The following is a 669,497-nucleotide window of genomic DNA, read 5'->3' on the forward strand; positions in this document are numbered from 1 at the left end:
CCGATGTTTCCCGCTGGCAGCCGATGGGCTGGCAACCGATGGGCTGGCAACCGATGGGGATTCCAGCATGGACGGAGTGACGGTCACCGATCCCCGCACCGACGCGGAAGAGGCCGCGGCCTGCGCCGGGCTGAGCTATGTCTGCGACGACGAGCCGGGCATCCGGCGACGCCGCGCCGGCAAGGGCTTCTCCTACCGCTGGCCCGACGGCACGCGCGTGACCGAGGAGGACACGCTGGAGCGCATCCGCAAGCTGGCGATCCCCCCGGCCTACCGCGGCGTCTGGATCTGCCCGGACCCGGACGGCCACCTCCAGGCCACGGGCCGCGACACGCGCGGGCGCAAGCAATACCGCTACCACCCGCGCTGGACCGAGATGCGCGAGGGCACCAAATTCGGGCGCATGCTCGACTTCTGCCGCGCCCTGCCCGCCATCCGCCGTCAGGTGGACGGCGACCTCGCCCGCCGCGGCCTGCCGCGGGAAAAGGTGCTGGCCGCTGTGGTGCGGCTGCTGGAGACCACGCTGATCCGCGTCGGCAACGAAAGCTACGCGCGCGAGAACAGCAGCTACGGACTGACCACCCTGCGCGACGACCACGCCGACATCGAGGGATCGGAAATCCGCTTCACCTTCAAGGGCAAGTCCGGGAAGGAATGGAACGTCGCGCTGAAGGACCGCCGCCTCGCCCGCGTCGTCAGTGCCTGCCGCGATGTGCCGGGGGACGAGCTGTTCCAGTATGTCGACCGCGACGGGCAGCGCCACGCGGTGAGTTCCGGCGACGTGAACGAGTATCTGCGCGCCGTCACGGGCCAGGACTTCACCGCCAAGGACTTCCGCACCTGGGCCGGCACCGTCCTGGCCGCCATGGCGCTGCGCGAGTTCGAGACATTCGACAGCGCGGCCAAGGCCAAGCGCAACGTCACCCACGCCATCGAGCAGGTGGCCGCCCGCCTCGGCAACACCGCCAGCGTCTGCCGCAAGAGCTACGTCCATCCCGAGATTCTGGACGCTTATCTGGAGGGCAACCTGCTGGACTCCCTGACCCGCGAGGTCGAGACCGAGCTGCGTGAGGAGCTTCCCGAGTTGGAGGCCGAGGAGGCCGCCGTGCTGGCCTTCCTGCGCGGCCGGCTGGAGCGTGAACGCCGATCCCGCGCCAGCGAGAGCCGGCGGCGGCGCGCCGCGTAGGGCCTAGACCTCCGACGGGTCCGGGGTGGACAGGCCGTCGCCCCAGTCCAGCCGGCGCGCGGCCTTAAAGGCGCCGCCGTCGCGCTTGCCGAGAATCCGTTCGGTCCGGGTGCCGTCCCGGCCGCAGAGCTTGAAACCGATGCGTCCGTTTCCGGCGTTCCAGGGCGGCGCGATGATACGGGCCTCGGGGCGGGTACCGGGCTGGCGGGAGGCGGCGATGTAGACGAACTTCTCGTCCTCCCACGGCACCTCCGCCCCCTTGGCCATGCGGTGCAGGCGGGACCGGGCGACCCGGCGGGAGAAATGGCACCAGTCCGGTGCGGCCAGCGGGCAGGCCGCGCTGTGCACGCAGGGCGCCACCAGATGGGCGCCGGCGGCGATCAGCCGCTCCCGCGCCCGGACGATCCGCGCCCATCCGGCGGGCGTGCCGGGCTCCACGATCAGCAGCGTCCCGGCGGTGAGCGACCACAGCCGATCGACCAGCCGGTCGCGCACCGGCTCCGCCAATTCGTCCAGCACATAGGCCAGGGTCACCAGATCGCGCGGCTCCAGACCGGGCAGGTCACCCGTGGCGTCGCCGGCCCGCCATGCGATCCGCGCGGGCGCCGCCGCTTGCGACAGCGTCTCGCCGACCGCGCGGATGGCCGGGCTGCCCTCGATCAGCAGCGCGTCGTCCAGGCTGGCCCAGCAGTCGGACGCCGCCCACAGCGCGGTTCCCGGCCCGGCCCCCACGTCCAGGGCGGTGACCGGCGCGAAGTCGGGAAGCGCCTCGGCCACCGCTTCCATGCTGGAGCGGACGGCGGCGAAGGTGGCCGGCAGGCGGGTGGCGAGATAGGCCCGCGCCGCCAGATCGTCCGACAGGTGGAAACGCCCGTCCCGCACCTCCGCCCGGTAGCGTTGGGAGAGGCGGTCCGCCGCGCGCTTCAGGTCGGACAGGGCGATGCCGTCGAGCGCGCGGTCCACCGCGTGGCGGAGCGAGGGGGGAAGTTCCATGGGTCCGGAGGGGCAGGCGTGGTCTCGTTCCGCCTGTTAGCACGCCGCCCGCCCCGCGCACACGGACAAAACAGGGCCCGGACAAAACAGGGAACAGGCGGTTACGCCCGCACCTGCCGCAGGAAATCGTCCACCGCGCCGTTCAGCGTGCCGGCCAGCTCCGACAGGCGGTCGGCCGCCCCCATCATGGCGTCGGCGGAGCGTCCGGTGTCCACCGCCACGCGGCTGACGTCGCCAATGTTGGAAGACACGTCGGTGTTCATGCACTCCACGATGCGCACGTTGTGGGTGATTTCCGAGGTGGCCTGGCGCTGCTGCTCGACCGCCGCGGCGATGCCGGACACGCTCTCGCCGATCACGCCAATGGTGGAGCCGATGCGGGCGATGGCGTCCACCACCCCCATGGTCGATTGCTGAATGCCGTGGACCAGCGTGGCGATCTCCTCCGTCGAGGAGGCGGTCTGAGAGGCGAGCGCCTTCACCTCGGTGGCGACGACGGCGAAGCCCTTGCCGGCGTCGCCGGCCCGCGCCGCCTCGATGCTGGCGTTGAGCGCCAGCAGGTTGGTCTGCTGGGCGATGGCGGTGATGATGGCGACCACCTCGCCGATCTTCTGGGCGGAATCCGACAGGCCCTTGGTCAGGCCGTCGGCACGCTGGGATTCGGCGACGGCGTCCTCCGCCACGCTGCGTGACTGGGCGATCTGCCGCCCGATCCCGTCGATGGAAGCGGAGAGCTGCTCGCTGGCCGAGGCCACGGCGCCGACGTTGCTGGTCGCCGTGCCGGCGGCATCCGCGGCGGCGCGGGTGCGCTGCGCGGTGTCCGACGCCATGCCGGCCACGGCGCGGGCGGAGCCGGTGACCTCCGACGCCGCCACGGACAGCGAGCCGGCCACCGCCTGCACGGTGCGCTCCAGCCCGTCCGCCAGTTCCGTCATCAGGGCGCGGCGCTCCTCCTCGGCGCGCCGTTCCTGGTTACGCCGGATCTCCTCCGCCCGCTGCCGGGCGTCCAGGGCCTCGCGGAAGGCCTCGACCGCGCCATGGATGTCGGCGATCTCGCGCAGGGGCGAGGGGCGCAGGGGCACCGCACCCTCCCCGCGGGTCAGCGCCTGGAGCGCCTGGCTGGCGTCGCGCACCGGCTGCATGATGAAACGGTAGCCCAGCAGCATGTTCAGGCCGCCGATCAGCCCGATCAGCACGAAGGCCCCCAGCGCGATCAGCGTCAGCCGGTCGAGCACCGCGGTCAGCGCCGCCGCTCCCTCCTGGCTGCGCGCGGTCACCGCGTCGGAGGCGGCGTTCATCCCCTGCACCAGCCCATCGACCAGCGTCCGGACCTCCTGGTTGTGGGCGTGGGCGTCGGTGGTCAGGCGCAGCGTTTCGGTGCGCTGCGCGAAGGCCTCGTCGAGTGCGGCGAAGGACGCGATGTCGTCGGCGACGCTCTCGAACTCGTCGGCGGACGGCAGATGCCGGCGCAGTTCCATGGCCTTCGCCATGTGCTCGCGGAACTGGCGCAGGTCGTTGCCGACGGCCGGCGGGTAGAGCTGCGACGGCAGGCGGGTCAGCAGGAACTTGGCGTCGCGGATCGTCGAGAAGAGCGTGGCGAGCGCCTGCTCATCCGCCGGTTGCGTCGTCGCGCGCATCGCTGCCGACAGGCCGCGGGCGATGTCGCCCGACAGGCTTTCCGCGCGGCTGATGTTGAAACCGAACTTCTTGTCCAGCGCCTCGACCTTGGCGCCGATGGCCGCCGCCTCCCGGCTCGCCGCGACCGCCTTGGCAACCGTCTGCGCGATCTCCGGCGCGGCGTTGGCCGACATCCGCGCGGCGTGGGCGTCCAGGCTGGTCAGCGCGTCGCCGCGCGTCGCCTCGTCGCCGCTGACGATCACCGCCTCGCCCAGCTTGGCGAGCCGTTCGGCCTCCAGCGCGATCCTCTGGTTTTCGGCCACCCGCTGCGCCAGCTCGGCGTTGCCGTCGGCGATGCGCGTCGCTTCCATGGCGGTCATGCCGCCGAACACCGCCAGGGCGGCCACCACGACGCCCGCAATCAGGCAATCCACCACAACGACTTGAAAGGTCGAGCGTTTTGCCCGTTCACCTGCACCGGATACCATCTCCACACCTCATCCGCAGCGTTCCCCCGAACTCTTCGTTCTTCCGGATGGACTGCGCAGGGCGGCTCCTCCGGGGCTTTATCGTTTGAGTACCTATATGCTCGGGGATGTGGGTGTGAGGCTATTGTGGAAAACCGAAGACGGCGCCCGTCCGTCCGGTGGGCGCCGCCTCTGGTTGTTGCCGATGCCTGTGAAACGGGAGCGGGCGAGGCCGTTACAGGCCGGCGCCCTCCCCTCCGGCCAGGGCGACGCAGACGCGGTCCCGGCCCTCCAGACTGCCGCAGCCGCCGCTGCGCTGGGACACGAAGCGGATGACCACCCGTTCCCCCTTGCCGACCGCGTGGGGCGGCAGCATCGCCTCGGCGACCAGGGTTTCCACCGTCCGCGACGGCGTCCGTCCGGAACGGCCGGCGGCCGGCGCGTCCCGGTCGGTGGCGGCGACGAATTCCGCGGGCGGGCGGGCCTCGCCGCGACCCATGGGCTCCACCACGAGCGGAGCCGGGCGGGGCTCCAGAGCGGCCACGGCGACCGGTGCCGGGGCGGCCGGGGTCTGCGGCACAGGCGCCACCGGTTCCGGGACCACCGCAGCAACGGCGACCGGTTCCGGAGCCGCCGGCTTGACGGCGGGCTTGGCGGCCACCGCCACGGGCTGAGACGTCGGGGCGCTCGCCGGAACGATGGCGACCTCGATTGCGCTGGCGCCCGCCGCCTGCGACGGTTCGCGGGGCGCCACGCCGCGGAGATTCGGCGTCAAGGCCGCTATGTACATCCGGGTTTCGCGCGGCAACCGCTGCTTGCCCGCCAAATGCGAGGCGTAGCAGGCCGGGCCGCAATTGTAGGCGGCGAGGAAGCCCGGCGCGCCGAACAGGTCGTACATCTCCCGCAGATAGGCGGTGCCGGCCAGGATGTTGTCGCGGGGATCGGACGGATCAGACCCCAGCCCGTATTGCGTGCGCATCATGTCGTAGGTGCCGGGCATCACCTGCATCAGCCCGATGGCGCCGGCATGGCTGGTGATGGTGCGGCCGTTCACGACGGAGCGCCCGCCGCTCTCGCGCATCATCACGGCCCTGATCCACTTCTCCGGCACGTCGAACCGTTCCGACGCCTCGCGGATGTGGGGAACCCAGCGGCCAAGCGGGTCCTTCGGATCAATCGGGACTTCGGCCACCTCCGGGGCCTTGACGACAAGCTCCGCCGTTTCCGGAGCGTTCGAGGCGCAACCCGCCAAGCCGAGGGCGAGAATCAGGGCGGCACCGGCGGCGCGGGCCGCGGTGAAGTCGCGATAAGCCACGAGGAGGGGTCCGTGCTGGTTGCACAAAGATCGAAAGCGTTACCCTCTCTTTGCGATGTAATGGTGCCGGCTGTCAAGCAACAAGGCGGGTGTAATGTCCTGATTTTACGGCCTTTCCCTTTTTCATAGCCCATTGGAATGGTTTTCAGGCAAATGCTGTTCATCCGTATTGGCCGTTTTTCTGCCCCATTTGGCACTGTTGGCGTCTTTGCGAATGCAGGCGAGAGACCCATTCCTGTCACGCCCAAAACTTGCGGACCGATCCCTGCAGCCCTCTCAACCGCTTGACTTTTCAGCGGCCATTCCATATTGAATGAACGTTCATTTATAGCTTCGAACCGATGCCCGACAGCTCTCCCCTTCCCCCGTCCCGCCGGTCCCGCCGCAAGGAGGCCCGCCCCGCCGAGGTGATCGAGGCGGCGCGCGACCTGTTCATCTCGCGCGGTTTTGCCGCAACCAAGCTGGAGCATGTCGCCCGCCGGGCCGGCGTCAGCGTCGGGCTGCCCTACCTCTATTTCGAGAACAAGGAAGGGCTGTTCAAAGCGGTCGTCCGGCAGTCCATCCTGCCGCAGTTCCAGATGGGCGAGGACCTGCTGGACAGCTTCACCGGCAGCAGCGAGGAGTTCCTGCGCGGCCTCGCCCGTGGCTTCTGGGAGATGGAGCAGAGCCCCAACGCCGGGCTGTCGAAGCTGGTCATCGCCGAGGCGCAGAACTTCCCCGACCTCGCCCGCTTCTACATGGAGGAGGTTGTCCTGCGCGGGCGGCGCTTCCTTGCGCGCATCCTGCGGCGCGGCATCGAGCGCGGGGAGTTCCGGCCCGTCGACGTCGAGCAGATGGCCCGCGTCATCGCCGCCCCGCTCAGCATGCTCTCGCTGTGGAACCACTCGCTGCGCCCCTTCGAGCCGGACCCCGCCGTGGCCTCCGCCGAATCCTACCTCGACGCCTATCTCGACCTCGTCCTCAACGGGCTGAGGGCCGAACCCAAGGACCGCACCCCATGATCGACGCCGCCCGTTCCGATGGTTCCGCCGCCAAGCCACGGCGCCGCCTGCTGCTGCCCCTGCTGATCGTCGGGGCTGTGGCCGCGGGCGGCGTTGCCTGGAAGGCCACCAGCAGCCACGACGCGGTCTCCCCGGCGGCGGCCGGCCTGCCCCCGGCGGAGCGGGCGGTGGAGTTGTCGCCCGTCGAGCTGACCCGCATGGCCCCGCGCCTCCTGACCGAACTGGTGCGGCTCAGCGGCTCCGTGAAGCCGATGGAGCAGTCCATGGTGAAGTCGGAGGTCGCCGCGCGGCTGGTCGAGGTGCCGGTGCGCGAGGGGCAGGCCGTCCGGAAGGGCGAGGTGCTGGCCCGCTTCGACACGGTGGAGCTTCAGGCCAAGCTGGACGAGAAGCTGAGCAATCTGGAGGGTGCCAAGGCGCAGCTCGTCCTGGCGGACAAGACCCGCGCCAAGAATCTGGCTCTGCGCCAGAAGGACATCGTCTCGGAAACCAACATGGATCAGGCGCAGAGCACCTTCCGCTTCCAGCAGGCCACCGTCGCGGCGCTGGAGGCCCAGGTGGACCTCGCCCGCAAGGCGCTGCGCGACGCGGTGGTGGCGAGCCCGATCGACGGAACGGTGGCCGAGCGGGCGGTCAACCCCGGCGAGACGCTGGCGGTCAACGCCAAGATGTTCTCCGTCGTCGATCTCAGCCGCGTCGAGGTCGAGGCGGCGGTGCCCGCCGACGACGTGGCCCGGCTGAAGCCCGGCCAGACCGTGCGGCTGCGCGTGGAGGGCTTCGGCGAACGGGACTTCATCGGCCAGATCGCCCGCATCAACCCGATGGCCCGCGCCGGCACCCGCGCCATCCCGGTCTACATCGTCCTCGACAACGCTGACGGGGCCCTGCGCGGCGGCATGTTCGCCGCGGGCGACGCGGTGGTCGACGAGGTGGAGGGCGCCTTCGCCCTTCCCCCGGCCGCCGTCCGCCACGACCAGGACGGTACCTTCGTGTTGGTCGTCTCCGGCGGACGGGTGGAACGCCGCAAGGTCGAGGTGTTGGGCGCCTGGGCGCGTGGCGATCTCGTTGAGGTGCGTGGGCTTGCCGACGGCGAGCTGGCGGTGACCGCCCCCCTGCCCGGCCTGACCGCCGGGCGGGCCGTCAAGGTCATGGGTTCGTAAGGGAACGCGCCGCGCCATGCCGATTACCCGCATCAGCGTCGACAACCCCGTCTTCGCCACCATGATGATGGTGGCGCTGATGGTGCTGGGCCTGTTCTCCTACAACCGGCTGGGCGTCGACCAGTTTCCCGACGTGGATTTCCCGCTGGTCGTCATCTCCACCGAGTACCCCGGCGCCAGCCCGGAATCGGTCGAGACCGACGTCACCCGTCCCGTCGAGGACGCGGTCAACACCATCGCCGGCATCAAGACGCTGACCTCCCGCTCCTACGAGAGCCAGTCGGTGGTGATCGCCGAATTCGACCTGAAGACCGCCTCGACCCAGGCGTTGCAGGACGTGCGCGAGAAGGTGTCGGCCCTGCGCCCCAAGTTCCGGGACGAGGTGAAGGACCCGCAGATCACCCGCTTCAACCCGGACGACCAGCCCATCCTGTCCCTCGCGGTCAAGTCGGACATCCGGTCCCTGCGCGACCTGACCACCATGACCGACCAGATCGTCCTGAAGCGCCTGCAGAACGTGCGCGGCGTCGGGCGGGCGACGATCGCGGGCGGGGTCAAGCGGCAGGTCCAGGTGCGGCTGCGCCCCGAACGGCTGGAGGCGCTGGGCGTCGGCGTCGATCAGGTCCTCAAGGCGATCCGCGACGAGAACCAGGACATCCCCGCCGGCACCGTCTCCGGCAACGGGGCGGAGCGCGTCGTCCAGGTCGATGGCCGCGTCATCAACCCGCGGGAGCTTCTCGACATCATCGTCGCGCGCCGCGGCGGCGAGCCGGTGCGGCTGCGCCAGGTCGCCGAGGTGCTGGACGGCCAGGAGGAGCAGGACTCCGTCGCCCTGTTCAACGGGCAGCCGGCGCTGGCCGTCGATGTGGTGAAGATCCAGGGTTCCAACACGGTGGAGGTGGCGCGCGGCCTCTACAAGGCGCTGGACGGGCTGCGCCGCGACGGCTCCCTGCCCTCCGACGTCGCCCTGGAGGTGGTGCGCGACACCTCGCGCGGGATCACCAACTCGCTGAGCAACGTCCAGCGCACGCTGGTCGAAGGCGGCGTGCTGACCATCGCCATTGTGATGGTCTTCCTGGGGTCCTGGCGCAGCACGGTGATCACCGCGCTGACCCTGCCGGTGGCGGTGATGGGCACCTTCGGCGTGCTGGCGGCCTTCGGTTTCACCCTGAACACGATGACGCTGATGGCGCTGTCGCTGGCCATCGGCATCCTGATCGACGACGCTATCGTGGTGCGTGAGAACATCATGCGCCACCTCGGCAAGGGCCAGGGGCACCGGCAGGCGGCGCTGGACGGCACCAAGGAGATCGGTCTGGCGGTCCTGGCGACCACGCTGACCATCGTGGCGGTGTTCCTGCCCGTGGCCTTCATGGGCGGCATCATCGGGCGCTTCTTCCTGCAGTTCGGCATCACCGTGTCGGCGGCGGTGCTGATCTCCCTGTTCGTGTCCTTCACGCTGGACCCCATGCTGTCCAGCCTGTGGTACGACCCGGCGGCCCACGGGCGGCACGGGCGCGGCGTCTTCGGGCGCTTCGCGGCGGGCTTCCAGGCCGCCTTCGACGCGCTGGCACGGGTCTACGGCCGGACGCTCCGCTGGGCGCTGCGCTGGCGCTGGCTGGTCCTGCTGATGGCCTTGGGGATTTTCATCGGCAGCTTCTTCCTGGTGCCGCGCATCGGCGTGGAGTTCGTGCCCGCCGCCGACCTCGGGGAGTCCATCGTCGATGTGGAGACGCCGGCCGGCTCGTCGCTCGACTACACGGCGGCCAAGCTGCGGCAGGTCGAGGCGGCGATCCGCGAGTTTCCGGAGGTCTCCTACACCTACTCCACGGTCAACACGGGCGCGTCGGTCGGCAAGAACCGGGGCAGCGTCTATGTCCGGCTGAAGCCGATCGACCAGCGCACGCGGACGCCCAACACCCTGGCCCCGCCGCTGCGCGAACGGCTGTCGGCGATCCCCGGCGTCCAGATCGGGATCGGCATTCCCGGCGTCGGCGGCGTGCAGAAGCAGATCCAGGTGTCCGTCCAGGGCCGCGACATCGCGGAGTTGGACCGCATCGGCAAGCAGGTGACCGCCGCCATGGCCGGCATCCGCGGCTTCGTGGACGTGGACGTCAGCCTGAAGGCCGCCAAGCCGACCCTGTCGGTGCGGCTGGAGCGCGATCTGGCGAGCGACCTCGGCGTCGGTACGGCGCAGGTGGCGAACACGCTGCGTCCCCTCTTCGCCGGCGACAAGGTGTCCACCTGGAAGGCGCCGGACGGCGAGACCTACGACGTGCTGGTCCGCCTGCCGGAAAGCGACCGTGTGGGCCGCGCCGACCTCGACCGCATCTACCTGACCGGCTCCAACGACGCCGAGGGGGCGCCGCGCATGGTGCCGCTGTCGCAGGTCAGCCGGGTCGAGACGACGCTCGGCGCCTCGCAGATCAACCGCCGCGACCTGTCGCGCGAGGTGAACGTCCAGGCCAACGTCCAGGGCCGCCCGGCCGGCGACGCCGGCAAGGAGCTTCAGGCGGCCATCGCGGAGATCAAGCTGCCGCCCGGCTACCGCATCGTCTTCGGCGGCTCGACCAAGGACATCGCCGAGACGTCGGCCTACGCCACCCAGGCGCTGCTGCTGGCTGTGATCCTGATCTACCTGATCCTGGCTTCGCAGTTCGGCAGCTTCCTCCAGCCCATCGCCATCATGATGTCGCTGCCGCTGTCGCTGGTCGGGGTGTTCCTGGGGCTTCTGGTCGCCGGCTCCACGCTGAACATCTTCAGCGCCATCGGCTTCATCATGCTGATGGGTCTGGTGACCAAGAACGCGATCCTGCTGGTCGATTTCGCCAACCAAGCCCGCGCCCGCGGGGTGGAGCTGCGCGACGCGGTGGTGGAGGCCGGCATCATCCGGCTGCGCCCCATCGTCATGACCACCATGGCGATGATCTTCGGCATGATCCCGCTGGCGCTCGGCATCGGCGAGGGCGCGCAGCAGCGCGCACCCATGGCCCACGCGGTGATCGGTGGCCTGATCAGCTCCACCCTGCTCACCCTTCTGGTGGTTCCGGTGATCCTCACCTACCTCGACGCGCTGTCCCGGCGCTTCAAGCGCTGGTTCGCCCACAAGGACCCGGACGCGGTGGCGCACGGCGCCGCTGCACAGGGCACGGCGGCGGAGTAGGTCACCCCAGGTGCTCCAGCATCAGGAACAGCCCGAGCGCCAGCAAGCCGAGGAAGAAGCAGCGCCGGAACACCTCCGCCCGCACCCGCTGGCGGAGGCTCTGGCCGAGCGCCATCCCGGCCAGGGCCGGCAGCAGCGAGGCCAGTGAGCCCCAGGCCAGCGTGCCGTCGAACAGCCCATGCTGCGCCAGCCCGGCGGCCAAAGCCAGGGTCGACACCGTGAAGGACAGGCCGAGCGCCTGGATCAGCCGGTCGCGCTCCAGCTCCAGCGCCTGGAGGTAGGGCACGGCGGGGATGACGAAAACCCCGGTGGCCGCCGTCACCACGCCGGTCGCCACGCCGACCAGCGGCGACAGCCAGGATTCCGCCGGCGGCGGCACCCGCAGCGGCAGCTTCACCAGCCCGGCCACCGCGTAGAGCGCCAACGCCCCGCCCAGAGCCGCCGCGGCCTGCCCCGACGAGGCGCCGGCAAGCAGCCCCGCCCCGGCCCAGGTGCCCAGCGTGATCCCCAGCATCATCGGCCAGAATCGCTCGATGGTGGCGCCGAGGCCGGGGCCGAAGGCCAGCTGCCAGAGATTCGTCACCAGCGAAGGCACGATGAGGATCACCGCCGCTTCGGCGGGCGGCATGACGAGGCCGAGCAGACCCATGGCGACGGTCGGCAGGCCCAGGCCGATCATGCCCTTGACGAACCCGGCCAGCAGGAAGGTCAAGGCCATGGCGGCGACGATGAGGAGAGGCAGGTCGATCATCACGGCACCCTCATGTCAGGTCCCCTCTCCCGCCCCGGGAGAGGGTTTGATGCCACTTGAGGCAAGGCCGTGGCTTCCGGCAATGTGGATGTCACGCAGCCAGCCTTCGGTTCAGACGAAGGCTGCCGCCCCGCTGGAGACCCGCCCATGCGCTTCGACCTTACCGACCTGCGGCTGTTCCTGAACGTGGCGGAAGCGGAGAGCATCACCCACGGCGCGGAGCGCACGCACCTCGCCCTCGCCTCGGCAAGCGCGCGAATCCGCGGGATGGAGGAGACGCTCGGCGTGCCGCTGCTGGAGCGCGGGCGGCGCGGCGTCCGCCCGACCCCGGCGGGCGAGGCGCTGGTTCATCACGCCCGCCTCCTCCTCCAGCAGGTGGAGCGGATGCGCGGCGAGCTGGGCGATTACGCCAAGGGGCTGAAGGGCCATGTGCGGCTGCTGTCCAACACCGCCGCCCTGGCGGAATTCCTGCCCGAGGCCCTGGCGCCTTTCCTCGCCGCCCACCCCAACATAGACATCGACCTGGAGGAAAGGCCCAGCCACGAGATCGTGCGGGCGGTGGCGGAGGGGCTGGCCGACGCCGGGGTGGTGTCCGATCACGCCGACCTGTCGGGGCTGGAGGTCTTTCCCTTCCGCACCGACCGCATGGTGCTGGTCACGCCGCACGGGCACCCGCTGGCCAACCGCCGCAGCGTCGCCTTGCGCGAGGTTCTGGAGGAGGATTTCGTCGGGCTAGCGACGCGCAACGCTCTTCAGCAGCACATCAACGAACACGCCATCCGCGCCGGCCGCCCGCTGAAGCTGCGCGTGCGGGTGCGCGGCTTCGACGGGATCTGCCGGATGGTCGAGCAGGGGGTGGGGCTCGGCATCGTCCCGGAAGCCTCGGCGAAGCGCTGCCGCCGCTTCACGAAAATCCGCGCGGTGCGCCTGACCGATCCCTGGGCGGTCCGGTCGCTGGTCGTCTGCGTCCGCCGCCTGGACGCGCTGCCCAGCCACAGCCGCGAGCTGGTGACGCGGCTGGCCGGCGCTGTTTAACCCTCTCCCCTCTGGGGAGAGGGTGGCCCAAAGGGCCGGTGAGGGGGTTGCGCTTTTGCCGAACGCATCGCCACGCGCAGCCCCCTCACCCTAACCCTCTCCCCGGAGGGGAGAGGGAAAACAACCATGTGAAGCTCTTACTCCGCGCCCGGCACCGGGTGCGGCGCCTCCGGGGCGGCGCCGTGACGGCGCTTCCACAGGCGGGAGACGGCGTTGCCGGCGTCCTCCATGTAGAGAAACAGTACCGGCGTGATGTAGAGCGTCAGAATCTGCGACACGCACAGGCCGCCGACCACCGCGAGGCCGAGCGGCTGGCGCAGTTCCGCGGCGGCGCCATGGGCGACGGCGATGGGCAAGGTTCCCATGATCGCCGCCATTGTCGTCATCATGATCGGGCGGAAGCGCAGCAGGCAGGCCTGCTCGATCGCCTCGCGCGCGGTCATGCCCTGGTTGCGCTGCGCGTCGATGGCGAAGTCGATCATCATGATCGCGTTCTTCTTCACGATGCCGATCAGCATCAGGATGCCGATGATCGCGATGACGCTCAGCTCCTGCCCGAACACCATCAGCGTCGCCAGCGCCCCGATGGCCGCGGACGGCAGGCCGGACAGGATGGTCAGCGGGTGGATGAAGCTCTCGTACAGGACGCCGAGCACGATGTAGATCACCAGAACCGCGGCGAGCAGCAGCAGCCCCTGGCTCTTCTGCGCATCCTCGAACACCTGGGCGGTGCCGGCGAAGCCGGTGGTGATGCCCGGCGGCAGGGCCATCTCCATCTCCGCCTGCCGGACGGCGTTCACCGCCTCGCCCAGCGAATGGCCGGGCGCCACGTTGAAGGACAGGGTGACGGCGGGAAGCTGGCCCTGATGGTTGACCGTCAGCGGCCCGGCGGTGCGCTGCACGCTGGCGAAGGCGTCCAGAGGAACCAGCTTGCCGGAGCCCGACCGCACATAGATTCGCGACAGCGCGTTGTCGTCCTGCTGGTACTTCGGCGCCAGCTCGATCAGCACCTGATAGTCGTTGGTCGGCGTGTAGATCGTCGAGACCTGTCGCTGGCCGAAGGCGCTGTAGAGAGTGGAGCGCACCTGATCGACCCCGATCCCCAGCGTCGCCGCCTTCTCCCGATCCACATGCACATAGGCCTGCGGGCTGTTGAGCTGGAGGTCGCTGGTCACGTCCTGCAGGATCGGAATGTCGTGCATCGCCCGCTCCAGCCTTGCGGACCAGGCGTACAGCTCCTCCGTGTTCAGGCCCTGGATCGTGTACTGGAACTCGTTCTTGGACGAACGGCCGCCGATGCGCAGATTCTGCACCGGCTGCATGTAGACCGCCATGCCGGGAATGCCGGCGAGCTGGCGGCGGAGCTGCTGGATCACCTCGCCCGCCGGAGGCCGCTCGGCGCGCGGCTTCAGCACGACGAACATGCGGCCTGTGTTGACCGAATTGCCGCCGATGGCGACCGACGAGGTCATGTCAGCCACCGCCGGATGGGCCTTGATGATCCGCGCCACCTCCTGCTGCCGCTCCGCCATGGCCGGGAAGGAGATGTCGGGGGCGGCCTCCGTCGAGACGGTGATCTGGCCGATGTCCTCGGTCGGGAAGAAGCCCTTGGGGATCGCCTGGAATAGCAGGGCGGAGCCGACCACCGTCGCGATCATGACCAGCCCCATCACCGGGCGGTGCCTCAGCGCCAGCCGCAGGGTCACGGCGTAGCCGCGGTGCAGCGCGCTGAACCCGCCCTCCAGGACGCGGCCGAACCAGCCCTCCTTGGCGCCATGCGGTTCGTGGGTCAGCATGCGGGCGCACATCATCGGCGTCAGCGTCAGCGCCACGAAGGCCGAGGCGCTGATCGCCATGGTCACCACCAGCGCGAACTCGTGGAAGACGCGCCCGACCACCCCGCCCATCAGCAGGATCGGGATGAAGACGGCCACCAGCGACACGGTGATGGAGATGATGGTGAAGCCGATCTCCCGCGAGCCCTTGAGCGCCGCCTCGAAGGGCTGCATCCCCTCTTCGACGTAGCGGACGATGTTCTCCATCATCACGATGGCGTCGTCAACGACGAGGCCGACCGCCAGCGTCAGCGCCATCAGCGAAATGTTGTCGATGGAGAAGCCCATCAGATGCATCCCGCCCGCCGTCGCGATCAGCGAGATCGGAACGGTCAGCGCCGGGATCATCGTCGCCGTCAGACGGCGCAGAAACAGGAAGATGACCAGCACGACCAGCGCGATGGTCAGGCCCAGCGTGAACTGCACGTCCTCCACCGCTTCGCGGATCGAGGTGGAGCGGTCGTTCACCACCTCGACCTTGGCGCTGGGCGGAAGCTGCGCGCGGAAGCTGGGCAGCAGGTTGCGCACCCGGTCCACCACGTCCACCGTGTTGGCGTCGGGCTGGCGCTGCACGGCCATGACGATGGCGCGGGTGCCGTTGTGCCAGCTCGCCGTGCGGGCGTTCTCGACGCTGTCCAGCACGTTCGCCACGTCGCCCAGCCGGACCGGGGCGCCATTGCGGTAGGCGACGATCAGGCCGCGGAAGGCCTCGGCGTCAGGAAGCTGCGGGTTGGCGGCGAGGACGAGCTGCTGCTTGGCGCCGGACAGCGTGCCGACCGGCGTGTTGGCGTTGGCGGCGGCCAGCGACCGCTGAAGCTCGTCGATGCCGATGCCGCGCACGGCCAGCGCGTTGGGGTCGACCTGAACGCGCACGGCGTATTTCTGCGCGCCGTAGATCTGCACCTGGGCAACGCCCGGCAGGGTGGCGACCTTGGGCTGGACCGCGGTCTCCGCGAAATCGTTCAGCGCCGACAGCGTCAGCGTCGGCGACGAGAGCGCCAGCATCAGCACCGGCTGGTCGGCCGGGTTCACCTTGCGGTAGCTGGGCGCGGTGGTCATCTCCGCCGGCAGGCGGCGCTGGGTGCGGGCGATGGCCGCCTGCACGTCCTGCGCGGCGGCGTCGATGTCGCGCTCCAGGACGAACTGGATGGTGATCGAGGTGTTGCCGAGGCTCGACGTCGAGGTGATCGTGTCGATGCCGGCGATGGTCGAGAATTCGCGCTCCAGCGGGCTGGCAACCGAGGCCGCCATGGTTTCCGGGCTGGCGCCGGGCAGCGTGGCGGAAACGTTGATGACCGGGAAATCCACCCGCGGCAGCGCCGCGACGGGCAGTTGCCGGTAGGCCGCGAGCCCCCCCAGAACCAGCGCCGCCGTCAGCAGGATGGTCATCACCGGACGGCGGATGCACAGCTCCGAGAGGGTCATGACGCGCCTCCGGTGAGCGGAGCCTTGCCGTTGGCGCCCTCCTTGCCGCCGTTCTTGGCGGCGGCGACCTTGGCGCCGGGATACAGGCGGGACTGACCGTCGACCACCACGCGCTCACCGGCCTGCACCCCGTCGGCGATGACGGCGATGCCCTCCTGGCTGCGCGCCACGGTGACGTTGCGGATCTCGACCGTGTCGTCGGGCTTGACCACATAGACGAAGCGGCCCTGCTGGCCGGTCTGCACCGCCTCCTCCGGCAGCGTCAGGGCCTGTGGCTCGACCCGCAGGGTCAGAACGACATCGACGAACTGGCCGGGCCACAGCCGCGTGTCGGCGTTTTCGAACTGGCCCTTGACCAGGATCGTGCCGGTCTGCTGGTCGACTTGGCTGTCCACGAAATTCAGCACGCCCTCGGCGGGCGGCACGGCAGCGCCGGGAATGCCGGCGGTGACCGCCAGCTTGCTCGTCTCCATCGCCGCGCGGATGGTCGGGAGATGGCGTTCCGGCACGTTGAAGGCGACGGTGATCGGGCGGAGCTGGGTCAGCGTGACCAGCGGCGTGGCGTCCGCCGCGCGGACCATGGTGCCGGGCTTGGCGTTCACCGCACCGGTGCGCCCGTCCATGGGGGCGGTGATGCGGGTGAAGCTGAGCGAGACCTTGGCCGCCTCGATGGCCGCCTGCCCGGCCTTCACCGTGGCCTCCAGCGCGTCGGCGGCGGCCACCGCCGCGTCGTACTGCTGACGGGCCACGGTGTTGGAGCGGACGAGCTGCTCGTACCGCTTCACGTCGCCGCGCGCCTTGTCGAGGTTGGCGCGGTCGCGCTCCAGATTGGCCTGGGCCTGACGGAGCTGCGCCTCCAGCGCGCGGGAGTCGAGGGTGAACAGCAGGTCGCCGGCCTTCACCTCCTGTCCCTCGGTGAAATGGACCGTCTCGACGACCGAATCGACGCGCGCCTTGATGGCGATGGCGGCCACCGGCTGGACCGAGCCGATGGTGCCCAGCCGCTCCGGCACCGGGCGCTGCTCGACCGTGCGGATGACCACCGGGAGGGCGCGTGGTCCGGCCGGGGCGGCGGCCTTCGCCGTCTGCGCGTCGGCCCCGCCCGCCCGGTGCGTGTACCAGTAACCGCCGCCCATCAGCGCGGCCAGCAGGAGCGCAAACAGCGCTATGCGTTTCGTCACATCGAACTCCCGGTAGGGCTGCCCGGTCCGGCCGGAGCGCACCATCCCGCCATAAGGCAATGCGGCCCATTATCGCAGGAGAGGCTTTGCAGGTTAATGTCCATCCTACAGCCATTTGGTAACAGACTGTAACAGCGGGTATGGGCTGCGGAGCGATTTGGCGATGCTGGACCTAAAGAACTTGGAAGCCTTCGTGTGGATCGCCCGTTTGGGCGGTTTCCGCGCCGCGGCGGGGCGGCTGAACACCACCCAGCCGGCCATCTCCGCCCGCATCGCCCAGCTGGAAAAGGAGTTGGGCGTTCAGCTGTTCAACCGCGGCACGCGGCGGGTGACCCTGACGCTGAAGGGCATGGAACTGCTGGACCACGCCGAGCGGATGCTGACGCTGCAGGCCGAGCTGGTCCACGCGGTCGCCGAATCCACGACCCTGCGCGGGCTGATCCGGCTGGGGGTCGCGGAAACCATCGTCCACACCTGGCTGAGCCGCCTGATCGAACGGCTGCACAACCGCTTCCCGCTGGTCAGCCTGGAGATCGAGGTCGACACCTCCATCCACCTGCGCAACGGGCTGCTGGCGCACGACCTGGACATCGCCTTCATGCTGGGGCCGGTGGCGGAGCCGGACATGCGCAACGAGGCGCTGAGCAGCTACCCCATGGCCTGGGTGGCCAGCCCGTCGCTCGACCTGCCCGCCGGACGGCTCGGGCTGGCCGATCTGGCGCGCTACCCGGTCATCACCTTTTCCCGGCAGACCAAGCCGTCGGTGGCCATCCAGCAGATGTTCAAGCGGCCCGGCCTGCCGCCGCTGCGCTTCTACGGCAACAGCTCGCTCGCCAGCATCGTGCGGATGACCCTGGACGGCATCGGCATCAGCGCCATCCCGCCCGCCGTGATCGAGCGTGAACTGGCGGAAGGGTTGCTGCGGCTGATTCCGGCGGAAGACCCGCTGCCCGACCTCGACTTCACCATCTGCCACCCGGTGGACAGCGACAACCCGCTGGTGCCCATCGTCGCGGACATGGCCTTGGAAATTGTGCGGGGGCAGCGGCATGGGGCGCCAACCGATAAACGCCGTTTATCGCAAACGATCCAAAATGAAAATTTGACGGATCGGACGGATGCGTGAACCCTTAGGGCACAACAGTTCGGTCACCGAGGTTTTGCCCGCCATGCAGTCCGTGACCCCAAGCACCCCGTTTCCGCCCGATGCCGCGTCCGCCGCCCTGCTGGCCCGACTGGCAATCCGCCGGGGGGAGCATCGCGGACCGACCGCCGGACTGGCGCCGGGCCATGTGCAGGCGAACCTCGCCATCGTTCCCGCCGATGTGGCTCCCGCCTTCGAGCGGTTCTGCCGCGCCAACCCCGTTCCCTGCCCGCTGCTCGCCGTGTCGCAGCCCGGCGATCACCGCTTCGCGGAGCTGGGCGCGGACCTCGACCTGCGCACCGACTTCCCGCGCTACCGAGTCTACCGCGACGGCCGGCTGGCGGAGGAGCCTGAGGACCTGCTGTCCGTCTGGCGCGACGATCTGGTCGCCTTCGCCATCGGCTGCTCCTTCTCCTTCGAGGAGGCGCTGCTCGCCGCCGGCCTGCCGGTCCGCCACATCGAGCGCGGCTGCAACGTGCCGATGTACGTGACCGACCGGGACTGCGTGGCCGTCCCGCCCTTCGCCGGCCACATGGTGGTGTCGATGCGCCCGATGACGCCCGCGCAGGCCGAACGCGCCGCCGCGGTGACCGGGCGCTACGCCGCCGTCCATGGCGCGCCGGTGCACATCGGCGACCCGGCCGCACTCGGCATCCGCGACCTGTCGCAGCCGGAGTTCGGCGACGCCGTTCCGCTCGCCCCCGGCGAGGTTCCCGTCTTCTGGGCCTGCGGGGTCACCCCCCAGGTGGCGCTCGCCGCCGCCCGCCTGCCCTTCGCCATCGCCCACAGCCCCGGCCACATGCTGGTCACCGACCGGCTGAACGCCGAGCTGGAGGGCGTGTCCCCTTCGGTCGCGCAACTCTTCAGATAAGAACAGGGAGCTTCATCACATGACCGCGATCACCCTGCGGACCCGCCTCGCCGCCGCCGCCTTCGGCATCGGCCTTTGCGCCACACCGGTCGCGGCCTTCGCCGAGACCTGGGACATGCCGACCCCCTATCCCGACACGAACCTGCACACCATCACGGTGCGCCAGTTCGCCGAGGATGTGAAGGCGGCGACCAACGGCAAGATCCAGATCACCGTCCATTCCAACGGCTCGCTGGTCAAGCATCCGGAGATCAAGCGCGCCGTCCAGTCCGGCCAAGCGCAGATCGGCGAGGTCCTCATCAGCTCCTGGGCGAACGAGGATCCGCTCTACGGCCTCGATTCCGTGCCCTTCCTGGCGACCGACTTCGCCGCCTCGAAGAAGCTTTACGAGGCGTCGAAGCCCTATCTGGAGAAGAAGCTGGAGCGTCAGCGCCTGAAGCTTCTCTACTCGATCCCGTGGCCGCCGCAGGGCCTCTACGTGAAGCAGGAAATCAGCTCCGTCGCCGACCTGAAGGGGCAGAAGTTCCGCGCCTACAACCCGGCCACCACCCGCATCGCCGAACTGGCCGGCGCCGTGCCGACCAAGATCGAGGCCGCCGAGGTGTCGCAGGCCTTCGGCACCGGCATCGTCACCGCGATGATGACCTCCGCCGCCACCGGCGTGGACACCAAGGCGTGGGACTTCGTGAACGTCTATTACGACGTGCAGGCTTGGCTGCCGCGCAACATGGTGTTCGTCAGCACCGAGGTCTGGAAGGGCCTGGACGACGCCACGAAGAAGGCCGTCGAGCAGGCCGCCGCCAAGGCCGAGGCCACCGGCTGGACCGAGTGGGAGAAGAAGACGGCGGAGCTGAACCAGACGCTGTCCGGCAACGGAATGAAGGTGCTGACCCCGTCCCCGGCGATCAAGGACGGCTTCGCCGCCATCGGCAAGACGATGACCGACGAGTGGACCAAGGCCGCCGGCGCCGATGGCGAGGCGATCATTTCGGCGTTCCGGAAGTAAGCGGCGTCTGCCCCCTCCCCGGCTCTCCCCCGCTTCGCGGGAGAGGGAGATTGATCCCCTCCCCTGCGAAGCGGGGGAGGGTTAGGGAGGGGGCCATACACTCTCCCAAGAAAACAACTCCCCGCCCGCCCTACCCGGAGGTGGTCGCGCCATGCGCACCGCATTGACCTTCCTTTACCGCGCCGCTGAGATCCTGGGCGCGGTGTTCCTGGTGCTGATCGCCGTGCTGATCGTGTCCCAGGTCTTCGCCCGGCTGGCCAACCGCATGGTGCCGGGAGCCGACGAACTGGCCGGCTACTGCATGGCCGCCTCCTTCTTCCTCATGCTGGGTCCGGCGCTGCGCCGCGGCGCGCACATCCGCGTCGGCGTCTTGGTCGACCGGCTGCGCGGCGGCCCCCGTCGTGCCGTGGAGCTGCTCTGCCTCGGCTTCGGCACGGCGCTGAGCGGCTACTTCGCGTGGTACTGGCTGCGCATGACCTACGATTCCTATGATTTCGGCGATCTGGGACAGGGCGTGCTGCCCATCCCGCTGTGGATTCCGCAGGCCGCCATGGGCGTCGGGCTGGTGATTCTCGTGATCGCCTTCCTCGACGACCTGCTGGCGGTGATCCAGGGGCGCGAGGCGTCCTACCAAAGCGCCGGCATGCAGAGCGAGGGCTGACCGATGGACCAGACGACCGCTTCCATCGTCGTCGTGGTGACGATGCTCCTGATGCTGGGGACCGGCATCTGGGTGGCGCTGGCGCTCGCCGGCGTCGGCTTCGTCGCCATGGCGCTGTTCACCACACGTCCCGTCGGCATGGTCATGGCGACCAACATCTGGGGCGCCAGCACGAGCTGGACCCTGACCGCCCTGCCCCTGTTCATCTGGATGGGCGAGATCCTGTTCCGAACGCGAATCTCGTCGGACATGTTCAAAGGACTGGCGCCCTGGACGGGCTGGCTGCCTGGGCGGCTGATGCACGTCAACATCGTCGGCTGCACGATCTTCGCCGCCGTCTCCGGTTCCTCCGCCGCGACCGCCGCGACCATCGGGCGGATGACCATTCCGGAACTGACCCGTCGCGGCTACGACCCGATGATGATCGTCGGCTCGCTGGCCGGCGCCGGCACGCTGGGCCTGCTGATTCCGCCCTCGATCATCATGATCGTTTACGGCGTGGCGGCGGACGTGTCGATCGCCCGGCTGTTCATCGCCGGCGTCATCCCCGGGATCGTGCTGACCGGCTTGTTCATGCTCTATGTGGGTGGCTGGTCCCTGCTCAATCCCGACCGCGTGCCGCCGCGGGAGGCGCGCCAAAGCCTCATGGAGAAGATCCGCGACACCGGGTCGCTGATCCCCGTCATGCTGCTGATCGCCGGCGTGCTCGGCTCCATCTACGCGGGCATCGCCACGCCGACCGAGGCCGCGGGCATCGGCGTCCTGGGATCGCTGCTGCTGGCGCTGGTCACCGGCACGATGAGCTGGGCGACCTTCCGCGACAGCGTGATGGGCGCGGCCCACACCTCCTGCATGATCGGCTTCATCCTGGCTGGGGCGGCCTTCCTGACGGTGGCCATGGGCTACACCGGCATTCCGCGCCTGCTGGCGGAATGGATCACCTCCATGCAGCTCACCACCGCGTCGCTGCTGGTGGTGCTGACGCTGTTCTTCATCGTGATGGGCTGCTTCCTCGACGGCATCTCGATGGTCGTGCTGACCACCTCGGTCATCCTGCCGATGGTGCAGAACGCCGGGATCGACCTGCTGTGGTTCGGCATCTACATCATCATCGTGGTGGAGATGGCCCAGATCACCCCGCCGGTGGGCTTCAACCTGTTCGTCCTGCAATCGATGACGGGCAAGAACATCTTCACCATCGCCAAGGCCAGCCTGCCCTTCTTCCTGATGATGATCGTCATGGTGGCCCTGCTCTGGATCTTCCCGGGCATGGTGTCGTGGCTGCCCTCGCTGATGATCGGGTGAGGAGCGGCATCATGGACGTCCGTTTCACCACAGCGGGCGACACGGCCTTCAACGTGGAGTTCGGCGACGGCATCGACCGCCCGACCAACGCCCGCGTCATGGCCCTGCACGCCCGGCTGAAGACCGCCGCGCCGCCGGGTCTGGTGGAGACGGTGCCGACCTTCCGCTCGCTCCAGGTCGTCTATGACCCGGCGGTGACCAGCCGCCGGGAGGTCCAGGCTGCGGTCGAGGCGGAACTGGCCCACGCCGGGGACGCGCCGGCCGAAGGCAGCCTGTGGCGCCTGCCTGTCTGCTACGACGCGGAGTTGGGACCGGACCTCGCAGAGCTGTCCGCCTCGCTCGGCCTGTCGGCGGAGCGGCTGATCGACCTCCACGGATCGACCGAGTACTTCGTCTACATGCTGGGCTTCATGCCGGGCTTCGCCTATATGGGCGATCTGCCGGCGGAGCTGGAGAGGCCGCGCCGAAGCGAGCCGCGGGTCCGCGTGCCGGCGGGCTCCGTCGCCACCGCCGGGCGGCTGACCACGGTCTATCCGTGGGAGAGTCCCGGCGGCTGGCACCTGATCGGGCGCTGCCCGGTGCCGCTCTACGACGGCGCCCGCCCCTCGCCGGTCTTGCTGGCGGCGGGCGACCGGGTGCGGTTCGAGGCGGTGGACCGCGCCCGCTTCGACGCCCTGTCGGCCGAGACCGCCGCCGGCCGCTTCGATCCCGACACGCTGAGGGCCGCGCCATGAGCACGCCCTGCCTCACCGTCGTCCGGACGGGGCTGTTCGCCACCATCCAGGACCTTGGCCGCTTCGGCCATCAGGAACTCGGCATGCCGGTGGCCGGCGCGCTCGACCCCATCGCCCTGCGCCTCGCCAACGCGCTGGTCGGCAACCCGCCGGGCACGGCGGGGGTGGAGATCGCCCTGCTCGGCCCTGCCCTGAAGGTGGAGGCCGACGGAGTCCGGGTTGCCGTCGTCGGCCCTATGGCGCTGAGCCTGGAGCGCGAGGGGCAATCGCCCCAACCGCTGGAATCCCACCGCAGCCACACGCTGGCGCGCGGCGACGTGCTGAAGCTGGGCGCCGTCAGCGGGGCGGCGGTCGCCTATCTGGCGGTGGCCGGCGGATTCGCGCTGGAGCCCTTCCTGGGCAGTCTGTCCACCTACGTGCGCGCCGGCATCGGGCCGCTCGGCGGCAAGCCGCTGGGTGACGGGACGCGCCTGCCGCTCAACCGCAACGACGCCCCGCCGGGCGCCGACGTGGAGTTGCCGGAGCCGCCGGACTACGGCGGCGGGCCGGTGCGGGTGGTCCTCGGCCCGCAGGAGGACCGTTTCACGGCAGCGGCGGTGGAGACCTTCCTGTCAGCGACCTACCGCGTCGGCAAGGACGCCGACCGCATGGGCCTGCGGCTCGACGGGCCGACGCTCGCCCACGTCGGCTCCGCGGACATCCCGTCGGACGGGCTGGTCACAGGCTCGATCCAGGTGCCGGGCAACGGCCAGCCGATCCTTCTGCTGAACGACCACCAGACGGCGGGCGGCTACGCCAAGATCGCCACGGTGATCTCAGCCGACCTGCCCCGCGTCAGCCGGCTGAGCCCCGGCGGAGCCCTGAGCTTCCGCGCCGTCACGGTGGAGGAGGCGGAGGCCATCCGGCGGCGCCAGGAACAGACCATCGCCGCCTGGGTCCGTGCCATCCGCCCCGTGCGCCCGGCGGGCGGCGTCGATCTGGTGGCGCTCTACGCGGAAAACCTCGTGTCCGGGGTCGTCGACATCGTCAACGGCAACGGCGACATCCTGAACCGAGAAGAGATGTGCGGGAGGGCACCATGACCATCACCGTGAACCTGAACGCCGACCTGGGCGAAGGCTTCGGCGCGTACGACATCGGCGACGACGACTCCATGCTCGGCATCGTCGCGTCCGCCAACATCGCCTGCGGCTTCCATGCGGGCGACCCGCTGGTGATGACGCGGACCGTTCGGAACGCGGTGGCGAAGGGCGTCAGCCTGGGCGCCCACCCTTCCTACCCCGACCTTCAGGGGTTCGGGCGCCGCCCCCTGCGGATGTCGGCGGCGGAGGTCGAGGCGATGGTCGCCTATCAGATCGGCGCGCTGATGGGCATCGCCGCCACCGCCGGCGGTTCGGTCACCCATGTGAAGGCGCATGGTGCGCTGAACAACATGGCGGCGGTGGACGAGGGGCTGGCTCTGGCGATCGGTCGCGCGATCAAGGGCGTCGATCCCAACCTGATCTATCTCGCCACCGCCGGGTCGGAAATGGCGCGGGCCGGGCGGACGCTGGGCCTGCCCACGGCGGAGGAGGTCTTCGCGGACCGCGCCTACGACGACAACGGCAACCTCGTGCCGCGCGGCCAGCCGGGTGCGATGGTCCATGACCCGGACGTGGCGGCCGCCAACGTCCTGCGCATGCTGGAGGAGGGCGTGATCCTGTCGGTCACCGGCACGCGCATCCCCTGCACTGTCCATTCCGTCTGCGTCCACGGCGACGAGCCGAGCGCCGTCGCCATGGCCGGCAACCTGCGCCGCACCCTGGAGGCCAAAGGGGTCCGCATCGTTCCCCTGCCGGACCTGCGGGACCGGTTTTAAGAACGGGCGATCACGCGGGCCGCAGCTTTGCCGCCTGGGCGAGGCTGGCGAGCGTGTCCAGGATGACCTGCGGGCTGACCGGCTTGCGCAGCACCACCAGCGGCTGCCAGCGGTCGGACGTCAGGTCGTCCTCTCCCGCCTCCATCGACAGGAACCCGGTCATCACCAGGATCGGCAGCCCGGCCGCCTGGGTCCGAAGCTCGCGGATCAGGGCGCGGCCATCCATCCGCGGCATGCGCAGATCGGTGATGACGAGGTCGGCGGGGTCGGCGCTGTAGCGCTCCAGCCCCTCCTGCCCGTCCTGGGCCAGGGTCACCCGGTATCCCTTGCGGGAGAGGAAATCCTCCAGCGCCATGGCGGCCAGGGCTTCATCCTCGGCGACCAGGACATGCAACGGAGCGGTGACGGGGTCAGGCATGAGCGCGCTCCACGTCCTGAACGGAGGGATGGGACACCGGCACGGTGATGGTGAAGCGGACGCCGCGGCTTCCGTTCTCGTGGGCCACGTTCGCCGCGTCGATCCGCCCGCCCATGGAATCGATGATGCCATAGCCGATGGACAGGCCGAGGCCAGACCCCTTTCCAACCTCCTTGGTCGTGAAGAAGGGATCGAAGATGCGCGGCAGGATGTCCGGATCGATGCCTCCGCCGTCGTCGGTGATGGTGATGACGGCCCGCCCGGCGGTCATGTCGCAACGCATGTTCACCGCGATCCGCCCGGCGGCGGGTGACCCGTCGGGGTCGGCGCGCCATTCCAGGATGGCGTCGCGCGCGTTGGACAGCAGATTGACCAGCACCTGCTCCAGTTGCAGAGGACGGCCGCGCGTGACGCAGTCGACGGCCGGGACGTCGCTCTCCACGTCGATGTTTTCCAGGGCGAACTGGTTGGACACCAGCTCGACTGCGGAGCGGACGCAAGCCGCGGGTTCAAAGCGCTGGGTCGCGCCGTCGCGGCGGCTGAAGGTTCGCATATGGTCGATGATGCGGCCCATGCGCTCCGCCTGCTCGGACATGATGGTCAACACCTTGTCCAGGCGCGTGGTGTCGGTGTCGCCGTCGCGCAGGCGGGACAGGGCATTCTCTGCCCAGATCCGGATGATGTTCAGGGGCTGGCTCATCTCATGGGCCATGCCGGCGGCGAGCGTGCCCAGGGTCGCCAGCTTGGAGGTCTGGACCAGCTCCTCCTGAAGCCTCCTGCGGTCGGTGATGTCGCGGGAGCTGCCCAGGATCTGGACCACCCGCCCATCCTCGCCGCGCACCGGCACCAGGACGGTGTGCCACGTGCGCCGCCCGACCGGAAGGTCCAGCGTCTCCTCGTAATCGATCAGGCCGCCCGCGGCGACGCAGGCGCTGTAGCGTTCGATCACCGCCTCGGCGGTTTCCTGCGGAACGGCCTCACGGACCAGCCGCCCGCGGATGGTCTCCGGGTCGATCCCCGTCGCCCGCGCGTGGGCGGGGTTCAGCGTGTCGAAGGCGAAATCACCATCCGGCGTGACCGTGACGACGAACAGCCCCTCGGCCAGATTGTTGAAGAAGCTGGCGTAGCGCAGTTCGGCCTGACGCCGGATCTCGATCTCGCGCTGAAGGGCTCCGTTGGCCTCGGCAAGCTGCGTGGCGCTGGGCAGGGCGAGGGCCTTGGGCATCTGCACCCACAAGGCGACGGCGGTCAGCACCGACACCATTGCGGTCAACGCCTTGACGATGCCTTCCACAGCATAGTCTGGATACCACAAGGTCCACAAACTGAAGAAATGCGTCGTGCCGCAGGCCAGGATGAAAGCGGCGAACAGCCAGACGACCCAGGTGAAGGCCACGTCGCGGCGCTTCACGACGAAGTAAAGCAGCGCCACCGGGATCGAATAATAGGACAAGCCAGTCAGCACATCGGACACGATGTGCAGGGTCAGGATTTCCGGACGCCAGAACAGGCACACGCCGTGAGGCAAGTACGCGCTGGTGTCGAAGAAGGCTTCCACGCCACCGAACATGCCGCCCCTCTTTTTTCCGGTCACCGTCCACGGCCCAGCCGGGTCCAGAAACGCCGCCGTTTCTCTGATCTCGCCCCGAAACCTTGAAGCACAACGCCTTGCGGCACCATGCCGCGGAGGCTGTATCCGCAAACGCTACTCGAATCAGGGTGGCGGAGCAACACGCGGAACGCGATGCCAGCCAATGGTCAGCGCGTTCCGCATGGTTCTGGATGCACGTTACGCCGCGGTGTGCACCTTGCGGTTTTGCTCGCGGGTCTTCAGGAAGCGCAGGGCCGGAAAATCCTCCTGCGTGCGGTTCAGGTGCCAAGCGTTGCGGGCCAGGAACACCAGCGCTCCGTCATGGTCCTCCGCCGCCGCCGAACGGTTGAGGTCAAGGAACTTCTTGAGCTGGTCCTCGTCGTCCGTCTCGATCCAGCGGGCGGCGTCCACCCCCGCCCCTTCGAAGCGGGCGGCGAGACCGTATTCCGCCTCGATGCGGGCGGCCAGCACCTCGAACTGCAGCTGGCCGACCACGCCGACCACCCAATCCGCCCCGGTCAGCGGCTTGAACACCTGGGAGGCCCCCTCCTCCGCGAAATGCTCCAGCGCCTTGCGCAGGTGCTTCACGCGCATCGGGTCTTCCAGCCGGACGCGCTGCAGCAGTTCCGGCGCGAAGCTCGGGACACCGGTGAAGCGCAGGTCCTCGCCCTCCGTCAGCGTGTCGCCGATGCGCAAGCTGCCGTGGTTGGGAATGCCCATGATGTCGCCGGGCCACGCCTCTTCCGCCAGCTCGCGGTCGCGGGCCAGGAACAGCACGGCGTTGTTGACCGCCATCAGCTTGCCCGAACGGACATGCTTCAGCTTGGCGCCGCGCTTGAACTTGCCCGAGCAGATGCGCACGAAGGCAATGCGGTCGCGGTGGTTCGGGTCCATGTTGGCCTGGACCTTGAACACGAAGCCGCTGAACTTGCCCTCATCCGGCTGCACCGAGCGCTGCTCCGCCGGCTGCGGGCGCGGCGGCGGGGCGTTCTCGGCCAGCCCTTGGAGGAGTTCGCGCACGCCGAAGTTGTTGATCGCCGAGCCGAAATAAATCGGCGTCAGATGGCCGGCGCGATAGGCCTCCAGGTCGAAGGGCGGCATCAGCCCGCGGGCCATCTCCACCTCCTCGCGCAGCTTCGCCACGGCGTGGTCCGGCAGCAACTCGTCGAGGCGCGGGTCGTCGAGGCCATTGCACTCGATGCCATCGTCGATCTCGTCGCCCTTGGTGCGATCCATCAGGATCAGGCGATCGCGGATCAGGTCGTAGCAGCCCAGGAAGTCGCGGCCCATGCCAATGGGCCAGCTCGCCGGGGTGACCTCCAGCGCCAGCGAGCTTTCGATCTCGGAGATGAGGTCGAAGGGGTCGCGGGCCTCGCGGTCCATCTTGTTGCAGAAGGTGATGATCGGCACGTCGCGCAGGCGGCAGACCTCGAACAGCTTCAGGGTCTGGCTTTCGATGCCCTTCGCACCGTCGATCACCATGACGGCGCTGTCGACCGCGGTCAGCGTCCGGTAGGTGTCCTCCGAGAAGTCCTCGTGGCCCGGCGTGTCCAGCAGGTTGAAGGTGCGCCCTTCGTAATCGAAGGTCATGACGGAGGCGGTCACGGAGATGCCGCGCTCGCGCTCCACCTTCATCCAGTCCGACTTGGCGCGGCGCTGCTCGCCGCGGGCCTTCACGGCGCCGGCCATCTGGATGGCGCCGCCGAACAGCAGCAGCTTTTCGGTGAGGGTGGTCTTGCCGGCGTCGGGGTGCGCGATGATCGCGAAGGTTCGACGCCGGGAAACAGCGTCCAGAAGCTCGGACATGCGCGAATCCCGTAACCAGCGTAGCGACAAAGAGAAGGAGAGCCGGAAGCGTCGCTGCCCCTCGGCCCTCATCGTTCGGGGCTATATTTAGCAGCGGGATGTCAAAGGTGCCAGTGTCGCCGTGTGAGCAGGGCCATATGCCGCCGCCGCCGCCGCCGCCGCATGGCTTGACCAGCGCCGTTTCCAACCCGTAGCCTTCCACCGGCACAACGCCCGCGGGAGGAAGAACTCGGATGGCGACGCTTCAGGAAGCGCTGATCATGGCCGTCGACAGTCTGCAAGCGGGGCAACCGGCGCAGGCCAAGCATATTTGCCGGCAAATCCTGGCGGTCGATCCGGAAAATGGCAACGCGCTGTATCTTCAGGGAGTCGCCCAGGCGCAGATGGGCCGACTGGACGAGGCGCGGGACAGCCTCGCCACGGCGGCCGCACGCGCCCCCGGAAACGCGGACATCCACCTGAATCTCGGCCGCGTCCACCTGCTGGCCGGCCGATTTCAGGAGGCGGAGCACAGCCTGCGCTCCTGCCTCGCTCTGGCGCCCGGCCATGGTGGGGCGCTGATCGAACTGGCGAAGACGCTCTCGTCGCTCGGCCGGTTCGATGAGGCCGCCGAAGTGGCGCTGGAAGCGTTGCAGTCCGAGCCGGGACGTTCCGACGCCCGGGCCGTCCTGTCTGATGCGCGCCGGGAGGCCAACGACCCGATCGGCGCGGAGGAGCATGCCCGCGCTGGCCTGCGAACCGCGCCGGGCCATCCGCAACTGTTGTGCACGCTGGGTTTGGCGCTGTTCCAGCAGTCCCGTATCGGGGAAGCGGTTGACGCCTTGACCGGCGCCGTGACCGGCGACCCCCGGAATTGGCGGGCGCATTTCAATATGTGCCGAATCCACCTTGGCCTTGGCCGTCTTGCGGCGGCATGGCATCACCTCGATCAGGGCTACGCCGCCTATCCCGATGGCCCTTTCGCCGGACGGGCGCGCCAGTTTCCGGAACCGCGCTGGGCGGGAGAACCCCTTGCCGGAGAACAGCTCCGGGTCTGGCAGCCTTACGCCATCGGGGAGGAAATCCTCTATGCCGGCCTCTATGGCGAGATCGCCGAGCGCGCGGAGCGAGTCGTCATCGATACCACCCCGAAACTGTTGCCGCTGTTCCGGCGCAGCTTCCCCGGCATCGATTTCATACCACGCGCCGATCCGCCGGTCACGAAGGTGGCCGGGATCACCCGGCAGTGCAGCGCCTTCGACCTGATGCGGTGGCTGCGCCCCACGGAGGCGACCATCCCGGCCCGACGCCGCTATCTGGCCGCCGATCCATCCGCCGTCGCCGACAGCCGGCGCCACTTTGACGCATTGGGAGCGGGACCGAAGGTTGGCATCTCCTGGACCAGTTCCAGCACCGCCGACACCGGAAAATCACTCACCCTGGAAGCGCTGCGCCCGCTGCTCGGCCTGCCGGGTGTCGTCTTCGTCACGCTCCAGTACGGCGATCATGAAAAGGAAATCCGCGCCTTGCGCGACCGCCACGGCCTGGTTCTGCACCCGCCCGGCGACTTCGATCCCTTCACTGACATCGACGGGCTCGCCGGAGCGATCGCCGCGCTGGACGCGGTGGTGTCGATTCCCAACGTCACCGCCCACTTGGCCGATGCGCTGGGCGTTCCGACGGTCCTGCTGACGCGCCCCTTCGTTCAGAACTTCAGCCTGCGCGAAGGGCGCTCGCTGTGGTGCCCCAACATCCGACCGGTGTTTCGGGAAACTGACGATGCGGCGGCGATCGGGCGTCTTGTCGATGCCGCATGCGCGCGTTTGCGCGATGTCCTCAACGACGGGGCGGCCTGACCGCCCCTCCCCGCTCGATGCGGGAGAGGGGGAGCGGACCGTGGATCAGAGGCTCAACTCGGCGATCTGCACCGCGTTGAGCGCGGCGCCCTTCAGGAGCTGGTCGCCGCAGACGAACAGGTCGAGGCCGTGGTCGCCGAAGATCAGGCTGGTGCGGATGCGGCCCACCTCGACGTCGAACTGGCCGGTCGCGTTGATCGGCATCGGGTAGACGCCGTCGGCCGGCACGTCCTTCACCACCACGCCCGGCGCGTCGGCCAGCACGGCGCGGGCGGCGTCCGGGGTGACCGGGGACAGCGTCTCGACCGTGATCGCCTCGGAATGGGCACGGTAGGTCGGGATGCGAACCGCCGTGCAGCTCACCGGCAGGTCCGGAATCTCCAGGATCTTCCGGGTCTCCCAGGTCACCTTCATCTCCTCCTTCGTGTAGCCGTTCTCCTGGAAGGCGTCGATCTGGGGGATCAGGTTGAAGGGGATCGGATGACGGAACACGCTGTTGACGACCGGCTTGCCGTCAAGCTGGTTGCGGGTCTGCTCCTCAAGCTCGGCCATGCCCTCGGCACCGGCGCCGCTGGTCGCCTGATAGGTGGAGACGATGACGCGCTTCAAGCCGAAGGCCTTGTGCAGCGGGCCGAGCGCCACGACGGCGATGGCGGTCGTGCAGTTCGGGTTGGCGATCAGCTTCCCCTTGCCCTGTTCGATGGCGCCCATGGCGTGGGCGTTGATCTCCGGCACGATCAGCGGGACGTTATCGTCGTAGCGGAAGGCCGAGGAGTTGTCGATCACCAGCGCACCGCCCGCGGCGATGGCCGGCGCGTGCTCCTTGGCGAAATCACCGGACACGGCGAGCAGGACAATGTCGTAACCCTTCACCTTCTCGACATCGAACGCCACGAGGGTCTTCTCGCCGAACGGGGTCTCGACCGTGCGGCCGGCGCTGCGCTCCGACGCGAACAGGCCGAGTTCCGCGACCGGGAACGAACGGCGGTGAAGAACATCGACCATTTCGCGGCCGACGGCGCCCGTGGCACCAACGATGGCAACGCGGCGGGGAGAAGGAGAAGAGGCGCTCATGGGTGTGGTCCGTCCTTTGGTCTTGCCCGGATCGAGCGTGGACGGCGGCCCCAGATGCACCAAGGCCCCGTCCGTGTCCGGCGGGGCCTTCGTGGTGGGTGAAGCGTCTTACTCGATCAACGCACGCCACCGTCCGACGGCCCGCCGGAGCGGGTCGTTTTGGTAGTGGTGGTGGTGATGGCGAGCGAGCGATTCATAACTCGCTAGATAAACGAAAGGCGCGGGGCTTGTAAAGCGCCCGCGCCTTCGCGGCACAATTTTTGTTCGGCGCCGAACCAGGCTTTTGTCCGGTGCCGGACAGGGCCGCGTCAGGTCTCGGTTTCGGCGGGATGCTCCGGCTTCACGGGATGCACGTCCCAGATCTCCGTCGCGTATTCCATGATGGTGCGGTCGGAGGAGAACCAGCCCATGTTGGCCGTGTTCAGGATGGCCTTGCGCGTCCATTCCTCCTGATCGCGGTAGAGGTCCATCGCCGCCTGCTGCGCCTGGCAGTAGTCGGAGAAGTCCGCCGTCACCAGGAAATGGTCGCCGCCGTCGGTCAGCGCCTGGAGGATCGGGTGGTAGCGGTGGGGATCGTCCGGCGAGAAGACGCCGGTGGAGATCATGTCCAGCGCCCGCTTCAGGCTGGGGTTCGACGCGATGACGTCGCGCGGGTTGAATCCGCCGCTGGCCCGCAGGTCGTTCACCTCCTCCGCGGTCAGGCCGAAGATGAAGATGTTGTCGTCGCCCACATGCTCGCGGATTTCGACGTTGGCTCCATCCAGCGTGCCGATGGTCAGCGCGCCGTTGAGCGCCAGCTTCATGTTGCCGGTGCCCGACGCTTCCATGCCCGCGGTGGAGATCTGCTCCGACAGGTCGGCCGCCGGCATGATGATCTCCGCCGCCGTCACGTTGTAGTTCGGCAGCAGCACGATCTTCAGGTTGTCGTGCACCGACGGGTCATGGTTCACCACCTTCGCCACATCGTTGATGAGCTTGATGATGAGCTTGGCCATGTGATAGCTCGGCGCCGCCTTGCCGGCGAAGATCTTGGTCACCGGCACCCAGGACACGGTCGGGTTGTCGCGCATCTCGTTGTAGAGCGCGATCGCCTGGAGGATGTTCAGGAGCTGGCGCTTGTACTCGTGCATGCGCTTGACCTGCACGTCGAACAGGCTGTCGACCTGCACGTCCACCCCGGTCTGGCGCGCGATGTAGGCGGCCAGCCGCTTCTTGTTCTTGCGCTTGGCGCGGCGGAACTCCTCGCGGAAGACCAGATCGTCGGCCTTCTCGGCCAGCGCGCTGATCTGGCTGAGGTCCTTGATCCAACCGTTGCCGATGCGGCTGGTGATCAGCGCGGCCAGCGGCTGGTTCGCCTGATGCAGCCAGCGGCGCGGGGTGATGCCGTTGGTCTTGTTGTTGATGCGCTCCGGGAACTCCGCGTGGAAGTCGGCGAAGACGGTCTGCTTCATCAGCTCGGTGTGCAGCGCCGACACGCCGTTGACCTTGTGCGAGCCGAGGAAGGCCAGATTGCCCATGCGCACCCGGCGGTCGCCGCGCTCGTCGATCAGCGACAGGCGGGAGAGCCGCCCGTTGTCGCCCGCCGCCCGCGCCTTGGAGCGGTTGAGGAACTTGGCGTTGATCTCGTAGATGATCTGCATGTGGCGCGGCAGCACGCGCTCCATCATGCGCACCGGCCACGCCTCCAGCGCCTCCGGCAGCAGCGTGTGGTTGGTGTAGGAGAAGGTCGCGCGGGTGATGTCCCACGCCTTGTCCCAGGTCACGCCGTGCTGGTCCACCAGCAACCGCATCAGCTCGGCGATGCCGATGGCCGGGTGCGTGTCGTTGAGCTGGATCGCCGCCTTGTCCGGCAGGCTGTCGAAATTGGAATGGTGCTGCAGATAACGGCGCAGGATGTCCTGCAGCGAGGCGGAGGTGAAGAAATACTCCTGCTTCAGCCGCAGCTCCTTGCCGCCCTCCGTCGCGTCGTTCGGGTAGAGGACGCGGCTGAGGTTTTCGGTCAGCACCTTCTGCTCGACCGCCTTCATGTAGGCGCCGTCGTTGAAGTGGCCGAAGTTGAAGTCGCGCGTGGCGCGGGCCGACCACAGGCGCAGCGTGTTGATCGTATCGCCGCCATAGCCGACCACCGGCGTGTCGTAGGCCATGGCCAGCACGCGCTCGGCGTCGACCCAGCGGTAGGCGCGCTCGCCCACCGAATCCCGGAACTCCTCGACGCGGCCGTAGAACTGGACGGGGTACAGCACCTCCGGGCGCGGGAATTCCCACGGGTTGCCGAATTGCAGCCACTGCTCCGGGTACTCGACCTGCCAGCCGTGCTCGAAGCGCTGCTCGAACAGGCCGAACTCGTAGCGGATGCCGTAACCGTAGCCGGGCAGCGCTTCCGTCGCCATGCTGTCGAGGAAGCAGGCGGCCAGACGGCCGAGGCCGCCGTTGCCGAGCGCTGCGTCCGGCTCAGCCTCCACCACGTCGTCGAGGTTGAGGCCGATGCGGTCGAGCGCCTGACGGCACTGGTCCGTGATGCCGAGGTTGGCGAGGCTGTTGGTCAGCAGGCGGCCGATCAGGAATTCCAGCGATAGATAGTAAACGCGCTTGGCGTCCTGCTGGTAATAGGTCCGCGTTGTGTCCATCCAGCGGTCCACGAGGCGGTCGCGCACGGCGAGCGCCACGGTGTGGAACCAGTCGCGCCGGGTCGCCGCCCGCGCGTCCTTGCCGACGGAATAGACCAGCCACTCCAGAAACGAGCGCTTCAGCCCGTCGACATCCAGACTGCGGCGTTCGATCTCGCGGGACTTATACCGAGCGTCCATGTCTTGACTTTCTTCTTTCCAGGGCCAACTGGAGCGGCGGTTATTCAGCCGGTCTTCCATCGGCGGCAGTTTCCGGGGTCCATGGTTAAGCAACGTTTAAGTCGCTGCGCCAACCAGTCGAATGGGCCTGTCGAATTGGCTAGGCTGTTCGTCCAGAGCAACAGCCAAGACTTGCCCTTGTGCCACACGCGCTGTGCCAAAATGGGAACCACCCCCGCGGCGCACCGAAGCTCGGTAATCGCTGCGAAGCCCCGCTGGAGGGAGTAAGATGGCGTCCGTGTCAGCCTCTTTGAACCTCCCGATGCTCGACAATACCGTATCTGCGGACTCCCGTCAGGACCTGCCCGGCGACGCCACCATCCTGCTCCGTCAGGCCCAGCCGGCGGACATCGCCGCGCTGCTGGCTATCGAGGAGCGGTGTTTCGCCACCGACCGCCTGACCCGACGTAGTTTTCAATATTTGCTCACGAAAGCCAAGGCCACTGGACTTGTGGAAGTCCACAGCGGCGCGGTCGTCGGCTACGCGCTGGTTTCCTTCCATTCCGGCACGTCGCTCGCCCGGCTCTACTCCTTCGCCGTCGATCCCGACCACCGCGGCCAGGGCGTCGCCAAGCGGCTGCTCGCCGCGGCGGAGCAGGCGGCCCGCTCGCGGGACTGCATCTACCTGCGGCTGGAGGTGCGGCGCGACAACACCGCGGCCATCGATCTCTACAAGAAGGCCGGCTACCGCGAGTTCGGCGTCTACACCGACTATTACGAAGACCATATGGAGGCGCTGCGGCTGGAGAAGCGCCTCGGCCACAGCGGCCCCAGCGCCCCGCTGGGCGGACCCCTGGTCCCTTACTACCAGCAGACCCTGGACTTCACCTGCGGTCCGTCGGCCCTGATGATGGCGATGAAGGCGCTGAAGCCCACGGAGATCGAGCTGGGGCGGAAACTGGAGATCCGGCTGTGGCGGGAATCCACGACGGTCTTCATGACCTCCGGCCATGGCGGCTGCGGCCCCTTCGGGCTGGCGCTGGCGGCGGCGCGGCGCGGCTTCGCCGTGGACATCCACATCAAGGACAACGCCACACCCTTCCTGGACAGCGTGCGCAGCGACGAGAAGAAGGAGGTCATGCGCATCGTGCACGAGGACTTCCTCGACGAGTTGGAAGGCAGCGGCGCCACCGTCCGCCACAACACCCTGACCGCCCAGGACATGGCCGACGCGGTGGCGGGCGGGGCCATCCCCATCGTGCTCATCAGCTCCTACCGGATCTATCACGAAAAATTTCCGCATTGGGTCGTCGTGACCGGTGCCGACGACCGCTTTCTCTATGTTCATGATCCGCTTGTGTACGACCGTCACCACGCTCACATCGACCGGATGAACATGCCGATCCCGAAAGCCGACTTCGAGCGCATGGCCCGCTACGGAAAGGCCCAGTTGAAGGCCGCCCTTCTCCTCCGCCCCCAGCTCTCTGATGGGTCCGCCGACTGATGCCCGCGCATCTCCTGGTCGTCGACCGCCGGGCGGACGTGAAATGGGCGAAGGACGGGCTGCCGGTGATCAGCGCCCGCGACTACATCGCCCACCCGGAGCAGGCGCCGCGCGGCGCGCGGGTGCTGAACCTGTCGCGCAGCTACCGCTATTTGGGCACCGGCTACTACGTCTCGTTGCTGGCGGAGGCGCGCGGCGAGCGGGTGATCCCCTCCGTCCGGACCATCCTAGACCTGTCGCAAAAGACCTTCTACCGCGCCCAGCTGGCCGAGGTGGAGGAGGCGCTGCGCAAGGCGATCAAGCGGATGGACCACCCGCCGGAAGCGTCCTTCAATCTCACCCTCTTCTTCGGCCACGCCGACGACGCCCGGTTCCAGGACATCGCCCGGACGATCTTCGACCTGTTCCGCTGTCCGCTGCTGAAGGTTCAGGTGCGGCTGAAGGACGGCTGGACCGTCCATGCCCTGGAACCGCTGTCGCTGGCCGACCTTCGGCCCGACCAGAAACCGCTGTTCCAGGCGGCGCTCGACGCCTACACCCGGACCTCCTGGCGGGAGCCGACGGCGAAGGCGCCGCCGCGCTACACGCTGGCCATCCTGCACAACGCGAAGGAGGAGCTTCCGCCCTCGAGCCCGCGCGCGCTCCAGAAGTTCGTCAAAGCCGGGGAAAGCCTGGGCATCGCAGTCGAGCTGATCGAGAAGAAGGACTACGCCCGCCTCGCCGAGTTCGACGCGCTGTTCATCCGCGAAACGACGAATCTTGACCACCACACCTACCGCTTCGCCAAGAAGGCGGCGGCGGAGGGCATGCCGGTGATCGACGATCCGAACTCGATCCTGAAATGCACCAACAAGGTCTATCTGGCCGAGTTGCTGCGCGCCAATCGTATCCCGGCGCCGAAGACGGTGATCTTCGACAAGCGCGGGCTGGCGACGCTGGACCAGGAGATCCCCTACCCCATCGTCCTCAAGATTCCGGACGGCTCCTTCTCCCGCGGCGTCTTCAAGGTGCAGACCCGCAGCGAATTGGACGCGACGGCGCAAAGCCTGTTCGAGCAGTCCGACGTGATCCTGGCCCAGGAGTTCATGTACACGGAGTTCGACTGGCGCGTCGGCGTGCTGAACCGGCAGCCGATCTATGTCTGCCAGTATCTGATGGCGAAGAAGCACTGGCAGATCGTCAAGCATGGCGGCAACGGCCGCGCCGAGCAAGGCTCCTCCCGCACGCTGGCCGTCGAGGAGGCGCCGCGCGAGGTCATCGAGACCGCCGTGAAGGCGGCGGGACTGATCGGCGACGGGCTCTACGGCGTGGACGTGAAGCAGAACGAGCGCGGCGTCTTCGTCATCGAAATCAACGACAACCCCAGCATCGACCTCGGCGTCGAAGACGCCAAGCTGAAAGATGGCCTGTACCGCCTCATCATGGGCGAATTCCTGCGCCGCCTGGAAACGCGGCCGCGCAAGCCCGGCTCTGGCGCCTGAAATCCCCCTTCGGGCAGTTCCGCCATCCGTTTGGATGACCCCCACATTCCAATCACTTCTCCTCCTAAGATGTTTTCGGCTGTGGCCGCCGGGGAACAAGCCTCTTCCCACCGCGTTATGAAATCAACGTCACCACGAACGGGAGCAACACCGAAGCGCATCAACGCTTTGGAGTTGCCCAGGCTGGAGAGCGGGAGACCGTTGATGACGACGAACTGCTCATTGTGCTGCGCCGGACCGACACCCGGACACTGCTAGGCAGCACCACCGCATTCTAAACCACCGACACGAATCGCAAAAACCGGCGCGGCCACAGGACCGGCGCCGGAAGGGACCACGCGTCGAAAATTGGGCGCGTCGAAAGAGGGATCGTCTCCCACCGAAGCCTCGGGAGTCGGAATCCCGCGAACTGAACTCTCGGGACGGGGGCGCCGTCACTACGGACCGGCAGCCCCGCCGAATGAAGAGAAGCTGGAGGAAGAGCAACAATGGCGTATTGTTTCGAAGCCGAACTGATCCGTTGCATGCCGAACCTGCAGCGCTATGCCTGCAAGTTGACGCGCGACGTCAGCGCCGCCGAGGATCTCACCCAGGACTGTCTTGCCCGCGCTCTGTCCCGCCAGCATCGTTTCGAGCCCGGCACCAACATGCAGGCTTGGCTGACCACGATGCTGAAGAATCTGCATTTCAACAACCTCCAGCGTGAAAAGCACGTCACCAAGGTCGAACTGTGGGACGGCGCCATGTCGGTCGAGGCCTCGCAGATCGCCCGGCTGGTCTTCCGCGACGTGGACCGCGCCTTCGGTGCCCTCACCCCCAGCCAGCGCAAGGTCGTGAAGCTGGTCGCCATCGAAGGCCGCCCCTATCAGGAGGCCGCGGAGAAGCTGAACGTCTCCATCGGCACCATCCGGTCCCGCCTGTGCCGGGCCCGCGAACGGCTGAACAACCTGATGGCCGCCTAGGGCGCGGCAGGGAATGCGCCGCGGGGTATGGCAACCGTACAACAGGTTGATTCTTCCATCGCATCTGACAATCCGGCGCCGGAACAACCGATGGGAGCGGCTGTTACATTCCGCGTGTGAAACGAGTATGGCTGCTGCGGAGTGGCCGAACATCCACGGGGAACGATCGGATACGCTTCGCCATCCATTTGGCGGTATCGCATCATCCCCATAAGAAGAGGTAAGTCACCACTCCCGACGCCGTGCCCGCCGCACTATATTGAACTCTGCGTCGCGGATCGTTTCCGTCTCAGGGGGATGGCCTCCGGAGACGTTCCGGGATCAAAAGATATGAAGCGTGTGACGATGAACCATATCAACGCATATCTTGACGGTGCCTTGGACGATAAGGAGCGTCAGGAGTTCGAGCAGTCCGTAGAGGACGATGCCGACGCAAAGGCCGTGGTGACCTTCCACAGAAGCCATGTGGATGAGCTTCACCGCCTTTACGATCCCGTGCTGGAAGAGCCGGTACCGGCGCGCATGCTCGAACTGCTGAGGCAGCGCCGCAAGGACTAGCCACCCGATTCCCGCGTTCCATCGTCACATGAGGGGCGACCGGACGACCCGGCCGCCCGCTTTTTTTGCCCGCACCCTGGCGTTCCCACCGGCGTTGCGGGTCCTCCCGCATTTCCACGCGGCTTCCCCCTTCGGATCAACGCTTGCCCCTTTTACAGACCGGCGGCTTTTCCCATAAACAGGAGCCGCGGAAACGGAAGCTGGGCCATGGGTGCCCGGACCGGCGGGAACGAAGAGGATAAACAGCGTCCATGGCGCGCGGCAGGCCGGCACCGAACATCATTCTGGGTCCCGTCCTTTATTTCCGGGGAGAGCAAGGCGACCGCTGGTGGCTGTCCGCGCTCTTCGTGCTGGACGGCGACGCCGAACCCTACGATCTGCGGGTGGACGGCGTGACCCTGCCCGTTCCGCCCCGCCACCTCGCCCAACGGGGCAATCGGCATGTCTGGCGGTTCGATTTCGCCATTCCGCGCGGCGCCCGCGATGTCGAGGCCGCCTATGGCTTCACCGACGGGGCCTCGCCGGGGGACACCTGGGCGGTGACCGTTCCGGGACGTGCCTCGCCGCCGCGGATCGCCTACGTCTCCTGCAACGGGGCGGAGGACGAGGAGAAGATCGCCGGGCTGGACGCGCCGCGCAACGCCCTGTGGGGTGACCTGCGCCGCCGCCATGAGGGCGAACGCTTCCACCTGCTGCTGCAAGGCGGCGACCAGCTCTACGCCGACGCGGTGTGGCGCAAGCCGCCGCTGCTCAGCGCCTGGAAGAAGCGGACCGACGCCGCCCGCCTGGACGAGCCCTTCACTCCCGCCATGGCGCAAGAGGCGGAAGACTTCTACTTCGACCTCTATCTGAGGGTCTGGGGCCAGCCGGAAACCGCGGCGGTCACGGCGCGCATTCCCTCGGTGATGATGTGGGACGACCACGACATCTTCGATGGCTGGGGCTCCCACCCGGACGAGGAGATGATGTCCCCGGCCTGGCGCGGCGTGTACGCGACCGCCCGCCGCCATTTCTCGCTGTTCCAACTGGCCGCCATGGAGGGCGCCCAGCCGGAATGCGTGTGGGGGGCGCCCATGGACTCCTTCAGCCAGGGGTTCAGGCTCGGCGACGTCGGCGTCCTGGCGCTGGACATGCGCAGCGACCGCACGCCCCGCCGCGTTCTGTCGGACCGGGTATGGGAGGCCCTGCCGGAGTGGCTGGAACGCTTCAAGGGTTGCCGCCACCTGATCCTGATGTCCAGCGTGCCGCTGCTCTACCTCGACACCGGCGTGATGGAGCGGGCGGTCGGCCTGTCGCCCGTCCGCGTCGGGATCGAGGACGATCTGCGCGACCAGTGGCGCAGCCCGGCCCACGCCGAGGAGTGGCTGCGCCTGATCGGCCTGCTGGCGGAATTCTCACGGCGCACCGGGTGCCGGGTAACGTCCGTATCGGGCGAAATCCACGCGGGCGCTCGGGCCGTGCTGCGCGGCGGCGGCGTGGAGATCTGGCAGCTCATCGCCTCGGGGGTCGTCCATCCGCCGCCCGCCAAGGCCACCGCCTTCGCGTTGGAATGGCTGGCCGGCCGCAAGGAAACCCTGCCCAACGGCTATGTCTTCGAAATGCCGGCTTTTCCTGAGTCGGGCAAGCGCATCATCCGGCAGCGCAACTGGCTGTCGCTGATCTTCGACGGCAAGGGGCAAATCCATGCCCGCTGGTCCGCCGAGGGCCAGCCGAACCGCTACACCCAGGTGATCTGACCGGAGTTGAGCCGGCTCACTCCGACTGCGGCGACCGGCGGCGGTTGCGCAGATTGAGCGCGTTGAGGAAGCTGGTGGCCTGCGCCGGCGTGGCCGGGCCGCCGGCCCCCGGCGCCTTGGCCGAGGTTGCCAGGAAGCCACCGACGCGGGCGCGCAGCTCGACCGAATCGTGGGCCGCCTGATCGGCGGTCTCCGCCACCTGACGGCGCACGTCGGCATCGAGCGTGTTGAAGGCGCGGGTGGCGAACTCGAAGGCCGGCTGGGACTTGGTGGCGATCACCTGCCGCAGCGCCTTGGAAACCAGAACCGTGTCCAGCCCGCCGGGGCCGTCCACCCCGTCCAGGACATCGGCCAGGATGCCGATGGCCTGAAGGGTCTGGTTGTCATCGAGCGAGATGGGCTCCAGGCCGTCCATGACACTCACTTCCGATGTGGTTTGCCGAAGCGTGGTTGAACCAGCGGACGCCGCCGGAACTTTTGCCGGTGCGGGAAAGCATAGTCGGAGCGCCCCGCCGAGGCAATGCGCACGGCGTCAGACCGCACGCTTGGCACTGCGATTGACCAGGGCGACCCCGGCGACCGCCAGCGCCATGCCGGACAGGGCCAGCAGTCCCAGCCGCTCCCCGAACATCGCCCAGGCGATCACCGCCGTCACCGGCGGGACCAGATAGAACAGGCTCGCCACGCGCGCCGCCGCACCGCGCCGGATCAACAGGAACAGCAGGAAGATCGCTCCCACCGACAGCACGAAGCTGAGCCACAGCAGGGCGAAGACGAATTCGCCGGTCCAATCGATGCGCATCGTCTCGAACAGCGGGGCCAGCACGGCCAGCACCGCCGCGGTCGCGGCGTACTGGATCGCGGCACCGCTGCGCAGGTCCATTGCCGTGCCGTGGCGCTTCTGGTAGAGCGTGCCGAAGGTGATGCCCATCAGGGCGGCCAGCGCCAGCCCGATGCCCAGCGCGTCAGTGGAGTCGAAGTGGAGCTTCTCGCCCACCACCAGCCCGACTCCGGCCAGCCCCATCAGGAAGCCCACCCATTGCCGTCCGCTCACCCGCTCGCCCAGCAGCGGGCCCGAGAGGGCGGCGGTCAGCAGCGGCTGGATGCCGACGATCAGAGCGGTCACACCCGCCGGCATGCCCTTGGCGATGGCGCAGAACACGCCGGTCAGATAGACGCCGTGCACCAGGAGCCCGGCCAGCGCGATCCGCCCGGCTTCGGCCCAGCTCTTCGGCCAGGGCGCGCCGGTGACCAGGGCGACAATGCCGAGGATCACCGCGACCAGCCCCAGCCGGACCAGCAGGAAGGTCAGCGGCTCCGCGTAGGGAAGGCCGTATTTGGCGCCGATGAACCCGGTGCTCCACAGCAGGACGAAGACGCCCGGCATCAGGCGCACCCAATCGGGCCGCCCGCCCGCGGCGGCGGTGGTCGCTTGCACGGTCATCGTCTCTCGTCGTCTCCTATCCCCGTGCCTGCACGCTTTCGGCGGCGGGGGCCTCGACCATGGCAGGCGGGTCCGCCAGCGGGGTCGCAACCTCCTGAACAGCCTCGGCCGGCTTCGGCGGCGGGTTGCGCCGCGCCTCGGCCACCGACTGGAGATGGGCGCGCAGGCTTGCATCCTTCTTCACCAGCCGATGGAAGTCTCTCACATCCAGGACCAGCAGTTGGCAATAGCCCATCGCACGCACATCGGCGTTGCGCCGCTGGCGGGTCAGCAACGCCATCTCGCCGAACACCTCCCCGGTGCCGAGCTGGACCGGCTCGTCCAGACCCGGAACCAGCACCTCGACGGCGCCGGACGCGATGAAGAACATGGCGTCGCCGCGCTCGCCGCGCCGGACGATGGTCTCCCCGGGCAGGACCAGCCGCGGCTTCAACAGGGTGGCGATGCCGCGCAGTCGGTTGCCCTCCAGCCCCTCGAACAGCGGCACCCGCCCGACGAGGTCCATCAGATCCAGCCGCAGATCGAGCTTCGGCAGTGCGTCGAGCGCGCGGCGGCGGTCGTCCAGATCGCGCTGCAGGTCGCTCAGGATTTCCTGGCTGATGATCGATTCGGAGAAGAGCGCCCGGTAATCCGCCTCCTCCAGCCGCAGGGCGGCGCGGCTGACGTAGCGGCTCTGCAGGATCAGCGCGTAGTCGGGGTATTGCAGCTTCAGCGCCGCCAGGGCCTGCTCGACCATGGCGAGGCGCACCGTCAGGATGCCTTCCAGTTCGCAGGCGACGTCAGTGCCCAGCACTTGGCCGACCTTGTCGTTGATGAACTCCAGAAGCTCGCGCTGCACGGTGCGCACGCCCAGAAGAATCTCGAACCGGAAGGCGAGCCGGCGGGCCAGCGGCGCGTGGATGCCCAGCCGGCGGTGCAGCAGGCTGGCGACCCGCATCCAGGGCGTGAAGGAGATGAAGGGCTCCTCGAAGGCGCGGTAACCGGCGCGCCCCTGGGTCTTCACCGCGTCGAGCAGACGCCCGGTCCGACGGTTCAGCAGTTCCGCCACCCCGCGCGACAGGATGCCCTCGCGGAAGTGCTCGTAATACAGCTCCTCCTCGCGGTTCACCAGGATGACGAGGCCGATGGTCACGCGGTCCTCGTTGTTCAGCGGCGCCTCGGTCGACCGCTCCCGGACGATGGCGTCGAGCCGGTCGCTGTATTGCGACACGATGGACCCGACGGCCTGCTCATCGACCTCGTAGCGATGGGCAAGCCCCTCCACCCGCTCGCGCACGCCGGTCAGCGACAAGGCGAGCGCGCGGTTGCGCATGGCGTGTTCGACCGGCGAAAGCTTGTTCAGGCCCAGCAGGTTGATGACGGCGCGCAGCGTCGTGCCGTTGATGAACAGCGTGTAGAAGACAAAGCCGGTGACCAGCACGGCAACGAAGCCCTGCACCCGGTCGGGCACGCGCCCGTTCTCCGTGACGGCCAGGGCCAGAGTCAGCGACACCGCACCGCGCAGGCCGCCCCACAGCATCACCGTCTTGTAGGCGTGGCTGACCCGCTGGGCCAGACCGGCGCCAGACAGCAGCGGCAGCAGGCCGAACAGCACCAGAGCGCGCGCCACCGTCGCCGCCCCGACCACGACCAGCACCAGCCCGACGTCGCTCCAGCCGATGCCGCCCAGCAGGCGCGGCACCAGAAGCGCCGTCATCAGGAAGATCAGCGAGTTCGCCCAGAAGCCGAGCTGTTTCCAGACATGCTCCAGCGCCCCCCAGGTCGCCGGGGAGATGCGCGTACGCCCTACCGAGCCGACCACCAGCGCCGCCGTGACCACCGCCACGACCCCCGACGCGCCGACGTAATGCTCCGCCAGCACATAGCTGAGATAGGCGAGCGCCACGGTCAGCGTGATCTCGGCCATCGGCTGGTCGCGCACCGGTTCGACGATCATGCAGACCACGCGCCCACAGACATAACCGGTCGCCACGCCGCCGGCGAAGTCGCGCAGGAACTCCATCGCCGCCTCGGTCGCCCCGCCATGGGCGTTGCGGGTCAGCATGCCGAGCAGCAACGTGAACAGGGCGATGGCCGCGGCGTCGTTCAGCAAGCTCTCGCCCTCGACCAGCATGGTCAGGCGGCGCGGCGCGCCCAGGTCGCGGAAGATGCTGACGACCGCCGCCGGATCGGTGGTGGCGACGATCGCCCCCAGCAGCAGGCAGGCGATCAGCCCCATCGAGGTGAAGAGATTGAGCGCATAGCCGACGGCGAAGGTGCAGACGAACACCGCCACCACGGCCATGAGCAGGATCGGCCACACGTCGTCGAACAGCCGCCGCACGTCCACCGCCAGCGCCGTTTCGAACAGCAGCACCGGCAGGAAGACGTAGATCAGCACCTCGGACGAGATGTCCATCTCGGCCAGGGAATTCAGGAAATCATGGAAGGGGCCGGTGCCGCCCTGGCCGGCGAAGGTCTGGATCGCCAGTCCCAGCGCCACGCCCACGGCGGCCAGAAGCACCGTGTAGGGCACCCGCAGCCGCGCCGCCAGTGGCGGAAGCAGGCTGACCAGCGCCAGAAGGCCGGATACCGCGAGGACATAGATGACGATGACGTGCATGGGGCTGCCTTGCCCTTTGGGGGGTCGCGGCGCACGGTATCGCCCGATTGGGGCGGGAGCAAGGTCAGGATAAGGGACAAAGCTGTTCCGTACGTGTGACCGGACGTACAGTCCGGCCACACCTGTACGGAAGGAAACGTACAGGGCTTGCGCCCCGTCAGGCCACTGCCAGGGTCACCGTCATGCGGAAGCCGCCGGTCGAGCGGTTCTCGGCGCGGACCTTGCCACCGAACGCCTCGATGTTCCGCCGCACGATCCACAGGCCGATGCCGAAATGGGTCGCCTCGGCCTGGTTCTGGGCCGCCGCGTCCTCCGGCATGCCCCGTCCCGGCTCGCGCTGGGAGAAATAGCGCTCGAAGATGCGCGGGAGGTTCGCCGGATCGACGCCCGGACCCTCGTCTTCGACCACCAGCTCCGCCCAGGCGCCGTTGCGCGACAGGCGCACGCTGACGGTGCCGTCCGGCGGGGAGAAGCTGACGGCGTTTTCCACCAGATTCTCGATGACGGTTTCCAGGATGTCGTCGCTGGCCCGCACCACCACCCCGGATTCGATGCGCGAGCGCATGTGGAGTTGCCGTTCGGCAAGCAGGCTGGTGTAGCCGCCGGCCATGCGCTCAACCAGATCGGACAGGTCCACCCGGCGGCGCGGCGGAACCAGCAGATCGGCGGCGGCCTCGTCCATGCGCCGCCCGAAGGAGACCAGACCGTCGAGCTTGTCGACCGACTTCTCGATCATGGTCAGGGCGCGCTGGCTGCGGTTGTCCTCGGTGGACAGCGAGCGGCGCAGCGGCTCCACCGACTGGCGGATGACCGCGATGGGCGTCTTGTAGGCGTGGGCGTTGTCCTCCGCCGCGCGGCGCAGCGACCGTGCGCTTTCGCGCAGGGTATCGACCAGCCGGTCGAAGTCCTCGGCCACCCCGGACAGCTCCGGCACGGTGTTGCGGTTTGTGAAGGACCCCTGCCCGCTCTCGCCGATGCCGCCCGACACGATGTCGCGGGCCAGATCGCCAAACCGGTGCAGGTTGCGCCAGACCCCCAGCAGGACAGCCATCACCAGCGCCGCCATGACGATGTAGATCATCGCCGCGGCCTGGACGACCGGCGTGCTCCAGTAGGGACGTCCCAGGGAGGATTCCAGATAGCCGCCGGCGGTGTGGCTGGTCACCAATGCCCAGCAGCCGAAGGCCGTATTGATTGGCGTGACCGAGGTCAGGATCTCATAACCGCCGGAGGAGCGCGGCAGGCGCAAGGCCAGCGGCTCGTTCCCGGCGCAGGAGGCGCCCAGCCGGTCCAGCACCCCCTGTTCGAGGAGCTGGTGCCGCTCGGCGTCCAGATCGTCGGTGGGCACCGACGGGGCGGCGGCGACGTAATAGAAGCCGTCGCTGCCCATCAGGTTGTTGCCGGCCAGGGCGCGCGGCCGGACCAGCAGCTTCAGCCGCGTGTTCCCATCCGCGAAGCGGCGCAGGATGGGACCGAGCTGCGGCAGGGCCGCGCGGTTGGCGCGGGACAGGTCCGGCTCCAACGCGCGGGCGATCAGCTCGCCCTGCCGCTGCGCGCTTTGCAGCAGCAGAGTCTGCGTCGTGGTGTCGGCGCGCTGGAACTGATCGTAGATCAGCACCGGGACCGCCAGGAAGACGATGGTCAGCAGCGCCAGCCGGCTGGCCAGCGAGTGCCACAGCCACCGCAACCGGCCGCCGGGGAAACCCGCCATGGAGAAGCCTCCCTTGGTGAGTTCCGCCCCGTCCCGCACCTCGTCAGGCCCGCGGGCCTCAATCGGCAGCAGCGCCATCGGCCATCACATCCGCGTCGTCGTCGCGCGTGCGGCCCGTGCCACCGGTGCCGTTGCCCCAGCGGTAGCCGAAGCCCGGATAGTTCTCGATGCAATCGAACTCGGCGTCCACCACGCGGAACTTCTGGCGGATGCGCTTGATGAAGGCGCGGACGTTGGCGCGGTAGCCCGACGGGCCGTAACCGGCCAGGAAGCCCTTGCCATGAACGAGGTCGTAGATCTCGCGGTAGGACACGTCCTCTTCCGGACGGGTCGCCATCAGCTTGACGATGTTGAACTCGGTCAGCGTCAAATCGATGCGCTTGCCGTTCCACAGGGCGCGGCTGTTGTCCAGGCGCAGGTCGAGATTGCCCAGCGCGTAGACGGACTCCTTCGGCCCCTCGGCCTCCTCGGGCGTGCCCTTGGAGCCGTCCACGATGAGGCGCATGCGCTTCAGCAGGATGGACAGGCTGCGCGACTTCTCCACGAAGTCGAGCGCGCCGCCGGCCAGGGCGGCCTCTTCGTAAATCTGGTCCGACAGCACGGTGAGGAAGATCACCGGCAGGTCGATGCCGCGGGAGCGCATCTGGCGGAGGACGTCGATGCCGTCCATCTTCGGCATGCGCCAGTCCAGCAGGACGATGTCCACCGAACCGCCCTCGGCGAAAAAGTCGAGCGCGGGTTCGCCACGGTCGAAGGTGATGACCTCATACCCCTCGTCGGCGAGGTTGAGGCTGAGGGATTCGCGGAACAGGTCGTCGTCGTCGACCAGCGCCACGCGGGCGACGGCGGCCTCAGTCATTGCGGACATCCCAGCCTTGGGCAAGGAGTTGAGCGAAGCATCGTTTATCGACATCTGGGACATTTTCGCTGCTCTTCATATCGTAGGAAAGGGCACGGAAGTCCTGGGAGGACGTCATGTCCATGAAGAAGAAGACTTTGAGCGAACAGTCGCCCTTAGCGTAATGCCACACCTTTGCAGGTGGCGCCTCTTCCGTTGCGGCAGGGGTGCCCAGGAGACGCCGGGTCTGGACTTGGTCCAGGCCGACGAGCGTTTCGGGGGACAGGGTGGCGGGCGGGCTGGCGCCGCCGAACGGTACGGGGGGCAGCCCCGCCACCTCTGTCCCAGCCATGGCGATGACCTCGGCGGCGGGGCCGGTCCCCGGACCGTTCACCGCCGGCGTGGCCGCCTGATCCTTCCCCGCGGTCTTGACGCGCGGAGGAGCAGGTTTCGTCTTCGGCACCGGAACGGCCATGGCGGTCGGTCCGGCGGTCTGCGTTTCAGGAGGAACCGTGGTGCCGGGGCACCCGGCCAGCAGAAGAACCGCCAGCACAAGGCCCGCCTTCCGCCGCCGGCACCCCACTCCGACATTGGTTCCAGCCACTTCGCATATGGTACCCGTCATCGTCATCGTCGGGCCTTTCAAGCATCGTGGTTGAATTCGCGGGCGGTGTTGCTGGCCCCATGCCTGCACTTGCCGCCTCCGTGAGATCAAGGTCAGTCCAGTCTGGTTAATGTGGCGTTAAACCCCTGTTTGATACCCCCTTTTTGCGCACATTTGCGGCCAATTTTTGTTCCTACTCCTATCGATAGGTCGGATTTCGAACTAAATTCCCTATTTGGAGGTTAGATAGGAGGGCGCCAATCGCTTCAAATACCCTTACTTCCCTTTGGCTTATCCTATGACGGGAAAAGCATAGGGAGTCCGTGCGCGCGGCGCGTGGCACCGCGAGCCCCTGGGCGCAGAAACCGGCGAATGGGAAGGGAAAAGGAAAGGGCCAAAAAGAGCCCAAAAACAATCGGCGGCGGAGCCACCCGGGTATGGCTCCACCGCCGGTCAGCCGGACGGGCAACAGTATCAGTAAGATGAGAGCGCCGCGATGGCGCCTCACAGGATGTTGCCGCTTGAACTCCAGCCTTCTATCCAGCCGGCATTACAGCCGGTCGGCACTGTGCGTACAATGCTTTTCGAGCATCAACCTTCACGCCGACCATCCTGCGCCCGCCGGAAACCGTCGTCAAGACCGCTTGGACTGCGAAATGGGCTGGGTTACCCAGATGGCGATACTGCCGAAGGGGATCACCCAACGCGTACGAAGGGGGTGCCCTGAGCGTCCGCGCCCCGACGCTCTTACGCGAGCAGATTGACCGAACCGGACAGGGCGGGCATCCCCAGATCCGTCCCGCCGAGAGCCGCCAGACTCTCCGCCGTGGGCATGATTGCCACCTCCCCGGCGGTACCGTCCGGCTCGCTGGAACCGCCGTCCGCATCGTCCGGAGTGGTCATGGCCTCCACGAAATCCTTCAGGGTCGTGCCGGACCCGAAGGCCGCCTGACGCAGTTCGTTGACGTTGTCCTGCGCCTCTTCGACGATTTTGTCGTAATCCTTGAAGGACTCCCGCCGCGCCTTGCGCCGCTCTTCGGCCTGATCCAGCTCGTTGGCGGCCTTTGCTTCGGCGATGATCGACTTCGCCTCGGCGAGGACGGCCTCCACCCGGCGCCCGAACTCGTCGGCCTCGCGGTAGCGCGACATCTTCAGCTCGTTGTCCGCCATCATCCGCTGGATGTAGTTGCGGATCCGGTCGCCCTGCGGAGCGTTGGGCGTGGCGTTCAGGCTGGGCGCCACGTCTTTCATCAGCTGCTCGAGGTCGGTCCCCTGCCCATCCTTGGCCTCCTCGTCGGTTTTCCCTTCGGCCCTGTCCTTTTCCTTTTCTTCTTCCGTCTTTTCGGCTGCCGTCTTCTCGACCGCAGCCTTTTCAGTGGCGGACTTGCCATCCGAAGGGGTTTTGCCGTCCGGAGCAACGCCTTGGGCCGTGGCCTGCCCGGCCAGACCGGCGGCCTCCGCCGCAACGGCCTCGGCGGCGCGGGCCTCTCCGTCTTCCGCCGCCTCTTCGCCGGCGGCCATATCCTCAGCCGTGCTCGTGCCCTCTGCGGCCGCAGCGCCCGTCGGCAGCGGCGGGGCCGGCGGAGCCGGCGGCATCTCCGATGGTGCCCCTTCGGTCGAGGCGCCCTCAGCCGTCGCGCCGTCGCCACGGATGGTCATTGTCACATCGACGGCGATTTCCGTCTGAACGATGGTGACGGAGGTGCGGGTAATCGTCCGCTCGATGGTGATGCCGCCGATGGACGGCGCCCCCGCCCCGCCGGGAAGCCCCATCTCCGCCGCGGCGGCCACGCCGGCGCCGTACTCCTTCGCCGCCCGTCCGGCCTGCTTGGCGAGGATCGCGGCTTCCCGCGCCAGCTGCACCAGCTTTTCCCGGTCGCCCTGGTTGTGGCGCATCATCATCTTCAGTTCGGCGATCTTGCGCTCGACCTCCTCCAGCCTTTGCGCGGCGACAGCCTTCGGCCCCCCGACGCGCTTGGCCTCCTCCAGCGCGTTGACCACGGCGGTGAAATTCTTCTGCTGCTCGGGAGTCATGGTGAACGGCATTTTCGCTTGGTCGGCCTTGTCCACAAGGCGCTGGGTGGCATCCTTGTAATCCATGGCGTCCATCGCCCGCTCCCAGTCCTTCTTGGCCTTCTGGAGCTGGAAGAGGCTGTTCTGGCCGTTGCTCAGAGCGGAAAAAATGCCGTTCACGGCCGCCTCCTCCGGTTCATTGGAACCTTCGCGAATTCGCGGAGAAGTTTAGCACAGTTTCGCCATCCGTCCAATTCCGACAGCGCTCCCGGAATCGGCTCCGGCAACCCCGCGTTGCTTCGCAGGAACGCAGTACACACCCTGGAACTCCGATGCCCATGAGGGTGTTTGATTCCCGACATCGGACGCCGCCAAGTGCGGCGAATTGCCGCAGGCTGCGGACCGGCACAGACCCGCAGCCGACCCCCGAGGAGGAAAACAGATGGCAGACCGCGATACGTTGGGCACCGGCGAACCGAACCGCAAGACGCCGGACCCGATGGCAAGCAGTGGAGCGAACACGGGAATGGGGAACGACCGTTCGCAAAACCGGGGTTCCTCCGACGACATCAACCGCATGGCCGGCGAGGCCGCCGATGCCGGCCGCGACACCCTTGGCGCCGCGCAGGGCCGCATCCGCTCGCTTCTGGAGACGCAGACGGACCGCGCCGCCGACCAGTTGGGCAGCGTCGCCAACGCGCTGCACAAGGCCGCGGAGCAGCTGAACGACGAGAACAACGGCACCGCCGCCCATTACGCCGGGCAGGCCGCCGACCGCGTCGAGCGGGTGGCCGACATGCTGCGCAACTCCACCGTGGACGACATGGTCGGTCAGGTGGAGCGCTTCGCGCGGCGTCAGCCGGAGGTCTTCGTCGGCGCGGCCTTCGCCGTGGGCTTCCTGTTCGCCCGCTTCGTCAAAAGCTCCGGAGAACGGCGATTTCGTGGCGCGTCGTCGTCGCATCTGACCGGCGGCTATGCCCGGCACGACCGCAGCCGTGGCGGTCATGACCAGGACCATCACGACTACCGTGACTTCGGCCTGCGTGGCGCCGACCGCGCCGGACAGGAGGCCCTGCGCACCGACCATGATCTCGCCGGCCATCGCCGGACAGGAACCGGCGGCATCGGCGGCGCGACCTCCTCGGAAAGCACCGGCGCGGTGCGCCCGAGGGCTGGCTTGTCGTCCGGCATCGCCTCCTCCGGCATGACGTCGGCGACGGCGATAACGTCGGCCGGCGGCGGGATCGGCCGCAACCAGGAGAGCCCGCGTCCGCTGAACACCGCCACCGCGGCGACCACCGCCGCCCGCACCCGTGACGCCGCCGAAATGGTCGCCGGCACCACGCCCAGCGCCACGCCCGGTTCCACACCCGGTTCCACACAGGGCAGCACCACCGAGTCCAAGCCGGTGTCCAGCAACAACCCGATCCAGGGGATCAAACCATGAGCGCTGCGGAGGACCGTTCCTACGATCCGCGGCAAGACCGTCCCATCGCCGGCCTGTTCGCCGATCTGGCGCGGGAGACCACCAACCTCGCCCGCACCGAGATCGAGCTGGCCAAGGCCGAGTTGACCGAGAAGGCCGGACAGGCGGCGGGCGGCGCGGCTTATGTCGTCGCCGGCGGACTGATCGCCTTCGCGGGCGTTCTGGTCCTGCTGGCCGCGGCGGTGCTGGCCCTGTCGAAGGTGATCGAGCCCTGGCTGGCCGCCGTCATCGTCGGGGCCGTCGTGCTGATCATCGGCGGCGTGCTGGCGATGATCGGCAAGAAGCGGCTCAGTCCGGAGAATCTCCAGCCGCAGCGCACCATCGAGACGCTGCGTGACGACAAGCGCTGGGCCCGCTCCCAGCTTGCCCGATGAGCGGCCCAATGAGCGAGGGGTCAAGGAACGGCGGTGAAAAGGGGCGCGAAACGCCCCGCGACTACGACGCGATGCAACGGGAGATCCGCGAACGCCAGGCCCGGATCGGCGACACGATCCAGGTCCTGAAGCGAAAGACCGCGCGGCTCGCTCCCCGTCACCTGATGGAGCAGACCATGAACCGGATGCACACCACCACCGGCGGCTACGGCGAACGCGCCCAGGACCGCTACTACGAGCCGATCCGCAACCAGTCCCACCAGCGGTCCCACTCGGTCGGCGAGACCATGCGCAGCAACCCGATTCCGCTCGCCATGATCGGCATCGGTCTGGGCTGGCTGGCCCTCACCGCCTCGGGCTACGACCGGCGCATCGCGCGCAGCGGCGCGATGCACAACGTCCGCGACCGCGCCGGCAGCGCCGCGCAGTACGCCCGCGACACCTTCTACAGCGCCGGCGGCACCGTGCGCGAGGCGGCCAGCCACGCCTACGAGCGCGCCAGCGATGCGGCGAGCCACGTCTACGAGCGGGCGAGCGACGCCGTGGACGAGGCCGGCGACCGCGTGCGCGGGCTGACCGATCAAGCCCGTGACCGGGCGCACGACATGCGCCGGGACATGAGCAGCCGCGTGGACAGCCACATCGGCAACCATGGCGGCAACCATGGTGGCGCCAGCCATTTCCGGGCATCGGACCGGCTGCACAGCGCGACCGGACGTTTCTGGGAGATGGTGGACGACCACCCGATGGTCGCCGGCATCATGGGCGTCGCGCTCGGCGCCGCGCTCGGCGCCAGCATCCCGTCATCGCGCTATGAGGACCGCTGGGTCGGCGACTACGCCGACGAGGCGACGAGCCGCGCCAAGGAGATGGCCCTCGACGCCATGGACCGCGGCACCCGCGCCGCCCGCGCGGCGGTCGAGGCCGCGAAGGAAGAGGTCGGCGACGCGGTGAGCGCGGCCAGCGACGCGGCCCGGGAAGAGGCGCGCAAGCCGGGCTGATCCGGCTTCTCCCGTCGGCTCCCTTCGGGTTCCACGCTGACTGCACCGGCCCCGCGGCCTCAACCGCGGGGCCGGTTTTTCGTTGTCCGACCACCCCGCATAGTTTCCCGTGGGTGGAGTCCACCCGCGACAGTTCGCCGCAGCGTGCGCCGGGCGCAGGCCTGCCATCCTTATACCCGAGTGTTTTTCCCGGTTATCCCGCTCCGGTTCCGCTTGACAAAGGTCCTATGATGGCCACTTAATCAGGACCAATTTAGTCCTGTATCGGGGTGGTCATGATCCGGCTGAGCAAGCTGACCGACTACGCCATCGTCGTGATGAGCGAAATGGCGCGCCATGTGGGCACGGTTCACACCGTCTCCCATCTGGCGGAGCGCACGGGCGTGCCCTCCCCCACGGTCGCCAAGCTCATGAAGACGCTGACCCCGGCGGGCCTCACGACCTCGCACCGCGGCGCCGCCGGTGGTTATGCGCTCAGCCGCGCCGCCGATGCAATCTCTATCGCCGAGATCATCACGGCGCTCGACGGCCCGATCGCGCTGACCGCCTGTGTCGAGGGCGGCGACAGCCAGTGCGGCGTGCAGCGCCTGTGCCCGATGCGCGGCGGCTGGGAGAAGGTCAACAGCGCCATCCGCGGCGCGCTCGAACAGGTGACGCTGGCCGACATGATGGGACCGCCCGCCTGGGCGGAGAGCCCACCCGGTCCGCTCGACAGCATTGGAGCCGGCCCCAGCCCGGCACGGCGCGCCGCCGTCTGACGTTTCGGCGCCTTCATCGGACAACGCTTTCAGGGAACGAGAGACAAGCATGGCCGCCACGACCGAAACCGTCGAACAGGTCCGCGCCGTCACGGAGCAGAAGTACAAATACGGCTTCACGACGGACATCGAATCAGATGTCGCGCCCAAGGGCCTGAACGAGGACACCGTCCGCTTCATCTCCGCCAAGAAGGAGGAGCCGGAATGGCTTCTCGAATGGCGCCTGAAGGCGTTCCGCGTCTGGCAGGAGATGGAGGAGCCGCGCCACTGGGCGAAGCTGTCCTACCCGCCGATCGATTATCAGGACGCGCACTATTACGCCGCGCCCAAGATGAAGGACCGCCCAAAGTCTCTGGACGAGGTCGATCCCGAACTGCTGAAGACCTACGAGAAGCTGGGCATCCCGCTGCGCGAGCAGGAGATCCTGGCCGGCGTCGAAGGGGCCGAGGGCAAGAGCCCGGCCATCGCCGTCGACGCCGTGTTCGACAGCGTCTCGGTCGCGACCACCTTCAAGGCCAAGCTGGAGGAGATGGGCATCATCTTCTGCTCGATCTCCGAGGCCGTGCACAAGTGTCCGGAGCTGGTTCAGAAGTATCTCGGCTCGGTCGTGCCCTACACCGACAACTTCTACGCGACGCTGAACTGCGCGGTCTTCACCGACGGCAGCTTCGTCTACATCCCGAAGGGCGTCCGCTGCCCGATGGAGCTGTCCACCTACTTCCGCATCAACCAGGCCAACACCGGCCAGTTCGAGCGGACGCTGATCATCGCCGACGAGGGCAGCTACGTCAGCTATCTGGAAGGCTGCACGGCGCCGCAGCGCGACGAGAACCAGCTGCACGCCGCGGTGGTCGAGCTGGTGGCGCTGGACGACGCGCAGATCAAATACTCGACGGTCCAGAACTGGTATCCCGGCAACGCGGAGGGCGTCGGCGGCATCTACAACTTCGTGACGAAGCGCGGCGCCTGCCGCGGCCGCAACTCCAAGATCTCCTGGACCCAGGTGGAGACCGGTTCCGCCATCACCTGGAAGTACCCGAGCTGCATCCTGCAGGGCGACAATTCGGTGGGCGAGTTCTATTCGGTCGCCATCACCAACAACTTCCAGCAGGCCGACACCGGCACCAAGATGATCCACATCGGCAAGAACACCCGCTCGACCATCGTGTCGAAGGGCATCTCCGCCGGGCGTGCGCAGCAGACCTACCGCGGGCTGGTGAAAATCCTGCCGAAGGCGGAGGGTGCCCGCAACCACACCCAGTGCGACAGCCTGCTGATCGGCGACCAGTGCGGCGCCCACACGGTGCCCTACATCGAGAACCGCAACCGCACCGCCCGCGTCGAGCACGAGGCGACGACCGCCAAGATCAGCGAGGACCAGCTCTTCTACTGCCGCCAGCGCGGCCTGTCGGAAGAGGACGCCGTGTCGCTGATCGTCAACGGCTTCTGCAAGGAAGTGCTGAAGGAGCTGCCCATGGAGTTCGCCGTGGAAGCCCAGAAGCTCGTCGGCATCAGCCTCGAAGGCAGCGTCGGCTGACCGCCCACCGTATCGCGAAGGAAGAAGAAACGATGATCGAGATCAAGAACCTGCACGCCACGGTGGACGGCAAGGAAATCCTCAAGGGCATCGACCTGACGATCAACCCGGGTGAGGTGCACGCCATCATGGGGCCGAACGGCTCGGGCAAGAGCACGCTCAGCTACGTGCTGGCCGGCCGCGACGGCTATGAGATCACCGAGGGCTCGGTGAGCTTCTTCGGCAAGGACCTGCTGGAGATGGAGCCGGAGGAGCGCGCCGCCGCCGGCCTGTTCCTGGCCTTCCAGTACCCGGTCGAGATCCCCGGCGTCGCCAACACCACCTTCCTGAAGTCCGCCCTGAACGCCATCCGCAAGCAGCGCGGCGAGCCGGAGCTGGACGCCATGCAGTTCCTGAAGCTGGTGCGCGAGAAGACCAAGGCGCTGAACATGACCGACGAGATGCTGAAGCGCGCGGTCAACGTCGGCTTCTCAGGCGGCGAGAAGAAGCGCAACGAGACGCTCCAGATGGCCGTCCTCCAGCCGAAGTTCGCCATCCTCGACGAGACCGACAGCGGCCTGGACATCGACGCGCTGAAGATCGTGGCCGAGGGCGTGAACGCGCTCCGCTCGCCGGAGCGGTCGATGCTGGTCATCACCCACTACCAGCGCCTGCTCGACTACATCGTGCCGGACCATGTCCATGTGCTGGCCTTCGGCAAGATCCAGCGCTCCGGCGGCAAGGAGCTGGCGCTGGAGCTGGAGAAGAACGGCTACGCCGAGTTCGGCGTGAACGAGGCGGCCTGACCATGGCGACGACAACCCTCACCAAGGCACCGCGGGGCTACGACCCGGCGGCGGCCAAGCCCTTCCTGGAGCAGTTCGACCGGGTCAAGGACGGCCTGCCCGGCACCGGCCTGTCCTGGCTGACCGACCTGCGCAGCCAGGGCCATGACCGCTTCGCCGCGCTCGGCCTGCCGACCGTCAAGAACGAGTCCTGGCGCTACACCAATCTGCGCGCGCTCGACAAGCTGGCCTTCCAGCCGGCGGCCGTGACCGGCGAGGCCGTCCGCTTCGACGTGCTGCCGACCGTGCGCACGGAGGGCACGACCGGACCGCGGCTGGTCTTCGTCGATGGGCGCTTCCGGGCGGAGCTGTCCTCCACCATCGGCCTGCCGGCCGGGGTCGAGCTTCTGAACCTCGCCGACGCCCTGACGCGCAAGCCCGATCTGGTGGCCGAGCATCTGGGCCGCATCGCCGCCCCGGACGATCAGCCGCTGGTCGCGCTGAACACCGCCTTCCTGGCGGATGGCCCGGTCCTGCATGTGCCGCGCGGCGTCACGGTGGACGAGACCATCGAGCTGGTCTTCGTCTCCGTCGGCTCCGAGGCGCAGCCGACCGCCTTTCACCCGCGCGGCCTGATCGTCGCGGAGGCGGAGTCCCGCGCCGTGATCGTCGAGCATCACGTCGGCCTGGGCTCCTGCACCACCCTGTCGAACGGCGTGACCGAGGTCTTCGTCGGCGAGGGCGCGTCGGTCCACCACTACAAGGTCCAACGCGAGCACGCGGAGTCCTTCCACCTGTCGCACACCGCGGCGAAGGTGGCCGGCAAGGGCGTCTACGACAACTTCATCCTGACCATCGGCGCCAAGCTGTCGCGCAACGAAGTGAACAGCGTCCTGGACGGCGAGGAAGGCGACACGCATGTCAGCGGCGCCTACATGGTGCGCGGCGGCCAGCATGTCGACACCACGACCTTCATCGATCACGCCAAGCCCTGCTGCACCAGCCGCGAGGTCTACAAGGGCGTGATCGACGATCAGGCCCGCGCCGTCTTCCAGGGCAAGATCATCGTGCGCCCCAACGCGCAGAAGACCGATGGCTACCAGCAGAACCGCGCGCTCCTGCTCTCCGACACCGCGGAAATCGACGCCAAGCCGGAGCTGGAGATCTACGCCGACGACGTGAAGTGCAGCCACGGCGCCACGGTGGGCGAACTGGACGACGACCAGCTCTTCTACCTGCGCGCCCGCGGCATCGACAAGGCGGCCGCCCGCGGCCTGCTGATCGGCGCCTTCCTGTCCGAAGCGCTGGAGGAGATTGCCGAGGAGAGCGTCCGCGACGCCTTCCAGAGCTACGTCGCCGACTGGCAGAACGCGCGCTGAGGAGGGACCCGGATATGGACACCCAGATCACCCTCCCCACCTTCGATGTGGAGCGCGTCCGCGCCGACTTCCCCATCCTGTCGCGCACCGTGCACGAGCGGAAGGGCAAGCCCGGCAAGCCGCTCGTCTATCTGGACAGCGCCGCCTCCGCGCAGAAGCCGCGGCAGGTCATCGACGCCATGACCCGCTTCCTGGAGGAGGATTATTCCAACATCCACCGGGGCGTCCATTTCCTGTCGCAGACCGCGACCGACCAGTTCGAGGAGGCCCGCCGCAAGGTCGCCCGCTTCCTGAACGCCCCGTCGGAGCGCAACATCGTCTTCACCCGCAGCGCGACCGAGGCCGTCAACCTCGTCGCCCACAGCTATGGCCGGACCTTCCTTTCGGAAGGCGACGAGATCATCGTCTCGGTCATGGAGCACCACGCCAACATTGTGCCGTGGCAGCTCCTCCAGATGGACAGGGGCATCCGCATCCGCGTCGTCCCGGTGGACGAGCATGGCGTGCTGGACCTGAACGCCTTCGAGGACCTGCTGTCCGATCGCACGAAGCTGGTGGCGATGACCCACTGCTCCAACGTGCTGGGCACGGTGACTCCGGCCAAGATCATTGCCCGCATGGCGCACGAGCGCGGCGTGCCGGTGCTGTTCGACGGCAGCCAGGCCGCGGTGCACGGCGTGGTGGACGTACAGGACATCGACGCCGACTTCTACATCATGACCGGCCACAAGCTGTACGGCCCGACCGGGACCGGCGTGTTGTACGGAAAGTACGATCTGCTGAAGAAGATGCCCCCCTACCAGGGCGGCGGCGACATGATCGAGAGCGTCAGCTTCGAAGGCACCACCTTCAAGGCCCCGCCGGCCCGCTTCGAGGCCGGCACCCCGGCGATCACCGAGGTGATCGGTCTGGGCGTGGCGCTGGACTACATGGAGACGCTGGGCCGCGAGGCCATCGCGGCGCACGAGCATGACCTGCTCCAGTACGCCACGCAGCAGCTCTCCCAGATCGACGGCCTGCGCGTCTACGGCACCGCGCCGGGCAAGGGTCCGATCATCTCCTTTACGCTGGAGGGCGTGCACCCGCATGACCTCGGCACCATCGTGGACCAGTACGGCGTCGCCGTGCGCGTCGGCCGCCACTGCGCGGAGCCGCTGATGGACCGTTTCGGTGTCGGCGCCACTGCGCGGGCCAGCTTCGCCCTTTACAACACGCGGGCGGAAGCCGACGCTCTGGTCGAATCGGTGATCGCGGTGAAGGAGTTCTTCGGAGCATGATGGACGAACTGCGCGAGCTGTACCAGGAAGTGATCCTGGACCACGGCAAGAACCCCCGGAACTTCCGGCATCCCGACGATGCCAACCGGGAGGCCAAGGGGGAGAACCCCATGTGCGGCGACCGCTTCATGGTCTACTTGAAGCTGAAGGACGGGGTGGTCGAGGATGTGGCCTTTCAGGGCCGCGGCTGCGCCATCTCCACCGCCAGCGCGTCCATGATGACCGAGGTGGTCAAGGGCAAGACCGAGGCGGAGGCCAAGGCCCTGTTCGAGACCTTCCACGACCTCTGCACCAAGGACGACCACGACCACGGCGACCACGGCCCGGTGGACGAGGACGCCATGGAACGACTGATGGTGCTGTCCGGCGTCCGTCAGTTCCCGGTGCGCGTGAAATGCGCCACCCTCGCCTGGCACGCGATGAACGCGGCCATCGAAGGCGAGGACAAGGCGAGCAGCGAGTAAGTTGCAGGAAACGGTGAAACGCGATGCCCGATGACGCGATCTCCAAGGAAGCCGACGCCGCGGAGGCCAAGCCGATGAACCAGACCGAAGCGGACATGGCCGCGGCCAAGGCCGCCTACGACCCGCGCGCCGCGCTGAGCGAGGCGGTGATCTCGGCGCTGAAAAGCTGCTACGACCCGGAAATCCCCGTGGATATCTGGGAACTCGGGCTGATCTACCGCGTCGACATCGGCCCGAACAACGAGGTCGAGATCGACATGACCCTGACCAGCCCGATGTGCCCGGTGGCCGGCGAACTGCCGATGCAGGTTCAGCAGGCGGTTGAGTCCGTCGAGGACGTCACCACATGCAAGGTGGAACTGGTTTGGGAACCGCCCTGGCGCCAGGACATGATGTCCGAGGTCGCGCGGGTCCAACTGGACATGTTTTAAGGAGGCGAAGATCCCCCATGGCTACGGCTTCTACGGCTTCTCTCCCCAAGGCCCTTTCCATCACCGACGCCGCCGCGGAGCGCGTGCGGATGCTGATGGCCAAGGCGACCGACGACTACATCGGCCTGCGCATCGGCGTGAAGGCGAAGGGCTGCTCCGGCCTCAGCTACGACGTGCAGTACGCCAAGGAAAAGATGAAGTTCGACGAGGTGGTGGAGGATAAGGGCGTCACCGTCCTGATTGACCCCGCCGCCGTGATGTTCCTGATCGGCAGCGAGATGGACTACGTCGACGACAAGTTCCAGACCGGCTTCGTCTTCAAGAACCCGAACGAGAAGGGCCGCTGCGGCTGCGGCGAGAGCTTCCACGTCTGAGGTTGCGGATCGCCGTTGAAAAAGCCCCTGTACTGTTTGGACAGGGGCTTTTTTTTATTCGTCAGGCCAACGCATGGCGCCGTGAATGATGCGGAGAATGGCAACGGCATCGTCCGTTCCGTCTCCATCGATCAGATAGACGATGATGTAAGGCAGGCCAGGAACCACCAGTTCCCGCGTTCCTGGGACACGTCCGGTCCGCCCGATCCTGGGCGTGCCGCCGATGCGCTCAACAGCGTCCAGTACTTTGCGGCCAACAATCCCCGCTGCGCCAGGATTCCGCTGCTCGATCCACTCACAAATGCCAAGAAAGTCGTTCCGCGCCGGTTGTGTCCAGCGAGGTTGCTTCATCGAGCTTGGCCATAGCGGCGTTCGAAATCCGCGATGACATCGCTATGCTCGACCGTCTCGCCGGCCCGCCAAGCGGTGATGCCGTCCTGAACCGCCGCTGCAAACTGTTCTTCGGTGCGGACAAAGGCCTGCAACGCCTGTTCGATCAAAACATCCTTGGACCAGCCATGCTCGTCCGCAAGCCGTTGCAGGCTGGCGTTGAGGTCCTCGCTGATTTCGGCATTCACACGAACGGTTTTGCCCATCGTCCACCTCCACGCTCCATGATAGTCACGCTCCACATCGCCGACAAGCGCGGCACCGTTGTTTCCCGTTGGGGAACACCCCCTGTCCAACGGCACTCCGCGTCCCCACTCTCCATGCTAGAGTCCGTCTCCGCGACGCCGACACGGCCAAAACAAGGTTAGAGAAAAGCCCCATGGACAAAGGCACGCCCAAGGCCATCCGCCTGCAGGACTATCGCCCGCCCGCGCATCTGATCGACACGGTCGATCTGTTCTTCGACCTCGGCGAGGAGGTGACCACGGTCCGCGCGCAGCTCGGGCTGCGGCGCAACCCGGCGTGCGACGGCGCGGCGGCGCTGCCACTGACGCTGGACGGGCAACGGCTGGAACTGATGTCCGTGGCGCTGAACGGGCAGCCGCTGGGCGATGCCGATTACACCGTCACGCCGGACCATCTGACCGTCCACAGCGTGCCGGAGACCTTCACGCTGGAAACCGTCGTCCGCATCAAGCCGCAGGAGAACACCGCGCTGGAAGGGCTCTACAAGTCCTCCGGCAACTTCTGCACCCAGTGCGAGGCGGAGGGCTTCCGCAAGATCACCTATTTCGCCGACCGGCCCGACGTGATGGCCCGCTACACCACCACGATCACCGCGGACAAGGCACGCTATCCGGTGCTGCTGTCCAACGGCAACCTCATGGAATCCGGCGACCTGCCCGACGGGCGCCACCGCGCGGTGTGGGAGGATCCCTTCCCCAAGCCCTGCTACCTGTTCGCCCTGGTCGCCGGCACCCTGGTGCACCAGGAGGACCGTTTCCGCACCGCGTCCGGCCGCGACGTCACCCTGCGCATCTATGTCGAACCGGGGAACGAGGACAAGGTCGACCACGCCATGCGCTCGCTCATCAAGTCGATGCGCTGGGACGAGGAGGTGTTCGGGCTGGAATACGACCTCGACATCTTCAACATCGTCGCGGTCGGCGACTTCAACATGGGGGCGATGGAGAACAAGTCCCTCAACGTCTTCAACACCAAATACATTCTGGCGAAGCCGGAGACCGCCACCGACCAGGACTTCCTGGGCATCGAGGCGGTGGTGGCGCACGAGTATTTCCACAACTGGACCGGCAACCGCGTCACCTGCCGCGACTGGTTCCAGCTGTCGCTGAAGGAAGGTCTGACCGTCTTCCGCGACCAGGAATTCTCCAGCGACATGAATTCGCGGGCTGTCAAGCGCATCGCCGACGTGCAGCGCCTGCGCACCGTGCAATTCCCCGAGGATTCCGGCGCCATGGCGCATCCGGTGCGCCCGGACAGCTATGTGGAGATCAACAACTTCTACACCCCCACGGTCTACGACAAGGGGTCGGAAGTCATCCGCATGTACCACACGCTGCTGGGGCCGCAGGGCTTCCGCAAGGGCATGGACCTGTATTTCCAGCGTCACGACGGGCAGGCGGTCACCTGCGACGACTTCGCGGCGGCGATGTCCGACGCCACCGGCGTGGACCTGACCCAGTTCAAGCGCTGGTACCGGCAGGCCGGCACGCCGGAACTGGACGTCACCGGCGCCTATGACGAGGCGGCCAAGACCTACCGGCTGACCGTCAAACAGACCGTGCCGCCCACCCCCGGGCAGCCGGTGAAGGAGCCGATGCACATCCCGCTGGTCATGGGGCTGCTCGGTCCGGACGGGGCGGACCTGCCGCTGCGATTGACGGGCGAGGCGGAACCCGCCGGCACCAGCCGCACCCTGCACATCACCGAGGCCGAGCAGACCTTCACGTTCGTCGACGTGCCGGCTCGCCCGGTTCCGTCGCTGCTGCGCGGCTTCTCCGCCCCGGTGAAGCTGCGGGCCGACCTGACGGACGGCGACCTGACCTTCCTGATGGCCAACGACAGCGACGCCTTCAACCGCTGGGAGGCCGGGCAGACGCTGGCGACCCGGCTGCTGCTCTCCCTCGTCGCCGACCGGCAGGCCGGGCGGGAGCTGGCGCTGCCCCAGAGCTTCATCGACGCGGTGGGCGCCGTCCTCAAGGACGCCGACCAGGACCCGGCCTTCGCCGCGCAGGCCCTGGTGCTGCCGACCGAGAGCTACCTCGGCACGCAGATGGAGGTGATCGACCCCGACGCCATCCACGCCGTGCGCGAGTTCGCCCGCCGCCGGCTGGCCGAAGCGCTGCGGCCGGGCTGGCTCGACACGCACCGCCGCAACGCGGGCAATGAGCCGTTCTCGGTGGACGCCGCCGCCATCGGGCGGCGCGCGCTGAAGAATCTGTGCCTCGCCTACCTGATGGCGCTGGAAGACGAAGAGGCGCTTGGCCTCTGCCTCGGCCAGTATCGTGGCGCCCAGGCGATGACCGACGTGATGGCGGCGCTCCAGTTCCTCAGCAATTCCAACGCGCCGGAGCGGGACGAGGCCATCGCCAGCTTCTACGAGCGCTGGAAGGGCGAGGCACTGGTTGTCGATAAGTGGTTCGGCGTGCAGGCGACCTCGCACCGGCCCGACGCCCTGGAGCGGGTGACGGCGCTCCTCGCCCATCCCGCCTTCGAGATCCGCAATCCGAACAAGGTCTACGCCCTGATCGGCGGCTTCGCGGGCGGCAACCCGGTGCGCTTCCACGACACCAGCGGGGCGGGCTATCGCTTCCTCGCCGATCAGGTTCTTCGGCTCGACCCGATGAATCCGCAGGTGGCAGCGCGCATGGTCGGTCCTTTCTCGCGCCTGCGCCGCTACGACGCGACGCGACGCGCCCTGATGAAGGCCGAACTGGAGCGCATCGTCGCCACGCCGGGCCTGTCGCCGGACGTCTTCGAGGTGGCGAGCAAGAGCCTGGAGGCGGCCGGCTGACCGGACGAGGCTGACGCAAAAGGAAAGGGCCGGAGGGTTTCCCCTCCGGCCCCTCTCCCACCCCCGCGCCGAAACGCGGGCGTCTTTACTTCTGCTCGCCCAGGAATGCGATCAGATCGTCCACCTTGCCGGCGTCCTTGATGCCCGCGAAAGCCATCGTGCCGCCCGGAACGACTTCCTTCGGGGCGGTGATGTAGGCCTTCAGGTTGTCCGGGGTCCAGACCAGACCACCGGCGGCCTTCTCCTGCATCGGCTTGGAGTACTTGAAGCCGTCGATCGAAGCGGCCGGGCGACCGACGACGCCGAACAGCGACGGACCGACCTTGTTCTTGCCCTGCTCGGCGGTGTGGCAGGCCATGCACTGCTTGAAGACGTCCTTACCGGCGGCGGCATCAGCGGCCTGCGCGGCGCCCGCGCCCATGGCAATGCCGGCGATCAGAGCGGCGCCCAGGATATGCTTGTTCATTGGTCAGATTCCCCCTTCCGGATGAAGCCGGCGTTCGGATGCCGGCAGGTTCGGGCGCAGCATACACATTCTGTGGTTAAGGCCAACCCCCCAACGTGTCGCGCCCACAGCACAAACACCAAATACGGGTTATTTCATCCAGGCGAGAAGAAGGACAAGAACGGCCACCACGACCAGCGCCGCCCAGGGCACATAGAAGCCGCCGCGCCCTCGGGCCGCGGGAAGCGGAATGGGGATTTCCGGCGCGGGCGCCGCGACGGCGGGCGTCACCGGTTGTGGAGCGGCGCCGCTCCTGGCAGCACTCTGGGCAGTGGGCCTCGCAACGGCTTCGGGAGCCGATACGGCGACCATCTCGGGGGCTGGTCCGGCAACCGGTTCGGAAACCGCTTCCGGCTGCGGTCCGCCGACCACCGCCGTGAAGCGGTTGAAGAAATCGTCGGCCATCTTGCGCGCCGTGGCGTCCACCAGGCGTGAACCGATCTGCGCCAGCTTGCCGCCGACCGTGGCGTGGGCGGTGTAGGACAGCACCGTCGCCGCCTCGCCGTCCGGTTCCAGCGAGACCTTGGCGCCGCCCTTGCCGAAGCCGGCGGCCCCGCCGGAGCCTTCGCCGGTGATGGTGTAGCCGTTGGGCGGGTCGAGGTCCGACAGCGTCACCTTGCCGGAAAACTTGGCGCTGACCGGTCCCACCTTGGCGACCACTTTCGCGGTGAATTCCGTGTCGGAGGTCTTCTGCACCTCCTCGCAGCCGGGAATGCACTGGCGAAGGATGTCCGGGTCGTTCAGCGCCGCCCACACCTTGTCCCGCGGGGCCGTGATGCGCTGGCTGCCGCTCATGTCCATGACGTGGTCCTCCCCTGCTTTTTTTCACAGCCAAGCCATAGCCGGACGATACGGCAAGGCCGCAACCGGCGACAGTCCCCCTTTCAGCCAGGACGGGACGGTTCACCGCGGGGCGGGCGGCACACAGTTCTGGACGATCGGCGTGCAGGCGGACAGCGAGGCGTTGCCCGGGTAGGACACCTGCTCCACCACCCCGCCCGGCCCCAGGACGAAGGTGGCCTCGCACATGCCGGGAGACGAAGAACCGAGAGGGAGCCCGAATCCCAACCCGACACCGACGCCGCTGGAACCGCCGCCTCCGAAACCGCCGACGCCGATGCTGCTGCCGCCGAGCGGACTGATCGCCACGCCGGGGTCGGAGACGTAGGTGTAGTATTCCCGTCCGCCGGCCTGGGCCTGCCGCGCCGGAACCCCGGCACAGGCGAGCAGCCTTTCCTTCGGCATGCCCACCAGTTCGGTCTGGGCGCGCCGGGCGATCTGCGGGTCCGGCCCGGTGGCGCAGGACGCCAGAAGCGCCCCGGCCATGCCCAGAAGCGCCACCGTCCCACCATGCCGAAGCGTCATGACCCTACCCTCCCCTGCAGCATCGCACGACTGGCACAACCCCGCCCACCGCTTGCGGTTCCCGGAGAAAGCCGGCTACCTAAACCGGAGCGTGCTTACTGCCGGTCCGGCCATCACCCGGCGCCGATCCCCGGGGCCGAATGGCTGGTTTCGGATGTGAGGACGCTTTGACGGTTGATGGAACGGAGGATCGTGGTATGACTGACAATGGTATGGTTTCGACTAGCGACGGTTCTGCGATGACCACGGTCTACCTTGCGCTCGGCAGCAATCTCGGCGACCGCGCCGCCAATCTGGCGGCCGCGCAGCAACGGCTCGCCCCGCAGGTCCGCATCACGCTGACGTCGCCCGTCTACGAAACCGCACCGATGTACGTGACCGACCAGCCAGCCTTCCTGAACATGGTGCTGCGCGCTCAGACGGCGCTCGGCCCGTGGGAGCTTCTCCGCCACCTCAAGGCTGTCGAGGCGGAGATGGGCCGTGATCTGGACGGCGGCCTTCGCTTCGGGCCGCGCCCCATCGACATCGACATCCTGTTCTACGGCGAGTTGGTGATGTATGCGCCGGAGCTGGAGATCCCCCATCCCCGCATCGCGGAGCGCGCCTTCGTCCTGGCCCCGCTGGCCGACATCGCCGGCGGCCTCCAGCACCCGGCCATCGCGCGCAGCGTCGACGATCTTCTGGCCACCGTGCCGGGCCGCGACACGGTGGTCCGCACCGGCACGGAGCTTCCGGTAACGGTCTGACCTTGCCGAAAGGACGGGCGCCTGCGCTATAGTGGGCGCGGCGCAGCGACGAGGCGGCCGCCACCCGCCAGGAGATGTCTTTTTTGCCCAACGATCCCGTTTCCCGACCCCTCGGCGCCGATGTTTGCGGCGCGGCGGCGACCTACACCATCCTGCTGCGCGACTTCACCGCCTCCGTGTCGATCGCCGGACGGCCCGGGCGGCCCACCGTCCATATCAGCCTGGAGTTGAAGGTCAGCCACCCCGGCCTGAGCTTCCCCGACGACATCACCGCCGTCATGTCCTACGAGGACATCGTGGAGGATCTGCGCCGCCTGTGCGCGCAGGAAGCCGTGCCCGGCCCCGACTATCTGGCCGATCAGGCCGCCGCCCTGTGCCTGGCCCACCCGAAGGTGCGCCAGGTGCGCGTCGACGTGGAACTGCCGTCCCTGCTTCCCGACACCGCCGGGGCCGGAGTGACGATCACGCGGAACCGCGACGCGGACAACTGACCCCGACAGCACTCTCCCTTCGCGGTACCTCCCATGCCGGTATAGGCATCCTTGCGATGTTCAGGCATGAACACTCAGCGCTTTCTTACCCTTGCATAGACCGAGACAGTTTATTTCGCGATGCAGCATCATTGCGAAATACCGTATCTTCCGTAAAATAGAATCGACGCCGCCTCAAGGCCGGCCGGAATGCACAGGGAGGGTAACATGGACCATTTGACGGCTCCGACCCTGTCGGAAATCCTGGACGAGCCCATCATCGTCGCCCTAATGAAACGGGATGGGATGACCGCCGAGACGCTCCGGCAACTTCTCGATCAGGTCGGGCGGAACTTGCGCGACCGCGAGGAGCAGCTGGCCGCCTGAACGGCGAAATCCGGCACGGCGAAACCCGGCAGCCCGAGCGAATCCAGCCCATGCATCTGCCGGACCGGCGGCGCGTCCGACCGAGGCGGACCGGCTCGGATGCCGGGGTGCACCCGGTGAAGGGCGCTCAGCGGACGGAGACGATGCGGAAGGGACGCTGCACACCGTCATGCTCGGTGATGGAGATGTATTCACCCTCCACCAGCGTGTGACGGTCGAAGCGGAAAATCGGTTCGTCGTCGTCGCTGTCGTCGGCGTCGTAATCGAACAGCCAGCCCTTGCCCCGATGGACCAGATGGCCGGTCTGCTCGTCCTCCCCGCGCCAGAAACGGCGGACCGTGCACACAGCCTTCCGATCGCACCATTCCTCAAGGTCAAGATGACCGTCCGACGTCAGCGGGGCGGTGAATTCATAGCCGTGCTCCGCGCTGCCTTCCGGATGGTCGGTGGTGCGGGCCAGTTCGAGGCGGATTGTCTTCAAGGGCACGGGCGTCGTCCTTTGTGCTGGCAGCGGAACGAGACTGCGCGTCGCAGGCGGACGACGGTTGGGGGAGCGCGATCGACGCGCTCCCCACCGCCCCCCCGACGCGAACTCGCCGATGCCAACCGAAAAGGGGGGCGGTTGTTCCGCACCTCCCCACACCCGGCCCTGCACCCGGCTCGCCGTCATGGCGCAGGCGGGGTGCAGGCGGGGCGTTTCCTTCCTGTCACCGGCTCGTGCCGCCCGGCTAAAGGGCCGGGTGCTGCTGCACGAAGCTGTCCAGGACCACCGTCAACTGACGGGCATGGACGGTCTGCCCATGGCTGCGGGCCCGGTCGATGTCCTCGCGGATGATGCGGGCGATCCGGCGGATGCCCTCGGCGTCGTGGGCAAGGCAGCAACCCAGCTCCACCGCCAGGATTTCCGGCAGATGCTCATGTTCCGCGATGGCGTCGATTTCCGCTTCGGTCAGATCGCTGAGCGCGATGCAATCGTCGATCGTCAACATGGCGCGTTCCCTTCCCGATTGCCGGGCCTTGCCCGGACCGGAGTCCGGGTGGCCCTTGTGGTTGAAAACCATCGGCGTGGAGGGCGCCCACCATTGCGGCGCCGCGCGTCGGATCGGAAAAGCCCGGCCTTTTAAAAGAGAGGCCCTTGGATCAGTGGGCCATCAGCACGGGCAGGCCGGCGTGATTCAGCACATAGCGGGTCACGCCACCCAGGATCATTTCCCGCATCCGGCTGTGTCCGTAGCCCCCCATCACGAGGAGGTCGGACCCAAGTTCCGTGGCCTTGTTGATGATGGCTTGGCCGACGGGTTCCGATCCCGGCTTCAATATGGTTACCTGAACGTTAACGCCGTGCCAAGCGAGATAGTGGGCGATGCGACGACCTGCCGCAGCCTGGGTGTGCGAGGTCTCGGCGGTCAGGACGTGGACGGTGTCCGCGCCGGTCAGGAAGGGCATCGCCCCGGCCAGGGCGCGCACCGATTCGGGGCTGCCGTTCCAGGCGAGCGCCACCGTGCGCCCGATCTCGTCCGGCAGGGTGGCGGGCGCCAGCAGCAGCGGACGGGCCGCCCCCAGCAGGGCGCTTTCCACCGTGGCGTAGGCCTGGGTGTTGCTGTCGAGCGTGGTGTGGGCGAAGACCAGCAGATCGGCCAGCCGCCCCTCGCGCGGCACCACCTCCTCGACGCGTCCGGTTTCCTCGCGCCACTGGGCGGTCGGCGCCTCGACGCCGGTGGGGATGTCGCGCAGTTCGATGTCCGCAGCGCGAATCACATCGTCGAAGGTCCGGCGGGCGGTGTGGAGGTGGGTCTTCGACTCCCCTTCGGCGGCGCGCATGATCTCTTCGACCATCGCGCCGGACATGCCCTCGCCCAGCATGGGCACGGCGTCGCGCGGGTCCAGCGACACGAACAGGGCGTCGACATGGGCGTCGAATTCGCGCGCGATCTTCAGCGCGGCGTTCAGCGCCACCGTGTCGCCGTCGAGTCCGGCCAGCGGCACAAGGATCGTCTTGAGTGACATGATCTCCCCCCGGGCCGTTTCCGCCGGCCCATCTTCTGGACGGTGCCTGTCGGAACGGCGGCTGGATGCACCGTTTCCAGCGCCGCGCCGCCCGTAGTCTAGACCATGGGGAACCGGCGGCGCCCGTTCCACCTGGAATTACACCAGTCGCTCCAGCACGGCCGCAAGCGTTTCCCCCGCATCCCTGCCAGCATTCGTGCGCAGCCATTCAAGCGGGCCCAGATCATAGACAGTCTGCCGCTCGGCCACCTCCGCCGTGGCGTCGGAGGCGTCGCCGCGGCGGCCGGCGATGCGGGCGATCCGCGTGTCCAAGGGGGCGTCCAGCCAGATCCCGTCGAATCGCACGCCGGCCTCCGCCGCGAGAGCGGCCGCGGCGGCCCGCTCCTCCGGACGGGCATGGACGGCGTCCAGCACCACGGCGTGTCCAGCCGCCAGCGCCGTCCGCGCCCGCTCCAGAAGCCCGGCATAGACCCGCTCGGTCACCGCCGGCGTGTAGGCCTCGGCGGGGAGCCGCTCCGTCTCCCCGATCCCGAACAGCCGCTTGCGCAGCGCGTCGGAGCGCAGGACCACGGCCCCCGGCGAGGCGCCCAGCGACGGCGCCAGAGCACGGGCCAGCCGCGTCTTGCCGCTGCCGGACAGGCCGCCGATGGCGACCAGCCGCGGCGGCGGCGGTTCCAGCGCCGCCACGGCGTGTTCCAGATAGGCTGCCGCCTCCCGTTCCAACCGCCGCGCCGCGTCCTCGTCGGGGCGGAGCGCCGCCGTGCTGGCGGCGACCTTGGCACGGATGGCCGCCCGCGCCGACAGGAACAGGGGCAGCAGCGCCAGGGCGCCGTAATCCTCAGCCGCGTCCAAGCTGCGGTTGAGGAAGGCGTTGCCAAGCGGACGAAGGCCCCGCCGCTCCAGATCCATCAGCAGAAAAGCGAGGTCGTAGGCGACGTCGATGACCGCCAGCCGCTCGTCGAATTCGATGCCATCGAACAGCACCGGCTTTCCATCCAGCAGCACGATGTTCCGCAGATGCAGATCGCCGTGGCAATGCCGGACGAAGCCGCCGCGCCGCCGCTCCTCCAGCAGCGGGGCCAGACGGTCCAGCGCCTCCGCCGACAGCTCGCCCAGCCGCTCCACACGCGCCGGCGGAAACAGGGACGATCCGGCGCGCAGTTCAGCGATACTGCCCTCCACCACCTCCCGCATCGCCACCGCCCCGCCACTGTCCGGGCGCGGCTCGGCGGCGGCGTGGAAGGCGGTCACGGCGTCGGCGAGGTCGCGAATCAGCGCGTCGTCGAGACCCCCACGCTCCGCCATGCGGTCCAGCAGGGCGTCCTGCGGAAAGCGGCGCATCACGACCAGCCAATCCAGCGCCGTTCCACCCTTCGCTTCCTCGCCACCGAAAGCGAGACTTCCGTCCGACCGTCGCACCACCGAGTCCAGTCCGAGATAGAGCGACGGCGCGGTGCGCCGGTTCAGGCGCAACTCCTCCACACACGCCATGCGCCGCCGCTCGACCGTCGAATAATCGAGATAGGGATAGCGGACCGCGCGCTTCAGCTTGTAGGCGCGGTCTCCGGCCAGGAAGACGATGGCGGCGTGGGTTTCGACACGCTGCACCGCCGCCCCGCCATGGCTCGCCGGATCGGCGAGAAAGGCGGCCGCCATCGGAATCGAACCCGGCGTCGGGCCCGGCGCCGGGTCCTGCTTCGGATCGGAAGCGGCGTGCTGCATGGCGAAAGTCTAGCACGCTCCGGGCGTCCCCGATGAGCCCCGCAAACCGCCTAGGCCTCCGCAAACAGGGCAGCCCTTCCACCATTGACGCGGAGGGCAGCGCGCACGACATCTGGGAGTAGCCCCGTTACGCGCTTGCGCGGAGGTGCGGCGCGACGCGTAATGCCACAACCGCGCCGTGATCGGGCGCGGTAGACTGGAGCAGCCGGAGTAGGACCGTCAACGATCGATCGGGAGCAGGCCGCCGTGCGTCATGGGACCTCGTGCCTCTGTCTGGTGGTTGCCGCGGCGGGCCTCATGCTCTCCGAATCCGCGGGCGCGCAGACCCTGTCGATGCCCGAAGACCGCATCGGCAACTGGAAGATCGGCGGACTCGCCTACAGCGTCGGGGAAGCACCGGACACCAAGTTGTCCGACCTGCACAACAAGATCCGCATCGGCTCCTCCCTCCTGCCCAAGCTCGACGGATACGCGGAGGTGCGCCCCTGGGTGTCGCTCGGCCCCAGCGCGCCGGACGGCAGCCTGTACGGCATGGGCGGCATCCTGATCGACGTTCCGCTGGGAGGGTCCTCCTTCGTCTTCACGCCCAGCGTCGGAGCCGGAACCCTGCCGGTCACCCCACGCGACTCCGCGGCGACGGGCAGCGTGGTCGAATTCCGCTCCCAGCTCGAACTCGGCTACCAGTTCGAGAACAAGGCCCGCTTCAGCCTGGGCTACAGCCGCATCGACACCAGTGGACCAAACGCGGACGCCGCGGCGCCGGCCAACAACGTCTTCGGACTCTACTACCGCATGCCGTTCGGGGCGTTCACCGGACGCTGACAGCCCGCCGCTTGTTTTGCAGCGCAACATGACCATCCGCGAATCACTTGACGTTTGTTTTGACGCGGAGGCTGCGCAAAGGGGTTGGCAATACTCGCCTTAACCACTTGTTAATGACGGCTGGTTCTATTGACCTCGGGGACCAACGCCGGGGATTCGATCATGGCCAAGCGCAAGACCGCCACCGCAAAGACCGTCGAAGCCGCTCCGTCGCTTGAAGCGGCCGAGGCGCTCGCCACCGACACCGGGGCGGAAATCGTCCTGAACACCAATTTCGCGGCCATCGAGCAGGACGCGGTCGCGCTGCTGCACGCCGCCAGCCTGCTGGTCGAAGCCGACACGCCGGAAAAGGCGAGCCAGGCGCTGGACCACAATCTGCGCCTCTGGGTCGCCATCAAGACGGTGCTCCAGAACGAAGAGAACACCCTGGAGTCCGAGGTCAAGGCGAACCTGCGCAACCTCGCGCAGTACGTCACCGTCACCACCATGGAAGCGACCCGGGGCTCGATCGAGGCGAGCAAGATGGTCTCGCTGTCGCGCATCAACATGCACATCGCGGAAGGCCTGCTGCACGGCCAGAAGAACCGCATGGTGCAGGAGCGCGCCTATGAGATCTGGGAGCGCGAAGGCCGTCCGAACGGGCGCGAGATGGACCATTGGCTGCTAGCCGAAGCCGAAATCGCCGACCTGCTGAACAACCGCTGACAACACGCCGCGGCCGGAACGGCATGACGCCGCAATCCGGCCATTCCGTCAGGACATGACCACCCGCGTCGCGGCAACGTGACGCGGGTGGTTGCGCTTGATAGCATCCGGGGGTGACCGCGCCTCCCCTCTCCCCCGCCCCCGCCCGTCCCGCGACGCCCCGCCACATCCGCGTGGAGAACATACCGCTCGGCATCGTCATGATGCTGGCGTCGGTGCTGCTGTTCTCCGTGATGAACGTGCTGGTGAAGCTGCTCTCGGAGACGTACCCCGTCATCGAGGTGACCTTCTTCCGCAACGCCATGGCGTTGATCCCGGTGGCGGTGGTCATCTCGCTGCAGGGCGGGTGGATCAGCAACCTGCGCACCGAGCGGCCGATGGGTCATGTCTGGCGCTCGGTCGTCGGGCTGACCGCCATGTCGCTGACCTTCTGGTCGTTCAATCTGTTGCCGCTGGGAGACGCGGTGGCGCTGAACTTCTCGGCCCCGCTCTTCCTCACCGCCCTGTCGGTGCCGCTGCTCGGCGAAAAGGTCGGCATTTACCGGTGGAGCGCGGTGCTGGTCGGCTTCGTCGGTGTCCTCATCATGGTCCAGCCGTCCGGCGAGATGCTGACCCATCTGGGGGCGCTGGTCGCGCTCGGCGCCGCCTTCTTCCAATCCTTCGCGATGGTGGCGATCCGCCAGCTCAGCAAGTCCGAGCGCGCCAACACCATCGTCTTCTACTTCACGGCGATCACCACCCTGATCCTGGCGCTGGTCATGCCCTTCGTGTGGGTCACCCCGCGCAGCCTGACCGATTTCGCCCTGCTGTCGGCCACCGGCGTCCTGGGCGGCGGCGCCCAGCTTTTCCTGACGCGGGCCTATTCGCTGGCCCCGGCGGCCGTGGTGGCGCCCTTCAACTACGCCGCGCTGTTGTGGGCCGTCCTGTTCGGCTGGCTGCTGTGGAACGAGATGCCGACCCTGCACATGGTGTCGGGGGCCGCCGTGGTGGCGGTGAGCGGCCTCTACATCCTGCACCGTGAGACGCGACGCCGCCTTCCCCCCAGCCCGCCCGCGATGGGTGGCGGCGGCGACTGATCGCCGAAGCCCGTTCGCCTCGTTCGGCCAACCCCATTCCGCCGGCCTTATTCCGCCGGCCTTATTCCGCCGGTTGCAGGGAGCGTTCCATGGCTCCGGCGAGCTGGCGCGGGGTCACCGGCTTGTGCATCAGGCCGAAGCCGTGACGCACGGCGTCGCGCTGGCATTCCGGACCGGTTTCCCCGGTCACGATGATCGCCGGGATCTCGGCGTCGAACAGGTTGCGGATGCCGAGGATGGCATCGGTGCCGACCTTGCCTTCGCGCAGGCGGTAATCGGCGATGATGATGTCGGGCTTGCGACTGACCGAGCGCAGCTTGTCCACCGCCTGTTCCCCCGATCCGGCGATCAGGACCTCGTACCCCCATTCGCGCAGGATGGCCTGAAGGCCAAGCAGCACGATGGCGTCGTCGTCGATGACCATCGCCAACCGCTCCTCCCCGCCGCCCGGCGCCATGGGGGCATGCCCCGCCGACGCGAGGTCCACGGGCTTTGGAGTCTCGCCCAACGGCACCTCGATGGCGAAGACCGACCCCACGCCGGGCGTGGAGCGGACGGTCACCGGATGGTCCAGAAGCTGCCCGATGCGCTGCACGATGGCGAGGCCCAGCCCAAGCCCCTGGCTGCGGTCGCGTTCCGGGTTGCCGACCTGATGGAACTCCTCGAAGATGCGGGGCAGTTGTTCGCCTGAGATGCCGATGCCGGTGTCGGCGACGGTGATCCGCATGCGCCCGTCCACGACCGTGCAGGTGATGGCGATGCTGCCCTGCTCCGTGTAGCGGATGGCGTTCTCCACGAGATTGCGGATCATCCGGCCCAGCAGCACCCGGTCGGAGCGGATGTTCAGCGGACACCCCTCCATCGTCCAGTCGAGCCCCTTGCCACGGGCCACCGGGGCATAGCCCGCCGCGATGTGGTCGAGCAGCAGCGCCACCGGAAAATCCTCCAATGTCGGCTTGACCACCCCGGCGTCCAGGCGCGACACGTCGAGCAGGCTGTCCAGCAATCCCTTCAGCGCGTCCAGACCGCTCTCCAGCAGGCGCAGCGCCTTCATCCCCTTCTCCCCCTGGACGTGGCCATGCAGCGCCCCGGAGAACAGGAACAACGACTGCATCGGCTGGCGCAGGTCGTGGCTGGCCGAAGCGAGGAACTTGGACTTGGACAGGGCTGCCCGTTCCGCCTCCTCCTTGGCGCGGCGCAGGGCGTCCTCGGCCTCCAGCCGGTCGGTCACGTCGGTGTTCGTGCCGAACCACAGAACGACGGCACCGTCGGAATCGTGGACGGGCAGCGCCCGCGACAGGAACCAGCGGAAGGCACCGTCCCGCCCGGCCATGGGGAAGGTGTCCTCCCACGGTTTCCCCGTCCGAAGGGACCGCTGAAGACTGGCGGTGACGCGCTCGGCGTGGTCGGCGGGAAGGATTCCGTCCCACAGAGGACCGGAAGCGGCGTCCGCGCCCTCGACGACGCCCGTATAGTCATACCATCTTTGATTGTACCAAAAGATCCGCCCATCCGGACGGGCCATCCAGGCGAGCTGCGGGATGGAGTCCGCCAGCGTGCGGAAGCGCAGCCCGACCTCCTCCGCCTCCTCCTTCGCCGCCTGCATGGCATCGCGCGCCTCGAAGATGTCGGTGATGTCGGTGGAGGTGCCGAACCAGCGCTCTTCCCCGGTTTCCGGGTCGGTGATCGGCAGGGCACGCTGCTTGAACCAGTGGTAGCTGCCGGCGGCGCTGCGGATACGCGCCTCGGTGTCGAAGATCGTCCGCGCTTCGACCGCCTGTATCCAGATCGTGAGAAGGCGCTGTCGATCGTCGGGATGAACAGATTCGGACCAGCCGAAATCCCGTGCCTCCTCCGCCCGCTGGCCGGTGTAGGACAGCCATTGCTGGCTGAGGAAATCGCAACTGCCGTCCGCCCGGCAGGTCCAGACCATCTGCGGCAGCGCTTCCAGAAGCGTGCGGTAGCGGTGTTCGCTGGCGCGCAGGGCGGCCTCCGCCGCGCGGTGGGCGGACACATCGCGGAAGTAGATGGACAGGCCGCCGCCCGCCTGCGGATAGACGTTGAACATCGTCCAGCGCTGGAAGATGCCGGACAACGCCTCGAACTCCCGCGGCTGCTGGTCGGCCATGGCGGCCTCGAAGGTGCGGATGACGGTGTTGCCGGCCACTTCGGGAAACAGATCCAGCAGGCAGCTGCCGACGAGATCCGCGCGCGGGCGCTCGAACATCTCCTGGGCGCGCTTGTTCACATAGGTGATCCGCCAATCGCGGTCGATGGCGTAGAAAGCGTCGCCGATGCTCTCCAGGATCTGGTTCGCCTGTTCCACCGCGCGTTCCAGCGCCCGCTCGGCGAGAAGGCGCTTGCTGATGTCCTGGAAATAGATGGCCAACCCGGCGGACGACGGGAAAACCCGCAGGAAGAGCCAGACGCCGAGCGGGGCGAAGTAAGCCTCGAACTCGTCGGGATGGCGGTCCCTCATGGCGATGTGCAGGCGGTCCCACAGCACCGTCCCCATGGCGTCGGGAAAGGCCTCCCACAGCCGCTGTCCGGTCAGGTCGCTGCTGCCGGCCATCAGGCCGCGCGCACGTCCGTTCATGTAGACGATGCGCCAGGACCGGTCGACCTCGTAGACGCCGTCCGTCGTGCTTTCCAGAATGGCGTGGGATCGCCGGTCGGCCTCCGCCGCGGCTTCGGCCACCCGCGCGCGCCGCTCGGCCGCGGCGCGCCGGTCGTGGGAACGCACAAGCGCCCAGGCGACCAGCGCCGCCACCGCCAGCGCGCCCAGACCGCCGCCAGCGATCGTGTAGACCGTGCGCCGCGCCGCCGCCTGGATCGGCTCGGCCGGCGTGCCGAGGGCCAGGAGCCAGCCCGGCGCCGCCACGGAACCGGCCTTCGCCGACAGCACCTCCTGCCCTTGCTGGGTGCGGGACAGAAAGAACTCGTCGCCGGTCTTCAGCGCATGGGCGAGGGATTCGTGCGCCTGCCTCCCGACCACCGGGTCGAAGGCCGTTTCGGACCTCGACCGGGCGACGAACCGCCCGTCACGGTCGAGGAGCGCGACGATCCAGTTCGGCGTCGCCACCTGATCGATCAGGACCTGACGGAGGGACCAGGCCCGCACGTAGGCGGTCAGGACCAACCGCACCTCGCCCACGCCCCAAACCGGCACGCTGACGGCGAAGACCGGCTCCACCTTGCCGGTCGGGTCGGTTATGACGCCGCTGATCCAGACCTCCCCCGACCGGAACACACGGTCCGTCTGGACGGATCGGGCCGCAGGATCGATGGCGGCGGCTTCCGGCTCCTGCGGCCGGTGGAGCAGGTTGACGTCACCGTGGCGGTCGCGAACCTCCAGGGCGATCCAATCCGGACGCTGGCGCAGCGCACGTTCCGCCCGCTCCATCCAAACCGCGCGGTCGCCGATGTCGAGCGAACGGGCCGAGGACATGATTTCGAGCGCGCTGCGCGTCATAAGGACGCGCCCATCCACGGTCCGCACCGCCGCGTCGGTGGCATGGCGGATCAGTTCCTCGACCGACCGCTCCTGTTGACGGTCGACCAGCATGATCGCTGCCACCGCGAAGGCGACGAGTGGAAGAAGCGCCAGCAGGGCCACAAAGGGGAGACGAAGGCGCATACCCGATTTTCACAGACCGTTGACGCCGCCCACTATAGACAGACACTCAAGCGACTCCCACAAAATCCGCCCATCTATCACTATTTTCAGCAGGGACCGCGTGAAGTTCTTGGTGTTCTCAAATGAAAGTTGGGTGCGCCACAGAAAGTGGTAGTGTGCAGCGCACAGGGCCGCAAGGTGACACAGCCCTGAAGTGTCGATGTCCAAATATCGATGGCGGGCCTGCGGGAATTCGATTTGCCGCGGAGACAGACGGGCGGCACATTGGTCGAATGCCTGAATCCATGCCCCATTCCGCTTCCGCCGGTCGGAGCGGCGACATCCGCTTCGGCGAGTTCGTCGCGCTCATGGCCCTCTTGATGGCGCTGACGGCGCTGTCCATCGACATCATGCTCGTTGCCTTGCCGGACATCGCCGGTTCCTTCGGGGTGGTGCGGGAGAACGACCGGCAGCTCGTCATCACCGCCTATATGCTGGGTTTCGCGATCGGGCAGCCTTTCCACGGGCCGCTGTCCGACCGGTTCGGGCGCAAGCCGGTGCTGGCCGCCGGTCTGGTGATCTTCGCCATCGGGTCGCTGGGCGCGGTCTTCGCCCCCAGCTTCACCGCGCTGCTGGCCGCCCGCGCACTTCAGGGCTTTGGCGCCGCTGCCCCGCGCGTCGTCGCCATCGCCATCGTGCGCGACCGCTTCGTCGGGCGCGACATGGCGCGGGTGATGTCCTTCGTGATGATGATCTTCATCATCGTGCCGATCATCGCCCCGGCCCTGGGCGAGGGAATCCTGCATCTCGGCGCATGGCCTTGGGTGTTCGGCGCGCTCTTCCTGGCGGGCGTCGCCGCTTTCGCCTGGTCGATGCTGCGGTTGGCGGAAACCCGTGCGGCGGAGGATCGGATGCCGCTGTCTCCGGCGGCGCTCGGCCATGCCTTCCACAAGGTGATGACGACGCGCGCGACGGTCGGCTACACCGCGGCGATGGGCCTGCTGTTCGGCGGGCTGCTCAGCTACGTCGGCAGCGCCCAGCAGATTTTCGTGGACGTCTACGGGCTGGGGACGATGTTCCCGGTGGCCTTCGGCGCCATCGCCGGCGTGATGGCCCTGGCCTCGCTGGTCAACGCGCGGCTGGTCGGGCGGGTCGGCATGCACCGGGTGTCGCACGTCGCCCTGATCGGCTACACGCTGACCGGCGTCGCCATGGCGCTGCTTGGCTTTCCCGAGCATCCGCCGCTGCTCGGCCTCGGCCTGTTCATGGCGGCGATCTTCTTCTGCTTCGGGCTGATCGCGCCGAACTTCAACGCCATGGCGATGGAGCCGCTGGGTCATGTGGCGGGCATGGGGTCGTCCTTCGTCGGCTTCTTCAGCACCGGCATGGCGGCGGTGGTCGGCTGGATCGTCGGCCAGTCCTTCGACGGCACCGTGCGTCCGCTGACCATCGGCTTCACCGTGCTGGGCGTGCTGGCGCTGCTGACCGTCCTCCTGACCGAGCGCGGGACGCTGATGCGTTCCACCCACGCCGCCGCCGCGCCGCAGCCGGGGGACTGAAGGCGCACGGCGGTCATCGGGGGCGAAACGTCTCTATCCTTGCCGCCGTCCTTGCGGCCGGTGTGTCCGATTCGGCATAACGTGCGCGGCGCCCATGTGGGGCGCCGAGCGGGCACCGGCCCATCACGTGCGGGAGGGGACAGTGTTCCGCAAATTCGTCTATCTGCTGGCCCTGGCGCGCGAGCAGCATTTCGGCCGGGCGGCGGAGGCCTGCCACGTTTCCCAGCCGACGCTGTCCAACGCCATCCGCCAGCTCGAGGACGAGCTGCGCGTGCCCATCGTCGAGCGCGGGCAGAAATTCTCCGGCTTCACGCCGGAGGGGCTGAAGGTGCTCGAATACGCCCGCCGCATCGTCGCGGAGCGGGACGGGCTCTATCAGGAGCTGACGGCGCTGGGCCAGGGCCTGTCCGGCCATCTGCGGATCGGCGCCATCCCGACCGCCCTGCCCGCCGTCCCCCATGTGCTGGCCCGCTTCGCCGAGCGCTACCCGCAGATCCGCTCCAGCGTGCGCTCGCTCAGCTCGCGCGACATCCAGCGCGACCTCGACGGGTTCGAACTGGACGCCGCCGTCACCTATCTCGACAACGAGCCGTTGAGCAACGTGCGCACCGTCCCGCTGTTCTCGGAGCGCTACTTTCTGCTGGCCCAGCGCCGCCAAGTCAGCGAAGGCACCACCAGCATCCGCTGGGCGGACGCGGCGAAGCTGCCGCTGTGCCTGCTCACCCCGGACATGCAGAACCGGCGCATCGCCGACACCGCCTTCCGCATGGCCGACCGGACGGTGGTTCCGCTGATGGAGACGAACTCCATCGTCACCATCTACACCATCGTGCGCAGCGGTCTGGCAGCCAGCGTGGTGCCCAGCCAGCTCCTCACCCTGGTCGCGCTCCACCCCGATCTGGTGGCCCTGCCGCTGACCGAACCGGACCTCACTTACGCCGTCGGACTCGTCTATGCCGACCGCGAACCGCCGGCACCACTCGCCAAGGCGCTGGCCGCCGTGGCGGCGGAACCGGGCCTCGCCGAGCGCGTGCGCGCCTTGACCGACGAGGCGCTGGCCCCCTGGGGCTTGTCAAAAGGGCTATGATCTCAATGGCATAACCGTGCCGCTCGTGTGGTGATAGCGAAACCCTATCACCGCATCAGAAAATCAAATTTGCGCGCCTCCCCCAATGTCCGTAACGCTGACGGACGAGACACCAACGAAGCGCCGCCGATCCAGGTGGGCGCGGGGGAGGAGACCATGAACGCCCGATCTCCATGGAGCGAGGAACGCGCCACGGCGGTGATCGCCGCCAACCGTCACCTGCGCGGGGCCCTGCTGCCGATGCTGCACGCTCTTCAGGAAGAGTTCGGCTGCATCGACGAGGAGGCCATCCCGCTGCTGGCGCGTGAGCTGAACCTGTCGCGTGCCGACGTGCACGGGGTGGTGTCCTTCTACCACGAATTCCGCCGCAGCCGTCCAGGCCGCCACACGATCAAGGTCTGCCGGGCCGAGGCTTGCCAGTCGATGAACGCCGACGGGCTGATCGACCACATCCGCCGCCGTCTGAAGGTGGACTTCCACGAGACCACCGCCGACGACGCCTTCTCGCTGGAGCCGGTCTTCTGCCTGGGTAACTGCGCCCTGGCCCCCGCCGTGATGGTGGACGAGACGCTGCACGGCCGGGTCAGCCCGGCCCGCTTCGACGCCATCACCGCCTCCACCCTAGCCACGGAGGCCGCGCGATGAGCGAACCCCTGCACACCATCTACGTGCCGCGCGACGCCGCCGCCCTGTCGGTGGGCGCCGACGAGACCGCCGCCGCCATCCGCGCCGAGGCCACAAAGCGGGGCATCCCTCTGCGCATCGTCCGCAACGGCTCCCGTGGCATGCTGTGGCTGGAGACTCTGGTCGAGGTGGAGACTCCCGAGGGCCGCGTCGCCTACGGCCCGGTAATGGCCGAGGACGTGGCCGGGCTGTTCGACGCCGGCTTCCTCGAAGGCGCCGACCACGCCCTGGCCCACGGCCTGACCGAGAAGATCCCCTACTTCGCCAAGCAGGAGCGGCTGACCTTCGCCCGCTGCGGCATCATCGACCCGCTGTCGGTCGAGGACTACCGGCTGCACGGCGGCTTCCGCGGGCTGGAGCGGGCGCTCGCCATGACCCCGGCGGAGATCGTCACCGAAGTCACCGAATCCGGCCTGCGCGGCCGCGGCGGCGCCGGTTTCCCGACCGGCATCAAGTGGAACACGGTGCTGAACGCCCAGGCGGACCAGAAGTACATCTGCTGCAACGCCGACGAGGGCGACAGCGGCACCTTCGCCGACCGCATGATCATGGAGGGCGACCCCTTCTGCCTGATCGAGGGCATGACCATCGCCGCCATCGCGGTGGGCGCCACCGAGGGTTACATCTACATCCGCTCCGAATACCCGCACGCCGTCGCGACGATGCGCGAGGCGATCCGGCTGGCCTATGACGAGAAGTGGCTGGGCGACGAGATCCACGGCACCGGCCACCGCTTCCATCTCGACGTCCGCGTCGGCGCCGGCGCCTACATCTGCGGCGAGGAAACCTCCATGCTGGAAAGCCTGGAGGGCAAGCGCGGCACCGTCCGGGCCAAGCCGCCGCTGCCGGCGCTGGAGGGCCTGTTCGGCAAGCCGACCATCGTCAACAACGTGCTGTCGTTGACCTCGGTCCCGATCATCCTGGACAAGGGCGCCAACCACTACCGCGACTTCGGCGTCGGCCGGTCGCGCGGCACGCTGGCCTTCCAGCTCGCCGGCAACATCAAGCACGGCGGCATCGTCGAGAAGGCCTTCGGCGTCACCCTGCACGAACTGCTCTACGAGTTCGGCGGCGGCACCATCACCGGGCGGCCGATCCGGGCGGTGCAGGCCGGCGGCCCGCTCGGCGCCTACCTGCCGCCCTCGCTGTTCGAGCTGCCGAAGGATTACGAGGCTTTCGCAGCGGTCGAGGCCATGGTCGGCCACGGTGGCATCGTCGTCTTCGACGACAGCGTCGACATGGCCAAACAGGCCCGTTTCGCCATGGAGTTCTGCGCCGCCGAATCCTGCGGCAAGTGTACCCCCTGCCGCATCGGCGCGGTGCGCGGCGTCGAGGTGATGGACCACATCATCGCCGGCGAGAAGGTGGCGGCGAACATCACGCTGCTCAACGACCTGTGCGAGGTCATGACCGACGGCTCGCTCTGCGCCATGGGCGGCATGACGCCGATCCCGGTGCGCAGCGCCCTGAAGCACTTCCCCGAGGATTTCACCCGCAGCCCCGCGGCTGTCGCGGCCGAGTGAGCGGAAAGGACCAGACCCCATGTCCATCCAAGACATCGATTACGGCACCCCGGCCCGCGAGTCCGCCACCATGGTGACGCTGGACATCGACGGCCGCACGGTGACCGTGCCGGAAGGCACCTCGGTGATGCGCGCGGCGATGGAAGCCGGCATCACCGTCCCGAAGCTGTGCGCCACCGACATGCTGGACGCCTATGGCTCCTGCCGCCTGTGCATGGTGGAGATCGAGGGGCGGCGCGGCACGCCGGCCTCCTGCACCACGCCGGTCGCCCCGGGCATGAAGGTGCACACCCAAAATGAGCGTCTGGGCCGGCTGCGCCGCGGCGTGATGGAGCTGTACATCTCCGACCACCCGCTGGACTGCCTGACCTGCCCGACCAACGGCAATTGCGAGCTTCAGGACATGGCCGGCGCGGTCGGCCTGCGCAACGTCCGCTACGGTTACGAGGGTGAGAACCACCGCGCCGCCGTGAAGGACGAGAGCAACCCCTACTTCACCTTCGACCCGTCGAAATGCATCGTCTGCTCGCGCTGCGTGCGGGCCTGCGGCGAGGTCCAGGGCACCTTCGCCCTGACCATCGACGGGCGCGGCTTCGACAGCAAGGTGTCGCCGGGCGCGCTCGAACAGTTCATGGACAGCGAGTGCGTGTCCTGCGGCGCCTGCGTCCAGGCCTGCCCGACCGCCACCCTGACCGAGAAGTCGCTGATCGAGCTGGGCCAGCCGGAGCACAGCGTCATCACCACCTGCGCCTATTGCGGCGTCGGCTGCTCCTTCAAGGCGGAGATGAAGGGCACAACCGTGGTCCGCATGGTCCCCCACAAGGATGGTGGCGCCAACGAGGGCCATTCCTGCGTCAAGGGCCGCTTCGCCTGGGGCTACGCCACCCACGCCGACCGCCAGACGCAGCCGATGATCCGCGAGTCCATCGACGACCCGTGGCGCGTGGTGTCCTGGGAGGAGGCCATCGCCTACGCCGCCACCCGCCTGCGCGCGGTCCAGCAGAAATACGGCCGCGGCTCCATCGGCGGCATCACCTCGTCCCGTTGCACGAACGAGGAGGTGTATGTCGTCCAGAAGATGATCCGCGCCGCCTTCGGCAACAACAACGTCGACACCTGCGCCCGCGTCTGCCATTCCCCGACCGGCTACGGCCTGAAGCAGACCTTCGGCACCTCTGCCGGCACGCAGGACTTCAAGAGCGTCGACAAGTCCGACGTGATCCTGGTCATCGGCGCCAACCCGACGGACGGCCACCCGGTCTTCGGCTCCCGCATGAAGAAGCGGCTGCGCCAGGGCGCCAAGCTGATCGTCATCGACCCGCGCCGCATCGACCTCGTGCGCAGCCCGCACGTCTCGGCCACGCACCACCTCCAGCTCCGTCCCGGCACCAACGTCGCCGCGATGAACGCGCTGGCCCACGTGATCGTGACCGAGGAACTGGTCGACCGCAATTTCGTGGCCGACCGGTGCGACCCGATGGAGTTCGCTCGTTGGGAGGCCTTCGTCCGCGACCCGCGCCACTCCCCGGAAAACACCGAGCAGTACACCGGCATCCCGGCAGCGGAGATGCGCGCGGCGGCACGGCTCTACGCCACGGGCGGCAACGCGGCCATCTATTACGGCCTGGGCGTCACCGAACACAGCCAGGGCTCCACGGCGGTGATGGGCATGGCGAACCTCGCCATGGCGACCGGCAACATCGGGCGTGACGGCGTCGGCGTGAACCCGCTGCGCGGCCAGAACAACGTCCAGGGCTCCTGCGACATGGGGTCCTTCCCGCACGAGCTGACCGGCTACCGCCACGTCTCCGACGACGTGGTCCGCCAGCAGTTCGAGGAGGTGTGGAACGCCGCGCTCGACCCCGAGCCGGGCCTACGCATCCCCAACATGTTCGACTCCGCGGTGGACGGCACCTTCATGGGCCTGTTCGTCCAGGGCGAGGACATCGCCCAGTCCGACCCGAACACCCAGCATGTGTTCGCCGCCCTGCGGGCCATGGAGATCGTCGTGGTGCAGGACCTGTTCCTGAACGAGACCGCGGCCTTCGCCCACGTCTTCCTGCCCGGCACCTCCTTCCTGGAGAAGGACGGCACCTTCACCAACGCCGAGCGCCGCATCAACCGCGTCCGCCCGGTGATGCCGTCCAAGACCGGCAAGCAGGAATGGGAAGTCGTCTGCGATCTGGCCACCGCCATGGGCTATCCCATGTTCTACCGCAGCGGCGCGCAGATCATGGACGAGATCGCCCGCCTGACCCCGACCTTCTCCGGCGTCAGCTTCGAGAAGCTGGACCGGGTGGGCAGCGTGCAATGGCCCTGCACCGACGAGGACTCGGTCGGCACGCCGATCATGCACGCCGACGGCTTCGTGCGCGGCCAGGGCCGCTTCATGATCACCGAGTATGTGCCGACGGAGGAGCGCGCCTCGCGCTTCTACCCGCTGATCCTGACGACGGGCCGCATCCTCAGCCACTACAACGTCGGCGCCCAGACCCGCCGCACCGCCAACGTGGCGTGGCACCCGGAGGACATCCTGGAGGTCCACGCCCACGACGCCGAGGAGCGGGGCATCCGCGACGGCGATCTGGTGTCCATCGCCAGCCGCATCGGCGCCACCACGCTGCGGGCGCGCATCTCCGACCGGATGCCGCAGGGCGTGGTCTACACCACCTTCCACCACCCGGTGACGGGCGCCAACGTGGTCACCACCGAGAATTCGGATTGGGCCACCAACTGCCCCGAATACAAGGTGACCGCAGTGCAGGTGACGCTGAGCAACCACCCGTCCGATTGGCAAATCCGCCGCGGCGATCTGGTGGAAGTGGCGGCGGAGTAAAGCGGCAACGCGCAGCGGAGGACCAGCCATGTTCACCCACGCCCATTCCCTGCCGGCCAGCGGCACCGGCTTTCCGGAAGCGGCCAATCAGGCTGACGTGACGTGGCTGGTCGCCGAGGAGACTCCGGTGGCGTTCGAATACAACGGACGCTCCCACGCCGTGATGATGGCGACGCCCGCCGACCTGGAGGACTTCGCGCTGGGCTTCAGCCTGTGCGAGGAAATCGTCGGCAGCGCCGCCGACATCGACCGCGTCGACGTCCGCCCGGTGGAGGACGGCATCGTCCTGTCCATCGAGGCCGACCCGTTGCGCCTTCTGCGCGGCTCGCTCCGCCGCCGCTCGATGGAAGGGCGGAGCGGCTGCGGCCTGTGCGGGGTGGACAGCCTCGCCAACGCGGTGCGCGAGCCGCCGAAGGTGACGACGGGTTTCACGCCGTCGGTGGAGGCGGTGGCTGCCGCTTTTGCCGCCCTGCCCGACCACCAGCCGATGAACCGCGCCAACAAGTCCCTGCACGCCGCGGCCTGGGCCGGGCCGGACGGGCGCATCGTGATGGCGCGGGAGGACGTCGGGCGGCACAACGCGCTCGACAAGCTGGCCGGCGCGCTCGCCCGTGCGGGGGTCGACCCGTCCAGCGGCTTCGCGGTGATGAGCAGCCGGTGCAGCTTCGAGCTGGTCCAGAAGGCCGCGACCATCGGCATCCCCATGCTCGCCACCATTTCCGCCCCGACGGCGCTGGCGCTGAAGCTCGCCCGCGCCGCCGGCATGACTCTGGCCGCCCGCGCCCGCGGCAACGGCGTCATGCTGTTCCGTTAACGAAGAAAACCGACTTTTCCGGGAGCCGACCCATGGACACCACACGCGAACTCGTCCGCATGGCGAATCAGATCGCCAGCTATTTCCAGTCCTACCCGAAGGACGAGGCGGTGATCGAGACCGCCGGACACATCCGCGCCTTCTGGGAACCGCGCATGCGCCAGCGCCTGCTGGAGCACAGCAGCGCGGGCGGTGAAGGTCTGCACGAGATCGTCACCCAGGCAGTCGAGCGGCTGAAGGGGCCGACCGTGGGGAGCGCGTAAAAGATCATTTCCCCCACCCCGACCCTCCCCCGCTTTCGCAGGGGAGGGAGAAATTGTCCCCTCCCCTGCGAAGCGGGGGAGGGTTAGGGAGGGGGCAACAGCACCTCTCTCCTGTTCAGGCCCGCTGGCTCAGCAACCCCTTCAGCACGCGCGTCAGCAGATCCGCCAGTTGGAACTGCTCCGGCCCCGGCAGGGCCGCGATGACCGCGGCGAAGTCCTTCAACGGATCGTATTCGAGAAGGGCCAGCGCCTTATCCGTCGGGTGTAGCTGCACGACGCGGCGGTCCTCCGGCACCGGGACGCGCGTCAGCAACTCCTTCGTCACCAGAACCTCGACCATCTGGGACGCCGCGCCGCGGGTCGTCGCGTGGAAGTCGGCGAAGGCGGACACCGTCCGCTGGCTGTCGTTGGCGCGCGCGAAATAGCGCAGCGCCGTCCACTGCGACGGTTTCAAACCCTGCGTGTAGCCCATGCTGTCGGCGATGTGACCGATGTGCATCATGACCTCGGCGATCGCCTGCGCCGATGCCAGGGACTGGGGGCTTTTCGACATGGCAGCGGGGTCTCGACAGTTGTCAAAATTTGACCCGGAGCGCAGCGAGACGCCGTCCGCGAGTCTGTACGATGCAGAGACTATATGGTTGCAAAACTAACATACCACAGTAGGCAAGTCCACGACTCCCCCACCCCCGACGACGGGGCGCACACTACGGCATCGGCACAGTAAACGAAACATTGACCTTAAAGCTCATCCAGCACAAGGTGTCGCACCCCCCTGTGGCGCCATCCGGGGATTTCCGGAGCGGTGCGGAGACAACGCAGGGCACCTACCACCTCGTGTCGGGGCTGCGCCGCGCGTTTTGTCTGGCGTTGCGCCGCGACTCGCCTATATATGCGCGCCATGACCAGCACGCCCCCGTCCATTCCCGGTTTCAAGACCAACCCGGCGTCCTCCCCCAAGGTGGGGATCGTCAGCCTGGGCTGCCCCAAAGCGCTCGTCGACTCCGAGCGCATCCTCACGCGCCTGCGCGCCGAAGGCTACGACATCTCGCCGTCCTACGACGGTGCGGACGTCGTGCTGGTCAACACCTGCGGCTTCCTCGATTCCGCCAAGAAGGAATCGCTGGAAGCCATCGGTGAGGCGATCAAGGAAAACGGCCGGGTCATCGTGACCGGCTGCATGGGCGTGGAATCGGACATGATCCGGCAGGTCCATCCGGACGTGCTGGCCGTCACCGGTCCCCACCAGTACGAGCAGGTGGTCAACGCCGTGCACGACGCCGTGCCGCCGGTGCATGATCCCTTCACCGATCTGGTGCCGCCGGAAGGGCTGCGGCTGACCCCGCGCCACTACGCCTACCTGAAGATTTCCGAGGGCTGCAACAACCGCTGCAGCTTCTGCATCATCCCGTCCCTGCGCGGCGATCTGGTCAGCCGTCCGGTCGTCTCGGTCCTGCGCGAGGCGGAGAAGCTGGCGACCGCCGGCGTCAAGGAGCTGCTGGTCATCTCCCAGGACACCAGCGCCTACGGCGTCGACCGCAAGTATGCGGAAGAGGACTGGTACGGGCGCAAGGTGAAGGCCCGCTTCATCGACCTCTGTCGCGAGCTGGCGAACTTCGACGTCTGGGTGCGCCTGCACTACGTCTACCCCTACCCGCATGTGGACGAGGTGATCCCGCTGATGGCGGAGGGCCGCATCCTCCCCTATCTGGACATCCCGTTCCAGCACGCCTCGCCTACCGTCCTGAAGGCCATGCGCCGCCCGGCGGCCCAGGAGAAGCAGCTCGACCGCATCCGGAAGTGGCGGCAGGAATGCCCGCATCTGGTTCTGCGCTCCACCTTCATCACCGGCTTCCCCGGCGAGACGGAGGAGGACTTCCAGTTCATGCTGGACTGGCTGAAGGAAGCGCAGCTCGACCGCGTCGGCTGCTTCAAGTACGAGCCGGTCGAGGGCGCCACCGCCAACGACCTGCCCGGCGCCGTTCCGGAAGAGGTCAAGCAGGAGCGCTGGGAGCGCTTCATGGAGACCCAGAAGGCGATCAGCGCCGAGCGGCTCCAGCAGAAGGTCGGCTTCACGCTGGGCGTCCTCATCGACGAGGTCGACGAGGAGGGCGCCATCGGCCGCTCCTACGCCGACGCGCCGGAGATCGACGGCAACGTCTTCCTGAACGGTGAGACGAATGTCAAGCCGGGCGACATCGTGGACGTGACCATCGAGCACGCCGACGAATACGACCTCTGGGGCTCCATCGAGCGCGCCGAGTAAGGCGCTTCGCCCAAAACAAAAGGGCCGGGACGGCGCTGCCTCCCGGCCCTTTTGCTGTCCGCAGACTCAGCAGCAGACTCAGTATAGGCGCCCGCCGTTCGGCACGCCCTGCCCCGGCCCGACCAGCACGACCTCGCCCTCCGCATCGGGCAGGCCCAGGCACAGGACCTCGCTGGTGAAGGGGCCGATGCGCTTGGGCGGGAAGTTCACCACCCCCAGCACCTGCCGGCCCACCAGTTCGTCGAGCGTGTAGTGGCGTGTGATCTGGGCGGAGCTGCGCCGGGTGCCGATCTCCGGCCCGAAATCGATGGTCAGCTTGTAGGCCGGCTTGCGCGCCTCCGGAAAGGGCTCCGCCGCGGTGATGGTGCCGACGCGGATGTCCACCTTCAGGAAATCGTCATAACTGATGGTCACGGGTCTCGTCCCTGCCCTGTTGCGGTTGTCATGGTTTCAATCGTCACGGGCAAGGCTAGCACCGGCGGTGCCGAAGCTGAAACGCGAAAGGGCCGCCCCGGTGGGCGGCCCTTTGCGGCACTCTCCGGCGGGAGAGATGCTTACTTCTTGGCGATGGCGGCCTTGACCTCGTCCAGGCTCTCCGACACGCGCTTGGACAGCACGTCGGCGGCCTCGGTGTTGGACTTGGCGACCAGCTCGGCCAGTTCCTTGATGTTCGACAGGGCCTTCTCGAAGGCGACCTTGACCAGTTCGGCCTGCTTGGCGGCCTTCTCTTCCGGCGTGCCGGCGGCGGCGACCTGGTTCACGTAGCTGCCGGCCTCCTCGACGGAGGAACGGACGATCTCGGCCTGGCGGCGGAGCACGGCCTGCAGACCCTCGATCGCGAGCTGGTTGGCGGCGGTCACCGCCTCGATGTTCTTGCGCTGGCTCGCCAGGATCAACTCGACGTCGAGGCCGGGCACCTTGTAATCGCCCAGCACCTTGGACAGATCGAATTCGAGGAACGGGTTACCGGACGACTGCTTGGCCATGGTTCTCACCCCCGACGAAAGGATTTGCGGGCATGCTGCGACGCAGCAAACCTGTGGCGCGACTATGCAGATTGCCAAAAAGATAGTCAACGCCCTTGTGCGTCGCACCAGGGGCTACACCGCGGCTCATGGAACCTCAACCAGCGGACGCGCTTCCTGGTTCCCCGGCCGCTTCCCCGGCGCCCTGCGGCGGCGGCGGTGATTCGGTCGGAGAAGCGCGTCCGGATCTGCGGCGTAATGCCCCAGCCCAGCGCTCCGCCCGCCGCAGCTCGGAATCGAGCGCCGCCATGGTCCGCGACAGGTCGGCGCTGTCGTCCTCCAGAAAGACGCGCATGACCCGCGCCTGCACCGCGCCCAGCCCGGCCACGAACAGGGCGCCGCCGGTGCGGTCGGCCTCCACCCCCGCGGCGCGCAGCATCCAGGCCATCGACCGTCCGAAATGGCGGGAGAAGGCCAGCGCGGTCAGCGGCTCCCGCCGCAGATCGCGGACGACCGAGCGCAGGCCGCCCCGGTAAGGAAGCAGCGCGTCGTAACGGCGCATCATCACATCGAAAAGCCGGTCGCGGGCGCTCTCGTCCGGACCGACCGGGGCATCGTCGGCAAGGACCGCGGTGTCGGCGACCCGCGACACGGCCGCCAGCACGTCGGAGCGGGAAGGAAAACGGCGGTAGAAGGCGCCGGGTGGCACCCCCGCCGCCCGCGCGATCGCCAGCAGGCCGGTGTTGTGCCACCCCTGCCCGGCGGCGAGCCGCATCGCCGCGGCCGCCACCCGCCGGTCCAGCTCATCGGCGCCTCCCCCTTCCGCGGCGTGCTCCGCGGCGTCGGGGGCTTCGGGATCGGTCTTCCAGCGGGTGTCGGCGGTGTCGTCCATGGGGTCGAGCCTCTTGGTCAGCCTGTCCCCATGATGTGGGACGCCCACGCCGCACCTCAACCGGGGCGGCAGAAGGGGAAGGGCTCGACGTGCTTCATATAGGTGGGAATCCAGCCGCACTGGCCGGCGGGGTTGGGCAGGCGGATGGCCTCGATGGCCGGCCAGACCTGGGCGACGACGACGATCAACGCCACCGTGCCGACGATCCAGCGCCGCGTCCGGGCGCGCTCCAGCAGGCCGGGCAGGCGCAGCAGGACCCAGGCCGCGGCGAGCCCCATCAGCGGGTCGGTGTAGGCGGCGTAGGCCCGCTGGAAGCCGCGCAGGGAGAACAGCGTCTCCAGCCCCCAGGCGACCAGCAGCAGAAGCGCCGCCTGCGCCGCGGCCACCCGCTCCCCCCGGCGCCACAGGACGATGCAGCCCCCGATGATGAACCACTCCACCACCACGGTCTGTGGGATGTTGTCGGGGTGGAAAACGATGGTGCGGATCGCCAGCGTGCGCCACAGCCCCTTCGCCAGCAGCGTCACCAGCCCGTCCGAAAGCACCTGCTCCTGCCCCTGGAGCGCCGCCTGATGCTTCCAGGTGGTGAAGACGAACATGTGTTCGATCAGGTTGGCGACGGCGATGACGTTCTGCTCGTGCGGGCGGATTGTCAGGGCGAGCACGCCGAGCGCCAGCCCGAGCACGACCGCCGCCATGGCCGCCACCGCGTAGGACAGGCGCACCCGCCACACCGCCGCGTAGACGGCCATGCCGAGGACGACCCAGCCGACGATGATCCCCTGATAGACTCCCGACAGCCCGCCGCCGACCGGGCGGTAGGGATAGAGCGACTGGCCGGCGCTGGCGATGCCATGCTGGATCAGGGCCACCGCGGGCAGCGCCGCGGCGGCAGCCGCCAGCCCCAGAATGCCGGCGGCGATCCAATGCTGTCCGCCCTCCCCGGGGAAGCGGCGCCCGAAGGCCAGAGCGATCACCGGGATGCCCAGCGCCAGGAAGATCGCCTGGATCTTCGTCACCATCGCCAGTCCGGCCAGCAGCCCGGCGAGCCCGAGAAGCAACAGGGGCCGCCAGCCCGGCGCGGTGCGGATGGCGACCAGAACCAGGAGAAGCGCTGTAACCACGAAGGAGGCCGACAGCAGATCGGTGCGCATCTGCCGCGCCTGGGTGGACAGCCCGATGCCGAAGGCCATCACCACGGCGGCCAGGAAGGCCACCCGGCGGTCGCCAACCAGCGCGCGGACGAGGTTGGCGTAGACCAGCGCGAAGGCCGTGGTGATGAGGATGGACAGCGCCCGCCCGGCCTCCACCAGATTTTGCCAGGCGGCGTTGTAGGCGGCGGTGTCGGCAGCCGGCGGCAGGCCCGACAGGGTGACGACCGGCATCAGACCCAGCCCGTGCAGCAGCCGGTACCAGACTTCGATCACCAGGAAATAAGTGTAGCCGGGATGGTCGAAATACTCCTGGGGCAGCCCCTCGTTGAACAGCAGCCCGTGATAGGCCAGCACCAGATCCTGGTCGGCGTGCGACCAGTAGGGTGTGCGGAAACCGATCGCCACCGCCGACGCCACCATCACCGCCGCCAGCCCCGCGCACAGCCCCCACCAGGGCCAGCGGTCCAGCATGCCGGCGCCGGGCACCCCGACGAAGCCTTTGGCCATGGCCGTCTGGGGAGCCGTCTGTCGGGAGGTGGCGCCGCGGTCCAAGGATGACATGATCGGAGTATGTCCAGAGGTTACACGCCAGCGGTTTGTGCACGATTCCGGACGGTTTTGGAACCGCGGCAGCAGCGGGCTGTTTTTTGCGGACCTGCAACTCCTGATCGCCCAACCCCTTTGCCTGAAGGAACGGTGCCAGCCCGATGCCAGATTCCGACGACCGCCCGTCACCCCGTTCCACCGCCTCCGTTTCCCGCAGCGCCCAGGTCCACGAACCTGACGGCGCGGCACCGCCCTCCGCGGGCCGCGCCCTGGTCATCCTGCCCGTTCTGCCAACGCACCCCGACCAAGGGCACGGCGCGGCGCGCCAGCCCGACGCGCGCCTCGCCGAAGCGATCGCGCTTGCCCAGGCCATCCGCCTTGAGGTGCCGCACGCCGAGGTGATCCACGTTGCCCGTCCCGATCCCGCCACCCTGTTCGGGCGTGGCACCGCCGAGCGGATCGGCGGCATGGTCGAAGCCTTCCACGCCGATCTGGTGGTGATCGACCATCCGCTGAGCCCGGTGCAGCAGCGCAACCTCGAACGCCGCTGCATGGCCAAGGTGATCGACCGCACCGGCCTGATCCTGGAGATCTTCGGGGACCGGGCTCACACGCGCGAGGGCCAGTTGCAGGTCGAACTGGCGGCCTTGACCTACCAGCGCTCGCGGCTGGTGCGGTCCTGGACCCACCTGGAGCGCCAACGTGGCGGCTTCGGTTTCCTGGGCGGCCCCGGCGAAAGCCAGCTCGAACTCGACCGCCGCCTGATCGCCGAGCGCATCACCCGCCTGAAATCGGATCTTGAGGAAGTCCGTCGGACGCGCAAACTGCACCGCTCCGCCCGGCAGCGGGGTGGCACGCCGCTGGTGGCGCTGGTCGGCTACACAAACGCCGGCAAATCCACCCTGTTCAACCGGCTGTCCGGCGCCAGCGTCACCGCCGAGGACATGCTGTTCGCGACGCTCGACCCCACGGTGCGCCGGCTCGTTCTGTCCTCCGGCAAGACCATGGCTCTGTCCGACACGGTGGGCTTCGTGTCGGAGCTGCCGACCCAACTCGTCGCCGCCTTCCGCGCGACGCTGGAGGAGGTGCAGGCCGCTGACCTGATTTTGCATGTCCGCGACGTCTCGCACCCCGACGCCGCGGCACAGAAGGCGGACGTGGATTCGGTGCTGGCCGACCTCGGGATCGACGCCGCCAACGACCCGCGGGTGGTGGAGGTTCTGAACAAGACCGACCAGATGCCCGCGACCGCCCGCGGCGCGCTCCACATGCGCCTCGCCAACCAACGGATGATGGAGGGGGAGGAGCGCGCCGTCGCGGTGTCCGCCCTGACCGGGGAGGGTCTGGACGATCTGCTGGATCTGCTGGACCGGCGCATATCGGCTGGTCGGCAGGTGTTGGAACTGAGCGTGAACCTTGCGGACGGGCGCGCCCTGGCGTGGCTGTACGAGCATGGGCAGGTGCTGGACCGCCGCGACGAGGATGGACAGGCCCATGTGCATGTCGCCCTGGCCCCCGCCGACGCCGCCCGCTTCGAAAGCCGGTTCGTCGGACAGGAAAACCGCTGACGATACGTCTTCCGTTTTTGGTTCCGTCTTTTGGCCCGCGCTTCCGGATGTCCGGAAACCACTGCCGCTCTCCTGCGTTGTGACGGACAGGCCGGTCCGTGACCCCGACCCGCCATGACCAGGAGGAGGCAGCCCCATGACCGAAAAGCCGGGACAGGATCGGGCCGAGCGTGTTCGCCGCCGCGCCCACGACATTTGGGAACGGGATGGCCGCCCCGACGGCCGGCATGACGAGCATTGGGCCCAGGCCGAAGCCGAGGTCGACGACGAGATTCGCGCCGAGCGGCAAAGCGAGGAGACGGAAAGCAGCGCGTCGGATGCCTCACCGAAACGGCGTTCGAAGCCGACCGCAGCGAAGCCGGTCCCCGCAAAACCCAAAGCCACGCCCAAAGCCACTCGCGCCAGCGGCACGCGGGCGGCGGCGGAGAATCTGTCGGCGGTGGCCGCCGGACGGACGGAGCAGACCGGCACGACCAAGACCGGTGGTCAGATCTCCCGCGGCGGGGCGGCCAGCGGAAAGCCGGGCAAGGCGTCGCGCCGGGACGCTTCGCGCGGCTGAGGGGGCGGGGCGCTCCCCCATCCCCGTTCTCCGCAAAGCTCCTATGCCCCGCCTGCCGGAAAATGGGACGGAAAAGGGAACGAGAGGTCTGGTTTCTGCCCTTCGGGATTGCTAGTGTTGCTGCCCCTGCGCATCCGCACGCAATGTTCGATCCCTGAGGTAGAGACATGCCGCATTATCGCTCCCGCACTTCCACGCACGGCCGCAACATGGCGGGCGCCCGCGGCCTGTGGCGCGCGACGGGCATGAAGGACGGCGATTTCGGCAAACCGATCATCGCGATCGCCAACTCCTTCACCCAGTTCGTGCCGGGGCACGTCCACCTGAAGGATCTGGGCCAGCTCGTCGCCCGCGAGATCGAGAAGGCCGGCGGTGTCGCCAAGGAGTTCAACACCATCGCCGTGGACGACGGCATCGCCATGGGCCACGACGGCATGCTCTACAGCCTGCCCTCGCGCGAGCTGATCGCCGACGCCGTCGAGTATATGGTGAACGCCCACTGCGCCGACGCGCTGGTCTGCATCTCCAACTGTGACAAGATCACCCCCGGCATGCTGATGGCCGCCATGCGGCTGAACATCCCGGCGGTCTTCGTGTCGGGCGGCCCGATGGAGGCCGGCAAGGTCAACTGGCGCGGCAAGACCAAGGCCGTGGACCTGATCGACGCCATGGTGGCCGCCGCCGACCCGACGGTGACCGACGAGGAGGCCGCGGTGATGGAGCGCGGCTCCTGCCCGACCTGCGGTTCCTGCTCCGGCATGTTCACCGCCAACTCGATGAACTGCCTGACGGAGGCGCTGGGCCTCTCCCTGCCCGGCAACGGCACGATCCTGGCGACCCACGCCGACCGCAAGGAGCTGTTCCTGGCCGCCGGCCGCATGGCGGTAGAGCTGTGCCGCCGCTGGTACCAGGAGGAGGACGCCACCGCCCTGCCCCGCGGCATCGCCACCTTCGAGGCGTTCGAGAACGCCATGACGCTCGACATCGCCATGGGCGGCTCGACCAACACGGTGCTGCACCTTCTGGCCGCCGCGCAGGAGGGTCAGGTGCCCTTCACCATGGCCGACATCGACCGGCTGTCGCGCCGCGTGCCCAACGTCTGCAAGGTCGCCCCGGCGGTGTCCGACGTCCACATCGAAGACGTTCACAAGGCCGGCGGCATCTTCGGCATCCTGGGCGAGCTCGACCGCGGCGGGCTGCTCAACCGCGACGTTGCGACCGTTCACGCCAAGACGCTGGGCGACGCGCTGGACCGCTGGGACGTCAAGCGCACCCAGGACGAGGGCGTCCACACCATGTTCAAGGCCGCCCCCGGCGGCATCCCGACGACCATCGCCTTCAGCCAGGAGAAGCGCTGGCCGGATCTGGATCTCGACCGCGACAAGGGCGTCATCCGCTCCGTCGACAGCGCCTTCAGCAAGGACGGCGGCCTCGCCGTGCTGTTCGGCAACATCGCCGAGAAGGGCTGCATCGTGAAGACGGCGGGCGTGGACGCCTCCAACCTCGTCTTTGCCGGCCCGGCCCGCGTCTTCGAAAGCCAGGACGCGGCGGTCGAGGCCATCCTGGGCGACACGGTCAAGGCGGGCGACGTGGTGGTCATCCGCTACGAAGGCCCGCGCGGCGGCCCCGGCATGCAGGAGATGCTCTACCCGACGAGCTACCTGAAGTCGAAAGGGCTGGGCAAGGCTTGCGCCCTGGTCACCGACGGCCGCTTCTCCGGCGGCACCTCGGGCCTGTCGATCGGCCACGCCTCGCCGGAAGCGGCGCAGGGCGGCGCCATCGGCCTCGTCCAGGACGGCGACCGGATCGAAATCGACATCCCCAACCGCAAGATCAACCTCGCCCTGTCCGACGAGGAGTTGCAGCGCCGCCGCGACGCCGAGAACGCAAAGGGCGCCGACGCCTGGAAGCCGGCCAACCGCAACCGCGTCGTCTCGCCGGCGCTGCGCGCCTACGCCGCCCTGACCACCAGCGCCGACCGCGGCGCGGTCCGTGACGTGTCGCAAGTGGAAGGCATCGCCGTGAAGCGCTGACGCGTCGCCGAAAGCTCAACCGAAGGGACCAGAACCTTCCGGTTAAGACTTTTGGCAGGGTTGTGAACGCGACATGAAAGAGAAACGGCGCCGTGGCATTCCGCGGTGCCGTTTCTCTTTCCAGGAGCAATGATCCGCAGCAGGGCATGCGGCAGTATGTCTCCAATCCTCCGCTTCCATCACCAAAAGAAGCACAGGCCAACCACCGCGAAATCTGCCATTGTCTTTCCACACCCTCCGGAATGCCGTCGCGGGATGTGCGTTCCGTAAGATCAACATCACGGGGAGACCGATGGCGCAACCGCGGTCCGTCGCTCGGGATCATGCCGGGGCGCCACCTGACGGTGCCGCGCTCCGGCGCGCGCTGGCGGACATCGCGCATGCCCTGCACCGGGCCGAGGAAGGCATCGGTTCCGTCCTGTCCCTGACCGCTGCGGAGGGGACCGCTGACGGTCTGCTTGCCGCGCTCGTCGGCAGCCCCGTCGCCGCCAGTTTCAGCGTCCTGCGCTGGCCGCAGTCCCTGCTGCCGCCGCTGGGAGGACCCGACGATCTCGACGCGGTCGCCATCAGCCTTCTGCCCTTGGCCGATGCTCCTCCGGATGAAGCCCGTCGGGATATCGCCCTGGCCGCCGAACGCGGCGGCGGTGATCTGGCCGGAGAAGCGGTGCGCGGCCTGTTGGGTCTTCCCTCGCTCCACCCGCTCTGGCTGGGGCTGGACGGCACGCAACGGGCCGCGTTCCAAGTGGAAGGGCTGACCGCCGCCCTTCTGGACCTGTGCTTCGAGCGCCCCATCCTGAGCGTGGTGGAAAACGCCCAGTGGACGCGCGGGCTGACGGTGCCCCTGCTGGACGCGCTGAGCAACGCCGTCGACGATGCACGCCTGTGCCTGCTCGCCATCCGCTCCCCCGTGCCGCGCGGTCGGCCCGACGGTTGGGAGCCCCCCGGCACGGCACGGCGCATCACTCTGCCGGTGCCCACTGGGAGACCACCCGACGTCGCCGGCCCCAACGAGAACGAGGACGAGGATGATCCGAGGCCGCACGCCGCGCTGCTTGGGGATCTGCGCCACGACCGGCGGCCGGGACGGATCGAGTGGATGACCCATCACGCTCCGTTGGCGGGCGATTGGGCGCTGGCCTGCGCCAGCGCACGGCACGCCGGACGACGGGCGGAGACCGACTGCCGCCTGGCCGACGCCGCCCGTCATTACATGGATGCCCTGGCCGCGCTGGACCGGCTGCCCGAAACCCGGCGGCACGCGCAACGCCGGATCGATGTGTGGGCCGCCCTGGCCCGCACCCGACCATCACCGGACGGCGGCGCCATAACGGCTGCGGAGAAGGCCCTGGCGCTTGCCGAAGACCTTGGGGACCGGCCGCGCATCGCACGCGCCTTGTCGCTTCTGGCCACTCTGCGCTGGGCCGGCGGCGACCTGACGGCAGCCCGGCGGACGGGCCTGCGGGCGTTGAGGCTCTGGCGGGAAAGCCAAAGCCCCGGTCAACAGGTGCAGATGCTCATCAAACTGGGCCGAGGCTTGACCGAAGAAGGCCGTTTCCGCCACGCCGACAGCGTTCTGCGCGCCGCCGCCGCGTTGGCAACGCGCGGGGAAACGTGCCGTCTCCACGGCCCGACCGCGTTGGCGCCGGTCTGCATCGCCGCGCACCGGGCGCGTTGCCGGGCGGAGTTGGGCGATCCGGAGGAGGCGCTGCGGCTGGCCCGCGCGGCGCTCGCCCGGGCGGAGGATGACGGCCACGCCGCATCCCGCGCTCTGGCCTGTCTGCATCTCGGCTGGGCCGCGCTGACCGCGCAGCGCTACGCCATGGCGGTGGAGCCGTTGAAGCAGGCCGTCGCCATCACCGAGACAATCCGCCTGCACGCCTGTCAACCTCTCGTCCTCGGCGCGCTGGGTTATGCACTGGTCCGCACCGGAGCGCTCAATGACGGAGCGTCCTTGCTGCTGGGCAGCCGGGAGCATGCACGGATGCTCGGCATCCGGCGCCACGAGCCGCAAATTTTGATCTGGATCGCCGAAGCTGCCTTGGTGTCCGGTCAGACGGAGGACGCCGTCCGCAACGCCCGCGACGCCGCCGAAAAGGCGGTGGCCGCCGGACAGTTGGGCGACGAAGCCTGGGCGCGAACTCGCGCTGGCCCGCGGGTTGGCCGACCAGAGGAACATCACCGCGGCCCGGCAGTCCCTGGACACCGCCACCCGCATCGCCGCACACCGCTCGATGGCGCCGTTGCTTGGTCTATGCACTGATTTCCGCAGATCCGTGACCTCCGCCTGAAGACCCGCGGCCAAGCGCCGGACAAACCGCACGAAGATCGAACTTAATTTGCCAAGCACCCGTATAAAAGGCGGTGCGTTCGCATACGAATCTCCATATCGTAGTCGCTTCCCTCCGCGGACGGCTTCGTCCGTTCCCCGCTTTCGAAACGGACGACCGCCGCATATGACTCTTGCCCAGTTCACCCGATTGCGCGGGCACAAGGGTTTGGGGTTCATGTTCGCTCTGGCGACCTTCGCCGTCGCCCTGGTGGCGCGCCTCGCCCTGGACGACCGGCTGCCGGCGGGGTTCCCCTTCCTGACCTTCTTCCCGGCGGTCATCGTCACCACCTTCCTCGCCGGGCTGTGGCCGGGCATCCTGACGGCGCTGCTGAGCGGGCTGGCCTCCTGGTATTTCTTCCTCGGCCCCAACCAATCGCTTGATCTGAACCCAGGCAGCGCCTTGGCGCTGGGTTTCTTCGGGTTGGTCGTGGCGGTCGACATCGCCGTGATCCACATCCTGAACGTGGCGTTGGAACGGCTGGCGGAGGAACGTAACCGCAGCGCCCGCCTGACGCAGCAGACCCAGGTGATGTTCAGCGAGCTTCAGCACCGCGTCTCCAACAACCTTCAGCTCGCCTCCTCGCTGATCGCGATCCAGAAGTCCAAGGTCAGGGATCCCGAAGCCCGCCGCGCGCTGGAGGAGGCCGCCGGACGGCTGTCCACGCTGGGCCGCCTGCACCGCCGGCTTCACGCCCCCCATGACGGGCCGATGGACATGGAGCCGTTCCTGCGCGAACTGTGCCAGGACATCCTCAAAACGTCCGGGGCGGAGCGGGTCGACTGCACGGTCAGCGCCGCCGAATCCGATCTGCCGCCGGACACCCTGATCCCGCTGGCCCTGATCCTCGCCGAGCTGGTCAGCAACGCGCTGGAGCACGGCTTCCCCAACGGCGAGGCCGGGCGGATCGGCGTCGACTTGCGGGCCGACGATGGGGCACTGGTCCTGACGGTGCATGACGACGGTGCGGGCCTTCCCGATGGCTTCACCCTGACGCGCCCCTCCAGCCTCGGCCTGAAGATCGTCAGCTCGCTGGCCGCCCAGATCGGCGGAACCTTCAGCATGACCGGATCGCGCGGACAGGGCACCACGGCCCGGCTGGTCCTGACCCAGACCATGGCTTCCTGAGAGCCCGTCCGAGAAGAAGTTGAATCGGATGAATCGGTTGTGATTCATGTGTGGACGACCGCCTCTGTGCAAGAAGAAAAGTGAAGTAATTAGCGAAGTGGTCGGATGCGGTCATGCGTCCGGCCTCTAGAGGTGCGGCGCTATTGACCGCGGGCCATGATGAGATTCGCGGATCAGGTCCCAATCAAAGTTGCGCGTTTGGAACGCATTGAATCACCCGGGCTTTTCTGATCCTCGGCTCGAACCGTATCGCCATCAATTCACTGTTCACCCTCACACATACTTGTTCGCGAATTTGTTAGACGAGATCACCTGACTCAGCGATCGAGAAGATAAGCGGTGGATAAGTCGCCCGCCGAAGCGCTCTCCAGCGCCAGCATAGGCGGGCGACTTATCCACGGCGCCCGTTCCAGTATCAAGATCTCACGCTACCGCAGTAGCGGTGCGGGAGCTTCGGTAATCCTCGCCGCTGGTCAGCACCGCCCACGCGATGCGAGCCATCTTGTTAGCAAGCGCTACCGTGACGAGCCGGACAGGCTTGCGGTCGAGCATCCGCTTCAGCCATTCAGCGTCTCCTGGTGCTTTGGTCCGAGCGAAACGAATCACGCTGGTGGCGCCGATGACCAGGAGCCGACGGATCGAGCGGTCGCCGGTCTTGGTGATCCGGCCTAGCCTGTCCTTGCCCCCGCTGGAGTTCTGCCCTGGCACCAAGCCCAGCCAAGCCGCTAAGTGGCGTCCTGTTTTGAAGGCCGTCGGGTCGGTGATGGTTGCGGCCAGAACCGATGCTGTGATCGGGCCAATGCCAGGAATGGTGGCAAGCTTCCGGCTCCTCACGTTGGTCTTGTGCCAGGAAACGATCTGCTTCTCCAAACTCTCGATGCGGCTGTCGCAATTCTCGATTTGCCCAACAAGTTCTCGCAACGCGGTACGGGCCAGCTCGGGGAGAGCTTGTTCGTCCAGCCCCGCCATCAATGCGCTGGCGTTCTTTCGTCCCTGGGCCACGACGATGCCAAATTCCGCCAAGTGGGCGCGAAAGCCGTTGATCAGCATGGTTCGTTGGCGGACCAGGAGGTCGCGGGTACGGTGCAGCATCAGGACGGCCTGCTGATCTTCACTCTTTACCGGAACAAAGGCCATCTGCGGACGCGTCACCGCCTCGGCAATGGCCGCCGCATCGGTGGCATCGTTCTTCCGCCCACGCTGCACGTAAGCTTTGACGCGCGGCGGCGGGATCAGCCGGACCCGATGACCGAAGGCCAGTATCCGCCGGGCCCAATGATGAGCCGTGGCACAGGCCTCCATTCCCACCAGGCAAGGTGGCAACTCCCGAAAAAACCCCTCCACAGCATCCCGTCGCAGTTGGCGGCGGATCACCACCCGACCAGCCTCATCGACCCCATGAACCTGGAAGACCTGCTTGGCAAGATCGAGACCGACGGTGACAATGCTCATGTGGACGGCCCTCCCGTATGTGGCGACACGACACCGACCACCTTATGGCACTCAGATGCCGAGGGGCAGCGGTCGTCCACACCATCAAAGTCACCTCCAAGAAGGAGGTGAGGATGTGGACGCCGGAGAACCGAGAGCGCCATGATCGCAGCGGGCTGCGCTACCCGAGCGACCTGAGCGATGAGGAATGGCGGCTCGTCGAGCCGCTCATCCCGCCGGCGCGGCGTGGTGGGCGGCACCGCAGCGTCGATCTTCGGGCGGTGCTGAACGGCGTGCTGTACGTGCTGGAGACGGGTTGCCAGTGGCGCCACCTGCCAGGACTTGCCGCCGCGCAGCACGGTGCACGGTTATCTGCACCTGTGGGCCTGGGAGGGGACGTTGGAGCGCATCCACCATGACCTCTACCAGCGGGTCCGCGAGCAGGAAGGCCGCGAGGCCAGCCCGACCGTCGCTGTGCTGGACAGCCAGAGCGTCCGCGCGGCGGAAAAGGGGGGTGTGCGGCGGACCCGGTCGGCTACGACGCGGGCAAGACGATCAAGGGCGTCAAGTACCACATCCTCGTCGATACGCTAGGCCTGCTCCTGAACGTCGCGGTTCATCGTGCCGACATCCAGGATCGCGACGGCACCGCCCTGGTCCTGGACAAGGCCACCCGCGCACTGTTCCCCTTCATCCGAGTGATCTTCGCCGACGGCGGCTACCAAGGGGACGTCGCGGCCGCCAAGGTGAGCGACGCCGGCGACTGGCGGCTGGAGATCGTCAAGCGCTCCGATCAGGCCAAGGGCTTTGTCGTGCTCCCGAAGCGGGGGCTGGTCGAACGAACGCTGTCATGGCTCACGCGGTGCCGCCGCCTCGTACGCCATTACGAGCAGTACCTCCGCACCTCCGTCGCCTTCATCCGCATCGCCATGATCCGTCTCATGCTCCGCCGCCTCGCTCGGAAATAATCTTTCAGGACAGACTCTGACAGGCCTTTTCCCGATAGGCCTTTCCTGGCGGGCATCGGTGGACAGCGGCGCGCCGTTCCGGCAAAAGTCGCACTATGCCTATCCTCCCCACCTCATCCGCATCGGCGCCCTCGGCGACCAAGACGGCACGGCGCGTCGGCGTCATCGACACGGCGCGTGGCGTAGCACTGCTCGCCATGGCCCTCTATCACGGCTCCTGGGACCTGACCTATCTCGGCTTGGCCGATTTCGACCTGTTCGGCGATCCGCTCTGGCTGGCCGCGCGCACCGGCATCCTCGGCAGCTTCCTGATCCTGTCGGGTCTCAGCCTCGTCCTGGCGGCGGAAGGCGGCATCGACCGGCGCCGCTTCCTGCGGCGCTTCGCCCTGCTCGTTCTGGCGGCGGCCGGCGTGTCGGCGGTGTCGGTGGTCATGTTTCCGGACAGCCCGATCGTCTTCGGCGTGCTGCACCACATGGCGGTGGCGAGTCTTCTCGGCCTCGCGCTGCTGCGCCTCCCCTGGCCGGGGCTTCTGCTGCTCGGCGTGGCGGTGATCGCGCTGGGCGAGACCATCACCCTTCCGCTGTTCGATGAGCCCTGGCTGCGCTGGATCGGGCTGATGACCTTCGAGCCGGAATCGAACGACTACGTGCCGCTCTTTCCGTGGTTCGGCGGCTTCCTGTTCGGGATGGCGCTGGGTCGCCTGTGGCGTCCCGGCCCGGAGAAGACTCCGGGCGGAGCGGTCGGGCGCGGGTTCGCCTGGGCCGGCCGGCACAGTCTGGCGGTCTATCTGCTTCACCAGCCCGTTCTGTTCGGTACGCTGTCCTTGCTGGCGATGGGGATTGGCGCCGACCCGGCGGACGTCCGCAGTTTCCAGACCTCCTGCGTGGCGACCTGCACCAGCAGTGGCGGCGAGATGGCGCATTGCACCGCCACCTGCCGCTGCGTGGCCGACGATCTGAACCGGGCCGGCCTGTGGTCCGACTTCGTCCACGACCGGCTGAGCGCGGACGCTGCCCGCAAGGTCGACGGCGTCATTCAGAGTTGCGGCAGCCGCTGACCCGACAGCATCCGGCAGGGGAAAGCGCTACGCACGGCGCTTTCCCACCGTGTCGGCGACATAGGCGTCCCGATGGCCCATCGGCTTCGGGCCGCGCCCATCCTCTTCCGTGGTGTCGCGGGCGGTCTGGTGCTCGATCTCCGCGTTCAGCTCCGCCCCCATCAGGATCACGTAGGAGGTCAGGTTGAACCACAGCAGCAGCACCACGCCCGCCCCGACCGACCCGTAGGTCTGGTTGTAGCTGCCGAAGTTCGAGACGTAGACCGAGAAGCCCACCGAGGCGATGATCCACAGCGCCGTGGCGATGGCCGATCCCCAGGTAACCCAGCGCCATTTCGGCTGCCGCCGATCCGGGCCGTAGCGGTAGAGCACGGCGAGCGCCAGCACGATCGCCACCGCCAGGATCGGCCAACGCGCGAGGCTGGCGGCCCAGCCGATCGGGGTGTCCCGCAGGCCGAGGAAATTGATGGCCGCCGGCACCGCCACGATCAGCGCCAGCGTCACGATCACGAAGATCAAACCGGCCAGCGTCAACACCAGCGACAGCCCGGCAAGCCGGATGAAGCTGCGCCGTTCCTCTTCGCCATACGCGATGTTCAGCGCGGTGATCAACGAGTTGGTGCCGCGCGACGCGCTCCACAGCGTCAGGACAAGGCCGAACAGAACGCCGAAGCCCAGCCCCTCCTGCGGCGCCGACGCCACGTTGCGCGCCTGATCGCGCAGCACGTTCAACGCCTCCGGCGGCAGCAGACCGGCCAGTTGATTGACCTGCTGCTCCACCCCCGCCGGGTCGAAGACGAGGCCGTAAAGCGACACCAGCGCGGCGATGGCCGGGAAGATGGCGAACAGGGCGTAGTAGGCCACCCCCGCCGCCACGATGGAGATGTTGTCCTTTCCCTGCTCCTCCCAGGTGCGCCAGAGGATGTCCTTCCAGCCCGCCTTGGGAATGTCGGAAGGCCGGGCCGCCGACCGTCCACGTCCCCCTCCCATCTCGACGCGCGGATACTGGTTGCGGTGGTGACGGCTCAACCCCAGCATGCCCCCTCCCTCACGCGACCGCTTCGCGCAGAGCGCCGACACGGTGACGCACCGTCTCGATCTCATGGAAATGGGCGCCGACGATCACCGTCAGCTCTTCGGGCAGGTCATCGTGAAGGCTGTTGCGGAACAGCCCCAGCGTTCCCTCCACACCGCTTTCCAGCCCGCGGAGCAGCCCGCCGCGCGTCCGCGGACCGCCCAATTCCATGTCCAGGTCGCGCCAGACCGCGTGGACCGGCGCCTGGAGATCGCGGCCGCCGCCGCGGCGCACCAGTTCCGCCTCCAAGGCGGCGGCGCTACGGTCGAACTGGGTGGCAACCTGGGCCAGCCGCCCCTTCAGGTCCGGATCGTCCAGAACCATGTCGGCTTGACGGAATCCGGTGGCCCCCTGACGGCAAGCGGCGACCAGAACGCTCAGCACATCCTGGATCGTCCCGTCGACGACCCGTCCCGCCGGCGCTCCGGAGGAGACGGGTTCGACCTCCGGCGTGCGCGACACAGTCCAGGCGAACCACAGGGCGCCCGCCGCCATCACGGCCAGCGGCCAGGGATTGGAGCGGATGGCGCGCGCCATGCGCGACGGGTTGCCCTCCACCACGTCCCGCACCACCTCGATGACACCGCCTGACATCTGGCCGGGCGACAGGCGGAATTCGATTTCGTCGAGAACCGCGTCCATGCGGCCACGGATGGCGTGGATGTCCTGCTCGATCTCGTCCGTCCCACGCCGGCCTTGCGGCGCTGCCGGGGCATCGGATGTGGGTGTTGTGTTTGCTGTGTTGCCCGCCGCGACGCCGCCCATGGTGTCGGCATACGGATCGGTGGCTCGGTTCATGCCGGCGACTCCCCCTCTTGACGCTGCCGCCAAGCAACACCGGAAATTGGCCGAAGGTTCCGGCTTTCTGCCGGGGTGACACGAGGGATCGGCTATTTGAACAGGCCGCGACCGGGAGCAGTACCCCGTCCTTTGCAAAGCGCCACGGGCCGGTTTACCGAGGGAGTTCGAACGGATGCCCTGTTAAACCGTTAAGTTATTGAGGGGAATGGTGATCCGGGTGGGATTCGAACCCACGGCCACATGATTAAAAGTCACGTGCTCTACCGACTGAGCTACCGGATCACAAAAAGCATGCGGCCTGTTGCCGATGCGGGGCGCAACATAGGGGGCGGTGACGCCCCGGTCAACAGCGGGGTTGGACGGAGCGCACAAAAATTTCGCTCTCCGCCGCAGCCCCGGCGCCGTCACTGTTTGCCCGTCACTGTTTGAGGGTCTGGATCTGCTTGCTGGCGTCGCCGTTGCCGGCTTCCAGGGCGAAACGTTCGGCCAGATGGTCGGCCACACGGCCGCTGACGAAGCCGCGGATGTCACCGCCCAGACGCCCGATCTCCTTGACGAAGCGGGAGGAAATGAATTGGCTCTTCTCCGAGGCCATCAGGAACATGGTCTCGATCTTCGGGTTCAGGCGGGCGTTCATGCCCGCCATCTGGAACTCGTATTCGAAGTCCGAAACCGCCCGCAGGCCGCGGATGATCACGGTGGCGTTCACCTCCACCGCGAAATGCATCAGCAGCGTGTCGAAGGCCCGCACCTCGATGCTGGCCCCGGCGTTGTTCAGGGCGGTCACGTCCTCCCGGACCATCGCCACCCGCTCGTCCGTCGAGAAAAGCGGGCCTTTGCCGGCGTTGCGGGCCACGCCGACGATCAGATGATCGACGAGACGCGAGGCCCGCTGGATGATGTCCATGTGCCCGTTGGTGATCGGGTCGAAGGTGCCGGGATAGACACCGATGCGGCGCTTGGCCATGGGAGTACCTTCCGCCTCTTTTTATTCGATCGTGTCACCGGGCGTATCGCCAGGACCGGCATCATTCGCAGTCGTATCGTCCACGGGTGTGTCATCCACGGAGGCCGTCCCGCCGCCGTTCGGATCGCCACCGTTTCCGTTGGTCCCGTTCCCGTTGGTGTCCTCGTCCTCCGCGATGGAGGCGACGGACACCACACGCTCGTCCGCACCGACGCGGAACAGCGTGACGCCCAGCGTCTTGCGGCCCGCGATTCGCACGTCGTGGATCGGCATGCGGATGACCTGACCGCCGTTGGTGACCATCATCACCTGATGCGAGTCCTCCACCGGGAAGGCAGCGACGATGGAGCCGTTGCGGTCGCCCATCTCCATGTTCCAGATGCCCTGGCCGCCGCGGCCGGTCACCCGGTATTCGTAGGAGGAGGTCCGCTTGCCGTAGCCGCGCTCGGTCACGGTCAGCACATACTGCTCCAGGCCCTTCAGCTCCTCGTAACGCTCCGTGCTGAGCGTCACGGACTCGGTCGACACCTCGTCCGCCTCCGGCGCCGCCTCACCCTCCATGTCGACGCCTTCCTCGCGCTTACGCTTCAGGAAGGCGGCGCGCTCCTCGGGCGAGGAACTCGACGTGGTGGAGCGTGGTCATTGAGATGACCTCGTCGCCATCGGCCAGACGGATGCCGCGCACGCCGGTCGAGGTGCGGCCGGCGAAGACGCGCACGTCGGCGACCTCGAAGCGGATGCACTTGCCGCCGCCGGTGGCCAGGAGCACGTCGTCGGCCTCGGAGCAGGTGCGGACGGCGATCAGACGTTCGCCCTCCTCCTCCAGCTTCATGGCAATCAGGCCGTTGGAGCGGATGTTGGCGAAATCCGACAGGCGGTTGCGCCGCACGTTGCCCTTCGACGTGGCGAAGACGACGTGCAGGTCCGCCCACACGGCCTCGTCCTCGGGCAGCGGCAGGACGGTGGTGATGGTCTCGCCGTCGATCAGCGGCAGCAGGTTCACAAAGGCCTTGCCGCGCGCCTGGGGGTTGCCCAGCGGCAGGCGGTAGACCTTCAGCTTGTAGACCATGCCGCGCGACGAGAAGAGCAGGAGCGGCGTGTGGGTGTTGGCGACGAACAGGTCGCTGACCGCGTCCTCCGCCTTCATCGACATGCCCGACCGCCCCTTGCCGCCGCGCTTCTGCGCGCGATAGGTGGACAGCGGAACGCGCTTCACGTAGCCGGACTGGCTGACCGTGACGACCATGTCCTCACGCTGGATCAGGTCCTCGATGTCGGCCTCGAACTCCAGCTCCTGGATCTCGGTGCGGCGCGGGGTGCCGAACCGCTCCTTCATCTCCACCAGCTCGTCGCGGAGGATGCCCAGCAGCTTCGCGCGGTTGGCCAGGGTCTCCAGGTAATCGGCGATCTGGTCGGTGACGTCCTTCAGCTCAGCGCCGATCCGGTCGCGCTCCAGCCCGGTCAGGCGGTGCAGACGCAGATCCAGGATGGCGCGGGCCTGCTCCTCCGACAGGCGGTAGGTGCCGTTCTCGGATACGCCACGGCCCGGCTCGTCAATCAGCGCGATCAGCGGGGCGACGTCCATGGCCGGCCACTCGCGCTCCATCATCTGCTCGCGCGCCCAAACGGGGTCCGGGGCGCTGCGGATCAGCGCGATCATGGCGTCCAGATTGGCGACGGCGACGGCCAGACCGACCAAGGTGTGGGCGCGCTCGCGCGCCTTGCCCAGCAGGAACTCGGTGCGCCGGGTGATGACCTGCTCGCGGAACCGGACGAAAGCGGCGATGATCTGCCGCAAGTTCATCAGTTCCGGCCGGCCGCCGTTCAGCGCCAGCATGTTGACGCCGAAGGAGGTCTGGAGCTGGGTGTGGCGGAACAGCTGGGCCAGCACCACGTCGGGCACGGCATCGCGCTTCAGCTCGATCACCACGCGGACACCGTCGCGGTCCGACTCGTCGCGCAGGTCGGCGATGCCCTCGATCGTCTTGTCGTTGACGACCTCGCCGATGCGCTCCATCAGCTTGGACTTGTTGACCTGGTACGGGATCTCCGTCGCCACGATGGCGAAGCGGTCCTTGCGGATCTCTTCGATCTCGGTCTTGGCGCGGATGATGACGGAGCCGCGCCCGGTCATCAGAGCCGAGCGGACGCCCGACCGGCCGAGGATCATGCCGCCCGTCGGGAAGTCCGGGCCCGGCACGAACTCCATCAACTCTTCGTCGGTGACATTGTTGTTGTCGATGTAGGCGCAGCAGGCGTCCACCACCTCACTCAGATTGTGGGTGGGGATGTTGGTCGCCATGCCGACGGCGATGCCGCCCGCACCGTTGACCAGCAGGTTCGGGAAGCGCGCCGGGACGACCGTGGGCTCCTTGCCCGAATCGTCGTAGTTGGCCTGGAAATCGACGGTGTCCTTGTCGATGTCGTCGAGCAGCGCCTCCGCCGCCTTGGCCAGCCGCGCCTCGGTGTAGCGCATGGCCGCCGCCGGGTCGCCGTCCATCGAGCCGAAGTTGCCCTGCCCGTCGATCAGCGGCAGGCGCATGGAGAAGTCCTGCGCCATGCGGACCATGGCGTCGTAGATCGCGCTGTCGCCGTGCGGGTGGTATTTACCCATCACGTCGCCGACGATGCGCGCCGACTTCTTGTAGGGCTTGGTCGAATCGTACCCGCCCTCCTTCATCGCGTAGAGGATGCGGCGGTGCACCGGCTTCAGCCCGTCGCGGACGTCGGGCAGAGCGCGGCTCACGATCACGCTCATCGCGTAATCGAGATAGGACCGGCGCATCTCGTCTTCGATGGTGACCGGCGCGATGTCGGAGGCGGGAGGAAGGGGCGTCGTGCTCAAGGAGACAAACTCATTCTACGGGCTGCGGCGATGCTCGGTGTTCAACGCTTGCTGTTCAACGCTCAAGGTCAACACTTAAGGTTCAACGGGGCATGTCCGCACGGCCCTTCGGGCCGCTGCATGTAATATAAGAATTCCTATCAGCTTTCGCATGTGCACACAACGCTCCGACAGTCCCACGATTTCTGGCCTTTGCAGGTCAATGGCCTCCGGCCTTTGCGGGACGAGGGCGGCTCAACAGCGCGAAGCGCAGCGAAAGGATGGTCACGGATACCACACTGGCGATCAAAATTCCCTCAAAAAGACCACGCGCGCCGCGGTCCAACCCGAAGGCGAGCAAGGCCGACACCGGAATCATCACCACCGCGTAGGAGATGAAGTGCAGCGCGGTGGGGACCCAGGCGTCGCCGCGCCCGCGCAGAGCGTTCGCCATGACCACCTGCCCGCCGTCCGCCACCAGGACCCAAGCGGTGAAGGCGATCAGCGGCGCCACCGCGGCGATCAGCTGGGGGTCGGCGCTGTAGATCGCCGCCAGCGGCTCCGGCATCCAGCGGTAGAGCACCCCGACTCCGGCCAGGATCAGGCTGGTCACGGCCAGCCCCGTCCAGCCGGCCAGCGCCATGTCCAGCGGGTCGCGCCGGCCATAGGCCACCCCCACCCGCACCGCGGTGGCCGAGGCCAGCCCGACCGCCGCCATGAAGGGCAGCGCCGTCAGGTTCAGCCCGACCGTGTAGGCGCCCAGCGCCAGCGGCGAGATCATCCCGGCGAACAGGCCCAGCGTGGCGAAGGCACCGCTTTCCACGCCCAGGCTGACCCCGGCGGCGTAGCCGAGATGGCGCTGCTTGCGGCTGCCGCTCCACCAGTCGCGGACCGGGTCGCGCACCGCCCAGCGGGCGTGGTCGCTCATGTGCCAGGCGTAGAAGACGAGGCCGAGCCCCATCCCCCAGCGCACCGCCGTGGTTGCCCAGGCCGAGCCGACCGCCCCCAGAGCCGGAAAGCCGCCATGCCCCCAAACCAGCATCCAGGCGAGCAGCGCGTTCAGGAGATTGCCGAGGATCATCGCCACCATGCCCGGAATGGGCCTCTTCAGCCCCTCCAGGAAGAAGCCGGTGGCGACGTACAGCATCATGCCCGGCATGCCGTAGCCGAGCACCGCCATCACCTGCCCGCCGCCCGCCGCCAGATCCGCGGACTGGCCGGTCAGACGGAAGAAGGACTCGCCGGCCAGCGAGGCCAGGGCGAAGAGGATGCCGAGCAGCAGCGCGTAGGGAATCGCCCGGCGCCAGACGCGCCCGCACTCGGCGTCCTGGCCGGCGCCGAGGGCATGAGCGGTCACCGCCACCACGCCCATCATCAGCCCCACGCCGGTGGTGACCAGCAGATTGGCCGGCAGGTGGGCCAGCCCGTAATAGGCCAGTTCCTGCGCGCTGTAGCGGCCGACGATGGCCGTGTCGACCGCCATCATGACGACCAGACCGGCGCGCGAGACGATGACCGGGGCGGCCAGCCGCAGCAATTCGCCGGCATGGGAGCGCAGACGGTCGGCCAGGAGAGGGGCGGGAATCGCGTGGTCGGGCATGATCAAGGCTGTCGGTCGCTTGTGTACGGTTGTCACCGCCGGTGGCGGAACCGGCCATCTTGACCGTGCGGCGTACCACGTCAAGTGGCAGCTTATTGTCCTTCCGCCCTGTTGCAAATCCGCCGAATGGGCCGGAACCAACGCCCGCGGCGGCGCGTTGACGAAGCAACAGCATCCACTGAGGAGTTCGGGATCATGAGCCGCTCCATGCCGTTCCCCGTCCGCCAGATTGCCCTCGCCAGCTTCGTCCTGACCTTCGCCGCGCTGCTCGTCGGCTGCAACACGATCGAAGGGGCCGGGCAGGACGTCCAGGCCGGCGGCCGGGCTGTCGAACGCGCCGCCGAGTGACGCGTCCCACCACGCTTTTCAACCACAAGAGAGACGCCCGTATGAGCGATCCCATGACGCCGGAGCGCCCCACCCCAGGACGCCCTACCGAGGTGCCGCCGCCAAGCAACCCGAACACCCCGCAGCCGGACCGTCCGACCACGCCGGACCCCTACCCGGTGCCTGAGAATCCCGACACCCCTCCGGAGATGCCGCCACCGGCGGATCAGCCGGTTCCCGGCATGCCGACGCCGACCCAGGCGTAAGGCGCCGGGCGCGGCGCAATCCGCGCGAACGTCGTTTCAAGAAAGGCCGATGCTGTGAAGCGTCGGCCTTTTTCCTTGTCCGGACTCCAGCCGCCGAAAGTCGAAGATTCGAATCTGGAAACAACACCGAAACACATGGGCAACAAGACCAAAGGGACCGTGGCAAAAGTTGGCACCGGGGCGTTAAGTGTTTTTTTACCTTTCTCTCCCCTCAACTTGATGTTAACGATTTGTTAATCATTAAGGAGAGGCAACCATGGCCAGGTTTTCGGGAACCAACGCCGCCGAACGCTATCTCGGCACCGACTCCGCCGACACGGTCTATGGCAATGGAGGGAATGACTCGCTCTCAGGGGGGCTCGGCAACGATTTTCTGGATGGTGGGCTTGGGAACGACTGGCTGGGCGATCCCTACGCCGGCGATCCGGGCAACGACCGCATGTACGGGCGCCAGGGCGACGACCAGCTGTTCGGCGGGGCCGGCAATGACTGGCTGGACGGCGGTTCGGGCAACGACACGGTGAAGGGCGGGCGCGGCGACGACACTTTGGTCGGCGGAACCGGCGACGATTGGCTGATCGACACGCTGCGCGACGACGGGTCCGACATCTTCCTGCCCGGTGCCGGCAACGACCATATGGTCAGCTACCGCGACGGCGCGACGGACATCTTCCGCTTCGACGTGGCGCCGGGCGGCTTCGGCACCGACGACATCAGCTATTTCGAAGCGGGAATCGACCGCATCGAGTTCCGCGGCTTCTCCGCCGCCGACCTGACCGTCTCCACCACCGCCACCAGCACGGCCTTCGGGTTCCGGGACGGTTCGTCGCTGACCGTGGATACCGTCGGGCTGCTGTCCGGTCGCGACTATGTCTTCACCTGACCGGTAAACTCACCTGAAGGAAGTACCGCGGGCATGGGGGCCCGATGGCGCAAGGGGCGTGGCCGCGGCTGGCCGCGCCCTTTTCCGCTCCGGTCCGCTGCCCCTCCGCTCCGCTGCCGCGTTATAGCCTTGCCCACGCGACGGAGGAGCCACGCATGAACCATCGACGCCTCACCCCCCGCCCCGCCACCCGGCTGCTCGCCGTCTGCGCCCTGGCGGCGCTCGGCGCCTGTGCGGAGACCGGCGCTGCGCAACGGCCCATGGCGCAGATGTCGCCCCTGGAACTGGTCGGGCTGACGGTGCAGTCCATTCCCGAGAACCGCATCCTGGGTTCGGTCGAGGACGTCGTCCTAACTCCGGCCCGCGAACCGGTCCAACTCGTGGTGGCGAGCGGCGCGCCGGTCCATCCGGTGAAACGCCACGTGACGCTGGATTCCGGGCAGCTGCGCTATTCGGAAGAGCGGCAGGCGCTCGTCCTCACCGGCATGAGCGCGGACCAGTTCGACGCCTTGTTCGCCACGCCCGCTGCGATGGCTCCGGCCCTCGCTCCCCTGCCCGGCGATCCGGCGGATGCCACCAACTGGAACCGCGCCACGGCCCCGCGCTGATCCCTCCTTCGGCCAGACCATGCGAAGCACCCCATGACGGGGCCGCAAGGTCTGGCCGACGGGCATGCTTTGATCTTTTAAATGTTATGATATAACGTTACATACACCCGGAGCTGTTTGGCGACATGCGGCAACGGGGGAATGATGATCGAGGATGTGGATGCGCCGGGCGTTCCGGCAGGCTTCGAAGCGGCGCTGGACTTGGTGCGTTCGCTGTGGGCCGAAGGACGGCGCGAGGGCGTGCCGGACCGGTTGGTCGCCTGGGCAATGATGGTCGAATCGGTGGACCGGCTCGCCGCCCTGCATGGCCCAAGCGCGACGGCGGCTCTGCTCGACCGCTTGGGCCGGGCCGTTCTGGACACCCCTACGGGCGCCAGTCCGGGATCGCTTCAATGAGCGGGGTGACCAACAACCGCTTCTACGGGGCGCGCTCCTGGCGGGAGGCGAAGCCGGTGGTCCTGCATCCACGCTTCTTCGACGGGTTCCGGGACGTCCTCGACGGGCGCCCGTTCGATTACCGCGGGTTGGACGGCTGGCCACTGCTCGACCAGCACCGCTACGAGAATGGCCGGGAGTTGGCGGCGGAATGCCGCGCCGCCGGGATCGCCGTGCGTTGGGGCGACCGCACGCGCATCCCGCACGGGCTGAAGGATCTGGTTGCTGGTCGCGCCCGGCGTCGTGAAGAGCCCCGAAGGCCCCTCAGAAGCGCAGGCCGGCCGCGGGATTGTCGATCTGGTTGAGCGGGCAACGGCAGGTCGGGCAGGACATCTGGGAAAGCAGCGTGTTGCGCTGCTCCTCCGTCAGCGAGACGCCGGCCGCCTGAACCGCCTCGTCGATCATCCGGCGATGGTAGGCAGTAGCGCCGCAGCCCTCGTTCAACACGCCCTTCAGATCGTCGTTCGGAATCACGCGGAACGCCGCGGCAGGACCCGACAGGGTCGCGGCGCCACCACCGACCGCGACGGCGGCAAGGGCACGCAGGATGTGACGGCGCTGGGGGGCCATGGCTGCTCCTGGATCACGACGGACGCTCGCCGTGGAATCTCGGTTGGCGGGCATCCCCCGTCAAGCCCGGCCTGCGCAGGTTACGCGACGACAAGCCTGCGGCCGATGGCGGACGGGAGGGGGAAAGCCCCCTCCCTCACGATCATCCGGGTGGTCAGAACGGGATTTCGTCGTCCAGATCGTCGTGCTTGGGCGGAGCACCACCGCCGCTGCGGCCGCCACCGCCACCACCGTAGCCGCCACCGCCGCTGCTGCCGCCGCCGTAGCCACCGCCACCACCGCCGCCACGCGACTCGTAGCCGCCACCACCACCACCGCCGTAACCGCCACCACCGCCGCCTTCGCCTTCACGGCCGCCGGTGAAGTCGATCTCGGCGACACGCACGGACAGGCCGGCGCCGCGGGTGCCGTCGCGCTTCTCGAACTCGCGAAGCGTCACCTCGCCGGAGATGACCACGGCCTTGCCCTTGGTCAGGTGCTGCGCCAGAGCCTCCGCACGGCGGCCCCAGATGGAGCAATCCACCCACTGGGTGGTCTTGCGGTCGCCGAAGCCGACGTCGTTGGCGACGCGGAAGCCCAGAACCTTTTCGCCGCTCTGCGTGGAGCGAAGCTCGCCATCCGCGCCGAGGCGCCCCGTAAACGTCCATACATTCATCGCACGTGTCTCCTAGCGCGGGTTCCCGGTATCCCATCCGACCCGTTCGGGCGCCCGGCGGAAGGGCGTCCGGATACCGGGGGTGTCTGTTCGCAGGGCCGGTTTGATCCGTGGTCCGGTCCATGCCCGCCCCGCCTTGCGCTTCACAAAGCACGGGGAACAGGCACGGGTCAACCGCCGCCGCCGGAGCGCCTTGCCCCTTCCATCCGGATCAACCCGCCCAGCCCGCACGGAAGAGAACACTCCATGAACAAACATAGCAGAGAGAGTCCGTGCCGCCAACATATTCCTTGGTGGTTCCCCATCGTCGGCTCCCTGGCATTCCCGCACCGCGACCCTGGGTCCCGCAAGGCCGGAAAGGGACGCGCACCGGTGGCAAGTCGCCTGCGCGTGGCACATATCTGTCCGGGCTTTTGAACCGTCTCAGGCGTCTTCCCTTCCCCACCGGTTTCGGCTAAGAACACTCCATGAACAAGCACATCAGTGTCCGCGGCGCGCGGGAGCACAACCTCAAGAACGTCGATGTCGATCTGCCTCGGGACGAGCTGATCGTCATCACCGGCTTGTCGGGATCGGGCAAGTCATCGCTGGCGTTCGACACGATCTACGCGGAGGGCCAGCGGCGCTACGTCGAGAGCCTGTCGGCCTACGCGCGCCAGTTCCTGGAACTGATGCAGAAGCCGGACGTCGACTCGATCGAGGGGCTGTCGCCGGCCATCTCCATCGAGCAGAAGACGACGTCGAAGAACCCGCGCTCCACCGTCGGCACGGTGACGGAGATCTACGACTACATGCGCCTGTTGTGGGCGCGGGTCGGCATCCCCTACTCCCCGGCCACCGGCCTGCCCATCGAGAGCCAGACGGTCAGCCAGATGGTCGACCGCATCCTGGCGATGCCGGAGGGCACGCGCCTGCTGCTGCTGGCGCCGCTCATCCGCGGCCGCAAGGGCGAGTACAAGAAGGAAATCCAGGACCTCCGCAAGCGCGGCTTCCAGCGCGTGCGCGTCGACGGCACGATGCATGAGATCGACGAGGTCCCGGCGCTCAACAAGAAGCTGAAGCACGACATCGACGTGGTGGTGGACCGCATCGTCGTCCGCGAAGGGCTGGGCAACCGGCTCGCCGATTCGCTGGAAACGGCGCTCGGCCTTGCCGACGGGATCATCTTCGTCGAGAACGCCGAGTCGCACGAGCAGACCGTCTTCTCGCAGAAATTCGCCTGCCCGGTGTCCGGATTCACCATCCCGGAGATCGAGCCGCGGCTGTTCTCCTTCAACAACCCGTTCGGCGCCTGCCCGGCCTGCGACGGGCTGGGCAGCAAGATCTACTTCGACCCCATGCTGGTCGTTCCGGACGAGCGGCTGTCGCTGAAGAAGGGCGCCATCGCCCCCTGGGCCGGCTCCTCCTCCCAATATTACGTGCAGACGCTGGAGAGCATCGCCCAGCATTTTGGCGTCGCCATGGACACGCCGTGGGAAAAGCTGCCGGAGAAGGTCCGCCAGACCATCCTCTACGGCTCCGACGGCGCGCCGATCACGATGACCTACGACGACGGGCTGCGCAGCTACCAGACGAACAAGGCCTTCGAGGGCATCGTCAACAACCTGGAGCGCCGCTACCGCGAGACGGAAAGCGCCTACATGCGGGAGGAGCTGTCCAAGTACCAGTCCTCCCAGCCTTGCGAGACCTGCAAGGGCGCCCGCCTGAAGCCGGAGGCGCTGGCGGTCAAGGTGCACGGCCAGCACATCTCCCAGGCCGCGGAAATGTCCATCGCCGACGCGGCGACGTGGTTCAGCACGCTGAACGACCATCTGCGCCCGAAGGACAAGGAGATCGCCTACCGAATCCTCAAGGAGATCAACGAGCGGCTGGGCTTCCTCAATGCCGTGGGATTGGAATACCTGACGCTCAGCCGCGGCTCCGGGTCGCTGTCCGGCGGCGAGAGCCAGCGCATCCGCCTCGCCTCGCAGATCGGGTCCGGCCTGACCGGCGTGCTCTACGTGCTGGACGAGCCGTCGATCGGCCTGCACCAGCGCGACAACGACCGGCTGCTGGCGACGCTGAAGCGGCTGCGCGACCTCGGCAACACCGTGATCGTGGTCGAGCATGACGAGGACGCCATCCGCACCGCCGACTATCTGGTGGATATGGGCCCCGGCGCCGGCCAGCACGGCGGCACCGTGATCGCCCAGGGCACCCCGGCGGAGGTTCAGGCCAACCCCGACAGTGTCACCGCCCAATTCCTCAACGGCACCCGCTTCGTGCCGGTGCCGGACCAGCGGCGCCCCGGCCACAAGGGCCAGTTCCTGGAGGTGAAGGGGGCGCGCGCCAACAACCTTCAGAACGTTTCGGCGCGCATCCCGATGGGCACCTTCACCTGCGTGACCGGCGTGTCGGGCGGCGGCAAGTCCACCCTGATCATCGAGACGCTCTACAAGGCGGTGGCGCGCAAGCTGATGGGCGCGCGCGAGCATCCGGCGGAGCATGACGAACTGCTGGGGCTGGAGAATCTCGACAAGGTCATCGACATCGACCAGTCTCCGATCGGCCGCACCCCGCGCTCCAACCCGGCCACCTACACCGGCGCCTTCACCCCGATCCGCGACTGGTTCGCCGGCCTGCCGGAGGCCAAGGCCCGCGGCTACGGCCCCGGCCGCTTCTCCTTCAACGTGAAGGGCGGGCGCTGCGAGGCGTGCCAGGGCGACGGCGTCATCAAGATCGAGATGCACTTCCTGCCCGACGTCTACGTCACCTGCGACGTCTGCCACGGCAAGCGCTACAACCGCGAGACGCTGGAAGTCACCTACCGCGACAAGACCATCGCCGACGTGCTCGACATGACGGTCGAGGAGGGCAAGGAGTTCTTCAAGGCCGTGCCGGGCATCCGCGACAAGATGGAGACGTTGGAGCGGGTGGGTCTCGGCTACATCCACATCGGCCAGCCCGCCACGACTCTGTCCGGCGGCGAGGCGCAGCGGGTGAAGCTGTCCAAGGAGCTGAGCCGCCGCGCCACCGGCCGCACCCTCTACATCCTCGACGAGCCGACCACCGGCCTGCATTTCGCCGACGTCGAGAAGCTGATGGAGGTGCTCCACGCGCTGGTCGACCAGGGCAACACGGTGCTGGTGATCGAGCACAATCTGGAGGTCATCAAGACCGCCGACTGGATCATCGACCTCGGCCCCGAAGGCGGCACCGGCGGCGGCGAGATCGTCGCGGAGGGCACCCCGGAAGACGTGGTGAAGGTCAAACGGAGTTACACCGGCCAGTATCTGGCCCCCTACCTGAAGGCGAAGCCGAAAAGCCGGAAGAGGGCATGAAGATGGGCGGGGGTTACCCCCGGCCTTTTTCTTATGGCCGATTTTTGCCCTGGAAACAAAGCGGCAGCGGGGGTGTTTCCTCTTCATCGTTCGCCAAACAGGATGGAGACGGAGCATGTCCAGGACCATGATGTCCGGTGTGGCGCTGGCCTTCGGCGCGGCCCTGCTGGTCAGCGCCTGCGGGACCGACGAGTCCACCAGCACCACGACCACCACCACGACCACCTCGCCCAACTACGGCAACTCCAGCCTGACCACCCCGCCGACCGGCGGCTCGACCACCACCGAGCGCACGACGACGACCAAGAGCGAATAAGGGCTTTTCGTTTCGCTCCCAAATGAAACGGCCGGCTCCGCACAGGCGGGACCGGCCGTTGTCTTGCCGGTCCCTCCACTGTTCGTCCTACCAACGTACAAGTTTCAATCCCTCCCCGCTCGGCTAGGATTTCGAGGCGCGCCCAATGAAGCGCGCCGGAACAGCCGAACAACGGAGGGAACCCCATGCGTACCCTGTTCGCGATCACGGCCGCCATGATCGCGCTGGCAAGCCCGGCCCTGGCCGTCGAGGTCACGGAATCGACCACCTTGCCCTACCCGGTCGAAAAGGTCTGGCAGCAGATCGGCCCCTTCTGCAACCTCGGCACTTGGCACCCGGCGGTGGAAAGCTGCACCCTGCGCCGGAAGGACGGCGCGCAGGAGCGCGTGCTGGCCCTCAAGGGCGGCGGCGCGATCGAGGAGCGGCTGCTCTCCTCCTCCGCCAGCAGCCACCGCATCCGCTATTCGATCCTGACCAGCCCGCTGCCGGTCAAGGACTACGCGGCCTCCCTGTCGGCCGAACCGGCGGGCAAGGGCACGCGCGTCGTGTGGAAGGCGCGCTACACCTCCAACGGCGCCAGCGACGAGGAATCGCGCAAGGTGATCTCCGGCATCTTCACCTCCGGCTTCGACGGGCTGAAGCAGAAGCTCGCCGCCCAGTAAGTCACCGCTGGTCGCGATTCCGCGCCGTGGTTTGGGTTGGCCTTGCCGTAGCGACAATGACGGTCTACTTGTTCGGCAACTTTGTGAAAGTTGCTGATATGGTCGACACGTCCCTTTCCCCCGTTCACGTCATTGGCGGCGGTCTCGCCGGCTCCGAAGCCGCTTGGCAGCTCGCACAACGCGGCGTTCCCGTCGTGCTACACGAGATGCGGCCCGTCCGCCCGACCGAGGCGCACAGCACCGACCAGCTCGCCGAACTGGTCTGCTCCAACTCCTTCCGGTCGGACGACGCGGAGTACAACGCCGTCGGGCTGCTGCACGAGGAGATGCGGCGCTGCGGTTCGCTGATCCTGCGCTGCGCCGATGCGCACAAGGTGCCGGCGGGCGGCGCCCTGGCCATGGACCGCGACGGCTTCGCGGGCGCCGTGACCGAGGCGATCACCGGACACCCGCTCATCACCGTGGAACGCGGCGAGGTCGCCGGCCTGCCACCGGAGGCGTGGGACAGCGTCGTCATCGCCACCGGCCCCCTCACCTCCCCGCCGCTGGCCGAGGCGATCCGCAGCTTTACCGGCGAGGAATCGCTGGCCTTCTTCGATGCCATCGCTCCCATCGTCTATCTGGAGAGCGTGGACCTGTCCAAGGCCTGGTTCCAGTCGCGCTACGACAAGCCCGGCCCCGGCGGCACCGGCAAGGACTATATCAACTGCGCCTTTGAGAAGGACGAGTACCGCGCCTTCATCGACGCGCTGCTGACTGCCGATAAGGTGGACTTCAAGGAGTGGGAGAAAAGCACGCCTTACTTCGAAGGCTGTCTGCCCATCGAGGTGATGGCGGAGCGCGGCGTCGACACGCTGCGCTACGGCCCGATGAAGCCGGTCGGCCTGACCAACCCGCACAAGCCGGAACGCCGCCCCTACGCGGTTGTCCAGCTTCGTCAGGACAACGCGCTCGGCACGCTCTACAACCTCGTCGGCTTCCAGACCAAGCTGCGCCACGCCGAGCAGGCGCGCATCTTCCGCATGATCCCCGGCCTGGAAAAGGCGGAGTTCGCGCGGCTGGGCGGCCTGCACCGCAACACCTTCCTGAACAGCCCGCGCCTGCTCGACGGCGCGCTGCGGCTGAAGGCGCAGCCGCGCATCCGCTTCGCCGGGCAGGTCACCGGCTGCGAGGGCTATGTGGAAAGCGCCGCCGTCGGCCTGCTGGCCGGGCGCTTCGCCGCCGCCGAGCGGCTGGGCGGCGAGCCGTCCGCCCCGCCGGTCACCACCGCGCTGGGGGCGATCCTCGGCCACATCACCGGCGGCGCCAACGCCGACACCTACCAGCCGATGAACGTCAATTTCGGCCTGTTCCCGCCGGTGGACGAGCGCATCCGCGGGCGCGACCGCAAGCTGGCCTACACCCGCCGCGCCCTGGAGGATCTGGGCGGCTGGCTGGCCACCGCGCCCGGCGTCACAGCCTGAAGGGCGGTGTTTCCAGTGAAAATGTTACGGAACCATAATAAAGATCATAAGTGAGGCTTAACCATCTCCGTGGAACACTTTCTTTCGAAAGAGCGGGAAAGTCTTCCAACGGGATGGTTATGATTAAAACAAAATCATTGGTTGCCAAACAGGTGATCGTCATCGTGATGGTGACGATCGTTTCCCTGGCGGTGGGAATTGCGGCCCTGACCACCAAGAGCGGGTCCGATATCGAAACCCTGGCGTTCCAGAGCGGTGAGCAGCTTGGCCACCGCTACGGCGAGATGGTGCACGCCCGGCTGGGCACCGCGATGGAGGCCGGCCGCTTCATCGCGACCTCCCTGGTCGGTCTGAAGGCCACGGGCCGCGCCGACCGGGAGCAGCTCTCCACTTGGCTCAAGAGCATCGCCGAGGCCAACCCGGATTTCCTCGGCGTGTGGGTGGGGATGGAGCCGAACGCCCTGGACGGCCGCGACGGGGAGTTCGCCAACAAGCCGGGCTCCGACGCGTCCGGCCGGTTCCTTCCCTATTGGAACCGCGGGTCGGGGACGGTCGCGCTGGAGTCCCTCGTCGGCTATGACGATCCGGGTTCCGACGGCGCCTATTATCAGATCCCGAAACGCACCGGGCACGCCATGGTGGTGGAGCCCTACAGCTACACGGTCGCCGGCCGGAAGGTGCTGATGGTGTCCATGTCCGTCCCGATCGTCGAAAACGGCCGGGTCATCGGGGTGGCCGGCATCGATTTGTCCACCGAGGGCATCTGGTCCATGCTGAAGACGGTGAAGCCCTTCGACAGCGGGTCCATCCACCTGATTTCCAACGACGGCGTCTGGGCCGGCCATCCCGACAGCGAGCGGATGGGGCAACCGATCGGCGCATCGGACCCGGCGCTCGACGCCGCCAAGCCGGCCATCCGCGCGGGCCGGAGTTTCGAGCAGACGGCGGTCGCCGATGGGCAGCCCGTGAAGCAGCTGTTCCTGCCGGTGACGGTCGCGGGAACGGAAACGCCCTGGTCCCTTCTGGTCAACCTGCCGCTCGACAAGATCAACGCCCCGGTCCGGGAACTGCGCAACGCCACCATCATCGGCGGGCTGGTCCTGCTGGCCGCCCTGGTGTCAGCACTTCTGTTCGCCAGCCGCAGCATCGTCGGCCTGCCGCTGCGTCGCACCATCGCGACGCTGGATGCCGTGGTCGCCGGGGAGCGTGGGGTGGTCATCACCGACACCGGCCGCACCGACGAAATCGGCGCCATCAACAAGGCCCTGAAGCTCTTCCAGGACAACACCGCCCGCATGGCGGAATTGGAGGAGGAACGCCACCGCGAGGAGCAGCGCGCCGCCGAACGCCGCAAGCGCGACCTCGCCGACGTCGCCAGCCGGTTCGAGGCGTCGGTGGGTGGGGTCGTGCGCAACGTGTCGGAACAGGCGGGCGAGATGCGCAGCACCGCACAGAGCCTGTCGGCCATCGCCGCCCAGACTGACCGTCAGGCCGCCGCCGTGTCCACCGCCGCCGAGGAGGCCAGCCAGAACGTCCAGACGGTGGCTGCCGCCACGGAGGAGCTGAGCTGCTCCATCCGCGAGATCAACGAGCGGATCGGCCGCTCCTCCCAGATGGCCACGGAGGCGGTCGCCGAGGTGGAGCGCACCAACAGCACGCTGGAAGGGCTGGCCACAGCCGCGCAGAAGATCGGCGACGTGGTGAATCTGATCCAGGGCATCGCCGGGCAGACCAACCTTCTGGCGCTCAACGCCACCATCGAGGCCGCCCGCGCCGGCGAGGCCGGCAAGGGCTTCGCCGTCGTCGCCAGCGAGGTGAAGAATCTCGCCAACCAGACCGCCAAGGCGACGGAGGATATTTCCCGGCAGATCGCCGACATGCAGACCGTCAGCGGCACGGTGGTCGGCGTGATCCAGGCGGTTGGGCGGAGCATCATCGCCATCAACGAGACGATCACCGCCATCGCCGCCGCCGCGGAGCAGCAGGGCGCCGCCACCCAGGAGATCAGCCGCAACGTCCAGCAGGCGTCGATGGGAACCGCCGCCGTGTCGGTGAACATCGGCGGCGTGACCCAGGCGGCGGGCTCCACCGGCTCGATGGCCGATCAAGCGCTCAACGCGGCCGGCGACCTGTCGCGTGAGTCCGACCAGCTCCGCCAGGAGGTGGAGCGGTTCGTGGCGATGATCCGCGCCGCCTGACCGACAGGGGTCAGAATCGCCCGCGCAGCGCCGCCCAGGCCAGCTTGGCGTGGCGCAGCGGGTGGGGCATCAGCACGCGCGCGGCGAAGGGGTCGTTGCCCTCCCGCGCCAGCGCGTCCAGATGCAGCCCGGCCAGCACCGCCGGCAGCAGGGCCGACAGAGCGGCGCGCGGCACGGAGCGGCGCAGCGCGCGGGCCTTCGCCAGATGGTCGCGGGCGGCCTCCGCCACCTCGCGCGCCACCGGGCGCAGCTCGGGGGTGGAGCGCAGCTCGAACAAGTCGCCCGGCTTGGCGCCGTGCGCCGCCATGCGGTCGGCGGGGAGAAGCTGGCGGTGCTGGCGGGCGTGGAAGGGCACCGCCCGGACGATGCCGGCCAGCGCGTAGCCGATCCCGGCCTGACGCCCGGCCTCCATCGCCTCGGGCCCCTTCGCGCCGAGGATCTCCAGCGCGAGCTGGACGAGCGGTGCGCCGGTGACCTCCGCGTAGTTGACGAGGCAGGACAGGTTGGCCGGCGGGGTGTCGTCCAGGTCGGCCTCCCGCGCGTCGATCAGCCGGTCGAACAGGGCGCGGCTCAACCCGCCCTCCCGCACGGCAGCGGCCAGCGGTTCCATCACCGCGTGCTTGGGCACGGCGGCGCCCTCGTAGATCTTGTCCAGCCCGTCGCGCCAGAATTGCAGCCGCATCTGGCCCAGCACCGGCTCGGTCACCACCTCGCGGGTCTTGGCGATCTCCAGGTTGAAGGCGTAGAGGGCGAACAGCGATTCGCGGCGCTCCGCCGGGGCGAAAAGGCACGTCAGGAAACGATCGTTGTCATATTTCCTCACCTCCCGTCCGCAATAGGACAGGTCGGGGGTCGCCTTCGCCATGTGATGCCTGTTCTGGAAAAATGGGGGTGGCACAGTTTGGAAGCGGGGCAAAGCCCGCTTGCGCCTTATATTAGGCACACAGGCTTTCCACACCAGCCCCGACGCGCAGCAGGCGGAACAATGGCCGATTTCAACGTCGCCCCCACCAAGCCCCGCAAACCCAGCCCGGTCGCCCGCAAGGACGCGGACTCGGAGAATTTTCCGGTCGCCTCGCGCCTGTTGCCGAAGCATCTCAGGCCACATGTCATGGCCTTCTACCGGTTCGTCCGGCTGGGCGACGACATCGCCGACGATCCCGATCTCGAACCGGAGACCAAGCTCGCCTATCTGGAGGCGCTGGAACGCTCGCTGACCACCGGGCAGGCCAAGCACGCCTATCTGAAGCCGGCGCTGGACCTGCGCGCCAGCCTGCAGGCGACCGGCGTCAGCGACCGCCACCCCCGGCAGGTGCTGCGCGCCTTCCGGCGCGACGCGGTGGGCGCGCGCTGCCACAGCTGGAGTGACCTGCTGCTCTACTGCCGCTTCTCCGCCAACCCGGTCGGGCGCTACCTGCTGGACCTGCATGGCGAGGGCGTGGCCGCCGGGCCGGCGTCGGACGCGCTGTGCACCGCCCTGCAGGTGCTGAACCACCTTCAGGACTGCCGGGAGGACTGGAGCCAGCTCGGGCGCTGCTACATCCCGCTGGTCTGGTTCGACGATTCGGCGATCAGCGTCGAGCGGCTGGTCGAGACGGAGAGCGACGCCAAGCTGCGCGCCATCTTCGACCGCACGCTGGAGCACACCGACCGGCTGCTGGAGCGCGCCGCCCCCCTGCCCGGCCTGATCCAGCACCGCGGGTTGCGGATGGAAGCCTCGGTGATCCTCAGCCTCGCCGAATCGCTGGCGCAGCGGCTGCGCAGCCGCGACCCGCTGAAGAAGCGGGTGGTGCTCGGCACGCATCATAAACTGTTCGCCACCGCACGCGGGCTGGCGCGCGCCATCGGGAGCAAATAGACTCCAGCCTCTTCGACCGACACCACGCAGGACCGACGTATGCCGCAGCCATCGCTGGATTCGACGCAGAGCGACACCGCCGGCAGCCCGGCTGCCGCGGCGGCGGCGGTGACCGGACGGTCGGGCAGCACCTTCTACTGGCCGATGCTGCTTCTCCCCCGCTCAAAGCGGGCGGCGATGTTCGCCATCTACGCCTTCTGCCGGCGAATCGACGACATCGCGGACGAGCCCGGCGAACCCGCGGAGAAGCGCGCGGCGCTCGACGCCTGGAGGACCGAGATCCGCGGCCTCTATGCCGGCGGCGCACCGTCCAGCTCGCTGGGAGCGGCGTTGAAGGGCGCCATCGAACGCTACGGCCTGCCGCGTGGCGAGCTGGAAGCGCTGATCGACGGCATGGCGATGGACATCCCGGCGGACGACGGCAAAGGGGCCGGCAACAGCGGGGGCATGACCGGCCCGGCGCTGCCGACCCTGCGGCTCTATTGCCGCCGCGTCGCCGGCGCGGTGGGCATGCTGGCGATCCGCGTGTTCGACCGGGCGGACGCCTCCACCGAGGCCTTCGCTCTGGCGTTGGGCGAGGCGTTGCAGCTGACCAACATCCTGCGCGACCTGACGGAGGACGCGGAGATCGGGCGGCTCTATCTGCCGCGCGAGTTGCTCGACGAGGCTGGCATCGGCAGCTCCGACCCCGCCACGGTGCTCGCCCACCCCAACCTGCCCCAGACCTGCGAGGCGCTGGCGGTTTTGGCCGAGGAGCGCTTCGCCGAAGCGCGGCGGGCGCTTGCCGAGGGGCAGTCCGCCGGACGGCGCGGCTCGCTGTGGGCGGCGGTCGCCATGATGGTGCTGTACCACCGGCTGCTGGTGCGGCTGCGCGCCCGGGGCTGGCGCGACCTCGACCAGCGGGTGCGGGTCGGCAAGCGCGAATGCGCCCTGGTGGCCGTGCGCTGCGCGCTCGGCTATCCGCCCGCCGCCTGACGGGCCGGCTTGGGCACCGTCCACATCGTTGGCGCCGGCCTTGCCGGCCTGTCCGCCGCCGTCCGCCTGACCGAGGCCGGGCGGCGGGTCATCCTGCACGAGAGCGCGCCGCAGGCCGGGGGGCGCTGCCGCTCCTTTTACGACGCCACGCTGGACCGCGTGGTGGACAACGGCAGCCATCTGGCGCTCAGCGGCAACCGCTCCCTGCTCGGCTATCTGGAGCGGGTCGGCGCCGGCGGCGCCCTGACCGAGCTGCGCCCCGCCGCCTTTCCCTTCCTCGACCTGACCACCGGGGAGCGCTGGTGCCTGCGGCCCGGCGGGCTGTGGCTGTTCGACAAAGCGCGTCGTGTGCCGGGAAGCCACCCCGCCGATTACCTCGCCGCCCTACGGACCCTGACCGCCCGCCCCGAGGCGGCGGTGGCCGACGCGCTGCCCCCCGGCGGGCCGCTCTATGACCGGCTGTGGCGCCCGCTGGCCGTGTCGGTGATGAACGGGGCACCGGAGCGGGTGTCCGCCCGCCTGTTCGGGGCCGTGCTGCGGGAAACGCTGCTGCGCGGCGAGGCCGCCTGCCGCCCGCTGTTCGCGGAGAAGGGTCTGTCCGCCGCCCTGGTTGATCCGGCGGTGGCGTGGCTGGAACGGCACGGCGCCGAGCTGCGCACCGGAGTGCGTGTGGACGGGCTGGAACGCGCCGGTGATCGTGTGGCCGCCCTGTCGGTGGATGGGGAGCGCATCGCGCTTGGCAACGACGACACGGTGGTCCTGGCGGTGCCCGCCTGGATCGCCGCGCGCCTGCTTCCCGAGGCGCTGCCCGTTTCCCCCCGGCCGCCGGGCGGGCCATCGTCAACGCCCACTTCCGGCTGCCCGCCCCGATCAACCTGCCGGGCGGCCTGCCCTTCCTGGGACTGGTGGGCGGCACGGCGGACTGGCTGTTCCGGCGCAGCGACGTGCTGTCGGTGACGGTCAGCGACGCCGACGCGCTCGCCGGTCAGCCCGCCGAAGCGGTCGCCGCCACCCTGTGGCGCGACGTGGCGAAGGCGCTCGGCGCGCCCGGCATGGCTCTGCCACCCCACCGAATCATCAAGGAGCGCCGGGCGACTCCGGACCAGTCCCCTGTCCATGCGGCGAATCGCCCCGATGCCCGAACCGCTTTGAAAAACCTCGTTCTGGCCGGCGATTGGACGAAGATGGGGCTTCCAGCAACACTCGAAGGTGCGGTGCGCTCCGGCGAGTTCGCCGCACGCGCGGTCCTGAACGCAAGGATTACCACCTTTTCGCGCCTCGGCCTTTTTCCAGCCTTCACTTTGCCGCGCCGCGGGCCTATTTGAGCGGACGGAGGTGCCGTGCCGCAAGGCGCGGGCCGAGATGGGACAATCCAAGAAGAGAGGGTAACTCAATGGCGTTCGAACTGCCGCCGCTCCCGTATGGCTATGATGCTCTGCAGCCGTTCATGTCGTCGGAGACGCTGCACCTGCACCACGACAAGCACCACCAGACCTACGTCACCAACCTGAACAACCTGACGAAGGACAGCCCGCTGGCCGACGCCAGCCTGGAAGACGTCATCAAGCAGAGCTACGGCGACGCCTCCAAGCAGGGCCTGTTCAACAACGCCGGTCAGGTGTGGAACCACACCTTCTACTGGCAGAGCATGAAGAAGAACGGTGGCGGCGCCATCCCGGGCGAGCTTGAGAAGCGCCTGATCGCCGACTTCGGCAGCGTCGACAAGTTCAAGGAAGAATTCTCGAACGCCGCCATCACCCAGTTCGGCTCGGGCTGGGCGTGGCTGTACATCGACGGCGGCAAGCTGAAGGTCACCAAGACCTCCAACGCCGACACCCCGCTGGCCCAGGGCCACTTCCCGCTGCTGACCGCCGACGTGTGGGAGCACGCCTACTACGTCGACTACCAGAACCGCCGCGCGGACTTCGTGAAGGCGTTCCTGGAGAGCCTGGTGAACTGGGAATTCGTGGCCGAGCGCCTGTCGAAGGCCCCGGCCTGATCCTCTACCGGATCGCCAGAACGGAAAAGGCCCCCAATCGGGGGCCTTTTTTGTTGGTCTCTTCCGGTCGGGCTTCCGACCCGGATCACACCGGCAACAGTGCCGCCCCCACCCGCCGGCCTTCGGCCAGCAGGACGTTGTAGGTGCGGCAGGCGGCCCCGGTGTCCATCACCTCAACCACCAGCCCGGCGTCGCGCAGGCTCTGGCGCAGCGCCTTGGGCAAAAGCTGCATCCGGGCGCCTGAGCCCAGCAAAAGGAACTCCACTCGCGGCTCCGCCGCGATGATCTGGGCGAAGTCATCCGCCGTCAGTGCGGCGAAGTCCTGGGGGCGCCAGGGCTCCGTGCGGTCGGGAAGGACCACAACCGCGCCGGTGCGCCATTGCCCGGACACGCAGAACTGCCCGTCTCCGTAGCCGTCGATGACCTGACGGTCCGACGGGATGATCGGCGTGATGTCCGCCATCTCTGATCCGTTCCTGTTCTCGCCGGTCCTTGCTTGGCCGATCAGGGCGTCGGGTTGGCGGCCGGGGCCGCGTTCTCCGCCGGCGCGTTGCGGCGCAGCCGGTTCTCGCCCAGGAACAGCAAGATGGGGGCGGCGATGAAGATGGACGAGGAGGTCGCCAGGAAAATGCCGAAGATCAGCACGATGCCGAAGTCCTGCAACGCCTCGCCGCCGAAGAAGGCCAGCGGCAGGATCGACAGCAGCGTCGACATGGAGGTGCCCAGCGTGCGGTTCAGGGTCTCGTTGATCGAACGGTCGATCAGCTCGCGCAGCGGCATCTTCTTGTAGATGCGCAGATTCTCGCGCATGCGGTCATAGACCACGACCTTGTCGTTGGTCGAGTAGCCCATGATCGTCAGGATCGCCGCGATGGCCGTCAGGTTGAACTGCATCCCGGTGATCGCGTAGAAGCCGACCACCTTCGTCACGTCCAGCAGCAGCGTCACGATGGCGCCCAACCCGAACTGCCATTCGAAGCGGAACCAGATGTAGACGAGCATCGCCAGCAGCGCGAGACCGAGCGCCAGCATGCCGTTGAAGAACAGCTCGCCGCTGACCGACGCGCCGACCGCCTCGACGCGGCGCACCGTGGTGCCGGGAATCTCCTGGGCGAGCGTGGCCCTCACCTTGTCGGCGGCCACCTGCTGGGCCGCGTCGTCGCCCGGCTGGCGCTCCAGCCGGATCAGCACGTCCTGGGGCGAGCCGAACTCCTGCAACTGCACCTGCCCCATGTTGAGCTGGTTCAGCGTGTGGCGCAGCGAGGCGAAGTCGGCGGCCTGCGGCGTGCGCGCCTCGATGACGATGCCGCCGCGGAAGTCGATGCCGTAGTTCAGGCCGGGATAGAAGAACAGCACCACCGACGCGATCGACAGGAACGCCGACACGATCAGGCCGGCGTGTCGCCCGCGCATGAACTGGATGTTGGTGTTGTCAGGGACCAGACGAAGCCGGAACATGGGAATGACCTCTTACACCGGCAGGGCGGCCGGCCGCGTCTTGCGCAGCCAACTGACCATCATGAGACGCACGAGCACGGTAGCCGTGAACAGCGAAATCAGGATGCCGAAGGTGATGGTGACGGCGAAGCCCTTGATCGCGCCGGTGCCCAGCACGAACAGGATGGCCATCTTGATGGCGGTGGTCAGGTTGGCGTCCACGATGGTGGAGTAGGCGCGGCTGAAGCCGGCCTCGACCGAGCCGAAGACGCCGCGGCCCTTCTTGGTCTCCTCGCGGACACGCTCGTTGATCAGGATGTTGGCGTCGACCGCCAGACCGAGCGACAGCAGGATGCCGGCGATGCCCGGCAGCGTCAGCGTCGCCTGGAGCAGCGACAGCGCGGCCAGCGTCAGGACGGTGTTGACCAGCAGGGCGAAGCAGGCGAAGGCCCCGAACAGGCCGTAAGCGGCGATCATGTAGGTGCAGACCAGCACGAAGCCGATGCCCACCGCCATCAGGCCGGCGCGGATCGAATCGGCGCCGAGGTCGGGGCCGACCGTGCGCTCCTCGATCACCTTCAGCGGAGCCGGCAGCGCGCCGGCGCGCAGCAGCACGGCGAGGTCGTTGGCGTCGGCAGCGGTGAAGCTGCCGCTAATCTGGCCGCGTCCGCCGGTGATCGGCTCGCGGATCACCGGAGCGCTGATGACCTTGTTGTCGAGCACGATGGCGAAGGGCCGGCCGACGTTGGCGCGGGTCACGTCGGCGAAGCGGCGGGCGCCGATGCTGTCGAATTCGAAATTGACCACCCACTCGCCGGTCTGCGGGTTGCTGCCCGCGGTGGCGTTGGTCAGGTTGGCGCCGTCCACCTCGACCTTCTTGCGGATGACGTAGGCGCTCTGCGCCCGCCCGCCTTCCGCCGAGGGCAGGATGTCGGTGCCCGGAGGGGCGCGGCCGGCGCTCGGGTCGGCGTTCATGTCGACCAGACGGAAGGTCATCTTCGCGGTGGTGCCGAGCAGCCGCTTCACGCGGTCCGGGTCCTCGACGCCGGGAAGCTGGACCAGGATGCGGTCGGCGCCCTGGCGGGCGATGGTCGGCTCGTTGACGCCGGTCTCGTCGATGCGGCGCCGCACGATCTCGATGGACTGCTCGATGGCCTGGGTGGCGCGCTCGCGCAGGGCGATCTCGCTGAGCCGGGCGGTGACGCTGCCGCCGCTGGCGGTGACCTCCAGGTCCGGCTGGCCGCCGCCGAGGGGTCCACCACCGATGGTGTTGGCGAGCTGGCGCAGCGACCGCACCGCCGTGTCGGCCTGCGCCGGGTCGCGGAGCTGCACGGTGATGCCGCGGTCGCCCGGGTTGATCGCCGTGTAGCCGACATTGTCGTTGCGCAGCTGGGTGCGCGCCGAATCGACCAAGCCTTCGACGCGGTCACGGATGACCGCGCCCATGTCCACCTCAAGCAGCAGGTGCGATCCGCCGCGCAGATCGAGGCCGAGGTTGACCCGGTTGTGCGCGTACCAGTTCGGCAGGGCCGACAACGTCTCACGGCTGAGAAAGTTCGGCAGCGTGAGGATGGTCCCGAGCACGCAGATCGCGACGATCAGAAAAATCTTCCAGCGCGGAAAATACAGCATTCGTAAACCAGTCCCGTTCGCTACCGGAGAACCGCGTTACTTGCGGTCCACGACCTTCTCTTCAGCCTTCTCGTCGGCGCTCTTGGCCGGCTCGGACTTCGACAGCACGAGGTTCACGGTGGAGCGCATGACGCGGACGCGGACGTTCTCGGCGATCTCGACCTGAAGCTCGTCGTCCGGGCCGACCTTCGTGATCGTGCCGATGATGCCGCCGCCGGTCACCACGCGGTCACCGCGGCGGATGGACTCCAGCATGCCCTTGTGTTCCTTCATCTTCTTCTGCTGCGGACGGATCAGCAGGAAATAGAAGACGACGAAAATCAGAATCAGCGGCAGGAACTGCACGATCATGTCGGCCCCACCGGCGGCGGGCGCGGCGGTCTGTGCATAGGCCGTCGAAACGAACATCTGGAGGCTCCCTGTGGTTTGGTTCCGAAGGCGCAGCGGGCGCTCGCGGACGCGGCGACTATAACGGTCCGGGCCGTCGATGCAATGGAATAGGGGTACGTCCGCCGGGCTTCAAGGGCCGCGGCTGTCCATCACGGCAAAGAGAAGCAGGAAGCGGCGCGTGCAGGGCGCCTCCACCGGCTCCACCCCGTGGAAGGACCGGTCGGACGGTGCATAGGCCAGCAGATGGTTCGGCAGGAAGGGCGCTGTGCCAGCCAGCTCGAAATCCTCGCGCGGGAACCGTTCGGTCGAGCGCCCGGCGTTGGCGGTGAAGGACGGGTCGCGGGGTCGGTACAGCGCCGTGCCGAGATTGGGACGGCTGTCGTCCGCCGGCATGTAGAGCAGCATGGACAGGAAGGTGCCGAACACGTCGGTGTGGGGCAGCATGGCGTGGCCCGCATGGTCCTCGACCAGACGCGCGTAGACCATGGCCGGCCGGGCGGCGACGGGCGTTTCCAGCTTGGCGGCGAGCAAGGGGAAGCGCGGCGCCAGCCGCTTCAAGGTCTCCGGCCCGAACAGGCAATCGCGGACCTCCCGCCAAACCGCTTCGGCCTCCGGCTCCATCTCCCTCAGATTGCGGTCGGTCAGGACCATCTGATAGCGCTGGGGCAGCGTGTCCATCTGCAGGAGGGCCAGCGCCTCGAACCTCGGCCAGTGGGCGATGGCGCGGGCGTAGAGGTCCGCCGGCAGGACGTCCGGCACCACCAGATGCGGAAAGGGGTCCTCGCGAAGGGGTGTCTCCTCCAGCCGCCGCAGGACATGCGCGGCGCTCCCCGCCGGGTTGGGGAAATCGGCGGAACGTTCTGCGTGCATGGCCGTCCCTCGGTTCGCGTTCCCGGCACCATAGCGGCGCGCACGCCTCCCCCGCAAGCGCAGCGCCTTGTCCGGCGGCGCGCCGGCGGGTTAGGGTCGGCGCAACGAAACCGGAAGAAACGCCTGCGAAGGAACACGATGTCGGACGCCCAATTGCTGCCCCTCCTCACCCGCATCGCCGAGGCCCTGGAACGGCTCGCCCCGCCGCCGCCGGGCCGGCTCGACCTCGGCGCCGCCGACGCCTTCGTCTGGCACGCCGATCCCGACCGGCTGGAGCCGGTGCCCACCGTCAACCGGGTGGAGATCGACCTGCTGCGCGGCGTCGAGCGGCAACGCGACATCCTGCTGGACAACACCACCCGCTTCGCCACCGGCCTGCCCGCCAACAACGCCCTGCTCTGGGGGTCGCGCGGCATGGGCAAAAGCTCGCTGGTCAAGTCGGTGCACGCCGCGGTGGCGCAGGACCATCCCGGCACGCTGGCGCTGGTGGAGATCCATCGCGAGGACATCCCCACCCTGCCCCGCCTGCTCGCCCGGCTGAAGGACGAGCCGCGCCGCTTCATCCTGTTCTGCGATGACCTGTCCTTCGACCATGACGACGCCCACTACAAGTCGCTGAAGGCCGTTCTGGAGGGCGGGATCGAGGGGCGTCCGGAGAATGTGGTGTTCTACGCCACCTCCAACCGCCGCCACCTGATGCCGCGCGACATGATCGAGAACGAACGCTCCACCGCCATCAACCCGGCGGAGGCGGTCGAGGAGAAGGTGTCGCTGTCCGACCGCTTCGGCCTGTGGCTGGGCTTCCACAACTGCGACCAGCCGACCTACTTCGCGATGATCGAGGGTTACGCCGCCCGCTTCGGGCTGGACATCCCGGCGGAGCAGCTGCGGGCCGAGGCCGTGGAATGGTCGGTGACCCGCGGCAGCCGCTCCGGCCGGGTGGCCTGGCAATTCATCCAGGACCTGGCTGGCCGTCTGGAGAAGCCCCTTCGCTGACCCGCGGCTCCATGCGGTCGCGCGGATCGACCGCCTGGCTGCCCTTGCGCAGTTCGAAGTGAAGCTGCGGGCTCGTCACCGATCCGGTCTGGCCGACCGTGCCGATGGCCTGCCCGCGCTTCACCGCCACGCCCCGCTCGACGTCGATGCGGTCGAGATGGGCGTAGGCGGTGATGAAGCCGTCCGAATGCTTCACCAGCAGCAGATTGCCGAAGCCGCGCAGCTCGTTGCCGGCGTAGGCGACGACGCCGTTGTCGGCGGCGACCACCGTCGTTCCCTTGCTGGCGGCGATGTTCAGGCCGTCGTTGTGCAGACCGTCCGGCTTCGGCCCGAAGGTCGAGATCACCTTCCCCTTCACCGGCCAGAGCAGGCGCCCGGTGGCGCGCTGCGCCGTCGCCGGCTCTGCGGCCTTTGGCGGCGGGGGCGGAGCGGCGGCGACCTCCTGGGCCGGTGCCGGCGGCGGAGGTGGGACCGGTGCGGCCTCGACGACGCGCGGCGCGGGCGCGGGCTCCGGAACGGCGGGCTTCTGGCCGGGCGGGCGCAGCGAGGTCGGGGCCTGCCCCGGCTGATAGACGGGCGCTCCGGTCGCCGCCTCCGGCGCGGCGGCCGGCTTGGCGCCGGGCACCGGGGCGAGGACGGTCGCGGTCTGCGAGGGGCTCTCCACCGGGGCTCTCTCGACCGGGGCCGAGGCGCCCGGAGGCGGCAGCTCCGCCGCCTGGATGGACCCGCGCGACACCTGCTTGACCGGGGCCGAGGCCACCACGCCGCCGACGGCGGCCCCCGCGTTGGAGGACGGCGCCTGGGCCACCGCGGTGCCGCCCGGGGCGTCGCCACCCGGCAGGCGCAGCGGTTGCCCGGCCTGCACCGCGTAGGGCGCGGTCAGGCCGTTGAGCCGGGTCAGCTCGCTCATGTCCGCGCTGAACATGCGGGAGATGCCATAGAGCGTGTCGCCGCGCTGGACGATGTACTGGCGCGACACCGGCAGGACGAGACGCTGGCCGACCTGCAACTGGTAGGGCGGCGACAGGTGGTTGACCTCCAGCAGGTCACGCAGCGGCACGTTGTAGCGCCGCGACAGCGAATAGGCGGAGTCCCCGCGCTGCACGATCACCGCGCCCCCGATGGAATCCGGGGAATTGGACACCGAGGTGACCGGCGCCAGATCGCCGGTGCGCTGCTGGCAGGCGGCGAGCAGCGGAATCAACGCCAGCGCCGCGAGGAGGGCGCGCCCAGACACGCTGGATGTGACGCCAAGTGACACGCCGAACGGGCCGGCTACTCCGTTCCTGGCGGAGACGGAGGGTCGGACAGCAACGGTACGAAGCGGACGGGCCACAAGTCCTCCCGTGTAAGACCGGTTTCGGTCCGCCGGATGCGGACGACCCGCTGGCCGCGGTAGTCGTCCCCCAGCGGGATGACCATGACACCACCAACGGCGAGCTGATCCGTCAAGTCCTTTGGCGCATCGGGGCCTCCGGCGGCCGTGACCAGTATGCGCTCGAACGGCGCCTGTTCGGGCCAGCCCTTCGTCCCGTCGCCGTGGCGGGTCGTGATGTTGTTCAGGCGCAGCGCCTGGAATCGCGCCTCCGCCTCGGTCAGCAGCGGGCGCAGCCGCTCGACGGTGTAGACCCGCCGGCACAGCCGCGACAAAACAGCCGCCTGATAGCCGGAGCCGGTGCCGATCTCCAGCACCGTCTGCCGCTCCCCCAGCTCCAGCGCCTGGGTCATCAGCGCCACGATCAGCGGCTGGCTGATGGTCTGGCCGAGGTCGATGGGAAGCGCCGTGTCCTCCCACGCCTGATCCTGGAAGGGGTCTGGGACGAAGCGCTCGCGCGGGATTCGCTCGATCGCGGCCAAAACCCGGGTGTCGGTCACGCCGTTGCGGCGCAACGCCATCAGAAGCCGGATCTTGCGTGCCTCGACCGTCACACCCTACCCATTCACCTCGGAAACCGGATTACTCGAACGCGTGCCGCAAGGTCTGGAGCGTCGGCGTGTGCGTCAGATCCAGATAGACCGGCGTCACCGAAATGCCCCCGTGGAAGACCACATGGATGTCGGTGTCGGGCGCCACGTCGGCCTCGCCGCGCAGGGTCCCGATCCAGATATAGGGCTTGCCGCGCGGATCGACACGTTCCACCAGCTCGTCGCCGATCTTGCGCTTGCCGTGGCGGACGACCTGGATACCGGTAACCCGGTCCGCTGGGCAGGCCGGGAAGTTCACGTTGAGCAGGACGTATTTCGGCCAGGGCGTGGAGACGGCCTTGCGAATGACCTCCGCCCCCCAGCGCTCCGCCGCCGACCAGTCGATCTGGGCGCGGTTCTCGTAGTGCTGGCTGAGCGCGATGGCCGGGACGCCCAGCAGGGTCGCCTCCATGGCCGCCGCGATGGTGCCCGAATAGGTCACGTCCTCGCCGATGTTGGAGCCCTGGTTGACGCCGGACAGGACCAGCGTCGGACGGGCGTCCTTCATGATGTGGTTGACGGCCAGCAGGACGCAGTCGGTCGGCGTGCCGTCCACCGTGTAGCGCCGCTCGTCCAGCTGGCGCAGGCGCAGCGGCCGGTTGATGGTCAGCGAGTGGCTGGCCGCCGACTGCTCCATCTCCGGCGCCACCACCCACACGTCGTCGGAGATGGAGCGGGCGATGGCCTCCAGAACCTTCAGGCCCGGCGCGTGGATGCCGTCGTCGTTGGTGACGAGGATGCGCGCGTTCGACAGGTCGAGCGGGAGATCGAACATCAGGTGGTGATCCTTTCCAGCCCGCGCATGTAGGGCCGGAGCGCTTCGGGAACCAGGATGGAGCCGTCGGGCTGCTGGTAGTTCTCCAGCACCGCGATCAGGCAACGCCCGACCGCCACGCCCGAGCCGTTCAGCGTGTGGACGAACTGCGTCTGCTTCTCGCCCTTCGGACGGCAGCGCGCCTTCATGCGGCGGGCCTGGAAGTCGCCGCAGTTCGAGCAGCTCGAAATCTCGCGGTACATGTTCTGGCCGGGCAGCCAGACCTCGATGTCGTAGGTCTTGCGCGCCGAGAAGCCCATGTCGCCGGTGCACAGAGTCACCACGCGGTAGGGCAGCCCCAGCCGCTGCAGGATGGTCTCGGCGCACTGGGTCATGCGCAGATGCTCCGCCTCCGACTGGTCCGGGGCGGTGACGCTGACCATCTCGACCTTCCAGAACTGGTGCTGGCGGATCATGCCGCGCGTGTCGCGGCCGGCCGACCCGGCCTCGGCGCGGAAACAGGGGGTCAGCGCGGTGTAGCGGTGGGGCAGTTCCTCCGTCGCCACGATCTGGTCGTTGACGAGGTTGGTCAGCGGCACTTCCGAGGTCGGGATCAGGTAGTGATCGCCCGTGCGGAACAGGTCCTCCTCGAACTTCGGAAGCTGGCCGGTGCCGAACAGGGCGTTGTCGCGGACCATCAGCGGCGGCGCGATCTCGGTGTAGCCGTGCTCGCCGGTGTGAATGTCCAGCATGAAGTCGGCGAGCGCGCGCTCCAGCCGGGCCAGCCCGCCTTTCAGAACAGTGAAGCGGGCGCCCGACATGCGCGACGCCGCCTCGAAATCCATCAGGCCCAGCGCTTCGCCCAGTTCGAAATGCTGCTTGGCGTCCGCGATGGCCTTCGGCTCGCCCCAGCGGCGGATTTCGACGTTGGCGCTCTCGTCCGGGCCTTCCGGCACGTCGTCGGCGGGCAGGTTCGGGATGGAGGCGAGCAGGCCGTCCAGCTCGGCCCCCAGCGCCTTCTCCTCCTCCTCGACCTGGGGCAGCCGCTCCTTGAGCTGCGCCATCTCGTCCATCAGCGGTTGGGCGTCGCGGCCCTCCCGCTTGGCGAGGCCGATCTCCTTCGCCGCCTCGTTGCGGCGCGCCTGCATCTCCTGAAGCTGGGTCTGCGCGGCGCGGCGGCGCGAATCGAGGTCCAGCACCGTCGGCGACATCGGCTCAAGGCCCCGGCGGGCGAGACCGCGGTCGAAGGATTCGGGGTTCTCACGGATGGCGCGAAGGTCGTGCATGGCTCACGGCGATACGGAATGGGTGGGAGGCTGGTTATAGTCCGCCGCCGGGTGAAGGTCCAGAGGCGGAGCCCCGCCGATGGGAAAGACCCTGAAATGATTGGTGTCCTATACTTATCGGTGGCGCCGGGAACGCGAATGCGTGCAGAACCCCGGAATCGACTGCTGCCCTCCCCACTCCGGACATGATCCTCGACACCCGCACCCTCGTCATCGTCCTGGTGGGCATCGGCGTTCTGCTGTCCATCGCCGCCTTCCTGACCTGGAGGGCGCACCGCCACATCACCGCGCTGGCCTATTGGGCCGGGGGAGCGCTGCTCGGCACCGTCGGGATGGCCATGGTCACCGCTTACGGGGTCTGGCCACCCGCCGCCGTCGTACCGCTGAGCAACGCCCTGGTCGCCGCCACCTACATCCTGAACTGGTTCGGCGTGCGCAGCTTCGCCGGACGGTCCATTCCCTGGCGCTTCGGGATGGCGCTGCTCGCCGTCTTGACCGCGGGCATCGCGTGGTTCGTGGTGGCAACCAACGACGTAACGGCGCGCGTCCTGATCATGTCCGCCGGAATCACCGGCCTGTCGCTGCTGGCGGCCCTGGAGCTGTGGTGGATGGGGCCGGCGGACCGGCCGAGGCGGGCGCAACGGGTCACCGCTCTGGTTTTCCTGGCCCACGCCCTGTTCGTGGCCGGGCGCGCCGTGCTGACCGCCTGGGGTGGGCCGTTGGACAGCATCCTGACACCCAACCTGGTGCAGAGCGCCGGATTCCTGGAGGCCATCCTTGCCGTCACGGGCTGGGGGTTCGGCTTCCTCGCCATGACCAGCGAGAAGCTTCAGGCCGATCTGGACCGCATCGGCACCATCGACCCGTTGACCGGCGCCTACAACCGCCGGGCCTTCCTGAAGCACGCCGAGCGGGAGTTGCTGCGGGCGCAACGCAACGGGGCGCCGCTGACCCTCCTGCTTCTCGATCTCGACCGCTTCAAGCGGGTCAACGACACCTTCGGCCATCTGGCCGGCGACGCGCTTCTCCGGCTTTTCTCCGAGACCGTCACGGCGCGACTGCGCCGCACCGACCTGTTCGGGCGCTATGGCGGGGAGAAGTTCTGCCTGCTGCTTCCCGACACCGACCGCACCGGGGCGGCGACGCTGGCGGAAGCGCTGCGGCGCGACGTGGCGGCGCGGCCGCTGCCCTTCCAGGGCCACGAGATCGCCGCCAGCGTCAGCATCGGCATCGCCGCCTGCCGCAGCGGCGAGGATCTCGACGCGGCGCTGGCCGCCGCCGACCTGGCCCTCTACCGGGCCAAGCGGAACGGCCGCAATCAGGTCATGGTCGACGAAGCGACGGCGTAAGGCGCGACGGGCCCTACGCCTGTTCCGCTTCCGTCTCGTCCCTGTCGCCGCGCGTCTTCTCGATGCGGCGGCCGATCAGGATCGACACCTCGTAAAGCGCCAGCAGCGGGATGGCGAGGCCGACCTGGCTGATGACGTCCGGCGGGGTCAGGACCGCCGCGACGATGAACACGAACACGATGGCGTAGCGCCGCTTGGCCGTCAGCGTCTCCGTCGTCAGCAGCCCGGCGCGGATCAGCAGGGTCAGCAGGACCGGAAGCTGGAAGGCCAGACCGAAGGCGAAGATGAGGTGCATCACGAGGCCGAGATACTCGCTGACGCGGGCCTCGAACTCGATTGGCAGGGCGCCGGCGTCCATGCCTGGGTGGAACTCGAACCCCAGGAAGAAGCGCCAGGCCAGCGGGAAGATGAAGTAGTAGACCATCGCCCCGCCCAGGAAGAACAGGATCGGGGTGGCCACCAGGAAGGGCAGGAAGGCCTTGCGCTCGTGCTTGTAGAGGCCGGGCGCGACGAACATCCAGATCTGGCTGGCGACGATGGGGAAGGACAGGAAGCAGCCGGCCCAGAAGGCCACCTTCACATAGGTGAAGAAGGCTTCGGTCAGGCCGGTGTAGATCATCCGCCGCCCCTGCCCGGCCAGGATGTCGGCCAGGGGCTGGACCAGGAAGTTGTAGATGCGGTCCGAGAAAGCGTAGCACACGAAGAAGGCGATGATGATCGCCAGCGTCGCGTACATCAGACGGTTGCGCAGCTCGACCAGATGGTCGATCAGCGGCATCTTGCTTTCTTCGAGCTCGTCGTCGGTTTCGCCGGTCATGCGCGTTTCGCCGGACACTGGGTCACGCCTGCTTGTTCGTGGTTGCCGCCGCAGCGGAGTCGGCGGAGGCCGGAACCGGCGGCTGGGCCGGGGCCGGGACGAACTCCGCGGGCGGAGCCGGAGGAAGCGGGGCCGTGACCGGCGGTTCGGTCGCCGGCTGCGGCTGGGCCGCCGTCACCTGCGGCGATCCGACGGGAGGCACGGGAGCGGGACCATCCTCCGGCGGGCTGCCGTGATAGCCGTCAGCCCCGAGGTTGGCCCCCACGTCGAAGGCGCCCTTCAGTTCCCCCTTCGGATCGATCGTGTTCTCGACCATCTTCTGGAGGTTCGTGTCGCGGACCTTCAGGGCCTCCTTGCGAAGCTCGTCAAGCTCCGCCTCGCGCATCATGTCGTCGATGTGGCCCTGAAAATCGCGCGCGACGACGCGCGCCTTCTTCACCCATTTTCCCAGGGTGTAGATGGCCTTGGGCAGGTCCTTCGGGCCGATCACCACGAGGGCGATGACCGCGATGACCATCAGTTCCGACCATGCGATGTCGAACATGGCTCCTCAGCCTTTCGAAGCGGCGCGGGGATGAAGGGCGCCGGACGGTCAGGTGCGGGCCGTCTCGTCCTTCTTCACGCCGGGGTCGGCAGCGGGCGAAACCGGGGCGGGCGAAACCGGGGCCGGCGGAACCGGATGGACCGAGGACACCGGCTGGGCCGGCGGGACCGGCTGGTTCAGGACCTTGGAGTCGGCACCGGTGGCGGTACCCTCTTCCTCGTCCTTCAGGCCGGCCTTGAAGTTCTTGATGCCCTTGGCGAGGTCGCCCATGACCTTCGGCAGCTTGCCGGCGCCGAACAGGAGCAGGACGATCAGAAGGACGATGACCCAATGCCAGACGCTGGAGAATCCCATGACACACGTTTCCTGAACAGGCAGCCCAATGGCGGGGCGGCACTATGGCAGAAAGGTTCCCCTCCCGCAACGATCGGTCGGGCGAAACCGCTCAAACGACTAAGTGGGTGCACCGGCTGGAAAAACGAAGGCCTGACACAGGTCCATGCACACCGAAACGTGACTTTGTTCGGCGGGCAGGAACTGGCCCGGCATGCGGGAGTGCAGATGCACAGAGCCGCCCTTCCCGTCCGGCACGTCGAGATGGACCAGGCTAGTCCGGCCCAGCAGGCGCGCCGCCATCACGCGCGCCAGGACCGGCAAGTCCCCGGCGGGAACCGTGGCGGCGGGCTGGGCGGATAGCTTCAGCGCTTCCGGGCGGATCAGCACGTCCACGGCGGTGCCGTCGGCGATCTCCGTGGGAATCGGGCCGACCGGAGTGTCCACCGCCCCGCCCTGCACGACGCCCGCCAGCCGGTTGACCTCGCCGAAGAACTCGGCGGCGAAGGCGTTGACCGGGCGGGTGTAGAGGTCCACCGGGTTGCCGACCTGAACGACTTTGCCGGCGCGCATCAGCGCGATGCGGTCGGCCAGGAACATGGCCTCTTCCGGGTCGTGGGTGACCAGCATGGTCGCCGCACCGTTCTGCTTCAGCACGTGCAGCGTCTCGTCGCGCACCTGCTCGCGCAGCCGGGCGTCCAGGCCCGAGAAGGGCTCGTCGAGCAGCAGAACCGCCGGATTTGGGGCGAGCGCGCGGGCCAGCGCCACGCGCTGCTGCTGACCGCCGGAGAGATGGTGCGGGAAGGAGTCGGCGTAGCCGGCCATGCCGACCTGCCCGAGCGTCTCCAGCGCGCGCTTGCGCTGCGCCTCGCCGGACAGGGCGGTCAGGCCGAAGCGCACGTTGTCGAGCACCGACAGGTGCGGAAACAGCGCGTAATCCTGGAAGACGAGGCCGACGCCGCGGCGTTCCGGCGGCACCGCGCCGCGCTCGTCCGCAACCACCGTGCCGCCGATCCGGACGGAGCCGGTCTGCACCGCCTCCAGCCCTGCCGCGATGCGCAGCAGCGAGGACTTGCCGCAGCCCGACGGCCCGCACAGGCAGACGATCTCCCCCGCCCCGATGGTCACGCTGACGTCGTCGACGGCGACGACGCGCCCGTAGCGGTGGGTGACTCCATTCAGCGCCAGGGCCTCCATTGCGATGGCGGCAGCGCCGCCCTGCGGGCCGGAGGCGTCGAGATGCCGCCCGTTGGCTGGCAGCGTGACCGGCGCGGCCTCGCAGGGCGCGCCCTGCCGCGGATCGGTCCCGCGGCTGAACAGGGCCGACGCCTTGTCGCGCAGGGCGGTGCGCAGGCCGGCAGGCCGAGGTTCGGAAACGGCGTCTCCGGTCGCGGAGAAAGAGCGGGCGTCGGTGACGGACGGACGATCCATGGCAGTCCCAGTCTATGGCGGTCCCAGTCTGAAGCGGCCCGGGGGTCGTTTGATGGCGGTCGATTGACCTTAGTACCGGTGCGCCGACCCCGATGCAAATGGTTCTTATTTTCGAGCGTTTCGCTCAGGTATCGGAATCGTCAGCGTTTTCCGATGGTTCCGCGTCCTCCAGACCGGCGCCGCCGATGCCCAGAAGCACGGGCCGGGAATCAAGCAGGCCGGCGGCGCGCAGGTCCTCCACCCCCGGCAGGTCGCGCAGCGTCTCCAGGCCGAAATGGTCGAGGAAATGGTCGGTGGTGATCCAGGTCAGCGGGCGTCCCGGCGTCTCGCGGCGGCGCCCCGGCCGGATCCAGCCATTCTCCATCAGGATGTCCAGCGTGCCCTTGCTGGTCGCCACGCCGCGGATCGCCTCGATCTCGGCCCGCGTCACCGGCTGGTGGTAGGCGATGATCGCCAGCGTCTCGATGGCGGCGCGGGACAGCTTCTTGGAGACCTCCTCCTCCTGCCGCAGCAGCGGCGCGAGGTCCACCGCCGTGCGGAAGGACCAACCGGCGCCGGTGCGGATCAGGTTCACCCCGCGCGCCGCGTAATGGACGCGCAGCTCCTCCAGCAGCGCCCGCACGTCGGCGTCGCGGGTCAGCCGCCTGCCCAGCGTCTCCTCGTCCAGCGGATCGGCGGAGGCGAACAGCAACGCCTCCAGCAGGCGCAGATCCCGCAGCCGCTGCTCGACCTCCTCCGGATTCTCGATCTCCTGGATCATGCCGTCGGGTCCGCTCATTCCTCGTCGCCTTGCTCATGCTGGTGCTCATGCCGGCGCGATGCCCGGCGGACATAGATGGGGGAAAAGGCGCCGTCCTGGCGAAGCTCCACACGGCCAGCCTTGGCCAGTTCCAGCGTCGCCGCGAAATGGGCGGCCAGCGCCGAGCGGGTCAGCAGCCCGCCGCGCACGCCGTCGGGCAGGAAACTCGACAGGGTGGCCCAGTCCGGCATGCGGCCCAGCAGCTCGGACAGGCGACGCACCGCGTCCTCCAACGAATAGAGGCGCACCGGCTCGATGTGCAGAACGCCGCCCTCCTGTCGCTTCTTGTGCTCGCCATAGGCCTTCAGGAGGTCGTAGAGCGTGACCTGGAAGACCGACTTGCGCAGGATGTCGAGGTCCTCCGGGGCGCCGCGGGCGAAGCGGTCCACCCCAAGCTGCGGGCGGGCGAACAGCTTGGCCGCCGCCCCCTTCATCGCCTCCAGCCGCTGGAGTTGGAAGGCCAGCGCCGCCGCCATGTCCTCGCCCGAGGGCTCCTCGTCCTCGACCTCCGGGATCAGCAGGCGGGACTTGAGATAAGCCAACCACGCCGCCATGACGAGATAGTCCGCCGCCAGCTCCAGACGCACCTTCCGCGCCTCGGCGATGAAGGCGAGATACTGATCGGCGAGCTGGAGGATGGAAATCTTCGTCAGGTCCACCTTCTGCTCGCGCCCCAGCGCCAGCAGCATGTCGAGCGGCCCCTCGAACCCGTCCAGGACGAGGACGAGCTGGTCCGCCGGGTTGGCCGCCTCGGCGCCCTCGTCCTCACGATCCGGGGGTTTCCTGCCGACCATGCCGTCAGTTGCCGCTGAGGATGCGGATCAGCTCGATCATGTAATCCACCGGCGGGCCGAGCACCCAGGAGAAGACGCTGAGGTCCATGCCAAGCTCCCGCCCAATGAAGGGCAGCAGGAAGAAGGCGCCGATCAGGATCAGCATGCCGTATTTCTCCAGCCGGGCCAGCGGGAAGGCCAGCGCGTCGGGCAGGATGCCGACCGCCACGCGCCCGCCGTCGAGCGGCGGCAGCGGGATCATGTTGAAGACCATCAGCACGACGTTGACCAGGACCGACACCTCCAGCGCGGCGCGGAACCACATCTCGGTCGCCCCGCCCTGCGGGCTGGTGAAGCCCCAGATGATCGCGGAGACCAGCGCCAGCACGAAATTCACCCCCGGCCCGGCCAGCGCCACCCACACCATGTCGCGGCGCGGGTGGTGCAGACGCCCGAAATTCACCGGCACCGGCTTGGCCCAGCCAAAGACGAAGCCGGTGGTGAAATACATCACCGCCGGCAGCACCACCGTGCCCAGGGGGTCGATGTGGCGGAGCGGGTTCAGCGTCACCCGGCCCAGCCGCCACGCCGTGTCGTCGCCGCGCCACATCGCCACGAATCCGTGCGCCGCCTCGTGCATCGTGATGGCGAGGATCGCGGGGATGGCGACCGCGAAGATCATCGGTATGCGGTCGATCAGACCTTCCAGCACGCGCATCTCTCCCGTTGCGCCCCCCGGATTCGCCGGGGAAGCCTGAGCATGGCTCTAAACCTGGGGAGTTCCCAGCAATTCCGCCAGACGCGCCCGCAAGTCGTCGGCGTTCGCCGGCTGCGCCACGCCGCGCATCGCCTCGGCCCGCTCCCAACGGCGGACGGCCGCGCCGCACATCGCCGGAACGCCCTCGGCCACCGCCACCATCTCCTCCATCACACCGTTGCAATGGAGCACGACGTCCAGTCCAGCGGCGAGAACCGCCTCCGCCCGGCCGCGCATGCCGCCGGCCAGCGCGCCCATCGACAGGTCGTCGCTGAACAGCAGCCCGTCGAAGCCGATGGGGGCGCCGCGCACCACCTCGCGCACCACGATCGCCGAGGTGCTGGCGGGCTGGTCCGGGTCGATGGCCTTCATCACGACATGAGCGACCATGCCGAGCGGCATGTCGGCCAGGGCGCGGAAGGGCGCAAAGTCGGTGGCCTCCAGCGCCGCGCGCGGGGCGTCCACCACCGGCAACTCGGCGTGGCTGTCGGTGAAGGCCCGGCCATGGCCGGGCAGATGCTTGACGACCGGCAGCACGCCGCCGGCGATCAGTCCTTCGCAGGTCGCCCGCGCCAGATCGGCCACGCGGGCCGGATCGCCGGAGAAGGCGCGGTCGCCGATGATGTCATGGGCGCCTTCCACCGGAACGTCGCAGACCGGGGCGCAATCCACCGTCACGCCGCAATCCGCCAGCATCAGCGCCAGCAGCCGGGCGTTGATCCGGGCGGCCTCCCGCCCGGCGGCGGCGTCACGGGCCGCGAGGTCGCCGAACGCCCGCATCGGCGGAAAGGCTGGCCAGTGCGGCGGGCGCATGCGGGCCACCCGACCGCCTTCCTGGTCGATCAGCACCGGCGCGTCGGCGCGGCCCACCGCCGCGCGCATCTCCGCCACCAGCGCACGCACCTGCTCCGGCGTGTCGCAGTTGCGCCGGAACAGGATGAAGCCCAGCGGATCGGCGTCACGGAAAAAGGCGCGCTCGTCCGCGGTCAGGGCGGTGCCGGCGGCGCCGAACACCACTGCACGATGGGGTCCGGACGCGTTTCGGGCGTTCGGCAAAGCCGGATCAGGGACGGACAACCACACACCCCACATTCTGGGACTTGAGCTGGGCGCAGACCGACTTGGCGCGCTCCTCGTCAAGGCCGACGCCCTGGATGCGGTAGAAGATGCCCTTCTCGCCCAGATCGGCCTTGGCGACCTGCATGGACAGACCGCCGAGCGCCGCGCCGTGGCGGCTGGTCAGGCGCTTCCATTCCGTCGAGGCCTCGGCCTCGCTGCGCACCGCGGCGAGCTGGACACGCCAGTTTCCCCCACCCGACGCCTTCGCCGGAGCGGGTGCCGGCTGCGGAGCCGGGGCGGCCGCCACCGGCGGCGCGGGCTGCGGCTTGGGCGCCGCGGCGGGCGGCGTCTGTGAAGGCGTCTGGGCCTGCGGCGGAGCCGGAGCCGGCTTGGCAGCCGGCGGCGGAGCGGCCTTGGGCGCCGGAGCCGCCGGTGCCGGAAGGGCGGCCACCGCGGGCGGCGGGGCCGGAGCGGCGGCGGGCGGCGGCGCCCCCTCCCCGTCCTGGCGCGGCACCGTGGTGGTGGAGCCCGGCGGGGGCGGCGGCAGTTGGGCCACCGCGGGCGCCTCCGGCAGGGTCGGCGACGGCGGCACCTGGGGGGCCACGACCGGCCGCGGCAGCGGCTCCTCCGGCGGCGGCAGCAGGCGTTCGATCTGCGACTTCGACCCGCGGTCGTTCAGCCGCTCGTAGACCAGCTTGTCCTGGTGCGGCACTTCCATGCCGCCGGGCTGCTCCGGGCGGGCCTTGGTCGGCGCGCTGTCTGCCATCAGCAGCGGCGGGCCGCCATCCGGCGTGCTCTGCCCCTTGCCGCCATAGACCACGACGATCGCGCCGGCGAAGGCCACGATGCCGACTACCGCCAGACCGAGGCCGAGCAGACCGCGCCGACCTCCCCGCTGCGGCGGCGTGCCGTAGGGATCGCTGGCGTAGTTGGCATCGCCCTCATACCTCATGACCGCATTTCCTCCACCGGCTCCACACCCATTACCGCAAGGCCGGAGGCGATCACCGTGGCGACCGCGCTGACCAGCGCCAGACGGGCCACCGTCACCTCCTCGTCGCCGTCGATCAGGAAGCGCAGGCTGGTGTCGTCGCGGCCTTTGTTCCACAGCGCGTGGAAGTCGCTGGCGAGGTCGTAGAGGTAGAAGGCCACGCGGTGCGGCTCGTGCGCCTCGGCGGCGGATTCGACCAGACGCGGCCAGGTCGCCATGCGCTTGGCCAGCGCCATCTCCTCCTCGCTGTCGAGGCGGGCGAGGTTGGCCCTGGCGGCCAGCGCCGCCAGCGACAGGTCGGCCCCCGGCAGCGCCGTCGCGGCGTGGCGCAGGACCGAGCGGCAACGGGCGTGGGCGTACTGCACGTAGAAGACCGGGTTGTCCTTCGACTGCTCGACGACCTTGGCGAAGTCGAAGTCCAGCGTCTGGTCGTTGCGGCGGGTCAGCATGATGAAGCGGACGACGTCGCGGCCGACCTCCTCGATCACGTCGCGCAGCGTCACGAAGGTGCCGGCGCGCTTGGACATCTTCACCGGCTCGCCGTTCTTCATCAGATGGACGAGCTGGCACAGCTTCACGTCCAGCGACGCCTTGCCCTCGGTGATCGCCGTGGTCGCCGCCTGCATGCGCTTGACGTAGCCGCCATGGTCGGCGCCCCACACGTCGATCTGCAGATCGAAGCCGCGACGGTGCTTGTCGTAGTGATAGGCGATGTCGTTGGAGAAGTAGGTGAAGGACCCATCCGACTTCTTCAGCGGGCGGTCGACGTCGTCGCCGAAGTCGGTGGACTTGAACAGCGTCTGCGGGCGCGGCTCCCAATCATCGGGCTTCTTGCCCTTCGGCGGCTCCAGCACGCCGACGTAGATCAGGCCGCGGTCCTCCAGCGCCTTCAGCGCCGTGTCCACCGCCCCGGCCTTCACCAGCGCGCGTTCGGAGCTGTAGACGTCCATGCGGACGCCGAGGACGCCGAGGTCCTCCTTGATCCATTCCATGATCGTGGCGATGGCGAAGTCCCGGCACGCCGGCAGCCAGTCGGCCTCGTCCGCGCCGACCCACTTGCTGCCGTCGCGCTCGGCCAGGGCCTGCCCGACCTCCTTCAGATACTCGCCAGGATAGAGGCCCGCCGGAATCTCGCCGATGTCCTCGCCCAGCGCCTCGCGGTAGCGCAGGAAGGTGGAGCGGCCCAGCACGTCGACCTGGGCGCCGGCGTCGTTGATGTAATATTCACGGGCGACGGCGTAGCCGGCCTTCTCCAGCAGGGCGGCCAGCGCGTCGCCGAACACGGCGCCGCGGCCGTGGGCTGCATGCAGCGGGCCGGTGGGGTTGGCCGACACGTATTCGACGTTCACCGGACGCTTGCCGCCCAGCGTGCTCTCGCCATAGGCGGTGCCGGCGGTCAGCACGTCGCGGATGCGGTCGCGCCAGACGTCGGTCGTCAGGCGCAGGTTCACGAAGCCCGGACCGGCGATCTCGGCGCTCGCCACGTCGGGGCGGGTCTTCAGCTTCGCCACCAGCAGCTCGGCCAGCGCGCGGGGCGGCTTGCCCGCCGGCTTGGCCAGGATCATCGCCGCGTTGGTCGACAGGTCGCCGTGCGCCGCCTCGCGCGGCGGCTCCACCGTCAGGCGCGCGGTGTCGAGCCCCGCCGGGATCTGGCCCTCGGCGGCCAGCTCGTCCAGCAGCTTGCGGATGTCGTTCTCGAAGACCTTGAAGATGTTCATCGGTTCAATTCTTGCTTTAGGTCTGGGCCGGTTAGGTCTTAGCCGTTTCGGTCTTAGCCGTTCAGGTCTTGGCGTCCATGTCGAACAGGCGGGCGTATTCGGCGAGCGCGTAGCGGTCGGTCATCCCGGCGATGTAGTCGGCGACCAGCCGCGCCAGCACCGTCCGGTCCCCCTGCCCTCCCTGCTTTGCGACATCCTCCTGCCATTGCGTCGGCAGGGTGTTCGGCTCGGCCATGAACAGGTCGAACAGGGCGGTGACCACCCGCTTGCACTTGCTCATTTCCCGGTTCACCCGGTAATGGCGGTACATGCGCTGTTTCAGGAAGGCGCGCAAGGGCCGCTGCGCCTCGAACATCGCGGGGGAGAAGCTGACGACCGCCTCCGGCAGGGCGCGCAGCTCGGCAGCGCTGCCCGGGCGGTGGCGGTCCAGCCGCTCGCGCGTCTCGGCCAGCAGGTCGACGATCATGTTGTTGATCATCCGCCGGATCGTCTCGTGGATCAGGCGGGAGCGCTCCAGCCCCGGATAACGGTCGCAGACCTGCCGCACCACCGGGCCGACCAGCGGCAGCTCCGCCACCTCGTCCACGGTGAACAGGCCGGCGCGCAGACCATCGTCGATGTCGTGGTTGTTGTAGGCGATGTCGTCGGCCAGGGCCGCCACCTGCGCCTCGGCGCCCGGGTTGGTGTGAAGCTCCAGGTCCCAGCGCTCCTGGAAGGCGGCCAGCGTCGTCGGCAGCTTTTCACCGCCACCATCGTTGCCGCCGCCGGGCGGCAGCAGCGGGCCGTTGTGCTTGACCACGCCCTCCAGCGTTTCCCAGGTCAGGTTCAGCCCGTCGAAATCGGCGTAGCGCCGCTCCAGCATCGTCAGGATGCGCAGAGTTCTGGTCGTTGTGGGCGAAGCCGCCGTAGGGCGCCATGCAGGCGTCGAGCGCGTCCTCCCCGGCATGGCCGAAGGGGGTGTGGCCGAGATCGTGGGCGAGCGCCACCGCCTCCGCCAGATCCTCGTTCAGCCCCAGCGCGCGGCTGATCGAGCGGGCGATCTGCGCCACCTCCAGGCTGTGGGTCAGGCGCGTGCGGAAATAGTCGCCCTCGTGATAGACGAAGACCTGCGTCTTGTATTTCAGCTTGCGGAAGGCACCGGAATGCACAATGCGGTCGCGGTCGCGCTGGTAGCACGAGCGCGTCGGGCTTTCCGGCTCCTGGAACAGCCGGCCGCGCGTCTGTGCGGGGTCGCAGCCATAGGGCGCCGGGCGATCCTGGAAGAAGTCCGCCGTCATGGCGCGGACACTACCGACGCAAACCGCGCTGCGCAACGGCGAAGGCGGAGACCCGCCGAGACATCCGGCAGCCGCACGCAGGCAAACCGCAGGTCAGGCATGAGAGGACCGGACATGCCTTTGACGAAAGGCGGACGCACCCTTACATTCGTCATCGTGTCGTCTGTTCCGCGAAACCCTGAGGTCCGTCCCATGCCCGACACCGCCCTTCCCGCCACCGCGCAAGAGGGTGCGCGCGTTCTGACCGTGTCCGACAGCGCCGCCAAGCGCGTCGCCTTCCTGATCGAGCATGAGGGCGACCCGGCCCTGATGCTGCGCCTGACCGTGTCGGGCGGCGGCTGCTCCGGCTTCCAGTACGGCTTCGCCTTCGACGCCACGGCGAACGAGGACGACCATGTGTTCGAGAAGAACGGCGTGAAGGTCGTCACCGACGACGTCTCGCTGGACCTGCTCGCCGGCTCCACCCTCGACTATGTCGAGGACCTGATGGGGGCCGCCTTCCAGATCAAGAACCCGAACGCCACGGCCTCCTGCGGCTGCGGCAACTCCTTCGCCGCCTGACGGTTCCTTTCTCCCCTGGCCTTTGCCGAACAAGAAGAACACGACGTGAAGATCGCCACCTGGAACGTCAATTCGGCGAAGGCCCGCCTTCCGCTGATCACCGACTGGCTGCGCGCGGAGTCCCCGGACGTCGCGCTTCTGCAGGAGATCAAGTGCGAGACCGCGGCCTTCCCCCGCGCCGCCTTCGAAGACCTCGGCTACCACGTCACGCCGGTGGGGCAGAAGTCCTACAACGGCGTGGCGTTCCTCTCCAAGGCGCCGCACGAGGACGTGCTGACCCGTCTGCCCGGCGAACCGGAGGACGAGCAGGCCCGCTATGTCGAGGCCACGGTGGCCGGCGTGCGCATCGCCTCGCTCTATCTGCCCAACGGCAATCCGCTCGGGACGGAGAAGTTCGCCTACAAGCTCCGCTGGATGGACCGGCTGCACGCCCATGCCCGCGGCCTGCTGGCCCAGGAAATCCCCTTCGTTCTGGGCGGCGACTACAACATCATTCCGGAACCGCGCGACGTCTTCGACCCGGTGGCCTTCGCCGGTGACGCCCTGTTCCAGCCCGAATCGCGGGCGAAGTTCCGCGCCCTGCTGAATCTGGGTCTGACCGAAGCCTACCGCGCGCTGCACGACGACGACCACGCCTACACCTTCTGGGACTATCAGGCGGGCTGCTGGCCGCGGGACCTGGGATTGCGCATCGATCATTTCCTGCTGTCTCCGCAGGCCGCCGACCGTCTGGAGGGCTGCCGCATCGACCGCCGCCCACGCGGTGCGGAAAAGGCGTCCGACCATACGCCCGTCCTGCTCGACCTGCGCGACGGGTCAGACATTTCTTAAATTTTTTCGCGCATCCTCAAGGCCGACTCGGAAACCGAGCGAGCGTCCATCCGCGGGGAGAGGCGGCAAGACGATGGTCTGGGGACAGGACAGCGGGCGTAGAGCGATCGAAGAACTGCTGACGGCCATCGAGCAGCAGGCCGGCGAGGCGATCGCTCTGGGCGCGCGTGCGCAGCGCGACATTCAAGAGGATCGCTTCTCCTCCTTCCTCGGCTTCCGCCGGAAGGTGGAAGAGGTGCGCGCCCTCGTCGCGCTGACGGAAGAGCGCCTGACGACCGTCAACACGGCTAAGCTGGCCGACCTGCGCACGGAGTTCGAACGGATCGACTTGTTGCTGACCGGCCTGCTGGCCCGCGCCACGCGGAACTATTTCGAACGGATGCGGGACGATCAGGCGCTTCCCATCGGCGCCCGCGAACTGTTCGAGCCGGAATTGAAGATCATCGAGGAGATGCGCACCAAGTTGGACCGCCCACATTACGCGGGCCGCGTCTCGGCCACGGTGATCGAGGATCTGGAAGCGACCGGCGTCATGATCCGCAAGGTCATCAGCCGCGCCCCCAGCCTGCCCGATTTCTCCGACTCCCCCACGCCCCCGAAGCCGACGAAGCGACTGTCGAACCTGGGCCGCCCGATCCGGATGTGACGCCCTCACGTTCAACGTCGGTGTTCGCTGCACAACGGGGCTCAAAAGCGAGTTGACCCCGGACCAGGGACACGGCATGTTCCCCCCGCTTCCGATCCCCGGCAAGCGGAGAGCCGAAATCAGGCTCCGTCTTTGGGGATCAAAGCGGGGATCAGCAGGCGATGGTCCCCCGACGCGCAAGGCTAAGCCCTTGAAGGCGTTGATTGGATGGGTGGCCGAGCGGTTTAAGGCTCCAGTCTTGAAAACTGGCGTGGGGGCAACTCCACCGTGGGTTCGAATCCCACCCCATCCGCCACCGATTTTCTGTTTCAAATGCGAAACACCGCCCCTCGTTTAGGATCTTCCAATTTTCAGCGCATTCCGTTTGGATTCGTGCGTTTTTCAGCCGAATTGGCGCTTGCATTCCCTTGATGCGGGCTCATTCGAAAATCCATACGGTTGTAATGTTTCCTTCAGGGCTTTGTGCTTCTCTGAAGCAATGGTCGTGGAGGCCGCATGCGGATTTTGGTGGTGGACGATTCGCGCATGGCGCGCACTGTGCTGTGCCAGCAGCTTGAGGGCTTCGGCCATCAGGCGACTTTTGCCGAAAGCGGCCAGATGGCCTTGGCCCGCTGCCGCGACGAGCCCATCGACATCGCGCTCGTCGATTTCCGCGTCGGCGAGATGGAGGGCGTGGAGGTCTGCTGGCATTTGCGCGCGGCGCAGCGGGAACGGCACCTTTATCTCATGCTGATGATCCCCGGCAGCATCACCAACCAGTTCTTCGAGGTCGTGGAGAACGGCGCCGACGAGTTCCTCCGCAAGCCGCTGGACCTGACATGGCTGCGCGCCCGCCTGCTCGCCGCCTCCCGCGTGGTCGACATGCAGCGCCAGTTGGAGCGGCTTGCCACCACCGATTCGCTGACCGGGGCGCTGAACCGCGGGCGATTCATGGCGCGGGCCGCCGACGAGGTGGCGCGGGCCCAACGCAACGGTCAGCCGCTGTCGGCGATCATGCTGGACATCGACCACTTCAAGAAGGTCAACGACACCTACGGTCACGCCACCGGGGACGAGGCCATACGTACGGTGGTCCGGGTCTGCCGGTCCATGGTGCGCGGCGCGGACGTCCTGGGCCGGCTGGGCGGCGAGGAGTTCGCCATCCTGCTGCCGGAGACACCGCCGCAGGGGGCGGCGCTGCTGGCGGAGCGGCTGCGCCGGGCACTGGCCGGAACCGACGTGCGCATCGCCAACGGCGCCGGGTCCGTCCTCACCTTCACCGTCAGCATCGGAGTCAGCGCGCTGCGGCCGGGCGAGAGCAGCGTCGCCGCGGTGCTGGCTCGGGCGGACGAGGCGCTGTACCGCGCAAAGAACGGCGGCCGCAACCGGGTGGTGTGCGACGCGGCACCGTAATCCGCCATCAAGCCGTCAAGTTCCTGGCACCAGCCAGGGCCGGGCCTCGGCGTCGGCGCGGTCGAAGGCGTCAATGGCGTCCTGGTGACGCAGCGTCAGGGCCACATCGTCGAGGCCCTCGATCAGACATTCCTTCTTGAACGGGTCGATGGCGAAGGGCAGCGGCCGGCCGTCCGGTCCGGTCAGGGTCTGGGCCGGCAGGTCCACGGTGACGGCGGCGCCTGGCCTCTCCTGCAACTGGCGGCGCAGTTCCGCCACCGTCTCCTCCGGCAGGGTGATGGTCAGCAGGCCGTTCTTGGCGGCGTTGGCGGCGAAGATGTCGCCGAAGCTGGGGGCGACGACGCAGCGGAATCCGCCGTCCACCAGCGCGTAGACCGCCCCCTCCCGCGACGACCCGCAGCCGAAATTGCGGTCGGTCACCAGCACGCGGGCGCCCGCATAGGCCGGGTCGTCCAGCGGAAAGCCCGGCTTGCGTTCGTCATGGAGCAGGAAGTTGCCGTAACCGGCGCTGCGCGGCTTCCTCAGGAAGCGCGCCGGGAGCAGTTGGTCGGTGTCGATGTTGGCGATGTCGAGCGGCACCGCCGGTGCGGTCAGCGTGACGAAGGGGTCCATCCTTATGAAGCTCCCTGCTTGCGGACATCGAGCGTCCGTACATCGGTGAGTTTGCCGGTCACGGCGGCGGCGGCAGCCATCGCCGGGCTCATCAGATGCGTGCGCGCGTTCGGCCCCTGGCGGCCGGGGAAGTTGCGGTTGGTGGTCGAGGCGCAGCGTTCGCCGGCCGGGACGAGGTCGCCGTTAATGCCGACGCACATCGAACAGCCGGGCTCGCCCCATTCCAGGCCGGCGTCGGTGAAGACGCGGTCCAGCCCCTCCGCCTCCGCCTGACGGCGCACCGGAACCGATCCCGGAACCACCAGCCCCGGCACCGCGGCGCGGCGGCCCCGCAGAACAGCGGCGGCGGCGCGCAGATCCTCCAACCGGGCGTTGGTGCAGGAGCCGATGAAGACGCGGTCGATGCCGACCTCCTCCAGCCGCGTGCCGGGGGTCAGCCCCATGTAATCGAGCATCTTGCGCATCTGGCCGGCGCGCACCGGGTCGCTCTCGGCGCCGGGATCGGGAACCGTACCGGTGACCGGCACCGCGGTCTCGGGGCTAGTGCCCCAGGTGACCGACGGGGCGATGGCCGCGGCGTCGAGCGACACCTCGCGGTCAAAGGCGGCCTCCGGGTCGCTGGGCAGGGTCCGCCAATGCGCGACGGCGCGGTCGAACAGGTCACCCTTCGGAGCGTAATTCCGCCCCTCGATCCAGGAGAAGGTGGTGTCGTCGGGGGCGATCATGCCGGCCCGCGCCCCCGCCTCGATCGACATGTTGCAGACGGTCAGCCGGCCTTCCATCGACAGGGCGCGGATGGCGCTTCCTGCGTATTCGATGACGTGGCCGGCTGCCCCGTCGGCACCGATAAAGCCGATCACCGCCAGGATCAGGTCCTTTGCCGTCACATGCGCGCCCAGCTCGCCGTCGACGGTGACGCGCATGGTCTTGGGTCGGCGCTGCCACAGCGTCTGGGTCGCCAGCACATGCGATACCTCGGTGGCGCCGATGCCGAAGGCGAGCGCGCCGAAGGCGCCGTGGGTGGAGGTGTGGCTGTCGCCGCAGACGATGGTCAGGCCCGGCAGGGTCAGCCCCTGCTCCGGCGCCAGCACATGGACGATGCCCTGCGCCGGGTCGTGCAGGCCGAAATGGCGCAGGCCGTGGCGCCCGGCGTTCGCCTCCAGCATCGTCACCATGTTGGCGATTTCCGGATCGGCGATCGGCTTGGCGCGACTGTGCGAGGGCACGTAATGGTCGGCGACGGCGAAGGTCAGCTCCGGCCGGCGCACCGGGCGCTTGGCGTGGTCGATCATGCCGAAGGCGTGGAACGAGCCCTCGTGCAGGAAATGGCGGTCGATGGCGAGCAGCGCCTGCCCGTCCGGCCGGGTTGCCACCAGATGGGCGTCCCAAACCTTGTCGAACAGGCTGCGGGGGGACTGCGTCATTGGTTGCTTTCCTCCTTAACGGCGTCCGCGGCCACGGCGTCTGCTGCCGCCGCCCCGGCGATGCGCCCAAGCGCCACCGCGGTCAGCAGCCCGTTGCCGGACAGGTAGCCGGACGCCTTCGATCCCGACACACCGCAGGCGGCCCCGCCGGCGGCGTAGAGGTTGGGCAGCGGAGCGCCCTCCCCGCTCAGGACGCGGGCGCCGTCATCGACCACCAGCCCACCCTGGGTGTGGAACAGGGCGCCGGTGACGCGGACGGCGCGATAAGGTGCCACCAGCGGCGCCGAGCCGGCGAAGCTCCGGCCGAAGCCGTCGCTTCCCCCCGCTGCCTTCAACCGGCCGACCTCGGCCAAGGTGGCAGCCAGGGCGTCCGCGTCGACCTTCATCAGACGGGCGAGGTCCGCCGGGCTGTCAGCGCTGAGCACCGCACCCATCGCCTCGGCCTGCCGGAAATCCTCGAACTGGCGGGCGACGGCGGCGATGCGCTCGTCGAAGACGGTCCAGGCGATGCCGTCGGGCTGGCGCAGCACGACGGCGGCCTGTTCCGAATAGCCCTGCGCCTCGTTGGAGAAGCGCTTGCCCTCGGTGTTCACCTGCACACCGCCTTCGGTGACCGTCGCCCAGGTGACCAGGATGCCGGCGGGATGAGCGACCGAACCGTGGCCCTGGTGCCCCGACAGGTGCCGCGTCGCCGCCCCCAGCGCCTCGCCCCAGAGCAGAGCGTCGCCCTGGTTGCCGGGATGGCCGAAATAGAGCGCGTCGGCCAGTTCCGGGACATGGCGCTCCACCAGCGCCCGGTTGCCGCCATAGCCGTTGCAGGCGAGGATCAGCGCCGCGCAGCCGACCCGCTCGACGCTGCCGTCGGGCCGGGTGACCTCGACGCCGCGCACGCGCGGGCCCTCGGCGTAGAGCGCGGTCACCTGCGCCTCGCACAGCACGTCGATGCCGGCGGCTTCTACGGCGCCACGCAGCCGGTCGATCAGCTCCGCCCCCGACCGGCTGGGCAGCCCGTGCATGCGCCGGGCGCTGTGGCCGGGATAGGTGAAGTTGTCGACCACCGAGAACGGCAGGCCGTAGCGGTCGGCCAGCCATTCCAGCGCCGGGCCGACGGCGCGGGCGACGCGGGACACGTCTGCCGGGTCGGGCTCCCCCTTCGCCTTGGCGATGATGTCGGCAGCGAAGCGCTCCGGGCTGTCCTCGATCCCGGCGGCGCGCTGCCAGCGCGTGCCCGGCGCCGGGATCAGGCCGGCCGACAGGGCGGTGGAGCCCTGGGGCAGCGCGTCGCGCTCCAGCACCAGCACCTCCGCCCCGCGTTCATGGGCGGCGAGCGCGGCGATCATCCCAGCCGCTCCGCCGCCGATCACGACGACGGGCACCGTGAATTCGAACGTCACGCCCTCGGCGGACAGAATGCGGCTCATGGCGCGGACAGCTCCTCCAGCATCGCCGCGACCGTCGCCACGCGGCAGACCGGGCGCAGTGCAGCGACCGAGACGTCGTGGACCTGGGGCGTGAAGGCGGCGCAGCCGTCCTCCAGCAAGATGGTGTCGAAATCGCGGACATGGGCGTCGCGCACGGTCGAAGCGACGCCGCCGTTGGTGACGATGCCGCACACCAGCAGCCGCTCCACCCCGCATTTGCGCAGCACCCACTCCAGCCGCGACATGTAGAAGGCGGAATAGGCGATCTTCTCGACCTCGACATCGACGGGCTGGAGCGTGTCCACCGTGCGGTGCCCCCAGCCGCCCGGTTGGAAGTCGCCCTTCGCCAGGAAGGGGCGCAACGCCTTCAGATGGGGGGAGATCATCGGCTCGCCACCGCGGCCCGGCACCAGGGTGAAGTTGGTCGAGATCACCCAGCCGCCGCGCGACCGCAGCAGGTCGGCCAACGGCTTCACCCGCTCCGGCAGGGCCAGGATTTCCGGCGCCGTCTGGCCGGCGCGGCCATAGGCCCCCTCCGGGTGGAGGAAATCGTTCTGCAGGTCGCAGACCAGCAGCGCGGTGCGCCCAATGAGATTTGGGGCCGGAATGGCGGTGGCGCTCATCGGGCGCTCCTTTCCACGATGACGTTGCCGTAGCCATCGACGCGGGCGCTCAGGTCGGGGTCGATGACGGTGGTGGCGTCGGGCTGCTCCAGGATGGCCGGCCCCTGGATGTGGGCGCCGACCGGCAGGTCCAAGCGGTTGTAGACCGCCGTCTCGTGCCACGCCCCGTCGAACCAGACGGGCCGCGAACCGGCGTAGGCGCTCTCCACCGTCGTTCCGGCGGCCGGGGCCAGGGCGGCGAGGTCGAAATGCGGACGGCGGCCGATGGCGGCGGTGCGCAGGTTGACGATCTTGGCGCCCACCCCCGGCAGAAGCCGGCTGAAGGACGCCTGATAGGCGCGCTCGAAGGCGGCGCGGATGGTCGCCTCGTCGACACCCGTGGTCCCGTTCGCCACCGACACCGGCAGCGGCACGGCGACCGTGTGGGTCTGGCCGATGTAGTGCATGTCGAGTTCGAAGACGAGGTCGATGCGCTCGACGCTGAGACCGGCGGACTCCACCACAGCGCGGGCGGCGGTCGCCTCCTCGACCATGCGGCGGTCGAGCGACGCGGCGTCGATGCCGGCCAGCGGCAGGTTCACCGTCTGCACCTGATCGTGGCGGATGTCGGCGATGACGCAGCCGAGCGCTGAGGTCACGCCGGGGAAGCGCGGCACCAGCGCCGCCTTCAGCCCGACCTCCTTGATCAGCGCGCCGACATGCAGCGCGCCGCCGCCGCCGAAGGGCACCGCGGCGAACTTGGCCGGGTCGTGCCCGCGCTCGATGGAGACGAGGCGGATGGCGCCGGCCATCTTGCTGTTGGCGATGCGCACCACCGCCTCCGCCGCCGCCATGACGTCGAGCCCCAGCGGTTCGGCGACGTGGGTGGCGATGGCGGTGCGGGCGGCGTCCACGTCCAGCCGGGCGAGCTTGCCGCCGATCGGCCGCTCCGCGTTGATGCGGCCGAGCAGCACGTTGGCGTCGGTCAACGTCGGGCGGGTGTTGCCCTGGCCGTAGCAGACCGGTCCCGGCCGCGAACCGGCGCTCTCCGGCCCGACCTGGAGCATGCCGCCGGGATCGACCCCGGCGATGGAGCCGCCGCCGGCACCGATGGTGGTGATCTCGATCATCGGCGTGCGAACGACCAGACCGAAGTCGATGGTGGTCTGGGCGGCCAGCATGGTCTGCCCCTCCACCACCAGCGACACGTCGAAGCTGGTGCCGCCGAGGTCGCCGGTGATGACGTTGGGGAAGCCCGCCGCCTTGGAAATCGCCGCGGCGGCGATGACGCCGGCCGCCGGGCCGGACAGGGCGGTGCGCACCGGCAGGCGCCGCGCCGTGTCGGTGGACATGACGCCGCCGTTCGACTGAACGATGTGGAAGCGGCCGCCGAACCCCTCCCCCGCCAGCGCGTTGTCGAGCTTGGCGAGATAGCTGCCGACCACCGGCTGGAGATAGGCATTCAGCGCGGTGGTCGAGGTGCGCTCGAACTCGCGGATCTCCGGCAGGATGCGCGACGAGCATTCGAGGTTGGCGTTGGGCCAGACCTCGCGCGCCGCCTCCAGCGCCGCCAGCTCGTTGGCCGGGTTGGCGTAGGCGTTGATGAAGACGATGGCCAGCGCCTCCGCCCCCATTTCGGCCAGCCGGCGGGCACAAGCACGCACCTCCTCCGGATCGACGGCGGCGCGGACGGTGCCGTCGGCTAGCGTGCGCTCCGCCACCTCCAGCCGCAGGTCGCGGTCGACCACGGGGACGAAGTCGCCCCACAGGCCCCAGGTCTGGCGGCGGTCGCGGCGGCGCATCTCCAGCACGTCGCGGAAGCCGGCGGTGGTGATCAGCCCGACCTTGGCGCCCTTGCGCTCCAGGAGCGCGTTGGTGCCGACCGTGGTGCCGTGGACGATGGAGCCCAGCTCGGCGACCGGGCCGAAGCTCCGCAGGCCGGCGAGGAAGCCGACCGCCTCGTCGCCGCGGTTGGACGGGACCTTGGCGGTGCGGAAGCTGCCGCGCGCCTCGTCGTAATGGAACAGATCGGTGAAGGTGCCGCCGACGTCGACGCCGACGATTGCACCCGTGGAGATGCCGTTGCTCATGGTCTTGCTTCCGGATTCGTCAGGCGGCGGGGGTTTCGCGGAGCGCCGCGGTGGCGGCGACGTCGAGCGCGCCGTCGTCGGTCAGCGCCACGCCGTAGGCGCTGCGAGCGGCCTCGGCGCCGAGGTAGCCGAGCCGCACGTCGCGGGCCACGGCCTCGGCGTCGCGGCGTCGCGGGTCGCCCCAGCCACCACCACCGGGAGTCTCCAGCCGCACGCGCTGGCCGTCGCGGATCTTCACGTCGGTGACCTTGGAGGCGAGCGGCGGCGACTTCTCGCCCTCGTCGCTCTGCCAGACGAAGCGGTTCAGCGCCGCGGGCGTGCCGCCGGCCACCCCGAAGGGCGCGAAGACGCCGCGCTCGCCGAGCAGGAAGACGTCGGCGGCGGTCAGCGCCTCGATCTCGTAGACGGCGCCCAGCCCGCCGCGGTGCAGGCCGGCCCCTGCGGAATCCGGGCGCAGCGCCCATTGGGTGAACATCACCGGATAAGCGGCTTCGAGGATTTCCACCGGTGGGATGGTGGCGGTGGAGATCGGGTTGTTGGCGTGGTTCAGCCCGTCGCTCTCCGGGTTGCCTCCCAAGCCGCCGCCGAAGAAGGAGAACATCACCCAGCGCGAACCGTCCGGACGGTGGCCGGCCAGCGACAGCGCGTTGATGGTGCCGAAGGGGGCGGCGGTGGCGCGGGCCGGGTCGGCCAGGGCCAGCGCCCCGAAGACCACGCCGATGACGCGCAGGATGGTCTCGGTGTAGCCGCCGACCGGCTTGGGCGGCTTCACCGCCAGCAACGTCGTCTCGGGGATGACGAAGGTGATCGGGTTGAGGCAGCCGGCGTTGGCCGGCACGTCGGTGAAGACGTGCTTCAGCGCGACGTAGCAGCAGGCGACCGCCGTGGAATAGGCGATGTTGAGCGGCCCGGCGCAGGGGGCCGAGGAGCGGGAGAAATCCAGCACCATGCGGTCGCCCGCGATGGTCAGGTCGAGCGCGATGCGCAGCCGGTCGGCGGTGATGCCGTCGTTGTCGAGATAATCCTCGAAGCTGTAGGTGCCGTCGGGCAGCTTGAACAGGGCGCTGCGCATCAGCGCCTCGGCCCGCGCGGTGAAGGCGTCGAAGGCGGCGGCGACGGTGTCCTCGCCATGCTCGTCCAGCAGTTCGGTCAGGCGGCGCACGCCAAGGTCGAGCGCGTTGAGCTGCCCGTTCAGGTCGCCGTAGTTGGACACCGGCACGCGGGAGTTGGCGGCGAGGATCGCCAGCAGGTCATGGTTCATCGCCCCGGCCTTGACCAGCTTCACCGGCGGGATGCGCACGCCCTCCTGGAAGCTGTCGGTGGCCCGCGCGTTGAAGTTGCCCGGCACGTTGCCGCCAATGTCGAGCCAATGGCCGACCGACGCCATCCAACAGAACAGCCGGCCCTGGCGGAAGATCGGCCGCACCAGCCGGAAGTCGTTCAGATGGGTGCCGCCGTCATAGGGGTCGTTGAACAGGAAGATGTCGTCGGGGTGCAGGTCGCCCTCCCGCGCCACCTTGTCGATCACCGCCTTGACCGCGAAGGCCATGGCGCCGACGAAGATCGGCAGGCCGTTGGTGCCCTGCACCAGCGTGGCGCCGGTCTCGGCGTGGTAGAGGCCGTGGCAGGCGTCGCGCGCCTCCGCGATGATCGGGTTGAAGGCCGAGCGGTAGAGCGTCGCGTCCATCTCGTCGGCGATCTGCTCCAGCCGGCCCTTCAGGACGGCCAGCGTGACGGGGTCGATTGTGGTTTTCTGGGTGGTCATGCTGCGTCCTCCCGCTTGGCGGCACCGGGATTTTTTGGAGGGAAGTCCTTGTAGGTTTCGCCGAGCGCCAGCATCTCCGGCGTGCCGATGAGATCGTTCAGCGCGTTGAAGTCGAACATGCGGTCGCGGAAGGGCTGGGTGGTGCCGTGCTGGGCCAGCGACCCGTAATAGTCCTGCGCCTGCCGGGCCAGCGCCCGCACGATGCCGCCGGGGAAAATCACCAGCCGATAGCCGAGATCGCCGAGATCGGAGGCGGAGCTGATCGGCGTCTGACCGCCCTCCACCATGTTCGCCAGCAGCGGGCGGATGCCGCCGAGGTCGGTGGCGATGGCGGAGAGCTGCTCGCGGCTCTTCGGCGCCTCGACGAACAGCACGTCGGCGCCGGCCTCGACGTAGAGCCGGGCGCGGTCGAGCGCCGCCGGGACGCCCTCCACCGCCACCGCGTCGGTGCGGGCGATGATCAGCGTGCCCTCGCTGGTCCGGGCATCGACCGCCGCCTTGATCTTGCCGGCCATCTCGCCGGCCGGGATCACCGCCTTGTCGGTCAGGTGGCCGCAGCGCTTGGGAAAGCTCTGGTCCTCAAGCTGCAGGGCGCTGGCGCCGGCCCGCTCGAACATGCGCACGGTGCGCTGCACGTTGAGGGCATTGCCGTAGCCGGTGTCGGCGTCCACCACCAGCGGCGTCGGCACGCGGTCGCGCACCAGCGCGATGGTGTCCGCCACCTCGCTGACCGAGACCAGCCCGATGTCGGGCCGGCCAAGCCGGGTGTAGGCGATGGCCGCGCCCGACAGGTACAGCGCCTCGAACCCCGCTGCCGCCGCCAGCGAGGCGGTGAAGGCGTCGTAGACGCCGGGGGCCAGGACGACGCGGTCCTCGGAAAGCCGCTGTTTGAAGGTGAGATCGGGTCGGGTCATCTCAGACGCTCCCCCCGGCGGCGGCGGGCGCCGACAGAAGCCGGGTCAGGGTTGAAAGGTCGGCCGCGCGGTCGATCGACGCGACGCAGTCGGCAATGGCGGCGGCGTGGGCAGCACCCCAGACCGGACCGGCCAGGTCGGCGAACTTCCCGCGCACCTCGTCCGGGCTGTAGGGGTCCTCGGTGTCGCCCCTGTTGGTCAGCACCTCCGCCTCGAAGCGGCGGCCGTCGGCCAGCGTCAGACGGACACGGGCCGGGCGCAGGCCGGGAAGGCGGGCGGTCAGGCCGCGGTCCTCGCGCACGGTCACCCGGCGGGCAAGCTCGCGGGTCGTCACGTCCCGGCGGGCGCCATCGCGGAAGGCGTCGGGGGTGGCGGCGCCGTTGGCGAGGAAGGTCGCCAGGGCGAAGGGCAGCGAGAACTTCGCGGCGAGCATGTTCTTCGGTTCCGCCCCGTCGAGCTGGGCGGCCCAGACGTAGGTGTCGACCTCGATGGCCGCGACCTCCGCCGGGGCGATCCGCCCGCCGGCCCGCGCCACGATGTCGCCCAGCGCGTCGAGCGCGCCATGGGTGTAGCGGCAGGCGGCGTGGCGCTTGAAGTAGTTGCGGGCGATCTCCCAGCGCTCGCCCAGCTCCTCGACCATCAGCTCCGGCCGGAAGTCGCTGGCGATGACGCCGCCGAACACGCTGCCGATGCCATCGGTCTCGCCGATGATGCCGCTCGCCGCCAGATCCCAGGCGGTCAGGCCGAGCTGGTTCGACACCCCGGCGTAGGCGTTGCGCACCGTGCCGCCCTCCAGCATCGTCCGCCGGCTGGTGGCGAGGCCGAGGGTCGAGGCGATGTTGAGCGTCTCGATCATCATCGCCGCGTCGGCCCGGTTCAGGTGGGCGACGGCCAGCGCCGCCCCCGCTGTGCCCCAGGTGCCGTGCGGATGGGTGGTGACCAGCAGCTTGGCGGCGATGCCGATGCGCGATCCGATCTCGTAGCCGAGCGCCAGCGCGGTCACCAGGTCGGCGCCGGAGGATTTCAGGCGCGGCCCGGCGGCGAGGAGGGCCGGCACGACGTGGATCGCCGGATGGCCGCGGGCGTACTGGTTGCCCTCGTCCAGCTCCAGCATGGTTCCGGCCAGCCCGTTGAGCAAGGCGGCGGACCCGGCGGCGAAGCCCCGGCCGCTGCCGATGGCCGCGCAGTCGCCGGAACCGCCGGTCTCAGCCATGCGGCCCGCCAGCGCTTGGCATTCCGGCTCCTGCATGCCGGCGGCGATCACGCCGACGCAGTCCAGCAGCACCAGCTTCGCCCGCTCCACCACCGGGGCCGGCAGGTCGGCAAAGGTCAGGCCGGCGGCGAAGGTGCCCCAACGGTCGAGCCAGGACGGGCGGGCGGCGGCGAGCAGCACGCTCGCCGGCTTCACGTCAAAGGACAGGCTTGTCATGTCACCGCTCCCGAGCGGACGGCCCCTAGAGGCCGAGATAGGTGCGTTTCAATTCGGGGTCGCGCGCGATCTCGTCGGACGGTCCCGACAGCGCGAAGACGCCGTTTTCGAGGATGTAGGCCCGGCGGGCGACCTCCAGCGACTGCACGACGTTCTGCTCGACCAGCAGGATCGCCAGCCCGCCCGCGTTCAGTTGGCGGATCAGCCCGAACATCTCCTCGACCACCAGCGGCGATAGGCCGAGCGACGGTTCGTCGAGGATCAGCAGCAGCGGTTCGGCCATCATGCCGCGCCCGATGGCGAGCATCTGCTGCTCGCCGCCCGACAGCGTGCCGGCCAGCTGGCCCTCGCGCTCCTTCAGGCGGGGGAAGGTGGTGAAGATGCGCTCCAGGTTCCGCGCCCGGTTCGGCTTGCCGCGCCGGTAGCTGCCCAGCTCCAGATTCTCGCGGATCGACAGGTTGGGGAAGATCTTGCGGCCTTCCGGCACCTGGATCAGCCCCTCCTCCACGATGCGCGCGGCGGAGCGGCCGTCGATGCGGTTGCCGGCGAAGCGGATCTCGCCGGCCCAGGGCGGCAGCACGCCCGACAGCACCTTGTTCAGCGTCGTCTTGCCGACGCCGTTGGAGCCGAGGACCGTGACGATCTCGCGATCCAGCACGGCCATGTCGATGCCGCGCAGCACCTCGGTGGCGCCGTAGCCGGTCTTCAGCCCCTGGATGCTCAGAAGTGCGTCAGCCATGGGCCGCCCCCTCCGCCGCCAGACGGGCGGCGGCGCCGTGGCCGAGATAGGCCTCGATCACGCGGGGATCGGCGCAGACGACGGCGGGCTTGCCCTCGGCGATCATGCGGCCCTGCGCCAGCACATAGACGCGCTCGCACAGGTTCATCACCGCCTGCATGACGTGTTCGATCATCAGGATCGTCACCCCTTCGTCGCGGATGCCCCGGATCACCGGGATGATGTCGCGAATCTCCGACGGGTTCAGGCCGGCCAGCACCTCGTCCAGCAGCAGCAGCTTCGGCTCGGTGGCGAGCGCACGGGCCAGCTCCAGCCGCTTGCGCCCGGCCACCGTCAGGCCGCCGGCCGGCCGGTCCAGCTCGGCCGCCAGCCCGACGCGGCGGGCCACCTCGCGCGCCTTGCCGATGGCGTCGGCGCGCTTGGCGTGGCGCAGATAGGAGCCGACCGCGATGTTCTCGCACACCGTCAGCCCGGCGAAGGGCTGGACGATCTGGAAGGTGCGGCCGATGCCGCGCTCGGCGCGGCGGTGCGGCTCCTCGCCGGTGATGTCGGCGCCCTCGAACAGGATCCGCCCGTCGCTGGGTGCAACGAAGCCGGAGATCATCGAGAACAGCGTCGTCTTGCCGGCGCCGTTCGGCCCGATCAAGCCGATGATGCCGCCGGGCTCCAGCGCAATCGATGCGTTGTCCACCGCCATCAGGCCGCCGAAGCGCTTGGAGACGGACTCAACGGCCAGCATGGGACACCTCCTTGGCGCCGCGCGTCACCAACCCGCGGCCGCGGTCGCGCAGACGCTCCAGCAGGCCCAGGATGCCGCCGCGGGCGAAGGCGACGGCCAGCACCAGAACGCTGCCGAAGACGATCAGATCGATGCCGGGGATGCGGCCGGCGAATTGCTTGGCGAGTTCGCCCAGCCCATGCAGGGTCAGCGCCCCCACCACCGGCCCGAAGACCGTGCCGACGCCGCCGATGATCGGGGCGAGCAGAAGCTCCACCGAGATCCAGCTGCCGTAGGCGATGTGGGCGTCGATGTAGAGGAAATACTGGGCGTAGAGGCAGCCGGACAGCGCCGTCACCGCGCCCGACAGGGCCATGGCGCGCAGCTTCACCTTCAGGGAGTCGACGCCCAGCGCCTTGGCGGCGTCCTCGTTCTCGCGCACCGCGACGAGCTGCGCCCCGAAGCGCGAGCGCTGGATCCAGCGCGTCAGCAGCAGCACCCCGGTGACGAAGGCGAGGACCAGCCAATAGAAGACGGCGCGGTCGGCGAACTGCAGGTTGGCGGGGTGGACGTCCAGCTTGATCAGCAGGCCGGCGGCGCCGCCGGTGAAGGAGGCCGCGTTGGCGAGGATGCGGAACACCTCGGCGAAGGCCAGCGTCACCAACGCGAAGTAGGAGCCGCGCAGGCCGGAGCGGAAGCTGAGGAAGCCGATCACCCAGGCGACCGCCGCCCCCGCCGCCATCGCCAGCAGCAGCCCGGCCCAGGCGTTGACGCCGTAGTGCAGTTGCAGGATCGCCGTCACATAGGCGCCGGTGCCGAAGAAGGCGGCGTGGCCGAAGCTGAACTGGCCGCCGAAGCCGCCCAGGATGTTCCAGCCCTGCGCCCCCAGCGCCACGATCAGCGTGAAGACGAGGAAGTTCATCACCGGGCTGGACGTCACCACCAGCGGCAGCAGCGCGGCGAGAACGGCCAGGACGGCGATCGGGATCAGGTCGCGCGCGGTCATGCCTTGGCTCCGAACAGGCCGGTCGGCCGCACCAGCAGCACGGCGATGAAGATCAGGAAGATGCCGATCTGCCCCAGGCTGTCGCCCAGGAAGAGGCCGCACAGGCTCTCCACCACACCGATGAACAGGCCGCCGAGCAGCGCGCCGGGAAGCGAGCCCATGCCACCCAGCACCACCACCGTGAAGGCGACCAGCACGAAGGCGCTGCCGATGCGCGGGTTGACGTAGAAGGTCGGCATCAGCAGGCCGGCCGCCACGGCGAGGCAGGCGCAGCCCAGCCCGAAGGTGATGGCGTAGACATGCGGCACGTCGATGCCGACCAGATTGGCGCCCAGCTTCTCCTTGGCAACGGCGCGGATCGCCTTGCCGGTGTCGGTGCGGTTCAGCACGAGCCAGAGCAGCCCGGTCACCACCACCGCGACCCCCAGCCCGATCACCCGCGGGTAGGAGAGCAGCAGCGGCCCCAGCGCGACCACCTGGAAGGAATAATCGGTGTCGAGCGTGCGGGTATCCGACTGGAAGACGGCCAGCAGCACATTCTCCAGCACGATCGACAGGCCGAGCGTGACCAGCAGGATATTGCCGTCGTCGCCGTGGCTGGCCGGCCCGATGACGAAGCGCTGCAGCCCGTAGCCCAGCACGAACATCAACGGCACCAGCGGCACAATCACCAGATAGGGGTCGAGGCCGAGCCAGGCCCAGGCGACCCAGACCGCAAACATGGCGCAGGTCAGCAGCGCGCCATGGGCGAAGTTGATGATGTGGAGCACGCCGTAGATCAGCGTCAGGCCGAGGGCGATCAGCGCGTAGACCGCGCCGGTCATCAGCCCGTTCAGCGCCGCTTCCAGGATGATCTGAGGTGAATACATGGCAGCCCGCGCATGAGGGAAATGATCCCCCCACCCGTCCGGGCGGCCGTTGCGCGGCGCCACGGGACGGATGGGGAAATGCGGGAGGTGCGAAGGCGACGGGACGGATTACGCCGCCGGGTAGTTGGCCTTCGATTCCGCGAAGGTTTCGGGGAAGATCACCTTGATGTCCTCGCCCTGGATCTGCGTGTTGATCGGGGTGGCGCCCTCGTTCTGGCCGTTCACGAACTTCGTCGCGCCGTAGGGCATGATGTGGCCGGCGAATGTCGAGCTGTTCAGCGCCTCGATGATCGTCTTGCGGTCGGCGGAGCCGGCGCGCTCGATGGCGTCGGCCAACAGCAGAACGTTCGAATAGTTCAGCGGGACGTTGTAGGCGAAGGACTTGCCCTGCGCCTCCACCGCCTTGCGCAGCGCCAGGGCCTGCGGATTCTTCGGATCATGCCAGTGATTGCAGTCGATGACGTTCTGGGCGGCCTGCGGGAATTCCTTGACGAAGCGCCCATTCGACGCCGCCCCGCCGAGAACCGCATAGACACCCTTCGGCTTGATGCGCTGCTGCTGCATGGTGCGGGCGAGCAGGACGAACTCTCCGTAATAGTTGGACGGGATGACGAGGTCCGGGTTCAGCGAGCGGATGCGCAGCGCCACGTTGGACATGTCTCGCGCCGGGGTCGGGTGGGCGATGGTCTCCAGGATTTCGAAACCGCGCTTGGGCAACTCGGCCTGCAGCAGCTTGGCGAGACCGGAGCCGAACAGGCCGTCCTCATGCACCAGCACGACGGTCTTCGCCGGCTTGCCGGCCAACTCGTTGATCTTGGTCAGGTTGTCGAGCGCGACCTGCGTGACCTTGCCGAAACCGGGGCTGAAGCGGAAGGTGTTGGTCAGGCCGCGCGCCATGATCTGGTCCGACACGCCGACATCGACGAGATAGGGCAGATCGTAGCGCGCCGCCGCCTGCGAGGCGGCGAGGCAGATCGGGCTGGCGAAGCCGCCGACGATGGCACACACGCCCTCGGCCTGCATGCGTTCGACCTCCTGGGTGCCGGCCTCCGGCGTGGAGCGGGCGTCGCCGAAGACCATCTCGATCTTGGCCCCGCCCAACGCTTTGATGCCGCCCGCCGCGTTGATCTCGTTGATCGCCATCTCGGCGCCGAGCCGGCCGAGGTCGCCGTCATGGGCGAGCGCGCCGGTCACCGGCTGGAGGATGCCGATCTTCACGGCCGGGGTCTGCGCCCGCAGAATCGACGGGGCGCCCACCGTCGCGAAGGCGGCCGCCGCGGCGCCCGCCTTGAGCACCGTGCGGCGGGAAATGCCGGAGAGTGCGGAGTCCTGAACCGAACGTCCCATAACGCTCAACTCCTCTGCTTGATGGCCCGCGAGCCGCGGGTGGGCTTTTCGCCCGCTTTGTTCTTGTCGGTCTTGGCCGTGTCGGATCCGCGCGGCCGGCCCAGGGCCGGGCTCCAACGCCGCTCCCCGTCGTCGCCGATGCGCACCAGATCCATGTGGAAGCTGTAGCGGTCGGGCCGGTACAGCGCGTGCAGATGCTCCACCCCGCGGCCGGACGGGTCGTGCACGATGCGGGTCAGCGTCAGCAGCGGCGAGCCGATCTCCAGATCGAGCGCCGCCGCCGGCTCCGGCCCGGCGAGCGTGGCGTTGATCGCCTGGGTCGCCCGCTCGGTCTTCACGCCCGACCGCTCGATCAGCTCCAGCAGCGGACGCGCCGCCAGCTCCGCCTCCGAATAGGTCAGGCCGAGCCATTCCGGCACATGGGTGGTCAGGTAGGAGAAGGGCTCTCCGTCGATCAGGCGCACGCGCACCGACCGCTGGACCCGCTCGCCCGGCTTCAGGCCCAGGCTTTCGGCGATGGCCTCCGGCGGCGCGACGTAACCGAAGGAGAGCAGCTTCACGTCGGTGCTGCGCCCCATGTCGATCAGATGCGACAGCACGTTGGACAGGTCGGCGACGATGGGGCGGACCGCGCGGCTGTCATGGACGAAGGTTCCGGAGCCGGGCTTGCGCTGCACCAGCCCTTCCTTCTCCAGCAGGTCGAGCGCCCGGCGCACGGTCACCCGCGACACCGCGTGCTCGGCGGCCAACGCCGGTTCGCCCGGCAGGCGCCCGCCCGGCGGCAGGTCGCCGGCGACGATGCGGTCGCGCAGCAGCAGATAGATCCTGCGCGCCTTCAGCGGTTCGACCGACGACTTCACTGTGCCCCGCCTCCCTCTCACTGGAAACCGGCGTCTGTCTCTCCATAAGACAGGAACCTGTATGATTGATAATACAGCTTAGGTCAACAGCGATGTTGGGGAAGCGGACGATCGGCGCCGGGACCCTTGTCGGATTTCGCAGGGACGAAAAGCAAACGGCCCGCCTCGGGGGGAGGCGGGCCGTTCGGTGTCGATCGTTTTCAACGCGTCAGTGACTGATCATCCACGGTCTTGCCGTCGGGAAGCCCTTCGCCCCGTCGGGGGTGCGGAGCACTGAGCGTCCCTTCTTGCCGCCGCCACCGCCGCAACCGCAGCCCGGCCCGTGCTTGTGCGTCGGCCCGACCTCCGACAGCAGCTTGGGCCGGTCGGCGCTGCGCTCGTTGGTGGCGTGCGCCGTCCGGACGGTGGCCGACAGCCCGGAGAAGGCCGGCGCCATGCGGATCACCCGTTGCGACGGTGTTCCGCAATCGGGACAGGGCTGCGGCAGGCCGCTTTCCGCCATCGGCCGCATTCCCGTGAAATCACCGCAGCTCGGGCACTCGTAATCGTACATCGGCATGGCGCGGCCTCCCCTCTCCCGTTACACGCGGTCTTGAGCGATCGGCATGTCGACGTCGCCCTTGATGAACTTCGTCGGCCCGTCGGCGTTCGGGGTGATGTCGAAGTCGAAGATCTGCGTCGGCAGGAACAGGGTGGCGCAGGCGTTCGGCACGTCGACCACGCCGCTGATGTGGCCCTGCACCGGTGCGGTGCCGAGGATCGAGTAGGCCTGGGCGCCGGAGTAGCCGAACTTCTTCAGATACTCGATGGCGTTGAGGCACGCCTGCCGGTAGGCGACATGGACGTCCAGGTAGTGCTGCTCGCCCGCCTCGTCGACCGAGATGCCCTCGAAGATCAGGTAGTCGTTGTAGGTCGGGACGATCGGGCTCGGCTTGAAGATCGGGTTCTTGATCCCGTACTTCGCCATGCCGTCCTTGATCAGGTTGACCTTGAGATGCGCCCAGCCGGCCATCTCGATGGCGCCGCAGAAGGTGATCTCGCCGTCGCCCTGGCTGAAATGCAGGTCGCCCATCGACAGGCCGGCGCCCTTCACATAGACCGGGAAGTAGATGCGCGAGCCGCGCGACAGGTCCTTGATGTCGCAGTTCCCGCCATGCTCGCGCGGCGGCACGGTGCGGGCGCCCTCCGCCGCCGCCTTGTCGCGGGCCTCGCCCTTCAGCCGGCCCATGTGCGCGGTCGGCGCGTGGGGCGGGTTGGCGAGGCCGGGGACGCGGGTCGGGTTGGTGTCGATCAGCGCCTGCTCGCGCTTGTTCCACTTGGCCAGCAGGTCGTGCGACGGCAGGCAGCCGATCAGGCCGGGATGGATCAGCCCGGCGAAGCGCACGCCGGGGATGTGGCGCGACTTGGTGAACATGCCCTCGAAGTCCCAGATCGACTTCTGGGCCAGCGGGAAATGCTCGGTCAGGAAGCCGCCGCCGTTCTGCTTGGAGAAGAAGCCGTTGAAGCCCCACTGCTGCTGCGGGAAGGCTCCGATGTCCAGCAGGTCGACGACCAGCAGGTCGCCCGGCTCCGCCCCCTCGACCCCGACCGGACCGGACAGGAAATGCACCTGGCTGAGGTCGACGTCGCGCACGTCGGCGGCATCGTCGTCGTTTTTGATCTGGCCGCCGGTCCAGTCGTAGCATTCCAGGATGAAGTCGTCGCCCGGCTTCACCGTCACCGCCATCGGGATGTCCGGATGCCAGCGGTTGTGGATCATATCGTTCTCGTAGGGAGACTGCGACAGGTCGGCCTTGATCAGGGTGTCAGCCATGGTTTGCTCTTCCTTATTGGTGGACTGATGGGTGGCGAAGGAGTGGTGGGGGCCTCAGGCCGCCAATTCCCGGAAGCCGTCCGGGAAGGGGTTGGGCTCGATCAGGTCCCGGGTCTCGAAGACCACGTCGAACTGGCCGTCGCGCCGGGCGCGGCCGATGCGGGTCCGGGTCCACAGGTGATGGTTCTCGTGGATGCGCAAGGCGCCGGCCGGCGCCGCGGCGAACTCGATGCCGGGCGAGGCGGCGACGACCCGCGCCACGTCGAAGCTGCCGGCCTTCTCGACCGCCAGCTTCCACAGCCAGGGGCCGAGATAGGCGTTGTGGGTGACGTCGCCGATGACGCTGTCCGCCCCCCACATCGCCTTGAAGGCGGCGACGAAGGCACGGTTGGCCGGCAGTTCCAGGCTCTGGAAGTATTTGGCGCAGGTGAAGGCGCCGGCGATGTAGTCGCCGCCGATGCCCATCATCTCGTCCTCGGTGACGCTGTTGGTCATCAGGATCTGGCGGTCCAGCTCGATCCCGGCGGCCTTGAGCTGCTTGTAGAAGGCGACGTTCGAGCCGCCGACGACGATGGCGTAGACGACGTCGGGCTTGGCCGCCCTGATCCGCGCGACGATGCTCTCGAAACGGGTGTCGCCGAGTTCGGCGTAGTCCTCGCCGACGACGCGGCAGCCCTTGGCCTCGATGTGGCGCCGCGCGATGGCGTTCGACGCGCGCGGCCAGATGTAGTCCGACCCGACAAGGAAGAAGCTCTTCGCCCCCTTCTCGCGCATCACCCAGTCCAGCCCGGCGAGGATCTGCTGGGTCGCCTCCTGCCCGGTGTAGATGACGTGGCGGGACTGCTCCAGCCCCTCGTAGAAGGTCGGGTAGTAGAGCAGGCCGTCGCGCTTCTCCAGGACCGGCAGCACCTCCTTGCGCGAGGCCGAGGTCCAGCAGCCGAAGATCGCCGCCACCTTGTCCTGCCCCAGCAGCTTGTCGGCGCGGTTGGCGAAGGTCGGCCAGTCGCTGGAGCCGTCCTCCTGCACGATCTCGATGCGGCGGCCCAGCACGCCGCCGGCCTCGTTGATCTGCTGGATCGCCAGCATCTCCGCCTGGATCGACCCGCCCTCGCTCAGCGCCATGGTGCCGGTGGCAGAATGGAGGATGCCGACCTTCACCGCCTCGTCGGTGACGGCGATGCCGCTCTTGTTCACCGCCGCGGTCGCCGGGGCGCCCGGCGCCAAGCCCTGGACGCGCCGCACCGTGCCCGCCGCCATCATGCGCCCAGCGACCGAGGCGCGGCGGCGCAGCGCCGATTGCAGGCTGACCTCCGCCAGGAAGTTGTTGACCTCGCGGCTCAGCTCGTCGGCGTGGCCGGCGACCTGCGAGGCGGCGCCGAGCACCTGCCCGGCCGCCATGCCGGTGTCGGACGCGGCGTCCGAGACGCCGACGATGTTGGAGGCCACGCTCTCGGTGCCGCGCGCCGCCGCCTGCACGTTGCGGGCGATCTCGCGGGTGGCGGCCCCCTGCTGCTCGACGGCGGCGGCGATGGCCGAGGCGATCTCGTTGATCTCGGCGATGGTGCCGGCAATGGCGCGGATGGCCTCCACCGCCTCCGCCGTCGCCGACTGGATGGCGCCGACCTGGGTGGCGATGTCCTCGGTCGCCTTGGCGGTCTGGTTGGCCAGCGTCTTGACCTCGCTGGCGACGACGGCAAAGCCTTTGCCGGCCTCCCCCGCCCGCGCCGCCTCGATGGTCGCGTTCAGCGCCAGCAGGTTGGTCTGCCCGGCGATGCCCTGGATCAGCCCGATCACCTGCCCGATGCGCGCGGCGCTGTCGGCGAGGCTCTGCACCACGGCGTCGGTGCGGCGGGTGTCGGCCACCGCCTTGCCGGCGATGGCCGCCGACGAGGCGACCTGCCGGCCGATCTCCTGGATCGAGGCCGACAGCTCCTCGGTCGCCGTCGCCACGGTCTGCACGTTCATCGACGCCTGGGCCGAGGACTCCGACATCGCCGCGGACAGCCGGTTGCTGCGCTCGGCGGTGCCGCTCATCGCGGTGGCGGTGTCGGTCATCTCGCCGGCCGCCGAGGAGACGGTTTGCACCAGCCGGCCGACCTTGCCTTCGAAGTCGCGGGTCAGCGCCTCCAGCCGGGCCGCGCGCTCCTCCGTCGCCTTGCGCTCGGCGTCGCGCTGCGCCTCGTGGGCGGCGCGGGCCTCGGCGGCGGCGGCGATGCGGTCGAGGGCGGCGGCGAGGTCGCGTTGCGGATCGTTGCCGCCGCCCGCCGCATCGCCGGCCAGCGCGGCGGCCCGCTCGCCGAGCCGCCGCAGTCCGGCGCCCTGGCGGTGGGCCAGCGCCGCGGCTGCGGCGGCCAGCGCGGCCGAGAGGACGAGGCCGGCGGTCGGCACAATGGGCGACCCGGCCAGCGGCGTCGCCACGGCGGTCAGCAGGGCGACCACGGCGCAGGCGGTGGACGCGGACTTGGCGGATGTCATGGCGCATCCTTCTGTGGTGGGAGGTGGGGTGCGGGCAGTGGGTGCCCCCACCCCGACCCTCCCCCGCTCACGCAGGGGAGGGAGAACCAAGTCCCCTCCCCTGCGAAGCGGGGGAGGGTTAGGGAGGGGGCAATCCCCGCTTAGGGAGGGGGCAATCCCCGGCCGCGCCCTAAACCGACAGCAGCCGCGCGACCTTCGCCTCGTCGACCTGATCGCGACTGTCCTCATGGACGATCTCGCCGTTCTCGATCACCAGCACGCGGTCGGCGATGTCGAGCGCGAAGCTCAGCACCTGCTCCGACACGATGATGCTGAGGCCCTTCTCGTCGCGGATGCGGCGCAGGGTGCGGGCCATCTCGCGGATGATCGACGGCTGGATGCCCTCCGTCGGCTCGTCCAGCAGCAGCACCTTCGGCTTGGTGGCGAGCGCGCGGGCGATGGCCAACTGCTGCTGCTGCCCGCCCGACAGGTTGCCGCCGCGCCGGCCCTTCATCTCCAGCAGCACCGGGAACAGCTCGTAGAGGTCGCCCGGCACGCTGCGCCCGCCATGGACGCTGAGCCCCGTCTCGATGTTCTCCTGCACCGTCATGGTCGGGAAGATCATGCGGCCCTGCGGGACATAGGCGACGCCCTTCGCCACCCGCTCGTAGCTCTTCAGGCCGGTGATCTCGTCGCCGCCGATGCGGATGGCCCCGGAGCGCGTCGGGACGATCCCCATCAGCGACTTCATCAGCGTCGTCTTGCCCATGCCGTTGCGGCCCATGATGGCGACGATCTCGTTGGGCGCCACGGTGAAGTCCAGCCCATGCAGGACCTCGCTCTCGCCGTAGGACACGCGGAGTTGATTGACGGACAGCATCTCTTGATCCCCCGCTGAATGGCCTGGATAAACTCAATGGCCCAGATAGACTTCGACGACCTTGGGATCGTTCTTCACCCGCTCCATGCTGCCTTCCGACAAGATCTTTCCCTGGTGCAGCACCGTGACGCGGTGTGCGATGTCCTCGACGAACTTCATGTCGTGCTCGATCACCAGCACCGAGCGGTTCTGGATGATGCGGTTCAGCAGCTCGGCGGTCTTCTTGCGCTCGTTCACGCTCATGCCGGCGACCGGCTCGTCGAGCATCAGCAGCTCGGGGTCCTGGATCAGCAGCATGCCGATCTCCAGCCATTGCTTCTGCCCATGGCTGAGATACTCGGCGCGCTGGTCGAGATGGTCGGAGAGGAAGATCATCTCGGCGATCTCGGCCACCCGCTCGCGCACCGCGGCGTCCCGTTTGAAGGCGAGCGCGCCGAACACGCTGCGGCCGCGGGGGTAGGAGATTTCCAGATTCTCGAACACCGTCAGGTCGTCGTAGATCGACGGGTTCTGGAACTTGCGCCCGACGCCGGCCGTGACGATCTGGTGCTCCTTCATCGCGGTCAATTCCTTGTTGCGGAACTTGATGGAGCCGCCGGACGCCTTGGTCCGCCCGCAGATGAGGTCGAGCACCGTGGTCTTGCCGGCGCCGTTGGGGCCGATGATGACGTGGATCTCGTTGCTGTCGACGTAGAAGGACAGGTCGTTGACCGCCTTGAACCCGTCGAACGACACGGTCAGCCCTTCGACCGCCAGCAGATAATCGGTGTTGTTGGCCATGCTCCGTCCCTCCTCAGTCGGCGGCGGTGTGGGGCGGGATGATCGGCGCCGCGGCAGCGGGGATCGTCGTCCGTCCGACGGTGGGGCGGCGCAGCCGCGGAGCGATGTACTGCTGGTAGAGCCCGGCCAGCCCGTTGGGGAACACCATCACCACGCCGATGAACAGGGCGCCCATGGCGAACAGCCACAGCTCCGGGAAGCTCTCCGACAGCATCGTCTTGGCCCAGTTGACCAGCAGCGTGCCGTAGACCGCGCCCAGCAGCGACAGCCGGCCGCCGACCGCGCAGTAGATGACCATCTCGATCGACGGCACGATGCCGACGAAGGACGGCGACATGAAGCCGACCTGCAGCGTGAACATCGCGCCGCCCACCGCCGACAGCGCCGCGGCGAAGCAGAAGACGAAGATCTTGAAGTTGGCGACGTCGTAGCCGGAGAAGCGGACCCGGTCCTCCTTGTCGCGCAGCGCCACCAGGATGCGCCCGAGCTTGGAGCGGCGGACGGTGAGGCAGAGCAGGATGCAGCCGATCAGCAGCGCCGCGTTGACGAAGTAGAGCACCAGCTTCGCCTCGTCGGTGCGGATGTCCCAGCCCTTCAGCGTGCGCAGGTCGGTGATGCCGTTGATGCCGCCGGTGTAGCCCTGCTGGCCGACGATCAGGATGGTCAGGATGGCGGCGAAGGCCTGGGTGATGATGGCGAAATAGACGCCGCCAACCCGCCGCTTGAACATCGCCAGCCCGACGATGAAGGCGAGCAGTGCCGGAACCGCCACCACCGCGACGATGGAGAAGGTCAGGCTGTGGAACGGCTCCCAGAACCAGGGCAGCGCCGTCAGCTGGTTCCAGTCCATGAAATCGGGGATGCCGGGAGTGGACTGGATCTTGGTCGCCTCGGGGCTGGAGGCCTCCAGCTTCAGGAACATCGCCATGCAGTAGCCGCCGATGCCGAAGAAGATGCCCTGCCCCAGCGACAGGATGCCGGCGCTGCCCCAGCACAGCACGAGGCCAAGCGCCACAAAGGCGTAGGTCAGGTACTTGCCGACCATGTTCAGCCGGAAGATGTCGAGCCCCAGCGGCAGGACGATCACCAGCAGGGCGGCCAGCAGCAGGATGCCGGCGACGTCGCCGTCGATGCGCCCGAGAAGGCCGTTTTGAGGGTTGCGCGTCATGGTGAAGGACTCCTCAGCGGCGGACTTTGAGGACGAACAGGCCCTGCGGGCGCAGCATCAGGATCACGACGACGGTCAGCAGCGTCAGCACCTTGGCGGTCGAGCCGCTGAGGAAGAACTCCATCGTCGACTGAGCCTGGCTGATGGTGAAGGCCGACGCGATGGTGCCGATCAGGCTCTGGGCGCCGCCGAACACCACCACCAGGAAGGTGTCGACGATGTAGAGCTGGCCCGAGGTCGGGCCGGTCGAGCCGACCATGGTGAAGGCGCTGCCCGCCACCCCGGCGATGCCGCAGCCGAGCCCGAAGGTGTAGCGGTCGACCTTCTCGGTGTTGATGCCGACGGCGCCGGCCATAGTGCGGTTCTGCATCACCGCCCGCACGCCCTGGCCCCAGCGCGAGCGGAACATCACGGCGTAGATGACGACGGTGATGGCCATGGTCAGGGCCATGACGAACAGGCCGTTGATCGGAACCTCGATGGTGTCGGTGACGGCGACCGAGCCCATCAGCCAGTCCGGCAGGACCACGCCGACCTCGCGCGCGCCGAAGACCGAGCGGAAGACCTGCTGAAGGATCAGGCTCAGCCCCCAGGTCGCCAGCAGCGTGTCGAGCGGTCGGCGGTAGAGGAAGCGGATCATCCCCCACTCCACCAGCATCCCCAGCGCCCCGCTGGCGAAGAAGGCCAGGATCATGGCGATGAAGAAATAGGCCGGGAACAGCGCCGGCACGGTGCTGGAGATGAAGTTGGAGCAGAGATAGGTCACGTAGGCGCCGAGGATCATGAACTCCCCGTGCGCCATGTTGATGACGCCCATCTGCCCGAAGATGATGGCGAGGCCCAGCGCCATCAGCACGAAAACGGAAAAGAGAATGAGCCCCGCGAATCCCTGCATGGCAAAGATCGACCCGAGCTCGGCCAGGCTGTAGCCCTCGAACATGATGGGAACTCCCGTGCGGTGATGCGGCGGAGTGCGGAGGCGGTTGCCCCCTCCCCGACCCTCCCCCTCTTCGAGGGAGAGGGGGCCAACTGCGAAGTGGCGGCCGTCCCCTCTCCCGCGGCAGCGGGGGAAGGTTAGGGAGGGGGCAACCGAAGCCGACGCCCCGCCCCTTACTGGTAGCCCTTCGGGAACGGGTTCGGCTCGATGAGGTCCGCCGTCTCGTAGACGACGTCGAACTGGCCGTCCGGACGGGCGCGGCCGACGCGGGTCTTGCTCCACAGGTGATGGTTCCCGTGGACGCGGACATAGCCTTCCGGCGCGCCGCTGAACTCGATGCCCTCCGACGCGACGGCGATCTTGTCGATGTCGAAGCTCTGCGCCTTCTCCACCGTCAGCTTCCACAGCCAGGGGCCGAGGTAGCCGGCCTGGGTCACGTCGCCGATGACGCTGTTGGCGCCCCACATCTTCTTGAAGGCGGCGACGAACTTCTCGTTGTTTGGATTTTGCAGCGACTGGAAGTACTTCATGCAGGCGTAGGCGCCGGCGATGTTCTCGCCGCCGATGCCGAGCATCTCGTCCTCGGTCACAGAGATGGTCATCAGCACCTGCTTGTTCAGGTCGATGCCCGCCGCCTTCATCTGCTTGTAGAAGGCGACGTTCGAGCCGCCGACCACCGAGGCGTAGATGACGTCCGGCTTGGTCAGCTTGATCTTGTTGATGACCGAGTTGAACTGGGTGTGGCCGAGCGGGAAATACTCCTCGCCCACCACCTTCTGGCCCTTCATCTCGATGTGCTTGCGGGCGATCTTGTTGGAGGTGCGCGGCCAGATGTAGTCGGAGCCGATCAGGAAGAAGCTCTTGGCGCCCTTCTCCTTGGTCACCCAGTCCAGCCCGGCGAGGATCTGCTGCGTCGCCTCCTGCCCGGTGTAGATGACGTTCTTCGACTGCTCCAGCCCTTCGTAGAAGGTCGGGTAGTAGAGCATGCCGTTGTACTGCTCGAACACCGGCAGCACCGCCTTGCGCGAGGCCGAGGTCCAGCAGCCGAACACCGCCGCCACCTTGTCCTCGACCAGCAGCTTGCGCGCCTTCTCGGCGAAGGTCGGCCAGTCGCTGGCGCCGTCCTCCTGGATCACCTCGATCTTGCGGCCGAGCACGCCGCCCATCTCGTTGATCTGGGCGATGGCCAGTTTTTCGGCCTGCACCGAACCGGTCTCCGAGATCGCCATGGTGCCGGTGGTGGAATGCAGGATGCCGACCTTCACCGTGCTGTCGGTGACCGCCAGCTTCGTCGTGTTGACGGCGTCGGTCGGCAGCGCCTGGGCCAGCGCGCCGCGCGGCAGCAGCCCGACGGCCGGCAGCGCCGCCATGCCGAGGAGGAGCTTGCGGCGGAGCGGCGACGGCAGCCCGCCAACGGGCTTGCCCGCATCGATCTTATCCGAGGACATGAAACCTCCTGATGTTCGCCGTTGTCGCCTTGCAACGACGGCGCGCAACCGGGTGCGGCCGTCGAACAGGCGGAGTTTTTTTGGGGGGTGGGCGGAACGTTCCGCGTTAGGACAGCCCGATGGTTGGCCGAACAGTGCATCGCAGCAATACGTGGATTTGCGTATAGGGGCGTCGGTCGGCAAATCGTTATAAAATCGCGGGAGACTGAAAGCGCCCGAGCACCCGCAACCACCCGAAAGCGAGTGGAACAGTTGCCTCTACTCGCAAGAAACGACGTGATTCAACTCTGTTGTCTGGCCGATCTGTTCCTGACAGACTGACGGAGACGCAGGCTTTATTGTCGAAAATGCCCGGAAACAGAACCGGTAAATAATCAGTAATACGAACATATCCTCAGGAGGGTGAATGGGGCCGATGGCGGGGCGCCAGAGGGTGGTCGCGATCCGGCGGACCTACAACCGGTGGGTCGCCAACCAGACGCTGGAGGATTACGCGCTGCGCTTCACCGCGCGGAAGGCGCGGCGGTGGTCGCCGTTGCGGGTCGCCAACACGGCCCTCGGCTCGATCTCCTTCCTGGCTCTGGAGGCCATCGGCGGAGCGATCACGCTGAGCTACGGCTTCACCAACGCGGCCCTCGCCATCCTGGCCGCCGCCGTCCTGATCTTCGCCAGCGCCCTGCCGATCAGCTACTACGCCAGCCGCTACGGTGTGGACATGGACCTGCTGACGCGCGGCGCCGGCTTCGGCTACATCGGCTCGACCATCACGTCGCTGATCTACGCCTCCTTCACCTTCATCTTCTTCGCCATCGAGGCGGCAATCATGGCGACGGCGCTGGAGATGGTCTTCGGCCTGCCGCTGGCCGCTGGCTACGTCGTCAGCTCGCTTCTGGTCATCCCGCTGGTCGCCTATGGCTTCACCGTCATCAGCCGCCTCCAGCTGTGGACCCAGCCGCTGTGGCTGGCGCTGCACGCCCTGCCCTTCCTGTTCATCGCCGTCCAGGACCGCGAAGCCTTCAGCGCCTGGACCAGCTTCACCGGCCAGGCGGCCGACGCCGGCGGCGCCTTCGACCTGATGCTGTTTGGTGCTGCGGCGTCGGTGGTGTTCTCGTTGCTGGCGCAGATCGGCGAGCAGGTCGATTTCATCCGCTTCCTGCCCTACGACCCCGCCGCCACCGGCGCCAAGCGGCTGCGCTGGTGGGCGGCGCTGGTCGCCGCCGGGCCGGGCTGGATCGTCATCGGCACGATCAAGCTGCTGCTCGGCTCCTTCCTGGTGGTGCTGGCGCTGCAGAACGCCGTGCCGTTGGAGATGGCGGCGGAGCCGACGCAGATGTACCTCGTCGCCTTCCAGTATGTGACGCCGTCGCCGCAGTTGGCCCTCGGCCTGACCGGCCTGTTCGTCGTGCTGTCGCAACTCAAGATCAACGTCACCAACACCTACGCCGGCTCCATCGCCTGGTCGAACTTCTTCTCGCGCCTGACCCACAGCCATCCCGGCCGGGTGGTGTGGGTGGTGTTCAACGTCGTCATCGGCCTGATGCTGATGGAGCTGGGCATCTACAAGACGCTGGAGCCGGTGCTGGGCCTCTATTCCAGCGTCGCCGCCTCCTGGATCGGCGCGCTGGTCGCCGATCTGGTGGTCAACAAGCCGCTGGGCCTCAGCCCGCGCCACGTCGAGTTCAAGCGCGCCCACCTCTACGACATCAACCCGGTGGGCGTCGGCGCGATGCTGCTGGCGACGGTGCTGTCGATGCTGGCCTTCCTCGACGCGCTGGGGCCGACGCTGAAGGTCTGCGCGCCCTTCCTCGCCTTCGGCACCGCCTTCGTCGCCGCTCCCGCCATCGCCTGGGCGACGCGCGGCGGCACCTACATCGCGCGCCGCCCCTTCGACGACTGGAACGGCGCGGAGGCGGTCCGCTGCTGCATCTGCCAGCACGCCTTCGAGACGGAGGACATGGCTCACTGCCCGGTCTATGCCGGGGCGATCTGCTCGCTCTGCTGCTCGCTGGACGCCCGCTGCGGCGACGGCTGCAAGACCGACGCCCGGCTGGGCGTGCAGCTGCGCCGCGCGCTGGACGCCGTATTGCCGCCGCGGGCGGCGACGGCGCTGAAGGCCCGGCTCGGCCATTATCTGGGCGTCCTGCTGATGCTGGCGTTGGCGGTCGGCGCCGTGCTGTCGCTGGTCTACGTCGAGGTCGCCTCGGTCAACGCCGAGGCGCAGGCGCTGATCGGCAGCACGCTGTGGAAGGTCTACTTCATCCTGATGATCGTCGCCGGCGTCGCCACCTGGCTGTTCGTGCTGGCGCGCGAGAGCCGCAAGGTGGCGCAGGAGGAGACGCAGAAGCAGACCGCCCTACTGATCCAGGAGATCGAGGCCCACGAGCGCACCGACGCCCAACTCCAGAAAGCCAAGGAGGCGGCGGAGGCGGCGAACCTCGCCAAGAGCCGCTATCTGGTCGGGATCGGCCACGAGTTCCGCACGCCGCTCAGCGCCATCTTCGGCTATGCGCAGATCCTGGAGCGCGATGCGGCCATGCCGCCGCATCGGGTCGACGCCGTCCGCGTCATCCGGCGCAGCGCCGAGCATCTGGCCGGCCTGCTCGACGGGCTGCTCGACGTGTCGAAGATCGAAAGCGGCCGGCTGCAGCTGAACCGGGGTGAGGTGCGCTTCGGCGACCTGCTCGACCAGCTCGTCGGCATGTTCCACCTGCAGGCGGAAGCCAAGGGCATCGCCTTCCGCTTCGACGCCCCGGAGGACCTGCCGCCGGTCGTCTTCACCGACGAGGGGCGCATCCGCCAGATCCTCATCAACCTGCTGTCCAACGCCATCAAGTTCACCGATTCCGGTTCCGTCTGCCTGCGCGTGCGCCACCGCAGCCAGATCGCCGAGTTCGAGGTGGAGGACACCGGCCCCGGCATCGCCGAGGCCGACCGCGAACGCATCTTCGAACCGTTCGAGCGCGGGTCGGCCGCCAACCCGATGGTGCCCGGCATGGGGCTCGGCCTGACCATCACGAAACTGCTGACCGAGGTGATGGGTGGCGAGATCACCGTGACCAGCACGCCCGGCACGGGCAGCCTGTTCCGGGTGCGGCTGATGATGTTGGCGGCGATGCTGTCCAACGCCGCCAGCCAGCCCGACCATCCGATCCGCGGCTATCGCGGCCCGCGCCTGACCGTGCTGGTCACCGACGACGACCTCGCCCACCGCAGCCTGCTGTCCGACCTGCTGGCGGAGTTGGGCTTCACCGTGTTCAAGGCGACCGACGGGCCGACCTGCCTCGCCATGGCGGAACTGCACCGGCCGGACATCCTGCTGCTCGACATCTCCATGCCCGGCATGAACGGGCTGGAGGTGGCGCGGCGCCTGCGCGGCGCCGGCCACAGCGACACCACCATCATTCTGGTGTCCGCCGACACGCGGGAGGACCGCTCCGGCTCCGGTGCTGACGGCGACCAGCCCCACGACGGCTTCGCCGCCAAGCCGGTGTCCATCCCAAAGCTGCTGGCCTGCATCGGCCGGCTGCGCGGAATCGAATGGGAGTACGAGACGCCGGCCGACACCGACGCCGGGCCGCCGGTCTTCGCCACGTCGGAGCTGCCGCCGCAGCACCACATCGCCGAGCTGATCCATCTCGGCCGCATCGGCTACGTGCGCGGCATGCAGGCCAAGCTCGCCGAGATCGCCGCCTCCCATCCGGAGTTGGAGCGCTTCGTCGGCCGCATGCGCACGCTCGTCAGCAATTACGACCTCAACCAGTATATGGCCGCGCTGGAGGCGGTGTACCGCGATGACAGCCATGACAAGCCCTGCCCCGGTAAGCCACGCCATGACAAAACCCGCCATGACGAGTCCAGCCATGACGATGAAGCCCGTAACCAGACCGCGTGACGTCGTCCTCGTCGTCGACGATTCACCCGAAGCCCTCAGCTTCCTGACCGACGCGCTGGAGGAGGCCGGGGTGACCGTGCTGGTGGCGCTGGACGGCCGCAAGGCGCTGGCCCTGCTGGAGCAGGTGACGCCCGACGTGATCCTGATGGACGCCATCATGCCGGGGCTGGACGGTTTCGAGACCTGCCGGCAGTTGAAGCGCAGCAGTCAGGTCGCCCATGTCCCGGTGATCTTCATGACCGGGCTGACCGAGACGGAGCACATCCTGAAGGGCTTCGCAGCCGGCGGGGTCGATTACGTCACCAAGCCCATCGTCGCCGAAACCCTGATCGCCCGCATGTACGCCCACCTCGCCAACGCCCGCGTCGCCCAGAGCACGCGGGCGGCGCTGGACGTCACCGGCCGCACCCTGCTGGCCGCCAACCACCGCGGCGAGGTGCTGTGGTGCACGCCGCAGACCACCCGCATGCTGGAGGCGGCCTTCGGAACCGCCGGAGGGGACGGCGTCTCCTTGCCGGAGGAGGCGCGGCGCTGGCTGGCCGACCGTCAGGCCGGCGGCCCTGGGCGCAAGCCCGACAGCGTGGTGATCGCCACCGGCGCGGACGGCCGCCGCCTGCGCCTGAGCCCGGTCGGCCAGACCGGTCCCGACGAAATCCTCCTTCAACTGGCCGAGGAGTCGGGCGCCGGCGAGGACACGCAGTTAAAGGATAAGCTGTCGCTGACCCCGCGGGAGGCGGAGGTGCTGATGTGGGTCGCCAACGGCAAGCCAAACCGCGACATCGCCGAAATCCTCGGCCTCAGCCCGCGCACGGTCGACAAGCATCTGGAGCAGATCTACGCGAAGCTCGGCGTCGAGAACCGCGCCGCCGCCGCCGCGATGGCGGTGCGGGCGCTGAACGGCCGGTAGGGGGCCTCAGCCGGTCAGCCGGACATAGACGGCCGGGAGGATTTCGGGCAATTGCTCCACCCGATCGACCGGCAGCACGTTGCGCCGGCCGAAGATGCGGTGATGCGTTTGCGGATCCCGGCCTCGTGCGCGACGATCTCGGCCTCGACGGCGGCCGCCGGATAGCCGAACTCCAGCGCGGCGAAGCGCTGCTTGGTGGATTCCTTTAAATCCTTCGCCACGCTCTGGTAGCCGGGGTTGTAGGCGACGACGAGCTGGAAGTCGGGGTGGGCGGTCAGCAACTCGTTGCGCTTGTCGAGTGGCAGCGCCCGCCGGTCGTCGGTCAGGGGATGGATGACGACCGTGGTGTCGGCGCGCGCCTCCACGACCTCGTCGAGGTAGCAGATGGCGCCGTGGCGCACCGCCAGGGTCAGCGGTCCGTCCTGCCACACCGTCCCCTCCGCCTCCAGCAGGTAGCGGCCGAGGAGGTCGGAGGCGGTCAGGTCCTCGTTGCAGGCCACGGTGACGAGCGGCCGGCCGAGCCGCCACGCCATGTGTTCGACGAAGCGGGTCTTGCCGCAGCCGGTCGGCCCCTTCAGCATCACCGGCAGGCGGTCGGCGTGCGCCGCCTCGAACAGGGCGATCTCGTCACCGGCCGGGCAATAATAGGGTTCCCGCGCGATCCGGTAGCTGTGGAGCGCCATGCCGACCGCCTTTCGCGATGCGCTTGCCGAGGATCAGCGGTGCGCCGGCTCATCCGCCGGGATGCCGTCGATCGGGCATTCGGGCGTGCCGACCGTCGGGCGGGTGAAGGACTCCACCATGGCCCGCGTGCCCTCGGGATCGCTCACCCATTGCCGGTAGAAGTCGTAAGGGCAGGCCGCCTCCCCCTTCACCCCGTCGTGGCTGTTGATCATGCCGGTGTAGCCGCGGTGGACCAGCTTGAAGAGGTGGTTCTCCGACTGCCCGTGCTTGCGGAAGTCGCGGATCAGCGACTTGGAGAGCTGGGCGTACTGGATGCCGTACTCCTCCTCGCCGCATTCGCCGAGCGTGCGGCCGTCGAAGCCGACGATGGCGGAATGGCCGAAGTAGGAATAGACGCCGTCGAAGCCGGCGGCGTTGGCCACCGCGACGTAGGTGTTGTTGGCCCAGGCCATCGCCTTGGCCATCAGCACCTGCTGGTCCTTGGCCGGGTACATGTAGCCCTGGCAGCGGACGATCAGCTCCGCCCCCTTCATGGCGCAGTCGCGCCAGATTTCGGGATAATTGCCGTCGTCGCAGATGATCAGGCTGATCTTCAGCCCCTTCGGCCCCTCAGACACGTAGGTGCAGGTGCCGGGGTACCAGCCCTCGATCGGCACCCAGGGCATGATCTTGCGGTATTTCTGCACGATCTCGCCCTGATCGTTCATCAGGATGAGCGTGTTGTAAGGCGCCTTGTGGGGGTGCTCCTCGTGCCGCTCCCCGGTCAGGGAGAAGACGCCCCACACCTTCGCCTTGCGGCAGGCGGCGGCGAAGATCGCCGTCTCGTCGCCGGGGATGGTCGCGGCGGTCTCGTACATCTCCTTGGAATCATACATGATTCCGTGGGTGGAATATTCGGGGAAGATCACGAGGTCGAGGCCGGGCAGGCCCGTCTTCATGCCGATCAGCATGTCGGCGATCTTCTGCGCGTTCTCCAGCACCTCCGCCTTGGTGTGAAGGCGCGGCATCTTGTAATTGACGACGGCGACGCCGACGGTGTCGTTGCTGCTGGTGATATCGCCGTGGATCATCTCGATCTCCCTTGCGTGACGGGGGCACGGGGCGGCGCGCGCGGGAAGCGGGTTCGACATCCGGTTTCCGCATTGTTTTCGCACGCTTCTTCGTCCCGACCGATCATCGGGGAGTGGCTGGTGGACGGGAATACGCGATTCCCCGTATGGCCGGTCAGCCCGCGGGTCAACCCGACGACGGCGTCCCACCCTCCGCGAAATGGCAGGCGACGAGGTGGCCCGGCGACAGCGCCCGCGTGACCGGCGCCTCGCGCCGGCACCGATCGGCGGCGATCGGGCAACGGGTGTGGAAGCGGCAGCCCGACGGCAGATCGTAGGGGCTGGGTGTGTCGCCGGTCAGTCCCGGTCCGGCGGGAGCGGAGGGACCGTCAATCCGTGGCGCCGCGTCGAGCAGGGCGCGGGTGTAGGGGTGGGCCGGCCGGCGCCACAGGCTGTCGCGGCCACCCAGCTCGACGATCCGGCCGAGATACATCACCGCCACCCGGTCGGAGATGTGCTCCACCACCGACAGGTCATGGCCGATGAACAGGAAGCTGACGCCCAGCGTGCGCTGGAGATCGCTCAGCAAATTGAGAATTTGCGCCTGGACCGAAACGTCGAGCGCCGAGACGGGCTCATCCAGGACCACGATCTTCGGCTCCAGTGCCAGCGCGCGGGCGATGCCGATGCGCTGGCGTTGGCCGCCGGAAAATTCATGCGGCCGCCGCTGCGCCGCTTCGGGCGGCAGCCCCACCTTGCGCAGCAGGTCGGCGACGCGCGCGCGCCGCTCGGCCCGGCTGCCGATGCCGTGGATGTCCAGCGGCTCGGCCAGCAGATCGCCGACCGTCCAGCGCGGGTCGAGCGAGGCCGCCGGGTCCTGCAACACCATCTGGAGGTCGCGCCGCGCCGCGCGCATCCGCCGCCGCGAGGCGTGCGTGATGTCCGTGTCCCCGAGACGGATGGTCCCGGCGCTGGGGTCGAGCAGCCGGACCACCGCCCGCGCCAGCGTCGATTTCCCGCAGCCGGATTCGCCGACGATGCCCAGCGTCTCGCCGGGCGCGAGATCGAAGGACACATCATCCAGCGCGTGGACCACGCCGCGCGCCGTCCGGTACTCGACGGACAGCCCACTCACCCGCAGCACCGGGGCGACGGTGGACGCTTCGGTGGCGGCAACCGCGGGCATGGCGAGGGCGGCGTCAGACGGCATGGGTCTCTCCCGCATGATGGCAGGCGACAAGGCCGCTGCCGGCCCGGCGCGGCGGCGGAACGGCCTGGACGCAACGCGCGTCGGCCAGCGGACAGCGCGGAGCGAAGGCGCAACCCTGGGGCATCGCCGCCAGCGCCGGCACGGTGCCGGGAATTTCGGCCAGACGCTCCCGCACCGCGCCGGCCGCGCCGCTCCCCGCGCGCGGCTGCGCGGCGATCAGGCCGCGGGTGTAGGGATGGAGAGGGTCGGAGAAGAGGTCGCGGGTGTCTCGCTCCTCCACCTTGCGGCCGGCGTACATCACCAGCACGCGGTCGACGTAGCGCGACACCACGCCGAGGTCGTGGGTGATGAAGACCACCGCGGTCCCCTGCTCGCGCCGCAGCTCGTCGATCAGGCCGAGGATCTGCGCCTGGATGGTGACGTCGAGCGCGGTGGTCGGCTCGTCGGCGACCAGCACGGCCGGGGTGCCGGCCAGCGCCATGGCGATCATCACCCGCTGGCGCATCCCGCCCGACAGGCGGTGCGGATACTCGGCGAAGCGGCGCTCCGGATCGGGGATGCGCACCCGCTCCAGCAGCGCCAGAGTCCGCTCGCGCGCCGCCTTGCGGCTGACCGGCTCATGTTCGAGGATCGCCTCCATGATCTGCTCGCCCACGGTCAGCACCGGGTTGAGCGCGGTCATCGGCTCCTGAAAGATCATCGAGATGCGCGCGCCACGCACGCGCCGCAGCGCCGCCTCGTCGAGCGCCAGCAGGTCGCGGCCCTCCAGCCGCACCGTGCCGTCGGTCACCCGGCCGGGCGGTGGCACGAGGCCGAGCAGCGCCAGCGCGGTCAGCGACTTGCCGCAGCCGCTCTCGCCGACAATGGCGAGCATCTCGCCGCTCCGGACCGAGAAGGACAGCTCGCGCACCGCCGGCAGCAGGCCGCGGCGGGTCTGGAAGCCGATCGACAGGCCGTCGACGGCCAGGACCGGCTCGCTCGACACAGGACCGCTCATCGCCGCTCGCCCTTTGTGTTCAGCACGTCGTTCAGGCCATCGCCCAGCAGGTTCAGCGCCAGAACGGCGATGACGATGGCGACGCCAGGGATGGCGGCGACGTGCGGATCGGTACGGATCGTCTCGCGCCCCGCCCCGACCATGCCACCCCAGCTGACGACGTTGGGATCGCCGAGCCCGAGGAAGGACAGCGAGGATTCGGTGAGGATGGCGGTCGCCACCAGGATCGAGGCCGAGACGATCACCGGCGCCAGCGCGTTCGGCAGGATGTGCCGGAAGATGATCCGCGCGTCGGACGCGCCGAGGATGATCGAGGCCTGGGCCAGCTCACTGTTGCGCAGGCGCAGCACCTCCGCCCGCACCAGCCGCGCCAGCCCCGACCAGGAGGTGATGCCGATGGCGGCGGTGATGGTGGCGATGGACGGCTGCAGGATGGCGACCAGCGCCAGCGTGAACAGGAAGGGCGGGATGGTCTGGAACAGCTCGGTCACCCGCATCAGCGCCCGGTCGATCCGCCCGCCGTAATAGCCGGACAGCGCGCCGATGCCGATGCCGATCACCAGCGACACCAGCGCCGCCACTCCGCCGATCAGCAGCGAGACGCGGGCGCCGTGGAAGATGCCCGACGCCAGATCGCGGCCCATCATGTCGGTGCCGAGCGGGAACGCGGCGTCCTCGCCCGGACGCAGCAGCGGCATCCCCGCCATGTCAAGCGGGTCGCCGGTAAAGGCGATGTCGGCGAAGGCCGCCATGGCCAGGATGCCGGCCAGCAGGATCAGCCCCAGCAGCGCCGACGGGCGGCGCAGCAGCCGTCCGACGGTGGTGTCGCGGAAATCCGTCCGCGCCGGCGGGAGGGAAACAGTCTCGGGAAGCGCCATCGGTCAGTTGAGTTCAATGCGCGGGTCGAGCAGCGTGTAGACGAGATCGACCGCGATGTTGACGAGGACCACGACCACCGACGAGCAGAAGAGGATGCCGAGCAGCAGGTTGAGGTCGCGCTGGAAGAGCGCCGCGAAGGCCAGCCGGCCCAGCCCCGGCCAGGAGAACACCGTCTCGACCAGAACCGCCCCGCCGAGGATGGAGCCGAGCTGCACGCCGAGCGTGGTGACGATCGGCAGCAGGGCGTTGCGCAGCACATGGCGCCAAGCGATGCGGCGGGGCCGCACCCCCTTGGCCCGCGCGGTGCGGACGAAGTCCTGGCCGTAGACCTCCAGCATCGCCGCCCGCATCAGCCGGGCGTAGATGGCGAGGTAGAACAGCCCCAGCGTCACCGCCGGCAGCACCAGATGCAGCGCCACGTCGCCGACCAGGGCGAGGCCGCTCAGGTTGGCCTCGACGCTGGTCATGCCGCCGACCGGCAGCCAATCCAACATGACGGAGAAGACGACGATCAGCATGATGCCAACCCAGAAGACCGGGGTGGCGTAGAACAGCAGCGCCACGATGGAAATCACCGTGTCGGTCAGCTTCCCCGCCCGCCGGGCGGCGAGGAAGCCCAGCGAACAGCCGGCGACCAGCGCGAAGCCGATGGCGGTTCCCATCAGCAGCAGCGTCGCCGGCAGGCGTTGCAGGATCAGCTCCGACACCGGCAGCGACTGGCGGAAGGAATAGCCGAGGTCGAAGGTCACCAGATTGCCGAGATAGCGGAGGAACTGGACGTAGAGCGGCTGGTCCAGCCCGAACTGCCGCCGCAGCGCCTCCATATATTCCGGCGTCGCCGCCCCGGACTCCCCCGCCAGCACCTGGGCCGCGTCACCGGGCGCCAGATGCAGCAGGAAGAAGTTGATCAGCGCGATGCCCAGGAGGACGAAGACCACCTGGGCGGCGCTGCGCCTGAGATAGGTCAGCACGGCGCGTCAGTTCCCCTTCGGGGCGTTCACGAAGCGGGCGTTCTTCAGCGAGGAATAGACCTGATCGCCCTGCTCGACGATGCCCTCAAGATCGGCCGAATAGACCGAGAAGAAGTTCAGTTCCAGCAGCGGCAATGAGGGCACATCGCTCAGGACGATGTCCTGGAACTCGTTGAACTGGGCGACGCGCTTGGCCGGATCGCCCTCGACACCGGCTTCCTGGATCAGCGCGTCGGCCTTGGCGTTGCGGTAGCCCGAACCGTTGGTCCAGGGCGTGCCGGTGCCGAGCCAGCCCGACCAGAAGGCGCGCACCACGCCGATCTGCGGATCGGGGAAGGCGTTGTTGTAGGAGATGGCGAAGTCGAAATCGCGGTCGACATAGACCCGCTTGATGAAGGCGGCGCTGTCCTGCGAGCGGATGGTCACCTCGATGCCGACGCGCTTCAGCGCCTGCTTGAGGAACTCGCCGGTGCGGCGGTAATCGTCGCCGTAGGGCAGGAAGTCATGGGTCAGCGTGAAGCGCACGCCGTTGGCGTCGCGCTTGAGGCCGGCCTCGTCCAGCAGCGCCTCGGCCTTCTTCACGTCGAAGGGGTACTGCGGCAGCTTGGCGTTGTGGAAGGTGACGAGCGACGACGGCACCGGGCTGATCGCCGGCTTGGCGTAGCCGAACCACACGATCTTCGCCAGGGCGGCGCGGTCGATGGCGTGGGCGATGGCCCGGCGCACGCGCACGTCCTTCAGATACTGGTTCTCGACGTTGAAATCGAGATAGAGCAGCGGCGACAGCCATTCATAACCGCGGGTGTCCACCTTCAGGCGCGGCAGCTTGGCCAGCCGCTCGGCGTCGCGGAAGGGCACCGGGTTGTAGGGGGCGTACTGGATCTCCCCCTTCTCGATGGCGGCGGCGCGGGCGGCGGCGTCGGGGATCATGCGGAACAGCAGCCGGTCGAGGTGCGGCTTGCCGGCCTCCCAATAATCGGGGTTGCGGGTCAGTTCGACAAACTCGCCGCGCTTCCATTCCTTGAAGACGAAGGGGCCGGTGCCGACCGGCTTGTTGTTGTACGGGTTGTTGAGAACGTCGGTGCCCTCGTAGAGGTGCTTGGGCAGGATCGGGGCGCCGACGCCGTTCAGCACCGACAGGATCGGCAGCGACGGCTTGGACAGGCGCAGGATGACGGTGGCGTCGTCCGGAGTATCGACCTGGGTGACGTTCTCGAACAGCGACTTGTTGCGCGGGTGGATGGTCTTCCAGACATTCTCCAGCGACCATTTCACATCGGCGGCGGAGAAGGGCTTGCCGTCATGCCATTTCACACCGCTGCGCAGGTGGAACGTGATGGTCAGGCCGTCGGGCGCCACCTCCCAGCGTTCGGCCAGCGCGGGCTTCGGCTTCAATTCGAAGTCGTAGGTGACGAGACCGTCGAAGATGTTGCCGGCGACCACCTGGGTCGGCTGCGCCATGTTGGTCGAGGGCGTGAGCGTCACGGGTTCCGGCTGCAGGATGATGCTGAGGGTGCCGCCCTGGCGCGCTTCCTGCGCCGCGGCGCCTCCCATCGAGCCGGGGAGCACGCCGACCACCACCGCGGCCGTCATCATCGCCGCCACGGCCACCACCAACCTCCGGCGGATGCCACCTGCGACCCGCGAATCCCGTCCCATCATGCTGCTCTCCGGCGCGAACTGTGTAAGGCGGCCGATTAAGCCCAGCGACCGCCGGGAGGTCAATATGATTTCACACAAAAGCATCTCCGGTATGCCACAAAAAACAACTGTTATATTAGTAAATACTAACGCCTAAAACATGGACTTGCCTGGGCATTGATGACGGGTTCGTCCAACCACGCCACCAGAGCGTTGGTCACGGCCGTGTATGGGAGGTGAATTTCCGATGCACCTGCCATCCACCAACGGCCATAGCGCAACAGCTGTCCACCCACAGCAAGGTCACCGGGACACGCTGAGCGAAGTGACCCGCGCCGACGCGATAAAAAAACAGGAAAACGTTCGATGGGGCCTGATGCAGGCCTCCCACACACCAAGTCCGGCTCGGGCGCCGCTGGTCTGAAATGCCAAAAGCCCGTCTCTTGCGAGACGGGCTTTCAACGCTTTTTGGTTGCGGGGGCACGCAACCGCCTTTGTTTGCTCCTCTCGGCGGAGCGCCTTCCCTTGGGCCGGTAAGCTCAAATCAGGGGCAGGGTTTGGCCTTTATCGAACATATGTTCTACAGTGAAGGATCGGGTGATTGACTTCCCAAACACTCAATCTTTCAAAGGCGCGATGAGTGCATGAGAGTGTTGATCGGAGAATCGATCCAACGACTTTTCATGGCAAGGCCGGCCACGCCCGTCTTTGACCGTTTACCAGTTCCGCCAGTCGCACCGGTTCGAGAACCTCAACCTTGTCGCCCCAGATGCAGAGATGCCAAGCCATCTCCAGATCGCCGCCGGCACGGAACCGCACAATCAGGGAGCCATCCACCTGCCGCTCAAGCGTCTGGGTCGGATGGAATACAAAGTCGGCGGCGACATCGGCGGCATCGGGAGCGAACCGCCACACGACATCGAATGGCTCCTCTTGAAACAGCCCGAAGGAGCGGGCGGCGAAACCCTGCAGATTGAAGGCGGAATCCCGAACGAAGCTGTCCACCAGCAAATCCACAGTTTCGATGCCGGGCAAGCTGAACAGGACGAACTTTTCTGCCTTCGGATGCTCATGCCAAGCAACTAGATAATGCCTGTGGCCATACAGGAAGCCATAGGGGTGAACGATCCGTTCGTTCGTCTGACGGGTCTTCCGGTTGCGGTAGCCGATACGGACCTTGCGGCAGGATTTGATCGCCTCGCGCAGGACAGGATGGTGACGACGCCCATCGATATGCGTGGCCGCGGACCGGGACGCATCGCCAGCCCTTCGGATTCGAGCAGCGCATCAAGATCGGGCGCAACCCGGCGAACGGCGTCCGGACGCATCATGGCCTTCAGTTTCGCCATCAATCCGGTCAATTCGGCAGCCTCGACAGCGCGGTTCTGTTGCTGCATCAGACGGACGCCCGACTCCAGCGCCGCAAGTTCCTCGACGCTGACGTCGATCAGGCCGTTCACCGTGCTTTTGAGAATCCGCCACCGCTTGGCACGGTCGTCACCCGCAATCTCCTCGACCTGTGGAAAGACGCTGGCGACGGCATCCCTCATCCGCATCGCGGTGCGGCGGCCGACACCGAAACGCTCCTCGATGTCGGCCAGCGACACACCCTGCCGGCTGACTTGCATCTCGAGCGCAAGCTGAAACAGATTCTGTGCTTTTTCGTGTCTCATTCTCTTAGAGTCTGTCCTGAAAGATTATTTCCGAGCGAGGCGGCGGAGCATGAGACGGATCATGGCGATGCGGATGAAGGCGACGGAGGTGCGGAGGTACTGCTCGTAATGGCGTACGAGGCAGCGGCACTCCGGCCCGTTCCAGCGCGGCGCGGAAGCCGGCGAAGCGCTCGCGCCGTTCTTCGGCGAGGGCGTCCTTGTCGCCCTGCGCCAAGGCCCAGCCGTCCAGCGCGGTGAAAAGCTCGTGCGGCGTGGCAGTCCAGAACTCGGCGGGCCGCCAGCCGATGGCGCAGGCGTGTTTCATCAGGCGGCGGAAAGGGATTCCCCGGTCCCCGCCGCCCCGGCTTCCCCCGGCTCTGGGTCCTTGCCACCGGTCAGCGCGTGCTTCAGCAGGCGGGCGACCACGGGAATCACCTCGACCTGGCCATCGGCGACGATCAGCCGGCCGGCGTCCGCGTCGGTCAGCGTGGCGCCGCCGGCGCGGGCCGCCGCGCCGACGATGCGCGTTCCGGATATCTCCGCGGTGCCCAGGCCTAGCGTAAAGGTGCGGGGCACTTCCTGAAGGTGCGGGATCTCCAGCGGGACCACCGGACCGAGGTCGCGGATACGCTCGCGCGCTTCCGCCGTGTCGCGGCTCCGGGTGGTCTGGCTGAGGAGGAGGCGCGTCGGCCGGCGCCGCGACCGGATGTAGGGCATCATGCCCTCCGTGCTGACCCGGTCCTCCGGGCCGGGCCGCACCGGCACCAGGACCAGATCCGCGCAGTCGAACAGGATCGCTGTCGCCTCGAGGAAGAATTCCACCGCCGTCGGCGTGTCGATGATCAGCAGGTCAATGCCGGCGATCGGCACGGGAGCGCCGGTGATCCTCGGCAGGGGCATCTGATCGGCCTCAATCGGCGTCGCCTCCTGCGGTCGCCGGCTGTGCCAGTAGGTCAGGGACCCCTGCGGGTCCGTGTCCAGCGTGGCGACCCGCTGACCGGCCACCGCGGCGGCGACGGCCAAGTTGCGCGCAGTGGCGGTCTTCGGGCCGCCGCCCTTGCCTTGGGTGACCAGGACCTTTCTCACCGCCCTGCCCTCCCGCTCAAACCGTTCACCGGTGAACGGTTTGCCGAATGCACGACGATGTGCTGGATGACCTGCCGTTCGACCACGCATGTGCACCGGCCAACCGGCAACCTACTAAGAGCCCGTCCGAGAAGAAGTTGAATCGGATAAATCGGTTGTGATTCATGTGTGGACGACCGCCTCTGTGCAAGAAGAAAAGTGAAGTAATTAGCGAAGTGGTCGGATGCGGTCATGCGTCCGGCCTCTAGAGGTGCGGCGCTATTGACCGCGAGCCATGATGAGATTCGCGGATCAGGTCCCAATCAAAGTTGCGCGTTTGGAACGCATTGAATCACCCGGGCTTTTCTGATCCTCGGCTCGAACCGTATCGCCATCAATTCACTGTTCACCCTCACACATACTTGTTCGCGAATTTGTTAGACGAGATCACCTGACTCAGCGATCGAGAAGATAAGCGGTGGATAAGTCGCCCGCCGAAGCGCTCTCCAGCGCCAGCATAGGCGGGCGACTTATCCACGGCGCCCGTTCCAGTATCAAGATCTCACGCTACCGCAGTAGCGGTGCGGGAGCTTCGGTAATCCTCGCCGCTGGTCAGCACCGCCCACGCGATGCGAGCCATCTTGTTAGCAAGCGCTACCGTGACGAGCCGGACAGGCTTGCGGTCGAGCATCCGCTTCAGCCATTCAGCGTCTCCTGGTGCTTTGGTCCGAGCGAAACGAATCACGCTGGTGGCGCCGATGACCAGGAGCCGACGGATCGAGCGGTCGCCGGTCTTGGTGATCCGGCCTAGCCTGTCCTTGCCCCCGCTGGAGTTCTGCCCTGGCACCAAGCCCAGCCAAGCCGCTAAGTGGCGTCCTGTTTTGAAGGCCGTCGGGTCGGTGATGGTTGCGGCCAGAACCGATGCTGTGATCGGGCCAATGCCAGGAATGGTGGCAAGCTTCCGGCTCCTCACGTTGGTCTTGTGCCAGGAAACGATCTGCTTCTCCAAACTCTCGATGCGGCTGTCGCAATTCTCGATTTGCCCAACAAGTTCTCGCAACGCGGTACGGGCCAGCTCGGGGAGAGCTTGTTCGTCCAGCCCCGCCATCAATGCGCTGGCGTTCTTTCGTCCCTGGGCCACGACGATGCCAAATTCCGCCAAGTGGGCGCGAAAGCCGTTGATCAGCATGGTTCGTTGGCGGACCAGGAGGTCGCGGGTACGGTGCAGCATCAGGACGGCCTGCTGATCTTCACTCTTTACCGGAACAAAGGCCATCTGCGGACGCGTCACCGCCTCGGCAATGGCCGCCGCATCGGTGGCATCGTTCTTCCGCCCACGCTGCACGTAAGCTTTGACGCGCGGCGGCGGGATCAGCCGGACCCGATGACCGAAGGCCAGTATCCGCCGGGCCCAATGATGAGCCGTGGCACAGGCCTCCATTCCCACCAGGCAAGGTGGCAACTCCCGAAAAAACCCCTCCACAGCATCCCGTCGCAGTTGGCGGCGGATCACCACCCGACCAGCCTCATCGACCCCATGAACCTGGAAGACCTGCTTGGCAAGATCGAGACCGACGGTGACAATGCTCATGTGGACGGCCCTCCCGTATGTGGCGACACGACACCGACCACCTTATGGCACTCAGATGCCGAGGGGCAGCGGTCGTCCACACCATCAAAGTCACCTCCAAGAAGGAGGTGAGGATGTGGACGCCGGAGAACCGAGAGCGCCATGATCGCAGCGGGCTGCGCTACCCGAGCGACCTGAGCGATGAGGAATGGCGGCTCGTCGAGCCGCTCATCCCGCCGGCGCGGCGTGGTGGGCGGCACCGCAGCGTCGATCTTCGGGCGGTGCTGAACGGCGTGCTGTACGTGCTGGAGACGGGTTGCCAGTGGCGCCACCTGCCAGGACTTGCCGCCGCGCAGCACGGTGCACGGTTATCTGCACCTGTGGGCCTGGGAGGGGACGTTGGAGCGCATCCACCATGACCTCTACCAGCGGGTCCGCGAGCAGGAAGGCCGCGAGGCCAGCCCGACCGTCGCTGTGCTGGACAGCCAGAGCGTCCGCGCGGCGGAAAAGGGGGGTGTGCGGCGGACCCGGTCGGCTACGACGCGGGCAAGACGATCAAGGGCGTCAAGTACCACATCCTCGTCGATACGCTAGGCCTGCTCCTGAACGTCGCGGTTCATCGTGCCGACATCCAGGATCGCGACGGCACCGCCCTGGTCCTGGACAAGGCCACCCGCGCACTGTTCCCCTTCATCCGAGTGATCTTCGCCGACGGCGGCTACCAAGGGGACGTCGCGGCCGCCAAGGTGAGCGACGCCGGCGACTGGCGGCTGGAGATCGTCAAGCGCTCCGATCAGGCCAAGGGCTTTGTCGTGCTCCCGAAGCGGGGGCTGGTCGAACGAACGCTGTCATGGCTCACGCGGTGCCGCCGCCTCGTACGCCATTACGAGCAGTACCTCCGCACCTCCGTCGCCTTCATCCGCATCGCCATGATCCGTCTCATGCTCCGCCGCCTCGCTCGGAAATAATCTTTCAGGACAGACTCTGACAGGCCTTTTCCCGATAGGCCTTTCCTGGCGGGCATCGGTGGACAGCGGCGCGCCGTTCCGGCAAAAGTCGCACTATGCCTATCCTCCCCACCTCATCCGCATCGGCGCCCTCGGCGACCAAGACGGCACGGCGCGTCGGCGTCATCGACACGGCGCGTGGCGTAGCACTGCTCGCCATGGCCCTCTATCACGGCTCCTGGGACCTGACCTATCTCGGCTTGGCCGATTTCGACCTGTTCGGCGATCCGCTCTGGCTGGCCGCGCGCACCGGCATCCTCGGCAGCTTCCTGATCCTGTCGGGTCTCAGCCTCGTCCTGGCGGCGGAAGGCGGCATCGACCGGCGCCGCTTCCTGCGGCGCTTCGCCCTGCTCGTTCTGGCGGCGAGGCTGGTGCCCGCTTGGCGGCATGCCTGGCCATGCCGGTCAGCGGCGACACGCTGTTACGCCTGATCCGGGCGGCTCGCCGTCCCCGACGACCCCACCGCTCCCGGCACCAGCGGCCGAATTGCCAACGGCGGATCGCCACGGCGTTCGGCAGGCCCGGTTTGACGAGGTGATGGCGTTGCACGGCCGAGGCTGGCCGATGAAGCGGATCGCCCGCACGCTCGGCATCAATCGCAAGACCGTCCGCGCGTGGGTGCGAGCCGGCGAACTTCCGGTTTGGTCGCAACGGGATCGCGGCAGCGCGGTCGATCTCCACGCCGTGTACCTCCGGCAACGCTGGTGCGAGGGAAGCCACAACGCCGCCCGGCTGTGGCGGGAGATCCGGGAGCGTGGATTTCGCGGGCAACTCCGCACCGTGCAGCGCTGGGTGCGCCGCCTTCGGGATGCAAATCCGTCCTCAGCCGGCGCGGTCGGCACGATTGGGACGTGGAAGATGCCCTCGAAGCGCCGGGCGGCGTGGCTGGTGGTGGCCGACCCGGAAACGATAGACGCCGCCGAGCAACGGTTCGTCGATGCCCTGCTCGTCCGTTGCGAGGGACTCACCACGGTCATCGAGTTGGCGCGCGCGTTCAGCGCCATGGTGCGTCGTCAGCAGGCGGGGCGGTTGGATGGATGGTTGGCCGCGGCGAAGGAAACCGCCCTGGCCGGGTTCGCCGATGGGATTGCGCGTGATCTCGCGGCGATCCGCTCGGCGCTGTCGCTGCCGTGGAGCACCGGGCCGGTGGAGGGGCAAATCAGCCGCTTGAAGACCATCAAGCGAACCATGTGCGGCCGTGCCAAGTTCGACCTGCTGCGTCATCGCGCCCTGGAGGCCGCATGAACGGCAGCGCTCCAGCCATACCGTTGCACCGAAAACGCGGAAGGACCAGTTCCTGAAGTCGTTTGACACAAGCACCTCAAAGTAGGGATCCAGCGACGCGCCGTGCAGCACGTACTCCCGAATGAGGTCCTTGCGAAGCGACTTGCACACCAGCCGAACCTCGTCAGCGTGGTCGGACGTGAAGCAGCCCTGTATCTGCTTATACAATGCGTTAGATACTGCGACGCGAGTGTAAGTGGAACCGTGCTCAAGCCCCACATAATCATAGAGCCGTTGGAGATCATTTTCGCAGGCAGCGATCCCGAGTGCCGCGCTGTCGACGATTTTGCGAAAGGTTTGGAGGTCCATGGCTGCGCCTCAAAAACGACCAAAAGCGGTCGCACGAATGCCGTCTCAGAGCATACCACTTTTCTATCGAGCAGCGGCATGGGCCGACCTCGGAGCTGTCACGAAAGGGCGACGTTGAGCCCTTGTCGCCGTACGGGGATTCCGTATCTTTCCCCTTGCCTATAGTACGGAAATCCCGTACTGTAAGGACATCAACAGGGGGCCAGGATGTTCTGCTGGGACGACGCCAAGAACGAGACCAACATCGAGAAGCACGGGATCGGCTTCGCCGCCGCCGCGCTGCTGTTCGAGGGCCTGACCGTCGAAGTCCCCGACACCCGCCAGGCCTACGGCGAGACGCGCATCAACGCCTTCGGCTACATCAACGGTCGTCTGTTCGTCGCCTGCTACACCCAGCGCTGCTGGCTGGCGGCACCTGATTTCGATGCGCAAGGCCAACTCACGCGAGGTGAAACGCTATGGCTGACCACAAGCTGACCGACGCGCAGCGCGCCGCCCTGGCGGCGGTGGACTGGGCGCGCATCGACGCGATGACCGACGCCGACATCGCCCGCCAGATCGCTGCCGACCCCGACGCGCCGGCGGACATGTCCGACGCGCCGGCGGAGGCTCTGCGCGTGATCCACCCGCCCGGCGGCGTCTCGGTGCGCGGTATCCGCGCCAAGCTCAACCTATCGCAGCGGGCCTTCGCCGACCGCTTCGGCTTTCCGCTGGGCACGCTGCGCGACTGGGAGCAAGGCCGCTCCCAACCCGATGCCGCCACGCGGACCCTGCTGTTCGTGATCGAGTCCGACCCCGAGCTGGTGGCCGCGGTGGTGGCGCGTCACGCCGCGTGACGCGAAACGTGGTCGTGTTCAGCGGCTGGAGCGCATGTTGGGACTGCTGTCGCGAAAGGGCGCGCTCTCGGCCAGCTTCACGAGGCGCATCATAGCAATGCGCCATCAGCTGCTACTCAACGTCGATCGCCGCTCGTCGACGCAGTGGCTGGCAACTGGGCCGACTGCCTTCAAGCTCGGCCGAGCGCCAGGAGCGGACAAGGTGCGTTCTGAATGACCTCGAGGTTTGTCCGAAAACCTGTCCGACAAACAGCGTGTCCGGAAACCCGTCGCCGAAGTGGGTTGGCGGACGGCCTGTAGTGCGGCCGGGAAACGGCCGGAAAGCGGACAGCATGTATTCCTACCAGCCGCGTTATGCCTCATATCAGTTCCCTTCAAAATGGAAGTCCTGTGACAACAGTCACACGTATGAACACCTATGCGCGATAATGTCGCCCGACTTGAGAGCGGGTGTGTCGGGCAATCCACATCGCGGGGGAACAGGGAAATATGGGCATCGTTGCTGGAACCGAAGGAAACGACACGCTTCTGGGAAGCTGCGACGCGGACACCCTCGACGGGATGGATGGCGACGATCGTCTCGACGGCTCCTTCGGAGCGGACAGTCTGCTGGGCGGGACCGGAAACGACACGCTGATCGGCAGCGAGACTGGTGCCCTGATGGGCGACACGCTGCTGGGCGGCCACAGTGATGACCTGTACGTGATCGGCAACGCTTTCGACCTCATCGTCGAAGACCCCGGGGAGGGCTTCGACGAGGTCCGCACCGACCTTGCCGCCTACACGCTGGCCGCCAACGTCGAGGCACTGACCTACACCGGCACCGCCGCCTTCTCCGGCACCGGCAATGCTCTCGACAACCTGATCACCGGCGGGGGCGGGGCGGACAGCCTCGACGGCGGGGCGGGCAACGACACGCTGGTGGGTGGCCTCGGCGACGACACCTATCTTGTGGACAGCGCCGGCGATGTCGTTGTGGAGCAGCCCGGCGACGGCACCGACGAGGTGCGCACCGGCCTTGCCGCCTATGTACTCGGCGACAACCTGGAGACCCTGACCTACACCGGCAGCGGCACCTTCGCCGGGACCGGCAACGCCCTGGACAACCTGATCCGCGGCGGCAGCAGCAACGACACGCTGGCTGGCGGCTTCGGCCTCGACACGTTGGTCGGCGGGGCCGGCAACGACCTGTATCTGATCGACGACGCGGACGATGTTGTGATCGAGACCGCCGGCGAGGGCACCGACGAGGTGCGGACCAGCCTCGCCGCCTTCACGCTGGCCGCCAACGTCGAGGTACTGACCTACACCGGTGCGGGGGACTTCGCCGGCACCGGCAGTACCGGCAACGACACCCTGCGCGGCGGCAGTGGTAACGATACGTTGGTGGGTGAGGATGGCACCGTCGCGCAGATAGATGCCGAAACGCGGATCGTCGTCATGGAACAGGCTGACATAGTTGCGGATCTTGCGCTTCAGGCAAACGTCGGTGACGAGCCCGTGACTGGTGTCGGGATCAAGCCGCGGCTGGTTGCCGGCGTCCGGATCGCCGTTGGGGTTGCCGTTCTTACAATCGAACAGCAGGACGAATTCGTGGCGGTTGGTGATGACGGACATCGGCTCACTCCTCGGGTTGTGGGACCGGATCGGCGGATTCCGGAGCGGGTTTGCGGGCGTGGCGCTGCTGGTAGTAGCCGATAGCGAAACGCCCCTGCCCGGCCGGCGGCAACTGGCGCGGCAGGCTCATGTCGAGGTCGCGCATGATCTCGTCGATCTCGCGCTCGAACCAGACGGCGAGGCGGCGGGTCCGGCGGTCCCGGTGCAGCACCGCCAGATGATGGGTGGTGGTGCGCAGCAGGCCAGGAACAACGCTGGCCGGTGTCGCCGAAGCCGCCCCGTAGTAGCGGTCGCGGACGCTGGCGTTGAGCCGTCCCAGGGCGGCGCGCTGGGTGTTCTCCAGAACGGCGAACAATCATCCCAGCCGGTAGGCCTGATCGGATTCCGTACGGTCGAGGCTCACGGGCACCCCCTTGTTTGGACCGGTGGACGGATCGGTGGTTCTGCGCCGGTACAGGCGGGCATCGCGCTGAAGGATGGCTTTGCACAGGGCGACGCGTGGACCGTCGATCGGGTCGCCGGCCCGCAGGCGTTGGAGCACCGCTGTCAGCACGCTGCGTGGGTAGCGGTGACCGGTGAGGATGGCTCGCATCAACTCGCCGGCGAGTTGGGGCGGGATGGTCTCGGGCCGCCCCTGCCGCGCCAGGGCGTAGAGCAGCGCCGCCGGAGACGGCGGCGTCTTCCAGGCCGGCGGCTCGAGCCGCAAATCGTCCCAATGCGCTCTCAGCCGGATGAGCAGTTCTCCCGCCGTCAATTCCTGCCAGAAGCGCACCGACAAACGCGGACCGTTCGGTGCGAGGCCAAGGATGTGGACGCCGATATCGGGGTCGATCCCGAGCCCGACTGCCTGGGCGGCAGATGGAACGCTCAGCCAATCCCACTTCCGGCTGGTTTGCCGCCGGTCGTTCCCGTCGCGTACGGGATCAGGCGGTCCGGTGGGACGCAGCGCGGCGGTCACCAACGCCTCGACCCGGCGGGCCGCTGCCTCGCCGTGAACGGCGGCGTCGGCCCAGAACACCGTGGTGGTGTCGCCGATGCGCAGCGTGGCGCCGCTGCCCGGTGCCAGCAGGGCATTGAGCGCGGCGCCGTACCGAAAGGCGGCGGCCTCCGACACCGGGGCGTTGTCCCCCTGGCGCTTGCCGTGGGAGGTGAAGGTGGCCTGATGGAAGGAGACCAGCGAGGCGCCGGTCTTGCGGGCTCCCCACACGCCTTTGATGACGGGATGAAGGCGGGCGGTCGTGCAGGAAACGGGACCGGCCGTCGGCATCGGTGTCGCCGACGAGGCGGAAGACAATGGTGCGGTCGAGCAACGCCGGTGAAAACGGTGCCTGGCCGAAGCGCTCCGGGGTCCACGAGCGCAGGAAGCGCCGGACGGCCAACAGACCGGGATCGTCCGTGCCGTCGAACAGCAACTCGTGCCAGTCGCGGAAGGCGGCGGCGCGGTCGGCGTAGGCCCGTGGTTCGCTCCCTTCTGCCGGACGGCCAAGCCCGAGGACATAGCGGCTGTTGTCCCACAGGAAGAACGGAGGAGGCTTGATCCCCGACCGCTTGAACGAGCGTGGCACCGTCATCGGCCGCCCGTGGCTCTGGCCCTTCGCCCCGAGCCGCAGATCGTCGCAGGCGACGGCTTCACCATCGGTGGACAGCACGAGGCCGAAGGTGATGCGTTCGCGGGTGAAGCCGAAGGGGACGACGTCATGGCAGCGTTCCAGCCGGTCGTAATGGGCGGCAAGAGCGGCAAGGACGCTCATGGCCGCACCGCCGCCGCAACGAAAGGCGGAACGTCGATGACGCCGTCGCGCAGGACGGCATGAAAGAAGCGGGAGGCATGATTGTTGGCGTAATCGATGTCCAGCAGCATGAGACCGAGGTCGCGGTCGCGCTGGTCGCCGGGGAGCTGGTGCATCGGCGGGGATCCCTCCCACAGCATGACGTCGGCCGGAAACTCGCGGGTGCCGAGGCAGGGGGAGCGGAAGCATTGGCCGCGCCGGGCGCGGCGGGTGAAGATGCCAAGGGGAATGTCCAGCCGGTCCCCAACCGGGGCGTCATCAGTCAGGGTGAGGCCGGCGGTGATGAGATAATCGACCTCGACCAGGATGGTGGCGGCGCGTCGTTGCCGGTTGTCGGCGGCGATTCGCGGCAGGGTCTGAAAGGCACCGTTCCGCATGGCATGGCGCACCGAGGCAACCGGGATACGGTCACCGATCTCGTTGCGGCTCAGCGACTGGAAGCGGATTGGCTTGAGGACATGGATGCGGTCGATGATCCAGCGCAGCCCGGGGCGCCAATACACGCTGTCGAAGATACCGCGAGCGGCGGACGGAGTAATGACATCGTAGGAGACGCGTTCGGTTTTGAACTCCGCGCGAGAAAAGCAAGCTCGAGCCCCCGAGACGCGCAATGTGACGCTGTGCGGCATGGAGAACCTCCTGCGATGAGCGTTCCCCAGCAGGATAACCGAATTTCATCCCCCTGAAATCGGGCATTCGTGAGTGAAATACAGAAAAGTTCACTGGTATATAGAATTTCATCCTATTCAATACTGATTATTTTGGCTCTCTATTAGGTTCATCAGAAGATATTGGTCGAATTTATATTCGTTAGATGCCTCTTTTTATTTATAGATGGGAGGAAGAAATATTATTTTTCATCCGTCGCGAAACCTACCCTTCCTGACCATGGAAGCCATCCAAAAGCGAGCCTTGGCCAAGCGGCCACAACACGCAGAAAGCGCATCATATTTCACAAGGAAAATTGTTCATTGGATGCTGTTTTACGGCTGCTCAGCATCCTGGTCGGTGATCTTGGCGCGCGGTTGTGGCGGACCATTTTATGGTTCCGCGGAGTGCGGTTTATGGGTGCTCTCGTAACAGTTTATGGTTCCATCCAGACGTCCTTCACCGCCCCGATCAGAAATTCCTTGTTTCCTTCGGGGCCGGTGATCGGGCTTTCGGTGACGTCGAGCACGCGCCAACCCGGCAGGGCGTCGAGCCACCCGCGGATGCGGTCGCAGACCTCCTGGTGCAGTTCGGGTTCACGGACCACCCCACCCTTGCCGACGCGGCCCTTGCCGACCTCGAATTGCGGCTTGATGAGCGCGATCAGCCGGCCGCCTGGAACCACCAGGGAAAGGGCGGCGGGAAGCACCACCTCCAACCCGATGAAGCTGGCATCGCACACCACCATATCCACGGGATCGGGAATCTCGGCGCTCGTCAGGTGACGGGCGTTCGTCTTTTCCAGAACCACCACGCGCGGGTCGTTGCGCAGCTTCCAGGCCAGTTGCCCGTGCCCGACATCCACCGCGTAGACCTTGGCAGCGCCGCGGGTCAGCAGCACGTCGGTGAAACCGCCGGTCGAGGCCCCCAAGTCGATCGCGGTCAGGCCGGTGGGATCGATGCCGAAGACGTCCAGCCCCTTGACCAGCTTCAGCCCGCCGCGCGACACCCAGGGATGGTCCTGCCCCTTCACCGACAAGGGAGCGTCCTCGGCGATCGCGTCGCCGGCCTTGTCGATGCGCTTGGTGTCGGAATAGACCAGCCCCGCCAGGATCAGCGCCTGCGCCTTGGCGCGGCTTTCTGCCAGCCCGCGCTCCACCAGCGCCACATCCGCACGCACCCGCGCCATCTCAGAACTCCCCCATCGACGAGGCTGGATGCATGGCGCAGGACGCGGCGTTCGGCAAGAGGCGATGAGCCGTCACAGGCGGCGGAGGATCAGAAAGGCAGATCTAGGACGAAGCGCGCGCCGGGAGCGTTCGGCTCCGCGCGCAGCTTTCCCTTCAACTGGCCCGCGAAGGCCCGCGCCACCTTCATGCCCAGCGAGTCGGCGCGCGCGACCTCGAAGCCCGGCGGCAGGCCCCGCCCATGGTCGGCGACGGTCAGGCGGCGCCCCCCCTCGTCCCGCGGCACGAGGCTGACCTCGATGTTCCCTGGGCTGCCCGCCGCATAAGCGTACTTGGAGGCGTTGCCGACCAGTTCGTTGAGGATGAGGGCGAGCGGGATCACCGAATCCACCGGCACCATCGCCTGCTCGACCGTCACGGCGATGCGGCGTTCCGGACCACCGACCGCGAAGTGGCTTTCCATCTCCCGGCAGGCGTCGCTCAAATAGGCCCCGAAATCGACGAGGCTGCCGCGGGCGGCAGCGTGGACGCGCTGGTGCGCCTGGGTCACCGTGCCGATGCGGCTGCACGCCTCCTGAAAGGCGCGGCGCATGTCCGGGTCCTTGGCCGACAGGGTCTGGAGCGTCAGCAGGCTGGACACCAGTTGAAGCGTGTTCTTGACCCGGTGGCTGACCTCCCGCGCGTGGTGATGGGCGGTCTCGGTCGATTCGGACTCAGCGGGACGCAGGGTGACCAGCAGCGACGGGCCGCCGTCCAGGGCGGCCACATTCAGGTCCCAGGACACCTCCTCCGGCCCGGTGATCCGCAAGCGGGTGCCCTCGCCATTGCTCAGCGTCTCGGCCATGCGCACGGCGGAGGCTTCCGGAAAACGGTCCGCCAACGGATGCCCCGGCTGCAAGCCCAGGGCCCGCATGGTGGCGTTGGCGTAAAGACAACGGAAGGACGTCCCGTCGATCACGGCAGTGGGCGTCGGAGACGACTCAACGATGGACCGGAACATCCCCGGACCATCCTGAGCCGATGCGCCGTTCTCGTCGGATGCGCGCCCAGCACCCGCTGCAAACACCTGAGGCATGTTCGACAACACCCAGTCCCGCCGGATACGTTAATTATCTATTGTTTTCGAATTGTAAGACAGCGGTCCCAGCCGCACCAGAGAAAGCGCCCCGCCCGACCTTAGGCTAATGGCAGTAGCCCCTTCGTTCAGGGTCGACATTTGCTGCCGAGCGGCGGCGCTTTCCCTTCGGAGTCAGGCCCGCACCGCCGTCGCCTCGATCCCCAGCGCCTGAAGCGCCGTGGCGACGATGTGACGGGCGGCGAGACCGGCCTCCTCATACTGCTTGGCCGGATTGTCATGATCGAGGAAGCGGTCGGGCAGGACCATCGGGCGGATCTTCAGCCCGCCGTCCAGCAGCCCGGCCATCGCCAGATGCTGCAGCACAAAGCTGCCGAAGCCGCCGACCGAGCCCTCCTCGATGGTGATCAGCACCTCGTGCTCCAGCGCCAAACGGCGCACCAGCTCCTCGTCCAGCGGCTTGGCGAAGCGCGCGTCGGCCACCGTCGTCGAGAGGCCGCGCGCGCCCAGCTCCGCCGCCGCCTTGCGCGCTTCGGCCAGACGTGTGCCGTAGCTGAGGATCGCGACCTTGGTGCCTTCCTGGAGGATGCGCCCCTTGCCGATGGGCAGAACCTCACCACGCTCCGGCAGCTCCAGCCCCACCCCCTCGCCGCGCGGGTAGCGCAGCGCCGAGGCGCGGTCGTCGATGGCGGCGCTGGTCGCCACCATGTGCATCAGCTCCAGCTCGTCCGCCGCCGCCATCAGCACGATGTCGGGCAGGCAGCCGAGATAGGCCACGTCGAAGGCCCCGGCGTGGGTCGCCCCGTCCGCCCCGACCAAGCCGGCGCGGTCGAGCGCGAAGCGCACCGGCAGGCGCTGCAGCACCACGTCGTGCACCACCTGGTCGTAGGCGCGCTGCAGGAAGGTCGAGTAGATCGCGCAGAAAGGCTTGAAGCCCTCGGTCGCCAGACCGGCGGCGAAGGTCACCGCGTGCTGCTCGGCGATGCCGACGTCGAAGCAGCGGTCGGGAAAGCGCTGACCGAACAGGTCCAGCCCGGTGCCCGACGGCATGGCCGCGGTGATGCCGAGGACACTGGGGTCGCGCTCGGCTTCGGCGATCAAGGCGTTGGCGAAGACGCGGGTGTAGGTCGGGGCGTTGGACTTCGGCTTTGACTGGGCGCCGGTGACGACATCGAACTTGGCCACCGCGTGCAGCTTGTCGGCCGAGGCCTCGGCGGGGCCGTAGCCCTTCCCCTTCTTGGTGACGACGTGGATCAGGACCGGCTTGTCGTCGTCGGCGTCGCGCACGTTCTGCAGGACCGGCAGCAGATGATCCAGATTGTGGCCGTCGATCGGTCCGATGTAGTAGAAGCCCATCTCCTCGAACAGCGTGCCGCCGGTGACCATGCCGCGGGCGTACTCCTCCGCCCGGCGCGCCGCCGTGCGCAGCGGGCGGGGCAACTGTTCCGCGATGTCCTTGGCCAGATGGCGCAGGCTGAGATAGGGCTTCGACGAGATCAGCCGCGACAGATACGCGCTCATCGCGCCGACCGGCGGGGCGATGGACATGTCGTTGTCGTTCAGGATGACGATCAGCTTGCTGTTCGCCGACCCGGCGTTGTTCATCGCCTCGTAGGCCATGCCGGCGCTCATCGCGCCGTCGCCGATCACGGCGACCACATGGTTGTCGCGGCCCAGCTGGTCGCGCGCCACCGCCATGCCCAACCCCGCCGAGATGGAAGTGGAGCTGTGGCCGGCGCCGAACGGGTCGTATTCGCTCTCCGACCGGTTGGTGAAACCCGACAGCCCGCCGCCCATGCGCAGGGTGCGGATGCGGTCACGGCGCCCGGTCAGGATCTTGTGCGGGTAGCACTGGTGACCGACGTCCCAGATCAGCCGGTCGGCCGGGGTCTGGAACACGTAATGCAGGGCGACGGTCAGTTCGACCACCCCCAGCCCGGCGCCCAGATGGCCGCCGGTCACCGACACCGCGCTGATGGTCTCGGTCCGCAGCTCGTCGGCCACCTGCCGGAGCTGTTCGGGCTTGAGCGCGCGCAGGTCGGCGGGGGTGCGGACGAGGTCGAGAAGCGGCGTCTTGTCGTTGGGGGTCACGTTGGAAACGTCCTCCGTTCAGGTCCGCCGCGCGACGACGAAGTCGGCGACCGCTTTGAGGATATCGGCGCGCCCGTCGAAGATCTCCAGGTGCGCCTTGGCCTGGACGGCCAGCATGGCGGCCTGCGATCGGGCACGGTCCTGCCCGAGGATGGACACGAAGGTCGCCTTTCCGGCCTGCGCGTCGCGCCCGACCGACTTGCCGGTCTCCGCCTCCGTCCCCTCGATGTCCAGCAGGTCGTCGACGATCTGGAAGGCCAGCCCGAGATCGTGGGCGTAGGCGCGCAGAGCGAGCCGCTGCGGCGGCGGGGCCTTGCCCAGGATGCCGCCGGCCTCGCAGGAGAAGGCGATCATGTCGCCGGTCTTCATCCGCTGGAGCCGCGTCGTCGTGCCGAGGTCGAAGGTCTCATGCTCGGCGATCAGGTCGAGCATCTGGCCGCCGACCATGCCGTGCGGCCCTGCCGCCTTGGCGAGCGCCGCCACGAGCTGGCAGCGCACGTTCGGGTCCTCGTGGGTCGCCGGGTCGGCCAGCACCTCGAAGGCGTAGGTCAGCAGCCCGTCGCCGGCCAGGATGGCGGTCGCCTCGTCGAACTTGCGGTGAACGGTCGGCTGGCCGCGACGCAGGTCGCCGTCGTCCATCGCCGGCAGGTCGTCGTGGACCAGCGAGTAGCTGTGGACGAACTCCACGGCCACGGCGACGCGCAGCGCGCAGTCCGGGTTGACGCCGAACAGCGCCGCGGATTGGCAGACCAGGAAGGGACGCAGCCGCTTGCCGCCGTTCAGGCAGCCGTAGCGCATCGCTTCCAGCACGCGCGATTCGGGAAGGTCGGTCGTCGGCAGGAGGTGCAGGATCGCACGCTCCACATCGGCGGCCATGTCGGCCATGGCTGTCTTGAGGTCGGTCTGCACGTCAGTCGATCCGGGCGGGTTCGGTGCCGAGGGTGCCGTCGGCGGCAACGGTGATGCGGTCGATCTTGGCCTGGGCCTCGCGCAGCTTCGCCTCGCAATGCCGCTTCAGCGCGGTGCCGCGCTCGTAGGACGAGATCGCGTCGTCGAGCTTGCCGCGCCCGTCTTCGAGCTGGCGCACGATGCGCTCAAGCTCGGCCAGCGCGTCCTCGAAGCTGAGGGCGGCGATGTCGGGGGGAATGTGTGCAGCGTCAGCCATGATCCATCCGGCCAATGATCCATACGATGGGGTGCCCGCGATGGGACCGAAAACCGAAATTATGGCTCAGTCCCCAAATGCGCAAGGCCCGCGGCGGGCGTATCACGCTCCCACCACGGGCCTAGCCGGAAGAATTGGCCGGAAGAATCGGAAAGCTCAGCAATACATCAATTCGCGCACATGCGCCGCGGTGGCCGTGGCCAGGGCGCGCAGGTTGTAGCCGCCTTCCAGCACGGACACGATGCGGGCACCGCAATGGGTGCGGGCGAGATCGCCCAGCTTGCGGGTGGCCCAGGCAAAATCGTCGTCGGTCAGGTGCAGACCGGCCAGCGGGTCGCGCGAATGGGCGTCGAATCCAGCGGAGATGATCAGCAGGTCCGGTTTGAAATGGTCGATGGCCGGCAGGATGATGTGGGTCATCGCGTGCCGGAATTCCGGCGAGCCGGACATGGCGGCGAGCGGCGCGTTGACGCAGTTGCCGTACTCGCCCTTTTCCCCCGCGTCGCCCGTGCCGGGATACAGCGGCGACTGGTGGGTGGAGCAGTAGAGCAGGTCCGGGTCGCGCTGGAAGATGTCCTGCGTGCCATTGCCGTGGTGGACGTCGAAATCCATCACCGCCACCCGCTGCAGCCCGTGCGCCGCCCGCGCGTGGTAGGCGCCGACCGCGGCGTTGTTGAACAGGCAGAAGCCCATGGCCTTGTCATGCTCGGCATGGTGCCCCGGTGGGCGCACGGCGCAGAAGGCGTTGCGCGAATGGCCCGACGCCACCGCGTCCACAGCCGCGACCACCGCCCCGGCGGCGCGCAGCGCAGCCTCGCCGGAGCCGGGGGACATCACCGTGTCGGCGTCGATGCCGGCGTGTTCCTGCTCCGGCACCAGCGCCAGGATGCGCTCGACATGCTCCCGCGGGTGCGCCCGGGACAGCTGCTCAAGGGTGGCGAGCGGCGCCTCCTGCCGTTCGAGCATGTAGAATTCTTCGGTCTCAAGCGCGGCCAGCACTGCACGAAGCCGGTCGGCGCATTCCGGATGGCCCAGCCCTGTGTCGTGGTCCAGGCAGGCGGCGTGGGTGAACAGGGTGGTGAACATGCTTTATCTGTCTTTTTCGTTCGTGTTCGAGGCATTTCCCTGCACCCATTCTTCCCGGATCGCTAATGAAAGTACAGGATGATTGCGGGGCTTATCGTCACATCCCCCAACCGCCACCCCCACCCCCTTTGCGCGGTGAACGTGCAAGCCATCCTGTTTTCAGTGCCGTCAGGCGCAGCGTTCGATCACGAAGCGGTAAATGCCCCCCTCCTCCACGCTGGAGGCCAGCCGGTTGCCGGTGGCTTCGCAGAAGGCGGCGAAATCCTTGGGCGCGCTGGGGTCGGTCGCCTCGACGGTCAGCGTCGATCCGGGCGGCACCGTCTTCAGCGCCTTGCGCGCGCGCAGCACCGGCAACGGGCATTGCAGCCCCTTGGCGTCCAGCGTCTGGTCGGCCATCGTTCCTTGCACTCCTTTGGGCGCCTTTGGGCACCGCCGCAACGATTCGAGGCGGCGAGTTCTAGAACGGCGGCGCGCGCGGCTTCAACCCGTTGAACGGTGCATTCGCGGAACGGGGAACATTCTTTCGACTACGGGACATCCACGGGTAGACAGCGCGGTACACTCTTCCATATGATTGAACACGAACGATAAACGGCGGTGCTGCGGCGCAAGGGTTGGGCGCAACGGTTCGCTGTTGCTTGGCGTCGACAGAAACGGTCGTTTCATGAACATTGCCGATCTGCAGAGCAACGCACGGCGGGCCAGCACGCTGCTCAAGGCCATGAGCAACGAGCGCCGCCTGCTCATCCTGTGCTACCTGACCGAGGGCGAGAAGTCGGTCGGCGAGCTGGAGGAGCTGGTCGACCTCAGCCAGTCGGCCCTGTCCCAGCATCTGGCCCGCCTGCGCCGCGACAAGCTGGTGCGGACGCGCCGCGCCGCCCAGAACATCTATTACTCGCTGAACGGTCACGAGGCGCAGACCATCATGGCGACTCTCCATGAGCTGTTCTGCGTGCCCGTCACCCGCAAGAAGGACGAGGGGTCGCCAACCTCCGCCGAGGAAACGAGCAGCGCCCCAGCCTGAGCGCCGCCCTTCCCGTTTCAGGCCCGCCCAAGGAAGCGCCGCCCGAACAGCAGAACCGCCAGGGCCAACACCAGCCACCCCAGGATGAAGGCGCTGCCGCCGGTCGGGGCGGTCATGGCGAAGGGCAGCGGGCCGCTGGTGGCGGTCGCGTAGAGCGTCCCACTGAAGAGCAGGATCCCCGCCACGAACAGCCAACCCGACAGGCGCAGCGCCAGGCGCGCCGGGCCGTCGGCGGTGCGCAGCAATGCAACCAGGGCGACCAGGGCCAGCGCGTGCCACATCTGGTATTGCCCGGCCAGCCGGAACAGCTCCTGCCCGCGCGGGTTGCCGGCCAGCCCGTGGCTGGCATAGGCCCCCGCCCCCACCGCGACGGCGCCGTTGAGGGCCGCGAAGGCCACCCAGAGCCGATCAACCAATCCCATATGTCCTCTCCACGCTGGCGTTCCCGCATTCCGTCCATTGCGGGCGGCGGGAAAAGTTCAATCTCGTAACCAACTGGCCCACCCTTTGCTTAGCACGGATCGGCCAGCCATCTCATCCCCTCGGGAAACCGGGAGTCCGCGGCGGTTCGGCGCAAATTGATTTGCAAAATGCCAAAGGCTCGTGGTGAACCACATCATTCTGCACCGACAGCCGCAAGACACCCCCCACACCGAGCCGGCGCCACACAGCTCGCCGGTTTCCCTGGGCACGCTGCCACCGTCCGGGGAGGAGCGCCTGATCGCCTGGGCCGTGGCCCGCGGTGGGCGCCTGCTGGTGGTTGACGACAGCCCGACCAACCGGCTGCTGACCGCGGCGCTGATGCGCAAGGTCGGCTTCACCGTGGACACCGTGGACGGCGGGGCGGAGGCCATCGCCTCCGTCGCCGCGGCGGAGGTCCCCTACGACGCCGTGCTGATGGACGTCGCCATGCCGGAGGTGGACGGCATCGCCGCGACCCTGGCGATCCGGGCGATGGCCGGCCCCCGCGCCATGGTGCCGATCATCGCCGTCACCGCCCACGGCTTCGCCGAGGACCGCGACCGCTGCGTGGTCGCCGGCATGAACGATTACGTGCCCAAGCCGGTCCGCCGCCCTGAACTGCTGGCCGCCCTGAAGCGTTGGCTGGAGCCCCGGATGCCGGAGGGCGAGACCGTCAGAAGGACGACCCCGGCTCCTTGAGGAACTCTGCCTCCTCCGGCGTCGTCTCGCGGCCGAGAACCGCGTTGCGGTGGGGAAACCGCCCGAAGCGCGCGATGACGTTGCGGTGGCGTTCGGCGTAATCCACGACCTCCGGATCGCTGACCCGCTCCCGGAACAGGGTGCAGGACAACTCCTGACAGTCCATGTCCTCCTGATGCTCGAACGGCAGATAGAGGAAGATCCGCTCGTCCTCGGTGCATTCCAGGTCGTATCCCTGCTCCACCACATGGCGGGCCACCGCCAGCGCCTTGCCATCGGTCGCGAAGGCCCGCGGCGAACCGCGGAAGACGTTGCGCGGCACTTGGTCCAGCAGGACGCAGAGCGCCAGGCAGCCGTCCACATCCTCCAACCAATGATCGTACCGCCCCTCCGCCGCCGCCTCGTGATGGGGAAGCAGCGTGTCGCGCACCGTCCGGTCGAAACTGTCGGACTGGCGGAACCAGTAGGGCTTCATCGCTTCGTCGAACCAGAAATCCACGATCTCGTCGATCAGCCTGTCGGTCATCTGCACCACCTTCGCCTGGGAATGGGGTCGCCGGTCAAGAACCTCGCCCACAAAAGAACAGGGCGCCCGAAGGCGCCCTGTCCAGTCTCGATCATCCACACCGGGCCGGGACGCGGCTCAGTGCAGGGTGCTCCACAGCTTGCGCTTGGTGGCGTACATCAGGCCGGCCAGCACGATCAGGAACAGGATCACCTTCACGCCCATCTGCTTGCGCGCATCCATGTGCGGCTCGGCGATGAAGGTCAGGAAGGTGCTGATGTCGTGGGCCTGCTGCTGCACCGTCGCCGGGGTGCCGTCGGCGTAGGTCACGCCGTCCGGCATCAGGATGTTGGGCATGCCCACCTGATGACCCGGGAAGTACTTGTTGTAGTTCATGCCCGGCATCAGGGTCACGCCTTCCGGCGGGTTCTCCTCGAAGCCGGTCAGGAAGGCGTAGAGGTAGTCCTCGCCGCCGACGCGGGCCTTCGCCATCAGCGACAGGTCCGGCGGCAGGGCGCCGTTGTTGGCGGCGCGGGCGGCGTTGTCGTTGGGGAACGGCGACGGGAAGCGGTCGGCCGGGATGCCCGGACGCATGAACATCTCGCCCGCGTCGTTCGGACCGGCCTGGACCTCATAGCCGGCGGCGATCGCCTTCAGCTCGTCCTCGTTGAAGCCGATGCCGGCGAGCGTGCGGATCGGGACCAGCTTGGCCGAGTGGCAGGTCGAGCAGACTTCCTTGTAGATCTGGAAGCCGCGCTGCGCCGAGGCCTTGTCGATGGTGCCGAAGACGCCGCTGTGCGACCACTCCTGCTTGGGAATGTGCACCGCTTCCGACGCCTGCGCGGCGCCGGCCAGACCCAGGGCGACGGCCGCGGAGAGGATGGCAGACTTCAGAGAGCGCATTATGCCTTCTCCATGGGCTTGGCGTGGGCGCCGGCGGCAACGCGGCCACCGCCCTTCAGAACCGGTTCGCAGATGCTGGCGGGGAGCGGCAGCGGACGCTCCAGCTTGCCCAGCAGCGGCAGCAGGATCAGGAAGTGGAAGAAGTAGTAGGCCGTGCCGATGCGGGCGACCAGCAGCCACACGCCTTCCGCGGGCATCGCGCCGGCGTAGCCGAGGACCAGGGCGTCGATGGCGAGGATCCAGAAGAACTGGCGGTAGATCGGACGGAACTTGCAGCTGCGCACCTTGGAGGTGTCGAGCCACGGCAGGGCCGCCAGCACCGCGATGGCGCCGAACATGGCGAGCACGCCGCCCAGCTTGTCCGGGATCGCGCGCAGGATCGCGTAGAACGGCAGGAAGTACCATTCCGGAACGATGTGCGCCGGGGTGACCAGCGGGTTGGCCGGGATGTAGTTGTCCGGGTGGCCGAGGTAGTTCGGGGCGAAGAAGACGAAGGCCGCGTAGAAGATCAGGAACACGACGACCGCGAAGCCGTCCTTGATCGTGACGTACGGGTTGAACGGAACGGTGTCCTGCGGGCCCTTGGCGTCGATGCCCAGCGGGTTGTTGGAGCCGGAGACGTGCAGGGCGGCGGTGTGGAGGACGACCAGGCCCAGCAGCACGAACGGCAGCAGGAAGTGCAGCGCGAAGAAGCGGTTCAGCGTCGGGTTGTCGACCGAGAAGCCGCCCCACAGCCAGGTCACGATCGGGTCGCCGACCAGCGGGAAGGCCGAGAACAGGTTCGTGATGACGGTGGCGCCCCAGAAGCTCATCTGGCCCCACGGCAGCACGTAGCCCATGAAGGCGGTCGCCATCATGGCCAGCAGGATCAGCACGCCGAGGATCCACAGGATCTCGCGCGGCGCCTTGTAGGAGCCGTAGTAGAGACCGCGGAACATGTGGATGTAGACGGCGATGAAGAACATCGACGCGCCGTTGGCGTGGACGTAGCGCAGCAGCCAGCCGTAGTTGACGTCGCGCATGATGCGCTCGACCGAGTCGAAGGCGATGGTCGTGTGCGCGGCATACTGCATCGCCAGCACGAGGCCGGTGGCGATCATGATGACCAGCATGATGCCGGCGATGGCACCGAACGCCCACAGATAGTTGACGTTCCGGGGCATCGGATACTGGTTGTACTCATGGTCCAGCATCGTGAAGATCGGCAGGCGGCTGTCGATCCACTTCACGACGGGATTCTTGAACTGGGGGGCGTGAGCCTGAGCCATCTTGGGGTCTCCAGAACCTTAAGGGCCGCTTAGCCGAGCCGGACCGCGGTGTCGCTCGTGAAAGCGTACTGCGGAACGACGAGGTTGGCCGGGGCGGGACCCTTGCGGATGCGCCCTGCGGTGTCGTAGTGCGAGCCGTGGCAGGGGCAGAACCAGCCGTCGTAGTCGCCGCGCGGATCGGTCGGCTTCTGGCCCAGCGGCACGCAGCCCAAGTGCGTACAGATGCCGACGACGATCAGCCATTCCGGCTTCTTGACGCGGGCGTCGTCGGCGGCCGGGTCGCGCAGTTCGCCGAGGTTGACGGTGCGCGCCTCCTCGATCTCCTTCGCCGTGCGGTGGCGGACGAAGACCGGCTTGCCGCGCCAGGTGACCGTGATCGCCTGGCCTTCCTGGACCGGGGCCAGATCCACGTCGATCGAAGCCAGCGCGAGGGTGTCGGCGGCCGGGTTCATGCTGTCGATGAACGGCCAGACGGCCGACGCGACACCAATGGCACCCACGGCCCCGGTGGCGAGGTAGAGAAAATCACGGCGGGAAGCCCCCTCGCCGCCGGGGGCCGCGTGGCCACCCGTCCCGGGCGGATGCGTGGTCTGAGCCATAAGCGTTAATCTCCTCAAGGCATACGCGGCGCGCCGAAGCGCCCTATGACACGTGGACCAGTGTTTATCACGACTTGACGGGCATGTCCGCTCACTGGGTGGGTGGGTGCGCGCCGCGTCGACCGGGGTTGTATGTCCCGGGTATCCGGGGTGCGGTATACAGTCGCGGCAACGCCTTGAAAAGGTTTTGTCATCGGGACAACTTGTCGCGCTTTGCGGTGCACCATTAGACGTCGCTGAACCAAAAGGGAATTTCATGCGCCTCGTTCTCTTCGAACCGGACATTCCCCAGAACGCCGGGACTCTGATGCGTCTGGCGGCGGGACTCGGGGTGCCGCTGGACCTGATCGAGCCCTGCGGCTTCGTTCTGGACGACCGCAAGCTGCGCCGGGCCGGGATGGACTACATCGACCAGCTGGCTCTGGTCCGGCACAGCTCCTGGGCGGCCTACCGGGCGCTGCCGCAGGCCGGGCGGCTGGTGCTGCTGACCACCCGCGGCGCCGTTCCCTACACCGAGTTCGCCTTCGCCCCGGACGACCGGATCATGGTCGGGCGCGAAAGCGCCGGGGTGCCCGACGACGTGCACGCGGCGGCCGACGCCCGGCTGGTCATCCCCCTGATGCCGCCCGCCCGGTCGCTGAATGTTGCGCTGAGTGCCGCGATGGTGTTGGGTGAGGCCCTGCGGCAGACGGCCGCATTGCCGAGACCCTCGCCCCTTCCTTCGCCCTGACCGACGCCGGACGCCCGCCCATGACCACCTCCCCCACCGACGCCATGGACATCAGAACCGCCCGTCAGGCTCAGGCCAGCGCCTGGTTCGCCGAACTGCGCGACCGCATCTGCGCCGAGTTCGAGCGGATCGAGGACGAGCTGACCGGCACCCATGCCGACCTGCCGCCGGGCCGCTTCGAGCGCAAGCCCTGGCAGCGCCCCGACCATGGCGGCGGCGAGGGCGGCGGCGGCGTGATGTCGGTGATGCGTGGCCGCGTGTTCGAGAAGGTGGGGGTCAACGTCTCCACGGTGCACGGCACCTTCAGCCCGGAGTTCCGCGCCAACATTCCTGGCGCCGCGGAAGACGGGCGGTTCTGGGCGTCGGGGATCAGCCTCGTCGCGCACATGCGCTCGCCGCTGGTGCCGGCCACCCACATGAACACGCGCCACATCGTGACCAGCCTCGGCTGGTTCGGCGGCGGCGCCGACCTGACCCCCATGGTGCCCGACGAGCAGGACACCGCCGATTTCCACGCCGCCTTCCGCAACGCCTGCGACCGCCACGACCCGACCTGCTACGCACGTTACAAGGAATGGTGCGACCGCTACTTCTTCCTGCCGCACCGGGGCGAGGCGCGCGGCGTCGGCGGCATCTTCTACGACAACCTGGATTCCGGGAATTGGGAGGCCGACTTCGCCTTCACCCGCGACGTGGGCTTGGCTTTCCTGGAGGTCTTCCCCGCCCTGGTTCGCCGCCACATGAACCGGCCCTGGACCCCGGAGCAGCGCGAGCACCAGCTGATCCGCCGCGGCCGCTACGTCGAGTTCAACCTGCTCTATGACCGCGGGACGACCTTCGGCCTGAAGACCGGCGGCAACACCGAGGCCATCCTGATGAGCATGCCGCCCGAGGTGAAGTGGCCGTAACGACGGCGCTTCACCCCAGACGCCGCCTCGCCTCCGTCAGGCACTCGTCCCGTCCCGGTCGGAAGTCCTCGGCGATCCACCATGCCTCGACCTGCTTCAGCAGCGCGCCCACCGCCGGGCCCCGCGGCATCCCCATGGCCAGCAGGTCGCGCCCGGCGATGGGAAGGACCAGGGACGGCAAATCCTCGGCGGTCGCCAGCGCCGCCCTGACCGCGTCGAGCGCCACCGGTCCGGGCGCGTCCACCGCCGCCAGCAGCACGAGATCGCGGTACAGTCCGGCGTCGCCCAGCCGATAGAGCGCCTGCCGCCGCTTCACCGGCCCATCCGACGGCGACACGGCCATCGGCGGCTCGGTCAGGGCGGCGAGGCGGTCGCGGTCGGCGTTGGACAGGCGCAGGGTCTGCGCCACGGCCAGCGCCCCCGCCCGGTCGGTGTCCAGCACGGCGGCGAAGCGGCGCACCGCCTCGGGCGGTTCGTCCAGATCGTGTTCCAACCGGACCAGACCGTCCAGCCGAGCGGTGCGCACCGCGTCCGGCAGCAGATGGACCATCACGCCGAGCCGGATCATCAGCGCCCAGGCCGACGCCGGGTCGGGCGCCGCCAGCAGGCGGGACAGCTCGCCCCGCACCCGTTCCCCGGACAGGGTGGGCAGGCGGGGGGCCATCTCCGCGCAGGCGGCCAGCGCCGCCTCGTCCGGCGCGCCGCGCCCGTAATGGGCGTGGAAGCGGAAGAAGCGCAGCAGGCGCAACACATCCTCCTCGATGCGCTGGCGCGGGTCGCCGACGAAGCGCACCCGCCCGGCGGCCATGTCCGCCAATCCCCCGAAGGGGTCGTAGACGCAGCCGTCCAGCGTGCAGCTCAGGGCGTTCATGGTCAGGTCGCGCCGGGCGGCGTCCTCCCGCCAGTCGTCGGTGAATTCGACGCGGGCGTGACGCCCGAAGGTCTCGACGTCTCGACGCAGCGTGGTGATCTCGTAATGGGCCTTCCCCACCACGGCGGTGATGGTGCCGTGCTCGATCCCGGTGGGAATGGCGCCGATGCCTGCGGCCTTCAGCAGCGCCATCACCCGTTCCGGCGGGGCGTGGGTGGCGATGTCGATGTCCTTGACCTTGCGGCCCAGCCACGCGTCGCGCACGCAACCGCCGACGAAGCGGGCGTCCGCCCCTCCGGCGGCCAGGGCGTCGAACACGGCGCGCGTCTCGGGGGCGGTCATCCAGGGCTGGGGAGCGATGCGGGCGTTGACGGTCATGGCGGCAGGCTAGCCCGCAAGGCATTCAATTGCCAGAGACGCTCAATTGCCAGACGCCCCGCCGCCAACCACCCTCCCGTCTTCGACATGGGCCGGGGTGTAGGGCGTGTGCGGCGGCACCCCGCTGGTCATGGCGACCGAGCCCAGGGTCACCGCCATCGCCGCCACCCCGGCGAAGACCAGCCAGGGCCAGGGCGCCGTCGCCCACCACGGCGCCGGGCTGTGCGCCTCCTCCGCCTCGCGGCGGCGGCGCTCGACCACCAGCACATACAGGGCGTAACCGACCGTGGGCAGGACCAGGGGCAGGATGACCGTCAGGAAAATCCGCAGCACCGCGCCGCCCGCCCTACGATGATCCGCCGGCGGGCACGTCGCCCAGGCGATCGCTTCCCAGGCCGTCGCACCCCAGCCCCTCGCCCAGCCCCTCGGCACGCAGGACATCGCAGAGATTCACCAGCATCCCCGCCGTCGCCCCCCAAATGAAGCGCTGTTGGTAGGGGAAGGCGTAGAAATAGCGTTGCGCACCCTGGAATTCGCGGCTGTGGCGCTGCGGGTTGGTCGGGTCGAGGATGGCGGCCAGCGGCACCTCGAACACCTCCGCCACCTCGGTCGGGTCGGGAGTCACCTGGAAAGGCGGGCGCACCAGCCCGACCACCGGTGTCACCCGGAAGCCGGTGCGCGTCACGTAGGTGTCGAGCCGACCCAGCACCTCGATGTGGTCGCGCCCCAGCCCGATCTCCTCCTCGGTCTCGCGCAGGGCGGTGTCCTCCGGGTCGCGGTCGTCGCTCTCCATCCGCCCGCCGGGGAAGCTGATCTGCCCGGCATGGGCCGTCAGGTTGGCGGTGCGCTGGGTGAAGATGACCGTCAGCTCCTCCGGACGGTCAACCAGCGGCACCAAAACGGCGGCCTCCCGCAGCTTGCCCTGGGAAGGCTCAAAACCGGGATTCAGATCGTGGTCGCCGCGCACCTTGACCGGGCGCAGGTCGGCGGCGGCGCTTCCCGGAAAGCGCTTGCGGACCTCGTCGAGACTCACCCGCCAGGCAGCCTGCCCAGCGCGAAGAAGACCTTCTTGCTCCATACCCCCACCTCAGCCTCACCATCATGGCCGCGCGTATCGGCCCGGTCTACCATTTCGTAGTAGACCGGCCGGAGAATTCGCGCTTCGAGCCCGTTTCTTATGAGGATATAGGGCGTCGGTTCGCCATTTTCAGGATTGTGGACCACCCGAATTGGATGATCGGGCCCGCAATCGACCCATTCGTCTAAATTTGTACGGAAAGACAGGACCTGTTCGTCTCCATTTCCGCTTGTGGCCATTTCCACGGCGACGAACGGCGTGTCCTCGACCACGATCCGCCCGCGCTCGACCGGGGTGACCAGCCAGAAATCGCCCGCCTCATCCCGCCGCAGGACGGTGGCGAACAGCTTGACCAGTTCGATCCGCCGGATCGGGTCGCCCTCGTGGAACCATGTGCCGTCGCGGGCGATGCGGATGTCGAACCGCTGCTCCCTTGCGGTCAGAGGCAGAGCGGGGGGCGGGCTTTCGACGTTTTCCCCACCGGTCACCTCACCGGGGCGCGTTTCATTTGGGCGCTTGTCATTCGCCCCGTCATTGCCGACCTTCATCGCTAGCCTTCTCGTCTTTTTCGGGCCTGAGGGGCACAGAGGGAACTGGCCGCGCAACGTAATTTCGCCATACTCGTCACATAGGTCCGGACTGGCGGATTTGCCACGATGGCTGTTTCGACCCAAGTGGTCATGGTTGGGCGGTCATGATTGCCCACCGAGTGCATGGTCTTAACGGGAGCAGAGACGTGAGCGCAACCGACGCCGCTAATCCGGGGGCCAATCTGGGCCAGAGCTTTCCCGCCGGCGAGAACCCGCACCAGCTCATGGCGGAGATCGAGGCCCTGGGCGGCCGGCTGACCCATGTCCGCGACCGCATCGGCCGGATCATCTTCGGCCAGCAGGAGGTCATCGACCTCACGCTGATCACGCTCCTGGCCGGCGGCCACGTGCTGCTGATCGGCGTGCCGGGCCTCGCCAAGACGCGGCTGGTCGAGACGCTGGGCACCGTGCTGGGCCTCGCCGAGAAGCGCATCCAGTGCACGCCCGACCTGATGCCCGCCGACATCCTGGGGTCGGAGGTGCTGGAGGAGAACGAGCAGGGCCGCCGCTCCTTCCGCTTCATTCCGGGGCCGGTGTTCAGCCAGCTGCTGATGGCCGACGAGATCAACCGCGCCAGCCCACGCACCCAGTCCGCCCTGCTCCAGGCGATGCAGGAGCGGCGCGTGTCGGTCGCCGGCCACTACCACGCCCTGCCCCAGCCCTTCCACGTCCTGGCCACCCAGAACCCGCTGGAGCAGGAAGGCACCTACCCGCTGCCGGAAGCCCAGCTCGACCGCTTCCTGATGCAGATCGACGTCGATTACCCCGACCGCGACGCCGAGCGGCGGATGATGATCGCCACCACCGGTTCACTGGACGAGCAGGCGGTGACGGTGCTCTCCCCCGCCGACCTCCAGGTCGCGCAACGGCTGGTCCGCCGCGTGCCGGTCAGTGAGGGCGTCGTTGACGGCATCCTCGACCTCGTGCGGCGGGGCCGTCCGGAGGCGACCGACCTGCCGGAGGTGCAGCGCCACGTCGCCTGGGGTCCCGGCCCGCGCGCCAGCCAAGCGCTGATGCTCGCCGCCCGCGCCCGCGCAGTGCTGGACGGGCGGCTGGCGCCGTCGCTGGACGACGTGGTGGCCCTGGCGAAGCCCGTGCTGCGCCACCGCATGGCGCTGAACTTCGCGGCGCGGGCGGACGGGATTACGCTGGACGATATCATCAACCGCCTCTGCGCCCCGTTGTCGTAAGGACCCGCCGATGGCCAGTCCCACCCTTGGCGCCACCACCCTGCGGGCGCAGCAGCGCGCGGAGGGGCTGGCCGCCACCCTGCCGCCGCTGCTGGTCGCGGCGGAGCGCGTCGCCTCCACGGTGGCGCAGGGCGTTCACGGACGGCGCCGCGTCGGGCTGGGCGAGACCTTCTGGCAGTTCCGCCGCTACCAGCCCGGCGACTCGCCGCAGATGATCGACTGGCGGCAGTCCGGCAAGACCCAGCCCGTCTATGTGCGCGAGAACGAGTGGGAGGCCGCCCAGACCGTCTGGCTGTGGCGCGACCGCTCGCCTTCCATGGACTACCGCTCGGTCAACGGCCTGCCGACGAAGCGGGAGCGCGCCGACCTGCTGACCCTCGCCGCCGCGGTGCTGCTGGTGCGCGGCGGCGAGCGGGTGGGCCTGCTGAACTCCGGCCAGCGCCCGGACCATGGCAAGTTCGCCCTGAACCGCATGGCCGGTCAGATGACCGACCCGCGCAACGCCCATTCTCCCGACGCGCTGCCGCAGCCCGAGCCACTGCCCCGCCACGCCCAGGTGGTTCTGGTCGGCGACCTGCTGTCGCCGCTGCCGGAGATCCACGCCACCGTGTCGGCGCTCACCGGACGCGGTGTGCGCGGCCATCTGCTGCAAATCCTCGACCCGGCGGAGGAGACCCTGCCCTACGAGGGCCGCGTCGAGTTCGAAGGCTTCGAAGGCGAGGAGGAATTGCTGGTGCCGCGGGTCGAGGCGGTGCGCGAGACCTACCTGGAGCGGCTGCGCGCCCACCAGGACGGCCTGGACGCGCTCGCCCGCACCGCCGGCTGGACCTACGCCGTCCACCGCACCGACCGGCCGCCCCAGACCGCCCTGCTCGGCCTGTGGGGCGCCCTGGCGCGCGAGGCGGTTTAGGTGGCGCGGCGCGGCGCCCCCACCCTCCCGCTTCGCGGGCCCCTCCCCTCCCCCGCTCACGCAGGGGAGGGCTATATCTCCCTCCCCTGCGAAGCGGGGGAGGGCCGGGGTGGGGGCAATTGCTTCGCACCCGATTCCTCATCCTCCAACAGCGTAGACGCCGATGCTGGGTTTCGGACCGATCGCCTTTGCCGTTCCGTGGGTGCTGGCCGCCCTGGCCGTCCTGCCGGTGCTGTGGTGGCTGCTGCGCGTCACGCCGCCGGCCCCGCGGGTGGTGCGCTTCCCCGCCATCCGCCTGCTGCGCGACCTGACGGCGCGGGAGGAGACTCCCGCCCGCACCCCGCTGTGGCTGCTGATCCTCCGCCTGATCGTCGCCGCCCTGCTGATTCTGGCGCTGGCCGGGCCGCTGCTGAACCCGCGCGCCGCCCTGCCGGGCAGCGGGCCGCTTCTGTTGCTGGTCGACAACGGCTGGGCGTCGGGCCGCGACTGGACGGGCCGCCGCGCCGCCATGGAGGAGCTGGTGTCGCAGGCGGAGCGGCAGAACCGCCCGGTCGTCCTGCTGCCGACCGCCCGGCCCGCCGGGGGCGAGGCGGTAAAGGCCAGCCCGCCCCTGCCCGCCTCGGAGGCCCGCCGTCTGATCCAGGCGTTGGAGCCGCACCCCTGGTCGACCGACCGCGCCGGCGCGTTGGAGGCGGTGCGCGGTCTCGCCGCGCGCGGCTCCGCCCACACCGTCTGGCTGTCGGACGGCATCGGCGACCGCACCGCCCGCGGCCTCGCCGAGACGCTGCAGCGCATGGGCTCCCTGGAGATCCTCGACGATTCCGCGGAGAAACCACCTCACCTGCTGCTTCCCCCGTCGTCGGAGGGCGCCGGTCTGACGGCCCGCGTGGTGCGCGCCGACGCCTCGCGTCCGGAAAGCGTCACCGTGCGCCTGTCCGGCGCCGACGGCCGCCTGTTGACCCGCCAACCTGTCGCTTTCGACACCGGGCAGCTCACCCGCGAGGTGCGCTTCGAGGTGCCGGCGGAGCTGCGCAACGACGCCGCCAGCCTGCGCGTGGAGAACGACACCACCGCCGGGGCCACCGTCCTGCTCGACGAACGCTGGCGCCGCCGCCCGGTCGGGCTGGCCTCGGGCCGCGCCAACGGCGAGAACCAGCCGCTGCTCTCCGACCTGCATTATCTGGAACGGGCGCTGGCCCCCTACAACGAGGTGCGGCGCGGCGAGCCGGACGAGCTTCTCAAGCGCGACCTCGCCGTGCTGGTCCTGTCGGACATCGGCGCCCTGACCGGGCAGGAAGCCCAGACCATCGAGGACTGGGTGCGCAAAGGCGGTGTGCTGCTGCGCTTCGCCGGGCCGCGGCTGGCCCAGAATCCCGACCGTCTGGTCCCGGTGCGCCTGCGGCTGGGCGACCGCGCGTTGGGCGGCGCCCTGTCCTGGTCGGAGCCGGCGAAGCTCCAGCCCTTCGACGGACGCAGCCCGTTCGCCGGCCTGCACATCCCCGACGACGTCGCCGTGTCGCGGCAGGTGCTGGCCGAACCGGCGCTCGACCTCGCCGACCGCACCTGGGCGCGGCTCCAGGACGGCACGCCCCTGGTCACCTCGGAAAAGCGCGGAGACGGCTACATCGTGCTCGTCCACACCACCGCCAGCCCGGAATGGTCCAACCTGCCGATGTCCGGCCTGTTCGTCGACATGCTGCGCCGTCTGGTGACGCTGAGCGGCGGCGTCGCCGGGGGCGCCCATGGCGGCACGCTGGAGCCGCTGGAGGTTCTGGACGGTTTCGGCCGGCTGGTGCCGCCGCCGGCCGCCGCCTTCCCCATCGCCGGGGACGCCGGGGCCGACGTGCTCGGCCCGCGCCACCCGCCGGGCTTCTACGGCACCGAGGAGGCCCGCCGCGCCCTCAACCTGACCGCCACGCTGACGCGGATCGAGCCGCTGGGCGCCATGCCCGGCGGGGTCGCCCGCGGCCCCTACGGCACGCGGGGCGAGGTGGCGCTGAAGCCGGCGCTGCTCGGCATCGCGCTGTCGCTCGCCATGATCGACCTGCTGATCGCCCTGATGCTGCGCGGCCTGCTCGGCGGCTTGCGGTTCGACGGCAAGGGGTTCGGCGGCAAGAGGCGCCGCGCCGGGGCCGCCGCCGCGATCCTGCTGACGCTGGGCGCGGCGCTCCCCATGGCCGCAGCGCCCTGGCAGTCCGCCCGCGCCGACGACGCGCAATCGACCAAGGTGACGGCGGAGACCTACCTGGCCTATGTGCGCACCGGGAACGGCGCGGTGGACGACACCTCGCGCGCCGGTCTGGAAAGCCTCGTGGACGTGCTGACCCGCCGCACCGCGGTGGAGGCCGCCGGGGCGGTCGGCGTCGATCCGGAAAGCGACGAGCTGGCCTTCTACCCCCTGCTCTACTGGCCGGTGTCCGGCGGACAGCGCGCGCTGAGCGACCACGCCCGCGCCCGGCTGAACGAGTACATGCGCAACGGCGGCACCATCCTGTTCGACACGCGCGACCAGTCGGCGGGTGCCGTCGGCGGCAATCAGGCGCTCCAGGGCATGGTGCAGGGGCTGGACATCCCGCCGCTGGCCCTGGTGCCGCCCGACCACGTGCTGACCAAGTCCTTCTACCTGCTGAACGATTTCCCCGGCCGCTACAACGGCGGCAATCTGTGGATCGAGGCGCGTGAGGGCCGCGCCAACGACGGCGTGTCCCCGGTGCTGATCGGCGGCAACGACTGGGCCGCCGCCTGGGCGGCGAACCGCAACGGCCAGCCTCTGTACGCCGTCGTCCCCGGCGGGGAGCGGCAGCGCGAGATGGCCTACCGCTTCGGCGTCAACCTCGTCATGTACGCGCTGACCGGCAACTACAAGGCCGATCAGGTCCATGTGCCCGCGATCCTTGAGAGGCTCGGCCAGTGACCCTGCTTGACGGAACCTCCATCGCTCTGGCGCCGCTGCTGCCCTGGGTCTTTCTGGTGCCGCTGTTCGTGGTGGCGCTGGCGATCCTGGCGCTGGCCGTCTTCCGCCGGGCGCGCGGCGTCTGGCTGCGCACTCTGGCGGTGGCGGTGCTGGCGCTCGCCCTGATCAACCCGTCGCTGGTGCAGGAGAAGCGGGAGCCGATCAAGGACGTGGCCGTCGTCGTGCTCGACGCCTCGCCCAGCCAGAACATCGGCGACCGCCGCGGCCGCGCCGAGGCCGAGCTGGAGCGCCTGACCGAGCGGCTGAAGGCTTTCGACGATCTGGAGCTGCGGGTGGTCCGCGCCGGGGACGCGGAATCCGGCGCCTCCGCCATCAACGAGACGCACCTGTTCGACGCGCTGAACCGCGCCATGGCCGACGTGCCGCGCCGCCGCATGGCCGGGGCTGTGCTGATCACCGACGGGCAGGTCCACGACGTCCCGGAGAACCTCGCCCGGCTGGCCGAGATCGGCCCGGTGCACACGCTGCTGACCGGTAACCGCGACGAAGGCGACCGCCGTCTGGCCATTGTTCAGGCGCCGGCCTACGGCCTCGTCGGCAAGCCGGTGGAGCTGACCATCCGGGTGGATGACATGCCGCGCCGCCAGTCGGCCGACGCGGCGGTGACGCTGCGCCAGGACGGCGGGCCACCGCGCACCATCCGCGTGCCGGTGGGCCAGGACTTCCACATGGAGCTACCGGTCAACCACGGCGGCCAGAACGTGCTGGAGATGGAGGTCGAGGCGGCACGGCAGGAGCTGACGCTCGCCAACAACCGCACCGCCGTGGTGGTGAACGGGGTGCGCGACCGCCTGCGCGTCCTGCTCGTCTCCGGCGAGCCGCACGCCGGCGAGCGGACGTGGCGCAACCTGCTGAAAGCCGACCCGTCGGTCGATCTCGTCCACTTCACCATCCTGCGCCCGCCGGAGAAGCAGGACGGCACGCCGATCCGCGAGCTGTCGCTGATCGCCTTCCCGATCCGCGAGCTGTTCGAGATCAAGCTGGATGAATTCGACCTGATCATCTTCGACCGCTACCGCCGGCGCGGCGTGCTGCCGCAGATGTATCTGGAGAACATCGCCGAGTACGTGCAGAAGGGCGGCGCCCTGCTGGAGGCGTCCGGCCAGGGCTACGCCACGCCGCTGTCGCTGTTCCGCACGCCGCTGGGCCAGGTGATGCCGGCGGAGCCGACCGGTCAGGCCATCGACCGCCCCTTCAAGCCGACCGTGACGGAGGTCGGCCGCCGCCACCCGGTGACCGCCGGCCTGCCCGGCGACCGCCCGGACGGCGAGCCGAGTTGGGGCCGCTGGTTCCATCAGGTGGAGGTCGTGCCGGGCAACGGCGCGGTGGTGATGAACGGCGCCGACGACCGCCCGTTGCTGATCCTCGACCGCGTCGGCAAGGGCCGGGTGGCGCAGCTGGCCTCGGACCAGATGTGGCTGTGGAGCCGCGGCTTCGAGGGCGGCGGCCCCCAGGCCGAGCTTCTGCGCCGCCTCGCCCACTGGCTGATGAAGGAACCGGAGTTGGAGGAGAACGACCTGCGCGCCCATGTGGACGGCAACCGCATCACGGTGGAGCGTCGCTCCCTGGAGCCCGACCCGCGCAGCATCACCCTCACCACCCCCTCCGACGAGACCCGGACTCTGGAAATGACCGAGGATCGCACCGGCCGCGCCAGCGCCACCGTGGTCGCCGGCGAGCCGGGCATCTACCGCATCACCGACGGCGAGCGCACGGCCCTGGCCGTGGTCGGCGCCGTCAACCCGCCGGAACTGGCCGATGTGCGCTCCACCGGCGACCGCCTGTCGGGCGTCGCCGAGGAGACCGGCGGCGGTGTGCATTGGATTTCCGACACGGAAGGCGGCGTGCGCCCCGGCATCGACGTGCGCCGCACCCTCCCCGACCGGACGCGGACCGGCAACGATTGGATCGGCCTGCGTGCCAACGGCGATTTTACGGTGACGGGGGTGTCCGAGGTGCCCTTGCTGCCGGTGGGCGCTGTGCTGGCGCTGGCGCTGGGCGCGCTGTTGATGGCTTGGCGTCGTGAGGGGCGGTAAGGGTCAACGAAGCTGTTGCAATCGGGTTGGGTTTCCGCTTATGGTCCCGACCCTTCCGGCGCTGATCGCGCCGTTCGGTTGGGGCGTCGCCAAGCGGTAAGGCAGCGGTTTTTGGTACCGCCATTCCCAGGTTCGAATCCTGGCGCCCCAGCCAACCTAACCCACTGTTTTTGTTCTCGTTTTTGGGTTGGTTGGGGTTCCTTTTCGTGTGCACCAGACTGTGCACACATGGTAATCGAACCCGTTGAAAATCCTCGCTTTCCAATTTTGTACGAAAGTTTCCGGTGCACACCATGTGCACACGGTGGAGCCCGATTTGGACTTGTCTGGTCCTGAGGGGCGACGTTGTGCGAATCGGGCGTTCAGCTGCACCGCGGGCGAATCAACATCCCCTCGTCAGCCGCCAGACCGGCCTCGCCGTGCACCAGCCGGCGACGGTCTTCGATGGCCGACACGACGAGTTGACGATTCTCGACCAGCGTGCTCGTGGTATGGATGTTTGGGGCTCCGAACTCGACCGTAAGCCAATGGACGCTTCAGGTTGCGCGACCGTTTTGCGCCCCATTTTCCGGCACCGGGTTGGGGGCGACCGAGAGGCCCAGGCACCAGCCAAGGTAAAAGCGAAGATCCTCGTAGAAGGCCTCCGGCGTGTAAAGCTGCAGGCCTGGGCTGTCGATCAATTCGGAACCCGCCTGAACTCCCCAAGCCAGTAGCATCCAACTCCCTGCTACCCACGCCGTGAGCTGCGCTAACACCGGAATGGTGCTCGCATCCCAACGGCGAAGAACGACTCTGCTGCCAATCAGTGCGATCAAAAAGCCGGGCACTGCGCTCGTCACCACGATCGGCCAACCCCATCCATAAGAGTGGCCGATGAAGACAATCCATACGCACGCTAAGCCCGTCGCCGGAAGAGCCAGCCGGCGAGAAGTGCCCGAGACGAACCAAGCAGCCGTGACCGCTGCCGGAATCGAAGCCCACTCGCAAGCGCTGTCGATCGCTCGTGCCAAACTGGCTTTCTTAGCTTCGTCACCGGCGTGTTCAGCGCCTATATACGCAATCATCGCTTCGTGGATGCACACGACGACAATCCCAAAAGCCAGCGACACCAGAACGCCAAGCAGCATTCCACCGGATGGTGCGTGCGCCAAATGCCATCGCCCAGCCTTGAGCCGTTCCACCAGCGGTTCGACGAAGAAGGCGAAGAGCGTGCCAATGAACAGTGCGGAAAACAGCTCTGCGGCCCCGAAATGGCCACGCATCAGCACAAACCCTTGCCAGAGCAGTTCCGGGGCGAAAGCGCAAACCGAAACCCACAGCGTGTAGACTGTATAGGCCAAAGCACGAGCGAATGGCACGGATTGCCTCCATCAAACGGCCGCGCCGACGTGACGCTGGTTCCCGTCCAGTTTCGCCCGCCAAGGCCTCCCCTATACGGGCTGCGCCAAACTCACCAATGGAGCCGTGCGACGACAGAAGTCGACTAGGTTGGGCTGTGCCGTAACAAAAGCGCGCAACGGCGTATCGATTTCGTACCAGTAAATGTTGGGCAGAAAGCCCATCAGCGCCGTGTCGACGCTGTGTGGAGTATCGCCGAACAGGAAGGGCCGGTCCGCCAAGGTACCAGCGATGGCGTTCAGATCAGCGACACCGCGGCTGTATACTTGGTCAGGATCATAACGGCCGATGCCTTGGAAGTAGTAGCGCTTTAAGTTGTATTCCCGTGCTGCCTCTAGAAGAGCATCAGTGAGGTCTGGATGCGTGTTGAGCAGTTGGCTCCGAAACAAAGGCCAAAAACGATCATCGGACCACCGCGAGTAGGACATTACCCAATACAGATTATCGAGCGTGCGCCGGATCATATGGTCGATGCGTCGTTCATCTTCACTAAGGTCATCATCGACCGGCAAGTAGTGCTGTCGGATCAAGTGCGTGATGATGAAATCACTGTCTCCGATCACAGCGCCCTCATCCTGGATATACGGCAGCTGCCCGCGAGGGGCATCATGGGCGTCGATGATATGCTTCTGCTGATAGGGCAACCCACACAGGCGCAAAAACGCCACAACCTTGAGGCCGTAGGGATTGTTGTCCGCCAAGCCATAAAGGTGGGGGTAGGTGTACAGCGTGATCATAGCCGGCTCCGTCCACTTGCAGCCCGGCTGGGGCCACGATCCGGTACCAAAGGGGATCGGCGACGGCCACATCCCCTTTGGCCCGCTATTCAGCTTGGCATGGAGTAGCAACCATTGAATATACTATCATTAGGACAGGGGCCATATTGAGCGGAGCGAGATGAGAAGCAACCAGCCGAGAGGTCGAGGCGACATCCAGCGCCAGAGGGGCGGACACCGCCCCTCCCGCCCGGCTGGCGAGCTGCGTCACCATCATCACCATGCAGGTGAGCAGTTCCAGGCGGGCGGGTGAGTGCCCCGATGGGATCGGGGTTGTCAGGGGGCTGCCCTTCCCTGCCCTTCGGAATGGTCGGCGGTTGGGCGGTGACCCTGGATGGGCATCGGCCCCAAGACAAGCCGATGCCTCATAAGGGATAATCTATAACAATACCACTGAATCATACCATTAATGCTGCCCAGAACATTGGATAGCTGAGACCACATCTTGAACCGATTGGACGGATCGGGAGTTTAGTTCGCATTTTGTTACGATCTTTTGGCAGTCTACGAGTCCTTTTCCTGACGTTACCAGAACCGAACCGGCATAGTGCGCGGCAGATACGGCCTCAAAATGCCCCGTGGAAGGAATCGACCCAAAAATACTTGTCCCATAGCACTCCATTAATGATTCAACCATAACAGAAGCCTCCAAAGGTATCGTCATATACTTTTTTGGACTTATAGACTTAAAATCTTCATAAAGCTGTGGATACAATGCCTTCATCTCATCGCTGACCGACCGTATAATATGCATATCGCCCCTCTCAATTGCCCCAATAATTGCTGACTTAATACTGTTTCTTTTTGTTTTCAGCACTTCTCGCATCCCATGTAAGTCAATAATCCACAAGGGATTTCCTTTGTTTTTTGCAGATGCCGCCACCATTAGACGGCCTCGAATAACTGGTTTTGATATTTCGGCTTGAGACCGCAAAGCCTATATATGTCAATCTCATCAAGTTCTCCACGCCGTCGCGCGCCGCCGAGCAACCGCAACAGAAGCGATCCATACATGGTTCGCTTAGTTTGCAATGGGTCAGACTGCACGCCACCTCCGCTATCGAGGTCACCTGGAGGTGTTGGCCCTTTGAATGTCGCTCTCCACTTATCGCATTCGCGCTGGGTCAGATACCCAGTCTCCACAAGACGCCATACAAGAGCCTCCTGACTAATGCCTAACTTAGAAGCAAAAAGCCTTATAAAATTCTGGTCACAAGACGGCTTGTATCGAAAGCGCTCAAGTCCAATACGAATAATCTTATCCGGAGCAAGGAGGTAGGCCGCAAATTTATTGCAGAACTTTTCTACCTTATTAGCAGATATAGACGGATTAGAGGTTCCTTCCTTTCTTAAGAGAATATGACAAAACTCATGAGCAAGCGTAAAAAGCTTGCGCGCCTTACTACACATCTTTGTGTTAATAACTATGACATGGTGATTGTCATTTGCCTTCACATAAAACCCTGAAAAAGAAGCGTCATCAAAGCTTTTGTGGAAAACCATCACGCCAAGATCTTCAATAAAGCTTCTTAAGCTCATATATAACTTATTTGCATCTCGCAGCTCTAACTGTTCCTCAAGGCTAACCCCCCACTTTTTTCGCCACTTTCCAGCAAGATCTATGGCCTCTTGGACGGTAAAATTTGTAGATACTGGCGATAAACTTTTATCGATACTTAGATTTATATCTAGCTCCATAAAGGTGCTGGAGATTTTCTCGACGAACGAAACCGCCTGAAGCGCACCTCTATTTAATTTTGCTGTGTGTGGATTCGCAGACCGGAAGTCTACGAGAGAAACAAGAGGGAGTTCCTTGCTTGTGAACAGCGCCGGAATCGGCACAGCAAGCTCCTTGGCAATTTTCACGATGTCCGCATCGGACAAGGTGTCGCAGCCCTCCAAAGCTTCATCTAGAACCGTACTCGGCACGCCCGATCTGCGTGCCAGGGTTGCTAAAGTCATGCCCCTTGCTTTAAGGATGCTAGAAAGAGCTTTAGTGGAGACTTTCACGTGCTTTCGAGCCTTCTTAACTCTCTCGCCAGCGGCATGTGCAGCCTTACGTTCGGCAAACTGGCGAATGTCCAAACGGTTGGTATCGGACTTTACCTTGCATTAGCCGTTATTCAAGCGGTATCTGCAGGCGGCGTTACAGGGCTGCGACGGCGCACCACAGCTCTTCAGAGCGCGGCTGAGGCGTCTGAAATATCAGCGGAATATGAAGCTATAAGATCAATACAAGTCGATGTTAGCAGGCTTGAAATTAGTTTTCAGGCAATTAACAAGTCGGTGTTATGGCTATCAGTCACACTGTTTGTTATAGCGATCGCATACTTTGCTTATTGTACTATTTTGCAAGACTCCAATGCTACAACCCCGGAAATAGCTTTCATATTTATTTATTATCTCATTCTTCCGACTATTATTTTTGCTGGGATTGCTCTTCATATAAAAGGACGGTGCAGGGACACAGGGAGGCAAATCAAGGATGCTGAACGAAGAGTAAGAAATGCTACGTTTGGGCTTTGATAACGTAGCCTAACCCTTCAGCAGATTCGGTATGGGGCGGAACCACAGTCCCGCCCCTATCCGCTGCCGATCCCCTACGCAGCCGCCGCGGTGCTGGCGCCGTTGCTGGCGGCCTCCACAGCCCCACCCAAGGGCGGCCAGGACGCGCGGGGCCAGTTCCTCCCAAACCTCCCCCCTACCCCTTCACCCTCTCCGCCAGGAGCCGGGACTCGTTCGCCTTCCGCCAGCTCTCCACCGCCTCGACGTCGAGCAGCCCATCGTCCCGCACCGGCATACCCCGCTTCACCCAGCGCGTGAGCGTCGGGTTGGACACGCCGATGTGCGCGGCGTACTGGAGACGGATCATGACGCCTTCCAGGCCAGCGGCGGCGATCAGCCGTTGCTGTTGGCTGGCCACCTTGGCTTGCCGGCCGGCCTTGCCCCGGAGGTCGGCGACATGCGCCTCCAGCACCTCCACTCGGCGCAGGACATCGGCTATGGCGCCGGCCGCGGGATCGGGCTGGCCTTCGGGCGCACCTGGGAAGCTGGAGGTATCATGGCCACCATGACCCTATCCCGCCCGGGCCAAGGATCTGTTGATTAATTATCTGGTTTGCTCAAAGACATTCTAGAAGCAACATCCTCAACCTGTTGGCCAAACGCAATCATATCAACATTGCTTATACTTTTCAGACACTCGCCCGATAACTCAAGCGGATCATAAATAATTCCATAACGAGCACGCCCAATGTGAACTCCAACAACAGGGGCTCCCCGCATGTTTGGCCCATAGATGCTGAAACCAAATTCAGTCATACCACATTTGTACATCTCTTCCCTCAAGACTTTCTCCACCGGATCTTCAACTGGCTCGTCTTGAGAAGGAATTTTCACGGTGTCCCAGCGGAAGCAGGCCGCTAGGGTCTGATAAGTGTGCCCCACTGGCGATGCTAGCGCTTGTACTGGCATGCCTCCCACTGAGGGCGTGCTCTCCCATTGGGTAACATGAGTAATTGCCCTAGAAATTGCGTGTTGGACGTAATCCAATTCATCAGGATTAGGGGCGCCAAAAGCGGTGTGAATAGGCTGGTTACGAAATTGGTCGTAGAGTTCGGAAACTCGGTTTGCAATTTCCTCGTCCCCAATCCAGCACCCTCGCGGCTCCGGAATTGCAAATCCACCTGAAATTCTCCTAAGAACTGGCCGAGGCTCATGCGAACACATAATAAAGTCCACATCATCTTCAGAAGAAGCTTTTCTTAATATATCCACGACATCTTGAAAACTACCATCTCCTTCAAGAGTTTTTCGGGCGTTCTTAGCAGCAACAACACCTGCTCCAGCGTTTCCCGCATAAGATATCGTTACCTTGGCGCTTACAATGATAGTCTTCAAAGCACCAGGAATATGGTTGCGGATCTTGTTAGAAGCTGCGTCAGATATTGCGGTATCAGACACAGTGACGATCCAATCGTCTACAAGCTTCGCAAAAACTATAGTCACTTAATTCTCCTTATTTTTTCTCAGCTTCCGGACAATATCTGCCAGGAGTTATTAGTCTGCCCACGCGTACTGCCGGCAAAACCCGCGCTCACGGTCATGAATATGCTTACTTGTGGCATTCTTTGTCCGCGGCAATCCAGCCTTTACCACAAGGCTTCCCTTTATGCTCCACCGGCTTGTCGACGCGGCATTCCTTGTCCTGAGAGATGTAGGAGTTGCCGCAGAGTTTCCCCCGCCTCTCCTCGGCTACAGGACCAGAACCCGAGTAGACCGCTGAAGAGAGGGAACTGCTGGAAGTGCCTCCGCTACTGGTCGACGTTGTGGAAGCGGGAACAAACATCAGCAGAGCAACGAACCCAGTAAGGATCACACCCTGTGCAATGAGAAAGCGAATTAGATAGGGTCCGCTTCTCTGCCAACTTTTATCCAGAAGCTGCCGCACTAGACGCATCATCCAGCGTTTGACCATTTCACCCGCCCTTTGAAAGCCAGAAGAGCGTATGCGCGCGTGGGACGAGTTGGCAACCTCCAATGCGCTAAATGGAATTACCGATTTCTCCCCTCACACCATCAGCATCCCATCCGGCCGGGCGTCGGTTTCGTAGACGCTCGGGCCGGTGTACGAGCAATGGAAAGGGGGCGGAACCGCGGTCCCGCCCCTACCCATCGGCCCAGCTCCTGCCCGCCCAGGTCAGGCCGCCGCGGTGCTCACGCCGTCCAGCCGCACCGTGACGGTGCTGGCGCCGTTGCCGGCGGCCTCCACAGCCACGCCCACTGGATTCAACCCGGCGCCGGGCGCGTCGCTCTGGTGCGCGGTGTCGTCCCAGCTCACCCGGCCGCCCGCGGCGATCACGACGGCCGGCTTCTTCGGCAGGATGAACACGCCCTCGGTCACGCCCACCAGGGCGGCGCCGCTCGCCGCGTTGGCCATCCCGCCCCATTACACGGTGCGATCCAGTCCGCTTCGTCGCGGAGCCTCAACGCGTCTGCCGGTACCGGCTGACCATGCTGTCGGTAACGTCCTTCGGAAAGCAAAGCGGTGACCGCCCGCCCGGCCGGCTGTAGGCGCTGTTCCCACCGCACCGCCGCCCGTTCCGCATCGTGTTGTATGGGCACGGGCAGTTACCTGGGTAGGACGCGATCGACTCCTGAATGATTCGCTCCCTCACCTCGTCATCGGTGAGCGCTGGGCCGCGGGCTGTTGCTGGCGAAGCGGATATTGCGATGATGAGCCCAATCAAGGGCAGAAGGAGCGAGCGACGCATCGGTCTCACCAACTGGAAGGCGAATCACACTATATCCTGATGAGAGATCCTTAAGGCTTCATTGCAACTACCTCAAACCGGGCGGCATACTCCGGCCCCGCCGCCATGCAAGAGGAGCCGCCCTATGTTCGGACGCCACATTGCCGCCGTTCTTGCCTTCGGCGCCCTCACGCTTGTTGGGCCCCTCCAGAACGCCGCAGCAGCGCCGACCGATTGCCCGCAGCACTTCCTCGATGGACAGGCTCCGGACTTGGTCCGCCAAGCTCTCTCGGCAAAGACCCGGCCTATCTGCTACAGCGCGTACGCCCTGCTCCACTCCGGGGTGAGCCGCACTTCCCTCTGGTCAGCCGAACACCTGACGGCCGACCGGTTAGCCGCCGCACGGGAGATGAAGCGGAAGAACACGTTCCATCCTGATCCCAACCTGCCGCCGGACGAACGTGCGGAACTGGACGACTACAAGGGGTCTGGCTTCGACCGCGGCCACATGAGCCCCAGCGGAGACATGCCGAACGCCCAGGCTCAGCATGAGAGCTTCAGCCTCGCCAATATGATCCCTCAGAACCGCAGGATGAACCAGATCATCTGGGAGCAGATCGAGTCGGCGACACGCGATTACGCTGTGCGGAGCGGTGAGCTATACGTCGTGACCGGGCCGATCTACCAGCGCGGCGCGACCTTCGAGCGGATCAACGGGCGCGTCATCGTGCCGACGCATGCGTTCAAGGCGATTTACGACCCGGCCAAGCGCGCCGCCGGCGCCTACGTGGTCGAGAATATCGACACCAGAGCCTTCAAGGTCATGTCCATTGCCGAACTGGAGCAGCTCACCGGCATCTCCGTTTTTCCAGCACTTCCAACCGAAGCGAAGGCGACCGCAATGGCGTTGCCCACGCCGAAGCCGCGCAGGTGACGATGGCGGCCAGCCGTGACCGCCTTACATTCACACTAATGCCGTTCCTGCCCCTCGAGAGGTGACCATGCCGTCGCAGATCAAGCCCTTCGCAAGCGAAGCCGAATCGCTTCAAGTCGACGAACTCACCGTCGAGAACCAGACCGACCGGGTGTCGATCTATGGCAGCCTGATCGTCACCAAGGACAAGAAGGGGCTCCAGCATGCTCGCGAGTTGAAGGCTATCCTGGATGACGTCGTCGCCGCGCTGGAGAAGGAGCAGGCACTGCCGGACCAGGTAGCGAACAAGCCGACTGATAAGGTGGAAGATCCTTGGGGTTAAGGGGAAAATACGCAACAGATGCGTTGAACTCACCTCGATCGCAGGCGGGGCCTGTTAGGCAATCAGGCCCCTCTCCTCGCTGACCTGCTGCCCAGAGTGTTCCGGCAGTTTCACATCTTTCATCTTCGGAGCCGCATCCAGCGCCATCGCCTCCACAGGATCTCCACACCCATGCCCGGCCAAACGGTGCCCTTCTTCAGTGGCTGCGGCCCGGTAATAGTCGGCGACGAAGGTCCGGACCGACGACGTGAGATTCAAGCAGCCCCCTGTCAACGCAATAACCTTCCGCTCCACCAAGCTCACTACTTGGCTCACCCTCATGCCTTCCCGCCGGCCGATATCGTTCAGCGATTCCCACATCGAGGGCTCCAGTCGCATCGACGTGCGACGCCCGTTCACGAAAACATTCTTCACAACGAGCATGACCACCCTCCAGCGCGCGCACGCCAAGGTATGATTTACAACTTATAAAATCAATAACTCTAACTATACGTACAACGTGGCGTAAAACCCAAGAAACCCATGCCACAACACGGTGGCCGCTGGGCAGCCTTCCAAAATGCAAGGTTCAGAGGCGGTCGACCGTGAGTGCGTCGGTCGAGAACTGTGCGAAACCACTGCCAGCCATTGATGTTGGTGAAGCAGGAGCCGATCCAGGCCCTTCATCGGTCCATCCGATCGACGGAGCACCTGAATGGCTTCCAACCGTCAACAACTCACCTGACAGAGGCTGGAACGTCATGGTCGATCAGAGGACGCCCCCAACTCGGACCGCCACGCAGGCCCGCCAAGGCAGTATTAAACACGTCGGTCGGTATGTTCTCGGGATAAGTCTGCCGCTCGCAATCGTCGCCATGATCGCTGTTTACATGTTCGTCTTCTAACCCGAGCGGATACTCACTTCCATATCCTTGCTTTGTCGGAGAGAGACTGTGAGCATTCAGTGCCGTTGCCTCCTCATCCGTGAAGGAGAGGCGCCTATCTGGAGCGAGAAGGCGTTCCGCTTGCCGCCGAGCCGGGGCGACGGCGTGCAGTTCGAGGAGAATGGAACGCCATTCACGTTCCAAGTCACCGAGATCCTGCACACATTATCTCTGGATGGCGTGGATTTCGCGCTGATCCTCACCGAGGTGCCCGGATCACGGGGCAAGCCGTTCAGGGTGTTGTTCGAAGATCAAGCCCGCACCACCGGCACGTCGTCCAACTCCGTCGTGTAGCTGGGCGACCGGCTGTCCTGGCGCATCCGCCACGCCCGGCCCATGGTGGCCGCCGGCACCAGCGTGTCCCGGCCCATCCGGCTGTTGATCGCGTCCATCGCCGCCATGAGCCGGGCGCCGCGCGCCCGATCGGCGGCGGCCAGCAGGTCCGGCTGCACCTTGGTCACCGGAACCAGGCCGGTCAGGATTACTCCAGCCTTGGACATGGCGAACCCGTCGCGCCAGATCCTGCGGGCGCCGGCCGTCGCCGCGGCGATCAGCGCGAAGGTGTCGTCGGTCGCCGGCCGCAGCTCGACGGTCGCGGCATTGCTGTAGGCCGGGCCGGGCCGGAAGGGCGACGTGTGCATGAAGACTTGGAGGGCTTCGGCGGCCAGCCCTTCGGCGCGCAGCTTCTCCCCGGCTCGAGTTCGCGTAGGCTGCGACCGCCTCCCGCATTGGCTCCCATTCCGTGACCGGCGTCCCGAAGCTGCGGGTGACCGCCGTCGTCTTCCGAGGCGCCGGCGCCTGATCGAGCGGCAGGCAGGACAGGCCGCGCAGCTCGTAGACGATCCGCTCGCCAACCACGGTCAGCACCTGCCGGGCGCGCCGGGGCTCCATGTCGCGCAGATCCGCCGCGGTCTTCACCCCCAGCATGCCCAGCTTCTCGGCGCTGCGCCGGCCGATGCCCCAGACGTCCTCGACCGGCACGACGCGCAGCACGTGCTCACGCTCCGATTCGCGACCGAGGTCGCAGACGCCGCTGTCGTCCAGCAGCGTCTTCTTGGCCGCGTGGTTCGCCAGCTTGGCCAGCGTCTTCGTCACGGCGATCCCCACGCAGGTCGGTATGCCGGTCCACCGCCGGACCGTCGCCCGGATCTCTGCGGCGTAGGCCTGCAGGTCCCGGCCCTCGAAGCCGCTCAAGTCGAGAAACGACTCGTCGATGCTGTAGACCTCCAGGCGCGGGGTGAAGCCGCGCAGGCAGTCGGTCACCCGGGCCGACAGGTCGCCGTACAGCGAGTAGTTGGAGGACAACACCCGCACCCGATGCTGGCGGACCAGATCACGTACCTCGAACAGCGGCTGGCCCATCTTGACGCCCAACGCCTTCAACTCGGCGCTCCTCGCGACGAAGCAGCCGTCGTTGTTCGAAAGCACGCCGACGGGCACGCCCTCCAGCCGGGGGTCAAACACCCGTTCGCACGAGACGTAGAAATTGTTGCAGTCCACCAGCCCGTAGACCCGCGGCGGCGCCATGGCCGTTACCGCCGATGCAGGCGCACGGTGCTGGTGACCACGCCCCACACCTCGAAGCCGGGCCGGTCGGTGACCTCGGTGGGGCGGTAGCTCGGATCGTCGGTCTCCGGCATCAGGTACATCCGTCGGCCCCGGATCAGCAGCCGCTTGCAGACCAGCTCGCCGTCCAGAACCGCGACCACCACGTCGTCATGCCGGGCGGTCAGGCTGCGATCCACGATGGCCAGATCGCCGTCATGGATGCCCGCCCGCGTCATGCTGTGACCGGCAACGCGCAGGGTGAAGGTGGCGCTGGGGTGTGGGACCAGCACCTCGGCGAGATCGATTCGGCCCTCGACATAGTCCGCCGCCGGGCTGGGAAAGCCCGCCGACACCACCGCCTCGACCGCCACCACCGGACACGACGTCATCAACACCGGAACCGGCGTCTGCATGCCCACCTCCCCCATTTGGACCCTCAGGCGAGGATGGCGCGGAATGAGAACTTTTCAAGAACTAAAAGAGGTTGACGTCGACGCTGGAGAGCGCGGAGTAGCGGTCAAAATGGGAATATCGTCCCGGTTTATCACCCGCAGGATGGTGGCGGTTTCACCCTGCCCGTCCTACACCTCCCCGCCCCGGGCCGGCTCTCGGCGGGAGGCAACACCAGAGGCATCGCATGAACTATCAGGATCTGCTCAAGGCCATCAATATCGGCCCGCGTGATCCAGGCGGTTGCACCCCGCCTGTGGTCGAGGCGGCGCGCGCCGGTGGAGAAGACGCCCACCTACTGGTGAACGCCATCCATGGGTGGGAGATCCGGAACAAGCGCAAAGCCGGCCCAGGCGATGAGGCCGAGATTCTGGCTGTGCGCGATCAGCTCGTTGCGAACATGGGGGCGACGCGGAGCAAGGCCGCAGATTGACCTTGATCGGTTCACCGTCGCTGAACGTTTCCTCCACCTTGCCATCTCGTCGGTGATCGGCAATAGCGGATCGAGTCAAACCGATCATAAACCTGAACGAACTTGATCGAACCATTCATATCGAGCGGACAGCGTGCAAACAATAGAACGATGCCATATTCATTCACTGAAGTCTCATAACATATATCAACAACATTGTAGGGATTATCATTGGTTACTGATTTAGCATGAATAATGAGCGTGTCATTAGGTGATTTTTCCATACGATCCAGCACCGCTGCATCACACATTTCGAACGCGGATTGAGGGGACAGTTCACCAGCTTTAGCGTCGTTAGCGAAAGCTCCCAAGACAAACAGCGCGCCAATGAGTAGAGCGAAAAACTTTACAGAATACACATCCACCATCATTCACCCGCCTCCATTATTTGAAGGCTGAACTCGCTCTTTGCCAACCATGTGGCGTTAGCGAGCCCGTCGCGCAGAATTTTCACTAACTCAGTCTGAGCGATAGATTTCTCTTCTTGCGACACAACGCGCGAATTGTCCCACTCACAAATCAATACCTTAAGAATGCGATCTTTAATCGAAATGATGCGAATTGACCATTTGGTTTCCGGACCCCATGGGAATGGGTGATAGAATATATCCCCTGCCTCGAAAGAGTAATTGGGCGGTATTCCTTGCGTCCAAACCTTAGAGCGCGTCGAAGCTTCCATATTGCATAGAATATCGAGTGCGCTTCGAAATGCTTTATGGACACCAAACACCCAGCCAATGGCAAACCCATCATTTCCAAAATTAATATCAATGGATGTCGTGCGGATTGGATCTGTCTCCGGCCTCGGCCAATAGCGCGGCTGCACACCGCCGGCCTCCAACAACAATCCACTCAAGTATTTTGGAATGTCAGATACAATTTCGCCAGTATCTTTGTCGGCGATCTCAAGGATGCGATTCGACAGAAAATCCTTGAGGCGCCGCTCGCCTTCTTCGCGACACCGCAGTGACACCCGATAAGTTCCATCATCAGTGTCATACTCATCCACTTGCACAAGGGTTACGACCCTTCTCGACCTAACTCGGTCTGACCCAACATAATCTAGTTCGAGCGCCTTCCCAAGGCCGCCTGAAAGCTGCCGTTTGTTCTTCATTGCGGACCCCACGCCTCGGAAAAAACAACCCCACGCGCCTAGAATGCGCGTAAAATCCACCGAAGCGAGTATCGCCGTGGAGGCTATCACGAGTCTAGACCAAGCTTGGCGGAATTGATCCTGTGGAGCTTCATCTGCTAGCCCTTCCACACCTCGAACGGTGGAAGCCTCCCGACATGCCCCGCCCCTCGATCACCGGCGCTCTGTGGATCATCGCGTCGGCGCTCGCATTCATGGCCGCTAACATCGCGATCCGGCACCTGGGCGCCAAGCTGCCGCCGCTGGAGATGGCCATGTTCCGGTCGGCCGGCGGCCTGATCATGGTGCTGGTTGCGTGGCGTGCCTTCCTCAACCTCCGCCATCTCCGTGACCCGCACATCCATCTCGTGCGGGCGGTTGTAGGCGCGGTATCGCTGATGGCGCTGGTCCACTCCTACGCCACCCTGCCCGTAGCCCTGGTCACCGCCTTCATGTACGTCCGGGCCGTGCTTGTGGTGTTCATGGCTCGCCTGTTCCTCGGCGAGCGGGTTGGCCCCGACGTCTGGGCCGCCGTTTGCCTCGGCATTGCTGGGGGCGTCGTCGCGCTCTGGCCTCGCCTCACGGCCATTGGGACGCCGGCGGCTGTGTGGGACGGTTGGGAAGCGCTGATCCTGCCACTCGCCGCCCTTGCCGGAGCCGGGAGCCACATCTGCATGCGCAGGCTGGCCCTGACCAACCCGCCGAGCGTCGTCGTGGCCGTCTCCGCGATCCTGGTGACTGCCGTTGTGGCGGTGCCCGCGTCCAGCGTGGCGATCGAGCCGCCAGCCGCCGATATCCCGCTGCTCGTCGGTATGGCCCTGCTAAGCGGGCTGGCTCAGTGGTTCACGGTCCGTGGCTACCGCTACGCCTCCCCTGCCCGGCTGGCACCGTTGTCGCTGATCGACGTGCCGATTGCCCTGGTGGCCGGTTACGCGCTGTTCGGCGAGGTGCCGGGAGGCATGCAGGCGGTCGGGTCGATGATGATCATCGGGGCGGCGCTATACGTGTTTCGGGCGGAGCGGTCCGATTCGCGCTGAGATTCGTCCGAGTCGCGTCCCGATTCTCCCGGCATAGTCTTCGATTGTTATCGAAGAGGGCAACACAACCAGCCTATTGCACATACGTGTATGCACCTTGCAAAACGCAACTAAATAATTTTCATAAGCGAGAATCACCAACTGCCACGGTTCGATTCGGTTGCGTGCCTTGAATCCAGGGGATTTACGGCGCGTCAGGCCTTCGCATGTTCACACCAATGAGGGGAGATATACGGAGCCGTTACCCACGCGGGTTATGTTCGTCAGTGCCGCCACTTTGTTACCGTCCAAGGCATTGGAAGCAACACTCGCAACAAAGTTTCAAAAATGAGCGCAACAGAACTCCCATGGGATATCCCTGCGCCGTTCGCCAAGATGGCAGTAACCGCCAGGAAACTGCAGGGCACACTGGCGATCTATGACTCGGCTGATCGCCTGATCTTTGCCAACGCTGGCGTGCGGCGGCTTTACCCATGGTTCGATCTGAGCGTTCCCCAAACCTTTAAATCCATGCTCCGTCGATCTTGGGAGCATGGAGAGATGGTTGGGATACCAGCCCCACGCGATCCCGAAGCTCAGCTCGCATACGCCAACATGCGGCGCCAGGGCGAGCGGCTGGAGTTCATTCGACGCTACCCAACAAACTTGATTTGTACCCACCTCCGGCTTTCGTCCGGCATGAACGCCCAGCTTCGGCTGGAGCCGAAGAAGGCCGGGCTGCTGCATTTCTTCAGCGAAGACGAGCCAACGCTGGGGGTAATGGAAGCTATCCACCAGCGTGACGAGGCTGCCCATCGCGCCGCAGCTCTAGACTGCCTTGCGTTCGGCATCGCCACTCTCGGTCCAGACCGAAAAGTCATTCAGCGCAACGCTGCTATGGCGGAGATAATCGCCAACGCTGACGGGGTATTCTTGGATGCGGCCGATCGGCTGACGCCCGTTCATGCTGAAGAATGTGCCGAATTCAATCGGCTGGTCACACTTGCCTGCATGAACAAGTTGGAGGCGCCGACCGTGGCCATGCATCTTCGGTCGCCGGACTCTCCACATCCCCACACATTCTCGATCTCCCATGGTGCGAGGGGATCAAAAACAGCCGTCATCATCGTGGCGCCCGCCCGCCTCGATGTTGGGTCCGTCTCCAGTGTGCTCCGCCGCGACTTCGGGCTTACGCCAGCGGAGTCCACCCTCGCAGCACAGATCGGCAACGGTCTAACGAACGACGACATAGCCAGGGAATCGGGGAAGGCCCCGAACACTGGCCGAATGCAGGTCAAGTCCATCTTGCGAAAGCTCGATGACGGACAGCTCGCCCATCGCAGTCAGACGGGTCTTGCCCGCTGGGTAGCGGTGCTGGCGGCAATCACCGGAGCCGCCCGGACGCGCGGCAAATCATGAAAATGGTGAAAGTGATGGATACCTTGAGCAAGGTCCAGGCAATCAACGCCATGAACCTGGACATCCTGGTCGATGACCTCGTGCGCGGCGGTTTGCCGAAGAGCGATGCTGCGGCAGCGGTCGAGCGCTACCGCTCCTTCCTCATTGCGGTCGCCGCCTACCCGACGGAGACCATCGTCCCATCGAAGCTGGTGGACAAGGTGTGGCACGCCCACATGCTGCGCCCGCGGGTGTACTTCGAAGACTGCATGGTCGCGCTGGGTCAGATCGTAGACCACACGCCGGGCGTCTATGGCACGCCGGATTATGAGGCGGCCTATGCGATGACGCGCAAGCTGGTCAGCTATGGGCACGAGATGCCGGTCGATCCCTATGCGGATCATCCAATGGCTGGTGCCGATTGCTGGCGCCGCGAGCCAGGCGAAGATCCCGAATGGCCGCTGGTTCGGCGGGCTGCCCGCGTCTGAAGCATCGCCCCGGCTGCGCGAGTGGCCGGGGCTCCCGACTGATCAGGATTGGGGCAAGTTTGGCCGGAGGCGGGCGCCAGGAGATCCGTGGTTCAGCAGTTCAACGCCATGCGCATCAAGGGTACGAACAACCGCATCAACCGCGGCAGACTGGGCATTGATCACGCCATTGATCCCTTCCCAGCGTCCGATCGTTTCCGCGGACACCGGATAAATTTTGCTTGCCTCTCCAGCGAGCTTAGCCTGCCCCCAGCGCAAAAGCGCTCGTCCGGCGCGTAGTTGCTCCCCCAATAGCACGCTCGCCTCTGATCTTGCCGATTTCGGTTATAGCCTACCGAAATCGGATTGACGGTCAAGCGCGTTCGTATTACCAATTTCGGTAACGAACGAACCATATCGTCTTTTGGTCTCAAATATCGGCATCCCAGTGTTTCCTGACGCTGGGGGGCCTTCGACACAAAACGAAAAGGCGCCCGGTGGTTCCTGCCACCGAGCGCCTCATCAGCCGGACGGCAGCAACCGCCCGAACATCAACCCCCATAGGATTCCGCAATCCATGAAGATCACCCCCGTTAATACCATGATACTCAGCGAGGCGCGCGGTGAAAGTGCGCGGCATCTGCGCCATCCGGCGGAGAACATCATCAACTTCCTCGCCCGGTGCGGCCTCGTCTTCATCAAAGGCGAGCCGCCGGCCGACGAGGACAATGCGATTCTCCTCTGGACGGGCGGGTGCAATGCCATCGCCGCGTTCCGGAAGGATGGCGAGTGGTTGCAGTTCCCGAGCTTGCAGCCGCTGGATGAGGGCGAAAGGATTCACTGTTGGATGCGGATGCCGCATCCGTCCATCTGGCCGGAGGTGAGGTTGCCGGCCAACATGTTCTCGGAACATGACCTGTACCGGATGGCAGACAGCGCAATCGCCCTTGCCGCTGCGCAGGCAGCATGGACGATCCAGGCCGGCCAACACGCGGCCAATGCGGCGACGGACATCTCAGTCCTCCTGGACAAGATGCAGAGCATCGTAGACGAGACGCCGGCCTTCTCCAGCGTGGGGCCGATGGCGAAACAGAATCTCGCCGAGCTGGGCGACTTGATCGAGATGGCGCGGAAGCGGCTGGTCGACATCCAGCCGCGGGAGGATCGCTGATGCGCACTAAGAACGGCGACCACACCGTGACGTCCGGCGGCACCAACGTCGTCTCGTCCGGCACCCGCTGGCCCTGCCCTGGCCCCTCCACCATTGTCCCCTCTCTGGGCGTCCCGTTCCGCGATGCCGCCACGCGGCTCGCTGCGCTGGTGAAGGAGCAGGACGAGCTTCCCGATACGCCCGAGGCTGACGCCCGCTCGGACGAGATCACCGAACAGTGGGAAGTGCTGGGCCGGGCGATCCTGGGTTCCACCCCCTGCACGCCCGCGGACAGTGTGGCGGTGATCGATACCGCACTCTTCCCGGCCATCGGCCCGAACATGGACCGCGCCACAAAGGAGTTGTTCCAGCGGATACGCGGTGTACTGGTGCAGGCGGCGCTGGATGCGGCACAGCGAGACGACGCGGCCGACCGCGGCCCGTTCCTCGCCGACGTCCGCCGTTGGCTTGAGCTGGAGGCGACCATCGGCGCCGAAGGCCAGGACGACGCCGACCTGATCGAACTCGAGCAACGAGTCCTTCCGGCTGGCCCGCCAGATCGCGGCCTACGACGGGAACCCGACGCTGGCCATGGCCGCCAAGGCGGTCCTGCTGTGGGCCACCCACCCCGTCGCCTGCCACCCAGACAGTAAGCCCGGCGCCCTTCCCTTCCCGCCGCCGGTGTCGGCCGCCAGGAAGGAAGAGGACGCGCTGGTCTTCGGACTGGTCGCCGACGCGCTGCGGGCGGTGCCCGAGTTGAAGGCGCTGCTGACCGGCGAGGCATCCGTCGCGAACGAAACGGACGACTTCGGCACGGCCATCGCCAGTCTCGCTGACCGCGCCATCCCCCGCACTGCGCCCGCCGTCCCAACCGTCATCACCGACGCCATGGTGGAGGCGGGAGCGAACGCCGCCGGCTGCTCCCCCGACGCCTTCCGGGCCGGGTTCGCGGCGGCGCTCAAGATGATGGAGGCTGCGTGATGTCCATCCTGCAGTTCCACACGGATCGGGGCGCACCGCGCCCCGTCCACACCGAGATCCACGTCGAGCGCTTAACCCTGCGCGCCGCCGCGGATTGGCAACAGGACATCGCCGCGGAGTGCCGGCGTCGCCGGACCCTTAGCGCCGACCTGTTCGACTGGCTGGAACGGCGGGGCGTGTTCGACCGCTGCACGGTGCTGGCCGCCATGGAGGCGGAGACGCCGCTGCTGTTCCGCCGGATCGGCGTGCCGACGGTGAAGGTTCTCGGCATGGGCTGGAGCCGGTCCATGATCGGCCAGCCCGAGGCCGCCGACCCGCACGCCGACTATGCCCACCGGATCGGGCTAGAATACGCCGAGGCCATCGGCGCGGGCGAGGCCCTGTTCAACCGGATCGCCGTCTCGGGCCTGGGGCGGCCCTTCGTCTACACCCAGGCGCTGTTCGGATGGGAGGACCGTGGGCGGCGGGCTGTCCTATCGGCTATCGACGTGCATGTGTTGCACTGAGCCACTCGCACAAACCCCAAAGTAGGAGTTCAATTTCCGACGATTGCATGCGATGCAAAACCGTATGATCATGCCGTCCGGGTTGTGCCATGCTATCATGATCACAACCCTATCCAACCGGTTCCGCTGGATCGAAAATGAGCCTCCTTCGACGCAATCTATATAGAACGAAGCTAACCTCCATTCTGGAGAAGGCGAACGATGAAGCGTTCTTTGTGATGGCATGGGCAACTGTCGCACTACAATCAGGCAGGCCACAGAGTGCACAGCGGTTTCTGACGTTTCCTCAAGAAGTGGCTACGACCGATATCACCTCAATTTACGCAATACATCCTTGGAAAATAGAGACGCTACTCAACGAACTATTAACCACACAAAAAACAAAATCCCGACCGAATTGACGTAATAGGTACCTTAACTGTAGGAATTTCAGCACGATTGCCACCGCAATTAACGTTTTGACGGAACTTGAGAATGCTGACGATGGAATAACCCTTAAGCGCTCTCCGGTTATTCATGAGATACACAGAATTAGCCAAAGACAGTTTGAGTGGCAGAAAGGTTTTCTCTCTCATGCTTAATTCTATCGCTCAGCATTCATATTCGGTGGTGACCTAACTAGGGCGTATTTCAAAAACAAAACCGGCATCAGTATTGATAAATTTTTTCTCGCTTGCCTTGGTTTGCGAGCGACTTTTGCTACGATACCAATAATTAAGCGTGATTTTTGTATGGATTTGGTTGGCCTATCAAAAGAAAAGTCCAAAGCCGCCATCGATTTGATTACCATTGATCATAAAAAAGCCAGAGATCACACCACATCCAGCCGAAAAGGGACATCTCACACAGCTTACAAGCGCAGCCTGTTCCGTGAATACCCCTGCATAGCTTTCGGAGAAAACGGCGATCGGATATGCGCACCTCTGCCGGATCTGATAATCCTGAGAAGCACTTCAGGTTTATTCTATGATGCTATACAAGGTGGTGGCAGCATCAGAAATGAAGTATCAAATCGGTTCGAAAATTATTGCTCAGACCTCCTAAGTTCTATGCTAGAAAGTCATGAAGTTCTGCGCAGCTATAAGTACAAGATCAGAAAGAATATAATTGATTCCCCGGACATAATCATACGAGACGGCGGAGAGTTAACTTTTATCATTGAATGCAAAGCAACCCGCATGAGTTACGATGCACGCTTTGCTGAAAAACCTCTAGCCGTAGCACACAGGGGCTACGAAGAAATTGCAAAGGGTGTGTTTCAGATTTGGAAATTTGCATCTCATATTCGTCGCGGCCTCATCCCTACAGAGAGAATGAGGCCTGACGCCAAAGGCATTGTTCTGACACTCGATACATGGCTCTCAATGGCGAGGAACTTAAAAGAAAATGTTATCAACATTGCAAGCGAGATGGCGAGAGTTCGAGACCCGGAGATATCATCTGCAGATCAGATACCGGTTGTTTTTTGCCCCATCGAAGACCTTGAGCAAACACTCCGAATTAGCAATGAAACCTCGTTCGCGAAAGCCATCCACGCAGCAGCCTCCAGCGAGTTTAAAGATTGGCAACTATGGAGTGTTCATCAAAGCCGCTTTCCGGAGGTACAGCAAAGCAACGACTATCCCTTCTACAATCGATTGTGCGAATTGATGCCGTGGTTCAGCAAATACCTTGACGATTAACAACGGCATCATAGAGGTGAAGGGCCGAAAAAGATCCAAGTTCCGACAGCACCGCGTGGCGGCTCCATCGCATGAAGTGCAGCGGGAGCCGCCCTACGCCGCTCTGGTGATAGAGGATGCCGGGGCGCTCCTCCAGCCGGCGCCGGCCACCGCCCCGCCCGCTCCACACCGGCACCGTTTCTGGATCGACCAGCCCCACCACCCACTTCGGGTTCCAGCGGGCCAGGGCGACCAGCCGCACCAGCTCGCCCAGCCGGTGGAACAGCCCGGCGCCACGCCAGTCCGGCCGGGTCCAGCCCGCCACGATCCAGGCCACCAACCCGCGGGTGTCGTGGGCGGCCTCGCTGGCGACGAAGGCCCATTCATCCGCCGGCGCCGAGCCGGGATCATGCAGCGCCGACAGGTCCGCCAGCCGGGCGCCGAAGCTGGATGCCGTGCAGTCGACCAGCACCACGGCGTGGGTGGCGACCACCTCCCCTTCCCCGTCGACCAACCCGAGCCAGAAGGCTGGAGCGCTGGCCGGCTTGGGCAACATCGGGAACCAGCTATCGCGGTGCCGGGCGTTCAGCGCCTGCAGGTCCAGCCAGGACTCGCACAGGATCGGCGTCACGCCGCGGGCGACCAGCTCGGCACACAGGCGGTCTCGTGCAGCGTCCAGCGCCGGGGTCAGCGGGCCGGCGCCCAGGTTCAGGGTTTCGACGAGGCGGAAGTCAGGCACGGCGGTGCGTGCCGGGAACATGGCGTTCACGGTTGGTATCCTTTAATTGAAGATGGGGGTGGGGTAGTTGGACCGCCGATCTGCAGACATCAGTTCGCAGGACCGATGCGGTTGCGCACCTCGCCAGAACAGATACAGGCGCGAGGGCAGCGCCTACATAGAGGTATTTCCGATAGCCTCTTGGAATGGGAGAGATAAACGCCTCAACGTCCGCTTGTCGTCTCTTCCATGGAGGACGAAATGGACGTCGCTAATTTGATACGATTTGTCCTGACACACATTCCTTTGATCACCTTTCTACTGGCGATCATCATTCCAACTCTCAGCCGGCCTGACCGAACCCCGAAAGGCTACCTGTCCTGGCTGCTGCTGCTCGCCGTTGGCGTTGATGCCCTCTGGGCGGGGCTGTTCCATGTGTTCGCTCCGGAGCGCGCCGCAGCTTTCATCGGATGGACGACAAGCCCGTTTCAGTTCGAGATCGGCGTCGCCGACATAGCGCTGGGTGTGATGGGAGTGCTCGCCTTCCGGAGATCGCTCGACTTCAAGGCTGCGGTCGTGACCTACGCATCACTGTTCTACATCGGCGTGGCGTACGGCCACTTTCATCAGATTTGGGTGGCCGGGAACTATGCGCCTGGGAACGCCGGCATTCTCCTCGTTCTTACCTGCGTCCGGCCGTTCCTCCTGTTCCTGCTCCTCATCGCGGCTCAACGGAAGGCAGCCCCGGCATTGGCGCTTGGGAGGTAGGAAGTGGCTGGCGGAGCGCTGCTCTGTCACGCTTCCGAGGTACGCAATCGCGCAGCGCGCCGTAGACCAGCCCGGCCATGCACAGCAGGTCGGCGGCCAACCCGAAGGTCGAGCCGGTCTGCAGGTCGTGCGCGACCCAGCAGGCGCCGGCGGCCAGGAACAGGGTGCGCAGCACCAGCGCCGACCGGGACCAGCGCGCCGCGGTGGCGAGGATCATCCCAGCCGCCGCACAGGCCGATGGCCAGCCCGCCCAGGTCGAGGCGGCCAGCACCGCGAGCATCGGCACCGTGACGGCGTAGAGCGCCCGGCACCAGGGGGGCCGTTCGTCCGGCCAGGCGGTGGCAACCTGCAAGACGGACAGCCCGGACATGGCGGCGCCGGTGCTGGCCCCGATCAGCATGTAGTGCAGCGCGAAGGCGGCAGTGGAGGCGCCCTGCCCGGCCAGCAGAGCGCGCCGGCCGGACAGCCAGGGCCAGAGGGCGACCAGGATGAACCCGGCGGCCCCGGCGAGGTCGGAAAGGTGAGGAATGGTCACGGCGAGTTCCTCACTTCCGGAGCAGCTTGTCCTTCGCCGCGCTGCCGGCGCTGGAGCCCAGCCAATAGTTCGTGACCTGCCCGAATCCCAGCACCAGGGCGCCGAACAGCATGTTCAGCAGGTTGAAGGTGCGCTCGGCCATGTCCTCCTTCGGGATGACGAACAGCAGCGCCATGACCGAGAAGAAGCCCACCAGCACGATCACCGACACGACGGGCGCGCCCCAGGAGATGCGGCTGCCGGCCTGGGCAAGTTGGATGGTTTGAGCGCGAGCGTCGGCCCGATCCTCGTTGTCCAGCCGCAGCAGCGCCACGATCTGATCGCCCTGCTGGCGGTACAGCTCGGCCAGCTTCGCCGGATCGGTCTGCACCGCGGCGACGGCGCGCTCGGCATCGGCCGGAGTCTTGATCGGAACCCCGGTCACGGCGGAGACGACGGACACTGCGGCCTCGCCGACCTTTTGGGCGGTCTCTCCAGTGCCGAGGGCGGCCTTGGCGACCTCCGGCAGCAGGACCGGGGCCAGGGCGGAAATGATGGGGATGAGCAGTGGCAGCATGGGGATGCCCCTCCTTCGGGCATGAAAAAAGCCGCCTCGGCAAGGGCCGGGCGGCGGGGTGATTCGGGTTGTTGGTGGCTGGAACGGCGGCGCGCCGACCGGGTTAATCCGCTATGGACGCATGCGCATCCGCTGCCCGGTTCCAGCACCTCCTCCGACTTCGGGAGGACGCATTCAAGCGGGCGCGGTCGTTACAGGAGCAGAGCCGGGAGCTGGTCGCGCGATCGGTGCAGGCCCGACTCGAAGCGGAGGACATGCGTGCCAGAGCTGCGGACCGGCGGCAGAGGTGAATGATTGTCAGGATGGGACGTCAGGCGCATCCTACGAGGGTGCACAGGTCGATGGAGCCCGGCATGCCCAAGCCCCAGTACAGCAGCAGGCTCATGGTCCAGGGCTACCTGACACAGGATCAGATCCGATACGTGTAGCGTCCTGGCGGGAGACGGGGCGGCCCTAGGCAGAGGCCCACTGTATATCAGTAGCCGTAGCCCACTTATCGTTCTCAACCTTAGAAAGACATTGCGTAACAATTATTATCTTGTGAAGCTGTAAAACTAAAAGAAACGTCGCCTTTATCGTTGCTGAGAAATTCCACTAGTCTCGTTAAGGTGGCGTCGCCGCTTCATGAAACACCACTTTGCTGAAAGGGAAGCATCAATGAGCTTCAGAGCAAATTTTGCGTCAGGAGTGATCGCCGCAATTAGTATGACTGCCTGCGCTCCACTGCCAAGCGGCCAATCATCGGACAGTACGATAGTGAGCACTCCCTCAACGGCTGCAAATCCGAGCATGACACCGCCAGCGCCGTCGAGTACAACTACTGAGACCATCAAAACAGATAAAAAGCCGAAGCCAAGAATAGTTACCGAGACAATTAGAACACCTATTATAACTGCGGATATGAACGAGAGATATGCAAATAATAGGGCCGAACAGGGACGAACAATAGCATTGAGTTCTAGCCAATGTTTCGTTGCTCGTGAATTATCTCCAGTCAAAAAGCATGCCGAAAAATGGAAATTCACAAACAAGCCACCGGAATTCGTCATGACCCAGCACACATGCAGCGGAGGATATGGCAACATTGGACCTGCTTCCGCTGGGTTTAATGAAAAAGGTGAAGTTTGTATAAGTGTTACAGCTCGCCCTAATCAACAGAACGTGGCTCACTGCGTGACTGGTGGCTACGCTCTTGTTGAGATGAGGGGCCCGAAGCCATAGCACTGACGGATCAGAACTGGGTAACGCAGCCAGAGCGGTCCGAGCCAACCTGGCTGCGCCTTAATCTAGGGAGCCAGATTCTGGGAAGCGCAGTGACTAGATGTTTTTTGGCTCGACAAGGATGTGGGCACCGAAGTTGAGTGTGGTATTAATCACTATCCGGGCTTCCTATTGATCGGGCAGATTGCCCCTTTCTCTCCGGAATTCCACCAGCCCCGGCCGCTCCTTCTTGACGCCGTAGAATGTGGCGTAAACCTAGTGACAGAATTGGCTTGTAGCGGCTTCGGGCTATGGATCTCGGTCATGGAGGCTCTGAAAAAGGAGAAGCCGCCGGGCGGGATGCCGGGCGGCAAATCAGGCAACGTAACTTCAAGTGCGATGCGGAGCCAGCCAACTTTATACAGAGTGCTAACGGGCGCCCTTCCGAGAATCTTCTTTTGCTCTTTCCTTTACAATCAACGCACCCGCCGGAAACTTCCCGGCATCAGTTTTTACAGTGACGTTAACTGCGCCATATTCGATAATCCGCAACGGACTTATAGTGATATTTACAGAAAATCTAAACGGCAAAAAGCTTGATTTCTTTTTGATTGTGTCCGCCATATCTATCATAGCGGCCTTTGCCCTCTCAATGGTTGCTGGATCTATGGGCACAACCTCTTCTGTTCCTTTGGTAGATATAATAATTTCCATACCATCAAATATATCTGGCTCATCTGAGGCCAGAGACACGAGAACACCGAATGTAGGTATCACCACAGGGAGCTTGTCCAGCACAAGCTCCTCTGCATAAACTCCCATAACTGAAATTTTATTACCGACTTCCGATCTGAAGTCATCACAGAACATGACGTCGGTATACAGTTTCTTAGAACGCGTCATTGATCGTATTCATATCAACGTTGAGGACATTTGCTAGCCGCCTAAGCGTCGTTAGGCTCGGCTCTTCTTTTCCAGCTTCCAATCGAGCAATGCGTGGCTGGCTGGTTCCAATAGCTTCAGCAAGTTGAGCTTGCGAAAAGCCGGCACTTAAACGCAGATCTCGAAGATTTTTTTTCCTTTCCACATCCTGGATGCTTTCGGCAAGACGCCGACGTGCTGCAGCTAGCGCTTCTGCTCGGCCGGACGCCTCGACTTTCTTGACGTAGTCAGCAACAGAACGCGATAACGGGGCAGTTACCGCTGCCGCTCGCCAATCCTCAAGACTTAGGCGAATAACCGCGCAGTGAGAGGAGCCATCAGAACTATCTATCGGCTCCCACTTTCCAATACTAACCAAAACACCGCGAGCCGAAGCCCGAACATCAGTCGTCTTCGAGACCAAGCCGTCTGTAGATGCTCCGGAGATGCTCGATAAGAGCTTTGTCTTTCTCATATTCCCTACTCCGATGCATAAAACTTAGGACGTGATAAGTGCTATCACGGTGGTCGAGAGCGTACATAATCCGGTACTTGAATGGGGCAGACCCACGATCAAGGGAAAATATTTTGAGCCGCCACACATCCGTTTTCTCGCCATAGAGATGGAGAAACCTTGATACATGATATCGCTTTTCCACCCTCTGATGGATGCGCATGGCTGACAAAATTTCCTGATCGTCCCTGACCTCCTCCAAAAACACGGTCAAATCGGCAGCCGCGTCCGGATCTGTATCCCACAACGCCTCCAGCTCAGCCTCAGCCTCTTCCGTCAGTGCCAGTTCAAACATATATACCGGTTCCGGTATAATTTCTAGAGGGTAGTTCGTGCCGATCGTCGCAATCTAGCGGTAGCGTGCTTCTGTATGTAGCAACCCGCCAGAGAGTTTTATCCGGTTTCGCGCTACTGATATCAGGACGCGAGGAGCGCGAAAAGTAGGAAATTTGAAGCAACACGACGGCCGACGAAGTGGCGATAGCCCATTCAAATCTAATACAAGAGGTTCGTATACAAATCCTTGATCGCGACACTAATCGCACGCACCATGGCTTGAGGGCAAAACTTCAACCAAGCTTCATCTCACACCAACCCCAGCGCGATAGCTGTCAGCGTGTCCACCCGCCCGGTGACCGGCAGCCGGTGGAGCGAATGGAGTAGCAGCGGATCAGAAAGCCCGATCTGACCGGAGCGATGGAGCATAAAATCCTAGCATGATAGTTCCCGTACATGGGGCATTTCGTGCCCCATGTACGTGCCACCATCCAGCAGGGCTTCGATGTCAGTAGAGATCGTAAGACATGTTGACTCCACTGGACTGTGCCGAAGATGTATAGATCCACAATCCATAACCAGGCGGCAACTCAACCTCGTATGGCATCGTTCTGCTATTCAACATTGAAGGATTTCCATCAACACGGAATACAATTTTGCTGTTGGCGTCTTGCTGAACCGGAGTGGTTGGGCCAGTATGCAGCCACACAGCACCATTTCCGTTTATGCTCAAAGTGAGCGTTCTAATTACGGCTCCAGCTTCGTTTACGCTTGGATCAAACACTTTGGTCATGGTGTTGGTGGTTCCACTTACATTTGACACATAACGGCCATATTTTACAATGGTCATGACCCCATCCTTTTTCCAATGGTTGCCAAATGGCGATGCCATACTTCGCGGACAACGCAGGGTCACATTATAGGATTATCAGCCCAATTGAAAGGATTTTTTGCATGACCTGGAAAGTGTGAGTGATGGTCAGGCGGTCTCGAACAACGCCTTCTCAGCCGCTCGCCGCTTCACCAGCCCCGGAAGCTGCACCTTCTCGCCGTTGACCGTGGCGAACACCCACCGCCCGAACTGGCCGGCGGCCCCGGCATAGTCGCGCTGGTTCAGCAGGCGCAGCAGGGTCGAGGATTGCAGGGCACCGGCCCCCAAGTTGAACACGAACGACGCCAGGGCGCCGCGCTGCCGATCGGTGAGTGGGACCGTGACCAGCTTGTCGACCGCCGCAGCCGCATCGGCCATGTCGGCGCGAAGGAAGACCTCGGCCTGGAGGGAGGTGATGCTCTGGCCCATCCGGACCCCGGCGGTGTGGCCGTAGCCAATGGTGGGCACGCCCGCAGGGCACAGGTAGGCCTTCAGGTACAGACCCTCGAAGTGACGGACGAGAGCCAAGGCATCATCGTGGATGTCGCGCGGGATCGCCGCGCCGGCGGGCACGTTGGTCATTGGGTTACTTCCTCATTGGAATTGTTTTAAAGAGCAGCCGCGTTTACGGTCGCGCGATCTGCTTTCCACGGCAGAGTTAGCTGAACCTTGGCGGCTCTATGGGCCGCCATTCTTTTTGCCGATGGATCAAGCCCCGGCAGAGGAGCGATTCAGCGGGTCGCGGCGTTCGCACCCAGCCGCAGGTGGCCTGTGCTCATCCCTTGGCGGGCGACCGTAAGCTGGTGCGCCAACAAGAGGCGCGCGGCGGCCTCGTCCCCGCCGCAGTCGGCCAGTGCCTTGTCTGCGACCTGCTGTGCATCGTGCTGGCCCGGCTCGTTCAGCTTTTCCATGGCCGCTCTCCCGGCACCTGCCGCGAACCGGGCTTCGTGCCTGTCGGTGTCCCGCGAGCTTCGGCCTCAGCGACAGCGGCCTCCTCGACCAGCCGCTGGTTCGTCGCCATCAGATTTTCCACATCGTGCTGGACCCTCACCAACGCGGTCCGCGCTTCATCCCGTTCCGACCGGGCTGATGCCAGATGCTCGTTGGACAGCCGCAGTTCGGTTTCGAGCTGCAGCTTCACCATCACCGCTTGGTTCCGCTCGTGGGCCATCGAGGCGATGTCGGTCATCGCCTTGTCCAACCGTAGACGGAGATCGTCGCGCAGCTCCGCCTCCATCTTGGCGGCGCGATCATGGCGGCCGAAGTAGACCAGCGCTCGCCAGAGCACGGCGGCCCCAAGGGCGCCAGTGCCGAGATAGCTGAGGGCGTTGTTCAGTAGACCGCCGTCGGCGGCGGACGATGGATCGGGCATGGGACCTCCTGCGGCCCGGCGCCGTGGCGCGGGCATGAAAATGGCGCCTCGCAGGCGCCGGGATCGTGGACGGGGTGGGAGTCTTGTCGCGGGCGGTCAGGCCCGGAGGTGGGTACAGGCTTGGTAGACCTGGACGGCGGTCTCGGCGGCTTCGACGGCCACCAGCGCGCCGCGACGGCGTCCTTCCAGGTCGGCGTTCGTTGCCGTCCAGGCTGCGGCTGTGGCTCGGACCAGCGCGGCCACTTCGTCCAGGGTGGAGCCGGTGGTGGCGGCCTCCGCCGAGAGGTATGGGAACGGGCCGCTGTCGCCGGCCGCGTGCCGCTCCGCTTCCTCCTGCTTTTCCAGATAGGTCGCGGACTGCCCGACCGTCACGGTGATGTGCAGGCCGCGCAGGTCGCCGACGCGGGCGTTGATGAGGTCCACCGCGGCGGCCTTCAGTTCGGACAGCGGCACCACCGGGGCGGCGGGCGGCTCCGGGATCACCTCGCGCTCCCCGACCAAGTTTCCCTCGCGGTCATAGTCCTGGATCATCAAGGGGGCAGCCGACGGCAGCGCAGCAGCGACAAGCACTCGGACCGCCGCGTTGCCGGCCAGCACCGTGGCGATCTCCTCCGGCGTGGCGGCGAAGACATCGAGCGGCGCGTCCGGGCAGCGCGGGCCGAAGACAGCGGGCTCCAGCTCGTCGCCGGTCTCCGGGTCCAGAACCGCCGGCTGGATCTGCACCCAACGCCACTGGTACAGCAGGCGCCCACCCCGGTAGCTGTCGGGCATCTGGTCAGGCTGCATAGCTCGTCTCCTCCGACAGGCGGGTGATGGTGAAGGTGGCGTCCCACCTGATGCGCTTGCTCGCCACACCGGTCACGCGGGCGCTCACGGTCTGGCTGGCGGTGTCGATGGCCAGCGTCGCGTCCGCGGTGCTGGTCACCTCCGTATCCGTGCCGATGGTCTGCACAGAGCCCTGCAGCGCGACGTTGCCGCTGGCGTCCCGGTAACAAGTCGCCTTGCGGACGTAGCTCAGCCGCTCCGTGTCCGCGCCGCCGTAGACGCGCCCGATGATCCGCGCCTCCACCAGCACGGTTTCGCGCTCACCCACCAGAACCCGCGGCGCCAGATCGAGCGGGGTCGCATCGGTGGTTACGCCGCGGGCGACGAAGCCGCCGCCGATCGGGCGCGTGCCACCGGACAAAATCGCCTCCTTGCCGGGCAACGCGTCAATCAGCGCCGCCGCCTGTGCCGCCGTCCCGATCAGCAGTACCCCGCCGCGCAGGCTGCCGCCCTTATGGCTGTTGGAGGTGGTGGACGTGATGGTGCTGGTCGAGTGATAAGCGGCTCGATTGAGGTCTCGGAAGATGTTCGAGCCCGCACCTGTGCAGACCAGCAGCCGCTCGGTGAGTGGGTCGCGATCCAGCGCGGTTACGGTGTTGCTGCCAGCCAACAGGCACTTGGCGTCCTGCCGCATAAGCCTCACCTCGTCCCGATAAACCCGGCGGATTTGAGCGGGCGACAGCGTGCCAGCACCCCACCGCACCATGGTGATGCCGCCGGATGCGGGGGATGTTCCACCGATGGCGCAGCCGATCCGCGTGACGGCGCCGGCCAGATTGGTGTTGATGGCCGGTCCCGTGGCACTGCCAACCCGCGTGTCGTTGACCCACAGTTCCAGCACACCGCCGACCCGCTGCGCGACAAGGAGAGTCGGGGTAGCCGATGTCACCCCGCCGGATGCGGTCGCGGAATCAACGATGGTGAACTGATAGCTTCCGCCGGACGCGGCCAGCCGGACAAGGCCGGTTGGCAGGCCGCTGGTCCCGCGCTCGATCAGAGAACCGGTGGTGGCCGTCGTCCAGAGAGCGACCCAGAAGTCACCCGTGCCCACGTCCAGGTCGCTGGTGTAGGGCTGTTCCAGGTAAGCGTCCGACGCCCAGCCGGACCACAGCACCACCTCGGCCCCAGTTGCCACCGGGTTGCGCTGGGGTGTGCCGTAAATCGCCGTCCCCTTGCCCTTGTAGCTGCGGTCGGCGACCGCCACCCGACAGGACACCTCGTCCACCGTACCTGCTGGCGTTGTGGACCCTTTATAAAACTTCAGATAGGTCGTGGTACGAGTGGCCGTAAACTGTATGGCTTGCGCCCCAACCGGTAGATTGGTCGCAGGATAGACGTCCGTCGCCCCGGCCACCGTGCCCACCGATACGGTCACCGGCCCGCCGCCAACCGTCACGGGCACGAGGTAAGTCTGACCGACAACGGTGGTGAGCGCCTGTTCGATGCCGCCATACGCCGCACCGCCGAACTGCGCCACCCCGCCTACCCACGCTGCGTTGCCACTCACGACCCATCCGGACAGGTCGGCGTCGAAGCGGCCGTTGACGATCAGGTCACCCGACCCGGTGATGCTGCCTGTCGTGGCGTCGCAGAGCACAGCCAGCCGGATGTCTCCCGGCAACCACCCCGTGGCGAAGGAAGTTGCGACGTGGGCGATCAGCCCGTTTGCCGGGTTGGCTTCGTCCTCGACCAGCAGGGAAACGCCCGTGCTGGTGCCCAGAGCGCCGGGTGCGACCGCTGTCGCCGTGCCACCAATGTGCGCCAGCAGCTTCGTGCCCGCGCCGTTGTTGTAGTAGCCCTGCCGCCACACCGCGCGGTCCATAGTGGAGTACGGCAGGGGGCCGACTTCGAACCTCTGGTCCGAGCCCGCGAGAAACGCGCAGAGGCGGCCCGCGCCAAAGAACGCGACGCCCGTGTACGCCCCACCAGTGATATTCGCGACCGCCCCGGACGGGTGGATCACGCTGAAGCCGCCGTCCGTCGCCGCCGCGATGGTCGGGATCGGCAGGCCCGCCTGATCCAGCGGAGCGCCGGGCTGAACGCGGGGGCGCACGAAATTGACGGGAATGCCCGCGATGGCCGCGCCAGCCATTGGAGAAGAGACGCCCAGCCCGGCGGCACGTTGCGCGATGGTGCCGGGAATCCACCCACTGAAGACATCCGAACCGGTCCGGAAAAGCGCCCGATCCGTCGCGAAGTTGACCTCGCACAGCCAGTCCGTCCCGCCAACATACAGCCGCCCATTCAGCGCGGCGGCGGTGGTGAAGACGCGCGACCCCGTGTTGGAAATGCCCAGAATATTGCGGGAGGACGAGGTCGGCGCAGGGAACGTCATCCACATGCGGGGACCACCCGTGGGATCGAGATCCAGCGCGTCGTAGATGACCAGCGACGTGGCGCGCAGCACGAGCAGCGCCACGAGCGGAAAGTCCCGCTTAATGCCTCGCGTGCTGGTGCCCAGCGTCTCGGCATGCCAGGACAGGTGCGCACAGCGCCCCGGTTCGTTCCAGCGCCCACCGTCCGGCAGCCGGTCGTCAAGGCGGGTGTCGTAAACGATCGTTGCCACGATGTCCGTTGCCGACAGCAGCAGCTTGTCAACCGCCGGGAAGGCGAGCGCGCTGGTGGAGCCTGTGGTGATCTGCGCCACCAGCGCCTGACAAAGCTGGTAGACCGTGGCAATGCTCGCCTGCGCCGCGACGAAGTTGGCCTGCGACAGGTAGACAGCCATGTCGTCCAGGCCCTGGGCGATCAGCCCCAGCGCCCGAGGGAAGTTGGCCTCCATGCCGCCAGGGCCGTCCAGGCCTCCGGCATTGGTACCGGGATTGTAAACGTCGCCGTTGATGGCGCGCAGTTCGCTCTGCGTCGTCATGTGGTGATCTCCTCAAGCGAGGTGCTGCTGCTGGTGTAGGAGGAGGCGAACCAGCGGTTGGCGTGGTCGCCGCGCCGCTGGAAGAGGCCGCCGTAGCGGAAGCAGGCCGCCGGATCGTCGATGTTGGGGAGCCAGACCACCGGCTTCGAATAGTCCACACGCCGGGCCAGGTCGAACAGGCTGTCGCGCATCTGCCGGCCGTTGACCTGCCGAGGTACCGTCACCGTGCGGTACCCGGTCCCAGGCTCTACCGACACCCCGCCACCGGGGAAGCGCGTCACCTCGTCGGTCGACACGTAGCCGTCCTCGGCGTCGAGCGAGCGCCAGAACTGGAGGCTGTCGGAGATCCAGCCATAGCCCAGGCTGTAGGAGGCCGCGTCGGTTCCGTCCGGCGCCGCAGCGCCTCCATAGAAGGTCCACCGGCAGGACCTAACCCGGCAGTAGGGCACCATCACATGGATGTTGGTCGGGTAGAGGGCGAAATCCTCGGTCGGCAAGTCGCCGCGGAACAGGTTGCTGTCGCCCCACCGAAGCTGCCGCCAGTCCAGCAGAGACGGCACCACCGCCCGATCCCGGCCCGTCGTGGGATTCCTCGTGTCGTACAGCGGCCCCGTGAACGTGGCCGAGGCGAACAGCTCCAGCCGGTACCGGGCAGCCTGCCGGAAGTTGGTGCGGAAAAATCCTGCATAGGTGCAGGCGTAGCGCTCCGTGAACGCCGCCTGGATCACCACGGGGTTCAGGCCGCAGACGAACTTGCTCCCGTCATGCTCCATAGCCGGGCATGGCCCGCGATCGGGCGAGGCGCCGATCATCATGACAGCGACGGCGCACGGCTCCGCAGCACAGCACAGACCGCAGCCGTTGCAGGCTGTCCCTTGGGCCGGCTTGACCGGTGCGGGGGTTATGTGGATCAGGGTCCGAAGGTCGGTCATGGCGTGGCGCCCTCCAGCAGGGGGTGGACAAGGCCAGCGGCGAACCCTTGCCATGGCTGGGGCTTCGCGCCCTCGGGCACCCGCCATTTCCCGCGGGCCAGGGGATGCCGAGGTGAGCCCTCGTCGTTGGTGGCGAGGCAGTGGAGCCGTTCGTCGGCGTCGACGTCGCTGGGCTGGCCGAACGCCTCCAGCACCGTATCGAGCATCACCGGCTGGCGTCGGACGATCTCGGCTCCGAAGGCGACGACGCGAAGCGCCGCGCCTCGAGCTGCCTTTTCCACCGTTCCGAGGTTCGCCTGCCAAGCGTCGCGGGCGCGCCAGTCCGGCCCGTCGTTCTGCCAATTCAGCCACGGCCACAGCTCCGCCGGCTTGCTGGAGCGAAACGGCGCGAAGTTGACGACGATCGCGCCGGGGTAACCCCAGGCGTGGGTGAACTCGATCACGCGCCAGGACGTGGGATCGTCGCGCAGGTCGTCGGCAGTGCTGGGGTTGCACATCAGCCACGCGACCAGGGGGCCGGGCCCCCAGCGGCGGACCAACGTGCTCCGGAACCGAAGGTCTCCCACCGATTCTCTGGTGATGCCGGACGGGCGCTTGCTGGGCTTGGCGATGGTCTCGCCGGTGAAGAATGATGCTTGTGCATGGGTGGTCATGACTCACCTCACCAGCAGCGGCTGAATTAGGCCGTCGCGGTAGACTTGGTCGAGCGGCACATCACCAACGGGCTCGTCGCCGTCCCAGCCCTGCGGCCACGTTTCGGCGGCGATCAGTTCGCGGATGCGGGCCTCTTCCTCTGGATTGATGAAGTCGATCCGTGGACGGCCAAGTCGGTCAGCGGCCTCGTTGCACCGGCGCTGAATGTCCAGCACCCGCTCCAGACCCATCCGCCGGGCCTCGAGTGTCAGGGGACCGAGACGTTGCTTGTTCTTCCCGCCAGTCGCGTTGCCTTCGCTGTCGATGCCGGGCTTGCGCAGGCGGTGCTTCGCCTTCTTCAGCTCGCGGTACAGGGGCTTCAGCTCGCGCAGCGGCGCGAGGTAGGCCCACTTCGGAGACTTAAGAACCGTCTCCAGCGCAAGGTCACGGCTGGCGAGAGCACAACCAGTGCAGCCGGTCCGGGCGTTGATCTCCTCCGCCTCGTCACCGCCATAGGCGTCCGCGACATCCGCGGTCGCCCAGCCCAGCGCCGGGGCCTCGAACATGAGCCAGTCCCAGACTTGGCAGACGCGCCAGTGCAGGATGGGCGCGAGGGTGGCGATGCGGCCGCGCATGCCTGGGGCTTCAGGCAGCACCTCTTGATACCACCCCTGCCCGCACTCGGCGCCATCCTTGCCGCAGCTCATCTTGATCCGGGCGTCGCGAACCGCGCTTTCACCTTCACGAACGCCAGTGATCATCAGGACGGTGCCGGGCACCTCGGCCAGCAGGTCCTCCAACACCGCCTGCATCGGCTCCACCTTGATCTGGCGGGTGCACCAGCGGAACGAGTTCGACGGCGGCGGCACGCCGCGCCCGAGCATGTAGACCATCATGCGCAGGTCCATAGGCGCCAGGGCCGTTCGGACGGTCACGCCGCGTGCCTCGAGCTGTCGGGTGATCTGCTGGCCCGCGATGGCCAGCGGCGGCAACTCCATCCTCGTGTCTGCACCGAGAACCGTCAGGGACTTCGGCGCCGGGACGCGACCGGTGGCGATCAGGTGGTCGACAACCGTCAGCGTTGTCGTGCTGTCCTTCCCCCATGACCAGCCGATGGCCCAGTGATCATGCTGTGGACCGTAGGCGCACAGGCTCTGGGCCGTCAGTTCAATGGCCTCAGGAAGCGTCGTGCGCATGTCGTCCCAGAGGGTTGCTTGGGCGCGGGTCACAGCCCACCTCCCGCCAGCCGGCGCCGGGCCGAGGTGGTGAGGTCCACCGCAAGCGCCAGGGCGTCGAGCGGCTTCAGGTCGATCGCCTGCAGCTGGCCATCCTCACCGACCAGAGCAAGCACCAGCGGCATGTCGGGAACGTCGTAGATGACCGGGCGCGCCGCCGTCAGGCCGGGCGGCGGGTTAGCCACAGCCTCCGCCGCCAGCAGTGCGATATGCACGTTGGCGACCGCCTCATGGGTCGCGCCGCCGCGCGCTGCAAGATGAACGAGATGATGACGGCCCTGCCGCAGATCGGCGATTAGGGCGGGGATGTCGCGGGGCATTATGCTCGCCTCCCGAGATAGCGCGCAGCGAGGCGCTGGAGTTTCGATGTGTCGGCGTCGGGGGCGATGGGGTCGCTGTGCGGGTCGTTGATGCCGTGGGCTTCAGCGGCCTTCAGGCCCAGCACTTCCATGATGACCGGATCGCTGCCCTCGTCCGCAACGAGGTAGAGCGCGGTCACCGGCTGGGTCTGACCATCGCGGTCCAGTCGCCAAATGAGCTGTTGGTGCATGCCGGGCGACCAATCGAGTTCGCCCTTGACGATGGTGGAGAAGCGGCTTTGCAGCCCGTCCAGGCCGGCGCCGGAGCGCAGCGACATGATGAACAGGTTCGTCTCGCCGCTGATGGCGGCCTTCACCGCCCGGTTCTTCTGGGCCGCCGATTCCGTGCCGGTGTAGAGGACCGGGTTGAAGTCCTTCAGTTCCTCCAGCCAGATGTCGTAGACGTCACGGTGCCAGCCGACCAGCACCACCGGATCCTCCGCCTCCAGCAGCATCCGGACGTACTGCGCCACGCCGCGCGCCTTGGCGACCCCGGTCGCGTGCCGGACGCGGGCGTCCAGTTCGCGGACGGCCCGGCCCCGCTCCTCGAAGGAGCCGGAGACGGAGGTCAGGGCGAGCTGACGGGCGATGTCCTCGACCGCGTTCAGGGCCTTCTGGTCCCAATCGACGCGCTGCACGATCCGGCTGACCGGCGGAAGCTGCTGGCCGATATCGGCCTTCGTGCGCCGAAGGTAGAAGTGGTTTTCCCGCAGGTAGGTGCCGAGCGCCTTAGCGTCCTTCAGGCGGCCCTCAGAGGTCCATTCCCGGAAGAAATCCTCCGCCGAACCCAGCACCTCCGGATCGAGGAATCGGGCAACAGCATAGATTTCCCGGCCCCAATTGTAGATGGGTGTGCCGGTCAGACCGATGCGCCACTGGACATGTTCGGACAGCACCAGTGCCGCGCAGCCTTTGGCACTCTCCACACCGGTCCGCAGCTCCTGGATTTCGTCATAGACGACGGTCCGGAAAATCCCTTGCGCAAAGATGTCCGCCCAGCCGGATAGCTGGCTGTAGCGGAACACATAGACGTCCGACGGCGGGAGGTTGTAGGGCTTGGTGCCGCGGATCGCGTGGCACCGCATCAACATCGCCGCCGGCAACGCCTCGCACGCCAAGAAGCAGCTCGACGCCGCCAACCAGACCGCGGCAGATGCCCAGCGTGCGCATCAGGCCGCCCACAGCGCTTCCCAGCGGCTGACCGCACTGAAGGCCAAGGGCGGCACCGGCAGCGCCGCCGATGTCCAGGCCACGCGCGACCGGCTGGCTCTGGCTCAACGCCGGCACGCCGCGCTGAAGGCGAGTCTGGAAGCCCATGAGCTGTCCAAGCAGCTGGCCGTGAACGCGCTGGTGCAGACCCTGCTTTCGCCGGAGGGCCTGCGCAAGTCGAAGCTGCTGAAGGTGCTGGACACCTTCAACGGCGGCCCGCTGGCCGAGCTGTGTTCCGCCGCCGGCTGGCAGCCGGTCCGGATCGAGCCGGATCTGTCCGTCACCTATGGCGGGCGCGCCTACCCGCTGCTGTCCGGTCTCGGCCCCCAGCTCTCCAGCGACCAGTTCCGCGTGCGCGCCGTCCTGCAGGTCGCCCTGGCCAAGGTGGAAGGGCACGGCCTGGTCATCATCGACGCCGCCGATGTGCTGGATCATCTGGGGCGCGGCGGCCTGATCCAGATGCTGCGCGCCGCCGATGTGTCCGCCGTGGTGTGCATGACCTTCGGCAAGCCCGACCTCGTGCCGGACCTGCAGGCCGCGGGCATGGGCATGTCCTACTGGATCGATGGCGGCATCGCGCGTCCGCTGGCCGAGGTGAAGGCCGTCAAGCAGGAGGCTGCATGATGGACGAACTTACCCGCCTCACCGGCATCACCCCGACCGGCCGGCACCTCAGCAGCCCCTTCGAGCCGACACAGGAGGTCCGCCACACCAACCGCCACATCCGCGCCTGCGCCACTATGGCCCCGCCACCCGGCGAGGTCACGGTGCCGGAGCAGGAGCACCCCAATGGCCGCGTCGCCTTCCCCACCGTCGTGCAGTACCAGCTGAAGCGTTGGGACCCCGCGGCGCAGGCCTACATGCCGGCGGAGCTGGTCGACCTGCCGCCGACCTTCGAGACGCACCCCGACGAGCATGCCCACGATCTCGCCCGGAAGGCTGGCCAGCAGCCGCGCCCGGCCACCCTGCCCTATGTGGCCGTGGTGCACGACCTGGACGCCTACGACCGGCTGAAGGCCACGGGTGTCCTGCATGCCGCGCACATGACGGCGCCGATGGACGAGCGCACGGCGGTGGACAACCGCGCTGCGCCGGGGGCGTGACGAGCTATGCCCAATCGTCCTCTTTCGCCCGACGCCAAGCCCCTGAACTCGGAAGCCATCGGCCACCGCGTTTGGACCGATGCCGAGTACCGCATCATCACCACGAAGGGATGGTCGACCGTCAGCGGCAAGGCCCAAGGCTTCTTCGGCGTCCACCCTGACCAGTGCACTGGCCTGCACATGCTGACCCACCTGCCGACCGGCGTGTCGCTGGGCGGCGCCACGTTGCCGGAAGCCCCCCGGCGTGCCGCGACCGCGGTCAAGAACATGTGGGACTGGAGCTTCACCGACTACAGCGGGCAGCCGACGCTGGAATCCATCATGGCGATCCGGATCGCCCTGAAGAGCCATGGCCTGACCCATCCCGACAACGCGCCGCGATGGACCGGCCCGAAGGTGATCGAGCAGCTGGCGGCGGCTGGACCTGCCGGCCGGCCGCCCGTCCCCTCCGCTTCCGCCACCAGGGAGGCGCTGTGATGAACAGCAGCCTAGGCCATAACACGCTTTCGCGTTGTTCGATTAGGAGGCTCGACCGAGGCCACGGCATACTCGAACTGCAGGATTGCCTCACCCAGTGCCTCGTTGATGTCCTTGCCATCCGCGCCATGATGGATGCGTCGGTGGCAGGTTGGGCATACCCCTGCGACGTAGCGAGGATCGTCTGGACCACCATCGCTCACGCGTCGGATGTGATGTGGCTCCAGGTATGGTTCACCATTGGCTCGCATGAATGGAGCAGGCGACTTGCAGCACTCGCAGATGCCGGCGGCACGCGCAAGCACATATCGGCGCACCACCTCGCTGCGCTGGTAAACACGCCGGCGAGCACCTTCGGCTGGCTCGTCTTCACCAGTGGATGCAGCTCCCATTGCGGCGCTCCGAAGAGCCGCCAGATCGACCCCATAGGCACTGTGGTCTACCTCAGCCTCCGCAGCGTCAGCATCATGGAGCGCCTCTACCGGCACCAGGTTGAAGACGATCCCACTCCTCATGTTCCCACGGCGATCTGGTGTCGGTTCTCTGGTTGTACTTACACAGACAAATTGGCCGAGGAACCTCAGCATGCCGGACCGATCCTGCTTCCGGAAGAGGAGCAAATCCTCTCCCTCGGCGACATGATCGCGGATGGCTTTGTTTCCGGAGGTGAAGGTCATATCGCCTTCTTGGCCTTCGCCGAAGTAACGGAAAACCTGGCCATCGCTAGTCCAGCCATCGAGATATCCGTGCTGGACCCCGCTTTCCCCGGTGATTGCAAATATGACTGGGTACTTCGACGGTGTGATGATGCCACCCTGGCGCTGACCGCCGTAGGGCTCGTGGAGATCGCGCCGGCGATTGTAACGATGATCTCGAACGAAGTTTCCAAAGGTCATGTACGAAGCCTAAAACTTGGATTGTGTGGACACGCCTACTCCACCATCCCGTGTTGCGCTGAGGCCCGCAAGCGGGAATGTACTAGACCCCTCATCGTGCAACTCGATCACTGGGCCATCGCCTGGAACCTAGTCGCACCCCATAGGGCACAGGCGCAAATCAACCACGGCCAGACCCTGAAACTGCTTGCCGAACGCGGCGGCCTCGCGCCCTGCGAGTTGCTGGCCGTGCTGGAGGATCGCCCCCACCGCCGCTTGCACCTGGAAGAGGCCATCCGGCAGGTCCGGGCGCTGATCGAGGCGTTCGAGCTGGGTGCGGCGAGCGTTCGGGGCGGCGCCGGGCGAATGGAGGCTGCCGATGCGTGACCCCCTCACCCTGCCCACGAAGGCCCTCTCTATCCGCGCGCCCTGGTGGTGGGCGATCCTGCACGCGGGCAAGGACATCGAGAACCGCGGCTGGCCGACCGGCTACCGCGGCTCGGTCCTGGTCCACGCCTCGTCCTGGTGGCGCCAGGAGGAGGCGATGGAGGACGCCGAGGAGGCGGCCAGCATTATGCGCTCGACCGGCTTCCGCCCGCTCGACAGCGTGTTCCCTAAGGACGACGACGGCCAGCCGGACCGTCGCCTTACCCCCTCCATGCTGAAGGCGGCCGGCGGCTGCATCGTCGGCGTGGTCGAGATCGTGGATTGCGTGAGCCGGTCGGACAGCCCCTGGTTCTTCGGGCGGTTCGGCTTCTTGCTGCGCAACCCGGTGGCCTTCGCCCAGCCGGTCCCGTGCAAGGGGGCGCTGAGCTTCTTCAGCCCGGCGCCGGAGGTGATGGACGCGGTGCGCCAGCAGGTGGAGGCGCCCCATGCCCCGTGAACTGCCCATCAACCTCGGGGACCAAGATATCCGCGCGTTGCTGGATGGTCGGAAGAAGCAGCACCGAATCGCGCTGAAGCAGCAACCGCCGGCCGAGTGCGGGATCAACTACATGCTCGGCGAGGAGTCGTGGCTGCCGATCGAGAAGCGGACCCCGGTGCGCCGAGCCTTCGAGGCATGGACCGGCCCGCTCTTCCAGAACCGACCGGCTGGGCACCTGTGCGGCAGTTTCGACATCACGCCGCGTTTCCAGCCCAGGGATCGGCTGTGGGTGCGGGAGAACTTCGCCACATCCGACGCCTACGCCGGTCCCGGCATTCTCGGTGTGGAGTATGCGGCTGACGGCGCCACGCTGGCCTACGCCAACGGCGAGTTGCACCACAAGGAGCACGGCTGCGCCCAGTACACCGGGCCATGGAAGCCCTCCATCCACATGCCCCGCTGGGCCAGCCGGCTCACGCTGGTGGTGGAGCAGGTGCGGGTCGAGCGGCTCCAGGACATCACCCGCGAGGACGTCTATGCCGAGGGCGCCATCACGGACGAATGGCTCCAATGGCGGGAGGATGCCGGGAACATCGGTATGCCGGAGGGATCGAGCATCGAGGATGAGCGCGATGTGTTCGCCCGGCTCTGGACCAGCCTCCACGGCGCCGACGCCTGGGACGCCAACCCGTGGGTGGTCGCCCTGACCTTCGCCGTCCACCGCACGAACATCGACAAGCTGGAGGCTCGGGAGTGACGACGATGCATAAGCCGACCCCCGCGACGGAACTGTGCCTCGACGTCGCCCGCGCCACCATGCGGGTGAAGCCTGCAACTGGCGGACTCCCACTCGCCAGCACAGTCGGTTCCGACCTCGCCGACATTCTAGCGCTGGAACTGGCCAGCCGTCTCGCCGCGGTCATGCCCTCGGCCCTGGTCCGCACCATCGGTGAAGACCTTCTCGAAGGGGCCGACGCCATTGCCGAGTTCGTCTATGGCGACGCGGCGGACAAGCGCAAGGTCTATCACCTCGTTCAAAACGGGCGTTTCCCTGCCTTTCGCCTGGGCGACAAGGTGTGTGCGCGGAAGTCCACCGTTCTGGAATGGATCAAGCAGCAGGAGGAAAGCGGCACCTCCTCTGAGCGGTGACGCGCCACGTTGCCATTTCGAAAAAGCGTGGCACTCTGAACCTTCCGCAACCATCACACGGAGTGATCTATGGCATCCGTGACGAAGCGGACTTTGCCCAGCGGGGAAACTCGCTGGCAGGTCCGCTATCGGGATCAGGGCGGACAGCAACGATCCCGACAGTTCCGAACGAAGAAAGAGGCGGAAGCATTCGAGACCCGCACCCGCGGCGAAATGGTGACCGGCACCCACACACCCGACGCCACGTCCATCACCGTGGCGGAAGCTGCCGATCTCTGGCTCCAGACCTGCGAAGGAGAATCGCTCCAGGCATCGACATTGAAGGGCTATAGAGAGTTCGTCAAAAACCACATCAAACCGTCTCTCGGCTCGGTGAAGCTCTCCCGACTGAGCCGCCCCCAGGTCGTCGCCTTCAAAACAACAATGGTCGAAAAGCGCTCCCGCGTCACCGCTCGAAAGGTCGTCTCCGCCCTCGGGGCGATCTTGAAGGACGCGATGATGCGGGAACTCCTTGCTCAGAACGTCGCTGCTGGCGTCCGGGTCGAGAGCCGACGCGCCGAGGACTACGATGGGGAGAACGAAACCGATTCCATCGACCGCATCCCGTCTCCGGATGAGATCGGCGACATGCTGCGCGCGGCAGAGCGGATGTGGCCGCTGGTTATGGAAGTGGAGGGCGACGACGGAGAAATGGTGCGCCGGCCTACGCCCTGGTACCCCCTGCTGACCGTGGCGGCGTTCACCGGCTTGCGCATATCGGAGGTTCTTGGGCTGGCCTGGGCCAACATCGACTTTCGGGCTGGCCTAGTGAAAGTCCGGCGTCGGGTCAACTTCAAGCGGGACCTCGGGCCGGTGAAGTCCAAGACGGGCCGCCGAGAGGTGCCGATCCCGCCCATGGCCGTCCGGGTCCTGAAAGAGTGGAAGATGGCATGCCCGCCCACCGAGCTGGATCTGGTGTTCCCGTTCTGGGACAAGAAGCCGATGCACTACAATGTGGCTCGGAAGCAGTGCATGGTGCCGGTTCAAGTCGCCTGCGGCTGGTCAAAGACGCGACCGGCGATCGAGGCGAAGGATGGGAAGAAGCGTCGCATCCCGCTCCCGGAGGTCCGTTACGGGTTTCATGATCTGCGCCATTTCGCGGCCAGCATGTTCATCGACCTGGGCTGGAACGCCAAGCGGGTGCAGGCGGTCATGGGCCATAGCACGATCACCATGACGTTCGACCTCTACGGGCACCTGTTCGACCGGAAGCACGACAACGCCGACGCCATGGCAGCCTTCGAAAGCAGCGTGTTCGGACGGCGATAAGCCATGCGCACATGGTGTGCACACAAAGGCAAATTTGTTAATTGAATCAATAGGGTTTGGCAGATTTTGGTACCGCCATTCCCAGGTTCGAATCCTGGCGCCCCAGCCACCTTAAGCCCTTGATCTTAAAATGAAATTTGTCAGTTCCTCCTATAGATGCGAGTTAACAGCTATAGGTGAGAAGTTGGCAGCTTTGGGTGCGAGCTGCGCTCGCTCGGTAAAGCAAAAGACAAAACGACGACAATAGCTTAGCGCCTTGCGGTCGAGCATCGTCCCAAGTGTCCCTTCGCTGGCCACTTCGGAGACGCGTGCTGGATACTCGCATCTATTGATGTTACCGCGCGCACTCTGCGCCGACCCGACCGGGGCTCGTTCCATCGCGCATTCCGGCTGACCTCCCGCTCCGTGGCAAAAGCCCGCGCCGTCGCATACCGATGAAGGCATCGACGGACGACGGAGACGCCCGGACATGGTGTGGACGACGAACGGTTTGTGGCCTTGGCGCCCGGCGCTGTTGCCGGACGAGACTTTCTCCTCCTGATTTGCCCGGCTCGCCGCCGGCAACGGCTTGTACCCGGACGAGCTTTACCGGCTGGTCAAGCCGGGCGCCCATCCACGGCCCCGCGATCTCGACCGCTACGTGGAGCCGGACCTCCAGACCACCTTGGCCGAGCGTACTGGAGTTGATTCCGAAGCGTTGCGGCAAGCTGCCTTCACCCGCTGGGCTGGCCTCGTCTTCGAGGAGGATGACAATTTCGCGCGAGCACCCCAGGATGCTTTGCCCGATACGTCGGCCCCGGAGCGCCATCAGCAACTTCTCAACATCACTGCGGCCGGCTGGACGAGCCTTGGCGCATACGGACCGGTCTACTCGTTCGTCTACTTTCGAGTGCTGATGCTGGTGTTTCGGCTGCTCGCTACCGGCCGCCACGCCGATCTGCTCCGGTCGGCGTTCACGACGTTGAGCGAGCAGCAGCTAGGCCTGCCATGCCTCTGGCATCTGGTCGCAACGGGCAGGATCACCGCGGACCTCGATTGTCCGCTCACCATGAACACCGTGCTGCAGACGGCGTAAGGGGGGTGCGCATGGCCGCCAAGCTCAGTTACCGCCCGAAGTCGAAGGTGCTCCACCGCGACCGCGTCTGGACCATTGTGCGGGCCGTCACGCCGACCTCGGTGCTGATCGAGGACACCACCACCGGCGAGACCGATGTCGTCAATGTGACCGACCTCCAATCGCCGGAACCGAAGGAGGTCGAGGCAGCACGGCGGTCTTCACCAAGGCCCAAGGATGAGCAAAGCCTTGCCGAAGCCAAAAGACGGATGGAGATTATCAAACCCCTGCTCGACGTGCCCGAAGGCCGTACGGAGGCCGTTGAGGCCGCGGCAAAGTCCGCCGGTATCAGCACGGCCACCCTCTTCCGTTGGATCAAGCTCTACCGTGACGGCGGTCAGCTCTCCTACCTCGCGCCGCTGCGTCGTGGCCGGGCAATGCCGTCCCGACTCGACGCGAAGGTGGAGACGGTCAGCGGTCGATCTCAGGCGAGTTTGCTCTCGGCCGAGCGATGACGGTGAATGTAAGGATAGGCGTTGTAGAGACTGAAGTCGTTCGTGCAGTCGGGAAACACACGGCTCAACCGCTCCACACAGGCGGCAACGTACTGGTTGGCGATGACAACGACACCGGCGGCGATGTCCGATGCCGGCAGGTCTTCCGGCAGGTACACCGGCAACCCCCACGCCTCGCCGCGGCGATGACTGTCGAGGAAGCAGATAACCGAAAGATGCTCCCATTTGGCCAGCTCGAGCTGCAGCAGTCGGCCGCCACGCGAGGCGCCGTAGATGTAGACGTTGCGGTCACGCGGCAGGCTGGCGAAATCGCGGGGTTCCAAGAGCCTGGCCAGGGGTTCGGCCGCCTGCGGATTGAGGTCGGATTGCCCCGTCCAGGGCATGGATGATGGCTGGATCGAACCGGTGCTTGGTGCAGCCGGCTGCGGTTGCAGAAGATCGAAGTGCTCCAGTCTTTTCAACTCTTCGGGGGGGAGTTCAATTCGGCTGCGCGCACGGATGGTCACCTTTCGGCTGGCGATGATGCGGCCCCCGGCTGCCAGCCGTTGCGCCAGCAGCCAAGCCATGCCCGCCCCCAAACCTGGGTCCGCGCGCAACAACGGGTCCAACCGCTCACGCGTCACCAGGATTCCGGCTGGATGCGGGTGCCGATTTTCCTCGGTCAGGCGCCAGGGCCTCTCCGGCTGGGTGAAAGGAGCGTCCCCATGGCTGGAATCGCGAAACAGCGGGTCGGGCTCAAGGACATCGGCGTGAACGGCGCACACATCCGGCCATAGGGCGGCAGCATCATACAGGGCTGCCAGATGCTCGGGAAAAGGGCGCGCTCCATCCGGCAGCCAAGTCACCCACCTTTGGCTGGAAGCGAGCGCTCCGGCCCACAGCGCGCTTCCCTCCAGATGCCCGGCCGGCAGCTCTACGACGCAGAGAACGTTTGCCAAAGCACCGAGCACTGTTCTGGTAAGGGCCGCCGCGCCGTGGCCGGCAACGACGATCTCGGCGGGCAGTGCCGTCTGTGCGGCAAGCGTGTCAAGGCGCTCCCGCGCCTCTGCGACGCCACCCTCGCCGATTGGAAGCACCACAGAAATCGGCAGCCCCCGCCTTGCCGTGTGATAGCCCGCCTCGCTTCGTATCCCGCTCAGGAGATCGGGCAAGGGTGCGAACAGCCGTTCCAGACTGAAGCGTTCCAGGAAGATCGCTTGTGCGGAGCGCGCCATGTCGCGAGCAACGGCGGAATGGGAGCGCGCCCAATCGCCGTGAGCAAGGATCTGCTCGGCCGTGGCCTCCTCGCCCAGCGTCGTATCGACGTAGAGGATCGTATCGCCGAAATGCTCAAGGATAAAGGGGTGCCGGTCGGCGACGGTCAGCGCACCGGCTGCGCACAGTTCGAAGATGCGCATATTCGGGATTCCGGTCTCGAAATGAGCCGGCAGGTGCAGGCATAGCCCCATGCCACAGGCGTGAGCACGTTCGATCACGGAACGACCGTCGAACGGCAAAGAGCCCATGAACGCATGCGCCAAGTGCTTCCAACGTTCCTCTTGGCCGTGCAAGGCCAGCATCCCACGACGCGCCAGGATTTCCAGCAAGGCAGGGAAGCGGTTCCCATCCCAATTGGAGCCGACGTAGAAGAAGCGGCTGCCCGCATCGAGAGTGGGAGTCAGCGCCCAGCCTTGCGAACTGGGATACATGGGTGTCGTGACGATCGGTCGGCCGGTGCCCCAGAGAATGTCGCGCAGCCGGCGTTCGACAGCCGGGCCTGCGGTCAGGAATGCGTCGTGCGACACCTCATTCGGCACTGCGTCGGGGGCGTTTCGAAAGATCGATGGAGGGTTCCAGTGGCAGGCAAGGCTGGGCACAGCCGTCATTTTCGGCACCGCCTGCGGATGCAGGCACACGGCGGCATCCGGTGCGAATGCCTCCAGCTCCTCGACCGTGTTGACGGTTCGGCACTCCCACCCCATTCCATCCAGCGCGATCGCCATGCGCAAGGCCAGATCGCGTTCGGCCCAAGGCGCTGCCGGCTGGAAGGGGTTATGCAAGGCAAGGCGCATGGTTCTCCCCGCGACCGTTCATGAACGGTCGCTTCATCAATAGGAGTTGATCGCGAATTCCGGACGATCGGTCCTCACGAAGAACAGATCGAACTGCCATAGCGCCTTGTCCCGGGGCCGCCACAGGGGTTCCGACAAGTCGATGGAGCGAAAGCCCCGCTCAGCCATCCAGGCACAGATTTCGTGGAACAGCAATGCCTGCGGATGGACATGAAAGACGTAGACTTCGATCACCACAAGACTGGCCTGCGGCAGAAGCGCCTCTGCGCCTTCCAGAATCGGCACCTCGAAACCGTGGGTATCGAGTTTGATGAGAAAGGGCGGCTTCAGCCCAAGTCGCTCGGCTTCCGCTGCCAATGTGACTTGCGGAACCTTCCAGCCCTTGTCGGGTTGGCCATGGAATGCCGCGCCGCCATAGGGCGCGTCAGGGTCATTGTGAAACCAGATCTCGCCCTCGCGGTCTCCAGCTGCGGCAATCGCATGGCTGAAGCCGGGTTGGGCGGCGCAGACCCGTTCCAGGGCGCTGCGCCAATGATCGAACGCCTCGATCAGGTGATAGCGCGCATCGGGCCAGATTGCCTGAGCCGCCAAGGACCACTGCCCGTCCGAAGCGCCGACGTCCAGGACGGAGGCCACCGGCACCCCGCGCTGGGCCAGACGGGACAAGGCACTGGGCGTCCGCAGTTGCCCTTCGTCCAAGAGCCACCGCAAACGGTTGAGTGCGGCATGGGCGTCGGGGTCGATGGCAACGGCGCGGCACATCGCTTGAATAGCGTCGCGCTTGCGACCAAGCCGGTTCAGAACGCGGGCGCGATCAACGTGGGCTGGAGACAGTTCGGGATTGCAATCGAGGGCGCGGTCGAGGAAGCCCAACGCCTCGGCCGGCCGCTCCAGAGCGAGGGCAAGCCGGCCCAGGTCGTAAAGCGCGTCGGCATGTGCTGGAAGCGGCGCGGCGCACCCACTCTCGTACAGCATCAATGCCGCGCCGGGATCACCCGCAGCTGCCTGCGCCACAGCCTCTTCGATCAGCCGAGCGTCGCTCATAGCTTCCCTTTTCTCTTTGGCAAGATGGTCCTAGCCGGGGTTATGCACGAGGATTGGCGGGTGTAGCGTCTTCCGTTGATCGGCCGTAGAATTTGGATGCTGAAGCCAATTCCTGCCGTTTTCGGAGCGCCGATCCACCATGGTTGATCTTACGCTGCCACTTCCTGGTCTGTCACCCCTTGCCGGGAAACCGGTGATCGGGCGCCCGAACGACAGTTCCTTTCTCCGGCATGGTCCTCGATCTTCCACGTCGACCGCCTCATCGCCAAGCGAATACGGTGACAAGGCCAAAGCTGGTGTGCAGTTGGCGGAAGGGAGGACGAGCGGGGCACGGAAGCCAAACGGGCTGATGGAGGTCCGATAGCGCATAGCGGAAGCCGCTTCGCTCGATGACGGTGAGCAGGTTGGCCAAGCTGGCATCCCGCTGACCGAACAGGTGAACTTCGGCGATCAAAGCACGAACGTTTCCGAGAGCACCCTCACAGTCGGCGAGCACGGCAAACTCGCTGCCTTCAATGTCGAGCTTTAGAAGATCGACCTCCTGTCCCTCGATGAAATCGCGCAACCGCATCGTCGAAACAAGCGTTCCCGTGTCACCATCGGGCAGGAGACAGCCTGAGTCATCGCCGGTTGCGGAAAACCGGACCGTCCCTTCGTTCACCCACACGGCTTGGCGATGCACAGTGACCCTGGAGAGGCCGAAGGAGCCGACATTGAAGGCGAGCGCGTCGGCAATGATTGGGTCTGCTTCGAAGGCGTGGACCTGCGCCGTGGGAAAGCAATTCGCGAAGAACAGCGTGGCGAGGCCGATATGGGCTCCGCAGTCGAGAATCACAGGGGAGCGGGACGGGATGTCCAGGTCGTAAAGGCGGTCGATGAAAATCTGGCGACTCTGCCAATAGACGCTGTGCAGATCGATATAGCGCAGCTCTCGCCCGCCGACGTCGAGGCTGCCGCCGGTGCGGCGGGGATGGCCTGCGATGTCGGGAGCCAACCGATCAACAATCGTCTGGAATGAGCGACGCAGCGGTTCCAGGTCGGAGGAGGAGGACGGTTGGAACGGCACACGATTCTCCTGAAACTGCAGCGGCGTTCCCCTTGCGGCAACCGCTAGCACCTGATTATCACGCTGTCTCAACACGAGGCAATCGCTCGCCCGCTTTTTGCGTCATTTCTGGAAGATGTCGATGACCCGGAAGAGATTTCGCCGAGTTGCCGTGACCATTGAGGCACGCATGGCATCAGAGCGTCTGCCAGGCAAGCTTCCATACCGCCATCCACGCTGCCCTGAGACAGGCGTACCGAACAGGCGACTTTTTTTGGGGCCTGACGGAATGCTACAACCAAGCCACGCCTGAACCCAGCCTGGGGCAACCGCCAGGGGCCGCGGCGCCAACCAACGTGAAACGTCATGCGTCTGGCCATTCATCTTCCAAACGTGGACTTCCAACCCGAAGACGGCCGTGCAGCGGCGCAACGCTTGGAAAGCGCCGCGCAGGCATTGGGGTGGCCGGTGCGCCTGTGCCAGTTGTCTTGCGAAATTGAAGATTTTGCCCCGGATCTTGTGCTGGCGCTTGATCCGTTCTCTTCCAAGCTCACCGCACATCCGTGGGTCGGCTGGCTGGACCTTCCGCCTCAACATTTCCGATGGGATTGGCCACGGTTGTCGCGGCTGCTGTCCTTCGATGGTTGGATCACCACCTCTGCGGAATGTGCAGAGTTCCTCGACGATATCCTTGCGCCAACCGCCAAGCGTGCTCCAGTAGCGTGTCTCCCGTCCCAGTGCGGCGCTGTTAACGTAATCGCCCTTCTCCCCGATCTGCTCACCCGAGCGCGGGAGGCCGGCGGGTTCATCCGACCAGCGGAGGGGAACGCACCACTGGTTGGGGTCGACTATGTCGTTCGCGTCGGCGGTCGCGATTCCCGGTTTGTCAGACGCTGCTTCTCCTCATTGGCGGCCCAGACCACCGGTGGAATTGGGCTCGTCGTCGTCCGGTACGGAGCGGTTGATGGCTTGGACGAAGCGCTTTCCGACACTGCCGACCATCTGCGGCGTGTGGCGCTGGTGAATGTGCTGGCAGGCGAACCTCGGAGCACCGCCCTGTGGGCAGGGATCGACGCGGTGGAAGCGCCTTTCTTCGGCATGCTCGACGATGACGACGCGCTGCATCCCAACCACGTCGCGACCCTTCTGCCGATCCTCCGCGACCGCGGCGCCTCGCTCGCCTATTCGGGCGCGATCCGTGTGCTCGAGTCACCGGAATCCCTTGGCCGCAGCAAAACCTCCGATGTCGAGAACCGAACCCTGTTCGGTCTGGAGCCGCCACGCCTTGATCGGCTGGCCACGTGGCGGTTGCAGATTCATTCCAGTGCCTTCATCGCACGCACGGAACTGCGCCCGGCGATCGGTCCCGATCCCCGCCTGCACTTTGCTGAAGACACGTTCCTGATCCGCCGACTGGCGCGAACGGGTGCTATCGTGCCCTCTTGGCGGCTGACGACGGACTTCTTCTGGCGTGAGACCCGTGACGACAATACGGCCTTCGATCCATCCCACCGCGAGAGAGCCCTGCTCCGCATAGCCGATCGCGAGCGTCTCGACCCAGTCATGGCCCGAATGCGTGGCTCCAGCGATCCAGCATCGACAGACGACCACCAGGAGCCCGTGACCTTTTGGGGTGATCTGTCAAACGGCGGCGCTTCTCGCTGGCCAGTCATCTTAACCCCTGCCGACATCCAGGCACTGCCAGGTGGAGTGCCGCTCTTCGTTTGCGGAACGGGAACAGGCGCTCGGATTGTTCGCGGCGAGATCGAAAAATTCGATCACTTATCCATCACTGCATTTCTTGACTCATTCCGGACCGGAAACTTCGGCAGCTACCCAGTCATAGCACCGGCGGACGTCCCGCAGGCCGACCGATCCCGCGCGGTTCTGGTGATCGCCAGCCAACATGTCCATGAGATCGCGGCACGGCTCGTTCCTTTGGGCTTCTGCGACATCCGCAATGCCAGCCCTTACATCCGCGGCTACATGGACCTCTGTCGTCAACCGGAGCCGTAGAGACGATCAGCCGTTGATTGGGAGTATCTTATTTACTCCCGCCGATCTGAGCGAAAACATATAGGCCGGTACTAATTAGGAGAATGCCGGCCAATCTGATGGGATCCGGTGTGCCCTGGCAGGCCTCCTCCGGGGCCCTGTCGCCGAGCGCGGAGTGCGGACGGTCCATGTCGTAGTAATCGATCCAGCGGCCGATCCCGGCCCTCGCCTCGCTGCCGGTTTCGAAGGTGTGGAGGTAGACGCACTCGTGCTTCATCGATCGCCACAGCCGTTCGATAAAGACGTTGTCCATCCGCCGGCCGCGCCCATCCATCGACACCTGGATGCCGGTTGCGGTCAAGAGGCTGGTGAACTGGCTACCCTGATCGGTGTGGAAGAGTCCGGTCGTCCGTGCCGCCCCATCGCCTTCTCGACGGCCTCGATGCAGAACTCGACGTCCATAATGTTCGACACCGTCGCCGTGATGCGGCGTCTGGGCGAGCAAAAGGGCTTCCACGTGCTGCCGCGCCGCCGGGTGGTGGAAAGGACTTTCGGCTGGCTGATGCGTTGGCGCCGGCTCGTCCGTGACTGTGAGGCCCGGATCGACGTCTCCGAAGGCATGATCTGCGTCGCCATGAGCTCCAACATGCTCCGCCGCCTCACAACTTGACCGCGTCAGAACCCTTTCTCAAACAGGCTCTCAGTGGCGCGAAGTTCCACACGCCACTTGTGCTCCAACTCCTCGGCCTTGCGCTTGGAAGTGGTCTCGCTGGAGCGCCGATAGCGCTCCCCCTTGTGCTGAAACTCAATTGTGCTGAAACTCAATCCACCAGAACTCGGTCCCATCCCGCTTATAGACGGTCATGCAGGCTTCTCCGCTGTGAGCGAGTCCTCACAGAACTCCCCACAGCGGGTTTGCCCTAGCCTTACCTAAGCAGCAACAGCACCGAGTTACCGCAGACCTAAGCCCTTGACATCACTCCCACTCGATGGTGCCAGGCGGCTTCGAGGTGATGTCGTAGACCACGCGGTTGACGCCGCGGACCTCGTTCACGATGCGGTTCGACACGCGAAACGCGAGGATTTCTGCAGGATTTCCGCACAGTCATATGGCACATTCCCCGCCGTTTTTCCACCCGAGTCCCCACAAAATCCCCCACAGTCCGCGCGCGTGTTCTGCGTATCTGGAAAGCTTCTATGTCGACCAGAAGAGCTTGATTTTTATGGAGTTTAAGCCGTCGCAAGCCGCTCGCCTTTCATGAGTGCGTCCGCCTGCTAGAGCCTGAAATTATTGCCATGCCCTGGCTCGTGCACTACAAGGGGTTGAAATCAATTATACACAAGCAAGCCGTGCGGCGAGGGGGTTTGAATGGCTCTGGGAGAAGCTGACACCTGCCGGAAGTTCATCGTCCCGCTCTTGCAGAGGGCTGGATGGGATGACGAACCGCACGCCATCAACGAACAGCGAACTTTCACCGATGGACGGGTGATCGTCACCAGCGGGAGGGTCAAGCGCGGCAAACAGAAGCGCGCCGACTACTTGCTGCGGTATCGCCCCGACTTCCCCATCGCCGTCGTCGAGGCCAAGGCCCGTTACCGCTCCGCCGCTGACGGAGTGCAGCAGGCCAAGGACTACGCCGAAATCCTGGGCCTGAAATTCGCCTACGCCTCCAACGGCGCTGAGATCATTGAGATCGACTACACCACGGGAAGCGAGAAGGTTGTTTCTGCGTTCCCGACACCCGACCAACTATGGACACGGCTGCGGGCCGCTGAGGGGCTGAACGACGATAAGGTAGCCGAGCGACTGCTGACCAGTTGCTTCTCCGACCATAAGAGGCCGCTGCGCTACTATCAGGAGGTCGCGGTCAATCGAGCCGTTCAGGCCATCGTTCAGGGGCGGCGGCGCAGCCTCCTGACCTTATGCACCGGTTCGGGCAAGACAGCCGTCGCGTTCCAGATTTGCTGGAAGCTGTGGTCGAGTCGCTGGAACAAGACCGGTGAGCATCGGACCCCGAAAATCCTGTTCCTCGCGGATCGCAACGTGCTGGTGGATGATCCCCACGCAAAGGACTTCGCGCCCTTCGGCGATGCGCGTTACAAGATCGGCGGAGCGCCCCCCAGTCTGGGTCGCGACATGTACTTCGCCATCTATCAGGCGATCGCCGAGGATGAACGTCGCGAAGGGTTGTTTCGGGCGTTCCCCAGGGACTTCTTCGACCTGATCGTCGTGGACGAGTGCCACCGAGGCAGTGCCAGCGATACCAGCACTTGGCGAGACATCCTGGAGTATTTTGAACCTGCCTATCAGCTTGGCATGACGGCGACGCCGCGTCGTGAGGAAAACGTAGATACCTACGCGTATTTCGGCGACCCGCTGTACGTCTACAGCCTCGCCCAGGGCATCGCTGACGGTTTCCTCGCCCCCTACCGCGTCCACCGCGTGATCACCGATGCGGACGCTGCGGGTTGGCGCCCAACCAAGGGGGAACTGGACCGCTATGGACGGGAGATTCCTGACGACGAGTACGAGACCAAGGACTTCGAGCGCATCGTCGCCCTGCGCGCCCGCACTGAGGCCATTGCCCGCCATCTCACCACATTCCTGAAGGCGACCGACCGTTTTGCCAAGACCATCGTCTTTTGCGTGGATCAGGAACACGCCAGCGAGATGCGCCGCTCTCTGATCGCGGAGAACGCCGACCTCGTGAAGGATCATCCCGATTATGTCTGCCGGGTGACCGCCGACGAGGGGGAGGTCGGGAAGGGGCATCTATCGCGCTTCCAAGACGTTGAGGCGACCTCGCCGGTCATCCTCACCACCTCCCAGCTTCTGACCACTGGGGTTGATGCGCCTACGTGCAAAAACGTGGTGCTGGCCCGAGTCGTCGGCGCGATGAGCGAATTCAAGCAGATCATCGGGCGCGGCACCCGGCTGCGCCCTGACTACGGTAAGCTGTATTTCAACATTCTCGACTACACCGGCACCGCCACCGAGAAGTTCGCCGATTCCAACTTTGATGGCGATCCCGCCACCACCGGCGAGACCACCATCGACGAAACCGGCGAGATCGTCCACGAGGTGCCCGAGGAGGAGGCGCCGGTTCCTCCTGAAGACGCCGACGAGATCATCGACGGCGGCGACCCTCTGCCTCCCGATGATGACGACGGCATACCCCGCAAATTTTTTGTGGATGGCGGCACCGTCGCGGTGATCCACCACTTGGTTTACGACCTCAACTCGGACGGCAAGAAGCTGACCTGCCGCCAGTTGACCGACTACACCGGCGAGAAGGTCCGCACCCTGTATCCTAATGCAACCGACTTCCGGCACGATTGGCTGGACGCGGACAAGCGCCCGCTGATCGTGGAGGAACTGCTGGAGCGCGGCATCGATGTGGAAAGCCTCGCCGAGACGCTGAACAAGCCCGACGCCGACCCCTTCGACTTGCTCTGCCACCTTGCCTACAGCGCACCTCTCCGGTCGCGCAGGGAGCGTGCGGACCGCGTCCGCCACGACGAAGCCGCGTTCTTCTCTCAGTACGCTCCCGAGGCACGCGCCGTTCTCGATGCCCTCTTGGAAAAGTACGCTGAGCATGGCGAGGCGCAGTTTAAGCTACCCGACGCCCTGGAAGTGACCCCGCTCGACAGCTTCGGCAATGTCATCGAGATCGCGGGGCGCTTCGGCGGAGCGGCCAAGTTGAAGGATGCTGTTGCGGAATTGACCCAGCTTCTGTACGCCGCTTGAACCGAACCGTCACTGAGAGAACCGGACACCAATGGCCCGCCAGCCCGGCACGAAGAAGCAGGTCCAAACCACCGCTCAGCGCCTCGACAGCATCATCAAGTCGGCGCGGAAGCACATGCGGAAGGACCGGGGTCTCAACACCGACCTGGAGCGCCTTCCGACGCTGGTCTGGATCATGTTCCTGAAGTTCCTCGACGATAAGGAGCGGATCGAGAAGGAGAAGGCCGACCTGTCCGGCAAGACCTTCAAGCCTGCGATTGCTCAACCGTATCGCTGGCGTGATTGGGCAGCAAAGGCTGAGGGCATCACTGGCCCCGACCTGATCAGCTTCGTCAACGACGAGAAAGCGGTGCTGCCGGGCAGCGAGGAGGAAGGCCCTGGCCTGTTCGCCTATTTGCGCTCGCTCAGGAATGGCGGTTCCGGCAAAGACCGCCGTGACGTCATCGCCAACGCCTTCCGTACCATCACAAACCGGGCGGAGAGCGGCTATGTGCTGCGCGACGTCATCAACCTGATCAACGGCATCCACTTCACCAGTTCCGAGGAAATGCAGGTTCTCGGACGATTGTACGAGACCCTTCTCCGGGAAATCCGTGACGCAGCGGGACAGTCGGGAGAGTTCTACACTCCACGTCCCGTGGTCCGCTTCATGGTCCAGGTGACCAACCCCCGTCTCGGGGAAACCGTGCTGGACCCGGCCTGTGGCACCGGCGGCTTTCTGACCGAGGCGTTCGAGCACCTGTCCGCCCAGTGCCGCACGGTCGCACATCGCCAGACGCTCCAAACCGCCAGCATTTTCGGCTGCGAAGTGAAGTCGCTCCCCTACATGTTGGCGGAGATGAACCTACTCCTGCACGGGCTGGAGGCCCCGCAGATTGACCCCGAAAACGCCCTTCGCCATCGCCTGTCCAATATTGGAGAGGCCGACCGGGTGAACGTCATTCTCACCAACCCGCCGTTTGGTGGAGAGGAGGAGAAGGGCATCCTCAACAACTTCCCGGAGGACAAACGCGCGCAGGAAACGACCCTGTTGTTCCTGCAAATGATTATGCGTCGGCTGAAGAAGGGTGGAAAGGGACGTGCCGCTGTGGTGGTGCCCAATGGCACCCTGTTCGGCGATGGCGTAGCCGCCCGCGTCAAGGCTGACCTGATTGAGAACTATAACCTGCACACCATAGTCCGGCTGCCCGAAGGTGTGTTCGCTCCCTACACCGACATTCCCGCCAACCTGATCTTCTTCGATACCAGCGGACCGACCACGGATGTCTGGTACTACGAGCATCCGTTGCCCCAGGACCGGCGGAAATACACCAAGACCAACGCGTTGGTCTTCGAGGAGTTCGAGCCGTGCCTGTCCTGGTGGCAGAATCGCGAGGAGAATGAACGGGCCTGGAAGGTGTATGGCCCTGGCCTAATCCAGCGCGATACCGATGGGAAGGTGATCGCCTGCAACCTTGATTTCAAGAACCCCAATGCCACCGAGGCCCTGGATCATCGCCCGCCCGCCGAACTGGTTGACAGTCTGATCGCCCACGAACGCCGCATCCTCAACATTCTGGCTGATATCAAGGCCACTCTGGCGGAGCCGGTGTGATGGCGAAGCGATGGCCCATGGCCGCCCTCGGGGAAGTAGCTCCTATCCAACGTCGTCCTGTTGAAATCTCCCCTGATGGAAGCTACCCCCAATTGGCAGTCCGTTCATTCGGACGTGGCACATTTCGAAAGCCACCACTCGACGGTGAAGCGATCACATGGCAGAACCTGTTCCAGGTTCGTGCTGGAGACCTGCTCTTCAGCAACATCAAGGCTTGGGAGGGAGCAGTAGCCGTCGTTGCCAACGACGATGATCGGCTTTTTTGCTCCCACCGCTACATCACGTGCGTCGCCAATCCAAACCAAGTCCTTCCGTCGTTCCTCGGGTACTATTTCCGCACACCACAAGCGGTGCGGAAGCTAAGCGCAGCCTCGCCGGGAAGTGCTGACAGAAACCGCACGTTGAGCTTGGCTGCGTTGAAGAGGATGGCAGTTCCTGTCCCCGATTTGTCGGAACAGCGCCGTATCGTCGCACGGCTGGATCAGGTCGAGCGGCTGGCAAAGGAACGTCAGGCCTCTATTGAGGCAATGGATGCCGAAGCTGAGGCCATGTTGCGTTCCGCCTTCGACCGCATCGTCAACGGCGCTCCTATGCGGCCCATGGCAGAGGTTGCACCGCTTGTCCGTCGCCCAGTCGAGATCGACCCCGACAGCCTTTACACGGAAATTGGTGTGAAGAGCTTCTATAAGGGCATCTTCCATCGGCGCAGCGTCTGCGGAGCGCAGTTTTCGTGGCAGAAGCTTTTTTGGATCGAAAAGGGAGACATTGTCTTCAGCAATCTAATGGCATGGGAGCAGGCCATAGCCGAGGCGTTTGACTGCGATCACGGCTGCGTTGGCAATCACCGTATGTTGACCTGCTCGCCTGTCGCCGGTGTCATCGCATCCGGATTCTTAAGCTTCTTCTTCCGTACTCAGACCGGGTTCGCTGAGATTGTGAAGGCATCACCGGGGACAGCGGCACGCAACAAGAACTCTTGCGCCCACCCTCTTGGCAACCATCCCAGTGCCGACGCCGCCGCTCGAACAGCAGCTATGGTTCGACCGGTTGCAGAGCAAGGTGCGAGACATGCGGGTTGTCCGTGAGCAAGCCGCTCGCGACGCCGCTGCCCTGCTTCCAGCCATGCTGCACGAAATTTTCGGCAATGCGGAGGGAGCATGAACGCCAAGAGCGAGCATCAGCCGGACTTGTTCTCCGACATCTCGGGTCTCGATCTTGTTCGGTAGTTGCTCGCCGATCTGTATAATGATCTGCCCGGTAAGTTGAGCCGCTTCCGCCAACTCACCTTCCTCGGGCATGAGCTTGAGCGGAACGGCACGATGGTGTTTGGCGGCCACTCAGCTTTTATGGCTGGACGGAAGCACGCCTGGCGTTCGTCCATGATAACTTCGTCGCGACCGTCCTCCTGTGTCAGAGCTTGGTTGAACATCTATAGTGGGCCGCGCCGGACGGACAGTTTTGTTCTACAACGGATCACCTCCCTGACTGACCGATCCCCAAGGCTAAAATGGAACAGCAACGCTGCGCCCGCGCACTGGCGGCTCCTTCGGGGCTAGGTGGGTTCGTTCAATTTCGTGTCCCTTCTTTAGTAGAAACTTCGATAGTGGTAAAATGCACCACGTTCTTTAACCAGAACGTCAATCCACACCTTATGCGATGTAATTCATGGAAAACCAGAACGACACTAATGCCCTTCACGATGCTGTGCCAGTTTCGGTGAAGGTCTGGATGATAGTACTTGGTTTATTAGCTCTGGGGACTCTCGCCGTAGCTCATGCGTTTTATTGGCTTTGGCGAAATGATATCGGACTCTGCTCCGACAGAAACCCCTTCGGCGAAGAAAAATGGGGGCAGTACGGAGATTTCATTGGTGGGGTTACCAACCCAATCATTAGCCTCCTGACCTTCGGAGGCTTGTTGTACACGATCTTGGTCCAGCGGCGGGAATTAAGTCTTCAACGACGGGAACTCTCGAACTCTACCCAAGCGTTGAAGGCCACTGAAGAGGAGTTAAGGCAGACAAAAGAGATAGCGGCGACTCAGGCCAAATTTTACAAAAATGAGAGTGCGAAGTCTGATATTGAGAAAGCTATGGAGCAAGTCAAGAAGGAGATCGATAGCGCACTGGCATGGAAGCAAGATGAGAATCGGTACACCGTAAAGGAGGTGCTACGGGATAATGTTTCTCGATATGCCAAGGCTTATGTTGAAGACGAACCGCCAAGCGGGGATTACGATGTAATGATATATGGGATCATTACCGACCTCATGAACCTAAGCTACTTTGTGGGATTGTACACCGATTTAGAAAGGCGCTCTGCACTCGCTACTTTTTATAGAATTAAGTACACTCAAATTGTGGCCGACCTCACCAACACCGGTTACATTGATCCTCAAAAGTTTGTCGGATTAATTTCTGCTAATCCACCATTTTCTAGGCGTTGAGCCGGTCCACAACCTTCGTCGATCTATAAGATTATAGCATGCCAAACAGAGGTAAATCACCTTGATTCTATATTAACATGCGTACGGCTTCTTGGTCCGGCAACTTCACTACAATCTAAAAAGTAACAATGCCACTTGGCAACAGCCACGTGGCAACATAATCGCATAGATTATTATTGGGTACTAAGCTGCAGTTGCTTTAACTCGTGATATTTGTACAATTATAGCGCGCTGTTTTATCGCATATTGGGATGGTTATTACACGCCTTCACATCAAGATGAGTAAAGATCATCGCGATATACTATCGTATGCAAACGTGCCGCGCCAACCTTTGGCTTGAATCAAAGCCCTCATTCGGTGTATATGAGCGCGCCCATTCAACGTCCTAGCGGCCCAACGAGCTTCTCGACGTACTCACGTGCAAGGTTCCTAATGCGACAACACCACGCCACTTTCGCTAACTTCATCTGCCGTTTTGGCGTTGAGAAGGTTTTGCTCGACTATGCTGAAGAGATTGTGCTTCCGGCATTGTCGGACGAGACGTTGGTGCGTCGATATGGTGAGCATACCAGCTACTTCATCAAAGATTACAAACTTTTGGAGCTTGGCGAGGCTGACGCCCCTGTGTTAGTCGCCTCTGGACGCTTCATAAAGAACACGGTGCTTAAGAGGGATCAGATATATGATCAGGAGCTAGGCCTCGTGAAGGACAAACAGACACTTGCGTCTGCTCCATCGGCATTCTTTGTCCTCATATTAAACAACCATCGCCTTGTTTACTTCCCAGAAACACCTTTCGCACCGGACATCGGAACATTCGAAGCTACGATGAAGAATTTCATCGGCAAGAAATATCGCGATCACTTTGAGAGCGTTTATGCGACCAGGAAAGAGGGCGACCCAAAACTAACCAAGGTATCACTCCGTAAAGAGATCGCACCTCCTACGATCAATGTCATCCCGCTTACCAACGAGGCGAGCGTTGAAGATTTCCTTCGACGATTCTCAAAGCTCAAGAAAATTGAATTTCAGCTTGTTACGCCTAACAAGGAAATCGATGGTCACGCCATTTGGGGGCAGTTGAGGGAATACAACGGAGAGCTTGAACCCGATCGAACCACCGTTCGAACAGAACGCGACGAAGGCTTCGATCTTGACAAGGCGAGGGCTCATATTAGCGATGCGGCTGCGTCAGGTAACCAGCGGGTACGTCTCGCGGGCCTTGATCAAAACAACAACAGGCTCAATGGAGATAACGAGAGCTTTCGAATTTCCACCCACATCATAGATGTGCCCGTTACACATGTAGGGCTTGCAAAAAGACTCTATGATGCATTTGTTAATCTCCTTGCGGCTGGTACAGTCGTTGTCGATCAACCCGCTGAAGACGTGACGCCGAAACTAGAACGAATCAGGACACAACTTTGAGTAATAACCAACCCGATTGGCGTGATGACCTATTCTCTGAGAGAAGCTACGGCGCACTCATTGTGAGGGCCTGGAGAGCCACCAGCAACCGGCGCGAGAATGCGCTAGTTTTGCTGGTACTCGTCTTGGTATCGATTGGCGGATTTCTATTCGACTCTCTTTTTCTTGGAAGACGAGGTATGGGAGATGCGACCGTAACTCTGGTACGGTCTCTATCATCGCTTGGCCTATCATTTGCGTCTGCAATGCTTGCCTTTCTCATCGCAGGTTTCACAATCTTTGCCACAGTGACGAAAGCGTCGCTATTTAAAAGGCTTGCGTCAATTAACCATCCAGATCACGGAATAAACCATCTTAAACACATATTCTATACATTCATGATGACTTTTTGGAATTTCATTGCATTTGTTGGACTATGCTATCTATTCTCATTTGTTTTTGCGCAGAATGCTCCGGCTACATATGTGGTAGGCTACCTTCTTTCTGACATTCCATTGTTGCGCGGCTTTTTGATCTATGTGGCCCTCGGGGCCGTAAGTGCTTACATGCTAATCTTGGTGTTTGAGACTAAGGCGTTTGTATGGAACATTTACCAAGCTATTCTTCTATCTATCGCGCATGAAACGGCAGAAGAGGAGCGTCGAGAAAAGATTTTAAATGATCGCCTCAAAAACCGTGATCCGACAGACTAACAACATTGCGTTCAACGCTCCATGGCCTTCTGAGATCAGGTGGACCATTCTCAATATAATCCCGAAAACATTGTGAGCCGAGGATTTCCAACGCCTCGGCTCGCTTCGCCTTGTTGCCAAGTCGAAAACTCACACTACTTATCCGCCCCAGGCTCAACTTTGCTTTGAGGCAACATGGCTGGTAAGCAGGCAAAGGTGCTCACCCAGGTCCAGACCCGGACCGTCCTCACCCACCTCGCCGCCAGCCGGAATCCCCAGCGCGACATCGCCATGTTCCTGCTCTCGACCAAGGCCGGGCTGCGCGCCAAGGAGGTGGCGTCCGTCACCTGGGCGATGGTGATGGACTCGGAGGGGCGAGTCGGCGACGCGATCCACCTGGAGGATCGCGCCGCCAAGATGAAGTCGGGCCGCTTCATCCCGATGAACCGCGACCTGCGCGACGCCCTGGTCGATCTCCACCAGAACCGGCAGCCCCGCCCAGAGGACTCGATCATCTACTCCGAGCGCGGGCGCGCCCTCACCCCGGCGTCAGTGGTGCGCTTCTTCTTCGACCTCTACCGCAAGCTCGGCTTCACCGGCTGCTCCTCCCACTCCGGGCGGCGCACCTTCATCACCCACGCCGCGCGCAAGGCGTCGATGGTCGGCGGCTCGCTGCGCGACGTCATGGAGCTTGCCGGGCACCGCTCCCTCCAGACCACCAGCCGCTACATCGAGTCCGATACCGAGGCCAAGCGCAAGCTCGTCCAGATGGTCTGAGCGCCGTTAGCCCCTCGACATCCAGCCATGGTCGCGCCTGGCAGCGCCTGTCATCCTCGATCACGTGAGGTGGTGGGCGTCGGCGGCATGGGGTGTGGACAGGGAGGGGAAGGACCCCCATGATTCCAACATACTTCTCTATATTATTAGGAATGCGGACAAACCGGGGGTGCCTATCCAGCCTCCCAATTCGACGGCACTGGGGCGCTCCGATTTCTCCCCCTCGCCGCATCCCGCCGGGACTCCGCCGCCATCCCGCTGAAACTGATGCCGAGACCGCGAGGAGCGGGAGGAGACGCCAAACACCGGGCAACTCCTCCGCTCATCCCGCCGCGTCACAGCTTGACCGCCGCGCGCTGCCACAACTCGTACCGTCCGCCCTCCCACAGCTTCGTCCCGCCAAGATCAGTGAACAGACGGGGGTGCATCACCACCCAGTGACCCGAGGTCGTCAGGTTGGAACGCCTGAATCCCATGTTCCGGCCTATGTCTTGGAACAGCACGTCCCGGTAATACGTCCTAACAATGTCGGACAGCGAGAACTCTTTGGAGAGAAGACAAAGCTCGGCGTACTGCGCGCCCCCTATGTACGTCAGGATGCTCACGATCATCCGTTCTGCAAGATCATTACGCCCACGCGCGGTCCTGTGCGGGCAGATGTTCGCGCTGTTCCCAAGGTTATCCGATATGATGAACACGTCGCTGCGCATCTCACGAAGCTGCACGACGAGGCTGCTGAGCTTCGGTTTTCCCTCCTGGTCCTTCGCCGCGCGCCGATCAAGCACAAGCGGCACGTACTCGCGAAGGAAAGCCCCAGTCTGGTCGAACGAGTACGCCTTGAACCGTTGCCGTGGTGGCACCCGTAGCTCACCACCTGATTGCATAGCCTTCGCGCACTCCTCCACGTGCTGCGTCACTCGGTGCTGGTGATCCCTGTTGCCGATGCTGGTGAAGAGGTCCGTGGGAAGTTGCTCTGTTGTCAAGAACACCACCCGCGCACCGAGGCTGTCCCACCACCGCTGGGGCCGGATGTAATAGGCGCGACCATGCTGCCCTGTGTAGAGGCCCTGATCGGTGTTGTCGCGCCCGAAGGGTGCGATGGCTGTGTCCACCTCGCGGCGGTCACCTTTCCTGTATTTCGTCCTAATGACGTCCTGCACCTCCCTGAACGAGGGCGGGTTTTCGAACGATGCTGCGGCGCGAGCATACGCAGCGTAGCGTTGCGGGAGCTTGGCAGTGTCCCAATCCGGTACGCTTTTCTTGATCGAGTTCGCACCATCTGACGATCCACTCCTCGTGGATCAGCACAAGGTCGCGGACTGTCACCTCGTCGTAGACGACGTCGGAGATCATCATCTCGTTCTTGATCTGGGCGCGCTTGCTCTCGTCGTCGCGGAGGCATTCGTAGTGGGGGTGCCACCATACCCGCGTAGGCGCTTCCCCTCCCCAGGTTCGGATCACGTCGTGAACAACGAACAGAGCGGTGCGTAGCGGGTCGAAGTCGCGCGGTTCACCATCGGCGCCGGTTCCCCAGAAAGCGTGCTTATGTTCGCACATGCGTGCGTATACGTGAGGCTGTAGGTGCTCGAACTCCTTCCAAGAATGATGACCAACCGGCCTCAGCGATATCCTCATATTTAAGAGGCTTCTCGCCAAACTCCTCGCACACATCGTCATACAGCTTCTTGGTGGATCGCAGCACTTTCCCCCTGAACAACGCCCGATCAGAAGGCGGCGTCCTGTCCGGAACTCTGAATTGCCTGCGAAATCTGGGCGCCAGTCTGGATGGGCGCCGGTACATACTCTGGACAAACGCTTTCTCGGCTCCGTCGGCGGTGAGCGCCACCTGACGCGGCTGGGCATCGGCCACAGGGCATGACCCGACGGTCAACTGGGCGCTTGCGAGACGGCCTCTCCACCGGTCAAGCGTTACGTTTATCCGCCTTCGTTGGCTATGAAGCCTGTTGAACTCGCGACACTTCGCTCGGGCCTGCTCGTAAGAACCGAATGAGAACGCCACAAACCCGCCCAAGCGTGCAGGAAGCGGATAGGTTTCTAGCCCCCTCTCATCCCTCCAGTCGTTGGCAGCCGTGTGATCGAACCATCCATTGAGGCGACGCATTGGGAGTTCCGCCATCAACGCGGAGGTCTTCCCGATGCCCTCGACCGATTTGATGAGCGTGAGCGGCTGGCGGCGAGCGGCGAGTAGAAACGCCTGACCGAGAGCCTTCCGGGCACCATCCGCATCCGTGGCGGCGCAGGCGAACTTGCGCTCCACCCAATGCGCCCCGTCGGACAACTGCACCGCCGGAAGGAAGCTTTCATTCGATGGTGGCACATCTCCGTTAAGGATGCGGAGCGTGTCCGCCAGCCCCTGTGGTAACAGGAATGCCTGATGGAAATTGTTCCTCCCTTGGATCAGAAGTCTCTTATAGTCCCCCCTCACCACGGTCGAGGGGTGGACGTCAGTGGAACTGTTCCTGAAGTAGACGGCGGGTTCGCCGTTGATGCTGGTGATCGACACCGGTTCGGGATATTGACCCCACATGGCGCAGCAGTATCCTCGTAGGTCGTTCAGCACAGCGTTCGTGTCGATAGTGGCTCCCGTCTCCTCCGACATGAGGCGTGTGTGCGACCGAGCGGGAGGCGGCGGTGGCTCGATAGATGCGCACTGATCAGGGTGGATGAACCATTCCGTTGCGCCGTTAGGAGCGCGAGTAATCAGCATCTCGAAGAGCACCAGTTGGGGGACGGGCCATCCGGGCGGCACGCCAAGCAGGTGGCTTTCACTCGCAATGCGCACTCCCCAGGGGGTTCGCTTGAACTGCTCGTAAAGCCTAAGCTGCGGATCGAATGGCTCCGAACATGGAATCACCTGTTTGAACTCGCCGACCAACCTGAGCCACGCGGTCTCGTGCAGAAACCGCAGCGACGCATCAGGCACATCGCCTTGCCACCGCTCCAGGAGTTGGCGATTGCCGTCGCACAACGCTCTCGACAGGTGCCGGGTGTCGAAGATGAAGTGGAAGTGCAGGCTCTTGTTGCCGCCATACACGACGGTGACACCACGGAAATCCATGAAACGGCTTAGGAGCTTAATCAGTCTCCCAAGCGGGGAGTTTATCGGCTTGCCGTCAGGTGAGCGGAGCCAGGATAGCTGCAATTCAAAAAATGCCCGGTCAGCCTTATCGACCTCCAAAGTTATTACCGAGATGCCGACATTTGCAGTGCGACATCTAGGCGGCGGCCCCCAATTGGGCTCGCCTCTCTCATCAATGCCGAATAGCCCCGCGTTCTGCTCCGGGATGCAAAGGCCATTTGTGAACAACGGCGATCTCTCCTGAATCTCGTAATCTGGTAGGCCACTTACAAGGAGATTACGGACGTGGATGTGGCGGCGCGCTCTGTAGTCGGCTCGATTTGCAAGGCAGATGTGCCAGCCTGCCGCTTCATTAAGCAAACGCTCGCGTAGAAATTTGTTGAATAAGTCGTTGCGTTTCTGAGTTAATCTCGGCGCAGCAGACCACGCACCCCTTAACTGACGGTCTCCGTCTCTAGAAAGAGCAGAGCGCATCAACTTAACTGATTCCTCCATATGATCGCTTACCGCCGTACAGAGTTTCATCGTATCAACTTCGCCATCCTAAACAACTAAGAGGGAGGCGCCATGCTTTAAAGCAGGCGCCCCAAAACACACTAGGTAACAACGCCTGGTGACCCCACCAGAAGTTCCTCTTTCACTTCTTCTATGTAGTCGGCCAATGTACCCGTGACGAACGTTGCCAATGCGTACGCGCTCGGCATCACGCCTTCAGACATGGCTCCGACAAATGCCATTTGCTCCATAATGCTCTGTTCATCCACGCATTTCATTTCCTCGTTCATGAAACCATTCACATATTCTTCCGCATACTGCCGGGCTGCCATCACTGCGGCCTCGGGAAACTGACGGAATAGGTCAGAGCCGAGATCATTGATTGCTGATTGCAGCACGGCTTGCACCACCGCAATAAGCTCCCTTCGAAGCGCCCTGCTCAGAGAGAAACCAACCCCGACATGATAGGAGTTCCGATCAATAACTCTCAAGACATCCCTGACACAAGGCGGCTCTTTGTCGAATTCAACAACCCCCTCAAAGCGTCCGATATGGATATGATTGCTATTACCGTCTTTCAGATCAGGCGTGAAGTCGCTGTTCTTACTCACTTACATCTCCGCTTATTACTGTGGTTGCGCCATGGCCACGAGATCAGAACTTCCGTCTCGTTAGGCAAAAAGCGTATACCGGCAAAAAGGCGGCTTTTCGAGTGCGAAAAAGTGGTATTCGGTAATATTTTTCCGGAATCACATAATGTAATGCCAGCTTATAAGCGACGGTTTTCTTGGTGAAGAAGAGAAATACTCGATATGCCAAGCGGATGAACACCAAGACTACATCATACTCTGAGCAAATTACATCAATTCAACTTACCATACATCTAAGCGCGAAAGTAAATTAGACGTTCTTTGGCGCGACTGTCGCTTTAATCCAATGGTTTGCCGCACCTTCATTATCAGTCGAGTGGCGGCCCACCGTCATGGATCGACGAAGCGATGTTGAACGCGTGTTTATCTATGACGCGACCAGTTTGGTCCGTTAACATCGACAAAGCTTGTACTGATTGAATCGAGGTCTTATTCGTCAAGCGAACCTGTCCAGCCCCACTCCACCGGTACGGCATCGATGATGCCATGGTGACGCACCCAAACATGCTCTGGATCGACCCAGACGACCATCATCCCAAGTCGGCTTTCGATGGCGTCGAGTTCAATTCGCTCCGCTCGTGAAAAGTCTTCATATCCCTCGATGTAACTGTCGATGGCACACCCGATCTCCAGAAGCTCAGTCAGGGTCACACTACTGCACATCCGCTTGACTACATCCAGAGCCGCGCGCTCGAGGGCGACTTCATCAGCTTTAGAATGCATGTAGTCGCTACAGTACACCTTGTCCAAATCACACATTTCTACTTTTCTAGACACAGTATGCTTTCCTCATGGAATCACTTGGGCATCGCATGAACACGCCCTGTGCACGGCTGCAGAAGCACTTCCGCAATGAATACTAGAGGCAACCTCCTCAAGAACGCTCATAGCGCGTTCGCCCATGCGGACCGTCGCGTAGGCTTTGACTGCCTCGGCAATGACTTGGCCGTGGGTAGAGCCGCTGAGAGCCGCTAACACGGCGGTAAGCTCCTTGACCATAACCAGGTCGGCACGGGACCGGAGTCGCACCTGCCAGCGCAGATTGGCATCATCGTCCATGGCGACGCTCTCCCTGCTTCCGTTCGAGCGCCTTCGCGATGCGCTCCAAGACGGCGGTTTGCCGCTCATGATTCTGCACGAATCGGACGATGTACCGTTTCAGCAGTTCTACGTCGCTCTTTGTGAAGTTTTCGTTCAATGCCTGAGCAGGTACCGCAATCCTTCGAGGAATACCACATCGGCGAAGTAGATCATCGGTCTCGTTATCGAATGTAGTCATGAAGCGCAGGCCCCAGTGCCATTCGAAAATGAGAATAAATTGTACATTTGATTACCCCCCGTCTGACAGGCAGTGCCTGTACTACTATTTACCGGAGGGATGCGATTTGCGTGTCAATCAGGGAACACTGCTGCGCTTTAGCCCCCACCGGTGGGAAGTATGGCGGGGTCATGCGCGGAGAACGCATTGGTTACGGCCTCGAGGGTTCAGCCGTGCGTCACTTCGGTGCTTGATCGTACCCACGTTCCGACCGGTGGTGTCGCGGATAACCTGCTCGCCGCCAGAATCGGGGGTGATCGTAGTTGTCCGCCGACCTTGCCGATCCTTCATAACCGTGCTGCCTTTTGATCCTGCCTCGACCGTTCCGACGTGACATCCCTGGCTGTCCCGGAGCAACTGCTTATCACCAGGGCCACTATCAACGGCGCCGATCCAGCGACCAGCCGCATCCCGCTCGATAAGCTGCCCGGCGCGTTCCGGCTCCGTGGTTCCGATCCCGCAACCAGCGGCATCGCGGCGGCTCATCAGTTGCCGGTGCCGGGTTGAATGGTCTCTACCCGGCGACCGGCGCCGTCACGGAGGATGAACCCGTCGTCGGCATGAGCGTGGGTGACGGCGGTCACCCACGCCACCGGCAGGACCGCGCTGGTTTCGGCGCTCCCACCCGTGTTATGATACTCCTTCACGCGAAACCGTCCCGTCGCTTGCGCACGGCCAAAGCCCACCTATTCGGCCCGCTTGGCTTCGAGTAGCAGGCACTGTCCACGCAGCGTCACCGGGTAGTTGCCCAGGTAACGGCGACCGCATCCGTGCCATGCCCAACGCACGAACACTCTTGGCTTCGGCCTAGACACCCAAACCAGCCTGCGTCGATGTGGGCACAGCACGTAGTGGCGCATCCGAGAAAAGGGCTGGGCGTTCACCTCCTCACGGTCGATCACGGCGGCACGCAAGATTCCAGCGAGTGATCTTGCGATAGACGCGCCTGGATACGCTCGAGCGCCCTCTGGTCGGAACCGTTGATGCGGATTAGGCGGTCCGCGACACTTTGGTCCGAAAGAACGGCGACGTCCGCCGCGCCGGGGGCATCGTCGATCCAGAACCACCCAGCAGGAGATGTCAGGTCAATTCCCTCGATCTTTGATCCAGACCACGTTGCTGCAGGGACAACTCGGAGCACACGTGCCCACTCATCGGGAAGGCGCGTCACACCCAAGGCATGGCGAAAGGCCCGAATAGCCCCTTGGGCATCGCCAGTGCGACACCGGGTGGACAGCCACCGGCATTCGAAGTGTTCAACCGCCCAGGCGAGAAAACCGAGCGCATCGGGCGCGATCTCGTAGGCGTTGTGCAAACCGCTGATGTCGGCCCGGCGGCGGAGAAAGGTGCCGTCGATGTCCAGATAGAGCAGCGGGCGCATCGAAGGCGGCGAGGCACGGTCCTCAACGCTCATTGGTCCTCCCCGTCCTCAGCGTCGCCATATCTGATCACATCGCTTCCCCAGCCCGGATGAATGCGCCCCGTCTGGATTCGGAGGAGTCTGTCGAGCACCTTGTTGATGTGAGCGCCAATCATGATGCGCCAGATGGTATTGCGGTTGGGGGTATAGCCCGGATGCTGCCGCCGTCGCCGGGCGATCCACTTCTCCTCCAGGCGCGGTCGTAAGTGGTCCAGCGCCTTGCGCGCGGCGAAAAACTCGTTCACCGCCCGATGAAGAAGGGCGCGGTCCAGTTCCTCGCCGATGTTGATGAGCGGCAGCTTTGCCGCGCGCCGAAGGGCATTGCGTTGCCAGAGGTCTCTGAGAATGGACTCGCGTGCAGTCGTATCGTCCATGGCACCCTCCACCGTTCTCGAACTCCGATCCGTTTTGTTGTGCGCTCCTCGCGCAATTCGATAACGCTCGGTCCGGACAAAGCGGCCAGCCACGTCACGGATACCTCCGCCCCCTCAACTCCTACGACGAGGGGCGTGTTCCCCAGTCAGGCAGCGGACGCTGCCGGACGCCGCGCGTCGAGTGCTACGATGGCCGCGTCAAGGGCGTCGGGCGCCAGGTGAGCGTACCGCAACGTCATCTGCATCGTGGCGTGACCGAGCAGCTTGGACACGGTCAGCAGCGGCACGCCGCGCATGACCAGCCGCGAGGCGAACGTATGGCGCAAATCATGCAGTTTCACGTCATCCAACCCCGCCGCCCGCGTCGCCGTGGACCATGCGCCGTGCGGGTTGCGAAACGGCACACAGATGGTTCCCGGCATCCGCACGCACCCCATCTGCCCCTGCGGGCGATACAGGAAGACCCGTGTTTCACCGGCAGGGCACGCTTCGGCAAGCCGACGCAACAGCGCCGCCGCCCGTCCGGAGAGCGGAACCGAACGCGGCTTGCCGGACTTGGTGGTCATGAAGCGGACCGCTGGGCGTGGCAGCCGTTCCAGGTCCACATCGCCCCAGGTGAGCGTCACCGCCTCGCTCAGGCGGGCGCCGGTCTCGATCAGGAAAACACAGAGGTCGCGCAGATGCGGCGGGCTGTGGTCCAGCAGGCGCGCCTCTTCCGCCTCGGTCAGCCAGCGATGCCGCGCGTTGTTGAGTGGCAACAGGCGGATCGTTGGCACCGCCGCCAGGGCGCCCCACTCGCTGTGCGCCTTGCGCAGCACCGCCTTGACCGTCGCCAGATAGCGGTTAACCGTCGCGGGCGCTTTGCCACGCCGAAGCTCGGCATCGCGAAACGCCGCGATCACCGGCGCCGTGAGCGCGGCGAGCGCCGTCTTCGCGCCGAGCGCGGCGCGGAGATGACCGTAGACGTAGCGGTCCCGTTTGGCCGCCGTCGCGTTACCCCGTGGCGCGACGACGCTCGCGTCGTAGCGCGCCAGGGCCTCGCCCCACGACAGGTCGGCCACCACGCCCATGACCTCACGGTCGTGGAGGTTTTGCCGCCAGCGGCGCTCCAGCGCCTCCGCTTTGCGCCGGGACGTGGTGCCGCTCGACTTGCGGAACCGCTTCCCGTGGAACTCGAATTCAATCTGCCACAGGTCGGACCCTGGACGGCGAACGACGGTCATGCGACGGCTCTCGGTGGTGGTCCCCACGGAATCCCCCACAGTCAGCCATCGCTGTTTCCGTCATCCGCCGCGACCCGAGGCAGCCCGTCGGCTAAGTGGTTGTTTTCACTCCCACTCGATCGTGCCGGGCGGCTTCGACGTGATGTCGTAGACGACGCGGTTGACGCCGCGCACCTCATTGACGATGCGGTTCGACACGCGGGCCAGGAAATCGTGCGGGAACGGGTACCAGTCGGCGGTCATGCCGTCGGTCGAGGTCACCGCGCGCAGGGCCAGCACATGGTCGTAGGTCCGCCCGTCGCCCATCACGCCCACGGTGCGCACCGGCAGCAGCACCGCGAAGGCCTGCCAGATCGCGTCGTAGAGGCCGGCGTTGCGGATCTCCTCCAGATAGACCGTGTCGGCCTTGCGCAGGATGTCCAGCTTCTCCGGGGTGATCTCGCCGGGAACGCGGATGGCGAGGCCCGGACCGGGGAACGGGTGGCGGCCGATGAAGGCAGCCGGCAGGCCGAGTTCGCGGCCCAGCGCGCGGACTTCGTCCTTGAACAGCTCGCGCAGCGGCTCCACCAGCTTCAGCTTCATGCGCTCCGGCAGGCCGCCGACGTTGTGGTGCGACTTGATGGTGACCGACGGGCCGCCGGTGAAGGACACGCTCTCGATCACATCGGGGTACAGCGTGCCTTGGGCCAGGAACTGCGCGCCGCCGACCCTGGCGCTCTCCTCGTCGAACACCTCGATGAACAGACCGCCGATGATCTTGCGCTTCTGCTCCGGGTCGGTGACGCCGGCCAGCTTGCCCAGGAACAGCTCCGACGCGTTCCGGTGAACCAGCGGGATGTTGTAGTGGTCGCGGAACAGCGTCACCACCTCCTCCGCCTCGCCGGCGCGCATCAGGCCGGTGTCGACGAAGATGCAGGTGAGCTGGTCGCCGATGGCCTCGTGGATCAGCACGGCGGCCACCGAGGAATCGACGCCGCCCGACAAGCCGCAGATCACCTTGCCGGTGCCGACCTGGGCGCGGACCTTCTCGATGGCCTGCTGCTTGAAGGCGGCCATGGTCCAGTCGCCCTTCAGGCCCGCGACGCGGTGCACGAAGTTCGACAGGAGCTGCGCGCCATGCGGGGTGTGCACGACCTCCGGGTGGAACTGCACGCCGTAGAACTGGCGGGCGTCGTCGGCGATGGCGGCGAAGGGCGCACCATCGCTGACCGCCACGGCCTGGAAACCGTCCGGCAGGGCGGTGACGCGATCGCCGTGGCTCATCCACACCTGCTCGCGCGAGCCGACCGCCCACAGGCCGTCAAACAGCGCGCAGGTCTGCTTCACCTCGATGAAGGCGCGCCCGAACTCGCGGTGGTCGGAGCCCGACACGGTGCCGCCGAGCTGGTGGCACATCGTCTGCTGGCCGTAGCAGATGCCCAGGACCGGAACGCCCAGCGTGAAGACCACCTCCGGCGCGCGCGGGCCGTTCTCTTCGGTGACGGAGGCCGGGCTGCCCGACAGGATGATCGCCTTCGGCGCGTAGTCGCGAATCCGCTCCTCGCTCATGCTGAACGGATGGATTTCGCAATAGACGCCGGCTTCACGGACGCGGCGGGCGATGAGCTGGGTCACCTGCGACCCGAAATCGAGGATGAGAACGCGCTCGGCGGACATGGACGACAACCTGATGCGGGGGGACAAGCCCCTGACTACCGCATTTCAGGCCCCGCGGACAAGCGTGCAAGCGGGGCGAGGTCGCGCCAGCCATAGGCGATCTCCACCAACTCCGCTCCGGCGAAGCGGATGGGCCGCTCCGCCACGCGGACACCGCCCAACCGCTCGTAGAACCAGCGCGCCGGGTTGTCGCGCAGGCACCACACCACGGCGGTGCGCTTGCCGCCCTCCTGGAGCCGTTCGGCCATGGTCGCCATCAGGCGGCGGCCCAGCCCCTGCCCCTGCGCCTCGTCCAGCAGATAGAGGGCGTAGAATTCCCCCTCGTACCCCTCGACGGGAATGCGGCGCCCGCCGTAGGTGGCGAATCCCACCACCGAGTCCATGCCGTCCACCACGACCAGGGCGCCCTGCCCCGGCCCGTGCGCCTGGACGGCGTTGTGCCAGCGCATCGCCGCGGCGGCTTCCGACAGGTTGACGAGATAGGTGTCGGGGACGAGGCCTGGATAGGTGGATTGCCACGTGGCGACATGGACCTTGGCGATGCCCACCGCGTCCGACGGGCGCGCGTCGCGAATCACCAGCGCTTCATCCATGGGACATCTCCGGACCCGTTTCCCACCCCAATGGAAACTGGGAGCCGGGCCGGAGCATGTCCAGTCAGCCAAAAGAGCCGGGACGACGGCGGAAGGTCCGCAGCAGACGCGACCTTCGGGTTACGGGGCCGGGAGCGCCGGAACGCCCGCCTGCCACTGGTCCCAGTGGGAAACGATGTGGTCGGTCATGCGCGCGCCGACCAACGCCACATTCTCCACCGTCTCGGCGAAGCCGCCGGCGGTCTCGCCCGGCTTCGGGTCGAGATGCTCCAGCGTGGTTTCCTTGGGGTTGCCCTGGTCGAAGTTCACGGCGCCACGCAGGCTCATCACCCGGTCGGAGCCCAGCGTGCGCTTGATGACCAGCGTGATCGCCGCGGCCTCCATCTCGGTGATGACGTAATCGTCGGCGCCGTAGAGCTTGGCGATGTACTGCGCCTGCTCGGACATGCCGGGGCCGTGGAAGAAGGTGTCGCCGGTCATGTGCGTGCCGGTGCCGACGAAGGGCGCGCGCCGGGCGGCGTCCTGCGGGTAGCGCTGGCGGTAGGCGCGGGCGCTGTCGGAGTCCTTCAGCGGCGTGTCGCCGGTCAGCTTCATGGCCCAGGAGACCAGGGCCGGGTTCAGCTGGAACAGGCGAACGGACTCGTAACCCTTGCGCGGCATGAAGGTCGGTTCGCCCGGCTTGCCCTCCTCCGGCGCCCAGCGGTGGCCCAGGTCGTAATCCACAAGCCAGGTCGCCCAGTTGACTTCGGCGATGGTGCCGCGCGATGGCGGCGTGCCGGCCACGCCGGAGATGATGAAGTAGGCCTGCGACAGGTCGAGCTGCGGGTTCAGCAGGATCGCCTGCATGGACGCGGAGGAACTGACCTTCCCCATGCCCAGAACCGCGCCGCAGACGCCGTCGGCGTTGCAGTAGACCGGGTTCAGCGCACCCTTGACGGCGATCGGCTCGGCGGACTGCCAGTAGCGCTCGTACCAGTTCTGGAACTCGCCGGCGCGGTCGCCGGTGTTCTTGCCGATCTCGAACATGGCGCCGACGAACACCTTGACCTTGACCGGCTCAGCCGCTTCGGCGGAGGTGCCCAGCCCCAGCAGGAAAAGGGCGGACAGGGCGGCGCTCCGCCAGCGGGACGTGTTCCACATCATTGCGCTCCAACATGCGGGGAAAGGTCGCACCCTAACCGCAAACCTTGCGCTCTGACCCACACGAAATCAGCAGAGCCCCACGCGCGTCGCCGCATGAGAACGGCCCCCACTCCACGTCTGTCCGGGCCGCAGCCCGCCCCCTTGCTGATCCCCTCACTTCCGCTTCCCAACAAACGATCTCCATCCGTTCATTCTCACACAACACCACCGTCGGCCTGCAGATAAAACTCCATCAATTTGATAACACTCTCATTGTCATATCACTTCAACTCCGTTCAATAAGAGACCATTCAACTGTAAATCCGTGCGCACCACATACTCTGTTATACTTAGATATCTAACTATATTTAATGGAGCATTAATCGATATCGGTGACCATAGAGGGCGCAAAAAGTACTGTGGGCGAAGATCGAGAGGCGGACCAATGGCCAGCGGCGCGATCAACACTTCCCTTCCCTTGTCCGCTACGGGATATTGGAAACCCATACAGTCCGGCACCGGCTCTCCCGAACATCCGGTTTCAAACGCGGGAAGCAGCAAGAGCGCGGATGCCGTGTCCGTGAGCAAGCTCGGGCAGGCGTTGAGCGGAGTTGCCGCCGATGTGTTCAAGCAACTCGACTCCAAGGCCCGTGGGATGCTGGAAGGGCTCGTCAACGCGGGCAAGATCAGCGCCGACGACGCGGTGACCGGACTGAAATCGCTGGCGACCAAGGCGACCTTCAACCGCTACGTCTCCGAACGCCCCCGCGACGAGGAGGACAAGCAACGGCTCGCCGACTCGGAAGCCGCCTGGCAGAAACTGCAGGCTTATGGCAGCCGGATGTCCGGTGCGCTGTCCGAGGTCGGGCGCAAGACTCAGGAGATTCAGGAGGCCCACCAGCGCGGCGAAATCTCGATGGACGAAATGAACGAACGCCTGAAACCGGTCCAGGACGCGTTCAAGAGCGACATCGCGGCGACCCGTGGCGCCTATGGAAGGCCGACCGATCAGACGGCCATTCTCAGCGACGCCAGCGGATTCACGAAAAACATGCAGGGCTTCAAATCCGCGCTGGCATCCATGGGCGCGGACACTGGCTTCGCGGATCTGTACGCGCCGGATGGCGAGGCCGCCGAGCAGAAGCTTCAGGAACTCGGCTTCGACCGGACCATTTTCGGCAACGCGTTCCAGAAATTCGCGGAAACCGTCGACATTCCCGGCATTGAGCCCAAATCCGCTGCCCCCTCGCCGCCGCCCGTCCCGGAAAATCAGGCCGTCACGGACAAGCCCTCGGACTCCGGCCTCACGCACAAACTGGCCGATGCCCTGAAAGGCAACGCCCTCACCATGTTCAACGAAGCGCTGGGCGACGAGGACCGCCGGAAACTGGACGACGCCGTGCGCGCCGGCACCCTGACCGGTGAAGACGTGGCGAAGGGCTTGACGACGCGCCTGAAACGCATCGGCTTCGCACAGTCCGGCGTCGATGTCGCCACCGTCGATCTCGATTCGGAGGCCGCCAATCGCGCGCTCAGCGGAGCGCTGCTCCTTCAACGCGGCCAGCGCCAGGCCGACACGCCGGCGCAGCCGGACAATTCCCCGATCCGCGTCGATAAGCCGTCGGCATCACCATCCCCGGCAACCGGAAGGGATGCTCAGGCCAGCGCCTATTTCCTCACCATCGAGGATGGTGGCGATGATGCGGCGAAGAAGATCGCCGATCTCGGCATCAGCCTGAATCCGTTCGCCGCCTTCGGCGACACCGTCCGCCGCCTGATCGGCAGGGGGATCTTCGATTACCGGTAGTCCCACGTGCGCCACGCCGCGTCATGGCTGGCGCCTTGTGGTGTCTTGTCACTCGGGCTGTTCCCCGTCTGCCGCTTCCACCGGCTCCTCTTCCGCCTTGCGCACCATCACGGCGGCGAAGAAGCCGTCGGTGTCGTGGCGGGCCGGGGTCAGGCGCAGATACGGCCCCTCAGCGGGCGGGGTGCCCGCGCCCTCCTCCGCCCAGACCTCGGCGACCGGCAACACGGTGAAGTCGGGGTGGGTCTCCAGGAAGGCGGCCACCTGCTTCTCGTTCTCCTCCGGCAGCAGGGAGCAGGTGGCGTAGACCAGCCGCCCGCCGGGCTTCACCAGCCGGGCCGCGCTGTCCAGGATGTTCGCCTGGAGCGGAACCAGTTCCGCCAGGCCAGGGCCGAGCTGGCGCCAGCGGCTGTCGGGATTGCGCCGCCAGGTGCCGGTGCCGCTGCACGGCGCGTCCACCAGCACGCGGTCGAACTTGCGCTTGTGCCGCTTCACCCAGGGGTCGCGCTCGCTGGACAGCGGGTGCGCCTCGATGTTGTGCAGGCCGGCGCGGCGGAACCGCTCGGCGGCGCGCTTCAGGCGCCCGGCCAGCACGTCGCAGGCGACGACGCGGCCCTTGTTCTTCATCAGCGCGGCGATGGCCAGCGTCTTGCCGCCGGCCCCGGCGCAGAAGTCCACCACCTGCTGCCCCGGCTTCGGCGCGACCGCGATCGCCACGAGCTGCGAGCCCTCGTCCTGGATCTCGACCAGACCGTCCTTGAAGGCGTCCACGGCGCCCAGCGGCGGGCGGCCCTGGACGCGCAGGCCCAGCGGCGACCACTGCGTCGGCGTCGCCGTGATCTGGGCGCGGGCCAGCGCCTTGATCGCGCTCTCGCGGTTGGCCTTCACCGGGTTGATGCGCAGGTCGAGCGGCGCGGAGTCCAGCAGCGTCCGCATCTCCACCGCGAAACGGTCGCCCATGGCGGCGCGCATCGGCTCCTCGGCCCAGGGCGGGCATTCCACCGCCACGCTTTCCGGCATCTGCGGATGGTCCAGCGTGTGGGTGTCCAGCTCGTTGGCGAGCTTCGCCTCCTCCGGCGTCAGCGGGTCCGGGGCGAACTTGGAGGAGCCGAACAGCGCCTTCACCGTCGCCGCGGCCTTGCCCTCGGCCAGGATTTCGTTGGCGAGCGCGCGGGCGCGCGGGGTCGGCGGATGGCCCTGACGCTCCAGCCACCAGCACAGCCGGGCGTGCCGCCGCAGGATCGCGTAGGCCGTCTGCGCCACCGCGGTGCGGTCTTTCGACCCGATGTAGCGGCGGGCGCGGAAATAGGCGCTCATCACCGCGTCGGCGGGGCGCGGGGTTTCGTCGATCTCGGTCAGCAGGTCGATGACCGCCTGAAGGCGGGCGGCGGGGGTCATGGGATGGTCCTCGGATAGATTCCCTGCTCGATAACCCGAGCGGGGGGCGCTTGTCATCCTCCGCGCACGCGCGGCAGCCTTTCGAGTTCGCCGCCCCAGGCGCGCGCCCTGTGACAAGACGGCCCGATCGAAACCATCCGCGCGAAGAGCGGTTGACCGCAATCCCATGAATGAGGCAAAAAAGGGGTAGTTGTTCTTGCCCCGGCTCTCTTGCGGGCGGCAAGTCCAGCGCTCCCTCTTCTTCGACGTCTTCTTGAAATCTGGTGCGGGGTCCGCGATGACGGCTGCGGTCGGCAGTGTCATGGCGCGTGCGTTGGCGCGCGTCTCCACCCTTCTTGCGTTCGGCCTGCTGGCGGGCTGTGTGGGCGACGCGGCGACCGGATCGGGACCGGGCGGCGGCGTCACCGCGGCGTCCTGGCGGCCGGGCATGGAGAAGGTCTCCGCGGATTTCCGCGGACTGCCGGGCTGGATCGACGACGACCACGCGCAGGCCCTGCCCGCCCTTCAGCGCACCTGCCGCTGGGTGGCGTCGCAGCCCGCCGGCAAGCCGCTCGGCCCCAACCCCGCCGCCGGCACCACGTCGGACTGGCGTCCGATCTGCGAGGCGTTGCGCGGCCTGCCCGACGCCCAGCCGGAAACCGCCCGCCGCTTCTTCGAGGATCACTTTACCCCCGTCGCCCTGTCCGAGGGGCAGGAGGGGCTGTTCACCGGCTATTACGAGGTCGAGTTGCGCGGAAGCTGGACCCGGACCGAGCGCTACAACGTCCCCCTCTACAAAGCGCCGAAGCGGACCAAGCGCGGCCTGCCCAGCCGCGCCCGCATCACCGACGGCGCGCTGAAGGGCAAGGGGCTGGAAATCCTGTGGGTGGATGATCCCATCGACGCCTTCTTCCTGGAAATCCAGGGGTCCGGCCGGGTGCGGATGACCGACGGGTCGGTGGTGGCTCTGGGCTATGGCGGGCAGAACGGCCACCGCTATGTCCCCATCGGGCGGCACCTGATCGACATCGGCTACGCCACGCCGGAGCAGGTGACCATGCCGCTGATCCGCCGCTGGCTGACCGAGCATCCCGGAGAGGCCAAGCGGGTGATGAACCTGAACCCGTCCTACGTCTTCTTCCAGCTCCGCCCCGACGTCGGCGCGCGCGGCGCGCGCAACATGGAATTGACGGCGGGCCGCAGCCTCGCCGTGGACCCCGGCTACGTCCCGCTCGGCGTGCCGCTGTGGCTGGACGTCCGCGAAGCGCCGGTGCCGCAGGGCGAGATCAAGCGCCTCGTCGTCGCCCAGGACACCGGCGGCGCCATCAAGGGTGCGGTGCGCGGCGACCTGTTCTGGGGCCATGGGGCGGAGGCCGCGGAGGGCGCCGGGGTGATGAAGGCCAAGGGCCGCTACACGATGCTGGCGCCGCGCACCACCTCCTTCACGCTGGCGCAACGCCGCTGAGGTCTGGTCGCCGATGCTGGTACGATTGCCGGAGTTGCCCAACCGCGCGGCCGCCCTCACCGCGCTGGAGGACATCTTCTTCCTGTCCACGCTGCGCAAGGACTTCGCCTCGGCGGAGGAGCGTGCGGCCTTCTTCCGCACCTGGACGGGCTGGTATGTGGAGCGGGCGCCGGACGACCTGTGGTTCGCCTTGGCCGAGGACGGCACCGTCATCGGCTATCTGACCGGCTGCAAGGACAGTGCCGGGGCGCTAGACCTCGCCCGCATCATCCCGAAATACGAGGTCTTCGCCGACCGCTTCGCCGCCTTTCCCGCCCATCTCCACATCAACGTCCGGCCCGGCTTCCGCGATCATGGGATCGGGCGGGCGCTGGTGGACCGCTTCGCGGAGGACTGCCGCGCCGATGGCCTGCCCGGCCTGCATCTGGTGACCGGGGTCTTCGCGCGGAACGTCGCCTTCTACCAGCGCGCCGGCTTCACCGCGGCGACCCAGCGGGGGGCGCTTCTGTTCCTCGGCCGGCGCTTGGATTGATGGCCGCTCAGAACGCCGGTGGACAGCCGCCGGCCTTGAGCACCCGCTGCGTAGACGCTGGGTTGTTGGCCAGCTTCGCCGCTGGACGGACGGGCCGCCGCACCAGTTCGCCGCCGCAGTTCGGACAATGTCCCTTCAGCACCCCATCCCGGCAGTCACCACAGAAGGTGCATTCGAAGGAACAAATGTAGGCATCGCGGGAGTCCGGGGGCAAATCCCGGTCGCAGCATTCGCAGTTGGGCCGCAGCGCAAGCATGATGGGGATCGCCTTTCCGTGGTTCAGCGATGATAGCAACGGCGTAGCAGCGGGAGAACAGGCGGTGGCGCAATGCAAATGCGCTTGGAATCCCTCTCCCGCCCCGGGAGAGGGTGGCGCCGCAGGCGCCGGGTGAGGGTTGCGCGAGAATCACGATGCTTTTCCTTGCCGGTACCCTCACCCTTCCCACGCTTCGCGCGGGCCCCTTCCCTCTCCCGGGGCGGGAGAGGGAGTGTTTCAGAATCCGAACGGCCTTCCCAACGCGGCGCCCCGCGCCTTAAGGTCCGCAGCAGCATCGACGACCGCCCGCCCTGGAAAGCCTGTCCCGCATGATCCGCCCGCCGCGCCTGATCGAAAGCCCGCAGAATCAGCAGTTCAAGTTGTGGGAGTCACTGCTGGAGAGCCGTGGCCTGAAGAAACAGGGCAAGTTCCTGCTCGCGGGGCTGAAGACAGTGCCGGAGGCGCTGGCCCGCTGGCCGGAGCGCTTCTCCACACTGCTCGTCACCGATCCGGCGCAGACCGAGGGCTGGCGCCTGCCCGCGGGGCTGGAGATCGTCCAGCTCGCCCCCACCCTGTTCCGCACCCTGGACGCCTCAGGCACCGGTTTTCCCCTGCTCGTCGGCACGGTGCCGGACACGCCGTTGATCGACCTGTCGCAACCGCCGCAAGGACTGGAGCTGATCTGCGCGCTCGGCGATCCCAACAACCTCGGCGCCCTGCTGCGCAGCGCCGCCGCCTTCGGCGCCCGGCGAGTGATCCTGCTCGATGGCGCGGCGCACCCCTATCACCCCAAGTGCCTGCGCGCCGCGTCGAACGCCCAGTTCGAGTTGACCCTGCTGCGCGGCGGCCGATGGGAGGATGTGAACCGGGCCGCCGGGCCGTTGGTCGCCCTGGACGCCGGTGGCGCCGACATGGCGGCCTACCGCTGGCCGCGCGACGTCCGTCTGGTCCTTGGCGAGGAAGGCCAGGGCATTCCCGCCGCCCTGCCCGTCCAGCGCCTGTCCATCCCGACCACGGGGGCCGTGGAATCCCTCAACGCCACCGTCGCGGCCAGCGTGGCGCTGTTCAGCCACTTCGCCGCCAACCGCTGACCGTGAAACGCTGAAACGCGGACACGAAAAAGGCGAGGGGAACGCCCCCTCGCCTTCTCGAACCTCACTCCAAGGAGCGTCCGATCAGCCCTGGCGGTAGTTCGGCAACTCGTTGGTGATGGTGATGTCGTGGACGTCGACTCTCGCGCAGGCCGGCGTTGGTGATGCGGACGAATTCGCACTTCGTCTGCATCTCGGCGATGGACTGGCTGCCGGTGTAGCCCATGGCCGCGCGCAGACCGCCGACGAGCTGGTGGATGACCGCCGACACCGGGCCCTTGTAGGGCACGCGGCCTTCGACGCCTTCCGGCACCAGCTTCATGGTCGAGACTTCCTGCTGGAAGTAGCGGTCCGCCGAGCCGCGGGCCATGGCGCCCACCGAGCCCATGCCGCGGTAGCTCTTGTAGGAGCGGCCCTGGTACAGGATGACCTCGCCGGGGCTCTCGTCGGTGCCGGCGAACAGGCTGCCCAGCATCGCCACGCTGGCGCCCGCCGCGATGGCCTTGGCGAGATCGCCCGAGAACTTGATGCCGCCGTCGGCGATCACCGGGATGCCCATCTTCTCGCAGGCCTCGACCACGTCCATGATGGCGGTGAGCTGCGGAACGCCGACGCCCGCGACGATGCGGGTGGTGCAGATGGAGCCGGGGCCGATGCCGACCTTCACGGCGTCCGCCCCGGCATCGACCAGCGCCTTCGCCGCCTCGGCGGTCGCCACGTTGCCGGCGATCACCTGGGTGTAGTTGGACATGTTGCGCGCGGCGCGCACCTGATCCAGCACCTTCAGCGAATGGCCGTGGGCGGTGTCGACCACCAGAACGTCGACGCCGGCGTCGAACAGCGCCTCGGCACGGCGCAGACCGTCCGAGCCGGTGCCGGTGGCGGCGGCGACGCGCAGGCGGCCCTGGGCGTCCTTGCAGGCGTTGGGATAGGCCTGGGCCTTCTCCATGTCCTTGACCGTGACGAGGCCGATGCAGCGATGGGCCTCGTCCACCACCAGCAACTTCTCGATGCGGTGCTGGTGCAGCAGGCGCTTGGCCTCGTCCTGGCTGACGCCCTCGCGCACCGACACCACGTCCTTGGTCATCAATTCGCTGACCGGCTGGTTCGGGTTGGTGGCGAAGCGGACGTCGCGGTTGGTCAGGATGCCGACCAGCTTGCCGCTGCCGCGGAAGTCGTGGCTTTCCACCACCGGGATGCCGGAGATGCGGTAGTCGGCCATGAGCTGGAGCGCGTCGGCCAGCGTCTGGCCCGGCGTGATGGTGATCGGGTTGACCACCATGCCGGACTCGTACCGCTTGACCTTGCGGACCTCCTCGGCCTGCTGCTCGATGGTCAGGTTGCGGTGGACCACGCCGATGCCGCCGGCCTGGGCCATGGCGATGGCGAGGCTGCTTTCGGTCACTGTGTCCATCGCCGAGGACATCAGGGGGATGCCCAGTTCGATGGTCTTGGTCAGGCGCGTCCGGGTGTCCACCTCGTTCGGCAGGACCGAACTTTCGGCCGGAACCAAGAGGACGTCGTCGAAGGTCAGAGCTTCGCGGATCGTGGACGAGCGGGCCATCGGCGGTCTCCCGGGAGATAAAAAGGGGCCGGAAAAAAATTTGGCGCACTATACACAAGACCGTGGGCTTGTGAAGGCGCCTGAACCACAAACTGTCGTGTGCCGGGCCTCATCCGCGCAAGCCAGCCATGACCTGCGCGAACGGACCGCAGCCGAAGGTGGACCTAGTCGTTCATGTTGGCCCCACGGAAACCGGTGGCGACCACATAGGTTTCGGAGGATTCCGCGCGGCTGGCCGGCGGCTTGGCGTGGCGCACCGTGGCGAAATCGCGCTTCAGCCGCTCCAGCAGGGACTTCTCCGCCCCGCCCTGGAACAGCTTGGCGACGAACGCCCCGCCGGGGGCCAGCACCTCCTCCGCGAAGTCGTAGGCGGCCTCGGCCAGCGCCATGATGCGCAGATGGTCGGTGGACTGGTGCCCGATGGTCGGGGCGGCCATGTCGCTCAGCACCACGTCGGCGGGGCCGCCGAGCGCTTCCTTCAGCCGCTCGGCGGCACCCTCCTCCAGGAAGTCGGCCTGCATGGTGGTGGCGCCGGGCACAGGGTCCATGGGCAGGATGTCCAGCCCGACGACCTTCCAGCCCTCGCGCCCGGTCTGCACCTTGTCCACCGCCACCTGCGTCCAGCCGCCGGGGGCGGCGCCGAGGTCGACCACGCGCTTGCCCGGCCCCAGCAGATGGAACTTCTCGTCGAGCTGAAGCAGCTTGAAGGCGGCGCGGGAGCGGAAGCCGCGCTTCGTCGCCTCGTGCACGTAGGGGTCGTTCAGATGCCGCTCCAGCCAGCGGGCCGAGGAGGTGGTGCGCTTGGCCGCGGACTTCACGCGGACGGTGGCGCGGCGCCCACCCGGCGTCGAGGAGGACGGAGGCTTTCCAACCATGGTCTCACATTTCCTTAATAGATTTGCCGCGCCGACCCGATCAGCTCCACGAGGATGCCCTCGCGCAAGCCGCGGTCGGCGATGCGCAGGCGCTCCACCGGCCAACAGTCGCACAGCGCGTCCAGCACCGCGCATCCGGCGATCACCAGATCCGCGCGGTCCTGTCCGATGCAGGGATGCCGCGCCCGCCCGTCGAAGTCCAGCGCGACGAGACGTTCGATGACCACGCGGGCGTGGTCGATGCGCAGAAAGCTCCCATCCACCGCCCGCCGGTCGTAGCGGCAGAGGCCGAGATGCACCCCGGCCAGCGTCGTCACCGTGCCGGAGGTGCCGAGCATCTGCACCTGCCCGGCGAGCACCCGTTCCCGGATGCCATTGCGCGCCTCGAAGGAGGCGATGGCCGACGCCACCTCCTCCACCATGCGCCGGTACATGCCGCGATCGGCGTTCGCGCCGCCGAACTGCTCGGTCAGGCCGATGACGCCGCATTGGATGGAGGTCTGGTCGAGGATGCGCGGGGGCCGTCCCCGCTCGACCGCCAGCCACATCAGCTCGGTCGAGCCGCCGCCGATGTCGAACACCACGGCGTAGGGCACGCTGGGATCAAGCAGCGAAGCGCAGCCGGCGAGCGCGAGGCGCCCTTCCTCCTGGCTGGAGATGATCTCGATGGCGATGCCGGTCTCCCGCTCCACCGCGTCGATGAATTCGCTGCAGTTCCGGGCACGGCGACAGGCTTCGGTCGCCACGGCGCGCGCCGCGGTGACGCCGCGCCGCTCGATCTTGGACCCGCAGATCTTCAAGGCGGCAAGGGTGCGTTCCATCGCCGAATCGGACAACTGGTCGTTCCGCGTCAGCCCTTCGCCCAGCCGGACGATCCGCGAAAAAGCGTCGATGACACGGAAGCCCCCGGGAATCGGTCGGGCGATGAGGAGGCGGCAATTGTTGGTGCCAAGGTCGAGGGCCGCGAAGACCGGGCGCGCAGGGGCCGACGAACGCAACCGTCCGGTGTCGTTCTGCCGTTCACTGTGCACCTGAAGGTCCACGTCTCCTCCCCGCCATGCTTAAGGGAGTCATCTTAACCCGGTTTCACGTCCCAGCGAAAGCCCACGATTGGCATTGAATTGTGTCCGCACGCCCACACCGGTGGCTTGGACTCGAAAAAAGAGCTATACAAGCATCATCCGCTTTGCTAAAAGGGCGTCCCACGACGGGACGCGGCACAGCGCCGCCTCGGCGACGGTCTTGGGGGATCGTCTAGCGGTAGGACAGCGGACTCTGACTCCGCCAGCCTAGGTTCGAATCCTAGTCCCCCAACCAATTTCTCCAAACGGTCATTCGTTCGTTGCCGTACCAGCAGGTCGCGGGTCTTGTGCAGAATCAGGACCGCCTGCTGATCCACCTTTTTGAGGGCGAAGAAGCGCATGGTCGGCCGGGAGACCGCTTCGCAGATCGCATCGGCGGTCTCGCCCCCGCCCCGCTTCACGCAGGGCTTAACCTAGGCGGGTAGCATCAGCCTCACCGTATGCTCCAGAGGCCGCGGCTTCCTGCGCCCAGTGAGGCGCCGTACCACAAGGCTTCCATCCTGACCAAGCATGGCGGCGCGCCTTGGAAGAACTTCAGAACCTCGCCTCGGCGCAGTTGCCGACGGACCAGGACCTTTCCATCCGCAGCAGCCCCATGGACTTGGAAAACGTTCTTCGCCATGCCTGATCGATCGTTACCATCTTTCCCATGGACGCCCCCTCTGAGCTGGTTTCTTCGACGACCTCAGCTTGCCACCGATTCAAGAGGGCGGAAGGGCCGTCCACCACATCAGTTCACCCTGGAGGTGAGGCAGCCCGCTGCCTCCGCAGACGCTCTCCCAGAATCCGCTCAAGTAGGGAGCAGAACCGTGCCTTTGACTTTTCCAACCAGCTGTTTTACATCAGGCACCTCATTTGATACGGACAGAAGGGATCTCTAGTAACTGGCGACACACCTCCACCAAGGGAATCAAAAAATAATAAATCACAACCTAGAAACGATCAAAATCGACGGCAAAATTCCTTAGAGGAGCTACAGAACATCTATGGCATTTAGCTCTCTTGACTTTCTATACCTCTATATTCCTGCGGTCATGGCGGTATATTCTTTTACACCATCAGCGGCGCGCAACGCGTTCATTCTTATAGCAAGTTTGTCGTTTTACGCATTTTCTGAATGGCAATATACCTTTGTTTTATTAATCTATATAGCTGGAAATTGGACCTTTGGGGTAGCCATTCAGCGCACCCCGAAGCAATCGGCCATGCGGCGGCAGATTACAACATTTGCTGTATTGTCTAATCTAGCCGGCCTCATATTCTTCAAGTACACGGGATTTATTATCCATAATATTAATGACCTGCTTTTTTGGACTGATTGGGGGACGCTTGCCGACCCCCGAGTCCACCTTCCGATTGGCATTTCTTTCTTTGCTTTCCAGGGGATATCCTACGTCGTTGATGTCAGCCGATCTCAAGTTACTGCGGCAAAAAGCCTTGTGACGTTTGGAGCCTATAAAGCCTTTTTCCCGCAACTTATTGCTGGACCGATTGTACGGTACAAGGACGTCGCCGCTGACTTCAGTGCCTCCCGGATGCCACCCCAGGAGGAGATTGCGGCAGGAATCAGGCGCTTCGCTGTTGGGCTAGCGAAAAAGGTACTAATTGCAAACACTCTGGCGGTCCCAGCAGACGCCGTATTTTCTGCGCCGGTTGGATCGCTCTCTTTAGAAATGGTTTGGTACGGATCACTATGCTACGCACTCCAAATATACTTCGACTTCAGCGGCTACTCCGATATGGCCATTGGACTTGCTCAGATTTTTGGCATTCGTATCCCAGAGAATTTCCGCCACCCATACACGGCGGCAACAGTTAGAGAATTTTGGCAACGCTGGCATATCTCGTTGTCCACCTGGTTCCGTGACTACCTTTACATTCCACTAGGCGGATCGCGCCATGGACGGATCCGGACAACGCTTAATCTTTGGTGTGTTTTTCTCCTGTGTGGTTTTTGGCATGGGGCTGAGTGGACATTTATTGCATGGGGTGCTTGGCATGGGGCGTTTCTGGCTATTGAACACCTCTTTAGTGTGCGCGTCATGGCAAATGCTTGGCCGTTACAAATTGGAGGGAGGATATACACAATTCTTGTTGTTCTATTTGGTTGGGTGTTGTTCCGATCAACCGATCTCGGACAAGCTGGAGAACTGATTTCGGTTATGACCGGCTTCAGCATTCATGCTCGTGACGTGAATACTCCGTTGTGGTTGGATCTTGCTAATTGGCAGGTACTCACAGCGCTTACCGTGGGAGTGATCGCCTGTACCGATCTAGGGCATCGGGCAACTCATTATGTGAGCATCGGTGCACGCAATATCGCTGCAACAGTGGCGTTCGCGATGGCGACCATTGTTCTAGCAAGTTCCGCATTCAATCCCTTCATTTATTTCCGTTTCTGAGGCGCAAGAATGCTTAGCAACAGTGGTCTCATAAAATTTACTTGCGCCATGATGACGACCGGCCTGATTGGCACATTCGCCGTCATAGGAGGCTTTTTGCCAGAGCCAAGAATGATGCCAGCCGATAAGAATGCGTCGCGCTTCGCAAACAGCTTTTTTGCAAAAGATCAGCTTCTTACCACATATAGGTGGGTGAGATCTTATTTTTTCCACGTCTTTGCACCAACAACCATATTAGGAGAGGATGGGTGGATTTATTATCGAAGCGACGCAATCGGTGATGGAAGTACTATTTCTGATTTTATGGGATTCAACACTCCTTCTCAAGATTCATTGAATAAAATGAAACAACACCTTATAGACCGCCGCCAGCATTTAAGTGAGCAATCTATACGCTATTTGCCATTTGTGCCGCCGAACACAGTCACGATTTATCCCGAATACCTGCCAAAGGAAATACGAGAAGCATATGGCCGCACGCGTCTTGATGCTGTGATGGATGCGATGCAGGAAGAAATCCTAGATCTGCGGCCCGCACTCCTTCAGCGGAAAACCGTTGAGCGGGTATATGACAACAGCGATACCCATTGGAGCGATCTCGGCGCGTTTACTGCCTATGAGGTGGTGACCCAACGTCTAATAGATTGGTTTCCATCTATCCGACCCATTAAGAGGTCCGACCTTGTTGAACGACATGCACTGCGAAACAGGGAATTGCAATTTATGTTTGGCGCCCCGCAGCCAACCACATTTCTTGAAGCTCCAAAGCCATTCCCGTCGCGTTGCGCCGACACTGGCGAGCCAGTCTTGGCTCCCGGGTCAATTCGCGAGATAAAAGATGTCAACCCTCACCCTCGCAACTGGGTTTGGCTCGATAGCGAATGCCCATCCCGCCGCTTCATACAAGACAATCAAGCACTGCCTAAAGCAATTGTGTTCCATGACAGCTTCTTTATCATGCTTAACCCATATTTTTCCCAAAATTTCAGAGACGTTCTGTATGTTCTTGGTCCATTTGATCAAAGCTTGGTCCTTAAAGAGCGTCCTGATGTTGTTATTGATGAAGCGACCGAACGCTATCTTCATAGGCTTTTTAATTAAATAGCCACTCTACCCGGCGAGTGCTGGGCAGGGCGAGAGCCTGTTTGACAACCGAACACTTCGATAAACCGCCTCTGAGAGCGGGTTCATGCCGATGAGGGCCGCGCGGGTGTAAAAGCAGCATTCTTTGGGGGCTGAACTGTCGATTTCGGCTGAAAGGCGGAGGTATGCGGCGATTTTGACGCTATACAGGCGCAGTTCACCCCTCAAGCCCACTCAGGCGTCGGAATTTGTAGGCGAGGTTGGTGAGGCCGATCTTCACCGTCGCACGAACTAGGCCGATGGTGCGGATGAACAGCCCCATGCGCGCCGTCTGGTCGGCAAAGACATGCTCGACGGCCGAGCGCACCGCCGAGCGGGTATGGTTGGGGTGCTGGTGAGGCTCCGGCATCGGCCGATCATACCAATCGCAACTTATCCGGGAAGAATAACGGTGGCCGCCCGCCAAATCGGCCAGGGCGAAGAAGGTTGGCGGCAGCTCCGCTGTGACTTTGTGACCCTGGGGCCTGACACCCTGCATTTCATGTGAAGTTCATCACATGTTTTTCGGCTCGAATTCCGCGACGCTTCACACATAAGAGTGCAACGTGTCGCGCGGCGGGCAGCCATGTCATCGAAGAAGCTCAGGAACGTCTATGTCGCCGGAAAGCGCACCAGCCTGCGGCTGGAGGCCGCTTTCTGGGAAGGGCTGGAAGAGATCGCCCAGAGGGAAAGCGTCACATTGGGTGAGCTGTGCAACCGCCTCGCCGAGCGGGTGGAGGCCGTCGACGCCAGCAACCTGTCCAGCGCCGTACGGATCTACGTGCTGGAATACTTCATGGCGGCCACGCCAAAGCAGGAAGAGGCTCGCTACGGGCTGGCCATAGCGGCCGAGTGACGGAGCCGGCGGCGCAGGCGGGCAGGTCGTATCCTCCCCTGGGTGGGGTGGATCCTGGCCGCGGCCTCGCGGTTGCCGAAGGCTTCCGCCGCATGGACGGCCCCATGCCCTACTTGGGGTCCTCAACCGTGATGCGTCCGTCGATGACCGGATTGCCCGTTCCGTTGGCGCGGAGGAGCACCGCCTCGCCGGACGCCGGAAAGACGCCGGTCAAAGCGGTCACGACCACTTGGTGGGTGACCAGGACGACCGGCGCGCCATCGGCCGGCAACCCGGCCAGAAACCGGCGCAGCGACGCGATCTGAGTCTCCTGCTCCTCCCGCCGGTCGAAGAAGGAATTGAGCACCGGAAGCTCCTGCACCGGCCCGATCTCCAAAAGCCGGGCGGTCTCCAGGCAGCGGCACCACTGGCTCGAATAGACGGCGGCCGGCGGACTGTTCATTGTCCGCAACAGATCACCTGCCCGCTGCGCCTGTTCCCGACCGTTTGCGTCCAGATTGCGCTGAGTCGCGCAATCGCGGAGCCGGAAGTTTGGCGGGTCGCCGACTCCGGGCGCTTCGGCGTGCCTCATGAGGACGATCAATCCTTTCGGATCAACCGCAACCGAGGGCGCCGCCCGACTTGCCGAGACGGAGAAAACGATCAGGATGGCAGCGATTGCGACAGCCAGAGACCTGCGGCGGACAAGCTTCGGCATCGGACCACGGCGGTTGGTGACGGGACGACACCGATATTGATCACGCCGGTGGAAGTCCAAGCCCACCTTGGGGCGCGGGCCTCAGCACCCGACCAATTGCCCCACCCCATCCCCATCCACCCCCACCGTGACGGTCCGGTCGTGATGCGCCGACAAGCTCGCGCGGTGCCCGATGCTGACCACCGTCGTGCCGGGCAGACGTTCGGCCAGCAAGCCATACAGCCGCGCCTCCGTCGCCGAATCGCAGGCGGACGTCGCCTCGTCCAGGAACAGCCAGCCGGGCCGGTGCAGCAGAGCGCGGGCAAAGGCGACGCGCTGCTGCTCGCCGCCGGACAGGCGCTGCGCCCAGTGGTCCTCCTCGTCCAGACGCTCGGCGAAGGCGCTCATCCCCACGGCGTCCAGGGCGGCGCGCACCGCTTCGCCCTCGAACGCCTCCGGCGCCGCGGGATAGGTGACGGCGGCGCGCAGGCTGCCGATGGGCATATAGGGCTTCTGCGGCAGATGCATGGCGTCCGCCCCGACAGGCAAGCCGATGCGCCCGCGCCCGAACGGCCAGATGCCGGCCAGCGCGCGGAACAGCGTGCTCTTGCCTGAGCCGGACGGGCCGGTGACCAACACGCGCTCCCCCGGCTGAACCCTCAGGTCGACACGCAGAAGCGGCGCTCCGCCCTTCGGCAGGGCCAGTTCCACGCCCTCCACCCGCAAGGCGCCGTCCGGCCCGGCAGCGCGGCCGATCTGTGGGGAGGTCCGCGCCGCCTGCCGGACCTCCCCCACCACCTGCAGGAAACCGACGAGGCGGCTGGTCGTCCCACCAATTGTCCACCACGCGGGCGAAGCCGCTGGTGAAGCCGCGCCGCTCCTGCGCCTCGCCGCCCTGCAGGGCGACGCTCTCCGCGTTCTCGCGCAGGCGGACGAGCGCGAAGCGGAAGTCGGCCTCGTACTTCTGCTGGTCGAAGCTCAGCCGGGCGAGCGGGCGCCCGATCCGGTGGGTCAGCCACGTCCCCACCACCGCATAGGCCAGCGCCACCCACACCATGTAGCCGGGGATCGCCAGCTCCACGCCGAACAGGGCGACGCTCAACGTCCCGGACAGGCTCCACAGCATCGCCAGGAAGGACACCAGCGTGACGAGGTTCGTCAGGAGGCCCAGCGACAGGCTCAGCGTCAGCTGGACGAAGCCACGCAGATCCTCGGAGATGCGCTGGTCCGGGTTGTCGGCCGGGGTGCCGGCGAGCTGGAGCCGGTAATAGGTCTGCCCCTCCATCCAGTCGCCCAAGCAGCGGTCGGTCAGCCAGCGCCGCCAGCGGATCTGCAGCATCTGGTTCAGGTAAAGCCGGTACACGGCGAGCGCGATGTAGACCAGCGCCAACCCGCCGAACAGGAGGAGCTGATCGACGAAGGCGCCCTGATCCTTTTCCTGAAGCGCGTTGAAGATGGCGCCGTTGACCTCGGTCAGCTCGACCGTGATGAAGACCACGCCCAGATTCAGCGCGACGATGGCGGCCAGCAGCCCCCGCGCCACCCAGCGTTCCTCCGACGACCAATAGGGACGGGTCAGGGTCCAGACGTCCCGCAGGAAACGGGACAGCGCGGCGGCGCGTTTCGGCATGGCCTCGGCGGCATGGCGGGCTGGTCCGGCAAGGAGTGGAACCGTCCCTGCCGAATAGCACCGCGCCGCATGAAAAGCCTATGAATTCGCTGTCACCGTCCGGCCGGGGACACCCTACCGGTCGCCGCGCAGAACGTCGCGGCTGGCCAGCACGGCGCCGCCCATGATCAGCGCGCAGGCCGCCCAGACGGTCCAGCCCCCCGCCGCCTGCCCGAACAGGATCAGCAGCAGCGTGGAGGTCAGCGGGGTGGCGTAGGACAGCACGCCCAGCGCCCGGATGTCGCCGCGCTTCACCCCGTGGTCCCACACGAAGAAGGCCGCGCCGACCGGCCCGATCCCCATGGCGAGCACCGCCAGCCACTCGCCGCCGGACGGCGCCACGGTGGTTTCGAACAGCAGGTGCGACAGCCCGGCCAGCACCGCCGTGGCGAGGCAGAAGCCGCCGACCGCCTCGGTCGGGACGTCGCCGAAGCGGCGCGACAGCACCGAATAGGACGCCCAGAGCACCGCCGCCGCCATCGCCGACAGATAGCCCGGCGTGTCCCCGGCGTCGAGCGACAGGCCGCGCGCGCCGCCGGTCACGATCAGCACCGTCCCGGCCAGCCCGCACAGCGCGCCCAGCACATGGCCGCGCTTCAGCCGCTCCCCCGGCAGCAGGGCGGAGAACAGGACGATCAGCAGCGGCCAGAGATAGTTCAGCAGATTGACCTCGACCGCCGCACCGGGAGCGAGGCGGAAGGCCAGGAAATAGAAGAAATGGTAGCCGAACAGCCCGGCGACGCCGAGCAACCAGACCCGCCAGGGCTGGCGCAGCACGCCGATCACGTCCTTGCCCCGCGCGGCCCCCGCCACCGTCCCGACGATGAAGGCGACGCCGAAGGACATCGCCACGAGCTGGAACGGCGGAATGGTCCCCGACAGCGCCGTCAGCAGCGCCAGCGTGGACCACATCAGGATGGCCAGACCGCCGATGGCGGTGGCGCGGCGGACCGCGGCCGGGTCGGACGCCGCGGCGGACGGATGGTTCCGGGGCAGAAGGTTTTCGGTCGGGAGGCTATCGGTCGACATGGCGAACGCTTAGCGCAAAGAAGGACGGCAGGCAATTGGACTGTCCGACACCGAACCTGTGCGTGTATCCTGCCGTCCGGCGGGCCGCAGGCCGCCCCTCTGCCCGCATCGTCTCCTCTCCCTATTACGGCCCCCCTCTTGCCCACCGAAGCCCTTCTCGCCGTCCTGGCCGGCGCCCTCCTCCATGCCGGCTGGAACACCGCGCTGAAGGCCGGCGGCGGCAGCGCGTCCGACGCGGTCCTGGTGGTCGCCGGGTCCGCCTTCATCGCCCTGCTGATGCTTCCCGTCGTTCCGGCGCCGTCGCTCGCCAGCGCGCCCTACCTCGGCGTGACGGCGGTGCTGCACGTCGCCTATTTCCAGCTGCTCGCCGCCGCCTATCGCGAGGGGGCGATGAGCCACGCCTATCCCTTGATGCGCGGCACGCCGCCGCTGCTCGTGGCGCTGTGCAGCGGCGTGCTGCTGGGCGAGGGCCTGTCCGCCGGCGCCTGGGCGGGGACGGTGCTGGTTTGCGGCGGCATCCTCGGGTTGACCCTGCTGGGGCGGCGCTCGGGTCCGTCGGGATCGTGGCGGGGCACCGCCTGCGCGCTCGCCAACGCCCTGGTGATCGCCGCCTACACGCTGGTGGACGGCATCGGCGTGCGGCTGTCCGGTTCGGCGGCCGGCTACACGCTGTGGGGATTCCTGCTGTTGAGCGTGCCCATGGTGGGCGGGGCTCTGCTGCGCGACGCCCGGGGCTTCCTGAGCCACGCCCGCCGGCGCTGGATGGTCGCGCTGGCTGGCGGGGCGGCCAGCATCGCCTCCTACGGGCTCGCGCTCTGGGCGATGACCCTGGCGCCGATCGCCGTGGTGGCGGCGCTGCGCGAAACCTCGATCCTGTTCGCGATGGCGCTGGCCGCCCTGGTCCTTAGGGAGCGGATTGGCCCGGTGCGGCTGGCCTCCGGAGTGGTCATCGTGCTCGGCGCCGCGTCGCTGCGCCTTGCCTGACGGCCCTGCGCCCTACTGACGGATGGCGAGGAAGTTCTGGTACGCGAAGATTTCGTCGAACTCCGAATAGCCGGACAGCCGGTACAGCCCATCCTTGACGATCTTGCAAACGGCGAAGCCGTCCAGCCGACTCCAGAAATCGCGCAGGAAGGTCCGGGAATCGAGGTTGCAACCGCCGAACTCGAACTGGATGAAGTCGATGGCGCGCCGGCCCAACAGGCCGCGCGCCCCGTCCAGAACAGCGATCTCGTGGCCCTCCACGTCGATCTTGAGGAAATGGACGCGGTCGATGCCGGTCTCCGCGCAGAACCCGTCCAGAGTCGCCAGACGAACGGTCTCGCCGCTTCCGCCCTCCTGAAATTCCCGGATCGCGCGGTCGTGGAGGGACGCCAGGGTCGAACCGGGCCGGTCGCCGTGCAGGGTGGCCGAGCCCGTCCGGTCGGACAGGCCGAGGTTGACGGGGCGGCAACGGCCGGGGTAGCGCGCGGCCGTCTCCTGCAGCGCGCGGAACGCCGTCGGCGACGGCTCGAAGGACCAGACGGTTGCGGCGGGAAAGCGGTCGAGCGCCGCCGCCGTGTAGACACCGACGTTGGCGCCGACGTCGAAGATCACGGCTTCGGCATCGACGACGCCGCGCCGGTTCAGTTCGCCCTGGATGTAGCGGAGGACTCCGGCCTCGCCCGAGGTCTGGATGTCGGCGTCGTTGAGCAGACCCATCCCTTTCAAGGCCTGCCGGTGGATCGCGCGGAAGAAATCCTGCTGGCCGGCCTTTCCCTGATGCTCCGCGACGTAGTCGGCGAGGGCGCGGAACAGCTCTTCAGGGGTCATGGCGGCGTGGTCTCCGGCAGCGGCGGACCGGCAGTGTAGCCGCCGCCGCTCCGCCGCGCCTCAGAAAAGCCCGTTCAGCAGGGACCCGCGCCCGCTGTAGCCGCTGCTTCCCCCGGTGAGGATGCCCAGCGCCCCGGAACTGGTCGTCGTGCCACCGGTCAGCAGGGAGGTCAGACGCTGAAGCTGCGGCGTCTGCTGGAGCGGGTTGTCGCCCTTGGCCGGCTGCTTGGCGATGGTGTCGTAGTCCTTGCTGTAGTCGCCCATGCGGAGCTGGAGGCCGTAGTTCTTTTCCTCCTTGGCCGCCACGCCCTTGTCGCGGGAGACGCGCAGCGTGTAGTCGCCACGGTCGAGCGACAGGGTGCCCGCCTCGAACTTCTTGTAGGCGTCGTAGGTGGAGCCGGCCTCGCTGTTGCTGTCGGCAACGATCTTGCCCTGCTTGTCCATCAGCTGGACGCGCACGCCGGTGTCGCCGACGCGGCCGAGGGCGACCTCGCCGGGCGTCGCCAGATTGAATTTGTAGAAGTCTGCCGGATCGTTGGCGGCCAGCGTGCTCAGCACGTTGAGGCGGCTGGTGTCCTTGATCAGCGTGCCGACGTTGGTGGCGAAGGGCGCGGCGTTCAGGGCCGACTTGCGGACGGTCTGTTCGTACTCCTGGACGTTGCCGCTGGGCTTGGCGTCGGTCGCCTGCTTGGCCTGCTCCTGGACGCGCTTCATCGCCGCGTCGATGGACGTCTGGATGCTCTGCGCCAAGCCGCTGATGTCGCTCATTCCAACCATGGCACGCCCCTCCGACCGGCATTCTTCGCGTTTGTCGGGCAGCCCCTTGCAGGCGGCGGGCCAAAAGGCTTTCCATGATTTTCAAAGGGTTGAGCCGGGGCTCCCGCCGAAGGGGCCGGCAAGATCCGCACCCCGTCCGGCAGGAATTGCCGGGGTCACGCTTCCACCAGCGCGAATTTGTCGACGTCCACCAGCCCGCGGTCGGTGATCTTCAGATGGGGGATCACCGGCAGCGGCAGGAAGGCCAGTTGCAGGAAGGGCTCGGCCAGTGGGCACCCCATCTCCTTCACCGAGGCGCGCAGGCTGCGCAGATGGCGCTCCACCGTCTCGAAGGGCTCCAGGCTCATCAGCCCGGCCAGCGGCAGGGCCAGTTCGCCGACCACCTGACCGTTGCGCACGGCGACGAAGCCGCCCTGAAGCTCGATCAGGCGGTTGACGGCGATGGCCATATCGTCGTCCGACGCGCCGACCACGCAGATGTTGTGGCTGTCGTGCCCGACCGAAGAGGCCAGCGCGCCCTCGCGGAGGTGGAAGCCGCTGGCGAAGCCGCGCCCGACATTCTGGTTGGTGCCGTGGCGGGCGAAGACGCAGATCTTCAAAATGTCGCGGTCGGGATCGGCTACCAGCTTTCCATCCTTGGCCGGCACCTCCAGCCGCAGATGGGCGGTGATGATCTTGCCGGGCAGAACGCCGATCACCGACTGGACCGAGCCGCGGGCCGGCACCGCGAAATCCTCCGCCGTCACCGGATGGAGCTTGACCGAGCGCAGGCCCACCGGGCTGACCGCCGGGCGCCCGGCGAAGGTCTGCGGGGTCACCACCCGCCCGTTGCGGATCACCCGGTTGACCACGCAGTCCTCCAGATCGTCCAGCAGGACGAGGTCGGCGCGCTGCCCCGGCGCGATCAGGCCGCGGTCGAACAGGCCGAAGCCGCGCGCCGCCGACCATGTGGCGGCACGGTAGACATGGGCCAGCGGGGCGCCGAGCCGGATCGCGCTGCGGATCAGGTGATCCATATGCCCCTCCTCGGCGATGTCGAGGGGGTTGCGGTCGTCGGTGCAGAAGCCCAGGAAGGGCGAGGTTTCCGGCTGGATCACCGGGGCCAGCGCGTGCACGTCCTTCGACACCGACCCATCGCGGATCAGCACCTGCATGCCCTTGCGCAGCTTCTCCATCGCCTCGGGCGCGCTGGTCGTCTCATGGCAGTTGCGGATGCCGCAGGAGAGATAGGCGTTCAGCTCCCGCCCGCTGAGCAGCGGGGCGTGGCCGTCGATGTGGCGCCCGTCGAAGGCGGCCAGTTTGTCGAGAACCCCGTCCACCTTGTGGAAGACGCCGGGGAAGTTCATGAACTCGGCCAGCCCCAGCACCTTCGGGTGGTCTTTGTGGCGCAGCAGGTCCGCCGCCTCCAGCCGCGCGCCGGAGGTCTCCAACTCTGTCGCCGGCACGCAGGAGGAGAGCTGCACCCGCAGATCCATCGCCGTTCCCTCGGCGCAGTCCAGGAAGTAGCGCAGCCCCTTCTCCCCCAGCACGTTGCAGATCTCGTGCGGGTCGCAGATGGCCGTGGTGGTGCCGCGCGGCAGGACGCAGCGGTCGAACTCCATCGGCGTAACGCAGGTGGATTCGCAATGGACGTGGGTGTCGATGAAGCCCGGCACGACGGTCAAACCGGACCCGTCGATCTCCTCCACCCCGTCGTAGGACTCGTAGGTGCCGACGATCCGGTCGCCGCACAGGGCGATGTCGCCCGCGGCGGTCTCGCCGGTGACGACGTTGAGGAAACGGGTGTTCTTGATGACCAGATCGGCCTTCGTCTCGCCCAGGGCCTGGCCGATGCGCGTCTTCAGTTCGTCCCGGGTGACCGCCATCGCTCCGCCTCGTCCTGCCCGTTCCAAGTCTTCTTTAGGTAAATGGCCGGACGGCGCCCTTCAATCGGATATTCCATAACGTCGACTGCGCGGTCAGTCGCCCGGACGACCCGCCAGTTCGATCACCGGTGCGGTGCCACGGTAGTCCGGGTAGTTCCAGTAGGTGCGCGGCTCCAGCCGGTAAGCCGGCAGGCCGCCGCCCAACGTGTAGACCGGCCCGCTTCCGCCATAGCCGACGTCGTAGTTGCCCGCCTCGGGCGAACCATTGTCTCCGCAAGCCGTCAGCGCCAGAAGAAGAACGGCAATGAACGATTGCGTGAGCGTTCCGATGATGGCTGCGATGGGTTTCATGATCCACCCGCCCGCTCCGACGCGTTGCACCCTCATGAAAACAAACACGCCGTGACTTTGTCTATTCCTGAAAAAATTGGTTCGCCCCAAAAACAATATGCGTTTCGCCCAGTTCTGGCCAAAAGGCGGCGCGGCAACGTGTCATGGAACGATTTAACACTTCGGAAACCAATGGGTGCCTCATTATCGTCAGACGCAGAGGCGGCCCAAGACCGCCGCAATGGGGACGTCCAGCATGTTGAAAGCGCTTAAGAATCTAAAGATCGGACCGAAGGTCTATCTTCTCGTGGGGCTGCAGGCGGCGGTGGCCGCGGTGACCGGCCTGATGGGGCTGGCCGCCATGCAGGATCTGGCCGGCAAGTCCACGGCCATCGAACGGGCGTCGGACCGCCAAGTGCTGGGTGAGCAGCTCAACGGCCTCGTCCTGGCCGTCGTCATGGACTCGCGCGGCGTCTACATGGCCCGCGACCGGGCCGAGGTGGACAAGTTCGGCAAGCCCCTGCTGGACAGCCTGAACACCCTCGGCGAGCGGCTCGGCACCCTGAAGCGCCTCACCCCGGCGGAGGGGCAGGCCACGCTGGCCCCGGTGGCGACGAAGGCGGAGGAGTTCATCCGCTTCCGCACGGAGCTGGTGCGCATCGCCCGCGAGAAGGGGACGGCGGAAGCCCGCACCTACGGCGACAACGACGCCAACCGCGGCAACCGCCAAGCCCTCAACGCCGCGATCCAGACGCTCAGCGCCGACCAGGACGGCATGATCGACCGCCTGCATGACGAGTTGGAGTCGGCACGCCGGCATTGGACGACCCTGATGCTCGCCATCGGCGTCGGCGGCGTGCTGTTCGGCATCCTGCTGGCCGTGCTGGTCGCCCGCGACATGATCGCGCGCCCCATCGCCCGCATGACCGCCGCGATGAAGACCATCGCCGCCGGCAACACCGGGGCCGAGGTGCCCGGCACCGGCCAGGGCGACGAGGTCGGCGACATGGCGGAGGCCGTGCTGGTCTTCCGCGACGGGCTGCGCCGCGCCAACGATCTGGCCGAGCAGGAACGCCGAGAGATCGACATGCGCCGCCAGCGCCAGGAACGGCTGGAGGCCCTGACCCACGGCTTCACCCAGAAGATCGAGGGGCTGTGCCGCACCCTGAACGGGGAGGCCGACAGCATCCGCAGCAGCGCCGAATCGCTGACCCATTCCGCCGCCGACGCCTCGCGCCGCAGCTCGACCGTCGCCGCGGCGGCGGAGCAGGCCACCGGCAACGTCCAGACCGTGGCGGCGGCGACCGAGGAGCTGTCCACCTCCATCGGCTCGATCAGCCAGCGCCTCGGCGAGGCCGCCCGCATCGCCAGCGAGGCGGAGCGGGAGGCCCAGCGCACCAACAGCACCATCCAGGGCCTCGCCCAGGCGGCGGAGAAGATCGGCGCGGTGGTCAACCTCATCACCGAGATCGCCAGCCAAACCAACCTGCTGGCGCTCAACGCCACCATCGAGGCCGCCCGCGCCGGCGAGGCGGGCAAGGGCTTCGCCGTGGTGGCCCAGGAGGTGAAGAGCCTCGCCAACCAAACCGCCCGCGCCACCGAGGAGATCTCGGCCCAGATCGTCGCCATCCAGAACGAGACCCAGCAGGCGGTCGGCGCGATCAGCGGCATCGTCGGCACCATCGAGCGGATCAGCGACATCAGCACCAACGTTGCCGCCGCGGTGGAACAGCAGGGCTCCGCCACCCAGGAAATCGCCCGCAACGTGCAGGAGGCCGCGATCGGCACGCAGGAGGTCTCCTCGACCATCTCCGGCGTGTCGCAGTCGGCCGACCATACCGGCGAGGCCGCCGGAGGCCTGCTGAGCGCTGCCAAGGGCCTGTCGGTCCACGCGCGCACTCTGCAGAGCGACGTGGACGACTTCACCCGCCAGATGAAGGCGGTCTGATCCTCCCCCTCCTCCCCGGACTTTATGCCGGGGAGGAGGCTTTTCCCGACGCATCCTTTCCACTGATGCGCCCCGTACGTTCGAAGCTTACCCGCCAGATACCCCATTTGATGTAGATCAATGCCGCGCCCGCATCGAAACTGGTGCAATGCCGGCGAGCGTTTCGCGCCCAAATACCCCTACAATCGATAGGGATTACGCCGCGCCGTGGGTTTCCCGCCTCGGGTTCCCCAGGACGCGCCGTGGCGTGCTGCGCATCCGGCGTCCGGCAACCGGGCGGCCAGCGGATCAATGCGAAAGGGTCTTTGGGGGAAATCATGCCCGACGGACATGTGGATCTCGACGCCGAGCACATCGGCGATCTCGACGAGTATGAGGGTGCGCTGGCCGGCCTGTCCCGCCGGGAATTCCTGACCTACTGCACGGGCGTGGCCGCCACGCTGGGCCTGTCCCCCGCCTTCGGCGTGAAGATCGCCAACGCCGCCGTGGCCGCGCCGCGCCCGACGGTGATCTGGCTGTCGGGACAGGCCTGCACCGGCTGCACCGAATCGCTGCTGCGCACCCACCACCCGTCGCTCGAGACGCTGATCCTCGACACCATCTCGCTCGATTACAACGAGACGCTGATGACCGGCTCCGGCCACCAGGCCGAGAACTGGAAGCAGCAGGCGATGAAGGACAATTGGGGCAAGTACCTGATGGTCACCGACGGCTCCATCCCGACGAAGGACGGGGGCGTCTACTGCAAGGTCGCCGGCAAGACCTACAAGGACGCCGTGCTGGAATGCGCCAAGGGTGCGGCCGCGGTCATCTCCATGGGCTCCTGCTCCTCCTGGGGCGGCTGGCCGTCGACCGGCGTCAACCCGACGGGCGCCGTCGGCCTGAACGAGATCATCAAGGACAAGCCGGTCGTCTCCGTCCCCGGCTGCCCGCCGAACCCGTACAATTTCCTGTCGCTGGTCCTGCATTTCGTCGCCTTCGGCAAGCTGCCGGAGCTGGACGACAAGATGCGCCCGAAGTTCGCCTACGGCCGCCTGATCCATGAGAACTGCGAGCGCCGCCCGCATTTCGACGCCGGGCGCTTCGCGATGGAGTTCGGCGACTACGGTCACCGCCAGGGCTACTGTCTCTACAAGCTGGGCTGCAAGGGGCCGGAGACCTACGCGAACTGTCCGTCCGTCGGCTTCAACGACGTCGGCCAGGGCACATGGCCGGTGGGCACCGGCCATCCCTGCTTCGGCTGCACCGAGAAGGGCGTCGGCTTCACCAAGAGCATCCATGAGCTGGCCTCGCTGAAGTCGGTGGCGCCGCCCAACAGCTACCCGGCGGTCGCCGTGGACAAGGGCGAGGGCATGTCGGCCGGGGCCGCGGCGGTGGTCGCCGGCATCGCCGGCGCGGCGGTCGGCGCCGGCGCCGTCATCACCAGCCGGCTCGGCAAGCAGGACGCGAAGACCGAATCCTCCTCCACCGCCGCCGAGTGAGGTGACGCCATGTCGAAAAGCATGATGTCGAAAAACATGATGTTGAAAAGCAAGACATCGGTCTCACGGCGCGGCTTCCTGCGGAACGCGGTCAAGGGCAGCGCGGCCGCCGCCGCCGCGGCCTGCACCACCGTGGTCGCCGCCCCGCCGGAGGCCAACGCGCTGGTCCGCCCGCCCAAGCCGCTGCCTCCCGACGCGGTCGGCCTGCTCTACGACAGCACGCTGTGCATCGGCTGCAAGGCCTGCGTGACCGCCTGCAAGGAGGTCAACCACATGCCGCCCGACGTCGGCCCGGCCCAGCAGGGCTGGAACGCGGGGGGCGGCGACAAGCCGATCTACGACAGCCCGGTGGAGCTGTCGGCCAGGACGCTGAACGTCATCAAGGCCTACAGCCACGGCACCGGCGCCACCAAGGACGCGGCGGAGAACGGCTTCGCCTTCATCAAGCGGCAGTGCCTGCACTGCGCCGATCCGTCCTGCGTGTCGGTCTGCCCGGTGTCGGCGATGACCAAGGACGCCAAGACCGGCATCGTCAACCACGACCCGAGCGCCTGCATCGGCTGCCGCTACTGCGTGCTGTCCTGCCCGTTCGGCGTGCCGAAGTACGACTACAACGACGCCTTCGGCGAGATCAAAAAGTGCCAGCTCTGCAAGCAGCAGCTCGCCAAGAACGAGCTTCCGGGCTGCGCCGACGTCTGCCCCACCGGGGCGACCCTGTTCGGCCGCACGGAGGACCTCAAGGCGGAGGCCAAGCGCCGCACCGCGCTGAAGGTGGGCGAATACGCGCACTTCCCGCGCGGCGACATCGCCGGCAAGGTCGGCGGCCCGCGCGACGGCCATGAGAAGCTCGTCGAGGCGGCCTACCAGACGCACATCTACGGCGAGAAGGAGCTGGGCGGCACCCAGTGCCTCGCGGTGTCCGCCGTGCCGTTCGACAAGCTGAACCTGCCCACCAACGTGCCGGAGAACGGCTATCCGACCCTGTCGGAAGGCATCCAGCACACGCTCTACGCGGGCATGATCGCCCCCGCCACGGTGTTCGCCGGTCTCGCCTATCTGGCGCACCGCAACACCAAGAACCACACCGACGAGTGAGGGGGCCACGCCATGTCTTCGCACGCTCATGAACATCAGCCACTCGGCGGCCGGGTCCTCACCCTTCCCTTCCTGATCTGCGCCGCGCTGGTCGCCGTCGCCGGCGTCATCCTGTTCCAGCGCTACACGCAGGGGCTGGCCGCCGCGTCCAACCTGAACGACGGCTATCCCTGGGGCATCTGGGTGGCCATCGACGTGGTGATCGGCTCGGCCTTCGGCTGCGCCGGCTATGTCATCGCGCTGCTCTGCTACATCCTGAACCGCGGCGAGTATCACCCGCTGGTCCGTCCGGCGGTGCTGGCCAGCCTGTTCGGCTACGGCCTCGCCGGTCTGGCGGTGCTGGTCGACCTCGGCCGCTACTGGAACTTCTACCACATGATGCTGCCGTGGTACGCGCAGCCCAACTCCGTGATGCTGGAGGTCGGCCTGTGCGTGGCGACCTACACGCTGGTGCTGGTGGTGGAGTTCGCCCCGGCCTTTCTGGAGCGCTTCGGCATCGAGGGGCTGCGCGCCAAGCTGAACCGGGTGCTGTGGGTTTTCATCGCGCTGGGCGTGCTGCTGCCGACGATGCACCAGTCGTCGCTCGGCACCATGATGGTCATCGTCGGGCACAAGCTGTCGCCGCTGTGGCAGTCGCAGATGCTGCCGGTCTTCTTCCTGCTGACCGCCATCCTGATGGGCTTCGCCATCGTGGTCTGGGAATCGGTCATGGCCTCGCTGAACTTCCGCCGTCCGATGGAAACGCCGGTGCTGTCGAAGCTGGCGGGTCTGATGCTGGTCGTCGCCTCGCTGTTCGTCGTGCTGCGCTTCGTCGACCTGATCGTGCGTGGTCAGATCGGCCAGATCTTCGGCGGACCGCAGTCCGGCTGGTTCGTGGTGGAAATGGTCCTGATGATCTCCGGCCTCGCGCTGCTGATCCCCAAGGCCAACCGCAACCGGTCGCGGGCACTGTTCCTGTCGGCCTCGCTCCTGCTGGCGGCGGGCATCCTCTATCGCCTGAACGTCTATCTCATCGGCTTCACGCCGGCGGTCGGTCCTTGGCACTACTTCCCCTCGGTCAAGGAAATCATGGTCACCGTCGGCGTCTTCGCGCTGGAGATCGCGCTGTATCTCCTCTTCGTGAAGAAGCTGCCCGTCATGCACGCCGTCCATCCCGAGCACGGCTGAGTTTAGGAGAGTTTCATTATGGCTCAGCGAGTTGTTGTAGATCCGGTCACCCGCATCGAGGGTCACCTGCGGGTCGATTGTGAAGTGGACGGCGGCAAGGTCACCAACGCCTGGGCGTCGGGCCAGATGTGGCGCGGCATCGAGCTGATCCTCCAGGGCAAGGACCCGCGCGACGCCTGGGTCTTCGCCCAGCGCATCTGCGGCGTCTGCACCACGGTGCACGCCATCACCTCCGTCCGCGCGGTGGAGAACGCGCTGAAGCTGGAGGTGCCGCTCAACGCCCAGTACATCCGCAACATGATCCAGGGCGCCCACAACGTCCACGATCACATCGTCCATTTCTATCACCTGTCCGCGCTCGACTTCGTGGACATCGTCTCGGCGCTGAAGGCCGACCCGGCGGCGACCGCCAAGCTCGCCCAGTCGATCTCCGGCTGGTCGAAGAACAGCACGCAGGAATTCGCCACCGCGCAGAAGAAGCTGCAGGCCTTCATCAATTCCGGCCAGCTCGGCATCTTCGGCTCGGGCTACTGGGGCCATCCGGCGATGAAGCTGACGCCGGAAGCCAACCTGATGGCGGCGTCCCACTACCTCCAGGCGCTCGACTACCAGCGGCGCATGAACAAGGTGGTGGCGATCCTCGGCTCCAAGACCCCGCACATCCAGAACATGGCGGTCGGCGGCGTCACCAACCCGATCAACATGGACAGCCAGTCCACCCTGACCCTCGAAAAGCTGATGTACATCAAGCAGCTGATCGACGAGGTTGGCGACTTCATCACCCAGGTCTACATCCCCGACGTGGCGGCCATCGGGGCCTTCTACGCCGACTGGACGCAGTATGGCCGCGGCGTGGTGAACTACCTGTCCATCCCGGACATGCCGCTGGACACCAAGGGCACCACCTTCGCCCTGCCCGCCGGCTACATCGATGGCGGCGACCTCACCAAGTTCACCCCGATCAAGGACTTCCACGACCCCTACTTCGAGAAGGGCGTGAAGGAGAGCGTAAAGCATTCCTGGTACCAGGGCGGCAAGGGTCCCCTGCACCCCTATGACGGCGAGACGATCCCGAACTTCACCGACTGGCAGGACGACGGCAAGTACAGCTGGATCAAGTCGCCGACCTTCTACGACAAGCGCGCCCAGGTCGGCCCGCTGGCCAACGTGCTGGGCATGTACGCCTCGGGCCACCAGCGCACGCAGTTCTGGGTCAACGCGGTGCTCGACGCGGTGTCAGGCCATCTCGGCAGCAAGGTGGGCGTCGACGCGCTGCACTCCACCATCGGCCGCCACGCCGCCCGCGCGGTGCGCTGCGTGGTCCTGCACGAGGAGTTGCAGAATCAGTGGACGCTGCTGATGGAGAACATCGCGAAGGGCGACACCAAGACCTTCAACAAGCCGGTGTTCCCGAAGGGCGAGATCCGCGGATTCGGCTTCCACGAGGCGCCGCGCGGCATGCTCTCGCACTGGGTCGTGATCGAAAACGGCAAGATCAAGAACTACCAGGCGGTCGTGCCGACCACCTGGAACGCCGGCCCGCGCGACGAGGACGGGAACATCTCGGCCTACGAGGCGGCCCTGATCGACAACCCGGTAGCGGTCGCCGACCAGCCGCTGGAGATCATCCGCACCCTGCACAGCTTCGACCCGTGCCTGGCCTGCGCCGTGCACCTGACCGACACGGAAACGAAGTCGCACTATCAGGTGAAGGTCGTCTGACCCAAGCCTTCTGACCGGCCGAAAGCCCCTCTTCCCCACGGAGGAGGGGCTTTTCGCGTCCCCCACGCCGGTCGATTGATCCAGTTCACGGCGCCCGGCGCCGGACCCGTTTCATCCTGCTGTTTCAAAATCCCTTCTGTTTCAAAATCGTCGAACGGAGCGCGTGTCCATGTCCATCCTCGTCCTCGGCCTCGGCAACATCCTCCTGATGGACGAAGGGGTGGGCGTGCGCGCCATGGAGGCGTTCGACGCCGCCTGGAGCGTGCCCGATCACGTCAGCGTGGTGGACGGCGGCACCTGCGGCATGGACATGCTGGACCTGATCGCCAGTCACAAGCACCTGATCGCCGTGGACGCGGTGAAGACGGGCGCGCCGCCGGCCAGCCTGACCGTGCTGCGCGGCGACGAGGTTCCGGCCTATTTCAAGGGCAAGCTGTCGCCTCACCAGCTCGGCCTCAGCGACCTGCTGGCCTCGCTGCGCCTTCAGGACGAGGCGCCGGAGAGCGTGACGGTGGTTGGCTGCGTGCCTATGGCGCTGGGCACCGGCCTGATGATGTCGCCGGAGATCGAGGCGGTGATCCCGCGCATGGTGACGATGATCGTGGAAGAACTGGCCCGCCTCGGCGTGACCGCCACACCCCGAAACTGAGCGTGGCGGTCACGATCCACCCTCAACGGTCGGCGCGGATCGGCCCGAACTCCACCGGGACCCAGGCGTAGCCCTTGCCTTCGGTGCGGACATGGCCGATGCCAGGGAAGGGCAGATGGGCGCCGGCCACCCACAGCTTCTGCGCCGCGGCGTCGGCGAAGAGCTTCTTGCGGGACGCGACGGCCTGCTCCTTGTCGGTGTCGAACTCGATGACGACCTCCGGGCGGGCGAACTGCACGGAGTGGCTGTGCACGACGTCGCCCCACATCAGGATGCTGCGCTCCCCCGACGTGAACAGGTAACCGCTGTGCCCCGGCGTGTGGCCATAGGCCGCCACCGACTCAACGCCCGGCACGAGGCTGTCGCCGGGCTGGTAGGGCTTCAGCTTGCCGGCCGCCGCGTAGGGCGCCACCGCCGCGCGGGCCATGGAGAAGAAAGGCTGGCTGTCCGCCGGGGCCTTGGCCGCCACCTCCTCGCTCAGCCAGAAATCGGCGTCGGCCTTGGCGACATGGACCGTGGCGTTGGGAAACAGCATGGCGCCGTCCGGACGCAGCAGGCCATTGGCGTGGTCCGGGTGCAGGTGGGTCAGCAGCACCGTGTCGACCTGTTCCGGGTTGTAGCCGGCGGCGCGGATGTTGTCGGCGATGAAGCCCAGCGCCGGACCGAAGGCCTTGGCCGTCCCGGTGTCCACCAGGACGAGGTTCGTGCCGGTGTGCACCAGATAGGCGTTCACCGCCGTCTGGACACTCGGCGTGTCGGCCAGGAACATGCGGGCGAGCAGGCCCTGGATGTCGTCGGCGCTGGCGCCGCTGAGGATCTTGCGGTCGAGGTCGATAAAGCCGTCATAGAGCGCGGTGACCTCGAAGTCTCCGATGGCCATGCGGTAGAAGCCCGGCGCCTGGGTCCGCTGCTGTCCCGGAACCTCCGCCAACGCCGGCGCCGCGGGGGCCAGGACGGCACCGGCAGGAAAAGCGATGGCCAAGGCGAGCAGGGCGTTGCGCAGGGAGGCGAAAGTCGGCGGTGTCATCGGCGTGGTTCCCCTTCAGGACGGTCGGCACCCAGCATGGCCGTCCTGAACGCGCCGGGGAAGCGTCCCGGGAGGAACGCGCCAATCGATTGGAATAATTCTGAAATTTCGCGATTGGCACACACGCGCAAGCGGCTCGGCGGGGTGTCCCGCCGAGCCATGGCGCCGAATCGGGCCGCTCAGCGGTCGCTGCGGATCGGGCCGAACTCCACGGGAACCCAGGCATAGCCGTCCCCTTCGGTGCGGACATGGCCGATGCCAGGGAAGGGCAGATGGGCGCCACCCACCCACAGCTTCTGCGCCGCCGCCTCGGCCAGCAATCGTCGGCGCGAGGCGATGGTCTCGTCCTTGTCGACGTCGAACTCGATGACGACCTCCGGACGGGCGAACTGAAGGGCGTGGCTGTGCACGGTGTCGCCCCACAGCAGGATGCTCTGCTCCTTCGAGCGGAACAGGTAGCCGCTGTGTCCCGGCGTGTGGCCATAGGCCGCCACCGACTCCACGCCGGGCAGGAGGCTGTCGCCGGGCTGGTAGGGCTTCAGCTTGCCCGCCGCCGCGTAGGGCGCCACCGCGGCGCGGGCCATGGCGAAGAAGGGCTTGAGCGGCGCCGGGGCCTTGGCCACCGCCTCCCCGCCCAGCCAGAAATCGAACTCGGCCTTGGCGACCCGGACCTCGGCGTTGGGGAACAGGATGGAGCCGTCCGGGCGCAGCAGGCCGTTGGCGTGGTCCGGATGCAGATGAGTCATCAGGACGGTATCGATCTGCTCCGGGCTGTAGCCGGCGGCGCGGATGTTGTCGGCGATGAAGCCGAGAAGTCGGCCCCAGCGACTTGGCCGCCCCAGCGTCCACCAGGACCAGATTCGTGCCGGTGTGCACCAGATAGGCGTTCACCGCCGTCTGGATTTCGGGCCGCTCCGCCAGGAACATGCGGTCGAGCAGGCCGATGATGTCCTCGGATTTGGCGCCGACGAAATACTTGCGGTCGCGGTCGATGAAGCCGTCGAACAGCGCGGTGATCTCGAAATCGCCGATGGCCATGCGGTAGAAGCCCGGCGCCTGGGTCCGCTGCTGGCCCGGCACCTCCGCCAGCGCCGGCGCCGCGGGGGCCAGGACGGCGGGAGCGGCAGCGGCCAGGGCAAGCAAGGCTTTGCGCAGGCTGGTGAAGGTCGGCGGCATCATCGGCAACACACAACTCCTGATTGGGCGATGGCTGGTAATGGCAACCAAATATACGGGCCGCAGCCTGGGGAGGACATCAGAAAAACAAACGCATTTTTGTAAAGTTTTCGTGAAAACCCACAAAAAAGCCCGGCGAACCGTTTCGCCGGGCCTTCCCTTGGATCGGGCGTCTTGCCGCCCGCCCCTATCGTCCGCCAGGCGATCAGCCCAGCGCGAGCAGCGCCACGCCGGCCAGACCGACCACGGCACCCGTGCCGCGCAGCGCCAGGGCCCCCTTGCGACCCTCGACCAGACGGCGCAGCGACAAGGCGGCGCCGATCCCCGCACTGTGCAGCAGCGCGGTGGACAGGGCGAAGCCCAGGCCGTAGAGCAGCGGCTGCGCCGCCTCCGGCATCTCGGCGCCGTGGGCGTGGCCGTGGAACACGGCGAACAGGGCGACCACGCCGGCGGAGGCCAGCAGCGGCAGGCGGGATTGCAGGGCGATCAGGGCGCCCAGGGCGACCACGGACAGGACAATGCCAAGCTCGACCTGCGGCAGGCCGATGCCGGCCAGACCCAGCAGGCCGCCGCCGATCATCGCGCCGACGAAGGCTGCCGGCAGCGCCCACAGCGCCTTGCCGCCGCGCTGCGCGGCCCACAGGCCGACGGCGACCATCGCCAGCAGGTGATCCCAGCCGCCGACCGGATGCAGGAAACCATGGACGAGCCCGGCGTCGTGGGCGCCGAAGGTGTGGGCGAGCGCCGCGTTGGGCAGAGCGGCCAGAAGTGCCGCCGCGGTGGCCGACGCGAGAGCGAAACGTTTCATCCGTGAAAACCCCTGCTGTATCGTTGAGCGGCGCACGACCGACCCCTACCCCATCGCGCGCGAAGCGGTCGCCACTGTAGCAGAACCGTTCCGATTGGAAATGGCGGAGCGCTATGAAACTACGCCGGACCGCATGTTTGACGCATATCAATGTGCGGTTTCACCCCCCGGTCAAGATGACGCAGTTGTACTGATCGTTTCACGCTGGCTGCAAGTCACGCCGACCGTGTCACGACGACCGGCTTCCCCGCGTGAGGGCGCACGCATGTGTCTCGGCATTCCGATGCAGGTCCTGGAGACCGACGGCTTCACCGCGCGCTGCACCGGCCGGGGCGAGGAACGGCGCGTCAACGTCATGCTGATCGAGGACGTGCCGGAAGGCGGCTGGGTCCTGGTCCATCTCGACCGCGCCGTCCGCCCGCTGGAGGCTGAGGAGGTGGAGCCGCTGAACCGCGCGCTCGACGCCATCCTGCTGGCGGCGAAGGGGGAGAACGTGGACCACCTGTTCGCCGACCTGATCGAAAAGGCCACCGCATGACCTCCGTCGGTCCCGAGGCGGGCTTCGCCGCCGACGCGCGTCCCGCCTGCGGGTCCTGCGGCACGGTCTACGCCCCCGCGGCGGGCGATCCGGGACGGGACGTGCCGCCGGGAACGCCCTTCGGCGGCCTGCCGGACTATTGGCGCTGCCCAGGTTGCGGCGGCCCGCAGCATGGCTTCACCGTCGCGGCCCCGCCGGGCGCCGATCCCATGGATTTGCGGGTCGCCGCCCTGACCGCCAGCTACCGCCTGATCGCGGAGCGCGACATGGCCGGCGTTCCCATCTGCAACGCCGCGCTGTCGGTGGAGGCGCTGGGCTTCCGCCCCCATGGGCCGGGCTGGATCGGCTGCGTCATCGCCCCCTGGTTCCTCAACGCCGTGCTGATCCCGCGCGATCCCGCCCTGTGGGAGGACCGGCGCGACGGCGACAAGCTGGAGGTTGGCCTGCCCTCCGGCGCCTACCGCTTCACCGCGGCACGGGTGGGCGTTCTGGGGACGCTGGCGGTGATCCCGCTCGCCTCGGCCATGAACGTGTTCGCCGACCAGCAGGACGCTCGCGGCGGCGCCGTTCTGGCGCTCGATCATCTGATGCGGAACCCGCAGCCGGCGCCACGGCCCGAGCCGCCGCCGGCAAGCGACGCGGACGCCACGAAGCCCGCCCTGTCCCGCCGCTCCCTGTTCGGAGGTGGGCGGCGATGAGCGGGACGGGCGCCGGGCTGGAAGGCAGCGTGTCGGTGCGGCTGGAAACGGCCGCCGGACGGGTGCGCGCCGTGTCGGTGCAGGTCCGCCGCCCCGCCGCCGCCCGCGCCCTGTGCGGACGCACGCCCGACGAGGCGATGCGCCTCGTGCCGCTGCTGTTCAGCCTGTGCGGCACCGCCCAGTCGCTGGCCGCGCTTGAGGCTTTGGAGGATGCGCTCGGTCTCGACGCCCGCACGCACGCCACCGCCCGCGTCCTGCTGGCCGAGGCGGAAACCGCGACGAACCACGCGTGGCAGGTTCTGATGGACTGGCCGACCCGGCTGGGCGAGGCGCCACAACCCAGGGAACTGGCGGGCCTGCGTGCCGCGGCGGCGGCGATCCATCCCGCGCTCTACCCGGCCCGCGACGGGGTGCGTCCCGGCGGCGGTCTCCTGCGGCCCGACCGCGCCGCCCTGACCGCCGCCGTTGCCGCCCTGCGCGAGGGTGTGGAGCGCGCTGTCTTCGCCGCCCCGGTTCCTACCGACGCGGCGGACCTGGAGCGCTGGGCCGAGGCAGGCGAAACCGGCGCGGCGCGGCTGATGCAGCGCGTCCTGGCGCCGGGCATGGCCGGTTTCGGAGCCTGCGGCGTGCCGGCGCTGGAGCCACATCCGGCCCGCTGGTTCGGCGAACGGCTGTCCGCCGACGCGGCGTTTTCCGAGCGTCCCCGGCAGGACGGCGCCCCGGCCCACACCGGACCGCTGGCCCGCCAGAGCACGCACCCGCTGGTCGCCGCGCTGCTGTCGCGGCACGGCTCCGGTCTCGCCGCCCATGCCGCCGCGCGGCTTGTGGAGCTGGCGGGGTTGGCGGAGCGTCTGACGCGCTGGGCCGATCGCCTGGAGGACGCCGACCCGGCTCCGGACACCGGCAACGCGCGCTGCGGCGCGGGAAGCGGCGCCGTCGAGACCGCCCGCGGGCGCCTCGCCCACTGGCTGCGGCTTCAGGATGGCCGCATCGCCGATTGCCGCATCGTCGCGCCGACCGAATGGAACTTCGCCGCGGACGGGCCGCTGGCCCGGGGCTTGACCGGTGCCGTGGCCGACGGCGCGCTGGCCGGACGCGCGGCCTTGCTGGTGGGGGCGCTCGACCCCTGCGTGGCCCCGGCGATCACGATTCAGGACGAGGACTGACCCATGCACGAACTGGCGCTCAGCCAGGGCATCATCGATGTGATCCGCGATCAGGCGGCGGCCCAGGGATTCGCAAAGGTGAAAATGGTGCGTCTGGTCATCGGCACCCTGTCCCACGTCGAACCGCAGGCCATCGCCTTCGGCTTCGACGCGGTCAGCCGCGGCACCATCGCGGAGGGCGCCGTGCTGGACATCGAACGCCCGCCCGGTCAGGCCTTCTGCCTGTCCTGCGAGAAGCCGGTCCCGCTGCCCGAGCGGTCGGCCTCCTGCCCCGAATGCGACGGACACCAGCTCATGGTGACCGGCGGCGAGGAAATGCGCGTCAAGGAACTGGAGGTGGAGTGATGTGCACGGTCTGCGGCTGCGCCGAAGGCGAAACGAAAATCGAGGCCGGCCACGCGCACGGCCATCATCATCACCACCATGGCCATGACCATCCTCACGATCACGACCATGACCACCACCATCATCACGACCACAGCCACGAGCATGTCGGCCCGGACGGCAAGGTCTACCGGCACACCCACGGCGACGACCATGGGCATGGGCATGGGCATGGGCACGGGCATGACCACGGGACCATCGACCTCGGCCGCGGTCCGGCGGGGACGGAGGTGCCGGGCATGTCGCAGACCCGTCTGATCGCCATCGAACAGGACATCCTCGCCAAGAACGACAGCTTCGCCGCGGTGAACCGCCAGCTGTTCGCGGCGAAGGGCGTGTTCGTGCTGAACCTGATGTCCAGCCCCGGTTCGGGCAAGACGACCCTGTTGACCTGCACGTTGACCGACCTGAAGGGCCGGTTCCCGATGGCGGTGATCGAGGGCGACCAGCAGACCTCCTTCGATGCCGACCGCATCCGCGCCACCGGCACGCCGGCCATCCAGGTCAACACCGGCAGGGGCTGCCATCTCGACGCCCAGATGGTCACCCAGGCGGTGGGGCGCCTGCCGGTGGAGACGGGCAGCGTCCTGTTCATCGAGAATGTCGGCAACCTCGTCTGCCCGGCCGGCTTCGACCTCGGCGAGGCGCACAAGGTCGTCGTGCTCTCGGTGACGGAGGGGGAGGACAAGCCCCTGAAGTACCCGGCGATGTTCGCCGGCGCCGACCTGCTGCTGGTCAACAAGATCGATCTGCTGCCGCACCTGACCTTCGACGTGGCGCGCATGATCGCCTACGCCCGGCAACTCAAGCCCGACCTGCGCGTGATCGAGGTATCCGCGACCACCGGTCAGGGGCTTGAGGACTGGTACGGCTGGATCGCGGAGGGGCTTGCCAAGGCGGTCGCCGCGCGGTGAAACGGCTTCGCCTCCGGGTTCGCGGGCAGGTGCAGGGGGTCGGCTTCCGGCCCTTCCTGCATGGGCTGGCGCACCGCCTCGCCCTGACCGGCTGGGTGCTGAACGACGGGGCCGGGGTGCTGGCGGAGGTGCAGGGCGATGCTCTGGAGCGCTTTTTGGCGGCGCTCGCGGAGGACGCCCCGCCGCTGGCGCGGATCGACGCGATCGAAACGGACGCGATTCCCGCTCAACCCGATGAGACGGGCTTCGCCATCCTGGCCTCGCAGCGCGGAGCGGTGACCACCGGGATCGCCCCTGACGCCGCCGTCTGCCCGGCCTGTCTGGCCGAACTGTTCGACCCGGCGGACCGGCGCTACCGCTATCCTTTCCTCAACTGCACCCATTGCGGGCCGCGCTTCACCATCACGCGCGCCCTGCCCTACGACCGGCCGCAGACCGCCATGGCGGGCTTTCCCCTCTGCCCGGACTGCGCCGCCGAATACGCCGACCCCGCCGACCGCCGCTTCCACGCCCAGCCGACCGCCTGCCCATCCTGCGGCCCCCGCCTGTCCCACTCCATCGCGGAGGTGCTGGCCGCGCTGCGTGGCGGCCGGATCGTCGCCATCAAGGGGCTGGGCGGCTTCCACCTCGCCTGCGACGCGTTCGACGCGGCGGCGGTGGAGCGGCTGCGCGCCCGCAAGCAGCGCAACGGCAAGCCCTTCGCCTTGATGGTCGCCAACGTTGCGTCCGCGGAGCGGTTCGTGGAGATGGAAGCGGCGGAGCGGGCGTTGCTGGAGGGGGTGGCGCGGCCGGTGGTGCTGTTGCGGCGGCGTGAAGCCCCCACCCTTCCCGCTTCGCGGGCCCCTTCCCTCCCCCGCTCTCGGCGGACCGGAGGTCCGCCTGCCGCGTCAGCGCAAACCTTTGGTTTGCGCGAGAGCTTCGCAGGAGAGGGAGCTTTATCCCCTCCCCTGCGAAGCGGGGGAGGGTTAGGGAGGGGGCAAGCGTCATCCTCTTCGACACTTCCCGACGCCATCGCCCCCGGCCTCGCCTGGCTGGGGATCATGCTGCCCTACACGCCGATCCATCATCTGCTGTTCCACGAGGCCGCCGGGCGCCCGGACGGCACGGCGTGGCTGGAGCGGCCGCAGGACCTCACCCTGGTCATGACCTCCGCCAACCCCGGCGGCGAACCGCTCGCCATCGGCAACGACGAGGCGCGGCAACGGCTGGCGGGCATCGCCGACCTGATCGTCGACCATGACCGCGACATCCTGATCCGCGCCGACGACAGCGTGATGCGGGTGGTGGCGGGCGCGCCGGCTTTCCTGCGGCGGGGGCGCGGCCATGTGCCGGCCCCCATCCGTCTGCCGCGCTCCGGACCGCCGGTGCTGGCGGTCGGCGGGCACCAGAAGGCCACCGTCTGCCTGACCCGCGGCGACGAAGCCTTCCTCAGCCAGCACATCGGCGACCTCGACAACGCCGCGACCCTGGAGTTCCTGGAGGAGAGCGTCGCCCATCTGCGCCGCATCCTGGCGGTGGAGCCGGTGGCCATCGCCCACGACCTCCACCCCGATTTCCAGAGCACCCGCTTCGCCGAATCGCTCGGCCTGCCCACGCTGCCGGTGCAGCACCACCACGCCCACATCGCCGCGGTGCTGGCCGAACAGGGCGGGAAGGGCCCGGCGCTCGGACTGGCGCTGGACGGGTTCGGGCTGGGGGCGGACGGTGGGTCCTGGGGCGGAGAGATGCTGCTGGTGGACGGCGCCGGCTTCACGCGCCTCGGCCATCTGGCGCCGCTGGCCCAGCCGGGCGGCGACGTGGCGGCGCGTCAGCCCTGGCGCATGGCGGCGGCGGCGCTGGCCCGCATGGGGCGCGGCGCGGAGATCGCCGGGCGCTTCGCCGCCTGTGGCCCGGCCGAAGGCGTGCGGCGGATGATCGAGGCCGGCGTCAACGCCCCGCCGACCAGTTCCTGCGGGCGCTGGTTCGACGCCGCCTGCGGGCTGCTGGGAGTCCGTGCCTTCAACCCCGGGGGCGCCGGCTTTGAAGGCGAGGCTCCGATGGCCCTGGAATCGCTGGTGCGCCGCCCCACGGTGCTGGAGGGGGGCTGGCGGATCGACGGCGGCGTGCTGGACCTCACGCCCCTTCTCGAAAGTTTGTTGCAGATCAATGCGCAGGAAGGGGCGGAGCGGTTCCATGGAACCCTGGCGGCGGCGCTGGTCGCGTGGGCCATGCCTGAACTGGCGGCGCGCGGTCTCGACCGCGTCGTCCTGTCCGGCGGCTGCCTGATGAACGCCGTCCTGGCGGAGGGGCTGAGCGCCGGCTTCGCGGCGCGCGGCGTCACCGCGCTGCTGCCGCGCCGGGCGCCGGTCAACGACGGCGGGCTGAGCCTGGGACAGGCCTGGATCGCCGTGCAGAGTTTGCTTGAGGAAGGACCGCTCCCATGTGCCTCGCCGTTCCCGCCCGCGTGATCGAGCTTCTGGAGGACGACCGCGCCACCGTCAGCCTCGGCGGGGTGAAGGTCGCCTGCTCCCTGGCGCTGGTCGAAGGGGTGGCGGTGGGCGACTACGTGATCGTCCATGTCGGCTACGCCCTGTCCAAGCTCGACCCGGAGGAGGCGGAGCGCACGCTTGCCCTGCTCGCCGAAACCGGCACTGGCATCGGCGCCTTGCCGCCCGCTTCCGACGCCGCCTGACTTTGTGGACCCCGCCATGACCGACCGCCGCCTCTTCACCCGCAAGCTCGATCTCGCCCGCGGCGCCGTGGACATGAGCCACGGATCGGGCGGCAAGGCCATGGCCCAGCTGGTGCGGGAACTGTTCGCCGCCGCCTTCGCCAATCCCCTGCTCGACCAGGGCAACGATCAGGCGGCCTTCGACCCGCCCGCCGGGCGCATGGTGGTGACGACCGACGGCTTCGTCGTCTCGCCCCTGTTCTTTCCTGGCGGCGACATCGGGTCGCTGGCCGTGCACGGCACGGTGAACGACGTTGCCATGGCCGGGGCGGTGCCGCTCTATCTGACCGCCGGCTTCATCCTGGAGGAAGGATTTCCGCTGGCCGACCTGAAGCGGCTGGTGGAGAGCATGGCCCACGCCGCGCGCGAGGCCGGCGTGTCCATCGTGACCGGCGACACCAAGGTGGTGGAGCGGGGCAAGGGCGACGGCGTCTTCATCACCACCACCGGCATCGGCGTGGTGCCCCCCGGCGTCGCCCCGTCCGGCGAGCGGGCGCGGCCCGGCGACGCGATCCTGGTCAGCGGCACCATGGGTGACCACGGCGTCGCCATCATGTCCACCCGCGAGAATCTGAGCTTCGAGACGGACATCCGGTCGGACAGCGCAGCGCTGCACGGGCTGGTCGCCGACATGGTCGCGGCGGTGCCGGACGTCCATGTGCTGCGGGACCCGACCCGCGGCGGTCTGGCGACGACGCTGAACGAGATCGCCCACCAGTCGGGAGTCGGCATGCTGCTGCGCGAGGCTGACATCCCGCTGAAGGCGGAGGTCGCGGCGGCCTGCGAACTGCTCGGGCTCGATCCGCTGTACGTCGCCAACGAGGGCAAGCTGATCGCCATCTGCGCGGCAGAGGACGCGGACCGCCTGTTGGCAGCCATGCGCGCCCATCCGCTGGGCGCCGAGGCCGCCATCATCGGGACCGTGATCGAGGACTCGCACCGTTTCGTGCAGATGGAGACGCGCTTCGGCGGCAAGCGCATCGTCGATTGGCTGTCCGGCGAGCAGCTTCCCCGCATCTGCTGAGCCTTCGCTTCCACCGAAAGAGGCACCCCGCCAGCCCCGGCCCCGCCACCCGGCGTACCGCAATGGAACTGCGGCGGATCGGCCCAGCCGGGGGACCCCGGACGCGCCTCACGCGTTGCCTCCCCCGGAAGGCGGTCGTGTTTCCGCCAGCCGAATTGTGAGTACGGGGGATCGATGGGTATTCCGCAGTCCATCCAGTTGGGTGCTGCACCGCTGGAGCCGGCGACGCTCGCCGGCACGGCGTCCGCCGCGGAGCTGGTCGCGCGCTTGCCGGCCACGGCACCGCTGCATCGCAACCGGGTGAAACGGGCCTTCGACCTCGTGGGGTCGGTCGGGCTGATTCTGTTCTTCGGACCGCTGATGCTGATCGTCGGGCTTCTGATCACGCTGGACGGCGGCCCTGCGGTGTTCGGCCACCGGCGCATCGGGACGGAGGGCCGCGACTTCACCTGCTTGAAATTCCGCTCCATGGTGGTCAACGCGCCGGAGGTCTTCGAGAAGCTGATCGAATCCGACCCGGAGGCCCGCGCCGAGTGGGAGGCCACGCGCAAGCTGCGCAATGATCCCCGCATCACCTGGATCGGCCGTTTCCTGCGCCGCACCAGCCTGGACGAGCTGCCGCAGCTCTTCAACGTCCTGACCGGCGACATGAGCCTGGTCGGCCCGCGCCCCATCGTGCAGGAGGAGGTGGCGCGCTACCACGTCTGCTTCCCCTTCTACACGCGCTGCCGCCCCGGCCTGACCGGGCTGTGGCAGGTCAGCGGCCGCAACGACGTGGACTATGGCCGGCGGGTCCAGCTCGACACCGCCTATCTGCTGGGCTGGAGCCTGTGGGGCGACATCCGCATCCTGCTGCGCACGGTCGGCGTGATGCTCAGCGGAAAAGGTGCCTATTAAGGCGTAGAATCCCCGCGCCGGCGCTCTCCCCCGCCCGGAGAGTGGCGGCGCGACGGGTGGAGACATACATCCTATCCAGCGCGAGGCGACGGGTCCCGCGGCACCAGGGGGCAGGATTTGAGATTGCCCGGTCAACGTGCTAGGTTGCGAATGGACGACCGGCGGGACCGGCCGGAAGGCCATGTTCCGCTGTACAAACGCACATATGCACCGGCCTTGGGCGTCCGGCAGGCAAAACCCCTGGTACAATAAGGCTTGCAGTCGCGTTGATGGCTTTGATTCCGCCGGCCGGGCCGGTCAGTCAAGAGGGGCGCAGGATGGCGAAACTGCTGGCGGCGCTGTTGCTGCTGATGGTGGCGATGGGACCCGCCTGCGCGGTTGTGCCCGCCTCCCGCGCGGACACCAGCATCGCGCTGGACCATTACCGGCAGGAATTCGCGAAGGCCAAGGGCACCTCCAGCCTCCCCTCCCCGGCGGACCGCAACTATCTCCTCTTCTCCGACGTCCTGCGCCGCGTGCTGGCCGAACATGTGAAGCCGGGCACGCCGCAGGTTCTGGTCGAAAAGGCCGTCGCCGGCCTCCAGAAGAAGAAGAAGGAGGAGCCGGGGGCGACCGACCGGGCGCTGACCGAGGCGGCTCTGGACGCGATGCTGACCTCCCTCGACCCTTACTCGGCCTTTCTCGACTCGGAGCATTTCCGCTACATGCGGGAGCAGACCCAGGGCGAGTTCGGCGGGCTGGGCATCGAGGTGACGATGGACGAGGACAGCGGCCTGATCCGCGTCGTGTCCCCCATCGACGGCTCCCCCGCCGCCCGCGCCGGACTGCGCACCGGCGACCTGATCGCCCGCATCGACGAGGCGCAGGTCAAGGGCATGAACCTGCGCGACGCGGTGGCACGCATGCGCGGCCCGGTCGGCACCTCGGTCGCCCTGACCATGCGCCGCAACGGCAGCGGCAGCGGCAGCGGCAGCGGGAACAGCGGCAACAGCGGTCCCGACGCGCCGTTTCGCGTGTCGCTGACCCGCGCCATCGTGAAGATCCAGCCCGTGCGCTACCGGCTGGAGGGCGACGTCGCCTACATCCGCATCGCCGCCTTCAACCAGCAGACCTCCCACGCCCTGGACGATGCGGTGGAGGAGATGCGCCGGCAGGCCCATGGCCGGCTGGCCGGAGCGGTGCTGGATCTGCGCAACAACCCCGGCGGCCTGCTCGATCAGGCGGTGAACGTCGCCGACCGCTTCCTGGAAGCGGTGGACATCGTGTCGGTGCGCGGCCGTGACCCGGACGAGAACCGCCGCTACACCGGCACGCCGGGCGACCTGCTGGCCGGGCTGCCCATCGTCCTGCTGATCAACAGCGGATCAGCCTCGGCGTCGGAGATCGTCGCGGGCGCCCTTCAGGACCACAGCCGGGCGCTGCTGTTCGGCACGCGCAGCTACGGCAAGGGCTCGGTGCAGACCATCTCGTCGCTGTCCGGCGACATCGGCATCCGCCTGACCACGGCCCGCTACTTCCGCCCATCGGGCGGGCTGGTCGACTGCTTCGGCGTGTCGCCGAACCTGGAGATCAAGCCGGCCAACGACAACAGCGAGGAAACGCATCCCGACCCGGCGACCTGCGACCCGCACGCCACTCCGCCGCCACCGCCGCGCGCTTGGCAGATTGAGGATCTGTGCCCGGACGTGGCCGCCGCCCCGTCGAAGCCCGACGCCGACCGCCCACTGGACTGCGCCGTCGCCGCCATCCGCACCCGCCTGATGGGCACATTGATCGGGCGGCCGTAAGCCCCGCCCCTTTCAACCCCGCCCCATTCAACGATGCCCAACAAAAAAACCCGCCGCTCCAATGGAACGGCGGGCTTTTTCTTTGTGCCCCACGCACCGTTTCAGACCCTATGGGCGGATCGTGACGGTGATGGGAATGGTGCTGCTTCCGCGACCGGACGTGTGGGGATGGGTCCGCCCCGCCCCCTCACACCCGGCTGTTCGACGTCAGACCACTTCGACGCGCTGCGCTTCCGGACCCTTGACGCCCTGGCGGACGGTGACCCGCACCTGCTCGCCGTCGGCGAGCACGTCCAGGCCCGAACGCTCCAGAGCGCGGATGTGGACGAAGATGTCCTTGCCGCCGGTGGACGGGGCGATGAAGCCGAAGCCCTTCGACACGTTGAACCACTTCACGGTGCCGTCGACCGTCTCCTCGGCGCCGCCGGCGCCACCGCCGTAGCTGCCGCCACCGCCGTAGCCGCCGCCGTAGCTGTCGCTGCGCGGAGCGCGCGCCGCCGGGCGCGGGGACTCGCTGGCGGTCGAGGTGTCGACGTCGTGGATGGTGGCGACCTGCGGGCCCTTCGGGCCGCGGGACAGGTCACAGGTGATGGTGGCACCCTCGGGCAGGCTGTCGTGTCCGCAGAACTGCAGAACCGTGGAATGCAGGAAGGCATCCGGCGAGCCGTCTTCGGGCGTGACGAAGCCGAAGCCCTTGGTCGCGTTGAACCACTTGACGGTGGCGCGGATGTTGCGCTGGGTGATCTCGGGAGCGCGGAAGCTGTTGCGCTGCGGACGGTCGAACATACGTGGTCTCATCTGTCGTGATAGGCCATGCCCCAACCGGCGGAACATGGCCCCCCGAAGATGATCCGTTCCGCAGCGCTTTTCAATTGAGATCGCGCGAGCCGGAAAGAAAGATTCGGCCAAAAAGCGGCCAAAGGCCGCCCGGCGGTCACCGGGCGACCAAAAATATCGCAATTGCTGCGAGAATCGGCGGATTGCCGGTCAAGTTTGGACGGTCAGGCCGCACCGCAGCACTTCTTGTACTTCTTGCCGCTGCCGCAGGGGCAGGGATCGTTCCGGCCGACCTTGGGGCCGCTGCGCGGGCGGGCGCCCAGCGTGCCGTCCACATAGTACCAGCGGCCGTCCCGCTTGGTGAAGCGGCTGGTCTCGTGATGCTTCTGCGGCTTGCCGTTCATGGTGAAGTGGGCGACGAACTCGACCACGCCGTCCTCGTCCTCCGCCCGTCCGGCCTCGGTGGCACGGACTTCCAGGCCGGTCCACTGGCTGTTGGCGGCCCAGGTCTCGATCTCCTTGCGGTCGAAGTCTTCTCGGGTCTCCGGCAGCAGCGTCTCCTGCAGATAGTCGATCTTCCCGCAGGCAAAGGCCGAATAGCGCGACCGCATCAGCGCTTCGGCGGTCGGCGCCGGCGCGCTGCCGTCCAGATAGGGGCCGCAGCAGGCATCCAGGGGCTTGCCGGAGCGGCAGGGGCATTCGGTGGTGGCGGTGGTGGTCATGACTTCCGGCCTCTCGATTTGAGGGCGCCATGCATAGCGCAGCCGGCGCGCCCCGCCAAGCGTCAAGGCCTTCGATTGGTTGCGTGAATTGGCCGCCGCAAATTCCCCTGAACCGGACCGGCATTCGCGCTAACCTGTACAAAACAGGGGCGCCCGGCCCGGAGCGATGGAACCGGTGATGACCAGAAGCGGAGCCGACCTTCCCACGCGGCGCATCGCCGCCGACACCGTGCTGATCCGCCAGGGCGAGGCCGGGGACTGCGCCTGGCTGATCCAGTCGGGCGAGTTGGAGGTTCTGCTGGACGGCCCGGACGGCCCGCGCCGCCTGGGCACCGTCGGCGCCAACGCCATCGTCGGGGAGATGGCGCTGCTGGACGACGGGCTGCGCAGCGCCACGGTGCGCGCCCTGACGCCCGTCGAGGCCGTGGAACTGTCGCGCGACACCTTCCGCGCGCTGCGCGGCCGCTGCCCGCCGCTGACCTCCTACCTGCTGGAGAGCCTCGTCGCCGCGATCCGCCGCAGCTACGGCCTGTCCCAGCCCGAGCGGCAGGAGGGCGGCGCCGCCATCCGCTCCTCCGATTCCTTCGCCACGGTGGCCGACCGCCGCATGTTCCGCCACGGCCACAGCTTCTTCCGCCAGGGGGACGAGGGAACGGCGGCCTACCTGATCCAGTCCGGCTCGGTCGGCGTTCAGCGCGACGGCGCCGACCTCGGCGTGCTGGGTCCGGGGCGCATCTTCGGGGAATTGGCCCTCCTCGCCAACCGGCCGCGCGCCGCCACCATCGTTGCGCTGGAGGCCACGGTCTGCGAAATCATCCGCAAGGACCAGTTCGCCAAAGCCATCGAGACGATGCCGCCCATCCTGCGCTCGCTGACGCGCATCTACATCGAGCAGCTGTCCGGCGGACGCCTCCTGCCCCACCACGCCGAACCCGCAAGAACCGACTCTCCATGACTCCCAAGACCACCAAAGCCGTCCGCGTCAAGGTTCCCCGCCCGCAGCCCGATCTGTCCTTCGAGATCGCCTTGGGCCAGGGTCGGCTGGTCTGCGGCATCGACGAGGTGGGGCGCGGCCCGCTCGCTGGCCCGGTGGTCACCGCCGCCGTGGTGCTGCCGGCGGGCGGCCTGCCCGACGCGCTGGCCCGCGCCATCAACGACAGCAAGGCGCTGAGCCTGCGCGCCCGCGAGGCGCTGGAGCCGGAGATCCGCGCCCACGCCCTGGCCGTCGCGCTGGCCGAGGCGTCCGCGGCGGAGATCGACAAACTCAACATCCACAAGGCCACTCTGCTGGCCATGAAACGCGCCTACGAGGCGCTGCCCGGCGAGCCACCCGCCGTCGCGCTGATCGACGGCAAGTTCAAGCCCGCCCTGTCCTGCCTGATGGAGGCCATCGTCAAGGGCGACGGGCGCAGCCAGTCGATCGCCGCGGCCTCCATCGTCGCCAAGGTGGCGCGCGACCGCGAGATGATGCGGCTGGCGGAGCTTCACCCGCAGTACGGCTGGGACCGCAACGCCGGCTACCCGACGCCGGAGCATCTGGAGGCGTTGCGCCGCCACGGCGTGACGCCCCACCACCGAGTCACTTTTGCACCAGTCCGCGCCCAAATCGAACGGGCCGGCTGACCGCCGCGATTCCGGGGCAAGAAATCAGTTGACGGCGACTCGGCGGCGAATCATTGTCGCAACGACTGATTCGCTGTTTTGGTTTCGTCAATGCTCCCCCTGAACAAAATTCTCGTGGGCGATTGCATCGCCCTCATGAATGAAATGCCGGCTGAATCGGTGGACCTTGTCTTTGCCGATCCGCCTTATAACCTCCAATTGGGGGGCGAACTCTTGCGCCCGAACCATTCCCGTGTCGACGGAGTGGAAGAGGACTGGGACAAGTTCGAGGATTTCGAGACCTACGACCGCTTCACGCGGGACTGGCTCGCCGCGGCCCGCCGCATCCTGAAGCCCGAGGGATCGTTGTGGGTGATCGGCAGCTACCACAACATCTTCCGTGTCGGCGCCACGCTGCAGAATCTGGGCTTCTGGATTCTGAACGACATCGTGTGGCGCAAGACCAACCCGATGCCGAACTTCCGCGGCACGCGCTTCGCCAACGCGCATGAGACCATGATCTGGGCCTCGCGCGAGAAGGACGCCCGCTACCGCTTCAACTACGACGCGATGAAGGCGCTGAACGACGATTTGCAGATGCGCAGCGACTGGCTGCTGCCGATCTGCAACGGCGCGGAGCGCCTGCGCGACGAGGACGGCCGCAAGGCCCACCCGACGCAGAAGCCGGAATCGCTTCTCTACCGCGTCATCCTGTCCTCCTCCCGCCCCGGCGACACGGTTCTGGACCCCTTCTTCGGCACCGGCACCACGGGTGCCGTGGCGAAGCGGCTGGGCCGCAACTGGATCGGGCTGGAGCGCGACCCGACCTACGCCAAGGCGGCCACCGCCCGCATCGAAGCCGTGGAGGAGGCGCCCGACGCCGCCGTCCTGGACACGCCGCCGAAGCGGTCGGCCCCGCGCATCCCCTTCGGCTGGGTGGTGGAGCGCGGCCTGCTGCGCCCCGGCACGTCGCTGTTCGACCTGCGCCGCCGCGTGGTCGCCCGCGTGCGCGCCGACGGCACGCTGATCGGGGCCGGCCCGCGCGGCGAGCATCGCGGGTCCATCCATCAGGTGGGCGCCGCCATGGCCGGACTTCCGGCCTGCAACGGCTGGACCTTCTGGCACTATGAGGACGGCGGCGACCTCCGCCCCATCGACGTGCTGCGCGAGCGCATCCGCTCCGAAGCCCCCGTCTGATCTCCACCGCCGGACTTGAGGCGGGGCGGCCCTCCGTGCCGTCCCGTTCCCGCAAGTTCGGCATTGGAGCCCTTCATCGATTGCCGCCCGCATGCCTTGGCAGGACGGGGACGGCGTGATAGGCGTGTGCGCCATGAACAAGCTCTTCGCCACTGTCACGGCTCCGGCGCCCCGTTCGGCCCCGGCGGCGCTTTCCACCCGTTGCTTCGTGCGCGATCTGGTCATGGATGCGCTGATCGGCGTCTATGCCCACGAACGCATCAAGCCGCAGCGCATCCGCCTGAGCCTCGACCTGGACGTCGTCGCCCCCGGCGTCACCGGCGAGGACATGGCGGCGGTGGTAAAAGGGCTGGTCAGCCAGGGTCACGTCACCCTGATCGAAACGCTGGCGGAGCGGATCGCCGAGCGATGCTTGTCCGACGAGCGGATCGCCAGCGTCAAGGTGCGGGTGGAGAAGCTGGACGTGTTTCCGGACGCCGCCAGCGTCGGCGTCGAGATCGAACGCGCCCGGGCCTGAATCACCAAGCGGGCTCCTTCTGCACCGCCGCGACCCGGCCGGCCGAGGCCGCAGGCGGCGCCGTGGGTGACGCGGTCAGCGGCAGATGGATGGTGAAGCGGCAGCCGCCCCCCGGCTGCGACGCCACGGCGATGCGCCCGCCGAGAATCCCCATAACGATGTTGTGGACGATGTGCAGGCCGAGCCCGCTGCCGCCTTCGGCGCGGCGCGTGGTGAAGAAGGGCTCGAAGATGCGCTCGATCTGGTCCGGCGGAACGCCGCGGCCATCGTCGATGACGTCCAGCACGACGCCCGCCAGCACGACGCCCGCCGCGCCGGCGGAGGGCGAACCGTCGGCGCGCACGGCGATGGCGATGGTGCCCGCCGCGTCGGGCTGGAAGGCGTGCAGCAGCGCGTTGATGACCAGATTCGACACGACCTGCGACAGGGCGCCCGGATAGCTGTCCATGACCAGCCCGTCTGGACAATCCAGCGTCACCCGATGCCCGGTGCCCTTCAGGCGTGGGGCCAGACTGCTCAGAACGCTGTCCAGATAGCCGCGCAGTTCGAAGGCCCGGCGCGCCTCCGACGTCTGGTCCACGGCCACCTGCTTGACGCTCTGCACCAGCGTGCAGGCGCGCTCCAGATTGCCCAGGATGATGGAAGCCCCCTCATCGACCCGGTTCACGAACTCGTCCAGGTCGCGACGGCGAAGATGCCCATCCGCCACGTCGACCTTGAACTGCCGCACCTGTTCGGACAGGTGACTGGCGGCGGTCACGCCGATTCCCACGGGCGTGCTGATCTCATGCGCCACCCCGGCCAGCAGCGCCCCCAGCGACGCCAGCTTCTCCGCCTGGAGAAGGCTGCTTTGGGTCTGCCGAAGATCGTGCAGCGCGCGTTCCGCCTCCTCCTTCGCGAGGACCATCGCCTTTTCGGCGTATTTGCGTGCGGAAATGTCGCGCAGAGCCACGAACATCGCTTCCACGCCGTCGTGATCCATCGCCGTCGCCGACAGCACGCCCCAGAAGGGCCGCTTTTCCGCGGTTCGCAGCCGCGCCTCGACCTCCGGCAGCCGCCCGCGCCGGCGCAGGCCATCGGCGAACCCCTCCCAGTCGCCGGTCGTCTCCAGAAAATCCGGCAGCGCGCGCTCCAGCAGGGCGGCGCCGGTGGTCTCCAGCAGGTCGGCGGCGGAGGCGTTGGCGACCAGGATGCGCCCGTCGCCGCGCCGCGCGATGACGATGGGAAAGGGCGAGGAGCGCAGGATGGCGCTCAGCCGCCCCTCGCTCGCCCGCAACGCGGCGGTCTGGCGGTGCAGCGCGTTCATCGCCCCGGCGACCCGCTCCACCGCTGCGCCGATGCGGTCGAACTCCTCCAGCGAGGCGCGCGGCAGGACCACCGTTTGCGGGGTCTCGCGCAGGGCGTGCAGCGTGTCGCCGAGGCGCAGGACCGGAGCCAGCACCTGGCGGCGCAGCAACACCGTCACGCCGCCCAGCAGCAGGATGACCGCCGCTCCTCCCGCCAGCCCGACCCACAACCCGCGCCGGCCATCGGCGACCATGCGGTCCATCGTGCCGACCGTGCTGGCGGCGCCGTCGCTCGACAGGCTGGCGGCCAGCGCCTCCAACTGCCGATGGGCAAGGTCACCGTCCGCCCGAACCTGGGCCAGCACGGACAGGCGGCCCCGCTGCAGATCGGTCACCGCGCGCGCCGATGCGAAGCGGTCCAGGACGATGGCGAGGCGGTTGGGCTGAACCGCCGGTCCCGTCCTCATGGTGGAGAGGCTGTCCAGCAGGGTTTGCTGGTTGCGCAACAGCCCCATGATCTCGCTGTCCACCAGCGTGAGCCGCTCCGCCGCATCGCTGGCCACAGCCTGCCCGTAGAGCCGGCGCAGGTGGTACAGGTTGCTGAGAAAGGCATAGTCCTGGACCGCCTTGTCCGGCTCCGCCAGCAGTGCCGTGGCGTCGGCCAGCGCGTCGTCCACCCCGGCCATCTGCTCGCCGATGCCGATGGACAGCGCGTCGAGCAGGTCGGCGTGGTGGTTGCCGCGCCGCAAGGCGCTCAGCGCCTGATCAAGCGGGTCACGAGCGCTGGCGCCCGCCCCCTCCCGGGTCAGGCGGCCGGCAAGCGCCTCCGCCTCGTCAAGGGCGGCGGCGCGGCGGGAGCGGTCGCGGCCGTTCAGGATCACTTCGGCCAACCGGCCCAATTCGGCGACCGTCAGGGCGTCGCGGTGCTGGGCGCCGGCGCGTGGCACGGTGACGGTGCGCGCCTCCTCCGCAAGGCCGAGGATGCCGAGAAAAGCCGATCCGACCACCACCGTCAGCGTCCCCAGCGCCAGGACAATGGCGACGGCCAGCGTCGTCGCCACGGTCTGCAGACGGGGCTTCCGCCCGGAGCGGTTGTCCGCTCCGGCTTTCGCGGCGCCGGATGGGGGAGCCGCGCCGTGGGCGACGCCCCTCCCGGAAACCGCCGCGCCGGCCGCCGCCACGATGTCCGCTACCGCGATGTCGCCCGGCTCCACCGGCATCCGATCGTCCATTCCACCGTTCCAGCGCACCAGCCGCGGCGCAGCGCCCAACCGAGAACACCCCAGGCGATGCACCGCTCAGATGTTCTGCACGCAAGAGTAAGGTAGCCCGATCCGGCTCGAGTCCTCCAGACGATTTTCCAAAATTCGAAGACGCTGCGCCCCGTTGCTCAGAAATTAGCCGCTGCGATAATCGAGCGCGGGGCCGGAAGAGCGGCGATTTCCTGGATGAGCTTTTGCCGGAGCGCTTCGACGAAACTGTTGCGGTCCATCGCCGTCTTTACGAAGCAGTTCATGCCGCCGACCACATTCTCCTGGTAATACTCTTCCAGCCAGGGAAACTCGTCGAGGATGGCCAGGGCGTTGATGGTGATCCCCTGCCGCTCGACCCGGTCGCGGACTCCCGCGGGGTCGGGGCCGCTGTTGGAAAAGCCGTTCGACACGATGTCGATGACCTTGCGGGCGGCGTCGAAGCCGTTGCCGGCGAACAGCTTCGCCGATTCCCCGATGGCACTGCCCAGCGCCGTGGAGTCGCCCTGGAAACCGCGCGGCGCCTTGTCGATCCGGGTCGCGAAAGCGTCCACCTCCTCCGCGTTGGTCAGGGCCGTCCAGGGCACCAGGACACGCAGGCTGTGCGGGCCGGAGAAGACCACCAGCGTCGCCGCAACGCCACCCGCGGTCACCGCATCACGGACGTCCGGATCGCGGAAGGCCGCGGCGTGGCCCTGCAACTGGAACTCCAGATCGCCATCGGTGATCGAAGCCGATCCGTCCACCGCCAGAACCAGTTCCAAGGCGACGCGACGCCCGGCGGGCGCCGGCCCCTTCTTCGCCTTGGCCTCCGCCCGCTGAGGCGGCTCCGCCCGCAGGGGCCCGGCAAGCCACGCACCGGCCAGGAAGGCCGGCAGGGCCAGGATCGTCCGCCGCCTCATCTCGCTCCATCCATCTTCCGTTTACGCGTGAGCCAGGGCGTGACGCACCACCTTCATCATGACGGAGGGAAGAGCCTGCCCGCCCAGCCGGTCCACCGGAACCCACAGCCCCTCGGCCGTCCGCCAGCCGTCGCCGGCCGTGGCCGCGACAACTTCAAGTTCGAGGTGAAAATGGCTGAAAGTATGGCGGACCACGCCCGGCAGGCGCCGCCAGGAGCGATCCAGCGGCGCCGCCGCCGCGATCTCGGCCTCGGTCGGCGCGTGGCCGGCCCAGGGGGTTGAGGGCACCTCGGTCATGCCGCCCAGCAACCCCTCCTCCGCCCGGCGGCGCAGCAGCACGGCCCCCTCGGGGTTCATCAGCCAGAAGGCGACGCCGCGCCGGGTCGGCTTATCCGCCTTGGCGGCCTTGCGGGGAAGCTGCTCCTGGATGCCCGCGGCACGGGCGGCGCACCAGTCGGACCAGGGACAGAGCATGCATTTCGGTTTGCGCGGCGTGCAGACCGTGGCGCCGAGATCCATCATCGCCTGGGCGTAGTCGCCGGGCCGCTCGTCCGGCGTCAGCAGGGCGGCCAGCGCGCGCAGCTTGGGCTTCACGCCGGGAAGCGGTTCCTCGACGGCGAAGACGCGGGAGATCACCCGCTCCACGTTGCCGTCCACCACCGTCGCCTTGTGGCCGAAGGCGATGGCGGTGATCGCCGCCGCGGTGTAGGCGCCGATGCCCGGCAACTCCAGCAGAGCCACTTCCTTGTCGGGAAAGCGCCCCGCCCGCTCAGTCGCCACCACCTGCGCGCATTTGTGCAGGTTGCGCGCCCGCGCGTAGTAGCCGAGCCCTGCCCAGGCCACCAGAACATCGTCCAGCGGCGCCGCCGCGAGATCGCGCACCGTCGGCCAGCGCTCCGTGAAGGCGCGGAAGTAGGGTGCCGCGGCGGGCACTGTGGTCTGCTGCAACATGATCTCCGACAGCCAGACCCGGTAGGGATCGGCGACCTCCCCCGGCTTGGCGCGCCAGGGCAGGTCGCGGCGGTTGTGATCGTACCAGGAGAGCAGCCGTGGGGCGGCGTCGCTGGGGGCGCTTTTTGGGGCGGTGTGGGGAGGCGTCGTCATGGCGGCAAGACATAGGGCGAACCGGGACGCCGATAAAGGCCTGCCGAGAAAGGGGCACCCGCGGGCACGCTGGCGAAGTCCGGTCCGCTTGCGCTAGGGTGCGCGGACGATCACCAGAAAGCCCCGACCAGGAAGCCTTGACATGAACGGACCGCGGCGTATCGGCCAGACCGTCCCCGAGGTGGCCGGAAAGGCGCTGGGCAAGCGCGGGCTGGCCTTCGGCTCGCTCATCAACGACTGGCCGTCCATCGTCGGCCACCAGTTGAGCCTGCGCACCGCCCCCGACAAGCTGAGCTTTCCCCGCGGCAAGCGGGAGGACGCCGTCCTGCACATCCGCGCCATGGGCGCCATCGCGCTGGAGCTTCAGCATCTGGAACCGCAGATCGTGGAGCGGATCAACAGCTTCTTCGGCTACCGCGCGGTGGCGAAGATCAAGCTGATCCACGCCGCCCCGCTGACCATACAGAAGCCCACGGTGCGCCCGCGCGACCTGACCATGGACGAGGAACTGTCGGTGATGACCACCACCGCGACGGTGGAGGATGAGGAATTGCGGGCCACGCTGGAACGCTTTGGGCGCTCGCTGCTGGCCCGCCCGCGTCCGGCACCGCGCCGCCGCTAGCATCATGCGATCCCCTTCGGGCGGGAGCCGGCTCGGGCTGGGCCATACTCTTGCCGCAAAAGGGGAGTTTCGATTATACCATCAACATCTGGTAGGGATGAGGCCAAAGTGAACCGCAACCTTTTGGGCATCGTTGCTCTGATCGCGGTCGGCATGACGCTGATCATTGGGCTCGCCGTTGCCGGCTCCCGGCCGTCGAACGGACAGACTCTGCCGGTGCAGCCGCCCGTGCAGACGGCGCAGGCTCCGGCGCCCTCGACCGCCGACCTGCTGGCGGACCGGGTGCTCGGCAACCCCAACGCTCCGGTGACGATCCTCGACTATTCGTCGATGACCTGCCCGCATTGCGCCGCCTTCCACACCGAGACGCTGCCGAAGATCAAGGAAGCCTACATCGACACCGGCAAGGCGAAGCTGATCTTCCGCGACTTCCCCTTCGATCAGGCGGCGCTGCGCGCCTCCATGCTGGCCCGCTGCGCCCCGGCGGAGCGCTACTACCCGCTGCTCGACGTGCTGTTCAAGAGCCAGGGCCAGTGGAGCCGCGCCGCCGATCCGGTCAAGGCGCTGGCCCAATACGGCAAGCTCGCCGGCATGAGCGAGCAGGTCATCAACGCCTGCATGGCCAACCAAGCGCTGGCCGACGGCATCCTGCAGAGCCGTCTGGTCGGCCAGGACAAGTACAAGGTGGAGGCCACCCCGACCTTCGTCCTCAACGAGGGCGCGGCCACCATCAGCGGCGCGCAGTCCTTCGAGACCTTCGCCGCCGCCATCGACAAGCTGGTGAAGTAAGGACCGGGCAGAAGGCTTCGATCCCGTGCACTTCACGCGCCTCCGCCTGTCCGGCTTCAAGTCGTTCGTCGACGCCACCGATCTGGTGATCGAGCCGGGCATGACCGGCATCGTCGGCCCTAACGGCTGCGGCAAGTCGAATCTGGTGGAGGCGCTGCGCTGGGTGATGGGGGAAACCTCCGCCAAGCGGATGCGCGGCGACGACATGGACGACGTCATCTTCGGCGGCACGGCCAATCGTCCGGCGCGCAATCTGGGCGAGGTCGCCCTCCTCATCGACAACCGCACGCGCACCGCCCCCGCCGGCTTCAACGAGCATGACGAGCTGGAGGTGACGCGGCGGATCGAGCGCGGCAACGGCTCCGACTACCGCATCAACGGCAAGCTGGTGCGCGCCCGCGACGTCCAGCTCCTCTTTGCCGACAACGCCTCGGGCGCCGCCTCCCCGGCGCTGGTCAGCCAGGGCAAGGTCGGCCAGATCATCAACGCCAAGCCGCAGGACCGCCGCATGCTGCTGGAGGAGGCGGCGGGCATCACCGGCCTGCACTCCCGCCGGCACGAGGCGGAGTTGCGGCTGAAGGCGGCCGAAGCCAACCTCATGCGCCTCGACGACGTGATCGGGGCCATGGACACCCAGCTTCAGAGCCTGAAGAAGCAGGCGCGGCAGGCCGCCCGCTACCGCAACCTCTCCGAACAGATCCGCAAGGCGGAGGCCGTGCTCTGGCACCTGCGCTGGATCGCCCATGAAGGCGAGCTGGCGCGCGCCCGCGGCGCCTTCGCCAAGGCCGAGGGCGCGGTGCGGGAGCTGATGCTGGCGGTGACCCAACTCACCACCCGCCGCACCGACGATGCCGCCGGCCTGCCGGAGAAGCGCCAGGCCGAAGCGGCCGCCGCCGCCGCCCTGCAACGGCTGGTCATCGCCAAGGAACAGCTCGACGCCGAGGAGAAGCGGGTCGCCGAGCAGCAGCGCACCCTGCTCTCCCGCCTTCAGCAGATCGCCGGCGACCTCGGCCGCGAGGAGGCTCTGGCCGCCGACGCCGGCGACGCCCTGGCGCGGCTGGAGGCCGAGCGCGACCGGCTTCTCGAAGCCCAGGCTGACGAGGAGATGCTGGAAGAGGCCGCGCGCGAGGCGCTGGCCGACGCGCGGGAGGCGGTGGACGCGCTCGACCGCGAGCTGACCCGCCTGACCGAGCAGACCGCCGCCGACGAGGCCCGCCGCGCCGCCACCCAGCGGCAGGTCGCTGATTTCGAAACACGCGCTGCCGGGCTCGCCAAGCGCCTCGCCGAGCAGCAGGCGCAGCGCGACGCGCTGGAGCGCGAGATCGCCGCCCGCGCCGACGTGGCCGAGTCCGAACTGGCCGTCGAGCTGGCCGAACAGCGGTTGGAGGACGCCCGCGAGACCGCCGAGCGGGCCGAGCGGGCCAAGACCGACGCCGAACCCGCCCAGGCCCGCGCCCGCGAAGCCCTGCAAACCGCCGAGTCCGCCCGCGCCAAGCTGAAGGCGGAGGAGAAGGCGCTGGCCGAGCTGCTCTCCGCCGGAGCGGGGGACCTCTTCCCGCCGCTGGTCGACGCGGTGACCGTCGCCCCCGGCTATGAGGGCGCGTTGGCGGCGGCGCTGGGCGATGCGCTGACCGCCCCGCTGGACGAGGCCGCCCCGGTCCACTGGCGTCCCCTGCCGCCCTACACCGACGCCGCTCCCCTGCCTTCAGGGGCGGAGCCGCTGGCCGCCCGCGTCCAGGGACCGGAGGCGGCCGCCCGCGCCCTGTCGCACATCGGCGTGGTCGCCGACGACGCGGCGGGTGCGGCCCTGGCCGCCGGCCTCGCCCCCGGCCAGACCCTGGTCAGCCGCGACGGGGGAGCGTGGCGCTGGGACGGGTTGACCGTTCAGGCCGGCGCCCCGACCGCCGCCGCCGTCCGCCTGAAGCAGCGCAACCGCCTGAACGAGCTGCGCGGCGAGTTGGACCTCGCCGACGAGCGGCTGGAGGTGGCCCGCGACGCCCTGGACGAGGCCAAGCGCGCCGTCGAGGAGGCCGCACAGGCCGACCGCCGCGCCCGCGACGCGGTGCGTGACGCCTTCGCCGGGGTGACCGCAGCCCGCGACCGCCACGCCAAGCTGGCCCGCGAAGCCGACGCCGCCGCGTCGAAGCTGGCGGCGGTGGTCGACGGCATCGCGCGACTGGAGACCGACCGGCAGGAGGCCGAGGCCGCTCTGGAGGAGGCGCGGGAGCTGCTGGACGCCCTGCCCGACCCGCGCGAGGGCCGCGACGCCGTCAACGACCGCCGCGCCACGCTCGCTGAGCATCGCGCCGTCCTCGCCGAGAAGCAGAACGCGCTGGACCGCCTGACCCGCGAGGCGCAGTCCCGCCGCCAGCGTCTGGCCGCCATCCAGCAGGACGTCGCCTCCTGGGGCACCCGCTCCGCCGGGGCGGGCGGTCGTGTGGCCGAGTTGAAGGAGCGCGCCGCCGCCGCCGAGTCGGACCTCGCCCAGTTGCAAAGCCGCCCGGCGGCGATCGAGGCCGACCGGCAGGCGCTGCTCGGCCGGATCAGCGAGGCCGAGCGCGCCCGCAAGCGCGCCGCCGACGCCTTGGCCGAGGCGGAGAACCGGTTGGCCGAGACCGAGAAGCTGCTGAAGCAGGCCGAATCCGGTCTGGCCGACGCCCGCGAGGCCCGCGCCCACGCGGAAGCCGCCGTCTCCGCCGCGCTGCAGAACGGCCAGACCCTGACGGAGCGCATCGCCGAACGGCTAAACTGCCGCCCCGAGCAGACCCGCGCCGCCGCCGATCTGCCCCCCGACGAGGCGATGCCCGACGTGGCCGTCGTGGAATCGCGCCTCGACAAGCTGACCCGCGAACGGGAGAACATGGGGCCGGTCAATCTGCGCGCCGAGATCGAGGCGGCGGAGCTGGAAACGCAGATCGGCACGCTGCAGACCGAGCGCGAGGATCTGGTCAGCGCCATCGCCCGCCTGCGCCAGGGCATCGCCAGCCTGAACCGCGAGGCGCGGGAGCGTCTGGTCGCTTCCTTCGACACGGTGAACCGCAATTTCCAGGAGCTATTCATCCGCCTGTTCGGCGGCGGCAAGGCGCATCTGGAGCTGGTCAACGCCGAGGACCCGCTGCAGGCCGGACTGGAGATTTACGCCAGCCCGCCGGGCAAGAAGCTGCAGGTGCTGTCGCTGCTGTCGGGCGGTGAGCAGGCCCTGACCGCGCTGTCGCTGCTGTTCGCCGTCTTCCGCTCCAACCCCGCCCCGATCTGCGTGCTGGACGAGGTGGACGCGCCGCTGGACGAAGCGAATGTCGGCCGCTTCTGCGATCTGGTCGAGGACATCGCGCGGGAGGGCAACACCCGCTTCCTCATCATCACCCACCACCGCCTGACCATGGCCCGGGTGGATCGGCTGTTCGGCGTGACCATGGTCGAACGCGGCGTCTCGCAACTGGTCAGCGTGGACCTGCAGAAGGCCGAGGAGCTGCGCGGGGCGGCGTAACCGGCTCCAATTGCCATTCGCAGGCTTTCACGGCTTCATTCCGTCCTCCCGGGCGCCTAAGATAAGGCGGATGAATGACCGGCCGGTCGCCGGAAAGGGAGAATGGACGTGGAGCGGGTGGATTTCCTGATCGTCGGCGGCGGCATGGCCGGCGCCTCGGCGGCCTACGAACTGGCGGCGCACGGCAGCGTCGCCGTGCTGGAGCGGGAGAGCCAGCCCGGCTACCACTCCACCGGCCGGTCGGCGGCGCTCTACACCCAGACCTACGGGCACCCGGTGGTCCGCGCGCTGACGGTGGCGAGCTGGAATTTCTACATCAACCCGCCGGACGGCTTTTCGGAACATCCTCTCCTGACTCCGCGCGGCGTCCTGCTGATCGGGCGGGCCGACCAGACCGCCGCGCTGGACCGCGACTTCGCCGAGGGCCGTCGGCTGACCCCGACCGTGGAGCGCCTCGACCGCGCCCAGACTCTTGCCCGCGCGCCTTTCCTCAAGGCCGATTACGTGGATGGCGCGGTGTGGGAGCCGGCGGCCATGGACATGGACGTCCACGCCATCCACAGCGGTTATCTGCGCGGGCTGAAGGCGCGCGGCGGGCGGCTGGTGACCGACGCCGGGGTGACGGCGCTGGAACGGCGCGACGGGCTGTGGATCGCCACCACCCCGGCGGGCGGTTTCGCCGCTCCGGTACTGGTCAACGCGGCGGGTGCCTGGGCCGACGTTCTGGCGGGCATGGCCGGGGTGCGCCCCGTCGGGCTGGTGCCGAAGCGGCGCACCGCCATCACCTTTGATCCGGTGTTCGCCGATCCCGTGTCCGCCGACCCGGCGGATGGGGCGGGACTCGCCGGCTGGCCGATGACCATCGACGTGGACGAACAGTTCTACATGAAACCGGAATCGGCCCGTCTGCTGCTCTCCCCCGCTGACGAGACGCCCGTGGAACCCTGCGACGTGCAACCGGAGGAGATGGACATCGCCGTCGCCATCGACCGTATGGAACAGGCGGTGCGCTTTTCCGTTCGACGTATCACGCACAAATGGGCGGGCCTGCGCAGCTTCGTCGCCGACAAGGTGATGGTGGTGGGCTACGACGAGTCCGCGGACGGCTTCTTCTGGCTGGCCGGCCAGGGCGGCTACGGCATCCAGACGGCGCCGGCCATGGGCCGCACCGCGGCGGCCCTGGCGACCGGACACGGCCTGCCGCCGGAGGTTGCGGCGCTCGGCGTGCGTGCGGAGGATCTGGCGCCGGCCCGGCTGCGGCGCCCCTGACGGGAGACACGGCGATGCGCGGAACGATGACGAGGATCGGTTTCGGTGCGGCTCTTCTGGCCGCCGGCCTTCTGGGCGGCTGCGCCAATCCGGCCGCCGATCAGGCGATGGTCGCGCAGAACGCGCTGATCGGCATGCCGAAGCAGACGCTGCTGTCCTGCGCCGGCGTTCCCGAACGGCAGGCCACCGCCGGGGACCTGGAATTCTTCACCTACCGCAGCAACCGGCTGTATTCCTACCCGACCTGGGGTGGCTACGGCGGCTACTGGGGCTACCCCTATGGCGCCTGGGGCGGCTACGGCTATGATGTGAGAAGCGTCGACTGCGATGCGACCTTCACCCTGCGCAATGGCGCGGTGGAGCGCATCGTCTATGGCGGGTCGTCCAGCGGCGGAAGCCAACTCGGCCAGTGCTACGTGATCGTACAGAACTGCCTGGGGCAAGTCCCCTCACAGTCCCCACAACCCTCCATGGCCCCAGCGCGTTAAGAGTTCCAGTCCATGCGACAACTCGTCGCTGTTGCAAAGCCGCCTCACTATGACGTTTTGGTTGAGGTGGCATAGCAACCCTAGAAAAACTCTGGTAATACATCTCCAGGCATTAAGCCAAAAAAACGACATCAGCTAATTCTGCCCTGGAGCGAATCCCATGACTTTCCTGAAGCGCGCCGCCGCCGCCCTGCTGGCGACCACGGCTCTTGCCGCCGTTTCCTCCCCGTCGCTGGCCCAGGATTTCAAGGGCAAGTCCGCCGGTGACATCCTGGTGCGCGCGCGCGCCCTGGCCGTGATCCCGCAGGAAAATGGTGACCTGATCGGCGGCGGTCCGTTCGGCGGCAGCAACATCGGCAGCGTGGACATCGAGAACGATTACATCCCCGAACTCGACGTCTCTTACTTCATCACCGACAACATCGCCCTGGAGCTGATCGCCGGCACCACGCGTCACAAGGTCTCCGGTTCGCTGATCACCGGCCACGACATCGACGTGGGCAAGGTCTCGCTCCTGCCGCCGACCCTGACCGCCCAGTACCACTTCTTCACGAAGGAGCGTGTCAGCCCGTACGTCGGCGCCGGCATCAACTACACCTGGTTCTACGACGAGACCGCCGCCCGGAGCACCAACGCGGACGGCTTCACCACCAACACGGTCGACTACAAGAACCGCTTCGGCTGGGCCCTGCAGGCTGGTGTCGACGTCGCCCTGACCGGCAACTGGTCGCTGAACCTCGACGTCAAGAAGATCTTCCTGAAGACCGACGTGACCGCCAACGTCAGCGGCGTTCCGGTCACCTCGGACGTCAAGATCGATCCGTGGCTGATCGGCATCGGCGTCGGCTACCGCTTCTAATCGACGTCTCCGCGGCCTCCCCACGGGAGGCCTCGCGAGGCCACGGAATTCAGGCCGGCTACCCCGAAAGGGGTATCCGGCCTGTTCCTTTTTGCGACTTCCTCGAGCAGCGACAGTGGGTGAGCATTCCCTTTCGTGAATCCGCGCGGGAGGAAGCACAGCCATGCACATTGCCGCCGTCTTGAAAAGGAAGGGCACGGAGATCATCACCGCCAATCCGGAGGACCGGATCGATGCGGTCGCCCGCAAGCTCGCCCATCACAAAATCGGCGCCGTCCTGGTAATGCGGGATGACGGCCGGCCCGCCGGAATCCTGTCGGAACGCGACATCGTCCGCGCCGTGGCTGCGGACGGCGCCGCCGCCCTGGAGCGGCCCGTCGGCGACCTGATGACCCGCGACCTCGTCACCGGAAGCCCGGCCGACACGGTGTCCCAGATCATGGGCGTGATGACGCAGCGCCGAATCCGCCATCTGCCGATCCTGGAGGACGGCGAACTCGTCGGGCTGGTCAGCATCGGCGACATCGTGAAGGCGCGGCTGGACGACGCGGAACTGGAGGTCGAGTCCCTGCGCGGCTACGTCGCCGGGATGGGCTGAACCACCTCCGCCGTCCCATGAACGAAAACGCCCGCGGACGGTCCCGCGGGCGTTTTCAAAGGTCGAGCCGCCAAACGATCCGGTTTGACGGTCAGGCGGAGTGCGACTGCGGGAAGGCCATGGCGGCCTGGGTGCGGTTGCGCACACCCAACGACTTGAAGATCGCCGTCATGTGGATCTTCACCGTCCCTTCCGACAGGCCCAACTCGTGGGCAATCTGCTTGTTGGACTTGCCTTCGCGCAGGCGGTCCAGAACCTCGCGCTGACGCTGGGTCAGCAGATGGTCGAGCTGCGGGTCGCTGGGCGGGATGGCGCCGACGCGCACCTCGGCTTCCCCGGATTCACGCAGCACGGTCGGCGGCACATAGACACCGCCGGAGAAGATGAGATCCAGCGCGCTGAGCATGATCTTCACGCTGGAGGATTTCGGGATGTAGCCTGCGGCGCCATGCTCCAGCGCGTCGCGAACGTCGTGATGCGCCTCGGACGCCGACACGACCACGACCTTGGAGTCGGGCTGCTTTCCCCGCAGGTCTTGGATGCCGGAGAAGCCAGGCCAACCGGGCATGCGCAGATCGGTCAGGACGAGATCGTAAGTCTCGCCCTTGCCAGCCTTTTCCAGAAGCTCATCAAAGTTGCTGGCTTCCTCAAAGCTGGCCCCCTCCTTCAGCTGCTCCAGCAGCCTGCGCAATCCCTCCCGGAAAAGCACATGGTCGTCTCCGATCAGGATTTTCATCTGGTGGTGCCCCCGTACTCAGTGCTTTCAATGGTCCGAACGTACAGCCCTGACACAAGGCCAGTGTTCCAAACCTCAGTTTCGGAAAAAATGAAGGTCATTTTCAAGCATCATATGACCCAATTCCAAAAGGTGTAGAAAGTCCTTATGCCGGGTAATGACACATCAGATGTACCACGATTCGGTGGGGTTGGACAACCCGAATTTAACCTTTGTCACATAACAGGCTCTGAGCAATGGCATTACCGAGCGACAGCAATATCCATTTCGCGCGTCGTCCATCCATGACGAAAGTGAACACGATTGTATCAAGCCATAGGCTTGATCATGACAAAGAGCCGTCGTTTTCGTACTTTCTATCTTTCGCATCTCTCGAAACGAAAAGGTCGGAACCGGTGCAGCATACACCGATCCCGGACCAAAGACATAGACCCCGTAAGGCTGATCCTCAGAAGGCGGTCTCTTCCATCTCCATCAGAGGCTTGGACCCGGCCATGATGGTGATGAACAGCGCGTTCGTCTGCGGCAACAGTTTCGCCATGTAGAAACGGGCCGTCCTGATCTTGGCCTCAAGGAAGGCCGCGTTTCCCTCCCCTGCCGCCAGCTTCGCCTGGGCGGCCTTGACCATCCTCAGCCACATCCAGCCGAGCGCCACCAGACCGAACAGGCGCAGATAGTCGGTGGCGGCGGCCCCCGCCTCCTCCGGGTCCTTCAACCCCTTCTGCGCGATGATGGCGGTCGCCTGCTGAAGCTTGGCGAAGGCCTTCGCCAGCGGCAGGACGAACTCGGCCAGTTCCTCCTTTTCCATGTCGGCCTCGATCTCGGCGCCGACGGGGTGGAAGAAGCGGCGCAGCAGCCGGCCCATGTCCTGCGGCAGCTTGCGCCCCACGAGGTCCAGCGCCTGGATGCCGTTGGTGCCCTCGTAGATCTGACAGATGCGGGCGTCGCGGACATACTGCTCCACGCCGGTTTCCCAGATGAAGCCGTGGCCGCCATGCACCTGCACCGCGATGTTGGCCGACTCGAAGCCGATGTCTGTGAACAGCGCCTTGACGATCGGCGTCATGAGCTGGACGAATTCGTCCGCCTCCTTGCGCGTCTTTTCGTCGGCGTGCTTCTCCGCCACATCCAGCTTGTAGCCGACCAGGGCGCCGAGCGCGCGGGCGCCCTCGGTGTAGGCGCGGGCGGTCAGCAGGTTCCGCCGCACGTCGGGATGCACGATGATCGGATCGGCCGGCTTGTCGGGATGCGCCGTGCCCTTCAGCGAGCGGCCCTGGAGCCGTTCCCGGGCGTAGGCCACCGCGTTCTGATAGCTGACCTCGGCCACCCCCAGCCCCTGGATGCCGACGGCGAGTCGGGCCGCGTTCATCATCACGAACATCGCCCGCATGCCCTTGTGCGGCTCGCCGACCAGCCAGCCGGTGGCGTCCTCGAAGTTCATGACGCAGGTCGCCGAGGCCTTGATGCCCATCTTGTGCTCGATGGAGCCGCAAGCGACGCCGTTGCGCGGGCCGACGCCGCCGTCCTCGTTGGGCAGGAACTTTGGCACCAGGAACAGGCTGATGCCGCGCGTCCCGGCCGGCGCGTCGGGCAGGCGCGCCAAGACCAGATGCAGGATGTTCTCGGTCAGGTCATGCTCGCCGGCGGAGATGAAGATCTTCGTGCCGGTGATCTTGTGGCTGCCGTCCTCCTGCGGGACGGCCCTGGTGCGGATCAGCCCCAGGTCGGTGCCGCAATGCGGCTCGGTCAGGCACATGGTGCCCGCCCAGGTGCCGTCGACCAGCCGGCCGAGGAAGCGCTGCTTCAATGGGTCCGACCCATAGGTGGAGAGCGCGTTGTAGGCGCCTAGCGACAGGCCGGGATACATGCCGAAGCTGAGGTTGGCGGAGCAGATGAACTCCTCCAGCATGGTGTTGACCAGCTTGGGCAGCCCCTGCCCGCCATAGGCCGGGTCGCAGGACAGCCCCTGCCAGCCCGCCTCGATGTAGGTGGCGTAGGCCTCCTTGAAGCCCTTGGGCGTGCGCACCACGCCGTTCTCGAAGCTGCAGCCCTCGCCATCGCCCGACTGGTTCAGCGGGAACAGGACCTCCTCGCACAGCTTGGCACCCTCCTCCAGGACCTGGGCGATCAGGTCGGGGGTGGCGTCCTCGTAACCCGGCAGTTCGGCCAGCTTCCCCGCCCCGACGATCTCGTCGAGGACGAAGCGGACATCCTCCAGCGGAGCCTTGTAGATCGGCATTGCTCAGTCCTCCCCCATCAGTTCCGCAGCGGCTTGCCGGTGGTCAGCATGTGCTCCACCCGGTCGATGGTGCCCTCGGTGCGCACCAGTTCCATGAAGGCCCGGCGTTCCAGCGCCAGCATCTGGTCCTCGGTCACCGGCTGGGTGACGTCGGCCTTCGGCCCGCCGGTCAGGATTTCGGCCAACTTGCCGCAGACGACCATGTCGTGCGGCGTCGCCTTGCCCTGGAGCGCGAAGCCTTCGAGGAACAGCTCCAGCGCGGCTCGCCCGTTGGGGCCGGGCAGCGTGTAGGTGACTTTCTCGGGCGGGGTGTAGTTCGCGGCCAGTTCCAGCGCCTTGGCCTTGGCGTCGGCCAGCAGGCGGTCGCGGTTCATGGTGATGCCGTCGCCGGGGCGCAGGTACAGCAGGTCCTTGGCCTCCGCCGCCGACTTGGCGACCTTGGCGAGGCTGATGGTCTCGAAGGCTCCGGCGATCGGCGGCATCGGCCCCTTCGGCGTGCGGGGGTTGGCGGCGTGGCGGGCCAGCATCTCCGTGCAGCCGCCCCAGCCGGGGATCAGCCCGACGCCGACCTCGACCAGCCCCATGTAAGTCTCGGCGTGGGCCTGCACATGGTCGGAATGCAGCAGGATCTCACAGCCGCCGCCGAGCGCCATGCCGCTGGGCGCCGACACCACCGGGAAGGGGGCGTATTTCAGGGCGCGGTAGGCGCGCTGCCCGCCCTCCACCAGTTCCTCAATCTGCGGCCACAGCCCGACGTTCAGCGCGAACAGGGCGAGGCCGAGGTTGGCGCCGACCGAGAAATTGTCGGACTCGTTGTGGATGACCAGCGCCTTCCAGTCACCCTTTCCATCGGCGATCAGCTTCATCGCCTTGCCGTAGGCGGCCATGACGTCGCCGTCCAGCGCGTTCATCTTGCTGGTGAATTCGACGCATAGCACGCCGTCGCCGATGTCCCACAGGCTGGCCGAGCCGTTCTTCCACACCGGCTTCGACGCCCGCTTGATGTCGGACAGCAGCAGAACGCCGTCGGGACGCACCACGGTGTCGTAGAGGCCGGCGGTGGTCAGATGCTGGAGCTTGCCGTCCTCAACCCGATAGATGGGCCGCCCGGCGGCCTGCTCGACCAGCGGCGGGACGGGGATGCCCTCGCTGCGGCAGAGGTCGGCGAACCATTCGGTGCCCAGCCGGTCGATCAACTCGAACGGCCCCTGCTTCCAGTTGTAGCCGAGCCGCATGCCCTCATCGACCGCGACAATGCTGTCGGCGATCTCCGGCACCAGCGACGCGGCGTAGGCCAGCGTGTGGGCCAGCACCCGGCGGGCATACTGCCCGGTCCTGTCGGGGAAGTCGGCCAGCGCCCGCAGGTCGCGCCCGGCGGCGGACACGCTCTCCAGCTTCGGCTTGTCGGAGCGGCGGTAGGCGCCGGTGGACAGGTCGATGGCCTCCTTGACCTTCGCCCCGCCGGCCCAGTTCAGGCGGTAGAAGCCGCCCTTGCCCTTGCGGCCCGTGTAGCCCTCCGCGATCATTTTGGTGATGACCGGGTGCTCGCGGAAGGCGGCGCGGTAGGGGTCGTTCTCCGGCAGGGTCGCCAGCAGGCTCTTGGCGATGTGCGGCATCAGGTCGAGCCCGACGAGGTCGACCAGACCAAACACGCCGGTCTTCGGGATGCCCATGGGGCGGCCGACGATGGCGTCCGCCTCCTCCACCGTCAGGCCGAGATCGACGGCGGCGTTGATCGCCGTCTGGATCCAGTAGACGCCGATGCGGTTGGCGATGAAGCCCGGCGTGTCCTTGCAGCGGACCACGCCCTTGCCCAGCGCGCGGTCGCAGACGTCGGCGACGGCGGCCAGCGCGTCGGGTCGGGTGGCCTCGCCGCCGACGATCTCCAGCAGCCGCATGTAGCGCGGCGGGTTGAAGAAGTGGGTGATCAGGAAATCGCGCTTGAAGGCGTCCGACTGCCCCTCGACCAGCACGCCCAGCGGGATGGTCGAGGTGTTCGACGACACCACGGACCCTTCCTTGCGCACCGGGTCGATGCGGCGGTAGAGGTCGGCCTTGACCGCTGGATTCTCGACGATGGCCTCGACGATCCAATCGACGTCGGCCAGCAGGGCAAGATCGTCCTCCAGATTGCCCGGAGTCACCAGCTTGGCGTTCTTCGGGTGCATGAAGGGCGCGGGGTCGGTCTTCAGGAGCCTCTGGACGGCCCCCTTGGCGATGGCGCTGCGGTCGTCATCCTCCTTGGCGGGGATGTCGAGCAGGACGACGGGGATGCCGGCGTTGGCGAAATGGGCGGCGATGCCGCTGCCCATCACGCCGGAGCCGATCACGGCGGCGCGTTTGATCTGCATGGTTGGTGCCTCCCTGTGCCGCCGCCGTCAGACCGCTTCCAGGACCGTGGCGATGCCCTGGCCGCCGCCGATGCACTGGGTGGCGAGCGCGAATTGCTTGCCCTCGCGCTTCAGCAGGGCCGCGGCCTTGCCGGTGATGCGGGCGCCGGTGGCGCCGAGCGGGTGGCCGAGCGCGATGGCGCCGCCGTCGAGGTTCACCTTGGCCGGGTCGATGTCGAGGTCGCGCATGCAGGCGATGGCCTGGGCGGCGAAGGCCTCGTTCAGTTCGATCACGTCGATGTCCCGGATGGACAGGCCGGCGCGCGCCAGCGCCTTCTGCGCCGCCGGGACCGGGCCGAGCCCCATCACCTCCGGCGCGCAGCCGGCCACCGCGACCGAGCGGATGCGGGCGAGGATCGGCAGGCCGTTGGCCTTGGCGTAGGCCTCCGTCGTCACCAGAACCGCCGAGGCGCCGTCCGTCAGGGGGGAGGAGGTGCCGGCGGTGACCGAGCCGTCGGCCAGGAAGGCCGGCTTCAGGCCGCTCAGCGTCTCGCCGCTGGTGCCGGGACGGATGCAGCCGTCGCGCTCCACGAGACCGGCGGCGGTCTGGATGGCGACGATCTCCTCGGCGAGGCGCCCGGCCTGCTGCGCCGCGGCGGCCTTGGCGTGGGACTCGGCGGCCATCGCCTCCTGGTCGGCGCGGGAGATCTCGTAGCGGCGGGCGACATTCTCCGCCGTGACGCCCATCGAGCAGTAGGCCTCCGGATAATGGTCCTTCAGGCCCGGATGGGGCAGCGGGTTGTAGCCCATCATTGGGACGCGGCTCATCGACTCGATGCCGCCGCACAGGAAGACCTCGCCCGCCCCCATCTGGATGGCGCCCGCCGCCTGATGGATCGCCTGCATGGAGGAGCCGCAATAGCGGTTGATCGTGGTGGCCCCGGCGGTCAGCGGCAGCTTGGCCAGGAAGGACACGGTGCGGGCGATGTTCATGCCCTGCTCGCCCTCGGGGAAGGCACAGCCGACGACCACATCCTCGATGTCCTGCGGGTTGACGCCCGTGCGCTCGACCAGCGCCGCGACGACGTGGGCCAGCAGGTCGTCGGGACGGACCTTCGCCAGTTCGCCCTTGTTGGCGAAGGCGAAGGGGGAACGGGCGTAGCCGGCGATGACGACCGGATTGGCGGGCGTGGTCAAAGGCGCCGAGGTCATGGTTGCGTGTCCTCCGGGGTGTGCGTCTCCGTGATTCCGTTCTTGCGGAAATGGTCGGAGATCTGGGTGTCGATGATGCGCAGCTCGCCCAGCGTCTGCTGGACGTCCTGAAGCTGCCGTTCCAGGTCGGCGATGCGGCGGCGGGCGATGCGCTGCATGAAGCGCATCTGCTCCTTCTGGATCTCGTCCGCGTCGTAGAGGGTGAGGAACTCCTTGATCTCGGCGAGGCTGAAGCCCAGCCGCTTGCCCCGGCAGATCAGCGCGAGGCGCGCGCGGTCGCGGTGACCGTAGACGCGGGCGGTGCCGTCGCGCTGCGGCGCCAGCAGCCCTTCGTCCTCGTAATGGCGGATGGTGCGGTGGGTCAGCCCGAATTCGTCGGCCAATTCCCCGATGGCGAAGGAGCGCCCGGCACCGTCAGCGCCGGGGTCCAACCCGATGTCGGCGCGCGTACCCAGCCCCATCAACCTTGCGGGTTGCGACATCCTCCCACCCTTCCCTTGATCGTCATTGGTTGACGTTTACGTAAAGGTAAGGCGCTTGCCATTTGCTGTCAAGCGGGCAGCCCGCTCTCTTTCCGATGTCCAAGGCGGGGGTGCGGCGCGGGCGCGCTGTGACAGCATGCCACGGGCGGTGCGCCTACCCAGCTATGGCAGGCTCGGGGCATTCAACAAAAAGCCGCCGACGAAACCGGGCCATAAAGGCCGGACGCAACGGCCGGTCGCAGGGCAGGACAAACCGGAGTAACGGCAAACAGGGTTGGGACAGCCGATGTCGTCGCGCGCCATCGTATCGCTAGGCGTCTGGATACTCGCCATGGTGCTGATCGGCACTTTGACGGTCGGGGTCGCGTTGCTGTTCTACGTGGCGCTGACCGCCTTCTTCGCGGTCGTGGTGGCGATCCTGATGCTCATCACCCGACAGCGCGACAACGAGCACAAGACGATCGTCTGACACCGGTCAGGACTGGGACGGCCCAGCTTGGAAACAAGAAAAGCCCCATCGCCCGCGCACGGCGGACGATGGGGCTTCTTCGTTCGATCCGCCTACTCCGGCAGGACGCGCAGGCGCGACGCGGCGGTGCGGGCCGACTGGTGCGGGCGGTAGAGGTCTTCCACGGTCGCGCCGGGCTGGGCGTAGTCGCCGGGCGTCACCGCGCGCACCAGATAGACCAGCCGGAAACGCGGCGCCTGCTTCGTCATGTCGAGCGCGGCGACGAAGCGGTCGTCGCGGTAATCGACGGCGCGCGGCGCGGTCAGCTCGCCCAGCCAGGACAGGTCGCCCAGCGGCGCCCCGCCCCCGGCGAAGCGGGCGGCCTCGATCTCGAAGCCGGCGGGCAACGGATCGGACACCAGAACCTGCCGGTCCACCGGATCGGAGGCGCTGCCCTCCAGGATCACCACCAGCCGGTCGTTCGGACGGACGGCGCCCGGATCGGCGGGGCGGCCGGTCATGTCGAACAGGCTGCGGGTCACGGTCATGCCCTGCTCCTCCGCCCCTGGCGCCGCGTCGGCGAGGCCGGACACCGACAGGATCTGGCGCAGCGGCTCGCCCCCGGCGTTGCGGATGGCCGGCGGGGCCGCCGGGTCGATGCGCTGGAACAGCGGCTTCGCCCCCTCGGTGACCTGATCGGCCCCCTGCGCGTCCTTCTGGGCGATCTTCATCGACGGCGCCCGGTCGATCAGCGCCTTGGCCGCCTGAAGAAGCCACGCCTGCTCCTGCACGCCGGTGGTGCGGACGGCGGCGTAGGTCTTGGACAGGCGTTCGGTGGCCTGGGTCAGGCGCTCCCGCTCGACCACGCCGCTCTCGCCCATCAGCGCCACCACGCCGGCCTCGTCGCGCAGGGACGAGCCGTAGTCGCGCAGGCTGGCCGACACGACGCGGGCGCCGGACAGCCGGCCGAAGGCTTCCGCCGCACGGTCCTTGTCACCCAGCGCGGCGATGGCCGTGGCGACCTGGGCGCGGGCGAAGTCGGTCTGCAGCTTGTCCCAGAAGGTCTCCTGGAAGTAGCGCACCGCACCGGCGTCGATCATCTTGGCGCGGGCCAGCACATAGAGCGCGTAGGCGCGGGCCGGCTGCTCGTCGGCCTCCACCCAGGCGTTGTCGAGCGCGCCGCGCAGCCCGTCCAGCCCCTTGCGATACGGCCCCTCCGGCACGCGGTAGCCGGCGGCCTTGGCGCGGCCCAGGAAGTCGAGCGCGTAGGCGGTCAACCAGGAATCGGCCTCCCCCTTCGGCGACCAGGCGGCGAAGGCGCCATCCATCCGCTGGAAGGTCAGCACCCGGTCGACCGACCGCTGGACCCGCGCCTTCACCCGCTCGTCCGAGGCGACGCCCAGCGCCACCGCCACGTCGCCCAGCGACAGCAAGGGCAGCGCGCGGCTGGCGGTCATCTCCAGCCCGCCGGGGCCGCCGCGCTCCAGCGCGGTCAGCAGGCCGGGAATGTCGAGGTCCGGCAGGTTGCCGAGCGACAGGGCCGCCGTCGCGGTCTCCGGACGCAGGCCGTTCAGCAGGTCGGCGGGCAGCTCGACGCTGCGCTCCGGGGCGAGCATGGAGGCGGTGCGGCGGGTGACCAGCGGCGAGGCCGGACGCACCGGGATTTCCCACTGGCGCGTGATGCGCAGGCCGTCCGGCCCGGTCACGTCAAGCGCGATGTGGCCGGTGCCGACGCCGTTGGCGGTCAGGACCCGCCCGGCGGTGGCCCGCTTGCCCTTGCCCAGCTCCGGCACGGCGATGTTGCCCTCACCGAGCGACACCGCGCCGCTGGCGATCAGGGAGATGCTGTAGGCGCCCGCCGGCCCGGCGACGTTGTCGAGCGTCACCGGAACCACCGCCCGGTCCCCCGGCGCCAGGAAGCGCGGCAGGCCCAGGTCGGCCAGCACCGGATCGGCGACCAGCATGGAGGATTCGGAGCGGCCCAGCTTGTCCCCGCTCCAGGCCACGGCCATCAGGCGCAGCCGGCCCTGGAAATCGGGGACGTCCAGCGGCACCGCCACCTTGCCCTCCGGACCCACGGTCAGCACGCCGGAGAACAGGGAGACGACGCGCTCCGACTTCTGCGGAACGGTGACGCCGACCTGACGCAGCCGCGGGGCAGCGCCGGGGCGCGTGCGGGTGGCGTCGAGGACTGCCGGATCGATCAGCCGCCCGAAGGAATCGCGCAGTTCCACGCCCAGGCGGCGCTTGCCCAGATAATGGTCGATGGGATTTGGCGAATGCTGGTCGGTGAGCTGGAGCACGGCATCGTCAACCGCGGCGACCGTCACATAGGCCGGTTGGCCCTCCGGCGCGCCCTCCACCACCACCTCGGCGGTGACGGAGCGGCGGGGCTCGGTCTGGGCCGGGGCGGCGACGCGCACGTCCAGCGCCCGCTCGTCCCCGTCCACCGCCAGCCAGGACAGGCCGACGGCGCGGCGCGCCACGCCCTTCGACGGGCCGCCCGCGGCGTCCGGAGCGCCGAAGGCGGTCGCCAGCACATAGACGCCGCCGGTCCAGGTCGGATCGACGGGGATTTCCAGGAAGGCCCCCTCCGGCCCGATGCGGCGGGTCGAGGCATCGCGGATCTTGCGGTCGGCGACGGTGATCAGCACCTCGCTGTCGTAGGGCGGCTTGACATAGACCCAGGCGGTGTCGCCGCCCTTGTAGGCGGGCAGCATGACGGTCACGTCCACCTGATCGGGACGCTCGCCGGCGGTCGGGGTCATCCACCAGCCGGCGGCGAAGCGCAGGCTGCTCGCCACGCCGGTCTTGGGGTCGAACACCTCCAGCCGGTAACGGCCGGCGGTCACCGGGGCCTCCACGGAAGCCGGCTTGGCCGCCTGGGCGGCGAGCGTGCCGCCGGTCACCCGCTGGTCGCGCACCGTGACCTTGTAGTCCCACCGCCCGTTGGCCTCGAACCAAGCGTAATCGTATTCCTCCTCGAACAGCTCGTAGGAGAGGTCCTCCTTGTCCATCGGCTGGCCGTCCGGCCCAACCGCCACCACGTCGAATCCGGCGGTGGCGCCTTCCGGCACCCCGTCGCCCTCGAAGCGCGGGCGGATGCCGACGGCGAAGGGCTGGTGGCGCACCGGCAGGACCAGATCGCGGCTGACCGAGCGGCCCCCGATGTCCAGCAGGGTGGCGCGGACCACCGCCTCCAGCGGCTTGGTGCTCTCCGGCGCCTTGGGCAGCGCGAGATCGGCCTTGGCCTGCCCGTTGCGGTTGGTCGTGAAGCCCGGCAGGTCGGCGCGCAGCGGCTTCACCTCCTCCTGCGTGAGGCCGAAGCGGTAGCCGGGGAGGTTCGGGTAGGGATTTGCCGCGGCGCGCAGCGTCACCGCCAGTTCGCCTGGCAGGCCCGCCGCCGGAGCGCCGTAGAGGAAATGCCCGTCAATGGTCAGGGTCGTCTTGCCGTCCGCCGGAAGCTCCGCCGCCTCGGCCGCCAGGGCAACCTCAAGGCGCGGCGGCACGAAGTCCTCGACCAGGAACTCGGCGCGGCCCAGCACCGGCCCCATGGTGTTCGGCTGGCTCCCGGCCTCCGGCTCGCCGTGGGCGGTGACGGCCCAGGTGCCGGTCATGGCGTTGGCCGGGATCTCGACGCGGGCGGCGAAGCTGCCGCCGCCGGATTCGGCGAGCGGACGGCGATCCACCTCGAAGCCGTCCGGACGCTGGATCTTCAGCGTGACGGGACGGCCGGTGACCGGCTTGGCGTCGGCGTCGCGCAGCAGCGCCGCCAGATGCACCGTCTCGCCGGGGCGGTAGATGCCGCGCTCGGTGTAGAGGAAGGCGTCGGGCTGGCCTGGGACCGGACGCGCCGGGACCGCCACCGCGACGCCGCCCGGCGCCGCGTTCGGCGCCCCGGCCGCCGGCGGCGCGTTGGCCAGCGTCGGCGTGACGAGGTCGAGGAATCCGAAATCCCCCGCCCCGCGGTAGGCGAACAGCGCCTGCACCGGCTCACGCCCGGCGGCGCGCAGGGCGGCGAGGTCGAAGCGCGCCAGCCCGTCCGCACCGGTCAGCGCCTTGCCAAGCTCCTCGTTGTTGCGGGCGAGCAGGCGCAGCTCGACGCCGGCCTCGGGCGTTGCGCCCTTGACGGAGCGGGCGAAGACGACCAGCGCGTCCTCACCGGTGATGGCGTTCAGGCCGAGGTCGGAGACGACGAACCACTGGGTCGCCTTGTGGTCCCAGCCGCCGGGCTTGATGTCCTCGGTGCTGGCCACGGCGATGTAGACGCCGGGCTCCAGCCGGCCCAGGACGGCGTCGATCGGAAAGGGCGTCACCACCGCCTGGTTGCGGCTGTTGCTGATCGCCATTTCCCCGCGCCACACCTCCTGGCCGGAGCGGTCGAGGATCTCGCCGACCTCGTGGTCGGACATCTGCTGGCCGATGCGGCCGAAATAGATCTTCTCAACCAGACTGCGGTCGTTGATCCGCAGCACCTGGAGCTTCGCCCGGTCGAGGTTGATGGAGCGCAGCGGCAGCCCGTCGGCGCCGATGCGCGGCAGGATGTAGCCCGCCCCGCGGAAGGCCAGCGCCGGCTTGCGGTTCGGCACCTCAATGTCGCGCGCGTCGGGGTTGGGCAGGCGCTTCCCGTCGCTGCCCGGCAACCCGTCGCGCAGGGTGATGCGGTAGCTCTGCCCGTGCTTCAGCCCCTCGACGCAGAGCGTACGGTCGCGGGCGACGGCGGTCCCGTCGAAGGCCGCTCCACCACCGGCAGGCGTCACCTCCACATAGTCGCGGTAGTTCACCGCGCGCGACTTCTCCAGCCGGTCGGTGAAGGTGAAGCAGGCCTGCGGCACGTCGCGCTCCGCCACCACCTCGGCGGAGGAGACGCCGAAGGGCACCGGCTCGGGCGGCGCGTCGGCGGCGATGACGGGGGTTGAGGACGCGACGAGGACGGCACAGACACGCGCCACTGCACGCAACATTCGATCTTCCCTGGACCAGCCGCCCGGCGCGGCGCGCGCGGGCCTATGCGAAAACTCCGGGCCTGCGAAAACACCGTTTTCGGCAAACCGGCGCGGAGTATGCCGAAGCGCCCCTGGTTTCGCCACGGCTTTGCGGCCCCGCCCGGAAAATCCCGCAAGGTGGATTTGGCCGCGGATGGGGTGCGGATCAGGCGGCGAATTCCAGCGTGAACTGGCTGCCCTCGCCGGGCCGGCTGTCGATGCGCAGGCGCCCGCCATGGGCCTCCATCAGGGATTTGACGATGGACAGGCCCAGCCCGCTGCCCTGCCCCGGCAGCGTCACATGCACCTCGGCCTGCCCAAAGGGCTCCGCGGCCTGATGGAGCTGTTCCGGCGTCATACCGATCCCATTGTCCGTCACCCGGACGCGGCAACCGCCGCCCGGTCCGCCGCCGACCGTCACCAGGATTCGCCCGCCGTCCGGCGTGAAGGTGATGGCGTTGGCCAGCAGGTTCAGGAGCATCTGCTTCAGGGCGCGCTCGTCCGCCGAGACGCTGTGGTGTCCCGGCTCGACGTTCATGTCCAGCCGGATGCGTTTGGCGTCGGCCTGCGGCGCCACCATGCGGAACACCCATTCCACGATCGGCGCGACGTCGAGATCCTCGGGGTGCAGCGGCAATGTCCCCGCCTGGAGCCGCGACAGATCCATGATGTCGTTGATCAGCCCCAGCAGGTGCCGCCCGATTCGTGGATGTCGCCGGCATAGTCGGCGTAGCGCCCCCCGCCTGCGGCCCGAGCATCTGGTCGCGGATGACCTCCGAGAAGCCAAGGATGGCGTTCAGCGGCGTGCGCAGCTCGTGGCTGACGCGGGCCAGGAAATTGCGGTTCAGGGCCAGTGCGGCGCGCAGCCGCTCCGCGGTGCGGTGCTGCACCAGAAGGAACAGCGTCACCAGAAGGATGGACGCGGTCAGGATCGTCGCCAGCAGGAACAGCGTGTTGCGCAGGTCCGCCACTCCCTCCTCGATGTCCACCTGAGCGACGCCGACGGTGGCGACCAGCGGATAGTTCTCCACCACGCGATAGGCGAAGGCGCGCAGGACGCCGTCGGTCTGCGAACTCCTGCCAATAGACGCCGGCCAGCGAACGGCCCAATTCCCCCCACAGGCGGGACTGGGGGATGGCGAGGCCGACCGCCTCGACGCCGCGCGAGGCACCGCGGGCGCGGATCACCTTGTCCATCCCGATCAGGGTCACCGCCCCCTGCGGCCCCAGGTTGGCCTGCTGGTAGAATTCCCCCAGGATGTCGGGATCGATGTTGGCGATCACCAGACCCGCGAAGCCGCCGTCCCCGTCGGTCAGCCGCCGGCTGAAGCGCAGCAGGGGGCCGCCGCCGGTCGTTCCGGGAAAGGAGGTGCCGATGTGCATCAGGTCGCGGCCGGTGCCCTGGTGGAAGGCGAAGGCCGGCTCGTCCCGCTCGTTCGTCCGCCCGCCCGGCCCTTCGCTGCGCAACAGCACGGCCCCGTCGGCGTCGAGCACGGTGAAGTGATGGATCAGCGTCGGATCGTAGAGCGTCTGGTCGAGGAAGTTGCGGACGCCGGGCAGGCCGTTCTCGCCGAATTCCAGCGCCAGGGAGCGCAGCGTGATGTCCACCTCGTGCACCGCGCGGTGGGTGCTCTTGGCGAAGGCCCGGACCATGATCTCGGCCTTCGCCACGGCCTCCCGCGTCTGGCCGTCCATCAACTCGCGCACCACCTGAGCGTGCGCTCCCCAGACCACCGTGATCGCGACGGCGGCGATGGCGAACACGCACCAGCGGAACGAGATCGGCAGGCGCATCCCGGCTCTTCCACAGGCGGTCCACCGCGGCCGGTCCGGACAATGATCCGTTCCGGCCCGGCATCGACCCTAGAGCACCAGGGGTATCACGCTATGGAAGCGCCGGGCAAGCCCTTCCATCCCGCGTTGATGGAGAGCGCGCCCCGATCATCGCCGCGCGAAATAAGCGGAAAGCCGCTCAACCGCGCCATCGAGGATCTCGTCCTTCTTGGAGAAGCAGAAGCGGATGAAGCTGCGCGGCGCGTCCTCGACGAAGAAGGCGCCGACGGGGATCGCCGTCACCCCGGCCTCGGCGGTCAGACGGCGGCAGAAGTCCTCGTCGTTCCCGTCGAAGCCGAAGGGCGACACGTCGGCGACCACGAAATAGGTGCCGGCGGACGGAAGCACCTCGAACCCCACGGCGCGCAGCCCGTCGGCCAGCCGGTCGCGCTTGGCCTGCAACCCCGTGGCCAGCCCGGTGAAGTAGGCGTCGTCCTTGCCCAGCCCATAGGCGACCGCCGCCTGGAGGTTGGGCGGCGTGGTGAAGGTGATGTACTGGTGCGCCTTGACGACGGGCTGGAGCAGGTGCGGCGCACCGGTGACGTAGCCGACCTTCCAGCCGGTCAGCGAGAAGGTCTTGCCGGCGGAGCCGATCTTCAGGCAGCGGTCGCGCATGCCCGGCAGGGTCATCAGCGGGATGTGCGCAAGCCCGTCGAAGATGATGTGCTCGTACACCTCGTCGCAGACGGCGAAGGCGTCGAAGCGCTGGACGAACTCCGCCAGCAGTTCCAGCTCCGCGCGGGTGAAGACCTTGGCGGCGGGATTCAGCGGGTCGTTGATGAGGACGAGCTTGGTCTTGGGCGAGAAGACCGCCTCCAGGTCGGCGCGCGTGAAGCTCCAGTCCGGGGCTTTCAGACTGACGAAGCGCGGCACGCCGCCGGCCAGCCGGACGATCGGCAGGTAGCTGTCGTACATGGGCTGGAACAGCACGACCTCGTCGCCCGGATTGATGAGGCCGAGAAGGCTGGCGGTCAGCGCCTCGGTGGCGCCGGAGGTCACCATCACCTCGGTCTTCCAGTCGATGTCCAGCCCGTAGAAGCGCTTGCCGTGCGCGGCCACCGCCTGGCGCAGCTCCGGCGTGCCCATCATCGGCGGATACTGGTTCCAGCCCTCCAGGATGGCCTTGGCCGCCACGTCCAGCACATCGGCGGGGCCGCGCTCGTCGGGAAAGCCCTGGCCGAGATTGATCGCCTTGTGCTCGTCCGACAGGCGGGACATCACCTCGAAGATCGTCGTGCCGTAGCTCGACAGGATTGCGTTGCCGGACTTCACCTTGAGCCTCCTGAACACCGAAGCGGACAGGAATGCCGCAGCCGGGCTGCGCTGTCCAGCGCCCCGTCCGCAGACCGGCCCGGCGGCGGTGGCGGAGGTTTCGCGGCCAAGCAGTGGCGGTCAGGCAAATGACGGTCAGGCGGTAGCGGCGGCCTTGGCTCTGGCGGCGTTGCGGCGGTGGCGCAGCTTGACGCGGATGCGCTCGACGGGGCTGAGCAGCCGGGGATGGCGGCGCTTCAGCCGCACGAACAGGCGGCGCGCGTCCGCGGAGTTGCGCAACAGGATCACCCCCCCGGCAAGCGCCACCGGAAAGCCGAACGGCCCCGGCAACGGCGACATCAGGGCGCCCAGGCCGATCAGGCTCCACCCCGTGCCGATCAGAGCGAGCTGCCGGACACGGGCAAGCGTGGGCCGGGTGAGCAACGACCGGGGGATGGCGGCACGACGATGCATCGGGACTCCTCCTCCTGTGCCAGCAGCCATATGGGGGCGTCCGGACACGGGGAAAGAGGCCGGGGGATGTGACTTTTCGGGGGAGGCGACGGGCAAAAGGGGTGCGTCAATGCAACGGCATGGCGCGGCCGGGCGGTCCCAGGACGAACAGCGCGGCGGTCACCTCGGCCGGGGCCGGCGCCCATTCGAAGTCGCGCATCAGCTCGCTGCGCGCGGCGTCGGCGCGCTCCGCCAGGGCGTTGCAGTCGGTGCACCCCGTCCGCCGGGCCGGCCTGCGGCAGCGCCGGTCGGCGCAGCTTTCCAGCATCAGGCGGATCATCCGCTCCCGCTTGGCGGCGTCGACGAAACCCGACTGGTCGAAATACAGTTTGGTGAAGGCGACCTCGGTCACCGTGGGCGCGTCGCCCTGCTTGCCGACCAGCACCGCCGACACCAGTTCAACGCAGCGACCGGCGTAGTCGGGGATCGGCGCCGTGCCGTCGTCGGCGCGGTCGTACTGGCGGCTCGGCAGCTCGACCAGCCGCCCGGTCAATTCCTTCACGAGGTAACGGCGCCACACCGGCATATCCGCCTCCCGTCTGGTTTCCCCATGGGCTGAAAAAAGGGTACACCAGACCGGACCGCGACGGAACAGCCCCTTTCCGGCTTCGGCCGGGACCGGACAGCACTCACCGGAGGAGAGGCGCGGCTCAACCTTCGGGAACGGGAAGGGTTTAGCCTGATGAAACTTCTGCAATTCGGCCCGCCGGGCCATGAGCGTCCGGGCCTTCTGGACCGCAACGGCGTGATCCGCGACCTGTCGGGCGTGGTGTCGGACATCGGCCCGGCCACGCTGACCGAGGACGGTCTGGCCCATCTGCGCACGCTCGACACCGACCGGCTGGCCCAGGTGCCGGACGGAACCCGGCTCGGCCCCTGCGTTGCCGGGGTGTCCAAGGTGGTCTGCGTCGGGCTGAACTATCGCGCCCACGCCGCCGAATCCGGCCTGCCCGAGCCGGCGGAGCCGGTGCTGTTCATGAAGGCGACCACCTCCATCTGCGGCCCCAACGACCCGGTCCAGATGCCGCGGGGCGCCACCAAGCTCGACTGGGAGGTCGAACTCGGCATCGTCATCGGGCGCACCGCCCGCTACGTCGATCAGGCCGACGCCTTCGACCACATCGCCGGCTATTGCGTCCTCAACGACGTATCGGAGCGCGCCTTCCAGACCGAGAGTACCGGCCAGTGGGTCAAGGGCAAGAGCGCCGACAGCTTCTGCCCGATCGGCCCCTGGATGGTCACCCGCGACGAGGTGCCCGACCCGCAGGCGCTGCGCCTGTGGCTGGAGGTCGACGGCCAGCCGATGCAGGACAGCACGACCGCCGACATGATCTTCGGCGTCGCCGAGATCGTGTCCTACATCAGCCGTTTCATGACTCTTCTGCCGGGCGACGTCATCGCCACCGGCACGCCGCAGGGCGTGGCCCTAGGCCGCGGGCCGAACCACCCCTGGCTCCAGCCCGGCCAGACCATGCGCCTGGGCGTCGAAGGGCTGGGCGAGCAGCGCCAGTCCGTCCGCGCCTTCGAAGGCTGAGCGGCGCCGGGACCGGAATGGGAGTGTCTTCGATGAAGCGAACAAGCCGTCTGGCCGCGTGGCTGCTCGCCGCCGGTGTCGGCACCCTGGCGGCCTCCGGGGTCGCGTCCAGCGCCGCCCGGGCCGAGGATGGCGCCGCGGCGCTGGCCGGAAAGACCTGCGGCACGCTGGCGTCGCGGGTGGCGGAGATTCCCGGCTCCGGCCCGGTGTTCCTGCGCAGCTACGACAGCAGCTTCGGCGTCGGCCAGACGTCGGAGCTGCCGCTGCGCGAGGCCGCCTTCACCTACGACAACGCGCTGGCCGTCATCGCCCTGGTCGCCTGCGGCAAGACGGAGCCGGCGCTGCGCATCGGCAAATCGCTGCTCTCCGCCGCCACGCTGGACCGCGCGCGACGCCAGGGGCGGCTGCGCAATACCTACCGCGCCGGTGCCCAGACCCAGAAGCCGATCCCGCCCAACGGCTGGTGGGACGTCACCGCCAACCGCTGGTTCGAGGACGCCTATCAGGTCGGCTCCGCCACCGGCAACGTCGCCTGGGCGGGACTGGCCCTGATGACTCTGGGCGAGGCGACCGGCGAGGAGCGCTTCCGCAATGGTGCGGCGGAGCTGGCCCGCTGGGTGGTGGCCAACACCGCCGACCCGCGCGGGCCGGGCGGCTTCAACGGCGGCGTCCAGGGCTTCGACGACAAGCCGCAGGCGCTGACCTGGAAGGCGACGGAGCACAACACCGACCTCGTCGCCCTGTTCGGCTGGCTGGAGCGCAGCGGCACGGCCGGCGACTGGGCCGGGCCGGAGAAGGCCGCGCGCGGCTTTCTCGACCGCATGTGGGCGGACGGCGGCGGGCACTTCCCCACCGGCACGGCGCCGGACGGAGTGACGGTCAACCGGGCCACGTCCGGTCTGGACGCCCAGCTCTGGCCGCTGCTGCTGCGCGGCGCGCCGGAGGCGTGGCGGGCGGCGCTGGATTATGCGGAGAAGGCCCACGGAGTCGACGGCGGTTTCGACTTCAACGACGACCGCGACGGGATGTGGGTGGAAGGCACGGCGCAGGCCGCGCTGGTCTACCGCCTGCTGGGCCGGCCCGACGCCGCGCAGCGGCTTCTGGCCGAGGTCGGCAAGGAGGTCAGCCGCGGCGGCCATGTCTGGGCGACGCGCGAGGACAGCATCACCACCGGCCTCGCCATCGGGCCGGACAGCACCACGGACGATTTCCGCTACTACCGCCGCCCCCACTTGGCGGTGACGGCCTGGACGGTCCTGGCCGCGGTGGGCTGGAACCCGTTCACCGGTGAGCGGGTGAAGTGACGAATGGAAAGCCCCTCTCCCGCCTCGGGAGAGGGTGGCGCCGAAGGCGCCGGGTGAGGGTCGTGCAAGGATCAACGCGCTGATCCGTTGCCGCACCCTCACCCTTTCCACGCCTCGCGCGGGCCCCTTCCCTCTCCCGGGGCGGGAGAGGGAGAGGTTCAAAGCCTTACTTGCGGACCTTGTTGATCTCGCCCTGCAGCTCGTTCAGCAGGTCGGCGCCGCCGTCGGCGGCGAACTTGTCCATGGCCGGCTTGACCATCTCACGCATGCGGCCCAGCTCGGCGTCGCTCAGCTCGTTGATCTGCATGCCCTTGTCCTTCAGGTAGGCGATGCTCTGCTTCGACGCCTCGCGGCTGTCCTTGCGCTCGAAATCGCGCGAGGCGACGGCGGCCTCGTTGATGATCTTGCGCTCGTCGTTGGACAGGCCATCGTACCAGCGCTTGGAGGCCAGCACGATCCACGGGCTGTAGACGTGCTTGGAAATGGTCAGGTACTTCTGGACCTCGTAGAACTTCGAGGACTGGATGGTGGTGACCGGGTTCTCCTGGCCGTCCACGGTGCCCGTCTCCATGGCGGTGAACAGCTCGGAGAAGGACAGCGGCACGGCGTTGGCGCCGAAGCCGTTGAACATGTCGATGTAGACCGGGTTCTGCATGACGCGCAGCTTGATGCCCTTCAGGTCCTCGACCTTCTCGACCGGGCGCTTGCTGTTGGTCAGGTTGCGGAAGCCGTTCTCCCAGTAGACGAGGCCGACGAGGCCCTTCTCGTTCAGCTTGGCCGCCAGCTTCTGGCCGAACGGGCCGTCGAACACGGCGTCGGCCTCCTGCTCGTTGTTGAACAGGAAGGGCAGGTCGAAGACCGCGAAGTCCTTGACGATGCCGACCAGCGTGGCGGTCGAGCCGACCATCATCTCCTGCGCGCCGCCGATCAGAGCGTTCTGCATCTGGATGTCGCTGCCCAGGCTGGCGTCGGCGAAGCCCTTGACCTTCAGCTTGCCGCCGGAGCGCTTGGACATCTCTTCGACGAAGAACTTCACGGCGCGGCCCTGGTTGCTGCTCTCCGACAGGCCGTAGCCGAAGCGGATCAGGCGCGGCTTGATGTCCTGGGCGGAGGCGGCGACGGGGGCGAGGATGGCGGCGGCGAGGCCGGTCGCCAGAAGGACGGAACGGAGCAGCTTCATGGGTCGGTTCTTCCCTGTGAGCGTTTGTGATTAATGGCGGAAAAAGGCCAGCGGGGCCGTGACGATCTCCGGAACGGCGATCAGCAGGCACAGCAGAAGCAGGTAGGTCAGCAGGAACGGCCAGATGCCGCGCGTGGCGCTTTCCAGCGAGATGCGGGCGACGCCGCACACCACGTTCAGCACCGTGCAGACCGGCGGATGGATCAGGCCCAGCGTGCCGGTCAGGACGAACATCACGCCGAAATAGGTCGGGTCGATGCCCGCCGCCGCCGCCAGCGGGGTCAGCACCGGGCCGAGCACCAGGATCGTCGGCGTCAGGTCCATCACCGTGCCGACGGCGAGCAGCAGCAGCGTGATGGCGACCATCAGCAGCTTCGGCTCGTGCAGCAGCGGGGCCAGCATCTCGTTCATCTGCTGCGGCAGGTCGGCCAGGGTCACCATGTAGGACGACACCAGCGCCGCCGCGCACAGGAACATCACCGTGCTGGTGGTGCGCGCGGCCTGGACCAGCAGCGGCACCAGATCCTTCAGCGTCACCTGCCGGTAGACGAACAGCGCCACGACCAGCGAGTAGACGGCGGCGACCACCGCGGCCTCGGTCGGGGTGAAGATGCCGCCGCGCAGGCCGCCGATGATGATGACCGGCAGGGCCAGCGCCCAGACGCCCTCGACCAGCGCGGTGCGGCGCTCGCTCCAGCTCGCCTTGGGCTGCAGCTTCACGGTCATGCCGCGCACCACGAACATCCAGGTGATGACCAGACCGGCGCCCATCAGCAGGCCGGGCACGATGCCGGCCATGAACAGGCCGCTGATCGAGGTGTTGGTGGTCACGCCGAAGATGATGAAGGGCATGCTGGGCGGGATGATCGGGGCGATGATGCCGCCCGACGCGATCAGGCCGGCGGAGCGCGGCACCGGGTAGCCGTTGTCGCGCATCATCGGGATCAGCAGCGTGGCGAGCGCCGCGGTGTCGGCGATGGCCGAGCCGGACAGGCTGGCCAGCATCACCGACGCGCCGATGGTCACGTAGCCCAGACCGCCGCGGATGTGCCCGACGAGGCTGACCGCGAGGTTGATGATCCGCTGCGAGATGCCGCCGGCGTTCATCAGCTCGCCAGCCAGGATGAAGAAGGGCACCGCCATCAGCGGGTAGTTGTCGGCGCCGCTCAGCATGTTCTGGGCGACGAGCTGGGCGTCGAAGAAGTCGAGATGCACCATCAGCGCCACGCCCGTCAGCATCAGGGCGAAGGCGATGGGCATGCCGAGCAGCATCAGGCCGAACAGCGAGGAGAGGAAGACCGCAAGGGCCATGGAACGGGCTCCGCTTTCAGAAGGCCGGACGGAATCAATGCTCGGCGATGGCGCCGCCCTGCGGGGCGGTGACGCCGTGGGGGTCGCCGTTGCCGGGGATGTGCGCCGTCGCGTCGCCCGACAGGATTTTCCAGAGGTTGGCAAGGATCGTCAGCGCCATGGCGATCGCCGGGAAGAAGCCCGCGGCGGCGTAGAAGGCCATGGGGAAGCTGAGCACCGTGGAGCGCGTCTCCATCCCGATCAGAAGCTGGAACCAGCTCCCCTGGATGAACAGCCACAGCGCGTAGATCATCAGCAGATGGCTGATGATGGCGCAGGCCCGGCGGACGCGGGCCGGCAGGCGGGCCTGGACGATGTCCAGCCCGAGATGCTGGTGGCGGCGCAGCGCCAGCGTCGCGCCCAGAAAGACCAGCCAGACGAACATCAGGCGGGCCAGCTCCTCGGCGGCGACGATGCCGCTGTTGAAGCCGTACCGCAGAACCACGTTGCCGAAGACCAGCGCCACCATCACGGCGAGCATCAGCGCCATGATCCATTCGGTGACCATCTCCAGCGCTTCCACCACGCGCTTCATGCACACTCCTCGGCCTGCCTCGCGGCGGGGCTCACCTGATCGGAAGGGGCGGCGGCAGGGGACGGCGCGGGAAAGCACGCAGGGCGCGACGCACCGGCAGCGGGGCCGGGCGGCGGGTCGGGGTTCCTCCCACTTGGTCTCTTGCCGGGACCTTGAATTTTCTGTGTCGGAAAATAGAGGAGTCCCGCAACCGAGTGAAGAAGATTTTCTTCATATCGGCGCTGAAACCGTCCAACCATCGGCATAGTGACGAAAATTATCTTCACAAGCCACGCCGCGCCGCATAGCTTGGGGCCCATGGAAGGCGGTGCGACGACCTAGCCGCGCGGGCCAGGGCACGCTATGCCGCTCGCGGCGGCGGTGGTACGGTCCCGCCGCCCAACGACGCCCGGAGCCAAGAACGCCGGGGCCCAAGAACGCTTTCAGGGATGGACGGTCCGTTTCGATGCTCCAGCCGGTGAACATCCTCGATCACATCCGCGGCCGCCTGCCGGAGTTGAAGCGTTCCGAGGCTCAGGTCGCCGACATGGTGCTGGCCGAGCCGCAGAAGGTTCTGGGGCAGAGCATCACCGTGCTGGCCCAGGCCGCCGGGGTCAGCGAGGCGACCGTCGTCCGCTTCTGCCGCAGCATCGGCTGCGCCGGCTTCCCCGATTTCAAGCTACGACTCGCCGAGGGACAGGCCCGCGGCACCCCCTTCGTCAGCCAGGACGTAGCGCCCGACGACGAGACTCCGACCGTCGCGCGAAAAATTTTTTCATCCGCCGCCGCCGCGCTGAACGACGCGGCCGGCGCGCTCGACATGGCGGCGGTCTCCCGCGCCGTGGAGCTGCTGGCCGACGCCTCCAGCATCCTGTGCATCGGCACCGGCGCCTCGGCGGTGGTGGCGGAGGACGCGGCGCACAAGTTCATGCGCTTCGGCATGGCGGCGCAGGCCAGCGCCGACCCGATGATGGTCCGCATGCTGGCGGTCAATCTGGGGGCGCGCGGGGTGCTGCTGGCGATCTCCAACACCGGGCGCACGATCATGGTGACCGAGTTGGCGCAGATGGCCCGCGACCTGGGCATTCCGGTCATTGCGATCACCGCGCCGGGCTCGCCGCTGGCGGCGGTATCGTCGGTCGCCATCGGCCACACCCCGGTCGAGGACGCGGAGATCTACACGCCGATGGCCTCCCGCCTCGTCCATCTGGCGATCATCGACGTGCTGTCCACCGGAGTGGCGCTGAAGCTCGGCGCCGAGGCGCGGCACCATTTGGCGAAGGTCAAGGCCGTGCTGTCCGGCACCCGCTCCTCCCACGGCAAGCCCGCCCGGGGTCGCCAGCGGGCGTAGCTTTTTCCCTCTCCCGCCCCGGGAGAGGGGGCCTGCAAAGCAGGCGGGTGAGGGTCACCCAAGGATCACGGCGCTGATTCTTGGCAACACCCTCACCCTCCCACGCTGGCGCGTGGGCCCCTCCCTCTCCCGGGGCGGGAGAGGGCTATGAATGACGCCTTCCCTCCTCCCCCCTTGCCATCCGGCCCGGCTTGGTCCAATTGGTGCGCCGCCGTTCCCGATTCACAGACAGTTTCTGCCCATGCCCGCCATTGCCCTCAGCGTCGCGCCGATGATGGACTGGACGGACCGCCATTGCCGGACCTTCCATCGCCTGCTGTCCAAGAACACGCTGCTCTACACCGAGATGGTCACCACCGGCGCCGTGCTGCACGGCGACCGCGAGCGCCTGCTTGGCTACGACGCGGCGGAGCATCCGGTGGCGCTCCAGCTCGGCGGGTCGGACCCGGCAGAGCTGGCCGCCTGCGCCCGCATCGCCGAGGAGTGGGGCTATGACGAGGTCAACCTGAACGTCGGCTGCCCGAGCGACCGCGTGCAGTCGGGCCGCTTCGGCGCCTGCCTGATGGCCGAGCCCGACCTCGTCGCCCGCTTGGTCGGCGCCATGCGCGAGGCGGTGTCGATCCCCGTCACCGTGAAGTCGCGGATCGCCATCGACGAGATGGAGGAATGGCCGACGCTGGACCATTTCGTCCGCACCGTGTCCGCCGCCGGCTGCACCCACTTCATCGTGCACGCCCGCAAGGCGTGGCTGAAGGGCCTCAGCCCCAAGGAGAACCGGGACATCCCGCCGCTGCGCTACGACCTCGTGCACCGGCTGAAGCAGGAGAACCCGCAGCTCACCATCGCCATCAACGGCGGCATCCGCACCCTGGACGAGGCGGAAGGGCATCTCGCCACGCTGGACAGCGTGATGATCGGGCGCGCCGCCTACGAGACGCCCTACATCCTGGCCGACGCCGACCGCCGTCTGTTCGGCGGGGAGCCCGGCCCCGACCGCTGCGCGGTGGTCGAGGCCATGGCGGCCTACGCCGAGGAACGGATGCGCCAGGGGGCGCCGCTGTCGGCGATCACCCGGCACATGCTGGGGCTGTTCCAGGGCCTGCCCGGCGCCCGCGCGTGGCGGCGCCACATCAGCGAGAACGCCCATCTGCCCGGCGCCGGGCCGGAGGTGCTGCTGAAGGCCGCGGCGCTGGTGCCGCATCGCGAAGCGGTCACGCAGCCAGCGGGATGAGCGCCGCGAGCGTCAGGCAGACGACGATGGTCAGCCGCGTCCGCAGCGTGCCGAACCATCGGGGATAGCGTCCGTCCGCCGCCGCGCTGCGGTCCACCGCCCAGGCGAGCAGGAAGGACAGGATCAGCGCCGGCACCGTCAGGCCGGACGGCAGCAGGGTGGCACCCCACCCCAGCAGCGGCGGCGCGACTCCCCAGGCCAGCCACGCCGGCCCGCTCGTCTCGCCGTCCCGCCCAGAAAGGACGCGGCCCCAGTGGATGGCGCCGATGAAGGACAGGATCGACACCGCGTAGACGACCACCGCCCGAACCACGGCGGCCTGCCCGTCGCCCTCCGCCATCCAGGCCAGCGCGGTGCCGCCGACGAAGGGCACCAACCCACCGTAGGACAGCAGCCGGACGACCGAGGCCCGGCGATCATCGAAGGGCAGCGCGTCCATGCGCTTACGGCTTCGGAGAGGATTGGGCCAGCGCCTTGTCCACGGCCGCGGTCAGGGTGGCGGAGTCCGGCGTGACCGAGCTGCCGAACCATTCCAGCAGCCGTCCGTCGCGGCCGATCAGGATCTTGTGAAAGTTCCAGCGCGGCACGCCCTGCGGCCCGGTGACCGCCGCCGCCCAGCGGTAGAGCGGGTGGGCCTGCGGTCCGGTGACGGACTGCTTCTCCATCAGGGGATAATCGACGCCGTAGTTGAGTTCGCAGAAGGAGGCGACCTGGGCGTTGCTGCCGGGCTCCTGCCCGCCGAAATCGTTGCTCGGCACCCCCAGCACGACCAGCCCGCGGTCCCGCCGTCCGGCCCAGAGCTTCTGCAGCCCCTCGTACTGGCCGGTGTAGCCGCATTGCGACGCCGTGTTGACCACCAACACCGCCTTGCCCCGGAAGGCATCGGGCGTCAGCGTGCCGCCGTCGATGGCCGGCAGGGGCAGCGCCGCCCAGTCGAGCGCGTCGGACGCCGCCGCCGCGCCGGGGACGGCCGCGGACAGCATCAGGACGGCGGACAGCATCACGGAAACGGATCGGGCGGCGGATTGGGCGGCATCGCGGATCGTCGGCATGGCGGTCTCCCGGTCGGCAGCTCTGGTCGGTACGGCCTTGTCCTATACGGCGGTCGAGGCGTGTCGGATCATGCACGCGCATGGGTGCCATGGCCATCTTGCCGTGCGTCGGACGGCCGCACCTGCTTTAGGGTTGTCCCCCCGCCCGCCCCAGACCATAGACCGGCCGACGCCCCCCATGCGCCTTCTCATCCTGATGCTCGGCCTCGCCGGTTTCGCGAGCGCCTTTTCGCTGCGGACCACCGACCCGATGCTGACCGTCATCGCGTCGGACCTCGGCATCGGCGTGGCCGAGGCGGCCCTGCTCTCCTCCGCCTACACCCTGCCCTACGCGGCGATGCAGCTGATCCTGGGACCGGTGGGCGACGCCATCGGCAAGACCCGGCTGATCCGGCTGTCGCTGGTCGTCCTGACCATCGGCGTGGCGCTGTCGGCGCTGGCGCCCGGCTACTACACCGTGCTGGCCTCGCGGATGCTCGCCGGCGCCTTCGCCGGGGGAATCATCCCGGCCTCCATGGCGCTGATCGGCGACCGGGTGGTCTACACGGAGCGACAGTTCGCCATCAGCCGGTTCCTGCTGGCGGTGATCCTCGGCCAGATGTCCGGCTCCGCGGTGGCCGGCGCCCTGTCGGAGGTGGCGGGCTGGCGCACCGTCTTCGCCCTGGCGGCGGTGGTGACCGGCCTGATCGCGCTGACCGCCTTCCTGGTCCTGCGGGGCGAGCGGGAGGAGCGGCATCCCCTGTCCGTGGCCGACGCGCGGGCGCGCTACGCCTCCGTCCTGGCGAATCCGGTGTCGGTGTGGGTCTTCGCGACGGTGGCGGCGGAAGGGCTGCTGATCTTCGGTGTCTTCCCCTTCGTCGCCCCCATGCTGTCCCGCCATGGGGCGGAGGGCGCGTTCGAGGCCGGGGTGACGCTCGCCGCTTTCGCCATCGGCGGAGTCGTCTACAGTTTCATCGTGCGGCGCCTGCTCGGCACGCTCGGCCAATGGGGGATGATGGGGGCCGGCGGTCTGGTGGCCGGTGGCGCCTATCTGGCGATGCTTGCCCCGGTGCCCTGGCCGGTGGTGTCCCTGCTGTTCCTGGTCGCCGGATTCGGCTTCTATATGCTGCACAACACCATGCAGACCCAGGCGACCGAACTGTCGGCGACGGCGCGCGGGTCGGCGCTCGCCCTCTTCGCCTCCTCCTTCTTCCTGGGGCAGGGGATCGGACCGGTGGTCTACGGTGCGGTCGCCGACCGGGTCGGCCTGCCCGCCCTGTTCCTGTTCGGCGGCGTGCTGACCATGCTGCTGGGCGTCGCGGCGGTGCGGCTGATCCGCCGTCCAGCTTGATGGATGGGCGTGACGGGGGGGCGTGACGGCTCGGCCCGACTGATATTTCAATATTTCGGATATCCCCAGATTCTGTGGATAACTCTGTTGGCGAATCGAGGGGTAACCGAAGGGACAGGCGGCCCCTCAAGGGGTCCGGCAGAAATGCCTTATTTTTGGGCACATTAGAAAACCGCGCCGATCAAGGATTTCTCCCGCGCCGGCCTTGCTTTCGCCCCCGGACCGGCGGCTGCCCCGCCCCGCAACGGGAGTCAAGCGAAGGATGCGCACCCCTGTGAACAACTTTCCTTGACAGGGCCTGCGGGCCACGGCAAAGGGCTGCTCCCGGCGCCGAGACGACTTGCGCGCCACCGGCCCGCGGGGCACTCTGCCGCCATGTTCACCGTCAGCGAAAGCGAAGCCGAAACGATCCGCCGGGCCTTCCACGACCGCGGCGAATGGTCCGCCGTGGTGGAGTTGCGCCGGCTGTTCCCGGTCTTCGCCAACAACCCGGAGGCGCTGCGCTGCGTGCGCGCCATCGCCGGCTGGCAACCCCTCCCCGCCCCCGCCGCGGCCCCGCCCAAGGTGACCCAGTTGCGACGCCGCAAGCCGGCGGAGCCGCAACCCTAAATCAGGTGGCGGTGCGCGGCTCGCGGTCGGTCAAGGTGTCGGCCAGCGGCACGACCTTGCCGCCATCGGCGACCACCTGAAGCTCCGGCACCCCGGACTGGGCGCGGCGCTCGGCCAGGAGAACCTCCAGCATCGCCTCGACCTTCGGCATGTGGACGGTCTGCTGGTCGAAGGGCATCTGGATGCCCTGTTCGCGGAACTGCTCCAGGATGCGCATGCGCAGCTCGTTGCGCACCGGGATGATGTGCTCGGTGTTGGCGACGAAGCAGCGCAGCTCGAACTCCGGCCCGCTCGGCCCGAAGTCGCGGAACATCACCACCGGCTCCGGGTTGCGCAGCACCTGGGCGTGGCCGTAGCCGATCCGCAGCAGCATCGCGTAGACCTGCCGGGCGTCGGTGTCGTAGGTGATGCGGACCTTGATCTCGATGCGGGTGGTCTTGTCCTTCAGCGTCCAGTTGACCACCGACTTGGAGATGAATTCCGAGTTCGGGATGATGACGGAGGCGCGCTGGAAGGTCTGGATCTCCGTCGCGCGGACGCTGATGCGGCGCACGGTGCCCTCCAGCCCGTTGACCACCACCCAGTCGCCCACCTTCACCGGCCGCTCCACCAGCATGATCAGGCCGGAGATGAAGTTGCTGACGACGTTCTGCAGGCCGAAACCGATACCGACCGACAGGGCCGACGCGATCATGGCGAGGCTGGACAGGTCGAGCCCCAGCGTGCCGACCGACATCAGCACCGCCATGGTGGTACCGAGATAGCCGACGCCCATGCGGATGGAGTTGCGCACGCCGTCGTCCATGTTGACGCGGCCGAGGATGCGCTCGTCGAGCTGGCGCTGGATGAAGCGGGTCACCGCGACGACGACGCCCAGCACCATCAGCGCCGACATGATGTCGCCCGGCGCGATGCGCACGCCGCCCACCGTGACGCCGCTGAGGAAGCCGTCGGCCAGCCCCTTCATCTCCGACAGGGTCATGCCGGTCAGCGGCAGCAGGAAGAAAGCCGCCACGGTCAGCAGCAGCCCGTCGATCACCGTCCGTCCGGCCTGCCCCAGCATCCGCCGGCCGCGGTCGGTGGCGATCACGATGTCGCGCACCTCAGCCACCTGCCCGCTGCCGCGCTCCAGCAGGACGCACAGCAGCTCGCGCAGGACGCCGCGCGCCACCAGCAGGACGCCGCCGATGACGAGGGTGGTCAGCATCAGCTTCGAGGCGTAGATCGCACCGACCAGATAGCCGGCGCCCGAGGCGACCAGCGAGGCGAGCGCCACCGCGCCGATCAGCAGTCGCAGACGCAGCCCGACGACCCGTGGGCGGGCGGGCGGCACGTCCTCCGCCTCGGCCTCGGCGGCGGCAGGGGTCGCGGCCGGCGGCGGCAGGGTGACGTCCACTGCGGCCCCGGGCGTCGGCTCCGGGCAGCCGCAATCGTCGGTCGCCTCGGCCTCCGGCGGCGGGGCGGCGAGCCAGAGATGATCGGGGTAGAGGAACAGCAGCGACACGGCGATCAGCGCCATGGTGCCGAAGCCGGTGATCGACCGCAACTCCGGCGGGGTGAACATCCCCTCCGACAAAGCGATGCCGGTGCCGGCCAAGGCCAGTCCGATCATGACGAGCGGGACGCGGCGGACCAGACGGCGCGCGCTGTCCGGGTCGAGATTGGCGAGTTGCCAGGACGGATGGTCGGGCGCCAGGGTGGCGCGGGCGACGCCGGTGACCAGGAAATAGGCGGTCAGGCCGCCCGACACCCCGACCACCAAAGCGGTCAGCGGACCGGCGTCCGCCGCGTCGCGCAGCAGCCCGACCAGGGCGCCGCTCAGCACCAGAGTCGGCACCAGCGGCACCAGACAGCGGGCCAGCGCCTCCACCGCCATCGCCACCACGCGTTGGCGGTAGCTGGGCCGCTCCTCCAGATCGCGGTGGCCGTAGCGGCGCAGCAGCACCCGGCGCACCGGCCAGGCGACCAGGAACAGCACGGCGGCGAGCGCGCCCAGACCGTAGAGGCGGCCGCGCCATTCGTCGTCGCCCATGACGATCCCGAAGGCCCGCCCGATGCGCTCCTGCACATAGGCCGTCTGCTCGGGCAGGGCGGCCCAGGTGGCGGGCAGCAGCGGCACCGGGCCACGCCGGACAATCTGCTCGGTGAGCTGGGTCATGCGCTGGTCGGCGGCGGTGCGCAGCAGGATGTCGGCGCGGGTGACGATCAGGTCGGTCTGCTTGGTCCGCCCCTCCGCCTCGCCGATGGTCTGGGTCAGGCGCTTGCGCTCCGCGGCGATTCCCGCCTCCTCCGGCGGAGCGCCCTGGGCCGGCGGCGGACCCAGCGCGTCGAGCATGCGCTGGGCGGTGTCGCGGGCCGCCGCCGCCGCCGCGCCGGCCTCCCGAACCTCGTGCTGGATCTTCGCCAGATCGGCGCGCAGGGTCTCGTACTCGGTGTTCGCCAGATCACCCCCGGCGATGCGGTTGGCCGCCCGCTCCAAGGCGTTCTGCCATTGCGGCAGCCTGGTCTTGAAGTCCGCCGCGGCCTCCGCCGCCGGAGCGGCGGACTGGGCCAGGGCCGATGGAGCGACGGCGCCCGCCGCGAGCGTTCCACACAGCATCAGGGCTGCCAGAAGCCGGCCGATCCGGCGGCGGAAAGCGGAAGGAGTTTGCATCACCGTTCGAAATCTCGTGTTGGCGAAAGGCTGCGGCCCCGGCGACCCGGGAAAAGGGATACCTATACTCTTCGGTGTCGCGGCAAAAGTATGGCACAGCGTGTCACCAGGATGTGACAGAGCGGTGCGGCGCTGGGGGTCCGAGCCCGGCAGCCGGAGCCCCGGTCCGGGGTTTACCGTTTCGTGTGCCTGCCTTCGGATTGGGCATGGCGTGGTTGCGTGTCTTGATGATACAGGTTGCGCATCGTCGCTTCACACGCACGTCATCATCATGGCCGGTTTGACCGACATCGACCGCACCTTGCTTCGCACCGCGCTGAAGGCCGCAAAGCGCAACGACGTCCCCTCCGTCGGGATGCCGACCGAGACGCTGGAACGGCTTTTGGAGTATCTCGCGGCTCTGGAAGACGCGCAGCCCGGCGCGCAGAACGAGGGCAACACGGGGTTGGACTGACCCCCGCAACCATGGCTCGGACGGCCATGGCGGGACCATCGAATTCAGCGATGCATACTATCGTATGCTACCAGATCGTGCCGGACCGGCGCGCCAGGCGAACGCTGCGTTGTGACATTGAATTCGAGTCGCAACCGAAGCTCGACGAACCCTGTCGAAAGAGGTAAGACTTTGGGACCGACACCCTGAGGCGGACGAACCCCTTGTGCCAGTTTGCCACACCGGAATGCGGTCATGCCTGTCGCGCGATCAGGCTCGTCCGCGAACACAGCCGCGGCCCCGTGGGGTTGGACGCGCGCGCCTACCTGATCCGGGTCGAGCGCCGGCTCATGCAGTTCCATTGCGGCGCTCCGCTGGGCATTCCAACGGACGCGCAGCCCTCCCGCGAGGCCGCCGAGTAACCGCCCGACCGATGCCGGGCCGTCGTACGGACGGTCAGTCCCGTCCGCCGGGGGCGTCCGACCGGCCACGATCCGGCTCGCCGCCGCGATCCCCGTCCCGGCCCCCATCCCGGCTGCGCCCCCCGTCCGACGACGCCTCGTCGCGTTCCCGCTGACGCTGCCATTGATCGAACTTCTCGGGATCGGTCACCAGATCGATGACGGACGGCTTCGGGTTGCCGTTGTCCTGCTGTGCGGGCATGAACACCTCCATCGTTGCACCACACCTGTCCTTTTGCATCATCAACAACGCAAAGGGCCCGGCGCACCAAGCCCCGCAAGGGGAGAACCCCGCAAGCACAGCCCTGCTCCTTTGGCGTCCGGTTTTTGACACAGCACACCCCCGGCCGAATCCTTAGCCTGCGACGACGATCAAGACACAGTCGGGGGCGGGATGCTGCGGTTGGGAACACGGGTGAGGTTTGCGGGCCAGGAGGCCCTCGTCGTCGCACGAACCCTTGCCGGTGAGCCGACCTACGACATCCGTCTGGCCGACGGCCGTCTCATCAAATACGCCGCCGAAAGCGACCTGGAACCGATCGAGGGGGACGGGTCCGAAGCCCCGCCCGCCCCGGCGCGGCCATCGGGTCCGGGCGGCTCCAATACGGGGGGCATGCAGTGACCCGCGACGACTTCCCCTATTCGCTCCAGCCCTACGCGATGCCCGACGACGGCGGCGACGGGACGCAGGACAGCGACGGCTGGACTCTGGTGCTGTTCCGCGCCGCCGATGAGGCGGAGCGGCTGTGGTTCCGCGATCACGGCTTCGCCATGGAGGGCCGCCGCTGGGTCCGCCACGCCCCCGCTCCGGACAGCCTCGCGACGGAGCCGGACACCGGCGACGCGCCCGAGGAGGAGGATCCCGGCGACCGTGAATCCGACGAACGGGCGCCGACCGGTGGCGGACCCGCGCCGGACGTCGCCGCCTGACCTTCCGTTCCGGCGTCCGCGGCCTCTTCCTGTGCCGGCGCCCCTGTTCGCGGACACGCACGCCCCATGCCCGACAGCCTCGATTTCGACCGGAACGATCTCGGCCCCACCGACCCAGGGTCGAACCATCTGCGCCCCGACGATCCGCACCGGCCCGGTCCCAGCCCGTCCGTTCCGCCGGCTACGGTTCCGCCAGCCACCGTTCCACCGGCCACCGTTCCACCGGCCACCGTTCCACCGGCCACGGTCCCGCAGACCGCCCTGATCCGGCGGCTGCGCCGGGCGGCCTCCGGCAACGTCCCGGCGCCGGAAGGCGTGACGCTCCGCCAGGCCCAGCAGCGCGAGGTGATGGTCGGCGCCCACCTGACCCTGAGCATCGACTGGGCGACCGAGGTGGAGGTCCGGCTGGGCGCCGAGATGGTGCGCTTCGCCATCTATTGCCGCAACGCCGCCGAACTGAACGCGACGCTGGCCCGCGATCTGGACGCCGAAGCCGCCTCGCTGGAGACGGCCCACCGCTTCGCCACGCTGCTCGGCCCGCTGGACGAGCGGGTCGAGGCGATGGCCGCGGCGGAGGAGCCGCTGCCGCCCCTGCCCTCCCTGCGCGGCCCCTACTACCTGCATGAGGTCTGCACCGGCTGCAACGGCGGCGGGGTGCGGGCCTGCGGCGGCGACGGCTGCCGCGGCGGCAAGATCCGCTGCACCCACAGCGCGACGGCAGAGACGCCGGATTGCCCGGAGTGCGGCGGGCGCGGCCAGCACCGCTGCCCGGTCTGCACGGGCGAGGGGGTGGTCGCCTGCGAGACCTGCAGCGGCGTTGGGCAGTTCACCCACATCCATCACCCCCGCCTCACCGCCCACCCCTCCTACAGCCTGACCGCCCCGCCGGACGCCCCGGCGGCGGTGCGGATGGCGCTGGAAGAGGCCGGATTCGCCGGATTCGCGGCGCTCGCCAACCCTGCGCCCGCCACGGTGCGCCATTCCGGCACACAGCTCCTCTACCAGCGCAGCGGCACGCTGACGGTGGTCGCGCTGTCCTGGGAGTGCGACGGCGTGCCGTTCGAGGTGGAAACCGTCGGGTCGGACGGCGACTCGGCCCCCCTTCCGCCCTTCCTGGACACCGTGCTGGCCCCGGTGCTGGCGCGCATCGCGGCGTTGCCGCCCGCCGACGCCTTCGCCCTGGCCGGTGCCTACCGCCTGACCCGCTCCGTCGCCGAGGCGGTGCTGGACGGCCGGGAGCCGGACGCCGCGGCGATCGTGGCCGACCATGAGGGGTGCGTCAGCCCCGCCTTCGTGAAGGACATCGCCGCCGTGCTGGCGGAGCGCTTCGCCGAGACCAGCCGCACCGCCGTGGCACGGAGCTGGATCGCCGCGGCGGGTCTGCTCGCCCTGGTCCTGCTGCTGGTGGCGGGGGTGGACGGCCCCGCCCTGCTGACCGGAGCGACGCCCGAACAGCCCGCCCCGGCGGCGCTGCGGTTGGGCTGGGACATCGGGCTTCCCATCATGGCCGGGCTGGGCCTGTGGATGCTGGTGCGCGGGGTAGTGCGCGGGGCGCTCGGCGCGGCCTTCGGCGGGACGGTCCGCGCACCGGACCAGGGGTCCTGGCCGCTCGTCCTGCTGTCCGCCGCGGCGGCGCTCCATCTCGGTCTGCTGACGTGGTGGAACGGCGGGCCGGGCTTCAGCCGGCTGAATCACCGACTTGACGTGGAGGCGATCACCGAAGGGCGCGCGCCGATGCCCACCCCACGCGTCCTGACGCCGGAGGAGCGGATCATGGCGGCGCAGCGGGCGCTGGCCCGGCTGGGGCGCTACGATGGGGCGATCGACGGCAAGATGGGCGAAGGCACGCGGACCGGGCTCGCCAGCCTGACCGGGCTGATCGACACGCCGCCGGGGGTGGCGCCCGAAGACCCGCTGGATCTGGCGGTGGCCATCGCCGCCGACCGGGTGGCCGTCAATGTGCGGACTCCGGAACTGCTGGTCGGGCCGGGCTGGAGCAACGCCACCCGCCTGCGCATGAGCCAGGACGACCAGCCGCAGGTCGCCGGGGCCTTCCTGGGGGCGCTGGCCGCGTCGGGCACGGAACGGGCGTCCGTCGGCCAGGAGTGGATGTCGGGAGATCGCTTGCGCTCCGGCGTGGTCACCGTGATGGGCCGCATCGCCGACCCGAAGGACCGCGGGCGCCTGTGCTTCGGCCTGACCCACGTCGTGACCACCCCCGCCGGCCGGGACGCCGGAACGCCGCTGCGCACCTGCCGGACCGCCGGAAACTGGACCCTTGAGGAATGACGGGGACGGCAAGGCCCGCTCCGTGCGGGCATGAAAAAGGGGCCTGAAAAGGCCCCGATTTTCATTTTCGTTCGGCGATGCGCCGACGATAAGGATGGTGCGGTCGAGAAGACTCGAACTTCCACAGCATTTCTGCCACAGCGACCTCAACGCTGCGCGTCTACCAATTCCGCCACGACCGCGACTTCATCGTTCGAATGGCCCGGACACAACGGCCCAACCCATTGAATTAACTTGCTTTCCTATGCGGGACGTTACGCGGCGCCGCTTCGGATTGCAACAACTTTCTGATGGTGCGGCCAAGCCGCCGGCGAGCCTTTCCGCCCGCACGCGCCCCATCCCTGCGCGCCGCGCCCTGTTATCGCATTCCCGAGAGAGAAGCAAGCGGCATGCAAGGCCCGAAGCCGGTCAGCGGTCGAGCACCCACGCCTCACATCCAATGATTGATCTTTACCAAATCAACGACGCCTCCCAAGAGATCATCGCGCGCAGGGATGCCGCAAAGCACGATGATGCAGTGCAAAAATTTGGCTTCATGCGTTAGCAGCGCTGTTTTCGACATTTTGTGACTCCTTTTGCCGTTTTCCGCTCTGAGACGCGGTGCTATCGTTCGCCATCAGTTGTCCAATTGTTGGACCAAACTCAGGCGGCGCGATCATGAACGGCGTCTCAACCGTCAAAGCCATCTTCGAAGAGCTTCGCAAGGAGATCCCCGAGCGCTATCAGCCCGGCGATCTGCTTCCGAACGAACGCCTGCTGGCCGAACGGTTCGGCGTCAGCCGCAATACCATCCGCGAAGTCATCATCTTCCTCGAAGCCTACGGCTTGGTCGAAAAGACGCAGCGCGGCCCGCGCGCCAGCAAGCCGGACATCGAGGCGATGTTCCGTATTCTCGATCAATGCTTCGACCGCAGCGTCAAGACCTGCCGGGAAGTCTTGCAGTTCCGCCGGATCATCGAGATCGGCGTGCTGCCCGAAGTGGTCCGGCACATCACCGATGCGGAGATCGACGGGCTCAACCGTCTGGCCGAAGACATGGAGCACCAGTTGACGGTGCGCGAAGCGGCGGAGGTGGACTTCCGCTTCCACGCCGCCATCGTCGCTGCGTCCCGCAACTCCATGTTGCAGAAGATGTATCAGGCGATGTCACAGCCGATGATCTATTACATGGAGATCGGCAAGAGCAACGCCGTGATCGGGCCGACCACGGTCGATTATCATCGCCAGATCATCGCAGCGCTGCGTGAGCGCTCCGTCGAAAAGGCCGTCGAGGCCAGCAACGCACACTTCCATTTCAGCGAGAGCGTGTTCAACCAGGAGGCGCAGCCGTCGGCTACGCCCGAGCCCTGAACACGTCCGCTTCCTAAAAAAGGACATCACCTGTGAAAGCACTGATGATCGAAGGCGTGGACGTCTGCGCGATCCACGAGGTGGCGGAGCCGACTCCGGGCCCCGGCGAGGTACTCCTGGCCATCCGCCACGTCGCCCTGTGCGGCAGCGACCTCAGCACCTTCAAGGGGCTGAATCCGCTGGTCTCGCTGCCGCGCATCCCTGGCCACGAAATCGGCGGCGAGATCGCCGCGGTGGGTGAGGGCGTTCCGGCCGAGTACACCGTGGGCCGGCGCGCCATCGTCATTCCCTACACCGCCTGCGGCACCTGCCCGTCCTGCCGCAAGGGCCGCGTCAACGCCTGCCGCAGCAACCGCACGCTGGGCGTGCAGCAGAACGGCGGACTGGCCGAACGCATCGTCCTGCCCTATGGCAAGCTGATCCTGAACGACACGCTGGCGCCGCGCCATCTGGCGCTGGTCGAGCCGCTGTCGGTCGGCTTCCACGCCGCGGCGCGCGGCCGCGTCGAGGCGGCCGACACCGTTCTGGTGCTGGGCTGCGGCATGATCGGCATGGGCGCCATCGCCGGCTCCGTCCATCGCGGCGCCACGGTGATCGCCGTGGACATCGGCGAGGCAAAGACCGGTCTGGCCCGCCGCTACGGCGCCGCCCACACCATCGACGCCGCCAAGGAGGACGTGGCCGCCCGGGTCATGGAACTGACCAACGGCGACGGCGCCGACGTGGTGATCGAGGCGGTCGGCCTGCCCGCCACCTTCACCCAGGCCATCGACCTCGTGTCCTTCGCCGGCCGCGTCGTCTACATCGGCTACGCCAAGGAGCCGGTGTCCTACAAGACGCAGTTCTTCAACCTGAAGGAGCTGGACATCATGGGGTCGCGCAACGCGACCTCAGAGGATTTCCAGGCCGTCATCCGCTATCTCGAAACGCTCGATCACGCCCCCGACGACCTGATCTCCAAGGTCTTCCCCTTCGAGGAGGCCGACAAGGCCCTGCCCTATTGGGCCAAGGAGCGCGACACCACGGTCAAGGTGATGATCGAGCGCTGACCTTTCCGGCGGCGCCCACCGGGCGCCGTCACCACCAGAACTGCTGCGGCGGGACATGCCGGTCCCGCCGCCGGGTCCGGCCATGTTCGGCGGGACCCGTCCATGAGCCACGTCCGCAGACGGGCTCCCCGGCATCCACTATGGAGGAAATAACAATGAAGCGCTTTTTGGCGTCTGCCCTTGCCGCGTGCGTGCTGTCGATCGGTGCCGCGTCCGGCGCCATGGCCAAGACCGAGATCATGGTCGCCTATGAGAACAACCCGGGCGAGCCGCTCGACCGGGTGATGCATCACTGGGCCGACCTTCTGAAGGAGAAGAGCAAGGGCGAGATCACCCTGAAGCTGTTCCCCAGCTCCCAGCTGGGCGCCAAGAAGGACGTGATGGAACAGGCGATGATGGGGATGAACGTCATCACCCTGACCGACGTCGGCTTCCTGCAGGACTACGACGCCGACCTCGGCGTTCTCTTCGGCCCGTACCTGACCGACGATCCCCAGAAGCTCTTCAAGATCTACGAGAGCGACTGGTTCAAGAAGAAGGACGAGGGGCTGCGCAAGAAGGGCGTGCACATCGTCATGTCCAACTACCTGTACGGCGTGCGCCACATCCTCGCCAAGAAGCCGATCAACACGCCCGAAGACCTCAAGGGCATGAAGATCCGCGTCCCGAACAACGTGATGCAGATCAAGACGATCGAGGCGATGGGCGCCACCGCGACCCCGATGCCGCTGGGCGAGGTCTATCCGGCCCTGACCACCGGCCTGATCGACGGCGTGGAGAACCCGATCTCCGTGCTGTACGGCGCCAAGCTGCATGAGCAGGCCAAGTATCTCAGCCTCGTCGGCTATCTGACCAACACCTCGGTGTGGGTCGGCGGCGAAGCCTTCTTCAGCAAGCTGCCGGCGGACGTCGTGAAGATGGTCCACGAGACCGGCTACGAGGCCGGTCTCTACAGCCAGAAGCTGGCCGCCGAGCAGGACGCCGAGTTCATCGAGAAGATGAAGGCGACCGGCGTCACCGTGGTCCAGCCGGACCCGGCGCCGTTCCGCGAGGCCACCAAGGTCGTCTACACCCAGTTCCCCAAGTGGTCGGCTGGCCTGTACGAACAGATCCAGAAGGATCTCAAGTAAAAAATAAGGAAATCCGGGCGGAGCCTCCGTTCCGCCCGGATCGTCTGGAGGATTGTGCCATGGAGTTGATCCGGCGTTTGCCGTCGGTCGTCGCGGGAACCGCGCTGGCCGGTCTGGTGGTGATGACCATCGTGGCGGTGATTGCGCGCTATGTCTTCGACGCCCCGCTGCATTGGGGCGAGGAAATGTCCGGGCTTTTGATGATCTGGATCATCATGATCGGCGCCATCGTCGCCGAGCGTGACGGCCAGCATCTGGAAATCCCGCTGTTCGTGGACCTGCTGCCCACCCGCATCCGGGCGGCGGTCGATCTGGCCATTTCGGCCCTGTCGATCCTGGTTCTCGGCTATGCCGGCTGGCTCGGCTACCTGCTGGCCCAGAGCGCCCAATACAAGCTGACGGAAATTCTTCAGATCTCCTGGTTCTGGATCGACATTGCCGTTCCGGTCGGTGCGGCTGGCCTCGTCGCCTATCTTCTGCACCGCTGCTTTATTGACATCATGGTGATCGTGAAGGGGGAAGCGCCATGAGCTGGCCCGTCATCATTCTTGTTATGCTTTGTCTTTTCGCTTTGAACATGCGAATCTACATTGCAATTTTTGCATCGGTTCTTGTCTATTTCGTGTTCTTCAGCCCGGTTCCCGACCAGATCGCGGTGCAGCGGCTGATCGGCGCCTCGCAGAACCTGTCCCTCCTGGCGATCCCCTTCTTCATCCTGCTCGGCACGCTGATGGATCACACCGGCGTGGCCAAGCGCCTGCTGCGCGTGGCCGATCTGCTGGTCGGCAAGTTCACCGGCGGCATGGCCCTGACCAACATCATGCTGAGCACGCTGCTGGGCGGCGTCAGCGCCTCCAACCTCGCCGACAGCGCCATGCTCACCCGCATGCTGGTGCCGGAGATGGAGCGCAAGGGCTACAACCGCGCCTTCGCCGCCGCCGTCACGGCGTCGGGCGCGCTGGTCACGCCGATCATCCCGCCGGGCATCGCGCTGATCATCTACGGCCTTGTCGCCGACGTCTCCATCGGCGCCATGTTCATGGCCGGCATTCTGCCCGGCATCGTCATGGCCATCATGCTGATGGGCGCCGCCTACATCGTGTCCAAGCGCAACGGCTATCCGCCGTCCCGCGACAGCTGGCCCACCGCCTCGGAGACCACCAGCGCGCTGGTCGGCGCCTGGCCGGTACTGGTTCTGCTGGTCGCCATCATCGGCGGCATCCGCGCCAACATCTTCACCCCGACCGAAGCCGGCGCGGTGGCGGTGCTGATCGTCCTGGTGATCGGTTTCGTGATCTACCGCGAGATGCGCGTCGCCCATGTGCTGGACGCCCTGGTCGGCACCTTCAAGGCCACCTCCTCGGTCATGCTGGTCATCATGGCCTGCTCGGCCCTGGCCTGGGTGCTGTCGCTGGAGCAGGCGGCGCAGCAGCTGGCGACCTTCATCACGGCGCTGACCGACAACAAGTACGTCTTCCTGATCATCCTCAACCTGCTGCTGCTGTTCCTCGGCATGCTGATCGAGGGCAACGCGATCCTCATCGTCATGGTCCCGCTGCTGATGCCGACGGTGCACCAGCTCGGCATCGACCCGATCCATTTCGGCATCGTCGTGATCGTGAATCTCGCGGTCGGCTGTCTGACACCGCCGGTGGGCACGGTGATGCTGCTGGTCTGCAACCTCGCCAAGGTGAAGATCTCGGACTTCATGAAGCAGTCCACCCTGCTCTTCGTGGCGCTGTTCATCTCGCTCATGCTCGTCACCTTCGTGCCGGAGCTTTCGCTGCTCCTGTCCCGCTGACCCGTCCTGCCGCCCTCCCGCTTCCCTCGCTTCTCCCCCAAGGGGCCTGACATGTCGAAGTACCTGAAGATCCATTCCAGCGACACCGTCGCCGTCGCCCTGGAGCCGCTGGCCCAGGGCACCGCGATCGACGGTCTGGGCGTCGTCCTGCTCGACGAGGTGCCGCAGGGCCACAAGTTCGCCGTGACGCCGCACCAGCCGGGCGACCGGGTCATCAAGTACGGCAGCGTGATCGGCCTCGCCAAGGAGGCGATCCCGGTGGGGCGGCACATCCACACCCACAACATCGGGACCGCGCTGGGCGGCGTTCAGGACTACGCCTACGCCGGCCCGGCGAACGACGCGGCGCCGGCCAAGCGGGAGGCGCCGACCATCCAGGCCTTCGTCCGCGCCAACGGCGAGATCGGCGTGCGCAACGACTTGTGGATCATCCCGCTGGTCGGCTGCGTCAACGGCCTCGCCAAGAACGCGGCCAAGCGCTTCGAGAAGATGGGCCTGCTGCCCGAGGGCTCCCGCGTCATGGTGCTGGAGCATCCCTACGGCTGCTCGCAGCTCGGCGGCGACCTCGACAACACCCGCAACATTCTGCGCGACTTCGCCATCCACCCCAACGCCGGCGGCGTGCTGGTCATGGGGCTGGGTTGCGAGAACAACACCCGCGCCCTGTTCACCCAGGGCTTCGAGCATCCCGACCCGCGCCGCCTGCGCTATCTGACCACCCAGGAGGTGTCGGACGAGCTTGAGGCGTCGCTGGAGGCGATGACCGAGCTGGCCGCGGTGATGCGCGAGGACAAGCGCGAGCCGGTCGGCGCCGACCGCCTGCGCATCGGGTTGAAGTGCGGCGGCTCGGACGGCTTCTCCGGCATCACCGCCAACCCGCTGCTGGGCGCCCTCTCCGACTGGCTGTGCGGGATCGGCGGCGCCACCGTGCTGACCGAGGTGCCCGAGATGTTCGGCGCCGAGCATCTGCTGATGGAGCGCGCCGAGAGCCGCGAGGTCTTCGAGGGGGTCGTCACCCTGATCAACGACTTCAAGCAGTATTTCCTCGACCACAACCAGCCGATCTACGAGAACCCGTCGCCCGGCAACAAGGCGGGCGGCATCAGCACGCTGGAGGAGAAGTCGCTGGGCTGCACCCAGAAGGCCGGCCTCTCCCCGGTGCGCGACGTCATCCGCTACGCCGAGCGCATCCGCAAGCCGGGCCTGACCCTGCTGGAGGCGCCGGGCAACGACGGCGTGGCGGTCACCGCCCTGGCCGCCGCTGGCTGCCACATCGTGCTGTTCACCACCGGCCGCGGCACGCCGCTGGGCGGCGTCGTGCCGACCATGAAGATCGCCACCAACACCGCCATGGCCGAGAAGAAGCGGCATTGGATCGACTTCAACGCCGGCCCCATCGCCGAGGCCACCGCCACGGTGGACAGCCTGCTGCCGTCCTTCATCGACAGCATCCTCGCCGTCGCCAACGGCAAAGAGGCGCGCAACGAGGAGAACGACGTCCACGACCTCGTGATCTTCAAGTCCGGCGTCACGCTCTGAACCCCGCCACCTCTCAGACAAGGACGCCGACCATGCAGCGCCTGAACGCATCCTTTCTCAACGGACGGCCGCGCCCGACGACGACGCGGATCGTGCAATTCGGCGAAGGCAACTTCCTGCGCGCCTTCTTCGACTGGAAGGTCGAGCGCCTGAACGAGGCCACCGGCGGCGACTGGGGCGTGACCGTCGTCCGCCCCATCCCCGGCGGCTTCCCGCAGACGCTGAACGAGCAGGAGGGCGTCTACACCGTCCTGTCGCGCGGCGTCGACGAGGCTGGCCGGAAGGTTTCGCAGGCCCGGCTGATCGGCTGCGTGCGCAACGAGATCGCGGCGCACGGCGACTGGGCGTCGGTGCTGGAGCTGGCGCGCGACCCGAACGTCACAGTCGTCGTCTCCAACACCACCGACGCCGGCATCGCCTATGTCCCGTCGGTGGCCTACGCCGACGAGCCGCCGGTCTCCTTCCCCGGCAAGATGACCCGCTTCCTGCACGAGCGCTGGAAGGCCTTTGACGGCGCGCCCGACGCCGGCCTGCAAATGCTGGCTTGCGAGCTGATCGACCACAACGGCGAGGAGCTGAAGCGCATCGTCCTGCTGCACGCCCGCGACTGGGCGCTGGAGCCGGCCTTCATCGCGTGGGTCGAGACGGCGAACGCCTTCTACAACACGCTGGTCGACCGCATCGTCCCCGGCTTCCCGCGCGCCGAGGCCGACGACCTGCGCAGCGAGCTGGGCTACGACGACAGCTTCATGGCGGCGGCGGAGCTGTTCCACCTGTTCGTGATCGAGCGCAAGGAGGGGATGCCGGCGCTGCGCCTTCCGCTGGGCGAGCATGACGAGGGCACCGTCGTCACGGCGGACGTCACTCCCTACAAGGCGCGCAAGGTCGCCATCCTCAACGGCGCCCACACCGGCCTGTGCGCCCTGGCCCTGCTGGCGGGCGTCGAGACGGTCGGCGAAGCGGTGAGCGATCCCGCCGGGGCGCGCTTCCTCGACCGGCTGCTCAACGAGGAGGTCATCCCCTTCCTCACCCTGCCGAAGCCGGAGCTGGAGGACTTCGCGGCCGCCGTGCTGCGCCGCTTCCGCAACCCCTACATCCGGCACCTGTGGTACGACATCAGCCTGAACGGCCTCGTGAAGTACCAGACCCGCAACCTGGACCGGCTGCTCGCCTACCGGGAGCGGTTCGGACGGCCGGCGCCGCTGATGAGCCTGTCGCTGGCCGCTTGGCTGGCCTTCTATCTCGGCCGCTTCCCCGGCGCCGACACACTGCCACCGCGCGACTCCGCCGAGATCGTCGAGCGTGTCCGCGCCATCGGCGCCCTGGACGACGGCACCCCGGCGGGGCTGGAGGCGATGGTCGCCGCTTATCTGGGCGAGACGGCCTTCTGGGGCTGCAGCATCGACGACCGCTCGCTGCGCGCCCAGGTGATCGAGGACATCCGCTTCCTGACGGACGAGCCCTTCACCTTCGCCCGCCTTGCCGCAAGGCTGTAGGGCAGACAGCGAAAGGCCCCTTCCGCCGGTGCGGAAGGGGCCTTTTTCTTTGAGAACCGCGTTGTGTTGCGCCGGTCCGGCTCAGTCCGGCGGGATGCCCAGCCGCAGCAGCATCTCCACGAGGCCGCTTTCCCCGACGGCCAGGGCGGCCTGCGACGGGGTCATCCAGCGGCGCTCGCGCTGGCCCTTCTCCGGCCACTCGTCCAGCATCTCGTCGACTTCCAGCAGGAAGACGGTCACCGCGCACAGGACCGACTTGTTGACGCTGAGCCGCTTCATGTAGCGGAAATTGCCGAAGGGCCGGTGATCGACGGTGCCCCGCACGCCGGCTTCCTCGTAGGCCTCCCGCGCCGCCATGTCGCAGGGCTTCACGCCCTCCTCCGCCCACCCCTTGGGGATGATCCACCGCTTGGTTTCCCGCGACGTGACCAGCAGGATTTCCGGCCGGCCGTTGCGAAGGCGGAAAGGAAGGGCGGCGTATTGGGTGGCGGGAGTGCGGTTGCTCATCATATCCAAGTGGGGAGGCCGGACCCGCGATCCAATTCGGCTGAACGGGATGGCGGGCGATCATTCTTATGACGATGGGCGGCTGTGCTTCGTGCCGCCCATCGGCACCATGATCATCCCCTATTAACGTTACTCAGTGGCAAATTCTTCCGTCAGACGGTCAATAATTTCGCCTACGCCAAACCGGATAGGGTCACTGGCCGGAAGGTCATGAGCCTTGGCCGCCGCCTCCAGGCAGGCGCGCGCCTCGTCCTCGCCATAGGCCTTGGTGTTGATGGCGATTCCGACCGGGCGGATGGCCGGGTTGGTCAGCCGTCCGCAGCGGATCGTCAGGTCGATGACTTCCTGGATCGACGGCAGCGGGTGCTGCACGCCGCGCATGGTGCTGCGGGTCGGCTCGTGGCAGACGACGAAGGCGTCGGGCTGGGCGCCGTGCAGCAGCCCCAGCGACACGCCCGCGAAGGAGGGGTGGTAGAGCGAGCCCTGCCCCTCGATCAGATCCCAATGGGCCGGATCGGCCGCCGGGGCGATCCATTCCACGGCGCCGGAGATGAAGTCCGCCACCACCGCGTCGATGGCGACCCCGCGGCCGGAGATGAAGACACCGGTCTGGCCGGTGGCCCGGAAATCCGCGTCCATGCCGCGGGCGCGCATCTCCTTTTCCAGGGCCAGCGCCGTGTACTTCTTGCCGACGGAGCAGTCGGTGCCGACCGTCAGCAGGCGCCGGCCCGGACGCTTGGTCCCCTTGCCGGTGGCGAAGCGCTGGTCGGAATGGCGGACGTTGAAGAGCTGGCGGCCGTGGCGCGCCGCCGCCTCGGCAATCGCCGGGATGCTTTCCAGCCGGGTGTGCAGGCCGCTCGCCACGTCCATGCCGGACTCGATGGCCTGGACGATGAAGCTCGTCCAATGCTCCGGCAGGACGCCGCCGGCGTTCACCACGCCGACCACCAGCGTGCGGGCGCCCTGCCCCGCCGCCTCGGCGATGGTCATGTCAGGGATGCCGAGGTCGGCCTTGCAGCCCTCCAGCCGGATCTGGCCGAGGCACCAGTCGCGCCGCCAGTCCACGATGCCCTGCGCCGTCTTGGCGCCGAGCTGGTCCTGAACATCGCCGAGGAACATCAGGTAGGGATGGGGAATGTTCATTTGTCGGGTCCTCTCGAAGAGACCGGTTGTTCTTCAGGCGGGCTCGGGCGTCAGGCCGGCTCTGGCGTCAGGCGGCGGGCGGACATCTGGCGGAGCAGGACGGGCACGATCAGCGCCAGCCCCAGCAACGACGAATACAACTCCGGCGTCACCAGCAGAATGGCGGCGATGCCGAGCATCACCCGCTCCCAGGTCCGCATGTTGGTCAGCAGCCAGCCTGTCAGGGTGGCGCCCAGACAGACGATGCCGACGATGCAGCCGAGGAAGGCGATGAAGAAGTCCGGCCAGTTGAAGCCCGGCGCCACCAGCAGCAACGACGGCGAGAAGACGAAGACGAAGGGCACCAGCGCCTTCGCCAAGCCCAGCCGGAAGGCGGTGTTGCCCGTCTTGAAGGGGTCGGCCCCCGCCATGCCCGCCGCCGCGTAGGCGGCCAGCGCCACCGGTGGCGTGATGTCGGCCAGCACGCCGTAATAGAAGACGAAGAAGTGCGCGACGATCGGCGCCACGCCCAGCAGGCCGAGCGCCGGGGCGGCGATGGTCGCCATGATGATGTAGTTGGCCGTCGTCGGAATGCCGCAGCCCATCAGAATGCAGACCACGCCGGTCATGATCAGCGTGAACAGCAGCGTCAGAGCCTTGGCGTCGGCCAGCCAGCCCGGCAGGAAGGCCCCCGCCCACACCGCCATCTCGCCCGCGGTGGAGGTGACGATGTAGGAGATCTTGAAGCCGACGCCGGTCAGCGTGACCACGCCGACGATGATGCCCACCGTGGCGGCGGCGGCGCCGACCGCCAGCGCGTATTTGGCGCCGTCGCGCAGCCCGTCCAGAACCTCCCAGATGGTCATGCGCTTGCGCGGGTTCAGCAGGCCGACCGCGATGCACAGGGTGATGCCCCAGAAGGCCGCCATGTAGGGCGTGTAGCCGGCGATCAGGATGCCGATCAGCACGACCAGCGGAATGACCGTCGGCCAGTCGCGGCGGAAGGCCTCCTTCAGATCCGGCATCTCGTCGGGGCGCAAACCGCGCAGGCCGTTGCGCTTGGCCTCGAAATGCACCTGCACCAGCACGCCGAAGAAATGCATGAAGGCCGGGACGATGGCCGCCATGATGATGGTCGTGTAGGGCAACCCCAGGAACTCGATCATCAGGAAGGCGGCGGCGCCCATGATCGGCGGGGTGATCTGCCCACCGGTGGAGGCCGTCGATTCCACGGCGGCGGCGAAATGCGGCTTGTAGCCCATCCGCTTCATCGCCGGGATGGTCAGCGAGCCCACCGTCACCGTGTTGGCGACCGAGGAGCCGGAAATCATACCGAACAGCGCCGACCCGAAGATGGCGACCTTGGCGGGACCGCCGGCGTAGCGCCCGGCCACCCAGGCCGCGCAGTCGAGGAAGAGCTGCCCCAGCCCGATGCGCGTGGCGAAGACGCCGAACAGCACGAAGTGGAAGACGTAGGTCGCCACCACGCCCAGCGCGATGCCGTAAACGCCCTGCGTCGTCAGATAGAGATGGTCGACGAGCTGCGAGACCGTGGCGCCGGGATGCTTCAGCAGCCCGGGCATCTGCGGCCCCCAGATCGCGTAGCTCATGAAGATCAGCGAAATGATCGGCAGCGGCCAGCCGACCGAGCGGCGGGTCGCCTCCAGCAACACGACGATCAGGATGGAGCCGAGGACGACGTCGGTGGTGGTCGGGTTGCCGACGCGGAAGGCCAGATCGTCGAGCGGGATCAGCGGGACGTGCATCACCGCGACGACCGCGCCGATGGCCAGCGCCCAGTCCTGAAGGCCGATGCCCAGCGGGCGCAGCAGCGTGCCCATCACCGGCTCGCCGTAGCCGCGCTTGGTGAAAGGGAAGACCAGGAAGACGAGGCCCAGCACGAAGGAGAGATGGATGCCGCGATGCTCCATCTCCGGCAGCAGGCCGAAGCCGGCGGTGTAATAGTGGAACAGCGACAGAATGATCAGCAGCCCGCCGACCAGCTTCCCCGCCAGCGGCGACAGCGGCCGGAAGCGGATTTCGGAGTCGAACTTCTCCTCCAACTCCCGCGCCTTGGCCTCGTCGAGTTCCATGGACGCGGAATCCAGCCGGATGTCGGATGGCGGATCGCGATGGGTATCGGTCATGGATGCTCCATTCCCCTCTCCCCTCTGGGGAGAGGGTTAGGGTGAGGGGGTTGCGCGTGTCGGGAAGTTCGGCAAAACCGCATCCCCCTCACCGACCCTTCGGGCCACCCTCTCCCCAATTTCGGCGGACCGAAGGTCCGCCTGTCGCGTCAGCGCAAACTTCGTTTGCGCGCGAGCGGAGGGGAGAGGGTTGTACTGGTCGGATGCGGCATGAGAAAATGTAAGGAGAGCGCGCCTTACTTCAGGACACCCTGTTCCTTGTAGAACTTCTCCGCACCCGGATGCAGCGGGATGCCCAGGCCGTTGGTCGCCGTCTGCAACGTGACGAGCTTGCCCTTGGCGTGGCCGGCTTCGAGCGCGGCGCGGCTCTTCTCGTTGTAGAGCGTCTTGACGATGTTGTAGACGAGGTCGTCCGGCTGCTTGGCGCTGGTCAACCACTGGGCGTTGACGGAGATGGTCGGCGTCTCCGGAACGTCCTTGTAGGTGTTGGCCGGCACCGTGTCCTTGGCGAAGAACTGGTACTGCGCCAGCATCTTGTCGATTTCCGGCCCGGTAATCGGGACCAGCGAGATGCCCGAGGAGGTCGCGAGTTCGGAGATGGCGCCGGTCGGGTAGCCGCCGACGAAGAAGTAGGCGTCCAGAGCGCCGTCGCGCAGGCGGTCGCCCGCCGGACCCGGCTTCAGATACTCCGCCTTCACGTCCTTCTCGGTCAGGCCGAAGGCGCCGAGCACAATGCGCGAATCGACCAGCGTGCCCGAGCCCGGCTCGTCCAGCGACACCCGCTTGCCCTTCAGGTCGGCGACCGACTTGATGTTGGCGTCCTTGCGGGCGACCAGATGGATGGTTTCCGGGTAGAGCGTGGCGATGACGCGCAGGTCCTCCACCTTGCCCTTGCCCTCGAACAGGCCGGTGCCGGTGTGGGCCCAGTAGGCGACATCCGACTGCGAGAAGCCCGACTCGGACGAACCACCCTTGATGGCGTTGATGTTGGCGACGGAACCGTTGGAGGCCACGGCGGTCGCCACCAGAGCGGGCACGCCGCCGTTGGCGCCGGAGATGACGTTGGCGATCAGCCCGCCCACCGGATAGTAGGTGCCGGCGGTGCCACCCGTGCCGATGCGGAAGAAGGCCGGGGTCTGCGCCACGGCGACGGTGGCGCCGATGGCGACCGCGCCCGCCACGGCGGCGAAGGCCAGACGGCGGGTCTTGGACATGAACTTCACGACAACCTCCCAATTATTTCGCGTCGTAACGAAATGATGCCTTTGGGTCGGAGGCTTGTCGATACGAATGGGAGACCGGTTCGGACATACGGCCCATTCCGTGAATGGGTGGGCCGTATGTCCGGGCGGAACGCGTCAGTCGGCCAGCAGCGCCGCCGCGTGGTGGCGCAGATGGTCGTCGATGAAGCTGGCGATGAAGAAATAGCTGTGGTCGTAGCCCGGCTGCATCCGCAGGGTCAGCGGGTGGCCCGCCGCCTCCGCCGCCCGCTGCAGGTTCTCCGGCTTCAGCTGCTTCTCCAGGAAGCTGTCGGCGTCGCCCTGGTCCACCAGGATCGGCAGCTTCTCGGTGGCGCGGCCCAGCAGGGCGCAGCTGTCCCACTCCAGCCACGCCGCGTAGTCGGTACCGAAGAACCGCTCGAACGCCTTCTCGCCCCACGGCACGCTGGCCGGGTTGCCGATCGGCGCGAAGGCCGACACGGCGCGGTAGCGGCCGGGGTTGCGCAGGGCGCAGACCAGCGCGCCGTGCCCGCCCATGGAATGGCCGGCGATGGAGCGCCGGTCGGTCACCGGCAGCTCCGCCTCGACCAGTGCCGGCAACTCCCGCACCACATAGTCGTGCATGCGGTAGTGCCTCGCCCACGGCTCCCGCGTCGCGTTGACGTAGAAGCCGGCGCCCAGCCCGAAGTCCCAGGCACCGTCCGGATCGCCGGGCACGTCGGGGCCGCGCGGGCTGGTGTCCGGCGCCACGATGGCGATGCCGAGTTCCGCCGCCATCCGCATGGCGCCGGCCTTCTGCATGAAGTTCTCATCGGTGCAGGTCAGGCCGGACAGCCAGTAGAACACCGGCACCTTGCCCGATTTGGCGCCCGATTCGGCCTGCGGCGGCAGATAGACGGCGAACACCATGTCGCAGTCCAGCACCGCGGAGCGGTGCCGGAAGCGTTTGTGCCAGCCGCCGAAGCAGCGGTTCGCCGCGATCTGGGTCAGTTGCGACTCCATCCGGTCCTCACGGGTTGTAGAGGATGACGGAACGGATGCTCTTGCCCTCGTGCATCAGGTCGAAGGCCTTGTTGATATCCTCCAGCCCCATGGTGTGGGTGATGAAGGTGTCCAACTCGAACTCGCCCTTCAGGTAGCGCTCCACGTAATCCGGCAGCTCCGACCGGCCGCGCACGCCGCCGAAGGCGGAGCCGCGCCAGACGCGCCCGGTGACCAGCTGGAACGGGCGGGTGCTGATCTCCTCCCCGGCCCCGGCGACGCCGATGATCACCGACTCGCCCCAGCCCTTGTGGCAGCATTCCAGCGCGGCGCGCATCACCTTGACGTTGCCGATGCACTCGAAGCTGTAATCGACGCCGCCGTCGGTCATCTCGACCAGAACCTCCTGGATCGGGCGGTCGTAGTCCTTCGGGTTCACCACGTCGGTGGCGCCGAGCTGCTTGGCGATCTCGAACTTGTCGGGGTTGATGTCGATGCCGATGATGCGCGACGCCTTCGCCATGACGGCGCCGATGATCGCCGACAGGCCGATGCCGCCCAGCCCGAAGATGGCGACCGTCGAGCCCGGCTCGACCTTCGCGGTGTTGCGCACGGCGCCCATGCCGGTGGTCACGCCGCAGCCGAGCAGGCAGACCTTCTCCAGCGGGGCCGCCTTGTTGATCTTGGCGACCGCGATCTCCGGCAGCACCGTGTATTCGGAGAAGGTGGAGGTGCCCATGTAGTGGAACACCGGCTGGCCCTTCGCCGTGAAGCGGCTGGTGCCGTCCGGCATCAGACCCTTGCCCTGGGTGGCGCGGATCGCCTGGCAGAGGTTGGTCTTGCCGGACAGGCAGAATTTGCACTTCCCGCATTCCGGCGTGTAGAGCGGGATGACATGGTCGCCGACCTGGACGGAGGTGACGCCCGGCCCGACCTCCTCGACGATGCCGGCACCCTCATGGCCCAGGATGGCCGGGAACACCCCTTCCGAATCCATGCCGGACAGGGTGTAGGCGTCGGTGTGGCAGACACCGGTGGCGACGATGCGCACCAGAACCTCGCCCTGCTTGGGCGCCGCGACCTCGACCTCTTCGATCTCCAGGGGGCGCTTCGCTTCCCAGGCCACCGCCGCGCGTGACTTCACCATCCCACCGTCTCCATGCGTTCGCGTTTCTTTGATAATCGACGTTAGCATTCCGCGCGCGTTGACAACGCTGCAATGTTGGAGAGGATTGTTGCCGTATGGGGATAATCGGGACGGAATCGGGAGTTTGACGGGTGAGCCGCTGGGATGGCATCGACGAATTCGTGGCGGTGGCCGAGTGCGGCGGCTTCTCCCGCGCGGCGGAGCGGCTGCGCATCTCCTCCTCGCAGGTCAGCCGGCAGGTGGCGCGGCTGGAGGACCGGTTGCAGGCCCGCCTGTTCTACCGCACAACCCGCAGCGTGACGCTGACCGAGGCCGGCCGCTCCCTGCTTGCCCAGTGCCGCCGCCTGATCGAGGAGCGGGACGAGGCGCTGCTCGCCGTCAGCGACCTCCAGGCGGAGCCCAAGGGCCTGCTGCGCCTGACCTGCGCGGTGGCCTACGGCGAGCGGTTCGTCGTCCCGCTGGTCAACGATTTCCTGGAGCGCCACCCCCAGCTCCGCGTCGAGATCGAGCTGACCAACCGCCGGCTGGATCTGGTGCATGAGGGGGTGGACCTCGCGGTGCGGCTGGGGCGGCTGATGGATTCCAGCCTCGTCGCCACGCGGATCGCGCCGCGGGTCATGCATCTGTGCGCCGCCCCGTCCTATCTGGAGCGGCGCGGGACGCCGCGCCGGCTGGCCGACCTCGCCGAGCATGATTGCCTGACCGGCACCGCGGACGGCTGGACCTTCGACGCGGGGTCTCTGGAGGATGGCGGCCCAGAGTGGCTGTTCCGCCCGCAGGGGCGCTGGCGCTGCAACAGCGGCACGGCGGTGCTGGACGCCGCGTTGCGCGGCTTCGGGCTGTGCCAGTTGCCCGATTATTATGTAGTGGAGCATCTGACGGCCGGGCGGTTGGTCTCCCTTCTGGAGGCCCACCGCCCGCCCAACACCGCCGCCTGGGCCGTCTACCCGCCGCAGCGCCACCTGTCGCCCAAGGTGCGGCTGCTGATCCAGCATCTCAAGGAAGGGCTCGCCCGGCGGCCGGAATATCGCTGAGGCTTGGCACCGTTTGCTCGACCATTTCATCCACCGGAGAAAAGTCCACATACACCTTCAGGATGCTTTTATTTCTCCATACGTCGCCATGCGCGGCAAGTTGCCACAGCATATTCTCCATTTTCGAGTGACGGCCATCACATATTTCGACTCCTCGTTGCCATAAACATGGCACGTCTGAGAGCGCAGACGTCAGAAAGCAATCGATCGGGGGAAAAATGATGCCGATTTTTGGAACTTCAGAAGCCGATCTTCTCGAAGGCACATCAGGCGACGATCATCTTGTTGGGCTTGAAGGAAACGACACGCTGATCGGTGGAGATGGCGACGATTTTCTATCAGGAAATGAAGGAGATGATCTTATTTATATCGATGCGCAAGATCAATATTTCTTCGGCGACGAAGGCTACGACACGCTGGTTGTGCTTGGAAGTGAAGGTGTCACGGCGAACATCGGTTTGGCGGGATTTGAACGTGCCTTTGGCAGCGCTGGAAACGATGCCCTGACTGGCATCCATGTGTGGACGAATGTCGAGATCAACGGCCGCGGGGGCAATGACACGCTCGGCGGCGGACACGGAAACGATACGCTGCGTGGAGGAGAGGGCGACGATTGGCTTCAGGGCAACGACGGCGACGATTCGCTTTCGGGTGGGAGCGGCACCGACACCCTGGAGGGTGAGGACGGTGACGACACGCTTTCTGGTGGAGGCGGCGACGACCTTCTTCTGGGTGGCAGCGGCGACGACCGTCTTTTCGGTGGCAATGGGAACGACACCCTCCAGGGCGGCAGCGGCAACGATACATTCATCGGCGGACTTGGCGCTGACGTTTTGCAGGGAGACGACGGCGACGATATTTTCTACGTCGATGGCAACGAGGATTCGGTTAATGGCGGCAATGGCTTCGACACTGTCGTCTTCCGCGGGGACGTCTCCATGCACGTCGACCTCAACCTATGGGAAATCGAACGTGTCTTTGGCGGTGGCGGCGATGACGTCTTCGACGCCCGCAATGCCTTCGGCGTGACCGAGATCGACGGGGGGGCCGGAAACGACTGGCTGATCGGGGGATTCGGCGATGCAACGCTGCGTGGCGGGGCCGGAAACGACACCATTGAGGGTGGCTTTGGCGCCAATCTGCTTCTTGGTGGAGTCGGGAACGACTTGCTGATCGGAAGCTTCCTCGATGAAACGTTGCGCGGCGGGGCCGGAAACGACACGCTCCAAGGCAGCCGTGGAGCGGATCTGCTTGTTGGTGGCGCTGGCATCGACACGGTGGATTACAGCGATTCAATCTTCGGCGGCGTCACTGTCGATCTTGCCACCGGGATCGGAAGTGGCAGCAACGCCGAGGGTGATCGGCTGAGCGGCATCGAGAATGTCATCGGGTCCAGCGACAGCGACATTCTGATCGGAAACGCCGCGGCCAACAGGCTGGAAGGCGGCGGTGGCTATGACACTCTTTACGGTGGAGACGGTGACGACACGCTCATCGGGGGCGGTGGCCATACCCTCATGGTCGGCGGCGACGGTGCCGACACCTTCCGATTGGGTTTTTACGAGTGGGGAACGTACTCGCTCGATGACTTCGAAAGCGGAGTGGATCGCATCGAACTGGAAGGTTGGACCTTCGGTCTTCCGGACGGAGCGCTCGACCCGGGCGTCTTCGCGTTGGACATGACGACCGACGCGGATGACCGCATCATCTTCGACTCGATGCGCTCCTCTCTGTTCTACGACGCCGATGGCAACGGCTCCGGCGCGGCGGTCATGATCGCCTCCTTCAACAACGGAACGTCTCTGTCCGCCTTGGACATCGTGGTCGTGCCCTTCGGATCGTAGCGCCTTTCGATAAGGGAAGCCGGTGAGCCGTCCATCCGACGCCTCACCGGCTTCATTCACCCTCCGTTCAGCAAGCGGTTTGGCGCGGCGTGCGCTCGACCTCCAGGCCGAAGTACGGGCGTAGCGCGGTGCCCAGGTAGTTGCCGGCCAGCGCCGCGACGATCCACACCCAGCCGTGCAGGCTGCCCGACGCGATCCCGCTGAAATAGGCGCCGATGTTGCAGCCGTAGGCGAGGCGCGAGCCGTAGCCGAGCAGAAGCCCGCCGACCACCGCCGCCACCAGCGACCGCAGCGGCAGTTTCCACACTGGGGCGAACTTGCCGGCCAGACCGGCGGCGAGCAGCGCGCCCAGGATGATGCCGAAATCCATCACCGAGGTGACGTCGGCCAGCACGCTCTCCTGCAACGCCCTGGCCTGGGCCGGCGCCTGCCAGAAGGGCCAGGAGGCGACGTCCACGCCCAGCACGGCCAGCCCCTTGCTGCCCCACAGCGCGAAGGCCGAGGTGATGCCCCACGGACGCCCGGCCAGCGCCAGCGTCGCGAAGTTCAGAACGGCCAGAGCCACCGCTCCCCAGACCAGCGGCCAGGGACCGCGCAGGAAGCGCCGCAGCCCCTCGGTCCTGGCCGGGGCGCCCTCGATCAGGCGGCCGTGGCGCCGCTTTTCCAGCGCGAGGGTACCGGCATAAACGGCGGCGAAGAGGACGAGGTTGACCGCCAGCGCCACCGGCCAGCCCCAGGCGGCGACGACCGACACCGGGGCGGCGGTCCATTGCGCCTGCCACCAGGGCAGGTGATAGGCGCCCAGCACCGAGCCGACGATGAAGAAGGCCAGCGTCACGACCATGCGCGTGCTGCCGCCGCCCACCGTGAACAGCGTGCCCGAGGCGCAGCCGCCGCCGAGCTGCATGCCGATGCCGAACAGGAAGGCCCCGGCCACCACCGACAGGCCGACCGGCGACACCAGCCCCTTCACCGGCGTGCCGAACAGCGTCCCCGCCGCCAGCACCGGGAAGAACAGCGCGCAGGCCACGGCGAGCATGACCATCTGCGCCCGCAGCCCCGTCCCGCGCCGGTCCGCGATGAAGACGCGGAAGGCGGAGGTGAAGCCGAACAGCGCGTGGTAGAGCACGAGGCCCATGGCGCCGCCCACCAGATAGAGCGCCGCCTGCCGCCCCGACACGGCGTCGCCGATCCACAGGCCGCCGCCCACCAGGGCAAGCAGCGCCACGGCGACCACCCGCCAGTCGATGCCCGGCAGCAGCGTGGCCGAACCCGCCGCCCGGCCCAGAGTCGTGTCCGTCATCCCGACACTCCAAAACAACAAAAATGATTCGTTGATAAAGGCGATTGCCTGATTGGTTTCAGTAAATAATGGGACGCTTTCCACAGGGAAGGCCGTTCTGCGCATTCCTGTCCTGCGCTGGATGACCCGTCAGCCCTCGGGGAACAGGCGACGGGCCAGCTGGCCGAGCGTCAGGCTCTGCGCGATGATGGTGAAGGCAACCACGGCGTAGCAGGCGACCAGCAGCAGGTCGCGGTGCGGGTTGTCGGGCAGCGACAGGACCAGCGCCACGGCGATGCCGCCGCGCACCCCGCCCCAGGTCAGGACGGCGGTCGCTGCCACCTTGCGCTGGCTGCGCAGATGGACGGCGACCACGGGCAGCACGCTCGCCAGCCGGGCCACCAGCGCCAACATGGGCGCCAGGAACCCCGCGGCCATCACCGGCGCCTGCCAGGACAGCACGACCGCGGCCTCCAGCCCGACCAGCATGAACAGGATGGCGTTCAGGATCGCGTCCACCATCGACCAGAAAGCCTTCATGATGAAGCCCGTCCGCTCCGACGAGACGTGGTGCTTGGCAGTGTTTCCGATCAGCAGCCCCGCCACCACGACCGCGATCGGGCCGGACAGGCCGAGCCGCTGGGCGAGGCTGTAGGTCGCCGCCGCCAGAGCCAGCGAGATCGACAGCTCCACCGCCGGGTCGTCCGCCCGACTCTTCGCCCAGAAGGCGAGCGAGCCGGTCACCAGCCCGAGCAGGACGCCGCCGCCCGCCTCCTTCACGATGTCCCAGGCAACGCCCATTACCGTCAGGTCGGTGTCGGTCCCGGTGGCGAGCCCGAGCAGGAGGGTGAACAGCACGACCCCCATGCCGTCGTTGAACAGGCTCTCCCCCGCGATGGCGGTGCGCAGCCCTTCCGGCAACGGCGCCTTGCGCAGCACGGCCAGCACCGCCACCGGATCGGTCGGCGCCAGCGCCGCCCCCAGCACCAGACACCAGATCAGCGGCACCGGCTGGCCCATGGCGTCGAAGACCAGCCACATGCCGGAGCCCATGACGGCGGTCGAGATCACGACACCCAGCGTCGCCAGCAGCGCCACCGCCCAGCGCCGCCGCCACAGCGTACCGCTGTCCTGCTCGACTGCCCCGGCGAACAGCAGGAAGGCCAGCACCCCCTCCAGCAGCGCTTCGGGCAGGTGGGCGCTGGTCACCAGACGCTCCTCCCAGACGCGGATGTCGATGGCCGGGACTAGCGTCCCCGCCACCGCCGTCGCGAAGGCGAAGCCGAAGGCCAGCAGGAACACCCCCGCCGTCGCCGGCAGGCCGAGCAAGCCGCGGCTGGCAAAGCTGAACAGCGCCGCCAGGGTCAGGAGGATGGACAGCAACTCGAAGGTGCCCATGGACATCCGTCGGCAAAGGGACAAGCCATGCCAACAGCGTGCCCGCCGCGTTCCTCTCGCGCTCAGTCCTCCGGAGCGTCCAGCCCCTCCAGGATCGCCGGGGCGAAGGCGGCCCGCCAGCCCTCCCGGTGCCGGATGTCGCCGAAGGCGGGCAGCACCCGCTCCGGCCCCGTGGCGGCCACCAGCGCCGTCAGCTGGCGCAGCGTCGGGTGAACGTTCCAGCGCCGATAGTGCGCCCGGCCGGCATCGACCAAGGTCCGCGACGGCGTGCCCGCGGCGAGGTAGCCGGTAAAGACGATGTCCGGTCCGCTTGTCTCCAGCCCGCCCGCCCCGCCCCAGCGCTCCACCAGCTCGGCGGCGGTGCCGCTGGTGGCGTTGGGACCGGCGGCGAAGGTCACGTCGCGCGGGTCGCCCGGTTGTTTGGCGCGGTCGAGCAGCCGGCGCAGCCGTTCCTCCGCGCCGGGCCGCAGGGCGGTGTCGGCCTCCGCCAGCAGATGGGCGATGGCGGCGCGGTGGGCGTCGTCGATGGCCGGGACGACGCCATGGTCCATCGCCCACAGGGCCATCTCCGGCCCGCGCCCGTCCGCCGCCACCGGGAACAGAGCGCCGCCCGCGTGGAGGAAGGGCTCCAGCGCGGCCAGCCGCTCCGCTTGCGGGGTGTCGTCCAGCCCGTAGGAGGCGTCGAGGATCACCCGCCGCGCCGGCGGCGGCGGGTCGAAGGGGAACAGGGCCGACTCGTCGGAATGGTCGCCCATGTAGAGAATCCCGCCATCCTCCGTACCCAGGTGGATCCACACCCCGCCCGGCGCGTGGCCGGACCGCCCGGTGGTCACCGGAACGCCCTGGATCTCCACCGTTCCGCGCACCGGCAGCGGCAGGGCCGCGACGGTCGGCGGCAGGAGGCGGGCGGCCAGCGGCGTGGCGTACACCGGCGGGCTGCCGACCCGGTGGCGCAGGCCCAGGGCGCCGGCGTGGTCGCCGTGGGTGTGGGTGACCAGGATGGCGTCCACCCGCCCTGCGCCGCTCAACGGCGGCAGGCGCCCGGCGTCCGGCCCCTCGCCGAAGTCGAGCAGCAGCCGCGCCCCACCGATCATCGCCAGGAAGCAGGCCGGCCCCTTGTTCCCCAGCCCCGACAGGGCGCGCAGCCGGACCTTCTGCCCACGCCCCGCCACAGCCCCCGTCATCGCAGCGTCACTTGACATCACGCCCCCGTTCCGCACTGTGCCTATCCCTCGCCGCCTTCCTGAATAGCGCGACTTCCGGTGCCATGACCACTCAGACGCCTGCTCTCCTGATCGACGACGCCTCCCGCCACTATGCCGGGACGCCCGCTCCCGCGGTGGACGGCGTGACCATCGACGTGGCGGCGGGGGAATTCCTCGCCCTGCTCGGCCCGTCGGGCTGCGGGAAAAGCACGCTGCTGCGCATGGTCGCCGGGTTCGAGCGGCTGGACGGCGGGCGCATCACGGTCGGCGGCCGCACCCTGTCCGGCCCCGGCACCCACGTCCCGCCGGAAGAGCGGCGGATCGGCCTCGTCTTCCAGTCCTACGCGCTGTGGCCGCACATGACGGTGGCCGGCAACGTCGCCTACCCGCTGGAGACCGCCCGCGTTCCCCGTGCGGAGCGGGAGCGGCGGGTGCGTGCCGCGCTCGACACGGTGGGGCTGTCGGGCTTCGACGCCCGCCATCCCGCCGAACTGTCCGGCGGCCAGCGCCAGCGCGTGGCGCTGGCCCGCTGCCTCGTGATGAGCCCGGAGCTGGTGCTGCTGGACGAGCCGCTCGCCAACCTCGACGTGCATCTGCGCGCGGCGATGGAGGAGGAGTTCGCCGACTTCCACGCCAAGACCGGCGCCACCATGGTCTACGTCACCCACGATCAGGCCGAGGCCATGGCGCTGGCGACGCGCATCGCGGTGCTCGACCACGGGCGGCTGGCCCAGGTGGCGGCGCCCCGCACGCTCTATCGGGAACCGGCAACGCGCATGGTCGCCGGCTTCGTCGGCCAGGGCGCGGTGGTGGACGGCGTGGTGACGGGTCCGGTCGCGGCCGGCCGCGCGCGGGTGCGCCTGTTCGGAGCGGAGGCGCTGGTCCGTTGCCGCCCCGGCCAGCCGGAAGGGCCGGCGCTGGTCTGCCTGCGGCCCGAGGATCTGGAGCCGGCGGCGGACGGTCCCATCGCCGCGACCGTGGTGCGCGCCGCCTACAAGGGCGGATTCGTCCTGGTGGAGGCCGAACCGCAGGCCGCACCGGGCGTGCGCCTGCTCCTGCGGGTGTCCGGCGACGCGCAGGTCGCGCCGGGCGAAGCGCTGCGCCTCGCGGTGCGCGACGGGTGGGTGGTGCCGGAGGGGGGATGAGGGAGTTCGGGAGTCGGGCCCCCACCCAACCCTCCCCCGCTCTCGCAGGGGAGGGCCTTATCTCCTCCCCCTGCGAAGCGGGGGGAGGTCGGGAGGGGGGCCCGTCTCAGGAACGCCTCACCCCCGCCAGGGAATGATTCCCGCCGGCAACCGCCGGCCCAGCCAGCCGACCGCCAGCAGCACCGCCACGACCACGGCAATCGTCACCACGCTCAGCGCGGCGGCCAGCGTCGGGCTGCCGCCCTCCTCCAACGCGTAGACGACGACGCCCAGCGTCTCCCGCCCCTGCGACCACAGCAGGATCGACACGGTCAGCTCGTTGAAGGCGGTCAGGAACACCAACACCCCGCCCGCCGCCGCCGCGGGCGCCACCAGCGGCGCCACAATGGTGCGCAGACGGCGCAGCGGCCCGGCGCCGCAGGCGCGCGCCGCCTCCTCCATCGCCGGGTCCAGCGCGGCGCAGGCGGCCTGGGCCGGGCGCAGGGCCAGCGACAGGAAGCGCGCCAAGTAGGCCGCCAGGATGATCCCCAGCGTGCCGTAGAGGCTGACGCTCAGCAGCGGCAACGGCTTCAGGAAGACCAGGATGCAGCCGATGGCCAGCACCACGCCGGGCACCGCGTGCGGCAGCTCGATCAGCACGCCGACGGCGCGGACCAGCCGCCCGCCCTTTCCCGGCCCGGCCATCGCGTGGGCCAGCGGGATCGCCAGCAGGACCAGCAGCAGCGCCGCCGCTCCCGACAGGACGAAGGAATTGGTGAAGGCCCGCCCCACCTGATCCAGCCCCAGCACCGTCGCGTAATGCGCCAGCGTCGCCGTCTCCGGACCCAGCGGCAGGCCGTAGACGCGGATCAGGCTGGTCGAGGCCAGCGCCGCCAGCGGCGCCGCCAGGATCAGCGCCACCACGGCCCAGCAGAGGATTTCCAGCGGGCGGCGCGCCCGGCCCAGCCGCAGCACCGCCGCGGGCGCCGAACCCCCGATCACCCGCGCGTCCACCCGCGCCTGGAGCACCATCTGCGCGGCGATGCCGACGCAGGCGATGGCGCCGATCAGCACGGCCAGCACCGCGACCTCCGGCAGGACGGACGGGCCGAACCCCGCCAGCCGCCGGTAGATCAACGTCGGCAGCACCGGAATCCCCGCCGGGATGCCGAGCAGCGCCGGAACCCCGAAATTGCCCAGCGCCGCGACGAAGGACAGGGCCAGCCCGGCGGCCAGCCCCGGCAGGCTGAGCGGCAGGACGATGGTGCGCAGCACCCGCCCGCGGCGGGCGCCCGCCGCCTGCGCCGCCTCGACCAGATCGCGCGGCACGGCGCGCAGGGCGGCGCGCAGGGCCAGGAAGACCAGCGGCGCGTGCTCGATCCCCATCACCAGGATCATCCCGGCGGAGGAATAGACCGGGTTCGGCGTGCCCGGCGCCGGGGCGAGGCCCAGCGGCTTCAGCAACGGGCTGCCCGAGCCGGCGAGGTGAATCCACGACAGGGCCACGATCTGCGCCGGGATCATCAGCGGCAGGATCAGGCAGAAGGCCAGCGCCGTCTTGCCCCTGAGGTCGGTCAGGCCGCAGAGCAGCGCGAAGGGCACGCCGAGCGCCGCCGCCACGACCGTCGCCCCCGCCGCGATGGCGACGCTGTTCCCGGTGGCGCGCCACGTCATCTTGGAGGTCAGCACGCGGGTCAGCGCCGTCAGGTCGCCTGTCGCCATCGGCCCGGCGACCTCCCACACCAGCCGCAGGATCGGCAGCAGGACGATCAGTCCGGCCAGCGTGAACAGCAGCGGCGCCCCGGAAACGGAAAAACGACCGGCGGTGTGGAAAGGCCGCCGGTCGCTGAAAGTGGCTAGACTCATTTTCAATCGCCGGAAGGGCTCAGCCGCCGAACAGGTCGGCGAAGTCCTTCTTGTTGGCCTCGTCGTCCTTCAGGGCCTTGGCCGGGTCATAGGGCATCAGCGAGATGAAGGAGGTGTCCGGGAAGCCGGCCGGCGGAGCGACCCCTGGCAGCGCCGGCAGGAAGCCCTGGCGGGAGGCCAGCTCCTGCCCCTCCTTGCTCAGCAGGAAGGCGATGAAGGCCTTGGCGGCGTCGGGATTCTTGCTGGTGTTCAGGATGGCGACCGGCTCGGTCACCGCGCTGACACCCTCCTTGGGAAAGACGAAGGCGACGGGGGCGCCCTTGGCCTGCTCGCGGATCGGCAAGTAATCGACGATGACGCCGTACAGCTTTTCGCCGCTGGCCACCGACTTCAGGATGCCGCCGTTGCCCTTGGCCGCGGTGGTGCCGTTGGCCTGGAGCTTCTCGTAGAAGGCCATGCCGAGGTCCGGCTGCTCCTTCACGGCGGCCATGTGGATGGCGGCGGCGCCGGAATAGAGGGGGCTGGGCATCACGGTGGTGCCCTTGGCCTCCGGCTTCAGGAGGTCGAGCCAGGAGGAGGGCTTCATCGGCGCTGCCGTGTTGTAGGCGATGCCGGTGGTGATCAGCTTGGTGGCGAACCAGGTGCCGTCCGGATCGTGGGTCCCGGGGCGGTAGCCCTGGACCGGCGCGTCCGTGTAGGCCAGCAAGCGCTTCTCCGCCTTCAGCGACTCCATGGTCACCGCGTCGGCGATCAGCAGCAGATCGGCCTGCGGACTGCCCGCGGCGATCTCGGCGCGGAGCTTGTTCATCAGCTCAGTCGTGCCGCTGCGGACCCACTCGACCTCGACGCTGGGGTTCTTGGCCTTGAAGGCGTCCACCGTCTGCTTCGCGTCGGCTTCGAGTTGCGAGGTGTAGAGGACCAGCTTCCCGGCCGGCTTGCCGGTGGTGGTCTGGGCGGCGGCATGGGCGGGCAAGGCCAGCAGAAGCACGCCGGCGGCGATGGTCGTTCCGATGGCGGCGAACGCCGCGGCGAGGTGTGTGCGCTTGGCCTTCATGTCTCCCGTTTCCCTCTCTGGTCGTCTCCGCCGGTCCGGAGCCTCCTCTGGAGTGCCCCGGTATGCGAACGAAGGCCCTTGTTTACGCCAGAACCATGACAGCTGCGTGACGGCGGCCGTTCCGGACGGTCGTCAGCGTCATACCCGATTGGGGCGGCACAGGGAAAGGGGACGGCCCGCGCAAGGGGGCTCGGCGGCCGCGGTTTCCTCGTTGCAGAGGCCCAGCGCGTTGCGGGTGGCCTCCAGCCGGTCGGCGGAGCGCGCCACGGCGTTGGCGCTCCTGCGCAGGCGGTGCAGGCTGCGGACCATGCTGTCCACCGCCGCACCGCGGAGCTGGGCGGCGCGGGCGGCGGGAGCGTTCTTGTCGTCGGGCACGGCGTGCAGGCGCGGCGGCTTCGTCACCAGCAGGGTGGAAACCTCCAGCCGCATGGCGTTGTCGCGAACCGCGTGGACGCGGTGGACCAACTCGGCCAGAGAGATGTCGCGGCACAGGCCACGGCACCACAGGGAGCCGGTTTCCGACCGCATGCAGAATCCGCAACCCGTTTCCTCGTTCCACAATCGCTTGGCTGTGTGTACCGGCATGCTCCACCCCGTTGCTCCGACTCCAGCAAAGCGCCGGAGGGGGTCATGAAGCAAAGCGTCTTTGGCGATACCGCTCTGTGGGGAGGCCGCAACGCCCCCTTCGAACGGAGTCGCGCGAAGGGCTTGGAAGACAAGCCGTTCGGCAGCACCCTTAGGCAGGCCCCTTAGGACGACAGCCCAAGCGACAGGAGCGCGGACCGTGACCAGCGAAACCCCCGACCGGCCCATCCTTCAAATCGAATATTGCCGCCAGTGCCGCTGGATGCTGCGCGCCGCCTGGATGGCGCAGGAGCTTCTGACCACCTTCGAGGAGGAGTTGGGCGGCGTCACTCTGATGCCCGGCACCGGAGGCATCTTCGAGGTGCGGCACGGCGAGGCTGTGGTCTGGTCGCGCAAGGAGGAGGGCCGCTTCCCCGACATCACCGAACTGAAGCAGCGGGTGCGCGACCACATCGCCCCGGACAAGCCCCTCGGCCACGCCGACCGCAAGCGGCCGGCGGGGTCATGAGGTCAAACGTCTATTAGCGGACGGACTTCACGTCGGTGACGGCCACCGTCTGCTTGGGCGGCGCGGAACCGAAGCCCTGCTCCAGCAGGTCGGCGACCTCGCGGTCGCGGGAAGCGGCGGTGGTGCCGCCCAGCACGACGGCGACCAGACGCTGGCCGTTGCGGCTGGCGCTGCCGGCGAGGTTGAAGCCGCTGAGGTTGATGAAGCCCGTCTTGATGCCGTCGTAGCCTTCGACGCGGCCGAGCAGCCGGTTGTGGCCGGGCACCACCGTGCCGTTCCAGTCGAAGCGCGTGCGCGAGAAATAGGCGTATTCCCGCGCCGGGCGGGACACGATGGCGCGCGACAGGCGGGCCATGTCGCGGGCGGTGGTGCGCTGCTCCTTGTGCGGCAGGCCGGAGGCGTTGCGGAAGGTGGTGCTGGCCATGCCCAGCGCCTGCGCCTTCTCGGTCATCATCTCGGCGAACTGCTCCTCGCTGCCGCCCATCGCTTCGGCGAGCACGACGGCGACGTCGTTGGCCGACTTCACGGTCAGGGCGAGGATCGCGTCCTCCACCCGGATGGTCGAGCCGACGGCGAGGTTCAGGCGCGACGGCTTCTGGTTGGTGGCGTGGCGCGACACCGGCAGTTCCTGGTCCAGCCGCAGCGTGCCCCGCTCCAGCGCCTCGAAGGTCAGGAGCAGGGTCATCATCTTGGTCAGCGACGCCGGGTAGGTCAGCGTGTCGGCGTTTTCCGAATCGAGGACCCGGCCCGACTGCGCGTCCATCAGCACATAGGCGTGGACCGGGCGGAAGACGGCGGCGCCCGCCACGGTGCCGGCGGCGGCCCCGGCGGCGACCCGGCCCGCGCGGCGCGCCTTGCCCGTGCGATGGACGGCGGCCTTACGGACAGCAGCCTTCTGGGTGGCCGATTTGTGGACGGCGGCCTTGTGCACGGTCCGGACGGCGGCGGGCTTCGCCGCCGTCTTGGACGCTGCGGCCTTCTGGGGCGCAGCCTTGGCGGCCGTTTTGGCGGTGGGCTTGGGCGCTTGCTTGTGCACCGTCTCCTGGGCGGCCTTGGCGAGGGCGTCCACAGGGTTGACGGCGACGGGCGTGGCGACAGCCAGGGACAGAAGCAGCGGCAGAACGAAACCGTACGGCGAACGCGGCATGATGGCGACCGGATGGAGAGATGGTCGCCTCCTGTACCCTGAAAGCGGTTAACAAAAAATGTGTCGAATCTCTGGCGCCTTGTGTGATTTTGCGGTTCCGGCGTGAGCGTCGCTATTTACCAATCGATCACCCACGGCTCCACCGTTGCCTGTGTCGCAGCGGCAACTCTGCTGTGCACATTGTGGCACAGAAGCATCATTCGGCGCGATGTCACTTGTGCCGCGCCGCCGCGGGCGTCAGATGTCTTATGCCGAAAGGGCGCTGGTTCCCGCGTGTCGTCCGTGCGACCTCACGCATGGACAGAGCCTTTCGTTAGCCGTCTGTTCATCGCCGCGTGGGATGCTTCGATTATGCTGACGACCATTCGCACCTGCGCCCGGCCCGCCCTCGGAGCGAGGGTCGCCGCGTGCCTCCTCGCCGGGCTGCTCGCCCTGCCCGCGCAGGCCGCGCCGTCCACCGCTTCGGGCACCTCCACGGGCCGGGATGTCGTGGGAACCTGGATCGCGCGGATCGACCAGCGCGCCGCCGAACTGGAGGCCATGCCCCGCGTGCAGCAAACGCGCGTGGGCTATGGTTCCGTCCTGAAGAAGGGCGACGGCGGCATGGTCGACGTGGTGGCCCCCGGCCCCGTGCGCCCGTCCGACGTGCCGGAGGGCACCGCCCCGGCCGCCGGGACGGCGCCGACGGTCGTCGTGACTCCGCCCGCCGAACCGATCCCGCAGGCCGATCCGTCGGCGACGCCCGGCAACGCGCTCAGCGGAACGGCGACGCCCGGCACGGTGGTGGAGGTGCTGCCCCCGCCCCCGGCCCTGACCATCCAGGTGCGGGCGCGCGCCGCCGACCGCGTCGGCCGCCTCTCCACCCGGCTGATCGAACTGGGCTTCCTGAACCAGGAGCAGTGGACGGAGACCTTCGACGACAACCTTGAGGTGGCGGTCCGCGCCTTCCAGCTGTCCGAAGGGCTGATGCAGGACGGCAAGGTCGGCGAGGTCACACGCCAGGCGCTCGACCGCACGCCCAAGGAGGCCGCCAAGCTGATGCGCGGCGCCACCGCGTCGATGCGCGCCCTCCAGGCGTCGGTTCCGGACACGGTGATCCTGGTCAACCTGCCCAGCCAGACCGTGTCCTACATCGAGCGCGGCAAGCTGAACTTCACCATGCGCGCCGTGGTCGGCCGCCCGTCGCGCCAGACCCCGCTGCTCCAGGACCGCGTCACCAGCGTGACGATCAACCCCACCTGGACCGTGCCGCCGACCGTTCTGGTCGAGGACAAGCTGCCGGTGCTGCGCAAGAAGGGCAACACCGGCATCAAGGACGCCGTCGTCTATCTGGACGGGGTCGAGGTGGTGCCGGAGAGCATCAACTGGTGGCAGGTGACGCCGGAGCGCATCCGCATCGTCCAGAAGCCCGGCGACGACAACGCCCTCGGCCGCTTCCGCTTCAACCTGACCAACGGCGACGGCATCTTCCTGCACGGCACCAACGACCCGCGGCTGTTCGAGCGCGACCTGCGCGCCGCCAGCTCCGGCTGCGTGCGGCTGGCCGACGCGCGGATGGTCGCGGAAACCCTGCTGCGCCCCGCCAAGCTCGACTCCGCGGCGATCGAGCGACAGCTCGACAGCGGCAAGACCAAGACGGTCTCCCTGCCCAACGCCGTCCCGGTCCGCTTCGTCTACTGGACCTCCACGGTGGAGACGGACGGCACCGTGCGGGTGCATCCGGGCATCTACGACGACGTGCCGACCAGCTCGTCCGCTCCGTCGGCCAGCCAGGCCCCCGCCGCCGCGGGAACCGTCTCGGCCCCGCGCCGGGTGGAACCGAAGCCCGTCCGCCCGACCCCGGCCGCCGCTCCGCAGCCGGCCCCGGCGCCCGCCCAGTCCTCCTCCACGGCCACCCCGGCCCGCGCCGCCGACACGCGCAACGGGGCCGAGGCCGTCCGCACGGCGATGTGACGCCGTCGCGCAGGGTTCAGGCTTTGCAGAACGTGGAAAAGGCGCCGTCTCGACGGCGCCTTTTTCGTACCCATCTTTCCTTATGGCGGCGCCCCGTCCCGCGCCGCGGCGGAGGTGCGTCATGATCCCCTTCCCGGCTTCGGCGCGGCTGTGCGCCCTGCTCCTGCCCGTCCTTCTGATGACTCCGGCTCCGGTGTTCGCCGGCGGTTGGCATGGAGGGAATTTCTTCGGCTTCAGCATTTCGCTGCCGCTGGCCTTCGGCTTTCCGCCCCCCGTCTATGTTCCGCCGCCCCCCGTGATTTATCCGCCCGTGGTCTATGCGCCGGTTCCCCAGCCCGTTCCGGCGGCACCGCTCGCCACCCGGACCTCCCCCACCTATCTCGGCCCCGGCGGTCGCTATTGCCGCGATTTTCAGATGCCGGGAGTCGTCGGCGGACGCCCCGCGACGCTCGTCGGGACCGCCTGCCTGGACCCGGATGGCCAATGGCGGGTGATCGGTTGAGGACGGGAGCGGAGAGCAGGCAACTCTATCCGCAATATCGGGATATCCCCAGAAGCTGTGGGTAACTCTGTGAGCGAATCCAGGGGCAACCTGTGAGCACGACCGTGAATCCACGACCTTGACCGAATTGCCTAAATTTAAGGCACCGTTGAACGGGCGAAATTGCCCGGCTTTTGTGGGTTTTAACGGTTCCAAACAAGCTTTAAGAAACAAAAAAGCAACATTTGCAGAGTCAAGGACGCCGTTCAGGTGAATGTGCATAACTCGGACTAACCCGGACCATTGGCCCCACCCACCGTTTCGACGTGAACGCCGGGGAAGTGCCGGGATTCACAGGCACAGGCGGGCCAGAAGATCGGCCAGCCGGCTTCGTTCGTCCGCCGTCAGGCGCCCGGTCAGTTCGGCTTCCGCCTGCGCGATGGCCGGCCCGGCCGCCTCCACCACCCGACGCCCGCTGTCGGCCAACCGGACGAGGTTGCGGCGGCGGTCCAGGCTGTCGGGACTGCGCAGCAGGTAGCCGCGGTCGATCAGCCGCACCACCACCCCCTGCATGGTGGCGGGGTCCATCGCAATGCTGCGCCCCAGGTCGATCTGCGACATCGGCCCGTGCTGGTGCAGCGCCGCCAGCGCCGCCCATTGCGGCGCCGTCAGATTGAAACCGGTCAGAGCCTCGCTCAACATTGCGGTGGCGCGCTGGTGAACGCGCCGGATGCGGCTGTGAATGGCCTCGGCGGGGACGGTGCAAAGGGCGACGTCGCAACCCTCCCTGCCGTCGGCACCATCGTTGCCGGCCATTTCGGTCGGGAAAACCATGAACGCGACGGCCTCGTGTCTATGAACGACACTTTGGCCTTTAACACCGATCTGTGTCGGTTGTGTTTCAGGAGCGGCTTACGACGTTACCGTTCTGAAATACGCCGAAAGTCCAGGTTCATTCCGCCGCCAGACGGATCGGCAACGCGGAGCCGTCGCGCGCCTCCCGCCGCTCCAGATCAATGAGTTCGACCATCCGGCGCTCCACGGCGACCAGATACTCGCGGGTTTCCAACCCGCGGCATTCCCGGCTGTGCCGGCGCAGCAAGGTGATGGCCTGATAGGAGGGGTTGCGGTTCCACGGCATGCTCGGCTCGCGCGGACGGACGGTGGCGGGGCTCCGATTACAATTGAGAAATATTACGGGAATGCGAGCGGCGCCATGAAAATTCTTCGTTGCGGACGGGACCCTGGATTGCTCGGAACGGTTACGTCCACCTCCGCCGCGACGCACCGCACGCACGCCTGTCTGCCGGAGCGGATGGCTTTGGGAGAGGCGGTTCGCATGGGCACGACCGGAGCGTTGATGGTGATGGCGGCTCTCGCCCTCCTGGTGGCCGTGGTGAGCTATGATCCGACGCCCTTGCGCGTCGTCGTCACCGCCCTGTGCTGCGCTCTGGCCGGCTTCCTCCTGGGGCGTCGCTGAGGAATATCCCGCCGCCGAAGCAAAATAGAGTTATCCGGGCCGTTAATCGTTGCATCTCCGCCCCCATGTGGCATGAACGCCCTGTGGTGTTTGAAGAACATCCACCGCCGACGGCCCTGTTCCGACGGCCACCCGCGACGATTCGGCCCACACCGATGCGGGAACGGCTGTCCTCCTTCATCAGATTTCCTTGGCAATGCCCCATTACCTGCGTCTGTTTCTCTTGATCGTGGCCGCCGTGGTGCCGCTCGCGGCGCTCCAGTTCATGACGCAGCACAGCCTGTGGCAGGATCGGGAGAACGAGGTGCGCAACGACACCCTGCGCCTTCTCGACCTGCTGGACGCCGAGCAGCAGCGCATCGCCGCGGAGGCGCGGCAGGTGCTGGCGACCATCGTCGAATCCGGCGTGCCGCAGGCGGGACCGCCGGGTTGCCAGCAGACCATGGACCGGCTGCGCGCCCGCTATCCCGCCTATCTGTCGGTGGAGGTCGCCGACCGGCAGGGCCGGGTGTGGTGCGCGACTGACCCGGTCTCGCTGGGCGTCGATCTCGGTGGCATCCGCACCTTCCAGAACGCGCTGGCCACCGGCGCCCTGACGGTGGGCGAGTACGGGCTGCGCGATCCCAACCAACGCCCCATCCTGCCCTTCCGCCTGGCTTACCCGTCGCCGGACGGCATGCCGGGCGGCCCCTTGGACGGCCCCCTGGGCGGCGTGGTGACGGTGCTTCTCGACGCCCGCTGGCTGGAGGAGAACCTGGGCGACCGCCCCCTGCCGCCGGGCATGGAGATGGTGATCGCCGACCGCCAGGGCCATGCGGTGGCGCGCTTGCCGGAGGCACCCGAGGCCATCGGGCAGCCCCTGCCCACCCCCATGCTCCAGGCCATGCATGCGGCGCGGGGGACACGGTCGGTCGCCGTCTTCGAGACCGGCGGGGTGGAGCGGATGGTGGTCTCCGCCCCCCTGGACACCGGCACCGGCGAATCGATGATCGCCATCGGGATCGACCGCGACGCGGCGATGCGCCCGGTCCGGGACGCCATGGCCTTTTCGCTGGCGCTGTTCGGCGGGGTGCTCCTGCTCACCTGCCTGGGCGCGGCCTGGGGGATGCGCCAGTTCCTGCGCGTGCGCGAGCGGATGCTGGAAACGGTGGTCGAAAAGGCATCGGTCCTGGAGAGCACGACGGACGCCGTGGCCGAACTCGACCGGTCCTGGCGTGTCGTCTTTGTGAATGAGCGGGCGCGGACCCTCCTGCCCGATTCCGGAGACGCCGTGGGCCGGAACGGGCGTCAGGCCTTTGCGGAGCTGATGGCCGGCGAATCCGGGCGGACTCTGCAGAAGGCCATGGAGCACCGCGAAGCGGTCGAGTTCGAGACGCAGGGACCGCGCAGCGGCATCTGGTTCGCCGTGCGCGCCTTCCCCTCGCGCAAGGGCCTGGCCCTCTATTTCCGGGACGCCACGGAGCGCCGGCGCCTGGAGGACGAGCGCACGCTCCTGACCCGGCAGCTGGAGGAGGAGCGCAGCCTGCTGACGGCCATTCTGGACCATCTGCCCTCGGGGCTGCTGGTGGCGGAGGCGCCGAGCGGACGGATCGTCAAGGTCAACGACACGGCGCTCAGCCTGCTCGGCGGCCCGCTGCCTCCCGCCGCCGGCTGCGGCTGCGACGGCACGCGGGCCTGCAACGGCGGCGCCTGCTTCGGCGAGGGGCGCTGCCCCCTGTCCCGCGCCCTGCGGATGGGCGAGACGGTGGAGCAGGAGGACATGCCCTACACCCGGCCCGACGGCACCGCCATGACCCTGTCGGTCAGCGCCACGCCGGTCCGCGGCGCCGATGGTCGAACGACCCTGGCGATCTGCACCTTGCGCGACGTCGGGGAGCGCAAGGCGATGGAGTTGGCGCTCCAGCGCGCCAAGGAGGAGGCCGACGAGGCCAACCGCGCCAAATCGAAGTTCCTCGCCGCGGCCAGCCACGATCTGCGCCAGCCGATGCAGTCCATGTTCCTGTTCACGGGCATCCTGCACCGCTTCATTCGCGACGAGCAGGGGCAGCGCAGCCTGGAAATGCTCGAGCGCGGCCTGGACACGCTGAAGGGCCTGCTCGACAGCCTGCTGGACGTGTCGCGGCTGGACGCCGGGGCGGTCGATCCGCGCGTCGAGCCCTTCCCGCTGAACAGCCTGCTGGACGAGATCGCCGCATCCTACGCACCGATCCTGGAGAGCAAGAAGCTGGCCTTCCGCATTGTGCAGGACCGTGCGGCCATGGTGCTCAGCGACCGCGTGCTGCTGGGCCGCATGGTGCGCAACCTGCTTGAGAACGCCGTCAAGTACACCGAGCGCGGGGCGGTGCAGATCGCCGTCCAGGTGCAGGGCGGCCAGGTGCGGATCGAGGTCAGCGACACCGGGATCGGCATCCCGCCTGACCAGCTGACCCGGATCTTCGCGGAGTTCCACCAGCTCAACAACCCGGAACGCGACCGGGCGCGCGGCCTCGGCCTCGGCCTCGCCATCGTGCAGCGGCTGTCGGGGATTCTCGATCATCCCGTGGAGGTGAAATCCCAGCCGGACCGCGGCTCCGTCTTCGCCATCACCGTGCCGCTGGCCGCGGCGGAGACGGTGCCGGCCCCGTCGCCGATCACCGCCTCCGCCTTCACCGGGGGCGGCGAGGCCCCGCGCGCCCTGCTGGTGGACGACGACGCCATCGTCCTGCTGGGGCTGCGCGACATGTTCCGCGAATGGGGCTACGAGGTGCAAATCGCCGGCTCCACCGACGAGGCGGTGGCGAAGATCGAGGCGGACGGGCGCATGCCCGACGTGATGCTGGTCGATTACCGTCTGCGCGAGGAGCGCGTGGGGACGGAAGCGGTGGTGCGCGTCCGCGCTATGGCCGGATGGGACGTGCCCGCGGTGATCCTGACCGGAGAGGCCGGCCCGGAATGCGAGACGGACGCCGCCGCGCACGGGCTGGAGGTGGTCCGCAAGCCGGTGACGCCGCGCCAGCTCCGGCGCGTTCTGGACCGCGCCATGGCGAAACAGGCGAAGACGGCGGATGCCGCGGCCGGGGCGGAGGGCGAGCGTCTCACCCTGTGACGGGCCCCTAACGGATTTGGGCTCCCGGACAAGAAAGCGGCCCGCCGTCCGGGTGAACGGCGGGCCCTTGAGGTGCAAAACAGGGAGGCACACGCCCTTGGGGCAAACTGAAGATAGCGACGGCGCCCGCTCCGCGCGAAAGGGGGAAAGTCGTAGCGTCGGGCGTGTCCGGAGTGCACCGAAGGGAGCGGACGTCCTCCCCCCGAAAAAATGACCGCCTCGAACGATTTCGCTTGAGCGTCGGCGGCGTCGCGGCTATATCAGCGCTCCCGCGTCGCCCCAAGGGATGCGGGACAAAGAGCAGACGATGCGCTTGTGGCGGAATTGGTAGACGCGCTAGGTTCAGGTCCTAGTGGCTGAAAGGCCGTGGGGGTTCGAGTCCCTCCAAGCGCACCAACACTTCTTGTGTTGGTCTGAGACTATAGTGGGGCCATAGCTCAGCTGGGAGAGCGCTACAATGGCATTGTAGAGGTCAGGAGTTCGATCCTCCTTGGCTCCACCATCATGAAGCCAGCAACCCCGACGGGTTGCTGGCTTTTTCCTTTTGGCACCAGCGCTGCGGCCGATCGTGGTGCGTCGACCGGCGCTCTTGGAACCGGAGTGCCTGGACGCCTCTCAGGGGGCTTGAGGCGGCCGGGCTGCGCAAGCCCGCCATGACCCTGCCAACGATGGCAGGGCCGGCGATACCCTCGGGAAACCGGGCGGGCGAGCCGCGTGGAGCGATGCCCCGGGGCCACCCCGCCCGTGCCTCACGCCTGCCCGACGCTGTGGCCGGCGCCGCGCCCGCGGCGGCCCCGCGCGGCGGGCGGATCGACAACCCCCACATCCTCGCCGAGGGCCGGGTCGCCGGCGCCGTCGGTCTGGTCGGCGCAGCGTTCGGCCAGTTCCCGGATCGCCCCGCGGATTTCCGGATCGCGGATGTTCTGGAAGTAGCGGGCGAGCATCAGCGCCTCGCGGGAGCGCAGCGTGCCCTCGGACTCCTCCGCCTGCGGGCTGGCGGTTCCCGCCTCCTGGGCGGCATGGCGCTCCTCCAGCCCTTCGAAGAAGACGGAGACCGGGACCCGGAAGAACTGCGCCAGCTTGAACAGCCGGCTGGCCGAAACCCGGTTGAAACCACGTTCGTACTTCTGCAGCTGCTGGAAGGTCAGACCCAGAGCCGACGCGACGTCGCTCTGGCTCAAACCGGCAAGCATGCGCAACTCGCGCAGGCGCTGCCCAACAAAGACATCGACCTCATTGAGGCCTTCCTTCTTCTCACGTCCACGTCTTTTCACGGCATTCCCCCATCGGCAACGGTGGCAAAGCCCGATGTCGCGCGAAGCAACATTCGGTTTTGCGTTGGAAAGATTCCGACGTGCTTGTGCCACGATCTTTTTGGTATCGGACAAGCGACCATTGCAACTCAGCTATGACGTCGAGATCACAAAGTCAACCATCGCTGCGATATTTACTACCTACGTCCAAACAAACCCTAGAAAGAGAATGGGTATATGCACGCAGATCATTCCTTCTTTCGAGGTAACTTTTAATTGCTTGCCTCGGAAACGATCGGACGGCCGCGCTTTTGTGGAGAGCCGCTTCGCCGTTTCTCGCCCATTGGTCGGCAAAGGAGCGTTGCAGGCGCGCACCGGTAGGCACAATTTGCCGGGCACTGGGCAATTTCTGCCCACGGATTAACACTCTCTTCATCAAGACAGCCCAGCATGCGCAAGAAAGCGGAGACCGGCGCGGTTTTTGCAAATTCCTTTTTTGCGTCTGCGAAATCAAGAACTTCCCGGAGATCCACCGGGGCATCCGATCGGGGACTAGCGCGTGAACAACCTTCTGCAGACCCTGCGCAATCTTGGTCCCGCGCGCTTGGCCGCCATCGGCGGCGTCGGCCTCCTCCTGATCGGATTCTTCGTCTATCTGATGACGCGCCTCTCCACTCCGGAGATGGAGCTTCTCTACGCCGAACTCCAGCCCACCGAAGCCGCGGCCATCGCCAAGAAGCTGGAGGAGGCGAAGGTCCCCTTCACGGTCGACAAGACCGGCACGAAGATCATGGTCGCCGCCGAACAGGTGGGGCCGACCCGCATGCGGATGGCCGCCGCCGGGCTGCCGTCGGGCGGCTCGATCGGCTATGAGCTGTTCGACAAGGGCGAGGGCTTCGGCGCCACCAGCTTCATGCAGAACATCAACCACCTGCGCGCCCTGGAAGGCGAGATGGCGCGCACGGTGCAGACGCTGAACGGGGTGCAGAGCGCCCGCGTCCATCTGGTGCTGCCCAAGCGCGAGCTGTTCGCGCGCCAGCAGAATCCGGCGACGGCCAGCATCTTCATAAAGCTGCGCCCCGGCGCCCAGCTGTCGCGCGAGAACATCCAGGCGATCCAGCACCTGATCGCCGCCTCGGTGCCGAACCTCGATCCCAGCCGCATCTCCATCGTCGACGACAAGGGCACCCTGCTCGCCCGCGGCACCGGCAACGACAGCGCGGACGCCATGCTGGCCTCGGCGGAGGAGAAGAAGGTCGCCTACGAGAGCCGCATCGCCCGCATCATCGAGGATCTGCTGGGCCGCACCGTCGGCTACGGCAAGGTGCGGGCGGAGGTTTCGGCCGATCTCGACTTCGACCGCATCACCACGCAATCCGAAATCTTCGATCCGGAAAGCCAGGTCGTCCGCTCCACCCAGACGGTGACGGAGGCGAACGAGAGCCACGACCGCGACCCGCTGTCGCCGGTCACCGTGGACCAGAACCTGCCGACCGCGCAGTCGGGCAACAACGCCGGCCCGATCTCGCAGAACAAGCAGAACCGCAGCGAAGAGACGATCAACTACGAGATCAGCCGGACCACCAAGAACCACGTCCGCGAGTCCGGGCAGGTGCGGCGCCTGTCGGTCGCGGTGCTGGTCGACGGCACCTACAGCCTGCCCAGGGACGGCAACCCGGCGGCCTATCAGCCGCGGCCGGAGCAGGAGCTGGAAAGCATCAAGGCGCTCGTCCGCTCCGCCGTCGGCCTCGACGCCGTGCGCGGCGACACGCTGGAAGTCATCAACATGCGCTTCTGGTCGCCGGAAGACGACATCCAGAAACCGGAGGAGCTGTTCCTCGGCATGACCAAGGACGACCTGTTCCGCATCGCCGAGATGGTCGTGCTGGGCATCGTCGCGGTCCTCATCATCCTGCTGGTCATCCGCCCGCTGATCACCCGCGCCTTCGAGAAGGCCGACCAGCAGGAGGAGGACGACATGGACCGCCTGCTGGCCGACCAGAGCGGCATGCCCGCCGCCCTGGCCGCGCCGACCGGCGCGCTGGCCCAGGATCTCGCCCTGGAGGCCGCCCAGGCCGACGAGGAGCTGGAGCAGATGATCGACATCAACCGCGTCGAAGGCCGCGTCCGCGCGTCCTCGCTGCGCAAGGTGGGCGAGATCGTCGAGAAGCATCCGGAGGAAGCGGTGTCGATCCTGCGCAACTGGCTGTATCAGGAGAGCTGACGCGATGAGTTCGGTCCGCAAATTCCTGTTCGACGAGTCCTTCGACGTGGACGCGCCGCCGCGCCGCCAGCATCAGGCCGACGACGACTATTTCGACAACATTCCCCTGCCGGAACCGGAGCCCGAACCGGAGCCGGAGCTGCCGCCCGAACCGCCGCCGCCGGTGTTCGGCGAGGCCGATCTGGCCGCCGCCCGCGCCGCCGGCTTCACGGAGGGCGAGACCGCCGGCAAGTCGACGGGCTACGGCAAGGGCTTCGTGGACGGCAACAACGCCGGCCGCAAGGACGGCTACGAGCAGGCCCGCGTCGAGATCGCGGCGACGGTGCAGGCGCGGATCGCCAACGCGCTGGAAACCGTCGGCAACGGCGTGCAGCATCTGCTGAACGAGCATTACGCCACCAGCGCCCAGCGGGCCGACCAGCCCGTGCACATCGCGCTGGCCATCGTCCGCAAGCTGATGCCGGAGCTGGCGCGGCGCGGCGGGCTGATGGAGGTGGAAGGGCTGGTCCGCTCCTGCCTGACCGACCTGATCGACGAACCGCGCCTGGTGGTGCGAGTCGCCGACGACATGGTGGACGCGGTGCGCGAGCATCTGGATCAGGTGATCGCGGCCCGCGGCTTCGGCGCCAAGCTGATGGTGGTGGGCGATTCCGGCCTCGCGCCGGGAAGCTGCCGGATCGAATGGGCCGAAGGCGGGGTGGAGCGCGACACCGCCGGTCTGCTCGCCCAGATCGAACGGCGGATGGCCGGCCTGCTGGAGGCGCCGCCGGGCTGACACCCCGGCGGACCGATCGCGGCGAACAGGATTTTTTGAGGTTCTAAGGGCTTCTGGAGACTTCGATGGCCAAGGACAGCTTCTCCCTCGACGAGTTGGACGGCGGCGGCCGCAGCGACATTGCGGAGTATGAGACCGGCCTGGGTCCAGCCAAGGATCTGGAAGCGGTCTACGACATCCCCGTCCAGATCTCCGCCGTGCTCGGCAAATCGACCATGCAGGTCAGCCAGCTGCTCAAGCTCGGGCGCGGCGCGGTGGTGGAGCTGGACCGCAAGGTCGGCGAAGCCATCGACATCTACGTGAACAACCGTCTGGTCGCCCGCGGCGAGGTCGTGGTGGTGGAAGACCGGCTGGGCATCACCATGACCGAAATCATCAAGTCGGACCGCGGATGAGCCTCACACGAGACAGCGCTGAATCGTCCCGCCGGGGTGGGCGTTCCGCCCGGCCGCGCGGCGGGGTGGACATGGCGACGCTGGTCGGTCTGGCCGCCGCCGCCGTGGTCATCTTCGTCGCCATGGCGTCGGGCGGCAGTCTGCGCGCCTTCGTCGACCCGCCGTCGCTCATCATCGTGCTGGGCGGCACGCTGGCGGTCACCACCGCCTCCTTCTCGCTGTCCGACGTGGCCATCGCGTGGCGCGACGCCGGGGCGGTGCTGATCCACCGGACCAGCGACCCGCGCGGCGTGGCCCGGCAGGTGCTGCTGCTGGCCGAGGCGGCGCGGCGCGCGCCGGAGACGCTGCGCAACGTCCTGCCGGAACTGAAGCACGAGTCGTTCCTGCACCGCTCGGTCACTCTGGTGGCCGAGGGGCTGCCGCCCGACGACATAGAGCGGATGCTGATCGGCGAGGTCGAGGCGTCGGGCGCCGGCAAGGTCAAGAGCGCCGGCGTGCTGCGCCGCGCGTCGGAAGTGGCGCCGGCCATGGGGCTGATCGGCACGCTGGTCGGCCTCGTCCAGATGCTGGGCAGCCTGAACGACCCATCGAGCATCGGCCCGGCGATGGCGCTGGCCCTGCTGACCACCTTCTACGGGGCAGTGCTCGGCAACGTCGCGCTGGCCCCGCTGGCCGCCAAGGTGGAGCGGACGGCGGAGGAGGACGCGCTCGTCAAGACTCTCTACACCATCGGCGCGGTATCCATCGCGCGTCAGGAAAATCCGCGGCGTCTGGAGATGCTCCTGAACGCCGTTCTTCCGCCTGGAAAGCGGATTCAGTACTTCGACCGGGACTCCGACCGGGGTTCTCCGAGGGGAGCGTAAGATGCGTCTGCTGATCGTTGGAACGTTGGAAGGGTACATCACCGCCGCTGGCAAGATCGCCATGCAGCGCGGGGCGAAGGTGTCCCACACCGACAGCATCGAGGGCGCCCTGAACGCCCTGCGCGCCGCGGCGGGGGCGGACCTCGTGATGATCGACGTCAAACTCGACATCGCGACCTTCATCGAAAGCCTGAAGGCGGAACGGATCACCATTCCCGTGGTGGCCTGCGGCATCGGCACCGACGCCGCGGCGGCGGTAAAGGCGATCCGCGCCGGCGCCAAGGAATACATCCCCCTGCCCCCCGACGCGGAGCTGATCGCCGCCGTCCTGGAAGCGGTGGCGGAGGAAAGCCACGCCATCGTCTGCCAGGACCCGGCCATGCTGGCGACCCTGCGGCTGGCGGACCAGGTGGCGCCCAGCGACGCCTCCGTCCTCATCACCGGCGAGAGCGGCACCGGCAAGGAGCTGATGGCCCGCTACATCCACCGCAAGAGCCGGCGCTCCGACGCGCCCTTCGTCGCGGTGAACTGCGCGGCCATCCCGGAGAACCTGCTGGAATCGGAGCTGTTCGGCCATGAGAAGGGCGCCTTCACCGGCGCCGTCGCCCGCCGGCTGGGCCGCTTCGAGGAGGCCAACGGCGGCACCCTGCTGCTCGACGAGCTGTCGGAGATGCACCCGCGGCTGCAGGCCAAGCTGCTGCGCGCCATCCAGGAGAAGGAGATCGACCGCATCGGCTCGTCCCAGCCGGTGAAGGTCAACGTCCGTCTGGTCGCCACCTCCAACCGCAACCTGGAGAACGAGGTCCGGGCCGGCAACTTCCGCGAGGATCTCTATTTCCGGCTGAACGTCTTCAGCGTCGCCATCCCGTCCCTGCGCGAACGGCCGGCCGACATCCCGCTGATCGCCGACCATTTCCTGAAGAAATACGCGCAGGCCAACGGTCTGGGCGAGAAGCGGCTGTCGGACGACGCGCTGCTGATGCTGCGCGCCCACCACTGGCGCGGCAACGTGCGCGAGCTGGAAAACACCATGCACCGCGCCGTGCTGCTCTCCAAGTCGGAGACGGTCGGGCCGGACGCGATCATGCTGACCAGCCAACTGCTGGCTCCGGAAGGGTCGGCGCAGGCGTCGATCCCGACCAACTCGCCGGTCGCCAACCCCTTCGCCGGGCCAGGCGGCACGGTGCCGCAGGCGCCGCGCGGCTACGGACAGCCGGCTCCCGGCTACCCGACCTCCTACGCGCCGCCGACGGGCCACGCCGCGGGAGCCGCGGCCTACGGCAACGCCGGAGCGGCGTCCGGCGCCCCCGCCGTCCAGGGCCTCGTCGGCCGCACGGTGGCGGAGGTCGAGCGCGACCTGATCATCGGCACGCTGTCGCACTGCCTGGGCAACCGCACCCACGCGGCGAACATCCTGGGCATCTCCATCCGCACGCTGCGCAACAAGCTGAAGCAGTACAGCGAGGAGGGCGTGCCCGTGCCGCCACCGGGCAGCGAGGAACGGGCGGCCTACTGATCCGCTGATCGGGGGAAAGGCGGAGGAGCGGCGGCATGGCACTGACCGAACACAATCCGGGGGCACGCGCGGGCGGCGGCGGCAACATGTCGGCGCTGACCGACATGGTGGCCGTCGCCAAAGGGGCGTTGAAGCGCGGCGACATCGTGATGGCGGCCGGCATCATGCTGATCGTCGTCGGGCTGATCCTGCCGCTGCCGCCGATGCTGCTCGACATGATGCTCGGGCTGAACGTCACCATCTCGGTCCTGATCCTGATGGTGGTGCTGTTCATCGAAAAGCCGCTGGAGCTGTCGGCCTACCCGACGATCCTGCTCATCACCACGCTGCTGCGCCTGTCATTGAACATGGCCTCCACCCGCCTGATCCTGACGCAGGGTCATGAGGGCACGGCGGCGGCGGGCCATGTGATCGAGGCCTTCGCCGGCTTCGTCATGGGCGGCGACTTCATCATCGGCGTGATCGTCTACGCGATCCTGACGATCGTGAACTTCAAGGTCATCACCGCCGGTTCGGGCCGCATCGCCGAAGTGGCGGCGCGCTTCACCCTGGACGCCATGCCCGGCAAGCAGATGGCCATCGATGCCGATCTGTCCGCCGGCATGATCGACGAGACCACCGCCCGCGCCAAGCGCAAGGAGCTGGAGGACGAAAGCGCCTTCTTCGGTTCCATGGACGGTGCGTCGAAGTTCGTGAAGGGCGACGCCGTCGCCGGCCTGATGATCATGTTCATCAACATCATCGGCGGCGTGTCGCTGGCGGTCCTGCGCTACGACATGCCGATCATGCAGGCGCTGGACACCTTCACCAAGCTGACCATCGGCGACGGCCTCGTCTCGCAGATCCCGGCGCTGGTCATCTCCATCTCCGCCGGCTTCCTGGTGTCGAAGGCCGGCACCGGCGGCTCCACCGACAAGGCGGTGGTCGGGCAGCTTACCAACCACGTCAGCGCGCTCGGCCTGTCGGCGGGCGCCATCGGCCTGCTCGCCCTGATGCCGGGCATGCCGATGCTGCCCTTCCTGCCGGTGGTCGCCGCCGTCGGGGCGGCCGCCTACTATCTGCCGAAGATGCGCGCGAAGAAGGAGGCGGAGGAGGCGGAGGCCGCCGCCGCCGAGGCCGCGGGCATGGGCGGACCGGGCGGCGGGGCCGCCCCGGTGGCCGACGAGCCGATCGCCACGGCGCTGGCCATCGACCTGATCCGGCTGGAGCTGGGCTACGGCCTGCTGTCGCTGATCAACCAGCCGCAGGCGGGCAGCCACCGGCTGACCGACCAGATCAAGGGGCTGCGCCGCCAGATCGCCGGCGAGGTCGGATTCGTCATGCCCGCCGTGCGCATCCAGGACAACCTGCAGCTTCCGCCCAACGCATACATCATCCGCGTCAAGGAGATCGAGGCGGGGCGCGGCGACATCCGCCCGAACATGCTGCTGGTCATGGACCCGCGCGGCGAGGCGATGAGCCTGCCCGGCGAGCAGACGGTGGAGCCGACCTTTGGCCTGCCGGCCATCTGGATCGAGCCGGGCTACCGCGAGGAGGCGCTGTTCAAGGGCTACACGGTGGTCGACCCGTCCACGGTCATCACCACGCACCTGACCGAACTCATCAAAGACAACATGCCCGAGCTGCTGTCCTTCACCGAGACCCAGAAGCTGCTGGACGAGCTGGACAAGGAGCACCAGAAGCTGATCGCCGACGTGGTGCCGGCGCAGATCACTGTGGGCGGATTGCAACGGGTGTTGCAGAACCTGCTTGCAGAACGGGTTTCGGTACGCGATCTTGCCACCATTCTGGAGGGCGTGTCCGAGGCGGCAAGCCAAACCCGCAGCATCACGCAGATCACCGAGCATGTGCGCACGCGCCTGGCGCGGCAGATCTGCGACGCGAACATCAACGAGATGGGAGTGATCCCGCTCGTCACCCTGTCCCCCGAGTGGGAGCAGGCGTTCGCGGAATCGCTGGTGGGCGACGGCGACGACCGGCAACTGACGATGGCGCCGAGCCGGCTTCAGCAATTCATCACTTCGGTCCGCCAAACCTTCGAGCGACACGCCATGATGGGCGAGACCCCCGTCCTGTTGACCAGCCCCCTGATCCGTCCCTTCGTCCGCTCGATCGTCGAGCGGTTCCGGCCGGCCACCGTGGTGATGTCGCAGAACGAGATCCACCCCAAGGCGCGGATCAAGACCCTGGGGCAGATCTGATGCAGGCCATGACGAACCAGTGTGACGGGCGGGGAGCGAGCCGATGCGGCTGAAGTCGTTCCACGCCAAGTCCATGTCCGAAGCCATGCGCATGGTCCGCCAGACGCTGGGCGACGATGCCATCATCGTCGCCACGCGCGAGGAGGACGGCGGCGGCGTTCGCGTGACCGCGGCGGTGGAGGACGACGATCTGCTGATGGCGCAGGCGCGCACGGCCCAGCCGACCCGGACCGCCCGCCCCGTGGTGGTGGTTGAGGAGGAGCCGGAGATCGACGTGGGCGAGGTGGTGGCCGACGTGCTGCACCGCCACGGCGTGCCCGCGGCCCTGGCCGAGCAGCTGATCGACGCCGCCGCCGGGCTGGACACCGACGACCCCGCGCTGGCGCTGGGCGCCGCCCTCGATTCCATGTTCACCTTCAGCCCGCTGCAGGACCGGCGCGGCGGCAACAAGCCGCTGATCCTGGTCGGCCCGCCGGGCAGCGGCAAGACGCTGATCGTCGCCAAGCTGGCCGCCCAGGCGGTGTTCCGCAAACGCTCGGTCGGCGTGATCACCACCGACACGGTTCGCGCCGGCGGCATGGAACAGTTGGCCGCCTTCACGCGTCTGATGAAAATCAAACTGGCGACGGTGGAAGACCCCGACGCGCTCGCGGGCGCGTTCGAGGTCAGCCGCGGCGCCGACGTCGTCCTGGTGGATACCGCCGGGCGCAACCCCTACAACCGGGAAGACATGGCCGACCTCAAGGCCCTGCTGTCCGCCGGGGTGGCCGAGCCGATCCTCGTGCTCCCCGCCGGGCTGGACGCCATGGAAGCCGCCGACATCGCCCAATCCTTCAAGGCGCTGGGCGTGCGGCGGATGCTGATCACCCGGCTCGACATGGCGCGGCGGCTGGGCAGCCTGCTCGGCACGGCGCACCGTTCGCGCATGGCCTTCTGCAACGCCAGCGTTTCCTCCAAGGTGGCCGAAGGGCTGACACCGCTGAACCCGGTGGCCTTCGCCCGCCTGATGATGCCCGCCGAGGACAAGGCGGCGCGCAACCGGCCCAAGCCGGCGGCCCCTGCCAAGACCAAAGCCGTTCGTTCTTCGTCGAGGACCATCCCATGACCGATCCGGTGTTTCCGGCCGCCCTCAAGAACGTTCACCCGCTGCGCGGTGCCAACGTCATCGCCGTGGCCAGTGGAAAGGGCGGCGTCGGCAAGACGTGGTTCTCGATCACGCTCGCCCACGCGCTGACCAAGATGGGCAAGAACTCGCTGCTGTTCGACGGCGACCTCGGCCTCGCCAACGTCGACATCCAGCTCGGCTTCCAGCCGAAGAACGATCTCGGCGCGGTCATCAACGGCGACGTGACGCTGGGCCGCGCGGCGCAGCGCTACACCGAGGGCGGCTTCGACATCATCGCCGGCCGCTCCGGCTCCGGGACGCTCGCCCAGTTGCCGAGCCAGCGCCTGTCCGGCCTGCGCAACGACCTGATGGAGCTGGCGCGGCGCTACGACTGCGTCATCATGGACATGGGCGCCGGCGTCGACCGCACGGTGCGCACCCTGTCCGGCCCGGCCGGGACGACGCTGGTGGTGACGACGGACGAGCCGACCTCGCTGACCGACGCCTACGCCTTCATCAAGCTGACCCACGCCACCAACCCCACCGCCGACCTGCGCGTCGTGGTGAACATGGCGCAGAGCGTGAAGGACGGAGAGCGCACCTACGGCACCATCCTGAAGGCCTGCCAGAACTTTCTGAAATACAAGCCCGCGCTGGCCGGCATCATCCGCCGCGACCTGAAGGTGCGCGACGCCATCCGCAACCAGTCGCCGCTGCTGACCCGCTCCCCCAGCTCCGACGCTGCGCGGGACGTGCTGGCCATCGCCCAGCGGCTTCTGAACGGCCAGTAAGGCCGGGATGGGGGGCGCCCTCCCTCCCACGGCCGCCGGTGCGCCCGCCACCCCCGCGGCGGCGGCCACCCCCGCGCCCGCGCCGGTGGTGGTCGCCGAGGGCACGGTCAAGGCGCTGCCGGAGCGGTTGCAGGACATCGCCCGCCCGGTGGTGCTGACCGGCACCGTCGTCGGCACCACGCCGGAGGGCCTCGCCCGCGTGCGCACCCAGGCCGGCGAGGTGCTTGTGCAAACCCCGACGCCGCTGCCCGCCGACAAGCCGGTGACGCTCCAGATCACCCCGGTGCAGATGCTTCTGGAACAGGCCCAGGCCGCGTCGACCGACCCCACCGCAGCCTCCCCCATACAGAGCCTCGCGGCGAAGGTTCTGGTGCTGACCCAAGGCACCCCCTCGACCTCCGTGCCGGGTGCCCCGACCTTGCCGACCGCAGGCGGGCCGCCGGCCGTTCCCGGCCAGACCGGAGCGACGTCCCCTCAGGGCTCTGCGACGCCGGTGGTAATCCTCCCCAGCCCGGCGTCCGCCACGCCGACGGTGGGACCGGCGGGCCAGGCGCTTCCCCTGCTGCTGCCAGGCACCATCGTTCCGGCACTGGTCATCGCCGCGGCGCCGAAGCCCCCGGCTCCGCCCGGTGCGGCCCCTGCCCTGCCCGGCCAGCCCTCCGCCACACCGGCGGCGCCCCCCCTTCCCATCAGTGACGGCGGCAACGGCCAAGCCCCGGCACCGACACAGGCCGGCCAGCCCAACACGACCCCCGCCCCTGCGCAGGCGCCGCCCACGCCTTCGGGCGCATCGCCGCTCCCCGGCAAGCCGATGCTCGACACCACGGTGGAACTCGGCGGCGACGCGGCGCATCCCGGCGGGGACCTTCCGGAAGCCGCCTCCCCCACGAGACCAACCCCCGCGAAGCCTGTGGGGGAACCGGTCCTGACCCAGGGCGGCACCGTCGCCCTCAAGATCCTGACCGTCACTCCCCCGCCGGACCAGCCGCAGGCCGCCCCGCCGGACGACGGGTCTCCGCCACCGGACGGCCAGAGCGCCGGCAACCCGCCCCGCAAGGACGGCGCCCCGACCCAACCCGCTTCCCAGCCCCCGGCGGCACCGCAATCGGCCCCTGCCTCGCCGCGCGGCACCGCGGCCCCGTCCGCATCGCCCACCATGCCCGGCGCGGCCCCCGGCATCTCCCCGGTGACACCGGAAACGCCTGATGGGCCGGTGCTGAAGGGCACGGTGGCCGGCAGCACGCCGCAGGGCCAGCCGATCCTCGCCACGCCGCAGGGCATGCTGGCGCTGAACGTCCAGGGGAGCCTGCCACAGGGCAGCGCCGTCACCGCCGCCCTGACCGATCCGGCCAAGGCGCTCCAGACCGCGCCGCCTCCGCTCGCCACGGAACCGGGACCGCTGAGCGAGCGGGACTGGCCCGCCATGCGCCAGCTCCTGAGCACGCTCGCCGGGGTGGACCGCTCCGCCGCGCAGGCGCTGATCGGCACGGTGATGCCGCAGCCGAACCGCAAGCTGGGCGCGGCGATGAGTTTCTTCCTGTCGGCGATCCGCGGCGGCGACGCCCGCGGCTGGCTGGGGGAGGACGCCGCCTCCGCCCTGGAGAAATCCGGCCAGGGGAGCCTGCTGTCCCAGCTGGAGCGCGAATTCCGCAGCCTTCAGCAGCAGGCGGGCGATCCGCTGCCCGGCGACTGGCGCCCCTACACCCTGCCGATGATGGACGCCAACGGGCTGCTGCCGATCAAGCTGCACATCCATCCGATACATTCGGAAGAGGACGGAAAGACGGGCCGAAAGGGCGGCGACAAGGGAAGCCGCTTCCTGCTCGACCTGGATCTCAGCCGTCTCGGCCCGATGCAGCTCGACGGGCTGGTGCAACCCAACCGGTTCGACCTGATCCTGCGCAGCCACACCCCGCTGACCCCGGAGATCCGCCTGGACCTGATCCAGATTTTCGCGGACAGCATCCGCGCCGTGGGCTACATCGGCGGCCTGTCCTTCCAGTCCGGCGCCAAATGCTGGGTCAAGCTGACCCGGGCCGGAGCGGGCGGCAGCAGCTACACCGCCTGACGAGCCTGGACGCCATGCACCGCCGCGAACTTCTGACCACCGCCGCCAACCCGGACGCCCGCCACGACTATCTGGTGGAGTTGCACGGGGAACCGGCGCCCGGCACCCGCCTGACCCTGCGCTACGTCCCCGACCGCGCGGTTGCCACGCCGGACGGCGTCGCCGCCTATTTCGGCGCCCTGTCCGGCACCGCGGCGGCGGCCGGTCCGGAATCCCTGGCCGTCGCCGTGCTCGACGACCTGAACAATGAGCTGATCCCCCGCTGGGTGGAGATCACGGTGGAGCGGACCCTGCCCGTCCCCCAGCGCGTGGTCATCGAGGACCGCCAGCCCGGTTGGGACAACCCGCATCTTTTCGCCCGAATGCGGCGCGTCTGATCCTCCGATCCCCGTCTCGCCCGTCGTCCGGCATGGCTGCACCGCGCCAAGTCACAGCTTTCGCCGCTTGATTTCCTCAACCCGCATGAGAATAAAGCGGGTCGGCCGGTGCGTGGATGAGTCCGTTGAAACGTACACGAATATTGAGGCGCGTCCAAACCCTCTGGGCGCGCGTTGGGCTTCGCGCACGCCTCGAAGCCTTCATTCTGCTCGCCCTTCTTCCGATGGTGGGCTTGGTCGTCGTCCTTCTGCTTCAAGAACGCAATCAGGACATCGAGCGGGCGCGCGATGCCACCCGTCTGCTGGCGGACCGCGGGGCGCAGCAGCAGGCGCAGATCGTTCAGCAGGCGCATAGCGTCCTCCAGCTTCTCACCCTGGTCCCCGACATCCGGGAGGCGAGCCCCGACCGTTGCGCGACGATGTTGAAACAGGCGACCGACCTTTATCCTTGGAGCACCGGCTTTGGGGTGTTCAACCCCGATGGCAACCTGTTGTGCAGCAGCAACAGGAGCCGGCCCATGAACGTGGCCGACCGCGACTATTTCCGCGAGGCTCTGGCGACGCGCGGCTTCACGGTCAGCAACTTCCTGATCGGACAGAACAGCAAGCAACCCCGCGTGGTCGCGGCCCTGCCGATTCTCGGTGACGATGGTAAGGTCATCCGCGTCCTGTTGGCCGGGGTGGACTTGAACTGGCTTGCGGAACTGTCCGTCGAAATCGCTCATGAATCCGGTGGAACCGTATCGCTGTTCGATTCCGAAGGGACAATCCTCGCGCGCGTGCCGGACCCGCAGGGGATTGTCGGGCGATCGATGACCGATCACCCGATGGTGCGAAAAATCATGGAGGAGGAGGCCGGGATCATCGAGGATGACGGTCTGGACGGCATTCCCCGGATCAGCGGATTCTCGACCCTGGAGGAAACAGGCGCCAAGATCGTCGTCGCCGTCGCGCGCGACGACATCCTGGCCGCGGCCGACCGGAACCTGTTGCTGGGAACCGGCGTCATGGCCGGCGTGGTGCTGCTGATCGTCGGCGGGGTCTGGGTTCTGATGGAGGTGATGGTCCTGCGCCGCCTGCGGGATCTCAAGGCGTCGGCGGCGTTCCTGTCGTCGGACCTCTTCGATCCCCATGCCCCCTGTATGCCCGCGCCGGTCCACCCGACCGAATTCAGCCAGGTCGCCCAGGCGATGCGGACGATGGGACGGACGCTGAGCGCCATCGCCTTCGAGGACCGCCTGACCGGGCTCGCCAACCGGCGCTTCTTCGAGGCCCATGTGGAGCGCCTTCGGGAGCAGCCGGCGCAGGATCAGACCGCGATCGCCATCCTCTACATCGATCTCGACGGGTTCAAGCCGATCAACGACCAGCATGGGCACCACACCGGCGATCTGGTGTTGAAGGAGATCGGCGACCGGCTGGCCCGTTGCGTGCGCCAGGGGGATTTCGCCGCGCGCCTCGGCGGCGACGAATTCGCGGTGCTGCTCTCCCTGGCGGACGGCCATCAGGCGCACTATGCCATGGACGTGGCGCGACGGATCATCAACAGCGTCTCCGCTCCGATCACCGCCGACGGACTCGACGTCGGGATCGGGTGCAGCATCGGGGTCGCGCTCTGGCCGGCGGACGCCGCGGATCTGTCCGTGGCGCTCCAGCACGCTGACCGGGCGCTGTACGCCGCCAAACGCGCCGGCCGCGCGCGCGTGGTGTCCTATTCGGATCTTCCCACCGACAACGCCATGGTCGATTGAACAGCTCGGGTCGTCAGGTTTCCAGTTCGCTTTCTTCCCGCTGCCGGCGGCGGAAGCCGACCAGCGCGGTCTCGTCCAGCATGTTGGCCTCCTTGCGCTTGAGCTTTTCCTTCTCGCGCTTCAGCCGCTCTTCCTCGGCCAGCTCGTAGCGCTTCAGCTCCTGGAAGGCTTCGGCCATCTCGTCGGTGGCGACGGCGATCTGGGCCTCCACCTGCCCCATGGACTGGGTCAGCCGCTTGCCGCGCTCCATCGCCGCCTGGATGTAGTTGCTGTAGGTGAAGGCGTATTCGACGTTGCCGCGGGCGGTGTCGCGCTCCGCCGCGATCTCCTCCTTCAGCCGCTCGATCTCGGCCTGGAGCCGGTCCGCGAGATTCTGCAGCTCCGCCAGCGCCCGGCGCTTCTCGTCGAGCTTCCATTTCTGGAGGCGGATGATGGTCTTCAGACTGCTCATTCTTGCGGCGGCCATTGTTCAATGCCGAAGATGGCGGCAAGCTGGGCGTAGCTGTTGTCGAGGTCGGTCGCCTCGCGCTTGCCCTGCTTGAGGAATGCCTCCAAAGCCGGCTGGAAATGGATGGCCTCGTCCACCTGCGGGTCGGTGCCCTTGCGGTAGGCGCCGAGGCGGATCATCTCCGCCATGTTGTCGTAGGACGACATCAGCCGCCGCGCGTGGTTCACCAGCTCGTTCTCCATGGGAGAGTTGCAGCCGGGCATGGTGCGCGACACGCTGCGCAGGATGTTGATGGCCGGATAGCGCCCACGCTCGCCGATCTGGCGCTCCAGGACGATGTGGCCGTCCAGGATGCCGCGCACGGCGTCGGCGATGGGTTCGTTGTGATCGTCGCCTTCGACCAGCACGGTGAACAGGCCGGTGATGGAGCCCGACCCGCTGAGGCCCGGCCCGGCGCGTTCCAGCAGGCGCGGCAGCTCGGCGAAGACGGTCGGGGGGTAGCCCTTGGTCGTCGGCGGCTCGCCGGCCGACAGGCCGATCTCGCGCTGGGCCATGGCGAAGCGGGTCACGCTGTCCATCATGCACAGCACGTTGCAGCCGGCGTCGCGGAAGGCCTCCGCCACGGCCAGCGTCATGTAGGCGGCCTGGCGGCGCATCAGCGGCGCCTCGTCGGAGGTGGCGCAGACCACGACGCTGCGCGCCAAGCCCTCCTCCCCGAGATCCTCGGTAATGAATTCCTGAAGCTCGCGCCCGCGTTCGCCGATCAGCCCGATCACCGCGACCTCCGCGCCGGAGAAGCGGGCGAGCATCGACATCACCGACGACTTGCCGACGCCGGAGCCGGCGAAGATGCCCATACGCTGGCCGCGGCAGCAGGTGAGGAAGGCGTTGATGGCGCGGATGCCCAGGTCCAGCTTCTCGCCCACGCGGGCGCGGGAATGGGCGGGCGGCGGGTTGTTGCGGATGGGAACGCCGTGCGTTCCCTTGGGCAGCGGCCCCTTGCCGTCCACCGGCTCGCCCAGCGCGTTGATGACGCGGCCGAGCCACGCCTCCGTCGGGAAGACCATGGGCTGGCTGTCCGAGACCAGCGCGCGGCAGCCCAGCCCGACCCCGTCGATGGAGCCGAAGGGCATCAGCAGCGCGCGGCCCTGGCGGAAGCCCACCACCTCGCAGGGGACCTGACGGCCGTCGCGGGATTCGACGATGCAGCGGCCGCCCACCGACAGTTCCTTCTCGATTCCCCCGACCTCGACCAGCAGGCCGAGCACGGCGGTGACCCTCCCGAACCGGCTGCAACCGGAGACGGACTCGATTTCCTGAAGGATGCGGGCGACGTCGGCGGGCACGGTCTTGCGGATCAGCGGACGGAATTGGGACGGGTGAGCCGGGTGCGGACGGCGCAATTTGCGGTGGGCTCGAAGTCCGCCACCATGCCGCCCGCGTCATGCTCGTCCAAAAACATTAACGTTAAATGAAGTGCTATGCCTCTGGCGTTAAGCTGAATCGTCTGTTAACTTGTGTAAACGGACGCACCGATCTGTTAAGGGAATTGGTTAAGGAACTGCGGGAAAGCAACGCCGCATCGGAAGCCAGAAACGCGCCATCTAACATCGGGATACCGCCATGAGGGTTCTGCTGGTCGAAGACAACTCCTCCACGGCCAAGAGCATCGAACTGATGCTCCAGTCGGAAGGCTACATCGTCGACTCTACCGACCTCGGTGAGGATGGGCTCGAAATCGGCAAGCTGTACGATTACGACATCATCATCCTCGATCTGATGCTGCCGGACATCGACGGCTACGAGGTGCTGCGCCGCCTGCGCGCCGCCCGTGTGACCACGCCGATCCTCATTCTTTCCGGCCTGTCGGAACTGGACCACAAGATCAAGGGTCTGGGCTTCGGCGCCGACGACTACCTGACCAAGCCCTTCGACAAGCGCGAGCTGATCGCCCGCATCCAGGCCATCGTCCGCCGCTCCAAGGGCCATTCCGACAGCATCATCCGCACCGGTCGTCTGACCGTGAACCTGGACACCCGCACGGTGGAGGTGGACAACCAGCCGCTCCACCTGACCGGCAAGGAATACGGCATCCTGGAGCTGCTGTCGCTGCGCAAGGGCACGACCCTGACCAAGGAGATGTTCCTGAACCATCTCTATGGCGGCATGGACGAGCCGGAGCTGAAGATCATCGACGTCTTCGTCTGCAAGCTGCGCAAGAAGCTGGCCGCGGCGACCCAGGGCGACAACTACATCGAGACGGTGTGGGGCCGCGGCTATGTGCTGCGCGACCCGCACGAGGAGGCGTCCCCGATCCCGCGCGTCCCGCACCAGCAGGCCCAGGCGGCCGGCTGACCGCCGACCGCCCATCACGGTTAACATTCATGCCGGTGAGCGGCGGGCTCAGGCCCGCCGCCATCCGCAGTCATTCCAGCGCAGTCATTCCTGCCAGAACGCCTTGTCGGCTTCGCGGCGGGCGTCCGTGCGGCTCAGCCCAACGTCGCGCAGGAGATGGTCGTCCAGCGCTGCCAGGGAGCGGCGCTGCCGGTGGCGCTCGATCATTCCCAGCACCTCCCCGAGCGCCCGCTTCACAAACCCCTGCGCGCCGTCAGTTCCGGCGTGTCCGAGGGACAGCATGCCCCGGTCTGCGGAAACGGCGCCCAGCGCTCTCCTGCTCATGATCCGACACTCCGCTTGATGAATTCCGTTCCCTAGGAATGCACCCGGAAGCGGCTTGTCCGCAAAGGATGCTTTCTCTAACCTGCATGAGAGAATTTCATGCGGTCGGGCAACAATCCGGCGGCAACAATCCGGCGGATGCGGACCCATGCAGATCCCTCCCCTCAACGGCCTGCGCGCCTTCGAAGCGGCGGCGCGCCATCTCAGCTTCACGCGCGCGGCGGAGGAGCTGAACGTCACCCAGAGCGCGATCAGCCACCAGATCCGCACGCTGGAGGATCGGCTGGGCATCCGGCTGTTCCGCCGGCTGAATCAGGCGCTGGTGCTGACCGACGCCGGCCAGCTCCTGCTGCCCAGCGTGCGCGACGCCTTCGCGCGGCTGGCCACCGGCCTTGAGCGGGTGATGGAGCATGAGCGCTCGGGCGTGCTGACGATGAGCGTCTCGCCCTCCTTCGCCAGCCGCTGGCTGATGAGCCGCATCGGCCGCTTCCGCGCCCGCCACCCGGAAATCCACCTGCGCATCAGCGTCAGCCAGCACGAGATCGATTTCGAGCGCGAAGCCGACATCGACATAGGGCTTCGCCATGGCCTCGGAGTGTGGGAGGGCTTGCGGGCCGACCGCTTCCTCGACGACGCGGTGTTCCCGGTGTGCAGCCCGGCGCTGCTTCAGGGGCCGACGCCGCTGCGGCAGCCGGCTGACCTGCACCACCATGTCCTGGTCGAGGAGACCGGCCACAGCTATTGGGCGATGTGGCTGGCCATGGCCGGGCTCGGCGATCTGAAGCCAAGCTCCGAGATGGTCTTCGACGAGATCGGCATCGCCATCGAGGCCGCCGAGAACGGCCAGGGCATCGCGATGGCGCGCGGTACCCTGGTGTTGGAAGAACTGGCGAGCGGGCGGCTGACCCGGCTGTTCGACCTCGCCCTGCCGGGAGACTTCGGTTACTACCTCGTCTGCCCGGAGGTAACCGCCGACCGGCCCAAGATCGCCGCCTTCCGCCGTTGGATCATGGAGGAAGGCGCCGCCGACCGCCTCACCGTCACACCGCCCTGATCAGACGGCCCTGGTTAGACGACCCTGATCAGACGGCTGCCCGGAGCCCGCTCGGCACCTGGAAACCACCCAGGCTGTAGAGGCCGCGCTGGCCTTCCACCGGCTTGAAGCGGTCGGTGATGCCCAGCACGGTTTCCGCACCGCCCAGATAGAGCACGCCGTCCTGCGGCATCTGGCGAGCGATCGCCTCCAGCACCTTGGTCTTGGTCGGCTGGTCGAAATAAATCAGCACGTTGCGGCAGAACACGATGTCGAACTGCCCCAGCGTGGACAGGTCGCCCAGCAGGTTGAACTCGCGGAAGGAGGCCATCTGGCGAAGCTGCTGGCTGATCTGCCACTTGTCGCCCTGCTGCTTGAAATGCTTCACCAGCATTTGAATCGGCAGGCCGCGCTGCACCTCGAACTGGGTGTAGATGCCCGACTTGGAGCGTTCCACCATCTCCGCGGAGATGTCGGTGCCGACGATCTCGATCCGCCAGCCGGCCAGCTTCGCCGCGTCCTCGTTCAGCAGCATGGCCAGCGAGTAGGCCTCCTGCCCGGACGAGCAGGCCGCCGACCAGATGCGGATCGATCGCTTGGCGGCACGCGCCTCCAGCAGCTTGGGCAGGACGATCTGCTTGAACTGGTCGAAGGGCTTCTGGTCGCGGAAGAAGGACGACTCGTTGGTCGTCATCGCCTCCGTGATGTCGCGCAGCAGCGCTTCGTCCTTGCGCGTCCGCACGGTGGAGGCCAGTTCCTCCAGCCCCTTCATGTTCCACTTGCGCGCCACCGGCATCAGCCGGGATTCGAGCAGGTAGGCCTTGTCCCGGGTCAGGACCAGACCGGAACGCTGCTTGAGCAGCGTGGAGAACATGTCGAAATCTTCGACTCTCATGCTGCCCTCGATGCGAACTTGCGGATGTAGGGACCGATTTCCTTGAGCGGCAGCACCGCGGAGCAGATGCCCGCCTGGGCGACGGCGCCCGGCATGCCCCACACGACGCTGGACGCCTCGTCCTGCGCGATCAGGGTGCCGCCGGCGTTCACCACCTCGGTGCAGCCCTTCAGCCCGTCCTGCCCCATGCCGGTCAGGATGCAGGCGAGAACCTTGCGCCCGCCGAAGGCGCGGAGGATGGACCGCATCATCGGGTCCACCGCCGGGCGGCAGAAATTCTCGGGCGGATCCTTGGTCAGCGAAATCACGTTGGCGCCCGCACGCTGGGTCACCAGCATGTGGAAGTCGCCCGGCGCGATGTAGCAGCGCCCCGACACGACCGGCTCGCCGTCCTTCGCCTCCTGGGCGTTCAGCCCGCACTGGCGGGTGATGTGCTCGGCCAGGATGGTGGTGAAGGTCGCCGGCATGTGCTGGGTGATCAGGATCGGCTGGGTGACGCCGGTCTTCAGATGGGCCAGCACCTCGAACAGCGCCTGCGGACCGCCCGTGGAGCTGCCGATGGCGATCACGTCCGGCTTGACCTGGCCGACGGAGCCGACGGCGGGGGCCGGGCGCAGCGTGACGGGCGGCGCCTCGCGCTTCAGGAAGGCGGCGGGCACCGGGGTCAGCGGGCGCAGCTCGCCGCGGGTGCGGGAGCCGGCGCGGCGGGCCGCGGCGCCCAGCGCCTTGACCTTGGACACCAGCTCGCGCTTGAAGGCGTCCGCCCCGCCGATCTCACGGGTGGAGGTCGGCTTGGGGATGTAGTCGGCGGCCCCAGCGGACAGGCAGCGCATGGAGATGTCGGCCCCGCGCAGCGTCAGCGTGGAGGCCATGATGATCTTCACCTGCGGCGCCACCGCCAGCAGCTTCGGGATGGCCGTCAGACCGTCCATCACCGGCATCTCGATGTCGAGGACGATGACGTCGAGCGAGTTGCGCTGCAGGGCGTTGACCGCCATCTGGCCGTCGCCGACCGACGCGACCACGCGGATTTCGGTATCGCCTTCCAGCGCGCGGGTCAAAAGGCCACGGATCACGGCGGAATCGTCGACCACCATCACCCGGACGGGATCGCCGCCGCCCGCGCCGGTGGGATGGCCCGCCGGTGCGGGGGGAGGAGGTCTGCCGAAACGATCGGACATAACGCAATCAGCCTTTCAGGGTCGGAACGGTGCGCGGTGCGGTGGTCCCGCCCGTCACAGCAGCCCGACCTGCTCGAACTTGGTCTGGATGATGTCGCTGTCGAACGGCTTCATGATGTACTCGTTCGCCCCGGCGGACAGCGCCTCCTGGATGTGGGCGAGGTCGTTCTCCGTCGTGCAGAACACGACCTTGGGAATGTCCCCGCCGCTCATCTTGCGCAGGCGGCGCAGGAACTCGATGCCGGTCATCACCGGCATGTTCCAGTCCAGCAGGATGGCGTCCGGCATCTTCTGCGCACAGGCCTCCATGGCCTGCTTGCCGTCCTCCGCCTCGGTGCAGGCGAAGTGCAGCTCTTCCAGGATCTTCCGCGCGACCTTGCGGACCACGCGGCTGTCGTCGACGACCAGACAAACTTTCATGGTGAACGGGCCTCAGGCTTCGCTTTGCACACCGACCGGGGGTTCGCCTCAGGCCGCTTCCATCGTGGTGAAGTTCAGCAGACGCGGCACGTCCAGGACCACCATGAGCTGACCGTTCAGGCGATAGATGCCCGTGGACACCTCGCGCCAGCGCGGGTCGAGGGTGGCCGGGTTGCGCTCGAAGTCATCGTTGGAGAGGCTCAGCACCTCCCCCACCGAATCGACCATCAGGCTGTAGAGTTCGCCGCGCAGGTCCACCACGATGGACATGCCCGGCTTGTCCTTCGGGCGCGACGTCAGGCCGAGCCGCAGGCGCACGTCGATGGCGGTGACGATGCGCCCGCGCAGGTTCAGCGAGCCGGCGACCTCCGGCGGGGCCAGCGGGATGCGGGTGATCCGCTGGTGCCCCAGAACGTCCTGGACCTGGAGGACCGGGATGCCGAACAGCTGGTCGGCGATCGTCATGGTCACATAGTCCTGGCTGCCACCGGAGGTGATCTCGTCGCCCTTGGACTTCTTGGTGGTGGCGGGCAGCTTGGCGTTGCTCATGCGGCACCTTTCTGCTCGGACAGGGTCTGCTGCAGCGCGTACAGCAGAGCGTCACGGTCGAACTTGGCGACATAGTCGGTGAACCCGGCCTGACGGCCGCGGTCGAGGTCGCGCGGGGAGGCGTGGCTGGACAGGGCGACCATCGGCGTGCCGCTCCAGCGGGTGCCGCCCTGGCGGACCGCCTCGGCGAAGTCGAAGCCGCTCATCCCCGGCATCTCGATGTCGGAGACGATGACGTCGAAGTCCTCGCCCGCCTCGCACAGCGCCAGCGCCTCGTTGGCGTTCTCCACGGCGGTGACGTCGTAGCCGGCGACCGACAGCAGCGGGGTCAGCAGGTTGCGGAAGAAGGGGCTGTCGTCGACCAGCAGCACACGCTGGAGCGTCCTCTCCTCCTCGTAGCCGTCGGTCGAGGACGAGCCGAACCAATCCTTGTAGGCTTGGGTCAGGAAGAAGCCCGCGTCGAGCACGTCCGTCGCCTTGCCGGCGATGATCGCCGAGCCCATCAGGCCCGGACGGTCGGCGGTGAGTTGCACCACCAGACGCTCCTCCACGATGTCGACGATCTCGTCGACGATCAGGCCCATCGACCGGTCGCCATCGGCGAAGACCAGAACCGGCTGGCGGCCTTCCTGGCCGATCATGAAGCCCGGGTCGATCGGCACCAGCGGCATCAGCTTGCCGCGGTACTGCACCACCGGCATGCCGTTGGACGATTCGACGCTGGCGAGGTCCACATCCTCCAGGCGGGCGACCAGCGACAGCGGTACCGCCTTCGGCGCGCCGGCCCCGGCGCGGAACAGCAGGAGGGCCATCTTGTCCTCCTGGCGGGTCGCCTGGACGGAGGTCGCCTCCTTCGACATGGTCTCGCCCATGGCCATCTCGCCGGTCGCCGACGCGATGCCGTTGGGGTCGAGGATCATGATGACCGAGCCGTCGCCGAGGATGGTGTTGCCCGAGAACATCTCGATGTGGCGCAGGATCGGCGCCACCGGCTTCACCACGATTTCCTCGGTGTCGAACACGCGGTCGACCATGATGCCGAAGGTGTAGGTGCCGACCTGCGTGACCACGATGAAGGTCTCGTCGGTCTTCTTCTCGCCGCCCTCCTGGTCGTCCAGCCGCAGCAGCTCCTGCAGCGAAACCAGCGGCAGCAGGCGGTTGCGCAGGCGCAGGACCGGCGTTCCCTTCAGCCGCTCGATGGTGTGCTCGCTGTCGGCGGCGGCGCGCACCAGCTCGACCACGCTGATCTGCGGGATGGCGAAGCGCTCGCCGGCGCACTCCACGATTAGGGCGGAGACGATGGCCAGCGTCAGCGGGATCTTGATGACGAAGGTCGAGCCCTTGCCCTGCTGGGACTTGATCTCGATCGTGCCGCCGATCTTCTCGATGTTGGTCTTGACCACGTCCATGCCGACGCCGCGGCCCGACACGTTGGTGACCTTCGCCGCGGTCGAGAAGCCGGGCTTCATGATGAACTGGATGATCTGCTGGTCGGACATCGCCGCCAGCTCGCCTTCCGAGGCCATCCCGTTCTGGATCGCCTTCTGCTTGATGCGGTCGATCGCCAGGCCCTTACCGTCGTCCTGGATCTCGATGATGATGTGCCCGCCCTCGTGATAGGCGTTCAGCGTGATGCGGCCGGTCTCCGACTTGCCCGCGCGCACACGGTCGGCGGGCACCTCCAGGCCGTGGTCGGCGGAGTTGCGCACCATGTGCGTCAGCGGGTCCTTGATCAGCTCCAGCACTTGGCGGTCCAGCTCGGTGTCGGCGCCGAGCATCTGGAGGTCGATCTTCTTGCCCAGTTCGTGCGACAGGTCGCGCACCAGACGCGGCAGCTTGGCCCAGGCGTTGCCGATGGGCTGCATGCGCGTCTTCATGACGCCTTCCTGCAGCTCCGACGTCACGTGGTTCAGGCGCTGCAGCGGGGCGGCGAATTCGCTCTCCTTCTGCGACCGCAGGATCTGGAGCAGCTGGTTGCGGGTCAGCACCAGCTCCGACACCATGGTCATCAGGTTTTCGAGCAGGTCCACGTTGACGCGGATGGTCTGCGCGGCGACCGCCGATTCCTTGGTCGCGGCCTCGCCGCCCGCACCGGCGCCCGACGCGGCCTCCGCGGCGGGAGCGGGCATCTTGGCGGCGGCGGGGACCGGATCGGGGTCCGGGACCACCAGATCCTGCGAGGGGGCGGGCTCTTCCGCCGGCTCCGCGGCGACCGGGGCCAGCGCGGTGCTGGTCGGGCCGGGGGTGGCGTTCCAGATCGCCTCAAGCTCGTCCAGCGTGAGGTTCCCCGAGGAGGAGACCGGGACCTCCTCCGCCGCCGCGACCGCGGGGGCCGGCGGCGGCACCGGGGCCGCGGCGGGCTTGGCCGGGGCGGCGCCCGTGCCCAGCTTGCCTTCGGCGCACAGGTTCAGCCGCTCGATCAGCGGCAGGTCGTCGCCCGGCGGCTCCGCCTCCGTCGCCTCCAGCACCGCCAGCAGGCTCTTGATGGTGTCCAGCGCCTGAAGGATCAGCGAGACCGCTTCGGGGTTGATGGTCAGTTCCCCGTCGCGGAACTTGCCCAGAACGTTTTCCGAGGCGTGCGCGACCTTTTCCAGGCGCGGCAGGCCGAGGAAGCCGCAGGTGCCCTTGATGGTGTGCACCAGACGGAAGATGTTCGACAGAAGTTCCGGATTGTTGGGATTCTGCTCCAGACGGACCAGTTCCACGTCGAGAACCGACAGGTTCTCGTTGGTTTCCGTCAGGAATTCGGAGAGCAGATCATCCATGTCGCGATCCCCACGCCCGCAATTGTATCCGTTTCCGGCCGGCCGTCCGGAGGGCGGCGTGCGCGACGCCGCCGGTACGGGCCTTTCCAGCTACGGTGGGAGCCTGTCAAACACTGATTAAGAGAACCTTACCTCCTTCGATACCACTCTCGGGCTCCGCCGCCATGCCGAGCCCACCGGCCCAAGGTCACAGCACGCAAGGCCGGTGCCGGCGCGGCGGCCTATGACCGCCAAGCGCGCTCCACGCCGCCATGACGAAGCGCCGCGCACCGGACCGGCGGCGGTTTGAAACACGTCGATGCGCGGGTCATGCCCCCGGCGGGGGCCGCGTCACCACTCCACGGTGAAGACCAGCCGGTCCGGCCCGGAGGGAGTGGCGACGACGCGGTAGCCATCGTCCTCCGCGAAGCGCCCGGTCATGTAGGCGTGGATGCTGCGCGGGGTCAGGTCGGCGGCGGCCACCGTGCCGGCCAGCGCCGCCGCGGACTCGTCCTTGAGGGCGCCGGGGCGCCCGGCGGCGGTGATGGTGAAGCGCCCGGCCTGCTCGTCCCCCTCCGCCGCGACGGTGATGATGCCGCCGTGGGTCAGCGCCTCGTCGGCCAGGATGATGACGTTGAGCAGCACCTTCGCCGCCCCGCGCTTGAAGGCGAGCTGGTCGTTCGGCACCCCGGCCGGCCAGTCCAGCGTGGTGCGCCCGCCCTCCAGCAGCCCCTGCGCGGAGGAGCGGGTGTCGCCGAAGCCCTTCTGCTCCCGCCCGGCGAGGCCGTAGGCCAGCCGGAAGACGCGCAGCCGCCGGTCGGCCTGCCCGGAGGAATGCTCGATCAGCTTCACCGCCTCGCCCAGGAAGCCGCCGGCGGGCTCGTCCTCCATCTCCTCGATCAGTTCCAACCCGTTGCGGATCGCTCCCACCGGGCTCACGAGGTCGTGGCAGATGCGGGAAGCGACAAGCTCGATCACGCGGATGTCCAGCGGCACGGGGGGTCTCCAGATCGTTGATGGCCGACCGTCGGCGAACCGGGTTGACGCCATGGCCGCAGCCCAGGGAACGTCGTCCAGGAACTTCCCCCGGCCGGGCGGCATTCTGTTGCATGCCGGCGCCCCATGGGGATGGCCGGCGGCGACGTTCGTTTGTATCATTCCAGGAGAGCGGATGCCGCCGCTTTTCCACGGTCATCCCGCGAAAGCGATAACCAATTCCAGTGGATGCAGGAGGCGCGGCATGGACGATTCATTGGTTCCCGGCGCCTGGGTGCGCCACCCCACCCGTCCCGACTGGGGGTTGGGGCAGGTGCAGTCGGCCATCGGCGACCGCGTCACCGTGAATTTCGAGAATGCCGGGAAGCTGCTCATCAACACGTCCGTGGTCGCGCTGACCGTCACCGATCCAGACGACGCGCCATGAGCGGGAAACTGCCGCTGGCCGCCCTCCTCCTGCTGGCCGCCGGCAGCCCCGCGCTGGGCGACGACGCGCCCGATCCAGAGCGCGGCAAGGCGCTGTTCCGCGCCTGCGCCTTCTGCCACACGCTGACACCCGACGGCGGCAACCGCGCCGGCCCGACGCTGTGGCGGCTGTTCGGGCGCCCCGCCGGGGCGGTGGAAGGCTATCATTACTCCGCGGCGCTTAAGGGCAGCGGCATCGTCTGGGACGAGGCGGCGGTGGGCCGGCTGTTCGAGATCGGCCCCGACGTGATGACCCCCGGCAGCAAGATGCCGATGCAGACCATCACCAGCGCGGCCGACCGCCGCGATCTGGTCGAATACCTGAAGGAAGCCACGGCGCCGTAAGTCCGGATTGCGAGGCCCGCAAGCGGAATTGAGGAGCATGGCCCCGGGCGGCCCCCATCCCCATCTCTGTCTGTCGAACCCCCTTTCCGGGCCCCTTTTCCGAGCTGTGGTTTCCCGATGATTCCCCGCGCCGTCCGCAAGCCCCTGGCCATGCTGGTCGCCGTTCTCGCCCTGGTGGTCGTGGTGCCGGTGCTGGGGGCGGGCGGGTTCCTGCTGTGGCTTCGCCAGCAGACACCGGCCTATGAAGGCGCCGCCACCGTCCCTGGGCTGGAAAGCCCGGTGGAGATCCTGCGCGACCGCAACGCCGTCCCGCACATCTTCGCCGCCACCGAGCGGGACGCCTATTTCGCGCTCGGCTACGTCCACGCCCAGGATCGGCTGTGGCAGATGGAGACGATGCGGCGCAGCGGCGCCGGGCGTCTGGCCGAACTGGTCGGCACGCGCTTCGGCGACTGGGCGCTGCGGCTCGACCGCTCCATGCGCACGCTGGGCGTCTACCGGCGGGCCGAGGAGGCCTATGAGGAGCTGTCGCCGGAAGCCCGCACGGCCTTCGACGCCTACGCCGTCGGGGTCAACGCCTGGATGGAAACGCGCCGCGAGGCGCTGCCCATCGAGTTCCAGCTCCTGCGCCACACGCCGGAGCCCTGGCGGCCTGCCGACAGCCTCGTCTGGGGGAAGCTGATGGCGCTCCAGCTCTCCGGCGATTCGCGGGACGAGCTGTTCCGCGCCAGCGCCCTGAAAAGCCTGACGCCGGAGCAGATGCGCGACCTGTTCCCGGACTCCGACCCCACCGCCCCGGTGACCCTGGCGGCCGCGCTCGACGGCTTGGATCTGCAAAAGGCGCTGGCCGCCCTGCCCGACCTCGGCTTCGACACCGCGTCCAACGAATGGGCACTGACCGGGGCGCGCAGCGCGACCGGCAAGCCGATCATCGCCAACGACCCCCATCTCGGGCTGGAGGCGCCGATCCTTTGGTATCTGGCGCGCATCGTGACGCCGGAACACCGCATCGCCGGGGCGACCATCCCCGGCGTGCCGCTTCACATCCTGGGGCACAACGGGCGCGTCGCCTGGGGCTTCACCACCACCCACAGCGACACCCAGGACCTGTTCATCGAGAAGCTCGACCCGCAGGACCCTGGCCGCTACCTGACGCCGGACGGCAGCGCCGACTTCGAGACCCGCCAGGAGACGATCCGCATTGCCGGCCAGCCGGACGAGACGCTGACGGTGCGCGAGACGCGGCACGGCCCGGTGCTGACCACCCCGGACGCCGCCGACGCGGCGCCGGAGGGCCATGTGCTGGCGCTGGCCTTCCCCGGCCTGTCCGCCGCCGACACCACGGCGGAGGCGCTGTACCGCCTCAACCACGCCGCCGACGCCGCGGCGGTGCGCGAGGCGCTGTTCCTCCACGTGGCGCCGCAGCAGAACGTCGTCTACGCCGACACGGCGGGGACGCTGGGCTTCCTGTCGCCGGCGCTGGTCCCGGTGCGGCGTGGCGGCGACGGGCGCGTTCCGGTGCCGGGCTGGACCGGCGAGCATGACTGGATCGGCTACATCCCCTTCGACGCTCTGCCCCAGGCGGTCGACCCGCCGTCGGGCCAGTTCGTCAACGCCAACAACGCGGTGGTCGGCCCTGGCTACCCCTACGCCCTGGCGACCGAATGGCCGGACCCCGCCCGTGCCGAGCGGATCATGCAGATGCTCGGCGACGGCCCGCACACGGTGGAGGAGGTCGCCGCCCAGCAGATGGACGAGCTGTCCCTGCCGGCGCGCGACCTGCTGCCCCTGATGCTGGAACCGCTGCGCAACGTGCCCGATCTCAATGGACAGGCCCGCGCCGCGCTGGACCGTCTGGCCGGCTGGGACGGGCGGATGGACCGCGACCGGGCCGAGCCGCTGATCTTCTCCTGGTGGGAGCGGGAGCTGGTGCGCAGCGTCTTCGCCGACGAGTTGGGGCCGCTGTTCCAGAGTTACTGGGACCTGCGCCCGCGCGCCCTGCACCGCGTGCTGACCCAGGCGCCGCAGTGGTGCGACGACCGGACGACGCCGGCCCGCGAGGATTGCACCGTCATGCTGGCCGGCGCCCTGAAATCGGCGCTGGCGGAGATCGAGCGGCGCCACGGAACGGACATGAACGGTTGGCGCTGGGGGGCGGAGCACAAGGCCGCCCTGAACCACCGGCTTCTCGGCCGGGTGCCGCTGCTGGGCCAGATGTTCGACCTGTCGCTTCCGACCGGCGGCGGCGCCTTCACCGTCAACCGCGGCACCACCCGCGTGCGCGACCCGCAGGACCCCTTCTCCCACATCCACGGTCCGGGGCTGCGCGCGGTCTACGATCTGGCGGACCTCGGCAACTCCCGCTTCTCCATAGCCACCGGCCAGTCGGGCAACCCGCTGTCGCCCCACTGGGGGGATTTGGTGCAGGGCTGGCGCGACGGCCTGGGCCTGCGGCTGGCCGGCGACCGCGGCACGCTGGCCCGCGACGGCGCCACGCTGCTCACGCTTTCCCCCATCCGTCCAGGGAGTTCGCAATGACCGAGGCTACACCGTCTCCGACCCTGACCCTGGACGCCGTCCGAGCCGCCGCCGCGCGGATCGGCAGCCATCTCCCCGTCACCCCCACCGAAGCCTCGCCCCGCCTGTCGGAGATCACCGGCTGCTCGGTGGTGCTGAAGCTGGAGAACCAGCACCTCACCGGCTCCTTCAAGGAACGCGGGGCGCTCAACAAGCTGCTGTCACTGGGCGAGGCGGAACGGCGGGCCGGGGTGATCGCCATGTCGGCGGGCAACCACGCCCAAGCGGTGGCCTGCCACGCCACGCGGCTGGGCATCCGCTCGGTCATCGTGATGCCCTCCTTCACCCCCTTCACCAAGGTGGAGCGCACGGAAAGCCTCGGCGCGCGGGTCGAACTGCACGGCGAGACACTGAGCGACGCCGCGGCCTACGCCCAGGAGCTGGCGGCGCGCGAGGGGCTGGTCTTCGTGCATCCCTACGACGACCCGCTGATCGCCGCCGGCCAGGGCACCGCCGCCCTGGAACTTCTCGACGCCGCGCCGGACCTGGAGATGCTGGTGGTGCCGGTGGGCGGCGGCGGGCTGATCGGCGGCATGGCGGTGGCGGCCAAGGCGCTGAAGCCGGACATCGCGGTGATCGGGGTGGAGTGCGCCATGTTCCCGTCAATGCGCCAGGCGCTGGCCGGGCAACCCATCACCTGCGGCGGCGCCACCATCGCCGACGGCATCGCGGTGAAGGCCCCCGGCGCCGTCACCCTGCCGCTGGTCCGCCGGCATGTGGACGCGGTGGTCGAAGTGGGCGAGCCGCGGCTGGAGGAGGCCGTCTACCGCCTCGCCACCGTGCAGAAGCTGGTCGCCGAGGGGGCCGGGGCGGCGGGTCTGGCCGCGGTGCTGGACGATCCGGAGCGGTTCCGCGGCAAGCGGGTGGGCATCGTGGTGTCCGGCGGCAACATCGACGCGCGCATCCTGGCGCAGGTGCTGACGCGCGGGCTGGTCTATGAGGGGCGCATGGTGCGGCTGCGCATCGGCATTACCGACGCTCCCGGCGCGCTCGCCCGCGTCGCCCGCCTGCTCGGCGAGACGGGGGCCAACATCGTCGAGGTGCACCACCAGCGCCTGTTCCACGACGTGCCGGTGCGCATGGCCGAGATCGACGTGGTGCTGGAAACCCGCGGGCGCAGCCACGTCCAGCGCCTCGTCGCTCACATGGAGGAGGCGGGTTTCCCGACGGAACTGATGACGGATATCTCCTGAACCGGTCCCGGCTTAGGGAAGCTGCGCGTAGGCGCCGCGGAAGTAGAGCAGCGGCTTCCCGTCCTCGCTGCCCGACAGGCGGCGCACACGGCCCACGATGATGACGTGGTCGCCGCCGTCATAGACATGCTCACGGTCGCATTCCAGGGTGGCAAGGCAGCCGGTGAGGATCGGCACGCCGCTGTCCCAGCGCTCCACTCCCACCCCGTCCCAGCGCTCCTGCAGGTCGCGGCGCGAGAAGCGGTTGGACAGCTCCGCCTGGTCTTCGGCCAGGATGTTCACCGCGAAGGAGGGCGCGGCGGTGAAGGCCTCGAACGACATAGCCGCCCGGCCCAGGCAGAACTGCACCAGCGGCGGGTCGAGCGACACCGACGAGAAGGAGTTCACGGTCACGCCGATCGGCTCGCCGTCCGGTGCGATGGTGGTGACCACGGCGATGCCGGTGGCGAAGCATCCGAGGGCGTTGCGGAAGGCCCGAGAGTCGATGGTCATGGCGGCCTGTGTGGGCTCGTCGGTTATTGGGGCGAGGGTGCGGCGGCGAAACAGCGGGATTAACCCAGCCGGACCCTCGGCGCAAGCCGCATCTGTCCCGGACCGTCCGGAAGCGGGCGGAAGCCGCCATGCGCCGCATTAAATGGATCTTAAGGATAACGCTTCACCCTTCGGGTGCCCGCACGGACCACGAATTCCCGACCACAGGGCCCCACTCAGCAAGGCTTCATGTCAGCGAACCCGTCCGGCGGCGAACAGCCGATCATCATCAAGAAGAAGAAGGGTGGTCATGGCGGCCACCATGGCGGCGCCTGGAAAGTCGCCTATGCCGACTTCGTGACGGCAATGATGGCCTTCTTCCTGCTGCTGTGGCTGCTCAACGTCACCACGTCGGACCAGCGCAAGGGCATCGCGGACTATTTCTCGCCCAGTTCGGTCAGCCGCGAAACCTCCGGGTCCGGCGGCATGCTGGGCGGGCGCACCATCACAGCACCCGGCGCCCAGATGTCCCCCTCCTCCCCGATGTCCGCCGACGTCCCGGTCTCCGGCCCGCCCGGCAACTCGACCCAGGAGGACGACGAGGCGAACGACCCGACCGACGCCGCCCCGCCTCCGCCCGCCTCGACCGCCGAACAGAAGTCCAACGAGTCGCGGCTCGACTACCAGAAGCGGCTGGAGGAGCAGGCCAAGCAGCTCGGCATTCCCGGCCAGAAGCCGGGCGAACGGCTGTCCGACTTCGCGGAGCGCGTGAAGGAGGGCGGCGAGAAGCTGCAGGACGCCCAGAAGGAGGCCCGCCAGTTCCAGCAGGCCGCCACCGAGATCCGTCAGGCCATCCAATCCGTGCCGGAGCTGGAGCCGCTGGCCCAGAACCTGATGATCGACCAGACGCCCGAGGGCCTGCGCATCCAGATCGTCGACCAGGACCGCGTCTCGATGTTCCCCGGCGGCTCGGGTCAGATGTACCCGCAGACCCGCCAACTGGTCATGCAGGTGGCCAAGGCGCTCGCCAAGCTGCCCAACAAGCTGTCGATCAGCGGCCACACCGACGGCATCCCCTTCACCTCCGGGGCCGGGCGCGACAACTGGGACCTGTCCACCGAACGCGCCAACGCCACGCGCCGCGCCCTGATCGCCGGCGGCATCCCGGAGGAGCGCGTCCAGGACGTGATCGGCCGCGCCGACCGCGATCTCCTCGTGCCCGACCAGCCGGGCAGCCCGCGCAACCGCCGCATCAGCATGGTGCTGCTGCGCGAAAGCAAGACCACAACCCCGCCCGCCGCCACGAATTGATACCAAAGCCGATGATGAGTTGGTACCAAGGCGTTAGTTCCTTGCCTTTGAACGTACCCCTTCTTGTTTTGTCGATGCGCCGCACAACGCGGGGAATGTTTGCCCTGTTCAAAAGGCGAAGCGATGGTTCATACTTCGCGGCAGACACCATTGCCATACGGCATCGGTCAATCAAGGGCGTTAGCTGCGGGGGAGTCTGTGAGCGTACCCGAAGGCAAGGCGACTGACCTTTTGACGAACTATGATCCCGGCCTTTACTACGACGAATTGTTCGGAGGCCGTGATTATCCAGCCGAGCACTCGGCGCTGATCCGGCAGAGACTGGCCGGTCTGAACTTCGGGGATCTGTTGCGGCGGTCGCAGGACGCCGAACGTGAACTGTACAATCTGGGCATCACCTTCCTCGTTTACTCGAACAAGGACGCGGTGGACCGGATCCTTCCCTTCGACATCATTCCCCGGGTCATCTCGGCCAAGGAATGGGCGCATCTGGAGGCGGGAATCACCCAGCGCGTCACGGCGCTGAACCTGTTCCTCCACGACATCTACCACGACCAGAAGATCCTCAAGGACGGGGTGGTCCCGGCCGACCTCGTGCTGGGCAACGGCTGCTTCCGGCCGCAGATGGTCGGGCTGGACGTGCCGTTCGACACCTACATCCACATCATGGGCACGGATCTGGTTCGCGACCGCGAAGGGACCTTCCGCGTGCTGGAGGACAACGGGCGCGTGCCGTCCGGCGTGTCCTACGTGGTCGAGAACCGCCACATGATGCAGCGCGTGTTCCCCGACCTGATGCAGGACATCGGCATCCGTCCGGTGGACAATTACGGGCACAAGCTGCTCGACGCGATGATGGAGATCGCGCCGCAGGACGTGGCTGACCCGCAGGTCGTGCTGCTGTCGCCCGGCTCCTACAACTCCGCCTATTTCGAGCACATCTTCCTGGCGCGCGAGATGGGCGTGCCGCTGGTCGAAGGCCGCGATCTGGTGGTGGAAAACGACCGCGTTTACATGAAGACCACCAACGGTCTGGCGCGAGTCGATTCGATCTACCGCCGCATCGACGACGCCTTCATCGACCCGAAGGCCTTCAACCCGGACAGCATGCTGGGCGTGCCGGGCCTTCTGGAGGCCTACCGCAAGGGCAACGTGGCGCTGGCCAACGCCATCGGCACCGGCGTGGCGGACGACAAGGCGATCTACTGCTACGTCCCGCGGATGATCAAATACTACCTGGACCAGGAGGCGATCATCCCCAACGTGGACACGCGCATCTGCCGCGAGGCCGACGCGCTGCAGTACACGCTGGACAACCTGGACAAGCTGGTGGTGAAGCCGGTCGGCGAGGCTGGCGGCTATGGCATCACCATCGGCCCGCGCGCCAGCAAGGAGGAGTTGGCGGATTGCCGGGCCAAGCTGCTGGCCGATCCGTCCAACTACATCAGCCAGCCGGTGGTCGACCTGTCGGTCTGCCCCACCGTGACCGACGACGGCATCGATCCCCGCCACGTCGATCTGCGCCCCTTCGCCATCACGGGCAAGAACACCTGGGTGCTGCCCGGCGGCCTGACCCGCGTGGCGCTGAAGAAGGGCACGCTGATCGTCAACTCGTCGCAGGGCGGCGGGTCCAAGGACACCTGGGTACTCCAAGATGGGGTACTCCAGGATGGGTCACAGGAAGGGAGCGCGTCGTGAATCTGCTGGCCCGTTACGCCGAATGCATTTTCTGGATGGCGCGCTACATGGAGCGCGCCGAGAATCTCGCCCGGATCCTGGACGTGCATGAGACCTTCGCGCGCGACACGCGGGGAATGACCAACTGGTTCTCCATCGTCCAGCTCAACGCCGACGAGAAGGACTTCTTCAGCCGCCACGACCGCCCCACGGCGGAGGCGGTGGTCCATTACTACATGTTCGACACCCAGCACACGAACTCGCTGGTCTCCATGCTGCGCATGGCGCGGGAGAACGCCCGCGTCCTGCGCCCCTGGATCTCCACCGAGATGTGGACGCAGATCAACGTGTTCCACAACAAGCTGGTGGAGATGAACGGCAAGGACGTGGCCCTGCCCAACCTGTCCAAGGTCTGCACCTGGATCAAGGAGGAGTGCCAGACCCATACCGGCATCACCGAGGGCACCTTCTACCGCGACCAGGGCTGGTACTTCTACCAGCTCGGCAAATACATCGAACGGGCGGACCAGACCACGCGCCTGCTCGACATCAAGTACCACACGCTGCTGCCCTCCCCCGTCGTGGTCGGCTCGACCCTGGACATGAGCCAGTGGACGACGGTGCTGCGCTCGGCCGCCGGGTACCACGCCTTCCGGCGCGTCTACCCGCGCGGCATGTCGCCCACCACGGTCGCCGGCTTCATGATGTTCAACGAGGGCTTCCCACGATCGGTTGTGATGTGTGTGCGACAGATCGACGGCCTCTTGACCCGCCTGAAATCCCGTTACACCCTGCGCAACGGCAGTGAGGCGATGGAGAAGGTGGACGAACTGCTCGGCGCGCTTTTGACCCGCCCGATCGAGGAGGTGATCCAGCTCGGCCTGCACGAGTATCTGGATGGCGTGCAGGCCCAGCTCTGCGGCATCACCAACGAGATCGGACGCGCCTTCTTCGGCCAGGACACCGCCACCATGACCCAGAGCCAGTCCCAGTAGTCTTCGTTCAACACCTCTCCAGCCGCCGAACCCCAACAGCCGACCCACGGGCCGGTGATTCAGAAGTCAGCCAGCCCGATGTCGGTCATCCAGCCGCAACTCCGCCCGCTCCAGCAGTTCTTCCGGTCCGGGCCGATGCCCTGCCCCTATCTGCCGGGACGGGTGGAGCGCAAGCTGTTCACCCGGCTGTTGGGTCCCTATTCGGCGGAGGTCAATTCCACCCTGTCGCGCGCCGGCTTCCGGCGCAGCCACGACATCGTCTACCGGCCGGTCTGCCCGAACTGCCAGGCCTGCGTCCCGGTCCGCATTCCCGTGGGGGCCTTCACCCCGACCCGGTCGCAGAAGCGCGTTCTCCGCGGCAACGGCGATCTGACCCTGGCGGAGGCCGCCGCCGCCGCCACGACGGAGCAGTACCGGCTGTTCTCGCTCTACCAGAACTCCCGCCACGGCGAATCCGACATGGCACGCATGGCGATGGCCGATTTCGCCGCCATGATCGACGAGGGCCGGGCCGACACCAGCCTGCTCGAAGCCCGCGACGCCGAGGGGCGGCTGGTCGGCTGCATGCTGACCGACCGCCTGACCGACGGCTACTCCGCGGTCTACAGCTTCTACGACCCCCGCCAGGACCGCCGCAGCCTGGGCAGCTTCATGATCCTCAGCCTGCTGGAGCGCGCCCAGGCGGACGGCTTGCCCTACGTGTATCTCGGCTATTGGATCGCCCAGAGCCGCAAGATGGCCTACAAGGCCAAGTTCCGCCCCCTGGAGGCGTTGGGCCGCGACGGCTGGTTCCGCCTGCCCAACGATCCGACTGACTGACGGGTCGCCGGCCGGATTGCTCATGATCCCGGATTGCTCGTGATCGGAGACTATTGGGGCAATCACGTATAAAGGCTTTCAAGCTCTTGCGCTGCCGGGGCGTCCTGCGGAATATTGCCGCAGCAAACACCCCATGGTGTTACCATAAAAGATTGAACCGGCGCCCAGCGCCACCGTTCACAGGGCAACAAAAGGAACGGATCGGGCAGAGACCCGGTCCCAACCAACAGGGAGGCTCTCCGTTGAGGTTCCTGCTCCGAATCAGCGGGCTGATCGATGCTGTCAACGACGGCATCGGCAAACTCGTCTATTGGCTGGTGCTGGTCGCCGTGATCGTCAGTTCCGCCAACGCGGTCATCCGCTACAGCCTGCATTACAGCTCCAACGCCTGGCTTGAGCTGCAATGGTACCTGTTCTCCGCAGTGTTCCTGTTGTGCTCGGGCTACACGTTCCTGCGCAACGAACACATCCGCATCGACATCGTGCTGGGCCGCTTCTCCAGGCGCGTCCAGTGCATGGTGGATATCTTCGGGATCCTCTTCTTCCTGTTCCCGATGGCCATCCTGATCATGTGGCTCTCCTGGCCGATGTTCTGGGACAGCTTCATCACCAAGGAAATGTCGAGCGACGCCGGCGGCCTGATCCGCTGGCCGGTCAAGATCCTGGTTCCCGCCGGTTTCTTCCTGCTGACCATGCAGGCGGTGTCCGAGCTGATCAAACGCATCGCCTTCCTGGCCGGTCTCATTGACCAGCCCGGCGAGAAGATGCACAGCCACTCCTAAGAGACCGGGAACCACACACGATGGCCGCCTTCCTCATTGAGAACATGGCGCCGCTGATGTTCGCGGCGCTTGTTCTTTTCCTTTTGATGGGTTTCCCGGTCGCCTTCGCGCTCGCCGCGAACGGCCTCCTCTTCGGTCTGATCGGCATCGAGCTGGGTCTGCTGACCCCGGCGCTGTTCCAGGCGCTGCCGGAGCGCGTCTTCGGCATCATGCGCAACGACACGCTGCTGGCCATTCCCTTCTTCACCTTCATGGGCCTGATCCTCGAACGATCCGGCATGGCCGAAGATCTGCTCGACACGGTCGGGCAGCTCTTCGGCCCGCTGCGCGGCGGTCTGGCCTACGCGGTGATCTTCGTCGGCGCGCTGCTCGCCGCGACCACCGGCGTGGTCGCCGCCTCGGTCATTTCGATGGGCCTGATCTCGCTGCCGATCATGCTGCGCTACGGCTATGACCGGCGTCTGGCGTCGGGCGTCATCGCAGCGTCCGGCACGCTGGCCCAGATCATTCCGCCGTCGCTGGTGCTGATCATCCTGGCCGACCAGCTCGGCCGTTCGGTCGGCGACATGTACGCCGGCGCCCTGGTCCCCGGCCTGGTGCTGACCGGCCTCTACGCCGGCTACATCCTGGTCGTCAGCATCGTCCGCCCTGAGTTCACCCCGGCCCTGCCGCCGGAGGCGCGGAGCCTGCGCGGCGCCAAGCTGCTGTTCCGGGTGCTGACCTCGCTGGTGCCGCCGCTCGTCCTGATCTTCCTGGTTCTGGGCACCATCTTCATCGGCATCGCGACACCGACGGAAGGCGGCGCCATGGGTGCCGCGGGCGCCATGATCCTGGCGCTCATGAAGCGGCAGCTGAGCTGGTCGCTGATGCGTCAGGCGATGGACACGACGGCCAAGCTGTCCTCCTTCGTCATCTTCATCCTGATCGGCTCGACGGTCTTCGGTCTGGTGTTCCGCGCCGTGAATGGCGACCTGTGGGTGGAGCATCTGCTGACCAGCCTGCCGGGCGGCGAACTGGGCTTCCTGATCGTCGTCAACATCATGGTGTTCCTGCTCGCCTTCTTCCTCGACTTCTTCGAGCTGGCCTTCATCATCGTGCCGCTGCTCGCCCCGGTCGCGGAAAAGCTGGGCATCGACCTGATCTGGTTCGGCGTCCTGCTGGGCGTCAACATGCAGACCTCCTTCATGCATCCGCCCTTCGGTTTCGCCCTGTTCTTCCTGCGAAGCGTCGCTCCACGGGAGGATTACAAGGACAAGATCACCGGGAAGATCATCAAGAAGATCACCACCGGCCAGATCTACTGGGGCGCCGTGCCGTTCGTCTGCATCCAGCTGATCATGGTTGCGCTGGTCATCATGTTCCCGGAGATGGTCTTCTCCGGCCTGGACCGTGGCGAGCCGATCGATCTGGACAATGTGAAGATCGAGATCCCGGCCTTCGATTCGGGCGAACCGCCACCGCCCTTCGGCGCGCCGGAGCAACCCACCGAGGATCCCAACGCCGACCTCATGCGGCAGTTGCAGGGCAAGTAACCGCTCCCTCCTCCCCCGCCCAGCGGGGGAGGAACCGGAAAGCCCGCCCGCTTATCGGCAACAAAAAAGCCCCGCTTCCGCGGGGCTTTTTCGTGTTCGGCGTTCTTTCAGGATTTCTTCTTCGGCGTCGGGGCCGAGTAGACGAAGTTGTCGAAGGTGTTCTCGGCGACGCGGAACCACAGATACTCCTCGTCACGGAACTTGCGCCACGGCTCGTAGACCTTGCGGAACTTCTCGTTCTTGGCGGCCTCCTCCTCGTAGACGTCGAAGGTCGCCTGATAGCAGGCCTGGAGGATGTCGCGCGGGTAGGGCTTCAGCACGGTTCCGGCGCCGACCAGACGCTTCAGCGCGTGCATGTTCACCACGTCGTACTTGCCGAGCATGTCGGCGGTCGCGTCGGCGCAGGCGGCCTCCAGAACCGACTTGTAGTGCTTGGGAAGTTGCTCCCACTGCGGCAGGTTGATCAGGAAGGACACCTGCGGACCGCCTTCCCACCAGCCGGGATAGTAGTAGTATTTGGCAACCTTGTTGAAGCCGAGCTTCTCGTCGTCGTAGGGGCCGACCCACTCCGCCGCGTCGATGGTGCCCTTCTCCAGCGCCGGGTAGATGTCGCCGCCGGCGATCTGCTGCGGCACAACACCCAGGCGCTGCAGGATGGTGCCGGCGTAGCCGCCGATGCGGAACTTCAGGCCTTTCAAGTCCTCGACGGACTTCAACTCGTTGCGGAACCAGCCGCCCATCTGGGTGCCGGTGTTGCCCGCCGCGAACTGGATGATGTTGTAGCCCTTGAAGAACTCGCGCATCAGGTCCATGCCGCCACCGTGGGTCATCCAGGCGTTCTGCTGGCGAGCGTTCAGGCCGAAGGGCATCGCCGCGTCGAAGGCGAAGGTCGGGTCCTTGCCGACATAGTAATAGGAAACGGTGTGGCCGCACTCCACGGTGCCGTCCTTCACGGCGTCCAGCACCTGCAGGCCGGGAACGATCTCGCCGCCGGCGAAGGTGCGGATCTGGAACTTGCCCTCTGTCATTTCGGCGACACGCTTGGCCACCCGCTCGGCCCCGCCGTAGATGGTGTCAAGGCTCTTGGGAAAGCTCGACGCGCAGCGCCACTTGATCTCGGGGTTGCTCTGCGCGATGGCGGGGGCGGCCAGCGTGCTGGCGGCGACACCGACACCGGCGCTGGTGATGAAGGTACGGCGTTTCATGGCGGTCTCCTTGGGTCCTCTCGTCCCGGCGTGGGCGCACACCGCCGTTCCCGCCCCCGCAAAGGGGGCGCGGCGTGCAAACCGAAAGGCTGTTGTTTTGTGAAAATTTTCTGGCAACGCCGGATCGACGTCACCGTGCGGGTTACGGACCGGGACTGCCGGGGCCGATGGACCCCCGTGCCACCGCTGTGCCTTCACACGGATCTGTGGTGACCATGCGCGTGCCTCCCCTATGCCCAGTGTTCCTTCAGCCTTGATGCCCGCGTTCTGGGCACCGCTTCGGCCGATGGCACCGAGTTCCTTTTGATATGACGACTATGCCGGAATCGCGGGTCAGAGTTCAAGCACAAGCATGGCTCAACCCTACCAATTCGGGAACTTTCCGTCGGAAATTCCGCCAAAAGTGAAACGGAGGGCCGAAAGCCCTCCGTTTGCGCGCAACGTTAGGTGTATGAGCCCCGGAGACGGCCGGCTTACGTGAAGCGATTCACCTTGGGGAAGCCGTTGGGCGGCATCTTGCCCACGCCGGCGCGGTTGCCCAGCCAGCCGGTCAGGTTGGTGACGTTGAACTGCCGCTCGCCGTGCTTCCAGCTCAGCCCCTCGGCGATGGTGAAGACCTTCAGGTCGGACAGGCTGCCGTCCTTGTACTTCTGGAGTTGCACGCCCTTGCCGCGGGCCATCACCGGCACCTGCTCCAGCGGGAAGACCAGCAGCAGGCGATTGTTGCCGATAACAGCCACATGGTCGCCCTCCGCCGGGATGCAGATCTTGGCGTCCTTGTTGTCGTCGGGGTTGAGGATCTGCTTGCCGGAACGGGTCTGGGCGACGACCTCGTTCTCCTCGACCTGGAAGCCGCGCCCGTCCTCCGACGCGACCAGCAGGCGGCGGTCGGGCTGGTGCTTGAACAGGGTGATGATGTCCGCCTCGTTGCCGAGATCGATCATCAGCCGCACCGGCTCGCCGAAGCCGCGCCCGCGCGGCAGCTTGTCGGCGGACAGTGTGTAAAATTTGCCGTTGGTGCCGAAGACAAGGAGCTTGTCGGTGGTCTCGCAATGGACCCAGAAGCCTTCCTTGTCGCCTTCCTTGTACTTCACGTCGAGGCGTTCGGCGTCGGTCAGGTGGCCGCGCACCGCGCGAATCCAGCCCTTCTGGGAGCACAGCACGGTCAGCGGCTCGCGCTCCACCATGGCGTCGACGGGGATGTCGATGACGGCCGTGGCCTCGGCGACCTGGGTCCGGCGGTCCTCGCCGAAGCGCTTGCGCGTCTCCTCGGTCTCCTTGCCGATGGTCTTCCAGCGCAGGCTCTCGTCCGCCAGCAGCTCGCTCAGGCCGGCCCGCTCGGCGGTCAGCGCGTCGTTCTCGCGCTGGATCTCCATCTCCTCCAGCTTGCGCAGGTTGCGCAGCCGCATGTTGAGGATGGCCTCGGCCTGCACCTCGGTCAGGGAGAAGGCCCGCATCAGCGCCTGCTTGGGCTCGTCCTCCTCGCGGATGATGCGGATCACCTCGTCCAGATTCAGATAGGCGATCAGGTAACCGCCCAGAACCTCCAGCCGGTGGTCGATCTTGGCCAGCCGGTGGCGGGACCGCCGCTCCAGCACCTCCATCCGGTGGTCGAGGAAGGCGTCCAGCACCTCGAACAGATTCATGACGCGCGGGACGTTGTCCTTGTCCAGCACGTTCATGTTCATGGCGAAGCGGATTTCCAGATCGGTCGTCTGGAACAGCGAGGCCATCAGGACCTCGGGATCGACGTTGCGGCTCTTCGGCACCAGGACGAGTCGCACGTCCTCCGCCGACTCGTCGCGCACATCCTCCAGCAGCAACAGCTTCCGGTTGGTCAGAAGCTCGGCGATCTTCTCGACCAGCCGGGCCTTCTGCACCTGATAGGGCATCTCGGTGACGACGACCTGCCAGGTGCCCTGCCCCAGCTTCTCCACCTCCCACCGGGCGCGCAGGCGGAAGGAGCCGCGGCCGGTGCGGTAGGCCTCGACCACGTTGGCCCGCGGCTCGACCAGCACGCCGCCGGTCGGGAAGTCGGGGCCGGAGATCAGGGTGACCAGATCCTCGATCTTCGTCGGGGCCGGCTTCTCCTTGCCGGCCAGCGCCGCCTTGACGCAGTCCTGCTTGTGCTTCAGCACCAGCCGCAGGGCGGAACAGAGCTGGGCGGCGTTGTGCGGCGGGATGTTGGTCGCCATGCCGACGGCGATGCCGCTGGAGCCGTTGGCCAGCAGGTTGGGGAAGTTGGCCGGCAGGACCGCCGGCTCGTCCCCGTCGCCGTCGTAGGTCGGGCGGAAGTCGACCGCGTCCTCGTCGATGCCTTCCAGCAGGGCCTTGGCGACGTCGGTCAGGCGCGCCTCGGTGTATCGCATGGCCGCGGCGTTGTCGCCGTCGATGTTGCCGAAGTTCCCCTGCCCGTCCACCAGCGGGTAGCGCACCGCGAAGTCCTGCGCCAGACGGACCAGCGCGTCGTAGACGGAGGTGTCGCCGTGCGGGTGGAACTTGCCGATCACGTCGCCGACAACGCGGGCCGACTTCTTCGGCGGAGTCGAGGGGTCAAGCCGCAGCTGGCTCATGGCGTAGAGCAGACGCCGGTGCACCGGCTTCAGCCCATCGCGCACGTCGGGCAGCGACCGCGCCATGATGGTGGACAGCGCGTAGCTCAGATACCGCTCGCTCAGCGCGTCGCGGAGCGGCTTCTCCTGGATGTCGAGGACGGGGTCTTGGGCGGGGTCTCGGGACGTCATGGCGTGTGGATACCAAATCTAGCGGCCACGCGCCATAGTGTTCTCGTAACGTTCTCTTAATCGCAGCCTTGCGGGCGGCAGCGGGCCGTTGAGCAGATGGCGCTCCAAGAAATGGCCGGTCAGGCGCAACCCCTCCGCCACCGCCTGCGGCCCGCCGCCGCCCAGCCCGATGAGGAATCCGGGCAGCGGCAACAGCCGGTCGCGGTAGGGCTCTCCCGCCGAGGCCGACACCGCGCGCCCGGTGCGCGGACTGACATAGGCGAGGTAATCGTTGGCCCCGGTGACCGCGCAACGGTCGAGATCCAGCCCGAATCCGAGTTCGGCGAGCAGCCCGACCTCCCACCGCACGTAAGACTCGGCCCAGGCATCGCCACTCAGCAGGCCGAACAGCGCCAGAAGCCCGTCGAACAGCGCCGGGTGCGGCTGGTGCTCCGGCAGGGCGGCCTCGGCCAGCGCGCAGGCGGCGGTCAGGGTCGCGAGTCGCAACGGATCATCGAGAAAGGCGGCGGAATAGCCCTGCACCACCTCCAGCGTCAGGTTGCCCAGATGCTCCGGCAGGCGTCCGCGCCAGCGCGCCGACACCAGCGTGCCGGGCTCCAGCGCCGCCCGGTTGCGGCTGGATCGCCCGCCCATGACCATGCCGGCGTGCCGGCCGTGGTCGCGCGTCAGCAGGGTGACGACCGCCGAGGTCTCGCCATGCGGCCGCGCCGACAGCACGACGCCCTGATCGGACCACTCCATAGGCCTGCTTCCTTACGTTGACGGGGCCTGCGAGGCTCGCCCGCGGCGTCCAGGCATACCCCGGAGTGCCCGCAAGGCGGGATCGGTCACGCTTTCCGCCAGCATGGCGCAAATCCTTCGCAACAGGGCTTCATTTCTCATTCACCATTCGGGCACTATGTTGCGAGTGACGGAATGCGGGCGCGCCGCGGCGGTGAGGGGGCTTTGAGCAGCACGATCGAGCGATATCTGCTGGCCGAGAAAGCTGGCTCCGAGGGCGTGTGGGACTGGGACCTTCGCAACGATACGATGTTCCTGTCTCCCCGCTTCAAGGAGTTTCTCGACCTGCCGCCGGGCGACGTCAATCGCCCGGAAGATTGGCTCGACCGCGTCCACCCCGACGACATCGACTGGCTCTACGCCTCCTTCGAAGGCCAGATGGTCGGCGTCTCGCTGCCTTTCCAGATCGAACACCGCGTCCGCCGTGCCGGAGCCGGCTTATCACCGGACGGCGGCGACACCCGCTGGCGCTGGCTGGTCTGCCGCGGCATGGCGGTCCCCGACGAATCGGGCGATCCGGTCCGCCTCGTCGGGTCGGTCGCCGACATCACCGACCGCAAGCACGCCGAACGCCAGCTGCGCAAAAGCGAAGAGCGCTACGCGCTCGCCGCCGCGGCCAGCAACGACGGCCTGTGGGATTGGGACCTCGAAACCGGCACCGTCTATTATTCGCCGCGCTGGCTATCGCTCCTCGGGCTCGAGGAAGGCGGCGTCGGCAGCAGCCCCGACGAGTGGATGGAGCGCGTCCATCCCGACGACCGCCCGTCGCTGCGCGCAGCGCTGGACGCGCTGGGCGGCGACGACACCGTCTTCACGATCGAGTACCGCGTGCGCCACGCCGATGGCGGCACCCGCTGGATGGCCTGCCGCGGCATCGCCGTGCTGGACGCGCAGGGCCGCCCGGTGCGGCTGGTCGGCAGCCAGGCCGACGTCACCGACCGCAAGACCGCCGAGCAACGCCTGCTGCAGAGCGAGGAGCGCTACGCGCTCGCCGCCGCCGGCGCCAACGACGGGCTGTGGGACTGGCGGCTGGACACGGACGAGGTCTACTATTCCCCGCGCTGGGCGGCCATGCTCGGCTGCGCCGTGGACAGCCTGTCCAACCGGATCGGCGAATGGTTCGACCGGGTGCACCCCGACGATCTGGCCGGGCTGCGCACCGCCATCGACCTGCATCTGACCGGCGAGCGCGAGCATCTCCAGCACGTCTTCCGCATCCGCGCCGCCGACGGGGACGAGCTGTGGATGCTGGTCCGCGGGCTCGCCGTTCGCGACGGGTCGGGCCGGTCGGTGCGAATCGCCGGTTCGATGACCGACATCACCGCCCAGAAGCGGGCGGAGCAACAGCTTCTGTTCGACGCCTTCCACGACGGCATGACCGGGCTGCCCAACCGCACCCTGCTGCTGGACCGCATCGGGCAGGCGCTGGACCGCAACCGGCGGGCCGGCGGCAAGGCCTTCGCCGTCATCTTCATCGACCTGGACCGCTTCAAGTCGATCAACGACGCGCTGGGGTCCAGCGTCGGCGACCGGCTGCTGAAGACCATCGCCGAGCGGCTGGACGGGACCCGGCGCATGGGCGACACGCTCGCCCGCCTCTCGGCGGACGAGTTCGCCGTGCTGCTGGACAGCGTCGACGACGTGGGCGACGCCCTGTCCGCGGCGGAGCGCATGGGCGAGGCCGTCGCGCGGCCGCTGGCGCTGGACGGCCACGAGCTGGTGCTGTCCGCCTCCATCGGCATCGCCCTCAGCGTCTCCGGCTACGACCGGGCGGAGGAGATGCTGCGCGACGCCAGCCTTGCCATGTACCGCGCCAAGTCGGGCGGGCGGGCGCGCATCGACGTGTTCGACAGCAACCTGCGCCGTCAGGCGATGGCCCAGATGCGCACGGAAACCGATCTGCGCATGGCGTTGGAGCAGGATCAGCTCGTTCTCTACTATCAGCCGATCGTCGCCCTGTCCTCCGGGCACATCGCCGGCTTCGAGGCGCTGATGCGCTGGAAGCATCCCGAGCGCGGGCTGGTCCCGCCGGGCGAATTCATCCCGCTGGCCGAGGAATCGGGGCTGATCGTCCCGATGGGCCGCTGGGCGCTGCGCGAGGCGGCGCGCCAGCTCGCCCAGTGGCAGACCCGCTTCCCCCGCTCCACCCCGCTGTTCATGAGCGTAAACGTCTCCTCCCGCCAGTTCAGCGACGACGACCTGATCGGGTTGGTGAGCGAGGTGCTGCAGGAAAGCCGGGTCCCGCCCTCCAGCCTGAAGCTGGAGATCACGGAAAGCCTGCTGATGAAGGACCCCGCCAAGTGCCGGGTGCTGATGCAGGGCATCCGCGACATGGACGTTCGCCTGTCCATCGACGATTTCGGCACCGGCTATTCGTCGCTGTCCTACCTGCACAAATTCCCGGCGGACACGCTGAAGATCGACCGCAGCTTCGTCCAGGCCATCTCGTCGGGCGAAGGCAACGCCGCCATCGTGCAGGTCATCGCCACGCTGGCCGCCATCCTGGGCATGGAGGCGGTCGCCGAGGGCGTGGAGACCGAGATGGAGTCGGAATTCCTGCGCGACATCCTGTGCAAGTACGCGCAGGGCTACCTCTACGCCCGCCCGGCTCCCGCCGACGCCATCGAGGCGCTGCTGATCCGCGAGGCGGAGGAACCGCTGGTCGCTCCCAGCATGGCGTAAGGCGCCCCCCCCGGCAATCCTTCCGGGGCCGCCGACCTGAACCTTGCGGCTTTCTCCCGCAGGTTGATTGTTTGCGGAGGGAAATAACCCGACGCTTGCTTTCACACAATCGTACTATCAATAATCGTTCCGCGCGATTGTGGTCGGAGATTCCCCTCCTGAACTCATCCGCGCGATGGCGCGCCACTTATCAAAAGCATAAAATCAAAGGAAAAAAACAATGGTAGCGGGAAAAATTCGCGCGGCCCTCCTGGCAATGGGCACGTTGCTGTTGCTTAACGCCTGCGCCAGCACACACATGCGGGATGTGCCGGAACCAATCGCAGCAACCAAACCCGCAGAAAACTCCGCGACACTTGTCCTGATGCGGCCATCCTTCTTCGGTGGTGCCATTCAGTCTTCGGTTTATGACATAACGACAGGCAATTCCGAATTCATCGGCATCGTGTCTGCTGGAAAGAAAATTGCTTATGAAGCGCCCGCAGGCAAGCGCCGCCTGATGGTTGTTGGCGAGTCGGCTGACTTCATGGACGCTGACTTCGCGGCCGATCAAATTTATTACGCTCGTGTCGTTCCGCGACTTGGCGTGTGGAAAGCGCGCTTTTCGTTGGAGCCGATTCCAGCCTCCTCGTCCGAGCTGGAGAGCGATCTGAAATCCTGCACTTGGGTGGACAACACGCCAGCTTCGCATGATTGGGCGCGCGCAAACATTCAAAGCGTGGATGCGAAAAAGGCGGAATACCTGGAAGATTGGGAAAAGGGGTCGGACAAGCCGTTCATTGCCCGGGACGCCGGCCAGAAAGCGCGTCCGTAGAGAGGCCGCCGGAGCGCCCCGGCGGTACCCAGCGGCCGATCCGGCCCGCTGGGGCGTTCCCCCATCCAACGGACACTTTCCCCGGCACCGCCCTTTGTGCGAGTGTCCGCGCTCTTTCATTGGGACAGATCAGGATCTCGCGTTATGGCCGACCGCAACTGCGGAGAATGCACGCTGTGCTGCAAGCTGATGGGCGTGCCCGAACTGAAGAAGCCTTCGGCCAAGTGGTGCGTGTCCTGTGACCAGGGCAAGGGCTGCACGGTCTATGAGGAGCGTCCGCAGTCCTGCCGGAACTTTCAATGCTTCTGGCTGATGGACGAGAATTTCCCCGACGAGTTCCGGCCCGACCGCATCCACGCCCTGGCCGCCTTCAACGACGTCAAGGACAGCTGCGTCCTCCACGTCGATCCGGCCAAGCCGCGCGCCATGTCCAGCCCGAAGGTCAACGCCCTGATCGACGCGCTTCTCAAGAGCTACGCCAAGGTGTTCGTGCTGTCCGGCAAGGAAAGCGCGCTGATCCAGCGCTGAGTCCGGTTACGCCGCGCCGCCGCGGAAGTTGAGCAGGCTCGGCGCCTTGTCGATGATCTCCTCCAGGATCAGGGAGGCGGTCTCCAGATCGCGCTCCAGGTCCTGGCCCAGCTTGCCGGCGTAGTTGGGGCGCTTCAGCTTCTCGTGGGCGTCGTGCAGGCTGCGCAGCTCCGCGACGAAGATCTCGCGGGCGCCCATCGGCAGGATCGGGTTGGCCGACAGCACGAAGAAGAAGCGCATGCTGGCCCGCACCAGAAGGGCCAGCATCACCGTGTCCAGCCGCTCGAACTGGTCGCGCAGATCGTCGGAGCGGGTGTCCACGAGGTTGCGCAGCCGCTGCTCGATCAGGATGACCAGCGCCTGGAACTCGCCCACCTTGTCGCGGAATTCGCGGTAGGCGCCGAAGCTGTGCTTGCTCGCCTCATGCTCGGCCAACTGGGCGAGCTTCGACGCCTCCCGGCACTGGCGCTCCAGCGCAGACAGCAGTTCCTTGACCTCGGCGCGGGTGTATTGGCGCTTGCTCATGACGGCGGAAAGACCCTTCGACGCGACGGCCTGCCCTATAGCACGAAGACAGGCGCCGGTCACCGGGACGCTTCACCGGCGCGAAGACGGTGTCACTCCGATCAGTGATCCGCCGCCGCCGGTTTGCCGCCAGGACGCCGCACCAGCGGCATCAGCAGGAGCCCGGCGAAGAACACCCCGGCCATCAGCAGCAGGCAATCGTTGAAGGTCAGCACCATCGCCTCGCGCTCAACCATGCGGGCCAGCGTCTTCATGGCGGCGGCCTGCGGGTCGGCGACCAGCCCGTCGAATTTGGCGGCCAGACCGTCCAGCGTCTCCTGCACCAGCGGACGGGCGAGGTTGAGGTTGTCGCCCAGCCGGTTCATGTGCAGGGAGGCCCGCTCCAGCAGCACGGTGTTGATTGCCGCCAGACCGATGGCGCCGCCCAGGTTGCGCATCAGGTTGTAGAGACCCGACGCGTTCTTGAGCTGCTCCGGCGGCAGGGTGCCGAGCGCGATGGTGTTCACCGGGATGAAGCAGAGCATCAGCGACAGGCCGCGCACCGCCTGCGGCAGGAACAACTCCCAGAAGCCGGACTGGTTGGTCAGGTGGGCGTTCAGCCAGACGCCCGTGCCGAACAGGCACAGCCCCATCGCCAGCATCACCCGCAGGTCGAGCTTCTTCGACAGCGCGCCGGCGATCGGCGCGGACAGGAACTGGAAGGCCCCCGTCACGAACATGATCGTGCCGATCTGCAGGCTGTTCAGCCCGCGCACCCGCGCCAGGAACAGCGGCTGCAGATAGACCGCCCCGTAGAGCCCGATGCCGATGATGAAGCTGTAGAGCGAGCCGATGGCGAAGTTGCGGTCCAGGAAGGCGCGCAGCTCGACGATCGGGTTGCCGTAGGTCAGGACCCGCCAGAAAAAGCCGACGGCGGACACCGCGGCGACCACGGCGAAGATCGCCACATACTCGTCCTGGAACCAGTCCTGACGCGGGCCTTCCTCGACCACGAACTCCAGACTGCCGAGGAAGGCGGCCATCAGCCCCAGCCCGATGAAGTCGAAGCCCTTGCGCAGCGCCGGGTTGGGCTTGTCCACGTCGACCAGCGTCCACACCAGCGAGGTCACGGCGATGCCCGGCAGCACGTTGGCCAGGAACAGCCAGTGCCAGGAGAAGCTCTGGGTCAGCCAGCCGCCGAGAGTCGGGCCGAGCGTCGGCGCCATGGTGGCGACCAGACCGATCATCACCGACACGCCGGCCCGCTTCTCCGGCGGGAACAGGGAGAAGCTGGTGGCGAAGACGGTCGGGATCATCGCGCCGCCGATGAAGCCCTGGAGCGCCCGCCACACGATCATCGATTCGATGCTGGAGGTGAAGGCGCAGGCGACGCTGGTCAGGGTGAAGCCGGCGGCGGCGATGGTGAACAGCACGCGGGTGGAGAAATCCGCGCCAGCATGCCGGACAGCGGGATCATCACCACCTCAGCGATGAGGTAGGAAGTCTGTACCCACGAGATCTCGTCGGCGCTGGCCGCGAGGCCCGCCTGGATCTCCGACAGGGAGCTGGAAACGATCTGGATGTCCAGGATCGCCATGAACATGCCGACGACCATGGACAGGAAGCCCAGCCAGTCGCGCGTGCTCACCGGGCGCGGCCCGGCGCTGGGTCCTGCGTTGGAAGAGGAAGGAGCCGCCGCGCCCCGGCCCGCGGGGGGCGGGGGAGTTTGGAGCCGGGACGCGGCGGTCTCGCCGCCCGCGTCCGCCGGGGGATTGGCGGTGCGGGCGGTGGGCGTGTCGTCGTTGGTGATGGCGGTCATGGTCGCCCTCTCCAGGACGAAAGAGATTGAAACGAAAAACGGGTGTTGGCGTGGTTACTTCGACGCGACCGTCCGGCCGGGGACCAGAGCGCCCATGACGGTGCCCCTGTCGTGCGGCTGCTCCTCGGCGCCGCGGGTGTCCACCTCGGCGACCACCGACAGGCCGGGACGCAACAGGCCGGACAAAGCGCTGTCGCGCGGCAGGGCGATGCGCACCGGCACGCGCTGGACGATCTTGGTGAAGTTGCCGGTCGCGTTCTCCGGCGGCAGCAGGCTGAACTGCGAGCCCGACGCCGGCGCGAAGCTCTCCACCCGGCCGAGCAGATGCTTGTCCGGATAGGCGTCCACCTCCACCGTCACCGGCTGGCCGGGACGCATGCGGGCGAGCTGCGTCTCCTTGAAGTTGGCAACCACATAGACGTCGGGCAGCGGCACCAGCGAGAGAAGCTGCACGCCCGGACGCGCGTACTGGCCGACCTGGACGCCGCGGTTGCCGACCACCCCGTCCACCGGGGCCCGGATGACCGTGTTGTTCAGATCGTTGCGCGCGGTCTGCAGGGCGGCCTCCGCCTGACGCAGGCGGGCGTCGGTCTCGCTGCGGCTGGCGTTCAGCACGCCGACCTGATCCTGCTCCGCGACCAGAGCGGCGCGGCTGCGGGCGGTCTCCGCCGTCGCCTTGCGCAGGTCGGCGTCCGCCGTCTCGAACTTCTGGCGGCTGGCCCAGCTGTCGCTGGCCAGCGCGCGGGTGCGGTCGAAATCCTGCTGGGCGCGGCGCTGCTCGGCCTCGGCGCTGGAGACCGAGGCGGCGGCCTGGTCGATGATCGCCTTCTGGAGCTGCAGCTTGCTGTCGATGGTGCCGAGCGCCGCCTTCTGCGCGGCGACGTTGGCCTCGGCCTCCGCGACCTTGGCGCGGAAGTCCTGGTCGTCGAGAACCGCCAACACGTCGCCCGCGGCGACCTGCTGGTTCTCTGCCACCCGGACGTCCCGCACATAGGCCGAGACCTTGGGGCTCACCACCGTGATGTCGCTGTGGACATAGGCGTTGTCGGTCGACTCGAAGAAGCGACCCTCGGTCCACCACTCCCAGCCGGCGTAGCCGCCACCGGCCAGCGCCGCCACCGCCACACCCGACAGAACGATCTTCCGCACGGTCTTGACCATCGTAATCCAGCCCACCCGTTTCGGTTCTTTGCCCGGCACGATCCGGCTTGCCGCCGCCCCACCGAAACTGAACCGTTCAGTTTAGTCTTGCGAAAAGATGATCGCGGGCCTACCTGTTGTCAAGAGTGAACTGAACGGTCTAGTTTTAACGTTTGGGATTGTGGTTGAATGCGGAACGCGTTACGGCAGCGGGGACTCGGCGCACGAAGTCCCGCAAGCACCGCCGGCACCGTGGTAGAACAGGATGCAAGGCCGGTTTCAGGACACCCGGCTTCAGGACATGAGGAACGCATGAGCACGCTGGTCGCCCCCACCCCGGAGGCAGGATCGAAGCCCGCGCAGATCCTGGAGGCCGCCGGAAAGCTGTTCCTGGACCATGGCTACGGCGCCGTCAGCATGGACGCCATCGCCAAGACGGCCAACGTGTCCAAGGCGACGCTCTACGCCCATTTCGGCAGCAAGGACGAGCTGTTCCGCGTCATGGTCGCCCGCGAATGCAAGGGGCAGGCAATGGCCGCCGTCTGCGAGGAGGCGCGCGCGCTTGACATGGCCGACGGGCTGCGCCTGATCGCCCGCCATTTCGTCACGCTGATCCTGTCGCCGCAGGCGCTGGCCGGCTACCGCGTGGTCGTCGGCGAGGCCCACCGCTTCCCCGAGCTGGCGAGCGCCTTCTACGAGGCAGGCCCGGCCCGCACCATGGAGCACATCAGCGCCTTCATGACCGACCTCGACCGCCGCGGCCTGCTGCGCATCCCCGACCCGCAGCTTGCGGCGGAGCAGTTCGTCGGACTCGTCAAGTCGCACACGCATTTGCGCTTCATGCTGTGCCTGTCGGAACGCCCGACGGAGGAACAGCTGACCCGGATCGTCGACGGCGCGGTCTCCCTGATCATCCGGGGCTACGCGCCATAACGGAACCGCGGTCAGCAACCGCCTCAGCGCCCTCCGTCGAAGGTGATCATGACCTCCAGCACCCCGGCGGCGTCCGCCTGGACATCGCGGAAGGTGGCGATCTCACCGGGAAGGATCTGCGGCGGCACCGGCGCGACGGTCCAGTTCCGCAACGGCTGGCGGTCGGCGCCCAGCGCGGTGACCCGCAGCGCCGGCACCGTGCGCAGCGTCTCGGAGACGTTGACGATCTGCCCCTCCACCAGCAAAGCGGCCTTGCCGTCCTCGGCCTTCTGCTCCGAGCGGACGTTCTGAAGCTGGAGGCCGGTGCCCGGCGGCTCCACCGGCAGGCCGACCGTCTCGTAGAACAACGCGGCCGGAGGCCACAACCGCACCACGGTGGCGCGGCCGAAATAACCGGCGGCACCGATGGCCAGCAGCACCGCCACGAAGGCCCCCCAACCGACCAGCGCCCGGCGCCGCGCGCCGGGGTCCGCCGCAGGCTTGGCAGCCGCCTTCGTCTTGGAGGACGGCGTCTTTGTGGAGGACGGCGGGACCGGGTGGAACTCGGTCACCGCGTCGGGATGGAACACGGGATCGTCCTGCGGCGACTGCCACCACATGTGGCCGCATTGGGCGCAACGCACCTTCCGGCCCTGCGGACCAACCGCCGAATCGGCAAGAGTGTACCGTGTGTCGCAGGCCGGGCAGGTGATGATCATAGATGCCGATCGTTGTCACCGAAATTGCAGACTGTCCTTATAGGTAGTCATGAGGTGTGAAGCAAGGAACGCACGGGCGCCGCGTACGGCCGCTCCTACCAAGGCAATGGGCGCGGCAAGACGGACAGCGGTGGACGCGCCGGCCCCTGCCGGTGCATTGTCCATCCGCGCACCCGGCGGGACGCCGCCGGGGCCTTCCGTTGCGCCTTTGGTGGGACCGTGATCCGTTTCGAGAATGTGGGACTGCGCTATGGCACCGGCCCGGAGGTGCTGCGCGACATCAGCTTCACCCTGCCGCCCGGCTCATTCCACTTCATGACGGGGGCGAGCGGGGCCGGCAAGTCGTCGCTGCTCAAGCTGATGTATCTGGCGCTCCGCCCGTCGCGCGGGCTGGTCACCCTGTTCGGCAAGGACATGGCGCGGGTAAAGCGCACCGACCTGCCGGCGCTGCGCCGCCAGATCGGCGTGGTGTTCCAGGACTTCGCCCTGCTCGACCATCTCTCGGCGCTCGACAACGTGGCGCTGCCGCTGCGCATGGGCGGTGCGCGCGAGTCCGATGTGGTGGAGCACTGCACGGAAATCCTGCGCTGGGTGGGGCTGGGCAACCATCTGAACTCCCTGCCCTCCACCCTGTCGGGCGGGCAGCAGCAGCGCGTCGCCATCGCCCGCGCGGTCATCAACCGCCCGCGCCTGCTGCTGGCCGACGAGCCGACCGGCAACGTCGACGACGGCATCGGTATGCGCCTGCTCTACCTGTTCGAGGAGCTTCACAAGCTGGGCACCACCGTGGTCATCGCCTCGCACAACGAGGCGCTGATCCGCCGCTTCGAGCACCCGCGCCTGATGCTGGAGAACGGACGCCTGCACGTCCTGCCGGCACACGCCTCGCGCTGGGCCTGACGCGGAGGGAAGGAGACACACCATGGCCCTGCCGCCGCTGACCCGCCGAAACTCCGACCTGCCGCTGGCGAAGGACCCGACCTCGCGCTTCCTGATGTGGCTGACCGCGCTGATGGTCTATCTGGCGGCGCTGGCGCTGGCCGGGGCCCTGCTCGTCTCCGACATGACCCGGCGTTGGGACAGCGGTCTGGCCGGCGGGCTGACCGTGCAGATCATGCCGCTGCCCGACAGCGCCCAGGCCGCCCCGCTGGAGGAGCGGACGGAGGCCGCGCTGACCGTCCTGCGCGCCACCCCCGGCATCGCGACCGCCAGCGTCCTGTCCAGCGGCGACGTCGGCCGTCTTCTGGAGCCGTGGCTGGGCAAGGAGGCCGCCGATCCGCTGCTGCCGATGCCGCGGCTGATCGACGTGATGACCAACGGGCCGGTGGACACGGCGGCGCTGTCCGTGCGCCTGACCTCCGCCGCCCCCGGCGCCACGCTGGACGACCACGCGGTGTGGCTGGCCGACCTGCGCCGCTTCGCCGGGGCGATGCATCTGGCGGCGCTGGGCATCGTGGCGCTGATCGGCGGGGCGGGCGTGATGGCGGTGGTCTTCGCCGTGCGCTCCGGCCTCGCCATCCACCGCCATGTGGTGGAGCTGCTGCACCTGATGGGGGCCACCGACCGTTACGTGGCGCGGCAGTTCGAATCGCACGTCATCGGCCTGACCCTGCGCGGCGGGATGACCGGGCTGCTGCTGGCCGCCGGCACGCTGGGCGGGATCGGCCACGCCGCCGCCGGGCTTCACGCCAGCCTGTTGCCCGACCTCGCCACCTCGCCCTGGTGGGCCGTCGCCGCGCTGGCCGCCGTGCCGCTGGCCGCCTGCCTGCTGGCCGCGCTGACCGCGCGCTGGACGGTGCTGCGCACGCTGGAGTCGATGCCGTGACCGCCCGCCCGATCCGTCCGTCCGGAGGCTGAGGGATGGCCCACTCGCGGCGCGCCCGGGTCCTGCGGGCTTTGCGACGGCTGCTGCTGCTGGCGATGCTGGGCGGGCTGGCGTGGCTCGGCGGGCTGTTCTGGTTCGCCGCGTCGATCCCCCGCACCCCGCCGCCGCCCGGCAGCGCCGAGGCCACCCGCAACACCGACGCCATCGTGGTGCTGACCGGCGGCAGCGGCCGGCTGAGCACAGGGCTGGAGTTGCTGGCCGACGGGCGGGCGCACCGGCTGTTCGTCTCCGGCGTCTACGAGGGGCTGGAGGTGCAGGAGCTGCTGAAGCGCTCCCGCCAGTTCCCCGGCGAGATGGAATGCTGCATCACGCTCGGCTATTCGGCGGACAGCACGATCGGCAACGCCTACGAGACGGCGGACTGGCTGCGCGCGCAGGGCTACGGCTCGATGCGGCTGGTCACCGCCAATTACCACATGATGCGCAGCCTTCTGGAGTTCCGCATGGTGATCCCGGAGGTCGAGGTGGTGCCCCACCCCGTCGCCTCCCCCAACGTGCATCTCAACGACTGGTGGCTGTGGCCGGGCACGGCGAATCTGCTGATGACCGAGTACAACAAGTACATTGTGACGCGCCTTCGCTACACGCTTGAGAAGCTGATCGAATCCTGACAAGTTCCCGGCCATGATCTTCCTGCGTTCCCTCGCCTTCAACGTCGCCTTCTATGTGTGGACGGCGGTCATCTGCGTCGGCATCCTGTGGTCGCTGCTGCTGCCGCGACGCAGCATGATCCGCGTGATCACGTGGTATTTCGGCACCGTCTCGTGGCTGGAGCGCACGCTCGTCGGCATCCGTTACGAGGTGCGCGGGCGCGAGCACGTCCCCCAGAGCGGGTCGTTCCTCCTGGCCGCCAAGCACCAGTCGGCCTGGGAGACGATGAAGCTGCACTTCCTCGTCAACGACCCGGCGATCATCCTGAAGCGCGAGCTCCTGTGGATTCCCATCTGGGGCTGGTACGCCGCCAGATCCCGGATGATCGCCGTCGACCGCGGCGCCAAGGGCCGCGCCGTCGCCTCCATGGTCCGCAACGCCCGCCCGGTGCGGGACGAGGGGCGGCCCATCGTGATCTTCCCGCAGGGAACGCGGGTCGCCGTCGGCGCCTACCGCCCCTACCGGATCGGCGTCGGCGTGCTCTACGACCATCTCGACATCCCCATCGTGCCGATGGCGCTGAACGCCGGCCTCTACTGGGCGCGCAACAGCTTCATCAAGCGGCCGGGCACCATCATCGTGGAATTCCTGCCCCCCATCCCGCCGGGCCTGGGCCGCGCCAAGGCCATGCAGGAACTGGAGGAGCGGCTGGAGGCGGCCACCGACCGGCTGGTCGTCGCCGCGGGCGGCCCAGCGACCGTGCGGCCGAAGGCGGCGGAACCGGCCACCACCGCGGTGAGCGAAACCGCGTCCTGATGCGCCGGGGCGCGGCCATTATCCTCCTCGCTGGTCTTGTGCTGGCGATATCGATGGTGGTGACGACGGACGCCCACGCCCAGTCGCAGCCGAGCGCGGAGCGTTTTTCCAACGCCGCGGTGACCGGGGGCGTCACCATCACCCGCAAGGCCTGCGCCGCGTTGGAGGCGCAGGAAACCGCCGCTTGGGTGGAGGTGGACGGGCGCGGGGAATGCCTGCGCTACTACGCGGCGGGACTGCGCCCCGCCCCCAGCCCCAACCCCATCGCCGCGGCCTGGATGCACGGCGACATCATGGGGACCAAGCCGACCTCCGTCGGCCACCAGGAGGGGCTGGGCGTCGCCGCCATGATCGACCAGGAACGCGCCCTGGCGGAGCGGTTCGGCATCCCCTTCCTGTTCCTCGCCCGGCCCGGCGCCTATGGCAGTTCCGGCCGCTTCTGGACGACGCGCCACACGCCGCGCGAGGCGGCCCTGATGAACGCGCTGCTCGACGTCCTGAAGGCCCGCTACGGCGTGACGGAATGGGCGCTGGGCGGGCACAGCGCCGGCGGCACGCTGACCGCCGAGTTCCTGGCTCGCCGCCATGATCTGCGCTGCGCGGTGATCTCCTCCGGCGCGCCGGCCTACCGCGCCTATCTGGAGGCGCGCGGGCTGCGGACGCTGCTGGCCCGCCCGCAGGGCTGGTTCGACCCCGCCGCATCGCTCGACCGCATCCCGCCCGATCCCGACCGCCGCGTCTTCGTCATCGGCGACCCGCGCGAGACCAACATCCCGTTCGACACCCAGCGCGACTACTTCGACGCCCTGACCGCGCGCGGGCACGCGGCGTGGCTGGTGCCGCTGGAGCGGGCGCCGGCCCCGCGCCACCACAGCCTCGTGGACTTCGGCGAGACCGCTCTCGGCCTGTGCGGGTCCGGCGCCGACAGCGGCCAGATCGTGGCGACGCTCAAGGCGATGCCGGATCAGCGGGAGCGGATCAGCAACTGACGACAGGAACGCAAGTGGCCGGAACGCAAGAGGAACGACCAAGCTGCCCCCACGGTTGACCCCCGGAAGGGCGCCCCCTACTCTTGGACACCGCTGTCGGCGGACCGGAGGTGCGGACCGGCCGCCCGCGCAAGGGGAGGATGCATGACGGGGATCGCCACCATTTCCCAGCGGATCTGGGACATGAAGTACCGCTTCAAGTCCGCCGCGGGCGACCCCATCGACCAGACCATTGCCGACACATGGCGCCGCGTCGCCACGGCGCTCGCCGCGCCCGAGTCCGATCCTCAGGTCTGGGCGCCGCGATTCGAGCGGGCGCTGTCCCGTTTCGAGTTCCTGCCCGCCGGGCGCATCCTGGCCGGAGCCGGCACCGGGCGGACGGTGACGCTGTTCAACTGCTTCGTCATGGGGCGGATCGAGGACGACCTCGGCGCCATCTTCGCCCATCTGCGCGAAGCGGCGCTGACCATGCAGCAGGGCGGCGGCATCGGCTACGACTTCTCCACCCTGCGGCCCAAGGGTGCGCTGGTGAAGGGCGTGGGCGCCGACGCCTCCGGCCCGCTGTCCTTCATGGACGTGTGGGACAGCATGTGCCGCACCATCATGTCGGCGGGCGCCCGGCGCGGCGCGATGATGGCGACCCTGCGCTGCGACCACCCCGACATCGAGGACTTCATCGACGCCAAGCGCGAGCCCGGCCGGCTGCGCATGTTCAACCTGTCGGTCCTGGTCACCGACGCCTTCATGGACGCCGTGCGCGAGGACCGGCCCTGGCCGCTGGTCTTCGACGGGCAGGTCCACCGCGAGGTGCGCGCCCGCGGCTTGTGGGACCGCATCATGCAGGCCACCTACGCCTATGCGGAGCCGGGCGTCATCTTCATCGACCGGGTGAACGGGCAGAACAACCTGAATTATTGCGAATTCATCTCCGCCACCAACCCATGCGTCACCGCCGACAGTTGGGTGCAGACCGCCGATGGGCCGCGCCTTGTGGCGGAGTTGCTGGACCGCCCCTTCACGGCGGTGGTCGACGGTGCTCCCTTCCCGTCGGTGGAAGGGTTCTTCCGCACCGGCAGCAAGCCGGTCCTGCGGATCGTGACCCGGGACGGCTTCACGCTGCGGGCCACCGCCGACCACCTCGTCCGGACCGTCAGCCAGTTGACCCGCGACAGCCGCAAAGAGGAGTGGAAGGGCGTTGGCTCGCTGGTGCCGGGCGATCTGGTCGTCCTCAACGATCACGGCGGCGGGCTGCGATGGGATGGGGCCTACGGCGAGGCGGAAGGCTATCTGACCGGCTTGCTCGTCGGCGACGGCACGCTGAAGGAGGACAAGGCGGTTCTGTCCGTGTGGCCGGGTGAAGCCGTGGCGAACGGCCCGTCCTTGCGGCCCGGTGTCGCCGGGGTGATGGAGGCGGCCCTGGCCGCCGCCCACAGCCTGCCGCACCGCGCCGACTTCGCCGGCTGGGGTCCGGTGCAGGGCCGCGGCGAGCAGCGCATGGCGCTCGGTGCCCTGAAGCGGATCGCCGGCAGTCTGGGAATGACCCCCGGCGACAAGAGGATCACGCCGGCTTTGGAGAGGACGTCCAGCGACTTCTACCGCGGGTTCCTGCGCGGCCTGTTCGACGCGGACGGCACCGTCCTGGGCGACCAAGCGAAGGGCATCAGCGTCCGGCTGGCGCAGAGCGACCTGGACCGGCTGCGGGCGGTGCAACGCATGCTGCTGCGGCTTGGCATCGTCGGCCGCATCTATGAGGAGCGCCGCCCGTCCAGCCTCCGGCTGCTTCCCGACGGCCAAGGCGGACGCAAGCCTTATCAATGCAGCGCCGACCACGAACTCATCATCGCAAAGGACAACCTGGGACGGTTCGCCGAACGCGTCGGTTTCGCCGACCATGAGAAGCAGGCCAAACTGACAGCCGCTTTGAACGCCTACCGCCGCACGCCGAACCGGGAGCGCTTCGTCGCCGAGGTCGCGTCGGTCGAGGAAGAGGGAACCGAAGACGTCTTCGACGTCCGGATTCCCGGAATCCACGCCTTCGATGCCAACGGCATCCTGGTGCACAATTGCGGAGAGCAGCCACTGCCCCCCTATGGGGCCTGCCTGCTCGGCTCGATCAACCTCGCCGCCCTGGTGATCGACCCGTTCGAGGAGACGGCCCGGCTCGACACCGACCGGCTGAAGGAGCTGACGGCGCTCGCCGTGCGGATGATGGACAATGTGGTCGATGCCTCGCGCTTCCCGTTGGAACCGCAGGCGCAGGAGGCCCACGCCAAGCGCCGCATCGGGTTGGGCGTCACCGGGCTGGCCGACGCGCTGATCCTCTGCCGCACGCGCTATGGCGGCGAGGCGGCGGTGGCGCTGACCGAGTCCTGGCTGAGGATCATCCGCAACGAGGCCTACCGCGCCTCCGCCCTGCTCGCCGCGGAGAAGGGCGCCTTCCCGCTCTTCGACCGCGACGCCTATCCGAACGCCCCGATGGTGCGCGGGCTGGACGAGGATGTGCGCGCCCTGATCGCGGAGCATGGCATCCGCAACGCCCTTCTGACCTCCATCGCGCCGACCGGAACGATCTCGCTGTTCGCCGACAACGTGTCGTCGGGGATCGAGCCTGTCTTCTCCTACAGCTATGAGCGCACCGTCCTGATGCCCGACGGCACCCGCCGGACGGAGGAGGTGAGCGACCACGCCTACCGCCTGTTCCGCGCGCGGTTCGGGGACGAGGCCCCCCTGCCCGACTGGTTCGCAGACGCGCAGTCGCTGACCCCGGCGGAGCATGTAGTGATGCAGGCGGCGGCCCAGCGCCATGTGGACAGCTCCATCTCCAAGACCATCAACTGCCCGGAGGACCTGCCCTTCGACGCCTTCAAGGACGTCTATTGGCAGGCCTACGAGCTGGGTTGCAAGGGCTGCACCACCTACCGCCCGAACGCGGTCACCGGTTCCGTCCTGTCGGTGAAGAAGGAGGCCGCCGCCCCGTCCCCGACCCAGGCCGCCGATCCCACCGCGGCTCCAGGCGCCATGGCGTCGTCCAAGCCGCCCGATCGTCCGGAGACCCTGCCGGGCGAGACCTATAAGGTGCGCTGGCCGGACAGCGACCACGCCATGTACATCACCATCAACGACATCGTGGAGAACGGGCGGCGCCGGCCCTTCGAGGTCTTCATCAACTCCAAGAACATGGAGCATTACGCCTGGACCGTGGCGCTGACGCGGATGATCTCCGCGGTCTTCCGCCGCGGCGGCGAGGTCGGCTTCGTGGTGGAGGAATTGAAGGCGGTCTTCGACCCACGCGGCGGCGCCTGGATGCAGGGCCGCTACGTCCCGTCCCTTCTCGCGGCCATCGGTGACGTGATCGAACGGCACCTCAAGGCCATCGGCATGCTGCCGGACGACGGGACCGCCGACGGGACGCCGACCGCGCCACCGTCTGCCGACGCCGCCTCCGGTTCCGCACCGGTGGTCATCGGAACCGAGTCGGCCAATCTCCGGCAATGCCCAAAATGCGGCCAGCCCGGCCTGATCCGGCAGGAAGGCTGCGACAGCTGCCTGAACTGCGGCTATTCAAAATGCGCCTGAGGGCGCTCAGCACCGCGACGGCTCGCCGGAAATCGGCGGCGCCGGCACGCAGGGCGTGTCGCCTCCATTCCGGGTGACGGCCGGCGTCGCCGTGGCGCCGGACAGGAGGTCTTCGATGCCGACCCCCTTCGCGATGGCGATGCCGGGCGCCATCATCAAAGGCACCCAGATCACCGCGGACAGCAGGTTGGCGGTCTGGAAGCTGTGGTGCGGCATCGCCATCATGCCGGCGGTGATCGGCACCACCGGCCGCAGCGGACCGAGGAAGCGGGCAAAGAAGACGCTCTTGCCGCCGTGGCGCAGGAAGAAGCGGCTGCCCCGCTCCAGAAGCTCCGGCCGCTGACGGAACGGCCACACAACCGGCACCCGATCGCCGAACACCCGGCCAAGCCAGTAGGACACGGCGTCGCCCAGCACCGCGCCCAGTGCGAGGGCGACGTAGACCTGCCAGAAGCCGAGGGCGCCGGAGGCGACCAGCGCGCCTCCCGCGGCGATCAGCACCACGCCCGGCACCACGAACCCGACGAAGGCCAGGGACTCCGCGAAGGCGCACAGGAAGAAGATCACCTCCGCCCAGGAGGCGTTCGCTTCGATGAAGGCGCTCCAACGCTCCATGCCGTCGATCAGCATGTTCCTTGCTGCGTCGTTCATTCAGGTTCCCTGTGAGGCGGCTCGTTGGAGCGGACTGTGCCACAGATCGGCAGCGCCGTGCAGATCGATGGAACCCCCATCCCGCCCCGCCGCACAGGGATCAGGGCACAGCCTGAAGCCACTCGGCCAGCATCCTTTGTCCGGCCTCGCGCAATTCCGGGCCGATCCCCGCCGCTTGACCGCGCAGCACGCGCGGGTCGATGCCGGCCCCGGCCAACTCGGCAGCATGGCCCGTCAGCCATCGCTCGATGCCGGCGGCCACATCGACCTCCGGATGGAATTGCAGGGCCAGCGTGTGGCGGCCAACCGAAAACCCCTGGGTTGCGCAGAGCGGCGTCGACGCCAAGCTCTCGGCCCCGTCGGGGATCTGGAAGGCGTCCCCATGCCAGTGAAGCACCGGAACGCCCTCCAGATGGCGAAGCGGCCCGACCCGTCCGGCATCGGTCAGTGTGAGCGGCCCGAAGCCGATTTCCTTGTGGCCCATGGAGCGCACCGCCGCGCCGAGCGCCTTGGCGATCTGCTGCGCCCCGAGACAGATGCCGAGCGTCGGGCGCCCCGCGGCCAGCCTTGCCGCCAGGAGCGTAGATTCCTCGGCGAGATACGGATAGGCGTCGCTTTCATAGACCCCGACGGGACCGCCAAGGACGATCAGCAAATCCGGCTCCAGCGGATCGAGCAGCGCAAAAGGCGCCGCGTCGAGATCATGATAGCGGACCGAATAGCCGGCCTCCGACAGCACCGCGCCGAAGATGCCAAGGTCTTCAAAATGGACGTGCCGGATCGCCAGTGCCGTTTTGTGCATGGGTCGCCTCCCGCTCCCGCGCCGGGAACGTCGTGGATTGGTCGGCTCTCGGATACCAGACGAATGGCTCGCTGTGCCCAGCCATTTTTCGGCAATGGTCCAGACCAATTCTCCTTGTTCCGGAGGCCCGCCGAATTTACGGCTTCGTCGCCGCGCGGAACGTCGTCTCCAGCTTTCTGACCGCGGTCTCGATTTCAAAAGGCGTGTAGGCCGCGAAGCCCATCAGGAAGCCCGCCTTGCCGTCACCTGCAGCGTGCAGCGCCGACAGGCCGAGCAGTTCGATCCCGGCCCGCCGCGCCGCATCGACGGCGGCGCGCTCCGTAAGGTCGCCGGTCAGCAGGCAGGGCATCTGCAGCCCGCCGATGGGAACCTGCGGCTCGACGAAGTCCGACAGGTGTCTGCGGACGAGACCCGCCAGCGCGTCGAGGCGCTCGGCATAGACGCCGCGCATCGTCCGGACATGCGCCCCGAAATGCCCGCCTTCCATGAAGCGGGCCAGCGTGAGTTGCGCCATCGGCGCCGTGTGGCCATCCAGCAGGGTGCGCGCGACGGTCATCGGCTTCACGAGCGACGGCGGCAGCACGGCATAGCCGATCCGCAATCCGGGAAAGAGCGATTTGGTGAAGGTGCCGATGTAGATGGTCCGGCCATGCGGATCGAGCCCCTGCACGCAGGCCGTCGGCTTACCCGCGTAGCGGAACTCGCTGTCGTAGTCGTCCTCGATGATCCAGGCCTGATGCCGGGCCGCCCACTCGATCAGGGCCAGACGGCGGTCCAGCGCCAGCGTCGCGCCGGTCGGGAACTGGTGGGACGGCGTCAGGAACACCGCCTTCGCCCGCTGCGGCTCGGCCAGGATGTGATCGACGACGATGCCCTGCCGGTCGACGCGGACCGGAACGCAGTCCAGCCCCGCCGCCTCGAACGCCTTGCGCGCCCCATAATAGGCCGGGTCCTCCAGGAAAATCCCGTCGCCGGGGTCGAACAGAAGGGTCGCGCACAGCGACATCGCCTGTTGCGAACTGGTCAGCACCAGAACGCGGTCGGCGGTGGCGCGCGCGCCGCGTTCGAGGTTCACATAGTCGGCGATGGCGCGGCGAAGCGGCTCGGTCCCCTGCGGATCGCCGTGGAACAGGCTTTGCGCGCCGACCTCCTTGCGCATCTGCCGTTCCAGCCGTTCCCAGAGCGCGAGCGGAAAGGTCCGGGTTTCCGGAACGCCATGGGCGAAAGGCCGCGGTGCCGCCATCTCGCGCACGCCGCCCCCCTCGAACACGGCGGCCCCGCGCCGGCTGAGGGCCGGTGCCGGATCGCTCGGAATCGTGTCGCGCCGGGACCGGCGCCGGCCGGGGGTGAACTCGGTGATCTCCGCGACGAAGCTGCCGCTGCCGACGCGCCGGTCGATGAAACCTTCGGCGTGAAGCTGGGCGTAGGCCGCCTCGATCGTGTCGCGCGACACCCCCAGCGAGGCGGCGAGCGCGCGCGAGGCGGGCAGTGGCTTGCCCGGCCCAAGCGCGCCGTCGACGATGAGCTGCCGGACGGCCCGCTGAATCCGTGCGTGGAGCGGCATGGCCGCGTGGGCGGGGTTGGCGATCCACGCCTTCACGGACTCGAGCTGGGAATGCCGGAACAATTGGTCTGGCCTTCTTCGATAAAGCGGATGGGCACATCAGGCCATTGGTCGGGTAGTTGTCAAGGCCGCTCATCGCCCTTGCGGCTCGAACCGTCCGGAGGTCCCGCGCAACCATGCCACCCAATTCGTCCCCCATCCGCCTCAACGACCTCACCCACCCCGTCGTGGCGGGCCTGATCTCCGTCATCGTCAATTACGGCGGCACCTTCATCCTGGTCTTCCAGGCGGCGAAGGTCGCGGGCCTCAGCCCCGACCTCACCGCCTCCTGGGTCTGGTCGGTCTCCATCGGCGTCGGGCTGACCGGGCTGTTCCTGAGCTGGCGCCATCGCGAGCCGATCATCACCGCCTGGTCCACCCCGGCCGCGGCGTTCCTCGTCACCGCGCTGGCGACGACACCCTACGCCGAGGCGGTCGGCGCCTACATGATCTCGGCGGCGGCCTTCGTCGCGCTCGGCCTGTCGGGCTGCTTCGAGAAGGTCATCCGGCTGATCCCGCCCGGCATCGCCTCCGGCCTTCTCGCCGGCATCCTGCTCCCCTTCGGCATCGGGGCCTTCGGCGGGGCCAGCGTCGACCCGCTGCTGGTCGGGCTGCTGATCGTCGCCTATGTCGCGCTGAAGCGGTTCTCCGCCCGCTACGCCGTGGTCGGCATCCTCGTCCTCGGGCTGGCCTTCCTGCTGACTCAGGGCCGCGTCGATCTGTCGGGGCTGTCGCTGGAGTTCGCCGCCCCGGTCTTCACCACGCCGGACTTCTCGCTGAACGCGCTGCTGTCGGTCGCTCTGCCGCTGTTCCTGATCACGCTGTCCGGCCAGTACATGCCGGGGATGCTGGTCCTGCGGAACGACGGCTTCAAGACCAGCGCCAACCCCATCGTGACGGTGACCGGCCTCGGCTCGCTGCTCATGGCCCCGTTCGGCTCCCACGCCTTCAACATCGCCGCCATCACCGCCGCCATCGCGACCGGCAAGGAGGCGCACGAGGACCCGTCCAAGCGCTGGATCGCCGGGATCGCCGCGGGCGTCTTCTACGTGCTCGTCGGCGTGTTCGGGGTGACGCTGGCCGCCGTCTTCATGGCGTTTCCCACAACCTTCATCACCGCGCTCGCCGGTCTGGCGCTGCTCGGCACCATCGGCGGCAGCCTGGCCGGGGCGATGGCCGACCCGGCGTCCCGCGAGGCGGCGCTGATCACCTTCCTGGCGTCTGCCGCGAACATCAAGCTGCTCGGCATCGGCGGGGCGTTCTGGGGCCTGCTGATCGGCCTCGTCGCCCATCTCGTCCTCAACGGGCGCCTGCGCCTGCCGGGCCGCGCGCGCCGTGGCTTGGCGGTGACCGAGGGGGCCGCCCCTTAATCACCCTATCGGCTATCCCCGGGACGATCGCTCGATCCCGGGGATCGCTGCGACCGTTTCCGCCAGGAACTCTACCAGCAGCCGGACCCGCGCGATGCCGGCCCGTTCCGGGACGATCAGCAGGTTGAGCGGCACGGCGGGCGGCGCGTGGTCGGGCAGGAGAACCTCCAGGCGGCCGTCGGAAAGCAGGTCGTCCACCAGCCAGACATGGGCCGGGCCGATGCCGCGGCCGGCGAGGTAGGCTTCGCGCGCGGCCAGCCCGTGATCGACCCGCAGCCGTCCCCCGAGCGAAACGGCGTGAAGGCCGCCGTCCGGCCCTTCGAGCGTCAGCCGGTCGCTCCCCGCGATGTTCGACATGCGCACGCCGTCGAACCCCGCGAGGTCGGCCGGCGTCGTCGGCCGGCCGTGCCGCTCCAGACAGGCCGGCGCCCCGACAAGCACGCGCCGGCTCGACCCGAGCGCTCGCCGTTTCAGGGAGCTGTCGGTGAGCGGGCCGAGGCGGATGGCGATGTCCACGCCGTCGCGCACGAGGTCGATGCGCTCGTCGGTCAGGCCGAGATCGACGGCGATGTCCGGGTGGCGGTCCTGGAAGGCGAAGATCAGCCGGCTGATGTGCCGGACGCCGAGCGCCGCCGTGCAGGACACGCGCACCGTTCCGGCCGAGGCGCGGCCGGTGTCGCGTGCCTCGTCGCCCGCCTGTTCGACGAGGCGCAAAATCTGGACGGCGTTGGCGTAGTAGCGCTCGCCCTCCGCGGTCAGCGCGACGCGCCGCGTGGTGCGGCTGAACAGGGCGACACCCAGCGCCTCCTCCAGCTCGCGGATGTGCCGGGTGACGCTGGATTGCCCGATGGCCATCTCGCGCGCCACCGCCGACAGGCTTCCCCGTTCGGCGACGCGGACGAAGGTCCGCATGCGGTCCAACGTGACGTTGGCGGCTGTGGCGCTCGATTGATCCATTTTACGGCAGAGTTCTATCCATTCACCTTGTCTACCGGATCAATCTCCACCGGCTTAGCGTGAGGCGCAAGCGTTTCAAGCGAACAGGTGCCTGTGATGAACGTGCTGATCGTCTTCGCCCACCCCGACCCCCGCTCCCTCAACGCCGCCCTGCGCGACGCCGCCGTCGCGGAACTGGAGGCGCAGGGCCATACGGTGAGGGTCTCCGACCTCTACGCCATGAACTGGAAGACCACGGTGGACCACGCCGACTTCCCCAGCCTCGGCGAGGGGGAGCGCCTGAAGGTGGCCGCCGCCTCCGGCGCCGCCTTCGCCGCCGACGCGCTGACCGACGATGTGAAGGCCGAGCAGGAGAAGCTGCTGTGGGCCGACACGCTGATCCTTCAATTCCCGCTCTGGTGGTTCACCATGCCGGCGATCCTCAAGGGCTGGGTTGACCGCGTCTACGCCTACGGCCTCGCCTATGGCGTCGGCGAGCACAGCGACCGCCGCTGGGGCGACCGCTATGGCGAGGGCCGCTTCGCCGGCAAGCGCGCCATGCTCGTGGTGACGACGGGCGGCTGGGCCGAGCATTACGCGCCGCGCGGCATCAACGGCCCGATCGACGACCTGCTGTTCCCGATCAACCACGGCATCCTGCATTACCCCGGCTACGACGTGCTGCCGCCCTTCGTCGCCTACCGGGTGGACCGCTTCGACGAAGCCGGCTTCACGCGGGCGGCGGAGGGCTTGCGGGAGCGGATGCGGACGCTGGAGACGACGGCGCCGATCCCGTTCCGCCGCCAGAACGGCGGCGATTACGCCATCCCCAGCCTCGAACTCCGCTCGGAGTTGGAAGCCCCCGGCGCGTCGGGCTTCGCCCTGCACCGAACCTGAAAGGGGTCCTACAGCCGGATCAGGACGACGCCGAGGATCAGGGAGGCGGCGCCGGCCAGCCGGGTCGGGCTTATCGGCTGCTGCGGCAGGCCGAGCAGACCGACATGATCGAAGGCGAGGGAGCCGAGCATCTGGCCGACCACGATCAGCGCCAGCACCGTCGCCGCCCCCAGGCGGGGCACCATCAGGATGGCGGTCCCGATGAACAGCGCGCCGAACAGCCCGCCGGTCCAGGTGACCCACGACCCCACCCCGCCCACCGCTTCGGCGAGGCGGGGTCCGGGTGCGAGGAGTGCCACCGCCAGCATCGCCAGCATGCCGACGACGTAGCTGACGAAGCCCGCCCACCAGGGCGAGCCGAGGTCGGCCCTGAGGTTGGCGTTGAGGACCTGTTGCAACGCGACGCTGACCCCGGCGCCGACCACCAGGAGGTACGAGACGGCGGACACTGCGATGGACATGCCATGCTCCCAAGCTTGCCTGTGGCCGCGCCGCCGGACCGTGTCCGTGCGGCGCTCTCGGGCGGATGGGTAGCAGGCGGAGCGGCGGCGGTCTGGTACGGATGTGACCTATCCGGCGCGGTAGCGGCCCGGAGTCACGCCGAAGGCACGGCGGAAGCAGCGCCCTAGATGGCTCTGGTCGGTGAATCCGGTGTCCGCCGCGACCGCGGCGATGGACTCCCCGGCGCGGAGCAGCAACCGCGCCTCGTTCAGCCGCTCCTGAAGCCCGAAGGCATGGGGCGGCACGCCGTGGTGCTTGCGGAACCGGCGGGAATAACCCTCGCGGCTCATCCCGGCGCGGCGGGCCGCCTCGCCGACGCTGTCCCACGCGTCGCAACCGGTGAACGCGGATGCGGGCTCCACCCCGGTCCCGATGGGGCGGCGGTGATCCTCGGCGATCCGCGTCAGGTCGGCCCAGCCCAACCCGCCCATCCTCCGCCAGTGCCCGGCCAGCCCGGCAATCGCCTCCGGCGCGGCGTACAGGCCGGGCGGCGTGTAGAGGTTGACGCAGACGACCTCGTCCGCCCCGCACAGCGAGCGGTGCGGCGTTCCCGCCGGGATGTGCACACCCTCGCCGGGACCGGCCTCGCGCAGGTCGCCCGCGATGACGAAGCGCCGCCGCCCCGCCAGGACGAAAGTCAGTTGATCCTCGCGATGGAAATGCACCGGCAGGGCGACGTCGAGGCCGCGCACCGTCCCCAGCTCGACGATCCCGCTGCCGCCCCCGCTGCCGATGGGGCGCCAATAGTCCCAAACCTGCGGCGGACGCCCCATGGCGGCGACCCTTCCCATGACACTGTTTTCGGATTGCGATTTTCGCATGGCGCCGATCTGGACTCCATCGCAGCGCGCATCCTGTGGCATAAGAGCCCCCGCCACGCCATGGGAACAACGCCGCAGGAACGCAGCCGCACATGATCCGCTTCGACAACATCAGCAAGCAGAATGGTCACCGAATCCTCTTCCTCGAAGCATCGGCGGCGTTGAACCGGGGCGAAAAGATCGGGCTGGTCGGTCCCAACGGGGCGGGCAAGACGACGCTGTTCCGCATGATCACCGGCGAGGATTTGCCGGACACCGGTCAGGTAGCGATCGAGAAGCAGGCGACCATCGGCTACTTCAACCAGGACGTCGGCGAGATGTCCGGCCGCTCCGCCGTCGCCGAGGTGATGGACGGTGCCGGCCCGGTCAGCACCGTCGCCGCCGAGCTGGCCGAGCTGGAAGCCGCCATGGCCGACCCCGACCGCGCCGACGAGATGGACGCCATCATCGAGCGCTACGGCGAGGTCCAGGCCCGCTTCGACGAGCTGGGCGGCTACGAGCTGGAGGGCAAGGCGCGCGAGGTGCTCGCCGGCCTCAGCTTCAGTCAGGAAATGATGGACATGGACGTCGGCATGCTGTCCGGCGGCTGGAAGATGCGCGTGGCGCTGGCCCGCATCCTGCTGATGCGGCCCGAGGTCATGCTGCTCGACGAACCGAGCAACCATCTGGACATCGAAAGCCTGATCTGGCTGGAAGGCTTCCTGAAGGGCTTCGAGGGCGCCCTGCTGATGACCTCGCACGACCGCGAGTTCATGAACCGCATCGTCAACAAGATCATCGAGATCGACAGCGGGTCGCTGACCAGCTACTCCGGCGACTACGGCTTCTACGAGCGCCAGCGGGCGCTGCGCGAGAAGCAGCAGGAGGCCCAGTTCGAGCGCCAGCAGGCCATGCTGGCCAAGGAGCTGAAGTTCATCGAGCGCTTCAAGGCCCGCGCCTCGCACGCCAGCCAAGTCCAGAGCCGGGTGAAGAAGCTCGACAAGATCGAGCGGTTCGAGCCGCCCAAGCGCCGCCAGATCGTGACGTTCGACTTCCCGCCGGCCCCGCGCTCCGGCGACGACGTCGCGGTGCTGAAGAATGTGCACAAGGGCTACGGCAGCCGGACCATCTACGAGGGGCTGGACCTGACGATCCGCCGCAAGGAGCGCTGGTGCGTCATGGGCGTCAACGGCGCCGGCAAATCGACGCTGCTGAAGCTGGTGGCCGGCGCGACCGAGCCGGACAACGGCACCGTCATGGTCGGCGGCAGCGTGCGCATGGGTTATTTCTCCCAGCACGCCATGGACCTGCTCGACGGCGACAAGACCATCTTCGAATCGCTGGAGACCTCCTTCCCGCAGGCGAGCCAGGGAGCGTTGCGCGCTCTGGCCGGCTGCTTCGGCTTCTCCGGCGACGATGTGGAGAAGAAGTGCCGCGTCCTGTCCGGCGGCGAGAAGGCCCGGCTGGTCATGGCGATCATGCTGTTCAACCCGCCCAACTTCCTGGTGCTGGACGAACCGACCAACCACCTCGACCTCGACACCAAGCAGATGCTGATCTCGGCGCTGGGCGCCTATGAGGGCACCATGCTGTTCGTCTCGCACGACCGGCATTTCCTGGCCGCCCTGTCGAACCGGGTGCTGGAGCTGACTCCGGAGGGCATCCACCAGTATGGCGGCGGCTACACCGAGTATGTGGCAAGCACCGGGCAGGAAGCGCCGGGCATCCACTGACTCCAGCCCGGACGGGGCGGGAACGCGTGCGCTGCAACAAGCATCTTGCGCGGCCAGCCCCCTCCATGGAAACTCGTGCCCGTGTCGTTCGGGCTGGGTTGCGCAACCATGGAGATTTTGGAATGGCTGGGTACGACAACGCCGACGGCCCCGCGGGGCTGGTCATCCGCCTGATCGACACCGCGGTGAAGGCCCTGGACGAGATGTCCGACGCCGCGGGCGAAATCGCGCCGGACGTCGGCACTCTGACGGACACGCTGGTCGCCGCCCAGCGCATCGCCGACCGCGCGTCGCAGGATCTGCAGCGCCTGTCCCAGAAGCTGGCCGCCCAGTAGCGGCCGAAGCGGTGCGGCGCCGCAGCGCCGCACCGATCCTCCTTTACCGACGCTGCCCGGCGGTGAAGGTGAAGTTGTCGAAGCTGTTCTCGGCGACGCGGAACCACAGGAATTCCTCGTCGCGGAACTTCTTCCACGGCTCGTAGATCTTGGCGAACTTCGGGTTGTTCTTGGCCGTCTCGTCGTACAGCTCATAGGCCGCCTTGTAGCAGGCTTCCATCACCTCGCGCGGGAAGGGACGGAGCTGGGCGCCGCCGGCCACCAGACGCTTCAGCGCGGCGGGGTTGTCGGCGTCGTACTTGGCGTTCATGATCGCCAGCGCCTCGAAGCAGGCCGCTTCCAGGGCCGCCTGATAGGGCTTCGGCAGCTCTTCCCACTTCTGCTGGTTGACCAGAAGCGACACGTTCAGGCCGCCTTCCCACCAGCCGGGATAGTAGTAATACTTGGCGACCTTGTTGAAGCCGAGCTTCTCGTCGTCGTAGGGGCCGATCCACTCGGCGGCGTCGATGGTGCCCTTTTCCAGCGACGGGTAGATGTCGCCTCCGGCGATCTGCTGCGGCACGACGCCCAGCTTGGTCAGCACCTGACCGGCGAAGCCGCCGATGCGGAACTTCAGGCCGCTCAGGTCCTGGACCGTCTTGATCTCCTTGCGGAACCAGCCGCCCATCTGGGTGCCGGTGTTGCCCGCCGGGAAATTGACGACGTTGTAGCCCTTGAAGAACTCGCGCAGCAGCTCCATGCCGCCGCCCTGGAGAATCCAGGCGTTCTGCTGGCGGGCGTTCAGGCCGAACGGCACCGTCGCGTCGAAGGTGAAGGTCGGGTCCTTGCCGACATAGTAGTAGCTGGCGGTGTGGCCGCACTCGACCGTACCGTTCTGCACGGCGTCGAGAACCTGGAGGCCGGGGACGATCTCACCGGCGGCGAAGGGCCGGATCGTGAACTTGTTGTCGGTGATGGCGGCGACGCGGCGCGAAATCACGTCGGCCGCGCCGTAGATGGTGTCCAGGCTCTTCGGGAAGCTGGAGGCGAGGCGCCAATGCACTTCCGGCGTGCTCTGGGCGATGGCCGGAGCGGCAAGGGTGCTGGCCGCGACGCCGACACCGGCGCTGGCAAGGAATGAACGGCGTTTCATACGGGAAGTCCCCTCCTGTTCTTTTGTTCAGGAACGAACCTATCAGCGTCTTTCGAGGCCCCGCAAAAGGTTAGCCGTGCAATGGGCGAATGGCTTCCCCGACGAAATATGTCGTGACAAATGGTCCGTGGTTGAAACTGTTGATTACGACACCGCCAACCGGTGGTCGCGAAAGCGCCCATACGTGTAATGGGCGGCGCAGCCCCCTTCCGCCGACACCATGCAGGAGCCCATCGGGTTCTCCGGCGTGCAGACGGTGCCGAACAGCTTGCAATCGCTGGGCTTCTTCACCCCGCGCAGGATGTCGCCGCACTCGCAGCCCTTGTGATCGGGCACCGCGCGGCCCGGCACGGCGAAGCGCCGCTCCGCGTCGAAGGCGGCGAATTCCTCCTTCAACCGCAGGCCGCTGTCGGGAAGCGAGCCGAGGCCCCGCCATTCGAAGCCGGATCGCACGTCGAAGGTGTCGGCGACGAGCCGCTGGGCCTTCCAGTTGCCCTCCGGGGTCACCGCGCGGGTGAACTGGTTCTCCACCACCGCCCGCCCCTCGTTCACCTGACGGATCAGCATCAGGATGGCCTGGAGCACATCCAGCGGTTCGAACCCGGCGATCACCACCGGCTTGCCGTAGGTTTCCGCCACGAACTCGTAGGGGCGACTGCCGATGACCACGGAGACATGCGCCGGCCCGACGACGCCGTCGAGCGCCAGCGTGCCGAGGTCCCGAACCTCCGGGCTGTCCATGATGCCCCGGATGGCCGCGGGGGTCAGGACGTGGTTGCAGAAGACGCTGAAATTCCTCAGACCCTTGGCCCGGGCGGCGTGGACGGCCACCGCGGTCGGCGGGGTGGTCGTCTCGAAGCCGATGGCGAAGAAGACGACCTCGCGGTCCGGGTTTTCCTCGGCGATGCGCAGCGCGTCCATGGTGGACAGCACCATCCGCACGTCCGCCCCCCCGGCCTTCGCCTTCAGCAGGCTGACCCGCCCCGAGCCCGGCACGCGCAGCACGTCGCCGTAGGTGCACAGGATCACGCCGGGCTGGCGCGCGATGGCGATGGCGTCGTCGATCCGCCCCACCGGCAGGACGCAGACCGGGCAGCCCGGCCCATGGATCATCCGCACATTGTCCGGCAGCAGGTCGGGGATGCCGTAGCGGGACACCGCGTGGGTGTGGCCGCCGCAGAATTCCATCAGGTGATAGGGCCGCCCGGTCGCCGCTTCCCGCGCGATGGCGGCGGCGATGCCGCGGGCCAGCGCCGCGTCCCGGAATTCATCGACGTATTTCATCGCACCCGCCCCTTCCGCCTGCCGTGACGGCATTTGGACAGCGGCGGGAAGGGCTGGCGTTGATGCGGATCAAGAATGGGGCGCGCGGGGGGACGTCGTCACAACGCCCCCGCCGCGCCACACCCTCATATCGATACCCTTACTTCGAAGCGCCCATCACGGGCAGCGACAGCTCCGGCCCGCGCCCCGAATCCTCGATGGCGATGGCGGAGGAGCCGGGGGAGCCCAGCGCCACGCTCACCGGACGCCCGTTGTTGTGGTTCTTCCACATCTCGTAGAGCGCCAGCGCCGCATAGATCTTGGCCTCGCGGCTGGTGTTGTAGAGCCATTCCTGGGTCGGGATGACGCGCAGCGCGCCGTTGCCCGACTGCTCCACCCGCTCCGCGAAGCGGTAGCCGAGCTGGTTGTTGATGCCGGCCAGCAGCCCGTCGAAGCCCGAGGAGATGCGCCCGAACCCGGCGTCCGACGCCGCGGAGGACGCGCCGCCCAGCGTGCTCGGCGTCTGCCGCTTCACGAGGTCGCCGAAGACCCAGCCCTCCTCGCCGGTGCGCATCGAACGCACGCCGATCCAGCTTCCCTCCTGCTTCAGCTCGATCACCTCGTCGCCGCGGGTGACCATGGAGCGGACCGAGGCGTTGTCCGACGGGGCCGCGCGCAGGTTGACCTTCTCGCCGGTCACCGTGTGGATGTCGCCGGGGGCCGCCGCCGCGGGCAGCGCCAGCGCCGCCGCCACGCCGAGCCCGGCCAGGGTTCCGAGGAAAGTCTTCGTCATCCGAGACATGTGCATTCTCCCGCAGAACGCGCGCATCGCGCGCCGTTTCCCCTACAACAGGCAAAGGCGGGGTATGCTCCATGGACAGAGGATGGGCGGGCGAAACTACTCGAAAGACACACGCAGGGGGCTGTCGCCAGCGGGCCAGACGCCACGGTCCACGGCGCGGGCGCCCTCGAAGACCAGCCAGCTCTGCCGCCCGTAATGGGGCAACGGGCGCAGCAGCGCCTGGAGCGCCGCCGCGTCGTCCGCCGCCACCGCCAGCAGTGGACGGCCCTGCGGGGTTCTTGCGGTCCACACCCGCGCCGTGCCGCGACCCTTGAGGCTGTCCGGAGCCGGCGGCAGGCCGAGCCGGGCCAGCAGCCGGTCGACCTCCCCCGCCGTCCCGATCACGGCGAGCGGGGCGGCGGGATCGGAACGTTCAGCCGCGGCAATCCGCGGTTTGCCATCGGCCAGACGCTCGGCCAGCGCACGGGCGGCCTCGGCGGCCGGGCCGTCAGCGGTGGCGATGACGGTGGTGGCCGCGTGGTCCAGCGTCACGTCGCGCAGGGTCGGCGGCGCCTCCCCCGGCGCCAGACGGCGGAACAGGCCGAAGCCGGGATCGACCGCGAGCGCCCGCGGCGGCGCCGCGGTCGGGATCGTCACCGTCTTTTCGCGCCCGTCGAGGCGGATGGTATGGCGCTCCGTCCCCGCCGCGGTTCGCACCTCCACCGGCACGGTCAGGCCATAGGCTTGGTCGCCCTGGCGCAGGGTCAGTGCCACCCCGTCGCCATCGGCTCTCGCTTGCACCAGTTCCAGCGTCGGCGCCCCGACGCGGGTCAGCCATTGTTCGAAGAAGGGTCCGAGGTCCCGCCCCGACGACGCCGCGAAGGCCCGGCGCAGATCGTCCCACCCCGCGTCCTGAAAGCGTTTGTCCTCCCAGAAGCGGCGGATGCCCGCGTCGAAGGCGTCCGCCCCGATCTCGGCGCGCAGCATGTGGAACAGCATCGCCGCCTTGCCGTAGCCGACGATCTGGGCGGCGTCATGGACCTTGGCGCGGAAATCGGTCAGAGCCGAATCGCGCTCCGCCGGCAGGGCGGCGTAATCGCGCAGCCAGTCCAGCCGCATCGCTTGCGCCACATCCTCGCCGCGCGCCTCCGCCGCCGCGTAGTCGGCCATGAAGGTGGTCAGCCCCTCCGACCAGTTGCCGGGCCAGTTGCCGTCCCCGCCGACGCGCACGCCGTTGCCCCACCAGTTGTGCAGGATCTCGTGGGGCAGCGATTGGGCGCGGATGAAGGGCAGCGGCATCACTTGCCGCCCAATGTAGGTCAGGCCGGGGAAGCCCAAACCGACCGGCAGTGGCGCCGACAGGATGGCGAAACCGGCGAAGGGATAGGCGCCGATCCGCGCCGCCTGCTCGTCGATGGTCCGGGCGCTGAGGTCCAGATATTCCTCGGCCAGCGGGGCCTGCTCCGGATGGAAGTAGGTGCGCAGGCGCAAACCATTGTGCATCCGCTCCGTCACCTGCCACGCCCCGGCGAAGAGCGACGGTTCCTCGACGCTGCGGTCCTCGGCGAAGGTCGCGGCGTAGCCCGCACCGTCGCGCGTCTCCTCCACCAGACGTCCGGTCGCCACCGCGACGAAGGGCGCCGGCACCCGGACCGACAGGCGCCAGGACGGTGGAGACTCCGCGTTTTCGGGGGTCGGAATCCAGCCGGTGCCGGCGGGCAGATAGGCGCCCTCCGCCCCACCGCCACCGCCCCGCGACTCCGGCGTCAGGGGCGGCAGGGTCCCGGCGTAGCGCAGGCGAAGCTCCCCGCCGCCCTCCGGCACGGTGACCGGCAGGGCGTTGCCGGTCACCGCGACCGATTTGCCGTCGAGCAGCGCTTCCCCCACCGTCAACCCCGGCGCCAGCATCAGCCGGTGCGTCCCGGCGGGCAAACGCAGCCGGTCCTCAACCTCCAGCCGCCGCGCGGCGGGGTCGAGCGTGACGGTCAGGTCATGATGCAGGCCGGCGGCCCAGCCGGGCGCAGCGGCGAGAATGCCACAAAGGGCGATGAGGAGGGTGCGCATGGCCCAGCAATATAAGGCTTGGGCTGCGCTGCGCCAGCGCTTGCCCCCACCCGCATCACCCCATCCGGGCGCGCACCGCGGTCAGCAGGCTGCACAGCCCGCGGTCGTGGATGCCGATGGCCTCCAGATGGGCGACCGTGTTGGCGAGATAGTCCAGGTTCGGGCCGCGCTCGCCCTGGCAGCAGGCGATGCGCTCGGCCATCGCGGTCTCGTCCATGCAGCCGCAATATTGCCGGTGCCGGCGGTCCACAACAAAGGTGCAGGCGGTGACCGGCGTCCCGCCGTCGCGTGGGCGCACCGGCAGCAGCTTGGGCCGGTAGACGCGGTTCAGCATCTCCCGGTCCCACAGATAATCCAGCGTCTCCGGCACCCGCTCGGCCGCCACGCGGAAGACGATGCCCCGGCAGGAGCCGCCGCGGTCCAGCCCGAGCACCAGACCGGGCCGCTCGGGCGTGCCGCGGTAGCGGTGGGAGGACACGCAGAAACGGCGGTGATAGCCGCCCAGCACCGCCGGATGGCGCTCCAGAAAGGGGAATTCCGGGTTCCACATCAGCGAGCCGTAGGCGAACACCCAGAGGTCGGCGCCGGGCGTCACGACGATGTCGGCGGACCAGGAAGAGGCGGATGATGCCGGACGCTGCGTCGGTGCGGTGACCGGAAGCTCGGCAACAGGCGATTGCGTATCGAGCAGCATGACCCTTAAGTAATGCAGCGTGCGCCGACTGGTGGCGACACGGTGAATGCTAGCACGGCCCCTGGCCGCCCGCTATAAGGTGGGTGCCACAAAACGGAAATGCCACAGATGCGCGTTCGGAAGATCTTGGGCTTCGCCGTTCTCGCCCTGGCCCTGCTGGCCGGCGCCTATTCGGTGTGGTGGTGGCAGGCCGCCGCGGCGGTGGAGCGCGGCGTGCTCGCCTGGATGGACGAGCAGCGGGCGGCGGGCGCGGTGGTAAACCATGGTGGGCTGAGCGTCGGCGGCTATCCCTTCTCCATCCGTGCCGCGCTGGAGGCACCGCACCTCGCCACCCGCGATGTGGAATGGCGGGGCGCCCGGCTGGTGGCCGAGGCACCGCCCTGGAACCACACGCGCATCGCCCTGTCGTTGCCCGGCGAGCAAAGGGCGACGGTGGTGCAGGCGAACCAGCCGCCCTTCACGCTGGTCGCCCACGGCGGCGGCCAGGGGCATGTCGGCCTCACCCTGACCGGCCAGCCGGTCGAGGCGCGACTGGCCTTCACCAACCTCGTGGCGCAGCCCGACGCCCTGCCCGTCCCCATCGCCGCCCTGGACCTGACCGCCACCCAGCCGCCCGAGCCGCCGGCCAGCCACACCGACACCGGCCTGTCCGTCACGCTGGAAGCGCGCGGCGCCACCCTGCCCGACGGCGCGCCGGACTCGCTGGGCCGCGAGGTGCAGCGGCTCCTGCTGACCGCGCGCATCCTCGGCCAACCGCCGAAGCCGGAGCCGGTCAGCCTGTCGGCCTGGAGCCGCGACGGCGGCACGCTCCAGCTCGACGGGCTGAATGTGGATTGGGGACCGCTGAAGCTGGCGATGAACGGCACGCTGGCGCTCGACGCCGCCTTGCAGCCGCAGGCCGCGCTGACCGCCGAAGTGCGTGGGTATCAGGCGGTGCTGGACGCGCTTCAGGGGATGTTCCGGCCCAAGGAGCTGGCGATGGCCCGCACCATGCTGGGCCTGCTGGCCCGCCCCACCGGGCCGAACGGCGAGCCGGTGCTGACCGCCCCGGTCACCGTACAGAACCGCGGGCTGTTCCTGGGGCCGCTGAAGGTCGCGGCGCTGCCGGCGGTGGTCTGGTAGGGCGACGCCCTGCCCCCACCCCGGCCCTCCCCCGCTTTCGCAGGAGAGGGAGATTGGTCCCCTCCCCTGCGCCAGCGGGGGAGGGTTAGGGAGGGGGCAAGACGTCGCGACGCAACTCCCTCACGCCGCCTTCAGCATCCCCTGCATGTCCTCGTAGGACGGCAGATGGTCCAGCTTGCCGACCGCGGACACCGCCATCGGGCCGGCAAAGACGCGGTTGGCCGCCGCCGCCACATCCTCCGGCGTCACGGCGTCGATACGCTCGAAGATCTGCTCGATGGTCCGCACCTCGCCGGTGCGCAGCAGCGTGCGGGCGAAGCGGTCGGCACGGCGCATCGTCGATTCCAGCGACTTGCCGACCGAGAAGCGCATCTGCTCCTTCGACCGCTCCAGTTCCACCGCGGTCACGCCGTCGCGGGCCTTGCGCAGCTCCTCGAAGAAGACCGGCACCAGCTCCGCCACCTCCTCCGGCCCGGTGCCGGCGTAGAAGCTGAGGGCGCCGCCGTCCGCATACTGGATGGGTGCCGCGTAGACCGAGTAGACCAGCCCGCGCTTCTCCCGGATCTCCTGGAACAGGCGCGAGGTCATGCCGCCGCCCAGGATGTTGGCGAGGTGGCGCAACGCATAGCTCGCCGAGTCCTCGGTGCCGACGCCGGGGAAGGCCGCCATGAAATGCACCTGCTCGGCGTCGCGCTTCAGCAGCGCCGCCCCGCCCTTGTTGACGACCGTCTCCTGGAAGGGGTCGTCCTTGGCGGTCAGATGGCCGAACAGCGCCTCCGCCCGGCGCACCACGGTGCCGTGATCGACGTTGCCGGACACCACATAGACCATGCGGCGCGGGTCGTAATGGGACACATAGTCGAACAGATGCTCCCGCCCGAAGCCCGCGACGTTCTCTTTCGGGCCGAGGATCGGGCGGCCCAGCGCCTGCCCGTCGAAGGCGGTGCGGCGCAACGCCTCGTAGACCACGTCCTCCGGCTCGTCGGCGTAGCGGCCGATCTCCTGGATGACGACGCCGCGCTCCTTCTCCACCTCCTCTTCCGGGAAGACGGAGTTGAGGACGATGTCGCCGATGATCTCGCAGGAGACGTCGACGTGCTTGGCCGCCATCTGCGTGTAATAAGCGGTGACGTCGTAGTCCGTGTAGGCGTTGAACTCACCGCCGCGGTTCTCGATCTCCAGCGCGATGCCCAGCGCGTCGCGGCTTTCCGTTCCCTTGAAGATCATGTGCTCCAGGAAGTGGGCGATGCCGTTCACCGCCGGCCGTTCGTTGCGCGCCCCGACGCCGACCCAGACGCCGCTGGTCACCGTGCCGAGATGCGGCAGGTGGTCCGTCAGCACGCGGAATCCGTTGGCGAGGGTGGTCAGTTGGATCGTCACACAGGGTCTCCTGGTTGGGCACGGGATCGCCCGGAACATCGGGGGCGTTGCATTGACGTGGGGCGCCGTCCGCGCAGGAACAACGCTCCGCGGTTTGGGGTCAAGGTCGGGGTGAGGCGCGCCGTCAACCGCGCGGCGGTGCCAAAGCGGCGCTGAGGGCGCGGCGGTTGCGGTGGGCGCGCATCAGCAGCGGCGCCGGAACGTCGCCTGGCACCAGCAGACGCCCGCCCGGCAGCAGCCGTACGCCGTGCCGTTCCAGTTCGCTCAACAGCTCCGCCATGGACCTGCGCATGGTTGTCCTCCACCGGGCAGACTTTCACTGCTCGCATCATGGCGGAGAAGTTCGATAGGATCGATATGGATCATCCTATCTCACCGATAGGATGATCCTATTCATTCCTCAATGCCGGCTTTTCAGGGAGGCCAGACGGTCGGACAGGCTGCTCGGCGCCGGCTTCGCTCCGGTGGCGGCATCGAGCGCCGCCTTGATGTTGGGATCGTCCTCTTCCGGTTTGGAGGGCTTCAGCAGGCGGGCCTTGGCGCTGGATGCCTCCGCCTGGGCAAGATCGCGGGCCGCCGCGTCCTGCATCGCCTTCAACGCCGTGCCGAGGCTGGAGGTGGCGCCGCTCAGCCCCGCCGCCTGCCGGGCCGCCTCTGCCCGCTGCTCGGCCATGTCGCGCTGCTGGGCGGCGCGGCCCATGTCCCGTTCGGCCCGCTGCAACGCGCTGCGGGCGGCCTTCAGCTTACCGCCGGCCTCGGCGTAGGTCGTTTCCAGCATGGTCAGGAACTCGCGCGCGTCCACGGCGTCCTGCTCCTCCCGATCGATGTCCGGAGCCATCTGCTCCAGCATCCCCACCAGCGTTTCCAGGCTCTTTTCAAGCTGGGCCTTGCGGCCGGCGTCGGCTTCCGACTCCATCTGGCGCTGCAGATGCTCGGCGGCGGCCATGCGCTGGCGCGACAACTGGAGGATGGCGTCGGCCTCCTTCTGCTCCTTCTCATAGGCGGCGCGGGCCTGCGCGACCTGAAGGCCGAGGCTGTCCAGATGCTCTTCCATCGTGCGCAGTTCGGCCTCCGTCGCGGCCTTCGGATCCCAGCGCACCAGGGCCTCCACCGCCGACTGGACGGCCTGATCGGTCTTCACCCCGACGAGGTTGCGGATGAACGAGATCATGGTTGCGGTTCCTCTCTGTTTGGGCGGGCCTGTTTGAGCGGGTCTTCAGCCCGCCATGGCTCCGGCGTTCAGCAGCGCGACGGCGATCTGGAGTCCGGCCAGCGCCGTGCCCGCGGCGACATTGCCGGATTCGATCATTGTGCGCAGGTCGCGGAACAGCCAGATGGCGATCAGAAAGGTAATCAATTGCAGCACCAGCGCAACGGCTCCCCAGATCAGGATGTCCGCCAGGACGAGGCTGGTCGCCAGCGTCGCCGCCAGTGGGATCGCCAGCGCCACCATCGTGCCGCCCAGCACCACGCCGGCGGCTTGGTTGCCGCTGGCCAGCAGCTCGCGCTCGTGCAGGGGAGTGATCGCGACGTAGACGGCCACCCCGATCAGGAACAGGGCCAGGGTCGCTCCGAAATGCAGAAGCAGCAGCGGCAGGCCGGATTCGAGGCCCTGCAGGATTTGCGCGACGCTGGTGTCCATGGTGTCTTCCATAGGGGCTGGCGGGATCGGGCGGGAAACGAGGGAGATGGCCTCAAGAAAGGGAGAGCGAGGCGGGGTTGACGTCGATGCCGGCGCGGACCTCCACCCACGCCTCGCCGCCGTCCTCCACCGCCGTGACCAGCACATACTCGGTCCGCGGCGCCGGGTCCGCGGCGCCGGTGGGGGCCGCGTAGAGCATGGCGGTCAGACGGCGGGTGCGGCTGCCGCGGTGGTCGGTCAGCGTCTCGTCGAAGGTGACGGGGGCGATGCGGGACGCGCCGGGCGACCATTGCCGCCCGTACAGCTTGCCGTCCTTGGTCTGGAACTGCGGGTAGCCGATCATCCCGTCGGCAGGGTCCAGCCAGAAGCCCCATTCGTCGTTGTCGGTGGGGTGCACCTCGTCCAGGACGCTGAACCAGCGGCATTCATCCGGTGCGCCCCCGGTTCCCAGATGAAGCTGATAGAAGCCGCTCCCGCCGGGAAGATAAAGCCGGTGCAGGGTCACGCCGCCGCCCGTCAGCGTGCCGACGGCCGCCACGCTGACCATCGAGCCGGCGCCCTCCGGCGCCGTGGCCTTGATCGCGCCGCCGCCCAGCAGGAAGGGCGTGGGATCGGGCGTCAGCGTCATGCCGACGCGGAACAGCGACGGTTCGTAGGACTCGCCGGTGGCCTTGGCCTTCACGATGCCGGCGGCGGTGCTCCAGGGTGAACGGGTCATGGCGGAACCTCCGGATCGGGAGCCCGACGAGCGGCGGCGCAGGACGGTCACGGCCACCACCATCCCCCCGACGAGCACAATCAACAGAAGCAGGGTGCCCAAGCCCCCTCCGGAGCCCCCATCGGACTCTCCTGGGGAAGCCGGCGTCTGCGGCGTGGCCTGCGCGACGTCGCGCGGGATGTCGGGGGGCAGGTAGTTGGGATCGCGCGGCCGGTCCTCCTGCGCGCGCAGGCGGGTGTCGAGATCGTCCAGGCGGCGGCGCAGGTCGGGGTCGTCCTGCGCGCGCCGCTCCGCCTCCGTGCGCCATTCGGCGTAGCCGGGGTCGCCCTGGTGGTTGTGGAACCAGTCGGCGTAGCCGGGGCGCGACAGGTTATCGAGCAGGAACCACAGGAACAGCCCATCCCACAGGCCGAAGCTGGGACGGCTGCCGTAGGCCCAGCCCGGCGGACGCCAGCCGCCGTACCAGCCGCCCGGCCCATAGCCGCCGGTGCGCCGCTGCCCCCAGCCCGCGCCGGAACTCGATCCCCAGCCGCCGCCCTGCCATCCTCCTCCGCCCCAGCCGGACCCGGAAGCGGACCCGGACCCGGAACGGGGAGGCGGCGCGGCGACCGGCGGGGTGCGTTCCCGCTGTTGCTGTTGCTGCTGCGCCCGGTAGCGGTCCAGCGCCTCGCCGCTCGACCGCCGCGACACGCCCAGATCGCCGCCGCCGGACGGCGACCCGCCGGGCAAGCCATAGGACGGCCCGCTCTGGGGACGGCTGTAGCCGCCGCTGCCGGTCGACGGCGTGCGCGACGGGGCGGAGCGGGTGGAGAAGGACGGGGTGCGCACGGCCGGACGGCTGTATCCCCCGCTGGAGCTTCGGCCTCCGCCGGCCCGCGCCTCGACCTCCTGCGGCCAGAGCAGCGCGGCGGTGGCCGCGGCCAGCCCGGCGGGCACCGCCGCAGGGGCGGCGGCGGGCAGCGGCTGGAGCGGCGCCAGCGCCATAAGGACGCTCAGGAACCGGGCGATAATCCGGTGTCGAAGGGGCATGGGGCCTGCGCGCTGCCGTGGATGCACAGCCAGAACACCCTACATGCCCAATTGTTCGCCATCAACCTCTTCGCCGACGGGTTAGCCATGGTGATGCGGCGGTCCGTGCAGAAACCCCGGCGGGGCGTTCATTGCAAAGACCATGAGAAATTCAGGAAATCGCCGCCCCTCCACAGGGCCGGCGGGAGCAAGTTGTAATACCACTTCTATGGCCGGCGGCTGAAAACGTGTCGCAGGCGGAGCGTTGACTTGACGACTCCCAAGGAGGCGACGTAAGACATCTCCGTTCCGCGGAAGTTCCTTCCGGAATGGTAGGACCAGCGGCGTGGCAAGACGCCGCAAGGGCAAAAAAGCCGGGTCCGCGAGCGCGCCCCCCGGTCGGGGAATCGGACGACTGTTGAGCAACCTTGGATGAGAGGACCGCACCGTGCTTGAAGCTTACCGCCAGCATGTCGCTGAGCGTGCCGCGCTCGGAATTCCCGCCCTGCCGCTTTCGGCCAAGCAGACCGAGGAGCTGGTCGACCTTCTCCTGAACCCGCCACAGGGCGAGGAAGCCGTCCTGGTCGACCTCATCACGCACCGCGTCCCGGCGGGCGTCGACGACGCCGCCAAGGTCAAGGCCGCCTTCCTGGCCTCGCTCGCCAAGGGCAACGAGACCTCGCCGCTGATCTCCAAGGTCAAGGCGACGGAGCTGCTGGGCACGATGCTCGGCGGTTTCAACATCAAGCCGCTGATCGACCTGCTGGGCGACGCCGAGTGCGGCGAGGCCGCCGCCGCGGGTCTGAAGACCACGCTGCTGATGTTCGACTACTTCCACGACGTCAAGGAACTGGCCGACAAGGGCAACGTCAACGCCAAGGCGGTGCTGCAGTCCTGGGCCGACGCCGAGTGGTTCACCTCGCGCCCCGAGGTCCCGGCCAGCCTGACGCTGACCATCTTCAAGGTGTCGGGCGAGACCAACACCGACGACTTGTCCCCGGCCCCGGACGCCTGGTCGCGCCCGGACATCCCGCTGCACGCCCTGGCCATGCTGAAGAACCCGCGCCCCGGCATCGTGCCGGAGGAAGCCGGCGTCCGCGGCCCGATCAAGCAGCTTGAGGATCTGAAGGCCAAGGGCAACCTCGTCGCCTATGTCGGCGACGTGGTCGGCACCGGCTCCTCGCGCAAGTCGGCCACCAACTCGGTGCTGTGGTGGACGGGCGAGGACATCCCCTACGTCCCGAACAAGCGCTTCGGCGGCGTCTGCCTGGGCTCCAAGATCGCCCCGATCTTCTACAACACGATGGAAGACGCCGGCGCCCTGCCGATCGAACTCGACGTCTCGCAGATGGAGACGGGCGACACGGTCGAGCTGCGCCCCTACGAGGGCAAGGCGCTCAAGAACGGCGCGGTGATCGCCGAGTTCTCCGTCAAGTCCGATGTGATCTTCGACGAGGTCCGCGCCGGCGGCCGCATCCCGCTGATCATCGGCCGCGGCCTGACCGCCCGTGCCCGTGAGGCGCTGGGCCTCGCCCCGTCGACCCTGTTCCGCCTGCCGTCCTCCCCGGTCGACAGCGGCAAGGGCTTCACGCTCGCCCAGAAGATGGTCGGCCGCGCGGTCGGCCTGCCGGAAGGCCAGGGCGTGCGTCCGGGCACCTATTGCGAGCCGAAGATGACCACGGTCGGCTCGCAGGACACCACCGGCCCGATGACCCGCGACGAGCTGAAGGATCTGGCCTGCCTCGGCTTCTCCGCCGATCTGGTCATGCAGTCCTTCTGCCACACCGCGGCCTATCCGAAGCTGGTGGACGTCAAGACCCACCGCGAGCTGCCGACCTTCATCTCGACCCGCGGCGGCGTCGCCCTGCGTCCGGGCGACGGCGTGATCCACTCCTGGCTGAACCGCCTGCTGATGCCCGACACCGTCGGCACCGGCGGCGACAGCCACACCCGCTTCCCCATCGGCATCAGCTTCCCCGCCGGCTCGGGCCTCGTCGCCTTCGCCGCCGCCACCGGCGTCATGCCGCTGGACATGCCGGAATCGGTGCTGGTCCGCTTCAAGGGCGCGCTGCAGCCGGGCGTCACGCTGCGTGACCTCGTCAACGCGATCCCACTCTACGCCATCCGCCAGGGCCTGCTGACGGTGGAGAAGAAGGGCAAGAAGAACATCTTCTCCGGCCGCATCCTGGAGATCGAGGGTCTGCCCGAGCTGAAGGTGGAGCAGGCGTTCGAACTGTCCGACGCCTCGGCCGAGCGTTCCGCCGCCGCCTGCACCGTCCGGCTCAACAAGGAGCCGATCATCGAGTACATGCGCTCCAACATCACCCTGATGAAGTGGATGATCGCCAACGGGTACGAGGACGCCCGGACGCTCGGCCGCCGCATCAAGGCGATGGAGGACTGGATCGCCAACCCGTCGCTGCTTGAGCCGGACGCCGACGCCGAGTACGCCGCGGTGATCGAGATCGATCTGGCCGACATCAAGGAGCCGATCGTCGCCTGCCCGAACGACCCGGACGACGTGAAGCTGCTGTCGGAGGTTGCCGGCGACAAGATCGACGAGGTCTTCATCGGCTCCTGCATGACCAACATCGGCCACTTCCGCGCCGCCGGAAAGATCCTGGACGGGAAGACCGACATCCCGACCCGCCTGTGGATCGCCCCGCCGACCAAGATGGACGCCCAGATCCTGACCGAGGAAGGCTATTACGGCGTTCTCGGCAAGTCGGGCGCCCGCATGGAAATGCCCGGCTGTTCGCTGTGCATGGGCAACCAGGCGCAGATCCGCAAGGGTTCGACGGCCATCTCGACCTCGACCCGCAACTTCCCGAACCGCCTGGGCATCGACACGCGCGTCTATCTCGGCTCCGCCGAGCTGTCGGCCGTCGCCGCCCTGCTGGGCAAGCTGCCGACCCCGGCCGAGTATCTGGAGCAGGTGAGCGTCATCAACCAGAAGGCCGGCGACATCTACCGCTACATGAACTTCGACCAGATCAAGGAGTTCCAGGACGTGGCCGACACGGTCGCCGCCTGATCCACTCTTCCCCTCCCCCCGCCCAGCGGGGGGAGGCCGGGAGGGGGGCCAAGCACGAGGACTTCTGCGCTAATGAAAAGCCCCGCCGGGATCGCTCCGGCGGGGCTTTTCTTCTTCATTGCCGTGGGTCAACCACAGAGACGCTGAGACACAGAGGATTTGGAGGCGATGCGCCATCCATTGATTCTCTGTGTCTTTGCGCCTCTATGGCTGATCTTCCTTGCGATGCCACTTCTCGCAACTGACCAGCCGATGAGCCGGCCCCTTCACCGATGTCGGGCTGGCAGGATTCTATTCAACTTTCACGCAACACCTGATGCTCGACCATGGCTCGAATGAGTTTGAGCGCCAATGTTCGCCCATCGGCATCAAGTGCAGCAAAAGCAGCCAGCACTTCATCCTGTTCCATTTTCGGCGGTTCTTCCACGCCCAGGATCGCATTCGGCGTGGTCAGAAGCACCCGACAAATCCGCAAGAACGTCTGGAAATCGGGCTCGCGCGCTCCACGCACGTAATTGCCGTAGCGGCCCACATCCAGCCCGGAACGCCGGGCGACTTCCGTGTCCGAAAGCCCGAGTTCTTCGGCGCGTGCCCGCAATGCTCGTCCAACCTCAATCATCGCTGCCAATTTGTTCTGGACGAAAGGGCTTGGGCGACTTACGTTTGGACGAAAATTTTCATACGTATCGTTTAAATGAATTCTGACGATCCGTTGGGAGGTCGCTATGAGCGTGTCCCGATCAGCCCTGCTCGCACCGTTCCTCGTCGCGCAGTTCGCAACCACCCCCGCCTACGCCGACGACCACATATCCGGATATGTCGCCCATCAGCGCTGGCTGCAAGCCGCCGATGTGGCCGCCAACGAGCAGGTTACCCACGAAATTTGCGGTTGGGGCTTCATCGATCTGCGCACGCCGTTCCTACAATCCGCGATCCGCCAGGGTGTCGATGCGCTTCTATGGGACGAGTTGGCCCAGCGATTCGACGGTGCCATCCGCGAGCGGCGGCGGACGGAAGCCATCCTGACCGCCCATGGGGCCAACGCTCCGGCTCAGCGCCTCTCCGGTTTGCACGCCACCGGCGGATGCTCCGAGACGGTGCGGGAGCGCATCCGGCGCTTGACCTCGGCGCCGTCACCCGGTTGACGCCGTCCGCACAAGATAAGCGCGCGGTGACGCCCCCAGTGTCCGTTTGAACATTGTCGTGAAGGCCGCCGGGTTGTCATAGCCGAGATCCAGCGCGACCGTCGTCACCGGAACCCCGGCGACCAGCCGCGGCAGGGCGGACACCAAGCACGCTTGCTGGCGCCATTCGACGAAGCTTAGCCCGGTCTCCCGCCGGAACAGCCGCGTGAAGTTGCGGCGGCTCATGCCCAGACCGTCGCTCCACGCCTCGATCGTCGCCTGGATCGTCGGCTCCTGGAGGAACCGCCGGCAGCGCTCCGCCAGGGCGGCGTGGGCGGGAAAGGGCAGCGACAGCGGCTCCACCGGCAACCGGCGCATCTCGTGCAGAAGCAGGGCCATCACCGCGCCGTCGTGGCTGTCCGGGTCGTAGTCCACCGGCACGTCGATCGCCCGCCCGATCAGACTGCGGAAGAAGGGCGACAGCGCCACCACCTCGCAGCGGCCCGGCATGGTGTCGGCCAACGCGGGGGCCAGATAGAGGCTCTGCGTCATCACCATCCCGATCATCCGGACCTCGTGCGGGACGCCCGGCGGAATCCACAGCCCGCAATGGGGCGGCATCACCCAGCGCCCCTGGGCGGTGGACAGCAGCAGCGTCCCCGTCGCCCCGGACAGCAACTGGCCGCGCCGGTGCGTGTGGGCGGCCAGCACGGTGCCGTCCGCGTGATCCTGTCCCAGGGTGATCAGCGGGCGGGGCGACTCCTCGACCGTCTCGATGCGCAGGTTCCGGACCATGGCCCAGTCTCGTAAGAAATCGGCCTGCCCGCGGTGGCAGGCCGTCGCGGCTCACCATAGGCTGTTGCTCCACACCAAGCAACGCGCCGCCCGCCGGCCAAGCGCCAAACCCGGCCAAGCGCCAAAAAAGGCTTCCTTCCGTGACCGACACCACCCTGTCCCGGCCCAAGGCCGGGGGGACGGCGCTGCCCGTCCTGGGGACGATCAGCGTCTGCCATCTGCTGAACGACCTGATCCAGTCCCTGCTGCCCGCGATCTACCCGATCCTGAAGGGCGGATTCGACCTCAGCTTCGCGCAGATCGGCCTGCTCACCCTGACCTACCAAATCACCGCCTCGCTGCTTCAGCCGATCATCGGGCTCGCCACCGACCGGCGGCCGGCGCCCTACTCCCTGACCATCGGCATGGGGGCGTCGCTGGTCGGGCTGGTCACGTTGGCCTTCGCGCCGAACTACGCGGCGCTGCTGATCGGGGCGACCCTGCTGGGCTTCGGCTCCTCGGTCTTCCATCCCGAGGCGTCGCGGATCGCCCGGCTGGCCTCCGGCGGCGCGCATGGGCTGGCGCAGTCGCTGTTCCAGGTGGGCGGCAACGCCGGCTCGGCGCTGGGGCCGCTGCTGGCCGCCTACATCATCCTGCCGCGCGGGCAGGAGAGCCTGTCCTGGTTCGCGCTCGCCGCCCTGGGTGGCATGGCGCTGCTGACCGGCATCGGACGATGGTACGCGCGCAGCGACCACGCCCGCCCGGCTCGCCGCGGCGCCGCGGTCCGTCACCCCGGCCTGACCCGCGGGCAGGTGAACCGGGCGCTGGCCGTGCTGATGGTGCTGATCCTGTCCAAATACGTCTACCTGGCCTGCCTCACCAGCTACTACACCTTCTTCCTGATGGAGCGCTTCGCCATGGCGCCGGACTCGGCGCAGCTCTGCCTGTTCGTCTTCCTGGCGGCGGTGGCGGCGGGGACGATCATCGGCGGGCCGGTCGGCGACCGGATCGGGCGCAAGACGGTCATCTGGATCTCGATCCTCGGCATCCTGCCCTTCACGCTTCTGCTGCCCCATGTCGGGCTGACGGCGACGGTCGCGCTCAGCGCGGTGATCGGGCTGGCCCTGGCCTCGGCCTTCCCCGCCATCATCGTCTACGCGCAGGAACTGATGCCCGGCCGCGTCGGCATGGTTTCCGGGCTGTTCTTCGGTCTGGCCTTCGGCATCGGAGGCATGGCCGCCGCCGGGCTCGGCGTCCTGGCGGATTGGAAGGGCATCGGCTTCGTGTTCCAGGCCTGCTCGGTCGTTCCCCTGCTCGGCCTGTTCGCCGCGCTGCTGCCCAACGTTTCCCCGCACAAGGACTCCTGACCCCCCTGAAGGCCGCGCCGTCCCTGGCGGCGCGGCCTCCCCTTCGTGGAATTCCCACAAATCCGTCATGGTCATGTTGCAAATGCGAATCATTCTTATTATCATTTGGCGCAGGCCGGACGTTCTCGCCTTTGCTTGCCGGCCCTGATCCGATTGGCCCACAGGATTGCCCAGAGAGAGACCATGAACGTCACGATCATCTATGGCTCCGACGGCGGCGCGACCAAGTCGGTCGCCTCGCGCATCGCGAAGAAGATTCAGGGAAAGACCGTCGACATCGCCCGCGCCTCCGCCGCGGATTTCGAGAATTGCGACCTGCTGATCCTCGGCGCGCCGACCTATGGCGTCGGCGATCTGCAATGCGATTGGGAGGCCAATTTCGGCACGCTGAAGGCCGCCAACCTGAACGGCAAGAAGGTCGCCCTGTTCGGCACCGGCGATCAGGTGACCTACCCGGAGTCCTTCGTGGACGCCATGGGCACGCTCTACGATCAGGTGGTGGCGCAGGGCGGGGTCGTCGTCGGCTTCACCGACACCACCGGCTACGAGCATTCGGGCTCCACCGCGGAACGCGACGGGCGGTTCGTCGGGCTGGCGCTCGACCAGGACAACCAGTCCTCCCAAACCGACAAACGGATCACCGCATGGATCAGCCAACTGGCGTGATGCCCCATGATGGGTTGGCCCATGATGGGTTGGCCATGCCTGTCCATCTGCTCGGTCACCATCTGTACGAGTACAGCAAGGGTGTCCGGCCCATGGTCATGATGACGCTCAGCACGCGGGACGCCGACACGGTGACCCGCAAGCTGGCGGAGCGGTTCGTCGACTACCACGTCCAGACGGTGACCGAGGCCAAGGTCAACGTCTTCTTCGGCAACCCGGCCTGCGTCGCGATGGTGCGCAGCGTCGTGCGCAAGCCGCTGAACCAGTTGACGCCGGAGGAGGACTTCATCCTCGGCACCCTGCTCGGCTACGACCGCGAGCAGCAGTGCCGGCGCTTCCTGGCCATGGCCCATGCCGGAAGAGAGGGGGCCGGAAGGGAGGGGGCCGGGCGGGACGGGGCCGGGCGGGACGGGGCGGTGTCCTGATCCATCCGTCAGGACACCGTCTCCACCATCCGGAAAAAGGCCGTTTCGGCCTCGACAGGCCGGGCCGCCGTCGTCCAGACTGCTTCCCCAAATAGAATGGAAAACAATCAAGGGGAGGCAGGGATGGCGGCGGCTCCGTCCGGGATGATGTTCGAGAATCCCACGAACGGCCAGCGGGAGGCGGTGACCAACCGCGAGATTCTCTGGGCCTTTCTGCTCGGACCCGTCTACTTCGCAAAAAAGGCCGAGTGGCTGCACGCCGCAATTCACGCGGCCCTGATCCTCATCTCCATCCCGCTGTGGCCGGTCGGCGCCCTGATGACGCTGGGCGTCTGGGTCGGCTACGCCTGCGCGGCGCCGACGATCCTGGAATACCGGTACCAGAAGATGGGGTGGGAGAAGGTCGCGGGCTGAGATGTGACGGGGCGCCGTCGCTGGTGCCCCCACCCAACCCTCCCCCACGTCGTAGGGGAGGGATTCCGAGCCGCCAAGTCACGCGGTCGCGCCGAACTCCTCGGGAGTCAGCACCAGCACGCCGTCCTCGTCGGCGAAGACCAGATCGCCGGGGTTGATGCGGATGCCGGCCAGAGTCACCGGCAGATCCTTCTGGCCCTCGCCGTTGCGGACGGTCTTGCGCGGGATCGCCGCCAGCGCCTTGATGCCGAGGTCCAGCGTGGCGAGCACGGCGGCGTCGCGGACGCAGCCGTGAATGACCACGCCCTCCCAGCCGTTCTTCACCGCGTCCTTGGCGATCAGGTCGCCCATCAGGGCGGCGCGCAGGCCGCCGCCGCCGTCCACCACCAGCACCTTGCCCCGACCCGGCGTGCCCAGCACCTCCTTGACGCGGGAATTGTCCTCGAAGCACTTCACGGTCACCGCGGCGCCGCTGAATTTGCAACGCTGGCCGAAATCGCGGAAGACGGGGTCGGCGACGCGGGCGGTCTTCTCGAACCGGTCGTAGAGGTCGCAGGTGCTGTCGAAGTCGGTCATGCGCTTTCGCTCCCCTCCTTTAGGTATTGGCGGAAGAATACCCACAGATCGGCAATGGTCAATCCTCCGGGGCGGCGATGGCCCCCGTGCTGGTGCGCTCCAGGATGGCGCTGCGGCGGAAGCGGTAGAGTTCGGCGGGGCGCCCGCCGGTCTGGCTCTCATACTGGCCGGTCGGCTCCACCAGCCCGCCGGAGATCATCAGACGCCGGAAATTCTGCTTGTGCAGCCGCTCGCCGGACAGCGCCTCCACCACCTGCTGAAGCTGGTGCAGGGTGAAGGTCGGGGGCAGCAGCTCGAACACGATGGGGCGGTACTTCAGCTTGCCGCGCAGCCGTTCCAGCGCCGTCGCCAGGACGCGGCGGCCGTCGCGGGCCATCGGGCGGCCCAGCGCGCGGGGCATCTCCAGCCGCACCGTGCGCTCCTCCACCCCCGCCCGGCGGGCCAGGTCGTGGTCGCGGAACGCCTCCACCACCAGCCCGGCCTCGTAGAGCAGTTCGTAGCGCTCCAGCACCCGTTCGGAGTCCCACTCCCCGCCGTCCAGGGCGAAGGCCATGCGGGCGCGCTCGCCGCGGCGGGCGCGGGCGGGCTCGTCCGGCGCCGCGGCAACCCAGCGGGCCAGCGCCGGGCGGATTACCGAATCGAGCAGCGCCGGCGGCGAATCGCGCCAGTCCTCCCAGGGGAAGAACTCGTACAGGCCGCGCCACTCCGCACCGTCGATGCACAGCGGCGCCTCGCGCAGCAGCGCCAGATAGCCGACCACCAGCGACCGCGGGCCGCCGAACAGCTCGTGCGGGTCGCGGTAGCGGTCGCCGAAGCTGTAAAGCTGCTCGACATAGCGCAGGGTCAGCCCGGCCGCGTCCTCCGCCACCGCGCGCAGGCCGTCCTGAAGCGTGCGGAAGCGTTCGGGATCGAAGGGGGCGCCCGGCAGGGCGTCGCGGTGGGGCGGCGGCTCGTCGCCGCGGCGGTGCGATTCGGGAATCTCGAAGCCGCTGCGCACGGTCACCACGCGCGGCTCGGCGCCGTTCGCCGGGGACACGCCCACCGAAACGATGGCCGCCGTCAGGCCGATTTGTGTTTCCGAGCCGATCCGTGTTTCCAAGCCGATCCGTGTTTCCCCTGCCACGCGCCACCCCGTTGCCGATCCGTCGGCGGCAGGATAAGCGGCCCGCCGCGGCAAATCACCGGTCTTTCCGCCGGGTACCCCCGTGAAATCTCGCCGCAAGCCGGCCCGGCATGACACTTTTGTGACTCCCCACGGGCGCCGGGGATGTTACACCAGCCGCGACGCTGAGGCTCGCGCGCGTCCGTGCGGGTCCCCAGCAGTGCAGGCCGGCGTAAGTTGGAGAACCACGCATGCTGAATTTGTTCCGGGCCCTGATGCCGCGCGAAGAACGGTTTTTCGACCTGTTCGCCGAGCATGCCCGGACCGTCGCCACGGGCGCCGAGGCGCTGCGGGCGATGATGGCCAGCGGCCAGGACCTGGAGGAGCGGTTCCAGACCATCCGCCGGGTCGAGAGCGAGGCCGACGCCATCGAGAAGGAGATCCAGCTCGCCGTCCACCGCACCTTCATCGTGCCCTTCGACCGTTCGGACATCCAGGAACTCGGCAAGCGGATGGACGACGTGCTCAACCTCATCGAGGAGACCGCGCGTCACCTCGTGGAGGCGGGCTTCACCGACTACACACCGGAAATGCACGCCCAGGCCGATGCCATCGTGCGCTGCACCGCCCGGCTGAGCGCGGGGATCCCCCTGCTCCGCGACATCCCCAAACACGTCGAGCAACTCCACGCGATGACCGCCGAGGTCTCGCGGATCGAGAGCGAAGGCGACCGGCTCCTGCGCGAGGCCAATCACCGGCTGCGCGACGAGAGCGGCGGGCTCGACTCCCCCATCACCCACCGTCACGCCCTTCAACGCGAGATCATCGAGCTGCTGGAACGCGTGCTCGATGCGTGCGAGGACGTGGCCGACACCATCGACGGCATCATCGTCGAACAGGTCTGATCCCATGGAAGCCGCTACCCTCGCCCTGCCCATCCTCATCGGGCTGATCGGCGTCGCCCTCCTCTTCGATTTCCTCAACGGGCTGCACGACGCGGCCAACTCCATCGCAACGGTCGTCTCCACCCGCGTGCTGTCGCCGCGGACCGCGGTCGCGATGGCCGCCTTCTTCAATTTCATCGCCTTCCTGTTCTTCGGGCTGCATGTGGCGACCACCATCGGCACCGGCATCGTCGGGGCGGGGGTGGTGGATCCGCACGTCATTTTCGGCGCGCTGATGGGCGCCATCGTCTGGAACGTCTTCACCTGGTGGCTGGGCATCCCGTCCAGTTCCTCCCACGCGCTGATCGGCGGCCTCGTTGGGGCCGGCGTGGCGAAGGCCGGGCTGGACGCCGTGGTGGTGTCCGGTCTGGCGAAGACCGCCGCGGCCATCGTGGTCTCGCCGGTGGTCGGCTTCCTGCTGGCCAGCGTGATGATCGTGGCGGTGTCCTGGATATTCCGGCGCAGCACGCCTTTCGCGGTCGACCGGCTGTTCCGCCACATCCAGATCGGCTCCGCCGCGCTCTACAGCCTGGGACACGGCGGCAACGACGCGCAGAAGACCATGGGCATCATCGCCGTCCTGCTCTATTCGCAGGGTATGCTGGGGGACACCTTCCACGTGCCCTTCTGGGTGGTCATCACCTGTCAGGCCGCGATGGGGCTGGGCACGCTGTTCGGCGGCTGGCGCATCGTCAAGACCATGGGCTCCAAGCTGACCGACCTGAAGCCGGTCCAGGGCTCCTGCGCGGAGACCGGCGGCGCCATCACGCTGTTCGTCGCGACGTGGCTCGGCGTGCCGGTCAGCACGACCCACACCATCACCGGGGCGATCATCGGCGTCGGCGCCGCCCGCCGCACCAGCGCGGTACGCTGGGGGCTGGCGCAGGGCATCGTCATGGCCTGGGTCATCACCCTGCCGGCGACCGCCGTCGTCGGCGCGCTCTTCTACGAGCTGTCGCTGGCGCTGTGGTGACAGACCCGGCGGGGCCGGCGGGCCGAAAGGCCCGCCACCGGTTCCGCCCCGGCGGCACAAGCCCTGGAGACACGGCGCAAAACGCGAAAAGGGCGGCCCGAGGCCGCCCTTTTTCGTACCATCCGCGCTGTGTAATGGAGCGGGCGAAGGGATTCGAACCCTCGACCCCAACCTTGGCAAGGTTGTGCTCTACCCCTGAGCTACGCCCGCGCCGCTCCAGCGGAGGAGCGCCCGTATACGCCCCGGCGACGGCCAAGGCAAGCCTATTTTTTCACGCGACACCATTCCGTGCGTCGAGGCAAGGCGGGCACGGCTGGACTGCAGGCCAGGACGGGCCGCCCCTCGCCGATTGCACGAGGAAACATACCATCATATGTTAGGCTGAGGTTTCCGGAGTGAAATTACCCTTCCCTTGTTTTGAATGTCTGCGCATTCGAAATTGTTTCCTCTAACATGCCGATGACGCTCCGCAGGGGGGCTTCGATGGCCGGAACGGACATGGACCTGGGCGAATCGCAATCGATGCCCACGGCGGCGCCTCGGGAGGCGTCGTGCCGGCCTATGCCTGCGCCCAACGCCGGGTCCACCGCCGCCGATTCGCCGGATGGCGGAGCGGCCTTGCGCAACAGCGCGGAACGCAAGGTCGTCACCATCCTGTTCGCCGACATCGTCGAATCCTCCAGCATGGTCTCCGGCCGCGACCCGGAGGAAGCCGACCAGACCCTTCTGACCATCCTCCAGATCCTCACCGACGCGGTGGGGCGCTATGGCGGCACGGTGGCCCAGGTGCTGGGCGATGGCATCATGGCGGTGTTCGGCGCCCCCTCCGCGCTGGAGGACCATGCGCTGCGCGCCTGCCTCGCCGCGCAGGACATCGCCCGCTCGGCCATCGATTCGGACGAGTTCAAGATGCGAATCGGCATCAGCTCCGGCGAGGTGGTGGCCCAGATCATCGAGACGGGCGTCTGGACCGACTACCGCACGGTGGGCGAAACCGTGCACGTCGCCGCCAAGCTCCAGCAGCGGGCGCAGCCCAACAGCGTGCTGCTGAGTCGCGAGACGCTGGACCTCGTGCCCAAGGGGTTGACCGTCCGCCCGGCGGGGACGCTGCGCCTGTCCGCCACGGCGGAGCCGGTGAGCGCCTTCGCGCTGGAGGCGGCGCGGGCGATGCGGCTCACGGCGATGGACCTGCTGTCGGCCGAAGGCACCCTGTTCGTCGGGCGCCGGCCCGAACTGGCGGTGCTGACCGGCGCGCTGCGGCAGGCCGAGCGGGGCCGCGGCGCCTGCGCCGTCCTGGTCGGGGAAGCCGGCATCGGCAAGTCCCGGCTGACCGGAGAGCTGATGCGCAGCCCGGAGGCGGAGCCCTTCATTACCACCATCTGGCCGCAGTTCCCGATCCGCCGCCTGGGCGACCCCGACGACCTGGAGGCGGCAGCCCGTTGCCTCGCCCTGGCGGTCTGCGGAACGGCGGATGACCCTTCACCGGATGCTGCGGCAGGGGACGGCGTGGCGGTGGCGCGCCTGACCGCCGCCGCCACGCGCAACGGCGGCGAGCTGGCCGGCGAGGCGATGCGGGAGCTGCTCGGCCAGCCCTCCGTCCATCCGCTGTGGCAGGGGCTGGACCCCGCCCAGAAGGCCGATTTCAGCGTCGAGGGGCTGGTCGCGGCGATCCGCGAGCTGTCCGTGGAGCGCCCGCTGCTGATCCTCGTCGAGGACGCGCACTGGACGCGCGGGCTGACCAACCGCCTGCTCGACGCCCTGGCCGAGGGGGTGGAGGACGCCCGGGTCTTCGTCCTGGTCACCTCGCGGCCCGACACGCCGGGCGGCTGGTCCGCGCCGGATTCGGTCCACACCATCGCGCTCGAACCGCTGGAGCCGTTGCAGGCCGACGAGTTCCTGGACCATTGGCTGGGTCACAGCCCGTCGCTGGCCGATCTGAAGGCGCGCGTCGCCACGCAAAGCCAGGGCGTGCCGCTCTATCTGGAGGAATCGCTGCGCACCCTGGAGACCACCGGGGTCATAGTCGGCAGTCCGGGCCGCTACAGCCTTGGCAAGACCGATGCCCGGATGGTCCTGCCGGCCACGGTGCACGGCTTGCTGGCCTCGCGGATCGACGCGCTGGAACCCGGTCCGCGGCGGGTGCTGATGCACGCGGCGGTGATCGGCACCTCGGTCGATCTCGGCCTGCTGCGCGCGGTGTCGCCCATCCCCGCCGCCGATTTGCCGGCCGCCCTGGCCCGGCTGGAGCAGAGCGGCTTCTTCGCGCGCTCCCGCCTGCTGCCCAACCTGGAGCTGACCTTCCGCCACGCGCTGGTTCAGGAGGTCGCCTACGCCACCCTGACCAAGCGGGAGCGTCAGCCGCTGCACGGGCGCGTCCTGCACGCCCTGCGGCGGCGGTCCGACCGCAACCTGCCCAACCGGGCGGAACTGATCGCCCACCACGCCTTCTACGCCGAGGATTGGCCGCTCGCCTGCGCCTATGGCCGCCGGGCCGGGCGCCGGGCGGAGATGCGCTGCAAGCATTTCGACGCCGGGCGCTTCTACGAGCAGGCTCTGAAGGCCCTGGACCATCTGCCGGACACCCGCCGCAACACCCAGCGGCGGATCGACCTGTGGGTCGGCATTCCCCTCGTCCTGCTGCCGCAGGGGCGCCAGCTGGCCGGCGACCCGCTGGAGGAGGCGCGGGACATGGCGCTGGAGATCGACGACCGCATCCGCTACGCCCGCGCGACCTCGCTCAAGGCGTCCTTCCAGTGGGTCTACGGCGTGCTCGACGGTGCCATCGCGCTCAGCCGCAGCGCGCTCGACCATCTGGGCAACCAGGGGACGATGGAGCTGCGCATCCAGGGGCTGATGCGGCTGGGCGGCATGCTGGTGGACAAGGGGCACTTCCCGGAGGCTCAGGAGAAGCTGGAGGAGGCGCGCACCCTGGCGCTGGCCCATGCCCCCCGCGCGCGGTTCGGCCTGACCGCGGTGGCGGTCGCCATCACCGCCGCCTACCAGGGCCGCTGCCTCGCCGAGCTGGGGCGCGACGACGAGGCCGTCCGGGTGATGCTCCACGCGCTCGACATCGCGGAGGAGGTCGGGCACGCCTTCTCCGTGTCGTCGGTGAAGGTCCATCTGGCGCTGGTCCACATCATCGGCGAGCGCTTCGCCGACGCGCTGCCTCTGCTGAAGGACGCCGTGACGATCACCGAGGCGACGCGCCTGCACATCTTCCAGCCGATCACACTGGGCGCGCTGGGCTACGCCATCGCCCGCACCGGTGGCGCCACCGAGGGCGCACGGCTGCTCAACGCCAGCCTGGAGCAGGCGCATATCCTGAACCACTCGCTGCCCCGGCCGCGGATTCTGAACTGGATGTCCGATCTCGCCCTGGAAACGGCGCAGCACGACACCGCGATCGGTTGCGCCGCCAAGGCGCTGGGCATCGCGACGGACGCCGGCCAACTGTCCGAGCAGGGCTGGTCGCACTTCGCCCTGGCCCAGGCCTTCACCGCGGTCGGCCAGCATCGCGAGGCCATGGAGCATCTGGCGGCTGCCGAGACGATGAGCCGCCAGCTGTCCATGATGCCGCTCGCCGACCGCTGCCGGGCCTTCCGCCGCTGCCTCGCCGCGTCCGGCCCAGTGACGTGATCCGGGTGACGTGATCCGGGCGAACGCTCCTCCGGAGCGTCAGGCAACCAGCGTGGTGCTGCCCGCTGCGGTGCGGCGGAAGTGGTTCAGCACATAGACCCGGACGCTGGTGGCGAAGGGAATGCCCTCCGTCCGGCTGTCGTGGATGTCGGCGCACAGCGCCTCCAGCGATTTGCCCTGGGACTTGGCGATGTCCTTCAGCCCGTCCCAGATCGTCGCCTCCAGCCGCAGGCTGGCGCGGCGCCCCCCGATCGTCAGCGAGCGCGTCACCACGGCGGGCGGCGCCGTGAGCGAGCTGAGGTCGGCCATCTCGTCGAGGCTGCGGGGAATACGGCGGTCCAACTTCATCGGTACGCTCCTGTCTCGGCTTGCCGGTTCTCGGCCTCGCGGTTCTTTCCCGGATCTCCGGAATTTTTCCGGGACTGCACATCCGGGACCGACATGCGCGTGGACTGACATACGCGTGTGCGTGTGTAAGCGATTCTTACCCGGGCACGAGGCGTCCGGCATGTGAAGTTCTTCACAGTCCGGACGGGGCATTCCAGCGAAGGTTCCGACATACCGCAGTATTCGCGGTTCCTCGAAACCCACGCCCAGGAGCTGTTCCCATGACCGCCATCATCGACCAGACCGCCCTCATCCGTGGTGCCGACGGCCGTCTCTTCGCCGTGACCGCCCAGGGTGTGACCGAAGTTGCCGAGCAGGCCGCCGCGCTGACCGCCACCGCCCGCATCGGCGACCGCCGCGCCTTCAACAGCGACGACCACGAGGCCGCCCGCCACGCGATCACCCCGGGCCTCTGATCGGCGGGGCGAACCTGCAGGGCCCGCTGCTCGGGCCTGTTCTTCGGGCCGTGGCGGCCGGCGTTTTCCCTGGCCGGCCTGCCACGGTCCCCGCCCGCTCCCTCGTCCTTCGCCGGTTTTCCGTCCGGCTCAACCACGGGCATACCAGGTCGGCATCCTACGGCGGAGACCCTCTTCCATGCCCCTCGATTTCGTCCGCGGCCTCGCCCGGGACCCGGCCATGTCCGACCAGCCGTTGAAGGTCCACACCACCGGAACCCACCGGATCGCCACGCCGGACCAGACTCTGGCCCGCGTCGCCCCCTTCCTTCCCGTCATGGGCATCACGCGGGTGGCGAACGTCACGGGGCTGGACAGCGTGGGCATACCGGTCGTGATGGTGACCCGGCCGAATTCCCGCTCCATCTCCGTCGCCCAGGGCAAGGGCGTGACCCTGGCCGCCGCCAAGGCGTCGGGCGTCATGGAGTCGATCGAGAGCTACCACGCCGAACGCATCACCCTGCCCCTGAAATTCGCCAGCTACGACGAGCTGCGCTGGACCCACCGGGTGGTCGATGTCGCCCGCCTGCCGCGGCTGTCGACCAGCGCCTTCACCCCCCACACCCCGATGCTGTGGATCGAAGGCGACGATCTGCTGGGCGGCGGGCGGACGTGGGTGCCGTTCGAGACGGTGCATCTGAACTTCACGCTGCCGATGCCGCCGGGGTCCGGCTGCTTCCTGGCCGGTTCGAACGGGCTGGCCTCGGGCAACAGCCTCGCCGAGGCGACCGCGCACGCCATGACCGAACTGGTCGAGCGCGACGCCGCCACCCTGTGGCGCCTCGCCTCTCCGGAGGCCCAGGCCGCCACCCGCATCGACCCGGACAGCGTCGCCGATCCGGTCTGCCGCTCGCTGCTCGACCGCTTCGACGACGCGGGAGTCGCGGTCGGCCTGTGGGACATCACCAGCGACATCGGCCTGCCGGCCGTCCTCTGCCGCATCGCGACGCGGGACGACGCGCCGCAGCACAGCATCCGTCCGGCCATGGGCATGGGCTGCCACGCCGCGCGGGAGGTCGCCCTGTCCCGCGCCCTGACCGAAGCGGCGCAGAGCCGGCTGACCTTCATCGCCGGAGCGCGCGACGACATGCCCCGCTCCGAATACGAACGCCACCTCGACCCGGCGCAGCACGCGCGCTGGACGGCGCTGATCACCGAGGGGGCCGGGCGCCGTGACTTCGCCGCCATCCCCAGCCTCGCCGGGCGCACCGTCGAGGAGGATCTGGCCTGCCAGCTCGCCCGGCTGCGCGCCGCCGGCATCGAGGAGGCCGTGGCGGTGGACCTGACCAAGCCGGAATTCGGCATCGCCGTGGTCCGTCTGGTCATCCCCGGCCTGGAAGGGCTGGACTCCTCCCCGGACTACGCGATGGGCGCGCGGGCGCGCGCCGTGGCCGGCGTTTGAGGCCGGACTTGGTATCGTGAGAGCAAAGGTGGAGACTCCCATGCAGACGCCGGACGGCCTCTACGTCTTCCTCGGCCCCACCCTGCCCCGCCCCGACGCGGCCCGGCTTCTGGACGCCACCTATCTGCCGCCGGTCGCCCAGGGCGACGTCATCCGGCTGTGCGAGCGCAAGCCGCGGGCGATCGGCATCGTCGACGGTTACTTCGAGAACATCCCGTCTGTCTGGCACAAGGAAATCCTGCACGCCATCCACCAGGGGGTGGCGGTGTTCGGGGCGTCCAGCATGGGCGCCCTGCGCGCCGCGGAGTTGCACCCCTTCGGCATGATCGGCGTCGGCGCCGTCTTCGACGCCTTCCGCGACGGGCGGCTGGAGGACGACGACGAGGTGGCGGTGATCCACGGCCCGGCGGAACTCGGCTATCCCAGCCTGTCCGAGGCCATGGTGAACATCCGCCGCACGCTGGCGGACGCCGCGCAGGAGGGCGTCGTCCCCGCCGCCACGGCGCGGCGGCTCGAGGCGATCGCCAAGGCCCTGCCCTATCGCGAGCGCGGCTATGGCCGGCTGCTCCGCGTGGCCGCCGCCGAGGGCCTGCCGGAGGAGGAACTCGCCGACCTCCGCCACTGGCTGCCCAAGGGACGGTGCGACCAGAAGCGGGAGGACGCTCTGGATCTGCTCCAGACCATGCGCCGCTGGGCCGCCTGCGGCGCGCCCGCGCCCGAGGCGCGGTTCCATTTCGAGCACACCGCCCTGTGGGACCGCGCCCTGCGGGACGGGGCGCATCGTCCCGCCCCGCATCCCTCGGCGGGGAATCCGCTGGACTGATCGTCCGCCGGGTGCCATCAACGGTCCGACGGAACTCAACCGGGACCGCGAGCGCCATGGCCTTACTGAAGGACGTCGCCGGCATCCTGCGGCGCAACCGAATGTTGGGCGTTCTCGACGACGCCCGGATGCAGGAACTGGTCGCGCTGGGCCGGGTGTCGCGGTTCCACGAAAACCAGACCGTTTTCAGCAAGGGCGATCCCGGCGATTGCCTGTACGCGATCATGAAGGGGCAGATCGCCGTCTCGACCTCGTCCGAGGACGGCAAGACGATGCTGCTCAACATCCTGAACCCCGGCGACGTGCTGGGGGAAATCGCGCTGATCGACGGCAAGGACCGCACCGCCGGGGCCACCGCGCTGCGCCCGGCGGAACTGTTCCGCATCGACCGTCCGGAATTCATCTCCTTCCTGGAGCGCCACCCCTCGCTGTGCATCCGCATGATGGGCGTGCTGTGCGAACGGCTGCGCTGGGTGTCGGAGAACATCGAGGATGCGGTTTTCCACGACGTGCCACGCCGGCTGGCCCGGCGTATCCTTCTGCTGGCGGACACTTATGGGCAGAAGACGCCCGCCGGACTGCGCATCAACCAGCCGGTGTCCCAGGAAGCCCTGGCGTCCATGCTGGGTGTCACCCGCGAGATGGTGAACAAAAGCCTGCGTGCATTGCGGAATGCCGGAGCGATTACCTATAACAAAGGTTTTATTGTCGTCACCAATCTATACATGCTTAGGGATATGGCGGGAGAGTTGGGTGACGTGCCGTAAGGTCACTCAGCACGTCCGGTGAGTTTTATCGTCGCAAATTTTTTCAATCACGCTATATTGACTGCACGATAAAAAACACGGCTGACAGTCAAGGAATACAGGGCTATGTCGGGTCAGGATTCACAGGCGTCCAACGCGCCATCGCCGCTGAACGCCATCCCGCTGGTGGCGCGTACCGTCAAGCTGTTTGGGCGCCCGACGCAGCTTCGGCTGGAGCCTTCCTATTGGGAAGCGCTGGACGACATCTGCCAGCGGGAAGACCTGACCGTGGATGAACTGTGCAGCGACCTCAAGGACCGCCTTGATTCGCAGTCCCGCAGGTCGCGCGGCAACGCCGTGTCGCTGGCCAACGCGGCCCGCGTGTTCATCGTCGGCTATTACCGCAAGGCGGCGACCGAGAAAGGTCACGACCGGGCCGGCCATGGCCGCGGCGACCCCTTCGTCAGCACGCCCTTCGATCTGCCTCCGGCCCAGCCCGCCAAGGAAGGCTGATTTCCTGGCGGTGTTTCTACCCAACAGACCATGGTGCGAAGACAGGACGGTGGCCGCCGTTCTGCCGTGAGGAATTGCCGCGTCGGCTTGACAAGGTGCAACGTCCGGCTTGCACCGCGACGGGATTTGGTGTGTTGATCGGTCCTGCGGCGTCGCGCGGTCGGCTGACCCGGCCATCCGTGGGCCGCCCTTCCCGTCAACCGCGGAGCCGACCGTTCATGAGCGGGACCCAGCCGTCCGCCATCCGACCGATGTTTGCCCGCTGGCTCCGGGACCGCTCGTTCCTGTCGGGCTTGGCCGCCCTGCTGGTTCTCATGGCGGTTCTGACCGTGCTGGTCCGTCACAACTACCTGCTGTTCCATCTCTGCGTGGAGATGTTCGCCGTCGCCATCTCCATGACGATCTTCACGATCGCCTGGAACACGCGCGACACCAACCAGTCGCCTTTCCTCGCCTTCGTCGGCCTGTCCATGCCCGGCATCGCGCTGCTGGACCTGCTCCACGCCATCGCCTTTCCCGGCATGAACGTCATCGGCGAGGCCAGCGCCAACCAATCCACCCAGCTCTGGATCGCCGCCCGCGGCCTTCAGGCGGCGGTTTTCCTGGCCGCGCCGCTGCTGACCGAGACGCGGCTGCGCGCGGGCGACGTGCTGCTGATCCAGGCCGCCGCGTTGGCCTGTGCCTTCCTGTCGATCTTCACCTTCGGCATCATGCCCGACGCCTTCGTGCCGGGCATCGGGCTGACCTCCTTCAAGATCGCGGCCGAATACACGTTCAGCGCCGCGGCGGTCGTCGCCTGCCTGCTGCTGTGCGGCAAGCGCCGGCAGTTCGAGCCCAGGGTGTTCGGCCTGACCTTCGCCGGCATCGCCCTGCTGGCCCCGCAGGAACTGATCTTCACGCTCTACGACGATCCCCATGGGGCGATGAACGCGCTGGGGCATTTCATCAAGATCCTGTCCTTCTACCTGCTGTACCGGGCGATCATCGTCACCGCCCTGCGCAACCCCTACGACCTCGCCTTCTACCGGATGCGCCGCAGCGAGGAGGCCCTGCGCGATCATCTGAGCGGTCTGGAGACGCTGATCGCCACCCGCACCGCCGAACTGCGCGAGAGCGAGGCTCGTTGGCGCGCGCTTCTGGAATGCTCCAACGACTGGTTCTGGGAAACCGACGAGCGTGGGCGCTTCACCGCCCTGTCGCCGCGGGCCCAGGAATCCACCGGGCGCGGCGGGGCGGAGCTTCTGGGATTCACCCACGCCGATCTTCTGGACCGCAACCGTCCCGAGGAGGATTTCCCCGTCCTGACCGAGGCCCTGCACCGGCGGGAGCCCTTCCGCCGCCTCTCCTTCCCGCTGGCCTCGCCGGGTGGAGCCGCGCGCTGGGTGATGGTCAGCGGCACGCCGCGCTATGACGGCAGCGGCACCTTTCTCGGCTACCGCGGCACGACCAGCGACATCAGCGCGCGGCGCCAATCGGCGGAAGCCGCGCGGCAGAAACAGACCATGGCGGCGCTCGGCAGCCTCGTCGGCGGCCTTGCCCACGAGATCAACAACCTGCTGCAACCGGTCATCAGCCTGTCCGATTTGGCGCGCGGCCGCGTCGAGGAGGATCGCAAGCTGCAGGCCTACCTGAACGCCATCCATGACAGCGGCGTGAAGGCCCGCACGATCATGCGCGACGTCCTCCAGTTCGCCCGCGTCGAGGTGGCCGAGTCGCCGCCGGGCAACCTTGAGGAAGCCGTGCATTCCGCCCTGGAACTGGCCGCCCCCTCGTTGCCGCCGTCCATCGAGACGCGTGCGCGTCTGGAACCCGGTCTGGCCCCGGTGACGATCACCGCAACCGAACTGACCCAGGTCCTCCTCAACCTGATCCAGAACGCCCGCGATGCCATGCCGCAGGGCGGCACCCTGGCCATCAACGCCCTGTCCCTGACCCGGAAGGAGCGGGACACGCCCCTCCACCCGCTCGGCGAAGGCCGGTATGTGCGGCTGACTGTGACCGACACCGGCACGGGAATGGACGAGGCGACGCGCCAGCGCGTGTTCGACCCCTTCTTCACCACCAAACCGGTCGGGAAGGGGACGGGGCTTGGGCTTTCGGTGGTATATGGTATTGTGCGCAACGGGGGCGGCGACGTTTGGGTCGAGAGCACCCCCGGACGCGGGACGTCCTTCATCATCGACCTGCCCACCGCCCCACCCGGCGGACCGGGCCAAACGACAGATGGGATGCTGGTTCATGGCGAAGGTGCTGGTCGTTGAGGATTCAGCCGCCGTGCGGCTGGCGGTGACCGAAGTGATCGAACAGGCGGGCCATGAGGTCATGGAGGCGGAAAACGGCCGCGTCGCCATCGCCCTGCTGGACGGAGGCGCGGTCTTCGACCTGATCGTCACCGACGTGCTGATGCCCGAAGCCGACGGGGTGGAGGTCATCAAGGCCGCGCGCACCCGCAACCCCGGCGGAAAGGTGCTCGCCATGTCGGGCGGGGCGCCGAACCTGCCCGCGGGCTATGCCTTGAAGATGGCCGAAATGTTCGCGGCGGACGCCGTGCTCTACAAGCCCTTCCTCAATGAGGAGCTGCGCAAGGCGGTGGCCCGCCTGCTGTCCGTGACACCGGACTCCGAGCCCGGCTGACGGCCGCAAACCAACAGCATGCCATCGAGCAGCGGGCCAAAGAACAGCGGGCAAAAGACAGCGGGCCGACACCGTCCCGCTGTGTCTTTCGGCACACAATGTGTCCGGCAGGCATCATGGCGGCCATCGCTCCCCTTGACCGAAGTTATCCACAAAAAAGTGCATAAGATGGTGGATAAGGCTGTTGAACCCTCGGTCCCGCCTGCCCGCCGCGAGGGTACCGCGAGACACCCCTGAAACGGCACCGATTCGGGATCCGCCTCCCCGAACGGCCAGCATCGGCGCACCCCATGCACCGTCCCCTACCCCTAAGATGGTCTGGTCCGTCCCGCCTCCCCTCGCCACTATGACATCATGCTTTGCGATGGTGGAAAGGACGGCGGATGGCCCATTTTCTCGTGACCGGCGGCTGCGGATTCATCGGATCGCATCTGGCCGACCGGCTGATCGGCGACGGGCACCGGGTCACCATCCTGGACGACATGAGCACCGGCCGGCTGGAGAACAAACCGCTTCTGGCGAAGCTGGTGGTCGGCGATGTCGCCGATCCGGACGCGGTCCATCAGGCGATGCAGGGGGTGGACGGCGTGTTCCATCTGGCCGCCGTCGCCTCCGTCCAACGCTCGCGCGAATTGTGGGCGGAAACCCACCGCACCAACCTGTCGGGCACCGTCACCGTCTTCGAGGCGGCGCGCAGCGCCCGCAACGGCAACCCGGTGCCGGTGATCTACGCCTCCTCCGCCGCGGTCTACGGCGACAACACCGCCACCCCGCTGCGCGAGGACGCCGCGACGCGCCCGCTGTCTGCCTACGGTGTGGACAAGCTGGGCTGCGAGCTGCACGCCAACGTCGCCTGGGCCATCCATGGGGTGCCGACGACGGGCTTCCGCTTCTTCAACGTCTACGGGCCGCGGCAGGACCCGTCCTCGCCCTATTCCGGGGTGATCTCGATCTTCGCCCGCCGCGTGGCGCAGGGCGAGGACGTGACGATCTTCGGCGACGGCGAGCAGGTCCGCGACTTCGTGTTCGTCGGCGACGTCGTGCGCTTCCTCGTAAAAGCGATGGAGCGCCAATCCAATGGGGCGGAGGTCTTCAACCTGTGCACCGGCCGCCCGACCTCGCTGCTGATGCTGCTGGAGGTGTTGCAGGAGCTGTGCGCCAGCCGGGTCCGCCGCCTGCACCAGCCGGCGCGGGCGGGCGACATCCGCGTCTCCATCGGCGACCCGGCCCGGCTGCGCGCCACCTTCGGCGAAGGCTGCCGGTTCGGCCTGCTGCAGGGGCTGAGCGCGACCCTGACCGGGGAGATGCCGCGGTAAACCCGCGGGGGTCCCTCCCCTACACGTCGCGGCTTTCCAACCGGGGCAGCCCGACGACCTTCAGGCGGCTTTCGCTGAGTTCCCCCACCTGATCGAGGATCGGCAGGGCGACCGCGGCAACGTGGGCGTTGATCCGCTTCAGGTCGCGCAGGATGTCGAGCACCAGGGCGCTGGTCTCGATGCTGGCGGCGTCGCCGCGGCGCACGCGGTCGAGATGGCGGGCGGTGGCGGTGCGCTCCAGCGCCCGCACCGCGTCCTTGCCGGCGATGAGCTGGCGGGCCAGCCGCCGGTCCTCGCCGATCAGAATGCCCAGCGCCGTGCGCAGGTTCTCCACCGTGCGGCGGTGCAGTTCCTCCACCTCCCGAAAATCCTCCGGCGCGAAATGCAGGTGGTGGCGGATGCGCTTGGCGGCGAGTTCCATCAGGCTCTTGTCGATGATGTCGCCAATGTGCTCCAGGTTGATGGCGAAGGCCATCAGGTCATCGACCCGCCGGGTCTCCTCGGCGTCGAGGTGGCGGCGGCCGAGTTTGGCGAGGTAGAGCTTGAGGGCGGTGTGCAGCCGGTCCACCCGGTCGTCGGCGCGGCTGACCTCGGCGATCGGACGCTCGTCATTCTGGCGCAGGGCGGTCAGGCTGCGGCGCAGCATGTCCTCCACAAGATCGCCCAGCCGCAGGGTTTCGCGCACCGCACCGGCGATGGCGACGGAGGGCGTCTCCAGAGCCGATTCATCGAGATGCCGGGGCGTCGCCGCATCCTCCCCCGCGTCCTCCGGCTGGGGCAGCAGCCCTTCGGTCAGCCGGGCGAGCGGAGTCACCAGCGGCAGGAAAAGCAGGGCCAGCGCCGCGTTGAAGGCGACATGCGCGCTGACCACCGCCGTCAGCGGGGCCATGCCGGCCAGGAACGACGACGCCACCGGCACCAGCGGCAGGGCCAGCAGCGACCCGGTCACCCGGACCAGCAGATTGCCCAGCGGCACCCGCCGCGCCATCGCTCCGTCGGCCGACGTCGCCAGCACCGCCGGGATGGCGCCGCCGAGATTGGCGCCCAGCACCAACGCCACCGCCGTCTCGGTCCCGATCACCCCCGCCCCGGCCAGCGACCCCGCCAGCATCACCGTGGCGAGGCTGGAATGCACCGCCGCGGTCAGTGCCGCCGCGACGATCAGGGCGAAGAACGGCTCGCCGCCCAACGCCTCCAGCATCGCCTGGACCAGTGCCGACTCCCGGACCGGCAGGGTGGCCGCGCCCAGCAGCTTCAGGGCGAGCAGCATCAGCCCGATGCCGACCAGGATGCGGGCCAGCGCCCGCCGCCCGCGATGCTCGCCGCCCAGCGCGTGCAGCGCCCCGCCGAGCAGCAGCAGGCTGGGCGACAGCCAGTGGAGATCGATGGCGAGCAGCCGGGCGACGAGGCTGGTCCCGACGTCGGCGCCCAGCATCACCGCCAGCGCCATGGGGGTGGTCATGAAGCCCTGCCCGGCCATCGAGGCGGTCATCAGGGCGGTGGCCGTGCTGCTCTGCACCGCGATGGTGGCGGCGACCCCGGCCAGGAAAGCGGCCAGACGGTTGCGCGTGCCGTAGCCGACCCAGCGGCGAACCGCCGCGCCACCCCACCGGAAGACACCCGTCCGCACCAGCCGCAGCGCCCACAGCAGCAGCGCCACGGCGCCGAGGATGTCGATCAGGACCAGGGTGGGCGAGACGGCGGCGGTCGTGATGGCGGGCCTCCCGGCGTGTGGGCCTCAACAACAGGACGATGGAGAGTGGGGCGTCATGAAAACGTAACAATCGCAGGGCGCAACCTGATCCCCCGCGAAAGGCGTATCCCTTTTTGCCAGGATACGGCTTTTACCCCCGCGTCACCAGCCGGATGCCCAGCGCCACCGGCAGGATGCCCAGCAGGTCCCAGGGCTGCACCGTTTCGCCCAGCAACGCCCAGCCGAACAGCATGCCGAGCGGCGGCATCAGGAAGTGATAGGCGCTGGCCTCCGTGGCGCTCGTCCGCTGCAGCAGGCGGAACCACAGCAGGTAGCCGCCGATCGACACCACCAAGGCCTGATAGACCAGCGATCCGGCAAAACCGGCGGTCAGCCGGATCGACCCGGCGTCCTCCAGCAGCAGCCCGAGGGGCAGCAGCGCCAAGCCCGCCGCCAGCACCTGGACCCCGGTCCCGGCGAGCAGCCCGGTCCGCGGCGCCAGCCGCTTGAACAGCAGCGTCCCCGCCGACAGCGCCACCAGCGCGCCGACCGCCAGCGCGATGCCCAGCGGCGCGTCCGTCCCGCTGCCCAGCCGCCCGCGGACAACCAGCGCCACCCCGGCCACCCCCAGCGCCAGCCCCACCGCCTTGCGCCGGTTCATCGCCTCGCCCAGCACCAGGGCGGCCAGCGCTGCGGTCAGCACCGGGTTCGCGCTGACGATCAGCGCCGTCAGGCCGGAGGACACGTGGGTCATGCCGCTGTAACTCAGCCCCAGATAGAGCGCGTGGTTGAGCAGGCCGAGCAGCGCCAGCAGGCCGAGCGTCCGCCCGGCCATCCCCCGATACTCGCCCCGCCACGCCGCGACCGCGACGAGCAGCGTCCCGGCCATCAAAAAGCGGAAGGCCAGCAACAGCAGCGGTGGGCAGTCGGCCAGCCCGATCTTCCCCGCGGCGAAGGCCGAACTCCAGGCGAGGCAGAAGGGCACGACCAGGGCAAGCGGCGCTGCCCGCGGATCAGCCAAGGGTAAGGGGTGCGTGGCGGCATGAGTCATGGCCGGTCCTCTCCCATGGGGAAGGTTGTGCATTGGAGAGAGGATGGCGCGAGGTCTTTCCATTTGGAAATTGGATGATATCATCCATTGCATTCGAAACCTGAATGGTTGGTCCGATGCGCGAGATGGATCTGGGCCTGTTGCGCACCTTCGTTTCGGTGGTGGACGCCGGCGGCTTCACGCGGGCCGGCGAGCGGGTGCACAAGACGCAATCGACGGTCAGCCAGCAGATCCGCCGGCTGGAGGAGCAGGTTGGCCTGCCGCTTCTCGACCGCAACAGCCGCGCCGTCGCACTGACCGACGACGGCGAGCGGCTGCTCGGCTACGCCCGCCGGCTGCTGGCGCTGAACGACGAGGCGAACGCCGTGCTGTCCGGGCGCCCGGCGGCGGAGGTGGTGCGGCTGGGCGTGCCGGAGGATTACGCGGTGGAGCGGCTGCCCCGCCTGCTCGCCGACTTCGCGCGGGCGAACCGGCGGCTGCGGCTGGACGTGCGCTGCGACCTGTCGGTGCGCCTGCGCGCCGACGTGGAGTGCGGCGACCTCGACATCGCCCTGATCAAGCAGGAACCCGGCCGCCCCGGCGCGCTGCGCGCGTGGCGGGAGCCGCTCTGCTGGATCGGCCCGGCGGCGGAGGACCTGCACCGTGAGGACCCGCTGCCGCTGGTGCTGTTCCCGCAGGGCTGCGTCTACCGCAACCGCGCGGTGCATGAGCTGGAGCGCGCCGGGCGGCGGTGGCGGGTGGCCTATTCCAGCCCCAACCACGCCGGGGTGCGCGCCGCGGTGTCCGGCGGGCTGGGGGTCAGCGTGCTCCCCCACAGCGCCCTGCCGCCCGGCGCGCGCTTCCTCGGCGTGGCGGACGGCTTGCCGGCGCTGCCGGAGACGGAACTGGCGCTGCTGACCGGAAGTGCGACGCGCGGCGCGGGGGTGGAGATGGTCACCGCGCTGCTGACGGAGAGCCTTCCCGAACCGGTGTGGGCGTGAGGAGCACGGCGGGGCGGGGCAAGGACGGGTTAGCCCTTTCGCGCACCCCAAAAAGGTCACGCCCCCCACGGTCGTCGGATGGATGAAGACTCCGCCCCCGGATGTTCATTCGGGTGAGACGTACCCTGGAGTCATCATGACGCACATCCGCTTCACCCCCAAATCCATCGCCATCGCGCTGCTTGCCGGTGTGGCGGCCTTGGGCGCTGGAGCGTCCCCGGTCCTCGCCGACCCGCCCGATTGGGCGCCGGCCCACGGCTGGCGCGCCAAGCAGGAGCGCCATCACGAGCGCGAGCGCCACGAGCGGGGCCGCTATTACGAGCACGGCTACATCGACGGCGGCTATGGCGACGGCCGCGCGGTGATCGTGCGCCGCCCCCCGCCGGTGGTGGTCTATGAGGAGCCGCCGGTCGTGCATTACGCCCCGGCCCCCGTCTACATCGAGGAGCCGCCGCCGGTGATCGTCCAGCAGCGCCCGCGCGTGGTCCGCGCCGCGCCGCAGGTGGTGGAGTGCGGGCCGCTCGACGGCGACCTGATCGGCGTGCTCGGCGGGGCGGCCGTCGGCGGGCTGGTCGGCTCGCAGTTCGGGCGCGGCGACGGCAAGCTGGCGGCCACCGCCGCCGGCACGCTGGGCGGCGCCATGCTGGGCGGCGCGATGACGCGCGGCGGCGGCTGCTAAGCCCCGAAAGAAGTCAGCCGACTCCCCAGCCGCCGGTGTCCGGGAAGGGGACCGGCGGCGCCGGGGCCGTGGTGACCGCGGCTGGGGCCACCAATCCCGTGGGCAGCGGCGGCGCGTCCGCCGGGGTCGGCAGCAGCCGCGCGGCCTTCGTCCACCAGCGCGGCTGTGCGGCCTGGATCGAGCGGGCCGCGGCGGCGGCGTGCTCCGCATCGGCGTAGAGGCCGAAGCAGGTCGCGCCGCTGCCCGACAGGCGGGCGAGCAGGCAGCCGTCCGTATCGTCCAGCGCCGCCAGCACCGCGGCGATCACCGGAGCGACGGTCAGCGCCGGGTCGGTCAGGTCGTTGCGCCGTTCCCTCAGCAGCGCGGCCAGCGCCGCGGCGTCGGCCGGCGCCCCGGTGAAGCGGGCCGGAGCGGAGAAGGCTCCCCGGCGCGCCTTGAACACCGCGGGAGTCGGCACCGGCACGCCGGGGTTGACCAGCACCGCGAAGGTCTCCGGCAGGGCCGGCGCCTCCTCCAGCACCTCCCCCACGCCGCCGAAATAGCAGCTCCGCCCGGCGACGCAGACCGGCACGTCGGCGCCCAGCGACGCCGCGACCTCATAGAGGCGCTGGTCGGTCACCGGCACGCCCCACAGCCGGGCCAGGGCACGCAGCGTCGCGGCGGCATCCGCCGAACCGCCACCGATTCCGGAGGCGATGGGCAGGACCTTTTCGAGCGCGATCATCGCGTCGGCCTCGCGCCCCAGCCGGGCGGCCAGCGCGTAAGCGGCGCGGATGACGAGGTTCTGCGCCGGGCTCTCGCCCATCAGCGCCGGGCCGAAGGGGCCGGAGATGGCCAGTCGCGTCCCGACCAGCGGCAAGTCGACCCCGCGCAGCGCGATCCGCGCCACGCCCGGCTGCACCGTCACCCGGTCCGCCACCTCGGCGAAGGCGACGAGGCTGTCCAGCTCGTGATAGCCGTCGTCCCGGCGGCCCACCACATGCAGATAGAGGTTCAGCTTGGCCGGCGCGGCTTCGGCGATGGCGCTCATGGTCGGGTCCCCGCAAACGAAAAGCCCTTCCTCCCGACAGGGGGAAGACGGGCTTTATGCGGCATGGCCGCGGTGAGCGCCAGAGCCCTGGTGCCCGGTCACCGGACAAACGGGGTGGGCCGGGCGCGTCTTCCACCCTTGACGCCCCGCTCCGGCGCGCCTAGCTTTCCGGCCATGACGACGCGCACGCACCATTTCAGCCGCTATTATCCGCTGCTCCCATAGGGCGGCGCGTTCGGTCTTGACCATATGAACCATGCCGCCGCTGACCGGCGGCATGTGCTTCGACAGATGATCTCCGGGACGCGGCCCTTCCCTTCCGGAGATCAGCACCATGGCGACCCCCGCCGCTTCCAGCCCCTTCCAGTCCGACTTCCTGCGCGTGCTCGACGAGCGCGGCTTCCTGCATCAGGGCAGCGACCTGTCGGGCCTCGACGCCTTGCTGCGCCAGGGGCCGGTCGGCGCCTACATCGGCTTCGACGCCACGGCGGACAGCCTGCATGTCGGGCATCTCGTCTCGATCATGGTGCTGCGCTGGTTCCAGAAGACCGGCAACCGGCCCGTCGTGCTGATCGGCGGCGGCACCACGCGCATCGGCGACCCCAGCTTCCGCGACACCAGCCGCCCCATGCTGGACGACGCGCAGATCGCCGCCAACATGGCCGGCATCGGCCGGGCCTTCGCCCAGTACCTGTCCTTCGGCGACGAAGAGCCGAACGGCGCGGTGATGGTCGACAACGCCGACTGGCTGGACGAGTTGCGCTACATCCCGATGCTGCGCGACATCGGGCGCCATTTCACCGTCAACCGGATGCTGAGCTTCGATTCCGTCAAGCTGCGGCTCGACCGCGAGCAGCCGCTGACCTTCCTGGAGTTCAACTACATGATCCTCCAGGCCTTCGACTTCCTGGAGCTGTCGCGCCGCCACGGCTGCCGGCTGCAGATGGGCGGGTCGGACCAGTGGGGCAACATCGTCAACGGGATCGAGCTGGCCCGCCGCGTCGACGGGACGGAGCTGTTCGGCCTGACCACGCCGCTGCTGACCACCGCGTCGGGCGCCAAGATGGGCAAGACGGCGGCGGGGGCGGTGTGGCTGAACGCCGACCGGCGCAGCCCGCACGACTTCTGGCAGTTCTGGCGCAACACGGAGGACGCCGACGTCGGCCGCTTCCTGCGCCTGTTCACCGAACTGCCGCTGGACGAGATCGCCCGGCTGGAAGCGCTCCAGGGATCGGAGATCAACGAAGCCAAGAAAATCCTCGCCCATGAGGCGACAGCCCTCTGCCACGGCGTGGCGGCGGCGGCCGAGGCGGGGGAAACCGCCCGCCGGGTCTTCGAAGAGGCCGGGGCCGGCGGCGGCCTGCCGACGGTGGAGGCCGCCCGCGCCGACCTCACCGCCGGCGTCCGGCTGGCCGATCTGCTGGCCGCCGCCGGGCTCGCCGAGTTCGAAGGGGGCGGCACGGCGGCTGATCCGCGACGGCGGGGCGCGGGTGAACGGCACCCCCGTCACCGAGGAGGCGGCGCTGCTGACCACGGCGGACCTCGACGGCGAGGGCCTCATCCGCCTGTCCGCCGGCCGCAAGCGCCACGCGCTGGTCCGGGTTCGGTGAGCAGAGCCGAAGCCGGGCGCCCTCAGCGGCCCCCGGCTTCGGCCACCACCTGCTTCAGGTGATGGGACGACACCGGCTTGTGCAGGATGGCGAAGCCACTGCGCTGGGCCTCGACGATGCGTTCGGGGGCGGTGTCGCCGGTCAGGATGATGCTGGGGATTGCCGCCCGGCAATGGGCGTGGATCGCGCGCAACGCCTCCGGCCCGGTCTTGCCGTGGCGCAGCCGGTAGTCGGCCAGGATGACGTCCGGCCGCCGCCCGGCCTCGTCGAGCAGGCGGATCGCCTCGTCCCCGGCGGTGGCGGCGATGACCTCATAGCCCCAGCCTTCCAGCATGGCGCGCAGCCCCATCAGGATGATCACCTCGTCGTCGATGATCAGGACGAGCCGGCACCCGCCGCCCTCCGTCCGGCCGACCGCGGGAACCGTCGTCACGGCAGGCCGCGGCGGCTCGGCGGCGGGCACGGTGACCAGGAAGGTCGATCCGCTGCCCGGCCGCGACCGCAGGGCCACGGAATGGCCGAGCAGGGCGCACAGCCGCCGCACGATGGCGAGGCCGAGGCCCAGCCCCTTCTCGCGGTCGCGCTCCGGGTTGCCGAGCTGGGTGAATTCCTCAAAGATATCCTCCTGGCGGTCCGGCGGGATGCCGGCGCCGCTGTCGCACACGGCGATGTGGAAGCGGCGGCGCGACCGCCGCACGCCCAGCAGCACCCCGCCCCGCCCGGTGTAGCGCAAGGCGTTGTCCAGCAGGTTGCGGACGACCCGCTCCAGCAGCATGGGGTCGCTGCGCGCGTGCAGCGTGGTCGGGACGACGCGCAGGGTCAGGCCGCGCCGCGCCGCCTCCGGCGCGTATTCGGCGGCGAGGCGCTCGAAAAGGGGCTGGATCGCCACGGTGGTGGTCACCGGCTCGACCACCCCGGCGTCGAGCTTGGAGATGTCCAGCAACCCGTCGAGCAGGCGCTTCAGCGCCTCCAGCGCCTGCTGCATGGTCTTCAGCGTGTCGTGACCCGGGGTGCCCCGGGTCTGCTCGTCCAAGGCCGAGGTGAGGAAGAAAAGCGATTGCACCGGCTGGCGCAGGTCGTGGCTGGCCGCGGCGAGGAAGCGCGACTTCGCCCGGTTGGCCCGCTCCGCCTGGTCCTTGGCGCGGCGCAACGCCGATTCGGTGCGCTTGCGCTCGGTGATGTCGCGCAGGATGGCGGTGAAGAAGCGGTCGCCGCCGTCGCTCCAGGCCGAGAGCGACAGCTCCAGCGGCACCGCCAGCCCGTCGCGCCGCCGCCCTTCGACCTCGCGCGCGACTCCGTCGGCCAGCCGGTCCGGGCTGAGAGGCTCGGGAACAAGGCCGCCCGGAATCAGCCGGCCCACGTCCGTCCCGACCGCGTCGGCCGGGCTATGGCCGAAAATGCGCTCCGCGCCGCGGTTGTAGGTGTGCACCGTGCCCCTGGCGTCCACCAGAAGGATCGCGTCGGCGGCGGTTTCCAGCAGGGAGCGGTGACGCTCCACGGCCCGCCGGATCGCCCGTTCGTCCTCCTTGCGGCGGGTCACGTCCTGGGCGTAGACGGCCAGCCGGTCGCCGGTGGCGAACAGGCGCAGGGCGTACCAGTCGCCACCGGCCCGTTTCTCGTCACCGGCCAGCCGGATTTCGAATTCCTCCGGCTCTCCCCGGTCCAGAGCATCGCGGAAGCGCGCGGTGAAGGGCTCGGCCACGCCGGGCGGCAGCAGGGCCACGAAGACGTGCCCCACGAGGTCCCCGCCGTCGCCGAACAGGCGCGCCGCCTTCTCGTTGGCGAAGGTCACGTGGCCCTCATGGTCCAGTTCCACCACCGCGTCGGTGGAGGCGGCGAGGATCGCGGCCATGCGGTGTTCGGCGGCGTGGGCGGCGTCGCGGGCCTGCTCCCGTGCCTGAAGCTCCTGCGCCATCGAGTTGAAGGCGCGGCCCAAGGCACCGATCTCCGAGCGGTCGCCCGGCCGTCCGATCCGCGCGTTGCGGTCCCCGGCGCTCCAGCGCTCGACCACCCGCTTCAGCCGGGCCACCGGGCGCAGCACGAACAGGCGCGCGCCGATCCAGGCCGCGGTCAGGGAGAGCGCCGCCGCCAGCGCCAGCAGGAAGGCGCTCCGCTCCGCCGCGGCGGTGACGGGGCGCAGCGCCTCCGTCCGGTCCAGCCCGACCGCCAGGAACAGCTCGCGGACCTTCTGGTCCACCGGGGCGTAGGCCAGGATCCGCGGCTCGCCGTCCAGGCCGGGCATTTCGGCGACACCTTCGGATGGTGCGCGCAGCAGGGCCATCAGCGGTTCGGGCAGCGGCTTGCCCACCCGCTGGTCGTCGCTGCCAGGGAAACGGCCCAGCAGCGTGCCGTTGCGGTCGGCCAGCACCAGCATGGCGTTCGGCGGCAGCGGCTTCTCCGCCAGATACTCGCGCAGCCATCCGGCGTCGAGCGCGATGGACACCACCCCCGCCATGCGGCCCGCCCCGTCGGTGTAGGGCGCCGCGAAGGGCAGCACGGGCCGACCGTCCAGCCGCCGCACCGCGTAGTCGCCGACGACGAAGCCCTGCCCGTAGAGCGCCATGCGGATGTGCGGCAGCGTCCCCACCATCAGGCCGTTCAACTTCGCATCGCTGGCGCAGCGGACCGAGCCGTCGAGATCGGTCAGGGCGATTCCCTTCACACGCGGCAGCCGGCCACGCAGGCGGTTCAGGGTGGAGGAGCATTGCTGGGGGTCGATGGCGAGCCGCGGCGCCATCTCGGCCACCGTCACCAGCACGCCACGCATGCCCTCCACGACCCGCTGTTGCTCATCCTGGATCAGGGTCAGCAGGCGGCGGGCCTCGGCCTCGGCCTGCCGCTCCCCCGCCTCGATGGCGGTCAGGCTGTTGTGGGCCAGGATGCCGATGGCCGGCAGGCTGGCGAGGAGGACGAGCAGGACAAGGCGTGTGAGAATGCTCATCGGCAGCCCGGGAAAAGCACGGCGGAAGGGAACGGCACGACCCTGCACTTCCCAAGGGACGCATGGCACCCCGGGTCCGATGCACGCCGTCGTATCCGCGGCAGCGGTGCCCCGCTACCCCGCCGGCCACATCCTTACCTTGCGTTTACCAAAAGGAGGGGCCGCGCTCAACCGACTATTTCGCATACGAATTATAAAGGCGCCGGAGGAACCGGCACCCGATGCCCCGGCGCCGAGGGATTTTCCGCCCGTCCTCAGGCGGATTCGGCGATGGACTCGACGCGGCCGTCGAGCGCCATCAGCAGCAGTTCCACCTCCAGACCGGGATGCCGCGCCTTGATCGCGGCGCCCAGCGCGCGGAGTTGCTCAGCGTGGGCGGCGGTTTCCTTTTCCCGGTCCGCCACCAGATCTGTCCCCAGGAAGACGCGGTAGGCGCCGCAGTCGCGGTGGTCCATGACCATCACGCGCTTGATTTGGTGCAGTTGCCTGGCGACCGCCACATGGTCCCAGAAGGCCTCGCCCCACGCCTTCTTCCGGTCGGTCAGGGCGCCCAGCGACGCGCCGGCCAGAATCACATGGTCGTAGCGGTTGGTCAGCCCGCGCCCATCCATGTAGCGGCCGATGTCGTCGATCAGCCGGTAATCCATGCAGGAGAGCAGAAGAGCGTCCACCTCGCCGCCGGGCTGGGCGGCACGGGCGCCGCCGGAGGTCAGGGGCGCCATCAGCGCAGCCCCGGCGCCCAGCGTGGCGAGCTTCAGAAAGGTCCGGCGGGAGTCGTGCCGAAGGCCACCGCAGCAGGTCGAGCCGAAGTCAAGTCCGGAGCTTTGTCGGTACTGCATGAGGTCTCCACGTCGTTGAGGTTTCGTGGGGCCGAACGCCCATGGAGACCGCAGTACAGCACCGCTTCCGAGACCGCATTATTCGTAGACGAATCTTTCATGGAGCAGAAGGGCACAGCATGATGACAGGACTATCTGGACAAACTGGAACGAGAACCTTCGGCCCGTCCACCGGACACCAAAAAGAAACGGGCCGCTTCCCAGGTGGGAAACGGCCCGTTCGGCATGGTGCTGCCGGTGTTGCGTTGCTGGTATCAGCCGCGGGTGCTGCCCGAAGCCCGGTCGCCGGTGGCGACCGTGTCGCTGGCCGGCTTTTGCGTGCCGGCGCTGGCGCTGTGGCTGGAGGAGCAATCCGCGCTGGCGACCCCCGCCGTCAGGAGGGCGGCGAGACCGAACAGAACGGCTACCGGCTTGGCTCCATGAGACATTGGATCACCTCCTTTCAAATCTGTTGAACACCGCAACAGCATGTGAGGACGATCCGGCGCGAGTCAACGCCTTATACCGCCCGTACAGGGTGCAAGCCCCTCTCCCGCCCCGGGAGAGGGTGGCCCGAAGGGCCGGGTGAGGGTCTCACGAGGATCAAGGCGCCGGTCCTTGCCTGCACCCTCACCCTTCCCACGCTGCGCGCGGGCCCCTTCCCTCTCCCGGGGCGGGAGAGGGTGTGGCAGGTCCGATCACGCCGTCTCAAGCGCCTCCCGCATGGTGCGGAACAGCTCCGCCTTGTCCTCGAAGCCGATGCCGGGAAGCTCCGGCAGGCGGACGCGCCCGTCCTCGACCGCGATGCTGTCGGCAAAGCCGCAGAAGGGCTTGAACACGTCCGGGTAGGAACTCGTTGCCGCCCAGATGCAGGCCGGCGGCGATGTTCAGCGACATCTGGTGGCCGCCGTGCGGCACGACGCGGCGGCTCGACCAGCCGTTCTCCGCCAGCATGTCCAGCGTGCGCATGTACTCGACGAGGCCGTAGCTGAGCGCACAGTCGAATTGCAGCCAGTCGCGGTCCGGGCGCATGCCGCCGTGGCGGATCAGGTTGCGGGCATCCTGGTGGCTGAACAGGTTCTCGCCGGTCGCCATGGGGCGGTCATAGTGGTTCGCCAGCTCGGCCTGGAGCGCGTAGTCGAGCGGGTCGCCGGCCTCCTCGTACCAGAAGAGGTTGTAGGGCTTCAGCGCCTCGGCGTAGGCGATGGCAGTCTTCAGGTCGAAGCGGCCGTTGGCGTCCACGCAGAGGTTCCGGCCGTCGCCGACCACCTCCAGCACCGCCTCGATGCGGCGCAGGTCGTCCTCCAGCGAGGTGGCGCCGATCTTCATCTTCACGACCTTGTAACCGCGGTCGCGGTAGCTGCGCATCTCGTCCTGGAGCGCCTCCACCCCCTTGCCGGGGTAGTAGTAGCCGCCCGCGGCGTAGACCCACACCGACTCGTCGGCCACGCCGCCGCGGTAGCGGTCGGCGAGCAGGCGGTAGAGCGGCTTTCCGGCGATCTTCGCCACGGCGTCCCACACCGCCATGTCGATGGTGCCCACCGCGACCGAGCGTTCGCCATGGCCGCCCGGCTTCTCGTTGGTCATCAGCCGCGCCCAGATCTTGAACGGGTCGAGGTTGCCGGTCGCCTCGTCGATCAGGCTGTCGGGGGCGGCCGACGCCAGGCGGGGGATGAAGCGCTCGCGCATCAGGCCGCCGGCGCCGTAGCGTCCGTTGGAGTTGAAGCCGTAGCCGATCACCGGCTTGCCATCGCGCACCACGTCGGTGATGACCGCCACGGTGGAGCAGGTCATCTGGCTGAAGTCGATGTAGGCGTTGGCGATGTCGGACTTGATGCCGACGGTCTTTTCCCGGATCTCAACGATGCGCATGGCGCTGCTTCCCTTTGGCTTTTCCGATGCCCCGGGTGGCAGGATAGGGATGGACGGGACCGCCGGGCCAATGCCAGTTTCAAATCGCGTGATGCGCATCCGGCATGGGCTAACGGAATATTGTCTGGCGGAACAGCGATGGAACTGAACTGGCTTGAGGATTTCCTCGCCCTGGCGGAGTGCGGCAACTTCTCGCGCGCGGCTGAGGGGCGCAACCTGACCCAGCCGGCCTTCAGCCGCCGCATCCGCGCGCTGGAGGACTGGACCGGCACGCCCCTGTTCGACCGCAGCACCCAGCCGGTCGGGCTGACCGAGGCCGGGCGCCGCTTCCGCCCCTTCGCCGACGAGACGGTGCGCCGCCTCCTGCAAGGGCGGGAGGAGGCCCGGCTGGCCGGCGGCGCGGCGGCCACGGCGCTGCGCTTCGCGGCGACCCACGCGCTGTCGCTGACCTTCTTCCCGACCTGGCTGAGCCGGCTGGAGGGACAGGCGCGGCTGGGCGCCATCCATCTGCTGTCCGACAGCATGCAGGCTTGCGAGCAGGTGATGATGCAGGGGCAGGCGCAGTTCCTGCTGTGCCACGCCCATGCGGCGGCCCCCTCCCGGCTGGAGGCCGGGGCCTTCCGCTCGGCCGTGGTGGGGAGCGACCGTCTGGTGCCGGTCTGCGCGCCCGACGAGGCGGGCGCGCCGCGGCATTCCCTGTCGGGTGGCGGGGCCGTGCTGCCCCATCTCGCGTACAGCCCGGAATCCGGCATGGGACGCATCGTCACGGCGGCGCGCGGCGCCTTTCCGGCGCCTCTGGCGCTCGATACCGTCTTCACCTCGCACCTCGCCGCGGTGCTGCGCACGCTGGCCCGCGACGGGCGCGGCGTGGCGTGGCTGCCGGACAGCCTGATCGGCGAGGATCTGGCGCAGGGACGGTTGGTGCGGGCTGGCGGGACGGGTTGGGAAATCCCGGTGGAGGTGCGGCTCTACCGCCCCCGCGCGCGTCAGAGCCCGGCGGCGGAAGCCTTCTGGGCTTTGGCGGCGGAACAGGCACCCCAAGACGGGAGGGATCGAGAATGAGCGGAGCGGACTACAGGCTCTATGGAGCCCCCGGCTGGGGGTCCGTCCTGACGGAAGCCATGCTGGTCCAGTGCGGCGTCCCTTTCGTCTTCGAGGACGTCGCGGGCTTCGACGCGCAGGGCGAGGCGCGACAGAGGCTGCTGACGCTGAACCCGCTGGGGCAGGTCCCCACCCTGGTCCTGCCGGATGGGACGGTGATGACGGAAAGCGCGGCCATCGCGCTGCTGCTGGCCGAACGGCACCCGGACGCCGGACTGGCCCCGCCGCCGGACTCGCCGGAGCGCGCCACCTTCCTGCGGCTGCTGGTCTGGCTGGTGGCCAACGTCTACCCGACCTTCACATACGGCGACTATCCGGAGCGCTGGGTGACGGAGACCCCGGAGGCGCTCGGCGCGGCGATGGTGGAGCAGCGCAAGACGCTGTGGCTCTGGCTGGAATCGCAGCTGGGCGACGGCCCGTGGGTGCTGGGGGAGCGCTTCAGCGCGCTCGATCTCTACGTCGGGGCGATGGTGCACTGGCGGCCCCGCCGCGCCTGGTTCGCGGAACATTGCCCGAATCTCTCGGGCGTGGCGGAGCGGGTGCTGGCCCTGCCGAACCTGGAACCGGTCTGGAGCCGGAACTTCACGCCGGCATCCTGAACCGGGAAGCACCGAGGTCATACAGCACGGGGGCGACCGCTGGGCCGCCCCCGTTCAACAATCAGCACTCGTGCCTTAAGGCTCGCAGATCAACGCTCGTTGATGGCGCGATACACGATGTAGGCCGGGGTCGCGCGCAGCCAGGCGGCGAGGAACTCGCGGACGGCCTGGAGAGCGGAGGACGGGGCGCGGTCGCTGCCGATGTGGGTGTAGGTCGAGCTGTTCATGATGGGCTCCAATCGTTGGGAGGCGTTATCGGGGGCGTTGTTCGTTGAGACCAATATGCTCTGGTATACCCAATACCACACGCGCGCTTCTTGCAGGGCAGACCCCAAAAAACGCAACGCTTTCAATGCTTTATTCATCCTACATTCCGCCCTGGAAACTGTTTGCTGAACGGACGCGAAATTCTTGCCGCATCGCGGCAGGCGGCGGCCTAGCCAAGGCCGCCGCACCACCCCACTTCTGGTGTCATGCCGCGCGACGACAGCCAGCCCCGCTTTCCCGCCGTCCCGTCCGACCACTGGGATGGGCGCCGTTTCTTCAACCCCCACGCCGACACGGACAAGAGCCCGCGCGAGCTGTGGCGGCTCTACAAGGCGCGCGGCCCGCGCTGGACGCCGCCGGACCTGCAACCGCCCCGCCCTTTCCGCGCCGTCACCCCGGCGCGCGGCGAGGTGGCGGTGACCTTCATCGGGCAGGCGACCTTCCTGATCCAGATCGGCGGGGCGGCCTTCCTGACCGACCCCGTCTATTCCGACCATGCCGGCCCCTTCGGGCGGCTGGGGCCGAAGCGGGTGCGCCCGCCTGCGGTGCGCATGGAGGATTTGCCGGCCATCGACGCGGTGCTGCTCAGCCACAACCACTACGACCATCTCGACGCCCCGACGCTGCGCCATCTGGCGCGGCGGCGCGGCGTGCCGCAGGTGATGACAGGGCTCGGCAACGGCCCGATGATGCGCCGGGCCGGCTTCGACGCGGTGCATGAGCTGGATTGGTGGGACAGCCTGCCCGGCCCGCACGGCACCCGGATCACCTTCGTCCCGGCGCAACACTGGTCGGCCCGCACCCCCTTCGACCGGCGCCGGACGTTGTGGGGCGGCTTCGTGGTCGAGACGCCGGAGGCCGCCGTCTATTTCGCGGGCGACAGCGGCTATTGCCCGCATTTCCGGGAGATCGGGCGGCGGTTCGGCGCCATCGACGTCGCCCTGCTGCCGATCGGCGCCTACGAGCCGCGCTGGTTCATGGCCGCCCAGCACATGAACCCGGCCGACGCCGTGCGGGCGCACCGCGACCTGGGGGCGCGGCACAGCGTCGCCATGCATTTCGGCACCTTCCAACTGACCGCCGAGGGCATCGACGCCCCCATCCGGGCGCTGCACCACGCGCTGGCGGAGCAGGCGGTCGATCCCGGCCATTTCGCCATCCCCGGCTTCGGCGAACCCATGCGCTTCCGTCGCCCTTCGGCCTAATGGCGAAGGGGAGGATTCGCCCAGCGGCCTATGGCGCAAGCGTCATGGACGGGACCGCGCGGATCGGGGTAACGCCTTGAGGGACAGCACCCACCACACAGGCGGAGCCGGGCGTAAATGCAGTTGGAAATCAGTGCCTTCGTCAGTTCCCTCGGCAACGAATCGGACCACGGCCCCGACGCGCTCGAGCGGGTGCGGGACAGCATGCGATCCCTGGCCGACACGCTCGCCGCGCTGAACCTGGGCATCGTTTTGGAAGTGCGCGACGTGCAGCGTCTGCAGACCGTCGCCCGCATCGTGCAGGCCAACGCGCCGAACCGCTGACCGTCCCCCGGTTATCGCCCGATCATCGCCGCAGCGGGCAGGCCCTGCGGGCCAGCCGGGCGTTCAGGTCGCCCGTGTCCACCACCGGCTCGCCCTGGCTGCGCATCACGAAGCCGAAGGTGTCCATCACCCGGTCCAGGACGATCTCCTGGTCGTCCGGGCGTCGGCTGACCATCACCACGGCGTAGCCGGCGGAGCGGGCCACCGCCGGTTCGCCGCGCAGGCCGCGCACGCCCCAGCCGACCAGCGCGCTCTTGCAGCGGAACAACTCCACCGACAGCCCGGCGCCGCCGGTCGCCCCGGCCACCACATAGCCGGCGGCCACCGCCAGCGGGGCCAGCAGCCCGTCCCAGTCCAGGCAGTCCTCCCGCGACACCCACATGCCGCCGACCGAGCAGGGGGCGGCGCCGATGGCCTCGCCCAGACCGGCGCGGAAGGCGCGCAGCACCTCCACCGCGTCCGTCGCGGGCATCGGTTCGACCCGGTTGCCGTCCGGCATCAGCATCAGGCGCCCGGCCCACTCGGTGGAGGGGGGAAGCTGTTCGGTGAGGCGGGCGAGGAGGGCTTCGCGCGCCTGGGCGAAGGGAACGACCTTGGACATGGGGAACGGGGACCAGCGGCAGGTGACGGGAACCGGGGCCGGAAGGAAGCGAAAGCCGCGCCCGCTGTCAACCGGCGCGCGAGGCCTTCGCCACATTTCCGCCCCATTGTCACGGCCCTGCATCGCCGCCGCAGGCGTGGCGCGGAAAATCCCGCCGGCGGGCGTTTTCCCCTTGCCAGCCCCCGGAAAGGGGCTTATAAGCCGGCCTCCGTTCCGGATTAGCTCAGTCGGTAGAGCAGCGGACTGTTAATCCGCGTGTCGCTGGTTCGAGTCCAGCATCCGGAGCCATATTGCGGGTGTAGCTCAGTTGGTTAGAGCGCCGGCCTGTCACGCCGGAGGCCGCGGGTTCAAGTCCCGTCACTCGCGCCACCTTCCCTCGTCGGTGGCTTTCTCCTCTCCCCTCAGCGCATCACGGTGACCGTGGCGGCCTCTGTCCGGCTGATCACCACCTCGTCGCCCGGCTTCACCGTTTCCAGCCCTTGCACCTCCGGCGGCACCGGAACCGTGCGCGTGCGCCCCTGCGGCCCGCGCAGCGTGACCATGCGACGGTTGAGGTCGATGGCCTCGACGACCTCCGTCACCTGGGTGGTGGTGATCGCCGACGCGCGCGGCATCTCGCCGACCGCGGCGCGGTCCGTGCTGCTCCGCTGAATGGCGCCCGGCCCGCCGCCCGGCGGCTGGGTGACGATGTTGGTCAGGCGGGCGTACTCGATCTGCACGGTGTCGCCGACCTTGATGCGGTTGAAGTTCCGCACTTCGCTTCCGGCGGTCACCGCCTCTTCCCGCCCATCCGGGAATTGCAGGATCACCGTCCGCGCCGCCTTGTCGATGCCGCGGACCTTGGCGGTGGAGCGGACGTTCTCGACCATGGACAGCCGCGGCGTCGGCTCGGCGCTCGCCGGGGCCATGGCGGCGGACGGCGGCGCGGTTTCGGACGCCGGCGCGCAGCCCGCCAGGACCGCGCCGCTCAGGAACACCGCCAGGACGGCACGGGTTTGGTGCTTCATGGGATCGCCTCCACCTCTTCTGGGACCGGCTTCCGGGCGTATGTCCGGTTCGCTTTGGTCCGGTTCGGGCGCAGGAACGGCACGGTCGCGCGGATGTTCCATATTCCGACCCTGGCCGACCCTGTTTGCGGGTGCAACTTACCGTAACTTCGCCCCTTCGACCTGTCCGATGGATGGGAGCCGTCGCCCGGAGGGGTCAGAATTTGAACACCGCCTCCATCCCGACGAAGTGGATCGTCTTCGCGGGGCCGGTGTCCTGAAGGAAGGAGCCGGGCTGGAACAGCGAGTAGGACAGCAGCCCCTCGACCGTGCGCCCAGCGGCGTAGGACAGCACAAGCTCCCCCTGCGTGCCGATGTAGCGCGACCGCGACCCGGCGCCGGAGCGGAGCAGGTTCCCGGACAGGTCGTAGACGCCGTCCTCCAGGCTCATCCGCCAATAGGCGATGGCCGAGGCGGACAGGCTGAACTCGTCCGACAGCGCCACATCCACGGAAGGATGCAGGTTCATCAGGTTCAGCGGCCCGACCGGAGTCAACTCCCCGAAATACTTCGCGCGGGGGAAGAGGGGGTTGAAAGTGCCCAGCCGCCCGTCGCCGGGATCGCGGTCGCCGCTGGCGATGTTGGCCTTCAGCCCGAGCCGCGGGCGCAGCGGGACGCCGTCCCAACGGTGGCCGGTGTCGCTAGCGACCGACCATGCAGCAATCGTCTCCCCATCGATCTGGCCCGTCTGGAGCATGGCCTCCCAGTTCCAGTCCCAGCCGTCGGCCTTTCCGAACAGGCGGGTGCCCAGCGTGTGCCGCTCCTCCCGCCCCTGCCCGCCCTCGAAGGACGCCGCCCTGTTACCGTAGCCGATGTAGTAGGCGTCCAGCCCCGTACCCCAGCCCGACCCCGCACCGTGCGTGGCGTACAGTCCCCAGGCGGAGCGCCCGCCGTCGCGCCGGTCGTCGAACAGGTCGGGCGCCGCGCGGACCGGGCGGCCGAGGAAGCCGTCCACCCGCCAGGGGCCGGATTGCACGATGCCCGTCACCGCGTCGAAGGCCCGCGGGACGTTGGCGCCGTAGCGCAGGCTGATCAACCGTTCCGACCCGTAGGCGAGCATCTGGCGCCCCGCCCGCAGCGTGCCCTGCGCGTCCCCCAGCGGGACGGGGAGGTCGGCGAAGCCCTGCAGCAGGTCGGTGCGATCGACGTCCGGCGCGCCCTCCGGCCCGAGCTTGCCCGCCGAGCCGGCCATGATCAGTTGGCCGAAGACGCGCAGGGCCGAGCCGGCGCGCAGATCGGCGTAGGGCAGCAGGCGCCACAGGCCGTAGGCGTCGTTCCTCGGCTCATCCTGCCCCCAGCCGCTGTTGCGCACGGCCTCGCCGCGCAGCCGCGCCTCCAGCCCGGTGGACAGGGAGACCGTGCCGCCGGGGGTGAGCGGGATCGCCTTGAACCGCTCCCAGAAGGCGCCGCTGCCCGCCGCGGGGTCGAGGAGGTAGCGATAGTCCTCGTCGTAGCGGCTGTTGGTCAGGGGCGGCGGCGTCTCCGCGAGGACCGGGGCGGACTGGAGCAGCAGAGCCGCGACCAGCGCCCCGCGCCACCGCCTCACGACGCCTTTCCCGCGCCGTGCTCCAGCGCCAGGAAATGCGACACCCGCGGCGGGCCGTCGCCGCGGTGGAAGGCCAGCGCCTCCTTCTGCACATCCGCGTCGGCGTGTGATACCCGGCGGTGCTGGCGCTGGTGCTCCGCCCAGGATTCCACGAAGAACCACTCCAGCACCCGTTCCGGATCGCCGGAATCCTGGCTGACGCCCCAAGCGTAGGCGCCGTCCCGCCGCCGCGCCTCCGACAAGCGGCGCAGCGCGGCGTGGAAGGCATGCTGGTCCGCGGCGGCCACCCGGTACTCGATGGTGATGAGCACCGGACCGCGGTCGTTGCGCACCGGCTCGGCGGTCAGCGGCTCCGGCCAGTGGTTGGACGGGGTGAGGTCGGCCTCGCCCTCCGGCAGCGGCACCGCGCGGGACAGCACCGCGACGGCGAGCAGCCCGGCGGCGCTGACCCACAAGGTGGCCGGCACGCCGATGGCGTCGGCCAGAGCGCCCCAGCCGAGGCTGCCCGCCGTCAGGGCGCCGTTGAACACGGTCAGGTACAGCGCCAGACCGCGCCCGCGCACCCAGTTGGGCAGGATGGCCTGGGTCGTGGCGCTCAGCGTCGTCAGGACGGCGATCCAGGCCGCACCGGCGCCCAGCAGGACCGGCAGCGCCAGCCAGCGCGGCGGGGCCAGGGCCAGGATGCCCATGACCACGGCGGTGACCAGCGCCGCCGCCAGCATCAGGCCGTCCGCTCCCAGACGCTCGCGCAGGCGCGGCAGGACGGTCGCTCCGCCAATGGCCCCCGCTCCCACGGCGCCGAGCAGAAGGCCGTAGAAGCCCGGCCCACCGCCCAGCATCGGCCCGGCGACGATGGGCAGCAGGGCCCACAGGGCGCTGGCGCAGGCGAAGAACAGGCCGGCGCGCAGGAAGACGCGGTGCAGCTCCTTGCTGGCGCGGGCGTAGCGCAGCCCGGCGCGCAGCGCGCCGCCGAACTGCTCCGACAGATCGTCGCGGGTGTCGGGGGTGCGCCGCCACCACAGCAGGGCGGCGATGACGATGATGTAGGAGGAGACGTCCACCGCGTAGGTGGCGGCGGCCCCGGCGGCAGCCAGGATTGCGCCGCCCGCCGCCGGGCCGATGGCGCGGGCGATGTTGATGCCCAGGCTGTTCAGCGCGACGGCGCCCTTCAGCTCGCCGCGCGGCACCAGCTCCGGCACGATGGACTGCCAGACCGGCGCCATCAGCGCCGCCCCGACACCGCCCAGGAAGGTCAGTCCGGCGATGGAGGCCACGCTGGCGACGCCCAGCGCCGCCTGGACCATCAGCGCGGCGCTGACGCAGGCGAGCAGGCACTGGATGACGATCAGCATCCGCCGCCGGTCCATGATGTCCGACAGCACCCCCGCCGGGATCGCCAGCAGGAAGATGGGCAGCGAGCCCGCCGCCTGGATCAGCGCGACGGTGGACGGCGATCCCGACAGGTCGAGCACCAGCCACGCGCTCGCCACGTCGCGCATGAAGGTGCCGACGTTGCCCAGCACCGCCGCCACCCACAGCACGGCGAACAGCCGGTTGCTCAGCGGCGCGAAGGCCCCGGCCGGCTTGGAGGCGGCCGGCTTGTGCCCGGGCGGCTTGGTGCCGGGGTTCGGGACGGCCTCGGCGGTCATGCGCGTCCTCCCCGGCGATGGGTCAGCACCGCCGCCGCCGCGAAGCCGCCGACGATGGCGAGATGCTCCAGGAAGGTGGCGGTCTGCCGCGCGCGGTCCAGCCCCTCATAGGTCCAGAAGGCGTGGGCGAGCAGCGTGGCGACCACCGTGAAGCCGGCGAGAATCCCGGCGCCGAGCCAGCACCAGCGCCGTGTCAGAAACAGCGCCGACCCGCCGAGCTGGGTGACGATCACCGCCACCGCGACGAGGACCGGCAGGCCGAGCCCCAGCCCCGCCGCCTCCGCCACGGCGCCGTTGAAATCGGTCAGCTTGACGAGCCCGCTGACCAGGAAAGGCGCCGCCAGCGCGAGGCGGGCGAACCAGGCGGTCCCCGGCCAGTCGAGCAGGGCGGCGACCGGCGCAGCAGCAGCGTCCTTGCGCGTGGAGAGGGTGTCGGCCATCGTCCCGCTCCCCCTCAGACCGCCCAGCAGCCGCAGCCGAACACGCCCCAGAAGCTGCGCGCGTCGGACGAAGGCACGTCGGCGCCCAGCGCCGCCGCGTGGTCGTGGCCGTGCACGGCGCAGCCGGAGTGGCAACCGCACTCCGCCGCCTGCCGCTGCACCGTCTTGGGGTCGCGGTAATAGCCGCCGACCGTGGCGACCGGCGACCAGTCGGGCATCGGCTTGGGCAGCGGCGGGGCGAGCTTGTCGTAGTCGCCCTCGCCATGCACCACGGCGCCGCCCAGCAGGGTCAGGACGGAGCGGATGTGGGGAATGCGATCCTCCGGCACCGCCATGTAGTCGTCGCTGAGCAGCGCCGCGTCGGCGAGTTGCCCGGCCTCGATCCGGCCCTTCTTGCCCTGCTCGTTGGAGAACCAGGTGTTGGCCTCCGTCCACAGGCGCAGCGCCGTCTCGCGGTCCAGCCGGTTGGCCATCGGGTAGAGCGACAGCCCGCCCACCGTCTTGCCGGTGACCAGCCAGGACAGCGAGACCCAGGGGTTGTAGCTCGCCACGCGGGTGGCGTCCGTCCCGGCGCCCACCGGCACCCCGGCGGCCATCATCTTCGCGATGGGCGGCGTGGCCTCGGCGGCCTTGGCGCCGTAGCGCTCCACGAAATACTCACCCTGATAGGCCATGCGGTGCTGCACGGCGATGCCGCCGCCGAGCGCCGCGATGCGGTCGATGTTGCGGTCGCTGATCGTCTCGGCGTGGTCGAAGAACCAGTTCAGCCCCTGCAGCGGAATGTCCCGGTTGACCTTCTCGAAGACGTCGAGCGCCCGGCCGATGGTCTCGTCGTAGGTGGCGTGCAGCCGCCACGGCCAGCGCCGCTCGGCCAGCAGGCGGACCACCGGCTCCAGGTCCGTCTCCATGTTGGGCGGCATCTCGGGCCGGGCGACGCGGAAGTCCTCGAAATCGGCGGCCGAATAGACCAGCATCTCCCCCGCCCCGTTCAGGCGGTAGCGGTCGTCGCCGTCGCCCGGCTTGACCTTGTCCGACCAGGTGGCGAAGTCCTGCAACTCCTCCTTCGGCTTCTGGGTGAACAGGTTGTAGGCGATGCGCAGCGTCATCTCGCCGTCGGCGTGCAGCTTCTCGATGATCGCGTAGTCGTCGGGATAGTTCTGGAACCCGCCGCCGGCGTCGATGACGCTGGTGACGCCCAGCCCGTTCAGCTCCCGCATGAAATGGCGGGTGGAGTTGACCTGATACTCCTCCGGCAGCTTCGGCCCCTTGGCGAGGGTGGAGTACAGGATCATCGCGTTGGGCAGGGCGAGCAGCAGGCCGGTCGGGTTGCCCGCGGCGTCGCGCTGGATCTCGCCGCCCGGCGGGTTGGGCGTGTCCTTGCCGTAGCCCACCGCCCGCAACGCAGCACCGTTCAGCAGCGCGCGGTCGTACAGGTGCAGGATGAAGACCGGCGTGTCGGGGGCGGCGGCGTTCAGTTCCTCCAGCGTCGGCAGGCGCTTCTCGGCGAACTGGTGCTCGGTGAAGCCGCCGACGACGCGCACCCATTGCGGGGCGGGGGTGCGGGCCACCTGGGCGCGCAGCATCGCCATGGCGTCGGCCAGCGTCGGCACGCCGTCCCAGCGCAGCTCCATGTTGTAGTTCAGGCCGCCGCGGATGACGTGGATGTGGCTGTCGATCAGGCCGGGGATCAGGCGGCGTCCCTTGGCGTCGATCACCGCGGCGTCGGGAGATGCTGCGGCGCGCACTTCGGCCTCCCGCCCCACGGCGAGGAAGCGCCCGTCGCGGATCGCCACGGCGTCGGCCTGCGGGTTGGCACGGTCGAGCGTCGTGATGCGGGCGTTGACGATCAGAAGGTCGGAAGACGGCATGGCGGCATTCCCAAGACGGGTGAGCAGGGGCGAGGCGAGCAGAGTGGCCGCGGCGCTTCCGGCGATGGCGCCGCGGCGGCCAATACCGGGGCGACCGTTTCCGGTGCGGCCGGTCATGCCCGGCCCCGCGGGGGCGCGTCCGCGGCCGGGGCCGGCGGGGTCGCGGCATCGGGAGCGGCGGCGCTGCCGGCCTGCGGCCCCAGGATGTGGCGGGCGCAATCGTTCTGGATGAAGGCCAGCACCGGCTGCCCGGCGATCAGCCGCTTGACCACCGGCACGGCCTGCTCGCCGACCAGCATGCCGAGCAGGCCGATCAAGGCGATGGTGGGCGGTGCCGGGGAGCGGACGCCGAGCAACGCGTAGAGGACGCCGACCAGGATGCCGGCGCCGAGGGAAAGCAGATAGGGCATCATGGCGTGCCTGTTCTTCGTCCGGATGGGCGGGAAGAGGCGGACCGGCCCCGGGGAGGGTCGGGACCGGTCCGTCGCGGCGCGGGGCATCGGGCGCCGCGAAGCAAGCGCCCCGAACCAAGCGCAGCAGGTCAGGCGGCGGCGCTGTGACCGCCTTCCGACGCGCCGAACATCGTCTTGGCGTAGATGATGCCCAGACCATAGGCGCCGCCGTACTTCTTGGCGATGCCGGTGGTCATCTCGTAGGTCTCGGTGCGCGCCCAGTCGCGCTGCAGTTCCAGCATGTACTGGAGCGAGGTCATCGGGCGGACGCCGGCCTGGACCATGCGGTCCATGGCGCGCTGGTGCGCCTCGACCGAGACGTCGCCGCAGGCGTCGGCGATGACGTAGACCTCGAAGCCCTGGTCCAGCGCCGACAGGGTCGGGCCGACGATGCAGACCGAGGTCCACAGGCCGCAGAAGACCAGCCGGGTCTTGCCCAGGCCGTTCACCCGCTTGATGACGTTCGCGTCCTCCCAGGTGTTCATGGAGGTGCGGTCGGTGACCTCCGCCCCCGGGAAGGCCTCGGTGATCTCGGAGAAGATCGGGCCGGAGAAGCTCTTTTCCGCGACGGTGGTCAGGATCGTCGAGACGCCGAAGCCGGCGGCCGCGTGGGCGACCAGCGCGGTGTTGGTGCGCAGCGTCGTGGCGTCGATCGAATGGGTCGCGAAGGCCATCTGCGACTGATGATCGATCATGATCAGCGCGTGGTCCTTCGGCGATACGAGCAGTTTGCCGGGAGTCGCGGTGGCGGTGATGGTCATGTCTCTATCCCCGTTGTTTTTGGCGCCGGTGCCAATGGCGTTGCCTCTGACGATGTCTGTGGCCCGGCGGTGTGTCGAAGCATCGGTCAGGGACGGAGGACGGCGACATTGAACTTGCGTTTGCCGGCCCTATACCTTGGTATATCAGGCCAAGGCGCCGCTCGCCGCCGGTGCCGGTCAGGGTAAAGGGACGGGGTAAAGGACTGGGGTTGAGGGCGGACGTGACCCGACGGGCGGGCGAGCGAGGGTGATGCGCACGAGCGATGACCCTGGGGACCAGCGGTTTCTTCTGGCGACCCTGCCTCCGCGGGCGGGGCAGACGCGGCTGGCCATCGGCACGGTGGCCGGGCTTCTGGTCGCCCTGGCGGTGGCCGCCCCCTTCGCGCGCCTGACGCTGGACGGGACGTCGGTCCTGCTGCCCGCCTACGCCACCGCGGTCCTTCTGACCGAGCTGATGACCGCCGTGCTGCTGTTCGCTCTCTACGCCACGCAGCGCACGCCGGCCCTGCTGGCGCTGGCCGCGGGCTACCTGACCACGGCGCTGCTGATCGTTCCCTGGGCGCTGACCTTCCCCGGGGTATTCGCGCCGACCGGGCTGCTCGGCGCCAGCCTGCAGAGCACGGCCATCGTCGCCGCCGGACGCCGCCTCGCCCTGCCGCTGTTCATCCTCGCCTACGCGCTGCTCAAGGCGATGGAGGCCGGCCCACGCGACGCGCACCGCCCGGCGCTGCCCGCCATCGCCGGCGGCATGGCGCTGGCGGCGACCCTGGCCGGGGGCCTCACCGCCTTCGCGCTGGCCGACGACGCCCTTCTGCCGCGGCTGATGATCGACACCATGCGGGAAACGCCGCTGTGGCGGGTCGTGCCGGTGACCGCGCTGGCGCTCTGCGTCGCCGCACTGGCCGTCCTGTGGCGGCAGCGGCGCTCCGTCCTGGACCTGTGGCTGATGGTCGTGCTGAGCGCCTGGGCCATCGAGACCTGCCTGCTGAGCTTCATCAGCGCCGGACGCTTCAGCGCCGGCTGGTGGTCGGGGCGGGTGTTCGGGCTCGCCGCCTCCAGCATCGTCCTGCTGGTCCTGCTGGCCGAGATGACGACGCTCTACGGGCGGCTGGTCCGCTCGGTGGCGGCGGAGCGGCGGGTGCGCGACGCGCGTCTGGCCAGCCTGGAAGCGCTCTCCGCCTCCATCGCGCACGAGGTCAACCAGCCGCTGGCGAGCATGGTCACCAACGCGGGCGCCGGTCTGCGCTGGCTGGACCGCCCATCGCCCAACCTGATGGAGGTGCGGGCGGCGCTGAAGCGGATTTCCGACGACGGGCACCGCGCCGCGCGGGTGATCGCCTGCATCCGCGATTCCTTCCGCAAGGCGCCGCCCCGGCGCAGCCGGATGGACATCAACGGCGTGATCCGCAGCGCGCTCGACCGCACGGAGGGCGAGCGTCGCCTGAACCGCATCGCCGTGCGCACCGACCTTCAGCAGCGCCTGCCGGCGGTCAACGGCAGCGCCGTGCAGCTCGAACAGGTGCTGCTGAACCTGATCGCCAACGCCGACGACGCCATGGCCGCGGTCACCGACCGCCCGCGCGTGCTGAGCATCCGCTCGCGCCGCCGCGGGCTCACGGACGTCATCGTGTCGGTGGAGGACACCGGCACCGGTCTGCAACCGGCCCAGGAGGAGCGACTGTTCGAACCTTTCTTCACCACCAAGGAGCATGGGATCGGCATGGGGCTGACCATTTGCCAGTCGATCGTGGAGGCCCATGGCGGCCGGTTGTGGGTGGCCGCCAACCAGCCCCACGGCGCCGTCTTCCGCTTCACCCTGCCCGCCGACGACGAGCCGGAGCGGCCGGAGGCCGGAGCGGCGCTGGAGCGGACATCATGAGCGACCGGTCCATGTCCGACCGGGCCGCCATGGCCGTGGAATCGCCCTTCGTCGCCATCATTGACGACGATCCGTCCATCCGGGAGTCGCTGGTCAGCCTGCTGCGCTCGGTCGGGCTGACCGCCCTGCCCTTCGCCTCGGCGCAGGACTTCCTGCAGCAGCGCCTGCCCGACGCGCCGGGCTGCCTCGTGCTCGACGTCCGCCTGCCCGGCCAGAGCGGTCTGGAGTTCCAGCGCGAGCTGAGCGGGACGGACATCCATCTGCCGGTCGTCTTCATCACCGGCCACGGCGACATTCCCATGTCGGTGACGGCGATGAAGGCCGGCGCCGTCGAGTTCCTGGCCAAGCCCTTCCGCGACCAGGATCTGATCGACGCCGTCCACACCGGCATCGAGCGCGACCGCGACCGCCGCCGCACCCTGGACGCGCTGTGCGACCTTCGCGAACGATTCCGCAGCCTGACCCCGCGCGAGCGGGAGGTGATGCGGCTCGTCGCCGCCGGGCAGCTCAACAAGCAGATCGCCGCCGAACTGCAGCTCAGCGAGATCACCGTGAAGGTCCACCGCGCCAGCGTGATGCGCAAGATGCAGGCGCGGTCCCTGCCCGATCTGGTCCGCATCGCCGACAAGGTGACCCTCGCCGGCGACGCCTGACCGGTCCCGGCTTACGTCCCCTTGATGAAGGCGAGCACGTCGGCGTTGAAGCGGTCCTGGTGGGTGGCCGTCAGGCCGTGCGGCGCCCCCTCATAGACCTTGAGCGTCGCCTGCGGCGCGATCTCCACGGCGCGGCGGGCCGCCGCGTCGATGGGCACGATCTGGTCGTCGTCACCGTGGATGAGCAGCGTCGGGAGCGCCATCTTCCTCAGATCCTCGGTGAAGTCGGTTTCCGAGAACTGCTGGATGCAGTCGTAGGCGCCCTTGATCCCGGCCATCATGCCCTGCAGCCAGAAGGATTGCCGCAGCCCCTCCGACACCTTCGCCCCGTCCCGGTTGAAGCCGTAGAAGGGCATGGTCAGGTCCAGGAAGAACTGCGACCGGTCGTCGTAGGTGCCCTTGCGGATGCCATCGAAGACCTCCATCGGCAGGCCGCCGGGGTTGGCCGCGGTCTTCAGCATGATCGGCGGCACCGCCCCGACCAGCACGGCCTTGGCAACCCTCCCGGTGCCGTGGCGCCCGATGTAGCGGGCGACCTCGCCGCCGCCGGTGGAATGCCCGATCATCACCGCGTCGCGCACGTCGAGCGCGTCGAGCAGTTCCGCCAGATCGTCGGCGTACTGGTCCATGTGGTTGCCGGTCCAGGTCTGGTCGGAGCGGCCATGGCTGCGCCGGTCGTGGGCGATGACCCGGTAGCCCTGCTGGCCGAAGAACAGCATCTGCCCGTCCCAGGCGTCGGCGCTGAGCGGCCATCCGTGCGAGAAGACCACCGGCTGTCCGCTGCCCCAATCCTTGTAGAAGATGCGGGTGCCGTCCTTGGTGGAAATCGTGCTCAACTCTCCCTCCTTTTTCGGGCGCGCGAAAGGTTCCGCGACGGGATCGGCCAAGCGGATGAAGGCCGCTCCATGAATGGCGCGGATCGTTGTCTTCCTCACAACTTTGCCGGAGGCGGGCCGGCGTGGATACTATACGGAGGTATCGGTGGACCGGATGCATCGGCGGGCTGCCCGCGCGCCGGGTCCGAACCGCGGCTGCCCGCGGCCCCCGTCCTCACCACACGGGAAGGTTTCCTTGGAAATGCCGACATCCGCATGGACCGTTTCGCAAGCCCGGAAGAAACGCGAGCCCTCGCGGGCATTTCTCGCCGAACAGTAGAAATGTTTCGTTTTTTCAATCAGTTCTGGTGCCATTCATGAGGATTTGCTGTCCTTTGCGTCTTCCGAAGCGGCGCAGCATCGTTTATCTTCGGCTGACGGTGGGCACAAAGCCTATCCATCTGGGAAATAAGCTCACGGTTTCTTGGAGGAGTAGAGCTTGCGGATGCTCGTCGCCGTGGCCGATGAATTGCGCCGGCAGAGCCGCAGCATCATCGTCCGTCTTATGCTGTTTGGACTAGCTCTGGTCTTCGTCGGCGCCTGCGCACGCATCTGGGTCCTGTCATCCTTCTTGGAGGACAAGATCAACAACCTTACCTCGTCCCAGCAGCAATCGACGGCGTCCTACGTCGCCCACGACATCGACGAGAAGATCAAGGCGCGGCTCGATCTCCTGCGCCGCGCCGCCGGAAGCCTGCCATTGGCAGTCCTCGACGATCCCACGGCCCTGCGCGACTGGCTGAAACGGCATCAGGACATCGCGCCTTTGTTCTCGCGCGGGCTGATGGTCGTCCGGCCCGACGGCCACGAGGTCGTCGCCGATTATCCGGAACGGCAGCGGTCGCCGGATTTCGACGTCTCAAGCCGCGATTGGTTCCAGGCGGCGCTGAACTCCCGCGAACCGGTGATCGGGCGGCCCGCCCGCTCCTCCCTCGACGACGAGCCGATGGTGGTCATGGCAACAGCGGTCACCGACGCCGCCGGACGCCCAGTCGCGGTCCTGAGCGGCGCCACCGCCCTGTCGTCCCCGGGCTTCCTCAATCTGGTGCAGGGGAACCGCATCGGGCGCAGCGGCGGCTTCCTTCTGGTGTCCCCCCGTGACAGGCTGTTCGTGTCGGCCAGCGATCACAGGATGATCCTCACCGCGACCCCACCGGAGGGGGTGAATCCGCTGCACGACCGGGCCATGGCCGGTTACCGCGGCACCGGCGTCACCGTCAACGCGGCGGGGGTGGAGGAATTGTCGGCCATCGCCGCGGTCCCGACGGCGGACTGGTTCCTGGTCGCCCGGCTGCCCACGGCGGAGGCCTTCGAGGGGGTGCGCGATCTCCAGACCTTCATCGCCACCAACAGCCTGATGATCGCCGCCTTCGCCGCGACCGTGCTGTTCATCGGCATGCGCCGCTTCTTCCGCCCGCTGACCGAGGCGGCCAAGCGGATGCACCAGATGGCCGACGGGCATATGGAACTGGCGCCCCTGCCGGTCCACCGCATGGACGAGGTCGGGGAACTGGCGCAGGGCTTCAACTATCTGCTGGGCAAGCTGCGGGAGCAGGAGGCCGCCCTGCGGGCGAGCGAGGCGCGGATGGCCCACATGGCCCACCACGACGCGCTGACCGGACTGCCGAACCGCACCATGTTCCACGACCGGCTGCAACAGGCCATCGACCGGGCGGAGCGCGGCGGCACCCTGTTCGCCCTGCTCTACATCGACCTTGATGGCTTCAAGCCGATCAACGACACCCACGGCCACAGCCGGGGCGACGAGGTGCTGCGGGTGGTGGCGCGCCGCCTGTCCGGCCTGCTGCGCAAGGCCGACCTGATCGCCCGCATCGGCGGCGACGAGTTCGCCATCATCCTGGAAGTGGAGGTGACCCCCGCCGGGGCGGAAACCGTCGCCGACAAGTGCCGGACGGCGCTGGCGGAGCCCATCCTGATCGACGGGCTGCGGCTGCCGCTCGCCCTGTCGATCGGCGTCGCCGTCTACCCGCAGGACGGGCGGGACGCCCAGCAGCTCATCGTCCACGCCGATCAGGCGATGTACGCGGTCAAGCGGGGCGCCGCCCGCGTCCCGGCCCTGTAGGAACGCCCGCTCAGTGGCAGCCTGAACCGCCGCCGACCGGGCCGCAGCCCTTGCACCCGCCGCCGCAACCAGCGCCCTTCGGCGCGGCCTTGCCCAGGAGGCGCGCGCGCAGCCCGGCCGGCAGGATCAACCGCCACACCGTCCACGCCGCGGCCAGCGCCACCACCACCGCGACCAACAGATCCTGCCACATGGCCGTGCCCCCCTCTTTACAGCAGCGCAGACGCGACGCGGTAGGTGATGAAGCTCGCCCCGTAGGCCAGCGTGATCATGTAGGCGAACATCACCGCCGGCCAGAACCAGCCGTTGGTCTCCCGCTTCACCACCGACAGGGTGGCGACGCATTGCGGGGCGAAGACGTACCAGGCGAGCAGCGACAGGGCGGTCGGCAGGCTCCAGGAGGCGGCCAGCGCCCCGGCCAGCGAGGATTGCAGCGCGTCGCCGCTCTCGCTCAGCGCGTAGATCGTGCCCAGCACGCCGACTGCCACCTCGCGCGCCGCGATGCCCGGCACCAGCGCCACGGCGATCTGCCAGGTGAAGCCGATGGGCGCCAGCAGCGGTTCCAGCGCGTGGCCGATCATGCCGGCGATGGAATACTGGATGGCCGGCTCGGTCGCCCCCTCCGGCGCGCCGGGGAAGCTCGCCAGGAACCACATGACGATCATCAGCGCGAAGATCGTCGTGCCCGCACGCGCCAGGAAGACCTTGGCCCGCTCGAACAGGCCCAGCGCGATGTCGCGCGGGTTGGGCAGGCGGTAGGCCGGCAGTTCCATCAGCAGCGGCTCGCGCGCCCCCTTGAACACCGTGCCCTTCAGCACGAAGGCGACGGCCAGCGCCGCCAGGATGCCGGCGGCGTAGAGCGCGAACATCACCAGCCCCGGCAGCCCGACCAGCCCGCCCAGCAGCGGACGGTCCGGCACGAAGGCCGCGATCAGCAGCGTGTAGACCGGCAGCCGGGCCGAGCAGGTCATCAGCGGGGCGATCATGATGGTCGCCAGCCGGTCGGCGCGGTTTTCGATGGTGCGCGCCGCCATGACGCCGGGCACCGCGCAGGCGAAGCTGGACAGCAGCGGGATGAAGGCCCGCCCGTGCAGCCCCACCCCGCCCATCAGCCGGTCCAGCAGGAAGGCGGCGCGGGCGAGATAGCCGGTCGCCTCCAGCACCAGGATGAAGAAGAACAGCACGAGGATCTGCGGCAGGAAGATGACCACGCTGCCCACCCCGGCGATGATCCCGTCGGTCAGCAGGCTGCGCAACGCGCCGTCCGGCAGGGTGGCGGCCACCCAGTCCTTGAGGCCGCTGACCGCGCCGTCGATCAGGGTCATCGGCGCCTCGGCCCAGGCGAACACCGCCTGGAACATCAGGAACAGCACGAGGAACAGGAAGGCCAGCCCGAACACCGGGTGCAGCAGCACGGCGTCCACCCGCCGGGTCGCCAGCGGCGGCAGGCCGGCGTCGGCCACACAGCCGGCCAGCAACCCCTCGACCTCCTGGTGGTAGGCCCGCAGGTCGCGCGAGGAAGGCTCGCTCCAGCCGCAGGGTGCCGGGTTCTCCGCCGCGTCCGCCGCCATGGCCATGGCGCCGTCGATCTGCTCCAGCAGCGGCTGGACGCCGCCGCGGCGGATGGCGACGGTCGGCACCACCGGCACGCCGAGGGCGGCGGACAGGGCCGCCGCGTCGATGCGGCAGCCGCGCTTCTCCGCCGCGTCCATCATGTTCAGCGCCAGGATGATCGGGCGGCCCAGCCGCTTCAGCTCCACCACCAGCCGCAGGTTCAGGCGCAGGTTGGTGGCGTCGGCGACGCAGACCAGCAGGTCGGGGCTGTCCTCGTGCGAGAAGCGGCCCAGCACGACGTCGCGGGTCACCTCCTCGTCGGGGGAGCGGGCGCGCAGGCTGTAGGTGCCCGGCAGGTCGATCACCTGCACCCGGCGGCCGAGCGGGCTGACGAAATGCCCGATCTTCCGTTCCACGGTGACGCCGGGGTAGTTCGCCACCTTCTGGCGGGAACCGGTGAGCGCGTTGAACAGGGCGGTCTTGCCGCAGTTCGGGTTGCCGACCAGCGCGATGCGCGGCGGCAGGGCGGAGTCCAGGACCGACATGGCCGGATGTCCTTGCAGGAGGTCGCTTTGAAGGAGGGTGGCGGCGCCGCGGGTCCGATGGCGGGCGTCAGGCGGCGGGCGCCACCAGCACGGCGCGCGCCTCGGCGCGGCGGAGCGCCAGCGTGTGCTCGTTCACCCGGATGGCGATGGGGTCGCGGCCCGGAAAGGCTTCGTGCAGGACCTCGACGTGGGAGCCTTCGACCAGCCCCATCTCGATCATGCGCCGCTCCAGCTCCCCTTCGGGAAGGGTGGTGACGACCCCCCGCTCATCGACACCGGTCACGCGGGCGCGCTCGCCCTTCTTCAACTCGCCCAAATGCCGTCCGCCGGGGGACTGGCCCGTTTCGGGGGTGGGATGACCGCTCATGGCTGCACCTGATCGCACCGGGAGGTGGGGGGCGCGTTCCTGTCCGCCCCTCTTCGCCGTGAATGATCCTGCGAAGCGTTCGCACTCGTCCAGCCGTCTAAATGTCGCAGGAGCCTTGTAAAATGAGCGTATCGGCCCTACTGCGACTAGGGCTTTGCGGGGGCTGCACCGCTCTTCGCGTCGCCCTTGGCCGCCGGTGCGGGCGCCGGTGCTTTGGCGGAGCGGTCGAGGTTGGCCTGCGCCGTCTTCGCCGCCGCGCTGTTCGGCGTGTTGCGGACGATCTGGCTCCAGTCCTCCCGCGCGCCCGGCAGATTCCCGGTCTGCGCCTTGATGGTGGCGCGCAGCAGCAGGGCGTCGGGATCGCCGGGGCGCAGTTCCAGCGCGCGGTCGATGTCGGCGACGGCCTGCCGGTCGTTGGCCAGCGCCTTGTGGGCGGCGGCGCGGTAGAGATAGGCCTCGGCCCGCCGCGGGTCCTTCTTCAGCGCCGCGTCCAGGTCGGCCACGGCGTCCCAGAAGCGCTCCGTCTCGGCCCGCGCGATGGCGCGGTCGATCAGCAGATCCACATCGTCCGGCTGGAGCGCCAGGGCGCGGCTGTAGGCCCGCTCCGCCCGCACATTGTCACCGGCGCGCAGCCACGCCCAGCCGGCCCGTCCGAGGATCGAGGCCCCGGCCTTCGGGTCGTCCTTGCCCAGCACCGGGGCCAGCTCCTCCAGCCGCGCCCCGGCGGTGGTGAAGTCGCCCTTGTGGAACAGCGCCAGCGCCTGGCACAGCCGGGCATGGTCGCCGCCGCCGCGGTTCAGCCAGGTCTGCGCGCTCTCCAGCGCTTCGGCCGGGCGCTTTTCGGCGAGAGTCAGGCAGGCCTGGAATTCCCGGTTGTGATCGACGGCGGGAGCGGCAAAGGCCTGAATGGAGAAGGCGGGGCCGGCGGAAAGGAGCGCCAGCGCGGCCGTGATGAGGTAAGCGTTGCGTCGGTTCATGGCGGCCTTACACTCCGTCATTGCCGCTTCCGACGCAAGGACCCCGCAAGACATGGCTTCACCCCGTCTGTTCGTCTTCGGCCTGGGCTTCACCGCCCGCGTGTTCGCCGACCGGCTGAAGGCCGAGGGCTGGCGGATCGCCGCCACCTGCCGCGGCGAGGACAAGCGCGCCACCCTGGAGGCGCAGGGCATCGAAGCGTTCCAGTTCGACCGGGGCCGCCCGCTGGAGGACGCCCGCGCGGCGCTCGCCGGCACCACCCACCTGCTGGTCAGCGTGCCTCCCGACGAGCGGGGCGACCCGGTGCTCGACCAGCACGCCATGGATCTGGCGGACCTGCGGACGCTCGACTGGGCCGGCTACCTCTCCACCACTGGGGTCTACGGCGACACCAAGGGCGAATGGGTGGGCGAGGCGGCGTGGCTGCGCCCGACCGGCGAGCGGCAGAAGCGCCGCGTCGAGGCGGAGCGCGGCTGGCTGAACCTCTACCGCCAGTACGGCGTGCCGATGCATCTCTTCCGGCTGGCCGGCATCTACGGGCCGGGGCGCAGCGCGCTGGACAACGTGCGCGACGGCACCGCCCGGCGGGTGGACAAGCCCGGACAGGTGTTCAGCCGCATCCATGTGGAGGACATCGCGGCGACGCTGCGCGCCTCGATGGACAAGCCGACGCTGGGCGCGGTCTACAACGTCGCCGACGACCTGCCCTCCCCTTCCCACGAGGTGGTGAGCTACGCCTGCGGCCTGCTGGGGGTCGAGCCGCCGCCGCTGGTGCCTTTCGAGGAGGCCGGGCTGTCGCCGATGGCCGCCAGCTTCTACGCCGACTGCCGCCGGGTGAAGAACGACCGCATCAAGCGCCAGCTCGGCGTCGAACTGACCTACCCCGACTACCGCGCCGGGCTGGACGCGCAATTCGCGGCGGAGAGCGGGCGGTAGAGTCGCGGCGACGCGAATCGCATGCCCTCCCGCCCTGGGCGCATTCCCCCTACGGCGGCACCCCGCGGGGGCGTCACGGGCCTCCGGATGGGCTGGAATCGTCGTTTCCGGCGACCGCCTGACCGCGCCGAACGAATTTGGTTCGGCAAAACCGACGTTGTGGTATCATGCGCCCCCGTTCCGGCCCGCTGGATTGCGGCCGGACCGGCATGGGTACGCCTGCGAATCGCAAAAAACACGACCTGCCGAGACGACGACCAGCATGAACATCATCATCGAACGCGCCGCCCTTCTCCGGTCCCTTGGTCATGTGCAGAGCGTGGTGGAGCGCAGGAACACCATCCCCATTCTGTCCAACGTGCTGCTGCGGGCGAGCGACGGCGAGCTGTCGCTGGCCGCCACCGACATGGACCTGGAGATCGTCGAGACGGTCCCGGCCACGGTGACCCGCGCGGGCGGCACCACCGCCCCGGCCCACACGCTGTACGACATCGTGCGCAAGCTGCCCGACGGCAGCCAGGTGGAGCTGGACATCGGCGGCGACGGCACGATCCTGACGCTGCGCGCCGGCCGCTCGCAGTTCAAGCTGTCCTGCCTGCCGGTCGACGATTTCCCGCAGCTCTCCGGCGGCGACCTGCCGCACCGCTTCGACCTGACGGCGGGCGACCTGCGGGCGCTGGTCGACCGCACCCGCTTCGCCATCTCGACCGAAGAGACGCGCTACTACCTCAACGGCATCTACCTGCACGCCGCCAAGGCCAAGGCCGGCGGGGCCGAGCTGCCGGTGCTGCGCGCCGTGGCGACCGACGGCCACCGTCTGGCGCGGGTCGAGATGCCGCTGCCGGAGGGGGCCGCCGGCATCCCCGGCGTCATCGTTCCGCGCAAGACCGTGAACGAGATCCGCAAGCTGATCGACGAGGCCGCCGACCGCATCGAGCTGTCGCTGTCGGACAACAAGATCCGCTTCGCCTTCGATTCGGTGGTGGTGACCTCCAAGCTGATCGACGGCACCTTCCCGGATTACGAGCGGGTCATCCCGGTCGGCAACGACAAGACGATGGAGGTGGACGCCAAGCTGTTCGCCGCCGCCGTGGACCGCGTCGCCACCATCTCCACCGAGAAGAGCCGGGCCGTGAAGCTGTCGCTGACCCGCGGCACGCTGACCCTGTCCGCCACCAGCCCCGAGGCCGGCAGCGCCACCGAGGAGCTGGAGGTCAATTACCAGGAAGGCCCCCTGGAAATCGGCTTCAACTCTCGCTATCTGCTTGATATCACGCAGCAGATCGAGGGCGAGGGCGCGCGCTTCTCGCTGGCCGACGCCGCCTCGCCGACCATCGTGCGCGACGTCGCCGACTCCACGGCCCTTTACGTGTTGATGCCGATGCGTGTGTGACCGGTCCGGACGGATCGGCGCTTTTCGGGCCGACGCGCTCCGGACCCCGTGTCTGACGGGGTGCGGCGGCCCGGCCCCCGCATCCCGGATCGGACGCTTTGCTCGACGCCAGACAGACTTCGCCCTACCCCGCCCCCGTGGTGGACACCCCGGCCGCTTTGGCGGTGACGCGCCTGACCCTGACCCGCTTCCGCGGTTATGACAGTGCGCGCCTGGAACCCGACCACCGCCCGGTGGTGCTGACCGGGCCGAACGGCGCCGGCAAGACCAACCTGCTCGAAGCGGTCAGCTTCCTCGCCCCCGGACGCGGCCTGCGCGGCGCCAAGCTGTCGGAGGTCGAGCGGATCGGCGGCAGCGCCGGCAATGGCACCAGCGCCGGCTGGGCGGTCGCCGCCGTTCTGGACACCCCCACCGGCCCGGTGGAGATCGGCACCGGCCGCGAGATCGGCCCCCAGGCGGCGTCGGGCGCCGAGCGCGACCGCCGCGTCGTCCGGGTGGACGGTCACCCCGCCAAGGGCCAGACCGTGCTGGCCGAGCATGTTGCCGTCGTCTGGCTGACCCCGCAGATGGACCGGCTGTTCCTGGAGGGCTCCAGCGGGCGCCGCCGCTTCCTCGACCGACTCGTCTTCGGCTTCGACCCCGCCCACGCCGGCCGGCTCAGCCGCTACGAGCACGCCCTGCGCGAGCGCGCCCGCCTGCTGCGCGAAGGGCATCGCGGCTGGAACGGCGACGAAGGCTGGCTGAGCGGGCTGGAGGACCAGATGGCGACCACCGGAGTCGCCGTTGCCGCCGCCCGCCGCGACGTGGTGCAGCGGCTGCGCGCCGCCTGCGGGCGGGCCGTCGGCCCCTTTCCCGGCGCCGACCTGACGGTGCAGGGCACGGTCGAGCGCTGGCTCGACGACGGTCCGGCGCTGGCCGCCGAGGACGCGCTGCGCCGCTCGCTGCGCGACAGCCGGCGCGCCGATTCGGACGGCGGAGGGGCCACGCTGGGGCCGCACAAAAGCGACCTCGCGGTGCGCCACGCCCAGAAGGACATGGCGGCGGCGCTCTGCTCCACCGGGGAGCAGAAGGCGCTGCTGATCGCCATCATGCTGGCCAACGCCCGCCTTCTGGCGGCGGAGCGCGGGGCCGCCCCGCTGCTGCTGCTGGACGAGGTGGCCGCCCATCTGGACCCGCAGCGGCGCGAGGCGCTGTTCGACGAGATCCTGGCGCTGGGCGCCCAGGCCTGGATGACCGGCACCGACGATTCGGTCTTCGGGCCGCTCGGCGGCGCGGCCAAGCGCTTCCACATCGAGGATGCGACCGTGACCCCGGCCTAGCGATTGAAAAGGCCCCCGAAAAAGGGCTGAAACGCCCAGAAAATCACCTACCGAAGTACGGTATTCCGCCGAAACCCAACGCAGTCTGCTATAGTCGAGCCATGGCACAGGAAGCACTGAAGAACGACCTCCCGCAGCAGGATTACGGCGCGGAATCGATCACCGTCTTGCGCGGGCTGGACGCCGTGCGCAAGCGTCCGGGCATGTACATCGGCGACACCGATGACGGTTCCGGACTGCACCACATGGTCTACGAGGTCGTGGACAACGCGATCGACGAGGCGCTGGCCGGCTACTGCGACGCGGTCGTGGTGCAGCTCAACGCCGACGGGTCGGTCACGGTGCGCGACAACGGCCGCGGCATCCCCACCGACATCCACTCCGAAGAGGGCGTGTCGGCGGCGGAGGTCGTGATGACCCAGCTCCACGCCGGCGGCAAGTTCAACCAGAACTCCTACAAGGTGTCGGGCGGCCTGCACGGCGTGGGCGTGTCGGTGGTGAACGCCCTATCGGAGACGCTGGAGCTGCGCATCTGGCGCAACGGCCGCGAATGGTTCATGCTCTTCCGCCATGGCGTCGCCGATGCCCGTCTGGCCGACGTCGGCCCGGCCCCGATGGTGGACGACGGCAACGGCGGGCAGAAGCCGCTCTCCGGCACCGAGGTCACCTTCCTGCCGTCCAAGGACACCTTCACCAACACCGAATTCGACTTCGCGACGCTGGAGCACCGGCTGCGCGAGCTGGCCTTCCTGAACTCCGGCGTGCGGCTGGTGCTGACCGACGCCCGCGGGGTGGAGCCGAAGGTCCAGGACCTGCACTATGAAGGTGGCCTGGAAGCCTTCGTGAACTGGCTCGACCGCTCCAAGGTGCCGCTGCACAAGCCGGCGATCTCGATCAAGGCGGAACGCCCGACCGAGCATGGCGGCGTGGTCACCGTGGAATGCTCGCTCCAGTGGAACGACAGCTACCACGAGACGACCCTCTGCTTCACCAACAACATCCCGCAGAAGGACGGCGGCACCCACCTCGCCGGCTTCCGCGCGGCGCTGACTCGGGCGATCAACAACTACGCCAACGAGTTCGGGCATCGCGAAGAAGGAGAAGGTCAACCTCTCCGGCGACGACGCGCGCGAGGGGCTGACCTGCGTGTTGTCGGTGAAGGTCCCCGACCCGAAATTCTCCAGCCAGACCAAGGACAAGCTGGTCTCCTCCGAAGTCCGCCCGGTGGTCGAGGCGGTGGTCGGCGAATGCCTCGCCCAGTATTTCGAGGAGCATCCGGCGGACGCCAAGCGCGTCGTCCAGAAGGTGGTCGAGGCCGCCGCCGCCCGTGAGGCCGCCCGCAAGGCGCGCGAGCTGACCCGGCGCAAGGGTGCGCTCGACATCGCCTCCCTGCCCGGCAAGCTGGCCGACTGCCAGGAGCGCGACCCGGCGCTGTCCGAACTCTTCATCGTGGAGGGCGATTCGGCGGGCGGCTCGGCCAAGCAGGGCCGGTCGCGCCAGTTCCAGGCCATCCTGCCGCTGCGCGGCAAGATCCTGAACGTGGAGCGGGCGCGCTTCGACAAGATGCTGTCCTCGGCCGAGATCGGCACGCTGATCGCCGCGCTGGGCACCGGCATCGGGCGCGACGAGTTCAACCCGGACAAAACGCGCTACCACAAGATCATCATCATGACCGACGCGGACGTGGACGGCAGCCACATCCGCACGCTCCTGCTGACCTTCTTCTTCCGGCAGATGCCCGAGTTGATCGAGCGCGGCTACCTCTACATCGCCCAGCCGCCGCTCTACCGCATCAAGCGCGGCAACGCGAAGGAGCGGTACCTGAAGGACGACCGGGCGCTTGAGGAGTATCTGATCGAGGCGGCGCTGGGCGACCTGTCCGTGCGCCCCGCCGACGGCTCCCTGCTGAACGGCGAACCGCTGCGCGAGATGGTCGAGCAGGCCCGCGGCGGCCGCCTGCACATCGAGACGCTGGCCCGCAAGGCCGGCAACCTGTCGGTGGTGGAATCGGCGGCGGTGAGCGGCGCCCTGTCGGTTGCGTTGTCGCAGGACACCGCCCAGGCGCAGCAGGCGGCCGAGGCGGTGGCCGCCCGGCTCAACGCGCTGGACGTGGAAGGCGGCTGGCGCGGCGAGAGCCTGCTCCAGGGCGGTTACGCGCTGGTGCGGACGCGCCGCGGCGTGACCCACCGCCACCATCTGGACGCCGACCTGCTGAAGAGCGCCGAGGCGCGCAAGCTGGACGCCATCGCGGCGGACCTGAAGCGCGTCTACGCCGAGCCGGGCCGCGCCTTCGAGAAGCAGAAGGAGAGCCGCAGCCTGACCGGCCCCGTCGCCCTGTTCGACACGGTGATGGAGTTGGGCCGCCGCGGCGTGACGATCCAGCGCTACAAGGGCCTGGGCGAGATGAACCCCGACCAGCTCTGGGAAACCACGCTGGACCCGACCAAGCGCTCGCTGTTGCAGGTGAAGGTCAACCACGCCGACCAAGCGGAGGAGGTCTTCTCCACCCTGATGGGCGACATCGTCGAGCCGCGCCGCGAGTTCATCCAGGAGAACGCGCTCAAGGTTGCCAACCTGGACGTGTAAACAGGTGTTGTGGTCCTTAACGCAAAGCTTGAGGAACCTAACTCTATGATTGAGAAGTTTCACTCAATGATTGAGAAAGGCTGAGATCAAGCGAAGCTGGAACTTGACAGAACAGACGCAGAATGGGGTGGATCCAACCGGGTCCGCCCTTTTTCATAAAGCCCACGTTCCACACATGGAACTGGGGCTGGCGCCCTGCCCCATCAGTCCTTGAGACGCTTGCGCCGCGGCGGCTCGGCGCCCCCTTTCGATGATCAAGCCGGCCAACATGACGGGCGGGTGCGTCGCCAGAGCACGCGCCAAATCGACCACCATGGCAAGCGATGGATTGGAACGGCCGCGTTCCAAATCGCTGAGATAAGGCACGCTCATTCCGGCGCCGAACACGAGTTCCTTCTGGAAAAGGCCTCCTCGCTTTCTGTCCAGCAACGGGCGCCCCGTAACACTCGGCTGTGGGCCGACCAGTTCGGCCAAGGTCCAGCCCGATGCCGCACGCCCACCATTCCGGTGCCGCCCAACACCACGTTCGTGTTCAAATTCGCCTTCCTCCGTCCCACACGGGTGAAATCTCCCCGATCGCCCTGACGCGACAGACTGGCTATGCTAGAAACGTGCGAGGTTGCTTCCGGGACCACGGAATGGCCCGGGCGCGCGCCCTGATAACGCTGCGATAATCACGGCTATCGTCGGTTTATCGATGAACCTTATCGCCGTCGGGTAGTTCGTGCGAAAAGCCGGGTTCCAAGGGGTTCGACACCCAGCCTGCCCCCGTTTTGCAGACCGGATCGTGCGAAATGCGGGCAGTTCATGCGAAAAGCGTCCTCGGTTGGCCTTTGGCTCGCTTCTATGTCGTTGATCTGCCAGTGGTCCTTTCCGAACGAGAGCCGCTGTCACCGCCGCCAGATCCATCCCGCAGCTGGTTTCGTGCGGCTTTCGTCGCCTTCCGCGGCCTCCGACCAGCCAGCGGTCACTAGCGTTTTGTCGCGCCCCAGAACCGCTCAGGTGGGCTTTGATCGGTGGTGGTTTCGCCGTTCCCGGCCCTGCCTCCATGTTCATCCGGGTGATTGAAAGCTCCCGCAGCCGCTTACCTGCATTCATACGGCTGACGTTGTATCTATCCGCGACGTTCAATGAAGGCTTTCGCCAAAGCTTGTTTCAGATCCTCTGGACGAAAAGGTTTGTGCAGTAGCGTATACCCGCCCCGCTTCGCTTGTCGCAGCCGCTGTGGATCGGTATCGCCAGTGACCAGCACAGCCGGCACACGCTGTCCAACCGCTAGACGGATGGTGGAAATAGCTTCCAACCCAGTCTTTCGTTCGGCGAGGCGAAAGTCACTCACCACGATATCAGGAAAAATGCCTTCCATTTTTACACGGCTGACTGCCTCGGTGGCCGATTTGGCAGCGATGACTTGGCAGCCCAAACTTTCCAGGAACATGGAAAGCGCACCACGCTGCCAATCTTCATCCTCGATCACGACAATAGTGCGTCCGGCAAAATCAATCTGCGTCTGCACTTCCTTGGTTTCAGCGGGTTCAGTTTCAGCCTGTGCCAGTGGCACCTCGACGAAAAACATCGCCCCCTTTCCAAGCGTGGACTTTACACCAATGTGATGGCCCAGCAACCCCGCGGTCTTGCGCACGATGGCGAGGCCAAGACCAAGACCCTTGCGGCTGTTCCGCTCCGGATTGCCGATCTGGTAGAACTCCTCGAAAATGAGATCGATTTGGTCCGGCGGGATGCCAGGCCCGGTGTCCCAGACTTCCACCCGCAGTACGACACCGGACAGTCGGCAACCGACCAGCACTCGCCCTCGCTCCGTGTGAGCTATGGCGTTGCTGATCAGGTTGCGTAGAATGCGCTCGAGCAACAGCGGATCGCTGCGTACCGATCGGCGACACTCGGTGACGTCCAGGTTGATCCCCTTCCGCTCCGCCAAAGCCGACATCTCACGGACCAACCGTTTGACCACATTGCACATCCGGAATTCCGATATGGTCGGCTCGACGGTTCCGGCCTCCAGCGTGGCGATGTCGAGCAGACCATGGAGAAGGCCTTGGCCGGAATGCAGCGCCTCTTGCACGCGCTCCAGCAGCGCCAAGTTGTCCGCCTGTTCATGCAAGCGCTGGGCGAGCACACCGGTAAGCAATTCCATAGCTTGGAAAGGCTGGCGAAGATCGTGGCTGGCCGCAGCGAGAAACCGCGTCTTGGCGCTGTTGGCCCGCTGCGCCTCGGCCCGTGCGGCTTCGGCTTGAGCCAGAGCGCGGCGTCGTTCCAACTCGTGCATGACCAAATGGGCGAAATCGGCGAGGTCACCCTGCCGATCTGGGCCGAAATCCCAATGCGTTTGTTGATCGATCACGGTGAAGGTTCCGAGCAGATGCCGGTCTTCCGCGACGAGTGGAGCGCCAGCATAGAAACGGATATGAGGTGGGCCTGTCACAAGATCATTGTTGGCGAAGCGTTCGTCGGCCATTGCGTCGGGCACCACCATCACCCGCTCTTCCAAAATGGTGTAGGCACAGAAAGCCAGACGGCGCTCCGTACATGATATCTCCAACCCATAATGGGATTTGAACCACTGGCGAGTTTCGTCCACCAAACTGACCAGAGCAATGGGCATGCCGAAATAGCGGGCAGCAAGAGTGGTGATCCGGTCAAAAACCTCCTCAGCTGGCGTGTCGAGGACGTCGTATCTCTTCAACGCATCGAGCCGCGCAGACTCGTTGTCCGGCCGAGGTGGAGTGCTTGGGGCCAAATTTTGTCCTCCCTAGCTGTGTAACACTGGAGGGCGTAGCATTTCTCACTACACTGGGGGCAGTGTACTTTTGCTCTTCCTGATCTGCTCTCTGTTTCCTGGTCAGTTGGCTAAACTTGGTACGCCCGTCGAAGACCACATCCAATGATGGAGAAACGGTTAAGCCGCCCCAGGTTTGGCGCAGCCCCAATTTCCTGGTAAGGCGGTTATGCCAATGACCGGCTGAGATGGTGCGTTGGCGGCGTCTTTTCCGTATGCCTTGACACGTGGAGTGCCTTCGAATATTCCATATTTATGGAAATATGGAATTGGTTCCGCTGCCGGGTCTATTCCGCTGTGCTGGAGAAAGCCCAATGGAGAAGAAGGCGGTTCTGTCCGCGCTGACGGCGCTGTCGCAGGAGACGCGGCTGGACATCTTCCGCCTGCTGGTGCAGGCCGGCCCCGAGGGCCATTCCGCCGGGGCCATCGCCGAGGCGCTCGGCGTGGCACCCGCGACGCTGTCCTTCCACCTGTCCAACCTCACCCACGCCGGGCTGATCGTGCAGCGGCGCGAGAGCCGCTCGCTCATCTACTCCGCCGACTACGATCGGATGACCGCGGTCCTCGGCTTCCTGTCCGAGAACTGCTGCGGCCGCCCGGCGAACACCGCCGCCCGCGCACCGGTCTGTGCGCCGCCTCCGGAGGCGGTCAACACCGAAGACCAGGGAGAACCCGGTCATGAAACGCCTGCACGTTCACGTCGCGGTTGCTGATCTCCAGCAATCCGTCCGCTTCTACGCGACCCTGTTCGCCGCCGAACCGACCGTTCTCAAAGACGACTGCGCCAAGTGGATGTCGGCCAGCGAAATAACCTTTACTGAAGCCTTTTCGGCCCGAAACCTGGTCGCAATAACGTGAACTGGCGCGTGTCGCCGCCGCACCCTCGACCTCAATAACCTTTACCGGCGATCCCAATAACCTTGATTGGGGCTTGGCCGCAGGTCTGCCCTCCGGAGGCACGCGCCGCCGTTTGTCCATGCTGCCGGCCGCCCGGCCGTTGCCAGACCCGTGCACGATAATTGGGCCTATGGTGCACAAGGGGTGAGTTCACACCCCACCACAGCACGCGGTGTGATTTGAGCAACGACCTGACCGTGGTCGAGACCGCCCTGTTGGTTCCGTTGCAAAGTTTGATGTCGGGCGCGAAGAGCGCCGGTTGAAGGCTCTGCCTTATCGGTCGATGCGCACGACTCCGCGGCGGACGATCTCCTCCACCGACGGGAGCAGCCGCCGCGCCGGTTCCGGCAGCGTGGCCGCGGCCGGGCCGCCTTGCGGACGGCCGACGACGAGGCGCCCGACCATGCCGGCTTCCTCGTGCGGAAGGCAGAAATAGTCGTAGACGCCCCCCACAATGAGGCGCAGCTCAAAGCTCTGGTCCGGCAGCAAATAGTCGGAGTGCCACGCCGCCGCCCCTTCCGGGATGCGCAACGGGTGGCCGTCGTTCACCGGGTGGTAGGCGGTGCTGGTGTGCGAGTTACCGGGATCGACGTTGATCCAGCGGATCGTCTGGCCGGGCTCGACCAGCACGCCGATTGGATCGAACCACACCTTCGAGCCGTCGGCGTTGCCGCGCATGTGAATCTCCACAGCCCCTTCGGCCCCTGCTGGTGGAAGCGGGCCGAGCAGCGCCAGGCCGGCGGCCCAGCCGCCGGCCTGCAGCACGGTGCGTCGCGTGATCATGTTACTTCGCCACACGCGCCTCGTCGGCCTCGGCGATATGCCAGAGGACGACGTGGTAATGTGGCTTCTCCACGCCCGGATGGCCGGCGTTGAAGTACATGTCGACATGATCGACCTTGCCGCCGGCGGTCTTCAGGTCGTCGAGCTTCTTCTGCGCCTGGAGGTCCTCGACCGGAACCATGTAAATGGTGCTGGCCAGCCGCCCGTCGCGGTCGTAGGCCAGGAAGGGGCCGACCGGCAGCGTCTTCGGGTCGACATAGAGCGTGCCCATGCCCGGCAGGAAGTCGGGCAGCTTCACCAGTTCGCTGACCTTCTTGTAAGCGCCGCCGGGCGGAGCCTTGTCCAGGCTTTGCGCCTGTGCGGGTACGGTAGCCATGGCGAAGGCTCCGACGACCAGGATGGTGCGGATCAGCATGTTTGTCCTCCCTTGATGAGGGCCCGACGCCGGGTCGGACCGATAGGTGTCACTCGCCGTCGGGCGGCGGTGCTGGCAGGCCCAGGCGGTCGAGCACCCGGGCGACGATGCGTGCGCAACGCTCGCCGGCAAACGGGAACACGCCAGCCAAGTCGGGCGCGAGCTGCTGCCGCAGGCTGTGGCCGAGCAGGCGGCGGGCGCGATGCAGGCGGGTTTTCACGGTATCGGGCGGGATGCCGAGGGCAACGGCCGTCTCCTCGACGCTCATCTGCTCAATCTCACGCAGCACGAAGACGATGCGGAACGGGTCCGGAAGCGCATCGATGGCACGCTCCAGCAGGCGCCGCGTCTCGGCGCGGGCGGCGTTCTCCTCGGGCGTCGCGACAGGCTGTTGGCTCCCTGGGAAGGGGATCACCGCGGCGCCCGCCGTTTGGCCGTCAGCGCCGCCCTCGTCCAACGCGGTCATGGGCCTTCTCTGCCGCAGCCGCCGCAGCGCCTCGTTGAGGACGATGCGGCCCAGCCAAGTCGCCAAGCTGGAATCCTCGCGAAACTGGCCGATGCGCGTGAAGGCCAGAATGTAGGCGTCCTGCACGGCATCCTCGGCCTCGGCGGGATCGCGCAGCACACTGCGGGCCATGCGGAAGAGCCGCTGGTTGTGCCGCTGCATCAGAATGCGGAAGGCGTTGGCGTTACCGCGCCGGATCATTCCGGCCAGTTCGAGGTCGCTGTACACCGTGTGCCGCCCGATGGCGTTTGCCTGGTCCATACCGCGCTCCCTGTCTTGTGGATTTGATCCACGACGTGACGATCAGGTTCCCGCGCAGACGGAGTGCCCATTCCGGATAGGAGGCGAAGTGGCAAGCCGCCGGCTCCGAAGCCGGCGTCCCATTTGCGACATGGCTCTGGTCGCGGTCGGCTCTGAGTGGATCGCTCGGATCAGCGCAGCGTGGACCCAAGGCACCAGGGGCGATGGCCCTTCACCCCACTGCCGTCAGCCAAGAGGTGCCTCAAGACGGCTCAACGGCATTCCGGATGGCCGCGCCCGAGCAACCGCCTCGGCTTCGCACTGTTACCTTTATCGCTGGGTGCGCTTACCGACCGAGGGACCAATGGGCGACGAGATGACTCCCGATGATTTTCTGCCCCCGGACGCCAGGGCACGCTTTGATCGCATTCGTGCAACGGCCCGAGAAGTCTTCGGCGACGACTACAAGGCTCGTGATTTCCTGGTGCGACCGCACCCGCAGCTCGAAAGTCGCCGACCCATGGCCCTCCTCCTCACCGAGGGTGACGAAGGCGTCAGGCGTGTCCAAGACATCCTGCGGGGTCATCGCACTGCTGCCAAGCGATAAGGATGTCCGGCTGGGTTCCCTTGTGCAACGTTAGCGACGGCTTCTGATCACGGAAGAAACGCACCCCAGAGACGAAGCGGATGGAGTCTGCCGAAAGAGACCCTGTCCGCTGCCCAAACGTTCCGTCCACGGACGCAATCCTCCCGCAACGCGGATGGGGACGACATGGTTATCGCAGGAAGGCCGGCGACTGGAGAAGGCCTCCGCGGCGCGGAGGATGGGTTACCGGGCAGCGCATGAGGGCAGGATGACACGGCCGACCGCGCTTGGATCACCCAGCACGCAGGCTGGTCCGCTTCCGCGCCGGGGCCTTGTCCTGTATTGGCCGGGCGTAGGAGGCTATGCGCACAGCCACGAGCGGGCCACCCATTTGGAAATCGCGCGACGGCTTGCTGCGCTCAAAGGGGCCGATGCCGCCGGGGAATTCGACCCGCACCGGCGTTACGCCGATCCGGTCTATCTCCTGCCGGCTTTCACCCTCGTGGGGACCGACGCGGCAAGCGCGCTCGGCATCCGGAGCGAGCATGACCTGTTCGGCGGTGTCGTGCCTCACCCCTTCGCTGCGACCAAGGCGATCACGCACCCGCTCGTCCGGTGCGACGCCTGCGCCCCAGCCGGCTGGTCGGCGGAGATGGGCCAGCGGGTCCGTCGGGTCGTCCTGCCGGGATTCACCGCGTTCAGCCACGGCGACGCGCTTGTCGCGGGTCGGCACCTCTTGAATGGTGGGGCGGTGCGCGTCAAGCCCGTCCAGGAAACCGGCGGCCGCGGACAGGCCGTCGTGGGCAATGACGTCGAACTGACGGCCGCTCTGGCCGCCATCGACCCCGCGGACTTGTCCCGGCACGGCATCGTGCTGGAGGAGCATCTCGGCGACGCCACGACGCTCAGCGTCGGTCAGGTGCGCGTGGCAAATCTTGTGGCAACCTATTACGGCGTGCAACGCCTGACCGTGGACAACAACGGCGCGGCGGTCTACGGCGGCTCCGACCTTACGGTCTGGAGGGGCGGTTTTGACACCCTGCTCGGCCTCGCCCTGCCGCAACCGGTCCGGCTCGCGGTGCAACAGGCCTGCGTCTATGACGCCGCCGCGACCGCGTGTTTTCCCACTTTTTTCGCCTCGCGCCGCAACTACGACGTCGTCCAGGGGGTGGACGTTCACGGCCGGCGGTGTTCCGGAGTGCTCGAACAGTCCTGGCGCGTCGGCGGGGCCAGCGGCGCGGAAATCGCGGCTTTGGAGGCGTTCCGGGCCGACCTGGACCTGAAGGCCGCGCGCGTCGCCAGCGTCGAGACCTATGGCGCCGATGCGGCGCCGCCTCCGGATGCGACCGTGTATTTCCGCGGTCGGGACGAGCGGGTGGGCTTCATCAGCAAATACGTGATGGCTGAACGGTTGGGAGTGGGAGACGCTCATGGCGACGAGGGATGAGGGCATCGACATCGCGGTGGACGACCAACGCATCGCCGGGACGTTGGTCACCCCGGCGGCGGCCATTCCGGGCTTCCTGTTCATCCACGGCTGGAGCGGCAGCCAGGAGCAATATCTGGCGCGGGCGCGCGAGATCGCGGCGCTCGGCTGCGTGTGCCTGACCTTCGATCTGCGCGGGCACGCGCGCACCGATTCACAGTTCGAGACCGTCACGCGCGAGGACAACCTGCGCGACGTCATCGCCGCCTACGACGTTTTGGCCAGCCAGCAGGGTGTCGATCCGGACAACATCGCCGTGGTGGGCAGCAGCTACGGCGGCTATCTGGCGACGATCCTCAGTTCGTTGCGTCCGGTCCGTTGGCTCGCGCTGCGGGTGCCGGCGCTCTACAAGGACGAGGACTGGCACGTGCCGAAGCGGCGGCTCGACCGTGACGAACTGGCGACCTACCGCCGTGGCGAGGTGCGCGCGTCGGAGAACCGGGCGCTGAAAGCCTGCGCGGCGTTCGCCGGTGATGTGCTCATCGTCCAGTCCGAGCATGACGACATCGTGCCGCATCCGGTCATCATCAACTACCGCAAGGCGTTTGAGCGGGCGCGGTCCCTGACTTACCGGATGATCGAAGGCGCGGACCACGGCTTGACGGACGAGGCGTGGCAGGAGGCTTACACCTCACTCCTCGTTACCTGGGCAGCGGAGATGGTGCTGGGCGCCCGGGAGGGAGGCGGTGCGTCGGCGGTGCACACACACCGCCAGCCCATGCCGCGCCGGCGGAAGCCGAGCCAGGCATAGTGCCCGCCTGCCGACATGCTCCCCCTTCCCCTTCCGCCACATCGGTGTCGATCGCTTTTGGCGAAAAGTGGTCGCCAATCAAGGTCTCAGTAAGGCGTCGGCCCTGGGAGTGCTTCGGTCGATGGAAACGCTGTTGACGGAGTGGAACCAGGAAACCGAAGCGAAGGGACCTCTCTATGCTCGTGCACATCATTGCCGATTATGGCCCCGCAGGCGATCTGGCCTTCGCGGAAGTCGTGCAGCGCATCAAGCTCCACCTGCCGGATGCCGAGCCGATCCTAACCCCGGTGCCCCCGTTCGCCACCCTCGCCGCCGGCTTCTGTATCGCCCAGCTCGGACTGAACGACGCGCCCGCCGGAACGATCATCTACCACAACGTCGCGCCGCGCGAGGACGCGGAAGAGGCTCGCGAGGCGAATGCCGGCGGGCGCCTTGCCTTCGCCCGCCTGCCCACCTTTCAATTACCCACATCCGGCAGCACCGCTGGTGACGGCAGTCTCCACCTCGAACGCGGGCAATCCACGGCCTGTTGACATCGCACGATGTTCGGGAGGTGCCGATGGCCACGGGAACCAACGCCTGGATCGACAATGAACTCGCTGGCTGCCACTTTGCCGACGAGCGGCTGGGGCGACGCTTGGGCACGTTGCTCGATCAGATGGCCGGGGCGATGGGCGACAGCATTCCCCTGGCCTGCCAGGACTGGGCCAACACCAAGGCGGCCTACCGGTTCTTCGCCAACGAGCGGGTGAGCGACGCGGACATCCTCTCCGGCCACTTCGATTCGACGCGCCAGCGGGTCGCCGCGGCCTCCGGCCCCATCCTGGCCATTCAGGACACCACGGAGTTCTCCTTCCAGCGTGAGCATCCCGAGAAGATCGGCCAGACCGTCCGGGTCAACAGTGGTCAGGACGAGGAGGGCCGGTTCCGCATGCACACCGTGTGTGGGCTGTTGATGCACGCCAGTTTGGCGGTCACGACCGAGGGTCTGCCCCTTGGGCTCGGCGCGGTCAAGTTCTGGACCCGGAGCAAGTTCAAGGGAACCGCCGCCCTCAAGAGAAGGATCAACCCAACGCGGGTTCCCATCGAGCAGAAGGAGAGTGTCCGCTGGCTGGAGAACCTGCGCCGGACCACGGAACTGTTCGGTGATCCGGGACGCTGCATCCACGTCGGCGATCGCGAAAGCGACATCTACGAGCTGTTTTGCCTGGCTCAGAAGATGGGCACGCATTTCCTGGTGCGAACCTGCGTCGATCGGCTCGCCCTTGGTGGCGATACGACCGTCGACGCCGTGATGGATGAGGTCGCCGTCCAAGGCGTGCATGCCGTTGCTGTCCGAGATGGCAAAGGTCACCTCGACACGGCGAAGGTCGAACTGACCTACCGTAGCCTGCGGATTTTGCCGCCGGTCGGAAAGCAGAAACGCTATCCGGCCCTCTCCCTGACGGTCCTGCGTGCCCGAGAACGTGACGCGCCCGCCGACCGGCCGCGCATTGATTGGAAGCTCCTCACCGATCTGCCCGTCCTCTCGAACGAGGACGCCATTGAGAAGCTCCGTTGGTATTCGGTGAGGTGGAAGATCGAGTTGTTTCACAAAATCCTGAAGTCAGGCTGTAAGGCGGAAGAGGCGCGCCTGCGAAGCGCCGACCGTTTGGTGAAGTTGATCGCCGTCTACTGCTTGGTGAGTTGGCGGGTCTTCTGGCTAACGATGATCAACCGATCGGCGCCGGACATTGACGCAGGGATCGTCTTCACCGAGCGCGAGCAGAAGATCCTCATTTTCCTGATCCCGAACAAGGCTCCAACCACGCCCGGCAGCAACACCCTGGGCATCTATCTCACCAAAGTCGCCAAGCTCGGCAGCTATCTCGCTCGCGGCGGTGATCCACCACCGGGAAACACTGTCATGTGGCGAGGCATGTCTCGCCTGATCGACATTGCATTGGGTTCGGAGATCGCGCCGCAGCTTGTGGGTAATTGAAAGTCGGTGAGCGCCACCTTGGCAAAGTAGGGTCCGGCGTCTGAGAGCCTGTTTGAGAATGCAGAAAATCCGCAGCATGTAGGGGAAATAACCTCAGTCCACCTACTGTATATTGTGTTCTGCACTAGTTCTCAAACAGGCTCTGAGAGCCCGTCCGAGAAGAAGTTGAATCGGATGAATCGGTTGTGATTCATGTGTGGACGACCGCCTCTGTGCAAGAAGAAAAGTGAAGTAATTAGCGAAGTGGTCGGATGCGGTCATGCGTCCGGCCTCTAGAGGTGCGGCGCTATTGACCGCGGGCCATGATGAGATTCGCGGATCAGGTCCCAATCAAAGTTGCGCGTTTGGAACGCATTGAATCACCCGGGCTTTTCTGATCCTCGGCTCGAACCGTATCGCCATCAATTCACTGTTCACCCTCACACATACTTGTTCGCGAATTTGTTAGACGAGATCACCTGACTCAGCGATCGAGAAGATAAGCGGTGGATAAGTCGCCCGCCGAAGCGCTCTCCAGCGCCAGCGTAGGCGGGCGACTTATCCACGGCGCCCGTTCCAGTATCAAGATCTCACGCTACCGCAGTAGCGGTGCGGGAGCTTCGGTAATCCTCGCCGCTGGTCAGCACCGCCCACGCGATGCGAGCCATCTTGTTAGCAAGCGCTACCGTGACGAGCCGGACAGGCTTGCGGTCGAGCATCCGCTTCAGCCATTCAGCGTCTCCTGGTGCTTTGGTCCGAGCGAAACGAATCACGCTGGTGGCGCCGATGACCAGGAGCCGACGGATCGAGCGGTCGCCGGTCTTGGTGATCCGGCCTAGCCTGTCCTTGCCCCCGCTGGAGTTCTGCCCTGGCACCAAGCCCAGCCAAGCCGCTAAGTGGCGTCCTGTTTTGAAGGCCGTCGGGTCGGTGATGGTTGCGGCCAGAACCGATGCTGTGATCGGGCCAATGCCAGGAATGGTGGCAAGCTTCCGGCTCCTCACGTTGGTCTTGTGCCAGGAAACGATCTGCTTCTCCAAACTCTCGATGCGGCTGTCGCAATTCTCGATTTGCCCAACAAGTTCTCGCAACGCGGTACGGGCCAGCTCGGGGAGAGCTTGTTCGTCCAGCCCCGCCATCAATGCGCTGGCGTTCTTTCGTCCCTGGGCCACGACGATGCCAAATTCCGCCAAGTGGGCGCGAAAGCCGTTGATCAGCATGGTTCGTTGGCGGACCAGGAGGTCGCGGGTACGGTGCAGCATCAGGACGGCCTGCTGATCTTCACTCTTTACCGGAACAAAGGCCATCTGCGGACGCGTCACCGCCTCGGCAATGGCCGCCGCATCGGTGGCATCGTTCTTCCGCCCACGCTGCACGTAAGCTTTGACGCGCGGCGGCGGGATCAGCCGGACCCGATGACCGAAGGCCAGTATCCGCCGGGCCCAATGATGAGCCGTGGCACAGGCCTCCATTCCCACCAGGCAAGGTGGCAACTCCCGAAAAAACCCCTCCACAGCATCCCGTCGCAGTTGGCGGCGGATCACCACCCGACCAGCCTCATCGACCCCATGAACCTGGAAGACCTGCTTGGCAAGATCGAGACCGACGGTGACAATGCTCATGTGGACGGCCCTCCCGTATGTGGCGACACGACACCGACCACCTTATGGCACTCAGATGCCGAGGGGCAGCGGTCGTCCACACCATCAAAGTCACCTCCAAGAAGGAGGTGAGGATGTGGACGCCGGAGAACCGAGAGCGCCATGATCGCAGCGGGCTGCGCTACCCGAGCGACCTGAGCGATGAGGAATGGCGGCTCGTCGAGCCGCTCATCCCGCCGGCGCGGCGTGGTGGGCGGCACCGCAGCGTCGATCTTCGGGCGGTGCTGAACGGCGTGCTGTACGTGCTGGAGACGGGTTGCCAGTGGCGCCACCTGCCAGGACTTGCCGCCGCGCAGCACGGTGCACGGTTATCTGCACCTGTGGGCCTGGGAGGGGACGTTGGAGCGCATCCACCATGACCTCTACCAGCGGGTCCGCGAGCAGGAAGGCCGCGAGGCCAGCCCGACCGTCGCTGTGCTGGACAGCAGAGCGTCCGCGCGGCGGAAAAGGGGGGTGTGCGGCGGACCCGGTCGGCTACGACGCGGGCAAGACGATCAAGGGCGTCAAGTACCACATCCTCGTCGATACGCTAGGCCTGCTCCTGAACGTCGCGGTTCATCGTGCCGACATCCAGGATCGCGACGGCACCGCCCTGGTCCTGGACAAGGCCACCCGCGCACTGTTCCCCTTCATCCGAGTGATCTTCGCCGACGGCGGCTACCAAGGGGACGTCGCGGCCGCCAAGGTGAGCGACGCCGGCGATTGGCGGCTGGAGATCGTCAAGCGCTCCGATCAGGCCAAGGGCTTTGTCGTGCTCCCGAAGCGGGGGCTGGGCGAACGAACGCTGTCATGGCTCACGCGGTGCCGCCGCCTCGTACGCCATTACGAGCAGTACCTCCGCACCTCCGTCGCCTTCATCCGCATCGCCATGATCCGTCTCATGCTCCGCCGCCTCGCTCGGAAATAATCTTTCAGGACAGACTCTCAGATGGCTTGCCACCATGAGGCCGGCACAGAGGCGGTGGTCCGTTGGAGTCGCCGCCTGACGCCGAACTACGCCTCTCGCACCCCGACGCTCTGTGCCGGTTGCGAGTCGTTCGCCGTTGCTCGCTGGCACTTGCCCTATTGGGTGTCGGGCGTCTTGGCAAACTGGTCCTTCCGCGTTTTCGGTGCGAGCATGCGCGTCTCGATCGGCAGCACGTCGCCTCCGCGCTGGGCAATGTTCGCCTGGATTTCATCCCACAGCTCTCGCTCATTCCGCAGCGAGTGGCGGATGTAAGACTCGACCAAGCTCTGGGCTGAAGTTCGCGATCAGGAAGCGGATGTTGACCAGCGTCTCGAACGCCAAGCGGCCGATGATGGCCGTAGTCTCACGCCATTCTTGGCACGTCTGACCGAGCAGCAAGGACAACAGCTTGAACTGCCACAGTGCAAACCACGCTGCTTGCCATGATGCCAAGCCGGCCACGCATTCCGGAATCGCCGACGCCCAGCTTTCAGCACGCAATACACTGCTCCCACAAGGCAGCCCAAAGACGACGCTTACGCTACTATCTGCTGGCATAATACAATTCCTCCGCGGGCACACTTGTTTGTCGAATTTCCGTTTTGTGCAAAACTTATAGTGGATGCTTTTGCGGGCCTGGGCTACGTTTCGCGGGAGGAAGGAGCGAGAGGCCATGCACGTAGCAGTAAGGGTTATGTTGCTCGTTGGAGTTCTCGCCACGCCTACATCGCCCTTGAACGCCAAGGAGATGCTCAGGACAAACGAGAGAATCTGGAGCGCCTTGACACCGGCAGAACGAACAAAAATCAGCGATACATACTTCGTAGACGTGGCCGCGGGTAGCCAGTTTGGCGTCCTCATCGACGCACAGGTTGTTGACGAATCTACGCCAAGCACGTCGGCGGGAGCCGCAATTGGCGAGGCTTACGGCTCAGCAACCTACATCGACCGCGCGTTCAAAGGATCAACTCCCAGTTACTCCGCGCGGGATCATGTGACCTCGTCTCTCCTGGGCGCGATCATCGGCAGCGCCATGGACCAACCGGCGCAGCGCAGATTTCGAATCCGGTACGTCGTGAGGGACTTGGCTGGCAACGTCAGCCAGATCGAGCAGATTAGTGATCAACCGTTCCGCCAGCCGGTAGGAGTCTGCGTCACCCTACCAGCTCTCACCATGACCACACAGAGCACGTGTGACACCGAGGTTGTGGTGTTCCGCGCACGATATTTGGCGACACCTGCTCCAGCGACGGGGAGCGGAAATGAGATCGTCACCCGAAAAGCGTCAAGCGTTACATCGGCGCCTGGAAGCTTCCAGGTAAAGCATAAGGAAGCAGAAACCATCCAAAATTCAAAAGACGCAGAGGTGCGCTGCCGGATTGGAACTGCCGGAGTCGTTTCGACAAGCGCTCAGAATTGTATCGATGCCGAAGGAGAAATCATTCGATGAAGAAGTTCACCGCATTATTTTTTGCCTGCACCGCTCTGGTTGCATGTCAGAACACATGGAATTACAAAGGAAAGTCATACACGAGTACGAACGAAGTCGTTGGGGTCATGGTTGCCGACCAAGATGCCTACACTTCTCAGATTAAGCCCCTCAATCGGCCTGTGACGGATAAAAACCTCGTCGTGGTGGTTCCGTCGCGCACGTACTTCATGGAGAACCATCTCAGGGTTCTTCGGGAGGGGACGCCAAACCTGACGATGGCCGCGATCGACGCAAACCCGGGGTTTGCCACCGGATATTCCGAATACATCAACCTGCCAAAGTGGATCGAGACGAAAAAAATTTACCCCGCGATCGAAGTAAAGGTGGTGGATGTGCCGACATCGATTCTGCCGGCCGATCAGAGCGATGTCCTTATCATGACGCTCACACCGAAGCTGGGGGCGCGTGATCAATGGTATTTCCACAGCGCCAAGAATGGCAAGCGAGCCATCCAAGGCGACAACGGCGTGGTTGAGTTGTTTGACCGCTGGGATTCCATGCTGGACGCGGTCAAGACGGCGGCCATGCAGTGACTCAGGCTTGACGCCATTCGTCATCTTTGTACCGCCGTCCATATTCTGATCAATCGATAAGGATAAGATGTGATGAAAAAGGTTGCTGTGCTGGCCGTGTCAATCCTCTTGGTCGCGGGATGCAACCAGACGACATACTGGTACAAGGACAAAAAGAACCTGAGCAAGGAGGAGTTTCAGCGCGTTTTTGTTGCGGATAGAGAAAATGACATGAGCAACATCAAACCGCTGACCAAGCCGGTCACGACTAGGCGGCTCCTTGTCGCCATTCCCAGTCGGTCAGGGTATTATGCAAACCGTTTGGCCGTCGCTCAGGCCGGCGCGCCGAACGCCACCGTGGCTGACGTAGAGGCGGTGCCGGCGAACGACAGTTGGTATTGGGACTACGCGAACATGCGCAGGTGGGTGGAAAGGAAAAATATCTACCCGGCCGTGGAAGAGAAAATTGTTGATAATCCTGGGGCTTTCCAGCCGTCCAACGATTATGACGTGCTTGCACTCACGGTACAGAGCAAGCCCGGCCAGAGGGACCAGTGGCATTATTACAGTCAGCGGAACGGCAAGCAGACTGTCTCACCTGACTCCTCGGCATCTGACACGTTGGCCAATTGGGAGTCGATGCTGGACGCTATTAAGGCTGCGGCGATCCAGTAGAAATGCCATAGGGGCGGAATTCTCCGCCCCTATGTTTTTAAAGCTGCTGAAGTTTTCTGCTCGTCAGAACCCTTCTAACACTACTTTGGCATTTTCTGGGTAACGGAGCGAAGTTGCGCCTGTTCTCGGGCTGAACCGCAAAGTTCGGCTGGAGGCGTTCATGTTGGAGGTGCGAAGCTGGGAAGCCGAGCTTTCGGACTGGCTGGAGCCTTTTCTGGAGGTGTTGGGGCACGCGGCGCGGCGGCGCTGGGCACCGATCTACCTCCGGGGACTGTTCGGGCGGACGGAGCGCAAGAGCATCCAGCCAATGGCGGCCGACCTGACGCCGGACGACTACGACCAGCTCCACAACTTCATCGCCAGCCGCGCCTGGGACAGCGCCGCGCTGGAAACGGTTCTGGCCGCCAAGGCCGATGCCCTGGTCGGCGGCCCGGACGCCGTGCTGATCATCGACGATGTCGCGCTGCCCAAGAAGGGCGAGCGCTCGGTCGGCGTTGCCCACCAGTATTGTGGGGCTCTGGGCAAGCAGGCCACCTGCCAAGCGCTGGTTTCCCTGACCCTGGCGCGCGCCGAGGTGCCCGTCCCCGTCGCCTTGCGCCTGTTCCTGCCGGACGACTGGGCGGGCGACGCCCTGCGGTGCCGGCGCGCCGGCGTCCCGGAGGAGTGGGCGTGTACGCGGACCAAGCCGGCCATCGCTTTGACGGAACTGGACCGCCTGGGCGGCTTGGGCGTGCGTTTCGGCACCGTGCTCGCTGATGCCGGCTATGGCAATGGCGCGGCGTTCCGCAAAGGGCGGAGCGACCGTCACATGACCTGGGTCGTCGGCGTGCAAAGCAACCAATCGGTCTATGGCATGGCCGTTCGGGAAACATGGCCGGTGGCGACGCGCGGACGACCGCGCAAGCGCGGCATCGCCAGCGAGAAGCCGGTCGCCGCCCGCAGCTTTCTGAAGCGCGTCAACGCTGTCCAGCGCGAGCGGGCATAGCGGATCGCCTTGGCCAAGTCGCCCTTGCGGGGGATGCGCACCAACGCGGTGTCGAGGAAGGCGGCCAATTCATCGAGAACAGGCCGGGCTTCCGCCTGGCGAACCCGGCGGCGTTCCTCGGCGGGCTGGCCGGTCAGGGGACGTTCGATGTCGAACAGCCTCCCGATCCGTCTCAGCGCGTCGGCGGCCAGCGGCGAATTGGTTTCGGCGTGCTCGTCGAAGAACTTCCGACGCACGTGAGCCATACAGGCGACCTCGGCGACAGCGGGCGGGCTGCCACCCGCAGCCTCATACAGGGCGTCGAACCCGGCATAGCCGTCGGCATGCAGGTGGCCGCGGAAGCCAGCCAGTTCCCGTTGCGGATGCTCGCCCTTGCGGTCGGGGGTATAGCGGTACAGCACCGCCGGCGGGCCCTGTCCGGCGTGCGGACGCTCATTGCGCAGGTAAACCCACAGCCGCCCCGTCTTGGTCGTGCCGCGCCCGGGGGCGAGCACCGGGACCGGCGTGTCGTCGGCGTGCAGCACCGAACCTCGCGGACATCCTCGCCCACTTGGCGCAAGGCGCCGCCGCAGGATGGGCAGGCATCAAACGGGGCGTGCACGATCTCGGTGCGCGGCAGGTGCTCCGGCAGCTTGCGCCGGCCGGCCTTGGCATAGCTCTCCGGCGAGGACGCCCGCAGCCCGGTGGAATCGGCCGGCATCCCTTCGGCAGCCGCTGCCGCCTCCAGGTCCTCCAACGTCAGTTCGAGCTGGTCGATCGCGCGGTCAATCCTCTCGGAGGAACGCCCGAATTGCATGCGCCGCAGCCGGGCCAACTGGACCTTGAGCTTCTCCACCTCCAACGCCTTGGCCACCAAGCCGGCCTTGGCGGCGGCCAACTCGGCCTCGCTGGCCTCACGGCACCGACGCTCGGCCGCCAGCTCCGCGGCCTGCGCGGCGATGATCGCGCGCAGCGTCTCGATGTCGGTGGGCAGCGGCTCGGCGGTGGCGGGCATGACCGGAGCCTACCCGATCGGCGGCTCCCGGAGGAGGATCGATGACCGTTCCGGCGCCGATCATCGGCGAGCGTGGCGGCCGGGACTCACCCTGCCATTTCCGGGCGCCACGGGCGTTGCGGGGCGCGCCAGTCCATGCCCTCGAACGATGGGCCAGAGCGATATCCCTAGCCGTAACGATGACGTGTCCATACCGGACGAAATCAGCGTGGTTGATCCCAGCCATCCGCTGTACGGGCGGCGTTTTCGGCTGCACACGATCACCAACGCGATGCGCACCTGCGGCTACGCCTTCGTGGAGTATCGGCCGGGAATCCTGTTGAAGCTTCCGATCACGGTGACGAGCCTGCGGCTCTCTCCGGAGCTTCGGCCCGCCGCGACCAAGCTGAGCGTCGAGGGATTGCGCGAACTGGTCGCCCTGGCCGGAGAGAGCGAGGGCGCATGCCCGTCAAGCCCGCCGAAGTCTGGCCCAGCCTGCCAGCCGCCCTCCGCCGGCAGATCGCCGATGAACTTGCCGCAGTCCTCCGGGAGGTGAGCCATGGGCTCCGAACTCGTGAAGCCACACCACCTGTCGCGCAAGGCGGTCATCTACGTCCGCCAGTCCACGCCTCACCAGGTGCTGACCAACCAGGAGAGCCTGCGCCTGCAGTACGCCCTGCGCGAGCGCGCCCATGAACTGGGTTGGTCGGAGGCCGAGATCGACGTCATCGATGCCGACCTCGGCCTGAGCGGCGCTGCGGCGTCCCACCGTCAGGGCTTCAAGGATCTGGTGTCGCGCGTCACCCTGGATGAGGTCGGCATCATCCTATCGCTGGAGGTGACCCGCTTGGCCCGCAACTGCTCCGACTGGTATCCGCTGCTCGACGTGTGCGGCTACCGGGAGTGTCTCATTGCCGATCGCGACGGCGTCTACGATCCTGGCACGGCCACCCGCTCCGCAAGGGCCGCGAGATCCCCGCGTTGGATATCCTGGTCGGCGCTGAACAGCCCGCCGAAGACGGTTGGAATGAGTTCGCGGCTCGACAGGATCCTCTGAAGCGTGCCTGCGACGGAGTCGGCGTGCCTGGTGAATTCCGCCCGTTGGACGTCCAGAGCTTGCTGCCGTTCCTGTCCGAAGACGAAGACCGTCAGCCCAATACCAACCAGCGCGGCAGCAAAGGAGGGAACGTAATGGCGGAGCGGCACGGATCGATGCTTCTAAGACAGGGGAAGACAAGGAGCTCCGCGGTTCTCCCGCCGGCCATGGCGCAGCGACGTTGACGCTCGCAGATCAAAGGTGCCAGCACAACAAGCCAAAGGGCCTATCCTGGTGGCAGGCCGTCCCAAGAGCGGTCGGGACCCGCGTTTGGGCCATCCGCCTGTGCCGACGGCTAGAGCAAGTTAGAACAAGCCAGAATCCGGCCGCTTGTCGGCACACGGCGAACACGGTCTTAAATCGTGTGTTGCGATCTCGCCGCGCGTCAGCGTGATCCAAACAGGCCAAGGATGACGGTCAGAACCGTTGGCAGACGTTCGGCCGATGGCCAAGGCAACCCACGCGGCGACCACCACTCCAAATTCTGCACCGGCATCATCAGCGGGCGTGGCTCGGGGCTCGTGGACACCGGCTGCTGAGACGAGACCTCCGGAGCGATTCCGGCGGAAGCAGCGGAGGAGGCGTCCCATCGCACCATCCGCAACTCGAATGGCGGGAGGATTTCCTCCGGCGTCACCAGAAGTCCGTATCGTCGGAACCAAGCTCCCACGTCCAATCGGCTGGTGATCATCGACAGTCCAACCGACACGACGAGCCCCGTCAGCACGGGCAGCAGCCACCATGCGAAATCGGGTGCCATGGCCAGGACCAGCCCGCCCCAGCCCAGACCGAGGAGCGTGTGCGCACCATGGCGCCTGACGGCTTCCGCGGCGGTCAGGCTGCGGCCGACGCGCCTCTGGGCGCTCCAGCCGACCTTGCGGCCGAGCAGCGTGGCGGCGATGAACTGGGTGTGGAACAGCATCATCGCCGGCGCCAGGAGCATCGAATGGACCAGCTCGACCGCAGCACTGGCAAGGAGGCGCCCCACACCACCGAAGCCGCGCCGCGCATCCGCGTCCGACAAGGCCAGCAGCAGGCTGTACAGGCGAGGCACCAGCAGGGCCAGAGCGGTGACCGTCAGCAGCGAGGCGACCTCGCCCGGCTTCGACACCGGCCAGTTGGGGAACAGGTTATGCCCCGGCAAGAAATACGGGTGCCCATAGGCCGCGAGGCTCAGCACATCCACGGTGGCGAGCAGCAGCAGGATCAGCCAGAGTGGCGAGGCGACGTAGCCCATCACCCCCAGTGTCAGGTGCAGTCGCGACATCGGGTGCAGTCCGCGTGCGCCCAGCAAAGCCATGTGCTGAAGGTTGCCTTGGCACCAGCGGCGGTCGCGTGTGGCGTAGTCGATGGCGTTCGGTGGCAATTCCTCCCAACTCCCTTCAAGGTCGGGAACGATCCATACCCCCCAGCCGGCGCGCCGGATCAGAGCCGCCTCGACGAAGTCATGGCTGAGGATCTCCCCGCCAAGCGGCTCCCGGCCCGGCAGTTGCGGCAACCCGCAATGCGCGGCGAAGGCCTTGGTGCGGATGATCGCGTTGTGTCCCCAGTAATTTCCGTCCCCAAGTTGCCACCAAGCCAAACCACTCGCCAGCACCGGGCCGTAGAACCGGCTGGCGAACTGCAGCATTCGTCCGAACAGCGTTTCGGCATTGGCCGGAAGCGGCAGTGTCTGGATGATTCCGGCGTCCGGATGCGCCTGCATCAGCCGGGACAGCCGCACAATCGTCCTGCCGGCCATCACGCTGTCGGCATCGAGCACCAGCGTGTGGTCGTAGGTGCCGCCCCAGCGCGTCACGAAGTCGGCAATGTTCCCGGCCTTCCGTCCGGTGTTGTGCGCCCGCCGCCGATAGAAGATCCGCCCAGCCGCGCCGAGGTGCCCGACCAGCCGCTCGATGGCCCGCCGCTCGGCTTCCGCGCTGGTTGGATCCCTGGTGTCGGACAGGACGAACATGTCGAACATCCCGGCCTCGCCGGTGGCGGCCAGCGACCGCCAGGTTCCGGCGAGGCCGGCGCACACCCGTTCAGGCTCCTCGTTGTAGATCGGCATGACGATGGCGGTGCGGGCGACGAGGGGGATGCTGTCATCGACCGCCAGTCCGGCGGGATCGCGGCCGATCAGACGGACCAGGAATCCGGCGGTCGCCGTCCAGAAGGAGGTGGCGATCCAGGCGAAGCTGAGCGTAAACAGCGCAAGCACCGTCACCTCCAGAACATTCAGCCCGTTGGCGCGCAGCACCTCAAGCATCAGCCAACTGGCCGCGAGAGTCGATCCCAGCACAGCGGAAACGTACAATGTGCGCCGGATCCGCGCGGTCTCGGCACGCGACGTCATGGCGGCGATCTTCAGGCCGGGGTCCATAGGTAGGTCCAGGTTTCAGTGAGGGGCGCTCCCCGCAGACGCAAGCGGCAGCGCAGGTCGCTCGGCTTGCCGTCAGGGGCGAAATCGAAGAACACCCGCCAGCCGCCGGTTTCGGCGTTCTTGAGCACGACGGGGGCCAGCAATCTGCCTGTCGAGGCTGAGACGTCCGCGTCCAACGCCTCCTCGGCGTCGAGGTGAGGCAAATCCCCACCGCCGAAGTCGACAACGAAATGGCGGGCCTCGCGGGGCATCCCGGCGTTGCCCGGGGTGCGCGCCGACCCGATGCGCGTCGAGGTGACCCGGCCGAGCGGCGGCAGCCACGCCAGGTCCAGGAACGAGACCAGCCGGTAGGACAGGGTCAGCGGATTGCCTTTGCGGACCGGCGGTTCCGGTACCCAGTAAGCGACGATGTTGTCGTTGATCTCCTCCTCCGAGGGAATCTCGACCAGCTCGACACGCCCTTTCCCCCACGCGCCGATGGGTTCGACCCAAAGGCTGGGGCGTTTGTGGAAGAGGCTTTCCAGATCCTGGTAGTTCTCGAACCGGCGGTCGCGCTGACACAGCCCGAAGCCGCGGGGGTTCTCCACGGCGAACGAGCTGACCCGCAGCGCCCGCGGGTTGGCGAGCGGGCGCCAGATCCACTCTCCTCCGCCGGTGGCGACCTGAAGCCCATCGCTGTCGTGCACTTCGGGGCGGAAGTCGTCGGTGCGGCGGCTGCGTCCCTCGCCGTAGAAGAACATGCTGGTGAGCGGCGCCAGCCCCAGCTTCTCGATGTCCGCGCGCGGGTAGAGCGCGCAGTGGACCTCCGCCACCGTCTCGGTGCCCGGCCGCAAATGGAAGCGGTAGGCGCCGGTGCACCTCGGGCTGTCGAGCAGCGCGTGCACAGTGATGGCGTCGGCTTCGGCCGCGGGTTCCTCAATCCAGAATTCGCGAAAGCGGGGGAACTCTTCGCCGCGCGGCTGGGCGGTGTCGATGGCGAGCCCACGAGCTGAGAGGCCGTATTTCTGATCGCGCCCGAGCATCCGGAAATAGCTCGCTCCGAGGAAGGCGATCACCTCGTCCATCGGGCCCGGCCGGTGCAGCGGATAGTGCAATCGGAAGCCGGCGAAGCCGAGATCGGAAGGCGGGTCCCCTTCGACCCTGTTGGCGCCGAACGAGAACAGCTCCCGGCGGTAGGCGACCGGACGTGCCTCGCCACCGGACACGATGCTCACACGGACTGGGCGGTCGTAGAGAAAGCCCGGATGGAAGAGCTGCACCTCGAAGCGCCGCGCGCCGCGCCAGATTGCGCGCTCCGGAACGAAGCGTATATCCCGGTATTGATCATATCCGAGTCCCTTCAGACCGTCAGGCAGCGTCACCGTCTCATCGTTATGGGGCTGTCCAGCCAGTTCCTGCGCCCGACGGCATAGGATTTCGTAGTCGAATGGCTCGCCCGCCCCGGTTTCGGCGAAGCTCCGGCGCACCGGCAGTGCAACTGCACCGAAGGCCGCCAGCCCCGCAATGAGCAGGTTCCGGCGTCGCAATGGTTCGGCCTTGATGATCACGCCGCATCCTTTCAGCTGAACGGGCCCACCGTATTCGGCAGCACGGCTGCTCGGGTGTGCGCCCTCCCGGCCGGCCGGCGCGGGTGTTGTGCCCCTCGCAGAGACAAAGGCGCGGGCGCATCCAGTTATTCCCAGGGCGCGCGGCAAAAGAGAGCAGGGTTGCTGATTTCGGGCGTGCGCCTTCCGATCAGTGCCGACGGCATGGAAAGGCATCGTGTCATGATGGAAGCTCCTTTGCTGGATGCTTCCACGTCGGGTTTCGTTGCAAAGTTTGATGTCGGGCGCGGAGAGCGGCGGCGTCAGCTTGGTCAGGCAGCCAGCCCGAACAGACGGGCGATGAAGATCGCTTCGGTGGGCATGTCGTTGGCGGGAACGTACGCCTCCGGTAAGCCTTTCAATTACCCACATCCGGCAGCACCGCTGGTGACGGCAGTCTCCACCTCGAACGCGGGCAATCCACGGCCTGTTGACATCGCACGATGTTCGGGAGGTGCCGATGGCCACGGGAACCAACGCCTGGATCGACAATGAACTCGCTGGCTGCCACTTTGCCGACGAGCGGCTGGGGCGACGCTTGGGCACGTTGCTCGATCAGATGAGCAAGTCTCGTTCCCCTTCCAATCCGATGGACAAGCGCAACAGGCTGTCGTCAATGCCCGCTGCGCGCCGCGCCTCGATCCCCATGCTCGCGTGCGTCATCGTCGCCGGATGAGCGACGAGGCTTTCGATGCCGCCAAGTGACTCGGCGAGCGTGAACACCTTCACCGCTTCCACGAAACGGCGTGCGCCGTCCGCTCCACCTTTGATGTTGAAACTCAGCATGGCGCCGAAACCGCGTTGCTGGCGCTCCGCGATGGCGCGGCCGGGGTGAGACGGCAGGCCTGGATAATGCACGGTCTCCACCCACGGATGACGATCGAGAAAACCGGCCACCGCAAAGGCGGTGCGCTGCTGGTGCTCCAGCCGTGGGAACAGCGTTCTCAAGCCACGCAACGTCAGGTACGCGTCGAAGGGCGCCCCTGTGAGGCCCATCGCGTTCGCCCAATCCTTGAGGTGGTTCAGATCCTGCGTGTGCGCGGCGATGACGGCTCCCCCCACGACGTCGGAATGGCCGTTGAGGTACTTGGTCGTTGAATGGATGACGAAGTCGGCCCCGAGCGCCAGCGGCTGCTGGAGCGCGGGCGAAAGGAAGGTGTTGTCGACGGCGATCTTTGCTCCCGCCGCTTTGCCTTGTTCGGCCAGCTTCGCGATGTCGGTGATGCGCATCAGCGGATTGCTTGGGGTTTCGATCAGGATGAGGGCCGGGCCGTGTCGAAGAGCCTCGGCGAAACCTGCCGCCTCGTTCAGATTGACGAACGCCACGTCGAAATGCCCCTTCGCCGCTCGCATCGAAAGCAGGCGATGGGTTCCGCCGTAGCAATCGTGAGGAGCGACTACCAGGTCACCAGGGTCAAGCGTCGCCAGCAGCAGGCTGACGGCGGCCATGCCGGTGGCTGTGACCACCGCACCGGCCCCGCCCTCCAATTGGGCGAGGGTATCGGCGAGCAGATCGCGCGTCGGGTTGGCCGTTCGCGAATAGTCGTATGGTCCGGGCTTCTCAAAGCCGGGAAACCGGTAGGTGGTCGACAGGTGGATCGGCGGCGTCACCGCGCCGTACTGCGCGTCGCCCCCGATGCCGTTGGCGGCGGTGATCGTCTGCGGGGATTTTTCATTGTCCATGCTCGGCATCCTCTGCTGCGTGCCGTGGTCCGGCTGTTCGACCGCTCCCAGCTCGCCCCGATGGCGCCGCGTCAGCGCGCCGCCGCCCGAAGGTTCGCGGCGCGGCTTGTCCGTCCGGGCTCGCTCGCCACATCGCCCCGCATGGTGCGCGCCGGGTTGTAGACCATCATGAGCGCACCCGCGAGAAACAGGGCGCCACCGGCTGCGCGGATGACGTGGAAGGGGTGCGTGGCCGTGACCGTCTCGACGAACGAATATTGGAGAAAGCCAAGGGTGTCGTAGGCGCGCCACATCAGACCCTGCATGATGCCCGACACCCACATGGCGGCGATGTAGAGCAGAATGCCCACGCTCGCCGTCCAGAAATGCAGGCTGACCAGCCCCACGGAGTACAGGCGCTCCCGCCCCCAGAGCCGCGGGACGAGATGGTAGAGGGAGCCGAACACCATGAAGGCCACCCAGCCGAGCGCGCCGGAATGCACATGGCCGACCGTCCAGTCGGTGTAGTGCGACAGTGAGCTTCCCCTGAAGCAGTGGACAGCGGGTTATGCGGCCTGTCGCTCGGCCTGCTCAGGGGTGATGTAGCCAATCGCCGAGTGCAGGCGTTGGCGATTGTAGTAGCCTTCGATGTAGCCGAACAGGTCCCGCTTGGCGTCCTCACGGGTCGCGTACCGGTGATGGTGGACGAGTTCCGATTTCAGGCTCCCGAAGAAGCTTTCCATCGGCGCGTTGTCCCAGCAGTTCCCCTTGCGGCTCATCGACGGGGTAATGCCGTGGCTTTTCAAGGCCTTGCGGTAGGCCGCCGAGGCGTATTGGCATCCGCGGTCGGAAGGGTGCAGAAGGCCGGGGGCCGGCCGCTGGCGCTGGAGGGCCATGGTGAGCGCCGCCAGCGGCAATTCGGTGCGCAGATGATCGCGCATCGCCCACCCAATCGCCTTGCGGCTGAACAGATCCAGCACCACTGCCAGGTACAGCCAGCCCTCGTCGGTTGGCACGTAGGTGATGTCGGTGAGCCAGACCTGGTTCGGAGCGGTGGGAGTGAAGTTGCGGTCCAGGAGGTTGGGGGCGATCGGCAGAGCGTGATTGCTGTCGGTGGTGCAGACCCGGAAGGCCCGGGGACGCTGGGCGCGAAGACCATGACGGTGCATGAGGCGTTCGACACGCCCCCGGCTGACGGTCCGGCCCTGTGCCCGCAGGGCGGCATGGATGCGCGGCGCTCCATAGCGCTCGCGGTGATCGGCGTGAAGCCGCCGGATGTCATCGAGCAATTGCCGGTTCCTGGTGTCCGGCTCTCCCTGGGCGCAGGTCAACATCCGGCCGGACACCACGCCCCGCCTGCCGCCGCAGCCGGGACAGTCCCTGCCCGTCGAGGATGCGCTTTTCCTCAAGGAGGCGGCCACGGCCAGCCAGGGGCAGGCGGAACTCGGGCGTCTCGCGGCGGAGAAGGGGGCGGACGACGCGTTCAAGAACCTGGCCAAAGGAATTGCGGAGACCCACGCCACCTTGGGTGAGTCCCTGAAGCGGCTCTCCTCGGCCCGCCCCCTGCCGCCGGCCGACCAGTTGAAGCCGCAGCGCGCCGACGCCTTCGGTGCCGCCGGGGCGGTGACCAACCCGGCGAACGCCCAGGAGGGCATGACGCCGGACGCCGTCAAGGCGCTGTCCGGGGCGTCGGGCGATGCCTTCGCCAAGGGCTACATTGAGGCGCAGCTTCGCATTCATGACCGCATCGTCGACCTCTACCAGACCGAGGCGTCGAACACGCCGGACCGCGAGCTTGCCACCTTCGCGATCACCAGTCTGGTGCCCATCCAGAAGGACCGCGACGCCCTTCGGCAGATGGCCGGCCGCTTCGGGATCAGCGCACCGGCGACGGGCCAGCCGGTCCAGTATGGCGATCCGACCAAGGCCCGTTGAGGCCGGCGGCCGCCATGGCGAACGATGCGCCGCCGGTGACCGGGCAGTTTTCGTGCATTTGCCCCTGGGCAAAGACGGCGACAACGCCTCACGTCATGATCCCCCCCGGTCATCATTCCAAGGACAAGCGAGGCGGACATGACGGAAACGCAACCACAGCCTACAGCGCTGCTCGGAACCCAGGTTGCCGAGGTGGACGGAGCTGGAGATCTCGTGTTTGACGCTGCGATCGTGGGGCCGCTCCTCGGCCTCGAACCGGGCGCCTTCATGGAAAAACTGAAGAAGGGCATGGTCCATCAGGTTCATGAACAGGGAACGGGTGTGGACCATGGTCGGAGGCGGGTGACCTTCCGCTACCGGGCACGGCAATCGGTGCTGGTTCTGGACGCGCAGGGCCATGCACTTCATGTTGCATGAGGTCGAGGTGGATGGGAGGGCGCGAAGAGCGCGGCCATGTGAGCGGCGTGAGCCCGGACGACGGGTCCGTCGATCAAGGACCTCTGTTCAACCCCACACGGCAACCCGATCGTCGCCGGCTTCACGGCGGTCGTCCCCTGACGATGCCAGGGGTGGGTCAGTAATCCCGATCCGGGTGATCGGACCAGTCGCCCAGATTCATCACGGCGACAGCCATCGCCACACCGCCGAACGTTCCGCAAACCGAGCCGAAGAGCAGGATGAAACCGATCAGCCAGTAGTCGGAGCCAAGGAGCAGTGTACGGAGACTGGCGACATCCAGCGCGAGAAGGCCGAGGCAAACGACAACGCCGGCCACGACCCCAATCGCCAGATGGGTCAATAGGAATGACACCAGATTATGCTTCTGCAAGAAAGCGGAGCGCCGTGGATTTCGAGGCATTACAGTGACTCCCTGCAGAGCAAAGGCGCATGGTGGCAATTGGAAGGCAGCATGCGCAGCGCCCTTGACGTTCGCCCTGAACTGAATCGGCGCACGCCCTGAAACCTCATACGGCAAGCAGTTCGTCCGCTGGGCCAAAGAACTCGTAATGGATGCTGCCCAATGGCACGCCCCGGCCGGCGAGGCCGCCGACCATAGCGCGCAGGAACGGTCGAGGGCCACACAGATAGTAGGCCGCCTCCTGCGTCGGGGTGTTGGCCACGATCCAATCCATGCTGATGAAACCTCGCTCATCGTAGTCGCGCCCCTGAACGTCGGCCGGGTCAGGGGCGTTGTAATAGGTGCGCAGCGTGATGTTGCGAGCCTGAGCGGCCAGTGCCCGGGAATGATCGCGCATCGCGTGAACGCGGCCGTTTTCGGCGCCGTGGATGTACCAGGTCGGCCGGCCATCGCCGGAACCGGCAATGTTCTCCAGCATGCTCATCATCGGGGTCAACCCCACCCCACCGCTCAGCAGCACGACCGGCCCGGCGGAAGCTTCGTCGAGGAAGAATTCGCCGGCCGGGGGCGCCACCTTCAGCACCGTGCCCGGCTTGGCGTGATCGTGCAGCCAGTTGGATGCCAGCCCCGCCGGCCTGCCCAAGCCCTCCTCCCGCTTGACGCTGATGCGGTAGGACCGGGAATCCGGAGCGGAGGAGATGGAATAGTTGCGCTTCAGCACACCGGCTCCCGGCACATCCAGCGCAAAGGTCAGATACTGACCGGGGCGGTGGCGGATCACACCGCGCTCGTCTGCCGGAACCAGGATGAAGGAGCGGATGATGTCGCTCTCCGGCGTCACGCTCTCCACCGTGAAGTCGCGCCAGCCGTTCCATCCGCCCGGCGCCGCGGCGAGCCCGGCGTAGACGCTGGCCTCCCGCGCTTTGAGCACGTCCGCCAGAAACCAATAGGCCTCGCCCCAGGCGTCGAGGACCTCGTCGGTCGCGGCGTCGCCCAGCACGTCCTTGATTGCGCCCAGCAGGGCATCGGCGACATAGGGGTAATGTTCGGGCAGGATGTTCAGCCCGACATGCTTCTGCGTGATCCGCTCCACCCGCGAAGCCAGCACACCCAGGTTGTCGATGTTGCGGCCATAGGCGATGATCGCTGCCGTCAACGCCTTGGACTGCGACCCGGTCTCGCCATGATGGGATTGATTGAACAGGTCACGGATTTCCGGGGTGCGGAACAATCGCTGATACATGCGGTCGGTGACCGCGGTGCCGCCTTTCTCCAGGGCGGGAACCGTGGCCTTGACGATGTCGATGGTTCGGTTGCTGAGAGCCTCCGCCATGAATTGTCTCCGTGCTGCCATGGCGATTCAACCCTCCGCCAATTCAACCGGTTCCGGCGGTTCCCCCAGAACCGGGCCGACCTCCAAAGGTTGTGATCGCACAGGCATCGGCAGCCGATGGCGCTGTAGTTCCTGCTGCGGAAGCGGCTTCCATGCGCTATATTTCGGTCTACGAAGCGCTCGTCCGCTTCTTCACGCCAAGGACTGTTGGCGTGACGAACCGCCTGGGAACCGTGGCTGATGCCCGCTGCCGATACCGATGCCCTGCAACCGTCCGCCCTGCGCGATGCCGACCATCTGACGGCGCTCGTCGATCTCAACGAACGCCTGTTCTTTGCCCATGACCTGCCGGCCGTGGTCTCCATCCTCCGGACGGTCGCGCGCCGCCTGACCGGCGCCGACGGCGTCACCATCGTGCTGCGCGATGGCGACCTGTGCCATTACGTTGAGGAGAACGCGATCAGCCCGCTGTGGAAGGGACAGCGGTTTCCCATGGGCATGTGCATCTCGGGCTGGGCCATGCTGACCGGGCAACCGGCGGTCATCCCGGACATCTACGCCGATCCGCGCATCCCGCACGAAGCCTATCGCCCCACCTTCGTGCGGAGCCTCGTCATGGTGCCGGTCGGCGCGCCAGAGCCCATCGCCGCCATCGGTGCCTACTGGGCAGCGCGGCACACGCCCGACACGGGCACCGTCACCCTCCTGTTGGCGATCGCCCGATCGGCGGCCCTGGCGCTGTCCAACGTCCGCCTGCTTGAATCGTTGCAGGAATCGGCCGAAGCCGCAAGGACACAGGCCAGGGAACTGGCGCGGGCCAACGCGGCGCGCACCCGGCTCCTCGCGACGTTGAACCATGACCTGCGCCAACCGGTCCATGCCCTGACCCTCGCCACCCACGCCCTGTCGTCCCGGGTCACACCCCGCGGGGAAATCTACGTGTCGACGATGAAGCACTGCCTGGGCGTGGTGAAGCGACTGATGGATGGCGTGCAGGATCTGGTGCGGATGGACGACGGCACGATCGCCGTCCGGATCGAAGACGTCCCGTTGGACGATCTGATGACGCACGCCACGGCGACGTTCCAACTGGCCGCCGAAGCCAAGGGGCTCGACTGGCGCATGGAAGGGAGCGGCAGCGGCCTAACGGTACGCACGGACCGGCTGCTTGCATCGCGCATCCTCCACAACCTCGTCGATAACGCCATCAAATACACCGACCGCGGGGAAATCCGGATCGTGTGCCGCACCGACGACGGCAGGGTGTGGGTCGACGTCTCCGATACCGGCCGTGGCATCCCGGAGAGTTCCCTGGCCGACATTTTCGAAGAGTTCTACCGCATCGAAGCCGGAGATGAGGTCGTTGGCCTGGGCCTTGGCCTGTTTATCGTGAAGACGCTGGCGGATCACCTCGGCTATGCGATCACGGTGGAGTCCCGCCCAGGGGCGGGAACAACGATCAGCGTCGCCCTGCCATTGGCTGGCTCTGTCGCATCGTCTATAGGCGGGTGATCGAGAGCCCTCGCCCGAGGGGGCTCCGTGACCGGCGCCAGCGGCCGGGCATGAGCAATCCTGAGGGGATGTCGCGGAACTGCTGCTGGATGGCCTCAATGGCGCTGATGTCCGCGAGGAGAGCCGCGACGCAGTCCGGATCGAACTTCCGGCCCGCCTGCTCCTGGAGGAAGGCCGCTGCGGCATCATTCGTCCACACTCCCTTGTAGGGACGTTCCGACGTGTGCGCGTCGAACATGTCTGCGACCGCGACGATGCGCGCTTCCAGTGAAATGGCCACATGATCGATGGGCATGCCCTTGCCGTGCTCAAAGCGAAGGCGTTTCCACAACGGCATGATACGAGCAGGACGGCCTTTGCCGAACCCGGTGCGGACCGAACCAACTCAGCGATGAGGGCGGGTCAGCTGCCGAGAAGCTCCTGCACGGCGGCAAGGAGTTGATTGGAGGCGACGGGTTTGCGGAGGAATGTCACGCCAAGGTCCGTGGCGTCACGTTCGCTGTCAGACCCCATATCCCCGGTCAGAATGATGCCGGGTATCGGATGGCCAGCCTGTGCGCGGATGGAGGCGACGGCGTCCGTTCCGACGTCGCCTCCTCGCAGTCGGTAATCCGCGACGACAAGGTCCGGCGCACGCGGCATGTCTCGCAGACCTTCGAGAGCCTGCGCCGCGGACCCGGCGATGACGACCTCGTAGCCCCACTCCATGAACAATGTCCGCAACCCGGAGAGCACGATCACGTCGTCATCGATCAGAACAGCCAAACGCCGTTGCCCGTCGGCCGTTACAACCGGCTTGGGCCGGGGCGGACTTGTCCCCGCGGCGCCCGCAAGGGGGACATCGACCGCAAAGGTCGATCCACGCCCCGGTTCGGAGCGTACGGTCACCGGGTGATCAAGCAGTTGGGAGAGCCGCTGCACGATGGCAAGCCCCAGGCCCAACCCTTGGCTCCGGTCGCGTTCCGGGTTGTTGACCTGATGGAACTCTTCGAACACCCGACCCATCTGCTCGGCGGATATGCCGATTCCACTGTCGTGAACCTGGATGCTCACGCGGTCGGGAGTGATGTCGCAGACGACCCGCACATAGCCTTCAGGGGTGTAGCGCAAAGCATTCTCGACCAGATTGCGCACTATGCGACCGAGCAGCACCGGATCGCTTCGCACCGCCAGAGTTGGTCCGGGGTCGGTGACATGGAGTTCCAGACCCTTGCTCGCCGCGATCGGTGAATAAGCGGCTCGCATCTCATCCAGCAGCGATGCAAGCGGCATGTCACGGACCTGAGGCACAATCGTTCCGACATCCAAGCGAGAAACGTCGAGCAGGCTGTCGAGCAGGGCCTTCAACGTGTCCAAGGCACGCTCCAAGGCCATCAGCGACCGGCGGCTCCGGTCCTCGAGGACATGAGACTGCAAAACGCCGGCGAACAGCAAAGCCGACTGGAGCGGTTGCCGCAAATCGTGGCTGGCGGCGGCCAGGAATCTGGACTTGGACTGGTTGGCTTCATCGGCCAGGGTCTTGGCATCCCGCAGAGCCTGCTCCATTGCCCGACGCTCGGAGACGTCCATGTTCATGCCGCTCAGGCGGACTGGACGACCGCTGCCATCATGTTCCGCCCGCCCCACTCCCAATAACCAGCAGACCCCCTTTCCCGGATGCGAGATGCGAAACTCCGCTTGGTAATCCGGCCGCCGGCCTTCGAGCACGTCCTGCACGGCCTGCCGCAACGCCGGGTGATCGTCCGCAACAACCAAGTCGTAGAACGCGGGTTCACTGGGGTGGAACGTCGTCGGATCGACACCCAACAGACGGTACATGCCGTCCGACCAGGTCACGACACCAGTGCGGAGATCGAGATCCCACAGACCGGCGTTTGCGGCGTTCAAGGCAATGGCGAGATTCCGTTCGCTCCGCTGCAAGGCCGCCTCCACGGACTTGCGCTCAGTGATGTCGATGTTCAGGCCGCTCATGCGCAACGGCGTGCCGTCCGTGTCGTAATGGACGCGCCCGGTGGATAACACCCATCGGACCGTCCCATCCGGGAGCATGATGCGGTATTCCAGTGCGAGATAGGGCTTCCGCTCACCGAAGAGCTGCGCCTGAGCCGCGGCCGTGATGGTTTCGACATCGTCCGGTTTCACTGTACGGAGCCAGGACTCCAAGCAGGGAGCATCGCTCTCCGGGTCCAAGCCGAACAGGCGATAACTGCCCTCCGACCAGTGCCCGTGCCCGGTGCGCAAATCCCAGTCGAAACTGCCGGCCTGAGCCGACTGCAGGGCCAAGCTGAGGCGTTCGTTGCTTGCCCGAAGTTCCTCTTCGGCCATCGTCCGTCGGGAAATGTCCAACAGATGCACGGTCAGGCCCCTCGGGGTGGGAAACGCTCGGAGCCAGAACCAGCGGCCGGTCTGCGGACCGCGGAATTCGACGTCCACCGGAACCCGTTCGGTCATGGATCTGTGCAACTCATCCGCCAACTGGCCTTCGGCGAGTTCGGGAAAGGCGTCCCACAGCCGCATGCCGTGCAGGTCGCGGCCTTGAGCGACCAGGGTCCTGGCCATATCGTTGAGTTCGAGGAATCGCCAGTCCCGATCGAACTCGATGACGCCATCCACGGTGTTGGCCAGCAACACGCTGACTTTGCGGGCGGAGTGTTGGGCCTCTTCGCGCACTCTCAGGAAACGGCGTATACCCCACAGGGCGCCGAGGCCCGTGGTCAGGAGCAGCCCCAGAAAGACGGCCACGGTCCAGAAGGTTGCGGTGTGGATGGGACGCATCGCCGTCGCTTTGTCGAGCCCGACGTGCAGATACAGGCCCTGGGCACCCGACGTTGCCGGTGAATAGGCAAACACCCGTGGCCGACCGTCCATCCCCGCCAATTCAACCACACCTTTGGTCGCCTCGCGCAACAAAGGACCGAACGGTTCCGGCAACAAGCGGCCGGCCAGTTCCGGTGCGTCAGGGATGGTTGCGAGAACCGTTCCGTCACGGTCGGCGACAAGGAGACAGGTGTTGTCCGGCAAAGAGTCCTGCGTGAGGGACTCCCGCAGCCAAGCGGTGTCGAGAAGTGCCGCAATCACTCCATGATAATCTCCATCCTCCCGGCGGTGGGCACGGGCGAAGGGAATGGCGGGTTGTCCCGTGATCGGCGATCGCATGGACTGGCCTGTGACGATGCCATCGGTGCTCGCCGCGTCCTGGAGGAGCCGGTCTGCAATCACCCGCCCCACCGTCATAGGATCTGTCGAGCACCATACGGCACCGTCCGCGTCGGAAATTTCCATTGCCATGTAGCTCGGATACTTGGCCCTGATCCGGGACATGACCTCCTGGCAGGCCATGGCATCCATACGCCCCACCCCCGCTTCGGTAAGAGCGAACAGGATGTGATGGATATCCTGTATGATCCGTCTTTGTTCCGCGTCCACAAGGTCAAGAAAGTGGCTGGCATCCTGTCGAAGCTCGGCCTCACGGGCCGCATGAAGCTGCATGATCGGAAAGAGCTCGAACGCCAGCAACGGAGCAGCGATGAGCAGGAGGAATGACAGCAGGCGGTTGGCTTTTTTACGAGGCGCTCGCTTCTGTAAGGACTTCAGCAATTCCTGTCTCCAAGGGCCGCCCTTCTCTTCCCTGGAGCATTATACAAAAATACGCCGGTATGTGATCAGATAAAAATACCACCCCCCAAAGATAGACATCGACATATGCCTTGAGGCAGAGCTGCCAGCCCTGTCAAAAAGGCCTCCTCAACTTCTTTCCCACACTCCATCCGGAAGAACGCCTCTCTGTTGAAATCAACCTTCACTCCCGCAAGCTCGAAGAACTTTTTTGAGCAATTGTTTTGCTTTCCAGCGCTGAATTATATTTCCATGGCGCAGCACCATCTCGGCGTAATTCTTCGCCATAGAGGAGAAACACAGAATGCCTTCTTTTTGGGCAGCCTCGTCGGTGCATGCATACTGAGCCTGACGGATGCATAAATAGGCAGTCCGGCACCCATCGAGCGCTATGCTTGGCGGAAAATCGACCATCGTGCCGAGCCTCGTAGAAGCAATATTGAACAAATTTTGCGCAAGATAACCAGGACGGTGGCGAACGATTCAGCGTGATCCACGTTTCCAGATGAATGACCTCATGATTGCTACCTCTTGAGCTGCAACGCTGACCATCGCCCCGCCGCGAACCGCTCGTCATGAGCAGCTGCCTGTGGAGGCGCCCATTCAACTCCGGCGCATCGTGTGGCTCCAGCGAAAGAGCGTCGTATGATCAGGCGATAGGCACCAAGCGGCGGTCCGGCCAGGACTCGGATTCGAGAGCTTCCACACCGCTCGGCAGACCATCGCTGGCGAACAGATCGTCGCCATAGTCCGTAACGGGCAGGTCGCCGCCGTTCCCATCAACAACATTCCGGCCCCGTAGGCCTTCATCGAGGCCCTGTTCGGCGCGATCACCTGACGGCGCCGATACCGCGGTCCCGCGTGCCCACTATCCGATGTGCGACCGAATCCGATGAAGTCCAGCTGCTTTTGACGACGATCAAGGCTGCCCGTTCTCCACGCTCGCAGCATCCATATCGCGCCCGAACCACCAACTGATCCGACGGAAGCGACAGTGCCAATGAATGAAGCCCAAATCGGACTGCTGATCGTCTCGCCGCTGCTGATCGGCATGGTTGTGCTGTTGTATCGCCAGGGTGTCATGACGCGAAGCGGCGCAACGCTCGCCGCGCTGGCTTCAGTCGGCACGGTAGCGTGGCTATTCTTTACTCAGTAAATTGTGTCCACTTTCGAGGTGGCAACGTCAGGAGGGATGGTGGTTGTCCTCGTCAGAACGCAAACACCGCCGATCGTCGTTGTGACCAGTTGTGGGAGGTGGTCAAAGCGGCGATGGCAGCGGCGATCTTCGCACCACCCTGGACAGACGGCTCGATGGGATTTGCGTAGTCCTCTGCCTTGTCGCAGACCAAGCGCAAGTCGATGAGCGGCAAGCCCCGTATGAATGCCTCACGGGTGATGACATCGTTGAAGATGGTCAGGCCGGTAATGACCAATCGTTGCCGAAGCGGGTCGGGGTAGTGCGCGTCGTAGATCGTGCAGACCGCCGTCGGCAAGCGCGAGGCCAAGACGGCGTCGAGCATTGTCCGATAGTCGCCCTGGAACCGCTCCCGTATCTCGCCCAGCCTGTTGACCACCGCGGCAACAGATCGCGCTCCTTCATCCAGCAGACCGGAGTGGCGCAACGCATCGTTGCCGCCCACACTCACGATGAGATGAGTCGCGTCAGGAGGACATTGCTGGATTTGCCGAACGACGCTGCTGGTCACGGCACCGTCTTCTGCTCGTAACGTCGCACGCCAGCCCGACGGTAGACGCAAACGAAGCTGTGCCGTCACGTCCGGTCCGCCTCCGACATAGGCGGAGTTATCGAAGATCGAATCGCCCAGCAGGACGATATGCGGCATCGATGCGGATGAAACCATGCAGCTTCTCCCTCAGTGCCATTGCCGCAACAGCGAACAACGGCCTTTCTTCCCATTTCAAAGCGGAGCTCTCTCCATCTTCCTGTGCCCTCTGATCGCTTGAACCACGCTGGCGCTGAAGGCGCTTACCGTCGCGCCAGGGTGCCTGAGTGCGGCTCAAGCCCAAATGCGCATCAACGCCGAAACGGGGGCTTTGGGAGACGGGGGTGCACCTCAGGCCCAATCGGACCGATTCACTGCCCCAAAATTCTTCTTGACCTCAAGCGAGCTTGAGGTTTTAGCCTGGGTGTATTGGATCTGGCATGCCAGAGCCGATTGCAACATGGACTGCGAAAGGCAGCGATCCCCAGCGCACCAAGGGAGGCGTGTGTGATCTCTCCGACATCCGTCAATTGGGCCATGCTCAACACGCTGCGCGCCATGCCGGGTCCCGAGGCCACGACACCTCCGGTCTCGCTGCTGGCCATCACGAAGGCGGCAAGCTTGAAGCCGGCCACCGTGAGGCCGGCACTTTGCGAATTGGTCAGGCAGGGTTTTGCCCAGGAGTACACAACACAGCACGGCAAACAATACGCGAGAACGAAAGAAGGTAATCAGCGAATATTGGAAATAAAGGGCTGGCTTCGGTAGCCATTCAGAGGCCCGCGGGGATCAACGGCCTGCATCCTCCACTCCTGCTCGTTTCAATGGCGAACGGTTTGGTCACGCCGCCAGGCTCCGCATGCCTGCGGCTCAACAGGGAGAGACGGCATGGGCAAGGCACTCGAAGGCGTGCGGGTTCTGGACTTTACCCACGTTCAGTCGGGTCCGACCTGCACGCAGCTTCTGGCGTGGTTCGGCGCCGACGTGATCAAGGTCGAGCGTCCGGGCGAGGGCGACATCACGCGCGGCCAGCTGCGCGACGTGCCCGAGGCCGACAGCCTCTACTTCACCATGCTGAACCACAACAAGCGGTCCATCACGCTGGACACCAAGAACCCGGACGGCAAGCGCGTCCTGGAGGATCTGGTGCGGATCTGCGACGTGATGGTCGAGAATTTCGCCCCCGGCGTGCTCGACCGCATGGGCCTGACCTGGGAGCGCATCCAGGAGCTGAACCCCCGCATCATCGTCGCCTCGGTCAAGGGCTTCGGCCCCGGTCCCTACGAGGACTGCAAGGTCTATGAGAACGTCGCGCAGTGCGCCGGCGGCTCGGCCTCGACGACCGGCTTCGACGACGGCCCGCCGATGGTCACCGGCGCCCAGATCGGCGACAGCGGCACCGGCCTGCATCTGGCGCTGGGCATCGTGACGGCGCTCTACCAGCGCACCCAGACCGGGCGCGGCCAGAAGGTGCTGGCGGCCATGCAGGACGCCGTGCTCAACCTCTGCCGCGTCAAGCTGCGCGACCAGCAGCGGCTGGAGCGCGGCCCACTGAAAGAGTACCCGCAGTACCCCAACGGCGAGTTCGGCGACACCGTGCCGCGCGCCGGCAACGCCTCGGGCGGCGGCCAACCGGGCTGGATCCTGAAGTGCAAGGGCTGGGAGACCGATCCCAACGCCTACATCTACTTCATCACCCAGGCGCCGGTGTGGGCGAAGATCTGCGACGTCATCGGCAAGCCGGAGTGGGTCACCGATCCGGACTACGCGACGCCCGCCGCGCGCCTGCCGCGCCTGAAGGACATCTTCGCGACCGTCGAGGAATGGACCATGACCAAGACGAAGTTCGAGGTCATGGAGATCCTGAACAAGTACGACATCCCCTGCGGCCCCATCCTGTCGATGAAGGAGCTGGCGGAGGATCAGTCGCTGCGCGAGACCGGCACCATCGTCGAGGTCGATCACCCGACGCGCGGCAAGTACCTGACGGTCGGCAACCCGATCAAGCTGTCGGACAGCCCGACCGAGGTCACGCGGTCGCCGCTGCTGGGCGAACACACCGACGAGATCCTGCGCGAGGTGCTCGGCTTCGACGAACGCCGCATCGGCGAGGTTCGCGACAGCGGCGCGCTGGGTGCCGCGCGCAGACCGCTGACCACTGAGTAGGACAGGCGGCGGTCCTCCCCGAAAAGGACAAACGCAATGGCCCATCAGCGCATCACCGGCGACGCGTTGCAGGAGGCCGCCGCCCCCGAAAATCCATCCAAGCTCACCTTCAAGACGTGAGCCGACCAGTTTGCAAAGGAGGAAAGGCCATGACCACAGTCATCGATCCGCTCCACACCGAGCGTCCAACGGATGTCGTCCGCCGCCTTCTCGACACCGCCAAGGCCGAGGGCCGCAATGCGCTGACCGCGCCGGAAGCCAAGCAACTCTGCGATGTGTACGGCATTCCAGTGCCGAAGGAAGGCTTGGCGACGAGCGCCGAGGAAGCCGTCACCCTCGCCGAGGGTATGGGTTTCCCGGTGGTGATGAAAATCGTGTCGCCGCAGATCCTGCACAAGACCGAAGCCCGCGGCGTCCTGGTTGGTCTGCAGAACGCCGACGCCGTCCGCCAAGGCTTCGAGGCCATCATGGAAAACGCCCGCGCCTATGACCCCGGGGCGGACTTGATCGGTGTGCAGGTCCAGCAGATGCTGCAGAGCGGCGTGGAGGTCATCGTCGGTTCCATCACGGACCCGAGTTTCGGCAAGCTGGTGGCCTTCGGCCTCGGTGGCGTGCTGGTCGAGGTGCTGAAGGACATCACCTTCCGCCTCGCCCCGGTCCGCCGCGAGGAAGCCCTCTCGATGCTTGACGGCATCCAGGCCGCGGAGATGCTGAAAGGCGTGCGTGGCGGCAAGGCGGTCGACCACGAAGCGCTCGCCGAGGTGATCGTCAACGTCTCGCGCCTCGTCGACGAGGTGCCGGAGATCGTCGAACTCGACCTCAACCCGGTCTTCGCGCGCGAGAACGGAGCCACCGCCGCCGACGTGCGCGTGGTCCTGGATTTCGCGGCCAGAACGCCGCGCTACCGGCCGTCGCAGGAGCAGATCGTCCGGCAGATGAACCGGATCATGAAGCCCGAGGCGGTGGCCGTCATCGGCGCCTCGGCCGAAGATGGGAAGATCGGCAACTCGGTGATGAAGAACCTCATCAACGGCGGCTACAAGGGCGAGATCTATCCGATCCATCCGAAGGCCGACAACATCCTCGGCTACAGGGCCTACAAGAGCGTCAAGGACGTGCCGGGCGACATCGACGTGGCGGTGTTCGCCATTCCGGCCAAGTTCGTCGCCCAGGCGTTGGACGAAGTCGGCGAGAAGAAAATCCCCGGTGCCGTGCTGATCCCTTCGGGCTTCGCCGAGACCGGCAACGTCGAAGGGCAGGAGGAGATCGTCGCCATCGCGCGCAAGCATGACGTGCGGCTGATGGGGCCGAACATCTACGGTTTCTACTACACGCCGAAGAACCTGTGCGCCACCTTCTGCACGCCGTACGACGTGAAGGGCAAGGCGGCGCTGTCGTCGCAGTCCGGCGGCATCGGCATGGCGATCATCGGCTTCAGCCGCTCCGCCAAGATGGGCGTGTCGGCGATCGTCGGGCTCGGCAACAAGTCGGACATCGACGAGGACGACCTGCTGTACTTCTTCGAACAGGACGACAACACCCAGGTCGTTGCCATGCACTGCGAGGACCTGAAGGACGGCCGGGCCTTCGCGGAGGCCGCCAAGCAGGTTTCGAAGAAGAAGCCGGTGGTCGTGCTGAAGGCCGGGCGGACGGCGCTTGGCGCACGGGCGGCCAGTTCCCACACGGGCGCGCTTGCCGGCAACGACAGGATTTACGAAGACGTGCTGCGGCAGTCGGGCGTGGTCCGGGCGCGCAGTCTGCAGGACCTGCTGCAATTCGCCCGTGGAATCCCGGTGCTGCCGACGCCGAAGGGTGAGAACGTCGTGATCATCACCGGTGCCGGCGGATCGGGTGTGCTGTTGTCGGACGCCTGCGTGGACAACGGCCTGTCGTTGATGGCGATGCCGCCGGACCTCGACGCCGCCTTCCGCAAATTCATCCCACCTTTCGGCGCCGCCGGCAACCCGGTGGACATCACGGGTGGCGAACCGCCGTCGACCTACCAGAACACCATCCGGCTTGGCCTGGAGGATGACCGCATCCACGCGTTGATCCTGGGCTACTGGCACACGATCATCACGCCGCCAATGGTGTTTGCCAAGCTCGTCATCGAGGTGAAGGAGGAGATGAAGGCGAAGGGCATCGAGAAGCCCATCGTTGCTTCGCTGGCCGGCGACGTCCAGGTGGAGGAGGCCGCGAGCCACCTGTATGACCATGGCGTCGTGGCCTACCCCTACACGACCGAGACGCCGGTCGCGGTGCTGGGCGCCAAGTACAAGTGGGCTCGCGCGGCCGGGCTGGTTTAGGGTCATCCTCGGCAAGCAGGCGATCGACGACGACTGCAACCAGACCGGCCAGATGCTCGCCGCCCTGCTGGGCTGGCCGCAGGGCACCTTCGCCTCCAAGGTCGCGCCGGGCGACGGCTCGGTCACCGTGACCCGCGAGATCGACGGCGGGCTGGAGACGGTGCAGCTGACGCTGCCGGCGGTGGTCACCGCCGACCTGCGCCTCAACGAGCCGCGCTACGCCTCGCTGCCCAACATCATGAAGGCCAAGAAGAAGCCCATCGAGACGCTGGCCCCCGACGCGCTGGGTGTCGACGTGGCGCCGCGCCTGACCACGCTCAAGGTCGCCGAGCCGGCCAAGCGCAAGGCCGGCGTCAAGGTCGCCGACGTGGCCGCCCTGGTCGACAAGCTGAAGAACGAAGCCCGCGCGATCTGAAGGGCCAGCGTGCTCTGAAGGGAAAGTGATCTGACATGTCCATTCTCGTCATCGCCGAACACCACAACGCCGCGCTGAAGGCGGCCACGCTGAACGCGGTCAGCGCCGCCGCCAAGATCGGCGGAGAGATCCACATTCTGGTCGCCGGCCAGGGTGCCCAGGCCGTCGCCGAGGCCGCCGCCAAGGTGGCCGGCGTGGCCAAGGTGCTGCTGGCCAACGACGCGGCCTACGCCCACCCGCTGCCGGAGAACGTCGCGCCGCTGGTCGTCAACCTCGCCAAGGGCTACGGTCACGTGGTGGCCGCCGCCTCGTCGGAGGGCAAGAACCTGCTGCCGCGGGTCGCCGCGCTGCTCGACGTCGCGGCGATCTCCGACATCACCGGGGTGGTCTCCGCCGACACGTTCGAGCGGCCGATCTACGCCGGCAACGCCATCGCCACGGTGAAGTCGGCCGACCCGATCAAGGTCGTCACGGTGCGCACCACCGCCTTCGAGGCGGCCGCCACCACCGGCGGTTCGGCGACGGTCGAGAGCATCGCCGGGACGGGCGACGCCGGTTCGGCCAGGTTCGTCGGCCAGGAGCTGACGAAGTCGGAGCGTCCGGAGCTGACCCAGGCCAAGATCGTGGTGTCGGGCGGGCGTGGCATGCAGTCGGGCGAGAACTTCAAGCTGCTGGAGGCGCTGGCCGACAAGCTCGGTGCGGCGGTCGGCGCCAGCCGCGCGGCGGTGGACGCCGGCTTCGTGCCGAACGACTACTAGGTCGGCCAGACCGGCAAGATCGTGGCGCCCGAGCTGTACATCGCCGTCGGCATCTCCGGTGCCATCCAGCACCTCGGTTGATGTGACACTTCGCAGGCGTTGTTCAGGTAGCGGCTTTGCCGATGCTTACTGTCGAGTTTCAAATCCTTCTTCGCTGCCGCGTAGGATTTCAGCTTGTCGGTCGCCAGGACACGCGGGGCATAGCGCAGCCCCTTCAGCAGCTTGCGGAAGACGCGCTTGGCTGCCATCGTGTGCGGCGGCTCTGGACCAAGATGTCGAGGACCACGCCATCCTGATCGATGGCACGCCACAGGTAGTGCTGCTTGCCGCGGACGCGGATGAACACCTCGTCGACAAACCACTTATCGCCTGGCTTCGGCCGGCGACGCCTGAGGGTGTCGGCGAAGTCACGCCCAAACCGGAGGCCTCATTCCCGGATGGTCTCGTAGCTGACTTCGATACCGCGCGCCGCCAGGATCAGCTCGACCTCGCGCAGGCTCAGGCTGAAGCAACGGTACAGCCATACGGCCTCGCTGATGATCGCCGCCGGAAAGCGGAAGCCGCGGTACGGGTTGATGGACGTGCTCATGACCGGAAGCCTGCCACGGACAGGGCGCGCCCGCCAACCCGACAGCACTCCGGGTGGTCGCGCGGTTGTTTTTTCATGATGGTCTACTTGCCCTGCCCGGACTCGCCCCAATCGCAGAGGTCCCAGCACCGTCGCCGTGAGGATCGCCCTCATCGGGTCGAGCGTGCCGCGTCGAGCGCGTCCAGCGTGCCGCGGATCAGGGCGATGCGGTCCGCCGTGCCGGCCTGCCGGGGCCGTACGCCGACCTTGACGCCTTTATAGAGCAGATCGGGCCCGGCGGCGTCGAGCGTTGCCGCGACATGGCCCCACTCCATCACGGATTCCCCAACCTGTTCGCGCAGCGGCGGATGCACGTCGCTCCAGGCCGGGCCATAGTCGCCGTCGCCGCCGGTCGCACCGGAGAACATCACCCCACGCAGCAGCCCTGCCGAGCGCAGGGCGCGTGCGTGCCGCTCGGGAGCCGTCGCATCCCGCTCCTCGATGGCGGAGCGTCCCCAGTTCACGGCCATGCCCAGGGGCGTCCTTGCCGCGGCGGCGGCTGTCACCGCGGCGCTCTCGATGGCGAGGGGAAGCAGTCCCTTCTGACAAGGCCCGGCCATGGGGCGGGCGTCGCAATGTTCGACGACGAGCGTCGTGTCGCCCCAGTCCCAGGAGGCGATCTCTCGAAGCGATGTTTCCAGCGCGTGGCCTCCCTCTCCGGCCGCCGCTGGCGGAAGGGTCGGGAAGGAGTGGACCTCGACGGCCAGGATGCTCTGCCCGCGCGCCGCGAAGCCCGCGATCGCCCGGTGGACCGCGGCAACCAGTTCGATGGCGCGGGCACGCCCGGCCGGATCGGTGGACGCCAGGCCGACCCTCGGGTCCGCCGCCGCCGCGGTAGCGGACGCACCGATCAGGGTCAGCACATGCCGCCCCTGCGCGCCACGGCTGTCGAACAGCGCGGCCAGAATCCGCTCATCCTCGTCCCAGCCGGGCGCCCCCCAGGAGATTTCCAGGCCGTCGACGCCGGGAAGGGACAGGACGCCCTCCAGATAGGCCCGGCGCTCCGCCGCGGTGTCCGGTTGGGCGGCGTAGGCCCCCACGACGCGAAACGGTTTGTGATGGGAATTCATGATGCTGACTCTCCGCTTGGCTCGGACGCACCGAAGGTCGGACGTTCGGGGCCGCTCCCCTGTTCGGAGGGGCGGCCCCGGTTCGCGGGGTGCGCCCGGGTCAGGCGCGGGATTCGGACGGCCGGGCCTCGCCCCACTCGGCGTCCGTCGGCGTGCTCAGGTCACGGTTGAGCGTCTCGGGCAGCGAATAGGTGACCAGGAAGGAAACCAGCATGGTGAGGGCCATGTAGATCGCCACCGGGACCCAGGAGTTGGCGTACCAGGCCAGCAGCGCGGCGCTCAACAGCGGGGCGATGCCACCGCCGATGATGGACGAGAACTCACGGCCCAGCGTCACCCCGGCGTAGCGGTAGCGGCTGCCGAAGATCTCGGGGAAGAAGCTCATGTGCACGCCGGTCACGCCCTGGGCCGCGACCATGTAGCCGAACACGATGATCGCGGTGATCAGGACCGGCGAACCGGTGTTGAGGCCGGGGAAGACGAGGAACGGCGTGACGGTGAGCAGGCCGGTCAGCACGAGGGTCATGCGGCGCCGGCCGAAATGGTCGGACAGCATGCCGGTCAGGAAGGCGGCGAAGGACGCGGCGATGGCGGCGGCCAGCTGCACCGGCGGGATGAAGTGGGTGTCGACGCCCACCACGCTCACCAGATAGGTGATCATGAAGACCTGATAGATGTAGGACTGCGTCGACACGCCCCAGTTCATCAGGATCACCTTGACCACGTTCTTTTTGCCGTGCTTGGCGACGACCTTGAGCGGGGCCTGGTTCTTGACGTCCACCTTCTTCTTCAGCTCGATGAAGATCGGGCTCTCGGCGAGCTTCAGCCGGATGACGAAGGCGGCGATGGTGACGAGGATGCTGCTCCAGAAGATGGCGCGCCAGCCCCAGCTCATCAGCATGTCGGTGGGGAGTTGCTGGGCCCCGATCCAGGCGATGGCGCCCAGCGCCGTGCCGAAGGCCGCACCCACCATGATCAGCGACGAGAGCCGGCCGCGCTGGCCGAGGGGGGCCGTCTCGGTCAGCAGCGTGGCGCCGCCCGACTGCTCGGCGCCCGCGCCGAAGCCCTGCAGGAAGCGGCAGAGAACCAGCAGGAGCGGCGCCCAGATGCCGGCCGTCTCATAGGTCGGCAGGCAGCCGATGGCGAAGGTCGCCCCGCCCATCAGGAACAGCGTCGTGACCAGCACCCATTTGCGCCCGTACTTCTCGCCGTAATGCGCGAAGAAAAGCCCCCCGAGCGGTCGCGCCAGGAAGCCGATCGCGTAGGCGCCGAAGCTGGCGATGATCCCCGCCGCCGGCGAGATCGTCGGGAAGAACAGTTTGCTGAAGATCAGGGCGGACGCGGTGCCGTAGATCACGAAGTCGAAGTTCTCGAGCATCGTGCCGATCAGACCGGCAAGCGCAGCCCGCCTGACATTGCTCGCATCGGCGGGGGCCGTGTCCTGGGCGGCGGTGCCCGGTTGGGCGATGGTGCTGGATATCTCGGTCATAGGCTGCTTCCTTCACGAACCACCGGAAGGGTGGAGTGATGATGGCACGCGACGCGCGACACGCGGTCGTGGGGCGCCCCACGGGGGGGAACGGGTCCGGCCGTGCAGGGCGATGAAAGGGGGCGTTGCGGGCCGCCCCCGGTCCGCCGGAAGGTCGGCGAACCGGTCCGGCCGGGACGGGCGGTCCTAGCGGGGGAACACCACGTTGCGCAGCGGTTCTCCAGCCGCCAGGCGGCCGATGTTCGCGGCAATGTCATGCACCCGGCCCTCGAACGTCTGCCGCGTGACGCCGGAGATGTGCGGCGTCATCAGGACGTTGTCGAGCGCGGCGAAGGGCTGCGGCGCCGGCTGGGCGTGGGCGCCGCCGGCGGGATACTGGTACCAGACGTCGATGACGGCGCCGCCGATGCGCCGCTCTTTGAGCGCTTCATAGAGCGCCTCGGGATCGACCAGCGGGCCGCGGCTGACGTTGACCAACAGCGCGTCGGGCTTCATCGCCGCCAGCCGCGCGGTGCCGATCATGTGATGGGTGTCCGGCCGCAGCGGCAGACACAGCACGACGACATCGCTCTCGGCCAGCAGCCGGTCGAGCCCATCGACGCCGGCCGCCCAATTTAGCCCTTCCCGCTCCGCATCGACCGGACGAGGCGTGACCGTGACGCCCGACGCGCCGAACGCGCGCATGAGTTGCCAAGTGCGCGACCCGATGTGCCCGTAGCCGATGATTCCGACGGTGGCCCCGGCCAGGGAGTTCAGCTGACAGCGCTGCGATTCGTAGACCGACGAATCCCAATGCCCTGTGCGCAGCGCGCGGTCCTGCTGCAGGAACTGGCGACGCATGACGACGCTGGTCGCCGCCACATACTCGGCGATCGAGGATTCATGGCAGAAGGTGTTGGCGCAGACGACGCCTTCGGGAAGAGCTTTGGTGTCGATGCCGTCGTAGCCGGCACCGCCGACATGGACGAGGCGCAGGGAGTCGGCCGCGGCCCCCATCGCGGCGGTGAAGCGCGGGCCGACGAAGACGTCGGCGCCCGCCAGATCGGCCACGACCGCCGCCTCGTCGAACGCCGGGTGCCAGGAGAGAACGGTGCCCGCCGGAAGCTGCGCCTCCATCAGCGCGCGGTGCGGCACGAAATTGGCGTCGGCGATGACGACGCGCAATGGGTGTGGCGGTCGTGCGACGTCGTCGCGGTCGCCGGCCTGTGATGTCCCGTTGGGCATGGCGCAGATGACTCCCTCTAGAAATTATTCACTCGGCATCGTTTGGTGACGGCGCAGCGCCGTCGGTGAAACCGATTGTCCGACCCGTTCCCCCGCCGCCCGGCCCTGACCGTTCCGCGTTCGGGAAGCCATGCGTCGCGGGGGCCGCCATTGCGGCCCCGCGAGGCCTCCCAACTCCCGGCGGCTCCCGCAGGACCGCGATGCCGGCGTTTCTGGGATATTGGTACACTGGTCTTCTGAATCATTGGATAGGACAACGCATCGGCGCCTGTCAACAGCATAACGCTGGGCATGCTAAATGTTGCAACCGCGTGCGGCTAACGGCCGCAGCGGAATGCCGCCCAAGGCCCTTGCTTCGGCCGCCACGCCCCGTGACAGCGCGGCGGGAGGGCGGTTGCCGCCTTAAAGATCGCGCTGCGGGCGCCGTAGTGCGCCCGTCATGGAACGATGCATACCATTGATATCGTTAAAGTAACTTGCGCCGTCCGCGGATAAAGCGCTCCGCGCATCGCCGCCCCCAGGCCGCACAAGCCTCGGGAAGATGTTGGCGCTCCCCACTCTTCGTGTTGACAAGCCAACGCGCTCGCCGTAGCTATTAGACCAGTAGACCAATTTGCATTTTGGTTCACTGGAACCATGCCGGTGGACCTTCCAACACCGGACGGGCCCAAGGCCCGCCGACCCGCCCGTCTTCTAATGCCCCACGCGGCTCCAGGCGCGACGACGCGCCGGGCCCCCATCAGGAGAAATCAGATGCGCGGCTGTGTTCTGCACGGACAAAAGGATCTCCGCCTCGAAGCCCTGGACGAACCGTCCCTGCGTCCCGGCGAGGTCCGGGTCAAGATCGCCACCGGCGGGATCTGCGGGTCCGACCTGCATTACTTCTTCGAAGGGCGCGTCGGCGACTTCAACGTGCGCGAGCCGATGGTGCTGGGCCACGAGATCAGCGGCGACGTCGTCGAGGTCGGCCCGGACGTCACCCGGACCAAGGTCGGCGACCGCGTTGCCGTCAATCCCGGCAAACCTTGCCACACCTGTCCGCACTGCCTGGGCGGCCGGGAAAACCTGTGCGCCAACATGATCTTCTTCGGCAGCGCGTCCCGGTTTCCCCACGTCCAGGGCGCCTTCCGTGAAACGCTGGTGGTCCGCGACTTCCAATGCTTTCCGGTCCCGCAGGACACGCGCCACAGCAACCTGGTCTTCGCCGAGCCCTTCGCCGTCGCCCTGCACGCGGTGGCGCAGGCCGGCAGCCTGCTCGGCCGGCGCGTCCTGATCACCGGCGCCGGGCCGATCGGCTGCCTGATCGCGGTCGCCGCGCGCCGGGCGGGCGCCGCGCACGTCACCATCACGGACCTCTCCGACAACGCCCTGGAGATCGCCGCCAAGGTCGGCGCCCACGAGACGGTCAATGTCCTGTCCGATAGCGAGACGCCCAACCGCTGGCAGGCCGACCGCGGCTGCTTCGACGTGAGCTTCGAGGCGTCGGGCAGCGCCAGGGCGGTGGAGACCTGCGTCCTCAGCACGCGGCCCGGCGGCGTGGTCGTCCAGGTCGGCATGCTGGCGCCGGGCCTCACCCCTATCCCGCTCAACCGGCTGCTCGCCAAGGAGGTGACGCTGAAAAGCTCCTTCCGCTTCCATGAGGAGTTCGCCTGGGCCGTCGCCGCCCTGACCACGGGCGGCGTCGATCTGTCGCCGCTGGCCACCGCGCAGTTCCCGTTCGAGTCCGCCGCCGAGGCGTTCGACGCCGCGCATGACCGCAGCCGGAACATGAAGGTGCAGATCGTCTTCGGCTGACCGCTCCCCTAACCGAGCCGTTCGACCGGACCCACCTGCCCCGGCGGGGTCCGCCATGGAACCGACCGCTTGCGGACGTCCGCAAGATCTTTGCGAGTGACCAATGAAAATCACGCAACTGGAAACGTTGAGGACGGAGGAGTTCTCCAACGTCGTTTGGATCCGCGTCCACACCGACGCCGGAATCGTCGGCCTGGGCGAGACCTTCTACGGGGCGGGCGCGGTCGAGGCGCACATCCACGACGTCCTGGCGGCGCGCCTGCTCGGCAAGGACCCGCTGCGCATCGAGGCTCACGCCCGCGAGTTGGTGAATCTCCCGATGGCGCAATCCTCGACCGGCGCCGAGTACCGCGCTGCATCGGCCATCGACCTCGCGCTGTGGGACATTCTCGGCAAGGTGTGCGGCCAGCCGGTGCACCAGATGCTGGGCGGCCTCTGCCACGACCGGGTGCCCGTCTATAACACCTGCGCGGGCTACGGCTATGTGAGATCCAACAAGATCAAGCCGGTCGACACCTGGAACCTGGGCTCCAGCGAGGGTCCCTACGAGGATCTCAACGGCTTCATGACCGACGCCGGGCGGCTCGCCGAGAGCCTGCTGGAGCAGGGCATCACCGGCATGAAGATCTGGCCGTTCGACCCCGCGGCCATCGCCAACGACGGGCGCTTCATCACCGCCGAGCAGATGAAGCGCGCGGTCGAGCCCTTCGAGAAGATCCGCAAGGCCGTCGGCGACAGGATGCAGATCATGGTCGAGTTCCACTGCCTGTGGAACCTGCCGACCGTCAAGAAGATCGCCCGCGTTCTCGAAGACTACGAGCCGACCTGGTACGAGGACCCGATCCGCATGAACTCGGTCAACGCTCTGGCCGAACTGGCCGGCTCGACGAGCGTGCCGATCTGCGCCTCGGAGACGCTGGGCTCGCGCTTCCCCTACAAGGACATGCTGGAGGCCGGCGCGATCGGCGTGGTGATGACCGATCTGGTGTGGACCGGCGGCCTGACCGAAGGGCGCAAGATCGCCGCGCTCGCCGACACCTACCATCGCCCCTACGCGCCCCACGACTGCACCGGGCCGGTGGCCTATGTCGCCGCCGTGCACTCCTCGCTGTCGAACCCGAACACGCTGATCCAGGAGTCGGTCCGGGCCTTCTACACAGGCTGGTACACGGAACTGGTCACCGAGGTTCCGCGCATCGTCGACGGCCATGTCCTGCCGATGGAAGGGCCGGGCCTCGGCACGGAACTCCTGCCCTCCGTCTTCGAGCGCCCCGACCTAAGCGTCCGCCGCAGCAGCCTCTAAAGCGAACATCCGTTCGCTTTAGACTCTTATCGCCTCATTCGCCGGCAGGCTCCGGTCGCATGTGCGACCGGGACCGCCGTCGCGGTCCAAAGCGGATTGCAATCCGCTTTAACCGGCAGCCTTCAACGGAAAGACCCGCCATCATGACGACCATGTTTGACCTGACCGGCAAGACCGCGCTCGTGACGGGATCGGCCCGCGGCCTGGGCAACGCCATCGCCGAAGGGCTGGCCGAGGCCGGCGCCGCGATCATCCTCAGCGACATCAACCCCACCGCCCTGGCCGACGCCGCGGCGCGGGCGCGCGACAAGGGCTACACCGTCCACGAATCGGCCTTCGACGTGACGGACGAGGACGCGGTGACCAAGGCCTTCGCCGACCTCGACGCGCAGGGGATCGCCGTCGACATCCTGGTGAACAACGCCGGCATCCAGATCCGCAGCCCGCTGGTCGATTTCCCGGTGGCGGATTTCCGCAAGGTCATCGACACCAACCTGACCAGCGCCTTCCTCGTCGGCCGCGAGGCAGGCCGCCGCATGGTCGCGCGGCGGGCGGGCAAGATCATCAACATCGGTTCGCTGACCAGCGAACAGGCCCGCGTCACCGTGGCGCCCTACGCCGCGGCCAAGGGCGGCATCCGCCTGCTGACCAAGTCGATGACCGCGGAGTGGGCGGAGTTCAACGTCCAGGTCAACGCGATCGGCCCGGGCTACATCGTGACCGAGATGAACAAGCCCCTGATCGAGAACGAGGAGTTCGATTCCTGGGTGAAGAAGCGCACGCCGGCGCGCCGTTGGGGAAACCCGACGGATCTGGTCGGCACCGCAGTGTTCCTGGCCTCCCCGGCCTCCGACTTCGTCAACGGCCAGTTGATCTTCGTCGATGGTGGCTTCATGGCCATCTATTGACCTCGCAACGGTGCGACCCCGGCCCGCGTCCGAGCGCTTGGCGGATGGGAAAGCCGGTCCCATCGGAACAGGTTCGACTGACATGAATCCGACCCCGTCGCGGCACGCCGCATCAACCGAAACGGTGGCCGAACCGGCGGCGTACCCGGACGGGCGCGAGGCTGATGCGCCGTGGCCTTGGCAAGCAGACTCCCAATTGATCTACCGGGATCTGCGGAACGCCATCGTCTCGCTCCACCGCCGGCCGGGCGAGATCCTTGACGAGCGGTCCCTTGCCGAGGACTACGGCGCCAGCCGCCCGAAGGTTCGGCAGGCCATCAACCGGCTGTCCGATGAACAACTGGTCGAGCGCCAACCGCACCATCGAAGGATGCGGCTGGGGGTGGCGCGCATTCCCTTGCGGGCGCTGCCGGAGGCCGGGGAAATGCGCAAAGCCCTGGAAACCCGCGTCGCGCGCTACGCGGCCCGCCGGGCGACTCCCGATCAGATCGCGGGGCTGCGCGCGTCCATCGAACGCCAGCGCGTCTGTGAAACGGCCGGAGACATCGACGGTTTCCACACGGCGGACGAGGCCTTTCACGCGCTCCTCTCCGAGGCCGCCGGCTATCCGGGCTTCTGGACGACGGTCGGGAGGGTCAAGGCGCAGATCGACCGCTGCCGCCGCCTCGGCCTGCTGGTCCTCGGGGGCATGGGGCCGGCGATCGCCGAGCATGAGGCCATAGCCGCGGCCGTCGCGGCGCACGAGCCCGACCGCGCCGCCACGCTGATGGCCACGCACCTCGACGGCGTGGCCGGAACGATCGCCAAGCTGCGCAGCGTGGTCCCATGCTATTTTCACGATCCCGGCAACCCGCAATCCTCGCGCTGAGACAAGCCCCGGGCTTCCCTGTGCCAGGACCCCGATGGGCGGCGGCGCCCCCTTTCCGCCCAGGCGTGCGGTTGACTTGTCCGCCGCGGATGCCTAAAGAACTGGAGCAACAGCGTACCAGAGAACCAGTTCAGTGACCGGAGAGCGGCATGGATGACCCCGATTTCGACGTCTCCCGCCACCTGCAGAAGATCAAGGTCCGACGCCCGCCCGACATCATCATCGAGCAGATCAGCGACCTGATCGCCCGCCGGATCATCAAGGCGGGCCAGAAGCTGCCCGCGGAACGGGTGCTCGCCGAGCGCTTCGACGTCAGCCGCGGCACGGTGCGCGAGGCGCTCCGCCGCCTGGAATTCTTCGGGATCGTCCGGACCTCGCCGCAGAGCGGCACGGTCGTGGAAAATCTCAGCGAGCATGTGCTGCTCGGCCTCATCAACAACATCCTCAACGCCGACGACACCAGCCCGGAGATGCTGATCGAGGTGCGGGGCGCCCTGGAGGCCCTGTCCGCCCGGCTGGCGACCGAGCGCGCCCACAGCGGCCAGATCGCCGAGATCCGCAAGGCCCAGCAGCGGATGCGCGAGCAGGCCGAAGCCAACGCCTACACCCTGGAGGAGGACCTTCTGTTCCACCTCAAGGTCGCGGAGGCGACCAACAACAACCTGCTTCGCTCGCTGATTGCTCTGATGGGGCCGGACGTGCTCCGCTTCTCGCACCAGCACGCCACCTACAAGGACGGTCGCATGCATGCCGCCGCGAACGAGCATGACGCGATCATCGAAGCGATCGAGCGTCGTCAGCCGGAGGAAGCGGAACGGCTGATGAAGCAGCACATCGACAAGTCCTACGAGCATTACCGCCGTACCGGCGATCATCCGGAGGATGACCGGGACGAGAACAGCGGGGCCAAACGCGACAAGCCTGCGCGCGCCCGACGTGCCAAGACATCACAATCCATGCGGGAGTCGGGGTGAAAACGGCCTTGCCCCTGAGGTTCCGTTGCAAAGTTTGACAGTAAGGCGCTGAGAGTCGCGGCGTCTGTGTCGTCAGGCGGCGACACCGAACAGGGTGGCGATGAAGATCGCCTGGGCTGGCATGTCGTTGGCGGGGATGGCGGCGAGCTGCCCCTTGCGCACCATCGCCAGGATCTCATAGCCGGCGATTATCCGCCGCGCTGTGTGGAAGCTCTTGAACCCGAGCCCCGGCCGGACCAGCCGCTTGATCCGCCGGTGATCTTGTTCAACAATATTATTGAGATACTTGACTTGCCGCAGCTTGGCAAAGCGCCAGAGCTCGCCGTCCTTCTTCATCGCCGTAATCGCACTCGGATAGGCGGCGTTCTCGTCCACCGTGAGGGTGCGCGGGTTGACCGTGTGCTGCTGCCTCAGGGCTTTGCGGAAGAAGCGGCGCACGGCCGCGGCTTGGCACTGAGTAGAAAGTCGATGGTGTGCCTGCGCGCATCGACGGCGCGGTACAGGTACATCCAGCGCCCCTTCACCTTAACGTAGGTCTCGTCCACCCGCCAGGAGCCGGTCGTCATGCGCAGGTGTGGGCACAGGCGCTTGTCCGGCTCCGGCGCGTAGGCCTGGATTCAGCGGAAGATGGTGGTGTGGTCGACCGCCACGCCGCGGTTCTACCCGATCCCAGCCCTGTCGCAAACGCTGCAAGAGAACCTCAATGGGGCCCGTCTGCGGGCCATTCTGGACGCGCGGAAGCTGGTCGGGCTCGCCATCGCACAGCGTTGCGCCATGAGGAAAATGCGCTGACGGCGGCTCGCCGTGCGTCCGCTCCGAGGTGTATGAAGAGTGCACATACTGTTAAGGTGGCAAACAGTTCTCTACTCAAATGCTTGAGTCGGCTGTAATTTTATTGCCTTTCTGCGTTGCACACTCAGCGTATCTGGTATTTGGTATACCAGTATACAGTCATCTCCATCAGACACGAGGGAGATGCACCATGGCTTACACCACCGCTTCGCACACCGATCAGGACGGCGCTCTGTCGGGGATCGTCAAGGGCGTTCGCGAGTTCGTGAGCGCTTGGTTCGAAACCTCCGCCGCCTACATCGTCTATCGCGAGCTGTCGGCCCTGAGCACGGCCGAACTGGCCGCCCGCGACCTGCGCCGCGAGGACATCGGCCGCGTCGCCATGGACTTGCCGACGCTGATGCGCGAGTAACCGGCACACCGCCCGCCCTCCCGGATCGGACGTCCGCTTCGCCGCGGCGGCTGCCAAGGGAGAGCGGCGAGCCACCGGTGGGGTCAATTCCCCGCCAGAACCGCCAAACAGGCCGCGGGTGGTTCGGGGATGGCTTTGGGTGGCCGGGGCACCGGCGCTTCCTTCGGCGGCTCGAACCAGCTCAAAAGCTCCTGGCCGCAGCCGTCGCCCGGCGGAATGGGGGCTTGCGGAACGCAGGCCGTCGATCCGGCCGGGCAGTTCATCCGCACATGGAAGTGCGAGTCGTGCCCACCCCAGGGACGCACGGTGTTCAGCCAGGAGCGGTCGCCCTGCTCGCTCTGGCACAGCGCCAGCTTGATCGCCGGGTTCACGAACACCCGCGCGACCTTCGGACTCGTCGCCGCCAGTTGCAGAAGGCGGGCCTGACGGGGACCGAACCGCTCCGGCAGAACGCGCTGCGTCTGCCGGTTCACCATGGTCGGAAAGTCCGTACGCTCCCGCGCCTCCCGCACAAGAGGCGGCTGGTCGAGATCGAACCACACGTCGACGTCGAGGCCGATCTGGTGGCTGGCATGCCCGCTTTCCATGCGGCCGCCATACACTTTGGAAATGTCGCCGATGGCCAGCCGCCCCAACCGCTCGGCCTGCGCCCGGCGGGCAAGCTCCTGGACGAAGGCGATGGTGTCGGGATGCCCGTGGTTCCGGTTCCGCGACAGGTTGACCGCCTGGTACCCGGGACCTTCGGGAGGCAGCGTCTGCGCGCCGCGGATGCAGCCGTTGGCGTAGCCGCCGATCGGTTGTGCCGACAGGGCCGGCAACGGCGGCTGCAAGGCCACCGTGCTGAGGTCCATCGGCACGGCGCCGGAAAGCGGGGGCGCCGATCGGGAGACCGGATCGGCCGCCACCGCGCCACCGGTGAACCAGACCCCGCAAAGGATCGTCAGCGCTGCGAAAGACCTCGGCGCTGCGAAAGACCATTGTCGAGCCATGACCGGCCTGGACCCTCTCATCGTTGACCCGGTTCGACATTAGCACGGTGCGTGCGGTGTGGGCGTTGCATCGGGTGGGCGGCGGCGGGCGTCGTCAGAGGCCGTGTTGATCGAGCAGCAATTGCCCGTCGCGCGCCACGTCGTCGCCGTGGTCGAACAGGTTGCGCCAGGACGCCACGCCCGCGGTGATGTCCGGGTGCGACACGGCGGACGAGAAGGCTTCGACGCCGATCAGCCCCTGATAGTCGGCGGCCTTCAACCGGCGCAGCATCGGGGCGAAATCGATGGACCCCTGCGTCAGGCGGCCGCGATGGTTCTGGTCGATCTCGAAATAGCCAAGATGGGGCATCGCCAGTTCGAGCGCGCCCAGCAGGTCGTTCTCCTCGATGTTCATGTGGAAGGTGTCGAGATGGATGCGGACGTTGTCGGCGCCGATCAGCTTGACCATCCGGACGGCCTGTTCCGCCGTGTTGATCAGGTTGCTCTCGTACCGGTTGACCACCTCGAGCGCCAGCAGCATCCCGTAGGATGCGGCCCGTTCGGCGACGATCCGCAAGCCATCTGCCGCAACCTGGACGTTGGCGTCGCTCGGCACCTTCGACGCCTTGCCGAAGGCGCTGTAGAGGATGCCGCCCATGCGGTCCGCGCCCATGTCGCGCGCCAGGGCAAGGGCCGCGCAGTGCCGCTCGACCCCGCGGCGGTGCACGTCCGGGTCGGTGCTCGAAATGTCGTTGTCGGCCTGAAGGGGCGAGGTCGCGACGGGGCGGACCCCCGCCCGCTCGCACAGCGCGGCGATGGCCGCCGGTTCGATGCTGTCATGGTCGCGGATCGGCACGACGAGCTGGCCATAGCCGAAGGCCGCGGCCCGCTCGGCCGCATAGGCGCCATCCTTGGTGGACCATTTCGGGATCCAGGTGTAACTGTGGATCGACCGTCTGTTCATCGCGTTTCCTCCTGATTGTGCCCGCGTGCGGGGTCGTTGGTCTTGCCGACGGTTCGCAAAGGGCAAGCGGCCCCCTTCCCCGCCGGCGGGCCAACCGGCCTGGGTCTGCGTCCGTCAGCGATGCCCGGATCAACCGTCCGGCGGTGGGGTCCCGGGCGGGGTCTATTCGAAGAGAATGTCGTGGCGCTTGAGGATGTCGTCGCGCATCGCCTCGATCATCTTCAAATGCGCCAGCAGGAGCGACTGGGTTCCCGCGACGTCGTTCGTCATGATAGAGCGCATCAGCTTGACGTGGTCGGCGATCGCATCGTCCTCATGATGTGCCTCCTGAAGCTCGAGGAAGCGCACCCGTGTCAGATGCGTCCTCACGTCGTTCAGCATCTCCAACAGCATGGCGTTTCCCAGAACCCCGATGACGGTGTCGTGGAACGCCACGTCCAGTTCGGTGAAACCGACATAGTCCTTCTCCTGCACGACCTGTCTCTGCTGCTCGATCAGCGACAGCGCCTTGCTTTGCGCCACGCTGTGATCGGCGGTCTTGTTCCAGATGCGCGCCACCTCCCCGAACGCCGACACCTCCAGCGCCTCCCGGATGAACTGGGCCTCCTTCACCTTGGCCACGGACAGGCGGGACACCTGCGCCCCGCGCTGCGGCAGGATGCTCAGCAACCCTTCGTTCGCCAGCCGGGAAAAGGCCTGACGCACCGGTGTCCGGCTGACGCCGTATTCGTCGGCGACGGCGTTTTCGTAGATCATCGAGCCGGGCTGGAACGACAGCGAAATGATCCTCTTCCGCAGCTCCTTGTAGATCACGCTGTCCAGCGTGTTGCGTTCCAACACCAGCCGTTCGTTCTTCACCGTGTTCCCCCAGCCGCCGTGCAAGCGGACATCGCCCTTTCCGAGCCCAGAATCGCGATTATCGCCGGATCGGATTGGCCCACGCAAGGTCGCAGCGCCGCTGAACACAGTCCGGAACGCGGGTGGAACCGGGCCGATGACTGATACAGCCGGGCGAACACTTTGTCACTATTGGTTGCACCTCCCCTCCGTCACGCCGCCCTTGGCCGGCGAAATCCATCCGAATGCGGGTTTGATTGCATTCCAATCAAATCGCCTTCTGGATAATCCGTACCATCTTGCATCCTTGGATACAAGTGTGCAAGATAACCGAACGTTGCGCTGGATGAGCCGTTCGCCATCCGCACACCGCCTGTCCGCTCCGCGCGGGCGATCAGTAAACGAATGGCATAAGGGCAGTCTCAGGCTCCGCGCTCAAAGCAACGGGCGCCCTTGATCACCAAACTCATAATAAATCCTAGGGAGTAGGCAGTGACCAATATGTCCAAGCGCCTTGGCGCTTTTCTCGGAGCCACCGCGCTGACGCTGATCGCGGGCATGGGGATGGCCCAGGCCCAGACGCAGAAGCACATCCTGCGCATGAACCACGTTCACAGCCCAGTCGAAGCCTATCATTCGGCGTTCCAGGAATGGGCCAAGCGCGTCGAGGAGCGAACCAACGGCGGCCTGAAGATCGAGGTGTTCCACAGCGCCCAGCTCGGCAACGAAGAGGACATCATCGAGCAGATCCGCCAGGGCGCCAACATCGGCCAGAACACCGACGCGGCGCGCCTCGGCAACTACGTTCGCGAGATCGCCGTCCTGAACGGCCCGTACTTCGTCGAGACGCTCGATGAGGCCTTCGCGCTGTCGAAGCTCGACACCGTCAAGAAGTGGAAAACGGAACTGGCGGACAAGCACGGTCTCCAGGTCGTCTGCTTCGACTTCGTTCAGGGCAAGCGCCATGTCTTCGCCAACAAGCCGGTCCGCAACCCGGGTGAGCTGTCCGGGCTGCGCATCCGCACCCCGCCCGCCCCGATCTGGCAGGAATCGGTGCGCGCCATCGGCGCGGCCCCGACGGCGATGAGCTTCGGCGACATCTACCCCGGCCTTCAGCAGCGAGCTGTCGACGGCGCGGAGCTGACCTACGCCAACATCCGTCCGGGCAACCTCCAGGAGGTCGTCCGGAACGTCAGCGAGACCGGCCACATCCTGCTGATCAACTTCGAGGTCGTCAGCGCCACCTGGTTCAAGAAGCTGCCCGCCGACTACCAGACCGCGCTGGTCGAGGAATGCAGCGCCGCCGGCCAGAAGGTGTCGAAGGTGCTCGCTGACGCCGCGGAGAGCGAGAAGGCCGCGCTGGTCAAGGGCGGCATGAAGGTGACCGAGAACGTCGATGTGGAGGCCTTCCGCAAGGCCGGCGACGCCGCGTACCAAGCGCTCGGCCTCACCGAGGTGCGCGCGGCGATCTACAAGGAAATGGGACGCTAAGTCATCCGAAGCCGGCGAGGCCTGCCTTATGAAAACTCTCTACGACTATATGCTGAAGCTGGAGGCGATCCTCGCCGGCTTGTTCCTGATGCTGATGGTGGGGTTGCTTCTGCTGGGCGGCGTGGCGCGGATGATGCAGCACCCGCTCAACTGGACCATCGATCTGGCGACCTGCTTCTTCGCCTGGGCGGTGTTCCTGTGCGCGGACATCGCCTGGCGCAAGGACATGCTGATGTCCCTCGATCTGGTGACCGCGAAGCTGTCCGAGCGGTACCAGCGGACCCTGCTGTTCGTGAACTACGCGCTGATCGCGCTGTTCCTCTGCTACGCCATCTACGGCGGCACCCTGCTCGCCTGGACCAGCCGGTCCCGCACCTTCAACGGCATTCCCGGCGTCAGCTATTCCTGGGTCACCGCCAGCATCGCTGTTGGCGCGGCCCTGATGCTCGTCACCACCATTCTCAAGATACGGGCCCTGATGCGGTCCGATGGCGTGCCGTGCGCCGCTGCCGCCAGCGGGGAGATTGCCTGACCATGCTGCTCGTCGTTCTCGCCTTCGCGGTCTTCCTGCTCATCGGCATGCCCGTCGCCTTCGCGATCGGCATCTCCGGCGTGCTGTTCTTCCTTCAGCACCCGGAGCTGCCCTTCACCATCCCGCTTCAGGTGACGGTCTCCCAGACCCAGAATTTCGCCCTGCTCGCCGTTCCCCTGTTCATCATGGCGGGCAACTACATGAACCGGTCCGGCATCACCGAAAGCCTGCTGAATCTGGCGTCGGTGGCCACCGGACACCTCAAGGGCGGGCTCGCCCAGATTTCCATCGTCCTGTCGGCGCTGATGGGCGGCGTGTCGGGGTCGGCCATCGCGGACGCGGCGATGCAGTCGCGCATCCTCGGCGAGGAAATGACGAAGCGGGGCATGTCGCGCGGCTTCACCGCCGGCGTGATCTCCTTCACCTCGCTTCTCACCCCGCTGATCCCGCCGGGCATCGGCATGATCCTCTTCGGGACCATCGGCCAGGTGTCGATCGGGCGGCTGTTCGCGGCGGGCTTCGCCCCGGCGCTCCTGCTCGGCATCGCCATGAGCGCTGCCGTCTGGTACACCTCCAACAAGCGCGGATACCCCGCCGAGCGCGAGAAGCGGGCGTCGCTGGCCGAAGTCGGCAGCGCCCTGAAGGGCGGCGTCTGGGCGCTGCTGTTCCCGGTCATCCTGCTCGTCGGCTTGCGCATGGGCATCTTCACGCCGTCGGAGATCGGCGCCTTCGCGGTGCTCTACGCCCTGTTCATCGGCTTCGTGGTCTACCGCCGGCTCAAGGCGAAGAGCTTCGTGGAGGCGCTGGAGGTCAGCCTCGCCGACGTCGGCTCCGCGATGTTCCTCATCAGCCTGTCGGCGATCTTCAGCTACGGCATCGTCTTCGAGCGCATTCCGGAGGTCATCGCGTCGTCCCTGACCAGCCTCACCGACAACGTCCAGCTGGTGATGGTGCTGATCGTCCTTCTGGTGCTGGCGGCCGGTCTGTTCATCGACGCGACGGTGATCATCATCATGATGACGCCGATCTTCCTGCCCGCCGTGCGGGCGATGGGCGGCGATCCGGTGCATTTCGGCGTCGTCTTCATCGTCGCGGCGACCATCGGCAACTTCACGCCACCGGTCGGGGCGGCGATGTTCACCGTCTGCTCGATCCTGAAGGTGTCGGTGGGAGCCTATGTCCGGGAGTCCCTGCCCTTGATGATCGCCATCGGGCTGACAACCATCCTTCTGATCTTCGTGCCCGAGTTCATTCTCCTCATCCCGAACCTGCTCTTCGGATGATGGCGGCGCGCCGGGAGTTGGCGGCGGAAACGCCGCCCTCCCGGCCCCCGGGCACATCGAATCCCTGCGTCCAATCCGGCGCCCGGTACGGCGCCGACTGGTGGAGTTCCAAACACGATGACCGGCAGACTAGACGGAAAACGCGCGCTGGTGACCGGCGCGGGACAGGGCATGGGACGGGCCATCGCGCTCGCCTTCGCCCGGGAGGGGGCCAGCGTCGTCGCGGCCAGCCGCACGCTGTCCAAGATGGAGGATCTGCCCCGCATCGACGCCCGGATCACCCCGGTTGCGCTCGACGTGACCGATCCGGCGGCGGTCCGGCGCGTCGTCGCCGAGGCCGGGGCGCTCGACATCCTCGTCAACAACGCCGGGTGGGTCCACAACGGCACCATCCTGGACTGCAGCGACGAGGATTGGGCGCGCAGCCTGGACCAGAACGTCACCTCGATGTTCCACACCATCCGGGCGGCGCTTCCCGGCATGATCGAACGGCGCCGGGGCTCCATCGTGAACGTCGCCTCGGTGGCGTCGAGCCTGACCGGCGTCGCCAACCGCACCGCCTACGGGACCAGCAAGGCGGCGGTGATCGGCCTGACCAAGGCCGTGGCCCGCGACTTCATCGGCGTCGGCGTCCGCTGCAACGCGCTGTGCCCCGGCACCACCCACTCGCCGTCGCTGGAGGAGCGCATCCAGTCGAGCGCCGATCCTGAGGGCATGCGGGCGCAGTTCATCGCGCGCCAGCCGATGGGCCGCCTGGGAACCGTGGAGGAGATGGCCGCCGCCGCGGTGTATCTGGCCAGCGACGAGTCCGGCTTCATGACGGGCAGCCTGCTCGTCGCCGACGGAGGGCAGACGCTGTGACCGGACCGGCTCAGCCGACCGCGCGCTACGGCGCGGATGCCCTGGACTCCTTCTGCCGCGCGGTGCTTCTGGCTGCGGGAGCGGACGAGGCGACGGCGGACGCGGCCACCCGCGCGATGATGCACGGCTCCCGGCTGGGGGTGGACAGCCACGGCGTGCGGCTGCTCGGGCATTATGTGGCCACCATGACCCAGGGACGGGTGAACCCGCGCCCTGCCCCGCGCATCCTGTCAGAATTCGGGGCTGTCGCTACGCTGGACGCCGACAACGCCCACGGCGCGCTCGGCGCCTACCGCGCCCAGGAGAAGGCGGTCGAGCTGGCCGGCCGGTTCGGCATCGGCGCGGTCGCCATCCGCAACAACTCCCATTTCGGCCCGGCCGGCGCCTTCGCGCTCGCCGCGGCGGAGGCGGGCTGCATCGGCATGGCCGTCTGCAACTCCGACAGCTTCATGCGGCTGCACGACGGCGCCGAACGCTTCCACGGCACCAACCCGATCGCCATCGCCGTTCCGGTGAAGGACGGCGATCCGTGGCTGTTCGACATGGCCACCAGTGCCATCCCCTACAACCGCGTCCAGCTCTACCGCAGCCTCGGGCTTGCGCTTCCCGAAGCCACCGCGTCGGACCCCACGGGACGCAACACCACCGACCCCGAGCGGGCCGAGATGCTGGCGCCGCTGGGCGGCGAGTTCGGCTTCAAGGGGGCCGGGCTGGCGGGCTTCGTGGAAATCCTCAGCGCCGTCCTGACCGGCATGAAGCTGAGCTTCGAGATCCTGCCGATGCCGGGACCGGACCTGAGCACGCCGCGCGGCATGGGCGCCTTCGTGATGGCGATCCGTCCGGAGGCTTTCCTGCCGCAGGAAAACTTCCAGGACAGCATGGCGCGCTATCTGGCCGCCCTGCGCGGGTCCCGGGCCGTGCCGGGCCGAACGGTCATGGCGCCCGGCGACCGCGAATGGGCCGAGGCGGAGCGCCGCAGGTCGCTTGGCATCCCCATCGACCAGACGACCATCGACACCTTCAATCATCTCGCCCACGCTCATGGCATCCCCGCCCCGGTTCCGGTGGGCTCGCCCGCGTAAGGCGGGACTCCGGACACGGTATGCGGATTTGGCGGGGCGGCACGGCTCCGCCTTTTTCTTGTTGCCCGCGCCCCGTAAATGCAGAATCCCTCTCATAATTGAAAAGAATGGGAAGGGAGAGTCCCCCGCCATGAAACGTCGTTCCTTTCTGACCAGCGCCGGGGTCGGGCTGGCCGCCAGCACCGTCGTCGCAGCACCGGCCATCGCGCAGAGCCAGCCCGAGATCAAGTGGCGCATGGCGTCGAGCTACCCCAAGAGCCTCGACACCATCTTCGGCGGGGCGGAGCTGATCGCCCGCCGGGTCGCCGCCGCCACCGACAACAAGTTCCAGATCCGCACCTTCGCGGCGGGCGAGATCGTTCCGGCGCTCCAGGTGCTGGACGCGGTGCAGAACGGCACGATCGAGTGCGGCCAGTCCGCGGCCTATTTCTACATCGGCAAGGACCCGACCTTCTGCTTCGACACGGCCATGCCCTTCGGCCTCAACACGCGCCAGCACATCTCCTGGATGATGCACGGCGGCGGGCTGGAGCTGATGCGGGAGCTGTTCCGGGAACACAACATCTACAACATCCCCGCCGGCAACACGACGGCCCAGATGGGCGGCTGGTTCCGCAAGGAAATCAAGACGGTGGAGGACCTGAGCGGCCTCAAGATGCGGGTCGGCGGGCTGGCCGGGCAGATCATGGGCAAGCTGGGCCTCGTCCCGCAGCAGATCGGCGGCGGCGACATCTACCCGGCGCTGGAGCGCGGCACCATCGACGCGGCGGAGTTCGTCGGCCCCTACGACGACGAGAAGCTGGGCTTCCACAAGGTCGCCAAATACTACTACTCGCCGGGCTGGTGGGAGGGCTCCGCCCAGATCCCGCTGATGATCAACATCACCGCCTGGGAGCAGCTTCCCGAGTCCTACAAGACGATCCTGGAGCAGGCCTGCTGGGAGGCCAACACCTGGATGATCGCCAAGTACGACGCCGTCAACGCCGCGGCGCTGAAGCGTCTGGTCGCCGGCGGCGCCCAGCTCCGCGCCTTCCCGCGCGACGTCATGATGGCCTGCGAGAAGATCGCCAACGAGCTGTACGACGAGCTGTCGGCGAAGAACCCGCGCTTCAAGAAGGTCTACGAGGCGTGGAAGCCCTTCCGCGACGAGGAGCGGCTGTGGTTCCGCGTCGCCGAGAACAGCTTCGACTCCTACGTCTATTCCCAGTCGGCGCAGCGCCGCTGAGGAGAAAGCGGCCCCTTCCCGTCCCGGAACGGAGAGGGGCCGCTCCTCCGGTCACGCGGTCAGTGCGAGACCGCGCCGGCCGCGCCCAGGCCGGTTTCCGAGCGGATGTACTGGTACTCGTAGGCCTTCGCCTCCGCCGCCGCCCGCGCGCTGCGATCGGTGACCGAGAAGAGCCAGGTCGTCGCGAAGGCGATGACCATCGAGAACAGCGCCGGATGCTCGTAGGGGAAGATCGGCGCCGGGAACTTGAAGACGCTGACCCACACCGTCGGCCCCAGCACCACGAAGGCGACGCAGCTCACCAGACCGGCGAAACCGCCGATGAAGGCGCCGCGCGTGGTCAGGCCCTTCCAGAAGATCGACAGGATCAGCACCGGAAAGTTCACCGACGCCGCCAGACCGAAGGCCAGCCCGACCATGAAGGCGATGTTCTGGTTCTCGAACAGCAGGCCCAGCGTGATGGCGATGACGCCCAGCGCCAGCGTGGCGAGGCGCGACACCCGCATCTCCGACGCCTCGGTGGCGTTGCCCTTCTTGAGGACGCGGGCGTAGAGGTCGTGGCTGACCGCCGACGCGCCGGCCAGGGTCAGGCCGGCGACCACCGCCAGGATGGTGGCGAAGGCGACCGCCGAGATGAAGCCCAGGAAGAGGTTGCCGCCGATGGCCTTGGACAGGTGGATGGCCGCCATGTTGCCGCCGCCCAGGATCTTGCCCGCCGCGTCCAGATAGGCCGGGTTGGTGCCGACGATCACGATGGCGAGGAAGCCGATGGTCACCGTCAGGATGAAGAAGTAGCCGATGAAGCCGGTGGCGTAGACAACCGACTTGCGCGCCTCCTTCGCGTCGGGAACGGTGAAGAAGCGCATCAGGATGTGCGGCAGCCCCGCCGGTCCGCACATCAGCGCGAGGCTGAGCGACACCGCGGCGATGGGATCGGCCATGGCGGCGCTGGGGCGCAGGATGGCGGCGTTCGCGGCGTGGGCGGCGACGGCCTGCTGGAGCAGCCGCTCCGGGTTGAAGCCGAACTGCGCCAGCGCCAGCCCGACCAGCACGGTGCAGCCGCCGAGCAGCATCACCGCCTTGATGATCTGCACCCAGGTCGTGGCGAGCATGCCGCCGAAGGTCACGTACAGGATCATCAGCACGCCGACCATCACCACGGCGTAGGTGTAGTCCAGCCCGAACAGGAGCTGGATCAGCTTGCCCGCCCCGACCATCTGCGCGATCAGGTAGAAGCAGACCACGGTCAGCGACCCGACCGCGGCCAGCGAGCGGATCGGCGTCTGGCCCAGCCGGTAGGAGGCCACGTCGGCGAAGGTGAAGCGGCCCAGGTTGCGCAACCGCTCGGCGATCAGGAACAGCATCAGCGGCCAGCCGACCAGGAAGCCGATGGTGTAGATCACCCCGTCGAAGCCCTTGGCGAAGACCATGCCCGACAGGCCGAGGAAGGCCGCCGCCGACATGTAGTCTCCCGCGATGGCCAGCCCGTTCTGGAAACCGCTGATGCCGCCGCCGGCGGTGTAGAAGTCCGACGCCGAGCGGGTGCGCTTCGACGCCCAGTAGGTGATGCCCAGCGTGCCCGCGACGAACAGCAGGAACATGGCGATGGCCGTCACGTTGACCGGCTGACGCTCCACCGCACCATCGATGGCGGCGGCGAGGGCGGGACCGGCCGCCAGCGCCGGCAGCAGCGCGGCGGAGGCGGAAGCCAGAAGACGCACGGCGCTCATCGGCCCACCTCGTTCAGCAGGTCGCGGTTCATCGCGTCGTAGCGGCTGTTGGCGCGCAGGACGTAGACGCCGGTCATCAGCGAGCAGAAGACGGTGATGACGATGCCGGCGGCCAGCCCGACCGGGAAGGTCATGCCCTCGGCCAGCGGGCGCGCCATCAGGTCGGGCGCCAGCGCCGAGGCGAACACGAAGGCGTAGTAGACCGCCAGAACGATCAGCGCCAGCCGCCAGCTGAAGCGCGCGCGGCTCGCCGTCATCGCGGCGAACTTCGGGTTGGACAGCACCCGCTCGTAAATCTCGTCGGACATGGTTTTTATCGCTTTTTTCTTGAAGCCCAGGCATTGCGCATCGCAGCAATACTCTGGGCGCATGACAGCAAAAAGCGAAATTAAATTTCTTATGACACGAAATAACGAAAGATTCGCTCGAATCCGTTCCCGTTTAACCGGATAACGGTTGATCATTAGCCAAGAGACGGTTGATCCTGACATGCAGAATGCGACAACGGGTCGCGCTGCGATGCAACATGAGGCAACGCTGTTATCCCGCCGTCCGCCCTTTCAGACGGGCATCCTTCAGCCGGACATGGATCAAGCCGCTGCCCGTAGGGTCGGAGCGATCGGGTTTGACCATCGCCTCCAGCAGCTTCTCGTCGCTCGACCAGTAGGGCACGTACCACAGCCGGTCCACGTCCATGACCAGCACCCGGTGGGTCTCCGCGTCGTAGGCGCCGAGCGGCGCGATGTGGCCCACCGTGGCATCGCCGGTCAGCGTGCCCTGGTCGTAGGCCAGCAGGATGATGTCGCTGTCGTCGCGCTCGTTCTCATCGAGGATGCGCCGCAGCTCGTCCAGCGTCTCCGGCGAGGTGTCCTTGGGCCGGAAGACCTCCACCGTAGCGTCCAGCCCGAAGGCGTCCACCGACCTCTGGACCAGCCCGGCGAAATCGGCGAAGGACACACCGTCCCCGTTCTCCGCCGTGCCCGCCTTCCATCCGTCGTCGTCCACCTCGTTCAGCACCCGCGCCTGGGTGACCAGCCGGTTGGACGAGAGTGGCGGCAGGCCGCGCAGCGCGTTGATCATCATCGCCACGCTGGCGACCGAACAGGCGCTGCCCGTTTGCTGGGCCGTGTAATAAGGCATCATCGCCCAGAAGTCCGGCGCCCCGGCCCGGCGCAGATAGTCGCGGTCATCGGTCATCGGCACGGCGTCCGGGCCGAACTTCGGCTTGGTCTCGCTCTGCGCGTCCTGCGCCGCGGCGGGGGGGCCGGCCAGACACGCGACGGTCGACAGGACCAACAGAGCCGAGCGGAACGGTGCCTTCATCACCGGCGTTTTCCTCAATGGTGTCACGGTCGATGCCTCTGCCGGCTCTAGCCGGACGGGGTGGGCCTTGGCGGAAGGCTCTGCGGCACGAGCGCCATGCAGTTCTGCACGACCGCGGCGCAGGCGCCCAACGACGACGCCCGGTAGACCAACTGCTCGACGGCCCCGTTCCTCAAGGTGAAGGTCGCTTCGCACCGGTTGTCCACCACGTCGCCAGCCCGCGGAGGATAGTAGTCCCACGGGTCGTAGTCGAGCCCGCGATGGCGCCAGCCGGGATAGCCCCACGGATACCCCCATCCGTAGCCCACCGGCGGCGGCGGTGGGGCGTAGTAATCGATGGAGCCCGCGCGGTAGGTGAAGAACTCCAGGTCGCCGCTGGCCGCCTGCCGGTGCGGCACCCCGGCGCACGACAGCAGCGTTCCCTTGGGCATGCCGACCAGCGCGCTCTGGGCGGCCAGCGCGACGTCGGCCCGGGGGTCGGCGCACCCCGCCAGCCCCGCCACGACGAGCAGAAGGACGGCGGCGGACCGCCGCAAGGGTTGCAAATGCGGGAGCACGGGCGGAGCCTCCTTCCCCGGGACATATCCCGGAAGAACAAGCCTCCGCCCGTTTTTGATCCCACTCAGGCTATGGCCGGGCCCGGGATCAGGCGTCCCAGAAATGCGGCATGCCATCCGACGCCGTGTAGCCGCTCTGGCCGATCAGCGCCCAGTTCAGGTCATGGATGCCCATGGCCAGCGCCGGGGAGTTCGGCTGCAGCGAGTAGTCGCCCCAGTAGGGGTTGTTGAACAGCGGCTTGCCCGTCACGTCGTTGTCGCCGTAGCGCGGCACGTTGTGGACGAGGTTGCCGTCGATCACCGGATTCCCGGCGGTCAGCAGTTCCATGTAGTCGTCCAGCGGCAGCGTCCCGCTGATGACGTTGCCGGTGATGGTGTTGTTGCGCGGCAGGCCCGGATCGCCGTGCTTGGGCGCCCAGCCGACGCGGATGAACTCCTCCACGTTGCTGGCGATGATCGAGAAGTTGTTGGTGACGAGGTTGTTGTCGCCGCCGTGGATGTGCACCCCGGCCAGCCCGGTGTCCTTCAGGAAGTTGCCGGTCACCGTGACGCCGCCGGCCATGTCGTCCAGATAGATGCCGAAGCCCTTGTGGTTGGTCAGCCACTGGTCGGTGTTGCTGGTCGCCAGCCCGCCGACATGCTCCACCCAGTTGCCGCGGATGATCGTTCCGGTGTCGACGCTGGACCGGCCCAGCACCTCGATGCCGCCGCCGTCCGCCGTCTCCAGGTTGGTGTTGGTGACGCGGTTGTACTCGATGACGTTGTTGCGGTTGATGTTGCTGGAGTCCCAGTTCTTCAGCGAGATGCCGTAACGCGCGCTGGAGTCCACGTCGTTGTGGGCGATCAGGTTGTTGTCGACCCCGGTGCCGATGATCCCGGCCACACCCTTGCGCACCTCGCCGACGTGGGAGATGTCGTTGGCGTAGACGGTGTTGCCGTTGCTGCGCCCGTCCAGCTCGATGCCGTTGACCGCCAGATGCTCCAGCGTGTTGCCGCCCACCAGGTTGTTGGAGGACGCCGCGGTCAGCTTGATCGCCGTGCCGACGTTGAGGAAGCTGTTGTTGCCGATGCTGTTGCCCGACGCCCCCTTCAGCTCCACCGCGTAGCCCCAGGTGGTGGTGTTGGTGAAGCCCAGCCCCTCGATGGTCACGTCGCTGCTGCCGTTCAGGCGGATCAGCGTGCCCAGCCGCGCCACCTCGACGCCGTCCTGCACCAGGGTGGCGGGATGTTCCGGCTTGAACACCAGCGACTTGTCCGAGGCGCGCCACGCGAACTCGCCCGCCTGATCGACGAAGGACGGGTTGTTCAGCAACTTGTAGGTGGTTCCCTCGGCGAAGGGCAGCGAGGTGCCGTTCTTCAGCGTGATGGTGCGGGTGGCGTCGTTGACGCTGGCGATCTCGGTCAGCGTGTCGGACAGCCGCTCGGCGTCCATCAGCTGGATCTTCATGCCGGGGATGATGTCGCCCGACGACATGTCGCCGGTGTGGTAGCGCACCGACCAGCCGCTGGGGCCGCCGTTGGCCGCGTCAGCGAAGTACCAGCCGGTGGTGGTGGGGTTGTCGGCGTCGACGATGCCCTTGCTGGCCAGCGTCTGGCGCACGCCGCCGATGGTCAGGTCGAGGTCGGTGGCCTGCGACAGCTTCGCGGAATAGATCCCGTTGCCCTCGCTAACGAAGTTCGTGACCTTCTCCGCCCCGTTCAGCACCGGCGTCTCGCCGGGATAGTTGCGGAAGCTGTGGCCGTTGTCGGCGCCGGTCAGCTCCAGCGTCTTGGTCAGGCGGTAGACACCCTCACGCACATAGGTCGTGTCGACGTCGCTGTCCCGCATGGCGTCGCGGGCGCGCTCCAGCGAGGCGAAGGGACCGTCGGTGCCGTCGGCGTTCGGCGCGGACAGCTTGCCCGACCACGTGTCCTTGCCGTTGGCCGCGACGTAGAAGGCCGGGCCGGACGGCGGCGGCGGGGGCGGCTCGGCCGGCGGCTGGAACAGCGACGCCGGGGCATCGACGTTCAGAGCGCCACCCCAGAACAGCCCTTCCTGCCCCTTCACCACGTCCTTTCCGTCCACCGCCCCCTTGTCATAGGTGACGATGCTGTCGGTCGCCGCGACGGTGTTGCCGTTGATCGACACCGACTTGACGAACAGGTTGCGGTCCTGCCCGTTCACCACGGAATCGTTGTCGTAGTGGATCTGGATCCTGTGGGCTTCCTTGGCGTCCAGATCGACCGTGAAGCTGAAGGGCTGCGGGTCGCTGGAGGTGGCGCGGCCCTCGCCGACCACCTTGCCGTCGACCAGCAGCTTGAAGTGCGGCGCCACCCCGCCGGCCGACTGGCCCCAGGCGGTGACGACGATGTCCGTCGGCGTCAGCTTGGCCGGCGGAGGCGGCGGAGGCGGCGGGACGTAGGGTCCGTCGAAATATTCCTCCGGCACGCCGAAGGTCAGGGCACCGCCCCAGAACAGCCCTTCCTGGCCCGCGACCACGAACTTGCCGTCCACCGGCCCCTTGTCGTAGGAGGCCATTGGGGAGGTCGATTTGATCTCCTGCCCGTCGATGGTGATGCCCTGGACGAACAGGTTGCGGTCCTGGCCGTTGACGGTGGCGTCGTTGTCGTAATGGATCTGGATCTTGTGGGCCTCGTTGGGGTCCACATCGACCTTGAAGGTGTAGCCGGTCGGGCTCGTCGCGCTGACCCAGGCGTCGCCGACCACCTTGTCGTCCACCAGCAGCTTGAAATGCGGCGGCGTGCCGTTGGCGGCGGCTCCCCAGGCCTTCACGACGATCTCGGTCGTCATGGTGGCCGGGGCCTCGGGCTCCGGCTCCTGCGCGCTGGCGAACATGGTCTTGGGCAGGTCGACGTTCAGCGCGCCGCGCCAGTACATCTCGGTCTGCCCGGCGATGACGTTCTTGCCATCGATGTCGCCGGTGTCGTAGGTCACCAGCGGGTCGATGCTGAGGATCGGTTTCCCGTTCACCTCGAACGATTTGACGAAGAGGTTGCGGTCCTCCCCGTTCACGAAGCCGTCGTTGTCGTACTGAAGCTGAAGCTTGTGGGCCTTGTCGGCCGGAACGCGGGCGTTGAAGGTGTAGCGGCCCAGCGACGCCGACGCGACGGTCGCCTGCCCGATCTCAACCCCATCCAGCCGCAGCACGAAATGCGGCCACTTTCCGCCTGCGGGAGCGCCCCAGGCGTTCACCGTAAAGGTGACGTCCATCAGTTCGGTAGTTTCGGCAGCCATCTCGGACCTCATAGAACTCTAGACCAACGTCTTAGCCCAGAGGTTGAGGTGCTCCGCTTAACGGAAAAATAAGAATCGTGGTAAATATTTTACTAACGACGCTGATTCCTGTGACATAAACAGGCAGTTCCAGTCAGGCGAAAATGATTGAGCATTGGAAAGAAAGTCATCACATTGACAAGAGGTTCGATCCTGGCCGAGCTTGAGCTTGGTCTTAACTTTTCTGGCCTCCACCATCCTCCAACTACTTCTCCTCGACGCGCTTCCCGAGGATGAACCAGCATCTCTGCTGAACCAGCACTCCACGGATTGAGCAACTTGACACTCATCGGCTCATAGTCGCGCACGTCGCGCGTGATCACGATCAGCCGGCGGACAAGCGCGGTGGCGGCGATCGGGCCGTCACGTTTGGTGCATGGGTTTGGGTACAAACCCGCCAGAGCCCTCGTGCTCTCGTCCATGGCGGGCCTGAACTCCGTTGATCCGTGGCGAGACTGCTTCAGCGCCGGAGGATGATCCGGGCTGGTACGGTGCGTCGAGGGTTAAGATTCACGCCGATCCCGTTGCTCACTTGCCGCCCGTGACATCGAGGAAGGTGCCGGTGATGAAGGAAGCCTCGGCGCTTGCCAGCCATAGGATCGCCCGGGCGACCTCTTCAGGCTGACCGCCCCTTCCCATGGGGATCGAGTCCTTGACGCGATCCACCCGTCCCGGCTCTCCGCCGCTCGCATGCATGTCCGTGTAGATGTGCCCGGGGCGGATGCAGTTCACGCGGATGCCGTCCCGCGCGACCTCCTTGGCGAAGCCGGTCGTGAAGGTTTCAAGGGCCCCCTTCGAGGCGGCGTAGTCGACATATTCGTTTGGACTGCCGAGCCGGGCCGATGCCGATGAGATGTTGATCACGACGCCGCCCCGCCCGTTGTGGCGATACGACATGCGCTTTGCCGCCTGCTGCGCACAAAGGATAGGGCCGATCGCGTTGACCGCGAAGATGCGCTGCATCCGCTCGAAGTCGAGATCCTCGGTCCGGGACTGCCGCGCAAGCACCGCGGCGTTGTTGACCAGGACGTCGATCCGGCCGAACTCCTGGTCGATCGCGGCGAACAGCCGGACCACCTGCGCCGGGTCCGCGCTGTCGGCGCGCACGGGTAAAGCCCGGCGCCCCAGCGCTTCCACATCCGCCGCCACCGCACGGGCGGCGGACTCGTTGGCGACGTAGCTGATCGCCACATCGTAGCCCTGAGCGGCGGCGAGCCTCGCAGTCGCCGCGCCCACGCCACGCCCTCCACCCGTTATCAGAATCAGCGGCGCTTGAGGAACGGTGTTCATTGGAAGAACCTTCCTGTGGTGGCGAAACGTTCATGCGGATCCGCATGCGGCGGAAATGCCGGCGACTTACGGCCGGCCTTGGCCGATCCACCTCGACATTCGGTGCCGGGAGAAGCCGGGGCGCTCGTGCGCTCCCGCGGTGGAGTTGCTCAGATGCGGCCTCAGCGTCAGGACGAGCGGAACGATCAGGGCGGCGGTCGCCGCAGAAGCCAGCACGCCGGTCGTCTGGGTGCTGTGATCGGCAATCGCGCCGTAGAGGATCGGCGCGACGCCTCCGGAACCGATGACACTCGTGTAGAAGACCGCGAAGGCCCGCCCCGTATCGCCATCGGAAAGCTCCGGCACGGTGCCGTAGAGCACCGAAGAGGTGCCGTTGAGCACGACGCCCAGCAACGGCAACAGGATGAGTGTTGGCGTCAGCGACGTGAACAGCGTCGCCACGATGAGCAAGGCCGTGGCGGCTTCGGTCACCATGACGCTGCCGACGACACCCAACCGCTCCCCAAGCCGGCTGCACGTCGCTTTCCCGAACGCGCCGCCGATGAACAGCAGGGCGAGGGCAAGCCCGACCGTCGCCGTGTCCCCGCCCTGTCCATGGATGAGGAAGGGCAGAAAGAGCAGATAGCCCATGCGGGTTGCCGTATCGAGAGCGCCGATCGTCGTCAGAACGCCGAAGCCGCCGCGGCCCTGGCCGGAAGCCGTCCTCGTCGTGGCGGTCCTGGCGATGGGAGTGGCCGGCGTCAGCGGCACCAGGGCGACCGATAGAACAATTCCAAACACCGCCATCAGCCCCAGCACCGGCTGCCAGCCGAGAGTCGGCAACAGCACAGCGACGAGTGCGGGCAGCGCGGCTTTCCCGAGATCGCCGGAAAAATTGTAGATGCCGAGTGGATGTCGCGCCGCCGCGCCATAACTCGCGGTGACAAGCATCGAGCCACATGGATGCTGAATGCTCGATCCGATTCCGGCCACGATGAGGCCAACGCAAAGCCCCGCAAAGCCGAACGGCGCCGCCATGATCAGCAAGCCCGTCAATGCGAGGACGGTCGACAGGATCAGCGCCGCTCGCGGCGACAAGCCACGCAGGGCACGATCAGCCGGGATTTGCAGGCCGCCCATCGTCCCGGAATAGAGGGCGCGGACGACGGCAAGCGCCGCATAGGAAAGGCCGAACTGCACCTGCCATACTGGCAGAAAAACATAGAGAGCATCGGTGTAGCCGTCATGAAGCGCATGAGCAAGACACGCACCTGTCAGGCTTTTCTTTTTCTCGCTCCACCAACCGCTCGATTTCATATTTCCTTGATCCTTCGGAAACGCAACGGCCCTTATTTGGCTGGACCAAACAGCGGCATGGTATACGCGTGACGTTTCATCGACTAGTATGCTTTGCATCACGGATACCGTTCGTTTTTCTCACGGATTGCCCATGCGCCGCCTTCCCCCCTTGAACGCCCTGCGCATTTTCGAGGTCGCGGCTCGGACCGGCAGCTATGCCGAAGCCGGAGCCGAACTCGGTCTCACCCATGGTGCGGTCAGCCGGCAGATCGCCGCACTCGAAAGCTGGCTCGGCCAGAGGCTTTTCATGAAGGACGGGCGCCGCATGGTCGCGACGCCGATGGCGAGAATCTTCGCCGCCGAGGTCGGTCTTTCCTTCGATCGCCTGGCTGTTGCGGCGGAAGCCTGTGGCCGGCCCGACGCGCGCCGCATCCTGCGTGTCAGCGCCCCGACCAGCTTCGCGATGCGCTGGCTGATCCCGCGGCTCAACCGATACCACGCCGACCATCCGCACATTGAAGTCGCGGTTACGACGGTTTCGACCGTGCTCGAGGACTTGCGCGGTGGTGTCGACGTGGCGATCCGGCGTGGCGCCGCTCAGCAGCATGTGTGGCCTCAGCATCGCGTCGTCCCGGTGCTGGATGATGCGGATACGCTGATCATGAGCCCGACGCTGTTCGCGCAACGGCCCATCCTGAAGCCCGCCGACATCAAGGGACATACGCTGCTTGCAAGCGAAACACGTGCCGGCGATTGGACGGACTGGCTCGAAGCGGCCGGGCTGCAGCACCTTGCCGGGCATCCCCGCCAGATCTTCGATCACTTTTTCGTAACCCGTCAGGCGGTGGAAGATGGGCTTGGCATTGGTATCGGCCCGTTCCCAATGCTGGAGATCGATGTCGCCCGCGGAAGGTTGATGACGCCACTGCCGGAGATCCGGGTTCCGAGGACGGGGTACGTCGCGCTTGTTCCACGTCACGCCGATGCCGGAAACCTGATTGCCGGCTTCGTCGACTGGCTCGTCGAAGAGACGCGGGGATCACGGTGACGAGCCGGGCGGAACCCCGGTTCTCTCGGCCATCTCCCTCTTGAGGGCATGAGCGGCGAAAGCGTGCGATTGGAGGTTTGCGCCCCTTTCTGCCGAAAGTGAAACACGCCGGCGCCTTCATGGAAGCGCTTGCCGTGCGGCATCGTTAGGGCCTTTTGGTAAGGGAGCTCCCTTAGGCACGCGCCGAATGGTCGAACGGCGATGCGGCACGATACTTCATGGCGTGAATGCGGGGGGCTTGTGTGCAGCGACCTCGGTCGGCGGCGTCCCCCTCGACGTTCCTCGAACTCCATGCCGCGGCGTCGAGGGTGACGGTCATCTTCGAAGCACAGTCTGCACACCACCGCTGAAGACCCTTCCACCGGCGGAAAGCTCGACCGCTGACCTCCGGCTCACCACCGACGGTGGGCCGGAAAATCTCAGTCGGCAGGCACGTTTGGGAGATTCCAATGGGCGTTTGCGTGAAGCGAGAATGGCTGCGTGAGGCACCGGGTGCCTCTGCCGAAGTGAAGCCCCCCTCCGAGTTGCAGCAACGGCAGGCTGTCCGCAGCGAGGTTCCGGATCAGCCGCAGGAACGAGACGCATCGCGCGGTGAAAACAGGAGGGACCGGTAGCATGGCATTCGCTTTATGCAGCCCGGCCTTCCCCAAACGGGCAGGCCAGAAAGCCACGATCGTGTCGAGATCCGAGAAAACCGGGGGCTGGGGCACGCCAAGGAACCATTTGCCCCACCCGCAGGTTGGAGGGATTGATGGCTTGTTCCGTCGACGGTGACGGGAGTTGCCGATGTCCTCCGTTGTCCATGCGCGTGGCTGTCCGCGCTGCCTTCCGCGACCGGGCACCGCTTAAGGGCACCGCTTGGCGCACGGAAGACCGCCGTTCGTCTCGCGAATGCGATGCGCAGTTCCTCGCTGCCGGCGAACCTGTCATCAGTGTTCCTGTCATCAGTGTTGGTGTGAAAAAACATACGTTGGCCATTAACGACAAAAACGCCGGCCCTGTTTGAGCCGGACGGCCGAAGGCGTGCTGGTGCAAGATTGCCCGCAGGATGCCATCGGTCAGGCGATCCCCTGTGGAATCGATGATCTGACGACCAATCGCGGCTTCGCGATTGGCGCCACGCGCCCGTCTGCCCGGCGTGGAGTGACACCTATCGCCACGAACCAACCGGGATGGTGCATGAGCATACAGTTCCCTGCGACGCCCAGGCGCCTTCACAGAGGATATGAGGTGAACGCGACGGACGGTTTTCCCGGTGCCGGCATCATGGGCGAATGCGTGCGAACCCACGACTGGACGGCCACGCCCCTCGGGCCGGCAGAGACTTGGCCACAGTCGCTCCGCACCGCCTTGAGCATCATGCTGAGTTCCGCCTTCCCCACCTATCTGGCCTGGGGGCCGGAACTGACGAGCTTCTACAACGACGCCTACATTCCGATCATGGGTGACAAACCGAACGGCCTCGGGCGGCCGTTCCCCGAGGTCTGGTCGGAGGTGTGGGACACCATCGGTCCGATCACCGAGCGGGCCATGCACGGCAAAGCCTGCTACTTCGAGGATCTGCCGCTGACGCTCGTGCGCCGGGGCCATCCCGAAGCGACATGGTTCTCGTTCGCCTATAGCCCCATTCGTGACGAGACGGGCGGGATTGGCGGGGTCCTGTGCACTGTCCATGAGACCACACAGCGTGTCCACGCCGAGACGGCCCTGCGCCAGAGCGAGGCGCGGCTCCAGGCCGCCATCGACCTCGTCGATGTCTCACCCTATACGTGGGATCCGGCAACCGGTGCGCTGGACTGGGATGCTCGCCTGAGGGCGATGTGGGGCCTGTCCCCGGACACGCCGGTCTCCTTGGATGTCTGGATGTCCGGCATTCATCCTGAGGACCGGGCCCGGGTCGAAGCCGCGCTGGCCCATTGCGTGGATCCTGCGGGCGATGGTGTCTACCACATCGACTATCGCGTCATCGGGATTGAGGACGGGGTGGAGCGCTGGGTCTCCACCCATGGCCGGACCACCTTCGAAAATGGCCGGCCGGTGTGCTTCACCGGGGCTGCGCTTGAGATAACGGAGCGCAAGCGGGCCGAGGCGGCCCTGCGTGAGAGCGAGGCCCGGCTCTCGGCGATCCTGGACCAGCTGCCGCTCGGTGTGGGACTCGTCGACCGGGAGGGGAACATCACGCTGGGGAACCAGATGCTTCAGCAATACGCACTCGTCACCATCCCCTCCAGAAGCCCGAAGCAAGCCGGGCATTGGCGAGCCTACACTCCCGAGGGCCGGCCTCTCAGCCCCTCGGACTATCCAGGCGCGCGGGCGTTGCGGGGCGAAACGGTCGTCCCCGGGATCGACTTCATCTTCACCTTGCCGGATGGGCGAGAGGCGTGGACGCGTGTGAGCGCGGCACCCTTCCACAACGCTGCCCGGGAGAGGCTGGGCGCGGTCTTCGTGGTGCAGGACATCGACCGTGAGAAGCGGGCCGAGGAGCGCTTCCGCGAATTCGCGGCGCATTCCACGAACGCGTTCTGGATCGCCAATCCAGGGGACCGAACGCTTGAATATCTCAACCCGGTCTTTGAAACGGTTTTCGGGACAGCGCAAAACGCATTCCGACATGACATAAGCCGGTGGATCGAGGTCGTTCATCCCGATGACCGTGCCCGCGTCGCCGAGGCTTTCGGCAGGACGGCGCTCGGTGTGGTCTCCGTGGAGGAATTCCGCATCACCCGAACCGACGGAGCGTTGCGTTGGATCCGCAACACCTTCTTCCCCATCCGGGACGAACAGGGCCGGGTCCGGCGCACCGGCGGCATCGCCCAGGACATCACGCGCCATGAAGGGCGCTTCGTGTACATCATCGACGCGGATGGGACTTCACGCGAGAGCCTCTCTCGCGTGCTTTGGGAGGCCGGCTATGACGTCAGAGCCTTCCCTTCCGGCAAAGCCTTTCTGGAGTCGGCACCCGCCCTGGTGTCGGGCTGCGTCGTGCTCGACATCCAGCACCCTGACGCGGGCGGCCTTGCCGTCCCGAGAGAACTCAAGGCTCGGCGGATCGGCCTGCCGGTGATCGTTCTGGGTGATGCCGGAGGCGATGTAACCTTCGGAGTGCACGTGATGAAGGCCGGCGCGGTGGATTTCCTGCCGTTGCCTTATCGTACCGACACCCTGCTCGCCGCCGTCGCATCAGCAGCGGTCGACATTCGTCAGACTGAAGAGGCCGACCACGAGGCCGGCCGGGCCCGGGCTCGCATGGCCGAGATGTCGGAGCGCGAACGGGAGGTGTTGGCCGGCATCCTCGCTGGCCAGACGAACAAGCAGATCGGGCGGGACATCGGCATCAGCCCGCGCACGGTGGAGACCCACCGGGCGCATGTCATGCAGCGGCTTGGCGCCAAGACCGTACCGGACGCGGTGCGGATTGCCGCATCGGCCGGTGTGCAGGCGCCGCGGCGGTCAGGTGATGGAGGTTAGAAACCCCTGGCGCGGAGGTTCCCTGAGGAACCATCCCTAGGAACGCGGTGAGGCTCGCTCAGGTTTTGAGGCTTTCAATCCGACAGGCCACCCCGGCAGAGACAGGCTCTTCGGTCCGAAGCACTTCCGGAAGCGCAGGCCTCTGCATCTTGGCAGGATGAAGGAGGAAAGCATGCGAGCCTTGGTTTGGCATGGCAAGGAAGACATCCGGTGCGACACCGTCACTGACCCCGAACTCGAGCAGCCGCGCGACGCCATCGTCAAGGTGACGAGCTGCGCCATTTGCGGCTCGGACCTGCACCTGTTCCACAACTTCATTCCGGCGATGCTGCCCGGCGACATCATGGGGCATGAGATGATGGGGGAGGTCGTCGAGGTCGGGCCGGAGGCCAAGCACAAGCTCAAGGTCGGCGACCGGGTGGTGGTTCCGTTCACGATCATCTGCGGCGAGTGCGACCAGTGCAAACGCGGCAATTTCTCGGTGTGCGAGGCCACCAACCGCAAAAAGTATCTCGCCGACAAGGTCTTCGGCCACCCGACCGCGGGCCTGTTCGGCTACACGCATCTGACCGGCGGCTATCCGGGCGGGCAGGCCGAATATCTCCGCGTTCCGTTCGCCGACGCGACGCACATCAAGGTTCCGGATGGAATCCCGGACGAGAAGGTCCTCTTCCTCGGTGACATCTTCCCGACCGGCTGGCAGGCCGCCGTCCAGTGCGACATCCAACCGACCGACACCGTTGCGATCTGGGGCTGCGGTCCCGTCGGTCAGATGGCGATCCGCAGCGCCGTCCTCCTCGGCGCCAAGCAGGTGATCGCCATCGATCATCTGCCGGAGCGCCTGGAAATGGCGGAAGCCGGTGGCGCCATCACCATCAACTTCGACGAGGAGAGCGTGGTCGAGCGCCTGAACGAGCTCACCGGTGGTTTGGGCCCGGAGAAGTGCATCGACGCCATCGGCATGGAAGCCCATGTCTCGCCGTCCATGCCGGACACGGTCTACGACCGCGCCAAGCAGATGCTCGGCGCTGAAAGCGACCGGCCGCACGTCCTTCGCGAGATGATCTACGTTTGCCGCCCGGCCGGCGTGATCTCGATCCCGGGCGTCTATGGCGGGTTGGTCGACAAGATCCCGATGGGCCAGCTGATGAACAAGGGGCTGACCATCCGGACGGGCCAGACGCACGTCAACCGTTGGACCGACGACCTCCTGCGCCGCATCGAAGAGGGGCAGATCGATCCATCGTTCGTCATCACCCACACCGTGAGCCTCGATGAGGGGCCCGAGATGTACAAGGTGTTCCGCGACAAGCAGGACAGCTGCGTCAAGGTCGTCCTGAAACCTTGAAGACCGGGGAGAGAAGACGTGACTTACACCATCTCGAACATTGCCCGGTCCAAGGGCGACCCGAAAGTCCTTCACTCCGGGCCCAGTTCGCTGGGTGCCTCCGACCGCTTGGCCAGAGCGCTCGGCTGGTACAGCATCGGGCTCGGCTTGACCGAGCTGTTTGCGGCGAAGCGCATCACCCGGGCGCTTGGCATGGAGGGCAAGGAAGCCCTTGTGCGGGCCTATGGCGTCCGCGAACTCGGGCACGGCATCGTCTCGCTCTCGCCCGACAAGCATCTCGGGTTGTGGAGCCGGGTGGCCGGAGACGGGCTCGACATCGCCACCCTGATGACGGCCATGCGGCATGACAACCCGAAGCGCGACAATGTCGGGATTGCTCTTGCGGCGGTGCTGGGGGTGACTCTGCTCGACATCATCGGCGCGCAGGGGGTCACGGCCCGCCACCGCCGCCCCCATGACCGGCCACGCTCCTACAGGGATCGGACCGGCTTCCCGCAGGGTGTCCAGGCGGCGCGTGGCGCCGCCAGGGACTTCAAGGTGCCTCCGGACATGCGGGCCGCACCGGCCCTCGCGGCGGTGTCCAATCGCGCCCCGCAGGAGAAGGCGCAGGAGAAGGCGCGGCCGCACTGAATCACCAACGACACGGCTGCGTTCGAGCGGAGTTCACGCTCTTGAGGTGGCCGTCGCATCCCCCATGATCACGGCCACGCGATCACGGCTACGCAATGGAAATGAACATGCAACGGCTCGCAACGGTGACCCTGCTTTTCGGAACACTCCTGGCCGGCACATCCATGGCGCAGCAGGGCGCCGCACCATCTCAGGGCACGGGGCATCTGGAGCAGGTCGCCAGCTTCGAACACCAGGTGACCGGGGTGACCGTTTCGAAGGACGGGCGCATCTTCGTCAACTTCCCGCGCTGGACGGAGGATGCACCGATCTCGGTCGCCGAGGTGACGCGCGACGGCCACATCAAGCCGTACCCGGACGACGCGTGGAATTCCTGGCGCAACGCTAAGAAGAACCAGATGTCCGCCGGCGATCACTTCGTGTGCGTCCAGAGCGTCGTGGCCGATGCGCGCGGCAATCTCTGGGTCGTGGACCCGGCCGCGCCAGCCACGGCACCGGTCGTCCAGGGCGGACCCAAGCTCGTCAGGATCGACCTGAAGACGAACAAGGTTGCGCAGGTGATCCACTTCGACGAGACGGTCGCGCCTCAGGGCAGCTACCTGAACGATGTCCGGTTTTCGCCGGATGGGCGGCATGCCTACCTGACCGATGCCGGGGCCAAGGGCGCTCTCGTTGTTGTGGATCTCCGGGACGGCAAGGCCCGACGCGTCCTTCACGGCCACCCGAGCACCCAACCGGAAAAGGATGTGGTGGTGAAGACTGATGGGCAGGAGTTGCGCCGGCCCGACGGGCGCGGGGTCGAATTTGCCGCTGACAGCATCGCGCTCTCTCCCGACGGGCGCACGCTCTACTGGAAAGCGCTGACCGGCCGGACCCTCTATCGCATCCCGACGGACGCCTTGCAAAACCCACGTCTGTCCGGGAAGGATCTCGGAGCTCGGGTGGAGCGTGCCGCCGAGACCGAGCCGACGGATGGTCTTTGGATCGACGGGCACGGACGGCTTTACCTGAGCGCGATCGAGCAGGACGCCGTGAAGGTCCGTGATGGCGATAGCATCACCACCCTCGTACAGGACAAACGGCTGCGCTGGCCCGATACATTCTCGGAGGGACCCGACGGGAGCATCTACGTCACCGGCTCCCGCATTCAGGACATGAGCTGGTTCAAGCCCGAGACCGGCCCGCGCCTCGAGACGCAGCTGTGGCGCATCGAACCTGGACCGGGCGGAGAGGCGACCGGCCCGGGCGGGCAGCCCCAATGACCGACGGAGCCGGTGGGATGACAGGAGGCCGCGATGATGGGACGACTGGAGCAGGGCCTTGGAATACTGCTGATCCTGACCATCCTGCTCGATGTCTTTCTGACCGTGCTCTACGCCCGGATCGGCACCAGCATCGTCGGATTCAGGGTCGAGCGGCTGATCTGGGCCTCCTTCGTCAAAGCCTCAAAGGTTCTTGGTTCTCGGCAATTTGGCCCTCGACAAGGAGCCGTTCTGTCCTTCTGTGGTCCGGTCATCCTCGTGCTGCTGGTCGGGGTCTGGGCTCTCGGGCTGACGCTCGGGGCGGCGCTGATCATGCACCCGGAACTCGGCACCTCCATCCGCGCCACCAACGGCGAAACCCCCACGGACTTCGTCACCGCGATGTATGCCGGGGGAACCAGCATGGCCATTGTCGGGGCGAGTGACTTCACCCCGCACACGAGCCCCACCCGGCTGCTTTTCCTGTTCAATTCGCTGATCGGCATGTCGGTGATGTCGCTGACGCTGACCTATCTGATGCAGGTCTATACGGCGCTCCAGCGGCGCAACGTGTTGGCCATGAACATCCATTTCCTCTCCGGGTGCACAGGCGATGCCGCCGAATTGCTGGCACGTCTCGGACCTGAGGGGCAGTTCAGCGGCGGCTACACGAACCTGTCGGAACTCGGCGTCGAGATGACCCAGACCAAGGAGGCGCACCACTTCTACCCGGTGCTCTTCTACTTCCGCTTCAGTGATCCATACCACTCGGTGTCCCGTTCCACGCTGGTCGCGTTGGACACGGTGAGCCTGATCAAGAGCGCCCTGGATGATCAGAAGCACCGCTGGCTGAAGGAGGCAGGAGCCGTCACGCAGCTCCGGGAAGCGTCCATGATGCTCCTCACATCCCTGGAGAACACCTTCCTTCCCCATGGGGCACCGGACCGGGAGGCGCAACCGGACCAGCAGACCCGGGACCTTTGGCGAGCACGCTACCACGCTGCCCGGCAGCGGCTTCGGCAGGCGGGGATCCAGATCACGGCCGACGGGCAGGCCGGTGCCGAAGTCTACATCTCCTGCCGAATGCAATGGGACCATCACATCACGAACCTGGCACCCGCAATGGCTTACAGCATGGAGGAGATCGACGCGGCAATGAACGGTCTTGGATCCAAGGACAGGCCAAACGATCCCCGGCCCCGCCTTCACATCGCCGAATGACGGTGATGATGCTCTTCGTGCCCCAAGCATTGGCATGTCATGCCGACCGGCGTCCGGTTCGGGGCGATAGTGTTGAAAAAATCGGGATTGCCGGCGGCGTTAAGTCCTGATTCAGTTCTCCCGAGCAGAGGAGGACGCAGCGATGATGGGCGAGCGGACGGTGATGCAGGAGGCGCTGTTTTATGAGTTCAGCCTCGAGCGCCACGTCCCGGCGGCCCGCCCCCGCCGTCACCGGCGCTTCGCGGGCCAGCCGGATCGTCGTCCGGTCCGCAACCCGTTTCCCCTACCCCAGTCCCAGCCCGAACAACCGCATCGACGACAGCCGGTCGCGCACCTGATACTCGGCCTGCTCGTCCGGACGACGCGGGAACGCAAGCGTATCCTGCCCCCGTCAGCCTGCAGACGTTGATCCGTCACCCTGGAAGGACCTTGTGATGGCCAACCACCACCAAGCCCGTGCTGTTTTCGCCGACCTTCACCATGCCGGCTGCTTCGTCATCCCCAATCCATGGGATGTCGGAAGCGCCGTGATGCTGAAGCATCTCGGGTTCCGCGCGTTGGCCACCACCTCGGCGGGGTATGCCTTCTCGCGGGGACTTCCCGACACCGATTGGGCGGTGCCCCGCGGCGACATGCTGGCCCACATCGCCGAGATGGTCGGGGCAACCGACCTGCCGGTGAACGCCGATTTCGAAGCCGGTTACGCCCATGATTGCGAAGGGCTGGCCCGCAACGTGCGCCTCTGCGCCGACACCGGCGTGGCCGGTCTGTCCATTGAAGACGCCACGGGCGACCCGGAGAAGCCGCTGTACGATTTTCATCACGCCGTCGAACGCGTGGCCGCGGCGGCGGAGGCGTTGCGGGGAACCGGCGTCCTTCTGACCGCCCGCTGCGAAGCCCTGCTGGTGAACCACCCGGCGGCCGTCGAAGAGGCACTGCACCGCTTGCCGGCCTACGCCGCTGCCGGAGCCGATGTCCTCTACGCGCCGGGCTTGCAGACCCCGGATGTCATCCAGGCAGCGGTCGAAGCCGTCCGCCCGAAACCGCTCAACCTTCTGGTTTCCTCACCGATCGGCCTGTCGGTGGAGCAGATCGCCGCCCTGGGCGTGCGACGCATCAGCCTGGGCAGCGGGTTCAACCGCGCCGCCTGGGGCGGCTTCCTGCGGGCGGCCCGGATGCTCGCCGACCACGGGCGCTTCGACGCCCTTGGCGAGGCCGAACCGTTCGATGCGCTCAACGGGTTCTTCCGGACCCACGGCCGGCCAACACCCTGAACGACGGGCTGCGGAACCAGCACGGCACGGATTGAGCAACTTGACACTCCTCGGCTCAAAGTCGCGCACGCCGCGCCTGACCACAATCAACCGGTGGACAGGCGCGATGGCGGCGATCAGGCCGCCATGCTTGGGGTGCGGGTCGGGTGCATGAAGCGCGGCCCACGCGAGCCGGCCCACATGAGCCGGCCCTGGGCGGCCCGATCAACCGTTCATGCGGGCCAGGACGCGATCGACCATGACCCCCGATTGTCCGAGGTAGTTGGCCGGGTCGCACAGCTTGGCCAGTTCGGCGCGGCTGAGGCAGGCGCTGATCTCCGGCGTCTCGGCCAGGAGGTCGAGCAGCGGCCGGTTCTGGCGCACCGCCTCGCGGCAGAGGTCGTAGACGAGGTCGTGGGCGTACTCGCGCCCGATGTGGCGGCCGAGCCCCATCATCACCGCCTCGGACGCCACCAGCCCGTTGGTCATCTCCAGATTGGCGCGCATCCGCTCGGCATCGACCTCCAGCCCGCTCACCACGAACCGCGCCTGTTTCAGGGCGCCGGCCAGCAGGCAGAAGGCCTCCGGCAGGACGATCCACTCGATCTCCCACGGGCCGGTCGACCGTTCGTGGTCGGCCACCATGGCGTCGAGCAGGGCCGCCGTGTGCTGGCGCAGCACGGAGATCGACGCGTGGATGTAGCAGCTGGAGATCGGATTGCGCTTCTGCGGCATGGTGCTGCTCGACCCGCGGCCATGCGCGAAGGGCTCGTAGACCTCGCCGACCTCCGTCTGCATCATCAGCTTCACGTCCATCGACAGCTTGCCGAGGGTGCCGCCGACCAGGCCCAGGAAGCAGCCCACCTCGGCGATGGTGTCGCGGATGGTGTGCCAGGCGATCACCGGCTGGGCGAGGCCCAGCTCCTTCATCAGCCCGGCCTGGGTCTCCATGGCGCCGTGCTCCAGGGAGGCCAGCGTGCCGGACGCTCCGGCGAACTCGCCCATCAGCACGCGCGGACGGAGCTGCGCCAGCCGCTCGCGATGGCGCTCCACCGCCGACAGCAGCCCGGCCATCTTGTAGCCGAAGGTCACCGGCACCGCCTGCTGCAGGTTGCTGCGGCCGATCATCGGCGTGTCCCGGTGGCGCTTGGCGAGGGTCGCCAGGGCCGCCGACAGGCCCGCCAGATCCTCGTCCACGATGGCCAGCGCCTCGCGCATCTGCAGGACCGTGGCGGTGTCGGTGATGTCCTGCGTGGTGGCGCCCCAGTGGCAGTATTCGCCGAGCCGGTCGCGGCACAGCGCGTTGAGCTGCGAGACGACGCCCAGCACCGGATAGCCGATGCGCTCCGTCTGCGCCTTCAGCGTCGCCATGTCGATCTTGTCGAGCGAGCAGTTGGCGACGATCTCGTCGGCGGCCTCCTGCGGGATGATGCCCAGGCGGCCCTGGACGCGGGCGAGTGCGGCCTCGATGTCCAGGTATTTGCGGGTTCGGTTCTCGTCCGACCAGACGGCGCGCATGGCCGGGGTGCTGAAGATGTCGCCGAAGATGGCGGAGTCGATGATCGTGGACGGCATGGTGCTGGTCCTCCCAGAAAATGTCGTTCTGTTCGCGGCGCGGCTCAGACCGCCTTCGCGTCGCGCAGCCGGGCGATGTCGCCGAGCGCGTAGCCCAGCTCGGCAAGGATACGGTCGGTGTGCTGGCCGAGCGCCGGAACCGGGTCCATGCGTGCATCCCCGTTGCTTGCCATGCCCGGCGGCAGCAGGGCCGGCACCGGCCCGTTCTGGGTCTCCACCGTGCGCCAGCGGTCGCGGGCCGCCAGTTGCGGGTGGTTCCAGACGTCCTGCATGGCGTTGGCCTGGGCGTTGGCGATGGCGGCCTGCTCCAGCCGGGCGACCACCTGCTCGGCGGTCAGGCCGGCGAAGGCCGCCACGATGATCCCGCGCAACTCGTCGCGCGCCGCGTTGCGGCGGGAGTTGCTGGAGAAGCGCTCCTCCCGCGCCAACTCGGGGCGTTGCAGCACCGTCTCGCAGAAGGCCACCCATTCGCGCTCGTTCTGCAGGCCGAGCAGCACCGTCTTGCCGTCGCCGGCCGGAAACGGGCCGTAGGGGTAGATGGTGGCGTGGCTGGCGCCGGTGCGGGCCGGCGGCGGCGCGCCGTCGAAGGCGTAGTAGAGCGGGTAGCTCATCCACTCCACCAGCGATTCCAGCATGGAGACGTCGATGCGGCAGCCCTGCCCCGTCTGCTGGCGCTGGAGAAGGGCGGCCAGGATGTTGCTGTAGGCGTACATGCCGGCGGAGATGTCGGCGATGGACGGGCCGGCCTTGGCGGGCGTCTCCGGCGTGCCGGTCACCGACAGGAAGCCGGACTCGCCCTGGATCAGCAGGTCGTAGGCCTTCTTGTCCCGGTAGGGGCCGTCGTCGCCGTAGCCGGAGATGTCGCAGACGATGATTCCCGGCTTTTCGGCGGACAGCGCCTCGTAGGACAGGCCGAGGCGGGCCGCCGCGCCGGGGGCGAGGTTCTGCACCACCACGTCGGCCTGCTCGCGGATCAGGCGCTTGAGGATCGCCTGCGCCTCCGGGTGCTTGACGTCGAGCGTCAGGCTTTCCTTCGAGCGGTTGGTCCACACGAAGTGCGAGGCGACGCCGCGCACCCGCTCGTCGTAGCCGCGGGCGAAGTCGCCGACGCCGGGACGCTCCACCTTGATGACGCGGGCGCCGAGGTCGGCGAGCTGGCGCGTCGCGAAGGGGGCGGCGATGGCGTGTTCCAGGGTGACGACGGTGATTCCAGACAGCGGTTTCATAGAGGGCGTCCTCACGTCAGGACCACGGTGGCGTCCATGGTCAGCCAGCCTTCATGGTCCTTGGCCCACAGGTGGACCGTCTTGCCGTCGGCGAGCGGCGTACCGCACACCGAGAAAGGGTTGATGTCGAAGGTCGGCCGCACCGCCTTGAAGCGGAAGGAGGCGACCTCGGCTTCCGGCAGCCGGTGGCGCAGCAGGTCGAGCAGCAGGGTGGCGATCAGCGGGCCGTGCACGATCAGCCCCGGATACCCCTCCACCCCCGTCACGTAGCGCCGGTCGTAGTGGATGCGGTGGCCGTTGAAGGTCAGCGCCGAGTAGCGGAACAGCAGCACGTCGTCGGGAACCCAGCGCGTCTCCCAGGCCGCGTCCGCCGGCGCCGGCTGCGGTTCCGGCGGCGCATCCTGCGGCGTGGCCGCCTCGCGGTAGACGATGTCGTGGAACTCGGTCAGCGCAACGTCGGTCTCGCCGGCGCGGCGGATCTCGTGGCGGACCTTGACGAAGACCAGCGGACCGGTGCGCCCGGACTTCTCGGTCACGTCGTGGATGGTCGAGGTCCGGGTCAGGGCGTCGCCGACGCGCAGGGGGCTGTGGAACTCGAACTGGCTGCCGGCCCACATCCGGCGGGGCAACGGCACCGGGGGCAGGAAGCCGCCGCGCCTGGCATGACCGTCCGGCCCGATCTCCGACTGGCGGTGCAGCGGCAGGAAGTACAGCCAGTGCCACAGCGGCGGGAGCGGGGTACCGGCGGCGGGGCGCTCGGCGGGCCGGTCCAGAGTGGCCGAGAGAGCGGCGTAGGGGGTCGGGGTGACGGTGTCGGACACGGTCTCGCTCCGGCCGATCCAATCCTTCGCGCTTGTGGTGGAAACGGTCATGGGGGAGGCGGTCATGGTGGCGTCCTCGATGCGTGGGGGCGGCCTGCGCCGGATCAGTGCGACGGCTGGGCGGGGGCGGTCAGCGGCAGGACGGCGATGTCGCCCTTCTCCTCCAGGCACCGCTCGGTGCTGGCGTAGCTCTGGTTCAGCTCCCGCTGCAGAACCTCGCGGTCGCAGGCGTTCTCCCAGATCGAGACGACGATGCTGGCGACGCAGTTGCTGATGATGCTGGTTAGGGCGCGGGCCTCGGACATGAAGCGGTCGATGCCGACGAGCAGGGCGACGCCCGCCACGGGAAGGTCCGGCATCACCGTCAGCGTGGCGACCAGGGCGACGAAGCCGCTGCCGGTGACGCCGGCCGCACCCTTCGAGGTCAGCAGCATGACGCCGAGCATGGCGAAGATCTGGCCACCCGACAGGTGGATGTCGCAGGCCTGGGCGATGAACAGGGAGGCCAGCGTCAGGTAGATCGCCGTGCCGTCGAGATTGAACGAGTAGCCCATGGGCAGCACGAGGCCGGAGACGCCCTTCTTGCAGCCCAGCGCCTCCAGCTTCTGCAGCACGCGCGGCAGGACCGGTTCGGAGGAGGAGGTGCCGAGGACGATCAGCAGCTCCTCGCGGAAGTAGCGCAGCACCTTCCACAGGCTGAAGCCGTGCAGCCGCGCCAGCGTGCCGATGATGACGACCAGAAAGACGCTGCAGGCGATGTAGAAGGTGAGGATCAGCAGGCCGAGCGAGCCGATGCTGTCGATGCCGTATTTGCCGACGGTGAAGGCCATCGCGCCGAAGGCGCCGATCGGGGCCAGCTTCATGATGAAGCCGAAGGCGGCAAACAGCACGTGGGAGAAGGATTCGATGCCCTGGACCACCGGCTCGCCGGCCTTGCCGACCCGCGTCAGCCCGAAGCCGACCAGGACGGAGATGAGCAGCACCGGCAGCACCTCGCCCTCGGCGAAGGCGCCGAAGAAGGAATGCGGGATGATGTGCAGCACGAAATCGGTGAAGCCGACCGGAGCCGCCTGCTTGGCGTAGCGCGCCGCCACCGTGGGGTCGAGCGACGCCGCCGACACGTGCATGCCGACGCCGGGCTCGATGATCATCACCGCGGCCAGCCCGATGAGCAGCGCCGCCACCGTCAGCGCGTAGAACAGCGCCATCGACTTGACCAGCGTCTTGCCGATCTCGCGGGTGTCGTTGAGGCTGGTGATGCCGCTGACGATGGTGCAGAAGACGACCGGCGCGATCATCATCTTGACCAGCTTGACGAACCCGTCGCCGAGCGGCTTCAGGGAGGCCCCGAAGTCCGGCCAGAAATGACCGGCCAGGATGCCCAGGGTCAGGCCGACGACGACCTGGAAATAGAGAGCTTTGTAAAAGGCCTTGGGCTTGGTCGGCGCCGGGGTTTGTTCTCCCGTTTGTAGGCGCATGGCGTTTCCTCCTCGGTGCGTTGTGGGTCAGGCGGCCATGGCGGCCCGTGGTGGGTCCAATGGCCGTGCGAACACGGTTCCTTCGAACAGGCGTCGTGACGTGCGCAGGATGCTGGCGGTTGGGGCGGATTGACCGGCTCCCGGATCGAGGCGGACGGTCAGCCGGCCGGCCGGGTGCTCGAAAGTGACGTCGCCGGGCAGGGCCAAATGTCCGGCCAGCGCGGAGGCCACGGTTCCCGGGATCGTGCAGGCGGTCGCGGTGGCGACGGCCCCGGTGATGGCCATCGCCCGGTGGCAGTCGTGCGGCATGAAATAGCGGACGGCCAGCGTGCCGCCGCGCGTCGGCGGCGCCAGCAGGACGGGCTTGGGGATCACCATGCCGGCGGCGTTGGGGAAGCCCATGCGGCGGCCGGCCTCGACGCGCAGCGCCTCCAGTCGGGCCATGAAACCCCGGTCGAGCCGGTAGCTGTCCATCGGCTCGTGCCCCGTCTTGCCGAGGTCGGCGGCACGGACCAGCATCACCGGGATGGCGGCGTCGATGCAGGACACCTCGATTCCGCCGATGCGGTCGATCGGCGCCCCGGTGGGCAGCAAGCGGCCGGTGTTGGCGCCCGCCGCGTCGAGAAAGGCAAGGTGAATGGGCGCCGCGGTGCCGGGAACGCCGTCGATGACGGCCTCGCCCTCGTAGGTCACCCGTCCGTCGGGGGTCTGGACGCGCGCCTCGATCAGCTTGCCGGTGTTGACGTTGTGGATGCGCACCACCGTCACGCCGTCCGTCGCCGGGACCAGCCCGGCCTCGATGGCGAAGGGGGCGACCGCGGCCAGCATGTTGCCGCAGTTGGGTGAGGTGTCGACGATCCCTTCCTGCACCCGCACCTGGGCGAACAGATAGTCCACGTCCGCGCCGGCCAGGGTGGCGGGACCGACGATGGCGACCTTGCTGGTCAAGGGATTGCCGCCGCCGATGCCGTCGATCCCCAGGTCGTTCCCCGCCCCCATGACGGAGAGCAGAAGGGCGTCACGCTCCGCCGGGGATACCGGAAGGTCGGAGGCCAGGAAGAAGGGCCCGCGGGAGGTTCCGCCGCGCATCATCACGCAGGGAATGCCGATCTGGCGGCTGGTCAGGTGGTTCATGGCGCTTGCTGTCTCTTGGTCTCGCCGTCGCGGCGAAGAAAGCCGATGGACAGATATTCCGCCCCGGAACCGTATTTGTTAAATGCAATGATTCGGGATATTATTGCGCATCGCGCATCAATGGGCGCCGCCGCGGGGAGGAGAGCATGAATTTCGAACTGGTCGATCTGAAAGCCTTCGTGGCGGTGGCCGAACTGGGCAGCTTCAACCGCGCCGCCGAGCAGCTGAACCTCTCGCAGCCGGCGCTCAGCCGCCGCATCCAGAAGCTGGAGGACACGCTGGGCGTCGCCTTGTTCGAGCGCTCGACCCGCCACGTCGCCCTGACCATGGTCGGACGCGACTTCATCCCCAAGGTCCGGCGCTTCCTGGACGAGTTCGAATCATCGCTGCTGGGGATCAGCGACCTGGGGGCGCGGAGCGGCGGACAGATCACCATCGCCTCCGTCCCGACGGCGGTGTTCTACTTCCTGCCGAACGCGATCAGCCGTTTCAGCGTCGCCTTCCCGCGCATCCGCATCCGCATCCTGGACCTCGGCGCCAACGAGGGGCTGGAGGCGGTGGCCCGCGGCGAGGCCGATTTCGGCATCAACTTCATCGGCACGTCACACCCGGACATCGAGTTCACGCCGCTGGCCGAGGACCCGTTCGTCGTCGCCTGCCGGCATGACCATCCGCTGGCCTCCCGGCGGGAGGTCGGCTGGGACGAGCTGGCGGCGCACCGGGTCATCACCGTGGGCCGGACCAGCGGCAACCGGGCGCTGATCGACAACGCCCTGGCGCAGCACAGCCTGAAGCTCAACTGGTCCTACGAGATCACACACCTCGCCAGTTCGCTCGGGCTGGTGGAGGCCGGGCTCGGCGTCGCGGTGCTTCCCAAACTCGCCACCCCGGCCTCCGGCCACCCCATCATCCGCACCATCCCGCTGAGCCACCCGAAGATTTCCCGGACGATCGGCGTCGTCCGACGACACGGCGCCATCCTCTCGCCCATGGCGGCGCGCTTTCTGGAGGTGCTGCTCGGCTCCTGGAAAGCCTGATGCCCTTGAACGCTACCGCGTCGATTTGAGAATCGCCGAGCGCTTGCCATCGACGGACAGTGCTGGAAAAACACCTGAACTTGAGCCAGCCCCCGTTTCCCGAACGCACCCACCGTCCCGGATTTCGGCCCCGGATCTTGGCGGGATGACACCGGCCAAGACCGAACGCCTCCCGGTCAGCGCATATCCACCAGCAGACGCCGCAGCCAGATGCCGGAAGGGTCGGCTTCGGTGCGGCGGTGCCAGACCAGCGAATAATTGAAATTCGGGATCAGAAACGGCAACGGGAAGGACAACAGGCCTTGCGACAGGGCGATCGATTCCAGCAGGGACGGCAGGGTCGCGATCATCTTCGTCCCCACGATGGCGGTGATGTTGCTCATGAAACTGGGGGAGCGCAGGGCAATGGCCCGGTGACGTCCGATGCCCTTCAGAAAGACATCGATCGGGCTCGATCCCGAAGCGCGGAACTGCGCGATGGCGTGTGGATAGAACAAATAATCGTCGATGGAAACGCCTTGCTCGCTTAGCTCCACCAGAGGGTGGTCCGCGGAACAGAACCCGACGAAACTGTCATGGAAAAGGAATTGCGACAGATAGGGTGACTCCGGAGGCTGGAGCCCCCAGAAGGTGCAGTCGAGTTCGCCGCCGGCCAGCTGGTTCAGGGTGTTCTCCCCGACGTTGATCAGTTCCAGCGTCACGTTGGGGGCGATCTGCTGAAGCTTCCGGGTGAGCCTTGGCACGATGGTCAGGGCGGCGAAATCGCTGATGCCGATCCGGAAATGGCGGTTGTCCTCGACGATGTCCGAACCGTCGCTTCTCATCAGGACGCGGACGGACTGGAGGATGCCCGCCACCGGACCAATCATGGATTGCGCCCGCTCCGTCGGCACCAGACGGTTGCGGGCGCGCACGAACAGCGGATCGTCCATCAGGACCCGGAGCCGGTTTAACGCATGACTGACCGCCGGTTGGCTCAGCGCCAGTTGCGGAGCCGCATCCTTCACCGAACCGGTGCGCGCAATCGCGTCAAAAACCACCAGCAAATTCAAGTCGATACGGTTCAAATTCATGGCGCGAATTCCGGTCTTTATAACCCTGCATTTTACTAAAGCAACTTGCGTATGTATAGGCCGAAGGGAGGTCTCAAAGCGCCTAACCCCTTCGAGGAATGCTCGTCATGCTCCATTCGACCGTGTCCCGGCCCGTCCCCGCTATCCTGGGCTGCGAGGGTGTTCCCGAAGCTTCGAGGCGCGAGGTCGCGTTCATCGACATGGCGCTCGATGACTGGCAGGCGCTGAAGGTCGAGATCCCGGCCGGCATCGAGGTCTTCCTGATCGACAGCCGGGCGGACGGTATGGCGGCGATGGCGCGGACGTTGGATGGCCGACGCGACATTCACGCCATTCATGTGCTCAGCCACGGTTTCGAAGGCGGCCTCCAGCTCGGCTCCGGCCGGTTCGACACCGGGGCCTTGGCGCAGCGCGTCGAGGAACTGGCGTCCATCGCCTCCAGCCTCGCCCCGGATGGCGACATCCTGCTCTACGGCTGCAACGTGGCGTCGGGCCGGGGCGCCGACTTCCTCACCGCGCTGGCGGAGGCGACGGGGGCCAACGTCGCGGCCTCGCGGACGCCCACGGGTGCCGCGGACCGGGGCGGCGACTGGGACCTCGACTGGGTGCACGGCGCTGTCACCACGGACTCTCTGCGCTTCGATTCATATCGCGGGGTGATGGTCGCTCCGGTCATCGTGAGCGGCGTCGCCTACATCGGTGAAAACATCGTCGTGTTGACGTTCGATCAAGCGCTGGATACCGGAAGCCAGCCGAACGTGAATTCCTTCGCCTCCGACGCGTTGACCCCGGGCAGCGCGCGGATCAACGGCATCCCGACCAACCTGACGTCCGCTGTGGTTTCCGGCAACACGCTGACGCTGACGCTCCCACAGCAGACGTTCACCAACAACGACATCCTCACCATCCTGTACGAGGACCCGTTTGGCGACCAGTCCAGCAGCGTTCTTCAGGGTTCGTCCTCCGGTGAGGATGTCGGAACCTTCCAGTACGATATCACCGTCGCGACGGCCCGTCCGACCACGGCTCCGACACTGACGGCGACGGGCGGCACGACGACCTTCACCAACAGCCAAGTGGACCTGTTCTCGTCGGTCACGGCCAGCACCAACGACACGGGGCAGGTCTTCACCAGCCTGACGCTGACCGTAACGGGCGTCCAGGACGGTGCTGCGGAATCCCTGACCTTCTACATACCCGGCGCGACCAATCCGCTTCAACTCAGTTTGGTCAACGGAACAGGCATCGCGAATCCGATGATGCCAGGCGGAGCGGTCGTCACCGCGACCGTCATCGTCACCGGCAGCACGGCGACCGTGACGCTCACGGGCCTGGAGGCGTCGGATGCCGATATGGGGTGGCTCCTCGACGACCTCGTCTACAACAACACCGCCAGCACACCGTCCAATGGCCAGCGCGTCATCACCGTCAACAGCGTCACCGACGACGGCAGCAGCAACAGCACCGCCAGCATCTCCGGCGTCTCCAGCACCGTCAATATCGGTGCGGCGGCTTCGACCCTGCCGACGCTGACGGCGACGGGCGGCACGACGACCTTCACCACCAGCGCGGTGGATCTGTTCTCGTCGGTCACGGCCAGCACCAACGACACGGGGCAGGTCTTCACCGGCCTGACGCTGACCGTGACGGGCATCGTCGACGGCGCGTCGGAAATGCTGGGCTTTATCATACCGGGGATGATGGGGGGGCCCGTCACCATCGCGCTGACCGGCGCCGGCACCCTGACGGGCCCCTTCGTCGGGTCGGCTGTCGGCGGCGTCACGTTCAATGGCAGCACCGCCACGGTGACGATCAGCGGCCTGCAGTACTCGGCCGCCGACATGCAGTCGTTCATCGACAGCATCGCCTACAACAACATCGCCGGCACGCCGTCCAACGGCCAGCGCGTCGTCACCCTCACCGGCGTCACCGACGACGGGGCGAGCAACAACACGGCCAGCCTGACCGGCATCGCCGCCACCATCAATGTCGGCGCACCGCCGCTGACCCTGCCCACCCTGACGGCGACGGGCGGCACGCCGGCCTTCAGCCAGGGATCGCCCGTGGGCGTCGATCTGTTCTCCACGGTGACGGCGAACACCAACGACACCGGGCAGGTCTTCACCGGCCTGACCCTGACGATCACCGGCGTGTCCGACGCCGAGGCGCTGCTCGGCATCGGCAGCAATCCCCTGGCCTTGTCGATCGCCGGCGGCGGCCCGACGCCCTTGCCGGGAATCACCGGGTCCGGGCTGGGCGTCTTCGCCAACGTGGCGGTCAACGGCACCACGGTGACCGTAACCCTGACCGGGCTGTACCACACCAACGCCCAGCTCGAGGCGCTGATCGACGGCCTGTCCTACATCAATTACACCGGCGGAACCCTCGTCTCCGGCAACGTCACGCCCGGCAACCGCGTCATCACCGTCACCAGCGTCACCGACGACGGCGGCAACAACCACACCGCCAGCCTCACCGGCGTTTCCGCCACCGTGAACGTCTCGGGCCCGGCGGCGCCCGCCCTGGTCAGCGCCGTGGCCCATGCCGGCGAGAACACCATCACGCTGACGTTCGACACGGCCCTCGACAGCACAGGCACGATTCCGACCAGCCTGTTCCTCGGCACCTCCGGCCCCTGGTTCTACGGTGCGAACAAGGTCGTGCTCACGAGCAACGGAAGCACCGGCCCGGTCGACGTGAGCTCCGTGTCGGTGTCCGGCAACACGCTGACGCTGACCCTCAGCAACGCCACGCTCACCGCCGGCGACTCGATCAACTTCCGCTACCTTGATCCGAACAGCGGCGACGACGCCAGTGGCGTCATCCAGAGCGCCACCGGGGGCTGGACGCCCTCGGCTTCGACGCCGCCCTGACCGTGGGCGCGGCCCGCCCTGTCCCGGTCCTGCAAAGCGCCGCCGTCACCGGCGATTCGCTGGTGCTCACCTACGACGTGGACCTCGATTCCGCCAACCCGCCGGCGCTGGGAGCCTTCACCGTCACGGTCGGCGGCATCTCGGTGGCGGTCAGCGGCATCGCCGTGGACGGCGTCGGCAAGACGGTCACGCTGACGCTCGGCCAAGTGGTCGCCTATGGCGACACCGTCACCGTCTCCTACACCGACCCCACCGCGGACGATGACGCGAACGCCATCCAGGCCGGCAGCGGCGGGCGCGACGCCGCCAGCCTCTCCGGCCAGTCGGTCACCAACAATTCGCCCGACCCGAGCACCACGCCGCCGTCCGTCACGGCCATCGATGCCTATGTCGGCGAGAACGTCATCATCGTCACGTTCGATCAGGCCCTGGACGCCCAGAGTCCGTTGCTGCTTTCCCTTTTCTCCGCGTCCGACAGCCTCAATTCGGTGAATTTGGGCACCAACGCCATCCTCGTGGGCAACACGAAGGTCGATCTGCGCTCGGTGGTCGTCTCCGGCAACAAGCTGGTCCTGACCACGGCGAGCCCGCTCGCCCAGGGGGATTACATCCGCTTCGAGTACAGCGACCCGGCGGGCAACGACTCCGCCAACGTTCTGCAGAACCTGTCCGGCCTGGATCTCCCCGACACCCGCTTCGCCGTCCTGGCCACGGCCACCCGCACCGTCAACACCCCGAGCCTGACGGCGACGGGCAACGCGACCACCTTCACCAGCTCCTCAGGCCCGGCGGACCTGTTCTCGTCGGTCACGGCGAACACCAATGATCTGGGGCAGATCTTCACCGGCCTGACCTTCACCGTGACCGGCGTCCTGGACGGTGCGTCGGAATACCTGATCTTCATGGTCCCCGGTGGTACGTCCTCCATCATGAACTTGACCAACGGCGCCAGCTTGATGAGCGGCACCTTTGGAGTCACCGGCGGCGCCACACTCAACGGCAGCACCTTGACGGTGACGATCAGCGGCCTGCGGTTGTCGGCTGACGAAATGCAGTCCCTCCTGGACGGCTTCTACTACAACAACGTCGCCGGCACGCCGTCCGATGGCCAGCGCATCATCACGCTGGCCAGCGTCACCGACAACGGCGGCAGCAACAACATCGGCACCCTCACCGGCATCTCCGCCGTCATCAACATCGGCGCACCCCCGACGCCGGTCCTGCAAAGCGCCGCGGTCAACGGCACGTCGCTGGTGCTGACCTACGACACGGCGCTCGACGCCGTGAACATTCCGTCCGCGGGCAGCTTCACCGTCCTGGCCGGCGGCAGCCCGGTGACCGTCAGCGGCGTCGCCGTGGACACCGCGATCAAGACGGTCACGCTGACGCTCGCCCAGCCGGTCGCCTACGGCGCCGCAGTCACCGTTTCCTACGCCGACCCCACCGCGGGTGATGACGCCAACGCCATCCAGTCCTTCGGCGGCGGCCTCGACGCCGCCGGCTTCACCGGCCGGTCGGTCACCAACACCACGCCCGACCCGAACGGCGTGCCGCCGACGCTGACGCTGACGACAAAGAACGGTGGCTTCTCGTCCGGCCAAGGCAGCAGCGGCACCGACCTGTTCGACGGGGTGACCGCCTCGACGGTGGACAACGGTCAGACCTTCACCGGCATGGTGCTGACCGTTCACAACGTCGGCGGCACCGGCAGCACCGAGTTCCTGAGCATCGGCGGCACCGACATCGCCTTGAGCAACGGGACGACGGGCAGCTTCGCCAGCGGCAACTACGCGGTCACGCTGGCGAACGGCGTCGCCACGGTGACGCTGACCGGCATGGCGCTCAGCAACGGCGGCATGGACACGCTGATCGACGGCATCGCCTACAAGAACACGGACGCGGCCAGCACGAACTACGGCAGCAGCGAGACCCGCTCGATCGTTCTGCGCTCCATCACCGACAGCGGGGCCTCCAGCAACTCCACGGTGGTCGACAAGGTCGCCACGGTCACGATCGCGAACACGGCCACCTACACCCCCTTCCTGACGATCGTACCGACGAATCCGGCCATCGCCTTCACGCCGGGAACGCCGCAGCAGGTGTCCTTCACCGTGACGGCCACGCAGATGAGGACACTGATTGGTTCCTTGGTCACGTTCGGGGTCGATGCACCGAACGGCTGGTCGGTGGGAAGCGTCAGTCTCATTCCCGCGGGAAGCGTCAGTCCCATTTCCATGATCACCGGGATCATCAGTCAAGGCCAAGTCTACACGCTGACCTTCGACGTGACGTCCTCCGGCACGGACACGTCCGGCGCGTTCCCCATCAGCGTCCACACGATTTCCACCGGCCTTGACCTCACCAGTTCGGTGGTTTCCAGTTCCGTCATGGTGACGGTCGCCATTCCGCCGGTCCTGCAAAGCGCCGCGGTCAACGGCACGTCGCTGGTGCTCACCTACGACAGCGCGTTGGACGCGGCCAACCCGCCGGCGGCCGGCGCCTTCGAGGTCAAGGTCGGCGGCACCACGGTCACGGTCAGCGGCGTCGCCGTGGACAGCGTGAACAAGACGGTGACTCTGACGCTCGCCCAGGCGGTCACCGATACGGACACGGTCACCGTCGCCTACACCGACCCCACCGCGGGCGACGACGCCAACGCCGTCCAGTCCCCCACCGGCACAGACGCCGCCAGCGTCACCGCCCGGCCGGTCACCAACACGACGCCGGACACCACCCCACCGACGCTGACCTCGGCGGTGCTGAGCGGGACGCGGCTGACGCTGACCTATTCGGAGGCGTTGGACGGCGCCCAGACTCCTGTGGCCGGCGCCTTCACGGTGACGGTGGGCGGCGTGGTGCGCACGGTCACCGCGGTCGCCACCGCCGGCCGGATGGTCACCCTGACGCTGGATGCCGGGGCCTCCTCGCCCTATGAGGGCGCGACGGTCAGCTACACCCCGCCGGGCTCCGGCGCCAAGACCGTGGATGCCGCCGGCAACGCCGCGGGCGCGCTGAACGGCCAGCCGGTCCGCGTGGGCGGCGATCCGAGTTTCACCCTGGAAGCCACCAACCCCTTCGGCATCGGCAGCTTCGTCGGCCAGTCCGCCCCGGTCTTCGCCGACATCGACGGCGACGGCGACCTCGACGCGGTGGTCGGCGACTGGTACGCCAACATCGTCGTCTACCGGAATGTCGGCACGGCGGAGGCGCCCAGCTTCACCCTGGTGGGCACCAACCCCTTCGGCCTGAACACCGTCGGCGGCGGCATGCCCGCCTTCGCCAAGCCGGTCCTCGCGGACATCGACGGCGACGGCGACCTCGACCTGCTGGCCGGCAACGCGGGCGGCGACACCGTCGTCTACCGCAACGTCGGGACGGCGGCGGCGCCCAGCTTCACCCTGGTGGGCACCAATCCCTTCGGCTTGAGCAATGCCGGGGGCTTCGCGTCGCCGTCCCTGGCGGACATCGATGGTGACGGCGACCTCGACGTCCTGATCGGCAACGCTAATGGCGACACGCTCTTCTATCGGAACGTCGGAACGGCGGCGGCCCCCACCTTCGCGCTGGAAAGCACCAATCCCTTCGGCCTCGGCGATGCCGGAAGCAACGCCACGCCGATCTTCGTGGACATCGATGGGGATGGCGACCTCGACGCCCTGATCGGCAACGACAGCGGCAACACGGTTTTCTACCGGAACATCGGGACGGCGGCGGCGCCCACCTTCACCCTGGAGGGCACCAACCCCTTCAACCTGGGGGATGTCGGCAGCAACGCGAAGCCGACCTTCGCGGACATCGACGGGGACGGCGACCTCGACGCCCTGATCGGCCGGGACGACGGCAAGACGGTCCTCTACCGGAACACCACGCCGCCGCCCGCCACCCCCACGGCCCCGACCCTGACGGCGGGTTCGAACAGCGGCTCGACCACCGACACGCTGACCAACGTCACGGCGCCGGCGATCGTCGGAACCGCGGTCGCCTCGTCGACGGTGGTGCTGTACGACGGCGCGACGGCCATCGGCACGGTGACGGCCGACGCCTCCTCCGGCCTGTGGACGCTCTCCACCGCCTCGCTGAGCGATGGCACGCACTCGCTGACCGTCACGTCGAGCAACGTCAACGGCACCTCGACCGCCTCGACCGCCCTGACGCTGACCATCGACACCAAGACACCGACGCTCACGTCGGCGACGCTGAACGGGACGCAGCTGACCCTGACCTATTCGGAGCTTCTGGACGGCGCCCAGACTCCGGCCGGCGCCTTCACGGTGATGGTCGGCGGCGTGGCGCGGACGGTCACCGCGGTCGCCACCAGCGGCAAGACGGTCACCCTGACGCTCGACGCCGGGGCGACGGTCTACCAGAGCGTCACGGTGGACTACACACCGCCGGGCTCCGGCGCGAAGACCGCGGACGCCGCGGGCAACGCCGCGGGCGCGCTGACCGGTCAGGCGGTCCGCGTGGCGGGCGATCCCAGCTTCGTCCTGGAAGCCACCAATCCCTTCGGCTTGAACGGTCTCTTCCCCCAAGCCAAGCCGGTCTTCGTGGACATCGACGGGGATGGCGATCTCGACGTCCTGGTCGGAAACATCGGCATCAATCTTCAATTCTACCGCAACGTCGGCAGCGCGACCGCGCCCAGCTTCACCCTGGATGCCGCCACCGCCCCCTTTGGGCTGAGCGGCACGACGATGTCCACCCCGGCCTTCGCGGACCTCGACGGCGATGGCGACCTCGACGTCCTGGTCGGAAGCAACTCCGGCTCCCTGCTGTTCCTGCGCAATATCGGAACCGCGACGGCGCCCAGCTTCACCCTGGAGGCCACCAACCCCTTCGGGCTCAGCACTTTCATCCCCCTCGCGTCGCCGAGCATCGCGGACCTCGACGGCGACGGCGACCTCGACATCCTGGTCGGCAGCCAGGGCGGCGACACGCTGTTCTACCGCAACGTCGGAACGGCGACAGCGCCCAGCTTCACCCTGGTCGGCACCAATCCCTTCGGCCTCGGCAATTCGGGGGGGCAGGCGTCGCCGACCATGGTGGACATCGACGGTGACGGCGACCTCGACATCCTGGTCGGCAACATCATCGGTGACACGGTGGTCTACCGCAACGTCGGGACGGCGACGGCGCCCAGCTTCACGCTGGTCGGCACCAACCCGTTCGGGCTGAGCAACGCCGGGATGATGGGGGCGCCGAGCATCGTCGACATCGATGGCGACGGCGATCTCGACGCCCTGGTCGGCGCCTTCACAAGCATCACCCTGTTCCGCAACGTTCCGCCGACTCCGGCGAGTTCTGGCGCTGACGACCGCGTCCAACAGCGGTTCGACGACGGACACGCTGACCAACGTCACGGCTCCGGCGATTACCGGCCTGGCTAAGGCGTTCACAACCGTGGTGCTGTACGAGGGCGCGACGGCGCTGGGCACGGTGACGGCCGATGCCAATGGGCTTTGGACCGTCACGACGGCCTCGCTGGGCGACGGGGCTCATTCCCTGACCGCCGTGTCGAGCGATGCCACCGGCACGTCGTCGGCCTCCAGCACGCTGACGGTGACCATCGACAGCGCGGCTCCGAACGCCCCGACCGTCACGA

The 669,497-nt window shown here is 67.4% G+C and carries 598 protein-coding genes, 10 tRNA genes and 31 pseudogenes; 311 read left to right on the top strand and 328 right to left on the bottom strand.

Annotation, left to right across the window (positions count from 1 at the left end; all coding sequences use genetic code 11):
• Positions 1 to 67: 67 nt before the first annotated feature.
• Positions 68 to 1,186 carry a DNA topoisomerase IB gene (locus ACWPN7_RS05170; protein WP_040134090.1) on the top strand — a complete coding sequence of 373 codons (1,119 nt, stop codon included), beginning with the start codon at positions 68 to 70 and terminating at the stop codon, positions 1,184 to 1,186.
• 3 nt (positions 1,187 to 1,189) lie between these two features.
• Here the strand turns inward: ACWPN7_RS05170 and ACWPN7_RS05175 are convergent, their stop codons facing one another.
• The 3 genes from ACWPN7_RS05175 to ACWPN7_RS05185 all read right to left on the bottom strand — a co-directional run bounded on the left by ACWPN7_RS05175 (position 1,190) and on the right by ACWPN7_RS05185 (position 5,578).
• Positions 1,190 to 2,179 (bottom strand): small ribosomal subunit Rsm22 family protein, encoded by a 990-nt coding sequence (locus ACWPN7_RS05175; protein ID WP_349620301.1) that lies wholly within the window; start codon positions 2,177 to 2,179, stop codon positions 1,190 to 1,192.
• A gap of 101 nt (positions 2,180 to 2,280) precedes the next feature.
• Positions 2,281 to 4,230 carry a methyl-accepting chemotaxis protein gene (locus ACWPN7_RS05180; RefSeq protein WP_459196796.1) on the bottom strand — a complete coding sequence of 650 codons (1,950 nt, stop codon included), beginning with the start codon at positions 4,228 to 4,230 and terminating at the stop codon, positions 2,281 to 2,283.
• 268 nt (positions 4,231 to 4,498) lie between these two features.
• The gene (locus tag ACWPN7_RS05185) at positions 4,499 to 5,578 is read right to left on the bottom strand and encodes a lytic transglycosylase domain-containing protein (RefSeq protein WP_040134088.1); all 1,080 of its coding nucleotides are present in this window, start codon (positions 5,576 to 5,578) and stop codon (positions 4,499 to 4,501) included.
• A 341-nt stretch (positions 5,579 to 5,919) separates the two neighbouring features.
• Between ACWPN7_RS05185 and ACWPN7_RS05190 the strand changes: the two genes are divergently transcribed.
• Genes ACWPN7_RS05190 through ACWPN7_RS05200 form a run of 3 tightly spaced genes read left to right on the top strand, consistent with a single transcriptional unit; the run spans position 5,920 to position 10,899 of the window.
• Entirely contained in the window at positions 5,920 to 6,579 is a 660-nt protein-coding gene (locus tag ACWPN7_RS05190) for a TetR/AcrR family transcriptional regulator (RefSeq protein ID WP_137105168.1), read from the top strand.
• Positions 6,576 to 7,736 (top strand): efflux RND transporter periplasmic adaptor subunit, encoded by a 1,161-nt coding sequence (locus tag ACWPN7_RS05195; RefSeq protein ID WP_201042293.1) that lies wholly within the window; start codon positions 6,576 to 6,578, stop codon positions 7,734 to 7,736. The genes ACWPN7_RS05190 and ACWPN7_RS05195 overlap by 4 nt, the downstream gene beginning before the upstream one ends.
• A gap of 16 nt (positions 7,737 to 7,752) precedes the next feature.
• Positions 7,753 to 10,899 (top strand): efflux RND transporter permease subunit, encoded by a 3,147-nt coding sequence (locus ACWPN7_RS05200; RefSeq protein WP_200474645.1) that lies wholly within the window; start codon positions 7,753 to 7,755, stop codon positions 10,897 to 10,899.
• 1 nt (position 10,900) lies between these two features.
• On the opposite strand, the gene ACWPN7_RS05205 is transcribed toward ACWPN7_RS05200, so the two are convergent.
• Positions 10,901 to 11,650, bottom strand: a complete 750-nt coding sequence (locus ACWPN7_RS05205) for a sulfite exporter TauE/SafE family protein (RefSeq protein WP_456528958.1) — start codon at positions 11,648 to 11,650, stop codon at positions 10,901 to 10,903.
• 147 nt (positions 11,651 to 11,797) lie between these two features.
• On the opposite strand from ACWPN7_RS05205, the gene ACWPN7_RS05210 reads away from it, so the two are divergent.
• Positions 11,798 to 12,685: a LysR family transcriptional regulator gene (locus ACWPN7_RS05210; protein ID WP_040134083.1), complete on the top strand. Its 888-nt coding sequence runs from the start codon at positions 11,798 to 11,800 to the stop codon at positions 12,683 to 12,685.
• A 137-nt stretch (positions 12,686 to 12,822) separates the two neighbouring features.
• Here the strand turns inward: ACWPN7_RS05210 and ACWPN7_RS05215 are convergent, their stop codons facing one another.
• Entirely contained in the window at positions 12,823 to 15,945 is a 3,123-nt protein-coding gene (locus tag ACWPN7_RS05215) for an efflux RND transporter permease subunit (protein ID WP_459196798.1), read from the bottom strand.
• On the bottom strand, positions 15,942 to 17,126 hold the full coding sequence (locus ACWPN7_RS05220; RefSeq protein WP_459196799.1) for an efflux RND transporter periplasmic adaptor subunit: 1,185 nt from the start codon (positions 17,124 to 17,126) through the stop codon (positions 15,942 to 15,944). The genes ACWPN7_RS05215 and ACWPN7_RS05220 overlap by 4 nt, the downstream gene beginning before the upstream one ends.
• Positions 17,127 to 17,289: 163 nt before the next feature.
• Here ACWPN7_RS05220 and ACWPN7_RS05225 point away from each other — a divergent pair, with 163 nt between their 5' ends.
• The 8 genes from ACWPN7_RS05225 to ACWPN7_RS05260 all read left to right on the top strand — a co-directional run bounded on the left by ACWPN7_RS05225 (position 17,290) and on the right by ACWPN7_RS05260 (position 24,705).
• On the top strand, positions 17,290 to 18,252 hold the full coding sequence (locus tag ACWPN7_RS05225; protein ID WP_040134081.1) for a LysR family transcriptional regulator: 963 nt from the start codon (positions 17,290 to 17,292) through the stop codon (positions 18,250 to 18,252).
• A 43-nt stretch (positions 18,253 to 18,295) separates the two neighbouring features.
• A complete protein-coding gene (locus tag ACWPN7_RS05230; protein WP_459196800.1) occupies positions 18,296 to 19,141 on the top strand; it encodes a putative hydro-lyase in 846 nt (281 codons plus the stop codon).
• A gap of 19 nt (positions 19,142 to 19,160) precedes the next feature.
• A complete protein-coding gene (locus ACWPN7_RS05235; protein WP_137116344.1) occupies positions 19,161 to 20,147 on the top strand; it encodes a TRAP transporter substrate-binding protein in 987 nt (328 codons plus the stop codon).
• Positions 20,148 to 20,298: 151 nt separating this feature from the next.
• Positions 20,299 to 20,808 (top strand): TRAP transporter small permease, encoded by a 510-nt coding sequence (locus ACWPN7_RS05240; RefSeq protein ID WP_040134079.1) that lies wholly within the window; start codon positions 20,299 to 20,301, stop codon positions 20,806 to 20,808.
• A gap of 3 nt (positions 20,809 to 20,811) precedes the next feature.
• Positions 20,812 to 22,113, top strand: coding sequence for a TRAP transporter large permease (locus ACWPN7_RS05245; protein WP_014197104.1), 1,302 nt, complete (start codon positions 20,812 to 20,814; stop codon positions 22,111 to 22,113).
• Positions 22,114 to 22,124: 11 nt separating this feature from the next.
• Positions 22,125 to 22,847: a 5-oxoprolinase subunit PxpB gene (pxpB, locus tag ACWPN7_RS05250; RefSeq protein WP_459196802.1), complete on the top strand. Its 723-nt coding sequence runs from the start codon at positions 22,125 to 22,127 to the stop codon at positions 22,845 to 22,847.
• Positions 22,844 to 23,929 (top strand): 5-oxoprolinase subunit C family protein, encoded by a 1,086-nt coding sequence (locus ACWPN7_RS05255; RefSeq protein ID WP_459196803.1) that lies wholly within the window; start codon positions 22,844 to 22,846, stop codon positions 23,927 to 23,929. Before pxpB ends, ACWPN7_RS05255 begins: the two co-directional genes overlap by 4 nt.
• Positions 23,926 to 24,705 carry a LamB/YcsF family protein gene (locus tag ACWPN7_RS05260; RefSeq protein WP_040135406.1) on the top strand — a complete coding sequence of 260 codons (780 nt, stop codon included), beginning with the start codon at positions 23,926 to 23,928 and terminating at the stop codon, positions 24,703 to 24,705. Before ACWPN7_RS05255 ends, ACWPN7_RS05260 begins: the two co-directional genes overlap by 4 nt.
• Before the next feature lie 10 nt (positions 24,706 to 24,715).
• Here ACWPN7_RS05260 and ACWPN7_RS05265 read toward each other — a convergent pair whose 3' ends face one another.
• From ACWPN7_RS05265 to ACWPN7_RS05275, 3 genes are all read right to left on the bottom strand, one after another.
• The gene (locus ACWPN7_RS05265; protein WP_407823877.1) at positions 24,716 to 25,123 is read right to left on the bottom strand and encodes a response regulator; all 408 of its coding nucleotides are present in this window, start codon (positions 25,121 to 25,123) and stop codon (positions 24,716 to 24,718) included.
• Positions 25,116 to 26,693, bottom strand: a complete 1,578-nt coding sequence (locus tag ACWPN7_RS05270; protein WP_459196804.1) for a sensor histidine kinase — start codon at positions 26,691 to 26,693, stop codon at positions 25,116 to 25,118. Before ACWPN7_RS05270 ends, ACWPN7_RS05265 begins: the two co-directional genes overlap by 8 nt.
• Positions 26,694 to 26,912: 219 nt before the next feature.
• Positions 26,913 to 28,520 carry a peptide chain release factor 3 gene (locus ACWPN7_RS05275; RefSeq protein WP_103039104.1) on the bottom strand — a complete coding sequence of 536 codons (1,608 nt, stop codon included), beginning with the start codon at positions 28,518 to 28,520 and terminating at the stop codon, positions 26,913 to 26,915.
• 233 nt (positions 28,521 to 28,753) lie between these two features.
• Here ACWPN7_RS05275 and ACWPN7_RS05280 point away from each other — a divergent pair, with 233 nt between their 5' ends.
• Positions 28,754 to 30,355 (top strand): tetratricopeptide repeat protein, encoded by a 1,602-nt coding sequence (locus ACWPN7_RS05280; protein WP_349620314.1) that lies wholly within the window; start codon positions 28,754 to 28,756, stop codon positions 30,353 to 30,355.
• A 45-nt stretch (positions 30,356 to 30,400) separates the two neighbouring features.
• On the opposite strand, the gene ACWPN7_RS05285 is transcribed toward ACWPN7_RS05280, so the two are convergent.
• Together ACWPN7_RS05285 and ACWPN7_RS05290 are read right to left on the bottom strand one after the other, a co-directional pair.
• Entirely contained in the window at positions 30,401 to 31,429 is a 1,029-nt protein-coding gene (locus ACWPN7_RS05285; RefSeq protein WP_456522399.1) for an aspartate-semialdehyde dehydrogenase, read from the bottom strand.
• 308 nt (positions 31,430 to 31,737) lie between these two features.
• Positions 31,738 to 34,236, bottom strand: a complete 2,499-nt coding sequence (locus ACWPN7_RS05290; RefSeq protein WP_349620315.1) for a glycogen/starch/alpha-glucan phosphorylase — start codon at positions 34,234 to 34,236, stop codon at positions 31,738 to 31,740.
• Between the two features lie 301 nt (positions 34,237 to 34,537).
• Here ACWPN7_RS05290 and rimI point away from each other — a divergent pair, with 301 nt between their 5' ends.
• From rimI to ACWPN7_RS05315, 5 genes are all read left to right on the top strand, one after another.
• Positions 34,538 to 35,719: a ribosomal protein S18-alanine N-acetyltransferase gene (gene rimI / locus ACWPN7_RS05295; protein ID WP_459196805.1), complete on the top strand. Its 1,182-nt coding sequence runs from the start codon at positions 34,538 to 34,540 to the stop codon at positions 35,717 to 35,719.
• Positions 35,719 to 37,200 carry a RimK family ATP-grasp domain-containing protein gene (locus tag ACWPN7_RS05300; protein ID WP_459196806.1) on the top strand — a complete coding sequence of 494 codons (1,482 nt, stop codon included), beginning with the start codon at positions 35,719 to 35,721 and terminating at the stop codon, positions 37,198 to 37,200. The genes rimI and ACWPN7_RS05300 overlap by 1 nt, the downstream gene beginning before the upstream one ends.
• 524 nt (positions 37,201 to 37,724) lie before the next feature.
• Positions 37,725 to 38,162, top strand: coding sequence for a sigma-70 family RNA polymerase sigma factor (locus ACWPN7_RS05305; RefSeq protein ID WP_237906122.1), 438 nt, complete (start codon positions 37,725 to 37,727; stop codon positions 38,160 to 38,162).
• Between the two features lie 330 nt (positions 38,163 to 38,492).
• Positions 38,493 to 38,720 carry an anti-sigma factor family protein gene (locus ACWPN7_RS05310; protein ID WP_103039101.1) on the top strand — a complete coding sequence of 76 codons (228 nt, stop codon included), beginning with the start codon at positions 38,493 to 38,495 and terminating at the stop codon, positions 38,718 to 38,720.
• Positions 38,721 to 38,971: 251 nt separating this feature from the next.
• On the top strand, positions 38,972 to 40,456 hold the full coding sequence (locus ACWPN7_RS05315) for an alkaline phosphatase D family protein (protein WP_459196807.1): 1,485 nt from the start codon (positions 38,972 to 38,974) through the stop codon (positions 40,454 to 40,456).
• A gap of 16 nt (positions 40,457 to 40,472) precedes the next feature.
• Here ACWPN7_RS05315 and ACWPN7_RS05320 read toward each other — a convergent pair whose 3' ends face one another.
• The 7 genes from ACWPN7_RS05320 to ACWPN7_RS05350 form a co-directional block, all read right to left on the bottom strand.
• A complete protein-coding gene (locus tag ACWPN7_RS05320; RefSeq protein ID WP_014197122.1) occupies positions 40,473 to 40,871 on the bottom strand; it encodes a hypothetical protein in 399 nt (132 codons plus the stop codon).
• A gap of 117 nt (positions 40,872 to 40,988) precedes the next feature.
• Positions 40,989 to 41,900 (bottom strand): DMT family transporter, encoded by a 912-nt coding sequence (locus tag ACWPN7_RS05325; RefSeq protein ID WP_459196808.1) that lies wholly within the window; start codon positions 41,898 to 41,900, stop codon positions 40,989 to 40,991.
• 16 nt (positions 41,901 to 41,916) lie between these two features.
• Positions 41,917 to 44,502 carry a cation:proton antiporter gene (locus ACWPN7_RS05330; RefSeq protein WP_459196809.1) on the bottom strand — a complete coding sequence of 862 codons (2,586 nt, stop codon included), beginning with the start codon at positions 44,500 to 44,502 and terminating at the stop codon, positions 41,917 to 41,919.
• A gap of 157 nt (positions 44,503 to 44,659) precedes the next feature.
• On the bottom strand, positions 44,660 to 46,291 hold the full coding sequence (locus tag ACWPN7_RS05335; RefSeq protein WP_014197126.1) for a sensor histidine kinase: 1,632 nt from the start codon (positions 46,289 to 46,291) through the stop codon (positions 44,660 to 44,662).
• Complete coding sequence (locus ACWPN7_RS05340) at positions 46,272 to 47,072, bottom strand: response regulator transcription factor (protein WP_040134068.1); 801 nt, start codon at positions 47,070 to 47,072, stop codon at positions 46,272 to 46,274. The genes ACWPN7_RS05335 and ACWPN7_RS05340 overlap by 20 nt, the downstream gene beginning before the upstream one ends.
• On the bottom strand, positions 47,065 to 47,604 hold the full coding sequence (locus ACWPN7_RS05345) for a hypothetical protein (RefSeq protein WP_014197128.1): 540 nt from the start codon (positions 47,602 to 47,604) through the stop codon (positions 47,065 to 47,067). The genes ACWPN7_RS05340 and ACWPN7_RS05345 overlap by 8 nt, the downstream gene beginning before the upstream one ends.
• 798 nt (positions 47,605 to 48,402) lie before the next feature.
• On the bottom strand, positions 48,403 to 49,848 hold the full coding sequence (locus ACWPN7_RS05350; protein WP_247894619.1) for a MerR family transcriptional regulator: 1,446 nt from the start codon (positions 49,846 to 49,848) through the stop codon (positions 48,403 to 48,405).
• Between the two features lie 262 nt (positions 49,849 to 50,110).
• On the opposite strand from ACWPN7_RS05350, the gene ACWPN7_RS05355 reads away from it, so the two are divergent.
• The 11 genes from ACWPN7_RS05355 to ACWPN7_RS05405 all read left to right on the top strand — a co-directional run bounded on the left by ACWPN7_RS05355 (position 50,111) and on the right by ACWPN7_RS05405 (position 59,513).
• The gene (locus ACWPN7_RS05355) at positions 50,111 to 51,115 is read left to right on the top strand and encodes a hypothetical protein (RefSeq protein ID WP_200475248.1); all 1,005 of its coding nucleotides are present in this window, start codon (positions 50,111 to 50,113) and stop codon (positions 51,113 to 51,115) included.
• Positions 51,112 to 51,528 carry a phage holin family protein gene (locus ACWPN7_RS05360; RefSeq protein WP_040134066.1) on the top strand — a complete coding sequence of 139 codons (417 nt, stop codon included), beginning with the start codon at positions 51,112 to 51,114 and terminating at the stop codon, positions 51,526 to 51,528. Before ACWPN7_RS05355 ends, ACWPN7_RS05360 begins: the two co-directional genes overlap by 4 nt.
• 8 nt (positions 51,529 to 51,536) lie before the next feature.
• Positions 51,537 to 52,529, top strand: coding sequence for a hypothetical protein (locus ACWPN7_RS05365; RefSeq protein ID WP_063922674.1), 993 nt, complete (start codon positions 51,537 to 51,539; stop codon positions 52,527 to 52,529).
• Positions 52,530 to 52,804: 275 nt separating this feature from the next.
• Complete coding sequence (locus tag ACWPN7_RS05370) at positions 52,805 to 53,287, top strand: SUF system Fe-S cluster assembly regulator (protein WP_349620320.1); 483 nt, start codon at positions 52,805 to 52,807, stop codon at positions 53,285 to 53,287.
• Between the two features lie 49 nt (positions 53,288 to 53,336).
• Positions 53,337 to 54,824, top strand: coding sequence for a Fe-S cluster assembly protein SufB (gene sufB, locus ACWPN7_RS05375; protein ID WP_137105143.1), 1,488 nt, complete (start codon positions 53,337 to 53,339; stop codon positions 54,822 to 54,824).
• 32 nt (positions 54,825 to 54,856) lie between these two features.
• Complete coding sequence (gene sufC / locus ACWPN7_RS05380; protein WP_040134065.1) at positions 54,857 to 55,609, top strand: Fe-S cluster assembly ATPase SufC; 753 nt, start codon at positions 54,857 to 54,859, stop codon at positions 55,607 to 55,609.
• Between the two features lie 2 nt (positions 55,610 to 55,611).
• Positions 55,612 to 56,967, top strand: a complete 1,356-nt coding sequence (gene sufD / locus ACWPN7_RS05385; protein ID WP_459196811.1) for a Fe-S cluster assembly protein SufD — start codon at positions 55,612 to 55,614, stop codon at positions 56,965 to 56,967.
• Positions 56,968 to 56,981: 14 nt separating this feature from the next.
• The gene (locus ACWPN7_RS05390; protein ID WP_040134064.1) at positions 56,982 to 58,244 is read left to right on the top strand and encodes a cysteine desulfurase; all 1,263 of its coding nucleotides are present in this window, start codon (positions 56,982 to 56,984) and stop codon (positions 58,242 to 58,244) included.
• Positions 58,241 to 58,708 (top strand): Fe-S cluster assembly sulfur transfer protein SufU, encoded by a 468-nt coding sequence (gene sufU, locus ACWPN7_RS05395; protein WP_014197141.1) that lies wholly within the window; start codon positions 58,241 to 58,243, stop codon positions 58,706 to 58,708. Before ACWPN7_RS05390 ends, sufU begins: the two co-directional genes overlap by 4 nt.
• Before the next feature lie 23 nt (positions 58,709 to 58,731).
• Positions 58,732 to 59,139, top strand: coding sequence for an iron-sulfur cluster assembly protein (locus tag ACWPN7_RS05400; RefSeq protein ID WP_014197142.1), 408 nt, complete (start codon positions 58,732 to 58,734; stop codon positions 59,137 to 59,139).
• A 17-nt stretch (positions 59,140 to 59,156) separates the two neighbouring features.
• Positions 59,157 to 59,513, top strand: a complete 357-nt coding sequence (locus ACWPN7_RS05405) for a HesB/IscA family protein (RefSeq protein ID WP_014197143.1) — start codon at positions 59,157 to 59,159, stop codon at positions 59,511 to 59,513.
• Positions 59,514 to 59,567: 54 nt separating this feature from the next.
• Here the strand turns inward: ACWPN7_RS05405 and ACWPN7_RS05410 are convergent, their stop codons facing one another.
• Together ACWPN7_RS05410 and ACWPN7_RS05415 are read right to left on the bottom strand one after the other, a co-directional pair.
• The gene (locus tag ACWPN7_RS05410; protein WP_145700253.1) at positions 59,568 to 59,864 is read right to left on the bottom strand and encodes a type II toxin-antitoxin system RelE/ParE family toxin; all 297 of its coding nucleotides are present in this window, start codon (positions 59,862 to 59,864) and stop codon (positions 59,568 to 59,570) included.
• Positions 59,861 to 60,109 (bottom strand): CopG family ribbon-helix-helix protein, encoded by a 249-nt coding sequence (locus ACWPN7_RS05415; protein WP_103039095.1) that lies wholly within the window; start codon positions 60,107 to 60,109, stop codon positions 59,861 to 59,863. The genes ACWPN7_RS05410 and ACWPN7_RS05415 overlap by 4 nt, the downstream gene beginning before the upstream one ends.
• Positions 60,110 to 60,282: 173 nt before the next feature.
• On the opposite strand from ACWPN7_RS05415, the gene pepN reads away from it, so the two are divergent.
• Positions 60,283 to 62,940 (top strand): aminopeptidase N, encoded by a 2,658-nt coding sequence (pepN, locus tag ACWPN7_RS05420; protein ID WP_459196812.1) that lies wholly within the window; start codon positions 60,283 to 60,285, stop codon positions 62,938 to 62,940.
• 85 nt (positions 62,941 to 63,025) lie between these two features.
• Here pepN and ACWPN7_RS05425 read toward each other — a convergent pair whose 3' ends face one another.
• The 3 genes from ACWPN7_RS05425 to ACWPN7_RS05435 all read right to left on the bottom strand — a co-directional run bounded on the left by ACWPN7_RS05425 (position 63,026) and on the right by ACWPN7_RS05435 (position 64,810).
• The gene (locus ACWPN7_RS05425) at positions 63,026 to 63,406 is read right to left on the bottom strand and encodes a c-type cytochrome (protein WP_035676169.1); all 381 of its coding nucleotides are present in this window, start codon (positions 63,404 to 63,406) and stop codon (positions 63,026 to 63,028) included.
• Positions 63,407 to 63,535: 129 nt separating this feature from the next.
• Entirely contained in the window at positions 63,536 to 64,246 is a 711-nt protein-coding gene (locus ACWPN7_RS05430) for an SRPBCC family protein (protein WP_407823887.1), read from the bottom strand.
• A gap of 102 nt (positions 64,247 to 64,348) precedes the next feature.
• Positions 64,349 to 64,810, bottom strand: coding sequence for a hypothetical protein (locus ACWPN7_RS05435; protein WP_040134058.1), 462 nt, complete (start codon positions 64,808 to 64,810; stop codon positions 64,349 to 64,351).
• Between the two features lie 239 nt (positions 64,811 to 65,049).
• On the opposite strand from ACWPN7_RS05435, the gene folK reads away from it, so the two are divergent.
• From folK to ACWPN7_RS05450, 3 genes are all read left to right on the top strand, one after another.
• On the top strand, positions 65,050 to 65,556 hold the full coding sequence (folK, locus tag ACWPN7_RS05440) for a 2-amino-4-hydroxy-6-hydroxymethyldihydropteridine diphosphokinase (protein WP_040134057.1): 507 nt from the start codon (positions 65,050 to 65,052) through the stop codon (positions 65,554 to 65,556).
• An 83-nt stretch (positions 65,557 to 65,639) separates the two neighbouring features.
• The gene (locus tag ACWPN7_RS05445; RefSeq protein ID WP_247874871.1) at positions 65,640 to 66,047 is read left to right on the top strand and encodes a dihydroneopterin aldolase; all 408 of its coding nucleotides are present in this window, start codon (positions 65,640 to 65,642) and stop codon (positions 66,045 to 66,047) included.
• 207 nt (positions 66,048 to 66,254) lie between these two features.
• Complete coding sequence (locus ACWPN7_RS05450; RefSeq protein WP_175428731.1) at positions 66,255 to 66,413, top strand: hypothetical protein; 159 nt, start codon at positions 66,255 to 66,257, stop codon at positions 66,411 to 66,413.
• Positions 66,414 to 66,540: 127 nt separating this feature from the next.
• Here the strand turns inward: ACWPN7_RS05450 and ACWPN7_RS05455 are convergent, their stop codons facing one another.
• The 4 genes from ACWPN7_RS05455 to ACWPN7_RS05470 form a co-directional block, all read right to left on the bottom strand.
• Positions 66,541 to 66,900 (bottom strand): hypothetical protein, encoded by a 360-nt coding sequence (locus ACWPN7_RS05455; RefSeq protein ID WP_040134056.1) that lies wholly within the window; start codon positions 66,898 to 66,900, stop codon positions 66,541 to 66,543.
• Between the two features lie 241 nt (positions 66,901 to 67,141).
• On the bottom strand, positions 67,142 to 67,402 hold the full coding sequence (locus ACWPN7_RS05460) for a hypothetical protein (RefSeq protein ID WP_040134055.1): 261 nt from the start codon (positions 67,400 to 67,402) through the stop codon (positions 67,142 to 67,144).
• A gap of 151 nt (positions 67,403 to 67,553) precedes the next feature.
• Positions 67,554 to 68,420, bottom strand: a complete 867-nt coding sequence (locus ACWPN7_RS05465) for a universal stress protein (protein ID WP_051658193.1) — start codon at positions 68,418 to 68,420, stop codon at positions 67,554 to 67,556.
• A 138-nt stretch (positions 68,421 to 68,558) separates the two neighbouring features.
• Entirely contained in the window at positions 68,559 to 70,142 is a 1,584-nt protein-coding gene (locus tag ACWPN7_RS05470) for a bifunctional aminoglycoside phosphotransferase/ATP-binding protein (protein WP_459196813.1), read from the bottom strand.
• A gap of 297 nt (positions 70,143 to 70,439) precedes the next feature.
• On the opposite strand from ACWPN7_RS05470, the gene ACWPN7_RS05475 reads away from it, so the two are divergent.
• From ACWPN7_RS05475 to ACWPN7_RS05485, 3 genes are all read left to right on the top strand, one after another.
• Entirely contained in the window at positions 70,440 to 70,964 is a 525-nt protein-coding gene (locus ACWPN7_RS05475; RefSeq protein WP_459196814.1) for an acyloxyacyl hydrolase, read from the top strand.
• A 162-nt stretch (positions 70,965 to 71,126) separates the two neighbouring features.
• Positions 71,127 to 71,669 carry a DUF2934 domain-containing protein gene (locus ACWPN7_RS05480; RefSeq protein ID WP_040135378.1) on the top strand — a complete coding sequence of 181 codons (543 nt, stop codon included), beginning with the start codon at positions 71,127 to 71,129 and terminating at the stop codon, positions 71,667 to 71,669.
• A 113-nt stretch (positions 71,670 to 71,782) separates the two neighbouring features.
• The gene (locus tag ACWPN7_RS05485; RefSeq protein ID WP_040134053.1) at positions 71,783 to 72,745 is read left to right on the top strand and encodes a DMT family transporter; all 963 of its coding nucleotides are present in this window, start codon (positions 71,783 to 71,785) and stop codon (positions 72,743 to 72,745) included.
• 61 nt (positions 72,746 to 72,806) lie between these two features.
• Here the strand turns inward: ACWPN7_RS05485 and ACWPN7_RS05490 are convergent, their stop codons facing one another.
• Positions 72,807 to 76,382 carry a hybrid sensor histidine kinase/response regulator gene (locus tag ACWPN7_RS05490; protein ID WP_349620325.1) on the bottom strand — a complete coding sequence of 1,192 codons (3,576 nt, stop codon included), beginning with the start codon at positions 76,380 to 76,382 and terminating at the stop codon, positions 72,807 to 72,809.
• A 284-nt stretch (positions 76,383 to 76,666) separates the two neighbouring features.
• On the opposite strand from ACWPN7_RS05490, the gene ACWPN7_RS05495 reads away from it, so the two are divergent.
• From ACWPN7_RS05495 to ACWPN7_RS05525, 7 genes are all read left to right on the top strand, one after another.
• A complete protein-coding gene (locus ACWPN7_RS05495; protein WP_459196815.1) occupies positions 76,667 to 77,920 on the top strand; it encodes a multidrug effflux MFS transporter in 1,254 nt (417 codons plus the stop codon).
• A gap of 142 nt (positions 77,921 to 78,062) precedes the next feature.
• Positions 78,063 to 79,007, top strand: a complete 945-nt coding sequence (locus tag ACWPN7_RS05500; protein ID WP_040134051.1) for a LysR family transcriptional regulator — start codon at positions 78,063 to 78,065, stop codon at positions 79,005 to 79,007.
• Positions 79,008 to 79,163: 156 nt separating this feature from the next.
• Entirely contained in the window at positions 79,164 to 79,652 is a 489-nt protein-coding gene (locus ACWPN7_RS05505; protein ID WP_040134050.1) for a formate dehydrogenase subunit gamma, read from the top strand.
• Positions 79,649 to 81,214, top strand: coding sequence for a formate dehydrogenase beta subunit (locus tag ACWPN7_RS05510; RefSeq protein ID WP_040134049.1), 1,566 nt, complete (start codon positions 79,649 to 79,651; stop codon positions 81,212 to 81,214). Before ACWPN7_RS05505 ends, ACWPN7_RS05510 begins: the two co-directional genes overlap by 4 nt.
• A gap of 19 nt (positions 81,215 to 81,233) precedes the next feature.
• Positions 81,234 to 84,050 carry a formate dehydrogenase subunit alpha gene (gene fdhF, locus ACWPN7_RS05515; protein WP_103039087.1) on the top strand — a complete coding sequence of 939 codons (2,817 nt, stop codon included), beginning with the start codon at positions 81,234 to 81,236 and terminating at the stop codon, positions 84,048 to 84,050.
• 28 nt (positions 84,051 to 84,078) lie between these two features.
• Positions 84,079 to 84,864, top strand: coding sequence for a formate dehydrogenase accessory sulfurtransferase FdhD (gene fdhD / locus ACWPN7_RS05520; RefSeq protein WP_459196816.1), 786 nt, complete (start codon positions 84,079 to 84,081; stop codon positions 84,862 to 84,864).
• Between the two features lie 32 nt (positions 84,865 to 84,896).
• Positions 84,897 to 85,127 (top strand): formate dehydrogenase subunit delta, encoded by a 231-nt coding sequence (locus tag ACWPN7_RS05525; protein ID WP_040134046.1) that lies wholly within the window; start codon positions 84,897 to 84,899, stop codon positions 85,125 to 85,127.
• 115 nt (positions 85,128 to 85,242) lie between these two features.
• Here the strand turns inward: ACWPN7_RS05525 and ACWPN7_RS05530 are convergent, their stop codons facing one another.
• Positions 85,243 to 85,680, bottom strand: a complete 438-nt coding sequence (locus ACWPN7_RS05530; protein ID WP_376994789.1) for a MarR family winged helix-turn-helix transcriptional regulator — start codon at positions 85,678 to 85,680, stop codon at positions 85,243 to 85,245.
• 348 nt (positions 85,681 to 86,028) lie between these two features.
• Here ACWPN7_RS05530 and rimO point away from each other — a divergent pair, with 348 nt between their 5' ends.
• Positions 86,029 to 87,393, top strand: coding sequence for a 30S ribosomal protein S12 methylthiotransferase RimO (gene rimO / locus ACWPN7_RS05535; protein WP_137116378.1), 1,365 nt, complete (start codon positions 86,029 to 86,031; stop codon positions 87,391 to 87,393).
• Positions 87,394 to 87,471: 78 nt separating this feature from the next.
• On the opposite strand, the gene ACWPN7_RS05540 is transcribed toward rimO, so the two are convergent.
• The 4 genes from ACWPN7_RS05540 to ACWPN7_RS05555 all read right to left on the bottom strand — a co-directional run bounded on the left by ACWPN7_RS05540 (position 87,472) and on the right by ACWPN7_RS05555 (position 90,965).
• Positions 87,472 to 87,807, bottom strand: coding sequence for a tRNA-binding protein (locus tag ACWPN7_RS05540; RefSeq protein WP_109069539.1), 336 nt, complete (start codon positions 87,805 to 87,807; stop codon positions 87,472 to 87,474).
• Between the two features lie 140 nt (positions 87,808 to 87,947).
• A complete protein-coding gene (locus ACWPN7_RS05545; RefSeq protein WP_492273152.1) occupies positions 87,948 to 88,379 on the bottom strand; it encodes a phasin family protein in 432 nt (143 codons plus the stop codon).
• A 136-nt stretch (positions 88,380 to 88,515) separates the two neighbouring features.
• Positions 88,516 to 89,250, bottom strand: coding sequence for a TetR family transcriptional regulator (locus tag ACWPN7_RS05550; RefSeq protein ID WP_459196817.1), 735 nt, complete (start codon positions 89,248 to 89,250; stop codon positions 88,516 to 88,518).
• A gap of 56 nt (positions 89,251 to 89,306) precedes the next feature.
• The gene (locus ACWPN7_RS05555; protein WP_459196818.1) at positions 89,307 to 90,965 is read right to left on the bottom strand and encodes a phospholipid carrier-dependent glycosyltransferase; all 1,659 of its coding nucleotides are present in this window, start codon (positions 90,963 to 90,965) and stop codon (positions 89,307 to 89,309) included.
• 146 nt (positions 90,966 to 91,111) lie between these two features.
• Here ACWPN7_RS05555 and hflX point away from each other — a divergent pair, with 146 nt between their 5' ends.
• From hflX to ACWPN7_RS05580, 5 genes are all read left to right on the top strand, one after another.
• Positions 91,112 to 92,518, top strand: coding sequence for a GTPase HflX (gene hflX / locus ACWPN7_RS05560; protein WP_459196819.1), 1,407 nt, complete (start codon positions 91,112 to 91,114; stop codon positions 92,516 to 92,518).
• A 136-nt stretch (positions 92,519 to 92,654) separates the two neighbouring features.
• Entirely contained in the window at positions 92,655 to 93,077 is a 423-nt protein-coding gene (locus ACWPN7_RS05565) for a DUF2934 domain-containing protein (RefSeq protein WP_459196820.1), read from the top strand.
• A 167-nt stretch (positions 93,078 to 93,244) separates the two neighbouring features.
• Positions 93,245 to 95,110 (top strand): dihydroxy-acid dehydratase, encoded by a 1,866-nt coding sequence (gene ilvD / locus ACWPN7_RS05570; RefSeq protein ID WP_040134040.1) that lies wholly within the window; start codon positions 93,245 to 93,247, stop codon positions 95,108 to 95,110.
• 292 nt (positions 95,111 to 95,402) lie between these two features.
• Positions 95,403 to 97,370, top strand: a complete 1,968-nt coding sequence (locus ACWPN7_RS05575) for a hypothetical protein (RefSeq protein WP_492273153.1) — start codon at positions 95,403 to 95,405, stop codon at positions 97,368 to 97,370.
• Positions 97,371 to 97,614: 244 nt separating this feature from the next.
• A complete protein-coding gene (locus ACWPN7_RS05580) occupies positions 97,615 to 98,565 on the top strand; it encodes a sensor histidine kinase (protein WP_051658190.1) in 951 nt (316 codons plus the stop codon).
• 423 nt (positions 98,566 to 98,988) lie between these two features.
• Here ACWPN7_RS05580 and ACWPN7_RS05585 read toward each other — a convergent pair whose 3' ends face one another.
• Positions 98,989 to 100,017, bottom strand: a complete 1,029-nt coding sequence (locus ACWPN7_RS05585; RefSeq protein ID WP_451991358.1) for an IS110 family RNA-guided transposase — start codon at positions 100,015 to 100,017, stop codon at positions 98,989 to 98,991.
• Positions 100,018 to 100,130: 113 nt separating this feature from the next.
• Between ACWPN7_RS05585 and ACWPN7_RS05590 the strand changes: the two genes are divergently transcribed.
• The 3 genes and pseudogenes from ACWPN7_RS05590 (at position 100,131) to ACWPN7_RS05600 (ending at position 102,022) form a co-directional block, all read left to right on the top strand.
• Positions 100,131 to 100,415, top strand: a complete 285-nt coding sequence (locus ACWPN7_RS05590; RefSeq protein ID WP_492273154.1) for a transposase — start codon at positions 100,131 to 100,133, stop codon at positions 100,413 to 100,415.
• Between the two features lie 99 nt (positions 100,416 to 100,514).
• Positions 100,515 to 100,964 (top strand): annotated as a pseudogene (locus ACWPN7_RS05595) (IS5 family transposase); the annotation flags it as partial.
• Between the two features lie 95 nt (positions 100,965 to 101,059).
• Positions 101,060 to 102,022: an acetyltransferase domain-containing protein gene (locus tag ACWPN7_RS05600; protein WP_349621198.1), complete on the top strand. Its 963-nt coding sequence runs from the start codon at positions 101,060 to 101,062 to the stop codon at positions 102,020 to 102,022.
• Between the two features lie 27 nt (positions 102,023 to 102,049).
• Here ACWPN7_RS05600 and ACWPN7_RS05605 read toward each other — a convergent pair whose 3' ends face one another.
• The 6 genes and pseudogenes from ACWPN7_RS05605 to ACWPN7_RS05630 all read right to left on the bottom strand — a co-directional run bounded on the left by ACWPN7_RS05605 (position 102,050) and on the right by ACWPN7_RS05630 (position 109,289).
• Positions 102,050 to 103,060 carry a YihY/virulence factor BrkB family protein gene (locus ACWPN7_RS05605; protein WP_051658189.1) on the bottom strand — a complete coding sequence of 337 codons (1,011 nt, stop codon included), beginning with the start codon at positions 103,058 to 103,060 and terminating at the stop codon, positions 102,050 to 102,052.
• Positions 103,061 to 103,070: 10 nt separating this feature from the next.
• Positions 103,071 to 103,895 carry a DUF3618 domain-containing protein gene (locus tag ACWPN7_RS05610; RefSeq protein ID WP_081863107.1) on the bottom strand — a complete coding sequence of 275 codons (825 nt, stop codon included), beginning with the start codon at positions 103,893 to 103,895 and terminating at the stop codon, positions 103,071 to 103,073.
• A 209-nt stretch (positions 103,896 to 104,104) separates the two neighbouring features.
• Positions 104,105 to 104,180: transfer RNA gene (locus ACWPN7_RS05615), tRNA-Lys, on the bottom strand.
• A gap of 136 nt (positions 104,181 to 104,316) precedes the next feature.
• The gene (gene coaD / locus ACWPN7_RS05620) at positions 104,317 to 104,865 is read right to left on the bottom strand and encodes a pantetheine-phosphate adenylyltransferase (protein ID WP_014197255.1); all 549 of its coding nucleotides are present in this window, start codon (positions 104,863 to 104,865) and stop codon (positions 104,317 to 104,319) included.
• A 21-nt stretch (positions 104,866 to 104,886) separates the two neighbouring features.
• A pseudogene (gene gyrA, locus ACWPN7_RS05625) lies at positions 104,887 to 107,710 on the bottom strand (DNA gyrase subunit A).
• A 199-nt stretch (positions 107,711 to 107,909) separates the two neighbouring features.
• On the bottom strand, positions 107,910 to 109,289 hold the full coding sequence (locus ACWPN7_RS05630; protein ID WP_459198132.1) for an MATE family efflux transporter: 1,380 nt from the start codon (positions 109,287 to 109,289) through the stop codon (positions 107,910 to 107,912).
• Between the two features lie 195 nt (positions 109,290 to 109,484).
• Between ACWPN7_RS05630 and ACWPN7_RS05635 the strand changes: the two genes are divergently transcribed.
• From ACWPN7_RS05635 to ACWPN7_RS05660, 6 genes are all read left to right on the top strand, one after another.
• Complete coding sequence (locus tag ACWPN7_RS05635) at positions 109,485 to 109,637, top strand: entericidin A/B family lipoprotein (protein WP_014197259.1); 153 nt, start codon at positions 109,485 to 109,487, stop codon at positions 109,635 to 109,637.
• 41 nt (positions 109,638 to 109,678) lie between these two features.
• Positions 109,679 to 109,882 (top strand): hypothetical protein, encoded by a 204-nt coding sequence (locus ACWPN7_RS05640; protein WP_081863106.1) that lies wholly within the window; start codon positions 109,679 to 109,681, stop codon positions 109,880 to 109,882.
• A 256-nt stretch (positions 109,883 to 110,138) separates the two neighbouring features.
• The gene (locus ACWPN7_RS05645) at positions 110,139 to 110,765 is read left to right on the top strand and encodes a calcium-binding protein (RefSeq protein WP_040134036.1); all 627 of its coding nucleotides are present in this window, start codon (positions 110,139 to 110,141) and stop codon (positions 110,763 to 110,765) included.
• A 155-nt stretch (positions 110,766 to 110,920) separates the two neighbouring features.
• Complete coding sequence (locus ACWPN7_RS05650) at positions 110,921 to 111,373, top strand: hypothetical protein (RefSeq protein WP_051658188.1); 453 nt, start codon at positions 110,921 to 110,923, stop codon at positions 111,371 to 111,373.
• Positions 111,374 to 111,514: 141 nt separating this feature from the next.
• The gene (locus ACWPN7_RS05655; RefSeq protein WP_040134035.1) at positions 111,515 to 111,769 is read left to right on the top strand and encodes a hypothetical protein; all 255 of its coding nucleotides are present in this window, start codon (positions 111,515 to 111,517) and stop codon (positions 111,767 to 111,769) included.
• Entirely contained in the window at positions 111,766 to 112,113 is a 348-nt protein-coding gene (locus ACWPN7_RS05660) for a hypothetical protein (protein ID WP_456531583.1), read from the top strand. Before ACWPN7_RS05655 ends, ACWPN7_RS05660 begins: the two co-directional genes overlap by 4 nt.
• Here ACWPN7_RS05660 and ACWPN7_RS05665 read toward each other — a convergent pair.
• Together ACWPN7_RS05665 and ACWPN7_RS05670 are read right to left on the bottom strand one after the other, a co-directional pair.
• Positions 112,073 to 112,378: a hypothetical protein gene (locus tag ACWPN7_RS05665; protein WP_456531584.1), complete on the bottom strand. Its 306-nt coding sequence runs from the start codon at positions 112,376 to 112,378 to the stop codon at positions 112,073 to 112,075. The two genes, ACWPN7_RS05660 and ACWPN7_RS05665, sit on opposite strands and share 41 nt — an antisense overlap.
• A 154-nt stretch (positions 112,379 to 112,532) precedes the next feature.
• Positions 112,533 to 113,033 carry a single-stranded DNA-binding protein gene (locus tag ACWPN7_RS05670; protein WP_349621131.1) on the bottom strand — a complete coding sequence of 167 codons (501 nt, stop codon included), beginning with the start codon at positions 113,031 to 113,033 and terminating at the stop codon, positions 112,533 to 112,535.
• A 467-nt stretch (positions 113,034 to 113,500) separates the two neighbouring features.
• Here ACWPN7_RS05670 and uvrA point away from each other — a divergent pair, with 467 nt between their 5' ends.
• The 5 genes from uvrA (at position 113,501) to ACWPN7_RS05695 (ending at position 120,992) form a co-directional block, all read left to right on the top strand.
• Positions 113,501 to 116,353 carry an excinuclease ABC subunit UvrA gene (gene uvrA, locus ACWPN7_RS05675; protein ID WP_349621130.1) on the top strand — a complete coding sequence of 951 codons (2,853 nt, stop codon included), beginning with the start codon at positions 113,501 to 113,503 and terminating at the stop codon, positions 116,351 to 116,353.
• A gap of 115 nt (positions 116,354 to 116,468) precedes the next feature.
• Positions 116,469 to 116,669: a hypothetical protein gene (locus ACWPN7_RS05680; RefSeq protein ID WP_014197270.1), complete on the top strand. Its 201-nt coding sequence runs from the start codon at positions 116,469 to 116,471 to the stop codon at positions 116,667 to 116,669.
• Positions 116,670 to 116,854: 185 nt separating this feature from the next.
• A complete protein-coding gene (locus ACWPN7_RS05685; RefSeq protein WP_103039079.1) occupies positions 116,855 to 117,331 on the top strand; it encodes an SRPBCC family protein in 477 nt (158 codons plus the stop codon).
• Between the two features lie 98 nt (positions 117,332 to 117,429).
• A complete protein-coding gene (trmFO, locus tag ACWPN7_RS05690) occupies positions 117,430 to 118,794 on the top strand; it encodes a methylenetetrahydrofolate--tRNA-(uracil(54)-C(5))-methyltransferase (FADH(2)-oxidizing) TrmFO (RefSeq protein WP_459198131.1) in 1,365 nt (454 codons plus the stop codon).
• A 167-nt stretch (positions 118,795 to 118,961) separates the two neighbouring features.
• Positions 118,962 to 120,992: a methyl-accepting chemotaxis protein gene (locus ACWPN7_RS05695; RefSeq protein ID WP_459198130.1), complete on the top strand. Its 2,031-nt coding sequence runs from the start codon at positions 118,962 to 118,964 to the stop codon at positions 120,990 to 120,992.
• Positions 120,993 to 121,002: 10 nt separating this feature from the next.
• On the opposite strand, the gene ACWPN7_RS05700 is transcribed toward ACWPN7_RS05695, so the two are convergent.
• Entirely contained in the window at positions 121,003 to 121,857 is an 855-nt protein-coding gene (locus ACWPN7_RS05700) for a phytoene/squalene synthase family protein (RefSeq protein WP_103039077.1), read from the bottom strand.
• A 120-nt stretch (positions 121,858 to 121,977) separates the two neighbouring features.
• On the opposite strand from ACWPN7_RS05700, the gene ACWPN7_RS05705 reads away from it, so the two are divergent.
• From ACWPN7_RS05705 to ACWPN7_RS05725, 5 genes are all read left to right on the top strand, one after another.
• Positions 121,978 to 122,850 carry a squalene/phytoene synthase family protein gene (locus tag ACWPN7_RS05705; RefSeq protein WP_014197277.1) on the top strand — a complete coding sequence of 291 codons (873 nt, stop codon included), beginning with the start codon at positions 121,978 to 121,980 and terminating at the stop codon, positions 122,848 to 122,850.
• Positions 122,851 to 122,889: 39 nt separating this feature from the next.
• Complete coding sequence (gene hpnD / locus ACWPN7_RS05710; protein ID WP_407824479.1) at positions 122,890 to 123,825, top strand: presqualene diphosphate synthase HpnD; 936 nt, start codon at positions 122,890 to 122,892, stop codon at positions 123,823 to 123,825.
• Between the two features lie 9 nt (positions 123,826 to 123,834).
• Positions 123,835 to 124,782, top strand: a complete 948-nt coding sequence (locus tag ACWPN7_RS05715; protein WP_492273155.1) for a hydroxysqualene dehydroxylase — start codon at positions 123,835 to 123,837, stop codon at positions 124,780 to 124,782.
• The gene (locus ACWPN7_RS05720) at positions 124,770 to 125,150 is read left to right on the top strand and encodes an FAD-dependent oxidoreductase (protein ID WP_492273156.1); all 381 of its coding nucleotides are present in this window, start codon (positions 124,770 to 124,772) and stop codon (positions 125,148 to 125,150) included. Before ACWPN7_RS05715 ends, ACWPN7_RS05720 begins: the two co-directional genes overlap by 13 nt.
• A 68-nt stretch (positions 125,151 to 125,218) precedes the next feature.
• Positions 125,219 to 125,824: a superoxide dismutase gene (locus ACWPN7_RS05725; protein ID WP_014197280.1), complete on the top strand. Its 606-nt coding sequence runs from the start codon at positions 125,219 to 125,221 to the stop codon at positions 125,822 to 125,824.
• Positions 125,825 to 125,909: 85 nt separating this feature from the next.
• Here ACWPN7_RS05725 and ACWPN7_RS05730 read toward each other — a convergent pair whose 3' ends face one another.
• From ACWPN7_RS05730 to ACWPN7_RS05750, 5 genes are all read right to left on the bottom strand, one after another.
• Positions 125,910 to 126,287, bottom strand: a complete 378-nt coding sequence (locus tag ACWPN7_RS05730; protein WP_040134025.1) for an Mth938-like domain-containing protein — start codon at positions 126,285 to 126,287, stop codon at positions 125,910 to 125,912.
• 41 nt (positions 126,288 to 126,328) lie between these two features.
• Positions 126,329 to 127,282: a protein translocase subunit SecF gene (gene secF / locus ACWPN7_RS05735; RefSeq protein ID WP_040134024.1), complete on the bottom strand. Its 954-nt coding sequence runs from the start codon at positions 127,280 to 127,282 to the stop codon at positions 126,329 to 126,331.
• Between the two features lie 12 nt (positions 127,283 to 127,294).
• A complete protein-coding gene (gene secD / locus ACWPN7_RS05740) occupies positions 127,295 to 128,893 on the bottom strand; it encodes a protein translocase subunit SecD (RefSeq protein ID WP_201043458.1) in 1,599 nt (532 codons plus the stop codon).
• A 36-nt stretch (positions 128,894 to 128,929) separates the two neighbouring features.
• Positions 128,930 to 129,301 (bottom strand): preprotein translocase subunit YajC, encoded by a 372-nt coding sequence (yajC, locus tag ACWPN7_RS05745; protein ID WP_014197284.1) that lies wholly within the window; start codon positions 129,299 to 129,301, stop codon positions 128,930 to 128,932.
• Between the two features lie 111 nt (positions 129,302 to 129,412).
• Positions 129,413 to 130,153 (bottom strand): hypothetical protein, encoded by a 741-nt coding sequence (locus ACWPN7_RS05750; protein ID WP_459198128.1) that lies wholly within the window; start codon positions 130,151 to 130,153, stop codon positions 129,413 to 129,415.
• A 138-nt stretch (positions 130,154 to 130,291) separates the two neighbouring features.
• On the opposite strand from ACWPN7_RS05750, the gene ACWPN7_RS05755 reads away from it, so the two are divergent.
• Positions 130,292 to 131,149 (top strand): ATP-binding protein, encoded by an 858-nt coding sequence (locus tag ACWPN7_RS05755; protein ID WP_137105101.1) that lies wholly within the window; start codon positions 130,292 to 130,294, stop codon positions 131,147 to 131,149.
• Here the strand turns inward: ACWPN7_RS05755 and ACWPN7_RS05760 are convergent.
• From ACWPN7_RS05760 to serS, 4 genes are read right to left on the bottom strand one after another with little or no spacing between them, the layout of a single operon-like run.
• Positions 131,106 to 132,386, bottom strand: coding sequence for a peptidoglycan DD-metalloendopeptidase family protein (locus ACWPN7_RS05760; RefSeq protein WP_459198127.1), 1,281 nt, complete (start codon positions 132,384 to 132,386; stop codon positions 131,106 to 131,108). The two genes, ACWPN7_RS05755 and ACWPN7_RS05760, sit on opposite strands and share 44 nt — an antisense overlap.
• Before the next feature lie 38 nt (positions 132,387 to 132,424).
• On the bottom strand, positions 132,425 to 133,078 hold the full coding sequence (locus ACWPN7_RS05765; protein WP_040134021.1) for a protein-L-isoaspartate(D-aspartate) O-methyltransferase: 654 nt from the start codon (positions 133,076 to 133,078) through the stop codon (positions 132,425 to 132,427).
• Between the two features lie 28 nt (positions 133,079 to 133,106).
• Positions 133,107 to 133,889 carry a 5'/3'-nucleotidase SurE gene (surE, locus tag ACWPN7_RS05770; protein ID WP_040134020.1) on the bottom strand — a complete coding sequence of 261 codons (783 nt, stop codon included), beginning with the start codon at positions 133,887 to 133,889 and terminating at the stop codon, positions 133,107 to 133,109.
• Positions 133,889 to 135,154: a serine--tRNA ligase gene (gene serS, locus ACWPN7_RS05775; protein WP_040134019.1), complete on the bottom strand. Its 1,266-nt coding sequence runs from the start codon at positions 135,152 to 135,154 to the stop codon at positions 133,889 to 133,891. The genes surE and serS overlap by 1 nt, the downstream gene beginning before the upstream one ends.
• 185 nt (positions 135,155 to 135,339) lie before the next feature.
• Here serS and ACWPN7_RS05780 point away from each other — a divergent pair, with 185 nt between their 5' ends.
• On the top strand, positions 135,340 to 136,503 hold the full coding sequence (locus ACWPN7_RS05780; protein ID WP_492273157.1) for a GGDEF domain-containing protein: 1,164 nt from the start codon (positions 135,340 to 135,342) through the stop codon (positions 136,501 to 136,503).
• 13 nt (positions 136,504 to 136,516) lie between these two features.
• Here the strand turns inward: ACWPN7_RS05780 and tatC are convergent, their stop codons facing one another.
• From tatC to ACWPN7_RS05835, 11 genes and pseudogenes are all read right to left on the bottom strand, one after another.
• A complete protein-coding gene (tatC, locus tag ACWPN7_RS05785) occupies positions 136,517 to 137,320 on the bottom strand; it encodes a twin-arginine translocase subunit TatC (RefSeq protein WP_459198125.1) in 804 nt (267 codons plus the stop codon).
• Positions 137,321 to 137,342: 22 nt separating this feature from the next.
• Positions 137,343 to 137,864: a Sec-independent protein translocase protein TatB gene (gene tatB, locus ACWPN7_RS05790; RefSeq protein WP_040134017.1), complete on the bottom strand. Its 522-nt coding sequence runs from the start codon at positions 137,862 to 137,864 to the stop codon at positions 137,343 to 137,345.
• A gap of 48 nt (positions 137,865 to 137,912) precedes the next feature.
• Positions 137,913 to 138,218 (bottom strand): twin-arginine translocase TatA/TatE family subunit, encoded by a 306-nt coding sequence (locus ACWPN7_RS05795; protein ID WP_201043454.1) that lies wholly within the window; start codon positions 138,216 to 138,218, stop codon positions 137,913 to 137,915.
• A 99-nt stretch (positions 138,219 to 138,317) separates the two neighbouring features.
• Entirely contained in the window at positions 138,318 to 139,628 is a 1,311-nt protein-coding gene (locus tag ACWPN7_RS05800; protein ID WP_201043453.1) for an ABC transporter ATP-binding protein, read from the bottom strand.
• A 124-nt stretch (positions 139,629 to 139,752) separates the two neighbouring features.
• The gene (scpB, locus tag ACWPN7_RS05805) at positions 139,753 to 140,406 is read right to left on the bottom strand and encodes an SMC-Scp complex subunit ScpB (protein WP_103039074.1); all 654 of its coding nucleotides are present in this window, start codon (positions 140,404 to 140,406) and stop codon (positions 139,753 to 139,755) included.
• Positions 140,403 to 141,221, bottom strand: coding sequence for a segregation and condensation protein A (locus ACWPN7_RS05810; protein WP_103039073.1), 819 nt, complete (start codon positions 141,219 to 141,221; stop codon positions 140,403 to 140,405). The genes scpB and ACWPN7_RS05810 overlap by 4 nt, the downstream gene beginning before the upstream one ends.
• A gap of 4 nt (positions 141,222 to 141,225) precedes the next feature.
• Positions 141,226 to 141,912: a site-2 protease family protein gene (locus tag ACWPN7_RS05815; RefSeq protein WP_079285439.1), complete on the bottom strand. Its 687-nt coding sequence runs from the start codon at positions 141,910 to 141,912 to the stop codon at positions 141,226 to 141,228.
• Between the two features lie 54 nt (positions 141,913 to 141,966).
• Complete coding sequence (gene nagZ, locus ACWPN7_RS05820) at positions 141,967 to 143,049, bottom strand: beta-N-acetylhexosaminidase (protein WP_459198124.1); 1,083 nt, start codon at positions 143,047 to 143,049, stop codon at positions 141,967 to 141,969.
• Entirely contained in the window at positions 143,021 to 143,968 is a 948-nt protein-coding gene (locus ACWPN7_RS05825; protein ID WP_149651486.1) for an SPOR domain-containing protein, read from the bottom strand. The genes nagZ and ACWPN7_RS05825 overlap by 29 nt, the downstream gene beginning before the upstream one ends.
• Entirely contained in the window at positions 143,965 to 145,725 is a 1,761-nt protein-coding gene (gene argS, locus ACWPN7_RS05830) for an arginine--tRNA ligase (protein ID WP_407824468.1), read from the bottom strand. The genes ACWPN7_RS05825 and argS overlap by 4 nt, the downstream gene beginning before the upstream one ends.
• Before the next feature lie 61 nt (positions 145,726 to 145,786).
• Positions 145,787 to 147,002 (bottom strand): annotated as a pseudogene (locus ACWPN7_RS05835) (deoxyguanosinetriphosphate triphosphohydrolase).
• Between the two features lie 192 nt (positions 147,003 to 147,194).
• Between ACWPN7_RS05835 and erpA the strand changes: the two are divergent.
• The 5 genes from erpA to ACWPN7_RS05860 all read left to right on the top strand — a co-directional run bounded on the left by erpA (position 147,195) and on the right by ACWPN7_RS05860 (position 150,432).
• Positions 147,195 to 147,563, top strand: coding sequence for an iron-sulfur cluster insertion protein ErpA (erpA, locus tag ACWPN7_RS05840; RefSeq protein WP_040134010.1), 369 nt, complete (start codon positions 147,195 to 147,197; stop codon positions 147,561 to 147,563).
• Between the two features lie 45 nt (positions 147,564 to 147,608).
• Positions 147,609 to 148,394: an exodeoxyribonuclease III gene (locus ACWPN7_RS05845; RefSeq protein WP_149651483.1), complete on the top strand. Its 786-nt coding sequence runs from the start codon at positions 147,609 to 147,611 to the stop codon at positions 148,392 to 148,394.
• 73 nt (positions 148,395 to 148,467) lie between these two features.
• On the top strand, positions 148,468 to 149,040 hold the full coding sequence (locus ACWPN7_RS05850) for a hypothetical protein (protein WP_149651482.1): 573 nt from the start codon (positions 148,468 to 148,470) through the stop codon (positions 149,038 to 149,040).
• A gap of 205 nt (positions 149,041 to 149,245) precedes the next feature.
• Positions 149,246 to 149,335: transfer RNA gene (locus tag ACWPN7_RS05855), tRNA-Ser, on the top strand.
• Between the two features lie 200 nt (positions 149,336 to 149,535).
• Positions 149,536 to 150,432, top strand: coding sequence for a diguanylate cyclase (locus ACWPN7_RS05860; RefSeq protein ID WP_456523269.1), 897 nt, complete (start codon positions 149,536 to 149,538; stop codon positions 150,430 to 150,432).
• A gap of 15 nt (positions 150,433 to 150,447) precedes the next feature.
• On the opposite strand, the gene leuD is transcribed toward ACWPN7_RS05860, so the two are convergent.
• The 22 genes from leuD to urtA (ACWPN7_RS05970) form a co-directional block, all read right to left on the bottom strand.
• Positions 150,448 to 151,044, bottom strand: coding sequence for a 3-isopropylmalate dehydratase small subunit (gene leuD / locus ACWPN7_RS05865; RefSeq protein ID WP_459198122.1), 597 nt, complete (start codon positions 151,042 to 151,044; stop codon positions 150,448 to 150,450).
• 2 nt (positions 151,045 to 151,046) lie between these two features.
• The gene (gene leuC / locus ACWPN7_RS05870; protein ID WP_459198121.1) at positions 151,047 to 152,468 is read right to left on the bottom strand and encodes a 3-isopropylmalate dehydratase large subunit; all 1,422 of its coding nucleotides are present in this window, start codon (positions 152,466 to 152,468) and stop codon (positions 151,047 to 151,049) included.
• Positions 152,465 to 153,889, bottom strand: a complete 1,425-nt coding sequence (locus ACWPN7_RS05875) for an FAD-dependent oxidoreductase (protein ID WP_459198120.1) — start codon at positions 153,887 to 153,889, stop codon at positions 152,465 to 152,467. Before ACWPN7_RS05875 ends, leuC begins: the two co-directional genes overlap by 4 nt.
• Positions 153,886 to 154,512, bottom strand: coding sequence for a cysteine hydrolase family protein (locus tag ACWPN7_RS05880; protein WP_040133989.1), 627 nt, complete (start codon positions 154,510 to 154,512; stop codon positions 153,886 to 153,888). Before ACWPN7_RS05880 ends, ACWPN7_RS05875 begins: the two co-directional genes overlap by 4 nt.
• Positions 154,509 to 156,581 carry a hydantoinase/oxoprolinase family protein gene (locus ACWPN7_RS05885; RefSeq protein ID WP_459198119.1) on the bottom strand — a complete coding sequence of 691 codons (2,073 nt, stop codon included), beginning with the start codon at positions 156,579 to 156,581 and terminating at the stop codon, positions 154,509 to 154,511. Before ACWPN7_RS05885 ends, ACWPN7_RS05880 begins: the two co-directional genes overlap by 4 nt.
• 19 nt (positions 156,582 to 156,600) lie before the next feature.
• The gene (locus ACWPN7_RS05890; RefSeq protein ID WP_459198118.1) at positions 156,601 to 158,346 is read right to left on the bottom strand and encodes a hydantoinase B/oxoprolinase family protein; all 1,746 of its coding nucleotides are present in this window, start codon (positions 158,344 to 158,346) and stop codon (positions 156,601 to 156,603) included.
• Positions 158,343 to 159,260 (bottom strand): isocitrate lyase/PEP mutase family protein, encoded by a 918-nt coding sequence (locus ACWPN7_RS05895; protein ID WP_459198117.1) that lies wholly within the window; start codon positions 159,258 to 159,260, stop codon positions 158,343 to 158,345. Before ACWPN7_RS05895 ends, ACWPN7_RS05890 begins: the two co-directional genes overlap by 4 nt.
• 1 nt (position 159,261) lies before the next feature.
• Positions 159,262 to 160,689, bottom strand: a complete 1,428-nt coding sequence (locus ACWPN7_RS05900) for an MmgE/PrpD family protein (protein ID WP_456523276.1) — start codon at positions 160,687 to 160,689, stop codon at positions 159,262 to 159,264.
• A 25-nt stretch (positions 160,690 to 160,714) separates the two neighbouring features.
• Positions 160,715 to 161,428, bottom strand: coding sequence for an ABC transporter ATP-binding protein (locus ACWPN7_RS05905; RefSeq protein WP_456523277.1), 714 nt, complete (start codon positions 161,426 to 161,428; stop codon positions 160,715 to 160,717).
• Positions 161,421 to 162,167: an ABC transporter ATP-binding protein gene (locus tag ACWPN7_RS05910; protein ID WP_456523278.1), complete on the bottom strand. Its 747-nt coding sequence runs from the start codon at positions 162,165 to 162,167 to the stop codon at positions 161,421 to 161,423. Before ACWPN7_RS05910 ends, ACWPN7_RS05905 begins: the two co-directional genes overlap by 8 nt.
• The gene (locus ACWPN7_RS05915; RefSeq protein WP_459198116.1) at positions 162,154 to 163,152 is read right to left on the bottom strand and encodes a branched-chain amino acid ABC transporter permease; all 999 of its coding nucleotides are present in this window, start codon (positions 163,150 to 163,152) and stop codon (positions 162,154 to 162,156) included. The genes ACWPN7_RS05910 and ACWPN7_RS05915 overlap by 14 nt, the downstream gene beginning before the upstream one ends.
• Positions 163,149 to 164,021 carry a branched-chain amino acid ABC transporter permease gene (locus ACWPN7_RS05920; protein ID WP_014197324.1) on the bottom strand — a complete coding sequence of 291 codons (873 nt, stop codon included), beginning with the start codon at positions 164,019 to 164,021 and terminating at the stop codon, positions 163,149 to 163,151. The genes ACWPN7_RS05915 and ACWPN7_RS05920 overlap by 4 nt, the downstream gene beginning before the upstream one ends.
• A gap of 108 nt (positions 164,022 to 164,129) precedes the next feature.
• The gene (locus ACWPN7_RS05925) at positions 164,130 to 165,368 is read right to left on the bottom strand and encodes an ABC transporter substrate-binding protein (RefSeq protein WP_051658178.1); all 1,239 of its coding nucleotides are present in this window, start codon (positions 165,366 to 165,368) and stop codon (positions 164,130 to 164,132) included.
• Positions 165,369 to 165,373: 5 nt separating this feature from the next.
• Entirely contained in the window at positions 165,374 to 166,228 is an 855-nt protein-coding gene (locus tag ACWPN7_RS05930) for a GntR family transcriptional regulator (RefSeq protein WP_040133981.1), read from the bottom strand.
• A gap of 208 nt (positions 166,229 to 166,436) precedes the next feature.
• Positions 166,437 to 166,787, bottom strand: coding sequence for an FmdB family zinc ribbon protein (locus tag ACWPN7_RS05935; protein ID WP_040133980.1), 351 nt, complete (start codon positions 166,785 to 166,787; stop codon positions 166,437 to 166,439).
• 21 nt (positions 166,788 to 166,808) lie between these two features.
• The gene (gene fmdA / locus ACWPN7_RS05940; protein WP_040133979.1) at positions 166,809 to 168,041 is read right to left on the bottom strand and encodes a formamidase; all 1,233 of its coding nucleotides are present in this window, start codon (positions 168,039 to 168,041) and stop codon (positions 166,809 to 166,811) included.
• 54 nt (positions 168,042 to 168,095) lie between these two features.
• Positions 168,096 to 170,516, bottom strand: coding sequence for an urea ABC transporter substrate-binding protein (gene urtA, locus ACWPN7_RS05945; RefSeq protein ID WP_492273158.1), 2,421 nt, complete (start codon positions 170,514 to 170,516; stop codon positions 168,096 to 168,098).
• 169 nt (positions 170,517 to 170,685) lie between these two features.
• Positions 170,686 to 171,375: an urea ABC transporter ATP-binding subunit UrtE gene (urtE, locus tag ACWPN7_RS05950; RefSeq protein ID WP_040133978.1), complete on the bottom strand. Its 690-nt coding sequence runs from the start codon at positions 171,373 to 171,375 to the stop codon at positions 170,686 to 170,688.
• Between the two features lie 33 nt (positions 171,376 to 171,408).
• Positions 171,409 to 172,155: an urea ABC transporter ATP-binding protein UrtD gene (gene urtD / locus ACWPN7_RS05955; RefSeq protein WP_137141180.1), complete on the bottom strand. Its 747-nt coding sequence runs from the start codon at positions 172,153 to 172,155 to the stop codon at positions 171,409 to 171,411.
• A gap of 13 nt (positions 172,156 to 172,168) precedes the next feature.
• Complete coding sequence (gene urtC, locus ACWPN7_RS05960; protein WP_459198209.1) at positions 172,169 to 173,323, bottom strand: urea ABC transporter permease subunit UrtC; 1,155 nt, start codon at positions 173,321 to 173,323, stop codon at positions 172,169 to 172,171.
• Positions 173,324 to 173,336: 13 nt separating this feature from the next.
• Positions 173,337 to 174,263, bottom strand: coding sequence for an urea ABC transporter permease subunit UrtB (gene urtB / locus ACWPN7_RS05965; protein WP_149651471.1), 927 nt, complete (start codon positions 174,261 to 174,263; stop codon positions 173,337 to 173,339).
• Between the two features lie 170 nt (positions 174,264 to 174,433).
• Complete coding sequence (urtA, locus tag ACWPN7_RS05970) at positions 174,434 to 175,708, bottom strand: urea ABC transporter substrate-binding protein (RefSeq protein WP_040133974.1); 1,275 nt, start codon at positions 175,706 to 175,708, stop codon at positions 174,434 to 174,436.
• Positions 175,709 to 176,114: 406 nt separating this feature from the next.
• Between urtA (ACWPN7_RS05970) and ACWPN7_RS05975 the strand changes: the two genes are divergently transcribed.
• Both ACWPN7_RS05975 and ACWPN7_RS05980 read left to right on the top strand, forming a co-directional pair.
• Positions 176,115 to 179,600 carry a hybrid sensor histidine kinase/response regulator gene (locus tag ACWPN7_RS05975; protein ID WP_459198208.1) on the top strand — a complete coding sequence of 1,162 codons (3,486 nt, stop codon included), beginning with the start codon at positions 176,115 to 176,117 and terminating at the stop codon, positions 179,598 to 179,600.
• Entirely contained in the window at positions 179,569 to 180,507 is a 939-nt protein-coding gene (locus tag ACWPN7_RS05980) for a response regulator transcription factor (RefSeq protein WP_247891621.1), read from the top strand. Before ACWPN7_RS05975 ends, ACWPN7_RS05980 begins: the two co-directional genes overlap by 32 nt.
• 14 nt (positions 180,508 to 180,521) lie before the next feature.
• Here the strand turns inward: ACWPN7_RS05980 and ACWPN7_RS05985 are convergent, their stop codons facing one another.
• From ACWPN7_RS05985 to ACWPN7_RS06035, 11 genes are all read right to left on the bottom strand, one after another.
• Positions 180,522 to 181,190 carry an ATP-binding protein gene (locus ACWPN7_RS05985; protein WP_459198206.1) on the bottom strand — a complete coding sequence of 223 codons (669 nt, stop codon included), beginning with the start codon at positions 181,188 to 181,190 and terminating at the stop codon, positions 180,522 to 180,524.
• Positions 181,191 to 181,223: 33 nt separating this feature from the next.
• Entirely contained in the window at positions 181,224 to 182,261 is a 1,038-nt protein-coding gene (locus ACWPN7_RS05990; protein ID WP_201044155.1) for an aliphatic amidase, read from the bottom strand.
• Positions 182,262 to 182,427: 166 nt separating this feature from the next.
• Positions 182,428 to 183,450 (bottom strand): ABC transporter ATP-binding protein, encoded by a 1,023-nt coding sequence (locus ACWPN7_RS05995; protein ID WP_456523282.1) that lies wholly within the window; start codon positions 183,448 to 183,450, stop codon positions 182,428 to 182,430.
• Positions 183,440 to 184,447, bottom strand: coding sequence for an ABC transporter ATP-binding protein (locus tag ACWPN7_RS06000; protein WP_459198205.1), 1,008 nt, complete (start codon positions 184,445 to 184,447; stop codon positions 183,440 to 183,442). Before ACWPN7_RS06000 ends, ACWPN7_RS05995 begins: the two co-directional genes overlap by 11 nt.
• Positions 184,444 to 185,325, bottom strand: coding sequence for an ABC transporter permease (locus ACWPN7_RS06005; RefSeq protein WP_149651465.1), 882 nt, complete (start codon positions 185,323 to 185,325; stop codon positions 184,444 to 184,446). The genes ACWPN7_RS06000 and ACWPN7_RS06005 overlap by 4 nt, the downstream gene beginning before the upstream one ends.
• Positions 185,326 to 185,328: 3 nt before the next feature.
• Positions 185,329 to 186,297, bottom strand: coding sequence for an ABC transporter permease (locus tag ACWPN7_RS06010; protein ID WP_094307401.1), 969 nt, complete (start codon positions 186,295 to 186,297; stop codon positions 185,329 to 185,331).
• A gap of 6 nt (positions 186,298 to 186,303) precedes the next feature.
• On the bottom strand, positions 186,304 to 187,959 hold the full coding sequence (locus tag ACWPN7_RS06015; RefSeq protein WP_247887875.1) for an ABC transporter substrate-binding protein: 1,656 nt from the start codon (positions 187,957 to 187,959) through the stop codon (positions 186,304 to 186,306).
• Between the two features lie 660 nt (positions 187,960 to 188,619).
• Positions 188,620 to 189,132: a helix-turn-helix transcriptional regulator gene (locus ACWPN7_RS06020; RefSeq protein ID WP_451998996.1), complete on the bottom strand. Its 513-nt coding sequence runs from the start codon at positions 189,130 to 189,132 to the stop codon at positions 188,620 to 188,622.
• Positions 189,021 to 189,611, bottom strand: coding sequence for a hypothetical protein (locus tag ACWPN7_RS06025; RefSeq protein WP_456531600.1), 591 nt, complete (start codon positions 189,609 to 189,611; stop codon positions 189,021 to 189,023). The genes ACWPN7_RS06020 and ACWPN7_RS06025 overlap by 112 nt, the downstream gene beginning before the upstream one ends.
• Before the next feature lie 303 nt (positions 189,612 to 189,914).
• Positions 189,915 to 190,676 (bottom strand): nucleotide-binding protein, encoded by a 762-nt coding sequence (locus ACWPN7_RS06030; RefSeq protein WP_456531599.1) that lies wholly within the window; start codon positions 190,674 to 190,676, stop codon positions 189,915 to 189,917.
• A gap of 541 nt (positions 190,677 to 191,217) precedes the next feature.
• Positions 191,218 to 192,246 carry an IS110 family RNA-guided transposase gene (locus ACWPN7_RS06035; protein ID WP_451991358.1) on the bottom strand — a complete coding sequence of 343 codons (1,029 nt, stop codon included), beginning with the start codon at positions 192,244 to 192,246 and terminating at the stop codon, positions 191,218 to 191,220.
• A gap of 113 nt (positions 192,247 to 192,359) precedes the next feature.
• Here ACWPN7_RS06035 and ACWPN7_RS06040 point away from each other — a divergent pair, with 113 nt between their 5' ends.
• The 8 genes and pseudogenes from ACWPN7_RS06040 to ACWPN7_RS06075 all read left to right on the top strand — a co-directional run.
• Positions 192,360 to 192,644, top strand: coding sequence for a transposase (locus tag ACWPN7_RS06040; RefSeq protein WP_492273154.1), 285 nt, complete (start codon positions 192,360 to 192,362; stop codon positions 192,642 to 192,644).
• 99 nt (positions 192,645 to 192,743) lie between these two features.
• Positions 192,744 to 193,193: pseudogene (locus ACWPN7_RS06045) on the top strand (IS5 family transposase); the annotation flags it as partial.
• A gap of 95 nt (positions 193,194 to 193,288) precedes the next feature.
• Positions 193,289 to 193,663: a heparan-alpha-glucosaminide N-acetyltransferase domain-containing protein gene (locus ACWPN7_RS06050; protein ID WP_459197238.1), complete on the top strand. Its 375-nt coding sequence runs from the start codon at positions 193,289 to 193,291 to the stop codon at positions 193,661 to 193,663.
• 106 nt (positions 193,664 to 193,769) lie between these two features.
• Positions 193,770 to 193,847: pseudogene (locus ACWPN7_RS06055) on the top strand (terminase gpP N-terminus-related DNA-binding protein); the annotation flags it as partial.
• Positions 193,848 to 193,916: 69 nt separating this feature from the next.
• The gene (locus ACWPN7_RS06060) at positions 193,917 to 194,477 is read left to right on the top strand and encodes a transposase (RefSeq protein ID WP_492273242.1); all 561 of its coding nucleotides are present in this window, start codon (positions 193,917 to 193,919) and stop codon (positions 194,475 to 194,477) included.
• 555 nt (positions 194,478 to 195,032) lie between these two features.
• Positions 195,033 to 195,302 carry a BrnT family toxin gene (locus ACWPN7_RS06065; protein WP_349622035.1) on the top strand — a complete coding sequence of 90 codons (270 nt, stop codon included), beginning with the start codon at positions 195,033 to 195,035 and terminating at the stop codon, positions 195,300 to 195,302.
• A complete protein-coding gene (locus tag ACWPN7_RS06070) occupies positions 195,284 to 195,661 on the top strand; it encodes a helix-turn-helix domain-containing protein (RefSeq protein WP_349622036.1) in 378 nt (125 codons plus the stop codon). The genes ACWPN7_RS06065 and ACWPN7_RS06070 overlap by 19 nt, the downstream gene beginning before the upstream one ends.
• Before the next feature lie 489 nt (positions 195,662 to 196,150).
• Positions 196,151 to 197,032, top strand: a pseudogene (locus ACWPN7_RS06075) (calcium-binding protein); the annotation flags it as partial.
• Between the two features lie 72 nt (positions 197,033 to 197,104).
• Here ACWPN7_RS06075 and ACWPN7_RS06080 read toward each other — a convergent pair.
• From ACWPN7_RS06080 to ACWPN7_RS06125, 10 genes and pseudogenes are all read right to left on the bottom strand, one after another.
• Positions 197,105 to 197,278 (bottom strand): annotated as a pseudogene (locus tag ACWPN7_RS06080) (type I CRISPR-associated protein Cas7); the annotation flags it as partial.
• A gap of 4 nt (positions 197,279 to 197,282) precedes the next feature.
• Positions 197,283 to 199,029 (bottom strand): annotated as a pseudogene (cas8c, locus tag ACWPN7_RS06085) (type I-C CRISPR-associated protein Cas8c/Csd1).
• Positions 199,026 to 199,697 (bottom strand): type I-C CRISPR-associated protein Cas5c, encoded by a 672-nt coding sequence (cas5c, locus tag ACWPN7_RS06090; protein WP_040134275.1) that lies wholly within the window; start codon positions 199,695 to 199,697, stop codon positions 199,026 to 199,028. The pseudogene cas8c and the gene cas5c overlap by 4 nt, the downstream one beginning before the upstream one ends.
• Positions 199,698 to 200,152: 455 nt before the next feature.
• The gene (locus ACWPN7_RS06095) at positions 200,153 to 200,905 is read right to left on the bottom strand and encodes a TlyA family RNA methyltransferase (protein WP_040134276.1); all 753 of its coding nucleotides are present in this window, start codon (positions 200,903 to 200,905) and stop codon (positions 200,153 to 200,155) included.
• Between the two features lie 89 nt (positions 200,906 to 200,994).
• Positions 200,995 to 201,903, bottom strand: coding sequence for a sensor histidine kinase (locus tag ACWPN7_RS06100; RefSeq protein ID WP_051658239.1), 909 nt, complete (start codon positions 201,901 to 201,903; stop codon positions 200,995 to 200,997).
• Positions 201,904 to 202,152: 249 nt separating this feature from the next.
• Positions 202,153 to 204,069: a 1-deoxy-D-xylulose-5-phosphate synthase gene (gene dxs, locus ACWPN7_RS06105; protein WP_040134278.1), complete on the bottom strand. Its 1,917-nt coding sequence runs from the start codon at positions 204,067 to 204,069 to the stop codon at positions 202,153 to 202,155.
• 18 nt (positions 204,070 to 204,087) lie between these two features.
• A complete protein-coding gene (locus tag ACWPN7_RS06110; RefSeq protein ID WP_051658404.1) occupies positions 204,088 to 204,954 on the bottom strand; it encodes a polyprenyl synthetase family protein in 867 nt (288 codons plus the stop codon).
• Between the two features lie 25 nt (positions 204,955 to 204,979).
• A complete protein-coding gene (locus ACWPN7_RS06115; RefSeq protein WP_040134280.1) occupies positions 204,980 to 205,234 on the bottom strand; it encodes an exodeoxyribonuclease VII small subunit in 255 nt (84 codons plus the stop codon).
• Between the two features lie 156 nt (positions 205,235 to 205,390).
• On the bottom strand, positions 205,391 to 206,320 hold the full coding sequence (locus ACWPN7_RS06120) for a histone deacetylase family protein (protein WP_040134281.1): 930 nt from the start codon (positions 206,318 to 206,320) through the stop codon (positions 205,391 to 205,393).
• Positions 206,321 to 206,488: 168 nt separating this feature from the next.
• Complete coding sequence (locus ACWPN7_RS06125; RefSeq protein WP_040134282.1) at positions 206,489 to 206,716, bottom strand: sulfurtransferase TusA family protein; 228 nt, start codon at positions 206,714 to 206,716, stop codon at positions 206,489 to 206,491.
• Positions 206,717 to 206,984: 268 nt separating this feature from the next.
• Here ACWPN7_RS06125 and ACWPN7_RS06130 point away from each other — a divergent pair, with 268 nt between their 5' ends.
• Positions 206,985 to 207,344: an ArsR/SmtB family transcription factor gene (locus ACWPN7_RS06130; RefSeq protein WP_137116179.1), complete on the top strand. Its 360-nt coding sequence runs from the start codon at positions 206,985 to 206,987 to the stop codon at positions 207,342 to 207,344.
• Positions 207,345 to 207,361: 17 nt separating this feature from the next.
• Here the strand turns inward: ACWPN7_RS06130 and ACWPN7_RS06135 are convergent, their stop codons facing one another.
• Complete coding sequence (locus ACWPN7_RS06135) at positions 207,362 to 207,766, bottom strand: DUF423 domain-containing protein (RefSeq protein ID WP_456525286.1); 405 nt, start codon at positions 207,764 to 207,766, stop codon at positions 207,362 to 207,364.
• Positions 207,767 to 207,950: 184 nt separating this feature from the next.
• Between ACWPN7_RS06135 and ACWPN7_RS06140 the strand changes: the two genes are divergently transcribed.
• The gene (locus ACWPN7_RS06140) at positions 207,951 to 208,505 is read left to right on the top strand and encodes a response regulator (RefSeq protein WP_247894839.1); all 555 of its coding nucleotides are present in this window, start codon (positions 207,951 to 207,953) and stop codon (positions 208,503 to 208,505) included.
• Here ACWPN7_RS06140 and ACWPN7_RS06145 read toward each other — a convergent pair.
• The 4 genes from ACWPN7_RS06145 to petA form a co-directional block, all read right to left on the bottom strand.
• A complete protein-coding gene (locus tag ACWPN7_RS06145; protein WP_103041062.1) occupies positions 208,480 to 209,031 on the bottom strand; it encodes a DUF924 family protein in 552 nt (183 codons plus the stop codon). The two genes, ACWPN7_RS06140 and ACWPN7_RS06145, sit on opposite strands and share 26 nt — an antisense overlap.
• A gap of 117 nt (positions 209,032 to 209,148) precedes the next feature.
• The gene (locus ACWPN7_RS06150; protein WP_035676897.1) at positions 209,149 to 209,913 is read right to left on the bottom strand and encodes a cytochrome c1; all 765 of its coding nucleotides are present in this window, start codon (positions 209,911 to 209,913) and stop codon (positions 209,149 to 209,151) included.
• Positions 209,913 to 211,181 (bottom strand): cytochrome b, encoded by a 1,269-nt coding sequence (locus ACWPN7_RS06155; RefSeq protein ID WP_040134286.1) that lies wholly within the window; start codon positions 211,179 to 211,181, stop codon positions 209,913 to 209,915. The genes ACWPN7_RS06150 and ACWPN7_RS06155 overlap by 1 nt, the downstream gene beginning before the upstream one ends.
• A gap of 29 nt (positions 211,182 to 211,210) precedes the next feature.
• Positions 211,211 to 211,780 carry a ubiquinol-cytochrome c reductase iron-sulfur subunit gene (gene petA, locus ACWPN7_RS06160; protein WP_014198445.1) on the bottom strand — a complete coding sequence of 190 codons (570 nt, stop codon included), beginning with the start codon at positions 211,778 to 211,780 and terminating at the stop codon, positions 211,211 to 211,213.
• A 256-nt stretch (positions 211,781 to 212,036) separates the two neighbouring features.
• Between petA and ACWPN7_RS06165 the strand changes: the two genes are divergently transcribed.
• Together ACWPN7_RS06165 and hemF are read left to right on the top strand one after the other, a co-directional pair.
• On the top strand, positions 212,037 to 212,510 hold the full coding sequence (locus ACWPN7_RS06165; RefSeq protein ID WP_040134287.1) for a tRNA (cytidine(34)-2'-O)-methyltransferase: 474 nt from the start codon (positions 212,037 to 212,039) through the stop codon (positions 212,508 to 212,510).
• Positions 212,511 to 212,530: 20 nt separating this feature from the next.
• Positions 212,531 to 213,418 carry an oxygen-dependent coproporphyrinogen oxidase gene (hemF, locus tag ACWPN7_RS06170; RefSeq protein ID WP_081863142.1) on the top strand — a complete coding sequence of 296 codons (888 nt, stop codon included), beginning with the start codon at positions 212,531 to 212,533 and terminating at the stop codon, positions 213,416 to 213,418.
• Between the two features lie 10 nt (positions 213,419 to 213,428).
• Here hemF and ACWPN7_RS06175 read toward each other — a convergent pair whose 3' ends face one another.
• Genes ACWPN7_RS06175 through ACWPN7_RS06190 form a run of 4 tightly spaced genes read right to left on the bottom strand, consistent with a single transcriptional unit; the run spans position 213,429 to position 216,293 of the window.
• Positions 213,429 to 214,667: a CCA tRNA nucleotidyltransferase gene (locus ACWPN7_RS06175; protein WP_459197236.1), complete on the bottom strand. Its 1,239-nt coding sequence runs from the start codon at positions 214,665 to 214,667 to the stop codon at positions 213,429 to 213,431.
• Positions 214,668 to 214,709: 42 nt separating this feature from the next.
• Positions 214,710 to 215,000: a DUF6111 family protein gene (locus tag ACWPN7_RS06180; RefSeq protein ID WP_040134289.1), complete on the bottom strand. Its 291-nt coding sequence runs from the start codon at positions 214,998 to 215,000 to the stop codon at positions 214,710 to 214,712.
• A 13-nt stretch (positions 215,001 to 215,013) separates the two neighbouring features.
• Positions 215,014 to 215,700: a CoA pyrophosphatase gene (locus ACWPN7_RS06185; protein ID WP_040134290.1), complete on the bottom strand. Its 687-nt coding sequence runs from the start codon at positions 215,698 to 215,700 to the stop codon at positions 215,014 to 215,016.
• Positions 215,697 to 216,293, bottom strand: a complete 597-nt coding sequence (locus tag ACWPN7_RS06190) for a DUF1285 domain-containing protein (protein WP_200776286.1) — start codon at positions 216,291 to 216,293, stop codon at positions 215,697 to 215,699. The genes ACWPN7_RS06185 and ACWPN7_RS06190 overlap by 4 nt, the downstream gene beginning before the upstream one ends.
• Positions 216,294 to 216,481: 188 nt before the next feature.
• On the opposite strand from ACWPN7_RS06190, the gene ACWPN7_RS06195 reads away from it, so the two are divergent.
• The 5 genes from ACWPN7_RS06195 to ACWPN7_RS06215 all read left to right on the top strand — a co-directional run bounded on the left by ACWPN7_RS06195 (position 216,482) and on the right by ACWPN7_RS06215 (position 223,599).
• Positions 216,482 to 217,525, top strand: a complete 1,044-nt coding sequence (locus ACWPN7_RS06195; protein WP_372712363.1) for an AAA family ATPase — start codon at positions 216,482 to 216,484, stop codon at positions 217,523 to 217,525.
• A 10-nt stretch (positions 217,526 to 217,535) separates the two neighbouring features.
• Positions 217,536 to 218,435, top strand: a complete 900-nt coding sequence (locus ACWPN7_RS06200; RefSeq protein WP_014198437.1) for a DUF58 domain-containing protein — start codon at positions 217,536 to 217,538, stop codon at positions 218,433 to 218,435.
• Between the two features lie 163 nt (positions 218,436 to 218,598).
• Complete coding sequence (locus ACWPN7_RS06205; protein ID WP_459197235.1) at positions 218,599 to 221,349, top strand: DUF4159 domain-containing protein; 2,751 nt, start codon at positions 218,599 to 218,601, stop codon at positions 221,347 to 221,349.
• Positions 221,346 to 223,445, top strand: coding sequence for a hypothetical protein (locus ACWPN7_RS06210; RefSeq protein WP_456531798.1), 2,100 nt, complete (start codon positions 221,346 to 221,348; stop codon positions 223,443 to 223,445). Before ACWPN7_RS06205 ends, ACWPN7_RS06210 begins: the two co-directional genes overlap by 4 nt.
• A 79-nt stretch (positions 223,446 to 223,524) precedes the next feature.
• Positions 223,525 to 223,599: transfer RNA gene (locus ACWPN7_RS06215), tRNA-Gln, on the top strand.
• 382 nt (positions 223,600 to 223,981) lie between these two features.
• On the opposite strand, the gene ACWPN7_RS06220 is transcribed toward ACWPN7_RS06215, so the two are convergent.
• The 4 genes from ACWPN7_RS06220 to ACWPN7_RS06235 form a co-directional block, all read right to left on the bottom strand.
• Complete coding sequence (locus ACWPN7_RS06220; RefSeq protein ID WP_492273159.1) at positions 223,982 to 224,803, bottom strand: hypothetical protein; 822 nt, start codon at positions 224,801 to 224,803, stop codon at positions 223,982 to 223,984.
• Positions 224,804 to 224,875: 72 nt separating this feature from the next.
• Positions 224,876 to 225,580 carry a glutathione S-transferase C-terminal domain-containing protein gene (locus tag ACWPN7_RS06225; protein WP_492273160.1) on the bottom strand — a complete coding sequence of 235 codons (705 nt, stop codon included), beginning with the start codon at positions 225,578 to 225,580 and terminating at the stop codon, positions 224,876 to 224,878.
• 445 nt (positions 225,581 to 226,025) lie between these two features.
• Complete coding sequence (locus tag ACWPN7_RS06230; RefSeq protein ID WP_492273161.1) at positions 226,026 to 226,505, bottom strand: hypothetical protein; 480 nt, start codon at positions 226,503 to 226,505, stop codon at positions 226,026 to 226,028.
• On the bottom strand, positions 226,505 to 227,629 hold the full coding sequence (locus ACWPN7_RS06235) for a helix-turn-helix domain-containing protein (RefSeq protein ID WP_492273162.1): 1,125 nt from the start codon (positions 227,627 to 227,629) through the stop codon (positions 226,505 to 226,507). The genes ACWPN7_RS06230 and ACWPN7_RS06235 overlap by 1 nt, the downstream gene beginning before the upstream one ends.
• On the opposite strand from ACWPN7_RS06235, the gene ACWPN7_RS06240 reads away from it, so the two are divergent.
• The gene (locus ACWPN7_RS06240) at positions 227,630 to 228,145 is read left to right on the top strand and encodes a hypothetical protein (RefSeq protein WP_492273163.1); all 516 of its coding nucleotides are present in this window, start codon (positions 227,630 to 227,632) and stop codon (positions 228,143 to 228,145) included.
• A gap of 175 nt (positions 228,146 to 228,320) precedes the next feature.
• Here ACWPN7_RS06240 and ACWPN7_RS06245 read toward each other — a convergent pair whose 3' ends face one another.
• The 3 genes from ACWPN7_RS06245 to ACWPN7_RS06255 form a co-directional block, all read right to left on the bottom strand.
• Positions 228,321 to 228,596 carry a hypothetical protein gene (locus tag ACWPN7_RS06245; RefSeq protein WP_492273164.1) on the bottom strand — a complete coding sequence of 92 codons (276 nt, stop codon included), beginning with the start codon at positions 228,594 to 228,596 and terminating at the stop codon, positions 228,321 to 228,323.
• 128 nt (positions 228,597 to 228,724) lie between these two features.
• Complete coding sequence (locus ACWPN7_RS06250; protein WP_492273165.1) at positions 228,725 to 229,627, bottom strand: hypothetical protein; 903 nt, start codon at positions 229,625 to 229,627, stop codon at positions 228,725 to 228,727.
• A gap of 691 nt (positions 229,628 to 230,318) precedes the next feature.
• Positions 230,319 to 230,558 carry a capsid cement protein gene (locus ACWPN7_RS06255; RefSeq protein WP_492273166.1) on the bottom strand — a complete coding sequence of 80 codons (240 nt, stop codon included), beginning with the start codon at positions 230,556 to 230,558 and terminating at the stop codon, positions 230,319 to 230,321.
• Between the two features lie 458 nt (positions 230,559 to 231,016).
• On the opposite strand from ACWPN7_RS06255, the gene ACWPN7_RS06260 reads away from it, so the two are divergent.
• Together ACWPN7_RS06260 and ACWPN7_RS06265 are read left to right on the top strand one after the other, a co-directional pair.
• Positions 231,017 to 231,805, top strand: a complete 789-nt coding sequence (locus ACWPN7_RS06260; protein WP_492273167.1) for a DNA/RNA non-specific endonuclease — start codon at positions 231,017 to 231,019, stop codon at positions 231,803 to 231,805.
• A gap of 67 nt (positions 231,806 to 231,872) precedes the next feature.
• Positions 231,873 to 232,127 (top strand): hypothetical protein, encoded by a 255-nt coding sequence (locus ACWPN7_RS06265; protein WP_451994057.1) that lies wholly within the window; start codon positions 231,873 to 231,875, stop codon positions 232,125 to 232,127.
• A 54-nt stretch (positions 232,128 to 232,181) separates the two neighbouring features.
• Here ACWPN7_RS06265 and ACWPN7_RS06270 read toward each other — a convergent pair whose 3' ends face one another.
• From ACWPN7_RS06270 to ACWPN7_RS06285, 4 genes and pseudogenes are all read right to left on the bottom strand, one after another.
• Positions 232,182 to 232,550 (bottom strand): ribbon-helix-helix domain-containing protein, encoded by a 369-nt coding sequence (locus ACWPN7_RS06270; protein WP_492273168.1) that lies wholly within the window; start codon positions 232,548 to 232,550, stop codon positions 232,182 to 232,184.
• Positions 232,551 to 233,301: 751 nt separating this feature from the next.
• A complete protein-coding gene (locus ACWPN7_RS06275) occupies positions 233,302 to 233,691 on the bottom strand; it encodes a DUF4113 domain-containing protein (protein WP_492273243.1) in 390 nt (129 codons plus the stop codon).
• Between the two features lie 484 nt (positions 233,692 to 234,175).
• A pseudogene (locus ACWPN7_RS06280) lies at positions 234,176 to 234,577 on the bottom strand (Y-family DNA polymerase); the annotation flags it as partial.
• A 5-nt stretch (positions 234,578 to 234,582) separates the two neighbouring features.
• Complete coding sequence (locus ACWPN7_RS06285) at positions 234,583 to 235,011, bottom strand: LexA family protein (RefSeq protein WP_407824949.1); 429 nt, start codon at positions 235,009 to 235,011, stop codon at positions 234,583 to 234,585.
• A gap of 224 nt (positions 235,012 to 235,235) precedes the next feature.
• Here ACWPN7_RS06285 and ACWPN7_RS06290 point away from each other — a divergent pair, with 224 nt between their 5' ends.
• Positions 235,236 to 235,481, top strand: a complete 246-nt coding sequence (locus tag ACWPN7_RS06290) for a hypothetical protein (RefSeq protein ID WP_459197226.1) — start codon at positions 235,236 to 235,238, stop codon at positions 235,479 to 235,481.
• Between the two features lie 11 nt (positions 235,482 to 235,492).
• Here the strand turns inward: ACWPN7_RS06290 and ACWPN7_RS06295 are convergent, their stop codons facing one another.
• The gene (locus ACWPN7_RS06295; RefSeq protein WP_492273169.1) at positions 235,493 to 235,891 is read right to left on the bottom strand and encodes a hypothetical protein; all 399 of its coding nucleotides are present in this window, start codon (positions 235,889 to 235,891) and stop codon (positions 235,493 to 235,495) included.
• Positions 235,888 to 236,634: a hypothetical protein gene (locus ACWPN7_RS06300; RefSeq protein WP_459197224.1), complete on the bottom strand. Its 747-nt coding sequence runs from the start codon at positions 236,632 to 236,634 to the stop codon at positions 235,888 to 235,890. Before ACWPN7_RS06300 ends, ACWPN7_RS06295 begins: the two co-directional genes overlap by 4 nt.
• A 176-nt stretch (positions 236,635 to 236,810) precedes the next feature.
• Between ACWPN7_RS06300 and ACWPN7_RS06305 the strand changes: the two genes are divergently transcribed.
• The 8 genes from ACWPN7_RS06305 to ACWPN7_RS06340 all read left to right on the top strand — a co-directional run bounded on the left by ACWPN7_RS06305 (position 236,811) and on the right by ACWPN7_RS06340 (position 243,852).
• Entirely contained in the window at positions 236,811 to 237,689 is an 879-nt protein-coding gene (locus ACWPN7_RS06305; RefSeq protein WP_459197223.1) for a DMT family transporter, read from the top strand.
• A 327-nt stretch (positions 237,690 to 238,016) separates the two neighbouring features.
• Positions 238,017 to 239,087, top strand: a complete 1,071-nt coding sequence (locus ACWPN7_RS06310; RefSeq protein WP_492273170.1) for a helix-turn-helix transcriptional regulator — start codon at positions 238,017 to 238,019, stop codon at positions 239,085 to 239,087.
• On the top strand, positions 239,084 to 239,554 hold the full coding sequence (locus ACWPN7_RS06315) for a UCP032817 domain-containing protein (RefSeq protein WP_451994074.1): 471 nt from the start codon (positions 239,084 to 239,086) through the stop codon (positions 239,552 to 239,554). The genes ACWPN7_RS06310 and ACWPN7_RS06315 overlap by 4 nt, the downstream gene beginning before the upstream one ends.
• 556 nt (positions 239,555 to 240,110) lie before the next feature.
• A complete protein-coding gene (locus ACWPN7_RS06320; RefSeq protein ID WP_459197221.1) occupies positions 240,111 to 240,704 on the top strand; it encodes a hypothetical protein in 594 nt (197 codons plus the stop codon).
• Positions 240,704 to 241,336 carry a hypothetical protein gene (locus ACWPN7_RS06325; protein ID WP_492273171.1) on the top strand — a complete coding sequence of 211 codons (633 nt, stop codon included), beginning with the start codon at positions 240,704 to 240,706 and terminating at the stop codon, positions 241,334 to 241,336. Before ACWPN7_RS06320 ends, ACWPN7_RS06325 begins: the two co-directional genes overlap by 1 nt.
• On the top strand, positions 241,275 to 241,664 hold the full coding sequence (locus tag ACWPN7_RS06330) for a hypothetical protein (protein WP_492273172.1): 390 nt from the start codon (positions 241,275 to 241,277) through the stop codon (positions 241,662 to 241,664). Before ACWPN7_RS06325 ends, ACWPN7_RS06330 begins: the two co-directional genes overlap by 62 nt.
• Complete coding sequence (locus tag ACWPN7_RS06335; protein WP_492273173.1) at positions 241,664 to 242,170, top strand: hypothetical protein; 507 nt, start codon at positions 241,664 to 241,666, stop codon at positions 242,168 to 242,170. The genes ACWPN7_RS06330 and ACWPN7_RS06335 overlap by 1 nt, the downstream gene beginning before the upstream one ends.
• Before the next feature lie 731 nt (positions 242,171 to 242,901).
• Positions 242,902 to 243,852, top strand: coding sequence for a hypothetical protein (locus tag ACWPN7_RS06340; RefSeq protein ID WP_492273174.1), 951 nt, complete (start codon positions 242,902 to 242,904; stop codon positions 243,850 to 243,852).
• Here the strand turns inward: ACWPN7_RS06340 and ACWPN7_RS06345 are convergent.
• Positions 243,830 to 244,591, bottom strand: coding sequence for a hypothetical protein (locus ACWPN7_RS06345; protein WP_492273244.1), 762 nt, complete (start codon positions 244,589 to 244,591; stop codon positions 243,830 to 243,832). The genes ACWPN7_RS06340 and ACWPN7_RS06345 overlap by 23 nt on opposite strands.
• A 219-nt stretch (positions 244,592 to 244,810) precedes the next feature.
• Here ACWPN7_RS06345 and ACWPN7_RS06350 point away from each other — a divergent pair, with 219 nt between their 5' ends.
• The gene (locus ACWPN7_RS06350; RefSeq protein ID WP_492273175.1) at positions 244,811 to 245,317 is read left to right on the top strand and encodes a DUF6790 family protein; all 507 of its coding nucleotides are present in this window, start codon (positions 244,811 to 244,813) and stop codon (positions 245,315 to 245,317) included.
• Here ACWPN7_RS06350 and ACWPN7_RS06355 read toward each other — a convergent pair.
• The 17 genes from ACWPN7_RS06355 to ACWPN7_RS06435 all read right to left on the bottom strand — a co-directional run bounded on the left by ACWPN7_RS06355 (position 245,268) and on the right by ACWPN7_RS06435 (position 259,500).
• On the bottom strand, positions 245,268 to 245,852 hold the full coding sequence (locus ACWPN7_RS06355) for a YgjV family protein (protein WP_492273176.1): 585 nt from the start codon (positions 245,850 to 245,852) through the stop codon (positions 245,268 to 245,270). The two genes, ACWPN7_RS06350 and ACWPN7_RS06355, sit on opposite strands and share 50 nt — an antisense overlap.
• Positions 245,853 to 245,862: 10 nt before the next feature.
• Positions 245,863 to 246,408: a hypothetical protein gene (locus ACWPN7_RS06360; protein ID WP_492273177.1), complete on the bottom strand. Its 546-nt coding sequence runs from the start codon at positions 246,406 to 246,408 to the stop codon at positions 245,863 to 245,865.
• Positions 246,409 to 246,980: 572 nt separating this feature from the next.
• On the bottom strand, positions 246,981 to 247,457 hold the full coding sequence (locus ACWPN7_RS06365) for a hypothetical protein (RefSeq protein WP_459197215.1): 477 nt from the start codon (positions 247,455 to 247,457) through the stop codon (positions 246,981 to 246,983).
• Between the two features lie 580 nt (positions 247,458 to 248,037).
• A complete protein-coding gene (locus ACWPN7_RS06370) occupies positions 248,038 to 248,511 on the bottom strand; it encodes a hypothetical protein (protein ID WP_492273178.1) in 474 nt (157 codons plus the stop codon).
• Positions 248,498 to 248,953: a helix-turn-helix transcriptional regulator gene (locus ACWPN7_RS06375; protein WP_492273179.1), complete on the bottom strand. Its 456-nt coding sequence runs from the start codon at positions 248,951 to 248,953 to the stop codon at positions 248,498 to 248,500. Before ACWPN7_RS06375 ends, ACWPN7_RS06370 begins: the two co-directional genes overlap by 14 nt.
• A complete protein-coding gene (locus ACWPN7_RS06380; RefSeq protein WP_459197212.1) occupies positions 248,934 to 249,338 on the bottom strand; it encodes a type II toxin-antitoxin system RelE/ParE family toxin in 405 nt (134 codons plus the stop codon). Before ACWPN7_RS06380 ends, ACWPN7_RS06375 begins: the two co-directional genes overlap by 20 nt.
• A gap of 489 nt (positions 249,339 to 249,827) precedes the next feature.
• Positions 249,828 to 250,169, bottom strand: coding sequence for a hypothetical protein (locus ACWPN7_RS06385; protein WP_459197211.1), 342 nt, complete (start codon positions 250,167 to 250,169; stop codon positions 249,828 to 249,830).
• Between the two features lie 129 nt (positions 250,170 to 250,298).
• Complete coding sequence (locus tag ACWPN7_RS06390) at positions 250,299 to 250,772, bottom strand: lysozyme (RefSeq protein ID WP_492273180.1); 474 nt, start codon at positions 250,770 to 250,772, stop codon at positions 250,299 to 250,301.
• A gap of 149 nt (positions 250,773 to 250,921) precedes the next feature.
• On the bottom strand, positions 250,922 to 251,101 hold the full coding sequence (locus ACWPN7_RS06395) for a hypothetical protein (protein WP_492273181.1): 180 nt from the start codon (positions 251,099 to 251,101) through the stop codon (positions 250,922 to 250,924).
• On the bottom strand, positions 251,089 to 251,562 hold the full coding sequence (locus ACWPN7_RS06400) for a hypothetical protein (RefSeq protein WP_492273182.1): 474 nt from the start codon (positions 251,560 to 251,562) through the stop codon (positions 251,089 to 251,091). Before ACWPN7_RS06400 ends, ACWPN7_RS06395 begins: the two co-directional genes overlap by 13 nt.
• Positions 251,563 to 251,658: 96 nt before the next feature.
• Positions 251,659 to 252,348 carry a hypothetical protein gene (locus tag ACWPN7_RS06405; RefSeq protein ID WP_492273183.1) on the bottom strand — a complete coding sequence of 230 codons (690 nt, stop codon included), beginning with the start codon at positions 252,346 to 252,348 and terminating at the stop codon, positions 251,659 to 251,661.
• Positions 252,338 to 255,256, bottom strand: coding sequence for a hypothetical protein (locus tag ACWPN7_RS06410; protein WP_492273184.1), 2,919 nt, complete (start codon positions 255,254 to 255,256; stop codon positions 252,338 to 252,340). Before ACWPN7_RS06410 ends, ACWPN7_RS06405 begins: the two co-directional genes overlap by 11 nt.
• Positions 255,253 to 256,188 carry a hypothetical protein gene (locus tag ACWPN7_RS06415; protein ID WP_492273185.1) on the bottom strand — a complete coding sequence of 312 codons (936 nt, stop codon included), beginning with the start codon at positions 256,186 to 256,188 and terminating at the stop codon, positions 255,253 to 255,255. The genes ACWPN7_RS06410 and ACWPN7_RS06415 overlap by 4 nt, the downstream gene beginning before the upstream one ends.
• Positions 256,185 to 256,841 carry a DUF1643 domain-containing protein gene (locus tag ACWPN7_RS06420; protein WP_492273186.1) on the bottom strand — a complete coding sequence of 219 codons (657 nt, stop codon included), beginning with the start codon at positions 256,839 to 256,841 and terminating at the stop codon, positions 256,185 to 256,187. The genes ACWPN7_RS06415 and ACWPN7_RS06420 overlap by 4 nt, the downstream gene beginning before the upstream one ends.
• 3 nt (positions 256,842 to 256,844) lie before the next feature.
• Entirely contained in the window at positions 256,845 to 258,050 is a 1,206-nt protein-coding gene (locus ACWPN7_RS06425) for a phosphoadenosine phosphosulfate reductase domain-containing protein (protein WP_492273187.1), read from the bottom strand.
• Positions 258,047 to 258,376 carry a hypothetical protein gene (locus tag ACWPN7_RS06430; RefSeq protein ID WP_492273188.1) on the bottom strand — a complete coding sequence of 110 codons (330 nt, stop codon included), beginning with the start codon at positions 258,374 to 258,376 and terminating at the stop codon, positions 258,047 to 258,049. Before ACWPN7_RS06430 ends, ACWPN7_RS06425 begins: the two co-directional genes overlap by 4 nt.
• Positions 258,376 to 259,500, bottom strand: a complete 1,125-nt coding sequence (locus ACWPN7_RS06435; protein ID WP_492273189.1) for an SNF2-related protein — start codon at positions 259,498 to 259,500, stop codon at positions 258,376 to 258,378. The genes ACWPN7_RS06430 and ACWPN7_RS06435 overlap by 1 nt, the downstream gene beginning before the upstream one ends.
• On the opposite strand from ACWPN7_RS06435, the gene ACWPN7_RS06440 reads away from it, so the two are divergent.
• Genes ACWPN7_RS06440 through ACWPN7_RS06450 form a run of 3 tightly spaced genes read left to right on the top strand, consistent with a single transcriptional unit; the run spans position 259,472 to position 261,204 of the window.
• Positions 259,472 to 260,248, top strand: coding sequence for a hypothetical protein (locus ACWPN7_RS06440; protein WP_492273190.1), 777 nt, complete (start codon positions 259,472 to 259,474; stop codon positions 260,246 to 260,248). The genes ACWPN7_RS06435 and ACWPN7_RS06440 overlap by 29 nt on opposite strands.
• Positions 260,245 to 260,727 carry a hypothetical protein gene (locus ACWPN7_RS06445; RefSeq protein WP_492273191.1) on the top strand — a complete coding sequence of 161 codons (483 nt, stop codon included), beginning with the start codon at positions 260,245 to 260,247 and terminating at the stop codon, positions 260,725 to 260,727. The genes ACWPN7_RS06440 and ACWPN7_RS06445 overlap by 4 nt, the downstream gene beginning before the upstream one ends.
• A gap of 6 nt (positions 260,728 to 260,733) precedes the next feature.
• A complete protein-coding gene (locus ACWPN7_RS06450) occupies positions 260,734 to 261,204 on the top strand; it encodes a hypothetical protein (RefSeq protein ID WP_492273192.1) in 471 nt (156 codons plus the stop codon).
• Positions 261,205 to 261,215: 11 nt separating this feature from the next.
• Here ACWPN7_RS06450 and ACWPN7_RS06455 read toward each other — a convergent pair whose 3' ends face one another.
• Complete coding sequence (locus tag ACWPN7_RS06455; protein ID WP_492273193.1) at positions 261,216 to 262,100, bottom strand: HNH endonuclease; 885 nt, start codon at positions 262,098 to 262,100, stop codon at positions 261,216 to 261,218.
• Positions 262,101 to 262,196: 96 nt separating this feature from the next.
• Here ACWPN7_RS06455 and ACWPN7_RS06460 point away from each other — a divergent pair, with 96 nt between their 5' ends.
• The 7 genes from ACWPN7_RS06460 to ACWPN7_RS06490 all read left to right on the top strand — a co-directional run bounded on the left by ACWPN7_RS06460 (position 262,197) and on the right by ACWPN7_RS06490 (position 266,970).
• Positions 262,197 to 262,466 (top strand): hypothetical protein, encoded by a 270-nt coding sequence (locus ACWPN7_RS06460; protein WP_492273194.1) that lies wholly within the window; start codon positions 262,197 to 262,199, stop codon positions 262,464 to 262,466.
• Entirely contained in the window at positions 262,459 to 262,962 is a 504-nt protein-coding gene (locus ACWPN7_RS06465; RefSeq protein ID WP_492273195.1) for an ASCH domain-containing protein, read from the top strand. Before ACWPN7_RS06460 ends, ACWPN7_RS06465 begins: the two co-directional genes overlap by 8 nt.
• Entirely contained in the window at positions 262,952 to 263,701 is a 750-nt protein-coding gene (locus ACWPN7_RS06470) for a hypothetical protein (protein ID WP_492273196.1), read from the top strand. Before ACWPN7_RS06465 ends, ACWPN7_RS06470 begins: the two co-directional genes overlap by 11 nt.
• 5 nt (positions 263,702 to 263,706) lie before the next feature.
• Positions 263,707 to 264,093 (top strand): MerR family transcriptional regulator, encoded by a 387-nt coding sequence (locus ACWPN7_RS06475; protein ID WP_492273197.1) that lies wholly within the window; start codon positions 263,707 to 263,709, stop codon positions 264,091 to 264,093.
• A gap of 69 nt (positions 264,094 to 264,162) precedes the next feature.
• The gene (locus tag ACWPN7_RS06480) at positions 264,163 to 265,401 is read left to right on the top strand and encodes a tyrosine-type recombinase/integrase (protein WP_492273198.1); all 1,239 of its coding nucleotides are present in this window, start codon (positions 264,163 to 264,165) and stop codon (positions 265,399 to 265,401) included.
• Positions 265,402 to 265,969: 568 nt separating this feature from the next.
• Entirely contained in the window at positions 265,970 to 266,476 is a 507-nt protein-coding gene (locus tag ACWPN7_RS06485; RefSeq protein ID WP_459197198.1) for a hypothetical protein, read from the top strand.
• Between the two features lie 11 nt (positions 266,477 to 266,487).
• Positions 266,488 to 266,970, top strand: a complete 483-nt coding sequence (locus tag ACWPN7_RS06490) for a hypothetical protein (RefSeq protein WP_349621741.1) — start codon at positions 266,488 to 266,490, stop codon at positions 266,968 to 266,970.
• Here ACWPN7_RS06490 and ACWPN7_RS06495 read toward each other — a convergent pair.
• The 3 genes from ACWPN7_RS06495 to ACWPN7_RS06505 form a co-directional block, all read right to left on the bottom strand.
• The gene (locus ACWPN7_RS06495) at positions 266,940 to 269,021 is read right to left on the bottom strand and encodes a glycosyltransferase family protein (protein WP_459197197.1); all 2,082 of its coding nucleotides are present in this window, start codon (positions 269,019 to 269,021) and stop codon (positions 266,940 to 266,942) included. The genes ACWPN7_RS06490 and ACWPN7_RS06495 overlap by 31 nt on opposite strands.
• A 36-nt stretch (positions 269,022 to 269,057) precedes the next feature.
• Positions 269,058 to 270,065: an FkbM family methyltransferase gene (locus ACWPN7_RS06500; protein WP_456531851.1), complete on the bottom strand. Its 1,008-nt coding sequence runs from the start codon at positions 270,063 to 270,065 to the stop codon at positions 269,058 to 269,060.
• Positions 270,066 to 270,324: 259 nt separating this feature from the next.
• The gene (locus ACWPN7_RS06505) at positions 270,325 to 271,131 is read right to left on the bottom strand and encodes an FkbM family methyltransferase (protein ID WP_349621744.1); all 807 of its coding nucleotides are present in this window, start codon (positions 271,129 to 271,131) and stop codon (positions 270,325 to 270,327) included.
• Positions 271,132 to 271,476: 345 nt separating this feature from the next.
• Between ACWPN7_RS06505 and ACWPN7_RS06510 the strand changes: the two genes are divergently transcribed.
• Positions 271,477 to 273,126 carry a glycosyltransferase gene (locus tag ACWPN7_RS06510; RefSeq protein ID WP_349621745.1) on the top strand — a complete coding sequence of 550 codons (1,650 nt, stop codon included), beginning with the start codon at positions 271,477 to 271,479 and terminating at the stop codon, positions 273,124 to 273,126.
• 28 nt (positions 273,127 to 273,154) lie between these two features.
• Here ACWPN7_RS06510 and ACWPN7_RS06515 read toward each other — a convergent pair.
• Positions 273,155 to 273,576 (bottom strand): annotated as a pseudogene (locus tag ACWPN7_RS06515) (integrase core domain-containing protein); the annotation flags it as partial.
• 25 nt (positions 273,577 to 273,601) lie between these two features.
• Here ACWPN7_RS06515 and ACWPN7_RS06520 point away from each other — a divergent pair.
• Positions 273,602 to 273,775, top strand: a pseudogene (locus ACWPN7_RS06520) (transposase); the annotation flags it as partial.
• Positions 273,776 to 273,780: 5 nt separating this feature from the next.
• Here the strand turns inward: ACWPN7_RS06520 and ACWPN7_RS06525 are convergent.
• On the bottom strand, positions 273,781 to 273,951 hold the full coding sequence (locus tag ACWPN7_RS06525) for a hypothetical protein (RefSeq protein ID WP_490246414.1): 171 nt from the start codon (positions 273,949 to 273,951) through the stop codon (positions 273,781 to 273,783).
• Between the two features lie 130 nt (positions 273,952 to 274,081).
• Positions 274,082 to 274,198, bottom strand: a pseudogene (locus ACWPN7_RS06530) (GMP synthase (glutamine-hydrolyzing)); the annotation flags it as partial.
• Positions 274,199 to 274,474: 276 nt separating this feature from the next.
• On the opposite strand from ACWPN7_RS06530, the gene hsdR reads away from it, so the two are divergent.
• From hsdR to ACWPN7_RS06565, 7 genes are all read left to right on the top strand, one after another.
• A complete protein-coding gene (hsdR, locus tag ACWPN7_RS06535) occupies positions 274,475 to 276,853 on the top strand; it encodes an EcoAI/FtnUII family type I restriction enzme subunit R (RefSeq protein WP_492273199.1) in 2,379 nt (792 codons plus the stop codon).
• Positions 276,854 to 276,884: 31 nt separating this feature from the next.
• Complete coding sequence (locus tag ACWPN7_RS06540) at positions 276,885 to 278,447, top strand: class I SAM-dependent DNA methyltransferase (RefSeq protein ID WP_492273200.1); 1,563 nt, start codon at positions 276,885 to 276,887, stop codon at positions 278,445 to 278,447.
• 17 nt (positions 278,448 to 278,464) lie between these two features.
• Positions 278,465 to 279,532 carry a restriction endonuclease subunit S gene (locus tag ACWPN7_RS06545; RefSeq protein ID WP_492273201.1) on the top strand — a complete coding sequence of 356 codons (1,068 nt, stop codon included), beginning with the start codon at positions 278,465 to 278,467 and terminating at the stop codon, positions 279,530 to 279,532.
• A 580-nt stretch (positions 279,533 to 280,112) separates the two neighbouring features.
• The gene (locus ACWPN7_RS06550) at positions 280,113 to 280,892 is read left to right on the top strand and encodes a hypothetical protein (protein WP_492273202.1); all 780 of its coding nucleotides are present in this window, start codon (positions 280,113 to 280,115) and stop codon (positions 280,890 to 280,892) included.
• A 433-nt stretch (positions 280,893 to 281,325) separates the two neighbouring features.
• Complete coding sequence (locus ACWPN7_RS06555) at positions 281,326 to 282,321, top strand: hypothetical protein (protein ID WP_492273203.1); 996 nt, start codon at positions 281,326 to 281,328, stop codon at positions 282,319 to 282,321.
• A gap of 179 nt (positions 282,322 to 282,500) precedes the next feature.
• Positions 282,501 to 283,013 carry a hypothetical protein gene (locus tag ACWPN7_RS06560; protein WP_492273204.1) on the top strand — a complete coding sequence of 171 codons (513 nt, stop codon included), beginning with the start codon at positions 282,501 to 282,503 and terminating at the stop codon, positions 283,011 to 283,013.
• Positions 283,014 to 283,187: 174 nt separating this feature from the next.
• Entirely contained in the window at positions 283,188 to 283,769 is a 582-nt protein-coding gene (locus ACWPN7_RS06565; protein ID WP_492273205.1) for a tyrosine-type recombinase/integrase, read from the top strand.
• Between the two features lie 335 nt (positions 283,770 to 284,104).
• On the opposite strand, the gene ACWPN7_RS06570 is transcribed toward ACWPN7_RS06565, so the two are convergent.
• The 13 genes from ACWPN7_RS06570 to ACWPN7_RS06630 all read right to left on the bottom strand — a co-directional run bounded on the left by ACWPN7_RS06570 (position 284,105) and on the right by ACWPN7_RS06630 (position 295,738).
• Positions 284,105 to 284,881 carry a hypothetical protein gene (locus ACWPN7_RS06570; RefSeq protein WP_492273206.1) on the bottom strand — a complete coding sequence of 259 codons (777 nt, stop codon included), beginning with the start codon at positions 284,879 to 284,881 and terminating at the stop codon, positions 284,105 to 284,107.
• A gap of 31 nt (positions 284,882 to 284,912) precedes the next feature.
• Entirely contained in the window at positions 284,913 to 285,326 is a 414-nt protein-coding gene (locus tag ACWPN7_RS06575) for a hypothetical protein (protein WP_492273207.1), read from the bottom strand.
• Positions 285,313 to 286,968 carry a hypothetical protein gene (locus ACWPN7_RS06580; RefSeq protein ID WP_492273208.1) on the bottom strand — a complete coding sequence of 552 codons (1,656 nt, stop codon included), beginning with the start codon at positions 286,966 to 286,968 and terminating at the stop codon, positions 285,313 to 285,315. The genes ACWPN7_RS06575 and ACWPN7_RS06580 overlap by 14 nt, the downstream gene beginning before the upstream one ends.
• 497 nt (positions 286,969 to 287,465) lie before the next feature.
• Complete coding sequence (locus tag ACWPN7_RS06585) at positions 287,466 to 287,975, bottom strand: hypothetical protein (protein WP_492273209.1); 510 nt, start codon at positions 287,973 to 287,975, stop codon at positions 287,466 to 287,468.
• A gap of 468 nt (positions 287,976 to 288,443) precedes the next feature.
• Positions 288,444 to 288,764, bottom strand: a complete 321-nt coding sequence (locus ACWPN7_RS06590) for a hypothetical protein (RefSeq protein ID WP_492273210.1) — start codon at positions 288,762 to 288,764, stop codon at positions 288,444 to 288,446.
• A 39-nt stretch (positions 288,765 to 288,803) separates the two neighbouring features.
• Positions 288,804 to 289,073, bottom strand: a complete 270-nt coding sequence (locus ACWPN7_RS06595; protein WP_492273211.1) for a hypothetical protein — start codon at positions 289,071 to 289,073, stop codon at positions 288,804 to 288,806.
• Positions 289,074 to 289,817: 744 nt separating this feature from the next.
• The gene (locus tag ACWPN7_RS06600) at positions 289,818 to 289,979 is read right to left on the bottom strand and encodes a hypothetical protein (protein ID WP_492273212.1); all 162 of its coding nucleotides are present in this window, start codon (positions 289,977 to 289,979) and stop codon (positions 289,818 to 289,820) included.
• Between the two features lie 251 nt (positions 289,980 to 290,230).
• Positions 290,231 to 290,746, bottom strand: coding sequence for an HAD domain-containing protein (locus ACWPN7_RS06605; RefSeq protein ID WP_492273213.1), 516 nt, complete (start codon positions 290,744 to 290,746; stop codon positions 290,231 to 290,233).
• Positions 290,743 to 291,126, bottom strand: coding sequence for a hypothetical protein (locus ACWPN7_RS06610; protein WP_492273214.1), 384 nt, complete (start codon positions 291,124 to 291,126; stop codon positions 290,743 to 290,745). The genes ACWPN7_RS06605 and ACWPN7_RS06610 overlap by 4 nt, the downstream gene beginning before the upstream one ends.
• A gap of 146 nt (positions 291,127 to 291,272) precedes the next feature.
• A complete protein-coding gene (locus ACWPN7_RS06615; protein ID WP_492273215.1) occupies positions 291,273 to 292,349 on the bottom strand; it encodes a tyrosine-type recombinase/integrase in 1,077 nt (358 codons plus the stop codon).
• A 105-nt stretch (positions 292,350 to 292,454) separates the two neighbouring features.
• Entirely contained in the window at positions 292,455 to 294,005 is a 1,551-nt protein-coding gene (guaA, locus tag ACWPN7_RS06620) for a glutamine-hydrolyzing GMP synthase (RefSeq protein ID WP_459197196.1), read from the bottom strand.
• 35 nt (positions 294,006 to 294,040) lie between these two features.
• Positions 294,041 to 294,598 (bottom strand): GNAT family N-acetyltransferase, encoded by a 558-nt coding sequence (locus ACWPN7_RS06625; protein WP_040134296.1) that lies wholly within the window; start codon positions 294,596 to 294,598, stop codon positions 294,041 to 294,043.
• A 120-nt stretch (positions 294,599 to 294,718) separates the two neighbouring features.
• The gene (locus ACWPN7_RS06630) at positions 294,719 to 295,738 is read right to left on the bottom strand and encodes a purine-nucleoside phosphorylase (RefSeq protein ID WP_040134297.1); all 1,020 of its coding nucleotides are present in this window, start codon (positions 295,736 to 295,738) and stop codon (positions 294,719 to 294,721) included.
• A 562-nt stretch (positions 295,739 to 296,300) separates the two neighbouring features.
• Here ACWPN7_RS06630 and ACWPN7_RS06635 point away from each other — a divergent pair.
• Positions 296,301 to 297,527, top strand: a complete 1,227-nt coding sequence (locus ACWPN7_RS06635; RefSeq protein WP_459197195.1) for a hypothetical protein — start codon at positions 296,301 to 296,303, stop codon at positions 297,525 to 297,527.
• A gap of 48 nt (positions 297,528 to 297,575) precedes the next feature.
• Here the strand turns inward: ACWPN7_RS06635 and ACWPN7_RS06640 are convergent, their stop codons facing one another.
• Positions 297,576 to 298,922, bottom strand: coding sequence for an RsmB/NOP family class I SAM-dependent RNA methyltransferase (locus ACWPN7_RS06640; protein ID WP_149651295.1), 1,347 nt, complete (start codon positions 298,920 to 298,922; stop codon positions 297,576 to 297,578).
• Positions 298,923 to 299,199: 277 nt separating this feature from the next.
• On the opposite strand from ACWPN7_RS06640, the gene mltA reads away from it, so the two are divergent.
• Together mltA and ACWPN7_RS06650 are read left to right on the top strand one after the other, a co-directional pair.
• Positions 299,200 to 300,366 carry a murein transglycosylase A gene (gene mltA, locus ACWPN7_RS06645; protein WP_149651296.1) on the top strand — a complete coding sequence of 389 codons (1,167 nt, stop codon included), beginning with the start codon at positions 299,200 to 299,202 and terminating at the stop codon, positions 300,364 to 300,366.
• Between the two features lie 13 nt (positions 300,367 to 300,379).
• A complete protein-coding gene (locus ACWPN7_RS06650; protein ID WP_201044533.1) occupies positions 300,380 to 300,898 on the top strand; it encodes a GNAT family N-acetyltransferase in 519 nt (172 codons plus the stop codon).
• Positions 300,899 to 300,905: 7 nt separating this feature from the next.
• Here the strand turns inward: ACWPN7_RS06650 and ACWPN7_RS06655 are convergent, their stop codons facing one another.
• Positions 300,906 to 301,154: a DUF1272 domain-containing protein gene (locus tag ACWPN7_RS06655; protein ID WP_175429769.1), complete on the bottom strand. Its 249-nt coding sequence runs from the start codon at positions 301,152 to 301,154 to the stop codon at positions 300,906 to 300,908.
• Between the two features lie 329 nt (positions 301,155 to 301,483).
• On the opposite strand from ACWPN7_RS06655, the gene ACWPN7_RS06660 reads away from it, so the two are divergent.
• Complete coding sequence (locus tag ACWPN7_RS06660) at positions 301,484 to 302,245, top strand: TrmH family RNA methyltransferase (RefSeq protein WP_451993356.1); 762 nt, start codon at positions 301,484 to 301,486, stop codon at positions 302,243 to 302,245.
• 84 nt (positions 302,246 to 302,329) lie between these two features.
• On the opposite strand, the pseudogene guaB reads toward ACWPN7_RS06660, so the two are convergent.
• From guaB to ACWPN7_RS06675, 3 genes and pseudogenes are all read right to left on the bottom strand, one after another.
• Positions 302,330 to 303,809, bottom strand: a pseudogene (gene guaB, locus ACWPN7_RS06665) (IMP dehydrogenase).
• 164 nt (positions 303,810 to 303,973) lie between these two features.
• Positions 303,974 to 304,684: an RlmE family RNA methyltransferase gene (locus ACWPN7_RS06670; RefSeq protein WP_094306430.1), complete on the bottom strand. Its 711-nt coding sequence runs from the start codon at positions 304,682 to 304,684 to the stop codon at positions 303,974 to 303,976.
• Positions 304,685 to 304,698: 14 nt separating this feature from the next.
• On the bottom strand, positions 304,699 to 305,727 hold the full coding sequence (locus ACWPN7_RS06675) for a Ppx/GppA phosphatase family protein (RefSeq protein ID WP_103041078.1): 1,029 nt from the start codon (positions 305,725 to 305,727) through the stop codon (positions 304,699 to 304,701).
• Between the two features lie 200 nt (positions 305,728 to 305,927).
• Between ACWPN7_RS06675 and ACWPN7_RS06680 the strand changes: the two genes are divergently transcribed.
• Positions 305,928 to 306,001 (top strand) — tRNA-Gln (locus ACWPN7_RS06680).
• Between the two features lie 19 nt (positions 306,002 to 306,020).
• Here ACWPN7_RS06680 and ACWPN7_RS06685 read toward each other — a convergent pair.
• Positions 306,021 to 306,388 (bottom strand): annotated as a pseudogene (locus ACWPN7_RS06685) (transposase); the annotation flags it as partial.
• Positions 306,389 to 306,752: 364 nt separating this feature from the next.
• Between ACWPN7_RS06685 and ACWPN7_RS06690 the strand changes: the two are divergent.
• Together ACWPN7_RS06690 and ACWPN7_RS06695 are read left to right on the top strand one after the other, a co-directional pair.
• Positions 306,753 to 308,168, top strand: a complete 1,416-nt coding sequence (locus ACWPN7_RS06690; RefSeq protein ID WP_459197194.1) for an MBOAT family O-acyltransferase — start codon at positions 306,753 to 306,755, stop codon at positions 308,166 to 308,168.
• A 48-nt stretch (positions 308,169 to 308,216) separates the two neighbouring features.
• A complete protein-coding gene (locus ACWPN7_RS06695; protein WP_349620611.1) occupies positions 308,217 to 309,269 on the top strand; it encodes an alginate O-acetyltransferase AlgX-related protein in 1,053 nt (350 codons plus the stop codon).
• Between the two features lie 199 nt (positions 309,270 to 309,468).
• On the opposite strand, the gene ACWPN7_RS06700 is transcribed toward ACWPN7_RS06695, so the two are convergent.
• Positions 309,469 to 309,789, bottom strand: coding sequence for a hypothetical protein (locus ACWPN7_RS06700; protein WP_492273216.1), 321 nt, complete (start codon positions 309,787 to 309,789; stop codon positions 309,469 to 309,471).
• A gap of 87 nt (positions 309,790 to 309,876) precedes the next feature.
• Between ACWPN7_RS06700 and ACWPN7_RS06705 the strand changes: the two genes are divergently transcribed.
• A complete protein-coding gene (locus tag ACWPN7_RS06705) occupies positions 309,877 to 310,146 on the top strand; it encodes a ribbon-helix-helix domain-containing protein (protein WP_051658332.1) in 270 nt (89 codons plus the stop codon).
• Between the two features lie 109 nt (positions 310,147 to 310,255).
• On the opposite strand, the gene ACWPN7_RS06710 is transcribed toward ACWPN7_RS06705, so the two are convergent.
• The 4 genes and pseudogenes from ACWPN7_RS06710 to yddG form a co-directional block, all read right to left on the bottom strand.
• Positions 310,256 to 310,843, bottom strand: coding sequence for a histidine phosphatase family protein (locus tag ACWPN7_RS06710; RefSeq protein ID WP_459197193.1), 588 nt, complete (start codon positions 310,841 to 310,843; stop codon positions 310,256 to 310,258).
• A gap of 81 nt (positions 310,844 to 310,924) precedes the next feature.
• A complete protein-coding gene (locus ACWPN7_RS06715) occupies positions 310,925 to 311,620 on the bottom strand; it encodes an ATP-binding cassette domain-containing protein (RefSeq protein WP_459197192.1) in 696 nt (231 codons plus the stop codon).
• Positions 311,621 to 311,711: 91 nt separating this feature from the next.
• Positions 311,712 to 312,452: pseudogene (locus ACWPN7_RS06720) on the bottom strand (SbmA/BacA-like family transporter); the annotation flags it as partial.
• 114 nt (positions 312,453 to 312,566) lie between these two features.
• The gene (gene yddG, locus ACWPN7_RS06725; protein WP_144243605.1) at positions 312,567 to 313,520 is read right to left on the bottom strand and encodes an aromatic amino acid exporter YddG; all 954 of its coding nucleotides are present in this window, start codon (positions 313,518 to 313,520) and stop codon (positions 312,567 to 312,569) included.
• Between the two features lie 138 nt (positions 313,521 to 313,658).
• On the opposite strand from yddG, the gene ACWPN7_RS06730 reads away from it, so the two are divergent.
• The gene (locus tag ACWPN7_RS06730; protein WP_459197191.1) at positions 313,659 to 314,504 is read left to right on the top strand and encodes an EamA family transporter; all 846 of its coding nucleotides are present in this window, start codon (positions 313,659 to 313,661) and stop codon (positions 314,502 to 314,504) included.
• A 12-nt stretch (positions 314,505 to 314,516) separates the two neighbouring features.
• Here ACWPN7_RS06730 and ACWPN7_RS06735 read toward each other — a convergent pair whose 3' ends face one another.
• From ACWPN7_RS06735 to ACWPN7_RS06750, 4 genes are all read right to left on the bottom strand, one after another.
• The gene (locus ACWPN7_RS06735) at positions 314,517 to 315,332 is read right to left on the bottom strand and encodes an FkbM family methyltransferase (protein ID WP_451993303.1); all 816 of its coding nucleotides are present in this window, start codon (positions 315,330 to 315,332) and stop codon (positions 314,517 to 314,519) included.
• A gap of 60 nt (positions 315,333 to 315,392) precedes the next feature.
• Positions 315,393 to 316,100, bottom strand: coding sequence for a hypothetical protein (locus tag ACWPN7_RS06740; protein WP_456511368.1), 708 nt, complete (start codon positions 316,098 to 316,100; stop codon positions 315,393 to 315,395).
• Positions 316,101 to 316,264: 164 nt separating this feature from the next.
• Complete coding sequence (gene ade, locus ACWPN7_RS06745; protein WP_459197190.1) at positions 316,265 to 317,974, bottom strand: adenine deaminase; 1,710 nt, start codon at positions 317,972 to 317,974, stop codon at positions 316,265 to 316,267.
• 93 nt (positions 317,975 to 318,067) lie between these two features.
• A complete protein-coding gene (locus ACWPN7_RS06750; RefSeq protein WP_103039621.1) occupies positions 318,068 to 318,325 on the bottom strand; it encodes a hypothetical protein in 258 nt (85 codons plus the stop codon).
• Between the two features lie 235 nt (positions 318,326 to 318,560).
• Between ACWPN7_RS06750 and ACWPN7_RS06755 the strand changes: the two genes are divergently transcribed.
• The 6 genes from ACWPN7_RS06755 (at position 318,561) to ACWPN7_RS06780 (ending at position 326,366) form a co-directional block, all read left to right on the top strand.
• Positions 318,561 to 320,252 (top strand): methyl-accepting chemotaxis protein, encoded by a 1,692-nt coding sequence (locus ACWPN7_RS06755; protein ID WP_459197189.1) that lies wholly within the window; start codon positions 318,561 to 318,563, stop codon positions 320,250 to 320,252.
• A 317-nt stretch (positions 320,253 to 320,569) separates the two neighbouring features.
• Positions 320,570 to 321,733, top strand: a complete 1,164-nt coding sequence (locus ACWPN7_RS06760) for a hydrogenase small subunit (RefSeq protein ID WP_198129071.1) — start codon at positions 320,570 to 320,572, stop codon at positions 321,731 to 321,733.
• Positions 321,734 to 321,769: 36 nt separating this feature from the next.
• Complete coding sequence (gene hybA / locus ACWPN7_RS06765; RefSeq protein WP_247894673.1) at positions 321,770 to 322,828, top strand: hydrogenase 2 operon protein HybA; 1,059 nt, start codon at positions 321,770 to 321,772, stop codon at positions 322,826 to 322,828.
• A gap of 12 nt (positions 322,829 to 322,840) precedes the next feature.
• A complete protein-coding gene (gene hybB / locus ACWPN7_RS06770) occupies positions 322,841 to 323,995 on the top strand; it encodes a Ni/Fe-hydrogenase cytochrome b subunit (RefSeq protein WP_201044506.1) in 1,155 nt (384 codons plus the stop codon).
• A gap of 18 nt (positions 323,996 to 324,013) precedes the next feature.
• Positions 324,014 to 325,717, top strand: coding sequence for a nickel-dependent hydrogenase large subunit (locus ACWPN7_RS06775; protein ID WP_349620605.1), 1,704 nt, complete (start codon positions 324,014 to 324,016; stop codon positions 325,715 to 325,717).
• Positions 325,718 to 325,886: 169 nt separating this feature from the next.
• Entirely contained in the window at positions 325,887 to 326,366 is a 480-nt protein-coding gene (locus ACWPN7_RS06780) for a HyaD/HybD family hydrogenase maturation endopeptidase (protein ID WP_137105400.1), read from the top strand.
• A 22-nt stretch (positions 326,367 to 326,388) separates the two neighbouring features.
• Here the strand turns inward: ACWPN7_RS06780 and ACWPN7_RS06785 are convergent, their stop codons facing one another.
• Both ACWPN7_RS06785 and ACWPN7_RS06790 read right to left on the bottom strand, forming a co-directional pair.
• Positions 326,389 to 327,393 (bottom strand): MBL fold metallo-hydrolase, encoded by a 1,005-nt coding sequence (locus ACWPN7_RS06785; protein ID WP_451993293.1) that lies wholly within the window; start codon positions 327,391 to 327,393, stop codon positions 326,389 to 326,391.
• Positions 327,394 to 327,572: 179 nt separating this feature from the next.
• A complete protein-coding gene (locus ACWPN7_RS06790) occupies positions 327,573 to 328,274 on the bottom strand; it encodes an MBL fold metallo-hydrolase (RefSeq protein ID WP_492273245.1) in 702 nt (233 codons plus the stop codon).
• Here ACWPN7_RS06790 and ACWPN7_RS06795 point away from each other — a divergent pair.
• Entirely contained in the window at positions 328,195 to 328,674 is a 480-nt protein-coding gene (locus ACWPN7_RS06795) for a hypothetical protein (protein WP_492273217.1), read from the top strand. The two genes, ACWPN7_RS06790 and ACWPN7_RS06795, sit on opposite strands and share 80 nt — an antisense overlap.
• Before the next feature lie 100 nt (positions 328,675 to 328,774).
• Here ACWPN7_RS06795 and ACWPN7_RS06800 read toward each other — a convergent pair whose 3' ends face one another.
• Complete coding sequence (locus ACWPN7_RS06800) at positions 328,775 to 329,377, bottom strand: HupE/UreJ family protein (protein WP_459197188.1); 603 nt, start codon at positions 329,375 to 329,377, stop codon at positions 328,775 to 328,777.
• 265 nt (positions 329,378 to 329,642) lie between these two features.
• On the opposite strand from ACWPN7_RS06800, the gene ACWPN7_RS06805 reads away from it, so the two are divergent.
• The 10 genes from ACWPN7_RS06805 to ACWPN7_RS06850 all read left to right on the top strand — a co-directional run bounded on the left by ACWPN7_RS06805 (position 329,643) and on the right by ACWPN7_RS06850 (position 339,495).
• Positions 329,643 to 329,915: a HypC/HybG/HupF family hydrogenase formation chaperone gene (locus tag ACWPN7_RS06805; RefSeq protein WP_040134840.1), complete on the top strand. Its 273-nt coding sequence runs from the start codon at positions 329,643 to 329,645 to the stop codon at positions 329,913 to 329,915.
• Positions 329,912 to 330,613, top strand: a complete 702-nt coding sequence (hybE, locus tag ACWPN7_RS06810; protein WP_149649780.1) for a [NiFe]-hydrogenase assembly chaperone HybE — start codon at positions 329,912 to 329,914, stop codon at positions 330,611 to 330,613. Before ACWPN7_RS06805 ends, hybE begins: the two co-directional genes overlap by 4 nt.
• Entirely contained in the window at positions 330,610 to 331,779 is a 1,170-nt protein-coding gene (locus ACWPN7_RS06815; RefSeq protein ID WP_459197187.1) for a nickel-dependent hydrogenase large subunit, read from the top strand. Before hybE ends, ACWPN7_RS06815 begins: the two co-directional genes overlap by 4 nt.
• A 3-nt stretch (positions 331,780 to 331,782) precedes the next feature.
• Positions 331,783 to 332,124, top strand: coding sequence for a hydrogenase maturation nickel metallochaperone HypA (gene hypA / locus ACWPN7_RS06820; RefSeq protein WP_040134843.1), 342 nt, complete (start codon positions 331,783 to 331,785; stop codon positions 332,122 to 332,124).
• The gene (gene hypB, locus ACWPN7_RS06825) at positions 332,124 to 333,077 is read left to right on the top strand and encodes a hydrogenase nickel incorporation protein HypB (protein WP_459197186.1); all 954 of its coding nucleotides are present in this window, start codon (positions 332,124 to 332,126) and stop codon (positions 333,075 to 333,077) included. The genes hypA and hypB overlap by 1 nt, the downstream gene beginning before the upstream one ends.
• A complete protein-coding gene (locus ACWPN7_RS06830) occupies positions 333,074 to 335,524 on the top strand; it encodes a carbamoyltransferase HypF (RefSeq protein WP_459197185.1) in 2,451 nt (816 codons plus the stop codon). Before hypB ends, ACWPN7_RS06830 begins: the two co-directional genes overlap by 4 nt.
• Positions 335,497 to 335,748, top strand: coding sequence for a HypC/HybG/HupF family hydrogenase formation chaperone (locus ACWPN7_RS06835; RefSeq protein ID WP_459197184.1), 252 nt, complete (start codon positions 335,497 to 335,499; stop codon positions 335,746 to 335,748). The genes ACWPN7_RS06830 and ACWPN7_RS06835 overlap by 28 nt, the downstream gene beginning before the upstream one ends.
• 16 nt (positions 335,749 to 335,764) lie before the next feature.
• Positions 335,765 to 336,811, top strand: a complete 1,047-nt coding sequence (gene hypE / locus ACWPN7_RS06840) for a hydrogenase expression/formation protein HypE (protein ID WP_459197183.1) — start codon at positions 335,765 to 335,767, stop codon at positions 336,809 to 336,811.
• 174 nt (positions 336,812 to 336,985) lie between these two features.
• Positions 336,986 to 337,708, top strand: coding sequence for a sugar transferase (locus ACWPN7_RS06845; protein ID WP_247891973.1), 723 nt, complete (start codon positions 336,986 to 336,988; stop codon positions 337,706 to 337,708).
• Between the two features lie 317 nt (positions 337,709 to 338,025).
• Positions 338,026 to 339,495: a S41 family peptidase gene (locus ACWPN7_RS06850; protein WP_407824085.1), complete on the top strand. Its 1,470-nt coding sequence runs from the start codon at positions 338,026 to 338,028 to the stop codon at positions 339,493 to 339,495.
• A gap of 207 nt (positions 339,496 to 339,702) precedes the next feature.
• On the opposite strand, the gene ACWPN7_RS06855 is transcribed toward ACWPN7_RS06850, so the two are convergent.
• Together ACWPN7_RS06855 and ACWPN7_RS06860 are read right to left on the bottom strand one after the other, a co-directional pair.
• Positions 339,703 to 340,281 carry a cold-shock protein gene (locus tag ACWPN7_RS06855; protein ID WP_040134852.1) on the bottom strand — a complete coding sequence of 193 codons (579 nt, stop codon included), beginning with the start codon at positions 340,279 to 340,281 and terminating at the stop codon, positions 339,703 to 339,705.
• Between the two features lie 215 nt (positions 340,282 to 340,496).
• Entirely contained in the window at positions 340,497 to 340,994 is a 498-nt protein-coding gene (locus ACWPN7_RS06860; protein ID WP_040134853.1) for a YchJ family protein, read from the bottom strand.
• A gap of 178 nt (positions 340,995 to 341,172) precedes the next feature.
• On the opposite strand from ACWPN7_RS06860, the gene ACWPN7_RS06865 reads away from it, so the two are divergent.
• The 4 genes from ACWPN7_RS06865 (at position 341,173) to ACWPN7_RS06880 (ending at position 344,310) form a co-directional block, all read left to right on the top strand.
• The gene (locus tag ACWPN7_RS06865; RefSeq protein ID WP_247887704.1) at positions 341,173 to 341,949 is read left to right on the top strand and encodes a cyclic nucleotide-binding domain-containing protein; all 777 of its coding nucleotides are present in this window, start codon (positions 341,173 to 341,175) and stop codon (positions 341,947 to 341,949) included.
• Complete coding sequence (gene rnhB / locus ACWPN7_RS06870) at positions 341,946 to 342,617, top strand: ribonuclease HII (protein ID WP_103039626.1); 672 nt, start codon at positions 341,946 to 341,948, stop codon at positions 342,615 to 342,617. The genes ACWPN7_RS06865 and rnhB overlap by 4 nt, the downstream gene beginning before the upstream one ends.
• A 90-nt stretch (positions 342,618 to 342,707) precedes the next feature.
• Positions 342,708 to 343,793, top strand: coding sequence for a site-specific DNA-methyltransferase (locus ACWPN7_RS06875; protein WP_040134857.1), 1,086 nt, complete (start codon positions 342,708 to 342,710; stop codon positions 343,791 to 343,793).
• Positions 343,794 to 343,926: 133 nt separating this feature from the next.
• Positions 343,927 to 344,310: a dihydroneopterin aldolase gene (locus tag ACWPN7_RS06880; protein ID WP_040134860.1), complete on the top strand. Its 384-nt coding sequence runs from the start codon at positions 343,927 to 343,929 to the stop codon at positions 344,308 to 344,310.
• 1 nt (position 344,311) lies between these two features.
• Here the strand turns inward: ACWPN7_RS06880 and ACWPN7_RS06885 are convergent, their stop codons facing one another.
• From ACWPN7_RS06885 to mutY, 3 genes are all read right to left on the bottom strand, one after another.
• Positions 344,312 to 346,828: an ATP-binding protein gene (locus ACWPN7_RS06885; protein ID WP_459197182.1), complete on the bottom strand. Its 2,517-nt coding sequence runs from the start codon at positions 346,826 to 346,828 to the stop codon at positions 344,312 to 344,314.
• A 158-nt stretch (positions 346,829 to 346,986) separates the two neighbouring features.
• Positions 346,987 to 347,748, bottom strand: coding sequence for a DUF1194 domain-containing protein (locus ACWPN7_RS06890; RefSeq protein WP_149649788.1), 762 nt, complete (start codon positions 347,746 to 347,748; stop codon positions 346,987 to 346,989).
• A gap of 21 nt (positions 347,749 to 347,769) precedes the next feature.
• A complete protein-coding gene (gene mutY / locus ACWPN7_RS06895) occupies positions 347,770 to 348,852 on the bottom strand; it encodes an A/G-specific adenine glycosylase (protein WP_459197181.1) in 1,083 nt (360 codons plus the stop codon).
• A 142-nt stretch (positions 348,853 to 348,994) separates the two neighbouring features.
• Between mutY and ACWPN7_RS06900 the strand changes: the two genes are divergently transcribed.
• The 7 genes from ACWPN7_RS06900 (at position 348,995) to ACWPN7_RS06930 (ending at position 356,964) form a co-directional block, all read left to right on the top strand.
• Entirely contained in the window at positions 348,995 to 349,474 is a 480-nt protein-coding gene (locus ACWPN7_RS06900) for a DUF721 domain-containing protein (protein ID WP_014198352.1), read from the top strand.
• A 108-nt stretch (positions 349,475 to 349,582) separates the two neighbouring features.
• Positions 349,583 to 350,263 (top strand): DsbA family protein, encoded by a 681-nt coding sequence (locus tag ACWPN7_RS06905; protein WP_247881680.1) that lies wholly within the window; start codon positions 349,583 to 349,585, stop codon positions 350,261 to 350,263.
• Positions 350,264 to 350,288: 25 nt separating this feature from the next.
• A complete protein-coding gene (locus ACWPN7_RS06910) occupies positions 350,289 to 353,750 on the top strand; it encodes a chromosome segregation SMC family protein (RefSeq protein ID WP_149649791.1) in 3,462 nt (1,153 codons plus the stop codon).
• A 102-nt stretch (positions 353,751 to 353,852) separates the two neighbouring features.
• Positions 353,853 to 355,019 (top strand): NAD(P)/FAD-dependent oxidoreductase, encoded by a 1,167-nt coding sequence (locus tag ACWPN7_RS06915; protein ID WP_459197180.1) that lies wholly within the window; start codon positions 353,853 to 353,855, stop codon positions 355,017 to 355,019.
• 26 nt (positions 355,020 to 355,045) lie between these two features.
• Positions 355,046 to 355,507: a hypothetical protein gene (locus tag ACWPN7_RS06920; RefSeq protein ID WP_492273218.1), complete on the top strand. Its 462-nt coding sequence runs from the start codon at positions 355,046 to 355,048 to the stop codon at positions 355,505 to 355,507.
• Between the two features lie 160 nt (positions 355,508 to 355,667).
• Complete coding sequence (locus ACWPN7_RS06925; RefSeq protein WP_014198347.1) at positions 355,668 to 356,366, top strand: OmpW/AlkL family protein; 699 nt, start codon at positions 355,668 to 355,670, stop codon at positions 356,364 to 356,366.
• Positions 356,367 to 356,529: 163 nt separating this feature from the next.
• A complete protein-coding gene (locus ACWPN7_RS06930; RefSeq protein WP_040134871.1) occupies positions 356,530 to 356,964 on the top strand; it encodes a CBS domain-containing protein in 435 nt (144 codons plus the stop codon).
• Between the two features lie 91 nt (positions 356,965 to 357,055).
• On the opposite strand, the gene ACWPN7_RS06935 is transcribed toward ACWPN7_RS06930, so the two are convergent.
• From ACWPN7_RS06935 to ACWPN7_RS06955, 5 genes are all read right to left on the bottom strand, one after another.
• A complete protein-coding gene (locus ACWPN7_RS06935) occupies positions 357,056 to 357,700 on the bottom strand; it encodes a response regulator (protein WP_014198344.1) in 645 nt (214 codons plus the stop codon).
• 448 nt (positions 357,701 to 358,148) lie between these two features.
• Positions 358,149 to 359,939, bottom strand: a complete 1,791-nt coding sequence (locus ACWPN7_RS06940) for an acyl-CoA dehydrogenase C-terminal domain-containing protein (protein WP_103039631.1) — start codon at positions 359,937 to 359,939, stop codon at positions 358,149 to 358,151.
• Positions 359,940 to 359,956: 17 nt separating this feature from the next.
• On the bottom strand, positions 359,957 to 362,290 hold the full coding sequence (locus ACWPN7_RS06945; protein WP_459197179.1) for a 3-hydroxyacyl-CoA dehydrogenase/enoyl-CoA hydratase family protein: 2,334 nt from the start codon (positions 362,288 to 362,290) through the stop codon (positions 359,957 to 359,959).
• 27 nt (positions 362,291 to 362,317) lie between these two features.
• Positions 362,318 to 363,481 carry a thiolase family protein gene (locus ACWPN7_RS06950; protein ID WP_014198340.1) on the bottom strand — a complete coding sequence of 388 codons (1,164 nt, stop codon included), beginning with the start codon at positions 363,479 to 363,481 and terminating at the stop codon, positions 362,318 to 362,320.
• Positions 363,478 to 363,963: a MerR family transcriptional regulator gene (locus ACWPN7_RS06955; RefSeq protein WP_103039634.1), complete on the bottom strand. Its 486-nt coding sequence runs from the start codon at positions 363,961 to 363,963 to the stop codon at positions 363,478 to 363,480. Before ACWPN7_RS06955 ends, ACWPN7_RS06950 begins: the two co-directional genes overlap by 4 nt.
• A gap of 286 nt (positions 363,964 to 364,249) precedes the next feature.
• Between ACWPN7_RS06955 and ACWPN7_RS06960 the strand changes: the two genes are divergently transcribed.
• Positions 364,250 to 364,432: a hypothetical protein gene (locus ACWPN7_RS06960; RefSeq protein WP_040134880.1), complete on the top strand. Its 183-nt coding sequence runs from the start codon at positions 364,250 to 364,252 to the stop codon at positions 364,430 to 364,432.
• Positions 364,433 to 364,524: 92 nt separating this feature from the next.
• On the opposite strand, the gene ACWPN7_RS06965 is transcribed toward ACWPN7_RS06960, so the two are convergent.
• The 6 genes and pseudogenes from ACWPN7_RS06965 to ACWPN7_RS06990 all read right to left on the bottom strand — a co-directional run bounded on the left by ACWPN7_RS06965 (position 364,525) and on the right by ACWPN7_RS06990 (position 373,519).
• A complete protein-coding gene (locus ACWPN7_RS06965) occupies positions 364,525 to 369,375 on the bottom strand; it encodes an alpha-2-macroglobulin family protein (RefSeq protein ID WP_459197177.1) in 4,851 nt (1,616 codons plus the stop codon).
• A 187-nt stretch (positions 369,376 to 369,562) separates the two neighbouring features.
• On the bottom strand, positions 369,563 to 370,063 hold the full coding sequence (locus tag ACWPN7_RS06970) for a sensor histidine kinase (RefSeq protein ID WP_492273219.1): 501 nt from the start codon (positions 370,061 to 370,063) through the stop codon (positions 369,563 to 369,565).
• A 130-nt stretch (positions 370,064 to 370,193) separates the two neighbouring features.
• Positions 370,194 to 370,568: pseudogene (locus tag ACWPN7_RS06975) on the bottom strand (hypothetical protein); the annotation flags it as partial.
• A gap of 769 nt (positions 370,569 to 371,337) precedes the next feature.
• A complete protein-coding gene (locus ACWPN7_RS06980) occupies positions 371,338 to 372,501 on the bottom strand; it encodes an aminotransferase (protein WP_040134886.1) in 1,164 nt (387 codons plus the stop codon).
• A gap of 135 nt (positions 372,502 to 372,636) precedes the next feature.
• Complete coding sequence (locus ACWPN7_RS06985) at positions 372,637 to 372,954, bottom strand: hypothetical protein (protein WP_051658341.1); 318 nt, start codon at positions 372,952 to 372,954, stop codon at positions 372,637 to 372,639.
• A gap of 106 nt (positions 372,955 to 373,060) precedes the next feature.
• Positions 373,061 to 373,519: a hypothetical protein gene (locus ACWPN7_RS06990; RefSeq protein WP_492273220.1), complete on the bottom strand. Its 459-nt coding sequence runs from the start codon at positions 373,517 to 373,519 to the stop codon at positions 373,061 to 373,063.
• Positions 373,520 to 373,675: 156 nt separating this feature from the next.
• Here ACWPN7_RS06990 and ACWPN7_RS06995 point away from each other — a divergent pair, with 156 nt between their 5' ends.
• Positions 373,676 to 374,527 (top strand): fumarylacetoacetate hydrolase family protein, encoded by an 852-nt coding sequence (locus ACWPN7_RS06995; protein WP_492273221.1) that lies wholly within the window; start codon positions 373,676 to 373,678, stop codon positions 374,525 to 374,527.
• Between the two features lie 32 nt (positions 374,528 to 374,559).
• Positions 374,560 to 375,831 (top strand): hypothetical protein, encoded by a 1,272-nt coding sequence (locus ACWPN7_RS07000; RefSeq protein ID WP_492273222.1) that lies wholly within the window; start codon positions 374,560 to 374,562, stop codon positions 375,829 to 375,831.
• A gap of 166 nt (positions 375,832 to 375,997) precedes the next feature.
• On the opposite strand, the gene ACWPN7_RS07005 is transcribed toward ACWPN7_RS07000, so the two are convergent.
• The 3 genes from ACWPN7_RS07005 to ACWPN7_RS07015 are packed head-to-tail and all read right to left on the bottom strand — an operon-like array spanning position 375,998 to position 378,896.
• Positions 375,998 to 377,011: a TRAP transporter substrate-binding protein gene (locus ACWPN7_RS07005; protein WP_103039637.1), complete on the bottom strand. Its 1,014-nt coding sequence runs from the start codon at positions 377,009 to 377,011 to the stop codon at positions 375,998 to 376,000.
• Between the two features lie 30 nt (positions 377,012 to 377,041).
• Positions 377,042 to 378,322 carry a TRAP transporter large permease gene (locus ACWPN7_RS07010; RefSeq protein ID WP_040134893.1) on the bottom strand — a complete coding sequence of 427 codons (1,281 nt, stop codon included), beginning with the start codon at positions 378,320 to 378,322 and terminating at the stop codon, positions 377,042 to 377,044.
• 34 nt (positions 378,323 to 378,356) lie between these two features.
• On the bottom strand, positions 378,357 to 378,896 hold the full coding sequence (locus ACWPN7_RS07015) for a TRAP transporter small permease (protein ID WP_040134895.1): 540 nt from the start codon (positions 378,894 to 378,896) through the stop codon (positions 378,357 to 378,359).
• A 445-nt stretch (positions 378,897 to 379,341) separates the two neighbouring features.
• Here ACWPN7_RS07015 and hexR point away from each other — a divergent pair, with 445 nt between their 5' ends.
• Together hexR and dusA are read left to right on the top strand one after the other, a co-directional pair.
• Positions 379,342 to 380,226 (top strand): transcriptional regulator HexR, encoded by an 885-nt coding sequence (gene hexR, locus ACWPN7_RS07020; protein ID WP_040134897.1) that lies wholly within the window; start codon positions 379,342 to 379,344, stop codon positions 380,224 to 380,226.
• A 241-nt stretch (positions 380,227 to 380,467) separates the two neighbouring features.
• A complete protein-coding gene (dusA, locus tag ACWPN7_RS07025) occupies positions 380,468 to 381,457 on the top strand; it encodes a tRNA dihydrouridine(20/20a) synthase DusA (protein ID WP_451993256.1) in 990 nt (329 codons plus the stop codon).
• Here dusA and ACWPN7_RS07030 read toward each other — a convergent pair.
• Positions 381,438 to 381,896: a DUF3429 domain-containing protein gene (locus ACWPN7_RS07030; protein WP_451993254.1), complete on the bottom strand. Its 459-nt coding sequence runs from the start codon at positions 381,894 to 381,896 to the stop codon at positions 381,438 to 381,440. The two genes, dusA and ACWPN7_RS07030, sit on opposite strands and share 20 nt — an antisense overlap.
• 4 nt (positions 381,897 to 381,900) lie before the next feature.
• A complete protein-coding gene (locus tag ACWPN7_RS07035) occupies positions 381,901 to 382,509 on the bottom strand; it encodes a glutathione peroxidase (RefSeq protein WP_459197176.1) in 609 nt (202 codons plus the stop codon).
• Between the two features lie 178 nt (positions 382,510 to 382,687).
• Here ACWPN7_RS07035 and ACWPN7_RS07040 point away from each other — a divergent pair, with 178 nt between their 5' ends.
• Positions 382,688 to 383,839 (top strand): MFS transporter, encoded by a 1,152-nt coding sequence (locus ACWPN7_RS07040; protein ID WP_040134903.1) that lies wholly within the window; start codon positions 382,688 to 382,690, stop codon positions 383,837 to 383,839.
• A 375-nt stretch (positions 383,840 to 384,214) separates the two neighbouring features.
• A complete protein-coding gene (locus tag ACWPN7_RS07045) occupies positions 384,215 to 384,448 on the top strand; it encodes a hypothetical protein (RefSeq protein ID WP_014197397.1) in 234 nt (77 codons plus the stop codon).
• 1 nt (position 384,449) lies between these two features.
• Here the strand turns inward: ACWPN7_RS07045 and ACWPN7_RS07050 are convergent, their stop codons facing one another.
• Positions 384,450 to 387,101 (bottom strand): DUF3772 domain-containing protein, encoded by a 2,652-nt coding sequence (locus tag ACWPN7_RS07050; protein WP_451993249.1) that lies wholly within the window; start codon positions 387,099 to 387,101, stop codon positions 384,450 to 384,452.
• A 271-nt stretch (positions 387,102 to 387,372) separates the two neighbouring features.
• Here ACWPN7_RS07050 and ACWPN7_RS07055 point away from each other — a divergent pair, with 271 nt between their 5' ends.
• Positions 387,373 to 387,555, top strand: coding sequence for a hypothetical protein (locus ACWPN7_RS07055; protein WP_040134906.1), 183 nt, complete (start codon positions 387,373 to 387,375; stop codon positions 387,553 to 387,555).
• A gap of 435 nt (positions 387,556 to 387,990) precedes the next feature.
• Here ACWPN7_RS07055 and ACWPN7_RS07060 read toward each other — a convergent pair whose 3' ends face one another.
• On the bottom strand, positions 387,991 to 388,197 hold the full coding sequence (locus tag ACWPN7_RS07060; protein WP_349620582.1) for a hypothetical protein: 207 nt from the start codon (positions 388,195 to 388,197) through the stop codon (positions 387,991 to 387,993).
• Positions 388,198 to 388,410: 213 nt separating this feature from the next.
• Here ACWPN7_RS07060 and ACWPN7_RS07065 point away from each other — a divergent pair, with 213 nt between their 5' ends.
• The 3 genes from ACWPN7_RS07065 (at position 388,411) to ACWPN7_RS07075 (ending at position 391,214) form a co-directional block, all read left to right on the top strand.
• The gene (locus ACWPN7_RS07065) at positions 388,411 to 388,617 is read left to right on the top strand and encodes a hypothetical protein (RefSeq protein ID WP_247894676.1); all 207 of its coding nucleotides are present in this window, start codon (positions 388,411 to 388,413) and stop codon (positions 388,615 to 388,617) included.
• Complete coding sequence (locus tag ACWPN7_RS07070) at positions 388,614 to 388,925, top strand: hypothetical protein (RefSeq protein ID WP_149649803.1); 312 nt, start codon at positions 388,614 to 388,616, stop codon at positions 388,923 to 388,925. The genes ACWPN7_RS07065 and ACWPN7_RS07070 overlap by 4 nt, the downstream gene beginning before the upstream one ends.
• 66 nt (positions 388,926 to 388,991) lie before the next feature.
• Positions 388,992 to 391,214, top strand: a complete 2,223-nt coding sequence (locus ACWPN7_RS07075) for a hypothetical protein (protein WP_459197174.1) — start codon at positions 388,992 to 388,994, stop codon at positions 391,212 to 391,214.
• 95 nt (positions 391,215 to 391,309) lie between these two features.
• Here the strand turns inward: ACWPN7_RS07075 and ACWPN7_RS07080 are convergent.
• Positions 391,310 to 391,396, bottom strand: a tRNA-Leu gene (locus ACWPN7_RS07080).
• 475 nt (positions 391,397 to 391,871) lie between these two features.
• Here ACWPN7_RS07080 and ACWPN7_RS07085 point away from each other — a divergent pair.
• The 7 genes from ACWPN7_RS07085 (at position 391,872) to ACWPN7_RS07115 (ending at position 399,579) form a co-directional block, all read left to right on the top strand.
• Positions 391,872 to 392,564, top strand: a complete 693-nt coding sequence (locus tag ACWPN7_RS07085) for a FadR/GntR family transcriptional regulator (RefSeq protein WP_149649919.1) — start codon at positions 391,872 to 391,874, stop codon at positions 392,562 to 392,564.
• A gap of 32 nt (positions 392,565 to 392,596) precedes the next feature.
• The gene (locus ACWPN7_RS07090; RefSeq protein ID WP_307832782.1) at positions 392,597 to 393,613 is read left to right on the top strand and encodes a zinc-binding alcohol dehydrogenase family protein; all 1,017 of its coding nucleotides are present in this window, start codon (positions 392,597 to 392,599) and stop codon (positions 393,611 to 393,613) included.
• Positions 393,614 to 393,768: 155 nt separating this feature from the next.
• Positions 393,769 to 394,743, top strand: a complete 975-nt coding sequence (locus tag ACWPN7_RS07095) for a C4-dicarboxylate TRAP transporter substrate-binding protein (RefSeq protein WP_040134919.1) — start codon at positions 393,769 to 393,771, stop codon at positions 394,741 to 394,743.
• Between the two features lie 59 nt (positions 394,744 to 394,802).
• A complete protein-coding gene (locus tag ACWPN7_RS07100; RefSeq protein WP_040134921.1) occupies positions 394,803 to 395,273 on the top strand; it encodes a TRAP transporter small permease in 471 nt (156 codons plus the stop codon).
• Positions 395,274 to 395,296: 23 nt separating this feature from the next.
• Positions 395,297 to 396,544: a TRAP transporter large permease gene (locus tag ACWPN7_RS07105; RefSeq protein ID WP_282184632.1), complete on the top strand. Its 1,248-nt coding sequence runs from the start codon at positions 395,297 to 395,299 to the stop codon at positions 396,542 to 396,544.
• A gap of 51 nt (positions 396,545 to 396,595) precedes the next feature.
• Complete coding sequence (locus tag ACWPN7_RS07110; RefSeq protein WP_040134925.1) at positions 396,596 to 398,083, top strand: UxaA family hydrolase; 1,488 nt, start codon at positions 396,596 to 396,598, stop codon at positions 398,081 to 398,083.
• 32 nt (positions 398,084 to 398,115) lie between these two features.
• Entirely contained in the window at positions 398,116 to 399,579 is a 1,464-nt protein-coding gene (locus tag ACWPN7_RS07115; RefSeq protein WP_459197173.1) for a tagaturonate reductase, read from the top strand.
• Between the two features lie 81 nt (positions 399,580 to 399,660).
• Here the strand turns inward: ACWPN7_RS07115 and ACWPN7_RS07120 are convergent, their stop codons facing one another.
• The 6 genes from ACWPN7_RS07120 to ACWPN7_RS07145 form a co-directional block, all read right to left on the bottom strand.
• A complete protein-coding gene (locus ACWPN7_RS07120; protein WP_040135837.1) occupies positions 399,661 to 400,086 on the bottom strand; it encodes an NUDIX hydrolase in 426 nt (141 codons plus the stop codon).
• 129 nt (positions 400,087 to 400,215) lie between these two features.
• Complete coding sequence (gene dgcN, locus ACWPN7_RS07125; protein WP_040134928.1) at positions 400,216 to 401,229, bottom strand: N-acetyltransferase DgcN; 1,014 nt, start codon at positions 401,227 to 401,229, stop codon at positions 400,216 to 400,218.
• Positions 401,230 to 401,279: 50 nt separating this feature from the next.
• The gene (locus ACWPN7_RS07130) at positions 401,280 to 403,355 is read right to left on the bottom strand and encodes a TRAP transporter permease (protein WP_051658344.1); all 2,076 of its coding nucleotides are present in this window, start codon (positions 403,353 to 403,355) and stop codon (positions 401,280 to 401,282) included.
• A 236-nt stretch (positions 403,356 to 403,591) separates the two neighbouring features.
• A complete protein-coding gene (locus ACWPN7_RS07135; RefSeq protein ID WP_207197940.1) occupies positions 403,592 to 404,569 on the bottom strand; it encodes a TAXI family TRAP transporter solute-binding subunit in 978 nt (325 codons plus the stop codon).
• A gap of 144 nt (positions 404,570 to 404,713) precedes the next feature.
• Complete coding sequence (gene fghA / locus ACWPN7_RS07140; RefSeq protein WP_149649807.1) at positions 404,714 to 405,577, bottom strand: S-formylglutathione hydrolase; 864 nt, start codon at positions 405,575 to 405,577, stop codon at positions 404,714 to 404,716.
• Positions 405,578 to 405,584: 7 nt separating this feature from the next.
• A complete protein-coding gene (locus ACWPN7_RS07145) occupies positions 405,585 to 406,700 on the bottom strand; it encodes an S-(hydroxymethyl)glutathione dehydrogenase/class III alcohol dehydrogenase (protein ID WP_174436646.1) in 1,116 nt (371 codons plus the stop codon).
• A 134-nt stretch (positions 406,701 to 406,834) separates the two neighbouring features.
• On the opposite strand from ACWPN7_RS07145, the gene ACWPN7_RS07150 reads away from it, so the two are divergent.
• Both ACWPN7_RS07150 and ACWPN7_RS07155 read left to right on the top strand, forming a co-directional pair.
• A complete protein-coding gene (locus ACWPN7_RS07150; RefSeq protein WP_459197172.1) occupies positions 406,835 to 407,737 on the top strand; it encodes a LysR substrate-binding domain-containing protein in 903 nt (300 codons plus the stop codon).
• 218 nt (positions 407,738 to 407,955) lie between these two features.
• On the top strand, positions 407,956 to 409,581 hold the full coding sequence (locus ACWPN7_RS07155) for a calcium-binding protein (protein ID WP_459197171.1): 1,626 nt from the start codon (positions 407,956 to 407,958) through the stop codon (positions 409,579 to 409,581).
• Positions 409,582 to 409,648: 67 nt separating this feature from the next.
• On the opposite strand, the gene ACWPN7_RS07160 is transcribed toward ACWPN7_RS07155, so the two are convergent.
• From ACWPN7_RS07160 to ACWPN7_RS07170, 3 genes are all read right to left on the bottom strand, one after another.
• Positions 409,649 to 410,884: a YeeE/YedE family protein gene (locus ACWPN7_RS07160; RefSeq protein WP_459197170.1), complete on the bottom strand. Its 1,236-nt coding sequence runs from the start codon at positions 410,882 to 410,884 to the stop codon at positions 409,649 to 409,651.
• Positions 410,885 to 411,013: 129 nt separating this feature from the next.
• Positions 411,014 to 412,261 carry a cation:proton antiporter gene (locus tag ACWPN7_RS07165; protein WP_459197169.1) on the bottom strand — a complete coding sequence of 416 codons (1,248 nt, stop codon included), beginning with the start codon at positions 412,259 to 412,261 and terminating at the stop codon, positions 411,014 to 411,016.
• A 62-nt stretch (positions 412,262 to 412,323) separates the two neighbouring features.
• Positions 412,324 to 413,463, bottom strand: a complete 1,140-nt coding sequence (locus ACWPN7_RS07170) for an MBL fold metallo-hydrolase (RefSeq protein ID WP_459197168.1) — start codon at positions 413,461 to 413,463, stop codon at positions 412,324 to 412,326.
• Positions 413,464 to 413,528: 65 nt separating this feature from the next.
• On the opposite strand from ACWPN7_RS07170, the gene ACWPN7_RS07175 reads away from it, so the two are divergent.
• Positions 413,529 to 414,611 (top strand): ABC transporter ATP-binding protein, encoded by a 1,083-nt coding sequence (locus tag ACWPN7_RS07175; RefSeq protein WP_459197167.1) that lies wholly within the window; start codon positions 413,529 to 413,531, stop codon positions 414,609 to 414,611.
• 117 nt (positions 414,612 to 414,728) lie between these two features.
• Here the strand turns inward: ACWPN7_RS07175 and ACWPN7_RS07180 are convergent, their stop codons facing one another.
• The 3 genes from ACWPN7_RS07180 to ACWPN7_RS07190 all read right to left on the bottom strand — a co-directional run bounded on the left by ACWPN7_RS07180 (position 414,729) and on the right by ACWPN7_RS07190 (position 418,038).
• A complete protein-coding gene (locus tag ACWPN7_RS07180) occupies positions 414,729 to 416,456 on the bottom strand; it encodes an ABC transporter permease (protein ID WP_459197166.1) in 1,728 nt (575 codons plus the stop codon).
• 19 nt (positions 416,457 to 416,475) lie between these two features.
• On the bottom strand, positions 416,476 to 417,510 hold the full coding sequence (locus tag ACWPN7_RS07185) for an ABC transporter substrate-binding protein (protein ID WP_459197165.1): 1,035 nt from the start codon (positions 417,508 to 417,510) through the stop codon (positions 416,476 to 416,478).
• A 138-nt stretch (positions 417,511 to 417,648) separates the two neighbouring features.
• Positions 417,649 to 418,038, bottom strand: coding sequence for a hypothetical protein (locus tag ACWPN7_RS07190; RefSeq protein ID WP_040134941.1), 390 nt, complete (start codon positions 418,036 to 418,038; stop codon positions 417,649 to 417,651).
• Between the two features lie 256 nt (positions 418,039 to 418,294).
• Between ACWPN7_RS07190 and ACWPN7_RS07195 the strand changes: the two genes are divergently transcribed.
• Positions 418,295 to 418,603, top strand: coding sequence for an Rdx family protein (locus ACWPN7_RS07195; RefSeq protein WP_103039649.1), 309 nt, complete (start codon positions 418,295 to 418,297; stop codon positions 418,601 to 418,603).
• A 13-nt stretch (positions 418,604 to 418,616) separates the two neighbouring features.
• On the opposite strand, the gene ACWPN7_RS07200 is transcribed toward ACWPN7_RS07195, so the two are convergent.
• On the bottom strand, positions 418,617 to 419,750 hold the full coding sequence (locus ACWPN7_RS07200) for a D-alanyl-D-alanine carboxypeptidase family protein (RefSeq protein WP_103039650.1): 1,134 nt from the start codon (positions 419,748 to 419,750) through the stop codon (positions 418,617 to 418,619).
• 351 nt (positions 419,751 to 420,101) lie between these two features.
• On the opposite strand from ACWPN7_RS07200, the gene ACWPN7_RS07205 reads away from it, so the two are divergent.
• Entirely contained in the window at positions 420,102 to 421,703 is a 1,602-nt protein-coding gene (locus tag ACWPN7_RS07205) for a L,D-transpeptidase family protein (protein WP_459197164.1), read from the top strand.
• A gap of 121 nt (positions 421,704 to 421,824) precedes the next feature.
• Positions 421,825 to 422,205 carry a hypothetical protein gene (locus ACWPN7_RS07210; protein ID WP_456530313.1) on the top strand — a complete coding sequence of 127 codons (381 nt, stop codon included), beginning with the start codon at positions 421,825 to 421,827 and terminating at the stop codon, positions 422,203 to 422,205.
• A gap of 330 nt (positions 422,206 to 422,535) precedes the next feature.
• Here the strand turns inward: ACWPN7_RS07210 and ACWPN7_RS07215 are convergent, their stop codons facing one another.
• Together ACWPN7_RS07215 and ACWPN7_RS07220 are read right to left on the bottom strand one after the other, a co-directional pair.
• Positions 422,536 to 423,018 (bottom strand): MarR family winged helix-turn-helix transcriptional regulator, encoded by a 483-nt coding sequence (locus tag ACWPN7_RS07215; RefSeq protein ID WP_051658353.1) that lies wholly within the window; start codon positions 423,016 to 423,018, stop codon positions 422,536 to 422,538.
• A gap of 118 nt (positions 423,019 to 423,136) precedes the next feature.
• Entirely contained in the window at positions 423,137 to 423,325 is a 189-nt protein-coding gene (locus tag ACWPN7_RS07220) for a hypothetical protein (RefSeq protein ID WP_040134945.1), read from the bottom strand.
• A 198-nt stretch (positions 423,326 to 423,523) separates the two neighbouring features.
• Here ACWPN7_RS07220 and ACWPN7_RS07225 point away from each other — a divergent pair, with 198 nt between their 5' ends.
• The 4 genes from ACWPN7_RS07225 to ACWPN7_RS07240 all read left to right on the top strand — a co-directional run bounded on the left by ACWPN7_RS07225 (position 423,524) and on the right by ACWPN7_RS07240 (position 427,251).
• Positions 423,524 to 423,664, top strand: coding sequence for a hypothetical protein (locus ACWPN7_RS07225; protein WP_160174849.1), 141 nt, complete (start codon positions 423,524 to 423,526; stop codon positions 423,662 to 423,664).
• A gap of 196 nt (positions 423,665 to 423,860) precedes the next feature.
• Entirely contained in the window at positions 423,861 to 426,749 is a 2,889-nt protein-coding gene (locus tag ACWPN7_RS07230) for a hybrid sensor histidine kinase/response regulator (protein WP_456511399.1), read from the top strand.
• Between the two features lie 309 nt (positions 426,750 to 427,058).
• A tRNA-Leu gene (locus ACWPN7_RS07235) sits at positions 427,059 to 427,145 on the top strand.
• A gap of 30 nt (positions 427,146 to 427,175) precedes the next feature.
• Positions 427,176 to 427,251 (top strand) — tRNA-Ala (locus ACWPN7_RS07240).
• A 247-nt stretch (positions 427,252 to 427,498) separates the two neighbouring features.
• Here the strand turns inward: ACWPN7_RS07240 and ACWPN7_RS07245 are convergent.
• Positions 427,499 to 428,023 (bottom strand): helix-turn-helix domain-containing protein, encoded by a 525-nt coding sequence (locus ACWPN7_RS07245; RefSeq protein WP_081863205.1) that lies wholly within the window; start codon positions 428,021 to 428,023, stop codon positions 427,499 to 427,501.
• Between the two features lie 538 nt (positions 428,024 to 428,561).
• Between ACWPN7_RS07245 and fliF the strand changes: the two genes are divergently transcribed.
• The 11 genes from fliF (at position 428,562) to ACWPN7_RS07300 (ending at position 442,068) form a co-directional block, all read left to right on the top strand.
• Positions 428,562 to 430,226: a flagellar basal-body MS-ring/collar protein FliF gene (gene fliF / locus ACWPN7_RS07250; protein WP_040134949.1), complete on the top strand. Its 1,665-nt coding sequence runs from the start codon at positions 428,562 to 428,564 to the stop codon at positions 430,224 to 430,226.
• Between the two features lie 4 nt (positions 430,227 to 430,230).
• On the top strand, positions 430,231 to 431,001 hold the full coding sequence (locus ACWPN7_RS07255) for a FliH/SctL family protein (protein ID WP_459197163.1): 771 nt from the start codon (positions 430,231 to 430,233) through the stop codon (positions 430,999 to 431,001).
• 65 nt (positions 431,002 to 431,066) lie between these two features.
• Positions 431,067 to 431,396 carry a flagellar motor switch protein FliN gene (fliN, locus tag ACWPN7_RS07260; protein WP_014198330.1) on the top strand — a complete coding sequence of 110 codons (330 nt, stop codon included), beginning with the start codon at positions 431,067 to 431,069 and terminating at the stop codon, positions 431,394 to 431,396.
• Positions 431,393 to 432,259, top strand: coding sequence for a motility protein A (locus ACWPN7_RS07265; RefSeq protein ID WP_114858039.1), 867 nt, complete (start codon positions 431,393 to 431,395; stop codon positions 432,257 to 432,259). The genes fliN and ACWPN7_RS07265 overlap by 4 nt, the downstream gene beginning before the upstream one ends.
• Position 432,260: 1 nt before the next feature.
• Positions 432,261 to 433,775: a sigma-54-dependent transcriptional regulator gene (locus ACWPN7_RS07270; RefSeq protein WP_456525773.1), complete on the top strand. Its 1,515-nt coding sequence runs from the start codon at positions 432,261 to 432,263 to the stop codon at positions 433,773 to 433,775.
• 35 nt (positions 433,776 to 433,810) lie between these two features.
• The gene (flhA, locus tag ACWPN7_RS07275) at positions 433,811 to 435,976 is read left to right on the top strand and encodes a flagellar biosynthesis protein FlhA (protein ID WP_040134957.1); all 2,166 of its coding nucleotides are present in this window, start codon (positions 433,811 to 433,813) and stop codon (positions 435,974 to 435,976) included.
• 43 nt (positions 435,977 to 436,019) lie between these two features.
• A complete protein-coding gene (locus ACWPN7_RS07280) occupies positions 436,020 to 437,081 on the top strand; it encodes a flagellar biosynthesis protein FlhF (RefSeq protein ID WP_014198326.1) in 1,062 nt (353 codons plus the stop codon).
• Entirely contained in the window at positions 437,078 to 437,872 is a 795-nt protein-coding gene (locus ACWPN7_RS07285) for a MinD/ParA family protein (protein ID WP_014198325.1), read from the top strand. The genes ACWPN7_RS07280 and ACWPN7_RS07285 overlap by 4 nt, the downstream gene beginning before the upstream one ends.
• Before the next feature lie 7 nt (positions 437,873 to 437,879).
• A complete protein-coding gene (locus ACWPN7_RS07290) occupies positions 437,880 to 439,940 on the top strand; it encodes a hypothetical protein (protein ID WP_459197162.1) in 2,061 nt (686 codons plus the stop codon).
• Positions 439,941 to 439,954: 14 nt separating this feature from the next.
• Complete coding sequence (locus tag ACWPN7_RS07295; RefSeq protein ID WP_103039658.1) at positions 439,955 to 440,317, top strand: hypothetical protein; 363 nt, start codon at positions 439,955 to 439,957, stop codon at positions 440,315 to 440,317.
• 233 nt (positions 440,318 to 440,550) lie between these two features.
• Complete coding sequence (locus ACWPN7_RS07300) at positions 440,551 to 442,068, top strand: diguanylate cyclase domain-containing protein (RefSeq protein WP_451993210.1); 1,518 nt, start codon at positions 440,551 to 440,553, stop codon at positions 442,066 to 442,068.
• Positions 442,069 to 442,081: 13 nt separating this feature from the next.
• Here ACWPN7_RS07300 and ACWPN7_RS07305 read toward each other — a convergent pair whose 3' ends face one another.
• Positions 442,082 to 442,519 (bottom strand): flagellar FliJ family protein, encoded by a 438-nt coding sequence (locus ACWPN7_RS07305; RefSeq protein ID WP_035678541.1) that lies wholly within the window; start codon positions 442,517 to 442,519, stop codon positions 442,082 to 442,084.
• A complete protein-coding gene (gene fliI / locus ACWPN7_RS07310; protein WP_014198319.1) occupies positions 442,516 to 443,862 on the bottom strand; it encodes a flagellar protein export ATPase FliI in 1,347 nt (448 codons plus the stop codon). The genes ACWPN7_RS07305 and fliI overlap by 4 nt, the downstream gene beginning before the upstream one ends.
• A gap of 277 nt (positions 443,863 to 444,139) precedes the next feature.
• On the opposite strand from fliI, the gene ctrA reads away from it, so the two are divergent.
• Positions 444,140 to 444,871, top strand: coding sequence for a response regulator transcription factor CtrA (ctrA, locus tag ACWPN7_RS07315; RefSeq protein ID WP_492273223.1), 732 nt, complete (start codon positions 444,140 to 444,142; stop codon positions 444,869 to 444,871).
• 84 nt (positions 444,872 to 444,955) lie between these two features.
• On the opposite strand, the gene ACWPN7_RS07320 is transcribed toward ctrA, so the two are convergent.
• The gene (locus tag ACWPN7_RS07320) at positions 444,956 to 445,195 is read right to left on the bottom strand and encodes a DUF1127 domain-containing protein (protein WP_247897115.1); all 240 of its coding nucleotides are present in this window, start codon (positions 445,193 to 445,195) and stop codon (positions 444,956 to 444,958) included.
• Between the two features lie 148 nt (positions 445,196 to 445,343).
• Here ACWPN7_RS07320 and gcvA point away from each other — a divergent pair, with 148 nt between their 5' ends.
• Complete coding sequence (gene gcvA / locus ACWPN7_RS07325) at positions 445,344 to 446,249, top strand: transcriptional regulator GcvA (protein WP_459197161.1); 906 nt, start codon at positions 445,344 to 445,346, stop codon at positions 446,247 to 446,249.
• Between the two features lie 28 nt (positions 446,250 to 446,277).
• On the opposite strand, the gene ACWPN7_RS07330 is transcribed toward gcvA, so the two are convergent.
• The 6 genes from ACWPN7_RS07330 to ACWPN7_RS07355 all read right to left on the bottom strand — a co-directional run bounded on the left by ACWPN7_RS07330 (position 446,278) and on the right by ACWPN7_RS07355 (position 453,013).
• Entirely contained in the window at positions 446,278 to 447,123 is an 846-nt protein-coding gene (locus ACWPN7_RS07330; RefSeq protein WP_459197160.1) for a CheR family methyltransferase, read from the bottom strand.
• Positions 447,120 to 448,220 (bottom strand): protein-glutamate methylesterase/protein-glutamine glutaminase, encoded by a 1,101-nt coding sequence (locus ACWPN7_RS07335; RefSeq protein ID WP_051658355.1) that lies wholly within the window; start codon positions 448,218 to 448,220, stop codon positions 447,120 to 447,122. The genes ACWPN7_RS07330 and ACWPN7_RS07335 overlap by 4 nt, the downstream gene beginning before the upstream one ends.
• Positions 448,221 to 448,358: 138 nt before the next feature.
• On the bottom strand, positions 448,359 to 448,724 hold the full coding sequence (locus ACWPN7_RS07340) for a response regulator (protein WP_014198312.1): 366 nt from the start codon (positions 448,722 to 448,724) through the stop codon (positions 448,359 to 448,361).
• A gap of 48 nt (positions 448,725 to 448,772) precedes the next feature.
• On the bottom strand, positions 448,773 to 449,273 hold the full coding sequence (locus ACWPN7_RS07345) for a chemotaxis protein CheW (RefSeq protein ID WP_014198311.1): 501 nt from the start codon (positions 449,271 to 449,273) through the stop codon (positions 448,773 to 448,775).
• On the bottom strand, positions 449,270 to 452,038 hold the full coding sequence (locus ACWPN7_RS07350) for a hybrid sensor histidine kinase/response regulator (protein ID WP_149649822.1): 2,769 nt from the start codon (positions 452,036 to 452,038) through the stop codon (positions 449,270 to 449,272). The genes ACWPN7_RS07345 and ACWPN7_RS07350 overlap by 4 nt, the downstream gene beginning before the upstream one ends.
• Before the next feature lie 330 nt (positions 452,039 to 452,368).
• Positions 452,369 to 453,013: a histidine phosphotransferase family protein gene (locus ACWPN7_RS07355; RefSeq protein WP_103039662.1), complete on the bottom strand. Its 645-nt coding sequence runs from the start codon at positions 453,011 to 453,013 to the stop codon at positions 452,369 to 452,371.
• 244 nt (positions 453,014 to 453,257) lie between these two features.
• On the opposite strand from ACWPN7_RS07355, the gene ACWPN7_RS07360 reads away from it, so the two are divergent.
• The 4 genes from ACWPN7_RS07360 to ACWPN7_RS07375 all read left to right on the top strand — a co-directional run bounded on the left by ACWPN7_RS07360 (position 453,258) and on the right by ACWPN7_RS07375 (position 457,593).
• Positions 453,258 to 453,440: a DUF3553 domain-containing protein gene (locus tag ACWPN7_RS07360; protein ID WP_149649823.1), complete on the top strand. Its 183-nt coding sequence runs from the start codon at positions 453,258 to 453,260 to the stop codon at positions 453,438 to 453,440.
• Positions 453,437 to 453,823 carry a c-type cytochrome gene (locus ACWPN7_RS07365; RefSeq protein WP_149649824.1) on the top strand — a complete coding sequence of 129 codons (387 nt, stop codon included), beginning with the start codon at positions 453,437 to 453,439 and terminating at the stop codon, positions 453,821 to 453,823. Before ACWPN7_RS07360 ends, ACWPN7_RS07365 begins: the two co-directional genes overlap by 4 nt.
• A 117-nt stretch (positions 453,824 to 453,940) precedes the next feature.
• On the top strand, positions 453,941 to 456,361 hold the full coding sequence (locus tag ACWPN7_RS07370) for a penicillin acylase family protein (RefSeq protein WP_459197159.1): 2,421 nt from the start codon (positions 453,941 to 453,943) through the stop codon (positions 456,359 to 456,361).
• Positions 456,358 to 457,593 (top strand): threonine ammonia-lyase, encoded by a 1,236-nt coding sequence (locus ACWPN7_RS07375; RefSeq protein WP_459197158.1) that lies wholly within the window; start codon positions 456,358 to 456,360, stop codon positions 457,591 to 457,593. The genes ACWPN7_RS07370 and ACWPN7_RS07375 overlap by 4 nt, the downstream gene beginning before the upstream one ends.
• Positions 457,594 to 457,605: 12 nt before the next feature.
• Here ACWPN7_RS07375 and ACWPN7_RS07380 read toward each other — a convergent pair whose 3' ends face one another.
• Positions 457,606 to 458,085, bottom strand: coding sequence for a flavin reductase family protein (locus ACWPN7_RS07380; protein ID WP_137105479.1), 480 nt, complete (start codon positions 458,083 to 458,085; stop codon positions 457,606 to 457,608).
• Positions 458,086 to 458,313: 228 nt separating this feature from the next.
• Here ACWPN7_RS07380 and ACWPN7_RS07385 point away from each other — a divergent pair, with 228 nt between their 5' ends.
• The 6 genes from ACWPN7_RS07385 to ACWPN7_RS07410 all read left to right on the top strand — a co-directional run bounded on the left by ACWPN7_RS07385 (position 458,314) and on the right by ACWPN7_RS07410 (position 465,180).
• Positions 458,314 to 459,375 (top strand): flagellar motor protein MotB, encoded by a 1,062-nt coding sequence (locus tag ACWPN7_RS07385; RefSeq protein WP_040134986.1) that lies wholly within the window; start codon positions 458,314 to 458,316, stop codon positions 459,373 to 459,375.
• 231 nt (positions 459,376 to 459,606) lie between these two features.
• Positions 459,607 to 461,073 (top strand): circularly permuted type 2 ATP-grasp protein, encoded by a 1,467-nt coding sequence (locus ACWPN7_RS07390; RefSeq protein WP_040134988.1) that lies wholly within the window; start codon positions 459,607 to 459,609, stop codon positions 461,071 to 461,073.
• Positions 461,070 to 462,047, top strand: a complete 978-nt coding sequence (locus ACWPN7_RS07395) for an alpha-E domain-containing protein (RefSeq protein WP_040134990.1) — start codon at positions 461,070 to 461,072, stop codon at positions 462,045 to 462,047. The genes ACWPN7_RS07390 and ACWPN7_RS07395 overlap by 4 nt, the downstream gene beginning before the upstream one ends.
• A gap of 78 nt (positions 462,048 to 462,125) precedes the next feature.
• Positions 462,126 to 462,866: an arginyltransferase gene (locus ACWPN7_RS07400; RefSeq protein ID WP_040134992.1), complete on the top strand. Its 741-nt coding sequence runs from the start codon at positions 462,126 to 462,128 to the stop codon at positions 462,864 to 462,866.
• A gap of 242 nt (positions 462,867 to 463,108) precedes the next feature.
• Positions 463,109 to 463,648, top strand: a complete 540-nt coding sequence (locus ACWPN7_RS07405; protein ID WP_040134993.1) for a TRAP transporter small permease subunit — start codon at positions 463,109 to 463,111, stop codon at positions 463,646 to 463,648.
• A gap of 20 nt (positions 463,649 to 463,668) precedes the next feature.
• A complete protein-coding gene (locus ACWPN7_RS07410; RefSeq protein WP_040134995.1) occupies positions 463,669 to 465,180 on the top strand; it encodes a TRAP transporter large permease in 1,512 nt (503 codons plus the stop codon).
• A gap of 107 nt (positions 465,181 to 465,287) precedes the next feature.
• Here the strand turns inward: ACWPN7_RS07410 and ACWPN7_RS07415 are convergent, their stop codons facing one another.
• The 3 genes from ACWPN7_RS07415 to recO form a co-directional block, all read right to left on the bottom strand.
• Positions 465,288 to 466,385 carry a TRAP transporter substrate-binding protein gene (locus ACWPN7_RS07415; RefSeq protein WP_040134997.1) on the bottom strand — a complete coding sequence of 366 codons (1,098 nt, stop codon included), beginning with the start codon at positions 466,383 to 466,385 and terminating at the stop codon, positions 465,288 to 465,290.
• 473 nt (positions 466,386 to 466,858) lie between these two features.
• Positions 466,859 to 469,129 (bottom strand): DNA topoisomerase IV subunit A, encoded by a 2,271-nt coding sequence (gene parC, locus ACWPN7_RS07420; protein WP_040134999.1) that lies wholly within the window; start codon positions 469,127 to 469,129, stop codon positions 466,859 to 466,861.
• A gap of 18 nt (positions 469,130 to 469,147) precedes the next feature.
• Complete coding sequence (gene recO / locus ACWPN7_RS07425) at positions 469,148 to 469,870, bottom strand: DNA repair protein RecO (protein ID WP_451993195.1); 723 nt, start codon at positions 469,868 to 469,870, stop codon at positions 469,148 to 469,150.
• Between the two features lie 204 nt (positions 469,871 to 470,074).
• Here recO and ACWPN7_RS07430 point away from each other — a divergent pair, with 204 nt between their 5' ends.
• From ACWPN7_RS07430 to ACWPN7_RS07440, 3 genes are all read left to right on the top strand, one after another.
• On the top strand, positions 470,075 to 472,591 hold the full coding sequence (locus ACWPN7_RS07430) for a sensor domain-containing protein (protein WP_459197157.1): 2,517 nt from the start codon (positions 470,075 to 470,077) through the stop codon (positions 472,589 to 472,591).
• A 220-nt stretch (positions 472,592 to 472,811) separates the two neighbouring features.
• Entirely contained in the window at positions 472,812 to 473,405 is a 594-nt protein-coding gene (locus ACWPN7_RS07435; RefSeq protein ID WP_459197156.1) for a hypothetical protein, read from the top strand.
• A gap of 144 nt (positions 473,406 to 473,549) precedes the next feature.
• Entirely contained in the window at positions 473,550 to 473,933 is a 384-nt protein-coding gene (locus ACWPN7_RS07440) for a hypothetical protein (RefSeq protein ID WP_014198290.1), read from the top strand.
• Positions 473,934 to 473,939: 6 nt separating this feature from the next.
• On the opposite strand, the gene ACWPN7_RS07445 is transcribed toward ACWPN7_RS07440, so the two are convergent.
• The 4 genes from ACWPN7_RS07445 to ACWPN7_RS07460 form a co-directional block, all read right to left on the bottom strand.
• Positions 473,940 to 474,458, bottom strand: a complete 519-nt coding sequence (locus ACWPN7_RS07445; RefSeq protein ID WP_014198289.1) for a hypothetical protein — start codon at positions 474,456 to 474,458, stop codon at positions 473,940 to 473,942.
• Between the two features lie 101 nt (positions 474,459 to 474,559).
• Positions 474,560 to 475,870: a DHA2 family efflux MFS transporter permease subunit gene (locus tag ACWPN7_RS07450; protein ID WP_492273224.1), complete on the bottom strand. Its 1,311-nt coding sequence runs from the start codon at positions 475,868 to 475,870 to the stop codon at positions 474,560 to 474,562.
• A complete protein-coding gene (locus ACWPN7_RS07455; RefSeq protein ID WP_492273225.1) occupies positions 475,834 to 476,256 on the bottom strand; it encodes a hypothetical protein in 423 nt (140 codons plus the stop codon). The genes ACWPN7_RS07450 and ACWPN7_RS07455 overlap by 37 nt, the downstream gene beginning before the upstream one ends.
• Positions 476,257 to 476,310: 54 nt before the next feature.
• Positions 476,311 to 477,417, bottom strand: coding sequence for an HlyD family secretion protein (locus tag ACWPN7_RS07460; protein WP_145681180.1), 1,107 nt, complete (start codon positions 477,415 to 477,417; stop codon positions 476,311 to 476,313).
• Positions 477,418 to 477,708: 291 nt separating this feature from the next.
• On the opposite strand from ACWPN7_RS07460, the gene ACWPN7_RS07465 reads away from it, so the two are divergent.
• Positions 477,709 to 478,329 (top strand): TetR/AcrR family transcriptional regulator, encoded by a 621-nt coding sequence (locus ACWPN7_RS07465; RefSeq protein ID WP_014198285.1) that lies wholly within the window; start codon positions 477,709 to 477,711, stop codon positions 478,327 to 478,329.
• A gap of 23 nt (positions 478,330 to 478,352) precedes the next feature.
• On the opposite strand, the gene ACWPN7_RS07470 is transcribed toward ACWPN7_RS07465, so the two are convergent.
• Together ACWPN7_RS07470 and ACWPN7_RS07475 are read right to left on the bottom strand one after the other, a co-directional pair.
• Entirely contained in the window at positions 478,353 to 478,898 is a 546-nt protein-coding gene (locus tag ACWPN7_RS07470; RefSeq protein WP_407824452.1) for a hypothetical protein, read from the bottom strand.
• 36 nt (positions 478,899 to 478,934) lie between these two features.
• Positions 478,935 to 479,027: pseudogene (locus ACWPN7_RS07475) on the bottom strand (zinc-ribbon domain-containing protein); the annotation flags it as partial.
• A 219-nt stretch (positions 479,028 to 479,246) separates the two neighbouring features.
• Here ACWPN7_RS07475 and ftsE point away from each other — a divergent pair.
• The 6 genes from ftsE to ACWPN7_RS07505 all read left to right on the top strand — a co-directional run bounded on the left by ftsE (position 479,247) and on the right by ACWPN7_RS07505 (position 486,884).
• Complete coding sequence (gene ftsE, locus ACWPN7_RS07480; protein WP_014198283.1) at positions 479,247 to 479,927, top strand: cell division ATP-binding protein FtsE; 681 nt, start codon at positions 479,247 to 479,249, stop codon at positions 479,925 to 479,927.
• A gap of 22 nt (positions 479,928 to 479,949) precedes the next feature.
• Positions 479,950 to 480,852 carry a cell division protein FtsX gene (locus ACWPN7_RS07485; protein ID WP_014198282.1) on the top strand — a complete coding sequence of 301 codons (903 nt, stop codon included), beginning with the start codon at positions 479,950 to 479,952 and terminating at the stop codon, positions 480,850 to 480,852.
• A 35-nt stretch (positions 480,853 to 480,887) separates the two neighbouring features.
• Entirely contained in the window at positions 480,888 to 481,523 is a 636-nt protein-coding gene (locus ACWPN7_RS07490) for a YdcF family protein (protein WP_014198281.1), read from the top strand.
• A 13-nt stretch (positions 481,524 to 481,536) separates the two neighbouring features.
• Positions 481,537 to 482,319 carry a lysophospholipid acyltransferase family protein gene (locus ACWPN7_RS07495; protein WP_456522324.1) on the top strand — a complete coding sequence of 261 codons (783 nt, stop codon included), beginning with the start codon at positions 481,537 to 481,539 and terminating at the stop codon, positions 482,317 to 482,319.
• 53 nt (positions 482,320 to 482,372) lie between these two features.
• On the top strand, positions 482,373 to 483,308 hold the full coding sequence (locus ACWPN7_RS07500) for an alpha/beta hydrolase family protein (RefSeq protein ID WP_247874993.1): 936 nt from the start codon (positions 482,373 to 482,375) through the stop codon (positions 483,306 to 483,308).
• Between the two features lie 144 nt (positions 483,309 to 483,452).
• Positions 483,453 to 486,884: a ribonucleotide reductase barrel domain-containing protein gene (locus ACWPN7_RS07505; protein WP_459197155.1), complete on the top strand. Its 3,432-nt coding sequence runs from the start codon at positions 483,453 to 483,455 to the stop codon at positions 486,882 to 486,884.
• Positions 486,885 to 486,890: 6 nt separating this feature from the next.
• On the opposite strand, the gene ACWPN7_RS07510 is transcribed toward ACWPN7_RS07505, so the two are convergent.
• The 3 genes from ACWPN7_RS07510 to pdxR all read right to left on the bottom strand — a co-directional run bounded on the left by ACWPN7_RS07510 (position 486,891) and on the right by pdxR (position 489,964).
• Positions 486,891 to 487,535, bottom strand: coding sequence for a DedA family protein (locus tag ACWPN7_RS07510; RefSeq protein WP_459197154.1), 645 nt, complete (start codon positions 487,533 to 487,535; stop codon positions 486,891 to 486,893).
• A 100-nt stretch (positions 487,536 to 487,635) separates the two neighbouring features.
• Positions 487,636 to 488,337: a glutamine amidotransferase gene (locus ACWPN7_RS07515; protein ID WP_459197153.1), complete on the bottom strand. Its 702-nt coding sequence runs from the start codon at positions 488,335 to 488,337 to the stop codon at positions 487,636 to 487,638.
• Positions 488,338 to 488,473: 136 nt separating this feature from the next.
• Positions 488,474 to 489,964 carry a MocR-like pyridoxine biosynthesis transcription factor PdxR gene (gene pdxR / locus ACWPN7_RS07520; protein WP_459197152.1) on the bottom strand — a complete coding sequence of 497 codons (1,491 nt, stop codon included), beginning with the start codon at positions 489,962 to 489,964 and terminating at the stop codon, positions 488,474 to 488,476.
• A 113-nt stretch (positions 489,965 to 490,077) separates the two neighbouring features.
• On the opposite strand from pdxR, the gene ACWPN7_RS07525 reads away from it, so the two are divergent.
• Positions 490,078 to 491,310, top strand: coding sequence for a benzoate/H(+) symporter BenE family transporter (locus ACWPN7_RS07525; protein ID WP_459197151.1), 1,233 nt, complete (start codon positions 490,078 to 490,080; stop codon positions 491,308 to 491,310).
• A gap of 12 nt (positions 491,311 to 491,322) precedes the next feature.
• Here ACWPN7_RS07525 and ACWPN7_RS07530 read toward each other — a convergent pair whose 3' ends face one another.
• Positions 491,323 to 492,267: a LysR family transcriptional regulator gene (locus ACWPN7_RS07530; RefSeq protein ID WP_459197150.1), complete on the bottom strand. Its 945-nt coding sequence runs from the start codon at positions 492,265 to 492,267 to the stop codon at positions 491,323 to 491,325.
• Between the two features lie 96 nt (positions 492,268 to 492,363).
• Between ACWPN7_RS07530 and ACWPN7_RS07535 the strand changes: the two genes are divergently transcribed.
• Positions 492,364 to 493,143: an NAD(P)H-dependent oxidoreductase gene (locus ACWPN7_RS07535; RefSeq protein ID WP_459197149.1), complete on the top strand. Its 780-nt coding sequence runs from the start codon at positions 492,364 to 492,366 to the stop codon at positions 493,141 to 493,143.
• 8 nt (positions 493,144 to 493,151) lie between these two features.
• Here the strand turns inward: ACWPN7_RS07535 and ACWPN7_RS07540 are convergent, their stop codons facing one another.
• Positions 493,152 to 493,604, bottom strand: coding sequence for a DMT family transporter (locus ACWPN7_RS07540; protein WP_040135038.1), 453 nt, complete (start codon positions 493,602 to 493,604; stop codon positions 493,152 to 493,154).
• Between the two features lie 108 nt (positions 493,605 to 493,712).
• Positions 493,713 to 494,435 carry a helix-turn-helix domain-containing protein gene (locus ACWPN7_RS07545; RefSeq protein WP_459197148.1) on the bottom strand — a complete coding sequence of 241 codons (723 nt, stop codon included), beginning with the start codon at positions 494,433 to 494,435 and terminating at the stop codon, positions 493,713 to 493,715.
• Positions 494,436 to 494,557: 122 nt separating this feature from the next.
• Here ACWPN7_RS07545 and ACWPN7_RS07550 point away from each other — a divergent pair, with 122 nt between their 5' ends.
• On the top strand, positions 494,558 to 496,177 hold the full coding sequence (locus tag ACWPN7_RS07550; RefSeq protein WP_040135040.1) for an ABC-F family ATP-binding cassette domain-containing protein: 1,620 nt from the start codon (positions 494,558 to 494,560) through the stop codon (positions 496,175 to 496,177).
• A gap of 122 nt (positions 496,178 to 496,299) precedes the next feature.
• The gene (locus ACWPN7_RS07555) at positions 496,300 to 496,512 is read left to right on the top strand and encodes a hypothetical protein (protein WP_040135042.1); all 213 of its coding nucleotides are present in this window, start codon (positions 496,300 to 496,302) and stop codon (positions 496,510 to 496,512) included.
• Positions 496,513 to 496,555: 43 nt separating this feature from the next.
• Here the strand turns inward: ACWPN7_RS07555 and ACWPN7_RS07560 are convergent, their stop codons facing one another.
• The 5 genes from ACWPN7_RS07560 to ACWPN7_RS07580 form a co-directional block, all read right to left on the bottom strand.
• A complete protein-coding gene (locus ACWPN7_RS07560) occupies positions 496,556 to 497,644 on the bottom strand; it encodes a TRAP transporter substrate-binding protein (protein WP_040135044.1) in 1,089 nt (362 codons plus the stop codon).
• Between the two features lie 144 nt (positions 497,645 to 497,788).
• Positions 497,789 to 498,928, bottom strand: a complete 1,140-nt coding sequence (gene hypD, locus ACWPN7_RS07565; RefSeq protein ID WP_040135047.1) for a hydrogenase formation protein HypD — start codon at positions 498,926 to 498,928, stop codon at positions 497,789 to 497,791.
• A gap of 139 nt (positions 498,929 to 499,067) precedes the next feature.
• On the bottom strand, positions 499,068 to 499,709 hold the full coding sequence (locus tag ACWPN7_RS07570; protein ID WP_492273226.1) for an SH3 domain-containing protein: 642 nt from the start codon (positions 499,707 to 499,709) through the stop codon (positions 499,068 to 499,070).
• Between the two features lie 96 nt (positions 499,710 to 499,805).
• On the bottom strand, positions 499,806 to 501,752 hold the full coding sequence (locus tag ACWPN7_RS07575; protein ID WP_492273227.1) for a M1 family metallopeptidase: 1,947 nt from the start codon (positions 501,750 to 501,752) through the stop codon (positions 499,806 to 499,808).
• 55 nt (positions 501,753 to 501,807) lie between these two features.
• On the bottom strand, positions 501,808 to 502,446 hold the full coding sequence (locus ACWPN7_RS07580; RefSeq protein ID WP_456522318.1) for a gamma-glutamylcyclotransferase: 639 nt from the start codon (positions 502,444 to 502,446) through the stop codon (positions 501,808 to 501,810).
• Between the two features lie 108 nt (positions 502,447 to 502,554).
• On the opposite strand from ACWPN7_RS07580, the gene ACWPN7_RS07585 reads away from it, so the two are divergent.
• On the top strand, positions 502,555 to 503,568 hold the full coding sequence (locus tag ACWPN7_RS07585) for a DUF2125 domain-containing protein (RefSeq protein WP_459197145.1): 1,014 nt from the start codon (positions 502,555 to 502,557) through the stop codon (positions 503,566 to 503,568).
• A gap of 120 nt (positions 503,569 to 503,688) precedes the next feature.
• Here the strand turns inward: ACWPN7_RS07585 and ACWPN7_RS07590 are convergent, their stop codons facing one another.
• The 5 genes from ACWPN7_RS07590 to ACWPN7_RS07610 all read right to left on the bottom strand — a co-directional run bounded on the left by ACWPN7_RS07590 (position 503,689) and on the right by ACWPN7_RS07610 (position 508,292).
• Positions 503,689 to 504,948: a M16 family metallopeptidase gene (locus ACWPN7_RS07590; RefSeq protein ID WP_103041411.1), complete on the bottom strand. Its 1,260-nt coding sequence runs from the start codon at positions 504,946 to 504,948 to the stop codon at positions 503,689 to 503,691.
• 124 nt (positions 504,949 to 505,072) lie between these two features.
• Positions 505,073 to 505,240: a hypothetical protein gene (locus ACWPN7_RS07595; protein WP_175428751.1), complete on the bottom strand. Its 168-nt coding sequence runs from the start codon at positions 505,238 to 505,240 to the stop codon at positions 505,073 to 505,075.
• A gap of 108 nt (positions 505,241 to 505,348) precedes the next feature.
• On the bottom strand, positions 505,349 to 506,119 hold the full coding sequence (locus ACWPN7_RS07600; protein ID WP_014197641.1) for a hypothetical protein: 771 nt from the start codon (positions 506,117 to 506,119) through the stop codon (positions 505,349 to 505,351).
• 45 nt (positions 506,120 to 506,164) lie between these two features.
• A complete protein-coding gene (locus ACWPN7_RS07605) occupies positions 506,165 to 506,590 on the bottom strand; it encodes a DUF350 domain-containing protein (protein ID WP_201044316.1) in 426 nt (141 codons plus the stop codon).
• Between the two features lie 52 nt (positions 506,591 to 506,642).
• The gene (locus ACWPN7_RS07610; RefSeq protein ID WP_349620542.1) at positions 506,643 to 508,292 is read right to left on the bottom strand and encodes a DUF2491 family protein; all 1,650 of its coding nucleotides are present in this window, start codon (positions 508,290 to 508,292) and stop codon (positions 506,643 to 506,645) included.
• 472 nt (positions 508,293 to 508,764) lie between these two features.
• Between ACWPN7_RS07610 and acnB the strand changes: the two genes are divergently transcribed.
• On the top strand, positions 508,765 to 511,350 hold the full coding sequence (acnB, locus tag ACWPN7_RS07615) for a bifunctional aconitate hydratase 2/2-methylisocitrate dehydratase (protein WP_103041409.1): 2,586 nt from the start codon (positions 508,765 to 508,767) through the stop codon (positions 511,348 to 511,350).
• Between the two features lie 295 nt (positions 511,351 to 511,645).
• On the opposite strand, the gene ACWPN7_RS07620 is transcribed toward acnB, so the two are convergent.
• Complete coding sequence (locus tag ACWPN7_RS07620) at positions 511,646 to 511,969, bottom strand: helix-turn-helix domain-containing protein (protein ID WP_247875032.1); 324 nt, start codon at positions 511,967 to 511,969, stop codon at positions 511,646 to 511,648.
• A 106-nt stretch (positions 511,970 to 512,075) separates the two neighbouring features.
• On the opposite strand from ACWPN7_RS07620, the gene ACWPN7_RS07625 reads away from it, so the two are divergent.
• Entirely contained in the window at positions 512,076 to 512,495 is a 420-nt protein-coding gene (locus ACWPN7_RS07625) for a hypothetical protein (protein WP_200776656.1), read from the top strand.
• Here the strand turns inward: ACWPN7_RS07625 and ACWPN7_RS07630 are convergent.
• Positions 512,484 to 513,269 carry an AraC family transcriptional regulator gene (locus ACWPN7_RS07630; RefSeq protein ID WP_200776657.1) on the bottom strand — a complete coding sequence of 262 codons (786 nt, stop codon included), beginning with the start codon at positions 513,267 to 513,269 and terminating at the stop codon, positions 512,484 to 512,486. The two genes, ACWPN7_RS07625 and ACWPN7_RS07630, sit on opposite strands and share 12 nt — an antisense overlap.
• 140 nt (positions 513,270 to 513,409) lie before the next feature.
• Between ACWPN7_RS07630 and ACWPN7_RS07635 the strand changes: the two genes are divergently transcribed.
• From ACWPN7_RS07635 to ACWPN7_RS07650, 4 genes are all read left to right on the top strand, one after another.
• The gene (locus tag ACWPN7_RS07635; protein WP_040135069.1) at positions 513,410 to 514,615 is read left to right on the top strand and encodes an MFS transporter; all 1,206 of its coding nucleotides are present in this window, start codon (positions 513,410 to 513,412) and stop codon (positions 514,613 to 514,615) included.
• A gap of 183 nt (positions 514,616 to 514,798) precedes the next feature.
• Positions 514,799 to 515,281 carry a flavodoxin FldA gene (gene fldA / locus ACWPN7_RS07640; protein WP_103041405.1) on the top strand — a complete coding sequence of 161 codons (483 nt, stop codon included), beginning with the start codon at positions 514,799 to 514,801 and terminating at the stop codon, positions 515,279 to 515,281.
• 35 nt (positions 515,282 to 515,316) lie between these two features.
• A complete protein-coding gene (locus ACWPN7_RS07645; protein ID WP_451998900.1) occupies positions 515,317 to 515,706 on the top strand; it encodes a DUF2023 family protein in 390 nt (129 codons plus the stop codon).
• 123 nt (positions 515,707 to 515,829) lie between these two features.
• Positions 515,830 to 516,120 (top strand): hypothetical protein, encoded by a 291-nt coding sequence (locus tag ACWPN7_RS07650; protein WP_040135076.1) that lies wholly within the window; start codon positions 515,830 to 515,832, stop codon positions 516,118 to 516,120.
• Between the two features lie 78 nt (positions 516,121 to 516,198).
• Here ACWPN7_RS07650 and rraA read toward each other — a convergent pair whose 3' ends face one another.
• Both rraA and ACWPN7_RS07660 read right to left on the bottom strand, forming a co-directional pair.
• Positions 516,199 to 516,696 carry a ribonuclease E activity regulator RraA gene (gene rraA, locus ACWPN7_RS07655; RefSeq protein ID WP_137105509.1) on the bottom strand — a complete coding sequence of 166 codons (498 nt, stop codon included), beginning with the start codon at positions 516,694 to 516,696 and terminating at the stop codon, positions 516,199 to 516,201.
• 58 nt (positions 516,697 to 516,754) lie between these two features.
• Positions 516,755 to 517,795, bottom strand: coding sequence for an NUDIX hydrolase (locus tag ACWPN7_RS07660; protein ID WP_349620538.1), 1,041 nt, complete (start codon positions 517,793 to 517,795; stop codon positions 516,755 to 516,757).
• A 254-nt stretch (positions 517,796 to 518,049) separates the two neighbouring features.
• Between ACWPN7_RS07660 and ACWPN7_RS07665 the strand changes: the two genes are divergently transcribed.
• Both ACWPN7_RS07665 and ACWPN7_RS07670 read left to right on the top strand, forming a co-directional pair.
• Entirely contained in the window at positions 518,050 to 518,703 is a 654-nt protein-coding gene (locus ACWPN7_RS07665) for a DUF47 domain-containing protein (protein WP_014197657.1), read from the top strand.
• A 4-nt stretch (positions 518,704 to 518,707) separates the two neighbouring features.
• Positions 518,708 to 519,715 (top strand): inorganic phosphate transporter, encoded by a 1,008-nt coding sequence (locus ACWPN7_RS07670; RefSeq protein ID WP_200774765.1) that lies wholly within the window; start codon positions 518,708 to 518,710, stop codon positions 519,713 to 519,715.
• A gap of 135 nt (positions 519,716 to 519,850) precedes the next feature.
• Here ACWPN7_RS07670 and ACWPN7_RS07675 read toward each other — a convergent pair.
• Positions 519,851 to 519,925, bottom strand: a tRNA-Gly gene (locus tag ACWPN7_RS07675).
• A 351-nt stretch (positions 519,926 to 520,276) separates the two neighbouring features.
• Between ACWPN7_RS07675 and ACWPN7_RS07680 the strand changes: the two genes are divergently transcribed.
• Positions 520,277 to 523,351, top strand: coding sequence for an ATP-binding protein (locus tag ACWPN7_RS07680; protein ID WP_198129212.1), 3,075 nt, complete (start codon positions 520,277 to 520,279; stop codon positions 523,349 to 523,351).
• Between the two features lie 39 nt (positions 523,352 to 523,390).
• On the opposite strand, the gene ACWPN7_RS07685 is transcribed toward ACWPN7_RS07680, so the two are convergent.
• Positions 523,391 to 523,699, bottom strand: a complete 309-nt coding sequence (locus ACWPN7_RS07685) for a ribbon-helix-helix domain-containing protein (RefSeq protein WP_051658367.1) — start codon at positions 523,697 to 523,699, stop codon at positions 523,391 to 523,393.
• Positions 523,700 to 523,959: 260 nt separating this feature from the next.
• On the opposite strand from ACWPN7_RS07685, the gene ACWPN7_RS07690 reads away from it, so the two are divergent.
• From ACWPN7_RS07690 to ACWPN7_RS07725, 8 genes are all read left to right on the top strand, one after another.
• Positions 523,960 to 524,154, top strand: a complete 195-nt coding sequence (locus ACWPN7_RS07690) for a hypothetical protein (protein WP_040135081.1) — start codon at positions 523,960 to 523,962, stop codon at positions 524,152 to 524,154.
• A 178-nt stretch (positions 524,155 to 524,332) separates the two neighbouring features.
• Complete coding sequence (locus ACWPN7_RS07695) at positions 524,333 to 525,595, top strand: YcaO-like family protein (protein WP_456512007.1); 1,263 nt, start codon at positions 524,333 to 524,335, stop codon at positions 525,593 to 525,595.
• A gap of 40 nt (positions 525,596 to 525,635) precedes the next feature.
• A complete protein-coding gene (locus ACWPN7_RS07700; protein WP_103041400.1) occupies positions 525,636 to 526,418 on the top strand; it encodes a TfuA-like protein in 783 nt (260 codons plus the stop codon).
• Between the two features lie 56 nt (positions 526,419 to 526,474).
• Positions 526,475 to 527,185, top strand: coding sequence for a Crp/Fnr family transcriptional regulator (locus tag ACWPN7_RS07705; protein ID WP_492273228.1), 711 nt, complete (start codon positions 526,475 to 526,477; stop codon positions 527,183 to 527,185).
• A gap of 105 nt (positions 527,186 to 527,290) precedes the next feature.
• Positions 527,291 to 527,677 carry a ribbon-helix-helix domain-containing protein gene (locus ACWPN7_RS07710; protein ID WP_051658369.1) on the top strand — a complete coding sequence of 129 codons (387 nt, stop codon included), beginning with the start codon at positions 527,291 to 527,293 and terminating at the stop codon, positions 527,675 to 527,677.
• Between the two features lie 218 nt (positions 527,678 to 527,895).
• Complete coding sequence (locus ACWPN7_RS07715) at positions 527,896 to 529,938, top strand: MASE3 domain-containing protein (RefSeq protein WP_451993142.1); 2,043 nt, start codon at positions 527,896 to 527,898, stop codon at positions 529,936 to 529,938.
• Positions 529,916 to 530,311, top strand: coding sequence for a response regulator (locus ACWPN7_RS07720; protein ID WP_247887720.1), 396 nt, complete (start codon positions 529,916 to 529,918; stop codon positions 530,309 to 530,311). The genes ACWPN7_RS07715 and ACWPN7_RS07720 overlap by 23 nt, the downstream gene beginning before the upstream one ends.
• Positions 530,312 to 530,694: 383 nt before the next feature.
• Entirely contained in the window at positions 530,695 to 531,627 is a 933-nt protein-coding gene (locus ACWPN7_RS07725) for an NAD-dependent epimerase/dehydratase family protein (protein WP_349620536.1), read from the top strand.
• Positions 531,628 to 531,646: 19 nt separating this feature from the next.
• Here ACWPN7_RS07725 and ACWPN7_RS07730 read toward each other — a convergent pair whose 3' ends face one another.
• Positions 531,647 to 533,287: a Na/Pi cotransporter family protein gene (locus ACWPN7_RS07730; protein WP_247881687.1), complete on the bottom strand. Its 1,641-nt coding sequence runs from the start codon at positions 533,285 to 533,287 to the stop codon at positions 531,647 to 531,649.
• Positions 533,288 to 533,471: 184 nt separating this feature from the next.
• Positions 533,472 to 534,371, bottom strand: coding sequence for a DMT family transporter (locus tag ACWPN7_RS07735; RefSeq protein ID WP_349620535.1), 900 nt, complete (start codon positions 534,369 to 534,371; stop codon positions 533,472 to 533,474).
• Positions 534,372 to 534,487: 116 nt separating this feature from the next.
• Here ACWPN7_RS07735 and ACWPN7_RS07740 point away from each other — a divergent pair, with 116 nt between their 5' ends.
• The gene (locus tag ACWPN7_RS07740) at positions 534,488 to 535,351 is read left to right on the top strand and encodes a LysR substrate-binding domain-containing protein (protein WP_247875013.1); all 864 of its coding nucleotides are present in this window, start codon (positions 534,488 to 534,490) and stop codon (positions 535,349 to 535,351) included.
• A 136-nt stretch (positions 535,352 to 535,487) separates the two neighbouring features.
• On the top strand, positions 535,488 to 536,030 hold the full coding sequence (locus ACWPN7_RS07745) for a glycine zipper 2TM domain-containing protein (protein ID WP_459197144.1): 543 nt from the start codon (positions 535,488 to 535,490) through the stop codon (positions 536,028 to 536,030).
• A 13-nt stretch (positions 536,031 to 536,043) separates the two neighbouring features.
• Here ACWPN7_RS07745 and ACWPN7_RS07750 read toward each other — a convergent pair whose 3' ends face one another.
• Positions 536,044 to 537,060 (bottom strand): 4-(cytidine 5'-diphospho)-2-C-methyl-D-erythritol kinase, encoded by a 1,017-nt coding sequence (locus tag ACWPN7_RS07750; RefSeq protein WP_492273229.1) that lies wholly within the window; start codon positions 537,058 to 537,060, stop codon positions 536,044 to 536,046.
• 334 nt (positions 537,061 to 537,394) lie between these two features.
• On the opposite strand from ACWPN7_RS07750, the pseudogene tyrS reads away from it, so the two are divergent.
• A pseudogene (tyrS, locus tag ACWPN7_RS07755) lies at positions 537,395 to 538,670 on the top strand (tyrosine--tRNA ligase).
• A 22-nt stretch (positions 538,671 to 538,692) separates the two neighbouring features.
• On the opposite strand, the gene ACWPN7_RS07760 reads toward tyrS, so the two are convergent.
• The 4 genes and pseudogenes from ACWPN7_RS07760 to ACWPN7_RS07775 all read right to left on the bottom strand — a co-directional run bounded on the left by ACWPN7_RS07760 (position 538,693) and on the right by ACWPN7_RS07775 (position 544,301).
• Positions 538,693 to 541,611 (bottom strand): PAS domain S-box protein, encoded by a 2,919-nt coding sequence (locus ACWPN7_RS07760; protein WP_492273230.1) that lies wholly within the window; start codon positions 541,609 to 541,611, stop codon positions 538,693 to 538,695.
• A gap of 254 nt (positions 541,612 to 541,865) precedes the next feature.
• Positions 541,866 to 542,450: a carbonic anhydrase gene (locus ACWPN7_RS07765; protein ID WP_040135104.1), complete on the bottom strand. Its 585-nt coding sequence runs from the start codon at positions 542,448 to 542,450 to the stop codon at positions 541,866 to 541,868.
• Positions 542,451 to 542,704: 254 nt separating this feature from the next.
• A complete protein-coding gene (locus ACWPN7_RS07770) occupies positions 542,705 to 542,878 on the bottom strand; it encodes a hypothetical protein (RefSeq protein WP_155903579.1) in 174 nt (57 codons plus the stop codon).
• Between the two features lie 249 nt (positions 542,879 to 543,127).
• Positions 543,128 to 544,301, bottom strand: a pseudogene (locus tag ACWPN7_RS07775) (mandelate racemase/muconate lactonizing enzyme family protein).
• Positions 544,302 to 544,439: 138 nt separating this feature from the next.
• Here ACWPN7_RS07775 and ACWPN7_RS07780 point away from each other — a divergent pair.
• A complete protein-coding gene (locus ACWPN7_RS07780) occupies positions 544,440 to 545,363 on the top strand; it encodes a LysR family transcriptional regulator (protein ID WP_459197141.1) in 924 nt (307 codons plus the stop codon).
• A complete protein-coding gene (locus ACWPN7_RS07785; protein WP_456525117.1) occupies positions 545,360 to 546,001 on the top strand; it encodes a glutathione S-transferase family protein in 642 nt (213 codons plus the stop codon). The genes ACWPN7_RS07780 and ACWPN7_RS07785 overlap by 4 nt, the downstream gene beginning before the upstream one ends.
• Positions 546,002 to 546,090: 89 nt before the next feature.
• Here ACWPN7_RS07785 and ACWPN7_RS07790 read toward each other — a convergent pair whose 3' ends face one another.
• Positions 546,091 to 546,228, bottom strand: a complete 138-nt coding sequence (locus ACWPN7_RS07790; protein ID WP_014197745.1) for a hypothetical protein — start codon at positions 546,226 to 546,228, stop codon at positions 546,091 to 546,093.
• A gap of 246 nt (positions 546,229 to 546,474) precedes the next feature.
• Here ACWPN7_RS07790 and ACWPN7_RS07795 point away from each other — a divergent pair, with 246 nt between their 5' ends.
• Both ACWPN7_RS07795 and ACWPN7_RS07800 read left to right on the top strand, forming a co-directional pair.
• A complete protein-coding gene (locus ACWPN7_RS07795) occupies positions 546,475 to 547,473 on the top strand; it encodes an MBL fold metallo-hydrolase (RefSeq protein WP_149649861.1) in 999 nt (332 codons plus the stop codon).
• Positions 547,474 to 547,590: 117 nt separating this feature from the next.
• Entirely contained in the window at positions 547,591 to 547,797 is a 207-nt protein-coding gene (locus tag ACWPN7_RS07800) for a hypothetical protein (RefSeq protein ID WP_014197748.1), read from the top strand.
• A gap of 22 nt (positions 547,798 to 547,819) precedes the next feature.
• On the opposite strand, the gene ACWPN7_RS07805 is transcribed toward ACWPN7_RS07800, so the two are convergent.
• Positions 547,820 to 548,398 (bottom strand): hypothetical protein, encoded by a 579-nt coding sequence (locus ACWPN7_RS07805; protein WP_014197749.1) that lies wholly within the window; start codon positions 548,396 to 548,398, stop codon positions 547,820 to 547,822.
• A gap of 212 nt (positions 548,399 to 548,610) precedes the next feature.
• Between ACWPN7_RS07805 and ACWPN7_RS07810 the strand changes: the two genes are divergently transcribed.
• Both ACWPN7_RS07810 and ACWPN7_RS07815 read left to right on the top strand, forming a co-directional pair.
• A tRNA-Asn gene (locus ACWPN7_RS07810) sits at positions 548,611 to 548,686 on the top strand.
• A 4-nt stretch (positions 548,687 to 548,690) separates the two neighbouring features.
• Positions 548,691 to 548,767: transfer RNA gene (locus tag ACWPN7_RS07815), tRNA-Asp, on the top strand.
• Between the two features lie 32 nt (positions 548,768 to 548,799).
• On the opposite strand, the gene ACWPN7_RS07820 is transcribed toward ACWPN7_RS07815, so the two are convergent.
• From ACWPN7_RS07820 to ACWPN7_RS07850, 7 genes are all read right to left on the bottom strand, one after another.
• Positions 548,800 to 549,405: a hypothetical protein gene (locus ACWPN7_RS07820; protein WP_200777052.1), complete on the bottom strand. Its 606-nt coding sequence runs from the start codon at positions 549,403 to 549,405 to the stop codon at positions 548,800 to 548,802.
• Between the two features lie 196 nt (positions 549,406 to 549,601).
• The gene (locus ACWPN7_RS07825; protein WP_349620523.1) at positions 549,602 to 550,990 is read right to left on the bottom strand and encodes an alginate export family protein; all 1,389 of its coding nucleotides are present in this window, start codon (positions 550,988 to 550,990) and stop codon (positions 549,602 to 549,604) included.
• Entirely contained in the window at positions 550,987 to 552,639 is a 1,653-nt protein-coding gene (locus ACWPN7_RS07830; RefSeq protein WP_349620522.1) for an MFS transporter, read from the bottom strand. The genes ACWPN7_RS07825 and ACWPN7_RS07830 overlap by 4 nt, the downstream gene beginning before the upstream one ends.
• Positions 552,636 to 553,079: a DoxX family protein gene (locus tag ACWPN7_RS07835; RefSeq protein ID WP_198129216.1), complete on the bottom strand. Its 444-nt coding sequence runs from the start codon at positions 553,077 to 553,079 to the stop codon at positions 552,636 to 552,638. The genes ACWPN7_RS07830 and ACWPN7_RS07835 overlap by 4 nt, the downstream gene beginning before the upstream one ends.
• Positions 553,080 to 553,093: 14 nt before the next feature.
• A complete protein-coding gene (locus ACWPN7_RS07840) occupies positions 553,094 to 554,947 on the bottom strand; it encodes an amidohydrolase (RefSeq protein WP_425601814.1) in 1,854 nt (617 codons plus the stop codon).
• Between the two features lie 113 nt (positions 554,948 to 555,060).
• Complete coding sequence (locus ACWPN7_RS07845; RefSeq protein WP_059399099.1) at positions 555,061 to 555,360, bottom strand: XapX domain-containing protein; 300 nt, start codon at positions 555,358 to 555,360, stop codon at positions 555,061 to 555,063.
• A gap of 128 nt (positions 555,361 to 555,488) precedes the next feature.
• On the bottom strand, positions 555,489 to 556,160 hold the full coding sequence (locus ACWPN7_RS07850; RefSeq protein WP_014197758.1) for a hydrolase: 672 nt from the start codon (positions 556,158 to 556,160) through the stop codon (positions 555,489 to 555,491).
• Between the two features lie 250 nt (positions 556,161 to 556,410).
• On the opposite strand from ACWPN7_RS07850, the gene ACWPN7_RS07855 reads away from it, so the two are divergent.
• Positions 556,411 to 558,039 (top strand): sensor histidine kinase, encoded by a 1,629-nt coding sequence (locus tag ACWPN7_RS07855; protein WP_459197139.1) that lies wholly within the window; start codon positions 556,411 to 556,413, stop codon positions 558,037 to 558,039.
• Positions 558,036 to 558,692 (top strand): response regulator transcription factor, encoded by a 657-nt coding sequence (locus ACWPN7_RS07860; protein WP_459197138.1) that lies wholly within the window; start codon positions 558,036 to 558,038, stop codon positions 558,690 to 558,692. Before ACWPN7_RS07855 ends, ACWPN7_RS07860 begins: the two co-directional genes overlap by 4 nt.
• 11 nt (positions 558,693 to 558,703) lie before the next feature.
• Here ACWPN7_RS07860 and ACWPN7_RS07865 read toward each other — a convergent pair whose 3' ends face one another.
• Entirely contained in the window at positions 558,704 to 559,528 is an 825-nt protein-coding gene (locus ACWPN7_RS07865; RefSeq protein ID WP_040135908.1) for an alpha/beta fold hydrolase, read from the bottom strand.
• Between the two features lie 484 nt (positions 559,529 to 560,012).
• Between ACWPN7_RS07865 and ACWPN7_RS07870 the strand changes: the two genes are divergently transcribed.
• Positions 560,013 to 561,650, top strand: a complete 1,638-nt coding sequence (locus ACWPN7_RS07870) for a bifunctional diguanylate cyclase/phosphodiesterase (RefSeq protein ID WP_459197240.1) — start codon at positions 560,013 to 560,015, stop codon at positions 561,648 to 561,650.
• A gap of 10 nt (positions 561,651 to 561,660) precedes the next feature.
• On the opposite strand, the gene ACWPN7_RS07875 is transcribed toward ACWPN7_RS07870, so the two are convergent.
• The 4 genes from ACWPN7_RS07875 to ACWPN7_RS07890 form a co-directional block, all read right to left on the bottom strand.
• Positions 561,661 to 561,843 (bottom strand): hypothetical protein, encoded by a 183-nt coding sequence (locus ACWPN7_RS07875; protein WP_040135127.1) that lies wholly within the window; start codon positions 561,841 to 561,843, stop codon positions 561,661 to 561,663.
• Between the two features lie 16 nt (positions 561,844 to 561,859).
• Positions 561,860 to 563,749 carry a ferrous iron transporter B gene (gene feoB / locus ACWPN7_RS07880; protein WP_459197137.1) on the bottom strand — a complete coding sequence of 630 codons (1,890 nt, stop codon included), beginning with the start codon at positions 563,747 to 563,749 and terminating at the stop codon, positions 561,860 to 561,862.
• 67 nt (positions 563,750 to 563,816) lie between these two features.
• Positions 563,817 to 564,116: a FeoA family protein gene (locus tag ACWPN7_RS07885; RefSeq protein ID WP_051658377.1), complete on the bottom strand. Its 300-nt coding sequence runs from the start codon at positions 564,114 to 564,116 to the stop codon at positions 563,817 to 563,819.
• Positions 564,117 to 564,262: 146 nt separating this feature from the next.
• Entirely contained in the window at positions 564,263 to 565,093 is an 831-nt protein-coding gene (locus ACWPN7_RS07890) for a tetratricopeptide repeat protein (RefSeq protein ID WP_063922686.1), read from the bottom strand.
• A 52-nt stretch (positions 565,094 to 565,145) separates the two neighbouring features.
• Here ACWPN7_RS07890 and ACWPN7_RS07895 point away from each other — a divergent pair, with 52 nt between their 5' ends.
• From ACWPN7_RS07895 to gyrB, 4 genes and pseudogenes are all read left to right on the top strand, one after another.
• On the top strand, positions 565,146 to 566,027 hold the full coding sequence (locus ACWPN7_RS07895; protein ID WP_200775271.1) for an SDR family oxidoreductase: 882 nt from the start codon (positions 565,146 to 565,148) through the stop codon (positions 566,025 to 566,027).
• A gap of 262 nt (positions 566,028 to 566,289) precedes the next feature.
• A complete protein-coding gene (dnaN, locus tag ACWPN7_RS07900; protein ID WP_014197767.1) occupies positions 566,290 to 567,420 on the top strand; it encodes a DNA polymerase III subunit beta in 1,131 nt (376 codons plus the stop codon).
• Between the two features lie 98 nt (positions 567,421 to 567,518).
• Positions 567,519 to 568,739 carry a DNA replication/repair protein RecF gene (gene recF / locus ACWPN7_RS07905; RefSeq protein WP_207198054.1) on the top strand — a complete coding sequence of 407 codons (1,221 nt, stop codon included), beginning with the start codon at positions 567,519 to 567,521 and terminating at the stop codon, positions 568,737 to 568,739.
• Between the two features lie 101 nt (positions 568,740 to 568,840).
• Positions 568,841 to 571,325 (top strand): annotated as a pseudogene (gyrB, locus tag ACWPN7_RS07910) (DNA topoisomerase (ATP-hydrolyzing) subunit B).
• Positions 571,326 to 571,478: 153 nt separating this feature from the next.
• On the opposite strand, the gene ACWPN7_RS07915 reads toward gyrB, so the two are convergent.
• Entirely contained in the window at positions 571,479 to 571,799 is a 321-nt protein-coding gene (locus ACWPN7_RS07915; protein ID WP_492273231.1) for a helix-turn-helix domain-containing protein, read from the bottom strand.
• A 640-nt stretch (positions 571,800 to 572,439) separates the two neighbouring features.
• A complete protein-coding gene (locus tag ACWPN7_RS07920; RefSeq protein WP_492273232.1) occupies positions 572,440 to 574,029 on the bottom strand; it encodes a hybrid sensor histidine kinase/response regulator in 1,590 nt (529 codons plus the stop codon).
• Positions 574,030 to 574,436: 407 nt separating this feature from the next.
• On the opposite strand from ACWPN7_RS07920, the gene ACWPN7_RS07925 reads away from it, so the two are divergent.
• Positions 574,437 to 574,835: an ArsR/SmtB family transcription factor gene (locus tag ACWPN7_RS07925; RefSeq protein WP_349620514.1), complete on the top strand. Its 399-nt coding sequence runs from the start codon at positions 574,437 to 574,439 to the stop codon at positions 574,833 to 574,835.
• Entirely contained in the window at positions 574,801 to 574,980 is a 180-nt protein-coding gene (locus tag ACWPN7_RS07930) for a VOC family protein (protein ID WP_349620513.1), read from the top strand. Before ACWPN7_RS07925 ends, ACWPN7_RS07930 begins: the two co-directional genes overlap by 35 nt.
• 312 nt (positions 574,981 to 575,292) lie before the next feature.
• On the opposite strand, the gene ACWPN7_RS07935 is transcribed toward ACWPN7_RS07930, so the two are convergent.
• Genes ACWPN7_RS07935 through ACWPN7_RS07945 form a run of 3 tightly spaced genes read right to left on the bottom strand, consistent with a single transcriptional unit; the run spans position 575,293 to position 576,983 of the window.
• Positions 575,293 to 575,802 (bottom strand): plastocyanin/azurin family copper-binding protein, encoded by a 510-nt coding sequence (locus ACWPN7_RS07935; protein WP_200476122.1) that lies wholly within the window; start codon positions 575,800 to 575,802, stop codon positions 575,293 to 575,295.
• A 1-nt stretch (position 575,803) separates the two neighbouring features.
• Positions 575,804 to 576,217, bottom strand: a complete 414-nt coding sequence (locus ACWPN7_RS07940) for a DUF5602 domain-containing protein (RefSeq protein ID WP_200476123.1) — start codon at positions 576,215 to 576,217, stop codon at positions 575,804 to 575,806.
• Positions 576,218 to 576,266: 49 nt separating this feature from the next.
• Positions 576,267 to 576,983 (bottom strand): RNA polymerase sigma factor, encoded by a 717-nt coding sequence (locus tag ACWPN7_RS07945; RefSeq protein ID WP_200476124.1) that lies wholly within the window; start codon positions 576,981 to 576,983, stop codon positions 576,267 to 576,269.
• 343 nt (positions 576,984 to 577,326) lie between these two features.
• On the opposite strand from ACWPN7_RS07945, the gene ACWPN7_RS07950 reads away from it, so the two are divergent.
• From ACWPN7_RS07950 to ACWPN7_RS07970, 5 genes are all read left to right on the top strand, one after another.
• Positions 577,327 to 577,569 carry an antitoxin Xre/MbcA/ParS toxin-binding domain-containing protein gene (locus tag ACWPN7_RS07950; protein ID WP_349620512.1) on the top strand — a complete coding sequence of 81 codons (243 nt, stop codon included), beginning with the start codon at positions 577,327 to 577,329 and terminating at the stop codon, positions 577,567 to 577,569.
• Between the two features lie 247 nt (positions 577,570 to 577,816).
• Positions 577,817 to 578,995: a DUF3182 family protein gene (locus ACWPN7_RS07955; RefSeq protein ID WP_456524495.1), complete on the top strand. Its 1,179-nt coding sequence runs from the start codon at positions 577,817 to 577,819 to the stop codon at positions 578,993 to 578,995.
• On the top strand, positions 578,979 to 579,785 hold the full coding sequence (locus ACWPN7_RS07960) for an alpha/beta hydrolase family protein (RefSeq protein ID WP_459198263.1): 807 nt from the start codon (positions 578,979 to 578,981) through the stop codon (positions 579,783 to 579,785). The genes ACWPN7_RS07955 and ACWPN7_RS07960 overlap by 17 nt, the downstream gene beginning before the upstream one ends.
• A 176-nt stretch (positions 579,786 to 579,961) precedes the next feature.
• Entirely contained in the window at positions 579,962 to 580,318 is a 357-nt protein-coding gene (locus ACWPN7_RS07965; protein ID WP_459198262.1) for a hypothetical protein, read from the top strand.
• Positions 580,319 to 580,344: 26 nt separating this feature from the next.
• Complete coding sequence (locus ACWPN7_RS07970; protein ID WP_492273233.1) at positions 580,345 to 581,766, top strand: IS4 family transposase; 1,422 nt, start codon at positions 580,345 to 580,347, stop codon at positions 581,764 to 581,766.
• A gap of 569 nt (positions 581,767 to 582,335) precedes the next feature.
• On the opposite strand, the gene ACWPN7_RS07975 is transcribed toward ACWPN7_RS07970, so the two are convergent.
• Positions 582,336 to 583,364 carry an IS110 family RNA-guided transposase gene (locus ACWPN7_RS07975; RefSeq protein WP_451991358.1) on the bottom strand — a complete coding sequence of 343 codons (1,029 nt, stop codon included), beginning with the start codon at positions 583,362 to 583,364 and terminating at the stop codon, positions 582,336 to 582,338.
• A gap of 113 nt (positions 583,365 to 583,477) precedes the next feature.
• Between ACWPN7_RS07975 and ACWPN7_RS07980 the strand changes: the two are divergent.
• A pseudogene (locus tag ACWPN7_RS07980) lies at positions 583,478 to 584,310 on the top strand (IS5 family transposase).
• 285 nt (positions 584,311 to 584,595) lie between these two features.
• Here ACWPN7_RS07980 and ACWPN7_RS07985 read toward each other — a convergent pair.
• Positions 584,596 to 584,850, bottom strand: a complete 255-nt coding sequence (locus tag ACWPN7_RS07985) for a hypothetical protein (protein ID WP_459198256.1) — start codon at positions 584,848 to 584,850, stop codon at positions 584,596 to 584,598.
• A 172-nt stretch (positions 584,851 to 585,022) separates the two neighbouring features.
• On the opposite strand from ACWPN7_RS07985, the gene ACWPN7_RS07990 reads away from it, so the two are divergent.
• The 4 genes and pseudogenes from ACWPN7_RS07990 to ACWPN7_RS08005 all read left to right on the top strand — a co-directional run.
• Positions 585,023 to 585,799, top strand: a complete 777-nt coding sequence (locus ACWPN7_RS07990; RefSeq protein ID WP_492273234.1) for a hypothetical protein — start codon at positions 585,023 to 585,025, stop codon at positions 585,797 to 585,799.
• Positions 585,796 to 586,374 carry a hypothetical protein gene (locus ACWPN7_RS07995; protein WP_459198254.1) on the top strand — a complete coding sequence of 193 codons (579 nt, stop codon included), beginning with the start codon at positions 585,796 to 585,798 and terminating at the stop codon, positions 586,372 to 586,374. Before ACWPN7_RS07990 ends, ACWPN7_RS07995 begins: the two co-directional genes overlap by 4 nt.
• 72 nt (positions 586,375 to 586,446) lie before the next feature.
• Positions 586,447 to 587,028 (top strand): hypothetical protein, encoded by a 582-nt coding sequence (locus ACWPN7_RS08000; RefSeq protein WP_137116683.1) that lies wholly within the window; start codon positions 586,447 to 586,449, stop codon positions 587,026 to 587,028.
• Between the two features lie 160 nt (positions 587,029 to 587,188).
• A pseudogene (locus ACWPN7_RS08005) lies at positions 587,189 to 587,941 on the top strand (IS701 family transposase); the annotation flags it as partial.
• A 35-nt stretch (positions 587,942 to 587,976) separates the two neighbouring features.
• On the opposite strand, the pseudogene tnpC reads toward ACWPN7_RS08005, so the two are convergent.
• A pseudogene (gene tnpC / locus ACWPN7_RS08010) lies at positions 587,977 to 589,007 on the bottom strand (IS66 family transposase); the annotation flags it as partial.
• 208 nt (positions 589,008 to 589,215) lie between these two features.
• Here tnpC and ACWPN7_RS08015 point away from each other — a divergent pair.
• Together ACWPN7_RS08015 and ACWPN7_RS08020 are read left to right on the top strand one after the other, a co-directional pair.
• Positions 589,216 to 589,542 (top strand): hypothetical protein, encoded by a 327-nt coding sequence (locus ACWPN7_RS08015; RefSeq protein WP_492273235.1) that lies wholly within the window; start codon positions 589,216 to 589,218, stop codon positions 589,540 to 589,542.
• Positions 589,543 to 589,545: 3 nt separating this feature from the next.
• Complete coding sequence (locus tag ACWPN7_RS08020) at positions 589,546 to 590,043, top strand: recombinase family protein (RefSeq protein WP_459198252.1); 498 nt, start codon at positions 589,546 to 589,548, stop codon at positions 590,041 to 590,043.
• Positions 590,044 to 590,467: 424 nt separating this feature from the next.
• Here the strand turns inward: ACWPN7_RS08020 and mdoH are convergent, their stop codons facing one another.
• Together mdoH and ACWPN7_RS08030 are read right to left on the bottom strand one after the other, a co-directional pair.
• A complete protein-coding gene (mdoH, locus tag ACWPN7_RS08025; protein ID WP_459198251.1) occupies positions 590,468 to 592,444 on the bottom strand; it encodes a glucans biosynthesis glucosyltransferase MdoH in 1,977 nt (658 codons plus the stop codon).
• Entirely contained in the window at positions 592,429 to 593,991 is a 1,563-nt protein-coding gene (locus tag ACWPN7_RS08030; RefSeq protein WP_459198250.1) for an OpgD/OpgG family glucan biosynthesis protein, read from the bottom strand. Before ACWPN7_RS08030 ends, mdoH begins: the two co-directional genes overlap by 16 nt.
• A 159-nt stretch (positions 593,992 to 594,150) precedes the next feature.
• Between ACWPN7_RS08030 and ACWPN7_RS08035 the strand changes: the two genes are divergently transcribed.
• Together ACWPN7_RS08035 and ACWPN7_RS08040 are read left to right on the top strand one after the other, a co-directional pair.
• On the top strand, positions 594,151 to 594,522 hold the full coding sequence (locus tag ACWPN7_RS08035; protein ID WP_459198257.1) for a hypothetical protein: 372 nt from the start codon (positions 594,151 to 594,153) through the stop codon (positions 594,520 to 594,522).
• Positions 594,488 to 594,559, top strand: a pseudogene (locus ACWPN7_RS08040) (hypothetical protein); the annotation flags it as partial. The gene ACWPN7_RS08035 and the pseudogene ACWPN7_RS08040, both read left to right, overlap by 35 nt.
• Before the next feature lie 23 nt (positions 594,560 to 594,582).
• Here the strand turns inward: ACWPN7_RS08040 and metB are convergent.
• From metB to ACWPN7_RS08055, 3 genes and pseudogenes are all read right to left on the bottom strand, one after another.
• Entirely contained in the window at positions 594,583 to 595,710 is a 1,128-nt protein-coding gene (metB, locus tag ACWPN7_RS08045; protein ID WP_456531889.1) for a cystathionine gamma-synthase, read from the bottom strand.
• A gap of 71 nt (positions 595,711 to 595,781) precedes the next feature.
• A pseudogene (locus tag ACWPN7_RS08050) lies at positions 595,782 to 596,231 on the bottom strand (cbb3-type cytochrome c oxidase subunit I); the annotation flags it as partial.
• 24 nt (positions 596,232 to 596,255) lie between these two features.
• Positions 596,256 to 596,987, bottom strand: a pseudogene (locus ACWPN7_RS08055) (IS3 family transposase); the annotation flags it as partial.
• Here ACWPN7_RS08055 and ACWPN7_RS08060 point away from each other — a divergent pair.
• The gene (locus tag ACWPN7_RS08060) at positions 596,965 to 597,624 is read left to right on the top strand and encodes a DUF4142 domain-containing protein (RefSeq protein WP_456531866.1); all 660 of its coding nucleotides are present in this window, start codon (positions 596,965 to 596,967) and stop codon (positions 597,622 to 597,624) included. The pseudogene ACWPN7_RS08055 and the gene ACWPN7_RS08060 sit on opposite strands and share 23 nt — an antisense overlap.
• Before the next feature lie 138 nt (positions 597,625 to 597,762).
• Positions 597,763 to 598,041 carry a DUF6522 family protein gene (locus ACWPN7_RS08065; protein WP_144243635.1) on the top strand — a complete coding sequence of 93 codons (279 nt, stop codon included), beginning with the start codon at positions 597,763 to 597,765 and terminating at the stop codon, positions 598,039 to 598,041.
• A gap of 157 nt (positions 598,042 to 598,198) precedes the next feature.
• On the opposite strand, the gene ACWPN7_RS08070 is transcribed toward ACWPN7_RS08065, so the two are convergent.
• Positions 598,199 to 598,423 (bottom strand): hypothetical protein, encoded by a 225-nt coding sequence (locus ACWPN7_RS08070; RefSeq protein ID WP_247874577.1) that lies wholly within the window; start codon positions 598,421 to 598,423, stop codon positions 598,199 to 598,201.
• A gap of 166 nt (positions 598,424 to 598,589) precedes the next feature.
• The gene (hmpA, locus tag ACWPN7_RS08075; protein ID WP_040136916.1) at positions 598,590 to 599,816 is read right to left on the bottom strand and encodes an NO-inducible flavohemoprotein; all 1,227 of its coding nucleotides are present in this window, start codon (positions 599,814 to 599,816) and stop codon (positions 598,590 to 598,592) included.
• 240 nt (positions 599,817 to 600,056) lie between these two features.
• On the opposite strand from hmpA, the gene ACWPN7_RS08080 reads away from it, so the two are divergent.
• Complete coding sequence (locus ACWPN7_RS08080; RefSeq protein ID WP_492273236.1) at positions 600,057 to 601,328, top strand: sensor histidine kinase; 1,272 nt, start codon at positions 600,057 to 600,059, stop codon at positions 601,326 to 601,328.
• Here ACWPN7_RS08080 and ACWPN7_RS08085 read toward each other — a convergent pair.
• From ACWPN7_RS08085 to ACWPN7_RS08095, 3 genes are all read right to left on the bottom strand, one after another.
• Entirely contained in the window at positions 601,315 to 601,623 is a 309-nt protein-coding gene (locus ACWPN7_RS08085; protein WP_040136920.1) for an HD-GYP domain-containing protein, read from the bottom strand. The genes ACWPN7_RS08080 and ACWPN7_RS08085 overlap by 14 nt on opposite strands.
• 107 nt (positions 601,624 to 601,730) lie before the next feature.
• The gene (locus tag ACWPN7_RS08090; protein WP_459198260.1) at positions 601,731 to 604,925 is read right to left on the bottom strand and encodes a PAS domain-containing protein; all 3,195 of its coding nucleotides are present in this window, start codon (positions 604,923 to 604,925) and stop codon (positions 601,731 to 601,733) included.
• Between the two features lie 195 nt (positions 604,926 to 605,120).
• A complete protein-coding gene (locus tag ACWPN7_RS08095; RefSeq protein ID WP_144243636.1) occupies positions 605,121 to 605,357 on the bottom strand; it encodes a hypothetical protein in 237 nt (78 codons plus the stop codon).
• 586 nt (positions 605,358 to 605,943) lie between these two features.
• On the opposite strand from ACWPN7_RS08095, the gene ACWPN7_RS08100 reads away from it, so the two are divergent.
• Positions 605,944 to 606,099, top strand: coding sequence for a hypothetical protein (locus ACWPN7_RS08100; protein WP_176025463.1), 156 nt, complete (start codon positions 605,944 to 605,946; stop codon positions 606,097 to 606,099).
• A 52-nt stretch (positions 606,100 to 606,151) separates the two neighbouring features.
• Here the strand turns inward: ACWPN7_RS08100 and ACWPN7_RS08105 are convergent, their stop codons facing one another.
• Positions 606,152 to 606,805, bottom strand: coding sequence for an SGNH/GDSL hydrolase family protein (locus ACWPN7_RS08105; RefSeq protein ID WP_459198259.1), 654 nt, complete (start codon positions 606,803 to 606,805; stop codon positions 606,152 to 606,154).
• A 399-nt stretch (positions 606,806 to 607,204) separates the two neighbouring features.
• Here ACWPN7_RS08105 and ACWPN7_RS08110 point away from each other — a divergent pair, with 399 nt between their 5' ends.
• The 5 genes and pseudogenes from ACWPN7_RS08110 to ACWPN7_RS08130 form a co-directional block, all read left to right on the top strand.
• Positions 607,205 to 607,435, top strand: coding sequence for a hypothetical protein (locus tag ACWPN7_RS08110; RefSeq protein ID WP_451993078.1), 231 nt, complete (start codon positions 607,205 to 607,207; stop codon positions 607,433 to 607,435).
• A gap of 120 nt (positions 607,436 to 607,555) precedes the next feature.
• Positions 607,556 to 608,833 carry a formyl-CoA transferase gene (gene frc / locus ACWPN7_RS08115; RefSeq protein ID WP_040136926.1) on the top strand — a complete coding sequence of 426 codons (1,278 nt, stop codon included), beginning with the start codon at positions 607,556 to 607,558 and terminating at the stop codon, positions 608,831 to 608,833.
• Positions 608,834 to 608,982: 149 nt separating this feature from the next.
• Positions 608,983 to 611,139: an acetate--CoA ligase family protein gene (locus ACWPN7_RS08120; protein ID WP_459198258.1), complete on the top strand. Its 2,157-nt coding sequence runs from the start codon at positions 608,983 to 608,985 to the stop codon at positions 611,137 to 611,139.
• Between the two features lies 1 nt (position 611,140).
• Positions 611,141 to 611,554, top strand: a pseudogene (locus tag ACWPN7_RS08125) (electron transfer flavoprotein subunit beta/FixA family protein); the annotation flags it as partial.
• 35 nt (positions 611,555 to 611,589) lie between these two features.
• A pseudogene (locus ACWPN7_RS08130) lies at positions 611,590 to 612,387 on the top strand (electron transfer flavoprotein subunit alpha/FixB family protein); the annotation flags it as partial.
• A 59-nt stretch (positions 612,388 to 612,446) separates the two neighbouring features.
• Here ACWPN7_RS08130 and ACWPN7_RS08135 read toward each other — a convergent pair.
• From ACWPN7_RS08135 to ACWPN7_RS08155, 5 genes and pseudogenes are all read right to left on the bottom strand, one after another.
• Positions 612,447 to 612,658, bottom strand: a pseudogene (locus tag ACWPN7_RS08135) (DDE-type integrase/transposase/recombinase); the annotation flags it as partial.
• A gap of 81 nt (positions 612,659 to 612,739) precedes the next feature.
• Positions 612,740 to 612,901, bottom strand: a complete 162-nt coding sequence (locus ACWPN7_RS08140; RefSeq protein ID WP_349621778.1) for a hypothetical protein — start codon at positions 612,899 to 612,901, stop codon at positions 612,740 to 612,742.
• Positions 612,902 to 613,050: 149 nt separating this feature from the next.
• Complete coding sequence (locus ACWPN7_RS08145) at positions 613,051 to 614,010, bottom strand: DUF4862 family protein (RefSeq protein ID WP_349621779.1); 960 nt, start codon at positions 614,008 to 614,010, stop codon at positions 613,051 to 613,053.
• 100 nt (positions 614,011 to 614,110) lie between these two features.
• On the bottom strand, positions 614,111 to 615,499 hold the full coding sequence (locus ACWPN7_RS08150; RefSeq protein ID WP_459198134.1) for an MFS transporter: 1,389 nt from the start codon (positions 615,497 to 615,499) through the stop codon (positions 614,111 to 614,113).
• A gap of 186 nt (positions 615,500 to 615,685) precedes the next feature.
• The gene (locus tag ACWPN7_RS08155; protein ID WP_459198135.1) at positions 615,686 to 616,723 is read right to left on the bottom strand and encodes a 2-hydroxyacid dehydrogenase; all 1,038 of its coding nucleotides are present in this window, start codon (positions 616,721 to 616,723) and stop codon (positions 615,686 to 615,688) included.
• Positions 616,724 to 617,476: 753 nt separating this feature from the next.
• On the opposite strand from ACWPN7_RS08155, the gene ACWPN7_RS08160 reads away from it, so the two are divergent.
• From ACWPN7_RS08160 to ACWPN7_RS08180, 5 genes are all read left to right on the top strand, one after another.
• A complete protein-coding gene (locus ACWPN7_RS08160) occupies positions 617,477 to 618,517 on the top strand; it encodes an L-idonate 5-dehydrogenase (protein WP_200476135.1) in 1,041 nt (346 codons plus the stop codon).
• A gap of 103 nt (positions 618,518 to 618,620) precedes the next feature.
• Positions 618,621 to 619,820: a mandelate racemase/muconate lactonizing enzyme family protein gene (locus ACWPN7_RS08165; RefSeq protein WP_200476136.1), complete on the top strand. Its 1,200-nt coding sequence runs from the start codon at positions 618,621 to 618,623 to the stop codon at positions 619,818 to 619,820.
• 143 nt (positions 619,821 to 619,963) lie between these two features.
• A complete protein-coding gene (locus ACWPN7_RS08170; RefSeq protein WP_200476137.1) occupies positions 619,964 to 620,728 on the top strand; it encodes an SDR family oxidoreductase in 765 nt (254 codons plus the stop codon).
• 196 nt (positions 620,729 to 620,924) lie between these two features.
• Positions 620,925 to 621,596, top strand: a complete 672-nt coding sequence (locus ACWPN7_RS08175) for a GntR family transcriptional regulator (protein WP_459198136.1) — start codon at positions 620,925 to 620,927, stop codon at positions 621,594 to 621,596.
• A gap of 149 nt (positions 621,597 to 621,745) precedes the next feature.
• Positions 621,746 to 622,570: a FadR/GntR family transcriptional regulator gene (locus ACWPN7_RS08180; RefSeq protein ID WP_200476139.1), complete on the top strand. Its 825-nt coding sequence runs from the start codon at positions 621,746 to 621,748 to the stop codon at positions 622,568 to 622,570.
• A gap of 72 nt (positions 622,571 to 622,642) precedes the next feature.
• Here the strand turns inward: ACWPN7_RS08180 and ACWPN7_RS08185 are convergent.
• Positions 622,643 to 623,136, bottom strand: a pseudogene (locus tag ACWPN7_RS08185) (IS6 family transposase).
• Positions 623,137 to 623,552: 416 nt separating this feature from the next.
• Between ACWPN7_RS08185 and ACWPN7_RS08190 the strand changes: the two are divergent.
• The gene (locus ACWPN7_RS08190) at positions 623,553 to 623,774 is read left to right on the top strand and encodes a hypothetical protein (protein WP_137105560.1); all 222 of its coding nucleotides are present in this window, start codon (positions 623,553 to 623,555) and stop codon (positions 623,772 to 623,774) included.
• Positions 623,775 to 623,857: 83 nt separating this feature from the next.
• Here the strand turns inward: ACWPN7_RS08190 and mepA are convergent, their stop codons facing one another.
• The 3 genes from mepA to ACWPN7_RS08205 form a co-directional block, all read right to left on the bottom strand.
• Positions 623,858 to 624,625: a penicillin-insensitive murein endopeptidase gene (mepA, locus tag ACWPN7_RS08195; RefSeq protein ID WP_176025302.1), complete on the bottom strand. Its 768-nt coding sequence runs from the start codon at positions 624,623 to 624,625 to the stop codon at positions 623,858 to 623,860.
• A 232-nt stretch (positions 624,626 to 624,857) separates the two neighbouring features.
• Positions 624,858 to 625,706: a sugar phosphate isomerase/epimerase family protein gene (locus ACWPN7_RS08200; RefSeq protein ID WP_040133791.1), complete on the bottom strand. Its 849-nt coding sequence runs from the start codon at positions 625,704 to 625,706 to the stop codon at positions 624,858 to 624,860.
• 162 nt (positions 625,707 to 625,868) lie between these two features.
• The gene (locus ACWPN7_RS08205; protein WP_459198137.1) at positions 625,869 to 626,564 is read right to left on the bottom strand and encodes a GntR family transcriptional regulator; all 696 of its coding nucleotides are present in this window, start codon (positions 626,562 to 626,564) and stop codon (positions 625,869 to 625,871) included.
• Positions 626,565 to 627,044: 480 nt separating this feature from the next.
• Here ACWPN7_RS08205 and ACWPN7_RS08210 point away from each other — a divergent pair, with 480 nt between their 5' ends.
• The 6 genes from ACWPN7_RS08210 to ACWPN7_RS08235 all read left to right on the top strand — a co-directional run bounded on the left by ACWPN7_RS08210 (position 627,045) and on the right by ACWPN7_RS08235 (position 633,017).
• On the top strand, positions 627,045 to 628,034 hold the full coding sequence (locus ACWPN7_RS08210; RefSeq protein ID WP_459198138.1) for a C4-dicarboxylate TRAP transporter substrate-binding protein: 990 nt from the start codon (positions 627,045 to 627,047) through the stop codon (positions 628,032 to 628,034).
• 28 nt (positions 628,035 to 628,062) lie between these two features.
• Positions 628,063 to 628,566: a TRAP transporter small permease gene (locus ACWPN7_RS08215; RefSeq protein ID WP_040133792.1), complete on the top strand. Its 504-nt coding sequence runs from the start codon at positions 628,063 to 628,065 to the stop codon at positions 628,564 to 628,566.
• A 2-nt stretch (positions 628,567 to 628,568) separates the two neighbouring features.
• A complete protein-coding gene (locus tag ACWPN7_RS08220; RefSeq protein WP_014239575.1) occupies positions 628,569 to 629,849 on the top strand; it encodes a TRAP transporter large permease in 1,281 nt (426 codons plus the stop codon).
• A gap of 117 nt (positions 629,850 to 629,966) precedes the next feature.
• Positions 629,967 to 630,710 carry an SDR family oxidoreductase gene (locus ACWPN7_RS08225; protein WP_459198139.1) on the top strand — a complete coding sequence of 248 codons (744 nt, stop codon included), beginning with the start codon at positions 629,967 to 629,969 and terminating at the stop codon, positions 630,708 to 630,710.
• Positions 630,707 to 631,792: an Ldh family oxidoreductase gene (locus ACWPN7_RS08230; RefSeq protein WP_459198140.1), complete on the top strand. Its 1,086-nt coding sequence runs from the start codon at positions 630,707 to 630,709 to the stop codon at positions 631,790 to 631,792. The genes ACWPN7_RS08225 and ACWPN7_RS08230 overlap by 4 nt, the downstream gene beginning before the upstream one ends.
• 130 nt (positions 631,793 to 631,922) lie before the next feature.
• Complete coding sequence (locus tag ACWPN7_RS08235; protein WP_040133795.1) at positions 631,923 to 633,017, top strand: TRAP transporter substrate-binding protein; 1,095 nt, start codon at positions 631,923 to 631,925, stop codon at positions 633,015 to 633,017.
• Positions 633,018 to 633,076: 59 nt separating this feature from the next.
• Here the strand turns inward: ACWPN7_RS08235 and ACWPN7_RS08240 are convergent, their stop codons facing one another.
• The 7 genes from ACWPN7_RS08240 to ACWPN7_RS08270 form a co-directional block, all read right to left on the bottom strand.
• A complete protein-coding gene (locus tag ACWPN7_RS08240; RefSeq protein WP_459198141.1) occupies positions 633,077 to 634,747 on the bottom strand; it encodes a cation acetate symporter in 1,671 nt (556 codons plus the stop codon).
• Complete coding sequence (locus ACWPN7_RS08245; protein ID WP_014198129.1) at positions 634,744 to 635,055, bottom strand: DUF485 domain-containing protein; 312 nt, start codon at positions 635,053 to 635,055, stop codon at positions 634,744 to 634,746. The genes ACWPN7_RS08240 and ACWPN7_RS08245 overlap by 4 nt, the downstream gene beginning before the upstream one ends.
• Before the next feature lie 232 nt (positions 635,056 to 635,287).
• On the bottom strand, positions 635,288 to 636,070 hold the full coding sequence (locus ACWPN7_RS08250) for a phytochelatin synthase family protein (protein WP_459198142.1): 783 nt from the start codon (positions 636,068 to 636,070) through the stop codon (positions 635,288 to 635,290).
• 47 nt (positions 636,071 to 636,117) lie between these two features.
• Positions 636,118 to 636,627, bottom strand: coding sequence for a hypothetical protein (locus tag ACWPN7_RS08255; protein WP_459198143.1), 510 nt, complete (start codon positions 636,625 to 636,627; stop codon positions 636,118 to 636,120).
• Between the two features lie 88 nt (positions 636,628 to 636,715).
• Complete coding sequence (locus ACWPN7_RS08260) at positions 636,716 to 639,862, bottom strand: carbohydrate-binding domain-containing protein (protein WP_459198144.1); 3,147 nt, start codon at positions 639,860 to 639,862, stop codon at positions 636,716 to 636,718.
• A 567-nt stretch (positions 639,863 to 640,429) separates the two neighbouring features.
• On the bottom strand, positions 640,430 to 641,191 hold the full coding sequence (locus ACWPN7_RS08265) for a glucose 1-dehydrogenase (protein ID WP_103041567.1): 762 nt from the start codon (positions 641,189 to 641,191) through the stop codon (positions 640,430 to 640,432).
• 66 nt (positions 641,192 to 641,257) lie between these two features.
• Complete coding sequence (locus ACWPN7_RS08270) at positions 641,258 to 642,487, bottom strand: MFS transporter (RefSeq protein ID WP_492273237.1); 1,230 nt, start codon at positions 642,485 to 642,487, stop codon at positions 641,258 to 641,260.
• Between the two features lie 133 nt (positions 642,488 to 642,620).
• On the opposite strand from ACWPN7_RS08270, the gene ACWPN7_RS08275 reads away from it, so the two are divergent.
• The 6 genes from ACWPN7_RS08275 (at position 642,621) to ACWPN7_RS08300 (ending at position 651,425) form a co-directional block, all read left to right on the top strand.
• Complete coding sequence (locus ACWPN7_RS08275) at positions 642,621 to 643,517, top strand: LysR substrate-binding domain-containing protein (RefSeq protein ID WP_103041565.1); 897 nt, start codon at positions 642,621 to 642,623, stop codon at positions 643,515 to 643,517.
• A gap of 1,230 nt (positions 643,518 to 644,747) precedes the next feature.
• On the top strand, positions 644,748 to 646,985 hold the full coding sequence (locus tag ACWPN7_RS08280) for a PAS domain S-box protein (protein WP_201044232.1): 2,238 nt from the start codon (positions 644,748 to 644,750) through the stop codon (positions 646,983 to 646,985).
• A 172-nt stretch (positions 646,986 to 647,157) separates the two neighbouring features.
• The gene (locus tag ACWPN7_RS08285) at positions 647,158 to 648,333 is read left to right on the top strand and encodes a zinc-dependent alcohol dehydrogenase (protein WP_103041569.1); all 1,176 of its coding nucleotides are present in this window, start codon (positions 647,158 to 647,160) and stop codon (positions 648,331 to 648,333) included.
• 18 nt (positions 648,334 to 648,351) lie between these two features.
• Positions 648,352 to 648,963 carry a hypothetical protein gene (locus ACWPN7_RS08290; protein WP_200775657.1) on the top strand — a complete coding sequence of 204 codons (612 nt, stop codon included), beginning with the start codon at positions 648,352 to 648,354 and terminating at the stop codon, positions 648,961 to 648,963.
• A 107-nt stretch (positions 648,964 to 649,070) separates the two neighbouring features.
• Positions 649,071 to 650,225, top strand: coding sequence for an L-dopachrome tautomerase-related protein (locus ACWPN7_RS08295; RefSeq protein WP_459198145.1), 1,155 nt, complete (start codon positions 649,071 to 649,073; stop codon positions 650,223 to 650,225).
• A gap of 33 nt (positions 650,226 to 650,258) precedes the next feature.
• Entirely contained in the window at positions 650,259 to 651,425 is a 1,167-nt protein-coding gene (locus ACWPN7_RS08300; RefSeq protein WP_040133808.1) for a potassium channel family protein, read from the top strand.
• A 220-nt stretch (positions 651,426 to 651,645) separates the two neighbouring features.
• On the opposite strand, the pseudogene ACWPN7_RS08305 reads toward ACWPN7_RS08300, so the two are convergent.
• Positions 651,646 to 651,780 (bottom strand): annotated as a pseudogene (locus ACWPN7_RS08305) (IS5/IS1182 family transposase); the annotation flags it as partial.
• Positions 651,781 to 651,859: 79 nt separating this feature from the next.
• Here ACWPN7_RS08305 and ACWPN7_RS08310 point away from each other — a divergent pair.
• Entirely contained in the window at positions 651,860 to 652,699 is an 840-nt protein-coding gene (locus tag ACWPN7_RS08310; protein ID WP_040133810.1) for an isocitrate lyase/PEP mutase family protein, read from the top strand.
• Positions 652,700 to 652,903: 204 nt separating this feature from the next.
• Here the strand turns inward: ACWPN7_RS08310 and pcaB are convergent, their stop codons facing one another.
• From pcaB to ACWPN7_RS08335, 5 genes are read right to left on the bottom strand one after another with little or no spacing between them, the layout of a single operon-like run.
• On the bottom strand, positions 652,904 to 654,253 hold the full coding sequence (gene pcaB / locus ACWPN7_RS08315) for a 3-carboxy-cis,cis-muconate cycloisomerase (RefSeq protein ID WP_451992983.1): 1,350 nt from the start codon (positions 654,251 to 654,253) through the stop codon (positions 652,904 to 652,906).
• A gap of 44 nt (positions 654,254 to 654,297) precedes the next feature.
• A complete protein-coding gene (locus ACWPN7_RS08320; protein ID WP_459198146.1) occupies positions 654,298 to 655,479 on the bottom strand; it encodes a CaiB/BaiF CoA transferase family protein in 1,182 nt (393 codons plus the stop codon).
• An 11-nt stretch (positions 655,480 to 655,490) separates the two neighbouring features.
• Positions 655,491 to 656,366: an HTD2 family dehydratase gene (locus tag ACWPN7_RS08325; protein WP_459198147.1), complete on the bottom strand. Its 876-nt coding sequence runs from the start codon at positions 656,364 to 656,366 to the stop codon at positions 655,491 to 655,493.
• A 38-nt stretch (positions 656,367 to 656,404) separates the two neighbouring features.
• Complete coding sequence (gene dctA / locus ACWPN7_RS08330; RefSeq protein ID WP_040133813.1) at positions 656,405 to 657,778, bottom strand: C4-dicarboxylate transporter DctA; 1,374 nt, start codon at positions 657,776 to 657,778, stop codon at positions 656,405 to 656,407.
• A gap of 27 nt (positions 657,779 to 657,805) precedes the next feature.
• Positions 657,806 to 658,912, bottom strand: coding sequence for a 4-oxalomesaconate tautomerase (locus tag ACWPN7_RS08335; protein ID WP_459198148.1), 1,107 nt, complete (start codon positions 658,910 to 658,912; stop codon positions 657,806 to 657,808).
• A 146-nt stretch (positions 658,913 to 659,058) separates the two neighbouring features.
• On the opposite strand from ACWPN7_RS08335, the gene ACWPN7_RS08340 reads away from it, so the two are divergent.
• The gene (locus tag ACWPN7_RS08340; RefSeq protein WP_103041557.1) at positions 659,059 to 659,949 is read left to right on the top strand and encodes a LysR family transcriptional regulator; all 891 of its coding nucleotides are present in this window, start codon (positions 659,059 to 659,061) and stop codon (positions 659,947 to 659,949) included.
• A gap of 176 nt (positions 659,950 to 660,125) precedes the next feature.
• On the opposite strand, the gene ACWPN7_RS08345 is transcribed toward ACWPN7_RS08340, so the two are convergent.
• Positions 660,126 to 661,022, bottom strand: coding sequence for a LysR family transcriptional regulator (locus ACWPN7_RS08345; protein ID WP_200775880.1), 897 nt, complete (start codon positions 661,020 to 661,022; stop codon positions 660,126 to 660,128).
• Positions 661,023 to 661,129: 107 nt separating this feature from the next.
• Between ACWPN7_RS08345 and ACWPN7_RS08350 the strand changes: the two genes are divergently transcribed.
• The 3 genes from ACWPN7_RS08350 to ACWPN7_RS08360 form a co-directional block, all read left to right on the top strand.
• Positions 661,130 to 663,895, top strand: coding sequence for a DUF4347 domain-containing protein (locus ACWPN7_RS08350; protein ID WP_492273238.1), 2,766 nt, complete (start codon positions 661,130 to 661,132; stop codon positions 663,893 to 663,895).
• 2 nt (positions 663,896 to 663,897) lie between these two features.
• Complete coding sequence (locus tag ACWPN7_RS08355; RefSeq protein WP_492273239.1) at positions 663,898 to 669,282, top strand: beta strand repeat-containing protein; 5,385 nt, start codon at positions 663,898 to 663,900, stop codon at positions 669,280 to 669,282.
• A partial coding sequence (locus ACWPN7_RS08360) for an Ig-like domain-containing protein (protein WP_492273246.1) occupies positions 669,242 to 669,497 on the top strand: 256 nt, incomplete at its 3' end. The genes ACWPN7_RS08355 and ACWPN7_RS08360, both read left to right, overlap by 41 nt.

It is taken from the genome of Azospirillum sp. UENF 312511 (assembly GCF_058780635.1).

What these genes read in the sequence shown, in the direction of transcription:
- ACWPN7_RS05170 (WP_040134090.1), top strand. Translation starts at nt 68, where the DNA reads ATGGACGGAGTGACGGTCACCGATCCCCGCACCGACGCGGAAGAGGCC.
- ACWPN7_RS05175 (WP_349620301.1), bottom strand. Translation starts at nt 2,179, where the DNA reads ATGGAACTTCCCCCCTCGCTCCGCCACGCGGTGGACCGCGCGCTCGAC.
- ACWPN7_RS05190 (WP_137105168.1), top strand. Translation starts at nt 5,920, where the DNA reads ATGCCCGACAGCTCTCCCCTTCCCCCGTCCCGCCGGTCCCGCCGCAAG.
- ACWPN7_RS05195 (WP_201042293.1), top strand. Translation starts at nt 6,576, where the DNA reads ATGATCGACGCCGCCCGTTCCGATGGTTCCGCCGCCAAGCCACGGCGC.
- ACWPN7_RS05200 (WP_200474645.1), top strand. Translation starts at nt 7,753, where the DNA reads ATGCCGATTACCCGCATCAGCGTCGACAACCCCGTCTTCGCCACCATG.
- ACWPN7_RS05205 (WP_456528958.1), bottom strand. Translation starts at nt 11,650, where the DNA reads ATGATCGACCTGCCTCTCCTCATCGTCGCCGCCATGGCCTTGACCTTC.
- ACWPN7_RS05210 (WP_040134083.1), top strand. Translation starts at nt 11,798, where the DNA reads ATGCGCTTCGACCTTACCGACCTGCGGCTGTTCCTGAACGTGGCGGAA.
- ACWPN7_RS05215 (WP_459196798.1), bottom strand. Translation starts at nt 15,945, where the DNA reads ATGACCCTCTCGGAGCTGTGCATCCGCCGTCCGGTGATGACCATCCTG.
- ACWPN7_RS05225 (WP_040134081.1), top strand. Translation starts at nt 17,290, where the DNA reads ATGCTGGACCTAAAGAACTTGGAAGCCTTCGTGTGGATCGCCCGTTTG.
- ACWPN7_RS05230 (WP_459196800.1), top strand. Translation starts at nt 18,296, where the DNA reads ATGCAGTCCGTGACCCCAAGCACCCCGTTTCCGCCCGATGCCGCGTCC.
- ACWPN7_RS05235 (WP_137116344.1), top strand. Translation starts at nt 19,161, where the DNA reads ATGACCGCGATCACCCTGCGGACCCGCCTCGCCGCCGCCGCCTTCGGC.
- ACWPN7_RS05240 (WP_040134079.1), top strand. Translation starts at nt 20,299, where the DNA reads ATGCGCACCGCATTGACCTTCCTTTACCGCGCCGCTGAGATCCTGGGC.
- ACWPN7_RS05245 (WP_014197104.1), top strand. Translation starts at nt 20,812, where the DNA reads ATGGACCAGACGACCGCTTCCATCGTCGTCGTGGTGACGATGCTCCTG.
- pxpB (WP_459196802.1), top strand. Translation starts at nt 22,125, where the DNA reads ATGGACGTCCGTTTCACCACAGCGGGCGACACGGCCTTCAACGTGGAG.
- ACWPN7_RS05255 (WP_459196803.1), top strand. Translation starts at nt 22,844, where the DNA reads ATGAGCACGCCCTGCCTCACCGTCGTCCGGACGGGGCTGTTCGCCACC.
- ACWPN7_RS05260 (WP_040135406.1), top strand. Translation starts at nt 23,926, where the DNA reads ATGACCATCACCGTGAACCTGAACGCCGACCTGGGCGAAGGCTTCGGC.
- ACWPN7_RS05265 (WP_407823877.1), bottom strand. Translation starts at nt 25,123, where the DNA reads ATGCCTGACCCCGTCACCGCTCCGTTGCATGTCCTGGTCGCCGAGGAT.
- ACWPN7_RS05270 (WP_459196804.1), bottom strand. Translation starts at nt 26,693, where the DNA reads ATGTTCGGTGGCGTGGAAGCCTTCTTCGACACCAGCGCGTACTTGCCT.
- ACWPN7_RS05275 (WP_103039104.1), bottom strand. Translation starts at nt 28,520, where the DNA reads ATGTCCGAGCTTCTGGACGCTGTTTCCCGGCGTCGAACCTTCGCGATC.
- ACWPN7_RS05280 (WP_349620314.1), top strand. Translation starts at nt 28,754, where the DNA reads ATGGCGACGCTTCAGGAAGCGCTGATCATGGCCGTCGACAGTCTGCAA.
- ACWPN7_RS05285 (WP_456522399.1), bottom strand. Translation starts at nt 31,429, where the DNA reads ATGAGCGCCTCTTCTCCTTCTCCCCGCCGCGTTGCCATCGTTGGTGCC.
- ACWPN7_RS05290 (WP_349620315.1), bottom strand. Translation starts at nt 34,236, where the DNA reads ATGGACGCTCGGTATAAGTCCCGCGAGATCGAACGCCGCAGTCTGGAT.
- rimI (WP_459196805.1), top strand. Translation starts at nt 34,538, where the DNA reads ATGCTCGACAATACCGTATCTGCGGACTCCCGTCAGGACCTGCCCGGC.
- ACWPN7_RS05300 (WP_459196806.1), top strand. Translation starts at nt 35,719, where the DNA reads ATGCCCGCGCATCTCCTGGTCGTCGACCGCCGGGCGGACGTGAAATGG.
- ACWPN7_RS05305 (WP_237906122.1), top strand. Translation starts at nt 37,725, where the DNA reads ATGCCGAACCTGCAGCGCTATGCCTGCAAGTTGACGCGCGACGTCAGC.
- ACWPN7_RS05310 (WP_103039101.1), top strand. Translation starts at nt 38,493, where the DNA reads ATGAAGCGTGTGACGATGAACCATATCAACGCATATCTTGACGGTGCC.
- ACWPN7_RS05315 (WP_459196807.1), top strand. Translation starts at nt 38,972, where the DNA reads ATGGCGCGCGGCAGGCCGGCACCGAACATCATTCTGGGTCCCGTCCTT.
- ACWPN7_RS05320 (WP_014197122.1), bottom strand. Translation starts at nt 40,871, where the DNA reads ATGGACGGCCTGGAGCCCATCTCGCTCGATGACAACCAGACCCTTCAG.
- ACWPN7_RS05325 (WP_459196808.1), bottom strand. Translation starts at nt 41,900, where the DNA reads ATGACCGTGCAAGCGACCACCGCCGCCGCGGGCGGGCGGCCCGATTGG.
- ACWPN7_RS05330 (WP_459196809.1), bottom strand. Translation starts at nt 44,502, where the DNA reads ATGCACGTCATCGTCATCTATGTCCTCGCGGTATCCGGCCTTCTGGCG.
- ACWPN7_RS05335 (WP_014197126.1), bottom strand. Translation starts at nt 46,291, where the DNA reads ATGGCGCTGCTGCCGATTGAGGCCCGCGGGCCTGACGAGGTGCGGGAC.
- ACWPN7_RS05340 (WP_040134068.1), bottom strand. Translation starts at nt 47,072, where the DNA reads ATGACTGAGGCCGCCGTCGCCCGCGTGGCGCTGGTCGACGACGACGAC.
- ACWPN7_RS05355 (WP_200475248.1), top strand. Translation starts at nt 50,111, where the DNA reads ATGGCAGACCGCGATACGTTGGGCACCGGCGAACCGAACCGCAAGACG.
- ACWPN7_RS05360 (WP_040134066.1), top strand. Translation starts at nt 51,112, where the DNA reads ATGAGCGCTGCGGAGGACCGTTCCTACGATCCGCGGCAAGACCGTCCC.
- ACWPN7_RS05365 (WP_063922674.1), top strand. Translation starts at nt 51,537, where the DNA reads ATGAGCGAGGGGTCAAGGAACGGCGGTGAAAAGGGGCGCGAAACGCCC.
- ACWPN7_RS05370 (WP_349620320.1), top strand. Translation starts at nt 52,805, where the DNA reads ATGATCCGGCTGAGCAAGCTGACCGACTACGCCATCGTCGTGATGAGC.
- sufB (WP_137105143.1), top strand. Translation starts at nt 53,337, where the DNA reads ATGGCCGCCACGACCGAAACCGTCGAACAGGTCCGCGCCGTCACGGAG.
- sufC (WP_040134065.1), top strand. Translation starts at nt 54,857, where the DNA reads ATGATCGAGATCAAGAACCTGCACGCCACGGTGGACGGCAAGGAAATC.
- sufD (WP_459196811.1), top strand. Translation starts at nt 55,612, where the DNA reads ATGGCGACGACAACCCTCACCAAGGCACCGCGGGGCTACGACCCGGCG.
- ACWPN7_RS05390 (WP_040134064.1), top strand. Translation starts at nt 56,982, where the DNA reads ATGGACACCCAGATCACCCTCCCCACCTTCGATGTGGAGCGCGTCCGC.
- sufU (WP_014197141.1), top strand. Translation starts at nt 58,241, where the DNA reads ATGATGGACGAACTGCGCGAGCTGTACCAGGAAGTGATCCTGGACCAC.
- ACWPN7_RS05400 (WP_014197142.1), top strand. Translation starts at nt 58,732, where the DNA reads ATGCCCGATGACGCGATCTCCAAGGAAGCCGACGCCGCGGAGGCCAAG.
- ACWPN7_RS05405 (WP_014197143.1), top strand. Translation starts at nt 59,157, where the DNA reads ATGGCTACGGCTTCTACGGCTTCTCTCCCCAAGGCCCTTTCCATCACC.
- ACWPN7_RS05410 (WP_145700253.1), bottom strand. Translation starts at nt 59,864, where the DNA reads ATGAAGCAACCTCGCTGGACACAACCGGCGCGGAACGACTTTCTTGGC.
- ACWPN7_RS05415 (WP_103039095.1), bottom strand. Translation starts at nt 60,109, where the DNA reads ATGGGCAAAACCGTTCGTGTGAATGCCGAAATCAGCGAGGACCTCAAC.
- pepN (WP_459196812.1), top strand. Translation starts at nt 60,283, where the DNA reads ATGGACAAAGGCACGCCCAAGGCCATCCGCCTGCAGGACTATCGCCCG.
- ACWPN7_RS05425 (WP_035676169.1), bottom strand. Translation starts at nt 63,406, where the DNA reads ATGAACAAGCATATCCTGGGCGCCGCTCTGATCGCCGGCATTGCCATG.
- ACWPN7_RS05430 (WP_407823887.1), bottom strand. Translation starts at nt 64,246, where the DNA reads ATGGACATGAGCGGCAGCCAGCGCATCACGGCCCCGCGGGACAAGGTG.
- ACWPN7_RS05435 (WP_040134058.1), bottom strand. Translation starts at nt 64,810, where the DNA reads ATGACGCTTCGGCATGGTGGGACGGTGGCGCTTCTGGGCATGGCCGGG.
- folK (WP_040134057.1), top strand. Translation starts at nt 65,050, where the DNA reads ATGACCACGGTCTACCTTGCGCTCGGCAGCAATCTCGGCGACCGCGCC.
- ACWPN7_RS05450 (WP_175428731.1), top strand. Translation starts at nt 66,255, where the DNA reads ATGGACCATTTGACGGCTCCGACCCTGTCGGAAATCCTGGACGAGCCC.
- ACWPN7_RS05460 (WP_040134055.1), bottom strand. Translation starts at nt 67,402, where the DNA reads ATGTTGACGATCGACGATTGCATCGCGCTCAGCGATCTGACCGAAGCG.
- ACWPN7_RS05465 (WP_051658193.1), bottom strand. Translation starts at nt 68,420, where the DNA reads ATGTCACTCAAGACGATCCTTGTGCCGCTGGCCGGACTCGACGGCGAC.
- ACWPN7_RS05470 (WP_459196813.1), bottom strand. Translation starts at nt 70,142, where the DNA reads ATGCAGCACGCCGCTTCCGATCCGAAGCAGGACCCGGCGCCGGGCCCG.
- ACWPN7_RS05475 (WP_459196814.1), top strand. Translation starts at nt 70,440, where the DNA reads ATGCTCTCCGAATCCGCGGGCGCGCAGACCCTGTCGATGCCCGAAGAC.
- ACWPN7_RS05480 (WP_040135378.1), top strand. Translation starts at nt 71,127, where the DNA reads ATGGCCAAGCGCAAGACCGCCACCGCAAAGACCGTCGAAGCCGCTCCG.
- ACWPN7_RS05490 (WP_349620325.1), bottom strand. Translation starts at nt 76,382, where the DNA reads ATGCGCCTTCGTCTCCCCTTTGTGGCCCTGCTGGCGCTTCTTCCACTC.
- ACWPN7_RS05495 (WP_459196815.1), top strand. Translation starts at nt 76,667, where the DNA reads ATGCCCCATTCCGCTTCCGCCGGTCGGAGCGGCGACATCCGCTTCGGC.
- ACWPN7_RS05505 (WP_040134050.1), top strand. Translation starts at nt 79,164, where the DNA reads ATGAACGCCCGATCTCCATGGAGCGAGGAACGCGCCACGGCGGTGATC.
- ACWPN7_RS05510 (WP_040134049.1), top strand. Translation starts at nt 79,649, where the DNA reads ATGAGCGAACCCCTGCACACCATCTACGTGCCGCGCGACGCCGCCGCC.
- fdhF (WP_103039087.1), top strand. Translation starts at nt 81,234, where the DNA reads ATGTCCATCCAAGACATCGATTACGGCACCCCGGCCCGCGAGTCCGCC.
- fdhD (WP_459196816.1), top strand. Translation starts at nt 84,079, where the DNA reads ATGTTCACCCACGCCCATTCCCTGCCGGCCAGCGGCACCGGCTTTCCG.
- ACWPN7_RS05525 (WP_040134046.1), top strand. Translation starts at nt 84,897, where the DNA reads ATGGACACCACACGCGAACTCGTCCGCATGGCGAATCAGATCGCCAGC.
- ACWPN7_RS05530 (WP_376994789.1), bottom strand. Translation starts at nt 85,680, where the DNA reads ATGTCGAAAAGCCCCCAGTCCCTGGCATCGGCGCAGGCGATCGCCGAG.
- rimO (WP_137116378.1), top strand. Translation starts at nt 86,029, where the DNA reads ATGACCAGCACGCCCCCGTCCATTCCCGGTTTCAAGACCAACCCGGCG.
- ACWPN7_RS05545 (WP_492273152.1), bottom strand. Translation starts at nt 88,379, where the DNA reads ATGGCCAAGCAGTCGTCCGGTAACCCGTTCCTCGAATTCGATCTGTCC.
- ACWPN7_RS05550 (WP_459196817.1), bottom strand. Translation starts at nt 89,250, where the DNA reads ATGGACGACACCGCCGACACCCGCTGGAAGACCGATCCCGAAGCCCCC.
- ACWPN7_RS05555 (WP_459196818.1), bottom strand. Translation starts at nt 90,965, where the DNA reads ATGTCATCCTTGGACCGCGGCGCCACCTCCCGACAGACGGCTCCCCAG.
- hflX (WP_459196819.1), top strand. Translation starts at nt 91,112, where the DNA reads ATGCCAGATTCCGACGACCGCCCGTCACCCCGTTCCACCGCCTCCGTT.
- ACWPN7_RS05565 (WP_459196820.1), top strand. Translation starts at nt 92,655, where the DNA reads ATGACCGAAAAGCCGGGACAGGATCGGGCCGAGCGTGTTCGCCGCCGC.
- ilvD (WP_040134040.1), top strand. Translation starts at nt 93,245, where the DNA reads ATGCCGCATTATCGCTCCCGCACTTCCACGCACGGCCGCAACATGGCG.
- ACWPN7_RS05575 (WP_492273153.1), top strand. Translation starts at nt 95,403, where the DNA reads ATGGCGCAACCGCGGTCCGTCGCTCGGGATCATGCCGGGGCGCCACCT.
- ACWPN7_RS05580 (WP_051658190.1), top strand. Translation starts at nt 97,615, where the DNA reads ATGTTCGCTCTGGCGACCTTCGCCGTCGCCCTGGTGGCGCGCCTCGCC.
- ACWPN7_RS05585 (WP_451991358.1), bottom strand. Translation starts at nt 100,017, where the DNA reads ATGAGCATTGTCACCGTCGGTCTCGATCTTGCCAAGCAGGTCTTCCAG.
- ACWPN7_RS05590 (WP_492273154.1), top strand. Translation starts at nt 100,131, where the DNA reads ATGTGGACGCCGGAGAACCGAGAGCGCCATGATCGCAGCGGGCTGCGC.
- ACWPN7_RS05600 (WP_349621198.1), top strand. Translation starts at nt 101,060, where the DNA reads ATGCCTATCCTCCCCACCTCATCCGCATCGGCGCCCTCGGCGACCAAG.
- ACWPN7_RS05605 (WP_051658189.1), bottom strand. Translation starts at nt 103,060, where the DNA reads ATGCTGGGGTTGAGCCGTCACCACCGCAACCAGTATCCGCGCGTCGAG.
- ACWPN7_RS05610 (WP_081863107.1), bottom strand. Translation starts at nt 103,895, where the DNA reads ATGAACCGAGCCACCGATCCGTATGCCGACACCATGGGCGGCGTCGCG.
- coaD (WP_014197255.1), bottom strand. Translation starts at nt 104,865, where the DNA reads ATGGCCAAGCGCCGCATCGGTGTCTATCCCGGCACCTTCGACCCGATC.
- ACWPN7_RS05630 (WP_459198132.1), bottom strand. Translation starts at nt 109,289, where the DNA reads ATGCCCGACCACGCGATTCCCGCCCCTCTCCTGGCCGACCGTCTGCGC.
- ACWPN7_RS05635 (WP_014197259.1), top strand. Translation starts at nt 109,485, where the DNA reads ATGAGCCGCTCCATGCCGTTCCCCGTCCGCCAGATTGCCCTCGCCAGC.
- ACWPN7_RS05640 (WP_081863106.1), top strand. Translation starts at nt 109,679, where the DNA reads ATGAGCGATCCCATGACGCCGGAGCGCCCCACCCCAGGACGCCCTACC.
- ACWPN7_RS05645 (WP_040134036.1), top strand. Translation starts at nt 110,139, where the DNA reads ATGGCCAGGTTTTCGGGAACCAACGCCGCCGAACGCTATCTCGGCACC.
- ACWPN7_RS05650 (WP_051658188.1), top strand. Translation starts at nt 110,921, where the DNA reads ATGAACCATCGACGCCTCACCCCCCGCCCCGCCACCCGGCTGCTCGCC.
- ACWPN7_RS05655 (WP_040134035.1), top strand. Translation starts at nt 111,515, where the DNA reads ATGATGATCGAGGATGTGGATGCGCCGGGCGTTCCGGCAGGCTTCGAA.
- ACWPN7_RS05660 (WP_456531583.1), top strand. Translation starts at nt 111,766, where the DNA reads ATGAGCGGGGTGACCAACAACCGCTTCTACGGGGCGCGCTCCTGGCGG.
- ACWPN7_RS05665 (WP_456531584.1), bottom strand. Translation starts at nt 112,378, where the DNA reads ATGGCCCCCCAGCGCCGTCACATCCTGCGTGCCCTTGCCGCCGTCGCG.
- ACWPN7_RS05670 (WP_349621131.1), bottom strand. Translation starts at nt 113,033, where the DNA reads ATGAATGTATGGACGTTTACGGGGCGCCTCGGCGCGGATGGCGAGCTT.
- uvrA (WP_349621130.1), top strand. Translation starts at nt 113,501, where the DNA reads ATGAACAAGCACATCAGTGTCCGCGGCGCGCGGGAGCACAACCTCAAG.
- ACWPN7_RS05680 (WP_014197270.1), top strand. Translation starts at nt 116,469, where the DNA reads ATGTCCAGGACCATGATGTCCGGTGTGGCGCTGGCCTTCGGCGCGGCC.
- ACWPN7_RS05685 (WP_103039079.1), top strand. Translation starts at nt 116,855, where the DNA reads ATGCGTACCCTGTTCGCGATCACGGCCGCCATGATCGCGCTGGCAAGC.
- trmFO (WP_459198131.1), top strand. Translation starts at nt 117,430, where the DNA reads ATGGTCGACACGTCCCTTTCCCCCGTTCACGTCATTGGCGGCGGTCTC.
- ACWPN7_RS05695 (WP_459198130.1), top strand. Translation starts at nt 118,962, where the DNA reads ATGGTGACGATCGTTTCCCTGGCGGTGGGAATTGCGGCCCTGACCACC.
- ACWPN7_RS05700 (WP_103039077.1), bottom strand. Translation starts at nt 121,857, where the DNA reads ATGGCGAAGGCGACCCCCGACCTGTCCTATTGCGGACGGGAGGTGAGG.
- ACWPN7_RS05705 (WP_014197277.1), top strand. Translation starts at nt 121,978, where the DNA reads ATGGCCGATTTCAACGTCGCCCCCACCAAGCCCCGCAAACCCAGCCCG.
- hpnD (WP_407824479.1), top strand. Translation starts at nt 122,890, where the DNA reads ATGCCGCAGCCATCGCTGGATTCGACGCAGAGCGACACCGCCGGCAGC.
- ACWPN7_RS05725 (WP_014197280.1), top strand. Translation starts at nt 125,219, where the DNA reads ATGGCGTTCGAACTGCCGCCGCTCCCGTATGGCTATGATGCTCTGCAG.
- ACWPN7_RS05730 (WP_040134025.1), bottom strand. Translation starts at nt 126,287, where the DNA reads ATGGCGGACATCACGCCGATCATCCCGTCGGACCGTCAGGTCATCGAC.
- secF (WP_040134024.1), bottom strand. Translation starts at nt 127,282, where the DNA reads ATGTTCCGGCTTCGTCTGGTCCCTGACAACACCAACATCCAGTTCATG.
- secD (WP_201043458.1), bottom strand. Translation starts at nt 128,893, where the DNA reads ATGCTGTATTTTCCGCGCTGGAAGATTTTTCTGATCGTCGCGATCTGC.
- yajC (WP_014197284.1), bottom strand. Translation starts at nt 129,301, where the DNA reads ATGTTCGTTTCGACGGCCTATGCACAGACCGCCGCGCCCGCCGCCGGT.
- ACWPN7_RS05750 (WP_459198128.1), bottom strand. Translation starts at nt 130,153, where the DNA reads ATGCACGCAGAACGTTCCGCCGATTTCCCCAACCCGGCGGGGAGCGCC.
- ACWPN7_RS05755 (WP_137105101.1), top strand. Translation starts at nt 130,292, where the DNA reads ATGTCGGACGCCCAATTGCTGCCCCTCCTCACCCGCATCGCCGAGGCC.
- surE (WP_040134020.1), bottom strand. Translation starts at nt 133,889, where the DNA reads ATGTTCGATCTCCCGCTCGACCTGTCGAACGCGCGCATCCTCGTCACC.
- serS (WP_040134019.1), bottom strand. Translation starts at nt 135,154, where the DNA reads ATGCACGACCTTCGCGCCATCCGTGAGAACCCCGAATCCTTCGACCGC.
- ACWPN7_RS05780 (WP_492273157.1), top strand. Translation starts at nt 135,340, where the DNA reads ATGATCCTCGACACCCGCACCCTCGTCATCGTCCTGGTGGGCATCGGC.
- tatC (WP_459198125.1), bottom strand. Translation starts at nt 137,320, where the DNA reads ATGACCGGCGAAACCGACGACGAGCTCGAAGAAAGCAAGATGCCGCTG.
- tatB (WP_040134017.1), bottom strand. Translation starts at nt 137,864, where the DNA reads ATGTTCGACATCGCATGGTCGGAACTGATGGTCATCGCGGTCATCGCC.
- ACWPN7_RS05795 (WP_201043454.1), bottom strand. Translation starts at nt 138,218, where the DNA reads ATGGGATTCTCCAGCGTCTGGCATTGGGTCATCGTCCTTCTGATCGTC.
- ACWPN7_RS05800 (WP_201043453.1), bottom strand. Translation starts at nt 139,628, where the DNA reads ATGGATCGTCCGTCCGTCACCGACGCCCGCTCTTTCTCCGCGACCGGA.
- scpB (WP_103039074.1), bottom strand. Translation starts at nt 140,406, where the DNA reads ATGAGCGGACCCGACGGCATGATCCAGGAGATCGAGAATCCGGAGGAG.
- ACWPN7_RS05810 (WP_103039073.1), bottom strand. Translation starts at nt 141,221, where the DNA reads ATGGTCGGCAGGAAACCCCCGGATCGTGAGGACGAGGGCGCCGAGGCG.
- nagZ (WP_459198124.1), bottom strand. Translation starts at nt 143,049, where the DNA reads ATGTGGGGTGTGTGGTTGTCCGTCCCTGATCCGGCTTTGCCGAACGCC.
- ACWPN7_RS05825 (WP_149651486.1), bottom strand. Translation starts at nt 143,968, where the DNA reads ATGAGGTATGAGGGCGATGCCAACTACGCCAGCGATCCCTACGGCACG.
- argS (WP_407824468.1), bottom strand. Translation starts at nt 145,725, where the DNA reads ATGAACATCTTCAAGGTCTTCGAGAACGACATCCGCAAGCTGCTGGAC.
- erpA (WP_040134010.1), top strand. Translation starts at nt 147,195, where the DNA reads ATGCCCGACACCGCCCTTCCCGCCACCGCGCAAGAGGGTGCGCGCGTT.
- ACWPN7_RS05850 (WP_149651482.1), top strand. Translation starts at nt 148,468, where the DNA reads ATGGTCTGGGGACAGGACAGCGGGCGTAGAGCGATCGAAGAACTGCTG.
- ACWPN7_RS05860 (WP_456523269.1), top strand. Translation starts at nt 149,536, where the DNA reads ATGCGGATTTTGGTGGTGGACGATTCGCGCATGGCGCGCACTGTGCTG.
- leuD (WP_459198122.1), bottom strand. Translation starts at nt 151,044, where the DNA reads ATGGACCCCTTCGTCACGCTGACCGCACCGGCGGTGCCGCTCGACATC.
- leuC (WP_459198121.1), bottom strand. Translation starts at nt 152,468, where the DNA reads ATGACGCAGTCCCCCCGCAGCCTGTTCGACAAGGTTTGGGACGCCCAT.
- ACWPN7_RS05875 (WP_459198120.1), bottom strand. Translation starts at nt 153,889, where the DNA reads ATGAGCCGCATTCTGTCCGCCGAGGGCGTGACGTTCGAATTCACGGTG.
- ACWPN7_RS05880 (WP_040133989.1), bottom strand. Translation starts at nt 154,512, where the DNA reads ATGAGCGCCACCGCCATTCCGGCCCCAAATCTCATTGGGCGCACCGCG.
- ACWPN7_RS05885 (WP_459198119.1), bottom strand. Translation starts at nt 156,581, where the DNA reads ATGAGCAACGGCATCTCCACGGGTGCAATCGTCGGCGTCGACGTCGGC.
- ACWPN7_RS05890 (WP_459198118.1), bottom strand. Translation starts at nt 158,346, where the DNA reads ATGACCACCCAGAAAACCACAATCGACCCCGTCACGCTGGCCGTCCTG.
- ACWPN7_RS05895 (WP_459198117.1), bottom strand. Translation starts at nt 159,260, where the DNA reads ATGACCCGACCCGATCTCACCTTCAAACAGCGGCTTTCCGAGGACCGC.
- ACWPN7_RS05900 (WP_456523276.1), bottom strand. Translation starts at nt 160,689, where the DNA reads ATGACAAGCCTGTCCTTTGACGTGAAGCCGGCGAGCGTGCTGCTCGCC.
- ACWPN7_RS05905 (WP_456523277.1), bottom strand. Translation starts at nt 161,428, where the DNA reads ATGGCTGACGCACTTCTGAGCATCCAGGGGCTGAAGACCGGCTACGGC.
- ACWPN7_RS05910 (WP_456523278.1), bottom strand. Translation starts at nt 162,167, where the DNA reads ATGCTGGCCGTTGAGTCCGTCTCCAAGCGCTTCGGCGGCCTGATGGCG.
- ACWPN7_RS05915 (WP_459198116.1), bottom strand. Translation starts at nt 163,152, where the DNA reads ATGACCGCGCGCGACCTGATCCCGATCGCCGTCCTGGCCGTTCTCGCC.
- ACWPN7_RS05920 (WP_014197324.1), bottom strand. Translation starts at nt 164,021, where the DNA reads ATGTATTCACCTCAGATCATCCTGGAAGCGGCGCTGAACGGGCTGATG.
- ACWPN7_RS05925 (WP_051658178.1), bottom strand. Translation starts at nt 165,368, where the DNA reads ATGGGACGTTCGGTTCAGGACTCCGCACTCTCCGGCATTTCCCGCCGC.
- ACWPN7_RS05935 (WP_040133980.1), bottom strand. Translation starts at nt 166,787, where the DNA reads ATGCCGATGTACGATTACGAGTGCCCGAGCTGCGGTGATTTCACGGGA.
- fmdA (WP_040133979.1), bottom strand. Translation starts at nt 168,041, where the DNA reads ATGGCTGACACCCTGATCAAGGCCGACCTGTCGCAGTCTCCCTACGAG.
- urtA (WP_492273158.1), bottom strand. Translation starts at nt 170,516, where the DNA reads ATGACATCCGCCAAGTCCGCGTCCACCGCCTGCGCCGTGGTCGCCCTG.
- urtE (WP_040133978.1), bottom strand. Translation starts at nt 171,375, where the DNA reads ATGCTGTCCGTCAATCAACTCCGCGTGTCCTACGGCGAGAGCGAGGTC.
- urtD (WP_137141180.1), bottom strand. Translation starts at nt 172,155, where the DNA reads ATGGCCAACAACACCGATTATCTGCTGGCGGTCGAAGGGCTGACCGTG.
- urtC (WP_459198209.1), bottom strand. Translation starts at nt 173,323, where the DNA reads ATGACGCGCAACCCTCAAAACGGCCTTCTCGGGCGCATCGACGGCGAC.
- urtB (WP_149651471.1), bottom strand. Translation starts at nt 174,263, where the DNA reads ATGTTCGAGGGCTACAGCCTGGCCGAGCTCGGGTCGATCTTTGCCATG.
- urtA (WP_040133974.1), bottom strand. Translation starts at nt 175,708, where the DNA reads ATGTCCTCGGATAAGATCGATGCGGGCAAGCCCGTTGGCGGGCTGCCG.
- ACWPN7_RS05975 (WP_459198208.1), top strand. Translation starts at nt 176,115, where the DNA reads ATGGGGCCGATGGCGGGGCGCCAGAGGGTGGTCGCGATCCGGCGGACC.
- ACWPN7_RS05980 (WP_247891621.1), top strand. Translation starts at nt 179,569, where the DNA reads ATGACGATGAAGCCCGTAACCAGACCGCGTGACGTCGTCCTCGTCGTC.
- ACWPN7_RS05985 (WP_459198206.1), bottom strand. Translation starts at nt 181,190, where the DNA reads ATGGCGCTCCACAGCTACCGGATCGCGCGGGAACCCTATTATTGCCCG.
- ACWPN7_RS05990 (WP_201044155.1), bottom strand. Translation starts at nt 182,261, where the DNA reads ATGATCCACGGCGATATCACCAGCAGCAACGACACCGTCGGCGTCGCC.
- ACWPN7_RS05995 (WP_456523282.1), bottom strand. Translation starts at nt 183,450, where the DNA reads ATGCCGTCTGACGCCGCCCTCGCCATGCCCGCGGTTGCCGCCACCGAA.
- ACWPN7_RS06000 (WP_459198205.1), bottom strand. Translation starts at nt 184,447, where the DNA reads ATGAGCGGTCCTGTGTCGAGCGAGCCGGTCCTGGCCGTCGACGGCCTG.
- ACWPN7_RS06005 (WP_149651465.1), bottom strand. Translation starts at nt 185,325, where the DNA reads ATGGCGCTTCCCGAGACTGTTTCCCTCCCGCCGGCGCGGACGGATTTC.
- ACWPN7_RS06015 (WP_247887875.1), bottom strand. Translation starts at nt 187,959, where the DNA reads ATGATGGGACGGGATTCGCGGGTCGCAGGTGGCATCCGCCGGAGGTTG.
- ACWPN7_RS06025 (WP_456531600.1), bottom strand. Translation starts at nt 189,611, where the DNA reads ATGAGACACGAAAAAGCACAGAATCTGTTTCAGCTTGCGCTCGAGATG.
- ACWPN7_RS06035 (WP_451991358.1), bottom strand. Translation starts at nt 192,246, where the DNA reads ATGAGCATTGTCACCGTCGGTCTCGATCTTGCCAAGCAGGTCTTCCAG.
- ACWPN7_RS06040 (WP_492273154.1), top strand. Translation starts at nt 192,360, where the DNA reads ATGTGGACGCCGGAGAACCGAGAGCGCCATGATCGCAGCGGGCTGCGC.
- ACWPN7_RS06050 (WP_459197238.1), top strand. Translation starts at nt 193,289, where the DNA reads ATGCCTATCCTCCCCACCTCATCCGCATCGGCGCCCTCGGCGACCAAG.
- ACWPN7_RS06065 (WP_349622035.1), top strand. Translation starts at nt 195,033, where the DNA reads ATGTTCTGCTGGGACGACGCCAAGAACGAGACCAACATCGAGAAGCAC.
- ACWPN7_RS06070 (WP_349622036.1), top strand. Translation starts at nt 195,284, where the DNA reads ATGGCTGACCACAAGCTGACCGACGCGCAGCGCGCCGCCCTGGCGGCG.
- cas5c (WP_040134275.1), bottom strand. Translation starts at nt 199,697, where the DNA reads ATGCCGCACAGCGTCACATTGCGCGTCTCGGGGGCTCGAGCTTGCTTT.
- ACWPN7_RS06095 (WP_040134276.1), bottom strand. Translation starts at nt 200,905, where the DNA reads ATGGCGCGGGTGCGTGCGGATGTGGCGCTGGTGGAGCGCGGGCTGGCA.
- ACWPN7_RS06100 (WP_051658239.1), bottom strand. Translation starts at nt 201,903, where the DNA reads ATGTTCCGGTCCATCGTTGAGTCGTCTCCGACGCCCACTGCCGTGATC.
- ACWPN7_RS06110 (WP_051658404.1), bottom strand. Translation starts at nt 204,954, where the DNA reads ATGGCCGACATGGCCGCCGATGTGGAGCGTGCGATCCTGCACCTCCTG.
- ACWPN7_RS06115 (WP_040134280.1), bottom strand. Translation starts at nt 205,234, where the DNA reads ATGGCTGACGCTGCACACATTCCCCCCGACATCGCCGCCCTCAGCTTC.
- ACWPN7_RS06120 (WP_040134281.1), bottom strand. Translation starts at nt 206,320, where the DNA reads ATGTTCACCACCCTGTTCACCCACGCCGCCTGCCTGGACCACGACACA.
- ACWPN7_RS06125 (WP_040134282.1), bottom strand. Translation starts at nt 206,716, where the DNA reads ATGGCCGACCAGACGCTGGACGCCAAGGGGCTGCAATGCCCGTTGCCG.
- ACWPN7_RS06130 (WP_137116179.1), top strand. Translation starts at nt 206,985, where the DNA reads ATGAACATTGCCGATCTGCAGAGCAACGCACGGCGGGCCAGCACGCTG.
- ACWPN7_RS06135 (WP_456525286.1), bottom strand. Translation starts at nt 207,766, where the DNA reads ATGGGATTGGTTGATCGGCTCTGGGTGGCCTTCGCGGCCCTCAACGGC.
- ACWPN7_RS06145 (WP_103041062.1), bottom strand. Translation starts at nt 209,031, where the DNA reads ATGACCGACAGGCTGATCGACGAGATCGTGGATTTCTGGTTCGACGAA.
- ACWPN7_RS06150 (WP_035676897.1), bottom strand. Translation starts at nt 209,913, where the DNA reads ATGCGCTCTCTGAAGTCTGCCATCCTCTCCGCGGCCGTCGCCCTGGGT.
- ACWPN7_RS06155 (WP_040134286.1), bottom strand. Translation starts at nt 211,181, where the DNA reads ATGGCTCAGGCTCACGCCCCCCAGTTCAAGAATCCCGTCGTGAAGTGG.
- petA (WP_014198445.1), bottom strand. Translation starts at nt 211,780, where the DNA reads ATGGCTCAGACCACGCATCCGCCCGGGACGGGTGGCCACGCGGCCCCC.
- ACWPN7_RS06165 (WP_040134287.1), top strand. Translation starts at nt 212,037, where the DNA reads ATGCGCCTCGTTCTCTTCGAACCGGACATTCCCCAGAACGCCGGGACT.
- hemF (WP_081863142.1), top strand. Translation starts at nt 212,531, where the DNA reads ATGACCACCTCCCCCACCGACGCCATGGACATCAGAACCGCCCGTCAG.
- ACWPN7_RS06175 (WP_459197236.1), bottom strand. Translation starts at nt 214,667, where the DNA reads ATGACCGTCAACGCCCGCATCGCTCCCCAGCCCTGGATGACCGCCCCC.
- ACWPN7_RS06190 (WP_200776286.1), bottom strand. Translation starts at nt 216,293, where the DNA reads ATGAAGGTCGGCAATGACGGGGCGAATGACAAGCGCCCAAATGAAACG.
- ACWPN7_RS06200 (WP_014198437.1), top strand. Translation starts at nt 217,536, where the DNA reads ATGGCCAGTCCCACCCTTGGCGCCACCACCCTGCGGGCGCAGCAGCGC.
- ACWPN7_RS06205 (WP_459197235.1), top strand. Translation starts at nt 218,599, where the DNA reads ATGCTGGGTTTCGGACCGATCGCCTTTGCCGTTCCGTGGGTGCTGGCC.
- ACWPN7_RS06225 (WP_492273160.1), bottom strand. Translation starts at nt 225,580, where the DNA reads ATGATCACGCTGTACACCTACCCCCACCTTTATGGCTTGGCGGACAAC.
- ACWPN7_RS06230 (WP_492273161.1), bottom strand. Translation starts at nt 226,505, where the DNA reads ATGGTGGCGGCATCTGCAAAAAACAAAGGAAATCCCTTGTGGATTATT.
- ACWPN7_RS06255 (WP_492273166.1), bottom strand. Translation starts at nt 230,558, where the DNA reads ATGGCCAACGCGGCGAGCGGCGCCGCCCTGGTGGGCGTGACCGAGGGC.
- ACWPN7_RS06260 (WP_492273167.1), top strand. Translation starts at nt 231,017, where the DNA reads ATGTTCGGACGCCACATTGCCGCCGTTCTTGCCTTCGGCGCCCTCACG.
- ACWPN7_RS06265 (WP_451994057.1), top strand. Translation starts at nt 231,873, where the DNA reads ATGCCGTCGCAGATCAAGCCCTTCGCAAGCGAAGCCGAATCGCTTCAA.
- ACWPN7_RS06270 (WP_492273168.1), bottom strand. Translation starts at nt 232,550, where the DNA reads ATGCTCGTTGTGAAGAATGTTTTCGTGAACGGGCGTCGCACGTCGATG.
- ACWPN7_RS06275 (WP_492273243.1), bottom strand. Translation starts at nt 233,691, where the DNA reads ATGCACACGTCGCCCTTCCGGCCCGGCCCGGCCTACAGCAATGCCGCG.
- ACWPN7_RS06285 (WP_407824949.1), bottom strand. Translation starts at nt 235,011, where the DNA reads ATGCAGACGCCGGTTCCGGTGTTGATGACGTCGTGTCCGGTGGTGGCG.
- ACWPN7_RS06290 (WP_459197226.1), top strand. Translation starts at nt 235,236, where the DNA reads ATGAACTATCAGGATCTGCTCAAGGCCATCAATATCGGCCCGCGTGAT.
- ACWPN7_RS06295 (WP_492273169.1), bottom strand. Translation starts at nt 235,891, where the DNA reads ATGATGGTGGATGTGTATTCTGTAAAGTTTTTCGCTCTACTCATTGGC.
- ACWPN7_RS06300 (WP_459197224.1), bottom strand. Translation starts at nt 236,634, where the DNA reads ATGAAGAACAAACGGCAGCTTTCAGGCGGCCTTGGGAAGGCGCTCGAA.
- ACWPN7_RS06305 (WP_459197223.1), top strand. Translation starts at nt 236,811, where the DNA reads ATGCCCCGCCCCTCGATCACCGGCGCTCTGTGGATCATCGCGTCGGCG.
- ACWPN7_RS06310 (WP_492273170.1), top strand. Translation starts at nt 238,017, where the DNA reads ATGAGCGCAACAGAACTCCCATGGGATATCCCTGCGCCGTTCGCCAAG.
- ACWPN7_RS06315 (WP_451994074.1), top strand. Translation starts at nt 239,084, where the DNA reads ATGAAAATGGTGAAAGTGATGGATACCTTGAGCAAGGTCCAGGCAATC.
- ACWPN7_RS06320 (WP_459197221.1), top strand. Translation starts at nt 240,111, where the DNA reads ATGAAGATCACCCCCGTTAATACCATGATACTCAGCGAGGCGCGCGGT.
- ACWPN7_RS06325 (WP_492273171.1), top strand. Translation starts at nt 240,704, where the DNA reads ATGCGCACTAAGAACGGCGACCACACCGTGACGTCCGGCGGCACCAAC.
- ACWPN7_RS06330 (WP_492273172.1), top strand. Translation starts at nt 241,275, where the DNA reads ATGGCCGCCAAGGCGGTCCTGCTGTGGGCCACCCACCCCGTCGCCTGC.
- ACWPN7_RS06335 (WP_492273173.1), top strand. Translation starts at nt 241,664, where the DNA reads ATGTCCATCCTGCAGTTCCACACGGATCGGGGCGCACCGCGCCCCGTC.
- ACWPN7_RS06340 (WP_492273174.1), top strand. Translation starts at nt 242,902, where the DNA reads ATGGATTTGGTTGGCCTATCAAAAGAAAAGTCCAAAGCCGCCATCGAT.
- ACWPN7_RS06345 (WP_492273244.1), bottom strand. Translation starts at nt 244,591, where the DNA reads ATGTTCCCGGCACGCACCGCCGTGCCTGACTTCCGCCTCGTCGAAACC.
- ACWPN7_RS06350 (WP_492273175.1), top strand. Translation starts at nt 244,811, where the DNA reads ATGGACGTCGCTAATTTGATACGATTTGTCCTGACACACATTCCTTTG.
- ACWPN7_RS06360 (WP_492273177.1), bottom strand. Translation starts at nt 246,408, where the DNA reads ATGCTGCCACTGCTCATCCCCATCATTTCCGCCCTGGCCCCGGTCCTG.
- ACWPN7_RS06365 (WP_459197215.1), bottom strand. Translation starts at nt 247,457, where the DNA reads ATGACGAATTCCGGTGGCTTGTTTGTGAATTTCCATTTTTCGGCATGC.
- ACWPN7_RS06370 (WP_492273178.1), bottom strand. Translation starts at nt 248,511, where the DNA reads ATGACGCGTTCTAAGAAACTGTATACCGACGTCATGTTCTGTGATGAC.
- ACWPN7_RS06380 (WP_459197212.1), bottom strand. Translation starts at nt 249,338, where the DNA reads ATGTTTGAACTGGCACTGACGGAAGAGGCTGAGGCTGAGCTGGAGGCG.
- ACWPN7_RS06385 (WP_459197211.1), bottom strand. Translation starts at nt 250,169, where the DNA reads ATGACCATTGTAAAATATGGCCGTTATGTGTCAAATGTAAGTGGAACC.
- ACWPN7_RS06390 (WP_492273180.1), bottom strand. Translation starts at nt 250,772, where the DNA reads ATGACCAACGTGCCCGCCGGCGCGGCGATCCCGCGCGACATCCACGAT.
- ACWPN7_RS06395 (WP_492273181.1), bottom strand. Translation starts at nt 251,101, where the DNA reads ATGGAAAAGCTGAACGAGCCGGGCCAGCACGATGCACAGCAGGTCGCA.
- ACWPN7_RS06400 (WP_492273182.1), bottom strand. Translation starts at nt 251,562, where the DNA reads ATGCCCGATCCATCGTCCGCCGCCGACGGCGGTCTACTGAACAACGCC.
- ACWPN7_RS06405 (WP_492273183.1), bottom strand. Translation starts at nt 252,348, where the DNA reads ATGCAGCCTGACCAGATGCCCGACAGCTACCGGGGTGGGCGCCTGCTG.
- ACWPN7_RS06410 (WP_492273184.1), bottom strand. Translation starts at nt 255,256, where the DNA reads ATGACGACGCAGAGCGAACTGCGCGCCATCAACGGCGACGTTTACAAT.
- ACWPN7_RS06415 (WP_492273185.1), bottom strand. Translation starts at nt 256,188, where the DNA reads ATGACCGACCTTCGGACCCTGATCCACATAACCCCCGCACCGGTCAAG.
- ACWPN7_RS06420 (WP_492273186.1), bottom strand. Translation starts at nt 256,841, where the DNA reads ATGACCACCCATGCACAAGCATCATTCTTCACCGGCGAGACCATCGCC.
- ACWPN7_RS06430 (WP_492273188.1), bottom strand. Translation starts at nt 258,376, where the DNA reads ATGCCCCGCGACATCCCCGCCCTAATCGCCGATCTGCGGCAGGGCCGT.
- ACWPN7_RS06435 (WP_492273189.1), bottom strand. Translation starts at nt 259,500, where the DNA reads ATGCGGTGCCACGCGATCCGCGGCACCAAGCCCTACAACCTCCCGCCG.
- ACWPN7_RS06445 (WP_492273191.1), top strand. Translation starts at nt 260,245, where the DNA reads ATGATGGACGAACTTACCCGCCTCACCGGCATCACCCCGACCGGCCGG.
- ACWPN7_RS06450 (WP_492273192.1), top strand. Translation starts at nt 260,734, where the DNA reads ATGCCCAATCGTCCTCTTTCGCCCGACGCCAAGCCCCTGAACTCGGAA.
- ACWPN7_RS06455 (WP_492273193.1), bottom strand. Translation starts at nt 262,100, where the DNA reads ATGACCTTTGGAAACTTCGTTCGAGATCATCGTTACAATCGCCGGCGC.
- ACWPN7_RS06465 (WP_492273195.1), top strand. Translation starts at nt 262,459, where the DNA reads ATGCGTGACCCCCTCACCCTGCCCACGAAGGCCCTCTCTATCCGCGCG.
- ACWPN7_RS06470 (WP_492273196.1), top strand. Translation starts at nt 262,952, where the DNA reads ATGCCCCGTGAACTGCCCATCAACCTCGGGGACCAAGATATCCGCGCG.
- ACWPN7_RS06475 (WP_492273197.1), top strand. Translation starts at nt 263,707, where the DNA reads ATGCATAAGCCGACCCCCGCGACGGAACTGTGCCTCGACGTCGCCCGC.
- ACWPN7_RS06480 (WP_492273198.1), top strand. Translation starts at nt 264,163, where the DNA reads ATGGCATCCGTGACGAAGCGGACTTTGCCCAGCGGGGAAACTCGCTGG.
- ACWPN7_RS06490 (WP_349621741.1), top strand. Translation starts at nt 266,488, where the DNA reads ATGGCCGCCAAGCTCAGTTACCGCCCGAAGTCGAAGGTGCTCCACCGC.
- ACWPN7_RS06495 (WP_459197197.1), bottom strand. Translation starts at nt 269,021, where the DNA reads ATGCGCCTTGCCTTGCATAACCCCTTCCAGCCGGCAGCGCCTTGGGCC.
- ACWPN7_RS06500 (WP_456531851.1), bottom strand. Translation starts at nt 270,065, where the DNA reads ATGAGCGACGCTCGGCTGATCGAAGAGGCTGTGGCGCAGGCAGCTGCG.
- ACWPN7_RS06510 (WP_349621745.1), top strand. Translation starts at nt 271,477, where the DNA reads ATGCGTCTGGCCATTCATCTTCCAAACGTGGACTTCCAACCCGAAGAC.
- ACWPN7_RS06525 (WP_490246414.1), bottom strand. Translation starts at nt 273,951, where the DNA reads ATGGGACCGAGTTCTGGTGGATTGAGTTTCAGCACAATTGAGTTTCAG.
- hsdR (WP_492273199.1), top strand. Translation starts at nt 274,475, where the DNA reads ATGGCTCTGGGAGAAGCTGACACCTGCCGGAAGTTCATCGTCCCGCTC.
- ACWPN7_RS06540 (WP_492273200.1), top strand. Translation starts at nt 276,885, where the DNA reads ATGGCCCGCCAGCCCGGCACGAAGAAGCAGGTCCAAACCACCGCTCAG.
- ACWPN7_RS06545 (WP_492273201.1), top strand. Translation starts at nt 278,465, where the DNA reads ATGGCCGCCCTCGGGGAAGTAGCTCCTATCCAACGTCGTCCTGTTGAA.
- ACWPN7_RS06550 (WP_492273202.1), top strand. Translation starts at nt 280,113, where the DNA reads ATGGAAAACCAGAACGACACTAATGCCCTTCACGATGCTGTGCCAGTT.
- ACWPN7_RS06555 (WP_492273203.1), top strand. Translation starts at nt 281,326, where the DNA reads ATGCGACAACACCACGCCACTTTCGCTAACTTCATCTGCCGTTTTGGC.
- ACWPN7_RS06560 (WP_492273204.1), top strand. Translation starts at nt 282,501, where the DNA reads ATGGGAGATGCGACCGTAACTCTGGTACGGTCTCTATCATCGCTTGGC.
- ACWPN7_RS06565 (WP_492273205.1), top strand. Translation starts at nt 283,188, where the DNA reads ATGGCTGGTAAGCAGGCAAAGGTGCTCACCCAGGTCCAGACCCGGACC.
- ACWPN7_RS06575 (WP_492273207.1), bottom strand. Translation starts at nt 285,326, where the DNA reads ATGTGCGAACATAAGCACGCTTTCTGGGGAACCGGCGCCGATGGTGAA.
- ACWPN7_RS06595 (WP_492273211.1), bottom strand. Translation starts at nt 289,073, where the DNA reads ATGGACGATGATGCCAATCTGCGCTGGCAGGTGCGACTCCGGTCCCGT.
- ACWPN7_RS06605 (WP_492273213.1), bottom strand. Translation starts at nt 290,746, where the DNA reads ATGAGCGTTGAGGACCGTGCCTCGCCGCCTTCGATGCGCCCGCTGCTC.
- ACWPN7_RS06610 (WP_492273214.1), bottom strand. Translation starts at nt 291,126, where the DNA reads ATGGACGATACGACTGCACGCGAGTCCATTCTCAGAGACCTCTGGCAA.
- ACWPN7_RS06615 (WP_492273215.1), bottom strand. Translation starts at nt 292,349, where the DNA reads ATGACCGTCGTTCGCCGTCCAGGGTCCGACCTGTGGCAGATTGAATTC.
- guaA (WP_459197196.1), bottom strand. Translation starts at nt 294,005, where the DNA reads ATGTCCGCCGAGCGCGTTCTCATCCTCGATTTCGGGTCGCAGGTGACC.
- ACWPN7_RS06625 (WP_040134296.1), bottom strand. Translation starts at nt 294,598, where the DNA reads ATGGATGAAGCGCTGGTGATTCGCGACGCGCGCCCGTCGGACGCGGTG.
- ACWPN7_RS06630 (WP_040134297.1), bottom strand. Translation starts at nt 295,738, where the DNA reads ATGTGGAACACGTCCCGCTGGCGGAGCGCCGCCCTGTCCGCCCTTTTC.
- ACWPN7_RS06640 (WP_149651295.1), bottom strand. Translation starts at nt 298,922, where the DNA reads ATGACCCCCGCCGCCCGCCTTCAGGCGGTCATCGACCTGCTGACCGAG.
- mltA (WP_149651296.1), top strand. Translation starts at nt 299,200, where the DNA reads ATGACGGCTGCGGTCGGCAGTGTCATGGCGCGTGCGTTGGCGCGCGTC.
- ACWPN7_RS06650 (WP_201044533.1), top strand. Translation starts at nt 300,380, where the DNA reads ATGCTGGTACGATTGCCGGAGTTGCCCAACCGCGCGGCCGCCCTCACC.
- ACWPN7_RS06655 (WP_175429769.1), bottom strand. Translation starts at nt 301,154, where the DNA reads ATGCTTGCGCTGCGGCCCAACTGCGAATGCTGCGACCGGGATTTGCCC.
- ACWPN7_RS06660 (WP_451993356.1), top strand. Translation starts at nt 301,484, where the DNA reads ATGATCCGCCCGCCGCGCCTGATCGAAAGCCCGCAGAATCAGCAGTTC.
- ACWPN7_RS06670 (WP_094306430.1), bottom strand. Translation starts at nt 304,684, where the DNA reads ATGGTTGGAAAGCCTCCGTCCTCCTCGACGCCGGGTGGGCGCCGCGCC.
- ACWPN7_RS06690 (WP_459197194.1), top strand. Translation starts at nt 306,753, where the DNA reads ATGGCATTTAGCTCTCTTGACTTTCTATACCTCTATATTCCTGCGGTC.
- ACWPN7_RS06695 (WP_349620611.1), top strand. Translation starts at nt 308,217, where the DNA reads ATGATGACGACCGGCCTGATTGGCACATTCGCCGTCATAGGAGGCTTT.
- ACWPN7_RS06700 (WP_492273216.1), bottom strand. Translation starts at nt 309,789, where the DNA reads ATGCAGGGTGTCAGGCCCCAGGGTCACAAAGTCACAGCGGAGCTGCCG.
- ACWPN7_RS06705 (WP_051658332.1), top strand. Translation starts at nt 309,877, where the DNA reads ATGTCATCGAAGAAGCTCAGGAACGTCTATGTCGCCGGAAAGCGCACC.
- ACWPN7_RS06710 (WP_459197193.1), bottom strand. Translation starts at nt 310,843, where the DNA reads ATGCCGAAGCTTGTCCGCCGCAGGTCTCTGGCTGTCGCAATCGCTGCC.
- yddG (WP_144243605.1), bottom strand. Translation starts at nt 313,520, where the DNA reads ATGTCGACCGATAGCCTCCCGACCGAAAACCTTCTGCCCCGGAACCAT.
- ACWPN7_RS06735 (WP_451993303.1), bottom strand. Translation starts at nt 315,332, where the DNA reads ATGACCCCTGAAGAGCTGTTCCGCGCCCTCGCCGACTACGTCGCGGAG.
- ACWPN7_RS06740 (WP_456511368.1), bottom strand. Translation starts at nt 316,100, where the DNA reads ATGAGCGACATCAGCGGCTTGGCGCAGAGCATCCAGACGTCCATCGAC.
- ade (WP_459197190.1), bottom strand. Translation starts at nt 317,974, where the DNA reads ATGGCGGTCACCCGGGACGAACTGAAGACGCGCATCGGCCAGGCCCTG.
- ACWPN7_RS06750 (WP_103039621.1), bottom strand. Translation starts at nt 318,325, where the DNA reads ATGAAACCCATCGCAGCCATCATCGGAACGCTCACGCAATCGTTCATT.
- ACWPN7_RS06755 (WP_459197189.1), top strand. Translation starts at nt 318,561, where the DNA reads ATGTTGAAAGCGCTTAAGAATCTAAAGATCGGACCGAAGGTCTATCTT.
- ACWPN7_RS06760 (WP_198129071.1), top strand. Translation starts at nt 320,570, where the DNA reads ATGCCCGACGGACATGTGGATCTCGACGCCGAGCACATCGGCGATCTC.
- hybA (WP_247894673.1), top strand. Translation starts at nt 321,770, where the DNA reads ATGATGTTGAAAAGCAAGACATCGGTCTCACGGCGCGGCTTCCTGCGG.
- hybB (WP_201044506.1), top strand. Translation starts at nt 322,841, where the DNA reads ATGTCTTCGCACGCTCATGAACATCAGCCACTCGGCGGCCGGGTCCTC.
- ACWPN7_RS06775 (WP_349620605.1), top strand. Translation starts at nt 324,014, where the DNA reads ATGGCTCAGCGAGTTGTTGTAGATCCGGTCACCCGCATCGAGGGTCAC.
- ACWPN7_RS06780 (WP_137105400.1), top strand. Translation starts at nt 325,887, where the DNA reads ATGTCCATCCTCGTCCTCGGCCTCGGCAACATCCTCCTGATGGACGAA.
- ACWPN7_RS06785 (WP_451993293.1), bottom strand. Translation starts at nt 327,393, where the DNA reads ATGACACCGCCGACTTTCGCCTCCCTGCGCAACGCCCTGCTCGCCTTG.
- ACWPN7_RS06795 (WP_492273217.1), top strand. Translation starts at nt 328,195, where the DNA reads ATGAAGCCGAGAAGTCGGCCCCAGCGACTTGGCCGCCCCAGCGTCCAC.
- ACWPN7_RS06800 (WP_459197188.1), bottom strand. Translation starts at nt 329,377, where the DNA reads ATGAAACGTTTCGCTCTCGCGTCGGCCACCGCGGCGGCACTTCTGGCC.
- ACWPN7_RS06805 (WP_040134840.1), top strand. Translation starts at nt 329,643, where the DNA reads ATGTGTCTCGGCATTCCGATGCAGGTCCTGGAGACCGACGGCTTCACC.
- hybE (WP_149649780.1), top strand. Translation starts at nt 329,912, where the DNA reads ATGACCTCCGTCGGTCCCGAGGCGGGCTTCGCCGCCGACGCGCGTCCC.
- ACWPN7_RS06815 (WP_459197187.1), top strand. Translation starts at nt 330,610, where the DNA reads ATGAGCGGGACGGGCGCCGGGCTGGAAGGCAGCGTGTCGGTGCGGCTG.
- hypA (WP_040134843.1), top strand. Translation starts at nt 331,783, where the DNA reads ATGCACGAACTGGCGCTCAGCCAGGGCATCATCGATGTGATCCGCGAT.
- hypB (WP_459197186.1), top strand. Translation starts at nt 332,124, where the DNA reads ATGTGCACGGTCTGCGGCTGCGCCGAAGGCGAAACGAAAATCGAGGCC.
- ACWPN7_RS06835 (WP_459197184.1), top strand. Translation starts at nt 335,497, where the DNA reads ATGTGCCTCGCCGTTCCCGCCCGCGTGATCGAGCTTCTGGAGGACGAC.
- hypE (WP_459197183.1), top strand. Translation starts at nt 335,765, where the DNA reads ATGACCGACCGCCGCCTCTTCACCCGCAAGCTCGATCTCGCCCGCGGC.
- ACWPN7_RS06845 (WP_247891973.1), top strand. Translation starts at nt 336,986, where the DNA reads ATGGGTATTCCGCAGTCCATCCAGTTGGGTGCTGCACCGCTGGAGCCG.
- ACWPN7_RS06850 (WP_407824085.1), top strand. Translation starts at nt 338,026, where the DNA reads ATGGCGAAACTGCTGGCGGCGCTGTTGCTGCTGATGGTGGCGATGGGA.
- ACWPN7_RS06855 (WP_040134852.1), bottom strand. Translation starts at nt 340,281, where the DNA reads ATGTTCGACCGTCCGCAGCGCAACAGCTTCCGCGCTCCCGAGATCACC.
- ACWPN7_RS06860 (WP_040134853.1), bottom strand. Translation starts at nt 340,994, where the DNA reads ATGACCACCACCGCCACCACCGAATGCCCCTGCCGCTCCGGCAAGCCC.
- ACWPN7_RS06865 (WP_247887704.1), top strand. Translation starts at nt 341,173, where the DNA reads ATGACCAGAAGCGGAGCCGACCTTCCCACGCGGCGCATCGCCGCCGAC.
- rnhB (WP_103039626.1), top strand. Translation starts at nt 341,946, where the DNA reads ATGACTCCCAAGACCACCAAAGCCGTCCGCGTCAAGGTTCCCCGCCCG.
- ACWPN7_RS06875 (WP_040134857.1), top strand. Translation starts at nt 342,708, where the DNA reads ATGCTCCCCCTGAACAAAATTCTCGTGGGCGATTGCATCGCCCTCATG.
- ACWPN7_RS06880 (WP_040134860.1), top strand. Translation starts at nt 343,927, where the DNA reads ATGAACAAGCTCTTCGCCACTGTCACGGCTCCGGCGCCCCGTTCGGCC.
- ACWPN7_RS06885 (WP_459197182.1), bottom strand. Translation starts at nt 346,828, where the DNA reads ATGGACGATCGGATGCCGGTGGAGCCGGGCGACATCGCGGTAGCGGAC.
- ACWPN7_RS06890 (WP_149649788.1), bottom strand. Translation starts at nt 347,748, where the DNA reads ATGAGGCGGCGGACGATCCTGGCCCTGCCGGCCTTCCTGGCCGGTGCG.
- mutY (WP_459197181.1), bottom strand. Translation starts at nt 348,852, where the DNA reads ATGACGACGCCTCCCCACACCGCCCCAAAAAGCGCCCCCAGCGACGCC.
- ACWPN7_RS06900 (WP_014198352.1), top strand. Translation starts at nt 348,995, where the DNA reads ATGAACGGACCGCGGCGTATCGGCCAGACCGTCCCCGAGGTGGCCGGA.
- ACWPN7_RS06915 (WP_459197180.1), top strand. Translation starts at nt 353,853, where the DNA reads ATGGACGTGGAGCGGGTGGATTTCCTGATCGTCGGCGGCGGCATGGCC.
- ACWPN7_RS06920 (WP_492273218.1), top strand. Translation starts at nt 355,046, where the DNA reads ATGACGAGGATCGGTTTCGGTGCGGCTCTTCTGGCCGCCGGCCTTCTG.
- ACWPN7_RS06925 (WP_014198347.1), top strand. Translation starts at nt 355,668, where the DNA reads ATGACTTTCCTGAAGCGCGCCGCCGCCGCCCTGCTGGCGACCACGGCT.
- ACWPN7_RS06930 (WP_040134871.1), top strand. Translation starts at nt 356,530, where the DNA reads ATGCACATTGCCGCCGTCTTGAAAAGGAAGGGCACGGAGATCATCACC.
- ACWPN7_RS06935 (WP_014198344.1), bottom strand. Translation starts at nt 357,700, where the DNA reads ATGAAAATCCTGATCGGAGACGACCATGTGCTTTTCCGGGAGGGATTG.
- ACWPN7_RS06940 (WP_103039631.1), bottom strand. Translation starts at nt 359,939, where the DNA reads ATGCCGATCTACAAGGCTCCGCTGGAGGATGTCCGCTTCGTCCTCGAC.
- ACWPN7_RS06945 (WP_459197179.1), bottom strand. Translation starts at nt 362,290, where the DNA reads ATGCAGATCAAACGCGCCGCCGTGATCGGCTCCGGCGTGATGGGCAGC.
- ACWPN7_RS06950 (WP_014198340.1), bottom strand. Translation starts at nt 363,481, where the DNA reads ATGACCTCGGCGCCTTTGACCACGCCCGCCAATCCGGTCGTCATCGCC.
- ACWPN7_RS06955 (WP_103039634.1), bottom strand. Translation starts at nt 363,963, where the DNA reads ATGTCGCAACCCGCAAGGTTGATGGGGCTGGGTACGCGCGCCGACATC.
- ACWPN7_RS06960 (WP_040134880.1), top strand. Translation starts at nt 364,250, where the DNA reads ATGTCGTCGCGCGCCATCGTATCGCTAGGCGTCTGGATACTCGCCATG.
- ACWPN7_RS06965 (WP_459197177.1), bottom strand. Translation starts at nt 369,375, where the DNA reads ATGTTGCGTGCAGTGGCGCGTGTCTGTGCCGTCCTCGTCGCGTCCTCA.
- ACWPN7_RS06970 (WP_492273219.1), bottom strand. Translation starts at nt 370,063, where the DNA reads ATGGATCTGTCGCGGCTCCAGGCGGGGACATTGCCGCTGCACCCCGAG.
- ACWPN7_RS06985 (WP_051658341.1), bottom strand. Translation starts at nt 372,954, where the DNA reads ATGCATCGTCGTGCCGCCATCCCCCGGTCGTTGCTCACCCGGCCCACG.
- ACWPN7_RS06990 (WP_492273220.1), bottom strand. Translation starts at nt 373,519, where the DNA reads ATGCCGGTGTGGCGCCGTTACCTCGTGAAGGAATTGACCGGGCGGCTG.
- ACWPN7_RS06995 (WP_492273221.1), top strand. Translation starts at nt 373,676, where the DNA reads ATGAAACTTCTGCAATTCGGCCCGCCGGGCCATGAGCGTCCGGGCCTT.
- ACWPN7_RS07000 (WP_492273222.1), top strand. Translation starts at nt 374,560, where the DNA reads ATGAAGCGAACAAGCCGTCTGGCCGCGTGGCTGCTCGCCGCCGGTGTC.
- ACWPN7_RS07005 (WP_103039637.1), bottom strand. Translation starts at nt 377,011, where the DNA reads ATGAAGCTGCTCCGTTCCGTCCTTCTGGCGACCGGCCTCGCCGCCGCC.
- ACWPN7_RS07010 (WP_040134893.1), bottom strand. Translation starts at nt 378,322, where the DNA reads ATGGCCCTTGCGGTCTTCCTCTCCTCGCTGTTCGGCCTGATGCTGCTC.
- ACWPN7_RS07015 (WP_040134895.1), bottom strand. Translation starts at nt 378,896, where the DNA reads ATGAAGCGCGTGGTGGAAGCGCTGGAGATGGTCACCGAATGGATCATG.
- hexR (WP_040134897.1), top strand. Translation starts at nt 379,342, where the DNA reads ATGCTCCAGCCGGTGAACATCCTCGATCACATCCGCGGCCGCCTGCCG.
- dusA (WP_451993256.1), top strand. Translation starts at nt 380,468, where the DNA reads ATGCCCGCCATTGCCCTCAGCGTCGCGCCGATGATGGACTGGACGGAC.
- ACWPN7_RS07030 (WP_451993254.1), bottom strand. Translation starts at nt 381,896, where the DNA reads ATGGACGCGCTGCCCTTCGATGATCGCCGGGCCTCGGTCGTCCGGCTG.
- ACWPN7_RS07035 (WP_459197176.1), bottom strand. Translation starts at nt 382,509, where the DNA reads ATGCCGACGATCCGCGATGCCGCCCAATCCGCCGCCCGATCCGTTTCC.
- ACWPN7_RS07040 (WP_040134903.1), top strand. Translation starts at nt 382,688, where the DNA reads ATGCGCCTTCTCATCCTGATGCTCGGCCTCGCCGGTTTCGCGAGCGCC.
- ACWPN7_RS07045 (WP_014197397.1), top strand. Translation starts at nt 384,215, where the DNA reads ATGTTCACCGTCAGCGAAAGCGAAGCCGAAACGATCCGCCGGGCCTTC.
- ACWPN7_RS07050 (WP_451993249.1), bottom strand. Translation starts at nt 387,101, where the DNA reads ATGCAAACTCCTTCCGCTTTCCGCCGCCGGATCGGCCGGCTTCTGGCA.
- ACWPN7_RS07055 (WP_040134906.1), top strand. Translation starts at nt 387,373, where the DNA reads ATGGCCGGTTTGACCGACATCGACCGCACCTTGCTTCGCACCGCGCTG.
- ACWPN7_RS07060 (WP_349620582.1), bottom strand. Translation starts at nt 388,197, where the DNA reads ATGCCCGCACAGCAGGACAACGGCAACCCGAAGCCGTCCGTCATCGAT.
- ACWPN7_RS07075 (WP_459197174.1), top strand. Translation starts at nt 388,992, where the DNA reads ATGCCCGACAGCCTCGATTTCGACCGGAACGATCTCGGCCCCACCGAC.
- ACWPN7_RS07085 (WP_149649919.1), top strand. Translation starts at nt 391,872, where the DNA reads ATGAACGGCGTCTCAACCGTCAAAGCCATCTTCGAAGAGCTTCGCAAG.
- ACWPN7_RS07095 (WP_040134919.1), top strand. Translation starts at nt 393,769, where the DNA reads ATGAAGCGCTTTTTGGCGTCTGCCCTTGCCGCGTGCGTGCTGTCGATC.
- ACWPN7_RS07100 (WP_040134921.1), top strand. Translation starts at nt 394,803, where the DNA reads ATGGAGTTGATCCGGCGTTTGCCGTCGGTCGTCGCGGGAACCGCGCTG.
- ACWPN7_RS07105 (WP_282184632.1), top strand. Translation starts at nt 395,297, where the DNA reads ATGCTTTGTCTTTTCGCTTTGAACATGCGAATCTACATTGCAATTTTT.
- ACWPN7_RS07110 (WP_040134925.1), top strand. Translation starts at nt 396,596, where the DNA reads ATGTCGAAGTACCTGAAGATCCATTCCAGCGACACCGTCGCCGTCGCC.
- ACWPN7_RS07115 (WP_459197173.1), top strand. Translation starts at nt 398,116, where the DNA reads ATGCAGCGCCTGAACGCATCCTTTCTCAACGGACGGCCGCGCCCGACG.
- ACWPN7_RS07120 (WP_040135837.1), bottom strand. Translation starts at nt 400,086, where the DNA reads ATGAGCAACCGCACTCCCGCCACCCAATACGCCGCCCTTCCTTTCCGC.
- dgcN (WP_040134928.1), bottom strand. Translation starts at nt 401,229, where the DNA reads ATGAACATTCCCCATCCCTACCTGATGTTCCTCGGCGATGTTCAGGAC.
- ACWPN7_RS07130 (WP_051658344.1), bottom strand. Translation starts at nt 403,355, where the DNA reads ATGACCGATACCCATCGCGATCCGCCATCCGACATCCGGCTGGATTCC.
- ACWPN7_RS07135 (WP_207197940.1), bottom strand. Translation starts at nt 404,569, where the DNA reads ATGTCCAAGACCCGCCGTCTGGCCTTCGCCGCCGTGGCGGGCGCGGTC.
- fghA (WP_149649807.1), bottom strand. Translation starts at nt 405,577, where the DNA reads ATGGAGTCGCAACTGACCCAGATCGCGGCGAACCGCTGCTTCGGCGGC.
- ACWPN7_RS07155 (WP_459197171.1), top strand. Translation starts at nt 407,956, where the DNA reads ATGATGCCGATTTTTGGAACTTCAGAAGCCGATCTTCTCGAAGGCACA.
- ACWPN7_RS07160 (WP_459197170.1), bottom strand. Translation starts at nt 410,884, where the DNA reads ATGACGGACACGACTCTGGGCCGGGCGGCGGGTTCGGCCACGCTGCTG.
- ACWPN7_RS07165 (WP_459197169.1), bottom strand. Translation starts at nt 412,261, where the DNA reads ATGGGCACCTTCGAGTTGCTGTCCATCCTCCTGACCCTGGCGGCGCTG.
- ACWPN7_RS07170 (WP_459197168.1), bottom strand. Translation starts at nt 413,463, where the DNA reads ATGTCAAGTGACGCTGCGATGACGGGGGCTGTGGCGGGGCGTGGGCAG.
- ACWPN7_RS07175 (WP_459197167.1), top strand. Translation starts at nt 413,529, where the DNA reads ATGACCACTCAGACGCCTGCTCTCCTGATCGACGACGCCTCCCGCCAC.
- ACWPN7_RS07180 (WP_459197166.1), bottom strand. Translation starts at nt 416,456, where the DNA reads ATGAGTCTAGCCACTTTCAGCGACCGGCGGCCTTTCCACACCGCCGGT.
- ACWPN7_RS07185 (WP_459197165.1), bottom strand. Translation starts at nt 417,510, where the DNA reads ATGAAGGCCAAGCGCACACACCTCGCCGCGGCGTTCGCCGCCATCGGA.
- ACWPN7_RS07190 (WP_040134941.1), bottom strand. Translation starts at nt 418,038, where the DNA reads ATGCGGTCGGAAACCGGCTCCCTGTGGTGCCGTGGCCTGTGCCGCGAC.
- ACWPN7_RS07200 (WP_103039650.1), bottom strand. Translation starts at nt 419,750, where the DNA reads ATGCCGCGTTCGCCGTACGGTTTCGTTCTGCCGCTGCTTCTGTCCCTG.
- ACWPN7_RS07205 (WP_459197164.1), top strand. Translation starts at nt 420,102, where the DNA reads ATGCTGACGACCATTCGCACCTGCGCCCGGCCCGCCCTCGGAGCGAGG.
- ACWPN7_RS07210 (WP_456530313.1), top strand. Translation starts at nt 421,825, where the DNA reads ATGATCCCCTTCCCGGCTTCGGCGCGGCTGTGCGCCCTGCTCCTGCCC.
- ACWPN7_RS07215 (WP_051658353.1), bottom strand. Translation starts at nt 423,018, where the DNA reads ATGGTTTTCCCGACCGAAATGGCCGGCAACGATGGTGCCGACGGCAGG.
- ACWPN7_RS07220 (WP_040134945.1), bottom strand. Translation starts at nt 423,325, where the DNA reads ATGCCGTGGAACCGCAACCCCTCCTATCAGGCCATCACCTTGCTGCGC.
- ACWPN7_RS07225 (WP_160174849.1), top strand. Translation starts at nt 423,524, where the DNA reads ATGGGCACGACCGGAGCGTTGATGGTGATGGCGGCTCTCGCCCTCCTG.
- ACWPN7_RS07230 (WP_456511399.1), top strand. Translation starts at nt 423,861, where the DNA reads ATGCCCCATTACCTGCGTCTGTTTCTCTTGATCGTGGCCGCCGTGGTG.
- ACWPN7_RS07255 (WP_459197163.1), top strand. Translation starts at nt 430,231, where the DNA reads ATGAGTTCGGTCCGCAAATTCCTGTTCGACGAGTCCTTCGACGTGGAC.
- fliN (WP_014198330.1), top strand. Translation starts at nt 431,067, where the DNA reads ATGGCCAAGGACAGCTTCTCCCTCGACGAGTTGGACGGCGGCGGCCGC.
- ACWPN7_RS07265 (WP_114858039.1), top strand. Translation starts at nt 431,393, where the DNA reads ATGAGCCTCACACGAGACAGCGCTGAATCGTCCCGCCGGGGTGGGCGT.
- ACWPN7_RS07270 (WP_456525773.1), top strand. Translation starts at nt 432,261, where the DNA reads ATGCGTCTGCTGATCGTTGGAACGTTGGAAGGGTACATCACCGCCGCT.
- flhA (WP_040134957.1), top strand. Translation starts at nt 433,811, where the DNA reads ATGGCACTGACCGAACACAATCCGGGGGCACGCGCGGGCGGCGGCGGC.
- ACWPN7_RS07280 (WP_014198326.1), top strand. Translation starts at nt 436,020, where the DNA reads ATGCGGCTGAAGTCGTTCCACGCCAAGTCCATGTCCGAAGCCATGCGC.
- ACWPN7_RS07285 (WP_014198325.1), top strand. Translation starts at nt 437,078, where the DNA reads ATGACCGATCCGGTGTTTCCGGCCGCCCTCAAGAACGTTCACCCGCTG.
- ACWPN7_RS07290 (WP_459197162.1), top strand. Translation starts at nt 437,880, where the DNA reads ATGGGGGGCGCCCTCCCTCCCACGGCCGCCGGTGCGCCCGCCACCCCC.
- ACWPN7_RS07295 (WP_103039658.1), top strand. Translation starts at nt 439,955, where the DNA reads ATGCACCGCCGCGAACTTCTGACCACCGCCGCCAACCCGGACGCCCGC.
- ACWPN7_RS07305 (WP_035678541.1), bottom strand. Translation starts at nt 442,519, where the DNA reads ATGAGCAGTCTGAAGACCATCATCCGCCTCCAGAAATGGAAGCTCGAC.
- ctrA (WP_492273223.1), top strand. Translation starts at nt 444,140, where the DNA reads ATGAGGGTTCTGCTGGTCGAAGACAACTCCTCCACGGCCAAGAGCATC.
- ACWPN7_RS07320 (WP_247897115.1), bottom strand. Translation starts at nt 445,195, where the DNA reads ATGAGCAGGAGAGCGCTGGGCGCCGTTTCCGCAGACCGGGGCATGCTG.
- gcvA (WP_459197161.1), top strand. Translation starts at nt 445,344, where the DNA reads ATGCAGATCCCTCCCCTCAACGGCCTGCGCGCCTTCGAAGCGGCGGCG.
- ACWPN7_RS07330 (WP_459197160.1), bottom strand. Translation starts at nt 447,123, where the DNA reads ATGAGAGTCGAAGATTTCGACATGTTCTCCACGCTGCTCAAGCAGCGT.
- ACWPN7_RS07335 (WP_051658355.1), bottom strand. Translation starts at nt 448,220, where the DNA reads ATGGTGGTCGACGATTCCGCCGTGATCCGTGGCCTTTTGACCCGCGCG.
- ACWPN7_RS07340 (WP_014198312.1), bottom strand. Translation starts at nt 448,724, where the DNA reads ATGAAAGTTTGTCTGGTCGTCGACGACAGCCGCGTGGTCCGCAAGGTC.
- ACWPN7_RS07345 (WP_014198311.1), bottom strand. Translation starts at nt 449,273, where the DNA reads ATGAGCAACGCCAAGCTGCCCGCCACCACCAAGAAGTCCAAGGGCGAC.
- ACWPN7_RS07350 (WP_149649822.1), bottom strand. Translation starts at nt 452,038, where the DNA reads ATGGATGATCTGCTCTCCGAATTCCTGACGGAAACCAACGAGAACCTG.
- ACWPN7_RS07360 (WP_149649823.1), top strand. Translation starts at nt 453,258, where the DNA reads ATGGACGATTCATTGGTTCCCGGCGCCTGGGTGCGCCACCCCACCCGT.
- ACWPN7_RS07365 (WP_149649824.1), top strand. Translation starts at nt 453,437, where the DNA reads ATGAGCGGGAAACTGCCGCTGGCCGCCCTCCTCCTGCTGGCCGCCGGC.
- ACWPN7_RS07370 (WP_459197159.1), top strand. Translation starts at nt 453,941, where the DNA reads ATGATTCCCCGCGCCGTCCGCAAGCCCCTGGCCATGCTGGTCGCCGTT.
- ACWPN7_RS07375 (WP_459197158.1), top strand. Translation starts at nt 456,358, where the DNA reads ATGACCGAGGCTACACCGTCTCCGACCCTGACCCTGGACGCCGTCCGA.
- ACWPN7_RS07380 (WP_137105479.1), bottom strand. Translation starts at nt 458,085, where the DNA reads ATGACCATCGACTCTCGGGCCTTCCGCAACGCCCTCGGATGCTTCGCC.
- ACWPN7_RS07385 (WP_040134986.1), top strand. Translation starts at nt 458,314, where the DNA reads ATGTCAGCGAACCCGTCCGGCGGCGAACAGCCGATCATCATCAAGAAG.
- ACWPN7_RS07400 (WP_040134992.1), top strand. Translation starts at nt 462,126, where the DNA reads ATGTCGGTCATCCAGCCGCAACTCCGCCCGCTCCAGCAGTTCTTCCGG.
- ACWPN7_RS07410 (WP_040134995.1), top strand. Translation starts at nt 463,669, where the DNA reads ATGGCCGCCTTCCTCATTGAGAACATGGCGCCGCTGATGTTCGCGGCG.
- ACWPN7_RS07415 (WP_040134997.1), bottom strand. Translation starts at nt 466,385, where the DNA reads ATGAAACGCCGTACCTTCATCACCAGCGCCGGTGTCGGTGTCGCCGCC.
- parC (WP_040134999.1), bottom strand. Translation starts at nt 469,129, where the DNA reads ATGACGTCCCGAGACCCCGCCCAAGACCCCGTCCTCGACATCCAGGAG.
- recO (WP_451993195.1), bottom strand. Translation starts at nt 469,870, where the DNA reads ATGGAGTGGTCCGATCAGGGCGTCGTGCTGTCGGCGCGGCCGCATGGC.
- ACWPN7_RS07435 (WP_459197156.1), top strand. Translation starts at nt 472,812, where the DNA reads ATGGTAGCGGGAAAAATTCGCGCGGCCCTCCTGGCAATGGGCACGTTG.
- ACWPN7_RS07440 (WP_014198290.1), top strand. Translation starts at nt 473,550, where the DNA reads ATGGCCGACCGCAACTGCGGAGAATGCACGCTGTGCTGCAAGCTGATG.
- ACWPN7_RS07445 (WP_014198289.1), bottom strand. Translation starts at nt 474,458, where the DNA reads ATGAGCAAGCGCCAATACACCCGCGCCGAGGTCAAGGAACTGCTGTCT.
- ACWPN7_RS07455 (WP_492273225.1), bottom strand. Translation starts at nt 476,256, where the DNA reads ATGACCGCCATCACCAACGACGACACGCCCACCGCCCGCACCGCCAAT.
- ACWPN7_RS07460 (WP_145681180.1), bottom strand. Translation starts at nt 477,417, where the DNA reads ATGGTCAAGACCGTGCGGAAGATCGTTCTGTCGGGTGTGGCGGTGGCG.
- ACWPN7_RS07465 (WP_014198285.1), top strand. Translation starts at nt 477,709, where the DNA reads ATGAGCACGCTGGTCGCCCCCACCCCGGAGGCAGGATCGAAGCCCGCG.
- ACWPN7_RS07485 (WP_014198282.1), top strand. Translation starts at nt 479,950, where the DNA reads ATGGCCCTGCCGCCGCTGACCCGCCGAAACTCCGACCTGCCGCTGGCG.
- ACWPN7_RS07490 (WP_014198281.1), top strand. Translation starts at nt 480,888, where the DNA reads ATGGCCCACTCGCGGCGCGCCCGGGTCCTGCGGGCTTTGCGACGGCTG.
- ACWPN7_RS07495 (WP_456522324.1), top strand. Translation starts at nt 481,537, where the DNA reads ATGATCTTCCTGCGTTCCCTCGCCTTCAACGTCGCCTTCTATGTGTGG.
- ACWPN7_RS07500 (WP_247874993.1), top strand. Translation starts at nt 482,373, where the DNA reads ATGGTGGTGACGACGGACGCCCACGCCCAGTCGCAGCCGAGCGCGGAG.
- ACWPN7_RS07505 (WP_459197155.1), top strand. Translation starts at nt 483,453, where the DNA reads ATGACGGGGATCGCCACCATTTCCCAGCGGATCTGGGACATGAAGTAC.
- ACWPN7_RS07510 (WP_459197154.1), bottom strand. Translation starts at nt 487,535, where the DNA reads ATGAACGACGCAGCAAGGAACATGCTGATCGACGGCATGGAGCGTTGG.
- ACWPN7_RS07515 (WP_459197153.1), bottom strand. Translation starts at nt 488,337, where the DNA reads ATGCACAAAACGGCACTGGCGATCCGGCACGTCCATTTTGAAGACCTT.
- ACWPN7_RS07525 (WP_459197151.1), top strand. Translation starts at nt 490,078, where the DNA reads ATGCCACCCAATTCGTCCCCCATCCGCCTCAACGACCTCACCCACCCC.
- ACWPN7_RS07530 (WP_459197150.1), bottom strand. Translation starts at nt 492,267, where the DNA reads ATGGATCAATCGAGCGCCACAGCCGCCAACGTCACGTTGGACCGCATG.
- ACWPN7_RS07535 (WP_459197149.1), top strand. Translation starts at nt 492,364, where the DNA reads ATGAACGTGCTGATCGTCTTCGCCCACCCCGACCCCCGCTCCCTCAAC.
- ACWPN7_RS07540 (WP_040135038.1), bottom strand. Translation starts at nt 493,604, where the DNA reads ATGTCCATCGCAGTGTCCGCCGTCTCGTACCTCCTGGTGGTCGGCGCC.
- ACWPN7_RS07545 (WP_459197148.1), bottom strand. Translation starts at nt 494,435, where the DNA reads ATGGGAAGGGTCGCCGCCATGGGGCGTCCGCCGCAGGTTTGGGACTAT.
- ACWPN7_RS07550 (WP_040135040.1), top strand. Translation starts at nt 494,558, where the DNA reads ATGATCCGCTTCGACAACATCAGCAAGCAGAATGGTCACCGAATCCTC.
- ACWPN7_RS07555 (WP_040135042.1), top strand. Translation starts at nt 496,300, where the DNA reads ATGGCTGGGTACGACAACGCCGACGGCCCCGCGGGGCTGGTCATCCGC.
- ACWPN7_RS07560 (WP_040135044.1), bottom strand. Translation starts at nt 497,644, where the DNA reads ATGAAACGCCGTTCATTCCTTGCCAGCGCCGGTGTCGGCGTCGCGGCC.
- hypD (WP_040135047.1), bottom strand. Translation starts at nt 498,928, where the DNA reads ATGAAATACGTCGATGAATTCCGGGACGCGGCGCTGGCCCGCGGCATC.
- ACWPN7_RS07570 (WP_492273226.1), bottom strand. Translation starts at nt 499,709, where the DNA reads ATGTCTCGGATGACGAAGACTTTCCTCGGAACCCTGGCCGGGCTCGGC.
- ACWPN7_RS07575 (WP_492273227.1), bottom strand. Translation starts at nt 501,752, where the DNA reads ATGCGCACCCTCCTCATCGCCCTTTGTGGCATTCTCGCCGCTGCGCCC.
- ACWPN7_RS07580 (WP_456522318.1), bottom strand. Translation starts at nt 502,446, where the DNA reads ATGCTGCTCGATACGCAATCGCCTGTTGCCGAGCTTCCGGTCACCGCA.
- ACWPN7_RS07585 (WP_459197145.1), top strand. Translation starts at nt 502,555, where the DNA reads ATGCGCGTTCGGAAGATCTTGGGCTTCGCCGTTCTCGCCCTGGCCCTG.
- ACWPN7_RS07595 (WP_175428751.1), bottom strand. Translation starts at nt 505,240, where the DNA reads ATGCGCAGGTCCATGGCGGAGCTGTTGAGCGAACTGGAACGGCACGGC.
- ACWPN7_RS07600 (WP_014197641.1), bottom strand. Translation starts at nt 506,119, where the DNA reads ATGATCTCGTTCATCCGCAACCTCGTCGGGGTGAAGACCGATCAGGCC.
- ACWPN7_RS07605 (WP_201044316.1), bottom strand. Translation starts at nt 506,590, where the DNA reads ATGGACACCAGCGTCGCGCAAATCCTGCAGGGCCTCGAATCCGGCCTG.
- ACWPN7_RS07610 (WP_349620542.1), bottom strand. Translation starts at nt 508,292, where the DNA reads ATGGCGCTGGCGCCGCTCCAGCCGCTGCCCGCCGCCGCCCCTGCGGCG.
- ACWPN7_RS07620 (WP_247875032.1), bottom strand. Translation starts at nt 511,969, where the DNA reads ATGATTGAGGTTGGACGAGCATTGCGGGCACGCGCCGAAGAACTCGGG.
- ACWPN7_RS07625 (WP_200776656.1), top strand. Translation starts at nt 512,076, where the DNA reads ATGAGCGTGTCCCGATCAGCCCTGCTCGCACCGTTCCTCGTCGCGCAG.
- ACWPN7_RS07630 (WP_200776657.1), bottom strand. Translation starts at nt 513,269, where the DNA reads ATGGTCCGGAACCTGCGCATCGAGACGGTCGAGGAGTCGCCCCGCCCG.
- fldA (WP_103041405.1), top strand. Translation starts at nt 514,799, where the DNA reads ATGAACGTCACGATCATCTATGGCTCCGACGGCGGCGCGACCAAGTCG.
- ACWPN7_RS07645 (WP_451998900.1), top strand. Translation starts at nt 515,317, where the DNA reads ATGCCTGTCCATCTGCTCGGTCACCATCTGTACGAGTACAGCAAGGGT.
- ACWPN7_RS07650 (WP_040135076.1), top strand. Translation starts at nt 515,830, where the DNA reads ATGGCGGCGGCTCCGTCCGGGATGATGTTCGAGAATCCCACGAACGGC.
- rraA (WP_137105509.1), bottom strand. Translation starts at nt 516,696, where the DNA reads ATGACCGACTTCGACAGCACCTGCGACCTCTACGACCGGTTCGAGAAG.
- ACWPN7_RS07665 (WP_014197657.1), top strand. Translation starts at nt 518,050, where the DNA reads ATGCTGAATTTGTTCCGGGCCCTGATGCCGCGCGAAGAACGGTTTTTC.
- ACWPN7_RS07670 (WP_200774765.1), top strand. Translation starts at nt 518,708, where the DNA reads ATGGAAGCCGCTACCCTCGCCCTGCCCATCCTCATCGGGCTGATCGGC.
- ACWPN7_RS07680 (WP_198129212.1), top strand. Translation starts at nt 520,277, where the DNA reads ATGCCTGCGCCCAACGCCGGGTCCACCGCCGCCGATTCGCCGGATGGC.
- ACWPN7_RS07685 (WP_051658367.1), bottom strand. Translation starts at nt 523,699, where the DNA reads ATGAAGTTGGACCGCCGTATTCCCCGCAGCCTCGACGAGATGGCCGAC.
- ACWPN7_RS07690 (WP_040135081.1), top strand. Translation starts at nt 523,960, where the DNA reads ATGACCGCCATCATCGACCAGACCGCCCTCATCCGTGGTGCCGACGGC.
- ACWPN7_RS07695 (WP_456512007.1), top strand. Translation starts at nt 524,333, where the DNA reads ATGCCCCTCGATTTCGTCCGCGGCCTCGCCCGGGACCCGGCCATGTCC.
- ACWPN7_RS07700 (WP_103041400.1), top strand. Translation starts at nt 525,636, where the DNA reads ATGCAGACGCCGGACGGCCTCTACGTCTTCCTCGGCCCCACCCTGCCC.
- ACWPN7_RS07705 (WP_492273228.1), top strand. Translation starts at nt 526,475, where the DNA reads ATGGCCTTACTGAAGGACGTCGCCGGCATCCTGCGGCGCAACCGAATG.
- ACWPN7_RS07710 (WP_051658369.1), top strand. Translation starts at nt 527,291, where the DNA reads ATGTCGGGTCAGGATTCACAGGCGTCCAACGCGCCATCGCCGCTGAAC.
- ACWPN7_RS07715 (WP_451993142.1), top strand. Translation starts at nt 527,896, where the DNA reads ATGAGCGGGACCCAGCCGTCCGCCATCCGACCGATGTTTGCCCGCTGG.
- ACWPN7_RS07720 (WP_247887720.1), top strand. Translation starts at nt 529,916, where the DNA reads ATGGCGAAGGTGCTGGTCGTTGAGGATTCAGCCGCCGTGCGGCTGGCG.
- ACWPN7_RS07725 (WP_349620536.1), top strand. Translation starts at nt 530,695, where the DNA reads ATGGCCCATTTTCTCGTGACCGGCGGCTGCGGATTCATCGGATCGCAT.
- ACWPN7_RS07735 (WP_349620535.1), bottom strand. Translation starts at nt 534,371, where the DNA reads ATGACTCATGCCGCCACGCACCCCTTACCCTTGGCTGATCCGCGGGCA.
- ACWPN7_RS07740 (WP_247875013.1), top strand. Translation starts at nt 534,488, where the DNA reads ATGCGCGAGATGGATCTGGGCCTGTTGCGCACCTTCGTTTCGGTGGTG.
- ACWPN7_RS07745 (WP_459197144.1), top strand. Translation starts at nt 535,488, where the DNA reads ATGACGCACATCCGCTTCACCCCCAAATCCATCGCCATCGCGCTGCTT.
- ACWPN7_RS07750 (WP_492273229.1), bottom strand. Translation starts at nt 537,060, where the DNA reads ATGAGCGCCATCGCCGAAGCCGCGCCGGCCAAGCTGAACCTCTATCTG.
- ACWPN7_RS07760 (WP_492273230.1), bottom strand. Translation starts at nt 541,611, where the DNA reads ATGAGCATTCTCACACGCCTTGTCCTGCTCGTCCTCCTCGCCAGCCTG.
- ACWPN7_RS07765 (WP_040135104.1), bottom strand. Translation starts at nt 542,450, where the DNA reads ATGCAGTACCGACAAAGCTCCGGACTTGACTTCGGCTCGACCTGCTGC.
- ACWPN7_RS07770 (WP_155903579.1), bottom strand. Translation starts at nt 542,878, where the DNA reads ATGTCTCATGGAGCCAAGCCGGTAGCCGTTCTGTTCGGTCTCGCCGCC.
- ACWPN7_RS07780 (WP_459197141.1), top strand. Translation starts at nt 544,440, where the DNA reads ATGGAACTGAACTGGCTTGAGGATTTCCTCGCCCTGGCGGAGTGCGGC.
- ACWPN7_RS07785 (WP_456525117.1), top strand. Translation starts at nt 545,360, where the DNA reads ATGAGCGGAGCGGACTACAGGCTCTATGGAGCCCCCGGCTGGGGGTCC.
- ACWPN7_RS07790 (WP_014197745.1), bottom strand. Translation starts at nt 546,228, where the DNA reads ATGAACAGCTCGACCTACACCCACATCGGCAGCGACCGCGCCCCGTCC.
- ACWPN7_RS07795 (WP_149649861.1), top strand. Translation starts at nt 546,475, where the DNA reads ATGCCGCGCGACGACAGCCAGCCCCGCTTTCCCGCCGTCCCGTCCGAC.
- ACWPN7_RS07800 (WP_014197748.1), top strand. Translation starts at nt 547,591, where the DNA reads ATGCAGTTGGAAATCAGTGCCTTCGTCAGTTCCCTCGGCAACGAATCG.
- ACWPN7_RS07805 (WP_014197749.1), bottom strand. Translation starts at nt 548,398, where the DNA reads ATGTCCAAGGTCGTTCCCTTCGCCCAGGCGCGCGAAGCCCTCCTCGCC.
- ACWPN7_RS07820 (WP_200777052.1), bottom strand. Translation starts at nt 549,405, where the DNA reads ATGAAGCACCAAACCCGTGCCGTCCTGGCGGTGTTCCTGAGCGGCGCG.
- ACWPN7_RS07830 (WP_349620522.1), bottom strand. Translation starts at nt 552,639, where the DNA reads ATGACCGCCGAGGCCGTCCCGAACCCCGGCACCAAGCCGCCCGGGCAC.
- ACWPN7_RS07835 (WP_198129216.1), bottom strand. Translation starts at nt 553,079, where the DNA reads ATGGCCGACACCCTCTCCACGCGCAAGGACGCTGCTGCTGCGCCGGTC.
- ACWPN7_RS07840 (WP_425601814.1), bottom strand. Translation starts at nt 554,947, where the DNA reads ATGCCGTCTTCCGACCTTCTGATCGTCAACGCCCGCATCACGACGCTC.
- ACWPN7_RS07845 (WP_059399099.1), bottom strand. Translation starts at nt 555,360, where the DNA reads ATGATGCCCTATCTGCTTTCCCTCGGCGCCGGCATCCTGGTCGGCGTC.
- ACWPN7_RS07850 (WP_014197758.1), bottom strand. Translation starts at nt 556,160, where the DNA reads ATGACCATCACCGCCACCGCGACTCCCGGCAAACTGCTCGTATCGCCG.
- ACWPN7_RS07855 (WP_459197139.1), top strand. Translation starts at nt 556,411, where the DNA reads ATGCGCACGAGCGATGACCCTGGGGACCAGCGGTTTCTTCTGGCGACC.
- ACWPN7_RS07860 (WP_459197138.1), top strand. Translation starts at nt 558,036, where the DNA reads ATGAGCGACCGGTCCATGTCCGACCGGGCCGCCATGGCCGTGGAATCG.
- ACWPN7_RS07870 (WP_459197240.1), top strand. Translation starts at nt 560,013, where the DNA reads ATGCTCGTCGCCGTGGCCGATGAATTGCGCCGGCAGAGCCGCAGCATC.
- ACWPN7_RS07875 (WP_040135127.1), bottom strand. Translation starts at nt 561,843, where the DNA reads ATGTGGCAGGATCTGTTGGTCGCGGTGGTGGTGGCGCTGGCCGCGGCG.
- feoB (WP_459197137.1), bottom strand. Translation starts at nt 563,749, where the DNA reads ATGTCGGTCCTGGACTCCGCCCTGCCGCCGCGCATCGCGCTGGTCGGC.
- ACWPN7_RS07885 (WP_051658377.1), bottom strand. Translation starts at nt 564,116, where the DNA reads ATGAGCGGTCATCCCACCCCCGAAACGGGCCAGTCCCCCGGCGGACGG.
- ACWPN7_RS07890 (WP_063922686.1), bottom strand. Translation starts at nt 565,093, where the DNA reads ATGAACCGACGCAACGCTTACCTCATCACGGCCGCGCTGGCGCTCCTT.
- ACWPN7_RS07895 (WP_200775271.1), top strand. Translation starts at nt 565,146, where the DNA reads ATGGCTTCACCCCGTCTGTTCGTCTTCGGCCTGGGCTTCACCGCCCGC.
- dnaN (WP_014197767.1), top strand. Translation starts at nt 566,290, where the DNA reads ATGAACATCATCATCGAACGCGCCGCCCTTCTCCGGTCCCTTGGTCAT.
- ACWPN7_RS07925 (WP_349620514.1), top strand. Translation starts at nt 574,437, where the DNA reads ATGGAGAAGAAGGCGGTTCTGTCCGCGCTGACGGCGCTGTCGCAGGAG.
- ACWPN7_RS07930 (WP_349620513.1), top strand. Translation starts at nt 574,801, where the DNA reads ATGAAACGCCTGCACGTTCACGTCGCGGTTGCTGATCTCCAGCAATCC.
- ACWPN7_RS07935 (WP_200476122.1), bottom strand. Translation starts at nt 575,802, where the DNA reads ATGATCACGCGACGCACCGTGCTGCAGGCCGGCGGCTGGGCCGCCGGC.
- ACWPN7_RS07940 (WP_200476123.1), bottom strand. Translation starts at nt 576,217, where the DNA reads ATGCTGATCCGCACCATCCTGGTCGTCGGAGCCTTCGCCATGGCTACC.
- ACWPN7_RS07945 (WP_200476124.1), bottom strand. Translation starts at nt 576,983, where the DNA reads ATGGACCAGGCAAACGCCATCGGGCGGCACACGGTGTACAGCGACCTC.
- ACWPN7_RS07950 (WP_349620512.1), top strand. Translation starts at nt 577,327, where the DNA reads ATGGGCGACGAGATGACTCCCGATGATTTTCTGCCCCCGGACGCCAGG.
- ACWPN7_RS07955 (WP_456524495.1), top strand. Translation starts at nt 577,817, where the DNA reads ATGACACGGCCGACCGCGCTTGGATCACCCAGCACGCAGGCTGGTCCG.
- ACWPN7_RS07960 (WP_459198263.1), top strand. Translation starts at nt 578,979, where the DNA reads ATGGCGACGAGGGATGAGGGCATCGACATCGCGGTGGACGACCAACGC.
- ACWPN7_RS07965 (WP_459198262.1), top strand. Translation starts at nt 579,962, where the DNA reads ATGCTCGTGCACATCATTGCCGATTATGGCCCCGCAGGCGATCTGGCC.
- ACWPN7_RS07970 (WP_492273233.1), top strand. Translation starts at nt 580,345, where the DNA reads ATGGCCACGGGAACCAACGCCTGGATCGACAATGAACTCGCTGGCTGC.
- ACWPN7_RS07975 (WP_451991358.1), bottom strand. Translation starts at nt 583,364, where the DNA reads ATGAGCATTGTCACCGTCGGTCTCGATCTTGCCAAGCAGGTCTTCCAG.
- ACWPN7_RS07990 (WP_492273234.1), top strand. Translation starts at nt 585,023, where the DNA reads ATGCACGTAGCAGTAAGGGTTATGTTGCTCGTTGGAGTTCTCGCCACG.
- ACWPN7_RS07995 (WP_459198254.1), top strand. Translation starts at nt 585,796, where the DNA reads ATGAAGAAGTTCACCGCATTATTTTTTGCCTGCACCGCTCTGGTTGCA.
- ACWPN7_RS08000 (WP_137116683.1), top strand. Translation starts at nt 586,447, where the DNA reads ATGAAAAAGGTTGCTGTGCTGGCCGTGTCAATCCTCTTGGTCGCGGGA.
- ACWPN7_RS08020 (WP_459198252.1), top strand. Translation starts at nt 589,546, where the DNA reads ATGGGCTCCGAACTCGTGAAGCCACACCACCTGTCGCGCAAGGCGGTC.
- mdoH (WP_459198251.1), bottom strand. Translation starts at nt 592,444, where the DNA reads ATGGACCCCGGCCTGAAGATCGCCGCCATGACGTCGCGTGCCGAGACC.
- metB (WP_456531889.1), bottom strand. Translation starts at nt 595,710, where the DNA reads ATGGACAATGAAAAATCCCCGCAGACGATCACCGCCGCCAACGGCATC.
- ACWPN7_RS08060 (WP_456531866.1), top strand. Translation starts at nt 596,965, where the DNA reads ATGTCATCGAGCAATTGCCGGTTCCTGGTGTCCGGCTCTCCCTGGGCG.
- ACWPN7_RS08065 (WP_144243635.1), top strand. Translation starts at nt 597,763, where the DNA reads ATGACGGAAACGCAACCACAGCCTACAGCGCTGCTCGGAACCCAGGTT.
- hmpA (WP_040136916.1), bottom strand. Translation starts at nt 599,816, where the DNA reads ATGGCGGAGGCTCTCAGCAACCGAACCATCGACATCGTCAAGGCCACG.
- ACWPN7_RS08080 (WP_492273236.1), top strand. Translation starts at nt 600,057, where the DNA reads ATGCCCGCTGCCGATACCGATGCCCTGCAACCGTCCGCCCTGCGCGAT.
- ACWPN7_RS08085 (WP_040136920.1), bottom strand. Translation starts at nt 601,623, where the DNA reads ATGCCCATCGATCATGTGGCCATTTCACTGGAAGCGCGCATCGTCGCG.
- ACWPN7_RS08095 (WP_144243636.1), bottom strand. Translation starts at nt 605,357, where the DNA reads ATGGTCGATTTTCCGCCAAGCATAGCGCTCGATGGGTGCCGGACTGCC.
- ACWPN7_RS08100 (WP_176025463.1), top strand. Translation starts at nt 605,944, where the DNA reads ATGAATGAAGCCCAAATCGGACTGCTGATCGTCTCGCCGCTGCTGATC.
- ACWPN7_RS08105 (WP_459198259.1), bottom strand. Translation starts at nt 606,805, where the DNA reads ATGGTTTCATCCGCATCGATGCCGCATATCGTCCTGCTGGGCGATTCG.
- ACWPN7_RS08110 (WP_451993078.1), top strand. Translation starts at nt 607,205, where the DNA reads ATGCTCAACACGCTGCGCGCCATGCCGGGTCCCGAGGCCACGACACCT.
- frc (WP_040136926.1), top strand. Translation starts at nt 607,556, where the DNA reads ATGGGCAAGGCACTCGAAGGCGTGCGGGTTCTGGACTTTACCCACGTT.
- ACWPN7_RS08120 (WP_459198258.1), top strand. Translation starts at nt 608,983, where the DNA reads ATGACCACAGTCATCGATCCGCTCCACACCGAGCGTCCAACGGATGTC.
- ACWPN7_RS08140 (WP_349621778.1), bottom strand. Translation starts at nt 612,901, where the DNA reads ATGAGCACGTCCATCAACCCGTACCGCGGCTTCCGCTTTCCGGCGGCG.
- ACWPN7_RS08145 (WP_349621779.1), bottom strand. Translation starts at nt 614,010, where the DNA reads ATGAATTCCCATCACAAACCGTTTCGCGTCGTGGGGGCCTACGCCGCC.
- ACWPN7_RS08150 (WP_459198134.1), bottom strand. Translation starts at nt 615,499, where the DNA reads ATGACCGAGATATCCAGCACCATCGCCCAACCGGGCACCGCCGCCCAG.
- ACWPN7_RS08155 (WP_459198135.1), bottom strand. Translation starts at nt 616,723, where the DNA reads ATGCCCAACGGGACATCACAGGCCGGCGACCGCGACGACGTCGCACGA.
- ACWPN7_RS08160 (WP_200476135.1), top strand. Translation starts at nt 617,477, where the DNA reads ATGCGCGGCTGTGTTCTGCACGGACAAAAGGATCTCCGCCTCGAAGCC.
- ACWPN7_RS08165 (WP_200476136.1), top strand. Translation starts at nt 618,621, where the DNA reads ATGAAAATCACGCAACTGGAAACGTTGAGGACGGAGGAGTTCTCCAAC.
- ACWPN7_RS08170 (WP_200476137.1), top strand. Translation starts at nt 619,964, where the DNA reads ATGACGACCATGTTTGACCTGACCGGCAAGACCGCGCTCGTGACGGGA.
- ACWPN7_RS08180 (WP_200476139.1), top strand. Translation starts at nt 621,746, where the DNA reads ATGGATGACCCCGATTTCGACGTCTCCCGCCACCTGCAGAAGATCAAG.
- ACWPN7_RS08190 (WP_137105560.1), top strand. Translation starts at nt 623,553, where the DNA reads ATGGCTTACACCACCGCTTCGCACACCGATCAGGACGGCGCTCTGTCG.
- mepA (WP_176025302.1), bottom strand. Translation starts at nt 624,625, where the DNA reads ATGGACCTCAGCACGGTGGCCTTGCAGCCGCCGTTGCCGGCCCTGTCG.
- ACWPN7_RS08200 (WP_040133791.1), bottom strand. Translation starts at nt 625,706, where the DNA reads ATGAACAGACGGTCGATCCACAGTTACACCTGGATCCCGAAATGGTCC.
- ACWPN7_RS08210 (WP_459198138.1), top strand. Translation starts at nt 627,045, where the DNA reads ATGTCCAAGCGCCTTGGCGCTTTTCTCGGAGCCACCGCGCTGACGCTG.
- ACWPN7_RS08215 (WP_040133792.1), top strand. Translation starts at nt 628,063, where the DNA reads ATGAAAACTCTCTACGACTATATGCTGAAGCTGGAGGCGATCCTCGCC.
- ACWPN7_RS08220 (WP_014239575.1), top strand. Translation starts at nt 628,569, where the DNA reads ATGCTGCTCGTCGTTCTCGCCTTCGCGGTCTTCCTGCTCATCGGCATG.
- ACWPN7_RS08225 (WP_459198139.1), top strand. Translation starts at nt 629,967, where the DNA reads ATGACCGGCAGACTAGACGGAAAACGCGCGCTGGTGACCGGCGCGGGA.
- ACWPN7_RS08235 (WP_040133795.1), top strand. Translation starts at nt 631,923, where the DNA reads ATGAAACGTCGTTCCTTTCTGACCAGCGCCGGGGTCGGGCTGGCCGCC.
- ACWPN7_RS08240 (WP_459198141.1), bottom strand. Translation starts at nt 634,747, where the DNA reads ATGAGCGCCGTGCGTCTTCTGGCTTCCGCCTCCGCCGCGCTGCTGCCG.
- ACWPN7_RS08245 (WP_014198129.1), bottom strand. Translation starts at nt 635,055, where the DNA reads ATGTCCGACGAGATTTACGAGCGGGTGCTGTCCAACCCGAAGTTCGCC.
- ACWPN7_RS08250 (WP_459198142.1), bottom strand. Translation starts at nt 636,070, where the DNA reads ATGAAGGCACCGTTCCGCTCGGCTCTGTTGGTCCTGTCGACCGTCGCG.
- ACWPN7_RS08260 (WP_459198144.1), bottom strand. Translation starts at nt 639,862, where the DNA reads ATGGCTGCCGAAACTACCGAACTGATGGACGTCACCTTTACGGTGAAC.
- ACWPN7_RS08265 (WP_103041567.1), bottom strand. Translation starts at nt 641,191, where the DNA reads ATGAACACCGTTCCTCAAGCGCCGCTGATTCTGATAACGGGTGGAGGG.
- ACWPN7_RS08270 (WP_492273237.1), bottom strand. Translation starts at nt 642,487, where the DNA reads ATGAAATCGAGCGGTTGGTGGAGCGAGAAAAAGAAAAGCCTGACAGGT.
- ACWPN7_RS08275 (WP_103041565.1), top strand. Translation starts at nt 642,621, where the DNA reads ATGCGCCGCCTTCCCCCCTTGAACGCCCTGCGCATTTTCGAGGTCGCG.
- ACWPN7_RS08285 (WP_103041569.1), top strand. Translation starts at nt 647,158, where the DNA reads ATGCGAGCCTTGGTTTGGCATGGCAAGGAAGACATCCGGTGCGACACC.
- ACWPN7_RS08295 (WP_459198145.1), top strand. Translation starts at nt 649,071, where the DNA reads ATGCAACGGCTCGCAACGGTGACCCTGCTTTTCGGAACACTCCTGGCC.
- ACWPN7_RS08300 (WP_040133808.1), top strand. Translation starts at nt 650,259, where the DNA reads ATGATGGGACGACTGGAGCAGGGCCTTGGAATACTGCTGATCCTGACC.
- ACWPN7_RS08310 (WP_040133810.1), top strand. Translation starts at nt 651,860, where the DNA reads ATGGCCAACCACCACCAAGCCCGTGCTGTTTTCGCCGACCTTCACCAT.
- pcaB (WP_451992983.1), bottom strand. Translation starts at nt 654,253, where the DNA reads ATGCCGTCCACGATCATCGACTCCGCCATCTTCGGCGACATCTTCAGC.
- ACWPN7_RS08320 (WP_459198146.1), bottom strand. Translation starts at nt 655,479, where the DNA reads ATGAAACCGCTGTCTGGAATCACCGTCGTCACCCTGGAACACGCCATC.
- ACWPN7_RS08325 (WP_459198147.1), bottom strand. Translation starts at nt 656,366, where the DNA reads ATGACCGCCTCCCCCATGACCGTTTCCACCACAAGCGCGAAGGATTGG.
- dctA (WP_040133813.1), bottom strand. Translation starts at nt 657,778, where the DNA reads ATGCGCCTACAAACGGGAGAACAAACCCCGGCGCCGACCAAGCCCAAG.
- ACWPN7_RS08335 (WP_459198148.1), bottom strand. Translation starts at nt 658,912, where the DNA reads ATGAACCACCTGACCAGCCGCCAGATCGGCATTCCCTGCGTGATGATG.
- ACWPN7_RS08340 (WP_103041557.1), top strand. Translation starts at nt 659,059, where the DNA reads ATGAATTTCGAACTGGTCGATCTGAAAGCCTTCGTGGCGGTGGCCGAA.
- ACWPN7_RS08345 (WP_200775880.1), bottom strand. Translation starts at nt 661,022, where the DNA reads ATGAATTTGAACCGTATCGACTTGAATTTGCTGGTGGTTTTTGACGCG.
- ACWPN7_RS08350 (WP_492273238.1), top strand. Translation starts at nt 661,130, where the DNA reads ATGCTCCATTCGACCGTGTCCCGGCCCGTCCCCGCTATCCTGGGCTGC.